This is a genomic window from Bacillus sp. FSL K6-0972, assembly GCF_037976035.1.
GTDB classification, from domain to species: domain Bacteria; phylum Bacillota; class Bacilli; order Bacillales; family Bacillaceae; genus Bacillus; species Bacillus haynesii.
Window position 1 is genome coordinate 2,084,253 of record NZ_CP150260.1, and the last position, 922,746, is coordinate 3,006,998.

A 922,746-nucleotide genomic window follows, 5' to 3' on the forward strand; every position below is an offset into this window, starting at 1 on the left:
ACATTGGGCTCCATTCGATCTTCCTCCTCTTTATCTATGAAAAACAGTTCTTTGATTTAGCCGCCTGCAAATTTCGGCTTGGCAGCTCTCTTCCGGTTTTGTCTTCGATCCATTTGGCAGCTGAAAGCAGCTTGCTGAGATCAACTCCGGTTTCGATGCCCATCTGGGCGCACATGTAAATCAAATCATCAGTTGCCGCATTTCCCGTGGCTCCCGGTGCATAAGGACAGCCGCCCAGCCCGCCGCATGATGCGTCAAATACGGTGATTCCCATATCCATCGCTGCGATCATGTTGGCGAGCGCCATCCCCCTCGTATCATGAAAATGAAGGGCGATATTCTCTTTCGGAAAGCGCTTTAAGAGTACGTCAAGCACCCTTTGAACCTGTACGGGATTTGCTGCGCCGATCGTATCTCCGAGAGAAAGTTCGTCGATCCCCATGTCGAACAGCGCTTCAGAGATGCGTACGATTTGCTCCAATGGCACTTGATGCTCATAAGGACAGCCAAATACGGTGGACAGGTAGGCTCTGGCGGTGAGGCCTGCTTGTTTCGCTGCCCCGGTGACTTCCTGTAAGACGGGAAGCGTTTCACCGATCGATTTGTTAATGTTTTTCTGGTTGTGTGTCTCGCTTGCCGACATGAAAACAGAAGCTTCATCGATCCCTCCATCAAGAGCCCGTTCCAGCCCTTTTCGGTTCGGAATGAGTGCTGCGTAGGTGACGCCCGGCTTTCGGTTGATTCCTTTGGCAACATCAAGGGCATCAGACAGTGTAGGAATCCACTTAGGATGGACGAATGAAGTGATTTCGATATATGAAATCCCTGTTTGGGATAGCATGTCAATCCAGGTTATTTTATCGGCTGTCGAGAGTGCGGTTTGTTCATTTTGCAGACCGTCGCGCGGTCCGACTTCTTTAATGAAAATTTTCTTCGGTACGTTCATTTGCCATCCTCCAGACCTTATTGAAGCTCCAATAAGACGTCCCCTTCATCGGCAAAATCCCCTTCGTTCTTTCTGACGGTTTTGACGGTGCCGGCCGTTTCGGCGACAATCGGAATCTCCATCTTCATCGATTCTAAAATGGCGACTTCCTGCCCCTTTTCGATTTTGTCTCCTGCTTTCACTAATATTTTCCATACGTTTCCCGCCATATTGGTGACAACAGTATTCATGGCACGCCTCCTTGATTTCATTTTGACTGATAGCGATTGATAAAATCGGTTTGGACCCCGCCTTTTCGGAATTCGTCAGAACGTACGATGTCTTCAAGCAGCGGAATATTTGTTTTAATGCCTTTCACTTGATATTGTGAGAGCGCTTCGGTCAAAGTGCGGATAGCTTCGTCTCTGCTACTTCCTTTGACGATCATCTTGGCGATCATCGGGTCGTAATACGGTGTGATGTTCATACCTGGGGCTGCTGCGCATTCATGACGGACATTCGGTTGCTCAGGCAGCTTAAGGTCAGTGATCCGCCCCGGCGAAGGGAAAAATGTTTTCGGATCTTCTGCACAGATTCTGACTTCGATCGCATGTCCGTCCCGCCGAATGTCTTTCTGCTTATGCGAAATTGGTTTTCCTGCTGCGATATTGAGCTGTTCTTCGACAAGGTCGAGCCCTGTAATTTCCTCTGTTACCGGGTGTTCGACTTGCAGGCGGGTATTCATCTCGAGAAAATAAAAATGGTTCTCCTTGTCTACTAAAAACTCGATTGTCCCGGCGTTGGCATAGCCGATCGACAGCGCGGCTTTGACGGCCGCTTCACCGAGCTTCGCGCGCATGTTTTCATCGAATAACGGAGCGGGTGCTTCTTCGATGATTTTTTGCTGACGTCTCTGAATCGAACAGTCCCGTTCCCAAAGATAGACGGCATTTCCGTATTCGTCTGTTAAAATTTGAATCTCGATATGTCTTGCATGCTCGATATATTTCTCGATGTACATAGCCCCGTCTCCGAAAAAATCGGCGGCTCGTTTTTGGCTGCCTTCATATGCTTTTTCTAATTCGCTTTCATTACGGATCAGCTGCATTCCGATGCCGCCGCCTCCAAAAGAAGCTTTGAGCATCACGGGATAGCCGATGGATTCGGCAAGAGCCAGGGCCTCATTCAGACCGGACAAGCTTTTTGTCACGCCGGGAACGACAGGAACCCCGGCTTGTTCCATCGCTTGTCTCGCTTCAATTTTGCTTCCCATTTTGGCGATCACATCAGGCGGCGGACCGATAAACGTGATATTTTCCTCTCGGCACCTTTCGGCAAAACGGCTGTTCTCGGAAAGCAGGCCGTATCCCGGATGGATGGCACAGACCCCCGCTTTTTTAGCGGTTTCGATGATTTTTTCGATATTTAAATAGCTTTCACTGACCCGCGGTTTGCCGATCAGCCAGGCTTCATCTGCAGCTTTAACATGCAGGGAGTCCGCATCGGCTTCAGAGTAGACGGCAACTGTCTGAATACCGAGCCGTTGACAAGTGCGGATGATCCGAAGTGCGATTTCGCCGCGATTGGCGATAAGCAATTTTTGAAACAAAAAAATGCCCCCTTTCATATTCATCAGCGTCTGAAATGGAATTTGAAAGCGTCTTCATTTATTTTTTTGTGAATCCGAAAGTTAAGTAGCAGCTTATCCTGTTTCCTGCCATAGGTTCAGCCGGGTCTTGTCTGTTCTTTACAGCTTATGATGATTCAAAAGAAAAAAGTCCTAAAGCTGAAGAAATCGCTTTAGAACTCTCAATGTTTTGGCTCAGGCCTGTTGGCGTTTGGACGGCTTTTACCGAGAATGCTCTGCATGTTTGCCGCTGTTTGTGAGGATATGTTGAATGATCTCGGCGTTTTTTGACAGAAAGGCAGTTTCGAACATATCTTGATGAGGCCCGCCTCCCTTATACTCTTGATAGTTTCTTGTTGTGGCGTCAGCCCATTTTTGCAATGTGAATCTGTCAATTTGATCCGTTTGAACGCCGGCTTCAATAAAATGAATGTTTGCGTTGATATGGCCGTCATTGATTATTTGTGCCCAATATTTTTGATAGTTTGTCGTCTTTTTGATGACTGCTTCCCTGAGATGAGCGGGAACATTTTCTGCCAAGGCGCTGCTTGGCTGAGGCGGCAATGCTTGTTTCTTTTGATACGCATCGACAATAATAAGATCGCTGACCTCTAAATCGCGATTTTCCATTTCTTTTACAATCTCAAATGCCGTGTTGCCTCCCGCTGAATATCCCAGCAGGATATATGGACCTTGAGGCTGGATTTCAATGATGTTGTTCATGTACTGTTCTATTCGGCTGTCTTCTTCAATAAAGTTAAATCCGTACACGGTCGCTTTGCCGTTTAGCTTTGCTGCGAGATCTTTATAAAATATGCCGAAGCCCGAAATGGGAGGAAAACAGAAAAGGTTCACTCCGGTCGGCGGATTCAGTCTGCTGACATGCTGCACGGCTGATGCGCGCAGCTCATGTGAAAACAGCTTTTCGGCCAATTGTTCAATTGTCGGATTCTCGAATAATAATTCAATCGGAATATCGATCCCCTGGCTGTTTTTCAGCTGGTGAATGACTTGCAGAGCCTTTAGCGAATGACCGCCAAGTTCGAAAAAGTCATCTTCAATACCGAGTTCCTTCACGCCGAGGATAGGTTTCCAGATGTCAATCAGTTCCGTTTCGACCCAATTTCTTGGCGGAACGATCTGTTTCAAAACCGTTTTTTGATCAGGTGCGGGAAGCGCACGGCGGTCGATTTTGCCGTTTGCCGTGAGAGGCATGCGGTCCAGTTTAACCCAATCATGGGGAATCATATAGTCGGGAAGCTGCCTTGATAGTAATGAACGGATCGTTTTTTCCTCTGTTTGATCATCGCTTACATAGTATGCGATAAGGAGCGCTTCTTCGTTTTTTTCTTCAATGATGACAGCTGCTTCTTGAACGCCTTCAATCTCGATGAGCCGCGCTTCTATTTCAGCCGGTTCTGTTCGTTTGCCGCGAATTTTGATTTGCCGGTCCATCCGGCTGATATATTCTAAGTTGCCGTCTGGCAACCATCGTACCAGATCGCCGGTTTTGTACATTTTTTCCCCTGGTTGAAACGGATGCTGTACAAATGCTTCACTCGTCAAATCTGGTCTGTGCAAATATCCTTTTGCAACCCCATCGCCGCCGACGCAAAGTTCGCCAGGAACGCCGATCGGCGCGAGCTGCCCGCTCTCGTCAACAATAAAGGCATTTGAATTGCTGATTGGTTTCCCGATTGGAATCGCTTGTGAAAAATCTTGCTTGATTTCATAAAATGTAGAGAATGTTGTATTTTCCGTCGGACCATATATGTTATAAAGCTTCAAGTTTGGACACCGATGTCTGACCGTATTCATCAGTGCAGGTGTCAAAGCTTCCCCGCCGACATATAAAGTGGTAAGTCCTGAAAACATGTCCGGCTGGGCTTGTGCCAGCTGGTTAAAGAGCGCCGTTGTTAAAAACAGCACTGTGATATCATGACTAAGCAAATAATTGCCAAAACGGGCAGGAGTCAACATCGTCGAGCGGTCAATAACATGGAGGCAAGCTCCTTTCAGGAGCGCTCCGAATATTTCAAACGTGATGGCGTCAAAGCCGAGTGAACCGGTTAGGATTAATCTGTCATTTGTATTGGCTGATGTGTAATTGCTGTTTGAGATAAGTGATACGACATTGCGGTGCGAGATCATCACGCCCTTTGGCTTCCCTGTCGAACCCGATGTATACATGATATAGGCCAAATCATCCGGGCGGGTATCGATGTTTAAATTCCGGCTGGATGCCAATTGCGCTTTCTTGGATATCACCACTTTTTTCGGAAAATCGATGTCAGTCTTGAGTCCTTTCTGAACGGCCAATACGTCCGCTCCGCTTTCTTTCAGCATGTAGCTGATCCGTTCAGGGGGCAGTTCGGCATCAAGCGGGAGATAGGCGCCGCCTGCTTTTAAAACGGCAAGAACACCGATGATGAATTCAGGTGAATGCTCTGCTAAAATTCCGGCAATTCCGTTTTTCTTTAAGCCTTGTTCTTGGAAGATGCGGGCCCATGCAGTAGATGTTTGATCCAGCTCCCTGTATGTCATCGTCAAGCCGCCGGCATGTAGTGCGATATGCTCCGGCGTTTTCTCAACTTGATTGGAAAACAAGTCAGCGATTGTTTTGTTCGTGTCGTAATCTGTTTTTGTATCGTTGAATTCCCCGATGATCCGGGCTTTTTCGTCAGGCGCGAGCATCGGCAGCCTGGAAGCGGGGATATCGGTGTCCTCCGCCGCTCTTCGCAAGGCTTCTAGCAAGTGGCCCCTCACACAGTCAATCCATGATTCATCATAAACGTTTGCATTGTAGCTGAACTTGATGACGAGTTCATCATCCGGCACAATCATGAGGTTGAAGTTGTAGCCTGATTGCTCCGAAACTTTGACATTTTCGATCTGAAGCGGTGATTCGGCGCGGTTTGCCGAGTCTTGCATTTGCTGCTGCAAAGGGTAGTTTTCAAAAACGAAAATATGGTCGATGACATTCTGTTTGAATGCGGTATGCGACTGAATGTCAGCCAATGGATAAAAACTGAACATGTCTTGAGCAAGCCTTTCTTTCTGGGAGCGGCGAAGCAGCTCTGAGAAGGTTTCATTTTCGCTCTCGGCCTTGATACGCACCGGAACAGTATTGATAAATAATCCGATCATTTTCTCAACACCCGGAATCACGGAAGGACGGCCGGAAACGACAGAGCCGAAGACGACATCATCTGTCCGGTTATAGCGCTGAAGCATCAAGCCCCACACGGTTTGTATGAGAGTGGCGAGTGTGGCTTCATGCTGTTTGGCGATTGTTTTGAGTCTCGTCGTCAACTTTCGGTCTAATGAAAACATCAGCTCTTTTTGCCGATATCCCTTTTCCACAGGTTTTGCTGACACTCTCGGAAGCCCTGTTGGCGCATTGAAGTCTGTTAAGTAGTTTTTCCAGTATTCCTTGGCTTTGTCTTTGTCCTGATCATACAACCAGGAAATATATGCGCTGTATGGCTGGACAGGTTCTAAAGGCACAGATTCACCCTTATAGATGGATTCGTACAACTGCATAAATTCTTGCAGCACGATCCCGAGACACCAGCCGTCCATTAAGATGTGGTGATGGCTCCATACACACACATGTTTTTCCGGCGCCGTTTTGAACAGAGAAATCCGCATCAGCATATCTTTTTGCAGATCGAAGCCTTTCCGTCTGTCCCGCTCTTTAAACTGGCTGATATATGCGGTTTGATCAGTTTCCGGCATTCCGGTCAAGTCTTCAGCATGCAACTGAAAGGATCGATCGCGTAAAACGACCTGGCGCGGCTCTTTCAGCCCAGCAACATGGGGCAAAAAAACCGTTCTGAAAATGTCGTGGCGGTCGATGATCGATTGTACACTTTGTTGGAACCAGTCTAAATGAAGCTGACCTCTTATTGTGAAGACGGACTGTTCTATATATGCGGCTCCTTCGTCTTGCAGGAAAGAATGAAAAAGCATTCCTTCCTGCATGTGGCTTAAAGGATAAATGTTTTGGATTTTTTGTGTATGACCCATTGTTTCCCTCCGCTCGTTTAATGGAATCCGAGTAAGTCGGTTATATTTTTTAAAGCTTCCTCGGTCAGCTCGCGATCATCAAAGTCGCTGACGGTTTTCTCTGTTTCAGTCTTGCTGAGACAATGGTTCATCAGCTTTCTGAGAAAGTACTGGCAATCTTGGGAAAGCCGTTCAATGGTTTCTTTTTGAAAACGATTGGTTTCATATGTCATGTTTACGGTCAGTTTGCCTTCAGCTACGAGTGCGCTGATGTCAAGCGACTGTTCTCGCTTCCAAGTGCCGGTGATATCCTCGCCGCCCCCCAAAGGAGAAAATGTAAACGCATCAAGCTGTTCTGTTTCGGTTTGCACCCGGTTTGCGATTTCAAATTGCCCTAGATAGTTAAAGGTGATATCAGGTGCTTTGCCGAATTCGATCTTTGCTTTTTCGGGCGGTGTCATATATTTGAGAACCCCGTATCCAAATCCTTTGTCAGGTATCCGTCTTAATGTGTCTTTTGTTATTTTTAATGTGCGGATCATATATTCTTCATGATGGTCATCCCATGTATTGGGTTCAAGTTGAAGCAAGACTGGATATATGGCGGTAAACCACCCTACGGTTCTGCTGATATCGTGATGTCCCGCCTCAGATTGACGACCGTGCCCTTCAAGCGCGATTTTTAGCGCCTGCTGCGGCGCCCATTGCTGAATAGCGAGTACGGCTGACGCCAAAAGCAAGTCCTGGGTATCCGTATTGTAAGCATTGTGCACATCTTTTAGGAGCGCGTCTGTTTCTTGTTGAGCCAAAGTAAATGATACGGTGTTTCGTTTTTTCAAAGCGGATTTGTCGATATGTGTCTGCTCTTTTGGCAGTGCAACTGTTTCATGTTGTTCGATGGCGCGCCAATAGTCTGCTTGCTGTAATAGTCGCCGGCTTTCAGCATACTTGGCTAATTGTTCGGTATATGTTTGGAATGATGCGGTTTTTGGCGGGAGTGCTATGTCATCTCCGCGAATCGCCTGCTCATAGCCGGATGCCAAGTCTTCCAGGATAATTCGCCATGATATGCCGTCGACGGCCAGGTGATGGATAGAAAGAAATAAGTCATCTCCTTCACTCGAGCGGAAAAGCCCAGCTTGCACCAGCGGTCCGTTTTCCAAGTCCATTGCTTTTTGCAGTTCACGAACTTGGTGTTTGATGATGTGTTCATTGTCTGTTGACGCGCCAGTCAGATTGATGATTCGCAGGTTGTAAAGCTGATCCTCCCCGATGCTCGCCGGACGATTGTACAGGCACAAGTCCCCTCGTTCATCTTTGGCAAATATCAGCCGCAGTACATCGTGATGGACGGTTATCGCTTTTAGCGTTTTTCTCAATGCATCTTCATCTAACGGATTTGCCCGATGCAGCATAACCGACTGATTAAAATGGTGCGCTTCTTTCATATCTTGAGACAGGAACCATTTTTGCACCGGTGACCACTTAACCTCGCCTTCAACAGATGCTTGGCTGATCGGTTGTTGCGATGAACGGACATATGGCGCCAATTCTTGGATTGTCGAATGGCTGAAGATATCTTTTACGGCCAATTGTTTTCCTGATTGATGCAATCTCGCTGAGACTTGCAATGCCTTAATGGAATCTCCGCCAAGCTCAAAAAATGACTCATCAATTCCGATCTTGTCAACACCAAGCACCCCGCACCAGATGGCAGCCAATTCTTTTTCAATATCAGTGGACGGAGCAGTAAATGTTTGTCTAATCTGTGCCTTGTGCGGGATCTTTGCTAGTGCGCGCTTATCCAGCTTCCCGTTTGGCATGGTAGGCAATGCATCAAGCGTTTGGAAAAACGCCGGAACCATGTAAGCCGGCACTTTTTTTGCCAACGCTTTGCGCAGCATACCACAATCTGTGCCGCCTTCAACAACAAGATAAGCGCAGAGTTCCTTATACCCCGCTGCGGTAACAGAATCGACCACAGCTGCTTTTTTTACTCCGGCAAGGCCGGAGAGAGCCGCCTCCACTTCTTTTATCTCTATCCGGTGGCCTCTGATTTTGACTTGTTCATCCATCCTGCCGACATACTGCAATGTGCCGTCCGGCAGCCATTTCGCCAAATCCCCCGTCCGATACATACGCTGATCTGGATGGAACGGATCTTGAACGAAAGCTTGAGCCGTTTGCTTAGGAAGATTGATATAGCCTCTTGCAAGCCCCGGACCTGTAATGCAAAGTTCTCCGGTCACACCGATAGGCTGCAAGTGATTTCCTTTTAAAATATAAACATGTGTATGATCAATCGGCCTGCCGATCGTGACGTTTTCCTGACGTTTTAACTGTCTGGCCGCAGTGGTCGTGATGCTGTTTTCTGTCGGTCCGTATTCATTGGCAATTTCTGTGCCGGGGCAGATCGAGAAGCTTCGATCCAGCAAATTCCGGTCAATCGCTTCTCCCCCTAATGCGACAACTTGCAGTGTTTGTGTATCTTCTGGCTGCAATACGTCAAGCAGTGTCCGATACAGAATCGGAATGAGATTCATATGTGTAATGCCGTAATGGGCCAGGTATTGTTTAATGGCAAGAATGTCTTTCGCTTCTTCTTCAGTCGGGATGACGATTTGCGCTCCTGATATAAGCGGTGCAAACATACTTGTGACAAATGCGTCAAAGGAAAAAGAGGAAAGCTGAAGTGCGATATCATTGTCATGAAATTCATAAAAAGCGCTTCGCCACTGGAGTGTATGAGCAACTCCCCTGTGTTCCACCATGACGCCTTTTGGCTCGCCCGTCGTACCGGATGTATAGATGATATAGGCCAAATGTTCAGGTTCAGCAGCAGATAGAATAGGTGTGGTGTCCTGTTCCCGTACATCTTCAATCAGCAGTACTTCACCTTTAAAACCATCAGGTACTTGATGATATGCCTTGCGATCGGTGATCAGCAGTTTTGCTCCGCTGTCGGCCAATACATACCGTTTGCGTTCGTCCGGATATGCAAGGTCAATTGGGACATAGGCGCCTCCGGATTTCCAAGTCCCGAGGATGGCCGCGATTAAGCCCGTTGATTTGGGAATCATGATACCTACAGCGAGATCCGGACCAATCCCGCGGTCTTGCAAAGTTCTCGCTATTTTATTTGACCATTCGTCTAATTCTTGATAAGTGAGCGCGCCTTCCCGAGTGATGAGAGCTGTTGCCCTCGGCGATTTTGCCGCCTGGCGGGCGAACAATTCATGAACGGTTGTGTTAGGGCGGTGTCGTTCTGTGATCCTGTTGAAGCTCGTCATCAGCAGCTGTTGTTCATTAGCTGTCAGCATGCTGATCGCTTGCAGTGCTGTATGCGGCGCATGGACAATGTGCTGAAGCATTGTCATGAAATGCGATGTCCAGCGCTCGATCGTTTCTTGTTTAAACAAGGATGATGCATATTCAAACCGAAAATGTATGCGTTCATCCCCTTCTGAAACTTGCAGTGTCAGATCAAACTTTGACACGGTCTGAGACATATCGGCAGGCTGAATATGCAGTCCATCCAGGAGAAACTCTTGATGCTCCATATTTTGTACGACAAGCATAGCGTCAAACAGCGGATTGCGGCTCATATCACGGACGACGTCGATCCGGTCGACAAGCTCCTCAAACGGATAATCCTGATGCTCGAATGCCTCGAGTGCCGTTTGGCGGATCTCTCTTAAGAAATCAGTGAAACGTTTGTTTTCTGTCGGATAGGTTCTCATCGCCATTGTGTTGACAAACATCCCCATGACTGGCTCTAAGTCTTTGTGCGGCCGCCCGGCGATCGGCGAACCGATGATGATGTCTTCCTGTCCGCTGAGACGGGCAAGAAGTGTGCTGTATGCGGCAAGAAGAACCATATAAAGGGTGCACCCGTTGTCGCGGGCGATCTTGTAAAGGCCGGCTGAAGTGTCCGCATCAAGTGAAAATGACACGTGGTCTCCGGTAAAGCTCCGCACCGCCGGGCGGGCGTTGTCAGCCGGCAGATCCAGCACCGGCAGCTCACCGTCAAACTGCTTCAGCCAATAGGCCTGCTGTCTTTTGTACACCTCCCCTTGTTTGAATGCCTGTTGCCAGACGGCGTAGTCTTTATATTGAATCCGCAGCGGGTCAAGCGTCCGGTTGGCGTACAACTCGCTGAATTCGCGGATCAAAGTGCCGACAGACACCCCGTCGGAAATGATGTGATGCATGTCCACCAACAACAGGTGGCGGTCCTCCGCTTCCTTCACAAGAGCGGCGCGGAAAAGCGGCGCTTCTTGAAGCTGGAACGGACGAATAAAGTCTTTAGCCGATGCCAACTCCATGAGCTGAAATGGGACATCGTCATGGATGAGCTGAACGGGCTCACCGTCTGCCCCGGTTTCAAACGACGTCCTGAGCGATTCGTGGCGGCTGATCAGCTGCCTGAAAACCTCAGCAAGCCGGGCGTGGACGAGCGGACCTGTCAACTTAAGCGCTGCAGGCATATTGTAGCCTGTGCCGTCTTCGTCAAGCTGCTGAAGCACGTACATTCGCTTTTGCGCCGAGGACACCGGATAGGTGTCCTGTTTGTCCGCCGGTTCAATCGCCGCATATGGGCTCTCATCCAATTCCTGAATCACGGCTGCGAGCTCTTCCAGTGTCGGCTTGGCAAAGATCTCCTTCAGCGGCACCTGCACGCCAAACTCTTTGGCAATGCGGGAGACAAGCGCAGTCGCCTTCAGGGAGTGGCCGCCTTGTTCGAAAAAGTGGTCGCGAATGCCGGCAGGGCCGTATTTCAGCACCTCTTCCCAAAGCTTGGCGAGCTTCATTTCCGTGATGGTTCGCGGCGCGGTGTAAGCGCGTCGTTCAGCCGCTCCGGCGGGAGCAGGCAATGCCTTACGGTCAAGCTTTCCGCTCGGCGTGACAGGCCAGTCACGCATCTCGATGAAGGACGAAGGCATCATGTAGGTTGGCAGTCGCTTGGCCAGCTCTGCCTTTACAGTCTGTTGATCTTGCCCTTCAATATAGGCATAAAGCGCGGTTTCCTCCTCTTCTGTCCGGGCGACAACCGCCGCTTCCCGCACACCGTCGATTTGTCGAATTACCGCTTCGATTTCTCCCGGTTCGATCCGGTAGCCGCGGATTTTCACTTGGCCGTCCGTGCGGCCCAGCCATTCAACGGTGCCGTCCGGTAGCCATCTTGCTAGATCCCCTGTTTGATACATGCGTTCCCCTGGATAAAACGGATCTTCGAGAAACCGTTCTTTTGTCAGTTCCGGCCGATTCAAGTAGCCCCTTGCGACGCCAGCGCCTGCGATATACAATTCTCCTCGACATCCGAACGGCAGAAGCTGCCGCTTTTTATTTAAAATATAGAGTCTCATATTGTGTCCTGATCGGCCGATCGGAACATGGTGAAGCACTTTCCTTTTAGGAACATCAAAGTATGCTGCTTCTACCGTCGCTTCCGTCGGTCCATAGGAATTTGTCAATTCCACCCCCGGCAGAAGCTCATGAAAACGGGAGACGAGGTGCGCTCCCAGCTGCTCTCCGCCTGCAAAGACTCTTTTTAAATGTCCGATGTCGGCCGGTTTTTTTCTATGATTCATATATTCCAAGAATGAGTGGAGCATAGAAGGGACAAAATGAGCCGCTGTCATTCGCTTTTCCTCCAGCGCTTTTAAGATGATTTCAGGATCTTTTTCCCCTCCTTGAGGAAGCAGATAAACAGAAGCCCCGGCAAACGGCCACCAGAACAGCTCCCATATTGAAGCGTCAAACGAGTAAGACGTTTTATGCAGAATCATGTCCGAGTCGTTCAGCCGGTAGCGGGTTTGCAGTGAGTATAAAAAGTTGACCGCGGACCTGTGTTCAACCATGACGCCTTTTGGGCGTCCCGTTGAGCCGGATGTATAGATGATATAGGCTAAGGCATCGGGCGGCACCGGGAGTTTCGGATTGGCTACCGCTTCTCTGTGATTCACGCGGCCGTCATCAAGCGGCAAAATGGTTCCCTCAAACATCGATGCTTCGGCAAGATTAGATTCTGCAAGCAGGATCTTTGCGCCGCTGTCCTCTATTAAAAAATGGATCCGTTCTTTAGGATAGTCCGGGTCGATCGGCAAATAGGCAGCTCCCGCTTTTAAAATGCCATAAATCCCAATCAGCATCTCTGGTGAACGTCTCCCCATTATGGCAATCACATCTTCCTGTTGAATACCGCGGTCTATCAGCTTCCAAGCGATTTGATTGGCTCGTTCATTCAGTTCTCTATAGGAGATGGAGACGCCATCTGCCAAAACGGCCGGACGATCAGGCGTCTTTTCCGCCTGCTGTTCGAGCTGATAATAAAGCGGCTGATCCAGTGGGAAATCGATTTTTTTCATCGGGCTGAAGTTTTGCAGAAGTGCGCTTTGTTCCTTTTTCGATAGTATTGATAACTGATCCAGTTCCAACTCAGGATGCTGTGCTGCGTTTTGGGCCAAAGTTTTAAAAAAGTCGGCCCATTTTTGGATCGTTTCCCGTTCAAACAAATCTGTACTGTATTCAAACTGACAGTATAATTGTCCGCCGCTTTCGGCCATATACAGTGACAGGTCGAATTTAGAAATTGGATGGCTGATATCTTTCTGTCGAAGCTCAATGCCATCCATCAACAGCTCTTGCCGCTCCATATTTTGCAGTGCAAACGTTGTGTCAAAAAGCGGGTTTCGGCTCATCTCCCGCTGAACAGCGAGACGGTCAACCAGCTCCTCTAACGGATAATCTTGATGTTCATAGGCTTCAAGAGCTGTTCCTCGAATGTCCTGTAAATATTTTTTGAAAGATATTCCGCTCACCGGACGTGTTCGAAAAGCCAATGTGTTCACAAACATTCCGAGCACGGATTCAAGATCAGCATGCGGTCTGCCCGCGATCGGCGAACCGACGATGATCTCTTCCTGACCGCTTAGCCGTGATAATAAAACGTTGTATATTCCAAGAAGCGTCATATACAGCGTGCACCTGTTTTCTCCTGCGAGCTGTTTTAAACGTGATGTAAGCTCTTGACTGATTACAAACGGTACCCTGTCACCTGCAAAGCTTTTTGCCGCGGGACGCGGTTTATCCGTTGGCAATTCGAGCACTGGCAGCTCCCCGGCCAGTTGTTTGAGCCAATATGATTCTTGCCGCTTGTATATGTCACTTGTTTTGAATGTTTCCTGCCATGCGGCATAGTCTTTATATTGAATGCGTAACGGGGCCAGTTCATGTCCTTTATACAGCTCGCTAAATTCCCGCATGAGCAATTGGATGGAGACACCGTCTGAAATAATATGGTGCATGTCCACTAAAAGCAGATATCGTCCTTTTTCAATAGTCACAAAGCCTGCCCTGAAAAGCGGAGCTTTTCCAAGATCAAACGGCCGGATAAATGATTCAGATGAAGATTCGCTCAGAAATTCAAACGGCACCTTTTCATGAATCCGCTGCACCGGCTCGCCGTCTTCTCCTGCCTCGAATGATGTCCTAAGGGGCTCATGCCGGCGGATCAGTTCTCGAAATACAGCTTCTACCCTCAGTCGGTCGAGCTCGCCTGTCAGCTCCAAAACGGCCGGAATGTTGTAGCTGACTCCTCCGCTATCAAGCTGGTGCAGAACATACATCCGTTTTTGTGCGGAAGAAACCGGATATGTCTCCTTTGTCCGTACTTGCTGAATCGAGGCAAACGGGTTTTCCTCCGCTTCACTGATGACAGCTGCCAACCCTTCTACGGTCGGATGAGCAAAGACATCGCTTAATGGAATCTGAACGTTCCATTCTTTGGCGATGCGAGAGATGAGCGATGTTGCTTTTAAAGAATGGCCGCCCAGTTCAAAAAAGTTGTCGCGGATGCCGACTGGCCCCCTTTTCAGTACATCTTCCCAAAGCAGTGAAAGCCTGAGCTCATTCAAATTGCGAGGTGCGGCATATGACTGAAGTGAAGCAGATGATGTTGGTTCTGGGAGGGCGCTTTTGTCGACTTTTCCATTTGCGGTAAGCGGAATCGTTTGCACGTCAGTCCATTTTACAGGCATCATGTAGTCAGGGATGACGTCGGCCAAATCGTGACGTAATGCAGAAGGGTCGATCGGTTTTCGCGTGCTGTAGTATGCGCACAATTCATGTTCCCCTTCACTGTCTTTCTGAACAAGGACAACCGCTTCCTTAACAGCAGGATGATTCGCCAATGTCACCTCAATTTCCTTCGGTTCGACCCGGTAACCCCTGATTTTCACTTGATCATCAGTCCGGCCGATATAGTCGATTTGTCCGTCTGTGCGAAGCCTTGCGATATCTCCTGTTCGATACATGACGGCTCCCGCTCTAAACGGATCGGGCAAAAACTTCTGTTTTGTCAAGTCTGGATTGTTGACATATCCTCTCCCGACGCTCGCGCCGGATATATAAAGCTCCCCTGCTACACCGCGGGGCTGAAGCCGTTTGTGTTTGTCAAGAATATTCATGGCGGTATGGCTGATCGGTTTACCGATCGGCGGAGCATCCGGGATGTCGTCCTCAGGATGAATGGTGCATGTCGAGACGACATGGGTTTCCGCCGGCCCGTAATGATTATGCAAGCGTATGTCTCGCTGCTTTAGCAGAGCCTTAAAAATATGCGAGACCGTCAATTGCTCTCCCGCTGTAATGACATGCTTGACACAGCTTGGAAAATTGTTCGCATAGTGTTCTTCGTTAAAAAGCATTTTCACAAAAGCCGTCGGGAAAAAGACGACTTCTGTTTGCTGCGTATTGATCAACAAAAACAACTGAGCTGGGTCACGTTTGATTGATTCAGGCGCGATGCAAAGCGTGCCGCCGCTAAGCAAGGTGGTAAACAGTTCTTGATAGCAGACGTCAAACGCACAAGATGCATACTGCAGCACATTTGTTTTGAAATCAATACGTGAGTTTTTAAATTGGTCTTCAAGCAAGTTGGCCATATTTCGATGTTCAAATAAAACGCCCTTCGGTTTTCCCGTTGTCCCTGATGTATACATGATGTAAAGCAAATCCTCCGCTGTGTTTACCGTCTCGACATTGCTTCCGTCTCTTTCTGCATCTGCTTCTTCTATAAATGTCACACTGCACTCTGTTCCGACTGATTTTGCAACAGCCGCCAAATTGCGCTGCGATACAATGTGCTGACAGCCGCTGTTTTCTATACAATAGCGAATGCGTTCAGCAGGATGGTTCAGGTCAATCGGAACAAAAGCCGCACCCGCTTTTATAATGCCGAGGACTCCCGCCGCTAAAGCGGGAGATCGTTCGACCATGATCGCCACCGGCTCCTGGTGTTTGACACCCCGTTTACGGAGAAGGCGCGCAAGTTTGTTGGCCGTTTCATTCAGCTCTTGATAGGTGATCGACTGCCCTTCGTAGTGAATGGCTTTTTCATCAGGTGATTGTGCCACCTGAAGTTCGAACATCGACTGGATCGTTTCATATTTGCGCGGCTTCGTCTCTATTTTCAATGTGCTGAGCAGGTTTTCATGTTCCTGCTTTGTTGTGATTGTCAATTCCTCCGGGGGCAAATTCGGATTTTGCAGCACTTGTGCGATAATATGCTGCAAGTGGCCTTTGACGCTTTCGATGAAAGAACGTTCATGGATGCCGGAATCAAATCTCATTTTGAGATGAATGTCTTCTCCCGGTGCCACCATCAGATAAAAGCTGTAGTTGGTCTCGTCTTCCATGTTGAAATCATGAATGTGAAACAGATCATCTGCATTTTGTCCGTTGTTCAGCAGTGCGATTTCTTTTTCAACAGGATAATTTTCAAAAACAAGAATATGGTCGATTAAGCCTTGTTTGACGGCGGATTCCGCCTGTATCTCATAGAGTGGGTGGTAGCTGTACGGCTGCCCATTGAGCGCATCTTTTTGCACTTGTTTGATCAGTTTCACAAAAGGCACTTTTGTACCGGTAACCCGCACCGGCACCGTGTTAATGAAAAGGCCGATCATCCGCTCTATTCCTGCAATTTCAGACGGCCTGCCGGAAATAACTGAACCGAAAACCGCATCATCCGTCTGATTATAAGCTTGCAGCAAAATTCCCCAAAGCGTGTGAAAAATGGTGCTCAGTGTGACTTCTTCCTTTGCGGCCAGCTCTTTCAGCTTGGCCGTAACTGTTTTAGAAAGGGAAAAGGTGACTTCTTCTTGTCTGTTTTTGGCGCCCGCTTTTTTTAGCTTTGGCAGCCCGCTCTGCTGGTCATATCCTTCAAGATATTGCTCCCAGTATCGGGCGGCTGCTTCTTTGTCCTGCTCCATCAGCCATTGAATATAAGTCCCGTAAGGCACAGCAGGCTCAAGCTTTAATGGTGCTTGGTGCAAAAGGGAAGCGTATATATGGAAAAACTCCTTCAGGACAATCCCGAGGCACCAGCCGTCCATAATGATGTGATGGAAGCTCCAAATGCATGTGAATTCGCGTTCCCCTGTTTTGAAAAGAATGACGCGCATCAGTCCATCTTTTTGCAAATGAAACCCTTTAGCCCTGTCTGTTTTTTTGACCTCATCGATCAATGCGAGCTGGCTGGATCGGTCCAAAAAAGTCAGATCTTTTTCTTCAATGGTGATCGTCCGTTCTTTTAAGACAACCTGCTGTGGAACGGATACATTTTGACTGACAAAAATCGTTCTGAAAATGTCGTGCCGGGCGCACAGAACAGCGATGCTTTTCTGAAAAATGTCTGTGTCAACCTTTCCTGTCATTGAAAATGAGGCTTGTTCGACGTATGCCTGTGAGTCCTTTTTGAGAAGGTTGTGAAATAGCATGCCTTCCTGCATATAAGAAAGCGGATAAATATCCTGAATCTCATGCTTTTTTGTCATATTTTCTCCCTGCCTCCTGTTTCTACAGTTCTTCGACAAAGCTCGCAATACTGCCCAAATCTTCCGCTGTTAACGATTGGCTGCTAAAATCGCTGACCGTTTTTTCTGTTTCTTGTTTCCCGGCGCAATGGTTGATGATTTGGTGCAAATATTGTTTCAACGTATGCAACAGCTGTTTCATTGTTGTTGTTTGGAAGCGGCTTGGCGGATAGCTCAAATTGAAATACAGCTGATTTTGCCTTACCATGGCGCTCATCTCCAGCGTTTGTTCGCGCTGCCATGTAGGTGTAATGTCTTTCCCGCTTGCAAGCCCCGAAAAGCTGAACATTTGTTGGCGTTCTGTATCATTGAATTGCCCTAAATAGTTAAAACCGATTTCAGGCGCTTTGCCAAACTGAATTGTTTTGTTTTCAGGTGCTGTTAAATATTTTAAAATGCCGTATCCAATTCCTTTGTCCGGTATTCTGCCAAGCGTATCTTTGACTGTTTTTATCGCCAGCCCCAGTTCGCCTTCAGCTGCGTGTAAATCAATCAATACAGGATACATTGAAGTGAACCAGCCGACCGTCCGGCTGATGTCCAATTCAGGAAGGATCTGTTCCCTTCCGTGTCCTTCCATCGCAATGCGCAGTTTTCTTTCTCCCAGCCAATCACACAGAGCTAATGATACGGCCGTCAGCAGAATATCCTGGGTGTCTGTGCTGTAGGCGCTGTTGACCTTGTGGATTAAAACGTGCGTGTCTTCTTCTGAAAGGGTAAAGCTTACCGTTTTCCGAATGTTGTCCGCAGCGCTTTGCGGTTTTTCACAAGGAAGCAAAGCCGCTTTTTCTTCTTCAACAGTGCGCCAATACGATTGTTCACGAATGATCTTGCTGCTCTCTGCGTATTCCGAAAGCCGATTTGCGAAATATTGGTATGAGTCCGTTTTCCGCGGAAGCTGGACCGGTTGTCCTGCGACCGCCTGACTGTATGCTGCCGATAAATCCTCAAGCAAAATCCGCCATGAGACCCCGTCGACGACCAGGTGATGAATGGTGAGAAATAAATAAGCTCCCGACCTTGTGTTGAACAAGCCTGCTTTTAGCAGTGGGCCTTTTTGCAAATGGATACTGCGCTGCAAACCAGCGACTTCGTCTTCAATCATGTTCTCCCATTGTGCTGTTTTAGAAAGGTCTCTTATGTTCAGACTGTAAAGTTCTCCATGAATCCCTCTGTTAAATTGCTGCAGTCGTCCGCCGTCATCGCTGATTGTCATGCGGAGGGCATCATGATGGATAACAAGATGCTGTAAAGCCGTCCGCAGCGGCTGTTCCTGAAATCCTTCTGAGCTGTGAAGCATGACAGATTGGTTGAAATGCTGCCGCTCTTCGATATGCTGCGCGAGGAACCAGCGCTGAACGGGCGTCCAAGGAACTTCTCCTTCAATCGGCCGCTGATCTATACTTCTCTCAGTCTTGCGGATGAAAGGTGCTGTTTCTTTAATAGTTGGATGGCGGAATAAGTCGCTTGCCGTGATTTTCAAGTCAAAACGTCCAAGACGAGCAGATACTTGGAGGGCTTTAATCGAATCGCCTCCCAGTTCAAAAAACGAATCTTCTATACCGACTTTCTCAACGCCGAGAACCTCTTGCCAGATCATGGCAAGCTGTTCCTCCAGCTGATTGCGCGGAGGGGCATATGCTGTGTTGATCGTTGTGGTCTCCGGTTCAGGCAGCGCTCTTCTGTCGAGCTTTCCGTTTTGTGTCAGAGGCAAGGCGGCAAGCTCAACCAAATGCGCCGGAACCATAAACCCAGGCAATTGTTGAGAAAGAAGAGATCTGACTTTCTCGATATCCATTTCCACTTGCAGACTCATATAGGCAAGGAGTTCTTTGTGTCCCGAGGGACCGGTTCTCACGATAACGGCGGCTTCTTTGACACCGTCAATCTGCCGCAATGCTGCTTCAATTTCTCCCAGCTCAATCCGGTAGCCGCGAATTTTTACTTGATCGTCCATCCGGCCGATATATTCAATCGTCCCATCCGGCAGCCAGCGGGCCAAATCACCGGTCCGGTACATTCGTTCACCAGGTGCGAAGGGATTTGGCACAAATTTTTCTTTCGTCAGTTCAGGTCTTCCGAAGTAGCCTCTGGCTAGTCCATCCCCGCCAACGCATAATTCTCCGATTACACCAATGGGCTGCAATGTCCCGCGGCTGTTGACAATATAGGCGGTTGAATTAGCGATTGGACGGCCGATCGGAATGGAATGCCTATACTCGTGTTCGATCCGGAAGCACGTTGAGAATGTTGTATTTTCCGTTGGACCGTAACCATTCCATAGCGCGAGATCCGGCGACGCGTTGTGTACGCGGTTGACATGGTTTGGCGACAGTGCTTCTCCGCCGATAATCAATCTGGACAGGTCGGAAAATGTTCGCTCATTTTGTTCTGATAATTGATTAAATAAGGATGATGTCAGCCATAAGGTCGTGATTCCGTTATGCTGTATGAATGCTTTGAGCTGATCGGAATCTAAATAGGTTTCTTTATCACTGATGTATAAACGAGCACCGTTTAAAAGCGGTCCGAATATTTCAAATGTCATCGCGTCAAATCCTAACGAGGCTGTCAATAAAAGCCTGTCTTCAGGTGTAAACGCCATATCGGTGTTTTTCACGAGGCGGACGATACCGCGCTGTTCAACCATTACGCCTTTTGGCGTGCCGGTTGATCCGGATGTATACATGATATAAGCGAGAGAATCAGGACCGCCCTGCTGTTCGGGATTGCTTGCTGAAATTCCAGTCTCAAGCTGGATGTTTTCTATGAATAACCGTTTTCCAGCAACAGGACATTCTAATTGATCTGATTGAAGGAGAATATCTGCTTTGCTGTCAGACAGCATCCATTCCAGCCGTTCTGTCGGCATGTCTTCAGTGACGGGAAGATAGGCTCCGCCGGCTTTTAAAATGCCGAGAATTCCGACTGCAAGTTCAGGCGTGCGATTTGTTAATAGTGCGACAACACTTTCTGAACCGACGCCATTTGCTCGAAGCGCAACGGCTATTCTGTTGGCCCGTTCGTTTAATTCCCGGTAAGTCAAGGTTTGTCTATCATGTATAACAGCCAATGCATGAGGTGTTTTGGCAGCTTGATGTTCAAATAAACGGCTGATCGTTTCGTGTTTTGGATAGTCTTGATTTGTCTGATTAAATGTGTGAATCAATACGTTTGTCTCATGTTTATCCAATACATGGATGTCACCGAGATGAATGTTCTGATGTTCGATCACAAGTTTGAGAATACGAATATAGTAGGAAACCCATTTCTTGATCGTCTGTTTTTGATAGATGTCTGTATTGAATTCAACATCAAAACGGATTGTCCCTTGATCTTCTTCAGCTGCATAAAGAGTCATATCAAACTTAGAGACTTTATGGGCGTTATGAGCTACAGTCGCCAAATGCAAGTCATGCAGAGTGAGTGATTCCCGTTCCATATTTTGCAGAACGAACATGACGTCAAATAGCGGATTGCGGCTCATATCACGGACGACGCCGAGCCGGTCGACAAGCTCCTCAAACGGATAATCCTGATGCTCGAATGCCTCAAGCGCCGTTTGGCGGACCTCCCTTAAGAAATCAGGGAAACGTTTGTTTTCTGCCGGCTGCGATCTGATCGCCAATGTGTTGACAAACATCCCGATGACAGGTTCTAAGTCTTTGTGCGGCCGCCCGGCGATCGGCGAACCGATGATGATGTCTTCCTGCCTGCTGAGACGGGCAAGAAGTGTGCTGTATGCGGCGATAAGAACCATATACAGAGTACACCCGTTTTCGCGGGCGATCTTGTAAAGGCCGGCCGTCGTTTCCGCATCAAGCGTGCAGGACACATGATCTCCGGTAAAGCTCCGCACCGCCGGGCGGGCGTTGTCGGCCGGCAGATCCAGAACCGGCAGCTCGCCGTCGAGCTGCTTCAGCCAATAGGCCTCCTGTCTTTTGTACACCTCCCCTTGTTTGAATGCCTGTTGCCAGACGGCGTAGTCTTTATATTGAATCCGCAGCGGGTCAAGCGTCCGGCTGGCGGACACCTCGCTGAATTCATGGATCAAGGTGCCGACAGACACCCCGTCGGAAATGATGTGATGCATGTCCACCAACAACAGGTGGCGGTCCTCTGCTTCCTTCACAAGAGCGGCGCGGAAAAGCGGCGCTTCTTGAAGGCGGAACGGACGGACAAAGTCTTCAGCCGATGCCAACTCCATGAGCTGAAATGGGACATCGTCATGGATGCGCTGAACGGGCTCACCGTCAGCCCCGGTTTCAAATGATGTCCTGAGCGAATCGTGGCGGCGGATCAGCTGTCTGAATACCTCATCAAGCCGCGCGCGGTCGAGCGGTCCTGTCAGCTTAAGCGCTGCCGGCATATTGTAGCCGACACCGCCGTCTTCCAGCTGCTGAAGCACGTACATTCGCTTTTGCGCCGAGGACACCGGATAGGTGTCCTGTTTGCCCGCCGGTTCAATCGCCGCATATGGGCTTTCATCCAGTTCCTGAATCACGGCTGCGATCTCTTCCAGTGTCGGCTTGGCAAAGATCTCCTTCAGCGGCACCTGCACGCCAAACTCCTTGGAAATGCGGGAGACGAGCGCTGTCGCCTTCAGGGAGTGGCCGCCTTGTTCGAAAAAGTGGTCGCGAATGCCGGCAGGGCCGTTTTTCAGCACCTCTTCCCATAGCTGGGCGAGCTTCATTTCCGTGATGGTTCGCGGCGCGGTGTAAGCGCGGCATTCGGCCGCTTCAGCGGGAGCGGGCAGCGCCTTGCGGTCGAGCTTTCCGCTCGGGGTGACAGGCCAGTCACGCATCTCGATGAATGATGAAGGCATCATATAGGCCGGCAGGCGCTTAGTCAGTTCTGTCCTCACGGTCTGTTGATCGTGACCTTCAATATAGGCATAAAGCTTTGTTTCCTCCCCTTCTGTCCGAGCGACAACCGCCGATTCCCGCACACCGTCGATTTGTCGAAGCGCCGCTTCGACTTCACCTGGTTCGATCCGGTAGCCGCGGATTTTCACTTGGCCGTCCGTGCGGCCCAGCCATTCAACGGTGCCGTCCGGAAGCCATCTTGCCAGATCGCCTGTTTGATACATGCGTTCGCCTGGAAAAAACGGGTCATCGAGAAACCGTTCTTTTGTCAGTTCCGGACGGTTCAAGTAGCCCCTCGCGACCCCCGCGCCTGCGATATACAGTTCTCCAGCTACTCCGGCTGGCTGGACGGCTTTCTCACTGTCTAAAATATAAAGGCGCGCCCCTGGTACAGGTTTTCCGATCGGAAGCCGCATCCGTTCCTTGTCTTTTTCATGGTCGTACAGATAAAATGCGGCATCCACCGTAGCTTCTGTCGGCCCGTAGCCGTGAATGACCGCAGTCTCCGGCAAAGAGCGGGCAAATCGCGCGGCTGTCTGGGGAGCGAGCGCTTCACCTCCGGCGAATACACGTTTCAAGGTTTTCGCAAGGGTTGTCATTTTCTCATCTGTTTCCATTTCCACCTGGTCTAAAAAGCTGTTCGCCATCGCCGGGATAAAATGAGCCGTCGTCACCCCTTCATTGACGAAGGCTTCTGTCATCAAAGCGGGATCTTTCTCCCAGCCCGGCGGAAGCAGATACATGGAGGCGCCGGGTATCATCCACCAAAACAACTGCCAGATCGAAGCATCAAATGAAAACGACGACTTCAGCACGATGACATCATCTTCAGTTAATGGGAACTGCCGCTGCATGCCGGACAAAAAGGCGACAGCCTGGCGATGTTCAACCGCAACCCCCTTCGGTGTCCCGGTTGAACCGGATGTATAGATGACATAGGCGAGTGAGCCGCCATCTGTATGAGCACGAACCGGTTCTGTCTCCGCTGGTTCAGCTTGAAGAGATGACAGATTGACCTCAAGTGCCTCACCGGAAAAACCGGAGACGGATAACCCCGGTCCTGTGACGAGAAGCTTGGCACCGCTGTCGCTCAACATGTACCTGAGCCGTTCTTCAGGATAGTCCGGATCAAGCGGCACGTAAGCGCCGCCGGCTTTCAAAACAGCCAGCACCGCGATCACCATCTCTGGTGAACGATCGGCGAGCACACCGATGACGCTTTCTTCGGCGACGCCTTTTTTCTTCAGACGGACAGCAAGCTGATTTGTGTACTGATCAAGCTCTCGGTACGTTAAGATACCGCCGGAAAAACGAAGCGCCGGCAGGTGCGGCGAAAGGGCGACACGGCGGGTGAATAGACCGTTCAGCGTCGGCGCCAAAGGTGCGGCGGACTCTGTTTGATTGAATTTGTACAGCATCTCTTTGGCGGTCTCTTCGCCAAGCAATGAAATTTGCGCGATTTGCTGATTGGGATCAGCGATGACAGAGCCGATGATATGGCGCAAATACAGTTCGATTTTTTTCATCATGGCTGGATCATACTGTCCGATATCAAAATTTATGCGAATATAAAGCGAGCTTCCCGGAATGATTTTAATGCTGCATCCATAGTTGGTGACTTCCTCCATTTGAAAATCTTCGACTGTGAAATCGAACGCATCGGCTTGATTCAGGCTTTCAATCTCGCGCTGGGTCGGTATGTTTTCAAATACGACAATATGGTCAAACAGCTCCTGTTTCAGCGTGCTTTGCGCCTGAATATCATATAAAGGATAATAATTGTACGCTTCTGCTTTCAGTGTTTCCTGCTGTAAGCAGCTGACCAGTTCCGAAAAGGAATTCGACCCGCTTTTGACCCGGACGGGAATGGTGTTAATAAAAAGACCGACCATTTTTTCTACGTCATCAAGATCAGACGGCCTCCCGGAAATAACTGAGCCGAAGACTGCGTCATCACAGCGGTTGATCTTTTGCAGCACGATTCCCCATAATGCCTGAAAAACCGTGTTCAGCGTCGCGCCTGCGTTCGTGGCCAATTTACGCAGCCCATCAGTCTGCTCTTTAGATACTGTAAATGCCATCTGTTGCAGCGTTCCTTTTGAGGATGTCGATTTTTTGGGCAGTGATGTCGTTTGTTTGACGCTTGAAAGTCTTGTTTTCCAGAATGTCTCTGCTTCTTTTCGATCTTGGCGCATCAGCCATTTAATATACTTGCTGAACGGTTGAACCGGTTCTAAATAAGGAAGCTGTCCCTTTCCTAAAGCCTTGTAAATGGCCAAAAATTCTTTCATCACAATTCCGAAGCACCAGCCATCCATTAAAATGTGGTGATGGCTCCAAATACAATTATATTGCTCATGTGCCCTTTTTAAGATGGATACTCTCATAAGAGGGTCTGTTTGCAAATCAAATCCTTTTTTCTTGTCGTCTTGTTTGAATTGATCGACAAATGCTTCTTTAGCCGCCTCGTCTAGATGAGAAATATCAACAAATTGAAGGCGGATTGGCCGTCTTTTCAAAACGACTTGACGCGGCTTTGCCACATTTTTGTGTATAAACGCAGTGCGGAAAATATCATAGCGTTCAATCAGCGCGTCTAAACTTTTTTGAAACCGTTCTGTATCGAGCGAGCCGTTTATCGTAAACGATGCCTGTTCAAAGTAGGCTCTAGACTCCTGATCCAACAGCGAATGAAACAGCATGCCCTCCTGCATGAAAGATAAAGGATAGATATCTTGTATTTCCGGTTGCTGCACCATCAGCGACTCTCCTTTTCTATAGTTTATTGACGGCTCCCATAATGTCGCTTAACTCCTCCAATGTTAAATCTTCATCAGTGAAGTCTGTTGCACTTCTTTCATGGGTTTCTTTTTCTGTGCAATGCTTGATGATCGTTTTAAGAAAAAATTGAACATGGTCTGCCAGAGCTTGTACTGTTTCTTTTTTATATTGAAGCCGGTTATAGACAAAGTGCATGACGAGACATTCTGAAGATACGGCGCCGCTGATATCGATGAGATGAGGCCGCTCCCAATCTGGACTGATCTCATGCCCCGCTTTGACCGGGGAAACGCGAAACCCGCTCGATTTGATCTCTTCGTCAAACTGTCCCAAATAGTTAAAGCTGATGTCGGGACACTGGGAATCTGCAGGTTCCCACATGCCGCTGATGTATTTCAGCACCCCGTAGCCAACGCCCTTATACGGAATACGGCGCAGCATGTCTTTTGTCCGTTTGATGTGGTAGCCGAAACGCTCATGATCATCTGTGGACTCTGGAAGGCTTGTATCGAGTAAAACAGGATAAATCGAGGTAAACCAGCCGACCGTCCGGCTGATATCGATATCCTCCAAATGCGCTTCTCTTCCGTGGCCTTCCAAGCTGATTTTGAATCGATCATTGCCGGTCCATTTGTGAAGCGCAAGGCCTAACGCGGCGAGTAATATGTCATTTGTATCTGTCGTATACGGCTTGTTTACGGCCGTTAACAGACGCTCTGTTTCTTGTTTTGTCAGCCGAATGTCTATGGCGTCTGTATCTTGCAGCAGATTCGTAAGGGTTTCGGCATCTTTCGGAAGCGGTTCAACTATCGCTTGTTCCCTTTCAATCCAGTAATCTATTTCCCGTAATAGCTGTTGGCTTGTTGCATAATCAGTCAGCTGCTTGGCATAGTTTTGATAGGAATCTGTCTTTTCCGGAAACACGATTTCTTTTCCCGCCAGCGCCTGTTTGTATCCGGCGGTCAAATCTTCGAAGAGGATACGCCATGATACTCCGTCGATGACAAGGTGATGAATGACAAGCAGCAAATGATCGCCGTCCGATGCGCGAAAAACGCCGGCTGCAACAAGCGGCCCTGTCTGAAGCTGAATCGATTTCTGAATATGTTCCGCCGCCCTTTCAATCATCACATGCTCTTGAGCTAATGATCCTGCTCCTCTTACATCAAGCAGTTCAAACGAAAACAGCTCCTCTTTGGCAAGCTCTTCGGCTCTGTTGTACTGTACTAAAGCTCCGTCTTGATATCCGCATACCATCCGCAATGCGTCATGATGGATCACGATATGGGCGAGCGCTGTTTGCAGAGCTGTTTCATCAAATCGCGTTGTGCTGTACAGCATGACAGATTGATGAAAGTGATCATGTGACAAAGATTGTGAGAAAAACCAGTGCTGCACAGGCGTCAGCGGCACTTCGCCGCTGACGGGAGCTTGATCAATCTCGCGCCGGACTTTCGTTACCCGCTTTGACAACTCGCCAAGCGTCTGATACTGAAACAGCTCGCGAACTGTAGTTTCATAGCCTTGCTGCTTTAGTCTTGCACATACTTGCAGCGCTTTAATAGAATCTCCGCCAAGGTTAAAGAAGTGAGCGTCCACACCGAGCCCCTCCATTCCTAAGAGCTCTTCCCAAATCTCAGCCATCATCTGTTCAATCTCGTTTCTTGGATTTATACCTTCGCCAGCGCTCTCATTCACAGCCGGTTCTGGCAGCGCATTTTCGTCGAGCTTGCCGTTAGCCGTCAGCGGCAGTTCGTCGACCTGTATGATTCGCGCGGGTATCATATATTCTGGAAGGATCGTTCTGAGAGAGGCGCGAATGTCGTTTTCATTCAGGTTTTGCGCCGTTATCGCATACCCATAGATCGATTGCCGTCCGGCTTTGTCATGTCTTGTTATAACTGCTGCTTCCTTGATTAGAGGCAGTTCTTGAAGGGCACTCCTGATTTCCCCCAATTCAATCCGGTATCCCCTGATTTTCACTTGGGCATCTTTTCTGCCGACATACTCCAGCTCGCCGTTAGGCAGTCTTTTGACGATGTCTCCCGTACGATAAAGGCGTTGTCCCCGAACATATGGATTTGTGATGAACCGGGAAGCAGTCAGCTCATCTCTGTTGATATATCCTCTTGCGACTCCGGCTCCTGCGATATACAATTCCCCCGGCACACCGACGGGCTGCAGGTTCATATAGGCGTCCGCGACATAGGCTTGAAGGGTTGCCAGAGGTTTTCCGATATTGCTTTTATTGTGTTTCATGTCGGTTCGAGTCAGCTTTTTATACGTGGCGTGCACCGTTATTTCGGTAATGCCGTACATATTGATGAGATCCGTTTCTGGATATTTCTCATTCCAGTTCATCAGCATCCCGGGCTGCAGGGCTTCTCCGCCGAAGATGACATAGCGGAGCTGTAAGCGGTCCGGATGCCGTAAATCTTCATCGATAAGCCCGTGAAAAGCTGTAGGCGTCTGGTTTAGCACAGTCACGCCTTCTTTTTGTAAAAGCAGCCGGTAGGCATGGGGATCGCGGGCGGTTTCTTTTGGTACAATGACAATTTTTCCGCCGTGTAAGAGAGCGCCGAATATCTCCCACACCGAGAAGTCAAAACAATAGGAGTGGAACAGCGTCCAGACGTCCTGAGATCCGAATGAAAAAGGCAGGTCATCATGTTTGATCAGGCTGACCACATTGCGGTGTTCAATCACTACACCTTTCGGCTTTCCTGTTGTTCCTGATGTATAGATCACATATGCCGGCTGTTCGGCTGATATCGGCTGGTGCCGCCTTTCCGCCGCGCCTTTTTCTGCCTCGTCAATATATAAAACAGGCAGGTCAATGGTTTCGTCCCATTGTTGTCCTGATTGGATAAGTAGCAGTTTGGCCCCGCTGTCATCGAGCATAAAGCGGATCCGCTCAGCTGGGTAATCAGGGTCAATCGGCAAATAAGCGCCTCCCGCTTTTAAAATGCCGAGAATGCCAACCAACATATCTAGTGAACGCTCTGTCATTAAACCAACCACTTGCCCTGAACCGATTCCGTTTTCATTTAGCATTGCCGCTGTCTGTTCAGCCTTTTCATCAAGTTCCCGGTAAGACAGCTGCCGTTCGTTCATCACGGCGGCTATTTGATCCGGAGTGGCTATTGCCTGTTTTTCAAATAGACTCGCGATGTTCTCGTGTCTCGGGTATTCAGCCGTCTGCCCGGCAGCATCTACTAGCATGTCCTGTTCTTTCGCAGTCAGCATTTGCATGTCGGACAGTTTCATGTCATGATTGGCCGACATGCTGCCGATTAGCGCTTTAAAATGATCAGACCAGCGCGCGACCGTTGCCTTTTCAAATAAGGCGGTACTGTACTCGAAATGACAGCTGATCGTACCGTCATCTTGTTCTTCGGCATGCAAAGTCAAATCAAACTTTGACGAGTGATGCGGCAGTTTATGTGATAAAAGCGTCAGTTCCGGTAATTCCATCTTGAAATCATCGCTGTTTTCAAGCACCAGCATAGCGTCAAAAAGCGGGTTGCGGTTCACTTCTCGTGGGGCGTCAAGGTGTTGGACGAGCTCCTCAAACGGATAATATTGGTTATCAACAGCCTCAAGTGTCAGCGTTTTGATCTCTTTCAAATATGTACGGACTGTTTTATTCCCTTCAGGCTTGCTTCGCATCGCCATTGTATTCACAAACATCCCGATCACGCTATCAAGTTCTGCGCGTTCTCGGCCATGTGCGGGCGAACCGATGACAATATCCTCTTGGCCGCTCAGTTTAGAAAGAAAGATTGAGAAGCCAGCCAGCAACACCATATATAACGTTGAACCGGTCTCATCCATTAACTGGCGCAGCTTTGCCCCTGTTTCCCTCTCAATATGCGTGGTCAAAGTGTCTCCGCTAAAATCGGGAAGAAGCGGCCGTTTTTGATCAAGCGGCAAGTCCAGCACCGGCAGCGTTCCCTTCAGCACTTCCAGCCAGTACTGTTTTTGGCTGCCGAATGCCCCGGCTGAAAACTGTTCATTTTGCCATACAGCGAAATCTTTATATTGCAGTGTCAATGGAGGCGGCTCTTTCCCGCTGTAAATGTCCGTGAAATCACGAATAAACGTGCTCATTGACATTCCGTCAGCAATAAGATGATGCATATCAAGCAGGAAGAAATGCCGGTCTTTGTTCAACGCGGCTAAGCAGACTCTGATCAGCGGAGCTCTTTCAAGATCAAACGGCTGAACGAACGATTCCATCACTTCATTAAGCGAGTCCTCGGATTGGATGTGCAGCTCTGTCCATTTCACTTCGGCAGCTGATGCGATTCTTTGCATCGGCTCCCCGTTCTGTAAAACAAACGAAGTGCGCAGTGCCTCATGTCTGTCGATTAATGTTGCAAAAGCTTCTTTTAAACGCTTCCGGCACAGTTTTCCGCGCAGTTCCAAAGCAGCGGGCATGTTGTAGCTTGTATTGTCTTTTGCCAGCTGATGAAGGGCATAAAGCCTTTTTTGCGCGAAAGATAAAGGATACAGATCTTTTTCCGGCGCTGGCTGTATCTCTGGACAGATATCCCTTGTCATCTGCTCTATTGCACCAGCCATGCTTTCAATCGTCGGATATGAAAAGACATCGCGAATGGGCAGCTGAACATGCAGCCGCTGATAGATTTTTGAGACAAGCGCCGCCGCTTTAAGAGACTGTCCGCCCAATTGAAAGAAATCATCTCGTATGCCGATCCGCTCCCGTTTCAACACTTCCTGCCAAATCAAAACAAGCTCTGTTTCAAGCAATGTGCGGGGAGCTTTCGGCGTGACGTCTGCCCTGCCTGAATGTGCCGGCTCTGGAAGACCGGAGCGATCCAGCTTTCCGCTCGTTGTAAGCGGCATGTTGGGCAGTATTGTAAAGCTGTCAGGCATCATATAGGCCGGCAATTTACCGGCAAGGGTTCTATGCAGGTCCAAGCGCCCTGTTTCCTTTTGCAATACAACATAAGCCGCTAGCTCCTGTTCTCCATCGGCTGTGGTGCGTACGATTGCCGCCGCGTCTTTCACCCCGGAGATGCTGCGGAGCGCAGATTCAATTTCTCCTAGTTCTATTCTGAATCCTCTGACTTTCACTTGGTGATCCAAGCGCCCAAGGTATTCGATCGTTCCATCCGGCAAAAAGCGCGCCTTATCCCCTGTCCTGTACAGCCGTTCTCCTACATGAAAGGGGTGGGCGGTAAAGGCTTGATCTGTCAATTCCTTTTGCTGAAAGTACCCTTCAGCCAGGCCTTTTCCTGAGATGCATAATTCACCGACAGCGCCGATCGGCTGAAGGAGGTTCCCGTGCATAATATAGACAGATGTATTATCAACCGGACGGCCGATTGTCAATCGCTCACTTTTCTGAAGATCTCGCAGCACCGTCGTCGACACGCTGTTTTCTGTCGGTCCGTATTCGTTTATCAGTTCGGCGTTGCTGCAAATGTCACGGCTTAAGGTGATTAAATCAGGTGTCACGGCTTCCCCGGCGAATGTCACAGCCCGGAGTGTTTCTGCGTCCTTTTTTGTCAAGGTCTCCAGCAGTACGCGGTATAAGGAAGGAACGATGAGCAGATGGCTGACGCCGTGCCGGGCGATGATTTGTTGAATCGCCAGGGTATCTTTTGCGTCATTTTCATCGGTCAGCAAGACGCAGGCACCTGACAGAAGCGGTGTGAACAGACTTGTTACAGACCCGTCAAACACATATGAAAAGAGATGGAGCGCGATATCACGGTCCGTCATGCTGTATTCTTCCCGTCTCCATTGCAATGTATTGGAAATGCTTTCATGGCTGACGAGCACACCTTTCGGCCGCCCCGTTGTCCCCGATGTATAAATGATGTAAGCCCAATGTCCGCTGCCCGGCTGTATTGAAAGAGAATCTGTCGGTTGAACAGTTGTTTCTTCCATTGTGACAATCATCCCCTTGTAATCCGCAGGAACGAACGGCAGCAGTTCTTGTTCCGTAACCAGCAAAGAGGATTGGCTGTCATGTAAGAGAAATGAAAGCCGCTCAGGCGGATGATCCGGATCAAGCGGCATATACGCGCTGCCTGACTTCCAAATGCCGAGAAGAGCTGCGACTGTTTCTTTTGAGCGGCGCAGCATGACAGCTGCAACTTGATTTGGACGGGCACCTTTTTCCCTTAGCGTACGAGCGATTTGATTGGCTCGTTCATCTAATTGACGGTAGCTCCAGCTTGTTTCATTCAATCTGAGCGCCTCTTGTTCCGGCGTTTTGGCAGCTTGCTCTTCAAACAGCTCATAAACTGTTTGATCCGGGTAAGATCGCTGTTTGCCGTGAAAGGAATGAATCAGTTTTTTTTCATCAAATGGAACGGGATCAATGCTTGTGATCAATCGATCGGGATCTGACAGTACACATTTGATCACTTCGTTTACATGACCTTGAACCCGAAGTATGTCTTTTGTATCATAGACCTCGGCATTGTAGCTGAATTTCATATAGAACGTCTCACCCGGCACAATGACGACGTTCAAGTCGTAATTGGTTTCCTCGGACATGGAAAAATGGTCAAGATCAAGCGCGTTTTTCTCTGATTCCTGCCAGCCGTTTACCGCTTTCTGCATTTGGACGGGATAATTCTCAAATACAAGGATATGATTGATCAGGTCCTTATTTAAGCCGCTTTCGTTTTGAATCTCATAGAGTGGATAATAGCCGTGATCTTCACAAGTCAGGATGTCTTTTTGCACCTGTTTGGCGAGCGAAGAAAATGACATGTCTGCGGAAGAACGAATCCGGACAGGCACCGTGTTAATGAACAGTCCGGCCATTGATTCAATTCCGTCAATGGCGGAAGGCCTCCCTGAAACAACCGCGCCGAATACAGCATCATCAGTCGCGTTGTAGCGGTGCAGAAGCAAGCCCCATATACTTGTAAACAACGTGTTTAACGTTACACCCAATCGCCTTGCTAAATCGGAAAGTTTTTCAGTGGTTTCCGGCTTTAGTGAAAATTGAAGGTGCTTCGGCGTATAAACGCCTTCTGTTGTTTTGCTTTTTGTGCCGGGGACTGAGACAGACTCCCCGTACCCTTCCAGATAATCGGACCAGAAGGCTGCTGTTTTTTCTCTATTCTGACTGCGAAGCCATGTCATATATGTGCTGTAAGGCGCCGGCTTCCCAAGACGGATAGCCCGGCCGTCTCTAAGAGCGTAGTACATGTGGAAAAAATCTTGCAGCACAATACCTAAGCTCCATCCATCCATCATGATGTGGTGGTGGGTCCAGACGCATGTGTGTCGCCTTTCTCCTGTTTGATAAAGTGTCAGTCGCATTAATGGGCCTTTTTGCAGGTCGAATCCTCGAAGCCGATCTGCTCGTTTGCGGCTCTTTATCAACGTTTGCTGCTGTTCAGCCGTCAAGGCGGAAATATCCTCCGTCTGAACCGGTACTTTTCGGTGTGACAGAACGACTTGCTGCGGCCCGTCCAGATCAGGCACCTCTTTTATATAAATCGTTCTGAAAATGTCATACCGGTCAATCAATAGATCCAGACTCTTCTGAAATGAATCCAGACACAAATCACCACTAATGGTGAAGGAAATTTGTTCAACATAGGCGTTTGAATCGGGATGAAGCAGTGAATGAAACAGCATTCCTTCCTGCATATATGACAATGGATAAATATCTTGAATTTCTGTCTCTTGCGCCATGAATGCCACACACCTTTCCGGTGAAATTAAAGATCTTTTACGAGATTGGCAATGCTTGATAATGAAGCGGAAGTCAATTGTTTATTGCTGAAATCGCTCAAAGTTTTTTCGCGTTTTTTCTTAGTGGAACAATGCTCGATCACCTCACAAAGGCGGTCACGGAAGCCATCCATAAATGTTTCAATCGTATGCCGGGAAAAGACGTCGGTATAGACAGCCTGAATATCAAGCTGATGATTGATGACCATGGCATTGATGTCCAAATCAAATTCCCTGGGCCGCTCTTCTGCAATGTTATGGCGCGGCTGATAAGGAGACATCCGCATCATTCCCTCAAGACCGTCGAACTGTCCGAGATAATTAAAGCAGACTTCAGGATCACGATGCTGAAGTCGTTGGGACGATTGCAAGAGCCCGTATCCTGTTCCATGGTTCGGCACGCGTCTCATCATGTCTTTCACAGTTTTTATACGACAAGCGGTTTTTTCGCTTGAATTCCCCGGCGCGCTCATATTCAGAAGAACCGGATAAATCGCGGTGAACCATCCTACGGTTCTGGAAATATCGATGTCTGGAACATGCCCTTCCCTGCCATGCCCCTCAACACTGACAAGGAATTGCTCATGTTTCGTCCAATCGGCAAGCGCCATTCCTAAGGCCGCCAGCATCAGTTCATTCACCTCTGTGCCGTATGCCTGTTTTGTTTGAAACAGCAGCTGGTTTGTCAGTTTCACGCTTAACATGCGAGAGGCGGTGAGCGTCTTTTTTTGCAGCCTTTCCGCATTCCTGTGACCGTCTTTTGGCAATGCGGCCGTTTCAAAAGATATCACATGCTCCCAATATGCCGCTTCCTCAAGCAGTTCGTTACTTGTTGACAATGGATGCAGCCTGTTTGCATATGTTACGTAAGAGTCGCTTTTCTGCGGCAATTTGATTTTTTTGTCTGCTAAAGCTTGCTGATAAGCTGTTTGTAAATCCTCAAGCAAAATTCTCCATGATACACCATCCACAATCAGATGATGAATCGCGATCAGCAGATGATCTGCATCCCGCAATCTGAACAATCCGATGTGAAAAAGGAGTCCTTCGTCCAAACGCATAGCCCGTTGTATTCGTTTTTCTTCCGCTTCTATGCGGTCGGCAATCTGCGTCTCGTCGGCGAGGTCTATGGTCTTAAAGCTAAATCCATCCCCATCCGTTTGACTGATTCCGCGGTTATATTGAAGGACACGTCCGCTATCGTCTTTCTTAAACATCATCCGCAGTGTGTCATGATGCTTGATTAAGGCGGTAACGGCCCGGCGCAGTGCAGTCTCGTTCAATCTTTTTTCACTCGTGAGCATGACTGCTTGATTATAATGATGTTCAAAAGCGCCAGGATAGGCGAAAAACCTTCGCTGGACAGGTGTTAGGCTGGCATTTCCTTCAACAGGTCCCTGATCGGCAATTGATACGGTCGGAGTCAGATGACTTGCCAGTTCTTCAATGGTTGGAAATTGAAATAAATCCCGAATCGTCATATCCCATCCTTCAGCGGCAAGACGAGCCGACACTTGCAGCGCTTTTATGGAGTCTCCTCCAAGCTGAAAGAAAGAGTCGGAAATGCCGGCTTGCCGGACATGGAGCACATCCTCCCAAATCCGGCATAGCAATGCTTGTTTTTCATTTTTCGGGGCATGGTAGGTTTGCGAGCGCTGAACATGTGCAGCAGGCAAGGCATCTTTATTCAGCTTTCCGTTAAATGTAAGCGGCATTTTCTCTAAACCGACAAAATGAGCCGGAATCATGTAAGCCGGAAGCCTTTTCGCCAAGTCTAAACGCAGATCGATGATGTCTGCTTCTTTAGGAACGACGTATGCCGCCAAATAGGTTTTCCCTTCGATATCTTTTTGAATAGCGACTGCCGCTTCTTTGACATGCTCGTTCTTCAAAAGCGCATTTTCTATTTCTTCGAGCTCAATTCTGTAGCCCTTTATTTTGACTTGTTGATCAAGACGCCCATAAAGACGAAGGGTGCCGTCCGGAAGCCAGCAGGCCTGATCTCCGGTTTGATACAGCGGCTGACCTTGCCCTAAAGGATCGCTGAATTTGGCTTTTGTTAATTCAGCTTTTCGCCAATAACCTTTGGCCACGCCTTCTCCCCCAATAAAAAGTTCCCCTGGAACACCGATGGGCTGAACTTGATTGTCCTTATTAAGAACATACATTTGTACATTTGGGAGCGGCATGCCGATCGGTACAAAATCACGATAAGGCTCTTTACTCATCGTGATTTCATAATAGCTTGAATCAATGGTTGCTTCTGTTACACCATAGCTGTTGATGATCCGCATCTCTTTCCCGAACCGTTCATTGAGTGCATAAAAATCCTGGGCACTGACAATATCTGAACCTAGGATCAGCACCTTTAGGCTCGGTAATCGATATTTTCGCCGATAAACATATTCCATAAAGGGAATAATTAGGGCTGGTGTTGATTCCATTAATGTAATCTGCTGTTGATTCATCAGCTTACATAACAGTTCAGGCTCAATTCGGACATCATCCGGGCAAATCACAAGCGTTCCCCCGTTTAAGAATGCCCGGGCCATGTCTCCTGAAAAGACATCAAACGAGAAACTGGCCATTTGCAGCACTCGCGCTGGTGTGCGGTCAAGCTCATAGATGCTTCGCCAAGCAAACGCTGCATGTGTGAAATTGCGATGTCTGACTTCAACTCCTTTTGGCGCTCCTGTTGTTCCTGAAGTATAGATGACATAGGCAGTATCTTTTGGAGTTGCGGTTGAAACAATATTCTCTTCGAGTAGGCCATTATGTTCATGGTCAAGATGGATGCAAGGCATACTGCCATCTGTCAAAAGTGAAGCGGTGTCTATATAATCAGCCTGGGCCAGCAGCGCAGATGCTTCGCTGTCTTTTAATAAAAACCGAATTCTTTCTTCTGGATAATGGGAATCTATCGGGATATACGCTCCTCCCGCTTTCAGCACGGCCAAAACACCTATGATGGCTTCAATCGAACGATTGGCCAAAATCGCAACTCGTTTTCCAGGACCGATTCCGGCTGTTTGAAGCGTCCGCGCCAGTCGATTGGCGCGACCATTCAACCGGTGATAGCTGATCTGTTTCGAGCCCTCAATGACTGCGATTTGCTGAGGATTATTCACTGTTGTTTCTTCAAACAGTTCGTGAAACACTCCTGATCGTTCTGGAAGTTGAAGGTGTTTGTGATTAAATTCAACAAGAATTTGGTGTTGATCTTCATCGTTCAGAAGATTGAAGCGCGCAAGCTCTGTCTCGGGCTGATGGGCGATATGGCGCAAAAGTACAAGCAAATGTTTCATCCAGCGCTCAATGGTTGTTTTCAAGAAAAGATCAGTGCTAAATTCCATGTCGAAATGGATGTTTCCGTTAGATTCGCAAGCGGTCAATGTAAGGTCAAAAATAGATACTTGATGGGCAAATGTTTGAACGCGATTGACTTGAAGACCGGCTAATTGCATATCGTGCTGTTCCGTGTTTTGCAAAATAAACATGGCGTCAAACAGCGGATTGCGGCTCATATCACGGACGACGCCGAGCCGGTCGACAAGCTCTTCAAACGGATAATCCTGATGCTCGAATGCCTCAAGCGCCGTTTGGCGTACCTCCCTTAAGAAATCAGGGAAACGTTTGTTTTCTGCCGGCTGCGATCTGATCGCCAGCGTGTTGACAAACATGCCGATGACAGGTTCTAAGTCTTTGTGCGGCCTTCCTGCGATCGGCGAACCGATGATGATATCCTCCTGTCCGCTGAGACGGGCAAGAAGCGTGCTGTACGCGGCGAGAAGAACCATATACAGGGTGCAGCCGTTGTCACGGGCGATCTTGTAAAGGCCAGCCGTCGTTTCCGCATCAAGCGTGCAGGACACTGTATCACCCGCAAAGCTTCGCACCGCCGGGCGGGCGTTGTCGGCCGGCAGATCCAGAACCGGCAGCTCGCCGTCGAGCTGCTTCAGCCAATAGGCCTCCTGTCTTTTGTACACCCCCCCTTGTTTGAAGGCCTGTTGCCAGACGGCGTAGTCTTTATATTGAATCCGCAGCGGGGCCAGCGTCCGGTTGGCGTACAGCTCGCTGAATTCATGGATCAAGGTGCCGACAGATACCCCGTCGGAAATGATGTGATGCATGTCAACCAACAACAGATGGCTCTCCCCCGCTTCCTTCACAAGAGCGGCGCGGAAAAGCGGCGCTTCTTGAAGGCGGAACGGACGGACAAAGTCTTCAGCCGCCGCCAACTCCATGAGCTGAAACGGGACAACGTCATGGATGCGCTGGACAGGCTCGCCATCTGCCCCGGTTTCAAACGACGTCCTGAGCGATTCGTGGCGGCGGATCAGCTGCCTGAAAACCTCATCAAGCCGGGCGCGGTCGAGCGGACCTGTCAGCTTAAGCGCCGCCGGCATATTGTAGCCGACACCGCCGTCTTCCAGCTGCTGAAGCACATACATCCGCTTTTGCGCTGAGGACACCGGGTAGGTGTCCTGTTTTTCCGCCGGTTCAATCGCCGCATGCGGGCTTTCATCCAATTCCTGAATCACGGCAGCGAGCTCTTCCAGTGTCGGCTTGGCGAAAATCTCCTTCAGCGGCACCTGTACGCCAAACGCTTTGGCGATGCGGGAGACGAGCGCAGTCGCCTTCAGCGAGTGGCCGCCTTGTTCGAAAAAGTGGTCGCGAATGCCGGCAGGGCCGTATTTCAGCACCTCTTCCCAAAGCTTGGCTAGCTTCATTTCCGTGATGGTTCGCGGCGCGGTGTAAGCGCGTCGTTCAGCCGCTCCGGCGGGAGCGGGCAGCGCCTTGCGGTCAAGCTTTCCGCTCGGAGTGACAGGCCACTCTTTCATCTCGATGAAGGAAGAAGGCATCATATAGGCCGGCAGGCGTTTGCCCAGCTCTGTCCTTACGGTCTGTTGATCCTGACCTTCAATATAGGCGCAAAGCTCGGTTTCCTCCCCTTCTGTCCGGGCGATAACCGCCGCTTCCCGCACACCGTCGATCTGTCGAAGCGCCGCTTCGACTTCACCCGGTTCGATCCGGTAGCCGCGGATTTTCACTTGGCCGTCCGTGCGGCCCAGCCATTCAACGGTGCCGTCCGGAAGCCATCTTGCCAGATCGCCTGTTTGATACATGCGTTCGCCTGGAAAAAACGGGTCATCGAGAAACCGTTCTTTCGTCAGTTCCGGACGGTTCAAGTAGCCCCTCGCGACCCCCGCGCCTGCGATATACAGTTCTCCGGCTACTCCGGCTGGCTGGACGGCTTTCTCACTGTCTAAAATATAAAGGCGCGCCCCTGGTACAGGTTTTCCGATCGGAAGCCGCATCCGTTCCTTGTCTTTTTCATGGTCGTACAGATAAAATGCGGCATCCACCGTAGCTTCTGTCGGCCCGTAGCCGTGAATGACCGCAGTCTCCGGCAAAGAGCGGGCAAATCGCGCGGCTGTCTGGGGAGCGAGCGCTTCACCTCCGGCGAATACACGTTTCAAGGTTTTCGCAAGGCTTGTCCTTTTCTCATCTGTTTCCATCTCCACCTGGTCTAAAAAGCTGTTCGCCATCGCCGGGATAAAATGAGCCGTCGTCACCCCTTCATTGACGAATGCTTCTGTCATCAAAGCGGGATCTTTCTCCCAGCCCGGCGGAAGCAAATACATGGAGGCACCGGGTATCATCCACCAAAATAACTGCCAGATCGAAGCATCAAATGAAAACGATGACTTCATCACGATGACATCATCTTCAGTTAATGGGAACTGCCGCTGCATGCCGGACAAAAAGGCGACAGCCTGGCGGTGTTCAACCGCGACCCCCTTCGGTGTCCCGGTTGAACCGGATGTATAGATGACATAGGCGAGTGAGCCGCCATCCGTATGAGCGCAAACCGGTTCTGTCTCCTTTGGTCCCGCTTGAAGCGATAACAGATTGACCTCAAGTGCCTCACCGGAAAAGCCGGAGACGGATAACCCCGGCCCTGTGATGAGGAGCGTGGCGCCGCTGTCAGCGAGCATGTACCTGAGCCGTTCTTCAGGATAGTCCGGATCAAGCGGCACGTAAGCACCGCCGGCTTTCAAAACAGCCAGCACCGCGATCACCATCTCCGGTGAACGATCGGCGAGCACGCCGATGACGCTTTCTTCGGCGACGCCTTTTTTCTTCAGACGGACAGCAAGCTGATTTGTGTACTGATCAAGCTCTCGGTACGTCAAGATACCGCCGGAAAAACGAAGCGCCGGCAGGTGCGGCGAAAGAGCCGCGCGGCGGTTAAAAAAACCATGCAGCGTCGGCGCCAAAGGTTTGACAGAATCTGTTTGGTTAAAAGCAAACAAAATCCGCTCCTTTTCGTTGGACTCTACCATATCGATATTTTTAATCAGCTGATCCGGCTTCTCGAGCGCCTTCTCTACAACGGTTAAAAGATGGGATTGAATCCGTTTAATATCATGTTCAGTAAACAAAGCGGTTTGATAATCAAAATTTAACTGTATGATACCGGTGTCAAGGCGCTCTTTAATCGAAACAGACAGCTGATTTGCAGTGCGCCCGCTGAAATACATGGCCGTTTCATACTCAAAGCCATCCGCTTGTTGCCATTGAAGCGGCTGATACTGTATGGAAGTGATGATTAAATTTTGCAGATCACCATGCTGATGCCTTAATTCGTTCATCAGCAGATTGTAGGGATATCTTTGATGACGCATGACTGACAGCTGTTCTTTCCCGATGCTTGTGACAAAGGAAAGAAAATCACAATCAGGATCAACTTCCATTCTGATTGGCAGTGTGCTCACAAACATACCGAGCATGTCTTTTTCCAGCCTAGAGGTGCGGTTTCCGTAATAGGTTCCAATCACAATATCTTTGCTGGAGGTCAGCCTGCTGATGCATATGTAAAACGAAGCCATAAACAGAGAAAGAATGCTGATTTGGTTCTTTTCGCAAAAGTGTCGGATTGATTCTGCCAAGGGATGTGAAAGAGTCAGGGTTTCTCTTATAGCGGCGGTGCTTTGTTGTTGAGGCAAGGCTTTTTCTGTTAGTGGGAAATGTTCTGGAATGGTGTGGTAGGTGTTTGTCCAAAATAAGCGGTCTTTTTCAAACCTGGAAGATTGCAAGTACTGCTTCTCTTTTTCGATATAGGTGAGGTAGGAAGGTTCATGATGTTGAGGTAAGGGTTCATTCCGAATCATTTTTTGATACATCTCAATCAGCTGATTGCCTAGCAGATTAAGAGAAATACCGTCCATTATGATATGATGGAATTTTGCATAGAGCCAAACTTCTTCGCTCGAAATCGCCAGCAGAGTGAATTGATAAAGCGGTGAATGAAACAGCTTAAACGGAATCGAAGTCTGATCGTCAATCCACTTGTTCCGTTCGGACTTGCCGGCCTTTGTAAAATCAATTGTCTCTATAGAAAGTGGGCGATGTTCAACGAGATAAAGATCAGGCTCTTCCCCTTTCCCTTCTGTCAGCTGAAAATGAAGTGAATCATGCAGGGAAACTGAAAAGTCCAAAGCCCGCCGCAGCACATCAAGGTCGATAGCTCCCCTGAATTTGACACAGGCTGCAAGATTGCAGATACTTGTACCCGGATCTAGCAACTCGGTAAACCATACTCTCCTTTGAGCATGGGTCAAAGTGTAGGTTGTGTTCAATGGAACCCCTCCATTTCAAATATAAGAGAATAAATAAGTAAAATAATTACAGTTTATATGACAATATATGGCTAAATCATACGTATGAGAATCATTGTAATACAAATTCGATAAAATACAACAATGTTTACAATAAATTCAATAATTTTTTAGAAAATGGTTATTTTATCTCATTTGCAGAATCCTTGTCTCTACTGTTGTTTATACCATTTTATTCAAAAAACAGTGATAACGATCCAAAGCACCGTGATCGAAATGGAAAATTGTCATCATTTATTCATAAAAAAAGATATCGTCTCATGTGTTTTTTTGAAAAACCTCATAAAAAAACTGTATCTTGATTGGTAAGATACAGTTTCTTGCCTCATTTTGTCTGATTTGAGCTTCTGGCTACACGACAGCCGTCTGAATACCGAGCCGTTGACAAGTTCGGATGATCCGGAGGGCGATTTCTCCCCGGTTGGCGATAAGCAATTACGCCCCTTTTTATGTTAGTCGCGCTTGAAAGTGAAAATTACAATTGAAAATGCTCAAGCGCCTGCTCCCTTAACTTGAATTTTTGCACTTTTCCTGATGCCGTCATCGGGAACTCTTCTACAAATGCGATATAGCGCGGAATCTTATAGCGGGCGATTTTACCTTTGCAGTATGCTTTTAATTCTTCAGCCGTCATGGATACTCCGCTTTTCAGTTTGATCCAGGCCGATACCTCTTCGCCGAATGTTTCGTCAGGTACTCCGACAATTTGGACGTCGAGAATGTTGGGATGCTTGTATAAAAACTCTTCTATTTCCCGCGGATATATGTTTTCACCGCCTCTGATGATCATGTCTTTTAATCTCCCGGTAATCCGGCAGTAGCCTTCTTCATCCATTACGGCTAAATCACCCGTATGCAAAAATCCTTCCTCATCGATCACCGCTGCCGTGGCCTCAGGGTTTTTGTAATAGCCTTTCATAACATGATAGCCGCGTGTGCACAACTCGCCTTGACCGCCTCTTGCAACCTCCTGGTTCGTGCCCGGTTCAGTTATTTTGACTTCTACATTCGGCAAGGCGCGACCTACGGTTTCGACCCTTCTTTTGAGCGAATCGTTGGCCCTCGTCTGGGTAATGACCGGTGATGCTTCCGTCTGTCCGTATGCAATCGTTATTTCAGACATTCCCATGTTATCGATCACTTTTTTCATGACTTCAATCGGACAGTTTGAACCGGCCATGATACCCGTTCTTAAAGAAGACAGGTCATATGATGCGAAATCTTGATCGTTCAGTTCAGCAATAAACATGGTCGGTACACCATGAAGCGCCGTGCATTTTTCCGTTTCGACGGCGGAAAGCACTTCTTTCGGACTAAATTCTTGTACCGGCACCATCGTCGCGCCGGCCGTGACACAAGCCAGGTTTCCCAGCACACAGCCAAAGCAGTGGAAAAAAGGAACAGGGATGCACATTCTGTCTTTTTTCGATAAATTCATGCATTCTGCAATATTAGCCGCATTGTTTGCCAAATTGGAATGGGTGAGCATCACGCCTTTCGGAAAACCGGTCGTACCTGATGTATATTGCATATTGATGACATCATGCTCTTCGAGTCGTTCCATCCTGCGATCAAGCGCTTTTTCGCTTACCGATCCGGAGAGTTTTAATAGGTCATCCCAAAGATACATGCCTGGATGCCTTTTATCTCCCATCAAAATAATATTTTTTAAGAAAGGCAGCCTTTCAGATGCAAGCTTGCCCGGTTCGGACTCCTTCAATTCAGGAATCAGCTTGTAAAGGATATCAATGTATGAAGTGCCCCGGTATGATTCCATTAAAATGAGGGTTGTGGCATCTGACTGTTTCAGCACATATTCAAGCTCTGATAATTGATAGTTCGTGTTGACTGTGACAAGCACCGCTCCCGTTTTTGCCGACGCAAACTGGGCGGTGAGCCATTCCGGAGTATTGGAAGCCCAAATTGCGACATGTTCACCTTTATCAATACCGAGCGCCATCAGTCCTTTTGCGACTTTTCTGCACAACTGGTCAAACTGCCTGTACGTATAGCGGAGGCCGCGGTCCGGATAGACGACAGCCTCGTGATCAGGTGTGTTTACCGCGGTTTTCTCCAACAACTTTCCAATTGTCAAATGGAGCAGATCTGCCAACGTTGTCCCTCCCTCCTGATGGAAAGCGTTTTCATTCCAGCGCTTGTTTGCCTATGCCGAGTTGCCTTGCGATGACGAGCCGTTGAATTTCTGAAGTCCCTTCACCGATTTCCATTAATTTTGCATCCCGTAGCATGCGCTCGACTCCATACTCTTTCATATACCCGTATCCTCCGTGTATTTGAATGGACTGATTGCATGTCCTGAACGCCATTTCTGAGGCATAAAGCTTGGCAAAAGCCGCTTCTTTTGTAAACGGCCGGCCTTGATCTTTCAGCCAGGCGGCCTTCAGCACCATATTGCGGGCGAGCTCAATTTCCATGGCCATGTCGGCAAGCTTGAACTGAATCGCCTGGAAATAGGAGATCGGCCGGCCGAATTGTTTTCGTTCGCTGGCGTATGCAAGCGCCGCATCAAATGCACCTTGGGCAATACCAACAGCCAGCGCGGCGATCGAAATTCTGCCGCCGTCAAGTGTATTGAGAAATTGTTTAAACCCTTTTTCCGGGCTCCCCAATAGATTCTGTTTTGGAACGCGGACATTGTCCAATATAAGCTGTGATGTATTGGAGCCGCGGACACCCATTTTGTCATATTCGCTTTTAATGGTGAAGCCTTCCGAATCTGTCGGAACGATGATGGCGGAGATGATGTTTTTTCCGCTGTCATCTTTTCCGGTGACGGCGGTGACGATGACGGTCCGGGCATATCCGGCATTTGTGATCCAGCATTTCTCACCGCTGATCACATAGCTGTCCCCTTCCGAGCGGGCTTTTGTCCGGGTGCCGCCCGCATCGGAACCCGCATTCGGTTCGGTTAGCCCAAACGCTCCGAGCGCCCGGCCCGTCGCAAGCGGCACGAGGTACTCTTGTTTTTGTTCTTCAGTGCCGAAATAATAAATCGGTGCAGCCCCGAGCGATACAGCAGCAGCATAGCTTAGACCGGTGCTTCCGCACACTTTGCCGATTTCTTCGACGCTAAGCGCATAGGAAATCGTATCCCCCCCTGAACCGCCGTAGCTTTCCGGAAACGGAATCCCCAAGAGGCCGAGCTCCCCCATTTTTTTAAATGTCTCAATCGGAAATTCTCCCGTTCTGTCAACATGTTCGGCATGCGGTGCAATTTCCTGTTTCGCAAAATCTCTTGCGAGTTCGCGTACCATTTGCTGTTCTCTGGTTAGTTCAAAATTCATAAAGTGACCCCCTTTTTGGATCTCAAATTCCTTAGGCAGCAGAGCTTTGTAACATTATATTAAAAAAGTGCATTTTTCATGCCAGAGTATTTTGGACAGGCAAAATTGCACCGTTTGATGACCAACTGATACTTACCTTTACGTAAGTACCTGAACTAAAAGTGCATACTTACAAATTTGAAGTGTGAACTTTATACTCAGGATGAAAACATGCTAAAGGAGGACAAATCTTTGAAAACGCTAGTTATCGTTGCACACCCAAGTTTAGAAACATCAGTTATTAATAAGCGCTGGGTAGAGGAACTCAGGAAATATCCGGAAAAGTATACGGTTCACGAATTGTCCGACGTTTACCCGGATGGAAACATAGACGCGGTAAAAGAACAAAAATTGGTGGAATCGCACGGCAATCTTGTTTTGCAATTCCCTATCTATTGGTTTAACTGTCCGCCTCTTCTTAAAAAATGGCTTGATGATGTATTAGCTTACGGATGGGCTTATGGTTCAGGAGGAGATCAATTAAACAATCGTAAAGTGGGATTAGGTGTATCCGCTGGAATTAAAGAAGAAGATTATCGTGAAGACGGAAGGTACCGCTATACGCTTGAACAAATATTAGTTCCATTTGAAACGACATTCCGGTATTGTCATGCGGATTATCGTTCATTTTTTGCATTTTACGGCAAGGAAAATGCGCCCGGCGGAAACGAGGAAGAAGAAACTGAGCCGGGTGCAGGAGAATTGGAAAAAAGCGCACGAGATTATTTGCATTTTATTGATCATCTGTAGCAGGGAGCAGGCTGTCAGCCCAGCCTGTTTTTCTCTCCCCACTCACACATCATATTGAACAAAGGTAGGAGGGAACGTCCGCGTTCAGATAATGAATACTCCACCTTTGGGGGGATTTGGGGAAATTCCTTGCGAATGATAAGGCCGTCTGCCTCCAGCTCTTTTAACATGATGCTTAGCGTTTTGAAGGAAATGGTGCCGATACTTCGCTTCAGCTCATTATGCCGCATCACTTCACGTTCAGACAGCCAATATAGAATGACGATTTTATATTTGCCGCTTATCAATGACAACGTATATCCAAAGCCGGTATCTTTAAGTTCCACACCGGTCGGAACGCAGGTTTTTCCGGATGGGGTTTGCATAACGTACACTCTCCTTCTGACTCCTATATCATAGATCATTATGTAATCTGATTGAAAGGATGTAAAGGGAGGATGTTGAAGAATGCTTTGTGAAAAACCTCTGCGCCTGTATGTTTCCGGGGATGTATATTTTGCCGGAAGAAAAAACTGCACCCTAAGTCTGACAATGCAGGTGCAGTTTCAATGCAGGCTTCTTTATTTATTTTCTGATATGGCCGTCGCCTCTCATGATATATTTGCATGTGGTCAATTCTTTCAGACCCATAGGTCCGCGGGCGTGAAGCTTCTGTGTAGAAATCCCGATTTCCGCGCCGAAGCCGAGTGCGCCGCCGTCGGTGAATCGGGTTGAGGCATTGTGATACAATGCAGCCGCATCAACTGCATTCAGAAAAGCCTTGGCTGTTTCCGGATTTTCGGTGATAATCGCTTCTGAATGCTTTGTTCCGTATGTTTCGATATGATCGCAGGCTTCTTCAAGACTTCCTGCGACTTTAACCGCGAGATCAAGGCTTAAATATTCGTTCTGCCAATCGGCTTCCCCCGCTGGTTTTGCGCCTGGAATCCATTGAACCGCCTTTTCGTCCCCGTGAACTTGAATCCCGTGTTCGTTTAAAGCATTGATGAGCGCGGCGCTGTTTTCCTCAAGCCATTTTTCGTGAACGATCAGCGTTTCAAGCGCATTGCAGACGGCGGGGCGGTCTGTTTTCGCATTGATCATGACATTGATCGCTTTTTCAGGGTCTGCTTCCCGGTCAATATAGATGTGGCAGTTGCCGACTCCCGTTTCAAGGACCGGAACGGTTGCGTTCTCAACGACTTCCTGAATGAGGGCGCCGCCTCCCCGGGGTATGAGTACATCGATATGTTCTTTCATCTTGAAGAGCTGCTTCGTGGCGCTTCGGTCCGTGCTTTCGATAAATTGTACGGCATCGCGGGAGATGTTTGTAGTCTCCAGCGCTTGATGCATGACAGAGACGATCGCTGTATTCGAATGAATGGCGGAAGAGCCGCCTTTTAAAACGATCGCATTGCCTGACTTTAAGGCGAGCCCGGTCGCATCGACCGTTACGTTCGGACGCGCTTCATAGATCATGCCGATGACGCCGAGAGGAACGCTGATTTTTTCCGCCTTTAGCCCGTTGTCGAGCGTCCAGCTTGATAGCGTTTCTCCGACCGGATCATCCAGTTCCGCGACTTCCAGCAGCCCATCGGCAAAATCCAGAACCCTGTCTTCATTGAGCGACAGGCGGTCGATGTATGCTGCATCATAGCCTTTTTTTCGTCCCGCTTCGATATCTTTGGCATTTTCAGTGAGGATATAGCTCATGTTTTGTTTCAGGTGTTCGGCCAATGCAGCAAGCGCCTCGTTCTTTTCTTTTTCAGTTGTCAGCCGCAAAGATTTTGCGGCCTTTTTTGCCTTTATCGCTTTTTCTTCGATTTGTGCCCTGATGCCCTCGCTCGTCACAGTCATGTCAATTCCTCCTTTGATTTGTTTTAAAGCGGAACGGATAGCTCTAAATGACAGACAAACGCTTCTCTGTCAACGACAGCCTGTGAGGAAGCGGCTGTTTCCTGATTCGTATCCTTCTTCCATTTACGAAGCTGGGATGAGGAAAAGTTGACGACGCCGAGGCCGATTTCCTCTCCTTCCTGATCAAGGATTCGAACGACGGAACCGTTGCTGAAACGGCCGTTGATTTCGTAAATACTAGAAGGATACAGGCTTTTTTTACGGTCGATAATAAACTCTTTGCTTTCGTTGTGGACGACGATATCTCCTTCGGGTCCAGAGTTAAATGCTATCCATTGCTCTTTATGGTTGAGGGTGTGTGAATCCGCATTCGGAATAAAATAGGTTCCCTTGGCAGTCCCGCTGATTGCTTCGTGCAAAAGGCCGGGTGTGTCAGCGCGCCCTAAAAATCCTTTGATGCCTGAAGCCATTGTAATTTTAAAAGCGTCCAGTTTGGATTTCATGCCGCCGGTTCCGACTTCGCTTCCGGCATCCCCTGCTGAAGCTTCTATCTCCGGCGTGATTTCGTTTACTTCCCGGACGAGTGCGGCGTCCGGCGTTTTTCGCGGATTCGCGTCATAAAGGCCGTCTATATCAGAGAGGATGGTCAGCAGGTCGGCGTCGATCAGACCCGCCACTTTAGCAGAAAGCGTGTCATTGTCTCCGAATTTGAGCCGGTTGACGGTAACCGTATCATTTTCATTGATGATCGGAATAATGCCGCGTTTCAGCAGCACGTTCATCGTATTTCTCACATTGTTGTACCGTTTTTCATCTGAAAAATCGCTTTTTGTGATTAAAATTTGTGAAGCGATATAGCCGTGGGATAAAAAAAGCTTGGAATACGCTTCGATTAATAAGCCTTGGCCGACAGAAGCGGATGCTTGTTTTTCAGGCAATGTATCCGGCCTGTTGATGAAGCCCAGCTTCCGGTAACCGGCGGCTACAGCGCCTGATGAAACAAGGAGCACTTCGTGTCCTTCATCTTTGAGGCGGACGATCTGCTCAACGAGCTTTTCGAGCTTTTTGCTGCTTATTTCGCCGTGAAGACTTGTTAGAGAACTGCTTCCCACTTTGACAACTACCCTCTGTTGATTAGAGGTCATTTTATCACTCCTGTAGTCTTTTTCTTCGTAACGGGTATTTACTTTGCTGCGACTAATTGTTCAAGTTCCAGACTGATGGTTTTGGATCGTTTTGCGGCTTGTTTGACCGCCTGTTCGATCGCTTCGCCTCCGCCGCTTTCTTTCAAGGCCTTTAAACCGGCGGCTGTCGTACCGTTAGGGGAAGTGATGTTGTCTTTGAGAACAGCTGTATCTTCAGGGCTTTCCAACAGCATTTTGGCGGCGCCTAACAATGTCTGTGCGCCGATTTCCCTCGTTAATTTTTGGCTTAATCCAGCTTCGGCTCCCGCTTTTTCGATGTGCTCCATTAAATAATAAAAGTAAGCAGGCCCGCTGCCGGCAATACCGGTGAAAATGTCCATTTTGCTTTCTTCAATGGAATAGACTTCTCCCATGCATTGAAGCAGTTGTTTCGCGGTTTTTGACAGATCGGCTGTTACATGGCTTCCTTCGGCCATGGCGGTTGCAGATGCGCCGATTGCACTTGAGGTGTTAGGCATGATTCTGATGACCGGCTGCATGTCGTGCAGCGCGTTTTCAATAAATGAAATTGATATGCCAGCTAAAACTGACACGATAAGTTGATGGGGTTGAATATGCGGTTTCATGGAAATAAGAGCACTTTCTGCATCTTTCGGCTTCATCGCCAAGATGAAGCAATCGATGTTCTGATAGTCAATTTCTTCTTTTCTGACACCTTGTATTCCATATTTCTGCTGGAGTTCTTCTAAACGCCGGTGATTCGTGTGGTTTGTAACATAAATTTGCGAAGCAGGCAGTTTTTTGGATTGAACGATGCCTGAGATCATTCCCTCTGCCATTGATCCTGCTCCTATAAAAGCTACGTTTTTTTGATTAAAGATCTTTAACATCTCCCTTTGTTCGCATTTCTGTTCGTATTTTTCGAACACGGTTAGTATATTAACACTTTAGATATTTATGTCAAGTTTGCATGTTTTGATTGGACGGCGCAGGGTATGTGAAAAATGGAGATTTTTGAAGAAAAAAGGAAAAGAAAAGGAGGCTGAAGGCAGATTCTTCATCTTCATTTGCACCTTTTGTCGTTTGTCTTCCATCCATTTGAAGGTCGTTTGAATGATTTAACGGAATTTTTTGGAGAACAACAGCCTTTCGGACCGGTAAAAAAGTATGATCCTCAAGCCGTGTGAATGCAACTGGAAAAGCGCGGGCTCGAAGCTTGTCGAACCCGCGCTTGCCAATATCAATATGTTGTAATGTAAAGCTGCCCTTCATCACCGCGCCATTCCGCATACAGTACATCTTGATACTGAGTGATACCCTGACTTGATAATTGATTTTGCAACCAAAGCTCATCAAAGCCGGCTTCATGCAGATTGTTCTTTTCGAGCTGGCCGTCGAGGATTACCGGCACCGGGAGCTGAACCGGTTTGTAAGGGATGTTTAAGTCTTCTTTTGTCGGCATCCCGTATTTGTGTTTTGGGAGGACGCTGATCGAACCGTCTGTTTCCAGGATGGCATATTGAATCTCATTTAAGGAAAAACAGCCTTTCTCACGTGCCAATGTCTGCAGCTGGTTCAGATCCAATTTGTTCTTTTTAAGGGCGTTGTAATCGATTTTTCCTTTATTGATGACAATGCTCGGCCTGCCTTCGAGAAAACCTCTCGTGTTTTGCACTTTTTGTGATAAAACTTCTATTGAATAGATCAGGATGGCCCAAACGAGGATGGCGAAAAGGACTTTCCAGATGGTCACATCCTCATCGAAAATCGCGTTTCCAACCATCTCCCCCAATATTAAAGCGGAAATAAAATCAAACGGCGTAATTTGGGCAAATTGGGTTTTTCCCAGAATTTTCGTCATCAGAAACAAGGCTGCAAACCCTATCGTCAGTTCGACTACCAAGTGTACATATTCCATCAAGGTTCCCTCCCGAATCTCTCTCTTCATTGTTAACAATCGGGATGCAGTTTAAACCAGAGGAATACTTTTCCTGAGAAAAAGGACCGTCTGCTGCGCCACCGGAACGGGATCAGCCCAAAAAAGAGCGGCATCTGCCGTGTTCTTCTTCGGTCAAACCGCTGTTAAGTGCCGTGATCACGCCCGGCAATGAAAAGATACAGCGGCACGGGCGCCTTTTCTCAATGTGAACGGCATACCCTGGTGGAAAGGTGCATTACAGTGACAGACTTGTATCCGTCTGAACGCTAGCTCCATATGGCGGCCAGGTTAACTAAAGTCCCTCCATGCGGCAGGTTCTCTTTTACGTCCTCTTCCTCCAACGATTGATTTTACATGATCCCTGCTTCTTCGGGTATCTGATTGTTTCTGCCTGGCATGTTTCATGAGGCTTACTGATCCAAGAGTGGCAAGAAAAACACATAAAACAACTGTCACTGAATATAAATCAAAATCAAGAAAGATTTTCACGAGACTATACGAAATGACAAGTGAAAAAACCGGCGAAACAACCCATACTTTCATTAATTTTAAAATGACACTTTTACGAAAGATTGCCCTTCCCTTTTCAGAAAGGCCAATCCCGATAATGCTGCAAGTCGTAATCTGGGTTTGCGGCACGGGAATGCCGAATAGCGAAGCGCCGATGACCAGGGAAGCACCGAGTCCGGAAACAAATGACCCTTGCAAAAGCGAAAACTCGGTGATTTTTTTTCCGTTCGTCTCAATGACTCTGCTGCCAAGGCAAATGGCTCCGATAGCCACGAACAGCCCCCCAAGAAACGTTCCGCTGCTGACTGACAAGAGGCCTGCTCCAACGAGAGGTCCAACGGAATTGGCGACATTGTTCATTCCCGCCGAAAAGGCTTCTAAAAAACCGGTTAAAATCACCAGTGCGGTGAGCAGCCGCGCCCATTTTTGCTGTTTGAGCCACCGCAGCTTCGCCTCAGCTTTTTTCAGCAATTGTCCAATTAAAAAAGCGAGAAAAAAAGCGGCAATCGGAATGATCAGCCAATACATAACAATCACCAACAGCTTATCGGTAAATACCGCCTGAAACGCGACGCCGACCCCAACAATCGAGCCGACCGTCACCTCGCTCGTTGAAAGGGGAATTCCCGCGATGTTCGCGATAAACAGCGAGATCGCAGATGCCCCAAGTATAATTACGACAATATGCACATTGAGAATAGACGTGGGAATGATGCCTGAACCGATTGTTTTCACAACCTCTCCTCCGCCTATCATGGCGCCCAGAAATACGCCAATTCCGCTGATCCACAAGGCCGCCTGCCTTTTCCGGACGGCACCTGCGCCATATGCTATTCCCATCGACGCTGCTGCTCCGCTCGCTCCTATGTTCATGGCAAAAAACAAAGCGATAATGAATGCCAAAATGGTAATCGTCATTTTTTACCCAGCTCCTACCGGAATTGATGCAGCCCGCATTCTGTTTTTTCCTGGTGGGCCCACCTTCCCGCTCTTAAATTGCCGCCGTCTGCCACGGGAAGCGTACACACCTCACACCCGATGCTCGGATAATCTTGATCATGTAGCTTGTGATACGTCAGCTGATTCAGCTTAATGTAAGTCCAGACATCTTCCCATGTCCAGTGAATAAGGGGGCAGATTTTAATCAGTTTAAAATTGTCGTCCTTGTTGAGATATCGGACATGTTTCCGTGTTTCCGACTGCTCCCGCCTCAGCCCGGTAATCCAGGCCTCCATGCCTGATAGATGCTCCCTGAGCGGCTCGATTTTGCGAAGGCGGCAACAATGGTCCGGTCGGTGCTTCCAAAGTTCGCTGCCATAGCGTTTTTCCTGCTCTTCAAGCGAGAGGCCGGGTTTCAAAAAGCGGATCGACAGACCTGGGTAGCGATCTTTCACTTCATTGATCAGCTCATACGTTTCCGGAAAATGCAGTCCAGTATCTAAAAACACGATATCCGCTTCTTTCACTACCTTTGAAATCAAGTCGATCAAAACGATTCCTTCCGCACCGAAACTGCAGGCATAAACGATTTTCTGATACGTGCTGTACGCCCATTTCAAAACATCCATCTCGCCGCTGAAGGTATCCATCACCTCTTCAGAAGCTTTTTCATCCCATCTGTTATACGTTAAAACATCGTTCATCGATTTTCCCCCAATACGTCCTAAAGTGATACGAAACATGAACTGAAAGAACATATAGGCAGATTATTCACTTTTCAAACTAAATGTGATCTGGAAAATGTTATGATTTCAGCAATTTTGTGAATATCCGAATGATCAGCGTACAATATAACTGAAACAAACCGGTTAAAATTGACGGGAAAAGAGCCGGATCTAATATGCTGATATATTTTCAGCTGCTAAGTAAGTGTTTCACAAATCTGTTGCGGGCCTTCTGTTTACGTCAGTGTTCATTGGAAAGAACTAGTGAGGAACCATATGAAAGGACGGCGAATATACTTACTTTGACTTCAAAAAATGGATAGATACCTAGGTTGAGGGGCTAACATGCTGCCTAATGGGGAGGTGGGCGAAGATCACTCCTTGCCGAACGGCAACACATGAATGGGAAAAACGATAAACGGGGAAAGGTGAATTCTTATCGTGACAGCTGAATAATGGCCAACAGACATTTACCTAAAAATATGAAAGATACAGTAGATTGTGAGGGGTAATCAATGATTTCTTCTGAACTGATACTGCCCGACAGGCAGCTTAAACCAAGAATGAAAGGGATCACCATCCTGATCGATAACGGGGTTCCCTTGAGCTTTTTTAAAGATACGATTCACGGAGCGGCAGATTATATAGATTTTGTGAAATTTGGATGGGGAACGTCTTTAATTACGAAGTATTTGGAGGAAAAAATCGATTGTCTGAAGCAGAATGACGTTCAATTCTTTTTTGGAGGAACGTTGTTTGAGAAGTTTTTAAGCCAGGATAAAATTGAAGATTACTACCGCTACTGCAAATTATATGGATGTCGTTATGTGGAAATATCAAACGGGACGATCCGTCTCTCTAATAAAGATAAAGCAAGCTTTATTTCCGATTTTTCGAAAGAGTTTCACGTGTTCAGCGAAGTCGGCAGCAAAGACAGCACCCTCAGCAGTGAGCTGGAGTCAGCCGAATGGATCGATTACATCCTCGAAGATCTTGAAGCTGGAGCCGAGAAAGTGATCACGGAAACGAGGGAAAGCGGCACGAGCGGGCTGTGCAAAAGCGATGGAGAAATGCGGTCCCAGCTTATTGAGGAGATTCTTCATTCCGGTATCGCTTCTGGGGATTTAATTTTTGAAGCGCCGACAAAACAGCTGCAGACGTGTTTCATTGAAAAAATCGGTCCTGACGCCAATTTGGCTAATATTCCGTTTCAGGATGCCATTCCGCTTGAAACGCTAAGACTGGGACTTCGATCAGATACATTTTATTTATTTGATTAGGTTCGCTTAAAAAGCGGCCTATTTTTTGTTGCGGAAACCGGCGATAGGCATCAATAACGGACGGAAGCGAATCTGATAAATCGCATCGATGATCCTCGTCGAAATCCATTGGCAGATCAGGGCTTGGATAACGATTCCCCAGGCGATGACAGACGCCGTCAAAAGGAAAATGAAAGCGTTCATTATAAACAGCGCAGTTCCCGGTTTTCCGCCGCGGTAAATCGATATCATTAAAGCCAAGGCGCCAAAACCGCCGTTAGAAATATTGTATTTATATAGCAGTCCAACCCCCGTTCCCAAAAGGACGGAGCCGTAAAATAAATCCAGCCAGATATTGTTCGTCGTCATGACGGGCATGCAGGATTCGAAGATCTGCACCGAAACGGACGTCATGGTAATCGCCCCCATCGTCCCGAAGACTGTCACGGGTTCCAGCCATTTAACGGCCGTCAAAAGCAGCGAGAAGTTGACAGCCCAGACGGTTAATCCGTGCGGAACCTGAAACCAAAAATTGAGTAAAACAGCGATGCCGGCTGCGCCCCCTGAAGGAATATGGTTTGGAAACAAAAACAGCGCCATACCGAGACCTTGTAACACGCTGCCCAACACAATAGCATGTACGATTTTGAGTTTTCTTCCCATACGGATATAATCCCCTTTAAAGAAACTTGTCCTCTTTCCTACTATATGTAAGGGGAAATGAAAAATATCACATTTTTTCGGGGTGGCGCTGATCAGATGTAAGTCGATCCGTCCCACACATACGCTTCTACGAGCTCTGTATCGATTTCGATTTTGTCGGGGACTTGGATGCAGCCGTCTTTTATGCTGGCGGGCACGAGTTGTGTGAATGGATTCTCCATCGCATCCCATTCGAGCGGTTCGATATCTTCTCCGTCCATTTTGGTCCAAGGCGGTAAACAGGCTTGTCCGAAAATGGCGTATATTCTTGAAAGTCCGCCGTCATAGCTGTGAGGAGAGACCCTTTTTCCGAAATGCCTGGCGAGCTTCAGAACGGTTTGAAAATCGTCTGTGCCGTCACAGTGCATAACATCGGGCTGAGCAATATCGACTGCGTTCTCCAGAAAAATCGGCAAAAACGGTTTTGCGCCTTTTACGTTTTCTCCTCCGGCAACCGGAACAGAAAGCGCTGAGCGCAGCATCCGGTATTCAGCGGGGTCGTCAAACGGCATGGGCTCTTCAAACCAAAGCACATTGCGCCAGCCGGAAAACCACGTTTCCCATTTGCGCGCGGCGGCCTGATCATAACTCTGGTTTGCATCGAGAATCAGTCCGGTATTTTGCCCTGTCATCTCCTGGAACGCCTGAATATGTGCCAAGTCTTCTGAAAACACCTTGCCTCCCGCTTTCAGCTTGACGGTTTTAAATCCGTCCCGTACAGCCTTTTCGATGAGTCGGAGGGAATGACGGCTCCAATCCGGTCTGTTTGAATACGATTGGAATGATGCATATACCGGGATCTGCTCCCTCAGTTTTCCTCCCCATAATTCGCATACAGAAAGACCTGCTTTTTTCGCCGTGATGTCCGTTAAAGCCATGCTTACGGCAGATGCGGCCCGCTGATGCCACTTTTTGATGACGGTGAGAAGCTCCGTGCGATTGCTCGCTTCTTTTCCAATTAAATAAGGAATGATTCGTTTTTTAAAGCCTGTATCCAAAGCAGGCAGCCAATCCGCGCATTCTCCCCATCCCGTCAGTCCTGAAGCTGTCGTGATCCGAATCAGATAGCACGTTCTGTAGCTTTTCAATCCGTTCGCATCGCCGTAAGGGGAGGAAAGCTTGTGGAACAGCGGAAATGTGTCAACCTTTTCTATGCGCATGTTTTTTTCCTTTCCTCCTATCTAGCGTCAGCCGGCTGCAGCCCTTTGTCCCCTTTTTTGGTGTCTTCCTTTTTGACATGAATCATGGTCAGCACAAGCACACCAACGACTAATGTCAGGCCCGCAATGGACATAAACATGCCGAGTTTCGACCATTCCATCAGTCTCCCGAAAATCGGCGGACCGATGGCGACTCCTAAAAACCTGACCGATCCGTACAGAGATGTCACAAAGCCGCGCCTCTCTTTTCCGACAGCCCCGGTTATGAAGCTGTTAACACACGGCAGAACAAAGCCTGTACCGATGCTGCTGATGACAAGGATCGAAATAAAAGGAATGAGCGCGGAGAAAAAAGACAGTGTGCCATAGGAAATCGTAATCAGAGCGAGCCCGATGACCATCATTTTTTTCATCAGCTGCTGATTTTGTCCGATTTTGCTACCCGTAATATATGATGTTGTACACATCACAAGCAGAGGAATCGCCAAAATCAGACCTTTCTTTACACCGTCTGTATGAAATTCTTTTTCCAAAATATCAGATAAGTAAAAGAGGATGCCAAACAGAGTAAACAAACAGACGGCTCCTGCGAGATATGCGGTGAAAAGCCATCTGCCCTCATGTTTAAAAACGCTTGTCAGCCCTTTTACATATTTTCCAAGAGGCGGCGGATCTTTTTTCTTGTCTTTTTCTTTGATAAAAATCCAAGTCAAAATGATCGGTGCAATACAGAAAGCCGGAAATGCAAAAAACACCCAAAACCAAGCGATCAATGCAATCAACGATCCTAAAATCGGAGACAGCACTTTTCCGAAGCCGTTCGAGGCTTCAACAAGACCGAGCACCCGGCTTTCGTCAGACCCTTTAAAAAGGTCTCCTGTCAGCGCCATTGCGATCGGCGCTGTACCGGCTGCCCCGAGCCCCTGCAGTCCTCTCCCGAAAAGCACCCACGGGAAGGCGTTCTCAAAGGTCGTCGATGCAAAGCCTGCAAGAATCCCGCCTGCCCCGTAAAGGAACAGGCACGGAATAATCACCACTTTCCTTGAGAAGCGGTCCGCCAAGTAACCCAGCAGCGGAATAAAGAGCGCTGCAGTGATCGAAAACACGGTAATGACAAGGCTGACTTGAAATTGCGATAAATTGAGTTCGGATTTCATCTTCGGCAAAATCGGAATCAGCATCGAATTTCCCAACGTCATAATCAACGGGATCGACCCGATAGCGACAACCGTCATGCCAGAGGTTTGTTTTTCTGCCATAAGTTTGTACATCCTTCCTATTCATGATGAACTGTAAAATTTGAGTTAAGTGATCCGTTAACATCCGTCATCAGCTTAGCTTCGTTCCTGACCGTTTTTCAGGTTCGCGCCGGCCGAGCCGTTCAGTATACAAATCGATATCCACCGCATACCTCGGCCTTCTTTTCACTTCGGTGAAAATCGTTCCGATATATTCGCCGATAATGCCGATCCCCATCAATTGCAGACCGCCTAAAAACCATATCGAAATGATCAGCGAAGCCCAGCCTGCATTCGTGTAGCCGAGCAGTTTTTGTATCATTGCATATATACCCGCGATGCAGCTTAGGAAAAATAAGAAGAAGCCAATCAGGGTAAAAAAACGGATCGGAGCGACACTGAAAGACGTAATCCCATGAAAAGCGAAAGAAAGCATTTTTTTCAGCGGATATTTCGTTTCTCCAGCCAGCCGCTCTTTTCGATCATAGAACACTTTGGCCGACCGAAGGCCGATCAGGGGCACCAGACCGCGCAGGAAAACATTTGCTTCTGCATAGCGGCTGAGCTCCTCAAGCGCCCGTTTATTCAAAAGCCGAAAATCGGCATGGTTATCGACCAGCTGGATGCCAAGCTTATTCATGATCCGGTAAAACCATGCGGCTGTCGTTCGTTTAAACCATGTATCTGTTTTTCGGCTTCGGCGTACACCGTAGACGATTTCATAGCCCTCATGATATTTTTCGATAAACCGGCGAATCGCCGAAATGTCATCCTGAAGGTCGGCATCGATTGAAATCACGCAATCCGATTTTTGCTTCGCTTTATCGAGTCCGGCTAAGAGGGCTTTTTGATGTCCTGAATTACGGGCCAGCTTCAAGCCTGTCACATAGCGGTTTTTTGTGCTTTCCATGGCAATCAGCGGCCATGTGCGGTCCGTCGATCCGTCATCGACAAATAAAAGCTTGCTCTCTGAAGAGATCAGTTTGTCTGCTGTGAGATCATCCAATACCGCAGTCAGCTGTTTTGCGGTTTCGGCAAACACGTCTTCTTCGTTATAACAGGGTACGACGATCGTCAGCAAAGGCTGTTGAAGATTCAATTTGCTTCCTCCTTATCGATGCTTATTTGGCTTCATATACATAGATGTTCCAAGCGGACTGCGGGTGGCTGAACCGCTTTAAAAAAGCAAGCTTGTTTTGTTCTGCATTCATAATCGGAACGGAAGAAAAAATATATCGTCCCCCCATTTTTTTGAACGCTTCAGTGTTTAATTCCAGGTTCGTGATTTTTTTCTTCGTGTTCTTTTTGAACGCGTAATGTTTTCCAAGCTCGTCAACAAACAAGTAGCAGCGGCTCCCCCACTCATCGAAATAGCGCTTCAAGGCCGGATTTTTATCAAGCTCTTTGGCGATGATTTTCCGGAATTGATACTTGTATTTGAGCGGATAAATATTGGCATACGTATCAAGTGTGTAGAAGCCGTTATACTGCGCAATCGCAGGATGCAGGCCGATACTCGCCACCCGGTAGGAGTCGGGCGGCTGACCGATGAATCGTTTGATTTGTTTAAACTGATCTGATGCATAAAATTCCCGAAATGTCGGGGCGTGGTGGTATGCGCCGTAAGTCAGCTCTTCGTGAAACGGAATAAGCACGAGCAGCTGGGCGACCAGCGCGGCATGCACGAAGCGCCGCCACCTCTTCCCCATTTTCCACAATATGTAGCATGCAACTGCAAAGCTTGCGTATATCACAAGAGGGCGCAAAAAGTGAAAACGCGCGAAATTGAATGCCGAAAGCAGGCTGATCTTTTCCTTTGGAAGCGCCCACAGCTTGTTGAACCAGAAGGCATACCATAAAGAAAGCACATAATTTAAAATGAATAAAAAGATAAACAGCTTTTCTTCTCTTGGTCGCTTTTCGCGTTGTCTTGCAACGACGAGCCCGAAAGTGAGCACAATCAAAGGCAGTATCACTGCCGTATGAACGGTCATAACATGATTGTGGCCGAGCACGAAATTTTTAAAGGACAACCGGAACGAATGAAGGATGTCATGCCTCGACGAAATAAATTCAACGCGATGCATCGTTTCACCTGAAGCAAAAACCGAATAAACAAGCCGGTATTCTATCGCCAGAAAAATGCCTGTCATAAGGGCGATACTTCCGAGAAAGCGAAGGTTAAAGCTACGCTTTGTGACCACATCATAAAACCAAATCAGCGAAACGGCGGCAAGGAAAAAGAAGAAACCGAGCACAAAGCTTGAGTAAAGCGGCAAAAGTGCAAGGGTTGCCCACTCTTTCCATGAGTCGTTCCCTGCCCTGATGTTTAAAAAAGCCCATAAAGCCAAAGGATGACCAAGCGTGCTGAGCATTCCCGAAGGCCAAAAGGGTGTCAGGGCAAAAGCAAGCGATACCGCGATTCTGATGAAATACGCTTTTTCATCGCGAATCACATGGCTTTTCAGCAGCAGGTACATCCCGACAAAGGCAAACACCCTCGTGATCGTCTGGCTTAAAGCATATGCGGTCATCGAGGGAAACAAGGCATGAAGCCAGACAATGCCGCTCCATTCCGTTCCGTAAGCATCCCGCGGCAGTCCGTTGATGATTTGCGGAATGACCGCTTTAACGCCGCCGAGCAGTTGTCCGCTTTCGGCCAGCACCTTATACCAGGCGATGTTGGAATCCAGGTTGTCATGCACGCGGATATGAGCGTTTTCATTTAATATGTAAAGCGGAAGGACATAGAGAAGAATGACACTGAATGCGAAAATCAAATATCGCTTTTCTCTGCTCAACTTTTTGACGAATAACGACACGAATACCACATCCAATTTGTTCTCTTTTAGAAATATAGAGCTTTTATCATATCGCTGTTATTATTCGTGGAAGCGTTTTGAAAAATTCATCAAAATGAAAAAAGCTGTCTGTTTCACCAGACAGCTTCGCTTTACCCATTACCAAGGGTACGGGTAGTAAGGGTAATATGGATAAAAAGGAAAGAATGGATAGAAGAATGGATACGGATAAAACGGCGGCCTCGGTCTAGGGCGAGGTCTCGGCCTCGGATAAGGGTAACCGCCATAAGTAAAAGGCTGCTGTCTATTCGCATCCTCCCAGTCATCTTGATATTGATAAGTCTCTTCCACTGTTATAGCCTCCTTTGATTGCTTTGCATACTTTAGGTTATGCTGTATCCCATAAAATGGAGTACGTACACAATTTTTTTATAAAATACCTTTGTATATCAATCCGAACAATAATATAAGGCAAGTCTAGTCAGCAAGCTAAAAACAGTGAATCAAAAGAAAAACAGCCTGCCCCATCAACCTAAAAGAAGGTCGCGAGACAGGCTTTCATTTATATAATGTAAATACCCCTTTGTTTTACGGCAGTACAGAACTCCCCATTAAATATTTGTCAACTTCACGGGCGACTTCGCGTCCCTCGTGAATCGCCCAAACGATCAGGCTTTGCCCTCTTCTCGCATCCCCTGCTGCGAAGACTCCATCGACATTCGTTCTATATTCCCCGTATGCTGCGTCAACTTTATTTCTCACCGTATTTACCCCGAATTGCTCAAGTAGCGGCTGTTCCGTTCCTTCAAAGCCGATGGCGATAAAGACGTATTGAGCAGGCCATACTTTTTCCGTTCCCGGAATTTCGTGAAACTCAAATTTTCCTTGGTCATTCTTTACTTTTTTCATTTGAATCGTATGCAGTTCTTTCAAATGGCCGTTTTTGTCTGCGACAAGCTTTTTCGTTTGGATCGAATATTGCCTCGGATCGCTGCCGAATGCTGCTTGCGCCTCTTCATAAGCATAGTCCAGCGAATGGACATGCGGCAATTCCGGCCACATATTTTCGGCTGTTCTTGTATCGGGCAGCTTCGGATGTTTGCCGAACTGGACGACGCTTCGCGCTTTTTGGCGCAGAGCCGTTGCAACGCAGTCTGCCCCCGTGTCCCCGCCGCCGATGACGATGACGTCTTTATTTTTCGTATTGATAAACTGCTTATCTTTAAAATTCGAATCGAGCATGCTTTTAATGGTGCCTGTTAAATAGTCCATGGCAAAGTGGACACCTTTTGCTTCACGGCCTTCAATCAAGAGATCGCGCTGTTTTTGGGCCCCTGTGCAAAGGATAACCGCATCGTACTGTTCTTTAAGTTCGTCGGCTGTAATATCTTTGCCGATTTCCGTATTTATGACAAAGTCGATGCCTTCCTGCGTCAATAGCTTGATGCGGCGTTCGACAACGCTTTTTTCAAGCTTCATGCTTGGAATGCCGTACATTAACAGGCCGCCCGGGCGGTCGCTCCGCTCATAAACGGTGACCGAATGCCCCGCTTGATTCAATTGATCGGCGCTTGCGAGACCGGCAGGCCCTGAGCCGACTATCGCAATTTTCTTGCCGCTCCGTTTTTTCGGAATTCGCGGCTGAATCCATCCGTTTTCAAACCCTTTGTCAATAATCGTCCGTTCGATCCCTTTGATGGATACGGCCGGATCGGAAATCGCCACCGTACAAGAACCCTCACAAGGCGCCGGACAAACCCGTCCCGTAAATTCAGGGAAGTTATTTGTTTTTAGAAGGCGGTCAAGCGCTTCTTTCCACCTTCCCTTGTAAACGAGGTCGTTCCATTCAGGGATTAAATTGTGAATCGGACATCCTGACGTATAACCGCCTATATCCATGCCGATTTGGCAAAAGGGGGTGCCGCAGTCCATGCAGCGTGCTCCCTGTCTTTTTGATGCTTCCTCAGAAAATGGAGACGAATATTCGTTCCAGTCGTTTATCCGTGTGAGAGGATCGCGTTCAGCAGGCTTTTCCCGCTTGAATTCCATAAATCCTGTTGCTTTGCCCATTTTCCCCTCCCCTTTCTTACTGTGCCACCGCTTCTTTTGATGAAGCAGCCGCAGATGGTTCAATCTTTTGCTTCGTACCGGCTTCAAACGCGTACATCAACGCCTCTTCATCAGACAAGCCGGCTTCTTTCTGCTCTTTAATCCGCTCTATCATTTGTTTGAAGTCTTTCGGAATCACTTTCACAAATCGACCGACGGCCTCTTCCCAATGATCGAGTATCGAAGCTGCTTTTGAGCTTTCAGTATATCTGTAATGGTTTTCGATCATCGTTTTCAGTTCCGCGATTTCCTCAGGTGCTTCAAGTGTTTCAAACTCGATCATTTCAGGATTGCATTTCCGTTTAAAGGCTTTTTTGTCTTCGGCGTACACGTAGGCGATTCCTCCTGACATGCCCGCGGCAAAGTTTTTGCCGACGTCGCCGAGAATGGCGACGCGTCCGCCGGTCATGTATTCGCATCCATGGTCACCGATGCCTTCAACGACAACGCTGACTCCGCTGTTTCTGACGGCAAACCGTTCGCCGGCGAGTCCGTTAATATAAGCTTCTCCGCTTGTAGCACCGTAAAATGCGACGTTTCCGACAATAACATTTTCACGGAATGCAGGATTGAATCCGTCAGGCGCTTTGACGGCGATTTTTCCGCCTGAAAGACCTTTGCCGATGTAATCATTGGCATCTCCTGTCAAATACATCGTCATTCCTTTTGGTACGAACGCTCCAAAGCTTTGCCCCGCCGAACCTGTGAATCGGAGCGTAATCGTATCTTCAGGGAGACCTTCTTCACCGTAGCGCTTAGAAATTTCGCTTCCGGTTATGGCTCCTGTGACACGGTTGATGTTTCGGATTTCAAAAGATGCTTCCGCAGGCGTGCCGTTTTCAACAGCTGACTGGACGGTCGGTAAGATTTGCGTAATATCGAGCGATTCATCGATTTTATGGTTTTGCGGCGTACGGAATGTACGTGCGCCTTCCGGCTGATAAAGCAGGTTTGATAAATCGAGCTGCCCCGCTTTCCAATGCGCTTTGGCCCGTTCGCTGACACGAAGGACATCCGTGCGGCCCACCATTTCATCAACTGTTCTAAAACCAAGCTGGGCCATCAATTCGCGTACTTCTTCTGCGACAAAGAGCATGTAATTCACGATGTGATCCGGATCGCCCATGAACTTTTTGCGAAGCTCAGGGTTTTGCGTCGCTACCCCGACAGGGCACGTATCCAAATGGCAGGCTCTCATCATGACGCAGCCGAGAACAACGAGCGGTGCTGTGGCAAAACCGAATTCTTCAGCTCCTAAAAGCGCAGCCATGACAACGTCTCTGCCAGTCATTAATTTGCCGTCTGTTTCCAATACAACGCGTTCGCGCAAACCGTTCATCATCAGTGTTTGATGAGCTTCAGCGAGTCCAAGCTCCCATGGGAGGCCGGTATGCTTAATACTTGTTTTCGGTGATGCTCCAGTGCCTCCATCATAGCCGCTGATGACGATGACATCGGCAGTCGCTTTGGCGACACCGGCTGCAATCGTGCCGACACCGGCTTTAGCGACAAGCTTTACGCTGATCCGTGCATCGCGGTTGGCGTTTTTCAAGTCATGGATCAACTGCGCCAAATCTTCAATCGAGTAGATATCGTGGTGCGGCGGCGGTGAAATCAAGCCGACCCCAGGCGTAGATCCGCGAACGTTGGCAACCCATGGATACACTTTATTGCCAGGGAGCTGTCCGCCTTCCCCAGGTTTTGCACCCTGCGCCATTTTAATTTGCAGCTCGTCGGCATTGACGAGATAGTGGCTTTTCACACCGAAACGGCCTGAAGCAATTTGCTTGATCGCGCTGCGGCGGTTATCACCATTCGCGTCAGGCGTAAAGCGCGCCGGATCTTCTCCGCCTTCCCCGCTGTTGCTTTTTCCGCCGAGACGGTTCATTGCAATCGCCAGCGCTTCATGGGCTTCCTTGCTTAGAGAGCCGAATGACATCGCCCCTGTTTTAAAGCGGCGCACAATCGATTCAGCAGATTCGACTTCTTCAAGCGGCAGCGGCTTCCGGTTTTCATCAAACGAGAAGAGATTGCGTAGAAAACCGATTCTTTCTTCATCAGCTGCTTTCGAATATTGTTTAAACAGGCTGTAATCACCTTTGCGGCATGCCCATTGCAGCGTGTGAATCGTTTTCGGGTTAAAAGCGTGGTGTTCCCCGCCTTTTCTCCATTGAAAATCGCTTCCCGAATCAAGCGTTTCACTGAATGTATCTTCATAAGCTTCCCTGTGGCGGCGCTTCGCTTCTTCGGCAATCGTGTCCAAGCCGATTCCGCCGAGCTGTGATGCTGTTCCTGTGAAATAGCTGTCTATGACGTCTTTGCTGATCCCGACCGCTTCAAAAATCTGTGCGCCCCTGTAGCTTTGGACAGTGGAAATACCCATTTTGGACATCACTTTTACGACGCCCTCTGTCACGCTTTTGCTGTATTTTGTAACGGCTTCTTCATAGCTGATGGAGAGCGCTCCGTCTTCAATCGCCTGTTTGTATGTCGCATACGTGAGGTACGGATGAATGGCATCCGCTCCGTAGCCGATCAAGGCGGCAAAATGATGGACTTCGCGCGCTTCACCGGATTGGGCGATAATGCTGACTTTTGTACGTTTTCCTGCACGGACCAAATACTGATGCAAGGCACTGACGGCTAACAGCGCAGGAATCGGCGCTTTCTGACCGTCCATTTTGCGGTCGGATAAAATAAGGAGTGTCACGCCTTCGGCGATCGCTCTGTCCACTTCTTTAAACATATCTTCGAGTCCGCTCTTCAAATCGTCTGTAAAGAGCGTATGAATCGTCTTGCTTTTGAAATCCTTGTGAACAAGTCCTTTTAAAGAATTGAACTGTGCGTTCGTCAAGACCGGTGTATACAATTTGATCCGGCGGCAGCTGCTTTCGTTCGGATGGAGAATATCGCCTTCCGCTCCGAGCCATGTTAATGTCGATGTCACAATCTGCTCGCGGATTGCATCAATCGGCGGGTTGGTAACCTGTGCAAACAGCTGTTTAAAATAGTTGAACAGCGATTGCGGACGGTCTGACAACACCGCCAGCGGGACATCGTGGCCCATTGAACCGAGCGGGTCTTTGCCTTCTGTAATGACAGGAATTAAATACTTGTGAATATCTTCGTACGTAAAACCGAATGCTTTTTGGCGTGTCAGCAGGTCAGGCACAGATTTTTCTTCGGTTTCCTCAATGTCGTTTGAGACATGAACCAGTTCTTTACTGAGCCATTCCTGGTACGGAAACTCTCCGGCGATTTCGGATTTGACTTCTTCATCGGAGATAATCCGTCCTTCTTCAAGATCAACAAGCAGCATTTTTCCGGGATCCAGCCGGTCTTTATATAAAATGTTTTCCTGTTCGACTTCAATCACGCCGACTTCGGAGGAAAAAATAAGGTAGTCGTCTTTAGTGACATAATAGCGAGCGGGTCTGAGCCCGTTCCGGTCTAAAATGGCTCCGATCTGTTTTCCGTTTGTAAAAGAAATCGCAGTCGGGCCGTCCCACGGCTCCATTAAAGAGCTGTGATATTCGTAAAATGCCTTCTTTTCTTTTGACATGTACGGGTTCTCGTTCCACGGCTCCGGAATCAGCATCATTGCAGCATGGGCCGGCTTCCTTCCAGCCAGTACAAAGAATTCAAAAGCGTTATCCAGTATCGAGGAGTCGCTTCCGTTTTCATCGAGAATCGGCAAAACCTTCGGCAAGTCTTCACCAAACGCTTCAGAAACAAACTGCTGTTCCCTCGCTTTCATCCAGTTCATATTGCCGCGCAGCGTATTGATTTCCCCGTTGTGGATCAGATAGCGGTTCGGATGCGCCCTTTCCCAGCTCGGAAACGTGTTTGTGCTGAAACGGGAGTGAACCAATGCAAAAGCTGAGACGAAGTCCTCGTCTTGTAAATCTTCATAGAAAGCATCAACCTGCTCGGGCGTTAAAAGTCCTTTATATACGATGGTATTGCTTGAGAGGCTGACGAAATAGAACGTTTTTTCGTGTTCTTTTGCCCAATTTTCGGCCTGTTTGCGAATGATGTACAACTTGCGTTCGAATGCCAGATTGTCTTTCAGCGCTTCATTTGCTCCGATGAATACCTGGCGGACGACTGGTGCGCTTTCCTGTGCGACTGTTCCGATTTTTCCGACATTTACAGGTACAGTTCGCCAGCCGAGCACCGCCTGCCCTTCCTGTTCGATCAGCTCGTTAATGCGCGCTTCGGTTTTCTCGCGCCCGCTGTCATCTTTCGAAAAGAAGATCATCCCGACGCCGTAGCGTCCTTTTTCAGGCAAGTTGAAACCGGCGCAGACTTTTTTGAAAAACGCATCCGGAATCTGCATCATGATGCCTGCCCCGTCTCCGGTATGCGGGTCACTGCCCTGACCGCCCCGGTGGTCTAATTGGCAAAGCATTTGCAATCCTTTTTTGACAATATCATGAGTAGGAAGGCCCTTCAAATGAGCGTAAAGGCCGATTCCGCATGCATCATGTTCAAATTCAGGACGGTAGAGACCTTGTGCCTTTGGTAATTGATTATAAGTCATTGTTCCTCTCCCCCGTTCATTTTTCCCGTTTGTCCCCGGTCATAAAATCTTACAAACTCTAATCCTATTGTAGGTTTTCAAATCTATACAAACAATATATAATTTAGATTAAAACTATCTCATTTTGAGATGAGCAGGTGAAACAACGATGGAATTACGCCAATTGCATTACTTTATGGAAGTTGCAGAAAGAGAGCACGTATCGGAAGCGGCCCTGCACCTTCATGTCGCTCAGTCGGCGATCAGCAGGCAGATCGCCAATCTCGAGGAAGAGCTCGGCGTTGATTTGTTTGAGCGCGAAGGCCGGAATGTGAAGCTGACTCCGATCGGGAGACAGTTTTTAGATCATATTAAAACGGCGATGAAAGCGATCGATTTCGCGAAGGAACAAATCGACGAGTATTTGGACCCGAATCGCGGGACCGTTAAAATCGGTTTCCCGACAAGCCTTGCGGGCCAGTTCCTCCCGACAGTCATTTCCGCTTTTAAAGAGGAGCATCCTCATGTCGCTTTTCTTTTAAGGCAGGGATCTTATAAATTTTTGATCGAAGCGGTGAAAAACAGGGATATCGATTTGGCTTTTCTCGGTCCCGTTCCGTCAAATATTGCCGAGATTAAAGGAGACATTTTGTTTTCGGAAAGCCTTTTGGCACTCGTGCCGGTCAATCATCCGCTATCAGGCCAGAAAAGCCTTCATCTCGGCGATCTCAGAAATGATCAGTATGTGCTGTTTCCAGACGGATACATCCTTCGAAAAATGGCTGTTGATGCATGCAAGCAAGTGGGATATACGCCTAAAATTTCTTCAGAGGGCGAAGATTTGGATGCGATCAAAGGGCTGGTTTCTGCTGATATGGGAGTGACGCTTTTGCCGGAAAGCGCCTTTAATGAAACGGCTCCACGTTTTACAAAGAAGATTCCGATTGATTATCCGCAGGTAAAGCGCACGGTCGGTATCATCACCCCTAAAAACAGGGAGCTTTCCCCTTCCGCAAAAGTCTTTTATCAGTTCGTAAAGAAGTTTTTTTCTCGCCTTCAGCAATATCAATAGCAGTTTTACAACGAATCCAGCCGGGCGCAAAAGCTTGGCTGATTTTATTTTATCATAAATACAGATAAATGTCTGAATTTTCTGTACTTTAAACCTGCGACCGCGTCTCTTCTATTATAAAAAGCGCATCTTACATATGTATGTTCATCCCCTTTTTTATGTTGATTTTCAAATTGATTGTCCTGAATCGCTGAGGCGAAAAGTATGTTTCATCAGCCGGGTCTTCCCTATCGCTCCGTCACAAAGGACCGAAAAGGCGATCATATTCCGCGTCCAAGCGCCGTCGCGGTGACGAGGGTTAAAAAAGGCCGCCTGTCAGGCGGCTTTTCGTTTCATTTTATTCCTTATTTTTCGGCATATCGGCATGGATTAAATAATGAATCAACGCTTTTTGCTCCTGTTCGGAAAAGCCGCTTTTGGCGTCGATCCAGAATTCATGCCCTTTGCCGGTTACTCTGACCGCTTTTAAGTCGGGCGATTCTGAATTGCTTTTAACAACCTGCTGTCTTAAGTCTCTGTCGATCATCGCCAGCAAGCTGTTATAAGGGTCCGCCTGCTTGCCTTTCATGATCGTCTTTGGTATGCCTGTCTCTTTCAATGAGCTTCCCACTGCAACCCCTCCGTCGTGCAAATAAGGAGCGCGCCAGTAAACGCCGATCAGACTCGGCACTTTGTACCCGCCTTTGGAATCTCCCTGCGCCCACGAAAGCTTGATCTGTTCGGGGGCAAACCCGGCTGTCGGGACTTTCAGAATCTTCGGCTTGCGCGGCAGAGGCACCGGTGTGTCAGGCGAATGAATGAGGCTTTCCCCAAAAATGTTTTCCGTTTTCTTAAAAGACTGCGCTCTTGTTGGCTCGGTTCCGACTTTTTCAACCGAGATGACCTTGTTGTTCGTCAAATACCGGCCGGCATGGCAGGATATGCAGCCCGCTTGTTCAAAAACTCGCCTGCCGCGCCTGACGGTTTGGCTGTCGGTTTTTTGCTGCGGATCAGGTGGTCTAAGTGTATTTTGCCAGGCAGACACAGCGTTGTTTTCTTCATTTACTTTGCGTCCGGACGAGCTCACAAGCACGCCGTCGGGCGCCGCCAATGTGATGTTAGGAAAGCTCGGAGGCTTGACCATTTGGTTGACGCCCGGCACTCCGGGAGTGGGATCGGCTTTTTTGAAAAAAGCAGTCGGACTTTCCCCTTTTTTCGGCTGATACCTGTATGTTGAGGCGGGAGCCCTTTGCAGGATCGTCCCGATATAAACATCTTCGCTCATGCCGAAAAGCGCCCGGCTTGCCGGGGCTTGTGAGAGGCTGTCCGAATTTTGCGCATGAACATTATTGCTGAACACAGTCAAGCCTTTAAACGGACCGGCCATTGCCGCACCGCTCCAGCTGTACGGATGGTCGCCCAATGTATAGGCATCCGGAATCTGCGTGGGATTGCTTTTCATATCGATCGTCGAGTCGAAAAAACCTCTCGGCCACTTCAGGAAGATACGATCGACTGCATCTTCGAGGCGGTCCGGATCGGGAAGGCGTTCTTTTTTGCCGTTTCTCGCGGTGATCACAGGGCTTTTATCATTCATAAATTGTTTAATGTTATCAATTTCGGCATGTGTAAAATATGCCGCTGAATTCGTCGCCAGCGCCAGCATCAGTCCTGTATTTAAATCTGGGTTTGTCACGCCTTCCATCACCTTCATCGTTTTTGGATCGACTGTGGCGTGGCAGGCCGCACAGCTGATGCCGGCTTTGATTTTTCCGTCAGCGTATTTGAAAGGCATGCCGAGGGGTGCATAAGCCCCTTTTGCAACATCAATGCCGGTGTCGATCTTCTCGCCTTTTTTAAAGGTTTTCCCGCCGACCTTAACGGTTTCCGCCAATTCGATGCGCAAGTTCGTCGTCCCTTTGCCTTTCAATCCAGCAATGGCTTTTGTCATGTTGGCAGCTGTAATGGGACCATCAAGCAGTCCGACGATATCTGTTAAAAACATTTCATTACCGAATGTTTCTTTATAAAATGTCTCCCGTCCCAAGTCGAGAAGACGGTCATCAACCTTTACAGCCCCCTTCCCTGCGGACGCGGGCTTGTCCGAAGTAAATGTCCCCCATAGATCGTATCCGTGAAATCGTTTTTCTTTTGAGATAACTTTTTCTTTAGGAGGCATATATGCATATTCCGGTTGAAGGTGTCTGACCGTGATATAGCCAATAACGGCTAAAATTGCGATGATAGCAAATGCGGCTAACCATTTATGTTTCTTCATCATTTTCCCCCTTTCTAATTGAATAGGCTTCCCAAGAACAGGCGGGATTCATTTAGAACGTATTACCAGCTATAACTTCAGGCGCCCCATGCCAGAATATGCATACGATGGAATTAAAGGAATGAGGCCATTTTGAAAAAGCTAAGCATTGTATTTGTCATTTTCATATGTGCGCTGGTTTCATTCATCATATGGCTGAATGCCGGGGATGAAAAATTGGGGCTCTCGGATGAAGAAGCGGAGGCCGTCAAACCCTCCAAAAAACCGGTCATTGTCCTCATCATCGACTCTTTGATGGATCAGCCTTTGAAAAAAGCGATTCAAGAAGGCCGCGCCCCGGCATTGAAATTCTTTCTTGAAAACGGTCATTATGAACCTGAAGTGGTGAGCGCGTATCCGACCATGTCTGTCACGATTGACAGCACGTTGCTCACCGGAACTTATCCGAATATCCACCGCGTTCCCGGGCTCGTCTGGTATAACCAAGGCGAAAAGAGAATTGTAAATTACGGGAGCGATAAAAAAGAAATCGCTGCGCTCGGCATAAAACAAACGATCGAAGACGGGATATATTCTCTCAATCACCGCCATTTAAACCGAAAGGTGACAACGGTACATGAAGATTTGCAAAAGCAAGGAAAACAGTCGGCATCCATCAACGGGCTCATATACAGGGGACCTGACCGCCGCGAATTAAACATCCCGCCCCCGCTCAAGAAGCTTAAATTGATGCCCGAACAAATGACGGTAAGCGGGCCGGCTCTTTTTTCGTTTGGGCGCTTTGCCCAGCTTGATCCTGACAACCCTTACCACCATATTTGGCAGGGTTATGGGGTTAACGACAAGTTCACGGCACAGGAAATGGCCTATTTAATTAAAAAGAAGAAGCTTCCTGCGCTGACTGTCGCCTACTTGCCCAATTTCGACCACGATGCACACAAAAAAGGGCCGATGGATATGAAAGGCCTCGAAAAAATGGACCAGCAGTTGCAGCGTATATTGAGTGCATATGATTCTTGGCGTGATGCGGCCGAAAAAGCGGTATGGGTCGTCATGGGAGACGGTGGGCAGACACTGATCGGACGCGATAAAGACAAGGCAGCCATCCGGCTCCATTCGCTTTTTAAAGGATACCGGATCGCTAAAATAAACGAAGGCCCCGATCGAAAAGACCAGCTTCTTTTTGCGGTAAACGACAGAATGGCATACATTTATGTAACGGACCGAAACAGGCAGCTGCAGGATGCCGTCAATGAATTGAAAAAAGACGAACGGATCGCTTTCACAGCATGGAAAAAAGACGGCTGGATATACGTCGATTCGAAGCGTTCCTTAAAACCGCTGCGGTTTCGTCCAGAAGGCGGTTATCAAGATCCTTACGGGCAGTCATGGACGATCAGCGGAGATTTTTCTTTATTGGACCTTAAAGCAGACGGCACATCGATCCGGTATGGCGATTACCCGGATGCTCTTGCCCGCCTGTACAGCGCCATGCATTCGCATCGCGGACGGTTTGTGATTGCCGATGCGAAACCCGGATTCCAATTTGCCGGCGAAAAGTCTCCCCTCCATTTTGGCGGAGGCGGCCATGGCTCACTTTATAAAACGGATAGCTTGGCTCCGATGATCATCGTCGGTTCGGAAGAGGTTCCAGCACATCTTCGCCACCTTGAATTGAAGGATTTTTTTATGAAGCTCGTACAATGACCCGGTCATGTCATCAATGATCGGGTTTTTTCTTTTTCCTAAGTTTCTTCTTTGACATTCTTTTATTGTTCTATGTATGATAATATCGTGTTTTAGTTTATTTACTTAATTAATTAAAATGGAGAAGCAGGTGCTTTTATGAAACAAGATAAAGTCGGCCGCGAGACCGTTGAGCAGTTGATCGAAGCTTTCAGCCGGCTGCGGTATGCGGAAATGAAACAGTCTTTTCCTTCAGTTGAATGGAAAAAGACTGAGGCAAAAGCGCTGATGTTTTTAAATGAAGCAAACGGTGAAGGAAAAATGGCATCTGAAATCAGCCGCGCTCTGCATGTTACCTCTCCCTTCGTCACGCAGCTGTTGAACAGAATGGAGAAAAAAGGACTCGTTTCGCGGCGCATGGATGAGGATGACAGGCGGATCGTCCGGATTTTTCTAACCGATGAAGGAAAAAAAGCGGCGGACGATGCGCTTAAAGGGCTGAACCGATGGTTCTTGCAGCTCACTCGATTTCTGGGCGAGGAGGAAAGCAGGCAGTTCGCCGATTTGATTTATAAGTTATCCGAGTTTATCGAACACGGAGAAAAAACAAGTGAAAAGAAGGTTGAAAAATGATCTCACTCTTAAAATATTTAAAGCCCTATAAGCTGCAAGTGATTCTTGTCGCTGTTTTCACTTTGCTGAGCAGTGTGCTTGAGCTTTATTTGCCGACGTTAATGGCTGATGTCGTTGATGTCGGAATCGTGAACGGCGACATGTCATTCATTATGAGAACCGGCGGCTGGATGATCGCCTGCTCCCTTCTGGCTATTATTATGACTGTCGGAAAAGCGTTTTTCGCTTCGAAAACAGCCCTCGGCTTTGGAAGAGATATCAGGCGCAAGCTGTTTGTCAAAGTTGAACACTATTCAATGGATGAATTCGGAAAAATCGGTTCTGCTTCTCTCATTACCCGTACCACAAATGATGTCAAGCAAGTCCAAGATGTGCTCAACATGATGCTTTCGTTGATGACGAGAGCGCCGTTAATGCTGGTCGGCGGTATTGTGCTTGCCGTTTCCAGAGATGCCAAGCTGTCGATTATATTTCTGGCCGCTCTCCCGATACTTGCGGGGCTGATTTTTCTCATTACAAGAAAAGCTGTCCCCTTATTCGGCGTCCTTCAAAAAAAGACGGATCGTCTCAACCTTGTTCTCAGGGAAGGTTTAACGGGCGTTCGCGTCATTCGCGCGTTTAACCGCGTTGATCAAGAAAAAGCCCGGTTTCAAAAGGCGAACGAAGAATTTCGCGATACAGGCATCGCTGTCAACAGAATCATGGCTTTTCTATTCCCTGTCATGATGATTATGATGAATTTCACGAACATCGCGATTATCTGGTTCGGAGGCATTCGCATCGATCAAGGCAGCATGCAGGTCGGGAACTTAATGGCTTTCCTTCAATATGCATCCATGATTTTAATCGCGCTGATCATGCTTGCGATGACATTCGTGATGATCCCAAGGGCTCAGGCATCTGCCGACCGCATTAACGAAGTGCTGTTAACATTGCCTTCGATTACCGATCCGAAAGAGCCGCAGAAAGACAGCGGCTTGCACGGTTATGTTGAATTTCAGAATGTGACTTTTCGTTATGCCGGAGCCGAAAAGCCCGTTCTCGAAGATATCACGTTCAAAGCAAAGCCGGGTGAAACGACTGCGATCATCGGTAGCACAGGAGCGGGAAAAACAACGATTCTTCAATTGATCCCGAGATTTTTCGATATTGAAAAAGGGACAGTGCTTGTCAACGGAACAGATGTCAGAAAGATGGCGCAAAAGGAACTTCGCGCGAAAATCGGCTATGTCCCGCAAAAAGCTTCAATATTCAGCGGGACGATTAAGGACAATATCCGATTTGGTAAAGAAGATGCAACAGATGAAGAAATTTTGGAAGCACTTGAAACGGCACAGGCTGCCGAATTTGTGGAAGGCAAGGAAAACGGAATTGAATCAGATATCGAGCAGGCCGGAGCCAATCTTTCAGGCGGCCAGAAACAGCGGCTTTCCATCGCCCGGGCATTAGTCAGAAAACCGGAAATTTATTTATTTGACGACAGCTTTTCGGCGCTTGATTACAAAACGGATCAAAAGCTGAGAAAAGCCCTGAAGAAAACAACCGCTGATGCCGCTGTCATCATCGTTGCCCAAAGGGTAAGCACGATTACGGATGCAGATCAAATCATCGTATTAAATGAAGGAAAAATAGCCGGCATCGGCACCCATCAACAATTGCTTGCTGAAAACGGCATTTACCAGGAAATCGTGGCATCACAGCAGGCTGAGGAGGAAAGCGCATGAGCCAACAACAAAAGCATCACGGCTCTATACCCAAAGGAATGCATAAGACAAAGCCGAAAGAATTTAAAAAGACCCTCTTGAGATTGGCCCGCTATTTAAAACCGCGGACCTTCCAGCTGGTGCTCGTTGTTTTTGCTGCAATATTTGCGACGTTGTTTAATGTCATTAGTCCAAAACTTCTCGGGGATGCGACCTCTTCCCTTTTCGCAAGCTTTACAGAAGGCACCGGTGTTCAATTCGGTTTTCTCGGCCGGATTACGATGATCCTGGCAGGGCTGTATCTGCTTTCTGCTCTCTTTACGTTCTTGCAGCATTACCTGATGGCCGGCGTAGCCCAGAAAACGATATACGAAATGCGCCAGGAAGTGAATGAAAAGCTGACACGGCTCCCTTTAAAATATTATGACAAGCATTCGCACGGCGACACGCTCAGCCGCGCCGTCAATGATATTGACAATATCAATACGTCATTGCAGCAGGCGCTGACGCAAATGATTACATCCGTCATTACGATAGTCGGAATCATCGTCATGATGCTCCTGATCAGCCCTGTGCTGACGCTCGTCGTCTTCATCACGGTTCCGCTCAGCATGCTTGCTGTCCGGTTTATAGCCTCATTTTCGCAGAAACACTTCGGCGCGCAGCAAAAAGAACTCGGCGACATCAACGGACATGTTGAAGAGATGTTTACAGGACATCAGGAAGTAAAGGCATTCGGGCATGAAGAAAAAGCGATTCAGCAATTCGATGAAGTGAATGAGCGTCTTTACCAGTCAGGCTGGAAAGCGCAGTTTATTTCCGGTCTGATGATGCCGATGATGACATTCATCGGCAACCTCGGCTATGTGTTTGTCAGCATTACCGGCGGTATTTTTGTTCTTAACGGCACCCTTTTGATCGGAGGCGTGCAGGCTTTTATCCAATACACGCAGCAATTTTCACAGCCGCTCGTTCAAGCTGCCGGAATTGCGAATACAATCCAATCGGCAATCGCATCCGCCGAAAGGGTGTTCAGTCTTTTAGACGAAGAAGAGGAAACTGAGGAGACGCCGGCTTCCATCGATACCGGCATATTAAAAGGCGATGTATCGTTTGAACGTGTCGCCTTCGGTTATGATGAAAACGTTCCGGTCATCCGTGATTTAAGCCTCCATGCCAAAGAAGGCCAAACGATTGCGATCGTCGGACCGACTGGCGCAGGAAAAACGACGATCATCAATTTGCTGATGCGGTTTTATGAATTAAACAAAGGCAGCATCAAGGTCGGCGGCACAGATATCAGCGAGCTGTCGCGCGAACAGGCAAGAAGCATGTTTGCGATGGTTTTGCAGGACACATGGCTGTTCAACGGCACCATCCGCGAAAACATCGCTTACGGGCGTGAAGGCGCGACAGATGAAGACATCATCAGAGCGGCAAAAGCCGCCTATGCCGACGATTTTATCCGCACCTTGCCGGACGGCTATGATACGGTACTGGGCGAAGATGCCCAAAACATCTCGCAAGGGCAACGGCAGCTCTTGACGATCGCGAGAGCCATTTTAGCTGATCCGAAGATTTTAATATTGGATGAAGCGACAAGCAGTGTCGACACCCGGACGGAAATGAATATTCAAAAAGCGATGAGCAAACTGATGGCTAACCGTACAAGCTTTGTCATCGCCCACCGCCTTTCTACCATTAAAGATGCCGACCTGATTCTTGTGATGAAAAACGGAAATATTATTGAAAAAGGCAGCCATGAAGAGCTTCTCCGCGAGAACGGATTTTACGCCGATTTGTATAACAGCCAGTTCTCCCGGGAAGAAGCCGTCAGCTAAAAGATTGAGGCCGTACCTGATCAGGTGCGGCCTCATTTTTTTCATCCATCTCTGAGCTGATGTTCCCGCAGTTTTTCAGCATACCTCGCCTTTTTTCCTTTTTTAGATCCGATACTTTCGGCCAATTGACAATTTTTTCATTATGTGTCCGTTGAAACCGTTATAAAAATAGTGATAACGTAAAGATTGAACCGGTTCATCATATATCTACGATTCATTTAAAGGAGAGAGTTGACTGTGGCAAATTCAAATTCACTTCAATCAAGCAAGCACTATGCCAATTGGATTCCGATGAAAGAAATCAGCTCCAGTAATGACCGGCTGTTTCCGTTCCCGATTTATAACCGGATCAGAAAGACGTCTCCTGTGCGTTACGATGATGAGCGAAAATGCTGGGATATCTTTTCGTATGAAGACGTTCAATTCGTGTTAAAAAACCCGAAGCTTTTCTCTTCAAAACGCGGCGGTAATATGGAAGGAAAAAGTATATTAACAATGGACCCGCCGAGGCACACAAAAATGAGGGCCATCATTAATAAAGCTTTTACGCCGAAAGCGGTGAAAGAGCTTGAGCCGCATATCGAAGAAGTGACGGCTTTTTTATTTAACGAAGCGAAACAGAAAGATTTGTTTGATGTGGTGGATGACTTGGCTGCTCCTCTTCCCGTCATTATCATTGCTGAACTTTTAGGCGTTCCGTCTGAAGACCGCCTCATGTTTAAACATTATTCAGACATCCTTGTCGCAGGTGCGGAAGACCGCTCGGCTGAAGCCGCCGAACAGATGTACAAACGACGTGAAGAAGGCAATCGGTTTTTAGCGGATTATTTTAAAAACATTATCAAGCAGCGCAAAAAAGAGCCGAAAGACGACCTGATTTCGCTTTTGCTGCAGGCGGAAGTTGACGGCAAGTCGCTGACAGAAGAAGAGCTGCTGCATTTTTGCATCATTCTTTTGGTCGCAGGCAACGAAACGACAACCAATCTGATCGCAAACAGCGTCCGCTATCTCACTGAAGATAAAGCCGCACAGGAAGCCGTAAGACAAAATCTGTCCCTCGTTCCTGTCTTTGTTGAAGAAACACTGCGTTATTATCCGCCCGTGCAAGCGATCGGCCGCACGGCAGCTGAAGACATTGACATCAGAGGCGTTCGGATTGAAAAAGGTTCCACGGTAATCAACTGGGTCGCTTCAGCGAATCGTGACGAACTTAAGTTTGACAATCCTGACAGCTTTAAGCTCGATCGTAAATCAAACCCTCATATGAGCTTCGGCTTCGGCATCCATTTTTGCCTCGGCGCTCCCCTTGCCCGGCTTGAAGCGAAAGTCGCACTCGATTACTTGCTGCGGCATGCATACATGGAAAGGGAAAGCTCAGAGGAGCTTGAAGCGATTCAAAGTCCGTTTGTCTTCGGCGTCCGCCATCTCCCCGTACGCCTTTCACAAAAATAGCACGAAAAAAGGACAGGCTGTTTCAAACCTGTCCTTTCCCTATTGTTTAAGGATTTGTAGACCACATGCCCGCTGATTTAATGAAAATGCGCGGATGCAGTTTGAGCTGGGCAACCATATATTCCGCCAGATCTTCAGGCTGCATGACGCGTTCCGGATTGCCGTCTGTTAATTTGGAATCGATTGCTAGATCCGTCGCAACCGTGCTTGGTGTAAGGGCGCTCACGCGGATATTGTGCTTTCTGACTTCCTGCATCAGCGATTCGGTCAGCCCCAGTACAGCGAACTTAGACGCGCTGTAGGCGCTTGTGCCGGCTGCTCCCCTTTGGCCTGCTGTAGAAGAAATATTAATAATATCGCCGGCTTTTCTTTCGATCATTTCAGGAAGAACGGCGCGTGTTACATTGTAAACCCCCATCAGATTAACCTGGATAATATTTTCCCACTCTTCAGGAGATTGCTCAAGAAATCCTGCAAACCCGCCGATCCCGGCATTGTTAATGAGAATGTCAATTTGTCCAAGCTCTTCTTTTACGGATTGGACTGCACGTTCTACAGCTGATAAATCCTTTACGTCAGCTGCGGCTACAGATACTTTTACTCCGAACGCCTTCAATTCCTCTGCCGCTTTTTCAAGATTTGCAGCTGTACGGCCGATCAGGCCGATATGTACGCCTTCTTTTGCAAGGGCAATCGCTGTTGCGCGGCCGATCCCTCTACCCCCTCCTGTAATCAGAGCGGTTTTGTTTTGTAAAGATTGCATATGAAAAACTTCCTTTCTCTATGTATCACACATTTTAAATTATAGGAAAATAAAATACGCTTTTGCAAATATTACGACTTGCGAAGAATGACTGGCCGGCGCAGCTGGCACCATCCGCAAACCGTACGGATTAAATTGCCCCTCGTTATATTCGAATTGTGCATCTGTTACAGCCAACATCGAGGGATTCTCTGCTCGCATGAGGAAATGAAAAAAGAACCTGGATGGTTTTACCAGGATCTTTTAATATTGCACAAAAACAGACGCGATGATATAATCAGATCACGTATGTTTTGATTTAAATGTCATAGATATCCCATCTTACATTTTAAGTCTACCATATCGAAAAGCTCTTGTCAAATTTTTTTCGAAGGAGAGATGCAGAATGAGTCATTTGGTTCTCGGTTTTCACGAAATGGAAAAAACACAGCTTTTGCTTGTCGGGGGAAAAGGGTTAAATTTAGGAGAATTAGCAAAAATTCAAGGAATACAAGTACCAGAAGGATTTTGTGTCACAACAGCAGGATTTCAAAAAGCCATCAAACAAAACGAAACGTTTCAAGCCTTGTTGGATCAACTGGCAATGCTTAAAGTTGAGGATCGAGATCAAATTGGTGAAATCAGCAGGAAGATTCGACATACCATTATGGAAGTCGAAATTCCTTCCAATGTTGTGAAAGAAGTGACTCGCTATCTCTCCCGGTTTGGCGATGAACATGCTTATGCCGTACGATCTAGTGCGACTGCTGAAGATTTACCATATGCCTCTTTTGCCGGTCAACAAGACACCTATTTAAATATCATCGGAAAAGAAGCAATCTTGCAGCATATCAGCAAATGTTGGGCTTCCCTGTTCACGGAGCGCGCGGTCATCTACCGCATGCAAAATGGATTTGACCATCGTCAAGTTTATTCATCCGTTATCATTCAAAGAATGGTTTTCCCGCAGGCTTCAGGGATTTTATTTACCGCTGATCCGATCACTTCCAACCGAAAACTGCTTTCAATCGATGCCGGTTTTCGACTTGGGGAAGCACTGGTCTCCGGCTTGGTCTCTGCCGATTGTTATAAAGTGCAAAACGGGCAAATCATCGATAAGAGAATAGCAGCCAAGAAATTGGCGATCTATGGGCGAAAACAAGGCGGAACAGAGACAAAGCAGATCGATCCTGATCAGCAGACGTCTCAAACACTCACTGACGGGCAAATTTTACAACTGGAACGCATCGGAAGACAGATCGAAACTCATTTCGGCCAGCCGCAAGATATCGAATGGTGTTTGGCTGATGATACATTTTATATTGTTCAGAGCCGGCCGATCACGACTTTATACCCGATCCCTGAAGCGAATGATCAAGAAAATCACGTCTATCTATCTGTTGGTCATCAACAAATGATGACTGATCCCATAAAACCATTGGGATTGTCTTTTTACCTGTTAATTACTCCTGCACCTATGCGTAAGGCCGGTGGGAGGTTGTTTGTTGATGTTGCACCTAGGCTGACTACACGTGTCGGCCGTGAAACTTTATTAAATAGCCTGGGATCCGATCCGCTCATAAAAGGCGCACTCATGACCGTAATAGAGCGAGATTTTATAAAATTGTTACCAAATGATCAAACAGCACCGATTCCGGACAGAAGGAATACGGATATCCTGGCACAATTCGAGAACGATCCGACAATCGTTTCAGATTTGATTAAGCGCAGTCAAACATCGATAGAAGAGTTAAAACAAAACATCCAAGCAAAATCGGGATTGGATTTGTTTGATTTTATTCTGGAAGATATCCAGCAATTAAAGAAAATCTTATTTGACCCGCAAAGTACGGCAGTATTTATGGCTGCTATAAATGCTACATCATGGATCAATGAAAACATGAACGAGTGGTTAGGTGAAAAAAATGCAGCAGATACTCTTTCTCTATCTGTACCCAACAATATTACTTCGGAAATGGGTCTGGCGCTAATGGATGTCGCGGATGTGATTCGCCCTTACCCAGAAGTGATTGATTATTTGGAGCATACAAAAGAAGATAACTTTCTGGATGAACTAGTTAAGTTTGATGGAGGAAGGGAAACCCGAGACGCTATCTATGATTTTCTCAGCAAATACGGAATGCGATGTACCGGAGAAATCGATATTACAAGAACTCGTTGGAGTGAAAAACCAATGACACTTGTTCCCGTGATTCTTAAAAACATCAAGAACTTTGAGCCCAATGCCGGCAATCGAAAGTTTGAGCAAGGGCGGCGTGTTGCTTTGGAAAAAGAACAAGAGTTAATAGAGCGATTGAAACTATTACCGGATGGTGAACAAAAAGCCAAAGAAACAAAACGAATGATCGGCCTCATCCGGAATTTCATCGGCTACCGGGAATATCCAAAATACGGCATAGTAAGTCGCTACTTCGTTTATAAGCAGGCTTTGCTGAAAGAAGCCGAACAACTCGTACAAGCGGGCGTTATTCATGAAAAAGAAGATATATACTACCTCACTTTTGAAGAACTTCACGAAGCCGCACGCACAAAAAAAATAGATGACCAGATCATCAGCATACGAAAAGACGAGTACAAACTATATGAAAAACTAACTCCGCCACGTGTCATTACGTCTGATGGTGAAATCATTACAGGTGAGTACAAACGAGAAAATTTGCCGGCTAATGCGATTGTAGGTCTACCTGTTTCTTCCGGAGTGATAGAAGGAAGAGCGCGTGTTATTTTAAACATGGAAAATGCCAATCTGGAAGATGGAGATATATTAGTCACCTCCTTTACCGACCCTGGCTGGACACCATTATTTGTATCCATAAAAGGCCTGGTCACCGAAGTTGGCGGACTGATGACCCACGGAGCAGTTATCGCACGCGAATATGGCCTGCCGGCAGTTGTCGGAGTGGAGAATGCTACTGGGCTGATAAAAGATGGGCAGCAAATTCGCGTGCATGGCACAGAAGGGTATATCGAAATATTGTAATGCTGTCCGCTGCCCATAAAAAAACGGGAGTCGACGATGCATTAAAAGAACTCTTCAGATTTGGAGAGTTCTTACCTTTTTATCCATCAGGGAAAGGATTCGGGCATGATTCTTTTCAGTCAGTACATCCGCCGGCGAAACAGGTGAAATATACCTGTAATAACGGAATGGCTTGACCGAAAGGATCATCAATCCCCTTCCCTCCCCTCTCCCCCTTTTCTCACGGCACTTCCCTGCCATTTCATAATCATCCATACGTTAACTTGAAAAGATGAACCTGACAATTTTATTGTAAATATGGGTGAAACCGAGTATACTCATATAGTTGCCAATCATGAAGAAAAACGATGAACGGCGGTGGAGACACGTTATTATATAAGATGAAAAACGAGAGAAGCAAATTAGGACCCCGGATATTCGGGAGTCCTACATATAATTTGTCGTCATGTTTTTGGGTAAATTGTATTACAGGAGGTTTGATATGGAGAAAAAGTTTAATTCAAAAGCAATATTAGTCACCTTCATGATTGGTGCATTTTTTGCAATATTAAACGAAACGCTGTTGAACATAGCATTAACAGAGCTGATGGAAGTCTTTCACGTTGATGCCCCGACTGTTCAATGGCTGGCAACCGGATTTATGCTTGTCATGGGTGTTTTAATGCCTATTTCCGCTTTACTGATTCAATGGTTCACGACAAGACAAATGTTTATCGGTGTTATGTCGACCTTTTTAGTGGGAACCGTCATCGCCGCTTGTGCAGTGAATTTTCCGATGCTCTTGACTGGGCGCATGATTCAGGCAGTCGGTACGGGGCTCTTGATTCCCATTATTATGAACGCCCTCTTGCTGATTTATCGGCCTGAAGTCCGCGGGAAAATCATGGGAACGTTCGGGCTGGTCATCATGTTTGCTCCGGCGATCGGACCCACTCTTTCGGGCGTTATTGTTGACATCCTCGGCTGGCGCTGGCTGTTTATCATCGTCATTCCTTTTGCAGTATTTTCAATCCTGTTTGCGATGAAGTATTTGCAAAATGTCGGAGAAACGACGCGTCCGCGGGCTGATTTTTTATCGATCGTTCTCTCAACCATCGGGATCGGCGGAATCGTATACGGATTCAGCAGTGCCGGGGAGGCTCCGGAAGGATTTCAGTCCCCTCTGATCATCGGTGTGATCATCATCAGCCTGATCAGTATCGTGTTGTTCGTGCTTCGTCAGTTGAAGCTTGAAGAACCATTGCTGGATGTGCGTGTGTTCACCTATAAAAATTATACGCGCGGGGTCTGCCTTTTTGTAATTGTCATTATGGCGATGTTCGCTTCCGAAATTGTGATGCCGATGTATTTGCAAGGACCGCTTGGCTTTTCAGCAAAAGCAGCAGGTCTTTTGCTTTTGCCTGGGGCCTTGCTAAACGGTCTCATGTCACCAGCCATGGGCGCTTTATTCGATAAGTTCGGGCCGAGAAAACTCATCATTCCGGGTACGATCGTTCTCGTCGGCGTGATGTTTTTCTTCAGCAGGATCAATCCTTCGGTGCCGGTTTGGGCGTTCATTATTGTGTACATCATCTTGATGCTGTCCATCTCAGCCATCATGATGCCCGCGCAGACGAATGCATTAAACGAATTGCCGAAGCATTTATATCCTCACGGAACAGCAATTTCCAATACACTTCAGCCTGTTGCAGGCGCACTCGGTGTTTCGGTGTTCGTCAGCATCATGAGCCAGGGCCAGAAAAGCTATCTTGCCGGGCAAGAAGCCGTCAGCAAACAAGTCGTGCATGAAGCGATGACTCACGGTGTTCACCATGCCTACTGGTTTGCGCTCGCTTTATGCTGTATCGCTTTCTTTACCGCTTTATTTATTAAAAAAGCGGTCGCGCCTGATTTTGATCAAGAATAAACAGAAACTTAAAGGATGTCCTTTCTAGGGGCATCCTTTTTTATCGTTTTTTCTGCCGCGATTCTTCCGGCTCTTATTTTCAGAATTGACGAGATTTTGTGATATAATGCTAGAATCATATTCATTTTATCGGAAAGGAACGGATTCCATGGAGTCATATGTTCATCAAAAAGACGGGATTTTCAAATCCGTATGTTCGCTCGACTGCCCGGATCAATGCGGGCTGCTCGTTCATAAAAAAGACGGAAAAATCGTTAAAATACAGGGCGACCCGGACCATCCGGTCACACAGGGCAATATTTGCAATAAAGTCCGCAATATGACGGAGCGTATTTATGACCCCAAACGGCTGGAAACCCCGCTGAAACGGACGGGTCCAAAAGGAGACGGGATATTTGAACCGATCAGCTGGGATGAAGCGATTGAAACGATTCGCACCCGCTGGCAGTCGCTCATTGAACAGGAAGGGCCCGAAAGCATTCTGCCCTACAGCTTTTACGGCAATATGGGGAACTTGACGGCTGAAGGAATGGACAGGCGCTTTTTTCACCGCCTCGGATCGAGCCAGCTTGACCGGGCGATTTGCACCCCTGCCGGTTCTGTCGGCTATAAATACACGATGGGCGGAAGCATCGGCACCGACCCTGAAGATACAACGGAGACAAAACTGTTTATCTTTTGGGGGATCAATGCGGTCTCAACTAACATGCATCAAATTACCATTGCTCAAAAAGCCCGTAAAAACGGTGCAAAAATCGTTGTGATCGACGTTCATAAAAATCAGACCGGCCGGATGGCAGACTGGTTTATTCCGATTCGCCCCGGCACGGACAGCGCGCTTGCGCTTGGCATCATGCATGTCTTATTCGAGGAAAATTTGGCTGATGAATCATTTCTGAAAGAATTTACAGTCGGCCATGAAGAACTACGCCGTCATGTGCGGCAATACGACCCCGCCACAGTAGAGGCGGTCACCGGCGTATCCCGGAATGATATCATCGAGCTCGCCCGCCTGTACGGCCGCACCTCCCCTTCACTGATCCGGATCGGCAACGGTCTTCAGCATCATGACAATGGAGGAATGATTGTTCGCACCATCGCGTGCCTGCCCGCGATCACGGGCCAATGGACGAAAAAAGGAGGCGGAGCGATCAAAGGCAACACGGCATTTTTGGCCTATAATACAAAAGCTTTGCAGCGCCCCGATTTATTAAAAGGCAGAACGCCGAGAGTCATCAACATGAATCAGCTCGGCAAAGCTCTCTTAGAAACCGAACCTCCGATCCGTTCGCTGTTTGTGTACAGCAGCAATCCGGCCGTTGTCGCGCCTGAGGCAAACAAAGTCAGAAAAGGGCTTGAGCGCGAAGATTTATTCACGGTTGTTCACGATTTATTCCTGACGGAAACGGCACGTTATGCCGATATCGTTCTTCCGGCTTCTTCCGCTTTCGAAAATACGGATTTCTATACATCATATTGGCACCATTATGCACAAATTCAGCAGCCTGTTATTGAGAAATACGGTGAGAGCAAGTCAAATACAGAAGTATTCAGGCTTTTGGCTGAGGCGATGGGCTTTGATGATGAGCCGCTGAAAGATTCCGACGAGGAGATGATCAGACAGGCGCTTGATTACCCTGATAATCCGTGGCTCGATGGCATTGACTACGACAGCCTGACTGAAAAGCATTTTGTCAAAGCAAATCGGAAAACGATTTTTCCTGATAAACTGCCAACGCCTAGCGGAAAAATTGAATTGTATTCAAAAATGTTGGAGCAGCACGGCTATCCGGGTCTGCCGACTCATACCCCGCTTGTTGAAACAGACGAGTATCCATTTTTATTTGTGCCCGGACCGAATCACAATTTTTTAAATTCGACCTTTTCAAACAATGAAAAGCATATCAAATTAGAAAAGGAGCCGAAACTTCACTTAAATATAAAGGATGCCGAAGAAAAAGGCATCGAAAATGGAGATTTGGTGAAAGTTTGGAATGACCGCGGATCATGCATCCTGCCCGCTGCCGTCGGAGAAAACGTCCTTCCGGGCGTGGCTGTCAGCCAAGGGTTATGGGCGGATGCAGAAGGGAAACATTATCTCGTCAATGCGCTGACGCCCGATCGTTTAGCTGATATGGGCGGTGGTGCAACTTTCTTTTCTGGAAGAGTTCAAATTGAAAAAATATGAACGTGTACAAAAGACCGGTTGTAACAAACCGGTCTTTTTTCACTTTGTCTTCTTTAAAGTTTTGGCATAATCGGCGGCAAACGCCGTGCTGTTTTTCAAAAACTTGATAATGGTTTGCAGTTCTTCCTCTGAATATCGACTTAAAAATCCGGCAGATTCTTGCGCCAAGTCTTGAAATATATAGGAGATCTTCTCCTGATTTTCCGGGATCAGTTCGACTAGAAGACGCCTTCTGTCAGACGAATCCCTGGTGCGTCTGACATAGCCCGCTTTCTCAAGACGGTCGATCACTCCTGTGATCGCTCCCGTTGTCAGTCCGCTTTTTGCGGCAAGCTCCCCCGCTGTTACTTTACCTTCCCGCGAGATGATCTCAAGGCATTTATGATCCGTTCCGTTCAGCCCGATTTTCTCTCCGATCGCCTGGTGCAGAAAAATGGTTGCGGTGCTGTGAAATCTCAACTGCTGTATCAGCTCGTTGACCAGCCCTTCTCCTTCAATATGATTTGTTCTTGACATTGGTAACACCCTTCTATAAAATCATTATGTCTTAGCAGCTAAGATATTTATTTCCTGATATAAATAATCATAACAGGATGAAGCGTCTATGCCAAACGCTGCTTTAGAACGAATTTATTTAAAGGAGAATAGATTGATTTGTCACAAACTCAAAATCAAAAATTAGGATTTGTTGTAGCAGGACTTTTGCTTGCCATTCTGATGGCCTCGATGGACAATACCATCGTTGTCACGGCAATGGGAACAATCGTCGGCGATCTAGGCGGACTCGACAGCTTTGTCTGGGTTGTATCTGCCTTTATGGTCGCTGAAATGGCCGGTATGCAGATATTCGGCAAGCTGTCGGATATGTATGGCAGAAAACGTTTTTTTCTCTTTGGCAGCATCGTTTTCATGGCGGGATCAGCATTGTGCGGAACGGCTACAACCATTGAGCAGCTCAGCATTTACCGCGCGATCCAGGGAATTGGCGGAGGGGCGCTTATTCCGATTGCTTTTACGATCATCTTTGACATTTTCCCGCTGGAAAAGCGCGGTAAGATCACAGGACTTTTCGGCGCAGTCTTTGGCCTCTCAAGCATTTTCGGACCGCTCATCGGCGCCTATGTCACTGACTACATCAGCTGGCACTGGATTTTTTATATGAATCTGCCGCTCGGTATGGTTTCTTTTGTTTTCATTCTTCTATTTTACAAAGAGACGAAACAGCATGAAAAGCATCGTATTGATTGGCTCGGGGCGATCACACTCATAGGGGCGGTCGTATGCCTCATGTTTGCGTTGGAGCTTGGCGGCGAGAAATACGCCTGGGATTCGAATGTCATCCTTACCCTTTTCGGAAGTGCAGCCGTCTTATTGGTTTGCTTCCTCATGATCGAACGCAAGGCCAGTGAACCGATCATTTCGTTTCATATGTTTAAAAACCGATTGTTTGCTGGCAGCACGCTTGTCGCCTTATTTTACGGAGGGACATTTATTTCGGCGACCATCCAGATTCCGATCTTTGTTCAAGGTGTTTACGGAGATTCGGCGACAAACTCCGGACTGGTTCTTTTGCCGATGATGCTCGGCTCTGTCGTATCAGCCCAGCTTGGCGGATTTTTAACGACAAAAATGAGCTATCGGAACATTATGCTTATCTCCGGACTGGTTCTCGTCAGCGGATTTTCTTTATTAAGCACGCTTAACATGGACACTCCGCGTTTATTATTAACCATTTATATGATCGTCGTCGGCTTGGGAGTCGGTTTTTCTTTCTCTGTATTAAGCATGGCAGCTATCCATCATTTCGGTCCGGAGCAGCGCGGCTCAGCGACTTCTACGAGCAACTTTATGCGCTCTCTCGGCATGACGATCGGCGCCAGTATGTTCGGGATGATTCAAAAAAACCACTTTTCAGAACAGATGGAAAATATGTTTAAAAACACCGGCGCTTCAAATCCCGTTTCACCGAATGATGCCAACCAGATTTTATCAAGTGCCCGGGCATCCATGCCGCCGGATGTTTTAAATCGCATTACAGATGCGCTGTCAAATTCGATTGTTCATACGTTTACTTGGGCGATTTTCCCTGCAGCGGCCGCCTTTTTGCTGGTGTTTTTCATGCCGAATGACAGGGTGAAAGCGAGAGCAAATAAGCAAGTGAACAAAGCGGGCTGAATATCTAACTTTGCAGAGCTTTCTTTTTTCTCAATTTTGAAATCAATAAAAGCGGAATCGGCACAATGCCGAATAAAACGGCCGCATGATAGCCGATCATGTCGCCGAGAGAAAATACATCTTCGACATTTTTGGGCGTCATCGCGAGCAAATACATCACCGGAAGCAGGCCGAACATGATCGGTCTGCTCTTTTTCTTAAAAATTTGCGAAAGCCCCAGGGATGCAGCGTAAAATGAGACGGAAAAAGTCGCAAACAGCTGCATAATCCAGATGACAAGGAGCAGCGATTCAAAACGTTCAAATATCAAACCGGGCATTTCAAAACTGCGGATCAGGTCGAGCGACGGCCATGTCATCGCGGTCACCCCGTCAACTGACAGCCCTCCGATCACGAATACGACCGTTGTTAAGTAAAAGAGCATCGCAATGCCGATTCCCATGACAACGACTTTGACACCATCTTTCGGCTTTTTCATAAACGCCAAAAGGAACACCATCACTTCTGCGCTAATAAACGAAAGCGTTGTCGCTTTTGTCCCCTTTAATGCCGGCATGATGCCTTTCCCAAGGACAGGCCGCAGGTTATCCAGTTCAAATATGCCAAAACTCATAAATACCACGGTTAAAAAGAAAAGGATTGTAATCGGAAAGATGATTTCAAACAAACGGGCAAGCGACCCCATTCCGTCTTTTATCGAATAAAATCCGACCCACATCATCGACATGACGATCGCCCAAATCGGCGTTTGCTGCAGCAAAAAAAAGGTGATGACTTCTGCCATGATTCTGGCTTCAAAAGCTGCAATCGCTACGAAATGCTCAATGAAAAGTAAGCTGATCACAATACTGAGCCACTTTCCGACAATGTCTTTCCCATATTGAAAAAATGTTTGCCCGGGATAATCCTGGCTTAATTTTGTCATAACCACTCCGGCTGCCGTTGTGACAATTCCGCCTAATAGGACGGAAATCCATACATCCGGCGTGCCTGCTTCCTCTACAGCAGTTCTTGGCAGGATGAGAATCCCCGCCGCCATAATATAACTGACTATGACAACGATTGCCTGAGAAGTCGTGATTTTATCTTCGGAACGGATCATTGCGCGTTTCTCCGCCTTTCGTGATTAGAAGTTCTTCTGTTACTGATCCCCAACGGTTCCGTATTCTTTAATCGCGATTTGAACATGAAATGTAATCGGTATATCTGTAAAGGTCTCATCCCAATTTTTCTTTAGTTTTTCCCAAAGCCTCGGATGCTTGATCCTCAGCTCGTTTCCGAATCCGGCAAGATCTGCTTTGTATTCGGTTTTCATTTTTTTTGTAATGTCCTCCATCGATTTTTTCACCGTTTTCGCGGTTGTTTTCTCGACTTTTTCTAAAAATTTGTCATCAAACGCTTTTTCCTTTGTGTTCCAGTTTTCTGCCAGATATCCGTCTGATTTTACATTAACTTCAAAAGAAAGGCGGTTTCCTTTGACGATGGGCTTGATGTTGCTTTTAATGGATTCAACGCCAAATGCGGTCACCTTCTTTTCTTTTGGATCATAACTTTTAACCGTGCCTCCAATTCCCTTTCCGGTGATCCACATCACACCTTCTAAATCTTTTTCGTCCAAATAGCCGATCAGCTTATTGGTTTTTCCATTGATCGCGGCTGCTCCCGCATATTTGACTTCTCCATCGGTACCGATAACATTTTGAAGCAGATAGCTTGTTCCTGACCTCATTTTGCCTGTCAGTTTGGCAAGCGTTACGGGAGGAAGAATTTTTTTCGCCTTATACTCATTTTCGACGATTTTGCGCAGACGAAACGCCGGCATCTCGCCGGTTTCCTTCAGCTCAAGCGTGTCTCTCGCACGCCCTCTTGTGACCAGCACCATACTGCTCGGTCTGATTTCATTATCGCGGAGAGGCTGATCAAGCAGTTCAGCCAGCGAATAGGTGCGAAGAAGCTCAGCGGCGATGACAATCACCTTTAAATGAGGACTGAATACAGGCCTGTCCTGTCTCAATGCTACTTCAGAGTTAATTTGCTGAAGCGAGTCTCCAGTTTCATAAACATTGATATACGATTTTTGATCAGTGCTTCCTCCGGTCGATTTTGAACCGGCAGCTTGTTCGTTCACGTATTGATAGACCATCGTGATCCGGTCTTTTTTCGGGAAATCCCCCCCCGCTTCGTCAAACTTTTTTTCAAGTTCGGTTTCCTCTCCTTTGTCAATCCCCATTGCAAATGTTAAGCCGAGCTCTTCAATTTCGTGGCTGCTCCAGCATCCGGTTAATAGAAACAATAGTAAACCACTCGTTAAATAACGGATGGTGTTAGTTTTTTTCAAACTTTTTCCTCCTCACTTTCGATATGACCAGAAGCATTAGCGGGATGAGACCGACCAAATAGATGGCGCTGTTGCCGATTAGATCTCCCAGTTGAAAAAGCTGATTGATATTTTTAGGTGCCATCGCAATGAGATAAATGACCGGAAGCAAGCTGAATAATATCGGTTCCATCCTCTTCTTCAAGAGTTGCGACAGACCTAAAGCAGCAGCAAAATAGCTGATCGTAAAACTGGAGAACATTTGCATGATCCAGATGACTAGCAGCAAGGACTCAAAACGTTCAAAAATCAACCCCGGTATTTCAAAGCTTCGCATCAAATCAATCGTCGGCCATGTCAGTGATGTCACTCCATCGATCGACAGTGCACCGATGACCATAACAACGGTGATCATATAAAAGACAATCGGAAAAGAAATCCCAATCAAAGTAGCTTTTAACGCTTGCTCGGGCATTCTCATAAAAGGAACGATGATCAGCATGACTTCTATGCCTGTATAAGCAAACGACGTTGTCTTGACTCCTTGCAGCACCGGCACGATCCCTTTCCCGAGAAGCGGACGCAAATTGTCCATATCGAATATGCTTGCGCTCATAAAAATGACGATCAGAAAAATGAGAACTGTAATCGGAAAGATGATTTCATAGAGTCGGGCAATCGGATTGATACCGCCGGTTAATAAATAGATCCCGCTCCATAAAAAAACCATCGCCATCGCCCAAAGCGGCGTGTCTTCCAGTAAGTAAAATCCCATAACCTCTGTAACAGAGCGGACTTGGAAACCTGACGTGGCAAGAAAGTAACAAATCAAAAGCAGGCTGAAAAGTCCTCCCGGCCACTTGCCAATGAGATCCCGGCTGTATTGATATAACGTTTTTTCGGGGTACTTCATGCTTAATTTCACCATGATGAAACCTGCTAAGATGGCAACCAGCCCTCCGAATGCAACAGACAGCCAGACATCCGGCGTCTTGACCGCTTCCACAGAGGTCCGCGGCAGCGTCAAAATACCGGTTCCCAACAGAAAATTCGTGATGACGATGCCGGTTTGTGAAACGGTAATTTTGTCTTGCTGACTCACCATCATGGAGAAATCCCCCCTTTCCTTTTTCAATCATCAGCCTCTATCAGTTCCCTGTTTCCTCCTTCTTATTTTTGAAATCACCAGCAGCACGAGCGGGGTCAAGCCGCCTAAATAAACGCCGCTGTTTCCAATAAAGTCTCCAAATTCAAACATGGCGTTGATATTTTTCGGGATCATGGCCATGAGATAAATCACCGGAAGCAAAGCAAACAGCATCGGCCGAATATTTGTTTTAAAGAGCTGGGCCAGGCCTAATGCCGCGCCGTAAAAAGAAATTGCAAAGGTATTGAACAGCTGCATGATCCAGATGACCAGCAGCAAAGATTCAAACCGTTCAAAGATCAGACCCGGTATCTCAAAGCTTCGCATCAAATCAATTGTCGGCCATGTCCGTGAAACCACTCCGTCTATAGAAAGGGCGCCGATCACCATAACGACGGTGATCATATAGAAAAGCAGAGGGATGGCGATCCCGATCGTAACCGTTTGAATGGCCTTGCGAGGCTGATTCATGAAGGGCATCAGGATCAAAATGATTTCAATACCTGAAAAAGACAATGCGGTCACCTTTATTCCTTTTAAGACTGGTCCTATTCCCTCTCCCATTACAGGACGCAAGTTGTCCACATCAAAAATACCGACGCTCATAAACACGACCAGCAGAAAAAGAATGAATGTGATCGGGAAAACGATTTGGAACAATCGGGCGATCGAACTTAAGCCGCCAACGATCAAGTATAATCCCACCCACAAAAAAACCATCGCAATTGCCCAGCGCGGGGTCCCTTCCAGTAAAAAAAAGCGGATGATTTCAAGCGTTGAGCGGACCTGAAAACCGGAATGGGCCAATAGATAACAAATGAAAAACAGGCTGATCAAGCTGCCGATCCATTTGCCGATGATGTCCTGACTGTACTCATAAAAGGTTTTATCAGGATATTGATGGTTGAGCTTTACCATAATGATCGCGGCCGTCAGAGCGACCAAGCCGCCTATTACAAGCGTGATCCAAACATCAGGCGTTCCCACCTCGTCAACAGACGTTCGCGGGAGCGTCAGAATCCCTGTTCCAAGCAGGAAATTGGTGATGATAACTGCTGTTTGCGAGGTGGTGATGCGCTCTTCGTGACTGACCATCATGAGCGTCTCCCTCCTTTCTATGCTATTGGCGTGTCGAATCGTCTGTTTTTAACATCTTCGGCCGTTTTTTCATGATCTGTATCGGCATGCGAACAATGAAATCTTTCCAATCGCGCAAACGATAAGGAACAGCAGGGCTCGCATATGGAACGCCAAAGCTTTTCAGCTTCACCGCATGGCTGGCAAGCATGAGGAAAAACATAATCACCCCGTACAATCCGAATACAGCGGCGCAAAACATCGCCACAAACCTCAGCATGCGCAGCGAAATACCAGCGCTGTATTGCGGAATGGCGAATGAAGAAATCGCGGTAACAGCAACGACGATGACCATAATCGGGCTGACGATGCCAGCCTGCACGGCGGCCTCCCCGATGATGATACCGCCGACGATTCCCATTGCCGGACCGATTGGTTTTGGAAGCCGCAGGCCGGCCTCGCGCAAAATTTCGATTGCCACTTCCATAATGAGCGCTTCGATCAGTGATGGAAAAGGTACGCCTACCCTCGTTCCGGTAATGGAAATTGCCAGTTCACTCGGAATCAGCCCGGGATGAAACGATATAAAGGAAATATATAAAGCAGGCCCAAGCAGCGAGATCATGGCTGCGCCGATCCGCATGATTCGGATCAGTGAACTCGGGAGCCAGCGTTCATAATAATCCTCGGGCGATTGCAGGAGCATGCTGAATGTAACCGGAACGATTAAAACAAAAGGCGTCCCGTCCAATAAAATGGCCACTCTTCCCTCCATTAACGCACTCATCACTCTGTCAAGGCGTTCAGTGCTTTGCACCTGAGGAAATGGACTGAGATAATTGTCTTCGATCAGCTGCTCGACAAAACCGGATTCGAGCACATCATCTATATCAATCTTTTCGATTCTTTTTTTGACTTCTTCCACAAGCCCTGGTTCAGCAACGTCTTTGATATAGGCGACGACAAGATTCTTGACTGCTCGATTCCCAACTTGAAATTGAAGCATGGACAAATTTTGATTTTTGCCGTGCTGCCGCAAAAGTGCTGTATTTGTGCCGATCGTTTCCGTAAAGCCGACGCGCGCCCCTCTGACCAAGGATTCTGATACGGGCTCTTCAATGTTCCTTGTATTTCTTTTAACGGTTCCCAGCAATAAAACTTCCGCTGCACCGTCGATCAGCAGCATGGCCGTACCCATCAACACTTCCGGCACCACTTCGCTGACATGCTTTGCCTCTGATACTTCGCTGATTGATAAAATCTGCTTTTTGATTAAGTCAGGTACATTGCTGCTTAATGAAGAAAGCTCAATGTTATATTCTTTGGAAAAATCATCCATAAGGGATTTCATAATATGCTTGTCAATCAAATCTTTATCCGCAAGCGTTTCGACAAATACAATCGCCGCGCGGATGCCGGCGCGCCCTAAGTTGAATTCTCGAAAATGAACGTCTGAGTTATTCTCCAAGGCTGTTTTGGCCATTTTCAGATCGTGATCAAAATCGCCGGTAAAATACCCCGTTGACTCCACTGACGGCACTTCATTTTTAGGTTTTTCCGGCTTGTTGGATGACTGTATCATTCTTCGCGTCTTCGCTTTCCACCATCTCATGTCACTCACTCATCCCCTGCCGTGCGAAGCCACAGAAAGACTTTTGATATGGCAAACGGGACGAAAAAGACAAAAAAGGCCTGCATCAGGACCAGCCAGTCCGGAAAATAGGAAACAATGGTTTTCCACATGTTGATCACCCTTTTTCATTGCTGTAGTAAAGTCATCATTTTTATCCTATTATTACCTTGGGTGACATCTATAATTGGTGGTAATTTAAACCACGACCAACAAAAAAGAACCATCTGCGTTAAAAACACAGATGGTTCTTTTCATTTATTCTTTTTCTAAAAACGCCCGTTTGCGTTTGACAAGCTCTGAAAATTCCTGATCCAATTCATGATATCTCGGGTCTTGGGGCGTGAGTCCGGCCAATTCTCCAAGAACGGCAGTCATCCGATTTTCGATGCGAAGCCGCTCCTCTTCATCTCGTTTTGGATGGCGCTGTTTTTTTCTGTTCCGATAATCTTTCAATCCGGTTTCGACGCGGATGATACGATCATTTTCAAACACCAGGAGTTTGTTACACAATTGATCTGTAAAGTACAGGTCATGCGACACAATGATAATCGTGCCTTGAAACTCAAGCAATGTCTGCTCAAGCTGCTCTCTGCTTGGCAAATCAAGGTGATTGGTCGGTTCATCCAATATCAGCAGATCATAATCCTTTAAAATCATGCCTGCCAGTTTGATCCGGGTCCGCTCCCCGAGACTGAACGTCTTTATTTCATCATGAAAGCGGTTTTCTTTGATCCCCATATTGGCCAAAATAGTCCGCACATTTGCGATTTCGGCTCTGTCAGACAAATTCAGCACTTCAGCCACTGTTTGATCAACCCTTAAATCACTGACATCCTGGCTTAAATATGCGGCCTTTACAGAACGGCTTTTCCACAGCGTTCCGGCTGTCGCAGGTTCAGCATCCAACATCATCTTGACAAGGGTCGTTTTGCCGCAGCCATTGTCTCCGATAAGCGCTATTCTCTCGCCATGTTTGACGTAAAAGTGGCTGTCTTTGAATAAAGTACGTCCGTCAAACGCTTTTGTCAGGTCTTTTGCTTCGATAATCCGCTTGCCCCTTTTTTCTCCCGATGAAAATTGAAAATTGACAGATGCTGATTCCTTTGGCTTTTCCGCTTTGTTTTTTTCGAGCTCTTGTTCAAGGCGTTTAAGTTTTGATTTGACTTGGTTGTCGAGCTTTTTGGCTTTTACCCGGTGGTATTCTTTAAAACCGAGCTGCCTTCGTTCTGACTGTGATCCCTGTTTTGTTGAGTCACGGTGGGCTTTCTGCGACCAATTTTGAAGAGTCGCAATTTGTGACTCGATCCTATCTTTTTGCTTCTGCTGAACTTCATATTGGTGCAGGCGTTCTTCATATAACCGTTTTTTCTCCCGCCGGTATGCACTATAGTTTCCTTGATAGGTGTGTAATTTCCCATCTTCCAGTTCAAGTATTTTGGAGACGGATTGATCCAGGAAATAGCGGTCATGAGAAATAATCAATACAGCCCCTTGATATTGTTGCAGTTCTTCAAGGAGCCAGCTGATCCCTTTTAAATCCAAGTGATTGGTCGGCTCATCTAAGATGAGGAGGTCAGGCATCGTTTTCCAGACGTGTGCCAGTGCAAGCTTCAGTTTTTCTCCCCCGCTCAAATGGCTGAGCCGCTCGGAATTCCAGCTTTGAACCTTTGATAAGCCAAGACTGCTGGTCAACTGATATAATTTCCCGCCCTCATCGCCTGTTAAGATGCTGTTAAAATCATGAACGGAGTACTCAATCGACTGGAGCAGATAGCCGATCTTAAGCGTCCGGTCTGTTTGAACAGTGCCTTTGTCGGCTTCTATATGACCGCTCAATATATTTGCAAGCGTTGTTTTCCCCGCTCCATTGTATCCGACCAAACCAATCCGCTCTTGATTGGAAATGTCAAAGTCGATGTTTTTTAAAATCGTTTGTTCTCCAAAGCTTTTTTGCAAGCCTCTTATTTTCATTAAAATCGTCATACCGCTCACCTCTGTTTTTGTTTTGGCTGACAACAAAAAACCTCTCGCGGAAACCCGGAGAGGATATCATGCCAAAATATGCATCGTGAAAGCGGTATAAACCGATCCCATTCCTTTGCACGACAAAAAACATGCAAATTCAGAAATTGATGCAAGGTATAAAAGGGCATACTCATCCTATTCTCCAAGTTTCCGTTTTTTCATATTAAAAAAACGATGGAAAATAAGATTACTGCTTCATGTCCCCTATACCTATTCCTTTCACTGTATTTACCGATTAGTATATAAACGGAGGGAAACTTTGTCAACAGTTATGCAGCCCGTTTTTCGGCCGATACCGAAAAACGGTTGCCTTTCGACTTAGTTGAGGATTTTGTTTCGAATCCAAAATTTTAAAATTTAATGCAAAAGTGTGAAAATTGTCCGATATTAATCTCGTAACCTAGAAAAAGGAGTTTTGGCGAATGAAAAAAATATTGGACTGGTTCAAGCATCCATCTCTTTCAAAAAGATTAGCGGTCTCATTTTTATTGATTTTAACGCTCCCTGTTTTAATCCTTTCAGGTGTTTCCTATTATACGGCAGGCGGGTCGATTGAAGATGAAATCATGAGAAGCGCAAGAAACAGCGTGGATCAATTAAACGAAATGATCGATCAAAACATTGAGAAAAAAGCGGATGCTGTTACATATTTCAGTGAAGAGATCAAAGAAAAAACATACAAGGAAAAAGGCCAGACTTCGTTAAAACAGAAGTTTGAACAATACTCCAGACAAAACAAGGATGTAGAAGCCGTGTTCACAGGCTCTGAAGACGGTGTATACGTGCAGCATCCTTATACGAAAATGCCTGACGGCTATAATCCGGCGGAAAGGCCCTGGTTTAAAGAAGCGGTTGAGAAAAAAGGCGAAATCATCGTCACTGATCCATACACATCTGCCGCCACCGGCAACACGGTCATTACCATCGCCAAACAAAATAAAGACGGGTCGGGCGTCGCGGCGCTCAGCTTGAATATCGACGAGCTGATTAAAGCAACAAACGATATCAAAGTCGGAAAAGACGGCTTTGCTTTTATTTCAAGTGCATCAAAAAAATATATCGCCCATCCGAAGATTAAAGCTGGAACTGAAGGCGATGGCGGCTGGGTTGACCAAGTTTACGGCAAAGAAAAAGGCGAATTCAAATATACTTTTGAAGGAAAAGAAAAGCAAATGGCGTTTGCCACAAATCAATTAACAGGCTGGAAAATCGCCGGGACAATGTTTTCCGATGAGATAACAAACGCAACAAAGCCCGTCTTTTATATGGCACTCATCGTCTTTTCAGGGGCTTTGGTGCTTGGCGGAATTCTCATTTTCTTTATTGTCCGCGCGATTAGCAAACCATTGAATCAACTCGTTCTATCTGCAAAGAACATCAGCAGCGGCGATTTGACACAGCAAATCGAAGTGCGTTCAAATGACGAATTCGGGCAGCTCGGCAAAAGCTTCAATGACATGGCGGAATCGCTCCGCACACTGATCGGCACCATTCAGGAATCGGTTGAGAATGTCGCCTCCTCCTCTGAGCAGCTGACAGCAAGCGCAGAACAGACGAGCCAAGCGACAGAACATATTACATCTGCGATCGAACAGTTCTCTAACGGAGCTGAAAGCCAGAATGAAAAAGTCGAAACCAGCTCGCAACAGCTCAGCCAAATGAATGATCATTTGAGCGAAATGACCGAGGTGTCAGAATCGATCACTGAATCATCGATCAAATCGACAGAAATCGCCGAAACCGGCGGGGAACTTGTTCAGAAAACGGTCGGTCAGATGAACTCCATCGACCAATCCGTCAAGCAAGCTGAGAGCGTCGTCAAAGGTCTCGAAGGCAAATCAAAGGATATCACGTCAATCCTCAGGGTGATTAACGGAATTGCCGATCAAACGAATCTATTGGCATTGAACGCTGCGATTGAAGCAGCCCGCGCCGGCGAGTCAGGCAGAGGATTTTCCGTCGTCGCCGAAGAAGTGCGAAAACTTGCTGCCCAATCAGCGGACTCGGCAAAAGAAATCGAAGCGTTGATTCAGGAAATCGTCAAAGAAATCGAACATTCTCTCAACATGTTTCAATCGGTCAACCATGAAGTGCAGTCCGGACTCAAAATTACCGAGAAAACAGAATCGAGCTTTCACGAAATCAGCGGCATGACGAATGAGATCGCAGGCAAGCTGCAAACGCTCAATGCTGCGGTTGAACAATTGTCGAAAGGCTCGCAGAAAGTCTCGGGTGCCGTTCAGGAAATCGCCGATGTTTCAAGGGAAAGTACAGCTGGAATTCAGGATATTGCAGCATCAGCGGAAGAACAGCTCGCTTCAATGGAAGAAATCAGCACATCCTCTGCCACGCTTGAGCAGATGGCGGAAGATCTGCGAGAATTGACGAAAAAATTCAAGGTGAAATAAAAAAAGAGGCTTCCTTCTTTTAGAGGGAGCCTCTCTTTTATGTATCAGCTGATCTTCGTTCCATTTGGCGCTTCCTGATCAGGGGCCAGCAATATAACGTCGCCTTTTTCCGGCACGCCTCCAAGAACAAGAACTTCCGATTTAAACCCGGCAATCCGCCGCGGCGGAAAATTGACGACTGCCGTCACCTGCCGGCCTACAAGCTTTTCAGGCGTATAACGCTTTGTAATTTGCGCGCTCGAACGCTTGACGCCAATCTCTTCTCCAAAATCGATCTCAAGCTTAATGGCCGGCACTTTCGCTTCCGGAAACTCTTCTGCTTTTAAAACCGTTCCAACCCGAATGTCAAGCTTTAAAAAATCTTCGATTGTTGCCATGAATTCAGCTCCTTTGGCCGCTTTCTAAAGGGTGTTATTGACATGACTAGAATATCATGTATTTTGATTTGTTTAAAGCCTGGACTTCCCTTGCCTTTTATAGAACCGAGTAGTAAACAGGCCTCTTTTGCCGCCGTTTTAGGACAGCCAACTTTACGGGAAACGCCTCTCATTCATAGATTAAGAGGAAGAATAAACTATAAGAGATGAGGTGGAGCTAGGATGTTCGGTTCCTTTATGGTTCAAATGGTAAGGTCCAACGCCCATAAGCTGGACCGGCCGCTGAGAGAAAGCGTGCTGAAACTCTATAAACCTTTTAAATGGACGCCTTGCTTTTTACACGGGTTTTTCGAAAAAATATTAATGAAAAATAAAAAAATACCAGTCATTATCGAATTTGAAAAAGACTGTCAGCATAAAGGCTATCAATTAGTCAATGAAATGATTGACAGCAAAAGAAGAAACAAAATCAAGCATCGCTTCTCCAGCGTTAACTGCTGCAGCGCTGAAGTCACCCCTTCTTCTTTGCAATCGCTTCTATCTCAGTGCGGCGACATTCGCAAAATTTATTTAAATCGCAAAGTAAAAGCGCTCCTCGACGTAGCGGTTGAATCAAGCAATGCCATAGAAGTAATCAGAAACAATCAGACGCTGACAGGCAAAGGAGTGACAGTCGCTGTCATTGATACGGGCATATACCCTCACGAAGATCTTGAAGGCAGGATCAGGGCTTTTCAAGACTTTATCAACCAGAGAACAGAACCGTATGATGACAATGGCCATGGCACACACTGCGCCGGCGATGCTTGCGGAAACGGAGCAGCCTCATCGGGTCAGTACCGCGGACCTGCTCCTGAAGCAGACCTTGTCGGTGTAAAAGTATTGGACAAAATGGGATCCGGTACGCTGGAAACCGTCATTCAAGGAGTAGATTGGTGCATTCAATTCAATGAGGAAAACCCTGATGATCCGATCGACATTATTTCAATGTCATTAGGCGCAGAAGCGTTACGCTACGAGAATGAAGAAGAAGATCCAGTCGTTAAAGCTGTTCATGCAGCATGGGACGCAGGCATTGTTGTATGTGCGGCAGCCGGAAATTCGGGTCCTGATGCGCAAACGATTGCCAGCCCGGGCATCAGCAGCAAGATTATTACAGTCGGAGCCTTGGATGACCGGGATACAGTCAGCCGGGAGGATGACGATGTCGCCTCTTATTCAAGCAGAGGGCCGACGATCTACGGTCAAGTCAAACCGGACTTGCTGGCACCGGGCACAAATATTACGTCGCTTCGTTCACCCGGATCTTTTCTCGATAAGCTGCAAAAAGCAAACAGAGTCGGCACGAATTATATGATCTTGTCAGGAACCTCGATGGCTACGCCGATCTGTGCAGGAATTGCAGCACTTATCCTTCAGCAAGCCCCAGGCACAGAACCTGATGAAGTCAAACGGCTGCTAATCGACGGAACCGATTTATGGAAAGATCGCGATCCAAATGTTTACGGTGCAGGGTACATCAACGCAGAACAATCGGTCCCACAAGATTAAAGACCGTTCGCCCGTTTTGCAAAAAGCGGGCGAATCTTACATAAAATATTTAAACTGCAGACCTTCTTTTTACAAGCATGAGCGGGATCGTCAAATACATGGCATACGCGAAGACCATCCAAACCGCAAATCCAATCACCTGGCCATCTGAAAGCGCCGGGAAGATCAGCGAACGATTCCATAAAGAAAAAGCGTCGAGAAACAAACCGACTACCGAGCCCACAATGCCAAGCTTAACTGCCGCAAACCTCGATTTGTCAACGCGCTGGTAAACAAGCATCACGGCATATAAAAGGGCAAAGGTTCCGGCTTCAAGAAGCAAAAAGCGGAGCATAAAAGCATCTTGGCCGGGTTCGGCAAGAACCGCACTGCCGAACAACATAAAAAACACGGTCGCACCTAGCCAGACGACGATCGAAAAGACAAGAGACAAACCCAGTTTTTCAGTCAACATATCCATCCCCTTTTACTCCCCTCCATGCTGTTTTACAGCGGTTTCCGTCAGCATCTGCAGCACCGCCTCTAATTCCCCGTAGACCTTTTCAGAGGCAAATCCCGAAGACATAAGCGACTGAAGTGCAAGACCGTCGATTAGTGCGTTTAAAAGAATGCCCCACGTGCTGAAAGAAACCCCATCAATAGGAGAACGCTTCCACATCTCGGAAAGCTCTTTTGCCAACACCGCATTTTCCTCTTCGAGAAGTTCTCCAAGCTGTTCGCTTATCTTTTCATTTCGAAAACCTAAAACGGCCAATTCTAAAAAAAGCTGATGATAATACGCATCTTTCTGCGTTCTCGATTTCGCGGATGACAATCCGTCTTTTATCCTTTCGACAGCGGGCTTTTCATTTGCTTTCAATTGCTCCCACGACGCGCGGCAAAGGTCACGGACCACTTCAAAAACAAGCTGCTCTTTTGTCCGAAAATGATAGTAAACTGTTCCCTGTGTGACCTTTGCTTCTTCAGCAACCGCCTTTAATGTCAGTTTGTCAAGACCATGTCCGGCAATGCGGCGCTTAGCCGCCTCAATCAACGTTTCTTTTGATGTCACATTCGGCCTTGCCATTCACTTCACCTCTTAGTTACTTGAATAACTAACTCAAAGTTTAACTATAATCTGGGAAGGTTTTCTAATCAATCGGTTTTCTCATTCTAGCCATAGTAACTTCAAGTTGACATAATGTTATTATTGTTAACTTGAATTATTGCTTCTTGTCCGTTTCTGTCATAAGCGTCAGCCCTTGAAGGAATTTCAAAATAGCTCCCTGTTCTGCTGTTGAAAACGAATCGAGAAACCTGCCAAACTGTTCCGCTTTTTGCTGATGAAGCTTTTCATGAAGCTCAAACACTTGTTTTCCGCTGGGCGTCAGTCTGAAGTATATCTCTTTTTTGTTGTCCGTCAATTGAAACCTTTTGATGAGGCCTTCTTTTAACAGCTTTGAACTGATTTTTGTAATATTTGCTTTTGATAAATTCATTTTTTTTGCGATGCCGGTGTTATTGATCGGTTCATCATGACCGATACAACTGATGACATGGATGGTTGTCATATTCCCCGGGAGCCTTTTAACATCAGATTCTGCCGCCTGCTTTAAAAATGCCTTGAGATCTGTATCTGCTTTTTGTTCGTTCAAGTGCAGGAGTTTAACATACATATCATAGATCAGCTGTTTTGTCAGTTCAGACATAGTCAATGGACAGTCCCTTCTTTTTGTTTTCCGGTTAACAAAATATTTTAATTGTCTGTTTTAGGGTTTGTCAATGTTATGATAAGGTAAAATCAGATAAGAAATGTGTTTTGTTTATCATGAAACAACATCAAAAAGGAGAATCGCTGATGAATATTGAAGGAATAGAGATGGAAGTTTGCTGCACAGGCGATGTATGTTCAGATGCCCTTGAATCTTTGAGACGCCATAACCACGAAAAAACAGCCGAACATTCGATAAGGGTGAAAAAAGCGGCAGAAAGATTGGCAAATCGTTTTCATGTTCCTGCACAAAAAGCTGGAATAGCCGGGATTATGCATGACATCAGCGGTGTCATCCCTAATGAAAAAAGAATTGCGGCTGCTGAAGCGCTCGGTATTGATATTCTGTCCGAAGAACGGATATTCCCGATGATCATCCGTCAAAAACTGTCGAAAGTGATGGCGCGAGACCTGTTTCAGGTGGCGGATCAAGATATTTCAAATGCAATAGAATGCCATACAACGCTTAAAAAAATCCCTCACAGCTCGACCTTGTCCTGTTTTCGGCGGACAAAATAGAATGGGATCAGACGGGAACTCCTCCTTACATCTTGGAGCTTCATGAAGCGCTTGAAGTTTCTCTGGAGCATGGGGCGTTTGTTTATATTCAGTATTTGTGGAAACAAAAAGATAAACTGAAAGTTGTCCATCCCTGGCTAAAAGATGCCTATTATCACCTAAAAGCGAAAATCGAAGCTTGACCTCAGGCAAGATTACGGCTTGGCGAGGTGACCGCCTCAAGCCGCAATCTTACTTGTACTCCGTTAGTTCACGCCTTTTGAAGCATCCCAAGTTTTCAACTGCTTTCTCATATGGACGATTTGCCCCAGATGATAAGCATTATGAAGAATGAGGCAGGACAAAATCTCCGCCCAGGTGGAATGCGGATCGTGCTGCGCCGGCTGTTTCAGCATCTCCTCTTCGCATGCCGAAAGCGCATCGATCCATTCGTCATAGATCGTATTCAGTTCCTGCCGGCTTTCTTCCCAGCCAAGTCCGCTTTTGTTTAAAAACGTATCATCGATCGTATAATCAAAAGCCGGGACGGGAATTCCTTTAAACCGCTTTAAATAGCGCTCGTTGTAAAAAATCAAGTGGTTGGCAATTTCTAAAATCGAATTTTCCGAACCTTCCCCTTTTTGCCTTGCCTGGCTTTCCGTGAGATCAGCGGCAGCCGTTTGAAAACAAACAAACCAAGTCGTTTCGTTATAACATGCTTTAAACTGTTCAAGCAAAACGTTTTTTAGCATAAATACCCTCCAGTTCGATTCGATTTTTGCCTAGCTTTCATTTGCTATTTTCGCCCTTTTCATGGCAGAATCCTTTTTTTCAATATGATATTGAATGTCGAGAAATCGTATGCCGAACAGCCACATGCGGTGATAGGCGCAGAGCCTCTTTCGTTCCTGCTCTTTGATTATAAAGCGTTCGGCAAGCGGCAGTTTAAACGTTCCTATTCCGGTGGAAAGGAAAATACCTTCATCACCTCGGTCAGATCCTTTGTCACTGCTCGTCAAAATCAGGCAGCCGTTCTCTGCTTTCGGCTTTAAAATGCCTGTCATATTGGAAAACGGCAATGGCAGCGCAATATTCATATATGTGATGTGATCATGTGTATGAGCAGAATAAAGCGCCAAGAACACAGTCTCGCCTTCCTCGTTCGTTCTGACCCAGGCGCGCACATTCTTCCTTCCGTCTTTTGCTGAATCAACACCGATAATCTCGCCGTCCATCGTTTGCCGACCGGACTTTGTTCCCAAATGAATTTGACCTGTCTTTTTTGAAATCAGCTGGTACATGTGCGCGAGCGGCTTAAACCATGGACGCCAGGCGATCTCCGCTGTTAACGAATAATCGGAAGTATGTTCATAGAAATCGAGAATAAGAGGAGAAACCGCCTCAGGCTGAAATCCGTTTCTCTGAAATGCGCTCATATCATCGGCAAGTCCTTGGTAAGACGAATCGGTCTGTAATCGGTGCCGGTGTAAAAAATCAGCTCCGATCCTCCATGTCCCGTAAATGTTGCTCATCGTTTCGTCTTGCCTTCTTTTGCAGTCTGGCTCAGGAGATTCAAGACGCCAGCCGGTCAGCGCTGGAATGATGACGCCTAAAGCGTTGACAAGCCCGTGAATCCAAATCATTTCCTGGATTGTAAAAGTCGGCCGGCCGCGAAACACGCCGTATGAGTAAATGAGTGAAAAAGCAATGGTGATCATCAATGTAAACGACGAAAAGATGACAAAGCGCCGAGCCGCGCTGTTTTTGAAGGCCGTAATCGAGACGAGAAAGCCGCTGCCGTATATGGCCGCCAAATACAGCGCAACGGCGAAGACATCAATGGTTTTCGAAAACGATATGCCGACCGCAATGAAAAGCGGAGACAGCATGATGAGCCATGTCACCGCCGCATAAAGGAGGCCTTTCTTTTTCAGCTTCCTTCCGAGCATTCCATTAAAAATCGGAATGAGAAATGCAGAATAATGAAAATGTACCGCTGTCAGCAGCACGATCAGCGGGCTGAAATCCATGACCTGTAGATTCAGCGTATAAGCAAAAAGCCAACCCCCTCCGAAAGGAAGGTATAGCAGGCCGCTGTCAATCGATGCCTCTTCAAGGCCTCTTCCTCCTCTTTCCCAGAGGCGAAGGGCCCCGTATAACGCGATCATCCCCGTATAGCATAGCCAAACCGATGAAAAAAGCGGGGAATGGAACAACAGGGATAACGAAGCCGAACAAGCCGCATAAGGAAAACAGACGCTGATCAGCCGAAACATCCCATTTTCATGCTGAATGAGATCGAGCGCAGCCGGAACAAAAAACAGTATCGATAATAAAAGAAGCGCCTCTGCCGCCGGGATGTCCGGCGCTTTGCCGATGAAAAAAACCGCATAGCAAAGAACACTTACAAAAAAGCGGCAGGCTTTCATATCGTCTCCCCCTCCCTGCTAAATGTTCCTCTGTAGGCAAACAGCGTTCCGAACAGCGGGTTTTTCACATGAACATCAATCGTAAAACAGCCTTTTTCTTCGTCATACGATTCATTCACGCTGGAAATCCCGTATAAGCACTTTGGAAGGGGCAGCTTTCTACTGAATAAAGGCAGCCATTGTTTGGCAGAAGTAATCGACAATGATCCGTCGGCTTCCGCCTTAAACCGCAGACTGGAGATTAAGATTGGTGGACGCCCGAAATAGTCGATGATTTCAGCACGGCTTTCATCATAGACCATGACAGCATCGAAATGCCTTTGTTTATCATGAAAAAAGAAAGTCCTGTTCCAAACGGCTGCCGGTGTATCATTTTTCGTCAGCCGAATGTGATTTTCAATCGTGAACGGAACGTTCCTCCCTCTTTCGGGAAAAAAACAGCGGAACACCGTTCCCGCTTGAAACAACAGCCTGATCCAGTACGAACCGCCGGAAATTTCCGTCATCACTCCTTTTCCTCTGAACGCGTTTTCTTGAGTGAAGTGATACCGTTCCTTGAGTTTTGGGTGAAGAAGGTGAAAATCCTCGATCACCCGTTCATACATCGAAATCAAATCAACGCCTCTTTCTGATCGTATTTCCCGCGTTTGGAATGCCGCAAGCGCTCACATAGCCGATAACGGACAAGATGATAAGCGCGGCATTAAGCACGATCGGGTTAAAAGGTTGGGCAAAAGATGCGATATCAGCCATTCCCGCGGATGCCGCAAGCAGCACAAGCAGGGCAATATGCAGAAGGAACCACTTCCTTTTCCGAACGGGATAAAGCCATAACACACCGACCATCACCTCGACCAAACCGATAAGCTTCAGGAGCGTTTCGGGATGAAAACGGCCGCCCGTGAAAGCCGAAAGCATGCTGATTTCCTCAGGGTGAGCCATGATGAGCTTTGGAACAAGCCCTTGGTAAATCCAGACGAAAGAAAACAACAGACAAACGAGCCAATAAATCAATGTTTTTTGAAAAAGCAGCCTTGGATGGAGCCCTTTTTCAAGCCAAATCTTCAGTGCATCAAAACTCCAGGCCGTCGCCCAGCCGAGGAGCGGCCTGAATGCCATATCTGCAAGCCGGCCCAGCTTGCCGTAACGGGTGTCATAATCGTATTGTGTCATAAACTTGATCCCGGTTTCGCTCTCGCTGTACTTCCAATATCCTCTTCCTTCGCGAATGACAGAAAGCGGGTGGTTTGTAGCGAACTTGAGTGACGAGACTCTGTCTCCCGTGTCTTGATATACGTTCCCGGCAGACTCTCCTGTGCCGGAAATTTTTAAGCCGAAGCCGATTCTCGTTTCGTATAGAAACCTTTGCGGTTCACCCGGTCTGCGTTTTAAATAGGTAATGTCCGTAAATCGCAAGTCCCATTGCCGATGGAGGGTTGGGTCTTGGGTATAGCGCCATAGCCGCCCCATTTCTGTCTGGATAGATATTTCTACATAAATCGGAGTTTTTTTCATTGCGCACGCCCTTTTGTGAATATATTCACAATGATAGCATAACATGGAACACACCATGTGTGAACCAATTTTTGCATATGAAGTTTCTCTTTGCCGACATAAAAAAATCCTCGGCTGTTAGGCCAAGGCAATTAGTGGCTGGTTAAGCCTTCTCATACCTATGACTCAAAAAATGGAAGAGCCATACGACAATCATACTAAATTTTCGAAAAAATGTAAACAATTAAGAGGAAATCCCCTTGTTCATTCGGCCTGATAGACAGCAATGCCTTTTAAGAAGACGCGGATTGTCAGATCAAGACTTTCTTCTACATCATAAGGAAGACCGAACGCATCGTGTTGCCTGAGTGCAGCAAATCCATGCAGGATGCTTCTCAAGCCTCTGACCGCATGAATCGCGGAGTCGTCATCTAAACGATAGTCTTTCATAACGGAAAGTACCAAGGCGAGGATTCTGTCTCCTGCTTCGTCAAGCCGTCCATCTTCATCAGGCATTGCAATAAAAGTTGCTTCATAAAGCCCCGGTCTGTTTTTGGCAAAAGCGACATATGCATGAGCCATTCTGCTGACAGCCTGATTCTCTTCGGCTCCCTGGATAGCCGAAGCCATGTTTTCATAAAGAATCGTCAAGCCGTAAAGTGCGAGTTCTTTCCGTAAGTCGTTCAATCCTTTTATATGATTGTACAGAGACGGAGATTTGACATTCAGCCTTTTGGAAAGAGAAGCAAGCGTCACTTCATGAATGCCTTGCTCATCAGCAAGAGATGCCGCAGCTTCCAATACTGCATCTTTATTCAAACCGATTCGCGGAGACACGATTCCTTCATCCTTTCCTGTTTAATTTGATGTGTGCTTCGTTTACCGCTATTTTCATCGCTTGAGCCGGATCATGGACAAGATCGCCGTGGCCGGCGGCAAGCGCCTTTGGTTTTAAATCTAACAGCTTTTGCGCGCTTTCTAAAGCGATTTCTTTGTCCCATGTGGCCAAAGCCGGAAAAGGAAATGAAAGCTTTAAATGCCCCGATACCGTCATGCCGCTTCGCGTATGGTACGCGTCACCGACTATGAGGAGGCCGCTTCTTTCATCAAAAAACGAAATGCTGCCAGGCGTATGCCCGGGTGATGAAACGGTCAGCAATGAACCGATCCTGTCTCCTTCCTTTAAAAGGATATCAGGATGTGTCTTGATGTTTTTCGGAACGCCTCCTTTGATTGTTCCGCGCTCCCCTTCCAGCATCTCTGTATCACCTTTTAACAAACGTGCATCCCGTTCAGATATTGACACCTTCACACCGGGAAGGCTGTGGTACAGCGCGTCAAGCGAACCGACATGGTCGCTGTGGGCATGGGTCAACGAAATCCGTTTAATCGGCTTGCGGAGATGATCCGCAGCCTTTAAAATCCCTGTTTTGCTGATTGGAATCCCTGTATCAATTAATGTTAGGCCGTCTTCTTCATCAGCTAAATAACAGTTGACAGGAAATATGTGTGGAAAAAAAGTCAGCTGGTAGACCGATTCAAACCGGGTAATCCTCATTGCTTTCACCTCTTCCATCCAAATAAAAAACTAATACCGTTAGTTTTCATTTTAAAACTAATGGTATTAGTTTTGCAAGCTTTATTTTTTTCGATCGACAGCAACATAGACGGTAACTTGAGCGTTTTCCGGATTCTCTGCTTGTTCATCATAAACTTCAAAATCTCCGGTGTAAGTACGGAGATTTTTTTCATCCCATGTCCAAATCTCCTGCCAAGTCTCAAGCACGACCTCTTCGATCCTCCCCCGCCTTGAAACAAAAACGGCATATTCGGATGCAGGGAGCGAAATGAGATTGGCCACTTTTTCATGCTGATCAACAAACGTTCCGATTGAAAATGTATACGCCCCATGTTCGTCCGTCTCATAATCTGAATAAAGGGCAATCGTATCTCTCTTCGTGTCCTGGCGTTCCTTATGCGGGAATTTTTCACGGTATAAACTCCACATGGAAGGAATTTTACCTTTTTCGGATGCTTCATCCCGGTTGCTAGTCACGGTCGATATCCCGCTGAATAACTTTGCCTTCTGTTTTTCGAAATGAGAAAAGTTCATCTTCCCTGCCCGCCTTCCGTTTGCGTTACCGACGCCCATCGTTTTAAATGAGGGAGCGTCCGCTCTAAGAGCGCTCTCGCTTCGGTCTCGGTTTTTCCCTCTTCTTGTATGTAAGGCACACAGATCTCGATCATATCTTTCAATGTCGCATCTGGATGTGTATATGCTCCGTTTTCATAGCAGTAAATGCAGTAGTTTCGATTATTCCCCCCGTCTTTTTCTGTGCCGAAAAGTTCGCTTGTCATCGGCATGCCGCAGCTTTGGCAAAAATGATGTTCCATGTTTCATTCCTCCTTTTTTCTTCATCATACAAAAAGAAACCTGACAGCATCGTGTCAGGTTTCGTATAAATGTACAATTTGTTTTGCCAAGTCTTTTATTTTTTGACGGATGCGGGGAGGATCAAGAACTTCGATATGTGTTCCAAATTGGAGCAGAAATCCGTACAGCCATTGATCTTCCGGATAAGAAACGGTTGCCGCGCATTGTCCGTTTTCATAAGTGAGAGATTCTGAGCCAAACCATTCTCTCGCCAAAGACTCTCCCGACGGCTTAATGAGAAGGGTTAACTCGGTCATATTTTCCGGTTTGTACCATGATGTCTCCCAAGGAAGTGAAGACAGATCGACTTCCTTTCTTTCAAATTTTTCTTCAAGCATCCGCACGTCTTTCATACGCAACAGTTTAAAGAAGCGAAACGCCTGTCTCTTCAGGCAGAACGCATACAAATACCAGTGCCTTCCCTTTAAGACGAGGGTATGCGGCTCCGCTTTTCTTGTTCCGGTTTGCCCCTCTCTGTTCACATATGTAAAGGAGACCGTCCGCGTGCTGTCTGCCGCTTCATCTAACAAGCGGATCTTTTCTTTGATAACAGGACTTTCTCCCCAAGAAGAGATGTCAACAAACCATTTTTCCGTTTTCTTGCGGAATTCCGGCATTTCTTCTTCGGAAACGAGAAACCGGATTTTTTCAAGAGCAGAGCCGTGATGGAGCACTTCATACGTCGAAGAAACGCTTTCCAAAGCCGTCGTAATGGCAGCCAGTTCGTCTGCAGAAAGCAGTTTATTTTCGAGCCGAAACCGCTCCATGATACTGATCCCGCCTCCTGCTCCCTGTGAGGTGACAATCGGAATGCCCGCCTGGTTGATCGCCTCGATATCCCGGTAAATCGTTCTGACAGAGACTTCGAACATGGCGGCAAGCTCCTTTGCCTGCACCTGGCGTTTATTAATCAATAAAATCACGATGGCCAATAGCCGGTCAATTTTCACCGCAGATCCCTCACATTCATTTTGCGCAGCCTCTTTTTCGGCTATTTTCATTCTATAGCACACACCATTTTGGAATATCATGACAAAAAAGAGGAACCCTTCACCCATTTATCTAGAAAATCACTTTTCAGGTTACGATTTATACAGTTTGGACATATACTCCTTAAAAAAGGAGGTTTTGAAAACATCATATTTTATTTTTTACAGTTTTTCGCCATTGTGTCCATCGTCTATATCAAGTTCAAACGATCGGTCGGCTTTCAGCCTTTAAAGCCGGCACGCATGTTGTTCCGGATCTTCCTCTTTTCGGGAATTTTCGTGTTTCTGCTGACGATGAGCGCACTTCACCCTTTATCATACTTTTATGATCTGATTGGGATCGCGCTCGGGCTCATCTTGACCGCCTATGCGCTGAAGCATGTGTCGATCGAAAATCGGGACGGCGTCCTTTATTTCAGAACACATTTATGGATTGAATTGCTCGTACTCTTGTTATTTTTATACCGGTTTCTCTACCGGATCGCCGAGATCGGCCAGCTCCAGACTGCGGTTTCAGACGGGGGTTCAGCAGCGTACGGCGCCCTTTTTGCGCAGGACCCGGCGACGATGATCGGTTTTTTTGTACTGGCCGTTTATTATGTCGGTTTCTCTTTTTTTGTTTTAAAAAAGGGCAGGAGCGAAGAAAAACGCTCAGCGTAAAAGGCAAACTCGGGAAGTGGAGTTTGCCTTTTCATAAGCTTTAGTCATGCTGTGTATGATCGATCATCTGCTGAAGTACATCGAGGACATGCTGGTCTTCAGGAGAATAAAAAATGGAAGTCCCGGCCCTTCTTGATTTGACGAGACGAAGGTTTTTTAAAAACCTGAGCTGGTGAGAAACGGTTGACTGCAGAAGACTCAGCTTCTCTGCTATTTCATTGACCGAATGCTCGCCTTGTGAGAGCAGATGAAGAATTTTGATTCTCGTTGGGTCTGAGAGCGCTTTAAACGTCTGTGAAACGAGAAATAAAGTTTCTTCATCTAACTCGGCCCGCACCTGTTTTTCTGTTGTTTCCTGATTGTGCTCACTCATGCTTTTCACCTTTTCCGCGCGACTTTTACCTTCATATCATATACCAAAACATACCGGTTGAAAAGTTTTATCACCAGGTAAGGATCAAGTTGAAAACAGCGTCCCCTGAAGCGCTTCTACATACCTTGCGGCAGACAGCTGCACACGCTCTCCGGCGCTTGTTTCCACTGAGCGACGAAAAGCGTTATAAAGCCTGTTGAATGGAACATTTTTTATTTGATCAGCCATTTGCTGCACTTTGCCGGCGGGAAGAGGAATCAAATTCGGATAGCTGTACATAAAACTCACCCACCTGCGATCTTGAACGACTTGGATAATGTCTCCTGAAAGGAGGATTCCCTTGCCTTTGTTTCCGTTTGCCCAATGGCAGACCGCTCCCCCTTTAAAATGGCCGCCGAGCCTGTGCAAGGTCAATCCGCTTGATAGCTTGAGGGAATCGCCGGACCAAAAAACAATCCGGCTGCTCGGCCGCTGCACCCATTGTTTGTCATCTTCATGAATATAGATCGGAGCATCAAACATTTCTGCCCATTCCACCTGTGCAGAATAATAATGCGGATGTGATAAAGCAATCGCCTCGATTCCGCCCAGCCGCTCGATGTTCTCAATCGTATGCTGATCCAGGTATGTAATACAATCCCACAGCAAGTTAAAGCCGGGCTCCTGTATCAGGTATGCCGATTGACCGATGCCGAATGTGGGCGTTGTCGTCAAACTGTATAGGCGCTCTTCTTCAAAGGTGATCTCGTTTTGAAACCTCCCGCTTTGCTTCATTTCTTCCAGCGTTGTCCAAGCTTGCCCTGAGAGACTGACATACTGTCTTTCTTCATCGCAAATGATGCATTCCGCCGGCTCTTTCGGAGCAGCGTCATATTGAACGCCGCACGTCGTGCAAATATAGTTAGTCAAAGTTGTTCCTCCCCTTTCAAACTATATTTTACCATCTTCTTCTTTTCTTAAAAACGCGCAGTCTATTATTCCTGAACGCACCTTTGCGCTATCCGATCTGTATCCGGCAACTTTTGTGCAGAAACGCGAATAAAAAAGCGTCCGGTGATCCGGACGCTAGTTGCCTTTTTGTTGATACATATGTTCAAGCTGTGAAAATGAAATGTCGCCGGCCGCACAATCTACAGCGGCATCGACTACCTGATCAAAGCGATCGGCCGAAGCGCTTTTCTCTTTTAACCGTTGTTCATAGCGTTCGAGCTCTTCCTGCTGTCTTCTTAAATCCTCTTCTTTTCCATCATAATCAGATGCATTCATCGTTTCCATATTTCTTTTGACGGCTTCAACATAGCCTCTCAATATATCCATGTCTTCATACTCCTTGCCTTTTTTCAAAGGGTTTGCAACATTTGTTATTTTTATACGTAAAAAAGAGGTTTTATACGGTTGCTCAAGCGCAAAAAAACATATAAAATATGTCTTAATTTCTGTATTTTTTACATAAGGAGATTTAGAAGTCATTGAAAAACGAAACTGCGCTTAAACGAAGTCTTACACTCGGCCCGCTCGTTGTGATCGGCCTTGCATATATGGACCCGCTCGTCGTATTTGATTCATACGGAGTGGTCGCACAACTGACAAAGGGGCACGTTCCGGCGGCATACGTATTCACTGTTGCCGCACTCCTTTTGACCGCTTTGAGCTACGGCAGCATGGTCAAGGCTTATCCAAAAGCGGGATCGGTTTATACATATGCATATGAAAGCATTCATCCGCATGCGGGATTTTTAGCCGGCTGGACGATCATGCTGGACTATTTATTTTTGCCGATGGTCAACTTTGCGATCGGGAGCGCTTATTTGACGGCGGCTTTTCCTGAAGTGCCGCATGGTTTTTGGGTCGTTCTGCTCGCTTTATCCATTACCGTCGTCAATATTTTAGGCATCAGACTAACCGCTAATATTACAGGGCTGTTCGTCGCTTTTCAAGTAATCGTCGCCCTGACTTTTGCCGGATTTATGATCGCCGGGCTGGCAGACGGCCTCGGGACGGGCGAGCTGATTTCAGCCGATCCGTTTTTCCGTTCTGACATCGAACCTTCCCTGATTGTATCAGGTGCGACGATTTTGTGTTTTTCGTTTCTTGGCTTTGATGCGATCTCCACAATGTCTGAAGAAACGGTCAACCCGAAGAAAAATATTCCGTTAGCAATCTTTTTAACAGTGGCGGTCGGCGGAACGCTGTTTACGGTGATTTCTTATTTGATGCAGCAAATTTATCCGTCCTATGATAACTTCCGGCATGCAGATTCGGCATCGCTGGAAATAGCCCTATATACAGGAGGCGCTTTTTTAAAGTCCTTCTTTCTGGCCGGAACGATGGTCGCGGTCATTTCATCCTCGCTCTCTTCGCATGCGAGCGCTTCGCGGCTTTTGTATGCAATGGGGCGGGACAGCTCTCTTCCGAAACGCTTTTTCGGCTATGTGCATCCAACTTTAAAGACGCCGGTGTTTAATATTATGTTCATCGGGCTGATTTCTTTGACGGCCATGATCGGGGAATTAGAGGTCATCTATTCATTCATCAGTTTCGGCGCGCTGATCGGATTTATTTTTGTCCACCTGTCTGTCATCGGCCATTACTACATTCGAAAACAGGAAAGAGGATTTTTAAAAACGCTTCGCTATTTGGTTCTGCCCTTTTTGGGGGCCTCTTTCTGCGGCTGGCTGCTGCTTAGCATCAGCAAAAATGCGCTCATGATTGGAGCCGGCTGGCTGATCGCCGGTTTTATATACTTTTTGTTCAGGATCCGTTCTCTTCCTGACGTCACATTCGGCTTTGACCGCGATCCAAGATAGATATATCGCTTGGTCTTCTTGAAGATATATGTCATAATAAATGAGGCTGTATACTGTTTTGCATCAGGGCGCTACAGAGGTGAAACCATTGAAGAAAAAGAAATCAGGATGTTTAGCCGGAGCTGGCTGTTTGTCTTTTTTTGTGTTTGTTCCCTTGATCATTTTCTTTGCCATCTCCGGTCTGGAACAATTAAAATGGCTTCCTCTTGACACTGAATCTAATATTCTTGAAAGATTAAAAGATTACAAGCCTCTTGTTGAAGAAGAACTCGATGAACAGGGTCTTTCACAATACACCGCTCTTTTATTGGGCATGATGTATCAAGAGTCAAAAGGCAGAGGCGGTGATCCGATGCAGTCGTCGGAATCTCTCGGTATGAAGCGAAATGAGATTGACGATCCAAAAGCAAGCATTAAGCAAGGTGTGCGCCATTTTACAGCAATGTATAAAAAGGGACAGAAAAAAGGTGTCGATATTGAAACGATCATCCAAAGCTATAACATGGGATCGGGTTATATCGACTATGTCTCAAAACACGGCGGAAAGCACTCAGAGAAGCTGGCAAAGGCATTTTCCGAAGAACAAGTCAAAAAGAACCCCGACCTGTATAATTGCGGCGGAGATACAAACAATTTCCGCTACCCTTATTGCTACGGGGATTACTCTTACTCGGAAAAAGTAATGGAACGCACAAAAAAAGTCGAAGAACATATCGAAGGATTAACACTTGAACATTGACAAAACGGCAGGCCGGGTGATTTTTCGCCCGGCTTGTCCTGTTTTAGAGGAGCGAACGTAAGCATCGCCTGCAGCCGCATGCCATGCTTGTCATCAGTTCGCGTATTCCTCTTAACGCTTTGGTCAATCCTTCTACTCCAAAAAACCGCCTTCTTTCAGCATTTCTTTTACTTCCTCTTTTGAGATTAAAAAGTCTTTTGAGCTCAAGTGATCTGTTTCTAAACGCTGACAACCCGCATACTTTTTATGAAGTTCAGGCATTTTGATTGCAGGAAGCACCACCGCGAGGTCATCTGTAAATGAAACAGCATGCTGCCGTTCATGAGGTGAAATCAGCAGTTCATGAAGCTTTTCCCCCGGCCTTGCCCCTGTTTCTGCGATGGCCGTTTTGTCGTTTCCGTAAGCTTCGATCAGCACTTCAGCCATGTCTAAAATTCTGCAGGCCGGCGAATTCATAATGAAAATTTCCCCGCCTTGACCGCTTTCAGCCGCTTTTAATAAAAGCTGGATCGTTTTTTCCTTCGTGAGGAAGAAACGGGTCATTCTTTTGTCTGTGATGGCGACCTGGTTCTTTTCCCTGATCTGGTCTTTAAAAAGCTGAAGAACGCTTCCGCTGCTTCCGAGCACATTTCCTCCCCTTACACAAATAAAACCCGTGTCTGAATACAGATGGTTTGCGTATACGATCAGCTTCTCGCCGATCGCTTTCGTCATTCCGTAGAAGTTGGCAGGGTCAGCCGCTTTGTCAGTCGAGACGTTGATGACTTTTTTTACGCCGTTTTCGATCGCTGCTTCAATGACGTTTTCCGTCCCCGTGACATTCGTTTTTAATGCTTCGAGCGGCTGTTCTTCACAAACCGGCACATGCTTCAGCGCTGCTAAATGGAAGACATAGTCGACACCTTTTAATCCTGTATTCAGCGCTTTCCGATCTCTGATATCCCCGATGAAAAACGTCAATCTCGGATCTTCAATCTGCCTTCTCATTTGAACTTGTCTTTCTTCATTTCTGGAAAATATAATGAGCTTTTTAGGGTTTAAGGATAGCAGCTGAAGTATGAGTTCCTGGCCCCATGAGCCTGTTCCTCCAGTAATGAATATCGTTTTATTTTCAAACATTTCTTTTCCTCCTCTGGTAAACTCCAAAAAAATCCGGTTTAAACGAGAGTGATTCCTTGAAACAACGATGCCCATAGATCATTGTTTGACTCCCATATCTCTTTGTCCGGCAGTTCAACAGTGCAAGTCTTTTCTAATGGCCAATTTTTCTCTACAATCCCATCCACCTTCGAGTGCCTCACCAGAAGTACGTTAAAGTCATGCTGAACCAAATCTGACAAAACAAGTTCAAGTTCCTGTGCTTCTTCAAAGCTGCCTTCTCCTTCTGTCCTGACAAATAGGATGCGATTGCCTGTTGAAACTTTCTTCAGAAAGCGGTTAATCCTTCTGTTGTACTTCTCCATCACTTCAGGATAAGTGATCAATTGATCAAGCGTATTTTGATCCGCGTCAAAATCGTGAACAGAGCCAATGTTATAAAAGTCATCTGAAACATAGATAGTAGATCCCTCTTCTTTTTTTTCACCTGTATTATAGCCAATGACTCTGATATTTTTAGAATCCATAAAGCCGGTAAAGCGATTTCTAAGAAGCCGATTGAGATCTGAGAGAGAATTCGTGGTAACCCAGTCCAGAGGGCCTGCAAACGGCCTTAAATCATTATTTCTCAGCTGAATGGCCGCTAAACAAAGATGTCCCAGACTAAAGACGGCATCATATTGACCTTTAATGTCTTTTAAATTCATCTATCTAACACCTCATCGTTCCCCTCCTATTTTATGTTCTTCATTAATAGGAAAAAGATATACTGCTGATAGTATTGTATGCCTCGTAACGGAAAAAGGTAAAAGACAGCTACCTACTGCATTTAATTTCAATTTGAAATAATAAGAATACAAAAAAATAAAAAGCCTTCGGATTGCGAAGGCTTTTTATTTTTAATTGTTTTCACTTTCATTACGATTTTCTTGAACTGCTTTAAGCACCTTTACAGTTTCGGGGCTTGGGATTGTGTGGTCTTCGGGCAGTGATTCTGTAAGTGTTTCTACAACTGACCGTTCCAAACTTTCAGTAGAGCTAGTAACCGTATTATTGTCAGTCGACTCTTTAAACGTTTCTAAAGACTCTGTCGTTTCGGGATCAGACACTCTGACTTCTTTACGCACTGACTCGATGATTTCCTCTAAAACATTGCGATCAATTCCTTGAGCTGCAGCCCCTAGAATATCTTTTAAAACTTTATTATTATTCTCCAAAATGCTGCTATTCATATCTTCAAAAATATCTTTTAGCTCTGCTATTAAAGGTTTAAGGCTCTCATCGACTGATTCACTCACATCTGTATCTGATTCTGAGGATGCCGTTGAGCTATCTTGCGTCTGACTATTCCGCTCTTCGGTGAATTCGACCAGCAGATCCACATATTTTGCCCACCATTCAGCATCTATTTCTTTATTTAAACCCTCAAACAAGTGATTAATAATTAAAGATTTCATTCAATTTCACTCCTTATTTCTCATTTTGATAAATATCAAGGACCCTAGTGACGGCTTCATCCATATCCCAATGCTTCCTAGCAAACTCCCTGGCGTTATTCCCCAATTGATTTCTAAAATCATCGTCTTCCAGCAATCGTTCTAAACTATTTGCCAGTGCATTCACATCTCCCTTTGACACGATAAGGCCGGTCACTTCATGCTCTACCATTTCCGGCAAACCTCCCGCATCACTGACAATTGCAGGAACCCCGGCAATTTGAGCTTCAATTAAAGATAAAGGCTGGTTATCCAAAAGACTTGGAAGAACATATATATCAGCGAGGGATAACAAGTAAGGCACATCTTTCCGATTTCTCAGAAATTCGACGCTATCATCAAGCCCCTGCTGCTCGCTTTGAATTCTGAGTCCAGCGAGCTTTTCCCCTTCTCCTGCCAGCCAGCATACCCAATCGTCTCGACGGTTTTTTAATAGAGCTAGTGATTCAATTAAGTGATGTATACCTTTATTTTCAATCATTCTTCCGGTAAAAAGGATCACTTTCTTATCTGTTAAAGGCATATCAGCTGCCTTTGTGTTCATCCGTCCCAGAAATCCGTCAATATCATAGCCGTACTGAGAAACAAGGATTTTTTCTTCCGGCACTTCAAATTCTTCTGTCAAAATATCTTTAAGCCAGTTGTTTGCAACAATCGCCGTATCGCCAGACATCGCACCTATTGTTTCTAGGTGGTCAAAATATGCCTTTGCAACATAGGAAGTCGACGATCTGTGGATGGTGTTGAGCTGATCTCTGATTTCATATGCGACACTGCCGTGAAGCGACGTGACAAGCAATTGATCTTTAGGCATAACACGCTTGATACATGTACTTGAAATGATATCCTGCGCATGAATTAGATCATATTTGTCAAGTCCCAAATAGGCAGCGCCCAGCTCATAGACATAACGCTGAAGCTCAGTATAGCTGACCAATTGATTTGCGTATATTTCCGGATACTTCTCTTCGCTCATCATCGCTTTAACTAATGGAAGCAGCTCATCTTTTTTGACGCTGCGGTTTTCATCTACGATATGAACGATACTGCTCTCTTCTCCATATCCGAGCAAATCCACTTCATGTCCTAAGGACTCCAGCTTTTCTTTTAATTGCTCCATATATGTCCATACACCACCTACATGGGGTATATTCCAATAAGTGGCAAGCAAAATTTTCATATCCATCTCCCTTTTTCATTTCTATAAAAAGCTCTAATTATTTATATTCCTATTTCCATATCTTGTGTAGACGATCATCTATTTCAGGATATATTTTTGTACCAGAGGAAAATCGCTTTTAAAAGAGAAGAATGTTGCGGGAACAAAAAAAAGCCGGATTCTCCGGCTTTTAATAGTATGGGGAAATCATCATATAGACGAGAACACCTGTCAGGCTGACATACAGCCAAAGCGGCATCGTCCAGCGGGCGATTTTGCGGTGGCGTTCCACCTGCATGCTCAGGCCTCTGAACAGCGTAAACAGTGCCAAGGGAACGATTAATGCCGACAAGACAATGTGTGTGATCAAAATAAAAAAGTAGATTGGTCTTATGATCCCTTCCCCGCCAAAATGAGTGTCAGGCATCAAGGAATGATAAGTTAAGTATGAAACGAGAAAGATGAACGTTGTCGTAAAAGCGGCAAAAATAAACCGTTTGTGCGCTTTAATGTTTTTCTGTTTAATCATGATCAGTGCAGCCACTAGAAAAATGAATGTGAAGCTGTTGCAGACAGCGTTCAAAAGCGGCAGAAAAGTCAAATCCAAATGAGCGAATTTGTCGCTTTTCGGCATGAAAAACAAGAGGGCAATGACGCCGTTTATCATAATCGTCAGAGCAACCACAATGCCTGTGTAGTTTTTATTTTTTTGTTTATGAGTCATATCGGGCAATCTCTCCTATTTGTGCAAGCTATCAAAATCGTATTCAAATTCAGGAGGAATGTCAACGTTTTCGGCTTTTCGTCAGAATTTAGTCACAGAATATACAAAAATTCCCCTCCTCTTAAACGAGGAAGGGAACACAGGCGGATGCCTTAGAAATTCATAGCATCTTGAGCCATTAATTTTTCGAATTCTTCTTCAGTTACGATATCTTCTTTATTCGGTTTATGCTCAAACTTTACGTCACCATCGATATTTTTGTAAGTCGTAGATGCCGTGATGCCGAAAGATTGAGGGGCTTTTTTGCTGTCAACAGACAAAGAGATATCCGCATTTTCAGTCAGAAGATTTTCTTTATCATCAATTGTCGATGTCACATCAAATTTTTTGAATGTAACGTCTTTCAGTCCGTCTTTAATCTTGTTCAGCTCGCTCTTCGGAACAGCTTCTCCGCTCGCTTTTCCGGCGATTTCGATGAACTTGACGACCGCAGCTTTAATTTCTTTGTCACTAAAGCTGAAAGCGACTTTTTGAGAAGCACCCTGCTCTTTTTCTTTATCCGTCAGATCAGCTTTTTCAAACTTATCTGCAGGCAGATTGTCCGCAGCTTCTTTGATGGATTCCATCAATTGTTTTTGAAGTTCATCCGTGTCTTGAGATGAAGTTTTGTCATCTTCAAGCGGGAATTCTAGGTATTTGCCTTTGACGCTGTCAAAATTCATGCCGGCTGTTCCAAGGAACAAGCCGAAGCTGTCGAGAACGCTGTCAATTTTGATGTAGCCGACTTGTTTCTTTTCGTCCATATAAACCGGGATATCGAAATCAAGCGACATGTTTTGGACTTTCAGCTTCGCTTTAATGACAGCCTCAGACTGCTTCGTTTCAGCATTTGTTTTTCCGCTGATCGTTAATGTTGCATCGTTCAGCATATCAGCGACTTGCTTATCTTCCGCTCCAAGGTTGGATGCGTCAACTTTCAAGCCGATATCACTTGAAAATTCGTATGATTTCGCAGAAATCAGCTTTTTATAAGCTGCTGCGTAAGATCCTTTTGGATCAGCCTGCTGACATGCAGCTAATACAAGAACAAAAGCTGACATCAGCATCAATAGAGAAAAAATTCTTTTCTTCAAAATCGTACGCTCCTTTTGTCATGATTTTTCTGGGATTTAAGAGGATCAATTGTCTCGTATCCTAGGTAAATGTACCAGAAGTCATAAGAATTCTATCACAAAAAAATCGGAGAATGTGAAAAATTTGTTTAAAATTACATTAAAATTTAATTCTAGCAACCCATTTGCAAATTGCCGTTCTTTTTACTATAATCGAAAACTGTATGTTTTAATAGAAAGGAGCAAGTTATATGATAACGGATGAAGAACTGCAAAAAGACAGCTCCGGCTTGCAGAAGGAATTGAACGACCTGCAATTTCAACTGTTTCGGATGCGTGAAAATATGAAGGGTATCTCCAAAGATTCGCGAGTGCTCGGTATTGATCAATCGAAAGACGATGAATGGATGATTGTCCATTCGATTGATGATGGCCGGACATGCAAGATCATGTTAAGCGATTGCCAGTCGCCGTACCGCGGGAGGTGTGATTTTTCTCTTGTCGCTTCCTACACAGAAGAAAAACGCGCGATCCATATCGGGGATATTAAAGGACCGGCAGGCTACGGGTATGGTTCAATCTGTATGAAGTATTTAAAAGAAAAAGCCCGCGAGCATAACATTCCGGTCATCACTGGGGACATCGCTGAAAGGGATTGGGACCATGTGGACCGGCTGATCCATTTTTATGAAAAGCACCATTTTGAAGTAACGATCGATCCCAGTTCAAAATCCGGCGAAATTCAGTGGCAGGATCTTTAAGGTAAAATAGAGGCAAATAACGCAAAAGGACAAAACATATTAAGGCAGAGGATGAATGCACATCCCCTGCCTTTTTTATTTGGCAAGACCCCAAGGCGAAAATAACAGATAAATGCAGGCCATCAGGCAAATTACAAGAACAGAAGCAAGTTTGGCATACTTCCATGGCTGCAAATCAACTTTTGCATTTTTCTCAAGCTTGAATTCCGACCGCCTTGGCTTTAATTTTCCGATGAAAAGCATCAAGAGGACGGAAAACGGAAACAGAACGGCCAATATATAGAGAAAATGAATATGGCCGAAATAGAATTTTGAGATGGTATACAACACAATGTGTGCAAATATCGCCCATTTCACGGCAAGCGCCGGCACTTTTTTTGTAAAGAATCCAACGACGACGGCAGCCAATACAGGGACATTGAAAAATCCGAACATTTCCTGCAGATAATTGTAAAGGCCAGACGGTGCAAACAGAATAAAAGGTGCGATGATAATCGATACCGCGGCCAGGATCACCACAAAGACCCTTCCCGTTTTCACAAGCTCTTCCTCTTTTGCCTCAGGCTTGAAGAGCGGTTTGTACAAATCCAATGTAAACAAGGTGATCGTGCTGTTCAACGAACCGTTAAATGAGCTGAGAATCGCTCCGAATAAAATCGCGGCAAAGACGCCGATAAGTGCAGTCGGCAGCAAATCAACGATCAGCTTAGGATAAACGGTGTCAGCGTTTTGAATATGGCCTCCGTAAAGATGATAAGCAATAACGCCGGGAAGAACGAGATAAAACACACCGATCGTTTTAAATACACCGGCCAGCAATGCGCCTTTCTGCCCTTCAGCCAAGTTTTTGGCCCCGAGCGCCCGCTGAACGATCGACTGATTAACAGCCCAATAAAATAAGTTGTTCACAAGCAGTCCCGTAAAAATCGTCGGCCACGGGACTTCTGCGGCGTTGTCCGCTGTAATGGCATTCAGCTTTTCCTTATGTACACTCGTCAGCTCCGTATAGCCGTTCAAGAGGCTGCCATCGCCTATTGCCATGATTCCGAGCACAAAGATGAACAGACCGCCAACAATTAAACCGACGCCATAAATGGCATCAGCCGAGGCCGCAGCTTTGAGTCCCCCGAAAAATATGTAGCAGCAGCTTGCGGCCCCGATCACAAGCGAGATTAAAAAAACAGTCGTAAACGTATTGATTCCGAGCGCAGATGAAATGTTGAACACTTGATCGAGAACGAGCGCCCCGGAGTACAAAACGGTTGGCAGAAACGAGGTCGCATATCCCAGAAGCAGAAGGATCGAGACGATTTGCCGCGTTCTTTGATCATAGCGCTTTTCAAGAAAGTCGGGTATTGTCGTGACTCCGGAACTGAGATACCTCGGTAAAAAGACAAATGCCAGCATAATGAGCGCAAGCGGTGCTGTAACTTCCCAAGCCATGGCACTCATCGTTCCCGAATAACTTTGTCCGTTTAACCCAACCATTTGTTCCGTCGACAAATTGGTTAAAAGCAGCGAACTTCCGATATAGAGAGCAGTGAGGCTGCGCCCGCCGAGAAAATAACCGTCTGACGTTTTCAAATTAATATCTTTTGTCCTCAGATAAGAAAAAATAAAAATCCCTGCATTAATCAATAAAAATGTCATGATAATCCAAAGCAATACTTCTACATCTCCTTTTTAGATCAGCTGATATGTATTTATCTATTGAACTACCCATTTGCCGATCTAAAAAAACATCAAAATAGAAAAAAAGATGCAGAAAACAGAAAAAAGACACTGATCATCTTCCATGGTCAGTGTCCATCAATGGTAAACCTATTATTTTAAAACTTTTACTTTAACCGTTTTAACGCCCCAGTTTTTTGCTGCGGATTTGCTCGGAACAAACACGTCGATTTTGTTCCCTTTGATCGCACCGCCGGTGTCGGCAGCAGTCGCTTCTCCGTAGCCTTCAACATACACCTTGGATCCAAGCGGGATCACGTTTGGATCAACCGCAATAATCTTGGCGTTTTTATTGGCGTTCAGATCAAAACCCGTAGCTGTCACGCCTGTCATTCCACCGTCATTGGCAGTGTATGCCGTCGCGGTAACCGTCAGTTCTTTGGCAGCGCTTTGAGAATCGTTTGAACGGGAAGCCGTTTCTTTTTCCTGCTTAGGTGCAGGCGCAGCTTGCTCAACTTTTGCTTCTTTCTGTACGGCAGGCTTTGTTTCTGCAGGCTGCGCAGCAGCAGCTTGAACCGTCGCCTGTCCGTCAACAGTTATGGATGTATTCGGGTAAATGATATCTGATTTTATGTTGTTCCAATTTTTAAGGTCGTTCACGGAAACGCCGAATTGTTGGGCGATTTTCCAGAGAGTGTCTCCCTTTTTAATGGTATATTGTTTCTTTTCTTCTGTCTGTTTTTCAGAAACGTTCAGCTTTTGTCCTGGAATAATCAAGTCTGAGGAAAGCTGATTCCATTCTTTTAAGTCCTGCAGATTTACCCCTTGTTTTTGCGAGATTCCCCAAAGGGTGTCACCTTTTTGGACTGTTACTTCTTTTGCAGAGGCACTCGCTCCGAATGCAGTTGAAGATAATGCTGCAACTGCAACAAAGGACATAAACGTCTTCTTCATAAGTAAATCCTCCCTTGTTAGCTTTTTATTGTCCGGCTAACAGGAGCAATCGTAACATATGAAAATGTCAAATCAATAACAAAACAATTTGTTTTTGATTACAGTTATTTTACGAGAACGATTTTCAGCCGCCCGAAAATCGGCCGAAATTCAGATGTATCAAGGGTTTCAATCTTTTTCTTACTGCAATAGGAGATTTACTAAAAATTTTTTTTACATATGATGATTTTGGGTTTTTATGCTTCTTTCTCAGTTTTATAGGCTTGAAGCTCCTGTAGAAATACAGCTCCGTATTTTACTCTTTTTTGTTCTCCCACTCCTTTGACTGACAATAGTTCTTCGTCTGTCAGAGGGACTTTCCCGCTCATTTCCCGCAGCGTTTCGTCAGAGAATACAACAAAAGGAGGCACGCCTTGTTCCTGGGCAAGCTTTCTGCGCAGCACCCTTAACCGTTCAAACAATTCGTCATCTTTAACGATTTGATTTGTTTGCATTTTTTCTTTGCGCATCACCGCTTCCCGGCCGAGCAAAACGTTTCGCCCCTTGTTGGCGACAAAAAGAACAGGATATGTTCCGTCGGACATCTGGATGTACTCATCTGCGATTAAAAACTCTATAAAATCGCTGATGTCGGCAATAGACCGGTTCTTTAAAATTCCGTAAGTCGATAATTGCTGGAAGCCGTTTTCGACCACTTTCTTATTTTTCGAACCTGCCAAAACTTGCGCCACCATGGTTTTCCCGAATCTTTCTCCCATGCGGATGATGCAGGACAGTACCATCTGTGCTTCCTTCGTCACATCGTTGATGCTGCGGGTGTCGAGACAGCTGCCGCACCTGCCGCAGTCTTCAGTCGGAACTTCGCCAAAATAAGAAAGAATAAACCGTTCAAGACAGCCCTCAGTATGGCAAAAGTCAACCATTTGCCTCAGCTTTTTCACGTCTTGTGCCCGAATGTCTTCATCTTCTGTCGACTGTTCGATTAAAAACCGCTGAAGCCGGATGTCCTGAGGAGAAAATAGCAGGATGCACTCGCTGTCAAGACCGTCGCGTCCGGCTCGTCCTGCCTCCTGATAGTAGCTCTCCATGTTCTTTGGAAGTTGAGCATGAATCACATAACGGATATTGGATTTATCGATGCCCATTCCGAACGCTGAGGTCGCTGTCATCACACTGATCTCGTCATTTAAAAAGAGATCCTGCTGCCGGTCCCTTTCTTCATCATTCATCCCGCCGTGATAGCACCCGGCCGCTATTCCTTTTTGAGAGAGGCGGCTTGATATTCTTTCGGCTTCCTTTCTTGTCGCTGTATAGATAATTCCCGCCTCTGAGCGGTTTTTCTCCACATATGATTCAATAAAACGATCCTTGTTTTCGCCTTTTAAAATTTTAAACGTCAAATTATCCCGTGAAAAACCGGTGAAAACCGTGTTCTCTTTTTCGATCCCGAGCTGTGTGCAAATATCCTCATGAACCTCGGGCGTTGCGGTAGCCGTCAAAGCCAATACGACCGGACGGGTGCCGAGGCTATTTAAAAAGCCTTCAATATGTCTGTAGCTCGGCCTGAAATCGTGGCCCCACTGTGAAATGCAATGAGCTTCATCAATCGCTGCCAGCGGGATATGAAGGTGGGAAATCACGCGAATAAATTCGGGAGACGTCAGCCGCTCAGGTGTGACATAAAACAGCTTGTAGCCGCCTTCCTTTAAAACGGAAAGCCGCTCAGCGATTTCGCCATGGCCTAAAGAACTGTTCACGTACGCAGCTTGAATTCCAAGCTGATTTAAAGCATCCACCTGGTCCTTCATCAAGGAAATTAAAGGAGAGATCACAATGGTTGTCCCCTCCATAAGGAGCGCGGGAATTTGGTAGCAGATTGATTTGCCTCCGCCCGTCGGCATAATGCAAGCTGTATCTCGTTTTTCAGAAACGACCGATTGAATGGCTTTCTTCTGCCCCGGACGCAGTGAAGGATAGCCATAATAGTGCTGCAATAATGCTTCAGCTTTCTCTAGCATATAAATGAAACCCTCTCTTATCATAAACTTCTTCCTGTCCCCCATGATATCATATTTCAACCGGCAATCAGTCTCTCCCCGTAAAATCGTCTAATCGATAAAGAAAATTCATTTTTAGCTCAAATGCAAAAAACTCCGGCGCTGATGTAAAGCGTCAGAGTATCAAATGAATAGGTTCGCCGTTCATTAAATCCCGGTCTGTTGTTCAGCTAATAACCGCAAGCGCTTCGCTTCCTCCAGGCAAAGCGTTTTGTATGCCAAGGCTCCGGTAATGCTCGCTCCGTCCGATGCATCCCGGCGCAGAGCGGAAAGCTCTGATAGCACAGATGCCGCGTCATCTTTTATAACTCCGCGGTCATGCAGCATTTGAATCAACTCATCGCCTTCAAGGCGGATCGCATCTTGATCAAATGTTGAGGCTGTTTCCCGCAGAACATTGTGAACATCAGACCAAGCGCTTTCGATCATGTTTTCCCCTGCCGATGCTGACCGTACAGATGTTAGTCCCGATAACCTTTTTTCCCGTACGGAGACGAGTTCCTGAAGCCTTTTGTCAAACTCCAATTCAAAATCCTTGTATTTCAGTTTGATCAATTCCTTCATCCGTTCGGACAAAGGCTCCTTTAGCAGCAAAACGCAAATCATCAAGGTAGCTGGCCATGCCAATGATTGAACCATCGCAGAAACAAATTCAAGCCAATCCATAAAATCAGCCTCCGTTTCAAAAGGAAAGTTGTTTTGTGAAAGACCAGGTGGTAATGTTGAATCGAAAGGAAAATTTTGTGCATTAAGGGGTGTGGTTTACCATGTGGATCATCATCATACTGATGATCATATTGATCGGATTTGCAGGAAACATCGTTGCCATGTTGCGAACGCTTGTCAAGCAGAATGATAGAATCATCAGCCTCTTTGAGAATGAAATCAACAAAAAACATTAGACAAATGCTCAGGAAGTGGAGAAATCACAGAAGATACAAACGAACTGAAAAACAACCTATCTTCCTTATTCGGAGACAAACAAGGAACCGATCATTGGCCGTATTGAGAGACGGCTTCTTTTTTATGTGGTTTAAGATGCCGCTGGATCGGTTTACAACTATATTAAATTGAATAGTCAGATTAGTAAATATGAGTAAAGTCCTCACCTCTCTAACCGATACACATGTTAAGGAGGTGGTTATGTTGGATATTGCTGTTTTATCAATGGCCATGAGTCAGGCCGCTCTTTATCAAAACGTGCAAATGTCGCTGACAAAGACGGCTTTGGACACCGCCGAACAAAGCGCACAGCAGCTCGTAGACATGGTGCAGGCCCCACATCCCGTTTCAGGACATCATATTGACCTGAAAGGTTAAGGCCGAAACATACATTCAGCAGGCTGCGAAGTCTGCCGGATGTATGTTTTCCCGAAGAAATTTTCGAAAAAACCGCTGCAACCTCTTTATTTTTTCAGGTTTTTGTACTATAATATTGTTCTGTGTCCCAGTAGCTCAGGTGGATAGAGCAACAGCCTCCTAAGCTGTGTGTCGGGAGTTCGAATCTCTCCTGGGACGTTTTAAATGTAAAGAGGCAAACCCTTGGTACGTAAGGGTTTGCCTCTTTTGTTAATTTCCGTGTTGTTGTTCCTTTAAAATAAAGTTGATCAAAAACATCATTGGAACCCACATATTATAGAAAGAACCCGTTTTGAAAAAAAGATTAATCAAAACGGATTCTTATCCAACGAATTTAAGTTTCGGTTTTATAAAAAAGTTTGAACATTTTCTGGTTACTTTTGCGAAAGATAATTTCACGATTTACTTGGTTAAATTAAAGCTTTGCTCAATTAAGTTATAAACTTCTTCTTCTGAATCTATACGTTCTAAAACAAGTGATATCCAATTTTCCTTATCCATATGATATCCAGGTAAAATACTCTTTCCATTTCTTAAACTGCCACTTATTTCGGGAGGGCATTTTAAATTCAGAATATCTATTTCGTCATTTCCATCTAATCCTAACTTTTCTGGAAAAACATTCATTACAAGACCAAACCATTTTTCGTTAGATTCATGTCTTAAAGCGGCATAGTTTGGATATTTTTGAAATGGGTAATCTGGCGATGTCCCGAATTTTTCTTTGACGTGCTTAAAGATATCTTCTCTTGTTAACATACTGAATCATTCCTCCAACAACTTAAATAGATTTTCGGCATTTGCCGATCCAGATGGAACAATGGTGAATTTAATTCACTGTTAAATTCGTATGTCCTCCTGTAAATGTTTCTCTATTTTATGTATTTTATCATCCATCTTAGCCTTCGGTACATTACCTTCTTTCAATTCCTAACCAAGTTCCTTTTCAAGCTCTTCTTGCGATTTTTTCTCTTTCGGTTTTTCCTTTTCTGACGCATCACTCGATTGGCTGCACGCAGAATGCGCAAACCCGATCATCAAGACAAACAATAGAATAAGACTTTTTTCAAGGCTGTTCCCCCATCTAAAGTAATCGATTTTTATATTTCCCCTTTTCTTAACAGGTAAGAAAGCAACGATTATTTCTATCTCATTCATCACAAACTTACTTCTTCCTAGTATTTGAACATTTTTAAATAGTTCATTAAACCTTTTCACCAAAAAACCCGAGCTGGCAGCAGCCGGCTCGGGCGGGTGGTCAATCCCTCTTATTCATTCCCCTTTTCTCTCGGGGTTCCTGATGATGTTTTTGATGCTCTGGAGGCTGAGTCGTGCGTTCCAGCTCCTTTGTATCTTGTCCCATTCCTTTTAAAAAGGAGAAAAGCAGTGTAACTGCTTTGTTGATTTCCGGGTCTTTGAGCGAACGAATGATATCAAAATAACCTGTTTTCTCTTCGCTGTCCTTCTGTTCCACCGCGTTTGCCACACCCGCATTCACTTTCAAAATGAGAGGTTCCAGCTTCTTTACATCCAGCATGCCAAGCGTACCGAACAGAAGAAGCAGATTTTTCAGTGTATTGGCCGTTTCCTCTGTATCTGCCTTTTTCACTAAGATGTCAAGAACTTTATCTCCTTGGCCAAAAAGGCCGCGGAGCAATGGCAAAACACCACGCTCGTTCATGTGGCCAATCATATGCAGCGTTTCAAGAATGGCTTCCTTATTTTCGACTAATGCATCTTCTATTTCTTTCATATCACGCTTTCTCTGATCCTCTTCGGTTATCTCGATTTTCTGAATTCGTTTAATCGCTTTAGCCATTATGCCCAATCCCCCTTTTCACAGCGTCGCCAGGGAAAATATAATCCTTCCGCGCCCATTTCTTTTGTACCTGCACACCGATTTGCGGCTGCGGATTGCCGTTGCGGTGATTGATCTTAGGCAGCGGATTGCTTCCGTCGTGCTTCAAAATTTCCATCTTGGCTGATGTTTCTTTGTATGCAGGCGTATCGGTATCCTTATCAGCATGGCTGCCTGTTAACAGGTTGATCGCTGCTGCCCCTGAATCGTTCATTGGCAGATACACTTCCTTCCCTTTGACACGATCAGTGATCAAGCACTTCACTTTGACATTTCCGAAAGGCGATGTGAGTCTGACAAGGGTTCCGTCCTGAATCCCTCTTTCTGCCGCGAGTTCAGGAGAAATTTCTAAGAACACTTCCGGTGTTTTCTTCGAAATGCCTTTTGATTTGTAGGTCAGGTTCCCTTCGTGGAAATGCTCCAAAAGCCGCCCATTGTTGACGTGTATATCATATTCCTCACCGAACTCTTCAGGTTCTGTCCACTGAACAGGATAGAGAATGGCTTTGCCGTCTGGGAATAGGAAGCGCTCAGTAAAAAGTAAAGGCGAATCCTTTCCATCAGCGCTTACAGGCCATTGCAGGGAGTTGTAGCCTTCAAGGCGCTCATAGGTGACGCCGGCATAAATCGGCGACAGCATGGCTGCTTCCTCCATAATGTCCCCAGGGTGCTCATAGTGCCAGTCAGCACCGAGCTTATTGGCAACCTCCATAATAATCTGCCAGTCCGGCTTTGATTCACCCAGCGGTTCAAACACCTGATATAGCCGCTGAATCCGGCGTTCTGTGTTTGTAAAGGTTCCCTCTTTTTCAAGGCTCGGGCTCGCAGGAAGAACAACATCAGCAAACTCGGCTGTACGTGAAAGGAAAATATCCTGCACCACAAAGAAATCAAGCTTTTCATATGCGGCGTGTACATGATTGATATTGGAATCGACCAGACCCATTTCTTCGCCTTTTACATACATCGCTTTCAGCTGGCCGGAATGGATTTTTTCGATCATTTCGTGGTTGGTCATGCCCGGCTCCTTCGGCAGCGGCACACCCCACGCCCGCTCGTATTTTTGGCGGACTTGTTCGTCCGTCACTTTTTCATACCCCGGCATTCTGTCAGGCATGCTTCCGAAGTCACTTGCTCCCTGCACGTTGTTATGGCCGCGCAATGGGTAAGAGCCTGCTCCCGGTTTTCCGTAGTTTCCTGTCACAAGCAGCAGATTAGAAATTGCTGTGCTCGTGTCACTTCCGCCAATATGCTGTGTCACCCCCATTGCCCACAATGCGCATACACTGTCAGCCTGACCAATCATCTCTGCCATTTGGATGAGGGTTTCTTGATCAATTCCGGTTTTCTCCTCGGCATATTCAAGGGTATACGGCGTGAGGCTTTTCACATATTCGTCCCGTCCGTTCACTCTTTCCTGCAAAAAGCGTTCATCGGCCTTGCCGTTTTCAATTAAATATTTGGCGATCGCATTCAGCCAGACGATATCTGATCCGGCACGCGGCTGGACAAATAAATCAGAGCGCTCTGCCATTTCGTGTTTTCTGATATCCGCTACGATCACTTTCTGCCCTCTCAGCTTATGAGCCCGTTTAATGCGAGTGGACAAGACCGGATGCGACTCAGAAGTGTTCGAACCGATAATCAACACAAGGTCCGCTTCCGCGATATCTGTAATCGACCCTGAGTCACCGCCATAGCCGACTGTCCGGAACAGGCCGGCAGTTGCAGGAGATTGGCAATAGCGCGAACAGTTGTCGACATTATTTGTGCCAATGATCCCTCTCGCCAGCTTTTGCATGAGGTAGGATTCTTCGTTTGTACATTTAGAAGATGTAATAAAGGCAAGTGAATCCGGGCCAAACTCCTCTTTTAAATCCGTGAACTTGCTGGCGATCAGCGTTAACGCCTCCTCCCATTCCGCTTCACGGAAATGGTCTCCTTCGCGGATCAGCGGCTTTGTCAAGCGCTCCTCGCTATTGACGAAATCCCAGCCGAACTTTCCTTTTACACAAGTAGAAATGCCGTTGGCCGGTGCTTCCTCCTGCGGCTCAACTTTCAGAATGTCTCTGCCCTTTGTCCAGACATCAAAGCTGCAGCCGACGCCGCAATAGGTGCAGACGGTTTTCGTTTTTTTGATTCGCTCATCACGCATGGCGGATTCCATATCAGAAATGGCGAGAATCGAGCCGTAACCTGTCTCTACACCTTTCGTGATCTCAATCATCGGACGCAGTGTTTCGTTATTGATGCCTGTTAAATATCCGGCTTCCCCCTCCATTCCTTTTTCCATCATCGCGTTACATGGACAGACGGTAGAACAGTGGCCGCATGATACACAAGATGACTCATTGATCGGCACATCATTATCCCAAATGACGCGCGGGCGTTTTCGCTCCCAGTCAATGGTCAGCGTTTCAGTCACCTGAACGTCCTGGCACGCTTCGACACAACGGCCGCACAAAATACATTGATCTGGATCATACCGGTAAAACGGATGAGATTCATCCTTATGGTAAGGCTTCTGGTCAAACGGGATGCTTTGGTGATTGACTTTCATTTCTTTCACCGTATTATGTATTTCGCATCCCCCGTTGTTGTAATCGCATACTGTACAATAAAGCTCATGATTATATAAAATCTTGTCCATCCCGATGACCTGCGCTTTTTTCACATCAGACGAAAGCGTATCAATGACGTCGCCATCCTTTAATTCAGCGGAGCACGACCTCTTCAGCTCGCCATTGATGCTGACGATGCACGTATCGCATGTTTCAATCGGCCCTAAGCTTGGATGATAGCAAACTTGCGGCACTTCAATTGAACTGTTATTCAAAAGCTGCAGCACCGTCTGTTCCTCAGACGCTTCCATTTCAACGCCGTTTATTGTGATTTTTTTCTGTTCAGCCATCTCCATTCCCCTTTCTTGCTTGTGTATATACCGAATTACCCATTTCTCTTCCCTTACAAGGGATCAATAAAACATACAAAGCGCACTCACATGTTGTATTGCATCATCACCGGGAAACGAGAGGGTAGATGAAAATGGAGGGTTCAGCATGAAAAAAACAATGTCTGTTCTAACCGCGGCAGCAGCACTGACAGGCTCTCTTTCCTGCTTTGGGGCGGCGTCCTTTTCAACACCGGCAAACGCCGTAACTCAAACAACCTCGCTCTCTGAAAACACAAACCAATCAGCCACCGCGTGTTCCGGTAAAATCATTGACACCCATTTGATACTTCCTCTGATTTTTTTACAAATGTGCTACCGGCATCCAGCACTTTTTCATTACAATTGCCAGCTCGCAAGATCTTCCTGTTTTTGATGAGCTTTTCTTGCCCCAGTTTCATATCGATTATCCGGGAGGGGGCGGCTCTTTTATCATAATGCCTGGTGAGCCCTTCTAAACCCCTTTTGGGACGGCTTATTTTAAAAGGAAGATTACGATGAGAAACCTGGAGATTATCAAAAAGGCAGAAATGACGTTTGCTCTTGCTTAAAAGCGCTGGTCTTATGATTCCGGCTCAAGTATCAAAGTAATCAAGCTCAGAAATCCTGAGAAGAGGTTTCTGGACTGTGTATCATAAGAGCTGGTCTGAAGGAAATTGAAACCTAACATTATTTAATTCGTATCTATAGTAATTTGAACATTATAGGGAGTGTTAAATTGAAGATTGCACTATGGATTATCGCCGGTATAATAATTTCTCTTGGTTTAGTAATAGCAATCGGTATTCTCATGTTTCGGAGGGAAATAAAAAAGTTAAATCCTGAGTATATTGTACAGTTTGTTAAAGCAAAATCAGGTAGCGGAAATGTCTCATTATCCATAAAGCACAATGATGAGAATTGGATTGATGTTAACGTAAACGAGCAACTCCCTCTGGCAAGTACTGTAAAAATCATCTTAGCCATTGAATATGCTCAACAAGCAGCAGCAGGAAAAGTCGATCCGCAAAAAGAAGTAAGGTTAAAGGAATTAGAGAATTTCTATATTCCGAAAACAGACGGCGGTGCACATAGGGCTTGGATTACTCAATTGAAAAAAGGCACAGAGATAGATCGTGTTCCATTATGTGAGGTAGTCAACGGGATGATTGCTTACAGTTCTAATGCAAATACTGAATACTTAATTGAGGTGTTGGGGCTTCAAAACATCAATCAAGTCCCAAAGAGCTTAGATATGTTGAAGCATGAGCCTATGTATCCCATTGTAAGTGCACTCTATATACCTGCCCAACTGATGAATGAAAAGAACTTATCGAAAAAAGAAGTCCTAGAAGTAATGAAAAACATGGACATGCATGAATACCGTAATAAAGCGGTTGAAATTCATAATAGATGGCTGAGCCAGCCACTAACTGATCAAGAAAAAAAACAATTAAGAAAAGCTTTGGACAAGGATTTTCAAAAAATTTGGTCCGACCGTTTGCCTCGATCAACGACTAGAGACTATGTATCCATTATGAAAAAACTAAACAGCAAAGTATATTTTAGTGCAGATGTATATCAATATCTCGATCCTGTTATGGAACAAATAATGAGAAATCAAAACAATCGTGAATGGCTTGTTCATGCGGGACAAAAGGGAGGATCTACTGCGTTTATTCTTACAATTGCAATATATGCGACAGATAAAGATCGAAACCATACAGAAATTGCATTTTTTGCAGATGATTTAACTGCATTCGAGAAAGCAAAACTTTCTCGAAATTTGAATGGGTTCCTGTTGAAATTTCTAAAAGACTCTAATTTCCGCGCCCATATCAAAAAAGAATTATCTAATTTAGATTTGCCTGGTTCACTTTCATGACTATCCCCCATTGGAATACCGCGCTCGCGCTGCCGTATTTGGCCAAAATATAATTTCAATTCTTGGTTTCTCGAAATCAATAATTATATCTCCTGTGACTCGTCTGGCGTCGATTCTGATTCTTTTTCAATAAGTCTCGATCGGGTTCAATTTGTTATTAAGCAAATTCTCAATCTTTTCAATTCATATTCCTCTCATTGGCTTCTGCCAGACGAGAGCTGCATGAGCCGTTGTATTTTGATTTAAATTAGACACAGAAATCTTACGACCGTCTTTTTCTACTGGTGTTTTGTACTTTGCTTAAAAAAAGAAGTTTTTCAGTAAATTAAAAAGCCTTTTTTCTTCATTGGCAGAAGGAAAAAGGCTTCTCTTTTTTTCAGCGGTCGCGGCCATTGAATACCCGGTAATGTCACCTTTTTTGACAGCTCATTCAAGGCTTATGCGACGAGAACTCATGCTTCTTTTTTGACTTTGAAATCGGCCGGCGCGACCTAGGATTCCACTGCTTCACCGACGATGTTGCTTGTCGATCTGCCGTTTTCATGCAGAATATCTATTACATGTGAAGGGTCACTACACTTCAGTGCAGTTGATGACACCAACTCGCCAACAGGTTTTCATAAATGTATATGGCGGGGAAGAAACATCTCTTCTGAATTAATTAAGGGATTTTAGGCAGATCACTGTCTTCCTCGAATTCCATTTATTCAGTTTTCAATTTTCTTCTTTCTGTCAATTGCAATTTTATACAATAATGTACAAGTGCTTGTTCATCATGTTCACTCATCTTGATAAATTCAACTGTCATGATCTGTTTGTTTGTTCTGCGATCTATGAAAGTGCGTTTGACTTGAGCATGAGCGTCAATCACAGTTTCATCATGCCCCTCACTTGGTAGATGGATACTTAGATTCAAGTCCTCTTCTGGTTCGTGTTTTTGCGTCTCTTCAATGATTAACGCAGCGCCTCCAGCACTGATATTTGCTGTATATGTTTTAAACATTGAGCCAGATCCATATGGGCGAACAGTGACAGGAATCGTTGTATTTACTCTAAAAAATTGCCGTCTTTGAATTTTTGTCATTTGATCTTCTTCAGGTAAATACATATTTAATACAGGTATATCCTGATAGATCTCTCGGCCTTGTATTACACTATTAAATTTATAAGGGACTTGTTGCTCATTTATAAAATGAACTGTTGCTACTGTATTTGTTGGAATAATAACAGTTCTCCCCGTTTCTTCATCCACAGGATAATGCACTCTTAAAACATTTTCTTCAATGGATAATACTTTGCTTTTCGCAAGGACATATTCCTGAATTTCGTTTTCAAATTCTATTGTTATAATATTTCCTAAAGATAACAATGGACATCACTCTTTCAATTCTACTTAATCATTATATCGGTACTATGACACATAATTTAAAAAAAGAAAAGAAGAAGGCATTCAAAGACTTATAATATCAACGGGATCTTACCGCCCTGTGATGACGATCACGTGCAATACTGCATAGAATCCATTCGCTTCTCCTGTGACCATGATGACCTTCATCATCATTCGATACATCATTTGATCAGGGATAGGTGTGTCTCCCATTCCGGCGTTAAAAAAGCGACCGCAGGCCCTCCTTCTTGGACTCAATATTCACGTTCGTTTTTCTTGTCTCTATCATATGACAAAGTGGAATAGAAAAAGTCCCCCATTTTATCCCCCTTTTTGTCGGATTTTTATCGGATTGGAACATAAAAAAGCACTCAATCAGAGATTAAGTGCTTGAATATATTAAATTATTCTTCATCGTCCCACTCTTCGTCTTCTTCCCAGTTTTCTTTAGACTCCTTCAGGTCTTCCATGAAAAACTCTAGAAAATTATTTGCAACAACATCTCCGTAACCTGCGTCATTAGCCCATACAATTACAGGACACTCTCCGTCTTCCATTTTATTTGTATCGAGGCAATAGGAGAACTCATCAACATACTCTATTACAACTATCCCATCGGGTAAATCATAATATTTCCTATAGTCCTCAGTTTGCTCTACAACATAGGCCCCCTCAAGGTCATATCCGATTATTTCCACACCGAAAATTCCACCTGAGCCATAGTTTTTTAAAAACCATTTATAACTTTCGGGAAGAACAACATTGAGGTGATGCTCGATATCAGCTATCTTAGCTTCACTCACGCCACCTGTAAAATCATCCTCTTCTGCATATTTTTCAATGAAATTTTGAACTTTTGAGTAATCCATTTTATACACCTACCAAATTTAATTTTCAAACTGTTCTGCTCTCCATTTCCAATACCTTTTTCTAAAGTTGTTATATTGTAGCCGGAGTTCTTTATCGTTCCTAAAACTCTCGCCACCTTTTTTCAAACCGTGTAGAACTTTAAAATTGTTCTGATGTACTGAGGAAGGGATTTCAACCATTGGACCTGGCTCTTCTTGAATTAAATGATGAAGGTTGACTAGTGTTCCATCTTTAGCATAAGGGGCATTTCCTTTTTTCATTCGCTGAAGGTTGGTTTTCCCTTTTCGGTCCTTTTGGTTTATGTCAATATCCTTAAGTGTATAAACTCTTCGGTTAATATTCTTGTTTTTTCCGGCTGCATTTACTTCCCCTTCTATTTCTACTGCGCCAAATCTTTCTTTATTTAACCAAGGTACATTTATATTTTTTCCTGAAAACGGTTTTCTGCTTATATCAGAAACTTTCTTCGCAAACTGAATAAGACTGTCTTTTATATGCTCCCCATTAAGCGCATGATAAGGAACTTTACCCCCGCCTGCAAGCTGAATTTGCTGCGCAAAAGGGTTGTGTATTTGAATCCCTTTTATGTTTGAAGCAACCCTTTGCATCGATTTCTTGAAAGACGCTAGGCTTTTTTCCAAAGCTTGTTTCGATACTTTTTTAGAAGCTTTAGTTGCTTTGGCAGCGACTTGCCCTACCTTCCCCGCTTTGGCAGCTTTTGCTGCTTTGTCAACGCCTTTAGAGCCAACAATCGATGTACCGACCATTCCAATGGCATAGCTAAACCATCTGGCTTGGGTGTAAGAATCACCATTGACGACATCTCGTTGATACGAGTCTTCAATTCCTTTTTTCATAATATTGAATGTGACATCAGGATGATGAAGCGTAAAGTTAATGCCCTCAATCGTTTCGTCTGCGTGAACGACCATGTCCCATAGGCCTACAGCAGTGTCGACAACTGCATTTTTGAGTCCTTCAGCGCTTCCTTTAATTGCGTTGCCAAAATTTCGAGCGCCTTCAATTTGATTGAAATACCGCTGTTGCCGAGGGGAAAGGTTTTCGTAGCCAATTTCCGTGGCCATCTCATAAAACTCTGAAGCTGTTGAAAAATTGTAATCATCAAGCTTCTTCTTTAGTTTAGCGATTTTATTATCCTGTTTGCTAACCTCGCTAACTTCTTTTTCAAGCTTTGATCTCTTATCCAGCTTATCCAACATGACGCCCATCGCTGTGTCTTGGCCCCCGCGCAAAGCATCCATCTCATCCGGTTTTAAAATCGAACCTTTTTGATAGCCGGTAATTTCAATTTTAGGCCCTGTGTACATTTTTTCAAGCCGGCTTATGTATCTTTGCATCGTTTCCAGGTCGTTTTCAGCGGTTTTAAGAGCGCTTGTCTGTTCGCGGTCAAAAGCATGCAGCTTTTCAATTGTCTGATTGATTTCCTTTAAGGCTTTCCTGTTCTGTTCGTGAAAATCGCTGTCATTCAAATCAGGCAAATCGACAATATGACTGACCTTCGCGATCGTGGCGTTTGTTTTAGATACCAAACGCTTCGTTGTGCGGTCGGCTGCATTCACCCCTTGTTCCAGCTCGTGTTCGAGAAAGGTTTGCGATATAAATCCGTTGTGATTCGGTTCCAAGGAATTCAGTGCTTGTTTGATTTTTTTCAATGCTGACTGATATTCCTCAATAAAAGTTTCGTAAAACTGAAGGAACGGGGTGTGGCACTCTTTATAAAAGTTGCGGATCGCATCGCCGCCTTTTCCTTTTAAAGCATCATTAAGCGATGTGATGGCTTCAACGCTTTTTTTGACTGTGACGATTTCGTCTGATTGGTGTTTTAATTGTTCCAGCGTTTGATCAATGGCTTTGTGCAACGCCTGAACATCCAGAGTCTTCATGGCATTCTCCTCTATTTTGTTTTCATCGATGAAGCCAGCTGTTTGTCGGTGTCCATCATTGCGTCAACTGCCGATTCCGTTTGGGCGACTTGTTTTGAGAAGGCAGAGGCATAGGAAGAAGCGATCATATTGATCGTCTGATTCAATTCCTCTATCTTCTTCGTCGTATCAAGGTGATTCCGGCCCTTGATATCTGTCGGAACCGACGCATTCATTGAATGGCTGGAGTGCTTCAATTTAGAAAGCGCTTGTTTGGCTTCTCCGGTATTTACTTTTATTTCTTGACCCATTTTTCATTTACTCCTTATTTCGCGCTTCTCGCTTCGCGTTCTCTATCTTTTTCTCTAAAGAACGGACTTCTTGGCTGAGCGAATGAATATCTTCTTGTAAAGATTTGATTCGTTCATCGATTTTACTTAAAACATCAGAAAGCTGTTTTCCGCTGATGTCATTGTAGGCAGTCTTCATTAGGTCTCGAATACGGTCAAAGGAGTCAGCAAGGCTGCCTTGCCACGTATGAGACGACAACTGTGGTTCTGTGATCGTCTTTTTGGAGTCAGAGAACTCTGTTTTGTCTTTTTCTAGCTCTTTGCGGCAGGCTTTCAGCTCTGCCAAAAATTCTTTCTTCATCGATAAATCAACTTTCATGATATCTAAAGCCAGCGTTTCTCCCAGGATTGAACCAATCATTTGCAACACCTCGCTTCCCGAAAAATGCATGACAAAAGTAATGACCAACTAAGAGTTTACCACTATACGGAAAGAAATTGGTGAATAAATCCTTTCAATCCAACAAAATGAATCTTAAAGATCAGGTCAATAAACCTATTCTTTAATTGAAAGTTTGAAGCGCATGAAAAAAAGCCGCTAATTAAACGGCTGCAAAAAGATAATTCAAAACTTATTTTTAAGCTAAACAACAAAATCATGACTGGGTGCGCTTGTGATGTTTCTTGAAGCTGTGTTCATCTCATCGTTGTTCGAAAAATGACTGAGAAAGCCGAGTCCTATTATCATAATCCCTAAACCGATCTTCATTTTAAACTTCATACAAATAGCCCTTAATTTGCTTTTGAGCATAGATCAATGATGAGACTATCCTTTGTTTTCGAGATCAGTTAGAATGGCAAGACCATTTCTTCTTCTTTACAAGTGTTTATCAATGGTTGTTGAGTTTACTAAAAAACGAATTTCATGAATTATGACATACTTCTGTAACTTTAGTGATAAATGAATGAGTAAATCCAAAATTCATCACTAACGTTTAGGGCAAGCTGACATTTTTACAACTAGGAATATTTATGGGCATGTTTTATGAGAAGCATATATAATATAAACTGCTACACATTTAATAACTTAGGAAAAAGGCGATAAACACAGTCCTGATACCAGGGTTGCGGATTTTTTAATCCACCCCTGCGTTTAAAAACATTATTTCATGATCAAATTTTCAGTCGTTTTATGTACCAAATAAATCTTTTAGGAATGACATTTATTTTTTGTTTTCATTTCTTTTCAAATAATTTGTGGCCTTTAGCGGTCTCATGTAAAATATGTTGTTTCTATGAGTGAACATCTTATTTTTTGGTCCTCTTTTACCGTAGCATTTTCCTGAATTTATTGTGAAAGCATGTTTGAGCAACATTTTCCATCTGTAAACCCCCCCTCCAAAATGCAACAACTTTTTTATTTCTTCTGCCTGACGTCAGGCTAACCTAAGGGTTTCTTTTCAGATATAAAAAGTTAATAAGATTTTCTTGACGGTAAGACTCGGAATATAATTTATAACCTTCTTAATTCAAAAATAAAGTTCAGCAAAATCTTTAACTGTAAAAATGCATCCTCATTTGATTTATACAAAAGTCGCCGTCTTTTTCTGCACCAGCTATTTTGAAAGCAATCTTAAAAAATTTTGCTTTTGAATGACGATTCACTTTATAACTATAGAATTTCTGACGATCTAAGATTCTAAATGTGGTCTTTTCTGAAAAAATTCGTTTTTCATTATCATACTGGATAAAATAAATGTCGAGAGAAAAGTCATTCGGACAATATTTTTCTAGTTCGAAATAAAACTCCATCTGGGATCCCTTGGTTGATGATACATTTTCAAATTTTTTCGAAGGAGGAACAGCAAAAGGCTTGTCGAATAATTCAAAATAAAGCCGATCCTCTTCTTGCCCATCTACCCATTGTATATAATTTGTAACTTTATCAATCTGGAATATGCTAACCTTTTTATGCAATGATGTTAAAACGTCTGCTGGTATGTGTTTGATGTCGTTTAAAACACCTTTTTTAACAACTTTAGAACTTTCCGGAATGTTAATTCTCATTCTAGAATTTTCTTTTTCTCCTGTAAACCAATGATCAGACAACAATACACTTGCAGTATAAAGACTCCACAAAAGTATGTCATACTTACCAAGAAAATTACCTTCTTTGTTAAAAAGTTTCTTCAACTCGTTTTTATTTACTATATCAAATAAAGGAGAGCTTTCATTGGAAAATATAATTTCTTGAAATTGTTTTTTATGATTACTTAAAACATTTGTTCTCCAATTGAATCCGCTTCTTTTAGTTGTTGCATATATAGGCTTTCGGCTGATCCATTTTGTAAGATCCCGTTTACTATAGGGATGATGCTTTTCAAAATACCACCGATCCTCCGCAAACGGGATATTCACTAACTCAGGTGCAATTCTCATTAAAATATTATATATTAAATACTCGTCTCTACAATATTGTGTTTTTAGCATCTGCGCTTTTTTGACTAATCTTGCTTCAAACAATGGAGGGTAGTTTTTCATTCCCATTGCATATGCTGATCTTGATGTTGCAGACCACCTTCCACACCTATAGCTTAAGTAAAAACTGTTTAATATATCGTGGTAATTTAAATGGGTTTGATGTTTATCAATAAAATTAAATAAAAATTCCTTATATCGTAAGGATGCTTCTTCTGTTATTATATTTTCGTATTTGAAAAAGTTTGACAAAAGGTAGTTTTGAAGAGATTCTTTAGATGTGATGTTTGCATTTTTCGCATAGCCACCTCTTAAGAGTTCCCCCCCTTGTCCTCCTAAAATAATTTTGTCTGTATCAAAACCGTCTTTAAGCCCATTAATATTTTCATATGAAAATATCATACCTTCGGTATTTTTTATCACATTTACGGCCCTTGTATATAAATCCACATTCATAATATTTTGCTTGTACGAAGGGAGTTTCGTATGGTGGGGAATTCCTAAACTATCAGATATTTGTTTAGCGATAACAACATCCGGAGTATCTTCAAATCCATTAGTAGTCGCTTCTAAATCAAGTCCTAATCTATTCATTGCTGCTACTACTAAACGACTATCTTTCCCTCCCGTTAAACCAATTTTATAAGTTGTATTTTGTTTTTTTAAAAAAGTAAAGCTTTCAAGAAAAAGTTCTGTAATCTCGTCGTAATACTCTTTACTCGGCTCTACCGAATACATTTGATCATCAAAGTCATCTATTTGCTTTATAGTTATTTTGTGTTCCTTTACCTCTATACGACTGTTTCGTTCCAACACATTTACGCCTTTAAATGGTGTTGCTTCATCACAATAAAACCCATTATTTATAAAAGAAGTAAAAGAACTGATGTCATACTGAGGTTTGTTTATTTCATATGCAATTAAATGCACTATGAGTGCTTTAGTTCCAACCACAATTCTTTCAGGAGTATCACACCAATAAATTGGCTCAGCTCTTGTTACGTTATTCCAAGCTATAAATCGCTTATCCTGCTCCCGAAATGCCGAAAATGCAAAAATGCCTCCTGTATTTGATAGGTATTCATCTTTATTATTGCTAGACAAAAATCCTTTAAAAACTTCAGATTCATCCCCTAAAAAGTCTCCTGATATTCCGAAGTGATATGGAGGAAAATTGTATTTTATAGGTACAGATTCGTTAGAGAAATTATAAAAAGCAATATTGTCATTGATAAATTCATTTACATTAACATGATTTCTTCCAAAAAAACGTGAAAAAATCTCTTTAATTTTCTTTATATTGGAATCTGCTTTTACATGTTTGGTTCGTTTTTCATTTAGATATAAAAAACCCTTCATATGCAACACCTACTATCTTATCTAATATGATTTATTTTATCACATTATGGTGAAAAAGGGACATTTTATTCAAGAAAAATTCATAAAATTATGCATAAGAAGTCAGTGATGATCAAAAAGGCTCATTAGATTCCACTGCAATCTTAATTATTAAGTAATTCTAAATACTCCTTTTATTTTGATACCTAGATACTTTTCCCCTTGTATTAGATGTTCACTAAATTATTGATTTTCTCAAGCTTTAATCCCTTATCAACCTCATATGACATGAATTTCCGTCTATCATTCATGGATAATATAGACAACTTGATACTAACGTGTAGCCCTTTCTTCACTAATGGAAAAAAACCGTGCAAAAAAACGAATTGAATAACTTCTTACTAGACAGAATAAGACGAGTTAATATTTCAATTTATTTCGTAAAGGAGTGAACGAAATAAAATTAATTCAACATTTAGGTAGTGAATAAAAAAGCAAAGATCATGAACCTAAGCACATCGAAGAGATGACCCTAAATACCGCGGTTACAAGTTTTTCACTTTAAAATTCGGATATGGAGTGGTTAATGTGACGCAAAAAAATGGAGCAGACAGACCGGATGATTACAAAAGATTTTCTTCACTAGACAAGAAATATGATTCTCAGCAATCTTTAGACAGCAATGCTAAGACAGAAAACGTAAACACTGAAACTGATAACAAAGAAAACATAAATGACACCACGGATGTGGCCGGAAAATATTTCGATCCCTCGGATTATGAAGGGACTACTCAATTGGAAAAAGGATTAGCTGAAACTCATGAACAGGTCAGTGATGACTATTTTGAAGGAACGATCGATCAAAATTTGGACTAGCCATTCAAACGGAACTAACTCTTTAAAGTTAGTTCCGTTTGAAATGAATAAAAAATGACTGTCCTCTAATCAATGATTCGTTCAACGCCAAAATCTATAGCCGGATTATAAAAATGCGTCTGTTTGATCAGATGACGAATGTCTTTTTACAGCCCATTTCTATATATCATTCGTCTGCAAAAAAAGTTTATTCATCCCCCCTAGCGTTCTCACCCATTCCCTCTATCCCCTCACTGTCATTAGTGCACCTTTATAAAGTCATGTTAAAGCTAATGTCTACTTTGTGATCCAAATTCTTCAATCGTGATGTTCACATCATATTGAATGGGAATCTCCGTGAATACTTCATCCCAATTTTTCTTCAGCTTTCTCCAAAGAGAGGGATATTGAATCCTCACTTCATCACCGAAGCCTGCAAGGTCAGCTTTATATTCCCTCTGCATTTTTTCTGTGATCTGCTCAACCAGCTGTTTCACTGTTTGTGACGCACTTGCTTCCTTTCTTTTTAAATAATTTTTGTCAATTTCTGCGTCGGCTGTATTCCAGTTTTCAGCCAGGTGTGCCTCTGAATTAATATTGACTTTAAATGAAAGGCGGTTTCCTTTGACGACTGGCTTGATCTCACTCTTAAGATGATCTACTGCCATGGCCGTCAATTTTTTTGTTTTTTGATCATAGTTTTTGACAGTACCACCTACCCCTTGTCCTTTGATCCACATGATCCCGTCTAAATCTTTTTCATCTAAAAAACCAAGGAGCTTATTTGTTTTTCCGTTAATGGCTACAGCTCCTGCATATTTGATTTCCCCGTTGACACCGATGATGTTTTGAAGCAAATAGCTGGTTCCGGCATTCATCATGCCCGGCAGTTTGGCAAGAGTGATCGGAGGCAGAATTTTTTTCGCCCTAAAGTCATTGTGAATAATTCTGCTAAGGTGAAACGCGGGTATTTTACCGGTGCCGTCTTTCAGTTCAAGTGCATCGCTTGCTCTTCCTCTTGTTACAAGGACAAGCGTGCTCAGTCTGATTTCATTGTCCCTAAGAGCCTGATCAAGCAATTCCTTCAGTGAATATGGACGAAGCAAATCCGCAGCAATGACGATCACCTTTAAGTGGGAGCTGAAGACCGGCCTGTCCTGCCTGAGTGCTACTTCAGTGCCTATTTGCTGAAAGGAATCGCCTGTTTCATATATGTTAATGTACGGTTTTTGACTGCTGCCGCTTCCCCCCGCAATCTGGGTCCCTGCTGTGTACGGATTGACATATTGGTATGTCAAGGTTATTTGGTCTTTTTTGGGGTAATCTCCACCCATTTTATCAAATTTTTTTTCAAGTGCCGTCTCTCGGCCTTCATCAAATCCCATAGCAAAAGTCAAACCGAGATCTTCAATTTCATGGCTGCTCCAGCATCCAGTTAAAAAAAGAATCATTATTGGGAATAAAAAGCAGATCTTATAAGTGCTCTGTTTCATGTTTCCGCTCCTCACATGAAAAAATCAAGGAAATTTGCCTGGCTTCAACAAGGTCTGATCCTATTTTTTCCTTGGATCAATTTATATATATACGGTAATTAAAACCATATATTTAAGAGGCCGTGATTCCGGCTCCATCTACTTCTTCTCGGCAGACGTTTACACAAAATGGTAACAAAGTGGCTAGCAACGATTACATTATGAAGACTGTTTAGCAGTTTTGTTTGCGATTTATTTATAAAGAGTTATGTTTATTGCTTTGAGAGCTTCTGTCTGGTGAATCATCGAAACGAGCAAAAGCTGAACGATACGAAACCGAACAAACGTGCAGAGTGATTTAGTTTTCGGTTTGTGCTTTTCCTTCACACAATTTTCCGTTTTTTTAATCCATCTATGCTACAATAAAATGGAAAAAGGAGGGGGTATTGAATGAAACGCTTTTTGCTGATCACGGTGTTGGTTTGTGGATTTTTCAGTTTTGGAAGCAGCGCTGAAGCTTATTCGTTCCCGCACAAGCTGAATCTTACGTTTACGGGAACTCATGTGGAGGACATTCCCTATAGCGACTCTAACGTTTCTCACTGGCATATTGGCTACAAGTTTACGATTTTTAATGCAGAAAACTGCAAAACAACGATTAAAATTCAGATGATGCACCTTTCCGGCAGATTTATGAGCTTAAGCATTAAAGATTTTGAAGGGGACTGGCCTGACCGAACTGCTCAGGATGTCATCACGTTAATGCCTCGGACCTACAGGCTTTACTTTGAGAATACCGAAGGTGAATGTAAGGATATCCGCATTAAAGGAACATACGGAGCTATTCCGCAAACTTATGATTATTTCTCGGCCTTCAGCCAAAGATAGCCGTTATAAAAGACTACAAGACGGCAATACAAGCTAAAAGGCCTGATCAGTACAATTTTGCATTATTGTTACTGACAACAAACGGATGAGGGGGAATCATTTGAAAAACTTTTGGAAATATGAAGACGAAGATCCGTACACTTTAAAAAGCGTCTCAAAGAGAGGCATTCTGAAAGCTGAAAAAAAGTTAGGTGTGAAACTTCCCGAGGAATACAAAGCGCTTATACTTGAACAAAACGGCGGCTATATCAATTTTAATGCTTTCCCTTCTGAACGGCCCACCTCCTGGGCTAAAGATCATGTCCAGTTTGACTACTTATTAGGCTTAGGGAAAAAGGAAGGAATTCTCGAGAGTAAAGCCTTTATTAAAGAATGGGGACTGCCCGACAACCTAATCCTTATTCATGGTGACGGCCATACGTGGATAGCGCTTGACTACAGGGAGACGAAAGAAAATCCGCCCGTTCACTATTTTGACTCAGAATTTGAAGAAAATTTTAAATTAGCCGATTCATTTGGAGAATTTCTCTCTAAACTTTATACAGATGACTCCATTGATGATGACGGCTGCGAACATATCGAAGGCATACATCCTGAGAATGCAGATATTCCCTATGTCTATCCGGAAGATGCCATCACAAAAGAAGAAGCTGAACAAATTCTGACTGAAAATTCGGCAGCCGATCTGCATCAGATTCTTTACTACCCTATTGAAGGTTTGAATGATTTAAATTGGCTCCTGACAAAAATAAAAGAAAGCTCTTTGACAGCAAATATTGACAATGGTGTCGAACTTGCCATTGTTTTGGAATCCATTATTTCCTACCATAAAGATTTAACGCTTGATAATGAACAAACAAGAAGGCTGGTCTTAGACATTGCAGCTATTCTAAAGAATTTGAATGACTCTGATATCGACATACTTTTATTACAGATAAAAGATTCCCTTTAAAAAAACAACTTTTATGTTGTTTTTTTATTTATGTTCCGCCCCATTCTATAAACTCTCCTGTTCCGAGACCTCAATGTAGGCAACTGTTGTTACTCAACCCTTTTATGAAACATAGAATACTAAATAGAAATAATCCATAAAAGGAGTTTAGATTATGAATTTGAATGATATAAAAGGAGACTATAATGCCATTTTCGGATTAGGCCACCTTTGTTTAACTGCTCTTCAGCTTAGAAAAAACAACTTAAGGCCGTACGCAGGCCCTTTAGACTGGGTCGGTACCTCTTCCCTGACCGAACTGAACCGCCTTTTAAAGAATCGTTTTTCAAATTTTATGGCACCTCTAAATCTAAGGGTAACAGGCTACTCAACAGGTGTTTATACCACTGACCGTTATATCTCTTTAACAGATGATTATTATCATGTCGATTCAGCACATGATTTTAAAGCAGATAAAAACACACTCGAACATCTTGCCACATACGATGAAGTGATGGAAAAATTCAATAGAAGAATCAACAGATTTTATGAGAAGATGTCAACCGCTAATCGGGTCCTTTTTGTCAGAACGAACGGAACCTACAAGGAAGCTGAAGAACTGGAGTCCGTATTATCGGATTTAGTACAAAAAGACTTCAGGGTTCTCCTTATCAATCACGCAAAAGTTAAAGGAATCGTCGAGCAGAATTGGCCATTAAAAAGAATATGCGCGGTTACACTTCCAGATCGTGAAATCTGGCAGTCTAATGATCATTTGTGGAGAGAAATGCTTAATGGCGTGAGTTATGTCCCTTTTTAATCAAAACTTATGAGCGACAGGAAAAGGTTATAACATCATCACAACCTTTTCCATACATACTCTTCTCTGAAAACTAAACTAAAAAGCTGGTCTTCAAACAGAAACAATTCCTAAGGAGCGGCTTTCTGAAGTCCAGCAAGGGCAAGTTTATCACTGAAAATTTCAAAGGAAAGATTAAAAGGCGCCCTCAGGGGATCGGGATAAAATATGATCTCTTGCTTCCAGTGCTTTTTGTCTCACCTTTTCAAGATCTGCATCAACCAATCGGCCGTTTCGTTTCAGCGCTTTTCCTGCGACATATACGGAATCTACGTTTCCGGTGTGCGTGCTTTGGACGATTGCCCCCACCGCATCAGTGAAAGGGAGCAAATTGACGCTGTCCGTTTTCACCATGATAAAGTCAGCTTCTTTGCCGGGCGAAAGCGAGCCGATTTTATGATCGAGCCTTAAGGCCCTCGCCCCGTCAATGGTGGCCGCTTTCAGGATTTGTTCGGCCGAAATGCTCAATTCAGGACCCGGCATGATCCCTTCTCTCAGCAGTTCTTCATTGTGCTTTGCGCGTTCTGCTTGAAGGGCAAATTTCATCTGTGCGAAAAGGTCTCCTCCCGTCGATGTCACAACATCAACCCCAAGTGCGGGACGAACCCCGTTTTTCAGGGCGAGCCCTGTAACAGGATAACCGTGCCCCATCATCATCTCTATTTCTGGTGTCACAGAAATAGAGCTTCCGTGAGCCGCAAGCATTTTCATTTCTTCTTCACTCATCGCATTGGCATGCACCATGTTTAAATCGGGACCGAGCAGCCCGGCTTGATTCAGCTTCTCAATCGAACGATCTTTCGCTCCCCAGTTGCCAAACGCAATATGCATGCTGCATAAGGCATCCAGTTCCCGTGCCGTTTCGATTTCAAAGACAGATGTCTTCCATGAAGAAAACTCCGGACCGCGAATTGCAAGTCCCATCGTCAGAAGCTGATCCTTCGATTGAAAATATGCTTTTTTTACCCGTTTCGCTTCGTCCATATTCGAAAGATCGCTGTCTCTGTCCCAATATTCGGCGTCACCAGATGTTCCGAAAGCGAATACTGCGCGAATGCCGGCGTCTTTTAGTCCCGCAATCAGCTGGTCCGTATGATCAGGCGATTCAATCATCGTCCAGTCCAGCAAAGTCGTGACGCCTGCATCGAGCGCCTCAAGCGCTCCTAAATAGTTCGCGACCCAATCATCCTCAGGTCTTCTCATCGATCCATAATTCCCATAATAAATCCGGTTTAAATAGGTTTGCAGGGACCAGTCGGCTCCGATTCCGCGAATCACAGATTCCCATACGTGGCGGTGCGTATCAACAAATCCAGGCATGATCAGCATATTGGAGGCATCAACAATCTCTGCGTCTCCCGATTCAATCGACTCGGCAACGTCCAGAATGACGGAGCCTTCAATCAGCATGTCCCCTTTTTCGATCGTTTGAAGCTGCGGATCAAGCGTCACAATCGTTGCGTTTTGAAAAAGTGTTTTTTGCATAATGGTTCTCCTTTCTTCCCAGCCAACTCAGAAAACATCATCCTATATGTACCAGTTTAATATAAAAAAGGTATAAATGATATTAATAAGCATTCCGCAACTTGGAACTCCGCCTGCATTCTTTCGTTTTGCTATATTCAATTCTCATGTGTTCGCTATAGCCTATGTTAAATATGTTGATATACACGGTTACTACCTCTCAAAATGGGAACAGACCATAAAAAGCCCCTTCCGGGTATTTTCTACGGTCTGGAAATAAGTGAAACGTTAACTGCGATCAGAATAAGGTACAATCAAGGTTTTATTAATAGCAATGGCCATAGTCCGACTTTTTTTCATAGCCTTTGCAAGGTTTTCTGCAATGATAGTGTTCATGCGAAACATCCTTATGATGTGAGTAAGTGTGCGGATAGTAATGAACATGTTCATATTTGTGGTGGTCTATTTTTTTTGTATGCTGTGGATGAATATGAGGAACGACAGATTTTGAGTAGTTATGATCCTCACAATATTTCGTAGGATAAACATGCGGCTCATGACGTTTGCAATACATTTGTACATTCTCCTTTCCCTTCATTTTATAGATTCACTAGTACATTATGCTGAAAAGCTAAAGCCCGACTGCATAAGTACCTATACTTTGTCCCTATTTTCGCCCGTTCATTTTCTGAAGACCATTTTTGGAAAATCTGTTTTATTACACTGAAGCATCGGCCAGTTGAATACCCTTATTTCCGGAGTAAAAAAAGACATTAAACGAACATACTTTAATGTTCGCTTAAAGTCCTTCACCTCCAATGAACCTTGACGGGCTCTGTATGAATATGCAGCTCTGTTTTCGTATCAAAATGAACAACAAAACCCCTGATTAATCCATAGAACTTGTTTTTTTCGGTAATTTTCATAACGGTCGCTTCGTCTCTAAATCCTGGCGGATGGCATGGCTCACCTACAACATAATGCTTTGAATGAACGGTGATTGCTTGAATTGACTTCATTTAATCCCATTCCCCCTCAGAAACGTCATTCACCCCTCTGCTTCTGCGCTAAACGGAAATTCACCCCGGTAAAAAACTTGCACTTCGGGTATTTTTCACGCTTCAGGCTGTAGAAGCAGTCCCGGTGATTATCATGATAACATGATTATCCAAAATATTCCTTTCCGCTTTTTGAACATTATGTGGCGGCAGCTCCTCCATATAAAATCAACCGATAAATTGCGTTAAAATCCGATTGAACATTTCGCGTTCCTCCCAGAACGGGCCGTGTCCGCTGTATTGAAACGGAACAAGATATGAATTTCTTATTTTACGGCTGAGTTCCTTTGCTTGTGCAAACGGAATCACCTTGTCTTGAATACCGTGAATAATTAAGGTCGGAGCAGCGACTTTTCCAAGATCTTCATACAGTTTCTCATCTCTCAGCATTTCGATGACCGCTTTTGTCGACCAGCCTGCGGCCTGCAATCCCAATTGAAAAAACCAGTCCGAGAACGGTTGTGTAATATATTGAAAGAAAAATGTGTCGGTCACTTCACGCATCATCTTAGGACGATCGTTAGACGCTTGCTGAAGCAATTTGGCTGCCGTCTCTTCAGTAAATCCCACAGGTGCCGCCGCATCGATCAAAACCAGCTTTGAAACCCCAGAGCCCCTGTATCGGGACATATAGCGGAGTGCTATGGCGCCGCCGGTTGAATGACCGGCGAGCGTGAAGTTGTTTAATTGAAGCGCCTCAACAACAGCACGGATATCATCAGCCAAACGGTTGTAATTGTAGCCCGTCGCCGGCTTATCCGAACGCCCGAATCCCCGCCAGTCAATGCCGATACAGCGGTATCCCTTTCGCGAAAGATCGTCAAATTGATATTCAAACTGCAGATGGCTTAATGGCCAGCCGTGCAAAAATACAATTGCTTTGCCGCTTTGAGGATTGATGTCTTCAACGTACAGATTAACGCCTGTTTCTGCCTGAATAAAGTATCCCACGCCGTCGCCCCCGATCATGTCTTTACCATAAGATACTCCCAAGATATAAATAGGTGAATGTCTCCGATGGCTGAATGTGAAGAATGTGAAAAGGCTGACTGGTTAGACTATTTCAAGATACGGAGGTGGTTCAATGGTGGCACTGCTGAGAAGTCTGGCGATATCGCTTGTCCTTATGCTGCCTGCGGCAGCGATCCAAGCACAGCCGGCCGGACAAGTACCTTATCCATGCAGCGTTGTTCTTCATCCAGCCCAGGATATTCCCAATGCCCGCGGAACGGCTTTAATTGCGAAAGTGAAGAAACCGTATACCGAAGACCCCGCGAGTCCTGTCAGGGAACGGCAGAGCGTCGGCATCTACGCTGATTGGCTTCCGGCCCCTGCTTCATTTGGAGATTATGATCAATTTGAAGGAATTGCCCGGATACCGGGCCAGATCAGCTGGCGCTTTACCATGCATCAAGTCCAGGAAGACGCGCCGAGCTGGTTTGGCGGAAGTCCTTGGGCGGGCAAGTTTGACGAAATATCGTCGGAGCTGACTGTGAATACCCGAGTCGAAGTGCGCCCTTTCAATTCAAAGACGAAAAAAGCCGGCCAAGCTGTTTTGCAGGGGACGTTGCAAGGATGCAGGGGCTAACTCAAAAAAAGGCCGTAAAAGCTCCATCAGGACGCTCCTTACGGCCTTTTTTCATGAGAAGAATTTTTTCTTCCGGAAAGGTTAGTATTTTTTGTAGCGTTCGCAAGGTTTACCGCAGTAAGAGTGGTCATGATAAACCGGCTTATAGCTTGAATAAGAGTGCGGATAATAGTGAACATGATCGTATTTGTGATGATCCACTTTTTTAATATGCTGCGGATGGATGTGAGGAACGATCGTTTTAGAGTATCTGTGATCCTCACAGTATCTAGTAGGATGCACAACTGGCGGCAGAACGCGCGGTTTGCAGTAAGACATAAGCACTTCTCCCTTCCTTGAGTTTCATTCTTCACTATCAAAGTATGTTGATTAGCACAAACTTGTACTAATACAAGAAACTAAAAATCCGTCCATTTTCCACGCCTTTTCGCTAAAAAAAGTTTCTCAGATGATATAATAGAAAATATTGATAAAAATGGAGTTGGACAGATGGACGTGATATCGATCGTTTCTTTTTTGGGTGCGGCCGTACTGCTTACACTTATGCCGGGCCCTGACAACCTGTTCGTTTTGGCACAGAGCATCTCAAAGGGAAAATCGGCAGGTGTAGCAACCGCTTGCGGACTATGCACAGGGTTAATCGGCCACATCATCGCGGCTGCAGCAGGCATTTCTGCTGCGATCTATCAATCAGCTGTCGCCTTCTCGATCGTGAAATATGCAGGTGCAGCCTATCTGCTGTTTTTAGCTTACCAGTCTTTTCGGCAAAAAAGCACTGGCTTCAACCTTGAAGCCAAAGACTCATTGAACCGCAGGGCTTTATATCAAAAAGGCGTTGTGATGAATCTGTTAAACCCGAAGGTCTCATTGTTCTTCATTGCCTTTCTTCCGCAATTTACTCACCCCGGCACCTTCAATGTGACAACGCAAATGCTCGTTTACGGCATGTTCTTTTTAATTCAAGCGTTCGTTATTTTTGTGATGATCAGCCTGTTTGCGGAAAAAGTCGGAGACCGGCTGCGCAGAAGTCCGCAAGCCGCTAAAAAAGTTCATTTGCTTGAAGGGTCTTTATTCGCTTTAATCGGGCTTAAAATAGCGGTCAGCCAAAGGTAGCGCCGCTGAAAAAAAGGTGTGCAGCTTGCACACCTTTTTCCAATTTTGCCGCTTATAACATTTGACGCATTTACCATTTCCGCCGTCGGCGCCGCTTTCATGGACACGGCGGCAATTTCATCCCTAAAACATCGAGGTTCATGTGAAAATGAACAGCCCTGCATTCCATTTTTCGTTTTCAAGCTTGATCTTTGAGTGGGAGCCGGTGTTGTGGAAGCGAAGTGATTTGTTTCTTTAGCTGGAGTAGATCACAAGGCTGTCAAATTCTACAGAGCTTTCTTGCTGTGTTTGATTTCTCCTTCGTTTCATTGCATAGTGGAGTGCCAGACAATGAGACAAAAATCTAAAGTGTTATTGTTCTCTATACTCCCCCCTTTCTTTGAAGCCAGTATACAAATTTCCCGCTGCTTCGTATTGATGCAAATCGGTTATTTTCCGCTCAATCCAAATGATCAGATTAAATGAAGCAGACTCATCGATCTTAGGGACGGCAGATCAGTCAATCGATCAGCATGGGTCTTTATTGATAGAATTTGCCGTTTACCTGAGGTAAAACGGGATCGTTTGAGTCGCATATCTGCTACAAAGTTTCGCTTAAAAAATGAGATTCATTTTCACTTTTCATCAGTAAAAAAGACTCGAACATCGAGTCTTTTCAATTTATTTACAAATGATATTTTAAATGTTATAATAAATTGTTTACAGAAATAAAAATCTATTTTTATTTATATAAATCAATATAGCTAAAAGGAGGTAAAAAAGATGGCCAAGACTTCAATGATTGTCAAACAAAAACGGGAACAAAAGTTCAAAGTCAGAGAGTACACCCGCTGTGAACGCTGCGGCAGACCGCATTCCGTGATTCGGAAGTTTAAGTTGTGCCGCATCTGCTTCCGTGAGCTTGCTTACAAAGGGCATATCCCTGGCGTTAAAAAAGCAAGCTGGTAAGAACGATTTCGTCAGCCTTTCCAAAAGGCTGGCTTTTTTTATTTAGGCTCTGTTAAATTTTAATGTTGATACGTTTGTTCAACTAACATCCCCTAGCTCAATAAGAACTATTTAATCAGTTGCTCATTATACACACTAGTTGAGTGTAAATTCTCTTTTAATAAGTTATCAATGATTTGCTTTATTACATTTGGTTCTCGTAAGTCTTCGTTTTTAAATGTTACAAGGTCATTTACTTTTATCCACTTGCTGTCTACAATTTCATCTTCTTCGAGATTTAAAGAACCTCCAGTAACTTCACCAATAAAATGAAATAAAATAACTTGATTCTTTGTACTACTGATAAAATTATATACACCAGTAGCGGCAATCAGGTTTACGTCCAATCCTGTTTCCTCTTTAACTTCCCTTCGAGCTGAATAGAGAATGTCCTCTCCATATTCGATACGTCCACTCGGAAAGTTCCATTTATTAATAGCAGCAGGTTTATTCTCTTTTATCATCAAGACTTTATCATCGCTAAAGATTGATACACTGGCTACTAAAACAATTCCATTTTGCGACATCCATTTCTCCTCAATTCCCTTTGGAAATGATATTTATCTCTATTATATCCTGCCTTGTTCATTAAAAGTTGCTAAACACCTTGCTCGCCTTGACAACTCAATCGAACACTTGTTTCTATTTTGATTATATCAAGGATTCGAGTAGGTATCAAATATCAACATTTCCTATAACAGAGCCTTTATTTAAGTAGCTCACGAGCCGTCACCGTCCAATATTTGAACAAACCCGTTTGTTCCGTCGACTCGGATGTAAGCGCCGTCTTCTATGATTTCTGTCGCTTTGTCGATCCCGACGACAGCAGGAATGCCGTATTCCCTTGCTACTACTGAACCATGAGTCATCATACCGCCCACTTCCGTAATCAGTCCGACCGCTGAAGTAAAAAGCGGAGTCCAGCCCGGATCAGTATACGGCGCCACTAAAATGTCCCCTTGATTCAGCTTCGCGTCTTCAGGGCTCTTCACAACTCTGGCGGTCCCTTCGATGATTCCCGCAGAAACCGGTGTCCCTGTGAGAGCTCCTTCAGGACTTTTTGCGTTTCGCAGCTTCCCTGTAATGATCTCCCCTTCACTCGTCATCACGCGGGGGGATTTGAGCTTTTGATTGAACATATGCTGCCGTTTTCTGTCTGTTAACAATTCCGGAATATCCCCGATACCGCGATTCTCCAATAGCGCGATAAGCTCCTCAAGCGTAAAGTAAAAGACATCCTCTTCACAATTGAGAATCCCTTTTTCAACGAGGGTGTGGGCTTCTTTAAGAATGGCTTTTTTGTATAAAAACATTAGTTTTACAAGTGTAAATTTATGATGCTCCCGCATGCCCATCAGGCTTCGGTACATATGAACGAGCCGGGAGATTCTCTTTTTTTCTGGAAAACGAAATTGAGAGATGATCTCCTTTTTTGCCTCTTCAGCTTCCATTTCGCCTTGTTTAAATTTCCTCCTGTGTTCCCCGGCAACAGCCGTCCGAATATGGCTGAGTATGGACGGAACGAGCTGAACCGGAGCCTCGGCCCATCTCGGCCTTGTCAAATCGATTTCTCCCACGCACCGCATCCCGTACTTTTTCAGAAAATCGTCTAAACCGTGCTTCAATTCGGCGCCGCCGGGGATTTTGAGCAGTTCTTCCATAAAGTTTTCGCTGTTTGCACGCTTGAAATAGTCAATGACATCAGGATGCTTTCTCGCCTGATCGGAAAGATCTCCTAACTCAAGACCCATTTCCGTTGTAACATTATGAGGCAGGGATTTATACAATTTCGCCAGCAAAATAGCGCTCTTCTCGTCCCCCAGCTTCTTTTTCAGCTTTTTTTCGAGCAATCCGGCTGCAATCATTCCGCTCAAGACATATACAGCGACCTTTGAAAGCACGTCTTGGAGCATATTTCCCATTCCCTTTTGGATGAAGTGGATCGTCTCGGCACCGGAAGTCCGGCTAAGCTTCTCCTCGGTGTCCGTCACGATGGCTTCAATGATCAATTCCGCTTTTTTCTCGGCTTTATCGGGGTTTCTCATCAGCAGGATTCCGGCAACTTTTAATGCTGCCGGAATCAAAATCGGCGCCAAACTCCCGGCAATATGAAACATACCTTTTCTCGAGATGGAATAATGCTGATGTTCTTTGCGCTTGACTGCGTCCGATACAGCTGATGCCATCAACTGATCCATGCCGCTTAATACTTTAAGCAGCCGGCTTCGGACGAATCTGAGGGAGAGAGCACCCGTAATATCGGCGAACACCCTTCCTCCCGCTTCGCGAAGAATCGGCTGTGCCGAAGGATCTTTTTTTAAAAATCGGAGGACCTGACTGATAACCGATACGCCCAGCGGTTTCAACGGATCGGTCATCATTTGGATATAGCCAAAATTAATCAATACGTGCGGCTTATCATCAAAAACGCGGATGACCGGGTATAGGGATGTGATCGGCCGGCTTTGAAGAATGTAAAAGCTACCGCCGGCAAAAGCCCACTCGATATCCTGTTCCTTGCCGTAGTGGGCCTCGATTTTGCGCCCCAGTTCTGCCAATTCGAAGATTTTTGGATCCGTCAAAGCCTGTGTTTGTTGTTTTTCCGGAGAGAGAGTTTTCTGGACGGTTCCTCCTTCAGGTACTGAGTAGATAGCCGATTCTTTCTTCGAGAGTTGTTTTTTGACGATTTCACCTGACCGAACCTGATACAGATCAGCGCTGACGACTCCGGACACCAACGCTTCACCCAAGCCAAAGCTTGCATCGATGGAAATCGTTTTGCGGTGCCCCGTGATCGGATCCGCCGTGAACATAATTCCGGAAACCTCGGGAAAAACCATCTCTTGAACGACGACTGCCAGAAAGACAGAGCGGTGGTCGAAACCGTTTTTCGCGCGGTAGGAAATCGCCCTGTCCGTAAACAGCGAGGACCAGCATTGTTTCACCGCATCAAGAAGCTGATCTTTCCCGCAGACGTTCAAAAAGGTGTCCTGTTGCCCCGCAAATGAAGCCGTCGGCAGGTCTTCAGCCGTTGCACTGGAGCGGACGGCATAGGCTTTATCTTTGCCGGTGGTATCTATGCCCTCCAATATCGCCGATTTGATCTCGTCAGGCACGGGGACCTGAGCAAGATGTTCACGAATCTGTTTCCCCGCAGTCCGAATCTGTTCAAGATCATCATGCTTGAGCTGTTCAAGCTGATCGAGCAGGCTGTCGATGATGCCGCTTGTTTTTATGAACGCACGGTAGGCTGCAGTTGATATGCAAAATCCCTGAGGAACGGGAAAGCCCGCTTTTGTCATTTCCCCGAGGTTCGCCCCTTTTCCGCCGACATCGGGCAAATCAAATTGATCGATTTCATTGAAATACAGCACGTATTTCTCCATTCTATCCTCTCCTTACACCGCTTTTTGCAGCAATTTGACGCCGCATTTTCCGGGTTGTATAAGCTGTTTTGACTGTTTGGACGATTTATTTTTCCCCGGCCAGGACTTTCAACACACTTTGTCTTTCGCGGCATGCCTTTTTTTATACGTATAAAATGAACACTATGTTGATTAATATTCATCATGTTTATTATAATTGCGCAAAAGGAGAACGCAATGAACAATCAATCAGCAAATGTTAAGTTCTCAACACAATTATGGAAATTGTTGATTTTCATGAACCGTCAGGAGGATTTGAATGACTGAACAAAAACAGGACCGCAGGGTAAAACGCACGAAAAAAATGATCAGAGACGCACTCTCTGAACTGATGAAAAATAAAACGTTTGAAGAGATATCCGTCACAGACATTACGAAGAAAGCCGATATTAACCGCGGCACGTTTTACTTGCACTACGAAGATAAATACGATTTGCTGGAACAAAGCGAGGAGGAAATCATCCAGGAGATCAATAACATTGCTAAACGCTCGATTCACTCAATGGACATATTAAAACAGGATGTGATTGACCATCCGCTGACATTCGTCGTCGACATTTTTCAATACATAAGAGAAAACGAGGTTTTTATGAAAGCCATTTTAGGCCCTAAAGGCCCGGGTTCTTTCCGTTTAAAATTTAAATCGGTTTTGAGCATCAATTTAAAACGGCTGAAAGCAGCGATCAGAACGAATCCGATTGTGCCGGAGGACTACTTGATTTCCTACATAACCGGCGCTCATATCAGCGTCATGCAGCAATGGCTGGAAAACGGCATGAAAGAGTCGCCACATGATATGGCGCTCATCTTATCAAAAATAACCGGAATGGGCCCTGCATATGCGGCAGGACTGAGAAATAAATGACTGGCTTCAAAAGAGGGATGTACCCTCTTTTTTGCTTTTTTCGTGAAATGTATAAGAAATCAAAAACAATCCAAAATATAGTGAAAAAGGTGGTGAGACCATGCAGAAGAAAGGTATTCAAAACAGCAGCCTCGAGCAGCTGAAAAACGATCACGAAACAGAAAGTGCATTCCAGCAGGATGACAAAAGCAATAAACAGCAACAAAACAGGAATGCTTTAAAATAAGCTGAAAGGTGAGGAAACGAAATGAAGCATGTAAGAGCGTTGTGTTTAAAATTCATTGTGAGCCTTGTCCTTTTATATGTGGTCCTAACTCTGTTTTTTGGCGTTCCATTCGGCGAAATGTTTGTTTTGACATTGTTTTTGGGTGTGATATCCTATTTGATCGGAGATCTTCTGCTGCTGCCGCGAACAAACAATACAACTGCGACAATGGGAGATTTTGGCCTTTCACTCGTATTGATCTGGGCGATTCTCGCGATGCAAAATAATCCGCCGTATGGTACGCTTGCTGCAGCTTCAATCGTAGCAGCGATCGGCGTCACCGTGTTCGAATATTTCTTCCACCGCTATATGGAAGCCAACGTTTTGGACGAAACGAAAAACGGAAACCGGGAAAACAGGGAAAAGCGAGGCTCATTGCAGTATCAAAGCGAAGCATCTGAGGAGCTTTATCCGGTTACCCCATCCAAAAAACAGGACAAAGAATGAGCACGAAAACCTGCCGATTGGCAGGTTTTTTACTCTTTATGCCCCGGGGTATTTTTCTTAATTAAAGGAATATGCGTCTTTTTCACGAATTGATATTAAAAAAGTGAGGAGGACAAAAAGTATGACACATAACGCACTAAAGCATTTAGACTATCACAATTGGGCGAATCAAAGGGTTCTCAGCCACCTGAAAAGCCTGCCTGAAGAGCTGTTTACCCGGGAAATCAAAAGCGTTTTTCAATCTGTATCTGAGGTTGTTACCCATATGTGCTTTGCTGACGCCTTATGGCTTAAGGTTATATCCGGAGCCCCTTACGAGGAAGCAAAGGAAACAGGCATGCGGCTGAAAGAAGAATTAAAGGAAAAAAAGATCGATGACTTCGTTTCCATCTTTCATGACACGGCGCTTCAATATGAAACGTTTTTTGAAAATCTTGAAGACCCCGATGATGAAATCACGATTGCACATCCAGCATTCGGCGAAATCAAAACGCCTATTAGCGAACTCCTTCATCACGTGGTCAACCACGGCACTTATCACAGAGGCAACATTTCAGCGATGTTGAGACAAATGGGTGAAGCAGGTGTGCCGACGGACTATGTTTATTATTTATTAAGCATGAAGCAAACGACATAAGTAAAAAAACCCTTGTTCCGCTTTTGGAACAAGGGTTTCGTAATTAAAATGATGCTGCAAGCTTTTTAGCTTCTGCCAAGCCGTTTTCAATAATCTTTTGAGCGTCGTCAGGAACAGCGTTGTGTCCTTCGATGACAACGGTATGCAGGTCTTGAACACCGAAGAAGCCCATGACGGTTTTCATGTAGTTCAATGACATTTCCATTGCAGCCATCGGTCCTTCAGAATAGAAGCCGCCTCTTGCATTTAACAGAGCAACCTTCTTGTCTCCCATCAGGCCTTTAGGTCCTTCAGGAGTATATGTAAATGTCACTCCTGCGCGGGACAAGTAGTCCACATAAGTGTGAAGTACAGCTGGAACGGCGAAGTTCCACAAAGGGAATGCAAAAACAACTTTATCGGCTTTGACGAATTCGTCCAAGTAACGATCCGCTACAGCTGCAGCAGCTTTTTCATCCTCGTTCAATTCCATGCCTTTTCCTGCTTTAAATGTCCCGTTAATGGCATTTCTGCCCAGGTACGGCGGGTTTTCTTTGTAAAGATCAAGCTCTACAATTTCATCGTTTGGATGATTTTCTTTATAGCTGTTAAGAAACACTTCATAAAGTTTAACAGATACAGCTTCTTCAACTGTACGGTCATTAGCTTTAACAAACAATACTTTAGACATTCTATTTTCCTCCCGTTGCTAACGTTTTAATATTTACTTACAAATAGTATGTTACTTTCATTTAAATAGAAAGTCAACTCATTTATTTTGATGCCAAAATATGTTTCTATCAAAAAAGCCCTGTTCATATTTGATAAAAAACAAACGATTGCTCATATCAGCAAGAACTTTCGTTCGGATAATACAACATTATTTAAGTTCAAGCATAAAATATTATATTATGTAGCATATTTATGCGTGGTCGGAATATGCTGCGAAGCAAATAAAAAAGTTTTCGTTTAGGTTACAATGGCACATCTCATTAGGAACATTTATAGCGATAACAATATACAAACCAAGTGATACTTGCACTTAGTAAAGACAACGCAATCAGTGCGGTTAGATAACTATACGTTTGCCAAACTAGAAATGACCTCCAACTAGCCCCAAATATTGTGGGGAGGATTAGGCATAGGATACCTATAAAAATTGTAGTCACAAGCCAAAAAGCTATGAGTGTCAATCTCTTTTTCGTTAACGGTAATTTCCTATTCTGTTTCTTTCTACGCACCCCTAAAAAGAAAAATAGAATTGCTAGTAATGTTAGAGCAATTGTAGCGGAAGATAGAGCGATATCGGAAATCTGCATCAAACTCATTTGATAGCTTTGGGAGATATTTCCGTCTAAAATATCCTTAATATTATATAACATGTCAATATTTGTACTGGCACTATTGGATAATAGAGAGATACCTAGCTGTTCTTCTGGGAATAAGAATATATTTGTTGCAAACGTTGGATTACCACCTGCGTGTTGGCTGAATGTCTGATCTGCATTCACGACCCACCCCGCCCCATAGTACAGTTCATCCACAGCCGCAACAGACCTATTGCCCTCATGTGATTTTGCAATCAGCCCTTGAAAGATTTCCGGAATATCTTCAACAATTCCCAATTGAATTCCCATCCAACGGGCTATGTCTTGAGAGGACGAAAACAGATACCCAGCAGGTGTGTTTCCTCTAAATTCCGGTGCATCATATGGCAGCGTCATGAAAAAAGCGGAACGATAGCCCTGTGCCAACTGACCTGTCGCTTGTACCTTACCTCTATTCGCATAAGTTTCATACAACCCCAGTGGTCGAAATACTTGTTCTTCCATAAAATCCTCAAAGCTTTGTCCCGATACGGTTTCTATCACCAAGCCCAGCACATCATAATTTACCGTCCCATATTCATATCTTTCGCCAGGTGGAAATACCACTTCGGCATCTATTAACATTTCAACGGTCTTTTGCAACATATCTGGTGTATTTCCCTCTGGGATATGCTGAGTATGATACCTATTGATTAACCCTGTAGTATGATGAAGGAAATGATTCAAAGTAACACTCTGCATGTCAACGGGCTGTCCCTGATATCGCAATGAGAACCAAGGTAAATACTCTACAACCGAATCGTCCATAGACAAAAATCCCTGCTCTTCCAAAAGTAAAATTCCTAAAGCAGTAAAAGCTTTGCTGACGGAGGCTAACTCCCATATGGTGTTTTCATTGGTCAAAATCCCTTCCTCAGAGTTTGCATAGCCGGATGAAAAGAAATAGGTATCATCCCTTGATTGTATTGAAACTGACATGCCCGGTGTGCCAGATATACGCCTAGCATCTTCTAATAATGATTGGATTGCAACAGACTCTTCCTCTGTCAATGCATAGGCTGAGGTGTTAAATCCAACAAACAACATAAATACTGTGATTATTGTTATAATTATCATCTTACTTCTCATGAGACAGCCCCCAGTAATAAAATATTGACTCGCTATCTGTGATCATGATGCCACTATATTTTTTCATTTCAAAGCAGACACATTATACCGATTATACAGGGGAAAAGGTTATTTCTGAATATGTAATGAGATTAATAAAATGGAAAAAGATAGATTGAGTTATGGCGCAGTACGTAAAAACTATTACCTTATCTTTGATAAACATAATAGAGAAATTTACATATTAAACATGATTATATGTAAATCTCCTTATTTTTCTGCTAATGTAAAAGATTTTGATAGGTGTATATTCAATGCTTTCACATGATTTTTAATGTCTACAATCCATCAAGCAATTGTTTCTTCGTTTTATATCCAGATATTATACTTTATCGGCGTTCTGTCTCTCACTCAACATCGATTATGCCCCTATGACAATATGTCCGCAAGAATTTTATTGCAGCAAGAATTTCATTGCAGAATTTGATACTTTTTTCTCCCTCTCTAATAGTTGATATGATAAGGATATTACACAATATCACAACTCATCATGCGATAATAACATTGAACAAATAAAGATTTATTTTGCCCCCCTACAACTCCAATACAAATCGTAATATGATATTAACCGTAACAAAGAAATAGACAGAAACTTAGCAAGCGAGAAAATAAAAATGAGAAAGAGCGATGTATGAAGAGCTATTTTTTTGAAAAACAACATTGCATATCGTGATATTTATTTTGTGAGAATAGTCATACTAAAACCTTTCTACACGCGAAAAATCACTTCATAAGCTGTCTTTGAAAGAAATTATTTAAAAATACTCCCATACAACTAAATACAGAAGTTTGAAACTACTACATTCATGAATGGAAACCTAAGATGACTTGTTTCAAGCGAGACATACAAGCAGTCTCTAAACATTGTAGTTGATAAAACAGCGAGCAGTATTGACCGTAAAAGCTGTTATGTGGACTAATGATTGTAAAAACAATCTACTATATATCGCCATGATGGAAGCCTATTCCAGAGCGATTGATAAGCGCCGAGATACCGAATACGAACGGTTAGCGAGATAAATAGAAATAGTGCTTCATTCTTCACAATGGAAGTGAGTGCATGGAGAAATTATGAAAAACAGCCGAAGCACACCGCTTCCGCAAGCGGCAGCAAAAGCGAGCAAGTGAAAGCGGTGTGCTTGTCGTTGCGTAGCAACGACACCATTCTACCTCCCCATATCTAACAGGGAGGTAGGAAATAGAGAATAATAGTATGGAATCCGTTGATACGGTAAGGGAAATGATGTCCTGTGCTGGAATTTTGTGGCGGAAATTTGAGATATATCAAGTAATTGGATAAAAAAGGTGATAAAAAAAGACTTTTATATCAGATTGATGGAAGAAACAAAGAGATTTGACTTAGGCATAGATTCTTTCAAACAACTAACACTGGATATATCTTGTGAAGAAAAATGATATACAAAAAGCTACGTTTCAAAGATACCTAGAAGCGTCAGGAATTATTAGAAAGTTATTCGGAAATATTCAGTTAAAAGATATGAATGACATTGTTGTGCAAAGAAAAATTGATGAATACGCAAAGAAGCGTTCTCACAGTACCACTCGCAGCTTGTTAATAAAAGTCAAAATGGCACTTCGTGACGCTTACGCTCGTGGTTATCTCACGAATGATTTCGCAGAACTTGTCAAACCTCGTGTGAAAGAGTTATCGAAACGAAACGAAACAAAGCGTTATCCATTACGGACTTCCAAAAGCTAAGAACATATCTACTAGCACACACAGAGGAAGAATTTCATGTGCTCGTCTTAGTAGCTTTAGAAACAGGTATGCGAAGAGGAGAATTGGGTTAACGTAGACACCTTCTTGATGAAGTGAGTCTGCAAAACGTAAAGTTGTGTCGCGATCTGGAAGAATAATTGGAATAATAGGTGATTCACTATGTAATACATTAAGACCTATTTGTTGAATGCCGTCTCTTAAGTAAGTACTTTTCGTTTTCGTGTAACTTTTCCTGGATGTCCGGATTTTTCTCTAGAATATCAATAGCTGCAATTAAACCTCCGATAACTGATAAATGTTTTATTGTGTCGAGTACTTGACTCCCCGTCGACAGTTGTAGGACATCTCTTTTAACAAACAGAGCCATAGAAAAAAGCACCCTGTTTTTGCGGGTGCTTATTTTGAATCCTGCTCCTCATCAAGACGTTCGTAAGCATATGAACGCTTTTGATCCATCGTTTCTCTGTTTGTCAAATCCTTCATTTGCCGTGTAAATTGCTCGTCATATCCTTCCCCCTCTTGATTTCTTTTTTCTGTTTCAGCTTGAGTCTCCGCGGTTTTTCTTGCATATGGAACGGCTTCGAGGCGCTCATATGGTATTTCTTGACCTGTTGCTTCACATATTCCGTATGTGCCGTCTTCCAATCGCTTGAGGGCGTCTTCCACTTCTTTTAATAAATTTCTGTCCGTCTGCCGGAAGGTCTGCTCTCTCATTCGTTCAAAATAAACGCCGGCATGGTCAGCCTGATGATTGTCAACTCCGTTTGAAAGCTCGCCCGTTTCTTCCGCCATCGACTGATCTGTTCCTTCTGCAGGGGAAAGGCTTTGTTTTAAGTCAATTAATTTATGGTAGAGATGGTCTTTTTGTTTTTGTGTTAATGGCATGGCTGATCCTCCTCCTTTCTTCTTCCTTTCCCGATTTCGTGGGAGAAAAACCCGCCTTTCCAAAATAAAAAGGCCGTTCAGACGCGGACAAGCGGTGAACAGCCTTTACGGTTTATGCACATAAGTATTTTGATAACAGCGCTTGAATTTCAAGCATGTCGGTATCCTTCGTAAATTCCAGGTCAAAGATTTTGCTGCTGGTCATCAGAGAAAGAGAACTGTCTGGATTGAACATGCTGACTTCTCTGATTGCAAAGCCTTCAATCGATCTGTACGGCAGGAAAACGCGGACTTTCTTTTTGGAAAACAGTTTATTATCAAAAAAAATAATCCGCTTGTTCGTAAAACATATTTGATCTATTCTTAGTCTGCAAACCGATTCTATTTTTTCTCCTTCTATAAGCAGCGGTTCAAATTTTTTGCCGTCTGCTGTTTTGCTTGCTGAAAAAACGCCCAATCAAAACCCCTCTTTCTATGTGTCCAATTTATGTTTATGCACAAGGCAAAGTATGCTGTCAGTTACTAATAAGGATACGATAACCCTGATTTATAAACAATTACGAGCAGATTACATTTCTTTAACTCTATATGTTTGTTTTTACTATCAATTAATACGCCCGGCGGACGCGTGAGGTTTCAACTTTTTTATCAGTTTTTTCAGCTTATTTTTCGTTTGCTATCAATCAAAAGGTGCATAACGGTTATAACAAAAAACCGCAGCAAGATGTTCTTCTTCTCTGCGGTTCTCTTCTGACGATTTTATCATGCCTTTTGTGTACGTATCAGGCACTTGCTCCTGCTTCCGATTCAGTCAGCCGATTTTTTAGGAAGGCCTGTGTTTTTTTCTTCAACAACCCTTCATGTGTGATTTGATGATCCAGGCGAATGAATTCAGGCTTTTACTTCTTCAAAGTATTCTTTGTAATAGCCGCCGACTTTGCTTGTATTATCGATAATAAACAGAAACTCTTCCGTTTCGTTTTTGACCTCGTAAACGTTACCGACGGTCAGCGCTCTGTTGACGATGTACTTTTTGGCATCGGTATGTATGCACTTTACTTTTTTAATGGTTTTATTGTTCTGCCATTTTTCGTGAATCATGTGGATGTCTCCTTTTTCATACGTGTATAGTTTCCATTGTAGCGTTTTTTCGCCGAAATGCAATGCGCTCTGCTGGCGAATGTGATTTTGCCAAGCATGAATATTGATTTGGTTTCATTCCCTGTTATAGAATGGTGGTGTATAGTTCCAAAATCAGAAATATATCCCTCTTTCATCCGCGTAATGACCGAATCAAAAGACAAACCAGCACCAAGACAACTCACCTGAAGACAGACCAAAATCTTAAAGGAGGTTTGTTTGACAAACATGAGTTCATTAACGATGCAGGTCAGTAAGAAGCTGGAGTCATTTTTGCAGGGAACAAAGAAGCTCTATATTAACGGGGAATTTGTAGCCAGCGCCTCAAACAAAACGTTTGAGACCCCAAACCCGGCGACTGGTGAAACGCTCGCCACCTTGTATGAAGCAGGTCCCGAGGATGTCGACAAAGCGGTAAAAGCTGCGCGGGAAGCCTTTGACCGCGGTGAGTGGCGGACGATGAACCCGGCCGAAAGAAGCCGGCTGATGTACAAACTCGCCGATCTGATGGAGGAACACAAAACGGAACTGGCTCAGCTTGAAACGCTGGATAACGGGAAGCCGATCAGCGAAACGACCGCCGGCGATATTCCGCTGTCAATTGAACATATGCGCTATTATGCGGGCTGGGCGACGAAAATAACCGGGCAGACGATACCTGTTAACGGACCTTATTTCAACTATACACGACATGAGCCTGTCGGAGTTGTCGGGCAAATTATCCCTTGGAACTTCCCGCTTCTGATGGCCATGTGGAAAATGGGAGCCGCGCTTGCAGCCGGATGTACGGTTGTCTTAAAACCGGCGGAACAAACGCCGCTTTCCGCTCTGTATTTAGCGGAGCTGATCGATAAGGCAGGCTTCCCGAAAGGCGTCATCAACATCATTCCTGGCTTCGGTGAGACGGCCGGAGAAGCTCTGACCGATCACGCCCTTGTTGACAAACTGGCATTCACAGGGTCAACGGAAATCGGCAAAAAGATTATGGAGAAAGCGGCCAAATCGGTCAAACGGGTTACCCTTGAGCTCGGCGGAAAGTCGCCGAATATCATCCTCCCTGACGCCGATCTGAAGAAAGCGATTCCAGGCGCACTAACCGGCGTCATGTTCAATCAGGGTCAAGTATGCTGTGCGGGATCGCGCGTTTTCATCCATAAAGACCAATATGACAAAGTCGTTGAAGAAATGGCCGCTTATTCCAAATCACTCCGCCAAGGTGCGGGCCTTCATGAAGACACGCAAATGGGACCGCTTGTCAGCAAAGAGCAGCACGAACGCGTCCTCTCGTATATTGAAAAAGGACGCCAGGAAGGTGCGAAAATCGCAGCCGGCGGAACATGCCCTTATGAACAGGGATACTTTGTTTCTCCGACTGTATTCACCAATGTCGAAGACGAGATGACAATAGCAAAAGAAGAAATCTTCGGTCCTGTTTTGGCGGCGATCCCTTATGAAACGGTAGATGAAGTCATCGAACGGGCCAATCGCAGCGAATACGGCCTTGCTGCTGGCGTATGGACGGAAAATTTGAAAAACGCCCACTATATCGCCGACCGTCTGCAAGCCGGTACCGTTTGGGTCAACTGCTATAATGCCTTTGACGCCGCATCCCCATTCGGCGGCTACAAACAGTCGGGACTCGGACGTGAAATGGGCTCATACGCTCTGGATAACTATACAGAAGTAAAAAGCGTCTGGATTCATACAGGCGAATAACGCAAGACATGAGTTTCTGCAGCCGCCCTGTCGATCAGGGCGGTTTTCTTTTTTATAGAAGTAAACATTTATAGATACATATGGTAAAATAGATGATAGTTTAAGTCGACTGGAATGATAAAACCGTGTATTCTTCCTCTCTTGGCAAAACCCTCTGGAATCAAAAAAGTTTTAGATACATATGGGCGTCACAAACAGCACAGGCTGTCGGGTCGATTTTGATGACGATCATCGTCATGGTCGATGTGTTTAAGGAAACGAACTCTGTATTCGGATCCGGTCTGGTTTTGGCTTTATCCTCGTTCGGCAGTGTAATAGGCGGAGCGATGGCTGCTTTTGCTATTCAGCGCCTCGACCTGCTGCAAACAGCCGCTTATTCAACATGGTTCAGAGCGGTCTGCGCATTATGCATCGGCTTATGCCAATCGCTGGGCTTACCCTCTTATATCATTTATATGCTGCTATTTTTGCAAAGCTTTGTCGGCTCGTGGTATTCCCCCGCACAATTAGGTTTACTGTATCAAGCGATTAAAAAGCGCGATTACGTGGCGGCATCGGGAAGCATCGTGACGGTCAACCAGTTTGTTCAGGCAGCAGGCTGGGGTCTCGGCGGCTATTTAACTGTTTTGGCCCAGACTCATACGTTGACAGTGTTTACAGCAGGACTCTTTTTCGTATCAGGGCTTTTAATCAAATTGCCTGATTTCAAAAAAGCGGTTCCCCCTCGTCAAAAAACCCGTATACAATCAGTCTGGCGCACTGTATACAGGAAGAAAACTGTTTTGTTGCTTACGATGATGGACATGTCAGAAGGTTTAGCAAATGCGGTCTGGACTTCCGCCGTTTTGCTGGCTTTTACAAAAGAGGTGTTAAATAAAGGAGAGGCTTGGTGGGGATTCATCAATGCCGGTTATTTTTTGGGAGCGATTTTGGGCGGCATTCTCGCTGTGCTCTTTTCCAACCAGCTCAAAAAAAGGCTTGGCCTCATGATTGTCTTGGGTTCTGTTTCAATGGGAATCACAACGCTTTTATTCGCCTATTCGTCAAATCCCCTCCTTTCGGTCATCCTCTGTATCATGATGGGTCCGCTTTATCAAGTAAGAGACGTCAGCCAGACGGTTATCCTTCAAGATACGTTGACAGATGAAGAGCGTGCACCGGTCACCGCCGCCAAAAATACTATTTTGACTGCATGGTCTGTCTTAACAATCGCCATTATGGGGGCTTTGGCGGACTTGATCGGGGTGCAAAGCGTATTTATCGCTGCCGCTGTATTATATGCCGGAACAGCCGCTGTCACATTTTTCGTGCGGGATGTGAGAACGTACAGCCAGTCTGCAAGGCAAATAGAACGATGAAGCTGCTGTGGATTTTTTCATCAACGGTATATTTGGAGTGATCGTTTGAGAAATAAAAAAAGCTTATTCGATGACAATGGCGCTGATTGCCGGCGGCATTTACAGCTGTTCAGCAAAGATTGAAAAATAAAAATGAACAAAGCGGCGCTCAGCAGAATAACATGCTGCGCGCCCTCTGATTCAGCGGGATATCAGCTCTTCGTATTCCCGCTTCAATATCCCCATAATGATTTCATCTGAGTACTGTTTATTCATATAAAGAGCCTCCCTGACCGTACCTTCCCTTTTAAATCCGGCTTTTTCATATGCTTTCAGCGCACGCTTATTGTGTGAAAAAACTTCGAGCTGAAGGCGGTTAAGATCGAGCCTTTCGAATGCAAACTGCATGGCCAGCCGCACCGCTTCAGGACCATAGCCTTTGTTCAAATAAGCGGGGCTGTGCAAAGCGATTCTAAACCCTGCTTTTCGATTCGTCCGGTCGATGTCAATGATGGACAGATCGCCTATCAAACGATCGTCCTCCTTTAAGCAGACGGCAAAATCATAGCGCGTCTCATCGCTTGTGATTCTCTCGTAGTGCTCATAAAGGTCTTCCATCGTAAATTCACGTGTCGTGCCCGTCATATACCTGATGTCTTCATTTTGAGCGGCTTTATAAAAGCTCTCCATATCGCCTTTTTCAACAGTCCTGAGATAAACTTTACGGCTCTCGAACATCGAACGCGCCTCCCCTGTTACTTTTGATACGCAGCAAACCAATGGTATGGCTGTATTTCCTTTAAAGATTTATAAATCAGACGCCCATCCGGTACAGTTACAGCCGCTTTAAGATCCGGACCCCAATAAAAAAGCCTTTCCTGGCATACCCCGCACGGCGTTAATACCTTGCATTCGGAATGTTCATCGTCTCTCGCAACACAAACAGAGTGCGTAATTTTTGCCTGATACTTATGGGCTTCGAGAATGGCGCCCGTTTCGATGCATAAATCGGTTGAAGCGTTGATTACTTCCGGGGCTACGCTCGTCAAGATTCTCCCGTCTTCGGTATACATGGCGGCTGCCCCGCCCCATCCGGTCGGATACCTCTTTTTGATCAAGTCGACTGCTGTATCATACAGCATCTGTTCAATATTCATTCAGCACCATCCCCCAAACATTGTTACTAATGTCTCTCTTTTTACAATACCTGAAATTGGAACGGAGGTAAATGAAGATATTCAAAGACAAAATCGGAAGGCTCACGATTTCCTAATGATGCTCACCGCCTAACAAAAGCCGGCAAGCCCCTGCTGACGTATGCCTGTATCTTCATCGCCTGTTCAAAATCGCTGTTCTTCTGTTTTCACCCGATTGGCATGACACATTTCCCAAATGAATACAGTAATATGAAGGAGATGAGAAGATTGCGTTCTTTACTAGAAGACGTGAAAGCTTTCAGACAAAAAACGCTCGCAGAGCTTCAAAATAGACAGAAGCCAGATGGTTCGTGGCGTTTTTGTTTTGAAGGGCCCGTGATGACAGACAGTTTTTTCATTCTGATGCTGACTTCACTTGGCGATCAGGACTCTTCTCTCATCACAAGTCTTGCTGAACGAATCCGTTCAAGGCAGAGCGAAGACGGCGCGTTTCGCAATCACCCGGATGAAAAAGCGGGCAATTTAACAGCGACAGTCCAGGGCTATACCGGGATGCTGGCTTCGGGGCTCTATGACCGGAGAGATGCGCATATGCAGAAAGCCGAGGCTTTTATTAAGGACGCAGGCGGATTGAAGGACGTCCACTTTATGACGAAGTGGATGCTCGCCGCCAACGGTCTGTATCCATGGCCGAGAGCCTATATTCCGCTCTCATTTTTACTGATCCCGTCCTATTTCCCGCTGCATTTTTACCATTTCAGCACATATGCAAGAATTCATTTTGTCCCGATGGCGATTACGTTTAATCGGCGATTCTCTTTAAAAAACAGCCAAATCGGCTCGCTTCGGCACCTGGATGAAGCCATGTCAAAAAACCCTCTCGACTGGCTGAACATCCGCTCTTTTGACGAGAGAACCTTCTATTCTTTCAATCTGCAATGGAAACAGCTCTTTCAATGGCCGGCTTACGTCCATCAGCTCGGATTTGAAGCGGGCAAAAAATATATGCTGGACAGAATCGAAGATGACGGAACACTATACAGCTATGCGAGCGCGACCATGTTCATGATTTACAGCCTGCTGGCGATGGGAATAGCAAAAAACGCCCCCATTGTCAAAAAAGCAGTCAGCGGAATCAAAAGTCTCATTTCATCATGCGGAGGAGACGGCGCCCATCTGGAAAACTCAACTTCCACCGTCTGGGATACGGCCCTCATCAGCTATGCCATGCAGGAATCCGGAATGCCTGAACAACATTCTTCCATCTCATCGGCAGCCGACTACCTTCTCAAAAGACAGCATGTGAAAAAAGCGGACTGGGCTGTCTCAAATCCTCAAGCGGTCCCTGGCGGGTGGGGTTTTTCACACATCAATACAAACAATCCCGATTTGGACGATACCGCTGCGGCATTAAAAGCAATTCCTTTTCAACGGCGTCCGGCTGCATGGAACCGGGGGCTCGCCTGGCTTTTATCCATGCAAAACAAGGACGGAGGGTTTGCGGCATTTGAAAAAAACGTTGACCATCCGCTCATCCGAAATCTGCCGCTCGAATCAGCAGCTGACGCAGCAGTCGATCCGTCAACGGCAGACTTGACTGGACGCGTTCTTCATCTGCTCGGGCTTAAAGGGCGGTTCACAGATAACCATCCTGCGGTCCGGCGCGCCCTCGGGTGGCTTGATCATCATCAGAAAGCGGACGGCTCTTGGTATGGCAGATGGGGCGTCTGCTTTATTTACGGTACATGGGCCGCACTCACCGGTATGAAAGCTGTCGGGGTTTCCGGCAACCACGCGTCTGTCAAAACAGCGATCTCCTGGCTTAAATCGATCCAGCGTGAAGACGGAAGCTGGGGAGAATCTTGCAAAAGCTGTGAAGCGAAGCGTTTTGTCCCTCTTCACTTTGGAACAGTTGTTCAATCTTCATGGGCGCTGGAGGCGCTTTTGCAATATGAGCGTCCGGATGATCCACAGATCATAAAAGGGATTCGTTTTCTCATCGATGATCACGAAACCTCGCGTGAGCGACTCGAATACCCGACGGGAATCGGGCTGCCGAAACAATTCTACATCCGCTATCACAGCTATCCTTTTGTGTTTTCATTGCTCGCTTCAAGCGCATTTATTAAAAAAGCGGAAATGAGGGAGACATATTGAACAGAGATGCTTACAAAGAAAAAATATCGTCGTGGGCCAAAGACCTGAAAGACCAGATGAAAGATGATCCTTCTTTAGAAAGCCATTTAGAAAAACTTTTTCAATCATTGGATGATCCTCGTGCGCCCGAACAGGAATGGTATGAGCAGGCAGAAGCCGTGTATCAAGCCATCTCCCGCAGTGATGCGTCTCAAGCAGGCCGGCAGCCATTCAGAACAGTGCCGATCGGAGGCCATCGCCTGCCAAGCCTGCCCTACTCGTATTCAGCCCTTGAGCCTTATATTTCAAAGGAAATTATGTTTCTTCATCATACAAAACATCACCAAAGCTATGTCGACGGCTTAAACAAAGCTGAAAAAGAACTGCAGAAAGCGAGGCAAACCAAACAGTTCGACCTCGTAAACCATTGGGAAAGAGAGCTCGCCTTCCACGGAGCCGGGCACTATTTGCACACGATATTTTGGTATGCGATGCACCCAAAAGGAAAAAGGCGGCCGACAGGCGAATTGCTGGAGATGATCAACCGTTCTTTCGGGAGCTATTCGGCCTTTAAAGAACAATTTTCCGAAGCGGCGAAAAAAGTGGAAGGCGTCGGCTGGGCGATCCTCGTCTGGGCGCCGCGCTCGCACCGCTTGGAAATTCTGATCGCAGAAAAACATCAGCTGATGAGCCAATGGGATGTGATCCCCCTGCTCCCGCTCGATGTATGGGAGCACGCATATTACCTTCAATATAAAAATGAAAAGGCAAAATACGTCGATAATTGGTGGAATGTCGTTGACTGGAGAGAACCTGAAAGGCGATTTGCGACAGCAAAGCGCGTTCTATGGGAGCCGTTCTGATTCAAATTCAATGGCGGGACTTCAACTATTGAAGTCCTGATTTGTTTCGATAGTTGCGCCGGACATCGGCCTCCCCGTCATCAGAGATGAAAAAGACTTGCCTCAAAAAGCGGACGAGCCTTTCCTCTCACACCTTTCTCTTCTCGGTGCCAGGCAACCGTCGACACTGGCCGAATCGAGCTAAAGTGCCGATACCTTATCACTGTCATACAAGTATCTATTTCTCTTAAACCCTCTATCGTATGTAATAAGATTCCAAGTAAAAGTTTAAATATTCCATTTTATCTTGAGGATTGTTAGAACTGATAACACGGAGATCGCTGAGGCGGCGTCGGGAGAGAAATCCCACAACCATGCACCCTTCCGAATCCGCTATTTTGATCATGCCTTTATGGAATATCGAATCTGCAGCATTCTATCAATATATCCCAAATTTGTGCCTTAAGTATGAAATGTGAACATTTTTTGATTTATTTGGAAAATAGTCGTTTTTCCTCATTCTTCTAATTTCAAAAATCGTTAAGCTATTCTACAAGAAGGGAGGGAATAAATGTTCAAACTGTCGATGTTTGTCTGATTCAGCTGGTCAGTTTTTCGAAAAATGGCAATTTATTTTAGGAGGGTTAATTATGAAAAAAATGTTTGCTTTCTTTACAGCCTTAATGCTCGGGTTGACTTGTCTGCCGTACTTATCAGAAGCGAAAGAATCAAAACATACGGACAGTTCTGTAACAACCTTACCTTCTATGTCTATACCCACACCTCTCAATCAGTCATTGAACCAGGAAAAACAGTTTAAAACTTCTGCTATTGATCTAAGCATCAGCCTCGATCTCTTAGGAATCGGAAACTCGATTAGGGATGCTATCGTTCAAAGCAATAACCGCAGCGGTTTCGTCAAAAACTGCATGGAAACCGCTTTTTATTCTGCAGGCCAAAGATACAATGTCATGGTGTTCAACTTAAGCCAAGGCTATCATAATGGTTTAAGAGGAGTTAAATTTTATGGATCTGCCAACTATCATGGCGTGATTTACGGCATTTGGGTATTTGAAAGCGGACAATTTACAAACCAAGGAGACGGCGGCTGGATTAACTGGGCATTTAAAGGCTGGTTTGATCGAAACGGCCAAACTGTAACATTCCGTAAGCCTTAATCAAAGTCAAGGTATCCCCCTCTTCTGCTTGCCGGTAAAATCGTATAAGCGAATTCACCGGCAGGCTTTTTTAATATTTCTGCCCCAGAAAAACAGCCGCTTTTTCCCTTCCTCCCCTTTTATCAAACACTTGCCTTGCCGATCATAAAGCCGACCAAAAAGACTGCACTGCTCACCTAAGCGATGCTTATCTTTACCGGCACGCAACCGTCTGCATGAAAAAAAGGCCGGATTTATCCGGCCTTATAAACAATTCAATCTTAGAATACGCCGATGACGTCCAAAAAGACAACAATAATGACGATTGGAGCTGCGTAGCGAATCAACAGAAGCCAGGCTGCAAACCATTTTCTGCTGATTTTAGAGCCCTCTTTCAATTCGGCAAACAGCTCGTCTTTCGGAATTTTAAGCGGCACAAAAACGGCGATGAGCAAAGCGCCGAGCGGCATTAAAATATTGCTGACAAGATAATCCGCCGCATCAAAAATCGATAGATTAAAAATCGATACATCCTGAAGCACGCCGTATGATAATGCTGAAGGGATTCCGAATAGGAAAATCGCAATTCCTCCCGCCCAAGCGAAAGCCTGTCTTTTTTTAGGGTCCCCTTTTGACAAGGAAGAAACAAGAATTTCAAGCATTGAAAATGCAGACGTCAGTGTAGCAAATAAAAATAAGAGCAGAAACGCCAATAAAAAGATGATTCCTAAAGGCATCTTGTGAAAGACTGACGGCAGCACATTAAATAACAGCATCGGGCCGGCATCAGGAGATAATCCGAATGAAAAAACGGCCGGAAAAATTGCAAACCCGGCAAGAATCGCTACAGATACATTGAGCAATGTCACTGAAACGGCTGATTGTACAAGGTTTTCTTTTTTCGATAAATAAGAGCTGTACGTTACCATAACGGAAACACCGACACTCAGCGAGAAAAAGGATTGTCCAAGCGCAAACAGCACCGTTTTGGCTGTGATATGGGAAAGATCAGGTTTTAAGAAAAACTCCAAGCCTTCCATTGAACCGGGAAGTGTGAGCGAACGGATGATCAAAAGCAGAAAAATAATGAACAGAGCAGGCATCATAAACTTGCTCGCTTTTTCAATTCCGCTTCTGACTCCTTTTGCAACGACAAGGATCGTTAGCATGATAAATGCAAATTGGCTCGCAAGAACGAGATACGGATTTGCAATCGTCTCCCCGAAAAGCCCGGCATAATCCGTACTTCTTGACAGTTCACCGGTCAGCCCTTTGACAATATAAATGATGATCCAGCCGCCGACAACACTATAGAAAGACAGCAGAATAAAACACGTGATAATGCCGAGGCGTCCAATCCAGTGCCAAAGCGAGCCGGGAGCCAGCTCCTTGTAGGATTCAACGGCATCTTTTTGAGTCTTTCTGCCGATAATGAACTCCGCCATTAATAAAGGAAGCCCAATCAATAAAGTAAAAAGAATAAACATAAGTAAAAATGCTCCGCCGCCGCTTGTTCCGGCAACATAAGGAAACTTCCATATCGCGCCGAGCCCGATTGCCGAGCCGGCCGAAGCTAAGATAAATCCAAGCTTTGATGACCATATATTTTGTTTATTTTCCACTTAAGCACCTCTTCTTCTCGGTCTAATTGCACATGGCTACAAACTATCATTTTAAAAAGCATAAACGAATTCGTCAAGGTTTTCAAACATTTCTTTCAGTTTACATAATAATATTATTTTAAACAATTCTTTATTTTACTAGTATTGAATTATTCAGAATATTAATTATAATAAGAGGATGTTACATTTTCTACAGATGTGAGGAGCTGGACTTATGAGTTATTTGATCAAAATCAGTCAATTTGCAGGAAAAACGTTCGCCATTTGGGTGATTCTATTTGCGGTTCTCGGCTTTGCCTTTCCGTCGCAGTTCACTTGGATCATCCCTTACATTACGATCCTGCTTGGCGTGATTATGTTTGGGATGGGATTGACATTGTCAGCGGACGATTTTAAAGAGCTGCTGAGACGTCCCCTGCATGTGCTGATCGGTGTGCTGATTCAATATACGGTCATGCCGTTGCTCGCTTTTGGACTGGCCTATGGCCTCGGTCTTCCCCCCGAAATAGCGGTAGGGGTCATTTTAGTGGGATGCTGCCCCGGGGGAACGGCATCAAATGTCATGACATTTTTTGCGAAGGGAAACATCGCCCTGTCTGTGGCGATCACAACGGTTTCCACATTGCTTGCGCCTTTTTTAACGCCGTTTCTCATTTTATTTTTCGCAAAAGAATGGCTTCCGGTATCTCCGGACTCGCTGTTCGTGTCGATTTTGCAGGCCGTGCTGCTTCCGATTATTGCCGGTCTGATCGTTCAATTTTTCTTTAAAAAACAAGTGAAAAAAGCTGTTCAGGTGCTTCCGCTCGTCTCCGTTCTCGGCATCGTCGCCATCGTCTCAGCGGTCGTCGGGGGCAATCGGGAAAACATTATTCAATCGGGGCTGTTGATTTTTGCGGTTGTTGTTCTTCATAATGGCCTCGGACTTTTCTTCGGCTTTATCTTGGCAAAGTGCTTTAAAATGGATTATGCATCTCAAAAAGCCGTGGCTATTGAGGTCGGCATGCAGAATTCGGGTCTCGGCGCGGCATTGGCGACGGCGCACTTCTCCCCTCTTTCCGCTGTTCCGAGCGCTGTTTTCAGCGTCTGGCATAACCTTTCAGGCTCATGGCTTGCGACATATTGGGGCAAAAAAACAAAGAAGCAGAAGAATGACAATCATTCTCCTGCCCCGCAGATGATAAACAAAAAGCTTTGACCGTACATGCGGCCAAAGCTTTTTTCTTGATTTAACCTTCCAACAGAAGCTGTTCAGGATCTTCAAGCAGATTTTTTATCGTGACCAGGAAGCCGACCGCCTCTTTACCGTCGACGATCCGGTGGTCATACGATAATGCAATGTACATCATCGGGCGGTTTTCGAAGCGCTCTTCATCAATTGCTACAGGACGCAGCTGGATTTTATGCATGCCCAAAATACCAACTTGCGGGCTGTTCAAAATCGGAGTCGATAATAGTGATCCGAACGTTCCTCCGTTTGTGATCGTAAAGGAACCGCCTTGAAGCTCGTTGAGCGACAGTTTATTGTTTCTCGCTTTCTTCGCAAGCTCTCCGATATCTCTTTCAATATCAGCAAAGGTTTTGCGGTCTGCATCGCGCACGACCGGTACGACGAGGCCATCCGGCGCAGCAACAGCGATTCCGATGTCATAGAATTTTTTGATCACAAGCTCGTCGCCTTGAATTTCCGCGTTGAGGAGCGGATATTTTTTCAGCGCGGCGACAACAGCTTTTGTAAAGAATGACATGAATCCGAGCTTCACGTCATGCTGCTCAAGGAATTGATCTTTTCGGCGTTTCCTTAGGTTCATGACCGCCGTCATGTCCACTTCGTTGAATGTCGTCAGCATAGCGGCGGTGTGCTGAACTTCAACGAGGCGTTTGGCAATCGTCTGTCTCCGGCGGGACATTCTTTGACGCTCTACCGGTTTACCTGCATCTTCGGTTTGTTTAGCGGCCGGCGCCTGTGTTTCGCGTTTTGGTTCAGGCTGAGCTTTTGGCGGCTGCTCGTTTTTCTGATAAGATTCAACATCTTGTTTTCTGACCCTTCCGAGCGGATCACCAGTAGGAATTTCCGATAAATCGATGCCTTTTTCACGGGCGAGCTTTCGGGCAGCCGGAGAAGCGATTGTTCTTGTTTTGGCTGCATCCGCCTCATCGTTCGCGCTTTCGCGAGGTTCGGCTGTCTTTTCAGATGAAGCTGCCTTCTCTTCCGAAGTGCCGCCGCTTTCTTGAGCGTCAGCTTGAGGAGCCGTTGATTTGCCTCCTTTTCCTTCGCCTTCTGAAATCGTTCCGATTACTTCGCCGACCTGAACTGTGTCACCGGAATCTTTCAGCACTTCCTGAAGAACGCCGGACTCTTCTGCCGTCAATTCCACGTTGACTTTATCAGTCTCCAGCTCAAGCAGGAATTCCCCTTGTTCTACATAATCTCCCGGTTGTTTCAGCCATTGGGCTATCGTTCCTTCTGAAATTGATTCCGCTAATTCAGGTACTTTAATTTCCGCCATTTTTTAGTTCCCCCTTAATTTTTGCGAGTCAAGCTATCAGATACAATGCGTTCCTGTTCCTTTTTATGAACCGTCGGATCCCCTTCTGCCGGACTTGAACGTCTTCTTCTGCCAATATAGCGGACCTTCACGTCCTTTGGAGCAACCTCTCTTAAATAAGGCTCGATATAGTTCCATGCGCCCATATTTTGCGGTTCTTCCTGTACCCAGACAATCTCCTCCAAATTCGGGAGTTTGCTGAAGATCGCTTTAATATGCTTTGCAGGGAAAGGATACAGCTCTTCAACCCGTGCAATGTGCAGCCAATCTTTTTCAACTTCCATTTTATTGAAATGGTCGCTGATGTCAATCGAAACTTTACCGCTTGAAAGGACGAGGCGCGTCACTTTGTCATACTGATGGGAAAGTCCTGACATTTCATAGACCGGCTTAAAGCTGCTGTCGCTGAGCTCCTGCACTTCTGACACGGTATTCGGATTTCTCAGCAGGCTTTTCGGCGTCATGATGATCAGCGGGCGGATCTCCTCGCGAAGGAGCATCTTCGCCTGCCTTCTTAAAATATGGAAGTACTGGGCAGCGCTCGTCAGGTTGGCGACAGTCCAGTTGTTTTCCGCCGCCAGCTGAAGGAAGCGTTCCGTTCTTCCGCTTGAATGCTCAGGCCCCTGCCCTTCATAGCCGTGCGGCAAGAGAACAACCAGCCCTGATTTTTGTCCCCACTTCGCTCTTCCTGCAGAAATGAACTGATCAAAGTAAACTTGCGCCGCGTTTGCAAAATCTCCAAACTGCGCTTCCCAGATCACCATCGTTTCCGGCGAAGACACGTTATATCCGTATTCGAAGCCAAGGACGGACCCTTCAGAAAGCGGGCTGTTGTGAACCGCAAATGACGCTTTCGTATCTGCAAGGTGATGCAGTGCGATGAATTCGTCCCCTGTCTTGCTGTCGTGAAGGACAAGGTTGCGGTGTGCGAATGTGCCGCGTTCTGAATCCTGCCCGGTCAGCCTTAGAGGCGTGCCGTCTTTCAAAATGGATGCAAACGCCATCGCCTCTGCAAGCGACCAGTCGACTTTTCGGTCATCGTCGAACGCTTTGGCGCGCCTTTCGAGGATTCGCTTTAGCTTATCGAAAACGTTGAAGTTTTCAGGCCATGAAACAAGCTCCTGATTGATTTTGTGCAAAGTTTCAACATCAACCGATGTGTCAACATCAGGAAAACCGTTGGAAACAGGCTCCGGAAGAACGATTTCATGCGTCATGTCTTCCTTTTTGGCCGGCACTTTGCGATAGGCTTCTTCTAAACGCTTCAGGACAGCGTCCTTGATTTTGTCGACGGTTTCTTTATCGACGATCCCGGTATGAATCAGCTTTTCAGCAAAGATGTTTTTGACGGTCGGATGCTTTCTGACCGCATCATACAGCATCGGCTGCGTTGCAGACGGCTCATCCATTTCGTTGTGGCCAAAACGGCGGTAGCCGATCAGATCGATTAAAAAGTCTTTGTTGAAAGTCATGCGGTATTCAACAGCGAGCTGAACCGCTGAAAGGCATGCTTCAGGATCATCCGCATTAACGTGGACGATCGGAATTTCAAAGCCTTTTGCAAGGTCGCTTGCATATTTCGTCGATCTCGACTCATTGCTTTCCGTCGTAAAGCCGATCATGTTATTGGCGATAATGTGAATCGCTCCGCCCACCTGATAGCCTTTAAGCTGGCTTAAATTCAGCGTTTCCGCGACAATGCCTTCCCCTGGGAATGCCGCATCGCCGTGAATCAGAATCGCCAGCGATTTTTTGACGTCTTGAACCGGATAGCCGCTCTCTGTTCTCGTTTCCTGGGCGGCTCTTGTCGATCCCTCAACGATCGGATCGATGAACTCCAGGTGGCTCGGATTGTTCGCGAGCGCAATGCGCGCCGTTTTCGTATGCTCATCCTGAATCTGACGGTTGGCGCCGAGGTGGTATTTTACGTCACCCGTCCAGCCGTAATTGATCCCTGTCGAACCTTCCGACGGAACGAGATCTTTGTTCGGCGCATGCTGGAATTCAGAAAAAATGATTTCATAAGGTTTTCCGAGCACATGCGCAAGAACGTTCAGGCGGCCCCTGTGCGCCATTCCGATATTAACGTTTGTCGTACCTGCCGAAACGGACTTGGCGATAATATCATCCAGCATCGGCACAAGCGCATCAAGTCCTTCTATTGAAAAGCGTTTTTGCCCGACAAATGTTTTGTGGAGAAACTGTTCAAGGCTTTCAACTTCTGTCAGCCTTCTTAAAACTTCCACCAGCTTTTCTTTCGATTTCGGAGCGAATAATTCCCCGGATTCAATCTTTTTCATCAGCCAGTTGCGCTCTTCAAAAATGTGCACATGGTCAAATTCAAAAGAAATCGATTTTTTGTATGTGTTTTTTAAGTACTGGATGGCTTCTAAACCGTTCGTTACTTCTTTAGGGGCATCTTTGCATAGGACAGACGCCGGGATTTTTTTCACATCCTGCTCAGTTAACCCGTACTCAGCAAGAGGAAAAAGCTCCTGTTTTTCTTGTGTTTTTCTTAGTGGATTGACGGAAGCGTTTAAATGGCCATAGGTTCTAATATCTTCTGCAAGTTTTATCGCTGATGCGATTTTTTGAATAGATCCAGCCGTGAAATCTGCCTCTTCGTTTTTTAGAGAGGCGGCCCTTATATCGCCCGGGGGAGCTCCAAGTTCGTCAAACATCTCTTTTAAATCAGCATCCAAGCTTTCTGGATCCTTGACGTACTGATCGTATAGCTCCAGCACATAGCCGAGGTTCGGACCGTGAAATTCTTCCCAAGTCATTCTTTGTTTCATACTATTTTGAAACATTTGAACATTACCCCCAACCTAATAATCAAGTGAATGATTCACTATCTTAATATATCTTCTGAACCTTGCGCCCAGAAATATGTAATAAAAACGCTTCCACGTATATTTTACCACTGTTTCTCATTTGTTTCTACACAGATTGTTCAAATAAAATTAAAAAATCATCTTGAAAAATAAAAAAATTTATAATTTTGAACTTTCAGATTGTCTACTCTTAAACCGGCTCTTTATTTATTCACATATTTCCCCTGACCGTCTATTTTTTAACATCCGGATGTGCTCCGTAAAAAATTAAGTTGATAAAAATAATAAAAATTTCAATATTTCACTGTATTTCTACGATAAGAAACAGATGGCCGCGAGTATTGCTGCCATCTGTCACATCTATCTTATACTTTTGTTCAACAGCTTTTTTAAAAGCGGGTACAGAACATCGGGAAGCTGATCGACATCCGGGACGAAAAGGCTGTACTTTCCATACATGTCCTGTATCGTCTTCATTTGCGATTCTTCGATTTCGCTGTTTGATAAAAATACATTGATGACTTCGATATTTCGTTTCCGCGCTTCCATAACCGCTTCATGTGTATCGACAATCCCGTTTTGTTCATAATCGAATGCGGCCGGCTCCCCATCTGAAAAGACGATCAGGAACTTCTGAGCTTCGCTTCTTTGAACAAGCATCTTCGTCATCTGCCTGATCGCATATCCGTCCCGGTTGTCTTCCTCCGGTTCAAGCTGCATGACATGCGGTCCGGCGCCTGCTTTTAAGGAATCCGTAAAAGAGACGACCGTATGAAAATAGTTGGGCTGGCTCATCTCTGTCGCATCGTTTGTATCTTCCCAAAAACCGACGATTTGATGTGGGACAGCAACAGATTTAAGCGCTTCATGAAACAGCACAATGCCCCGTTTCGTCTCTGCCATTTTGTCATGCATGCTTGCTGAACAGTCGACGAGCAATGTAAAAACGGCGTCGATTTCTGTAGACGGCTCTTGTTTTTTATAGAACAGGCGCGGATTGCGCTCCGTAAAGTAACGGAGCAGTTTATTGTTCAATCTGCCTGCATGCAAATCGGTTCTCGGAAGCGTTTTTTTATGCTCGAGTGTTTTTTGAATCATCTGTTTGAGCCGTTTTTGATATGATTCGATGGTTTTGGCTTGAGCCTGGTAGTCTAATATGTCTTCATTCGAAGGTTTTTCCGGAAGCTTCATCACCGAAAATGCATAGCGGTTTTCTTTGCCGGCTTGGGCAGCTCCGGCGTTCGGTTCATCTTGAACAGATTCAAGCGATTCAAGTTTTGAATAGTCTTTCCTTTTCGTCTGCTTCGCCGTACCTTGAACAGACCCGAGCGCTTGGTCGCCGTCTTCTCCTTCTCTTAAAGCGCCGCCGGAAATATCGGTTTTTGCGCCGTGCTCCAAATCAAACTGGAGAAAGCTTTTGGCCGGGGCTTCCGTTTCTCTGTGCCAAGTCGGCATTTCTTCTTCATGAACTTCCTCGTCACCCGCACTTTTCTCTTCAAGCGTCAGATCCTCGCTCAGCTTCGGTTTTGCTTTCAAATCTTGAAAAAGCGCTTCTTCGTCAACTTGTTCATATTCCAGTTCCGGAAAAAAGAAGTACGTATTCAGCATATCTTTTTCGAGCACCTCTTCAAAACCTTCCATTAACCCATTTACAATCGAAACGATGTCAGCAGTTGAACGCGCTTCGAATACGCGGGCGAGCTCGGCTTCTATAAACCCCTTCATCGGGTCGATTGATTCATGGATAGCCGGTATCTCTTCAAGCGGTGACTCTGCGGTCAGCTTAAGATATACAGCGCAAAACAAAGCATCTGTAAAAATGCTCCGCTCCAGATTCAGCGTCAGCTGGGTCGCAAAGTGTTTGCGGTACATCGATTTCCGGCTTGAAAATACCGGTTTTGTGCCGGGACGCTCCCTCTTGATGGACTCTTCGATTCTGATATCCTCAAAAAGCATAAACAACTGTTTTGCCAAACTCTTAAACTGATATTCCCGAGCCGAGTCCAGCATGCGGGAAAAGTCTTTCATCGAGCTGTAGCGGGAGCCGATTGACCGCAAGTACACATCGCTCTTCAAACCGTCTACCATATCACGGTGGTTCCGGTCTTTCCAAAAGTGGCTCATGTAGATCGTTTTCTCAAAAGGATTGTAATAAGACTGAACCCCGTACTCCACTTCAACCTGATCGCTTTTCGCGAGCGTTTTTGCCAGATCTGTCAGCTCCATAAAAAGCAAAGAGTCAATCTTGCTGTCATTGAATTTAATAAACTTCATAAAAAAACCCTCATTCGAACAAAGTTTGGGCAATATTTCGGACCGCCGCTTTTTCGCGTTCATCATCAAGCTTTTCAACGATGCCTCGTTCGATCGCTCGCAGCGGCGGAATATACGTCGACAGGTCGCAAGTATCGAGAAGCGCTCTGATGGAAGCGGCCTCTTCAGATACCTGACCGTTATGCGCTTGCGTCATTAAGTCCGATGACAGGGTGACAAACCGGTCCAGCAGCTTCTGATCTTTCAGTTCGGATTGTGTTTCAAGCACCCGTTTCAGCAGGTCACCTTTAATGTATGGCACGTCGATAATGACAAACCGGTTTTTCAGCGCTTCGTTCAATGGAACCGTTCCGACATAGCCTTCGTTTATCGCCGCAATCACGCCGAATCCCTCTTTCGCTTTGATGACTTCCCCTGTAAACGGATTGGTCATCATTTTCCGGTAATCCAGCACCCCGTTTAAGATCGGCAGCGTTTCCGGTTTCGCCATGTTGATTTCGTCAATATATAGAAAATGGCCGTTGTTCATTGCTTTTGTTACGGGACCTTCAATAAATTCAATAGAGGCGTTCCCGTCGGTGTTTTCAATCGTTTTGTAACCGACAAGCGCCTCTGCATCAAGGTCCACAGAACAGTTGACACTGTGCATAGGTTTTTGAAAATAAGCGGAGAGCGTTTCGGCAAGTTTTGTTTTTCCTGAGCCTGTCGGGCCTTTTAACAAAACGTTTTTTCCGAGTGACAGCGCGATCATCGCGTCATAGAGAATGGCGCTGTCTTCCGCTTCATAGCCGGGCTTTCCAATCAATGAATGGTATTCCGCGTCAGCAGGTTTAGCGGCAGACTGAATCAGCCGCTCTTTTATCTTTTCAGGCAGCTCTAGTTCGTGCAGATCATATTTCATGTGTTGTAAAATTCCTTTCTAAAAGCGTCTTCTGTATTTAAGTATACTAGAAAAGATGCACTGCCCTCAATATAAACGGCTTCCAGGCGCCGATTCACTTTTTTCCACTGTTCGTCAGCGCTCCGCAAACCATCCGGGCTCCGGAGTTTCCGGATGGATTTGTCAAATCGTCATCCTGATGCTCGTGAATGATAAAAGCACTTCCGTCATGATCCAGCAGACTGAACTTGCTTTTCTGATCGAGGGTAACTGCCGGCGCATTTACGATGACGTCGACTTTGCCATCGGCTCCGACTTCAATATTCGGCAAATCACCGGCATGCGGCCCTTTCGGATTGTGAAAGCCGTGCTCCTTCTGATCAGGATTGAAATGAGCACCCGCACTCTCAAAATCAGGTTTTTTGCACACGCCGGTTTCATGAATATGAAAAGCAAGCATGCCAGGCGGCAGATCATGGGCGCTGACTCTGATATCAAGGCCTTCTGCAGCAGATTCAGACACTTCTATAAAACCGGTCTCCGTACCGTCGCGTTTGATCAGCGGTACCTTTATTGGCTGTGTCATCGCTTCAAAGGTTTCTTTATGTTCCTGTTCGGCATTTTTCTGCTCGATTTCTTTCTGCTGTGTGCATGCAGCTGTCAAACAAACAGCCATACATGTGAGCAATATGTAATGTAATGTTCTCAAATGGCTTCCCCCTTCGCTTTTCTTTTCAGTTTAGACAACGAAAAGGGGCATTAAACCTGTCCTTCCCATCCTGAAATCACGCAAAAAAAAGCCATTTAAAATGGCTTTTTTAAAATGAATATCGTTTTGCGCCGAGATAGCGCTGTTTCCAGTAGGAATTGTTCATGTCGCTGACGGTGACGCCGGAATCGTTGGCATTGATAAACTTGTTGTTTCCTAAATAAATACCAACGTGTGAAGGGCCTGCTTTATATGTTGAGAAGAAAACAAAATCACCTCTTGAAGGCTGGCTGACTGGCGACATGATGTTCCAGTACCCTGCTGCGCTCAATCTTGAGACTGATGTGACTTTGTTTAATACATAATAGATGTATCCGCTGCAGTCAAAACCGGAAGGATTGTTGCCTCCCCATCTATAAGGCACGCCGATATGCTTTTCTGCTTCCGCGATCATCCGCTCGACTTTTGCGCTTGTCGAAGTGCCGGTTGAAACTGAAGAGTTCGGCGAGCTGGAGGATGGGCTGCTAGATGATCCTGAAGTCGATGCACCGGAGATTTTAAGCTTCTGGCCGACTTGCAAAACATCTGTTTTTAATTGATTAGCCTCTCTGATGCTCTGTACCGTCACCTTCATCGAATTCGCGATTTTCCACAGAGAATCGCCCGGTTTAACCGTGTAAGTGGTCGTTTTTGAACTGCTGCTTGTGTTCGTTTTACTTGATGAAGAACTTGAAGACGAACCAGAAGATGGTTTGCTTCCGCTGGAAACCGTTCCTTTCACTTTAAGAACCTGGTTCGGGTAGATCGTGTCAGACTTCAAGTTGTTCAGCGTTTTGAGTTCGGCAACTGTCATATTCAAATTATTGGCAATTTTCCATAAAGAATCGCCCAATTTGACTTTGTATGTGCTGCTTGAACTGCTTGCATTTTGCGAGCTTGAGCTTGATGATTTCGAACTGGAGCTTGAACTTGAGCCAGAGCTGGAACCGGTGCTTTTCGCGCTTCCTTTAATGACCAGTTTTTGTCCCGGATAAATCATATCGCTGCTCAGCCCGTTTAAGTTTTTGATCTCTTTTACGGTTGTTTTGTGGTCTTTGGCAATCAGCCACAAGGAATCTCCCAATTTTACCGTGTAAGTTGATTTGGCAGTGCTTGAGCTTGAGCTTGAGCTTGAGCTGGAACTTGCGGATTTTGCCTGTGAGCTGCTGCTTTTTGACTTGCCGTCCGGAACTTTTAAAGTTTGTCCGACATAAATAATCGTAGATGAAAGATTGTTGGCTGATTGAAGTGCCGAAACACTGGTATTGTACTCAGTTGAAAGCTTCCACAGTGAGTCTCCGCTTTTCACCTTGATGGTTTGGGCTTCTACCGGTGACGCCGCCAATGAAGTTCCAACTACTGCAGAGGCCGCCAAACCTACTGCTATCTTCTTCTTCATAACCTCTTAACCTCCCGTTTCATTTTCGTTCTCTCTATGTATGCCATTACATTTGCCATTGCTTAAGACTTTATCCAGCCGACCAGGCAGGTGATCTGATCACCATATGTATGGTCTTTGGCTGAAAGCCCCCTTTTATATTCTTAAGCAAAAAATGCAATTCATGATTTGTATCGGCCTATTCTATATTTTTTTAATAGTTTTTTTGTTTTTTTACAAATCCCCCGTTAAAAATACAGACTGATAGACATATTGACAAAAATCAATACTTTTTTTCACGTGCTCTAGATGCCGGATGCTTTTTTTCGTAAGGTTTGCGTTTCAATTTTTTGGAAATACGATGATCAGTTGCTCTAAAATCAGAGGTTCATGGTGAAAAACAGCGAGAAGGAGTTGACTGGATATGCTGCATGTGCCGAAACAGCCTGTATAGACGCCGTAACATGCGGATTTCCGTGCCGTTTTACAGCCGATTTCCCTTTCTCTCGGATCAAACGGTCAACAGATGGGCAAGCCAGCGTTCAAGTTGAGGGTGTAAAAACTGCGTATTGATATTCTTTAGTTTTCCGGAAATCGCCGATCAATCCTCATCTATTGCCTAATCGAAAAGCAAAGATCAGGATGACTTATACATTTCTACATTTCAGCACAAATTCCTCCACGAAACCATAAATTGACTATATCATACATTTTTTTTGCCAACATCCGGAATTGGGAGTATCTTTTTTTTAGATCGAACGACGTTTTACTATTTCATCAATAGATTCTTATTTCCTATCTTAGTATAACGATAAATAGAAACGTAAAACTTAATACTCATTCATTTTTGTATATTAATAGTCTTAATAGACTATTAGAAAACACATAAAAAAGCTTCTGATTTATTACCGCCGCTTTCATGCATGTTTCCTCCTTTTATGGCGCATTTTAAGAGATGGAGGTGAATCTTCTTGGCTATTCAAAAAATATGTCAATATTTATGTACGTGTTTAGGGATCCTTTCTCTTTCCTTTATTTATGTGCAAATGTTTAAAAAAACAAAACAGACGAAAAAAGATTGAACAGACATTTATTGCATTTTATACATAACGTGTTATAATTTCTCTCGTTATCCAAAAGAAACGGGGAACTGATATGAGGGAAACAAAGGATTTGCGGGAGAAAACAAGACAGTTTTTAACGATTTTAATTCCGATTTTGATTACGCAAGCGGGACTGTCGCTCATTACGGTTCTCGACACGGTGATGTCAGGCAAAGTCAGTGCCGCAGACCTCGCCGGCGTCGCAATCGGCTCGAGTTTGTGGACCCCCGTTTATACAGGGCTTGCCGGCATTTTGACGGCTGTAACACCGATGGTCGCCCAGCTGATGGGGGCTAAACGGCAAAAGGATGTCCCTTATACTGTTATTCAATCGATCTATGTGGCCGGGATCATCGGCATTGCCGTCATCGTTTCCGGGTATTTTCTGATTGATCCTGTGCTGAAGAACCTCGATCTTGAACAGAAGGTAGCGGTCATCGCAAAGCAATATTTAATCTGCATCGGGCTCGGCATATTGCCGCTGTTTGTTTACAATGTAATGCGCTGCTTTATTGATTCACTCGGAAAAACGCGGGTGACGATGCTGATTACGCTTTGTTCTTTGCCCATAAATTTTGTCTTGAATTATTTGTTTATTTTCGGGAACTTCGGGTTTCCAAAGCTTGGAGGAGCAGGAGCCGGTATGGCTTCCGCCATCACATATTGGTGCATTTGTCTAATCTCTTTATACATCGTCCATAAGAAGACGCCGTTTCACCAGTTTAGGATTTTTGGAACATTCTATTCATTTTCTTTTGCTGAAAGTATGAAACTGCTGAAGATCGGCATTCCGATCGGTTTTGCCATCTTCTTTGAGACGAGTATATTCGCAGCTGTCACTTTGCTGATGAGCCACTTTGACACGGTCACGATCGCTTCCCATCAGGCGGCAATGAATTTCGCTTCGCTTCTTTACATGCTTCCATTGAGCGTATCGATGACGCTGACGATTGTCGTCGGCTTTGAAGCCGGGGCCAAACGGTTTAAAGACTCGAGAGCCTACAGCTATCTCGGGATTTCAATAGCGGTCGGTTTTTCATTATTCACGGCACTCATCATTTTACTGTTCAGAGAGCAAATCGCCGGTTTGTACGCGGCTGACCGGGATGTACTGCTTCTGACCAAGGATTTCCTGCTGTATGCGTTGTTTTTTCAGCTGTCAGATGCCATCGCCGCGCCGATTCAAGGAGCGCTCAGAGGATATAAGGATGTCAACTACACGCTTGTCACAGCTCTCGTATCGTATTGGATTATCGGACTTCCGGTCGGTTTTGTGATTGGAACGTATACTTCATTCGGAGCTTTCGGATACTGGATCGGGCTCATCACGGGGCTCGCAGCCGGTGCAGTCGGGCTGTTCTTCAGGCTCAAACGCATTCAAAGCCGCTATATTCACACTCAAAGCATGTAAAAAGGTGCCGGGCTCATATTCCCGACACCTTTTTTGATCATTTTAATCATTCCATTGATAGGTCCAAAACGTTTCTTTTTCAAACCATGTCTCAACAACCGGCTCGCCATTGGCAAGTTTTTTCTCTATTTCTTTCAAAAGGCCGCCTGTTTGGGATTTATGCGCTTTTAACGCGTTCAATTTAATATCTGCGACTTCTTTGATATCAAGAACGACGTCAGGCTTGCCAAGAATCTCTTCCCTATGGTGAGTGATTGCCATGCATAAGACGCGCGGCCGGTCTTCTTTCTTTTTCCGAGATAATGCACTGATGACCGCGGCACCGCATGCATCGTGGTCTGGATGAACACCGTGTCCGGGGTAGAACGTCACAATAAGGCTCGGGTTTACATCATCGATGACAGCCTCTATTTGATCGGCCAGTTTTTCTTCATCCTCGAATTCGAGCGTTTTGTCGCGGTATCCGAGCATGCGCAAATCCTGTACATCCATTTCCTTGCAGGCGTCGATCAGCTCTTGCTTTCTGAGCAGCGGCAGGGTTTCCCTGTTGGCAAAAAGCGGGTCTCCCATATTTCTTCCCATCTCGCCCAACGTGAGGCACGCGTATGTTACAGGTATGTCTTCTTTTCGGTTTAAGGCAATCAAGCCGGCAACTCCGAAAGATTCATCATCAGGGTGCGGCAGGATCACGAGTAAATGTTTTTTCATCTTATAACACCTTCTTTTTAGACTGCAAATGGCTTTTTGCTGATTTGAAGCGAAATGGCGAGTTTGCCGCCCGGCAAATAGCCGGCAAGAAGCAACCTTCCTTCATCATCAACCGTATAATCCGTCAGGCCTTCCGCGTAGATCCAGCCATCTTCGGTTTTCAAACCGGCGCGAAATGGTCCCTCACCCGTGATTTTAGCCCGGGAGCAGGTCACCTTCGCGTTTCTGATATACGCCACCACGGTCATGTTCTGCTCATCTTTATGCGCGGAATATGATCCGGTTGTCGTCTCCAAATGAATGTAAACAGGCTGCTTTAAAAATGTTTCCAAAGAAGCCTGCACATCTTCTTTTTTTATTGCTTTCATGTTACTCCCTGCTTTCTTCGTTTGTTAATAACTCCAATCGTTCCGTATGACATTCAATCAGCTTGAGCTTCATATCTGATTGCAATTGTGAATTCACAATGCGCCGGATTGACTGATAGTATTTTTCGTGCTTAGTCTTTCTGAGCCTTGGATGGGTGCCGAGGTCGTTCAACTCATCATCAATCGCCTGATGAAGCGCCTCACTTCCTTCCCTGTCCATCGTCCGGTTTTTCCAAAGGGTTTTATACGCCCGGAAAAGCTCTAGTTCGTCTGCCATGACGGAACAACCTCCGAATTGCTTCAATAATGTTTAATTATACATAATCGGTGTTTCTTGAAAAGAAAAAGGGCTTACGGATGAAAGGAATTTTTTCTTTTTAAAAATACCTTCTCCGGTTTCTTCCATTTAAATTGCGAAAGTGTAAACAATATCAGCGCCGCCCATATGCAGGCAAACGTAAAGCCCTTGCTGCTGTTGAACGGTTCATGGTAGACGAAAACGCCTAAGCATAATGTAATGGTCGGAGCGATATATTGCAAAATGCCGACTTGATAAAGCGGAAGTTTTTTCGCACCTTCCGCAAATAAAAGCAGCGGAATCGCGGTTAACACTCCCGCTAAAAACAGCAGCACCATCATGTCGATGCTCCCTGAAGCGGCCTGAGCCTTTTCCGGATGGCTGAAGAACAGCAGGTAAATCGCTGCAACCGGAGCGATCATCATCGTTTCCAAAGTAAGTCCTATGGCGCTTGAGAGCGATGTGCGCTTTTTCGCCAGTCCGTAGAGCCCGAAGCTGAATGCGAGCATCAGGGCGATGTACGGCACGGAACCGTACTGAAAAGCGGAAATAAGCACGCCGAGGGCAGCGAGAAGAACTGCCGCTCCCTGCATCCGCGTTAGTTTTTCCTTTAAAAAGACAATTCCGAGCACGATCGATACGAGCGGATTGATGTAGTAGCCCAGGCTTGCTTCAAGAATATAGCCGTTGCTGACGGCCCATATGTAGACATACCAATTGATCGAAATTAGAACGGACGACAAAATGAGCGGAACAAATTCCTTTCGGTTTCCCGAAAGCGAGCGAAATGCTTTGACTCCGTTTTTCCACTGCCGCAAAACGAGAAGCACGCCGCACATGAAAACAAATGACCAAATAATCCGGTGCGCCAGTATATCGAGCGCGGCCGTCTGATCGAGCACTTTCCAATATAAAGGAAGGAGCCCCCACAGCAAATAAGAAAGCGCCGTGTAAATGATTCCTTTCGTTTGAGATGAATGATTCATGACTGTTTCTTTCCTTTCTTCTTCATCACTTTCCGCACTTTTTTGCATATACTGTACCGTCTATGTGAAAGGAAGTGTGATCGTGTTTGATTGGCAACGCTTTTTTCCATTTCAGCAGTTTTCCAAGGACGGATTAAAAAACGCTGACCCGAAAGATGTGGAGCAATATATTCACCACATGATGAAAAGCGTTTTCGGACCGGGGTATGCAGTTCAATTTCCTTTTCGTGACCCTCTCTCAAAAGAAACACCGGCGGCAGATGAATTTGATCCGATTGATATTTTTGAAACGACAAGCCATGTATTTGTTAAAATACCGCTCACCAAAGAACAGCTTAACCTTCTGAAAATTAAACATACTTCACAAACCCTGATCATAGAAAACTACCCTGAAAAAGGGCGGCAGGAAAAAGTCGTTCTCCCCTCTCTAGTGCGCAGAAAGGGTACGAAAGCAATATTTAAAGACGGCATTTTGGAAGTGATGTTCTTAAAAAATGAGGACTTTAACCTGTCTGAAATCGACATCACGTTTTGAAAACGGCCAGCTTGGAAAAGCAGGCTGTTTTTTTTCTTCCTGTACCATCTTAACACTAGTCCTCATGGATGATCATCTCATTTGCCTGCGCCTTTAAATTTTGACAGTGTTAGTCATTATTCCTTAAAAAGTCTCTGTAACTATTTCCTCTTTCGGCTGTTATCAGTTTGTCCTTATAATGATAATGGTTCTCAATTTATAAAACAGGAGGATGTATATGAAAAAGAAAATCAGCCTATTGATCACAGCAATGTTTTTGACGATCCTTTGTTTTTCACCTCAAGCTTCTGCTGCATACAACTCACTGCATACGGGCTACGCCACTTATACTGGGTCAGGTTACTCCGGCGGTGCATTGCTTTTGGATCCGATTCCGTCCAATATGAAGATCACCGCTTTAAATCCGACAGATATGAATTACCGCGGTGTGAAAGCGGCTCTTGCCGGCGCCTATCTGCGAGTTGAAGGGCCGAAAGGAAAAACGACTGTCTATGTTACCGATCTGTATCCTGAAGGAGCGCCGGGAGCCCTTGACCTTTCTCCGAACGCTTTTCGCGAGATCGGCGATATGAAAGACGGCAAAATCGATATTAAATGGCGTGTAGTCAAAGCTCCGATTACCGGCAATTTCACTTACCGGATCAAAGAAGGCAGCAGCCAGTGGTGGGCGGCGATCCAAGTCAGAAATCACAAATATCCCGTCATGAAAATGGAATATTACAAAGACGGAAAGTGGATCAACATGGAGAAAACGGATTACAACCATTTCGTCAGCACCAATCTCGGGACAAGTCCGCTTAAAGTCAGAATTACAGATATCCGAGGAAAAGTCGTAAAAGACACGATAAAAAAACTCCCGGAAAACGGGACATCAAGCGCATATACCGTACCGGGAAAAGTACAGTTCCCTGACTGATCGATCCGGAAAGAATGAGACGGCGGCCAAAGGCGAAAAGATTCGCAAGCTTTGGCCGCCGCTTCATATTGACATCCGGCATTTAGACGCCAGCAACAATTGGCTTATTGATCAGTAGCCCAGTCCTGCCCCTCTGTATGGAGCTGCGCCCGGAACACCCCCGTACGGAACGGCCCCAGGAGCTGCTCCGTAGCCGTAATAAGGCGCACCGCCGTAAGGTCCCGGGTATGGCGGCGGGTAAGCGTAAGGTCTTGGGTAGTTAAAAATCGCGCTTCCGAGAAATCCGCCCAGCAATCCGCCGACAAGCGGCGCTCCAAAACCCCAGAATAACGGGAATCTGGCCGGGTATCCGGCAGGACCTGATCTCGAATAAAGCATATGAGGGTTCATTGGCTTTTATCCTCCTTTATGTCTGCCTATAGTAAAGGTATTCATAAAGTCGGGAAACGTTTGGGCTATTCTTCATAAATCATTTTTTTTGTCATTCCGCCGTCCACCGTTATGTTTGTACCGGTGACGAAGCGATTGTCAGGATCGGTCAAGTAAAAGCATGCTTTGACGATATCCTGAGGGCGCCCGACCCTGTTTGACAAATGCTGCCCGTGGTCAATAGGCCGCAGGGCAGTATAATCACCGGTTTCGATCCATCCCGGAGAAATGCTGTTGACCACGATGGAATCTTTGCTTAAAGACGCGGCCAATGCGTGAGTCAAAGCAATTAAGCCCCCTTTTGACGCGGCATAAGCTTCTGAGTCCGGCTCGGACATAAACGCCCTTGTCGAAGCGATATTGACGATGGCCCCGCCTGTTTTCGCCTCTTTCATTTTTTGGGCCGCTTCTCTTGCGCAAAGAAACGCGCCTTTCAAATTGGTATTCAGGACGTTGTCCCATTCTTCCGCGGTCAAGTCATAAGGGGACTTCCAAACTGATCTGCCCGCATTATTAATGAGTGCCGATATTGAGCGGCCGTTTCGGGAAGCTTCCTGCATCAGCCGTTTCACATCTTCTTCAGAACCTACATCACAAGCTGCAAACTGAACCTGCGCTCCGGAAGCGGTCAGCTCTTTTTCAAGCTGTTCACCCTCTTCCTTTAGTACGTCGGCGAATACAACGATAAAACCTTTTTGAGCATAGGCGGCCACAAGGTCTCTTCCGATGCCTTTGGCCCCGCCTGTAATGACGACTGTTTCTTTACTGTTCAATCCGGTCAGCTCCCTTCCGGATCACAATGATGTTCGGCCCAGGTTTGTATCTCCTTGAGGACAGGCTCTAGCGCCGTCCCCTTGTCTGTCAATTGATAGATTACTTTTACCGGCGTTTCCGGGAGCACTTGACGCTCGACTATTTTGCAGTGTTCGAGCTCTTTTAAACGTTCAGCCAGCATTTTTTGGCTGATCATCGGTATCATTTCAGTCAAGTCTTTAAATCGTTTAGGTCCATCCAATAATACATGGATGATCAGTCCATTCCATCGTTTGCCGAGTAAAGAAAAGGCGGCTTCCATTCTAGGACACATTGTAAACCCCAATTCTCTCACCCCTCCATATCCAGTTGACAAATATAATGTGTACCATTAAAATACTCAATAAAGTTACAAAAAGTAAGTTTCTAACTTTTTATCTGACTCTATCATAACACGTTTAGCCCAAAGGAGGAAGTCACATGTCTTCACAAGAAAACACTACTCTTAACATTCTGGAAGAGCGTACATCGATTAAAGAATATGACACAAGCGTTTCCATTTCCAAAGAAGAGCTGACAAAGCTGCTGAGCATCACCACAAAGGCTCCGTCAGCCTGGAATCTGCAGCACTGGCATTTTACAGTCTTTCACAGCCAGGAATCAAAAGATAAGCTCCTTCCGATCGCATTCAACCAAAAACAAGTCAGTCAGGCCTCTGCGGTCGTAGCCGTGCTCGGGGACTTACAAGCGAACCTGAACGGTGAAGCCGTATACGGCCCTCTGACAGAAGCAGGTTACATGACCGAAGACATCAAAAACACGCTGCTCGGACAAATCAACGGCGCTTATCAAAACAGCGGGTTTGCAAGAGATGCCGCTTTTACAAACGCATCGCTCGCTGCCATGCAGCTGATGATTGCAGCTAAAGCAATGGGCTATGACACATGCGCGATGGGCGGCTTTGACAAGCAAGCGTTCGTGAAAGAATTCAACATCGATGAACGCTATGTACCGGTCATGCTGATTTCGATCGGAAAACCGGTCAAACCTGCGCACAAAAGCAATCGTTTTGATGTGTCTGACGTATCTACATGGTTGTAAACATGTTAAAAAACCTTAGTCCCAAAAAAAGGACTAAGGTTTATTTTTATGCTTTTATATGCTTTTCATACCAGATTTTCGCCTGTTCGATCTCGCTGTGTGTCAGCTGATGGCCGCCGCCTTCCCAGTGAAGGAGCACTTGGGCGCCGGCGTTTGTGAAATAGCCGGCAAGCTCGCTTGATTCCTCCGGTGGACAGAGCGGATCTGTTTTGCCGGCCCCGATAAACACAGGCAAATCTGTCATATCAGGGAGCTTGCGATTTCTAAACGGAACCATCGGATGATGCAAAATTGCCCCTTTCAGTACATGTTCATGTCGGAACAGGAGACTTCCCGCGATATTGGCGCCGTTTGAATAGCCGATTGCGACCACCCGGTTCCTGTCAAAGTGAAGTTCTTTTGCAGCTTCATCTAGAAACGTTTTTAATTCATCTGTCCGTTCGATCAAATCTTTCTCGTCAAACACCCCTTCTCTCAGCCGTTTGAAAAAACGGGGCATTCCGTTTTCCAGCACATTCCCCCTGACCCCGAGCAAATTTGCATCGGGATCAATCATCCTGCCGATCGGCAGAAGATCGTGTTCGTTTCCCCCTGTTCCATGCAATAACAACAGGGTGAGATCAGAGTTCCCTTTTTCATATATATGATTCATTTTCATTCACTCCTTTTCCCATTTTAGAAGAATGCCTTCAATTTGCACGCGATGCTGTCAAGCCATTCTGGAAGCTTCAATTCCGCGCCGAGACTTCCAGCGGATCATCAATCAAAAAGCCCGGTCCGCCCATCTCTTAACCATACATTTACTTTAGGGTCTCCTGCAAACATGGTGACCCCCCTTCCGTTTTATCTTGAATTCAAGATATTAATTATTGTAAAGTTATGTTTTCGAATATGCAAGGCAGAACCATTGTTTAAATAATTTTAAAAATCACTTTTTTCTAATAATTATCTTGTGATTAAATCTGACAACTGCTATGATTATGAACATTAAAATGGCTAAGGAGGAAAAAAGGTGAATCAACAGATTTTTAAATGGGTTCTGTTCATCATCCCTTTTATCGGACAGCTTGCCTTGCTGCCGTTTGTAAACCGGATCGATCCGATCGTTTTCGGACTTCCATTTTTTCATTTTTGGCTGGTGCTGTGGATTGTGCTGACGCCGCTGATTACATTTGCGATTTACAGATTTGAGAAAAGAAACGGAGGTTATGAGTGATGCAGGGAAATTTAACAGCGCTCCTCATTACCGCCGGCATCATTTTGGCCGTGGTTTGTATCGGATTTATCGCCGGCAGCAATAAACAGTCGCGGAAATCGGTTGAAGAATGGTCCGTCGGCGGAAGGCGGTTCGGCGGGCTGCTCGTCTGGTTTCTCGTCGGTGCCGACTTATATACAGCCTACACGTTTTTAGGGTTGACAAGCACCGCTTTTACAAGCGGAAGCGTCGCTTTTTTCGCGATTCCATATTCAGTTTTGGCCTATTTTATCGCGTACTTTTTTCTGCCGAAAATTTGGAAGGTGGCGAAAGTACATCAGCTGACGACGCTGGCCGATTACGCAAGGGAACGCTTCAGCAGCAAGCTGCTGTCTTCGCTTGTTGCCATTGTCGGTGTCTTGATGCTGATCCCGTATATCTGCCTGCAGCTCAGCGGAATCCAGGATACGCTTCAAGTCGCAGGTACAGGGTTTATTAATGTCAATGTCGTCGTGATCATTTCGTTCATCCTTGTCGCGCTTTATACGTTTTTCAGCGGCATCAAAGGTCCTACATATACCGCCATTATTAAAGACATTTTAGTTTGGGTGATGATGCTGTTTATGGTCGTTTCGTTGCCGCTCATCCATTTTAACGGCTGGGCGCCGATGATTGACAAGCTGGCAAATGAAGCGCCGCATATGCTGACGATCCCTTCTGACGGACCGCGCGGGATCGCCTGGTTCATCACGGCATCGATTGTTTCCGCGTTTGCCCTGTTCATGTGGGCCCATGCGGCGACAGGCGTTTTTACGGCGAACAGCGCGGATGCGCTCAGAAAGAACAGCATGTTTCTGCCGCTGTACAATATCGTATTAATTTTAGTCATTTTCTTAGGGTTTATCGCATTTCTCGTTCTTCCCGATGACATTAATCCGAGATTTGCATTGCTGCATTTAATTCAAAGTTCCTACGGCGGCGTCACGCAAGGATTCGCCTATTCAACGATCGCCCTCGCAAGTCTGATCCCGTGTTCGATCATGGCGATCGGGGCGTCGAACTTGTTCGCCAACAATTTATACCGCGATTTGATCAACCCCCGTGTTTCGGGACAAAAACTGACGATCATCACGCGCTCGATGGTATTTGTCGTCATCGGTCTGGCCCTTTTATTCGGAATGCTGTTCCCGGCAGCGCTTGTAACGCTTCAGCTTCTCGGCGTATCAGGCATGGTGCAGATATTCCCTGCCATCGTCATCAGCCTGTTCTGGAAAAACCAGACGAAAGAAGCGACGGTCATCGGTCTCCTCATCGGCCTTGCCGTTACATTTACCGTTTATTTGACAGGATCCACTTTCGGCATTTACGAAGGATTCTGGGGGCTTGCCGCCAACCTTTTGACTGTTGTCGTGTTGAATCCGTTTTTTGTAAAAAATGTAAAGCGCAATTCTGTGATCAACTATTTGTTTCATGCTAAGAAAAATGTGCAAAAAAGCGCCTGATCACCAAAAAACCCTTACGCTCTGAGTGAGCGCAAGGGTTTCTTTTATTTCTCTTTTTTTAAGATCTCAATCGCTTTATCCAACTGCGTATCATTGTCGGAAAGCTTTTCCTGCAGCTTGCTTGTCATGCTGATTGTTGTCTCGCCCGTTAGGACGCCTGTCGTTTTCAGCTTTTGGTCTTTTTGAAAAGCCTTAACGGCAGCCTCCGTCTGTGCGTCGAATGCCCCCGTCGCATCCAGCTTATAACCGAGCGCTTGGAGCATTTGCTGGGCGGCTTTCACTTCGTCTCCGGTGCTGCCTGCCTTATACTCTTTTTTGGAATCCAGGTACGGCAGTTTGGCATAGCTTGGGAGCTCCGCTTTATATTGAGGTTTGATTCCTTTTTCGTGAATCCAGTCCCCATTTGGCGTCAGCCACTTGGCAATCGTCAGCTTGACGGTCGATCCGTCGGAGAAGCTCTCCGCATTTTGAACCGTTCCTTTTCCAAACGTATTTTCACCGACGATCGGGATGCCTGAGGACTGGTGAAGTGCTGCGGCCATGATCTCAGCCGCGCTTGCCGTTCCTCCGTTGACAAGAACGACGGTCGGCTTGGTCACTTTTCGTTCCTTCTCGGCTTTATACACTTCTTTTTTCCCGTTTTTGGATTCAACCTGCATAATGGTTTTGCCTTTATCGACAAACAGGTTGCTCATCATAATCGCTTGGTCCATCAGGCCGCCGGGGTTTCCTCTGAGATCTAGCACGAATCGTTCCGCACCTTTTTCAGACAAGTCATCAATGGCTTTCGTCAGTTCCTTTGCGGTATTTTCAGAGAAAGACGTAATTTGGATTTCACCGATGTTGCCGTCGATCATTTTGGAATAAACCGTTTCAATCGGAATCGTATCGCGCTTAATCGTAACATCGATTTGGCCGACGCCTTCCCTGTTGAGAACAAGCTTGACATTCGTGCCTTTTTTGCCGCGGATCATTGCTGTCGCTTCGTTGACGTTCTTGCCTTTTACGCTTTTGCCGTCCACTTTCTGAATTTCATCATGCGGCTTTAAGCCGGCTTTTTCTGCGGGAGATCCTTTAATAGGCGCGACGATTAGAATTTGTCCATTTTTTTCTTCTACTTGGGCGCCGATTCCTTCAAAAGAAGAGGTAATGCTTTCTTCAAAGCTTTTAGCTTCTTTCTTATCCATGTATGTTGAATATGGGTCATCCAAAGCTCCAAGCATACCTTTAATCGCCCCGTCAGTCAGCTTTTCATCGTCTGCATTTTGATAATAGTCGCTCTTGATTTTGTCGTACGCCGCCATCAGCTTTTCGAATTTCTCGGAATCTGAAGCGGAATATACTGAACCGCCGCTGCCTTTGCCCACCAGATAAAGCGTCAGTGCGGAGGCGGCGACGGCCGTAATCAATACAGCCAAAAAGAGTTTTAACTGCTGTTTCAAACGAACACCACCTTTTCTTCTTACCATATTATCATGGACGAATCTTTATTCGTCAACTCGAATCACTTAAATACCGATTTTTCCGGGCTGCTGGCATTTGATCGTTTTTCAACCATTATTCCGCTTTGGCATATGCATACAAAAAAGGAGGGATCTCAATTTGAGCGATTATTTAGACATGCTCGCCAGCTTCGGCGTCTCATCCGCTCATCCCGGCGGGATGTCCCTGTCAAAGGCAGTGCTCGCCAAAGCCGGCATCGACCCTGAGCAGCCGATTCTTGATGCAGGCTGCGGAACCGGCCAGACCGCCGCTTATTTGGGGCAGCTTCTGTTTTCTGTCACTGCTCTTGATGCCGACCCGGTCATGATCGATAAAGCCCAACAGCGTTTTAAAAAAGAACAGCTTTCCATTCCGGTTGTCCACTCTCCCCTCGAGGAAATGCCGTTTCAGTCTGAAAGCTTTGCCTGTGTATTAACTGAATCTGTGCTGAGCTTCACAGATATCCGGTCAGCTTTACAGGAAATCCGGCGGATTTTAAAACCCGAAGGGATACTGATCGCGATCGAAGTCTGCCTTAAGGAAGGAAACGCTCTGACAGACGAAGCAAAAAAGGAAATCACGGACTTTTATGGATTCACCGCTTTATATGCTGAGGATGAGTGGGTCAATGTCCTTCGAGAAGAAGGATTTTCAAAGATTGACATCATCCCTGTCGTATTGGCAGATGCAGCAGACCCTGATGACGCCGTTGAAATGGAACTGTCGCCTGCGATTTCCGACAAAGACTATGAAACGATGGAAAAACACCTGTATTACCTGGAAAAATACCGGGATTCTCTTGATCATATTATTTTTATATCACATCTATAAACCATCTTTTGTCCTCCTTCTTTCGTCCAACCTTTTCTATTAAATTCGTCATAAGCTGATTAGGAATATATAAGATGATGGAAGGAGCATTCAAGTGGACCGATATTATAGGTTTTGCCACCAAAATGTTGGCAGAGTTGCGAGAATCACCGACAAAGGAGGCCGCGTCCATGTCGGAAGAATCGTCCGTGTTTCACCAAGCAAAGTTTATATCGCCCCGATGATCAGACGGGGAGGCCGCGGATTCGCCTACGGATATTACGGAGGCGGGTGGGGTTGGGGCCCTGTATACGGACTTGGTCTCGGTCTAATTGCCGGTGTGGCTCTTGCAGGCTTGTTTTTTTGGTAACATGAAAAGGCCGATTGATATCGGCCCTTTCCCTTTTTATATCTTTTTCACTTGTTTAAAATACTCTTCAAGCGTCAAGTCGTGTTCTTGGATGACTTTAGCCGCTTTTTTTCCTACATAGCGCAGGTGCCAAGGTTCATACTTATATTTCGTGATGTCTTCTTTATTTTTCGGATAACGGATGATATAGCCGTATTTGTAAGCGTTCTTCTCGACCCATTGTCCGTCTTTCGTATTGCCGAACTCCTCTGATAAGGCGAAGCCGTTGCTTTTGCTGGAAATATCCATCGCAAGTCCTGTCTGATGCTCGCTTTGGCCCGGATATGCCACAGCTTCTTTCGCCTTTTTTTCTCCCTTTTGGCTGACTTCGTTGTTATAGATCGCTTTTTGTCTGTCATAGGATCTGTAGCCGGATACCGCAACGAGTTCATAGCCTTCTTTCTTAGCGGCGCTGAACATCTCTTCAAGCGCTTTGGCAGCTTCTTTTCTGATATAACGCTTGTCGATATCCTCGGTAAAAGAAAACGCGACATCAGGCACTGTCAGGTCGCTCGGTGCATAGTTGCCGGGAAGCGCGTATTCTTTATTTACAAGCGCCATTATATTTTCCGGATTTTGAATCGTCGGCAGCCCGTCTACATCTTTTATTTGATTAAAGTACTTGCTTTCGAGTATGAATTCCTGATCTTCCAGATTGCTGTCGGCCTTTTGGTCTTTTGCATCCTTGCTTGCGTTTGCAGTGTTCTGTGTTTTAGCCGTGTCATTTTGCTTCTGTTCGGTCATGGTACATCCTGTGCCAAGCAGGACCGCTGCACTCAGCAATGAAGCAATCGTCACGTATTTGTACTTTCCGTTCATTCGAATCCATCCTTTTTCAGTGCATGTATGCTTTTACAAAGCGGCATCCAGAGCCAGCAGAATCATATCATTAAAGGTCGTCTGCCTCTCTTCTGCTGTTGTTTCCTCGCCGGTAATGACGTGATCGCTGACCGTTAAAATCGAGAGGGCTTTTCGGCCGAATTTCGCAGCTAATGTATAAAGCGCCGTTGTTTCCATCTCGACCGCAAGCACTCCGTGTTTGGCAAGCTTCTCAATTTGGCTGTCGTCATTATAGAATTGATCCGCTGTAAACACATTCCCTGCCGTAACCGGGATGTTCCGCTCACTTGCAGCGTCATAAGCAGCTTTTAACAGGCCAAAGTCTGCGCAAGGCGCAAAGTCGATCGAACCGAATGCCACTCTGTTGATTTGCGAATCGGTTGATGAAGTCATCGCAAGAATGACATCTCTTACATTGACGTCTTTTCTGATCGCACCGCATGATCCGACGCGGATCAGGTTTTTCACATCATAGCTTCTGATCAGTTCATTGACATAAATTGAAATAGACGGCACACCCATGCCCGTCCCCTGTACGGAAACACGCTTTCCTTTATAAGTGCCCGTAAAGCCGTACATTCCCCGTACTTCGTTATAACATTCAACGTTTTCCAAATATGTATCAGCGATATATTTTGCACGCAGCGGGTCTCCTGGAAGCAGCACCGTTTCTGCAATTTGTCCTTTTTCTGCGCCAATATGTACGCTCATGAATATTCCTCCTGCCTTTTTAAAGCTGATTTGTGATGATGATTGCAGCATCCACTCGCATATGTATTATAAACCAACATCGCGGAAAAAGAAAACAAAGCCCTGCTCCGCTTCGGCATCATTCTTTTCTTGTCATGTTTAAAAAAGGACAGGCATACCTTTAAAAAAGAATCATTACGATTAGCTATTTCAGGATGGAGGAAAAGCGATGTTTCGTTCACTTAACAGTTATTTAATCGACTTTACCGGGCTTGTTGTCATCGGTGTTTTAGTATGCCTTGTGTCAGCCGGCGGATCGCTCGCCGCAGGCCTCCCCTTCCAGATTCCGGCTTCCGTTCAGCAGCTGAATACGATTTTCATCAGCATTTTAATCGAAGCCCTTCCCTTTGTGTTAATCGGGGTATTAATCGCCGGTTTCATCCAGATCTTTGTGACTGAAGAGCACATTCGCTCCCTTTTTCCGAAAAACAGGTTTTCAGGAGTGATTGTCAGCTGTTTGCTCGGCGCTTGTTTTCCGGCTTGCGAATGCGGGATTGTCCCGATCGTGAGAAGGCTCGTGTCAAAAGGCGTTCCCATCTATGCCGGCGTCGGCTTTCTGTTGACAGGACCGCTGATCAATCCGATTGTCATCTTATCCACTTATATGGCATTTGGCAATGACTTGCGAATGGCCGTTTTAAGGGTTGCTGTCGGTTTTGCCGCAGCGGTCGTCATCGCTTTTGCGATTAGCATGATGTTCCGCTCAAGCCAGCTGAACACGGAAAGCCGGCAGACAGCTGCACACTGCACCCATTCCGGCAGACGATCCCCTTTTTCGGAAAAGCTATTTGATATGTTGAAACATGCTGTTGACGAATTCTTTGATATGGGGAGGTTTCTGATTATCGGCGCTTTAGTTGCTGCACTTGTGCAAACCTATCTCCCGTTAAAATCGCTGTTTCTGTTCGGAGGGGGCATGCTTGACTCGGCATTGGTCATGATGGGGCTGGCTTACTTTTTATCGCTGTGCTCTGAAGCGGATGCATTTATCGGCGCTTCCTTCACCAATTTGTTTCCTTCCTCATCCATCCTTGCTTTTCTCGTTTACGGGCCGATGCTCGATTTAAAAAATACGGTCATGATGCTGCATGCGTTTAAGCCAAAGTTCGTCATTTGTTTGTCTGTCCTGATCACCGTTGTTGTCTATGTTTGTATCAAAGTTGTCAGTTTGCTGTAGAAAGGAGGTTTTACCAATGGTTTTTCAGCTTCGGCAATTTTTGCGCGCACTTGTGTTGGCTGCCTTTTCCGTCTTTATTTTCAAGCTCCATTACACAGGGGAAATTGATAAGCTGATCAATCCGAAATACGATTACACAAGCCTCATCGCCGCAGGTGTGTTCGCGTTTCTGTTTATCATTCAGCTGACAAGGATCTGGACGGTGAAGGATGACCACACTGGAGATTGCGGCTGCGGACATGATCATGGCGAGTCAAAGCCTTTTTTTATCAGGCTGATGCATTATGCCGTCATCGCTCTTCCCCTCATCACCGGATTCACCCTTTCCCCGGCTGTACTGAATTCGTCTGTCGCTGCCAACAAAGGGACTATGCTCACCAAAACGGAGATCGCCCCTCAAACTGAAGGCGAAAAGGAACATGTCATGACACCGGAGATTCAGCAAGGGCTTGCCGATTCAGCGATGCCGAAGTCGGCTTATGATCGGAAGATGGATCAATTTAAGCATGAAAAGCGGATTGTCATGAATGACGATATGTTTGCAGACTACTATGATGAAGTGACAAGCAGTCTTGATCATTACATTGGAAAAGAGATCACGGTCAAAGGCTTCGTCCATAAGGAAGCCGGGCTGAGCACACACCAGCTCGTGCTGTCCCGATTTATGATCACGCACTGCATCGCAGACGCCAGCCTGATCGGGTTTCTTGCCGAATGGAACGGCGCTGAGCAATTGCAGCCTGATACATGGATTGAATTGGAAGGAACGCTTGGCAAAGCATCTTATAACGGCGCTGTCATCCCCATCATCCGCGCGAAGAGATGGAAGGAGATCAGCGAACCTGAGCAGCCGTATGTCTACCCGGCTGCAATCAATATGACAGAATAAAGACGACTTTCTCCTGGATAAATAGCGGGGCGTTTAGTCATCCTATTTTTTAGGAAGGAGGTCATAAATGATGGGCAAAAAACAGCGAAACAGAGTCACCGGACTGAAAAAGAACAACCACATCCCGACAAAGGACGTCATTGCGGCAGAGGATGCGCACGAAAAGGAATTCAGCGCCAGAAAACGAAAGAATACAACATAAAAAAAACTGCGGACAGCGCTTCCGCAGTTTTTCAGTCTTACGATGATTGCAGCAAAATGCGGTTGATTTTGCTCCATCCCGTAGACAGCAGTTTATAATAGGTTTTTCCCTTTCTTCCTTCATCAATTAAAACGATGTCGCCTGTTGCAAGAAATCTCGCCTTATAATCATTCGGCACCGTGTCATAAACATTGAAAGTGGAAAACGTCCGTTCCAGCACATCTTCATGGGTTCTGCCGTTTATTTCCGTTCTGTAAACCATCTCATATCCCTTATCTTCACCAAAGCAAGGCGTTTGAAAAATCGTCACATCATAAGGTGTCAGCTTTTTTTTAAACAGTTGAAACATTAACGGCAATACAGATCCCTCCTTTTTTTATACAATTGGCGTTTCGCGGCTCAATCCCTTTGACTACTTTTGTCGAACAAGCGGGTACTTTTCGCCAATTTTTTTGAAGATGAAAAACAGCGCCAGACCGAGAGAAAATCCTGAGATGACATCTGTCATGTAATGAACGCCGAGATACATGCGGCTGATTCCGATGAGTCCGACGAGAAGGCCCGTCCACATGTAAACCGCTCGGCTGTGTTTTTGAAAAAAAGGAATGCAGAGCAAAAGGAGAAATGCGATAAACGGGTATATGCTCGCCGCATTCATTGAATGGCCGCTTGGAAAGCTGTGTGACGGTTCATGCACGAGCGGGTTTATCGCAGGGCGCTCTCTGGCAATCCAGTCTTTTAAAGCTTCATTGGCCGTTCTTTCAACAAAAAACAGCAAATAAAGATACAGTGATGCCGCTGCTTTTTTATAGACGGCAAGAACCAGGGTGATAGCCAGCATTAGCGGCAGCATGAAGCCGCTTGACCCCAGCTCTGTCAGCCCCTTAAAAAATGCTGTGAGAACCGGGTGTCTGACTGACTCGAGAGCCTGTATCACGCTCACATCAAATGATTGAACCGCCGGGATGCGGATAAGAATGGCCATGATGACAAAGACAGCGGCTGAAAATAGTGCTTTATACATTGAAAAAGTCAGTTCCTCCTTGATATTGTTTTTAAACATTTTACACCCGGCTCCCCTGCCGGGCAAATATATAGGAAAAACCGGAGCAGGTGCGCCCCGGTCCCCTTTTTTTCAATCCTCTATATGCTCATCTATCATACATTTTGCAATCAGATAATCAAAGGTGATATCGGCAATTTCGAACAGTTCGTCCTCGCTCGGTATGTAGCCTCTTCTTGTCAGCTCTAGATAAAAAAAATCAGCGATTTCTTCTGTATCTATCATCAGTTCAATTTCTTTCATTGTGATCGCCTCCTTATTCTGATGTATGAGCTGGCATTCGGTTTTATAACCGGTTTGTCATAATGTTTGTCCTCTGTCATATACATGTCGTAACAAGACAAAAGCCGGAAGGGGAAAAGAAAATGATCCAAAAAACGCTTGAAGCACTTGACGGAGAAGGGTTTGACCTGGTTTTGGGGAAGGTCTTGAAAGCCATGTTCGCTCTTATTGTGTTCGGCTGTTTTCCTTATTTCTTATATTTGTTGTTTATCATTTGAAATATTCTTTCAGGCTGCTTAACACAAACTCCATCATTTCTTTATATTCCGCATCCTGAAACATTTCATACAATACTTTATAGTCATTGTAGATATCAAGCAGCTCATCCACGACAGCAACTGCCATGTTGTGCTCATGTTCCTGCTCCTCGAAATCCCCAGAAAACGGCAAAAATACCTTTTCAGATATCGGTTCATCAAGCTCTTGTCCGGCTTCGCCGACATAATGAACAAACAGAAGCTGATGGACGAACTGGTCCATTTCGTAAGTTCTGAGCACGAGCGTTAAATCCTCTTCTTCGGTTTCAAGCCATTCTCCGTCTTTTAAACGGGTCAGCTCGTAAATGATATCTTCCCAGCCATCCTCCACATATCTCCAAATTTCCGTTCTGTGCCCGGTGATTTTAAACAATTCTTTGCCGTAATCTTTTACATAGACGACATCCCCGATTAAAAATTCATATTCGATGTCAAGCTTTTCCGTATCGACAATGACCCCGTCATAATCTTTGTAAAGTTGAAGAGAAGTCTCAAAATAAAGCACTTCATTATGATTGACTTCATACAAAAAATGCTTATCGATTTTATGAACTTTTGTAATCGTTCCGACCGTCCCGTACATCACGACGACGACAACATCCCCGACTTTGAATTTAGGCGCGTTTGACTTCATTTGGATTCCCCCTTGCCTTGAAGCTTCCGTGTTACGCTTATCGTATGCTGAGTGCTGTCAATTCGCATGGGCTAAGGTTACAAAGCCCGATGAGTTTTCCGAAAAGCCCAGCCGGCTCGGGCGAACGTAAAAAAATCCGCAGTTCTGAATAACTGCGGATTTTTTATCGCTTTGTTTCCGAAATATATTGTTCCCAAGCCTCATCAAATGTCGTCATTGACGATAAATAATCCCCATTAAGCTCAAGGTAAGAGCTGATTTCATCGTAATGAGTTGACGCCTTGGGAAATCCGTGATCAAGATAAGCATGGTTCGCGAATTCGCTGATTGCGTCCTTCGGTTTCGGATGGCGGTATTTCATTAAATAATGATAAAAAGACTTCACGGTCTCCCCTCCTGTCCTCTTTTGATGTTCTATTATACAGGCCGTCTGAAAAAATACAAATAAAAAACCCGTTGAAACACGCAAAAAAACCGGCAGAAGCCGGCTTTATGAAGAAAAATCAAAGTAATTGCGCTTCAATATGCGCTCTGTTTTCATCAGCGCATCATACGAAACGGACGATGGCAGTTTTTTTGTATCGATCAAGAGCAGTTGATTTTCAATTTCCCAGGTGACGCTGTCCTCCTGATAGACCATCCCGCAGCCTTCGCATTCCACCGCAGGTGTATCAGTGATTTCGATCGCTTTCGTCCCGTCAGGAAGCTCCCAATAAACCGCCGTGCGGGCTTCCCCGGCTTTTTCTTCACTGCACCATTCACACCTCTTCATTGCACACGCCCCTCAGCTTCGCCTTCTTTTTTTTGCTGAGCAAGGAATTTCTTTTCTTTCAATTCGTCACGCTTTGCCCGGCGGCTTTTCAATGTTTCATGATCGGGCCTCGTGGAATAGCTTTCCCTTCTCTCGAGCCGTTTTAAGCCGTCCGGTGTGTATGAAAGCGTTTGATCCGCAAAGATTGCCGATATGCCGATCTCCTCTTTTTCCTTCATCACATCAGGGAAGATTTCGGCAAAATAGTCGTCCGCTCTTCCCGGAATGTAGTTTTCAGGCTCAGGATACGACGTAATGACGCCTTCAAAATTGCGGAGCACGACTTTATCGTGGCTTTGCGAAATCAAGTAATTCGGCTGTATGGCGATTTTTCCGCCTCCGCCCGGCGCGTCAACCACAAATGTCGGCACCGCATAGCCGCTCGTGTGTCCGCGCAAGCCTTCAATGATTTCAAGACCTTTTGATACAGGCGCTCTGAAATGGCCGATTCCTTCAGACAAATCGCATTGATAAATATAATACGGCCGGACTCTGATTTTTACTAAATCATGCATCAGCTTTTTCATAATGGAAACGCTGTCATTTATACCCGCCAAAATAACGGCCTGATTGCCGACCGGCACCCCGGCATTGACCAGCTTTTCACAGGCTTCCTTCGCTTCCTTCGTGATTTCGATGCTCGTGTTGAAATGCGTATTCAGCCAAACGGGATGATACTTTTTCAAAATACTGCAAAGCTTGTCGGTGATCCGCTGCGGGAAGACGACCGGGGCTCTCGTGCCGATCCGGATGATTTCCACGTGCGGGATGGCGCGGAGGTTTTTCAAAATATATTCAAGAATCTGGTCGTTAATGAGAAGGCCGTCCCCGCCTGATATCAGCACATCCCTGACATCAGGCGTATCCCGGATATAGCCGATCGCCTGATCGAGCTGCTTTTTCGGCACGCCCATGCCGATTTGCCCGGAAAAACGCCGCCTTGTACAGTATCTGCAGTACATCGAGCATTGATTAGTGACGAGAAACAAGACCCGGTCCGGATAGCGGTGGGTTAAGCCGGGGACAGGCGAATCTTCATCCTCATGAAGGGGATCTTCAAGGTCGTATTTTGTTTTGTGCATTTCTTCTGCGAGCGGCACCGACTGCATTCTGATCGGACAGCGCGGATCATCCGGATCCATCAGTGAAGCGTAATACGGTGTAATATTTAAAGGGATCGTCTTTGTGGAGATTCGCACTCCTTCTTCTTCCTCTTTCGTAAGATTGACGACTTTTTTCAAATCGTCAAGCGTTCTGACGGTGTTTGTCAGCTGCCATATCCAGTCGTTCCATTTTTCTTCGGGAACATCTTTCCAAAGCTCAATATCCTTCCAATGCCTTTTCGGCTTAAACAGACCGTTTTCCATCTTTCATCCCCCTATCAGCATTTTCCCTATACTTTTCAGGTTATGTGACCGGCATGAAAAGTGTCTCTTCAAATGTAAAACCCGCGAAAGACCGCTTTTTAAAACTGGCTTAAATTTTTGCACCAGATGTTCATGTTCTCAATGCTTTTGTAAATGAGGCAATTGTTCAAAAGCCGGCCCCTGTATGAGTATGATAAATGATAAAGACTGGCGTTCATTCCGAAAGAAGCCGCTCTTGCGATTGAAAAAACGTAAAAGATACCCGCTTGTTTCAAATCGGTTTCGAGTGCCGCAATCAGCCGCCTCGTCAATGAAAAGCCCCTGTATTCCGGCAGGACAGCGCAGTCGGTTATTTCCGCATTCCCCAAAACGGGGTTAACATCTGCACCTGCTGATGCAATCACTTTTTCCCCGTCAAAAGCGAGGTAATAAACAGCCCCTTTTCCCATCGCTTCCTTAAGATACGCCGGATCTGAAACAGGTGCGGGATATACAGGAAAGACGCAGTTGTAGAGATCGGCGAGAACAGGCGCATCAACTGAGGCGGCCCGCCTGATTTTAAAGGAAGCGTTTTGGGCCTCCGCGATGCGGGGAGTGCTGAACAACTCTGACAGCATTTGGTCCTGCGCAAGCCAGTCAGCGGTTTTTCGCCTGTCTTCTTTTACATATTTTACGAACACGTCAGCATCATGCCCGTTAAAGTATCCGTCGATTTTCCCTTCCGGTTCAAACGTCCGCTCAAGCAAAGCGTCTCTGTCAGTTGTTTTGGTGAAAACGATCATTTTCCCTATATCATGTTTTTTTGCTTCTTTCAGTATGGCGGGAAAAAATGAACATACATCGCCTTCATAATTGATGATTCTGATTCTTTTACTGAACAAGTCGACATCCGCTTCAAGCGTGCAGCTGTCATTGCTCCATTTTTTCTCCATGATTTAACCTCCGAAACGGCTGGTCTTTTCACCTGCATAGCCGCACCAGTTCATAATAAACAGGCTGATGATTTTGGCTGACTGGATCAGGGCGTCCTTTTCAATGTATTCGTTTGCCTGGTGGGCCATTTTCGTCTCTCCCGGTCCGAAGACGATGACAGGGGTGCCTCCGGCGTGCGACAATATTCCGCCATCTGTCGCCCACGGGGAAGCTTCGATTAGGGGATCTTTTGCCATGATGGTTTGATAGGCGGATTTCAGCACTTTTGTCAGTTCATGGTCTTCTGCTAAATCGTTCGGGAGCCACATGGCGCCGAACCATTCCAAGTCAACAGGGTAGTGTTTAAACCATTCATCATGGTATTGAAGATCATTGAGCCAGTTTTCAAGCTCGGATTGGACGGCTTCAGGGGTTTCGTTCGGAGCGATTCCGCACCTTCCTTCCAGTGTCACCGTGTCGGCAACCGATGAAGGCCATGCGCCTCCGTTGATCGTGCCGATGTTAATCGGGACCGGAATCGGGATATTGTTATACAAAGAATCTGTTATTCTCTTATTCCTGACCTGTTCAAGCTGGCGGAGCGACTGGATGACGAGCATGCTTTTTTCGATGGCGCTGACGCCTTCATATCTTGTGCCGCCGTGTGCAGAAAGCCCTTTGACCGTGATTCTGAACCACATCGAGCCCTGCTGTTTAATAAACATTTTCATGTTTGTCGGCTCGGGAATCAAAGCGCCGTCTGCCTTGTAGCCCCTCATGACCGCCGCGAGCGTCCCGGCCCCGCCACACTCCTCGTCTACGACACTTTGAAAAATAAGATCTCCTTTTAATTGAACACCGCATTGCTCCAGCGCTTCCATCGCAAATAAAAGAGCCGTATTGCCGCCTTTCATGTCAGTTGTGCCTCGGCCGTATATCCGTCCCTGCTTCACGACCGGCTGAAAAGGCTCCGTCTCCCAGTCTTTTTTGTTTCCTTCAGGCACAACATCGATGTGTCCGTTTAAGATCAGCGATTTCCCGCCGCCCTTTCCTCTTTTGACAGCCGCGATATTCGGGCTTTCTTTAAAGCTTGTTCTGTCTGATTTAAACAGCGGATGCTGTTCCAATTGTTTCATGCTCGGCTCCCAGACATCGATTTCAGCTTCAAATTGCCTCAGTTTCTCCAGGACGACGGCTTGGGCGTTAAATTCACTGCCCATTGTGCTTTTTTCTCCGACGAGTTTTTTCAAAAGGCGAACCGCTTTTTTCTCGTGCGAATCGATCCAATCGCACACTTTTCTCTCTATGTTCTCCATCCAATTCCTCCTCTTACGAAACCGGCAGGTCGATCCGGATCTTTCCATCCGTCAGCCGCAGCACATCATCAAGATCCTCTTCACTCATCAGCTCTTTTAATACAAAACCGCCGCTGTCAATGGTGATCACGGCTTTTTCTGTAATCACCATGTCGACGCAGCCTTTTGCTGTCAATGGCAGCGTACAGTCGGCGACAAGTTTGGGTGCGCCGTTTTTATCGGTATGGCTCATCACAACAATGACTTTTTTCGCCTTTTGGGCAAGCTCCATCGCCCCTCCCATTCCAGGAACCTTTTTGCCGGGGACAATCCAGTTGGCCAGATCCCCTGACTGGCTGACCTGCAGAGAACCAAGAATCGTGACATCAATCGCGCCCTTTCTGATCATGCCGAACGACAGAGCTGAATCAAAATAAGAAGCGCCTTTTACTACGGTGACAGGCCAGCCTGCCGCATTGCAAAGATTCTCATCTTCCCTTCCTTTTTCAGGCGACTCGCCGATGCCGAGAAGCCCGTTTTCAGATTGGATCATGACGGAAGTGCCTGGATCTAAAAAATTGGGAACTAAAGACGGAATGCCGATGCCCAGGTTGACAATCATTCCGCTTTTGATTTCGCGGGCCGCCCGTTTTGCAATTCTCTTCCGCTCTATGACTCCCAAACCCATTTCCAGTTCACCCCTTCCGTTTCAGCGACACCTTCGACAAAAACACCGGGTGTTACAATTTCTTCTTCATCGAGCTCTCCAAGGGGAACGATCCGCTCCACTTCGGCAAATGTCCGATCAGCCGCCATCGCCATAAGCGGGTTCATGTTACGCGCCGTTTTGTCATAGATGATATTGCCGAATTCATCGGCGGTTTTTCCATAAATAAAAGCGTATTCCGCACTCAGCGCTTCTTCGGCAAGGTATGCGCGTCCATTTAATGAAACGATCTTCTTTCCTTGGCGCACCATGTCATTATCGATCCCGATATCGGTCAAAATACCGCCAAGACCTGTGCCGCCCGCACGGATTCTTTCCGCCAGCGTACCTTGCGGTGAAAATTCAACGGCGAGAAAACCGTCAGTCATTTGTTTTCCCGCAACGGGATTTGAACCGATATGGGAAGCGATCAGCCGCCTTACGCGGTTATTGACGATTAAAGGGCCGATGCCGATGCCGGGAAATCCTGCATCATTGCATATGACCGTTAAATTTTTTACGCCTTTTTTCAAAATCGCACTGATGAAAGAAGGCGGTGAACCGACTCCCCCAAATCCGCCAAACATGACGGTTGCTTCGTCTTTCAAATCGGCAATTGCATCTTCAACAGCAATACGTTTGTTCAGCACCGTCATCTTTCGTGCATCACCTTTTCTGCTTGTTTTTCAATCTCGTATACCGCATGTTTAAATATATGAATGAGCTCTTCCAGCTCGTTGTCCGATATCGTAAGGGGCGGCGCAATGATGACAGCATCTCCCCCGCCGCCGTCAATACCCGCCTGGGACGGATAAAGAAGCAGACCTCTTTTTTTCGCTTCGGAAATGACGAGAGACGACACCGGCATTGATGAAGGAAATGTCTTTTTGCTTTTTTGATCGGCGACAAATTCAATCCCGAGAAGAAGCCCCTTGCCTCGAACGTCGCCAATGATGCTCGACTGTTTCATGACTTCTTTCAGCATTTTTTTCAGCTTTTCCCCTTTTATCCCGGCTTGTTTGACAAGATCGTGTTTCAGGATGTAGCGGAGAACGGCGAGCGCCGCACGGGCTGAAAAAGGGTTTGCGCTGTACGTATGCCCGCTCATGATGACCCCTGAGCCGTTTTTGACCGTTTCCATCATGCCGTCGGATATGACCGCTGCGGCAATCGGTGAATATCCTGCGCTCATCCCCTTGCCGAGTACGGCAATATCCGGGGTCACACCCCAATGTTCAATCGCCAGCATCCGTCCGGTTCGGCCCATCCCGCTCATGACTTCATCCGCGATAAAAAGAATTTCATTTTTTTCGCAAATCTCTTTTACTTTTTTGTAATAACCATCAGGTGCCGTTATGGCTGCTCCAGCTGCCCCAATAACGGGTTCGGCAACGAAGCCCGCGATGAATTGTTTGCCGATCCTTTTAACGGCGAGCTCGATTTCTTTCACGCACGCTTCTTGGCATTCGGGATGAGAAAGCCGGCATCTGTAACAGTTTGGCGCTGAAGCAGCAGGATACCTGTGCAGCATGTGCGTAAACCTGTAGCGGCGCTCATAAAATCCCGACAGCGACAGGGCTCCGTTTGTAATTCCGTGATAGCTGTTCCATCTCGAAAGGAAAATCGTTTTGTCGTTTTGTCCTTTTTCCTGCCAGTATTGAACGGCGATTTTCATGGCGGTTTCAACAGCTTCCGACCCGCTGTTGACAAAAAAAGACCAATTCAGATCACCCGGCAGCCATTCAGCAAGGAGTTCGGCTAGCTGTTCAGCCGGCTCACTCGTAAACTGTGAACGGTAGACAAATGAAACAGCATCAAGCTGCTCTTTAAGAGGCTCAATCACTTCTTGTACACCATGCCCAAGATTGCAGGTAACAGCCCCCGAACATCCGTCAAGGTATCGCTTTCCGGAATTGTCGACAATCCAGCTTCCTTTTGCAGACTGAACGACCGGATAGCTTGCGTGCAGATCCGGCTTAATCAAAAATGACATGAAAACATCCCCCCTTCCCCAATGAGAGGTTTTTCTTTACATTATATGAAGCGGGAAAAGGCGGCATTCTCTTTTCAAGCGGAAATGGTTGATTTCGGAGCGAACGCCGTAAGTGCAAACAAAAAAATAAAAGGACATGTCCTTTTATTTTTCTCGAATCGCGCTTATTCACATTGACGTTTTATCCTGCAAAGCAACTGTTTCTTTCGTCTGTTTTTCCCATAAATAAAATGATCTCATCATCGAAAACGCAGCGAACGGCGCGGGCAGTGCGACGATGAGGAATAAATATTCCGGACTGACGGCATCCGACAACACTCCTGCGGCCGCATAGCCGAGCGGCATAAAAGAGCTGTTGACCGCAAAAAAAGCGCCCAGCGACCTGCCTCTGTTTTCACCTTCCGTTACCCTTTGTAAGTAACCTTCAATATAGATGTTGACTACGCCGCTGATCATTCCGATGACGATCAAAATTACGGCGCCGAGCACGACATGATCAATCCAGCCGAGAGGAGACAAAAGCATGCCAAAAATCAGCATTAAAGCGGGCACAGCTGCTTTAGCGTGCTCCGGTTTTGCGATAAAGGACAAGAAAAGCGCCGCACACAGCGTCCCGCACGCCCAAAATGATTGAAAAGCGCCGCCCAGCCAAGCCTGATCTTTTAAAAGCAGCGAAGTCCAAATGACGATATATATCGGAAAACCGCTGAATACAAGCTGCTGTATGCTTGTCCCATACAACAAATACTTGAGCGGCTTATTTTGAAACAAGCTTGCAAAGCCGCTGAACAATTGTTTATTCGTAAAAAGAATACGCTTTTGGCTGCCCCTTTTATCTTTGATTCTCCACTCCAAAAAGATGGATAAGAAGGAGAGGCTTCCGCACAGCACCCATAACCAGCCGAAATGCAAAAAGGAAAACAGAACCCCTGTGACAAGCGGAACAATCACTTGGATGAGCTGTGTGATCACTTCTTGAAATGCGATTCCTTTTTCAATTTGTTGTTTTCTCAGTGTATCTGGCAAGAGTGATCTTGCCGCGGGTTCGATTGCGGTCAAACATGCCGATACAATCACCCTTGCAGCCGCCAGTAAAATAACCGAACTCATGCCTGACAGCGCCAAAAATCCGATCATTAAAAATACAGCTGAAATGATCATATCTGAAGCCGCAATCAGCTTCCCCCTGTGAAACCTGTCGGAAAGCCAGCCTGTAAACGGAGATATCAAAATCGAGACAGTCAGCCCGATGCCGATCACGACGCTTCCAGAAAGGGCGCTTCCGGTTTCCGATAAGGACCACCATACCAATGAATAATAGAAAAGAACCGAACTAAAGAGCGATAAAAATGTTCCAGACCACAGTCTGAAAAAATCCCCTTTTATGACCCAAGCATATTTCAAAGTTTCTCCCCCGCTTGTCCGATATTTTCACCTCATGATTATATTACATATATATGTAAAATTTTACAACAAAAACAAAAACCTTCCGGATGGAAGGCTTTGTGAGCATGTCAAGCGCCGGGCGTTGGGCTTTTAGCTAACAAATGAAAGCCGCACCGACAATGATGAGCAAAATAAAGAGGACAACGATGAGCACAAATGTGTTTCTGCCGTGAAACCCGTAGCCGTATCCTCCAGTAGGACAGCAATAATGGGAGTAATGCACAGGCGATCATCCTTTCGTATAAAGTCTACACCCCAGCCTATGCAGGCCAAGTCCCAATTGGTATGTGCACCTGCCTACTTTATTCAAACAAATACTTAAATATCGTTGTGAGCTTTTCCTCCTGCTTAAAACCCAGCTTTTCATAAAACGTTTTCACCTGATCGCTTCCCGTAGTTACAAGATAGCACGATTCCATGCCCGATTGTTTGGCAGCGTTGAGCATCTGCTTGATAAGGCCCGATCCATAGCCTTTCCGCTGGTAAGGCTCCAAAATGGCGACTTCTTCGATTTTAGCAATGTTTTCGTTCTGATCGAGGTAAAGCTCAGCACATCCAATCGGTTCTCCTTCTTCCGAGTAGCAGACACACAGCTGAATGATGCCTTCCTCGTAAAAAGGATATTTGCGCAGCAGCTTTTCCTTCGCAAACGCTTCACTGATCGACAATGTATCATAAGCCTGCATCATCCGGCAGCCGTCAATGAGCGATTTCTCCGTCCCCCACTCTGCCCGCACACCAGGGGAATCTCCTTTCCAATCTGCAAGCCTAATGGAATAAAACAATTCTTCATCTAGAATATATCCAAGGTCAAAGAGCGACTTTTTCATCGTAAAAGGGAGATCGCGCTTAAAAGAGCTTTTCACATGAACATAATTTCGTTTTAAAATTTCGGGTACCCGAACAAGCAGGGAATACAGCTCTGTCAGCGGAAAATCGTCCTGCAGCTGCAGAAAATGAGAGGAAAACATCTGCGGGATCTGGTCATCTGTGTATATATGATAATGCGATTCAATTTTTTTGCTGCATGTCAGCATTAAATAACGGTCTTCTGTGTTTGTAATGGGGGTCACAACAGTTGCCTCTTTTCTCAAGATGTTCTATTATAATGTTTTTTCGCTTTCAGAGCAGAAAATCCTCTAAAAAAAGATGACCCTTTGAAAAAAAGATCATCTGAACATGCCTTTCTTCTCAGCTTTCTTCTCCGGATTTCTTGCGTTCTTTTATAGACAAGTTTCTTCCACATGATATGGAAGTTCATAAACCGCTTTAAATCAACATTTTTCCCTGTTTGTATTTCGTCGGATGTTAACGGATTTTTCGTAAAGGGTATTCAAAGATGAAGATTATAGCGCAAACTATTCAAACCTATGATGGATCAGTTGCAGATAATCATCAGGTAGGATACTTGATAGAAGAACCACAACGCTGGTTGTTGGTTTGTTGGATGCTTGTGTGCCCGCACTTACTTTATCAATAGAGACTACTCGACTTTTAGCTCGGAGTATCCCATTCCAAATTTGGCCATAAAAAAGCCCTCTCTGCTTCATGAGAGCAAAGAGGGCAAACTCATGGTATGCTGAGGTACACGACGAGCGCCTTTAAGACCTATTTTTCACGTTCAAACAGCTTGATATATTCGCCGTACCCTTCTTTCTCAAGGTCGTCCTTCGGCACAAACCGGAGGGCCGCTGAATTGATGCAATAGCGCAGGCCGTCCGGTCCGGGTCCGTCTGGGAAAACGTGTCCAAGATGGGAATCGGCAGACTTGCTTCTCACCTCAGTCCGAATCATGCCGTGTGAAGTATCAAGTTTTTCTTCGATCTCCCCGGCATCTACCGGTTTTGTAAAGCTTGGCCAGCCGCAATGTGCGTCGAATTTGTCAAGCGACGAAAACAGCGGTTTCCCCGAAACGATATCGACATAGATTCCGTCTTCGCGCAGATCCCAGTATTCGTTTTGGAATGGAGGCTCCGTTCCGTTTTTTTGCGTCACTTCATACTGCATCCGGGTCAGTTGTTTCAGCCGTTCTTCTTTATTGTTCGTCATGCTTTCGCCCCCAATGCTGTTGTAAAAATCCTTCTCTTCCGCTTCCGATCCGATACTGTGTGTAGCGTTGAGGATGCTTTTTATGATAATCCTGGTGATACTCTTCAGCCGGATAAAATGGCCCGGCTTCCAGAATGTCGGTCGCGATCGGATCTTTAAAGATGCCGCTTTCTTCAAGCTTTTTCTTCGATTCCTCAGCGAGTTTCCGCTGCTTGTCATGATGGTAAAAAATCGCTGTCCGGTAAGACTCACCGCGGTCTGCGAATTGTCCTCCACTGTCAGTAGGGTCGATTTGCTGCCAGTAGAGTTCAAGCAGTTTTTCGTATGGAAAGACATCGGGATCAAACGTGATTTGCACCGCTTCCCTGTGTCCCGTTGTATTGCTGCAAACCTCTTCATAGGTCGGATTTTCCGTATGGCCGCCGGTATAGCCGGATTCGACTTTGATAATGCCCGGCTGTTCGTCAAAAGGCTTGACCATACACCAAAAGCAGCCTCCGGCAAATGTGGCGAGTTCTCGTTTTTCAGCCATCTGTTCTGCCTCCTTCTCTTCAACACTTGTTGGGAACCATTATATCACAGCATGCTCATTTTTAAGCAGCTCCCGCTCATCGTAAAATCAGCTGCTGCCTAAAAAGAAAAAATGACAATAATATGTCATTGCCATCACCGTATTTTAAGAAACAGCAGGATTCATCTATCATTGCCTATGGACCGTTGTTCAATTGATGGTCAAATGAACTAAAAATCTTCTGAAACATACACTTGAAAAGCAAAAATTATGGTATCATAGTGATATCATGTTCATGAAAAATAATATTCATGCTGATTCGGTCATTCCTTTTTTAAAAAAGCTGAAACTTGCTACTTATATGGAGGGGCGAAATTTTGAAAGTTAGAGAACAAATGATGTATGATATGGAAGCACTGCTTCGCACAGTATTTAAACAGATACGTGATGAAATAAATGAGCTGCTCGAAAAAGAGATGTCCCGCAATGAATTCATGATTCTCCGCCTGCTGAGCGAGCAAGGTCCGAAGAAAGTCACGGAGTTTGCAACGATTCTAGGCGTTTCTGCGAGCCATATCACAGCTGTAACCGATGCATTGGTTGAAAAAGGCTGGATTACGAGAGTCCGGTCAAAAGAAGACAGACGGATCATCAAAATCCATCTGACAGACGCAGGAAAAGAAATTATCAGATATTTCGAAGAAAAGAAAACGGAATATTATTTCAAGCGGTTCAGCAGCTACAGTGATGAAGAGCTGAAAACGCTGATTGAACTGTTCAGCAAATTGGACAAGAAACGGGAACAGCGCTGACCCGGATTTTACATAAATGGGCCTGAATTCGTGCACCTTAAAATAAAAAAGAGGTGTTCTGACTTTATGACAGCTCCTTATCTTTGTCCAAACTGCAAAACAAACCGAACACGGTTCAACTTAATCGAACAGTCCCCGACATCCGTTAAGATTGATCCGGCAACAGGGGAGATCATGGAAACGTATTCAGATGACGAGCTTTCTCCATTTCACCTGCCGTACAGCGGCCCTGCCATAAAAGTGCAGTGCGGCGCGTGCGGATTAATTGAAGATGAGAAGACTTTTATCAAACTTGCGGAATTCGATAAACGAACATAAAAAAGACAGGATAGATGGACATCGTTCCATCTATCCTTTTTCGTTCAGCTTAACGTGCATTCAAACGAAGGTGCACACCCGGTTTCTCCCAAGGTGTTTAGCCCTGTACAAACATTGATCCGCTTTTTCAATCAACTCGTCCGTACTGTGAATGACCTCCGGAAAGGCCGCAACTCCAATCGAAACCGTAATATGAATCTTTTTAGAATGAGAAATGAAAAAAGTGTGTGTCTCTACTTCCTTGCGTATCCTTTCAGCAATCTCTGCGGCCTGCGAATGGGAACTGTTTGGCAATATGACTGAAAACTCTTCTCCGCCGTTTCTTGATACAATATCCTCCGTACGTGTTGACTTTTTTAAAATCGTTCCTAATTCTTTTAAAATCACGTCTCCATTTGAATGTCCGTACGTATCATTAATCGTTTTGAAATAATCGATATCGATCATAAGCAAAGACAGTTTCTCGTTCTTCTCCTTTGCGTTTGAAATATGAGCATTCCATATCGCATCAAAATGGCGGACATTATTCAATCCCGTTAAATAATCAATCGACGATTCCTCTTCATACTTTTTTAACAGAAAATGAGATTTTCTTAAATATGAGACAACGTATACTGACGTAAAGCCGCCGATAGTAGATAAAATCCAGAACCAAGTCAATAAAATTTTCACTAAGAAGAAATCGTGGAGGAGCATCAAGATCACAATTGAAATCGCCACATTGGCAAAAATGACTAATGCAAATGTCTTTCGATAAGTGTCAGCGTCTTTATCCATGATTCGGAGGATGAGATAATATCCCATGAATATAACGATCATTCCTATGAGCGCAGCAATCGAAGATGTACTCCCCCCGTAAACAAACCTTCCTCCTATAATCAGCAGAGAACAGATGAATGCCGGAAAGGCGCCTGTAAATAAAAACAAAATCATGACGGGCACATAACGCAAATCAACGATCGTCTCCTCGGTTGCCTGGATCGAAAAGAACATGAGCACATTTCCGAGCAACCCGCCCAAAATGCCGTCAATCCAATCAAGTTGTTTGCTTGTAGCTTTTCGGGAAAAAATATTCCACTTTAGCTGAGTGTAAATAAAGAGCGAAGTAATTAAAATGCACAAATTCAAAAATAAATCGATTAAAAACATGACAAGCCCCCAGCACCAAACTCATTTTATATTGTATATATCGTCAATTATTAAGACGTTAAAAGCATTTTTGTTCCTTTGCTTCTGACGCCCGGCGGGAGCTGGCTTTGTGGGCTTGCCGCAGGAGCTTGCTTTCATTTTTCAAATAGAACGAGGTGCTTCCACTTCCCGTAGCGGTAATATAAAAATGCAGTCAGGCTGCTCAGCATAAAGCTCATTCCGATGCCAAGCGCTATGCCGTTCTCGCCAAGCCACTTTGAAAATAGGTATGTAAACGGATAGCGCAAAACCCAAAAAGAAATCACGTTCAGCACCAAAATTTGAAACATCGCTCCGGCTGCCCTTACAACACCGTTTAACACAAAGTTAATCCCGATAAACGGATAGAAAAAAGCAATTGTTTTTAAATACTCTTCCCCGAATGCGGCTGAATCGGCTTCCGAAATAAACAGCCTGACCGCATGATAGCCTGTCAGAAATATCGCGGTACTGACGGCAGCCATAAACAGCAAGACATAAATGACGCCGTAATGAGCGATTTTTTTCGTACGCTCCATGTCGCCGCTGCCGACGGTTTGGCCAGCCATACTGTTAACAGCCGTGCCGATGGCCATCGCCGGGAGAATCAGCAGGCTGTCAAGCCGCTGTACCGCGCCAAACCCTGACACAACACTTTCTCCAAATGAATTGACAACGCTCATAATCGCCATCGAGCCGCCTGAAATCACCATCATTTGCAAGCCGGCAGGCACTCCGAGTTTCAAAATGACGGACGTCTCTTCCAGCGACGGAAGCGCCGGCTTTGAAAATGGAACAAGCCGCTTTCTCACCGTATAGACCACTCCGTAAATGAAAGCAATCCCTTGGGAAACGACGGTTGCATAGGCCGCTCCGGCAATTCCGAGGTTGAATACCGAGATAAACAGCGGATCCATGAACAGGTTCAGGATGACGGCCAACAGGACGAAACGCAAAGGTGTTTGACTGTCGCCGACCGCTCTTAACACTGTACTGATGAAATTATAGCCGAATAAAAATATAATCCCGATAAAATGAATGCTCAAATAGCTTGCAGCCAAATCCATCATATTGCCGGGCGTTTGAAGAAGCGAAAGCAAAGGCTCTGTGAAAAAATAGCCGATAACCCCGAGCAATACGCTCATCGCCGTCATCAGAACGACAAACGCGTTGACATATGAAGCAAGTCCCTTTTTATCCCCTTTTCCTTTTTGCTGCGCAAGAATCGTCAGCGCCGCATTGTTAACGCCCAATACGAACGACAGCACCGTAAAGAAAACCGTCCCTGAGACGGCCGCAGCACCGAGAGCTTTTGCTCCGAGCAGATTTCCGACCCACAAGCTGTCAACGAATTGAAATGAAATCTGTAAAAGGTTGGCTAAAATGATCGGGGCAGAAAAAAAGACCAGCTGTTTAAACACATTTCCGTATGTAAAATCCGTTTTCATTGTTTTCTCCTTTAATCTGTCGTCTTGATCACGATGTGACCGATGGCTTCGCAGCCTCATATGATGTCAGAAAGCATGCAAAGGGGCGTGACAAGATGTTCTCTACAGTTCATGATGCCCGTCAAATGGCGGGAGGCTTTCGGAGGAGCTGCTATCATGTTCCGCCTGCCGAGGCGCCCTATTATTTTCGAAACAGCGGAAAAGCAGCGATGATCAGACTGCTCCACGCGGCTCCTCACACCGACAATCTCGACGTATTCGTAAACGGGATATCCGTTTTTCAAAACGTCTCCTATACAGATTTATCTTCCTATGTCCGGTTTCCTGCCGGCCGTATTCAAATCGATGTTTTCCGGAGAGGCAGGGCGCATAGTCCCCTGCTGACGGTACGGTATCACCTGATCCACGGCGGGTACTGTACGGTTGCCGTCACAGGCACAGCCGCAAAGCTCGTTCCCGTCGGAATGTATGACCAGCCTGCGGCTGATCCGGAAAGCCGCAGCATCCGATGCGTCCATCTCTCGCCGGACTCCCCAGCTCTTGACTTTGCAGTGCAAAACGGACCTGTCCTGTTTTCCGGCGTCCCCTTTCAAGCGGTTACCCGGTATCTCCCGGTGCGTTCACAGAAAATCGACGTCGAGCTAAGGGCCGCCGGTTCAACAGCAGTCCTGCTGAAATCCCCGAAAATCACGCTTCATGCCGGCGAATCCGCAACTTTGTATGGCCTCGGTTTCGTCAACGGCTCTCCTGCTCTCGAAATAAAAGCAGCGCCGTTTCCTGTCAAAGCTCCGCCTTCATAGCGAAAAAAAAGAGACCCGATGTCTCTTTTACAGTCTGCTGAATGCAGGGACGACAAAATCCTAAAACGGTCTCATGTTTTAGGATTTTGCCGGCAATTATTGATTGTGATGGTCAGTTTTTTTATGTTTTTTCGCATCAAGCGTAAAGATCATAATGCTTAAAAACAACGCACAATACCCGATGTTCAAATACATCTTGTCCATGTTTTCATCGACGAAACTGAAGGCGGCGAGACCGCCGAAGTACAATGAAAACAACATAGACAGCAAGCTGAAATATGTGTAGATACGTTCCATATGTTCACCCCTGTAAATCCCGCTGCACGATCTATGAATCTTTTTGTGCAGGCTGATAATAAACAAATTCGATTTGATCTTTTTCTAAATCAATGTCTTTTGCTTTCACATACATTCCGTTTTTAAGCGGCATCTCTGACAGACGAACTTGAATTTCTTTAGCGTCCGAACGAACGTGTACAAAATCAGGAAGATCATAAAATTGATCCATGTAGTTCAGCACCATCGATATCGGAACATTTAACTTGCCAATCGAAAATCTCGTCACGTCAAGGACCACATCTCCGTTTTTTTCCACCGTCGGCCGAAAGGACACCCTCGCATCGACTGTCGAGGAAAAGGCACGGATCGCACCGACGATGTGGAATTCATCATCGATTTCGATTTGATAGTCAAGATCCGGCGAAGACTCCTTCGCCAAATACGTGTTGATGAATGCGGCCAATGACTCTTTCGTGCTCGTCACGTTCAGTTGGTATTCACTCGGAGTCGGCCGCGGCGGTTCCTTTTGACCGCCGGGCAGGAATATGAGAATGAAAATCCCGGCAAGTATGATGACGTTGACTGCTGCTAAAATTAAAAATAAGCTCTTCCATTTCTTCATTTTTTTCACCTTATTCTGCTGGGAGGTCTTCGTTTTTAATTTGTTCGTAAACGCGTTTCGCTATTAAAGAATACCCATATTGATTAGGATGAAACTCATCTTCTGAAATCTTCTTTTCATCGCTGTATTCCTCAAAAATATCAGCGATATCCGCCATTTTCGTATTGGATACCTTTTTCAGGCTTTTTTCTGCGCCTTCATTCCATTCGTCTACGACTTGGTCAACTTCCCTCAGTTCAGACAGCGTAAACTTAAACGGATTATACATGCTGACATAAATCAATTCAGCGCTGGCGTTTTGCTCTCTGATTTCCGCTAAAATATTCGAAAACCGCTTTTCAAACAGTTTTTGTTCGGCACGGAAAGGTGTGAGCGTTAAGTGCGCGAAGTTTTGGCGGACGACTTTCATCAGGTCGTTGCCCCCGATTGTAAACAAAATGTAGTCTGCATCTTTTAGGCCCTCTTGTACTTCTTTTTCTTTTAATCTTTCAAGCAGCTGATCAGTCCGGGAGCCTTTAACGGCATAATTTTTGACCGTTACGGACTTCACATCGTTCCGGCTTTCAAGCTCGGCGGCTACAATGCCGACATAGCCTTTCTTCTCTTGATCGCCTACCCCCTCTGTCAGAGAATCGCCCACTGCTGCAATCACGATATCGCGCTTAGGGGAGACCGATGTTTTTTCAACGCCCGCATTCCATTCCGTACAGGCTGAAAGCAGACAGACGAGGGTCATCATGACTGTTATAAACCGTATGTTCAATAATGATGCCCCTTCCTTCTAGATAACCTAAAAAAAAGTGTACCATGTTTTGATTCTTTTGAAAATCATTTGGCCGGTGTAAAAAAAAGCCTGTTTTCCGGTGGTCAGGAAACAGGCTTTCGCTGCAGGTCGCCCGTTCTTATCAACGGTTTTCCAGCGTCTTAATATCGGCGATGATTTCATCGTACGGCGTATTTCTTGCACCGTCATAATCCTTGACGACTTTGCCGTTTTGATCGACTAGATAAAATGACGATTGGTGTATCACCTGATCTTCATCTTCAGGTTTTTTTACGATTGATTTGAAGCTTTTCAGCGCAAACTTTTCGATTTCCTTCTGCGAGTATCCCGTTAAAAAATCCCAATTTTGAAAACTGAGCGGATAGTTGGCTGCAAATTTCTTCAATTTTTCAGGCGTATCATTTTCGGGATCAACGCTGAATGAGACGATCCGGGCCTGCAGGTTTTCCTCTTCCATTTGTTTTTGCAGTTCAGCCATATGTGAAGTCATTGGCGGACAGATCGTTTCACAGTTCGTAAATATAAAGTCAGCCACCCAGACCTGGCCTTTTAAACTTTCAAGAGACACCGCTTTCCCGTCTTGATTTTGAAAAGAAAAAGACTGTACATCATAGTTTAAAGGATTTTCAATCTTGCTAGTTCCGCAGGACGAAAGAAACACTGTGAGAATACCTGCAAGGAAAATGCCAAAAACGTTTTTCAATCCTTCCATCCCCTTTTTCAATCGGTGTAAAAGGTAAAACCGATTGCTCCTTTTCCGGTATGAACCGAGATAATCGGCGTTGTGTATGAAATATCAATATCGATTCCCGGGATATGTTCAAGCAAAGAGTCTTTCAGCCTATGGGCGAGGTCAAGTGCATCGGCATGGGCGATTCCGATCGCCTGCACCGTCCTTCCCTTAACCGTGGAAAGAAATTGACCAGTTAAATAACGGATAAGCTGACCGCTGCTCCGGACATTTTTTTCAGGCGTATAGATTCCGTCCTCAAGCCTCGCGATCGGCTTAACCTTGAGCAACGAGCCGATCAGCGCTTTTCCCCTCCCGATGCGGCCGCCTTTTATCAAGTTGTCAAAATGATCAATTGTCACATAGAGGGATGTCCGGTTGCGTAAGTTCTCCAAGTCTTTTACAATCGCTTCGGCCGTCATGCCCTCTTCGGCCAGCAAGGCGGCCCGCACGACCTGAAAACCGAGGCCTTTTGAAATATACATGGAATCAATCACCGTAATTTTCCCGTCGACCATATTTGAAGCGCTTACAGCCGTCTGGTATGTCCCGCTCAATTGGCTTGAGAGATGGATGCTGATCACTTCGCTTCCGTCAGCGGTCAGCTCTTCATACAGTTCGATAAAAGCGCCTAAAGGCGGCTGTGAACTTTTCGGGAGTTCTGCGGCTCTCTCCATTTTCTCAATAAATTCGTCCGGCTGAATATCGAATCTGTCTCTGTATACAGTGCCGTCGATCGATATCGAGAGCGGGAGAACGGAAATATGATATTCTCTCAGCAGTTCTTCGCTCAAGTCAGCGGTTGAGTCCGTTACAATTTTAATCTTTGTCAATCTCCTTCACATCCTGTCGGTTCAAATGGTGTATTTCCTAGTGAGGCCAAATCGGCATGAAAAATTCTTTGCCGGCCGAATGCCATCTTCCGCCCTTTTCAAAGCGGATTTGGCTCTCTTCATGGACCGGCAAAGAATGCTATGAATTCTTATGCATTATGCTTCAATTCTTCCTGTTGATAAATGGCCAGGTAATCCTGCCATTTCAATGCTCTCTTTAAGTAGTCCCTAAAGGAGTAGACGTTTTTTTTCCGCTTTGAGCAATAGAGCGTCTTTAAAAAGATTTCGAGCCTCAGATTGGCCATGAAAAAATGCGGGTCGTCCTCCTTCAGCAGGGGTATTTCCGTCACCTTCACCTTCTGTCCATCCGAACGTTTGAACTCTAGGCTTTTAAGTAACAAGCTATCAATCCTCATTTATGAGATATTTTCTTTATTATACATAATCTCAGGAGCCGTTGTCTGTGATTTATGCGTGTTTTCAAAAAAATTTCTTAAATCAGCAAATGAAAGAGCCCTTCATCTTTATTGACTTCGACATAGCGGAAGCCTTTCCGGTCCATCCTCGCGATCAGCGGCTCGTAGTCATCGCGCTGCTTTAATTCAATGCCGACGAGCGCAGGGCCGCTGCTCTTATTATTTTTCTTCGTATATTCAAACCGGGTGATATCGTCGGTCGGCCCGAGCACTTCATCTAAAAATTCGCGCAAAGCTCCCGCCCTTTGCGGGAAGTTCACGATGAAATAATGCTGGAGTCCTTCATACATCATCGATCTGTCTTTGATTTCCTGCATTCTGCCGATATCGTTGTTTCCTCCGCTCACGATGCATACGACATTTTTCCCTTTAATTTCATCCCTGTAAAGGTCTAAAGCGGCGATCGGCAGTGCTCCCGCAGGTTCGGCGACAATCGCGCATTGGTTGTACAGTTCCAGAATCGCGGTGCATACCTTTCCTTCAGGAACGAGCAAAATATCATCTACAACGGTTTCAAGCGTTTTAAATGTCTCTTCGCCAATTTTCTGGACAGCGGCTCCGTCTACAAATTTATCGATTTTCTCGAGGGTGACGACTTCGCCTTTTTTGTTTGATTCAAAAAGAGCCGGTGCGCCTTTAGGTTCAACCGCGATCAGCTTTGTATCCGGGGACACGTTTTTCATGTAGGTTCCCACTCCTGAAAGCAGGCCGCCTCCGCCTACGCTTGCGAATAAATAATGGGGTTCAGTTTCGATATCGTTTAAGATTTCGACCGCGACCGTTCCCTGGCCAGCCATGACGGCAGGGTCGTCAAACGGGTGGATAAATGCGCGTTTTTCTTCCTCGCAGCAGGCGACTGCGCTTTGATACGCATCATCGAACGTGTCGCCTGTCAGGATGATCTCGACGTATTCCTTGCCGAACAATTCGACTTGGGAAATTTTTTGCCTCGGGGTCGTCGACGGCATAAAAATCTTTCCGTGAATACCGAGATGTTTACAGGAAAAAGCGACCCCCTGTGCATGGTTTCCTGCACTGGCGCAGACCACCCCGTTTTTCGTCGTTTCTTTTGAAAGCTGCTTCATTTTATAATAGGCGCCTCTCAGTTTAAAAGAGCGGACAACCTGCAGGTCTTCTCTTTTTAAATATACGTTGCAATCGTACCTCTCGGACAGCCTCTCATTTTTTTGGAGAGGGGTATGAATAACAACATCTTTTACATTTTGGTGGGCTTTTAAAATGTCTTTGACTTGGATGAGAGAGTTTTCTTTAAGCAACGGTTTCATGTATAAGATCCTTTCTTTTTAAAGCTTTATTTAATACGCCATTATATCATGAATATTCAAAATTTAAAGAGCAATTCTTTGTTATTTACAGAATATTATACACTTTCTCAATATATACGAGTTCTTTTCGATTCTTAATGTGCAGCCAAATACACTTTTTTTCAAAAAACTCTTTATTTGTTCTAATTGGGTGTTATAATAGAACCAATTAGAACCAAAAGGAGAACCGCCATGATTAAACACACGTATCCGTCCGTAGGCTTCTCGGAGCTGATCGGGGAATGCGATTCCTTTTTGCAAACGAAAAACAGAGCGATACAATTCGCAGCCTCTTCCCATCCGATTCTGATTCATGGGGAAACAGGCACAGGCAAAGAGCTGTTCGCCAAAGCCATTCACTCCGGATCATCTTTCAAGCATGATCCCTTCACACGCGTAAGCTGCAGCACGCTGGATGAAGATGAAACGCCTGAAGACTTTTTTCTTTCAGAGATGAATGAACCCGGAACCCTGTTTCTCGACGAAGTGTGGGGCCTTTCCTTGCCTCTTCAGGGCAAGCTTTTGGCAGCGATTGAAAAAGGGATGCCCAAAAGACTGATCACCTCTTCAAGCGTGCCTCTCGGTGAACGGATTGAAAGCAGCGAATTCCGCAAGGATCTGTACTACAGGCTCAATGTGCTCGACCTTCCGCTTCCCTCCCTTGCTGAACGGCGAAGCGACATCCCCCTTCTCGTGCATCATTTTTTAAAAAGCGGGGATCATGACATATATGTCGAACCGGTCGTTTGGAAGGCTTTAGAGCAGCATGAGTTTGAGGGGAACGTCAGAGAACTCAAAAACATGACGGATTATATGAAAACCGTCTCAGACGGAAAAACGATTCAGCTTTACGACACACCGCCGGCGTTAAGAGAACAAATCGAAAAGAAGAAGCCAAAAGACAAAAAAACGGCTTCAACATCACTTACCTTAATGGAAAAAGAGGAGTTTGCGTTTTTGCTCGATGCAATCAAGCAATTAAATGAAAAAGGGGAGCCTGCCAGCCGCAGGGTTCTGTCCGAGCTGAGCAAAAACGGCAAGTCGGAGCTTACACCCCAGCAAGTGCGAAGCAGATTGGATTATTTGGAAAAAAGAGAGTTTATTACAAAGGGCCGCGGAAGAGCCGGGACAAAAATCACGCTTGAAGGCCTCCGCTTTTTAAGCTCTTTAAAGCATCACATTATTCAAGATTAGAAAGGGTGTCTTGGTATGTACACGATTAAAGAAGAAATTGCAAATGCAATAACCCATGGACTCGGCGTCCTCCTGTCAATTCCCGCCATCGTATTTTTGGTGATATTTGCGATCCGCTACGGAAGTCCGGTGGATGTTGTCAGCTTTTCAATTTTCGGCGCTTCCATGCTGTTCCTGTATTTAAGTTCGACCCTTCTGCACAGCATTCAGCACCAAAAAACGAAAGATATTCTTGAGATCATTGATCACTCAGCCATCTACGTATTGATTGCGGGAACATATACACCGCTGCTCCTCGGACCTTTGAAAGGCGCGCTTGGCTATACGATGCTGGCGGTCGTCTGGGGACTTGCGATTGGCGGGGTTGTGTTTAAAATCTTTTTTGTGAAACGATTTATCGTGGTCAGCACGCTGGTGTATCTTGTGATGGGATGGATGGCGATCATTGCGATCAAGCCGCTTTATACGGCCTTGACCGGAGAAGGATTCGCCCTGCTGCTCTTAGGAGGAATCTTGTATTCCGTCGGAACCATCTTTTATTTATGGAGAAAGATCCCGTATCATCATGCGATTTGGCACACTTTCGTGCTCGGCGGCAGCGCCTCAATGTTTTTCTGCGTGCTTTTCTACGTGGCAAAGGTGCCGTTTGTATCATAAATGGCGAAAACCAGGCTTCCTATATGGGAGCCTGGTTTTTTTATGCCCGAAGCTGTTTGTTTTCAGTCATGACGTATGCCGGGTGGATCGTCAAATCGATATCAGCAGGTCTCAGCCGCTTGAACAACGTGCCTTTCTTCATGTCTTCCGTACCGGCTGTTTCGACTGCAACGATCGGAATGCCGAGCCTTTTGGATAAAGCTTTGTAATCGAGTCCGTCATCTTCAGACAGAATAAAGCTTTGCCCTCTCCGGACGATTTCTTCCACGTCTTCAAGCGCTGCTTCCTTGTCGGCGCTTTTTCTGACCGCGGCCATTTTATTGAGCCAGCCGTTGATCAGCGGATAACGAAAGGCGCGCGGATCAGCAAAAAACGAGGCGGTTTTGTCAAGGTGTCCAAGCAGCACAGCGAGCTCTGACAGGCCGAGCTTTGGGTGTACGTAAAGCACGGGGCCCGCCGGCGATCCCCCATTCTGATGGATGGAAACAGTCGAACCGGTTAAGCCGATGCACCCCCGCAAAAAAGCTTTTGGCTTATCAAAGACAGCTTCCATCTGATTGGCATACGAAAGGCGCGGGTCAAGTGTCTGCAGTGCCTGCAGGAGCTTGATATGCTTGATAAGCATATAGGCCGAATAAATCCATAAAAAACAATAGCGAAACATGAAAAACCTCTCCCCTATCCTTTTCTTTGATAAACGAGGAATTCGTAGTCATAAGGATTTTTGTCATCTTTCAGGCCTTTCCGCCTCGAAACGATTTCCCACTCAGCTTCGTTGAATTCAGGAAAATACCGGTCCCCTTCAAAGGTTTCATCGATTTTTGTCACATACAGCTTGTCCGCAAAAGGCAGAATCTCCGTGTATAGTGTTGAACCGCCGATGACAAAACATTCTTCATTTCGGTTTTTCGCAAACCGCACCGCTTCCTCTGTCGAATGCATCACCTGACAATTCGGGATATCCAGTTCTTTATTGGATGTGACGATGATGTTCTCCCGGTGGGGCAAAGGTCTGCCGATGGATTCAAACGTCTTTCTCCCCATGATCACGGCGTGCCCTTTCGTTACTTCTTTAAAATACTTCAAATCTTGCGGCAGATGCCATGGCAGATCATTGTCTTTTCCGATCAGGCGGTTTCTGTCCATGGCAGCAATCAATGAAATCATTGTTTAAAGCCCCCTTATGATGTTTGTAGTGAAATAATGCCGGATGATACTCATCTCTTTGTGTGATCATCTGTGAACATGATGATGAAGATGGAGGTTAAAGCTGTGATGAGAGGAAACCTTTCTTCGAGGTTTTCATTCTGATCAGACCGCCCGAATGCATTGGTCTCATTCCCCGTTTTATTCTTTTCCGGTTTTCTTACATATGACGGCACATATCCGCATGATGTTTCATTTTTTTCATCCTTTTGTAGTGTATCTTGTTTAACCTTTCGAAAACAAGATATTTTTCGAGAAAAGGCATAAAATATGCGGCATAAAAAAACCCCGCCTGATGGCGGGAACGGCTGAGCCTTTCAGCGGCTTTTCGCAACGCTCTGTCCGTCTGTTCTCTCTTCCTGCACTTCATCCTCAAGATCCTGATGCGAATGGGCAATTCGGCTTGCCGCAGCTGCCGCCAAGGCAGCGACGATATCATCAAGGAACGTATGAACCTCATCGTCCGGACAGTCGTCCAGTTCTTTAATGATGCCGAATTTTTCTTTATCCAGATAGCCGAAGTTCGTCAAGCCGATCGAACCGTAGACGTTTACGATAGAAAGCGGAATAATCTCGTCGATCCCATAAAGGGGTTCATCCGTTTCGACCAAATATTGAAGCGGTTCAGGCAACAGTTTTTTCTCGGCCAGCTGGTCAAGCGCTATCCCCGTTAGAACGGCATGAACGATTTCCCTTTTGTTTAAGACCTTTTCGACATTCTCAACGCATACATCAAGCGGGAGATCAGGATGGTATTTTTCCTGCAGTTTTTGGACGATCAGCGCGATATCCTCAATCGTAACCCCGCGCTCATTCAACATATTTTTCGTTAAGTGCACCATTTCATTCATCGTATACTTCTTCATCTGCATCAATCTCCTTTAGTGACTCATCCAGTTAGGCGGTGTATTGCGATCCCAGTAAATGCTTCCGAGATCGTGATGTTTTTGAAAGCCGTCTTCGGCAGTATGGTAATGAAAGTTAAACCAGTAGCCTTTATGAGGCGGCTTGTCCCTGCGCACATGGAACCTTAGCACATCTTCCCCCGTTTTCCGGTTGTAAACGTGGAAGATTTTCTCCGACTTCCCCGCCGTCGGCGTTTTAGAAATGACAAGATCCTGGTAAGCGTCATTGTCCTGCATTGTCATGAGATGGCTGACGATGATCTCCTCGATCTTAGGAAGCACTTCTTCCCTGTACTCGTCTTCAATGACCGGCGATATCCTGCTGCCGAATTTTACGAATGAAAGATCTTCCGCTTCATTAAGCAGTTCATCCTTGTAGGTGTCAAATGAAGATTGGGATTCGCCGTCTTCGTCAAGCTCGGGCTCTTCATCCTTTAGATAAACAGCTGTATACCCGGATTCTTTCACGCTCTGATGCTCCTGCGGCTTGTCCGCCATCAATGCCGCAGGAGGAGATACAAGGCCGAACGTTGCAATTGTAAATAATGCGACAAGCGCTTTTCTCATCCACATCTTCATGACTGATTTGTTCCCTTCTGATCGCTTTTTCGTTTTCTCTTATTCTATCATAGGTTGAATTTTCAGTCATTCATAAAGTGGATGTGCAGAAACACAAAACGCCTTTTCTTTTAGCGATAAAACGTTTACAATCAAAGATGAAAATTCCAAAACTGGGAGTGATCGTTCATGGTTGAAGGTCTTTTTATAGCCGCTTCATTGATTACCCTCGCTTATTTTATCGTCATGGAAATCGCAGATTAAAAAAACCCAAGGTATATACCTTGGGTTTTCATTTTTCGAGGACACCGTAATGAAACAGGGCCGTTTTGCGTTTTTTTACGCGAAATCCGTATTTTTCGAAGCGTGGACTCTTCCAGTGGTCTTTCAGGACCACTCTTTTTTTGGCGACCCGAAGGGCTTCATGTAAAGCACCGTCAAGCGTAAACTCGGAATGCGCCCACTTTCTTAAAGGGGCGATGCCGTCTGATTCTTTGATTCCATCATCAAACATCGGGTCGAAGTAGACGATATCTGCTGAATCATCATCAAGTTCCAGCAGGTAATCAATGCTGTCGCCTGAATGAACCCGAATCCTTTTCATCGCCTGATCCAAAGCGTCAAGGCCTGTCTCCCACGATTGAAGCCCCGCCTCGACAAGAAAAGCGAGGAGCTGACTTTTTTCAATTCCGCGCACTTCGCCTTGTTCGCCTGCGGCAAGACTCGCAATGATCGCGTCTGAACCAAGGCCGAGCGTACAATCGAGCAGCTTGTCCCCCGGTTCAACTTGTGCAGCTTCGACAAAAGGGTCCGGTTCGCCTTTTAACATGCGCTTGGCCCGGAACATCGCAGAGTTCGGGTGAAAAAAAAACTTTTCACCTTCTGAATGATACAGCTCGAAGCGCTCTTTTCCAACCACGAGAACATCATCCTGCTCTGTTTGCCGGATTTGACGAATCGGCCGTTTTCTCCGTTCGGAAAAGCGGGCGCCGAGCGTCCGGCTGATTTTTTCTGCCGTTAAAATCGTGCTTTCAGTCGGTCTGTAGCTTGTTGTGACAATCATGTTTTTCTCCGTAAAAAATGCCCTTCAAAGGGCATTTTAGCAATGTTTTTCAAAAGCGTCCGTGATGTTTTTCATAATCTCCGTCATTTCACGGCCTTCAATCTGTTCACGCGGAATGAAATGAACGACTTCTTTGCCTTTCAGCAGTGCCATTGAAGGTGAAGACGGTTCATATCCTTCGAAGTATTCCCTCATTTTCGCCGTTGCTTCACGGTCCTGTCCAGCAAAGACTGTAACGGTCTCGTCAGGCCCGTTTTCGCTTCCGGAGACGGCTTGAACGGCTGCCGGTCTCGCCAGCCCGGCGGCACATCCGCAGACTGAGTTGACGACGACGAAAGTCGTGCCTTCTGCACCTTCCATGAATGTCTCAACTTCTTCCGCGGTCGTTAACTCTTTAAAGCCGGCCTGCACCAATTCCTGACGCATCGGAAGAACGAGCTGGCGCATGTATTCTTCATAAGCTGTTGACATATTAAAAAGCCCCCTCTATAAACCTTGACTACTGATGTCAAGGATACTACAGAGGGGGCTGAATTTCAAACACCGGGCGAAAAAACCGCTAGATTTTCATAATGCCGCCGGTATTGGCAGAAGTCACAAGCTTTGAATATCGGGCGAGATAGCCTGTTTTCACTTTCGGTTCAAATCCGGGCCAGTTTGCTTTTCTTTTTTCCCATTCTTCATCGGAGATTTCGATGTTTAAAATCCGCTTTTCAATATCGACAACGATATGGTCGCCGTTTTCTACAAAAGCAAGAGGGCCGCCTTCGGCTGCTTCTGGCGAGACGTGGCCGATCGAAAGACCGCGGGAGGCTCCAGAAAAGCGTCCGTCGGTAATCAAGGCGACTTTCGGACCGAGTCCCATTCCAACGATCTGCGAAGTCGGAGCAAGCATTTCAGGCATTCCCGGTCCGCCTTTAGGACCTTCATAGCGGATGATGACGACATCTCCCGCTTTTACTTTACGGTTGATGATACCGTCAAGCGCTTCTTCCTGTGAATCAAAGACAACCGCAGGTCCTTCATGGCGGGTAATCCCGTCTTGAACGCCGCCCGTTTTAATGATTGCACCGTCAGGCGCCAGGTTGCCGAACAGGACGGCGAGTCCGCCTTGCTCTGAAAACGGCTGATCGATCGGATGAATGACCTCGTAATCTTTCACTTCGCGCCCGGCAATATTTTCGCCAAGCGTTTTTCCCGTTACAGTCAGTGTATCCAAGTGAAGCGCGCCTTCTTTTTTCGACAGCTCGTTTAAGACTGCCGATACGCCTCCTGCTTCATGCAAATCTTCAATAAACACATCGGAAGCCGGTGCAAGCTTTGATAAATGCGGAACCCTTGCTGCTACCTCATTGATCCGTTCAAGCGAATAGTCTACACCCGCTTCATTGGCGATCGCAAGCGTATGAAGGATCGTATTCGTTGATCCGCCGAGCGCCATGTCTAACGCGAAAGCGTTGTCGATCGCTTTTTCGGTCACGATGTCGCGCGGTTTGATATCCGCCTTGATCAGCTCCATCAGCTGGCGGGCCGACTGTTTGGCAAATTCCCTGCGGTCGGGTGATGTCGCCAAAATGGTACCGTTGCCCGGCATGGCGATGCCAAGAGCTTCAGAAAGACAGTTCATCGAGTTGGCCGTGAACATACCCGAGCATGATCCGCAAGTCGGACAGCCGAACTGTTCAAGCTCCTCGAGTCCTTTCTCATCGATTTTGCCGGATTGATAAGCGCCAACGCCTTCAAATACAGAGGAAAGCGAGATTTTTCGTCCGTCGCTCGTTCTTCCCGCTTCCATCGGTCCTCCGCTGACAAACACGGTGGGAATGTTGATCCGCATTGCCGCCATGATCATGCCCGGTGTGATTTTATCACAGTTTGGAATACATACCATTCCGTCAAACCAGTGCGCCGATACAACCGTTTCTACTGAATCTGCGATGATTTCACGGCTCGGGAGAGAATATCTCATTCCGATGTGCCCCATCGCAATTCCGTCGTCAACCCCGATTGTATTAAATTCAAACGGAACACCGCCGGCCTCTCTGATCGCCTCTTTGACGATTTTTCCAAACTCCTGCAAATGGACATGACCCGGTACGATATCGATGTATGAGTTGCAAACGGCAATAAACGGTTTGCCGAAGTCCTCTTCTTTTACCCCAGCCGCTCGCAGCAAACTGCGGTGCGGTGCTCTGTCGATCCCTTTTGTAATCATGTCACTGCGTAAACCTGTCATCGTGATCCTCCTAAACATCTTTGTATTTACATTCTGTATTTTCTGAATATTCAGTTTTAAAAACTGTCTGTTAACCGCTTGCCGGACTGATCCGCAAGATGACGGCTGTTTTGATCTTCATCTGTAAATCATTCCCCATGAATCAGAACCTCCACATTCAATATGATTGCTAACTACTATATATATTTTCAGAGTGTTTTTCAACAATATTCGAAATATTTTTATAGAAAAAGTGATATTTTATAACAAGGCGCGTGACTTTTTTCAAAATACCAGGATTGGCAGCTTCGGAGCAGAGGGCTTGAGGTATAAAAAAAAGACGCTGTTTCCAGCGTCCTTGTCAGCTGTCTTTTTTGCGGCTTTCCGTCATTTGCTTCCAAACGGAGCCTTTAGCTTCTTCACCGTATTCGATCCGTTCGATCGCCATTTTGACCTGAAGGCTGACTTCAAATTCCGGATCGTTTTCAGCTTCTTTTAAAGCGGGAAGCGCGCTTTCATCGCCGACTTCGTACAGAAACATGGCGGCTCTCCAGCGCACAAGCTTGCTCGAGTCCTTCAGCGCTTTGATCATCGCCGGAATCGCTTCCGGGTTTCCGATATCTGACAGACAATCACCGGCCGTTCTTCTGACCGTGATCGTTTTGTCTTCGAGCGCTTTATATAAAATAGGAAGCACCGCAGGCGTCTCGATCATGCCTAAATAAACGACAGCAAGCCTTCTGATCGATGTTTTCGGGTCATTGAGCGCTTTTTCGAGGACGGGAATATCCTCTTCAGCCGGATCCATTTGTTCAAGATGGGCATAGCGTTTTTGCCAATCTTCCTCATCCATCATTTCAAGCGTTACCCGGTAAGACTTTCGCTGCACAGCCGCGCGTTTATCCTCAGCATCGCTTGAGGCGGCTGATTCCGTCAGCTTCCGCAGGCGCTCTTCATCGTAAGCCGCCTCAAGCTCTTCCGTTACTTCGCGGCCGATTTCTGAAAAATCGCCGAATCTGACGCCTTGCTCTTTCCATGACCGTTCGAGCACGACGTTGGAAGACGCTGTTTTAAGCTTCAAGATCGCTTCCTGGAAACGTTCCGGAAGGCCAAAGCGCTCCTCGCGCTCGCCGTCGGTCAATTTCACCTGCATCGGTATCCCGCTGAACATTTGCACGAAGACTTTAACCTCGCCAAACGATTCTTTTTCTTCGGAACGGCCCCCCGCCTCTTCGGCTTCGCCCATTCCGAATGCAGCGCGCACCGCAGGGAGGATGTCTTTCCAGTCAAATCTCGCATTGCGCTCGACAGCAATAAAATCGGCCACATGGTAGACGCCTTTTACTCCGTCTATGTTTAAAACCTCTTGAATGACGGGAGGCGCGCCTTCCGCATGATCCTTTTTATAATTATTGCTTTTACCGCCCGGCAGTTCTTCGGTCAAAATCACCTTCATTGTATTCGGACTCGGTGTCGGTTCTATCGATTTAATTTTCATCATTGTCCCCCTCTGTTTAAAGATCCGGTCCTATTCTACCATAACCCCCAGCCCTGATCTATCAAGGCGGCTTTCTCTAGAGAAGGCGCATTCATTTTCCAGTTCTCCGAGGAATTCGAGCATCAGCTTATGCCTTTTTTCCGCGAGCATCCGTCCCGTTTTCGTATTCATCAAATCTTTTAATAGGAGAAGCTTCTCGTAAAAGTGGCCGACCGCAGTAGGTGCATTGGCGATCCCGTAGAGGAGATGGCCCTTTGCCCCTGCATACATCAAAGCCCTGGCGATCCCGACGGCGCCGATCGCATCAAGCCGATCGGCATCCTGGACAGCCATTCCTTCTTTTGAAAGGGGGTCGTCTTTATATTTCTCTCTGTCTCTGAATGAAATTCTTGTGATGATGGCAAGAATCCCGTCAACCGCTTCCGGATCGACCTTCCAGTCTTCTGACAGGCGCCTTTTCAGCTCCTGAAGCGGAACCCGGTGTTCATCGGACAGCTTTTCATCAATCACATCATGGAGAAGTGCGCAAGCTTCGGTCATAAAAAGGTCTGCACCCTCTTCTTTTGCGATCTGAAGGCTTACGTTCCGCACCCTTTCGATATGCAGCCAGTCATGTCCTGTACCTTCGGCTGCGAGCTTCTCTTTAACCCATTCGGACATCAAGCGGATCTGTTCTGTTTGTTCCTGATTCAGCCCAGCCATTTCTGAATGGTCTCCTCTATCTCCTTTGGATTGGTTTGCGGTGAAAAACGCTCGACGTTCTCGCCGGTTTGATCGACGAGAAATTTTGTGAAATTCCATTTGACCGCTTTTGTTCCAAGCATGCCCTTCGCCTTGTTCGTCAAGTGACGGAACAGCGGGTGGATTTGATCCCCTTTTACATTCACCTTCGAAAACATCGGAAACGTGACACCGTAATTGACGCTGCAAAATTCTTCAATGCTTTTTTCATCGCCCGGCTCCTGATTCATGAATTGGTTGCTGGGAAAGCCAAGAATCTCAAGTCCCCGGTCTTTATATGCTTCATACAAGTCTTGAAGCTGTTGATATTGAGGTGTAAATCCGCACTTTGAGGCCGTGTTGACGATGAGAAGCACTTTGCCTTTATACGGCCTCAGTGTCGTGTCCTCGCCTTTAATCGTCTTGACGCTGATATCGTAAATGGACATGACGGTCCCTCCTTTTTAGAATAAACCTTTAGCCTTGCCGTTTTCGTCGACATCCATCTTAAGTGCAGCAGGATGTTTCGGCAGTCCGGGCATTGTTAAAATACTGCCTGTCAAAGCGACGATAAATCCTGCGCCCCTCGATGGTTTTAATTCGCGGACGGTGATGATAAACCCTTGCGGCCTGCCGGTTTTCCCCGGGTCATCTGATAAAGAATACTGAGTTTTCGCCACGCAGACAGGCAGTCCGTCCAACCCGTTCTTTTTCAATTCAAGCAGCTGCTTTTTCGCCTTTTCGGTAAACTCTACCCCTTCGGCTCCATAAACGGTGCGGGAAACCTTGGTTAATTTGTCTTCGATCGAGTCGGTTAATTCGTATAAATAAGAAAAACGATTGTCCTTTTGTTCCATGACATGAATGACTTCCCTTGCCAGGTCTATCCCGCCTTTTCCGCCCTCTTCCCAAACATTGCACAGTGCAGCCGGATGCCCGTTGTCCCTGCACCAGCCAAGAACCGTCTCAAGCTCGTCCTCCGTATCCTGTACGAATCTGTTGACGGCCACAACGTATGGAAGACCGAACGCGTCTATCGTTTCGATATGCTTCGCAAGGTTTGCAATTCCGCTTTTTAATGCTTTTACGTCTATTTGCTTCAAATCGGCGAGAGGCGTTCCGCCATGCATTTTCAGCGCTCTGACGGTGGCGACGATCACAACCGCTCCCGGGGTAAACCCGCCGGCTCTCGTTTTGATGTGCATGAATTTTTCCGCACCCAAATCAGCGCCAAAGCCCGCTTCAGTCACAACATAATCAGCCAGTTTCGCAGCCGTTTTAGTCGCGATCAGACTGTTTGCCCCGTGAGCGATGTTTGCAAACGGGCCTCCGTGGACGAGCGCCGGTGTTCCTTCAACAGTTTGAACAAGGTTTGGTTTGATTGCATCTTTTAACAGGAGGGCAAGCGCTCCCTGTACACCGAGCATGCCGGCCGTCACCGGCTGTCCGTCAACGGTGTAGGCAACGATCATTGCAGCCAGGCGCTTTTTTAAATCGGCCAAATCGCTGGCCAGGCATAAAACGGCCATGATTTCCGAGGCGACGGTAATGTCAAAGCCGTCTTCCCGGGGAAATCCGTTCGCTTTTCCGCCCAAGCCGACAACGGTTTCGCGCAGCGCCCTGTCATTGAGATCAAGCGTCCTTTTCCAGACGATTTTTCTGATATCGATGTTTAATTCGTTTCCCTGATGAATATGATTGTCTATAAAAGCCGCCAAAGCGTTGTTTGCAGCTGTGATTGCATGCATATCTCCCGTAAAGTGAAGGTTGATATCCTCCATCGGAAGAACCTGGGAATATCCTCCTCCGGCAGCCCCGCCTTTCAGGCCCATTGTCGGACCGAGTGAAGGTTCCCTCAGCGCCACGATCGATTTTTTGCCAATCTGCCAGAGCGCCTGGCTCAATCCGACGGTGACAGTCGACTTCCCCTCGCCGGCCGGGGTCGGGTTGATGGAGGTTACCAAGATTACCTGTCCATCGGGTTTTTCTTTTAAACGCTCAAAAATTTTTAAAGAAATTTTCGCTTTTGTGCAACCTAAACACTCTATTTCTTCGTCATTTATATTGAGTTTCCGTGCAATTTCGGTAATCGGTTTTAATTCCGTACTTTGGGCGATTTCTATGTCTGATAAATGGGATTTCATTTGCAAGAGGAGCCTCCTTTTGGTTCATCACACGATGATTTTCCATATTTTTCACACACTTCTTTCATTGTAACACAATTCACACATTGAAATATCGCCAAAAAGTTCCTATAATGAAGAAAAATCAGCGGAGAAAACCGGAGGTGGCGTGTTGCCTATCAACATACCTATCAATTTGCCAGCTAAGCAGATTCTTGAAAGTGAAAATATTTTTGTCATGGATGAAAAACGGGCTTTTCATCAGGACATCAGACCATTAAATATTGTGATTCTTAATCTGATGCCGCAGAAAATTAAGACCGAGACACAGCTGCTCAGGATGCTCGGAAATTCTCCTTTACAGGTATATTTCACTTTTTTAATACCGTCTACACACACGCCAAAACATACACCAAGGCAGCATTTGGAACAGTTTTATACAACTTTTTCTTCAATCAGGGACCGAAAATTCGACGGCATGATTATTACCGGTGCACCGATCGAGCACCTGGAGTTCGAAGAGGTATCCTATTGGGAAGAACTCCAGGAGATTTTAGACTGGAGCAAAACGCATGTCACATCAACGCTTCACATCTGCTGGGGAGCGCAGGCAGGACTGTATCATCACTACGGGATTCGCAAAGTCAAACTGCCGAAAAAAACATTTGGCGTTTTTGAACACAGAATAATGGAGAAAAATGAAAGACTGGTCAGAGGCTTTGAAGAGTTCTACTATGTCCCGCATTCGAGGCATACAGATATAAATATGGATGACTTAAAAGCCGTTTCCCACTTAAAAGTGCTCAGCATATCCGATGAAGCGGGCGTCTGTTTAATTGCTTCAAAAGATGAAAAACAAGTTTTTTTAACTGGACATCCTGAGTATGATACAGATACTCTTAAAGAAGAGTATGAAAGAGATTTAGCCAGGAACATGGACATTGATTCGCCGGTGAATTATTTTAAAGACGGGCCGGACGGTGCGGTGCCTGTAAACCGCTGGAAAGCCCATGCGACTCTTTTGTTCATGAACTGGCTGAACTACTACGTTTACCAGGAAACACCATATGAGTGGAAATGAAATTCTCATGCCCTGGTCTGATGCAAGACATTCAAAATGTGTTAAAATACAGTTGGGTTAGTCTTCCATAAGGGGTTTCGGCTTTGCCGCGAAAGCAGGAATTATAAGGAACCCAGTGCTTTCCTGCCGATCCATACTTTAAAAATACCTTAATTTTTGTTCTTCATTTATAATTAAAATAATATCTATGGTATGGTATGTGTGGACATTGACTCCTGTTTTTTTACCATTTTAGCTCTTGCTGTTTGAATTAATTGAGGTGAATATGCTTGAATACCAATAAAAATATATTAATTTTGACTGCAAATTACGGAAATGGCCATGTTCAAGTAGCCAAAACGCTCTACCAAGAGTGCGAACGGCTCGGTTTTAAGAATGTAACTGTTTCGAATTTGTATCAAGAATCAAATCCGATTGTGTCAGAGATCACTCAGTATCTCTACCTGAAAAGCTTCTCAATCGGTAAACAGTTTTATCGCCTTTTCTACTATGGGGTCGATAAAATTTACAATAAAAGAAAGTTTAATATTTATTTCAAAATGGGAAATAAACGGCTGGACCAACTGGTTAAAAAACATCAGCCAGATATCATCATCAATACGTTTCCAATGATTGTCGTGCCCGAATACAGACGGAGAGTGGGAAAAGTCATTCCGACTTTTAACGTCATGACGGATTTCTGTCTTCATAAAATTTGGGTCCACGAACATATTGATAAATATTACGTAGCAACTGATTACGTGAAAGAAAAACTGCTCGAAATCGGCACTCACCCGAGCAACGTCAAGATTACGGGCATTCCGATCCGCAGGCAGTTTGAAGAAGAAATGGACAAAGATAAGATCTACGAGAAGTATCAGCTGTCTCCCGACAAGAAGATATTGCTGATCATGGCAGGCGCACACGGGGTTCTTAAAAACGTAAAAGAACTGTGCGAATCTCTGGTGACGGAAGAAGATGTTCAAGTCGTCGTTGTGTGCGGAAAAAATACGATGCTGAAATCCTCATTGGAAGAAATTGAAACCCTTTATCCAAACAAGCTGAAAACGCTCGGCTATATCGAAAGAATTGACGAGCTGTTCAGGGTGGCTGACTGCATGATCACAAAGCCGGGCGGAATTACCTTGACAGAGGCCACGGCAATCGGCGTTCCCGTCATCCTTTACAAGCCTGTTCCCGGGCAGGAAAAGGAAAATGCCCTGTTCTTCGAAGACAGAGGGGCTGCCATCGTCGTCAACAGGCATGAGGAGATTCTTGAATCAGTCTCTTCCCTGTTGGCTGATGAGAAAAAATTAAACGAAATGAAGAAAAACATTAAAAGTCTGCATTTATCCAATTCATCAGAAGTCATCCTGACGGACATTATCGAGCAGTCTGAAATCATCATGAACAAAAAACAGACTGTCCGGGCGCTGTCCTAAAAAAGTTCGATTCAGAAAAAAACACTTGCTCTGCAAGTGTTTTTTTGTTTGATATTAAGATTCCGAGTAATAAACTTCTTCAAACGGCTGCACAACGACAAACCCGTTCCCTGAAAACTTCATTTGGATCGATTCCCCGCTTCCCCTGCCGATGAACGTCTTAAAAGAGACATCTGTCACAAATTCGGGCTGCAGGCTTCCAGACCAGGCAACCGTTGCGTTTGGATCGGTATAGACGGGGCTTTCCGGGGTTACGATCAAAGTGAGTGGCTCATAATGGCTTGTGATTGCAGCCATTCCTGTTCCCTCAAGCTTAATGTTAAACAGTCCGCCGGCAAGCATGCCGGAAATTCTTTTCATCAGTTTGATGTCCCAATGAATCGACGGCTCAAATGCGAGCAGATCGTGCCCATTCACAAATATGGAGTCTTCATTTAAGTTTAAAATGGATATCTTCTTTCCTTGATCCGCAAGGTACACCTTTCCATTTCCTTCCGCTTTCATCAGTGCAGCCCCTTCACCGCTGAACACTTTTTTCATCATCCGTCCAATTCCGTGTTCAAATACCCCTTCACGCTTAAATTTGACTCTTCCTCTGTAGGAAACCATCGAACCGGCCTTTGCCCACACTTTTCCGTCAAGATTGACTTCCAGGAGACGGGGCGTTTCCATTTCAAACAGCCCCTCCCCTTTGTCTTCCTGCTGGGTTTTGGATACAAACTCATCAACCGAATAACGGCTCATCTATTAACACTCCTGTTCACATTCCTGATATTGGTTTTATTATATACGGACTGACGCTTAAAATGTTTCATCCGCTTTGCGAAAAATGATGATGAATAACCATAAATTGAAAACGATTTCAAAGAAATTCCTTAAAAAAGCATTAAAGTTCATTTTTTTCTCTTGACAGCTTGACGAAGCCTCCATAGATAGTGTATAGTGAAACCATCATTTAGCAGAACACCGTTAAATGATGAAAATTTTTTTTAGCACATTGTGCTACAGTACTAGGAGGATTAAGCAATATGCAAAACGGTAAAGTAAAATGGTTTAACAATGAAAAAGGCTTCGGCTTCATCGAAGTTGAAGGCGGAGACGATGTGTTCGTTCATTTCACTGCAATCGAAGGTGACGGATACAAATCTCTAGAAGAAGGACAAGAAGTTTCTTTCGAAATTGTTGAAGGTAATCGTGGACCTCAAGCATCTAACGTTGTAAAGCTTTAACAAAATCAGAACAAATTGAGACTTCAAATAAGAGGAGAGGCATTTTTTGCCTCTCCTATTTAATTTTCAGCTGAATTTCGATCGCCAGTATATTTTGCTTCAGCCTTTGCTCGATTTCCTCAATGTTCTTCTCGAGAGATGGACGCCCCTTTTTCGCAATATCAACGAGCTGTTCAAGATCTTTATATACCTCCACAAATGTCTTGTGAAGAACGGTTTGCAGTTCATTGCTTTCCACTGTTCCTCAGACTCCTTTTTTTATGATTACCTAAATTAGTAATAAAGACTTATATATTTTAGGTTCAATAGTTATATCGGATTAATTTTACTTTATTTTTTCTATTTTACACATAAAAATGCCTTTTTTAGAAAAAATACTTGTCGGAGGTGTATGATCATGACATCAGAACATCGCGATGATCTCGAAACGGGATTTAATCAGCGCAAGCAGCTTGAAATAGCCGTAGAAACAGCCCAAAAAACGACGGGAATGGCAACGAGGCAAAAAAGCTCCACTTTGCTGAAATCGGCGTATCAATCCATTGAAGATGCCAGACAGCTGTCACAGGCTGAGGAATTATCAGCACTGGATGAAGCCTTTTTAAACGAACAGCTCAACATATTAAATGATTGCCAGCACCAGCTTGACGAATCACAGCATTAAAAAAACCGCGTTCAGCGGTTTTTTAGCGTGGCCCGAAAACCCGGTTTTCATGGATGATGGCCTATTGGGGAATTTTAAGGGATCAATTTTTGTTTGTCAGCACGTCTCCATAGGTGCGGAGCTTTTCTCCGACCGTACATTTTGAAATGCAAAATGCGTGGGCATACGTTTTTCCGTATTCTTTTCTGAAGTGTTTTTTGATGAAGCACCCTTCACAGTATGTGTCCTGCAAATGTGTCAGTTCCTTAAAGATCTCTTTCTTATCCAAAACGTTCATCTCCGTTATTCATCTAGTTTGATTTTGCTTTCCACAATGGTATGCTCAAGCATTTTTTTTGCGAGCTGATCCGCTTCCTTGTTGTCTTTGCGGCTGATTTGAATATAGGTAGGCGTGAGTTTTAATTTTTGAAGCTGGCTTTCAATTCTGTCCAGCCATTTCGAATGAACAGGATCATAGCATGGCCAGTTTCCTTCGAGCTGGTTCAGCACGACAAGCGAATCTCCTTTAATGACGACGGAGTTCCTGCTTGCCCCGAGATCTCTAAGCTCTTTAACGGCTTCGGAGAGAGCCGCATATTCCGCCTCGTTATTCGTTGTCAGCCGAAAGCTCTTGTTCTTTCTCAATCGATACCGCTCCCCGCCGAGGGAGTAATATATCACAATGCCTAAACCGGCGAGCTGACTTTCTTTATCATAGCTGCCGTCAAAATACACGGTGATCTCATCCGGTTCAGCCGCAAGTTCTTCTTTCAGCTTTTCCAGCTCTTTCAGGGTCCAAAAGCTGCCCTTCTCATCTTCGAACTCGAGTTCAGTGACATACGGACTTTGAGTAAGCTGACGCCCGGACGCCACTGCCTCTTTCACCTCGATCCATTCATCAGCTGTAAAATGAATGGGTGAAGACCCTTTAATCTTAATTTTCATGCCTGCTCTCAGTTTCACAAAATCACCTTTATTCAAATTATGGCTTGTTATGCTATAATCAAAACAGTTTATTCAGAAAGGAAGTACCCGTTCTTGTTTAACGAATTATTATGGATTAGTTTTGCGATCATTAATTTTATCATTGTTCTCTTCTTTTTTAAACGATTTGGCAAAACCGGTTTATTTGTCTGGATCGGTTTTGCGACAGCCGCCGCCAATATAGAGGTGGTCAAAACGGTCGAGCTGTTCGGTTTGACTGCGACACTCGGCAACATCCTGTACGGAAGCGTATTTTTTGCGACCGACGTCATCAATGAAAGATACGGAAAGGAAGAAGCGAAAAAAGCCGTTTCAATCGGTTTTTTCATTCTGATTACCTTGACGCTCGTCATGCAGGGAGCGCTCCTATTCAAGCCGCATCCTGAAGACATCGCACAGCCTGCGCTGGAGACGATCTTCGGCTTCTTGCCCCGCGTGGCGCTCGGCAGCCTGCTCGCCTATATCATCAGCCAAACGCTTGATGTTTATGTATATTCGGGAATCAGAAGGTTATTTCCTTCCGATCGGGCACTATGGCTTCGCAACAGCGGCAGTACAGCCCTAAGCCAGCTGCTCGATACGTTGATTTTTACAAGCGTCGCGTTTATGGGCGCTTATCCGCTGGATGTATGGATTCAGATTTTTATCACGACATACGTCTTGAAATTCGTTGTCGCTGTTTTCGCAGCACCGTACGCTTATGCGGCTAAAAGAATCACCCCTTTGGATGAAAGGAGCGAAAACAATGCCGGTTGAGGTCTATATCGACGGGGCAAGCGCCGGTGATCCCGGACCGTCCGGACTTGGCATTTTCATCAAAGACGGTCAGAAGACTGAGTCCTTCTCCCTTCCCGCCGGCCCACTGAGCAACCATGAAGCAGAATTCAAGGCGCTGATCGAAGGAATGAAGCTGTGCGCCGAACGAAACTACCGGATCGTTTCGTTTCGGACCGATTCGCAGATCGTCGAGCGCACGGCGGATTCGGAGTTTGTCAAAAATCAAGATTTTAAGCCTTATCTGGATGAAATCATCCGCTTAAAAAAGGATTTTGATTTATTTTTTATCAAGTGGATTCCTTCGAAGTCAAATCAGGCGGCTGACAAGCTTGCGAAAAAAGCGATATTGCTGAACGCCCCCGAGTAAAATCCATTCCCGCTGCACATCATAACGAGTGAGGTGGTTCATGTGGAAAAACAGCATTCAGCAGGAAGAGGCCGCCTGACAGGCGGTGTCACGCCCCAGGGAGATATTGTATTGAACCGGGATAATCGGCATACAGACCCAAAAACTGAGCTTGAAAATCGGGCGAAAAAAAGCAATACAAAACATTAGAGAGATCGGTTTATCCGATCTCTCTTTTTTCGAATTTCATCAGCAGCGGTTCGATTCCCCGTATTTGATGAAGTCTCAGCATCTCCTTCGCCCTGTCATGCATCAAGGTGAAGTCCGCATCGTCCAATGAGCAGGAAAGCGGTACATCGCATTTGATTTCTGCAAGGATTCTGGACAGCTTCAGGTCTTCAAGACATTCGGTTATTTTCGTCTGCTGGCCCTTCGTCAACTGACCGATGTTTTCCAGCAGCCGGTCAACAGTTGAATATTCCTTGATCAGCTTGTAGGCCGTTTTTTCGCCGATGCCTTTTACCCCCGGGTAATTATCGCTTGTATCACCCATCAGCGCTTTGATGTCAATCAAAGCCTTCGGTTCGACACCGGTCTCTTCACTGAATGATTCTTCCGTGTATACTTTATAATTGCCGATTCCTTTTTGAAGCAGAGCAACTTTAACATTGACTGTTAAAAGCTGAAGCAAATCTTTATCACCGGTGACGATCGTGATCTCCGCTTCTTTGCTGAACATCGCTGACAGCGTGCCGATGCAGTCATCGGCTTCATAGCCCGCAAGGCCGATATTTAAAATCCCGAGCTCTTCCGCCGCTTCCTTTGCCATGTCAAATTGCGGAATCAATTCTAGAGGCGGCTCGCTCCGGTTCGCTTTATAGTCCTTAAATAAATCGTTGCGGTACGTTTTGCTTCCCATGTCCCAACAGCAGACGATATGGCTCGGTTCAAACGCAGACACCGCGGTTAACAGGTGTTTTAAAAAGCCGTGAACCCCGTTTGTCGGTACGCCTTTGTCATTCAGCATAAAATTGCGGTGCACCGCAGTCGCAAAAAAAGACCGGAATAATAAAGCCATCCCGTCTATAAGCAGCAGCTTCTTGTTCATTATGGAAACTTCCTTTCATCATACAATGCACTTATTGTACCACAGGAGCAAAAATGATGAAAACAGCGTCTAGCGACGCTGTTTCTATTTTTGGTGCTGTTTTTTGCTTGAAATTAATTTTGCGGCTTCCATTTGCGAATAGGATTCAGTCGCAAATTCAGTGTTAAAGCCGTTCTTCTTTTTAGCGTTGTTGTTCCGCTGTGCATTAGCGTTGCCAAGCTTTGTTCTTCCCATTACACTTCACCTCCAGCGGGCGGGTCAGGTTTATGTTTTGCAAAAAAACATGACACCACACGCGGAAGGATCCACCAGCTAGGCCTGTGGATATTTTCGGCTGACGTATTCGGCGACCATTTCTTTCGAAACGAGCCGTCTTGTGGGAACGATTCCTTTTTTGGCCAATTCGTTCATCTGCACTGTAATGTGGTTGATGAGGTCGGTTGAAAATGCTTCGTTTCGCCGGCACTTATCGACCGCTTCATCGATCGCTTTTTCCCTCTCCTGTTCGAGACGCACGAACTGCTTGATATGCTGGTGCTGTTTTTTCGAATGTGCTGTAATAGCTTCATGAACGTTTGTCATCGTCTAATTCCCTTCTTTTTTATTCAGTCTATCATGCCTGCCAGCCAGATATCCAGACCCATATCAATCTGATTCAACATGAGCGGAGCCATTCGCCTGCCAAGGCATGCGCTTTTTCAATATTTTCACGCTCTGCGCTTTCCAACGGCTCATGAAAATATGCTTCTTTTTGTTCTTCGAGTTGAGCTTTTGCGGACATGACAGCCGCTTTCTGTAATTGTCCGGCGCTCGTTTTGCAGCGGTTTAAAAATGTCTGCTTTTCACGTTGAATCCATTTGTCCGTGATAGCCGAAAGCTTTGCAGTAAACGCCTCGACAAGCCGGGCTTTGCCATTTTGCTGAAAAAACGTTTTAGGCGTTTTGAACATTTTCAGTTCATCTGTAAACTCCCCTTCATCCGCTGACGCTTCAGCCGTTTCCCAATTGTCGTTCTCAGGCCGTTCAGCTTGGATATGAACCGAAAAATAAGAATTACCGGCAAGCCGCTCTTTTACGGCATTTGCCCACTGTTCGCCGGCAAATTTTAGCATCATGTTTTCCATTCTGATATCAAGCGCTTTTAGTTCCTGCAAAAATTCGAATTCATACTCTTTTAAGCAGCTTTTCAAAGCCGTTTGCAGATTGGCGCGCCAATCTCCGTTCTGAAGCCCGGGATGTATCGCAGCTTTAAATAAATCGTGTGCATAAAAGGCCAGGCGCTGCCTCATGTGGTAAAATTGCTCTTCCACATCCTTTTCCGTCATTTGAAGGATTGTTGATCCCTTCTCTGCTTCTTCAATGGCAGCCAATGCCTCTTGATAAGCTTTGGCGATCCGCTTTTGCTCCGCTTCCTTTTCTTCAGCGGACCGGTGCAGTGAACGGCGGAGCTGAAAGACGGTTTCACACAGTTTTTTGCCTTCATCAAGCAGTTCTTCGACAGCTGTTCTGGCCAAACCGTGTTCGATAAAATCGTCAAGCTCACGCTTTAATCTGCTGAAGTCGTTGTACGGCGAAGCTTTTTGGCTGAGCTCCTGTTTGCTCGATACATGGTACAAGTGCGGATTTTGAATGCCTTCTTTCAAGAGCTCTCCCCTTACATAGTCTTCAACCGTCTGTAATTCGACCGGGCTTTCCGCGAGGTCAGCCGCATTTAAAATAAAAAACATTTTATCCATGCTGAAAGCGTCTTTAATGAGCCCGAGCTTGCGCAAAAACGACCGGTCCGCTTTGGAAAATGCATGCTGGTAGTATGTTAGGTAAAGCAGGGCATCGGCATCTTTCATGTATTGAAACGCAAGTTCTGTATGCCGTTTATTCATGCTGCTGGCGCCCGGTGTGTCGACGATCGTAATTCCTTTCTCCGTGACCGGCGTGCTCAAATAAACGGTGACTTCGCGGACGGCACAGGCCGTTTGTTCTTCAGCGACATACGGATGCAGATCGTCAGCGGAAATCGTCAGGATTTCCTGATCGTTGATATATGAACCATAGCGCTCATAAGCCTTGAGGAAGTTCCTGATCAGCAGCCGTTCATCATCGTGCAGTTCTCTTTTTTTCAAGAGGTTTCCAAGTTTTTCGCCAAAAACGGAGCCTTTTGTCGCAGCCATTTTCCCATCCAAAAGCTGATCCAGTTCCGCTGTGATTTCCCCTTCCGTTTTAAAAGCGACTTCTGCTGTCCCGTCCCTTTTGGTTCCCGACGGTTTGGTTATTTTATTAATCGTTGCCGTTGTCGGCGTCGGAGATGACGGCAACACTTTCCTCCCGCAAAGCGCATTTGCAAAAGACGATTTGCCGGAACTGAATGCGCCGAAGAGCGCGAGGGTAAACCGCCTTGTATGAAGGCGCTCCGTTTTGTTCAGGAATGCTTTTCGCTGCTTTTCCAAAACCGGGATATCCGCCAAAAACCGGGCAAGTTCGAAAAAGTGCTCAATATAAGCAGAAACGCCCTTTTTCGGATGGAGCGCCTCGTCTTTACGGCTGCTGTTCTCCCCTTGCGCACGGACCGGTTCCGCCCGTCCCGCATCAAGCGGTTTTTCAAGAGGCTTTTTTTCGGCGGCATACCAATTCGCTGGCAGCTCGTTCAAATTGCCGTGTTCCCATTGATCCCAGAGACGGTTTGCTTTTTCATATGACTTCTGCTGCTCGATCAACCGGCTTTCGCGCTCGGCGAGCTTCGCTTGTTCCGCTTCATATTCGGCTTTCATCGCTTCCGCCTGCAGGTCGCTTCTTTCTTTGATGAAGGTTTTGAGCTGGTCGATAAGCGGCTGTGCTTGTCTCTTCGCCTTTCTTCTGATGTTTTCAGCCAGTTCTTTCGTATAGTTCAGCACGTATTCCGGTGTAAGCTCAGCCCCTTTTTTCTGGGAACGAAGCAGTTCCTTTTCATCGATCATCGTCCGAAATTGAAGAACTTCCCGAAGCATTTCATCACTCTGGACGTTAAAGCGGTTCATGAATGCCTTGATTGCTTCAATGACATGCCAATCGATTTCGGCTTGAACCCTTTTTTGGACATCGGCAAGAAAAGCTTCTTTTCGTTTTTGTTTTTCTTCAAGCGTTTTGGCCTTACTGAATAGAAATCCTTTTTTAAAGCCCTTTTCGATTGATTCCAAATACGATTTGGCCAGCTCTCTCATCTCAAACGGCGTTATATTTGCGTTTTGGGCAATCGTTTGGATGTCTTTTTTAATGTGTTCCTCCGCCCGTTTTTCCTGTTCTGCCAAATCGGCAAGCTGTGCTTTTAAAGTCTCGACGTTTTCTCTTAAGGAAGCGGTTTCTTCCGACAGAGCCGTATCTTCGTCACTGATCAGCATTTTGATATGTTCGTGAATCAGGCTGCTGATTTTTTGCTCCGTGTATACCTTTAGCTGCTGTTCGGATTGATGCTGCAGCCTTTCCAGCGCAGCGCGAAGCCGGTTGAATTCGTTCAGCGGATGATCGGCTGCAGTGACCGATGTAAAAAAGAGATGATCTTCATTGATCCCTTCTTTCAGCAGCATATCGAGCACTTGTTTTTTATAGTCATGGAAGCCTGTTTCTGCTTCGTCATGGCGGTCAATCTGATTCACGATGAAAAAAATATTGGGTATCTTATCTTTTATTGATCGAAGAAATTTCACATTTTCTTCGGAATGGACATGATTGTAATGCACGACATAAAACAAGGCATCTGCCTGGTGAAGAATCGAAGACGCCGATAGAAAATGGGCATCGTCCGTAGAATCAATTCCGGGCGTGTCGATTAAGACAGCCTGAGGCGCAATTCCAGAAAAAGGCCCCTCGATTTCCACCATTTCAATCTGGCTGCCGTCCCTGCAGTACGCCTGCACTTTTTCTTTATCATAAGAGCCATCCATCTCTGCGTACCTTCCATCGATCGTATGGAGTGTTGTTTTCATTTCTCCCCGGCGGACCAGCACGAGGTTGGCGCTCGTCGGTATCGGACTTGTCGGCAGGACGTCTTCCTGAAGCAGCGCGTTCAGGAGCGATGATTTTCCTGCTGAATAATGTCCGGTTAACGCGATGTACACTTCTTTTCTCAGCCACTTTCGGATGATTCCCGCAAGCTGCGCCGACCGCTTGTCATCCCCGTTTTTCCTGAGCTCCCCGAAAACCGCTCCGGCTCTTTTCATCAGATCGTCTTTCGTGTTTATTTGTGCCATGTTTCCTACCCCTTTTATGCGTTGTTGTTTGCCATCTTAGCCCTTTCTCCCATTTTACACAACCTTGCTGTATTTTTCTTCACAATCTGAAAGAAAAAAACGAGAAAAAGCTGCCGGTTTCGGCAGCTTCAGCACGTGTATCTATTTATTTTTGCGGATTCGCTCCAGCGATTCCTTTTAAAACATATCCGATCAATAAACTGTATGTACTGACGGCCGCCAGTAAAAAAAACATCGTCATACGCGACTCACCATCCTATAATGAGAATGTTTATCATCATTATAAATGAAATGATAATCATTTTCAATGGTGTAATTTTTCTAATGCCTGTTCTTCTGTACGAATGCGGATGTACATGACAGCAGCGTTGAGCACCGTAAATAAAAGTGCGGTGGCATATGCCTGGAAAAGCAAGGGCAAAAGCAGAAATTCAAGAGCCACCGCCACATAATTCGGATGTTTGAACCATTGATAGGGCCCCTTTCGGACAAGGTTCGTTCCAGGAATGACAAGGATTTTCGTGTTCCAGCATCTCCCCAGTGAAAAGAGCGCCCAATACCGGAGGGCCTGAGTGAAGATGAGGCCTGTTACTACGACAAACGCCATCGGAAGGGGTCCGCGTTGGAAAGCGATCGTTTCCCAAATCAAAGATCCGAAAAATAAAACATGCAGCGCGACGATGTAAGGGTAATGGCGTTTCCCGTATTCGACCGCTCCCTCTTTCAAAGCGTTTTTTTCATTGAACTTTGCGACTGCCAGCTCAAGCAGGCGCTGGGCAGCAAAAATGCTTAAGATCGTCCAAAACATGTGTCAGTCACTCTCTTTTTGTCCATCTCAAGAGCAGCAGCTCCGATGAAAAGCCCGGACCGAGTGCCCCTAAGAGACCGTATTTTTCCGGCACGGGACTGCGATGCAAGCAATATTCTTTTAAAACATACATCACAGTGGCCGATGACATATTGCCGTGCCTGGCTAAAATTTTTCGTGAACAGTCGATGTGCGCTTCAGAAAAGCCGAGGCTTTCAATATAAGCGTCGAGAACTTTTTTTCCGCCCGGGTGGGCCAGAAATACTTGGATGTTCTCCAAAGCGATCTGTTCCTTATGGAGGAATGCTTCGACATCGTTCTTTAAATGTGTTTTGATCAATGTCGGAATGTCTCTGGAGAAGACGACTCGAAAACCGTTGTCATTGATTTCCCAGCCCATGACATCTTCAGAATCTTCCAAGATGGCAGATTGTGAGCTCAATACTTCCGGAAGAACTTCCAATCTGGCTGATGAAATATCCGCTTCCTTGCCGCACATTAAGAGTGCGGCGATTCCATCGCCAAATAAAGATGTGCCGATAAGGTTGCTTTTCGATTGATCATCCTTTTGAAATGTTAAACTGCACAGTTCCGCCGCGATCACAAGGACATGGGCTTCCGGAAAAGCTTTGCAGTATTCGAATGCCCGCGCTATACCTGAAGCCCCTCCTGCACAGCCGAGCCCCCAAATCGGAATCCGCTTCGTCCGTTTTGAAAAAGGCAGAATGTTCATGAGCCTCGCTTCAATGCTGGGAGTCGAAATACCTGTAGAAGAAATAAAAAAAATCGCTTCAATTTTTTCGAGAGGGATTTCTTTTTTCAAAAACCGTTCGTCTGACAGGCAATTCGAAACGGCTTCAGCACTGTGTCTGACAGCCATATCAATGTACGCATGATTTTTTTCCTTGAAGCTCTTGGCTTCTTTATACCAATCCAAAGGCATGACAAATTGTCTTGAAGAGATTTCTCCATTTTGAAAAGCTGCCAGCAGACGGTCAATGTCTTTAAATGAATCTTTGAACATCTCCTTCGCAAAAACGGCTGCTTCCTTCTGATCGACATGGCAGCGGGGAATGCTTGTCCCCGCCGAAATGACATAGGCCATAACACCACCTCTATTTACAGCGTCTCCCGAATCGCGCGGCCTTATGTGGACCTCTCGAAAAAATAGGCCATCAGCACTTCATCTTCATATTTCCCGTCCGTCAAAACCTGTTCCTTTTGAACCCCTTCAATGATAAAGCCGCTTTTCTCATAGAGCGACAGCGCTGCTTTATTTGCGGAAAATACGGTCAGGCAAAGCTTATGCAGACGATGCAGCCTGCACCAGTTCAGAGTGTAGGACATGATTTCCCTGCCGATCCCAAGCCCCTGCGCCTTGCTGTGGAGCCAAGTTCTGAACAGCCCCGTGTGCCGCTTCATTTTGAGTTCGCCGCGAATGACCCGGGCAATTCCGTACACCTTACCATCGATTTCAATCGCCGCATACATGTTGTCTTTTTCCATCATATCGCTGATGAATTGACGCTCTTCCTCAAGTGTGCGCGGCTGTTCTTTTTGGATGTAAACACCCGTTTGAATCACATCTTTCACCGCTTCAATGATTTCAGGCGCATCCTCCATTTTGACGGGACGGATGACAGCTTCACCGCCGTCTTTCGTACTGATGCGTTCGACAAGCTCATTCACAGTTTCCATTGATTACGCCTCCTCTTCATACCGGTAGTATGGCTTATCCGCAATGAGAAAACACAACAAAAAAACCTCACAATCTGTGAGGTTTTAAACGGCAGATTTTTCAGTTGGAACTGCTTCAGGCTGTTCAGCATGACGCGAAAACGGATGGATGTGAAAGATCGCATTCAAGAGAATGGCGGTAAAGCTTCCCGCGACAATTCCGTTCTCTGTCAAAAGTTTGACGGCGTCAGGAAGGTTTTGAAACATTTGTGGTACAACCGTCACGCCGAGGCCGATTCCGATTGAACATGCTACGATCAATAAGTTCTCCTGCTTTCCGAAATCAACCCTGCTCAGCATTTTGATCCCGTAGGCGATCACCATGCCGAACATCGCTACCATAGCGCCGCCGAGAACAGGTTTAGGAATGATCGTCGTTAAAGCAGCGGCTTTCGGAAACAGCCCCAACAGAATAAGAAAAGCTCCAGCAAGCGCGATCACGCTGTTTTTCTTAACCCCTGTCAGCTGAACAAGACCGACGTTTTGCGAATAGGCCGTATAAGGGAAGGCATTGAAAACCCCGCCCAGCAGCACGGCAATCCCTTCGGCGCGATATCCTTTTGCTAAATCTTTTTCTGTCAGCCGGCGATCCGTCAAATCACCCAATGCAAAGTAGACGCCTGTAGACTCGACAAGGCTGACGATCAGCACGAGGGACATCGTCAAGATCGGTGTGACCTCAAAAACAGGGGCACCGAAGTAAAACGGATGGATCATCTGCACCCAGCCCGCGTTTGCCACTTCTGTAAAATCAACTTTTCCCATCAGTGCGGCGCCGGCTGTTCCTGCGATCAGGCCGATTAAAATGGAAATCGATTTGATAAATCCTGTTGTAAAACGATATAAAAGAACGATGACCAGTAAAACGGAAAAAGCTAAAGCAAGATTGGACAGCTCGCCGAAATCGCTGCTGCCTTCACCGCCGGCCATGTTGTTCATCGCAACCGGAATCAAGGTGATACCGATCACCGTGACGACCGATCCTGTGACAACGGGAGGGAAAAACTTAACAAGCTTTCCGAAGAAAAAAGAAACGATGACGACAATCACACCGCCTGCTATGATGCTTCCGTAGATCGCTGGAATACCGTATTTCGCGGCGATCGAAATCATCGGGGACACGGCTGTGAACGTACATCCCAATACAACAGGCAAGCCGATTCCGAAAAAGCGGTTTTTCCAAACTTGCAGCAGCGTCGCCACACCGCACATTAAAATGTCGGCAGACACAAGGTATGTCAGCTGAGCCGGCGTCAGACCGAGAGCGCCGCCGACGATCAGCGGTACGACAACGGCTCCTGCATACATGGCCAGGACGTGCTGAATGCTTAATGAAACGGTTTTACCGGCCGTAAGTTTCATGACCCAACCTCCTGTAAAAAGGTAACTTTTCCGTCGGCAAGAGATGCAATACGCGCAAGGGATTCGACTCTGATTCCAAGATTGTCAAGCTCCTCCCTGCCCGTCTGGAATGATTTTTCGATGACAATCCCGATTCCGCACACCTTTGCGCCGGCCTGTTCAATGATGGAAACGAGTCCTTTCGCTGCTTGTCCGTTTGCCAAAAAGTCGTCGATGATCAGAACTTTGTCATCCTTTGAAAGGTGGCTGGCTGATACGGCAATCGCACTTTCCGTTTTCTTTGTAAATGAATAGACAGAAGCCGTCAACAGATTTTCCGTTAAGGTAAGCGATTGACGCTTTCTTGCAAATACTACCGGCACGCCCAGCTTCAAGCCTGCCATCACGGCAGGTGCGATGCCCGAGGATTCAATCGTCACAATCTTCGTGACGCCTTCCTCCCGGAAAAGCGTGGCAAACTCTTCACCGACAGCAAGCATTAATTCCGGATCGATTTGATGATTTAAAAATGAATCAACTTTCAGCACTTCATCAGACAACACCGTGCCCTGCTCTGCAATTTTTCGTTTTAGCTTTTCCATTAAACCCCTCCGTTCATCAATTGCCCTTCATTAAAAAAAGCATTGTCCGCTCGGATATTGAATGCGAGCGGGCAATGCTTAAAAAGACGAATTCCGTCTGTTTCACTAAAAGACGTTCGTTTTCTTATCGCCCACTCATAGTCGGACATTTACGGTGTCCGGTAGAAACTTGCGTGCCATATCCACGCGATTATATGAGTGATATAATGTATCAAATTATATCAACTTTCGGCACGAATGAAAAGGGTTAAAACAAAAAAAGACGAACCTGCACACATTTTTTCAGTTAAAATGTTCGTATTTAACAGAAAATTCTGACCCAAAAACCCCTCCCAGGCACACGGGAGGGGGTTCTTTTATAAATAGAGTGTTGTATATTTTTCTTCCAGGTAGCGGATTAAATGACGGACGTTTAATTCTTCGCCTGTTGCAGATTTGATGATTTCCAGCGGTTTTTTTCTTTTGCCGTGGACGTGAACATGCTCTGTCAGCCACTTTCTAATCGGTTGAAAATCTCCGTTTTCAATCAGGCGGTTAAACTCCGGAAGGTCTTTCAGCATGCTTGATTTCAGTTGAGCTGCATACATATATCCGAGCGCATATGAAGGGAAATAACCGAAATCGCCCCCGGACCAATGGACATCCTGCAGAATCCCTTTAGCATCGTCAGGAGGCGTAATGCCCAGATATGCTTCATATTTGTCATTCCATAGTTTCGGAAGGTCTCCGACCGATACTTCGCCGCTGAAAATCGCTTTTTCAATTTCGTAGCGAATCATAATATGCAGTGGATATGTCAGCTCATCAGCCTCAATCCGAATCAGCGACGGCTTTGATTCATTAACGGCCCTGTAGAACCCTTCGGCAGTAACGCCTGCAAACTGGTCAGGACTTGCTTCTTTTATTTTCTCAAAATACCGCGTCCAAAAGCCTTGATGCCTGCCGATAAAATTCTCATAGAAAAGGGATTGGGATTCATGAATGCCCATTGATGCGCCGTCTGCTAAATTGGTTCCACCCAGCGCTTCATCAATGTTCTGTTCATAAATGGCATGGCCGCATTCATGAATCGTTCCGAAAACAGCCGAGCGAAAATCGTCTTCATTGTATGCTGTGGTCACCCGAGCATCTCCTTGGCTGATCGTCACCTGGAAAGGATGAACCGTCTCATCCAGGCGCCCCGCCTCAAAATCATAGCCCAGTTCTTTTAAGAAGAAGTGGCATACATCGCGCTGCCGCTCTTTCGGGAAACGTTCATGCACAAAGCCCGTATCAGGCTTTTGATCACTGGCGGCAATCTTTTGCACAAGCGGAACGATCGCCTCCCGCAATTCAGAAAAAAGGCCGTCGAGCTTTTCGACTGTAACGCCTGGTTCGTATTGATCCAGAAGCGTATTATAAGGGTGGCCTTCATATCCCCAGTATGAGATAAACCGTTTTTTAAAGTCGATGATTTTTTCTAAATACGGAGCAAAGAGAGAAAAATCGGACGCCTTTTTTGCTTTTTCCCAGGCGGATTCCGCTCTGGATGTCAGCGTCGTATATTCTTTGAACTCCTCTTCCGGAATCTTGCTGTTTAAATCGTACTCTTTTTTCGCTTCCTCAACCGCTTTCCGTGTATCGGAAGGCAGATCTTGTTTTTGCTCGGTGAGGGCATCCAATAGTTCTTTCATCCGCGGGGACGTTCTCATCTGAAAGACGTCTGCCGACAATTGGCCGATGGCTTCAGCGCGGCTTTCTTCCCCTTTTATCGGCGCGCCCGTCCTCATATCCCAGTACATGACGTTAATCGCTTGCTCATACCGGCTGATTTTCTTTAATGTTTCTAAAAACTCTTTTTCATATGTATTGATCGACATCATTCATCCTCCTCTTCCCGTATATGATGCGAATTGTAATCAGACTAATGGAAATATTTACGAAAGTCAACTTTTATGCGACCAAAAAAAAGAAAAGCGGGATTTCCGCTTTTCTTTATACATAGACTGGCTGAACAGGAAGCACAGATTCGACTTCTTTTATCACATTCCATTCTTTTTCATCGCCCGCAAAAATGCTGATCGTGCCGGAGTCGCTGTTTGATCTGATCAGACGTCCGATGCCTTGGCGCAACCTTAGCAGCATGTAAGGAAGGTCAACTTCGCGAAAGGCGTTTTCCATGCCGCCCCGCTTCGCTTCAAACACAGGATCATGCGGCGGAAAAGGAAGCGACCAGATGATGACATTTTGAAGCGGGTCTCCGGGAATATCGAGCCCTTCCCATAGATGTACAGAGCACAATACGGATTCTTCTACCGTTTGAAACTTTTCAACGATTGTACTGATTTCTTCATCCCCTTCAAAGTAAACGGGAAACGAAAATGATTCCTGTGCAATCCGGCGCTTGAAGGACAGAAGCTCCTCAAAAGACGGAAACAGGATCAGCGTCTTCCCGCCCGATTCTTTGATCGCACGGATTGCCACTTTTTCTTTCGCTTCTCTTTCCTCGTTTCGATGGATGTACACTTTCATCTGCTCTTCATAATCGTACGGCGAATCAACGGTAAATGATAAGTAGTCGCGGATCCCTAGGCTTGTCGCCAAATAATCGAACGATCCGTTTTCCGATAATGTCGCCGATGAGAAAATAAACGGAATCTGCTTGGAGAACACCTTTTCTCCGAGAACTTCGGAAACGGTTCTCGGCATGACGACGAATGTAGACTCAAGCTCTTTTTGCTCAAGCCAGCTGATCGCATTTTTCCTGTAGAGGGAAAGGGAGTAAGCCATCTGTTCGAGATACTCTTCGACAACAGTTAAAGCGTACTGATCGATCGTGTACAGCTCGCCTTCAAAAACGAGCGCCTCCCCGATTTTTTCAAGCAAATCATACAGCTCGGCGGCTGCTTTTTTTAGATTGGTATGATCTTTGATGCGCATGCGCTCAGAGCCTTCTGCTTTTTCGGCGTTTTCCGAAAGCAAACCGAAAAATTCGTCGTTGGCGCGAAGCGCTTCTTCGACTAGCTCTGCAAATTCTTCTCTGATGTCATTGCCGAGCAGGCGCTCGAGAAACATTTCGAGCGTCGATTGCTTCACCCTGTACGTCAGCGCTTTTTGAGCGGCAAACTCGAGCAAATGTCCTTCATCGAAAACCACTGCGCTGTGATCCGGCAAAAGCGGAAGCTGACCTTCCCGTTTTCTCGCCTCTTCTGTCCAAACATGCTCCATATAGAAATCATGGGAACAGATGATGAAATCGGTTGATTTTCGATAATGGTCTCTTGACAGTGTGAGCCCGCAGCGGTGCCTCATATCACATGTGAGGCAGTCTTGAAAAGAATCGTAACCGATTTCAGACCATTCATCATTTGATAAAGACGAATACTCTTTTCTATCTCCGTATGGATAAAAAGTCTGCATGCCCTGCGATTCATGAACGAAAGACGGCAGACTTTCGTAAAGGTCAAGCCATTTCTCATCATCAGAGCGCTGCATCGTTTTCTCCAGTTTTTTCAAACATAAATATTGATCATGCGACTTGCTGAGCCTTGCGTCAATCGTCAAGCCTAAATGCTCGGAAATTTTGTAAATATCGCCTTCTTTTTTGACGAGCTGTTCGATCAGCGTCTCATCCGCACAAGCGATGACCGCCGGCTTGCCCGTATACCTGGCATAGCTCAAGGCAAACAGAAGATAGACGAGCGTTTTTCCGGTTCCGACTCCGGCTTCAGCAAACATGACCTTCTTTTCCTTAAATGCACGTTCTAATTGAAAAGCCATGAATATTTGCTCATCGCGCAAATCAAAGCCTTTTTCAGGAAGAATATCGTAAAATACATCACCGATCCAATTGTTCAGTTCTTCATAAAAGTTTTTTGTTTTTGTTAATGAAAAAGGCAGACGAGATGCTGTCACCCTGCTCCAACCCCCAACTATCGAGTTTTCAGAACTTCTATCCTATCACTATGATTCGGGAAATTCAACAAGAAAGATTTGAAAAAAGGAGCAGGAAGCCTCTCTCAACTATTTCCGGTAAATCGAATGCGTCAAAAACGGATGATCTGTCGATTCCATATGGCTGATCGCGTTTTTCAATTCTTCCTTTGCATATGTAAGGCGCTCTCCGCCAATGTCCTCGAGCTGGTTTTCTGACGTCTCCAGCGCTTTTTGAATCATTTGAATGTGATCGCTGTTCAACATGAAATCACCCCTTTTCAAATCGAATAATCCCGAGTATATGCAGGATGAATCGTTTTTATACAGGCTGATTTTATGTTTTTTCTTTCTTTACTCTTGGGGCGGACCGTTTTCGCAGCGGTCAAACACCCTTTTTTCATTCATATAAAAGCTTAACATCAGATAACAAGGACTGTGTTAGACAATGTGCTCTTTATCCATCATAAAAACCCAGTCTATTCTGTTTTTCTATCATATCCTGTAGGGACTTAAAAATTTATAGACTAAAGGTGGAGAGTTTATGTACTATTATGAACCGGCAAAGAAAGATTATTGGGATTATGATTATGATCCTTACAAGAAGGATCACGATTATTGCAAAAAGGACTTCTACTATCATGAGCCTTGCAAGAAGGATTATTATTATCATGAGCCTTGCAAAAAAGACTTCTATTACCATGAACCTTGCAAGAAGGATTACGATTATTGCAAAAAGGATTATTACTACCATGAGGATTACAAAAAAGACTACGATTACCACAAGCCTTGCAAGAAGGATTACGATTACTGTAAAAAGGACTTCTACTACCATGAGCCTTGTAAAAAAGATTATGATTACCACAAGCCTTGCAAAAAAGACTGCTACTATGAGCCGCGCAAAAAATGCTATGATTCGTCTTATAAAAAGAAAAATGATTCATGGATTTATTAGTGAGTCGATGTTTTGCCATGCGCTTTTAAGGGGCTAAGGTAACCTCGAGGGGCGCGAATTTATAAACGCCGTTCGGCGGCTTTCCAGCTATGGAAAGAAAAAAAGGCTGCCGTTTTACATGGCAGCCTTTAAACTTTACTTCTCTTTATTCGGTTTTGGCGGCCTTTTCCCCCAATACTGGTAATAGTCCGTCTTAATAAAACCGTTAAAGAGTTTCCGTTTTTTTGTTGCTTTTTTCCCGTAGCACTCTTCAAAACGCTCGTTAGATGTCAGGATGTAAACAGACCACGTATCAAGTTCGGCAAATGCTTTGCCCATATCTTTATACATGGCTTCGACTGCTTTCTTTTCACCGAGGCGTTCCCCGTACGGCGGATTTCCGACGATCACGCCGTATTCCTCTTTCGTCCGAAAATCCTTTACCTGCATTTGCTTAAATTCGATGAAATCGGCGAGTCCCGCTTCCTCGGCATTTGCCTTGGCGATCTCGATCATCCGATGATCGAGGTCATACCCCGAAATTAAAAGCGGCTGATCATAATTCGCTTTGTCTTCGACTTCCAGCCTCGCTTGATCCCACACTTCTTTGCCGATCCATTCCCATCTTTCAGATGCAAAATCCCTGTTGAAACCCGGCGCGATATTTTGGCCGATCAAAGCGGCTTCAATCGGTATCGTACCCGAACCGCAAAACGGATCGACAAAAGGCCTGTCAGGCGTCCAATTTGTCAATAGAATCAAAGCTGCAGCAAGGGTTTCTTTCAGCGGCGCTTCCCCTTGGCCGGTTCGGTATCCCCGTTTATGGAGCCCGGCTCCGGATGAATCAAGCGTTATGACCGCTTTGTCTTTTAAAAGAGAGACCTCAATTTTGTATTCCGGGCCTGTTTCCTCAAGCCACTCGCCTTGTGTTCGATACTCTGATTTCAACTTTTCGGCGATCGCTTTTTTGACGATGCGCTGGCAGTCCGGCACGCTTGCTAGCACTGATTTAACAGACTTTCCCGTCACAGGGAATGACGCGTGTTCAGGAAGATAGGCGCTCCAGTCGATCGCTTTTGTCTTCTCGAATAATTCGTCAAAAGTCTTGGCTGTAAATTCGGCAACCTGAACTTTCACCCTGTCAGCTGTTCTCAGCCACAGATTGGCTCTGCAGATGGCGAGGGCATCGCCTTCAAACACGACTTTGCCGTTGTCAACTGTACAATCATATCCAAGGTCGCGTACCTCTTTGGCGACGATCGCTTCAATTCCCATCGGCGCTGTTGCGATTAGTGTATAGGTTTTCATCATATCACCTGTTTTTATGTATGTTTTTTACATGATAAAAGCTCTCCTACCTGCGGAGAGCTTATACATTGTCATCATCATAATAGTGTGTAACGTTCTGTAAGCCATGTTTTGTTCCGTCGTACTGCCGTCGGCTGCGAAGCCTCGTACTCGGGTGGTAATCATCTATCTACAGAGTCAACTCTGTCCTTCCTTCCGTTCATTTCCGTCCAGAAGGTTCCCCTACCAAAATTTGGGTTTCTCGCTCGAGGGGTTTACCGCGTTCCACTCTCACCATTTCTAGTGAGACTTCGTCACTGTGGCACTTTCAAGGATACTCAGCCATATCCATAAAGGACGTAGGCTTTTTTCCTGCCGTCAGCCTTCTGCAAGGCTGCCCTAGCTTATGACTTCGCTAGGCACGAACACTACGGGCATCTCAGCACCGTGCGAGCATGGACTTTCCTCTACAGATGTAAAATCTGCAGCGATTACCCGAACGTTAAGACATCCACTATTATAGCTTAGTTTGTTCTAAAGGGCAAGCGGTTTTCATCAATCGTATAATTTGCTTCCAAACACATGTTTTTCCAAATTGGAAAGTCGTTTTAGAATATCAAAATTGGTCGTATTTGATTGAGCCGGCTGTCTCTTGTTGGCTTCTTCAAGCTGTTTTTTCAACTGCAGGTTTTCCTGCTGCAATTCTTCGATCTCCTGATGGAAGGCTTCATAGTCTTTAATGACCATGTCCAAGAATTTGTCAACGTCTTCCTGCTTGTAGCCTCTGACTCCTGTTTTGAATTCTTTTTCCAAAATTTCTTTAGCAGAAAGCTTCACTTTATCAGCAAGCATCTTTTTCACCTCATATCGTGAATCATCATCTTATATTTTTTCAGAAAACGTGTGCAATGTCAAATTTTCTCTTGCACTTTTTACTCTTCGTAAAAGCTGCATTCTTCAACGGTGACTCTCAGGTCATCCATCGTAATCGTGTAGATCGGAAAATCGCGCTTTTCCTGAGCCTTTTTTGCTTCATTCAGCATATACACAGGCGAGCCTTCGATTTCTTCGTCGTACAGAATCAATAAGCCATCCGCCTTTTCGATGAAGAACCGGTTTTTTTGTTTAAATTGCACCGGGCTTTCGTACGGCCTGTGTGTCAAGCTTTCAGTGAAATCGCTGGCTGCGAGCACAGCTTCATACTGCTCTTGGTTTTTCTCATTCCACTTCTTTTCCTGTTCCAAAAACGGAGTGATAACCGCCACTTTCAAGTCGGGATATTCTTCCTGCAGCGAAAACGCGACTTCAGCCGCCCATAGTTCAGTGCCAAGCTGGCCTGAGATAAGGATCCATTCCAGGCCTTCCTCAAGGAGGGCGATCATCCGGTTTTCAAGCGCTTTTTTTATGTAGAACAGAGCCTTGTCATCCTGTTTGAAAATCCCGAGTTCAAACGGCTTGTACCCTGTAACGGCCAATACTTTCATTATGATCACCTGCTAAAAAATGGGGCCGTATTCCGCCCCATTTTTTTAAAGATATTCTGTTGCTCACGTTCAATCCGGCGCTCGTTCATCCTGACAAAACTTCCGAAAACCCTTTTTAGTAAGGTCCCATGCCCATTCCAGGTCCTGGCATCCCTCCAGGCCCAGGCATCATTCCTGCTCCAGGGCTCACGAAGTGCTGGTGTGATGCCTGGTTGACAGCTGATTGAGTTTGCGGGTAGTAATGAACATGCTGAAAATGCTGATGGTTGACATTTGTTGTGTGCTGCGGGTGAATGTGCGGTACGACGGTTTTGCTTTGCGTATGATTGTAGCAGCATTGAGTAGGATGAACAATCGGCGCCATTACATGCGGTTTACAGTGCATGAAAATTCCCCTTTCTTTAAGCTTCTATATACACTATTAAACTATGAAGCAAGGGGTAAACATGTACTAATATAAAAACCTATTTTAAAAGTAAGCCATAAAGCTTTCCTTGAAATTCGTCATGATCAATACGATAAACAATACGACGACAAAAAACAGATAAAACAGCCCCTTATACATATCGACGCTCCCTTCAAACCATTCTAACGTTATTTTACAAGAAGCGATCGGTTTCTACAATTCATAACGTGCTTGAAATGTTTGGCTTTCGAAGATCGTCGTTTTCTGCGCTTGCCCGGGGAATATTTCGTCCGTATTTCCTCTCCAGCCGCTCGCGCCGTCTCAAGAGGCCGGCCATTTCTTTTTCGGTCAACTCAAACTTTTGTGAACCGTGCTGTTTGAGCAGGTTATCCGTTACTTCGAGAGCGGCCTGAATATCCCGCTTTCGATGTTCAAGGTATTTGGCGAGTTCGATGCCTGCGCGCCAGGCGGTTTTTCCGTCTTCTCCATTTTGGAGCTTCAGCCAAAGAGCTGCGGCTTCTTTTAGCATGCCTTGTTTTTTGTACTGCATGGATAAATCGAATGATGCGCGTTCAGACTGCTCAAAAGGCTTTTTTTCAAGCTCCTGCAATTGCGCTGTCGCAAGCTCTGTCTCCCGGTTGGCGAGGAGCCATTTTGCCATCGCATACTTTTCATTTGCTTCTGCTGTCTGCTCCGGAGTGAGGATTTTTTTCGATAAATGGATGTAAAGAGAGATTAAAGAAAGCACGTCAAGCTCATTGTGGTGCAAAACGCCTTCAATGATTTCCGGACGTTCCTCCTTTAAAAAATGAAAATACATCATCGGCGCCAGGTAGCCCGGCGTATCTTCAGTTCTTACAACGCCCAGCTCTTCCTTTTCCACTGTCCCCAAGGAGACGCGGTCAAATTTATGCTTCCAAAGGCGGCGGGATCCGTGCAGCAGGTCAAAGTGGCCGAAATCCGGCAGCTTTGGGACCCTGTCGCGAATCAGCGTGTGCCTCGTTTTCACCTGGGGCCAGTCGAACGCTTTGCCGTTATAGGTGACAAGAGACTGAATATCGACTTCACTCAGAAAACTGTGATAAAGGGCCGCTTCGTGCCCCGGCTTTGGCAGGAGATGCTGTTTGACGACTACGCGGTCGTCATACACCCTTGCATGGCCGAGCAAGAAGATCGCATTGCCAGCCCCTCCTCCGAGACCGGTCGTTTCCGTATCAAAGAAAAAAAGCTGGCTCGGTGTATACCCTTTGCTTGAAAGCGAGTGGGAAACGGTGCTATTGTTCCATCGCCTAACCGTCTCATGAAGCTCAGAAAACGCGTAATGGCCATGAACATACGTCAACGGATAAACGACTTCCCTGATCAGGCAATAGCATTCCTCAAACACATATGGTTTAACACCGAGTTCGGTCCATTCTTTCTCAAAACCGACGGACATGGAAGTCCGCTTTTCTGCCGGAGGTTCCGTTTTTTCTTCTTTCGCTTGATTTCCCAGGTGATGCTTATAGCGATTAAGTTTTCGTTTTAAAGACATGCCGCTCAACCTTTCCAGCCTTTTAAAAGGCGCAGAGCATTGTTTTTTGTCTGTTCGCCGCTGCCGCCCACTCCTATGCAGGAAGGGCATCCTGACTCACACGGACATCTTGAAATCAGCCGGTGCGCTTCACTGATGATCTCGGGCATTTGTTCATACACTTTCTGAGACAGACCCACTCCGCCGGGATAGCGATCATACAAAAAGATCGTCGGCTTTTCGTTATGAACGGCTTTGATTTGCGGAAAAACATGCAGGTCAGATGGATCGCACATCACTTTTAAGGCAGCGACATGTCCCAGGACGTTTGCAGTCCCAAGCAAAGCCTCTTCCAATTTGATGTCGTTCCAATTTTGCCGCTCATCATCGTTCACCTGCACCCAAGCGGCATTGGTATGCAGCTCCTCTTCCGGCAGATGAATCGGTCCTGAACCAATATTTTCATGCGTTTCAAATTTTATTTTCTTAAAAATTGTCGCTTTTGCCTGAACGGTCACATCCCCAAAACCGAACGCTGCGGTTTCCGTCTTTTTCTCCTTGTCAACTTCGAGAACTCTCAATAGGACGGCAAGATTGGCATCCGTATAGTAATCAACTTGAACCTCGCGGACAAACGCCTTTTTCTCCTCCCAGTCAAGCTTTTCCACCTGGTATTGGATGCCTTGATGCAAATAAATGGCTTCATCGTGAAGAAGTGTCATGGCACTGAACCTGTCCATTTCCCCAATCACTAGCGCCTTCTCTCGTCTTGACTGATCAATAATGACAACATTTTCCTGAGAAGCCGACCTCAAGCTGATGCCGTGCGCCGGAAAAGCGTCATTCATCCAGTGATACGTGTTCCCGGTTAAGTGGAGAACCCTTTCTTCTGCCAAGTAGTCAAGAATATCCTCGATTTCGGCACCGCCGAATGTGTCCGTTCTTTTGAAGGGCAGTTCAAAGGCTGCGCATTTGATATGATCGACGAGAATGACCAGGTTGTCCGGATTAATGACGGCAGTCTCGGGATTTTGTTTAAAGAAATAATCCGGATTCTGTACGATGTACTGATCGAGCGGGGCTGAACTTGCCACCATGACAATCAGCGCTTCGTTGTGCCTTCTTCCGGCGCGGCCGGCCTGCTGCCAGGCGCTCGAGATCGTTCCCGGATATCCGGTCATGATGCATGTCTGCAGCTGTCCGATGTCAACGCCCAGTTCGAGTGCATTCGTGCTGACAACGCCTTTAATGTCCCCGCTGCGAAGGCCTTTTTCAATGACGCGCCGCTCGTTCGGCAGATAGCCGCCCCTGTATCCCTGAATCGAATGAGGGCCGACAATCGGTTTCATCACTTCCTGCAAGTATGTCAATATAATTTCAACCCGGACTCTGCTTCTCGCAAACACAATCGTCTGAATGCCGTTTTTCAGAAATTCGGATGCGAGCTTTCTCACTTCAAGGGTCGCGCTTTTCCTGATGTTAAGCGAACGGTTGACCATCGGCGGGTTGTAAAATAAAAAGTGCTTTCTTCCCGACGGGGCGCCGTTGTTTGAAATCAGGTGCATCGGCTGCCCCGTGAGCGTCTCAGCGAGCTCCAATGGATTGGCGATCGTCGCGGATGTACAGATAAACTGCGGCTTGCTTCCATAAAATTCAGCGATCCGCATCAGCCGTCTGATGACATTGGCTACATGGCTGCCAAAGACTCCCCTGTATACGTGAAGTTCATCGATGACGATATATTTCAGGTTTTCGAACAATGACACCCATTTTGTATGATGGGGCAAGATCGCCGAATGCAGCATATCTGGATTTGTAATGACGATATGGCCTGCTTTTCTGACTTTCTGCCTGATCGAAGGCGACGTATCTCCGTCATATGTATAACAGTTGATCGACGCACCGATTTCATCGATTAATTCATTCAGTTCGCTTTTTTGGTCCTGCGACAATGCCTTTGTCGGAAAAAGGTATAAGCTGCGTGCATCTTGGTCTTCTGTGATCCGCTGAATGACGGGCAGATTGTAGCAAAGCGTCTTGCCTGATGCCGTCGGCGTCACAAGCGTCACGTTTTTGCCGGCGGTGCTGTGCAGAAATGCGTCAGCCTGATGGGAATACAGCTTTTCTATCCCTCTTTGATGTAAAGCATGCACGATTCTCTTATCTAAACCTTCAGGAAAATCGCGGTAATCCGCTTCTTTTTCCTCGATTGTATGCCAATGAACAATTTGCCTGCTGAAAGCTTGGTCTTCTTTCAGAAGCTGAATCATATCTATCAAATTTCGTTTTTGAAACAACGCTGTCACCTCTCCTTTCTATTTTAGCGAATGTCCGTTCGTTCTGAAAGAGGTGATTTTCTGACAAAATGAAAAAGCAGAGAATCGCTCTCTGCTTTTTGCTGTTACTTAACTTTAAGCTCCATAAGCTTTGTCTCGCTTTTTTTCGCTTCTGCCTCTTCATGTTTTGTGACGCGCTCCAACACATCGCCGTTCATAATGACGATCGGTGTAATTGTGCTGCTCGCTTTTTCCTTGATCAGTTCCAAATCGCACGTTATTAAAGGATCGCCGACTTTTACTTTGTCTCCTTCTTTGACATGGGCTGTGAAACCTTCGCCTTCCATCGCTACTGTTTCCAGACCGATGTGAATCAAGAGCTCCACACCGGACAATGAACGAATGCCGATGGCATGTTTTGTGTGGAACAGCTGGATCACTTCCCCGTCGACAGGTGACACGATCTCGCCCGCGGAAGGCTCGACAGCCATTCCGTCGCCCATCATCTTTTGGGAGAAAACGGGGTCAGGGACTTTTGAAAGTTCTAAAACTTGTCCGTCAACCGGTGAAAAAACGGTTTCTTCTTTCACTTCATTTTGTTTCTGACCAATACCGAATAATTTTTTCAGCAATACAGTTGGGCTCCTTTCAAAACGCCTCTTTATGATGGCTATTAAAAGAGGAACAGGTTAAATATCAAATCTTTGGATTCCCCATTATTTAACCACACTTTCAAATTCCCATCAATGAATAACCATATCAAGAGCCCCTGCATAAGCTGAAAATAAAAAAATCGGGGGTGATGAAGAATGGATTTCAAGGAAAACGATAATCACTCACTCAACAAGAAAGACGAAATTCAAGAATCGGTTGAACAGTTATTTTACAACTCACCTTTTCACGATATTTTAAATTCATTCCAAAAGCTGATATCAGATCAGCTTCAGAACTCCACCATTTCCATGCACATCAGAGAGGAGGATGGGGCGCTTCACATCGATATCGCCGTTCCTGAATCGTTTCAAAACGGAGATATCATGATTGAAGCGAAATCGAGGTATCTTCATGTCGCCTTGAAGGAAAAACAAGAAAGCGGCGGTTCTTCATCATTTACAAGCCTGTCCAGAACCGTTCTGCTCCCATATCCCGTCCGTGAAGAAACAATGAAGACGTCGTGGAACCGAAATGTCCTCACGGTCTCATTTCCGGAGCAAAAAAAGCATGAATGACCTTCATCCATGCTTTTTTTATTTGAAGAATCCCATAAACCCTTTGGCCAGCGCTCCGACCTGGTTGACCGTGCTCACCATCTGGCCTGCGGTGTCCATCATTTTGCTGAAATCAAACTGCCCGTTCTTTTTTTTGAATTGCGACAGAAAGCTTTGAAATTGTGATGGCTGGTGAAGATTCGGCCGCGGCGAAGGATATGGATGCTGATAAGGAAATGCCTGAAACGGCGGAAGCGGCTGCATTTGCTGCTGAACAGGCTGATGATAGACTGAAAACGGGTCCAAATTCTGTTCAATCGGCTGTTGATATGCCTGCGGCCGCTGAGCGGGATGGGCGTACGGGACGGTTTCCTGGCTGTAGTACGGCTGAACGGGATGATAGGCCTGATGATTTTGCTGATAGGCTTGAGCATACGCACCAGGGCCGGAATAAGGATATACGGCGGCTCTCCTCTCTTCCATCTTTCCTCTCCTCCTAAAGCCCTTTTTTTATAAGTGTATGATATAGCAACATTTCTCGTTCCAACGGTTTTGTCACAAGTTTGTCAAAAAGTGTCGAAAATTTTAATATTTGAAAAACAGAAAAAAGTCGAATTGTTATGGTACTATATTATTAATATAAAGGAGAGGGGATGCACCATATGAACGTATCATACTTAAGAAATTGTTTTGCCGAGATGAAACAGTATGAGACAGACTGCATGAACAAACTGATGGATTTCGCCAAGTTTTTGTATATCCAAGGACATCTGACATTAAACGAATTTCGCACAAGTATGAAAGTTCTTGAAGCGAATGGCGCACAGCACCCTGCTTATGATATGAATACGGACGCCAGCTAAACAAACAGCCCTCATAAAAAAGAGACCGGGAATTAGGCCCGGTCTTCTTTTAATATATCGTCTTCTACGTTTTTCAGCGTGTAGAGGACGGATTCCGTCAGATCTTTAAAGCGTTTTTTATGAATTTTGCAGAAATAGGACTGCATGAAAATTTCATTCGCATTTTCCTCAACCGAGTTGAGCTGTTCTTCGTAAATGTATTTTGGCCGATTGGCCTTGATATAAGGCAGGCTTTCCGCCAGCCAGCTTTTCACTGTTTGTTCGAAACTCTCGACAGAAGGTTTGACAACTTCGAAAAAATCGTATTCCGTCCCTTCCTCTTTTCCCTTACTGTATCGTTCTTCCGCTTCTTTTACAAGGCGGATTAATTCCCGTGTCTGTACAAGAAGAGTCTGTGTATCCAATTTTTTCACCTCGGGTTTATCGTACCAAAGGAAGACGACCGTTACAATGAATCCGGCTTAAGCCGTCTCTACCCCGGGCTCCACTCCCATTAACGTGCTGTTTAAACAAGCCAAGAGCTCTGCCAGTTCTTTTTCAATCAGATCTAGCCGTTCGTTCCAGGCAGCCTGCTTTTCATGCTCCGTCCGGCGTACAGCTTCTGTCAAAGCCTTCTCCGCAGACGACATGTCTGATTCCGTTTCCAAAAGCATTTGAAGGACAGAGTCTTTGCTTGCAAATCCATTCATTTGCTTCCCTCCTTTTTGATCCCCTTCTATGGATTCTCCTCTATGCGCCCCCTCTCCTCCACAGCTGACAAAACTAGAAGCAAACCGCCAAAGAAACCCATTTTCCAGCCAAACGCGCCGCTTTCGACAAGTGATCTTGCGAAAAATGGTATGATCAGCGCTTTTTTGCAAAATCTAAAAGGGTAAGGAGGTGCCCGCTGTGGAAAACAACAAAAAGAAATCACCTGCGAAAACGAAACCTGATGCCAAACAAACAGACACACTGGATAAGAAATTAGGCGGACCTAACCGCCCGTCCACTTAAAAAGCAAGGAGAACCCTTGCTTTTTTCTGTTTTACCTCTTATTCAGCCAATGCTCCAGCGAAAACAATGCCTGCAGCTGCCTTCTTTTTTGAAAATACCAATCGGTGATTTCAATCGTTTTCGGGAGTTTTTCATCCTTGAACATCGCCTCTCTCTTTCCTCCGCGAAACCAATCGTATTTTAATCCGTCTAATGAATGGGCAACAACGGGATAACACGTTCTCAAAAACGGTGAGGTTCTGATTTTAACCCCTGCCCAGCGCTCCATATCAAAGCGCGACCCGGTATGCGGAACACATGATGTAAAATGAAAAAAACCGGGGAAAAGCTCGGGCGAAAATAGCAGCTCGCTTAATTGCTTGCCGAGCTTGATCCTTTCCTTTAAACTAGTGAAGCGTTTAACAGACACGCCGTAAAAAACGCCTTCAACCGTCGGAAAAATGACCGTGTTGAAGTGAAACCATTCACATAGCTGAAAAGGAATCGTCTGAAAAACATTCTTTTTAAACAAAGGATTTTGTATAATAGGAGTTTGGATAGTGTTTTGTTCATTTATAATGAGAGCGTACATGAGCCGCTTTTGATCGCGCTCATGCCAGAACCGCTCCCACTCCGTTTTCATAAATGAAGACACGCCAAATGAGGAGAGCAAATGAAACAGCGGCTGGCCAAGCTGCTTGGACCAATGGTATAACAGGAGCTGCGGATAGGCGTCCGAAAAAATCAGCCAGTTCGCTCTTTCATACGTTAAAAACAGCCATTTCTGCTGAAAAGCCGTAAGTCCGAGCTCGAATAAGCGCCCTTTTAAATCGGTCATCGACCAGCCGGCATTCCGGGAAACAAATGAAGCTAAAAGCGACCACTTGATTTCAGGATGGCGGTCAAAGTAGCGTTTGTAGGCATTTGTCCGTGAGATATTGTCCTTGTTCAGTTTTGCGGTCAGCTCTTGAATGCGGCTCGTCAGCTCCGCCGCGGAAAAAGTGTTGTGCAAGATCAGCCACTTCCGTTAGTATCTAGATTTTTTTGTAAAAGGAGGATGAAGAAAGTGATTCGTTACCCGAACGGCAAATCCTATCAGCCGAAAACAGCTGCCTCATCCTTGCAAAAGAAGCCGTCGTATTCCAATCGCGGCATGACCCTCGAAGATGACCTGAATGAAACGAATATGTATTATCAATCTCATTCGATTGCGGTCATCCATAAAAAACCGACACCTGTACAGATTGTCCAGGTCGATTATCCGAAGCGAAGCGCTGCGGTTATCAAGGAAGCATATTTCAAGCAGTCATCAACTACTGATTATAATGGGGTTTATAAAGGCCGCTACATCGATTTTGAAGCGAAAGAAACAAAGAGCCGGACCTCCTTCCCGCTTCAGAATTTCCACGATCATCAGATCGAGCATATGAAGCAGGTTGTGGCGCAAGACGGCATTTGTTTTGTTATCATATCCGCTTTTGAAGAAATTTATTTTTTGGAAGCAGAAAAATTATTTTATTTCTGGGAGCGGAAAAAGCAAAACGGAAGAAAATCGATCCGAAAAGACGAGCTTCAGGAAGCCGCTCACCCCATTTCACTTGGATACTCGCCAAGAATTGATTATATTAAGATTATTGATCAGTTGTATTTTTCGCCATCATAAATTATGATTTTAAAGTCATGTGAGCGGAAAGGTTTAACTACGAAAGGTTGAGATGTTATGTCAGATCAATTTAACAGCCGCCAGGAACGGCGAAAAGCCCAGCAGGGCAAAAGCAGGTCTAATACTCATTCTAAACCCAAGAAAAAGAAAAAAGCAGGATTGTTCAAGAAAATTCTTTTATCCATTTTAATCATCGGTGTTATCGGCTTGATTGCCGGGGGCGTCACTTTTGCGGTGATGGTAGCGGACTCTCCGTCCCTTGATGAAGCAAAACTGAAAACACCGTACTCTTCTACCATCTATGACAAAAACGGAAAAGAAATCGCCGAAATCGGTTCGGAAAAACGGACATACGTGTCGATTAAAGACATCCCGGATTCCGTTAAAAACGCATTTCTTGCAACGGAAGACGCGCGTTTCTATGACCACCACGGCGTGGACCCGATCCGGATCGGAGGAGCGCTTCTGGCAAACTTCGAAGGCGGATTCGGTTCTGAAGGCGGAAGTACGATCACACAGCAGGTCGTCAAAAACTCCCTTCTGTCACATGAAAAAACGCTGAAACGGAAAGTCCAGGAAGTCTGGCTGTCGTTCCAGTTGGAAAGAAAATATTCAAAAGACGAAATTCTTGAAATGTATTTAAACCGGATTTACTTCTCGCCGCAGGCCTACGGTGTCGGAAAAGCGGCTGAGCAGTTCTACGGGGTTACAGATCTAAACGACTTGACGGTCGAGCAGGCCGCAACGCTTGCCGGCATGCCGCAAAGCCCGAATAACTACAACCCGATCAAACATCCGGAAAAAGCCGAGAAACGGCGCAACGTCGTGTTGAGCCTGATGAATAAACACGGCTTTATCTCAGACGCAGAATACAACAAAGCGAAAAAAGTAGCCGTCACAAAAGGCCTTGTCTCTCCGAAGGAGTACGCAAAATCAACGTCCAACAAATACAGCGCGTTTATCGAGCAGGCCGTCGCCGAAGTGAAAGAAAAAGCGAACGTCACTCCGGGAACGGACGGACTGAAGATTTACACGACGATTGATACAGACGCACAGGATTATGTTGATGAGCTGATGGACGGCGATTCGATTCAGTATACCGAAAAAATGCAAGCTGGCCTCACCCTGCTCGATACAAAAACCGGAGAAATCCGCGCGCTCGGCGGCGGACGCGACCGGAAAGCAGGCGACTTTAATTATGCAGTAGATACGAAGCGTCAACCTGGTTCAACGATCAAGCCAATCCTTGACTACGGCCCTGTCATTGAGAACAAGAAATGGTCGACGTATGAACAGATTAAAGATGAAGCATACACGTATTCAACTGGAGATCCGATTAATAACTATGACAGAAAATACAGAGGCTGGATATCGATGAGAGAGGCGCTGGTCGATTCTCGAAACATCCCGGCTTTAAAAGCGTTCCAGGCAGCCGGCAAAGACAATATTGTAAAATTCGCAGGCAACCTTGGTCTTAACATAAATTCAGATGATTTAGTGGAAGCTTATGCAATCGGCGGTTTCGGAAACGGTGTGTCGCCTCTGCAAATGGCCGGAGCGTACAGCGCCTTCGGCAACAACGGCTACTACAATGAGCCTCATACCGTTACCGCGGTGGAATTCAATGATGGCACAAAGCTTGATTTGACGCCTGAATCAAAGGCAGCCATGAGCGATTATACCGCATTTATGATAACGGATATGTTGAAAAGTGCTGTTCAGCGAGGAACAGGAACAGCCGCACAAGTCAATGGCGTTACTGTAGCAGGTAAAACGGGTACGACGAACTTTACCGAGGACGACATTAGAAAACACGGCATAAATCGAAACGGAGCGAGAGATTCATGGTTCGTCGGCTATACGCCGCAATATACCGCAGCGGTCTGGACCGGTAAAGAAGGCTTTAATTCGCTGAGCATGAGCGAACAGCAAGTCGCCAAGCTCCTGTTTAAAAAGCTGATTGCCAAGGTTGACAACGGCAGCGGCTCATTTGAAAAGCCTGACAGCGTCGTTGAAGCGACTGTTCTAAAAGGCTCGAACCCGCCGGTGCTCGCGAGCAGCAACACGCCTAGCGATAAAAAAGTCACTGAGTACTTTGTAAAAGGCACACAGCCGACGACCGTTTCGAAAAAATATGAGGAAAAAGAAGATGCCGACAAGCCGTCAGGTTTGAGCGCAGAGTATGATGAAGCATCTAAGAGTATTAAACTTTCATGGTCATACTCCGGAGACGATGATGTATCATTTAAAGTCAAACAGTCTGTTGACGGAGGCGGATACAGCGAAATTCAAAACAGCAGCGCGAAAGAAGCCGTCATACCGAATGCAAAAGAAGGATCCGTCTACAGATTCCAAGTTACGGCCGTTACCGAAGATGGTGAAAGCGATCCAGCTTCTGTGACGCTTAAAGTCAACGCGGCTGAAGAGGATGAGTCAAAAGCGGACGATGAAAAGAAAAACGAGGATGACGAGAAGAAACAGGATGCTGATGATGCTCAAGACAAAGACAAACAAAATAACGGCAATTCAAATCAGCCGGATGATCAAAATTCAGGCAATACGGATCAAAACAATAAAAATCCGGGAAATACAGACCAAAACAACGGCAGAAAAGATGATGACGCCGATGATCAAGACAAAGATCAGAATAAAGACAAAGACAAAAACCCGGATCCAGGCAGCAATACAGGTGATCAAACAAATTCCAACGGTCAATCAACCGGCAACAATTAATCTAAAAAGCCACTCACAGTTTAGTGAGTGGCTTTTTTATGATTGATGGCAATATATTTATAAAATTGCTTTTTCATTTCCGTAAACAATTCGTCAAGCTGAATAAAACAATGGTACTGCGTCGGTTTCAGCAGGATAAACTCAAGGCGTTCCGTCCAGTTCATCGGCTTGGCTCCAAAATCCTTACGGGTGATGAGCTCCCAGTTGAGACTTTTGACAGGCTCCCCCATCGTCCAGTGGAAGCTTGCGATCAAGCAGCACACCCCGTGCAGCATATCATCCTGGCTGCACCTTGACTTTCTCGTTTTAAAGACGGGCAGAAGCTTTTCTTTTGTGCGTTCCCATGCTGCAAACAAAAGCGGGACCCATTCTTCCGCATGCTCCCACGGCTTGTCCTCTTCAGCGTCCTGAAAAAAATCATAGCAGAGCGGATTTTCCGAAAGAACGTCAAGCCTTTCGCCGGATTCCGGCCTTCTCTTCCGCAGCGTTATTTCGTATTCGTCCAACAGTGAAACGCTTGTCACGGCAGCTTCACCAGCCCTTTTTTATATCGTTTTTGCCCTTCCCTGCACAGAGAAAACAACGGGCATTCTTCACATTTCGGCCTTTGCGCCTTGCAATGATAGCGTCCGAAAAAGATCAAGCGGTGATGAGTGACGGACCACTCTGATTCAGGCACTTTTTTCATCAGCGTCTTCTCGACTTCCGTGACCGAATCCTTCCATCTGCAAATACCGAGCCTTTTTGAAACCCTTTCTACATGGGTGTCGACGGCAATGGCAGGAACGCCGAATGCTACGGAAACGACGACATTGGCGGTTTTTCTCCCGACGCCCGGAAGTTTCACCAGCTCATCGCGGTCTTTCGGCACTTCACCGCCGTATTCTTCCAGCAGCATTTTGCAGAGCTTTTGAATATTTTTTGCTTTGTTGCGGTATAAGCCGATCGATTTGATGTCCTGCTGCAACTCTTCAAGCGGAACAGCAAGATAATCTTCAGGCTTTTTATATTTTTTGAAAAGCGTTTTCGTCACTTTATTGACAAGCGCGTCTGTGCACTGGGCCGATAAAGCGACGGCGATGACAAGTTCAAACGGATTGTCATGGACTAATTCGCATTCTGCATCCGGAAACATTTCACCGATTGTTTCTAAACAAAACTCGATCTGTTTTTTTGTTAGCATGTCTTCACCTTTCACTTTATTGTTCAAGCCAATTGTAAAAAGGAACTTGTCTTGTATACTCCTTTTGCTCATTTTGCCGCGGAGCAGTCTTCCGCCTGAATCTTTGGCTGTAGTTGACGGCTTGTTCGACTGTTGAAACGCCGTTTTTCTTCCACTCAAACAGAATCCGGTCAATGTAGCGGAAATTTAGTTTTCCTGATATGACAGCTTCTTTGAGAGCCTGTTTGATCAGTTGTGCATCGTGATGATCCTGGTCAAGCCAGATGCTGAGCGTCTCGCATTCCAATGGTGACAGCGGCCGTGCAAATTCCTCTTCAAAGATCGTATAAAGGCTTTTCTGTTCGCCTTCATTTTGTTCGGCGAGCGTCTTCTGCTCGGCCATTTCAAGATGCTCAAACAGCTTGCCCCAGAGAGGTTCGAGCGAATATTTTTCAAACTTAATGCCGTTCTGGTCTTCGCATTCTTCTATATAGATGAAGCCTTTTTGAATGAACATTCTCAGCATGTTCATACATTGTTCGGTTTCAATCGACATCGTCTTGCTTAATTCCTCCGGCGTCGGAAAAAATGAACCTCTTTCAACATGCATTTTAATGTTTAAGAGCAGCATGAATTCTGTCTCATTTAAGCCTAGCTCCCGATAGTTCAAAAAAAGCAGATTCGGAATGGTGACAGATCCCATATCCTGCATCTTAATAAAGTGCTGTTTTTTCATTCGATACACCTCTTACCTTCCAGTATATCATGGATGACTGTGAAAAAGTCTCCTGCAATCAGGAGACTTTTTTCTTAAGGATATAAACGATTTAAAAGCCTTGGGAACGGAATCGTTTCGCGGACGTGCGGAGAGCCGCAGATCCAGGCAACCGTCCGTTCGAGTCCGAGCCCGAATCCTGAATGCGGAACTGAGCCGTATTTTCTCAGCTCTGCATACCATTGATAAGCATCGGATTCTAAACCGTGCTCTTTCAGGCGCGCTTCGAGAAGCTCAAGATCATGGATCCGTTCAGATCCGCCGATAATTTCACCGTAGCCTTCGGGCGCAATCAAGTCGGCACACAATACGACATCTTCCCTGTCAGGTGCAGGCTGCATATAAAACGGCTTTAATGAAGTCGGATAGTGTGTAATAAATACCGGCTTGTCATAGCTTTCGGCGATCGCCGTTTCGTGAGGAGCGCCGAAATCATCGCCCCATTCAATATCGTCAAAGCCTTTCTCTTTTAAGAACTGAAGCGCTTCATCATACGTGATTCTTGGGAAAGGCGCTTTGATAAGCTCGAGTTTGGAAGTGTCTCTGCCGAGCGTATTCAGTTCGATTTTGCAGTTTTCAAGCACGCTTTGGACGACAAAAGAAACATAGTTCTCTTGAACTTCAAGGTTTTCATTGAATTCGACAAACGCCATTTCCGGTTCGATCATCCAGAATTCAATCAGATGGCGCTTCGTTTTTGATTTCTCAGCTCTGAAAGTCGGTCCAAATGAAAAGACTTTTCCCAAAGCCATTGCAGCAGCTTCCATGTACAGCTGGCCGCTTTGTGAAAGATAGGCATCCTCGTCAAAATACTTTGTCGCAAAAAGCTCTGTCGTTCCTTCAGGTGCGCTTCCCGTCAAAATCGGAGGATCGACTTTAACAAAGCCTTCCTTATTGAAAAATTCGTATGTAGCGCGAATGATCTCATTGCGGATTTTCATCGTTGCATGCTGCCGTTTTGAACGGAGCCACAAATGTCTGTGATCCATCAAAAATTCTGTTCCGTGTTCTTTTGGTGTAATCGGATAATCTGTCGCTTCATGAATGACTTCAAGCGATGTAACAGCAAGCTCGTAGCCGAGAGGCGAACGCTCGTCTTCTTTGACGATGCCTTTTACATATAATGATGTTTCCTGTGTGACAGATTTAGCGGTTTGAAATGTTTCTTCATCCACTTCCGCTTTGACGACGACTCCTTGGATAAAGCCTGTCCCGTCTCTAAGCTGCAAAAACGCAATTTTGCCGCTTGAACGTTTGTTGGCGATCCAAGCGCCGATTGTTACTTCTTCACCAACATGCTTGTACACTTGGTTTATTGTTGTTTTCACTATCGTTTCCCTCCAAAACACGAAAGAATTCGGTTAAGACCTCATTCTTTCTGACGTCCATAACGTATATTATACCTTTTTTAAATCGATCAGGTCAATGCAGCTGACGTGCATGAAAAAAGCGCCCGCCTGCGGACGCTTTTTGTAACTAGCGGCTGCGATTCACGACAAAGCGGCGGATGCGTTCGACCGCTTCTTCCAAAAGTGACAGGGATGTCGCGTACGACAGACGGATGTTGTCCGGTGCACCGAACCCTGAACCAGGAACGATCGCAACTTTTTCTTCTTCCAAAAGCGCTTCAGCGAATTCATCAACGCTTGAAAAGCCGCACAATTCTGCCGCTTTTTTTGCATTCGGGAACAAGTAGAAGGCCCCTTCAGGCTTCAGGCATGTCAATCCCGGAATGTCAACAAGCAGTTCATACACTTTGTTCAGCCGTTCTTCAAAAGCTCTTCTCATCTCTTCAACAGGCTCGTTTGGCCCATTGTAAGCGGCAATGGCTCCATATTGAGCGACAGATGTCGGATTTGATGTACTGTGGCTGGCAAGGTTCGTCATCGCTTTAATGATCGGTTCGCTGCCTGCTGCATACCCGATTCTCCAGCCGGTCATGCTGTGTGACTTGGAAACCCCGTTGATGATCACGGTTTGGTTTTTAAGTTCTGGAGAAAGCTGTGCAATGGATACATGTTTTTTTCCGCCGTAAATCAGCTTTTCATATATTTCATCAGATACGATTAAAATGTTGCGGCGAAGGCATACTTCACCAAGAGCTTTAAACTCTTCTTCCGTATACATCATGCCTGTCGGATTGCTTGGGGAATTGATGATCACAGCCTTCGTTTTTTCCGTGACGGCTTTTTCAAGCTGTTCCGGAGAAATCTTAAAGTTGTTTTCCTCAAGGCCTTCAACAAACACGGGTTTGCCGCCTGCAAGCTTGACTTGTTCAGGATAGCTGACCCAGTACGGAGTCGGAATAATCACTTCGTCCCCTTCGTCGAGGAGCACTTGAAATAGGGTGTAAAGAGCATGCTTTGCACCTGTGCACACAATAACTTCAGATTGGCGGTATTCGATTCCCTGATCGCGCTTAAATTTTTCGCGGATGCTGTCTTTCAGCGCCGCAAGACCGCCGGAAGGCGTGTATTTGGTATGTCCTTCATTCATCGAACGGACTGCTGCTTCAATGATGTGCTCAGGCGTATTAAAATCCGGCTCTCCTGCACCAAGACCGATGACGTCGTGCCCTGCCGCTTTTAAATCTTTTGCTTTTGCAGTGATTGCCAATGTTGCAGATGGTGTTAACGCTGATACTCTTTTAGCTAGATTCAACTCGATTTCCCCCTGTTTCGTCTAAGGCGTAATATTTTTGTGAATTTTTCCGTTTATAAAGTCCACATAGCTTAAACTGTACTGCCCGTCTTTATTTAAGTATGTAACTTCCCACAATAGAACATTGCCTTCCCTTGCAAGGTGCACCTCTTTAAGCTCAGACATCAGGCCTTCATCCTGAACCGCTTTTGCAGCTTTGCTGCCGGTAATGCCGTCTGATGCTTTTTTGTAAATCGTTTTCTGCTTTTTGTCAGCAGGCACCCAAACATACATTTTGCCGCCTTTTTTGTCTGCCCCTGTGACAATGTACTGCTTTTCTTTTCCGACAAACGTCTCCACGCTGTCAACTTGTTTTAAGCCTGCTTCCTGCTTGGCTGTTTCGGCAGCCTGCTCGTGGCCGCTTTCTTTCTGATCCATTGCCGTACGGTAGACATTCGCTCCCGCAAGAAGTGCTGTTAAAATGATAATACCAAATATCAGTATGAAAATTAATGTTTTTTTGCCCATTTTCTGCTCCTAAGTACGATAAATCGTAAAAATGGCCTGTTTTTGATCTTCTTCATCGAGAGCAAGGCCGAACATGAGATCATCACGTTTGAGCGTACGGTTCAAAAGATCAACGATTTTATACAGGTCTTCTGAATGCTCGACGCTTACGGTAGATAGAATTTCGATTTTGTTTTCCATTTTTCAAATACCTCCGAACGAAACAATAATTGTAATTCATACTCTTTGTGCCAAAAGCCATACTAGTTGTTACAACGGGATAACCGTTTAAATAAACAGCCAAAAAATAAAACCTTAATCCACACCATTTAAGAGCCGCTTTATGCGGCTTTTAGCTATTTTTCCCGGCTATGTAGGCTTCAAGCTCAAGGAATGTAGGCTCCATGACTTTTGCAGGGGGCAGAGCCTTCATAAACACCTTGCCGTAGGAAGAGGTTCGGATGCGGCGGTCAAGAATAACGACCGTTCCGCTGTCTTTCTCTGAGCGGAGCAGCCTGCCGATCCCCTGCCTGAAAGCCAAGACAGCTTCCGGCAGAGATACCGCTTGAAACGGGCTTTCTCCCCTTCTCTTTGCCCGATCGCATTTGGCTGATTCAACCGGATGGTCAGGCGGTCTGAACGGCAGTCTTGCGATGATCAGCGTCGTCAGCTCGTCACCCGGAAAGTCAACGCCCTCCCAAAAATGGTTCGTTCCGAGAAGAACCGCATGGGGATAAGATTTAAACAATTTCATGACCTTGACGGGACTTCCGCCGGAAATCCCCTGAGCAAGGAGCTGACAAGGAAAGTCTTCCTCATTTTTTATTGTATGGTAGACGTCTCGCAGCATATCGTGAGACGTAAACAGGACGAGCACTTTAGCGTTTTTCTGTTTTGCAAGCGCCTTGACGTAACGCGTGACATCCTGAATATAGTCTCCCGGATCGTTTTGAATCGGGCTGACATCCGTCGGAATCATGATGTTCATATGCTTATCATAAGAAAAAGGCGACTCGATTTGCAAGGTCCTCGGATAGAAATCGCTTAAACCGAGCTTTTTGATCATATAGCCAAATGAGTTTTCGACGACAAGCGTCCCCGATGTGAGCACAACGCTTTTTTTCTCGGTGAAAAACCGGTCGGCCAGAATTTCGCCGGTATCAAGCGGTTGAGCGTAAATGGCAGCGGCGTTTTTTGCGCCCTTCGCGTCAATTTCGATCCAGACGACCTCATCTTCGACAGGGTCAAACATCAAGCGGCCGAGCGTCTTTCGATATTCTTCAAGTTCGTTCATGCACGAATCGTATTCGTCTAACAAAAACGCCTGGCGGCTGGTGAAAGAAGCCTGTTTTTCAGCGAGGCTTTTCTTTTGATCTGTAAACAGCCGATGCATGTCATACAGCATGGAACACAGTCTTCTTGCTCCTTCTTCAAGCCTGTTCCATGCTCTGCTTTCACCGGTTTCGCCGATCTTATATAAGAGACGGTTTAGATCGTTTCTTGGTTTCCTCCGCTTGACAAAAGAATGAACAGCCGTAAAGAATAGATCACTTTCTTCAAGAAGCTGAGCGAGCCATTCGTCCATTTGGAAAAAGGATTCTGATGAAATGCCAGCGGACCGGTAGAGCCGTTCGGCTTTTTTCAAAATCCCCCTTTGCTTGAGGGTGCCGAGCCGCATCAATCTTTTATGGAGAAAGACATAGTCTGCTCTTGCTCCATATTGTTCGCCCGCCGCACGTTCAAAATGATGAGCTTCATCAATAACGAACGTATCGGCATCTCCGGTATGGATTCGCTGATTGGCTTCGTCAGTCAACAGAAGCGCATGATTGGTAATGATGATATCAGCCTTCTGCGCCCGCGCTTTGGCTCTCTCATAAAAACACAATTTCCTTATGCTGCTGTTTTCTGCATATGAATGCGAATCATATGCCAGTCTGTCCCAGAGAAGCTTTCCGCCTGACGGAAGGTTAATTTCGGATAAATCGCCCGTTTCCGTATCTGTCAGCCAGACGAGAATTTGCGCTTTTGCAAGGACGCTATCATAATTGTCATCATCTTCCTGTAAAATATGTTTGAACTTACGAATGGATAAATAATGGGAACGGCCCTTTAAAACCGCGGCTTTTATCGGGAAAGGAAAAATCTTTTCCAAAAGCTGGATATCGCGGTTTATCATCTGCTGCTGAAGCAATGTCGTATATGTGCTGATCACGACCGGCTTGCCTGTTTGCTTGGCGTGGATTGCAGCCGGCACGAGATATCCGAGCGTTTTTCCGATTCCAGTAGCGGCTTCAATCAGAGCATGCTCATGATTTTGAAAAGCGGTCCAGACCTCCCGCATCATTTTTGTCTGTCCTTCTCTCTTGTCAAACCGGTCGTCCAATGAAGAAAGCCCACCGTCTTTTTCCCAAATGAGCGGCTCTGTCTGTGAGACCGGGCTCTTATGACCGGCCTCTTCATCCTCGCCTTCAGGGGTCCTGATCACAAAGGAACCGACCTTCATAAAGCCGGCCTCAAGTTCAGCATCGGCGCCCTTTTCAGCAATCAAACCGTCAAAAAGCTCCTGCGCGTCGCTGATCAAATGCCAAGACAGACGTCTGATTGATTTCAAAACAGGAATCGGCAGCCTTTTCAGTCTGTCCATCATATGTAAAAAGATCAAAGCGGTCACTTCTGCATCGCTGTCAGCCCTGTGCGGGTTTTCATGGCGAATCTGAAGCTCTTCGCTCAGTTCAGTTAATTTATAGCCGTCAAAACCCGGAAAAACGATTCTCGAAAGCTCAACCGTATCGAGAACGCTGCATTCAAGCTCACCAAAGCCGGCCAGCTGCAGCTCATGTTTTACAAAAGCAAGATCAAAATGAATGTTATGAGCGATAAAACAGCTGTCATGAAGCAGCTCAAAAATATCTTCGGCAATCGCCGAAAATGGTTCTTCATTTTCAACCATTTCATTCGAAATTCCCGTCAGCTGCTCGATAAAAGCGGGAATCGGCTGATTGGGATTCACATATTTGGAGAAACGTTCGGTCATTTGTCCATTTTCAATCACAACCGCTGCAATTTGAATGATTCTGTCGCCTTTTTTCGGCGAATTCCCTGTCGTTTCCACATCAATGACCACATATCGTTGATTGTTCATTCAATGGACACCTCAATTTCGATACCTTCGACAAAAGTGTAACACGTTTTAGAAAGGTGCGGGGGAAAAGCTTCACCTTTTACTCTTTCTAAACGATATGAAAGCCCCCTAAAGGCAAGGGGGCTACAGAATGGTACGGGCTGGCTCCTGACCCAGCATTTCCTCGATTTCGTTTCTCTCGTTCAAAACGGCAACCTTCGGCTTATGGGTCTTTGCTTCCTCTTCAGACATCATGGCATAAGAAACGATGATGACGACATCTCCTACCTGGACAAGGCGGGCGGCAGCTCCGTTTAAACAAACGACGCCGCTCCCCCTTTCACCGGGAATAATGTACGTTTCCAGCCGGGCCCCGTTATTATTATTTACAATTTGCACTTTTTCATTTGCCATCATTCCGACGGCATCCAGCAAATCTTCATCAATTGTCACGCTGCCGACATAGTTCAAATTGGCCTCCGTCACTCTCGCTCTGTGAAGTTTTGCGCTCATTAACGTACGGTACATCACAAATCCTCCTTTTGATCTGCCGGGATATCGACGATGATATTATCAATTAAGCGGGCTTTGGAAAACTGAACGGCAACCGCTATGATGACCTTTCCAGTCAATGGTTCCCTGATCACCAGATCGGGATATGAATAAATATCCGCATAATCAATGACACCGCTCGTTTTTTCAAGAATGCTCCGAACCTCTCGCTTAACGGCCTCTGGGTCCCTCTCTCCATCGCGGATCAGCTCGGCGCCGCGCTGAAGGGCCTGATAGAGAGCGGGTGCTTCCTGCCGTTCTTCAGCTCGCAGGTTGACATTTCTTGAGCTTTTGGCAAGCCCGTCTTCTTCCCGTTTTGTTTCGACCGGGATCAGCTCAATATCCATAAAAAAGTCGTTGATCAGCCCGTCGACAACGGCAACCTGCTGCGCATCCTTCATGCCGAAATAAACCCTTGTCGGAGACGTGAGATTGAACAGCTTTGTGAGCACTGTTGCAACACCGTCGAAATGCCCTTCCCTTGAACGGCCGCAAAGGACATCCGTCCTCTTTTTCACGCTTGCGGTAACCGTCGGCTCCTGGCCGTACATTTCTTCAGGCTCAGGGGTGAACAAAACGTCCACTCCGCCGTCGGCCGCAAGCTGCCGGTCTCTTTCAATATCTCTCGGGTACGCTTCATAGTCTTCTCCCGGACCGAACTGCATAGGATTGACAAAAATGCTCATCACGACAATATCGTTGTCTTTTCGCGCTTTTTCCACAAGCGACATATGGCCTTCATGAAGGAAGCCCATTGTCGGCACAAAACCGATAGTTTTGCCTTCTTTGCGGTAATTTTTCGTTACATTTTGTATATCTTTTGCTGTATGGATCTGAATCATGCCTATTTCCCTCCGTATAATCCTTCGAGAACTTGATGATCGATACGGAACGAATGAGCATCTTCAGGAAACACACGGCTTCTGACATCCTCAACATATCCCCGAAGCGCTCTTTCAAGCGGCTGATCGATTTGCGCATATTGTTTTACAAATTTAGGCGTACGTCCCACTCCGTGTCCGACAACATCGTGGTAAACGAGAACCTGTCCGTCCGTACCCGCTCCTGCTCCAATGCCGATGACAGGAATCGTGAGCTCCTTTGAAATGCGTTCAGCAAGCGCTGCCGGGACGCATTCGAGAACAAGCGCAATCGCACCTGCTTCTTCACAGCGCCTGCTGTCTTCAATCAGCTTGCGGGCGCTTTCTTCGTCTTTCCCCTGAACTTTATAGCCTCCCAGGACACCGACGGATTGAGGAGTCAAGCCTAAGTGGCTGACAACAGGTATACCGCCGCGTGTTAAAGCCGTGATCGTCTCAAACACACCGTCGCCGCCTTCAAGCTTCAAAGCATCGGCACCGCTTTCCTGAACGATCGCCGCAGCATTATTCAGTGCGCTTTCCAAAGAGCAGTGGTAAGACATAAATGGCATATCTGTTACAACAAACGTATCTTTTGCACCGCGTTTGACGGCTTTTGTATGGTGGATCATATCAGCGACCGTCACAGATACGGTCGAGTCAAGGCCGAGCACCACCATGCCGAGCGAATCGCCGACAAGGATCATATCGACGCCGGCCTGTTCGGCAAGCTTTGCCGCCGGATAGTCGTAGGCCGTCAGCATGACGATCGGCTCTCCCTCTTGTTTCATTTTTAGAAAATCAATTTTTGTCTTCATGTTTTCTCCTCCTCTTTTTCAGAGGAGATGAGCTGCCGTATTTGCATCTGCATCTTTTCGGACAGCAAAAAAACCTTCCGGTAAGGAGAAGGATTTTAAATCGTCCGTGTTCGGCAAGAATCATCCCTCTGTCCCAGTCCTTTTTGGATCAAGGCAGACTGTTTTTTTTATGAGTTGCATGTTTTCCAGGTGCAGTTCCCAGAGGATACTGCCCATCCGAAGTATACCAAAAACGCTCGGGTCCTTCCAACTATGACGGATTAATATCGATATCGGCAGAGTATATTTTTTTGATGCCGTCACTCGTTTCCAGGATCAAGACGCCTTCTTCGTCTATTCCCAGCGCTTTTCCGTGAAACGTTCCGTTCAGCGTCCTGGCCGTCAATTCGCGGTTCAGGGACAAAGCGTAGCTCTCCCATAAAAGCTTGATCGGTTCGAAACCGTAGGCGAGATAGTCTTCATACCTTTTTTCGAAAATTGCCATTATTGTTTGAATCAAAGCCGCTCTGTCGATTTTTTCACCGCTTGTGAGACGAAGGCTTGTCGCTGTTTCTTTTAATTCTTCAGGAAAGTCGCCAGCAAGCTGATTGACGTTGATCCCCGTTCCGACAATGACGGAATGGACCTGATCGGCTTCCGCCTGCAGTTCGGTTAAGATCCCGACCACTTTTTTGCCGTTGATCAAAATATCGTTCGGCCATTTAATTTCGGCTGCGATGCCGGTTTGCTCTTCGATTGCCTGAACGATCGCGACAGCGGCTAAAAGCGTCAGCTGCGGCGTTTTTTGCACGGGCATTTCAGGCCTTAAAATGATGCTCATCCAAATGCCGTTTCCTTCCGGTGAATGCCATGCTCTCGCCATTCTTCCTCTTCCTTCTGTCTGCTTGTCGGCAACGATGATCGTTCCTTCCGGCGCACCGTTGTTTGCTAGTTCATGAGCGATTTTTTGTGTTGATGAAACGACATCCTGAAAATGGATGGTTTGTCCCATTTTTTTCGTTTTTAACCCGAGCCTGATTTCATCTTCGGTGATTTTGTCAGGTTTTTTTATCATTTTATAGCCGAGCTTTCGGACCGCTTCAAGTTCATATCCCGATTTTCTCAGATCTTCGATATGCTTCCAAACGGCGGTTCTCGAGCATCCGAGCTCTTCGCTGATTTTCTGGCCTGAAATGAATTCGCCGTCGGCCTCTGTAAACAATTGAATGAGTTTCTTTCTTAAATTTGACTGCATGAATCCAGCCACTCCTCTATGGCTTTTTTTTGATTGGCAAGCTCCCCGTTTAACACGGCCCGCTCAATCCGTTTCAAATCATCGGAGACCCATTTCCCGGCCGGCTTGTTTCTGAAATTCAGCAAATCGCTTCCAGACACCGCCAGGTCTTTCAGGCTTTTAATCGGAAGCGCGCGGTACGACTGTCTGATTTCAGCCAGCCGCTGTTGATCGATTGCCTGCTTGTCCCTCAAGCTGCGAATGGCGAAAGCGGACAGCAGCGTCTCTTCCCCCGCCTCATACATCGAGACGGCATCCCATTTTTGATCGATCCGTTCAGCCGTCAGGAGCGCCTGTTTTATGACTTTCCCCGGTAGCTTCCACCCTTTTAAAAATCGGTGCGCTTCAGCGGAATCGATCGATATCATGTGAATGAAAGCCGCCCATATATCAGCTCTTTTTTGAAGTTGATGAAAAGGAAAAGCTCGGGCAGCCAGAACGCGCTCCTTTTTGCCGTCCAGCCCCGGAAGCTCCTTGTAAAGCCCTGTTTCGGCCGCTGCTTCCAGAGCCCGGTCCGCTGCTTTTCCTTTTAAAAGCTTTTCGAATTCAACCGTTTTCCGCTCTGTAGAAATATGGGCCAATAGCAGACGGTTTTCGCAAATCGCTTTTTTTGTATTTGGAGAAAGCTCAAACTCGAGCTGACTCATAAAACGAAGCGCCCGCAACATGCGAAGCGCATCTTCGTGAAAACGCTCCGCCGGGTCGCCGACCGTTTGAATCAATTTTTCCCGTATGTCGCGGAGTCCGCCGAAATAGTCGATCAGTCTGCCTTGTTCATCCATCGCCATGGCATTAATCGTCAGGTCCCGCCTCTTCAGGTCTTCCTTCAGCGATTTGATAAACTGAACGCCGCTCGGCCTTCTGTAATCCTCGTACTCAAGCTCAGCGCGAAAGGTTGTCACCTCATAGGATTCTCCCTCAAAGAGGACGATGATGGTTCCGTGTTCCTTTCCGACATCAACGGTTTTCGGAAAAATGGCTTCAATTTCTTCCGGGGATGCATCTGTAGCGATGTCAATATCACCGACATCCCGGTTCATTTGGGCATCCCTGACGGCTCCGCCTACAAAGTAGGCCTGCCGGCCGTGTTTTTTCAGCTCACGAAGGAGAGGAAGAGCCTTCAAAAAGAGATCCTCCATTGTCACACTCCCAGTCTGTTAATTGTTGATAAATTTCCTCATATTGCGCGATGATTTTGTCGGAAGAAAAGCGCTCCTTGATGCTTTGCAGAGCCGCTTCCGCAAAACGGCGCTGCAGGCTTTCATCAGTCAGCAAATGGAGCGCCTTACTAGCCGCGCCTTCAATATCTCCTACATCGACCAAATAACCGGATATACCATTTTTGATCACCTCAGGAATCCCCCCGATATTTGTGCCGATGCACGGAACGCCGCAGGCCATCGCTTCCAGCAGCACTAAACCGAAGCTTTCCTTCTCGGACAAAAGCAGCTTTAAATCGCTGATGGCGTAAAGCTCTTCCACGCTGTCCTGTTTGCCCAGGAAAAGAACGTCGTCTTTTAATCCGAGCTGTCTGACAAGCTGACAGATGACGGTCATTTCCGGCCCGTCACCGACGAGAATCAGCTTCGATTTCATTCGTTTGACAATGCGGCTGAATACATGGATGACGTCCTGTACGCGCTTTACCTGTCTGAAATTGGATACGTGGATGATCACTTTTTCATCAGGGGCAATGCCGTACTGCTCTTTCAACGAATGATACTCCTGTTTTTTTAAATACACGCGCTCATCCACAAAATTATAGATCGTTTCGATTTTTTTGTTCGGTTTGATCAGATCATACGTTTGCGCGGCAAGAGCCGAAGAGACTGCGGTAACGCGGTCAGACGATTCGATCGCAAACTTGATCAGGTCTTTTAATGACGGATCATAGCCGAGAACGGTTATATCTGTGCCATGCAGCGTTGTGACTGTTTTAATGTTTCCGTTCAGCATTTGCTTCGCTAAAAAAGCGGAAATCGCGTGAGGCACCGCGTAGTGGGCATGCAGAACATCAAGCTGTTCCCGCTTTGCCACCTCCGCCATTTTGCTGGCCAAAGCCAAATCATACGGCGGGTACTTAAACACGGCATATTGATTGACTTCGACTTCGTGAAAATAGATGTTGGAATACACTTTATTGAGCCTGTACGGAACACTCGATGTAATAAAATGAATTTCATGTCCTTTTTCCGCAAGCAGTTTGCCGAGCTCGGTGGCGATAATTCCTGATCCGCCGACACTCGGATAACACGTGATTCCGATTTTTAACTGTTTCATCATCCGCCCCCAAATAAATCGTTGTTTAACAGAAGAGTCCGCTTTGAAAAAAACCCTTCCGCGTATGCGACGCCGACCTCTTTTCCCAATAGCTTTTCCCTGGCTTCGACCGTTTCAATATATCCGTTCGTCAGCGGTGTTTCAACCGACTGCCGGGAACGGGTGAACTGGCTCTGATAAGCAGCAAGGCTTTCCTTTTTTTGATTGATCGTTTCGGAAATGTCGATGACAAATTCAGGTTTGTGAAAACCGTTGATCATATAGTAGTACACGTTTTGGACTTTATGGGCCGGCTGTTTTTCTGCATCTTCGTATTTATGTATTCCAGCGGAAAAGACCGCTTCTTCGACGATTTCCGCTGCGTGCCCGTGATCGGGATGCCGGTCCTTTGGATAAGGAACAAAGACAAGCTTCGGCTTATGTTTCCGAATGACGGCAACCGCTTCCCTGATCGCCGCCTGGCTGGGAAACAGGCCCCTGTCCGGCAGCGTGAGGGAAATCCGCGGACTGGCGCCGAGAATTTCGGCCGCCAGCGCCGCTTCGCTTTTTCTCGTTTCGACTGTTCCGTTTGAAGACAGTTCAGCTTGGGTTAAATCGCAGATTCCAATTTGAAAGCCTTTTTTAGTATATTTGGCAATGGTTCCTCCCATGCCGATTTCTACATCATCGCTGTGCGCACCGAAAGCCAGTATATCAAGCATCGCGATCCCCGCCGTGGATAATGTTTCTGAATTCAAACGCGCCTTCCTCGACAGATCGGATTAAGATTTCCGCCGTTCCCATGTTGGTGGCGAGCGGAATGGCATAAACGTCAGACAAGCGGATAAGAGCTGACACGTCAGGTTCGTGCGGCTGGGCCGTCAGCGGGTCTCTCAGAAAAATCACAAGGTCGATGTCATTTTTCGCGATCAAAGCGCCGATCTGCTGGTCTCCGCCAAGCGGCCCCGATTGAAAGCGCTCGACAGGCAGCCCTGTCGCTTCGGTGATTTTTAAACCTGTCGTTCCTGTCGCAAACAGCTCATGCTTTTTTAAAATGTCTTTATAAGCGGTCGTCAGCTGAATCATATCCTGTTTTTTTCGGTCATGGGCAATTAAGGCGATTTTCAAAGCGATTTCCCCCTTTTTGTTACTCTATGATATTTTCAAGGCCGTAGACAAGCTGATCGATTTTCATTACTTGTTCAACAGCCAGTTTCACACCAGACATAAAAGATGTGCGATTGTATGAATCATGACGGATTTTCAGGGTTTGGCCGTCTCCGCCGAACATCACTTCCTGATGGGCGATCAATCCCGGCAGACGAACGCTGTGGAGACGGATTCCGTTTTGATCGGCGCCTCTTGCTCCCGGCAGAATTTCCTTTTCATCCGGGTGCCCCTGCGTTTTCGCTTCGCGAACAGCCGAAATCATTTCCGCCGTTTTCAAGGCCGTTCCGCTTGGTGCGTCAAGTTTTTGATCATGGTGCTGTTCAATGATTTCGACATCGGTAAAATAGTTGGCAGCCATTTGTGAAAACTTCATCATCAGCACGGCTCCAAGCGCGAAGTTTGGTGCGATAATGGCTCCGATTCCCTTATCATCGGTCAGTTCCGTAAGCTCGTTCAAGTCGCTCTCAGAAAATCCTGTCGTTCCCACAACAGGACGGACGCCGTGCTCCAATGCGATTTTTGTATGTAGCTTGCCGATTTCCGGCGTTGTCAAATCAATCAGAACGTCCGGAGCCGTTTCTGAAAAGCATTCGGTGATGTCGGTGTAAATGACGGCATCTGAACTTGACATCATCACATCTGACAGCTTTTCACGGTTATATGTACGGTCGATTGCACCGACAAGCTCAAAATGTGTGGTTTCTTCAACAAGTTTGACCGCTTCGCTTCCCATTCTTCCGCGCGGTCCAGCTATTGCGATTTTAATGGTCTCCTTTTGCATCTTGATTCTCCTCTACTTTCCTTCTTCTTTTCTTGTCCAGCGGTCTTTGTCACGGGTGTTGAACTTCTCCATGACCATATCATGCGCTTCATCCAATGATATATGAAGCGAATTCGCAAGACAAACTAAAACGAACAATACATCGCCGATTTCTTCATCGATCTTTTTTTCCGATTCGGTTTTTTTCTTCGGTTTTTCGCCGTAATGATGGTTGATCTCCCTCGCCAGTTCGCCAAGCTCTTCCGTCAGCCTGGCCATCATGGCAAGCGGACTGAAATAGCCTTCTTTAAACTGGCCGATATATTCGTCAACCTCACGCTGTATATCTTTCATCGTTTTTTCTTTCGTCATGCTGACAAAACCTCCTGTCATCTCTTACATGTTAGCGAATTCAAACAAGTTTGACAAATGTTTAAGACGGGTTTGCTGTTTTAAAACGGATACACTATAATATTAACGCCAGCTTATGGAAGGAAAGGAGTTTTTTTATGTTCGGAGACATCAGAATGAAGAACGTCCTGTTTATTTTAGCAGGCGCTGCTGTTTTTTCCTTTGGACTCGTTCATTTTAATATGCAGAACAACTTGTCGGAAGGCGGTTTTACCGGCATTACCCTGCTGCTTTATTTCCTGTTTAACATCGATCCTTCCATATCCAATCTGGTGCTGAACATCCCGGTCTTCTTCATCGGCTGGAAACTCCTCGGCAGAACAGTCTTCTCATATACCATTCTCGGCACAGTCAGTCTGTCGGTGTTTTTATGGATTTTTCAGCGCTTCCAGATTCATATGCCGCTTCAAAACGATCTTGCGCTCGCGGCTCTTTTTGCAGGCGTGTTTATCGGCACCGGATTGGGCATTATTTTCAGATACGGCGGAACAACGGGCGGCGTCGATATTATTGTGCGGCTGATCAACAAATATTTTCAAGTGCCGATGGGCAAAGCCATGTTTGTGTTTGACGCCTGCGTCATTACATTATCCCTTATTTTTTACCTTTCCTATAAGGAAGCGATGTACACGCTTGTTGCCGTATTTGTCGCCTCAAAGGTCATCGACTTTATGCAGGAAGGCGGTTATGCCGCAAAAGGCGCAACCATCATTTCTGAAAAGAACGACCAGATTCAGCGAAAAATCATTGAAGAAATGGAAAGAGGCGTCACGGTTTTAAAAGGTCAGGGGTCTTATACGAAAACCGAGCGGGACGTTTTATACTGCGTCGTTCCGAAAAATGAGGTTTTCCAGCTGAAAAACGTGATTACCTCGGTCGATCCGCACGCTTTTGTAGCCGTCAGCGACGTACACGACGTTCTTGGAGAAGGTTTTACGCTTGATGAGAACAAAAATCCCATCACACGCTGATTGAAGATCAGCAAAAAAGAAGCTCGCGATCAGCGGAGCTTCTTATTTCGGCCAATCTTTTTCTCTTTTTCTGCGCCTGTCCTCTTCGGCTTTATACTTTCTGAAACCGACATATGTCAGCGTCGATAGGATAATGCTCCCCGTCGTCAGGATGACCCATAACAGGGAAGGGTCTGCATCATCTTCTTCTACTTGATCAAACACATCTTCCAAATCTTTTTCCAAAAGCGTCAGCCTTTCCAGCTTGCTGCTTTCCGTCATTTGCTGAAAGCCCCCGTTTTCCACGACTGCAATATGGTTGGAGACGCTTTTTAACTGCTTTTGCGAAACATCAATCGTTAAGCTTGGATAAATCGTATCATACAAGGATAAAAAATGATTCCACTTTTCCCTGAATGTCAAGTTGTCTTCCTTCTGAATCCCGGCCTTCAAAGCGCTGAAAGAATCCATGATCGGTTTTTTCAAACTGCTCCACAGCGGATCATGGTCAGATTCAATGGCGTCCATCAGCATTCTAAACTGGGCAGCGGCTTTAAATTTCTCCTGCTGTGCGACCTCTTCGCTTTCCAGCCTTTTCAGCGTATCATGGTAGGCCAGACTGACCTGGCGGATTTCCGAGCCCGTCATCATCTCTTCTGTTCCGTCTTTCTCTGCTGCTTTCAGCCGTTTTTCAAAGTATTGAAGAATTTGTACCGCTTCCTCATATTGAGACTGCCTTGTTAGCTGGAATACCGTATCTGACAGTTCCGTCAATTCCTGCAAAGCCGATGATTCTTTCGCTTTCAAACCGGCCGCAGGAAAAACAAGCGCAAGCATCATGCAAAGGATCACCTTTCGTATCATTACGGTCCCTCCCACTCCTTCTATTAAAGCGTATGAAGAGAGGGACAAGGTTAGACCAAGATTGTGAAGCAGTGTTACAGCTTAAAAGCTTTTCGGGACAAGACCAGGTAATAGGCCAGACCGATCGAAGCGATGCTGAGCCAAAATGTAAAATAGCCGATCTGCGGCATATATTGATCGAGCATTGAATAATTCGGCATCATTCCAAACAAGTAATCAATGACATCGTTATGCAGCGTCCAAACAGCCGCAAGCGCCAAATGCCACCCTTTAAACCGGTAATGGGGGGCGTACAGCACGCCTTGCACAGCCATTGCGAAGTGCGACGCGATCAGCATATACCCCGTCCAATGAAGGCTTCCACTCACTACAAGCACAAGAATATTCATCACAACCGCCCACAGCCCGTATTTGACAAGCGTAACAAGCGCAAGCGCTTCAAAGAGAGGAGCATTCCTTCCCAATAAAAGTCCGATGAGAACAAATAAAAAGAACAATGTCGCCGTCGGGCTGTCGGGTACGAAAATCATAAATTTTGCAGGCGTATTCATCAGCTGCGGAAGATACCAGTAATACCCGTAAACCGTACCGAAGAAATTAATGATCAAAAGCAGCAGAAGCATCGGCTTTTGAGCGAGCATGTAGCAAATCAGTTTCAAAGCAATCAACTCACAGTCTCTTTAAATAAAAAGCCGCCGCCGGGTCAGCTTCATAGATTAACCGCAAAACGCATGCCAAGAAGCGGCGCCTTTCCAGCTTCCGTGCCGGTTCACGATCAGCAGCGGTCAAAATTGAAAAGGCCATCGACATCGTCGACAGCCCGAGAGGCTGACTTGGCGTCAGCTTCAGCTCTATCAAGAGTATAGCCTGCCTTCATCAACTTGACAACCGTTTTATTTCGCCGTTGTTTCAGAGATGAATTTAGACAGTTCTTTAAGCTCTTTGTCAGATCCTTTAAAAACGCCAGCAGGCATTTCGCCTTTTCCTTCTTTAGCGATTTTCGCAATCTCTTCCGGAGACAAGCCGTTGTCAACGAGAGACGGGCCTGCCGCTCCTCCCTGCATGTTGTCTCCATGGCACGAGATACAGCCCTGTTCCTGATAAATCTTATACCCTGCTGCACTCGTATCAATATCGGCCTCTTCCTTGATTTTACCCTGCTCTTCAGCAGCGGCCCAGTCGTGAGTTGCAACGGACTGCCATGTTAAGAAAACAGTCGCTGCAATTGCCAAAAGCATCAACCCTACGGCAACCGGACGTTTAAACGGCCTTCTCTCAGGGCCTCTGTCAAGAAACGGCGCCAATAAAAGCGCTCCGAATGCAATTGTCGGGATAATAATCGCGCCGACCACCGTATACGGTCCGGCAGCATATTCGTATTTCAACAATTGGTAAAGAAATAGAAAATACCAGTCTGGCAAAGGTATGTAGCCGGTATCAGTCGGATCTGCCATCCGCTCGAGCGGAGGCTCATGGACGATGGTCAGCACGAGAAAACCGACAAGGAAAACCGCTCCGACCATCCATTCTTTCAGCAGGAAATTCGGCCAGAACGCTTCCGTTTTCCCTGGAAATTCGGAATAATCTTTTGGAATATTCGGTTTTCTTTCCGCCGGGATCCGTGAATCACCGACAAACTTCATCCCTTTTCCCCTTTTCATGCCATCCCCTCCTTCTCAATTGAGTCGCTCGTTTACAGCGGCCCAGAAATTCCTTGCTTGCGAATCATGATAAAGTGTGCTGCCATCAGTCCAAACAGAGCGGCTGGCAGGAAAAAGACGTGTATGGCAAAAAAGCGCGTCAACGTCTGAGCGCCGACAATATCCGGATGACCGGCAAGCAATGTTTTAATTTCCGAGCCGATCAGCGGCGTCGCCTCAGCAATCTGCAAACCTACTTTTGTCGCAAACAGAGCTTTCATATCCCAAGGCAAAAGGTAGCCTGTAAAACCTAAACCGAGCATGACAAAGAAAATCAAAACGCCGACAATCCAGTTCAGCTCTCTAGGTTTCTTATAAGCTCCCTGGAAGAAAACCCTGAGCGTATGAAGAAACATCATCACGATGACCAAACTCGCACCCCAGTGGTGCATTCCCCTTACAATCTGTCCGAACGCCACTTCATTTTGCAAATAATAAACAGATTCCCAGGCATTTTTAATATCCGGAACGTAATACATCGTCAAAAACATGCCGGACAGCACCTGAATCACCGTTACGAAAAACGTCAACCCCCCGAAGCAGTACACGAAAGCTGAAAAATGGTGAGCCGGGTTTACGTGTTCAGGAACTTCATGGTCGGCGATGTCCCGCCAGAGCGGCGTAATGTCAAGTCTTTCATCCACCCAGTCATAAATTTTGTTTAGCATGATCACCCATCCTTCCTCGGCTTGGCTTTCCCTAAGTAAAGGTAGCCGTCTTTAACCTCTTGCTCATAGTGGTCCAAAGGAGCAAGCGGCGGAGTTCCGGGCACGTTGGTACCATCCTTTTCATAAAGTCCGTAATGGCACGGACAAAAGAACTTATTCGGATTTTTAGGATCGCTGTTCCAGTTGACCGTACACCCCAAATGTTTACAAACCGGTGATAAAGCTACAATTTCGTCCCCACTTTTGAAAACCCACGCTGATCTCGATTCTTCCGATTCGTACCAGGCATCCACTTGTTTGATTTTAAAATCGAAGCGCTGCGGTTCATTTGTCAATTCATCAACGCTGACAACCTGAACCATGTCCTGATCTTCAGTCGGCCTTAAAACCGGATCGAGCGCGAAGCGAACCATAGGCATGAGCATCCCCGCCGCCATAAAGCCGCCGACTCCGGTCAGCGTATAGTTTAAAAACTGACGTCTGGATACCCGATGTCTTTTTTCGCTCATCTTCATATCCCCCCTCAAGTCCCCAGCTACAATATAACTGAAATAGAAAAAAATTCATGAAACTAGGACACCCTCATAATATATCAATATTTTAGGAAGGTCAACATTCCCAAAATCATTATACAAAGGAAATGTAAGTGTTTTTATTAAGAGTTCCAATATTGTAACAAAATGTTCAATATTTGCTCGATTTGATCTTCAAGCAGCTTCTGCTTTAACGAATCCTTCATATGTTCGAGAGGAATCGCCGGAACCCACAGCAGCTTTTGCTCGCTTTCGAGCACCTGCTTCCAGCGTTCATCCGTCGTTAAAAAAACGATGTGGCGAAAATGTTTTTCGGCCATTTCTTTTAAATCGGCGATATGCTGCGCCGATTTCTCATCCGCTTGCAAATATGTACAGGGCGGAAACAGATAGATTCTGCCCTTCAGCTGCCTTTCGAGTTCCTCTGCAAGTATAGACGTAAATTCCCCTTTTGATACGGCAGATTTAAACTGATCTCCCAAATCAACCGATATTAAAGGGATGACAGCTGTATCGATGTATTCTTTCGCATTCAAGTAAACATCCGCATCGTGCGTATTCCATTTCACGGCTCCCGGCCTCCTCGTTATGACAGCGCTTTCTCCGGAGCTGAACAAGCCTTGCTCTCGGCAAGGCTTGATTGGCAGCGGATTATCGCAGCTGGCTCAGTTGTTTAGCTAGTTTTTCGAAGCTTTCTTTATCCTGGCGGTCAAGCGCTTCATCGATTTCCCGCAGCAGCTTTTGTCTCTGAAAAGTGGAAATGGAATGCTCCAAAATCTGTTCAGCGACAATTTTATCTTTTTCATTTTCATATAGGTCTTTCGGAATATGCGGATTGGCTTCGAGTACAGCCGCATATTCCGGAGAATTATAGGCTGAGCGGAAGTTCAGCTGGATAAAAAGATCCTGCTGCTTATTCAGCCTGATATCATGAAATGATTTTTCTGCATCGGTCGTCATGACATTTTCTTTATAAAAACGAAAAGGCACTTCCTCAACGCAGTGGGTAGACATGATAATGCCCCTCGGACAAAATTCGGCCTGCTCGACAAAATGCACTTTTTCCATCAGCGAGTCATGGCTCATTAAATAATTCAGAATCCATACACACTCTCTTCGTTTCAGCTGATAATGGTTGAGAAACCAGCGGATAAAATCTTTTTTTTCATTGACAGAAACAGGGGTCTGCATGTTATTCCCTCCTCTATCGCATCTTGTGTATTACTTTATAAATTCCACACAAACCGATCATATCCTGCTTATTCAAAGGAATTTTCATCTTCGATTCTGAAAATCGTCTCCTGGACTTCCTCGTTTGCCGGGTCGAGCTCTGCCAGTTTTTTCAGCAGAGGCAGCGCTTCTTTCTGCCGTCCTTCTTCAAGCAGAAACATGGAATATTCGTAAAGGAAATCGGCGTCATCCCGGTAGTGCAAAAATGCGTTCTCATATTCCTCACGGGCTTTGTCGTACGCTTCGGTCCGGGCGAATGCTGATGCCACATGCCAGCTGAACTTCGGATCATCCTCTCCGTATTTGCGCACTTCCTGAACGAGTTCAATGATGCTCTCATCATCATCTTCTTCAAGAAACAGGGCAAGCAGGGTATGGACGGCTTCCAGATATCCGGGGTCCAGCGCCAGCGCTTCACGAAGCAGTTCTTTCGCTTCCGAATGCCTTTTCGTTTTTAAAGCTGCTTTTGCAGCAGAAAGATAAAGCTCTTTGTTGAACTCATCGACGCGGATTCCTTCTTTTGCCGTTTCGAATGCCTCCTCATAAAGCCCTTCTGCTTCATAGCTGTTTGCCAGAGGCTTGTAAAGCGAAGAATAAGCAGGGTCCATTTCCTTCAGCTCTGTCAGCTGTTTAATCGCAGTTTTAGGATACCCCGCTTTCAGTGCCGTAAAACCAAACCCGAACAGTGTGTTGGGCTCCGGGTTCTCCTTGACGGCTTTTTCATACCATTCAAGCGCTTCTTCAAACGCTCCGGATGAACTCAATGATTCCGCCAGCCTTTGGTACACATTCACGCCACCGATGACGGCTTCTTCTTCGGCCGCTTTTTTGAATTGACGGACCGCTTTTCCGTAAGCTCCCTGAGTGAAATACAGCTCTCCCAAAGCAAAATCGATGACCGGCTCATCAGGCAAAATGGCTCGCGCCTTCAACAGCTTTTGCTCGCTGACTTCAAACAGACCCTGCATCTGATAGAGGTCAGCCATTAAAAGCAGGCACTGCGGGTATGCTTCGTCTGTTTCCGGAATCGTTTCGAGCACGCTGAGCGCTTTTTCTTCCTGGTCGGTTTCGATGAGGAGTTCGGCATAAAAGCATGTCAGTTCCGTTTCATCCGGATACAGTTCATGAAGGTCATTCACGATGGCGATAGCCTTATCGACAATTCCCCATTCGTAATACAGCTGGGCTACTATGGCTTTGTCTTCATCATGAAGGTCAGACTCGATATCAGCAAGCTTTTTCAATCCGCTTTCCGGGTGGCCTGCTTCAACTAATTTTATGGCTTCTTGAATCGAAGTATTCAAATCTAAACGTCCCTTTCTTTCGTCAATTCATCGCCGGCCGTATCAGCCGGGATAACGCGGTGAGTTACTTACTATCATAATTCACGCGGCGGTTTCCGGCAAATATGTTGCCCGCACAGCTGTATGGAAGCAGATTGATTCTGTTAAGACAAGCTATGCCAAAGACATTCGTTTTATGATCAAACGCCCGGCTTTCATGATTTTCCGGGCTGAAAAAGCCTGGAGCACAATGCTTCAGGCTTTTTCAGCAAGCTTTTCAATATGTTCAAAAAATGAAGGATATGAGACGCTCACAGCTTCTGGCTGTAAAATGTCGATCGGCTGCTCGCAGATGCAGGCGGCGATCCCCAGCATCATTCCGATCCGGTGGTCCCCATGGCTTGAGACCTTCGCGCCGCCTGTAAGAGGCGTCCTGCCGTGAATCTTCATCCCGTCTTCCGTCGGCTCGATGTTCGCACCGATTTTTTTCAGCTCTGAGGCGACGGTATCGATTCGGTTCGTTTCTTTTACTTTGAGCTCAGCCGCGTCTTTGATGACCGTCGTTCCTTCAGCCTGTGTAGCTAGAAGGGCGATGATCGGTATTTCGTCGATGAGGCGCGGAATCAAATCGCCCGAAATTTCGGCGGCTTTCAAAGAGGACGTTTTGATTCTCAGATCGCCGTACGGCTCAGCGTTTCCGGTGTCTTTTTCTTCGATTTCAAGATCGGCGCCCATTTCTTTCAAGACATCGATGATTCCCGTCCTGGTCGGGTTGAGTCCGACATTGCGAAGCACGACTTCACTGTCAGGAACAAGCGATCCCGCTGCCAGGAAAAACGCAGCTGATGAAATATCACCCGGCACAAAGACTTCGGCTGCTTTCAGCTGCTGCCCGCCCTCAATCGATACGCTTGTTTCATCTTCCTGAAGGCTGACGCCGAACATCGACAGCATCCGTTCCGTATGGTCTCTTGATTTATGAGGCTCCGTCACCGTTGTGGTGCCTTCGGCCTGCAGACCCGCAAGCAGAACGGCCGATTTGATTTGCGCACTTGCAACAGGCGACTCAAAATCGATCGCGGTCAGATGTCCGCCACGGACAGAAAGCGGTGTGTATTCCCCTCCGGCGCGGCCGTCGATTTTCGCTCCCATTTTTCGAAGCGGTTCTGTGACACGCTTCATCGGCCTTTTGGCGATGCTCTCATCGCCGGCGACCGTACTGTGAAACGGGCGTCCCGCCAAAATGCCGAGCATCAGCCTGATCGTCGTTCCGGAATTCCCTACATCGAGGAGTTCAGCAGGCTCAGTCAGCTGATCGAGCCCTTTGCCGAGGACGGTGACATCACTGCCATTCTGTTCGATTTCCACGCCCATTTTCCGAAAGCAGGCGATCGTGCTCAAGCAGTCGGCTCCTGGCAAAAAGTTTTTGATGACCGTTTTCCCTTCTGCCATGGCTCCGAACATAACAGAACGATGAGAGATGGATTTATCTCCCGGAATATGAAGCTCTCCTTTTAGTGAACTGATTTTTCCTCTTTTCATGTATTCCACCTCAATCAGCATAAAATGTTTCATATTTTGCGCGGATTTGAATGCATTTTTCGGCACGTTTTCGATCTTCATCGGATTGAAAGCTGATTCTGAGAACACCGTTTATGTCTTCCCTTGTTTCAATAATCCGGATGTTCGTAATGCTGATTTGCTCGTCGGCGAGGATCGCCGTAATTTCCGAGATGACCCCGGGATGGTCCGGAACATCGACATAAAGATCGTAAAAGGAAGGGATCGCGCCTTTTTGCCGTAAAGGCAGACCGTCACGGTATTCCTTGGCTTGCCGAAAAAATTCAAACAGTCCGTCTGCATCTTCATTTTCGACAAAAGACTGAATTCTGTCCAGCTCTTGTTTCCATTCGTCAAACCGCTCCAATATTTTATCTTTATTGTGCAAAAGAATATCGCGCCACATCGCCGGGCTGCTTGAGGCAATCCTCGTGATATCGCGGAAGCCCCCTGCGGCAAAACGCTTGACGAGCGGGTACTGATCTTCGAATTTGACGGTCTGATGGACGAGACTCGCCGCCACGACATGCGGAAAATGGCTGATCACGCTTGTAACGGCGTCGTGTTCAGCCGGAGACATTTCCACAAACTTTGCGTTTGTTCCTTTGAGCAGGTCTTTTAAAGAAGCAACCGCTTCTTTGCCGGCGGATCCGGAAGGCGTCAAAATATAGAACGCGTTCTCGAAAAGGAAGTCTTTGGCGGCTGCGACGCCCGATTTATGAGAGCCGGCCATCGGATGGCCCCCGATAAACCTGTATTCATTCGGCAAAACTTTTTCGGCATGGCTGACGACCTTTTGTTTCGTGCTGCCGACATCTGTAATAAGCAGCTTTTTCTTGATGCCTGAAGCGGCAAGTTCATCGAGCATGTGAAGCGTCTGTTCGACCGGCGCCGCTAAAAAAACGGTCGACGCTTCCTTCACCCCTTCTAAAAAAGAAGCAGCCGGAGTATCAATAACGCCAAGCTTTTGTGCAGCTCTTGCCTGCTCTTCTGACACGTCAAACCCGATGATCCGTTTGCCGGGGTGTTCCTTTTTGATGGCAAGGGCGATTGAACCGCCGATTAAGCCCAAACCGGCCAATAAAATCGTTTCATTTGGTTGAGTCATTTTTTATCACCTAGTTCATCAATAGACTAAAGAGGTGACTGAATCATCACCTCTTACAACATGCCGGCTAACGTTTTCAAAAAGCCTTCGTTCTGTTCCTTCGTACCGACCGATATTCTAAGGAATGTCGGAAAGCCGAGCGCATTCCCCGATCTGACGATATAGCCTTTTTTCAGCAGCTTGAGGAAAAGTTCGTCTGCATCCCGTTTAAAATCGATCAGCACAAAGTTCGTTTGTGAAGGATAGTAAGTTAGCCCGTGCTCATCACAGAAATCGTAGTACTGTTTGAGCCCTTCATTGTTTTTTCTCACGCAATCGTCGATAAATGCCTGATCGCCGAGGGCCGCAAGCGCGGCAGCCTGGCCGAGCCGGTTTGTATTAAACGGCTGTCGCGCAGGCTCAATCGCCCGAATCAGCTGTTCAGAGGCAATCCCGTAGCCGACTCTTAAGGACGCCAACCCGTAAGCTTTTGAAAACGTCCTGAGAATCATCAGGTTCGGAAAGCGTTCCAGAAGCGGAATGGTCTCAGGGTAGTCTTCAGCCGTTACGTATTCGTAATAAGCTTCATCGACGACAGCAAGGACATGTTCCGGAACTTTTTCAAGAAAACGGATTAGGTTGCGGCCGGATTCATACGTTCCGGTCGGATTGTTCGGGCTGCAAACCCAGACCACCTTCGTCTGTTCATCGATCGCCTCCAGCATTGCATCAAGGTCGTGGCAGCCGTTTTCAAGCAGGCCGACTTCCCTGACTTCCGCTCCTTCGATGACAGCATTGTGTTTGTATTGTGAAAATGTCGGATTCGCCATTACAGTATTTGAGGCAGGATCCAACAAAGAGCGGGAAATAATTTGAATGACTTCGTCTGTTCCGTTTCCCAGGATGATGTTCGTTTCGTTTACGCCGAGATGGGAGGCAAGCTTAGTTCTCAATGCCGCACTATAGCCGTCAGGATAGAGAGCCATTTGCTGCACTTCGGTCTGGAGGGCTTCTTTTGCCGCTTCCGAACAGCCGTAAGGATTTTCATTTGAAGCGAGCTTAATGACCCGGTCGAGGTTGAATTCTTTTTTGACCTCTTCAATCGGTTTGCCCGGCTGGTAAGGCGTTAATTGTTTTAACTGTTCTTTAATTTGCAACATTCTGTCACCTCATTTTACCATGTACGATCCGCTAAATGTCTTAGCGTATGCCTCAAACGCCTTTAAGGCTTGTTCCCTTGTCTCAGGGGCGATGAGTTCGTCTTTCAGCTCCTCGATCTTTCTGACAAGGGCGCTTCCCACGACAACACCGTCCGCCAGTTCATTCATCATCTCCACTTGTTTGGAGCTGGAAATCCCAAACCCGACGGCTACCGGGACGGAGCTCATTCCTTTAACTGACCTGATAAATGAAGAAACAGAATCTTCGAATTCATTGCGCACACCTGTCACACCGAGCGAAGAAACGCAATACACAAAACCTTCCGCCTGCTGCGTTATTTTTTGAATGCGCGATTCGCTTGTCGGCGCGACCAGCGAAATATAGGTAATCCCGTGTTTTTTACACTGTTGCTGCAAATATACGCTTTCCTCAAAAGGAAGGTCCGGTACAAGGAGTCCGTCTAGCCGATTTTGTCGCAGTAAAGCGAAAAAGTGATCTGTATCTAATTGTAACACAGGATTATAATACGTAAAGAGAATAATCGGAATATGGACGCCGTTTTTTTTCATTTCACCGCCAAGCCTGATCGCTTTTACGATGTTCATGTCGTTGTCAAGCGCCCTTTTTGATGCGCGTTGAATCACAGGGCCGTCAGCGAGCGGATCAGAATACGGAACCCCGAGTTCAAGGGCGGACGCCCCCGCCTCTTGAAGGGATTTCGCCAGCTCGATCGAGATTTCAGGCAGCGGGTCTCCAGCTGTAATAAACGGAACAAATAACTTATCGGACGGCTGTTTTTTCAGATTGAACATCTTGATTCACCTCTTCTTCCAACACCTTCATCAAGGTATGGACGTCTTTGTCTCCCCTGCCTGAAAGGCAGACGAGAACACTTTTCTCCCTCGGCAGTTCTTTAGCGATGTCAAATGCTTTTGCCAATGCATGGGCGGATTCAATAGCCGGCAAAATGCCCTCAGTCTCCGTCAGCAGCCTTAATGCCGAGACCGCTTCATCATCTGTGACAGATTCGTACGTGACGCGCCCTGTTTGATGAAGATGGGCGTGCTCGGGGCCGACCCCCGGATAATCAAGTCCGGCTGAGATGGAATAAGGCTCGATGATCTGTCCGTACTCGTCTTGAATCAAGTAGGTCAAAGAACCGTGGATGACGCCTTTTGTCCCCTTTGTGATCGTTGCCGCATGAAGAGGGGTGTCGACACCTTTTCCCGCAGCTTCGACTCCGATCAGTTCAACAGTTTCTTCAATGAACGCGCTGAACATCCCGATCGCATTGCTGCCGCCTCCGACACAGGCGACAACTTTATCGGGGAGGCTTTGCTCCAATTGATAAAACTGCGCTTTCGCCTCTTCGCCGATCATCCGTTGAAATTCGCGGACGATATAAGGATACGGATGCGGCCCGACGACGGAACCGATCATGTAAAAATGGTCCTGGCAATGCTGAACCCAGTAGCGGATCGCTTCGTTTGTAGCATCTTTTAATGTCCCGTTTCCGCTTGACACCGGAACGACCTCCGCTCCCAAGAGCTTCATCCGGAACACGTTCAGCGATTGTCTGGCAACATCTTCTTCACCCATAAAGACAATGCATGACAAGCCGAACTTTGCAGCGACAGTCGCCGCCGCCACGCCGTGCTGGCCTGCGCCGGTTTCAGCGATGAGCTTTGTTTTCCCCATTTTCTTGGCCAGGAGCGCCTGGCCGAGGGCATTGTTGATTTTGTGGGCGCCTGTATGGTTTAAATCTTCTCTTTTTAAGTAAATCTTCGCTCCGCCCAGCTGCTTTGTGAGCTGGTCTGCGAACGTCAAAGCCGTCGGCCTGCCTGAATAGTCATTTAAAAGCTTTTGATAATCCTTTTGAAATGTAGGGTCGTCTTTCAGTTCAAGAAACGCTTTTTCGATTTCTTCCAAAGGCTGCATGAGTGTTTCCGGGACGAATTTCCCGCCAAAATCACCAAACCTGCCTTGTTCATTCGGATATGAATACATGTTCGAACATCCTTTCTTCTAAAAGGCTGATCAGCTTTTCGCTTTTCCTGCCTCTTTCTTCAATTCCGCTTGCCAGGTCGATTCCCGGCGGACACCGCTTTAAAAGATCTGCGATTGTATCCGGGTTCACGCCCCCGGCGATAAACAGACGTTTTCCTTCTCTTTGTGCTACATCTTTATACTTTGGGACGCTGTCCCACGAAAACGAAACGCCCGTTCCTCCTCTCATCCCTTTAACAGACGAGTCGATAACATACCCGTCGATGTAAGGTGCGAAAGATGCCATGCTCTGAACGGTATCATTCCCGTGATGGAGCGCCTTCCAAATCTCGCAGTCTGTCATGCTTTTCAGCCGCTTGATGTCTGCCGCCGTTTCATCTCCATGAAGCTGGATCACGTCCAAACCGGCTTCTTTTGCGATTTCAGCCATCCGACTCATGTTTTCATTAACAAAAACGCCGACCAGCTTTTTACCTGTTGTATCCGTTTCGCTACACCAGCGTTTCACATCCGCCGGGTCTACCGACCGTTTGCTTTCGGCGAAAATAAATCCGAGATAATCGGCTTTCGAGCGGGCTGTCACCTTTAAATCTTCCAATGAATGAATCCCGCAATATTTTAAGCTCGTTTTCTCGATCATCCGTTCTCACCGAATAACGCATGGACAGCCTTCAGCTGTGACGGCTCTCTCATCAGCGATTCGCCGACAAGCACGGCCTGGGCTCCACACGTTTTTACAAATGCGAGATCTTCCGATTTTCCGATGCCGCTTTCGCTGATGAGAACGGTCCCTGACGGAACGAGTTTTGCCATACGCTCTGTTTGCCCGACGGACGTTTCAAAGTTTTTTAGATTTCGATTGTTTACCCCGATGATTTCGGGTGTAAAGACATTTAAAATGCCCTCAAGCGTCTCTTCGCCATGAACTTCGACGAGCACATCCATGCCTTTTTCAGCGGCTTGCCGGTAGAGCTCAAACAGCTTTTGCGGTTCAAGCGCCTCTCCGATCAGCAGGATCGCATCCGCTCCGATGCGGTCCGCTTCTTCAACCTGAATGGAATCAATGATAAAATCCTTGCGCAGTACAGGCAGGGAAACCGAGCGTTTCACATCTGACAAATAACTGTTCCTCCCTTGAAAAAAAGGTGTATCTGTCAGAACAGACAAACAATCGGCTTTAGCCTGTTCGTACTGTTTAGCGATCTTAACGGGCTCAAAATCTTCCTGAATCACGCCTTTTGACGGAGAAGCTTTTTTCACCTCCGCAATTAAAGCGACAAACCGGTTCGGAGAAAGGAGCGCCTTTTTAAATGACCGCTTTGGCAGCTTTAAATCTTCCGGCAGTTCGATCTTTAGAATGTCTTCTCGTTTTCTATCAATAATTTGATTAAGCATATAACTCTTCCTCTTTCTGTTTTAATCGCTCCAGCTGATTGAGCGCCTCTCCGCTTGCAACAGCTTCTAAAGCGAGCGCAACGCCCTCTTTTAAATCCGCTGCCTGCTCTGCGGCGTATAAAGCGGCTCCGGCGTTAAACGCTGCGATATGAACAGCCGAGTCCGGAGCGCGGTTTTTCAAAATATCGACGATGAGACGGCCGCTTTCTTCAGGCGTCGCCACCTGAATGTCGCTCAGCCTGCCGAGCGGCAGACCAACATCACCTGGCTCAACGGTGTATTCGTATGTTTTGCCGCCTTTCAGTTCAATCACATCTGTCGGCGATGTGATCGACAGTTCATCAAGACCGTCCCGGCTCGAAACAAACAATACGTGTTCCGTTTCAAACGCTTCAAGAGCGCGGGCCATGAGCTTTGCTTTTTCGATCGAGTAGACGCCGATCACCTGGCGTTTAGCTTTCATCGGGTTGCTGAGCGGGCCGAGCAGATTGAAGACGGTTCTAAAAGCCAGATCCTTCCTTGCGCCTGCCACGTGCTTCATGGAAGAGTGATAGCTTGGCGCATACAGGAATCCCATATTGCGGCGTCTAATGCTCTGAATCGTTTCTTCAGGCGACGTCTGAATTGAAACGCCGAGATATTCGAGAACATCAGCGCTCCCGCTTTTCGATGAAACGGAACGATTACCGTGTTTTGCGATTTTTGCCCCGGCTGATGAAGCGATGATCGCGGCCGCTGTAGAAATGTTGAAGGTGGAGCTTCCGTCTCCTCCGGTTCCGCACGTATCGACAACATGTTCCGGTCCATCTATTGTATGTGCCTGCTCCCGCATGGCTCTGACAAATCCCGTAATCTCTTCAGCCGTTTCTCCCCTGTAAGCGAGAACGGACAGGAGGCCTCCGATTTCCGCGGCGCTCAGCGAGCCGGTCATCATGTCACGCATGATGCTGTGTGCCTCGGTTTCATTCATTGTCCCTCCGTTAACGCATGATTTCAGCAGTTCGTTCATTGCCGTCCTCCCCCTTTTCAAGAAACATTTCTTCCGCGATTTGAATCGTTTTTAACAGAGCCCCTGCTTTATTGCAGGTCTCTTCCCATTCTTTTTCAGGCACGGAGTCGGCTACGATGCCTGCTCCAGCCTGGATGGACGCCACTCCGTTTTTCACGCTCATCGTCCGGATCGTGATGCACGAATCGATATTTCCGTCAAATCCGATATAAGCAATGCACCCTCCGTATGTTTCCCTCGGTTCGGGCTCAAGCTCATTTAAAAGCTGAATCGCGCGGATTTTCGGAGCGCCGGTCAAAGTTCCGGCCGGAAATGCGCTCATTAAAGCGTCAACCGGGTGGACGCCCGCTTTTAAAGAGCCGGTTACGATCGAAATGATGTGCATGACGTGCGAAAAGGAAACGATTTTCGTAAACTCGGGCACTTGGACAGACCCGTATTCAGCTACTCTGCCGATATCATTTCTCGCCAAATCGACGAGCATGTAATGTTCCGCTTTTTCTTTCTCATCAGCCAAAAGCTCTTTTTCGAGCCGCTTATCCTCAGCCTGATCACCGCCCCTTTTCCTCGTGCCGGCGATCGGATGGATTTCAAGATGGCCGTTTTGAACATGGATCAGACGTTCAGGCGAGCTTCCAACGAGATCGCGGTCAGGAAGCCTCATGTAGTACATGTACGGGGACGGGTTGACCATTCTCAGCACTCTGTATAACTCAAAAGAACTGACCTTCACCGGAATATCGAACCTTTGCGAAAGGACGCCTTGAAAAATGTCTCCCGCTTTAATGTACTCTTTCAAGCGATCGACATCGGCCAAAAACCGGGATTTCTCATATGTTGATTGAATCCCTTCAAAGCTGGGGGCTGTGTGCCGTCCTTGCGGGAGAAACAGCTCTTTCGGCGCTTTCCGGTCTGACAGCCTGTGTGTAAGCTGTTTGAGCTCTTCTTTCCCTTTTTTGAAAATGCGGTTTTTTTCCTCCCTTGTTTCACTGCCTTCAAGCCTTGCATAGTGGATGAAATGCAGCTTTTTCAGCTCGTGATCATAGGCGATCATCGTCCGGCAGACAAACAGGAGGCATTTTTCCATCTCCGTTTCTTTGCTGTGCCCTTTGATCGACGGTTCAATGAGCGGCATTAGATCGTAGCTTAAATAGCCGACCGCTCCCCCTGTAAACGGGATGTCGAGCTCAGGCGCTTTGATCGAATACGTCTCTGACATCCATTCGAGAACTTCTTTTAACTGTGAAGCTGAATAAAGCTTTTTCTGCTTTTGATCGCAGGCGTGAAACCGGCCGCGTTCTTCTTTGATCGTCAAAAAGGGGTCTAAGCCGATGAAAGAATATCTTGACCATGCGGAGGTTTCATCCTGGCTTTCCAGCAAATACACGATGTCTTCTTGCAGCTTCTCGACCAGTTGAACGGGCGTCAACGTATCGACGGAAAAACTCTCAATAATTGGTATCGTTTTAAAGTGTGAAGTATCCTCTGAAAAAGAGGCAAAATCGGTTTGCAGACTCAACAATCTCTCACTCCTTATTCAGGCGGAGAGAATGAGAAGAAGGCCTTTAGAGGACAAATGATTGAATTGACGCGGGGAAAACGAAACAAACCCAAAAGAACACGTCTTTTGGGTAGAATGAATAAACGTTTTGTCTCAACTCAGCTCATCTCAGCTCATTCTCAATCTACCCTAGTCTCATACTCAGCTTATCTAAACTAAAACCCCATACACACTCCTGTGTATTCCAAGGTTTCTACAATCGTATTACAATTCAGTATTTTTTGTCAATGATAAATCAGGTCTGAGCGTTACCGCATTTTCCAAATAAACGTGGCGGACTTCATCCTGCCGCATATTCGTCTGAACCGTCATCATCACTCTGATGCATTTTTTGAGGCCGTGTTCAACATCCATTTCCTGCATGCACATGACGGGCACATGCTGCCAGCCTTCAAACGTTCTGACGACCTTCGCGGGAAAAGCAGCGTGAATATCAGAAGTAGCAGAAATTAAGATCTGCACGACTTGTTCAGGTTTGAGCTGATTTTCATCGATCATTTTTCCGATCAGCTGCTTCGTCCGCTCCGTAATGTCTTTTTCTGTATCCCGGTCAACTGTCGTCGCTCCCCGAATTCCGCGCATCATCATTTGTCTCCCTCCAATCTCCACATATTCAGCCATCGTTCGATTTCTTCGGCTTTAAAGGAGTGCAGCCGCACACTGCCGATCTTATCCAGCAGGACAAACTGAATGATGCCTCCGCGTGTTTTTTTATCGTTCATCATTCGGTTGATAAGTGCTTCTGTTGACACTTCGCGTTTCACTCTTTCCGGATAGCCGAGACTTTTCAGCCAGGCGGCGATTTTTGTGCGGTCAACAGGACAATTCAGCACCTTCTCGCTGACAAATAAAGCAAATTGCATGCCTAAAGCGACGGCATCGCCATGGGTGATCTCTCCGTAGCCGTATTCGGCTTCAACGGCGTGGCCAAGCGTATGCCCGAAGTTCAAATAGGCCCTGATTCCCTGTTCGCGCTCGTCTTGTGAGACAACTTCCGCTTTAATCGAAATGCCTTTGTACACCATTTCACTGAGCTGGCCGGTCGTAATCGCTTCTACTGAATCAATTTTAAGCAATTCGTTCAAGAAAGATTCATCACGGATAAATGCGTGCTTAATGACTTCCGCAAGACCTGAACGCATTTCTTTTTCCGGAAGCGTACTCAGGCATTCGGTATCATATACCACCGCCTTCGGCTGATGAAAAGCGCCGATTAAGTTTTTTCCGAGCGGATGATTAATGGCAACTTTCCCTCCGACTGCGCTGTCATGAGACAGCAGAGTCGTCGGGAATTGCACATAATCGATGCCCCTCATAAAAGTTGAAGCGACGAACCCTGCAAGATCGCCGACAACACCGCCGCCCAGCGCCACAATGCATGACGAACGGTCAAGGCGAAATTGAATGGCTTCCGTCTGAAGCTTCATAAACATGTCGAATGATTTGGCCTGCTCGCCGCTTGGCACCGCAACCTTTTTAACAGGCCATTTGCTGTGGAGAAGACTGAACAGCTCTTCTCCATAGCGTTTATCAACTTCTTCGTCGGTGATCAAAAGCAGTTTCGTCATCGGAAGATTCAAGGATGACAAAAGCTCTGCCGCGTTTTTTCTAATGCCTCCCCCGATGAACACCGGGTAGGACAAAGAAGCGGTTTCGATTTGAAGTGATTTCATTAAAACTCCCTCGCAAGCTGTCTCATTTTCTCAACATTTTCAGCGATCCGGTCCATTTGGTCAACGCCAAACTGCTCGACGATCGCATTTGCGATTTCCCATGCAACAACCGCTTCCGCCACCACGCTTGCGGCAGGGACAGCGCACGAATCAGAACGCTCGATGCTCGCTGTAAACGGCTCTTTCGTCTCGATATCAACGCTTTTGAGCGGTTTGTATAACGTTGGAATCGGCTTCATCACACCTCTGACGACAATCGGCATTCCCGTTGTCATCCCGCCTTCAAGACCGCCGAGACGGTTTGTTGCGCGCGTGTAGCCTTTTTCTTCGTCCCAAATGATTTCGTCATGGACTTCACTGCCGTTTTTGCGTGCAGCTTCAAAGCCGATGCCAAATTCAACACCTTTAAAAGCATTAATGCTCAGTACGGCGGCAGCCAGCTTGCTGTCGAGTTTGCGGTCGTAATGGACATAGCTGCCGACTCCTACCGGCACCCCTTCAACAATCACCTCGACGATTCCGCCGATGGAATCCCCATTTGCTTTTGCTTCATCGATCGCGTCCATCATTTTCTTGCCCGCATCTTCGTCATAGCATCTGACAGGGGACTCTTCGGTTACTTTTTTCAAGTCTTCGATAGATTCATAATTTGTTTTTTCAGCTTTTACTCCGCCGATCTCCAGCACGTGGCCGGCCACTTGAATGCCGAGCTGGGAAAGGATCTTTTTGGCGACGGCTCCTGCCGCCACCCGGACGGTCGTTTCTCTGGCAGATGAACGTTCAAGCACGTTGCGCATATCTCTGTGCCCGTATTTGATCGCGCCGTTCAAATCGGCGTGACCCGGTCTCGGCCTTGAAATCTGTCGTTTCATTTCGCTTTCTTCTTCAGCTGTGATCGGCTCTGAACCCATGATTTTCGTCCAGTGTTTCCAGTCATTGTTTTCGACGACGAGAGCGATCGGCGACCCCAGAGAACGCCCGTGCCTTACACCGCTTGTGATCCGCGCCTGATCTTTTTCGATTTGCATCCGGCGTCCGCGGCCGTGGCCTTTTTGACGTCTTTGAAGCTCGTAATCGATGTCTTCTTTTGTGATATAAAGCCCTGCTGGGACTCCTTCGATAATTGTCGTAAGCTGCGGACCGTGAGATTCACCGGCTGTTAAATACCTCATGCTTTCGTTCTCCCTTCATCACATTAACGCTTTTAAGTAAAACTATAACATAACCCTTTATAAAAAGTCAGCTAACTTTTTTGATAGAAAAACGTATCTGTCGATTGAAAACCGTATTTTTCCGGATTGAAGATCTGTTCCGTGCTTCCGACAAACAAAACTCCCTTATTCTTCAGGCTGCCGCTGAACTTATGATAGATCTTCTCTTTTGCTTCCTCCGTAAAATAAATGAGCACATTGCGGCATACGATGATATCAAAATCTTTCTCATACGGATCAGCCAGTAAATTGTGCTTTTGAAAGCGGATGTTTTTCCTGATCTCGTCTTTGACGGCAAATCGGCTTCCGTCTTGCGTAAAATAAAGTTCCTTCATCTCTTTCGGCACTTCCTGCAGGGATCTTTCCTGATATACGCCTTCTTTCGCCTTCGCAAGGACTTTGTCATCGATATCTGTTGCGATGATCTGATAGTCTGAGAGGCCTTTCTGTCTGCTTAAAATCATCGATAATGTGTAGGGCTCTTCCCCGGTTGAACACGCCGCACTCCAAACTTTCAGCGTTTTCGCAGGCTTTAAAAGCGGCAAAATGGTTTTTTCGAGAACCTCCCACCTCTTATAGTTTCTGTAAAATTCTGAAACATTAATTGTCATCCTGTCCAGCGTTTCCTGCAGAAGAGCCTCATTCTTTTCTAAAGCGAGCGCAAACTCGCTGAAATCGCCATATCCTTTTTTCTCATAAAGAGACGTCAGCCTTCTTTTCATTTGCGCCTCTTTGTACAATGCCAAATCCACACCAGTCATTTTTTTCCATTTATCAACAAAGAAACTGTAATTGTCCATGTTTTCTCTCCTAATCGTCGTGCTGATATGAGTACAATTATAGCTTGTTTTCTTTTAAATTTGTATCTTTAAAAAGAAAAAGCCCGCCTCGCCGGCCGCGATTCTGTTCCATATAAAAAATCAGCTTTTCAGCTGATTTTTAGTAAATCCATTGATTCATTAACTTCTCGTCTTCAACAAGTTCGTCCTCTTTAAAAAACAAGTTGATTTCGCGTGCTGCACTTTCAGGAGAATCTGAACCGTGAATGATATTTTTTCCGACAAACATGCCGAAGTCTCCGCGGATTGTACCTGGGAGCGCTTCCTTAGGGTTCGTCTTCCCGATCAGCTGTCTGGCGACCGCGATTGCGTCCTCGCCTTCCCACACCATGGCGAATACCGGGCCTGAAGTAATAAAGTCGACAAGCTCACCGAAAAACGGTTTCCCGTTATGTTCTTTATAATGCTCGCCTGCCGTCTCTTCTGAGACCTTCATCAGCTTGGCTCCGATTAATTGTAAGCCCTTACGTTCGAATCTTAACAAAATTTCGCCGATCAGCTGACGCTGAACGCCGTCAGGTTTTACCATCACAAAGGTTTTTTCCATAGTCGATTCTCCACCCCGCTAATATGTATAGGCTTTCAACACTACAACAGAAATATAGCATTTTTCAAACAATTAATCAATAAAGGGTGGAGAATATTCATACTTTCGACTCATTTGACGTTTTTTAGAACTTTCGTTTACCGATGTATTTCGCAATTTGGCCCAGTGCCGTCCGTGCCCGGTTTTTCGGGAGCGTTTCAAGCAGTTCGAAAGCCTTGTTCAAATACATTTCGCTGACTTTGAACGATTGTTCAATGGCATCCGTTTTCTTCAGCTCTTCGATCACTGGTTTGATCTGTTCCGGAGTCGTTTCACTGTTGATCAGCATCAGGCGCGCTTTTAATTCAGGCGATTTCCGTGCATATAATACGGGAAGCGTGACATTCCCCTGAAGCAGATCACTGCCCACAGGCTTGCCAAGCTCTTTTTCGCTTGAGGTGAAATCGAGGATGTCATCAATAATTTGATAGGACATGCCGACATAATAGCCAAACCAGTACAACGTTTTATGAATGTTTTCACCCGCACCAGCAGCAATGGCGCCAAGCTGGCAGCTCGACGCGATCAGAAGGGCCGTCTTGCGCCTGATTCTCCTCAAATAGGTTCTGAGATTTTGCTCCATATTATATTTATCTTTAATTTGTTCAATTTCTCCAAGACAGACTTCGACAATCGCCTTGGACAAGATTTCATGGGCCTTCGGTTCGTTTATTTTTGTCATCGCTTCAAGGGAGCGAGCGAACAAATAATCACCTGTATACATTGCAATCCGGTTATCCCACTTTGCTTTGATTGTCGGCTGTCCCCTTCTCAGCTCCGCATCATCGATGACATCGTCGTGTACGAGCGAAGCCATATGTATCAATTCCAGTGAAACGGCAACATTTTTAATTTTGTTGATGTCGTATTCACCGAACATGCCGGAAAGCAGGACAAACACAGGACGTATCCGCTTGCCTCCGGCCTGCAGCAAATGCAGGCTCGCTTCACTGAGCAATGGATAGTCTGAGTGTACGGTCTTTTCAAGCTCTTTTTCTATTAATTCAATATCGTCATTCAAAAAAGAATAAAACGTTGTCAATTTCATATCGATTCACCCGAGTATTTCTGTAGTCATCATCGCTTCCAGCCGACATGTGTAGCTGCTACACCGCCTGTGAACGGATGATATTGAACATTTTCTAATCCAGCCTCTTCAAACAACGCGGCAAGCTCTTTCATACCAGGAAATTCCCTGGCTGATTCCTGAAGCCATGAATACTCCTTAAAGCTTTTGGCAAAGAGCTTTCCAAACATGGGCATAATAAAACGAAAGTACAGGAAGTATAGCTGTTTGAACCCGAACATTTCAGGCTGGGACGTCTCAAGGCATACAACCTGGCCGCCGGGTTTTACTACGCGCGCCATCTCTTTTAATACGGTTAAATAGTCGGGAACATTGCGAAGCCCGAAGCCGATGGTGACATAGTCGAACGTATTGTCCGGGAAGGGCAGTTCCATCGCATTGCCGTGGATCAATTCGATCTGGCTGTAGCTGTCGGTCTTTTGTTCGGCGATGCTCAGCATGTTTTTGCTGAAATCAAGGCCCTTGATTTCCCCTGTCTCTCCAGCCGCATCTGCGAGCGCGATCGTCCAGTCTCCCGTCCCGCAGCAGACGTCAAGCGCTTTGGCTCCTTTTGGAACGTTCATGAGCTCCATCGTTTTGTCGCGCCATTTTTTATGCTGTTTAAAGCTGATGACGGAGTTCATCTGGTCGTAATTTTTATAGATCTTTTCAAACACGCCGTGTACGCGCTGTTCTTTTGACTGCACCATGATTACCCTTCTTCCACTTTCTGATGATAAGTTCGTTTTTCAGGCCGAATTTCCTGCAGGCGTTTCAGAAGCCATTTTTGAACGGCGGGCTTTTTGGCAAGCAACTGGTTGATCGCAAGCTTGGCTTCTTCATAAGCCGCAGCAGCCAGCTGTCCGCATGAAGCCTGGCCTTCCGGAAACTCTTTCTGTATGATCGTCTCCAGCAGCCGGGAATCTGAAGTTTTTTCTTCGGCCGCAAACCTTTTAAACACAAGAAAGTCATTGGCGGCTGTTTTCCAGTGAGGCAGATAAAAGTGGTCGGCGAGATGGTGAAAAAGTGCAGCTTCCACTATGCTGACGCTTTTTTTCAGGCTGTCTGCATCTTTTGCGGAATGGTCGTAAAGCCTGATTTTATGTTCGTTTATCTCTTTGATGGCCGCAGCGAGCGTCCGAATCATATAAATATCCTTCATACCCGATAACAGCGAGTAGTACATGCCACTGAAATAATCACCGGCCAATACGGTCAGCTGGCGGTTTTTATAGTCGTCCTGCTTAATTGAAGCTGCGGTCGTGACTTCATCATGGGTATCAAGGGCTGTTTGAACAAGCATCGCCGTTAAGATGTAACTTTCCTTGTCAGCTTCTTTTAAATCTGTTTCCTCAAACAGAGCGTAGAAAAGAAACAGCTTATCCTCATCAACTTTCGGCGCAGTCAAATGCTTCGCCAAATATGGATGTGAAAGCTTTTGATTCAGCTTGATTTTCAAATAAGATAATTGTCCGTAGATGTCTTGCAAAGATATCACCCTTGTCCCAAAATTCGCAGTTTTTTCTTTTGATTGATTATGTATCTTTTTTGAGCGGAGAAAGTTTAATTATACCATAATATGTTGAAAGATATTGTTTTATGCCATGAGAACGGGCATAAAAAGCCCGGCTTTCTATTTTTTCGATTCGCTTTTCATCTCGCCGTTTGCCGTCTGAATTAAGGCCTCGCCCCGGACCTTGATCGCAGAGGTATGCTCGGTAAACTGGCAGATCATCACTTCTCCTTTATCAAGCTTTTCTGAATGATGAAATCTCGTGTCCGTACCCCTTGTCAGGCCGATCACATTGACGCCGTCTTCAACGGCTTTGATAACGACAAAATCATTCGATTGATTATTGGTCATGTTTATCGCACACCTTCTCATTTTTAATCATGATGTTTTGATAAGCTCCAACACCTCAGAGCGAGCGGCTACATCCTGTCTAAACGTTCCTCTTACAGCTGAAGTGACAGTTTTTGAACCCGGCTTTTTCACGCCACGCATCGTCATGCACATATGCTCGGCTTCAACAACAACCATTACACCGTGCGGAGTCAGGGTTTCAACAATGCTGTCGGCAATTGTTGACGTAATCCGCTCCTGCAGCTGCGGACGCTTTGCCACCGCTTCAACGGCTCTCGCCAATTTGCTGAGCCCTGTCACTTTTCCCCCTTTAGGGATATAGGCTACATGGGCTTTCCCGTAGAAAGGAACTAAATGGTGCTCACACATTGAATAAAAAGGAATATCTTTAACAAGAACAAGCTCTTCGTGATCCTCGCCAAAAATCGTTTTGAAATGCTCTTTCGGATCTTCGTTTAAACCCGCAAATACTTCAGCGTACATTTTTGCGACTCTTTTCGGTGTGTCAAGAAGGCCTTCACGGTTCGGATCTTCTCCGATCGCCTCCAGTATTTGCCGGACAGCTTGTTCAATTTGTTCTTTGTTGATTTCTCTCATTGTTTTATATCCTCCAGAAACGCATACATTTAATTCAGATTCTAGCACACTTCAGCTTATAAAAGCAAAATGAAAGGTTCTTTACCGGCAAAATGTTTTCTGTCTGAAAAAAAGCCCTAAAATTATGAAAAGCCCCTTTGAAAAGGGGCTTTCCTGTGAAGAAACAACATTGGTATGTATTACGCGCGAAAACGGCATATACATACAATTATTTTCCTGCTACAGCGTCTTTAAGCGCTTTACCTGGTTTGAAAGCAGGTACTTTGCTTGCAGGGATTTCGATTTCTTCACCTGTTTGAGGATTGCGTCCTTTACGAGCTGAGCGCTCACGAACCTCAAAGTTACCAAAACCGATCAATTGAATTTTTTCACCGTTTTTAAGTGCATCTAAAATTGTATCAAAAACAGAATCAACTGCTTTAGTAGCGTCTTTTTTAGATAATTCGCTTGCTTCTGCAACCGCATTGATTAGTTCTGTCTTGTTCATGCCTTTCACCTCCTCCCAAAAGGTATCAATCAATAGATTATCATCATTTCTTCACAGTTCAACCTGTTTCTATACCTGTTTGAACAGAAATTTCAAATAAATATAGAAAAGGCATTTCACGGCTTTCAGCGAAAATTTCACTTTGAGAGGAACGTTTGTCCAGTAAAGTGAAGATTTTCTGTATGTAGATTAACACATCTGAATAGCCATATCAAGCATTTTAAAGCGATGATCCCTTATTCGTCAAGGTTTAAGCAGAATGAAACGAACAAATATTCCTGTTTTTCCTTTTTTAATCATAATCTTTCCTCTATTTCCAGCGGCAAGCACTTGCCGCCCCAATCCCTTTCACCGCGCCCGTTCTGCCTGTTTCAGACATAAAAAAAAGACCTCCCGTATGATAAGAGGCCTTCCCTTTTATAAGATGATCGCAATCAATCCGCCTGAGCCTTCATTGATGATGCGCTCCAGCGTTTCCTTCAGCTTATATCTTGCATTTTCAGGCATGAGTGACAGCTTCGCCTGAATCCCTTCTCTGACGATCGAGCTCAGGCTCCTTCCGAATATATCGGAATTCCAGATTGACAGCGGATCGTCCTCAAAGTCCTGCATTAAATAGCGGACAAGCTCTTCGCTCTGCTTCTCTGTTCCGATGATCGGCGCAAACTCGCTTTCCACGTCGACTTTGATCATATGAATCGACGGCGCCACCGCTTTCAGCCGGACTCCGAATCTTGAACCCTGTCTGATGATTTCCGGTTCATCCAGGCTCATATCGGTTAACGCGGGAGCAGCGATTCCATAGCCGGTTTGTTTCACCATTTTCAACGCATCTGATACTTGATCATATTCGGTCTTGGCATGGGCAAAATCCTGCATGAGCTGAAGGAGGTGATCCTTTCCTCTGATTTCAACGCCGACGACTTCCCTTAAAATTTCATCGTACAGGTAATCCGGCGCATACAAATCGATTTCCGCGATCCCCTGGCCCATTTCAATTCCGGCGAGGCTGGCGCGCTCGATAAAATCAAATTCGCTGAAGTGGCCGACGACGCGGTCGACATCTCTCAGTCTTTTAATATCTTTGACGGTTTCTTTAACGGAATCTTGATAGTTTTCCCTGAGCCAATGATTCTCTTTTAATACCATGACCCAGCTTGGAAGGTTGACGTTGACTTCGAGTACAGGGAATTCGTAAAGCGCTTCTCTGAGAACGCTCAGAACGTCCGCTTCCCTCATGCTTTCAACGCTCATCGCCAGCACCGGAATGTCGTACTTTTCCATCAATTCTTGCCTGAGCGCTTCCGTTTCCGGATGATACGGCCTTACGGAATTGATGACCATGATAAACGGTTTTCCAACCTCTTTTAACTCATCGATCACCCGTTCTTCAGCCTCGATATAATCCTGTCTGGCGATTTCTCCAATCGTGCCGTCAGTCGTAATCACAACACCGATAGTGGAGTGCTCTTGGATGACTTTTCTCGTGCCGATTTCGGCAGCTTCGTGAAACGGAATCGGCTCTTCATACCAAGGAGTATTGATCATTCTCGGCCCGTTTTCATCCTCGTATCCCTTTGCCCCGGGTACAGTATAGCCGACACAGTCGACAAGCCTTATATTCACATCGAGTCCGTCACTGACATGAACTGACATCGCCTGATTCGGAACAAACTTCGGTTCAGTTGTCATAATAGTTTTGCCAGCGGCACTTTGGGGGAGCTCATCTTGTGCGCGCGCCCGGTCTGCTTCATTGTTGATATTCGGGAGCACCACTAGCTCCATAAATTTTTTGATAAACGTAGATTTTCCTGTACGTACAGCTCCTACGACACCTAAGTATATATCGCCTCCTGTTCGTTCAGCGATATCCTTGAAAATATCGACCTTTTCCAAGTGATCCCCTCCCGGACTTCCAATCCTTTTCAATTTTTTACTTCTTCATCAATCAAAAACAGGACACTATAGTGTATGACGTTGTCCTATTTCAATATGACAGCTTAGGGAAATTTTTTCGGCATACGTGAAAAAACCTTTCTCCTCATTGTATGCCGAGGAGAAAGGTTCATGACTGATACTTGCATTTTGACCGATATTCTATTCGAGAAAAACAGGTTCCTGTTTGTCATTCACCGAATACTTGACCGAAAACGCCGGAACAAAAGGCGTCTCTTCCCACATCAAATCCTGGACTTCCTCGCCCGGCTTTACCGTTTTTTTCGACTGCTTCATCAGTTTGGCCAAATCCATCCGGTAATCCACTTGAATGTCGCCTTTTTCATCGACGAGAAGCGGCAGCGAGGTGCCTGATAGCGGACTCGTGACAGAAGGCGCCTCTTTCAGTCCGAGCTTTTCATGGTCAAGCATGAATAAGTTCTTGGATACGACTTTTTTATACGGCGGATACTTGTGCTGATCTTTATACATTTCGACCCGAAGCTTTAACTCCCTGATCATTTCCGACATTTTTACATCAATGAGCTTGACCGTCGGCTTTTTTTCTACATCGACAAGAACGTACAAGTACTCTCCGCCGTTTTCATAGGAAGTGCCCGGCGGCTCAGCCATATACCGGGGGGACAGCCTGTTAAAATCGATAGGGTATTTTTGATAGATTGGCACGCTCATATCCCTTGTCTTAATCGGCAGAAGCCCTCCCGTCGCCTCCCTGAATTCATCAACGGCCGACTGCACTTCTTTGAGCTGGTGCTGATAAGGTGCGCTGTTTTTCGCCTTTCTTTCTTCAGGGTACAAACAACCGCTTAACATGATTGCGGTTAATAAAGTAGCGAGCAGAACGTTTACGATTTTCATATGAATCTTCCTTTTTTATGCATTATTCGTTGACGGGACCGCTGAAGACGACAAAAAAGACGATCACGCCGGAGATAAGCATACATGTGTAGGCGACAAACGACGTGATAATTTTTAAAAAACGGTTTTTAAATTTATATCTGCTTATGTATATCGCAATCACCGCTAAGAACATCAGGCCCATTGATCCTAAGGCAAACCACATTTTTAACAGACCGACATTCACATTGAAGCCCTCCTTCTACCTTTTCTTGTGATGTAAGCGTTATATTTCATTTTATATAAGAAAAACCAGAAGTTCAACAGCTTTTCCAATATTTCGAAACGGAAAAAGCCGCAAAAAAAGCCTGAAGCAAAGAGGGGGGCTTTGCTTCAGGCATAACGATTGTGACTATATAACCCAATTGGTAAGATACAGCTCTTCCAGACTTCGATTCTATTTTATGCAAGTCTTCGGACAAATGTATCCTCTCTTGCCTAAGTCTCCAAAATGTTTCGGTTTTTTTAAACGAACTTAGAGGAGAGTATTAAAACAGTTGGTGATGGGGTGGTCATTTCATTTGATTTTCGAATGTGTTTACAAGATCTTCCATCTCGTGTGTTTTGACTCTTGCCATCAATGATTCGACTGCTGTCTCAACTTTTTCGCCGTCAAACAATACTTTGTGCAATGCTTCTGTGATCGGCATTTTCACATCAAATTTCTTTGAAAGCTGATAAGCGGCTTTTGTCGTGCGGACCCCCTCAACGACCATCCCCATTTCTTCCAGAACTTCATCCAGTTTGAAGCCTTTACCCAGCATATTACCGGCCCGCCAATTTCGTGAATGGACGCTTGTGCAGGTGACGATCAAATCACCGATTCCCGTAAGCCCCGAGAATGTCAGCGGGTTTCCGCCCATTTTTGTGCCGAGTCGGGCGATTTCTGCCAAGCCCCTTGTAATCAGCGCGGCTTTCGCGTTATCTCCGTATCCCAAACCGTCTGTAATGCCCGCAGCAAGCGCGATGACGTTTTTCAGGGCGCCGCCGATCTCTACGCCGATCATATCCGGATTTGTATACACGCGGAAATTCTGATTCATAAACATATCCTGGATCGCCTGTGCCGATTCAATGCTGCTGTCGGCAGAAACGGTTACCGTCGTCGGGTGCCTTAAACCAACTTCTTCCGCATGGCTCGGTCCAGACAAAACGACGATGTCCTCCCTTAATTCAGCCGGAATTTCTTCTTTCATCATTTCAGAAATGCGAAGCAGTGTGTCAGGCTCAATTCCTTTTGAAACATGTACAAAAATCGCCTTTTGGTTGATGGAGGAAACAGCCTGTGCCAAAACTTCGCGGATCGCTTTTGTCGGAACGGCGACAATGATCGTCTTGACATCTGTCACTGCAGCTTCAAGATCTGTTGTGGCACGCACGTTTTCAGAAAGTTTGACACCCGGCAGATAATCTTTGTTTTCATGATGTTCATTGATTTGCTGAATCAGTTCTTCACGATGGCCCCATATGCACACATCGTACTGGTTGTCCGCCAAAACGAGCGCCAAGGCTGTTCCCCAGCTTCCGGCTCCCAAAATCGATACTTTTGTCATTTTTACTACACCTCTTTATTTTCTTGCTCTTGCGAAAATCTTGATTGGTGTTCCTTCAAATCCGAAGGCGTCGCGTATCCGGTTTTCCAAAAAGCGTTCGTAAGAAAAATGCATCAGCTCAGGGTCATTGACAAATACGACAAATGTCGGCGGCTTCACAGCCACTTGTGTCGCATAATAAATTTTTAAGCGGTTTCCATTGTGCGTCGGCGTCGGGTTCATAGCCACTGCATCCATAATGATATCATTAAGAATATTGGTCTGCACCCTCATCGAATGGTTTTCGCTTGCCGTCATGACTGCAGGCATCAGCGTATGGATGCGCTTTTTCGTCAAAGCGGACATAAACAAAACAGGCGCGTAGTCCAAAAATTGAAAGTGATCTCTAACTTTTTCTTCAAATTCTTTCATCGTCCGCTCGTCTTTTTCGACTGCATCCCATTTGTTTACGACGATAACAACGGCTTTCCCTGCTTCATGCGCATAGCCGGCAATCCGCTTGTCCTGCTCAATGATGCCTTCTTCGCCGTCCAAGACGACGCAGACGACTTCTGAACGGTCGATCGCCTTTAAAGCTCGGAGGACGCTGTATTTTTCAGTTGCCTCATACACTTTTCCCTTTTTTCTCATCCCTGCTGTATCAACGATGACAAAGTCTCTTTGGTTATATGTAAACCTTGTGTCAATGGCGTCGCGCGTCGTTCCCGCAATATTGCTGACGATAACGCGCTCTTCTCCAAGCATGGCGTTTACAAGAGAGGATTTTCCGACGTTCGGCCGGCCGATGAGGCAAAATTGAACGACCTCGTCCTCATACTTCGTCTCAGGTATGTTTTTAAAATGTTCGCTGACCGCGTCAAGCAGATCGCCGAGACCGAGGCCGTGCGTCCCTGAAATCGGGTACGGCTCGCCAAAGCCGAGGGCATAAAAATCGTAAATGTCTGCTCTCATTTCCGGATTATCCACTTTATTAACCGCCAGAACGACGGGTTTTTTTGTACGGTATAAAATTTTTGCCACTTCTTCATCAGCAGCTGTGACGCCTTCGCGGCCGTTCGTCATGAAAATAATCACATCTGCTTCTTCCATGGCGATCTCGGCCTGATGGCGAATCTGCGCCAAAAACGGCTCATCGCCGACTTCGATTCCGCCTGTATCAATCAGGTTGAAGTCGTGATTCAGCCACTCAGCAGAACTGTATATTCGATCCCGCGTCACGCCTGGTGTATCTTCCACAATCGAAATTCTTTCGCCCGCGATCCTGTTAAAGATCGTGGACTTTCCCACATTGGGTCTTCCAACTATGGCTACGACAGGTTTTCCCATAGTACCCTTCCTTTCAATTCAGTAAAGCTTTTCCATCTTTAAATGAATGATCATTTGCTTCTCTTTTCAAAAAATCAGTTTGAAGAAAGAAACCCTTCTTATTCCATGCAGAAGGGCTTAACTCATATATTATATCAATTTCTAAAGAGATCACAACTGTAATTAAAAATGTTTCACAATCAAATAAAGGTCATCTCCTATTCCGTGGGCGATTCCGTCGAGAATGGCTTCAAGGTTTTTCGCGTACGTGTTCATTTCCTCGGGGGTGTCGCAGAAAAATGCAGCCGTTCCGCCGATCACCCGGTCTCGCCTTGTTGTGACGACGGCGAGAATGAATTTTTCGATTGATTCGCTCATTTTATCACCTTGCTGTGCTTTTCTTTAATGAATTCCATCGGTACGCGAATGGCGTTTTCCAGCGTCGGAACATCGCCGATCACCCTGATCGCCGTCTCCTTATCCTTGATGACCGGAAGGACAAAAACCGCGACCCGCCCGTCATTCAAATCTCTTTTCGCCAACGGCGAAAGAGAGGGTTCTCCAGAATCTCGATACACGCCGAGCACATTGGAAACGTCAAATAAAATTGCTTGCCTTTGCCCGAGATTGGCAATTGTCACTGCGGAATTAAAATTTTTCGGTTTCAAAATAAAACCCATGCCGTGTTCCAAAATCAGCTTCTGCTTTTCGGGAAGTCCGATATTCATAATGTAAATATTGTCGACATAAAGTCCGGCCCCTTCAAAATGAGGCTTTTTATACTCTATATCGACGATATCCTTAATAAAGCTTCCGGACATTAAAATCCTGCCCGAAATTAAACAGATGAAAGCAGCAGCAAGACCTGCCCATACCGATGAAAACAGAATGTATGCGAGGGTCGTCAGGAGCGATGTGAAAATGACAATGTAATTTCTGCTTTCAAAGGCGATCGCAATTCCTTCGATATACGTGCTGCCTCTTGAAACGAGTTCATAGCCGTCAAGCTGCGTCAGTGTTTCCCGTTCCATATTCCGGACATCCCTGAATTGGGTTGCAGCCAGCGTTAAAAACGTAATCGCTGTATAATCCGATTTCAAGATCGACGGAATAATGATCGCTCCAATGCTAGCAGCGATCAAAGCCAGCGCAATATGTATCGTTTTCCCATGAAGATAAGTGGGGTACTGGCGGTAGTCTGTTCGGAGCATGTACACTCTGACAACAATACCGGCGATAATTCCCAAGATGATCGGATAAGTATATTGGCTCATGACATTTTTGCTGCTCCTTTATTCAATCGCTTCCATTTATGATAGACCTGATGCATCAGCCGTTCATACTGGGATATTCCGTAGACGAGAACGATCCCCGCAGCGCACATTGACAGCCAGGAATAACCGCCCGCTGCAATGTCTCCATAAAGCTTTCTGATGACGAATGTGTACAAGAGCTCCCCTTGGCACATCCCGAGTACAAACAGCCCGAGACGGGCGGCGAAGCTTCTTTCAAAAGCTGCTGTCATGATGACAAACAGGATGATGATCAGCCATTCAGGCTTTAGGATAAACCAAACAGGGTCATATAATGCAAACAGAAACAAAAAACCGTAGGCAGACACCATCGAGAGATGAAGCAGCAGCCGCTTGAAGCTTTTATGAAGCTTCAAATAACCGCACAGCATGAAGGCTCCCATATAAAACGACAAATAGGCGGCATTAAAATACAGAAAGAGCTGTACCTGATACATACTTAAAATGATGTTGAGCAGAATAAATGCTGACGCATAAAAACGAAAGCTGTTTTTCTCAAGGATAAAAGTCGTCAACACCCATAAAAACCACAATGACCAATAATAATAGAATTCTTCCATATGTTTTCGTCCTCCATTTTCAGTATGGAGTGACTTGAGATTTTTTAAACGTGTGATAAGGAGGGAACAGCGTGGGAAAAGACAGACAGGAAAAGAAGCTGAAGCAGCAGAAGCGAACCGAATCCGACCGTGACCAATCCATCAGCTACAATGGTGCCGCCTCTCTCGAAAGCGCGGAGGACGCCCGGAAGCGAAACCCGTAAAAAAACCGGCTCATGAGCAGCCGGTTTTTTTAACGCTTGCTGTAAACAAAGGGGTCAACACCCCTCGCTTTCAGCCAATGATATGTATCGCCCTTGATGACGAGCGGTGCTTTTTTCAACTGTTCATTCGTCCTGCATCCCAAGACGGTCATGATCCTTTTGAAATCTTCGATCAGGCTCTCGATTTCGGCGGCTAACGCCTCTTCTCCCGAAGCTGTCAGCACTTGGAGAAAATAGCCCGCCATCCCTGCCGCAGACGCTCCCAGCGCTATCGACTTGGCCAAATCAAGGGCATCTTGAATGCCTCCGGATGCGATAATCGGCTGATCGCCGAACAGAGAGCTGACTTCGGCCAGGCTGGCAGCTGTCGATATGCCCCATTGATCGAAAAACTCAACTGCTTTATCCCTGCGCAAATTTTCGATTTTCGAAAAATTCGTTCCCCCGAAACCGCCGACATCGACCGCCTGAACACCGGCGTTAAAAAGCCGGGCTGCGGTATCCCTGCTCATCCCAAAGCCCACTTCTTTTACGGCGACCGGTACGCTGACATTTCGGCAAATGTCTTCAATCCGGCGCAGGCGTCCTGTAAAACTGCGGTCGCCTTCAGGCATGACGATTTCCTGAATCACATTAAGATGAATTTGAAGCATGTCAGCTTCAATCATGTCGACCGCCCGCTTTGCCTGTTCCACTGTCGCTTCGCTCCCCAAATTGGCGAATACAAGCCCCTTCTGATTTTCTTTTCTGACAATCTCGTATGAAGGACGCTCATCAGGGTCTTTCAAAGCGGACATTTGCGAGCCGACAGCGACCGGTATGCCTGTTTGTGCAGCCGCCCTCGCCAAAGCCCTGTTGATCTCAAACGTCGCCTTCCCGCCCCCGCCTGTCATCGCATTGATAAAAATAGGCGAACTTAAAAACAGTTCGCCTATTTTGGTTGAAGTATCAACTTGTGACAATTCCGTTTCCGGAAGGCTGACGTGAACAAACGTGATATCATCAAGCCCGGTCTGACGTTTCTGTCCGGTTGACAGGGCATGATCAATGTGTTCTTTTTTTCTTTTTGCTCGCGTCACCATCATCACCAAATTTTACTTTAATTTATTCAGTTTGTCTCCGATCATTTCACCAAGCTGGAATCCTGAAGACTCTTCCTTCGCCTGGTACTGACGGTAATCTTCCTGCTCTGCTTTATCTGCGTTTTCTTCAAGCTCTTTCATGCTTAAAGAAATGCGTTCTTCCTCTTCATTGACGTCAAGAACTTTCACTTTTACGTCCTGGCCTTCCTCAAGCACTTCATGAGGCGTTCCGATGTGTTTGTTGGAGATTTGCGAAATGTGAACGAGGCCTTCAACTCCAGGAAGCACTTCGACAAATGCGCCGAAGCTCACCAAGCGCTGAACCTTTCCGTCCAATACGTCTCCAGGCTTCACTTTTTCACCGATGTTGGACCAAGGTCCAGGAAGCGTTTCTTTGATTGATAGCGAAATTCGTTCATTGTCGCGGTCGACGGACAGCACTTTGACTTTGACATCCTGGCCTTCTTCGACTACGTCTGACGGTTTTTCAACGTGTGAATGCGAAAGCTGGGAAATGTGAACAAGACCGTCAATACCGCCGATGTCAACGAAAGCACCGAAGTCTGTCAGGCGCTGTACTTTTCCTTCAAGCACCTGTCCAGCTTCCAGCGTTTGAAGAAATTCCTGTTTTCTTTCTGACTGCTCTTTTTCAACAACCGCACGGTGTGATAAAATCACGCGGTTTTTATCTCTGTCAAGCTCAACGACGATTAAAGTCAGCGTCTTTCCTTTATAATCTGTAAAATCTTCAACAAAATGCGCCTCTACAAGCGATGCGGGAATGAATCCGCGCACGCCGATATCGACGACCAGACCGCCTTTGACGACGTCTTTTACTTCGGCTTCAAACACTTCTTTTGACTCAAACTTTTTCTCTAGGTCTTCCCAAGCGCGGTCTGCATCAACAGCACGTTTTGATAAAATCAATGCATCGTCTTCCACTTTTGTCACTTTTAATTCAAGCTCATCGTCTACATTGACGACATCTGATGCTTTTTCAACATGAAGACTTGATAATTCACTGATTGGGATAATTCCGGTTTGCTTGCAGTTGGGGATGTCAACATCGACATGCTTGTCCTCAACTTTCGTTACAATACCTTTCACCACATCTCCAACCTCTGGTACTTGAACATCAATTTGATTCATTTCCTCTGTCATTTCAATAACCTCCTTGGTCCAAACCTACACAGCTTTTGTAAAAACGGTTATTCCGGATGAAATGATATCCGATCCGGACAGCCGATATGTATTAAAGAACCATTCAAAAATGGATATTTGAATGTTCTAAAACATGATTTATTATTACTAACTTCTAATAAAAGCCTGTGTTTGTCAAGTCAAAACATGCAGACAATAAGTAATTTGCCCGGATTTTTTATTTTTGAGCCTTTTTGTCTACAACCTGCAGGATTTTTTCGGCCACTTCATCGATTGTCAATGAAGTCGTGTCGATTTCAAGCGCATCGTCCGCTTTTTTCAACGGCGAAATCTCGCGTTCTGAATCGAGTTTGTCACGGCGCCTGATTTCTTCTGCAAGCGTTTCATAATTTACATTGTACCCTTTTTTGACGTTTTCTTCAAAGCGGCGTTTTGCCCGCTCTTCAACGGAGGCCAAGAGAAATATTTTCACTTCCGCATTCGGGAGAACGTGGGTTCCGATGTCGCGGCCGTCCATGACGACGCCGCCTTTTTCAGCTAGCTGCTGCTGCCTTTTCGTCATTTCTTCGCGGATCCCGGCGTGTTTGGCGACGATTGAGACTTGGTTGCTCACGTCATCCGTGCGGATCGCCTCTGTTACATCTTCGCCTGCGATATAAACCTTCTGTTCTCCTTCAGGCGAAACCGTGAGATCGATGGCAGATTTTTTTAACAGGGCCGTCAGCGCCGCTTCGTCGGTTAAATCAACGCCCTTTTCCAGCGCTAAATACGTAATCGCCCTGTACATGGCACCCGTATCAATATAAATATACGACTTTTTTCTGGCCACGATTTTCGCCACGGTGCTTTTTCCGGCTGCCGCAGGGCCGTCTATTGCAATGCATAATTTCTTTTCCATAATTCCTCTCCTTGCTATCTGGTACTCCTTATAGGATTGTATCATGTATTAGGCGAAAAAGGGGAGATTTTAGCGTGAATTACGGCTTAAATGTCTCGATCCATTCGCCGATTTTCATGTTGTTCACGCCTTCATACTGCACGACCTTTGACAGATAAGGTTCAGCCTTGGAGAAATGAAAAAGAAGCTGCACGCTGATTAAAATGACCGCCTGTACGACAAGAATCTTAAATAATAACCGTTCGATTGTTTTCATATCTTTCCTCCGCTGCCCGGAAAGTTTATGGCTCCGGGCATGTATAAATTTTCACCGGCGGACGTACCGCCCATACGTTCAGTATGGAAATGTTTACAGCGAATTATTCCGAATGCTAAAAAGGAAAAGGCATGTTGACGCCTTTTCCCTCTGATCTATCGTTTTACAAGTCGTTATATATCGGTTCTGCACTTTTCATTTTTTGGACCTTCTCTTCCGTGCCGTCTTCGGTATTGATAAACATGCGGAATGTATCGTTCTCAATTGTGCCGAGAATTTCGTAGCAGAGCACTTCTTGTGAAAGCTCGTTCGTGACTAAAGCAAGGCGCGTCTCCTGAACTTTTACGTTGGGATTCAGGCTTGCTTTCGCTTTTTCAAGCGTTAATTTCGGCTTCGGCAAGTCTCTTTTTTTATGGGAGATTAAGAAATCCTTTGCATTAAACCCGGTAATCTCGCCGTCGTCAAGCGCGACCTTGATGCGGATGCTGTCCGGATAGAGCCAGACATCGTCCTGAACCGGAACAAATGAAAATACGCCGACGCCGTCGTATTGCGAGCTTTCATCCATCTTCAAGTCTTCGGTTTTATAGCCGTTTTTTTTCAAAAATTGAAGGGCTTTGTTCGACGCATCGTTTAGGCTGATTTTTTCATCTTTAATTTTTTTGTTTTGGATCAGATAAATCGGATATCCGCCTTTTTCGGTAATGTCCATATATATATCCGCTTTTTGATCAGGGTCCTTCATGCTGATGCTGTATACATCCCTGTTCGTTTTCTTGCCGCTTTTCGACACTTTGATATTGTAATTTTTGTCCTGAGCGAATTTTTGGGCAATCTTGCGTGCTTCTTTTTCGGTTATTCTTTTGCCTTGTAAATGGTCGTACCCTTGCTGCTCTTTTTTCGTGTTCGTCATCTCTGTCGCGCCTAAGTCCGTATCCGAAAATGCACTTGCGCTTTTTTCAACGGTTTTAAATCCATTAATAATCGTATTGTCGCTTTGTTTTTGGCCGGACGCGAGCGCAAGCTCTACATCCATCCATCTCAAATTTTTGTCAATAATCAAATGCTGGACATTACGCAGTTCATTTTGTATATCCTTTGAATTTTCATAAAGCTGATTTAAAGATGCGTACTCTTTTTTATTGAGCGGCTCTTTGTCAAGGTCGCGCACGGCTGCTTTGTAGCTGAAATCTCCGACCTTTGCCAAAAACTCTTCGGTCTTGTTAAACGGCATTAAGGTTAGCGGCAGCTGGCTGACATTGTTATGCGCCTCAGAAGTCGTTTTCCACACTTCCGCCAAAGCGGGAGACAGCGTTTTTTTGCTGTTCATCGCAAGCGTGCTCCCGATTTTATCATGCAGCTGATCCACCTGATAAGTTAAGTCGTGAAATGCCCTTTGATAGTTGTTTTCGGCATGAAGCAAAACGGCGTCTTTCTCCTGATGTTCTTTATAGCCCCAATAGCTTGTTCCGACGATGGCGACACCTAAAAGGGCGATTAAAATTCCTCTGATCATTTATAGCACCTCGCTTTTATTCACAGAAAATGTGTTTACCGATCCTTTTAATTTGAGGTCTGCCCCAAATCCATGAGCTAGTGGCCGTGTCAGGGTTAAAATAGTAAGTGGCATTTTCTGATGGGTCCCAGCCGTTGATGGCGTCAAGAACGGCTTTTTTCGCCGTTTCATCCGGCGTCATATAAATCTGGCCGTCCGCAACAGCTGTAAATGCAAGCGGCTCAAAGATAACGCCCGCCACCGTATTCGGGAACGTAGGGCTGTTAAGCCTGTTTAATATAACAGCTGCAACGGCGACCTGGCCGTCATACGGTTCTCCGCGCGCTTCACCGTAAACCGCTTGGGCCAACAGGTTGATGTCGTTGTTCGAGAAGCCGCCCGGCATGTTGGCTGCAACGGCATCCTGTTTTTTAGGCGCCTGCTGTTTAGGTGCAGCCTTTTGCTGCGTTTGTTTTTTCGGCTGTGCAGGAGCGGCCTGCTGCTGTTGCTGCGGCTGTTTCTGGGCAGTGCCCTGCTGTTGTGCGCCCTGCCGCTGTCTTGCTTCCGCCTTTTTTCGCGCCTGCTGCTGCACTTCTTTAGAAGGCTTCGTCTGATACTTCAGCGGCAGTCCGCCGTAATGTGTAAATTGGTTTCCTTTTCGAAGCTGTCTGTGCACGTAGTCGCTGTAATATTTAGTATGATTGATTAAAAATCGTTTTGTTTTCGGCCCGACCAGGCCGTCTGTATCCTTTAAGCCGAACTGATTTTGGAAATTGCGGACGGCCCAGTATGTCGCCCACCCGTATACTCCGTCAATTCTGCCATTGTAATAGCCGTTATATTGAAGCCTTGCCTGCAGTTCAATCACATCATCCCCTGTCGCCCCCCGCTGTATTACCTGTTCAGAAAAGGCAGCGCTTTTTTGACTGAATGGAAGTGAAAGACTGGTTGCCATAATGGTACATAAAATGACATTCAAACAAAAAGAACCTTTCGACTTCATGTTTTAAGCCTCCTCCAGCATTTTTGTAACCATATCTTTTGTAGCGAGGCAGATTTTATACACGCTTTCCTTTCTGTTTCATCTTTAGGCAAATATGCCTGTCTACAAAAATAAAAAAACCGCCCTTTTACAGGGCGGTTACAGATTGTTGACAAAATCCCAAAACGGCTTTTGTTTTGGGATTTTGTCATCCTTTCAGCGTGATTGAAAACCCTTGCAGTCTAGGAAGACCGAGCATCGGAGCGCAGCGAATGTTGGAATTCGTGAGCACCGACGCGCAGGCCTGACAACGAATGCGAGGGTTTGTCGACACGCTGAAACCGCCCTTTTACAGGGCGGTTATTGCTGAAGGGGCTGTCCATCGGTTTTGACGGAACGGGCTTTTTTTGCTTTGCGCAAGCCGAACCACCAAAGAAACGCCATAAAGGGCAGCATAAAATAGATCCAGTTTTTTAAGGCGAGCAGAATATAATCGTAGAGACCGTGAAGCAAAGCCGGAATAAAAAGCGAGCATAGCAGCCATTTCATCTTTGTTTTGCTTGCCGAAAACCGGGCTTTGCCGATGTAAAAGCCCATGATCACTCCGAATAGGGCATGGCTGGAAACCGGAAGCAAAGCGCGCATAAAGGCGTACTCCACCCCGTTTCCGATGAGATACAATATATTTTCAAGCGTCGCAAACCCCAATGAAAGGCTTGTCCCGTATACGATTCCGTCATAGTGTTCATCAAAATCAATATGCTGAAAAGTGCTGACCATCAGCAAAAACCATTTTAAAAATTCTTCCAAAAAGCCGGAAGTTAAAAATGAAACGACAAAACTGCCCTCAGAAATGTGTTCTTTTTCCAATACATACTGGATAAACATCGTCGGAAAAACGAGCAAAACCCCCAGTATAAAAAGGCGGATGACCATATGAATGGGCTCGGATTCATATTTTTCCTTTAAGTAAAAATACATTAACAGTGCGATTCCGGGAGCTAAGCCTGCTGAGATAATTCCGAACATGAGGAAACCTCTTTCCTTTTCATCTCATTCTATCCTACCATGATTCGGATTGTTTTGAAATTGAAAAAGAACAGGCCGCCTAGTAGCAGAATTTGTCTTTTATGCCTTCTTTATAGCTTGCAAGAAGGACGGCAAGTTTCATTCTCGCTTTTTTGCTGTCATAATCCTTGCCTAAGATGACCCCTTTTTTCGCGAGGTCATAGCTGCTGCCTGCATAGTCATAGGTCGTATAAACTTCGCCTTCCTCTGCGCTCGTCGTGATGACGATATATACTCCCTGATTTAATGCTTGTTCGATATCGCCCATCATATTCGGCGGCACCTGTCCCCTTCCGACTCCCTCAAGGACAATTCCTGCGACACCCTCGCGGACGGCGGCTCTGATAAACTTGCCGTCTCCATCTAGATAGCATTTGACGATATCCACTTCAGGAAGCGGTCTTTGCAGCTGATGAACATCCCGCTTTAACGGCTTTTGATAGACGTATACTTTATCATTGTCAATGATCCCTAAGTAACCGAAGCCGAATACGTCAAACCCCTGCAGATTCGAAGCGTGCACTTTTTTAACGTAGCGCGCGTTAAAGATCCTTTCGTTAAAAACAACGACCGTGCCGGCTCCTTTTATATCTGGGCTGCACGCAGTATAAACGGCGTGCCTGATATTTGTATATGCATCTGTGCCTTGCTGCTCAGGGGCCCGCTGTGAACCTGTCACAACGACCGGCCTTTCATCATGCAAGGTTAAATCCAAAAAATAAGCGGTTTCTTCAAGCGTGTCCGTACCATGCGTCACAACTGCGCCGTCATAGCTGCCGTCCTGAAACACGCGTTCGACGGTTTGTTTGAGCTCTAATAAATGCTGAAATGTAATATGCATACTCGGAAGCTGAAACGCCGGATAGACATCGATCTGTACATCTTCCGGCAAGCTGCACATTTCGGCTAATTCAGGACCGCTGATCGCCCCTGCCGCAAGCCGGCCGCTTTCAGTTTTCCGGCTGGCGATCGTGCCTCCTGTTGTAATAAGAGCTACTTTCTTTTTCATATCAGGATGCCCCTTTTCTGTTGATCTGTGTGCCGATAAAAAAGAGAGCACATCTATATATAGAATATGCTCTCTTTTGCCTGATCCAAATCATAAAAATATCCGGTTTTTATATCCGTTTTGCAATTTCAGCTGCAATTAAGCCGCCGTGAAAACGGCCGTTTTCAATAAAGATTTCATTTGCGTTGTTCCCGGCCGCAATAACGCCGGCGATGAAGATGCCTTCTTCGTTCGTCTCCATCGTTTCTTCATTAAAGAAAGGACGGCCCGACTCTGCGTCAATTTTGACTCCCATTTTTTGAAGAAAGCTGTGATCAGGGTGATAGCCTGTCATGGCGAATACAAAATCATTTTTGATCCTGGTCTCTTTTCCGTCGACAGAAAAAATCAGCCCGTCTTCCGTAATTTCTTTGACGACTGCCCGGAATTCCATTCTGATTTTTCCATGCTTGACAAGCGAAAGGAATTCCGGAAGGATCCACGGTTTGATGCTGGAGGAATATTCGTTCCCTCTGTACAGCACGGTGACTCTTGCGCCCGCTTTAACGAGCTCCATCGCCGCGTCGACGCTTGAATTTTTGCCGCCGATAACCGCAACATCTTTATCAAAATACGGATGAGCCTCTTTAAAATAATGAAATACTTTCGGCAGGTCTTCTCCCGGTACATTCATATAATTCGGGTTGTCATAATATCCCGTTGCGACAATGCAAAATGAAGACAAATACGTATCCTTTGATGTTTCCACGATAAATTGGTTATTCTCTGTTTTTGTTACGGATTGAACTTTCTCAAACGCGTTGATCCGCAGATTTTTCCGTTTGGCGACTTCCCTGTAATAAGAAAGCGCCTGATTTCTGACCGGCTTGTGATTTTCAGTAATAAAAGCCACATCGCCAATCTCCAGTTTTTCGCTTGAGCTGAAAAAGGTTTGGTGTGTAGGATATTGATAAATGCTGTTGACGATATTTCCTTTTTCAATGACGAGTGCATCTATTCCGATCTCTTGCATGTGAATAGCTGCTGAAAGCCCGCAGGGGCCGCCGCCGATAATGATCACTTTTTCTTCTTTCATGTTCCGTTCATCTCCTGTCATATCCGGCAAATCAAAAAATCTCCTATTTTATGATAGGAGATTTTTTGGGTTGTTGCAAATGTTTGAGCCTATATCCAGCCTCTGAAGCGGGATGCTTCCGCCATCTTGCGGACGCCGACCATATAGGCAGCAAGCCTCATGTCAATTCTGCGGTTGTGCGCCATTTCGTAAATATTGTTGAACGATTTGACCATCATTTTTTCCAAACGTTCTTCAACTTCTTCTTCAGTCCAGTAGAATCCCTGGTTGTTTTGCACCCACTCGAAATAGGATACGGTTACACCGCCGGCGCTTGCCAGCACGTCAGGTACAAGAAGAATGTCGCGGTCGGAAAGAATTTTCGTCGCTTCGAGCGTCGTCGGGCCGTTGGCTGCTTCGACAACGATCTTCGCCTTGATGTTATGGGCGTTTTCCGCGGTAATTTGATTTTCTATTGCAGCCGGCACCAGAATGTCGCATTCCAGCTCCAGCAGTTCTTTGTTTGTAATGGTGTCATTAAACAGCTTTGTGACCGTTCCGAAGCTGTCCCGGCGGTCAAGCAGGTAATCGATGTCAAGCCCTTCAGGATCATACAGGCCGCCATATGCATCAGAAATGCCGACAATCTTTGCGCCTGCGTCATACATGAATTTCGCAAGGTAGCTTCCCGCATTTCCGAACCCCTGCACGACGACAGAAGCTCCCTCAATGTCGATGTCTTTCTTTTTCGCCGCCTCTTTAATGCAGATTGTAACCCCTTTTGCTGTCGCAGATTCTCTGCCGTGAGAACCACCTAAAACGAGCGGTTTGCCGGTAATGAAGCCCGGCGAGTTGAATTCGTCGATTCTTGAATATTCGTCCATCATCCATGCCATGATTTGAGAATTGGTAAATACATCGGGAGCCGGTACATCTTTTGTCGGTCCGACAATTTGGCTGATCGCCCGAACGTACCCTCTGCTTAAACGTTCCAGTTCAGGAAAGGACATATCCCGCGGATCACAGATGATCCCGCCCTTTCCGCCTCCATATGGAAGGTCGATGATGCCGCATTTCAGACTCATCCAAATAGAAAGCGCTTTAACTTCTTTTTCTGTAACTCCCGGATGAAAACGGATGCCGCCTTTTGTCGGCCCTACTGCATCATTGTGCTGGGCTCGGTAGCCCGTGAAAATCTTAACAGATCCATCGTCCATGCGAACCGGAATTTTCACCGTTAAAAAACGGATCGGTTCTTTTAGTAATTCATACACCTCTTCAGGATACCCCAATTTTTCAAGCGCCTTATGTATCACCGTTTGCGTTGATTTCAAAACGTCATGTGTGTTTTCTTCAGTATGACCGGTGTTTTGATCGGCTACCATTATAAGTTAACCTCCTAAAGTCTTTCTGGCATGTTGTCCTTTCAGAGAATAGTATACACCCTTGCACTAATCATGCAAAGAACAATCAACCATTTTTCGTGAAAATATTCAAGAAAAATCTTTTTTGTTATATTCTTATTTTCGGCAGAAAAAAACTGCTGTTTAGCACAGCAGAATATCTTTTTTGAATGCGGGCTATTTGAAGTATGTCTGAATGGTCTGAACGGCATTGTTTTCCATGATTTTCTTTCCGTATTCCTGAAGCCTGTAAATCGTTAAAGTCGTCGGATTTCCATATTCGGCTAAAATCGAAATCACGCCGTCAACCTCATGGGAGTCAAAATCGTCGAGACTTAAGAAATACCTGCCCTCGTAGTGGTAGACTGTCCCGCCTTGAATACCGATGCGGTCCAGGTTTTTGGAAAGTTCAATCAGATGCTCGAATGTTTGAAATTCATATATAATGTCAACACTTTCGCCAAGTTTGACTTGCATTTCAATATAGTCCTCATCATACTCATTATCGTCTTCATCTGTTTCCTGATTTTTTGTGACAATGATGACCATTCCTTGTGCTTGAAGAGAATACACTTCAACAGCGATTGGGCCATTTGCTTCGAACCCGAGCTCTGTATTCGCTTCGTTCATCATGTCTTTAAACAGCTGCTGAACCTTAAATGAGTCTTTCCAAAGGTCTTCTTTCGTCAGCCCCCGGTCTGTCAGATCGTCAAGTGTCAGAAAGATTTTGATCTTATTATAATTTAGACGCTCAAGCCGCATAACGTTCCCTCCTGCCTCTTCTTGCACACATCATATATCTTATTATATGGAGATGATGAGTCATAGGTTCTTAATTTTGATACCAGTTTACACTGTGTTTGGGCGGAAGACAAGCACAATGCCGCCTTTTCGTTTCTTTTCAGTGAAAAAGCATTAGTTTCCTTCCATGTGGGGTCCCGGAACCAGCTTGATCAGATGTGTTTCCGGCCTCGCTCCCAGCCGCAGAGGAAGCTTCGATGTTCCATAGCCGTTGCTGATCAAGTACGGAGCCTTGTAAACGGTACCGGTTCCTCCGATTTCACAGAGCCCGAATCTGCCGAAGCGAATTTGTCCTCCGTGGGTATGACCGCTCAATATCAGGTCAATACCGTCCGCCTCCTGTATTTGATGATGAATCTCCGGATTATGTGACACAAGGATAGTCGGAAAGCCCGGCTGCACGCCGCCGAGAGCTGCCGGGTAATCATCCAATTCGAGTCTGATGTCATCCACTCCGCAAATATTGACGGCTTGTCCTTGATGGTCATGCAATACCGAAGCATTGCGCAAAGCTGTTACGCCGTGTGTCTTGAATATTTCACGGAGCCTTTCCTGATCAACTTCATAATCGTTATTTCCCCATACAAAATACGGTTTTCCCAAACTTGAAAGCCTTTTGATATTTTCTTCAATTCTCGTATAAGGGACGCCGTCCTCCGCTAAGTCGCCGCCGATGATGACGAGCTGAACCCCGCGTTCTTTCACTTCACGAATAATGTCTTCGCTGACTGTCCGCCTATGAATATCTGAAATAAAAAAGACATTCAATTCCCTATCCAGGCGTCTGAGTGAAAATTCAGCCTTCAACAGCCGGTTTTCGCGCGCGATGGCTGACATTTTCCACACTAAAGCAGCAAGACCGATGAAAGCGGCCGAAGCCAGACTGAGCCAATAGATCATGTGCATTCTCCAATCTGTTTTGTTTATGATAAGACGGCCTGATGCAAAAAGACGTTTCTTTTAACAAGAAAACGTCTTTTTTATTTGCTTTCGAAATAAAGATTAATGTCATACTGCTGTTTCATGATCTTAAAAACCGTTTCCCTTGATTTCCACTCTTCAGGCTGGGGCCATAAATCCGTGCTTTTCTGAATAATCTCGCATCTCAGCTTATGATATTCCCCTTCTGCTTTTTCTTCCTTCTTTTTAAAATAGTAAGCGGTGCTGTATGCAAAAGCGGCCGATAAAATCCAAAGCAGATAGACGGAGTCATTCAGCAAGCCGGAAAGGAAGCCGTTTTGCCCGATCCCTTTTGACGCTGCAAACAAACAAAACGAAAACGCGCATATCGCCGCCAGCACCTGCCACCTGAATGTCTGTCTGGCATAGTTTTCGTACTTTTTCTTCCTTTTAATTAAGGCGCGGAGCATTTGTTTCGTCGGTTCGTCCGTAAAACGGTCCAGCTCTTCAAGCTCGCTTCCCACAGTCCTCACACCTTGTCCTATTTGTTAGTACAATGTATATGTATTCGCGGGCAAAATCATGCCACTGTTAATAAATCGGGATATCCAGGATCTGGCCGGCGTAGACATTGTTGCCTGATAATTGATTGTAATTGCGGATTTTTTCCTCTCCTGACCGGTTCTTATAATATTTCATCGAAATCCGGAAAAGCGTCTCTTTTTTACCAACCGTGTGCTTCAGCACCTTTTTGGGCTGCGGTGTTTGCTGAACTGGCGGCGTTTGAGCTGCGCTTGCCGTTTTCTTCTCTTGTTCCGCAGGCTGCTTCGGTACGGGCTTCTTTGCAGCAACAGGCTGCTCCTCAGCTTTTTTTGCCTCTTTAGACTGCTCTTTTTGCTTTTGCTCGTCTTTTTTTGACGGTTCATCCTCTTTATTTTCCGATTGGTTGTTCTCTTTCAGCTTTTCTTCTTGAAGGGCGGCGGCTGTATGCTGCGAAGCCGCCTTTTGATCTGCCTCTTGTTCACCGTTTTGATTTTCATTGGTCATTCCTGTTTCACTTGACTTGTTTTCATAAAACACATCATCATACTGATCAGGGTTGGAATCGCCGCCTTGATTCAGCATGTACATGAACACCACGAAGACGATGATCGGAATGAAAACAAACATGACTGCAAGAGACGTGAATAGTGGATTTCTGTCTTTATTCTTTTTTTTGCCGTGCTTCTTTTTTTTATGATAAGTCTGTCTGGAAGGAATCTCATCGTCAGGTGTCTTCAGTTCAACAGCCGCGGCCGCCTCCCGGCTCATTTCAGCGCGGGCCTTCTCCTGCTCCCTCTTCTTCCTCTCTATTCTTGACATCTCCGTCATGTGAACTCCTCCTTACGTGTTGAAAACGAATCTGGCACGCAAATACAACATCGATCAAAAAATGTGCCGTGACAGGAACGAATAAATTCCCTGTCCATTCAAAGCTCAATCCGAGCAAAAAGCTGATGGACACAACCATTACAAACAGCAGCCATTTTTTTAAATAACGAAAATGCAAAATCGCGAAAATAATGCTCGCCGCCCAGAGGCCGAAATGCGTCTGGATAACGCCCCTGAACAATATTTCCTCTGCAAATGCAATGAAAAGGGTAAGAATCACGATATGCGGATACGAGCGTTCACGAAAGAGCTTTTCATTTATCCCTTCATCGTCATACATATGCTTCGGAGCCCATTTCATCACCATCAGGTCGGCAATGATCACGAGGGCCGCGAGCGGCGCCCCGTACTTTAGAATGCTCAAGTCCAATGGATTCCAAAGCGATAGAAAAGCGTCTGCATCATCAAATAAAAAGATGCCCATCAATAATGCGGTAAAAAGCATCAGCATTTGGGAAAAATAGAGCTGTTTCAGCATTTCCCTGTCTGACAGGCGCCGTATGATTTCCGACTGTTTTTTCAGCATACACGATCACAGCTGGCGGCAAATATGGTATCCAATTCTTCTTCCCACGCTGTCAATTTGTTCATGGACGGACGGTCTCCTTTGACTTCGTATGCTTCAAGACTTAAACCGCAGGATGTACAGCACGGTTCATCCGTTTGAGGCGGTTTTTTTTGTTCATTAAAATAAGCGAGCAAGCTTTCCCTGAAACACCCTTCGCGTTCAGTAATGGCGGCGAATCCCGCCGCTTTTTTCAATTTGAGCTCCCTGCGGCTGTCCATCTCCCTATGAATGACCGCCTGGCCATCGCCGCCCAGATGATGCACCTTCTGATATAGATGGAGAAAATGACGGGCTTGCGTTTCCGATAAACCGGCCAGCTGCAGAACTTCTCGCCGGCTGCGTTCATCTTTCACTCCGGCAAGCTTTTCGTATAAAAAGCCGATATCACTTTGGGAGAGGGCTTCCATTTGAATGAGCTGCTCCTGGATTTCCTCGTCTCCCGGAGCTTTCAGCAAAATGCTGACGCTCTGCTTTCCATCCCTGCCCGCACGTCCGATTTCCTGCAAATACGCCTCTATCGTCTGCGGGAGGCTGAAATGGATCACATATCTGATATCAGGCTTGTCCACTCCCATGCCGAAGGCGTTTGTACAGCAGACCACATCAAGCTGATTGCGGATGAACTGCTGCTGGATCAGCATCCTGTCGCCTGCCTCCATCCCGCCATGATAAAATCCCGTTCTCAATTTTGTTTCTTCACGAAGCTTGTCAGCCAGTTCTTCAGCCCATTTTCTCGTCGGGCAATAAACAAGGCCCGGACCTTGCAGCTTTTGAACCAGCTCTGTCAGCCGCTCCGTCTTCTCAGCGGTATCCCGCAGCTTTTCAATATGAAGCGCAATGTTCGGACGATCGACTGAATGGATCAAATAATTGGTGTCTTTAAGCCCCAGCATATCTGAAATGTCCTTCAATGTCGCTTCGGTTGCCGTCGCTGTAAGCGCCAGAGTGACGGGATGACCGAGGAGCGCCTTGATGTCTCCAAGCTTCGAATAATCAGGCCTGAAATCATGCCCCCATTGTGAGATGCAGTGGGCTTCATCAACGACAAAAAGGCTGACATTGAGCAACTGAAGCTTTTTCAGCATTTGGCCGGACTGGAGTGCTTCTGGTGAAATATACAGATATTTGAGGCGGTGAAGCCGATTGAACACGTCATTTTTTTCTTGGTATGTCAATGCGCTGTTCAAAGCGGCAGCTCTCTTCTCTCCACGCATCTTCAATTGCTGCACCTGGTCTTCCATTAAAGACAAAAGCGGTGAGACGATCAGGACGGTTCCGTCTTTCAACAGCCCTGGAAGCTGATAGCATAGCGATTTCCCCCCTCCTGTCGGAAGCATCGCCACCGTGTCCCGCCCCTCCAGGACGCTTTTGATGATCGTTTCCTGGCCTTTTTTAAAAGTATGATAACCAAAATACCGGCGGAGTGCCTGATGAAGTTTATCCATTCCTGATCACCGTTTTCGACAAGGCGAGGCGGATTTTAAAATAACTGTATCGGCCGCCGAGCCCCTCTTTAATTTGTCTGATTTTATTGGTTTGGTTCGCTTTCGCATAATCGGCAATGATTTTCTGCTCCTCTTTCGACACGTACTGATCGATGGAAAAAGACGGATCATGAATGGCAATTTCCACAATGTGATCCTCGATCGTCGCCGATTTCAGCTTTCGAATGTCTGCGATCCGTTCTATTGTATGCCCTTCTTTTACAAGATAAAGCGTTTTTCTCGTCGATTGTGTCAGACCATCCTTCAAAGGAATGTCCTGAATGAGCGTTTGAAAAAGCGGACTTTCACCATTTTGGGCGGATTGAATAAAATGATGCAGAACATCCCAAAACAGTGCATATATGTACCACTCATCAAGGTCCATCTTTTCGGAAAGCTGTCTAAATGTATAGCCCGCTTTTGCCCCGGATGTCAGGGAGTGAACAAAAATAGCGGCCTGTTCATCATGATTCAAAACAGACAGCTTCTCTTTCAGCTCTTGGTGAAACTGGACTGCTGTTTCAGCGGCATTCCGATTTCTTAAATACTGTTTAACCCAGTTCTGAATCTGATAATCTTTTACGATCGGGATATACACGCGTTCGCTGTAAAGCTTGTTGGAGAGCACTTGAATCAAAAGCGACATCCTTGCCCACATCATTTTGGCTGCCGCCTGATAAAAGCCGCCGTGAAAATGGCTGGGCCACGGGTAAAGGGCAAAAAAGCCGGCAAGTTCCGCTTCCCCTTTTTCGGTGACGGTGTAGGCGCCGCTTTCCGCTTTTTCTCTGATCAAAGACTCCTGCTTCAATTGTTGAACGCTGACTGACACCTGCTCTCTCGACAGAGTCGAACAAAAGCCGAAGTATTTTGAAACGGCAAATAAACCGGCGTCCTGTATCGTCTGTGACGACCTTTTTCCTTTTAATAAATGATAGACGGCGCTTGGAGAACGCTCACCCTTCATGGATGACAGAATGTCAAGCACAATAGCGTCAAAAAAATGAACCGGCATATCATCACCTACAATCTTCCGGCAACATTCGATCATTTCTTCCTTTTATTTTAACAGATTTTGCGGAGAAATCGACGTTTAAACTCATATAAAAGGGGTATGTTAGCAGTAGAACCCTTGTGTGATAAGCATTCTCAATATTTTTGAGTTGAAATGTAAGATTAACACCATTACAATAAGGAATGGGAATAGGTTTCATATCGGATAGATAGAGGGTTAAACCATTTGTTCCAACGAAGAACAATCTGGGAGGTTTTTTATTCATGCCAAAATATACAATTGTAGACAAAGATACGTGCATCGCATGCGGAGCTTGTGGTGCTGCGGCTCCTGATATTTATGATTACGACGATGAGGGCATCGCATTTGTGACCCTTGACGATAATCAGGGTGTCGTCGAAGTCCCTGACGTCTTAGAAGAAGACATGATGGACGCGTTTGAAGGCTGTCCTACAGATTCGATCAAAGTTGCGGATGAGCCGTTCGAAGGCGACCCGCTTAAACACGAATAAAGCCAAAAAAACATCCGGTGCACAAGGTGCCGGATGTTTTTTTATCAGATAAGCATGGCTTTACCAACAAGCAAAAAGAAGCCGGCTAAAGACATCCGGCTTCTTCTGCAGCTGAAAATATCCGGGCACATGTGCCTGGTATTTTCATGTCTATTTATTTGGCCATGCGGACGTTTTCCTTCAACCGCGGTTTCAGCGAAAGGAAAATCGGCGTGGTCACGAGAGCCACGGCGATGCCTTTGATGAAATTAAAAGGCAGGATTCCGGCCAGAACTGTAGTCTTGAGCGCTTCTCCCGATAGCACTGGAGCATTTAAAAACCAAGTATAGGCAGGCAGAAACAATAGATAATTTAAAATGCTCATCGAAACGGCCATCACAAGCGTCCCTGCGAAAAGAGCTGTGACAAACCCTTTGGCAGAACTTGATTTTTTAAGCAGTACAGCTGCCGGCAGGATAAACAATGTTCCGGCAATGAAGTTAGCCGCCTGATCAATCGGAACGCCTGAGGCGCTTCCTGCAATAAAGTAATTCAGCACGTTTTTGATCGCTTCAACGGCAATTCCGGCTCCCGGACCATACAAAATAACAGCGAGCAGTGCCGGGATATCACTGAAATCGATTTTTAAATACGGGAATGCTCCCAAGATTGGAAAGCTCAGCATCATTAAAATAAATGCGATGCTGCTCAGCATGCTGATTGAGACGAGACGTCTCACCTTGTTGTGTTTCATTTTGTCACTCTCTCCTTTTCGATCACATCTCACGAAAAGAGGAATGGTTCTTTCCCCTGCCCTAAACAAAAAACCCGCTTTATTGAAAAAGCGGGGCTGTTTTACAGACAGGTCAAATAAACGTTTGAAAATATCATTTCAAAACGCACGGAACCTCCATCTTCTCCCATCCAGACTATACTGTCGGCTTCGGAATCGCACCGAATCCTGCCCCTAAAGAGGCTCGCGGGCTTAGAGCGCTTGCTCATCACCGCCGGTAGGGAATTTCACCCTGCCCCGAAGATTGATCTTATTTATTTTTAATACTGATATTATTATAAATTAATTGTGAAAAAATGTACAGATTCAAAGCTTATTGCGCTGTTTTGGGACGTGCGGCAGGATATTTCGGCAAACTCACTTTTTCCACACGCTAAAAACCGCACATTCACAGTTATTTCATTTTTAATTTTCGTCTTTCCGCACGAAACTCATTGACACCCTTTATGGAATATGGTAAATTATCAGATATTTATGACGCTTATTTAGGAGGAAATCTTACATGTTTCGAGTATTGGTCTCAGATAAAATGTCCAGCGACGGCCTCAAACCATTAATGGAAGCAGATTTTATTGAAATTGTAGAAAAGAATGTTGCGGAAGCGGAAGACGAGCTTCATACGTTTGACGCTCTCTTGGTGCGGAGCGCCACGAAGGTGACCGAAGAGCTGTTTAAAAAGATGACTTCGCTGAAAATCGTCGCCAGAGCAGGTGTCGGAGTCGACAATATTGATATTGACGAGGCGACAAAACACGGTGTCATCGTCGTAAACGCGCCAAACGGAAATACAATTTCAACTGCTGAACATACCTTTGCAATGTTTTCAGCGTTAATGAGACATATTCCGCAGGCAAACATCTCCGTTAAATCAAGGGAGTGGAATCGGTCGGCTTACGTCGGTTCAGAGCTTTACGGAAAAACGCTCGGCATCATCGGAATGGGCCGCATTGGAAGCGAAATCGCGAGCCGCGCAAAAGCGTTCGGCATGACCGTTCATGTATTTGACCCGTTCCTGACTCAAGAAAGGGCAAGCAAGCTCGGCGTTAATGCGAACAGCTTTGAAGAAGTTCTGGCATACGCCGACATCATTACGGTTCATACCCCGCTCACAAAAGAAACGAAGGGACTTTTGAACAAAGAAACCATTGCAAAGACGAAAAAAGGCGTTCGTCTCGTTAACTGTGCAAGAGGCGGCATCATCGATGAAGCGGCGCTTTTGGAAGCTCTGGAAAGCGGACATGTCGCAGGCGCTGCCCTGGACGTATTTGAAGTCGAGCCTCCGATCGATTCAAAACTGATCGATCATCCGCTTGTGGTCGCGACTCCTCACTTGGGCGCTTCAACAAAAGAAGCCCAGCTGAATGTTGCTGCACAAGTTTCCGAAGAAGTCCTTCAGTATGCGCAAGGAAATCCTGTGATGTCCGCGATCAACCTTCCGGCCATGACAAAGGATTCATTCGAAAAAATCCAGCCTTATCATCAGTTTGCCAATACGATCGGAAACCTTGTGTCCCAGTGCATGAATGAGCCTGTTCAAGATGTAGCCATTCAATATGAAGGCTCCATCGCCAAGCTTGAAACGTCATTTATTACGAAAAGCCTTTTGGCCGGATTCCTGAAGCCGCGGGTCGCGGCTACCGTTAACGAAGTGAATGCCGGCACCGTTGCGAAAGAGCGCGGCATCAGCTTCAGCGAAAAAATTTCTTCCAATGAGTCAGGCTATGAAAACTGCATTTCTGTGACTGTTACCGGAGATGTGACGACATTCTCTTTAAGAGCGACGTACATTCCGCACTTCGGCGGACGTATTGTTGCCTTAAACGGCTTTGATATCGATTTTTATCCGGCTGGACACCTTGTGTATATTCACCATCAGGATAAACCAGGGGCTATCGGCCATGTCGGACGAATTTTAGGAGACCATGACATCAACATCGCGACTATGCAGGTGGGCCGAAAAGAAAAAGGCGGAGAAGCGATCATGATGCTTTCATTTGACCGCCACCTTGAGGACGACATTTTAGATGAGCTGAAAAACATCCCGGATATCGTGTCTGTTAAAGTCATCGACCTTCCTTAATAAGAAACCGCGGAACCTGAAAGGAATTCCTTTCGGGTTCCGTTTTTTCAGGAATTCTCCCTGATCTCAAGCAGCTGGCGGGGATAAATCTGCTCTCCTTTCAAATCGTTCCATTCGATGAGGTGCTGTACAGTAACGCCCATTTTTTCGGCGATATGATGAAGCGTATCCCCTTTCCGCACCACATATGTGCCGGTCTTCGATTCATCGGCATGAAGGCGGAGTGTTTGGCCAGTCTTAAGATTCGAATGTTTCAACCCGTTTATTCTCATGATCTCCTCGATTGATATACCGCTATCCCTGCTGATTTTCCAGAGCGTGTCCCCTTTTTGAACGGTTACTGCACCGCTCATTGTCCCGGCGTTTTGATGAACGTGGACAGAATTTTGCCGGAACGCCTCTTCACGAAACACCGTCAGCGGATTGATTGCATATCTTTTATCTTCAGTCCATGAACCGTAATGCATTTCAAAATGCAGGTGGGTTCCGGTCGATATTCCCGTATTGCCGATGATTCCGATTTGCTCGCCTTTTTTCACCCGTTCTTTTTCCTTTTTCAAGCGTTTGCTTAAGTGGGCATAAACGGTTTCATACCCGTTGTCATGTTTGATAAATATCACTTGGCCGTAGGAGTCGGATTGATACGATTTACTTACCGTTCCGTCTGCGGCTGCCGCTACAGCCTCCCCTTCGGGAGCAGCGATGTCAAGCCCCTTATGCTTTCCGCCTCTCGTCCCGAATTGATCTGTGATCTCCCCTTTAATCGGTTCTATCCACTCTGAGGCTGCCGCCCCCGGCGCGGTGACGAAAAGCGCAAGCCCCGAAAGCCATGCGATCGCGAACAGGAAGTTTTGATGTCTGAGTTTCTTCAAAGTTTTCCATATCCTCCTATTACATGCATCTTCGGTAAAATTCCCCCCATTCGGAGACAGCTTAGTATACTTCCAAATCAATACATTTTATACATTAAAAAAAGACTCCGTACGTGGAGTCTTTTAGCTTTCTATCGTCATCGGATTCGGTGCGTACGGAACCTGTACAGATTTCGACAAGTCATAGGCGCCGACCTTGTTTGTAGATGCATTTTTAAATTTCACTTTTGTGAACCCGAAATCTTTGGCGGTCAATAGAAGGCCTTCCACCATCAAGACGTCTTCAGGTTTATTTTCAATATTCGCGGAGGAAGAAAATTGAATGATCAGTTCTTTTCCATTCTTTTGTATATCTTCAATCTGCGTATCATCAGATAGAATAGGTTGTAAATGAGTGCTGCTTTCTTCATTTTTCATCATCTTTATCGCTTCCTGCACCGTTTCGTAAGGTTCGCTTGAAGGTGCAAGGAACCGGCGTCCATCAGAGCTTTCATATAAATAATAGCCTTTTTGCGTTTGATGCATAATCGCCATATCGGCGAGCATTCCGAATGTTTCAAATTCAACACCTGATTTATCATTGGAAATAAACAGAACAGAATCATACGAACCCCATTTAAAGGTTTCGTTGATCACATTTTTCAGCCGTTCGAAATCATCGACTGAAAGCCCCGGTATTTTCTCATTCACTTGAATCGTCAGTTTTTTACTGTTTTTCTGTTCTTTGAACTTCACCTGATCAAGATAAGCTGTATCAAATGATGTAAATTGGTCCACTCCAAGCCGGCTGTACGCGTGAAGCGCATCTTCAAGGTTCGTCATTCTTATACTTTTCTTAAGGCTTATCGGGACAACGACAGACTTGGACTCGTCAAGGAAGGCAAAGGTGATATAGTCGTCTTTTTGATTCTGGGAGACGACAAACGTATTTGCCGGTTCAGACTTGGCAGCATCAGCCTCCGTCTGCACCAATTTTCCGTCAGAAGAAATGTTGGCATCGGCGCTGTTTTGAGATCTGATCTGTTCGATTAATTGAGGAGTGATCAGCATCAGAAGAAAGAGAACCAAAACTGTAGCAGCAAATGCGCCGACCCGTTTTTTCGGTGATTTACGCTTTGGTGCGAAAATCAGCTTTTGATAGATCTGATTTGCCGAACGATTATCCTTAACCGTTGGAAGTTGGCTTAGTAACGCCTTCAGCCGTTCTTCGTTCCATTCTGACTTCTTCATTCTTTGGATCCTCCTTCAAAAGCTCCATCTGTTTACGAAGCACTTTCAGACCGCGGTGCTGAGTGGTTTTTACCTTGCTTTCGGAAAAATTCAAGGCTTTTGCTGTTTCACTGATCGAATACCCTTGGATAAACCGCAATACGATGACGGATCTTTGGTCAAGCGTACACTTGTCAAGGGCCTCGAAAATTTCCTTAAGGTTTTCATTTTGCATCACGATGTCCTCAGGCAGAGGCTTGCGGTCTTTTACATCTTGTTTCTCCCAGTCAAACGTCCCCAAAATCCGTTGGCGGATCGTCTGCTGCTTTCTGAACCAGTCGATCGCAACGTGCCGCGCAATCGAAAGAAGCCAGGTTTTTTCGCTGCTCCTGCCTTCAAATGTTTCATAAGAATGCAGGACGCGGATGTATACTTCCTGAACTAAGTCTTCCGCCTGGTTTTTGTCTTTTACCATATAAAATAAAAACTGAAATAAATCCTGATGATACTGATCATATATTTTCTGAAAGGTTTCTTCCACCTGAAACCCCTCCGTTCAATTTATTGTCGTTTGTCAATCTTAAAAGGTTACATTACAACTATTACAACTATATTACGAATATATGAAAATGGAAAGGGGGTTTAACTAAAGTTAAGCTTAATTTTAACTTAACAAACATAAAAGCACCCGTTCTAAATGAACAGGTGCCAAACTTATAGGAACCCCCGTTTTCACTAAGATGAGCCCGCATAAGGCTTTCGTTCCTCCGATCGGAACGTTTTTGGCCTCGTCAGGCAAATAAAGCGGATCCTTTGAGATGGATGATGTCCATCCGTTTATGACTTTAAGTCCAATTGTTGGCGAAGCTTTTTGGAAATCTCCTTTCTCTTTTCATCAGTCACTAGGTGATACCATAAGCCGTCAACTTTTTTATCTTCACCTTCAATTTCTATCTGTTTAATATCCTTAGCAGCTTCTTTATAAGAATGTTGAATATCGATCATTTTGTCTAGTGTTAAGTTTGTTTTGATGTTTTTTTCTAACGCTGACAAAATCTCTTGATAGTTTGTTAATGATTTTAATTGTGCACCTTCATGAACAATTTCGTTGATGATCTCACGCTGACGCTCTTGACGTCCAAAATCACCGCGGGGATCGTCTTTTCTCATCCGGGCATATGTCAAAGCAGTTTTGCCATCAAGATGCTGCTTCCCTTTTGACAGATGCACGCCTTCAAGGGTGAAATCAATCTGGTTATCTACCGTTACGCCGCCAATTGCATCTACAATATCTTTAAACCCATCCATATTGATTTTGATATAGTAATTGATTGGAATGTTCAAAAATTGTTCTACAGTTTCAACGGTCCCTTCAATTCCCCCATATGTGTAGGCCGAATTCATTTTCGAAAAGGTATTCTTTGATTTGATAAACACCCTTGTATCACGAGGAATACTTGTCATGGTCGTTTTCTTTGTGTCCGGGTTAACAGTCATAACAATCATAGAATCCGGGCGTCCTTTATCACCAGGGCGCTCATCTATCCCTAATAAAAGAATGGATATAGGATCGTGCGGAGCAGCATCCTTCTGCTCGGCATCCCGATGAAGAGGCTCGTACATTCCATTAATTGATTTTGCGACGGTACGGTAAATCCCGTATGACACCACACTGCCAATCGTTATCACTAGCGCGAGGGCAAACAATATCAAATTTTTCATCTTTAGTTTTCTTTTTCTCATTTTCACTATACTATCCCTTCCTTGTTGATGCATCTCATATTTTTAATTCCATCTGAAATGAACCGGTTTGATCGAATCATGCATTGGTTTCATTTCATATCCGTTTTCTTGGAAATATTTCAACAGTTTTTCCAAATGGGCGGCAGTCGTCGGTTTTTCATGCATTAATACGACAAGCGGCTCAACACCCGAAAGGTTATTGACTTGCTGAATCACATTATTCACAAATTGACCGTTTGTATTTGCAGATTTCCAGTCCTCTGAATCAACAGTCCAATCCCAAAGGTTAAAGTGGTCGCGCTTAATGACTTCTTGAAATGGACCGGTAATGTAAGGTTTTGATCCGTAAGGCGATCTGATCAAATGTGTGTCAACGTTGGTCGTTTCTTTGATCGTTTTCAGCGTATCGTTCATTTCTGCTGCAAAGCTTTCAGGAGATTTATAGATTTTCGATACTTGATGCGTCACTCCGTGAGAGCCGACAGAATGGCCGTTTTCAACCATTTTCTTCACAATATCGGGATTTTGTTCAATATTCGGTTTTAACATGAAAAATGTAGCTTTTGCATGATACTTATCGAGCAAACTTAAGATTTTATCTGAAGCTGCAGGATTCGGTCCGTCGTCAAATGACAAGTAGACGACCTTTCCGATCTCCGGCGCTGTTTGCTTGTTTTCTTTTTTCTCTGCTTTATGTTTGCCTCCCGGCGCTGACGCGGCGGAATTTTCTTTTATTGGTTCCTGCTTTGGGCCGGCAAGTGCATTCCAAGATATGCATAACAAAGTGACACCCAGTACAATCAACATACCCAACACTAATTTTCCTAGTGCGCTCAATTTATGATCTTCTTTTGGTGAATTTGACACTTTTTCCAACTCCTTAGGCTATAATTATCAATCACTAGGTTTCTTTTAAACTCGTCACATACAAATGACAATTTTTAAGCTGCTATTTTGAAGACAATGTTCTATAAGAAGGATGCTCTTTAAATATAAGGGGAAGATATCGCAGAAGTTCGACCAACTTGTAAACAAAATGTCACAAAAAGAAGAAAAACATCATTTTTTGAGGAGTAAATAATCGGACTGATTACCCTGTAGAAAATAGTAAGAAGGGAATAAACGGGTGGAAAACATGAGGTCTTTACAAAAGAAAAACCTTATTTCAGTTTTTAACTGAAATAAGGTTTTTTCGCCTGATATTAAAGTGGACAATGATCGGTTATTTAAATGTGATAATATAAGCTTGTTCTTCTAAAAATCGCGCGGATGCACTCTCTATGGCAGGATACTGGTATTGAGCGTTAACGAGCAGGCTGTTGCCGTCCGGGCTCCAATATATTTCCGAAGGGATGGTGCCGTGGTATATCGGTTCTTCATACAGGATATTTTTCCCTTGAAGCTTGCCTGCATAGATATTGTCTTCATCCTTCAAAGAGTAAGCGATTTTCTTTAAGTCGTTTGAGAATTTAAAAACAGTTACTTTTTCGAGCAGAGCAGACAACTCGCCGTTTCTGCGATCATATTCGTACAGGGTTTCCCCTGTGTCCAGGAATACAAATTGATCATTGTTTAACCAAACAGGGGCGCCACGGCTGTCCAGACGCTTGTCGTGGATTTTAATGCGGTTGCCGTCAATGGTTCCCATTCTGATCCCGTACTCGTCGGAACGCTGTAACACGGTAAGCAGCAAATCTCGTCCATTATCGGAGATGTTAACTCCCGTAAGCGAATTTTTTTCCGCGAAATCATTCAATGTATACGTTTTGAGCGTTCCGGAATCCGTATCATAAACACGAAGGCTGGTCTGATTCCCCTGCCCGACATCTAAAACGAGATAACAAACGTATCTGCTATTATTTGACCATGAAACATCTTGAACATAGACCTCATTGCTGGCGGAGATGCTGGCGATTTCTGTTTTTTTCCCGTTCGCTGTCGAAAGCAGCTGCATTGATGCCTTACTTAATCCCAAAGTGACTCCGGCGATGTGCTTTCCGTCTGGAGACATTTTTAGGTTGGACATGTTGCTTTCAATGCCTTTTACGATTTCAGCTTTTTCATAGGGGGAGGAAAGACGCTGAAGGCTGAGCGCTGTACGTTCGGATGTCCCATCTCCCTTGAAAAAACCGACAACGGAATCCGGTGAAGACCACCCAAGCAGCTGCCCTGCTTTTGGAAGGCGATAGATCGTATTGACTTGAAAAGGGCGGGTCTTCTTCTGGTTATCGCTATGATTTTCTTCCCCGCTTGGGATAATAATCGTTTCCGACCTTTTTCCGACATTATAACTGGACACGATAATGACCAGAAACAACAGCACTCCTGCCCATATGATAAACGGTTTGTTTTTCATCATTTCTCAACCTTTGCGTAAGCTAATTCAACATGAATCACTGTATGGTTTTCCTCGTAGAACATCTCGATTGTTCCTCCGTGTTCGTCAACAATTGTTTTCACAATGCTTAATCCCAAACCTACACTTCCCTCTTCCTTAATCTTCTGATTGACTGAATAAAAAGGCTGGAACATTTTGGAGTGTTGGTCATTTTCCAATGGAGCACTTGGATTCTTGAATGTAAAAAGAATGTTTTCTCCAACGATTTCGGCCTTAATGAAGATTTCCGAATGAGATAAGCTGTATTTGATGGCGTTGTCCAGCAGATTGATAAAAAGCTGGCGCAGCCTGCTCACCTGACCGTGAACGTACAGGCCATCCTCAATGTCACAGGCGATCCTTTTCTTATACCGTTCTGCCCGAAACTTCATCGATTCGCAAACGTCATTTAAAATTTCCCCTGCGTCGATCCTGTCAAATTGAGCACCCTTGGACGTTTCCCGGGATACTTCAAGAAGCTTGATCACCAAATGATGCAGGCGCCTGCTTTCTTCAACAATGTGGTTCATTCCTTTATCAAAAAATGCCCGATCCGATTCCCCTTTATCTTTTATAATCTCTGCATATCCTTGGATGGAAGTCAGAGGTGTTTTCAGCTCATGCGTCATATTGTCAAAAAATCGTTTTTCTTGTTCGTTAAGTTCCTTTAAACGATCGCGATCCCTTTCGATAGTTAAAATTTGTTCTCGAATTCTGCTGATCATGTCGTTAAAGTTGACGGCAAGCTGCCCAATTTCATCTTTTCTATTAAAGTGGATATCCATATCCAGTTTTCCCTTCTTGACTTGTGAGGTGGCATCTGTCAGCTTGACGAGAGGAATCGTGATATGTCTGGACAGGATATAGGAGAAAAGAAACGCCGCCACAAATATGGCAAGTGCGATGTAAAAAACAATATCCAGAATCTCTCCGCTTTGCTTATACTGCAGGTCGAAATTTTTCGAAAAGCGTAATATGCCTACTTTTGTGCCTTCAACGACAACCGGATATGAAAAAAACACTTCTGCTTTATTGCGGTTATAGGTGATATGATAGGCAGTCTTTCCTTTGATCGCCTGTTTAAGATCTTCATCACTCCCTCGGGAAAACACCTTTTGATCAGAAGAAGCCAACAATGCGCCATTCACGGTATAAACACCGACATTGCTTCCTGTGGAGTGATTTAAATTATCTACTATTTCATCGGCCATATCACCGAAATAAAGTTCATTGTTTTTATAGTGATTGATTAAAAATGCTTGGTTTACATAGACGATACTGTTTTTTTTCAGTTCGACTAAATCCGATGTTACAATTTTTTCATTACTCGACCAAATAACATTCTTAACCGTGTGATTGAGCACAAGGAAAGAGAGAGAAAAAATCAGAAAAAAGCCAACAATAAACTTGCCCTTGATGGTCCGTAACACTCTCTACTCCTCCTGCTTCTCGAATTTATATCCGATGCCGAACACTGTTTTAATCGAGTCGCTTGCATCAAGCTTTTTGCGGAGTCTTTGAATATGGGTATCGACTGTACGGGTGTCACCGAAAAAATCGTATCCCCAGATGAATTCCAAAAGCTCTGAACGCGTAAAAACTTTTCCCCGATGGTCAACCAAAGTCATAAGCAGATCATATTCTTTCGGAGTTAATTCGACGGCTGCCCCGTCTTTTTTCACCAGTCTTTCCCCCGGAACGATCACGATATTTTTAAACCGGATCTCATCCACTTTTTCCGTTTCCCGTTCGTTCACGTGATGGGCTTGTTCCAGACGCCGAAGGATCGTGCGGATTCTCGCGACAACTTCGCGCAGATCAAATGGCTTTGTAATATAGTCATCGGCTCCGAATTCCAGTCCAAGTATTTTATCCGTAATATCTGATTTGGCGGTGATCATCAGGATCGGAATATTATAGCTTTCGGTCACTTTTTTGCAAATATCCAAACCGCTGCAGTCCGGCAGCATCCAATCGAGTAGCAGAAAATCAGGTTTGAACTGATCTAATTTCCTCATTCCTGAAGAACCGTTATTGACCGTACACGTTTCAAAACCTTCGGACGTCAGCCCGTATGAAAGCAAATCAGCAATTGCTTCATCATCTTCAATAATCAGTATTTTGGTTTTATCCATAAAGTCATCACTCATTCCCTGTTTCATGCTTATTTTATCTAAAAAAATCTCTTTTGTTTCTCGCATCCTTCTATAGAGATTATACATAAATCCAAACCAAAGTCTTCATTTGACAGTCCGCAATTGGATCGCTGGCGGACTTTAAGGCACAGAAAAAAATGAACTGCCTTTTATAGATTATCAGAACGGGAGCGATCATTTCCATATGCGGTTTTCACTATCATAAAGTTTCCGGTTGTCCCAAATACTTCATCCATTTCCTCTTCGACGTTCATCTGTTTTTTGAAATTCTCACTTTTTTATCGGCAACAAAGGCTTAAACGTTTCAGGATAAGCAGAAATTTTACAAATTGGATACATCTTGCCCTCAAATAACTGAGCACCTGTTCTGCATGAACAGGTGCTCTTTGTTTCTTATGGAACAAGATTCTTCGTCAAATTTGGCCATCATCCTGCTTATTTCTTGGAATGTAAAACGTGAAGGAAGTACCTTCGTTCAGCATGCTGTGGACGGTGATCGATCCGTTGTGTGCATCGACGATGTTTTTGACGATCGCAAGTCCGAGGCCCGTCCCGCCTTTTCCTCTCGTCCTTGCTTTATCAGCTTTGTAAAAGCGTTCAAAAATAAACGGCAGGTCCTCTTCGGGAATGCCGCTGCCCGAGTCTTTCACGGCGATTTTCAGTCCGCTTTGCGCTGACTGCACATCGACATGTACGGTGCCACCGGCATTTGTATGGCGGATCGCGTTGTCAATCAGGTTTGTTAATACCTGCTCCATTTTGTCCGGATCAAACACAAATTTGGTTTCGTTCAGATCAAGATTGTGAGAAAGCGTAATATCTTTGTCTCCGGCCACTCCGTAAAACTTTCTGAACACCCTCTCAAAAAATTCACGGAGCTCCACCGGTTCAACGTTTAAGGAAATATGCCCCGCCTCCATTCTGGCAAGGTCCAGCAAATCATTCACAAGCCTTCCCATTCTTAAAGACTCGTCATAGATGACCTGTGCGATTTCCTTTTTTTCTTCCTCAGAGCTTGCGATGTCGTCAACGATCGCTTCACTGTACCCTTGAAGCATCGAAATCGGTGTTCTCAGCTCATGGCTGACATTTGCGATAAAGTCTTTTCTCAGCTTATCAAGCCGTCTTTCCTCCGTCATATCCCTCAACACGGCGACCGCTCCGCGTACATGGGACTGATTGTACAGCGGACTCATGAGCAGCACCCATGTTCTGCCTTGCAGGGTCATTTCAATCATCTGCTCTTTCTCCGTGCTGACCGTGTTTTGAAAAAGCTCGCGGGCTTCAGGGGGCAGTTCATGGCCTTCTTTTACATTCATGTTCTGCTCATAATACCAAGCCTGTAAAAAGCGTTCAGCCGGGGGATTTGTCACAAGGATCGTCCCGTCGATATTGATGGTGATCACGCCGTCGGCCATACTGCTTAAGATATTCGACAAATGCTCCTTTTCCTGATTGAGTGCCGTAATATGAAACTTCAGCTGACGCCCCATTTGATTAAAGGCAATCGCCAGCTCACCGATTTCATCCTGGGTCAGGATCGGAATCTTCGTATCAAACTTCCCTTTTGCCAAGTCCTGGGCACCCTGCCGCATTTTTCTGAGCGGGTAAGTAATCCGGCTTGACAGGAAGAAAGCGAAAATCGTCGTTAACACAATCGCAATTGCAGCGGCAAAGAGGATGTATCTCGTCGTATGCTGTGTCGTATCCTTCACGGCAAGAAGCGATTGAGAAAGAAACACCATGCCTTCATCTTCGCCTTTCCCGTACGGTACACCGACAATCAGCTGATCGTTCTTTTGATTGGAGATAACCGTCCTTTTCTGCACTTTTTGATGCTTGCGAAGGGCTTCGTTCAGATCGGGATCGTTTTTAATATCTTTTAATGTGATGGAAGCCACTTTTTGATGTTCCCGCGGCGAATACCAATATTCATTCTCGTTTTTAATGACCGTGATGCTCGTCAGTTCATCGGCAAGCTCCCATGTGATCGACCTCGCTGTCTCCTGGTCTTTATGGTTTTCCATGATGACGGCCACCTTGCTGGCGAGCTTTGTCAAATCAGCTTCCGCTTCATCAACATGGTAGTTTTCAATAAACTCAAGCAGAAAGAACGTAAGGATAAATAAGACAAATGAAACCAAAAGCAGTATGGTAAACCACAGTTTACCGACTACGCTCTTCCAAAACTTCATTCGGTTCCGACCTCAAATTTATACCCGACACCCCATACTGTTACGATTTTTTTCGCAGCTTTCGGCGAGACTTTGTTCAGTTTTTCACGTAAACGTTTAACATGGGTATCGACCGTTCTCAAATCGCCGAAAAACTCGTATTGCCATACTTCCTTCAGCAGCTTTTCACGATCGTATACTTTATCAGGGGTTTTGGCCAGGAAGTAAAGCAGTTCGTATTCTTTCGGCGTCAGGCTGACTTCGGTCCCGTCCGCCATGACTCTGTGAGCATCGTGATCAATGGATAAGTGAGAAAAAACAAGAACATTTTTTGCCGTTGTATCTGTATTCAGGTAAGAGGTTTGCGATGATCTTCTCAAGAGCGCTTTGACTCTCAGCACCACTTCCCTCGGACTGAAAGGTTTTACAATGTAATCATCGGTTCCGACTTCAAAGCCCTGCACCCGGTTCGCTTCCTCGCCTTTCGCCGTCAGCATGATGATCGGAGTGGCTTTTTTATCGCGTACTTGGCGGCATACTTCAATGCCGTCGGTTCCGGGCATCATCAAATCGAGCAGGATTAAATCGTAATCGTTGCCGAGGGCTTTATCGATGGCTTCATCGCCATTCTCGGCTTCTTCGATCTTATAGTTTTCCCTTTCCAGGTACATTTTTAAAAGTCGTCTGATTCTTGCCTCATCATCTACTACTAATATTTTTGTCTCTTTCGTCTGTTCCATCGTAAACCTCCTGATTTGAATCTTCTTACATTCATTTTATTAGAAAAGCGATCGTAAGCCAAGCTAAGAATGGCCTTTCCGCAGTTTAAAACAAAAAGCTGCGGAAGGCCCGGTGAAAAGCCCGGACCTTCCTGCACCGCACGGATCATGCATAAGAATGAAGTCCGGCGATGACAAGGTTTACAAAAATAAGATTAAACATAATAATGGCAAAACCGATGACGGCGAGCCACGCCGATTTTTCGCCGTGCCAGCCTCTTGAAAGCCTGAGATGCAGATAAGCTGCATAAAACAAAAATGTAATCAGCGCCCAGACTTCTTTCGGATCCCAGCCCCAGAATCTGCTCCATGCCAGCTGTGCCCATATCATCGCGAAAATAAGCGCGCCAAGCGTAAAAACCGGAAAGCCGATCGAAACGGAGCGATAGCCGATTTCATCGACAAGGTCAAGGTTCACATTTTTCACGAGCGGCTGAAGAAGCTGACTGATGCGTTTTCTGATGATCAGCCTGATGACACCGTAAAGCAAGGCTCCGGTTCCAAACGACCAGAGAACGGTATTCAGCTTTCGGCCTGAAAAAATAGGCGGCACATTGACAAGCGGCTCCATCCTCTCCTCCGTTAAAAGTTCGCCCTTGTTCGGGCCGATAAGAGCGGGAAGCTCGTAAATCATGACGTCTTCCTGGTTGTCTTTATCAATCCACTTAAACTGCGCCTCATAGCCCCCGATGCGGAATGAGGTCGTCACAAGGATAAACGCGAGCGTTGTCACAAGCATAAACATGACAAATTCGAGCCAGAATGTTTTTTTGCCCGGCTTTGACTGATCCACATGCTTGAGCAGAAAGATCACGCCGGCGACAAAGCTGATGGCGAGAATCGCCTGCCCGAGAGCTGCAGTCGTGACATGAATATAAAGCCAGTTGCTTTGAAGCGACGGAATCAGCGGTGTGATATCGGTCGGAAACATGCTGGCATATGCGATTAAAAGCAGAACAACGGGCAGTGTAAACAGTCCCAAAGCAGACAGCTTGTAAATAAAGTAGATGATGATGAACGCCAGGACGAGCATCATGCTGAAAGCAGTTGTAAATTCAAAGAGATTGCTGACCGGTGCGTGTCCGGAAACGATCCATCTCGCAATAAAATATCCAAACTGGCATACAAATCCGATGATCGTGATCAACACTGCGATCGATGCCCAGCGGTTCTTCTTCTTCCGGTCTGAAGCCTTGCTCCTGATGGAGCCGCCAAAAAAGAAGACCGCTGAGAGATACAAAAGAAATGCCGCGTACAATAAATTGCCGCTTAACTCTGCCATGAAAACCCCTCCCTATGCTGGCCGTTTATTTTTTTCCTTTGACAGTTCTTTTTGATCGGCCGGTTCGGATATCCCCGTATCCTCGAGTACGGCCTTCAAGTCCTGCTTCAGCCCGTACCAGTTTTTGTTCGTATGTCCGGCGACGAGCACATGCCCGTCCAGCTTTCTGAGCCAGATCCTTCTGTGGTGCCAGTACATCCCTTGGATGACGCCGATCATAAAGATGGCGCCGCCGACCATGAGCACCCACAAAGTCAAATCTTTTCTAATTGTGAGGCCTGAGAGATTCTTCGTTTCGACGTGGTCAAACTTCATTTTGTATTTATTGTCGTCAGAACCTTCGATTGTTTCCTGAATCGCCACGAAACTCTTTTCTCCTTTAGGCTTATCCGGAGCGGTGATCTGGAACACAAAAGCCGGATTGTTCGGATTCCTCGTTTTCGTGCTCGGTTCCCCGTCTTTGTTAAAATAAAAGTCCGGCAGGTAGCTTGCAATATGAACTTTGTAACCGTTGCCAAGATCATATTCCGGTTTCGGCTCCAAGAGGTCGATTGCCACTTTGCCGAAAGATTTCCCGCTGTCTTTTTCAATCAGCTGAAACACCATTTTGTCGAGCTCGCCTTCCTTGTAAGTCAGCTGATAGAGTGCATATGAACCGAATTTCAAGGGATCATTGACCCTGATCTTGCCGTTTTTCACTTTCTTCAATTCAGGCGCTTCACCCGGCAGGCTGTCATTTTTTCTTTCATACAGTTCAACATCGGTTTGATATGTTTTTGCGACAGTCCCGTCACCGGCTTTGGTGATCGCCTCTGAAAATACTTCTTTTTCTTTTTCACTGTCGTACATTTCTTTTGTAAACCGGTTGTTTTTCAAGTAGTAATGGCCGTCAGTTCCCGGGATGGGCACGGTCTCCCCTTCCCTGATCCAAAGGGTTTCGTCGACATACATGCCCGGAACAAATCTGAGCATGACCCCGATGAGAAATATAATCAGCCCGATATGGTTAACATAAGGGCCCCACCTTGAAAAACGGCCTTTTTCTGCAAACAGGTTGCCGTTTTCTTCCTTGACGCGGTACCGTTTTTTCTTCAGTTTACCGATGATTTGCGTTCTTGTGTCTTCGGACAAATCCGCTTCCGTCCGGCTGAAAAGGCGCTGCCTCTCCATAAAGTTCGGATTTCGCGTGACGCCTTGATTTTTCAACGCCCTGTACAAAGGAACGACCCGGTCAAGGCTGCAGATGACAAGCGAAATGCCGATTGAGGCAACCAAAATAATAAACCACCATGAACCGTAAAGATTGTGAAAACCGAGAGCATAATAGATTTGTCCGAGAAGCCCGTATTGTTCGCTGTAGTATGTATCAGCCTGCGCACCCGGCGGCAGGAACATTTCCTGCGGAAAAATCGTTCCAAAAGCAGATGCTGTCAGCGTAATGACGATCAGCCAGACGCCGACCTTTACAGACGAAAAGAAATTCCATATTTTATCTACGATTGTTTTGTTATATGTTTGAGAGCGTCTCGCACTTCCATCATACCGCATGTCAAGGAGTTTGGCCTCCTGTTTGACAAGCGGCTTTCCGCACGATTCACACAAAACGGTACCTGCCGGATTCACATGGCCGCATTCGCATTTGATTTCTTTCATGATGACGATCCCTCTGGTTTGATCATATTCATATAATCATGGATCATCCGTTCTGTCATCGTGCCCGACACGACCTTGACAATCTCTCCGTCAGGGTTGATGAGAAACGTGGTCGGCAGCGGTGTGACATCGTAGGCGTTCAGCACCTGCCTGTCTTTATCAAGCACAACCGGAAAATTGACGCCGTGGTCTTTCATAAAGTTTCGGACGGCAAGGTTTGATTCGCCGACATTGACGGCGACGATTTCGACCCCTTGATCCTTAAACACCTTGTATTGATTCGCCATATAAGGAAATTCTCTTTTGCATGGTTCACACCATGTTCCCCAAAAGTTTAAAAATACCCCTTTGCCTTTTAGTTCGTCCAGTTTGAGACGGTTGCCGTCAACATCCTCCAGCGAAAAATTGGGAGCTTTTTCCCCCACCGCCACACTTTCCGTATTTTGAAACACGGCGCTGTACAGCGTGTAGCCAAGCGCTGCAAGCAGCACAAGGAGGATGCCTGTCCGAATGTAAAAACGCTTTTTTTTCATAATCCGCCCCCTCATTTAGACATTCAGTTTCATTATATCATCTCAAGACTGATAGCCATTTGCCTTTTTTGAAGGTTGTGTGAAAATTTAGAAAGCCGCTTTACCGTGTTCGGCCAATGCCCTGAGCCTTTTGACTTCATGAGGCGTGAGCTCTCTTTTTTCCCCGGTTTTCAAGCCCGCCAGATTCAAAAAAGCGTACTCTTCCCTTTTCAGCTTGAGCACCTCGTGTCCGATGGCTTCAAACATTCTCCTGACCTGGCGGTTTCGCCCCTCATGGATCGTGATTTGGACGATGCTTGTCTGCTTTTTCTTATCGAGTGACAAAAGCTTCACTTTTGCCGGAGCTGTCTTTCCTTCCTCAAGGCGTACGCCCCGCTCAAGTTTTTTTAAATTCTCCTTTAAAGGAATGCCTTTCAGCTTTGCTACATACGTTTTGTTAATTTCGTATTTCGGGTGCATCAATTTATTGGCGAAGTCCCCATCATTCGTCAACAATAAGAGGCCGCTCGTATCATAATCAAGCCTTCCGATCGGATAAATCCGCTCCTCCACCTCGGTGAAAAAGTCGGTCACAACTTTCCGGCCTTTGTCGTCTTTGACTGCTGATATAACCCCTCTCGGTTTATACAGGAGAAAGTAAACGGGTTCTTCGCTTTCAAGCTGGACGCCGTTTACCTCGATCCGGTCGGAGCTTGACACTTTAACGCCGAGCTCTCTGACGGTTTTGCCGTTGACCGTGACTCTCCCTTCTTTTATAAGTTCCTCCGCCTTCCGCCTCGATGCAATACCGGCGTGGGCGATTACTTTTTGAAGTCGTTCCATATCTTTCACCTCATGTATTATCTTACTTTTTTCCAGACCAACAAACAAGTTTGCAGGCGCCTTCTTCCTTAGGAAAGAAGCACTCCGCCCTTAAATGTATCCTTTCTCACGTCAAAAGTAAAACAGTTTTGGTAGAAAAGCAAAAAAGCGCCTGTTGATCAGGCGCTTCCAAACAGCAATGTTACAATAATCACAGACGCGATAATCCCCGCTAAATCAGCAAGCAGTCCCACCTTTAAAGCATCTCCCATTTTCTTAATTCCGACCGCTCCGAAATAGACGGTCAAAACATACAGGGTCGTGTCTGTCGATCCCTGCATGACAGAGGCCAGCCGGCCAATGAATGAATCGGGCCCGTAAACAGCGATCAAATCGGTCGTCATGCCTAGCGCTGCCGTTCCTGAAATCGGCCGGATCAGAGCCAGCGGAACCACTTCCGTCGGAATTCCCACGGCGGAAAACACGGGCTTTAAAAGATTCATAAAAAAATCGAGCGCCCCTGAAGCACGGAAAACGGTGATCGCGACAAGCATACCGACCAAATAAGGGATAATGGAAAATGCAATTTGGATTCCTTCCTTCCCTCCCTCAACAAATGCTTCATAAGTCGGAACCTTTTTGAATGTACCGTATAGCAGAATCGTGGCGATGATAAACGGGATAAGGGCCAGAGAAAGCCAATTGATGAATTCCAAATGCTCACCCCTTCTTTTTTCTTCTATAATAAAAGTATCGGTCGATGAAGATCGCAAAGATCCCCGATATTAAAGTCGCCAAAATGGTCGGACCGACGATGTCTGTCGGCGCCTTTGCATCATATGTCATCCTGACCGCGATGACGGTCGTCGGAATCAAGGTAATGCTTGACGTATTGACCGCCAGAAAGGTGATCATTGAGCGGCTCGCTTCCCTGCGGTTCCGGTTGAGCACCTTCATCTGTTCCATCGCTTTAATGCCGAGCGGTGTCGCCGCATTGCCCAATCCGAAAAAGTTGGCCATTAAATTGGATAAAATATACCCCATCGCCGGATGATCCGGAGGGATCTCGGGAAACAGCTTTGAAATGAACGGACGGCACAACCTGCTGAATTTTTCGAGCAGCCCGGATTGTTCAGCGATTTTCATCAGCCCTAGCCAAAAAACAAGGACGCTCATCAGTCCGATCGCAATCGTGACGGCTTCCTTCGATCCTTTAAATACGGCTTCATTGACTTCCTGAACCGTTCCGTTGAAAAGCGCAAACACCAGACCGATCACCGTTAAGCCGACCCAGATTATATTGACCATGATGAACCGCCTGCCGCTCTTTGGAATACGGATTGAAAGGTCTCAAAAAACGATTTTTTCGGCTTTTTGTTGCGTTCGTTTTCATAATAAATCGGGACGCTTGCAATCGTTTTTTCGTTGAATATGACGTTCATTTCCCCGATGATGTCCGGGATTTCTTTTTTGTTTTTACGCCATGATTTTTTCGGTTCAAGAAGCTCGATGTCAACCTTCACGTCTTCTTTTTCATCTTCGTTTAACAGATATGTGACATCCCGTTTAATAAAAGCTTTATTTCCGTAAAAAGAGTCTTTTAATTTTGGAATCTCGCCTTTTTTTGCGATGATATATGTTTTGTAGTGGCCGTATACATAGTTGAACATGTTCATATGATCATTCCAGTCGTCAGAGGCATTGATTGTGACGGCGATCAAATCGGTTCCGTCTTTCGATGAAGTGGAGACGAGTGTACGCTTTGCCAGCTTTGTATATCCCGTCTTCCCGCCTGTACTGTATTTGTAAAGCCCTGTTAAAAGCTTGTTTTTATTTCTCCAGATGCCTTGCATCGTTTCTGCCTTATAGTGCTTCGTTCCGGCGATTTTTCGGTATGTTTCATTGTTCATCGCATATTTCGTCAAAAGCGCCATATCATAGGCCGAGGAATAGTGATCAGGGTGGTCATCGAGTCCGTGCGGATTGCGGAACAGGGTGTTTTCCATGCCGAGGTCGGCCGCTTTTTGATTCATCATGTAGACAAAGCCTTCCAGGCTTCCGCCCACATGCTCGGCAATCGCAACGGCTGCGTCATTTCCCGATCTCAGCATCAAACCGTAAACAAGGTCCTTCAGCTTCACCTTTTGTCCGCTTGTCAAATAGATCGATGATCCCTCCGTCCTGACCGCTCTGTCGCTGACCGTGACCGTCTCATCCAATTTGCCCGATTCCACGGCCAAAATGGCTGTCATAATCTTCGTAATGCTTGCAATGCGCCGTTTTTCATGCTCATCCTTCGCAAACAAAACCCGTCCGGATTGCCCGTCCATGACAATCGCGCTTCTTGCGCTGACATGAAGGGAAGGCTGTGCTTCAGCGGTTTGGTATGAAGAGCATAAAAGAGAGCATATGATGATGGCTGCTGCAGCTTGTTTTAGAAAAAAGCGCATTTTTTCTCACGTCCTTGTGGTTGTTTGTACAAGTTTATGCGCTTGTCTTTCCGTTATGAACACCAATTGGATGATTCCCCGAGAAAAATCTCAAGCAACATAAAAACTCCCCCTTTCATGAAAGGGGGAGTTCCGGCACACGGTTCATTTAAGCTATGATCTCGGCTGAACCATCTTCATCCGATAGTCAGTCGCATAGTATTCCAATTCTTCTCTCATCGATTGATATTCTGTTTCAAGCGAAGCCATCAAATTTTTTAATGAGGCCGGCGCTGGTTCGTGAAAGCAAATGGCGTTTTTTCCCGTGTAGGCCGCTCTGCTGTCTTCGTACCAAGTATCTTTTTTCGGTGTGAAAAATTCTTCTATGCATCGATGATAGATCTGATAGAGCGTCCTTTCAGCGGCAGCGTCCTGAAAAGGATCCTGCTGCAGCCTGATTCGGCAGGCCGCAAGCCCTTCTTCACAGTAAACCGCCAGTTTCCTCAAGTTGCTGAGGACATCGCGATAATAATCTCTTCTCCCGGGCTCTTCAGCTTCAAGGGATGAGAGCGTTGTTTCGTTTAAATAATCGCTCAGCGTCTGAACGGTCTGTGCTAAAAATTCGCCTGCCTGCTCGGTTTGGGCTCTTGCCATAGATTTTCCCATTGGTGTCGGCACCCTCTCCTCATCGCTTTGTTACAATCGTATTCTTTCATGAATGAAATTAAACATAAAAAATACGATAATATATATTATCATACTTCGGTCCTTAAGGTGAATCTATTTTAAATCTTCGAACGTCTGGTTAAAGTTCTCAAAGAACAGATCGGCTTCCTCCTGAACCCCGTCTTCTTCTACATTTTCGGGCAGCGGCGGAAGCTCTTCTAGCGTCTTTAAGCCGAATTGTTCAAGAAATGTTTCTGTTGTACCGTACAAGATCGCCCTGCCCGGTCCGTCCGCCCGGCCTACTTCGCACAACAGCGCTTTTGCGACAAGGCTCTGGAGAATCCGTTCAGATTTGACCCCTCTGATCTCCTCGACTTCCGCTCTCGTAATCGGCTGCTTATATGAGACGATGGCCAATACCTCGAGGGCAGCCTGAGAAAGCCCTTTTGAAGGGGCTTCAATCAGCTTTTTCAAATAGACGGCGAATTCTTTTTTAGTCGAAAGCATGTACGTATCCGCGTACTCGACAAGCTCGATGCCCCTGTCTTCTTTTTCATAGGTTTCTTTGACATCAAGCATAATATCCTGTAGCTCGGCTTCATCGACCTCTAAGACCGATAATAGCTGTTTTTTTGTCAGGCCCTCGTCGCCGGCGGCATACAAAAGCGCTTCGACAATGGCTTTCCAATTCACGATATCAAGCGTCATGAATCGCTTCACTCCCTGTTATGTAAATGTCTGAAAAGTTGTGTTCCTGTTCAATGATGATCAGCTGGTTTTTCATCAGCTCCAAAATCGCCAAAAACGTCACAACGAGATGCTCTTTCTGCTCGTACGGGAACAGTTCCATAAAATGCATCCTTTTGCGGGACGTTTTCAAACAGTCGACGATTTGCGTCATTCGTTCTTCTATCGGTATTTCCTGTCTTGAAATTCTTGTTTCAGACGGCCGGTTGATTTTTTTACGGTTCAGCACCTTTTGAAACGCCCCGAGCATGTCGTAAACGGTGACGGACAGCTTTTGCTCGCTGAGTTTGATTTCCTTGGCGTAGTCGCTTAAGTCGCTCGGCGGCTTTGCGAATGCTTTTTGCCGCTCTTCCTCGCGCTCCTTTAAATTTTGTGCAGCACTTTTGTACTTTCTGTACTCTATTAATTTTTCAATCAATTCTTCTCTCGGGTCCTCTTCCTCCTCGAGAAACTCTTCGTCAAACAGCTCTTCTTCCTGCTTTGGAAGGAGCATTCGGCTTTTGATGCTGAGAAGGGTCGCAGCCATCACCAAATACTCGCTGGCCACGTCGAGCTCAAGTTCGCGCATCGTGTGCACATATAATAAATACTGCTCGGTTATCTTCGCAACAGGTATGTCATAAATGTCTATTTCAAGGCGGTTGATTAAGTGCAGCAGCAGATCCAGGGGTCCTTCAAACGCCTCGATTTTCACCTGATATTCCATGTCATTTCTCACCATTTTCAAAATCGCTTCTAAGCCGGCTAAAACTGGCTACCCTTTAGTATAAATTACGCGTCTGCATGAAGTCCAATATAATTTAAGAAGCTTTGGCATCCGCCTATACGGTTTGAGCGTATCCTGCATAGAATACTGTGTAAAATCTTAAATCTGAGGAGGGAACAACATGGGAGGTAAAGGCTTCGGCTACGGCGGAGGATTTGCTTTGATTGTCGTTCTGTTTATTTTGTTGATTATTGTAGGAGCGGCATGGATCTATTAACATAAAAGATGAGAAGCGTCCGTTGCCGGGCGCTTTTTTCACTGCTTGGATATATCAGCCGTTTTTCCTCCGTTCCGTTCTTATGATACACTTTAACGGAAACTTAAAGGAGGATGTCAGATGTATCCCCAAGCTTATATCGATTACCTGGCCGAATTTCATGGGGCAAGGGATTATTTTGAGTGCCACGAAATTCTAGAAGACCATTGGAAAAAGGACCCTCCCGGCGAACGGAAATTATACTGGGTCGGGTTGATTCAGCTGGCTGTCGCGCTCTACCATCAGCGGAGAAACAATTTTGCCGGTGCAGAGAGATTAATGGCGAACAGCATCCGCATCCTGGCGTCCGAAAAAGACGCAGTCGAATCACTCGGATTGGATTACAGCCGCTTCATCGAACTGTTAAGGCAGACTTACCAAAAAATCGAAGCCCATTCTCCTTATGAAAGCATCATGCTTCCGATCGCAGATGAAGCATTGATTAATGCATGCCGGAAACAATGCGAAAAAAGGTCATATGAATGGGGAGCAAACGCTGCACCAGACGCCTTTATCATTGAGAAACACCGGCTGAGAGACCGGACTGAAGTGGTTGCCGAGAGGGAAAAACAAATCGAACGGCGAAAAAAGAGCAGAGGCTAGAAGCCTCTGCTCATTGGTTATATGTGATGTCTTCATTTTCGTGATCCTGACAGCGCGCAAAGAATCCTTTAGTTAATTCATTCGGAACCAGCGGTTTAGGTGCAAACATTTGCGAAATGGCCGACACCATTTTTTTACCGATTCCCTGATGACGGTGAGACGGGTTTACACTGATATGCTTGATCTCGACTTCTTCTTCTCTTTTCTCTACTCCTACACAGCCGACAATATCCTCGCCTTCTTTCCATAGGAACAGTTGCCTTTCAGTGTCCGTTTCATAGTCTTTAATTGTCTGCTGAAGCTGCTTGACGTCCTTCTCATTCGGCATAAACGAAAGGAGCCCCATCGCAATCTTTTCGAATGACTTTTTATAACGAATTAACATAAATACCCCTCAATATATCAAAATGTGGATCTAACGAAGGCTAGTCGCTTCACATCACATTATAAACATTTTTATAACCTTTTTAAACTCTTTTTCGGTAATTATTGAAGCGACCGGGTCAGGTTCGCCATTTCAATCGCTGCCGCGGCAGCTTCTGCACCTTTATTTCCTGCTTTTGTTCCGGCGCGTTCTACCGCCTGCTCGATCGTGTCTGTCGTCAATACACCGAAGATCACCGGAACACCTGTTGACATGCTGCTCGCTGCAATCCCCTTTGCCGCTTCATTGCAGACATAGTCATAGTGGCTTGTTGCCCCTCTGATGACTGTGCCCAGTGTAATCACGGCGTCGTATTTTTTCGTTTCAGCCATTTTTTTGGCGATCAGCGGAATCTCGAATGCCCCGGGAACCCAGGCGACATCAATATCATCAGCTTTGACCCCATGTCTCAGCAGCGTATCTTCTGCACCGCTTAGAAGTTTGCTTGTAATAAAATCGTTGAATCTTGCCACAACGATCCCAATTTTCAAATCTGTTCCAATTACATGACCTTCTATTTTATTCATATGAATCCCGTCCTTTTTTGTGATTGATTTTAGTTTAAAAATGAAGCATATGCCCCAATTTTGATTTTTTCGTTTTTAGATACTTTTCATTATCTTTTTTTGTCTCCATCTGCAGCGGCACCCTGTCTGCGATCGTCAACCCGTAGCCTTCGAGACCGGCAATTTTTCGCGGGTTGTTCGTTAACAGCTTCATTTGCTTCACGCCGAGGTCTCTTAAAATTTGGGCGCCGATCCCGTAGTTGCGAAGATCTGGGAGAAAGCCGAGTTTTTCGTTAGCCTGCACGGTGTCATATCCTTCTTCCTGCAGCTTGTAAGCTTTCAGTTTATTGATTAAGCCGATTCCTCTTCCTTCCTGTCTCAAATACAGGAGCACGCCCCGGCCCGCTTGTTCGATTTGCGCGAGCGCAGCGGCAAGCTGCGGGCCGCAGTCGCAGCGGTAAGAGCCGAAAACATCGCCCGTCAGGCATTCCGAGTGTACGCGGACAAGCACAGGCTCGTCCCCGAAAGGTATGTCGCCTTTGACGAGGGCTATATGTTCTTTGTCATCGATTTCGTTTGTATAGCCGTAAACCTTGAATGTACCGAATTCGGAAGGCAGCGTAATCTTCACTTCTCGGTTGATCAGCGTTCCCTTGCTGTAGCGGTATTCGATCAAATCTTTAATCGTAATCATTTTCAAGCCGTGCTGATCGGCTATTTTTTTGAGTTCAGGCACCCTTGCCATCGTGCCGTCTTCATTCATGATTTCGCAGATGACGCCGGCCGGCGCGGAACCGCACGCTTCTGCAAGGTCAACGGCCGCCTCCGTATGTCCGGCTCTTTTTAAAACGCCGCCTTGTTTCGCAATCAGGGGGAAAATGTGCCCCGGTCTTTTAAAATCGCCCGGAAGCGCGTGATCATCGATCAGCGACATGACGGTCAACGACCGCTCCTGAGCGCTGATCCCCGTCTTTGTATCGCGGTGATCCACACTGACTGTAAATGCCGTGTGATGAGAATCGGTATTTTCGTCTACCATCGGATGGAGGTCAAGCCGTGAAGCGATCTCTTCATTGAGCGGCGTGCAGATCAACCCCCTTCCGTGCGAAGCCATAAAGTTGATCACTTCAGGTGTTGCGTATTCTGCGAGCGCAACGAAATCGCCTTCGTTTTCCCTATCCTCGTCATCGACCACGATGATGACTTTCCCTTGCTTCAAATCACGTATCGCTTCTTCAATTGTGTGAAACATCAGGCACGCAGCCTCCTTTCATTTAAAACCCGTTGTCTTTAAAAAATGATTCAGTCAATGGTTTTGTCTGTTTTTCTTGTTTTCCTTGGTGGAGAAAGCGGTAAATGTATTTGCCGATCATATCGCACTCAATGTTGACGATGCTTCCGGCCTTTTTTTCCGGAAAAATTGTTTCATCCAATGTGTGCGGGATAAGCGAGACTGTTACTTGATCCTCCGTCAGTCCAAAAATGGTGAGGCTGACGCCGTCTACGGCGATCGAACCTTTTAACACAAGCATTTTGGCTAGTGAAGGGTCAAGTTTTAAATCATAGTATACGGCGTTAGCCGCTTTTTCTATGCGCACGATCGATGCAGTGCCGTCGACATGCCCTGACACCATATGCCCGCCGAAGCGGCCGTTTGCCGCCATCGCCCTTTCAAGATTGACGCGGCTTCCTTTTTTTAATGTGCCGAGTGATGTTGCTTTCAGCGTTTCAAGCATGACATCCGCCGTGAAACTGCCGGAACCGAACTCATTTACGGTCAGGCAGACTCCGTTGACAGCAATGCTGTCGCCGAGCTTGACATCTTCGATCACTTTGTTGGATTGAATGACTAAAGACATGGCGCTTCCCGCCTTTTTCATGTCCAAAATCGTTCCGACTTCTTCAATGATGCCTGTAAACATATGCCACCGCCTTATTCTTTTATCGGTTTTGCCGCCAGCTTTATATCCTGGCCGATCTTGGTAATGGTTGTGAAATGCAGTAAGGGGACATCTTTCATCGATTGAAAGCCTTCACCGGAGAGGATGCTGGGAGATTGCAGCCCTCCGATTAATTTAGGGGCAAGATAGAAGATCATTTGCTGATAGAGTCCTTCTTTGACGAAGCTTGCGTGGACCGTTGCGCCTCCTTCGACAAAGACTGAAGCGATGCCGCGATCTGCAAGGTGCAGAAGCACGTCGCGCACCGGAAGTTCATCCGCATCCAGCACGGTTACCTGTACGCCTTCTTTTTCCAGGTTCCGAACCTTTTCGGGATCTGCCTTGGACGTCGTGTAAATCCAAGTTGGCGCTTCTTTATCCTGAATCACTTTTGACTGAAGCGGGATTGACAGCGTCGTATCCAGAACAACACGCACGGGCTGATTCACCGCACCAGGGAGACGGCATGTTAAACTCGGGTCGTCTGCTTTTATTGTGCCCGATCCGACTAAAATACTCTGGTGATTTTTTCGGTATTGGTGAGCGTCCATTCGCGCTTCTTCAGAAGTAATCCACTTGCTGTCGCCTGTTGTGGTAGCGGTTTTGCCGTCAAGGCTGGCAGCGGCTTTTAATGTCACATACGGAAGGCCAGTCTGCATATAATGCATGAACTTTTCGTTCAGCTCTTCCGCCTGTTCTTTGAGAACGCCTGTTTCCACCTCGATCCCGGCGCTTCTCAGCATCTCGATTCCTCTTCCGGAAACGAGTGGATTTGGATCTTCCGCTGCCACGACCACCCGCTTCAAACCGGAACGAATAATCAATTCCGCGCAAGGAGGCGTTTTACCGTAATGGCTACACGGTTCAAGCGTCACATAAATGTCGGCTCCTTCCGCATGGCGGCCTGCCATTTGAATGGCATGCACTTCTGCATGCGCTTCGCCGTATTTTAAATGGGCTCCCATTCCGACCACTTCGCCGTCTTTGACGACAACGGCTCCGACAAGCGGATTGGCCCCGGTCTGACCTTCGCCCTGCTTCGCAAGCTCCAATGCAAGATTCATATAATGCGCATCTGTCATGAATTTTCCTCCCTTCTTCCAAAAAAATAACCCCGGATGTCGATCCGGGGGTTTGTTTTTGTGCATGAGAAATAAAACTATGCTTATTCATTATTTTTACATAGTCTCTTCATCCTTCTCCCATCCAGACTTTCACTGTCGGCTTCAGCTTTTCACTGAATCCACCGCTTTGCACGAAGCACAGCGGGTCACGGGCTCTAAAGCTGTCTCTCGCTTTATTACCGCCGGTCGGGATTTTCACCCAGCCCCGAAGGATACAATCGATATTTACTTGTCCTTATGCGTAATTATAGCGGCCGTATATTAAAATTGCAATGAAAACTGCTTGCACAGAAAAACCCTCTGAAAAACAGAGGGTTTTTAATCTGCCACCTTGACGACTTTGATTAATCCGTCGATTCTGTTGGCATTAGAGAAGTAGGCCTTTACTTTGTCTCCTTCTTTAATGTCGGACAGATCCTGGTTGAGATTTTTCGCATTAAAAATGATCTTCGTTCCGTTATCTGATACCCCGTGGTATTCAGTGCCGTCAATTTTGGTGATCTTATATTGATAAATGGTATAGTTCTTTTCCTCAGATGAGACGGTTTGGCTGAGCGCCGTTGAGACATCCTGAACGCTTCCGTTTTTTAAATAATAAAAGCCTCCGGCCAGTACGGCAGCCAAAACGAGCAGAACCGTGAGCTTGAATTTTATTTTCCCCATGATCAAAACCTCCAGAACACGTTCTGAACTATCCTATGTTTATTTCCTGTGAATGATGAAATAAAACACATTCGATTCAGACGGAAAATATGTGGTTTTTAAGTATAACGCAAAATGAAGGGAAATCGTTTCATATTCAGACGAAATACTACTTATAACCTACGAATATACATTCTGATTTAGGGGTGTGTATGAAAAACAAGCTTAGAAATTGAGTCTAAATAACTATTTTCAAAAAACCGTTTACTGTGTTTTCTTCGCTTTAGGTTTCACTGTAAAAGTCGTTTCGGATGGCGATAACGGACTGATTTTTAAAATACTCGCTGTCTTTCGTTTTTGCCCAGGCGAGAAACTTTACATGCTCGGAATGGAACAGCGCATCGTGCTGGGACGAGCGAGCAGCAGCCGCGCCGAGTCTGTGTTTGATTTTGCGTACGAACTTCCAATATTGATAGAAAGGCAGTTTCAATTTTGTCATAAATCCTGCCGAGTCTTCAATCACATATCCTTCCTCTTCAATCGACGGGTTATTTGACACAGATAGGTACCATTTATAAAAATCGGTCCACTGGTGAAAAGCAATGACTTTTTGCTTACATTCTACGCGATATGTCTCGGCAAAACGGACGACGTCTTCATACGGCAACTTTTCATATTTCATTTGCCTTTTGACAATGTCGAGAAGGACAAGCTTGTCCGATTTGTACTCGATAATGTGCGGATCTTTTTCTGGCAGCACGACTTCAAACACTAATGAAACATTGCGTTTTTTTACATATTCTTTTATATCCTCTATCTGTGATGCGTCAAACGTTTTGTGAAACAGTTCTTCCACCCATTTTGCATGACCGTCTTTTTGTCCGCTTGCCGATGTATAGGATTTTGAGGTGAAGACGAGCTCATCGGTTTCAGAATTGTAGCCGACCGTTCCCAAAAATCCATTCGCCTTATCATAAACGGTGACCGGAAAGCGCAGCGTGTTAACGAGAACATGCATTTTCGTCGTCAGGCGCTCATCGATGTTGAAAAATTTGTTGTAGCTTCTGCTGACAATTTCATTGGTGTTTCTGTTGATAAACAGCCCTCTTGCCTTCATGCTGACGCTGTCCCATTTTCTCTCCTGAAAAGCCTTCCTCGTAAAGTTAAAAGAGGAAATGCCGCCAGCTAATTTTTGCTCAGACACATAATCGTGTTCGTCCAAATGCTTTAGAAAATGTTCGACCGTCAGCTCCTCGTGTTCGTGATGAGAAGTAAGCGGAGGAGCGGAAGTTTTAAACACATCATTTTTAATTTCATGTGTTTGAATTCCCGACCGATCGATGGTGACAACTCTTAAATGCCCACCGTGCTCCACCTGCCCTTCCAGGTTATATGATTTTGCGGCTGCATGCACTGGAAGCCGGAACATGTTTCTGTGCCCGTGGATTTGAATGATGTTCCGCCCTTCCATATTTTTCGTAAAGACATGGTCGATATCTGTCTCATATCCGCCGACACCGTTGATCAGCTGGCTGGTAGCCGTAAACAGAAGGTTGTCAGGGAGCGCGGAAATGCCTCCGTGCGTGATGATGTAAGTGTCTTCTCCATACGTGAAGTAGACAATTTGGTGGAAGCGCCTGGCCAATTCCCTGATATCCTTTTTATCAAAGCCTGCTTCGTCTAATTCCGGTTTGGTCTTCTTGTTGAACACGCTGCTTCTTGTCTCTTCATCATGCCCGTATTGCTTTAAGTATTTATCATGATTTCCTTCGAGCAAAACCACATTTTTGCGGTCTTTGATACTGAGCAGAAATTGAACGACTTTTGCGTTTTCTATTCCTCTATCAAGCATATCGCCTGTAAAAATATATAACTCGTCATCTTCAAGTCTGCCTTTCAAATAGGAATCAAGCACCGTAAAACAGCCGTGCACATCCCCGATGACATGTATTTTTTTATAGCTGTCAAGCCGCCTCGGCTTATACTGCATCACATCGTCAAATTCTTCCGGCTTGATGACCGTTGTCCAGGAAGGCGCCGGTTCAGATAAAATCCGCTCGTGCATGGCGTGAACCACGCTGTCGGGCACCCGTTTATGCTCTATCCTCTCCCGGTTTCTCAACAGAGCGGTCTCAAGCGGAATATCGGAAAAATCAACCACATACGCTCTGTAGCGATACTTTAAAACAAGAGCTTTATAGCCTGAAATCATGCTTTGTTTCGCATGTGTGGCATCAACGATGGTGAATTCTCCCCTTTCCATCCTTTCTTCAAGCAGGCTGAACAAAAGCTTCCATACCTTGCCGTCATTTTTTTGGGAGATGTCGTATTTCCCTTCCAAATTTAACACGGGTGTCTGATGGATCAGCCTCAGCTGATCAGCAGACAGCGTATATTGATTCAATTGATGATCCCTGATCCAGGTCGATTTCCCGGTGCCAGGGCAGCCTCTAAGCAGTACTAAAGTCCTCATTGTTGATCTCCTTATTTTAGTTCTGATGAGTTTTATTATAAAAAATTTTAGCATTCCTTCCAAGAATATACGTACTTTTTTGCTATTTGTTTCAAAAAATAAAAAAAAAAGTCCCCTAAAGGGGACCTTTTTCGTGTCCTTAATGAAATTCCACATCTATCCTCTTTTTATCGTCCTGCTTGTCTTTCGGCATTCTCACTTCAAGCACGCCGTTCTTATAAGGAGCTTTTATCTCTTCATGGCTGACTGGAGCCGGAAGCGCGACTGATCTGTGAAACCGTCCTGTAAATCGTTTTTTCCGGTGCATGTTTTCTTCTTTTACTTCGTTTGATCTGTTGATGGATCCGCTAATATGAAGCATATTGTTTTCAACCTCGATATGAACATCTTCTTTGCTTTCAAAGCCGGGGAGATCACAGGACGCGACGATTTCATTCCCGGCTTCATGCACATCAACCCTGATATCGCCAATGCCATGCTCCCCTCCAAAGTTCGCCGGAAAATCGGCAAACACCCGATCAAACTCTCTTCTGATCGTATTTCAAATGTTTAAATGGTTCATAAGGTACTAACGGCATTTTCTTTCCTCCTTCATGTTTTCATAAGCTTATGATTTCTGTACGCTTTGATTTATGCATGCCTGTATGAGACCAAGCTCAGGGCGGAAGCGGCTTTTTATCGGACATAAAAAGAGCAGTGCTGATATAGACCAAGCACTGCCCTTTTACGGAAATATTATGTTACATTTCGTTCTCCGATATGAATCGGTGACGTTTTGACAGATGTTACGTTTCTCTCGGCAACTTGTACCGGTGCGGATGTTACGTTTCTCTCGGCGATTTGCACCGGTGCGGATGTTACGTTTCTCTCGGCGATTTGCACCGGTGCGGATGTTACGTTTCTCTCGGCGATTTGCACTGGTGCGGACGTTACATTTCTCTCGGCGATTTGCACCGGTGCGGACGTTACATTTCTCTCGGCGACTTTCATACCATCTGTTTGCGTCATCAGCACAGCACTTGCCAAAGAAAGTCCTGCTACTGAAGCAGCGGCGGTTAACAACAGTTTAGATTTCATACGACCAGTCCCCTTTTTTCATTTGTTTTCGAGCACTGAATACCGTTTGATAGAAATAAACAGAGTCGCTCAAGCGCCCAATTTCATTATAGTATTCAGCTGCTTCCAATGCCAAGTCCTCAATATCGGGATACATCTTTTTTGACCCGAGCAGCTGAAAAGTTTCGAGCATTGGAGCCCTGCCGTCATCATCAACATACAAGGCTTTTAAAAAATGAAATTTTGATAGATAGATCGAATCGTCCGATCGGCGGGCGATGTCAATTCCTTTGTTTAACGCGTCATCCGCCTGTTCGAGCTGCTTCAGCTTGAAATATGCAAGCGCAAGACTGAAAAACGCTTTTGGAAGAATATCTGATGACTCTTCTTGATAAATCGCAGCAGCCCTGTTGAAGTATACGGCTGCCTGATCGAAATCCCCCATCTTATAATAGCAGTTTCCCAAATTATAATAGGTGTGTCCTTCCAATATGAGCTGGCCTTCTTGCTGTGACAGCTTCAGCGCCTTTTCAAGATGTGACAGCGCTTTTTCATTCGACTCCAGATCGTCATAGTTCCCTGCGATGACGAACTCGCATTGGATTCTCCGAACCTTGTAAGTTTCATGCGCCTGATAGGTTTCAATCGCTTGAAGCGCATAGTTCATCGATACATGGCTCTGTTTCATATGATAAAACACTTCAGCCATTTTAAAATGAAACTCGGCTCTCTCTATTTCGTCCTCGACGTGCAGCAGCTTTTTTTCGGCGCGCCTGTAAAAAGAGATCGCTTTAATATAATCATGGTTTTTATATTCATACATCCCTCTAAAAAAGTTAAAATAATATTCAAGCAGGCCTGTCAGTTTTCCTTGTTCATCTTCGATATCTTTTAATATTTCAGAAAAGTCAGGCGGGGTTTCGCCTTCTTCCAAAGGTTTTACGTAATCAAGCATGATTCTGTGTCTGAATTCCATTAAGGCGTAATACAATAATAAGTCTTGATCCTCTTCCATTTGAGAAATTTCGCGCTCAATTTCTGCCTTCAGCATTTCGGCGTCCGTGACATTGAATTTGCGTATCGCGTTATACCAGTCATTAATTTTTACGCCGACTGCCGTCGATGGGATTTTTACGCTCACCCCTTACGCCCCTTCCTTTTTTACAGATTGCGTTCTCTATCTAGCTCTTCACTTGAATATATTTTACATAAAGGGTCATTTTTTCACAATTATTTTATTTATTAGCATCGTAATTTCCTAGTAGAATGTGGACGAAGAATCGGTCCCTGGTCCTGTTGCACCTGGAAAATGAACACCGTTTCAGACAAAAAAACAGCCCGGCTAAACGGGCTGTTTTTGTACTTTCTATGCGTCAAATACTTCGACTTTTTCCATGCCTTGTCCCTGCTCCATTGAAGTGACGGCATCAAGACCTGATGTGACCTTTCCGAAAACGGTATGAACGCCGTTCAAGTGCGGCTGAGGCTCATGGACGATAAAGAATTGGCTGCCTCCGGTATCTTTTCCTGCGTGAGCCATTGAGAGAGAACCGGCTTCGTGTTTATGCGGATTCCCTTCTGTCTCGCATTTAATCGTATATCCAGGCCCGCCTGTTCCGGTGCCGTGCGGGCAACCTCCCTGGCTGACGAAGCCCGGAATGACGCGGTGGAACTTCAGCCCGTCATAAAACCCTTCGTTTGCAAGTTTTTCAAAGTTGGCGACAGTTCCCGGCGCCGCATCCGGATATAGTTCAAACTCGATTTTTTTGCCGTTTGTCAGTTGTATGTATCCTTTTTTAGCCATCTTGATTCTCTCCTTTCATTTCACAAGGGTCATTATATCATATAGAAGAAGCACAGAGCCAATCGACCTGAAATAAACGCCGCTCTTGTATCGCTTTTGTAAAAGATTTTAAAAAAAGGTTGAATCGCCTGTGAAAATCATGAATGATAAAAGAGCGGTGTGATACGATACCGGGAGGGCATTTGACTTGAAGAGAAATTTCTCTCTTCTTTTCTTTGAAACCTCCCTCATCTTTCATCCGTCTATATTTCGGAACGCATTATTTCCGTTCCGGCAGGCTTCTTTAAAAGTACAGCAATTCTGCCTGAAGCCTGCATTTTTAAGGAGGGCATTGAGCTTGAAAAAATCGATACTAGGAATCTTTACAGCATTGTGTCTGCTCATTTTCCCGCAGGTCAGCTTTGCTGACGCCGCAGTGGGTGATGTCATCGTCACGCTGGGGAAAGACTTGTCAAGCCAGGACAGACAAAAAGTATTAAAAGAAATGAATGCGCCTGAAAATGCGACCATCATCGAGGTGACAAATGATGAAGAGCATAAATATTTAGGGAATTATATACCGAAATCACAAATCGGATCAAGAGCGATTTCTTCTTCTTCAATTACCGTAGCGAAAAAAGGCACCGGTTTGGAAGTTCAGACACACAATATCAGCACAATTACAGATGAAATGTATTTGAACGCGCTGATGACAGCCGGTGTAAAAGACGCCAAAATTTATGTCACCGCTCCGTTTGAAGTGTCAGGCACAGCCGCTTTAACCGGATTGATGAAAGCGTATGAAACGACTTCGGGCGAAAAAATTTCCGAAGATGTGAAAAAGGTCGCGAATGAAGAGCTTGTCACCACTTCAGAGCTTGGCGAGAAAATCGGCAGTGAAAACGCGTCGGCGCTGATGGCCAAAGTCAAGGAAGAAATCTCGAAAAACGGGGTTCCTGAATCGAAAGAGGAATTGGAGAAAACGATTGATTCGGCTGCCTCCGAATTGGGCGTGACGCTCACAGAGGATCAGAAACAATCTCTCATTTCTTTATTTAATAACATGAAAAATATTAATATCGACTGGAACCAGGTTGGAGACCAGCTTGACAAAGCAAAGGATAAAATCACGAAATTCCTGGATTCTGAAGAAGGACAAAATTTCCTTCAAAAACTGATCGACTTCTTTGTGTCTCTGTGGAACGCCATCGTTTCCGTATTCACCAGCGGCGGCACCTCAGAGTCCAACGGTTAACACAACTGCCAAAACACCTCCTTTTTCAATTGAAGGAGGTGTTTTATTTTTGCAGAGGGGAAGTCCCCTCCGTCTTCTTCATAGTTTTCATGAATAAAATCTGTCAGCAGTTTTGTAAATCGGTAAAACGTTTCGTTTTGCGTCGCTGCCCTGTCTTTTAGTGTGAACCGATCGAATAAAGATTTGCGAAAACCTGTGCTCATTTCAAGCTGAATGCTCAGCCCGGAAAGCGACTTGTTGGCGATGTTATTCGGATGGGTTCCGGCATACTTGTCGTCTGTCGCCAGCATTTCAGCGGCAAACCCCGAGCGGTTCAGCTCATCAACCAATATTCTGATTTTAGCGCGGTCTGTCCCGCCCACTTTAATATGGCGGTCTTCACTGTAATAGCCGTGAAGCGACATGACGTACAGGTGGCTTGCAGTGATTGCGAGAGCCGCTGGCTCGTCAAAACGCGTGCTTGTAATGTGAAGGTCCGTATTGCCTGATGATTTCAGCCCTTCAAACAAGTATAGGGAATAGTTTTTGGACACTTCATTGGCGATCTCACTTGTTCCGGGTTCGATGCCGCCTCCATGGATGGCCATGATAAGCATCGGCACTCTTGCGTCCTTCTCCGTCATTCGGTAAGACGCCGGATCTTCATTCCGCTCCAATTCTTCAAAGCTTGAATATTTATCACCGGACTGTGTTACACTATGGGCCGCAGCAGAATATGGGAATGAGATCACAGCAGAAATTAATAAAATATTCACAAAACTGTTTATTGCTGTAAAACGCTTCACTGTGTTACAATCAACACATTGCTTCAGGCACTGGAGCATGCGGTGGAGTAGGGATACTTTGGCCGGTTTCATCTACTCCGCCTCTAAATCCACGAAATCAGCAAAACTCATCCTTTTCACCTTGATCATTGCCTTTATCATCTCCTTTGTTAAATTTTTGTTAAATTCTCAATATTATATACAATTAGCCCGGTCGCTGTTCTATGCATGTCATAATCTTTTTTACAAAAAAACACCTCCCGATGGCCGGGAAGTGTTTTCAAGCTTGAATAAAAAATGGAGACTCCCCTTGAGGGAATCTCCATTTTTTTATTGTTTTACTTTCGATTTCAGCGGCAGATCCAGCTTGACGATATCCTCATACGTCTCTCTTTGAATGACGAGCTGCGCTTCTCCATCCTCGACAAAGACGACGGCCGGGCGCGGAATGCGGTTGTAGTTGTTGGCCATGCTGTAGCCGTATGCACCTGTGCAAAAAACGGCTAGCACATCTCCATCACGGACTTCGGGGATTTCCAAATCCCAAATCAGCATATCTCCGCTTTCACAGCATTTTCCTGCGATCGATGCGGTATCATGACAAGCATCATTCATCCTGTTGGCGACGGCCGCTTCGTATTTTGCCTCATAAAGCGCCGGTCTGATATTATCGCTCATGCCGCCGTCGATGGCTACATATTTGCGAATCCCCGGCACCTCTTTTTGCGAACCGATAGTGTACAGAGTAGTCCCCGCATCTCCGACGAGAGACCTGCCTGGTTCGATCCAAATCTCAGGGATGTCAAAGCCAAAATGCTCGGCATTTGCTTTGACCGCCTCGATGATTTTTTCAACATAAACATCAGCTGCGAGCGGCTCGTCGTCTTTTGTATAGCGGATGCCGAAGCCCCCGCCAAGATTGAGCACTTCCGGGATGAATGAGTAAGTCTCCCTCCATTCAGCCAGCTTTTCAAAAATCTTGTCTGCTGCAAGGACAAATCCTGCCGTATCAAAAATTTGCGAACCGATGTGACAGTGCACACCGAGGAGCTTAAACGCAGATGAGCGAAGAACTTGTTCGATGGCTTGTTCGACCTGTCCATTGTGCAGATCAAAACCGAATTTCGAATCTTCCTGTCCCGTCGTAATATAATCGTGCGTGTGCGCTTCAACTCCCGGCGTGATTCTGAGCAAAACGTCTACAGTTTGTCCTGATCGGTTGCAAAGCTCTTCTGTAATGGCGATCTCGTGAAAGTTATCGAGCACGATGCAGCCGATTTGATGCTCCAGAGCCATGGCTAGTTCTTCAGGGCTCTTATTGTTTCCGTGAAAATGAATCCGCTCAGCTGGGAACCCTGCTTTGATCGCAGTGAAAAGCTCTCCTCCCGATACCACATCCAGTGACAGCCCCTCTTGTTCGGCAAGCTGAATCATGGCAACCGATGAAAACGCCTTGCTTGCATACGCTACCTGCGCTTTTAAACCGGCTTCCGTGAATGCCTTCTGGAATTTTCGGGCGCGCTCTCTAATCAGCGCAACATCGTATACATAAAGAGGTGTTCCGTATCTTTCTGCCAATGATAGAACATCGACACCGCCGATTTCGAGGTGTCCTCTTTCATTTTGTCTGCTAGTACCATGTAAAAACAATTGTCATTCCCTCTTTCTCTATCTACAAAGGTGCAAGGGGCGGTCCGGTTGCTGCCCGATGCATCTTCCGGCTTCATGATAGTGCGATTCTTATGTTGTATTATAACATTTCATTTTAAAAACTAAACCACCATTTGTCCAAATTTTCTTGATTTACAAAGGGAATAATTCCCTGAAAAACTAATCCATTCTATTGATTCTAGAATAACAGAAAACAGCACTTGATAGAAATAGGCATACACAACGTCCATTCAATTAAAAAAAGAACCGAAAAACCGAGATTTTCGCCCATACAAATAGGCATTTACCTGAATATAATCTTAAAGATGAAACCCAAAAAACGAAGTGGGAAAGAGGTTATCATATGTATCCAAATCGTTACCCCTACACTCCGGCTCCCGGCTATACACCGGAAAATGCATACGACCCTTATCAGCCGGCTGCACATGATGAGCAGAGAATTTATGAGCCTTATGAAGGGCAGATTATTACAGCTCCGGCGAATACGAGATTTTGGCGGAGAGGAACTGAGGTTTTCCTGCATTCGTCAACGATTGACCCGTTCGGCCGCGAAATGTTGTATGTCGTCTATCCGATCAGAAGACAGAACAACATTTGCAGCCTCCGGGCAGTCGCGATTTCTGCCAACGAATACAGAGGCATCGGGACTCAAAGACCGGAATTCGATTACTGAAAAAGAGGCTTTTCCCTGGGGAAAAGCCTCTTGGAATGCCGGGTTCACGGCTGTCTGGACCGGTTTCTCGGATGAACGATGCTCGGCCTGACTTTTCCCCCGGGAACAGAAGTGCGCACGAGAACATGCCAAAACGCTTTTCCATTGAACGGGAGGAGCGGCCATAAGTAAGGAGTCCGCAATGACCTGATCGAAGTCATCACTATAGTTAAGATCGTTAATCCGATGACAAATCCCTCTACTTTAAAGAGCGCTACCAATATCAGCATAAACAGCTTCACCATTTTATTCGCCAGACTCAGCTCGTAGCTTGGTGTCGTATAAGCTCCGATTGCCGAGAGGGAAACGTATAAAATGACTTCAGGAGAAAACAAGCCGACATTGATCGCGATATCACCGATCAATACGGCAGCGATCAGGCCCATTGCAGTCGAAAGCGCCGTCGGCGTATGAATGGCGGCCATTCTTAAAAATTCGACGCCGAGATCCGCCAGGAAAATCTGCATGATAATCGGAATATGAGTGTCTTTGTTTAAACCGATAAACGATAAATTATCAGGCAACAGTGACGGCTGAATGACAAACAGCAGCCAAAGCGGCAGCAAAAAGGTGGAGGCCAAAATACCGAAAAACCGCACCCACCTTAAAAACGTTCCAACAGCCGGCGTCTGTCTGTATTCCTCAGCATGCTGTACATGATGAAACAAAGTGGTCGGCGTAATGATGACGCTTGGCGACGTATCGACGATCACGATGACATGCCCCTCTAAAATATGGCTTGCGGCTACATCCGCCCTTTCCGTAAACCTGACGAGCGGAAACGGGTTGAAGCCTTGGCCGACAAGGAATTCCTCTACCGATTTATCCGACATCGGCAGCCCGTCGATCTTCACATCTTCAATCTCTTTTTTTAATACTTCAACAAGATCGGGATCTGCGACATCTTCCAAATAGCAGAGACAGATGTCTGTTTTGGAGCGTTCACCGATATGAAGCATTTTATAGCGCAGGCGCTCATCTCTGATCCGGCGTCTGATCAGGGCTGTGTTGACGATAATGTTCTCGACGAATCCGTCCCTTGCACCGCGTACGACTTTTTCTGTATCAGGCTCTTCCGGCGTTCTGCCCGGATAGCTTCTGACATCGATGATAAAAGCAAACCCCGCATCTTCGACGATGATGGCAACCAGTCCTGACAACACTTGGTCGACCGCTTCATCAAGCGTTTCTGCTTTTGAAACCTGCTGGTTCAAAAGCCTGTTTTCGACAATCTCTTCAACCTCGCCCGACTCTTTTTCTTTATCATTCAGATGCACGAGTTCCCTTAACAGGTGAATGATGTATTGTGTGTCGCACAATCCGTTGACATAATAAAGTTGAACTTCATGGCCGAGAATAAAGACCTTGCGTACGCCAAGGTCAAAGCTTTCTCCCATGCCGACCCGCTTCTTAAAATACGCTTCATTCTTAGAAGGATCAAGGAATACGTTCGTCTTCTCCTGCTTTTGAGCACTCATGATACCCGCTCCTTTCTAAAATGAGCTCGACCGCTTTCATTGTAATCGGCGAACCTTTTTCCACATCGTCTTTTCTGTTCATCTTACCGATATCACCGATTCCGACAATGATCGGAACATCCAGCTGGTCAAGGCAATAGACCGTATCACCGTTCATTCGTTTGACATCAAGCTCTTTGACCCCGTGTTTATCGACGCCGTACTCTGTCAGTTCGCCTTCTGCATCGATTGATACATCGACCCTCGTCCACTCTGCATAATGAGTTTTTGAAGCGACGGCGATGACCCCGAGCACCTCGATACCGGGATGCACCGCCACATATTTCATAGCTGTCTCTCCCGGCCCTTCGCCTTGAAGTCCGGAATCATCAAACATGACGAATACAGGATCATGAGGGGTTTGCAGGATCATGGATACAAGCTCCGGTCCTGTTTTAACGCTTGGATTCCCCGCCGATTGGGAAATGCAACGGCCACCCGTTTTTCTTGCTGCATATTCGATTGCTTTTGCAGCGTAAATATCGCCGTCTGTGACCAAAATGACCTTGCGTTTTGCTGGCATTATCCTTTATCCTTTCGGTTTAAAAATCACGGCAACAAGAAAAGCAAACAAAATAGCGGAGGATATACCGGCAGACGTCAGTTCGAATATCCCCATGGCAATCCCGATAAAGCCGTGTTCCTCGGCTTGGTGCATTGCACCGTGCAAAAGGGAGTGGCCGAAACTGACAATCGGAACCGTAGCCCCGGCACCGGCAAATTCGATAAAACGGTCGTAAATGCCGAATCCGTCCAGAATGGCTCCTGATACGACAAAAGTTGTCATGACATGGGCCGGCGTCATTTTAAAGACATCAAGCAAGAGCTGGCCGATTACGCAAATCAGCCCGCCTGCAATAAAAGCAATGACATACTCCATCTTAGGCGTTCCCCCTTTCGGCTCGTTCAAATACGACGCCATGGGCAATGCAAGGAATCGATTCTTTTTGCTGAATGATCGTCGGGCTCAAAAGGGCGCCTGTCGCTACAACAAGCACTCTGTTCAGCCTGCCCGCTTCAATTTCTTTGAAAATGTGGGCAAAAGTGACGACTGCAGAACAAGCACATCCGCTTCCGCCTGCAAAAACCTGCTGGTCAGGCGTATAGATCATCAGCCCGCAGTCATTATGCTTTGTCCCGACATTGATTCCTTCCTCTTTTAACAGATCCTTTAAAATCGGGCTGCCGACACCTGAAAGATCGCCGGTTAAAATCAGATCGTAATCATCAGGTGTGCGTCCCAGATCCTCCAAATGCTGCTTGATCGTATCCGCAGCAGCGGGTGCCATCGCTGACCCCATATCTTGCGAATCGGTAATCCCCAAGTCGATAACCCTTCCGACGGTTGCGCTGGTGATTTTGATTCCGCCGGGCTGCTGGCTGAGGACGACTGCTCCGCTTCCGGTCACTGTGGATGTCGCGGTTCCCGGCTTTTGGCCCCCGTATTCCGTCGGGTAGCGAAACTGCCTTTCAGCCGTCGCATTATGGCTGCTGGTTGCCGCCAGGGCACGCTTTGCGAAACCTCCGTCAATCAATGCCGAACTGATCGCGATCGATTCCATTGATGTCGAGCATGCTCCAAATAAGCAGAGAAAAGGAATTTTCAAATGCCTCGCCACATAGTTGGCAGTCACGTTTTGGTTGAGCAGGTCACCCGCCAAAAAGATATCGATGTCTTCCTTTTTAAGATTTTGTTTTGATAACGCGGACTGAACCGCATCCTCCATCAGCTTGCGCTCTGCCATCTCCCAGTTTTTCTGGTTGCAGTGCATTTCATCATACGTTTTGTCAAATAAGTGTCCAAGAGGCCCTTCTTTTTCCTTGGGACCGACCGCTGTTCCGCTCGAGTTAACAAACAGCGGGTTCTCGAACTCCCATGTTTGTTTTCCTGTTAATTTCATGTTGTTTTCCTCCTAAAACAGCTTATCAAAAGCAAAGCGGATCATCCCCACAATATAAGCGGCCGCAACGCCGAAGACGATGACATTTCCCGCCAGCTTAAACATATTGGTTCCCACGCCGAGGACGTATCCTTCGCTTTTGTGCTCAAGCGCGGCGCTCGTCATACTGTTAGCAAATCCTGTAATCGGAACAGCAGAACCCGCACCGGCAAACTGGCCGATTCTGTCGTAGACGCCAAGACCCGTTAACAGAGCGGAGATTAAGATTAGCGTGGCAACCGTCGGATTCCCTGCCGTTTTTTCATCAAAGTTGAACACGGCCATATAAAAATTCTGGAACGCCTGGCCGATCGCACAGATCAGGCCTCCGACGAGAAAAGCCTTGATACAGTTCAGTACATAAGGCGGTGTTGGCTGATACGCTTTGACTTTCGATTGATAATTATCTTTCAAACTTGACATCATAATCCTCCTTTTATGACAGATGAACAAATATGAGCCATTGGAACATCGAGCCAAGAATCTTCCCGAAAACAATGGCCATTAAAAGAATCAAAATCCTGTCCCCCATGCCGATTCGTTTCGCCAATATCGGCAGCACATTCAATACTTCTGTAAGCGCCGCTGCAAGCATTCCGATGAAAACGCCCGCAAAAAGACCGATCGGAACAAGCAGCCATTTGGATAAAAAAAAGCGGGACATGTTCAGCGATTCCCATCCTCCAAAAACCGCGCCCAGAATGACAGCCCATTCATACGCCTGGATAAACCCTTTCGTTTTCGTCAGCTGAGTCAGCCTCGGGATAATGCCAAGCACGGTGAGAAAAGCGACAAAGCCGGATCCAACTGCGACCCCTCCTGCAAGTCCGAGAAAGATGATAAATATCACGCTAATGATCATGAATATCCTTTGTCGTTTCTTTGTTTTCGTGCAAGGCCACATAATGGTCCAAATCAAGCTGATATTTAAACATCTCGACCTCCAGAGGGCTGGGCTCCTCGTTAAATCGTTTCTTAAATAAATGATTAAAAAACAAGATCATGCCGAGCCCGAGACCGATGCTGTACGGAACCTGCAAAAGGTATGGATAGCGGTTCACCTTGCCCGTCACCATTTCGTAAAGCAGGATGTGCACTTCCCTCATGCTGACATCTTCATGAAAGTTCATGACGGCAAGGCCGGCACCGACGAACAGGAGCAGCCAGACGGCGATGAACAACACGGGCGACAGATCCCTTTTCGGATATTGGATCTCCACGATGGTTTCAGAACCGCCGACGGTTTGGACATCAAGGTCAGGAAACGATTTATGTACAGCTTCAATCACCTTCATCACGTCCAAGACCACCATGCTTTGATCCGCTTTGCTGACCTGATAAATAGGCAGTCGTTCAAGCTTTTCTTTGTATCGGCGGTCACCCGCTACCTGTGCGATATGGCCGAGCAGAATCAATTCATCGGGATCTGCCTTAAGCCGGTGGCGGAGTCTGATAAAAACTTGACGTTCCATCTGGGTCACTTCCTATATGATGGTTATAGTTGTAGTATGAAGTACATCTCATTTATCATTCAGCAAGCAGCAAAAGACCATAAATTACCACAAAAAAAAACCGGAGCGCTCCAAAAGAGCGTCCGGTTTTTCATCAGACATCCGAGGCTGCCTGTAACAGGAGCAGACTCAGCTTTCAAAATGATCCATCTGGTTTTTGATTTGCTTTAAAATCTTTTTCTCAAGTCTCGACACTTGCACCTGGGATATGCCGAGGCGGTCGGCAACTTCAGATTGCGTCTTGTCTTTGTAATACCTTAAATAAACAATCAGCTTTTCCCGTTCATCCAAATCCTTGATAGCTTCCTTTAAAGCGATTTTATCGAACCACTTCTCTTCCGACTGATCGGCGATTTGATCCAGAAGTGTAATCGGGTCTCCGTCGTTTTCGTAAACCGTTTCATGAATGGACGAAGGAGAGCGGACCGCTTCCTGAGCCATCACGACCTCTTCCGAACTGATTTCGAGATAATCGGCGATTTCCTGAACGGTCGGAATCCGGCCGTTTGATTTGGAAAGCTCGTCTTTCGCCCGCCGGATTTTGTTGCCGAGCTCTTTCAGCGAGCGGCTCACTTTGACGGTTCCGTCATCTCTGATAAACCGCTGAATCTCCCCGATAATCATCGGGACGGCGTAGGTGGAAAACCGAACGTCATAGGAAAGATCGAATTTGTCCACCGACTTTAAGAGGCCGATGCAGCCGATTTGAAAGAGGTCATCAGGCTCATAGCCTCTGTTCAAAAAACGCTGAACGACAGACCAAACAAGACGCATGTTTTTTTCTATGAGGAGGTCCCTTGCTTTTTGATCGCCGTTCTGGCTGTTTTTAATCAGTTCTTTCACTTCATGGTCTTTAAGCTGAGTGTTCTGGTTTTCTTTTTTAACCTCCACATCCATAACAAATCTCCCTTAATTGCAAAGCGCTTTGCTTTTTGATAAGTGCTTTGTTAAGTGTATTGTGGTTCCCATCTCAGGTGAGGAGTCGATCGAAATATCATCCATGAAATTTTCCATGATCGTAAAGCCCATTCCCGACCGTTCGAGTTCGGGCTTTGTCGTGAACAGGGGCTGGCGCGCTTCTTCAAGATCAGGGATACCGACTCCTTCGTCACGGATCGTTAAATAGACGATATGGTCATGAAGGGTGACGGAAATGTATACGTTTCCCTGCCCTGAGTTTTCATAACCGTGTATGATCGCGTTTGTGACCGCTTCAGATACGACCGTTTTAATTTCGGTCAGTTCATCCATCGTCGGGTCAAGCTGAGCGATAAAAGCAGCGACTGTCACCCGTGCAAACGATTCGTTTTGGCTGAGTGCCGTAAACTGGATATTCATTTCATTTTTCATGACGCCACCCCCAACGTTTCAAGTGCACGCTGCTCTGATTGCTCAAGGCGAATGATTTTAAACAGCCCGGACATATCAAATAAACGTTTGACAGCAGGAGAAATGGCGCAGACGATCATTTCTCCGCCGAGCTGCTTAATCTCCTTATATCTGCCGAGCACAACGCCAAGCCCTGAACTGTCCATAAACGAAAGGTCTGCAAGATTCATGACAATATGGCGAATGTCGGATTGTTCCAGATGGTCACTGACTTGTTTTCTCAAGGTTTCTGCTGTATGGTGATCGAGTTCACCTGTCAACCGAATGCATAGTACGGATTCTTTGACGTGAATATCGATTCCGAGGCTCATCCTCATTCCTCCTTGGTTTAAATCGGATAATGAGTGTTTCGCTTCAGACTTTATAAATTCCTTCACCGTGACAAAACTAGTGACCGTTCGGCATTATTCACTCCACTTCGTCCAGTGGGTCATCGTCCGCTTGAACATCGTCCACATCCCCGCTTTATCCATGTCTTTTTCTGCGACAAGAGGACTTTCAGCGAGAACCTTTCCGTCCTTTCTCAATACGAGCGTCCCAAGCTCTGTGCCTTTTTTGACAGGGGCCTGGATATCTTCCTTCTGTTTGATTTCTTTTTTAACAGATTCGATATTTTCGCCTTTTTTCGTCAAAAGGGAAATCGGTTCCGATGTGACAAGGTTTATTTTTTGCTCACGGCCTTTATTGACCTTCAAATCGGAAATGATTTCATTGCGTTTATACATCGGATGCGTTTCATATTGGCTGAACGCAAAGTCAAGCATTTTTGTAATTTGGGCATTTCGTTCTTTCGGCGTGCTGGCTCCAAAAACGACAGCGATGACGCGCATGTTTCCTTTTTTCGCTGAAGCTGTCAGGCAGTACTTTGCTTCATTTGTAAAGCCGGTCTTGACTCCGTCAACGCCGGGATAAAATTTGATGAGGCGGTTTGTGTTGACGAGCCAGAATTTTTTATCAGTGTTTTCTCTCAGATAGTCTTCATACGTTCCCGTAAATTTCGTGATGTTTTCATATTTTAAAAGCTCTTTCGCCATGAGGGCCATGTCATAGGCTGTGCTGTAATGGCCTTCTTCAGGCAGACCTGTCGTATTTTGAAAAGACGTATCCTTGAGGCCGAGCTCAGCAGCTTTTTCATTCATTCTTTTGACAAATTCCTCTTCAGACCCGGCAATATGCTCTGCCATTGCAACAGAGGCATCATTACCCGATCCGATGGCGATCCCTTTCAGCATATCTTCAACCGTCATTTCTTCACCGGGTTCAAGAAAAATTTGCGAACCCCCCATTGAAGCGGCATACTCGCTTGTTCTGACTTTGTCTTTCATTTTAATCTTACCTTCATCAAGAGCTTCCATGATCAGCAGCATGGTCATCACTTTTGTCATGCTGGCCGGGGGAAGCTTTTCACGGCTGTTCTTGTCATACATCACCTTACCGGTATCCCGCTCGATTAAAACGGCAGATTTTGCGTCATCAGCAAGCTCCGACGGTTTCTTTGCGCTCTCTTTTGCAAACGCCGATGGCGCTGTCATCAGGATTATCGTAAAAATCAGCAATTTGGATAAATGACGTTTCATCACCCAGACCTCCATTTCGTAATCCTCTCTATTTTTTCCAATCCGGTTGGATTTATACGGATCGGTTGGAAAAAATTTCTCGGAGATCAAAAAGAAAGAGCCAATGCAGGTTCTCATTTGAACTTGCATTGGCTCACATTTCAACTTCTCTGTAGTTTTAGCCGATTTTGGCAACGGCCGCTTTAACAAACCGCAAAAAGTCGGCTTTTACTTTTTCGGTGACTTCGATCACTTCATCATGGGAAAGCGGCTGATCAAGGATCCCTGCTGCCGCGTTTGATATACACGAAATGCCGAGCACGCGAAGGCCCGAATGTTTCGCCACGATGACTTCCGGAACCGTCGACATGCCGACGGCATCCGATCCGATCGTTCTGAGGAAGCGCACTTCGGCAGGCGTTTCGTATGTAGGCCCTGTAACGGCTGTATAAACCCCTTCTTGTACACTGATGTTCAATTCTTCGGCTGTTTTTTTCGCTAAGAGGCGCAGTTCCTTATCATATGCGGACGACATATCAGGGAATCTGACGCCCAGCGAGGAATCGTTTGGACCGATCAGCGGGTTCGTTCCCATATAATTGATATGATCGGATATGATCATCAAATCGCCAGGACGGAACGATTCATTGACGCCGCCTGCGGCATTGGTCACGATTAAAGTCTCGATCCCGAGCTCTTTCATAACACGGACTGGAAAGGTTACCTTGTCCATTGAATACCCTTCGTAAAAATGAAAACGCCCTTGCATCGCGACGACTTGTATATTTTCAAGTCTGCCGATGACAAGCTGTCCGGCATGTCCTTCAACAGTGGAAACAGGAAAGTCGGGGATGTCTTCATATTTAATGCGAACGGCGTCTTCTATCTCATCAGCAAGCACGCCAAGGCCGGATCCCAAAATCAGGCCGACTGCCGGTTTGATTTCCGTTTTGCTTTTAATATAGTCTGCGGCATTTGCAATCATCTGTTTCACGTCGTTTCCTCCTATTTCAGCAGGGATAAAAAGCTTTTTCCGTACTTTGGCATATTCGTTTTAAAGTTGTCGGCGATCGTCGCGCCGATGTCCGCGAATGTATCTGCGAGCGGAAGCGCCCCGGGCTTTTCGTGTTTTTTGCTGTATACAAGAAGCGGCACGTACTCCCTTGTATGATCTGTGCCATGGTGAACCGGATCATTGCCGTGGTCGGCGGTAATGATGAGCAGATCGTCTTCGCGCATTTTTTCAAACACTTCAGGAAGGCGCGCGTCGAACTCTTCAAGCGCTTTTCCGTATCCTTCAGGATCACGGCGGTGTCCGAACAGCGCATCAAAGTCCACGAGGTTTACAAAGCTGATCCCTGTAAAATCTTTGTCAAGCGTTTGCACCAGCTTGTCCATCCCGTCCATATTCGACTTCGTTCTAAGCGATTCCGTAATGCCCTCGCCGTCGTAAATATCGGAGATTTTGCCGATCGCAATCACATCAAAGCTGTCATCTTTCAATTCATTCATCACGGTTCTGTCGAACGGCTTCAGCGCATAATCATGGCGGTTCGGCGTCCGTTTAAATTCGCCCGGCTTGCCGACAAACGGTCTGGCAATGACGCGTCCGACCATATATTTTTCGTCAAGCGTAAGCTCGCGCGCGATCTCGCAGATCTTGTACAATTCCTCGAGAGGCACGACTTCTTCGTGTGCGGCAATCTGCAGAACGGAGTCTGCTGAGGTGTAGACGATCAGCGCGCCGGTTTCCATATGCTCCGCACCGAGTTCATCCAAAATCGCAGTGCCTGATGCAGGCTTGTTTCCAATCACTTTTCTTCCGGACTTCTGTTCAAGTTCATGGATCAATTCGTCCGGAAAACCTTCGGGAAACACCCGGAAAGGTTTGTCTATGTAAAGCCCCATAATCTCCCAATGTCCAGTCATCGTATCTTTTCCGTTTGAGGCTTCTTTCATTTTGCCGTAATAGGCAAGCGGCTCTTCTGCCTTTTCAACCCCTTTGATTTCACGGATGTTGCTGAGCCCGAGCTTCGCCATGTTCGGCAGGCTGATGCCTCCCATGTGTTCGGCAATGTGGCCCAATGTATCTGCGCCTTTGTCATTAAATTTTTCGGCATCAGGCGCCTCGCCGATTCCAACGGAATCCATCACAATTAAAAATACGCGGTTGTAATCAAATGCAGGCATTTGTCGGCCTCCTTTTTTTCTTTCTGTCAGCTATAGGCTGTCACGCTTGGCATAAAAAAACCAAAATACCGCTATTAGCCAAGTATAAACCGTTTACACAACAGTTGACAATACGAACGGGAATAGTGAGAAACTTCCCGCAATTCGCTGCTCACTCAACATGAAAAACCGTGCTTCGCCTGTCCTTTTAGGCTATGCACGGGGATGGTATTGCTTATACACGTCTTTCAACCTTGTTTTCGTCACGTGCGTATAAATTTGCGTCGTCGAAATGTCGGCGTGTCCGAGCATTTCCTGAACGGCCCGGAGATCGGCTCCGTTTTCGAGCAGGTGTGTGGCGAAAGAGTGCCTCAGCGTGTGCGGCGTCAACTCTTTATTAATTCCCGCTTCCAAGGCAATTTTCTTTAAATTTTTCCAAAATCCCTGGCGGCTCATCTGTCTGCCGTGATGATTCAGGAACAGGGCGTCTTCGGTATTTTTTTTCAAAAGCTTTCCCCTCGCTTTTGACAGATATTCGCCGACCGCATGTGACGCCGCTTCGCCGAGCGGAACGATCCGTTCCTTTCTTCCTTTACCGAAGCAGCGGATAAAGCCCATCGATAAATGGACATCGGACAGCTTTAATGCGATCATCTCGCTGACGCGGATCCCTGTCGCATACAATAACTCCAGCATCGCTTTATCGCGGTAGCCGAACGGCCCCGTCAGCTTCGGCGTATCCAGAAGCGTTTCGACTTCCTGTAATGACAGCACCTTCGGCAGCGTCCGTTCCGTTTTTTGCGACTCAATATGGACGGACGGGTCCTGGGCCGTCACTTTTTCCCTCAGCAGAAACTGGTGAAAGCTGCGGATGGAAGCGAGATGCCTCGCAACCGTCTTACCGGATTTTCCGGCGTCTTTTAAATGCTTTAAAAACTGGATGATGGAAAGCCTTGTCACCTGGTCAAAAGAGCTCAGCTGCTCCTGTTCCTCTAAATAGGCGGCGTAGCTGTTCAAATCCCGTTCATAGCTCACAACCGTGTTGTGGGAAAGCCCCCGTTCAACAACGGCGTAGTGTATAAAGTCTTTAATATGAACTTTCACGCTATCCTACTCCCCGTTCAAATAAAAAAAGATTAACCGGTTAAACCAGCTGCCCTGCTCGTCCCCTTCCATCGAGGCGACCTTGAGGGCTGCTCCTTCAGGTTTATCATACCGATGATAGTTTTCATACTCTGAATTTATCCATATCATAGCATAATAAAACAAGACGGTAAAACCGGTAAACAGCACAAACACCTTGATCATATCGGCAGCCGTTTTCAGCATTTTCATACGGTTTCAGGTCCCTTCTTTTAATTCGATTACTAAAACTTATGCCAAATGAGACAAGTTTTATACGTCTGAATCAAAAAAGAACCCGCTCATGGCTGAAAGGGTTCTCTCCGGTTTAGACTATTCCGATTCCTTTTGCTGACAGTCATGACAGATGCCGTGGAACGTCAGCCTGTGGTCTTTTATTTTAAATTTCCAATCCTTTTCAATGATTTCTTCCACGTCTTCAAGCAAATCTTCTTCAATTTCAACAACCGAACCGCACTCCATGCAAACCAGGTGGTGATGGAAATGGGCGGCACCTTCTTTGCGGAGGTCATATCTTGACACACCGTCGCCAAAATTGATTTTATCCACTACTTTTAATTCAGTTAACAGTTCAAGAGTACGATATACTGTCGCAAGACCAATCTCAGGAGATTTCTCTTTTACGAGGAGGTATACATCTTCTGCGCTTAAATGGTCTTCCTCATTCTCAAGCAGCACCCTTACAGTAGCCTCGCGCTGAGGGGTGAGTTTATAGCTGGAAGAATGCAGTTGCTTTTTAATCCGATCAATACGTGTTTCCATTGACTTTCCCTCCTACGCCGCATTACCTAGCTTATTATAACAAAACAAGCGCAGGGAGCCAACTATAATCATTATAAATTGAGAAACAAAATGAATATTTTTTAATAATCATTATAAATTAATGCTGTTTCGGCAAGACGTACTCCGTCAGCTTTTCCATCAACAGCGGCGAAAGATATGCTTCAAAGGAAGAGGAGATAAGAGACATTGCGAGAATCAGGACGAGCACAAAAGCGTACCGGCCAAACCAATGGACAGGCGCTTCTGCAAGACTGCGTTTGACAAAAAGCTGGCGGATGAGCCTCATCGAAAAGGCAATGGCACAGGTGCCCATGATCAAGTAAGCCGGGATCAGCAGAATATTTTGCGGGAGCACGGAGACAAAAGACAGGAAAAAGCCGTTGATTCCCATTTGATTGACCAAAAAGCCGACTGTAAATCCGACGACGATCCCTTTTAAGAAGACCATGATAAAAATGACGGGCAGGCCGATGATGGAAATCCCGAGAATCCACATTAAGCCTAAATATTTCATATTATGAAGAAAGCTCTGCAAAAACATTTCCTTTGAGCTGGCTGCTTTTCCTTCGGAAAGCTGTCCAAAAAATTGATTCAAATAGTAGAACAAATCTTCTTTTTGACCGATCGTCATGCTGTTGACGATGACCGCTCCGAAAATCACACCCATTAAAAACAGCACAGAAACAAATAAATAGATCGACAGATGATCCTTCATATGTTGAAAGATGAGCTCTTTGATTGTGGGCTTCCGCATGTATCTTCCTCCCAGACGTGCTTTTGATTTTAATAGATTGTATGAGAGAAAAGAGAGCCGCATGACTTTTTTTGAAAAAAGACAGGCGCCCGTAAGTAAAAGGCGCCCCGATAAAGTTATGATTCCTCCCTGTTTTCCGCAGAATGCTCCCTGTCCGTATTCACGGTTTTGTTGGCAGCCATCACAAACGGCAGATAAATCATCGTTGAAATGGCGAGGCAGAGAAAGCCGACGCCGAGCGCAAGCCAGTTTCCTCCGGTCCCGAGAAACGGAATTAACGGCCCGGGCGTTGTCCAGGGAACAGCGTATGCGATTGGCGGGATCAGCTGAAACTTGATGAACAAATAGCCGATGACAGTATTGACTGCCGGAACGATGATAAAGGGAATCATGAAGATCGGATTGAGCACGACCGGAAGTCCGAAAATGACAGGTTCATTAATATTAAATATTCCCGGCCCGATCGAGAGCTTGCCGATGTCTTTATAATCCCGCCGCTTTGAAGCGATGAATATTGCGATCAAAAGCCCCAGCGTCATGCCCGATCCCCCGTAGTTTGCAAAGGCGTCATTCAGCGCCCATGTTTCAGGAAACGGGGCGTTCCAGGCAGAGCCTGTTTTGGCGGCAAAAGCGAGGTTTTCAAGGTTTGCTTCTGCAAAGATCGTTTCTCTGATCGCCGCGATTGTATTCGGACCGTGAATGCCGAACAGCCATAAAAAGTTGGCGACGACTCCAAGAAAAACAACGGTGAAAATATTCGTTCCCATCTCTCTCAACGGCGCCTGCAGCACAGTATACACCAATTCATGCAGACCGTTTTTCGACAGAGACATCAGCGCAAAGCTTAACACCGCAAAACCAATCGTAATGAAGATGATCGGAAACAGCACTTTAAATGTCCGGGCGACCGCAGGCGGCACCTGCGGAGGCATATGAATTTGCAGGCGCTTGGCATTTGAAAGCCTGCTGAACACTTCACCGACGATGATCCCGATGATTAAGGCGACGAACAGTCCTTGGGCGCCGAGCCACTTCGTCGTTAAAAAGCTCTCGTTTTCGATCAGCCGGTACGGTGAATAAATGATAAAATAACAGGATACAGCCGTTAATCCGGCAAGCAGTTCATCCGCTTTCATTGAGATGGCTAAATTGCGTGCGACGAGAAACACGACAAATATCGACATTATATCGAGCGATCCCCGCAGTACGGGCGTAAAGACCGACTGATAATCAGCCAAGTTCGGAAACACCTTTTCAAGGAATAAAATTTTGGCGATAAACCCGTCCGGTGATAAAATAGCAAAATTTAATAAAATGATAATCGATCCTGCCATAATAATCGGAAATGATAGAATAAAAGCATCTCTTATTGCACATATATGGCGCTGTGAGTTCAGTTTAGCCGCAACGGGAACCAAAAACCGTTCCACGTTCCGCTCAAACTTCTCCATAAACCCGCTCATCCCTGTCTCCCCTCCTTTTATTTCATCAGCTGCAGCGCTTTTTGCAGCACAGCTTCGCCGTTCATGGTGCCGTAGTCTCGCATGTCGATCACCTGGACCGGCGTGTCTCCTGCGCTCGCCTCAACCTGTGACTTTTGGTACCTGACTTGCGGCCCCAACAATACGACGTCCGCGCTTGACGCGGCAGTCCCGGCTTCGGATACAGGAAGAGCAATGATGTCGACCTCTTCGTTCAGCGCTTCTGCATGCTTTTTCATTCTGCTGACAAGCAGGCTCGTAGACATGCCGGCCGCACAAACCAATAAAATTTTCTTCATTTGTTAACCCCCTTCGGATTCCCCTTTTCCTCCGCTGTACAGAAAACGCTTTCATTATGATGCGGAGTAATATTTCAACCTGGTCTTTTATCCTATGATCGAGATAGACAACTGTTTCATAAAAATCAATATTTTTATATCTGCTCCAAACGGCTCGTTTAGTCAACCTCAACAAACGCCTTGAAATATTTGTTTAGTTTATCTAATGAATTTTTCAGGATAATAAGTTATATTTCCCCTTAAAAATAACCGGAGGGATTACATGAAATCTGTTCATCATGAAAAAGTTCAAACAGACAGCACGCTCTCAAACAGCGACCTGCAGCCTCTGAAGCCTGAGGAACGCACATGGAAAGCGGTCAATTTCGCATCGATCTGGATGGGCTGCATCCATAACATCCCGACTTACGCAACGGTTGGCGGGCTGATTGCGATCGGACTTTCTCCGTGGCAAGTGCTTGGGATTATCGCTGTCGCTTCGATCGTGCTCTATGCAGCCCTCGCTTTAAATGGACATGCCGGCGCAAAATACGGCGTGCCTTTTCCCGTGTTAATCAGATCTTCTTTCGGGATATACGGGGCCAATATTCCGGCGCTCCTCAGGGGTTTTGTAGCGATGATGTGGTTCGGCATTCAAGCGTTTGCGGGAAGCACGGCGATCAACATCCTGATCTTAAATGTGTGGAGCGGCTGGAAAGACATCGGCGGCGATTGGAACTTGTTTGGATTGCATTTATCGGGTCTTTTGTCATTTGTTTTCTTTTGGGGAATTCATCTTCTCGTCCTCCACCACGGGATGGAGTCGATTAGAAAGTTTGAAGTTTGGGCCGGCCCGCTCGTTTATCTCGTCTTTGGCGGGATGGTGTGGTGGGCGGTCGATATTGCGGGGGGACTCGGTCCGATTTATTCGCAGCCGGGAAAATTTCAGACATTCGGTGAATTGATTTGGCCATTTCTTACCGGTGTGACGGGGATTATCGGCATATGGGCGACACTCATTTTGAACATTCCCGATTTTACGAGGTTTGCAGCCTCCCAAAAAGAACAAATCAGAGGACAGTTTTACGGTTTGCCGGGCACATTCGTACTGTTTGCATTTGCAAGCATTACCGTCACCTCCGGCTCGCAGGCTGCCTTCGGGGAGCCGATTTGGGACGTTGTCGATATTCTCACCTATTTTGACAATCCGTATGTGATCGCTCTTTCGGTCATGACGCTTTGCATCGCCGCCATTTCGGTAAACGTTGCGGCAAATATTGTCTCGCCGGCCTATGATCTGGCCAATTTTTTGCCGAAATATATCAATTTTAAGCGTGGCAGCTATTTAACAGCTGTTTTGGCCCTGTTCACTTTCCCATGGAAGCTGATGGAGAATGAAGCAAGTGTGTTTTCCTTTCTCGGCACAATCGGCGGAATATTGGGGCCGGTCGCAGGCGTTATGCTTGCCGATTATTTTATCATCCGAAAGCGCACGCTTCACATCGAAGATCTCTACTCTCTAACCGGAAGGTACACGTACTATAAAGGCTACAATTACCGCGCCTTTGCCACAGTTGGGCTCGGAGCGTTTATGTCTTTGATCGGGACATACTTACCGGCCCTGAAACCCCTCTATGATATTTCATGGTTTTCAGGCGTGCTGCTCGCATTTGCCGCATACATCTTTTTGATGCGCATCCATCCACCCGACGTCCTTAGAGATAAAACCGCTGACTACGCTGCCGAAAGCAATGTATAAGCACGGGCTCAAGGTAACGGCCGAACCAGCTCAAGGACCGCGAAAACGCCATTCGCGGTCCATTTTTTGTTATATTCAGTCATTTTAAACAAATTCGAGCTAAGGAATGTGATAGACTAATGGATATAAAAAATGATTGGAGTATCTCATGAACAAACGCTTTGATGGTAAAGGGCTGAGCTACATTGTCAGGCCAGCCGTTCAACAAGATGCAAAGGAATTATCTGCTGTAAGGGTACAGATCGATGGAGAAACCGAATATTTGGACAGGGAAAAGGGTGAAGGTTTTATTGATGAAGCGGGTTTTAGAGAGCTGATCAAAAGAGACAGCGAACATGACCGCTGCTTGTTTTTAGTGGCGGTCGCTCGAAACAGGATTCTCGGCTTTCAAGATGTGCCGGACAGGATTTAAAACGCTTCTCTCATCAAGTGGAGTTTGGCGTATGCGTGTTGAAAAAGTTTTGGGGATACGGCATTGGAAAACGCCTTTTAAACGAATCGATTGTTTGGGCTGATACCGCAGGCATTAAAAAAATGACCCTGCGCGTGTCGGAAACAAATGAGAGGGCTTCTGCCCTATATCAAAAGCATGGCTTTAAAATAGAAGGAATTTTTAAAAAAGACAAGCGGCTTTCTGACGGCACATATGACAACACGATTGTGATGGGAAGATGGCACGATCGAAAATAGAAAGAATAACTGGAGGGTACCTGTATGAATCCGATACTGCTCGATTTTCCGGACAGTTTTGAAACCCCGCGCCTTTTTGTCAGAGCTCCAAGGGCAGGCGACGGCGAGGCCGTCCATGACGCCATTCGAAAATCGTTGCCTGAGCTAAAGCCGTGGATGCCGTTTGCAAGGGAAATGCCCGAGGAAGAACATGTAGAAATCAACGTCAGGCAGGCACAGGCCGATTTTATTTTGCGCAACGATTTGCGGATGCATATTTTCCATAAAGAAACGGGGAAATTCGTCGGCAGCACCGGTCTTCACCGCATGAACTGGAAAGCGAAACGGTTTGAAATCGGCTATTGGCGCAGTTCCGAATTTTCCGGACAAGGGTACATGACAGAAGCGCTTAACGGACTGATTGATTTCGCGAGAAGACACGTCAGAGCTAAGCGGCTTGAGATATGCTGTGACAGCTTGAACACGAACAGCAGAAAAATGGCGGAGCGCCTCGGTTTTCAGCTAGAAGCCGTTTTACAGAGCGATGACCTTTCGAATGATTTGAGCGAACATCGGGACACATGCATTTATTCGCGGATCTTCTAAAAAAGAACCCTTATGATCTTCATGTAGCAAATCATAAGGGTTCTTTCGTTTATGTTTCATATGCAGCTTTGCAAGCTCTTCCCGCCTGCTTTTCGTTTTTCTGACGTGCGTGCTGAAGTCAGGCGCCTTGCCTCTTGATAAGGCGGCATCTCTGCCTGCGTTTCTCAACATGTGCTCGCGCTTTTTCCTTGCCTTGCTTTTGGCCATGTTCCCCACTCTCCTGTCAAATTTTTACCTTACTATTATAGAAAGGCGGGGTTCTGAACGCAAGTCATACGGTTTCTACCGTTCTGATCATATCCACATGCGGAATGCCGTCCTCCATATAGACGTCTGATATTGCTTTAAATCCGAAGGAGCCGTAAAAGGAACGCAAATGATTCTGGGCGCTGATCTTGACCTTTGTCTCTCCCCACTCGCCTTCCAAAAAGCGGAGCGCTTTATCAAGAAGCGTCTGCGCATATCCCTTTCCCCTGTCTTCTTTGCGGACGATCACCCGGCCGATTGATGCCTCCGCGTATGCCGTGCCGCTCGGGAACAGCCTGCAATACGCAGCGATCTCTCCTTCTTGGCTCAGAAATAAATGGTGTGCCCGCTCATCTAAGTGATCAAGCTCGTGATACGGGCAGTTTTGTTCAACGATAAAGACGTCTATTCTGAGCTTGATGATGCGATACAGCTCTTCCTTCGACAATTCCTCATACGATTTTAGTTTCCACTCCATCCCTTTTCTCTAAAGCCCCCTTTAGCTCTGCACTTTTCCATAGGTTCCGCCGCCTCCGGCTTTCAGCTCTAAATCCCCGTTCCTTGCTTTGATCACGAGCTCTGCCGTCTGCGGACGAATGGTTTCTTTTAGTTCGCCTTCTTTTACCCGGTGAAGTATATTCATCTCAGTGCCGAAAGCCTCTTTCAGCTTCTGAATCGTTTTCGGGCCGATGCCGGGGATCAGCTGCAATGGAACCTGGTGAACGTACGGCGGGCGCTTGACCGGGCTTTCATCCTGATCGTAAAGCTCCATTAGACGCGTGCTGACGCCTTTTGTAAACTTTCGGCTTCCGCACGCTTTACACACCGTTTCATCTGCCTCCTGCAGACGGCCGCATGTTTCACAAGCGGTTTGAAAATATTTGCCCAACTGCGGATTCATCCCGTAATTCGCGGCAATGCAACGCCCCTCTTGTCCTTTTAAAGCAAGCGAAAACTCTTGAAAGCTGGCATGTTTGATGTGCAGCTTATTATACTCCCTGCCGATTTTCCCAAGTGAATGGGCGTCCGAATTGGTCAAAAATGCAAAAGGATTCAGTTCGGATACGTGTGAAGCCATATCAGTGTCGCTGCTCAGCCCGAGTTCAACTGCATCAATCATCTTCGGGTCAAACACTTCTTGCAGCGAAAATTTGACTCCTTTTCCATACAGGCTCTTATGCGGTGTGAAAATGTGCGCAGGAATGAACAAGCCGCCGAGCTCTTTCACTTTCTTCTGAAGACCGATGCCCGTCTCATAGATGCGCTGGGAGCTCAGATGGATATTCGTCACCCTTTCTGAGAGCCAGCCGGAAAACTGCTTCATTGCGGAGATCGTCGGCATAAAGGCCAGCACATGAATCGGGCCGCGGCATCTGTCATCATTGATTTCCAATTCAGACCCGCACAGAAGCACGGTATCTTTATACTTGATTCCGCCGTCTTCAAGCTCTGTATAACGGCCTGAAGACACTCCTTTTTCAATTTCGGCCAGCACCTCGGGTGAATGACAATCTATAATGCCGATCAGTTCCATTCCTTTATGTTCGCTTGCTTCAATCAAAATGTCGTCGAGCGTAAGCGTTCTGGCAGCCGTTATCTTAACGGGGCGGCCTGATTCCGTCCGCCCGATATGGATATGCATGTCTGCGAATATTTCTTTCATTTTTTTGCTTGCAGGGCCTTTTTCAGCTCTAGATACTGTACGGCATAAGCCGTTTTCGCATCATAGATGTCCTGAGTTTCCATCAGTTTCAGCGCGCCTGTAAGCGGCACCTCCATTACTTCTACAAATTCGTCTTCATCAAGTTCGCGTTTTTCTTCAAGCGGTGTCAGCTCTTCAGCTAGATACAGATGCACCAATTCGTCCGCGAAGCCCGGCGATGTGTAAAAAGCGGTGATTTTCTCCAGCTTCGCAGCCGTGTATCCCGTCTCTTCCTCAAGCTCCCGCAGCGCGGTATATTCAGGTTTCTCCCCTTTTTCAAGCTTGCCCGCCGGTATTTCAACGATCGTCCGTTCAAGCGCTTTTCTGTACTGCTTAACTAAGATGATGTTTTCTTCATCAGTTAAAGCAAGCACCGCTACAGCGCCCGGATGCTTCACGATTTCGCGCTTTCCCGTTTTACCGTTCGGCAGTTCGACGTCTTCAAGATAAAGATCGATCACCTTGCCTGAAAAAAGTTTTTCTTTTGATATGGTTTTCTCCTCTAAATGCTTCAGTTTGATCATCTCCTAAGTTCTGCTCTGGCTTTTGATCCCATACATTTTATCATACACCATGGAAGGGGGACGCGCCATGAAGGTCTACCGGCTGAATAACCGCATCGTCATGTCGGGGAAAGCATGGGAAATCCGCGCCAAGCTGAAGGAATACGGACGAATGTATCACTATGTGAAAGACTGGCTTTCTGAAAAAGAAAATCGCCTGCCGAAAGCTTGATTTTCATTGACATCAAGAAGGACTGCATGAAATAATACTCATGAGTAATGTTACTCATGAGTATTATTATTTGGAGGCGGATCGATGTGGGAAATGAAAAAGGCCGCAAAGGCAAAGAAAGCCGGAAGCGGCTGCTCGCAGTCGCTGCAAACGAATTTGCAAACCGGGGATTCCATGAGACGAAAGTAAGTACGATTGTCAAAAGAGCGGGGCTGACTCAGCCGTCTTTCTACTTATACTTTCCAAGCAAAGACGCCATCTATAGCGAGCTGATCAATGGCTTTCACGCGAACTTAAAAAATCTGATCGAATCGTTTCGTTTAGAAAAAGGAATCGAGAAAAAACACGTATCAAAACGGGTAACGGCCGCTGTAGAGGCTGTATTTCGATTTTTGGCAGAAGAGCCGGATTTGACCCGCATCGGTTTTTTTCTCAGCCCGGAAGCATGCGAAATGAAAAAAGATTTAACACTGGCCTTGAAAGAGAACTTGAAAGCAGAGCAGGAGCTTGGCTACTTCCGGTCCGGCCTGGAAATGAAAACAGTTGCTGAATGCCTGACAGGCATGATTGAGCACCTTGCCGATATCTATTTGCTTGACGGATCAAAGGACCCTTCAAGTCTCGCGAAACAAATCACGGATCTTTTAATCCACGGAATGCTCGTTAATCCGCAGCATCCAGAAACGGAGTAAACATGGTGGCATTTATTTTCATAAAAGCAGGGCTGGCAGCATTTATGCTGATCGGAGGCGTAATCAAGGTGCTGCATGTTCCTTTTCAAGTGGAACATTGGCGCCATTATGAATACCCGCTGTGGTTTCTTTCAGTTACAGGATTTCTCGAAATCGCCGGAGCGCTTGGCATGATCGGCGGAATTTGGAATGTGCATCTGGCTGTCGGCTCGGGGCTGTTGTTCTCCCTGCTTATGACAGGCGCCATTCATGCCCACCTATTCCGGGCGCGGCAGCCTTTTTTTACGGCCATCCCTGCCGCGGTTTGTTTGATTTGCGCCCTAAGTATTATCATCTTCGAGCTGTACTTCTGATCCCGATGCCGATGGGTTGAAAACTTCGCTCCTTTGTATTACGTTCAAAGTAAGAAAAAAAGGAGTGAAGCTTATGAAAAAAAGGACGCTCGGACATTCCGATTTACAGGTGAGTGAAGTCGGCCTCGGCTGCATGTCTCTCGGAACAGACAAAAAGCACGCACTGTCAATTTTGGATGAAGCTTTGGAGCTTGGCATCAATTATTTGGATACTGCCGACCTGTACGATTTTGGACGCAACGAAGAAATTGTCGGTGAAGCGATCAAATCAAGGCGCCAAGATGTGATTCTCGCGACAAAAGCGGGAAACCGCTGGGAGGAAGGAAAACCGGGCTGGTTCTGGGATCCCCGGAAAGCGTACATAAAAGAAGCCGTCAAGCGCAGCTTAAAGCGGCTGCAGACCGACTACATCGATCTTTATCAGCTGCACGGCGGAACGATTGAAGACAATATCGACGAAACAATCGAAGCCTTTGAAGAATTAAAACAGGAAGGCATCATCCGCCATTACGGCATTTCTTCGATTCGGCCAAACGTCATTAAGGAATACGTCAAAAAATCAAACATCGTCACAGTCATGATGCAATACAGCTTGTTGGACAGACGGCCTGAGGAATGGCTTTCACTCCTTGAAGAACATGGAATCAGCGTGATTGCAAGAGGACCTTTGGCAAAAGGGATACTGACAGAAAAACCCCTGTCAGATGCAAACGCAGCAATCAAGGAAAACGGCTATTTAGCATATTCTTATGATGAACTCGTCAAAACAAAGACGGACATTGAAAAAACAGCGCCTGATTTATCCGCGACCGAAACCGCCATGAAGTATATTCTCGCCCAGCCGGCTGTCGGCGCGGTCATCCCCGGAGCGAGCAAAATCTCCCAGCTTCGGGAAAACGTTGAATCTGTCGGCGGACGCGGTCTGACAGAACAGGAAATCAAAGCGCTCCGCTTTTATACAAAACGTGGCGTGTACACTGCACATCGCGAATAAAGCAATAAGAAAGCACCGTCTCTTGGGCAGACGGTGCTTTCTTACTTATACTTCCTCCAGTCGTCAAGTCCGCTTTCGTTGAGGAGTTCTTCAAAGCTTTTATTTTTTTCCCTTTCCTGTCTTTCCTTGATGAGACGCTCTTTCTCACGCTCTTTTCTTTTTTCGTCCTCCTCTTTCAATTCGCTCTTCATTTGTTGAAGTTTATGTTTCAAGTCGTCGGCGAGTGCATCTTTCAGCAGCTGCCGGGCATTTGGCTCTTGCTTTTTCTTTCCCATATCCTGTCCTCCGTTTCTCCCTGTTTGTGATGATAGTTTATCAGGAACCTAAAAGTTCAGGCAAGCCGCCCCTCTCGGCAAATGTCAATCGTTGTGTGGTATGATAAAGAGAGAAGCATTTAAGAAAGGAAGATTACAACAGATGTTGATTTGGCTGGCTGCTATCGGAGCGGTTTTGCTGTTTATTGCTGCGCTCGGAATCTATTTTACGAATCAAATCATGTACATTAAAAAACGGACCGACCAATACATTATTGAGCGGGAAACGGCCGACGGCCACTATGATGAGAAGGCTTTTGCCGCTCTCCCGAAAGAAGAAATCACCCTCTCTTCTTCTTACGGCTACAATATTAAAGGGTATTACGTCCACCCGCACAAAACGAAAAACACCGTGGTTATCTGCCACGGGGTGACGATGAATCTGCTAAATTCGATCAAATATATGAATCTGTTTCTGGATCTCGGCTGGAACGCCGTCATATATGACCACCGAAGGCACGGCACAAGCGGCGGAAAAACGACGAGTTACGGATATTATGAGAAAAACGATTTGAAAACGGTTGTCAATTGGCTGAGGGAAAAACACGGCGAACACGCGCTGATCGGGATTCACGGCGAATCGATGGGCGCTGTCACGACGCTTCTTTACGCGGGAATGGATGATGCCGATGCTGATTTTTATGTGGCCGACTGTCCGTTTGCCACATTTGAGGATCAGCTCATTTACCGGCTGAAAGAAGATTTTCATCTTCCAGGAGCTTTCATTTTGCCGCTTGCCAGCCTCTTTTTGAGATGGCGGGACGGCTACCGCATTCGTGATGTCTCCCCTTTATCCGTCGTCAGGAAGATCAAAAAACCGGTGCTGTTCATTCACAGCAAACACGACGACTATATCCCGGCTGAATCGAGCGAAATGCTTTACGAGAAAAAACCGGGGAAGAAAAGGCTTTATATCGCTGAAAAAGGAGCGCATGCGATGAGCTACACCCAAAACAGAAACAGCTACAAAAACACGGTGCGGGACTTTCTTCAAGAGATCACAAACCGGCACAAAGAAGGCGAACGAGCATAAGTCTCGTCCGCCTTCTTTTGATGCTACAGAATATCCGTAATGTCGCTCATATGATCGCCGATCCAGGAGATGGCCGTCTCAATTGTATCAAATTCCTTTGTTTCAAAAGTCATTTCATCCTGAAGAAGCCAGACATCCTTTTTGACGGACTCTGTCCCTCCGATTGACCAATGAAGGAGTGTATACGGATGATTTTGATGTAAAAAGGACGCCCATGTTTTATTTTGAGCGGTTTGCTTTAAAGATTTTACCTTTTGATTCAAATCGAACGCCACCCTATTTCACTAAAATACTCATTCTGGGAGAAAGCACCTGTGCCGGACTCTTCAGCATCAACGCACCCGCTTTCTCATAATAGTCGATGGTCATCGCTTCATCAAAAAAGACTTTTTGCGATGACTGAATATAAATCGGAAGCCCGTTTGTCTCAAGGGGCTCGCAACTTCCCGATAATTCGTCCGTCAGCCACAGGACCGGTACGCCGCTGACCGCGCATCCGCAGCCCTCGGAATCATAGCGGAGCTGGATCTTTTTATCAGGGTAAGGCTCTGTTGCCCGTTGAATGGCTTGTTTTGCCTGAGCAGTGATTTCAAGCTGCATGATATCATCCTTCTTTATTTCGTTTACGGACATTGTACCACGGGTCGGGAAAAAGCGCATCGTTTCCGGCTGTCAGGCATAAATATGAAGGGATTCGGAGGTGGAATGATGCCCAAAAAAGTGCAGATTAAAGTGATGGACAACGGCGGTTTCCGGGTATCGGGAGACGTCGAACTGATCGACATGGAAGGAAACCCGTTTCCTGAAAAACCCGCTTTTTCGCTCTGCAGATGCGGAAAATCGCTAAAAATGCCTTACTGTGACGGAAGCCATAAAGGAACGTTTGACTCTTGTGTCAGAGCCTGAAGCAGGAGGGGGCTTTACCTGTCCTCCCCTGCCTTTTCCCATTGTTCAGCCAAGCGCTCAGCCTCTTTTATCCAGCCGTTTTTGCCTTCAACATAGCCCGCCATGTCAAGCGGAAACATCTCCGCCAGCTTCATCTTCAGAGTAGCATATTCTTCGGCCCGCTCCGGATGGGAAATTAAATAATCCCGAAACGCGAGATGCCGTCTGATATCGGGGTGCCCGCTTTCATACAGATGGACATGGTGTGTACGGTTCCGTCCCCCTTTTTGAAAGAACCTTCTCCCCGGAATTCCGTTTTCCCCCTTCGATTCATAGCCGAGCATTTTCATCCCCTTTTCGAAGCCGGCAGCGGAGCCGAGATCTTTCACTTCGATCAGGATGTCAATGATAGGCTTGGCGCTCATCCCCGGAATTGACGTGCTTCCGATGTGGTGAATATGCAAGACTTCATTCTGGAAAAGCGCTTCTAGCTGCTTTTTTTCTTTGAAAAATTCGCCCTTCCACTCCTTTTGATAGGAGACGACTTTGACCTTTCTCGGCGCATGCAGCGTAAGCCTTGAAAGAACAATTCCTTTTTCAGGTTCATACTGCTCAATCTCGGAAAATCCCAATTTCTGATACAGCGCTTTTGCCGGCTCATTCCCCGCTCCCGTCGTCACTTCAAACGATTCGGCTTCCTTCTCTATCAACATATAACGAAGCAGTGCCATTGCAATCCCTTTTCGAAAATGAACCGGATGAACGGCCAGCCTGCAGATCGTCAGCTTTTCGGCTTTATGTATAAAGGAAGCGATTCCGGCTAATTCTTCCCCCTCAAACCAGCCGATGAAAGTTTCACAGGAAGCCGTTACATCAAAAGCCGTTTCATTCAGCTGCGGAATGCCCTGAAATTGAATGATCTCTGCTTCTCTTTCATAAGCCGGCCTTTGAACATTTACAATGCAGCGGGCCGTGTGCGGGTCTTTTTGATTTAACAATTGAATCATTGCATTTTCTCCCCGCTGGTGCCATCTGACGGGAGCCGTCCAGGCCGCTCCGAAATCCTGGCGTCTTCAACTTTTGCAACCCGCACAGCAAAGTCAGAATACCATTCTGTTCGGCCTTTTTCCTTCGCCTGTCGGTGTTCGCTGTGAAACTTCCATTTTTCAATCGCTTCAAGGCTTTCCCAATAGGAAACTGTTATTCCCTTTCCGTTTATGTCCCTTGCGCTTTCTGCTCCTAAAAAGCCGGGCTGTGCTGCGGCAAGCTTTAGCATGTTCGCAGCCGTCTCGTTGTAGTCATTATCCCCGTTCGTTCTGACCGATGTGAAAATCACCGCGTAATACGGCGGCTCCGGCGTTTTTGAAATCATATTCATCCCCCTTTGTCAACAGGACTTGATCCTGATCCGGTCTGTCATCATTTGAAACGTCTCTTTTTTTAATCGAAAATCCCATTTTCCGCTTATAAGCAATCAACACTTTGTTGATATGCAGCGGACCGCTTTGCAGTCGGAAAAACGCTGCACATGAGAGCACAGGCACATTTTTTTCAATGCCCATGTTTTCATCAAAATCTAACCTCTCCTTTCAACATTGTACCTGACCATCGGCACAAATGTTCTGCAACTAAGCAATGGATATACTTCCTTATTATACCGTTTCCCGCTCCCAATTTACCATTTTAATACGTCAGTAGATTAATGGGAGTAAATTCTTAGTTCTAATTCAACAGTACAAATCGATTTGCCATCTCCCAGAAAAGCTTCACTCTCCTTGCCCCATAGGAAACCGGCACGCCCAGCGGCAAAAAACCGTTTCATATACTGCTCTTTTTTCGAGTGTGAAAAATAGATAAATTTACACTTCGTTTTCATATGTTCGTTTTATAGAATTGTCGTTGTTGTGAACTTATTACTTTTTTAGGAGGAGAAACAATGCGTCGTCATTCATTTTTATCAATTCTATTGATTTGCATGCTGTCTATTGTATCCGTTTTTTCGTTCCGGCCTTCAACAGCTTCCGCCGCTTCCCACAATCCGGTCGTTATGGTCCACGGCATCGGCGGAGCCGATTATAACTTCATCGGCATTAAATCGTATTTACAATCTCAAGGCTGGACAAGCAGTGAGCTTTACGCCATCAACTTTATCGATAAAACAGGAAATAATAGAATCAATGCGCCGAGATTATCCGAATTCATCAAACGTGTGCTGAATCAAACAGGAGCATCAAAAGTCGATATTGTCGCCCACAGCATGGGCAGGGCCAATACGCTCTATTATATTAAAAATCTGGATGGCGCAGATAAAGTCGGACATGTCGTTACCCTTGGGGGCGCTAATCGTCTCGTTACAAACACGGCGCCTCAGAATGACAAAATCTCATACACTTCGGTTTACAGCACAAGCGACTATATCGTCTTAAACAGCCTTTCCAAACTTGATGGTGCAAACAATGTGCAAATCTCAGGCGTAAGCCATGTCGGCCTTTTGTTCAGCAGCAAAGTGAATGCCTTGATTAAAGCCGGGCTGACCGCCAGCGGAAAGTAAAAAGTGAAGGAACCTTGAAGGGCTATACCTCTTCAAGGCTCCTCATTTATCGAGACTGTCTTCCCGCCCGGCAAAAATAAAAAGGACTCTAAATAAACGCCTTTTCCGACCGTTCATTCAGTGTCCGTCAACCCCCTCAATATGTTATTACTCCACAATGATTTCAAAGACTCTTTGTTCGAGATTGTATTTAGCATCCTGGAATGTAAATTTATAATCATCTGCGTCGGCATCAGGTGAAAGCCAAGCTCCGTATTTTCTGATCGTCTGGACGATGCTTTCGAGTTCAGCAGGAGTGAAGTCACCTATGTCTGTGCCTTCGGTTTCAGCGGTATGGCGTATTTTTACTGTAATCATCATCACTTTTGGCTCCTTTCACTTGCTGTTTGAACATCTCATTAACAGCATATTTTTTCCCCCTGTAAATCGTTCCATTAACTCCCTTGTTTCAAATTATTCGGGCTTTCTTTTTTGCAGACCTATTTTATATGGAAAAGCTGACCGGGCTCCGAAAAATTCGTCCCCGCACTTTCGTCAAACACGAGCAAACATTCCCGTTTACAACAAAGGGAATATCCCCTATGATAATGAAAGTAAATCGAAATCATTACTACTTGGAGGTATAACCGATGGCTTACATAGCAAAACGCATGATCATACCGATTGTTTTTCTCTTCATTCTCGCTTCCTGCTCCGCCGGAGGCACTGACTCAGCGAAAGGTGATGAGAAGAAACTCACCTTTCTTTTCAATATTCCAAGTCAAACCCTTGACCCGAATCTTGATGTCAATTATACGGCTGTCCGCGCCGGCATCAGTGAAACGCTCGTCAAAATCAGCGCTGACCTTTCCATCGAACCTTGGCTCGCCAAGGATTGGGAGAGTAAAGACGGACAAACATGGGTCTTCACCCTTAAAGACAATCTGACGTTTCAAAATGGCAAAAAAGCGGATGCCAAAGCGGTAAAAGCGTCTTTAGAACGGACGATACGCGAGAGCAAAGCCATGAAGAACGCCTTAAAAATCAAAGAAATAAAAGCTACAGGCCAAACATTGACGATTACAACGAAGGAGCCGTTTCCCGAATTCCCTTCAGAATTGGTTCATCCAAACACATCGATCATTGACGTCAGCGCAGCAAACATTTCTCAGCAGCCCGTCGGAACGGGACCTTTTCAAGTTTCCTCTTTTGAGGCCGGCCATAAAATAGAGTTAGAACGGTATGACGATTATTGGGACGGCAAACCGAAGCTGAAGCACGTCACATTCTCGTTTAATGAAGACGCAAACGCCCGCGTTATGGCTCTCCAATCAAAAGATGCCGACATCATTTACAGACCGAGCGTGGAGGATATTGACCAAATTCAAAAAGATTCGTCGATTACCGTTGATTCGGTGCCGAGCTTACGCGTTCACCAGATTCTTTACAATACAAAGAAGGATCATCTCGCTGACCGTCACCTGCGCCGCGCCTTCGACGCATTACTGGACCGCAAAGAAATCGCTGAAAGTATTTTGAACGGACATGCTCAGCCGGCAGACGGTCCCTTCTTAGCGGATTTCCCATTTTCCGCCGATACGGTTCAAAAGCCGAGCGGACTTCAAGCGGCAAAAGCTGAGCTGAAAAAAGCCGGCTACGAGCTTGAAAATGGCAAAGCCGTAAAGGACGGAAAAGCCTTATCTTTTACACTGCTAACCTATCAGTCTCGTCCGGAATTGCCTTTAATCGCACAAATTCTTGAATCAAATGCGAAGGAATTGGGCATTTCGATTAAGATTCAGCAAGTCGAAAATATTGATGAGTATTTGGCGAAGAACGATGATTGGGATTTGGCGACATACAGCTCGATGACCGCGCCCAGAGGTGATGCCGGCTATTTGCTGAACACCGCCTATATGCCGAATGGCGCTTTAAACTACAGCGGCATCGAAAATCAAACACTGATCAAATGGATTGAGGAATTCAACCGCACGATCGACGAAGAGAAGCGGAACCGACTTGCCAAAAAAGCAGCTGAATTGATCGAGAAGGAGACATTGAACTCTTTTATTGTCACTCCCGAAAACATCACAGCATACCGAGACGGTGTATTAAATTGGGAAACGAGCAAAAGTGAGTATTATATGCTGACGAAAGATTTGGATGTGAAAACGAAATGAAGCAGATCGCCAAGCGGCTGTTTGAACTGGTTCTGTTCTTATTCCTGCTTTCATTTATCAGCTTTGTGTTTATGAAAGCGGCTCCCGGTGATCCGGTGAAACAGATGCTTCGCGTAGATGATGTTGCGGTAACGGACGAGCAGATCGAGGCATTCAGAGAGGAACTCGGTTTGGACAAACCGGTTTATATTCAATATTGGAACTGGTTCAAGCGCTTTTTCCAATTTGATTTGGGAAAATCCTATACAACACACGAACCCGTCATCGACGAGCTCAGCCGGAAATTCCCGGCGACATTGCTTCTGACCGGCGCATCGCTTCTCGTCATGCTGCTGATTGCCGTGCCGGTCGGAACGCTTTCCGCTTTATACCGGGATCAGTGGATCGATCATCTCGGCCGCTTGCTCGCTTTAGTGGGAGCCGCGCTCCCGAGCTTTTGGCTCGGATTGATACTGATCGATCTCTTTTCCGTCAGGCTGAATTGGCTGCCGTCGATGGGAGCCGGAACGTTTAAACATTTGATTCTTCCCTCTCTCACGCTTGGGATTGCGATGTCGGGCGTTTATGTCCGTCTTGTACGGTCAAGCCTGATCGAAAGCCTTGGTCAGGATTTCATCAGATCAGCCAGGGCACGCGGCATCAGCGAGGCGAGAATTTTCTTCTTTCACGCGTTTCGCCACTGTCTTGTCCCTGTCATCACGATATTCGGGGTCAGCCTCGGCAGCCTGCTCGGCGGCACGGTGATTATTGAAGTCCTGTTTGCATATCCCGGCGTCGGCAAGCTTGTCGTTGATGCCATCGTTCAGCGTGATTATCCGATCATTCAGGGGTACATTCTTTTCATGGGGATCGCGGTTGTCCTGATCAATCTTTTAGTCGACCTCTCTTATCGGTACCTCAATCCGGAAATTCGCTTAAAGGAGGCTGGACGCCGATGAGAAAAAACGTTAAACATATATTTCGATCCAAAACAGGACTATGGTTTGTGTTGCTGTTTTCCGCGGCGCTGTTCACCGTCCCCTTCTTTTTGCCGTTCGATCCGCTCCGCACAGATATGGCCAACCGTCTTCAGCCGATCAGCATGCAGCATTGGCTCGGGACCGACCATTTAGGCAGAGATATATTTTCCCGGATGATCGCCGGTGCGAAAGCGACGGTCGGCACCGCCTTGGCCGCGATTCTGATCTCCGTTTTCATTGGTGTTCCCGTCGGGCTTGTCTCCGGCTTTTTCGGCGGATGGCTGGACCGGATGATCATGAGAATTGTTGACGCGGTTATGGCGTTTCCGGACTATATTGTCGCGATTGTTTTAAGCGGTTTGCTTGGCCCGGGGCTGATGAACTTAATATTGGCCGTCGTCGCTGTCAAATGGGTCGGCTATGCAAGGCTGGTCCGCAGCACGGTTTTTTCGGAAAAACAAAAAGATTACATCGCCTTGGCCGAGCTTACGGGCTTAGGCTCCGGGGCGATTTTAAAAAAGCACTTGCTGCCCCATGTTCTCGGCAACGTTTCCGTACTTGCGACACTCGATATCGGAAAAACGGTGTTAATGATTGCTGCCCTGTCCTATATCGGACTGGGTGCTCAGCCTCCATACCCGGAATGGGGCGCCATGCTGAACGACGGAAAACATTACTTTTTGCATGCGCCTCAGCTTATGGTGATTCCCGGTCTTGCGATCATGTTCATCGTCCTGTTGTCCAACCTGTACGGTGATCGTTTAAGGGACAGGTTTGACGTTAAACACAAGAAAGGAGTTTCTTAGCATGCCGATGTTATCCATTGAGGACTTATCAATCAGCTCCCGACAACACACCATTGTCAAAAATGCCTCCTTTTCGATCCATGAAGGGGAATGGTTAGCGCTGCTCGGGGAAAGCGGCAGCGGAAAGAGCCTGACCGCCTCGGCCATAGCCGGGCTGCTTCCGGACGGACTAACGGTGACCGGCGGAGACGTGATATTTGAAGGCCAACAGATGCTTCAAGCCGCCCGCAAAGCACTCCGACGCATGCGCGGAAAGGATATCGCCTGTATTTTTCAGGACTGTCACGGAGCATTCACCCCTTTTATACGGATCGGCAGACAAATTGACGAAATGGTCAAAACGCATACGGATTGGTCTAAGAATAAGCGAAGAGAAGCGATTCTCCGCGCTTTTCGGGAGGTTTCTCTGCCGGAAAACAGAGTATATGAAAGCTACCCGTTTCAATTGAGCGGAGGGCAGCTGCAAAGGGCCGCGATCGCTCAAGCGATGGTGCTCCGCCCGAAGCTTCTCATCGCAGACGAACCGACGACGGCTTTAGACAGCATCACGGCCGCGGACGTCTTACAACAGCTCGCCGTGATGCGCGCCAAAACAAACTGCGCCATCCTTTTTATCACTCATGACCTGCGGCTTGTCAAAAGATACGCCGATCATACCGCCGTCATGCAAAACGGAAAAATCGTTGAAAGCGGCTTAACCGCTGATTTAATCAGACAGCCGGCACATGAATATACGAGGTGTTTATTCGCGGCCATCCCGCCGCTGAAAAATCCGCCGCTGAGGCTGACAGCCGCGCCTGAAACAAAGAAAACGGCGCTGGCGGGAACAGGAGGTGCGTGATGACCCATTCAGCAGAGACCGTTCTTTTTGTCAGCAATCTGACAAAACATTACGCTTGCGGCCACAAAGCGGTTGACAATGTATCATTCTCCATTCGAAAAGGCGAATGCCTCGGGCTCGCCGGCGAGAGCGGCAGCGGGAAAAGCACCCTCGCACGCTGCCTTCTGCTGCTCGAAAAAATCGATCACGGAGAGATTAGGCTTCATCAACATCCGCTTACCGGCATAAACAAAAAAGAGACCCGAAGACTGCGCCGAAAGCTGCAGGCTGTTTTCCAAAACACTGCCGCATCATTCAATCCAAAGCTCAATATTATCGATTCAGTTATGGAGCCGCTTGATGTTTCTAAACAAGACATGCCGTCATTTTTAAGGGATTGCGGAGGCAGCCGCCGTCTGACGGCTGAGCGTCTGTTCTCAATGGTCGGTCTTCCCTCGCGCCTCCTTGACCGCTATCCGCACGAATTAAGCGGCGGGCAGCGCCAGCGGGCCTTGATCGCCAGAGCCATCAGCACTCATCCGTCTTTAATCATCTTTGATGAGCCTACGGCAAGCCTGGATGTCACCAGTCAGGCGAAGATCCTGGACCTCCTCAAAGATTTGCAGGATGATATGGGCCTTTCCTATTTGTTTATTTCCCACGATCTGGCCGCTGTCCACTTCATGAGCCATCGCATCATGGTCATGAAAGACGGGCAGATTGCCGATCAATTTGAAAAAGAAGAGCTTTTTTCTGCCGAAAGGCACCCATATGCCAAAAAGCTGCTTCAGGTGTTTGAATCTTAAGGGGGGTCTTAACAGATGAATCACAAGCATTTTTTAGCACTCGCCGTTCCGCTGATCATTTCAACGATCACCACTCCTTTATTGGGTGCGGTCGATACGGCGGTCGCCGGCCAGCTTTCCTCCCCTGCTTACATCGGCGGTGTTGCAGTCGGAACGATGATTTTTAATACGATGTATTGGCTCCTCGGTTTTTTGCGGGTAAGCACATCGGGATTCGCCGCTCAGTCGCTCGGCTCCCAAAACAGATCAGAGAGCGTTTTGGCCCTTGCCCGGCCCGTTTGCATCGCGGTTTTTGCCGGACTGATGTTCATCATCTTGCAAAAACCGCTTGAATACGCAGCGCTGACGCTCATCCAGCCCGACCGCCATACCGCTGAATTCGCCTCGCAGTATTTTTCGCTGAGGATTTGGGGAGCTCCATTTGCCTTAATCAGCTATTGCATTCTCGGCTGGCTGATGGGAATGTCTCTTATTAAAGTGACATTGCTTTTGCAGATTTCGATGAACGTCTTGAATATCGTGCTTGACATCGTTTTTGTCTACGTCTTTCACATGGAAGTATACGGCATCGCTCTAGCCACTTTGATTTCGGAAGTGACGGGTTGCCTGATCGGCTGCTGGCTTGTGAAAACGAATGCCGCCATGCCGTTTAAGCTGCCGTCCGTCCAGCTTTTGTTCGACCCGAAACCGTTTAAAAAAATGATGGTTGTCAACCGCGATCTATTGATTCGGACATTGTGCCTTTTGACGGTTTTCAATTTGTTTACGGCTAAAGGAGCCGGCTTCGGCGCTGAAATTTTAGCCGCAAATGCGATCTTAATTCAAATTCATTATTTGATGGCTTATGTTTTTGACGGGTTTGCCAATGCATCGAGTATTTTTGCCGGAAAAGCCGTTGGAAGAATGGACCGGGATCTCTATTCCCGTACGCTTTCCCTTTCGATCCAGTGGTCGCTGATCTCAGCCGCGCTGCTTTCAGTCGGTTACTTTCTCTTGAAAAATGCGATCCTTCCATTGTTTACACCGCTTGAGAGCGTTCTGGAAGCAGCGAAAACTTACGATATTTGGATCACTCTCTTTCCTTTGGCCGCAAGTTTCGGACTCGTTTTTTACGGGATTTTCACAGGTGCCACCGAAATAGGCCCGGTCAGAAATTCAATGTTTTTGGCTGTTCTCGTCTTCCTGGCCGCCTTTTTTTCCGCTGTGCCTGCTTTCGGAAACCATGGGCTGTGGCTCGCTTTTCTTTTATTCAGCCTTGGGCGTTCCGTATTCTTATGTATGGCTGTTCCCGGGCTGACCACCCGTCTTTTCGGAGAGCGGAGTGCTGCGAGAGAGGCGGGCTAAAAGCCAAATCATAAAACACCCCGGCTAAAGCTTAGCCGGGGTGTTCACGTTTATTCTTTCGTTAATTGTGCGACGAAATGGTTCAGATGATCCAGCGTCATCAAATTTTGATTGCATTTTTCACTGTCACAGCAAATGTAATTGCCTCTGTCCGTATAGGTTTCTTTCCCGCTTTTCACCCGGGCCATGAACAGTCCGATCTCTTCGGTTCTGTTGCATATCGAACAGATTCCTTTTTTATTGCTGGATTTGATGGTGCCGTGTATTCCGGTCAGTTTTCCGCCGGCATCCACAATTATATATTTCCTGCCTGATCCTGCATCATTCCATCCCAAGTAGGAATATCCGCTGAAATCCATCTGCTCAAATTCGGGCGTCTTTAACTTTTTCACTTTAGAGAACAGCTTTTTAGCAGTTTTCACCGTTACACGCTGAAATGGAATCACATGAAGTTTTAATTCAGCTAAAAAGCGCATCGCTTCACCGCTGTCTTCCACTTCTGTCATCTTCTGCAGCAAAGACTTTTGATCGCTGCTAAGATCAGGAAACAGATTGAACACTTGATCCAGCGCATTGCACTTCAAAGCATCAAGTACGTTCTCGTCATTGATGTTCGCATGTCCCTGGACGAGGCTGTCCGTTTGAAATTTAATAAAATTATATTGGTCATTTCTAATAAAAGGTGTCTTCATTTCTGCCAGCTCCTTATTTATAGATCTATATTTAAAAATAAGGTGCAAAGCCGGATGATCAGAAATGATACCTTGCTTTTTTAGGCGATTTGTTTATAACCCCGCCTCATGCAAAGTATCGCCTTTCAAGATAACAGGCTTTGCATGAGACGCTGCAGTCGGCAAATGAATGTCATTTACCATTTTATCCACCTCCGAATACTGATTCTATTATAAACGACAATCGTATTCAATCTCAATGATATCCTCCATCTTTAAAATGCAAATTTCATCCGCTCGGCTTACGATCCGCAGCTCCCTTTTCAGGGCGTCAGCATAGTGAATCCGGCCGGCGAGCGTTTTCACTTCCCCCTGCCGGTAATAGGCAAATTGCAAAAACCTGTTTTCTGCCATCGCTTCACAAATGATTTCATTGAATTCTTCATATTTTTGTTCATCCAGGATCGGTTTTTTGAGTTTTTGAAAGCTTTCATGATATTCCCTGAGCAATTCCACGTGCTCAGGCAGCATCATCGAAACCCATTTGATACTGCCTCTGTCGCGAAGCATAAATGATTCTCCTTTCTATGCCTGATGGCCTCCGACCAATTTTGACCGCAGCCGGGCCGTCCCGGCGTTTGTATAGGAAACGGCCCGCAAAAGCGCTGTTGAGCCGTACCGTTCTCTGATGCCGTCCATCACATACCCGAGCTGCCGCTTCTTTTCCTGATCGGGGCGAAAAAGATCAAGCTGCATATTGGTGTCATCTTGAATATTGGACAAAGACACGGAAATTTTTCGAACCGTTTTGCCGGCATAAAACCGCTCGAACAGTGCCAGACATGTGTGGTAGAGATCAAGCGTGATATTTGAAGGGCTTTCCATTGTTTTTGAACGGTAAAATCCGCCGCCAAGCTCATCGCGGCTGTATTCGACGCCAAGACTGACGGTCCGGCCTGCCTGGCGGCGCGCGCGCGCCCTTTTGGCCACTTCCTCACACATTTCAAGAATGACATGCTTGACTTCATCCGGATTCGGATAATCGCGAAGCAGAATCTGGCTTTTTCCATAGCTGACCTGCCCCTCCATGATCGGCGCTCCGATCGCGGAAAGATCGATGCCCCAGGCGTGATAATAGAGCTGGTTTCCCATCACCCCGAATGTTTTCTCGAGCCGCCTGAGATCATAGTGTGCCAGCTGGCCGACTGTAAAAATCCCCATCCGGTTTAACGTCTTTTCCAGCCTTGAGCCGATTCCCCACATGCGGCGCAGCGGAGACAGCGGCCACAGCTTCGTTTTCACGTCTTCGTAGCCCCAGACGGCCACCCCGTCTGCTGATTTTTTCGCTTCAAGGTCAAGGCACAGCTTTGCCATCAGCAGATTCGGTCCGATTCCGACAGCACAGGGAAGGCCAAACTCCCTTTCCATATCATCTTGAATTTTCATCGCAATCGTTCGGGCGTCTCCCCACATGCTCTCAACACCGTCCACCTGAATAAAGCTTTCATCCACGCTGTACGTATGAATGGCATCAGGCGGCACATAGCGGCAGAACAGCCGGGTGAGCTCAGTAGAAACACGGACAAACAGCCCCATCTTCGGATTGACCAGCTTGATGCGCGGATCATCCGGCAGCTGATAAAGCCTTGTTCCCGTTTGAACGCCGAACTCTCTTTTCAGAGCCGGAGAAGCAGCAAGAACGATGCTCCCCTGCCGCTCCGTGTTTCCGACAACCGCCAAGAAGCAAGTCATCGGATCAAGTCCGAGCAGGACTGCGGCACAGCTTGCATAAAAGCTCCGCATATCAACGCACAAAACCGAACGCGACGGATATTGACTGTAATCCATATCTCTCCCTCCAGCAAGAACTGATGTTCGCACAATTAGTGTATGAATACTATACTCCGAATATACGTTCGATTTCCAGGCGTAATTTTATCCAAAGAAAATCCTGGATGAAAGCAATAAAAAACACCTTCTTTGGAAAGAAGATGACATGGTTGATCATTCCAGTTCGGAATGTTGCCGCATTCAGTTTTGATGGTTCAAATTGAAAGCTCCCTTGAGAACATCTGTTTTTCTTAGTAAGATAAAAGAAAAAGCGCTCCTAAAGGAGAAAACAAATGGATGAGAAACTGATTGAAAAAATGCTCGGACAGGCGCTGAAGCAGTACGGACGCAATGTTGCAACCGATCCGCTCAGCCCCGGTGAAAAAGAAATCCTGAAGCTGGCTTTGCAGGAAAGGCGGATCGAGGAACCGAATGAAGGGCTGCATGCCCATATCGAGGATGTCATCTATGATTATGTCACAAATCAAGGCTTGTTCTCATCATAAATCGATTTTTCCTTTCGGCTTCCTTTATACGGGAAGCCTTTTATCACCCAGCATTTAGAAATTCCTCTATTCACCGCCATCTGTTTCATGTATGATAACAAATAAAAACGTAACGGAGAGTTTATCATGAAACAAAAATGGCAGAACATCCACCCGCTCAGCTGGACCATTATTGTCGGAACCATTTTTGGTCGTATGGGCACAGCCATGAGCATCCCTTTTTTAGCAATTTATTTGACACAAGTGAAAGGCGCCTCTTCCGGCTTTGCCGGCGCCGTCATTGCAGCGAGCTCTTTGATCGGAATTGCGGCAAGCTTTTACGGCGGGTACTTATCAGACCGGTTCGGCCGGAAAACCATCATGCTCGTTTCGATTTTCGGCTGGACGTTCGTGTTCGCCGGTTTTGCACTCGCCGATCATGTCTGGACATTCTTTGTCATGAATGCCTTAAACGGATTATGCCGCGCTTTGTTTGAACCGACTTCAAGAGCGCTGCTTTCAGACGTATCCAAACCCGAAACGCGCCTTTTCGTCTTTAATCTCCGCTATACTGCGATCAACCTCGGCGTCGTCTTCGGTCCGCTTTTAGGCCTGTATCTCGGATCTTCCAAAACGACGCTGCCGTTTTTCATTGCAGCGTTCATTTATTTTATTTATGCGGCGGTGCTGGTCATTCAATTTAAACACCATACCGTACCGGCAACTGAGCGTAATAAGCGTATAAAAGTGCGGGACGCGCTGGAGGTGACAAAAGCAGACCGGGTATTTACGATTACGCTAATCGGTTCGATTCTTTGTTTGTTCGGTTATTCCCACTTCACATCGACGCTTGCACAATACATGGCGGCCAGCCCTTTCATCGAAGACGGGACGAAAGTGTTCGGCATGATGCTGACGCTGAATGCCTTGGCCGTGCTTGCCGTACAGTACCCGATCGTACATATCGCCAAACGGTTTTCACCGATTTTATCGCTGATTGCAGGAAATGTGCTGATTAGCGGAAGCCTGTTCAGCCTCTCGTTTTTCCATGATCTATGGTCTATCGTCTTGATCATTATCGTGTTTACGATCGGGGAAGTGCTTCTCTTTTCGATGATGGATTTACTGGTCGACCGGATTGCCCGGCCTGAGTTGAAAGGCACTTACTTCGGGGCTATGGGCTTCACCCAGCTGGGAAGCGTGGTCGGTCCTTGGGCGGGGGGAATGCTGCTGGACGCCTTTGGAGCGGAAAAACCGTTTTTCACTTTTGCAATTCTGTCTGCTGTCACCATTTGCGGCGTTCCTTTCTTGGTAGCAGCCTTCCGGAAACTCAAAATAGATGAGGCAAAAGTCAAATTAAGTTCGAAAAAAACGATGCAGCATTAATTGAAAACAGGCCGGCTCACTCAAAGGCCGGCCTTCCGGCTAACGCCCGCCTCAAGGCGCAGCAAGCTCAACTTTGATGCGGTCCGGATCTTCGGTATACAAGGCATAATGCCCGCTTCCGCCGGCAAACGGATGTCTGTCTTCATATAAAATGCGGCATCCCCGCTCCCTCAGTTTCATTGTCATTTCGTCGACCTGTTCTTTGGATGCCGCGTAAAAAGCAAGATGGTTTAAGCCGACGCGGCACCTGTGATAGCCCGCTTTGATAAACTGTTCTTTCGCCTGCACAAGCACGAGATAGGCGCCGTTCGCTTTCCAGCTGATCCCGTCTTCCCATTGTTGAAAAACCTCATAGCCGAGCTCGCCTAGAAACCAGCCCCAAAAGCGCTTCGACGCTTCCAAATCTGAAACGTACAGTTCAATATGATGGATCATGCAAGCCTCCTCTTCTATACCCGTCTGACCAGAATCTCTTCCACCCTGTGGCCTTCGCCTTTTCTCAAGATTAAATCAGACCGGAATTTTGTAGGCAGAATGTTCTCATACAAATTCGGACGGTTGACAGTCTCCCATATTGACTTTGCCATATGGTCCGCTTCTTCGTCCGCAAGATCTTTGAATTTATGGAAATAAGAAGTCGGATCTTGAAAAGCCGTCTCCCTGAGCATGCGAAAGCGTTCAAGATACCATTTGATAATGAGGTCTTCTTCGGCATCCACATAAATCGAGAAGTCAAAAAAATCGGAAACGAAAACCCGCGGTTTTGTCCGGTCGTCTTCGATCGTCGGTGTCTGCAGCACATTGACGCCTTCGATGATCACGATATCCGCTTGTTCAACCGTTTCGTAAACCCCTTCCAATCTGTCGTACGTTAAATGGGAATAAACGGGTGCGCGAACGATTTCCTTGCCGGATTTTAAGTCGTTTAAAAACTCAAGCAATGCTCTGACATCATAGCTTTCCGGAAACCCTTTTCTCGACATCATCTGTTTTTCTGTCAAAACCGCATTGGGATAAAGAAAACCGTCGGTTGTGATCAGACTGACTTTCAGCCGTTCCTGCAAACGGGAGAGCACAGTCTGAATGATGCGGGCCGTCGTGCTTTTTCCAACCGCGACGCTTCCGGCAATCCCGATGATGAACGGAATCTTAGCCGCGTGAGGATGGTTCAAAAAACCGTTCACCCGGGTGTTCCGTTCATATTGAGTTGTCCGGTGTAAATAAAGCAGCCTCGCCAGCGGAACATAAACGGTTTCGACTTCTTCCAAAGACAGATAGTCATTTAAACCTTCAAGCTTCTTTACTTCCTCTTCAGTCATCTCTACCGACATATGCCCGCCGAGATTTGCCCAGTCATCACGGGTATGACTCGTATATAACGTGTGCAAATTCAAATCCTGATTCGCCATTATTCTCACCTGCCCTCTGTTCAAACGCTGTTTACTAAAAAAGTGCATGAATTCCTGAGACCGCTTTACTATTATATAGAATTTTTCGAATATTTACGAGGAACAAGGTTTCAATCAAAAAAACCGCCTCCTCCAGAGACGGGTGATCCGGTTTCCTTGCATGGCGGATGCGGATGGCTCTCCTTCCTGTCAAACCTGAGCCACCGGGTATCCTTCGCTTGTAAAAGAAAAAAGAGCGCAGCTGCCTGCGCTCTTTTTTCAAACGACATATTTGCTTTGCCTGTGTGCCATGTAATAAGTGACCGCAGACAGCAAACCGACGGATGCCGCTAAAATGATGATGACCGGAATCATGTCCACCTTCACCGGTGTAAACAGTTTAAAGCCGCCGCTGAAACTGAAAACCGCATGCCCGAGATTAGACAGCAGGTTTTTCAAATCGAACCTGCCTAAAGCAGGGATAAGCAGGCTGTAAACGACATAAAGCAAAGCAGGTGTAATAAAGCTTCTGAAGAGGACGCCCAAATAAAATCCGATCGTCGAAAAGATGAAGCTGACCGCCAGAACGACAACGAGCTGAAGCGGGATATTGCTTTTTGAAACAGCGGGTATTGTGAACTCGCTGACCGGTATGGCCCTTGAAGCCAGGGAATAAAAGACGAGGCTTGACACATATGCCATACATACAACGGCGATCACGGCGGCAGCCATCACCATGTAAACCGAACACTGTTTGGCAAACAGGACGGATTTCCAATCATGGCTGACCGCTTTCACTTTCACCGTCTTGAATCTGATGTCGTAAGAGGAGATATAGATGGCATACAGCGTAAAAGCCAAGGGAAAAATGATGAAGCCCATCAGCTCAAGCGTCATGATGACCGACTGCTTCGGCTCCAGATGGTGGAGGGACAAGACGAAATTCTCATAGTCAAACCTTAAAATATTTTCGACGATCTCTCCGTCGCCATCCTTGCTTTTCAGCTCACCTTCCTTCACCTTGACAGGCGACTCCAGCGCCTGCTTAATATCGATGCCGAGTTCTTTATATTCGCCTTCAGTCTTTTTAAACTGCTGATAGCTGTCAATTGTATTTTTATAATGAACATATATGTATCCGGATGAAATGAATAGTAGAGGAAGCAATAAAATGATGAGCATTTTAGAATACGATTGAAATGCAAGCTCTTTCTTGAAAATATTATAAATATTCTTTATAGACATCGCCCAATTCTGCTCCATTCGTTTTAAAATTGTCAATGTGGATAGCTGAACCGTCTTTCAAGACGTATAGTTGATCGACGATTGAGGAATAAAACTCAAACTGATGGCCGGCGGCAACAATCGTCATCCTGCTTGACCAGTCATTGATCAGCTCCTGAAGCTCCATCATGGACCGGTAGTCAAGGCCGTTTGATATCTCATCCAAAAACAAGTATGACGGTTTGTTTAATGCAGCGATCATTAAAGCCAGCTTTTTCTTTTGTCCGTATGAATAGGTCTTAACCTTTTTTTTCAGCAGCGCCCGGCTGAGAAACTTTTGCGACAATTGTTCAAGCTCTTCTTTGCCGGCAGGTTTATTGATCAGTAGTTTGATATTTTGATAGCCGCTCAGATGATTATAAAATGGGGAATCGTCATAGATGACGTGCACTTTGCTCCTGACGGCTTCAAGCGGCTCGCCGTCGTACAGAATGCCGCCTTCGAAAGGTTCCAGCTTGAGCAGGCATTTCAAGAGTGTCGTTTTCCCGGCGCCGTTTTCCCCCATCAGGAAGGTGACTTTGTTTTTTTCAATATTCATGTTGAGACGGTTGAATACCGTTTTGTTTCCATAAGATTTCGTCAGGTCATCAATTTTGATCAATTTAAAAAACCCTTTCTCGCATCAGGATGGTGTTGCAACATTCTCCATTATACAACGCTGCCATTAATTTCAAAATAGTCTTTTAGCAGCGTTGTATGAAATGGATTATGGTAAATTAATCATTTCCGTATTTTCCTTTTTTATTGACCCACCTTCTGTCTGTAAAGGTTGAGCTGGCGAATTCAACGTCTCCCCACGGTGTAACGGTACCGAAGCTCAGCGTTTTTTTCGCTCTCCATTTGTGAAGTCCTGAAGACTTATAATACCTTTTAATCCCCTTTGCCCTCACGACATTCGGAAAGACGTAGCCGACATCCTGCGATCCGCTGCTTTTCGATACTTTTTTGCCGTTGTAGTACCAGTCGATATAATCTTTTGACCAGGCGAGGAAGCTTCCTCTTTTAATTGTGAGCCTTTTTCCTGCATATGCCGTCACACCGCTTTGGACAGATGCCTGTTCAGGAAGTGATTGAACGTATTCTGTCTTGGCTTCAAGCAATTCCTTTTGCTCACTTGTCAGCTGCCCGTTCCCAGCAGCCGCAGCGAATGAGGATGGAACCAGGAGCACCGCAGACAAAGAAAACCCTAAAATCGCTTTTTTCATTTCATTTCCCTCCGTATTTCTAAAATATTTGTATGTATGTCTTCAGCTGCCATCCATAAGCTACTGCCACATCCATAACAATTTAAGGTCCGAGTTCTCTTATTTTAATGGATGAAAAAATAGATTCCTAGCAGAATGGACCATTTTATCGTTACCTATTGGAAATTATCACCTCCTATATATTTAATACTATACCATATTTTTACTTATTATCAATTCCTATTATTTGGAACTCTCATCATAAATAGCTCGCATCTTTTATAATGGGACTGAAAAAAGGAAGCGTGAGGAAAGGCGAAAAAAGAGGAACCTATATACCTGGAAAGCGATTCAACAGCTGAAAATTCCTAATCGTACAAAAGAATTCATCACTACAAAGTACTCGACAGACCGTCCTCCTTCATGGAGACGGTCATATACTCTTGCTGCCGGGAACCGCCTTCGATTTGGAGGATGAAGAGGCTTTCAGATCAGCTGATCGTTTAGTTGTGAGTGCACATAGCAAAGGCTGCCTAAAACCAAGGCAGCCTCATCCTTTAAAAGTTCTTCGATTTATCGTTCGATTTGCTTTTGGAAGGAAAAATCCGCTGTTCCACCTTTTCATAAAGGGTCAGCATTTGATGAATAAATGACAGCTTCGGTGCTATCCAGAATACAAACAGAGCTGATAACACGCCAAGAAGGGCTCCCACCGCAACATCGAGTGGATAGTGAACGCCCGACCAAATGCGGGAAATACCCACGGTAAACGCAAGTACAAGCCACAGCCAGCCCGTCTTTTTGTGAAACAGGAAGATTAAAAAACCAATTGAAAAAAACAAAATCGTATGGTCGCTCGGAAACGAATTGTCAATTTCATGCTCTATCAGCTTGTTGACATTCGGAAGCGTGGCAAATGGTTGATAGTTGGAATACAGAGAGCCCATCATTTTCCCGAGAATTTCGGCAATCACAAATGCGATGACTGCATAAATGACCATCAATCTGTTTTTTGTCTTCCGGGTAAACCAATAAATAACAAGCCAAGCTCCGAGGAAGTACATCATATATTCGGCCAGAAAGTAAACGGCCGGGTTCAGCATTGAATACTCTTTCCCCAAATCATTAATGAAACGAAAAACATCAATATTTAGCTCTGAAAAAAACACTTCTACATCTCCTTTTTAAAACATTTATAGGAAAAATATCCATTAACAGCATAAAGGAAGGCCTTGCATTTCAGATATTCCGGCCGTCGGGATTCAAAAGCAGAGGAACTTGCAGTCTCTTTGCTGCAAATTCCCCGTGCGCCCATTAATGAATGTCAATCTTTTTAAAGTAAACGATTGTCGCGGCTAATCCAAGAACGGTTGTGGCGGCAACACTGATAAAAGAATATTCGGGCGGATATTCCGGAAAGAACGTACCCGAAGCGATCACCCATACCGCCGACCAAGGGAATAAAGCGCTGTACTCCGTGCCGTATACCATAATGCTGACCATTGATATAATGATCGTAAAGATAATGGTGGGCACGTAATTTTTAAACAGCAATGTCACAAATATAATTGGACTGACCAGGAAAAAAAGAAGCGCCCCACCTATCATAAATTGTTTAAACCCTTCTATTAAAACCGCCGAACTGAGCCCTTCAAACTGACCGATCAGCCCAAACAGTAGCGTCAGCACCCAGGCGATTAACGTCAGCATCATGATCCAAATGAGGAGCAAGACCAATTTGCTGACAATCAGGCTGATTCTTGAAACAGGAATCGTCAATAGATTCTTTAGCGTGCTTTCAGCGTATTCCCGATTGAATAAATATGATGTAATCACGCCGTACAACGGGACTCCGATCAAAAGCACAATATACAGGTTGGTGTCGGAAAAGGTCTCACTGAAGCGAATCGGTACATCAGGGTACTTGGCTTTCTTAGCCAAAGACGATATAAAACAGATGAAAGGGGCTGCCGCCGCTCCTAAGATGCTGACCAGAAACATCTGTGAACGCTTAAGCTTCAGCAATTCGGTATATAGCAAATTAGCCAATCGTCCCGCCCCCTATCAACTTCACGAAGTAGTCTTCAAGACTGTCTTCGCTCATCGTAATCTTCAATACATCTATTCCGTTTTCGACAAACAATTTATTGAGCTTTCCCTGCTGGCCCAAATGGGAGTATACCCGGATGATCCCGTCCTGGTGAACTTCGTAGTCATGAATATCAAAATGCTGTTCCATCAGAACGACCGCTTTATTTTGATCGGATAATTGAAATTCTAGATATTTGCGGTTTCTTTTTTTGAGATGGTCAAACGGAATTTCCTCAAGCAGTTTTCCTTCATGAATGATCCCGACATGATCGACAAGCTGTTCGATTTCAGACAAAATGTGGCTTGATATAAAGATGGTGATGTTTCTTTCTTTGGCGAGAGAATGAATGAGTCTTCTCATTTCTTTGATACCGATCGGGTCCAAGCCGTTTGTCGGTTCGTCCAGTATCAACAGCTCCGGATAGTGAAGCAAGGCTCTTGCAATTCCCAGCCTTTGTTTCATTCCCAAGGAATACTTGCCGACGAGCTTTTTCGTTTCATGCTGCAGGCCCACGATCTCCAATACTTCATCGATCGCATTCTTTTTATGGATACCTATGATTTTCGCGTTGATCAGCAGGTTTTCCCTTGCCGTCAAGTTCGCGTAAAAGCCGGGCACTTCCACGATAGATCCGATTCTTCTTAAAATTTCTTTTTTATTCTTGAAAAAATTCTCTCCGAAAATTTCTATCTGCCCACTGGTCGGTTTGATCAGACCCAGCAGCATTCTGATCGTCGTCGTCTTGCCGGCGCCGTTCCGCCCCAAAAAGCCGTATATATCTCCTTGTTTTACGTTGATATTGAGATGATCTACAGACTTTTGCGGCCCGTACATTTTCGTGAGATCCGTCGTTTTAATAATTGTGCTCAAAGTTGATCCTCTCTCTTTCACTAGCCTTATAACTACATCATAAACAGAAGGATTTAACTTCTTCTTAACCAATTCTTAATTAATTCTTAAATGATTGGAGATGGTTTTGTTTAGGCAGCGAAAAACCAAACGTCGTTTTTTCCCACGGGACGCTCTGTGCCCAAATGCGTCCGCGGTTTTTTTCGACGAGCGATTTGGCGATGGCAAGCCCCAGGCCGCTCCCGTCATCAAGGCTTCTCGACCGGTCTCTGCGGTACATTCTATCAAATACGTTTTCAATATCGTTTTCCGGAATCCCCGGACCTTGATCCCAGATGAGAAGCTGATATTCATGTTCTGATTCTGTCAGTTCGATTCCAAGTACTTTTCCCTCTTTTCCATAGTGAATGCCGTTTCTGACGATGTTTTCGATCACGCGGATCAGGCTGAGCCGATCTGCGATAACAAAGCATTTCTTTTCCGGAATCTGCACATTCAAATCAATGTCATGTTTTTTCAGTTCCGGCAAAAAGTCGATCAGTGTTTCCCTGGCGACTTCGGCAAGGTCAAAGAACTCTGTTTTCAACTGAACTTCATTTGCATCCAATTTCGCCATGTTGAATATTTCATCGATCAATTGCTTTAGACTGTTGGATTTTTTAGAAAGGATGTTGAGATATTCCTGTTTCTCTTCTTCCGAAGACGCGACCCCGTCTTTTAATGCATCAACATAGCCAATAATTGATGTGAGCGGCGTTCGGATATCGTGGGAAATATTAGACAGCAGCCGTTTTCTAGCCGCTTCCGATTTTGCGGCGTTGATTTGAATTTTTTCAAGCTGCTCTATCAATTCGTTGATGGAAAAAATGATTTCATTAAACGGCTGATCGCCTTTCGCCAGCAATCTTCTTCTTAAATTTCCATCCGCCACACGCTTCAGCTCGGTTTCGATCAGCTTTAAGCGATCGATGAAGCGAAGCCTCAACGTAAACAGCAGCGCGGTAACGGCAAACAGAAAAATAAACAACGTTGTGCTGAAAACCCCAAAGGAAGCCGTTTTCAAATAGATGAACAAAAGTGCTGCAATCGCCGCACTTTGCAGAATGAGAAGCAGCAGCTTTTTATCGGTCAGCATCTTTCTCACCTACAAACTTATAGCCAATTCCCCAAACGGTTTGAATAAATTGTGGATCGGAAGGGTCCGGCTCTATTTTTTTTCTCAGCCTTCTGATATGCACCATGACCGTATTATCATCTTCTATGTATTGGTCGCTCCAAGCGTTTCGAAACAGCTGCGTTTTCGTAAATACCTGCCCCGGATTTGAGGCGAAAAACTTCAGCAGTTCAAACTCCTTCGCCGTCAGGGAGATCTCCTGTCCGCCTGCGGTGACCGTATATGTTTTCAAATCGATGGTCAATCCTTTAAATTGAATCAGCGATTGTTCATCGGAGCGGCTTTCGCTGCCGAGGACCAAAAAGCGCCTCAGCATGGCTTTGATCCGCGCAAGCACTTCGTTCACACTGAAGGGCTTTGTTATATAATCGTCAGCACCGATGGACAGTCCTAAAATTTTATCGCCTTCAAGGTCTTTGGCGGTCAGCATCAGGATCGGAACATTCGTATGATTCCTCATCCTTCTGCAGACCTCGATGCCGTCGATTTTCGGCATCATGACATCCAATATCACGAGGTGGTAATGGTTTTGTTCAAACAGCCTTAACGCATCTTCCCCGTCAACTGCCACGTCAACCTCATAACACTCTCTTTTTAAATAGGTTTTCAATAAATCTCTGATTTCTTTTTCATCATCCGCTATGAGCACTCGAATGGCTTCCACTTGGTTCACCCGCTTTTATTTTGTCTTGATAGATGTTAACACCGCAGCACCCGCTGCTGCTTGTTTTTTGAAATATTTCCTCTCTTTTCTTTGCCTTTCATTATAACAGAGAGTTGATGAGGCAAACAAAAGGCATCCCGAAAAGGATGCCGTTTTGTTCATATTTTGACAGTCTTATTGATGATATCATGGATCAATCTTGCATTTCTTTCAAGAATGTCGGGATGGGATTTGGAGATCATTTGCATATGGGTTCCGGCTCCTTGAACGACTGTAAAGGTTTTGGACACCGCTTTTTCCCACATCATCATATTTTCATCCCGCTGATTGTCGCTTGACTTGATATAGCTGATATGTCCGTCAATTGTGCCGGTTGTGACTGTGTTTTGTATATATACATAAGACTTCATCACCAAGTCCACTAAATAGTCGCTCATTAATTTCTCTGCATCGCGGTATTTCTCAAGTTCAAATGTTTTGGATATCTCTTCTCTGTATTCTTCCTCTGTGAACTGACGTTTCTCGGCTTTTGTCCGATATTTTGAATCGATGATGATCAAATCTTCGACTTCATATCCTTGCCGGTTCAATTCTTTTGCCACATCAAATGCCAGGATTCCGCCGGATGAATAGCCGATTAATGTATATGGCCCTTCACCTTGAATGTTTTTGATGATATCTGCGTATTTTCGAATCCTGTTTGCGGATGGAATGAAGTTGAAGCTGTACACCGAATGCTGCTTTAAATGCTTGGCCAATCCCATGTAGGCAATGCCCATCGACGCGGCCGGCGGGAAGCAGAACAGGTTTTTGCTGCCTTCTTCCGCCCTGGTCAGCTGCATGCAATCATCTGTGTAGTCTTTCAGCAAGTCTTGTGCATGCTTCAGAAAATCAGACAGCTCTTTAATTGTCGGCTTGGAGAAAATGTCCTTAAACGGCACTCTGAAGCCAAGCTCTGCATATAGCTTAGAGACAAATGACATGACGTTTAAAGAATTCGCCCCGATATCAAATAAGTTGGCGTTGATGCCAATCTGTTCGATATTTAAGATGTCTTCCCAAATGGCGGCCATTTTTTCTTCCAGCTCATGTCTTGGAGGCTCGTACTCCAGTAAAGCGCCCGCGCTTCGATCTGGCTCTGGAAGGGCCTTCAAGTCGACTTTTCCGTTTGGTGTCAGCGGCAGCTCATCAAGCTTCAGCAAATAGGACGGCACCATATATTCCGGAAGCCCCTTCGCCAAAAACGCTTTAATGTCTTCCTGTGTGATGTCTCTTTCGGAAACGACGTATGCGCAAAGAACTTGATTGTTGCTTTGATCTGTTTTGGCGGCAACCGCCGCTTCTTTTATATCACTGTGCCTTAACAATTGATGTTCGATTTCGCCAAGTTCGATGCGGTAGCCCCGAATCTTGACTTGATGATCGATCCGGCCCAGATACTCAATATGTCCATCCGGCCTCATCCTCGCAAGATCTCCTGTTCGGTACATTCTTTCACCCGGTAAAAACGGATTTGACAGGAATTTTTCAGACGTCAGCTCCGGTTTGTTCAAATAGCCTTTTGCGACTCCGTCTCCGCTGATATACAGCTCTCCGGAAATTCCAACCGGCTGCACTTCCTGACGCTCATCCAAAATATATAGCTGGACATTTGAGGCCGGCTTGCCGATCGGGACAGAAACTTGGCGGTCCCGGTCGGCATCATATTGATAGATCATGCAGCCGACAACCGTTTCAGTCGGACCGTATTCATTGTAGATTTCAATTTTGTGATGAAATCTCTCCGTGATTTCTTTGGCCAGTTCCGTTTTTAAATCTTCCCCGCCGACGATCAGGCGTTTGATGCTTGATTTGCTTTGATCCATGTCTTTGACAAGGCTTAAATGAGACGGGGTTAATTTGACAATCCCGGCTTTTTTATCTCTGAATACTTTTCGAATCAGCGGTTCCCCGTCTTCGCTATGCTGATAAACAATCACCCGATTGCCTGAGATTAATGGCGTAAATATCGATGTCACCGTTAAATCAAAGGCAATGGATGAGTAGAGGGCAAAATCGAGCTGTTCGCCTTGGACATATACACGGTCAGCCCAGGTAATATAGTTGACCAGCCCTCTTTGCCTGATCATAACCCCTTTCGGTTTGCCTGTAGAACCTGACGTGTAGATGATATATGCAAGGCTGTCGGCGTTACCCGCCGGTTCCAGATTGTCAGCCGGAAAACTGCTGAAATCTCCGGTTAATTCGACGGCTTCTTGATGAAGTGTACCCAAGTCCTGCTTGTGATCCACGAGGATGATGGCCGCGCCGCTGTCTTCAAGCATATACTTGATCCTTTCTTCCGGATAATCGGGATCAATCGGCAAATAGGCTCCTCCGGCTTTCAAAATCCCCATGATTCCGACCACCATTTCCGGTGAGCGTTCTGCCATGATGGCAACAATCGTATCCGCTTTGACTCCTCTGTCCCTGAGGTATCTAGCAAGCTGATTTGATTTTTCATTGAGCTCGCGGTACGTCAGTTTGTCATTTCCTGAGACAACCGCAGCAAGCTCAGGGGTTTTTTCGGCTTGTTCCTCAAACAGCCGGTGAATCGTCTGATTCGGATATTCCGCTTTCGTGTCATTCCATTCGTACAACAGCCTGTTTCTTTCAGCTTCCGAAAGGACTGTGATGTCGTTTAATGACTGATCTTCATTTTGGACCACCTGTTCCATCACTTGTTGAAGGTGTCCTTTGATGCCGGCGATGATGTGGTCATGATAGATATTTCCGTCATAAGTCAATTTGATGACCAAACGTTTGCCCGGGACGGCCACAATATTAAATCCGTAATTTGTTTGTTCTTCGGCGTGAATTTCTTCAAAGACAAAACCGGCACCGCGTTTGCCGCTTGTCTCAAATGCACTCTGATCAACCGCGTAATTTTCGAAAATCAGGATATGATCCAGCAGCTCTCTTTTTAATTCACTGAGCGACTGCACTTCCGACAAATTCATGTCATGATATGTCCTGCCTTCTAAAGCCTGTTCCTGAACGCTTTTGATGAGCTCCTTAAAGCTTTGGCTTTTTTCCAGCCTGATTCTCGTCGGTACAGTGTTGATGAATAGTCCGACCATTTTTTCGATTCCGGCTACTTGTGCATCCCTTCCGGAAATGACTGTACCGAATACGACATCATCCGTTTGATTGTACCTTGCCAAAAGCATTCCCCAAATGCATTGTAAAACAGTATGGAAGGTGACATTGTTACGGCTGGCAAGCTCTATGATCCGGCCGGTCAATTGTTCCGGGAATTCTATGACGGCCTCTTTTCTCTTATATTTCGCATGTCCGGATGAACTTGCCAAAACCGAAATCGGCGATTTTTCGGTAAAGCCTGATAAATAGTTTCTCCAGTACGCTTTTGCAGCTTCTTTATCCTGTTGCTTTAGCCACCCGATATAATCGCTGTACGGTCTTGCCTCTTCAAGCCGGTGTTTTTGCCCGGCTGCTTTCATATGATACATTTGGAACAGCTCTCCCATAATGATTCCCCGGGACCAGCCGTCAAGCAGAATATGGTGGTTTGTCCATATGAACGTATAACTGTCATCCCCGGTTCTCATCAGCGCGGCTCTGATCAATGGTTCGCTGTTGAAGCGAAAACCTTTTTCCCGATCTGCTTTGCGATACGCTTGAATCACTTGCTCCTGTTCCGCCGGACGCTGCTTTCGCAAGTCATGATAGTCAAGATTGATCTTTCTGTCCTTGATGATCACATTTCTTGGTTCATCCGTTATTTCATACTCAATAGAGGCCCTTAGAATCTCGTGCCTTTCCATGATGTCATCGAACGTTTCTGCAAACAGGCGCTCATCGATCAATCCTTTCATATTGATGGCCATTTGTTCAAAGTACGCCTGTGATTCTTTGTCTTCGAGCGCGTGGAACAGCATGCCCCTTTGCATATTGGCAAGCGGATAGATTTTTTCGATTTCCATCCCTTTATATTTCAGTTTGATTTCCTCAAGCTGATCTAAGCTGATGCCTTTGTCTCCGTAATCAGACGGCGTTTTTTCCGTCTCTTCTCGTTCCGCACAGTGGCGAATGACCGCTTTAAGGGCTTCTTTATATTTTTGTGCAAAAGCGCTGACGACGTCTTCACTGTATGCTCTTGTGTTATAGGTCGTTTGAATGGCCAGTCTTCCCCTGAAGACCACCGCATTGATTTCGAGTGGATTTTCTCTTGTGATGCCCTTTCCGGCTGCTTCTCCCGGCGACAGGTGTGATGAAGAAAATTCTCCGCTGTTGATGTCTTCATCAAGCTGTCCCAGGTAATTGAACAAGATTGGTGATGTTGCGCCTTTTGCGATCTCACTGTCCCGAGTGAGATACTTTAAAATTCCGTAGCCGATGCCTTTGTTCGGCACGTTTCGTAAGTGCTCTTTCACCATTTTAATCGTCCTGGACATGTCTGTTTCTTGTCCCAAATCGATGAATACCGGGTATTTCGAGGTAAACCATCCGACCGTTCTGCTGATGTCGATGCCATCTGCCACCTTTTCTCTTCCATGCCCCTCCAGCGTGATTCTTAATTTATTTTGCCCGGTCATATCTCTTGCCGCCACCAGAAGCGCTGTGATCAGAAGATCGTTGATTTCGGTACGGTAAGCTTGGTTTGTTTCTCTTAATAGCCGCGCTGTCTCCTCTTTTTCGAGTTCTGTGCTGAATGTTTTGCTGTCCTCAACTTTGAAGACCCCTGCATCTTCATTCATTTCCAGGAATTCGACGTCATCACAAATGGCCTTCAGCCAATACTGTTTTTCACCAAGCAGTTTTTCAGTTTTTGAATATTCCGTGATGTGCCGCGCATATTCCTGGTAGGAAGCCGTTTTTGGATAAAACTCGACTTTTTCCCCATTCGATAACTGACTGTACCCCAGCGCCAAATCTTCAAATAATATTCTCCAAGAGATACCGTCGATCACAAGGTGATGGATGATGATCAGCAGGTGATCTCCATTATTCGTTTTGAAGATCGCCAGTTTGACCAAAGGGCCGGTTTTAATATCGATGCTTTGCTGAAGCTCCGTTGCCAATTGGTACACTTTCTGAGGCTTGTCGTTTTCGCTTGAGACATCATAGACAAATAGGTCAAACAGCTTTTTGTCCGGTCCCCGGTTGTACTGAATGATCTTTCCGTCTTCTTCTTTAAACACCGTCCGGAGTGCATCGTGATGTGTGATGATTTCTCTAAATACACGTTTAACGATGCTCTCGTCGAATCCGTTTTTTCTATACAGCATAACCGCATGGTTGTAATGGTTCCTGTCCGTTTTGTTCAACGAGAAATACTCTTGTTGAATCGGGGTCAAGAGAATCTCGCCCTCTACCGTTTCATAGGATGTTGATTTGTCGGTTTCGGCCTTGACATATCGGCTCAAAGACTTGATTTGCGGATTTGTAAACAGATCTTTCATTTCTAGCGACAGGCCTTCTCTTGATAATCTTGAGATCATTTGCAGCGCTTTGATGGAATCGCCGCCTGCTGCAAAGAAGTGATGAGTGATTCCGATTTTGTCAATGCCAAGCACTTCTTCCCATATTTGAACAAGCTTTTCTTCCGTCTCGTTCCGCGGCTGTTCGTATTCCGTCTCTTTTCCCAGCTGCGGTTCAGGCAATGCGGCCGTATCGATCTTTCCGTTGGCTGAAAGCGGCACCTTCTCAATTTGGACAAACGAAGACGGAATCATATATTCTGGAAGCTCACGCATCAGATACGTCCTGATGTCCTCGAACGGCAATTCGGTGTCTGCTGTGAAATAGGCGCACAGCTGTTTTGCACCTTTATGGTCTTCCCTTGCAACAATGAAGGCTTCCTTGATATCATCATGAGCCAACAGCCTGTTTTTGATTTCTTCCGGTTCTATTCTGTAGCCCCTTACCTTTACTTGGCTGTCCATCCGGCCTGCAAGTTCGATATTTCCATCGCTCAGCCTTCTGGCAAGGTCCCCGGTCCTGAACATTTTTGTATGCGGTGCAAACGGATTTTCGACGAATTTTTCTTTCGTGATATCCGGTTTGTTTACATAGCCGCCTGTCACTCCGGCTCCTGCGATGCAGAGCTCTCCGTACACACCTTCCGGAAGCAGCTTCATGTTTTCATCCAGCACATACGCATTCGTATTATGAATCGGAGTTCCGATAACCGGATATTCTTTGAAAGAATGGAGGTGTTCCGGGTCGATCACTTTAAAGACTGAGCCGATTGTCGTTTCCGTCGGGCCATAATGATTCATGACCACATGATCCGGATATTGGTTGTAAAATGTCTCAACATCCCTTGTATTGATCATCTCTCCGCCCAAGACGACCAGCCTGAGAGTGGCGCAAGATTTTTCGGCGGAAAAGCCCGGATCATTGACAAAAATGTTAAACAGAGACGGCGTCAGTTTGATATAGGTGATGCCGTTTTCTTTGATATACTGTAAAGCCCGGTGCGCATTTGTATAACATTCTTTTCGTGCGATATGCAGTTCGCTTCCGCTTAAAAGAGCCGAAAAGATGCTCGTATAGCCCAAATCGAACGCATATGAGGACACAAGCATGGCTTTGTCGTTTTCTGTAAGACCCGCTTCCTTCATAAACCATGTTGTATAGTTCACCACGTTCCCGTGTCTGACAAATACGCCTTTTGGCTTTCCGGTGGAGCCTGATGTGTATATAATATATGCATTCTGATCGGCTGAACCCGATGCAGACAGGTTTGACGCGGCCTTCGCATCAATCAAACCGTCGGCAATATTGACGATTTCTCCAGCGAACGCGACGTTTTCTTTGAGAGAGCCTTTGATAAGCAATATTGCAGCTCTGCTGTCACTTAAAATCTCATTCGTCCGTTTGGCCAATTGCTCCGGCTCGATCGGCACGTAAGCCGCTCCGGCTTTCAGTACCGCCAGCATGGAAATGATCATCTCAAGCGATGGTTCAATCATGATCGCTATAGGTGCACCGGCGCTTGCTCCTTTGTCTCTCAAAAGCCTTGCCAATTGGTTTGCTCTTTCGTTCAGTTCCCTGTACGTCAGCTTTTCATCCGCAAAGACCACCGCTGTTTGCTCCGGCGTTTTGCCAGCCTGATGCTCAAACAGCTGATGAACCGTTTGATCTTTAGGATAATCTGTTTGTTGTCCTTGATTCTGATCCCGAAGCACTCTCATTTCTTCATCTGACAGCATGTTCACGTCGCTCAACGGCATTTGCGGATCGTTTGCCGCTTCCTTCAGAATATTGATCAAATGGCCCGCCATTCTTTCAATCGTGGACCGCTTAAACAATTTTGTACTGTAGTTGAAAACACATTGAATGCCTTCATTTGTCTCAGCGGCTGTCAGAGTCAAATCAAATTTTGAGATGTTCACCTCGGTTTGGAGCGGCTGGAATGTCAAGCCGTCGATGTCCGCTTCATCGCCGTCGAAGTTTTGCAGAACAAGCATGGTATCAAACAGCGGGTGTCTGCTCATATCCCGTTTGACATTAAGTTTTTCAACCAGTTCATCAAATGGATAGTCTTGATTTTCATAAGCTTTCAGCGCCGTTTCTTTGACCTCTTTTAAATAGTCGGCAAATGGCATGTCTCCTTTTGGATAGTTCCTCATCGCCAGCGTGTTGATAAACAGTCCGATGACATGTTTCAAATCGGTGTGATGCCTTCCCGCGATCGGTGAGCCGACAACGATATCCTCCTGGCCTGTATACTTTGCCAAGAGCGTTGTGTATCCCGCCAAAAGTAACATATACATCGTCGCGCCGTTCTCTTTCGCCAGTTTGTTCAGCATGGCGGACGTTTCGCCGTCTATTTCAAACTGAACGATATCTCCTTCAATCGAACGCTTTTGCGGACGTTTTTCATCCGCCGGCAAATTCAGCACCGGCACTTCACCTTGAAAAACGTTGAGCCAGTAGTCTTCCTGGCGTTTAATCTCATCTTTTTGATAAAAAAGTTTTTGCCATTCTGAAAAGTCTTTGTACTGAATCGTTAACGGCTGCAATGTTTTCCCCTCATACAACTCGGCCAGTTCTCTTGTGAAAATGGCCATGGATACCCCGTCTGAAATGATATGGTGCATGTCGAACATCAGTACATGTTCATCGCCACTCGCTTTTAATACTTCCACTCTTAAAAGCGGCGCTTTTTCCAAAGCAAACGGCTTGATGAACGCTTTGATTTTTTCTTCCAGCCGGTCCTGTCCGAGTCGTCCGTACTTCACTTTAAAATCGACTTCTTTTTCGATTTTTTGTACAGGCTCGCCGTCAACCATCACAAAGGCCGTTCTCAAGGATTCATGCCTTTCTATCAACTGCCGAAAAGCGTCCTCGAATCGGTCGACATCAAAATCTCCTGCAATTTTCATGGCGAAAGGCATGTTGTAAGAGAGGCCGCCTGGTTCGATTTGATGAAGGATATACAGCCTTCTTTGTGCGGATGACAATGCGTAATACTCTTTCTCTTCCGCTTGTGTGATGGACGCATAAGTGCTTTCTTTCATGGATTCGATAAAATCACCGATGTCTTTGATTGTTGGTGTTTCGAATATTTGTCTTAAAGGGACTTCAATCTTCATTTCTTTATGCAATTTTGCAGTCAATGCCGCAGCTTTTAAGGAATGGCCGCCAAGTTCAAAGAAATTGTGGCTGATTCCGATGTTTTCGATCCCTAAAACGTTCTCCCAGATTGAGACAAGCTTTTCCTCTGTGCGGTTCCTCGGTGCTTCGTACGTCGCTTCACTGATTGTGCCGCTAGGTTCAGGGAGCGCTTTTCTGTCGATTTTGCCGTTTGCCGTAAGCGGCAATTGATCTAGCTTGACAAAGTATGACGGCACCATGTAATCCGGCAGTTCTTTTAACAAGCATTTTCTGACGTCTGCAATGCCGGCCGTTTTGTCCGCGACGATATATGCGCATAGGTATTTGCCGCCGGCTTGATCTTCCCGCGCCATAACTGCCGCCGCGTCAATGCCTTCTATTTTCAGCAATTGGTTTTCGATTTCGCCCAGTTCGATTCTGAATCCGCGGATTTTGACTTGGTGATCGATTCTTCCTAAATATTCGATTTGGCCATCAGGCAAAAATCTTGCGAGATCCCCCGTCCGGTACATGTTTTCTCCTGGAACAAACGGGTTTGGAACAAATTTTTCAAGCGTGAGGTCAGGTCTGTTTAAGTATCCGCGAGCAAGGCCTTCCCCGCTCAAACAAAGTTCGCCGGGCGTCCCCAACGGCAGCAGCTGCTGGTTGTGATTTAAAATATAAGCCTTGTGGTTGCTGATCGGCCGGCCGATGACGGCTTTTTCGTCATCTTTTCGCAGCTCGCCCCGCGTTGAGCAAACGCTGTTTTCCGTCGGTCCGTATTCATTAAACAATTTGACGTTCGGCAGCTTTTCAAAATGCAGCCGGATCAGACTTTCATTGAAGCCTTCCCCTGCGACCGTGACAAATCTTAAGTCCTCTAAAGGCTGCTCAATCGTTTCAAGCAGGCTTAGATAAAAGCTTGGAACGGCCAGCAAGTTTGTCGCTTTATGCATTCGCATCGTGCCGATGATCTCACGCGGACTCATCCGCAAATCTCTAATTAAAACCAGCTTCGCCCCAGATATAAGCGTCGTGAAAATATCTTCAACAGAACTGTCAAATGAAAAGGACGGCACTTGAAGTGTGGCATCGGCTGTACTGTAGCCATACGATTGTTTCCTCCAATAAAGCGTATTGACAATTGATTGATGGTTGACCATGACACCCTTCGGCTTTCCGGTCGAACCTGAAGTATAGATGACATAAGCCATGTCGGAAGAGCCGCTGGTGTCCCCTAAGTTCTCTGTGGCCATGTCTTTTGCCAGCCCTTTTTCGTTCATATCGATACAGGTGAAATCAACGTCAATCTGTTTGTCCGCCTTTTTCAGCAGGATGCTAATGCCGCTGTCTTCGATCATGTACCTGATCCGGTCTTCCGGATACTCGGGATCGATCGGCAAGTAAGCGCCTCCGGCCTTCATCACCGCCAGCATTCCGACGATCATCTCCACAGAACGTTCCGCCATAACGCCGATGATCATGTCAGGTTTGACGCCTTTTTCCCTTAACAGTCCCGCCAGCTGATTTGACCTTTCATTCAATGCTTTGTACGAGAGCTCCTCCTTTTCAAATACAACCGCAGTATGCCCAGGCGTCCGTTCCGCCTGTTCTTCAAATAATTGATGGATCGTTTTATTTCTTGGATAATCTGCGTTTGTCCGGTTGAACTCATATAGAAGCGTCTTTCTTTCTTCCTCCGCCAGCATGTCAATCTCTGCGATTTTCCGGTTCTCATTTGCCGTCACTTGCTCAGCGACCCTTTTGATATGACCTTCGATATTGTTGATGATATCCCTGTCATAGACATTGCCGTCATATGTCAAAACAAGGGTGAGCTCTTCGCCAGGAGTCACCGACATACTAAAACTGTAATTGCTTTGTTCCGCAGCGCTGATCTCATTCACCTTAAAGCCTGTCTTCATTTGGCTCTCTTCAAAGTCCTGTTCATCAGCTTCATAGTTCTCGAATACGAGAATATGATCGATCAGATCTTTCTTTAAGCTGCTCAAAGCCTGGACTTCTGCGAGATTCAAATAGTTGTAGCGGTTGCTTTGAATCGCATCTTCCTGAACCTTTCGCAAACAATCGTTAAAACGCGCCTGCTCATTGAATCTGATTCTTGTCGGGATGGTGTTGATAAACAGACCGATCATGTCTTCGATTCCGTCTACGTTTGCTTCCCTGCCCGATACGACCGTTCCAAACACGACATCATCGATCTTATTATATCTCGTTAGCATCAGGCCCCAAATCGTTTGAATCACCGTATGAAGCGTGACGCTGTTTTTGGCAGCGAGCTCCTTCAATTGTTTTGTCAGCTGTTTTGACAAATGGATGACCTTCTCCTGGCGGTCATACCTGCTGCTTTTTTTGCGTTTTGTTAATGTTGGCAGCTGCGCCTGTTCCTCATACCCTTTCAAATATTCGCGCCAATATTGACGGCCCTCTTCTTGATCTTGTCTTTCAAGCCACTTGATATAATCGCTGTACGGCTTCGTCTCCTTTAATGGACTGGCTTTGCCGTTCATCCGGTTTTCATAGATGACAAACAGCTCGCGCATGATGATGCCAAGGCACCAGCCATCGAGTAAAATATGGTGATGGCTCCAGACAAGCCGGTACGAGCGCTCGGCTGTTTTCAGCAAATAAGCCCTCATCAGTACATCTCTGCTTAAATCAAAGCCTTTTTTTCGATCTTCATTGATCAATCTTTCAATGAAGATTTCCTGTTGCTGAGCGGAGCTTTTCGCGATATTGAAATAGGTGAAGTCGATGCTGCGGTTTTCGATGATGATCTGCCTCGGTTCTTCAACGATTTCATATTCATAAGAGGCCCTTAAGATTTCATGCCGTTTCATGATGTCATTAAAGCTTGCCTCAAGAATCGCCGGATCGACATATCCTTCAATATCCATGACCGTCTGCTGAAAATATGCATCTGAGGTATGATCCTCGATGGCATGAAACAGCATACCTTTTTGCATGTTGGCGAGCGGATAGATTTTTTCAATGGCGCTTCTGTATTTTCCTTTGATTTCTTCAAGTTCGGCTAAACTGATATTAGTATCTCCATAGTCGGACGGTGTTCTTTCGCTTTCCGTCTGTTGCGTGCAGTGCTTAATGATTTGTTCCAGGCTTTCTTTCAATTGATTATTCAGCCGGCTGATCGTATCTTTTTCGTATTCCAATTGATTAAAGGTGGTATGAATCACCAGTTCATGATTGATCACGATGGCGTTGATTTCGATAGAATGACTTCTCGCAATTTTTCCGCCGATGCTTTCCCCTTCGGAGAAGCTGGATCCGGAAAATTCGCCGCGGTTCATGTCGGCATCGATCTCGCCTAAATAGTTAAATGAAATCCGGGCTTTTTCTTCGTTGATAAAATCCGGGTCTTCGGCCATATACTTTAATATCCCGTAGCCGATTCCTTTATTCGGTATTTTTCTCAACGTTTCTTTGACCATTTTGATATGTTGGGAGAGATCTTTTTCTTCCCCTGCATCAAGAAGCACCGGATACATCGTCGTAAACCAGCCGATTGTTCTCGTGATGTCAACGCCTTCTAAAATATCTTCCCTGCCGTGGCCTTCCATCATGACCTTCAGTTTATTTTCCCCTGTGATGTCCCTTGCTCCGGTCAGTAATGCCGTTAACAAAATATCGTTGATTTCGGTGTTGTAGGCTCTGTTCGTGTTTCGCAAAAGGTCCGCTGTTGCCTCTTTACCGAGCTTGATGCTTAAAGTCGTGCTGTTTTCGTATACATCTTCCTTTAATATGTTCTTTGGCGGAATAAACCGGACACGAGCCATGGCAATGTCCCGCCAATACTCGGCTTCCTTCGATAATGTTCGGCTGTGGGCGTGTGCTTTTAACCTGCGGGCGAATTCTTGATAGGAATCCGTTTTGTAGCCGATCTCGAGCGTTTGCCCCTTTAATGCCTGACTGTACAATGTTTCGAAATCCTCAAACAGAATTCTCCACGATACACCGTCAACGACAAGATGATGGATCACAATGAGCAGGTGGTCGCCCTCATCAGCCCGGAAGATGCCGAGATGAACAAGTTTTCCTTTTCTAATCGATGATTGTTTTTGAATGCTTGTCGCCAGCTCAAACACCTTTTCCGCTTGACAATCAAGCCCTCTTATATCATAAACATCGAGGTCGAACTGATCTTCCCGGAAGCTTCTGTTGTACTGAATGAAGTCCCCGTCTTTTTCTTCATAGATCATCCTTAACGCGTCGTGTTGCTCCATTATTTTATTGAAAGCCTTTCTGACACAGCTTTCGTCAAATCCGCCCTTTCTGAAGAGCACAAATGACTGGTTAAAGTGATCTAGCTCTTCTTTGTTATTAGCAAAATACCATTTTTGGATCGGAGTGAGTTCTGCATGTCCTCTGACGATTGTATTGGCATTTTGCCTCTGTGATTGTTTTTTAACATACTTGGCAAGATCCTTGATTCTCGGATTGGCGAACAAATCCTTCATTTCAAGCTTCAGGCCAAGCCTGGACAGCCTTGAGACGATTTGCAACGCCTTGATCGAATCGCCTCCTGCCGCAAAGAAGTGATGGCTGATACCGATGTCTCCGGCACCGAGAACATCCCTCCAGATGTCAACGAGCTTAGCTTCTGTGTCATTCCGCGGCGCTTCGTATTCCGCTCCTGTGGCGACATGTCTGTCAGGTGCAGGAAGTGCTTTTCGATCGACTTTATCGTTTGATGTGAGCGGCAGCTTATCAAGTCTGACAAAATAAGCCGGAATCATATAGTGAGGGAGCTCTTTTTCGAGCCATTCACTGATCTCGGTTGACGTCCAATCTTCTTTGGAGACGATATAAGCGCACAAGTAATGGCTGTTGTCGTCGTCTTTCCTGGCTATAACCGCCGCTTCATCGATTTTGTCAAGCTTGAGCAATTGATTCTCGATTTCCCCCAGTTCAATCCGGTATCCGCGAATTTTCACCTGATGGTCGATTCTTCCTAAAAACTCGAGATGTCCATCAGGAAGCCATCTGGCCAGATCACCCGTCCGGTACAATCTTTCTCCTGATACAAACGGATGTGAAATAAACTTTTCGGCTGTCAGTTCCGGCCGGTTTAAATACCCGCGTGCAAGGCTGATTCCGCCGACGCACAGCTCTCCAACAACGCCTGTCGGCACAGGCTTCTGGTTTTGATCCAATACATATACGTTTGTATTGGCAATCGGACTGCCGATATGAGGACGCCCGGATCCTCCGTAAACCCCCGCCGTTGCACAGACCGTCGTTTCCGTCGGTCCGTAGGCATTGATAAACAACCGATTTCCGGACCATCTTTTTGCCAGTTCTTCGCTGCAGGCAGAGCCCGCGGAAACGATTACTTTGAGGTTTTCCAACCTGGATTCATCCAACACATTCAGAACGGTCGGCGGCAAAGTCGCATGAGTAATGTCATGCTGCCTTAAAAAGCTTGTTAACGGCTGCCCCGGCATCATTTCCTCCTGCCGTCCCAAAACCAAAGCCGCCCCGGCTGCCAGCGCTGAAAAGATCTCAAATGCTGACGCATCAAATGATAGCGAAGCAAATTGAATCACTCTGCTGTCCGTGTTTAAATGCATCAAGTTGACAACCGCTGAAACGAGATTGCTCAGCCCTTTTTGTTCGATTAAGACACCCTTCGGTTTTCCTGTGGACCCTGAAGTATAGATGATGTAAGCCAGATCCCCGCAGCGGCTGACGGGCTCCAATCGGCCCGCATCCTGTGCGGCAATTTGTTTGTCGTGAATATCTATGTTGATCATGCCGGCCTCTTTGATAAAGGCCCGTTTTTTGATGAGCGCCTCTTCCGACAGGAGAAATTTTGTTTGGCTGTCGTCCAGGATGTATTTGATCCTGTCTTCAGGATATGCCGGATCAAGCGGCAGGTACGCGCCTCCGGCCTTCAAAATCCCCAGAATGCCGACGATCATCTCGGGAGAGCGGTCCACCATGATGCCGACCGCTGTGTCCGGTTTAACCCCTTTGTCTCTTAAAAACCGAGCCAGCTGATTTGACCTCTCATGCAATTGTCGATATGTCAGTTTTTGATCTTCAAAAACGACCGCGGTTTGGTCAGGCGATGTCTCCGCCCGCTCAGCAAACAGCCGGCAAATGGTTTTGTCTGTTGGAGCATCAGTTTTCGTATCATTAAACTGATATAACAATGTGTTTTTTTCGTCTTCTGACATGACCTCTATTTGATTCAGCCGCTTGTCCGGGCGATTGGAAATGTCCTCCAAAACACGGACGAAATGCGCCGCCATCCTTTCGACCGTTTCTCTTTTAAACAGCTTCGTACAATATTCCAAATCAAATTCTACCTTCGAGTCTTTTTCGATTGCCGATAAAGTGAGGTCAAACTTTGAAATATGGACGTCGCTTTCAAACGGTTCAAATGTCAGCCCTTTTATTTCAGCATCCGCTTTTTCCAGGTTTTGCAGGACAAACATCGTATCAAACAGCGGATTTCTGCTCATGTCGCGGTCAAGGTTAAGCTGTTCAACAAGATCGTCAAATTGATAATCTTGGTTTTCATACGCCTTCAGCGCCGTCTCTTTTACATCTTGCAAATATTCAGCGAATGTCTTGTCGCCTTTCGGATAATTTCTCATCGCCAGCGTATTGACAAACATCCCGATCACATGTTTCAGCTCGTGATGCTTTCTTCCTTGAATCGGCGTTCCGATAATCAAATCTTCTTGTCCGCAATATGTTCGAAGCAAAACCGTATACGCCGCCAGAAGAAGCATATACATGGTGGCTCCGTTGTCTTTGGCGATCCGCTCGAGCTTCTTCGTCAATTCGCCGTCGATTACAAAACCGATTCTATCGCCTTCAACACTGTGCATTTGCGGCCTTGGGAAATCTGTCGGCATGTTGAGGACTGGAATCTCGCCTTTGAAAATATTGAGCCAGTAGTCTTTTTGCCTTTTGACCTCATCTTTTTGATAAAAATCCCTTTGCCATTCTGAATAATCTTTATATTGGAGGCTGAGCGGCGCCAGTTCTTTTCCGCCGTACAAATCGCAAATTTCTTTTGTCAAAACCCCCATCGATGCGCCGTCTGAAATGATATGGTGCATATCAAACAGAATGATATGTTCCTCGTCATTAACCTTGACCACCTCTGTTCTAAAAAGCGGGGCCTTTTTTAAATCAAACGGTCTGACAAATTGTTTGATGATCTCCTGAATGGATAGAGACTCTATTTCGCTGCATTTGATGCTGAAATCTACTTCTTTTTCAATCTTTTGAACAGGCTCTCCATCCGCCATCAAGAAGGACGTTCTAAGCGCTTCATGTCTTTGAATGACAATTTGCAATGCGTTCTCAAACCGGCGTATATCGAAGGAGCCCTTGACTTTCATGGTAAAAGGGATGTTGTAGGACAATCCGCTCCCTTCGATTTGATTGAGAATGTACAGTCTTTTTTGTGCGGATGAAAGACGATAGTATTCTTTTTCTTCCACTTTTTTGATAGATGAATAAACACTATCTTTTGTCGATCTGATATATTCTCCCAATCCTTTGATTGTCGGCGTTTTAAAGATTTGCCCAAGAGGGATTTCAGCTTTGAGCTCCTTTCGGATTCTTGCCGCCATCGCGGCCGCTTTGAGAGAATGTCCTCCCATCTCGAAAAAATGATCGTTAATACCGGATTTTTCCACCTTTAAAATATCCCGCCAAATCGCCGCCAACTTTTCTTCCGTTTCATTTCGCGGCATTTCATATTCGCTTTCCGCCCCCGCCGTTCTGTCCGGCTCAGGCAGAGCTTTTCTGTCCACTTTCCCGTTTTTGGTAAGCGGCAGCTTGTCCATTTTCACGAAATAGGCGGGAATCATGTATTCCGGAAGCTTTTCACCTAAAAATCCTTTCAGCTCATCAAGGGAAATTTCGCGATTTGCCGTGATATAGGCGCAAATGTACGGGCGGTTCTCTTCGTCTTCCCTGACGGTGACGATCGTCTCATTGATGTCTTCATGCATCTCCAGCCGGCTTTCGATTTCGCCGAGTTCGATTCTGAAGCCGCGGATTTTCACCTGGTGGTCGATTCGGCCGATGAATTCGATGTTGCCGTCTGTCAGCCATTTCGCCAAATCGCCCGTCTTGTACAGCCTTTCCCTAGCCACAAACGGGTGCGGGATGAATTTTTCAGCTGTCAGCTCCTCGCGGTTTAAATATCCTTTGCTTAACCCGTCTCCTGCGATGCACAGCTCTCCAGGAACCCCGATTGGAAGGAGCTTACCGGCTTCGTCCATGATCAAAACCGACGTATTCGCCAGCGGGCTGCCGATCGGAATCGTTTCCGCTTCATCGTCTATCTCGTTGATGAAGTAATATGTCGCATACACCGTGCTTTCCGTCGGGCCGTAAACATGAATCAATTTATCACGGCCGACATGATCCAGCACTTTTCTCACATGCGGAATCGACGCTCTTTCCCCGCCGAAGAGGATTTTCCGCAGCTTGGCAAGACAGCCGATATTGATGTCGGCGAGCGTATTGAACAGCGCCGTTGTAATGAACATCACGCTAACTTGTTCTTTTTTTATCACTCCGGCCAGCTCATGTGTATTCAAGACCGTCTCTTTTTCGATCAGGACGAGTGAGGCTCCGTTTAATAAAGCGCCGAAGATGTCGAACACCGATCCGTCAAACGAATAGTTGGACAGCTGGAGGATGACATCGTTTCCTGTGATGTCGATATAATTGGTATTTTTAACGACTCTTGCCGCACTGTAGTGCGGGGTGACGACGCCTTTTGGCGTTCCCGTAGATCCTGATGTGTAGATGATATAGGCGGTATCGCCGGAATCATTGACAGAACCGAGCGGTTCTTTACTGAATCCGTCTGTTGCCCCTTTGTCCAGATGTATCATGTCAGCCGCACAATTGATTCCGTCTGCAGCTTTTCCTTGCGTAAGCAGCACCGCGGCTTTCGTGTCGCTGAGCATGAAGGCAATTCTGTCTTTGGGCGTTTCAGGGTCGATCGGCAAATACGCACCTCCTGCTTTTAAAATACCGATGATGCCGATGATCATTTCGAAGGAGCGGTCCGCGATGATCGCCGCAATCGAGCCTCTGCCGATACCTTTTTCCCTGAGAAGTCTCGCGGTTTGGTTTGCTTTTTCATTCAGCTCTCTGTAGGTCATGCGCTGAGCACCGAACACAAGAGCCGTATGGTCAGGCGTCTTCATGGCCTGTTCTTCAAAGAGCTCATGAAGCGGCCTGTCTTTCGGGTAACCCGTTTTTGTATCGTTGAATGTGTGTAAAATCCTGTGTTTTTCTTCTTCAGACACAAGATTGATGTCTCGTAATGTTTGTGTCTCATCTTCCGCCACTTGTTCTGCGACGGTGATGATATGCTTTTCTAGTGTTTCGATGATGGTGTTGTCATACACATTTTCATCATAGATGAAGAGTAGCTTTAATTGATCGTCAAGAGCTGCGGAAATGCTGAAATGATAATTGGTTTGTTCTTCCCCGCTGACATTCACCATTTCAAAACCTACATCATTTTTTTCTTCAAACGCTTTTTGGTCAACGGCATAGTTTTCAAACACCATGACATGGTCGACTAAATCGTTTTTCAACTCGCTTAGCGCTTGGACCTCCGCTAAATTCATGTAATTGTAGCGACTGCTTTCCAAAGCGTCGGTTTGGGTTTGGCGCAGAACATCTTGAAAACGCTTGTCTTTGTCAAGCCTGATTCTGGTCGGGATGGTGTTGATGAAGACGCCGACCATTTTTTCTATACCTTCCACTTCGGCATCTCTACCGGAAACAACGGTTCCGAACACCACATCCTCGCTGTTGTTGTATTTCGCCAAAATCACGCCCCAAATGCTTTGCAGCACGGTATTGATCGTCACATGATTCTGGTTGGCCAATTTGATCAGGCGATCTGTCAATTCTTTGGAACATTTAATCGTTTTCTCTCTTCTTTTAAAACCCGTCTCAGAAGGTGTGCGGAGCTTTGGAAGCGAATTTTTTTGATCATAGCCGCTCAAATAGCGCTCCCAATAGCTCTGAGCTTCTTCTTTATCCTGATCCTCCAGCCATTTGATATAATCGCTGTACGGCCTCGGGTCTTCTAATTGATGATTTTGGCCTTTCCGCTTCATTTCATATATCGTCAACAGTTCATCCAGGATGATGCCAAGGCACCATCCGTCAAGCAAAATGTGATGATATGTCCAGACAAATTGATACGAATCGTCAGTCGTTCTGATGAGGCAGGCTCTCATCAACGTATCTTTGGCTAAGTCAAAACCCTTTTGTCTATCTTCTGCCAAATATCTCTCCAAAACACCGTCTTGATCATGCCGGCTCCGTATATCAAGATAGTCAAACTTCATCTGCCGATCTTTGATAATGACGTGCAGCGGCTCATCCAATCTGTGATGAAATGATGCTCTTAGGATCTCATGCCTTTTCATGACTTCATTTAGGCTTTCTTCAAACATCCGCTCATCCACATCACCTTTTAATTCAATGATGAACTGCTCAAAATATGCGTGTGACGCTTCGTCTTTCATGGCATGAAACAGCATTCCTTTTTGCATGTTTGATAACGGATATATTTTCTCAACTTTTGTTTTCATATCGTCATCTCATCTCCTAGAATTCCTTTTGTTTTCAGATCCACATGGGCCGCCCATTTTTACGCAGCAGGTTAACCATTTCAAGGGGGCTTCTTTAGCTTTTTTCATGATGTCTAGCTGTCAACAGATTCATATTCGTTTAATAATTCTTCAAGATCTTCCAATGAGAGTTTGTCATAACCGTAGTCAGAGGACGTTTTTTCGGTTTCATTTTTGCCCGTGCAATGGCTGATGACCATTTGCAAACTTTCTTTGAATGCTTGATTCAATTCGCTGATCGTATCTGGAGAATACTCGTATTCGTTAAATGTCGTACTGATCATCAATTGCCGGCCGGCAACGACTGAATCGATTTCAACAGAAGCATCCCTTGCACTTTTTTCTCCGATGCTTTGACCTGCCGAAAGCTTTGACGATGAAAATTGTTCAGTCGTCAGATCATGATCGAGCTCACCAAGATAATTGAATAAGATCGGAGGCTTTTCATCCTTTAAAAGCACTTCGTCTTTTCTCAAATACTTGAGGATGCCGTATCCGATTCCGTTATTCGGTATTTTCCGCAATGTTTCTTTCACGATCTTAATCATCATAGACAAGTCTGTTTCATCTTCTAAGTCGATGAATACCGGATACATTGCGGTGAACCAGCCGACCGTTCTCGTGATATCCACATCTTGCAGAATATCATCTCTTCCATGGCCTTCCATGAGAATTTTCAGCCTGTTTTCCCCTGTCAGCTGTCTTGAGGCAATCAACAAAGCCGTTAAAAGGAGATCATTGATCTGCGTATTGTATGCTTTATGCGCCTCTTTCAGGAGCTGTTCCGTCTCCATTTGGCTGAGGGATATTCTGAGTGTTCTGCTATTTTCATAGTTATCATGTGCCGCTTGACGATGTTTAGGGAGGAATGCCATCTTTCCTTTGGATATCTCCCGCCAATATTCTTGTTCTTTCAGGAGCTTTTTGCTGCTTGCGTACTCAGCCAGCTTTTCGGAAAACGTCTTGTACGAATCCGTTTTATAACCGAGCTCTATCGGTTTGCCTTGCAGGGCTTGACCGTATGCTGCTTCAAAATCCTCGAACAATATTCTCCAGGACACGCCGTCTACCACAAGGTGATGGATCGCAATCAGCAGATGGTCTCCCTCTGTTGTTTTGAACACGCAGAGCTTGATCATTTTGCCCTCGCTGATGGATATGTCTTTTTGAATATTCGTCGCTATCTGATAAACGGTTTCCTCGAGATTTTTTTCCGTTTTCAAATCATAGACATACAGATCGAAGACGCTGTCTTCCAAGCCGCGGTTATGCTGAATGATTTCACCGTTCTTCTCCTGATAGACCATCCGTAATGCATCATGGTGTTCTGTGAGTTTACGGAAAACCTTTTCGACGATCTTTTCAGCAAACCCGTCTTTCCGGTACAGCATAAACGCTTGATTATAATGGTTACGCTCCTTTTGGTTGGCTGCAAAAAACGATCTTTGGACAGGAGTCAGCGGCGTGTGTCCTTGAACGATTTCGCTAGTGCGTGCTTTCGTCTCTTTTTTGACATATTTACTGAGGTGTCTGATGGACGGATTGGTAAACAGATCTTTAACCTGAAGCTTGAGATCGGCTCTTGATAATTTTGAAACGATTTGCAGAGCCTTAATCGAATCTCCCCCGATTTCAAAAAAATTATCGTTGATTCCGATTTTGTCCCTGTCCAGCACTTCCTGCCAAACAGCGGCCAGCTTTTCTTCCGTTTCATTACGCGGCGCTTCATATCCGCTTGCCGCTATGGTGTCTCCGGCAGGTTCAGGAAGCGCTTTTCGATCGATCTTTCCGTTTGGTGTGAGAGGCATCTTGTTGATTTGAATAAAATAGGAAGGGAGCATATAGTCCGGTAAGTGATCGGACAAATATTCCCTCAGTTCATTTGCGTTTGTTTTCGCTCGGGCGACAATATAGGCGCACAGGTACTTATGTCCTTTCTTGTCTTCCCGGTCCATAACGACAGCTTCGCTGATGTTTTGATTTTCCAAAAGCTTCGTTTCAATTTCGCCGGTTTCTATTCTGAAACCGCGAATCTTGACTTGGTGATCGATTCTCCCGAGGAATTCGACATTTCCATCAGGCAGCCATCTTGCCAAGTCTCCCGTTTTATACATGTTCCCCCCGGCGGCAAAACGATTTGGAACAAACCTTTCCTTCGTGAGTTCCGGTTTGTTTAAGTATCCCCTTGCGATCCCTTCACCGCCGATGTACAACTCACCATAAACGCCGACCGGCTGCGGGTTTAATGAGGGATCCAATATATAAAATGCTGTGTTGTCCAGCGGCTTTCCTATCGGCGTATTCGCAATCTCTGGAATCTGATCCAAAGCTTCCTCATAATAGCCGGAATCGACAGAAGCTTCTGTGACGCCATAGCTGTTGATGATTCTCATCCTTTGTCCGAACCGTTCAACGAGCCACTTATAATCTTTGATCGTACAAGTGTCAGAACCCATGATTAACAGCTTCATGCTTGAAAGATCAAGCTTGTGATGATCGATATATTTCATCAAAGGAATGATCAGACTTGGCGTCGATTCGAACATATGAATGCCATATTTGTTGATCATGTCATACAGTAGATTCATTTCCAGTTTGACATCATCCGGGACTATATACATTGTTCCGCCGTTGAGAAGACTGCGGCATAAATCTCCCGCGAATACATCAAACGACATGCTGGCAAGCTGGAGCAGGTTGACTGAAAATGATGCTAATTCATAGTGCTTTCTCCAAGTATAGTGGGCATGAATAATATTGCGGTGCTCGACCATCACGCCTTTTGGGTTTCCCGTCGTACCCGAGGTATAGATGACGTATGCCAAATCACCGGGGGTATTAAGATGCTCCAGATTGCTTCCATCCGTGTCGTAAGCATCGGCCTCATCGATTTGGATGATTTCGCCGGCAAAGCTGATGCTGCCAATAAGATGATGCTGGGTCAGCAATAGATCAGCTCCGCTATCCATGATGAGATATTGGATGCGCTCTTTCGGAAGCCCCGGATCGATCGGCATGTACGCTCCGCCGGCCTTTAGAACCGCCAATATGCCTGTCACCATTTCCAACGAACGCTCCGCCATGATTCCAACTACTGACTCCCGCTGAACCCCTTTTTTCCGCAATGTTCTGGCCAATTGATTCGCTTTTTCATTTAATTCGCGGTATGTCAACATATGATCTTTGAAGACCGCCGCAGGATGATTCGGTGATTTCTCAGCCTGTTGTTCAAACAACTCAGAAAAAATCCCTGTCGGGTGTTCGGCCCTCGTATCATTAAATTGATACAGCACTGTATTTCTTTGTTCTTCTGAAAGCATGCTGATTTCGTTTAATGTCTTCTGCGGGTGATCGGAAATATCTGTTAGAATATTCACGAAATGCTGCGCCAGCGTTTCGGCGGTTTCTTTTTTAAACAGCCTTGTGCAGAATTCCAGGTGAAACGTAATGACACCTGCGGACTCTGCTGCTGCCAGCGACAAATCGAATTTTGAAATCTGAAACTCCAAATCGACGGGTTCAACATGCAATCCCGCTATATCAGGCTCTGCATCATCCAGCGCCTGCATATCAAACATTGTGTCGAATAAGGCATTTCTGCTGATGTCCCGTTCCAAATCTAATTTGTCTACGAGTTCATCGAAAGGATAATCTTGATTTTCATAGGCATTAAACGTATTTTCTTTTACATCTTGCAAATACTCAATGAATGACCTGCCGCCTTTTGGATGGTTTCTCAACGCAAGGGTGTTGACGAACATCCCGACCGTATGTTCCAACTCCTCCCGGGTTCGCCCGGCAATCGGCGAACCGACAATGATATCTTCCTGTCCGGTGTATTTCGAAAGCAGTATCGTATACCCGGCCAACAGCAGCATATACATCGTGACTCCGTTTTCTTTCGCTGTTCTTTTCAGCTTATCCGTCAGCTCTCTTTCGATTGCAAATGCGATTCGATCTCCTTCATAGCTTTGCATTTGCGGCCTTGGAAAATCTGTCGGCATGTTCAGAACAGGGATGTCGTCTTGAAAAACGGATAGCCAGTATTCTTCCTGTTTTTTCAACCGGTCTTTTTGACAGGACTCTCTTTGCCACTCGGAATAATCTTTATACTGGATCTTTAACGGTGCAAGTTCCTTTTCTTCATATAAAGCCGCCCATTCTTTCATCAAGATCCCGATTGACACGCCATCGGAAATGATATGGTGCATATCAAGTAGGAGAATGTGTTCGGCTGCGTTCACCCTCACCAGCTCCACTCTCAGAAGAGGAGCTTTTTCCAGGTCAAACGGTCTGATAAATTGATTCATCTGTTCCCGCAGGCTGCAATTGTCAAGCCCGCGGTATTTCATTTCAAATGTGACCTCCTCGTTTATGTCCTGAACGGGTTCGCCATTGATGGTCACAAAGGATGTTCTTAAGCTCTCATGTCTTTTGATTAGCATTCTGAAGGCCTTCTCGGCCTTTTCCGCTTGGAGCTCACCTCTTATTTTCATCGCGAAAGGCATGTTGTAGGCGGTTTGGCCTTCTTCGATCTGATTGAGGATGTACAGCCTTTTTTGAGCGGAAGAAAGCGGGTAGTATTCTTTATTTTCCGCTTTTTGAATGTCGGATTGAACTTGTTTTTGTTTTTGTTCGATATAAGCTGCGATATCTTTTATCGTCGGATGACTGAAGATTTCCTTTAGCGTCACTTCGACTTTTAATGCCGATTGAATTTTCGCGGCCATTGAAAAAGCTTTTAACGAGTGTCCGCCGATGTCAAAGAAATGGTCGTTAATCCCGATCTTTTCCGCTAGCAAGATATCCTGCCAGATCGATAGAAGTAAGGCTTCCGTTTGATTGCGCGGGGCTTCGTAGCGGGCTTGGGCAAATGCTTTTCGATCCGGCTCCGGCAATGCCTTAAGATCAGCCTTTCCATTGATCGTGCGGGGAATTTGATCAAGCTTGATAAAGCAGGACGGAATCATATACTCCGGAAGGTCCTTCGCCAAACGTTCTTGAACCTGCTCAATATCTTCGTTTTTGTTATTGAATGCGATGTAGGCGCATAGATATTTGCTGTTTTCCTGATCTTCCTTCGCCACCACGATGGCTTCATTGATATCGTCGTTCATCAACAACCGGTGTTCGATTTCTTCCAGTTCGATCCGATAGCCGCGGATTTTGACTTGGTTATCGATTCTGCCTAAAAACTCGATGTTTCCGTCTGGCAGCCATCTTGCTAAATCGCCTGTACGATATACTCTCTCGCCTGATTCATCCAGCACAAATGCCGCTTTTGTCAATGTTTCCTGATTCAAGTATCCCCTTGCGACCCCTTCGCCGCCGATCAGCAGTTCCCCCGGTATTCCAACCGGCTGCGGCCGGCCGTATTGATCTGCAATGTATACTTTATAATTGCTTAAAGGTTTGCCGATGGGAATGCTCGTTTTTTTTCGGTCTGCGCTGCTTAGTTGATAATAGGTAGCGCAAACTGTCGCTTCCGTTGGGCCGTAGGAATTGTAAACGTCGGCGCCTTTGATGATATTTTCGACGTATTCAAATTTTAATACGTCACCTCCACTGATAAATTTCATCTGCGGATGAAAGGTTAAGTGCTGATTTTTATCGATTTCATTTAATAAGAGCGGGGAGCAGCTGACAAGTGTGACACGATGCTTCCCGATCGTTTTCACGAGTTCATCAATGTTCAGCTCGCTTACTTTTCTGCTGATCACCAAGCGCCCCGAGCAAGCTAAAATAGGGTAGACTTCTTCAGAAAATGCATCAAATGAAAAGGATACGACTTGCAAAACTGTATCATCTTCGCTCAAAGGGATCCTTTTCGTAAAAGCATCAACATAATGAACGACATTGCGGTGAGTCGTCATGACACCTTTCGGCCTGCCTGAAGAACCCGAAGTATAAATCACATATGCCAAATCAGAAGACTTGTTGACATTTGAGAGGTTTTCTTTGCTGAAAGATCGGGTGTCTTCGGTGGTGATCAGTTGACGCCCGTCTATTTTCGATTTAAAGGGCTCCTGGATGACGACTATATCAGCTCCGCTGTCTTCCAACATATATTTGACTCTGTCCTCCGGATAATCAGGATCAATTGGCAGATAGGCTCCACCGGCTTTTAAAATTCCGATAATCCCGATGATCATCTCGAGTGAACGGTCTGTCATGATCGCCACGATTGTATCCGGCTTTACGCCCTTCTCTCTTAAAAGCCAGGCCAATTGGTTGGCTTTTTCGTTCAGCTCTCTATATGTCAATTGCTGATCTTCGAATATAACAGCGGTGTGATCGGGTGTTTTTTCAGCCCGCTCTTCAAATAGCCGGCTGACTGTCTTGTTTTTCGGACCATCTGTCTTCTCATGATTGAATGTATGTAAGATGATGTCTTTCTCATCTTCCGACATCATCCTGATCTCGCTTAACACCAGTTCAGGGTGATGAGCAGCGTCTTTTAAAACATTCAAAAAGTGTCCGGCCATTCTTTCAATCGTTTCTTTTTTATACAGATCAGTGCAATATTGGAAATCAAATGTCAGGTTGTCTCCATGCAAAAATGCCGTCAGGCTCACATCGAATTTCGCGACATGAAATGGAATATCATACGTTTCAAAATGCCCTCCGCCGGCTTCAGACGCGAAATCATCCGCATGCTGCAGATCAAACATCGTGTCAAACAGCGGATTTCTGCTCATGTCCTGTGTCAAGCCCAGATGTTCGATCAATGCATCAAATTGATAATCTTGATTTTCATAGGCGTTCAACGTATTGTTTTTGACCGTTTGGACATATTCGCTAAATGTCATGTTCCCCTTTGGCCGGTTTCTCAGTGCAAGGGTGCCAACAAACATCCCGATTGTCCCGTTTAAATCGGCATGCGGTCTTCCGGCAATCGGCGAGCCGACAATGATATCCTCTTGTCCGGTGTATTTTGACAGCAGAATGGTGTAGCCTGCCAAAAGAAGCATGTACATCGTAACGCCGTTTTTTGCGGCTATCGTCTTCAGTTTTTTTGTGGTGTCCTGATCCAATTCAACAACCGTTCTGTTTCCTTGAAAGCTTCGGATTTTCGGCCTTGGAAAATCAAGCGGCATATTCAAAACCGGAATGTCTCCCCGGAAGGTATTGAGCCAATAAGCTTCCTGCTTCTTCAACCGGCCCTGCCGCTCGATGTCTCTCTGCCACTCTGAATAATCTTTATACTGAACCGCCACCGGAGACAATTCTTTGCCTTCACAGCAGTCGGCGAATTCCTTCATTAATATTCCGATAGAGACGCCGTCTGAAATGATATGATGCATATCAACCATCATCATATGCTCAGCTTCATCCACTTTTACGATTTCCGCTCTTAAAAGCGGGGCTTTTTCTAATTGAAAAGGTTTGATGAAACGGCTGATTTTTTCCTGAATGCTTTGATCCCCCAACTCGCTGTATTCAAGTCGGAACTCGGCTTCCTGTTCGATTTTCTGCACCGGTTCGCCATCGAGCATGACAAAAGAAGTTCTTAACGATTCATGCCTTTTGATGAGCTCTTTCCACGCCTGTTCAAGTCGGCTGATTTGAACTTCACCGTTTATTTTTACCGCCAGCGGCATGTTATAGGCCGTTTTGCTGTCATCAAGCTGATTTAAAATGAACATCCTTTTTTGTTCCCTTGACAAAGGATAGGTTCCGCTTTTAGACGGCGCCGCTTTCGGAAGGCTTCGCTCAATGTCCGTTTCGCCCGCTTCCAGCGCAGCGATGATGTCTTCTTTATGCCGCTTGATTTGCTGTTTTAAGTTAGCTGTCAATAATTCTTGAGGACCTATGATTTTGATTTTTCCCTTGTTATGGTATAAGGTGATATTTTTCTTTTTCAAATCATTTATGAAGTCCATTATGCTCATCCTAATCTCACTCCATTCGTCAGACTTGCGGCCAATATCAGAATCGTTTTTTTGCGGAAAATGGGGCAGCTGTACAATCTATCATTTCAAATGATAGATTGTACAGTGCAATTCCATCACACTTCCTCTTCCGCGTACTCCTCACTAACGGCCGATTCGGCTTCAGCAGTTAATATAAAACGTGCTAATGATTTGGCAGTCGGATGTTTAAAGAACGTGCTGATCCTCATATCAATGCCAAACGTTTTATTAATGGAATGGACAGCTTGCATCGCTTTTAGCGAATTCCCCCCCTTGTCGAAGAAATGGCAGGAAATACTCATCCGCTCTGTTCCAAGTACGTCCTCCAAGATGGAAATGATGCGCTGTTCGACATAGTTTCTTGGCGCTTCGTACTCCGCTTCAGTTCCTGCGCTTCTGTCCGGCTCAGGCAAAGCTTTTCTGTCCACTTTCCCGTTTTTGGTAAGCGGCAGCTTGTCCATTTTCACGAAATAGGCGGGAATCATGTATTCCGGAAGCTTTTCACCTAAAAATCCTTTCAGCTCATCAAGGGAAATCTCGCGATTTGCCGTGATATAGGCGCAAATGTACGGGCGGTTCTCTTCGTCTTCCCTGACGATGACGATCGTCTCATTGATGTCTTCATGCATCTCCAACCGGCTTTCGATTTCGCCGAGTTCGATCCTGAAGCCGCGGATTTTCACCTGGTGGTCGATTCTGCCGATGAATTCGATGTTGCCGTCTGGCAGCCATTTCGCCAAATCGCCCGTCTTGTACAGCCTTTCCCCAGCCACAAACGGGTGCGGGATGAATTTTTCAGCTGTCAGCTCCTCGCGGTTTAAATATCCTTTGCTTAACCCGTCTCCTGCGATGCACAGCTCTCCAGGAACCCCGATCGGAAGGAGCTTGCCGGCTTCGTCCATGATCAAAACCGACGTATTCGCCAGCGGGCTGCCGATCGGAATCGTTTCCGCTTCATCGTCTATCTCGTTGATGAAGTAATATGTCGCATACACCGTGCTTTCCGTCGGGCCGTAAACATGAATCAATTTATCACGGCCGACATGATCCAGCACTTTTCTCACATGCGGAATCGACGCTCTTTCCCCGCCGAAGAGGATTTTCCGCAGCTTGGCAAGACAGCCGATATTGATGTCGGCGAGCGTATTGAACAGCGCCGTTGTAATGAACATCACGCTAACTTGTTCTTTTTTTATCACTCCGGCCAGCTCATGTGTATTCAAGACCGTCTCTTTTTCGATCAGGACGAGTGAGGCTCCGTTTAATAAAGCGCCGAAGATGTCGAACACCGATCCGTCAAACGAATAATTGGACAGCTGGAGGATGACATCGTTTCCTGTGATGTCGATATAATTGGTATTTTTAACGACTCTTGCCGCACTGTAGTGCGGGATGACCACTCCTTTTGGCGTTCCGGTTGAGCCGGACGTGTAGACGATGTACGCTGTATCGTTTGAGCGATTCACACGTGGAAGATTCTCTCCGCTTAGTAAGTGCAACTCGTCCGAACACAAATCAACGGTCTTCATATCAAAAGCTTTAAGAAGCGAATCTGTTGTTACTAACAATGCCGCACCGCTATTTTTCAACATAAAATCGATTCTGTCCTTAGGTGTTTCAGGATCGATCGGCAAATACGCACCTCCCGCTTTTAAAATACCGATGATGCCGATGATCATTTCGAAGGAGCGGTCCGCGATGATCGCGGCAATCGAGCCTCTGCCGATACCTTTTTCTCTGAGAAGTCTCGCGGCTTGGTTTGCTTTCTCATTCAGCTCTCTGTAGGTCATGCGCTGAGCACCGAACACAAGAGCCGTATGGTCAGGCGTCTTCATGGCCTGTTCTTCAAAGAGCTCATGAAGCGGCTTGTCTTTCGGGTAACTCGTTTTTGTATCGTTGAATGTGTGTAAAATCCTTTGTTTTTCTTCTTCAGATACAAGATTGATGTCTCGTAATGTTTGTGTCTCATCTTCCGCCACTTGTTCTGCGACGGTAATGATATGCTGTTCTAGTGTTTCGATGATGGTGTTGTCATACACATTTTCATTAAACGTTAATTTGAGCTTCAGCTGCTCATCTTCTAAAACGCCGGTCAGATTAAAATCATAGTTGGTTCGTTCTTTTCCATGAACACCTCCCAGTTCAAAACCGGTTTCCCCGGATTGGCTTCTGAACAGCTCTTCATCAAATGCATAATTTTGAAATGCCATGACATGGGTGATCAGCTCTCTTTTCAATTCACTCAGTTCCTGAATTTCCGATAAATTCATATAGCTGTATCGATTGCTTTCGATAGACTCGGCTTGTGTTTTCTTTAACACCTCTTTAAAGCTTCTCGCGCCTCCAAAGCTGACCCGGGTCGGTATTGTATGAATAAACAAGCCGACCATCTCTTCGATGCCCTCAACAGGAGCCTCCCGTCCCGAGACGACGGTTCCGAATACGACTTCATCGGTATTGTTGTATTTGGCCAGAATTATGCCCCAAATTCCTTGAAGAACCGTATTGATGGTGACATGATGCTCCTTGGCGATCCGGGTGATTTTCGTTGTCAGTTCTTTTGAAAACGATATGACTTTTTCTTTGCCGCAATATTCTTCTGACGTTGCGCTGCGATTGAACGCCGGGAGTTCAGACCGCGTCTCATACCCTTTTAGATAATCCTTCCAGTATGCCGCCGCTTCCTCTTTATCCTGTTTTTCCAGCCATTTGATATAGTCTCCATATGGCTTCGGCTCTTTTAATCGACGGGATTCTCCTTTTATTATTTTTCCATATATGCTGAACAGCTCGCTCAAAACAATACCCAGACACCAGCCGTCCAGCAGTATGTGGTGATGACTCCAAATCAGCCGATACGATTCATCATTCATTCTGATCAAACAAACCCTCATGAGGGCTTCACTGCTCAGATCAAAGCCCTTTTCTTGATCTTCTTTTAAATATGTTTCTATGAACCTATGCTGCCGGGTCCGATTTTCGCCTGTCAGATCTATTGATGTGAAAGGCGTTTTCCGGTCTCTAGCTATGATTTGTCTCGGTTCGGCTGTGATTTCATATTCAAAAGACGCCCTTAAGATTTCATGCCTCTTCACGATCTCGTGAAAGCTCTTTTCTAAAAGGTCCGGATGGACACGTCCTTTTAAATCGATGACAATTTGCTGGAAATATGCACCTGATGTCTGATCCATAGCGTCATGAAATAGCATTCCTTTTTGCATGTTGGCCAGCGGATAGATCTTTTCGATTTGAAAAGCACTGTACTTATTTTGAATACGCTCCAGCTCCTCAAGACCAAGCGAGACATCGCCATAATCGGAAGGCGTCATGTCCGATCCGTCTTTACCGACGCAATGATTGACGATCTTTTCCAGGTTTTCTTTGAATGATTGATTGAGTTGTTCGATTGCGCTTGTTTGGTATTGGTCCTGGTTAAACGTTGTATAGATCGTCAATTCGCCATTTAAAGAGATCGCATTCATTTCGATGGCGCAGTGCCTTACGATTTTTCCGCCGATGCTTTCTCCCGGTGAAAATGGCGACTGGGAAAATACTTTTCTATTCATGTCATTGTTCATTTCTCCAAAATAGTTAAAAGAAAGCGGAGCCTGTGTTTGTATTTTCTGAAGCTCTTCTGTCATGTATTTTAAAACGCCGTAGCCGATCCCTTTATTCGGTATTTTTCTCAACGTTTCTTTGACCATTTTGATATTTTGCGATATTTCTTTTTCTTCTCCCAAATCGATAAAGACCGGATAAACCGTCGTAAACCAGCCGATCGTTCTCGTAATGTCAACACCGTCTAAGATGTCCTCCCTGCCGTGCCCTTCCATCATGACCTTCAATTTGTTTTCTCCGGTGATATCCCTGACTGCGGCGATTAATGCCGTCAGCAAAATATCGTTGATTTCCGTGTTGTAGGCTTTGTTTGCGTTTCGCAAAAGGTTCGCTGTTACGTCTGGGCCGATTCTGATGCTCAAAGTCGTGCTGTGTTCAAACGTGTCTCGTTCAAGCTTTTCAGCAGGAATGAATGGAACATCCGCTTCCAGGGCCTTTTGCCAATACTCCCTTTCCTTTAACAGCCTGCGGCTTTGGGCATACTTCTTCAATTGACGGGCGAACTCTTGGTATGAATCCGTTTTGTATCCGATGTCGAGAGGTTCGTCTTTCAATGCCTGAAGGTACAATGTTTCAAAATCCTCGAACAAAATTCTCCACGATACACCGTCAACGACAAGATGATGGATCGCAATGAGCAGGTGATCGCCCTCATCAGCCCGGAAGATGCCGAGATGAACGAGTTTTCCTTTTCTAATCGATGATTTTTTTTGAATGCCTGTCGCCAGCTCAAACACCTTTTCCGCTTGACAGTCAAGGCCTCTTACATCATAAACATCCAAGTCGAACAAGTTTTCACGATAGCCTCTGTTGTATTGAATGATATCTCCGTCTTTTTCTTCATAGATCATCCTTAACGCGTCATGCTGCTCCAGTATTTTATTGAAGGCTGTTCTGACGATGTTTTCGTCATAGCCGTCTTTTCTAAAGAGCATAAATGACTGGTTGAAGTGGTTAAGCTCCTCTTTGTTGTTCGCAAAATATCTCTTTTGGATAGGAAGCAGTTCCGTCTCACCTGTAACGGGTTTGTTATGTTTGCGATGTCGCGTTTCTTCTGTGATCAATCGGCTGAGATCTTTTATTTTCGGATTGGCGAACAACGCCTTCATCTCAAGTTTCAGGTTCATCTTTGCCAGCCTGGATATGATCTGGAGCGCCTTGATCGAGTCTCCCCCTGCCGCAAAGAAATGGTGACTGATCCCGATGTCCTCGATACCGAGAATCTCTCTCCAGACTTGCACGAGTTTTCGTTCGATTTCATTTCGGGGCGGATCGTACCGAGTTCCTTCTATTAAACTGCCGTCCGCCTCAGGCAGTGCGTTTCTGTCAACTTTACCGCTTGAGGTGCGCGGGAGCCGGTCAAGCTTAACAAAATAGGACGGAATCATATAATCAGGCATTTCCCTTTCCAGAAATTGTCGTACATCAGCTGCAGGCAATTCCTGATCAGACGCGAAATAGGCGCATAAATAGCTGCTGCCGTTTTGATCCTTTCCTGCGATCACCGCCGCTTCTTTAATCTTCTCATGTGTCAAGAGCTGCTGTTCCACTTCGCCAAGCTCTATCCGATAGCCGCGGATTTTCACTTGATGATCGGCGCGTCCTAAAAACTCAATCTGTCCATCCGGAAGCCACATCGCCAAATCTCCGGTTTTGTACATTTTTTTACCCGGCTCAAATGGATGATCGACAAACTTTTCCGCCGTAAGCTCAGGTCTGTTTACATAACCCCTGGCAACCCCTTCACCTGCTATGCATAGTTCTCCGGCAATGCCAATCGGCTGAGGGCGGAGTTCTTTGTCCACAATATAGATGCTTGTATTGAGAAGCGGTCTGCCGATCGGAATGGACGGTGTTTGCGGCACTTTTTCCCATTCGATTTGATATGAAGCAGCATCCACACAGCACTCTGTTGGGCCGTATACATTGGTGATATTGCATGACAGATTCGGGAATTTATGAAATAGGCTGTTGATGACATCAGGTGTTAATGCATCTCCGCCGACAATCAATTCCTTCAGATCGAATTCGAGTTCCGTTTTGTCTACATAAGCCAGTATGTTTAAATGAGCAGGCGTCATGTCCGATACATTGATGTTGTTTTTCGAATAATACTCAATTAAACTCATGGCATCCCAAGCTGTCTCGCGCGGGACGATGCAAAGGGTATGCCCGAAAAGAAGCGCTGCAAATATTTGTTTGACAGAGGCATCAAATATATAAGGCGCAACCAGTGCTACATTTAAATGAGCATCGAGGTGCTGATAAATTCTTTCATATAATCCATGAACAAGATTGTTCACACTATGATGCTCGATCATGACGCCTTTCGGTTTTCCAGTGGATCCTGATGTATAGATGACATATGCCAAATGCTGCGGCTTGATGTCATGCTTAAGGTTTTCCACGTGGTCATGTTGTCCGGTTTGATCAATCCGGATGATGTCTCCGGCATATGCTTCACCCGGATCCACATCGCCTGCCGCGCATAATACGCTGACATTGCTGTCTTTTAACATGTAGCTTATTCTTTCCTGCGGATACGCCGGATCGATTGGCAGATAGGCTCCGCCAGCTTTCAAAATACCCATAATCCCGACGATCATTTCGATTGATCGTTCTGTGAGAATCCCTGCTACCACATCAGGGCCTACTCCTTTTTGCCGCAAGGTGAAAGCCAAGCTGTTCGCTTTTTCATTCAGCTCCCTGTAAGAAATCGTTTCATCCCCGAAGACAACCGCCGGATGATCAGGCATTTTTTCCACCTGTTCTTCAAAAAGCTCAGGTATCGTCTTCTCTTTGCAGAACATACCGTCTGTTCGGTTAAAATCATACAGAACCCGATGTCTTTCATCCTTTGTCAGGACATCTATCTGATTGATGGCAACGTCCGGATGATCCGCCGCTTGTTCCAACAGGCTGATCAGGTGTTCAGATAGTCTTTCCATTCTTTCCTTGTTGAACAGCGTCGTCGAATATTCAACTTCCAATCTTAATCCGGCTGCCGCTTCACTCGCAGTCACTGTGATGTCAAACTTGGAAATGCCGCGCTTAATCTCCACCAGCCTGCTTCTCAGCCCTTCTGCTGCAAACGGCTTCACTTCTGTGTTATGGTACACGAGCATCGTATCAAAGAGCGGGTTTCGGGCCATGTCCCGTTTGATGTTTACTTTTTCTACAAGCTCTTCAAACGGATAATCCTGGTTTTCATAAGCCTGAAGCGTGTTTTCTTTTACCTCTTGCAAATAATGTCTGAAAGTCTTTTTCCCTTCCGGATGGTTTCTGATCGCCAAGGTATTGACAAACATGCCGATGAGATGTTGAATATCCTCATGATTTCTACCTGCAGCCGGTGTCCCGACGATGATATCTTCCTGACCTGTATATTTGGAAAGCAGTGCTGTATAACCGGCCAACAGAAGCATGTACATCGTAACACCGTTTTCTTTCGCCATATGCTGAAGCTTGCGGAATGTTTCACTTTCAATTGCTGCAGTGACGGTGTCACCTTCAGAGCTTTTTGTCAGCGGCCTTTTATGATCTGTCGGGAGATCAAGGACCGGGATATCGCCTTTATACGTCTTCAGCCAGTATTCTTCCTGTCTTTTCAGCTCATCGCGGCGAGCATGGCTTTTTTCCCATTCTGCGTAATCTTTATATTGAATATGGAATGGCTCCAGCGATTTCCCTTCATACAGCGCTCCCAGCTCTTGAACGAAGATGTCGGTGGACACGCCATCGGAAATGATATGGTGCATATCGAACATCAGCAAGTGCTCACGTTCATTCACTTTTACGACCTCCGCCCTTAAAAGCGGTGCTTTTTCCAAATGAAACGGCCTGATGAAGCTTTTGATTTTTTCTTCGGCGCTTTCTTTGCCGATGTCACTGTATGCGACTTGAAAATCGATCTCTTTTTCAATCTGTTGCATCACCTCACCGTCGATCATGACAAATGAAGTTCGAAATGATTCATGTCTTTTGACCATGTTTTTTAATGTATTCTCAAATCGGCGGATATCAAAATCGCCTTCGATCGTCATAGCAAAAGGCATGTTATATGCAACATGACTGCTGGCTTGACAAAGGATATAGAGCCTTTTTTGCGCTGAAGACAACCGGTAATATGGTTTTTCTTCCGTTTTTCCTATCGATGTAAAAGCACTTTCCTTCGCCGCACCGATATATTCCCTCAGCCCTTTAATCGTCGGGGTTTCAAATATTTTCCTTAAAGGCAGCTTGACATTCAGTTCTTTATGAATAGTTGATACCAAAGCGGCGGCTTTAAGCGAATGCCCGCCGACTTCAAAGAAATTACTGTTGATCCCGATTTTATTGATTCCTAAAGCCTCTTCCCATATGGAAACAAGTTTTTCTTCCATCTGATCCCGCGGCGCTTCATAGCGGCGATCCATTGCGGCGCTCCGTTCCGGAACCGGAAGGCTTTTCTTATCCACTTTTCCATTCACGGTAAGCGGCAGCCGGTCAAGCTGGACAAAGTGCTGAGGAATCATATAATCCGGAAGGCTTTTCTTTAAAAACGCTCTGATCTTCTCCGGTTCGACTTCCTTTTTAGCCTTTACATATGCGCAAAGATACGGGTCATGATCTCCGTCTTCTCTTGCGATGACCGCCGCTTCTTCAATCTTTTCATATTTAAGCAGCTGGTTCTCGATCTCGCCGGGTTCAATCCGATAACCGCGAATCTTAACCTGCTGGTCAACCCGTCCCAAAAACTGAATGTTTCCATCTGGCAGCATTTTGGCAAGATCACCTGTGCGGTACATTCTTTCCCCAGGTACAAACGGATTTTCAATGAATTTTTCCCGAGTCAATTCCGGTCTGTTTACATACCCGCGGGCCAGCCCTTCTCCGGCGATGCAGAGCTCGCCGCTGGCTCCGAGCGGACAAAGCTGAAGGTCTTTGTTCAATATATACACTTTGACGTTATCGATCGGTTTTCCGATCGGAATATTTTGATACGATTTGTCTATTGGAAAGCTTGTAGCAACGACTGTATTCTCAGTCGGTCCGTAATTGTTTACAATTTGATAGCTTTTTTCTTTAAAAACGTTTAATTTATCTCCACCCGTTAACAGCGTTCTTAACGAATGATTGTCAAGTGCTGTAAACTGCTCACAGACTGGTGTCGGTAAGAAACTGATCGTAATATGATGGTCATGAAAATACCGGTTCAGCTTTTCAACATCCAGCCTTGTCTCCTGATTGAGGACATGGACTGTGGCTCCCGCTGTTATATAAGGGAACAGCTCCCAGACAAAAGCGTCGAAGCTGATGCTCGCATAAATCGAGCTGTTGTCGTTTTGTCCGACTTCAAAACAGGATTGATGCCAGCGGCACAAGTTGATCAATGATTGATGTTCAATCATCACGCCTTTTGGCTTCCCTGTTGAACCCGACGTATAGATGACATATGCAAGGTCGCCGCTTTGATTGACATTGTCAATGTCTGACCGATCCTGCTCGGCAATCCTCTCATCAGCCATATGAATCAACTCGATCGATTCCGCCGTAAGCCCCTTGCCAAGCGGAACATCAGAGATGATGACTTTGACTTGACTGTCAAAAGCCATGTATCTCATCCGCTCCAGAGGATACTCGGGATCAATCGGCAAATAGGCGCCGCCTGCTTTCAGTACACCGAGAATCGCTGTGATCATATCGGACGAACGCTCCATCATGATCCCGACGAGCGTATCCGGCTTGACACCTTTTTCTCTCAAAAGCCTTGCCACTTGATTTGCTTTTTCATTCAACTGTCGGTACGTCAGTTTTTGATCTTCAAAAACAACCGCAGTGTGATCTGGTATTCGCTTTGCCTGCTCCTCAAACAGCTGGTGGATTGCTTTTCCTTTTGGATATGCTGTCTTTGTATGGTTAAAGGACTCTAAAAGTGTCCGTTTTTCTTGACGTGATATCATGTCGATTTGATATAAAGCAACATCACGATTTTCTGAAACTTCCTCTAAAATCCTGAAATAATCTTCCGCTATCTTTTGAATCGTCTCTTCCTTGAAAAGGCTTGTCGAATATTCAATGTTCAATACGATCTTTTGTTCAAAATCCAACACATTAAAGATCATGTCAAATTTTGCATTGTCCAGTTCAAAGATGATCGGACTCAGCTTGACATCGCCTTTCTGTTTGGTAAACATCCTGGCATCTTCCAGAACAAACATCGTGTCGAACAAAGGATTGCGGTTAGACTCGCGTACACCATTGAGTTTGCGGATCAAATCATCAAACGGATACTCGGAATTGTCAAAGGCCGCTATCGTACGCTCTTTCGTCTGCTGCAAAAATTCTTTAAAGCTGTTGGAAGTATCAACCTCGTTCCGCAAAGCGAGTGTATTCACAAAAACGCCGAATACATCTTGCAGATCGGGATGCAGCCTTCCCGCAGCAGCGGTTCCGACAACGATATCTGTTTGATTTGTATATTTATTTAAAAGCACATAATATGCACTCAGCATCACCGTGTAAAGGGTTGTTCCGGTATGTTTCGCCAGCTTCCTTATATGATCTGACAGCTCCTGTCCCATTTCCAAAAACACGCTGCTTCCTTCAAACGTGTCGATATGATGACGTTTATAGTCATAAGGAAAGTCCAGCTTTGACGGTATATCGCGATAAACGTCAAGCCAATAGGCTTCCTGCTTTTTCATCGCGTCTGATTGATTAAATGTATGATTCCATTCCACATAATCTTTATATTGCACACTTACTTCCGGCAATGGCTCATTGCTGTAAAGTTCCAATATTTCATTCATCAGGATGCCTTGAGAAACCCCGTCACTGATGATGTGGTGGAAATTCATGACCAGTATATGCCTTATATCGTCGATTTTGATCAGCTTGGCCCTCATAAGAGGCGGCCGGCTTAAATCAAAAGGCTTGATGGATTCTTTACAGTACCTGCTTGTGATCTCCATTAAAGCATGCTGATCTGTAATCGAAGCGTCTAAGCACTCGTATTCCAGGCGGAATTCGACATTCTCATAAATTTTTTGGATGAGTTCATTGTTTTGGATTTCAAACCCGGTTCGCAAAATTTCATGTCTTTGCAAAAATGTCTTCAATGCGTTTTCCAGCTGTATGACGTTTATCCGGCCTTCGACAAGAAGGGCCATCGGAATATGGTAAGCTCCCCTTTCATTTTCCAGCATCGACAGCATATACATTCTTTGTTGGGCAGGGGATGTCCGATAATACTCTTTTTCGCGAGCCTTTTGAATCGGATGTTCCATATCGCTTTCTTCTCTGTTTTTCAAATAGTGGTCCAAAGCGATGATTGTATCATTTTTAAAGATTTCGCTGATCGGCATCTCAACATTCATTCGTTTGTTGATTTCCGTGATGATGGATATCGCTTTGAGTGAATCTCCGCCGATTTCATAATAGCTGACATCGAGATTGACACTGTCTAGGCCAAATATATCTTTCCAAATTTCCAGAAGCATGGCTTGTGTTTCATTCTCCGGCAGCATCGATCCGCCTCGTTGACCTTCATCTGCGGTTTGCTGTTCAGCCAAGTCATGGAGCGTGCGCTTATCGACTTTTCCGTTTACAGTTAACGGGATTTCGTCAATTTGCACGAACTTCGCAGGAATCATATAGTCAGGCAGCGTTTTTTGCAAAAATTCCTTTACATCTAATTGGCTGATCGCGTTCTCTGCTACAACAAAAGCGTATAAGTTTTTGATTCCGTCCGGACTTGTATAATCAATAACCGATGCCTTCGTGATCTCATGATGGCTTAAGAGAGTATTTTCAATTTCCCCCATTTCCACTCTGTAGCCTCTGATCTTCACCTGGCTGTCTTTTCTTCCGAGAAACTCTACATAACCGTCCTCTTTCAAGACGCCATAGTCACCTGTTTTATAGATGTAGCCTAATTCCTGATGCTGGATAAATGAATGATCCGTTTTTTCTTGATCATGAATATACCCGCTTGCTACCCCCGCTCCGCCTATGTACAGCTCTCCTTCGACACCAACGGGACATAATTGTTTATTCTGGTTCAGTACGTATATTTTTTGATTGGCCAGCGGTTTTCCATAAGGGATGCTTTTCCAATCTTCCTCTACTTTTTGAATCGGATAGTAGATCGACCAGATGGATCCTTCTGTTGCGCCTCCCAAACTAATCACTTCAGCGTTTTTAAACGTCTTCTTTATGGTTGCAGGTAACTGAAGCGGTATCCAGTCTCCGCTTAGGAGGATGAGTCTGAGATGATGATTGAGCTCATTGTCCAGGTATACATCAGCCGTCATTCCCATAATCGCCGGAACCGAATTCCAAATTGTAATCCGTTCTTTTTCGACTGTCTCTTTCAGGCTGAATACATCCCTTTGGTCGTCAATGATGACAAGTGATGCCCCGCTGCTTAAAGCGCCAAACACGTCATACACAGATAAATCAAAGCACAATGAGGAAATGCCCATTATGTTATCTTGTTCTGTGACGTTGAATTTTTCATTGATATCGAGAATGGTATTCGCTGCGGCACCATGCGTAATCTGAACGCCTTTTGGCTTGCCTGTGCTTCCTGACGTAAAGATGACATATGCCATGTCATCCAAATCGACTTTTCGGTCAACCGGCGCTTTTGAGAAGCGCTCGATATGTGCTTTGTCATACACGTCATAGCTGATGAAGAATTTGCAGTTGCTTTTTGATTGGATATACGCCTTTCTTTCTTCCGGATAATCCGGATCGAGAGGGATATAAGCTGCTCCAGTCTTCAATACAGCCAATAAATTGACAATCGTTCCCAGACTTCTTTTGCCGATGACACCGATATAGTCGCCCCTTTCAACCCCTTTCCCGATGAGAAATCTTGCGACCTGGTTGGATTTTTCGTCAAGCTCCTGATAGGTCATCACCTCATCATGATGCTTGAGAGCAATTCTGTCAGGTCCATGTTTAACCTGGCCGGTAAACAATTCATGCAAGGGCTCGGTATCGAAAGATTGATCTGTGTCATTATATGCGCTGATCATCTGGCGGCTTTTTTCATTCATTTGGATGGTTGAAACGTCCTCGCCGGATACGACTTGCTGGATGACAGCGATATACTGGTCAAACATCGATTCAATTACGTCATGTTCAAAAATTTGCTCCACATAGTCCCATGTAATATAAAGGCCGCCGTTGATTTCATAAACTTGGTTGTCGATGTATACTTGTGACGTTCTCGTGCTAAAGAAATGAATGTTGTCAAAATCGACAAGACTATCAAATGAGTCGTCAGGATTTTCGCTCAGCACGCTTGTGAATACGATCGGCATGACCGCTTTTTTATTCATGCCATTCTTTTTGGCGATGTTTCTGATCACATCAACCCCGTCATAATGTCTGTGTTCCAGTGCTTCCAAAAGCGTATCCTGAACATTTAAAGCAAATCTCCAGAAAGAGTTCATTTTTTCTTCCGCATGGATGTCCAGCAGCATTAAAGAGGTAAAATCTCCGATCATGTTCTTGACATCCGGATGAAACGGGATTCTGTTAAATACGGTTAAATTGATAGCAAAATGATTTTGCCGGCTCCAATAAGCTAATATATAGGCATATGCAGCACAAAGGACGGCGGTCGGTGTGAGATTATGATGCCGGGCTTTCTTTTTTAATTCATTCCATGTATGCCCATCCAAAAACGTTGAAAACTTCTTGAACGAAGGTTTCGCTACATGGACTGGATCAGATTTAAGAGGCAGCTCAGGCGCACTTGGAAAATGATCCAGTTTATCCAGCCAATATTTTTGGTCTTTTTGATATCTGCTTGTTTGCTTAAAATCGATCGAGGCCAAAACATAATCTCTGAAGCTGTATTCTAGTGAAGGCAGTTTGAGGCCGGGGTTTTCATATAGTTGTTTAAACTCTCTGATTAATCGTTTCATACTGCTGTCATCGCAAATGAGCGGGTCCACATTGAGGAAAAAATATTTTTTCTCTCCAGGCAACATAAACGTTTTGAGTTCAAACAGAGGCCATACACTTGGATCAATGATCTTTGATGTCATCTTCTCCCGCTGTTCTAATATTCTGGCGTTGATTTCTTTTTCTGTGAAACCTCTTAAATCCTCAGTTTCGATCGTATAACGTTGTGTTGCTTCGAGAATTTTTTGCGTTCCGTTTTCAAATACGATCGTGCGGAGAATCGGATGCCTGTCAATCAGTTTTTGCAGCGTCAGCTGAAATCGATTCAAATCAACATCAGCTTCAAATTCGACAGTTAAATTCGTAGCGACTCCGCCGATTTCGAACGTCTCATCCCGTCCAACCAAATAAGCCAGCTGAATGCCTGTAAGCGGAAATGTTTCATGGATATTTTCCGGATCGGCAGCCCTTGTCACTAGGCCGTCTTCCTTGTCTTCTTGTTGATTAGCTTCGATAAAAGTGCTCAATTCCTTTATTGTTGCAAGCTTAAATAGCTGATGCAGCGGAATTTCAACATTCATTTTTTCCTTTATTTTTGCGATGAGCTCCATCGCATGCAATGAATGGCCGCCCATTTGTGCAAAATGATCATGAATGCCCGCTTTTTCAACGTGCAAAACATCCTGCCAAACAGCTGCGAGCTTTTCTTCCGTTTCATTTCGCGGCGCTTCATACTCACTTTCCGCCCCCATCCTTCTATCCGGTTCAGGCAGGGCTTTTCTGTCCACTTTCCCGTTTTTGGTGAGCGGCAGCTTGTCCAATTTGACAAAATATGCAGGGATCATGTAATCCGGAAGCTTTTTTTCCAAAAATCCTCTTAGTTCTTCAACAGGAATTTCGCGTTTGGCCGTCATATAGGCGCAAATGTACGGGCGGTTCTCTTCGTCTTCCCTGACGATGACGATCGTCTCATTGATGTCTTCATGCATCTCCAGCCGGCTTTCGATTTCGCCGAGTTCGATCCTGAAGCCGCGGATTTTCACCTGGTGGTCGATCCGGCCGATGAATTCGATGTTGCCGTCTGGCAGCCATTTCGCCAAATCGCCCGTTTTGTACAGCCTTTCCCCAGCCACAAACGGATGCGGGATGAACTTTTCAGCTGTCAGCTCCTCGCGGTTTAAATACCCTTTGCTTAACCCATCGCCTGCGATGCACAGCTCTCCAGGAACCCCGATCGGAAGGAGCTTGCCGGCTTCGTCCATGATCAAGACCGACGTATTCGCCAGCGGGCTGCCGATCGGAATCGTTTCCGCTTCATCGTCTATCTCGTTGATGAAATAATACGTCGCATACACCGTGCTTTCCGTCGGGCCGTAAACATGAATCAATTTATCCCGGCCGACATGATCCAGCACTTTTCTCACATGCGGAATCGACGCTCTTTCCCCGCCGAAAAGGATTTTTCGCAAATTCGACAAACAGTCAACATGAATGTCGGCAATCATGTTGAACAGTGCCGTCGTAATGAACATCACACTGACCTTCTCCTCATTGATAGCGCTTCCAAGTCTATTGATGTTCAATAACACTTCCTTCTCAATCATGACCAGCGACGCTCCGTTTAATAAAGCGCCGAAGATGTCGAACACCGATCCGTCAAACGAATAATTGGACAGCTGGAGGATCACGTCGTCTTCTGTGATATCGATATAATTGGTATTTTGAACGACCCTTATGACACTGTAGTGCGGGGTGACGACACCTTTTGGCGTTCCCGTGGAACCTGATGTGTAGATGATATAGGCGGTATCGCCGGAATCATTGACTGGGTTGAGCGGTTCTTTACTGAATCTGTCTGATGCCCCTTTGTCCAGATGTATCATGTCAGCCTCACAATCGATTCCGTCTGCCGCTTTTCCTTGCGTAAGCAGCACCGCGGCTTTCGTGTCGCTGAGCATGAAGGCAATTCTATCTTTGGGCGTTTCAGGGTCGATCGGCAGATACGCACCTCCCGCTTTTAAAATACCGATGATGCCGATGATCATTTCGAAGGAGCGGTCCGCGATGATCGCCGCAATCGAGCCTCTGCCGATACCTTTTTCCCTGAGAAGTCTCGCGGTTTGGTTTGCTTTTTCATTCAGCTCTCTGTAGGTCATGCGCTGAACACCGAACACAAGAGCCGTATGGTCAGGCGTCTTCATGGCCTGTTCCTCAAAGAGCTCATGAAGCGTCTTGTTTTTTGGATAATCGGTTTTTGTGTTGTTAAAATGTAGGATTAGTTCTTTTTCATTCTCTGTCATTTTGTGAAATACCCCATTTTTTAATGAATGTTTAGCAACCATATAAAAATTCTCCTTTTTGATAAAATATTCACCGTAATATTGGTCTGTAGTTGCTCTTTTACCGATTTTTTATTGAACCTCCGTCTTGTGAAAACAGATTATCAAAAATAATCATTATTTTCCATGGGAATATTGTTTAATAATGGTTAATTTTTTATGAATTGGATATTTTATATTTTACATTGTCGACACACGTATTTATGAGACAAGATAAACATCAACCAGGTCAAAAGACCTAAAAAAACACCGCTCCGATTATAATAAATATAATTTTTGAAGCGGCGGAAGAAGGAAAAATAGATTAGACCCGGGCTTGAATCTGGCCGAAATCGTAGGTTAAAACGTCCGGCTGGCCGCCAATGAATGATTGATGATATCGGTGATCTTTTCAACGTGATGGTTCAAAAAGAAATGATTCCCGTCAAAGTAATAGGCTGTAAAGTGTCCTGAAGTATGATGTTTCCAATCGGATACATCTTCCTTGCTCATGGCGTCTTCTTTTCCGTTAAGAACGGTGATGTCGCAATCTATTTTGCTGTTTCTTTCTTGATAGATATAGTTTTCTACCATTTTAAAGTCGCTTTTGAGAATGGGGATAAACAATTCAAATAGTTCTTCATGATTGATGAGCTCCTCAGGTGTTCCCCCGAGCTCGACAACTTTTTTCTTAAAAATAGGATTGGGCAAGGTATGCAGTTTTTCTTTCTTCCTGATCCTGTTTGGCGCTTTATAGCCCGAGAAAAAAATGTGAACCGGTTTTTCAGCTCCCGCCCCGCTCATTTGATAGTAAAGTTCATATGCTAAAAGGCTTCCCATACTGTGTCCGAAAAGAGCGTAGTCGTCACCTTTTCGTTCAGCTTGAACCTGCTCAAAGATGTCTTGAACTGCTTCTTCAAGGCTTTCGTAACAAGGCTCGTTGAAGCGCCGCCCCCTTCCCTTCAGCTGAATCGGGCAAATCTCAATGTCGGGCTGCATATGGCCTTTCCAGGAATAAAATACGGATTCAGATCCGCCGGCATAAGGCAGGCAAAATAATTTCATTTCTATCATTCCCTTTCGTTGTAGATATTTTTTGGTGAATAAGCCGTTAATCGACAGATACGTCAGCCGTCCGGTTCAGCGTTAAAAACTTCGGAAGAATGATCATGTAGAAAACCCCAACAGCAATCAGGCTTCCGCCGACGAGCCAATATAGGCTTTCAAGCGCGATCCATGCCGGGTAAAGCCACGCAATGAACAGAAGGGTCAGCGACTGTGAGAGCATCATAAGCGGATGAATCCACCCCTGCACCCTTCCCATCATTTTTGGATTGACGATGCTTGGTATCCATCCACCGATGGCAACATTGATGCTTGGAAGCGAAACCGCGATAAAGCAGGAGCAGACCATATACAGCCAAATGCTTTTGACCAGGGAGCCGGAAATCGTGGCACATCCGCAAACAAACAGCGCCAGGATCAAAAGTTGATAAAGCTTCAATTTTTGAGAAAGCAAGGATGCAGCGATGCTTCCCGCCAAAAACCCCGCACCGAAAACGATGCCGAGTACAATCGACATTTCTTCATAGCTTTCAGGTGCAAGCTTGTATTTTAATATAAACACCTGCATGACCGAGAGCCCCCCATTGACAACTCCGAAAAGGACGAATCCGGACACGAGGGCAAGCAGCAATTTATGATTGAGAATATAAGTGAAACCAAGCGTAAAATCCTTCCATATACCAGCGATATTCAGCTGTCTAATGGAATGTTTTCCATTTGGCATGCGGACGGCATCGGAGATCCGGCAGGCTTGAATCAAAAGCCCGCTCAGTGCGAAGCTGGCTGCATCAACCATAACGGCTCCTTCAACTCCAAGCGTCCAATAACAAAATACGCCAAGCCCGTTTCCGAACAGCATGAATAAACTGGCTACCATTTGATTCAATCCAACGGCCAGCGAATATTCGTTTTCAGATAATATTCCTTGAATGAGAGAAGTTTGGGCAGGGGTGAAAAAACTTTTAACGGCGTTTCTTAAAAAAAGAACGGCAAATGTAAACGGCATCCATTCAAGATAGAGAGACAGCAGTAATACAATGGATAGTCCCGTACAGATCCAGTCGCAGTTTTTGGCGATTTTCTGCCGGTCAAACTTATCGGCGAAAACACCGACAAGAAAAAATACAGCCAATGTAGGCAATGACAGCATTAGCTCGGTCATTGTGGCATATGCAGGCTGATTGGAAAAACGGTCCAGAAGGTAAAACAAGAGTGCAGTGAGTCCGATGATCCCGCCCATTTGTGAGGTAAAGGATGCAAAAAAAAGCAGCGCATAATTTTTATTTTGAAAGATAGAAAACATTTTTTTCATAGGCGCCTCCTAATTTGTATTGAGACAGACGACTTCATTTATTATTCTAAACAAATAATATTGTTATAATTTTCCGTCTCCAATCACTTTGATTTTCATTTTCAAAGCTACACTTCTATCATTTAAAGTGTCGCAGCTTGAATTTCCTAATATAAAATCGCTGCTTATCATAACGATTGCAGCCGTCTTTTTAGCCCCCCCATTTCTTCTTTCAGATAGTATTCTCTAGCAAAGTGGAAGGGAAATCACCGATCCCCCCCTTCAAATTTACAAAGAAGTAAATTTATGAAAAGTAATTCTAAGGTTATAGATTCGTCCTATTTCAACAATATCCTCTATCTTATATTCAATTTTTTAGAAAATGTCCTTTTTGAAAAGTAATTGCTATATAGAGAAAATAAAAAACGCTTCCGATATGGAAGCCGAAAGGCTCAGCATACTGGAAGCTGATTGGATGTTTATTTTTTTATGAAATTATTATCCAGCACTTCGATCACCGAAGAAGTCGTTTTTGAACGGTCTTTTGTTTGCTGCACCAGCTTGATGATGTCCCGGTATGCCTGCTGCGCTCCAAGCACCAGCAAAGGAACTCCGATCAGATCGATTTTCAGCCTCCTTGAAAATAAACCGCCGAATGTCATCGCCATGGGCACAGTCGGAGACGTGTTTGAAAAAATGACTTTCTCCTGCAGTTTCCCGTTTTTTTCAAACAGCTCGAGAACGCCTCGCATAGCTGGAATGACAGCTTTTGATGACCCTCTGCCGATCGTGTACACCTGGTTGCCTTCTTCATCAAGGCCGTGAAAGATTAATTTTCCCATTTCCTTCGGACTTAATTGATTAAAACAGTCGGTGCTTAAAATTTCGTTTTTCGTCGGTTTTCTGCTGAATGGGAGCTTTTTCAGATGATAGGCGGCGGCAAGTGCAGATGAATGAGTGCCTCCGTAACAGTTGTATATATAGATCAACATGCTCACCCTCTTCATATCTTTAGTTTTAATGTGGCCCAAATATACAATGCTTATTTATACCGCATATCCAGAACTTCTTTCACAGCTGAGACATACGCTCGGAACGTCTTATTTTTAGAACTTGCCCGCGTCCACAGGCCGAACTCCGAAAAAAAAGCCTCTCGTTGAGGCGTGCTGATTTCCAATTGAATACTTTGACCTGTTTGGCATTGATTATTGATATTTTCGGGATTTCCCCCTGCAAGCCGGTGGCTTGGGCTGACCAGCTCCGCTGAAAAACCTTTGTTCACCAGCGCTCTGACAATCGCTTTCGCCCCTCCGGTATCCGTTCCCCCCACAAGCGTGTGTTCAACGATGTCATGATATCCATGAAAAGCCAGCACATAGCTGTGCTCTTTGACCGCTTTGACGGCCTGCGGTTCATCAAAATGATTGCTTGTGATGTGAAGATCCCAGTTTTGCGAGGGTTTGATTCCTTCAAATAAGTAAGTGGAATAATCGGCGCTGAAGGCGCGGACAAGTTCACTGACACCTCCTTCGATTCCTCCGCCGTGCGGCGAAAGAATCAACAGTTCGGTGCCCATGTCTGTATATTCGATTTGATAATCTTCTCCTTCTGTTTCATGTTCGGCAAGCTCGGCAAAATTGACGTATTTGTCTGCGGATGAAGCGACGCTTTGCAGCGGAAATTGAAAGATGACCGTTAAGCAAATCCCCGTGACTAACCAGATGATGCAACGATTTTTCATCAATGGGTTCCATTCTTCCTGCACCGTTAAGAAACTCCTTTTATCGTGTATTTTGTTGCGAGTATCACGTGATATCATGTTTCGGCCGGGATGAGAGAATTTCAATAAATGGTAAAATATTACTTCTAATCGTCACCCAGTTGCCATTTTATATAAGAAGAACAGCATAACGAAAGCGACCTTTACCTTATTTTTCATCAGCAGCCGGCACGTGTTCCCGGAAGCACGGAATCTTTCGGCATGCAATATTTTTATATCGATTGCCTCAGACAGGACAGGTGCCTTCAGATCAAGCAAAGCCTATAGAAGGAAGCACAAGTTCGTTGCCGCGGTTTGAAGAGGGACAAAGTCTCCCTGTTTTTATATGATATTTTGAGCCTCTCTGCCGGGGAATCCGCTTAAAAAATGCAAATAAAAAAGGAACGGACGATTCCGTTCCGAAGGAATTGCAAACTCCCGATTGTCAATCGTTGGTCCGTAAGGTGGATTCCCTATTACATAATCAAATGGCTCAACTCATTCCATTTCAATTGTATCCCCTTGATAAATAGAAACTTGAGAGAGAGAGGAAAAGTGAGGAAATTGATTCTGTTTTTTGTTGCTGTTTTTGCTACAATTGGATTGATGGTGCCAAGTCAAATATCGGCCGCAGAGGTCCACGCCGACGATACAGCGTTTAAATACACTATAGAGGACTATATCAATTACCTGGCCAACTATAGTGAAGAAGATGCCATAAATGGTGGAGTTTCACCAGAATATGTTTCTTCCGCAGTGTTTGATGCACAAAATGTATTAAACCAATTTAAGGCGATGCCGAAAGAAGATCAACAGAAGTTTGTTGACAATCTTACCAAGTTTGACACAAATGCTTTAACTGTAAATACAGAAGTAAATGAAGAAGAGGATATGATTGCGAAGCCTCAAGCAAATAAGTCAGTTTCTTACACAGATTCAGTTAAATTTTTTGGAGCACCTGTAACTACATATAGGGTCTCAGTAAACTATAGTGTTACTAAAGGTAAAGTGAAAAAAATTAACTCTAGTAGCGCTTATGTAGTTCGAAACTGGAATCCTGTCGTCAGAACAGAATTAAACCCAGGTGGCAAAAATGCTTGGGTAACAGGTGACAATAAGGCAGCTGTTACAGGAAGCTTCTTTTATCGGATTGGGCCACTTAAAGATTTTGCGGTGCAATTAGGGAATGTGCATCTTAAAGCTGTTGGCGACAAAAATGGAAAGAGGACTTACAAAAAAACCAGGCTTGATTAATCCACAACTGTGAGGTGAAACCAATGTCCAAAAAAGCAAAAACCATCTTGTGGTCTATTCTGGCAGTAATGATTGTATTATTAGCGGTAGGGATTATCGCTTATTATCAAACTGCTGCTGCATAAAATGAATGGCAGAGGTGTTTCCACATCTCTGCTTTTTTGGCTACCTAGAACATGAGTTACTCACATCTCAAAGATGATTTAGTTTCCTTATCATGTGCAATTTTAAGGCAGCTTTCCAATACATCGCCTCCCCTTCTTTTATGCCCCCTTCCTTGCTCCTGATGTAATATGGATATTTTACAAACATGCCATCACATACAACAACCTCTTGTATTTTGACATTTTCTTTTCTCAAATAATCGTTTATTTTCTTTGGAAAAACAGTTCTTTTAATTTGAGCTGATAATGTTCCTCTATTTTCTTGTTGCCACTTGCTTCAGCTTTATAGATTCTTGTTCCATCGCATGGACACAGAGGTCAATTATAATTTTTTCATGAATGGCAGTTTCAAGTTCGAAATTACAGGCTTCAAATTATTCACCTCATTCCGAATGTATGTTCTATTATACACTATCCGAAATGTAATCAAAAAAAATTTACACATAAAAAAAGCCCTTTTAAAAGGACTTCTCTTCGACCTTATGAGAGTCTTCAAAACATGGCTTTTTAACTTCTGGGTGATGCTTCATTAATCCCTGCATAAAAGTAGTTATGTTGTTAATGACAAGGCTAGTTGGTGGGAAGCGATTTGGACAAGAAGATTTTTAATATCTTTAAAATCCCTGACAACTTTATCCGCTGCTTATTCCTTCTTCAATGCCCCTATCGATGCGCCCCATGATTCCACTTTGTTTTTGTTTTTTTCTATTTATAGTATAAATAATAATTTGCTGCTGTTCTGTCAGATTCTCGATTCCAATCTCTTTTGCAATTTCAACAAATTCATCAGAATCAATGACACTTTCTAGCTTTCTCTTGAGTCTAGGAACGGACATTTCCGTTCCTTTCAGAGAAGATCATTTTTTATAGAAAGCGCTTCGGCCTGTTCGTTCAACAAGGGCAGGGAAGAGCTGGTAGAGTTTGCTGACGCCGTTCATCCAGCCCGGAAGGTTGATTTCGCGCTTGTTCGTCATCATTGCCGAGACGATTTTCTTAGCAACCTGATCCGGATCAAGCATCCATCTCTCGACGCTTTTGGCATAATCCCCTTTTTTATCTGCCGTCTTGAAAAAGTCGGTTTGAATCGGTCCAGGATTAACCGTTGTCACGTTGACCCCTGTTTCGGCAAGCTCCATTCTCAAGCTGTTTGAATATCCGAGCACCGCATGCTTTGTTGCCGCATAAAGGCTTGACTTGGGCGTCGCTAGTTTGCCCGCTTGTGAGGCGATGTTGATAATATGGCCTTTGTCTTGTCTGATCATATACGGAAGTGCCATTTTCGTGCAAGCGATCAGACCGAATACGTTGACCTCAAACATCGCTTTCATATCTTCAAGGGAAGCGTCAAGGGCGCTTTCGAAAATACCGAATCCCGCATTATTGACAAGAATATCAACCGGACCGGCCTCTTGAAACGCCGCTTCAATTTCATCCGTCCGGCTGACGTCCAATACGATGATGCGGCACTTTGCACCGGTTTCATCCGCGATGTTTTGTTTCAAAGCATCGAGGCGGTCTCTTCTGCGCGCAGCCAGAATGATCTCCGCTCCTTCCCCGGCAGCATGATATGCGATCCGTTCGCCAAGCCCTCCTGAAGCTCCTGTAATCATCACTTTTTGCTCTTTCAACTTTTGCTGCATGTTCGTCACCTACTTTGCGTAATAGTAATCGATTCCATCGGCTGTTTCTGCTCCGATCCTCCCCTGGGATTCCAGATCGTCAAGCTGCCCAATCGTTTCTGACATCGTTAAGAACAGCTCTTTTTCATAGACTGCAGGGAACAGTTTTTGACATATCTGATAAGGTGAATGCGGTTTTTCAGAAAGGATGCGGTACACCTCTTCGGCTCTGTTCCGCTGCTTTTCCATCCTTTTGGCAACAAGCTCATTCACTGTTGTGATTTTCTCCCCGTGGCCGGGATAAATGATGTTGAGCGGAAGTTCCTGCAGTCTGCCGAGCGATTCCAGATAATCCAGCAGCGGAGTCGGGCGTTTTTCTCCTTTTTGCGGCACTTCAAGAAGCGGATTTGAAGAAGACGGCTTTAACAGCAAGTCTCCCCCGAGCATGCTTCCAAGTTCCTCATGGTAAAGGACAATATGTGAAGCGGCGTGTCCGGGCGTCTCAAGAACCCGCCACCCTTCAAGCCCGTCAATTTGCGCGCCTTCTGAAACGGTCTCTGTCAATGTCCGATTACATGAAAACCGGTACGACGCTTTTACTGTAAGGCCTGGCGGCTTCATATCCCCGGGAACACCGAATCGCTGAAACAGGTATGTAAAAAAGGACTTTTGTTTTTCAATAAAATCGGGATTTTGGCTGATATACGGTTCATTAAACGGATGACCGATGATTTTTACCCCTGCGGGAAATTCGTCCAGCAATCCGGCGTGATCAGCGTGATGGTGGGTCAGGACGACCTGGTCGATATCGTTTAATGACAGTCCCTGGTCGGCCAGCTCTTTCTTCAAAACGGCTGCCGCCTCCTTTGTGTTGGGCCCGGCATCCACCAGAGTGAGCGCCTCGCCTTTGACCAAATAAATGTTGACATCCCCGACTGCAAATGGAGTCGGCAGAGAAATAGGAATGATTCTTGCGTCTTTCATCGTTTTATTCTCCTCATCCTGCGAATTGATGTTGATCATATTTTACCTTTTTCTCCCGCGCATGTCATTTTTGCTTCAAATGCCTGTTGACATTTCATCATTCCTCATAGCATAATGAACAACAAATATATGAAGGTGAATGAACGAAGACGCAATGAAGAGGAATAGTAAACGAGCAATGGCTAAAGAGAGTGAAATCCACGGCTGAAAGATTTCACAGCCCGCTTGCCTGTTGAACCTGCCCTCTGAGCGCTTAGGCAAACCTAAACGTATCCCGCGTTACGGGGCAAGAGCTGAGCATGTATATGCTAATGAAGGTGGTACCGCGAAACCTTTTCGTCCTTTGTGAAGACGGAAAGGTTTTTTTGTTTTTTTAGAAGGAGGAATCAAAATGAAACGAATGGGATTTATCGGAGCCGGTTCGATGGCTGAAGCGATGATTAAAGGACTTGTCAAAAGCGGTGCAATGGAACCTGAGGCGATATTCGTTACGAATCAGTCGAATACGGCCAGGCTTCGTGAATTAAGCGAGACATACGGGGTATGTGGAGAAGCCGATACGGCAAAAGTCGCCGCCCGATCGGATACACTCGTTTTGGCAATGAAGCCGAAGGACGCGGCAGACGGAATGGCGGCACTCCGCCCCTATTTGCGAAAAGAACAGCTGCTGATTTCCGTCCTTGCAGGCATTCCGATTCATACGATCCAGCACTATGCTGGGCTTGAGCTGCCTGTAGTGAGGGCCATGCCGAATACATCGGCCGCCATTCAAAAATCAGCCACAGCCTTTGCGGCAAGCCCGCTCGTGACGAAAGAGCAGATGCAGGAAGCGGCTGGCCTTTTTGCGACGGTCGGAAGCGTTACAATCGTTGAGGAATCTGCCCTTGATGCAGTGACAGCCGTAGCAGGGAGCGGCCCCGCTTTTGTTTATCGGTTTGTCGAAGCCCTGCAGGTGTCGGCTGCCGAATTGGGGCTTCCAGAAGAAACGGCGAAACAACTGGTTATCGATATGATGTCAGGGGCGGCTCAAATGCTTGAAACCGGCAGGGATCCTTCTGTCATGAGAAAAGAGATCACAAGCGCCGGGGGGACAACGGAAGCAGGCCTTCGGGTGCTTGACGACCATCAATTTGAACAGACCGTCATATCCTGTGTCAAAGAAGCGGCGATTCGTTCTGCGGAAATCAGGGATATGTTCGCGGCCAAAATTTAAAAAACCGGGAAACAGCGTTTCGCTTGTTCCCGATTTTTCACCAAGCGGTCCCGTATACTTAGAGAAGCTTGTGTATCGCCAGCCGGAGGATATCGGGCAGCTTTCCAAATGAAAACGGCACATGGAGACGTTCCGTCCATTTATGAGGGTCTTTGCCGGCCGGCCCGATATTGATGACCGGCACAAACAGTGCGTTTTCGCGTCCTTTTGGCAGTGAATAGCCGTGATGAAACAGCGGCATATTGGATGTGAACGCATCGACAGACTGTTTTTGCAGCTGAAGGTAGCTTAAATCGGACAGGCCGGGAAAATATTGGACTTCTGTAAATTCAAGTCCGTGCCTGTCGGCCGCATACTGTTTCACTTCTCTCATCACCTTTCGGATCAGAGGATCGTCCTTTGAAGAGACAGCCGGATAAAACGGCGGACTGTAAAACAGAACGATCATCGGAGCATCTTCTTTGCAGAGTGAAGCCAATTCAGAGACGATTTTCGTTGAAAAGTCGCGGTCTCCAAGCTCCCCCCTGTTGGCAAATGCAAAGTTGAGTATGCGTTCCGCCTCGGGCTTCCCGGCCTTTTCCTGTGCTTTGTTCCACAGCTCCTCAAACGTCAGCACGGAAACGGTCGTGTTCATTGGTGTGAATGCTTCAAAACGCTGATATTCGGCCGTTTTACGCTCAATATTTGTTTGGATATTAGCGGCCGCTTCCTTGGCTGTGTCGAGCAGCATGCGATGGAGCTCGGCGGCGGAACGCTGCATCATCAGCACATTAAAGAGCGACACCGCTGTGTGAGGGGTCTGAACCGAGTAGGCCTCCTTCAAATCTTTTTGCATCAGATTGGCCGGGGGAGGCGTCACCTCTCCGTCGGCTTCTTCACAATAGTCGACGTTTAATTCGAGCAGCCTGTTGATTTCAGACACCATTAAATTTGCATTCACCCCTGCAAACGGCTCGCCGACATGCGTCTCAACCCCTTTGCAGAAAAATCCGGCAAGCGCTTTGCCGATGCTTCCTGAATAGACGTACTGCTTCGGATCCCCCGGATGTTTTTCAAACATCGGCTCACAATTTAAGCACGATATATAATGAAGGCCAAATTCTTTTTCTAGAGCTTTCAGTGCGGGTACTGCTTCAAGCATCCCCTGTGAATTGACTTCTTCGTCCGGAACCGTAATTAATAGAAGGTTTCCGTCAAATTCTCCGTTCATCGCCCGTTCCAGCATCGAAAATTGAACAGCAAGACCCGCTTTCATGTCCATGCTTCCCCTTCCAAACAGCCATTCGCCGCTTTCCAAGTCTCTTCTGACCCGTTCGGGCAAAAGTTCTTTTTTATCATTTAATAAATCCATGAGTTCCGGGACTTTACATGCCATATGTTTGAATTCTCCGTAGTCTGCCGTATCGACCACGTCAAAATGGCTCAGCAGGAGGACCGTATTTGACTTCTCTTCCTTTTTGACGAGGGCGGTTAGAAAATAACGGCCGTCCTCCATCGGATGAAGCTTTAAAAATTCAGGATTCTTTTGAAAGTACGAACGGTCCTTTAAGACATCATGCATATACTTCGCAAGCGCCACTTCTCCGGCCGTGCCTGAGATGCTTTCGTATTGAACAAGAGAAATGAGCAGCCGTTTCAGTTCTTCCACTGTCTGCCACTTCACAAAGCAAGCCCCCTCTTTCGCTGTTTTCGCAGGTGTATGCGATATCGTATTTAGTAAAAAATAGAATGTGAACAACTTTATTGTACTGAACATTCTTATATATGGAAATGACTTGAGCAGTTTATATGACGAGAATGGACAGAATTGGTATAATCGAGTCGAAAACTTACGGGAGGCGAAAAAATTTGAGCAATCGAAAACTGTTCACACCATGGAGTTTAAAAGGAGTTACACTAAAAAACCGGATTGTCATGTCGCCGATGTGCATGTATTCCTCCCATGAAAAGGATGGAAAAGTGCAGCCGTTCCACATGACCCACTACATCTCCCGCGCCGTCGGACAAGTCGGATTGATCATGGTAGAAGCTACCGCGGTCACCCCGCAGGGAAGAATCTCAGATCAGGATCTGGGCATATGGGATGACGCGCATATTGACGGACTTGCCGCATTAACGTCACAAATCAAGCCGTACGGCAGCAAAACGGCGATTCAATTGGCTCACGCCGGAAGAAAAGCCGAGGTCGAAGGTACAATCTACGGGCCTTCAGCGATTCCTTTCGACGAAAATTCGCGAACACCTGTTGAAATGACAAAAGAAGACATCAAAGAAACCGTTCAGGCTTTCAAAAAAGGAGCTGAACGCGCGAAAGCCGCCGGCTTTGACATCATCGAGATTCATGGAGCCCACGGATATTTGATCAACGAATTTTTATCACCGCTTTCCAACAAACGCGAGGATGAATACGGAGGATCACCGGAAAACCGCTACAGACTGCTTCGAGAAGTCATCGACGCTGTAAAAGAAGTCTGGGACGGACCATTATTCGTACGCGTTTCAGCTTCAGACTACAAAACAAAAGGCCTTGATGTCGCCGATTATGTCGGTTTCGCCAAATGGATGAAAGAACAGGGCGTTGATTTGATCGATGTCAGCTCCGGTGCTGTCGTGCCTGCCGATATCAACGTCTTCCCAGGCTACCAAGTCGGCTTCGCCGATACAATTCGCGCTCAAGCCGAAATCCAGACAGGTGCTGTCGGGTTGATCACAAGCGGCCTTCAAGCTGAGGAAATCCTCCAAAATGGACGCGCTGATCTCATTTTCGTTGCCCGAGAGCTGCTGAGAGATCCATACTGGCCGAAAACTGCTGCCAAACAGTTGAACACAAAAATTGAAGGGCCTGTTCAGTACGACAGAGCCTGGTGAGTTGCTGATATCCCGCCTCTAGGCGGGATATTTCTTTTTTTCAACTCGTGAGAAACGAACATCCTTGTTTGTGCGTCTTTCCTATTAGAACACCATATACAGAGAGAGGATGACCTCTATGACCATAACGGAAAGAATATATACAGTTGAAGGGTGCATGTTTTATACAAAGCAGAGAAAAGGAAAAAAGAACGCAACCATTATTTTTGAAGCGGGCTACGGTTCTTCTTCAACGACTTGGCAGCCCATTTTATCCGATATAGACGAAGATCTAGGCTTGTTTGCATACGACCGTGCGGGTCTTGGCAACAGCGGGCCGAGCAGCAGCAAAAGAACAGCGGATCAAATGGTGGAGGAACTAAAAGCGCTGCTTGCAGCAGCAGGCGTTAAACCGCCCTACCTGTTTGTCGCCCATTCGTTCGGCGCCGTCATTGCAAGGCTTTTTGCAAGCCGGTACAGCGATGAAGTCATCGGCATGGTGCTGCTTGATCCCGCTTGTGAAGATCAGGAGGAAAAAGTGCTGCCTCTTCTTCCGGACACATTAAAAGAAGACTACAGCAAACAGTTTTCGATCGAAGGGTCCCATGAGGACTTTAAACAAAGCCTTGACATTCTGAAGCAGGAAAAGAAACACCTCGGTTCGGTTCCTTTGCTCGTCCTCTCGGCGGGAAAAAGGACGGAGGCGGCGAAACAAGCTCATCACGAGTGGCTGAAGCTTCACAGCAGACTGCTGTCTCTTTCGCATCAAAGCGGCTGGATTCAGGCGAAAAACAGCTCGCATTTGATCCATCATGATGAGCCGCACATCGTTCAGCTTGCGATCTATGATGTTTGGTATGCCGCACAGCAGCAAACATACACCTATCAAGCCGCCAATTAAACAAATAAACCAGCAGACAGTCTGCTGGTTTTTTGTTATTTTGTTTCACGGTGAATCGTGTGCCTTTTCAGACGCGGAGAATATTTTTTCAATTCCAGGCGATCCGGATTTGTACGTTTGTTTTTTGTCGTAATATAATTGCGGTCCCCTGTTTCGGTACACGCCAATGTAATTTTTACTCTCATGTTGTCCTCCTTATCAAAACGTAATCATTACGCTTTATTATACATCATTTTAGAACTGTGTCAACAAAAAAGCTTCTCGTCCCGCATTTGTCGGAACAAAGAAGCTTCGAACGGCCAATTAAGTTCTTTTAATCTCATGCTCATAAAAGTCAAAAGCTGCCACGGTATCAGGAAAGACCGCTTTTGCTTCATTGACCAGTTCAAGCACATTTTCCCCCTGATATCTTGCACTGATATGGGTTAAAATCAGTTTTTTTGCACAGGCTTCCCGCGCTGTTTCGGCAGCTTGTTCTGAAGTGCTGTGATAATAGTCGCCGGCGAGCTCCCTGTCGCCTTTCGCAAATGTTGCTTCATGGATGAGGACATCAGCTTTTTCAGCAAGCTTCTTCACATTCTCGCACGGCCTCGTATCCCCGGAAAAGGCGACTATCCGCCCTTTTTTTGGCGGTCCGATAAAGTCTGCCCCGTGAATCTTCCGGCCGCCTTCCAATGTGACCGTCTCCCCGTTTTTCAGCTTTTGATAAACAGGGCCCGGCGAGACTCCGATCTCTTTCAGCGCTTCAGCGTCAAGTGCGCCTGGAACATCTTTTTCCTGCACGCGGTACCCAAAAGCGGGAATGCCGTGAGATACGCTTCTGGCCGTCACGATAAACTGGTCATCCTCAAAGACTGTTCCTTCTTCAATCTCCTTAATCACAAGCGGATATGTGACATGCGTCCCCGATACGTCAAGCGCCGTTTCAAGAAACGTTTTGATTCCTTGCGGTCCGTATACGGTCAGCGGGCCTTCGCCTCCCTGGAAAGAGCGGCTGCTGACAAGACCCGGAAGCCCGTATACATGATCGCCGTGAAGGTGGGTAATAAAAATCTTTTCAATTTTTCTAGGCTTGATCGATGTATGTAAAATTTGATGCTGTGTGGCCTCCCCGCAGTCAAACAGCCAAACAGACCGCCTTTCTTCTAAAAGCTTCAATGCAACGGATGTGACATTCCTCGTTTTTGCGGGGATGCCTGCTCCCGTTCCTAAAAATAATAACTCCAATATCCTTTCCTCCTGCTAAAAACTTCATCTATCACAAGCATACAGGAAGTCTGAGAAAAAAGAAACGCCGGCTTCACGCCAGGCTATGCAACTAAATACCCTGCCCGTTTTCAGTAAACTTTTCATACGATTCGATCTCAAATGTTTGCTTTAAGGGATTATTAGCTTTAAAATGAAGAAAATAAACTTAGCTTCGAATAAAGTGAGGTACGTTTAATTGAAAAAAGATCAAATGGAACCAAAAGCAGTTATCGTAATTTTTGGCGCAACAGGGGATTTGGCAAAACGAAAACTATATCCTTCTATCCACAGGCTCTACGAAAACGGACAAATCGGGAATGAATTCGCGGTTGTCGGAGTCGGCAGACGCCCTTGGACAAATGAAGACTTTCGCAGTACCGTACAGCAATCGGTTTCGAAGTTTCCGTTAAACGAAAAGGATGTGGACGAGTTTACATCTCACTTCTACTATCATCCTTTTGATGTTACAAATTCCGGCTCATACCGGGAATTAAACGAACTTATAGAGAAGCTGGAAAGTACATATGATATTCCGAATAACCGGATGTTTTACTTAGCGATGGCCCCTGAATTCTTCGGAACGATTGCAAAGTTCCTAAAATCAGAGGGCGTCACTTCAACAACAGGCTGGTCAAGGCTCGTGATCGAGAAGCCTTTCGGACATGATCTGCCGAGCGCAAAAGACTTGAACCAGGAAATCCGTGAAGCCTTTACAGAAGATCAAATTTATCGGATTGACCATTATCTAGGAAAGCAAATGGTGCAGAACATCGAAGTCATCCGCTTTGCCAACGCGATTTTTGAGCCGCTTTGGACAAACAGATACATCTCGAACATTCAAATTACGTCAAGTGAAGATTTGGGTGTGGAAGACAGAGCGAGATATTATGAAAAATCGGGTGCGCTTAGAGACATGGTTCAAAACCACATTCTTCAAATGGTGGCGCTGCTTGCGATGGAACCGCCGATCAAGCTGAACACGGAAGAGATTCGCAGTGAAAAAGTAAAGGTGCTCAGAGCCCTTCGTCCGATTCAAAAAGACGAAGTCGATCAATTTTTTGTGCGCGGCCAGTATGACGCGGGAGTCGTTGACGAAAAACAGGTACCGGCTTATCGCGATGAACAAAACGTAGCAAAAGATTCGAATACGGAAACGTTTGTTGCCGGCAAACTGCTGATCGACAACTTCAGATGGGCCGGTGTGCCGTTCTACATCCGGACAGGCAAACGGATGCAGAAAAAATCAACGCAAATTGTCGTCCAATTTAAAGACATTCCGATGAATCTGTATTACGGAAACGGCAACACGATGCACCCTAACCTTCTGGTGATTCATATTCAACCGGATGAAGGCATCACCCTTCATCTAAACGCAAGGAAGCTTGGAGGCGGCACTTTTGCCCAGCCGATCAAGCTCGACTACTGCCATAACTGCGGGGACGGCATCAACACGCCTGAAGCTTATGAAAAGCTGATTTTGGACTGTTTGCACGGAGACGCGACAAACTTTGCCCACTGGGATGAAGTTGCGCTTTCCTGGAGTTTTGTTGATGCGATTTCTCAAAACTGGGAGGAAAACAAAACCCTTTCCCCTAACTATCAGGCGGGCTCCATGGGGCCGAAAGCTTCTGATGACCTGCTCGCAAAAGACGGCTTTCATTGGTGGCCGCTTTAATAAAAAAACAGCCTTCACAATTGAAGGCTGTTTTAGATTGTTGACAAAATCCCAAAACGGCTTATAGTTTTGGGATTTTGTCATCCTTTCAGCGTGATTGAAAACCCTTGAAGTCTAGGAAGGCCGAGCATCGGAGCGGACTTTCACAGGAGGTGATGATGGCGGCGTTCAGGCAGGACGCCTGAGCGGTTAGCCGCCGATTCTTCTCCTATTCGTGAGCACCGACGCGCAGGCCTGACAACGAATGCGAGGGTTTGTCGACACGCTGAAACAGCCTTCACAATTGAAGGCTGTTTTTATTTATGCTTTTAAAACCTGCATCTCTTCCGGATGGCTTTTGTCCCGCTTCCACAACAGCTGAAGGACAAACAGCAAAAGGAATATGCCGAGACCGATCATATCGGAATAGCCTTCCGGATAAATCAGCAGGAGACCGCTGGCAGCCGCCAGTATTCTTTCAAACCAGAACACTTTTCTCATCCAGAATCCGATCATGCCCGCGCCGATGGCGATCATGCCGGACAATGCGGTTAAGACCACCCAGAGAATTTCATACCAATGCGCGTCAATCATGAGAAGCTCCGGAGACAGGACGAATATATACGGGATGATAAAAGCGGCAATCGCAAGCTTTGCTGAATTGATCCCCGTTCTAATCGGCTCTCCCCCCGCAACCCCCGCAGCGGCAAATGCTGCCAAAGCAACGGGCGGCGTAATGTCAGCTACGATGCCGAAATAAAAGACGAACAAGTGGGCCGACAGATCAGGAACATTCAGCAAAATCAAGGCTGGCGCTGCAATCGTCGACGTAATCACATAGTTTGCCGTCGTCGGTGACCCCATTCCGAGAACAAGAGCGGCGATCATTGTTAAAAAGAGCGAAGGCAATAATGCGCCTCCTGCCAAATCGAGCAGGCCGTTTGCAAGTTTGAGGCCGAGACCCGTTTTTGTGACGACTCCGACGATGATGCCGGCAGCTGCCGTTGCCGCCGCAACGGAAAGCGCCATTCTCGCTCCTTCCGCGAGAGCCAGCACAATCCCTTTAACACCCATTCGCGTTTCCTTGTTGAACAAACCGACCAGGATCGCCAGAACGATCGAATACAAAGCGGCATGCATGACCGTGATGCCCGACATTAACAAAACGACGACCGAAACGATCGGAAGCAGCAAATATATTTTTTTGAATACTTCCTTGCGGTTCGGCATTTCTTCTTTCGTTAACCCGCGCAGGCCGAGGCGCTTCGCTTCAAAGTGCGTCATGATCCAGATGCCCGTGAAGTACAAAACAGCCGGGATCATCGCGGCTTTCGCGATATCCCAGTACGTAATGCCTCCACCGATGAACTCAACCATTAAAAAGGCGGCGGCTCCCATGATCGGAGGCATCAGCTGTCCGCCGGTAGATGCGGAAGCTTCGACTGCACCGGCAAATTCTTTTTTATAGCCCAGTTTTTTCATCATCGGAATCGTAAACGATCCGGAAGTGACGACATTGGCGACAGAGCTGCCGCTGATCGTACCTTGAAGAGCGCTTGAAAAAATCGCGACTTTTGCCGGTCCGCCCGTGCTTCGTCCGGCGATCGCTACAGCAAGGTCATTAAAATACTGCCCCACTCCTGTCCTGACAAGAAAAGAACCGAACAGGATGAACAGGAAGATGAAAGTCGAGGACACAGCGAGCGGCGTGCCCAGGATCCCTTCCGTCGTAAAATACATCGTCTGAACGAGCCGTTCCAGCGTCAGGCCGTTGTGAGACAAAAAGCCCGGCAGATACGAACCGTAAAGGCCATACAAAAGAAACAGGCCGGCGATGATCGTAATCGGCAGTCCGACAGCCCGTCTCGTCGCTTCCAATACGAGCAGGACAGCCAACAGCCCGACATAAAAGTCAGTTTCCGTGATCAATCCGATCCCGCCTACAATCGTTTCATAATTGGCGACCCAATAAGCGCCGACACCTGCTCCTAACACGGCTAAGATTGCGTCATACCAGGCGACTTTGAATTTGCCGGTCTTCCGCAAACCTTTTGTCGCCGGAAACAGTAAAAAAATCAGACCGAGCGCAAACCCTAAATGAACGGACCTTTGAATTTGAGCCGGAAAAACACCAAAAATGGCTGTGTATAATTGAAACAAAGAAAAAGCGAGCAGGCCGGCAAATGCAATGACCCCTGTTAATCCTTTGAGCTTTCTCGTTCCGGCTTCAGGATCGTATTTCTCCAGCAGTTCCTGCTGATCTTTTTCCGAAAGCTGCTCAGTCATTGATCTTCACTCCCCTCAGTTGTTGCAAGACATTTAGTTTTCGGACACTCATCCTTGTCCATGTGCCGGGACGGATGTACCGCTTTAACTCATGTTCAGCGCCTGAATACTTGATCCTGTGATTCGCCCTCACCCTGCCGATCCGCATATCAATGAACGGAAAAGTTCTCTTCATGTTCGAAATGGTGTAGACGCCGTTTTTGATGACGAGCCTCTCACCTTGTTCTGCGTTTGCGGGCATTCCGACGGCCGGATCATGATAGGTTAGAGCGGTCTGCCGAATCATCCCTTTTTCCCACACATACGATTCGATCACTTCTGTCCGATGGATGGAATGCGTATAGACCACGTCAAAGCTTTTCTTCTTTTGGAGGGGAAGAAAAGCGATGATCTCACCGCTGTCCTCTTTCTCGAACACGACGGCGGTCTGATAAGGAATCAGGCATGCCGCTGCAAAAACGGCAATGATCAGCACCGGCACGAGCCGTTTTACGATTTTAAATTTCCCCATTTTTCCATATCCCCTGCCGAATAGAAAAACGATAGACCGAGGTTTCATTGCAACGGTCTATCGATTGTCCGGGCTTATTCATCGCTCATCTGCCTGCGGTTTTACGATTTTTCTATCCCTTTTTCTTTGAAGTATTTAGCCGCTCCCGGATGAATTTCGATATCCCCCAATCCTTCAAGCGCGGTCTCTGGCTTGATAAACTCTCCTTTAGCATGATTGATTTTATCGGCTTCAAACAGCGCTTTCGTCATTTTATAGACGGTGTCCTCATCCACCTTGTCGGATGCGACGAGCATCGCTTTGACAGCGACCGTGTTCACATCGCTCCCGATGCCGTAAGTTCCTTTTTTGATCGTATCCTCCGCATAGAACGGATACTTTTCCATCAGCTTTTTCTGCTTGTCTTCTTCAATGTTTAAAATTTTGATTTTATTTTGTGCGGAAAGCCCTTCGACAGCGCCTGTAGGCGTTCCAGCCGTGATGAATGCGGCATCGATCGCGCCTGATTGAATGCCGTCGGTTGACTCTTCAAAAGACAGGTTTTGCGGTCTGATGTCGTCAAAAGACATCCCGTGAACCTCCAAAATCTGCTTGGCATTAATGTTAACCCCTGCTCCAGCAGCACCCACGGAAACCGTTTTACCTTTTAAATCCTCAACCGAATGGATCCCGCTTTTTTCCGTTGTCACAATCTGAACAGTTTCAGGATACAGGGCGGCAATCGCCTTGATTCCGTCAATTTTTTCTTTAAACATCTCTTTGCCTTCTATGGCATAAGTGGCAATGTCCGTCTGAGAAAAAGCGACTTCAGCTTCCCCTTTTTGCAGAGTTGCCATGTTTTCAGCAGAAGCACCTGTAGTCTGCGTCGTAAATTTGTCCCCTGTGGCATCCTCCCAAAGGTTTGCAAATTGGCCGCCGAGCGGATAATATGTACCGCCGGTTCCCCCTGTCAGCAGACTATAGCTTTCTGATCCTTTTGACGCAGATCCGCCGTCCTTATTTCCTGATGCATTGTTGCTTCCGCACGCAGCCAATCCCATGACAAGCGTCAGCAGCAATACAATCCATGATAAGCTTTTCCATTTTTTCATTCATTCTCCCCCTTTGCTTGTTGGACAAATAACAATCCTATCGTACCACGAAAAATGTATTAGTTGTCAATATATTCTTTCGTTTCTAATTATTTAGTTAATTTTATGAACAGTTGGTTCTGAATATGCGCACGGCCTCGGAAATTCCCGTCCGCTAAAGCGATGGTAGTCCATGATCCCCTCGGGGGACAAGTGTGCTGAAAGATTGCATGACAAAACAAAAAAACCCGCGGTTATGCAGGTTTTTCATTTCCGAATATGAACGCTGGAAAACACAAACTTATCGTAGCGATGCCTTGCAAAAGAATATTCAAACGGTTCGCCCGTATTTAAAAAAGCGACCTGTTCGACTTCAAGAACCGGATCGTCAGGGGCACATTCCAAATGTTGACGGTCAAGTGCATTCGACTTATCCGCCCTGATCTTCCGGTGCGATCCGGCGATTGTCAGTTTCAGCGTCTCGGTGATGTGCTGGTAAACAGAGCCGTGAAGGACGTCTTCATTTAATTCAGAGATGACATTGGAAGGCATATACGTTTCTTCAATGACATACGGTTCGCCTTCAACCTTTCTGAGCCTGATGATATGATACACCGGAACGGTCTTTTCGATTGACAATTGCTTAGCCACTTCATCTGAAGGGAATTCGACATCAAATTGAATGATGCGGCTTTCGATTTGTTTGTTGGCGAGAAGCTTGGTCAGCCCGAGGTTTTCGCGGTCTGTCACACTGACGGGAAGCTGCTGAATCGATGATTTTACAATGAAGGTGCCGTGTCCGCGCTTGCGGTACAGCATGCCTTCTGACACGAGAATATCGAGGGCTCTTTTCATCGTCATTCTGCTGCAGGAAAATTCCTTGGCGAGAGAAAGTTCATCAGGTATGGGCTGATCAATCGGATAGTATTCTTCCTGAATCCGCCTCCTCATTTCGTTTGAAATATATTCGTATTTTCTCATGTTTTAACCACCATTACTAAGGATTCTGTATGTTGTAACACCTTCTTTATCATTATATCGGTTTTGAAGCGGAAATAAAAAGATGGCCCAACAGACCATCTTTTAGCCCGATTCCTTTCTAAAAACCGTTGTTCTCGGCAACTTTCTTAAACCAGTATCCGCTTTTTTTAATCGTTCGTTCGCCGTTTTTGTCAAGGTTGACAGATACAAATCCGTAGCGGTTTTTATAGGCATTCGTCCATGACCAGTTGTCCATAAAGGTCCAAAGGTGATAGCCTTTGACATTCGCTCCTTCCTGAATGGCTCTGTGCACCCATTTTAAGTGTTCTTTAATAAACGCAATTCTGTAGTCATCGCGGATCATGCCGTCTTCGCCGCGGAAACGCTCTTCTCCTTCAACACCCATTCCGTTCTCAGAAATAAAGCATTCAATATTTCCGTAGTTTTCTTTAACATTCATTAAAATATCATAGATTCCTTTTTCGTATATCTCCCAGCCGCGGTGGCGGTTCATTTTTCGTCCGGGCATTTCATAATGGTCAAAAAACCGTTCCGGCATAAAAATCGCGTCCGGATGAGGCAGGTGCTCCTTCGCTTTCACCCGTCTCGGTTGGTAATAATTGATGCCGAGCAGATCGACAGTGTGATTCCTGATCAGCTCCAAATCTCCTTCTTCCATGACAGGCAAATAGCCTTCTTCTTTTAATATATCTGTTAAAAGCTCCGGAAACTCACCCTTAACGGCGGGATCAAGAAACGATCGGTTAAAGAAAGCGTCGGCTATTTCAGAAGCTCTTACATCTGCCGGGTGCTGGCTTCGCGGGTAGGACGGCGTTAAATTTAAAATAATGCCGATTTTACCGTCGCCTCCGAGTCTGCGGTAAGCTTCTACCGCTTTGGCGTTAGAAAGAATTTCATGGTATGCGACCTGGACGGCCTTTTGAAAGTCGACGATGTTCGGATAGTGAAAATCGTATAAATAGCCGCCTTCTGCAGGAACGATCGGCTCATTGTGGGTAAACCATTTTTTCACGCGGTCCCCGTACAGCCGGAAGCACGTTTCCGCGTATGAAACAAAGTGATCGACGACTTGCCTGTTTTCCCATCCGCCGATCTGCTGGAGTGCAAGTGGCATATCAAAATGATAAAGGTTGACAAAAGGCTCGATACCAGCCGCCAGCAGATCATCGATGACTCGGTTATAAAAGGCGGCCCCTTCCTCGTTCAGCCGGCCTTTTCCTTCAGGAAACAGACGGGCCCACGAAATGGAGAAACGAAAAGAGTGGTGGCCAAGCTCCTTCATCAGCTGAATATCTTCTCTGTAAGTCTCGTAAAAACGCGAGGTCTTCTCAGGGCCTACTCCGTCAAAAAATCGGTTTGGCTCTTTTTCGTACCAGTGATCCCAAATGTTCTTTCCTTTGCCTCCTTCGGCCGCCGCTCCTTCAGTCTGAGTCGCGGAAGCCGCCGACCCCCACCAGAAGCCTTTTGGAAAACGGTATTGAATTTGTTCTAGCTGCAGTTCTGTTTTTGACATGTCATCAATCTCCTTTTAAAGTCCTAGCGTTGTCTGATCTTGTTTCGCTTCATTGATTTCCTGCTCTTTTTTCATATTCATCCGGTCGATGAATTTCAAAAACGGGAACCAGATCATAAAGACAACGGCTAAATTCACAATCTGAAGAATGCCGCCAGCAAGCGAATTGGTCGCCATCATTCCGCTGATAAAAATCGGCACAGTCCAAGGAATCGTGACCCCGGTCGGCGGCGGCACAAGCCCGGATGCCATCGCGAAATACGTAATCAAAGTGACGATCATCGGCGAGATCACCCACGGAATGAAAATAAGCGGGTTCATGACGATCGGCAGGCCGAAAATGATCGGTTCATTTACGTTGAAAATCCCCGGAGCCGCTCCGAGTTTTGCGACCTGCTTCATCTGCTTGCTCCTCATAAACAGCAGGATGGCAATAATCACGGCCAGGGTCATACCGGTTCCGCCCATTCCGACGGTGTAAACTTCCATAAACTGCTTATTGATAATATGCGGGACTTCTCCTGTTGCAGTATAGCTATTCAAATTTTCGATCGAAAGCGTATTCCAGATCGGATCCATAACGGAGTTGATGATAATTTGTCCGTGGAGTCCGAAAAACCAGAGAAGCTGAGTAAAAAATATGGCAATCAAGGTCGGAATGATACCGCTTCCAAGACCGACAAGCGGAGCCTGCACCAGGTTGTATATTAAATCGTGCATATTCGTATTGAACGCTTGGGTTACAAGGATATTGATCACCAAGTAGACGGACAAGGTCATCACCGCCGGAATCAGCGCGGCAAAAGATTTTGCTACAGCAGGCGGAACGCCGGCAGGCATTTTAATCGTATAGTTTTTCTGGACAAAAAATCTGAAAATCTCAGCGGATGTAAAGGCGGTAATCATTCCGAGGAACATCCCTTTCGCACCGAGCCTGTCAATCGGGATGACGTTCGGAATCACTTCCCCTCCTTCGCCGTTTAATACAAACGGAGTCAGCAGAAGGAACGATGCCAAAGCGACGACTCCTCCAAAAACCGCTTCGACTTCATAAGTTTTGGACAAATAATACCCGATCCCGAATACGACGAAAACGGACATGATGCTGATCGTTGCGCTCGGCGCTATGCTTAAAGCCGACTGGAACGTTTCAATCGCGGATTTGCTCATCATTTTATTGAGAAACGGCAAATTGGTTAAAACGACAATGATCGATCCGAAAATGGTGAGCGGAAAAGCCAGCATAAATGCATCCCTCAGCACGCCTAAATACCGGTTATTATTCAGCTTCCCGGCAATCGGCACCAAGAGGTTGCTCAATTTTTCAAACATGGTCTCTTATCCCCCTTCGATTTTGCCATGCAGTGCGAATCATAGATTTTTCTCTTTGAACAATTCCAATAATTCAGAAACGAGTTCCTTCATCGTGAGCGTCGACATCAAATGGTCCTCCGCATGCAAGAGCAGCAAAGAGAACTCATTTTTTTCCCCGCCCGCTTCTTTTTGGATCATTTGAAAATGAATATCGTGGGACTGCTGCAAATCGCCTTCTGCCTGGTGTAGCAGCTCCTCTGCTTTCTGAACGCTGCCGGCACGGTATTCCCTGATGGACTGAATGACTTTGCTGCGGGCGTTTCCGCTGTGAAGAATGAGCTGAAAGCAAACTTGTTCGCCTGTTAATTCATCGAGTTTTAATTTATCCATCATCATCAATCAATCCTCGATCAAGCTGAGCGCCTGTTCATAAGCTTTCTTTCCATCAGCCATTCCGTAAGCCATCATATCAATCACATCAACCTTAATACCGTACTGTTCGGCTTCCTTCTGCAGCTCGCCTTTTAAAAAGCTCATTTGCGGGCCGATGAGAACAACATTTGCCTCTGCCATCTCTTTTCTTGCCTGGTCCTGTCCGACCGCCCAAATTTTTGCCTCGTCACCGATTGAATGCGCGTATTCCAGCATCTTGGTAACCAGGAGACTTGTCGACATTCCAGAGCTGCATGCGAGTAAAATTTTCTTCATGGTGATCTCCTCCTTTATTAAAAGCGCTTTCACACAACTATTATTATATCTTTTTATTTTTAAATGTCTAGACATTTAAAAATAAATGTATGTATTTATTTCGAATAATAAAAAACCCCTCTTCTTTCAAGAGGGGTTCTCTAACAAATTATCGAGCGTATTTCTTGAACAGCTGAACTGCTTCTTTAGGCACGTAGAAGGATCCGTTGCTTTCAACAATGACGCTGTCTAATTCGTATTCCTTCCCGTTGATTCTGATGATGTTTTTGTTCACCGGCATTTCAGCTTTTGCTTTTTTGCGCGATGCGACAAGAACTGGGTTAGCCGGATCTTTTTGATCGATCGTTACGCTCGCTCCGGCTTTTTTAAACGCCTGTTTTGCTTCGATAAATAATTCGTTTGTTAATTTGTCTAAGTTGAAGCCCATTGCTTTTGCCATCGTTTTGGCGATGTCGGTATTATTGACGAGACCCTGCGGCTTTTCAGGACCGTACGAATACAGAAAGACGTCTTCACCCGTATGACCGCCTGTAGTGAATCCGATATTGGCCCGGTTGCTAAGCAGCTTGGTGAATAATGAAGCCGCTTCTTTTTTGTTTTTCACGCTTTTCAGCTGTTCCTTCTCTGCCGGCGTTAAATCATCAAGGCCGTAAAGCTTTGCCGCTTCTTCGATATTCGATAAGTCGTCTTTTAATTTGCCAGTTGCGCCTTCCACCGTCATTTTAGCCTTTTTCAACGGATCGATATAGGCTGATACCGGCGTTGTGTCATAGCCTTTAGTCGTATTGCTGTTGCCAATGGAGATGCCGCTGTTGCCATGGTCTGAGACGGCAATAACCATTGTATGTTTATCTTTTTTAGCGAAATCAAGCGCTTCTTTCACCGCGTTATCAAACGCCAATACATCGCTGATCATGCCGATCGGATCGTTTTGGTGCGCTGCCCAATCCGGCTTGCTTCCTTCCACAAATAAAAAGAAACCGTCTTTGTCTTTAGAAAGCGTCTGAATCGATTTTTTCGTCATCTCCGCAATAGTTGGCTGCTCTGGATGCGTTGCGCGGCGGTCCATATCATACGCGAGATCGCGCTGTGAGAAGGCGCCCCAGATTTTTTTCGATTTTGACTTGAGGAGTTGATCTTTCGTCTCAACGAAATCGTACTTTTTATCTTTGAGCACTTTTACAAGGTCTTCACCGTCTTTGCGGCTTTTATCCTTTGTACCCGGTTGAAGCGATTCTTTTCCTCCGCCAAGGACAACGTCCATGTTTTGATAAACCTGCTGTTCACCGAGCACTTCAAAATTATTGCGATCTTTATGATGACCGGAATAACCGGCAGGTGTGGCATGCTGAATTTCAGATGTGGCAATGATGCCGGTTGCTTTTCCCTTCTGTTTGGCGCCTTCCAGCACGTTTGCTACAGGCCGGTAATGATCTTTTTTACTGACCTTCTCGACACCTGGTGTATTCACCTGTGAAGGCAGCACGCCGATATAGGAAGAATTTGATTTTCGTCCTGTTGCCATCGCAGTTGCTGCAGGTGCAGAATCAGTGATCGCCGATTCTGCCGAATGCGTCCGGACACCGCCGCTGACAATCTGGTCCATCGCGAGCGGTTCACCCTTATACCAGCGTGCCAACGTTGTTGCAGAAGAGCTTGTTCCATCCATGACCATCATGATCACGTTTTTGACTTTCGGTTCTTCCTTTTTTTTCGCTGTTTCCATTGCCGCACTGCCTGTTCCCGCTGATCCTAAAGCGACTGCGCCTGCCAGTGTAATGCCGACGATTCTGTTGCGTAAAAAACCCATTCTTATGTACTCCCTCCATAACCGCTTTTTGTTGACAAACCTACACTATCATTGCTATGTAAACAGCACTTTTGCTTTCTATTAATCTTATGTAAATTTTTTTGGGCATATGATGAAAAGAAGGCATCCCGCCTTCTTTTCATCCTTTTCCCGCTTGGAATCCCGGGTATTTCGTCATCCCGCCGTCCACATACAACGTCAGGCCCGTCACATAGCTTGCTTCTTCGGATGCAAGCCAGGCCGCGCAAGCTGCGACTTCCTCAGGCTTTCCGATATACCCCATCGGAATCAATTCAACAACGCCTTTTTTCAATTCGGGATCTGCGAATTTTTCGGCGTTAATCGGCGTATCGATCGCACCGGGTCCGATCGCGTTTACCCGAATTCCTTTCGGGGCATATTCAAGGGCTAGGGTTTCTGTCAGCAGTTTTGCCCCGCCCTTACTTGCCGCATAATGGACAAAATGCGGCCATGGGATTTGCTGATGGACGCTCGACATATTGATGACCGAGCCTTTAATATTATGGTCGAGCATATAGCCGATCGCTTCCCGGCACCCTAAAAACATTCCCGTCAAATTGGTTGATATGACGCGGTTCCAATCTTCCAGAGACAAATCCTCGGAAGGTACTTCATTTTCCACCCCGGCGTTGTTCACCATCACATCAACGGAACCGAATGAATCAACAGCCTGACTGATCAGCGCTTTTACATCGTCTTCTTTTGAGACATCCCCTTGAACGGCAATCGCGCGCGCTCCGCTGCTTTCTATTTTCTTCACCGTCTCTTCGGGATTTTCTTCTTCCTTGAAATAATTGATCACTACATTGGCTTTTTCAGCACCGAAGCGCAGTGCCATCGCTTTTCCAAGACCTGTACCCGCCCCTGTGATAACGACCGTTTTTCCCTCTAAACTTGGATACATGGGTTGATTCCTCCTTATTGAAACTCTCTTTTGAGTAGGTTTCCACAGAACCGCTTAAACATGCATCCTTCCGAAAATCAAAAAAACCGCAAGCTTTTCAGCTTGCGGTTTTACATCTTATTTCATCCACTCAGTGTGGAAAATGCCTTCTTTATCTGTACGCTCATACGTATGGGCGCCAAAGTAGTCGCGCTGCGCCTGAATCAGGTTGGCCGGCAGGGTTGCAGTGCGATAGCTGTCAAAATAAGCGAGAGCGCTTGAGAAGCAAGGTACAGGAATTCCTTGTTCAACCGCAAGGGAAATCGTTTTGCGGAGAGCTCCCTGATAGCTTTCAACGATATTTTTGAAGTACGGGTCAAGAAGTAGGTTGTCAAGCTCAGGATCGCGGTCATACGCTTCTTTGATTTTTTGCAGGAACGCTGCGCGGATGATGCATCCTCCGCGGAAAATCATCGCGATATCACCGTATTTCAAATCCCAGCCGTATTCTTCTGATGCGGCTTTCATTTGAGCGAAGCCTTGTGCGTAAGAACAGATTTTGCTCATGAAGAGCGCTTTTCTGACCGCTTCGATCAGCTCTTCTTTGTTCTCAGCGGCCGGTTTCGCTTCAGGTCCTGCCAGAAGCTTGCTCGCTTTAACGCGCTCTTCTTTCATGGAAGAGATGAAGCGGGCGAAAACAGATTCCGTAATGATCGGAAGCGGAACGCCCAGGTCAAGAGCGCTTTGGCTCGTCCATTTTCCTGTGCCTTTTTGACCTGCTTTATCGAGGATGACGTCAACGAGCGGCTTGCCCGTTTCCTCATCTTTTTTCGTGAAAATGTCAGCCGTGATTTCGATCAGATAGCTGTCAAGCTCTCCTTTATTCCACTCGGAAAAGACTTCGTGAAGCTCATCTGAAGACAGACCGACAATGTGTTTCAAAATAAAGTAGGATTCTGAGATCAGCTGCATGTCGCCGTATTCGATGCCGTTATGAACCATTTTTACATAATGGCCGGCGCCGTCAGGACCGATGTATGTCGTACACGGTTCGCCGTCCACTTTTGCAGAAATGGCTTCAAGAATCGGCTTGACAAGCTCATGGGCTTCCTTTTGTCCGCCTGGCATGATAGAAGGTCCTTTCAGAGCCCCTTCTTCACCGCCGGAAACTCCGGTGCCGATGAAGTGAATGCCGCTTTCGGCAAGCTCTCTGTTTCTTCTCTGCGTATCTTTATAATATGTATTTCCGCCGTCAATCAAAATGTCGCCTTTTTCAAGATGAGGCAGAAGCGATTGAATCGTTGCGTCTGTCGGTGTTCCAGCTTTGACCATCAAAAGAATTTTGCGCGGTTTTTCAAGAGATGCAACGAACTCTTCAATGCTGTATGTACCGACAACATTTTTACCTGCAGCTTCTTTCAGAAACTCTTCCGTTTTCGCGCTTGATCTGTTGTAAACAGAAACCGAAAACCCGCGGCTTTCAATGTTTAAAGCCAAGTTTTTTCCCATTACTGCTAAACCAACTACACCTATTTGTTGTTTTGCCATGTCTAACGTCCCTTCTTAAAGCGTTTAGCATTATAGTTTAATTTTTATTTAAATTGAAATTACCACACTTCGACCTACATTTTCAAGCTATTGATCTTGTCTCTCGTCCTGGAAAAAATCTTTGTTAAAGCTTGTTCCGCTCGTTTTGCTTTCTTTCTTCACGATCCTGATCCCTTTTTTGATGAGGTCTGTTCCATATTTTTCATTCAGTTCAGCCATCACTTTTTGGATCGGCTCATCTTTGGCATCCTCATGAAACGAAAACAAATCAAGCTGTTTGACGGCTTCCTTTCGATTGACGAGATCTGTTCCCGTCACGCCCAAAAGCCTGACAGGGCTTCCGTGCCAATGCTGCCTGAAAAGGGCTTTCGCTTCCTTCGCAATGTCCTCTCTTGAATCGGTCGGATTCAGAAGGGTCTTGCTTCTTGTTATGTTCGTCCAGTCCGCAAAGCGGATCATGATGAAAACTTTTGCTGCCATGACCTCTTTTCGCTTCAGCCTGTCGCTTACTGAAACAGAAAGCTTGTCAATCAGACCGAACAGCTCCTTCTCATCTGTGCTGTCATGCGGGAGGGTCGAGGAATTGCCGACACTTTTGAATTCGTATATTCTGTCGGGATTCACCTCTCCTGTGTCGATGCCGTTTGCCCTCCTTTTTAAACGGGGACCGTTGATGCCAAGGAGGCCCTTTAAAGCATACTCATCTGCGGCAGCCAAATCGCCGATCTTTTCGATCTCGAGCGTCTTGAGCTTTTCGGCGGTTTTCCGCCCGACTCCGTACATCTCGCTGATGTCCATGGGCCAAAGAATCCGGGGCACTTCGCGCTTTCTCAATATCGTAATGCCGAGCGGTTTTTTCATATCCGAAGCCATTTTGGCCAGGAATTTATTCGGAGCGATCCCGATGCTTGACGGAAGCAGCAGTTCTTCTTGAAGGCGCTCCTGAATTTCCTTTGCCGTTTCATATGCCCGATTTCTGTATGGCGTGTCCGTTAAATCCATGTACCCTTCATCAATGGAAACAGGCTCGACAAGGTCCGTGTACTCCCTGAGCACTTGAAACATTTCTCTTGAAGAGCTTCTGTAACGGTCGAAATTCGGCGGCTTGACGATCAGCTCAGGACAGAGCCGCTTCGCTTCCCAGAGCGGCATGGGCGGTTTGACGCCGCGTGCTCTCGCCTCATAGCTGCACGTGACGACAATTCCTTTCCGTTCCTTCGCATTTCCCGCGATGGCGAGCGGCCTGCCTTTCAGCGAAGGGTCATACGCCATTTCAACAGACGCGTAAAAGCTGTTCATATCGATATGAAAGATGACTCTCCCCTTTTGTTTATCAGCAGACAAAACGGCTCCCTCCTGGTACTCTGATTAGACATCCCGGCTATCATATAGTAAGATGTTAAATGAAATGGAAGTGATAAAAGATGATTCTTGAATCTTTCAACGATGCTTTTTTTCTGTTTGAGTTTTTCACAATCGTCCTTCCCGCACTGACGGCGATCGGTATCGCCCTCATCCTCAAGGATTGCAATACAGGCGACAGCTGGAAAACGAAACGGTTTGAAGAATATCATGCAATACAGTTTGTTTCTGCAATCGATTTTCTCATCATCCTATATCATCGCATTACGGTATGGATAAGTAAAGTCATTCGCATGAAAGCTTCATCGAACGACGATGAAGACCACCGTTTCCTTCTTCTTTCAATTTAAACGGGAAAAGGCGTCCGGCATACGGGCCCTTTTATTCAGAAGGAGGAGAACGTGTTGAACACGAAATTAAAACAAATGTTTGCGACTGCAATGTTTTTGGTCATGACCATGTTTATAGGTGAACAAGCTTCGGCAGCCACTGGCAGTACCGGAGGAAGCGACAACTTCTTCCACCATTATGTCGTGGTACCTTTTTCAGAGCTGATTAAAGGTATCGCCGGATTTTTCCACGGAAACTACGGACTGTCGATTATTTTTGTGACCATCATCGTCCGGGTTCTCGTCTTTCCGCTGTTTGCCAACCAGTATAAAAAACAGCGGGCAATGCAGGAAAAAATGGCACTTGTCAAACCTGAGCTGGATGCAATTCAAAGCAGGTTAAAAAAGACGAAAGATCCTGTGAAGCAAAGGGAAATTCAGCAGGAGATGATGCAGCTTTACCAAAAGCACAACATCAACCCGCTGGCGATGGGCTGCCTGCCGATGCTGATTCAGTTTCCGATTCTGATCGGTTTTTATTATGCGATCCGCTCGACGCCTGAAATTGCTTCGCACTCTTTTCTCTGGTTTAACCTCGGGCATTCTGATATTATCGTATCTTTATGCGCCGGGTTCATGTACTTTATCCAGTTCTATGTGTCTCAAAAGCTGAACGCACAGAACGCTCAATCAAATCCGGCGGCTCAGCAGTCCGCCAAAATCATGGGCTTCTTTTTCCCAGTGATGATGACGATCTTTTCGATCAATGTCCCTGCAGCCCTGCCGCTGTACTGGCTGACAAGCGGACTGCTTCTGACGATTCAATCCGTCGTTCTTCATCAAGTTTACCAAAAAAACAAAAAAGCCATTCAGCCTGCTGAATCGGCTACAAAATAAAAAAGCTTGCGCCTTTAAAGGCGCAAGCTTTTTTGTATTTCCCTTCAATCTTCTCGATCGTGACTTCGGGAATGGTGAGGCCGTTTCCGCTGAAACCATCGACTGGAGCTGAAACGGTGACTTTCCCTGTAAAAACCCCGCCTTTATGAAGGATTTGCTACTTCCTCAATAATGGCAACGACCATTTCTGCAGTTTTAACAAGTTCCTCAATCGGCATTTTTTCGTTTTTCGTATGGATTTGTTCATATCCGACTGCAAGGTTGACAGTCGGAATGCCGTGTCCTGCGATGACGTTCGCATCGCTTCCTCCGCCGCTCGTCAATAGCTCGTACGGACGGCCGATTTTCCCGGCGGCTTTTTTGGCGATTTCAACGACGAGATCCCCGTCTTTGTATTTAAAGCCCGGATACATGACTTCGATTTCCACCTCGGCTCTGCCACCCATTTCAGCGGCGGCTGCTTCAAACGCCTGCTTCATTTTTTCGGTCTGCTTTTCCATTTTTTCCGGAACAAGCGAACGGGCTTCAGCGAGAATGTCGACCTGATCGCAGACGATATTGGTTTGCGTTCCGCCCTCAAAGCGGCCGATATTAGCCGTCGTCTCCTCGTCGATGCGGCCAAGCGGCATTTTGGCAATCGCTTTTGAAGCGATCGTGATCGCGGAGACTCCTTTTTCCGGCTCTACTCCGGCATGAGCCGTTTTTCCGTAGACAGTTGCTCTAATTTTCGCCTGTGTCGGCGCTGCGACGATAATATTGCCGACCTTCCCGTCGGAATCAAGCGCATATCCGTAATCGGCTTTGATCAGCGATCGGTCTAAAGCTTTCGCTCCGACAAGCCCCGATTCTTCGCCGACCGTAATGATAAACTGGATCGTTCCGTGCGGAATGTTTTTTTCTTTCAGCACTTTTACGGCTTCAAGCATCGCTGCAAGGCCTGTTTTGTCGTCAGCTCCCAAAATCGTTGTGCCGTCTGTTTTGACATATCCGTCTTCAATGACCGGCTTCACGCCTTTTCCGGGCACGACGGTATCCATGTGGGATGTAAAGTAAATCGTGTCCGCCTCTTTCGTTCCCGGAAGCGTGCACACGAGGTTTCCCGCTCCGTGCCCCGTTTTTGGCGCTGTGTCATCCTCCACGACATCCATTCCAAGCGCCGTAAATTTTTCTTTCAGCACCTTGCAGATGTCAGCTTCATGTTTTGTCTCGGAATCAATTTGCACAAGTTCTAAAAACTCTTCTAACAGACGTTTTTCATTCATGCTAGTTTCCCCTCCATTTTTTAAAGCGGTATATTTCCATGCTTTTTGTCCGGCCGGATTTCTTTTTTGCTCTTCAGCATGTCAAACGTTTGGATCAGCTTCTTCCGCGTCTCTTTCGGATCGATGATATCGTCAACCATGCCGTATCTTGCAGCGGTAAAAGGGCTTGAAGCCTGCATGCACTTCCGGATTTTTTCCTCGCGGGCGGCCCGCGGGTCTTCTGACCGTTCGATTTCCTTCGCAAACAGCACGTCTGCAGCTTCCCCGGCGCCCATCACTGCAATTTCTGCATTCGGCCAAGCAAACACGGCATCCGCTCCAAGCGCCTTGCTGTTTAAAGCGACATATGCTCCGCCGTATGCTTTTCTTAAAATGACCGTCACCTTGCAGACGGCGGCTTCCGCATACGCGTAAAGGATTTTGGCGCCGTGCCTGATCACCCCGCCGTGCTCTTCGCGTATTCCCGGAAGAAAACCGGGACAATCAACCAAAGTCAAAATCGGGATCTGAAAGGAATCGCAAAAACGGATAAACCGGGCGATTTTGTCAGCCGCATCCATGCTGAGGCTTCCGGCTAAATACTTCGGCTGGTTGGCCACGATCGCCGCCGTTTCCCCCGCTATCCTTGCAAAACCGATCACCGCGTTTTTGGCAAAATGGCACTGCACTTCAAAAAACGTTCCGCTGTCTGCGATTTCCGCGATGATCTGTTTGACATCATACGGCCGCTGACCGTCTTCAGGCAGGATCGTCATTAAAGCAGGCCTTATATCATGATCTTTCGCCTTTCTCGTCTTGGCTGGAGGCTTTTCTTCGTAATTCTGGGGGATGTAGGACAAGAGCTTGCGCACCTCACTGAGGACGGCCTCATCGGAATCCCCGGAAAAATGGGCATTCCCGCTGATTGAATTATGTATATAGGCGCCCCCCAATTCTCCGGAGCTGACAGCTTCGCCTGTCGCCGTTTTGATGACTTTCGGACCGGTAATGAACATCTGTCCGGTTTTTTCGCTCATGAAAACGAAGTCGGTCAAAGCTGGAGAATAAACCGCGCCGCCCGCACAAGGCCCGAGAATGACAGAGATTTGCGGAATGATGCCTGAGCAAAGGACATTTCGGTAAAAAATATGACCGTATCCATCTAATGATAGCACACCCTCTTGAATTCTCGCACCACCTGAGTCGTTCAGACCGATGAAAGGGGCCTTATTTTTGAGGGCAAGATCCATGACGGCCGCTATTTTTTTGGCGTGCATTTCTCCGAGTGCTCCGCCGGTGACGGTAAAATCCTGGGAAAACAGATAAACGGGCCGCCCGTCGATTTTTCCGAATCCCGTGACAACCCCGTCGCCTAACGGGCCGCCGGACTGCCGGCTTCTGGCAAAGGCATTCAGTTCAGTGAACGTTCCCTCATCAAGCAGAAGATCAATTCTCTCTCTGGCGGTGAGCTTGCCTTTTTGCTTCTGCCTGTCGATCCGTTCCTGCCCGCCCCCAAGTAAAGCTTTTTGGCGGCTGTTGTTTAAATCGTCGACTCTTTCAAACATATTCATCGCGTTCTGCCCCTTCTCTATTTGATTCTTACACGAAACTTGTCCGATGAAAAAAAGCAGTATAAAATAATGGGAGATTAAAAAACAGAGGTGAAAAACTTGTCTCGAAAATTCATCAAATTCATGGTTATTTTAATGATCGGCGTCATGGTGCTGACCACTCTGCTTACCGGACTCAGCATGATTTTTTAATACAAATAATGAAAGCAGGCGGCTCTTTTTGCGGAGAAACGCCTGCTTTTTTTCGGGCTGGGACTTCCGCAAGAATAGAAAAAACCGCACGGGTTTCCCCCTGTCTCATTAGATTGACCAATGAAGGAGAAACTCATGCGGTTATGCAGGAGATTTAATTCCTTTAAAGTAGCTCTTAATCACAAGATACTGTTCCATTTCGCCGAGAAAGTTGAAAAGAGCAGCGCGCGCTTCAAATTCTTCCCGTGTCGTCGGCAGCTCCATCTCATCAATCTCCTCTCTCATTTTCACGAGCCGCTTCAAAAACTTATGAGCCGTATTTCCGGGATGAATGGCCCCTCTTAAATCATGAAGAAACGCTGCGATCATCTGCCCCTGTTCAACCGTCATCGAAATCGACGTGATTTTCGGCAGCACCCTTTCGATAATTTCAAATTGCTTTTCTCTCATTTTAAAGTAGTGATAATAGAGGTTTTCGTGCCTGAGAAAATGATTTTCCACATCGCGGTATGCCAGGGTCTTCGCTTCATTGATCAAACGGTGCGTCTCAGGAATCTCTTTTCCCATCCAGTCCTGTTCCCCGGTCAGCAAATAGCGTTCGATTTCTTCAAAAATCTTGGCAAAGTTATCTTCGATTTTCTGCTGATACTGTTTGAGCTCTTTATCGAGGCTCGGCATGTACAAATTCATCAGCAGGGCAACGCCGATTCCCGTAATGATGATGAGGCATTCGTTCCAAATGAGAGAAAGGGTGATCCCTTCTGACATATAAAGATGTAGAATGATGACCGAACTTGTGACGATTCCTTCTTTTATTTTCAGAAGAACGGTTGTCGGAATAAAGAACAGCAGCATCAGACCGATGACAGCCGGATGATAGCCGATCAGTTCAAAAAACGCGTATGAAAAAACGATCGCAAGAATGCATGCCGCAAACCGGGCCCATGATGCCTGAAGGGACCGCTTTTTCGTCACTTGAATACAGAGGATCGTGATGATCCCTGTCGACACAAAATTATGAAGGCCGAGCAGCTGTGCGATATAGATGGCCAATGCTGTGCCAAGCGCTGTTTTTAATGTGCGATAACCTATTTTAAACATCGTTAACCCCAATCTTTTCTGCTAGTCTTAGTGAATAAAAAAGAAGAAGATCATCATCTTCTTCAGCTTATTTTATAGTATTTTCTCTAAAAAGTCTTGAGCTCTTTTCGATTTTGGAGAAGAAAAAAACGCTTTAGGATCATCGTCTTCAACAATGGTTCCTTCGTCCATGAAAAGCACCCTGTCTGCGACTTCTTTGGCAAAGCCCATTTCGTGCGTCACGATCACCATCGTCATCCCGGTTTTCGCCAAATCCTGCATCACCTGAAGCACTTCTTTGACCATCTCGGGATCAAGTGCTGATGTCGGCTCGTCAAACAGCATGATGTCCGGATTCATCGCCAGCGCCCTCGCAATCGCAACGCGCTGCTTTTGCCCCCCTGATAAACGGTTCGGATAATCATCTTTTTTATCGATAAGCCCCACTTTCTCAAGCAGTTCTTCCGCTTTTTTCACTGCTTCCTGTTTGCTTTCTTTTTTGACATGGACAGGTGCATACGTAATATTTTCAAGAACCGTTTTATGCGGAAACAAATGAAAATGCTGAAAGACCATGCCGATGTTCTCTCTGATTTTCAGCACATTTGTTTTCGGGCTTGTAATCTCTTGATCCTGAATGAAAATGCTGCCCTCCGTCGGCTTTTCGAGCAGGTTTAAGCAACGCAGAAACGTTGACTTGCCTGAGCCCGACGGACCGATGACAGCGGCTACTTCGCCTTTTTCAAAGGAAACGGAGATATGTTTAAGCACCTCGTGCTTTCCGAAAGATTTTGAGAGATTGCGAACATTAATCATTGACATTCAGCTTCCTTTCAATCGCTTTGCCGACAAACGTCAGGATCAAAACGAGCACATAGTAGATGAGACCCGCAAACAGCATCGGCTCAAGCGGGCTGTAGATCGCAGCTCCAGCCTGATAGCTTCGTCTCATAATATCGCCGAGTCCGATGACGGTGACAACAGCCGATTCCTTTGTCAATGTAATCGATTCGTTGATCAGCGCGGGCATGATATTTTTAAAGGCCTGCGGCAGCAAGAGATCCTTCATCATCTTTGCATATGGGACGCCCAGGGCCATCGCCGCCTCTTTTTGTCCTTTGTCGATCGCATTGATTCCGGCTCTGATGATTTCTGATACATAAGCAGCGGAATTTAAGCCGAATGCGATGACAGCCGCCCAATAAGCATCAATATCAAAGCCAAGCACCTGAGGCAGCCCGTAATAGACGATCATCAGCTGCAGAACGAGCGGTGTCCCCCGGAATATGGAAGTGTAAAAGTCGGCAATCCATGCGAGGGGCTTGATCGAACTGATTTTTAAAAGCGTAATCAAAACCCCCAGCAAAAATCCAAGCACAGCCGCAGCCGCGACCACCTTTAAGGTAACGCCCAAGCCTTCCAGGATGAAAGGCATCTCAGGTATTGTACTAGAAAAATCAAGAAAATTCATGATGACTCTCCCTCTCCCGCCTCATCATCAAAGAGGCGTACATCGCTTTAGAAAAAAAAGTTCAACAAAAAGTTGAACTTTTCACGCTTACTTTTTTGTTTCTCCGCCGAACCATTTTTCTTTCAGCTTATCAAGTTCTCCGCTTTTCTCCATCTCTTCAAGCGCTTTGTTGAACTTCTCGGTCAAATCGCTTCCCTTTTTGAAGGCGATCGCGGAACCGGCTTTTTCATCCGGTTCTTTCGGCAGATTGTAGCCAACCAGTTCTTCATTTTTATCAATATATTTTTCGGCAACGATATCTTCAATGATTGCTGCGTCGAAGCGGCCCGCTTTGATTTCTTCGGTTAAATCCGAAATACGGTTGCGGTTTTCAACTTTTAAATTGTAATCCGGTGTGAGCTCCTTCGCTTTTTCTTCCTGGATGGAGCCAAGCTGTACACCGACCGTTTTTCCTTTCAAGTCATCAAGCGATTTGATGCCGCTTGATTTTTTCGTAACGATCGTGTTGTGAGCCGTATAGTAGACGTTTGAAAAATCGACCTGCTTTTTGCGTTTAGGCGTCGGCGTCATTCCTGAAAGCACAATGTCGACTTTGTTTGTTTTAAGAGCGGTCACCAGGCCGTTGAAGTCCATGTCTTTCACTTCGATTTCATGGCCCGTTTTTTCAGCCAGTGCATTGGCCAGATCAACATCAAAACCGACAATCTGATCTCCGTCTTTCGATTCAAAAGGCGGGTAATCGGCAGAAGTTCCCATCACCAATGTTTTTTTATCATCAGAGCTGCTGCTCGTCCCGCAAGCAGCCAATGCAAATGTGACACATGCTGTCACTACCAGTAACATCCATTTTTTCATGTTGTGTATCCCCCTGAACCTGTTTGAATATTTATTCGTTGTTATGTATTTTAAACATTTTCTGAGGCGGATGCAATACCATTTTGAAAAATAACTAAAAAACCTTCAAGTAAGCCTTTAAATACCAATCAAACACCTGTGTTTTTATCTTTCCGACTGCATATAAAAAGAATTTTTATACACAAAAAAAGCCTGCCATATGTTTTGGCAGGCGGTATTTCCCTTATACTTCTTCACAGTATTCTTCAAACAATCCTTGAAGCTTGGTGATGACAGCCATCGGCTCATAGCCTTCAATTTCATGGCGTTCTACCATTTTTAAAATCTTGCCGTCTTTTAAAAGGGCGAATGACGGAGAAGAAGGCGGATATCCTTCAAAATATTCCCTTGCTCTGGCCGTCGCTTCTTTGTCTTGTCCGGCAAAAACGGTGACGAGATGATCCGGGCGCTTATCGTAATGAACTGCATGATGCGCGGCAGGTCTTGCAATCCCCCCTGCACAGCCGCAGACGGAGTTGACCATCACAAGCGTAGTGCCTTTTTTCGCGAGCGCTTCATCGACTTCTTCAGGCGTTTTCAGTTCGGTGTAGCCGGCAGCCGTTATTTCCTGTCTGGCCTGGCGCACGACATCGTTCATAAACAGATTAAAATCCATGTTCACTTTAAGATCTCTCCTTTTTAGCCGCTTTCAGCATAATGCTAAAGCCGCTGTTTGCTCATCTGTTCTAATGATACTTTGAAACCGTCCGGACCGCAAATCAGGCGATTCGTGTTCCTTCAGGTTTATGGCACGGGCAGCCCGGGGAAAAATAAGTAAAGACCCTATAAAATAAAGGAGTACTTTATGAACCGAAAAAAAGCAATGCTGATATACAACGGAAATGCAGGGCAAAAAAATGTTGAAAAAACACTCGGTGCTGCCGTACCGATTCTTTCACAAGCTATAGACGAACTCATCGTGAAGCCGACGAGAAAAAAACGCGATGCGTTCGAATTTTGCCGGGAGATCGGGGAGGATATCGGGCAATTGTTTATATTAGGCGGTGACGGGACTGTACACGAATGCATTAACGGCATCAGTCGGCTTCAAACCAAGCCTGATATCGGCATCCTCCCGGGCGGTACATGCAACGACTTTTCGAGGGCGCTCCGCATTCCCCAGAACATTGAAAAAGCGGCGGAAGCGCTCGTCAATGGAAATCCCGTCCCGGTCGATGTTTTAAAAGCAAATGATCATTATTGTCTCAACTTTTGGGGCATCGGATTGATCACGGAAGCTTCCAGCCATATCAATCAAACGGAAAAAGCGCTGCTCGGGAGAATCAGTTATTTTACGAGCGCACTGCGGACAATCTCCAATCTTGAGCCCTTCTCTTTCCGACTGTCGATCGACGGAGAAGAGTTTACTGACGAAGCGGTCATGGTGGTCGTGCTGAACGGGCCATTTATCGGAACGAACAAGATCCCCCTTCCGCAGCTGAGCATTAACGACGGCAAAGCGGACATCCTCGTCTGCCGGAATACAAACCTGGCTGCATTGAAAGAGCTTTTTGCAATGGATGATCCCGAATGGGAATCCTTTGAAGGCGAGCTCTCCTATTATCAGGGGCAAACCGTTCAAGTTGAAACCGCCCTTCCAATGGACGCCGATACAGACGGCGAAATCTGCACAAAAACGCCGGCTTCAATCGAGGTGTTAAACGGGCATCTCCGCATGCTCGCCCCCTTAGAAAAAGAAAAAAGCTGACCCTTAACGGGCCAGCTCTTCTTTTTTAATAGATAGACGTATGATCATCGATTTGTTCCAGAATCTCTTTCACACGGGCAAGGAATCTGCCGCAAATGAGGCCGTCAAGCACTCTGTGATCGAGGGATAAGCACAGGTTCACCATATCCCTGACCGCGATCATGCCATGCTCCATGACGACGGGACGCTTGACGATCGATTCAACCTGCAGAATGGCCGCCTGCGGATGGTTGATGATCCCCATCGACTGAACCGATCCGAACGAACCAGTATTGTTGACCGTAAACGTACCCCCGCTCATATCCCCGCTGGTCAGCTTACCGCTTCTGACCTTATGAGCCAGTTCGGAGATTTCTCTCGCGATGCCTTTAATCGTTTTTTCATCGGCATGCTTGATGACAGGAACGTATAACGCATCGTCAGTCGCTACTGCAATTGAGATGTTGATGTCTTTTTTCTGAATAATTTTATCTCCGGCCCACATGCTGTTCATTTGCGGGAATTCCTTTAGCGCCTGTGCGACCGCTTTGACAAAGAACGCGAAAAAGGTCAGGCTGAAGCCCTCTTTCTTCTTGAATTCGTCTTTTATTTTGTTGCGGTAGCTCACAAGACTTGTGACATCCACTTCCATCATCGTCCAGGCATGAGGGATTTCATGCTTGCTTCTGACCATGTTAGTCGCAATTGCATGACGGATTCCAGTCACAGGAATCTCGACGTCTCCAGCCGCACTTTGAGGCGGTGCAGCTTGAGGGGCGGCTTGCGCCGGTTTTTGAACAGGTTCACTCGTTCCCGCTGCATTTGCACCCGGCTGTTTTTCCGGCGCTACATCAGCTTGAGGAACAGCTCCGGAAGCAATGATACGCTGGATGTCTTTTCTTGTGATCCGTCCGCCGGCACCAGTACCTTCCACCTGCTCCAAGTCAATGTTGTGCTCTCCGGCAAGTCTCAGCACCGCCGGGGAATAACGTTTTTTCTGAGATGTATCTTTCGCCTCCGGTTTGGCCGGCTCCGCTTCCGCTTGATCTGGCTTGGAAACAGCCTCAGCCTCCGGTTTCGCATCTTCATTAGTTTCGACTTTGCAGATGACGTCTCCGACTTGCAGAGTTTCGCCTTCCTTCCCGACAAGCTCGGTAATCGTTCCCGTGAACGATGAAGGGACTTCAGCATTGACCTTATCCGTCATCACTTCAGCAATCGGGTCGTATTTGTTGACGTGATCTCCGACGCTGACGAGCCATTTGCTGATGGTTCCCTCAGTCACGCTCTCTCCGAGCTGCGGCATTGTCATTTGTTCCACTGCCATACGATATGTCCTCCTTCGCTATATTAAAACTCGGCCAATTCTCTCATCGCTGCTTCTGCTTTATCCGGATTGACCATAAAGAATTTTTCCATTGTAGGAGCATACGGCATTGCCGGGACGTCAGGGCCCGCCAACCGTTTAATCGGCGCGTCCAAATCGAACAGGCAATGCTCTGAAATGATCGCGGCTACTTCACTCATAATGCTGCCTTCCTTCGTATCCTCGGTCATCAGAAGCACTTTGCCCGTTTTGGAAGCCGCTTCAATAATCGCTTCCTGATCGAGCGGATATACCGTTCTTAAATCAAGGATATGTGCGGAAATCCCGTCTTTGGCAAGCCGCTCGGCAGCCTGAAGGGCGAAATGGACGCACAATCCGTATGTGATGACAGTAATGTCTTCGCCTTCCCGCTTCACGTCCGCCTTTCCGATCGGCAGTACATAGTCGTCATTCGGCACTTCGCCCTTGATCAGCCGGTATGCACGCTTATGTTCAAAGAACAGCACAGGATCATCATCGCGGATGGCCGCTTTCAAGAGCCCTTTGACATCATAAGGCGTCGAAGGCATGACGATTTTCAGTCCGGGCTGGTTGGCAAACACGGCTTCAACCGACTGTGAATGGTACAGCGCGCCGTGCACGCCTCCGCCGTAAGGTGCGCGGATGACGATCGGACAGTTCCAGTCATTGTTGGAGCGGTAGCGGATTTTTGCCGCTTCCGAAATAATCTGGTTGACAGCCGGCATAATAAAATCAGCAAACTGCATTTCGGCGACCGGTCTCATTCCGTACATGGCAGCCCCGATTCCGACGCCGGCAATTGCGGATTCTGCCAAAGGCGTATCCATCACCCGCTCTTCGCCGAACTGGTCGTAAAGACCGGCTGTCGCCTTGAACACACCGCCTTTTTTGCCGACATCCTCCCCTAAAACAAAGACGCGGGAATCCTTTTCCATTTCTTCTTTCAAAGCCAAAGTGACAGCATCTATATATGACATAACTGGCATTGTTCTTCCCCCTTACTCCGCATAAACATGCCGCAGCGCATCTTCCGGATCTGCATAAGGTGCATGTTCAGCATAATCTGTTGCTTCATTGACGATGGTTGTGATCTCATCTGACATTTGCTTCTCAGACTGGTCATCCAGAAGTCCTGCTTCTCTTAAGTATTGTGCGAATTTGTTAAGCGGATCATTTTTCTTCGCCTCCGCCACCTCTTCGCGCTCTCTGTAGCTTCGGTCGTCATCATCGCTGGAGTGCGGGGTCAGCCGGTATGATATCGTTTCGATTAATGTCGGACCTTCGCCTCTTCCGGCCCGTTCTCTTGCTTCTTTAACCGCTTTGTAGACTTCAAGCGGATCATTCCCATCAACGGTCACGCCAGGCATGCCGTAACCGACGGCACGGTCGGAAATGTTTTCACAAGCCACCTGCTTTTCGTAAGGAACCGAGATGGCGTATTTATTGTTTTCACACATAAAAATGACTGGAAGCTTATGCACAGCGGCAAAGTTCGCTCCTTCATGGAAGTCCCCCTGGTTTGAAGAACCTTCGCCGAACGTCACAAAAGTCGCGATGTCTTTCTTGTCAAGCCTTCCGGCAAGCGCTACCCCCACCGCATGCGGAACTTGCGTTGTCACCGGTGAAGAGCCCGTGACGATCCGGTTTTTCTTTTGGCCGAAGTGGCTCGGCATCTGCTTTCCTCCTGAATTCGGGTCCTCGGCTTTTGCAAACGCCGACAGCATTAAATCTTTTGCCGTCATTCCAAAAGCAAGCACAACACCCATATCTCTGTAATACGGAAGCACATAATCGTTCTCCCGGTCTAAAGCGAAAGCCGCTCCGACTTGGGCTGCTTCCTGTCCTTGACAAGAGATGACAAAAGGAATTTTGCCTGAACGGTTTAAGAGCCACATCCGCTCATCGAGTTTTCTGGCTAAAAGCATGGTTTTGTACATGTCGATTGCTTGTTCATCTGTTAATCCCACTGCTTCATGACGGTTATTGCCCATTTTTTTCACTCCTTCATGCTTTCTAAAAATGAATCGCTTTTCCATCTACGGCAAGGGCGGCTTCTCCGATCGCCTCAGACAGCGTCGGATGCGGGTGGATCGTTTGTCCGACTTCCCACGGAGTGGCGTCAAGCACCTTTGCCAGACCGGCTTCAGATATCATGTCTGTCACATGCGGGCCGATCATGTGAACGCCCAAAATATCATCTGTTTCGCGATCGGCGACGATTTTGACAAAGCCGTCCGTCTCACCGTACACGAGCGCTTTCCCAATCGCCTGAAACGGAAATTTGCCTACTTTGACGCTCTTGCCCTGCGCCTTTGCCTCATCCTCTGTCAAGCCGACCGATGCGGCTTCAGGGCTTGAATAAATGCATTTTGAGACAAGCGAATAATCGATGGTGTGCGGGTTTTCATCAGCAATATGCTCAACGGCCGTAATCCCTTCGTGGGAAGCTGCATGTGCAAGCTGAAGGCCGCCGATCACATCTCCTATCGCATAGATGTGGGATTCTTTTGTCTGGTACATGCTGTTTGTCACGATAAAGCCGTTTTCCACCTGAATATCCGTGTTTTCCAGACCGATACCTTCAACATTTGCCTGCCTTCCGACCGATACGAGCATTTTCTCAGCGGAATAGGTCTGTTTTTCCCCGTCTTTTTCCGCTTGAATGCTGACCGCATCGCCTTTCGCCAATGTGTCGGGCAGCACTTTTGCTCCCGTGATGATTGTGATGCCTTTTTTCGCGAGCTGCGTCTGCATTTCTTTAGAAATATCAGCATCCTCAGTCGGCAAAATCCGGTCTGCATACTCAATAACGGTCACATCAACACCGAAATCGCACAGCATGGAAGCCCACTCGATTCCGATGACGCCTCCTCCGACAATCAGCATGGAAGCCGGAAGCTGCTCAAGTTCAAGCGCTTCGTCGGATGACAGAACGCTTTCCCCGTCAAGCTCAAGCCCTGGCAGCGACCTGGGCCTTGAACCTGTGGCGATGATGACGTTTTTCGGTATGAGCATCTCATTTTCATCCCCGTTCGCCATCTCGACGGAAACCGTCCCCGGGTTCGGGGAAAAAATCGACGGCCCGAGGATCCGGCCGATTCCTTCATAAACATCGATCTTTCCTTTTTTCATCAAGTGTTTGACTCCGTTGTGCAGCTGATCAATTATTTTTTGTTTTCTGCTTTGAACTTGAGAAAACCGCAGTCCGACTTCAGGAATGACCACTCCGAATTCGTCCGCCTTTTTTGCTGTCCTGTAAACTTCCGCGCTTCTAAGGAGCGCCTTCGACGGGATGCAGCCTTTATGAAGGCACGTGCCGCCGAGTTTCCGCTTTTCAACGACGGCTGTTTTCAGCCCCAGCTGCGAAGCTCTGATGGCGGCCACATAGCCGCCTGTGCCCCCTCCGAGAATCACGAGATCGTATTCAGTTGCCATGACTTTCCCTCCTCTGGTTCGGATACTGTTTTGCCTCTTCTTCGCCGTTCAATACGCGAAACGCACCTTCAGCCAATGCTTGAAGCTCATTTTCTCCCGGAAAGACGAAGACATCCGAAATCCAGTCTATGTATTGTCTGATCGAGGAAACAAACGATTTTCCGTATGCCAGTCCGCCTGTCAAAATAATGACATCAACTTCGCCTTTTAAGACGGCGCTGGCCGCCCCGATTTCTTTGGCGATTTGGTAAGCCATCGCTTCATAGATGAGCGCAGCCTTTTGATCGCCTTCCTTGATCATTTTCTCAACTTTTACCGCGTCCGTCGTGCCGAGATAGCCAGCAAGCCCGCCGCCGCCGACAAGCATTTTCATCAGCTCGTCTTTCGTATATTCGCCGGAAAAGCACATATCGATCAGATCGCCCGCAGGAATGGTTCCGGCCCGCTCGGGACTGAGCGGACCTTCCCCGTGAAGGCCGTTGTTGACATCGATCACCCGTCCGTGGCAATGGACGCCGATCGTGATGCCGCCTCCCATGTGGGTGATGATCATTTTCATATCTTCATAACGCTTCCCGAACTGCCAGGCCGCTTTCCTTGCGACAGCTTTTTGGTTGAGCGCGTGAAAAATGCTGCGCCTTTCAATAGCCGGCGTGCCGGAAACTTTTGCGATAGGGGCCATTTCATCCACAACAACGGGGTCGACGATAAAAGCGGGAATATTTAATCCGTCGGCAATCTCCCTGGCGATGATGCCCCCGAGGTTTGATGCATGCTGCCCCGCATAGCCGTTTTTCAAATCGACGATCATCGCATCATTGACTTCGTAAGTCCCGCCTTCAATCGGTCGGAGCAGCCCTCCCCGGGCACAAACGGCATCAAATTTAGAAATATTGATTCCCTGTTCATGCAGGGTTTCGAGTATCGCCTGTTTTCTGAACGAATATTGATCAATAATGGTCTCGTATTGCTGTAACTCTGCCTCGTCATGACGGATTGATTTTTCGAAAATCGAACGGTCATCATGAAAAACGCCGATCTTTGTAGATGTTGATCCCGGATTGATGACGAGAATACGTTTTTCCTGTACCTGCATTGATTTAAAACCTCCAATAGTGAATAGGGGTTATGATATTAACGTCTGCTTAAGATGTGATGGCCGTTTTGCAAAAATTGACTTCTCGATTGGCGCATGCGCTCAATTCGTTCTTCCGCCAGGCGGTCTGCAGCCAAGTATGTCGGAATGCGGTCGCGTTTCGAAATTTCAAGAACGCGTTCAATGTTTCCGTAGATGCCTTCGACTTTTTTCAGCGCGCGCTCCGAATTATAGCCGTAAAGCTCGTCAGCAACATTGATGACGCCGCCGGCATTGATGACATAGTCCGGTGCATAAACGATGCCCATGTCGTGGATTTGATCCCCGTGGCGGGTTTCTTTCAGCTGGTTGTTGGCTGCCCCGGCAATCACTTTGGCTTTCAGCTGCGGAATCGTATCATCATTGATTGTCGCTCCGAGAGCACATGGCGCATATATATCGCATTCTTGTGAATAAATATCATCCGGATCGACGGCACGGGCGCCGAATTCGGCGACTGCACGTTCGACCGCTTCTTTATTGATGTCGGTCACGATCAGTTTCGCGCCTTCTTCGTGGAGATGGCGGCACAGGTTGTAGGCCACGTTTCCGACGCCTTGGACGGCAACGGTTTTTCCTTCAAGCGAATCTGTCCCGAAGGCCGCTTTTGCCGCCGCCTTCATCCCTTTATATACCCCATAAGCCGTTACCGGAGAAGGATTTCCCGATGAACCGAAAGCAGGTGAAATGCCTGTAACGAAATCAGTTTCGTCATGAATGATGTCCATATCTTCAACGGTTGTACCGACGTCTTCCGCGGTGATGTATCTGCCGTTCAACCCTTGAATGTAACGGCCGAAAGCGCGGAACATTTCTTCATTTTTATCTTTGCGCGGATCGCCGATAATAACGGTTTTGCCTCCTCCGAGGTTCAGTCCGGCCGCCGCATTTTTATAGGTCATTCCCCGCGCAAGGCGCAGCGCATCTTCAATTGCGGCTTCTTCACTTTCGTATGTCCACATTCTCGTGCCGCCGAGAGCTGGCCCGAGCGTCGTATCATGAATCGCGATGATCGCTTTTAAACCGGACTGTTTATCTTGGCAAAATACCAATTGCTCGTAGTCATACTGTTCCATATATCGAAATAGTTCCATTTTTTATTCCTCCTCATGTCGTGCTTCAGACGTACACAGCGCCAAAGCAATCGAATACAACTTGTTTTCTGCGGAATCGGCCCTGCTTGTCAAGGCGATGGGCGCTTTTGCCCCTGCTAAAATGGCCCCCACTTTCGCACCCGCAAAATGAATCAATGATTTGTAAAGGACATTGCCTGTTTCAATTGAAGGAACAAGCAGGATATCGGCCTCGCCTGCTACGATCCCGGAAATGTTTTTATGCCGGGCGGCAAGCGGTGATATCGCGTTATCCAACGCAAGAGGCCCGTCAACGATGCAGTTTTTGATTTGGCCCCGATGATTCATCTGCGTCAAGGCAGCTGCATTCAATGTTGCTTCCATTGCGGGATTCACCGTTTCCACCGCAGCGAGACAAGCGACTTTCGGCATTTGCACGCCGACCGCTCTCGCCACGCCGACTGCGTTTTCTAAAATCTGCTTCAGCCCATCGAGCTTGGGGCTGATATTCATTGCCGCATCTGTTACATAAATCAGCCTCTCAAACCCGCTGACTTCAAATGCTGCTACATGTGAAAGCACATTCGAGGAACGGAGCCCGTACTCTTTGTTCAAAACGGCTTTTAATAGCACAGCTGTCGGGACATTCCCCTTCATGAGAACATCCGCATTTCCGCTTTTGACAGCTTGAACGGCAATTCTTGCCGAATCCGCCGGCGATTCCGAGTGAATGATATCAACGTGCCGTTTTGAAATGTTCTGTTCTGTCATCATATGTCTAATCTTTTCTCTGTGCCCAATCAGCAAGAACCGGGCAAATTGCTTGTCGACCGCAAGTTTGACCGCTTGCAGCACTTCGTCATCTTCTGCATGTGCGACGGCGACCGTTTTATTGTCAAGCTCCGCCGCTTTTTGCAATAATTGTTTCAGCTTCATAGTACCCACCTTTCTAAGCAAACATCCGCCCACTATATCATGCAAGTTTCGTGCCAGTATGAAAAAAGCGGTTCGGTACTGTGAACCTGTTTACAGTTTGCATGATTTTGCACTCATTTTGCAATTTATTGCATGCTATCTTTTGCAAGATTGTATTTATCCATTTTGTAATAGAGATTGCGAATACTGATTCCAAGCGCTTTTGCCGTTTTCGTTCTGTTGTATTGATGCTTTTCAAGCGTTTCTTTAATGACATGGGCTTCAAACCGCTCGACCGCATCAGACAGCTTTTCAACTTCAACTTCAGGGAAAGCCGCTCCGGCTTCCACCTTTTTTTTCGGAAGGTCTGCTTCAGGCAGATGTTCGAGATCAATCCATTCCATTTGCGGTTTTAAAAAGATCATCGCCCGCTCGAGGACATTTTCAAGCTCTCTGACATTCCCCGGCCACTTCCGCGCTTTTAACGATTTGAGCGCGTTGTTCGTAAGCCCCTTTACATTGCGTCCATATTCTTGGTTGATCTTCCCAATTAAGTGCCTGCTCAAGGCTTCGATATCCTCTTTCCGCTGCCTGAGCGGGGGAATCGATATCGGATAGCGATTGATCCGGTAATACAAGTCTTCGCGAAACCGGCCTTCAGCAAGCGCCTTTTCAATATTGACGTTTGTCGCTGCGATGACCCGGACGTTCACAGGGATCGGTTTGGTCCCGCCGACTCTGACGATTTCTTTTTCCTGAAGAACGCGGAGGAGCTTCGCTTGTGTGTTTTGCGAGAGCTCGCCGATTTCATCCAAGAAAATGCTTCCGTTGTTCGCCTCTTCAAAGAATCCTTTTTTCCCGCCGCGGCGCGCACCTGAAAAAGCGCCTTCTTCATAGCCGAACAGCTCTGATTCGAGCAGTGATTCCGAAATGGCCGCACAATTGACGCGGACAAACTTATTATACTTTCGGTCACTTTCGTTATGTATGGCATGGGCAAAAAGCTCTTTCCCCGTTCCTGATTCGCCTCTCAGCAAAATCGTTGCAGGCGTCTTCGCCCCCAATTTCGCCTGTTCCAGCGCGACGAGCATTTGCTCGCTTGACCCGATGATGTCGGCAAATGTATATTTCGCCTCAAGTGTGCGGATAATCTGGCGTGCTCTGTTCAGCTCGTTTGTGAGCGATTGAATTTCAGATACATCGTGAATGACGCCGACGCTCCCTTTTAAAATGCCGTCGACGATAATCGGCGCGACATTAACGATCACTTCTTTTTTATTGGGGCCGACTTTCATTCTGACACCTCTGACCGGGCGCCTCGTTTCAAGCACTTTCAAATGCATGCTTTCACCTTCGGAGATGTCGGTATTAGCCGGCTTCCCGATCACCTGGTCTTTTGTCAGACCCGTCATCTTCGTATACGCCCTGTTGATCATCATCCCGTTTCCGTTTTCATCAACGACAGATATCGCTTCATCGGAAGATTGAATGATCGCTTCAAGCATCGTTCTGACTTCCTTCAGGTTGGTCACCTCTTCAGCCAGCTCGACCGCATCGGTAATGTCCTTAAAAATGCTGAGCGCCCCGAGCAGCGTTCCTCCGTCATCAATAATCGGAATTCGGGTCGTGACGATCTGCCTGTTCGGATGGAGAAATTGTTTTTGATGATACTCAGGCTCTCTCGTATTAAGAATGCGCGGCAGCTTCGTCGTCGGGATCACATTTTGAATATGCTGGCCGATCGCTTCGCTGCGCTTTGTCCCGGTCATAACTTCAGCCATTTTGTTAAACAAAATGATCTCTTCGTTAATGTCGATAAAGATCATGCCGTCATTCATAGAGTTGAAAATACGGTCGTGTTTATACGTCTGCTCTTTTAAGATTTGGATGAGCTGCTGCTTTTCATTCATCAGCTGAGAGATGATATAAGCGAGCGATCCCGGCACCACGATCGTTCTGTCGTGCTTTTTTCGCATCAGCTGCTTTAACACGCCGGCGTCTCCGGTCGTTTCAATGATGATATCGATCTGTTCTGTGATGTATGGCGTCCAGTCGAGTGCCGTTTCGATATCGTTTTTTTGCGCGATGAAAAGCCCGGGCGCTTCCGGATTTTTATCGATGACCGCCTCGATATGCATCGTCTTTGTTTTCAGCAGCAAATCCAAGAGAGCAGTCCCCCCTTTGCCAGCACCAACGATCAGTACTTTTTGCATCATCCCTTTACCCCTTTGTATGAAAAATTTTGCACACTATCACGTTCACTTGCAACAATTTGCACAACATCTATGTTATCATGTTTTCCTTTCTTGACAAACTTTTTTTTCAATTAGACAATAAAGGAAAATCATTGGTAAGGGGATTCGTGTATGGGGAGAATGATCGCACTGCTCGTTTTGCTGATCCCGGGAGGCTTGGCTGCTCTCGGAATTAAATTGATGCGCGACACTGTTTTCGGCGTTTTGATCAGCCCGTTTCAGATCCTTTGGCTTCAGGGGCTGGCGGGGTTCATATGCTTCGGAGGCGGCCTTTATTTATTAGGCGGATTTATTCTATACAGAGACAGAAAACGCAACCAAGTAAGCCCCCGTTTCAGAAAAAAGCAGAGCGGCCGCGAGGTGTGATCTCTGTGAACGGAAAGCAAAAAGCCGCAGATATTGTCTGCGGCTTTCAGATTGTTGACAAAATCCCAAAACGGCTCTTAGTTTTGGGATTTTGTCATCCTTTCAGCGTGATTGAAAACCCTTGCAGTCTAGGAAGGCCGAGCATCGGAGCGGAGCGAATGTTGAAATTCGTGAGCACCGACGCGCAGGCCTAACAACGAATGCGAGGGTTTGTCGACACGCTGAAAACCGCAGATATTGTCTGCGGCTTTTTTCATGTCACATCTCGGCCTTTAATTTTAACGCTTTTTCGGGAAAATCGGTGAAAAAACCGTCAATTCCCGCAGCAATCAGCTTTTTCATCTCCTCTTCACGATTGATGGTGAACGGCCTGACTGCTTTTTGTTTTAAATGGGCGTTTTTGATCGTGTCATCCGACATTGAACGGCGATACGGATGAAACCCTGAAGCCGGAATCATTTCAATGTACTCCTCTGGCTTGTAAATGACATCCATGTAAAGCGCGGCCAATTCGATACTTGGGTTCAGTTTGCTGCATAACGCAAGGCTTTCATGATTGAATGATGAAAGAATGATCCGGTCTTGAAGGCCGTACGCATCAATCATCGACATCACCTTTTCTTCCATTCCTTCATAGCGGATAATGCTGTTTTTCAATTCCACATTGAGAAGAAATTCAGCATCTGCCGCCCACTCAAACACTTCTTCAAGGGTCGGCACCGGAACAGAACCGGTCTTATCGGCAAAGCGGTGGCTTGCGTCTCCACGCTTTATCTCCTCATATGTAAGATCTTTCACATATCCTTTCAGCGAAGTCGTCCTGTCAAGCTTTTCATCATGTATCACAACAAGACGTCCGTCTTTTGCCATTTGTACATCCAATTCGATGCCGTCTGCACCGATGGCCGCCGCGTGCTTAAACGCCGCCATTGTATTTTCGGGAAAAGTTCCGGAAGCCCCTCTGTGTGCAAATATTTTCGTCATTTCTAGTTCACCTCTACAAGAATTGCAAGTTTATATCTCATTATGAAGGTCTTACTGTTTTCTTTCCACATATAAGGCCTTTTTTAACATAAACATAACACAAGAACCCCGGTCATATACCGGGGCCCTTCTGTTATTCATAATAAGATACGACAGCGTCAGCAATCGCGCCTGCAGCTTTTTCCTGATATTCCGGACTTTCGAGTTTATCTGCATCCGTTTGATTTGTAATAAAGCCCAGTTCGACTAAAACACTTGGCATTTGAGAATGTTTGATGACATAAAACCCTGATTCTTTTACACCTCTGTCCCGAGTGCCCAGCGCATCCGGAAGCCGTTCTTGAATGTTAGACGCCAGCCGTTCGCTGTCAGCGGCTTGATACGTAGAATCGAAATATGTTTCTGTACCTGACGCTTCAGGGACGGCCGAGTTTGCATGAATGCTGATCAACAAGTCTGAAGCATTCCTGCTCGCTTTGGCCACCCGGTCTTCCAGTGTCAAAAACGTATCATCCGTTCTTGAGGCGACCGTGTCGGCTCCGTCTTCCTTCAGCTTTTCATCAACCAGCTTTGCCACTTCAAGGTTGACATCTTTCTCAAGCAGCCCGTTTCCGACCGCACCGCTGTCTTCGCCCCCGTGACCTGCGTCAACATATACCGTCTTCCCGGAAAGCGGCTCAGCCGCAAAAACAGCTGGAAAAACCGCAATAAACGAAAACAGCAGCAAAACAAAACTCCTCATTAACAGTTTCACGATTTGTTCCTCCTACAATCCCTTTTTGCAAACGATTATTTTTTCTTTTTCATATCTTCAAGCTGTAATGTTCCGTCCTCTGCTTTCGTGTACTTCACTTCCACCTTTGTACCATCCTTGATCCCTTTATATTTGTCCCGTTTTTCGGGAGGGACCTGAAACGTCGTTTCTTTGCCGTCAATATTGACGGCGACGGTATGCTGGTCCGCCAAACCGACAAAGGTGCCTTCTTTCACGAGCGTTTCCTCGCCTGTTCCTTGTCGGCTCTCATCGCCGTTTTGCTCATTATGTTGAGTTGTGCCGCAGCCTGCCAATAGCAGCATAGCGAACAAAACAAAGATGACTCCTTTCTTCATGTCGACCACCTCACCCGCTGAATTTTTTACACCCCGTACCTTATCTTTAATACCCGGGGCTGTAAAGCAGGCCGCTGCAGCAGGTTTTCGCCCGATTTCCCCGTCCAATTCCCCAAGGATTTCCGAATTGTTAGCAGCCATCCGCTCAAAAACGTCTGTGAAAAACGATCTACCCAAGGCGAAAAGTGGTTAGAATCTGGAAGAAATCAGATCTTTTTCATCATTTTTATTTTTTTGTATAAAAAAACGTCTTTTTTCATAAGAAAAAAGACGTTTCATGCGGCTTTCGCTTTATAGAGTCAGTCTATGACAGCAATTCACCGGGCGTGAGACAAACTTTTAAAAATAGACGGATGCACCACAACTGGTGCCGTGCTATGTAGTTTTTGTCAGAACTTGCAGGAAGGCAAGAACAAATACTCTTTTATTTAAAACATTTTTTAAAGCCCGCCTTCTTCATGACAAGCATTTAGTCCTTCATAGCGGATGATTAGTAGCCTGCTCCTTCCGCAGTTCTCATGCTTATATTTGCTGCTGCACAGCCTGCTTCCGGTCCCTTGTTGACGGCGCCTCTTTAATCTTTTTGGCAGGCACACCGGCTATTGTAATGTTTTCCTCAGTGAAAGATTTGTTGACTACGGCGTTTGCGCCAATCGAAATGCCATCGGCAATGTGAATGCTGCCAAAGAGCTTTGCTCCCGGCCCGATCCAGACATTGTCTCCGATTGTGGGAACATCGTGGTGAGCATGATTTTGTCCGATGTTAACTCCTTGATGAATGTCACAGTTTGCACCTATTTTTGCATTGCTGTTTACGATGAGCAATCCGTAATGGTTGATTCTCAACCCCGGACCGAAAACATTCACCGGGATGTCAAACCCGAGCTTCAATCCTCTCTTTTTATGCAGATACCGGTAAACATGCTTGAACACCTTGGAATTGACATTGGTGTAATATTCAAGTTTGCGTAAGGCTATCTGATACTTCCAAATATCATCGCCAAACCATTTAGGCCTTTTTCGACTTGAGATTCCTAACGCTTTCTTGTCTTGTTCGAGATAATAGCGAAGATCTGTTTTCGAAAAGATCATCATACCACCCGCTTTTTTCATACTTTTAACTCGAGATTGGCTTCGAAGGCCTCTTAAATCTTCCGTTTCCTATATTTCATCATATAATAGTTAATCTTGTATAAAAAGTGTCTATTTTACAATATATTGGCACTCTCAAAGCGAGGGGTGATTTTACATAATATTCACTGTTTTTGCAGCGCAACCAGAACATTTTCGCAAAAAAATAACCTCGTCTGCATAAGACGAGGTCTTCAATAACACCATTCGGTATAAGCCGTATAACCACCATTAAACCCTTGTCACAAGCAAGTTAAGAAGCCTTATGCTCCAGTCTCAGCTTGTCTGCGACCATCGCGATGAATTCTGAATTGGTCGGCTTTGCTTTTGACATGCTGACTGTGTAGCCGAAAAGTGACGAAATCGAGTCGATGTTGCCTCTGCTCCATGCGACTTCGATGGCGTGGCGAATCGCCCGTTCGACGCGGCTTGCAGTCGTGTTGAATTTTTTGGCGATATCCGGATAAAGCACTTTTGTAATGCTCCCGAGCAGTTCGATGTCGTTATACACCATGGAGATGGCTTCTCTCAAGTATAAATAGCCTTTTATATGAGCGGGTACGCCGATTTCGTGGATGATGGTCGTGATGCTGGCGTCCAGGTTTTTCTTTGGCGATTCCGCCTGCGGCCGAAGCACACTGCTTTGAGAAGACGGGGCACGGTGTGTCAATTGAGATCCGTTTCCGCTGACCTGGCGGATATGACCGACTAAGTTCTCCATGTCAAAAGGTTTCAAAATAAAATACGACGCGCCCAAATCTACAGCTTTTTTCGTCACGTCTTCCTGGCCGAACGCCGTCAGCATGATGACATTCGGCTGTTTTTTAAGCTGCGATTCCCTCAGCCTTTCAAGAACGGCCAATCCGTCGAGATGAGGCATGATAATATCAAGCACAAGCACGTCGGGCTCCTTGTCTTTAAACAAAGAAAGACATTCCTGTCCGTTGTATGCGACACCAAGCACTTCCATGTCGCTTTGTCCCTCGATATATTCGCTTAATAGGCCAACAAGCTCCCTGTTATCATCAGCAACACATACTTTAATTTTCTCCACGTTTCTTCCTCCCCAATGTGTATGTTGATAAATTTCATCATTCTTTTTCTAATATGTTTAATTCGACAGCACCACTTTATTCCCTTTTTTTAAAAAGGATTTTTCCAATAATAGTGGTATGTCTAGCTTTTTCTCCGTTTTTTTCTGATTTTCTAGATTTTTCGACTTAAAATGCGACTTGACAAACCGGGGAACGTGAATTTGTCGAAAAATCTTTTCTTCTTTCATTTTAACGCACAACGCTCAAGAAAAAAAGGCGAAATCAAAAACTGCCGGAGGAATCCGGCAGTCAGCTTGCTTTTTCTTTTTTATAAATATCGATTCCCGCTTCAGACAGCATCCATTCAATATGCACGCCGTATCCGCTCGTCGGATCATTGACGAAAACGTGGGTTACGGCGCCAATGATCTTTCCGTTTTGGATGATCGGGCTTCCGCTCATCCCTTGAACGATGCCTCCTGTTTTACTCAACAGCCTCGGGTCGGTGATTTTCAGCACCATGCCTTTTGTGGCCGGAAACTTCTGAGGTGTCGTACTGACGACTTGAATATCGAATTTCTCGACTTTGTCGTTCTCAATAACCGTTAAAATTTGGGCAGGGCCTTCTTTTACTTCATCTGAAAATGCAATCGGAATGGCTTTGTCAGCGATGCGGTTTTTGATTGACTCGTGAAGCGTTCCGAAGATCCCGAATGGACTGTTTCTGTTGATATCGCCGATCACTTTTCGTTCTGATGCGAAACGGGCCAGTTTCTCTCCGGGATTTCCGCCTGTTCCTTTTTCAATCGAGGTGACGGTCGATTTTACGATTTGCCCTTTTTCAACAACGATCGGTTTTTTCGTATCCATGTCTGAAATCACGTGACCAAGCGCTCCGTATTTTTTCGATTTCGGCTCGAAAAAAGTCATTGTGCCGATTCCCGCGGCAGAATCCCTGATATATAAACCGATTCTGTATTTGTCTTCAGCCTGGTCTTTTTTCGGAACAAGCTTCGTTTTGATTTCCTGTTTATCTCTTTTAATCGACAGATGTAAGGTTTCTCCTGTTTTCCCGGCCTTTTGAATAAAAGGGGTAATGTCATTCATTTTTTCGATTTTCGTGCCGTTGATTTCGGTGATAATGTCGCCTACCGCGATTCCGGCTGCTTCACCGGGCGATTTTTTACCTTCAGAGGTATTGATTTGATGAAAACCCACGACCAAGACACCAACGGAATGAAGCTTTACACCAATAGACTGCCCGCCGGGAACCACTTTCAAATCAGGCAGGACATTTACTTTCGTTTTTTTAACTGGAAATCCGGCAAAATCATAAACGAGTTCTGCCTTTCCATTCTTTTCACCTTTTATTTCCACTTCGTTTTGATTTTCTTTCAATGTGAATGCTTCCGATGAAACATCTTTCGGAGTACTGACGGATAAGCTCGTTTCAACCGCACGGGTACCCGTCTCAAAAATGTTCAAGTTTTTTGGTATTACAATGTATTCTTTCACCGGTTTGTAAAATCCTACACTTATTAAAGAAACAAGGAGAATCATACCCACAGCTTTTCTGATTTTTTCAACATCCACCTTTTCACTCTCCTCGCACCTAACCCACACCATATAAATTTCTTTCGCTACATTCATTACTTTTGCCTTCCGGACAGCGATTTATAACTGTGAACGGAAGAAAAACATTGGATAAAATGATAAGAATGAGTTTGTATAAGAAAATGCCGACAAAAAAATAAGCTGTTCAAGATGAACAGCTTATCCGCTGGTTTTGACGAGCTTAGCTTGATTCAAAAGTTCTTTCGCATGGCGCTTCGTCAAATCCGTTACTTCAACGCCGGCGATCATCCGGCCGATTTCCGTGATTTTTTCCTGTTTTGACAAAGGTGTGACGCTTGTCGTCGTTCTCCCGTCTTTCGACTGTTTCGTGATCAAAAGGTGGGTGTCAGCCATCGCGGCCACCTGCGGCAAGTGGGTAATGCATAAAACTTGGGAGCCGATCGAGACGCGGTGTATTTTTTCAGCGATCGCCTGCGCGACTCTTCCGCTTACACCTGTGTCCACTTCATCGAAAATGATCGATGTGACATCCTGCTGAGCGGAGAAAATGCTTTTCATCGCCAGCATGATTCTTGACAGCTCTCCTCCCGAAGCAACTTTTGACAAAGATTTGAGCGGTTCTCCCGTGTTTGTAGAGATCAGGAAACGGACGTTGTCAATGCCGTGCTTTGTGAGCTGAACCGGCATTCCGTTGACGACGGGTGCATCATCATCCCGTTCCGCTTTTTTCACATGAAATTCCGTATCGAATGTCGATTTTTCCATATACAGATCTTTCAGTTCCTGCTGAATCTGTTTGGCCAGTTTTTTCGCCCATTTTTTTCTGATTTCGGACACATTGGCGGCTTCAATCGCCACATCCTTGCCGATTGATTCGAGGCGGGATTTTAAAGCCTGCAAATGGCTGTCCCGGTTTTCGATCCGGTCGATTTCTTCCTCTATCTTAGCCGAATAGGCTTGGATATCTTCGACAGTAGCACCATATTTGCGTTTCAGCTGTTTGATTTCGTTTAAACGCGATTCGATATAATCGAGGCGCTCGGGGTCGTATTCGAGCTCATCCAGCATATTTCTGATCTGAAAGGTTGAATCTTCGAGAATGTAGTACGCATTGGCTACGGATTCAGATACTTTATTGAGCCCTTCATTGATGCCTGAGACGTTTTCAAGCTCGCTTGAAGCCATGCCGACCCAGTCAAGCCCGGCCTGCTCGTTGCGAAGCGCATTATAGGCATTTTGCAGCGCTTCATATATTTTTTCGAAATTTGCAATTTGACGGCGCTCTTCCTGAAGAAGTTCATCCTCTTTCGGCTCAAGGTTTGCAGATTCGATTTCATCAAGCTGGAACTGTATTAAATCGAGCCTGTGAGCCATTTCCTGCTCGCTTTCAGAAAGCTCTTTCACCTTTTTCATGACATCCATGTAGCGGCTGTAAACTTCCTGATACGCTTTTAAAGCATTCTCGATTTCTTCTCCCGCAAACCTGTCCAGAAGCTGAAGATGGTGCTCGTCCTCCATCAGCAGCTGATTGTCGTGCTGTCCGTGAATGTCAAGCAGCAGTCTGCCGACTTCCCGCAAAGCGGCAATGGTGACAAGTTTTCCATTGACGCGGCAGATGCTCTTGCCGTTTGCGTTAATATCTCTCCTCATGACGATCATATCATCTGAGGCCTCAATCCCCAGTTCTGTGCACAAATCAAAAACCGGATGGCCGCCGTCAAGGAGGAAAAGCCCTTCCAATTCGGCCCTTTTTTCGCCATACCTGACATATTCGGACGATCCGCGGCCTCCGACAAGCAAAGAAACGGCGTCGATGATGATCGATTTTCCGGCCCCTGTTTCACCGGTTAGAACCGTCAGCCCTTTTTCAAAGGAAACGGTTAATTCTTCGATAATGGCAAAGTTTTTGATCGATAATTCAGCTAACAAGCTTTCATGACACCTCTTTTCAGGCCTTCGTTTATAAAAGCTCCAATATTTTCTTCTGTACGACTTTGGTATCATCATGCGTCCGGCAGATGATCAAAATAGTATCATCTCCGCAGATCGTTCCCATGATTTCTTCCCAATCCAAATTGTCCATCAGCGCCCCGATGGCCTGCGCGTTGCCCGGCATTGTTTTTAAAACGATCAGATGGCTGGCGGAGTCGATTTTGACAAATGCGTCCATCAATGATCTTTTTAATTTGGAAAGAGGATTAAAGCGCTGATCAGCAGGCAGGCTGTATTTGTAGGAACCGTTGTTTGTCGGCACCTTAACCAAATGAAGCTCTTTAATATCCCGCGAGACGGTGGCCTGTGTCACATTATAGCCGTCTTTCTTTAAAATATCGACAAGCTCATCCTGCGTTTCAATTTCATTGGCGGTGATAATCTCCCTGATTTTAATATGCCTTTGACCTTTGTTCATTTCACACCTCGTTTTATACACAAATTGTGTATGTTTATACATTTATGTTAAATGATTTTGTCGCAAAAGTACATGTTTGCAGTAAAAAAGGAATAATAGCTCACTATTATTCCTTTTTGCGTGCCGGCCAAACCCTCGCATTCCCGTCTGGCCTGCAAGGGTTTTTAATCACGCTGATCCGGTTTTTTCGCTTTTAATGTCTTGTGAGCCTCTTCGACAATTTGATTGATCATCTCTTCTGCTAGCGGCGTTCCGGGTTGCGCCTCTCCGCCCCAATGCAAATGGAGAAGAAATTCGATGTTGCCGTCGCCGCCGGTAATCGGAGAAAACGAAGCGTTTCGGCAGTCGTATCCTTCTCGAGCCGCAAACCGGCTGATGTCATCAAGCACAGCTTTATGGACGAGAGGATCGCGGACGATCCCTTTTTTCCCTACAGATTCCCGCCCTGCTTCAAACTGCGGTTTGACGAGCGCGATACAGTCGCTTCCCGGCACTAAAATGTTTTTAAGCACGGGCAGGATGATTCTCAGCGAGATAAAAGAAACATCGATCGTTGCGAACTCCGGCAGCCCTTCCGTAAAATCGGCAGGTGTGCAATACCGGAAATTGGTGCGTTCCATCACAACAACCCGCTCATCCTGCCTCAGCTTCCAGGCGAGCTGATTATAACCGACATCAACGGCATATGAGCGGAGAGCGCCGTTTTGCAGCGCGCAGTCTGTAAAGCCGCCGGTGGACGAGCCGATGTCAATCATCAGCTTGCCTTGAACGGAGAGCTGAAACTCTTTTAATGCTTTTTCAAGTTTTAATCCGCCTCTTGAGACGTATTTTAACGGGTTTCCTTTAACGGTCAGCGGAATCGTGCGGTCGACCTTTTCGCCCGGCTTGTCCAGTCTGTTTTCATTCGTATAGACGATGCCGGCCATGATGGCCCTTTTCGCTTTTTCCCGCGTTTCCATTAACCCTCTTTCTACTAATAAAACATCGAGCCGTTCTTTTTTTCCTGTCATGATCCAATTCCTTTATGAGTCTTTACGGGCGTCAAGAGTCTTATTCGTCTGATGACGTCTTCTTTTGTCATTCCGATCTCTTCCAGAAGCTTGGCGACGCTGCCGTGTTCAATAAATTGATCAGGTATCCCCATTCTGTCAATGATCGGACTGTATGACTGATGTTCATGGGCATACTCAAGGATCGAGCTGCCGAATCCGCCTTGAAGCACAGCCTCTTCGATCGTTAAAATCGGAAGCCCCTCGTTCAGGATTTCCTTCAGCATGTTTTCGTCAAGCGGCTTGATAAAACGGGCGTTAACCACTCTGACCGAACGGCCTTCTTTTTGCAGCTCCTCCGCGGCAGCAAGCGCCATCGGAATGGTCGTGCCAAACGTTAAAATGACCGCGTCTGTTCCAGGCCTCAACACTTCCCACGTTCCGATCGGGATCGTTTTCAATTCTTTATCCATTTTGACGCCGAGTCCGTTTCCGCGCGGAAAGCGCATGGCAATCGGGCCGTCGTCGTATTTGACAGCCGTGTTGACCATGTGCTGGCCTTCGTTTTCGTCTTTCGGCATCATGAGAACCAAATTTGGAATATGCCGTAAAAAGGCAATGTCAAACACGCCCTGGTGTGTTTCCCCGTCAGCGCCGACGAGACCTGCTCTGTCAATGCCGATAAATACATTTAAGTTTTGCCGGCAGATATCATGGACAACCTGGTCATAAGCGCGCTGAAGAAATGTCGAATAGATCGCCAGAAACGGCTTCATATTCTGAGTCGCGAGACCCGCCGCCATCGTTGCCGCATGCTGTTCCGCAATGCCGACATCAAACATGCGCTCCGGAAACTCGCTTGCAAATCCTTCAAGTTTTGAACCGACAGGCATGGCCGGAGTAATCGCCACAATCCGTTCATCGTCGCGGGCAAGCTTCCTGACCGTTTCGCTTACGAGCGAGCTCCATGATGGTGCAGCAGCTTTCGGTTTGACAAAGTCACCGGTATCGATTTTATATGGGCCGGTTCCGTGCCATGTGCCAGTTTTATCGGTTTCTGCAGGCTTATAGCCTTTTCCTTTTTTCGTAATAACGTGAAGGAGTACCGGGCCTTTCGTTTTCTTCGCATACTGCAAGTTCTCAAACAGTTCATCATAGGAATGACCGTCTACAGGCCCTAAATACGTGAATCCAAGCTCTTCAAAGAACATCCCGGATACCAGCAGATATTTAAGGCTGTCTTTGATCCGCTCGGCTGTAGCGGCAAGCTTCCCGCCCACAGCAGGAATCCGCTTGAACAAATACTCGAGCTCATCTTTGACCCATTGGTATTTTCCGGCTGTGCGCAGCCGTCCGAGCATGGAATGGATCGCTCCGACGTTTGGAGCGATGCTCATTTCGTTGTCATTCAAAATGACAATCATGTCTTTTTGTTCATGGCCGATATGGTTAAGCGCTTCAAGTGCCATGCCACCGGTCAGCGCACCGTCTCCGATGATCGGGATGATATATTCGTTTGTCCCTTTTAAGTCTCTCGCAGCCGCCATCCCCATCGCACCGGAGAGAGAAGTCGAGCTGTGGCCCGTTTCCCAGACATCATGTTCGCTTTCATTCCGTTTTGGAAAACCGCACAGTCCTTTATGCTGACGCAGCGTGGCGAAGTCCTTTCCGCGGCCAGTCAACAGTTTATGGACATACGATTGATGCCCCACATCCCACAAAAACTTATCTTTCGGGCTGTTAAATTCTTTATGCAATGCAATGGTAAGCTCGACAACGCCGAGATTCGGACCAATGTGCCCTCCGGATTCGGAAAGCGTTTCAATTAAAAAACGGCGAATTTCAGCGCTCAAGCTTTCCAGTTCTTCATTTGAAAGGTTCTTCAAAAATGCAGGGTCCTTTATCGATAACAGATCCAATCGGATCAACTCACTTTCAGCATGATTTCTGCAAGTATGCGCCTTGCTTCGTTTTAGGTTTTCAGCTTGAATTATTATATGATGAATTCATCCCCATGCGCAAACTTGCATATGCGGACGCTTCGTTTGAAAAAACAGCCGCTAACACAACGTGATAACGGCGCGGCGTTTTAGAGTTCAACTCTCTACATTTTATCATAATAAGCCTTAGATGCTCAAATGGAAGCCCTGTATCAATGATCCCTAGCGGCAATCATATCGCAGAACTCGTAAAGAAGCTCTTTTTCAAGCGGAAGCTCTGAAATCAGCTGTTTTGCTTTTTCAATATGTTCATCAAGCTTTTGGTTGGCGCCCTCAAGCGAAAGGAGCGACGGATAGGTCGATTTTCCGTTTGTCGCGTCAGATCCGATCCGTTTGCCGATTTTATCCTCCGAGCCTTCAAGGTCCAGAATGTCATCTCTGATCTGGAAGCCGATGCCGATATGATGGCTGAATTCGCGGAGCTTTTCGATCTCTTTTTCAGATGCATCCGCAAGAATCGCCCCCGCGATGACGCTGAAGCTGAGGAGTTTAGCCGTTTTCCCTTCGTGAATCCGCTGCAGTTCATCAAGAGATACAGACTTTGATTCCGCTTCCATATCTAAAATCTGGCCGCCGACCATGCCTTCAGCCCCCGCTGCCGAAATCAGCTCATTCACCAGCCTGATGCGTTTTTCAGCGGATACATGAGAAGGCATATTGGCAGTGATCATTTTGAAGCTTTCGGTTAATAAGGCATCTCCGGCGAGAATGGCCGTCGCCTCCCCGTAAATTTTATGGTTTGTCGGCTTTCCTCTTCTGAGGTCATCGTCATCCATACAAGGGAGGTCATCATGGATTAATGAATACGTATGGATCATTTCAACCGCGCATCCGACCGGAATTCCGGCTTCTTCGTCTTTTCCGTACGCATGAAGAAGCGCAAGAACCAAAATCGGTCTCAGCCGTTTCCCCCCGGCTTCCAATGAATACAGCATGGATTCCTTGAGGATGGACGGCGCTTGCAGGTCTTTAATATACATCGGAAGGCGCTCTTCGATTACTGTTTTTCTCGAATTTAAAAATCCGTCAAGTTTACCGGTCACCTTTTTCCTCCTCCCGAACACTGAAAGGAGCTAATTCCCCATTTTCCCGCAAAATGTAGTCCATCTGCTTTTCGACATTTTGCAGTTTTTCGTGGCACATTTTCGAAAGAGCCATCCCTTCCTGGAAATAGTCGATCGCCTTTTCCAAAGGCACGTCTCCCTCTTCAAGCTTTGATACGATCTGTTCCAGACCTTTCATCGCCTCTTCAAATGTCAGGTCCTCCCGGTTTGTTTTGTTTTCTTCAGCCATTTGTTTCGCCTCTCTTTTGCAGTACCTCACAGGTCAGCGTCCCATCGTTTAATGTGACACGGATCTCGTCTTTTTCATGAACCTGTTCAATACTTTTAATCAATTCGTTTTCTTTATATGTCAAACTGTACCCTCTTTCCATCACTTGGAGAGGGCTTAATGCATTCAGTTTACCAAGAACCGTTTGAAACTGCGAGTGAATCTGCTTAAGCTGCACATTCATATTCCGTTTCAGCCGGACTGTTTGCTCTTCATGCCTCTTTCTCGCTTGTTTAAGCTGCTCCTCTGGGTGAAGCATCTCCAGCTTGTATGTCTGTTCGTTCAGTTTTTGTTTTTTGCGGTCGACGGTCATCGCCAGCTGTTTTTGGAAGCGGTCGAATATCAGATCGAATTCCTGTTCCTTTTGGGCATACAGCCGTTTCGGGTATCGGAAGGCATAGGAAGACTGAAGGTTTTTCACCCGCTCCTGCCGCTTTTTCAACTCCTGCTGCATCGATTTTGTCATTCTCGCTTCGAGCGTTTTCAGGCGCTCCAGCAAGTCTAGCATATTAGGTACGGCCAGTTCGGCCGCTCCTGTCGGGGTCGCCGCGCGCAAATCCGCGACAAAATCGCTGATTGTAAAATCCGTTTCATGCCCGACAGCGGAAATGATCGGAATGTCAGAAGAAAAAATGGCCCTGGCGACAGCCTCTTCGTTAAATGCCCACAGCTCTTCGATTGATCCTCCTCCGCGTCCGACGATTAATACATCGCATAACTCTCTGCGGTTAGCCTCTTTGATGCTGCTTACGATGGACTCGCCCGCGTTTACTCCTTGAACGAGCGTAGGAAGGACGATCACTTTTACAAGGGGGTATCTTCTTTTAATGGTGGTGATCACATCGCGTACAGCCGCTCCAGTTGGAGACGTGACAACACCGACGACGGATGGGAACGCGGGGATGGGTTTCTTGTATTTTTCATCAAACAAGCCTTCTTGCGATAGCTTTTTCTTAAGTTCCTCATACGCGAGATGAAGCGCACCTATGCCGTCCGGCTGTATTTCTTTTGCATAAAGCTGATAGTTGCCGCTCGGTTCATATACCGAAATGCCGCCTCTCACCAATACTTTCATCCCGTTTTCAGGGGTAAAGGCGAGATTTCTGTTTTGTCTGGCGAACATGACGGATTGAATGCGGGCATTATCATCTTTCAATGTAAAATAAATATGGCCTCTGCTATGTATTTTAACATTTGACAGCTCGCCCTTGATCCAAATATCTTCAAGATGGGGGTCCACGTCAAATTTGCGCTTAATATATTTTGTCAAAGCCGTGACCGTGACAAATGATATTTCACTCATGGCACAGTCTCCTTTCTAAGAAGGCACAAGAACGTTCATCCGCCGGCGCGAGACCAGGCGGATGAACGGTTGTACATTAAAGTTAAATTGTACGCTTCGCTGATTTAACCGTGTTATGGGCCAGCATTGTGATCGTCATCGGACCGACACCGCCCGGTACAGGTGTAATATAAGAAGCCTTTTCCTTCGCTTCTTCAAAATCAACATCACCGACGAGCTTTCCGTTGTCAAGGCGGTTGACGCCGACATCGATGACAACGGCTCCCTCTTTCATTTGATCCGCTTTAATGAAATTCGCCTTTCCGACAGCGACAATCAAAATGTCGGCTTTTTTTGTATGAGCCGTAATGTCGGCCGTTCTTGAATGGCAGTACGTAACGGTTGCGTTTTCGTTCAAGAGCAGCTGCCCTACCGGCTTTCCGACGATATTACTTCGCCCGACGACAACAACCTCTTTTCCCGACAGATCAATCTCGGTTTTCTTTAAAAGCTCCACGATGCCCGCAGGTGTGCAAGGCAGAAATGTATCTTCGCCAAGCAGCATCTTCCCTACGTTTAATGGATGAAAACCGTCAACATCTTTGTCAGGGGATATTCTTTCGATCACCGCTTGTTCGGAAATATGATCCGGAAGAGGCAGCTGGACAAGAATTCCGTGAAAGTCGTCATTTTGGTTGTACTGGTCAATCACTTCAAGCAGCTCCTGTTCAGAGAAGCTTGCATCGAAATGATCCAGCTGAAAACGAATCCCCATTGCTTCAGCTGCTTTTTTCTTTCCCCGTACATATGAAAGAGACGCCGGATCATCACCAATTAAAATAACGGCCAGTCCCGGGGTAACTCCTTGTTTTTTCAGCTCTTCAACTTCCTTGGCCAGCTGCCCGCGCTTTTCCTTTGCTGTTTCTTTCCCGTCGATGATGGTTGCTGTCATTTGCTCTCCTCCTAGATTATTCAAGATCGGATTTAATGTTAGAAAGAACACCGTTTACAAACTTCGCCGACTTGTCATCACCAAATTGCTTTGCCAGTTCAATCGCTTCATTCATAGAGACGTTGACAGGTATGTCATCTAAAAAGATCATTTCATAGGCGGACAAACGCAAAATCGCGCGGTCGACATTCGCCAGCCTGTCAAGCTTCCAATTGACGAGATGCTGTTTGATCATCTCATCGATTTTCTCTTTGTTCTCTAAGACCCCGTAAACAAGCTGCTCGAAAAAAGCGTCGCTTTCCTGCCCGTCCAAGGCATGCTGCATCGCTTCATTCGGTTCAATATCACTGACATCAATCTGGAATAGTGACTGCAAAGCCTTTTCTCTTGCTGTTCTTCTTTTCATTCTTTCTTTTTCTCCTTTAACCCTCTTTGCTGCTTGCCGTTTAAGCCACAAAGAGATCATATCATATTTTTAGTCTTTCCGCATGCAAAAATCGCGGTTTTATCGTCAATAACCGAATAATAAGAAACAATCATTTATTATCATTCGTTTTTCGAACTTCTTAACAAACTTTCCGGTTTCTCTTATTTTTGATCGATAACGGCGGAAAGATGCTTTTAAACGTTATTTTTTAAAACGGAACATGAAAAAACCAAAGGGCCGTCATTCCCCTTGGTTCTTCCACTTCACCGCACTACATCTCTTGATCGACTTCCACCTCGTGCGTTTTTGAATCGAATTGAATGCCAACGATGTGAATATTGATTTCATTAATCGAAAGAGCTGTCATATTGAGAAGCGTCTGGCGGATATTATCCTGAACGGCATTTGCAACTTTAGGAATCGAAACGCCAAACATCATCACGCAATAAACATCAATGATAATTCCGTCGTCGGACAAATCAACTTTGACGCCTTTTCCGTGATTCTTTTTTCCAAACCGTTCAACGACACCTGTCGCGAAATTACCGCGCATTTCAGCTACGCCCTCAACTTCGGAAGCTGCGATTCCGGCAATGACTTCGATGACTTCCGGAGCGATCTCCACTTTTCCTAAATGATTGTCTTCATGGCTCATTTCCAATAAGCTGTTGTCGTCTTTCAATATGTTCACCTCCGTTAAAATTACGACCCCATTACATCATATATTTCTAAAAACTTCGTATTAAATTCTCCGCTTACGAATGTTTCGTGCTCAAGCAGCTTCAGATGGAACGGTATCGTCGTATGAACGCCTTCGATGACGAATTCGCTCAACGCTCTTTTCATTCTTGAAACAGCTTCTTCCCTCGTCTTCCCGTAAGTGATGACTTTTGCAATCATGCTGTCGTAATAAGGGGGAATCGAGTATCCTGGATAAGCCGCAGAGTCCACTCTGACGCCGAGCCCGCCCGGAGGCAGATACATCTCGATTTTTCCCGGAGAAGGCATGAAGTTTTTCTCAGGGTTTTCCGCATTAATCCGGCATTCGATTGCCCAGCCGTTAAAGGTGACTTCATCTTGGGTGAGGGTTAATTTTTCGCCTGACGCCACTTTGATCTGCTCTTTAATCAAATCAACCCCCGTCACCATCTCTGTCACCGGATGCTCAACCTGAATGCGCGTGTTCATTTCCATAAAATAGAACTTCTGCTCGCGGTAATCGTAGATAAATTCAACCGTTCCCGCGCCCGTGTATTTCACGGCTTCAGCCGCTTTGACAGCCGCCTGCCCCATCTGCTCCCTGATTCCTTCATCCAGAGCAGGTGAAGGGGTTTCTTCAAGCAGTTTTTGGAGCCTTCTTTGGATTGAGCAGTCGCGTTCACCCAAGTGAATCGTGTTTCCGTGTGTGTCTGCAAGCACTTGGATCTCCACGTGTCTGAAGTCTTCAATATATTTTTCAATGTACACACCCGGGTTGCCGAAAGCGGTGGCAGCTTCCTGCTGAGTGATTTTAATGCCGTTGATCAGTTCTTCCTCCGTACGGGCGACCCTGATTCCTTTTCCGCCGCCCCCGGCAGTTGCCTTTATAATGACAGGATACCCTATATCGCGTGCCAATGAAACCGCATCTTCAATATCTTCAATAATTCCTTTGGAGCCCGGTACGATCGGAACACCAGCCTGCTGCATTGTTTCCCTTGCAACATCCTTTGTTCCCATCTTAGAAATCGCGTCTGCTGTCGGACCTACGAAGGTTACGTTTACCTCTTCGCAAAGCTCGGCAAAATCGGCGTTTTCCGCCAGGAAGCCGTAGCCCGGGTGAATCGCGTCAGCACCGGTCATTTTAGCGACGCTGACGATGTTCGTTATATTCAAGTAGCTGTCTTTTGAAAGCTTAGGTCCGATGCAAAATGCTTCATCAGCCATCTGAACATGGAGCGCCTCTCTGTCGGCCTCGGAAAAGACGGCTACCGTTTCAATCCCCAGTTCTTTACAAGCTCTGATAATTCTGACAGCAATTTCTCCCCTGTTCGCAATTAATAGCTTTTTGATCATCTTATTGCTCCTTACTCTGCTTTTACTAAAAATAAAGGTTGTCCGTATTCAACCAGCTGGCCGTTTTCAACTAATACTTCAACGATCTCGCCTTTCACTTCGGCTTCAATCTCATTGAAGAGCTTCATCGCTTCCACAATGCAGACGACAGAGGATTCTGATACCTTCGAACCGACTGTTACGTAAGGATCGGCTTCAGGCGAAGAAGACGCATAAAACGTTCCGACCATCGGAGAGGTGATTTTGTGGAAGTTCCCGCCGTCTTTTGCCGCTTCTTCTGCTGCAGGCGCATCCTGAACTGGCGCTTGCTTTGCTGGAGCTTCCGGAGCCGGTGTTTGAACAGGCGCCGCAGCCACTTGCTGAATGGTTTGCACGGTTCCGCTTTGTTTTTTCAGTTCAACCTTCGATCCTTCGTTTTCGTATGTAAATTCATTTATCGAAGATTCATCAATTAATTTTATCAACTGTCTGATTTCATCAATGTTTAACATGCTATCGCACTCCTAATGAAAAAGATTTTACGCATTTATCAGTTAGTACTAAAAGTACATACTATATTCATCTTACAGGAGAGGAATGCCGAATTCAACTACAATCATGAGCGCTCAGCAGCAACAGGGGCCTTAGACATAAAAAAATCCCGCTTTTTGCAAGCGGGACATGTTTAATCTGCTGGCTCGAACGTCACAGCCACATCGTTTAAGTTTTTCACTTCTTTAGCGACGATGTCGATGATATCAGTGGCAGCGGCTTTTGAGTGCTCTTTCGCCTTCACCGTAATATTGACTTTATCGCCGTCGGCGTTGACCAAGGCGTCTTTATAACCTTTTGTTTTGATCAGGGTTTCAAGCGTCTTTTCCGTTCCTTCAGCTTCGCTGAGCTCTGTCATCTTGTCGTAAGCTTCGCTTTTTTCCTTTGCCGTCGCTTTATCACTTCTGACGATTTCAGTTAATTCCTCCCTCTCCCTGCTGCGCTGATCGTCCATTTCCATGCGGTATGTTGTGAATAAATCTTCTCCACCGGATGATTCTTCTGTGACAACCTCTCCGTTCTGCTCACTCGCAGACGTTTCTTTATCTTTTGCGTCTTTCCCTTCAGTTTTGTCTTTAGCAGGCGCGGTGTCTTCTTTGCCATCCTTGGCAGGCTCTTCTTTCATCGGTTTTTCTTTTTCAGCGGCAACTTGTTCTTTGTCATCCACCGTGACGACATTTTCTCCTTCAGGCGACATAATGTAGTAGACACTCAGCACAACGACGAGACTTAACATGGTTAAAAGCCAAACCGTTTGTTTTTTCAGCATCATTTATGAATCCTCCTTCATTTTTTTAGGGGCAACAGCGACGCGGTGGCTCGGAACATCAAGAACTCTTGTCACTGCTTCAATGATGGTTTTTTTTATTTGAACGTTGTCGACTCCCTGAGCGACAACGAGAACACCCCTGATATCGGGCTTTTTCGTCTGAACGACAACTGGCGTCTCTTTATCTCCGTTTTTAATGATGACGATTTCTTCGTCGGACGACATTTCAGACACCGTCCGCTTGCCTCCCTGTTTATCTGTCTCATTCGTTGAAGTCTCCTGGGTTTTTCTGTTTTTCTCGAATATTTTCAATGATGTTGCATCAACATTGACGACGATTGACACGTCCTCAACGCCGATGATCGTTTCCAATATGTCTTTGAGCTGATTCTCATATTCCTGTTCGTAATCTTGGATCGAGTCCTTCGGCTTGTCATCTGAGGCGGGCTTAAACACTTCTTTTTCACCTTCACCGCTCTGTCCAGCGCTTTCAGACGGAGCCTTTTGTGAAGCTGTCGGCTGATCTGCCGCTCGATCTTGAGAAGGTTCGGAAGAGAAGATCTGACTGACGAGCATGAAGGAAACGCCGAGAACAAAAAGCAGCAGAAAGTAGTGATATTTCGTCAGCTTTTTTCCGTCTTTCTCTTCTTTCGGCAGCAGGTGGCCGATCAGCTTTTCGATCCAGGTTCTTTTATTCATTGCCGCTTCGTTCTCCCCCTTCGATATGAACTGTAATCTTGTCGGGGCTTATTTCCCATATGCCTGCTAGCTGTTCTCTGACTTCCCCCGTCTCTTTCTTTTCTCTTTCTCGCATGGACTGGTAGCCGCGATCCGTATTGATCTCGACAGGAGCGACGGCTTGGACCGTTTTTTCCGATGCTGGTTGCAAGAATACTGAGACTTCCGCATGTTTACTGAAATCTTTCTCTGTTTTCAGCTGGCTGTCAGAAGAAACCGCGACTCGGTCTATCTTGTATTTGTCGCTGGCAAAACTGCTCTCTGCGTTCTTTTTCAGTTGAACAGCCATCTGTTCTAAGATATATGCTTGTTGTGAGGCTTGTATTTCTTTTTTTTCTGAATTCAGCTGATTTTTTATTTCGTTTGATTGAACTTGTCCGTTTTTTGTAAGCTTCTCAAAAATCACATCCGGATCGGTCCTGAATAAAGAGAAGATCGGATTCAGTATCACAACGATCAGGAGCAGGCTGATCACCATTTTCGCGTATTTTTGCATGCTCGAATTCGGCAGAAGCATATCGATGACGATCGCCATCAGAATAAATAGAATAATATTCGTGAGCCACTCTGTCAGAAATTCCATCTCATCCCTCCCTACTTCATCATCATCGTCAGATTCCCCGCTGTAATGATCACGGTTAAGCTTAAGAAAAACATCAGCGAAACGATGGCCATGGCAGCGAAAATGTAGATGACGCTTTTGCTGATGACATCCAGGCAGCTGATAACCGGACCGCCTCCGAGAGGCTGGAGAACTGCTGCGGCAATTTTGTATATGAGCGCGAGGGAGAGGATTTTAATCGCAGGAAAAGCTGCGATGCAAATCAAGATCGCCACACCGAGTATCCCGACGGTGTTTTTCAGCAGGAGAGACGCGCTGATCACCGTGTCCGTCGCTTCGGTAAACATGCGGCCCAATACGGGGATGAAGTTACCGGTGATGAATTTTGCCGTCCGCAAAGTAATGCCGTCCGTCACTGCGGCTGAGGCGCCCTGAACCGAGATGACACCGAGGAATACGGTTAAAAATGCAGCCAGCGTGCCGATCGCCGCATTTCTGAGGAGCTGGGCCAGCTGTGTGACTTTATATTGGTCCGTCATCGTGCTGACAATGCTTAAAATCGCTGATAAAAATAAAAGCGGCATCACGATAAATTGGATAAACAAGCCGCTCGTGTTCATGAGAAAGAGAATGACCGGATGAAAGAATGCGGCTGAGGCGGCTCCCCCCGAAGTCGCCATCAGCGCTAGAAGCAGAGGTACGAGCGACAGGATAAAGCTTGTCATCGTCTGGATCGCTTCATTCGCATATGTAACAGCAACCCGAAAGCTGTTAAGCGCAAGAATGATCAGCACCATGTAGACAATTGCATACGCCACTTTGCTGACGGTGCTTTGCTGAAACGCGTTTTGCAAAAGCTGAAGCAGCACGCAGAAGATGGTCAACAGGATCAGCGTCCCCAGCAGCTTCCCGTTAGCCAGCACTTCATGGAACAAGTAAGAAAACAGCGCTTTGCCCCATTCCTCAGGCGAAAAGTGCTTTTCACCTTTGACAAATTCAAGCAGGCTTCCTTTTTGACTTTCGGGAAGGTGTCCCCCATACTCTGTCAAAATGTTGTTCCAGAACTCCCCGACCCGGTCAAGCTCCAATCCTTCAGCCTGCTGTTTGGCCATTGCTTCAACCGATTCTTCTGCGGCGGTTTCCCCAGCCGGCTCCTCTTCTTTTGGCGAAGCTTGTACATCACGCGCTCCAAAGCATACGATTCCGATGATCAACAGCCAGAATAGAAAACGCTTCACTCAGGAAATCCTCCTTTCTGACTAAGACATGGAAGGGATGAGTCCGATGATCGTTTCGATAATCACGGTTAAAATAGGCACAGCCATGACTAAAATGAGGATTTTGCCTGCCAATTCGATTTTCGAAGCAATCGCACCCTGTCCGGCATCCTTTGTCAGCTGGGCGCCAAACTCCGCAATATAAGCAATCCCGATAATTTTCAAAATCGTTTCGACATACATCATGTTGATGTTGGCATTGGCAGCTATTTTTTCAATCATCCGAATGATTTCGTAGACCTGATCTACTAAGAATAGAAAAATTGTACAGCCGGCAAAAACGATAATCATAAAAGCAAACGTCGGTTTTTGCTCTTTCACAATCAAGCTGAGGAAGGTGGCGATCATTCCCAATCCTACGATTTGAACGATTTCAATGAGTGAGCCCCCCTATCCTTGAAATAGAAAGACAGCTTTTATCTTTTGGAATAGATCATCGACAACAGTAGCCACCATGAACAAAATATAAATGAATCCTAAAAGTGTGACCCATTGGGCATATTCCTTCTTCCCCATTTGATCCAGTATGGTGTGAAGAAAAGCGACGACGATCCCGACGCCGGCAATTTGAAAAATAATATTTACGTCTACTCCCATTTCGTGTATGCTCCCCTCTTCATTACATCAATAGAAGAATCAGCAGTAGTCCCGACAAAAACCCAAGGCTCTTCACCATCTTTTCATTTTTCGCCTGGGCGAGATTTGCTTCAGCTTCCTCTGTCTCTAAATGGGTTAACGCCAGTTTGATATGTTTTTGCTGAGAAATCAGATCATGACGGCCAAGCGTTTCGCCGAATTGCCGTAAAATCTCGTATTCTTTCTTTTTGAGAGCCGTTTCGGGCCATACTTTCTCCAGGCTGTCTTCCCATGCCGTCCCTGCTGAAGCGCTGCCTTTTTCCAGCTGTTCTGCAAATGTCTGAAACAAAGAGGCTACCGGCTCGGAAAGCTGGTGTGCGATCTGTTTTGATGCCTGACGGAGCGGCGTGTGCCCGTACATGATTTCAGCCTCCAAAGACTGCAAAGCGGCCAGCAGCTGGCGGATTTGCTTCGGTCTTTCCCTGAAAGGCTTCGCCATTTCAAATCCTGTCCATGTGGCTGCTGCCAAAATAAGCACGGCACCTAAAAGCTTCAGCATGATAACATCCTCTTCGCCGCGCAGAGAGGCTCTCCGTTCCCGTTTAAGATGCGGCTCAGGCTGCCGGGACCGTTCTTTCTGGAAAGTTCCACGATTCTCTCAAAAACCCGGTGCTCCTGAAGCATTTTCAATGATGGACGCCTGGCGATATCGGCATATGTGTAGCCGTGTGCCGAAACGATGACAGACACCCCCGCATGGACCGCTTCCAAGAGCGCTTCCGCGTCTTCCATTCTCCCGATCTCATCGGCGATCATCACCTCCGGACTCATCGATCTGATCATCATCATCAGGCCTTCCGCTTTTGGACAGGCGTCAAGGATGTCTGCCCTGTCGCCGAGCCGATATTGCGGGATTCCGTTTACACAACCTGCGATTTCAGACCTTTCGTCAACAATTCCCACCTTTTTGGCAGGCACGTTGCCGCTTCCTGAGCTGATCAGCCTGGCGAGGTCTCTGAGCAGTGTTGTTTTTCCGGTTTGCGGCGGACCGATAATCAGCGTGTTCAGCCACGAGTTTTGAAATAAATGGGGGATATACGGTTTGGAAATGCCGATTTTTTCTTTGGCAATCCGGATATTAAATGATGATATTTCCCTGATTCCTTTGACAGCCCCGTTTTCGACGACAACCCGGCCGGCAAGCCCCACGCGGTGTCCGCCTCTGATCGTGACATATCCTTTTTTCAATTCCTCTTCCAGTGTATACATGCTGTAATTTCCCAGCCTGTTTAAAAGAAGCGCCGAGTCTTCAGGCGTCGCCGCATAAGGGAGAAAGCGCGGCTTTCCTTTGTTCACCAGTTCCAGCGGACGACTTGTCCGAATCCGAATTTCTTCTATCTGATCGATTTCATGGTCGTCAAGACCGCTGAGCGCGCGTTTGATCGTATCGGGGAGAATCTCTGTGATGTGATGCAAAAACACTCCCTCCTCTTTTTGCTTGTCTTCTATAAAAATGTATGATCAAAGGAAGACATTATGACAAGTCGGTCTCTCTTATCATGTTTCACTATTTATAGATCCCTGCGATGATCAAAACCACTCCCATAAAGATCAAAATCAGCTTTGCGTAAGAAAGCTGCCCTGCAATCTGATAGATGCCGATTGTCATTGTAATAATAAAGATGAGCGGCCCGACCATGGCCAGCACGCTGTTGACCGCCACGGCTTTTCTGACGTCGTTTGTCAAAAGCATCACGACAGCCGCCGTCAGTTCGATCAAAGATGATACCACCCTTAACGCCGCCATTGTCAAAACCGTCGGATTGACTTGTCCAAAGAAAAGCTTCATGATCTTAAACCTCCAGTAACACTTCCTCTTTTTTTACAATCTATGCTCTCCCTTGAAAAAGTAGTCTTCCGATTTTTCTATTTGGCATGTGAGAGGTAAAAGATTTCAGACAGCAAAAAAAAGAGCCGGCTTCAGTGAAGCCGGCTCTTTCCCGCTGTTACCCTTATGCTCTTGATACGTAAGATCCGTCAGAAGTATTGACAACAAGCGTATCTCCTTCGTTTACGAAGAACGGCACGTTGACAACAAGGCCTGTTTCTGTTTTTGCTGGTTTTGTTCCGCCTGAGGCTGTGTCGCCTTTGATGCCCGGTTCTGTTTCAACAACTTTTAGTTCAACCGTATTCGGAAGTTCGATTCCGATCGTCTCTGTCTGATACATCATGATGTGGACAGACATATTTTCAAGCAGGAATTTGAGCTCGTGTTCGATTTGCTTCTCGTTCAGCTCAAGCTGCTCGTAAGATGTCGTATCCATAAAAACGTGCTGGTCGCCGTTGGCATACAAGTACTGCATCGTTTTTGTTTCAATTTGGGCGCGCGCCACTTTTTCACCTGCGCGGAATGTTTTTTCCTGAATCGCACCTGTGCGAAGATTTCTCAGTTTGGAACGGACAAATGCCGCACCTTTTCCCGGCTTAACGTGCTGGAAGTCAACAACGCGCCAGATGCCTCCGTCTACTTCAATCGTTAAACCTGTGCGAAAATCGTTTACTGAAATCATGATTATCCTCCTATTGCTCCAATCAAACGGATTATAAAATAATTAAATCTTTCGCGGAATGGGTAAGGGATTCGTTTCCTTCCTCTGTCAGGACAATATCATCTTCTATCCTGACCCCGCCTTTTCCCGGTATGTAAATTCCCGGTTCAACCGTTACAACCATGCCTTTTTCAAGCATCTGGTCCGAACGTGCTGAAAGCGCCGGACTCTCATGAACTTCCATGCCGAGGCCGTGACCTGTTGAATGGCCGAAATAATCGCCGTAGCCTTGTGAAGATATGTAGTCCCTTGTATAAGCGTCAGCTTGTTTCCCGGTGATTCCCGGCTTGATGCTCCGCATGCCGATAGCCTGCGCCTCAAACACGGTTTGATAAATGCGTTTCAGCTCATCATCCGGCTCTCCTACCGCGACTGTACGCGTAATGTCCGAGCAGTAACCTTTATAGTAAGCCCCGAAGTCCAATGTCACAAGGTCGCCTTTCTCGATCGCTTTGCTGCTTGCCACTCCGTGCGGCAGACTTGAGCGTACGCCTGACGCCACAATCATATCGAAGGACGAATGATCAGCTCCCTGGCTCCGCATATAAAACTCGAGCTCATTGGCGACTTCAATTTCGGTGATGCCTGGCTTTATGACCGTCAGAATATGGCTGAATGCATCATCTGCAATCTTTGCAGCTTCCTTTAATATCTTAATCTCTTCACTTGACTTAATCAAGCGCAACTTTTCCACAGATTGAGAAACAGGAACGAGTTCAGCTGCGCCAAGCTGCTCTTTGTAGGCGGCATACGTTCCATATGTCATTTTATCCTGTTCAAAACCGATTTTGTTTATCCCCATCTCTTTGATCACTTCGGCGGCCTTTTGAACGATTCCGCCGGCATGCTGAACAATGTCAAAGCCTTTGATTTGATCTTTCGCCTGTTCTGTATAGCGGAAATCTGTAATAAAGACTGCTTGATCGCCGGAGATGACCGCCAACCCAGAAGATCCGGTAAATCCGGTGATGTACCGCAGATTAACGCTGCTCGTCACCAAGATACCGTCAATGCCCAAACCGCCGAAAAGCTCTCTCAATTTGTTTAGTTTCATTGTCCACTAGTCCCCCTATTTGTTATTTGTGTTCATAAAATAACAGATGGCCAGCTTATAACCTTCAAAGCCGAGTCCGGTGATCTGGCCTCTTGCAACCGGAGCGATGACAGAGCGGTGTCGGAACTCTTCCCTTGCATGCGGGTTTGAAAGATGAATCTCAATCACCGGTATGCTGATCGCAGCCACCGCATCGCGGATGGCATAGCTGTAATGGGAGAAAGCTCCCGGATTCAAAACGATTCCATCGTATTGTTCCTCTGCCTCATGAAGCGCATCAATCAGGTCTCCTTCGTGGTTTGATTGAAAAAAAGTCAATTCAGTCTGAATGCCTTCGGCAAATTGAAAAAGTTTTTGTTCCAAATCGGTTAGTGTGTCTGTCCCGTATACATCGGGTTCGCGTTTTCCAAGCCGGTTTAAATTCGGTCCGTTCAAAATTAAAATATGCGGCAACTCTGCCTCCCCTTTCTCATCACGCAAAAAAATGTCCACTTACAGTGAACATTTTATCATATTGCTTCCTGATCAGGCACTATTCTCTTGTTTCTCCAAGGGCCCGCGTCAGCTTTTCAGAATTGAGTTCATTGTATTCAAACGAAATGGAATAGCCGACGAATAAACCGTAAAGCAGATAAATGCACAGCGTCGTCACAACCGTTTCCCTCTTTAATTCAGCCACAGTCTGAACATCGGGGAACATCGGGTTGAACAGATAAAACACGACAGCCCACAAAACGGCTCCATATACAACGCCTGCCCACATGCCTCTAACCTGCTTCAAAATGCCGTAGTAAAGCAGGGCAGCCCCGATAGAAATAACTCCAATCAATAGAATGCTGATAAACGTCCCGAGAAATCCGTTTTTCCAGTCACCGATGACAAATGGCTGGAGAATCATGTTTGCATTGACTTCGGAGAATTTAAAAAGGTACGCCAGTTCACCGAGTGCACTCCAAAGCACTCCGCCGACAAAACCAGTCGTGATCACCCTTCCGATGAAAGTCATCGGAGTTTCACGCTTATTTTGTTCAAGCTCTTCCGGCTGTTTTTGATTGTCTTCATTACCCATACAGTCCAGATCACCTCCATTTCCAGTATGTCCAAAAACAGCCTCGCCAACATCAGCTTTCCCAGATTTTTAAGATCCGAGTGTAAAAAGCATGAAAAAGGGTATACTTTAATTAGATTTGGCTTTGTAAGAGGTTCGAATTTCTTAAATTTTTGAGCCCGTCAATCTAGAGGTTTCAGCATTTTTCCTGTACAATAGGTGTAAGGAAATGGTTAATGTACTCATAGATTGATACAGATAGGTTGATGCAAATGTCAAATCAAACAAAACAGCCCGCATACGGAGGGCAGGCAGTCGTCGAAGGCGTTATGTTCGGCGGCAGGCGCCATTATGTAACTGCGATCCGCAGAAAAGACGAAAGCATTGAATTTTTCAAGCTGCCTCGGAAAACCAATCCGACGCTTGAAAAATTAAAGAAAATTCCTTTTCTCAGAGGGATTATCGCGATTGTTGAAGCGAGCGCGAACGGCACCCAGCACTTGAATTTTTCGAGCGAACGCTATGACCTTGATCCTTCTTTAGACGATCAATTGAAAGAAGAGAAGCCGTCCAAGCTAACAATGATTTTTGGTCTTGCCGCAGTCGGCGTCCTGTCTTTTTTGTTCGGCAAGTTTATTTTTACGCTCGTGCCCGTTTTTTTAGCGGAGCTTACCCGTCCGGTCTTTCAGTCGGACGTCGCGCAGATTATGATCGAAAGCTTTTTTAAGCTGCTCCTTCTCTTAAGCTATATTTACGCCATATCATGCACTCCTTTTATTAAAAGAGTTTTTCAATATCACGGAGCAGAACACAAGGTCATAAACTGTTACGAGCAAAATCTGCCGGTCACGGTTGAAAACGTTCAACGGCAGTCAAGACTGCACTACCGATGCGGAAGCAGCTTTATTCTATTCACCGTCATCGTGGGCATGTTTGTTTACTTGCTTGTTCCTACTGACCCTCTCTGGGTCCGTATTTTGAATAGACTTGCACTGATACCGGTCGTTCTCGGCATTTCATTTGAAGTTCTGCAGCTGACAAACAAACTGAGAGACATCCCCGTCTTGAAGGTGCTCGGCTACCCGGGCTTATGGCTGCAGCTTTTAACAACGAAAGAGCCGTCTGACGATCAGGTGGAAGTGGCAATCGCAAGCTTCAATGAGCTTCTTCATATGGAGACCAAAGCAGAGGACGAACAGAAGGAACCTTCTAATATCGTAATGTAATGTAACGAATAGGTTAATTTTTTGGGAGGTGGACAGTTATGAAGCAACGCGTACATCCTGTCTCAGCTTTAATTATTGCGTTTGGAATTTTTGGGTTTGTTTATTTCGCCGTCACAAGTCCGGGCCGCCTGCTCCAATACTTGTTTGTTTTTGCTGCGGCCGGCGCCATCATTTATTTCGTGATCAGGCGCATTTCCAATCGCAATATGGGCAGTGAGGGAGCCGCTTTTAAGAAAGCAGCCAAACAATCCAACAGGCGTTTTCAGGATCACAAAAAACGCTCTATAAAAGGCAGGGTTAATCATCTGAGAAGCGTACCGTCTATCAATAAATCAAAGCCGGTATTGGTGAAGAAAAAAAGCCAGACCCAGCTGACAGTGATTGAAGGCAAAAAAAGCAAAAAGAAAAACAGGGCTTTCTTTTAAAACGTCCACTGTTTCAAAAATAATTCTGTTCGTTTTTTTCCTAGCTCGATTAGAGCTAGTTTTTTTTCTGCCGACATCGCGAATTCAGTCGACAGGACTTCCTCAACAGGCAAAAAAATAATGTTCCGCTCATGTTTCGTGGCAATGTGCCTGGCGTCATGCGCCTCTTTCATCGTCTCAAACAGCGCCCCGAACAGCTCGAACGCATTTTTAATCGTTTTCTTCGGCCTCTCTTTTTCATTGGGCATCAGCGTGATGCCCAATACCGGCCGTTTTTTTTCTGTTGTAAACAGCCACATCGGAAAATTGCTTAGAACTCCGCCGTCTACGACGACGCTGATGCCGCTGGAGGACTTGAGCTTCACCGGCTCAAAAAAATAAGGGATGCTGCAGCTCATCCGGACCGCCCTGGCGACGGAAAAACGCCTTGGATTCAAGCCGTACCTGTTTAAATCGTCAGGCAGCACAAGCATCTTGCCGTTCGATAAGTCGGAAGCGATCAACTTCAGCTTTCCCTGTTCAAGATCCCCGAACACTGAAATGCCTTTCGCTTTCAGCTTCTCGGAAATCCAGTTTTCCAGTTTCTCTCCTTTATATAAACCGAGCCGCCAATAAATCGATGCCCATTGCAGCATTTTCAAAGGCAGGAGTGAAAACCTCGGGTCAAGGAGCTCGCTTTCATTTAATTCTTCCATCATTTGGCGGATCTCCGCGCTTGTATAGCCGGCCGCGATAAACGAGGCAATAATTGAACCGGCGCTCGTTCCGGCCAGCCTTTTAAATCGGAAGCCCCGTTTCTCAAGCGCTTCGTATGCTCCTACAAGCGCAATCCCTTTCATACCGCCGCCTGAAAAAACCCCGTCGATGTACATCGCGGTCTCCCTCCCTTAAAAGATGGCTCTACACCATTGTAAGAAACGGACAGAAAAAAAAGACCATGAGACAAAGCGGCAGCCGGAAAAACTGATACGTAAAGAAAAAAACCGCCGATACCCGGCGGCTTTTATTGATTTTCCTGTTCGTTTCTTTTTTGGACGCTTCTTAAATCGTCGATTCTTTTGCTGTCGTCTTCAAAATACTGCACAAGATCTCCGATACGGTCAATGCTGTTCCAGCTTAAATGATGTTCGATTCCTTCAACATCATCATAAATTTTCTCTTCGTCAACACCAATGATTCGTAAAAACTGCTCCAATAATTCATGTCTGTATACTAAACGCTTGCCTATTTTCTTCCCTTTGGGCGTCAGCACGAGGCCACGATACTTTTCATAAATCAAATATTCGTCTTTATCGAGTTTTTGAACCATTTTTGTAACCGAGGAGGGATGGACGGCCAGAGCTTCGGCTATATCTGAGACTCTTGCATATCCTTTTTCTTCAATCAGCATATAAATTTGTTCTATGTAATCTTCCATACTCGGTGTTGTCATCAAATCCCTCCAAATCACACCTATTCAAATCATAACAAGTTTACACTATGTGCATGTAAAAAACAAGCAACGGGATAACGTTTTCACCCGATTACCTTCTATAATTCCATTCATCTGCCGCATACTTCGTCCTGGCAAGATCGGTGACAAATTCCGTTTCCTCTTCCGTCAGTTCATAAGGCTCCAAATGAATGTTAAGCCCTTTTTCGAACCCTTTTTTAAAAGCTTCGCTCGCTTCTTCAATCGTGACTTTTTCTTTCGTCAGCTCATTGATGGCGACCGCTTTTTGTTTGAAGTTTCTCTGCATGCGCTCTCTGAGGCGGTCATTTTTGTAAATAAACAAATCAAAGAGCTTGTCCTCATCCAGATCAAGAAGGATCGAACCGTGCTGAAGAATGACTCCTTTCTGCCTCGTCTGGGCGCTTCCTGCAACCTTTCTGCCTTCGACAACGAGCTCGTACCACGACGGCGCGTCAAAACAGACGGAAGATCTCGGATTTTTCAGGCTCTGTTTCTCTTTTTCCGTTCTTGGTATGGCGAAATACGCATCAAGTCCCAGCTCTCTGAAGCCTTCAAGAATACCTTCAGAGATGACGCGGTACGCTTCCGTCACCGTCTTCGGCATTTCCGGGTGTTCTTCAGACACAATGACGCTGTAGGTCAGCTCTTGATCATGAAGCACACCTCTTCCTCCGGTCGGCCTTCTCACAAAGCCCAAACCGTGTTTTTTGACGGCATCCAGATTGATTTCCTTTTCGATATTTTGGAAATAGCCGACAGAAAGCGTTGGCGGATTCCAGCCGTAAAAGCGGATGGTCGGCGGAATTTTATTTTCGCTGTGCCAATAAAGGAGCGCCTCATCGAGCGCCATATTAAAAGCGGGATCCTGTCGTCCCGAATCGATAAAACGCCATGTTTCTTTTTCCATAACCTACCCTCTTTTTCTTTGGTATAAAATAAGTCTACCATTCCCTCTTAAAATTGAAAATAAATTCGGCGAATCAGATGACAGATTTCTGAGGCTTTACTATAATAGTACTTGTCTTAACATATCGTTAAAAATCTCCCGCTTATCAGGCGGGATGAATTCAAAAAGGAGTCGGATCAGATTGTCTACCAGCAGCATTATCGTTCTCTTGATTTGCGCCGCGCTCATCATCTACGCGGTCGTTTCATACATCTATCAGCAGCGCATTATGAAAACCTTAACAGAAGAAGAATTCAGGGCCGGCTATCGCAAAGCGCAGCTCATCGATGTGCGCGAGCCGAACGAGTATGAAGGCGGCCACATTTTGGGTGCGAGAAACATTCCGCTTTCACAGCTTAAGCAAAGAAAAAGCGAAATCCGGCCTGACAAACCGGTTTACCTGTACTGCCAAAACAACGTCAGAAGCGGAAGAGCCGCCCAAACGCTCCGCAAACACGGCTGTAAAGAGATTTACAACCTGAAAGGCGGGTTCAAAAAATGGGGCGGAAAAATTAAAACGAAAAATTAATAACCGAAGCTGTCTCTACTATGAGAAGGCTTCAGTTGAGTCCAGCATCCTAAAACGGTTTAACGTTTTAGGATGTTTTTTTAGCATATCCGACAGACAATCAAGAACAGGCAGGAGGAAAAGTTTGTCAGATGATTCGGGTGATGAGCGGTTATCCTTTCAGACAAAAATAAGCCGGCGAAATGGGTTCGCCGGCTTTGTTCGTTATTTTTTCAAGTCTTCGATTGAATTGACATCTTTCATATATGTCGGAACGACAAGGCCAATTTTTACGCCTGTCATGCTTGTACCGATATCTTCGTATTTGCCTTTGTATTTTTCAGCATATGTTTTATGCGTCTGCGGCAGCCATGCAGCAAGTGAAGCATCAACGCTTCCTTTTGCAATACCAGTCCACATCGGGCCTGCTTCTACTTGGCTGAGCGTAACTTTGTAGCCTAAGTCTTCAAGAACTTTTGCAACGACATTGGTGCTTGCAATTTCACTGTCCCATGCCACATAGCCGAGCTTAATTTTTTCGCCGTCTGCTTTATCGACGCCTTTTGTCCATTTCTTAACAAGATCTTGATGTTTTTTGACGAATTCTGCTGCAGCTTCTTCCGGTTTTTTGCCTTCCTGAATGGCAAGCATGACTTCCCCCATATCATCCTCTGTCCAGCTGAATTGGCTGAGCAGCTTGTTTGCACCCGGATGGTCGTCCTTGAATCCTTTGCGCGTAACAGTATGGATTTCTTCGGCATCACCATAGGAACCTTTTGGATCTTTCAAGTATTTCAGATCGTATTTTGCAAACATCCAATGCGGCGTCCAGCCCGTAATGATGATCGGTTCTTTTTTATCGTAAGCTTTTTTCAATGCGGCTGTCATTGCTGAGCTTGATCCTGATGTGACAGTCCATTTGCTGAGATCGTAGTCCTTGAGCGCCTGGTCCGTTGCATTCATAATGCCCGCTCCAGGATCAATGCCGGTAATTTTATAATCGACTTGATCGCCTGCTGACGCATTTTCATTATTATTGCTGCTTCCGCAGGCAGCCAGACCCAATGTCAGTACTGCTGCGGTGCCGATTCCCGCTATCTTTTTCCACATTATGCATTCCCCCTGCTTTTTTTCAATTTTATATTTTGTGTAACCCGGTCAAGTACGATCGCTATAATCACAATCGCAAGCCCGGTTTCTACACCGGTACCCGTTTGCAGCTGTGTAACAGCCCGGTAAACTTCTTCTCCGAGTCCAGGCGCACCTACCATTGATGCAATAACGACCATTGACAAAGCAAGCATAATGCTTTGATTGATACCGGCCAGAATGGTTTTCGTCGCGAGCGGCAACTGCACTTTAAAAAGCCGCTGGCTTGTCGTTGAACCAAATGCTTCTGTAGCTTCAATCAGATCTTCAGGCACCTGCTGGATCCCTAAGATCGTCATCCGGATTGTCGGGGGCATCGCAAAGATAACGGAAGCGACAACACCCGGCACAACCCCGATATTGAAGAAGAAGATGGCTGGAAGTAAATAAACAAATGCCGGCATCGTCTGCATTAAGTCAAGGATGGGCGTGACGATTCTCCGAACCGTTTTCTTTTGGGAGCCCCAGATTCCGACCGGAATGCCGATAATGACAGAAATCAGAACGGATGTGACGACAAGCGCCAATGTCTGAAGCATGGCGTCCCAATATCCTAAATAATCAATGATAAAAAATCCGATCAAAGTAAACAGCGCAATGCCTTTTTTGCTGATCAGCCAGGCGAGCGCGGCAAAAATAACAGTCAAAATAACCGGCGGCACAAAACCCAAGCCTTGGACAATCGCATCAACAAACGATTCCACTCCACTGGCAATTCCGTCAAATACCCCGCCGAACGACAACGTCAGCCAGTCAACAAACTGATCGATCCAATCGGCTAAAGGAATGCGGGGAAGCGATGATAAAGTAAACATTATCTCACCTCCTGAATAACAGCTTCATGATCTGGTTCATGATCTGAATTTGCATTAATATACCGGTCATTTCCGGCAAGCGCTCCGATTAATGCACCCTTGACGATGATCCCTTTCATCCGCTGTTTTTCATCGACGACAGCAATCGGAATGCTGGCATCAGAGACCAATTCAAAAATATCCGTCAGGACAGCATTCTCTTCTACGGTTGTGATGTCTCTTGAGATGACGCTCTCCAGCGTCTGGCTTTTTTCGGCTGCTTTCTTAGCTGTTTCAGCATCAACGGAGCCGAGGAGCCTATTGTGTTTGTCAACGGCATAAATCGATGAAATCCCCAGGTTTTTCATCAGCGTCAGTGCAACGCGCGGCCCTTTGTCTACGCGCACGGTTTCAGCCCGTTTCATAATGTGACCGGCCGTCAGCACTTTAGATAAGTCGACATCTTCAACGAATTTTTCAACATATTCGTTCGACGGGTTCATTAAGATCTCTTCCGGCGTACCGATTTGAACGATGTTTCCGTCTTTCATCAATGCGATTCGATCGCCGATTCTCAGCGCCTCATCAAGATCGTGGGTGATGAAAATAATCGTTTTTCCTACTGATTCATGCAAATCGAGGAGTTCATCCTGCATGTCCTTGCGAATCAGCGGGTCAAGCGCGCTGAACGCTTCGTCCATCAACAGAATGTCCGGATCATTCGTCAATGCGCGGGCAAGCCCGACGCGCTGCTGCATCCCGCCGCTCAGCTGATCCGGATATTGCTGTTCATATCCTTCAAGCCCGACAAGCTTTAAAGATTCCATCGCTTTTAGCCGGCGTTTTCCTTTATCCACTTTTTGCAGTTCCAATCCGTACTCTGTGTTTTCAAGAATTGTTTTGTGCGGAAACAGAGCGAACTTTTGAAAGACCATGCTGATTTTTTTCCGGCGGATTTCCCGCAGCTGGTCTTTGGACATATTTGTTATCATGTCACCATCTATGTACACATGTCCTGCAGTCGGTTCAATCAGCCGGTTTAAAAGCCGCACCAAAGTTGATTTACCGCTCCCTGATAGACCCATGATGACAAATATCTCACCTTCATAAACGCTAAAATCTGCTTGGTTCACCCCGACGGTCGCCCCGGTTTCTTTCAGAATTTCTTTTTTGGTTTTGCCATCGGCAAGCAGCTGCGTTGCTTTCTTTGTGTTTTTTCCAAACACCTTGGACACTTTTTCTACTTTTATCTTGATTGGCTTTTCGTCTGAATTCATATTTCTCCTCCCGTATGAAGCAATCTAATATACCGTAACATTTATGTAACATATGAGACAAACGGCATATTCGCTGTCATTTTGTATCATTACCTTCATATTCATCGTTGTCACTCTCTACCCTTGCGAATCCTTCTAAATGCTCCATAATCCTGTGCTTTCAAGGTAAATTAAACCATTATCTCTCAATAAAACATTGAAACTATCACGTTTTGCAAAGTAATTTTTATTTTTAATTTTAAATTTGATGAATTTACTATTTAATAAGGGGGAAATCCTTCTCATTCAATTAGTAAAACGTTTACATAAAGATGTTATTTTTCTCATAAAAAAAGCCGGCGAAATCGATCCGCCGGCTTTCTTATCATTTTTCATAGCGCAGCACGGGCTTCCGCGCAGCTTTTGTTTCATCCATGCGTTTCACAACGGTTGTATGCGGTGCTTCCTGAACGACTTCAGGCGTTTCCTCCGCTTCTTTTGCGATCTGGATCATCGTATCGATAAACGCATCGAGCGTTTCTTTCGACTCTGTTTCTGTCGGTTCAATCATGATGCATTCCTCGACATTGAGCGGGAAATAGATGGTCGGCGGATGGAAGCCGAAGTCCAAAAGGCGCTTTGCAATGTCAAGCGTTCTGACTCCCAGCTTTTTCTGGCGCCTTCCCGACAGCACAAATTCGTGCTTGGAGTGGCGGTCAAACGGCAGATCGTAGTAAGGAGCAAGCTTTCTCATCATATAATTCGCATTTAAAACAGCGTTTTCCGTCACTTCTTTGAGCCCGTCCGGCCCCATTGAACGAATGTACGTATAAGCTCTTACATTGATGCCGAAGTTTCCGTAGTATGGTTTCACCCTGCCGATCGAATGCGGACGGTCATAGTCAAAGGTATAGCGGCCGTCTTTTTTCACCAGCACCGGCTTCGGCAAATACGGAATTAATTCTTTCTTGACACCGACAGGACCTGATCCAGGTCCCCCGCCTCCGTGCGGCCCTGTAAAGGTTTTGTGAAGGTTCAAATGGACGACGTCAAACCCCATGTCACCCGGTCTTGCTTTGCTGAGTACGGCGTTCAGGTTCGCTCCATCATAGTACAGCTTTCCTCCGGCATTATGGACGATTTCAGCCATTTCTAAAATATTTTCCTCAAAAAGGCCGAGCGTATTTGGATTGGTCAGCATTAACGCGGCAGTTTCTTCGTCTACGACACGCTTTAAATCTTCCAGATCAACAAGGCCGTCGTCATTCGATTTGACGGTGACCGTTTCAAATCCGGCAACAGTTGCAGACGCCGGATTTGTACCGTGGGCCGAATCAGGAACAATGACCTTCGTCCTTTTATGATCGCCGTTTGCCTCATGGAACGCGCGGATCATCATCAGCCCGGTCCACTCGCCGTGCGCGCCGGCAGCCGGCTGAAGGGTGACCTCATCCATTCCTGTGATCTCTTCCAAATGCTCGCTCAAGTCGTACAAAAGTTCCAGCGCACCCTGCACGGTCGCTTCATCCTGGAGCGGATGGATCGCAGAAAAGCCAGGGATTCTCGCGATTTTTTCGTTAATCTTCGGATTGTACTTCATCGTGCACGAACCGAGCGGATAAAATCCCGAATCCACTCCGTGGTTGCGCCTAGATAAAGCCGTATAATGGCGCATAATATCAAGCTCGGACACTTCGGGGAGATCTGCCGGTTCATCTCTGATATACGCTTCGTCAATGACGTCTGTCACATCTGTTTCAGGGACGTCAAGCTCAGGAAGGCTGTAGCCGACCCGCCCTTCTTTTGATACTTCAAAAATAAGCGATTGATCCTGATTATTCATGGCGATCCCCCAATTCATTCATGAGTGTATCGATTTCCTCTTTTGTTCTGAGCTCTGTCACGGCGATCAGCATGTGCTGTTTTAAATCCGAATATGAAGCGCCGAGATCGTAGCCTCCGATCATATTTTTCTCAAGCAGGCGTTCATTCGCTTTTTCGACAGGTTCATTGAGTCTGATGACAAACTCGTTGAACATCGGCCCCTCAAACGCGACTTCAAGACCGGCCCGTTTAGCTGCTTCTTTTGCGTAAGCCGCTTTTTGCAGGTTCTGCCATGCGATTTCCTTGACGCCTTTTTTGCCGAGCGCCGTCATAGCGACTGATGCGGCAAGCGCGTTGAGCGCCTGGTTGGAGCATATATTAGATGTTGCTTTATCCCGTCTGATATGCTGCTCGCGGGCCTGCAGGGTGAGAACGAATCCCCTTTTCCCATTTTCATCTTCCGTCTGGCCGACTAGACGGCCCGGCACTTTTCTCATCAATTTTTTCGTGACGGCAAAGAATCCGCAGTGCGGCCCTCCGAAAGCAGCCGGTATTCCGAATGGCTGGGCATCTCCGATAACGATGTCAGCCCCCAATGCACCGGGCGGTGTTAAAAGCCCGAGAGCCAGCGGGTTGGCGGAAACGATGAACATGCTTTTCCCTTTATGGGCGATCGGTTCAATGTCTTTCAGCGGCTCAATTCGCCCGAAAAAGTTGGGGTATTGGACGATCACTGCTGCTGTATCTTCGCAGACGGCTTCATCAAGAGCCGCAAGATCCGTTATTCCTTTTTTGGAAGGGACTTCAACCACGTCGATGTACTGCCCTTTCGCATACGTTTTTAAAACCTCGCGCGATTCGGGATGGACGGTTTCCGATACGACGATTTTTTTCTTTTTTGTATGTCCTGAAGCAAGCATGGCCGCTTCGGCTAACGCCGTTCCCCCGTCATACATCGACGAGTTGCTGATATCCATGCCCGTCAGCTCGCAAATCATCGTTTGAAATTCGAAAATCGCCTGGAGCTCCCCTTGAGAAATTTCAGGCTGATACGGTGTGTAAGCCGTGTAAAATTCTGACCGCGAAATCACGTGGTCTACGATGACGGGCTGGTAATGATCGTATACGCCCGCTCCCAAAAAAGAGGCGTACGACACTGTATCTTTATTTTTAGCCGCGAGTTTCGTCAGTTCTTTTGTGAGCTCAGTCTCAGACTTTGCCTTTTTAATTTGGTATTCCCCTTTAAATCTGACGCTTTCGGGTATATCGGAGAATAGCTCGTCGATTCTCTCGACTCCAATTGCCTCAAGCATCTCCTTTTTATCCTGATCTGTAGCTGGCAGGTAACGGTGCTTCATCTTCAGTCTCCTTTCACGGTCTTGGCAAACTTACGGCTGCCTTTTGTAAAATGGGGTTTTCACGATTTTGGCTTTCAAACGCTTATTTCTGATTTCCACTTCAACTACGGTATCGAGGGGGCAGGCTTCTTTTTTCAGCAATGCGAGGCCGACGTTTTTCTTTAAGGTCGGCGACTGTGTGCCGGTTGTCACCTCGCCTGCTTGTTCGCCTTGATAATAGACGGCGTATCCATGCCTTGGAATGCCTTTATCGATCATTTCAAGGCCGACCAGCTTTCTGTCCGCTCCATGTTCCTTTTGGCTTGCCAGGACGGCTTTTCCGAAGAAATCCGAGGCTTTGTTTGTTTTGACGGCAAATCCGATGCCGGCTTCGATCGGCGTAATGTCCTTTGAGAGCTCCTGTCCGTACAGCGGCAGCTTCGCTTCAAACCTCAGCGTATCCCTGGCCCCAAGGCCGCACGGCACCAATCCCGAATCCTTGCCTGTTTCAAGGAGCAGCTTCCAAATGTAGGCTGCATCTTCATTCCGGCAGTAAATCTCAAAGCCGTCCTCTCCCGTATATCCCGTTCTGGACACAAGCGCCTGCACGCTGCCGATCGCTGCATCATCCCGGAACGTAAACGGCTTTAATTCGGCAAGATCATTATCTGCGACCTGTTTTAAAATCGCTTCAGCCTTCGGCCCTTGAAGGGCAAGCAGCGCAATCTCGTCAGACACGTTTCGAACCGAAACATCTCCTTCTATGTGCTTGTTCATCCAATCGACGTCCTTGTCGATATTGGCTGCGTTAATGACGAGCATGTAGACATTGGCCGCTTTTTTATAGACGAGGAGATCGTCAATCGTTCCGCCGTCTTCATAGCACATGGCCGTATACTGGGCGCCGCCTTCTTTCAGCGTCGAAACATCGTTTGTCAACAGCTTTTGCAAAAACGGAAGGCTGTCTGTTCCCGTGATTTCGACCTCCCCCATGTGTGAGACGTCAAAAAGCCCCGCTTTCGTCCTGACGGCTTCATGCTCCTCTTTAATTGAAGAAAATTGAACTGGCAGTTCCCAGCCGCCAAAATCAATCGTTTTCCCGCCATATTCCTTATAAAGGTCATATAAAGGCGTACGTTTAAGCATTCTGCTTCCCCCTTCGCTTTTCAAACTAAAAACAAGTTTGCCAATCATCAGAAAACAAGAAAGATTTCAACATCAATCGGATGGCTGCGCCGCTTTGGACGGCACAAAAAAGGACAGAGAAGCCCCTTTGTCAGTTCGGAGGCTCTCTGTCCTGGCACCTGAAAGTTTACTTTGCATCAAAAGCAAAGATGTCCCCTTTGGTGGTTTGCTAAACATAATATGATACAAACTCTCTCCAGAGTTGCGTCAAGCAAGAGTTCTTTTGCCTGAGAGATTCACTGTTTCCCCAGTTTGCTCCTTCGGCGCCGCTTTTAGGTTTCCCGCTATCGGTCTCTCCCCTTGCCGTCATTCGCTCATATTCATTTCTTTTCGTGGACATACTATATAAAGCTTACGTTTTTTTACTGATGATCTACAAATATCCTACCATCATCACAACGATTGGGCAACAGAAAAAACCATTAACAATTTATTATTTCAGAATAAGAACGTTCGTGTTTTGTTTATTTCTTAGTAAAATCCGTTTTTATCACGCAAGATTTTCTTTTAAAAAAGAACATTTGAATCTCAGAAGAGAAAGGCGGCATGACGATGAGACCAGACATTCATTTCGACAACGAGTGGCCGGAACAGTTCAAAAAGCACCTTGATGAAGACGGACCGTGGGCGAATTGGGAGCTTTACAAGCTTTCCTGTGAAGTGCAGAAAAGGCTTGCGATTCCGACGTTTGAAGGCTTGCAGGCCCCTTACCACCTCCCCGGCTTCACACCGCTACCGCACCAGCTCGAAGTCGCCCGGAAGGTGGTCGAGCAGATGAACGGAAAAGCTATCTTGGCGGATGAAGTGGGCCTCGGCAAAACGGTCGAGGCAGGGCTGATATTAAAAGAATACATGATTCGCGGGCTGGCCAAGAAAATATTAATCCTCGTCCCCGCCTCGCTCGTCTCGCAATGGGTGAAGGAACTGCGGGAAAAGTTTTTAATTCCGGCTGTGGAACAGAAAAAAAGCTATGTATGGGAGCAGTGCGATGTTGTCGTCTCCTCCCTTGACACGGCAAAGCGGTCGCCGCACAGGGAGACGGTTTTGTCGATCCAGTATGATGTGGTGATTATTGATGAAGCTCACAAACTGAAAAACAATAAAACAAAAAATTACGAGTTTGTCCGCAGCTTAAAGAAAAAATATTGCCTGATGCTGACGGCGACGCCGATCCAAAACAAGATCGACGAAATATTCAATCTCGTTTCCCTGCTAAAACCCGGACACTTGGGAAATGAAAGCAACTTCAACAAAGATTATACAAAACAGATCAATTCAGTTGAAGCACACGAGCGCTTGAAGTCGCTTATCAATAAAGTCATGATCAGAAACAGACGGCATGATACCGGCATCACCTGGACAAAGCGCCATGTCGAAACCGTGCCCATTTCCTTTTCTCCTACAGAACAGGCTTTGTATGACGAGATTAAAAAGCTGAAGACAAATCATCAGCATTCATCAAGCATGTTCTCAATCATGACATTGGAGCGCGAATGCTGTTCAAGCAGAGAGGCTGTCTATATGACGCTGAAAAACATGCTTGACCGAAAGGATCGCGAAGCGCCGGTGATCGCTGAACCTGTCATCCACCATTTGATCGAAAAAGTCAACGAGGTCACACAAAATTCAAAAGCGCTGAAAGTCGTTGAACTCATTCAAGAACTCGATGACAAAGTCATCATCTTTACTGAATACAGGGCGACACAGATTTATCTGCAATGGTTCCTCCAACAGAACGGCATCAGTTCCGTACCGTTCAGAGGCGGATTTAAAAGAGGAAAGAAAGACTGGATGAAAGATTTGTTCAGAGGCAAAGTGCAGGTTCTGATCGCAACTGAAGCAGGCGGGGAAGGGATCAACCTTCAATTTTGCAATAAAATCATCAACTATGACCTTCCGTGGAACCCGATGCGTCTCGAGCAAAGGATCGGCCGGATTCACCGGCTCGGCCAGGAACGCGATGTCTACATTTACAACATGGCAACAAAGCATACCGTAGAAGAGCATATTTTAAAGCTTCTCTATGAAAAGATCGATTTGTTCGAAAAAGTCGTCGGAGACTTGGATGATATTTTAACAAAAATCGAGGTCGGCAATTTTGAAGATCACCTCCACGACATTCTCTTTTACTCTGCGACTGACGAGGAAATGAAAATTAAAATGGAAAACTTAACCTCTTTTATTTCTTACGGAAATGAAGCCGCTTCAAACCAAAAACAGATCGGAGGCTAAAATCAAATGCGTCAGGAAGAAATATATCTGTTTTTAGAACGCTTTTTCACCGCAAACGGCTGCGCGATCACCGACAAAAGTCCAGGCCACATGACCGTGCAGCTGACAGTTGAGGTCGATAAACAGATCATGAACAGGCCGTTTTACTGGCACTGGCTTGAAAAGACGGGCGGAGTGCCGAATCCGATGAAAATCACGCTGATCACGAATGAAGACGAGGCCCCTTCCGATATCGAAGGGGAGTTTATTCATTTCGGATCACCAAGACTTTTTCAAATTTTCCAGGCAGTGCAAAAGAACGGCAAATTTATTCGCCTTTATGAGAGAATCCGTTCCGAAGGAGCTCATATTCCCCTTGAACCGTGGCTCGGCATGAACGTGACGATCTCGTACCAGTCCGACATGAAAAAAGATAAGCTTTTGTCCCTCGGCCTTCATTTAATCAGCGGTCAGCTGATCGAATCGTTTCAAGAACAAATGGAAGCCCGCAAGCTCTCTTCGCAGATCTCTGACTACTGTTATACGATGTCGCCGTTGATTAAGCCGGAAAGCGGCATTAAACGGCTTGAGCGCTATATCGAACAGGCCGCCAGAAGCGAACCGCTTGATTGGGCTGAAGCATCCCTGAAACGTTGGAATAACGACCTGTCACTCTTAAACCAATTTTACGAGGATACTGAAGAAAAACCGGAGGAATACGAAATTGAGAAAAAGGCTCTTCAAACGCTTTACGAGCCTAAAATCGATATTAAAGTTCAAAACGGCGGATTATTTTATCTGCACAAAAAAATTTAGGATAATTTTTCCGATTCGACACCGTTCTTGTTTTTATTTAGAGAGCTGGAATTATAATAGAACTAAAGAGATAAGAGAAACTTTCGTAACACCATTTGGACAAGCTTGGAAAAGTGTTGAGTCTCGGGGTTTATCTTTGTTTATCACAACACGGTTGTCTGAAATACATAAACAAGTATTTTGGGGGGGGAAATGTATGAATAAAGATAAAAATGAGAAAGAAGAATTGGATGAGGAGTGGACAGAACTGATTAAACATGCTCTTGAACAAGGCATTAGTCCAGAGGAAATACGTATTTTTCTCAATTTGGGAAAGAAGTCTGCAAAACCTTCCGCATCAATTGAAAGAAGTCATTCAATAAATCCTTTCTGAATGTGCTATAATATCGAAAGGAAGGTGATGACATTGATTGGCCAGCGTATTAAACAATATCGAAAAGAAAAAGGCTACTCACTATCTGAACTAGCTGAAAAGGCTGGGGTAGCGAAGTCTTATTTAAGTTCAATAGAAAGAAACTTGCAAACAAACCCCTCCATTCAATTTCTAGAAAAAGTCTCCGCTGTTCTGGACGTCTCGGTTCATACCCTGCTCGATGAGAAAGATGAAACCGAATACGATGGTCAATTAGATAGTGAATGGGAAAATCTAGTTCGTGACGCTATGGCATCAGGGGTTTCTAAAAAACAATTTCGAGAATTTTTAGATTATCAAAAGTGGAAGAAAAGACAGGAAAAGGAGTAAGGGAAACAGATCTTACTCCCTTTGGCATTTTTTACGCTGAATAAGCCGATTCCTCATGAACATAAAAAAACGGATCATAAAGATCCGTTTTTTAAATTGCACCATTATTTATCTTCACTGTGCGCTCTTTCGTTCTCTTTTACATAACCTTTTTCATCGGCATGTTTTTTGCCGTCGATTGTCAAGCCGTTCCATTGAGTAGCTTCGAATGAGAAGTCAAGCTGCACAGAATCACCTTGATATTTGTTCTGTACCATTCTGCCGCTGGCGTCTGTTGTTTTGTCATTGACGAACTCAATCACCAATTGAACTCTGTCAAAGTCATATGGATCTTTCGGAATGCCGTCGTATTCAGGCGCAGTTTTTCCGTTGATTGTTGCTACATTGATTTTGCCATTGTCATGCAGGAACTCTGGCTCAATTGCTTTCTTCACTTTTTCGTACGCGCTCTTATCTTTTTTCGCGGACATATTGTACAGATCATAAAGGTTGGCTTCATCTAAAATGATGTTTTTAGGATAGCCGTTTCCGCCTTCAACTCCGACAGTCAGAACGCTGACTTTAAATTGTTTCAGGAAGTCTTCCGCTGTGCTTTTTCCGCCGTTTTTCGCGTTTCCGTCAACGAAATTGCTGTAGCCAACCTGCATCAGCACTTCTTTAATCGCAAGTGATCCGTCATTTTTGAATTCGAAATCTTTAGTGAATTTGTCGCCTGGTTTTAAGTTGGACAAGTTCACTCTTGCAGATGTATCTTTCGCATTTAAGTCAAGCGTACCTGCTGCATAAGTTGCTTGAGTTGTTTCGATGTCGTTAAACGCAGCCCAAGTTCCTCCTCCTACTAATGCCAGTCCAAGCGCAGCAGATGCGACGCCTAATCCGAGTTTTTTCTTTGTACCCATTGATAACTCCTCCTTTTATAATAAGAAAATCTGTATATATGGAGACCTGAATGTTCAGGTGACCAACGAAGATTACATGGAAACTGATTGATCTTTGCCGGCGGCTTCAATTGCTTTAGCTTTTTGGTCAATCTCTCTTAAAGCCGCGGATACAGTAATCACTGCATAAAGAATCAACAAGAGTCCCGGCACGATCAGCAAAATGGCTGTGCCGATCGGTTTACTTGCAAAATCCAGCAAATACCCGGCATACGGAACCGTAATGCCCGAATACTTAGCGACAACATTTTCCGCCAGTACCGGATCGGAATCAGGGTTTTGGTTATTGTCACCCTTTGTCTTAAACATGAGATTTGATTTATTTTTTGTTATACCGATAATTCGGTGGGTAACCATGGTGTTTTCGTCTTGCATGAATGTAATGATATCTCCCTTTTTCAAAGACCCGGGATTTTCAACTTTTTGAACGGCAATCACAGAACCTGTTTTAAACTCCGGCTCCATCGATCCGGATAAAACCGTTTTCAATTGATAGCCGAAGAGCTGTGGCTCTCCGCCGGACGACTTTGTCGAAATCACGACGATGACCGCGGCGATGATGAGTGTGAAAATAATCACATATAAGATATTGCTAACCCATTTCATCACATGTTTCATGACGCTTCCCCGCTTTCTAATGAATTTTCTTCTTTTCCATATTCTTTATCTACGGATTCACTGCCCTTTGGTGTTTCTTCTATATCCTGTTTAGATTTTTGCGGTGTTTGAGTCTGTTCTGTTTGCTTTGGTTTTGCTGAAGCTTTTTTAGGAGGCTTCGGTGTTTCTTCTTTGCAGTCTTGAAGCTCCATTACATTTGACCAAATGAAAGGTTTGCCCTTTTTAACATCGGGATGGCCTTCAGGCTTGATCAATTTAAAAGCGTATAGCCCACCTTTTGCTGCCCGGTTCGACTCAATCCGGTAGATGCTCTTTTCGGCTTCTTTTTTGAAAACGCCTTTATCGATGACAGTCCCGTCCTCTAGCGGCTTTTTGGAATGACCGAGTTTATGAAGCTCCCACTTCCATTCAGAGTCGGCGATTTGACTGCCGCGGTTTTTATATTCTGCAAACAATGTCAGCGGTGCACAGACCGTTCCTTTCGTCTTTGTCTGTTTTTGAAGCTTCAAATCGCTTCCGTCCCACTGTTTCTCATCTTGAGGAAATGATGAGGCCGCTTTCATTGTCATGCTGTATGTTTCCACATCGTGAAATGATGCGTTTGTATGCTGGGACAGCTGACTCCCCAATCCAATTAAAAGGTAAATGATCAGCAGCGTTTGAAAAACGATGATGTTTTTTCCGGCTCTTTTTCGGCATCTCCTAGTTCGAGATAATCGGATCATGACTACCCTCCTAGCGAGTATGTAATAACTTTCGGTTTCGTTCGTTTTAAAGAACTTTATAGTTAGAGTATATAGAACAAGCGTACCGTTTGAAAACTGTCAAAATAGTCGATTAAGTTCGTTTTACAGAACATTTTCGTTTAATTCCTCAAAAAACCTCTCAAATTCTCATCTTTTTGAAATGTTTGAAGTTCTTTATAGTGTACACAATTTCTTCTTAATTTTTGTATAAACACTGTTGACAAGGAAAAAATAGGATAGAAAGGATGATGACCCGTGCTGAAAAACGTCATGTTATGCTCTTTTTTACTGCTTGCCGGCATCGGGCCGCTCAATGCCCATGCGGCAGCTTACGAAACAGCCCGCATGTCTAAGTGGGAAGAAAAAGCGGTTGAGGAAGCAAAAAAGAGATATCCGGAAGCAGAAGTTCGCCTCACGAAAAAAGTATGGGATCGAAAGCGGGCCGATGAAGCGGTCAAACAATACCATGTCACATTGAGTGAAGGAAATAAAAATTTCGGAGTGTTTGTCACAATTTCATTTGAACCTGCGACACACAAAATTAATAAAGTCGTCGTTGTGGAAGAATATAAATAAGCCGCTTTGCAGTGCAAAGCGGCTTGTCTTTATTTATGCCGTTTAAAAAACATGATACAGCCAAGGGGAAGAATGCCGAACCATTGATATATCCTGGACGGCGGCTTTGACTCTTTACGTTTTTCTTTCATTTCTTTTCTTTCCTGCTTAGGCGTGTCCATATATTTTACGAGCTGTTCCGTCATATATTTAACATAATCGTTCGTTTTCATCGCATCACCTCTTTGGGAGTTCTGTCAGTTGAAGTGTTGTCACGCGAATCTTTTTTTATACATTCTTCATGATTCCAACACACAATTTTTAATATTCTTTCCACTGTGTGATTTTCTGATTTCTCAAATCATATTGAAATTCAGCACTCGTTTCTGTGCCGGAAGCTGTCGTTACCTCTATCTTAACTCGTTTGAGCTGCTGATGAGCCGGGCTGACAGTATACGATATCAAGCCATGCTGTTTTTGAATTTTTTCTTTTGACTCTTCGTGAATATGGGACAAGGCATGGAGAATTCCATTTTGGAGAAGGTTTTGCTGAATGTAAAATTCTTTTGTTTGCTGTGCAAACGTTTGTTGATTCGTTAATAAAGTAGCTGAATGACTCGCGCAGAGCATGCAAATCACAGCTGTGAAAACAGCAGCGGGATAAATGAATCCTTTTGAATTTTTCACATGATCACCTTTTACATATGATAGAGCGGAATGGACGTACGGTATGACTTTCCGCTTAGACTTGTCACTTCAAGGATCAGCAGGTGATCTTCAATCACAAACCTCATTTGTTTGACATGTTGTAAAAGCGGTACATGACCTTTTCTATTGACTCTTTTTCGAATAACTGTCTGATATTGTTCATAGCGAACGATGTCACCTTGACGGTTTGTCATTGCCAATGACTGATGATCGCCGGCTGCTCTAATGTCAAGCGAATTTCTGCACTCCTTCAATATCTGCTCGGCCGTAATCGTCCATTCACGCGGGTGAATATCCGCACCGTTTCTTTCCGGGGATAAAAACAGATGAAATATCGAGGCCATCGTACCTGCAACGAACATATACACCATTAAGGAAACCAGAACATTAAGAAGGGTAAATCCCCTTTGCCCGCAAAATGGTGAAACAATACCTTTGGCTGTCTCTTTTTTTAATGGAGATGCATGCTTCATAATCATCTCCCTTCTCCTTCCATTCAATAAAGTAAGATGTATTCCGGTAAAGCACAGTTTCTATAGGCTGAAACTGTCCGTTCAGCGTGTAGCGGCTGATCTTTTCATCCAATATGCGATATGCCTCTTCTTCTTTTTCGGACGCCTCACGCTGCAATGACATCTGATGAACCATAGGAATTAATAACATGGTGATCATGACCCATATGCCGAATGCGGAAACAGCTTCAACTGTTGTAAAGCCTCTATTCTTTTTGCACATTAATCTTTCCGCTTCCTAAATAGATCGTCAGTGTAAAAGAGGCGTGCTGTGTATCGATCACGATTTTTCCTCCTTGATTCGGAACTCCGCTTGGATTAAAAGTAAGAGTTGGTTTGAGCGTCGATTTTTTGAATGCGATATTGCAACTGTATGTCCTGACCAGCTCAGGCGAAGAACCATCGTCCGAATGCTTAATGATATAACGGCAGCCGGTAAAGTCAAACTGCACCTTAACCGTCGTATGGCGGACGAGAGCTGTCTGCTGAGCGTAAAGCAAATCCTCTTCAAGCTGTGAGACAAAGTGCTGAACGATTCTTTTTTCATAAATGGGAGGCAGTACAGCAAAAAGAAGAGTGAGCATAATGGAACCGATCATCAATACAGTTAAACTTTCCAAAAGGGTAAATCCTTTTTGATTCATAACCGTCAATCAGCCAGTGCTTTCCCGTTTGAAATTTTAATTGCTTTCCCATTCGGGCACTTTAAGTTCTTCTTCATGTAACCTTCAGATTCAAGTTCCGCCCTGCTCGGCGTTTTCCCGTCATGATCCATCTGATAGGCTGTAATTTGCGCTTGAACCATATTGATTAATCCTTCGCATCCTTTCTTTTGAATACTTTGATTATGCTTGGTCACATTCGGAATGGTGATCAACAGCAGGATGGAGATCACAAGCATGACGACTAACATTTCAATAAATAGGGGTAATAACCTTTAAATGATTATGAATCTGGTTTCCAGAAAACACACAAAACGTCTAAAGTATTGAAGAATTTTTGTCGATAATTATAAAAGGATATTTAATGGAGGGAAAAATGAAAAGGTTATTGACATTAATGTTTGTAGTTACGGTATTAACCGCTTGTTCAAACCCAAATAAACAGCCTGAGGAAGAAAAAGCAGTTCATCAAACTAAGACAACATCGAATCAAAAAGAGAAGAAAATTAAAACGCATAAGCTGACTGATAAAGATAAACGTTTTATTCAGCTTATAAAAGATGGTGAATACGATAAAGTCATTAAAGAAACAAGCGATTTAAGGAACGTCTTTGAAAAAGATTATTATTTTATTGCATCTGTTTATAAAAAGGAAAAAGAATTAAAAGAAACACATTCAGGTACTTACGATGACTATTCTTATATGAGTGCCATGTTAGATAAAGTTGTTTATATGGAAAATCATAATGATTTAAAAATAGAACAATTCAAAGAGATGAACGACAAAAGGTTGAAATCCGCGAAAAAAGAACAGGAAATTCTTGATGAAAAAGAAAGAAAAGAAGAAGAAAAGAACGAAAAGCTTGACGCTATGAATGATCGAACGGCCAATCCGAAAGAGGTTTCAATTGGTATGACTACTGAAGAAGTGTTAACTGAAGGATGGGGTCGGCCAATCGATATTAACACAACTGTCTCAAGTAATAGTAAACGCGAGCAATGGGTCTACAAAGGAAACAAATATCTCTACTTCGAAGACGGTGTATTAACTTCAATTCAATATTAACAACAAACACTCCCCTATTTCTAAAGGGTGAGTGTTTTTAATTTGTTTAAAACAATCAATCCTGCTTTTACGCAAATGAAAAAACAAAAAATTTGTGAAGAATTTAACGAATTCAAGGAGTCAAACACTCCGAAAAGAATTTTTATAAAAGAAAGGAGTGAATTTCGTATGACGGTTGAAGGCTTGTATGAAACTTCGATAAGATCTATGTTCCGCCAAGAAGTTTCTATGATGGTTAAATCGTTTTCAGTCGAGAATCAAAAAAAGCAACTCAAATCTTATCTCACCATGAAAGAGGTTTCGAAAAAAACCGGTTTAGGTCTTTCTACTCTAGGTGATTTAATGCGAAGAAGAGCCATGCCTCATCTTCGAGTCAAAAGTAAAGTTCTTTTTCTTGAAGAAGAGATCAGGCCTACAATTATGCATTACAAAGAATTTGGTTGGACTGATCCTGATGATGAATGGGACGTTGCAAAAGCTTTTAAAGACGTTGAAAATTTAAGAAACCCTAAGGAGGAGCCGACCATGATTGAAGAAGCACTTAGAAAAATTATCAGGGATGAGTTAGAAGTATTTGTCCAAGATATAAAGAATGCGACATCTAAAGAAAATTATATGGGACGCACTAACTTAACGATTAAAGAAGCTGCTAAGTATTTTCGGACAAGCCCATCCACAATAACCAATTTAATTCATGAGGAAGGTATGCCTCATATTCGTATGGGAAGTCGCTACATAATTGTCTTAGAAGAAGCTGAAGCTTTTCTTTGGAGGGAAACTGCAAAAAGATACGCTGATACCGGGAATATTTATTGGACAAGAATTTTAGAACGTATAGATTACGAAGATAAAAAACGAAAAGCTGCATTTGAAAAAGCAATGTCTAATCTTGAAAATTCATTCAAATAAATGTTCTGCATTCTAAAATTAAAGAAAGAGACTCGTTTAATGCCTCCTTTCTCTTTATTAACGCAATAAGCAATTTTCACATATCGCACATTCCCACGTGATGATTTTACAAACAAAAAGCGTGAGACAGTTAACGTCTCACGCTTAAACATTGTAAGGATCAAAAATTTCTTCCTTACATCACCGGTTTAAAAAATCAAATTCACGATTTTTCGTAATATGATTGTTAGCAGAGTTAAAAGCCGACTATAAACAAAGGTGAAGAAGATTCTTTGTTTATAGTATAAAATTAGAATAAACAAATATGGAAGAGGGGTTAAATCTTGAAGATATTGGTTGGATTTTGTAATCAATGTGCATTTGAAGGCGTTCAAAATCATAATGTTTCATTTCAAGAAATTACTGATGAAGGTATTTATAAATATACTTGCAGTAAAGGTCATGAAGTAACCATGCTTTTAGGTCAGGAAAAATTTGAGTTGTTGTTTGAAATGGGAGCAATGGCTCTTATAGATGGTTATCCAAGAGAGGCCGTTACAAGTTTTGCGGCATCGTTAGAACGTTTTTATGAGTTTTTTATTAGGGTAATAATTGAACATAAGCAAATAGACTTCGACGAATTTCAGAAAACATGGAAATTGGTTAAAGTCCAATCGGAAAGACAATTGGGAGCATTTTATTTTTTATATTTAAATGAGTTTAAACAAGCACCTCCTAAATTACATGATGATTTGGTTAAATTCAGAAATGATGTTACTCATAAGGGTCTAATACCAAAATATGATGAAGTAATCAACTATAGTAAGAAGCTATTTGAATATATGAGTAAGATACTCTCTATTTTAAAAGAAGGATACTCTGATAGTATAAGGGATGCTCGATTTAAAAGAGAAGATATTACTATGAAAAAACACAACATACAAAGCAGCGGTGGTATGTCTATACTCACAATGCTATCTAGTAACGAAACTTTTGAAGAAGCATTTGAACAACTAAAACGCCGTGCTCAATTTATATATTCAAAATAAAATACTATTGATTGTATATCATTATGATTAACCAATGGCAAACAGAATAGTCGTTGATTACTTGTGCCAGCTTAATCTCTCGTCTTGCTTTACGGAATGACCAAGAGCAACAATTAGCTGAGAAAATGTAGATCACCAACTCTTTAACAATTGAATAAAGTAACCGATCTTTTAGTGAAAACGGAACAAAAGTTCCTGTTTAATCATTTCAAGGAGATGAACATCATGAGCGAGGGAATGTTTAATAATCCGGTTTTGTTTTCTGTATTTAAGCCGCTATCATTGTTGGACGGACCGTAAACCGGGGAGATCGTTCAAATAGAGGGCCCTATCCATTACATAAACCAGTAGCAGAAAACTTTCGATGTCGTGGATTCAAAAGGAGATACGAATCATTAAATTTGAGGATGTTGTAGGCGTGGAAATAAAATAGATCCTTCTCACAACTGAAGGACTCTACTCATCATATGGCCGATATTTTTTTCGGCCAGCTTCAAGTTAAGTATACAGATGTCACGAAAAAATTCCTCCTTTCGCAGATGAAGATGTTACAAACGTCTCCTTTTCTATTATAAACATTTTTGGTAAAATCAAGTTGTTGGTTGAAGAATTCAAAAAGTGGGAGTGACCAGCAATGCTTTTGTTTTTTGGTAAGTTTATCTTGTTCTATTTGTTCGGTACAATTGCATTCGCCCTCTTCAAAGTAATGTACTACAGTATCAGCAAAAAATTGATTACAAAAACGGCTGATGGTACAAAATTGAATTGGGCTTTAAATGTATTTGTTAAAAACGGTAAGAAATTAGATGGTAACGATTACTTCGTAATGGGTGTTTTTGCGGGTTTTTGTACGATTTATTTATAAAAGGCTCCTGGAATATTTCCAGGAGCTTTTCTTACTTCGTAGGATATCCATTATTTTTACAGAAGTCTTTAATCTTCTTATGTTTCTTTGAAAACTTTTTGCATGCTTGTTTGATCCCATGTGTATAAACATCTTTTAAAAACTGTTGTGCCACTCCCGCTAATCCAAGTGCTGTCAAAAGTGCGATTAATTCTTGCAATGAAATGTAAACAACCCAAGGTAACGCAGGCACAAACATAGGCTTGATTTGATTATCGCCTTTTACCGCAACCTGTTTCCCTTCCTCTAAAAATTTCACTTGTTCTGTTGGCAAGTTTTCATAAAACATCGCCATATTTGTTACCTGATCTACAGAAAAACCAATTTGGAGTGCTTTTTGACGGTCTACAGAATATGTAAAATCCTCATTGGTTTTCAATGCTTCTTCTACAAACTTTTTCGCTTTTTCCATGTCTTTTTCATCAACATTTTGCACGACATTGCTAACTTCTTGATGATTGATCAAACTTTCTGTTGCATTTTTTGCTTGTACGGTAGCCGCTGGCGTAGTCAATACTACTGTGGTTAGAAGTGCAAATGCTGAAAGAACCATTAACACCCTAGCCTTCATACTTTTCATACCAAAAACAACCTCCTATAGTTTATATTTACAAGTAATATATTAACATATAAACCAACTATTTGGAACCACTGTTTTTAAGAATTTTACAAACTTTTAATTTTCTATCTGATAAAAGGTTAGTATAAGAAGGTCCTCAAGATAGAAGACCTTGTCTTCACTTCAATAATGATTCGAGTTTTGCTTTCGTTTTTGGCCCGTAAATACCGTCAGCAGACAGCCCATGCATCAGCTGGAACCGTTTGACCGCATTCGCCGTCTTCGGCCCGTAATAACCATCAATGCCGTTATTTTTGGCGCCTTTGTCCGGATAGAAATAGAGGGCAGCTAAAGCCTCCTGAATCTGCCGGACAGCCGTTCCTTTCATCAGCGGGCTTGTTACCTTATAGATGCCAGACGGCAGCGGGCAGAATGATTTTTTGCCGTTTGAGGAAGGCTTTTTCTTTTTCGCTTCAATAGCTGCAAGCGCCTTTTCTGTAGCCGGTCCGTAAATTCCATCCACCGCGATACCTGCTTTCTTTTGCAGAGCTTTGACAGCTTGCACCGTTTCATTTCCGTAAGACCCATCGGCCCCGTATTTCGGCAGTGAGAAGCCAGTGGCAATCAAACGCTTTTGCAGCGCCTTGACCTTGGAACCGGACGACCCTTTATTCAGGATAATCCCTGTGGTTTTGCTTGACTGGCTCGTGGATGATGTTGCCTTTGATACAGTTTTATTTCCGAGCAAGGCATCGACTTTTTTTCTAAAAACCGCCAGCTGGCTTGAATCCCTCACCCAGGGAGTCGGGCAGCTTTTATTTGTCACATCATAATGCCGCACGATCTTGTCTGTAGAAAGGCCGTAACGCTTGCACAGATCGGCGACCAATTCAGCAGCATTTTGAACCGTTTCACTGTGAATATGCCCGTTTTTTTCAACACACATTTCAACGCTAATTGATTTTGTGTTAGCGTTCGGTTTAAGGAAACTCACATAACAGCGGTTTTTATCATGTGCATGGTACGCAACTTCATTTTCAGGGATGATGTGCTGCGCTTCTTTACGGTCCACAAAATAATGGGCTGACGCGTATCGTTTGTCCGCAATACACGTGCCATTGAAATAGTTACGCTCATTCAGTGCGGACGCGCCAGGCGTTGCCGTCCAGTGCATGACGATTCCTTTTACTCCTGACATTTTCAACCCTGGCCGAGTATATTGATTGACTTTCACAAAGTTTTTCACGACTTTAACCATTTGAACCCCTCCTATTTTGTTTTAAATAAAAAAGGCTGCCTGCCGGCAACCTCATTTTGTTAATCCTTTTTGTTTCAGAAGTTCTTTTTGCTGCTTACCTTTACCGGTAACATAGTTGTTTTTAAACCAAGCGACCAACGTCGTGACGATTGTAAAAATCGTAGAGCCAGCTAAATACAAAGCATCTGCCAACGTGTTGACCTGGTCTTCGCTGATCGGCAAAGCTGACTTTCCAAACATGATCAAAGTTTGGTTTGCCAATGCAATAAAAAGAAGCACCGTCCTGATGACCGTGCCTTTGTCTAAGTTTTTCATATTGTGCTTTCCTCCTTATTTCTGCAGTAGATTATAAAAAACAGCGATTGCGCCGCCGATGATGCCGGTGCTGACCGCTGTAATGATTGCGCCAGTGATACTGCGCTTAATCCAAGTTGTGTTTTCCTCGATCTTGTTCAGTTTTTCATTGATAGAGATAATCTGCTGATCATGGCGTTCAGAAGTTCTTTCCAGGGTGCTGACACGTTTCTCAAGCGTTTTTTGATCCGCCTTGATCTCTTTAATCTCTTTCTGAAAAACTTCGTATTCGTTTGTTTGCGACATCTCCCTTAATCCTCCCGTTCTCACATCGTTTTCACCTCCTCCGAGGCAAATAAAAATACCGTTTTTTTACGGCGCGATCTTACAAGAAATGAGTAACCACAAGGTTTTTAATTTTCACGTCTGTTTCTCCGTTATTGGTCAACATAAGCCTCGGAGAGGCGGCTAATAGATCAACCTTCTGAGCGTCTCGGTCATTATTTTCTAATACAATGACATCTTCATAACCCTTCAGTGTATAGTTGCTTGTTCCCGGGATAATGTAAGTCATTCGAACACTCAGATTCGTCTTTTCATAAAGATAAATCGCGAGTCCAAGCTGATGACCTGTCGCATCAATATTTAGATAGATAGAATCTCCTGCTTTGATTACCTGTTCTTCTAAAAAGCTTTCTGAAGTAATAGTTTTCAGTGCTTTTACAGGGAGACCATCAGCTGGAATGTCTAAAGAAGGCGCCTCAAATCCTCCTGAAACCCGGACATCCTGTTCACCTGATCCAAGTGATTGATATAGGGCAAAATCAGACTGTTCCAAGTTGCCGTTAACATATCGAAAACGATAATACCTTTTGGATAGATAAACCCATCCTGTGTCACCTAACTCATGTTCTTTTACATCGATAGATTTCACTGTGGACCAAGAATTCCCGTCGTCACTTTCTTCAACATATAATGACCCAGCTTTATCTGCAAAAGCATGGCCCCTCACTTTAGAAATAAGTACATCTCCCAGCCGGTCTTGGCCATATTGGTTATAAACCTCTGTAGCTTTAAGAGGCAGATTGGTAAGCAGCTCTGCGCCGCCGCTGACATCCATATTAGGAACTGTAAAATCCGTATCCCCCTCCCGAAATGGTTTCACCGCACCTGGTCTTGAATCAGCATCCAACGGAAACAAAAAATTGTGTTTAGCCAATGTTCATCCTCCTCTGTTTTTGTATATCTCTTTAATCTGGCTAATCAAACGGATGAAGCACGCGCCCATAGATCACCCCCTAAAAGGCAAAATAAAAAAGCCTATATGACGGCTTCCGGCGGGTATTCTTTATTAAAGATTTCTTTATATTGCTCAGGTGACACAAGCCTGTTATCTACCCCATCTTTGAAGTCTTCTGCGGTACAGTCTTTATAATAGAGTGCTTGTTTCACCATGTCTGTTGTGGCCCAATTATAGTAAAGTGCCCACACCCAAAAATTCATTGTTTCTGCTCCCCTTTCAATTGAAGCGATTTAATTTTAAGCTTTGCTAGTTCCTCACCCATGAGTTTGTATGACTCCTCGAGGGCTTTTCGCGCCAGCCTCTCCTCTGTCAGCTGCCGTCCGAGAGATTCTATTAAGCTCGGCGGTGGATAAAGTTGACTCTTTTTTGATTCTTCCCACCACAACTGCAGCTCCTCTTCCGTCGGAATAGGCGCTCTCAAATTCCATTTTTCAATATATGGACCATTCCCATCGTTTCTTAGCACAAAGTCTTTATTGGGTGTAGCATCAGGATACGCCCACATAATCGCGTCATATAAAATCAAGAAAACCTCCCCCTAAAACAGTGATAGATCTATGCCACCTGTCTCGAAAATTTCAAAATAGTTGTAGGCTTGATTTCGGTTAGATATATGTCTTGTCACATCGTCGTACCCAACATACATATACATTTCAAGGTAGTCACCTTTTTTCATTGGGACCCTCCCTGTGCCATACACGCCAACTCCAAACTCCTTAGAAGTTGTTGGACCTTCAGGTTTATGCCTATATTGGGCAATATTTTTATACTGTTTGCCATTCAAATAAATCGTCAATTCAAAATTTGAATAAGTTTGGAAACTATCAATATATAAACCGGATTCAACTAAGAACATGCCGTCATTTGGCGCTACAAAACGGTTTTTGTTTGCGTCAAAAGCATTATGGCTGTCTGTGATCTTACGATTGAATTTTATTTTGTTATATGTGCCTTTATCTAATTTTTGTTTGAGACTTATCGTAGCTTTTGCATACGAAAATCCTGAAATTTTAAACCAGGATGTCCAGCCATATGAAATATACCAATGCCGCACCCAAACGCCCATGTTTTTGTATCCATTACCAATGCCATAAAAGTACTGAGTGAACCGATAGGTTGAATGATTTTCATTTTTGACAAATCCGTAATCAAGTGGATAACCAGTTTTATTTTCCTGACCAATATCCATTATCGTAATCCCAAAAGGGTATTCATCTCCGGCTGCTCGGGCATCTAGGATTGAGTCTGACTCCGACAAGACGATTAAGTTTTTGTTTGTAAACGTCTGGTCTGCATATGTCTTGGCATTTTCTTCAGCACGATTTGCTTTTTCTTGTGCGCCATCAGGTGTTTCCTTGGCATCCCATTCTGTCCTCTCCTTTTTTGAAATATGAATCGTTGTATCGCCAGCATGTTGCTGAAATTCTTTTTTAGATGCTTGTCTAACATCCTCTACATTCCCAAGCCCAATTTGAGCTTTTGTCGTGCCATGTGGATTATTCAGGTCATTCTTATGAGTAGCTAAATCTTGGTGTGCATCTTTTATGCCTTTTTCCCAACGATTCACGTCATCTTCGTTTATCAGGTCATCCGGGAGCCAATCCGTTTTTGCTTTGTATGCCATTTATTTCACCACCTCAAATGTAAAGCGAAAATCGAGCGTGCGGTTGGTACTGACATCCAGGTCGGGACTTCGTTCTGTAATCACGTGGTCTTGATCATCAATGATTTGGACACTTTCAATGTGACTGACATCTTCCTCACGTTTGGTCAGTACCGTGACAGTCGTGCCGTTAATCGTGATGTCGGCAATCTCAGTTTCTTTCCCATTTAACAAAACCTTTTTGATCCTGCTTTTCAGATCGGCAGCCACGCGCGCCCTGTATTTTTTTGTGATCATGTTAAAACCACCTCATTATTATCAAGTGTGACAGAGTAACCGACCCGGAGTTCCTTTATTTTTCGATACCTTCGATGATTCATGATTAACGTATCCTCAATCTTCAGCAGTTCATTAAAGCCCGGCCGAAATGTATATGCGAGATGAGCCGGCTTTATATTTTCAAGTGTTTCAATGAGCTCTCTGACATTCTGCAGGTCGTCAATGTTGATATCTACATTAAAGCGGTACTCCTTCGGAAGTAGCCGAACGTGAGCTGAAGGATTCTTTAAAAATCGGTTTAGAGCTTGTTCGATAGCCTGATAAGTAGCCGGCGGAATATTTGATATCTTCGAAATCAGCCGTAATCGTCTTATCTCTATAGAATCTCCAGATTCTCTGGCCACATTTAATAGAGCTTCCCACCGATCAAGGCCCCATGTCGCTGTTGTAATGAACAGCTGATCTGTCAGATCAAAAATATCATTGTTCTGCTGCTCAAACTCCGGAGCCTCCGCTTGTAGAATCTCGCTCATTTCTCTGACTTTTGTGAGGAACGGCGGCAAATAGTTTTCCATTTCTTCAATCTTGCTCAAGGATCGTCACCGTCCCAAGCCTTGGAATGTCTTCATCCTTCAGCTCTAAATTTTTCGTATCCCCATTGATTTTCACATCAGCATAATCGCTGACAGAGTCCGCGTTAAACACAATGTTATTGATTTTGGATAGTCGGACAATGCTTTCTGTAAATGCAATTTCTTTAAAAAAGCTTTTCACTTTATCTTCGATTTCTTTTTGAACATCCTCAATTGAGTTATCAGGTTCGGGAACAACGGTGACTTCAATATCAACTTTTTTATATACCGCGCTTTCTACGGTGACCGTCGCCCCAATTGGGGCCTGTCCCTCCCCTTTGCCTGGTTCAGGATCAATATAGTCTTTTACCTTATCGACCAAGGTTTCCGATGCAGGTTCCATTTTGGCATTCGTAATCACGATTTTAACCGTTCCACCTCCATCCCAAAGAGGAAATACCTTCGCCCGGCCAACTCCGTCTACTTCTTCCGCCCATTGCTTATAATGCATTTTATTTGCGCTTACGGCTTCCCGCCGGACCCGAACGGAATACCGCGCATACAATTCTTCGTCTGTTTCCTCTTCTTTGCCTGGGATCAAGAGTTTCCCCATGACAGCTGAATCAAGTCCTGGAATTGTATCGAGAGAAAGAAGAGGACGCCCTTCTAAATTTGCATTTCCGGCTTCTCCCGCAGTTTCACATTCCAAATATCCATCCCTCGTATATTTGAAATACAGATTGTCAATAAAGAAGCGGGAGCCTACGGGAATGTTAACGCCTTTTGTAAATTTTGCGGCCCTGACTGCTTTTGTTGCTGGCTGCCTTTCCAAGCCGGCTTCAGCGGCCCGCCTGTCTAAAACTTCACCTTGCGCGGTGTCGGCGAAGACCAATTCCAACACCGTGTCCAGCCAGATATAGGATTGAGCGAGTTCTGCAGCCGCTGGCGCCAACGCATTCCAAATAACACTGTTTTCCCGTTTATCAATATCAGCGGGGACACGATCAAGCATGCGCTCCATAATCTCATCAAACGTCTGATCTTCAAACATCTTCGCCAATCACCTCCTCAATCTCCAAGGTTCCTTCATCTGTTTCAACCGTAAATGATACATGAAATGCGCCCTCTATTTTCTTGATTTCAAAATCCTTGACGGCCGTGATTCTCTCGTCAAAAATCAGAGCCTCCTCGATCAGTCTCGGGATCTCCATTTCCTTATAGGCATCAGTCGTTTCATTGTCAGAAAGAACCTCCTGTAGTTCATTTCCGATATCATGGCTATAGATCGGATAACCATAACGTTCTGTTCGAAGGGCCATATAGACCATTTGTTTTATGGCATCCAGCCCTGATATGATTTCATTCGTTATTCGGCCGGAATCAAAATCAATTTTGTATGTTTTCGAAGTCTCAATGACGTCACTGTCATCCTCAATATCTTCAAATTCTACTTCCGGGGAAAGCGCCATGTCAGACACCTCCTATATCTTGTCGATCACAAAAAAAGATTGCCCGCCTGGCATGGCTGCAATCATCACATGGTCACCTGTATTCAATTGATTGTATAAACGGATGGTTTTTTTCTCACCGTCAAGCTCTATTTCCCTTGTATGTTCCCTTAAATGTTCAGCCACAACCAACAAATCAGAGGGAATCACCAATTTGTCATTGTCTCGAATTTTAATGCTGAGAGGTGAGGCTGATACGATTTCCGCGGGCATCACATCGACAGGAGATTCTGCATTCACGGCTCCGAGAGCCAATTCCTTTATGGCATCACTTAATCTCATGATGCCGACGCTCCACTTGGCATATGGTTTTTAGGGACAACATCGATCGTCATCGTGTGTTTTGAACCCTTAAATTCATGCTTGTCTGTATCGACCCAATACTTTTGTTTAATGCCGACCTCCGGGATCGAGATGTACACTGGCATGCCGCTTTGAAGATCCGGAATCCCAAGCGCCTGAATGCTTTTCAGCTCCTTTTTGACACCCTTTTTCTGTGACTGTCTAACTTTGGCTCGCTCTTGGAGCTGTGCCTGGTTAATGTTATCCGATACCGTTTCAACATACTGCAAAACACCATATTTTTTTACGCCAGTGCTGTCGCTTGCGGCGGCCGTATAAGTTTTGTTGTCTTTCTGTCGGCGCATTTTAACGCGTGTCGCAGTATCATTTATAGATGTACTGTACTGATAGTCCATAATGTTGACGCCGGTTTCTAATACCCAAATTTCAGATGGGTCCGGCCATGCCCGCAAACCAAGCTTTCCTTTGGATGAATAGAGCTGAAAATTTTTCCCCGTTTGCTTTTTGGTCTCTTTTAAGGCCTTCAAAATGATGTCATAAAGCGATGTATCGTCTTTAATGACAAGGGATTTAATTGTATACCCTGTATTGGCGATCGAAGTCTTTGGGATTTGAAAATCGTTGGCGATCCGGTGGACAATTTGATCCGCCCGCTTATTTGAAAAAACATAGACATCTTTATTTTTCACAAGATACTGCAGCATATCATAAGCAGTGAACACTAAGGTATGTTCATCGGGTATCCTGGAAAACACAATTCCGCGGAACAGCTCTTTGCCTTTCCACTTGAATAAAACCGTGTCGCCTTCTTGGACACTGTAATATTTTTGATCACCTTGTTTGACAACGATCGTCGCTTGAATAGAACGGGGAGCCTGGTACCGCTGTCCTTCAAGGGAAACACTTTCTGTCACCAGCTCTCGCCATTCCGTTTCTTTTACCACGAATAGTTCAATCATATTCGTTCACCCCACCTGTTTTCATTGAGGTATCTTTAGTTTCTGGCCAGGAAAAATCCAATGACCAGGCTGCCTGATGTTTCGTTTACTCCGCTTGATCATGGCTGTTTTATTTGCATTCCAGATTTTCCGCCACTGCAGGCTGTTTCCATAAAATCGTCCAGCAATATGCCAGAGGGTATCCCCCTTTTTTACGGTGTATACTTTCGGCGCTGCCTTTGACGGCCGTTTCTTTTTCGTCTTCTTTTTTCGTTTGATCTTTCGCGGAGACGCTGTTTTATATTCCTTTAAGGTGATATCGAAATCACGATCCCCAATGTCTTTTTGGCCTTCATGGTGAGTAAAGGCATCGATGCTGCAGTTTAAATTGATCTTCGTTCCGGTAACGAGAAAACGAACCGGCTTTTTATTTTTCATCCACCGTTCGATCGTGGCAATTGCATTTTCCGGCGAAGGGAATCCCTTATATTCAGCCAAAGGGGAATACTTCTTCGGAAAATAAGAGGAAAACGAAATGGTTTTGGCATTCGGATCGTTGATGAATGTGAGCTCTCCAAATTTGGCCACTTGAACGGTTTCATTTGCCGTGTTGTTGGTTACGTCTATTTTTTCAGGAAGCACGGGGAAGCGCAGCTTTTCCTTCCCCTGGGATAGCCAAAATTCATAAACAGATTTAGTCAAAAGCTACACTTCCCTTCGTTCCAATGTTAATGTCTTCTTCTAACTCATCAACTAAGGCCTGTTTGATTTTATCAATTAAGCGTTCCACATCTTGATCATTGTGAAAATGCTGATCGCCGTTAAAATGGATGTTGATTTCTTTGGTTCCAGACAGGACGACAGTAGCAGCCCCAGTTTGGCCAGATGTGGCAATATCCACTTGATCAGATGACACGCCAGATTGTTGAGACGATGGATCGACCACATCAAGACCAAGTGCCTGTGCTGCCTGAGAAAGCAGATAACGACCGCGGATGCCGCGCTCTTCTGGAATAATCCATTCCCGTTTTCCACCTTCACCGACACGAGCAATTTGTTCATTTGTGATTAACCCGCCGTTCGCGTAACCCTTATAGCCGCCGCCATTTCGCTTGCTTCTCATTCCCGGCGTATTAAAAACAGAACCGTACCGAGCTTTGATGTAATTGATAGCAGCCACCGCATTATGAATCGGGTTCCAAATATCATTTAACCCTTTCATCTTATAGGCATTAAAGGTTGGATCAATGGTTTGCATTAACCCTTTTGATGGCGTGCCGCGTTTCGCGTTGCTGTCCCACAGGTTAATGGCCCGCGGGTTCCCGCCTGATTCATGCATGGCCATTTGAGATAGAGGTCCAAGCCAATTCATCGACGTGCCTGTGATCATAAGAGCCTTCTGCAGCCATTCTTTTACGTTGCCACCGACCGCTCCCATCCCCGAGAAGGCTGCAGCAAGAGAGCCGGCTTGTTTTTCAGCGAAGCTCTTCACATCGACTGAGCTTAAACCTTTCACGATACCAACAGACGCAAAACGCCCGAGGCTCATCATGACTCGGGATGGGGAGTGAATATCCAGCTCATCGCGGAAAGCTTGTTCCACTTTCTTGGCCAATTCCTTGGCAGCTTCTTTTACTTCATTCTCTTTTGAATTCATGCCGGATACAAAATTACTAATCATGCCAGATCCCCAGTCTCTTGATGACTGTTTCGAATCAAGAAACGGCTTATTGATATGGGTGCTGACATATTGGTTTGTACCTGTAGGCGTAGCATTCTGACCAGCCGCAAACCCTCTGACCGTATTCACGCCCCAGGAAGAAGCCGTATTCACGGTGTTTTGAAATGGCGTCTTCACTTTTGACTGCAGGAATCCATCTGTTCCGGTAGCTGTTGCATTCTGCCCTGAAGCATATCCGGCTACAACATTTTTCCCGAAGGATGGGGAGCTTGTCACCAGGTTATTAAAAGGCGTTTGAATGTTTTTCTTCTTCCAGTCTTCTATAGAGACAACGTTTGAATTGAGACCTTCATCAAAGCCTTCTGTAAATTGCTGACCAAAAGACGATGCTTGATTCGTCATGTTTCCCGCATTCATTGATGGCGATACAGAAGCAGCAGAATAGGAAACAGCGCTAGAAATAGGTGCAACAGTTCCGACATCCGTAGAAACAGAACCGATATCATCAACAACCCGCATACCGAGTTGAGTTGCCGCTTGTGAGAGCAGCATCTTTCCGCGGCCCCGGTTGTTTTGAGTTGGGATAACAAATTCATTACCGGCTTCTCCAATCCATGAAATGGTTGGTTTTGTGATGTAGCCACCTGTGGCCTTTTTATCAGTTTTCTTTTCTATAATATGAAAGCCAGTTTTCTCTTCACCTATTTTTTCAAAGGTTGTTTTATTTTTACCCTGCCATAGATCGTCCCAGCCTTGTTTTATACCGCCACCAAAATCCTTTACCTTATCCCAGACGTTGCCGACCCAGCCAAAAGCTTTTTCAAACGCTTCAGAAATGTCATCTGCGACCCCAACAATCGGCTCTCTAACATGTTCATCAAACCAATCAGAAATATTGGTCCAGTATTTGATCACTTTATTTTTTGCCATCATAAAGTGACCGTAAATTTGGATAGCTGCTATAATAATATTTTTAATGATCGGATCCCAGACGTTCTCAGTGAACCATGTCGAAACAGTGTCCCACGTTTCCTTGATCCAATTCCATGCTTGGACGAGCGAGTTCCAGATATCCGTTGCGGTCTGAATCGCAGGCTCCAAAATCGGATCCCAGACATTTTCAACAAACCAAGTTGAAACAGTCTCCCATGTTTCAGAAATCCAGTTCCATGCTTTAACGAACCAATCCCACACATCCAATGCAAATTGAACAACATGGGACAATATTGGATCCCAAACATTTTCGACAAACCAGGTCGAGACGGTCTCCCACGTTTCAGAAATCCAGTTCCAAGCTTGGACGAGCCAGTTCCACACGTCTATTGCGAACTGAACAACGTGGGACAATATTGGATCCCAGACATATTCCATGAACCATGAGGATGCAATTCCCCATACTAACTGAATGGAGTACCACGCTACCGCAAAAAAGCCCACAACATTGTTTATAATTCTTACTCCAATATTGTATATAGGCGTCCAAACGTTATCTTGAAACCACGTCTTTACAGTTTTCCATGTGTCTTGGATCCATGACCACGCTTGTTCTAACCAACCCCACACTTGAATGGCAAAATCGACGACAGGTTTCAGAAAAGGATTCCAAACATTTTCTTCGAACCACGTTGTGACGGTTGACCACGTATTCTTAATCCAGGTGAGCGCATCATCAAACGTTTTAGAGACAGGGTCGGATACATTTTCCTCAAACCAATCGGACACCTTTTCCCAAGTCTTTTGAATGTTGGTCCAAGCTTCTGACGATTTTTTCACAATAGTATCCCATGTTTTCATGATGCCGCCATCATCAATCCACTTTCCAATGGATTGCCCAAAGTCTGAACCGCCAATGCCGCCGGCGACACCACCAATAACACCACCGATCGCGGTTCCGACTCCTGGTGCAATTAAGGTTCCGACGGCAGCCCCTGCACTTGCTCCTGCAGCTGAACCTCCCAAGCCGCCACCAAATCCGCCTAATTTTTCACCAGCATTGTCTTTATTCATGCCAATGAGTTCGGTTGCAGCAAGCGCGGTTCCTAAGATCGGAACGCGTTTACCGACTGACTTGGCCCCTTTTCCTGCTTTGCTCCAGAACCCGCCGCCTCTCGTTTGATTTGGATTTGACGGAGAAACCCTTTCACCTTGACCAAACCAAGGGTTGCGGTATTCTGGTCCTCGACGGCCTCCGCCAGCTCTTTTATTTCTACCACCTGGGGTGAGAGGGCCTCCTGTTCTCCCACCGGAACCCGGTCTGTTTTTTAGCCACTTGTAGCCTGCGAAAACACCAGAAACAAGCTTCCCAACAGGCTTGAGAAGACGTCCCACCTTACCGATAAAGGCTAAAGCGAACGCATCAGCAAGAAGGGCACCACCAACAGATCCTTGACCGGTAACCGCATCCCAATTTAATTTAGCGAGCTTTTTCGCAATGCGCATCGACAACTCAACCGGATCCAAAGCATCCACAAAGCTGACAACAAATGTGCGGCCGGCTTTTGTTCCTGCATTGACGAATCCATTTTCGGATGATTTATCATCGATCCCAAGTAAACCATTGATAACCCCATTAATAATGCCGCCGTAAGTGCTGCCGAGATTACCCGCCATTTTAATTAAGCCGGGTTCCCCCGTCTTTTTCCACCATTCTCCGAAAACATCCTTCGTATTGTCGAGAACAATATGCCAGCGGGTTTCAAAATCCATATCCCTGTATTTCTGCAGCTGATCAAACCGTTTTTTCAGCTTAGGATCCTCTTTAAATTTAAGCTCCAGCTCTTTCTTTTGTTTTTTCGTGAGCTCTCCAGGAAAAAGGATTTTAAACTGTTCACCGATGAAGCCAAATACATTTTTCGTCGGATTCAAGAAGCTTTCCGCAAAGGCCTTTCCTGCCTTCTGAGCTTTATTTGTAAGGTCCGTCAGGACAAACGAGTATTCACCACGCCATTCTCTAAACGCTTCAAGAGCCGGCTGAAATGCTTCTGCCAGCCCTTTTCCCCATGGCATGAGAATGGAGTTATTGATAAATGACTTAACCCCTAAAAATAAGTTTGCGAGGTTGTCAGACATCTTGACCATCATGTCATTGTATTTGCTGAATTCTTTTGTGACCTGTGGCCAAGTTTTAGAAATGTCCTGTCCACTCTCTGCCAATTTCTCCAGTTTGCCGCGAGCCTCACCCGATATCGCCCCCATTTCTTGCAGGGCTGCCGTCGCATCCCCGATCGGACGGCCAGACTTGATCCCATCATAGAGGCGTCCCATCCAAAGAGCGACTTCCGAGAATGGCCGCTGCACACCTGCAGCCACGTCCCCGACAAGCTTCATCCCTTCAGCAGTAGAAAGGGCATTTCCTGTAAAGACCTGCAGCACCCGGCTTGATTCAAAGATTTCATCCCGGGTAAATGGAGTTTGACCAGCGAATGTTGTTAATTCGTCCAGCCTTTGATTGGCTTTAGCTTGGCTCCCAAGTAGGGTTTCAAATGCAGTCGTCATATTCTGACGATCGGCGACCATCTTTAAAGGAACAACAACCCCTCCAGTTGCCCCGGCTCCTACACCGAGAATTCCGAGTGTTGAAGTTGCCGCGGAAGCGATCGCCTTCAAGGGCTTAGTCGCAAGGTCTAACACTTTGACAGTGGCGGTCCATGTACGATTCAAGTGTTGGTTTGCAAAAGACGTAACCCGACGGGCAGGTGCTGTAAACCGATCAATCGCTTGAATGCTTGATCTGTAGTATTCCGGTATTTCACGCCTGGCACTTGAGACGATACGATTCACGGTTTTCGTCACCATGTCTACTGCCCGAACTGTAACATGATAACCTTTTCCCAGCTGATCTTTGGCATACCTGGAAATACGGTGAATCACGGCCGTCGCCCTATCATTTGCCTCAATAAGGATTCTGCGAGGACCAGATAAGTGACGATCCAAATATCGCCTCAGTCGCAGAATCTGCGGTGTTGCCCGGTCTACCACTTTCATCATGATTTCATGGGTTCGCGGCATCCGTCGTGCGATAAACCGATTCATCTTTTGCATGGATCGGGTAGCCAAATCTTTCACAGACAGGACAAGCTGATGAGACTTGCCAATATCCCGAAGGATGAACATATGAATTCTTCTCAATGTTTGGCTGGCCCTATCTCTTACCCGAATGACAAAAGGACGCTGTTCAGTCCTTTGTCTGAGTCTATCAATGCGGACCATCTCACCCCGAATAACACGTAGACGGGAGGTCATGCGATCCTGCAGGTCAAAGCGTGCAGTTAATTTGGCCATATTCTATTTACCTCCCTTCTTTGCCTCTTTCTCTAAAACTTCAAGCTTGTGACCGATAAGCCCAAATAAAAACGCCTTAAAATGTCGCGGCGCTTCATAGACTTCTAGCAGTTGGGATGGAGAATAATGAAGCTCGTGCATGCAGTAATACAAATACACAGCCTCCTTATTCCCATCCTTGATTAGTTTTTTACAGCGGCTTCTAAATCTTCTGGATCGTCTTCAAAGCCGTTGATTTCGATTGCTTTGTTGAGCCAGTTCGCATATTCACCACCGACAGATAGCACGCGCTTGGCGACTTCCACTGGATCAGGGGTTTTATATGCCTCTCTCAACTCTTTTGAACGGAAATCCGGGTAAACAGTAGATTCAACCGCAATTCGCGCATAGAATCGCTGAGTATCCAGATCTTTCACGCGGCCCCGACCTTTCACATTTTTATAAGTTGTGTTCTCTTTTTCTAACTCATCGATGCGCTCTGTCGTGATGGCTTTGAACACAAAAGGAATGACGTTCCCCTCTTTATCTTTAAAACGCTTTGAGATAGGCACCTTTACTTCTTCAGCTTCCTCTGTTTGTCCCGGCATAAAGAAGGAAAGATCATATACTTTTTCATTTTGTTTTTCGCTCATGTTTATTAGCTCCTTTTCATTTTGTCTTTAGGCAATAAAAAAACACTCTCGTTGTTTGAGAGTGTTATGGTAAAATATTCATTGTACATAAAGCTCGGCTCACTCAAGGGTGGTCTGGCTCACTCCCTGAGAAAGGGGGTGAAGCCTATGATGTCGACGTTTCAAAGTTTATCTTTGATGTTCATGTTCGGGATGTTTATCCTGGCTTTGTTGACATACATTAAAAAGATGTAAGAAGTAGACCTCCCTTGAGCGTGCGAAACTTATAGGGAGGTCCGTATTTTTCACCTTCGAGCTAGCCCCTTTTGATGGGCCTGCTTTGTGTATGCCCGGCTGTTGACGCAGCCGGGGTCTTTTTTAGTTTATGCAAAATGTGATGAATGTAAACCATCTGATGTCCTTCAACGATAAAATAGTGACTTTAGGTGACATCAGAAGACTTTGATATACATTCAGTATACATTCATTATCTACAAAACTAATTAATAATGCAATAAAAATTGTATCCTCAATACTTTTAATTGATGGTAAAAAACACTAGAAAGAGTCATTCAGCTTCTCAGGCAAATCAAAATCCTCGAAAGTGAACGGCACTTCCTCTTCAAGCGCCTCTGAGTCTACATCGAGTCCCGCGATTTTGGCGGAGTCAAAGTTCACATCAAACAGTGTGACCCGTTCAGTTCCTCGACCTGCAGACTGGTCATCGAGGACAGCCTGCAATGTGAAATATGGATCTTCTCCCTTTTTCACATAGTTCAGCATCAGCTGCACAAATCGTGATGTAACTTTGTAGAACGTGGCTGTTCCTGTTCCATTTGCCCCTGTTGTTTTATGCCCCGTCATACGGCGGCCCATGACATTGACCTCTGCTTTGTTTTTCTCAACGTTTGCTTCAAATGTTTTAATAAAGGCCAGTTCTTCACCATCCAAAAACAGACGGCCTTCTTTTCCTGAAATCGTGTTTTGAGCTTTAAAAGCCATCTTACTTCACCTCCACATTGAAGTAGAATTTTTCAGCTGCGTCAACTGGCTGAACGGCCAAGTCAATCAAGAATCCGTCACGGTCCTCATTCAGCTTGATAGTCAGATCGTTTTCTGAATCAAAGCCTATAATCCCGTCTCCATCTTCCAGTGTCGTCAGGTATTGAATGATGAGCGTTTTGACATACTGCAGGCCATCATCAGAAGCCGGGATGTCACTGCCGGTTCCTTTTCTAGATTTAATGAGCGCTTTAAGTTCCCGCGTAAGATCGTTGTTGATCGCATCCAGAACCCGGATGATTTTGTTTTTTGAGAACTTCTTATTTTTCTCGGCAGTAAAGGTCGTGAGAGAATTAATATCCTTTTCAACGCTGACAGATTTATCACGAGCGTCAAACGTGAATAAAAACTCTCCGTTGTTCAGCTTCTCAATGACTGTGTCATCGTCAAGGCGGTTCAGGACATCCACCGCGCCTTCGTATTCAACAAAGGTCAAGGATTGATTGAAAGAAGCTCCCGCGCTGGCCCCGGCAACCCATGCTGTAGCCTGATGCGGCGCAATCTCTGTACCGTCATCCAACAGCACACCTTCTGTCACATTGATAATGCCTTCATAATCGCCTTTATAACCGGAAAGGACACCCTGAACCTTTCGCCCCTGCTTATCGCGTAAACGCTGAATAAATGAAACGAATGTGGCTTTCAGCTGCTCACTGTTTTTCACCGGTAATGCGATGGTATCGAAGTATTCTGTTTCAGCTGCATCCAAGAAGTCCATATAGTCTTCATTCGATACACTTTTGTCTGTACCGCCAGACAACCGGACTCCGGCAGAAGGGTTTAATTTTCCTTCTTCCTTGTCACCTTCAGCCCCTGAAAGCGGAATTGTAATGTTCAGTTCTCCTTTTCCAGTGAAGGTGACATATTGGTTTGACTCGAGTTCCTCTGCCTTAGAAACCGTTTGTTTATCGACTTCAGACTGATTAAAGAATGTAGTGACATCATATTTTGAAGAATCCAGGACATTCTCGCTGACTTGAATAATAATGTCATTGCCCTTTGTGCCGCCATAATTGGCTGTAGCTTTTACGCCTTCACCAATATCACCCGTAGCCCGGTTTCCTTCATTCAGGCGATACAGAAGAACTGTCTGCGCTTTTTTCTTAGCCTCTCTGAAAAGGAGGAGGGTTGGATCATTAATTGGCAAACCGACTTTCTTATTCAGGTCCTCAATGCTTGAAATTGAAATGAACTTTTTCGCTTCTCCCCAGCTTGTTTTAACAGGAACAGCCGCAATCCCACGCTCACCAAGAGAAACGCGTTCCTGGGCTGTCGTTTTGAAATTAAAATAAATGCCGGCACGTTCCTTTTCCTTGCCGGGCGTAAATGTTCCGCCATTCATTTAGTTAGCCTCCTTCCGAAGAAATTCGCGAATGCGTTTCTTCGTCTCTGTTTTTGTCACTTGCTTCTGACCTAAACCAAAAAGAGCACCATCCAGAACTTCAGGTTTAACCCCGAATAGCTCTTTACTGTGCTCCCGTAAGTCTTGAATATGAAAAAGAGATTCAGGGCGGCGCGTGGCAGTCAGTCCCTCAACCTCTTCATTTTTTGCTTTCTTTGTATCCACTTATTTCACCCCGCTTGTAAAATCGAAATCTTGAAGAGCTGGCTTTTCATCTCTTTTGTACCAATATCGGCTGTTCCATTGAACAACCAGCACAGCGACCCCTTTATCAGATATTCGTGATTCTATCCGATTGATTCGCAAGGATTCCCCTGTCTCCGTTCCTTTATTATCAACAAGAGGAATCGTGCTGCGCCTTTCCCGTACAGCTTCAGCAATCTTCTCGGCTTCATCATGAGCCTGTTGTGAATCCTTATGAAACAGCTTCACATTGAGGCTGTACGTTTTCTTATACGTTGATACGGTGTCATTCCCATCCGCTACGGATGGCGGCGGGAAATAGAGAGACGGAGTTTTAATTTGAATAGGGATCTCCCGGTCATATATTTGGACGGGAAACACCCGATAAAAGAAGCTCATAATGGACCCGACTTCATCGTTCAAGCCATCACCACCTTTAGAATTCATCTAGCCATTCCTGAAGCTTGCGGTCTAAACTTTTTTCAAACATTCGCTCAAAGATCGCCAGGGCATTGTCCCAGTAGCCGGATCCGTCAACCCATTGAAACTTCAGCAGCATTCCGGTTTCCGCAGCGGGATCATATTCAAAGCGGTCACCTTTCCATCGCCCAGGAACCCACCGGCGGTCGAGATTCTTTGATGGATCAATTGTAAAGTGCCCATCGTTTGCAAAAGAAGCGTATTCCAAGTTGGTCCCTACATCCAATGTCAGATTGCCGGCAGTCGTAGAGAAAATATTGTCTGCGTCACCTTTCTGAAAGGAATTGAGCAAGCGGCGTGTTTCAACCGTTTCAGTTTTCATAATTTCATCTTGCACAATATCCAAAAACTCATAGCCCATCGCCTCAAGCCAGAGCTCATATTGACTTTGAAGCCCTCCGTCAATTGCTTCATCGAGTGCCTGAATAAATTCATCCAAGCCGTCAATTCTCATAGATCGTCACTCCTGATTGCCATCACTTCAATGTGATGATTTTTAATTTTTCTTGGCTTCTGCAGCTTATAAGAAGTTCCTTCCCAAATCACTTTGTCATTCAGTCGAATATCCGCTGAAGCTGGAAAATGAACCAGAAAGGAGTGAACGATCAATGTATTCGGCTCCTGCTGCACAACGGATTGATTTTTCTCCGTAAAGTAACAAGCTTGGTCCAAAATATCCGGTTCATCGGGATAAGAGAATTCTGGCTGGCCATCCTGAACCGGAACACCATACCGGGATTCCGCCGGCCGTTCCTCTTTTAGATGGTAGATGTCACAGCGGTGTGTTAAGAGCCGACTGTAGCTCATAATGCCCTCACCCTAAGGAGAACAGATCCTTTACCATCAGGTGGGACATTTGGATCCTCAACGAAATCTTTTAATAGATTTTCGACATCTGGCTTTTGAATGGTCTGACCGTCTCCGAGCGTATAGGAATAGTCTCCGATTTTTTCAGATTTATAGCCTTTGACGATAGATTCATCAGAATTGATCAAAGCGAAATATTGCGCCATCTTTAATAAGGCAAGCTTAACCTTTTCCGGCAGTGGATGATATTTCTCACCAGAGAAATCATGACCGGCAATGTTTTGAATTTCGGTTTCTGCCTCTAAAATATCGTGCTGAAGCAGGTCATCAGGCCGAGCCTTGACCGTATCGAAAACAGAATAGGCAATCACTTCGTCAGGAGTGATCAACATGCCGCGTCACTCCCCTTGTTTCTGCAGGATGAAGGCAATCCTTTCATCTGCGTTTTTTAACGCTGCAGGATCGCCGCCAAGATCAGAGATAATGTCCTCTTGTCCTGCCTTCGTCATGCCTCTCAATTCTGATTCTGTGTATACTTTCGAATCAGGCGATGCCGCTGATGTTTTAGCGGCCGCTTCCTCTTCCTTCGATTCGCCGCTGTCTTCCGGGCCATCCTCCTTGGACTCACCACCAGTCTCGGGGTCTTTTTTCTCTTCTTTTTCTTTGATCAATTTGCAATCAAACTGTTCATTGTCTTTAAGATAGAGATACACCGATTTCTTGACGTCTCGCTCTGCACCCAGGGTAAAAACATGGTCCATGACATCGTAAGTTTTCCCTTTGATCAGTTGCGCTTTATAGGTATCTGCCATGCGTCTTCACCTACTCTTTGACCTTGATGATTTTGGCTACCGCGTCCTCTTCCTCAAACACGCTGTCCAGTTTTGCAGTCAAAACAATAATGAATTTTCGGCGGCGGATATCTTTATCGACTTCAATTCGGATATTTCGGGAGAAGCCGAGCACGATATTTTTCGGATGAGTCAAAATGACGTCTGATACGTCGATCGCTTTTTCTCCTTCGCCGGTGGAATATGGCTGCATGTTTGCGATTCCTTTGATCGGCACACCAAAAGCAGAAGAAAGCCCGCCTTGAACGGCAGCGTCCCCCAGGTTGGTTTGACGGTCAGCCACTTTATCCTTCCATTCAACTTCAATGCCAGGTGAAGTATAGAAACGGAATTCCTGCGGCACACGCAAATATTTAGGTGGTACAGCCTTATAACCCCGTTTGAAAATTTGCCGTGACAACTCTCCCCCCGCAGCATCTACAATGTGAGATTGGGCCTGCTTACGGATTCCATCAATTTGTGCAAGGAATGAATCATCTGATTTCGAATCACCGTTAATGATTAATTCCTCTATATCTACTGCTGCACGCTCGGCCAGCATTTGCATAATCGTTTTTTGCAGCCCATCTTTTTCGATGTTGTTTTCAAGTGTGTCATACGTAATGTGGGCTTCCGCGATAACTTCTTTTGTGTTAAGGCTGATTGTGCTTGTAGTTGGAACAGCCCTTTCATCAGAAGAAAGCGACTTTCCTTCCTCCGCTGCCCTGAGAATACGCTGGCCAAAACCGATCTTCTCAAATTTCTGTGTATCATGGTCCATCGGAATGACGCGGGCATCATTTAATATTGTTGGCGTATCTTGAACCATACGAATAAATGTATTTGCCTGAGTAGGATTCATCATCCCGCCGCTTTTCAGTGATGCGAGCGTCATTTCTGCCTTGTTGATAATCTCCTGGTTTCTCATCGTATTCCTCCTTTAAAGTAAGCCGTCCCAAACGGACTTTTTGATTTCTTCGTGGTCTGACTCCTGATCAGATCCAGCTTGTTTTGAAATTCCGCGGCTCTTTTCAACAGCTTCTAAGCGTTCTTGAATAGGTGAGAGCTTTTGTTCAAGCAGCTCATCCATTTGTTTAACAAGGGACTGTTCTTGCTCTTCCTCCTGCCCGTCCCCCTCTGCAGATTCCGCTTCCTTTTCTATTTCATCAAGTCGCTTGGTGATCGGGTTTAATTTGTCATCAAGCAATTTCTCAATATCTTCTTTTTTCAACTCGTCTTCCTCCTCATCGTCCTCTGCCTGACTCAGTAATTTTCCGAGAGCGGCATGAGCATTTTTGATTTCCTTCAGATTGGATGCTGAAAACTTGCGGCCAGCTTTTTCGATAGAGGCTTCTTGTTCTTCGTTTTTGCCTAGAAAGAAGTTTTTCAGCAAATTAAAAAGCCCTTTCTCTTCATTGCCAGAAAGAGAAAAAGGCTTTTCTTTTTGTTTTTCGATTGTCTCGGCGATCCCGGCCATTGAATAACCGGTAATATCGCCTTTTTTGATCTGTTCCCAGACCTCATCCGAAGCTTTTGTGACAAGCACCCAAGATCCCTTTTTTATGGTTTCACCATTGACCTCAAAGTCCCCCGGCGCGACATAGGATTCCACCACTTCACCGACACCGCCTTGAAAATCATGTTGCTTATCAATCTCCCGGGCATCCTTCAGAAATCCGTGGGCAGCTTTCTCAATTTCTGCAGCTGTCATGAAGTCCCCGTGCGCGTCGGGCGTATCTGGTTCATATACGATTCCGTATACAAGCTTTTTTTCATCCTCCGCTTTTGTCAGGACTTTGATTTCCTTCTGAAAATCAGGCTGTTTTTCTGATTTCATAAAAAAGAACTGCTTTTGATTAGCAGCCTTGTCAACGTAAGAAACATATGTGATTATTGCGTTTACCAATTCTCTTGGCATATTGTTCACCCCCTTTCATAAAGAAAAATCTCATCTCCTTCTTCTAAAATTATGTACAATCTTGGTCCAAAAACTTCTGTTGTCATCATGATTCAAATCCGTTTTTTCATAATCTCCTCTTTTTAGCTCAGATACCATTAATTTTTTCAATTCTCTAATATCATTATCTATTACTACGGTGTCAATGGCCTCAAGACGACTATCTGACTCTCTCCTATCAAACTCATGAGCAAATTTTTCTAACAGCTTGTCAATTAGGTTAGAGATTGGTTCAGAAAGGAAAAGTATATTATGTGAAAAAAAATCAAAAGCTTCCTCTACATCCTTTCTTAAACTTACAGCTAGTTCATTCTTTATTATTCTACTTACCTGTTGTAAGCAATAATCTTGATCAAGAGACCATTTCTCATTACATTTCTCGTCAATTTTTGTTGCTACCTCTTCAGAAATATTAACCCCAATTGACTCATAGTAATCAAAGATATCAGATGGTTTCTTTATTATTTCTTTGCTAAGATAAGATTTTTGCTCATAGGTATTCAAATTTTTATTTATAGAAAAAATACGCTTGAAAATTTCTGGGTATAGTTCATGTCTTTTAGTAGAGTACAAACTAAAATCATGCATTTTTCTCTCTATATCAAACCTTCTATTTTCAGCATGTTGACTAAGAGCATCTTTATATTTTTCTAACCTTTTTTTGAAAGAATTAGAAATTAAGTTTTTTGAGACTGTTTCGATTATAATGGTCACAATCGAGCTAGTTAAGATGGAAACTGTTATAGGATTAGCGAAAAAAGACTTTACTGATTCAAACATCTTACTTAAATATTCTCTATTTTAAATAGTGTTGGGAAATCCAATTTAAAATCTTCAATTGCTTCTTTTTTCGCTTTTGTAAATTCATCCCCCGTAATAAACCCTTTTTCATTTAAAAGGATAAGGAGAGCATTGGTGTTGATCATGTTATTGACGGCCTCTTCTAACAAATCAAATTCTCCATATTTGATACCCACTTTATACACCCTCTTAATTTTGATTACTATTCTAAAGCTTCTCTAGGTGCTCTAGCTCTAATTGTTTCCAATAAATTATGAGTTAGTTCTTCATTGATTAACCCATATTGGGTTATGTTGTCGACAATGTTTCTTTCAATTCTTTCATAAAAATGCCTTACTTTTTCCATTGAATAATTTTCTTTTTTAATGCCTACTTTAGTTTTTCCATTCCTTATTCCAATTTGGACTGAAACTCTATGTTCATTTTCTCCGTAAGTCATAAGGAGATTCATTTTGATCCCAACTAAATCTCTTCCGTGCCAAAAAAGATATTCACATATTGACCGATCATCGATCAGGTCACTACCTCCCTTTACCGTGACTTGTTGGGGTTCTCTACTGCCTTGTATTGTTTCTAATTCAATTTGATATATGGTTCCAACAGTACCCACCTGAGATAAACCGTGATAAATATAATCTAAAAATTTAACTGTTCGTGCTGAAAAGCTTCCTCTTAGAGCATCTGTAATTCCAGTTTGGTTTGAATCAAGAGGTCTCACTGCATGATCGAAAACAAGAGTTAATGCAGTTAATGCTTCATTAAATAAATCTCTATCTCCCGTAAAAATAGTAACAATCCCTAACTCACGCTTTATTAAAATTCGCACACTTTTAGGATACCTAATTACTTTAGAGTTCATCTCTTCAAAATCATACTCTGGCTTTTTTACGATTCTTCTAAAATAAACTACAATCTCCTGATCATTATATCTTACCAGCTCTAATTGTTGTTTAATTTGTGGTTCATATTCAGGAAGCTCTCTATTGAAATCTTTAGAAATATTAAAATCATTGATATTTGTCCTAAGCTCGTCTTCATCAATTAAATTAAAATTTATAATTCCAATATGGGCAATATAACGCCTTTTTGGGACACCAAATTTATTAAAAACAATTTCTTCAATGTCTTCTTCAGGAATACGTCTAGCTAAATCCTCAACTAATTCTATTCTGTTTTCTCTAGGATTAATTCTTTGATCAGGTCTGTAACGTTCAACAAGTCCACTTAGCTCTGGGGCAGATGATTTTCTTATCGCATGTCTTAAGGTAAACCCATCCGGCATAATACACACTCTCCTAGTTAATGGTCAGGATTCATTTCATTTTGTGATTTCGAAACAATATATTTCGAACCACCTCATATGAAATGAAACTCTTTATGCCTTATTATACAATAATCCCCTTAGAAATTTTATCCTTTCTTTTGAAATCCATTTTATTTAGGTCAATAAGCACTTGATTTCTAATACTTTCTTTAGAATAAATATTTAGGTTTAATATACTATCATCAACAACCGGGCTTAATACACAATGACAATTCACCCGCTCTTTTGCTGATAGTTTTGAGTCTCTTGGATGCATACAGGTTTCCCCACTACCTGGAATCGTGAATTCTTCATCTACTCCAACGATCGTTCCATCGAGAGCCATATGATTTTCCCGCGGATTGTTCTTTTTTCCCCCGCTGTGCCTCCACTTTTTCCCGATGACAGCCGGCGATTGAGTATAAGCTTCTTGCTGCGCTGCAGAGGAAGCGGCAAGCACTTCAGTTATGGCTGTTGTTCGAGCCCGTGCTCGATCAAAATGCGGCAGGTTCCGGAGAGTCAATTCGATATCCTGAATGGAAGAACCGTTCTCAATGGCTTCTGTCAGAACATTTTCTACCGCTTCATGGGTATTTAATTTCATGATCTCGGCCAGCTCTTCAGACCAGCCTTTGATCCAATTTGTTGAACGACTCGAAAGAATTTTAAACGGTACTTCAGGATCCAACGAATCCATGATGACAGAAGCCAGCTCCTCAATGGTCTGCTGCAGGAAACCTTCTGTCAGCTCCTGAAAATGTTCCTCAAAGTCATCCGCTGCAAAAAGGTTCTGCGTAAAATACACCAGAATGGCTTCTAACGTCTCTTTTGAGTCTTTGCTTACAAAATCATTCACACCACTTAAAAACTTCTTACGCTGGCTTCTGAGCAATCTGGCGACCTTTTTTTCATATCCCTCGACATAACCGGGTATCTTAGAAAGGCCGGGGAAATCAGGTATAACCTCCACGAGTGATTTTTCATCATCTTCCTCGGCCTTTCGAATAAAGACGTTCAGAGTGTTTAAAAGCTGATCGGTCTTATTCATTTTGCTTCAGCTCCTCGAGGACATCCCTCAGATCCTTAAGCAACATGATCAAATCCTCTGAACGATTGTCTTTTGATTTTTGAAAAAGAGCCTGCAGCGGATCAGAAGAATTGTTTTGAGCTTTCCCAAGCGGCCGACTGTATTCATCCTCCGGCCATTCTTCAAGTGTTTTCCCAAGCACACGGCCAGCCAGATCCCGTAGATCGTTGGGAGATACAGCGCCGGCATTAATAAAAGGCCCCAACACTTTGGCAATCTCCATCGGATCACGGAAGTCTGGACCTTTTAAAGTAAGCTGCGCATGATAAATATTCAAATCAGACAGAAACAAATTATTCAGTTTTCCGGTTATGATCTTCCTTTCCGGCTGAAAGACTTGTTCTTCTGTGATTTTTCGAGCGGTGTCCGCGGTCGCCTTATTATACTCGTGTGCTTCCCCTGTATAAAGTGGCGGCAGACGGAAGGCAGAACGCAGCTTGCTTCTGCTTTTCTCGTCATATTCAAGGAATAGGGCGTCTTGCTGCAGAATTTCGCCCAGGGACTTAATATCAACTTTGACGGAAGATACATTCTCTTCCCCAGTAATGCCCTTTTCAGTTGGTATTCCCTCTACTTCAAGCAGGAGGAATTTATGAGCGTTTTCTGTGCCTTCAAGGTCATTCATGTACTCCTGCAGCTGTTGATAAGAGGCTTCAGAAAGCATCCCGTTTTCCACCGTGATGGCTGCCGGGATATGCCTGCCTTGCTTAAAGTACATGTAATTCAGTTCTTCCGCTTTTCTGGCCCCGTATAGATTTACGATATGCCCAATCCAACGGGGAAAGCCATAAGCACCGCTACCGAGCTTGAAGTGAATGACTTCGTTAGCTTGAAGCTCCTCTGGAGTGTTAGCTTCGTATTTGCCAGTCCGCAAATTCATAATTCGCGGATCCCCGTATTCCTTAAAGAAGACCTGTTTTCCATTAACCATTTGCACATACTTCCGGAAACTTTTCTTTCTCATCATCGTTTTGATTTCATTGTGTTCGCGAAATGTGAATTCTACTTCAATCGGCTCCGTATAGTGGCATATCCTCATGTTTTTAACATCAAGATATTCAACTCCCGCTGGTTTCCCGGCCCCGTTGCGGAGGACTTCTAGAAATCCATTCCCGGTTTTCTCCCGGTCTTCTATAGCGTACCCGACAACAATTTCAGCCGATTCATCAAAATGAAGGTATCGGATAAATTCCTCAAGCCGTGTCCAGTCATTTTCTGCAGCCTGCTTTTTTTCAGACTGTACATCATCCCCGTTAATGTCAAAGGTGTATTCCACATCAAAACCAAAGCCGAGAATATTCGTTTTGTAGGCCTGAATGCACTGCTGCAGAATTGTCGAATACTCTGCGATGCTTTTCAATTCCTTCAAATTATAAGGCGGCTCGATGATGTTATCGCCGTAGATCTCCGAAAATTGATCTTCATAAATCTGTTTGGTCGTTTCGCTCGGCGCATTCGCTTTGAACACGGTGGCTTTAACAGATTGTTGAGCCATGCTTTACCTCCTCTCTCTATTCGGTCGCGGCCGGACTTTCGGTTTCTCCTTCAGATCGGTGACCTCGTAATCATCGAGGGCATACCAGATGGCTGAAAGAGTGTGGGGATCGATCTTGAATTCATCTTCAATGAGGTTACCCAGCTTGTCCTTTTTATAAGTCAGCGGCTTGAGTTCAAAAATGGTGTTCTTGCATTGGCCGGAACAAATGATCTTTTTAAACCGCTTGATCTTTTTCGTATACTGTAGGCGCGAACCCTGGTACTTGTGGGCTCCCACCATATTGAAACCCTGCTGCCGGAAATACTGAATCGTTTTAGGCTCCGCTGAATCAGCTTTGATCAGCTCCTGGGTTTTCTTGAATTCTTGGAGTTCCTCTGCCGTTCGATCATCCGTCATTCCTCGCTTGTAATACTCCCAGTAGACATAAAGATATTTTTTCTTATGGTCCACCGCAAGCCGGACAACGGCGTTATAGGATTCCTCAAAACCAAAGTCCATTCCTACCCGCTTGATGGGGCGATCAATGTTTGAGATGGCCTGCATCACTTCATCGTGTGGCCACTCTTCAAACTGAGGAAAAACCCGAACCCCATTCACGCCAAAATGACCTTTCCGGGCGATGCGGAAAAGGTCTGGATCGTGAGTTTTCAAGTCTTCCAGCTGGTCAATATAGCTTTTAGGCAGAAATAAATTATCATCGGCTGTCGAGTGATGATAATAGGTGTTATTTTTTATGATCGTTTTCTTTTTATACAGCTCTTCGTCATCCAAGACAAAGAACTGATTTACGTCATCTTTGAAAAAGTGTTTATACGACCAGTTCCCTCTGCTTACAGGGTTTGTTGATAGGATCATATGAAGCATTAAATTTGGGTGCCGCAAACGCCCCAACAGCTCTTTAAATCCGTCATATTTAACTTCTGAACACTCCTCAACCCATACAATTGATACATTATTGATCGATTTCAACTTTGCCGGTTTGTCCATCCCTTTAAAAATGATCTTGCTGCCGTTTGGGAATCGTATTTGCATCGGTGAGCTGACGCACCGGATTTTGCTTTCAAGCCCTAAGTCTGTGATGATCTCTTCAAGCAGGGAAAAAGTCGAATCCCTGTGCGTATCATAAACTTCCCGGACGACTAAGGCTGTCCGCTTTTCCTGCAGTAGCTTCAAAATCAATTTCAGGGCTACATGATAGCTCTTGGATGATCCGTAACCACCGACGAGAAAATAAAATTTCTGCGACCAATCAAAAAGAAAGTCCCTGAAACGGGGGTTCACTTCTTTTTCCATCATCGCTCACCTTTATCCTTGATGATAATTTCAAATGTTGAGTCATTTTCATTGTCGTTCAGTCGCTCGACTTCGGCTTTCGTTTTCTCGATGTTCAAACGCATTTGATCAAGTTTAAGCCGCCGCTCATCTTCTTCATGCGCCAGCTGATCAAATTGCTTTATCAAGCTCCGCAGCTCACCCATAGCCCGCGATTGTGCGTTCAGGAAGGTTGCGTGACGATCCCAAGCGAATTGTACTTCGTACTGCTTTTCTTCGGCGTACTTGATGTCGTCGCCGACGATCAGACCTTTCACTTTTGACAGCTCCTTGGCTGTGTCATCCTTATCCTTTACAAACATGATTCGCTGCGCCCGGATAATGGCCGCGTATTGAATCTGGATTTGATCCCATATCATATCGGCAGGGCTGCGTTCCTGAATCTCTTCCATGATCTCAAGCGTTTCCTCCGGGAGAAACTTGGAGAAAAAGCCATGAGTCACAGCATTCTGATTTCCCTTTGGTGCTGCGCCACCTTTGTTCCCCAAAGCATTCATATTGCCGGGTGGCGCACCTACCTTTTTTGTGTGCACACTTTTTTCAGAGGGTGCACCCTTTTTTCTTTCCCAACCATGCCGCCTTTTCCATGACTTAATGGTGTTCACTGACACCCCGTACTTTTCGGCGAGGTCCTTGTATTTCATTCCTTTGACGTAATCTTTCTGTGCTTGAATGTGCTTTTCGGCCATCTACATTCACCCGCCGCCCCCTTCTGATTTGTGTTTGATTTGGAACGATTACAACCTTTTGTTATTCTGTTAGTTTCATAGCCTATCACCTTCACTACATTGAAATTTTTATATTAATTTACTAATGTATTTGTTATATTAGTAATACACCACCCGTGACAACGCGCTCGTTGTGGGAATTTCCCTGACCGGGGGCCGGTCACTCCTGCCTAGTAAGCAAGGAAAGAGGTGGTGGCCACGATGAAGCTTACGCATAAAGATACGTCGATCGAAATAGATCCGGTGTTGATTTTAGTGTGTGTTGATTTTGTGGCTAGTCTGCTCCAATAGGGGCAGGCTTTTTATTATTCTATCTAAACCGAGCCCACACTCAGGGGCCTTCTTTAGCCGTCGATTGTATATCCTGAGATTCACTGGACCCGGTTTACAGGGAACAAAAAAAAGCACCCCGCAGGATGCTCTTGTTATTTAATCCAATCTTTAATCTCTTTAATAGTCTTATACGCCTTAGACCATGTTCCATTCTCTTTCAAGTAGTTTTCGCCTTTCTCTGTCAGTTCAGGTCCTAATTTGTATAAATGAGGTCTATTATCTGAATAATGGACCCCAATTATATACCCTTCGCGTTTTAAAAAGTTCACAGCATCATCAAATTGATCTTCAGTAACTCCAATATCGTTTTCTGACAAAGGGGTATTACCTTCAAAAATTTCTTTTAAGATTGCATACCTTAATTTATCCTTATTCATATTTTCTCCTTTCAGCCTTTAGATCTGTCTTTCTCTTTTCTCTCTTTGATTTGTTCAAATATTTTCATAATAGAAATTGCTTGATTTCTATGTTTTCTTTCTACTGCAATTATCCAAACAATAGCAGCAATTGTACCAGCAGCAAAAGCTAAAGCCCCCCAATGTTTTTCATAAAAATTAAAGAACATGGTGAGATATGCTGCAAATAAAGGGATAAAGGCAGGAACATATTTTGAATGATCATGGACAATATCTATATGAGAAAATCTCGATATAGCAAATTCTAAACATTCAATATCCAACTTATAAAGAAGAGATTGGAACCTTTTGTATTCTTTCTTATCATGACCAATTCGAGTTTTTTCAAAAAAGAAAGCGAGTAGCTCCTTTTTGTGATAAGTATAAATAGCATTTTCCAGTTCTTCTAAGTCCCCATTATTCTTCTTTTTATTATTTTTCTTTTTATTCATTTTACAATTCACTCCCATTTTTAATATCGGGAATGAAATGTTATGATTAACAATTCGCAAAATTTGTCGAACGAAAGCACCCTTCATAAATAGGTGGCAGTCGTAAGACAAAAAAAGCACCCTTCAACTGCAGGTGCAATCAATCAACGTTTCTTTTTATAGCCTTCAATATCTTTTCTCAAGAATAGGCGATCTCTATTTGTTGTTTTAATCGGAATCAATGTTTTGTAATCAACCAGAGATATTTAAATTCCTACTGCCTTCTGTTTCTGGTAGGATTATTAAAGTTTTTGACAATTAGGTCAGTAATTAATTTCACAGAATAGAAAGAACCTAAGGTCATCAACCAAATAAAAATGAACCATACTCCATCAATTACAGCTTTAACAATTTGATTACAAATATCAGGTAAACTATTTACAATAATTGAACAGATAACCACAATTAGAGCATAGTATATTTGAGTTCTCAAATTTGTATATATCTTTTTCTGAAGGTTAGGATAGTATTCATTAAGCCTTGCAAAAACCGGGCTTCCTTGTAAAGAAATTAATAAGCTAAGAAAAACACCCATAACCCCTATTACAATAGACGCAAAAGTAATAATATTTGAGCCATTACTTTTCAAATTTACTATCCAGTTTAGATAACTGAGTACCCCAGTCAAAATCCCTAAAATAATACAAATTATAATGTTATATTTAACCCAAATATCCTCTAATTTATGCAACAGATTAGTTAACCTGGTTTGCTGCTCACTCATAAATACATCACCTCGTTATCTTCTCAAGACACGTCTAACATCACCACGCCTTCTATCATAAGTTTCGATAAAGGATTGGTATAAATATTCGTGGGCTACCGTTTGCCTTGGACGTACTTCTATACTTATACGATCTGACAATCTTGGCTCAATTAAATTTACTGTCTCAACTTCTGCTTCTTCATTTTGTAGTGCTGTAAGCTCAATTGTCGGACGGTTGCGTTCGCCAGTCTGTTCAAAATCTCTTAAAGTTCTTCTAATAACATCTTCATCAAGAGATGCTGTTTTTTCACTTCTACCCAAAGAAATAGTTAACTCAGCTATCACTCCAGCGCTCTCTCCTAATAAACGACGTGTTTCGCTTATTAAACTATTCTCCTCCAAACCAGCATCCAACATAACATCTGCACACTTAATTCTAATTTTTTTGTAAAAATCTGCTTCCATTAATCTTCTGACTTTCGAGCCATCAATAACTGGAACAAGTTTGACAATCAAAGGAATATCTTCAGTGTTACCAAGAGTATCTAAATATCTGAACCTTAATTGAGTTAGCACGTTCTCTGTCTGAGCAATTGTTAGTCCATATAAATTAGACTGTACTATCGCAGTATTTAATTGATTATCATAAATAAAACTGATGAATTCTCCAATATACTCATCCTGTTCAAGAAGGATATTCTCTTTTATCTCCCCAAACCTCTTTTTAGAGGGGATATTATTTTCCCTCAATTTTGATAGTTGAAAACTGTAGATGTTTCTTCTTTCATCAAAAGTGTAAGTATCTTTTTCAATCTCAGCATATTCATCACCTACTGGAACTGTGGTTCTAAAAGTTTCCGCATTTACCATTAGGTAATCCAAAAAGGGTTGCATATTCCATAAATCAGCACCGTGATTTATTACCCCATCTTCTGGATTCAACTCAGCTCTAACCGCTAGGTCAGCTGGGACTAATTGTACTTCAAAATAATTAAAACGAACATACTTTCTTGCCATATTTTATCTCCCCTTTCGATATAAGTATAACATCGACAGGGGTTAAATAACTTTTAATGGAACTTATGCCAAACACAAAATACTGTGTTCTGCTCTATTTTTCATTTTCAAACGAGAACGCTCAATGTTTTTCTGCACTGTTCCTTTTTTAATGTTCAGCAGCTGGGCGATCTCCTCGAAAGACATGTTTTGCACAGTATGCATGATGAATATGTCCTTCTCTCTTTCGGTAAGTACAGAAAGGGCATCAGCAATCCTTTCTTTCTCCCAGTCGCTTACTTCTCCTTCTGGCTCCTGATTGATCGCATATTCTTCTGGCATTGCATCAATGATACGAGGATCAGCAAGAATCGTTCTTTGATAAACGTCCCTTCTGTCAGCTCCCCGGCGTGCGCCTGGTTGTCTTCCGTTCTGCAGCCATTCTAGAGTAAATTCAATATCACTGATCATACTGCCAATGATCTTCTTATCGTTCTTTTGTTCAGCCGTCATTTCAATTTCTGGCGTTTCCGAGAATGTCCGGTACATCTTTCTCGCTTCTTTTAACGTTCTTTTGTATTCAATGATTAAATCCTGCATGTTTATCCCCCTCTTATTTACGCTTAAAAGCGCTGCCTTTGCCTCTTCTCAGTGTCTGCTGTCTTTGCCCATCATTTCCCGCCAAAAACGCTCAGAACGCTCCTGGCGTTTTTATTGGGCTTTTTCTTTTCCTGTTTCATGTCGTCCTTCCGTTCAAATAAAAAAACAGACACCAAACAAACAGCTAATGCTGTAAGTTCAGTGTCCGCAGGCTCTCCTTCTTGGACTCGATATTCACGTTCGTTTTTCTTGTCTCTATCGTATGACAAAGTGGAATAGAAAAAGTCCCCCATTTTATCCCCCTTTTTGTCGGATTTTTCTCGGATTTGAAGATAAAAAAACCTTGAAAGGCAAAAGCATTTCAAGGTTTAAAGCATTTTAGATACAACTAATTACTTCATCTACAGATTTACTAAACATATCAGGGTCTTCATTTTTTATTTCAGTTAATAAATCTTTAATATTATCTACTATTGATGGATCCTGTTTTGATAGTACATTGCGATAAGCTAATCTTACTTCAGGATGGTTAAGAATCCTGTAATGTAAGATTTCAATCCATTCTTCACCTTGGTTAAGAATCTTTGGAATAGCTTTAGCAATGTAAGTTAGTCCTTCTTCTATATTATTTTTGTATAACCTTTCTATTCCGTGAACTAAGCCAAACATAACCTCGAATTGTTCAGTATCATCATCAAAAGCCAAACATAATTCCGAAATAGCCGAAACATCTCCATAATCAATGACCTTTGCCAAGGACTCTTCAAACTCTTGTATTTCATTTTCATTTTCTAAAAAGCGGTTATCATATAATTTTTTTAATTCTTGCTTAAGATCCAAAGGAATTCATCCTTTCCATATTTACTTATTGAATAAATTAGGGTACTGCTCTCTATTTTTTTTCATTACGCTTTTTAAACCTTGTCTTATCTCAGAATTGTATAAACCATCTTTTATATAAATCTTCCGAGCATCCCAAATATCATGAGCTAAGGCATCGCGATTACTAAGGTTAAGATAATCCTTCAATTTTTGCCCAGATAAACCATAAGTATATGTCTCACGATGTCTACCCCCAGTACCCGGATGTGGTTGTTCCATGTTCATACTAATACCATTGTTCCTTTTTACACCCGACTGTTTCATTTTCGCAGCAGACGGCATGTGATGAGGAGTAATATTATCAAAGGCAGTTCCTTGCTTAACCAGTTCTTTATACGTTCCAACTTTTCCTTCGTTAGGAAGCAGAGATTTACCAGTACCCTTAGCACTTTTTTCAACAGCAGAAACCTTTTCAACCGTCTTCGCGCCTTTAGTCGCTTTAAAAACATATTTTCCTACCTTGACTACTTTAGTAGCGGGTATGACAGAAACACCGGACAGGATACGGTCAGTGACAGATAGTTTTTCACCAGTCACAGGGTCAACACCTGTTATCGCTCTATAACCATCATATCCACCGGACAACTCTCCAACTGTGTCTTTAGCCCAATCAAGAGCTTTTTCAATGTCGCTTTTCTTCACTCTGCTTTCCGGTATGCGACTGACAAGTTCGTATTTCACTTCACCGCCGGATATGTATTTCCGGACAATTTGACCGTTTGAATAAAGCATGTACGAACCGCCAACGAAGTCCTTGCCTGTACCGATTTCATCGGTGACATCGACAGAACCGAGCTTTTTGTATCCCTTCATATTATATACTTTGCCTTTGATGATGCGAATACCTGTATCAATCTTTTTAGCATGATCTGCTTTGGTAAGTGAATCGACTTCAGATTCTTCTTGATCGGACAATTTTTTTAGCATGATTTCCATCGGCGAAGGCTCAGCATTTTCTAACTCTCCCTTTAAACCGCCGACCGGACCGTTAATGTTTGTATTCTCATCCGGTTTTAAAATTGAGCCTTTTTTATAGCTTGTAATCTCGATTTTTGGTCCTGTGTACATTTTCTCAAGCTCTTTGATGTATTTTTGCATCGTTTCAAGGTCTTGTTCAGCAGTTTTAAGAGCGCTTGTCTGTTCGCGGTCAAAAGCATGCAGCTTTTCAATTGTCTGATTGATTTCCTTTAAGGCTTTCCTGTTCTGTTCGTGAAAATCGCTGTCATTCAAATCAGGCAAATCGACGATGTGGCTGACTTTTGCGATCGTGGCATTTGTTTTAGATACCAAACGCTTCGTTGTGCGGTCAGCCGCATTCACCCCTTGTTCCAGCTCGTGTTCGAGAAAGTTTTGCGAAATAAACCCGTTATGGTTTGGTTCCAGGGAATTCAACGCGCTTTTCATTTTCTTTAGCGTGGAACTGTATTCCTCTATAAACGTATCATAGAACTGTAGAAAAGGGGTGTGGCATTCCTCGTAAAACGCGCGGATCGCGTCGCCGCCTTTTCCTTTTAAAGCATCATCAAGTGATGTGATGCCTTCAACGGTTTTTTTGACTTTAGAAAATTCGTCTGATTGTTGTTTTAATTGTTCCAACGTTTGATCAATAGCTTTGTGCAACGCCTGAACATCAAGAGTCTTCATAGCATTCTCCTCTAATACTAAAGTGACATACCTCGAAATATTTTACCACTTTATAGAAAAGAATTGGTGAATAAATCCTGACCACCCATGAAAATGAATCAAAGTGATTAGGTCAAAAAAACTATTCGTGTCGAATTGTGTCATCAGTATAAAACGATTGTCAAAAACTCATCTTTTCTGTAAAATACAAGAAAGTATGAAAATGGAAAAAGGTATCCTAGGGAGGGGCTATCAATTTGACTGAAAAAATTTCGTCAGCGGCTGTCGGTGTGAAGATAAATGAATGGTATAGGTATATAAGGATTTTTAGTGTGCCTGATGCCGAAATTTTAAAGGCAGAGATTGAACGAGATATTCAAGAAATGGAAGAAGACCAAGATTTGCTTTTATATTACTCTTTAATGGAATTTAGGCATCGCATTATGCTTGAATACATTGCACCAAGCGAAAATTCTTCTTCACATCCATCAATTTCAGAATTGTTGCACAATATAGACAACAAACAGGCTCGTTTAAAAGGCATCCTCGAATACTATTATAATTTTTTCCGCGGTATGTATGAAAACGAGAAAAGAGAGTACATATCCGCCATTACTTACTACAAACAGGCAGAGAACAAACTTGCTCTTGTTGAAGACGAAGTGGAAAAAGCGGAATTTTTCTTTAAAATCGCAGAGGTCTATTACTACATGAAACAGACATATTTTTCGATGCACTATGCACAAAAAGCTCTGGAGAGATATAGAGAACAAGAAACATACAATTTGAGAATTATCCAGTGTCACACCATAATGGCCGGAAACTGGATCGATGCAAACAGATATGAAAAAGCAGTGCTTCATTTAAAGAAAGCCTTAGAAATGGCTGAAGAAGAAAAAAATAAACCAATGATTGCCCGAGCCCTTTATAACATCGGTGTTTGTTATTATAATCAGGATCTGTACGAGCAGTCAGTTGATCATTTTCAAAAAGCAATTTTAATTTTTAAAGAAGAGGGCTTCATTAAATCCCTCCCGCAAGCATACTTTTTAATGACACAAATTCATTTCAAACAAAAAAACAAGAAGAAAGCGCAACTCTTTTTTGATGAGGGTTGCGAGCATTCGAATGAGGTTGGTGACTCAATTTATAGCCTGAAATTTGAGTTTTTAAAGGGTCTTTATTTAGATGGTCCTGACACCAAAAAAATTGATCATTGCTTACTTCACTTAGAATCAAAAAAAATGTTTCCAGATGTAGAGGATATGTCACTAGATGTGGCTAAATACTATCATGAGAATGAATGTTTTGAAATGTCATCTCTCTACTTTTTAAAAGTAGAGGAGGCAAGAAAACAAACACAGCGGGGGGATTGTTTGTATGAAGTTGAAGTTTAAAGCACTAACAACATCTTTGGCCGTAACAGCCGCTTTGCTATCAATTGGATTTATAAATGTAGTGTCAAGCAGTTACCACATTGCAGAAAGGCTCATGGTTTAAGCAATCAAATAATAAATAGCGGACTCATGAGAGTCTGCTTTTTTGTTCTTAACAGCCCTCAGATAATCCCGAGAGCTGTCGCAAGATTGTAAATGGCCCGCCGTTTGACCTGATAGTATTTGTCCTTTTTCAACCCCATCTCCATATAAATCTCAATGTCCTTTATTTTTTGGGGAGAGAGATACTTGGCCTTTATAATCTTTAATTCATCATCATCAAGACTTTGTTTAAGCGCCCTGTCCATCTGACAAACTTTCAATTCATTTAAAGAGTGCTGATCCCTGAGCTTCGGGAAAAGGTTATTCATCCCGGCTGCTTCCCGTTCTTTCCGGTTTTCAATCTGAACCTTCAAAGCCTTATATCTTTTTAGCTCCCTTATAATCGTATTTCTGACTTCTTTTTCGTCTATAGGCGGCAGAAAAGCCAATTGTGTAGCTGACATTATAAATCCCTCCTGAAAACAAATTAGACACCAAATAAACGTTTATACAACGTCGATTTGGTGTCCGCAGGCTCTCCATCTTGGACGTTTATTTTGTTTTCGTTACATCTCAAATTATGGTTCCGGGTTAGCCGGGACGGCCGCCGTATGGCGGTTTTATTATTCCGAATCCTCTCCGATAGAAATAACGTTCGTGTGTTCTCCGTCATAAATGGCGATAGCCTTTTTACCACTCATTAATGCATCACATAATTCTTTCGCTTCTTTCTTTGTTACCATATGATCGGTACTTTTCCAACTGTGATTTAGAACTTCCATTCGACTTTCTTTTGTATTTTCAATAATTTCAATACCGTATTTCACCCTACATTCCCCTTCCCGGCCGCTGTTTTGACATATTCTCAGTGTCCGTAGACTTTCATCTAGAACTTTCTAAATCAATATTCAAATTTGCAATACTTTAAGGCTTGCGGACAGTAAATTTCTAATGGTTCTTTTATTCGGGAGCTATCAACATTTTTCCATAGAATTCTGTATTCTTTTTGGTTTTTGTATTTAACATCTTTAATTAGACCAGGAATAATATTGAAATCTGCATCTCTTGGATTAAATCGGCGTTCACGATCAGTTAAATACAAACATTTATCAGCAGCAAATAAAGACTTCTTCTTTTTTGACATTGATTTGTTTAACTCATTTAAAAATGACGGAAAATCTTCTATTATAAGACAAGATTCACCGAATTCTTTTTTAACATAATCATCATATTCTTGACAAAGACAATAAACATAACAATTGTCGTCTTTTTCTTTAAGCACTAACTGTCCACCTGTTATTTGGAAGTTTTCTACTCCTTCAAAATTAAAAAAGTGGCTTACTTCCTTTCCTAAGGCTGTATTTCGATCCTTACTATGAAATACATAAGAATTAAGGTTAATATTCTTAGATGCCTGTCCTTCTAAATCGTCTCCAATAACGCTACCATATTTACTCTCTGGGTAATTGTTCAAGTGATTAATATAAATTTTATTAGTTTTTTGTATTTTTTTTAGATAACAAGGTTTCATAAATTTATATAATTTTTGGGGTAGGTTAATGTTTTTCATATGTTACTCCCTTTTTTGGAACAATTATATAATTTATACTTACCTTTATCAAATTTCCCCTATTCTGACGCTTGGTCTGCTAGATGCAGGAGTGCTGCAGAAGGCATCGGCGCTACCACTAACAATATAGAGATGAGCAACCTGACATCCCAACATAAACATGAAAAATTAAAACCCCTTTTATAATGTTCAGACATTTTATTTCCATCACTCCGCACCTGTAACTAAAGTATTATGGTTCATTTAATATAAAACTGTTTGGACTCAAATGCCCCGATATAGTTGTTTTTCTTCGCATCCGTGTAGCAATCAAGCTGAATGACATATGACCCTTTCCCGGTGCGCTTCCGAATCTCGCTGAAGCTGAAAGACTTTAACGGCGTTGAGTGCTTGAAGTATCCCCGCTGTACCAGGTTTGTATCAGTTAAGCCGCCGCCAGAACGTTTTTTATAGACGCTCGCTGTGTAGTAAAGTTTGCTTGATCCTTTCTTTTCGGCTCGCCAGTCAACTGTCTTTGCTCCCGAATAGTAATTCGTGTCGTCTGTGAAAATCCTCGCTGTATGGCCGAATAACTCTGTTTGCCAAGGCGACCAAACAGCTGCAGCGGATTGAGAGAATAAAAGTGATCCAGAAAGCAAGAGTGACAGTGTAACAATGATTTTGAATGGGTTTTTCATCAATCATTCCTCCTTTTAGCCAAGTGTTCACAAATAATTAACATATATTAACAAGGCTTTTTCTTACAATAATCGAATTCATTAAGTGTATTAAATCTAAACAAGGGGTGTTTAAAATGAATTTGAAAAAAGTTTTAACATGTTCAGCATTGGCAGGTACATTATTGGTAGCCTCTATGCCTGCAATTTCTGCTTCGGCTACAAGCCCAATTACTGAAACAAAAGCGGAAAAAACTTGTGAATCACAACAATTCGGTCCATATCCATCAAGAAATTCAATTCCAAACGTCTATGATGATGGCGTTCATAAGTGGTATCTAAAAGGTGTTGCTTCGTGGAAGGGCGAATGGTATGGAAATTATGAGCGTTGTTGGTAATATAAAGGGGGGCTCCCCCTTTTTTTTATGTTTTTCCCCCTTCTGAATTCTGTTCCGCCATCTCTAAAAATATCAACGAAATTATCGCAATAACTACCAACATCTTTGTGATAAGCTACTCGACAGTGAGGAGGACAATTGTTACTCTGATCATCTTTTATTCCTCCTCCGCAGGGGAAAGCCCCTGCTTTTTATCTGAATTTGTGAGACGACTCAAGCAGAATCTTGGAAAAATCACCTTTTGCCGTTTCAATGATCGTTTTTCCGTGTTCCGGCGCCTCAGCTTCATAAGCTGCACCGTTTACGCCATCTAAAACGATGACAGTTACTTTTCCACGCTGAATTTTGCTTTTAACCGAAAAATCTTGATTGATGTCTAACTCTATTGGACGGTTCACCTGCATCGCTCCCTGTGCTATGATAGAAATACCAGTTTGTATCACAGCCGGGGCAATTTGCTTCGGTTTTTTTATTGGTTAATTTCAATGATGTCGCATTCTGCTTTTTTCTTGGTTCCAAGAACGACATAACCTGGTTTCTGCATATAATCTGTGACGTACGTGATCAAAACATCCACCGATTGCCCAGTAAAAACACCGTCTTCCCATTCATGCAGACACAAGCTGTCTCCTTCTCGAAAACCCCTGTCATTTTTTCTAATTTCAAAGTTCTTTCGTCCATCTTCTACAGCTTTAAAATATGGTGGCAAAATTTTAAGATGATGCGTCACACTCATTTTTAAAACTCCTTCCACATTTCGGACAGAAAGGTCCATTATATTTTTCTGTGACTAATTTATACCAATAACCTCTTTTTACTGACGTAATTGATTTACAGTTAAAACAGAGAAAATGCTTGTATGTGAAAATCCGTTTGATTTTCTTCAGCATTTTACTTTCCACCTTTCAAAGCCGGTAGGCTGCTGATATTTAAGGAATATAGAGGAGGCGGCTTGTCCCCCTCTATGCAGCGGTTGATCATGCAGCACCGTGTTCCTCATCTTCCTGGTCATCCTGGCTGTCATTATCTGCTGACGCGTCTTCTTCAACCGGCGCATCGTTTTCTTGCTTGAACAGCGGTTCCGCTTCTGCATCCTGGTCTTGCTTCCAGTCCCACCATGTTTCTGCAAGCGGCGCAACTTTGGCGAAATATTGATCCATTAGATCAACAATTTTGCCCGAAGAGATGTCAAGCTCAGACGCCATTTTACTATAGGATTCACCTTCAATTTTGCGCTTCACAAAATTAGGGAAATCGCTCGGAAACTCCTCGAAATTTGGCGCCATTCCGCTGGTGATAAACTCCTCTATAATGGCCCGTTCGATCTGTCGTTTTTCTTTTTTAGTTGGAATGTTTTCTTTAGGCAGCCCAAGCTCAGCCTCAAGTTGTTCTGGCTGCGGCTCAACCTCTGATACTACTCCATGCTGATCAACCTTATAGCTGGTTGTAGGTTTGTTCGTGTTAGGATTGATTTCAACGTTATAATTGACCAGTGTTGATTCCAGTTGGGATTCCACTTTTTGATCAATCATTTCAGAGAGGTGTTGAATCTTCCCGTCTAAATCCGCACTATTGACCTCCAAGGTAATTTCTGTTAAGCCCTTCGGTTTCATATTCACCTTTTTTACGATTGCTTTGAAATCAATGAAAGACATAATTGTTCCTCCTCCTGGGATAATGGGGTGACTTTAATTTCAATTCTTGGATTTGAGCTATAAAATTTACTTGCATGCAGATCAACAATTTGACTGTCATCCTCCCAAATAACAGTGTTTAGACCGTCTTTAATCGCCTTAACATAGTTATCAATATCCGGCTTTTTGCTGGGCCGTAGCTCCCCTCTTTCAGCTGCAGCGGCCTGCTTTTTGCTAAAACTTTTGAGCGTCGATTTATAGACCTTAACTTCTAATTCCAATGGCCCTCTGAAGAGATTAGGAGGACGATGATCAGAAGCGGCCAATTTTACATACTTTTTGAACTCTCTAGAATTTTTAGGATCATACATTCTGACTACCCCGTTCTTGGCTGTGGCACGCGGTCGTCCTTGGGGAACCGGTTTTCCGTAAATCGCAAATTTAATCATTTTTCGGATCTCCTATTCTGATAAATAATGTGAGTGGCAGAAAGGTCAATCTGACCAATCTCATTCCTTTGACTAAATGAATTTCAAAGCCGATGTTCCAATTCAGAAACACGATTGCAAGGAAAAACCTCGGCATTATCTCATGACCTCCCGGCGTCGCTCTGTCAGTTCGTCAAACCATTTTTCATCCCCTAAATCTAAAGCAAGATCAATGAGTATCTGAAAATCCTTGTCACTAAGTCGATCATCGAGTTTAGTTATAGAATTAATTGAAACGTGCGATACAGAGCTGGAGGGAATATGGACTAAAAGTTCTCTTGGCCCTTTAGCTATAACAAATGCATTTCCTTTGAATTTACGTGTATTTATATAAATCCAGTCGCCAACTTCAATCAATTTCCTCTACCTCCCGTCATCAGATAGCCAGCTATGAATCTTTGATTCTTCTCTTCTGGCGTGAATGATAATAAATGCTAAACAACGTAGTGATTGAAACACTCTCATCAATCTCCCGCCTCGCATGACATTTTACGGCCAAAATCACATTTCACTTTAATGTGAAGTCGCTCAAGCTCGGCAAGCGATAACTCATAGAGTTGACGGCCATCATCTGATTCATATTGACCGTATCGAATCAGTTCATCTATCAAATAATCATGCCGCTCACTGCAGGTGTCTGTCGTTGATTTTTCACTCAATACAATTTCTCCTTTCTTATCCAACCAAACCGGCATCCATCTGCCTGGCAAGGTTTATGAATCTCCCATATTCCTTGATAAAGCATGCTTGTATTATGCCAGTTGGACCGTTCCGCTGCTTGGCAAGATCAATTTCAATAATGTTTTTTAGTTCAGAATTCTTGTTGTAGTAATCATCGCGGTACAGAAACATGACGACATCGGCATCCTGTTCAATGCTTCCGGATTCCCTTAAATCGGACATCATCGGCCGCTTATCTTGCCGCTGCTCAACCGCCCTGGATAACTGAGAAAGAAGGATGATCGGGATTTTGAATGCCCGGGCCATTTCCTTCAGTTCCGCTGTAATGCTTCCGACTTCTAAGTCCCTTCTTTCATATTTTCCAATCGCCCTGATGAGCTGCAGATAGTCGATGATGACCAAATGCTTTTTATTATCCGGATTTTCTTTTTTCGTCTCACGAATTTTCGAGCGTATATCTGCCAGTGTTTGAGCAGGTTGATCGTGAATGTTGATATTCCATTTTTCATATTCTCCAATGGCTTTCGTTGCATTCTCATAATCGCGGTCACTAAAGAATTTTCGTGGGTTTTTCCACTTCGATCCCTCGATGTTCCCGAGATTGCTGAGTAGGCGGTGAGTCAATTGCTTGTCCGGCATTTCGAGCGAAAATATATCTGACACACCGCCTTTTTCACAATTTGCTTTTCCCATGTTTAAAGCAAAGGCCGTTTTCCCCATTGATGGGCGGGCGGCTAACACAATTAAGTCACCATCCTGCCAGCCGCCTGTCATGGCGTTCAGATCGATTAAGCCAGTGTTTATGCCTGTGATGTCCTCCTTCTCCTCATGCATGTCGTTGTAAATTTCCATGAGGACATCTTGTTTCGTTCGAGTTTTTTCAATGCCAATCTCCTGAAGCTCCATTGCCCGTTTGTACAGCTCAGTTATCCCGTCGTCGGTCGGAGTGTTCGCAAACTCAATCGCGATCTTTTTCATTTCTCGTAATCTATAAGCTTCATAAATCAACGTCTGATATGCCAAGAAATTGGCGGTGCTGGCCACTGCGCTGCCTAAGTCCGTTAAATATTGAAGGCCGCCTACTTGTTCAACGGAATCGCCTAATTTTGTAACCGTGGTGACCATATCAACGGACTTGCCGAGCTTTTCAACCTCACGCATGGCCTTAAAAATGACTTGATGCCTCGTTTCAGAAAAATGCTCGGGCTGCAGAGACAATTCTTTAATCAGGTCACCTTCTACGAGAATGCAGCCGAGCAGAGCCTGTTCAGCCTCAACGTTTTGGAGAATATTTTGCATGGCGTTCCCACTCTTTCTGTTTTGCTAAAAATTCGTTTTTCTCTGGCTGTCTGACTTTAATCTCAGCAATAGATGGTGGAAATCTGTTATTTAAAATGTGCTCGTCCACTTTCGCGAGAACCGGTTCATATGGCAATTTGCTAAGATGATCAATCCAGAGTTCAATTCGCTTTTTACCAACATCGCCGGTTAAATCAAATTTTGTATAAGCAGCAGCTATTCTTTGCAGGATCTCCATTGCCTGGTTCACTTCCATGTTTATCCCCCCATCTGAATACCGCGCTCTCTGGCGTATTCGGCCAAAGCATCAAAACTGTTCTTGATTTTCTTATTCGGGAACTCTTTGACATTCGATTGCTGTTGCTTAAGCTTGGCCCATCGATCAAGAATGCCTTTTTCACAGTAAGCAAAAGATTTGATGGTGTCGGCACGATGTTTCGGCTTGTACTCGTCGAATATTTCATCAATCCATTTCAAGATACATTCCAAAGGTATTTTGTCTTTAAGAAGCCGAATGATCGACTGAGCATCCATAGGCGATAAAAACAAGCTGCCTTTCCGCTGCAGAAATTTGTTTTCAATTTGTTGAAAAGCTGAGAGTTTCTCTTCCTCTTCTTCTCTTCTTAAATTCTTTAATTCTTGTTTTTGTTCCGCGATCGTTCCGTGATCGTTCTGCGGTCGTTTCGTTAAAGGTTCATTATCCGTTTCGTGAAACGATTCATCTGTATGGCTAAACCCTTGGTACAATTGATATTTAACGATGGTGAACAGCGTTCCGCTATCCGTTTCGCTAACGGTGATCATTCCGTTTTTCACGAGTTTTTTTACAGAACGTAAAATGGTGCTTTTTGAGACTTTTTTAAACGCCCGTCCTTCTTTAAATTCAAGGTCGTCACATAATTTTGAATAGGATCTTATGTACTGACCTTTTTTTAGCTCGATACCGTTAATTTTTATTCCGTCCTGATGACTTGCCTTTAGCAGAAGTAAGGTGAACAGCCGAAATGTCGTTACATCACTCCATATCTCATGATCAACTATCTTCCGGTGCAGCTTAATCCATCCCTGCATGTCAATCTCCTCCTTTCTGTTTACAAAGAGCTGTCATGCCGCTGATGCGGACTAAACATAAATTAGGTTCATTTGCCCTTAAGTATCCCTCAACATAGGCGCGGAACAATTCAGCCCGGTTAGAAGCCCCTTCCGTCATCCACTTGTAACAGAAGGGAATTGCCACCTTAATCATCGAATGGGAACTCATCCTGCTTGATGTTTATAGGCTCGCCATTGAATGGATCAGCGTCGTCCTGCACGCTTGGTTTTACTTCTTGATTTTCTTCTTTTGTCTGTTCGGGTTCAGGGGCATTGATAACCGGGACATCTGAACTCCCGTGAACTAATTCATCATCATAGACTGACTGTGCTTCTGCTGTTATATCCTTACGAACCGTCTCATCCTGAGAAACTTGTTGCTGAATTTCTATGCTTATCGGAAGGTACTTCCACATACGACGAATGACAGTTTTCTTTGCCATTTCTTCATAGTCAGTTTTCCATGGGCCGTTATCCTTCGATTTACTCCTTTTACGCACGTTTTCAACATCTTGCTTGCTGAATACTTCGAATTGATAACCGCCGTCTTTAAAGTGGGCAACTGCATAAACATGAGTCATAGCCCCTCTATTACCTGTCGCGGGTTTATGGATCAGCTTGGGATGCAACCCCAATTCATAGACAAAATCATCGGCTTCATGGACAGTATGAGCATATATGCTTTGTATATGTCCTGATCGCCTAGCAAGATCAATCATGCCTTTATAACCAATGATGAACTGAACCTCTTTTACCCATTGATCTGGCGCTCCATTTTGACCTTTAATTTTTCTATTGAACGGTACAAGGTAACAGTGTCCTACTATCCCGGGTTCGAGTCCTAACTGGGCAGACTGCATAACTGCACCAAGTAATGAAGCTGGTGAACACTCTTGCAATGCTGGATTGTTCCTAATCGTTGTCAAAACAATTCTTGTTATTCGCTCTGGTGTAATGTGTTTCGGCAAAGCTTTTTGAAGCTCTGGCTGCAGTTTCTTAAGATAACCTGCAATAGTTTTAGGTTCTTCCTCTGATTGTGTTTGAACAGCATTAACTTTATTTGCTAACTGATTACGAATATCTGCGTTTTTAGCCATTTTCTTTAAGCTCCTTTACGCTGAATCTTCTATGAGTTGAAGGTTTAGTGAATTTTTCAAAGAGTTCAGGGTGTGCAGCAGCAAATGCTTTCTTATCAAAGCGGTTAGCCGTGACAGTTTTCCAGATAACTCGGACATTGCCGGCATTGCCCGTCTCATACTCTCCAAGCATCCCCTTTAATTGGTTTTCTGCCTCTTTCAGCTGTTCTTTTGCTTTATTCTCTTCGGCCTTGGCTTCTTTATAGCGCTCAATCAGTCCATTCGCCGCAAGAGGAAGTTCTTTTTCATCCTCAAGACCAACAGGGTACATATGGGTTAAAAGATCTGTGGAAGCCTCAGAACCATCAAACATAGGCGGAATCTCATTCAGGACATGGTTTTCCCAAAATTCCTTTTCAACCTGAATGAGGTATTTGATAAGCTCTTCGTCCCGTTCTACCTTCTTATAAACGAATTTATTACCGCCGATTAAAACAGCAATCCACCAAGCTTTAAAACCTGTCACCGCCATATAATGCTGGCATTGGACCAGGTAAGCGTCCGGAACTTCCTCACCATCCCACTCGTTCTTGAGGTATTCTGACGCCGTTTTACATTCTAGACCCACTTGTTCACCAACAATGAGCCTGTCAACATTGGCAAGCATAAAAGGATAATCAGGATGCTGCAGAATGGCCTTTCGACGGCGTACCTTTTTACCCGTCCGCTTTGAAAACTCCCTGGCAACCGTCTCCTCGAGAATATTGCCCCAATATGCTGCCTCGCCTGATGAATCCTCTTTCGGAGCCTGCCCAACCTTATCCAAATAGACAGACATTGGTGTTTTCCACTTACTTAGCCCGGCAATAGCCGCGGCGTCAGATCCACCGATACCCGCTCGCCGCGCTTCAAGCCATTGTTCCTCTGTCATGTTCTCTGTTGGCATGTAAACCTGTGCCAGCATCAAACACCCACCCTTCCACGGAAGCTATTCAATTGAAGGTAACGTTCAAACTGTTCCTTTGTATCGAATTGAAAAGCAGGCTTACGGCCTTTCACAGTGATTACACCCTTTACTTCTGATAAACGCCATTGATCAAATCGATCTGAACTAAAACTAATGATTCTATATGGTTTTGCCATGTATTGAGACCTCCTTGTTTTTCACGAGGCATTTTGATAAACTATCATCATGAATCGTGTGTATTGTGAAAGAGCCCTCATCAGCCCTTTCACCACCCACTTGTACAGAGTGGGCTTTTTTTATTTGCCCGTATAAAATTCAAATTCAAGCTCCTCTTTTAAGTAGCGCGGCAGGTTATCGATAAAAATGATTTCGCCTTGATTTTTATCAAAGACATAATCGTCATGAGCCAGCGATACCTCTTCACCATAGAAATCCCTGACTTTCTCATCCTCTTTTGGAACAGACGCGGGATAGCCCGTACGCACAATTTGAGTGATGATTGGATGATCCATTCGTCTCCCTCCTTACAATTTGTGTTTGCTTAACGCTTCTGAAAGATCGAGAGCAATCTGGTCTAACGCTTCTTGAAGAACCTCTTTGCTGCTTTGATCATTTGAAAACAACTCGGCTCTAGTTTTCGCCGCACAAATGGCCATACGAAGTTCTCCAACAACCTTTGTGGCATGTACCAATTCCTCTACAGAATCAAATGTTGCTCCCATATTTTCACCTTCTTTCTGATGCTTGCGCGCATCGTCACAGCCAGGGACAGTATATGGAGGGTATACAAATGGAATGGATACGTCCCCAGCCATGACGACAAGCACAAGCTGGCTTGCCGATTTTCAGATAAAGTTTTATAATGAATTCACAACGTCTTTGGTTGAAGCAGTGAGCGTGCCGGCTTGCTGCTTTTTCATTTCTAAAGCCCTTCTGATATCCGCTTCTACAAGTAAGAGTAGAGCTGGATTTTCTTTCATTTTCTTGCAATCTTCGCGAATCTCTGAGCCTTTCTTTAACTGGCTTACAGTAAAAACAAATTTCATTTAAAACATCCTTTCCAATTTTTCGATTAGTTCTGTAGGAGATTGAGATTGTTCCATAATCTTCATAGCATCTGAAAATTTCCGCTTATTTTCTCTTAATCTCTTAAGCTCGTTATGGGATTTTTGAATATCCCCAATAAAACGTTCCGCTTTGTTTGAATCCCCTTCATGTACAGCTTTAATTAGCATTTTTGATAATTCTTCGATACAAATTACTTCAGCAACCATTCTTTTCAAATCTGACCTAAAAAGTTGCTTAGCTGTCATTTCGTAATCAATCCTCGTGTTAAAAGCTTAAGCTTGTGTTTACTCCACATCTTTAACCAGTTAATCGAATATTCTTTGCAGATCACTGCAACAAATTGAGTAAGTGCAGTTATAACATCAAGACACTCTTGAATTGTTTTTTCGATAGATGTTTTATCTGAAACAGAATCAGGCTTAATCGTGAAAATTTCCATATGCTCTTTTAAAGAATCGATTGCTTCTGTCATTTGAATAGTTGATAGTACAGCAGCTGTCATACGATTAACCTCAGCAGCAGGGCCATCTAATCTAATTGGCCCCCACCCTGAATACTCAGAAGCTGCCTCAATAGCTGACCACGGATCATTATGCTTTTCACTAAAGTACTCGGTCACCTCTGGTTGAACCCGATGCCGGCCGTTTTCTTGATGGGATATAGACTCCCTTGACATAAATAAATCGTCTTCCATCGCCATTCGCTGCTGCGTTAGTTTTGCGTCTTTTCTTGAGGTTTTGGCAGCTTGTGAAGCTCTACCAAATTGCATTACTAATCGCTCCTTTTCTACCCTTGTCATATTTAATTTTTTGATAAGCTATTTATCAGAAAGGATTACTAAACAGCTTTAGATTCAATGAGAACATTTCTTAATTCAGTGTATAACTCAGATACGGGCTTTTTATGTTCCCCCCAAATGCGTATATACTTAATTGCTTTCTCTGGGTCGATGTAAGACAACTGAGCAATTTTTGACGGGATAGCCATTCTCTTTTTGAGAAACTCTGGATCAATAGGGAGTCGATTCATTGGATCACCCCTTCCTATGTTCACAATTCGTGAACTTTTTAATCAAAAAAAAGCGCATTTATTTCTACACCTAAGACTCTTGCAATGATGGGAAGCTTTTCAGCACTAAGCTTTTTCTTACCTGCTTCAATTTCACTGATAATAGAAGAATGTTTATATCCCAATTCACTTGCAAGATAAAATTGAGTAAGACCTTTTTCTTTTCTTAGCTCTTTAATGCGTAGTCCTAGGACATTTTTCAACAGTATCACCCCCCGATATTCTCAATATGTGAACTTACACTTTATTATATATTCACAATTTGAGAATGTAAAGTGTTTAATTCTCGAATTGTGAATATTTTTTCTCAAATAGAGAAATAAATAATGTTAAAATATCGATATAACGTTAAAGCGATTATTTGTGGGATTTGCAAACAATATTGGGAAGTGAGAAAAAATATGAACTATGCAGATAGATTAAAGTATTTACGACAAAAAGCTGGATTTACGCAAAAATTTGTTGCTCAAAAAATTGGAGTAAAAAATAATACTTTGTCCAGCTATGAATCAGGGAAACGACAACCTGACTATGAGACCACAAAAAAATTAGCAGACCTTTATGATGTTTCAATTGATTTTCTGCTGACAGGAAAAGAGCATGAAGGCTCAAGCGATGATATGTGGAAAGAACTTTTAAATCCTAAAACTCAAGTGCTCTTTAAAGATCTAAAAGATGCACCAGAAGAAAAAATTGATGAGTTAATCCAGTTCTGGGAATTCATAAAAAACCGCGATAAAACTAACTAATAATGATATATTACTTTGTTTTGTTCATAGAGCTTTAGAGTGTGAACTTTTTTAAATTTCCGCTCTGAATATAGACAATATCCTTTCGTTGGTTTATTATGTATATCGTTTACATCTTTTACTAAGCCTTTGGGCTTTTCTTTTTATCTTAAATACGAACATATATTCCTTTAGTTTTTAAGGAGGCAACTACAGATGAAAACTATAGTCCCCCATAATACACATCTCGAGGATTGGATTGAGGAATTTTACAAGGAAATGAAAATTTCAAATCCTCATGAATTGGATCTCTTAGATATCTCGCATCGATTAAAATTGAAGGTGGAATTTTTAAACATAGGTAGTCGTTATTATGATGGGATGATCATTCTTGATAACCGACTTTCACCTCAAGAACAGTGGCAAGATTTTGGTCATGAGCTTTGTCATGCTCTAAGACACGAAGGAAACCAATTGACTATGTCTCCACTCTTCGCTCAACTGCAAGAGATGCAAGCTAAAACATTTGCTTATAAATTTTGTATTCCTTCATTTATGCTGATGAAGTTAGACTTTTCAAAGCCATACATAGAAACAGCAAAATTAATTGCATCTCATTTTAATGTCACATATGAATTTGCTGCAAAAAGAGTAGCTCAATTTAAACCACTACATGTATTAATAAAACAGAAAAAGGGTTGATAATTAAATATGTTTGAATTGCTAAAAAAACTTATGGAAACGAATTTTTGGACACTTATCGTCTCAATTGCTAAAGTCATTTCGACTTTAACCTTCTTGTTAACTTCATTTGGTATGTTTTTCTGGGGGATAGGCTATACCTTTTTGTACGGATATTACTTTGGGGGAGGAGTTACAGACTTTTCTTCAATCTTGGAAATGGTAATTAAAATTGTGCCATTTAACTTTTACTCTGTCATGATAATCAGTTTATTTGTGTTATGTACCGTTTTCTTTTTATTTAACATTGGCTTATTTATTAAGGCAGGCAAGATACTCAATATTGCTTTATCTTTTATATTTTTTGTAGTGTTGCATGTGGCTTTAACTTGGATTTTCATTGGTGATGTTACTTTACAAAACCTATTATATTTTTCAATTTTATGGGTTATTCCTTTATATATTGTTATCGTAACCTTTTATTTTTATAGAACAATTAAATCTTCTAGATTCTTCTATATGTTTTCAGGGACATTAACTGCATTCATTTTTTGCGCCATTTTTTTGTATAACTTTACCCTGGACGAAACGATACTTTATATGATAACCGTGTGTATGTGTTTTTTATTAAGTACCATCTATTCATATCTCTCTCCAAAAAAATTAATTATTAAATTCCTTATATCATTACCATATTTTTTTATAGGTAGTGTTGTAGTTAAGGTATTTTTAGAGAAATTTATAAATGTACACTCCAAAGGTCTTTTTATTTTTCTATATGCACTTTCATTTATTTTAAGCTTTATATACAGTTATTTATTGTTCCCTGAAGATCGCTCATCTGCAAATACTGAGTTAAACGACAACAATAATAATAACGATGATAATGAAAATTTAAGAGTTGAAATAATGGTCCGAATCACCAAATTTTTAACACCATTGGAACAGCCACTTCGCAATATGATCATTATTTTAGCGATAATAATTTTTTTAGTGGGTACTCCACTGGTATCATCGCTATCTGGAAAAACAATAAGAGTTGTAACTCCAAACGATGCATTTAAATATGAAAAAATAGAAACACCAAGTCTTCCCGAAAAAAAAGTCGAGGGTATTTTAGTTTCTGAACAAAACAATATTCTATATATATCATCAAAGAATGATTTTAAGTTAATTAGAATCAAAGATGAGAGTTTTAAGACTGAAGAGATAAAATCTAAATAATTTTAACTTAAGAATGAATTTATCATTTTGAAAGGACTGATTCTTGTTGAGAGCAGCAATATACATACGTGTCTCAACTAAACTTCAAGAAGAAAAGTATTCTTTACGAGCACAGACTACTGAATTACGTAGATATGTAGAACAACAAAGATGGCGATTGGTGGATGAATTTCAAGATATCGAATCTGGCGGTAAGCTACACAAAAAGGGCTTAAATGCCCTTCTCGACATTGTTGAAGAAGGTAAAATTGACGTCGTTGTCTGCATTGATCAAGATCGACTTTCTCGTCTGGATACAATATCATGGGAATATTTAAAATCTACTCTCCGTGAAAACAAAGTGAAAATCGCTGAACCTGGAACTATAGTAGATCTAGATGATGAAGATCAAGAATTTGTTAGTGACATTAAAAATTTAATTGCCAAGAGAGAAAAGAAAGCTCTTGTGAAAAGAATGATGCGTGGAAAACGCCAAAGAATGCGTGAAGGTAAAGGCTGGGGCCAAGCTCCATATGAATATTATTATGATAAGAAGGAAGAACAATATAAATTAAAAAAAGAATGGGCTTGGGTAATTTCATTCATTGATCGATTATACCTGGAAGAACAACTAGGAATGAGAAGCATCACAGATGAACTTAATAAAATCTCAAAAACGCCTTCCGGTATTATGTGGAATGAGCATTTAGTACATACTAGGCTGACCACAAAAGCATATCATGGTGTTCAAGAAAAAACATTTGCGAATGGTGAAGTGATTGCTGCAGAGAATATTTTTCCCAAGTTAAGAACCAAAGAAACTTGGGAGAAAATTCAGATTGAACGAAATAAAAGAGGAAATCAATATAAAGTTACCAGCAGGAAAAGAAATGATCTCCACCTTTTAAGGAGAACATATTTTGTATGTGGTGAGTGTGGAAGAAAAATCAGTCTTGCTGCTCACGGAACAAAAGAGTCTCCCCGTTATTATCTGAAGCATGGCCGAAAATTGAGACTAGCTGATGGGTCAATTTGTGATGTGAGTATCAATACAGTTAGGGTTGAGGGTAACATTGTACAAGCAATTAAAGATATTGTCACTAGTAAAGAGTTAGCTAAACAATACGTAAATCTCGAAAATGAAAAGGAAGAAATTACTCAACTTGAACAAAACATAAAAAACAATGAACAAAACCTCCAGAAGCAAACCACCAAAAATGAAAAGCTTATTGATTTATACTTGGATAATCATCTAACAAAAGAGCAATTAAATAAGAAGCAGCATGAAATCAAGAACATAACAGAAAATCTTCAAACACAACTTAAGAGAGATAAAGCGAAGCTTGAAACATTGAAAAGTGATTCTTGGAGTTACGATTTTCTTAGCGAACTTTTCGAATCAATCAATTTTTTTGATAGTGATTTTTCTCCACTCGAAAGGGCTATGCTAATGGGAAAAATCTTTCCTGAAGGTATTGTTTATAGAGACCATATCATATTAAAAGCAAACGTGGGAGGCTTAAACTTTGATGTGAAAGTGTTAGTTAATGAAGATCCTTTCCCCTGGCATTACTCCAAAAGTAATTCAAAACAAAAATAAGGGGTTATTACCCCTATTTATTTCTATCAGTGTAAATCCCTTTTCATTCACAGTTCCGTCCTCCTTATAGCTGGTTCATCATTTGATACATTGGCAAAAGCATAGACAAATAAAGAATGAATATCATCGCCGCGGTTAGCCCGTAAATCAATGGCTGGATCAGGCCTGTCCATTTTTCGGCTTTCCTTTCAAGGCGCTCAATTAAAAATTGACTATATGAATACAGTTCTCTGTATAAGTGTCCGTTTAATTGGCCGTGAGCCACAGCCTTTGCCAAATCATTTTCATAAAACGGATGTCCGGCGAGCATCTGCTCGAGACTCTCCCCCTGTTTCAGCCGCTCGATCAGGCGCTTCGCTTCATTTTTATGAAATGATAAAAACGGCTGACTTTCAAATGCTTTTAAACTGTCATATACAGACAGACCCGCTTGCAAAAGATTGCTCAGCTGGAGCGATAAAAAATAGCTGTTGAATAGTTTGAAGGTTTGGCTCAGCAAGGGAATTCTTATGAGAAAGGTCATTTTGTCTTCTGGAGGTTTATGGCGGAATGAACACAGATAATAGAGGGATAGAGCTGCGGCAATCAACGCCAGTCCCGTGAAAAAAAGATAAAAATGATCGAAAACAGAAAAGATGAGAGTCGTTGCAAAAGACGTTTCAACGTTCATCGACTCATAGATGGCGGAAAATTGCGGGACGATTGCTGATTTCATAATAGAGATGATGACGCAGACCGTTAAAATTAAAAACGAGGGATATCTGGCGGCTTTCTTTAATTTTTCGGTTTGAGCGATCTTGCGGTGAAGCAGCTCTCCGCTCTGCAGAAAGGCAAATGGCAAATTCCCGTGCTGTTCGGCAAAGTAAACAATGGTGACAGCATCCTTATGAAATGAAATCATTTCAAGCACTTGAAACACAGGACGCCCTTCTGTCAGCTTCTCCATCGCAAATGTCAGATCTGCTCTCCGCCTTTCATTCAATTGCAATTTCAGCATACTTAAAGCATCCAAAATCGTATATCCGCTCTGCATCATGTCTCCGAGCTTTTTCAGAAAGTCCGCCTGTTCTCGGACGGGCCACTTCATTTTAATCTTCATGGCCTATCCAGCGTTCATACGTATTCGACGGCAGATATCCGAGTGCTATTCCCTTCTGGATCAGCGTTTTCAAAGTTTCTGTTTTAATGCCACCGCATCTGCCTTTTGCTTCCTCGATGCAGAGATTGAGGCTTTTTCCGTACAAAAGTTCGAAGACGCTTGCTCTTCTCACAGGTCTCGACAATTTACAATACAAAGAGCAGCTGTCGCCGCAAAACGGGCAGACGAGACCGACAAGACGCTGGGCGCTGATTGCGACCAATGTTTGTTCAATTTCTGTCATATCAACGCCAAGCTCGAGCAGTCTGTATATCGCACCTTTAGCATTTTTCGCATGCATGCTCGATAAAACAAGGTGTCCAGTCAAAGCTGCCCTGACTGCGATTTGGGCTGTTTCGGCATCGCGAATTTCCCCTAGGATGATCATGTCCGGATCGTGGCGCAGCACCGCCTTCAACCCCGCAGAATAAGTCATGCCCGCTTTTTCGTTCACTTGTACTTGCAAAATGTTTTCGCTTCTTGATTCGACAGGGTCTTCCAACGTAATGATATTTCGCTTAAAATGCCGCTTGGCGTATTCAATTAAAGAATAGAGTGTTGTTGTTTTCCCAGAGCCTGTGGGACCGGTGAACAGCATTAATCCGTGGGAATGCTTCAGAAAAGACAGCAGCTTGAATGTTGCACTCGGAAACAATGAGAGCTTTGTGAGCGGTTTGCTGCTCATCTTGGGAAGAAGCCTGATGACCAGGCTTTCATCATGGATGGTGGGCAGAGTGGACATTCTTAAATGAACGGGCTGACGGTTGATATAAAGAGTCAAAGCCCCGCTTTGCGGCAGCCGTCTTTCACCAATGTCCATCGAAGAAAGGAATTTAAAGTGAGAAATGAGCCTTGAGCACTCATTTCTCGTTAATCTGTCTTTTTGAAACAGTTCATCATCAATCCTGAAGCGGACCACCGCCTCTTTTTCACCGGGAACAATATGAATGTCTGACGCCTTCATTCTATATGCCTCGTCAATTAATCTTCCGCTTAATGATTCAATCGTGTACAAACCTTTGCGCCTCCTTTCTAAGCGCAGTTTATACGAAAACCATCGGAATCATCAAATCCTTATAAAGCGCAAATCAAGCTGAATACGAAACAAAAAAGGGAATTTCCGAATACCGATTTGACTATTTTATTCGACTTCAAGCCGCTGAAATATGAAATTTAGACCTTCTCTCCGGCCTTACCGTCTTCATGGATGCAGAAGCCTTTATTGCAAAGCGCCTTAGCAAGACTCTGTTCTGTTTTAATATGTGAAAAATCCATGCCAAGCTTCACAACTGTTTGGGCAATCTCCGGTCTCACACCCGAAAGAACCGTTTCAACGCCAAGTAGTTTTGTGCTGTCTACGACTTTGAACAACTGGTAGGCAACCATCGTATCGACGACAGGAACACCGGAAATATCAATAAACAGATGCGAGAGATGAAGCTCAGCACACTGCTTGAGCGCAGATTCAATGATCACCGTTGCCCTGTGAGTATCAATTTCACCAATGAGCGGCAGCACACCGATGTGTTCTGATACCGGGATGACCGGTGCGCTCAGTTCGCGAATCATTTCAGTCTGCGCCTTCAATTGGCTCTTTGTCGTATGCTCATATTCAAGAATAAACTGCTCAATGACCTCATCCATTATTAGGTGAAGCTGTTTATTCCAGATAAAAAAGTCTTTTTTCGAACTGTCCGGTTGATATTCATCTGAAAATTGCTTGATCTCATCCATTAAAAGTTCACGGCACACTTTAAAACCCTTTATGCTTTCGATAACCGGAATTTGGCTGACAGCCCTGTCGTAGGCAATTTCCTTGGCGCATCCGGAAGCTTTATCCCAGCACAGCGCCTGTTCATCCTTGGCAAATACCTTTGAAACAGCCAGGATAAAGTCATTATATTGCTGAGCCGTTTTTTCTTTTTCAGACGCTGTTCGGGACAGCCATTCATCGGTGATTCTGTCCGCCTGTTTGACCAGATGCTCATAAAGGGCTGCATGCTTGTTTTCCATGTCAATCCTCCTCATTGTTTTCCTTTAAAAATTAATCGGTTTCATGACCAACGTTTTGATCACTATGTATAAAACGAAATCGATTGTCAACACTATACGTAAGCGCATTGGGCTATAGCCAAGCGGTAAGGCAACGGACTTTGACTCCGTGACGCGCTGGTTCGAATCCAGCTAGCCCAGTTACACAGGCGAAAAAACGAAGATATGCTGAACATATACAATGTGTCAGCAATCTTCGTTTTTTTCAGGAAACAGAACGGTGTAAGGTGTGTTTTTTTAATTTTAAGAGTTCGCCGGGATTGTATCCGACAACCAGCTTATCACCGTTTACGATAATCGGGCGTCTCAGCAGCTTTGGTTTTTGAATTAACAATTCCAGCACTTCGCTTACCGTTAATTCTTCAATATCAAGATTTAACTCTTTAAATGCCTGGCTTCTTGTCGCCAATATTTCATCGATTCCTTCGGTCGTGAGAGACAAAATATGTTTCAGCTCGTCCTGATTTGGCGTTTCCCTAAAAAGATGCCGCTCTGTAAAGTCAACTTGATTCGCTTTCAGCCAATGTTTCGTTTTCCGGCATGATGTGCAGCTCGGGTATGAATAAAAGGTCAGCTCTTCCATGAATGATTCCTCCTTAAAATGTACTGACTTTGTCTTTGTATGTTTTAGTACCCGTGATGTTTTCCGTTTAAACACGTGACAGGTGATTTTTTTAAAATGCTTATCACAAAATTGTAAAAAATGAATTGATTTTCCCAAAATGAAAATGTTTACATTTCAAGATAAATTGGCTTATAATAAAATCAAAGGGGCTTTTTGGGAGGGATATAAATGAATCGCATGTTCCGTGTGTTAGGTTTCTGGACAGGTATCTTTGCGGTCATGTTTTATTTAGGAAATATGAAAGATGCATCACTGCTGTTCTTCGGTCAAACTGTATTCTTTGTGTTCTTATCGTATCTCAACTTGACCGAGCGGATGTACATTTATATTTTCGGTGCTTACTTGACAGTCTTTTTTGCCGCATTTACATATTATTCTGTGTTCATTATGGTTCCCGGACAAGGAGGCCATTAAAAAAGACGATCCATCTGGATCGTCTTTTTTATGTTTTACAAAGTAAATCCGTTGATGAACGGGTTTTGCTCCTGTTCTGTTGCAATGTCCGTCTCTGGGCCGTGACCGCTTAACACAAGCGTCTCTTCCGGAAGCGTCAGCAGTTTTTGATGAATACTGTCCATCAGCACCTTTTGATTGCCTCCCGGCAGGTCTGTACGCCCGATCCCTCCTTTAAACAAAACATCCCCGGAAACGATCAGGTTTTCCTCTTCCGCATAATACGAGATACTGCCCGGAGAATGCCCAGGCGTAAAGAGCATGCGGAGCGTAAAAGGGCCGATTTTAAGATCCCCCTCTTCTTCGATCAGATGATCTGCTTTTTCTGCTGTGATCGTCTGTCCTGTAAGCAGCGCTGAACCGTTTAATGAAGGATCGGTCAGCCATTCAGCTTCATTTTTATGTACGTATACAGGAATGTTCCATTCTTTTCTGACATTGTCCACAGCTCCGATATGATCAAAATGAGCGTGAGTGAGCAATACAGCAAGAGGTTTCAGCCCTTTTTCTTTTATGTATGCATTCAGCTTGCCTGATTCACTGCCGGGATCAAATATTAAGCAGGTACCGTCGTCATTGGATAAAATATAAGCATTCGTCTGGATAGGCCCTAAAGGCATTCTTCTCCATTTCATTTTTTTCACCTCAGATTCATCTTTCTTTGTTCCATTATGAAGGTTTTGTGAGAAACTTTCAATGAATCATGTTGTCCTCGACAAACTTAATGAAAACGGTTAAAATAAAATTGGAAATATACTGCAGGGGATCCAAGCGAAGGGGGTTTATATTGATGTTGCTCGTGATCATTTTCGGTCTAGTCACGATATTATCTGCTCTTGGGGTTCTTCGTTCTCTTAAACAAATCAACGTTCTTGGCATCTTATTTGGCGGGGCGGCCTTTTTAGTGTTCGGATGGTTTACCGTCATGACAATTATTAACAGTGGGTATCCGACAGTCCACTAACCCGGTGCCTTTTGACAAAGACAGCCTTATTCCGCTATTTCGGAATAAGGCTGTCTTTCTTATTGACTGAAATGACGCTGGACGCTTGCAAGCTTGCCTTCCATCGTCGTTTTTTTGTCACGGCGGTCGTCAATCCTGATATTTGTCGCTACTCTGTGGATGCCTTTTTGGAAAGGCGCTTCGTGAATCGTCTGAATCACCTGAAATAAATCACTTAATTCCCCTTCAATCAAAGTATTCATCGGTGTCAGCTGATAATTGATTTTGCCTTCTTTTTTAAATCCTTCCAAAATAGTTTGAATCTCCGCTACATACGCGCTTACGCTCGGAGTCTCAGTACCGATCGGTATGATGGTGACGTCTGCTATGGCCACTGTCCATTCTCCTTTCTATTCTTTGGTTACAAGGGGCGCTGCTGTTTTTGAGTTGAGTGAAATGATTTGATCCTGAGTATAGCCGTACAAGACATAATCCCCGTCAGGAGATATGGTAATCGGAAGCATTTCCACTTTTTCACGAATGACTTCCCGTTTGCCTGATTTGAGGCTGACGGAAATCAGATCATACAAGGAGCCCGACTCATTCGGCTGATACGTATAAAACAGCTCATCCCGAGGATCATAACTGTACTCCATCGGTGACAGGCTGCCATATTCCGAGAACAGCGGCAACTTGAAAGAAATTTTCTTTTCCGACGAAGATACGTCTGAAAATATGTAGGTGCCCTGACGATGATTGGATGAAGGTGTTACGATCAGCCTCAAATCGCCCACAACATCTAGCAGTACGGCATCACCAGCGAGCTTCTTTTCCCGTCCGTCCGCTGTGTTGTAGGAATAAACAGGAGCCGGTTTTTCCCGATCCCGTTCATTCCATTTGATATATTCAAAAGTGTCGGCGGAAGTCCAATGAATAAAGGCAGCCTGTGCGATGTCTTTTTCCGTTTGCTCTTCTTTTGCATCAATCAGGCGCGATTCATAATTCCAGTCTTTCGTAAATGTTGTCACGTATAAAAGATAAGGATCGAACCGATTCCAGTCCACTTGCAGTTCATGAGTGCGAAATTTTTTTGTGAACAGCTGTTTCCCTTGTAAATTAAGTAAAGTTAACTTCATTTCAGAGCCGTTTCCGGCGGTTTGGATGAGAATCATGCCTTTTTCCCTGTTTACTTCCGCCGCTATCAGCCTGTCATCCGTCTTGTAGATCGTTTCGCCCGTCCCTTTAAATATATCATATGATTTGACTTCACTTCCTGCGACCGGATCGGTTGCGGTGTATATAACGGTTTCATTATCAAGCCATCCTGCCGCTTCATCAAAGTGCCGGTCCTTGAGCGCTATCACTTTTTTATCTTTTACTGCTGCACTGCTTTCTCTTTTCCCTTCCGGCTCCTCGTGATGAACGCTTTTCGATCCTTCCTGATGCTGCGGCGTGCAACCAGCCGCAGCCATGGTCATCACAGCGGCAATAATCAATAATGAAACTCTCAAACCGGCCATTCTCCCTCCATAAATGATTGGCTGTCTAATTTACGATTTTCACCGTGAAAAGTTTCAGCTTTCAAAAAAGCAGGATGCCCAAAGTATTCCTCTGCTTTTACAATATATATCGTCAAATTGTTTGAGCGGTAAAGGATTTTTTCCTTTGCCAAGTTCAACAGTATATCCTTCTCTTCCGTAATAATGAATAAACCAATCTCTAAATCCTGCATAGCTGTCTATATATCTGACGCCCTTATAACCGCTCAGTTGCTCAAATGTTTTGATCATATCAGCCGATTCAGGCGGCTCGAGCCCCTTGTATCCCCAATAAATTTCCTCTCCCTGTGTGTGAAGCGCCACAAGCCGATCAGGCGGCTCGTTTGCGATTAAATCCCTCATCGATACCGCTTCCGGTTCTGTCAGCGGTTCATCTCCGGGGTAGTCTCTGTAGGAAGGGGATTTGGGCGGTTTTCTCTGTTTTTCGATCTCCCAAAAAGACGGAAACTGATTATTTAAATCCACTCCGTTTATATTGGCTTTCCATTCCCGGAAATCCCGCTGATGCTCATTCATCTCATCCAGTGCTTCCCGCGCTATCCCAAGATAACCGGGGCCGTTAAGCACAAGGTCAACCCCGTCGGGATTAACGATCGGCACGACGGAAAGCTTTGTTGATGAAAAAATATCGAGCGGTGAAAAACCTAAAGCGGATCGGCCTGTACATAAATGATAACAGTATTCTTTGAGCCATTTCATTAAAACAGAAGTGGTGATCCATTCATTGGCATGAAAAGAGGCATTTATATGCGTTCTTTTTCCGGCATTTTCAGCTCCAAGGAGCAGTTCATATATAGGCTGGCCCATACTTGAGCGGCCGATGATGCGGGAAGTAACAAACGGAAAGCATTCCGTCAATCTGTCAATTTCCTTTTTCAGTTCTGCTGAATCGTAAACGACTGTTTTTGTCAGCCACTGTTCATCTTCAAGTGTGTATTGATTCACCAATAATTGCAGCTGTTCATATGTTTCGGCTGCTGGAACGTTTTTTCCTGCTTGAAAAGATGCTCCCGGAAAATAAAATTCGTCCGCGGATGAATTTGCATTTGCGCTGATTAAAAGCGGTTCAGGTATGTTCAGGATGTCAGACAGTCTTTCCATATTCTGCTTTAACTCCGGTTTGATGTAGATGAATGCCATCAATGATCCCTCCCACAATAGCATATGAGGAATGCTCGTTTAAAAACTCTCCCGGTTTGCACTTGAAAATCGCTTTTTCAATGAGGGTTAAGCCCGGTTTCAGCCTGCAAAAAAACTTCCGCCCAATAAGGCGGAAGTTTTTCTATTTCGTTAAGCTTTCTGTAATAAAGTCGAGCTGGCCCTCTAATGAAATCGGATCGGAAAAATAGAAGCCGACAGGGTCGATTTTATAGACATGTTGATTTTTGACCGCGCCCAGGTTATTCCAAATGGAGGTATTAAGCACAGCACTGTCGTCTCCACTTGATTCCCAAGGTCCTATAAATATATAATCTCCAGCGAAATCAGGCAGCTTTTCTAAAGAAATGCTCGTGTAGCCCGGACCTTCGTCGATTGCTTTTTCCTTCGTCAGCTTTGTCGCCTTTAAGCCAAGATCTTGATAAACAATGCTTCCTCCCCTTCCGAATTGATCGCCGAATACAAAGATTTCTTTGCCGTTTGTTTGCATAATGGAAACCGTTTTGTCCCCGACAGCTTTTTGAACTTTCGATTTGGCCGCCGCAACTTTTTTGTCCCATTCAGCCAGCCATTTTTCCGCTTGATCTTCAGTGCCTGTCATTTTTGCGAAATCCTTCAGCCGTTCAGTGTTATTTAGACTGTCATATTTCAAAGCGACCGTCGGAGCGATTTTTTCCAGCTTTTCGATATCAGCGCCTTGGGTCGTCCATACGACAATCAGATCCGGTTTTAATTGAATAACCTTTTCAGCGGAATTTCCTTCACCAATGTTTGTCACACCATCTGTTTTCCCTTTGAAATAGGGATTTTTGAATACCCTGTCAGGGGCACCCACTACTTTGAGACCAAGTGTTTTGAAATAGCCGAAATAATCGTCAGCCATGACAACCACCCGTTTCGGATGCTTCGGAACTTTAACCGTTCCGTTTTCAGCCTTGTATGTAATCGTTTCTTCGCTTTTTGATTGAGAAGAATCTTTGCTCTCTGCTTGATTGCCGCATGCTGTCAATGCTGCGATCAAAAATAGTATAAAACACGCTGACGCGAGCGTTTTACCTTTAATATTCACTTTTCATACCTTCTTTCTTGTTTCATTATCGATAAAGAGAATCATTATCAATTATATCATAACCGGCATTGGCTTGGATCAAGATTTTTATGACGGACTCTTGTCATTAAAAACAGGCCGGAACGATATCCGGCCTGCTGCATCAACTTTCTCCGCCAAAAGAGAAGCTTACTTGTCTTTTGGCTTGGCGAGATTGCTTTTTTAAGCGCTCGCTGTCATAAAATCTCAGCAAGTCGCCGTAAATGATTTGATCTGAGTATGAAAGCTCCTGTTTCGCTTTTTCAATGTACGGCTCACAGCCTTTTTTATCTTTAGACGGCTCGCCTGTCGATTTATCATAGCATATGCCGTCCGTGTATACTTTGTCTTTCGTAATAAAGCTGCCGTCGCGAAGCACTGTGAACTCTGTTTTGTCTTTGGCAAACAGGTCGTTTCCGAACTGGATCTGATCGCTTGAATCAATTCCGAGAAGATTCAGTATAGTTGGCCGAATGTCGATTTGGCCGCCGACCGTGTCAATGGTTTTCGGCTCTTTATCCGTCACTCCCGGAATGTGGATCACAAGCGGAACTCTTTGAAGCTGCACTTCCTCAAAAGGGGTTACTTCTCTGCCGAGGAATTGGCTCATCGCTTCGTTATGGTTTTCGGAAATCCCGTAATGGTCACCGTATAACACGATAACGGAATTATCGTAGAGGCCGTCTTCTTTCAGCTTTTCAATAAAACGTTTAAGCGCTTCATCCTGATAGCGGACGGTCGGGAAATATCTGTTTAACGTACGGCTTTTCGAATCGAATTCATCGATCAGTTTATCTTCCTCATCAAGCTCAAACGGAAAATGGTTTGTCAGCGTGATCAGACGGGTATAAAACGGCTGAGGCATTTCTTTCATCAGCTCTGATGTTTGTTCGAAAAATTCCTTATCTTTCAGTCCCCATCCCACTGAGTTTTCTTCGTTTACATCATAGGATTTGATATCGTAAAACTTATCGTATTTCAACGTTTCGTACATAATATCCCGATTCCAGAAGCTTTTGTTGTTCGCATGGAAAATCGAGGAATAGTAGCCGTGATTCTTCATTATTTCAGGCATTGCCGTATATTCGTTTCCTGCATTCGTAAAGAAGACCGCTCCTCTTCCAAGAGGGTAGAGAGAGTTGTCGACGATGAATTCGGAATCAGCCGTTTTGCCTTGACCTGTCTGATGATAGAAGTTCTCGAAGCTGTAGCTTTTTTTAATCAGGTCGTTTAAATAAGGCGTAATCTCTTTGCCGTTTAACTTTTGGTTCACGACAAAGCTTTGGGTGGATTCCAGAGAAACGAGGATCACATTCCGTCCTTTGGCGATCCCGGCCAGGTCCTTATTGGTGTCCGTGCGGTTTGCGCTGACATAGTTTTCAATCTCCGTGAGGCTGTTGCTGTCGGCCAGCGCACGCTGTGCAGACTGCTTCGACTGGATCAGCCCGTCATAGATATGAAAGTTGTAAAGGCTGATGTTTTTCACAAGAACTTCCCTGTCAAACGATCTTGTCAAAAGCTGAGGTCTTTCTGTTTCAGAAATCCCTAAATTGAAAAAGAAAACGGCAGCGACAAATAGATAGTAAGCCGCGCGCTCCTTTCTTGTCGCCTTTCCGCCTGTTTTGGCAGGCTGGCGCTTGTACAGCCAAATTAAAATGGCAATGTCGACGATGAGAAGCAAATCGGTCGGCATAAACAAAGAGTTGATGCTGCTTCCCAAATCGCCCATATTATTCGTCTGGAACAATACAGGAATCGTTAAAAAGTCGTTGTAAAAACGGTAGAAGATCATGTTGGCAAGCAAGACAAACGTTAGAACGATGCTTGCCCCGATAATAAACCGGTTCCTGTTTTTTTCTTTGAAAAACAGGCCGATTCCGAATATAAACAGCAAAAAGCTTAAAGGATTGATGAACAATATAAACTCTTGCATGAAGTTTTCAATTTTAATGTTGAAGCTTGTTTTGTAGACGACATACGTTTTCAGCCACATCAGCAATGTCGCAATTAACAAAAACGAAATTTTTGAAAAAAATGACTTTCGCATTCCAAACCTCCCTATGCAGCAAGACGCATGTTTCAGAAAACGACATTTCCACATATTGTTTATTTTAGAAAAATCGCTAAAATTACTAAATCATATCTTAACCTGTCTGTACAAAAAAATCAATTATTTTTCACATTGGCTTAAAAGTGTTAACAATGCTGCAAAGTGGTCCGACAATGCTTTATAAAACAGGCTGCGCCTGGCTTTTCAGCCATTGATTTTTTGCGATCCATGCGCCGCCGATCACGCCTGCGTCGTTTCCAAGTGAAGCGATTACGATCTCAGCCGCCTCACCGGCCCGCGGGAATACGAAGCGGTTGAAAGATTGTTCAACTTTGGAGCGCAGGATTTCTCCTGCTTTTGACACGCCTCCGCCAATTACGATTTTTGAAGGATTAAGCGAGCTCGCCAAATTGCCGAGGACCATTCCTAAATGGTTGGCGACATAATCGACGACTTCGCCAGCAACAGGATCGTTTTTTCGGGCTGCTTGAAAAATATCGCGTGCCGTTAAATCCGGACATGCACGCATGCTTGTATCTCGATGGTCTGATTCTATTTTTTCTTTGGCAATCCTGACGATGCCCGTAGCTGAAGCGATCGTTTCGATACAGCCGCTTTTTCCGCAGTTGCACGGCGCTCCGCCTTCAGGAACCGAGCAGATGTGGCCGATTTCACCGCCTGCTCCGTTTTGCCCGCGAACGATTTCTCCGTTTACAATAATGCCGCCTCCGACGCCCGTCCCCAATGTTACGAGAATCAAATCCTTTGCGCCGTCGCCCGCTCCTTTCCACATTTCGCCGAGAGCCGCGATGTTCGCGTCATTTTCGATGACCGCCGCGATCCCTGTCTCTGCTTCCAGATGGTCTTTCAACGGGTAGTTTTCCCAGCCCATATTCGTCGTTTTATAAACGATGCCTGTCTCCGTATTGACGGGGCCTGGAGCGCCCATGCCGATCCATTTTAAGATGTGCTTCGGTTTGCCGAGCTCTTTCAATTTTCTGTCGATGGCTTTTGCGATGCTTACCGTAACCGTTTTCCCCGATTTATCGGTCGGTATTTCCCACTTGTGCAGGATTTCGCCATAAGCGCTTACAAAAGCGAGTTTTACTGTTGTTCCTCCAAGGTCAACCCCGACCAGCCAGCTGTCATTCATTCTGCTCCCCCTCTTATCCCTGTTTTATTTTCTCTTTACTTTTGTGAGTTCATTCTGCAAAATTGAAACACCTTGAACCCATTGTTCTTTTTCTATCAGATTCGAAAGAAACATTTCTTTCAGTTCGTCCATCATATATTCAAGTTCAAGCTCGCGATCCCCAAAATAAACATAACATCCAAACTGTTTCAGCAAAAGCTGTACATCATAGGCTGTTTTCATCTTATTTCACCATTCTTTAAAGGTCTAACATTAGCGTATTCATAAAGCTGTCCGGCGTCAAGCAAAAAAAAAGCCTGTTTTCCTGGCCGGAAAACAGACATTCAGCGGTCGGGATCCTGAGGATCCAAAAATACGGGTCTTCTATTTTTCAGCGGCATCGGCGTGCGAATCGCGATATCGCGGAAGGCTCTGTAGTCAAAGGGGATAAACGGCCATAAATACGGCACTTGAAACGACTTCATTCTGACCAGATAAATCACCCAGCAGAATATCGCGATGACAAAGCCGATCGGTCCGAATGCACCGGCCGCGATCAGGAGAACGATTCTTGCAAGCCTGTTCGCTATGCTCAGCTCATAGCTCGGCGTAGCAAATGTGCCGATGGCCGCGACAGCGAGATACAAGACGACTTCATGCGAGAAAAGCCCGACCTGCACCGCTACTTCCCCGATCATTAAAGCAGCTACGAGTCCGAGAGCCGTTGCCAGAGACGACGGGGTGTGGATTGCAGCCATCCGCATCATGTCGACGCCTATTTCAATAATGATGAATTGCGCAAGCAGCGGAATGGCTCCTTTTTTTTCAGGCCCTATATATTCAAGGGCGTCCGGCAAATGGTCGGGATGGACGGAAAGCAGAAACCACAGCGGCAGCAAAAAGATCGATGCCAAAACAGATATAAAGCGGACCATTCGCAAATAAGCGCCTGCAAGTGGTTTGTTTCTGTACTCTTCGGCATGCTGCATATGATGCCAAAAAGTAACTGGGGTAATCAGCGCGCTTGGCGAGCCGTCCACAAAGACGAGAATATGGCCTTCATACAAATGAACGGCCGCAGTATCAGGTCTTTCTGTATAGCGAACCGTCGGATAAGGGTTCCAATGACGGCCGCCGATGTATTCTTCCAGTGTCTTTTCCGCCATTGTCAAAGCGTCCGTATCGATCGCTTCAAGCGACTGTTTCAGCTTTTTTACACTTTCCAAGTCGGCGATATCTTCCAAATAACAGATGACGACATCTGTTTTGCTTCTTCTGCCGACCTGCAGGAACTCCATTCTGAGAGAACGGTCGCGGATTCTTCGTCTCGTCAGTGCGGTGTTAAACACGATTGTTTCGACGAAGCCGTCTCTTGAACCCCTGACGACGCGTTCATTGTCGGGTTCCTCCGGGTTTCTTGCCGGATATGTCCGCGCATCGATAATAATGGCATGATCAACCCCGTCGGCAAGAAGAACGGCCGGACCGGACAGCACCTGGGCGGCTGCTTTGTCGAGGTCATCCTCCGTGTCAATTTCGATATAAGGAATGTATGTTTTGACCAGCTTTTCAAGCGGATCGTCTTCCAGACTTTCAGGTGTGAGCCTTGAGAGATTCTTAAGCAGGTGGTGCATAATATCATCTTTTACAAAGCCGTCGACAAGATAAAGCGACATGTCTCTATCAGCATAAACGACATCAAGCCGGATCATGTCGAAGCTTTTGTCGACACCCAGCTTTTCATTTAAATATTCAACATTTTTCGCTAAATTTTTCTGGACCGCATGCTTTTTTTCCATTGTATATTAAAAGCTCCCGTCAAATGAGTCTATACTAAAGACCATTTTTAACATAACGGAAGCTTTTCATACTTGATTACCGGGCAGTTTTCTTCTTAATGTCGTCCTGGAGCGCTTTATACATCTCTTCGTCAGGCTTTTCAGCCAACGCTCTTTCAACAGACTGTTCGGCTTTGGCAAGCTCGCCTTTTTCGGCATAGAGCCAAGCGAGATTATAGAGGGAGGCGTGGTCTGATGGATCTTTTTCAACGACGGCCTCGAACCTTTTCTCGGCGTTTTCATACTCGCCGAGTTTAATCTCGGTATAAGCGAGCAGCTTTAAAGTGTCGCTGGAAGCGTCCGGCTTTGAGCCTGCTTCCTGTAAGGCATCCTTAACCTTTTCATAGTCTCCCTCTTCATACCATTTCGCTGCCTGATGCAGCATGGCATTTTCCTGCACCGGAGCTGAATGTGTCCCGAAGTACAGGGCCCCTCCTCCGATGACAAAGATGAGGACCCAGCCTGCCAGCCGCTGGAGCGGTCTTTTTTTCCCGGGGATTCCGACAGCCAAGGCCGTCAGGAGCCCGCCGATCAATCCGCCGATATGGCCAGCATTGTCAACATTTGAAATGGTGAAACCGAGGCCGAGGTTCAGGATGATAATCACAATGATATTTGTTCCGATCGTTTTTAAGAAAGCTTTCCGGTTTGAAAAAGCCAGATACAGAAGTGCTCCCAAACAACCGAAGATGGCTCCCGAAGCCCCTGCAGACGGATACGGGCTGAACAGAAAGCTGCCGATCGATCCAAAAATTCCGGCTGATATGTATATGACAAGAAAGCGGAATGATCCGAACACCCTTTCTGCTGCGGCTCCAACAGACAATAATGCAAACGTATTAAACATGAGATGGACCAATCCGATATGAAGAACGATCGGCGTGACAAGCCGCCACCATTCCCCGGCTAACAGGAGGCTGTTTTCCTTCGCCCCGAACCGGATGAGCGTTTCGGTATTCTGGCTGCCGCCTGACATTTCCAGAAGCAGAAACATGAAGACTTGAAGCACTGCGAAAATCCAGGTAAACATCGGTTTGCCCTTCTCAAATACAGCCGCTTCCCGCCGCCTTTCTTCTTCTCTTGCTTTAGCCGCTGCTAATACTTCGGCTCTCTTCTCTTCCACATTTTCGTATCCGGCATCCTGCATTTGGCCTGTCAGCTCATCTGGCCCCATGTTTAAAGCAACGGCGAGTTTGCGTAACCCTTCTTCAGCCGAAGCATGATCAATAAAAACCGGCACGATGCTGATCCGCTTATCTGCGACCGGATGACTGACAACATCTTCCCACTCATCTACAGGCGCTTCCTGCGACAAATAGACGTTCAATATCGAGAGCTTTCGCTGCCCTGATGCTGCTCTCAGCCGCTCGGCCCTTTCATAAAGAGATTCCAAGTCGCGGACGAGATCCTGTCTGAAATCGATATCGTTCCGGAAAACGCGAACCAAATCATACGGCGCGCTCCCCCTCGCTTCAAGCCAGGCTTCTCCGAATGAAGCGGGTGCCTGCACAAGCTCAAAATCTCTGTCTAAGAGGTTCCCGATGAAATTCCAATACAAATAATCGATTGAATACATACCGACGCTCCACAATTGTTTTTTGTCCATTATAACAGGAAACGCGTCACTCTGCGTCTTTTAAGCGCTTTAAAAAATCCCGTTTTTAAACGGGATTCAGAATGCCTGCTGTATAAACTTATTGCGAAAAAACGGAATTCTCATCATCAAATGGATAAAATAGTGGCGGATCTGGTTTTGACCGAGAATGAAATTGATGACACGATAACGGTTTTGAAAAAACACAAGGGCGGCAATGATGCCTACTACAATGAACGTAACTTTTCTCATATGATCCCTCCTATAACCTATAACCGTATCGTGTCTCATTTTTCAATAATTATTCAGCAGGGTCGCGGACAGGCCCGCTGCAGTTGTAAACAGCGTCTTCGGTCAAAACTTGCTTGACCGGAATGTCGTGCGGCTCCTTTGGAACATGATCGATCACTTGGCACTCGAAAGCCAGCGATGCGGTATCTTTTGTGAAATCGGCCAGATATCTGTCATAATAGCCACCTCCATAGCCGATTCTGTATCCTGTCCTGTCATAGCAAATTCCCGGTACAAGGATGAAGTCGATGTCTTCTGGATCCATCCGCTCGGTTTTGTGCACGATCGGTTCCTGCAGGCCAAAATACACGACTTCAAGATCGCTTTCATCCTGATAGCTGCGAAAGTGCATCTCTTTTGTTTCAGGCATACATTTCGGAATGCACACCGTTTTTCCTTCAAGCCGGGCCTGTTCGATAATCGGTTTTGTCGGAACTTCGCGATTTCTGGATATCGTGAGGGCAATGACAGACGCTTTTTTCCACTGTTTTGATTGAAATAGCTTCCGGTGAATCGCTTCCGCCTTTAAATGAAACTCCTGTTCCGGCATGTTTGCAAGCCTCTTTCTGACCTCGCTTCGTAAAGAACGCTTCACATCTCTTTCCCCCTTAAAAACAGAAAAACAGCAGGAAAATCCCTGCTGCTTACTTTGTTTCGCGGTGTAAAGTTGATTTTTTGTCACGTGGGCAATACTTTTTGAATTCAACGCGATCTGGATTGTTACGCTTGTTTTTTGTAGAAATATAGTTACGCTCGCCGCATTCAGTGCAAGCTAAAGTAATATTAACGCGCATTTATTTTTCCCTCCAAACTATATATCATTTCTGTTCAGACTTATCTATAATACCACTTATGATGCAGGAATGCCAGGCGTTTTTTTTAGTTTGTCACGGTTTGTTAAAAAGACGTGTGATACACATGATGCAAAAACGTATTTTTTATATATTCAGGATTATGCAAATCCAATATATAAGCCTCTGCCAATTGTCCGACTTTGAGCAGCTGCTCCTTATCGCGGACAATTTCTGCGAGCGCATATGCAGCCTTATACGGATCATTAAAATCAACCTGAAAACCGGTCACCCGATCGATGACGAAATCGTTCCATCCCCCGTTGTTTCCGACGGCGACGGCAGCGCCGGCAGCCATGCTTTCTTGAGCAGCAATGCCGAACGGCTCATAAAAGCTTGGAAAAACAGCCATTTCACAAAATTCCAGCCAGCTCTCTCTTTCTTCTTCACAAAGGAAAGGAAGAATTGTCACACTTTCCTTAATGCCCAATTCTCTTGCCTTGGTCTCGATCCCGCTTTGAAGCGGTCCTTCCCCGGCAATGACAAGTTCAAGGTCAGGTCGCCGTTTGTGTAGCTGTTGAAAGACGTTCAGCAATTCGATAAACCCTTTTTCCGGAACAAACCTTCCGTAGGAAAAAAAGTACGGCGCGCTTTTCATTCGTTTTTTCACCGTGCGGCTTTTTATGCACGGATAGGGAATGACCCGGACTTGCTCGAAGGGAAGCGAAAACGCCTTTTGCATGTCTGACTTCATCATACTGCTCAGCACGAGGATTTGATCGCTTTTTTCAGCCAGAAGCCGTTCGAGGATTGCCCTGTATGGGTGGACATTTCCGCCTGCTGCCTTTTTTCGGTCGCTTTCAAGGCCGTGTACCGTGGAAATCAGCGGCACCGCCAACACCTCGCTGAGATAAACGGCGGCAGGCGCGGTGACATCATCGTTTGCATGGATGAAATCAAATTTTCCTTTATGCTCCAGCACGGTTTTAATCATTTGAAAATTCATGGCGGCTACCGCCTCTTCAAAAGAAGCGAACGCTTTTAAATCAAGCGGAATCTCCAACGTTTCCCATGTATGGCTGTTGTGCCCGGCAGCCGTCGTGCAGACGGTAAAGCTGACTTCGTTCCGCAATAGTTCAAGGTGACTTCTCACATAGCGCCCCGCTCCGCTTTTCAATGAAAGGGGATTTTCCAGTGACAGCAGCAATACGTTGATCAACGAGGACGCTCCTTTTCTTCTATTAAAGAATAACTCGTATATGCGGAAAATTGAGTCGGCCAATCCTGCTGATTGTCTTGATACAGAAAACAACTGTTTGAATGGATTCCGTTTTCCCCAAGATAGAAGCAATCGGATGTCAGAACGGCTAGTGACATGTTGAGCGAATTGTATATTCGGTATTCCGCTTTGTAGAACGCGTTTCCTGCAGCGGGAAAAACCGAAGCTTCCCCTTTAAATGCACCGGTATGGATCGTCCGTACGCTGCGCTCCCCGTTTTTTACGCAAGAGAGAAGAATTTGCTTTTCGACGTCTCTTATATTTTCAAACAGCACCGCTTCAGCTGCCGAAAGCGCAGCATCTGAGATTTCCCAGCTCAGCCGAACGGTTTCATGATCCGGCGAAGTTATTTTTAAAATATCGTTACAAAACGAAGACTCGCTTCGAATACTATGTTGAAAAGGTTTTTTCGAGATGATTGTCCTTTTCACCGTGCGCCCTCCCGTTAAGCCCTGTTATGTATCTATCCTATTGGAAATGGCCCCGCAGGCGCAACGAAAATAAAATTCTTCGACAAAATTTTTATTTTTTGCATTAACTCCTTTTGAAGCAAGCGTTTTTATGGTATAAAAAAGAAGGAGAAAATTAGAATTGAAGGTGATGAACGTGGAAATTGCTATCATTGCGCTGCTCGTTGTCAGCATTGCGCTGATTGCATTCTCATATTTTCAAAGAGAACCGATCAAGGAAGTTGAACAGGAGTTGGAAACCCTTCAGCTGTCCGCCATGCAGGAAATCTATAAACTGAAAAAGAAGATGACCGTGCTTGAGGAAGAGCTCCTCGATTCAAATGTGGTCGTCCGCAGACCGAATGCCGGAATCAGCCAGCATATTGCGAAACAGATTCTTTCAAAATATCAAAACGGCATGTCTGTAGATGCCATCGCAAAAGCTGAGCATGTATCTGTCGAAGATGTCAAAGCGATCATTAAAGACAATGAGAGGGTGCTTGTATGACCAGACAAAGTGTACAAGCATTTGCCGGAGGAATGATTTTGGCTACCGCCGTTCTTGCAGGCGCATTTTATTTGACGGATAACGGAAAAGCTGAGGCTTCTAAGGATGCTCAAAACATCAGCGAAGCCGATGTCAAAACATATTTAAAGGACAATCAGCAGGTTTCGCTGAAACGCGATGAATACCAGCAACTGCTCCACTATAAAGAGACCGCTCTGAAACAGGATGATGCGTCTCAAAACAAAAAAGAAAAAGAGCAGGATGATGCGAAAAAAGGTTCCAAGTACAAACTTGAAATCAAAAGCGGCATGAGCACGGCTGAGATAGCAGACCTCCTTGCAAAAGGAAAAGTGATTTCTTCAGCCGATGACTTCAAAGATTATGTGAAAAAGACCGGAAACGAATCTAAAATCCGCGCAGGTAAATACGAACTGAAGCGCGGTGACAGCTTGAAAAACATTGTCAAAACACTGTCCAAATAAAAAAGCAGGCTGCTTCGTACGGGACTGCCCCCTGTTTTTGAGACAGGGATAAAAACACCTTTATACAGCCAATTGCCGATAGTTTACCGGTGATTGGTTGTTTAATTTTGTTTGAATACGAATATTGTTATAATAATCAATGTATTCTTTGACAGTGCGTTCTACGATGGCAGTCGTAGTTCGATCAATGCTGTTAAGATAGAACGTTTCAGACTTTAGCGAGGAATGAAACGTTCCGATAAGAGGCATTATCAGCGGGCGTCCCTTTGCCGGACATGCTCATGGTAATGCCTTTTATATTAATAGCTTTCTGATAATCGTAAGTTGTATACACTAAAACCTTGGTCGTACAGTAAGTAAGGACTCATATGTAATTTTTTAAAGCGGAAGCAGTGCGGGTACAGTTAATAAAATGGTTGTAGCTCCTGCACCGTCTAAGTGTGAGATCATCCCAATTGCAGCTGTACCCATGGTAACGGTGGCAACATTCCCCTTTGTCAGCTTGTTTAATGCTTTGATTAGAGGTTCGAAGAATCCTGTGTCTTGTAAAATGCCAAAAAATAAAATGGCGAAGATAAACATGGTCGCCACTGGCAGTACTTTGATAATCCCTTCTTCAAAAAAGGTTTAAATATCATTGATGCCAAATCCAGCAATGAGCGCCCCTATCAAAGGCACCATGGCAACAATCGGACTTGCTTTTCTCAAAATCAGCAATACGACAATCGTTAAAATAATCAGCAAACCAATAAGCGTTAACATAAGCCCTCCCCCTACAATAAACCGTTTACATACCTATACAATGATAAAAAAGGATGGAGAACCCATTCGTAGTGCGGGGTGGAACATGTCAAAAAATAATTCGAATTATTAATTTAAACGATATAAAAAAAACATCCATTAAGGACGTTTTTTGATTGAGAATTAAGCACTTAATTTAACCAAAAGAAAGTAACTGTAATTAAAAGCATTAAATATATGGCCGAAAAAATTCTATAAATACCTTTTTTGGTTTGGAAAGGTGGGGATATAAAAGTTACTAAAATGGTCGGGCCAAACAAAGCAATCAAAAAGTACCTATAATCAAAAAAGAAAGTACAGATTGATAGTAGTATTGAAAAATAAAATACTATTATAAATGAAGTATTAACTTTACTTTTCGTTTCTTTTTGTTCTTCTTCTGTATGATCATCCAGTAATTTATCTATCTGCTTTTTATTAAAGAACATAAGAGCCTCCTAATGTTAATTTGTTAAGTAAATAAGGCGTTATTAATGCTTCTGTAACAGCAGCAAGTAATGTCAATAAAAATAGTATAATAACAAAGTACAAAAAATCTAGTAAAAACTGTTTTTTTGAAAAATTAATACCCCTTATCTTCATATATACGTAATCTAACAATTTGAAACCAAGTGCTCCCGACAAAATCATTGCGGGAATCTCAAAAATACCGTGAGGAATCAAAGCAGTTAATATAAATAAGACATCGTTTCCATGGTCGGTGATACTATGTAAAGAAGATAGACCGACTAAGAAGCCATTCAATATTAATAAGATAGATGTCAAAATTCCAAATGTAAACATTGAAAAAATGAGAAATAAATTTGCTGCAAAATTATGTGTAAAATAACCCAATACTGTGATATTTTGAACATTATCTTGACTAAGACTAGGTAGAATATTGTTAAAAATCACACCAAGAACTAAACCCACTACGTAAAAGGAGCTTGCTATATAGAGTATACGCTTATTTCTTTTTAATAATTCCTTCATTTTAGTATCGTATCCATATCCCTTATAATCAAATCTTCAAAATCCTTTATGTCTGTAAGGTGATTATATTCTTTAACTAAAGTACCATTAATCAGTATTCCAACCTTATCACATAGTTGTTGTGCTATGTTTACAAGGTGTGTAGACATGATGACAGTGTTTCCCTGTTCAGCATAACGTTTGAGAAAACTTTTCATCATCTTTGTAGTTGGAGGATCAAATGCACCTAATGGTTCATCTAATATTAATATTTCTGGTTCATGAAGTATGGCTCCTGCAACAGATAACTTATGTTTCATACCAAAAGAAAATGTAGATATCATGTCATTTTCATTATCTTTTAAGTTAAATTGACTTAACAAAAGATCTATTCTATCATTTTTAATCTCATAAGGGACATCTTGTAAATCAGCAACAAACTCAAGGTACTCTCTAGGTGTTAAATAATGATAGATAAAAGGTGCGTCTGGAACGTATCCTATATATTTAAGGTAAGAGGATCTTTCAGATTCCAAGGTTTCTCCTTTGATAGTGATTTTACCTTCATAAGGTTTCACTATACCAAGGATACATTTTAAAAGAGTTGATTTACCAGCTCCATTTGGTCCAAGCAAGCCGTACACTTGGCCTTTCTCTATCTTTAAATTAATAGATTTAAGGATCAGTTTATCTTTATATTTGAAAGACACATTTTCAATGTTCATGTTTTCATCTCCCAATTTTTCGTTCCTATTCGTTTAATCCAAAAATAATAAAAGAATCCAATACCTATAACAAATAAAATGGTACCTGTCACAATGATTAAAAAGAATATTCCCCTATTTATAATATCAAATGTAACGAGAACGCCTGTGATACCATACAACTGAAGGTAAAATGCCAGTAACACTCCAAGAATAGTATGTTCAAAAAACGATGCTTTAACAGATGAACCAATGTCTTCAAAGTTCTCCCAATCCAAACGAGGATAGAGAAATGTTCCAATAATTTGCCCAGCACCTATGATAAGACTGATGGAGTTAATCATGATGAACAATATAAATTGCGTCATAAAATCTAAGTTAAATAACAATAAGATAAATAGATATAACGTATTCATTAAAATAAGAATCACAGATAAGTGCAATAAAGATTTTCCTGCGATCAATTTAAAAATAGAAGCACCCGAACTCTTATAAACATAAAGGTTCTCACGCTCTGCATCTGCTGAAGTTACGCCAAGCAATCCCTCTCCTAATAAAGATGTGTTATAAGTCACAGCAAATAAAATTGGGTAGATAACAAAGATATCTGAGAAATCAAACCACATTTGATTTAAACTAAGACCTACCAATACACCTAGTTCTATTGCAATCATATTAATGGAAAGTACCAGTCGCTTTTTTATTGTAAAATTAGCTCTTAATAATGCAGTAAGGTCTTTCTTTAGAATAGCAATATTTTGCCGTGGTAAAGCCTTTTGTAAGAAACTTAAAAAAGGCAATTTGATTGGTTTTAATTTTGGCAAAAGATTATTAGGTACTGCTTCTTTTATAATCAATACTTTCAAAATTAAATGAAAGGTAATAAAGACGAAAAGGCAACCTAAAGCAATATAACCTATAGAACATATAAAAAATAAATGTATATCACTTGTTGAAAGTAAAAACCAATTTGTAGGTAGCCAATTGGTGGTTAATATCGTATCTAATTTGAATAGATATATGAAATTCCCAATAGCTTCAAGGAGATCATTTTGATAAAAATAATTAAGTCCAATCCAACCAAGAAAAGTAGTTGAAATGGCAGATAAACAGGCAATTCCTATAAGGGATAACAAGCTTTTTAATCGTGAATTTAAAATGTTATGTAGAAATTTAGAATAAACGATGTATGAAAGCGATGAATAAAGACTTGTCAGTCCAACAATAAACATTAGCAATGTTGGAAATGATAACAAAAGATATATACGGTTATGTGTAGAAAAATTTATAAAAAAGAGTATAGGGAATAACACTACTGTTAATTTAAACAGGATGTTTAGAAAAATTGTTGTGAAGAACCTTGATAATAAAATTTTTTTGGGATCCGTTTTTAAAGTATGGAGAAGAAGAAAATCTTCAGGATATACATATCGATGTATGATATCAGTCGATGATTTTAATATATTCAAAACAAAAAAGAGAATGATAAAGTTTGTACCTAGAGTTAGAATATGCTCTGGAACTCCAGTTAAAAGAATCTGTGAGGCTTTATATAGAATAAATAAATACACCAAGAAAAAGGGCGCAAAGACAAATAGAATTTTATTTGATTTAAGTAAATTTTCGCTTGATGGAAAAAAATAAATCAAGCGATTTAAAGTTCGTCTATAGGTTAGTTTAAAGTTTGCAATGAGAACCCTTTTGTTGAGCATGTGTATATTCCTCCTAGAACGAAAATAAGGAGGAGTATAATTATACTCCTCAACCTCTTCCATTTGATCATTTTACCATTCAGCAGCATATTTTTTGCCGTATTTTTTAGCTAGCTTTTTCGCTGTAGCTACCATTGCAGCTGTAATTAGACCCGTTCCGCCCAAAACAACAGCCAATAGGCTGAGAATCGTTAATACATCGCCTGTTGTCATAATAACACCGATTGCTACATAGGCTGTTTTTTTACTAATTCCTAGGTTTGTTGCAAGGTCTAAAGCAAACTGATGACCTGAACTAAAGTCAATAGAAGCTAAACCTGCAATACCTTCTGAAGAGCCCATAAGGAAAGTAGCAATGGCAAAGAGAGAAACTACACCTGTAATACTTGCAATTTTAAAAAGATTGCTATTTTTCATCTTGAAATTTCACCTCCTTTCAGTTTATAAAAATAAACTGGTTGAAAAAAGAGAAATAATACCTAAAGACATTGTAATGCTAATGATTATGATTGTTTTTTTATAAGAAATTTGATGTATTACTTTTAAGGCAATACACCCTAGAATGGTAGACCACCAAAAGAAAGGATCGATAATAATATTCAAGATAATATCTAGCGGCTGTTGAGAATTTGGGTAAATAACTGAAAAGGCGAAATCACTACCTAAAAAGAAAGAAAAAATAATGAGTATTGTAAATTTGATGCCTATGGGTATGATTGAATAAATAAAACTAGGGAAAAATTCTTTGGCTGTAGCGGTCCCGCCAATTAATATCCCAATAATATGTATAATAAAAAAGCTTACAAGAACCATCGAGGTAAATTGAATAATACCTAATACTAATGTAATAATCATAATGAGTGTATTCATATCAGTTGTATAATCAATTCCATTGTCTTGAAATGAATGATTAATCAAGGTAGAGAGTGTTGGGAAGATAGCTAAATAAAAGCCTAAGAACAGAAACAATACAGCTAGGAAGACAAACCAAGAATGACGATAATTCTTATCGCTAGAATACTTGATTGAAAGAAAGTCCTTAGGAGAAAATATGAAATGATGTATGAGAGTAATAAAGTTGTGTTTGTTATCCATAAATGCTCCTTATATAAACAAAAGTATTTTTTGTTAATTCTATTAAATAATGTATCACCTTTTACAATGTTTGGTCAATATGGAATTTTATTTATAAGGTAAATTTAAGGTTAAATTGTTTCGTAAAAATCGAAAAGAATGCCTCTGGGACTAACCCCCTTTTTTAAAACTTCATTTTGTTGTTTCAGCTAACGACTTTCTGCCTGCAGTCTCTCTAATTCAGAGGAATACTCGGAATCCTTTCCATAAGTATATTGTTTTCCAACAGGCTGTTCGAATCGGTGTTTATCCGCAGCCTTATATCACCTGACCCATGTCTGAACCCGCTCCTTATTCTTGATATTCAATTTCTGCATGATCTCTTTCATAGGAACGCCTGCCAATCTCATTTCTACAGCCTTTCGTTTGACTTCAACCGGAACTCACTCTTGTCCCCATAGAAAAAACACCTCCATGTCTTATTTCGGATAACAACTATCCGTTCAAACTTGAAGGTGTTTTTTATTTGTCTCATCTTATGGGGTCAGTCCCCTTCGTACCGGCCTGCTTTTTTTATTGCCTTGCCGCCGGTGCAAAAGAAGGCTGCCGCTTTAAAACGGCAGCCTCTTGCTCATCCGAACCGGCCTGTAATATAATCTTTTGTCCGATAATCGTCAGGACTTGAAAACATTTTGACCGTATCATTGCACTCAATAAGCTCGCCCATGAGGAAAAATGCCGTTTGATCGGAAATTCTCGATGCCTGCTGCATATTGTGCGTGACGATTGCAATCGTATATTTCTCTTTCAGCTTGAGCATCAGCTCTTCGATTTTCAAAGTTGAAACGGGATCAAGAGCGGATGTCGGTTCATCCATCAAGAGAACGTCCGGATTGGTGGCCAGCGCCCTTGCGATGCAGAGGCGCTGCTGCTGCCCCCCGGAAAGTCCGAGCGCCTGGGAATGAAGGCGGTCTTTCACTTCATCCCACAGCGCCACATCCACAAGCGCTTTTTCCACTCTCTCATTCAGTTCTTTTTTGTTTTTCAATCCATGGATCCTTGGTCCGTATGCGACATTATCAAAAATCGACTGGGGAAACGGATTTCCTTTTTGAAACACCATGCCGACTTTTTTCCGCAACTCAACAAGGTCGACTTTGCTGTTGAGTACGTTCGTTCCGTTGTAGCTGATCTCTCCGGTCATTTTGACATTCGGAACCATATTGATCATGAGATTCAGCGTTTTAATGAAGGTCGACTTTCCGCAGCCTGACGGACCGATGATGGCGGTAATTTCGTACTCGGGTATTGTTAAGTTAATGTTCTTTAATGCGTGATGTTCGCCGTACCATAAATTCAAGTCGTTGATCTGGTATACATCTTTTGGCTTTACAGCTGTTACAGCGCTCATACCGGCCCCTCCTTATCCAAACCTGCCGTTGATATAATCCTCTGTCTTTTTTTCTGAAGGATTCATAAAAATCTTTTCCGTACGATCGTATTCGACTAAATCTCCGTTAAGGAAAAATGCCGTTTGATCGGAAATTCTTGAAGCTTGCTGCATGTTATGCGTGACAATGATGATCGAGTATTCCTCTTTTAAACCGACGATTAATTCCTCTATTTTCGCGTTTGAAATCGGGTCGAGCGCTGACGCAGGCTCATCCAAGAGCAGGACTTCAGGCTTCATCGCGAGCGTCCGGGCGATGCAGAGACGCTGCTGCTGCCCGCCTGACAGCGAAAGAGCCGACTCATGCAGCCTGTCTTTCACTTCATCCCACAGCGCGGCTTTTGTCAAGCTTTCTTCCACGATCTCATCAAGCACGGATTTCCGCCGTTCGCCCGCATACTTTAACGCGTGGGTAATGTTGCTGTAAATCGATTTTGGAAAGGGATTCGGCTTCTGAAATACCATTCCGATTTCCCTTCTCAGATTAACGACATTGATATTGGAATCAAGGATATTAAGCCCTTCATATCGTATTTCACCGGATGTTCTGGCTGATGGAATCAGATCGTTCATCCGGTTGATGCTTCTTAAAAAAGTCGATTTTCCGCAGCCTGACGGACCGATCAAAGCCGTAACGGCATGTTTGTCAACATGCATGGAAATGTCGTTGACGGCCCGCTTTTCTCCATAGTAAATATTTAAATTTTTCACTTCTAAAATATGTTCTTTCGCTTCAGGGAGCGGAGCGATTCCGATATTGTCGCGCACGGTTTCCAAAACCGGCATCTGGACCTGAGCCATATGATTTCATCCTTCCTTCTTATTTGTTTGCCGTTAACTTTTTATGAATAAAAGAGCCGAGCCATCGGGCTGCCAAATTAAAGATCAAGACGGACAGAACGAGAACGGCGGATGCGCCGTTTGCGATTGCTTCAGCATCGGGGATGATCCCCTGCGTGTTTACATTCCAAATATGAACGGCCAGCGTTTCAGCCGGTCTGAAAATATTGAGCGGCGATGTTTCAGAAAACGGATTCCAATCGGCAAAATTCAGTCTCGGCGTGGTTAGTCCGGCTGTAAACAGCAAAGCGGCAGCTTCGCCAAATACACGGCCCGACGCAAGAATCGCGCCTGTGATGATGGACGGGACCGCACCAGGGATCAATACCGTTTTAATCGTATGCCATTTGGACACGCCTAAAGCAAGGGAAGCTTCTTTTTGCTCCTTAGGTACGGAGCGGATCGCATCCTCTGTCACCCTAACCATGACGGGAAGGTTGAAAATCGTCAAAGCAAGCGCTCCGCCGATAATGCTGTACCCCCATCCGGTCAGATTAACAAACATCAACATGCCGAACATCCCCATGACGATCGAAGGAAGGGATGACAAAACTTCAATACAGACACGGATAAAATCGGTCAATTTGTTGGCGGGCGCATATTCTGCCATATAAATTCCCCCGCCGACTCCAAGGGGAACCGTGATCAGCATTGTCAGCACGAGAATATAAAACGAGTTGAACAGCTGATCGCGAATTCCGCCGCCGCTTGAAAGCGCACTGGAACGCGAAGTTAAAAAGCTGAGGCTGATATGTGAAACACCATTGATGATGATATAAGCGAACAAACCGACAAGAATAGCGGTGATTACCGCGGCAATCAATCCAAAAACACCGGTTGCTAAACGATCTGTGACTTTGCTGTTCATTACAGTTTCCTCCTGGATGACAGATAGCGGATGAGCAGGATGAACAAGAACGACATGATCAGAAGGACAAGCCCCATTGACCAAAGCGTATTGTTTTCCACGCTCCCGTATGTTGTATGACCCATGTTTAACGTAATGATCGTTGTCAATGTGCCTGCAGGGTCTAAAAGGCTCTCAAACAGATTTCGGGAATTTCCGATGACCATCTGCACGGCCAGCGCTTCGCCGAACGCCCTCGCCATTCCTAAGACGACGGCTGTCAGAAGCGAAGGCAGCGCTGCCGGTATCAGCACTTTGCGGATCGTCTGCCAGCGGGTTGCGCCTAATGCGTATGATCCTTCGCGCAGATTTTTCGGCAGCGACATGAGCGCATCCGTTGAAATAGAAGTGACCGTCGGCAAAATCATGACAGCCAGGACGATCGTTCCCGCCAGAAGGCTGTGACCCGACCCGCTTGACTTAAACTGTGAAATGAACGGCACTAACACTGTAAGGCCTATGAATCCATAAACGACGGAAGGAATGCCAACAAGCAATTCGACAACCGGCTGCAGTACTTTTCTACCCCATGATGGTGCGATTTCCGTCATGAAAATCGCACCTCCTATTCCAAGCGGTGCAGCAATCAAAGATGCAAGAAGGGTCACTGCAAAAGATCCGAGTATAAACGGAAGGGCTCCGTATTCAGGGTTTTCGTTCGTTGGATTCCAATCTAGACTGGTTAAGAACTCAATTGGACTTACACCATTGGCCAGAAAAGATTGCAACCCCTTATTTCCGAGAAAAATTGTGATTGAAATCGCCGCCGCCATCATGATAAACGCGCACGACGCAACCAAAATCCTCCCGCGGATTTCATCCATTTTGCGATTATGCTTGGAGCTGATCAGCCGCTCTTTCGCGGACAGTTTCTCTATTTTTTGAACCATTTTTTACACTCCTATAAGAACAAGTCATAAGAGGGAAAGTGTCAGGAGCACACTTTCCCGCCTTCTATTGTCATTATTTATCAGTTTGCTTTCCATCCGCGTCGCGTTTTACTTCCATGTCTGTTACCGGAATGTAGCCCTGCTCCGTCACGATGGATTTTTGAATATCATCGCTCATCAAATAGTCGAGGAATTCTTTCGCCAAGCCTTCAGGTTCGCCTTTCGTATAAGAATGCTGGTAAGCCCAAATTGGGAATTTGCCTTTTTGTACATTTTCGGCTGTCGGCTTCACACCGTCGATTGAAAGCGGAGTGACAGTGTCATCCTTGATATACGAAAACGCAAGATATCCGATTGCTCCAGGCGTTTCAGCGATTAACTTTTTCACGGTGTTTGAAGAATCTTCCGTGATTCCTTCAGCTGGAGTTTCTCCGTCAAGTGCATATTTGACAAAAGTCGCGCGGGTTCCTGAAGAATCAGGACGGTTGACAAGGGTGATCTTTTGATCTTTCCCGCCTAGTTCCTTCCAGTTTTTGATTTTGCCTGTGAATACCTTTTTGAGATCCTCTAACGAAATGTCATCGATGCCTACTTCAGGGTTGATGGCAGCTGCCATTCCGACAACCGCAACTTGATGATCGGTAAGTTCTTTGGCAGGAATGCCTTCTTTTTCTTCGGCAAAGACATCGGAGTTTCCGATTTGGACTGTGCCTTCAGACACTTGGGAAAGGCCTGTACCAGAACCTCCAGCCTGAACTTGAATATCGGCATCAGGATTTTCATCCATGAATTTTTCAGCCGCTGCTAAGACAAGAGGCTGCATCGCCGAAGAACCCGAAATCGTCAAAGAACCTGAAGCCTTATTCTCTGTTTTATCGCTTTGTTTGCCTTCGTCTGCATTGTTGTTTGTACTGCTGCTTCCGCAAGCTGCTGCGAAGACAACTAAAACGGACATGATGAACATCAGTGTGATTTTTTTAAATGGTTTCACTTCTTAATCCTCCCGCGTAAATGTGTAATTTGTCCTACGGGTATAGCGTAACTTTTCAGTATTAATCTTGTTTAAATGAATTATTAAGGTTTTGTAAAATAAGCTTGAACTTTGTATAGATTGCGCACGAAAGGAACGGGCGCACAAAAAAACACCTGCATGGTTCAATGCAGGTGTTTTAATGAAAAAGTCCTATTCTGTAGCTTCTTTTTCGATTTTGTCTTTATTTTTTTCGGCAGTATTTTCTTTCGATTGTTTTGATTTCAGTTCAAAATACTTATCAAGCACTTTTCGGCCGATTTCGTTTGTCATCGAATATCTCTGACCATAGTTATTATAAACCCAAGGAACGACGACGGAAATTGCGACTTCCGGATTATCGTAAGGTGCGTACGCAACAAGCGTTGTATTGTATGTCGATGTTCCCGTTTTCGATTTGTCCGGTCCGTCATAGAAAGACTGGGCCGTTCCTGTTTTTCCGGCTGGTTTATATGAAGCAGAAGCAAATTGCCCCGCTGCCGTACCTTTTGTCATTACGCGTCTGAATCCATTTTGGACTTCTTTAATATATTGATCGCTCATGTCTAATTTGTTCAATACTTCAGGCTGTACGGACTGTGTAACGGCCCCGATTCCTTTTTTCGAATCAGGCTCCCTGATCTCTTTCACGAGCTGCGGCTTCATGCGGTACCCGCCATTGGCAATCGTTGACACGTACTGAGCCAGCTGCAGCGGTGTGTATGTGTCATACTGTCCGATGGAAAAGTCAAGCAAGAAACCAGGCAGTCTTTGAGATCCTTTGTAGCCTGAAGCTTCATTTGGCAGATCGATTCCGGTTTTGACGCCGAGGCCGAACTGACTGAAATAATACCTGAATGTGTCAAATGCTTTTGTTTGAAGGTTGAGAGGCTGATGCGCCTTATACTGGCCTTTACCAAGGGCGATCGCCGTTTTAAACATGAACACGTTTGAAGATTGTTCAAGCGCTCCCTGGATACCCAGTGTTCCCAAGCCTAATCTCCATGACTTTTTCGCATTCGGCGAGTCACCGATCCAAAGCGGTTCATCACGAAAAGTCGTATTTAAATTAATGGCTCCTGTCTGCAGACCTGTTAAAACAGTGGCCCCTTTGACAGCCGAGCCCATCGCATAAGAAGACGTCATCGCGCCGAGCGCATAGTCGTCAACCTTTAATTTGCCGCTTTCGTTTTTAAGCTGCTTGCCGGCAATCGATAACACTTCCCCGTTTCGCGGATCCATCATGACGACGAATGCGCGGTCGAGAAGCGGAGCGCTATGCTGGGCTTTGGCAGACTTCAGTTCATCCTCGATAATTTTTTCAATCTCTTTTTGCATATCAACATCGATCGTCAAGACTAAATCTTTTCCGCTTTTCCCCTCGGAAATGACTTCCTTATCGACGATATCCCCTGATTTGTTGGTAATATTTTTTACTTTCTCTTTCTGTCCCTGAAGCACATTTTCATATTCGGCTTCGAGGTAGCTTTTTCCGACCCGGTCATTCCGGTTGTAGCCGAGCGACAAATAATGATCAAGCAGACTTTTCGGAAGCCCTTCATTTGAATCGGATATGCTGCCGATCATCGTTCTGAGCAGACCGTTATAAGGATAATCCCGCTTCCAATCTGACGTCACGTCGACTCCCGGGAGCTCGTCCAGGTGTTCGCTGACAACCGCCATTTCTTTTGCCGTTACGTCTTTGTTTTTAATATACTGCGGAGACAGCGCGTATCCTGAATCCATCTGGCGCTTGATTGCCAAGACTTTCAAATCTTGATCTGTCAATTCATTCAGTTTATCTTCCGTGATCCTGTCAAGCTGCAGCTGGTATAAATCGTCTTCTTTCAGCTTGCCGTCCTTTACTTTTTTCCGGTCCTGATCGGTGATGAGCTTCTCAGCTTTTTTCGGCCGCGTTAAAATCCAGTAGTCCTTTTTATCGCGCTCCGTTATTTTATCTGTATCAATTTTGATCATTTCTGCAAGTTTTTTTGCTATTTTGAGCCTGTCTTCCTGAGAGGTCGATGATGTCCTTGTGTATGTAATGGCATTCATCGGTTTATTTTTCACGATCGTATTCAAGTTCCGGTCATATATTTTCCCCCGCGGAACGCTTGTCGAGACATCGACTTCTTCCTGCTTCTGCACTTCGTTCGTATAGTCTTCGCCAAAGACGATCTGCACCATACCGAGGCGCACGACGACGATGGTGAAAATAATAAAAGCGAGAAGGAACAATATGTTCAATCTGATGGGGAGCGATTTGCGTTTTTCAGTTTTCATTTTTTTGTTCATCATTAACATCACCTTTTTGAAATAAAGAAAAGACACCTTATGAAAAGGTGCCAAATATATTGTAAAGTTTTTTTCGGCATTTTTCTACTATTTTCCCTTGGGGCTTACCTTTTTCCTTCTAAATAATTGGGTTCAGCTGTTTGTTTATGCGCATCTTTTCCGACCGTTTCGCGGGCGGGCTCTGTCAGACGGATATCTTTAACGAAATAGTAAATCAGCGTATGGCCTGCCCCCAGCAAAACGAGGGAAACCGGAATGCCCAAGTCTTCCTTCAGCAGCGACACGAGCAGTAAAAAAACCAAAATCGAGACAATCCGTCCGATGTTTAAAAAAACTTCTCTAACGACGATGTATTCGATCCGCGCTTTCCTGGCATACCTTGCTTTCCCGATCACGTCATATGTGAGCGATGAATACGGTACGAGCAAAATCGGATAGCCGATCGCAATCGCAACAGCATACAGCAGCAGCGTCACGTACGTCATATGAAACAAAATCAGAAAGAGAGCGCCGAACAGGACGAGACCGCCCAATAAAATCGCTTTTTTGCGCGCTCCTTTTTTAATAAGCCGCGTTGCGAAATAGTATGCAAAAAAAGAAACAGCTGAATTAATCAAGCCGAACTTCCCCAATGCCAACTCGCTCTTTGTCGTGATAAAGACAAAGACATTGATTAAAAAAACGAAAATCCCTTCTCTCAGCCCCTGAAAAAAATGAGCATTTGTAATGCTGCGCCAATTCGGGTCTGAATTTCGTTCCGCCCAGATTTTTTTCAAAATGTAGCGGCCGCGCGATTCACGCCTCTTTAAAAAAAAGCTCGTGATGACAGCCACTGAAAATAAAGCCAAGGACAGGCTGAAAATCACCGTGTACCCCGTGTTGTCAGCAAGCCTTGAAATGACATAGCCGGCGACAATCGGACCGATCATTCCCGCGCCGGAATTTAAAATGCCGAGGAACCCGTTAAAAAAATCTCTCGTGTCCGGCTCAGTGATTTCAAATGTCAGGACATTAAACGCAAGCCAATAAAATCCGTAGCCAATTCCGAGCACACTGCCGAGCAGCACCAGCCGTGATCCTGCATTCTCCCCCGCCAGCAGCACAGTTAAATAAAATACAGCTAAAAACGAAACACCAAACCTGAGGATAAACACCCTGTCGATTTTTTTGGCAAGGCGGCCGGCAAACATAAAGATGATAGGCTGCATCACGACGATCGACAAATTGTAAATGGCCAAATCAACAAACTGTCCGGACTGCTTCCACAGATATACATTCACAAACGTATTGGAAAGGGCAATGCTAAGAGAATAAAGGCCGCCGACTGCAAGCAGCAGCAGGAGGTCCCTGTTTACTTCAACATCGCCTATTATGTTTTTGATTCTGCTCATAACTGACTCCCCTTTACTGATCACCATTAGTCTGTCTCATCAAAAGTCAGTTATGTACTTCAGAGCAAAAGAAACGAAAAACAAACAGACGCTCCGCTTCGCGAACAACATAAAAAGGCCCGCTTCTCGCGGGCCTCTTTTCTCAAGCTGGATTATTTTGCTTCGCTGTAAAGGCGTGCAACTTCATCCCAGTTAACGACGTTCCAGAATGCTTTAATGTAATCTGGACGGCGGTTTTGGTAATTCAGGTAGTATGCGTGCTCCCATACGTCAAGACCTAAGATAGGGGTCTTGCCTTCTGAAAGAGGAGAATCTTGGTTTGGCGTGCTTGTGATTTCAAGCTCGCCGTTATTGACAACAAGCCATGCCCAGCCGGAGCCAAAACGGCCAGCTGCTGCAGCGGCAAAGTCTTCTTTGAATTGATCAAAGCTGCCGAATTTGCTGTTGATGGCTTCTGCCAATTCACCAGTTGGAGCGCCTCCTCCGTTTGGAGAAAGAAGTTTCCAGAACAATGAGTGGTTGGCATGTCCTCCGCCATTGTTGCGGACAGCTGCACGAATGTTTTCCGGTACAGCATCAAGGTTTGCAACAAGCTCTTCAACAGATTTGCTTTCAAGATCTTGTTTGCCTGCCACCGCTTCGTTTAATTTTGTAACATATGTGTTATGGTGCTTCGTATGGTGAATATTCATCGTCTCTTTGTCGATGTGAGGTTCTAACGCATCGTAAGCATAAGGTAATTCTGGAAGTTTGTAAGCCATTATCAATTCCTCCTTAATATTGTATGTATTGAAATGCCGCCTTTAGCAAGCCTTTCCTCTTTCAATGTATCAAAAGAAAAGGCTTGTTTCAATGGAAATGCTCACAAAATGATCACAAGTGCATTTCAAGCGCTCACTAAACTTTATCCTTTTCCCCTTGTTTTTAAACATCCAGGGGAAATTTTAGAGCACGGTATATAAAAAGTAGCCGATCATGATTAACTGGATCACGCTTTTAGCTAAAACCCCGGAAATAAAACCGATCAGCGAACCGATTCCAATTTTAGCGGCAGTTTTGATGTCCTTCTGATGGACAATCATCTCACCTGCCAAGGCCCCGATAAACGGCCCCAAAATGATGCCTGCCACCGGTATCACAAACGGTCCGATCAAAAGGCCGATCGTACTGCCCCATATCGCCGCCCTGCTGCCGCCGAAGCGCTTAATACCGAGGAGATTTGTAATATAGTCAGCGGCAAACAATACGGCTGTAAAAATGCCTTCAATGATCCAGAATAGGTAGGAGTAATGCCCGAATGTAAATAAAAACCCGTATAGAACAAATCCGGCTACAATGAAAACGACGCTCGGAATAATGGGATAGACAAGGCCGATGAAAGCAATGACGAACATCGCCGCAATGATGATCCAATATAAAACGTCCATCCGAATCCCCTCCAATCGATTGTGATGCTTCATATTATACCCATTTTTCTGAAAGGAAACTTCCGCAGCCCCTGTTGATTGATAAGTTTTCTTGTATTCGTTCTTTTGTGACGATACAATAATGCAGATACATTATAGAAATAGGAAGTGAAGACGAATGAATTTATTTCAGCGATTTTTTAAAAGTACATATTCCCCTCACGCTATTGGCAAACTGCGTTTCCAAGGCATAGGGAAAACGATTTTATACGTATTTTTGCTCAGCATCATCGCCGCTCTCCCGAACCTTTACCATATCAGCAACGGAGTGGTGAATACGATGAACAGCTTTCAGTCAGCTGTGAAAGAATTCCCCGCTTTCTCCATAAAAGACGGCTCACTGCAAACAGATGCAAAGAAAGCGATTGAATCACAGTCATTCGGATTTGTCATCGTTTTTGATCCGAGCGGCTCTTATGAAACAAAACAGATCGAAGACAAACGGAATTCCGTCGGCATCCTGAAAGATAAGTTCGTCATCGCCATTGACGGCCAAGTTCAGGAAATGCCGTACACAATGCTTCCCGAGGACATGTCTAAGGATGATATCCTTTCTTTAGTTGATCAAAATAAAGCGGTGATTGTTCCCGTCCTGTGCGTGCTGCTGTTTTTGGCGACCGCAGCCGGAAAATTCATTGATGTCTCGGTTCTTGCCGTCATCGGGCTGATCATTCGCAACGGGCAGAAGAAAATGCTCTCCTATAAGCAGCTTTGGGTGATGTCTGCATACTCCATCACGCTCGCAACCGTGTTTTTTGCAATTATGGACGCGCTGGAGGCGGTGGTTCCAAGTCAGTTCCTCCTGAACTGGTTTGTGAACTTTATCATGCTGTTTCTCGCCATTAAAGAAACGCCGGCTTCTAAAGCAGCAAGGTAAAGCGGACAGGGGCAAATTTGTTGTCATGTTGAAAGAGGGACAAGCGTAACATAATAAAAAATGCACGAAATGGGGACAAATCAGATGAAACGTGTAATTGTGCTGTTTTCGATTTTGCTCGCCCTGTTCATAGTTTATTATGATTTGAAATCAGGCACCATCCCTCAAAACGCCTTGCCGGCTTCAACCATGGCAGCAGAAGCTTCGGCTGCAAGCCTGCAATATAAGACCGTTACGGTAAAACCCGGACAGACGGTATTTTCAATCATCGGGAACAGCGCCGTTCCGGCCGACAAAATAGCCGAAGATTTTGAAGCGCTGAACCCGAATGTTAAGGCGAGCCGCATTCAAGCAGGAGTCACTTACAAGTTTCCCGTTTATGCTGATTAAGCGTTAATTTCTTGTCAGTTTCATGAACGGGCTGTTACAATAAGACTTGTAAACGATTTGGTATAAGAAAAGGAGCAACCGTCTCCGAATTATACTTAAGGAGCGAATTCAAGTGAGTGAAATCACACATCGTACAAAAACGCGTCCCGTTAAAGTGGGACCTTTAACAATAGGCGGCAATAACGAAGTCGTCATTCAAAGCATGACAACAACGAAAACGCATGACGTTGAAGCAACCGTCGCCGAAATCAACAGACTCGCAGAAGCGGGATGTCAAATCGTCCGCGTCGCCTGTCCTGATGAACGGGCTGCAGACGCCATTCCAGAGATCAAAAAGCGGATATCCATCCCTCTTGTCGTGGATATTCATTTTAACTATAAACTGGCTTTAAAAGCGATCGAAGGCGGAGCCGATAAAATCCGCATCAATCCGGGAAACATCGGCCGCCGCGAAAAGGTTGAAGCGGTTGTCAACGCAGCGAAGGAAAAGGGCATTCCGATCCGGATCGGCGTCAATGCAGGCTCTCTGGAAAAACGAATCCTTGAGAAATACGGCTATCCGACAGCAGACGGCATGGTCGAAAGTGCACTGCACCACATTAAAATTCTCGAGGATCTCGATTTCCACGATATCATCGTCAGCATGAAGGCGTCTGATGTAAATCTGGCGATTGAAGCGTATGAAAAAGCGGCTAAAGCATTCGATTATCCGCTTCATTTAGGCATCACCGAATCGGGAACACTGTTTGCAGGTACAGTGAAAAGCGCCGCCGGTCTCGGCGCGATCCTTTCAAAAGGGATCGGCAATACATTGCGAATTTCTTTAAGCGCGGACCCGGTCGAAGAAGTAAAAGTCGCCAGGGAGCTCCTGAAATCTTTCGGGCTCGCTTCCAATGCGGCAACATTGATTTCCTGCCCGACTTGCGGACGGATCGAAATCGATTTGATCAGCATTGCCAATGAAGTCGAAGAATACATCGCTAAAATCAAGGCGCCGATCAAAGTTGCCGTACTCGGCTGTGCGGTCAACGGGCCCGGAGAAGCGCGCGAAGCCGATATCGGGATTGCCGGTGCACGCGGTGAAGGCCTCCTGTTCCGCAAAGGCGAAATCGTCCGGAAAGTGCCTGAGGAAACGATGGTCGAGGAATTGAAAAAAGAAATCGACAAGCTCGCTGAAGAGCATTATGCCAAACAAGCGGCAGAAAAAGAAAAATTAAACACATGATAAAAAAAGCTTGACGGATATCCGTCAAGCTTTTTCCGTTAGAAAAACGGGGTGATGAATATGCCAAGCACCAAGGAAACTGCACCGATACCCATTGCCCATGCTCCTAAGCCAGCTGCTCCTTGTCTTCTGGCTATATAACCGACAATGATCCCTGCAATTCCTAACAGCACTGGAAGCATAAACAAGGAAATAATCGAAAGCGCAAGCGCAATATACCCGGTTACACGTCCGCCGGCAGCATCGGCATCGTTACGCGCTTCTCCGTTGTCCCCGTTATCCGTACGATAGGTCGGGGCAACTTCTGCTGCTGTTTCTTCTAAAAATTCATCATTATCTAAAGTCGCATCGACTAGGTCAGCATCATAACCGGCTCGGTCACGATCGCGAACATTTTGATCTTTTTCCATTCGATATCCCCCCTCTTTAATCCATAAAGGAGCATTTATAGTTTAAGCATTTTAGCCCGATTCATGTTTGCTAAACTTTGCTGTAAATGTTAAAAGATTATGATACACTGGAGGAATGGATGATAAGGAGTGTGGACATGTTACATTTAGGAATCGATATTGATGGAACGATCACTGCCCAGGATACTTTTGTTCCCTATTTGAACGAGTCGTTCAGCCTCTCCATTACATTGGAAGATATTAAGGAATATGACTTAACAAAGCTGCTGAATATATCTCAAGAAGATTTTTGGAAATGGATGAACGAAAACGAGCCCCGCATCTATCAGGAAGCATTGCTGGCTCAATATGCCAAACAGACGCTGGATGAGCTGAAAAAGCAGCATAAGCTGATATACATTACAGCAAGAAGACACCATCTGGAGGATATCACCTTTGATTGGTTCGAGAAACGCGGCATTCATTATGACCATATAGAACTTGTCGGCGGTCACGATAAACTGGAAGCCGTCCACAGGCATGAGATCGATGTTTTCTTTGAGGACCACCACGGGAATGCGACCATGATTGCAAAAGAAGCAGACATTCCGGTTCTGTTGTTTAATACGCCGTACAATCAGCTTCCAACCGATTCAAACATCGTCAGAGTCAACAGCTGGCTTGAAGCCGCCGAATGGCTGAAAAAGAACGAGAAAACGATTAAAGCCGCAAAAAGCATGTAAGATAAAGTCTCTTACATGCTTTTTGCGTTAAAAAAGGCATATGGCTTTAAAACGCCATATGCCTCTTTTCTTACTGCGCTTCCGCACTTTTTTCTTCACATCGCGGGCAGGTCCCGTAAATTTCAAACTTATGGCCGCTGATCTGATAGCCGTCAAGATCGTCTGTCAGCTTTTCCATCGGACATAGCTCGATTTCCTTTGTTTTGCCGCACACCATGCAAATAAAATGGTGGTGGTGGTGAGCAGCAGAACATTTAAAGCGGAACAGCTTTTCACCGGAAAGCTCGGTTGTTTCCAAAATGCCAAGTTCTTCAAACAGCGACAAATTTCTGTAGATTGTATCAAAGCTTAACCCCGGATAATCATCATTTAAAGCGGAAAGGACATTTTTCGCCGTTAAATATTTATCAGAATCACTAAACAGCTGAAGCATATCCTCCCGTTTGCTTGTATATTTATATCCTTTTTCCTTCAGTAAATCAAGCGCTTCCTGTACGTTCACGGCGAATCCTCCTTTTGACTTTATTATAACTGATACAAAGTATCAGGATAAAGATCGACAGCAGCACGATCGTTCCCCCCGGTGCCAGATCGAGATGATAGGCAAGCACCAGGCCGACGATGACGGAAAGTTCACCGAATAGAATCGATAAGAAAATCGCCTGCTTAAACCCTTTGGCAATGCGCATGCTCGCAGCGACAGGGAGCGTCATCAGCGCTGAAACGAGAAGCGTACCGACGATTCTCATTGAGGCGGCGATAACAAGCGCAACGATCAAAATAAAAATAAAATGAATCCACTTTGCAGAAATCCCCGAAGCTTTAGCATGCTCTTCATCAAACGACAGAAGAAACAGCTCTTTAAAAAGGGAAAACACCACGATCAGAACGGCTGCGGAAATTCCGACGATCACCAGCATGTCTTCCCTCGAAACAGCGCTGACGCTGCCGAATAAATAGCTGAACAGATCCGTATTGAATCCGTCCGCAAGCGAAATGAAAATAACGGAAATGCCGATTCCCCCCGACATGATAATCGGGATCGCCAGCTCCTGGTAATGTTTGTAAACCGTTCTCAGCCTCTCGATGATTAAAGAGCCGGCAACGGAAAACGCCATTCCGAAATAGATCGGGCTGACTCCGGCGAGCACTGCAAACTGTTTGCCTGCATACAGGCTCGCCGCTATGCCGGCTAAAGAGACGTGGCTGAGCGCATCTGCGATCAGCGACAGGCGCCTGACAACGATGAATACGCCGAGCAAGGGCGCGATGAGGCCGATTAATATTCCTGAAATAAAAGCGTTTTGCAAAAACTCATAATGAAAAAAAGGTGTCAGCATTATTCGTGTCCTCCATGATGATGGTGATTGTGGCTGATGGCTTGAACATCATGCCCGTAAAATTGAGACAAGTCTTGATCTGTCATGGACTCAAACTCTTCTGTATTGCCGTGAAAATGAAGATGCTTATTCATGCAGGCAACGTGTGTGACTTTATCGGAAACCGTGCCGACATCATGGGTGACAAGAATGAGCGTAATGCCTTTTTCACGATTCAATTTCTCCAGCAGCTTGTAAAACCCTTCAACTGTTTTTTGATCAACTCCAACCGTCGGCTCATCAAGAATGAGCAGCTTCGGTTCGCTCACAAGCGCTCTCGCGATGAAAGTTCTCTGCTGCTGTCCTCCCGAAAGCTCGCCGATGTTTCTGTCTTTCAGGGATGTGATGCCGACGGCTTCAATCGCATCATCCACCTTCTGCTTATCGGCTTTGGACATGCGTCTGAATAAGCCAAGCTTTGCGGTTAAACCGCTTGCCACCACTTCATAAACGGAAGCGGGAAAACCGGTGTTAAAGCTGTTTGCTTTTTGGGATACGAAGCCGATTTTGCTCCAGTCCTTAAATTTTCTGAGAGGGACGCCGAACAATTTAAGTTCGCCTGTCTGCGGCTTAATCAGCCCCAGGATGCATTTCAGCAATGTCGTCTTTCCCGATCCGTTTGGACCGACCAAGCCGAGAAAAGTCCCTTCTTCAATTTTCAAATTGATATCTTCTATCACATTTCGATGATCATAGGAATATGATACATGCTTCATTTCAATAATAGGTTGTTTCAATACGTTCACCTTCAAATTCTCCAGAATCATTACGATTTATCGCACAAAAAGAAAATGGCAGCCGAAAAGCAGCAAGCCATTTTCACGATTGACCAGTTCATCTTTAAATTATACATATAAACTAAAAAAAAGTAAATAAAAGCCTAATGGATGGCGTTTTTGAACTTTCCTCCACGCGTTTCGTGCGTGTCCATAATCGTTATAAAAGCATTGTGGTCAATATCGAAAACAATCGATTTCAGCTTCGTCACTTCAAGCCTGGTCACAACGGCATAAATCACTTCTGTGTCCTCATCGGAATAGCCGCCTTTCCCTTTGAGCTTGGTCGTTCCCCGGCCGAGGCGATGCAGCAGCGCATCGGAAATCTCCTCATATTGATCTGAAACGATGATGACCGCCTTCGTCTCATCAAGCCCTTGAATGACGGCATCAATCGTCTTCATCGCAATATAATACGTCATAACCGAAAACATCGCCTGCTCAAGGCCGAACACAAAGCTCGCCCATGCAAAAATAAAGACGTTGACGAACATGACAAATTCGCCGACTGAAAACGGCAGCTTTTTCGTAAGCAAAATGCCGAGTATCTCAGTTCCATCCATAGAACCGCCGTTACGAATAACAAGCCCTACGCCGAATCCGAGCAGAAGACCGCCGAATACGGCTGCCAGGATGGGCTGAGTCGTAACCCCTTCTACATGATGCAACAGTGTTTCAATAATTGACAAGCTGATGATTCCGATCAGTGTTGAAATTAAAAACGTCTTTCCGATGTGCTTGTAGCCTGAAAACATAAACGGAATGTTGAGAACGACGACGAGAAGTGCGAAGTTGATATACGGAGTATCTTTAAAAATGTAGTCCAATATTAGCGAAATGCCGATAATGCCCCCGTCAATAATGTTGTTCGGCACTAAAAATAATTCGATGCTGGCGGCTGCGCAGGCAGCTCCGACGAGAATCATGACGATCCGAAATGCCATTTTGACCGCTGATTCTTTTTTATGCTGTTTTTTGGTCTTTGCCATGCTGTCTCTCCTTTTCCCAAACTGGTCAAACCTTCCCTTATCATAATCATATCATTTAACAGACTGAAATAAAAAAATGACACATTTTTAATTTTACGCCATACATTAGTTCAGAGGGGAGGAATGGACGTGATTTTATTTCAAAAAATCGTGCTGCAGCGTTTAAATCAGGTCACGGCTGACGAGGTGCTAAAGTACGCTAAACAATACGGAATTCAAGTAACAAAAACACAGGCCCTTGAAGTGGAAAAGCTTGTGAAAGGAAAAAACATCAATATTTTTAATGAAGAAGAACGAAATAAACTGCTCAAGCAGGTGGAAGCGGTCACTTCAAAAGAAGCGGTGCAGCTTTTGAACCAGCTGTTTGCTCAATACGTATCATAAAAAGGGGAGCTTATATGCCCCCCTTTTTATTGCTGCTTGATTTTTTCCAGCAGCCCTTCATCAAACTGTTTATTTTTGAGCATTTCAATTTCAAACCGGTAAGGCGGCTTTTTGTTCTTTTTATCTTCTCCTACATAAGGCGTTTCAAGGATTTTTGGAACATCTTTCAGCTGATCGTGGTGAACGATGTATTGAAGCGCATCAAAACCGATTTCTCCGAATCCGATGTTTTCGTGGCGGTCCTTTCTCGCGCCTCTGACATTCTTGCTGTCATTAATATGAAGCACTTTTAAACGGTCGATTCCGACGATTTTATCGAATTCGTTTAAGACGCCGTCAAAGTCAGATACTACATCGTAACCCGCGTCATGGGTATGGCATGTATCGAAGCAGACGGATAAATGCTCGTTGTGCGTAACGCCGTCGATGATCTGTGCCAGCTCCTCAAACGTCCGCCCGCATTCTGAACCTTTGCCGGCCATCGTTTCCAAAGCGATCTGCACATTTTGATTCGGGTCGATGACCTCGTTCAATCCTTCGATGATTTTTTGAATGCCCGTTTCTGCGCCTGCTCCTACATGAGCTCCCGGGTGAAGAACGATTTGTCTGGCGCCGATCGCCGACGTCCTTTCAATTTCAGAACGCAAGAATTCGACACCGAGCTCAAATGTAGCCGGATTTGTTGTATTGGCGATATTAATAATATACGGGGCATGAACGACGATATCAGAGATGCCGTTCTCTTCCATGTGAGCCCTTCCCGCTTCAATATTCAAATCCTCGATTTTTTTCCTGCGCGTGTTCTGCGGCGCTCCCGTATAGATCATAAATGTATTGGCGCCGTAGGAGCTTGCCTCCTGACTGGCCGCAAGCAGCATATGTTTTCCGCTCATTGAGACATGTGAACCGATTTTCAACAAAACTGTTTCCCCTACTTTCCTTTTCTAAATTGCTTTCTTTTTTGCTGTCTTTTTATTTTTTTGATTTCCGTCTGCATTTTCTTCTTATATCCAGGCTTGACTTTTCTCGGTTTTTTTACAAACCGCTTGGCGGCCTCATCCGTTTCATCAGGCGTTCTTTTTCGGTTCTGCCGGCGCTTGCGGTCATCGATCTTTTTCCACTCGCCTTTTTCAATCCTCATGTTTTCAAACACGATCCCCATTTGTTCAAGCTTCACAAGTGCATCTTCGTCAGATGTATCATAAAACGTCATCGCTGTTCCGGATGTTCCGGCGCGTGCTGTACGGCCGACCCGGTGGACGTAAAAATCAAGATCATCAGGCAGTTCATAGTTAATGACATGGCTGACGCCTTTAATATCGATTCCCCTTGCAGCCAAATCAGTGGCTATGATATAGGTGAATTCCAGATCGCCGATTTGCTTCATCACTTTTTTTCGTTCCCGTGGCGTAAGCCCCCCGTGAAGAAGTCCGACTTTCATCCCTTTGTCCGTCAGATAAGCGGCGATCTCGTCGGCCGTTGTTTTTGTATTGGCAAAAACAATCGCCAAATACGGATTTAAATGGGTCATAACCTCGAGCAACAGCTCATTTTTATCCCTGTGCCTGGAAGGTATCAGCACGTGTTCTATTTTTTCGGCCGTGATGTGCTTCGGCTCAACATGCGCATACCTCGGATTGGCCATGTATTTTTTCAGAAAAGGCTTTAATTTTTCGGGAATCGTTGCGGAAAATACAAGCATCTGCAAGCCTTCCGGCATATGCGACCCGATAAAATCGACATCTTCCAAAAATCCCATATCAAGCATTAAGTCCGCCTCGTCAATAACGAGCGAACCGGCTTTATGAACATCGAGCGCCTGTTCCCTGATCAGATCCGCAATTCGCCCCGGCGTACCTACCACCAGATGGGGCTGCGTTTTTAATTTGTCAATTGATTTTTGTTTATCGGTACCGCCGATGAAACATTTCGAACGAATCGCTTCATCAGACCCTAAAAACTTGGTGATTTTCAGGACTTCCTGATGAATCTGGTTGGCGAGCTCCCTTGTCGGAGCCGTAATTACGACTTGAACGAACTCTTTTTCAGAATCGATCCTGCTTAAAAGCGGGAGCAAATAGGCATGCGTTTTTCCCGTACCTGTCTGCGACTGCCCGATCGCGCTCTCACCTTTCAGCGCCGCAGGGATTAACCGCTTTTGAATATCAGTCGGCTCATAAAAACCCAAGTGGTGAACAGCCTCTATAATAAACGGCTTTAAATCGTACATTTCAAATTTCGTTTGCTTCATTTTCCCAACTCCTTCTTGGAAAGCCGTTATTCCGACGCTCCAAGCTTTATCCTATATGGCTGAATTGTGCGCTTATGTATCCTTTTTTATGCCGCACTGCTTAAAAAAAGGCTGATATCATGTCCATCATTAAATTATAACTGATCCTGCAGAAAAAAACCATCACCCCCGCCCTATTCGGGCCAGCGGGCAAAGGCACTTTGCTACCGTTGGTGCATACCCTATCAAGAGAAGGATTTTGAAAGGAGGTACAAGTATGTTTCAGCAACAGCCGATGAGAAATCAGCCAAGGCCGCAGGTGCCGCAAAGGCCTGGCAGAGCCTTGATGCCGAGACATCCGGGGATGGGAATGCAGCCCCCTCAAGCGCAGCAGCGTGGCTTGCAGCAGATGTTTCAACCAATGGGTGCCGCCCAGCAGCAAGCAGGCGCGCGAGGAGGAGGGATTCAGGGTTTGCTCTCAAAATTTCTTCCCGGATCTGCCGCATCCGGGGGAACAGGAGCGGGGCTCGGTGGAACCGGAAGCGGCCTTGGAGGCATTCAGGGTCTGGCCAATCCGTCTACCATTTCAAATATGCTCGGCAATGTTCAAAAAGCGCTCGGTGTAGCCCAGCAAGTAACACCGATGATTCAGCAATACGGACCGCTCGTCCGCAATCTCCCTGGAATGGTGAAAATGTTCAGACAGCTGAATTCCGATGATACTGAAGCAGATGACAGCGAACAACAAAAAGACGAACCGGAAAACAAGACCGAAACGAGCGGTGAAAAGAAAGAAGAAATAAAAGTGTCTTCCAAAAAACCCGACAAATCCAAAACGGAAGAAATCAGAAAAAAACAGAGCCGTTCAGCCCCTCCGTCTGCAAAAAGAAAAACCGGAGGATCAAAACCTAAACTGTATGTATAACATTCTTTGATATCTCCTGCTGGATCAGATATAATGAGGTCTATAGAGACTGCAAAAATAAGCCGTTTTTTACGGCTTTTTATCATGCCCGGCTCTTACTTCTTTATAGGAGGACTAAGAATGAACGTAATTAAAATATCGCCGCGCGGCTATTGCTACGGTGTCGTCGACGCCATGGTCATCGCGAAAAACGCGGCTCTCGATAAAAGTCTGCCGAGACCCATATATATTTTAGGAATGATCGTTCACAACAAACATGTCACGGACGCATTTGAAAAAGAGGGCATTTATACGCTTGACGGCCCGAACCGGCTCGAGATTTTGAATCAGGTCGACAAAGGAACGGTGATCTTCACCGCTCACGGCGTTTCGCCCGAAGTCCGCAAAATAGCTGAGGATAAAGGTCTTGTTGCGATTGACGCCACCTGCCCTGATGTGACAAAAACTCATGATTTAATCCGTAAAATGAAAGCGGAAGGCTATCACGTCATCTATATTGGAAAAAAAGGACACCCGGAGCCTGAAGGAGCAGTCGGCGTCGCCCCGGATATCGTTCATCTTGTTGAAACCGAAGAAGATGTGGAAAGGCTGGACATTGAAGCGGAGAAACTGATTGTCACGAACCAAACGACGATGTCCCAATGGGATGTCCATGATATTATGGAAAAAGTAAAAGAAAAATATCCGGATGTTGAATTCCATCAGGAGATTTGCCTGGCCACTCAGGTGCGTCAGGAAGCGGTCTCCGAGCAGGCGAAAAAAGCCGATTTGACGATCGTTGTCGGCGATCCGAAAAGCAATAACTCGAACCGTCTCGCCCAGGTCTCCGAAGAAATCGCGGGCACGAGAGCATACCGGATCGGCGATTTAAGCGAATTAAAGCTGGAATGGCTTGACGGCGTGGAAACCGTCGCTGTAACGGCCGGCGCATCGACCCCGACCCCGATTACAAAAGAAGTCATCCGCTTTTTAGAACAATTCGATCATGAAGATCCGTCAACATGGAAGATCAGTCACGAAGTACCGCTGCAAAAAATCTTGCCTAAAGTAAAAGCAAAAACCTGAAGCTCTCCAGCTTCAGGTTTTGTTTTTATACAAACGTAAACGGGTTCGTATTTGTATCTGATGGAAAGACGGCGACATCGTATTTTTTCTCTTGGCACATCGCTGTCAGCTTTTTTGCAACCCCGTTTTTCATGATTTGTTCGGCATAATGTCCGGGGTCGACCACATTCAGCCCGATCATCATGGCATCGTGCGCTGTATGGAAATAAAGGTCTCCTGTGACATATACATCGGCACCCATACGTTTTGCATGATGGATGTATTTGTTGCCGTCGCCGCCTAATACGGCGACCTTCCTCACCTTCGCATCAGACTTGCCCACCATCCGCGCTCCGTTCGCTTCCAGCTTTTCTTTCACATAGCGGGCAAACGCTCCGAGTGTCATCTCTTCATTCAATTCACCGATACGGCCCAACCCTTTTTGAAGCGGATTCTGCTCGACGGGATAAATATCAAAGGCCACTTCTTCATACGGATGGGCCTCACTCATCGCTTTGATCACGGATTTTTCAATACCTGACGGATAAACGGTCTCGATTCTTACCTCTTCGACCCGCTCAAGCTCGCCCTGCTTGCCGATAAACGGATCAGCTTCAGACAGCGGCTTGAAGCTGCCGACTCCTTCTGATGAAAACGCACAGTGGCTGTAGGCGCCGATATGGCCGGCTCCAGCGTCTCCAAGAGCTGCGCGCACCTGTTCTTCATAATCTTTCGGGACATAGACGGCAAGTTTTTTCAGCGGCTCTTCATAGGTCGGAACGAGCACTTTTGTGTTCTTTAATTCCAGGGCTTCCGCAAGCATGTCATTGACTCCGCCGTCAGCGACATCGAGATTTGTATGAGCCGCATAAACCGCGATATCATGCTTGATACACTTTTCGATCAGCCTTCCGCCGGGCTGATCTGTGATGACATGTTTCAGCGGCCTGAAGACAGGCGGATGGTGCGCAATGATTAAGTCAACGTTCTTTGCAATCGCTTCATCAACCGTTTCTTCGAGAACATCAAGCGTAACCATGACATTGGCCACCGTTTTGTTCAGCGTGCCGATTTGCAGGCCGATTTTATCTCCTTCAACGGCTAAAGACTTAGGCGAGAACTGTTCAAACAATTGAATGATTTCATTTCCGTTTATCGATTTTGTCATCTTCTAAGTACCTCCTTTAAGATCTCTATCCGTTTTGACAGCTCAAGCAATTTTTGTCGATTTTCTGCACTCGGAGGAGCCGCTTCAATTTGTTGATAGATGTTTTCCGTATGTTTCAGCTCTTGCGACCATTTTTTGATAAAAACAGCATTTTGTTGTTTGGCCAAAAATGGGCCGACAAGCATGCCTGCCGTAAAGGAAACCCCATCGTAAGCCGCATCCCGATCGCCCGCTTCAGCCACGAGAACCTCATAGCACTTGCCGTCTTCTTCAAGGATCTCTTCATTGATCAGTTCATAGCCTTCCTGATAGAGCCACTCTCTAATATGGTGAGCATGGATATTCGGCTGTAAAATCAAACGTTCCTTACCTGAGAGCTTATCCTTGCCCGCTTTTAGAATGTGAGCAATGAGCGAACCACCCATTCCTGCAATCGTGATCACATCAGCTTCGCCCTTTTCAATCACTTCAAGCCCGTCTCCTTTCCTCACGGATATGAGCGAACTTAACTGCAGTTTCTCAACCTGCTGTTTCGCAGAAAGAAACGGACCATCTGTGATTTCTCCGACGATCGCCGCGCTTGTCAGGCGATTCAGCACACAATAGCAAGGCAAATACGCATGATCAGACCCGATATCAGCCATAACCGCCCCTTTTGTTATGTATTCCGCCACAGTCTGCAGCCTTTTCGATAACTTCAATTCATTCACAATCATCACAACTTTTCTAGATTCATTTTTCTTTTACTATCATATAAAAAATCGCTGTAGTTTCCAAGCTGGAACAGCAAATCAACATTCTACTCGGCCAATTTTTGATTTTCTCTATAGTACGCACGTAAAGCATGTGTCTCAAGATCCGCGAGCCGAACCGGAATCGGCAGCCTGCTTTCTCGATTGATCAAGCTCATCGCGATGTCATAACTGCTGTCTAAATCAAGCAAATGTCCGCATGATAGAAAAATCGGTTTGACATCTTGCCTTGTCCGCACCGCTCGTCCGTAGACTTCGCCATCAATTACAATATCGGTATAAGCGCCGAATTTATTATCAGGCATCACAAAATCAGTTTGTTTTATTTTTAAGTAAGTTTTCGCAATGCCGATCGTTGGCTTTTCGAGAAAAAACGCCGCATGTGTCGCAATTCCCATATGGTTAAAATGAAGGTAGCCATTCCCGTCAAATAAAAAAACATCCGGTTCAATCGTCAGCTTCTTGGCCGCTTCAATAATAAGCGGCAGCTCCCTAAAAGCAAGAAACCCTGCGATATAAGGCACATCAATTTTCCCTGCACTATGTACTTTTTCAATGACACGCTTCGTATGAAAATCCAGCACGATGATACTGCAGACACCAAACGCTTCACCATCTTCCTCCCAATAAGCTAAATCAACCCCCGCACAGGTTTGCAGAGCGTCTTTGCTGATGGAGTTTGCTAGATTGATATGTTTTTTTAGTTTTGTTTGTATCGTTAAGAAGTCATTTTCTTGGTTTAAATTAAAATCGTGTATGTTGTTGATGTTCATCTTTAAAAACCAACTTTCTATCATCCCATTTTTTTGAGCACCTTTATCTAGATCATATCTAAATTGTTCAGTTCATTCAAAGTTATTGATTAGGCACTTTAAATACATACCGGGATTAGTCGGAACATCACTCCAATATCGGACAGCAAGATGTCTTATAGAATGATCAGCATATAAAAAAGAACCCCTCAACAAGCAAAAAATTGGGAGCTCTGTTTGTCTTTTTGTAAATCGGGGTATGTTTTAATCATCATTATTATTCTTTATTTCTCAGCTTCATGGTCATACTGTTTACACCCTCAAAAAGAGCGTCCCGTATGATCTCAGTGTAATTCTCATAACTGTCGCTTTTGGCTTTAATGATATCTAAAACTTGTTTAAATTGTCCATCTACGATAATCGTAATGCCTTCGACCTTTTCACCTGTCTGATCATTCTCAAATTCCTCATTCAACATGGTTACCGTGTCATTACTATTCATAAAAAACTCTCCTATCTTTTTGAAAATAAACTTTTTCCCTTTATGATTGATCCAAAAGGTTTGATTTGTAGGAACTAGATTTGTAAAGTCCTCATAAACTCCGATCCAATGATTTGGTACATGCTGGCTCCAGGTACATTGAATACAACTTTTTCAGACTAAAATCGATTAATAATGAGGGGCTGAAGTCAAACAAATCATCGGCTGGCTATTTATATTTATGTTCGGCTGCTTTTTGAAGGGTGGCTTCTATGTGGGCCACTAATTTTTCCGGTCTTCTCGTTTCCATGTCTTCTAACGGGTTTTCCCAGTCCAGATCCTTTAATAACAGCATATAAAAAGTGCCTGAAGGCTCAATATCTACGTACCAGCCGACATCTAAAATCAAGCGGCTTTCTTTATGCTCCAACTGTAATAATGATGACGTGAAGTTAAACCAGTCATCACTGTCTTCCTCTAACTGATCTGGATCGATATCAATTAGTTTATTATAAGAGACGGTCCATCCTTGAGGAATTCTAAGACGTAAATAGTCGGGAGGTCCTTCAAAAATGAAAATGTTCCCTCCAAATGCCGTCGCTTCTATTTTCCAAATGATCCGTTCCAACTCGTTAACTAGCTGGCGGCGATCTTTAACATTGATTGTGTCAATCGTTTCTCCATGATTGTCACTAATATGAATTAGATATTCATCACGGCCTTTAATGATTTTGACCGCAGCATGATATCTTTGTTTTTCTAATTCTAATAATTTGGTATTTGGTTCAACTTTTTCATGTGTGTCGGTTAAATCATTATATTTAACGAACCAGCCGCACGGTATATTTATAGGTTCTAATGATTTTTTGGAATTAGACAAATCGTTCACTCCTGATTTGTGTATTCGTCTCTTGAGTTCGGTTCTTGTCCTCTTAATTGTTTTATTGCCAAGTTTTATACAAATAATGTGTCAGTACTTTACTATTTGCATTAGATGACTGACGGAGATCATCCTATTTCACCAACAGATCAATTGCCGACACTAAAATACACTGTGTCCACAAGCTCTCCTGCTTGGAGCATAGATCATGATCGTTTTCTTGCCTTTTATGTATAACAAAATGAAATATAAATCATCATATATTTTATTTCTTTTATCAACTGTCCAAGCATTAAGAAACCTTGAAAGCTATTGCCAATCAAAGTTTCTATAAAATCATATTTTATTGTCGCTTCATAATCCGTACAATAATTCCTTTCGAAAAAAGAGAATTACTGTCTCCTTAAAACTATATAGATCAAAATCCATGGTCAAAGTCTATTTCATACAAATTTACCCATTCCATAAAAGTCGGCATTGATTTAGTGGTAATAAACTCATTAATTATACGGTAAGCTGAATCACGATCTACATAACTGCAAGATGGAACCTTCATTGGCTCCCCACCTACTAAATGTTCCACCGTTTCTATTTCAACATTTTTATTCATTGGAACTAGGTAGTCTGGATGCCTCATTATAAAGAAACCATATGGTTCATCATAAAAGAAAATTAACCATTCATCACAGCCCTCTACTTCAAAACATGAATCCCCGCTTCCTTGCTTCCAATAATCCTCGCCTTTTTCAAATATAATACTTCTTATAAAATCATCATTCGGGTTTTCAATTGGTTCTTCAACCGGTCCATTATAAGTGATCATATTAATACCACCTTATTTCGTAGCCTCAAGTATTATTGGCTTGTTACTTTTTTAGATAAACTTCCGTGTCTTTCATAAGCCCTGCGTGAAATTCAGCATGAGTTAGTTGAGCATATCCTAAGTGTTTAGGTGACTCTTTTGGGCAAGACCCACTGTACTTCTTTAGCCATTTTCCCCTTAATTATCTAGTGGCCTTTTGCGATTCCTTTATAACAGTTGAGTTTACACCAAAATGAGTTCTACTTTGAGTCGATGGTGTTTTGCCTGATTGTTTGCGCTTTAGATATTTTATCAATATAATCGTCCAGCGTCCAATTGTCCCAAGCAACGATAGCACTGATGCTTACGGTGATTTTATCTATTTCCAGCTTGAGCCCTGAGACAATTTCCGCCCCTTTCAAAACCGCGTTTTTCAGTTCATGATCCAAAAAAGGGTCTCCCATATAAGAATCGGATCCCCTTTGCTTGGCAATCAAGTGCTTTATTCTTAACTTTAGGAGCGGTTAATAAACATATATTAAACTTACGATTGAGTTCTTTCATAATTATAATAACTTTATAAACTCTTCTCTATTTGTGGAGATCTCCTCTTTTGTACTCTGATAATCCTCAATGCCCTTTCTTATCTTTTCAACCTCTTTCGATGTGATAAAACCTGTTTCCACTGCACTGTTTAAAAAGATGATAATACTATCGTTATTGATACCCTCTAACGCTTGTGGTAAATATTTCACTTCTTCTTTTTTATAAGCTTCCCAAGAAGTAAAAGCGACTGCATCAACAAATAGTGACCACAGCCTAGCAATATTCAAGTCTTCTTCTTCCTAAGCAAATTCTGAAATTCCTGTAAAGTATGCGTTATCAATAAGCTCGTATAAGTCATCACCAGTAACGGCATAAGATTCAACCCATAACCAACATTTGTTCAATGTTTCTCTTCCTTCCGGATACCTTTCAGCGTCTTTGCTGATTATAGAAAATACTCTTTCGGCAACTGTTAAAATAAAGCCTACTTTAACTTCATCTTGTAAAATATCCAAAAATATATTATTCATGATTTCCCCCTTATTCACGCGGACAATTGGAGTGCCGATGTGATCGTCTGTTCTACGTAGACGCTTTCTTTATGCTCTAACTGTAGGAAGAGATAGGCTGAACTTTCTCATTGTAATTCATTTACCTTTGTATACATTAACTGATTGTCATCACCAAACTGTCTCAATTATTCAAAAAACCTTGAAAAACATACAGCTAATCAAGGTTGAAAGCGATTATATTTATTTTTCTTATTCGTTGCTACTAGATGGGACAAACACAATAAATTCCCCTTTAGGATAGGTTCCCTTCCAACCGCAAGGCCATCCGCCTTCTTTATATATCTCAAAAACCTTTTCATAAAAATTATTTGTTTTTCCATTGACCAACCGATTTAAAGCACACATTGTGAGGTCTCCTTCAATCTCCTCATGAATATCTACATAATCAAACGGAAGAAAATTTTCAGAGTAATTTTCATAGTCACCGAAATACTCGTATAAATCATCTTGCTGAGTAGCTAGATCTAGATCGTATATCTTTTCTACAATATTTCCAGTTTCTAATGACTTAACATTCTCCCACACTGTATCAACTTCATTTAAATCTTGTGACCAGGCCAAATTTTGTGCATCACTAAAATTATTAATTACTTGCAAATTAGGGACATTAAAGTTCTCATTGAAAAACATCTTGTTATTACGAATAAAGCTCATTACTTCTTCGACTAATGGAGTGTTCTTACCAAAATTCATTTAGATAACCACCTTTCCCATAACTCTTCGGTTGCTTCACCGCCTCTGTTCCAAATAGGGAGCTTTTTATTTTTTCCACTTTTTTAAAATTCTTTAGATATTCCCATTTATTAAATAAAATAAGAAAGCTGGGATATCCCAACTTTCTTATTTTTATTCTACACTATTAAGTAAAAAATCTTGAATGCTCTCCCTGGAAACTTTTTCTGCCCCCTCTTTTTTCAAAAACTTCAAAAAAGCTTTTTCTTTTTGACCTTGATTTTTAGATAATAAGCTAAAGTGACTATGAAATTCCTCAAATAACTCGTAAGAATCAATAGATTCGATGGTTTCAGGTAAATACTCATCTTTCTGATATTTATATGCTTTGTAAATTGTATAAGATATTGCATCGGCAATACATATCCAAGCATCTAGATCATCTTCATTTGATTCAAGCTGCATTAAAGTTAAAATCCCTGTGTCATCTAAATTTTCCAGGTAAGTATAAAGATCGTCTGCTTCTATATTCTTGTGTTCAAGCCACTTCCAGCAGGCATCTAATGCTTCTTTTATATAATTGAAATCATTTGATTGTTTTAATGTAGGAACTATTGCTTCACAAAGTCCTAAATAATATGCAGGTTTTAAATCATCATTCAATTCTTCCCACTCTTGAAACATCTACTACACTCCTCAATTAAATATATTCGCCATTTTTAATAACAAAATTCAATCTTCCGTTTGGCTTGATTCCTTGAATAGTTTCAGAAGTTACTTCTATCGTTAGGTTAGGAAAAATCTTGCTAAATTGCTTAAATACTCCAGCAGGTACATTTGGATTATTTAGTCCTTGAATACAGGTTGGACAAACCCCTTTAGGATTAGATTGGTGAATTTTTAATGTTCCTGTTATTTCAGCAGGATTTTTTCCTAAAGCTTCTACTTTGCTTATAAAGTCATTTAACACGCCTTCTTCAGCATGTCTTGTTGCACTTGCGATTTTTCCTGGAGATTTTATAGGTCTATCTGGCATTACTGAGTCTAAATCGGGAAGCCCGGCCTCTTTTCTAACTTTAGGCGACCCACCCTCAAATACTAAATTTTCCAAACCTTCCACATCTGTCTTTCCAACCGCAACAGTGTCAGTTTTAGGAACATTCCATTTTTGGCGTAGAACATCTAAATCAGCTTTTCCAACATCTATTTTACTACCAGTCCTATTGGCTCCCTTACTGACGTTCCCCCCACCACTCACCATCTTCACAACCCCAAGCTCTTTCACCGGCGTTTTCTCAACATTCACGCGGACAATTGGGGTGCCGATGCGGTGGCCTGTTGCGGTGGCCGGCTGTTCGACGTAAACGCGGACGTTTGTCGGAACTTGGAAGGATTTCACCTTTTCAAGGATATTGTTTCCTTTTTGCACCAGCGCTGCTTTTGGCGATCTAGCGAGCGGAATGTTTTTGCCGGCCGTTTTGGCCAATGTTTGAGCGCCGTGATTTGCCGTTTTTGCGACAGCACCTGCGCCTACGAGGCTCAAGGTGGCTTCGATCAGGCCTTGTTTCCGCCTTTCTTCAGAAACTTTGTTTCCAAACATGTCCTTGCCCGTGACGGCTTCTGAAAACCCATTTGAAGCGACAAGGCCGTAGGCGCCCATTTCCGTCATTTTCAAGACGTTCAACGTTTTTGAGGCTTTGTAGGCGTCAAGCGCGTGATCAGCGGCGATGAGTCCTTTTCCTGTTTTATAAATGGCTTTTCCGCCTTTGAAGGCACGGCCTGCCCACCCTACGATCGGAATAAATCCTGCTGCCGCCATTGCTCCGGCGGCGACACGCTGGCCGTTTGTCAGCTTTTCTCCTGTGACCGGGTCGACGCCTTCAGCGGCTCTCTTATAATCATAATACCCGCTGACTTCTCCGACAAATGTTCCGGCAGCGTCAAGCGCTTTTAAATACCAAGGCTTGTTCGCTTCTTCTTCTTGTTTTTCCTGAAGCCTGCGCGCTTCTGCCTGTTCGTTTTTGAATTCAATATAATTGGCGGCTTGAGTCTCAACTTCTATCGTATTTTTATAGATCTCGCTTGAGTGGAACGATTTCAAGCTAAAATACATCGGCGAGGCGGTTTTTCCGTGGCTTGTAGCTTCCATCAGCCCGGAATATTTGCCGAGCACGGCGCTGTCGAGCGCTTGTAAATTCATGTATTCTGTCTTGAGCGATTCATCCAGCTCACGAACGGCGTCGATGGTGTTTTGCCGGGTTGTTTGCGCTTTAGACATTTTATCAATATAATCGTCGAGCGTCCAATTGTCCAAGTCAACGATATCGCTGATGCTTGCGATGATTTTATCCATTTCCAGCTTGAGCCCAGAGACGATTTCCGTCGCTTTCAAATCCGCGTTTTTCAGTTCATGATCCAAAAAAGAGACTTCAACATAAGAATCGGACAGCTTTTTGTCTTTTATATCACCTGATACACCTTTAAAAAAAGCAATCTGCGCTTCAACAAGCTTTAACCAGCTGTCAACGATCTCTGCCTGTCCCTTGTAGAAGTCTTTAATGTTGTCGGCACCTTTCCCCTGAAAATCATCACCTAAATCAGCGACTCCGAGAAACGCTTTTTTGAGCGTTTGCAGTTGATCCTCAAACGTTTCATATTGTTTTTTCCGGTTATTCGCTGCTTCAATTAAAGAATGCGCTTCAAATACTTTCATTGAATTGTCCTCTCTAACCTCAGGCTATTTTCTGGCGATTGCTTTGTCCTGTTCTTTAAGCAAATCGACATTTTCCTTCGTATCCCTTATGTTTTTGTGTACGGCTTTTTTGTAATCAGCCACCATCTGATGAATGTTCTGCTCGCGTTCGTGGCACTTTGTCGTATATGTCAATTTATTTTTCCCTGCAACTTGCGGAGGGTTTGGCAGGTCTAGGGCATCGAGCGCCTCTCTTACGGCCTTCAGCTTTTTGATGACCGCTTCATGTTTCAGCTTGATTGTCGTCATTAAAACCAGCTCCAACTGTTTTTGATTGAGCGGATTTTATCGCTTAATTGATCAACTGCTTTTTCCCCGAGAGAGAGCAAATGATCCGCCTCTTTAGCTGCCGCTCCCGCCAATTCAAGGCTGTGCTTTTCAACTTCCAGCGCAAAAATTTTTCTTTCCAGCTGCGAAATATAGCCTTCGTACTTTCCGTTTACGATGTTGTACATTGAAGTATGGGCCTCATCCCGTTCGTCATCAAAATCGTTGGCGAAGTCCCCTGTCCAGTGGCTGTTCAGATGAGGATGCAAGATTTGTCTGATCTCGACAATCCCGGTTTCGTGTTCTTTCTCAATCTCCTTTTTGGCTGTTTTGACTCGTTCAATCCGGCTTTCTACATCAGCCAGCTTTTGGTTAATCGTGCTGTGGATATGATTCAATATGCTCGCATGACTCATATGATTCACCTCAGGGAAATACTCAAATAGACGGATGACACCAGTGCATCCGCTGCATTTTTTCCATTTATATAATAGTAAAATAGATGCAATCTTACTTAAATAGGGTGGATTGCTTATTTTTTCCCTTGCAAAGATGAGTGCAGCCTCCAGAAAAAGTAATAAAGACCTATTTCCGATAGACGCCGCAAACGCCGCACCGTCATAAAGGACGGAATCACGGATGCTGAAATAGTTCAAATCACCCTTTCGAGGTGACTCCTCGTCAAGCAACATCACCCATTTACCGAAAACAGAAAAAGGATTCGCACAAAAGCTCTTGTCAAAGCTTTTATTGCGAATCCTTTTGGTAATGAAACGATTTTAGCCAATCTGGAAAAAGCTATTTAATTTCTGACACCCATTTAGCCATATCATCAAGCTTTTCCGCAGGAACCAGTCCTCCCGGCATTCCGTTGCCGCCTTTTTCAATCTTTTCTTTAATCGCACCTGTATCCATCCGGTCCCCGACTCCTTTCAGTTTAGGGCCTGATACACCTTCATAATTCTCGCCGTGGCAGGTTACACAGTTCGCTTTGTAAATTTCTTCAGGCGAGGCATCCGCTTTGTCTTCTTGAGCTGTTTTATTCCCTTCGCCTGCAATTTCTTTTGCGTCATAAAGGCCTTTTATGGATAAGATAAAAACCAGTCCTATGCCCATAATGGCGATTAACAAAAATGGTATCAATGGATTGCGGTTCATTTTACATCCCCCTTTTTAATTTACCCCTGCCCCTTATGTAAACAATTCTAATTCTACTTTAATTTTACAAAAAGTAAACCGGTTATGAAACAAAAGCTGATGAAGTTCACATTTTAGACAAAATAATGGACGATGAAGCGATTGTTCATTCCCAATTTAAAAACCAGTTTTTGAATACGGTTACAACAACAATTATAAAGGGCTTTTCCTTCGATCTCAAGGTTATAATGACTCAAAATACACTTTTGGGTATTTGCAAATTCGAAAGAAATTAAGTAAAATATAATCGGGTTACCAATAATAGCGCTTTCATTTCTTTCGTGAAAAAAAGAACGGATCTCCTGACCCGTTCAAGTTTATTCGAGAAAATCTTTCAAGCGTTTGCTTCTGCTTGGATGTCTTAATTTACGAAGTGCTTTAGCTTCTATTTGGCGAATTCGTTCTCTTGTTACCCCGAACACCTTACCAACTTCTTCTAATGTTCTTGTACGACCATCATCAAGGCCGAAGCGAAGGCGGAGCACATTTTCTTCACGGTCTGTCAATGTATCCAGTACATCTTCAAGCTGTTCTTTCAGCAATTCATATGCTGCATGATCTGACGGAGAAGTCGCTTCCTGATCCTCAATAAAGTCTCCCAGATGTGAATCGTCCTCTTCACCGATCGGAGTTTCGAGTGAAACCGGTTCCTGAGCGATCTTTAGGATTTCACGGACTTTTTCAGGCGTCAGGTCCATATCTTCCGCAATCTCTTCAGGCGTTGGTTCGCGGCCGAGATCCTGAAGGAGCTGCCTTTGAACACGAATCAGCTTGTTGATGGTTTCAACCATATGAACAGGAATCCTGATCGTTCTCGCCTGGTCGGCAATCGCCCTTGTAATCGCCTGTCTGATCCACCATGTCGCGTATGTGCTGAATTTGTATCCTTTGCGGTAGTCAAACTTTTCTACCGCCTTCATCAGGCCCATGTTTCCTTCCTGAATAAGGTCAAGGAAAAGCATTCCGCGGCCGACATACCGTTTTGCGATGCTGACGACAAGTCTCAAGTTGGCTTCAGCGAGACGGCGCTTCGACTCTTCGTCGCCTTCTTCGATTTTTTTCGCGTATTCAATTTCTTCTTTTGCAGACAAAAGGTTTACCCGTCCGATTTCTTTTAGGTACATGCGGACAGGGTCGTTTATCTTAACGCCCGGAGGCACGCTTAAATCGTTAAGGTCAAATTCTTCCTCGGCCTTGGCCAGCTGTTGAATATTAGGATCCTCAGTTTCTTCGTTCTCGCTAATTAATTCAACGCCTTGTTCTCCTAAAAATTCATAATACTCATCCATTTGGTCTGATTCGATTTCGAAGCTGGACATGCGCTCTGCAATTTCTTCATATGTGAGCACTCCGCGCTTTTTTCCGGCTTCTGTTAATTGATCCCTCACCTGTTCAAATGTGAATTCAGTTTCGGTCTCGTGTGCTTGTTTATCAGCCATTCATGGATCCCTCCTTCCAAAACTTACAGACGAATTCTAAAAGCATCCCGCTTTTTTGTTCCTATTTCACAAGTAAAGCCTTCTCTCTCATCTAGGGCTTCACGGGAAAGCAAATCATAAATTGACAATATATGATTAGGACAAGCAGCTTTTGCTCCTCCGTTAGGATTCATTGCCAAAAGCTTCTCCTATTATATATAACGGTTTATTTCAGCGAACGGTTCAGCTTAACAATTTCCTGCGCCAAAGTTGCCGCTTTGATGAAGTCTTTTTGCCTCTCGGCTTCCGCCCTTGCAGCTTCTTTTTCTTTTATCATTGACCAATTTCGATAATTCAACACTTTTTTTACATAATCAGATAATTCCGCTTCACTTAATTCTTCGCTTACCTGAAGCATTAAGATATCTGTCAGAAGCTGGCCGAGTTCCTGATCCTCGACTCTCTTAAAGAGCTCCTGGATAGAAATGTCCGCTCCTTCTTCATACATGGCGTACAAATAAGCGGCAATCGCGCGGTGCTGATCAAGGTTGAATTCAAAGCCCACCCGGTCCAAAACCTTTCGAATGACGTCCCGGTCATGAATCATGTGGGCCAGGAGCATTCGCTCTGCATTTTCATGAGCCGGCCGAAGCCCCGCCTTTCTCCGCGGCGCGCGCAATACTGCTGCCTGCCGCTCTTTTGAGTCCTGGCGGCTGCTTTCCCTGCTGCGGCTTACAGCCTGCTTTTCAAATACGGAAAGCTGATCCTTCAAGGATTCAAATGAGATTGAAAATTCATTTGCCAGCTGTTTGATGTATATTTCCTGTTCCAAAGGCCCGCTGAGAAGGCTGACTGCCTTCAGTACATCATTGATATAGGCTAAACGGTCTCCTTCATCAGACAGGTTTCTGCCCTTGCGGAAATAGTTCATTTTAAACGTCATCATCGTAACGCTGGCCCCTATTACATCATTCTTAAATTTCTCGCTGCCGAATTTTTTGATGTAGTCATCGGGATCCAGCCCGTCAGGTATCATGGCAACCTTGACGTTGCAGCCTTTTTTCTGAAGAATCTCCGCCGCTTTCAGCGTGGCTTCATAACCGGCATGATCCGAGTCATAGCACAAGATGACCTCTCCGACATTTCGCCTGATGATCTTCGCATGTTCTTCCGTCAGCGATGTGCCCATCGTGGCGATCGATTCTTTCACACCGGAGCTGACTGCTGAAATAACATCGGCAAATCCTTCAAAAAGGACGACCCTCTCTTCTTTTCGAATGTGAAGGCGGGCCTGATGGAAATGATAGAGGAGCTTGCTTTTTCGAAAAAGCGGCGTCTCCGGGCTGTTCATGTATTTTGGCTGCTCCCCGGTGAACGTCCGTCCGGAAAAAGCGACCGTTGCGCCGTGATGATCATGAATCGGAAACATAATCCTGTTTCTGAAACGGTCAAAATATCCGTCTCCATTCTCACGTCTGATGATGAGTCCAGCTCTTTCCATCAGCGCAAGATCAAAACCTCTCCGTTCCAAAAATTTCGTGATGAAATCCCAAGAATCAAGGGCGCATCCGATTTCAAACTGCTCGATCTGCTCCATCTTAAAGCCTCTTTCAAGCAAATAATCGAGCGCTTCCTGGCCTTCCTTTGTATTGACGAGCAAATGATGATAAAATTTCTTTAACAGATCATGAGCTTCTGCCATTTTCTGTTCATCCGAACTGCCTGTGCTGTATGCTGATACAGCTGCAACCTGCTCCGGCAGATCTATTTGATATTTGTCCGCCAGGTGAGAGACGGCCTCGGTAAATGAATAACCTTCCATTTGTCTTAAAAATGAAAAAACATTCCCTCCCGCTCCGCAGCCAAAACAATGAAAAATCTGTTTTTCTCCGGAAACGGAAAAAGATGGGGTATTCTCACCATGAAAAGGACAAAGCCCAAAATAATTACGCCCTTGTTTTCTTAACTGGACGTACTCTCCGATAACTTCTACGATATCAGCTGATTTCTGCACCTGTTCTACAATTTCGTCTGGTATACGATTGCCCATGTTCCAACACTCCGTCGTACATAATTCGCTGCTTAGTACGTAAATCCTTCAATTTTCGACAAGATTTTTTGCAGCTCTTTGACAAATCGCTCTCGGTCTTCCTTGACCAGTTTTTTCGGGCCTTTCGTGTAACGTCCGCTTCTTCTCAATTTTTGTGCGACGTGACGGCGGAAAAGAGCATGATCGATGGAGTTCTCTTCGAAAAGATAACCTCTCTCCGACATCACATAGACCTTTTTGCCAAGCAAAAGCGATGCCAGCCCGATATCTTGTGTAACGACGACATCACCTGGTCGAACATGGTTGGCAATGTACAGATCCGCTGCTTCTTTGTGCGGATCGACATATGTCCAATTCTCTTCTGCTTTCCTTGTGACTTGAAAATGCTCGAATGAAGCCACGAATACCACCTTTACGTCGAAATCCGCCGCTGTTTTGAGCACTTCATCTTTCACCGGGCATGCGTCTGCATCGACAAAAATCGTCCTTTCTTTTTCAAGAAGACTAATTCTCCATCCCTCCATCAATCTCCTGCTATAAATACAGGCAAAATCACACAGGTTTCAAAATTAATCGATCTATAAGAATTTGTCGAAAGTTTTTTTCGGGAAATTCTTGACACGATACCCATAATAGTTTATTCGTTCTGTACTAAGCTTAAACCTAAAAGTTAATTATTTTATCACAATTTTTTATTATAATACAAATGGGTTAAAGATGCTATCATTTTCACTTTTCCCAAAACCATCAAAGCAAAAACCCAGGATGGGGTGTCCTGAGTTTATTCTTAGACCCTTTTTGTCATCATGTTGTGAATAATGTTGGCCGTTTCCTCTACTGCTTTATTTGATACGTCTACAACATTGCAGCCAATGCGGCCGACGATCTTTTCAAAGAATTCAAGCTCTTCTTTGATGCGGTTGATATTAGCGTAAATGGCTTTGTCGTTGAGGCCGAGCGATTTCAGGCGCTCCTTGCGGATATGGTTCAGCTTATCTGGGCTGATTTTTAATCCGATGCATTTAGCCGGATCAACGGTAAAGAGCTCTTCGGGAGGATCCACCTCGGGAACGATCGGAACGTTTGCCACTTTTAACCGTTTGTGAGCCAGGTATTGGGATAACGGAGTTTTGGACGTTCTCGACACGCCGATCAGCACGATATCCGCTTTTAAGATGCCCCTTGGATCTCTGCCGTCATCATATTTCACGGCAAATTCGATCGCCTCTACCTTCTTAAAATAATCTTCGTCCAGCTGTCGGACTCTGCCGGGCTCATATTTGGCGCTGAAGCCGTAGACCGACTCCATTTTCTCAATCAGCGGGCCGATGATATCGTAATACACGACATTCGCCTTTTCGGCTTCGGCGATTAAAAATTCACGAATCTCCGGGACAACAAGCGTAAAACAGATGATGCCGCCGTCCGCTTGCGCCAGCGAGATCACTTCTTTTATTGTTCCGCGGTCTTCGACATAAGGAATCCGCCTGATATTTGTCTGCTCGGATGAACCGTTAAACTGGCTGATAGCCGCTTTGACTACGAGCTCAGCGGTCTCGCCGACAGAGTCTGATACAACATAAATCGTCCGATTACTCATGATATCCCTCCATTTGAAGTTCACTCTACATGATTTCATTTTCAGATAAGCCGACTAAAATTTTTGTCATGTTCGTTTTCGTAATTCTTCCCACAACTTCATAGCCTTTTTCTGTATCTTTTACAACAGGCAGTGCGTCAATTTGTTTCTCGATGAGCATCTTGGCAATGTCCAAAATGAAATCTTCGCGCCTGCAAAGCGTAATGTTCGGCATTCTCGTCATAATGATATGGACGGGTATTGAAGGGAGCTCCTGTTTGCCGATGCTGGCTCTGAGCAAGTCTTTTCGTGAAAGTACACCGACTAAGATGGCATTATCATCAACGACAAAAAGCGTTCCTACGTCCTCTAAAAACATCGTGCAAATCGCATCATAAACGGAGACATTTTCATGAATGACCACCGGAATGGACTGGAAGTCTTTCACCTGCAGCTTTTTCAGCTTATCAGCCAACAGCTGCGTGCCCGTCTTTCCCGTGTAGAAATAACCGACCCGCGGCCTTGCTTCCAAAAATCCTGACATCGTCAATATCGCCAAATCCGGACGAAGCGTAGCCCTCGTCAAATTCAGCTTTTCCGCGATATGTTCTCCGGTAATCGGCCCGTTCTCTTTGACAATCTGCAAAATATGCTCCTGACGTTTATTTAGTTCGATCGTACTCACCACCTTTAAGCCGAAGCTCACAATTCGTTCGTTATGTATAAAAGTCGATAACATATTATAACGCATATGAAGACTAAAATAACAGCAATTACAATTGAATTCTATGAAAAAGACAGGCACAATTTGACAAGGATGTGAAAAATCGATTTGAGCAAAAAGACGATTGCCAGCCTGTCAGCAACCGTCTTCTGCGGTGTTTATTTTACAATGATGGCATTGATGTTTGCAAAAGATCGGATCAGCTCAGCCAAGCTTGCCATTTGCGCCAGGCGGTTTGCTTTTAATCTTTCGTCTTCGGCATGTACCATCGTATGATCAAAATAAGCTTCAATCGGCTCTTTCAGCTTGGACAGCTCACTGAAGGCGCCCTCATAATCTTTTGCTTGGTAAAGGGTCTCTATTTGCTGTCTGCATGCCTCATAAGCTTTGTAAAGCTCCTCTTCTTGAGGGTTTTCAAACAGTGACGCGTCGATGGCATTCGTTTCACTCTTTTTGCTGATCGAAATAACCCTTGCCAGCGCTTCAGCCGTTTCTTTAAATTCCGGTTTGGCTGCAGCCGCTTCAAGGACAGCGGCTTTTTTGACAGCCGAATACGGCTCAAGGTTCGAGCTTTCGAGCACGGCATCCACAACATCATAGCGGATGTTTTCCGCTGTTAATACGTATTTGAGGCGCTGTTTAAAGAATTCGAGCAGTTCGCTGTTTGCTTCCTGTCCGGCAAACGCAGCCAGTTCTTTGAATGAAATGCCCCAGTTCCGGTCAAGCAGGATTTGGACGATACCGCTCGCCTGTCTTCTCAGTCCATACGGGTCCTGAGATCCTGTCGGAATAACGCCGATTTTAAAGAATGAAGCGACCGTATCGAGTTTATCCGCTAATGCGACGACGGCGCCGACGATTGATGAAGGCGTTTCCCCTCCGGCTTGTCTCGGCATATAGTGCTCATTGACTGCGAGCGCCACTTCCTCTTTCTCACCGAGCATCCGCGCATATTTTTCACCCATGATGCCCTGCAGCTCAGGAAATTCGTAAACCATGTGTGTTACAAGGTCGAATTTTGAAATGTGTGAAGCGCGCTTGATCAGCTGCACCGTCTCTTGATCCGCTCCGATGACTTCAGCGATCCGTTCAGCAACCGCCTCAGTGCGTCTCACTTTGTCTCCAAGCGATCCCAATTCTTCATGGAAAACGATCTTTTCGAGTTTTTTCACATTCTCGTCAATGTTTAATTTTTGATCTTCTTTATAGAAGAAGGCGGCGTCTGAAAGCCTTGCTCTCAGCACTTTTTCGTTCCCTCTCGCCACGTTTTCAAGGGCGCGGCTGTCTCCGTTGCGCACGGTCACAAAGTAAGGAAGCAAGCTGCCGTTTTCATCTTTGACAGGGAAATAACGCTGATGCTCTTTCATCGTTGTCACGAGCACCTCTTCAGGAATTGCGAGAAATTCCTCTTCGTAAGAACCGAACAGAACCGTTGGATATTCAACCAGATGGTTGACCTCATCAAGCAGATCCTCGTCTCTCGGAATGTCCCAGGACTTTTCAGACGCCAGTTCGTCAAGCTGCTTAACGATCATCTGCTTTCGTTTGGCCGGATCAGCAATCACAAACTGGCTTTCAAGTGCCGCTTCGTATTCAGAAGGTGCGCTCAAGTCGGCTGCTTTTCCGAGGAAGCGGTGTCCCTGTGTTGTGCGGCCGGTTTCGACATGAGCGACTGAAAACGGAACGACTTCACTGCCGAACAGTGCGACGATCCATTTAATCGGCCTGATATATTTCAAATCTTCGCTGCCCCAGCGCATGTTTTTCGGAAAGTGGAGGCTTGTCACCAAGTCGCGGAGCTCAGGAAGTAATGAAAACGTATCCTGACCTTTTTGGAATTTTTGCACAAATACATATTCCGTTCCTTTGATGTCTTTAAAATACAAATCTTCCGGACTTGCTCCTTGACCCCGTGAAAAGCCGATGGCCGCCTTTGTCCATTCGCCGTTTTCATCAAGGGCGATTTTCTTTGCCGGTCCTTTCGCTTCTTCTTTCACATCATCCTGCTTCTCCGCCACATTCTCGACAAGAACGGCCAGTCTTCTAGGGGAGTTATACAGCTTGACGGAACCGAAGGCAATATTTTTTTCCTTGAGCCAGCTTTCCAGCTTTTCACCAAGCTGAGTCATGCTGTCATGCATGAAGCGCGCCGGCATTTCTTCTAATCCGATTTCTAAAAGCAAATCTTGATTACTCATGTGAAGCCTCTTCCTCCTTCAGCATTGGGAAACCCAACTTTTCGCGTTCATCATAATACGTTTTTGCCACTTTCCTGGCCAGGTTTCTCACCCTTGCGATATATCCTGTTCGCTCCGTCACGGAAATCGCTCCTTTTGCGTCAAGCAAGTTGAACGTATGCGAGCATTTCAGAACATAATCATAAGCAGGATGGACAAGTCCCTGATCCATTTGGCGGTTTGCTTCTTTTTCGTACGTTGCAAACAATTCGAACAGCATGTCGACGTCAGATGTCTCAAACGTATAGACGGAATGCTCGTATTCAGCCATCTTGAACAGGTCTTTTATCGTATAGCCGTTCGTCCATTCGAGGTCAAAGACGTTTTCTTTGTCTTGAATGTAAGAAGCAAGGCGTTCAATACCGTATGTGATTTCCACAGAGACCGGTTTGCACTCAAGCCCGCCGACCTGCTGGAAATAGGTGAACTGGGTAATTTCCATGCCGTCAAGCCACACTTCCCAGCCAAGCCCGGCGCAGCCGAGCGACGGATTTTCCCAGTTATCCTCGACAAAGCGGATATCATGCTCCAGAGGGTCGATTCCAAGGGCTTTTAATGAATCTAAATAAAGCTCTTGAATGTTGTCGGGAGACGGCTTAATGATCACCTGGAATTGATGGTGCTGATAAAGCCTGTTCGGGTTGTCCCCGTATCTTCCGTCCGCAGGGCGTCTTGACGGCTCCACATAAGCGACTTTCCAAGGCTCAGGCCCAAGGCTCCGCAAAAATGTATATGGGCTCATCGTTCCTGCACCCTTCTCTACATCATAAGACTGCAAAAGTACGCATCCTTCATTGGACCAATGCTTTTGCAGGGTCAGAATCATTTCTTGAATATTCAAATGAAGCACCTCCACAAAACGTGTTTTCAAGTTTAATTTTTGGCATAGGGCTGGTTTGGGCAGAAAAAAACTCCCGTCCCTATGCTTGTTTACCCACAAACATAGGGACGAGAGTTCTCCCGCGGTTCCACCCTAATTGCTGAGAGGAAATGTCTCAGCCTCTTTTTTAAAAGTTGCTCAGGGAATGCCTTTCATTACGCTCTCATCCCCGGCTTTCACCGCCCCGGAGTCGCTTCAATGAGGCCGTGCGCAATTACTTCTTTCCGTCAACGCAACGTCATTATTGAATCCAATCTTCATGTCATGATCTTATAAAAAGATGAAGAGGTTGTCAACTTTTGTTTTCATCACCCAGCATCTTTTTCATATTGTCCATTTGTTCCATGAAGCGCCGCGATTTCAGGTAGATCCCTGAATACTCTTCATAGTACGTCTGAATGACTCTTTTCAGCTCATCCTTTGTCTCCTGTTTGACCGAGACATTTCCGAGCCTTGACAGGTCAAAATAAAAAAACAGTCTCAACAGCCTGGCAGATGCGGGAGACAGCGGTATCCTGTATGGATCTTTCGCAAAACAGCGGTGGCAGATAAAGCCGTTGTCGCGGATCGAAAAATGAAATGTGCCGTCTTTGCTTTTGCAGTGCACACATTCATCCAGCTCCGGATACAGCCCCATCACGTTGAGCATTTTGACTTCGATGAGGTTGGCGATAATGTCGGGATCTGTACCGTCATTCAGCCTCCTCATTGACTGAAGAAGCAGCTCAAATAAAAACGGATTCGGTTTCTTTTCCTCCGTTCCCTTGTCAATTAATTCAGCGATGTAGGCCGCGTATGCTGTTAAAAACAGATCCTCGCGGATATTCCTCATGCTTTCGATCATCTCGCCCTGCTCCAATGTGCCGAGACCGGATGATTTACGGAATAAAAAAGAAGCATAAAGGAACGGCTGGGAAATCGCTGACAAGCGGCTGTTCGGCTTTTTAGCGCCCCTTGCCAGCACACCGATTTTCCCGTGTTCTCTCGTCAACAGCGTAATGATTTTATTTGTTTCACCATAGTCGTTTGTACGAAGGACGATACCTTCACATTTCGTCAGCATATGTGCACCATCCAAAAATTGGAGGGGTCAAGCATGATCACAAAATTGGAAAGTCAATTTGCGCTAGCTCTTCTTCAAGTACTTCGGGTCTTTCCAGGTTCTCCTTTTCCAATTCTTTAAAAAGGAGGTACGTGTCAACGCTTCCTGTTTGTGAAAATACATTCCAAGTAAAATTCAACATAAAAAGCCCCACCTTTCTGTTAATAACTAGCTTTTTAAACATCCAAATTCTTAAGATTATCTTGACCTTGTATCCTCCATTTCATGTTAAACAATTTTTTCTAATATATCTTTGATTTCGAGAGATTTTGTCACGACTAAAGCGCGGTCAAGTTCTGTCCAATTAATACTCGTCTTCTCTAAATCCAAAATCACGAAGCTGAGACATCTTGTTGCGCCAGTCTTTCTGCACTTTAACCCACAGCTCTAGAAACACCGATGATCCGAGCAGCGCCTCGATATCGGTTCTTGCCCGCTTGCCGATTTCTTTAAGCAGGCTGCCCCTTTTTCCGATGACGATCCCTTTTTGCGAATCGCGTTCGACGACGATGGTCGCGCTCACATACACAGAACCGTTTTCCCGTTCTTGAATGGACTCGATCGAGACCGCAATGCTGTGAGGGATCTCTTCCCTTGTCAGATGCAGCACTTTTTCCCGAATCAGCTCAGAAATGATAAATCGCTCCGGATGATCGGTCACCTGGTCACTCGGGTAAAACTGCGGACCTTCCGGCAAATAATCCTCAATTTGCTTTAAAAGCGTATCGATATTATTTCCCTCAAGGGCGGAGATCGGAACGATTTCCTGAAACGGATACCTGGTTCTGTACTCATCGATCAGCACAAGAAGCTCATCCGGATGAATCCGGTCGATTTTGTTGACGATCAAAAATACCGGCGTCTTGACTCCTTTTAAGCGCTCGATGATAAATTCGTCGCCTTTTCCGTAGCCTTCCTCCGCATTGATCATGAACAAGATCAAGTCGACTTCCTTTAAAGTGTTCTGCGCCACCTTCATCATAAAGTCGCCCAACTTATGCTTCGGTTTATGAATGCCCGGCGTATCAATAAAAATCGTCTGGGATGTATCGGTTGTCAGCACACCTTGCACTTTGTTTCTTGTTGTTTGTGGTTTGTCGCTCATGATGGCGATTTTTTGGCCGATCACGCGATTCAAAAATGTAGATTTTCCTACGTTCGGTCGTCCGATAATGGAGACAAATCCTGATTTAAAGCTTTCCTGTGTCATGTAAGTCCTCCGATGAAAATGCTCCTGGCAGTAATTCTTGAACCGTCATTTCTTTGACTTGGCCATTCAGATTGGTTAAGATGACAGGCATGTTTGGTGAACAAAGTTCTGAAATCACCTGTCTGCACGCTCCGCACGGCGACACCGGACCCGGCGTATCCGCAGCGACGGCAAGCATCTTAAAGGACTTTTCCCCTTCTGAATAAGCCTTGAACAACGCTGTCCGCTCGGCGCAGTTGCACAGGCTGTATGCAGCATTTTCAATGTTGCAGCCTTTGTACACCTTGCCGTCCTCAGTCAAAAGGGCAGCGCCGACTTGGAATTTCGAATACGGAACATATGCAAATTCCCTTGCTTTTAAAGCTTCTGCAATCAATTCTTGTTTAGTCAATGTGTGTATTCCTTCCTATAGCGGTTATGGTACCGCTAACACTTTTATTTTACATAAAAATGGCTTCTTTTTCACGCCCAAATCACAAATGTAAAATTTTTGTAAGAATCGCGCACAATGAAAGGCATGGCATCAAAACAATTTTGACAAAAAGATGAGTAACCCAATCATACCCGAAACGGCTGCAAATACGCAAACCGCCCCGGCTGCCGCGTCCTTTGCCGCTTTTGCAAGCGGGTGGTTCTTCTTTGTGAAAAGGTCGACCGTATGCTCCACAGCCGTATTCATCAGCTCCAAGGCGAGCATTCCGCCGATCAGGATCAAGATGATGGTCCATTCGATCAGAGTCAGCCTGAAGAAAAAGCCGCAGGCGATCACGAGGATGGCGGCTCCGCAGTGAATTCTAAAATTGCGCTCTGACATGAACGTCTTGATTATTCCTGTAAAGGCGTTTGAAAAACTTATTTTCAGACGGCGCCATTCGTTTTGTTTATGAGGATCTTGAGAGCCCATATCGATTCAAAATTTCCTTTTGCTTAGTGAACATCTCTTTTTCTTCTTCCTCTGTCATATGGTCATAGCCGAGGAGGTGTAAAAAGCCGTGAACCGTCAGAAAACCCAGCTCTCTCATCAGTGAATGCCCGTATTCTTCGGCCTGTTCCTGTGCTTTATCAACGCTGATGATGATATCTCCGAGAACGGGCGGCATGTCAGCACCGATAATTTCAATCTCTCCTTCGCCGTCTTCTTCGAGGGCAAATGAAATGACGTCTGTCGGATAATCTTTTCCTCTGTACTCTTTGTTGATTTTTTGTATCTCTTCATTGTTGACGATCGTAACCGAGACTTCGGCGCCGTCTGCGACGCCTTCCTCTGCCGCTGCGAATTGAAGAAGCTTTTCAATTTCAGCAAGCCTGTCTTCTGGTACGCGTCCGGTATCGTCTGTGATATCTAGAATTAAACTCATGTATGTTTCACCTTCTGTTTAGGATTAGCTTCCGGATATTCGATCCGGGAATGAAAAATGCCTTTCAGCGTTTCGCAGAGCGTCTTCGCGATCGTATTGAGCTCTTTTAAAGTCAAATCGCATTCGTCAAACTGCCCGTCCTGCAGCTTATCCGATATGATCCCGCGCACCAGCTTTTCAATCCTTTCGGGGTTCGGATTATGCATTGAGCGGACGGCCGCTTCGACGCTGTCGGCCACCGAGATGATTGCCGCTTCTTTTGTCTGAGGCTTCGGACCGGGATAGCGGAACTCTTCCTCAGTCGTCTGATCGCCTTTTTCTTTCGCCTTATAGTAAAAAAACTTGAGCAGCGATGTGCCGTGATGCTGTTCGGCGATGTCGACAAGCTCCTTTGGCATTTTATGATCCCTCAACATATCGGCGCCGTCTGTCGCATGGGCAATGATAATGTTTTTGCTCAGCTGCGGAGAAAGCTTGTCATGCGGGTTATCAATATTCATTTGGTTTTCTATAAAGTATTGGGGCCGCTTTGTCTTGCCGATATCATGGTAATAGGCGCCGACTCTTGCCAGAAGCCCGTTGGCCCCGACCGCTTCGCATGCCGCCTCAGATAAGTTCGCGACCATAACGCTGTGATGATATGTGCCGGGTGTTTCCGTCAGAATTTTGCGGAGCAGCGGATGATTCGGGTTTGAAAGCTCGAGAAGCTTCATCGTGGACAGGATGCCAAATCCGCTTTCAAAAAACGGCATGAGCCCGAGAACAAGAACTGACGATCCGATGCCGGACACCGCCCCCATGACAAGGTATGTACCCATCTCAAGTCCGGTTTGCGCCGTGTTTTGAATCAGCTGCAGGGTAAACAGGACGACGATGTTGATCAGGGAGACAAACAAACCGGCCTGGAGGATTTTCGCCCTCGCATTATGCTTCCCTAAAAACAGTATACCCGCCATCGAGCTGATCAAGAAGTACGTTCCGATTCCATAGTTAAACGTGCCTGTCACACCCTGGTTAAACATCATGCTTCCGCAAATGGAAAGGATCATGCTCGACAGGATCGCCAGCCTTTCATTGATCAGTAGTTTAATGAGCATCACGCCCATCGCAATCGGCACGAGATAGCCGATATGGCCGATTTCAAGCTGCTGAAACAGGCTGATCACTTCCATGACGATTAAAACGATCCCTGTAATCAATGAAAACAGCATGAGCGACTTGTTTTTCGGAATCCGGCTGCTGTACTGTTTTTCGAAATAGTAAACCAATGCTGAAATGAAAAGCGCGATTAAAAGCAGCAGACCGCCGACAGGCTTGAAGATGTTGGCTCCGCTCAAGAGTCCTGTCAATTCAAGCTTTCGATAGACTTCCCTGTCGATCAGCTGATTTTCCTCAACGAGTATCTGCCCCTGCTTGATCTGTACCTGCTGCACGCTGTCAGCCGCTTCTTGACGCTTCTGCTCCGTCTTGTCGGGATCGTATACATAGTTGGGAATGATCGCAAAGCGTCCGATTTCATCAGCGGCGTTTTTTAATTTTGAAGGTATCGAATTGCCCTTCAGTTCTTTCGTTACATGTTCTTTCGCTTCATCAAGCTTTCCGGCGCGGATTTCTTTGCTCATCACATCATTGACGGCGGTGATGACGGAATCCTGTGTCATGGAAAGCTCTCCGTCGCTGGCCCTCAGCAGGTGTTTGACTGAATCCTGTGACAGCGAGTCCGTTACATCAGAAGTCAGCTTTTCTTCAACAGATTTGATCTGGTCTTTTTCAGATGGGGCCTGCTTGTCTTTTTTCTCTTGTTCTGCGCTTTCTTTTTTCACTTCTTTAATGATGTCGAATATCGATGAGACAAGGTCGACCCTGTTGTCAGAGTACTCTTTTTTCAAGGTGTACTGGTCGGGAACTTCCTCTCTCGCTTCCTGCTTTTTATTAGCCGTTGCCTTTTGGTCTTCGACTGTCGCCGGCGCATAGATCGTATTCTCGCTGATCGAAAATAAATCGAGGTCGAGGGACTCGGGCCTTACATGGAAAAACAGCAGGATGAACATCAACGCGGATAAAGCCGCATAAAGAATGACGGGAAGGAAGCGGCCGTTTTCCAAGCGGATGAGCCGAAACTTTCCGTCTCTTTTTTTCTTTTTCAACAAAAGCACCTCTTTTCCCGCGGGAAACTAAAAAATGACCCGATAACGGGCGATCGGGCCATTCGGAGTTATTTTGACTTTTCGTATGCTTCAATAATACGGGCGACAAGCGGGTGTCTGACCACGTCCGTCTGATCCAGTTCAACAATTGAAATGCCTTCGATATCAAGGAGCATCTTTTTTGCAACGGCAAGCCCTGATGTGACGCCCTTTGGCAAATCGATTTGCGTAATGTCGCCTGTAATGACCATTTTAGAACCAAAACCCAATCTCGTCAAAAACATTTTCATTTGTGCCGGTGTCGTATTCTGCGCTTCATCCAAAATCACAAATGCGTCGTCAAGCGTCCGCCCCCTCATGTAAGCAAGCGGCGCGATTTCAATCGTTCCTCTTTCAAGCAGCCGTGCCGTATGGTCCGTTCCGAGCACATCATGGAGCGCATCGTACAGCGGCCTTAAATAAGGGTCGACTTTCTCCTTTAAATCCCCTGGCAAAAATCCGAGGCTTTCCCCTGCTTCAACAGCTGGTCTTGTCAAAATGATTTTTTTGATGCGTCCGTTTTTCAGTTCATGAACGGCCTTTACGACAGCCAAATAGGTTTTCCCCGTTCCTGCAGGGCCGATGCCGAAGATTAAGTCGTGCCTTTTCATGGCGGCGATGTATTCTCTTTGACCGATGGTTTTGACTCTGATCGGTTTTCCTTTGGCGTTTTTCGTAATTTCCTCTTCATACATGCTTTCAAAAAACTCAAGCTTCTGCTTTTTCGCCATCTTGATCGCATACAAGACATCTCGTTCAGATATCTCGATTCCTTTGCGGATTAGATTCAAGAGGGACGCAAGCAGGCTGTCCACGATTTCAAATGTTTCTTCGTCTCCGGTCACATACACGGTTTCACCGCGCGTGACAATCGAAATGTTCAGCTCTTCCTCCATCAACTTCAAATGGGAATCCTGGTTCCCAAACAGCGCTTGAGCCTCGTTCGGACTTTCCAGTTGCTGATGAATCGCAAGTAAGTGTTCTGTCATTCTTTAGTCTCCTGAACAATTGGTGTTGTTTGAACAATGTCTTCAATAACCTGGTAAAGGATGATCAATTTAACTTTACCATTCTCGCTCGTTTCGTGCAAAACTTTTTCACTGATAATGTTCCCGTCGCTGCCGATTTTTTTCCTGATGTCTCTTTTTCCCATTTCGATCCCTTCAAGGACCGCTTCTTTTTTCGAGTACACCCTTTTGATTTGTTCGCTCTCCCTCGTATGTTCCTTTTCATACGCGACAGGAAGCGTAAAATTCATAAAATGCAGCGAGTGTTTTTCGGTTTCTGTCTTCGGGCGCGACAACTCTTCTTTTTTAAAAGAAAAGCCCCAGATCGGCACGGAAAAAGATCCGAGGGATAGCTTGTGACTTGTCCTTACTTTACCCGTAAAAACGTCAAATGATGTCTCAAGCGGAACCGTTACCTTTGACTTGTACCAGGTTTCACCGTAGATTTTCCCTTTGGCTCCGACTTTTTGCTTTTCCTCTTCGCTTCCGATCAGCCCGGAAACAAGCATTTGTCCTTTTTCAACGTGCTGGTTCACCGTGACGAGCGGTTCGCCTTTTTCCACGAACATTTTTGAGATGGTCGCCCCTTTTTTGGCGATGATGTGCCTCGGACCGATATATTTTTCTTTGTCAGGTTCATTCTTTTCAACCACTTTCATGTGAAGGGCAGTGCCGTTTAATTCGATGCCCACCCATGTGATGTTTTCAACGCGCTTTGTGAGCGCCTGCTGAATTTTTTCCGGGGTCAGCATTGTAAACTGCAAGCGGCCTTTTTTGACGCCGATTTGATCCAAGTGCTGTCTGATTTGATGTTCTGTCTCCGGATTGGCTCCTGTAATGTCAATCTTCCAAAGCATGTTGGACAATAGGAACATGATGATAAAAAATGCAGCAATTCCAAAAGTGAAACCGCTATTCCGTTTAGACTTCTGCACGAGGAAAGGAAAACCTTTTCGTTTGATAAACCGGCACTTGCAGTCGAAATCCCTGATGACCTTCCGGAAGGCATGTACATCAGAAAGCGGAATATAAAGAAAGACAGCGTCTTTCTTTTTCTTCACATTAAACATCGGGATGCTGCGCCTGGTGCATTCATTTAATAACCGTTCGATCCCCTTTCCCGTTATCTCGAGCTGGATCTTTCCAGAAAAAAAAGAAAGCCATTTATTCTTCACGCTTCTTTCCCCCCGACTTATGAATCGATATAGCGTACGAGCTCAATCGTGCCTTCAAGCAGAATTTCCTCAGGCAAAATCGTTTTGATGACAAAGTCTTTGCCTTGAATGATGCACTGCCCCTGTTTGAGCATCAGCCTTACTTCCGTATCGCTGAAAAGCAAAAGCCCTCTGTGGTTTTCAATATATATGTGAAGTCTTCCTATCATCGTAATTCTCGGAAGATCCATCATGACATCAGGGGGAATTTCCAGTGTTCTTGTCAGCCACGCTTTGATGCGGTTTTTTCTTTGCGCCATAAAAAAAGAACCCCCTTTCATCTCATATGTATGAATGAGAAGGGGGTTCTAATACTTAAATTTTAGGCCGGCGCCTCATTGTGTAATGCGGCTTTCTCGACCGCGGAGGGCCGAATACTTCGCTGAGGACAATGCCTTGGACAATCGTGTTTTTATTCATATCGAGCAGTTCTCGCTTCCGGTTGATCACCCGGCTGCTCTGCTTTTTAACGGTCCGTTCAACGGCCGGCATGGACCGCTCGGCATCCGCTTTGATTCTGCGGAGCTCTGCAGCCATATCTGCGCTTTTTGCAGCAGCAGCTGCCGCCGGCCGCTCAGTTTTATTTTCTGCAGGCCGGCGCTGCGCCGTCTGTTTCGGCGTCTGCGTCTTCGGCCGTTCTGGCGCCGGTTTTCGCTTCGTTTCTTCATTTTCATCATTTTTTCCGAGTTTGTTGAAAATGAAGGAAATGGCTGCGATAATGGCTGCCATGATAATTGGATTGTCGAACAGGATATCAAGCAATGAGCTCCCTCCTTTTTACAGGGGCTTGTTTATTTATGATCCTCTTCATTTTGGTCTTTCGTCATCTTTCCGAAAGAATCGCGCATGTCTGTGTCGGCGTCGATGTTTTTCATATTGAGGTAGTCCATGACACCGATTTTTCCGCTGCGGAGAGCTTCAGACATCGCAAGTGGCACTTCGGCTTCTGCTTCGACGACTTTGGCGCGCATTTCTTCGACGCGGGCGCGCATTTCCTGTTCTTGCGCAACCGCCATGGCGCGGCGTTCTTCCGCTTTCGCCTGGGCGATGTTTTTATCGGCTTCAGCCTGGTCGGTCTGCAGAATCGCTCCGATGTTTTTGCCGATATCAACGTCAGCAATATCGATCGATAGAATTTCAAACGCTGTGCCTGAATCCAACCCTTTGCTCAATACAGTTTGTGAAATCATATCCGGGTTTTCGAGCACTTTTTTATGATTATCGGAAGAACCGATTGTCGAAACGATCCCTTCGCCGACACGGGCAATAATCGTTTCTTCGCCCGCTCCCCCGACAAGGCGGTCGATGTTTGCGCGAACCGTGATTCTCGCTTTTGCTTTGACCTCGATACCATCCATTGCTACACCGGCAATAAACGGCGTTTCGATAACTTTCGGATTAACGCTCATTTGAACGGCTTCAAGCACGTCACGGCCCGCTAAATCGATGGCCGCACATCTGGCGAATGTGAGTTCAATGTTTGCACGTTGGGCAGCGATGAGCGCGTTGACAACCCGGTCAACATTACCCCCTGCAAGATAGTGGCTTTCAAGCTGATTGATGGTAACATCAAGTCCCGCTTTATGCGCTTTGATCAGCGGGTTCACCACGCGGTTTGGAATGACGCGGCGGAGCCTCATTCCGATCAGTGTGAAAATACTGATTTTAACACCAGCGGCTAAAGCCGAGATCCACAGCATGACCGGAACGAATGTAAAGAAGACAGCTAGTAAGATGATTCCGGCTGCGATAATAAGTAAAAGAAACAGTGTTGACGGATCCATAATATTCCTCCTAATAATGTAATTTATAATTCTCTCACAACAATGCGTGAGCCTTCCACTTTAACCACTTTCACTTTCTTGTCCTTTGCGGTGAACGAGCCTTCAGATACGACATCAAGCCGTTCATCGCCGATGATGACCGTTCCGGACGGTCTGAGCGGTGTATACGTGACGCCGGTTTTACCAATTAAATCGTGCCGGCTTTCATTTGACACGTATCCGCTTTCCGTGCTTGTTGAGTCGGTTAAGATCAATTTTTTAAAAAATTTCATACGCTTCCCCAACACCCTTGTCAATAGAATGGATGCCGCTATCGAAACAGCAGTTGCAATCAAAATGGAGACGGCCATGACCTTAAAGCTTCCCGAAGCTAAAAAGAGGCTCGCAACAATCGCGATCAGGCCGGCAATCCCTGCTATTCCGCCCGGCAGAAAAATCTCTAAAATGATTAAAATTATGCCTGCTGCAAACAGAAGGATCGTTTCCATTCCGGCAAGCCCGGCGACGAGATGACCGTAGAAAAAGAGCAGCAGCGCGGAGAGTCCCATAAAGCCGGGGATCCCAAAACCAGGCGAATAAAGCTCCACAATCAGCCCGAGGCTTCCGATTGAAAGGAGAATCGGAATCACGACCGGATGCGTGATGAACCTGGCCACCTTTTCGGCAAAGCTTACCTCGGCACGCTCGATTTTGGCATCCTTCAAATTCAGCTTTTTCAAAAGATCATCAAGGCTCGATGCTGTGCCTTCAGAATAGCCGACTTCCAGCGCTTTGTCAGGGCTTAAAGTGAGCAGCTCACCCTTCGGCGCCCCTACTTCTTTAGCATCGACGTCTGCATCGGCCATCGCAAGAGCGTATTTCGGATCACGTCCGTTTTTTTTGGCTGCGTCTTCCATTTCAGCCAGCCACAGCGATTCCGACTTTTTGTCAGCGGCATTTCCCTGTGTGTCAATGATCGCGGCAGCTCCCATTTTCCCGCCGGGCGCCATATAAATATCGTCTGCATTCAAGGCGAGGTAAGCGCCTGCGGACAGAGCCCTTCTATTCACATAAGCTGTCACCGGAATGTCGGAGTTATGTATCGTATCAGCCATGTCAAGGACTGCGTCGACCGCTCCGCCGGGGGTATTGATATCGAGTATGATATGTTTGGCATTCATATCTTCCGCTTCTTGAAAAGAGCGCTCAAGAAACTTTGAAAGCCCTTTTTCAACCGTTTCTTCGATCGGAATGACATACACTGTATCTCCATCCGCTTTCACGGTCAAATGAACGCCTAGTAATAAGAATAAAACAAAACCGCAGGCCAGAGCAACAAAAATTCTAAATTTTTTCAGCAGCAACGATGTCTGAAGCCTCCTTCCCCTATTATCATTAACATTATATACGTTATACATGTAGCAAAGGTTTCATCTTTCTACTACTTTTCTATTGTATGAACACGCACAAAAAAAGACGCCTTTAATTGCTTAAAAGGCGTCTTTTTCTTAAGACAGTTGTTTGCTGACAAGCTTATTGACGAGACCGCCGTCCGCCTTGCCTTTGACTTTCGGCATGACAGCGCTCATCACCTTGCCCATATCCGCTTTTGAAGAGGCGCCGACTTCGGCGATCGTCTCATTGACGATGTCGAGCAGCTCTTCTTCCGTCAGCTGTTCAGGCATATAAGCTTCCAGAATGTCTAACTCTTTTTGAACTTTATCTACTAAATCTGAACGATTAGCGTTTGAAAATTCATGGAGGGAGTCTTTACGCTGTTTTAATTCACGAGAAAGAACAGTCAGTTCTTCATCATCGGTCAGCCTGTCTTTCTTAAGCTTGATTGCTTCGTTTTGAAGCGAAGCTTTGACCATGCGAATGACAGTTAGTTTGTCTTTCTCACGGTTTTTCATATAGAGCTTCATATCTTGGTTCAGCCGCTCAAGAAGACTCATAAATCCACCCTCTTTTAGTATTTGCGCTTTCTTGCAGCTTCAGACTTTTTCTTGCGTCTTACGCTAGGTTTTTCATAAAATTCACGCTTTCTTGCTTCCTGCAAAGTACCTGTCTTTGATACACTGCGTTTGAAGCGACGAAGAGCATCTTCAAGCGATTCGTTTTTTCTAACGACCGTTTTTGACATTCTCTTTCCCTCCCTCCGAATACACCAATCGACTGCTTTAAAAAAAGACATACATATAAACATGTACTTTGACATTATAATATAAGCCTTCGGTAAGGTCAACCAAGGAGAATCGTTTTATTGTTCAGTCATGTTTTCGGCAGCTTGTCTGTATATATTTATAAAGGAGGCTGTTCGAAAAACTGATGGTGATCTTGATCTTATTCGTATTATTGATCGTTCTTTTTCTCAAAGGCATGAGCATGCTGAGAAAAGGCTTGATTTCACTGACATTTGAAAAAATTGAAAAGCGGCTGCTGCTGTTCACGGATCATCCGGTGAAAGCCTTTTTGGTCAGCATTGTTTTTACGGGGATTTTGCAAAGCAGCTCGGCATTTATGGTAATCGTCATTGGCTTTGTCTCAGTAGGCGCCCTTTCATTTAAACGTTCGATTCCGCTCATTTTGGGGACAAACATCGGGTCGACCTTCACAACGGAATTTTTAGCGGTGAAGCTGGAATTTTTGATTTTTGCCCTTTTTGCCGCAGGTGCTGTTCTTTTTATTGCCGGAAAATCCTCTGTTCGGCAAGTGGGCGTAAGCATGATCGGCTTGGGGGTTATTTTTTTCTGTATCAGCGGCTTCAGCCGGCTTGCCGTGCCTTTGTCACAGCTAGACTCGGGCTCTTATATCGTGAAGCTTGCCGAAGATTCACCGCTTTACGCCTTGATTATCGGCACCGTTTTGACCGCGATGATTCATTCCAGTTCGGCGTGTGTCGGCATCCTGATGAGCTTTATGGATCAAGGTGTCGTCGGTTTGACCGAAGCGATGAGTGTTGTTCTCGGCTCCAATATCGGGACATGCATCACAGCCGTGATGGCATCTTTCAAAGGCGGAGCTGCAGCCAGGCAAACGGCTTATGCCCATGTGCTGTTTAATGTCATCGGTGTAGCAGCTGTATACCCCATGCTCTCATCAATAACAGGCTTTATCTCCGGACTGTCCGAAAGCCCCGCTCAGCAGATTGCCCATTTCAGCCTGCTGTTCAACGTCGTCACGTCCCTATTGTTTCTGCCGCTCACAAATCTGTTTCATTCGCTGATCATGTTTCTTATTCCAAACAAAAACCAGGCCCGATAAACGCCTGGTTTTTGTTTGATTAGTAGTCTTCATCCGCTGTTAAGCCTTTGACAATCGACACGCCTGCGCTCGCTCCGATTCTCGTCGCTCCGGCTTCAATCATGGCAAGGGCGCTTTCCTTATCGCGGACGCCCCCCGAAGCTTTAACGCCGATATCAGGGCCGACAGCGTCCCGCATCAGTTTAATATCCCGGACTGTCGCACCGCCTCCGGAAAAACCGGTCGATGTTTTGACAAAGTCGGCGCCTGCTTTTACGGCCAGTTCACAAGCCTGCCTTTTTTCTTCATCCGTCAACAGTGACGTCTCTATGATGACTTTTACGAGAGCTTTGCCGTCGGCCGCGTCTGTCACCGCTCTGATGTCATGCTCCACGGTTCCAGTATCGCAGTCTTTTAATGCACCGATGTTGATCACCATATCAACTTCACCGGCCCCGTCTGCAATTGCCTGCTTGGTTTCAAAAGCTTTTGTTTCCGAAGATGTTGCACCTAAAGGAAAGCCGATAACCGTGCATACTTTCACCTCTGAATCTTTAAGAAGCTCGGCGCACAGCTTTACCCAGCATGGGTTCACGCAAACGGAGGCAAAACCGTAAACACGCGCTTCTTTGCAAAGCGTTTCAATTTCGGATTTGACAGTATCGGGCTTTAATACAGTGTGATCGATCATTCGCGCAATTTGTTTTGTCATCGTCCTGACTCCTTTTTAGATGGTTGTCTGCTTATGATATTCGCAAAAAAAGCCGGAACACCTTTTTCGTGAACCGGCTGAATTGATCATTTATGACGATAAGCGGATGTTTTCATGGACGTCATCTTCTGCGACGCGGACGAACTGTCCTTTGTTGTACGGATAGCCTGCTTCTAAAATCTTCACTTTAACAAGCTGGCCGATCAGGTCCTCTGAGCCTTCGAAAACGACCTTCATATAGTTGTCCGTGTAACCGACAAACAGGTTGTCTTCACCCGTTTCCGTGAACGGCTCTTCCGGAATGATCTCCAGAACATCGCCTTCATAGTCTGATGCGTATTCTTTCGCAAGCTGATCTGAAAGAGCGATCAATTTATGAACCCTTTCGTTTTTCACGTTCTCGTCAACCTGGCCGTCCATGCGTGCTGCCGGGGTTCCGGTCCGTTTGCTGTACGGGAAGACGTGGAGCTCGGAAAACTTGTGTTCTTTAATAAAGTTGTACGTCTCCATAAATTCTTCTTCCGTTTCACCCGGGAAGCCGACGATCACATCAGAAGTAACTGCAAGCCCAGGAAGAGCTTTTTTGAGTTTCGTCAGCCGATCGGCGAAAAACTCCATCGTATACTTTCTTCTCATCCGCTTTAAAACGCTGTTTGAGCCGGATTGAAGCGGGATGTGAAGGTGTCTGACGATCTTGTCTGAGCGGTCAAGCACTTCGATTACTTCGTCTGTAATTTGGCTCGCTTCGATTGAAGAGATACGGATTCGTTTCAGACCTTTTACACGGCTGTCCAATTCTTTCAACAGCTGCGCAAAGTTGTAGTCTTTCATATCTTCTCCATAACCGCCGGTATGGATACCGGTCAAAACGATTTCTTTATAGCCGGCATCAACGAGCTGCTGCGCCTGGCGGATGACTTCCTCAGGGTCGCGGGAACGAAGCAGGCCGCGCGCCCACGGAATGATGCAGAATGTGCAGAAATTGTTGCAGCCTTCTTGAATTTTCAAAGAAGCACGCGTTCTGTCGGTAAATGCAGGAACATCAAGCTCCTCAAACACTCTTGCTTTCATAATATTGCTGACGCCGTTAATCGGCTGTCTTTCTTCCTGGTACTGCTTAATATAGCCGAGCATTTTTTCGCGGTCTTGTGTTCCGACGACGATATCAACGCCCGGGATCGCCATGATTTCCGCCGGGGAAGTCTGGGCGTAGCACCCTGTCACGCAAATGACGGCGTCAGGATTTTGGCGGATCGCCCGTCTGATCACCTGGCGGCTTTTTTTATCACCTGTATTCGTGACGGTGCATGTATTAATGACGTATACGTCCGCCGAACTTTCAAATTCTTTTCTTTCGTAGCCGGCTTCTTTGAAAAGCTGCCAGATTGCTTCTGTTTCATAATGGTTGACCTTGCAGCCAAGTGTATGAAATGCAACGGTTGCCATTGTTATTCACCTCTTAATAACTCTGTATGATAAGAAACTGCCGCCAACGCGTACAGCGGAGCTGTTTCCGCCCTTAAAATCCGCGGACCAAGCCCGCAGGCGAGGGCTCCTTTTTCTTTAAGCGCCTCAATTTCATCTTCTGAAAATCCGCCTTCAGGACCGAACACCATGAGTACGGATGATCCTTCCGGCAGGCTTTTGAGCACGGATTGAAACCGGCTCGTCTCGCCTTGCTTTGATGACTCTTCGTATGCAACGACACATTTATCGAAGTCCTCAAGGCTCTCAAGCAAACGTTGAAACGTGTGAACCGGCGCCACTTCGGGAATCGCGTTTCTGTGGGACTGTTCTGCGGCTTCCTTGGCGATTTTCGCCCACCTTTCCCGCTTTTTCTTTGCCTTTTTTTCATCAAGTTTAACAACGGAGCGCGATGCCTGAAAAGGAATAAACGAGCTTGCACCGAGCTCTGTCCCTTTTTGAATGATCCATTCCAGCTTATCTCCTTTTGGGAGGCCGTTTGCAATATGGATCTGGACGGGCAGTTCGCGTGTTTCCTCCGTCCATTCGATTACGCTCAATAAAACCTCTTCTTTTGTGACGGACTCGATCCGGCATTTCGCTTCATGGCCGTCTTTTGCACAGCAAATGACCTCGTCTCCGGGAGACATCCTCATCACAGTCGCAATGTGATGTACGTCTTCACCTTTGATCGAGAACGAAGGTGCGGCTGTGACCTCTTGTTTTGATTGTTCGATAAAATATCGTTGCATACGCTTGTCACACCTACTAACGATTATTTTTTAGCGATGATGCTGACCCAGTCCTCCATTGAAAGAACCTCGACGATCGTAAAGCCTTCTTTCACCAGTGCATCTTTGACTTCCTGTTTTTTCTGCTGGATGATCCCCGAAGTAATGAAATAACCGCCGTCTTTCAACAGGCTGTATGCCTGATCCGTAAAACGCAAGATGACCTCGGCCAGGATGTTGGCGACGATGACGTCTTTTTCCCCTTCGACGCCGTCGAGCAGATTATTTTGCTTGATCACGATATGATCGCTGACTTTATTGAGCTTGGAGTTCAAGCGGGCGCTTTCAACGGCTACAGGATCGAGATCATATCCTTCAACCTGTTTGGCGCGAAGCATGGCTGATGCAATGCTTAAAATGCCTGTTCCCGTTCCGACATCCACAACCGAATCCCCTTCTTTCACATACCTTTCGAGTGCCTGTATGCAAAGTACGGTTGTCGGGTGTGTGCCTGTTCCGAACGCCATTCCCGGATCCATCTCGATGATGAGTTCATCCGTATGAACCGGTGTGTACTCTTCCCATGTCGGAACAATCGTAAATTTCTCAGAAATTTTTACGGGATGATAATATTTTTTCCATGCTGTCGCCCATTCTTCTTCGTTAACCTCGCTGATGGTGATTTTGTTGCGTCCGAGGTCAATATCATACAGCAGCAGATTATTGATGGTTTCCTTGATTCCTTCTACAGTCTCCCCCAAAAAGCTGTTGATCGGGAGATACGCTTTGATGATGACTCCTTCATCAGGATAATCATTGGGATCGAGCTGGTAGATTTCTCCGTATACATTCTCACGCTCTTTAATTAAATCAAGCGGATCCTCAATCACGACTCCACTCGCACCAGCTTCATGTAAAATATTCGAGATGGGCTCAACCGCTTCATGTGTCGTGTGAATGCAGATTTCGGACCATTTCATACTACCAACTCCTCATCCAATCATTAATCGCCTTTAAAGGCGCGCTTTACTTTATCGAAAAAACTCATTTCTTGTTCATCCGGCATATTTCCGCTCACTTCTGCAAATTCGCGGAGAATATTTTTCTGGTTTTCTGTTAAATTCGTCGGTGTCACAACGCGGACGACGATGTGCTGATCGCCTTGACCGTACCCGCGTACGTTGGCAACTCCTTTTCCTTTTAAGCGGAACTTGGTGCCTGTCTGCGTGCCCGCCGGCACTTTTAATTTTACTTTACCGTGAAGAGTAGGCACTTCGATTTCGTCCCCGAGCGCAGCCTGTGCAAATGTCAGCGGCATTTCGCAGTAAATATCGTCTCCATCGCGCTCGAAAAATTCGTGTTCTTGGACGCGGAAAACGACGAATAAGTCACCTGACGGACCGCCGTTGATCCCCGGTTCACCCTGTCCGGATACTCGAAGCTGCTGGCCGTCATCCACACCCGCCGGGATGGTGACATTGATTTTCTTGCGTTTTTTCACTTTTCCTGTACCGCCGCAAGTTGAACATTTGTGCTTAATTTGCTTACCCGTTCCATTACAGTAATGACATACTCTTCTGTTGACAACTTTTCCGAACGGAGTCGACTGCTCCATGTTCAGCTGGCCTGATCCGCCGCAGTGTGAACATGTTTCCGGCTTTGTTCCCGGTTTTGCACCAGAGCCGCTGCATGTTTCACACGTTTCTTCACGCGGAATTTCGATTGTCGTCTCTTTTCCGAAGGCTGCTTCTTCAAATGACAGTGTCATCGTATACTGCAGATCGGCACCCTGCCTCGGGGCATTCGGGTCTCTCCGCCTTGCACCGCCTCCGAAAATGCTTGAGAAAATATCGTCAAACCCAAAGCCGCCGAAGTCGCCGCCGCCGAAACCTCCGCCGCCGAATCCCTGATTTGGATCGGTATGGCCAAACTGGTCGTAATGAGCCCGTTTTTGGTCATCAGAAAGTGTTTCATAGGCTTCCTTGACTTCTTTGAATTTTTCATCCGCTCCGGCTTCTTTGTTGATGTCCGGGTGATATTTTTTAGAAAGCTTGCGGTAAGCTTTTTTAATCTCATCTTTAGAAGCGCTCTTACCTACCCCAAGCACCTCATAGTAATCACGCTTACTCATCTCTTCACACTCCCGATTTTCTCACATAAATTAGATTGTATCATTTCAAATTATGTTTTTTCAATTCCTTTTGTCCTTTAGGAAGAAAAAAGTCAAAGTCAAGAGATCCTGACTTTGACTTTCATCGCCTGTAAGGTCATGTGCTGTGCAAACCGGGGTAAGCACAGCACATTTTATTTCAATTATTTTTGATCTTTGTCGTCGCTTACTTCTTCATATTCAGCGTCCACGACATTGTCGTCGGCTTTTTTAGCGCCGGCGCCGCCGTCTTGCTGAGCTTGAGCTTGTTTTGCAGCTTCTTCGTAAAGCTTCATTGAAAGCTCTTGGACGATCGCTTGCAGCTCATCTTTTTTCGCCTTGATTTCATCAAGGTCATTTTTCTCGATCGCAGCTTTTAGCGCATCTTTTGCTTCATTCGCTTTTTTCACTTGTGCTTCATCGGCTTTGCCTTCAAGATCCTTCAGCGTTTTTTCAGTTGTGAAGACAAGCTGATCCGCTTCGTTGCGAAGTTCGATTTCTTCTTTTTTCTTCTCATCCGCTTCAGCGTTTTCTTCAGCTTCTTTCACCATACGCTCGATCTCGTCGTCAGAAAGGCCTGAAGAAGATTTGATCGTGATGTTTTGCTCTTTGCCAGTGCCAAGATCTTTCGCGCTGACGTTGACGATACCGTTCTTATCGATGTCAAATGACACTTCGATTTGCGGTACGCCGCGAGGAGCCGGTGGGATATCTGTAAGCTGGAAGCGTCCGAGCGTTTTGTTGTCGGCAGCCATTGGGCGCTCACCTTGGAGCACGTGGATGTCAACCGCTGTTTGGTTGTCGGCTGCTGTTGAGAACACTTGGGACTTGCTTGTCGGGATTGTCGTGTTGCGCTCAATCAGCTTCGTGAACACGCCGCCCATCGTTTCGATACCAAGTGACAGCGGAGTTACGTCAAGAAGGACAACATCTTTGACATCGCCTGTGATGACGCCGCCTTGAATGGCTGCACCAAGGGCTACGACTTCGTCAGGGTTGACGCCTTTATGCGCTTCTTTTCCAGTTTCTTTTTTGATCGCTTCCTGAACGGCAGGAATACGTGTTGATCCGCCGACAAGGATCACTTTGTCGATTTCGCTTGCAGAAAGTCCTGCATCTTGAAGAGCCTGACGGACAGGACCCATTGTGCGCTCTACCAAATGTGAAGATATCTCTTCAAATTTCGCGCGGGTCAGTGTCAATTCAAGATGCAGCGGACCTGCTTCACCCGCTGTGATAAACGGCAGCGAAATTTGCGTAGAAGATACGCCGGAAAGGTCTTTTTTCGCTTTCTCAGCCGCATCTTTTAAGCGCTGAAGCGCCATTTTGTCTTTAGAAAGGTCGATGCCGTTTTCTTTTTTGAATTCTGAGACGAGATGATCGATGATCACTTGGTCAAAGTCGTCTCCTCCAAGGCGGTTGTCACCCGCTGTAGAGCGAACTTCGAATACGCCGTCTCCCAATTCAAGGATGGAAACGTCGAATGTACCGCCTCCAAGGTCGTAGACGAGGATCGTCTGATCTTCTTCCGTTTTATCCAGGCCGTATGCAAGCGCAGCTGCAGTCGGCTCGTTGATAATCCGCTCAACTTCAAGTCCGGCGATTTTACCGGCATCTTTTGTCGCTTGACGCTCTGCATCGTTGAAGTATGCAGGAACTGTGATCACGGCTTTAGATACCGTTTCGCCCAAATAGCTTTCAGCATATGATTTCAAATGCTGAAGGACGATGGCAGACACTTCTTGCGGCGTGTACTTTTTGCCTTCGATTTCAACTGTATAGTCCGTGCCCATGTGGCGCTTGATCGACATGATCGTGTTCGGATTCGTGATGGACTGGCGTTTCGCCACTTCACCCACCTGGCGCTCTCCGTTTTTAAATGCAACAACTGAAGGAGTCGTGCGGGCTCCTTCTGGATTTGGGATGACTTTCGGCTCTCCGCCTTCAAGCACTGCAACGCATGAGTTCGTTGTTCCCAAGTCGATTCCGATTACTTTGCTCATGATTTTTACCTCCTGCTATGTAGTTATTGATTGACTTTTACCATAGAAGGACGGATCACCCGGTCCTTAAGTTTATAGCCTTTTTGCAGTTCCTCAACGACTGCGTTTGATTCGTACGCTTCATCCTCAACCTGCATAACAGCCTGATGCATGTTCGGGTCAAATTGCTCTCCGACTGATGGAATCTGTTCAACTCCTTCATTTTTAAGAGCCTCCAAAATTTGACGGTGCACCATTTCCATCCCTTGAAGCAGGCTTTTCGTCTGCTCGTTGTCAGGATCGATCTGAAGTGCGCGTTCAAAGTTGTCAAGCGCCGGTAGCAATTCGCTGATGATGCGCTGGGAACGGTACTTTTCAGCAGCCTCAAGGTCAAGGCGTGCGCGTCTTTTGTAGTTTTCAAAGTCCGCCTGAACACGTAAAAGTTTATTTTCTTTTTCTTCAAGACGTTCTTGAAGTTCTTTTAGTTGTTTTTCAAGCATTTCTGTTTGAGTGTCTTCTGCCGGGGCATCAGCTTCAGCAGCCGTTTGTTCAGCTTCGGCTGTCTCCGCTTCTGTCTCGTTCAGTTCCTCTTGTTCGTTTAGCTCTTCAGTTTGTTTTTCTTCTGCCATCTGTGTTCACCTCCCTTAAAGGATGAGTTTCATGATAAAGAAGGGATTTCTCCCTTCTGTCTCTGTTTTAGGTACTGCCTTACCCATCATACAAACTTGTCAGCGCTTTTGACAAGTCAGATGATACGTGCTGAAGCAAACCGACGACGCGGGAGTAGTCCATGCGCGTCGGCCCGATGACCGCGATGGAGCCGATCTGTTTAGAGCCGACTGTGTATGTTGCGGTAATCAGGCTGCAGTTTTCCATTTCTTCATAGTCGTTTTCTTTGCCGATTTTAATGGTGATTCCAGACTCAGTCGACTGAAAGAGCCGGAGAATCTCCTGTTCTTTTTCAATGAGCGACAATAGCGATTTCACTCTGTCAATATCGTGAAATTCGGGCTGATTCAGCATATTAATCTTGCCGCCGAAAAACAGCCGGTCGGTTTGAACAGATGAATCCAGCGTTGCGCCGAGCGCATGCAAAATCGTATCGTAATTTTGGATGTGCGATTTTAAGAAGATGACAACCTCTTTGAAAATCCTGTCTTTCAGCTCTGAGATCGGCACGCCTCTAAGGCGTTCATTTAATATATTCACCAGCTTTTCGAGATCGGAAAGATTGACCTCCGCCGGAAAATTAATCGTTTTATTCTCGACATGGCCGGTATTCGTTACTAGAATGGCAACGGCCTTCTTGGGCTGAACCGGTACAATCTGGATTTGTTTGAGATGGTTTTCGCTCAGTCTCGGACCGAGGACAATCGATGTATAATTTGTCAGGTCGGACAGCACTTGAGCCGACTTCTGCACGGCTTTTTCGAGTTCAAAGATTTTTTCTTTGAAAATCGAATGAATAATGTTCAAGTCCGTTTTTGACAGCTTTCCAGGTGAAAGCAAATGATCGACATAATAGCGATAGCCTTTTTCAGAAGGAATCCGGCCTGAAGATGAGTGGGTTTTTTCGATAAAACCGAGCTCTTCCAAGTCAGCCATTTCGTTTCTGATCGTTGCTGAGCTGAATGTGATATCTTCCTTTTTGGAAAGCGTTCTAGATCCTACCGGCTGAGCTGAACGAATGAAATCGTTGACGATAACCTGCAAGATTAACAGCTGACGATTTGTTAACATCCATATCACCCCTGTTAGCACTCGACACAACTGAGTGCTAATTGTATATCAAAATTACCAAACCGAAATCAAAATGTCAATTATAACTCACCCAGGAATGCCTGAAACACTTCATTCCCCAATAGTTTTCCATTATGTGTTAAAAACACATTTTTGTTCGTGTTCACAATCAGCCCTGTTTCTTCCAGCGAATAGAGCACTTTCGGGAAGAGATCGTCAACAGATCTTCCGTATTTTTCGAAAAAGCGCTCTTTGTCTATTCCCGCGGTTTTTCGAAGACCGAGAAACATTTCTTCTTCAATCTGTTCATTTTTTGTGACCTTGTGTTGCTCCTTATAAGGAAAGCCTGACTGCTCAATCAGGTCGATATAGTGTTTGACAGGGCCTGCATTTACCGTTCTTTCACCATTAATATAGCCGTGTGCGCCCGCGCCAAAACCGAAATATTCCTCATTGTTCCAATATGTGAGGTTATGTTTGCTCTCATATCCTTTTTTGGCGTAGTTGCTGATTTCGTATTGGCCGATGCCCGCTTCTTCCATTTTCCGCATCACGAGTTCGTACATTTCAGCTTCCTGATCCTGCGGCGGCAGGTGAAGCCGGCCTTTTTTCATCAAGTTATAAAAAACGGTTTTCGGTTCGACGATCAGCGAATAGACCGAATAGTGTTCAGCCCCGAGGGCAAGCGCCGTATCGAGTGATGAAGCGAGGTGGCCGATGGTTTGTCCGGGCAGACCGAACATCAGATCAAGGCTGATATTATCAAACCCCGCCTTTCGCGCTCTTTCAAAGGAAACGAGCACATCTTTTTGCTCGTGGACCCTGCCGATTTTTTTTAGCAGCTCGTCTTCAAACGTCTGCACGCCAAAGCTCAGCCTGTCGACACCGGCAGCTTTTAAAGCGTCCAGCTTTTCAGCCGATAAATCGTCGGGATTGGCTTCCACTGCAAATTCAGCAAGGCTTTCGGACGGTTTCAAAATGCGATGAATGGAATCGAGGAGCCGTTCGAGCTGCGCTGCAGACAACGATGTCGGCGTTCCTCCCCCGATAAAGATCGTTTTCAGCTCCGGATGTCCGGCTGCTTCCATTGAATTGGCCATTTCCTTCTCTAAAGAACGCAAATATTCATCAACCGGCTGAGATTGAATAAAAAACTTGTTGAAGTCGCAATAATGGCAAATGTGCTCGCAAAACGGAATGTGGATATATGCTGCTTTCATTGTTTTCACCTTCTTTTACAGGAAGAAGCCGCAGTGTGTTACGCTGCGGCAGCTCATGATTATGATTTCGGGCCGCTGTCGTCCATTTTCAGGACTGCCATAAAGGCTTCCTGCGGAACTTCGACAGAGCCGACCTGTTTCATTCTTCGCTTTCCTTCCTTTTGCTTTTCAAGCAGTTTGCGCTTTCTGGAAATATCCCCGCCGTAGCACTTCGCCAAAACGTTTTTGCGCATGGCTTTGATGGTTGAACGGGCGACAATTTTGGTGCCGATGGCTGCCTGGACAGGCACTTCAAACTGCTGGCGCGGAATGAGCTCCTTCAGCTTTTCGACGATAACCTTTCCTCGTTCATAAGCATAATCGCGGTGAACGATAAAGGAAAGGGCATCGATTTTTTCGCCGTTCAGCATAATATCCATTTTCACGAGCTTGGACGGTTTATATCCGATGAGTTCGTAATCAAATGATGCATAGCCTTTCGTATTTGATTTAAGCTGATCGAAAAACTCGTAGACGATTTCCGCAAGCGGAATTTCGTAGACAATGCTGACGCGGTTCGCATCAAGGTACTGCATATCGATAAACTGACCGCGCTTGCCCTGGCACAGTTCCATGACCGCTCCGACAAAGTCGTTCGGCACCATCATCGTCGCTTTGACGAACGGTTCTTCCACCCGGTCGATCTTCTGCGGATCAGGCATATTTGACGGGTTATCGACGACGATTTTTTCACCGTCTGTCATGTACACGTCGTAGATAACGCTCGGAGCCGTCGTAATCAAATCGATATTGAATTCGCGTTCAATCCGCTCCTGGATGATTTCCATGTGGAGCATCCCTAAGAAACCGCAGCGGAAGCCGAATCCGAGAGCCTGGGACGTTTCCGCTTCGTACTGCAGGGCTGAATCGTTCAGCTCAAGTTTTTCAAGCGCTTCACGCAAGTCGTTGTATTTCGCTGTATCAATCGGATACAGACCGCAATAGACCATCGGATTCAGCTTTCTGTAGCCTGGCAGGGCTTCGGGCGCAGGGTTTTCCGCGCTCGTAATCGTATCCCCTACACGGGTGTCTCCGACGTTTTTGATTGCGGCCGTCAGGAATCCGACGTCGCCGACAGTCAGTTCGTCAACCGGGACGGCCTTCGGTGTGAAAACGCCGACTTCAGTGACTTCAAATTCTTTTCCGGTCGCCATCATCTTGATTTTTTGACCGGCTTTTACGGTACCTTGCACGACTCTGATATAAGCGACAACCCCGCGGTATGCATCATACAGAGAGTCAAAGATCAGCGCTTGAAGCGGCGCTTCCGGATCTCCGCTTGGTGCCGGAACCTTTTCAACGATCTGCTCCAATATTTCTTCAATTCCGATGCCTGCTTTTGCTGAAGCAAGGACGGCTTCTGAAGCGTCAAGACCGATAACATCCTCGACTTCCTGGCGGACGCGTTCGGGTTCTGCGCTCGGAAGGTCGATTTTATTAATGACCGGCAGGATTTCAAGGTCGTTGTCAAGCGCAAGGTAAACGTTCGCCAGCGTTTGCGCCTCGATTCCCTGTGCGGCGTCGACGACGAGAATCGCGCCTTCGCATGCGGCAAGGCTTCTCGAAACCTCATACGTAAAATCGACGTGTCCCGGGGTATCGATCAGATGAAAAATATATTCCTCTCCGTCCTTCGCCTGATATTTCAGCTGTACGGAGTTCAGTTTAATGGTGATTCCTCTTTCACGTTCCAAATCCATTGAGTCGAGGAGCTGTTCTTTCATTTCCCTTTGAGTGATTGCCGCCGTTTTTTCCAAGATTCGATCCGCAAGCGTTGACTTGCCGTGGTCGATATGGGCGATAATAGAGAAATTTCGGATTCTCGACTGCCTTTGTAATCGTTTTTCTTTATCTGTCACACTAATCACTCCTACTATGAAACGCAATATGCGCTAGCTTAGATTATATCAATAGGGTTGTGAAGATTCAATGCTAAGTCACATATGCTTTCTAAACCCGAAACAGAAAAAACGAGTCCTGCATCCGGCTCGTTTTTTCTTTTGCTTATTCCGTTTTTTCCTTTACCCAGTCATACAATGAACGGGCTGTGTTTGTGACCGAATCGGCCAGGGCTCGGCCGGCCGAGGAAAAGAGGTTGAAAGCTTCCAGCTGTTCCAGCTCTTTTTGTTTTTCCTTCAAATCGATTTGATGGCCGAGGACTGACGCCTCTTTCGCATCCCCTTCAGATATGCTGAGCGCTGCTTTTAAATCAGGGTCCTCGTACCCTTTCATTTCAATCATTCCGTTGTTCGCCTGCTGCATGCCGAGAAGAACGCCGAAAAACATGACAGCGCAAGCCAATATGCATTTTCCCATAAAAGAAGCCACTTCGATCACCTGCTCCTATTGTTTTTTCTTATCGTCTTCACCGGAGTCTGCATCAACTTTTTCAGCATTCCAGTACATCTCGCTGAATACATCCGCCATCGCTTCTGCAGCCCGCTCCAGCTCTTCGCGGTTATTATCAACGCCGCCAAATTCGATTAAGACGGATCTTTCGTTTAAATCCTGATTATATATGCCATTATCCCCGGCAGCTCCCTTAGATATAACACCGCGGCTCAAACCCGGGTATTTTTTTTCGAGCCGTTCATGCAGCTCTTTTGCGAGCTTTAAGTTCGCTTCGAAATTAGAGCTCTTTTTGCCGAGCACAAATGCAACGCGTGCATAGCTCTTTCCTTTGACTGTTGCGGTTGTCGCTTTCTTCCGCTGCGAATCCCTGTGAATATCGATAAAATACTGCAAATCTTTGTTTTGAGCCATCGCCTCTTTGACGACCGGCCTTGATTCATCATAGGAACGGGCATAGGCCCAGCCTTTTTTCCGCAAATTCGCCTGAAAATCGGTTTTATCAACCATTGCCCCGACACCCTGCGACTTCATCGCATTTGCGAGCATATCGCTGACAAGCGTAACATTTGCTTTCGAATGAATCGCCCGATCAGGTTTTGTCTCACCTTTTAAAAAGGGGAGATACGATTCCGTATTGTGCGTATTGTAGATAAATACGACTTTGCGGCCGCCCGTCGATTGTTCAGGGGGTTTTTCCTCCCCTGTTTTCTTTTTCTGCTTCCCCTCAAGCTCTGCAAGATTCGCTTCTCTCTCCTCTTTTAAGACCTCAGTCGGCGGCGGAGATTCTGACGGCATATTCGTATAATCCGTCCCTTGCCCGGCAATGAGGATTTCTGAGTCAAAATGAGAGAAGCCCGGAAGCTCCCGTCCGAGAAAACTTCGCGGATCTTTCAAATTAATGCTGGTCGCCAGCTTCAGAACGAGGGGGGAAAGCTCAAAGCGCTTATTCGGTTCCGGCAATTCTGATGCAAAGTAGTGGTTTTCCATTCCCAAAATGAGCCCGAAGGTCTCGCCCCCCAGTTCATCAGTCACCCGGTACAACGATGAAGACGGCCTTAACTCAGGACGCAGCGATGTCAGCACGCCTGATAATATAAAAACGAGCAGCAGGCTGACGATAAATAAGAATACTGTCTTAACCGCACTTCTTCCATTTACAGCCAGCACAAACTGACGATTCCTGCCTCTTTTTCTCATTGTAAATCCCTCCAGAGCTTGTCTAGTAAATAGACTATGTCCAAGATAGAGGAAGTAGAACAAGTTCCGGTAATGCTAAATGTCATGAAAAAAAGCGGCCTGGTCAGCCGCCTTGATCTTAGTGGTTGTACATTCCTTTATTGTCCTGCGATACATTTTCATGAAGCGCTGTGTTCAGACCGTTTGCAATCACATTTGCCATATCATCGATAAATGTATCGACCTCTTTAGGGGTCACCATTAAGTTATGGCCGAGCGGAGCGAGGACTTCATGGATCAGCTGCCTTTTTTCATCCTCTCCGAGGCCTCCGACTATACCGAGAAACGATTTGCAGTGCTCTTCATCAGGAAGGTCTTCTTCGGTGAGGACCTTTCTTTTCCCAAAGCTCATCCCCGCGGGAACGAGCGACCTGGACGGACTGTCATCTCTCATCTCTCTTCCAAAATGCTTCAGCATGTAATCAATCGTATCGCTCGTGATCGTGACGGCATCGACCACTGTCGGAACACCGATGGCGATGACCGGAATGCCGAGCGTATCCTCGCTTAACTCTTTTCTTTTATTCCCCACGCCAGACCCGGGATGTATCCCGCTGTCTGAAATTTGAATGGTAGAATTCACACGCTCGATCCCTCTTGATGCCAGCGCATCAATGGCGATGACAAAATCGGGCTTTGAGCGATCGATCACCCCTTGGATAATGTCGCTCGTTTCAATTCCGGTCAAGCCCATGACTCCCGGGGAAAGCGCACTCACCGGACGGTAGCCTTCCTCTACATTTTCGGGCTGCAGCTGAAACAGGTGCCTCGTCACGAGAAGGTTCTCCGTCACCAGGGGGCCGAGCGAGTCGGGCGTGACATTCCAGTTGCCAAGCCCGACGATTAAGCAGCTGGCATCCCGCGGAATGCCCAAATAATCGAGAAACGCGGAAAATTCCTTTGCGAAGACATCGACGACTTTTTCCTGCAATACGGAATCCTGCTGTCTGATCCCTTGTGTTTCAAAGGTTAAATAGCGGCCGGCTTTTTTCCCCGACAGCTTCGCTCCTTCTTCATCAATGTCCATCGTCTGAATTTTGATCCCGTCTTTTTCGTATTCTTTGACTGTAAACCCTTTCAGCTCTTTCTTTGGAGAAGCTTCCTTTTCCTCCGCCAGATCCCTCGCTTCCACGGCTAAGTCTGTCCGGACTGAATATTGACTTAAATCGAGCTTCTTTTTCTCCATATTTGCATTCCCTCCAAAAACATAACTGGTGTTAGTGTGCCCACAAGGTCTGCAAACATTCCCGCGAAACGGAGCTTTCAAATAAAAATACTTTACATTTATATTGCAATCTAAGGGTGTGTTTGATAGAATACAATTTGTTCTATTGTTGAGATCTAACCTATAGAAAAGGAACAGAGGTTATGTCTTAGGAGGTGAAACACATTGCCAAACATTAAATCAGCGATCAAACGCACAAAAACAAACAACGAGCGCCGCGCGCACAACGCAACAATCAAATCTGCAATGCGCACTGCTATGAAACAAGTTGAAACTTTCGTAAGCAACAACGAAGCAGACAAAGCGAAAGCAGCTCTATCTGCAGCAGCAAAGAAAATCGATAAAGCAGCTAAAAAAGGTCTTGTCCACAAAAACACCGCAGCTCGTTACAAATCAAACCTAGCGAAAAAAGTGAACGGACTTTCTGCATAATAGAAAGCTTGGCCATGCCAAGCTTTTTTGCTTGCCATCATAAAAAACGGCTCTCTTAGATGAGAAGCCGTCAGACCGCAAAAATAGCGCGATTCAGGTGTGTGCCTACAGGGAGAAGCTTTCATGCCAGCCTGTCAGCCATGTTCCACTCGCACGGAGCTATTTTTTGTTTTAATGAGGCTGTCTTCGGGCAGCTGTTTTCATTCAAATATATAATTATTGATTTTTATACAAAATGAGGGAACTTCCGAAAAAGGAAGTTCCCTTGCTATGTACAAGAATAATCATTCATGGAGTTTAACTTTTAAAAGATAACCCTTTTTCCTTCAAAGCACCCCGTAATTTAGGCAAAGATGCCGGTCCCATACCGTGAAATTTCAAAATCTCTTTTTCGCTGTATTTTGATAGAAGCTGCAAAGAAGTGATTCCATTGTGTTCCAAAGCTCGTCTGGCAGGTGCAGAAAGCAATGAAAGAAATCCGTCGTCAGGTTTGCGTTGTTGCTCACAAATCGGGCAAACAGGACAATCACTGCTCTTATAATACTCGTGTCCTTCGCTGCAAGTCCTTAAATTCTTTTTTAACGTTGTCATTTTTTCATTCCTCCCTTTCTCAATTATTTATTTTCACCCTTTTTACAGCCTGCAGACTTTCAATGTTTTCGGTTTTATCTTTCCTGCCCTTTCTTATTCCTCTTCATCACTTAATTTCTTCACAAAGTCGAGATGCTTATATCCCCAACTGCACATATCGGTCAACACCGGCGCCAACGTATTTCCATGCTCGGTTAAACTATATTCAACCTTCGGGGGGATTTCCTGATAAACTTGCCGTTTGACGAGACCATCATGTTCGAGCTCCCGAAGCTGGTTGGTCAGCATCCCTTGTGTAACCCCAGGGAGCATCCGCCTTAGCTCTCCGAAGCGTTTGGTGCCTTCATGAAGTAATATAAACAGGATCAGCGGCTTCCATTTTCCTCCTATGGCGGCCAATGTTATGATGATACCTTCCGTCGTCTTCATTTCCCGGACTTTTGACTTCATCTATATCAACTCCCGATTCGGTATTCATGATATCAGTTACGGTACCATATAATCCTGGTTCGCGGTAGTACTCTTATTTTACATACATAGTACGGTTTACCGTACTGACTTAAAAAATTCTTTTACCGTCAATAGTACGGTTTAAAGGTCTATGTACGAAAAAAAAGCGTACTTTGCAAAGTCAACAATAATCGTAATAATTGGGACGAAGAAAGATTCAAGGAAAACAAAAAACGTAAAGGAAGATGTTTATGAAAATAATGGTAATTATAGCACATCCAAATCTGAAGGACTCCAAGTGGAACAAGGCACTAATGAGCGAATTAAAAAATCACCCTGATATCTTTATTCGTGATTTGTATCAGGAATATCAGAATTGGAGTATCGATGTTGAAAAAGAACAGCAATTATTACTTGAATATGACCGGATCGTTCTTCAGTTTCCATTTTATTGGTTCAGCTGTCCGCCTCTTTTGAAAAAATGGTTTGATGATGTGCTGACATACGGCTGGGCGCACGGCCCCGGAGGCGAAAACTTGAAAGGCAAAGAATTCATGGTTGTTACGACAACAGGCGGAGCGGAAGAGGAATATCGCGTTGGGGGCCGCAATATGTTCACTGTAGAAGAGTATTTACGGCCGATTGAGGGTACTATTATTCGATGCCACGGCACGTTTCTTCCAGCTTTTACATCCCACAATCCTAATGATCATATCCTCAAAGCCGAAGCGAAGCGGTATGCAAAATATATTCTATCTCCTAAAGGTGAAGCTTGCCGATTATAAAGGTATACTGAGGATCGTCTACGGCAAGTTTCTAAAGAAAATGCCGGAGTGTCTCACAAAGCGCATGAAATATACAACAAGAGACGGAAGCAAGAAAACGGCGGCTGACAAAAGAGCAGCGGGAAAAAAATGAACAAGTGAAAAGGCTGTCGGGATTTTCTCGACAGCCTGACGGCTCGCTTAGATTAGAGAGCCGTTTTTTCAATCGGACTGCAAAAGCTTGAGTAAAAACAGCTCAAGCAAAAGCTGCTTGTCCTTTTTTCCTGTTTTCATTTCATAATCCATAACGGCGAGATGCTCGATGATGCTTTTCAGCTCTTCTTCAGAAAACAACCTCGCCTGGTCGATCGCGAGCTTAACCCTGAACGGGTGAACTTTGAGGTTTGAGGCGATCTGCTTTTGCCCGTACCCCTGCTGCGAAAAGTATTTGGTCTGCATCAAAAGCCTGAACTGGTTGGCGATCAGCGCCATCATTTTGATCGGTTCTTCATTTTGTTTTAACAGATCATAGAAAATCTGCAGCGCTTCTGTACGCTTCCGGTTCACAATCTTGTTGATCAATTCAAAAATGTTTTGCTCGAGACCTCTGGCAACGAGTTTTTTGACGTCTTCAAGCGTGATCGAATCCCGTTCGCCGATATATGTACTAAGCTTTTTCACCTCTTGGGCAATAGCCGACAGGCTGGCATTACACAGGATGACAAGCTCCTCTGCCGCTTCTCGTTCAATGAGCTTCCCTTCTGATTTTGCAAGCCCTGCGATAAAATCAGCCGTTTCCCGGCCGTTCAGTTCTTTTGCTTCGACCATTTGGGCATGTTTTTTCAACAGCTTGGTCAGCTTTTTCCTCTCATCAAGCTTCTCATAAGGAGCGAGCAGAACAAAAACGGAATAAGGCGCCGGCTGCGCAATATAGTCCTCCAGGCTCCCGAGGTTATGCTCCATTTTGTCTTTCTTTTTTTCAGCTGTTAAAAAAGACGGGTTTTTAGCAACAACAAGACGCTTCTCCCCCATAAACGGAAAAGTTTCAGCATCTTCAACAGCGAGATCCAATGCCTCTTCTTCCAAATCAAATACGGAAAGGTTGAAATCCTTCGTCTCTTCATCAACGACAGCTTGTCTGATCCTTTGAACCGTCTCCTGCAGAAGATACGTCTCTTTCCCGTATAAACAATAAACAGGATGAATGTCGCCTTTTTTTAAGCTTTTCCAAACATCAAATACCGTCATCTGCACTTTCCCCTCTTTCATCCTTCCTTTCTATCCTAAAGCGTGTTTTGCAATTAGTAAAGAGAGAAGCGGAGTCACCCGCTCTCTCATTTATAATAAACGCCTTCCATAAACCCCCGGGTCAGTTTATAGAAGACGATGTTCATAAATTTTAGAAAACGGTTGCATGAAGCTCCTAGATTTTTGCAAAGAATTGAATTATACTGGATATCAATAGGAGGGGTAAATTGTGAATGAATTTGAAAAAGACGTGCAAAGCAAACGTAACGATCTTGTAGATTCGGGTGTCGGTTTTATCGTGTCTTTTGGCTTTTTCGCTACAATGTTTATTATCGCTACTGTTATACATCTGGCCGCTTAACCAAGCCAAGTCATGGACACCGCTTTACTCTCCGTCAGGGAAGCGGCTTTTTGACGACTGCTGTTTTTCAGCAGTCTTTTTTTCTTGCGGGGAATGTACTTTATCATATGGAGGATGAAGCAAAAACGTTCCGTTCCCGCTTCGAAATAGGTACTGAATCGAACCGTGCCGATCTGTTCTGAATACCTTCACATGGTGGCCGTTTAAGATATCCAGCACTTCCCCGTGGGGATGCCCGTAGCGGTTGTGCTCCCCCGCCGAAATGATGGCGGCTTTCGGCTCAATTTGCTTGATCAGCTCTTCCCCCGTTGAACCTTTGCTTCCATGGTGACCGACTTTTAAAATATCCGCTTTAAGATTCGGATACTCTTTCATGATTTCCATTTCACCTTCCTTCTCCAAATCGCCCGTTAACAGCCACGAAAATCCGCCCGCTTTCATCCACAATACGAGGGAACCATTGTTTTTGCTGTTTTTGTCCGCCTCTTTCGGTGAAAGAACGTAAAATTCAAGATTGCCAATATGAAGGATGTCACCTCTTTTGGCTACATTCACCTTGACGCCTTCCTCCAAGGCAAGGCGAAGCAGCTTTTCATCAGAAGATTCGGCCGCGAAGCCTTTCGGCACAATCAATTGCTTGACTTTATGTTTTTGGATCAGCACCTGTGCTTCGCCAATATGATCCTGATCGGCATGGGTCAAAATCAGAGCATCGAGCTTCTTGACTCCTTTGGATGCCAGAAAAGGCATTAATACGCTCTCCCCCAGTGAAAAATCCTTCTTCCGCTTTCTCCACCGCTCTTTCCGGAAGGATACGGTTCCTCCCGTATCGATGAAAACCGTGCCATTCCGACCGGAAGCGCTGACATACATGCTGTCCCCTTGGCCGATATCAAGCATTGTGACCTCTCCTTCTCCTGCAATCTGAGGCAGACATATGTGAATCACAAACACAGCGGCAAGGAGGCAGGACGGAATCATGACCGCTCGAAACGACATCTCTTTTTCAAGAAATAGCAAAAACAGAAAAATGGCTGCGAAGTAGAAAAACAACAAAATACCCGGCGGTTTAACCGCAGAAAAAACCAAAATATCCGCAGCAGATACCGCTTTAACAGCCTGATGGCTCCACACAAGCAGACGGTCAAGCACACAGGCTGCCGCCTCCCCCAAGGGACGAAGACATATGAAAGCCAACAGGCTTCCGAAAGACAACGGCATGATGATGAAAATATAGAGAGGTATAAAAACCAGATTCATCACTGTGCTGAGAAATGAAAACTCTTGAAAATGAAAAAGCAGAATCGGGAGGGAAGCGAGCTGAGCCAAAAATGATCCCAATAGCAGCTGAGAGATTCGGCTTTTCGGCCTGATCAAAATCTCTTTTGAAAGAATGAAAACGAAGGATACGACAAAAGAAAGCTGGAATCCGGCTTGAAATAGCAAATAAGGATGATACAGCAGCAGCCCGAGGCAGGCGATGCTGATCACATCGGCACTTTTGAAGTTCTTTTTAGACAGTGATGCTAACAGATAGATTTCAGACATGAAAACTGCCCTCATCACTGACGGGGCGCCTCCGGTCAAAACTGCGGCAACGGGCAGCCCGAAAACGAGCAGCCATTTTGCGCATTCCCTCGTGACACCGAAGCGAATCAATATGTGGAACAGAGCGGCTGACAACAGACCGACATGAAGCCCGGAAATCGCTAAAAGGTGAATGATCCCAAGACGCTGATAGCCGTCCAGCACATCTTGTTCAATGAGGAACCGGTCTCCGAAAGTAAGCGCTCTTGCAATACCGGCAGCCGGGTCCGTCATATTTTCTTCTGTAAAATCAAGGCCCGCTTTTCGGATATTCAATAGAAATGGCATAAGACCGCCGCCCGGCTTGCAGTTTTTAATGGACTGAACCGAAAAAATCCAGTGAATCCCTTTTTGATACAATGATTCTTTTTGATTAAAAGCTCCAGGAACCGTCTCTTTTTTCGGTGCTTTTAATTCACCTTGCATGACACAGTTGCTTCCCGGCTGAAGAGCTGAGAGTTCTCGTTTTTCTTGTGGAGACCGGATCGTATAGCCCGCTTTCAAAGCTTCTCCCTTATCTGTTTCGGCTGTGAAAGAAAGCCGGTCTCCGTCTATTATGGGGATATCCCGAACAGAAGCGAGCGTGTGAAATTTGCCTTCATGATAAATCGTTGTATTGAAATGGTCGATTATGGAAAAAGAAGTGAAATATAAAATACATATCGCTGCACATATGATAAAAAGGAGTATTTGTTTCTTGAAGAAACAGAGGATAAAGAACAGAAAAAAACTGAAGGCGAGGAAGAGATAAAGAGAAGAGTGAGCGGAGGCAATTCCGGCTGCCGCTGAAATTGCTCCACACGGGAAGATACGATGTCTGTTCATTTGATTACACGTAGCTTGTAAACAGTTTATTGGCCTCTTCGTGTATTTTCCTGATCTCCTCTTCCTCAAGACCTTTATCAGCCAGCTGTTTGATCAGATTGGCTACAAACGATAACTTTTCCTGGTTTTTCAAGTCGATAATCATCTCCTCGAGCTCTACCTGCTCCACTTTAACAGAAGCCTGATCGAAAAGTTCAACCGCGTAAGGATGGTTTTTGTAATCCTTCGCATAATATATCGTTTTAATACCTGCCTGAATGATTGATTTACAGCATTGAATGCACGGAAAATGAGTGACATATATTTCAGCGCCTTCAGTCGGTACTCCGAATTTTGCACACTGAAGAATCGCGTTCATCTCGGCGTGAATTGTTCTGATGCAATGCCCGTCCACCATATAGCAGCCTTCATCCGCACAGTGAACACCTCCGGCGATCGATCCGTTGTAGCCTCCTGCGATAATTCGTTTATCCCTGACAATTGTCGCTCCTACAGCAAGCCTTGTACACGTGCTGCGAAGCGCCAGCAAATGGCTCTGCGCCATAAAATATTGATCCCAAGAAATCCGTTCCACTTGTTTTCCCTCCAAAATACGATGTCGACTTCCCTAAGTTTACATATGTTTATCGGCAAACGTCAATTTACTTTACCGTGATTGAAGATTTTATTCTTTCAAAAGACTTTTCTCCAATTCCCGAAACGTTCGTGATGTCTTCGATCGTCTGAAACGGTCCGTTCTCCTCACGGTATTCGATAACCGCTTCCGCTTTTGAAGGGCCGATGCCTGGAATCGCCTGAAGCTCCTCAGAGGAAGCCGTATTAATATTGACGAGACCACCGGAATTGCCTTCTGCTCTTGAGCCCGCTTCCGAAAGAGAACCAGCTGTCTCTTCCCCTTCAAATGGAATGTAAACAACCATACCGTCCTGCAAAACGGCTGCCAGATTAATTTGTTTTTGGTCCGCTTTTTTCACGGTGCCGCCTGCTTTTTTCAATGCATCGTGCACCCTGTCTCCCTCCTTCATTTGATAGACACCCGGATTTTTCACAGCGCCTTTCAAATCGATGATAACCTCCTCTTTCCCCGCGTTTTTTTCCCGCTTCGCCTCCTCTTTCTTGTCAAAAGTCTGTGCAGAAGCCTCCTCAGGAAAAGAGAGGCCGGATGAAGTTTCACGCTTTCCGCTTAACAGCATGAAGGCCGCGCTGATGATCAAGACGAGTGCAACGCCTCCCGCGGCATGCCATTTATATTGTTTTAGCCAATCTGTCAAACTGCTCACCTGCTTTCATACATATTTTGACTGAAGCCTTCATATCGTTTAAAAGATACAGGTTCAAAGGAGGGGAGAACGATTGAATATCGGCTTTATCGGGACGGGAAATATGGGGACCATTTTAATTGAGGCGTTGATTGAATCCAGAGCAGTCATTCCCTCATCTTTAACAATTACTAACCGAACGATCGACAAAGCGTTAAACATAAAAAAACGATTCCCAGACATTCAGGTTGCAGAACGGCCGGAAGAAGTGATTACGGAAAGTGATGCCGTGTTTATCTGTGTAAAGCCGTTGGATATTTATCCTTTGCTAAAACGGCTCTCACCCGTCTTCACTCGCGATCAGATTGTGGTCACCATTACGAGTCCGGTGCAGGTCGAACAGCTGGAAGCCATTGTCTCCTGCCAGGCGGCAAGAGTGATCCCGAGCATTACGAACAGAGCGTTGTCCGGCGTGTCATTATTGACTTTCGGAGAAAGCTGCACAGCTGAGGCAAAAGAAAAATTGACGTCTTTAGTGAGCAAGATCTCAATCCCTCTCGAAATCGAAAGCGGGATTACGAGGGTCGCCTCAGACATTGTCAGCTGCGGCCCCGCCTTTATCAGCTATTTGGTTCAGGAGTTTATCCAGGCGGCTGTCGAAGAAACATCCGTGTCAAAAGAGGATGCTATTTTAATGACGAAAGAAATGCTCGTAGGTTTGGGAAGGCTGCTCGAAACAGGCCACTACACACTGCCCACCCTGCAGGAAAAGGTTTGTGTTAAAGGCGGTGTAACCGGTGAGGGAATTAAGGCGCTGGAAAGCGGCGTTCAGGATATGTTCCGCCAGATGTTCCGAAACACCCATTTGAAGTATGAAGAAGATATCGCTCTGGTCAAGAAGCAATTTTCCGTTTGATTCATTGTTTCACGAATGTGCTGAGATCTCAACAAAGGAAAAATGCATTATGAAAAACCATCGTTACGATTAAACGATGGTTTTTGTTTTTTTCGCTGTATAAAAATGACGTTCCGACTCTGCGCTTGGCTCCAATTTTGAAAAATCTGCAGTGACGCATTGCACCTCAAATCCGGCTTGCTGCAATAAGCTGATGTACTTTTCCGTCTGGAAAGTCCGCTGTTCATGCGATTCATCAAACCTTTCGTACACGTCTCCGCTTTCTACGAAGAAGGTCAAATCGTGAACAGCTGAATGGAGCTCATCCCCCGCATAGCTTTGCCAGATGACGCTCACTTCTTCATCCTGATCGGCATACGTACTTCCCGGAAAAATGACATCCATTTTGTAAACGGAATGAACATCAAACAGAAGAAGGCCACCTTCTTTTAATAGAGAAAAAACGTTTTTAAAAGTATTGAAAACGTCTTTTTCGTCCTTTAAATAATTCAGCGAGTCACAGCAGATCACGACAGCGTCGAACTCTTGCCCGTGCCCGGAAAGTTCGCGCATATCCTGTTGAAAGAACTGAATATCAAGCTGCCGGATGGCTGCTTTGTACTGGGCCTGGGCAAGCATGTCTTCGCTGATATCGATTCCTGTGACATCAAAGCCTTTTTCAGCCAAGCGGACCGATATTTCCCCCGTTCCGCACGCCAGATCAAGTATCCGTATACGTTCTTTCTGCTGTGCACCGATCGTTTTTTCAATCCAGCTGACCCACTGATCGTAAGGAGCGTGAGACATCAGCTTGTCATAAATACTGGAAAACCCTTTATAGATCATTCATTAACTCCGAACGAAAGGTCTTCAATCGGCGCGTCTCCCCACAGCTTTTCAAGGTTGTAATAGCCTCGTTCCTCTTTGTGGAAAACGTGGACAACGACATCTCCCAAATCGATTAAAACCCATCTGGCTTCGTCAAAACCTTCCATTTTCTTCACATCAATTCCATTTTCTTCAGCCTGATCCTTAATTTCCCGGGCAATGGCCTGCACTTGTTTGTCAGAGTTCCCATGGCAAATCAGAAAATAATCAGCCACGAGGGAAATCCCCTGCATATTCAAGGCGATAATATCTTCCGCCCGTTTATCATCGCAGGCCTCTGCGGCAATTTTTAAAATTGAAGCTTGATCCATTCAGTAATTCCTCCTAATGTCTATCGTTTACTAAAGCATTATATGTGGCGACCGTTTCCGGATAAACGGCCTGATTTTTTGAAATTAAAAAGGTAATCGTATTTTTCAATGCCTGGATAAGCGCTAAATCCAAATCTTGTTCAGCGAGAGTCCGAACCTCTTCAACCCCTGGAAAACGGCGGCCCGGCTCGATATAGTCCGCTACATAAATCACTTTTTCAAGAAGAGTCATATTCGGCCTTCCGGATGTATGGAATCGAATGGCTGACAGGATGTCTTCATCCGTAATCCCGACCTCTGTTTTGACAAGTGCTGCTCCTGCCGGCGCATGCCAAAGTTCATGATGAAAATCGAGCACTTCAAGCGGCCCGCCCCCGTCGAGGATGATTTGTTTCATCTCCTCTTTCGGGCGAAATTTGGCATAGTCATGAAATATCGCGGCCGTTTCAGCTTTTTTCACATCTGCGCCAAACCGTTCGGCAAGTTTTACAGCCGTCTCCATCACGCCGACCGTATGGATGTAGCGCTGTTCTGTCAGCTGTTCTTGCACGCAGGCTAAGGCTTCCTCACGTTTCATATAAACGATTCTCCTTCACATAGACCTTCACTTCGTCAGGGATTAAGTAATCTGTCGGCTGCTGATTTTTAATGCGGTCCCTGAGTAAAGATGATGACACTTCAAAAATAGGCACATCGACAAAAACGAGCGGATACGGCGTCTCAATTTGAAAGCCGGGCCGCTTCACCCCGACAAATTGAATCATGTTGACAAGCTTGTCAATGTTTGACCATTTCGGCAGGTATTCCACCATATCCGCGCCGATAATAAAGTAAAACTCATGGTCAGGGTATCGGTCTTTCAGCAGGCGAACGGTATCAAAAGTATAAGAAGGGCCTTCCCTTTCGAGTTCGATCGTTTCCAGTTTAAATTGCTCTTTCCCCGAAATGGCGAGCTTCAGCATTTCCACCCTGTGCATACTTAGCGAAAACGCGTTTTTTTGTTTATGCGGCGGAATTTGGTTGGGCATGAACCAAATTTCATCAAGATCCAGTTTATACAGGACTTCATTTGCCATTAATAAATGCCCGTTGTGCGGAGGATCAAATGTCCCTCCAAAAATCCCGATTTTCCTCATGATTACCACCTTTAAGCGTTAAGGAAGCTCAATTTTTTTATTTTCTTTTGACTCCTTATACAGCACAATAATGTTTCCGATCGTCTGCACCAGTTGGGCACGAGCTCCTCCCGCCAGCGCTTCGGCTACTTCCTCTTTAGGCTGCTCGCAGTTTTGCAGCACGCTCACCTTGATCAATTCCCTGGCTTCAAGAGCTTCACTGATTTGTTTGACCATATTTTCGTTGACTCCGCCTTTGCCGACTTGAAAAATCGGTGACAGATGATGCGCTTCCCGGCGCAAATAGCGTTTTTGTTTTCCTGTTAGCATGATTTTCCTCCTAGTTGCTGCAATACAATTGATTTCATTTTTTCCATATTCGGCTCATGTCCAGTCCACAGCTCAAAGGCAAGGGCCGCCTGGCCGATGAACATGCCGACTCCGTCCAACGTTTTCAAGCCTTTTGCTTCAGCCTCCTGCAGCAGGGCCGTTTTCAGCGGATTGTAGATAATATCGCATACAAGGCACGTTTCTTTCGCATTCGTCAATGAAAGCGGGGCAGCTTCGATGTTCGGATGCATCCCGACCGACGTCGTTTGAATCACGATATCATATGCTGACAAGTCTGCTTCCGCTTCCTGCAACGACAAGGCACGTGCCTCTCCATCAAAATGCTGAGTGAATGCTAGTGCCTTTTCAGGCGTACGATTGGCAACGTCCAGCCGCTTCGGCATCTCAGCTGCGAGAGTGGTAAATATCGCCCTCGCCGCACCGCCGGCTCCGATCAACAGTATCGAGAGCTCAGAAAGCGGACGATCAAGGGATGGTTTCAGCGATTTAAGAAACCCTGCTCCATCTGTATTATATCCGACCAGCCCTTCTTTTTCTCTTCTGACAGTGTTTACCGCCCCGAGAGCTTCGGCGCTTTCATCAATACGGTCGAGATACTTCATGATCGCTACTTTATGGGGGACGGTCACATTAAACCCTTGAATGCCAAGGGCCCGCATGCCTTTCACAGCATCTTCAAGATCTTCATTTTCCACGAGAAAAGCGTGATAATGCCCTTTTAAAGAAAGATCCTCCAAAGCCGCATTATGGATGTCCGGAGACATGGAATGAGCCACCGGATTGCCAATCAGTCCGTATATCGGTTTCATAACTCTCTCCCCTTAGCACTTATATTAGAGATCTGCGCAAAAACACGTGAACGCCTTTAGGGGCGTGGGCGACAATTTTTTGGTTTGCCTCTTGGACGGTTACCCAGCCGAGGCCTGAGAACACAACGTCCGTTTTCGGCTCTTTAATCGTAAACGTATGTTTGACAAGCTCCGGAAACGAGTCAAGATCTTCTTTTGCAGGGGGAGCAAGCATTTCCCCAGCGTGCTTTTCATACAGCTGATCAGCATTTTCAAGCTTTGTTCTGTGAATCTTGAGTTCATTCGGCATATAGCATACAAACGAAGATCTGCCTCCGCTTGCATAATCAAGCCGCGACAATCCGCCGAAAAACAGCGTCTGTTCTTCGTTCAGCTGGAAGGTGCGGGGCTTCAGTTCCTTCTTCGGCGTCAATATTTTCAGATCGCGTTTTGCGACATAGTGCGCCATTTGATGATGGTTGATGATTCCCGGCGTATCATACATCGCCGATCCGTCATCCAGAGGAATTTCAATCGCATCAAGCGTCGTCCCCGGATATTGAGATGTCGTAATAATGTCGTCTTCTCCGGAAACCTCTTTAATAATCCGGTTGATAAATGTGGATTTCCCTACGTTCGTACATCCGACAACATATACATCTTTGCCTTGTCTGTAATGTTCGATCGCGTCGATCGCATCTTTCATCCCCTGCCCGCGCCCGGCGCTGACGAGCAGCACATCAACAGGCCTTAAGCCAAGCTCTTTCGCTTCGCGCTTCATCCAGTTCACAAGACGCTCGCGCTTGACTGATTTAGGAAGAATATCTGCTTTATTTCCTATTAATAAGATCGGATTGCCTCCGACAAAGCGGTTGAGTCCGTTGATCCAGCTTCCGTTGAAATCAAAGATGTCGACGATTTTCACGATGAGCGAATCCGTTTCTCCGATGCCGTGCAGAATTTTCAAAAAATCATCGTCCGTCAGTGAAACATCCTGAATTTCGTTATAATTTTTCAATCTGAAGCAGCGCTGGCAGATGACGTTATCTTTTAACAGCGATGCTTCAGGCGCGTAGCCCAGTTTATTTTTATCTTCGGTTTGAATGGCGACTCCGCATCCGATACAAACTACCTTTTCCATTCTTTAATCCTCCCACTGAATATGGCCTTTCCGTTTTAAAGCGCTGAGAATTCTGCGTTCCACCTGGCGGTTGAAACGCGTAAAAAAGCCGTCGGAAGCTGCCACAGGCACGACAAGAATGGTATGGAACCCATTGCGGTTCCCTCCCAGCACATCTGTCATGAGCTGATCTCCTATGACAACGACGTCTTCTTTTTTAAGACCCATATTTTTGACGGCTTTTCTGAAAGCTCTGCCCATCGGCTTTTTCGCTTTGTAAATAAACGGAATATTAAGCGGTTCAGAAAATATTTTGACGCGTTTTTCATTATTATTAGAGACAATTGTCACTTTAATGCCGTGCTCTTTCATCTCTTCAAACCACTCGATAAGACGCGGTGTCGCACTCGGCCTGTCCCATTCTACAAGCGTGTTGTCCAAATCCGTAATAATCCCTTTTACATTGCGCTCTTTTAGTTTTTCAGGGGTAATATGAAAAATATTTTTTACAAATTCATCCGGCAAAAAAAACTTTTTTAACACAAAGCCGCACCCTTTCCTTTCAATTACTGCTTCTTTTTTCAATGTGTCGAATCAAATCTAAAAGTGTCTTAAAAAATCGGCTGTTCGAAAAGTTTTCGACATATAATAGGATTCTTCAACAGGTGTGGATAAAATTACACACAGTATCCACTCATATTTCATCGACCTTTTATTAAATTATAAACATGATACCCACAAGTTATCCACTTTTTGGTGTGGATAACAGAACGATTGTTCTCGCCCAATATTCATGATAGATTATAGGTACTTCAAACAAAGATCATATAACTTAACATTTTATGCTTATTCCAAACAGGTTATTCCAATTTTCATAAGGAGGTGTCTTCCCCATTAAATGGGTACCGAGTATGAAAAAGCTGTCTGATGAACTTTTAATAGAATCATACATTAAAGCAAATGAGATGAATTTGAACCGCGAATTCATCGAGCTGATTGAAACCGAAATCAAAAGAAGGTCGCTCGGTCATCTGCTTTCCGTCTCTTCATAGCTCAAGCACTCCCGGGCGCTCTTGCCGCTTTTTTTCACTTAGGTTGATATTATATCACTTGAATAATACGCTTACTACTGTTTTTCATGAAAAAACACCTCTCTAAAAGAGGTGCTATTTGAAGAATCCGTGAGGACTAAGCCAGTAGAACCCGCCGATGACCAGCAGGACGACTAAAAGGACGACAACGAACGCATATCCGTATGCGGCGCCTGCATATCCGGGATAAGCCGGGTACGAACACGGACCAGCGGGAAAAGGATATCCCATCGCATCATTCCTCCTTTGGACTGTTATAGTAACAGCCTATGAAGAAAAAGGAGAAATGGCTAGGCCTTTTACTTAAATCAAGAAGTTTTTATGACTTTACTTTCATTAATTCCTTCAAAAATAATTCGCGCGCCTTTTGGGGTTAAGTGATTTCCCGATGGGTCGATAAACCCCGAATGGATCAGCTTCTCATCCGTAGCTCCACCTGCTTTTTTCACGATGTTTTTCCAGTTGTCGATTAGCGGAACATCAAGTTCACGCGCCGTTTCCCTTGTGACGTCATTATAGGAATCGTGCCATTTACGCGCTCCTCCGTATTTTTCAAACGAAGCAGCACGGTATCTTGCATAATAAAAGATGTTGTCTCCGCTTCCTTCGACGATCGGCAGGCACGTCATTAATATCGGCTCTATCCCGCGGCGGCGGCTTTCATTAACAAAATAATAGAGATTTTCTTTAAACCTTTTTTTGGATACGCGCGGCAGCCCTTTCGCAAGAATTGCTGCATCATTTGTTCCGAACATGATAAAAAGATATGCCGGCTGCTTATCCAGCACATCCTTCCTGAACCGAAACCTGGCGTCTTCCGTCGTTTCTCCGCCTATTCCTGCATTATTTATTTTGTACTGCCCTTGAAGGGAAGTCTGAAGTAAATTGACCCACTTTTCCGCTTTTGGATAATCGCGAAATTGCCAATTTGAGCCGCGTGTATTGCTGTCTCCAAATGCTACGACTTTTCTGGGATCGTCCTCTCCGCAGCCTGCAAGCAGAAGCAGAAAGACGAGGACCATCACCAAGCTTTTTTTCATTCGTTCCACCTCCAAAAGCCAATACTACGATCATATAGGAGAGAAGCCGCACTTTCAACGGGAGAAATCTCTGTCATCCTGCAAGCGTTTAGTCCTTGCTATGCCTTTAACCTGTCCCCCCTGTTTAAAAACATTCGTATTGGTTCACGGTTTTCCGACAAACAATGAATATGTTTTGACAGGTCGAAAGCCTAATTTTTCAGCGAGGCGAATCGATGCGTCGTTTTGCCGGTCGCAATCCCAGCGCGGTTTCAAACGATTCTCTATTGCATGCGCGATAAAGGCGCTGGCGCAGCGGACTGCAAACCCCCGTCCCCTGTAATCCGGGTGTGTTGCGATATCAACTTCGGCAAAGCGTTCCGAACAAAAAATGGAGACACATTCACTGGCGATCACACCTTCATGCAACACTTTAAACCCGAAACCGTTCTTCAAAAAACGGCCGGTCCCTCCCCAATATTCATCAGCGTATTTTTCAGTAAAATTCGCGCTTTTTTGAAGGTCATCTTCAGAAAATCTTTCAACCCCGTCAAATGCGGCGCCACAATCACGTTCCTCTTTTCCAAGGAAAAATGACACGCGCTCCATTTGCTGCAGCGGATCGCCAAGCCCCTCGATTAAAAAGTCATCCCACTTTTCGGAAGCCGAAAACACAGTAAAGCGCGCTCCGTTCCTCTGTTCATTCAAATAATGAAGCCACTGGCTTCTTCCGCTGTCCGGAATGTTTCCAGCGACATAATAAATCCCGGAAGCTGTCCGAAAAAGAGCAGTGGCCGGCGTGAGGAAATCATCGACATAGACGTTTCCTTCGATAAGTCCTTCAGCTATCGCATGCGCGAATGTCGGACTTTCTTCTGTTAACAAAATCTTTGCTTTTCGTTTTTCGCTCGATTTCAGTTCAATCATCATGACTCCCTCCCTCGAACTTGAGACCGATCGTCAAGCCCCGCTCGCTGATTCGGTGCCGTCTTCAATATTGCGGTCAAAGATAAAAACAGACACCGCAATATCCTCCTGAATTTTGATGTCTGTAAAAAGGTGCTCCAGCTTCGCTCCGATGAGCTGCTCCATTCCCTCCGGCACGTGATTGGAGTAGTGTTTCTGAATCAAGGTCGTCCTTGCGGCATGGACCATTTCCCTTCCCTCCGACGTGCTTGCAATAAATTGCTCGCTCGCCGTCAAATTGCCGTAAAGCGTCGAAACTGCCATATTGTCGACAAAGACCGTGCGAATCCGTTCAGGCCCCTTGCCAAACAGCTCTTTTCGAAGCTTGCGGATCATATCGTTGAATTCGTGGATTTTTTTAGACATCATGTATACCCCTTCCGTTTAAACCTTGCACCTGTCTCGATGTCCCCTTAGACATTTCACTTGGTTAAAATTTTCCTATTCTATTGAATTATAATCAATATCACTTTATAATAAAAGCCGGGCTGATGGATTTGTAATACTGTCGTGTTATGAATCTATCGAATTCTGACAATATAGGATTGGTCTGTTAGTAAGCTTTGCTAGTAAACTATTCCGCCATGTATGTTTATACCGCTTTCCGCGCCGGGGATCGGTATATATATACATGGCTTTTTTGATTTTGAAAAGATGATGGAGGGGAATAAAGATGGACGGAAAGCCAATCAGTGTCCGGATAGACGGTAAAGAAATTAAAGCAGCGGCCGGGGCAACCGTTTTAGACATATTGAACAAAAACGGGTTTGAACACCCGCAAATATGCCATGTTCCGGAGACGGATCCTATTCAAACGTGTGATACCTGTATTGTGGAAGCAGACGGAAAATTAAAACGGGCATGCTCCCTGCGGGCAGAAGACGGAATGACGGTCAGCCTGTCTGGAGAACGGGTCAAAGCAGCACAAAAAGAAGCAATGGACCGCCTGCTCGAAAACCATTTGCTTTATTGTACGGTATGCGACAACAACAACGGCAACTGTACGCTACATAATACGGCAGAAATGATGGGAATCGAAGAGCAGAAATACCCTTACACGCCTAAAGAAGACCCGTCTTGCGCAGTCGATATGTCTCACCCCTTTTACCGCTATGATCCGAATCAGTGCATCGCATGCGGACAATGTGTTGAAGTGTGCCAAAACCTGCAAGTCAATGAGACGCTCTCGATTGACTGGGAGCGTGAACGGCCGCGGGTGATCTGGGATGAAGGCGTTTCAATCAACGAGTCCTCATGCGTCAGCTGCGGGCAGTGTGTCACGGTCTGTCCGTGCAATGCGTTAATGGAAAAATCAATGCTTGGAAAAGCCGGTTTCATGACAGGCATCAAACCGGATGTCATGGAGCCGATGATCGACCTTGTCAAAGATGTAGAGCCGGGATACAGCAGCATCTTTGCCGTTTCAGAAGTCGAGGCGGCGATGCGCTCACAGCGGATCAAAAAGACAAAAACCGTCTGTACGTTTTGCGGTGTCGGCTGTTCATTTGAAGTATGGACAAAAGGCCGTGACATCTTAAAAATTCAGCCGGTGTCAGAAGCTCCCGTCAACGCCATCTCGACGTGCGTGAAAGGGAAATTCGGATGGGATTTTGTAAATGCGGAAGAACGTTTAACCAAACCGCTGATCCGCAAAAATGATGAATTTGTCGAATCGACTTGGGAAGAAGCGCTTGACTACGTCGCCCGCAGATTAGGCTCGATTCGGGAGCAGAGCGGAAAAGACGCCGTCGGGTTTATTTCGTCTTCAAAGATCACGAATGAAGAAAACTACTTGATGCAAAAGCTGGCGCGGCAAGTATTTGGCACTAACAATGTCGACAACTGCTCGCGGTACTGCCAGTCTCCGGCAACAGACGGATTGTTCCGCACAGTCGGCATGGGCGGCGATGCAGGCACCATTCGAGACATCGCGAAAGCAGGCCTCGTCATCATCGTCGGCGCCAATCCGGCCGAAGGCCACCCGGTACTGGCAACCCGTGTGAAGCGCGCCCATAAGCTTCACGGACAAAAGCTGATTGTCGCCGACCTTCGCAAAAACGAAATGGCCGAACGCTCGGATCTGTTCATCAGACCGCGGCAAGGAACTGATCAAGTATGGCTGATGGCCGTGACGAAGTATATGATCGACAAAGGCTGGCACGATCAGGCTTTCATTGATGAAAACGTCAATTTCTTTGAAGAATATAAGCAATCGCTTGAAACATACACCCTTGAATTTGCAGAAAAAATCACAGGCATCCATAAACAGACGCTGATCCAAATCGCTGAGATGATCCGCGACGCCGACGGAACATGCATTCTTTGGGGGATGGGGGTCACCCAAAACACAGGCGGTTCCGACACGTCCGCCGCGATTTCAAATCTGCTTTTAACTACCGGCAATTACCGCCGCCCGGGCGCAGGGGCGTACCCGCTCCGCGGCCACAACAATGTCCAGGGCGCCTGTGACATGGGAACGCTTCCCGGCTGGCTTCCGGGATATCAGCACATTACAGATGACAAAGCGCGGAAAAAGTTCGAACAAGCTTACGGCACAACAATCGACAATAAACCTGGACTTGACAACATCGAAATGCTTCACGCCGTTGAAGAAGGTAAAATGAAAGCCATGTATATCGTCGGAGAAGATATGGCTTTAGTCGATTCAAACGCAAACCGGGTCCATGACATTTTATCAAGCCTTGATTTCCTTGTGGTTCAGGATATGTTCCTTTCGAAAACAGCCCAATACGCCGACGTTGTTTTGCCTGCGTCAGCTTCGCTTGAAAAAGAAGGAACTTTTACAAACACGGAAAGACGCGTCCAGCGATTGTATCAGGCGCTTCCGCCGCTCGGAGACGCAAAGCCCGACTGGGTCATCATTCAAAACATCGCAAACCGGCTTGGAGCTGACTGGCATTACAGCCACCCGGGAGACATTTTTTCAGAAATGGCAAGCCTGTCTCCGCTGTTCGCCAGGGCGGATTATGACGCAATTGAAGGATGGAACAGCTTCCTGTGGGGCAGCCTGACCGGAGAAAGCACGCCTCTTTTGTATGAAGACGGCTTTAATTTCCCTGATCGGAAAGCCCGCTTTGCCCTCGCAGACTGGACAAAGCCTGCCGAATTTCCTGAAGAGTACGACCTTCACATTAACAACGGCAGAATGCTGGAGCATTTTCACGAAGGCAATATGACGAACAAATCGGCAGGCATCCAGGCGAAAGTGCCGGACGTCTTTGTTGAAGTCTCTCCTGAGCTCGCCAAAGAACGGGGCGTCTGTGACGGATCGCAGGTCAGACTGATCTCGCCGTTTGGCGCCGTAAAATTAACCGCGCTTGTGACAGACCGGGTCAGAGCCAACGAATTGTATCTGCCGATGAACTCGACAGATAAAGAATCTGCGATCAATTTCTTGACAGGTCCCGCAGTAGATGCGCGCACCAATACACCTGCTTACAAGCAGACCAAAGTGCGTATGGAAGTGCTCGGCGCATGTGCAGAACCGCCGCTTCCGAAAACAAATCCGCGCAATAAGAAACGCCATCCGCAAAACGGAGCCGAAGTCGAGCGGAAATGGAAACGTCCGGGATACGTTCATTTAACAGACTAAATCAAAAGGAGGTCATCACACATGGCAGCTCCCATCACCGCCATCCGCAAAGAAGACAAATCTGAGGAGCAAATGAAGCTCGAAAAACTTGAAGAACTCAAATCCCTTTTGGCTGAACAGGAAGCCGCCGTTTCAAAAACGATGAAGCTTCTCGGCGAACTGAACGGCCTCGGGGTTCTTGATGCCGCAGACAGCATGATCGGCGCGAAGGAAGACATCGCCAAAATCGTCCTCGGCCAGCTGTCCAAAGAGCCGGCCAAAAACCTGATGAATACAGCCATTGCAGCGGGCGGCGCCCTCTCCAAAGCCGAACCGGAAGTCATGGGGAAACTGACAGAAAGCATCGTCGCCGGCACAAAACAAGGAGAGGACTTTTTAAAAAGCGATAAAAAAACCGGGGTCCTCGATCTGCTGAAAGCTATGAACGACCCGGACATCAACCGAGCCGTCGGCTTCGGCCTGCAATTTTTAAAAGGCATGGGAAAAGCACTGAAAGACTAACCAATAAGAAAACCGGCTTATCATTTGAGCCGGTTTTTTTGATAGAAGCACTTGCTTTCTATCGCCTCATTTGCTGTGTGTTTCATCTTTTTTATTCAGCGATTCTTTTAAAATATTAAAAACTGCCACCGCAATAACGACAGTCATTAAACCTGTCGTCAGCGGGTTTGGGAAGGTTTCCTGAACCCCGATCATGACCACGCTCAGCACAATCAACGAAAGTATGAAAAGACGTTTGTTTTTCATCTGCCGCACCGGACTGACTGATTGATAGCGTTTACCATATGGTGAACCGTCCGGCACCTTCACCCCCTTACCTTTATTATCGCGCTCTTGTTAACTTTTGTAAATGTTTAAAAAATGGAAGCGATTGCATTAGAATCGTCATCACCGGCGAAAACAAGCTACTTCATGCCGAACAGAACGCCGGAAGATTTGGCAGTCCGGCAATTTTGCCGCGTACAGACACAGACATCCCCCCTCCCACATACATTTACATATAGGCTTCTGCCTACATACATTATGTGGAGGTGCCGATAATGACAGGTGTTTTTGCAGCGCTCGGTTATGTCATCAAGGAACTCGTTTTTTTAGTATCATATGTGAAAAACAATGCCTTTCCACAACCGCTGTCAAGCAGTGACGAAAAAAAGTACTTGGAGCTGATGGCCCAGGGGGATGAACACGCGAGAAACATGCTGATCGAGCATAACCTCCGGCTTGTCGCCCACATCGTCAAAAAATTCGAGAACACAGGCGAGGATGCAGAAGACCTGATTTCCATCGGAACGATCGGGCTGATCAAAGCGATCGAAAGCTATTCAGCCGGAAAAGGAACGAAGCTCGCCACTTATGCGGCGCGTTGTATAGAAAATGAGATCCTCATGCATTTGCGCGCATTGAAAAAAACGAAAAAAGACGTCTCCCTCCATGACCCGATCGGCCAGGACAAAGAGGGCAACGAAATCAGCCTCATCGATGTCCTCAAATCGGAAAACGAAGACGTCATCGACACCATCCAGCTCAACATGGAGCTTGAAAAAGTCAAAAAATACATCGACATCTTGGACGGCAGAGAAAAAGAAGTCATCGTCGGCCGCTTCGGCCTTGATTTGAAGAAAGAAAAGACGCAGCGGGAGATTGCGAAGGAGCTTGGGATCTCGCGGAGCTATGTGTCGCGGATTGAGAAACGCGCGCTGATGAAGATGTTTCATGAGTTTTACCGGGCGGAGAAGGAGAAGCGGAAGAAGGCGAAGGGGAAGTGATGCCGAAGAAAAGGCCGGAGAATAAAATCCGGCCTCTTTTTATGGATCTTTACGTGAATAAACCTTTTATAAGCAGCCTCAAAAATCTAATGTAGCAAACGGAAACTAGATACTATCTTCGAATAAATCCGATTACCAATACAAAAAACCATCTTATTTAACTACGTTAATTACTTTTGTGGAAGAAAAGAATAAACATATGTATCATATACCTTTCCGTTTTGATACATATATCTTTTTAAAATACCCTCTTTTTGAAATCCCATCTTTGTCAATAAGTTGTTTGAAGCTGTATTTTCAGTAAACACAACTGCACCTATTCTTGTTAAACCTAAAGTTTCAGAGGCATATGAAAGGATTTTGGATAAAGCCTCGGACATATATCCCTTTCTCCAGTGATTCGGGTGAATTTCATAACCTATTTCTGCACGTTTGTGTTTTGGAGACCACGCGTTTAATCCAATTGTCCCAATCAACCCTCTTTCGCCTTTTCTTTCAATTCCCCATGAATTCCTTTTTTCTCTTCAAAGTTTTTAGCGAAAAAATCCACAAGACCTCTTGCTTGATCAATAGTTTCCAACGAGTCTTGGCCATAAAAACGTGTGACATTATCATTCGAAAAACAAGCAAAAATCCCCTCTGCATCATCGTAAGTTATTTCTCTTAAAATTAGTCTTTCTGTTTCTAGAGTAGGAAACATTCAACCTTCCTCCTGTCTATCTTCCAACACAACACTTTTCAATATATCAAACCTTTAACTAACACAGTCTCATATTCCAAAATTATAACAAAAACGAACAATAATTACTTTTATTAATGAAAGTAGGCTCAGTAAAAAACAGATAACCTCCAAGTGGCACAGCCTCATCGATGTCCTCAAATCAGAAAACGAAGACGTCATCGACACCGTCCAGCTCAGGCACAGAGCTTGAAAAAGTGAAAAAACACATCGACATCCTCGACGGCAGAGAAAAAGAAGTCATCGTCGGCCGCTTCGGCCTTGATTTGAAAAAAGAAAAAACACAGCGCGAAATCGCGAAAGAACTCGGGATTTCGCGGAGCTATGTGTCCCGGATTGAGAAGCGTGCGCTGATGAAAATGTTTTATGAGTTTTAACGGGCGGAGAAGGAGAAGCGGTAGAAGGGGAAATGAAGAAGAAGCCGGTCCAGAAGTTCCGGCTTCTCTTTTATTTCACCAGGCCCTCAACCTAGTAAAAAGTCTATCTCTATTGCAATTTATTTGACTTATACCAATTCAAGTCATTTTTATTTATTCTGGGCAGTTCATGAGCTTTTTCAGCAAGAGCTTTACTGAAACAAAGCCCCTTATACCGTTTGATTTTTTGACGCACCCAGACCGAATATGAACAGCAAAATACTGACCATAAGCAACAGTAATATTGGGAGGTTCCAGCTTGCCGTGACATCATGGAGCAAACCAAACAAGGTCGGTCCTGTTGCAGCCAGCAAATATCCGACAGATTGGGACATACCAGACAAAGAAGCCGCATCGGTGGCATCTTTCGTCCGCAAGCTTAAAAAGATCATAGCCAAACTGAACGCACATCCCCCAGCAATTCCGAGTAAAATTGTCCATAACAAAATAAGTGCATTATCGCCGAAATAAAGGCCACCCAATGAAACAAAAAACAGGACAGTCATGATGACAACCAGCAAACGCTGGTTCTTCATGCGTCCCGCAACGATTGGTACGATGAATGATACGGGAAGCGAAGCGAATTGAAATAGCGATAGCATCCAGCCAGCGCTGTCTTCATTCAAGCCCCGGCTTGTCATGACTTCAGGTAACCAAGCGATCAATACATAGAAAAGCAGAGACTGCAATCCCATAAAAAGTGTAATAATCCATGCCAACGGTGAACGCCACAGACTTCGCCGCGTCGACGCACCGCTAGTTGTTATCCTGGCTGACGCGTGACTCGCCCGCGCTTTAGGAAACCAGAATAGTGCGGCTATCAGAGCGAGCAGGCCCCAGATCCCAAGTGCGCCATTCCAGCCAAAACCGAGATTGCGGGCGAGCGGGACGCTTACACCAGAGGCTATCGCACCGCATAAATTCATCGATACTGAATACAGCCCTGTCATAAAACCGACATTATGAGAAAAATCCCGTTTAACCAGACTTGGAATTAGCACGTTGCACACTGCAATCGCGAGTCCAAGCAAAACGGTGCCTGCAAACAAAGGAACTGTTGCGGTCAGAGAGCGGACAGCGATACCTATCATGAGCAGAACCAATGCATAAAGTATGATCCGTTCCATCCCGAAGCGGCGCGCCAAGATAGGCGCGAAGGGGGAAAGAAGCGAGAAAGCAAGCAACGGCAATGTCGTGAGCAAGCCTGCCGCAGTATTTGATAATCCAAGGGACTCGCGAATCGATCCTACCAGTGGGCCTACCGATGTTAGCGGTGACCGCATCGTCAGTGAAATAAGGACAATGCCTATGATGATCGGCAAACTCAATGAGAACGAAAGCTTTGCCTCAGTTGGCTTCGTACCACTTTGTACGCTCATAGCCGCTCCCCCTCTTCACCGGCAATAACATTCTTGGATTCCTCGATATAGCGATGAACTGCTTCCACGGCACGAGCGGCGTCCTGACCAACAATCGCTTCGACCAGTTGCCGGTGCATTTCCAAGAAATCCGCATCGACTTCATAACGGGTCAGACTTGTGATCGAATCTTGTAACGCTTCGGCGATATGGCTGTATATTTCAATCAATATTTCATTATGAGACGCCTTAACAATATTTTGATGCAGATCAATATCGGCCGCTACAAAGCTATCAATGTCACCGAGTTCTGCCGCTGCCTCGCAGCGTTCCAGCTGGAGAAGAAGGTCGCGCGCCTCGTCGTCGGTTCTGCGTTGTGCAGCTAGATGAGCTCCCTCTCGTTCTAGTGCATACCGAACTTCTAATGTTTGCAGTGTATCTGATCGCAAAATGCGTTTTTTCAACACGGCCCCCAAGGCACTTGAAGAACAGACATAAGTTCCGTCACCTTGTTTCGTCTTCAAGAGTCCCGCATGTATCAATGCCCGAATGGCTTCCCTTAATGTATTGCGGCTAACATTCAGCTCGTTCATCAATTCCGGCTCAGCAGGAATGCGCATCCCGACACCCCACTTTCCAGATTCGATCATACTTTCCATTTGTAGTGCGACTTGCTCAACCAGCGTCTGCCGGTTTGTTTTCTGAAGCATGTGTCTATCCTCCTGTAATGTCTTTATCAAACATAGGATGTTTGGTTATTTGGTATTCTATCATGCCTATGAGATTAAGACAACAAAATCAGTCAATTCTTTATTACTACAAAAACAGATAGCCTGCGAATGTAAAGTTAAATACCTTTTCATGGTAAAATGATTGAGCCTTAGAAAAATAAAAAGACCGCAAAGCTTTCCTAAAGAAGCGTTACGGTCTTTGGGTCTTCTTTTTTTGCTTCGTATAAGTCAATGGATTTCCAGCGCGGAATACACTGCACATACATTGATTGGATTCCTTTTTCAGTGAATGGTATTCAATCCGTTTCGGGCTGAAATACGTGTTGACGCTCCTCTGCTTGACTATTTAATATGCGATAGCTGGCCCCTCCAATATGAAGCGGAATATCCAGCTTCTCTAAATTTGGCATTCCATTTTTTAAGAAAAGCTCTTTATCTTGATATCTCTGTAAAACTTCCCCCGCAATCCACTCTTGATCGCCCAAAGTGGAAATACTGTGTACTTTACACTCATATGCAAAATACGCATCAGTTAAAATCGGTATCTCAGCTTTTAGTCCTTCTTCGTATTGAATATGAAATGCTTCAAACTTATTTATATCTCTACCGCTATAGGTGCCTAATGCTTGAATGAGTTCCGAACATCTCCCCGGAAGAAAATTCACGCCGAAAACGCCACTTTTCTTAATCAATTTGTAAGAATATGTCTCTTTATTTATCGATATCCCATACATTCCGGGAGAAGATCCAATGTAGGTATGCCACCCGGAAGCCATTGCGTTTTTTTCGCCTTCATATTGTGCCGTAACGACAGCTACCATGCCGGGATAGGCGTACCAAATTGGTTCATCTATCGGTGCTCTCATCTTCACCGCTCCTTTTGTTTTAGATTCATTTTTTATTAGAATTTAAGAGGCTCACATCTAAATCGACATGTTCTTCTTCAAATGGACCGTTCGTTTTAGCTGCAAGCCAGTTTAATAAATGGGCTCACAGCAGGCTATTTCCGACTTGCCATTGCCGGCATGAGTAACCGAAGCGTCTTATTTTCTGCCGTTTTTATACATCCTCCCTTTCGAATATTCATCAGAACGATGCATAAATCATAAACCCTATAGCAACTATAGGGTCAAGGGGTTCGTTATTTTTTCAGCACTCTGAATTCTGTGAGGAAGTCTTCTTCTTTTAATGAGTTATAGCTGTTTGGAAAAGAAACTTGATATACTTTTCCATCCGTTTGAATGCCATGAGATACAATAAAATCGTACAGTTTTTGATAGTATGAAAAATAATTTGTTGCAGTGCAATCAAATGAAATACATACATATTCACCGGATGGGATCGTATCTATCCCAATATTTTGTTCTCCTGTATCTATCTTTACTCCATCATAAATTGTCGTAAAAACACTGTTGCAATAAATATCACCGGAATCTTTATAAGGCTTTAAATCATAAATCAGTCCATAATGGTTATCGACTATATCTCCTCTTTCTTCAAGGACTTCAGCCAATTTTCGGTAATACAAATCTGATTGGTCATGAGGATTCACTTGAGGTGTCGCTGCTTTTAAAATGGTTTGGCCTTCTATATCCCGAACATAAACCAGACCTTCTTCTTTTTTAGTGCGTATCTCCAATTGTTCATGAAGCTGATTCTTTCTTCTTTGAAGCAATTGCCTGGCACGTTCGAGTCTTTCCATTTCACGCTCAATCACGTTTTCTTGCTCCTCAAGGAAGGTTTGCATCAGTTCAGGGGTACATGTATGTGAGATAATGCGCTTAATTTCTTCCAAAGGCGTTTTAATGTATTTGAGATATTTTATAATATCCAAATAAAAGAACTGTTTAACATGGTAATATCGATAGCCATTATCCCGGTCTGTACATTGAGGCTTGAAAATTCCGATCTTATCATAATAGCGCAATGTTTGAATTGAAATGTTATTTAGACGGGCTGTTTCCCCGATTGAAAAATATTCCTTCATCAATCTCATCCTTTCTTTTTTTGTTAGTTCCAAGAATTCTTTCTTCGACTATACTATGACCTTCAACTGAACGACCTTGAGAAAAACCTGTTTAAGACGATCTTCCTCGCTTTCTTTGTTAAATATATCCACTAAGAAAATATATTTCCTGTATATCCAAATAGTTACTACAAGGTTTATGATTTGTTATGCAACTTTAAAAATGGTGATGAAAGGGGTGAGTATCTGCCACAAGATGATGAGAGAATCCACCAAACGCGAATGAGAATTAACCACATTATAGCAATTTCACAGTCGATAGAGTGTATCTAATAGCATGAATAGCTGATATGGAATTTGTCTGTCGGGGTATGAGCACTTCCTTCAGACGTTTAGTTTTTAGGTATTGCTTATCGCAGATGGAAGAAGGATCTTTTTCCCTTCGAAAAGGGCATAAATCCAGATATGGTGATGATTTGCTTCAAATGCCATCGCGTACCGCCGTATTGGTATCTTTAATGTAATCTTGGACAATTTATACCAAGGCGAGGCATTCTTAAAGATGGTACATATTCAATTCGGCCATCGCCCAGTTCGTCTTTAATCTTATGTCAGGTTCGGCCTTGATTTGAATAAAGAAAAAACGCAGCCCGAAATCGCAAAAGAGCGCAGGATTTCACGGAGCTACGTATCCCGGATTGAAAAACGCCGTCTGGGTTTACTTACGCTTCGGTCCCCGGCACAAATCCGATTTGCGCCGAAACAAAAACGAACGTTCAAGCGTTTTACATGAGAAATATCAGTCCAAATTTTCAAAATGGCAACATGGAGACACGCCCCGTTCATCCGGTTACTTAACTTAGCTCCGATTGGTGCCGGCAAACACCAATGATCCCAGCATTAGTGATGCAAGATGCTATACCTAACCTTTACAGCATCAACCGAGAAAGTCGATAATCACCCAATAGGCTTCCTCATTTTGATGATCGGCCTCCAGCAAAAAGTTTTTAACAACCCTATCATTCTCCCAATGAATTGTAAGGAATGTCCGAAAAAGAAAATCCCAAATTCTCAGTAAAACCACTGAGAATTTGGGATGTTTCATTCAAAATGTAGTTCTATTACTATAAGCGAATGACAACATACAAGCTGGTTACTTATCAGGTTATCACTAGCTCGTCCATATGCTTCTGCTGCATTAGTTTTCATTTAAAAGTCTCATCATCTTTTCCATGAAATCATTATAGTCTTTGGCTTTTATTAGCTCATGAACATTTCTCCACTCGGATAAAATGTTAATCACCCCTTCGAAGAAAGGACTGAATAACTCACGCTGCTGTTTATTAATTGAAATCATAACAATGATTTGAACTTTCTCTTTCCCCCAATCTACAGGGCGATCCAAGATGTTGATACAAATACCCGTTTTTGCAGCATCCATATGCATGGAATGAGGGACAGCTACATTGTTATTAAATGCAGTTGAAGACATGCGCTCTCTCTCAAGCACAGACTTTCCATAATCTATAGAGACATAGCCTTTTTCATACAGAAGCTTTGCCATGTATGCAATATAAGATTCAGCGCTGTCGAGATAAACATTTTTCATAAACAAATCTTCATCAAAATATAAATCAAGATATTGTTTAACTTTGCGATTCTTTTTTTGTTTACTTAATTTGTTTAATTGAATTTGGATGTATCCATAGTCCTCTTCTGTCAGATAAGGATGAACGAATACAGATGGGGTTTGTTCATCCTTTAGTGGTAATGTGCTTATGATTAAATCTATTTCCTCAAGTAAAACAATCTCACTTGAGTCAGATAAAACTTTTATAATCTCTAAAGAATTGTGAAATTTCTTTTCGAGCTTTTGAATGAGTTGCAGTCGCATATCATAGTAGTTTGGACAAATTACTGCACATATAATTTTCTTTTCCAAATTTTTTCTTCGCTCGAAATAGGAGCCAATATGAAAAGCAATATAAGAAATCTCATCTTCATTAATATGAATGTTTTCCATCAGCTGAATTTGATTCGAGATAAAGACAGCCAGTTCATAAATTAGAGGGTATGAATCCTTTAATTTATAGGTTAAAGGATTCTTAACCATTTGCCCATGCTTCGCCCGGAAAAGCAGATTGCGTATATGGAGCGTGAACTTGACAAAAAACTCATCATCAACAATTTCAATAAAATAGCATTCGTGTACTTTCTCTAACAGTTTCTTTGACAGGTTTACGTAATGTTCGGCGACGTAGCGATTTAAGGAGCTGGATGTTAATGACTGATAATTCAGCAATGTCGTTTTACTTGATAAAAGCAATATAAAATTGTATCGCTCCGATTCATTAAAGGCAATACCATATTTCACTTCCAATAAATCCGCAATTTTATTAGCTGCTTCGGTTTCAAAATTACTTTTTAATTTATTAAGGTCAGATGACTGAATGACCGAGTTGTTGTTTTTGATTCGATCCAATGTAATCACAAGGTGGAGAAGAAGATTATTCATAATATAATCGTTTACATACAAATTAAACTCCTCAAGAATGGAAGCGATTTCATTTTTTAGTGAAAAAACATCGTAATTCGGAAAAGAATCTTGAACAGCCTTTAAACTTAAAAATTCTTCGGAAGTTTCTTGTGAAATAATAAAGCTCATTAATCGCCGCTTATCCGTCTCTTCACCTAATAAAATAAGCGTGTCTTTCTTATGACGGATTTTTAAGCTGTACGGCTTAATCATTTTATTAGCCTGAACAATATCATTTTCGATTGATGAAACACTTAAAAAAAGCTTCTCACCTAAATCAAATATATTTAGCCCTTCTGTGTGAAGAATTAATTCTTTCAAGATCACTTTTATACGGTCTATTGGAGAAGTGTAATGATTGTCCGTTTTCACTTTATCTCTGCTTATTAGCTGATACCCTTGTGCAGAAGACGTAATAACCATTTGATCCCGGTTAATTTCATTGACATATTTTCTAATGGTTCTTGTGGACACTTTAAAATAACTTGATAAACTTGCCGCAGTACACCAATCATTTTTAGTTGCCAAGTATTGAATAAAAGCCTCTCTACGATCATTTCTCATCATCGGGCTCCTTTATATAAAAATATAGAACTTCTGATTATATTATAGAAAAACGATAACCTATATTCGAATAAAAAAAGTTCCTGCAAATAGGAACTTTCAGACCTTTGACAAAACAGGTCGTTCTCTTTAATCCGCCCTACTTTATTTAAGTGAGGGAGCTGTCCAAGTCAATTTCCCCTGTTTTTTCCGATTCATGCAGCCAAAACAAGCTGACCGCGTATTTGCAGAAAGATCGAGATGGGTTTCCGGCATTCCCTCACTTTCTGTCATTCTTCCCTATAGTTGATTAGCAGTCCAAAGGTATTTTTTTCGAGTGACAATGCTTCAGTTGGCTTGTATTTTCCTGTCATTGTGTGTGGGATCATCGATTTTCCTTCTTACGGCAATCCGTTCCCCACACTTCACTTTCCAACAAAAATTCTCGGCATAATGCATTGTTTTACGTGCCGGAAACGAAAAAACAATCGTGACTTTATTCCTTCTTCAAGGAAGGATAAGCGCCAGAAAAGACGGCAGAGCATTTTCCACCATCTTTTCTGTCATAATTCGTGTACGGTAGATGTATCTTCCCAGTATTTTGTGAAATCTTCATAATTATATAAGGTTGGGTTCATTTAACCCGCCATGTTAACACATACTAACTTGATTTTAGCGAATTAGAAATACCCAAAAACACTATAATCCATCTGACAAAAAGAAAATAAAAATCGTTTGTTGTGTTTTGGAAAATATATTACGGAAATTTGTTTGACCAGTTGACTAAATGACCAAGCTGACTGACATTTTTTATTTTTGTTCAGCCAAACCTTCTTGTGTCATTACTTTTTCTAAAGTGGCGATTGCATCTTCTTCGTCAGCACCTTGAGCAGTTATTTTAATAACAGCATCTTTTGGAATGCCCAGGGACATAACTCCCATTATCGATTTTAGATTCACGGTTTTTCCGTTGTATTCCAAATAAATATCAGCGCTAAATTTGCTTGCGGTCTGGACTAATGTTGTTGAGGGACGTGCATGAATTCCAACCTGATCAATGATTGTAAATGTTTTATTTATCATATCTTAACTCCTTCATTTTTAACTAACCTTTCATCAAGTAACGCTAGATCCAATCAGCAAAACTGTCATTTGTTATCCTAAATCCTCTCCATTTGTTGCAACGACCTTTTGATACCAATAGAAGCTGTCTTTTTTCTTCCGTTCGAGCGTTCCATTGCCGTAATCATCTTTATCAACGTAGATGAATCCATAGCGCTTGGACATTTCGGATGATGAACAACTGACAATATCAATTGGCCCCCAAGGATAGTAGCCGATTACTTCCACACCATCCTTAATTGCTTCTTTTATTTGTTCAATGTGGCGTTTAAGGAAATCGATGCGGTACGGGTCATGAATTTCGCCGTTTTCATCAACGTTATCATAAGCACCGATGCCGTTTTCAGTAATCATGATCGGTTTTTGGTAACGATCATAATACAGATTTAAAGCGGTTCTTAAACCGATTGGATCGATGGACCAGCCCCAATCGCTCGCTTCAAGCTCCGGATTTATTTTTGCAGAGTTAGCCTGCCTTACGCTTTCTGCATCAGAAATTCGAGTGTAGTAATAAGAGAAGCTAAAGAAATCTGCTGTATTTTTGAAATCTTCCTCATCATTTTCTCCGAATTGAATATGAAGATTATTTTCTTCAAAGAAGCGGAAAGCGTAATTTGGATACTTGCCACGCATGAGAATATCAGAGAAATAGTATTCCATTTGGTTGCGTTTTACCGTTGCCAGTACATCTTCCGGCTTACATGTTGCAGGATGAGAAATTGCATCGAAGAGCATCATTCCGATTTGCATCTCTGGATTAATTTCTTTAGCTATCTTTGTTGCTCTCGCACAAGCAACAAGCTCATTGTGTGCACCCTGATATTTGGCTTCCAGTAGGTTTTCCACGCGATCTGCCGGAATACCGAGGTGATTGAATGACTCAAACGTAATTAAATTAATTTGATTGACGAGAATCCAATATTTCACTTTGTCTTTATAACGTTTAAATAATACTTCACAATAACGGACAAAGAAATCAATCGTTTTCCGGTTATACCATCCATTGTATTCAGTTGCTAAATGTAATGGCATTTCATAATGGGAAACCGTAATGAGCGGCTCCATTCCATTTTTAATGATCTCATCAATTAGCTCATCGTAGAATTTTAATCCTTCTTCATTCGGCTCTGACTCATCTCCCTTCGGAAATATGCGGGCCCAATTGATAGATGTACGGAACGAATTCATTCCCGTTTCTGCCAGCATTTTTAAATCTTCTTTATAGCGGTGATAGAAATCAACCGCTGTTCGTTTTGGATAGTGGCCTTCTTTATCTTCTATTGCAAATTGAATGTCTTCAGTTGTCAGTTCAAAATTGCCTTTTTTCTTAATATCCACGCTATCATTAAACTTATTGATATCTGCTACACAGAGTCCTTTTCCGCCTTCCAGATAGGCGCCTTCTGCTTGGTTTGCCGCAATGGCGCCTCCCCATAAAAAGTTTTCAGGGAATGTATTTGGATTTTTTCTCAATTTAATTGCCTCCTTAATCGGCTTTATAAATGCCTATTACATAGTATTTAATAACTTGTGCATAACCGCAGCCACACCGCTTTATTTGGAAAAGTGACTTCATACGAATCAAGGTTATGCCTGCATTCCATCAATTTTTTCATCAAGTCTTCTAAAAACGCGAACTAACCGCTTAGCAATTTCATACTCGCTCTTTACTGTCATTAACGTATCTTGGGCATGAGCAAACAGCAATGAAAAAATAGGTTCCTCTCCCCGTGCCTCTTTTTGTACTGTTTCTGTTTGCAGTTTATGAGATGCAACGATATCTTTATTGGCTTTTTCTAATAGGTCTTCAGCGCAGTCATAGTTTTCTTCTTCACAACATTTTAATGCTTCCATGACATCATTGCGGGCATCACCTGCATGTAAAATCATTTGCATTGAAACTAAATTCAGTGCTTCTTGTTCTTTTTCTCTATCAACCATGATACAATCTCCTTCAATGTTTTTTATAAACTATAAGAATCACTCTTCGCTTAGTTCTGATTCTTTCTTCTTTTCTTGAATATCGTATGCTTTGAAAAATGGGAAGAAAATAATAAACGCAACGGCGAATAATATAATGGCTAAAATAATAGCTCTCCAATCTTGAGTAGCCAAATATGATGAAATGGGCATCGGTACATACCAAAGCAAAAATGTCTTCGAAGGGATGCTTACCCAACCTAAATAGAGAGCCCAGTAGGTAATACTTGGAATAACAATAGATACAATCCACATCGGAATCATAAAAAACGGATTAAAGACAACCGGAGCCCCAAACATTAAAGGTTCATTGATATTAAAGATGGATGGGACAACTGTTGCTCGTCCAATCGCCTTCAAGCGCATCGACTTTGCTAAAAAGAACATCATAATCACAAGAGGCAAAGTTGTTCCGATACCGCCCATATCTGTAAATGCATAGAGAGTTTCAACAACGCCTATATTGGATGGATCTCCTCCTGCTGCTGCAACTTGCTCATTTTCTGCTAGAGCTGATAAATAAACTGGATAAACGACTGGTATCATTGCCCAGCCACTGATACCGAATGTATACAAAAATGCTGGAATGAAAATAGATAAAACAAAACCAGGGTAGGTTTGCACAATATTTGATAATGGTTTAAAAATAGCCAGGATGACTTCAAAGAAATCAATATTTGCTTGAACGCCAATCAGCCATCCAGACAGCATAATCAACGTAATCGGTATAAGCGTGTCAAACCACACAGCGATAAAGTCCGGCAACGAAGAATCCTCTGAAAAAAACGAAAATTTCGAGAATAAAAAGAGGACAAATCCAACAAACAAACCGACAATCAGGGAGAGAAACATACCGGTTGCTCCGAATCGATCAAGGACAAATTGAATTTTTCCGTCCTCTAAGATAACGGGTGACAGCAAAAATAGATAGAGCGACAGACCCGTTGCGCCTGCTACTAATTTTTTATTATCCTGTTTCTTTTTTTCCATAATGAAATATGGGATTAAGAAGGCAACGAATATGCCGAGAAGACCGAATGTAAAAGTATTAATAAGTGAAACATCAGGAAACCACGAAACCACATTATTCAATAAACTGACGATCGTAATTAACGAACCTACTAGGATGAGCGGCAGAATGGTCATAACAGAATCCTGAATCGAAGATATCCAAGGGTTTTTCGTAATTTTATTTACTCGCGGAGTGAACGAGTTTGTCATAAATGTCATGATTTTGTCCATCATATTATTCACCTGAGCCAAGTAAGTTTACGATATGATCGCACGCTTTATTGCCATCTAATGAGCCATAAATGCTTTGCGGGATAACAGATACTTTAATTTGATATTCTTTTACTCTTTCCTTTATTTCATCCTCCATATATTTCAAATGAGGACCAATTAATAAAACATCGATTTCATTTAGGTACTCTGATAATTGGGACTCACTTCGAGCCTGCACAGACATTTCCAATCCTCTTTTCTTACTTGCTTTACGAATGGCGTTTGCCATAAAACCGCTGGAAGCACCTGCACCACAGATTAATAACACTTGTGTCATCTCAATTTCCCCCTAACAATATTGTTTTCGCTTACATGTTCAGTATGTCATTTGCCGATTTTCAATACCAATAATAAAAGTTCCTATCCATAGGAAATCAAAGGGGGCGGACACAGGCAAATCGAACTTTCAGATAAACACAAGGGGCGGGAATTTCCCGCCTCAAATCATTTCCCCTTAGCCTGATAAAACACATGAAACATCTTCAACAGCGCTCGCTTCTCAATCTCCGACACATAGTTGTGCAGCTTATTTTCCATTCATTTATATCTCCATCAAAGACATTTTATAATCCCCTTAAAATTCTTGTTTTACCTCTTTTTTAATTGCATCACCGACCAACGAGATATAACTTATCGTTTACTGCATTAAAATAACAAAAACGGATAACCTGCGGGCGGCAACGAAATTTCGCTCATCGATGTCCTAAGGATCGGAAAACGAAGACGTCATCGACACCATCCAGCTCAGGTACGGACTTGAAAAATGCAAAAAATAAACCGTCATCTTGGACGTCAGAAAAAAGAAGAAAGAGAAAACGCAAAGGAGCTCGAGATAATGCGATGACTCCGAATGTGAGAAATGGGTGAAGAGGAAGTGATATTAGTGAAGAGACTCAGGGAGATATAAACCCGGCCTCTTACATGAAAAAAATACGCTGAGGATTTTTTGCACATTCATAGTTCCATGACAGATTAAAGGACTAAATACTTGTCCAATTCAGTCTTTTAGTTTAATAACTTAAGCTTTTGTCTTATCAAAACGATAAAGTACAGGTTGCAAAATATATAAACAAAACACAATCCAAATAAAAAGAGAGAACCACTTTACTATTGAATCCCATCCGCTCCAAAAAGACATAAAATAAAGTATTGGCAAAATAAAAATTAAACCAAAAAGCAATTTTGAAGCTGTTGTTTCCTTTAGTGGACTTTTACATCTGGGGCAAGTTGGCGTTTTTGTTCTAATAAGCTTATATTTTTCTCTAAAAGTAAACGGTTTCCTGCATATCGGACATTTGCTCATTTTCTCTCTCCTTAACAGGGCTTACTTTGTAAAAACCAGCTTGAGCTTTGTTGTTTACTTTGTTTTTTCTTATAGTACCAAGTGGACTTATGCTTATATTTATATTGTTTGTAACACATGCTTCCATCTTTCACAGGCTTCGAAGTTCTATATTGCTTGATTTTTACCTTTATTAATTTATCAAGCGTCTCTCCTACAGCCAATGAAGTTAGGGTTAAAACTGTTTGTTTTACTCTGTTCGCAGGAACCCTGGTCCATATACTCGTCAAAGAAATTGCCGCTCCAACCAAAGTGCCTGCCGGAACATTATTTGTTACAGTGCCCATGTATACTTCTTTGTACGCTGGCAAACCCATTTCAAATTCTTTCTTTGTTTCTAATGTGACACCGTTTAATATAGTCATGCCCGTTGCGGGGTTATATTGAATATGAGTCGTATGTTTATTTTCCATAACAATGGCTTCAACGATTCCATTTTCATGGTATGTTGTTTCCAGCGTAAAATGCATCGGCCCATCCTTTACCATTTCCCTTGTCTTTTTCCCTGAGTAATATAGATCGTCACTGTCAGTTTGATGGTCTACAAACTCTTCAGCCGAGACAAAGTCATATGGAGTCACAAAACAACCACCTGCAAAAAGCAGCACTATTAAAAAACACATTTTCTTTTTCACACACTCTCCCCCTTCAATATCCAAATAATTACTTTTCATTTTATAAAAAGGGGGTATTTTGCACAATACTTTTGTCAATGTCAATTTCCTAAAGTCAACAAATCGCTTTTTGTATGCAACGAAATGTATTTCATCGTGGACGGACGGGAAAAACAGTCATCGTCGGCCTTGATTCGAAGAAAGAGAAAAACGAAGAAGCGGGCGCTGCGGATATGTTTCAGAAGAGTGATCAGACGGAGAAGGAAAAGCGGAAATACTATCAGTCAAGAGGCCGGGAGTAAGACATAGCGGCCTCTTGACTTTTTATTCCATGCGCTTGAGCAGAGAAACTTTCTTTCATTTTAATTCGCTGCAAGGGGTTGAAATGGCAAGCCCGTCTTTCTGCCATTGGACAATGCCGCCGCTTAAACTCAATACTTGTTTGAAACCGCCGTTAGCTTGCAGGATGCTGGCCCCTATTGCAGATCGGGCTCCGGAATGGCATTGCACAAGAATCGGACAGTCCCTTCTAATTTCATCGAGCCGTTCTGGGAGCGTTCCCAGCATGATGTGTTGCGCATTCGGAATATGACCTTCCTGCCATTCAGTCAGATTGCGAACATCAAGCACGTGCACGAATCCGTCTTCCACTAATTTTGCGATCTCCAGTGGTATGATCTCCGCGTACGATTCAAGTGAAAAAGCACCGCTTTCCAGAATTTTGTCACGATCCATAAACCCTGCAATATTGTCAATGCCTACAGAGCGCAGCGCTTCCACGAGTTCGTTCACTTCAGCCGGATACGTTATGAAGTACACAGGACGATTGTAGTCGATGAGCCAGCCTGCCCAGTTCGTAAACGCCTTGTTGAATGGAATGTTGATCGTGCCTTTGATGTGGCCTTCAGCAAATTCTCGGGAACAGCGGGTATCCACAATTTGCTCTTTCCCCTGCAAATCTTTCACTTGTTCAATCGACATAATCTCTAAAACGGCAGAAAGATCTTTGAGCAATGCAGGGCCTTCTTTATTCACTCGTTTCATCTCAGCAAAATACTTTGGCGGTTCTGGTTGTCCATCAAGCAAGGCTTTTACGAATTCCTCTTCATCGGTGTAAGCCATTGCCCAGTTAAACATCTTTTCGTAACCAACAGTCGAAGTTGGAATCGCTCCCAATGCCTTGCCGCAAGCGCTGCCTGCGCCATGAGCCGGCCAAACCTGCAAGTAATCCGGGAGTTGTTTAAACTTCATGAGGGACTTGAACATCTCTCTTGCCCCCGATTCTGACGTTCCCTTGATCCCCGCCGCTTTTTCGAGTAAATCGGGTCTGCCGATGTCGCCTACAAAGACGAAATCTCCAGTAAAGATGCCGATTGGACGATCCGCATTTCCTCCGCCGTCCGTCAACAGGAAAGAAATGCTTTCCGGGGTATGGCCGGGAGTATGCATAACCTCAAACATCAGGTTACCAATGGAAAAGCGATCGCCGCCTTTCACAAGTTGATGTTTCAATTCATCGACATATTGGTATTTCCAATTTGCGTCTCCTTCATCGGAAAGATACAGCTTCGCTTGATGTGTAGCGCCGAGTTCGCGAGCGCCGGAAACAAAGTCGGCGTGAATATGGGTTTCTGCGGCCGCTGTGATGTTTAGCCCTTCTTCCTTGGCTGCTTGCAAATATGGTTTTAGATTGCGACCGGGGTCAATCACAATGGCTTCCCCTGTTTTTTGGCAGCCAACCAGATAGGATGCATGGGCCAGTTTTTTATCGTAAAAATAGCGCAATAACATGTTGTATTCCCCCTCTTGAAACATTTATCGTAATATATCCTTTTTTGAGTTCGCATCATGCTTTGTCCTGCCTTACATCAGTCCTTTTAACATGCCATTCCAATACATGATGGGAAGCAATCTTCTTTTTAACAGGTACATGCTGAATCGTTCCTTGGACTGATCAAATGGAAACGTTTCTTGCGGCACCTTGTGATAGTCAAACTCGGCCAGCACGAGTTTGTTGTACCCTGTAACCAAGGGGCACGAGGTATATCCATCGTACTTTGCATCTAATGAAGAGCCTTTTATCAAGGACATCAGATTTCGCACGACAACCGGAGCCTGTTTACGAACTGCCGCCCCTGTTTTGGACGTCGGCAAGTTGGCACAGTCACCAATTCCGAAAACATTGGCAAACTTTTTGTGCTGCAGAGTGTACGGATCAACATCGACCCAGCCGCCGGCATCCGCCAATGCGCTTTCTTTTATACATGAAGGTGCTTTCATCGGTGGAGTCACATGAAGAAGATCATATGTGAATACTTCCTGCTCCCCCGTCTCCAAATGTTCGAACAAGGCTTCTTTTGAATCAGGCCGAATTTCGATTAAGTTTCTCTTGTACATCGTTTGGATATCCTTGCGCCGGACGACTTTTTCGAGCGCATTTGCGTATTTGGTGACATCAAAAATGGTTGATTTCGCTGATGCAAAAATCATGTCCGACTGATCGCGAACATTTGACTTGCGAAAATAGTCGTCTGCTAAGTACATAATTTTCTGTGGAGCTCCCCCGCATTTTACGGGAGAATCAGGATGAGTGAAAATGGCGGTTCCGCCTTTAAAATTGCGGATATTTTCCCAAGTGCTGTCTACCGTATGATATGAATAGTTGCTGCAAACCCCGTTTTTTCCAACCGCATCTTTCAAGCCTTTGACCCCGTCCCAATCGATTTGCAAACCGGCTGCTGCAACGAGATAATCATAGGAAACGATCGTTCCTTGTTTTGTAAGAAGTGTGTTCTGATTTGGTCGAAACTCTGTTACAGCATCGGCAATCAAGTCGACACCAGCGGGAATTAAGGAAGCTAGATCGCGCTCGGACTCTTCCTTCTTCGCTGCGCCGCCTCCAACTAATGTCCACAATGGCTGGTAGTAGTGCTTTGTTTGCGGGTCAATGATGGCAATTCGTCCTTTGAGTTTTTTAGAAATCCGGACGAGACGGGCGGCGACAGAGATGCCAGCAGTCCCAGCTCCTACAATGACAATGGAATAACGAGCTTGTCTTGCCATAGTCAACCACCTTTTGTTTTTAAAGGTTGATGTTTTTCTTAAAGATGCGTCTCTCTTTTTTTAAGTTACCATCAATTTTCCTTTTTCTATATAGGGGAACTCCCCTACTTTTATGTGAGCCCCGTCTTCCCAAGCTGACAAGGTATGTCACAACGACAGATCGAGATATTTATTTTTGATCGCATATTGGATCAATTCGTGTTTCGAGTCCAGTTCTAATTTCTGCATCATATTCGTTTTGTGGTTTTCGACGGTTTTGACACTGATTGAAAGTTTATTGGCAATCTCCTTATTGGCATAACCTAGCACAATGAATCTGAGAATCTCCTTTTCGCGAACAGTTAAAACAGAAGGCGGCTTTTGGGACGCTGAATTCAGCCATTGATCAATGATGTCTTGCGATACAGATGTCTTGTAAAAGAGATTGCCCCTGTACACTTCGACAATCGCCTGATAAAGCAACTGATAATGACTGTTTTTCAAGACGTATCCATGAGCCCCCGCTTCTATCGCTTTTTGGACAAAAATTTCCTCATCATGCATTGTCAAAATCACGATTTTAACAGAAGGGTTCAACTTTCTGATCTCACTGCTCGCTGTGAATCCGTCCAACCCGTTTGGCATCGACAAATCCATTAGCACGACATCCGGTTTCAACTGTGCGGTGTTAAAAACGGCTTCGTTGCCATTGTTGCTTTCTCCCGCAATCTCGATTTCAGAAAAACCTTCCAAAAGGACACGGATGCCCTTGCGAATCATCATGTGGTCATCGACCAGCAATACCCTGATCACTCCCCCTCCCCTCCTTATCCTGTACTTTCACTTTAATCGTCGTACCTCTCTGAAGTGCGGAGTGAATTCGAAGACTTCCTTCCATCTGATCGACTCTTTCTTTCATATGTTTGAACCCCAAGCCTTCTTCTGTCAGGCCGCGTTCAAAACCAATGCCATTGTCCTGAATCATCAAAACGAGCTCACCATCTTCTTTGTACAGTATGACTTCAATAAGTGTCGCCTGCGAATATTTCAGGGCATTATGCAGCGCCTCCTGAATGATGCGGTACAAATTGATTTCCAAAATCGGCAGCAAGCGATTGCTGACATTGCTTGAGGCAAACGTAATTGAAACATCCTGATGAGTCTTGTTTAAGTTGGAAACAAGGTGCTTGACAGCAGGGATGAGCCCCAGTTGATCGAGACTGTGCGGTCGCAGCTGGAGAGAGTAAAGCTTGACGTCTTGGATCGCTTTTTCCAGTTCATCGATGATTTCCTGCATGTACTCTTTAAAAGTTTCTTCCTGCTCCATGCGCGATTGAATCGCTTGAATGCCAACTGAGACCGAATAAAGCGATTGCCCTACACCATCGTGCAGTTCCTGGGCCAGCCGCTTGTGTTCGTTTTCCTGAGCTTCTAACGTTTTTTGCAGAACCAGCTTGGAGATTCTGGCTTCCTCTTCCTTTTTCTTCATCGTTAAATCTTTCAGGACCAAAAGAACTTCCATTTGATCGCCGTTTTCAGAAATGACAGCCGTACTCATCTCCATGTCGACGAATCGCCCCTCATAGGTGGGCATCGCGGAAAGAAAATAAGGAATTTCCCGTTTGGCCAGCAAATAACAACGCTCTTCTCCCGCTTCCAATTTTCTCGTTTGGCAGTAGGAACAGTACGGAACCTTTTCCCCTAATATCCATCCCGTCATCTTCTCTGCGGACGGATTCATCACCAGAATTCTACGTTCCTGATCCATCATGATGATCCCATCCTGCAAATGGTCGAAGATCTGCCTTAAATAGCCGCTTTCCATTGACTTTCCTTCTTCTTTATACCGTTCAAAAAAAGCCGGGTTTTGACACATCATGGACCCTCCCTCAGCTATCTATTCCTCGTACAACTGATAGACTCTTTTTAACTTCTGTTCAAGCTGTTCAAAATGAATAAAACGCGCTTCTCGTAGACATTCGGTTCCCTCAATAAACAAAAGAAGCACAGGAACTGTGAAAACTGAAAACCTGCCGGCAACCTCCTCCACTATGTCAGCGTTTATATGTCCTAATTTGATCTTTGGAAAGCGGGCCAACAGTTCTCTAAGCTGCGACAGAACAGCGTGACATACTGTGCATTGAGGCCTTGAAATATATATAAAACTTAATTTATGATCGGTTATAAATTTCTCAATTGACACTATTGAAGTAAGCTCTGTAGCCTCTTTCATCCAATCCCTCCTTCAAATGAAATTTTCTCTGAACTGCCTATGTTAGACATTCATTTTAAATATGATTTTCTCATAAACCTTAAATATTAATTTAAGATATCAAACCAAATTTTCACTGTTGTAATCATAATAACGAATAGTAAAATACCTTGAAGAACTTTAGCATTCGCTTTTTTGCCAATGAAAACACCTATCGGGGATGCAATCAGACTGGCAGCCATTACAATCAAAGCCGGCATAATAGGCACCTGTCCAATGACGAGCTTTGTGACTGTTGTTCCAATCGATGAAATAAATGTAACTGCAAGTGATGTTGCGATTGTGCTTCGTGTAGGTATTTTTAAAACGACTAACATTAGCGGAACGAGCAGAAAAGCGCCGCCGGCACCGACTATACCTGAAGCAATACCGACCACAAAAGCCATGATTGACGTTAATATCTTTGGAAAACGAATGTGATCATTTTGGTGATCTTCTATGCCTGTCTTCGGAATAAACATTATGACTGCGGCAATAATCGCCAATATTCCGTAAACCATGTTTATGACATCTTCAGAGAAAAAATGTGACCCATAACCACCGATTAGACTACCGATCAGAATACTTAATCCCATGATGGAGATCAGTTCTTTATTTAAATAACCGCCTTTCCGGTAAGCCCATACACCGGAAAATGTTGCAACAAAAACTTGGACTGCCACAATACCTGAAACCTGATGAGCATTAAAGCCTTCAAACCCTAATAAAACAGGGATGTATAATAACAACGGGTAATTAATAATTGCTCCCCCGACACCAAGCATTCCGGACATAAAAGAGCCAACGAATCCGATGAAAAATATGAGAAGAATAAAAGATATGTCCACTACCTTTCCTCCTTTCCATCAATAAAAAGGGGGAATAGCCCCCTTTTATCACATTTAACCTTTTTTAAGCCAAAACTTTAATACACCATCTTCCTCTGTATTTTTAAGCAACTCATGGCCGCCTGACTTCGCCCATGCTGTTAGATCACTTTTTGCCCCTTTATCAGTGGCATGTACTTCTAACACTTCTCCGGATTGCAATTCATCCATCGCTTTTTTTGTTTTCACAATTGGCATCGGGCACGCAAATCCTTTAGCATCTATTACTTTATTTGATTTCACTTTTTATCTCTCCCTACTTCAAATCTATATTCATCCATGAACCGCACAGCGGTTTGGTCCAGTTTCCATCTCACTCTGCCTGTCAGCATCCGGCGTTATTTTGCCCATGTTGGTTTGACGGATTTCCTGATATGCATTTGGCTGTGGCGGCAGGTTTTCTGATACAGCACCTCTGAATTCATTTTCATCCAGATTTAAACCGGCATTCTTTTTATATAAATCACTCAGCTTAGCTTGGACTCGCCCTTGATCGCCTAATTCACTGATATTCGCAAAGTGAGCCGGAAGAACAATCAGGTCATCTGATATTTGTTTGTATTTTTCATATAATGTGTTGCGTAAATCCACTGCCCAATCCCCGGCTTTTCCAGCTAAGTCTGGCCGGCCAATCGATTCAACAAATAAAATATCTCCTGTTAACAAATAGTGATTATCAATTATTAAAGAGGTGCTCCCAATCGTATGTCCAGGTGAGTAAATAGGTTCTGCTTTCATACCTGCGTTTCCTACAGAAATATTTTCACCTTCAACTAGCGGTTCACATGAAAATTGCACTTCCTCTGCATCTTTTGGCGGCAGGTAGTATGCAGCTCCTGTACGCTCACGCAGTAAACGTCCGCCAGAAATATGATCCGCATGTAAGTGTGTATCGACCACATGTTTAATCGTAACGTTTCTCTCTTTTGCAAAATCTATATATGCATCAACAGTACGAGCAGGGTCAACTGCAATTGCTTCCCCGTCAGTCTCGATAAAATAGGATAAACAGCCTTTCCCCATTCTTACGAATTGATAGATCGAGCCTCCTTCTTTCAAGTCTCCGATTTTTACTGGATGTAAAAATTCGCTCCACGCCTTCATACCGCCTTGAAGTACAAGGACTCTTTCAAAACCGGCATCCACTAAATGCTGCGCAACCATCTCTGAAGATCCTTGTTTGGCGCAAACAACTAGAACATCTTGATCTTTAGGAACTTGGCCTGCAATTTTATCTACACCATCAATTAAATCAAAATACGGAACATTTAAATGTTCAACCCGACTGCCCTCGATTTTCCAATCACTAAAGGCAACTTTATTTCGTACGTCTAAAATAAAAAACGATTCTTTTCTTAATATCTTTTCGGTTACTTCTTTTGGTGAAATGAATCTAAAATTCACTTTTAAACCTCCTTAGAATGTTAGAGTCTAATTGGCATCAGAACTTGTTGCAATGATCGCAACTTTTGCAGCCGTTCAAATCATTCCTCCAATTTTTATTTTATTGGTCTTTTTCAATAGGGCCTGACCACTCCGCCATTCCCTGCACTACATTTTCAACGTCTTTAAAACCGTTAGCTGCAAGCTGTTTAGCCGCCAGATCGCTTCTATTACCTGTACGGCAAACAACATAAATTTTCCCGTCTCTATTCAGTTCATTTGCTCTTTTTTCAAGTTCACCTAATGGGATTGAAATCGCTCCGGGAATATGGCTGAAACGGTATTCTGCAGGTTCCCGAACATCAACCACTGTTATCCGTTCTCCCGCCTCTACCTTTTTTTGAAGCTCTTTATTTTGGATCGTATATGGAAACGTTTTTTCTTTCTTTATTTTAGAGTGACCTGCTTTACGTAGATAATGTTTTAATATATCTCCGTCTTCTGTTGTACCGAGATACTGGTGACCGCTTCCCTTTGCCCATGCCTGTATATCAGCAAGAGACCCTTTATCAGTAGCATGCACTTCAATTACCTGCCCCGGTTTTAACTCATTCATGGCTTTTTTCGTTTTTACGACGGGCATTGGACAAGCAAGCCCTTTTGCATCTAATACGCGATCAGTTTTGATGTTCATCAATCATCCCTCCATATTCATTTTCTCTTTTATATCACTGTTCCATTTGGCTGCTTCAGGATTTCCTGTTTTGCAGCCCCGAAGAAGCAACCGTTTAATTTGGAGATTATATAAATAAATTCACTTTTGCTTCGTTGGCATCGCCTAGATAAGCGGCAACACCTGCATAATCAAGGCCGTCGATGAGCTCTTCTTTTTGCAAGCCTAACAAGTCCATTGTCATTGTACAGGCAACAAGCTTAACTCCTTGTTCTTGCGCCATTTCAATCAGTTGAGGCAGAGATAGCACGCCGTGCTTTTTCATGACATGTTTGATCATTTTAGGCCCGATACCGGCAAAATTCATTTTAGATAATCCGAATTTCTTTGAACCACGGGGCATCATAAAGCCAAATGCTTTTTCAAGCGGTCCTTTCTTTACTTGCACCGGTTCATCTTTTCTTAAAGCGTTAAGCCCCCAAAATGTATGAAAAATTGTTACCTCATGATCATAAGCAGCGGCGCCATTTGCAATAATAAAAGCGGCAATCGCCTTATCTAAGTCACCGCTAAATAAAACAATGGTCGTTTTTTCTTTTTGGTCTGACATATATCAACTCTCCTGTTTTTACATACTTATACCCGTATGGGTATATTAAAATATAAAAAAATATAAGTTTCGGCTCTTTATACCCTCAAGGGATTTTCTTTTAACTAGGGGTATACAGAGGCTGTATTATAAACAGCCGTCTAAAACATTATCTGCTTTTAACCAATAAATTAACTGCTTCTTGAATGAGGTCTTCGGTATCTTCTCCTCTTTCGATTTGAAGGCGAACGCATTTCTCCAAGTTACTGCTTACAACAACACCAATGGCGCGATCTAATGCAGAACGAACCGCTGACATTTGGCTTACAAGCTCTTTGCACTCTTTTCCTTCATCCATCATTTTTAATATCCCTCGAATTTGACCCTCAACTCGTTTGATCCTATTTTTTAATTGATCATCGTATTCCATCAGATAACCTCCCATTTCCTTATGATGATAACATATCCTTTTAACAACTTTTCGCAAAACGGCTACTATGCACATATGAACTGTCATGCATTTCTGTCACATTCGTTAAGGATCTAACCATTGAAAACTTTTTTTCCAGACAAGCTTTATCCTAATGGAATATCACCTGCCCAATACATATACCCCTATGTGTATAATACTGGACTGCTGAGGATAAATCAAATTACAGCTCCTGCAAAGAAAGGGAAATATAATAAGCGCTCCTTTAAAATCAAAAAATACATCGATATCTTTGACGGCAGAGAAAAAGAAGTCATCGTCGGCCGCTTCGGCATTGATTAAAGAAAAAGCGCGAATGCGAAATCGCGAAGGAGCTCGGGATTTTCTCGGAGCACGTGTCCGGACTTGAAAAACGGGTGCTGATGAAGATGTTTCATGAGTTTTATCGGGCGGAGAAGCGGAAGAAGCCGGGTCTCATTTTCCGGCTTTCTCTATAAAAAACAAGAAATCACTTTATGCTGCTGGATACAAACATTGAGGCATCTTGATCCATAAAAATACGATGACCATGATAAAATGTTTTAATTTCAGTTGATTTAAATCCAACATCGGATAATCTTTTTTTCAATTCTTCATGCGAAAAACCACTATGAACTTTCGGATGTTGTATTTTATCATTTTTGTCAAAATCAATAATGATAAGCTTACCGCCATCATTTAAAATGCCGAACAATTCCTGTAAAATTTTATTCGTATCCGGAATATGAAGAAGGACTAGTGACATTAAAACGATGTCTGCCTTCAGTTCAGGGGTTTCTTGGGTAAAATCTGAATAAAGCACTTTTGCGTTGGCAATTCCTTTGCGGGAAATTTTAGCTTTCGCCACCTCCAACATTTGTTTTGATGAATCGACCAACAAAATAGAATGTACTAAATCTGATAATTCTAAACTAATGAGACCCGTACCGCTCCCATAGTCGATTAAAGATTTTGATTGACTATTTCTCAATTCCGGTCTTACTTCATTCACGATCACTTTAGCTAATTCAATTCTTTCTTCTGTATCATATCGCTTTGCCATCTGTTCAAAAACGTTATTTTCCATATTCCACTTCCTATTTATTTTTAGATGGTTTACTGTAAACTATGCTAACACCTTACATATTTCCGTTTGAAACCGAGACGGCCTCTATCAATATCTTTTTGGATATTTTTGGAATCGTTCAGGATACTGCTTTTTTTCTTGCCTCGCCTGAGTTCGACCGGGCCTACTGCTTTTGCGGTTTCAACCGCCTTTTCATGAAGCGGCAAATATGAAATCCCGACTGTGTAGATAAAATGATTCATAGCCGATTTTGTTCGATCTGGAGAATCGTGAATCGTACGTTCCACCTGATCAAGCATACTGGCAATTTTAGTTACATTAAATTCATCGTCCGGTCGATTACCTAAAAGCCAGCAGTAACAGCTCCAGCCTGCCGACATTTTAAGCTCTTCACCGCTTGAGATCCATTTATCAGCAACAGCCTGCGCAAAATCGGTTTCTGCCAAAGTTACGGCAACAACATAATCAGATAGCATATAGAAATACGCCGCATCGATCCACCGCTCAAAATCCGCTTCAGTCATTGTCATTGGGTCAGCAATAATGCCGGCAAAATACATGGCATCGTAGTTCCCGGTAGCGTAAAGCTGCTCTGCCAAGGGCTGATTTTTCTTGATTTTCTTTGCGAGCGGCTTCATTTTGCCTGTAGCCACGCCAAACAGCGGTTCGTGTGCACCATTCGTTATGTATCTTTTTTTCATGTTTTCCGTACCCAACGCTTCCAGTTCTTTCATAACCGTTTCAAGATCCATGCTTTCACTTCCTTCTTAAATTAAATTCATTACTTTAACTCCATTATCATGCTCTTTCACTTCATCTAATCATTACAAATCCACTTTATTTGTTTTAATGCTCTCCATAAACGGCTACATCAGCATGAAAAGATCAGTTGCGGTTGTTTTGTTTCCTATGTCTGATCAAAACTAAACTTCCTCTGCATATCATTTATGTTTATTATATGAAACATTTTAACAAGCAGAAAGGGGGTGTTTTTGACCGCCTTTTCTCTTCATGCGTCAATTTCGAATGCCACCGATATTTGCAAAAAGAAGACTCTTAAAAAAGAGTCTCCTAACTTGACCAATAAAACGAGCCAAATCAGCTGATCACAACTTTTGTTTTTTCAGGTATGTTTTCATACATCCATTTTGCATCTGGAATCGCAAGCCTGATACATCCATGGGAAGCTTTTTTTCCTAATTTTTTTGCTTCCTTTTAAATGACTTTTTTATCTTTGTTGAATGGTACGCTATGAAGACGAATTTTATGGGAAAGACCATCAGATCCCATTAATCGGCGGCACGTTTTATGAACCTAATCTTCAGAACATTTATCAATATGAACCGGATTTGGTGATTGGGCTTAGCGGTGTTCACGATAACTTAAGAGACGGAAGTCCGTCTTCGAGCGGATTACATTTGGGCCTGCTCATTTGCAGCTTTCATTTTTTCTGCCATTTTTTGAATGCTTCGGCAGAATTTTGGCGGCTGTTTTCGTTTATGTATTAAGCGCTTATACCAAGAAGATGTCGTCTGTCTTTTTGTTAAACGGCATTTTAATTTCAGCGGTATTGCAAGCTGTGACTTCATTTACTTTACTAAGACATCAAGAAGCGCTTGGAAGCATTTTATTGTGGACGATCGGATCACTGAATGGAAGGGTTTGGATTCACTTGAACCTTTTATGGCCAATTGCAGTTCCTGCGCTCATTGCGGGATTGTTGACAGCGGGAATCGCAAATGCCTGAAGGCTGGGAACAGAATAGCTGTGCTCCTGGGCCTTTCTTTAAAGAAAACAAATGCTCTTTTATTTTTCATCTCTGGAACCGCAGAGCCGTTTCGATTGTTGGAGCAATTGGCTTTATTGGTTTAATCGGCCCTCACATTGCCAAACCGATCGTTGGAGAGGATGCGAGAAAAAGTCCTATCATTTCCAAATCTATTAAAGAATTTAGATTGGGGAGTTTTTCATTTATAAATCGGTTAAATAATTGTATATTATTTGCTTGTCCAACAAACAGGCCAGCAGTTCATAGCCGTGAGCTCCGGGGTTTTGGATTAGCAAGCCAAGGATAAGTAAGGGAATTATGGTTTCATCACCTTCGCCATCCTCGCCTCAAATTCCGCGTACGTGATTTTACCCGAAGCCAAATCCATGCTATGAAGGTAAATCTGTTCTGTTTTAGAATAGTCACCATTCACTTTCAGTGATTGCTCCTCTCCCGAAATGGGTTTCAGGATATGGTACTTTTTCGAAAAAGCCTCGAAATAGCGGTAACCGAATTTGCGTTGTGAAGCTGCGTCTAAATGAATGCCGTCAGGATTCGCAGTCAAACCTGCTGCAGTAACAAAATAACAATTCTGTTGTTCATTAGCAAAACGCAGCAATTGTTCATTAACCTGTCGAAATTCGGTCGCGTGCTGTCCAAAACCGGTCTTCCCAAGAAAGTCACCAAGCCCTCCAATAATCAACGGTGCCTCATCAAGTTTCAACTCGTTTCTTAGCGTCTCGATGATAAGGGTTAATTTCTCGTAATAAGTTTCATGTAGCGAACGATAACTGTCACTCTCACCCTGGTGCCAAAGGATTCCACAAATTTGACTGGACCGGAGGGCGAAGCGGGCTTCGGACAAAGCATGCTGAAAAAGGATGCCTTCCGGATGCCAGTCATTCAATGAACTGCCACCTTCCGCACAAGGGATCAAGCCAATTTCTTCATCGGGATGAGCTTTCGACCATGCATCTGCAAAAGATGCCGCCAGGCCAACGCCGGAAACCGGACGGTCGTAATTAATCGGCTCTGTCATCATCTGCCACTGTCCATTGCGCAGCATTTTTATTTTTTCATTATAGATAGGGTCTACTTCATTCAAAAATCCACGGCCCGCCATATTCGACTGCCCCAACATTAAAAAAGACTTTATCATCTAATTTCCACTTCTTTACATCAATATTTTGGTCTAATTAGACTATAGTCAATTCAGTTTGTCTTGTAAAGTTTTAACAAGGTTTTATTTTTTTATCAGTATGTATGAAAAACAAACTAACATTGAAAATTTGGTGGATGTATTTGTGAAATAGCAAGTTCTTTTGCTTTTTTTATTCAACTATCGGGGGCTTTAGTTTAATAACGATCTTCCACAATCGGGCGCGATTATTGAACAAGAACTAAAGGAGTTATACATATTAGTCATGTAAAATATATATAACTCCTTATTTTTTATGACTTTTTTTGATTTAGGTCGTGATATTTCTCGTATAAAAATACACAATTAGATGACCGGGTGTATTGCTGAAACATAGACCCGGTCATCTTTATGCAGCCTTTTCATTTACTGCTCTGAATGTGCAGGAATTCTTCAGGAAAGTGGTCAACTTCCCCTGCCTGCCCTGCAGAAAAAACGATCAAAAGATCATCCTACAATATTAATTTGAATCCCCTTCCTTTTTTTGATCTGTTTGGCTCGGAACAGGATCAAAGCCTCCCGGATGAAGAGGGTGGCATTTCAGTAATCGTTTGATGAGCAGACAACTGCCTTTGATAAACCCGAACCTTTGAATCGCTTCAAGCCCATAGTTGGAGCATGTTGGATAAAATCTGCAAGTCGGCGGGAAAAGAGGTGATATCGCCTTTTGGTAGAATCGAATGAATATGATCGCTGCCCGTTTCATGATTCCTCCCGAAGAAATTTTGCTATATCTTTTGCAAAATATGTAACAATAAGATCCGCTCCGGCCCGCTTCATCGCAAGCATGCTTTCCAACACTGTATTTTTTTCGTCAATCCAGCCGTTTTGGGATGCAGCTTTTATTTGGGCATATTCTCCGCTTACTTGATACGAAACCAGCGGAATCTGGAGAGAATTTCGCATATCCCTGATGATGTCTAAATAAGGCAGACCAGGTTTAATGATCATAAAATCCGCTCCCTCTTCAATATCGGACTGAGCCTCACGAAAAGCCTCCAAACGGTTTGCCGGGTCCATCTGATAGGTCCGGCGGTCACCGAAAGCGGGCGAATTATCCGCGGCATCGCGAAATGGCCCATAATAGCTTGAAGCATATTTAATACCGTACGACATGATCGGTATGTCTTTATAACCCGATTCATTCAGCGCATGTCGTATATACGTCACAAATCCATCCATCATGCTTGAGGGCGCCAGAATATCGGTCCCTGCCTCAGCCTGAGATATGGCGACTTTTGCATGTATATCTAAAGACACGTCATTATCAATCCTGCCGTTTACCGGTATGCCGCAATGGCCTTCTGTTTGATAGTGACATATACATGTGTCTGTAATGATGACCAAATCAGAATCTAAAGCCTTGATTTGCCTAACCGCTCGTTGAACAATTCCATCTGACGCATAAGCAGACGTTGCCAAATCATCTTTCCAACTTGGAATTCCGAAGAGAAGAATTGCTTTAATTCCGAGTGTTCTTAACTCATGAATTTCCTCTTCTAATAAATCTAATGTCAGTTGATAAACGCCCGGCATGGAAGGTACTTCTGTTTTTAACCCCCTACCCTCTTGGACAAATAGAGGATATATGAAATCGTTAGTGGAAAGCCGATTTTCTCTTACTAAATCCCGGATACCCGGCGTTGAGCGCAGCCTGCGATGCCGTGAGAATGCGACTGATTGATTCAATGTTATTGCACCACTTTTCTACATGAGTTATTTTCAAATCGAAATTGTTATGATTTATATATTTTAAAGTATAGACAATCGCATTTATAATTTCAATGTTAGTTGACTCCCGTTCTTAACACACGCCTTGCCTGATTGCCTCCTTCGATATTCTTATAGGGTGAGAAAATTCCAGCCGTTGACGTTTTCCAAAGAATACCCTACAATGAGATCGTAACTTTAACTTTTCAGGAGGATTATTAAAAAATGACACACTCAATGAGACTGCGTTTCCCAACTTTGAACCAGTAATTAAATACGTTCAAAGGCTCTGTTTGTGTATGCAGAGTAAACGGGATCAGTCTGTCCTTTTTTAATAATCTTCATTTTGCATATAAAATTTGTAACTTGGAGAAAGGCGGATCGTTCTGCCTTTCTTTTTTGTTTAATCCTTTTTTTCTAACGGCTGAGAAAGGCTTATTTGGTTATGGAAATACCGCGGCTTCATCCTTAAAGGATGGCTCTTCCCTTTACTCTGAATCACAGGCAGACCGCCTGTGATTTTTTATGATGAGAGGAAGAGGAAACGTGAAGAAAAAAAATCATAAGTACAGAGGAAAAAAGCTAAATCGCAGGGAATCTCCGAATTTTTCCGGACAGCATTTGATGCATAATAAAAAATTAATTGAAGAAATTGTGGATTGGGCAAATATTGGCATAGACGATACAGTTTTAGAGTTAGGGGCTGGAAAAGGTGCTTTGACAACTGTGCTAAGTCAAAAAGCCGGTAAGGTATTGGCAGTGGAAAACGATTCTAAATTCGTTGATATACTCACACGTAAAACAGCACATCACTCAAATACGAAAATTATTCATCAAGATATCATGAAGATTCATTTACCAAAAGAAAAGTTTGTGGTGGTCTCTAATATTCCCTATGCCATCACAACCCCCATCATGAAAATGCTTTTGAACAATCCTGCAAGCGGATTTCAAAAAGGCATCATCGTAATGGAAAAAGGGGCTGCTAAACGATTCACATCAAAATTCATGAAAAATTCCTATGTTTTAGCTTGGAGAATGTGGTTTGATATTGGCATTGTCAGAGAAATATCGAAAGAACATTTTTCTCCCCCTCCAAAAGTGGACTCGGCAATGGTTAGAATAACACGGAAAAAAGAAGCGCCTATATCACATAAACATTACATTGCATTTCTTGGGCTTGCTGAATATGCGCTCAAGGAGCCGCAAGCCCCTTTCTGTGTTGCTTTACGCGGAATTTTTACTCCGCGTCAAATGAAGCACTTAAGAAAAAGTCTAAAAATCAACAATGAAAAAACCGTTGGAACGCTCACCGAAAACCAATGGGCGGTTATTTTTAACACGATGACTCAATATGTGATGCACCACAAATGGCCAAGAGCAAATAAGAGAAAACCCGGAGAAATATAAAGAAAAAAGCTGCTGACGTCTCGTCAGCAGCTTAAGCTTTTCTGGAGGGATTCAGATGTCCCTGTCAACATTCCTTTTGCCCGCTTACAGCTTTCCAGTTAAAAACTGCGCCTCGCCGAGGCCGAAACTCCAATCGGCATCTCCATTTTCTGTGATGGACACCATGACATCTTCAGGTGAAATGCCGCACTCCGCTTCAAGCCTTTCAGCAAGTAAAGCGTACAATTTCTCTTTTTGGCTTTCTGTTCTTGTTTTACTGGTGATGCTGATCACAACCAGATCCTTTGATCTATTCAATCCCAAGCCTGTATCTTGGATGATGAGCTCATTCGCCGGATGCTGATGGACAATTTGATAGCGGTCTTTCTCCGGAACGTTAAACGCTTCTACCATCGCATCGTGTGCGGTATCTAATAATTTTTTTAATGCTTGTTCATCACGGCCTTCTATTAGATCGAAACGTAATAATGGCATTTGTTTATCCCCTTTTTGATCATTTTAAATTTCGTTAGAGAAATAAGAGGTTTTACCTGTCCCTGATGAATTGTTTCGATTTGGGTACAAGGAATGTTTTCTGCTAACTTGATAAAAACATAACATATAACCAAAATATGTTCAATAATTGATCATCCATCACTCGTTTATCAGAATAGATGATACAAGGTCTGAGTCATTAAAGATTAGCTAGCGCCCAATCTTTAGGAGATTAGTATGTAAGCAACACTTCATCAAAATGTGACAACAATATGATTATCAACACTCTACTTATTTCTTAAAGAAAGTACAAGCTTTCTCAACCCGAATATGATTACGGCAACAAAAACAATTAAAAGGATAAACCCAATCAGGTTAAAACTTGTAAGCATGATAAGCTCCTTTCTTCATATATCATTTAGAATCCCTGTACCACCGGAATTTTATTTTACGATATTCACATTTTAAAATCATAATAAAGATGTAAATTATATGTTAAAAAAAGATCACCATCCGAGATAGCGGATGGTGACTTTCTTTACATGAAGAAGTATTTATTCAAGATTTGCATGATTTCCGTACATGTTATGAGTATTCAACCCTTTAATTTCCATAATTCGCAATATGATAGCATCATAAAACAATAAAAGAGTCTGTTCAAAAAGCGATCCCATCGGTTGTATCGTCTGTTTATTGCCCGTGGATTGATCTTTAGGTGAACCCGAGAGCTGCAGTATAAGATCAGATATTTCAGCGATTGGCGAATCTGGAGAGATGGTAACTGATGCTACAGTGCCTCCGATATCTTTTGCCTTTTCCGCCATATGAAGCAAACTTTCTGTTTTCCCTGATCCTGTCCCCACGATAAGCAAGTCGTTTTCGGTAAATGCCGGAGTTACGGTTTCTCCTGTTACAAATGCATTCAAACCCAAGTGCATTAATCTCATAGCAAATGACTTCCCCATTAAACCGGAACGACCCGCACCGGTAACAAACACTTTTTCAGAAGACATGATACTGGATATGAAGTTCTCTATTTCTTCCGCCTGATTTTGGGAGGTTGCATGATCAAGCTCTGCGATGATCGCTTTTACATAATCATAAGTCTTCATGATTGTTGAATCATCTGCTTCATTTTTGCGGCTGCCGCAGCTTTATCATCTTGATTTGCAATACCGCCCCCAACAATAATCAAATCAGGTTTTAATTTAACGACTTCGGGCAATGTGTCCAATTTAATTCCGCCTGCAATAGCCGTTTTAGCGTTTTTTACTACATTCTTAATGGTCATTAAGTCTTCAAATGAATTTTGGCCAATGGCTTGAAGATCATAACCCGTATGCACACAAATATAATCGACACCAAGTTCATCCAATTCCTTAGCGCGTGATTTGATGTCTTTAATCCCAATCATATCCACCAGGATTTTTTTCCCTTGAGCTTTTGCCTCTTCTACAGCGCCTTTAATAGACATATCTTCAGCGGCTCCTAGAATGGTGATGATATCGGCTCCTGCTTCTGAGGCTTTCATTACTTCATACCCGGCCGCGTCCATAATTTTAAGGTCTGCCAGCACTTTCAAATTCGGAAAAGCGCCTTTCACCTCTTTTACTGCACGGAGTCCTTCATTTATCACAACCGGCGTCCCGATTTCAACAATATCAATGTATTCTTCTACTTCTTTTACTACTTTGATGGCTTCCGGTATATTGACTAAATCTAATGCTAACTGTAATTCCACTTACAATCACCCCTGTTTGAATTAAGAATTCCGCGGATTATTCTTTTAATATTTCTGTTACACCAAGAGTATAACAAGGGGGAAATTCCAATCATAGTACGCACTTTTTTTTTACATACTATACTTTTCCTCATATGGTATAGAAAAAGATACTGTCTCCAAAACAGTATCTCAAGTCAATCATTCTATTTATCATCTTTTGAAAAGTTAGTTTCTATATAATTTTTACCCCAATCATACATCGCCTCTAATATAGGCATTAAACTTTCTCCTTGTTTTGTAAGGGAATATTCAACTTTTGGGGGAACAACCGGATATACTTCCCTATGTACAATATGATCTTCTTCTAATTCACGCAGCTGATTCACCAGCATTCTTTGCGTAATGCCGGGCATCAAGGCTTTTAATTCTCCGAACCTTTTCGTACCTTCTTTACCTAAAAACCACAAAATCAGCATTTTCCACTTTCCTCCGATAATGTTGAGCGTCAACTCCTTTTCACAATTAAATGTTTTATTTTCCATTCGTGACATATGAATTCACTCCTTATCAAATGACTAAAATATGATTATCAATTACATCATTGTAAAAGAACTTTGTTTAATTAAACAATCATCGTACTTTTACAACTTCCCTTCTTTACCATCTTATCATGCGGATTTGCCCCATCATGACATTGTCAATCTTCTTATGCTTGATCAATCAATTCGAGTGAAGGAAACATGACAAGTGTCATGTTTGAAGCATGATGTGTGCTACTACAAAGACATCTCTCTGTGCCGTAAACTTAATTTAAGACCTATTTATGAGAGGATAACTTTACTATGACTGAACAAACCATCGCACATAAACAAAAACAGTTAACAAAACAGGTTGCTGCGTTTGCCCAGCCTGATACCAAAAACAGTCTGATTCAGCTCTTCAATACGCTTATTCCTTTTTTCGGACTGTGGTTTCTTGCCTATTTCAGCCTCAATGTCTCCTATCTCCTTACTTTAGGAATAACGGTGATTGCCGCAGGGTTTTTGACGAGAATTTTCATTATTTTTCACGACTGCTGCCATCTATCCTTTTTCAAACAAAAACGCCTTAACCATATTCTCGGCTTTTTGACAGGCGTTCTGACTTTATTTCCTTATCTTCAATGGCAGCACAGCCATTCGATTCATCATGCAACAAGCAGCAACCTGGATAAACGCGGAACAGGCGATATCTGGCTGCTGACGGTAAACGAATATAAAGCCGCACCTCTACGCACAAAAATCGCATACAGACTTTACAGAAATCCGTTTATCATGTTTATTCTCGGACCGATTTATGTCTTTCTGATCACAAACCGCTTTAACAAAAAAGGTGCAAGACGGAAGGAACGTGTGAACACATACCTCACCAACCTTGCAATCGCGGCATTGGCTGCTGTCTGCTGCCTGATCTTTGGCTGGCAATCGTTTTTGCTCGTACAGGGTCCGATCTTTCTGATCTCGGGTTCGATCGGCGTTTGGCTGTTTTATGTTCAGCATACATTTGAAGATTCTTATTTTGAAGCGGATGAAAATTGGAGCTATGTTCAGGCCGCTGTGGAAGGAAGTTCATTTTATAAACTCCCGAAACTGCTTCAATGGCTTACAGGCAATATCGGGTACCACCACGTTCACCATCTGAGTCCAAAGGTGCCTAACTATAAACTAGAAACCGCACATGAACAGCACGAACCATTAAAAAACGTCCCGACCATCACTTTAAAAACAAGCCTGCAATCACTCGCGTTCCGGCTTTGGGATGAAGAAAAAAAGCAATTTGTAACCTTTCGGGACATGAAACAAACATCTTCCCGTCTTTCGCCGGATTCAACGGATAACCAGAAGCTGCGGAAGAACGCCTGACGATGAGGAGGTCTTCTTATATCAACAAGAAGACTTCCTTTTTATTGTCCAATGATGCAATCCGGCTCCGGCAATGGTAAAGTTACTTTAAAGATGAAAAGCTGAAAATGAGGTTATATCATGGTCAAAAAGCATTTTACATTTCAAAAACTGAACGGGATCTCTCCGTATATATGGACGATATTTTTCATCCTTCCCTTCTACTTTATCATGCAATCATCATCTACACTTGTTATCGTCGTCGGCATCATTTTGACACTTTTATTTTTTGCGGTATACAGATTTGCTTTTGTCTCAAAAGGCTGGGACGTTTATTTGTGGGCGTTTATTTTAATCGGCATTTCAACCGCTTCGATTATGCTGTTCAGCTATATTTATTTTGCTTTTTTTATCGCATATTTTATAGGGAACATTAAAAAACGAGTCCCATTTCACATTTTATATTACGTCCATTTAATAAGCGCAGCCGTCGCTGCCAACTTCAGTCTCGTCTTAAAAAAGGAATTTTTTCTGACACAAATTCCATTTGTGGTCATCACCCTTATCAGTGCGATTTTATTACCGTTCAGTATTAGAAGCCGCAAGGAGCGCGAACACCTGGAAGAAAAGCTCGAGTATGCTAATGAACGGATTGCCAATTTGGTTAAATTAGAAGAACGGCAGCGGATTGCCCGCGACCTCCACGATACACTTGGACAAAAGCTGTCTCTTATCGGTTTAAAAAGCGACTTGGCGAGAAAATTAATTTACAAAGATCCCGATCAAGCCGTGCGTGAACTGAAAAGCGTTCAGCAAACTGCGAGAACTTCTTTAAATGAAGTCAGAAAAATCGTATCCTCCATGAAAGGCATCAGGCTCAAGGATGAAATCATGAACATTAAACAAATTCTTGAAGCAGCCGGCATTGCGTTTATCTATGAAGAAGATAAATTGCCGGAAAATATCTCATTGCTTAATGAAAACATATTGAGCATGTGCTTAAAGGAAGCTGTCACTAATGTCGTCAAACACAGTCAGGCTACGACCTGCCGCGTTGACATCCAACAGCTCTGGAAAGAAGTTGTCATTACAGTGACTGACGATGGAACGTTTCAAGGCGAAGAGAAGTACTTTTCAAAAGGACACGGCTTGCTTGGCATGAGAGAACGGCTTGAATTTGCAAACGGAAGCCTTCACATTGATACAAAAAACGGCACCAAGCTTACCATGTCAATTCCTAATAACTCAAAATAAACAAAAAAGGATGGCTTACATGATTAGTATATTTATTGCAGAAGATCAGCAAATGCTCTTGGGCGCTTTAGGATCGCTTCTGAATTTAGAAGATGATATGGAAGTCGTCGGCAAAGGCACAACCGGACAGGATGCCGTTGATTTCACAAAAAAACATCAGCCTGATGTGTGCATTATGGACATTGAAATGCCGGGAAAGACGGGGCTTGAAGCTGCTGAGGAATTAAAGGATACAGGCTGCAACATTATTATCTTAACCACTTTTGCCCGCCCCGGTTACTTTCAGCGAGCCATTAAAGCAGGTGTTAAAGGCTATTTGTTAAAGGACAGCCCAAGCGAAGAGCTTGTGAGCGCCATTCGAAGCGTCATGAAAGGAAAGCGGATCTATGCGCCTGAATTGATGGAAGACATGTACAGTGAGGCCAACCCTCTCACAGATAGAGAAAAAGAAGTGCTCGAACTTGTGGCTGACGGAAAAAACACAAAAGAAATCGCCCAAGAACTCAGCATCAAAAGCGGAACCGTACGTAATTATATCTCCATGATTCTTGAAAAGCTTGAGGTGAAAAATCGGATCGAAGCCATAACTCGTTCAAAGGAAAAAGGCTGGTTTAAATAAAAAGAGGACCTTGCTATATCTCCAAGATCCTCTTGACGAATCAGCCGCTCCCACGGGCGAAAATAGTCCTTTTCTACACGAACATCTTCTTCACAAGCTCGCGGTTGCGCTCTTTGAAAACCTCATTATGCGATGACACCATCGCACTCTTGTGTGCTTCGGGATCAATAAAGCGCTTGGCGCTGTTGACCGCGTTTGCCGCATCTTGAAACGCTCCGGCGATTAGGTGCAGCTTGCCTTCGTAATGCACAATATCCCCCGCCGCATACAGTCCGGGCACGGAAGACTGGCAGTTGGCAGTACCTGCAATATAATAGTCATCAACCCGGGTAATATCAAGCTGGCTGTTCTCCAGCAGCGAGGTGTCGCGTTCATATCCGTGGTTGATAACCACCTCGTCGACAGGCAGCTCCATCACCTCACCGGTTTGAGCGTTCGTGAGCTCGACCCGTTCGATCACCTCATGATCTTCCGAAGCGATCAGCTTGGTAATCTGTGTATGGAAGAAGCAGCTCACCGAGCTGTTCAGAAGCTGATCCACCTGGGCCTCATGCCCGCTGAGCGCATCTTTGCGGTAAGCGAGGTAGACCTTTTTCGCTACAGGTTCGAGCTCGTTGGCCCAGTCGACAGCCGAATTACCGCCGCCTGATACAATGACCGTTTTATCTTTAAAATGCTGCAGTGATTTGACCGTATAATTCAGGTTGGACACTTCAAAACGCTCTGCTCCTTCTATTTGAAGCTTTTGCGGATTAAGGATGCCACCGCCCACGGCAACGATGACCGTCTTGGACAGATGCACCCCTGAGGCAGCCGTATGTAATTCAAACACCCCTTCTTTATTGCGGGCAATCGATTCGACTTTCTCATTCAGCAGCACTTCAGGATGAAACGTTAACCCCTGCTGTACTATCTGTTCGATCAGCTTGGCTCCGGAAATCGGCGTTAGTCCCCCGACATCCCAGATCATTTTTTCAGGATAAACGTGAACCTTTCCGCCCAGCATCGGCTGATATTCAATAATCTTTGTTCTCATTCCCCGCAGTCCGCTGTAAAAGGCGGAATATAACCCGGCCGGCCCCCCGCCGATAACGGTCACATCAAACACTTCATTTCTGCTCATCGCTCTTCACTCCCGGTATATGTCATGAGTTTACAACTCCAAACGTAAATGATTATCATTATCATTAAGTGTACTTTGATTGCTTCGTTTTTACAATCCATTTTAATAAAAAGTTCATTCTTCGCCCACTTCAATTTTGTCTTTCCCTCTTTCCGCTCGTTCTTCACGGGATGCCGCCGCTCCCCTATTCCGCACCTTTTAGGCAGTTCCTATATCTTACATTGACAAGGGTATGCCCCCTGCATAAAATGAAAATGATTATCAACTTCATTTAGGAGGAAACAAAGCATGCTTAGCGGAAGGATTAGTTTGAAAATTAAAATTACTTTTTTATTGTTGCTCGCCTTTTCTATTTTATTAGCTGGATGTACAACCTCAGGAAATTCAACAGAGAAGAAAGCTCATCAAAATATGGTCACAATGGCTTGGCCTAGAGATATAGGCGAAATGAATCCGCATGTGTATAATCCTTCCCAATTATTTGCCCAGTCGATGGTATATGAACCTTTGGTTACCTATGAAGCGGGAGGAAAGCTTAAACCGCATTTAGCCGAATCTTGGGATATATCAAGTGACGGTAAAGTGTATACGTTTCATTTGCGTAAGAATGTAAAATTTTCAGATGGAACAAAGTTTAATGCAAAAATTGTGAAAAAGAATGTTGATTCCATTTTAAAACATACTGAGTTACATAGCTGGTTAGGGTTTATTTCAAAAATAGCCCAAACAGAAGTGATCGATGACCATACATTTAAATTGACATTAACTGAACCATATTACCCAACCATTCAGGAACTAGCCGTTGTACGGCCGGTCCGGTTTTTGGGAGAAGCGGGCTTCCCTAAAGACGGCGATACATCAAAGGGTGTCGCAAAACCGGTAGGTACGGGCCCATGGGTATTGGAAGAGCGTAAAGCTGATGAATATGCGGTTTTTAAACGCAATGAACATTATTGGGGTGAAAAGCCAAAAGTCGAGAAAATCAAGGTGAAAGTCATCCCGGACGCCGAAACAAGGGTGCTTGCATTTGAAAAAGGCGAGCTCGACCTCATTTACGGCGAAGGCGTTATCAGTTTGGATGCATACAAGCAGCTGCAATCGACAGGCCAATATGAAACAAGCCTTTCTGAACCAGTGGCTACAAGACAGCTTGTCATGAATACGAAAAAAGAACAGCTTTCTGATGAACGCGTGCGGCAGGCCCTGCACTATGGTTTTGACAAAGAAGCTATGGTGAAAGGCATCACCTCCGGGTTAGAAGAAAAAGCAGATCATATTTTGCCGACAGACTTCCCATACACGTCTGATATTGATGTGAAGCAAATCAACTATGATACAGAAAAAGCGAAAGCGCTATTAGATGAGGCAGGCTGGAAGCTTCCGAATGGAAAGACGGTGCGCGAGAAAGACGGAAAGTCTCTTGAATTTAGTTTAATGTATGATTCAGCGGAATCCATTCAAAAAACAATGGCTGAAACGCTGCAAGCAGAATGGGCAGCGATCGGGGTAAAGCTGAATCTTGAAGGCGTAGAATTGGCAACCCAAGTCAAACGGTTTAAAGCGAATGAGTTTGATATGAACTTCTTTAGCAACTATGGTGCGCCTTATGACCCGCATACATTTTTAAACATTGTCGCCTCCAAAGGATTCGGATTTAATGAAGCGATCTCAGCCTATCCAAACAAGGACGAGCTAATCAAGCAGATGGCAAAGGTACCTCAAACGACTGATGAAAAAGAGCGGCAGGAGCTCTACTCATCTATTTTAAAATCACTTCAAGACCAGGGCGCCATCGTTCCTATTTCTTATATTAAAAAGACCGCGATATATCAAAAGAATATCAGCAACTTTACGTTCCCTGCTAACCGTGACGAACATCCATTTACAGGGATTCGCATCAAGCAGCAACACTAGGAGGCTTTTATGGGCAACTATATATTGAAACGAATCATGTCTATTATTCCAGTGTTTCTTTTAGCTGCACTTCTGACAACTGGAATGATTCATCTCTCACCGGTTGACCCAGCTGAAGCATATTTAGCCGCAGCACATATCCAGCCAACCGATGAAATTTTAGCGCAAAAAAGACATGAGTTTGGCTTGGATCAGCCATTCTTTATTCAATATGTAAACTCTGTTTTGAAGATATGCCAACTTGATTTTGGCATATCTTATGTTTCGAATCAGCCGGTTTGGGACGAAGTTGCACACCGAATGCCGGCGACGATCGAGCTCGCGCTTGGGAGTTTATTAATCGCGGTGCTTGTCAGTGTGCCGCTCGGCTTTTTAGCGGGAATCAAAAGAAACGGTGCAGTTGATCATATCAGCCGCTTCATTTCCTTTTTCGGGGCATCCGTCCCGACTTTTTGGTTAGGGTATATGCTGGTTTTTTTCTTTTCTGTTCAATTAGACCTTTTGCCGGTGGAGGGAATCGGGACATGGCAGCATCTTGTACTGCCGGCGATGACATTGGCGCTTCCTTTAATTGCGATGTATACAAGGCTGCTCCGTGCAAGTGTCATCGAAAACCTGCAAGAACCATATGTTCAATTTGCACGCATAAGAGGAATGACGAAGATGAACATTATGGCCAAACATGTATTGCGAATGGCCATTTCTCCGATGATTACGGGTCTGGGAATGAACCTTGGCAAGCTGCTCACCGGCACAATTATTGTTGAAGTCGTTTTTTCTTGGCCAGGCTTTGGCCGTTATTTTATTGAGGCCATTTTCAATCGGGACATCCCTGTCATTCAATGCTATGTGTTCTTAGCCGCCACCTTTTTTATATTGAGCAACTTAATTGTTGACCTCATTCAAATGTATATTGACCCGCGCATTTCAAGGAAAGAAGGGCAGCATCGATGATGATGAGTATACGCAGGATATTTAAAAGCCAGAAAGTGGTCACGATATGCACCATCATATTAACCATCCTTTTTATCATCGCTGTATTCGCCCCTTGGATTGCGCCGCATCATCCTGCTGAAGTCCATTTGGTATATAAGCTGCAGCCTCCATCCTGGGAGTTTCCTTTAGGAACGGATCATCTGGGAAGATGCAACTTATCCCGCCTTTTGTACGGCGCCCGGATTTCTCTGGGATTCGCGATGCTCATTTTCATTTCCTCACTCGTTATCGGCCTCATTGTCGGGACGATTTCAGGATATAAAGGCGGATGGATTGATCAGCTGTTAATGAGATGCTGCGATGGTGTGATGGCCTTTCCGAACTTAATTTTAGTTCTTGGCCTGGTGGGCATATTCGGTCCTGGACTTCCTCAAGTCATTCTGGCCCTCATGCTTGTGCAATGGGTCTATTATGCGAGAATCTTCAGAGGAATGGTGCTGAGTCTGAAAGAGGAGAACTTTATTGCGGCGGCAAAAATCAATGGATCTTCACAATGGAAAATTATTAAAAATCATATCATTCCTAATGTCCTCCCTCCCCTCGTCGTCATCGGTACGTTGGAAATGGGCTGGGCCATTATGGATATCTCCGCTATGTCTTTTCTCGGATTAGGCGTCCAGCCCCCGGCAGCTGAATGGGGAGCGATGATTCATGAAGGTAAATCGTATATTCGGACGAACCCCGAGTTAATGATTTATCCAGGGGTGATGATCATGGTTGTGGTTGTGACATTCAATTTATTGGGCGAAACCTTATCAGATAAATACGGTGTCAAACGTCGATTTTAAAAAGGAATGAGGAAGTTGGGAACAGAACAATCAACAGTGCTTCAAGTCAGAGATTTACATGTACAGGTTAACAATCAAAAAGGACATTCAACCCTGATGCAAGACATCAATTTTGAACTGAAGCGCGGCCAAGTCCTTGGCCTGATTGGAGAGAGCGGTTGCGGAAAAACGGTAACGAGCATGTCTATTCTTCAGACGTTTGATCCAAAAACAACCAAGGTGGAAGGAAGTATTGCATTACGAGGCCGTGAATTGAACGGATTAGCAGATAAGGAAATGCGTAAAATCCGCGGCAAAGATATTGCCTATATCATGCAAAATCCGATGAACGCTTTTACACCCGTTTTTACGATAGGCCAGCAAATGACCGAATCGATTCGCTCTCATACATCTTTTAGCAAGAAACAGGCGAAAGAGCTTGCGACCGAAGCGTTGCACCATGTGAACTTACCCCACCCTGCTAAGCTTTTGCATTCTTACCCTTTTCAATTAAGCGGCGGAATGCTTCAACGGGTCATGATTGCAATTGCAGCATGCTTAGAGCCGGCCATTCTCATCGCGGATGAGCCTACCACTGCACTCGACGTGTATAATCAGAAGACAGTGCTGAAATATTTAGACGGCATACGCTCTGACTTCGGCACGGCGATTTTGCTTATATCTCATGATCTGGGCGTCATTGCTGAAATGGCGGATGAAGTTGCTGTGATGCAGAATGGCAGGATTGTAGAAAATAGAGATGTGTTTCAGCTGTTTGATGAACCAAAGCATGAATATACAAAGAGGCTATTAAGTGCACGGTTGACATTGCCAATAGATCAACTTGCCACTTGAGTCGGTATGAAGAAGACCGGCATTTGATATGGGGTGAACAAGTGAGTTTATTACAAGTGAAAGAAGTCACTCATCATTATACAGCGCGTAAATTGTTCAAATCGAAAATTCAATCGAAACAAGTCCTTTCCAATGTCAGCTTTTCGATTGAGGAAGGCACATGCTTAGGGATGCTTGGACCAAGCGGGGCTGGGAAAAGCACATTAGGAAAAGTGATCCTCGGTTTGGAACGGCCTCAATCAGGCCAAATCTTTTTTCAAGGTCATGATCTATATAAAGCAGATCAATCCATCCGGCGGAAAATCTGCCGCGACCTTCAAGCTGTTTTTCAAGACTCATATTCGTCCGTTAACCCGCGAATGACAGCGGAACAAATTATAGCAGAACCGCTAGAAAACTATGAAAGGCTCACCATCGCCGAGCAAAAACGGACCATTATCGAGCTGTTGGAACGAGTAGGCTTAACTGAAGAGGATTTAACTAAATATCCGCACCAATTCAGCGGTGGCCAATTGCAGCGGATTAATATTGCAAGAGCAGTCTCGCTCAAGCCGAAGCTGATCGTATTGGACGAGTCTGTCAGCAGCCTTGACATGGTAACCCAAACGCTTATATTGGATTTGTTAAAAGAGCTCAAAGACGATTTTGGAATGTCGTATTTCTTTATTACGCATGATTTAAAAGCCGCCTATCACTTAAGTGATACACTAGGTGTACTAGATCACGGGCAATTGGCCGGGCTTTACGAGAAACATCGATTTTTAAAATCAGACCACCCGGTTGTAAAAGAAATGAAGCGTTCCATACTGGCAGAGCACCCGCGGTTTCGTTCGATAGGAACAAGGGCAGTTCAGCAATAAATTTGCCGGGACTTTTCCTGAATGAGCTTCTTTAACCAAACTGTATTCACGTTTTTCATCCGTTAGGGAAAAATAAATATGGGAAATGAGGGCTTCCAATCATGAAGCCCTCATTTATTTTTGAAAATCTATTTCGGTTCTGTTTCACGATAAAAGATTGGTTTAGCCATAAAGCCTCTTTTCAGGCTGCGGTTCCTTATTGACCAGGCATGTATTTTCACCTAATGTCAAAAGTAGACTTTATACATAAATCCGATAACCGAATAGCTCTGTAATTGCCGATATCACTAAAACCAACAAATGAGGTGAAAAATGATGAACAATCGATTCCGTGTGGGAGAAGTAGCGCGACTTTTCAAGCTGCCCGCATCGACTCTGCGTTACTATGATGAAATCGGGCTGTTCAGGCCAAAGTATACCGATCCTGAAACATCCTATCGATATTATGGTGTTGAACAATTTCAGGTTCTGGATACGATTATTTTTTTAAGGAAAAATGGATTTTCGTTAAAAGACATTCAGCATCAGTTAGATAAAAGGACTCCGGAAACAACGATGGAAATTTTGAAGAAGAAGCTTGAGGAAGTCAGGACGGAAATTTTTCGGCTCCAACGCAGTGCGGCGAGAATCGAAAACAAAATTTCCACAATCGAAGAAGGAATAAAACTTGCCGAACACCCTGCTTTAACATTTCAGTATTTCCCAAAACGGGCTATTTCCTACCTGTATTTTGACAAGCCTGTCGACCTGATGGAGGAAGGCGACGACATTTATTTAAAGGATAAAGAAACGCTTTCAAGCCAGTCGATCGAGAATAACGGCTTCTTCACCGGAGACATTGGAACAATCGTTGATATGGAGAGCTTGAAGCAAGAAGGACCGGTAAAATATATCGGCGTATTTGAATTGCTGCACGAGGGAGACAGTGAAGACTATTTAAACGAAGGGTTGTATGCGAGTTACCCCCATATTGGGCCCTACGAGGACATCAGGAAAAGTTATCAGCTCGTTTTAAGCCAGCTGAAGGAGGAGGGATACGAGCTGGCGGGAATCCCTGTTGAAATCTCATTTCTTGATGACGCCGTCATCAAGGAGTCAGATCATTTTGTCACTTTAATCCAAATTCCGGTGACAAAGTTTTGATTGACCTTCAAGTAACTTGAAGGTTTAGAATACTCCTGTAGCTCATTATAGGAGGAATACATGATGACAGAAACACATCAGCAGCTAATGAAATTACCAGTAAATCAAGTGTTTTTTAAATATTTCATCCCTGCAACGCTTGGATTGATCCTAATGTCAGCGAATATTTTAATTGATGGCCTATTCGTGGGAAATGGCATTGGAACCGCAGCACTGGCTGGAGTGAACCTTTCCTATCCGGTTATTTCTTTAATAATGGCCATCGCTCTGTGGATTGGGATAGGCGGAGCAACGAAGTACTCCATCAGCATCGGGGAGAATCGCCCTCAGATGGCAAGCAGCGTCTTTTCATTGGCTCTCGCCTCTACGTTTATCATCAGTGTGCTCTTAGGGGTGTTCGGGCTTCTCAACATTCAAGCCGTTTCGGTATGGCTTGGAGCAAACTCCGATACCTCTTCTTACGTCATAGAGTACTTAAGCGTCATGTTTTTATTCGGCTGGGTCATCGCATTAGAACAGGTCTTAAGTATTTTTGTAAGGAATGACGGCAGTCCGAAGCTTTCGATGATGGCTCTTGCAACGACATCGATTGTGAATATCATCCTGAATTTTTATACGATCATGATTTTGAACTTGGGAGTAACAGGCGCTGCGATTTCAACAGTGCTTGGCGGATTCGCCGGACTGCTTGTATTATCCCTGCACTTCTTTAACCGTCAAGCGCAACTGAGGAAGATGGCGTTTCAGTGGTCTTGGAAATCCCTTATGCACATCTTTGCCATCGGGTTTCCAAGCTTTCTGGCAGAGGCCGGGCTCCTCGCATTTGTAACAGGGTATAACCTGGCAATGGTCAGCCTGGCAGGCACGGAAGGAGTCGCTGCCTTCTCAGTCATTAACTACCTTCACGGGTTCATGTTCCTGTCATTCTTCGGCATTGAAATGGCACTTCAGCCCCTGATTAGCTATTATCATGGTGCTGAAGAAAGCGAACGAATCAAAAGCAGCATGAAGATTGGGGAAAAGACCGCTGTTATCCTGGGTATACTTTTGCTCGTTATCGGCTGGGGGGCTGCACCATTCCTTGTAGGCTTATTCGGAATTGAATCAACCGAAATCCAGCAACTGGCCATCGATGGAATCCGCCTATTTTTTATCGGCTATGTCTTCCTTGGCTATAACTTTGTCTATATGAGTTACTTTCAATCCATTGGCCGGGCCGGCTCGTCGGTTGTTATCATTATATTGCGAAGCTTCGTGTCCCTTTTCATCCTGCTTTGGATATTGCCTAAGTTTATTGGCGTCACGGGAGTTTGGCTATCCTTGCCGCTTTCCGAGTTTTTTGTCGCTGTCCTCCTCTTTTTCATTGCAAGAAAACATGTGATGGGAAAAGGAAATCCCGCTATCGGGAAGGGATGATCTTACAGCCGGGAGATTCTCCCGGCTTGTTGTCATATAGGACTGAATTCATCAATTGAAGATTGAAATTCATGATGCGAAAGAAATACTTGTGCTGTTTAATGCCCCCCTATTTGAAGGTCATGATAGATTAAAGGCGCCTGCTTGTCACAGCCTTCGTACGCATATGGCGAGCTGACACGTTCGGCGTAATCGGCAAGTTAAATGTCGCCCTTTGCTAGTTACAGTCCGACAATGAATAGGTAAAGTTATAACTGTCCCGCCAACAAGGCAGGACGGAATGACGACCAAACGAGCGAAGGTGCAGAAAGTTAAAGGAGTGCTCATACGTATGATGTCTCACACTCGAATTAAATTCCCGGCAGGGTTTTGGGCAGGGTTGCGTCAATTAGGAATTAACGCCCCTGACGTGCTTCGAAAAGCCCGGCTGCCGCTCACCGTGATGACTGAACCAGTTGTCACGACTACCCAATACTTCGCCATCTGGCAGGCGTATTCCGATCTTGTTGATGACGTTTCCAAGGGAATCATCAAGCTTGCGGCCGGCTTTGAGCCGGCACATTACCCTCCGGCTGTGTTAGCGGCTTACCATGCCCGTGACTACGGTGACGCTTTAAAGCGAATGGCCCGCTACAAACAACTATGCCCTCCCGAAAACTTGCGTATCACTGAGGAAGGTGAGCACTGTGCAATCGAACTGGAATGGTTGGATGATAAGCAACCCGGTCCACCGCTCTTGATCGGCATTACGCTGGCATTTCTTCTGGAGCTCGGGCGCAGGGGCACAGGTCTGCCTTTGACAGCAAAGTCAGTCGAGTTTTCACACCCAATGGGCGACTTGCAGGCACTTGAAGCATACTTCGGCTGCCGTATCCGAAGCGGTGCAAATCGCAGCCGGCTGACGCTGGATCGAGGAGATTTGGACCGCCCCTTTGTCTCGTATAACGCAGAGTTGCTGGAGATTCTGACTCCCGTGCTGGATCAATTGGTGAATGATCAGCAAAATAGCCTTTCAATCACCGGAGCGGTCAAGTGGATCATGAAACGCACACTTCCAGGAGGGCACCCCGACATTCAGACTGTCGCGAGCGAATTGGGAATGAGCGGCCGCACCTTGCAGCGCCGGCTTACTGACGAAGGCACTAGCTTTAAACATCTGTTGACCCAAGTCAGACATGAGCAGGCGCGGGAGTACTTGGCAGACCCTTCGCTCGATATTAAAGAAGTCGCCTTTCTGATTGGATATGAAGATCAGAACTCGTTCTACCGGGCCTTCCGCCTTTGGGAAGGCGAGACTCCTTCTAATTGGAGGAAGCAAACCCGGCTGAATGGACTTAACTAGAATAGGAGAAATGTTTGATGGATATGGGATTGAACAATAAAACAGCTTTAGTTACCGGATCGACGAAAGGGATCGGCAAAGCAATCGCTATTGAACTTGCCAAAGAAGGCGTTCATGTACTCATTAACGGACGAAATGATGAAGAGGTAGAACGAACAGTCAATGAAATAAAATCAGCTTTCCCGGCTACCTCTCCTCAAAATGCCGCGGCTGACATCGTGGATATTAGGCAAAGGGAAGCTTTATTTAAAAAATACCCTCAAATCGATATTTTAGTTAACAATATGGGCATTTATGAAATGATGCAATATGAGGACGTCGATGATGAAGTATGGGAAAAATACTTCCGCACCAATGTTCTTGCCGCAAATGGTTTAACTAAATTTTATTTGTCTAAAATGCTGAAAAATGATTTTGGCCGCATCATCTTTATTGCAAGTGAAGAAGCGATTATGCCTTCAGGCCAGATGCCTCAGTATTGTATGACAAAATCAATGCTATTATCATTGTCAAAAAGCTTATCAAAATTAACAATCGGAACAGAAGTGACAGTCAATACGATCATGCCTGGGCCGACGCTCTCTGAGAATGTGAAGCAAATCATTGAGGGAATGTACCCTGATGAAGGGATGACTTTTTCAGAAAAAGAGAAGAAATTTATGACGACAAACTTGCCTCAATCCGAAATACAGCGATTTATCAAGCCAATTGAAATCGGCAGACTGGCTGCATTTGTATGCAGTCCCTATGCATCCGCATTTAAAGGGTCTCCGATCCGTATGGACGGGGGAATGGTGCCGACTATTTTTTAAGATCCCCCATTCCAGATAGGAAGCCATTCTGGCTGTGACTTCGTCAAAACTAAAAACAAGCTGGCGGCAATAAGCGCCAGCTTGCAACTTTTGATGACGTGAATCCTCTTGCAGATCAGCTTCTACCCTTTTGATCAATTTTCAACTGAATTCTGTTGGACTTATAGATGAGCTTCACTTTATACTTGCTTGGCAATCCCCTGGTCTCGACGGAAGAAAATGATCCATGACGCTTGTGGAAGGTTATGATCGCCGATCCATCAGCCGGTACATAATTGTCCGCAAAATTGAGACGCAATGTCCCTTTCAATTTTGCTTTGCCTTTAATTTTCAGCTGATCTTTTTTGCCGCTGAGCTGAAGTTCAAGTATTCCTTTAGCAGATTGTTTATAGTCTCCTCCGATGACCAGTTTTCCCGGCACATCTTCCCTAAGGGTGCCTCCGCCTAGAGAAACGTCACCTCTCCCGAAAGCTGTCTCCGAACCGCCCTCAAGCGTCCCTTGATCAATCCGTGTACCGCCGGAATATGTGTTATTCCCTTCCAGCTTCAAAGTGCCTGTCCCCTTTTTGGTCAGCTTTCCAGCGCCGGAGATGTCATTGCACCAGCGATCTGTTGCATGGAAGCCGCCTTTTGCAGAATCCATGTTCACAGTAACATTTTTGGTAAAAGCACCATACCCATCTGCGGCGGAAAAGAGATTAAGCCTTCCCCATCCTTCTGCATCATCAAGAACAGGATAGCCGGACGGAAGACCGGTAGTGGCTAAAACCAAACGGCGCTGTTTTTTGTCAAGGTAAGGAAAACGTGTTTCCAGCAGGACTTCGGCTCCCTTTGGAACTGTCATTGGTTTAGCGGTTGTGTTCATTTGACGAAATCCATATGTCAATCGTTCCGTATATTGTTTTTTATTCGTTTCATAATCGCTGTATCTGTCTTCGGCTTTACCGTGTTGCGTTAATAATTTACGATGGGCTTCATCATAAGCCGCTTTCTTCAATCTTTCATTGTCAGGATCAGACAGGATCGCAGCCGACAACGCCGTTGCCATGACCCTTCCCCCCATGACGTCCAGCGGAGAATGCATACCTGCAACAATCCGGTTATGACCGAGTTCAGAAGCGCGAGTCAGCAGCTCCTGATAACGCTCTGGTATCGCATAGGCCATGGCAAAAGCGCTGAGATATGCGGCGTTCGTATGTCCGCTTGGAAAACCTCCGTCTTTGTTCGGATCAGGATTGATGACGGGAATAAGCGTTGGAACAATGATCGAATTGTCTTTCCAGCGAAACGGGCGGGGATAATTGAAATAGCCTTTAGCCGGATTCGATGAAGAATAGTTGCCTCGTAAAGTATTGACCAAACTCACGACATTACCAAGTTCAGAGTTAGTGCTGCCTGAATTGGTTCCTTCATCATGATATTTTTTAATCAAGGCATCTGCCGGGATACTGGTGATCGTTGTCGTCGCTCCCGCGTTCATTCGATAGACGTCAGCAAGCTTGCCGAGGCCGTCAATCATACTGTAGCTCTGGCTCCTCCGATCATCAAAATATGCAGCATTTGCCTCAAGCATCGTGCGGCGTTCAGCAATATCTACGACTTTTTGGATATTGGCATCCAACACCCTGCTGTCCAGTTTAGTACCAGTATTCCACGTCTTTCCGGGAATCCAAAGTTTATTAAATTCGGAAAGCACCCCGATGACAGGATTGGATTCCACCGTCGTATTAGCAGAGATATTATTTTTGTAATGGTCTACGAAAAATCCAGAAGAGTGCGGCGAAGCTGCGGTTGTTGGTTTAGTTGCTGCGCTCGCATCGCCTACAATCGGGGAACTTAGAAGAAGTGCCAAAGAACAGACAGCTATCAGTAAATGCTTCCTCACCCTTAATCGTTTCATTCTCACATCATTTCTCCCTTACTCTTAATCTTCTCTCCAAAATGCTTTTCCCAACCATCAAGCTCTATATGATCGTATCGTAAATTTGTTAATCAAATGGCGTGATTTTATTAATGTTTTGTTTATATTTTGGGATTTTGCAGATCGATGTTTTATGAGTGAGGGGGTGCCGAGTGTGAGAAAGGCCGGATTTGAAATTCCGGCCTGTTTATACACTTTCAGAAAGGTGCATGTAGGAGGCCAAATCGGCCGCTTCGTCTATTTATTTTCCTTCTCTAAAAATGCCATAACCGCTTTCGTCAGATTCTGTGCTTCTGCCGGTGCATCCGGAGAGCCGAACATCTTATTTAAATCACTGTGAGATAAGCTGTTGACTTGATACACAAAATCCGTTGCCTTCGCTTTGTTTACGGTTTCCGCAAATTTGTAAACGGCAGGATCTTCCCAGCGGGTTACGAGATAGGCAGGCGGCAATTTTGAGTTGTTGATGTAGGAGAGCGGCGATGCTTCTGCCCACACCTTTTCGTCGGAACCAAACACTTTTTTATAAGACGGGATCGCTTCGATGAATCGCTTCATATCCAAGGGTCCATCTAAAACAACAATCGAATTGAGCGAGGCCGGTGTGAGGCCGACACGATTTAAATATGTTGAATCTGCGGCAATTAAGCCGGCTAAGTGCCCCCCTGCCGAATGTCCCATGACATTGATTTTTGACGGATCGATTTGATACTCATCCGCATGATCCATCACCCATTTAACGGCCTTAGCCGCATCATCAGCCATCTCATCATATTGAACATCGGGATGAAGCCGATAGTTGACAGATACGAAAACATAGCCGTTTTCTGTAAAAAATGCCGGTTTCGAAGCCGCTCTGCTTTTGTCGCCGCTTGTCCATCCTCCACCGTGAAGGTAGATGAGAACGGGATGTTTTTCACCCTTGTTTGTCTGTGGTGTATAAATATCCAATGTTTGTCTGTCGTCTTTTGCATAATGAACATTTTCGGCATTCTTGTTAGATGTACAGGCGAACAAGCCGATACACAGAATTGCCAATCCTGCCCATTTGATGAATCCTCTCAAGTTTAAAAACACCTTTCTTCTTTAGCCAGTATATTTTAAAACGTCTCACGTAACATTCCGGGAATGCTCATCTGATAAGCAGTTTTAAGGCGCGGAACATTAACATATGTTTCTAATTATAAACAGAAACAAGAAACTTACAAATATTAAAATCAATAAGAAAAGGCAAAGTCTTTGATTGCCGCTGTGCGGTAACCTGCGGGGAAAATATGAGAGGATGCACTCGTGATAAAGCGAATCTGCGATTAAGCCGTGAAGAGTACTCCCCGTCATAGCGGGGAGTACGATGTTTATGAGCCTTGTGATAGATGAACATCTCATTATCTGATGTTCTATTTTCAAGATGAAACATTCCATGTTTTTTCTTCCGCCGAAATGACAGATCACAAATCAATCATTTAAAAACATAATGGGAGTTCTTCTAAAGCTCTCATCAGAAAATTGCCTTTCCATTTGATCTCCTCCCTTTCGCCTTTGATCTCTATATGTTCAAAGCGGCGCAGCAAGGTCTGAATGGCGATTTTGGCTTCCAATCGGGCAAGCGGTGCGCCCAGGCAAAAATGGCTGCCATGGCCAAAGGCAAGGTGGCGGTTATCCTTTCTTTCAATATCAAAGCGGTCGGCATTCGGGAAGACCGTGTCATCGCGGTTGGCCGAGGCTAATGAAATGATGATCACATCTTTTCTCTTAATCTCCTGCCCGTGCAATGTAAACGGTTCGGCCGCCCAGCGCAGAGTGGTTAATTCCACGGGGCTGTAAAATCTGAGCGCCTCTTCAATGGCTGAGCCGATTAAATCAGGATGTTGACGAAGCTTTTTCAGCTGATCAGGGTTGTTCAGCAAGGCAAAGGTCATATTGGTTATTAAGTTTACCGTTGTCTCATGTCCTGCAACGATAAGGAGCATAATCGTCGAATACAGCTCTTCTATGCTTAATGTCGTTCCTTCGCTTTCTGCCTGAATTAATGCACTGACTAAATCCTCTGCAGGCTCGTCCCTTTTTTTGCGGACCAAGTATTCCAGGTATTCAACGAATTCGCCTATTTGATGCTTGTTTTCCTCAAGGCTTTCAGGAGTGTCCGAAAAATCAATAATCGCATGGGACCAAACTCTGAATTTTTGCCGATCTTCATGCGGAATACCAAGCATCTCGCTGATGACAATGATCGGCAGCGGGAAAGCGAAGTCGTCTACAAGATTCATAGAATGATTCGGTTCTACTTGATCCAATAAGGAATCAGCGATTTTTTGGATTCTGTTCTCGAGCTGTAAAACCATCCGGGGAGTAAATGCTTTCTGAACAAGAGACCGCAAGCGTCCGTGGTCGGGGGGATCTGAGTTGAGCATATGTTTTGATAAAGGTTCTTCATTTTCCAGAGCCGAGAAGTTCTCTAATTCTTCTTCAGTAAACACATTTTCGTAATTTTTCTTCATTCTAGCATCCTTTAATATATCGACCGCATCATCGTACCTCGTAATAAGCCAGCCTTCGCCCAGATCCCCCATCGATACGGGATAGACAGGACGGGAAGCGCGTAATCGTTTGTAAAATTCGTACGCCTCATCTTTAAATGCTGCAGAAGACAATTCTCTTTCAGATAATATAGCGGAGCTCTTCTCTTGTTTTGAAGACATTCATCTAACCTCCATCTCCATTTTTTTGTAAATGACAGCCTGCATCGGAATGATAAACCACGATAGTACATTAGGCTATTCACAAATATTATAATTCCAGGAAAATCCACATTCAATCGGCAATCAAGCGGGAGATGTTCATTAATGAACACCTTCCGCATTCATTGTTTAGAAATGAGACTGGGGATGTAAAAAGAGGCATGAAAACAAGCTGAGACCGCGCTATAAGTAAATTTGAAAATAAAAAATCCTCTTAGTTTACAGTTCCTTTTCAAGGAACGGCAGTCTAACAGGAACCCTTCGGTTGTCCGATCGGAATATATTCTTTTGTTGATGGCCTGAAGTTCTTCCCTTCTCTTGCTTATCGACTTCCGCATCTTTTTTAAAACGTTCATAATGTCTGAAGCCGTCGCAGGATTATTGATTTAATGCTTGAGCAGCTTGATCACTTGTTCTTATTTTTACAGCAATATATACAATAGCTGATATCCAAACGGCAATGATTCCAATATAAATGACCGGATATAATGCTGTTTGATCGATCCACGAATGGACAAGCGTTCTTGTGTTGACGAGGATGATCAGTCCGCCGACCAGAACGCCCATTAATCGGGCATGAACCTTTTGCACCAGCCAGGCGGCAATCGGAGCCGCAATGATTCCGCCAATCATCAATGCACCAACCCACAGCCAATTGACTTCTTCCCAGCCGAGAGAAATGAAAAATCCTAACGTTGCCGAAACAGCAATGGCAAACTCGCTTGTGTCAACAGTTCCCACCACTTTTCTCGCACTGACGCCTTTTTTGGATAATAAAACTGGAGTGGCAATCGGCCCCCAGCCTCCCCCTCCGGTTGCGTCGGCAAAACCCGCGATTAATCCCAGGGGAACGGCTTTTTTTCTCGAAAGGCTGATACTGCTTTTTTGCTCTCCTATTTTAAACATGAATAGAAATCGAATGAGCACATACACGCCGAGGACAAGCAGAAACATTGAAATATAAGGCTTCGCAAGCTCGCCCGGAATGTTGCTTAAAAAAGAAGCGCCCAGAAATGCCCCGAGTGATCCCGGGATGACGAGTCGTTTGACCGTTTGTTTATCGACGTTTCCAAACTTTATATGCGATACACCGGATGCCGCGGTGGTGACGACTTCCGCCAGGTGAACGGATGCTGACGCAACCGCCGGTGCGATGCCGAAGGCAAGCAGCAATGACGACGATGTCACCCCGTACGCCATCCCTAAGGCGCCATCTATCAGCTGCGCAAATAATCCTATCAAGACAAACACAATTAGCTTTTTCATGTTGGCCTCCCACTTCAATTGGTTTATTTTTATTGTTAAATATAATCTACATTATACCTACCTGTAAAGTATGAATTTTAAAAAATATAAATTTTTTGTATTTTTCATCGACACCAGCAAAAAAGAGCATATGCATGCTAAATAAGCGCCTATCCCCCGGTCTTTTGTCTTATGGATGTTCATTAATGAACACCTTCTGGAATCATTGTTTAGTAATGAAGTTTAATTTGAAAGGTTCATAATGCATCTGCTCCTTTTGCGTTTTACTTACCCCAAAACGAGCGAGGATGACAACTTTTAAAATTAACAGAGTGAGGAAAGAGGCATTAAAAAAGGGAAGGGAAGAAAGCAAATTTGAACCGCTCCCGATTGTCGGGAGCGGTATTTTTTTGACTCACAGCTCTTTGTACATAAAATAAGCAAAATCGGCATGTTTATGTGCCCCGCTTGTATCTTGGCATTGCATTCCCACAAAAGCTCCGGTGAAGAATCCGCCTCCGCGCACATAATCATCTGACAATTTTTTGGACTCCAACGGGATCTCAATTTTATACCAGTCTTTTTTATTAAAAGAATAGGAGTAATAATATGTTTCCCATTCGACATTTACTCTTAAATAAACATATTGTATGTCTCGCGGTATGACAATTTTGTCTTTTATCGGCTGTGAAAATGAAAAATTATCGCATATCGTTACTTCCAAAATGCGCCCAAGGTCTTCAACATAAGTCACTTGAAGAGCCGTCCAGTTCTCGGTGTTGTAGTAATTCACCAGTCCCGCGGCTTGCTGAAAGGTCTCCGGGTTGAAATCAACAGCAGTCTCCGCTGTAAAACGGAGGCTTTGCCAACGCCTGGCTACAAACGCCTGGGTAAATGTGGATGTTAACGATTCATGTCCATATAAACGTAAATGATTCGCCCTTTCAGTCAATGAGCCTAATTCTTTCGTTAAGGGAATCCGCAATGTCTGAAAGTTAATATTTAATGTCCGATCAGCAAATTGATCAACTTCCTGATATGTCGATGGGAACTTGGTTTCAACTATGCGGGGCGCTTCCACCTCCACCTTCCCCTCTTTTCCGCCTACCACATAAGGCCATCCGTCTTTCCACTCCAATTTTTGAATCGCGGTTTCTCTTCCCAAAGGACAATATCCTCTTTGGTGAATAACCGAGTCATCAGCAGGATGAATAGGACGCCCGGTTAAATGAGCTAAATACCATTCGCCTGTATGCGTTTCTACAATTGATGCATGTCCGCATTTCTGCAACGGATTCCGAGGTTCGTGCCAAGACGTCAAAATTGGATTGTCGGGGTGAATCTCATATGGACCTTCGATATTTCTTGAACGGGCAATTGTGGCAGCATGTTCAAAACGGGTCCCGCCTTCCGCTGTCAATAAATAGTAATAATCCCCGATATGATAAAGGTGCGGTGCTTCAGTCAGTTTAATATCTGTGCCTTCAAAAATGATTTTCGGATGATGGATAAGTCTTTTTTCGCGCACGGAAAATTCCTGCATCACAATGCCTCCGAATGAATGGCGGCCGCTCCGGTGATCCCACAGCATATTTAATAAATATTTTTTTCCGTCGGCATCATGGAACAATGAAGCATCAAAGCCGGAACTATTTAGTTTAATCGGCTCTCCCCAATCCCCATCAACGGTTTCACAAGTAATTAAATAGTTATGGCAGTCTTTCCAGGCTCCATCCACAACTTTTACGTCTGTATATATAAGCCAGAACCTTCCATCACTGTAGCTTAGACAAGGCGCCCATACACCGCCTGAGTTGGGATTCCCTTTCATATCCAATTGTGAAACCCTCTGCAACGGATGTGCAACTAAATGCCAATTCACTAAATCTTTTGAATGATGGATTTGCACTCCCGGAAACCATTCAAAGGTTGATACTGCAATATAATAATCGTCTCCTACTCTGCATATGGATGGATCGGGGTTGAAACCTTTAAGCACCGGATTGATAATCTTCATTTTCATTCCTCCTAACGGTTGTCTTTAAAGTGTAAGCCGGCTAATGGCTATTCCCGCTCAAATTCATTCATATCGTCCAAGTCGCTTTGTCTCGATTCTCTAATTCACGTACGACTTTTGCATATTTTTCATCGCTTAAATTGTAAAAATTAATGTCGATCATAGCCACTATAAGGAAAATAACAGGAACTACAGTTGTCGTTAATAATATCCCTGTCAACGCTTCAGGAGATTGGACCTGACCTGCGGCATAGCCGAACTTCTCTAGTATGAGTCCTGGAACGATTCCGCCGAGTGCCATGCCAAACTTGAAAAAGAAGCCGATAATCGCATAAATCAATCCACTCAAGCGTTTCCCTGTCTTATATTCGCCATATTCGATTGTTTCAGGGATCAGCGCCCACATATATCCCCCGGCCGTCACACTTCCAACTGCGGCAATGACACGAAAGAAGAGCACCAGAAACACATTGCTTGGCGGAACAATGAGAATGGCTAAAAGTCCAATGATATTTAATAATAAAGCGGCATTCAATAGCTTTCTCTTTCCCAGCCACTTATTGATTCGGGGTATAAACGGCAGGATGGCCAATGCAGGAAGGCTTCCAAGCAAGCCGTACCATTTCACGAGATCTGCTCTGCCTACATTGTACGTCATGTAGTAAATGCCGACGGAATTGCTTATCGAGTTGACGCCAAAAATAATGATAAAGAAAATGCTTAACACAACTAACGGACGATTCACCCTAAATTGCTCAAATATATCGGAAAATTTAATCTTTTCTTCAGGCATTTGCAGAGTAACTCGTTCTTTTGTACTTTTAAAACAAAAGATTAATAGACAGGCGCCGATGATCCCAAGCATGCTCATTGTCAGCTGCCAGCCAAGAGCAGTGTTTCCTGTCGTGTCACCTAAATAAGTAGAAAGGAAAGGAACAAAAAAAGATACGATAAGTCCGCCTAGATTGGCAAAGACCATCCGAACAGAAGTAATGCTGACGACCTCTTGATTATCTCTGGTCATCGCGGAGGTTAATGCGCCGTATGGAACATTTATCGCCGTATAAGTGAGCGATAAACCGACATACGTGATATAAGCGTAGATTAATTTTCCGGTATCTGAAAAATCCGGGGTTGTAAAACAGAGGATGGCAAGTACAGAAAGCGGAAACGCGCCGAACAGCAGATACGGCCTAAAACGCCCGAATCTGCTGTTTGTTCGGTCTACTAATGTTCCGATAAAAGGATCGGCAAGCGCATCAATAATTCGAACAATCAGAAACATTGTTCCGGCAGCGGCGGCTGACAAACCGTAAACATCCGTATAAAAAAATAAAAGATATGTAGAAACCGTGGTGTAAATTAAATTACATGCCAAATCTCCGGAAGCATAACCGGATTTTTCGTACATACTTACTTTTTTCACATGTTCACCCGTCATGATTGTTACCTCCTTCACAGCCTTTTCAAAGCGGCTTTATGATAAGTCATATGAAAGCGCATACATTAGACCTAGAAAGCGGCCTTCCAGCCGAAGTGAGACAGATGCTTCTCTCGTCAATCACGAATTCTATTCAAGACTACTGGTTCATGCAATCTCATCACCTCCATTTTTCAATTTTCATAAAAATCAGATTTCAAATGTTGCTTTTTATCAGCAGCATAAAAATTTTCTTCCTCTTTCATCCACTCCTCATGCCCATACTTAGTTTAATCATCAAACTAAGTTTAAGTTAGTTTGAAAATGTTGTCAATCATTAGCATGTGCCTATTTTGATTTAAAAGAGAAAAGAACGCCTAAAAAACCAAGGAGAGGTTATAGCGCCAAAGCACCTTGAACAGCCTTTTTTCTTAACAAAATTACAATTTATGGATTTTCGTTCGTAAAAAGTGCATTGCGCGAAAAAAGATAAACCTAATTTTTCAGGGAACAATGCCTCATTCTTTCATCTATGATGAATGATACAATCCCCAGTGTAGTGACTAAAAAGGAGGACCAATCATGAAATTCAGCAAAATCGGTGCCTTATTGCTCACTTTGGCGTGTTTGCTTTTGCCTTTTTCTTCAGCGTCTGCAGCAGGTGCCGGTGTATGGGATAATATCGGCACATACGGCATGACATCGCAAACTCCGATCATCAAATCAGGCGGAGGAAAATTTTATTTTCACAACAACAGCTTTTATGGCTTTACTTTTACGCTGTATGAAGTTGACGGGGCGGGAAGCACGCCCGAAATCGTAAGAAAAAATATCTACGTCGGACCGAAAAGCAACAGTCCGGTGATCGATGTCAGCAGTTTTACAGATGGTGCAAATAAACAAGCAGAACTCGTCCTGTTTAAAGGGAACGATACATACATCACCGTTACTTGTTATGATTGAATTCCCCAATAACAGTAAGTCCGCCGTTTACAGACGGCGGGCTTTTTTGATGCGATTGCGACGCGCTGCGATCAAACAAACGTATTACCTCTTTAAAACTGCAGGCACCAAAAAGTGCCTATATGACTTAAAAGTGCGTACTTCCGTTTCGGGTTCTTCTGTTCCATAATCATGAATGTTGTTTTGTTTGACATTGTTCTGTTTATAATGAAAAGAAAACGGAGGGATCGATGATGAACTTGAATTTGCAAGGAAAAACAGCGTTGGTGACCGGATCGACGTCCGGAATCGGCAAAGCGATTGCCGCTTCACTTGCGAAAGAAGGTGCGTCTGTCATCATTAACGGACGCCGGCAAGAAAAGGTCAACCAAACAATAGACGAATTGAAAGGCCAATTTCCCGAGGCTGTTTTTCAAGCGGCCCCTTATGACCTTGGCACTGAAAAAGGGTGTCAAGGCCTATTAGCGGCATTCCCGGATGTTGATATTCTGGTCAATAATTTAGGGATTTTTGAGCCGGCGGAATATTTCGAGATTCCGGATGAAGATTGGTTCCGCTTTTTCGAAGTGAATATTATGAGCGGGGTAAGGCTCTCTCGGAGCTATTTGCAAAGCATGATCGAGAAAAAAGAAGGCCGGGTTATTTTTATTGCGAGCGAAGCCGCGGTTATGCCGTCACAGGAAATGGCGCATTACAGCGCTACGAAAACGATGCAGCTCTCGATTTCCCGGAGCTTGGCAGAGCTTACAGCGGGTACAAATGTGACCGTCAATACTGTTATGCCGGGTTCAACCTTAACCGATGGCGTTGAAACGATGCTGAAGACCCTTTATCCGGATGAAAACCTGACGGTCGAAGAAGCGGAAAAGCGGTTTATGAAAGAAAACCGGCCGACCTCTATCATACAAAGGCTGATTCGGCCGGAAGAAATCGCGCACTTTGTCACCTTTTTAAGCAGTCCGCTTTCCTCGCCGATCAATGGTGCAGCCTTGCGGGCGGACGGCGGATTGGTCCGCAGCGTCTTTTAAATGAAAGGCTGGAATGCCCGGCATTCCAGCCTCATGATTATCGTTTGGCATAAACATGTTGGAAGACTGCGGTCGCATCCCATGCATTTAAACCGAATGCTCCGTCGGTAAACGTTGAATCCCGGGCGCTAATCACCAATTGATCATCCAGGTAAATATTAAAGTTGGCACCGCGGGCCACCGTTTTCAGGTGATATTTCCGGCCGGCTTCTATCGGTGTGCGGCGTTCGGCAATAACAGAAGCCGAGCCGTTTTCAAATTTGAAAAACTTCACCACGTCATGCTTGGCATCCACATTGGCAAGGTATCCGTTTTTAACATTCTGATCGGCCCGAAATACGAGAGCACCTGCCCCTCTTCCATTTCCATCCTTTATCGTGACATCTGCTTCATATGTGAAATCTGTTCCTTTTGCTGAAGATAAAATGAACGAATCCCCGTCAGAGCGCCCTTGTTTTCCATCAATCGTATCGACCCATACACCACTTACAGTCGTCCAGCCGGTCAAATTCGATTGAAAGGGTGACGCTCCCCATACTTTTTTCAGAGGATGAACCGTCATGGAATTCAGCTTGACAAACCCGTTTGATGCATATACTTCAAGCCCTTTGCTGGATCGATCCGGCAGAATAATGTCGGTGATCACCTGCCTCCCGTCGTTGCCGAATACTTCAACCGAAGAGCGGTCGACATAAATGCGCATCTTCACCTTCCCACCAACCGGTTGCAGCGGGGCCTCATGCTTTCCTGTGTTAAAGTTCGGATTAAAGGAGACGTTTCCGGATTGGCTCCGGTCGACGAACAGTGAAGCGCTGTTTTTGCTGTAGCCGATTTTCGTATATTCGTTTTCCCCTGTTCGGACTTTAAAGCCGAATTCGGCCGCAGCTCCGGTGTTTACTTGAAATTCCGCATTGATTTCGTAGGCATCGCTTGACAGCGCTTTCAAAAAATTTCCGTTTCGAGCCGAAATGATCTTGTTTTTCCACGTTTGCGATGCACCCCGAATCGACTGCAGCTCCGCTACCGGAGCCTGAACAATTCTAAGCCCTTCAGAAAACGCTTTCAATTTTAGTTCTCTTGGGATAGACATTGCGCTTCTCCACGGAGAAGTAGGAACATCGTTTGCGTATTGCCAATTGCTCATCCACCCTAACCAAAGCCTTCGTCCGTCTGCCTGCGGGATATCAGACCAGCTGACAGCTGCGTAGAAGTCTTTCCCGTAATCTGTCCATAATACGCGATTCGGCGGGTTTTCATTTTTAAAGGTTGTTCCGTCAAAGCTTCCGACAAAATATTGCATGCCTGATCCTCCTGAGACAGCACCGTCTCCAACACTGACTTGCATCACCCATTTCGTTTCATTCGGTCTGCCTTCTACAGGAAGCTCAAACAGATCCGGACATTCCCACACGCCTCCATGGCTGCCCTCTCCTTCACCGAATTCGCTCGCATATGTCCACTGCTTCAAGTCAGGCGATGTATAGATCAGAATTCGGTCGCCGCCTGCAAGCATCATCACCCACTTTTTCGTCTGTTCATGCCAAATGACTTTCGGATCGCGAAAATCTCTTTTTCCCGGATTTGGAATGACAGGGTTGCCTGAGTACTTCGTCCAAGTCCTGCCTTTGTCATTGCTGTAGGCGATGCTTTGCACTTGTTCCCCGTCCCGGTCCTGCGTATAAATAGCAACGAGCGGCTTTTCTGCCCCTGTTTGAAACCCTGTTGTATTGTGCCGATCGACGACAGCACTGCCCGAAAAAATCGTCCCTTTTTCATCCGGATACAGTGCGACCGGCAAATGCTCCCACTTGACTAAATCTTTGCTTACTGCATGCCCCCAATGCATTGGCCCCCAGCGCAAACCATACGGATGATATTGATAAAACAGATGATATTCCCCCGCGTAATACACCATCCCGTTCGGGTCATTCATCCAGTTTGCTTCTGGCGTGAAATGATACTTGGGCCGATGATCCTCATTATAGTAGTCCGGATCGGCCGCATTTGCGGAAAAGGCTTCCGGAAACATCATAGCCCCTATGATCCCCATCTGAATCAATCTCTTTTTCATCCCTTTTCTCCCCTCTTCTTCACACGGTTTTTAGTGACGGTTAAGGCAGGAAGTCCAAACAGCCGCCCCCTTTTTGCGGCCGAATGGACCTGCCTCTCCAAAAGCTAAGAAAAGAACCCCCAAGACATTTTATGCCAAAAACCCTGCCCAATAGCCGACAATCCCGATGATAAAAATACCGAAAATCATGAGCAGAGGATTCACCCCTTTGCGAAGCATCCAGGCAGCGAGCAATGTCAATCCTAAAGGCAGGACACCCGGCATGATGCTGTCTAAAATGTTTTGCACGGTCTGCACATCGACTTTGCCTGCATCATCCTTAATTCTCGACACGACGATCGGGATATTGATCGTCGTCCATTTGGACACGAGCGCTCCCATCACAAACAGCCCGAGTATTGAAGCGCCTTCCGTCAGTTTTTGAATGCGGTTCCCGACCAAGTCCTGCAAAATTTCCATGCCTTTCACATAGCCGTACTTTAACCCGTAGTATTTTGTACTTAATCTGACGGCGTTGATTAAAAAGAAAAACAAAAGCGGGCCGGCGATGTTTCCGCTTAAAGCAAGTGACGCTCCCAAGGCTGCCAGAACCGGGCGCAACGTCCCCCAGAAAATCGGGTCTCCCACACCTGCCAACGGGCCCATTAAGCCGATTTTCATTCCATTAATCGCTTTGGCATCAATCCTTTTATTATTGGCCATTTCTTCTTCCATCGCAGCGGTCACGCCAAATATCGGCGCTGTCAGCCACGGATGCGTATTAAACCATTCCAGGTGGCGCTGGAGCGCTTCGCTCCGTTTCGCTCCCGGACCGTACAGTTTTTTGATCGCCGGAATCATGACGTAGCAATAGCCGAGCGCCTGTACACGCTCAAAGTTAAAGGATCCGAGCAAAAAGTTTGAGCGGATAAACATACTGAAAATCTCTCTTTTCGTTAATCTTTTTTCTGTGCCCATTATGTCGTCCCTCCTTAATTGTTAAGCATCCAGATCATCGTCATCATCATAAGCGGCCATGCTGCTGTCACTGGCGGCAGCAACCGCCCCTTGCGCATGATTTTTTTGCATCACTTGCTGATATAAAAGTGCCAGACAGAGCCCGAGGGCACCGAACCCGACTAAATTGAAATCGGTAAACGCGGCCAGCAAAAAACCGATATAGAAAAACGGCTTCAAATACGGAATATTCATCATATTGATGACCATCGCATACCCGACAACAACGATAATGCCTCCGCCTATTTGCAAACCTTTTGTGATGACTTCCGGAATATTTCCCAAAAACGCCTGAACAGCGCTGACACTGATCAGAGCCACAATCAATGTCGGAATCATAACGCGCAGCGCCTGAAACGCCATGGCGGTTATATGCATGATTTCAATTCCTTTAAAATTGCCATCCTTTGCGTATTTGTCGGCGCGATGAATTAAAAATACGGTGATCGTCCGGACGAAAATTGTCAGCGCCTGACCCGCAGCAGCCAGAGCCACCGCGACAGCGATCCCTTCGCCGATTCCCTGATCGGCGGTAATCACTAAAATGGTCGAAATCACGGAAGCGATGGCCGTATCGGGGGCCATTGCAAGACCGACATTCATCCAGCCAAGCGCCATCAGCTCCAGCGTTCCGCCGAGAATGATGCCTGTTTTCAGATCCCCGAGAACAAGGCCGACCAAAGTGCAGGCAATCAGCGGACGGTGTGTCTGCCCTTCGTCCAATACACTACCGATACCTGTTATAGCTGCAATGACGAGCAGCAAAATAATTTGAATCGTTGACATGCCTTTAGCACCCTCCTTCTAGGATTTTGTTGCGTTTCTTAAAATCTGCATAAAGTCTTCGCTCGAATCTGACGGCAGCTGCCTCAATTCCAGCTTCACGCCCAATTCATGCAATTGTTCAAACGCTTTGATGTCCTTTTCAGTCACGCTTACCGATTTCGTGATTTGCCTGCGGTTATTCTCGAAGCGCATCCCGCCGACATTGACTGTTTCGATCGGAACGCCTGCTTCGATTAAGGAAACAATGTCGCCCGGATTTTCGAATAACAGCATTGCCGTCGTATCTTCGTACCGCGGACTGTGAAACGCTTTGGCCATTTTGGAAATCGAAACGGCGCTGGCTTTTACATTTGAAGGTGCGACAGAAAGGATCAGTGTTTTTCTCATTTCGTCCTGTGCCACCTCATCAGAGACAACGATAATCCGATCAGCAGCGTGGATTTTGATCCATCTTGTTAATACTTGGCCGTGAATAAAGCGGTCATCAATTCTTGCCAAAACAATTTTCATTACAATTCATCCTCTCTTCCCTGATTGGACTGACTGAATTTTTCCAATTGCTCGCTGCAGATTTGAAAGCATTCCCGGCTCATTTTTTTCAACTGGTTCAGCAGTTGTTTGAGCGGCATATGCTCCCGCAAGCTCAATGCCTCTAACAGAATCGGCAAGTTTACGCCGGCTGCCATATCGAATCTCCGCTCCTTCGCGATGTAAGGGGTCGCTGCGTTATATGGCGTCCCGCCGAAAATATCCACTAAAAAAAGCACCTCGTGTTCCTCCGGAATGTCCTTCAGCGTCTGATGATATTTTTCTTGCAGTGTCTGGATGCCTTCCCCTTTAAGAAACGGCACCGCAATCAGGCTGTCTTCTTCTCCGAATATCATCCCTGAAGATTCTTTTAATGCTGTGGGAAAGTTTCCGTGGCCGCTGATAATGACTGTAATCATGTACAATTGCTCCTTTCTTTTTTTCGTTCGCTTATTCATAATGCAAGTATCGTGCCAACGAAGTTGTATTAAGCGCTTTTACTGCATCTCAAGACGAATTATTTTTAAGTTCGAAACACATTCAAGCATAAAAATAAACCTGTATTAAAATGGAATTCCACTTAATACAGGTTTACCTGAAAAAATCGCTCTTGGAAAACAGCTATAACTCTTCAGCAAAGATGGACGCGATAAATATTTTTTCATCTTCGCTGATCGCGAGTCCAAGCTTATCTTCGTAAGGCTTTAATGTTTTCTCTGTGATGTGAAGAATTTTTTCAAGCTGATCATTCATCTCTTCTTCCTCCGGAAAAGCGATCGGGTTCTGTTTGATCACCCTTTCAAAAGCAAAAGCGGTATGCATGATGACTTTGATCAGCACCGCGTTGCTGAATGTGATGCGCAGTTCGTCTTGAACCGTCTGAAGCCACTCCAACAGCATGTCTATCATATGATAGGGATTCAAAAAGACAAGATACTTCTTCAGGCTGTCTTCGCAAAGCTCCTTCACCACCACATTTTCACCGGATAATCCGCCGCTCATCGGGATATTGCCGTTTGCGATCACTTGCTGAATCACTTTTTCCCCTTCGCCTTCAATCAATACTTCTAAAGGCACGTGCGGAGCATCGATTTTAGGGTTCTTCGTGCCAACCGTGGCAAGGATCTCATACGCTTTTTCAATTTCTTTTATACGGCTTGCTAATTTGATCGATGACACCGTCAAAATGCTGATTTGTTCATCAGATGTCCTGCTTACGATTGATGTTAAAATCTCTTCGAGCTTCTTCGCCGTTCCGCCGCCTGTCGTGCAAATGGAGACGATCGCCTTCTTTTTGCCTGAGACCCGCGGTTTATCGGCCCATAAATCGATGAAATCCTTTGTAACCGAATCGTAGATGGCGTGCAAATTCAAATTCAAATAATTCACCTTGCGGACGGCATCGAGCACCATCGATGTCGTAACATTGCTGATCGTTTTTATTTTAACGCCCGTTTGTTGTTCAAGCCTAGTTTCCAGCATAGCAAGCGATCCCATATCGACAAGCATTAATACGCCTTCTCCTTCATCAACCTGCTTCACTTTCTCCGCCAGACAGCTGACGATTTCCGCGGGTGAAACGGTCAAAGGCATATCAACCGCAGCAATGGGGGTGCTTCCCAGCAATTCAGTGGCTACTTCAACCATAGAGCTCGCTGTGCTGTTTCCATGGGCAGCCACGACAATGCCCGTCCTTTTGTTTTCTTTCCATGATTTAATCGATTGGATCAGCATCGTCAAGTAGATGACCTCGATTTCCGGAACGGTTACTTTGAAATATGCTTGAATTTTATCTTTGAAAATCAGCGCGACCTCGTATTCCTTCACATGGGTTTCCCTGATTTCATCTGTTTCCTGCGGATTTAAGACATCTATCTGCTTTCCGCGCTTTAAAAATGCAGCGATGTGCATGCTCAGAAAATAGATGAATTTACGGTCGAATTTGCAGTCAAGCTCATGTTCAGCGACTTCCTTTAATTCTTTCGTCATCTGAATCACGTCGTCTTCAACGAATTTGAGTAAGCTGTGGTTTTGAAGCATTTTCTGATTAAAAAAGCTTCTGACGTGCAAATGAATATCCGTTAAAATATATTGATTGATTTGTTTTTTTGTTAAGCCTTCTTTATTCAGGATTTTCGCTTTTTCTTCTATGACATGATATAAGTTAAATGAGTCATCGATTTTCGTTGTTTCATCTTCCACAATCGGAGAGATGATCGTTGTAATGTTGACGTATTCAGAAATCATTTTGCTCCGTTCGATATTTTTGCTGCTGGACATCCAGTCCTCTTTGATCTCATCGGGAAGATCCCGGACGGTCAGTTCAACAACCTCGTCTTTGTCAAGGTTGTTTAAAAACCCGTGCGCACAGACGAGCTGCACATTTGATTTCAACTGGCCGACATTTCCGAATTTTGCCGAATGAATCAGCGCATTATAAACATCGATGTGCACATTTAAGTTTTTTTTGATCCGCTCCGCTTCTTTCCCCAATAAAAACGTTGTCAGTTCCACTCTTTCTCCAAGGGACCGTTCATCGAGCGAAGGGATATGTACGGTCATTGGAATTCTCCGTAAAAAAGTCTTCAGCAAAGCAGAACTCGGGTTTTCTGTTGTTGCACAGATAAACAGGACTTTTGCCGTTCGTTTATGTTCTGTTTCACCAAGCCTGTTGTATGTGCCGCTGTCAATGAAATAAAACAGCATTTCCTGCCCCTCCGGCGGGAGACGATGAATTTCATCCATAAACAGAATGCCCCCGTCCGCCTGCTCGACTAATCCCGCTTTGTCTTCGCCGGCACCTGTAAAAGACCCCTTTTTATGTCCGAACAATTGAGAGAGCAATAATTGAGGATTGTTATAATAATCGGCACAGTTGAATGTGATGAACGGGGAATCGGGCTTCAATATATCAGAATAAACGGCGAACTGGTAGATCCGGTTCGCAAACAGCGATTTCCCCGAACCCGTCGGCCCGAGCAGCAGCATGTGCAAGCCGTGCGGCGGATAAAAGACAGCCGCTTTCGCCTGAGAAATTGCCTTTTTCAAGCTCCCTTTAGCCCCGATCATGAGCTCCAGGGGATCGGCGGACATGTTGCGCGCCGGCTTTTTTTGGCCGTCAGCCAGCCGCTTCAGTTCTTCAACCTCCATCAGCGCTGAATTCCATTTGATGTTCAGGATGTTTTCAACGATTTCCACCGGGATGTAGCGGACGGGGAACGTTTTAATTTTGATCACCTTTTTGGCCCGTACAAGATTGTTTAATTCAAAGCTGACATTTGAACGCTCCATTTGCAGCTGCCCGGCGATTTCTTTAGCCGAATTCCCTTGTATCTTTAAAAGCTGATTGATATTTGTTTCGCGAAAATTATCCAGCAGCTGATGGTAGATTTTATCTATTCTTTTCATATGTATCATCCTTTGTTCTCGATTAATCAGCAACAAGGCAGCAGTAAACTTTCTTGAAGATTCAGAATTTTAAAGCCGGATCACGGGATAAAAAAGAGCTTTTACAGATTGACAAACCCGACTCTCCTACTTTTATATCGATTAGAGAGAGCTTTCATGACACAGTTTGGTGTTTTTGCTTCATTATAAGCGCCCCTCCCAAAGTAGCAGCTTGTCAATAGTGTATCATTATTGAGAAAAATATTGGTGAAAACATCCTGTATTTTTCTCTAAATGTAAATGTTTTGTGAAGAGCACTGCTGGTTCACGGTCACTTCGATATCATATTGGCCGAACGGCCGGCTGCCTAAGTCATAACAAAAAAAGGCCGTTGACGGTTCAACGGCCTTTTTTCTTTACGATTCATCTTCCTTGAAAATGAACGATTCCTTTAAAGGTCTGCCTTCACTTCCTTTTTCCGTCCAAATAATGTCAACTTCCAATTCGGTCGCATTCTCTGCCATAAGCAGATTCCGGTGCTTGACAGGGCTTCCGTCATTTAAGCTTTTCGCTAAAGAAACGGCATTTTCGTGAGGAATGTTCCAAAGCGAAAATTTCGTTGAAGAATTGGGCTCATTCCGATAGAGAAAAATTTCCGCCGAAGCTACATCGTGTCCAATGTTTTTGATTTCGACAGCATAAGTATGAAACGCTCCTTTTTCCGGTTTCGCCATTCCGTTTCCGGCTTCAGCTTTACCGATTTGAACTTCCCATTGTTTTGAAGCTTGTTTAACCGGCAATTGTTCAAACGTCAGCGCTTTCGTTTCAAATGACGGAACAATCAAGCCGAGCAGGCACAATGCACATATGAATAACCGCATATTTTTCACTCCTCGATGGTTTATTTCCCCATATGTTTTCCTTATTCATAAATCCTATGTATACCGACGTTTCGCTCCGGCTCCCGGCAGGGTAAAAGTAAAAAGAACTGGAGGGATCAAGCAGTGTCGCAAAACAATAGCAATCGATACGAACTCTTTTTCAAAAAAAGATACAAAGTTCTTCATACATTAAACGATTTTCTCATCGGTCTTTTATTCCTTGTCGGGAGCTTCTGCTTTTTCTCCGAGGAACTGAAGTCGGCGGGAATATGGATGTTTGTGATCGGCAGCTTTCAGCTATTAATCAGGCCGACGATTCGTTTGGTTCATGATTTTCATTACAGAAAGTTTGTTGAGAGCCGGCGTTCCAAATATGAGTAAAGTCACACAGCAGTAAGAGATGTTAAGAGACCCGCTAAGAAGTGCATATAAAAAAGGCCGAATCATATCGGCCTTTCCTCTGCTACACAAGCCACTCCTCACAATCGGCGGCAAGCCGTTCCAACTCATTCATGAAAGCGCCGGCATGATAGCCGTCACACACTGCATGGTGTACTTGCAGGGAAACGGGCAAAAATGTTTCCTTGCCTTCTGAAAAGTATTTCCCGTTTGTAATAATCGGCAGCAAGTGTTCGCTGTTATCAAGGTTTAAATTGAAGTTTGTAAAGCTCACCCATGGAATAGAAGAAACTGAGAACGTATTGGGCGGGATGTCCGGCTTCCCCCACAGGCCTCTTTTGTCTCCAAAGCGCTCGGCGTCCAGAAGATATTGACGATAAAACTGTGAGAAATCGTCTGAGTATTCTGTCCAGAGGGCGGAAAACGTTTGGTCGTCCTGATGAAAAATCGTATAGCACGGATGCATTTGTTCCCAATAACCCAGTTGTCCTTTGTCATCAAACGTTGTTCTAAACTCAGGACGCGAATGAATGACCCTTGATACGATATAAATAAAAGCCGGGTACAGCTTGATCTTCTTTTTCTTGAGCACGGCAAGCAAATTTGTCACATTGACGTTTTCCGTTATGCTGAAAGAACATTTCGCTTCCTTCATGTAATGGTCAAAATAAGATTTTCTATACCATGTGTCAAGCTCGATTATTTGAAAATTCATGTTTTACCTCCTAAAATATAGATTTTTATTTTAGGAGGCTTGCTTCACTGATTTCGGCAATATTCTCACCTCATCCTGTATTGTAAATGAATTGTAGCGCGTTTCGGAGGTCGAAGCAACCGCCCCTCCTTCTTTGTCTTCTTGCTGTGCCATTCTCCCCCTCTCCACCCCCGGCTGTCATTTAGGTTATACTGACATAGATCGGGGTGAAGATATGAACAGCAAATCACGATTGACGCCTGAAAGGTGGCGGGCAATTACGGAAAACGATTCCGCCTATGACGGACTTTTTTATTACGCGGTTAAAACAACCGGCATATTTTGCCGCCCTTCCTGCAAATCGAGAGTTCCGCAAATCGAAAATGTGCAGATCTTTTTCAATGCAAAAGATGCTTTATCAGAAGGGTACCGCCCCTGCAAACGCTGCAATCCGGCCGGGGCGTTGCTGCCGGATGAAGAGCTGGCACAGCGTGTGGTGCGAATCATCGAGGAATCTTATCGCGATCCGCTGTCTCTGCAAGCTTTGGCTGACAAGTGCCATATCAGCCCTTTTCACCTGCAGCGGACATTTAAACGAGTCAAAGGCGTCTCGCCGGCAGAATATATCCTGCAGAAAAGGATTGATAAGGCATTCGATTTGCTTTCCCATTCAGAACGAACGATCGCAGAAATCGCCTCAATGGTAGGCATTGTGAATGCGGATTATTTTGCCGCTTTGTTTAAAAAGAAAACTGGGCAATCACCGACGTCATACCGGCAAATGAAACGGAGGTAAACATATGGACGATCAAATCGTATCCTGGCGTACACTTACTTGCCGCGGTTGGCAGATGCACATTGCAGCGACTGCCCGCGGGCTCTGTTTTACAGGGGCATGGAATCAAGGCTTCGAAGAGCTGGCCGCTTGGGCCGAAAAAAGGTACACACAGCCAGTTTTCATTCGGGATGACAATGGATTGGCAGAATACGCCGAGCAGCTCCAGACGTATTTAAACGGCAAGCGGACTCATTTCAGCTTTCCTGTCGACCTTGCCGGCACGCCTTTTCAGCTGGCCGTGTGGCAGGCGCTCTCCGAAATCCCTTACGGCAGCACCTGCTCCTATTCCGATATCGCCGGGCATATTCAAAAGCGGGACGCTGTGCGGGCCGTAGGCGCGGCGATCGGCGCAAATCCGCTGTTGATGGTGGTGCCGTGCCATCGGGTTATCGGCAAAAACGGGCAGCTCACGGGATACCGGGGCGGATTGGAGATGAAAAAAGAACTGCTGATGATGGAGGCCGGCGGCGTAACCGCGCAATTCAATTAAAGCCCCGTTCGAAATTCGAACGGGGCCATTTTGTCAAAAGTCAAAGTTATCAGGATCAGGGCCGACACGGGTGTTTTCATTCAGCCCGTCAATTTGCTTCATTTCCTCGATGGTCAGTTCAAAATCAAATATGTCCGCATTTTGGGCAATCCGCTCCGCTTTTGTCGACTTTGGAATCGTGATGACTCCGTTTTGCAAATCCCAGCGTAAAATGATTTGGGCGGGTGTCTTGCCGTGCTTGTCCGCGATATCTTTCAGCAGCGGATGGCTGAGCAATTGGCCTTGCATCAGCGGCGACCATGCTTGAAGTTGGATGCCGTGCGAACGGCAAAACGTTTGCAGCTCTTTCTGCGTCAGCCGCGGATGATACTCAACCTGGTTGATCGCGGGTTTGACGGCGGCATCTTTCAGCAAGTCTTCCAGATGGTGAATGTGAAAATTGCTGACACCGATTGCTTTGACGCGCCCTTGTTCATAAAGGGTTTCAAGCGCCTTCCACGCCGCATTGTAGCGCCCTTCAACAGGCCAATGGATCAGGTATAAATCCAGGTAATCAAGCCCGAGCTTTTCAAGACTTGCTTCATAGGCTGCAATCGTTTCGTCATAGCCTAAATCGTCATTCCAGACCTTTGATGTTACAAACAAGTCTTCTCTTGAAATGCCGGCTTCTTTCAATCCTTCGCGAATTCCTTGTCCAACCCCCTCTTCATTTCCGTAGATGGCTGCCGTATCGATACTGCGGTAGCCGTGTTTGATTGCTGTTTTTACAGCTTGCACCAGTTCGGGTCCTTCTTCTACTTTAAATACGCCAAGTCCAAACCAGGGCATGGTCGTCCCGTTATTCAATGTGATTCGATCTTGCAGATTTTTTGCCGTCATCATCTAATTGGCCTCCTTATATTTGTGTATGTGTCATGCGCAGTTTTTCTTTAAAGCTTGATTTTGTTTTTGGTCATTTCGTTCCAGCGCCCTGCTCCAGCCCGTCAGTACGACAGCGCCGAGGACCATCAAAGCTCCGACCCATGGAGTGTGAATCAAACCGATCGATTGTGTGATGGCGCCTCCTGTATAAGAGCCGATCGCGATCCCGGCGTTAAAAGCGGCGATGTTGACAGCTGATGCGACATCAACCGCCCCCGGAACAAACCGTTCAGCCAGAATCACCACATAGGACTGGAGCCCGGGGACATTCATGAATGCTAAAAATCCCATCAGCATGATGACGATAAAGCCCGCTGCCTGGTAAGGAGCAGCCGCCGTTAAGATAAGGAGCACAGCCGCCTGGGCGATGAACATATAGAATAATGCAGTAAGCGGTTTTTGGTTGGCCGCTTTACCCCCGATGATATTTCCGAGCGCAACAGCAATGCCGTAAGCAAGCAAAATGACAGCAACAGCTTCCTGTTTAAAACCCGTCACATGCTGAAGCAGCGGGGATAAATACGTAAAGACAACAAATGTCCCTCCATAACCAAGCGCCGTAATGATGAATAAAAGCAGCAGACGGCCATTGGTCACAAGCTTCAACTGGCTCTTGAAAGACGTTCGGACGCCTTTCGGCAAATCGGCCGGAACAAGAAAACTGTTGGCGATAAACGCCAGTGCGCCGACAGCGACGATCGCCGCAAATGCAATCCGCCAGCCGAACTGCTGACCGAGGAACGTACCGATGGGAACTCCGGTAATCATCGCAATCGTCAGCCCGGTAAACATGATCGATATCGCTCCGGCTCTTTTATCCGCCGGGACCAGGCTTGCCGCAATCGTTGAACCGATTGACATAAATACACCATGAGAAAACGCGGAAATCACGCGGGCGGTTAATAAAACACCGATGCTTCCGGCACATGCCGCAAGCCCGTTGCCGATCATAAAAATAAGCATAATCACAAGCAACAGCGCTTTTCTCGGCATACTGGATGTGGCAGAAGTCAAAACGGGTGCGCCGACTGTCACGCCCAAAGCGTATAACGATACGGTCAGCCCTGCGGTCGTCACTGAAATGTTCATGTCATCAGCAATTAAAGGCAGAAGCCCGACGCTGATGAATTCGGTTGTCCCGATGGCAAATGCGCTGGCCGCCAAAGCTAAAAGCGCTAATATACTGCGTTTTTTATCATGAACAGAAGTCATTCTTTTTCTCCTTTCGTTTTTAATGTATAGCAAATGACTGCCGGCAAATGATATTATGGTACATATCATCTGTAAAAAAAAGTACGCACTTTTAAGTGTGATAGGAACCAAAAAGTAGGATAGGTACTTTTCGGTACCTATGGTTTGGAGGAGAACATGAAGCAGAAAAAGTATAATATATCTGTCGAAGCTACACTTGAAGTGATCGGAGGGAAATGGAAGTGTGTGATTTTGTGCCATTTGACGCACGGCAAAAAACGCACGAGTGAGTTGAAGCGGCTGATGCCGAACATTACACAGAAAATGCTGACCCAGCAGCTGCGCGAACTGGAAGAGGACGGCGTCATCAACCGGATCGTATACCAGCAGGTGCCGCCGAAGGTCGAATACGAACTCAGCGAATACGGATGGACGCTTAAAGACATTTTGGATTCGCTGTGCTCCTGGGGCGAAAAACATATTACGAAAGTGTATGGAGACAAATTTGCTGTTTTGGAAGACAGCGTGCTGAATGAACAATTAAAGGAAACATAACAAATCGACGGAGGTCAGGATGGGAAAATGGTTTCTTTCCGGAGGCGGGGATGCCCATCAAACCGAACGGCTGGATCGGCATTTTGCCGGGAGTCTCTGCCCTTATAAGCCTTTATTGTATATTCCGATTGCCATGGACGCTGACAGGTATGATGACGGCTTCGATTGGATCAGCCGGCTCTTTCACCCGCTCGGTGTTAAAAACATCGTGATGTGGACGGATGTCAAAGGCAAAAGCGTACACGATTTAGACGCGTTTTCTGCCGTATATATCGGCGGAGGAAATACGTTTCGTCTGCTCAAACAATTCATTGAATCACATTTTATCGAGGTTTTAAAGCGCTATGCCGAAAGCGGCGGCACCATTTACGGCGGTAGCGCCGGCGCCGTCATTCTCGGAAAGAACATTATGACTTGCTCTTATATGGACCGCAATACTTGCGGATTGCGCGATTTTAACGGCTTAAAACTCCTTGGAGACTATGCGGTTTGGTGCCACTACAAAGTTGAACATGACCCGCTGATTAAAAGGTATAGGAATGCTTTTGGCACTCCCGTCATCGCCTTGCCAGAAGAAACGGGAATCGCCGCAAGCACTTCAGACATCCGGGTCATCGGAACAAAGCCAGCCTGCATTTTTAAAGAAGACGGCGCGTTATTCGTATCAGATCAATTTGTTTTATAAAGCAAAAAACGCTTCGGCTCATCAGCGAAGCGTTTTTCTTGTTTTTGCGACTGCAAGCCATTTGACCAGGCGCTCCGTCAAAAAAAACACGGCTAAGCCTAAGCCCAGCAAAAAAGAAAAATTTGAAATCAACGGCTCACGATCAAAATATTCAAAAGTCGTATTCACAAAAAGTATCACGGCCCAGAAAATGAAAGCTGCACGGCAAGCTCCGTCTGCGGCTTTTTTTCCTTTTGGGTCTGCATCTTTAAAAAACATGACAACGCCTCCCAAGGAGACTCTCACACCTCAATCTGCTGATTTCCTTCGCACTTACTGTGTTTTGATTTCCTCTTCCGTTTCATAAAACCGGGCCAGCTCCACAATCATCGCTCCCATCCGTTCGAGGCCGGGAGCGAGAAAGCGTTCGACCCCTTCTTCTCTTAAAGCTTCTGCCGTCACTTTTCCGACAGCGGCCGCCAACACGCGGTCTTGAAACGATTGAACAATTTTCTCCGCATAGCCGTTTTCTTTCGCGAAATGAAAAAGCGAGCGGACTTGGACGGCCGTTGTAAAGCAAACCGCATCCACTTCACGGTTGATGACCTCGCTGCATAATAAAGCGACGGTTTCCCGGTCTGGGGCAACATGCCGATAAGGCAGAAGCGGAACAACGGCTGCACCTTTCTCTTCCAAAAACTGAAGCAGTGACGGAGCGTTTTCGCCGTGGAGCTGGACCATCACCCGTTTGCCGGAAAAATCGTGGGATTGGAGCGAGTCGATCAGTCCCTTGGTCGTGCCGTCTTCATCGGCCGCAACGGGCGTAATGCCGAGTTTTTTTAAAGCGGCGATTGTTTTGTAGCCTCTCGATGCCGCTTTCGCCCCGCGGATCGCTTGTAAATAGCGCTCGCCGATTCCTAGTTTCTCAGCTAGGTTGGCAAGCGTTTCCGTCCCGATTCCGGTCGTAAAAATCACCCAGTCGGCTCCCGTTTCAGCAAAGGCACGCAAATCAGGGCCTACTTCTTTTTCGGCCAAAAACACAGTACCCTGAAGGGAGCGAACGACGGGAACCCCGCCTTGCTTTTTGATCAATGTGCTCATTTCATCCGTTTTTCGCGATGCTCCGATGGCAATTCTTCTGCCGTTCAATCCTTTTCCCAATGCAATCCCTCTTTCCCGTATCTGTTTTGAGTCAATGTAGGGTTTACTAGCATCTTCCAAATGAGATATGATTGAATTATCAAAAAATAACAGGAGGTTTTTTCAATGCATTCTCAATTTGAAACCCGAGCCGAGCATTTGACGAAACATGCCCGTTTTTTCGAGTATACCACTGCCTCTGACCCGATTGGAAGCGGAATAATCAGCCCGGTTCCTGTGAAAGAGTTCGGGCCGGAATTGTATGAGACAGGTGAAACGCGGATCATCCCGCTGGACATCTCAGAAGAACTGAAGACGGATTATCCCGCTTCAAGCCCTTCCCTTCTCGCCCACTTTATCAAGATTCGTTCAGGCGACACGATTCACACTGCCCCCCGTGCGACAAGCGAACTATATTACATTGTCAGCGGCGCAGGGAAAACCGAAACGGGCGAAGATACGATTCACTGGCAGAAAGGCGATTTTTTGACTTTGCCTGCCGGTTCAAGCAGCCGGCATACCGCAGCAGAAGATGCAGCCATTTATTACATCACCGATTCACCTCTCCTGCATTATTTAGGCGTAAAACCGTCGGAATCCCGTTTTCAACCAACCCTCTACACCGCTGAACAGGCAAAAGCAAAATTGGCTGAAGCGGCGGCCGCTCCTGACGCCCGTTTTCGAAACCGCATTTCCATACTCTTAAACAATGATATATTCGATCAAACGTTGACGATCACCCATGTATTGTGGGCGATGTTCGGCATCGTGCCTCCCGGCTCCAATCAAGCGCCTCACAGCCACAAGTCGGTTGCTCTCGATTTTGTCGCCTATGCCGCACCCGGCACGTACACATTAGTCGGAAGCAACATCGATCCGGCCACAAAGGAAATCATCGATCCGAAACGAATTGACTGGGTAACCGGAAAAGCCTTCATTACACCGCCGGGATTATGGCATTCCCACCATAATGAGTCAGGTGAAGCGGCCTATATTATCCCCATCCAAGATGCGGGCTTGCAAACGTACCTCCGGACACTGGATATTCAATTTCAGCATTATGAAAAATGAAAAAGCGGGAAGCCGGATCATTCTTTTCGGCTCCCCGCTTTTCTATTTATTTTTCGCTTTTTTGGAAATCATGTCGGCGATTTCTTCGGCCTGTGCCTGAACAGCGTTTGGATCATACGGCCAGAATCTGTCCGGATCGAGGAAAAAGACCTTGCCTTTTTTCACCGCGTCAAGCGATGTCCAAACCGGATTGTCCTGATCTAGCTTTCCGTTGTATGATTCATCGACAAATATGTAGTCTCCGGCATATTTCGGCAGGACCTCGAAAGATATGGCTTTATATCCGTCAGCTGTATCAATGGCATCCTTTTTAACAGATTCAGGCGGCGTCAGTCCAAGCTGCGTATAGATCGCTTCTCCGCCTCGATACCCGTATGCCCCGTAGACATACAAAGATTTTGCATATGCGCCGATTAAAGAGAACGTTTCACCTTGTACAGATGCATCTTTGATTTTTGCGCGGGCGGCTTTCATTTTTTGATTAAACGTTTTCGTCCACTCCCGAGCCTCCTTTTCCTTGCCGAGCAGCTTGCCAAACGTTTTCATTTCATCGCGTGCATCTTTAAACATGCCGAACGGATAGACGACAGTGGGAGCGATTTTTGACAGTTTTTCATATTCTTTTGAATCGTTCGTCATCGATACGATCAAATCGGGTTTGAGCTCAAGAATTTTTTCCACAGATACTGAAATACCGTCTTTTCCCCCGATATTCTTTATTTCTGAAACATGATCTTTAATATATGGACTTTCAAGATATTTTCCTGTTTCTCCAAGCGGCTTGATCCCGAATGCTAGCATGGTTCCTGCATAGCCTATCGTAACGACGCGCTTCGGATTGGCCGGTACAGTGACATTTCCATTGATTGTTTTCACCACTCTTGCTTTCTCTTCGCCATTCTTTGATGCCGACTGTTGATGACCGCTTTGACAGCCTGAAAGAAAAACAGAGACTGCGAGTAAAACGATCAATATATAAGAATACTGCTTTTTCGTCATGTTCAACCCTCCAATTGATAATAATTATCATTATCAATATACAGGATACTCGTCATCATGAGAAGTCCTTATTTGATTTATGGCTGATCAGGCCGCTCGTTCCGTCGATAGTATTCGATGACAAATTCTTTAAAGTTGCGTGCCGCCGGCGACAAATCATAGTCTTTCAAGACGGCGAGACCGATCGTCCTCTCAGAACGGTAGTCTGACACTCGGCAAAATGCCACTGGAGAATGGACATGCTCCGCCGTTTTCGGCAGGATTGCCGCACCGAGCCCTGCTGATACAAGGCCCAAAATCGTTGACACTTCTTCCCCTTCAAAAGCAAGCTTCGGGCTGATGGACAGTTCCCGGCACATTTGATCAAACACATATCGAAGACCATACCCCGGCTTAAAGCCGACAAAGTCTTCGTGTGCAATGGATCGGATCGCGACTTCTTTCCGATCTGCGAGCGGATGGTCGGCGGGAAGCACCAGATAAAGCGGCTCAGTATCCAACACCGTCCATTCCAGAAGCTCGTTTGGAAGCGGCGGAGAGCTGAGGCATATATCAGCCTCGCCCGTCTCCACCATGTGCTGAAGATGTTCATTTGCGGCCTGATACAGACGGAAAGCAACATTCGGGTATTTCTTTTTAAATCCGGCAATCAGCTGAGGCATCAGCCGCGAACCAAGCGTATGCAAAAAAGATACCGAGATTTCCCCGGCATTCGGATTGATGCTTTCCCTGATTTGCTGGACGCCTTCGTCAAGGGCAAGGCGGGCCTGCTTCGCTTTGATGAGGAACTGCTCGCCGTACTTTGTCAGGCGGATCGATTTTGTTTTTCGAATAAACAGCGGGACGCCCAATTCTTCTTCAAGCTTTTTGATCGACCTGCTCAAAGCCGGCTGGGAAATCCGTTGTTCCAAGGCGGCTTTTGTAAAGTGTTTATGCCTGCTCACGGCAATAAAATGGTCAATTTGATAGAGTTCCAATGCTCATCCGCTCCTTCATAACTAAAACGCATGATAATGATAGTTATTATAAATTAGACACATCGTAAATGAAAGCGTACCATGAGACATAGATTGTCATTCTAGAAAAGAGGAGCTTCCATGACTTATATACAGCCGCATACGAAGGATTATCAAAAAGCAAGCATCGCCTTATTCATCAGCGGTTTTGTGACATTTGCCACGCTTTACACCACACAGCCGCTCATGCCATTGTTTGCGGAGGAATTCGGCATATCGGCGGCAGCTGCAAGCTTAACTTTATCCATTTCAACAGGTATATTGGCTTTTGCATTGCTCACGGCAGCAGCTTTATCTGACGGATTCGGCCGGAAAACGATTATGGTAATATCTCTGTTTGCGACATCAGTACTCGGCCTCTTGACCGCCTTTAGTCCGAACTTCGCGGCGCTCTTGGCGATGAGGGGGCTGCTTGGCTTTTTCCTTGCAGGTGTACCCGCGATCGCCATGACTTATGTCGGAGAGGAATTTGATCCGCGAGGGCTCGGCAAAATGATGGGGTTATACATTAGCGGCACAAGCCTCGGAGGAATGAGCGGAAGGCTTTTGACCGGCCTTTTGACAGACTTGTTCAGCTGGCGCGCGGCGCTTGGAATCATCGGGGCATTATCAGTGCTATTAAGCTATTTGTTTTGGATTTTGCTGCCCCGGCCGCAGCACTCTGCTAAGCGAAAAACGAGCGTGAAGAAGGCAAGCATGGCCTACGGCGCCGTCTTGATGAACAAACGGCTGCTGTCAATCATTTCACTCGGATTTTTATTAATGGGAAGCTTTGTTACGCTGTTCAATTATATTGGGTTTCAATTGATGGGACCTCCGTACAAGCTCTCTCAAACTGTCATCGGGTTCATCTTTATCGTTTATTTGGCGGGAACGCTCAGTTCCGTCTATATGGGAAAGAAAGCCGACCGTTTCGGCAGCCCGTTGATGCTGAAAATCGGGATTGCCATTATCGCAGGAGGCGCATTGCTTACGCTTCTGCCGCAGCTTCCTCTGAAAATTGCCGGGATCGCTGTCTTTACATTTGGATTTTTCGGGTCGCATTCGATCGCAAGCTCATGGGTCGGGCAGACGGCCGGCGAACAGCGCGTTCAAGCTTCCTCCCTTTATTTGCTTAGCTATTATCTCGGCTCAAGCTTAGCGGGATCTTTCGGAGGCTTCTTCTGGACCCATTTTAAATGGCCGGGAATCGTCTCCTTCATTATCGGACTGCTTTTGATCGCTTATCCGGCAATTTTCTTTGCCGAAGCCAAAAGAAACAGGCGTCAAGACCATACATCAGATCTGAAATAAAAGCTAAACTTTCTTCACTGCATGCCGATATTTAAATCAGAGCCAGCATGGCGATTCCTCCTGAAGATCAGCCGTTTTTAGAATGATTGAACACAGCCTGTCATGTTGGCTTTTCCTTTATCTCCCTCTATAATGGTTTGAGGGGGGAATCATCTTGCTTAAAACAATTGGATTTAACGGATTTTTGGCATCTGGATGTTTGAATCTTTTTCTTAGGTTTGGGCTCAAAATAAACGGCACAGCGAATGATATCATCTCAATGGTCTCCCTGGTGTTCGTGCTGATGTACGTATGGGACGATTTGAAAAAACATAGTGCAAAAACGCTCATCTTACAAGGAATCGCTCTCGTCACCTCTGTGGCGTTATTGGTGTTTGTCATCATGAAAGGGCAAACATTCATTGCTTCTCTGCCTTTTTTCGAGGGCTGGGAGACGCCGGCAAAATGGGGATATATTTTGCTCGTTTGGTTCTTGGGATCAAACCTTTTCATCTATATCAATAGAAAAATCACAAACTCTAAAAAAGAGGCATCCTGATCAATTCAGAATGCCTCTTTTTGTTTTACGTTCTTGCGATGCGGTCCGCGGCACAGTCCTCGTTCACGTTATGTTGGGAAACGCCGCCGTCCCACACATCCTTTGCATAGCGCCCTTCTTCCAAAAGTGCGGACAGCCAGCTTTCCGACTCTTCCTGACTCGCTCCCTGTACAATGCGATATGCCTCGCACAAAGCTTGTTCAACAGCGGGAGCCATGCGGCTTCCGTCTCCGCACACATACAGGCGGCCGCCTTGGTTCAACAAGTGAATCAGCAAGTCTGCATCCTCTCTGATCAAATCTTGCACATATGTTTTCGGCCGGCCTTCAAGCCGGGAAAACGCTGTATGCAGATGGACGATTCCGTCCTTTTCCGCTTGCTCCAATTCGTCTCGATACAGAAAATCTTCGTTCGGGCGGCGGCAGCCGAAGTACAAATGCGCTTCACCGAGCTTTATCCCGGCATCGTGCTGGGTACGGCGCGCCTGAAGAAATCCGCGGTAAGGTGCGATTCCGGTGCCCGGCCCGACCATGATCACCGGTGTTTCAGGATCTTCAGGAAGCCGGAAGCCTGACTGAGGCTCCCTGATGAAACACGAAATCGCGTCTCCCGGCTCAAGGCCGGCGAGATAGTTCGATGCAACCCCTTTGTATTGCCCGCGGCCGCTCAATGCCGGACCGCTTACGACAGAGACAGTGATGCTTGTTTGCCGCGGGTTAAGCTGCGGCGAACTGGAAATCGAGTAATACCTCGGTTTTAGCGGAGGCAGAAGCGCCAGAAAATGGGCGAACGGCAGTTCACAGGCCGGGTATTGTTCAAGCAGGTCAAGCATTGTCAGCCGCTTTTTCAACACTTGATCCTTATAGACGTCGTCTTTCAGCAGGTCTTCAAGCTCGCGCTGATGAGGCGGACAAACAGTATGTACCGCCAGCTCGCGAATCTGAGCCCTTGTGGCCGGCTCCTGGAGCTCGACGCAATGTTGAAAAAGGTCCTTGACTTGAACAGGCCGCTCCAAAGGTAAATGTGATGCTTGATTCCGTCCGCTGATCAAAATTTGTTCATTTCCGTTCAGCCCAAACCGCTGAAAGGCGCGATCAATCAGCACCCCGCTGTTTTGCGGAAGCACCCCGAGATGGTCTCCCTCCCGATATGCGGCACTTTCAGGAAGCGATATTTCAATATGCCTTGTGCTTCTCCCGCTCTCTTCACACTGCAGTTCTCGGTTTGCCGATATTTTCGCTGTAAACACCTGATAAGCTTTAGCCAGCGGCGAAGCCGCAGGTGCGCTTACAAACTCGACAGATAAGGCTTGCCTGTCTGCTTCTGTTTGATTCGGCTCGGGTTCGGCCAATGAAAATTCGGTTCTTAAAAGCGGCCACAGATCGTTTTTCCATGACTCAAACTGTCCTTCAAAATCATCGCCTGCATCCCCTTCTCCAAGCTTGTGCAGCCTTTGGGCGCCTCTTTTTTCCAATGCGCTGTCAATCAGGCGCGGAATCCGCTGGTAAGTGCTGGCCCAGCTCCGGTTTCCGCAGCCGAATACCGCATATTTGACCCCGCGCAAATCGCCTGTCTGATCATGCTCAAGCCAATGGGCAAATTCCTTTGCGCAATCGGGCGGGTTTCCGTTATAGGAAGCCGTCACAATGATAACTGCCCCTTCTGCCGGGATGGCGCCTGCATATTGATCAAGCTCCGCCGTCCGGCTGTGGTATCCTTGCTCACGCGCTTCTTCAGCAAGCTCCTTTGCAATCTCTTCGGCTGTGCCGAGATTTGAACCGTAGAGCACAAGGAGAGGAGTTCCGTGCGTATTTTCCGCAGCCGGTGCGGGAGGCCTTTCTTCCTGACGCGTGTTCTCTTCAGGTTGAGCACCCGGCGTCACCATCATTGCTTCTTTTTTCCTCGGCCTCACCCTGATTGTGAAGCCATCCGGTTTTAGCGTCAGCGATTCTTTGATCTTCAATTGGTAGTTTGCATGATCTTCAAGATCAAAGTACTGAAGAATCATGCCGAGCACAAGCGTCGCTTCGTGAAGGGCGAACTGCATGCCGATGCATGCCCTTTGGCCGTTGCCAAACGGTTTGTATGCGTGCGCCGGAATGCTGTCCATCTGCTCGAACCGTTCAGGCCGAAATGCCTCGGCATCTTCTCCCCAGACGCTTTGATCCCTGTGCAGTTTTGGGATGAGCACTGTGACACTCTGTCCTTTTGGAATCAAGTATTTTCCCCCGATAACCGTTTCTTCTTTTGCATAAAGAGAGAAAGCCGGTGCCGTCGGCCAAAGCCTTATCGATTCATTCAAAATCATTCGGATGTATTTCAGCTGCTGAACCTGTTTGTAGGAAGGGACGGGATCGGTCAGCACGCGGTCTGCTTCTTCATACGCTTTCTGAAGCTTATCCGGATGCTTCAGGAGCAGATAGATCGCAAACGATAATAAACCGCTCGTCGTCTCGTGTCCGGCAATCAAAAATGTAATGATTTGATAGCGGATATTCTCATCATCCAGTTTTTCGCCGGTCTCAGGGTCTTTCGCATGAAGCATAAGCGACAAGAGGTCATTTCCGCTTTCGCCGCCGGCCTGCTTCCGGTCAGCGATGATCCGGTCAACAAGAGAAAACATCGACTCAACATCACTGTTAAACTGCCGCTTCGTTTTAACCATCAGCTTATCCTGCAGCGGGAAGCGCTTCGTCTGTCTCATCGCTTCGCTCAAACCCCGGACCATGCTCTCGATAAACGGATGCTGCCCTTCGCGGTAGAAGCTGTTAAAGCGGTAGTTAAAACCGCATAAGCCGATCGTATCCAGCGTCAGCCGCGTCATATCGTCCGGCACATCAATGCTCTCATCCTGATTGAGACGGGACCACTTTTGGATGAGTTGGACGGCAATATCCTGCATCATGTGATGGTATCCCTTCATCGCTTTTTGGCTGAAGCTCGGCAGAAGGATATTGTGGGCTTTCCGCCAATTGGGTTCCTCCGTCCAGCTTGTAAACAGCCCGTCTCCGCTGAACTCTCGAACTTTCAATAGCCCCTTCCCCATGTTTTTGTCAAACCGGGATTCGTCAGAGACTTCTTTCACCAGTTCATGGCTGGACACAAATACTCCAATCGCATCCGCAAACTTAAATTGAAAGATTGGCCCCATCTCATCCGCGATTTTCCAAAGAGACTGGGAGACCTTGTTTTTGTCAAGCAAAGGCAGGTTGCCGAGCGGCCCGTAAGTTTTAGGGATTGGAATTCCATTTAACTTGTTCATGAAAATCATCCTTTCTGTTTTGGAAAAAAGCTATTCATCCATGATGTTTGACAGCATGCCAAGAACATTCTTCAATCTCTTCGATCAGTCCGGTAGGGTCTTCGATTTCCCCGGCTCTTACCAATTTTTGAATATGAACGAACGCCCCGAATACCACAGCCGATAAGATGTGGGAAGGCAAGGGGCGAATCACGCCGGCCGCTTTCCCTTTTTCAAAAAATAAATAGACGAAATCCAGCAGTTCGTTCAAGACCTCACGGCTTTTCTCTGTCAGGTAATGAGAGGTTTTGTCAATTTCCAAAAAATACAGTGCATGGACATTTTCTTGAGAAAACTCGAAAAGACAGCGGAAAATGTGCTGAAATTGTTTTTTTATCCCTGCTGAATCTTCAGGATAGCCCTCCTCTATCTTTTCTTTAAATCTCTTCACACTGTCTTGGAACAAGACATTTACAAGGGCTTCCTTGCTGTCAAAGTAGCGGTAGATGGTGCCTGCACCGACGTTTGCCTTCTCGGCAATCATCGGAATGGTTGCGGCGTCAAAGCCTCTGTCTGCGAAAAGGACGAGCGATGCCTCGATAATTTTCTGATATTTGCTTTCCGATTCCATTGATTTTGCCCTCCAAGCTAGCGGAATGAACGTTCATTCCGCTTTTTCCAATACATTCACTTTTTGACAGAACACTTGAAAATTCCTTTTTTAATATAAAAATTTTTAAGAAAAAACGAAAAAGGGTATAATAGGCCCAACTGTTGACATGAGCTGATATTCATAAATTGAATGAAGGAAGCGTGGCTGTGCAAAAGTATTCTTATATATTAATTTTGATAAAAAAGAGGAACTGATATGTCATCAGTTCCTTCTGCCATCGGATTATTTTGCTTTTTTGACTTTTATTTTGCTCGCTTTGCTTGTATTGCCGGCTTTATCTTTTGCGCTGACCGCTAAAACGGTGTTTGCCTTTTGTTTTTTTATTTTCACAGAAAACGCGCCTTTTTTATCGGCCTTGCCGGTTCCGATCGTTTTCTTTCCTGCTTTGACGGTGATGGCGGCGTTCGGCTCTGCTTTCCCCTTAACGGCCGTGCTCTTGTTTGTCACCGTATTCACTTTCGGCGCGGGCGGCGGGGTTTTGTCAAGCACAGTGACGGCTTTCGCTTTGCTGACATTCCCGGCTTTATCCTTTGCTGTTACGCTGATGATGGTTCCGGCTTTTTGCCTGCTGATTTTCAGCTTGTATTCACCTTTTCCGTTCGCTTTGCCGGAAGCGATCGTCTTTCCTTTTACTTTGGCGCTGACTTGCGCGTTTGCTTCTGTTTTTCCCTGTATCACCGTACTTTTATCGGAAACCTGATAAACTTTCGGGGCGCCTGGCGGGATGACGTCAGCCACCGTCATTTTAACATCGCCGCTTTCTCTGTATTCATCAGCAGATGCGGAGACATACAAAACGGCATATTCTTTTTGCTTGTTGATTTTCACTTTAAACGCTCCGGATGGATCCGCTTTGCCTTGCGCGATCACTTTTTTGGACGCGTTTTTCACTTTGATCGTGTAGCCGGCTGCCGTTTTCCCCGTTACGGCAGTATCTTTGTTCGTGATGCGTTTGACGGACGGGTTTTTCGGCGCTTTTTCCACGATGGTTCTGAGCGAGGCTTCCGCCTGATGGCCCGATACCGCGACATGAAGAACTTGCCCCGCCTTCTGAGCCGGGATTTTCACTGAAAACGCGCCTGATTTTCCGGCTGTTCCCGTGCCCAATACCTGCTTCCCTCGCAAGATTTTGACCGTTGATCCGCTTTTGGCTGTGCCTGTCACTGCCGAGTGGCGGTTTAAAAGAGGATGAACCTTCATGTTCAGCTCAAAAACGCTGGCTGCATGATAAACATTCAGCCTTCCCCACCCGGAAACGAAGTCATATCCAGGAATTTGAGCAGCCGGTTCTACATCCAGGTCATAATCCGGGTTTGGATTATCCTGTTCTTCAAATGCCACATCTGCTGTGGTGTCGGTCAATAGCTTTGCGACTTGCTTTGGTTTCAAGGACGGATTCTGTGACAAAAGAAGTCCTGCTGCAGCTGCAACGTGCGGCGCCGCCATGGATGTTCCGCTCATATAAGTGACATTCCCGTCCGGAACGAGGCTTGGAATATCGGTTCCCGGGGCCACCATATCGAGACCTTTTCCATAATTGGAGTAGTCCGAGACGAGATCGAGGTTATTGGTTGCCCCGACTGAAAGCGTATACTTCGAAGATGCCGGGTACGAAATCTCCGACACTCCGTCATTGCCGGTTGCGGCAACGATCATCACATTTTTGGAAGCCGCATATTTAAGCGCATATTCCATCACCCGGCTGTATGGCCCGCCAAGGCTCAAATTGATGACTTTTGCACCGTGGTCGGCAGCATAGATGATGCCGTTTGCAATCTGTTCCGTATCTCCGCTTCCTGAAGAATCCAGCACTTTGACAGGCAGGATTTTGGCATAGGCATTGATTCCCGCCATTGAAAAATGGTTGTCTTGCGCGGCTGCAATGATGCCTGACACGTGTGTGCCGTGACCATTGTCATCCATCGCATCCACCGTGCGGCCGATATAGTTATAGCCTTCGTCTTTTTTGACGCTGCTGCTTAAATCGGCAAGCGTATGATCAACTCCTGTATCAACGACGGCGATTACTGTATCTTTCAGCTTTTTGCCTTTCATCAGCTTTTGGAGCTGTTCAAATTGAATGTCTGCATTCGCAGCACGGTTTTTGCCGTTATTTTTGAGCGACCATTGATATGGATATTGGGTGTCCGCTGACAGTGCTTCGTATTGCTGAACCTGTTCGACGAATTCCACTTCAGGCATCTTGGCGATCTTGGCGGCTGCCGCCTGATATTGCTTTGCCGCCGCTTTAAATCCGGCAGAACGGCTTTCCTTCATTTCAACAACGTACATATCTTTAAATGCCGGTTTACTTTTATCGAGGGGCTCTAATGCCTGAACACCGGAAGATTGGGCTTTAGATTTGAAAGAACCCGGTTTTTTGCCGTCTTTTAATTTTACAATATAGCGTTTTTCGGGCGCGCTTGATGAAGCTGTCGCCATCCCCGCTTTTTCAAGCACAGCCGATACTTTGCTGCCTGTTAATTGTTCGATGCCGATGTCTTTTGCGACTTGATCCAGCTGTTTTTTCAACGACTCGGGAACGGACGCGCGGGCTGTTTCGTACAGGCGGCTGATCGCTTTTTGATCATCATTCGTAATGGTGTATGCGCTCTCTTGCCCGTTTTTTGCGACATCGGCAAACAGCGGCTTCAGTTGCACCAAATCTTTGTAGACACTGTCTCTCATCGATTTGTTAAAGAGCATTTTTGCGCTGATGAATGGAGCTGCTTTATAGTAAAGGGAAGACAGCTCTTTTCCTTTTTCAGTTTTTGAAAGAACTTCATCCCTGATCATTCTTAACTGTGTTAATATGCCCTTGCCGGTTTCCCTTTCGGAGACGCTTAATTCTGCCGGACACTCTTCTTCTGCTTCCTGGTTTGACGGAGGCAGGGTAACGCCTTCATAGCTGATGGTGTAAGAAATATCTGTAATTGAAGTGGTTTCGTTTTCCTCATCATGGTGATTTTCTACTTTTATGTAGTAAGAACCTTTCCAGGCAATCGGAAAATCGATTAAAGCGGGATTATTTTCATAGGAGTAGCCGTTGTAACGGTCAAACGTTTGATGATCAGTTGCATTCTCCAGGCTGGAGTAGACGGAAATGTTCAGCTCTGCAGCTGATTTCAGTTTAACGCGGAAATGCGTGTAGTTTGCGATTTCCTGATTTGAAGGATTGATTTTATACCAATGCACCTCATCATCGCTTTGAAATGAAGCTTCAACAGGGGACGCGCCGGTCAATGTGGTTTCGTTAATCGGAACGCTGTCTTCGGCTGCCATCGTCTTCGGTAGAGGCAGCTGGCCAAAAATCAATGCAACAAGGAGAAAGAGAGCAATTGAACTTTTCACGATCCTTTTGTTCATAAATACCTCCGGAAAATATAGTAAAAACGTTCACTTTGATATTAAACCATGTTTGCTATGTTAATGGAATACTTTTCTTTAAAAATCAAAAATATGATATTTAAGATCCAGTTTCAACTCTATCAAACATAAAAAATCCCTCTCGTATTGAAAGGGATGATCATACAAAGCTCATGATTTTACCGCAGAAATACAGCAGTAATTTTTGTGCATATGTACCGTGATGTCTCTGAAATGGCTTTCTTCAAGCAGTTGTTTGATTTGCTCTTCTGAGTACAAGGTAAAGCCTTGTGTTTTTTTCGATTTTTTCATTTGCCCTTCCAGATGCACGGCGAGAAACAGCGTGCCGTCAACCTGTAAAACACGGTAAATTTCTTTTAATGCCTGTTTGAAATCCGTCCAAAAATAAATGGTGTGGACTGAATATACTTTATGAAAAGAACGGTCCGGATAAGGAATATTTTCGGCATGGCCGAGCTTCAATTCGGCTTTTCCTTCTTCTTTCACATGACGGATTCGCCGCAGGCCTTGCTTGACCATGCTTTTTGAAGCGTCTATGCCGCAGGCTTTGCCGCTCCCAAGCAGCTCCGCTATCCGATAAAGTGCCGCTCCGCTTCCCGTTCCGATTTCAAGGATGCGCTCATGCGGACAGACATCCATTAAGTTGATGGTCCATTCGTTTATATCATGATTTCCGTTTTCCATATATGACGCGACCCATTTCGACAAAATGCCGCTCGGGCTCCGCAATTGTTTTCCAAGCCATTGTTCAAACACGTTAAAACACCTGCTTTAATTCTAATTAGCCCGATTTTACGTACAAACGGGCCTTTCCCCGCTCATATCGGTCAATGGACCGAATATTAAAAGGATTTGCAAAAATAATTGCATTCTTTTGTTCATTCCATAACTAGACGGCTTCAGCTTTGAAAATGTTTCGCTTCAAGAAAACTGTTTTTTTAATGAATTGGTCTATCCGCCCTTTCCACAACTCAAACCCATGCATAGTATATATGGAATTTTCACTAAAAGGTGGTGCTATTTATGGGCTTTGGTTACGGCGGCGGATGCTGCGGCGGCTGGGGAGGCTACTCCGGCGGATACGGCGGCGGATACGGCTATGGAGGCGGATTCGCGCTTGTTGTGGTTCTATTCATTCTTTTAATTATCATTGGCGCTTGTTACGTCTGCTAAATGAACAGGAGGGGGGATTTTAAAGCCCCCCTCTCATTTTGCCATTTAGTTTGTCCAAATGAAAAAGAGCAGAAAACGGTTTGTTTTCTGCTCTTTCTCAATAATACCAATAATGCGGCCAATACCCGAATTGGCGCGCCATCTCCATTCTTTGGCGCCGGTACGGATTACCGTATCCGTGCTTGAAAGAATGAGGCATCGATGTATACCCGTGGCCGATAAAAGGCATTCTGCCGTTTTTCTGCATGCTGTTCACCTGCATTCCTTGAATTGCTTGCTTCATATTATGCAGAAAAGCGGAGATGCGGAACTCGTTTTAACCCCGGCTAAACCTGGTCCTTCTCCTGAGTGTAATGTGCCAACAGTTCCTTTCTATGCATCATCTTGATCTCCTCCTTTATTTTTTTCGCGCTTTAAGCTAGCGCTGGCTGTTCATGTAAAGATATTTTAGCTGCAGGTCTTTCATTTCATTGTACATTTGTTCTATTTCGTATTCTCGTTCGTACTCTTCCGGACTTTTAAATCGTCTCTGAATGGTTAGTGTTAAGAAGAATAGATTAATGGTCACATCGCTCACCTCCTTTCAAGTTCGCTAAAAACAAAAACAGCCCGCAGATCATCTGACAAACCTGCGGGCGCAAACAAAAACCGCCAGATAAAAACGAATTGAGTCTTTATCTTGCGGGAGGAGTAGCGTATTATTATGCCTAACTTCCTAACGTACCGGCTGTGCTGAAAAAGCATCGGTTAAGGAAGTGCACAATCTCTCCCACAGGTTTGATGAATCATGGTATTGGCATTCACAAAGTCTAATGTATGTAGTCAGTGCTGGTTTCATGTTCATCAACCTCCTTTGCTTTTTGTTTACTTTGTAAGTATATCCATCAAATTCCTGTTTGTAAACCGTTTTTTTTAAAATGGACGGATTGATCAAGTCAAAAAAAAGCAGAGAACCCCTCTCAAGAGTCTCTCTGCTTATGATTCTTCCATTTCGTCTAATTGTCTTTTATATTTGAGCGAGCGCTTCACACAATAGAAAGCTCCTCCCAAAAAACCGCATGTCGCGAGCATCATTGTCATCTTTTGGCCGGTTTCCAAACCTTGTCCGGGAATGACCGATCCGATATATAAAAATGCGCTTACGCTGAGAAGCGTAAAAGCAAACTGCTTATAGTCTTCCATCAGCGATTTGACTTTTTTCTTCTGCATGTCATGATCACCTGCTTTTGTTTCATAATGGATATGATTCAGGATAACATAGATTGACAGATGACCAGACATGTAAATTCAGCCATATTAAGAAAGCGGGGCCAGCGCTTGCTGCAAATCTTCCAGCAGATCGTCAATATCTTCAACCCCGGCGGAAATACGGATCAATCCGTCTGTGATGCCAAGCTCCAGCCTGCGTTCACGCGGGATCGAAGCGTGAGTCATCCGCGCCGGCACCGAAATCAGGCTTTCAACCGCGCCAAGGCTTTCGGCAATCGTAAACCATTTGAGACGGCCAAGGACAAGATCCACGTTCTCTTCTTTTCCGATATCAAACGAGATCATGCCTCCGAAGCCCGTACTTTGCCGCTTGGCAAGCTCATGTCCCGGATGAGAGGACAGCCCTGGGTAATAAACCTTTTTGACGGCGGGGTGATCTTCTAAAAACGCTGCGATTTTCCGGGCATTTTGCTCATGGGCTTCCATTCTCAAGCCAAGGGTTTTCATCCCCCTCATTAAGAGCCAGGAATCCTGTGGCCCGAGAATCCCGCCTGTAGAGTTTTGAATGAAATGGATCTCTTCTGCGAGTTCCTTCGAGGCTGTTACGACCAGTCCGCCGACGACATCGCTGTGTCCGCCCAAGTATTTCGTCGCGCTGTGAAGGACGATATCGGCTCCCAACGAGATTGGGTTTTGAAAGTACGGCGTGTAGAAGGTGTTGTCGACAATCAGCAATAAGTCGTGCTTTTTCGCTGTTTCAGCTGCTTTCTTGATGTCAGTAATTTTCAATAAAGGATTTGTCGGCGTCTCAACATAAATCGCTTTTGTATTCGGCTTGATCGCTTTTGTGATGTCTTCAATGCTGCTCGTATCACTGAAGGTCGCTTCAATGCCGATGCGATTCATCACCTTTGTCATCACGCGGTATGTGCCGCCGTATACATCATCTGTCAACACGATGTGATCGCCGCTTTTAAAAAGCATCATGACAGCTGTGATCGCTGCCATCCCAGAGCCGAACGCGTAGCCTGCTGCACCGCCTTCAACATCCGCGATCAAGGATTCGAGCGCCGTTCTCGTCGGATTTCCCGTCCGGGAATATTCGTATCCTGTATGCTGGCCGGCGCGAGGCTGTTTGTACGTGCTGACCTGGTAAATAGGAACCGATACCGCTCCTGTTTTTTCGTCTCCTGTAATACCGCCGTGAATCATTTTCGTTTTTGGCTTCATATCAGATTCCTCCTTCGTAAATTTTTTTGCTTAAATAGCGGTCGCTGCTGTCGGGAAAAACGGTCACAATGTTTGTGCCGGCTTTCGCTTTTTCAGCTTCTTTCAATGCGGCAAACAACGCGGCGCCTGATGAGCTTCCGATCAGAAGCCCTTCCTTTTCCGCGGCTTCTTTTACAAGCCGGAACGCATCTTCGTCAAGCACGGTGTAAATCTCATCGAAATGGCTTTCGTCCATGTATTCCGGAATGAATTCCATTCCGATTCCTTCGGTTTTATGTCCGTGCGGTTCCCCTCCGTTTAAAATCGAGCCTTCCGGTTCAACAATAACCGTTTTAATGGACGGATTTTTTTCTTTCAGAAATTTGGCGGTTCCCGCAAATGTGCCTCCTGATCCGGCACCGGCGACGAAGACGTCAATCCGGCCGCCAAGATCATCCCATATTTCCGGGGCGAGCGTTTTATAGTAAGCCAATGGATTTACTGGGTTTTTAAACTGCAAAACGCAATAAGAATCGGGAATCTCCTTCTCAAGGTCAAGTGCCTTTTCAATCGCACCCTTCATTCCGGCACTTCTGGGGGTATGAACAATCCGAGCGCCGAGCGCTTTCATAATCGACTGTTTTTCCATGCTGAAATGCTCGGGTACGCAAAAAACGGGTCTAATGCCGTGCTTTCTGGCGGCGAGAGCCAGACCGATTCCCGTATTGCCTGCTGTTGCCTCAATGACTGTTCCACCGGGTTTCAGCTTTCCCGAACCGATGGCTTCAGCAATCAGCACTTCTCCAAGGCGGTCTTTAATGCTGCCTCCAGGATTCATCATTTCAAGCTTTGCATATATGTTAACCCCTCTGGGAATGTTAAAATTCAAAATCTGCAGAAGCGGCGTTTTGCCGATCAATTGGGTGATGTTCTTGATCACATTCATGTTCCTTCCTCCTTCAAGAGGTGCAAAACAGAGGGGGATTCTCCCCCCTGCTTTTAATTGATTCTTTTAATCATGCGGAGCACAAGATCTGTCGAATGCTTGGCAGCCTGCTCCAAAAATTGATCAAATGAAATTTCAGATTCTTTTCCGGCGATGTCTGAAAGCGCCCTGATGACAACGAACGGCGTATTAAATTGATAAGAAACCTGCGCGACAGCCGCCGCTTCCATTTCAACCGCGTAAAGGTCTTCAAACTTGCCGCGGATGAATGCCACACGGTCAGGATCGCTCATAAAGGAATCGCCTGTTGCAATCGTTCCTTTGACAACCTGAATGTGTCCCAGTTCAGACGCTTCGTCTTCCGCCGCTTGGATCAATGCACTGTCTGCCTTGTATGCGGCCGGCAGATTTGGAACCTGTCCATATTCATAATCAAATGCCGTGACATCAACATCATGATGGCGGACTTCGGTCGAGATGACGATGTCTCCGACATTAAGCGAATGATGGAAGCCGCCGGCTGATCCGGTGTTGATGACAACGTCCGGTTTAAAGCGGTCAAGCAGAATCGTCGTGCTCATGGCTGCATTGACTTTGCCGATGCCGGACTTTAAAAGTACGACTTCTTTTCCTTCATAAAATCCGCTCGTAAATTCACAGTTTGCGATGACTTCCCGGTTCGTCTGTTCGAGCTTGCTTCGCAAAATCGTGACTTCTTCCTCCATTGCTCCGATAACTGCGATTTTCATATCTAAAACTTCCCTTCAAATTACAATTTTGCCGCTTCCATTACCCAGACAAAATCATTATGCTTTTGAAAGGCGATACTGAAATGTTCTGAGGTAAAGATCGTTTCCATCTCCGAAAGCGTCGGATAATGTTCCGTTTCAAGGTCTTCCGCCAATTGCAGGAACCCTTTTTCCTTCGCTTTTTTAACAGCGGCAGAGAAGGCTTCCCGATCCTTGAAGACGGTATCAGCAAACACTATTTTACCATGCTTTCCGAGCATTTTTCCATATCGCTTCACAGCCTCCCGCTTCTCTTCGTTTGTCAGGTGGTGAAACGCATAGGAACTGACAATCGTGTCGGGAGAAAACGGAGGATACGGAAAGTCGAGAAAGTCTCCGTCAACGATTACTGCATTCTCCGGCAGCTTCTCCTCGGCAATTTCTCTCATCGCTTTTGAAGGTTCTACACCTGTGACTCCCTTTCCGGCTGCCAGCAATTTCGCAGTCAGATTGCCTGTGCCGACACCGAATTCGAGAACTTTATGCCCCGAGCGGCTGACGACATCATCCAGAATGCCGTCATAGTTGCGAAACACTTCTTTGTATTGAAGATCGCGGCCAACTACTGTATCATCATAAGAATTTGCCCAGTTCTCAAATAAAGGAATGAACTCTCTTCCCATTTTATCGTCACTCTCCATCTATTTTTACAATTCCTATAAGTATAGTATGATTTATTCGATTGATTAGTTCTTATCCTACCACAAGTCATTCGTTTTGGGTACAAAAAAGGCTTGGTTATATTTCCCTTGTCACCCGGCCGCTTCTCTGCTTTAATAAAAAATGACTTGAGACGAATGGAGGATTGGTTTATGAACTTCGGGCTCGATCTGATCAAAGATAAAATTGAGTTTTTTGAGGCGCTGAGCTTAGAGGAGCTTGAAAAAAAGATCAGTCAACAGATTGAAAACAACCAGGCGATTTTGCTGAGGGTCCATTCGGTTTCCCACCAGACGGCGGTCATTGACGGACGGATTCACTACAGCGCAGTCGTTCATTTTAAAGCCGAATCATAAAAAAGCGCCCGGTTTAGCAACCGGCCGCTTTTTTCTTTATTTCAATTGTTCAACTTTTGTCGGCTTCCAGCCTTTTCCGTCAATCCAAGTAATGGCTACCTGGTATTTGACGCCAGTATCCTTCGCCTGAATGGTTCCTTTCGCATCTTGCGGGCTGCCGTTGTTTCCAAGCCAGATCAACGTCATGTTGTCATTAGAAATCCCTGTCGCGTATGAAATGGCTTCAAGCATTTCCTTCCAGTCTTGTGAAGAAGAATCATATGTTGCGGTATGCTGTCCGCTCTGTTGTGTACCGACAGGTTCCCAGTCAGGATTGATGATCGTTTTTTCAACATTAGCACTTGAACCGCCTTCTGTCACTTTGGCTCCTTCAAACGGATCATCTGATGTTGACTTGTCCTCGTCTGAAGCAGATTCTTTATCCTTGTCCGAGTCGGAATCGCTGTCTTCTTTGTCGGAAGAATCGCTTTTTCCTTTGTCCTCATCTTTTACATCTTCGTCAGATGTTTGTTTCTTATTGTCGGAAGCAGGTGCTTCTGTCGTCTGTTCTGAATCGTTTTTCGAGACATCTTGCGCCTGCTCCTTCGGGCTGTTCATCATCAGACTGCTGGCAACGACAACGATTAATACCAATACGATGCCTATTAAAATGTTAAGCACAAGATTCGCTTTCCTGCGCTTATCACGATTTTCAAAACGAGATTCCCTTGTTTCGCTCAAGTTCATTGCACTCCTTTTTCCCTCTTGCCTCGCTTCCTATTTTATCATCACCTGAGGCATTCTTCTATGTCTGGTTCTTTTCAATTTCATATACTTTTTTAACAATATCATAAAATACGGCATTTGTCGCAGCCTTGCTATCCGGCGTATCCATATGGACGACGACGAGCGCATATTTCGGCTTGTTCGCCGGAAAATAACCGGCAAACCATTTATGATAGAGCGTTTTTTTGTCATCTGCCGTCCTGCCTGTCTGCGCTGTGCCCGATTTTCCCGCTACATCGTACTGAAGATCGCTGAAGCGCCGGCCTGTCCCTTTTTCAGATGTGACAACTTTTCTGAGCAGTTTTTGCAGCTTTTGTGCTGTATACTGATCGATTTTCTCTCCTGGAAGCTCGTGATCTTTAAAAGTCGTCATCAATGTGCCGTTTTTATATTCGATCTGGTCTGCGATCTTGACTTGTTTTTTCTCTCCGCCTCTTGCGATGGTCGCCATCATGTTGGCGATTTCCAACGGAGTCAGCTTCACATTTTTTTGGCCGATGGCGGTCTGGGCTACGGCTTTTTTAACTTTTTTGTCCTTTTCATCCCCCCAGATTGATCCTGCAGTTTCATGATAAAACTGTCTGAACTCATCTTCATGATACAGCTTCCCTTCCCAGCCGACCCGTCCGGTCAGCCCGAGCTTTGCGGCGGTATCTTCGATCACGGAGCTGTTTTTTTCAACGAGCTGTCCAGCAAGATTTGTAAACGTGTAGTTGCAGCTTTCCGCAAAACTGTCTTCCAAGCTGAGCTTCCCTTTGTCTTCTCCGGTCTCACCGTACAGGTTCAAATTGCAGTTAAAGGTTTTTGACGGATGGTCCAAACCGTTTTCGATCGCTGCCGCAGCAATCACGGTTTTAAAAACCGAGCCGGGATATACCGGTGTCAGCATATAGTTCTGCCTTGTTTTTTGCGATGCCATGTTTAAGTCGGGCTTGCTCGCAATCGCCACCACGCTGTTCGTTTCGATGTCAAGCAGAACCGCCCCGCCTTTATCAAGCTTTTGGTCAGCCAGTACATCTTCCATTGCCTGCTGAACCTTTTTATCGATCGTTGTTTTGACTTGCAGCGGGTAAAAAGGATTGGCGTCTGCTGTATATTTGACGTCCATACCGAACAAAGGGTTTCCCAATCCGTCCACATGATACAACAGTTTTGTATCTTGTTCAGGAAGCAGGAATTCATCAAACGTCCGCTCCATGCCGAAGGTGCCGATTTTCGTGCTGATGGGCAGGTCGTCTTTATCGGGATATTTGCGTCGGAGAAGGTCCGGGTCTTGATTGGTCATACCGAGCGTGTGCGAAGCCAGCCTGTTCTTTTCTGTTTCTTCTATGTATACGCCGTAAACGCCCGGATATTTCAGTTTATTGATTTTTTCGAGAGCTGCCTTTGAAACGGACGCTCCTTCACGTTTTGTGAGAATCACGGGTTTTTTAGCGTGTTCCAGCTTGCTCCCGAGCTCATCTTCTGTCATGTTTAAAATTTCGGCTGCTTCTTCGGCCGGCCACGGCTGATTTTTTAAAAAAGGGAACAAGACGATGGCCGGTTTTTGGCTGACGGACAAATGTTCGCCGTTCCGATCTAAAAAAGATCCTCTCCCGTCTGAAATCCGAACTTCCTCCGTGCGCTGTTTGACGCTTTCCTGGATTAAGTTCACATTCCGTTTAGAAAAGGATTCGGTAAAAAACAGTTGAATTTCAGCCAGCCTGATCAGCAGAAATAACAGGGCAGCCGAAATGATAATCGATACCCACTTCATGCGCTTTTGCCATTTCATAAAAACACCTCATCCACATTGTGGACGAGGTCATCGTTTGCTAAACAAATTTTATGAAATTTTCACAATCTTTACAAGCATTTCGCCGCCCGGTGTTTGAACGGTTACTTCGTCTCCAACCTGTTTGCCGAGAAGGCTTTTCGCGATTGGGGAATCGTTCGAGATTTTTCCTTCAAACGGATCGGCTTCCGCGCTGCCCACAATGGTATAAGATTCTTCTTCACCGTCAGGAAGCTCCGTAAATGTAACGGTTTTTCCGAGGCCGACGATATCTGAGTTTGCACCGTCATCTTCGATAATCTTTGCGTTGCGGATCATATTGTCAAGGGTTGTGATGCGCCCTTCTACAAAAGCTTGTTCTTCTTTTGCTGAATCGTATTCGGAGTTTTCGGAAAGATCTCCGAAGCTTCTTGCCACTTTAATACGTTCAACAACTTCTTTACGTTTAACCGTTTTCAAATACTCAAGTTCTTCTTCCAGTTTTTTCTTTCCCGTTTCTGTCATAGGAAATACTTTCTCTTGTGCCATGTTCCTTCACTCCTTCTAGTTGGTTCCTCATCACTTGTATGTGAGAGTATAGACTTGAATATACAAGAATGAGGACAACCCTTGTCCCCTTCTTCTCTCCCATATTTGTAAAGTATCATATAAACCGGATGGAAGGCTCCGGTAAATGGTGCTTATACAGTTAAAGAAGGGCTCAGGATGAGAACCCTTCAATTTCTATACATAATATGGTCAGAGTTGTGTTTGTCTATGCTATGTTATTATAAAATCGCGTTTTGTTCAAGAATAGTTTGTATTTTTGTTACCATCAGGTCGATGGCGACGCGGTTTTGGCCGCCCTCCGGAATAATGATATCGGCATAGCGTTTCGTCGGTTCGACAAACTGGTTGTGCATCGGTCTGACGACTGAGATGTACTGCTCGATGACAGAATCGATCGAACGTCCTCTTTCTTTTATGTCTCTGAGCATCCTTCTGATGATCCGCAGGTCGGCATCCGTATCGACATACAGCTTGATGTCCATTAAGTCGCGGAGCCTTTCATCCTCGAGAACAAGGATTCCTTCCAAAATAATAACATCTTTCGGATCGACGTGCACGACTTCCTCTGAACGCGTATGCAGCTTGTAATCGTAAATCGGCTTTTTGATCGGCCTGTATGCGAGCAATTCGTTTAAATGCTCGATCAAATAGTCATTATCAAATGCAAGCGGGTGGTCGTAGTTCGTGTTCAGCCGCTCTTCAAACGGCAGATGGCTCTGATCTTTATAATATAAATCCTGTTCGAGCATCAAGATCGAATGACCTTTAAACTGTTCATAAATGGATCTGGTGACGCTCGTTTTTCCTGATCCGGAGCCTCCCGCTATGCCGATAACTACCGGTTTTTTCCCCATGCCATTACTGCCCCTTTCTCATCATGTTGCTAGGATAAATCTTGTTGTCCACTCTAAATTTGACGATCTGCAGGGGATGGCGGGCTGCGTCAAGCACATTGCCTTTTTCGTCCCAAATCGTGTCAATTTTGCATGTGAAATTTTCGATTTCCGGACCGAAAAATTCGACTTCATCTCCGGTTTTAAAGAAGTTACGCTGCTGAAGCGTGACCATTTTTGTCTCTTCATCATAGTCAAGGACAAGTCCGACAAAGTCATATGTTGTCTTTTTGCCGTGGACGCCGAACATCTGCTCTTCATATCCTGGCGTTCCTTCAAAGAAAGCAGGCGCCGTGTCTCTATTGGCGCATTTGTCAAGTTCTTTCAGCCATTCTTCTTTGATGACGAAGTTTTCAGGATCAGCGCAATAAGCATCGATCACTTTTCTGTACACACTGACGACTGTCGCAATGTAGTGGATCGATTTCATCCGGCCTTCGATTTTCAGGCTGTCGATACCCATTTCAATCATTTGCGGAATCGATTCGATCAGCTTCAGATCTTTCGGGCTCATCGCAAATGGAGCATCGCCTTCTTCATACAGCGGCAGTGCATTCGCCCCGTCCGTCTGATACAAATCATAGTCCCAGCGGCATGACTGGCAGCAGCCTCCGCGGTTAGAGTCCCTGGCCGTCATATGGTTGCTGAGCACGCAGCGGCCGGAATAAGCGATACACATCGCACCGTGTATGAACGTTTCGATTTCAATATCGACTTTTTCTTTCATTTCTCTAATCTCAAGTGCGCTCGTTTCACGCGCGAGCACGACCCGCTCAAGGCCTTCTTCCTTCCAGAACTGAACGGCTTTCCAGTTTGAAAGGGACTGCTGGGTGCTCAAATGCACTTCCAGCTTCGGCGCAACTCTGCGGCACGTTTCAATGATCAGGGGATCAGCGACGATAATGCCTGACACGCCTGCTCCTTCGAGATCGCGCAAATAGTCTTCTAGTCCGTCGACATTTTCTTCATGCGCAAATATGTTTGTCGTCACATAAATTCTGGCGCCGTATTTTTTCGCAAATTCGACACCTTCAGCCATTTCTTCAATTGAAAAGTTATCTGCGTTTGAGCGGAGTCCATATTCACGTCCGCCGATAAATACAGCGTCTGCACCATAGTGGACAGCGATTTTCAGTTTTTCCAAATTTCCCGCCGGAGCAAGAAGTTCTGGCTTTTTCGTAATGACGCGTTTTCCATTAACGATTTTGGAAATTTTATCTTTTACTGCAGACATGGCTATCCCTCCTTTTAATATACTGTTTCTTTGAAAAAGAATCCGGTATCGATGCTGCGGTTTGCAGGCTGCAGCTGTTCGATCCGCTCGATCCATTGTTCTTTCTTGTCTTCGTATGCTTCCCTGTCTGCGATGCAAAGGTCGATGGCTTCGCGGTACATGGCCGTTACTTCAGTCATGTATTCGACCGATTTTAAAATCCCGTCGATTTTAAATGAATCGATGCCGGCATCGATTAAATCCTCAAGCTCATCAATGATGCAGACGTCATTCGGACTCATGATGTGCGTGCCGTTTTCGTCTTCGAAAATCGGATATTTATTGCCGCGTTCTTTATCATGGAGATACATGCCTTTTTCTTTTTTCCTGCCTTCGATATCCATAACTTTTCCCTGGTATTCAAAATAGTTGCCGATCAGGGAGCGCTTTGACTGGAACATGCATGTCATGCCGTGAACCTGAATTTCAATCTCGACTTCTGCTTTCTCTTTAATCTCAACGATGCTGTCCATGTTAAGCTCTCTTGCGAGCACCGCGCGCTTCGCGCCCTTTCGCCCCCAATAATTGCAGGAATAATGGTTGGTTGCGGTCGTTTCCGTATTCCAGTGAAGCTTCATGTTCGGCGCTGATTCCCGTGCTGCCATCAGTACGGCGGGATCGCCGAAGACAATCGCATCCGCGCCTGCCTCGTCCAAGAAAGAAAGGTAGTCATTCAGTTCAGGAACCCGGTCATTGTGAAAAATCGCGTTCACCGCAACATATACTTTTGCGCCTTTTTCATGAGCCTGAATAATGGCTTCTTTTACTTCCTCTCTGGAAAACTCCCCGGCTAAACGCAAACCGTACCTTTGTTCACCGATGATAAACGCATCGGCGCCTGCCTCTGCCAAAGGCTTAATATCCGAAACAGCCGTCGGCGTCACAAGCAGTTCAGGCTTTTTCATATCCGTTCACCTCTTTTTTGACTGACGGCCAATCCGTCGCCCACAGGCAGGATCGCCGTGTGGTAGTCAGGATGCTCCATCAGCCAATGATTGTAATGATCTATTTTCGATACAAGCTTTTTGATGCGCTTGTTTTCGATCTGATTGTAATCTGATGCGACAAGGCCTTTGAAAAGGACATTATCCGTAAAAATGATGCCGTCATCGGCAAGCATTTTTTCATATATACTGAAAAACTTCTGATACTGGCCTTTTGCGGCATCGATAAAAAGCGCATCATAAGGAGCCATCGATTGAACGGCGTCCGACTCGCTAAGCGCATCGCCGAAGAACACGTGAATTCTGTTTTCAAGCTGGAATGACCGGATGTTTTTCAGCGCTTCCCGATACCTGTCTTCATCGCGCTCGATCGTAAAGATTTCAGCTTCGGGAAGGGCAAGCGCCATCCGAATCGCCGAATAGCCGATGGCGGTACCGATTTCAAGAATTTTTTTCGGATTTTTGAGTGAAAGAAGCTGCAGGAGCACTTCGATTCCTGTCGGTTCCATAATGGGTACGCCATGCTCTTCGGCATAGGCCTCCAGTTTCATAATTTCAGCCGGCCGCGGCTTTAGCAGCTTTTCAAGATAGCCGGTCAATTCTTCGTGTCCAATCTTCACGGGCAGATGGCCTCCCTTTCATAAAAAAGAGCCTTAGGTCAGGTGTTCAGCACTCTCCTAAAGCAGTCGACTGTCTTTTCTCCAATAAACAACCCGATATATTTTATCATAAAACCTTTGTATTTGCGAATAAAAGGAGAGTATTTTTCACTCTCCTTTTTCCTCTTCCTGCGTGTTCGTAATGTATTTGGCTTTTGCTTTGTTGTGTTCTTCAAGCGTTTTTGTAAAGACGACTTCCCCGTTTTTCTTTGCAAGAAAATAAACGTAGTCGGTTTGCTCCGGATTTAATGCCGCTTCCCAAGAGCTCTCTCCAGCATTTGCAATCGGCCCAGGCGGAAGACCGGTATGTTTGTACGTATTATACGGGGAATCCGCTTCAAGATCTTTGTACATGACTCGGTTTTTATGTTCCCCAAGCGCATATAAGACGGTCGGATCCGTTTGCAATGGCATGTTTTTGCTGATGCGGTTGTAGAAGACGCTTGAGATTTTGTGCCTGTCCGCTTTTTCGGTAGCTTCTTCCTCAATTAACGAAGCCATCGTCAAGGCTTTGTGGACGGACATCTTTTTGTCTTTCATCTGCTTTTCATACTTTTCAGCCAGCTGATCTGTTTGTTTGATCATCGCTTCGATGATTGCATCCAGCTTCGTCTCGGGGTCGTAAAATGGATATGTCGCAGGATACAGGTATCCTTCAAGCGGATGATTGATATTCTTGTTTAACACGTCGTCGGTGATCAGTTTCGGGTACTTCTGTTTTAATCGGCTGATGAATTCGCGGTCATCCAGCTTTTTCATTATGTCCTCAGCCGAGTAGTTGGTTTGTCCGGCGATGATGTCTGCGATTTCCTTGAGCTGCCTTCCTTCAGGAACGGTAATTTTAAATGCCGGCACATGTGAAGCGGTTGTCAGCTTTTTGATCACGCCGGCCGCATCCATCGACTGGCTGAGCTGAAAATTACCAGCTTGAAAGCCGGAGGCATTTTTAAATTTCACATAAGCGATAAATACTTTTTCGTTTTTAATTAAGTCCTCTTTTTTCAGTTTGGCGGCGATGGACGTAACGGTCGATCCTTCCGGAATATAGACATTGACCGTTTTTGCATTATTTTTATCGACCGGTTCGAGCGCCGATTTGACATAGAGCGAAACAGCGCCTGCGGTTAAAATCAGCAGAACCGCGACCACAGTCAGCCAAAACTTTATTTTATGTTTAAGGAGTCTTTTTATAAACGGTTTCTTTGTCTGATCTTCAAACATTGGTGTCCTCCTCTCCTCCCATGGTTTATACTACATGATTCGTTATCATTCGGCAATTTATTACAAAATGTTTTTATAAAAAAAGCCGCCTGTCGGCAGCCGGGCGCAAAGGATTGCAGATCAAGCTTTAAAGAAAGAATGACAAAATCCTAAAACTTCAATCGTTTTAGGATTTTGTCAAGCGGTCTAGCCGCTTCTTTATTCTTCTTCGTCTTCATCCGCTAAAAACGTGTTCAGCGTCTCTTCGATCATATCCCATTCTTCTTCTGTTTCAATCGGCATCAGTTCGCCGTCTTCTCCGGCTTCATTCGGTACGAAGCTTGAAGCATGGATCTCGATCTCATCTTCGTCCTGTGCTTCAATCGGATAGTAAAGCACGTATGACTTGTTAAACTGATCGCTGTCAAATGTGAAGAGCACTTCACACAGCTGTTCATTCCCTTTATCGTCTACAATCGTAATGTTTTTTTCTCCGTGTTCCATCTTGATCACCTCATGAGTTTAGGCTGTCGAGATATCCTTGAAGGATCATCACGGCCGCCATTTTATCAATTACTTTTTTTCTTTTTTGCCTGCTTACATCTGCTGAAATCAGCATTCTTTCGGCCGCCATTGTCGAGAGGCGCTCGTCCCAAAGCACGACTGGAACTTGAAACGTTTCTTCAAGGACTTCCGCGAACTTCTGGCTCGCTTCCCCCCTCGGGCCGACGGTTCCGTTCATGTTCTTGGGAAAACCGAGTACAATCTTGTCCAGTACATAGTCTTTCGTCAATTCGGCGAGGCGGTTCAAGCCGTACTCACCGCCCGCCTCGTCGATTTTAATCGTTTCTATCCCTTGAGCCGTCCAGCCCATTTCATCGCTCAGCGCTACGCCGAGCGTTTTCGAACCTAAATCCAGACCTAATATTCGCATGCTTGTTTACGCCTCTTTATGCTGTTCTAAGTACGATTTAACCAATTCTTCGATTATCTCGTCTCTTTCTATTTTCCGAATCAGGTTACGTGCATCTCGATGCCTTGGAATGTAAGCGGGATCTCCTGATAGCAGATATCCGACAATTTGGTTGATCGGGTTGTAGCCTTTTTCCTGAAGCGCATCATGGACGGTTATCAGCACTTCATTTACATTGGTTTCCATCGAATCGTCGGAAAAGTTAAATTTCATCGTCTTATCAAATGAGCTCACCGTTTTGCACCTCTTTCCCAAATTCGCAGGCAAAGTTTCAGCCTGATTACCTTCTAATCACCATTCTACACCACAACGGCTATTTATAAAACGGATTTTACCCATTCTTCCGCAGATGCTAATGCTTCAGCCAGCCGCTCAGGCTGTTTTCCTCCCGCCTGCGCCATGTCCGGACGGCCGCCTCCGCCGCCTCCGCATGCTTCTGCGACTTGCTTGACAAGCTTGCCTGCGTGGAAACCCCGCTCTATTAAATCTTTTGTAACTCCGGCGGAAATATTCACTTTTTCGTTTTGAACCGCCCCGAGAACGATGACGGCTGAGCCCAGTTTCGCCTTCAGATCGTCAACCATTGTGCGCAGGTGATTCATATCTTTGGCATTCACTTTTTCTGCGAGCAGTTTGATTCCGTCAATTTCTTTTACTTTTTCCAAAATCTCTCCAGCTTCTTTGTTTCCCAGTTTCGCTAATAAAGATTCGTTTTCTCTCTGAGCCTCTTTCAGATCAGACTGAAGCGCTTCGATCCGTTTCGGCACTTCCTTCATATTGGTTTTCAGGACTTCTGCCGCCTGCTCGAGAAGCTCCAGTTTGGCGTTCATCTCTTCGTAAGCGCCCTGCCCTGTTACCGCTTCGATCCTGCGGGTGCCAGCCCCGATACCTGATTCGGACACGATCTTAAAGAGGCCGATTTCAGCCGTATTTCTCACGTGGCAGCCTCCGCACAGCTCGATGCTGTAGTCGCCGACTTGAACGACGCGGACGATGTCTCCGTATTTTTCGCCGAACAGTGCCATGGCTCCCATCGCTTTCGCTTCATCAATCGGTTTTAAGTCGATTTGAACAGGAATAGATGCCCAAATTTTCTCGTTCACTTTTGTTTCGATTTGTTCGAGTTCTTCCTTTGTCACCTGTCCAAAGTGAGAGAAGTCAAAGCGCAGACGGTTGTCAGTGACCAGCGATCCGGCCTGGTTGACATGCGTGCCGAGCACATCTTTCAGCGCCTGATGAAGCAGGTGTGTCGCTGTATGGTTTTTGACAATGGCCTTTCTGAGCCGCTCTGTGACTTCTGCGGTCACGCTCATGCCTTTTTTAATTGCGCCGCTTTCCACGATTCCTTCATGCAGATGCTGGCCGTTCGGCGCTTTTTTAACGTCTGTGACGCGAATTGCGGCATCACCGCTTTTAACCCAGCCTTTATCACCGATTTGTCCGCCGCTTTCAGCATAGAACGGGGTTCTTTTGAGGATGAACTGAACCTTCTGGCCTTCTTGAACGAGGTCGGCAAGTTCTCCGTCTTGAAGAAGCTCGGTGATTTTCGTTTCCGTTTTGATATCGGAATAGCCGATGAACTCGCTTTCTGTCATGATATCGCGAAGTGCGCCGCCTTGAACCTGCATGCTGCCGACGTCCTGGCGCGCCTGCCGGGCCCGTTCGCGCTGCTTGTCCATCTCGCGCTCAAAGCCGTCATGGTCGACTTCCATGCCTTCATCTTCGGCGTATTCTTCGGTCAGTTCAACAGGGAATCCATACGTATCATACAGTTTAAAGACATCTTCCCCGGAAATGACGCGTTTTCCTTTTGCTTTTTCCTTTTGAATCACTTCTGAGAGAATCGCCAAGCCCTCGTGCAGTGTTTCATGGAAGCGTTCTTCCTCTGTTTTGATGACTTTCGCGATAAAGTCCGCTTTTTCTTTGACTTCGCCGTAGAAAGCGGCCATGATGTCGGCAACTACCGGTACGAGCTCATACATAAACGGACGGTTGATATTGATGGACTTCGCATAGCGGACAGCGCGGCGAAGAAGCCTTCTGATGACATAGCCGCGTCCCTCGTTTGACGGAAGCGCTCCGTCGCCGACCGCAAACGCAGCCGTCCGGATATGATCGGCCACAACCTTAAATGCCGTATCTTTTTCAACAGAGGTGCCGTACTTTTCTCCTGAAATGGCTTCTGTCGCCTTGATGATCGGCATAAACAAATCCGTATCATAGTTCGTTTTGGCGTCTTGAATAACAGATACCATCCGTTCAAGACCCATCCCGGTATCAATGTTTTTCTTCGGAAGCGGTGTGTATGTTCCGTCAGGATTGTGGTTGAACTCGGAGAACACAAGGTTCCATACTTCAAGGTAACGCTCGTTCTCCCCGCCCGGGTAAAGTTCCGGATCAGACGGATCATTTCCATAATCTTCACCGCGGTCATAGAAGATTTCGGTATTCGGACCGCTCGGGCCTTCGCCGATATCCCAGAAGTTTCCTTCCAGTCTGATGATCCGTTCCTCAGGAACGCCGATTTTTTTCGACCATAATTCATACGCTTCATCATCTTCCGGATGCACCGTGACTGACAGGCGTTCGGGATCGAAGCCGATCCATTTTTGATCGGTTAAAAATTCCCATGCCCACTCGATCGCTTCTTCTTTGAAATAATCGCCGATCGAAAAGTTCCCTAGCATTTCAAAGAACGTATGGTGGCGGGCTGTTTTCCCGACATTTTCAATATCGTTCGTCCTGATTGATTTTTGAGCGTTGCAGATGCGCGGATTCTCCGGCACAACCCGTCCGTCAAAATATTTTTTCAGCGTCGCCACTCCGCTGTTGATCCAAAGCAGGGAGGGATCTTCATGCGGAATAAGAGAGGCGCTCGGTTCAACGGCATGCCCTTTTTCTTTAAAAAAATCTAAAAACATTTGGCGCACTTGTGCGGATGTTAATGTCTTCATTATTTTTTTCCTCCTTTAATGATGCACATGCAAATAAAAAAGCCCCCGCCCTATGCAAACAACGTTTACACAGGGACGAGAGCTCCTCTCGCGGTACCACCCTGATTATGTGCGTAACAAAACGCCCATCACCTTGATATCCGTATAACGCCGGATAAAGACGGCAGGTTTTCGCCTGCACTCAGGATTAGCTTCTACTGATCTTCTGTTAAAGCTCTTTCACCGCAATGGAGCTTCTCTCTATAAAACAGGGCTTCAGTATACTCGGATCCGTCAATCGAGATACGTATGTATGTCTATTTCGAAATTATAGACAACGGAAGCCGTTATGTCAAACTTCTGCCGCTCACGCTTTTCTTGCCGCTAAAAAATGGACGAGCATCACTTTGATAACAGCCATGACAGGCACTGCCAGAATCATACCGATGATGCCGGCCAGCTCACCGCCCGCCAGCAATCCAAGCATAATGACGACGGGATGCATATGCAGGCTTTTGCCAACGACAAGAGGCCCGAGGATATTGCCTTCGATAAACTGAAGAATCAAAATCGTAATGATCACCACGAAGACGAGCCTCGACGATAAAGCGGCAGCTACCATGACAGCGGGAATCGCGCCGATGACAGGGCCGAAATACGGGATAACATTTGTCGCGCCGATGACAAGGCCGAGAATCAGCGGATAGGGCAGGTCAAAAAACCAAAATGACAGGCTCGCTCCCAAGCCGATGACAAGGCAGACAAAAAGCTGTCCTCTGATGTAGTCCCCAAGAGAATCATCGACATCCCGGATGAATTCGCTGCCTCTCGCCCTCCATGAAGAAGGCGTCAAATACCATACCGCCTTCTTCATCGTATCAATATCTTTCACCATATAGAATACTAAAAAAGGAATGATCGCCGCCACGAGCATATAATCAAAAACGAACCGGATGCTTCTGATCGTCCGTTCCACCCAGCTTGCTACGAATTCTTCCGTCTGATTGACGAACCTGTCGATCCTGTCGTGCATACCGTCGGGCCAGCCGTCTGTATGATGATGGAGCTGATCGAGCATGCTTTCGTAAGATGCGGCAAGAACCGGAATTCCCTCTGAAAGCTCTGTCAGCTGTTTAATGAGGATCGGCACCCCTTTGTAAAAGGCGTAGCCGAGACCGGCAAAAAACAGAACATAAATTAGCAAAATACTCAATGTTCTCGGCACGCCGGCCCGGTGTATCTTTTCAACGACAGGCAAAAGCAAATAGGTGATAAAAACCGCAATCGCCAGCGGGATCAGAATCGACTTCAGCAGCACGCAGACAGGCTCCCAAATCATTCTCAGCTGCAAAAAGATATAGACAGTTAATAGCAAAAGCATGAAGATCGAGACCCACATTAAAAGCTGCAGCGGTTTTTTCAACATTTTTTTCACCCCTTGTTAGCTTTTGATTTCTGCTTGTAATTATTCCCGAAGAAAAAAAGGGACACCCTTTTAAGGGTATCCCTTCTGCTTAAAACATTTTCATGACGCGTCTTCTCAGCTTTCTCATGTTTCGCTTGTTCATCATATCGTTCTGAGACGCCATGTAGTACATCAAAGCCCCGGCTCCTAAAGAAATGAGAGAAGTCATTGTACGATTCAACTTTCTAACCTCCATTCAAAGGTTAATCGTTCGTTCGTCATCTGTAAACAGATCGTCCAGGCTGCTCAATGTTCCGTCCTCTTCGACTTGATGGGTCGAAATTTTTCCTTTTGAAAGGGTCAGCTCAATAAAGCATCCCCAGCAGTAATATTGATTTACACCGATTTTGCCGATGTTTTTGCTTTTGCAATTCGGGCAAACGAGCATTTGAACACACACCTCTTATTCGTTCAAGACGATTGTGCTTCTGCCTACTTCAAGCGGTTCCCCAGATGAGTGAATCTGCTTTTTGTCGCCTGACAAATCGGCAAAAAAACCGTCTGATAGTTCATATGCTACGATTATGCCCGTGTCAGAAGAAAAGTATACATCTTCCAGCATGCCCAGCGTATCTCCTGCTCCGTTTTTGACCATTTTTTGCTTCATCTGATCATAAGAAAGACTCTGCTTCGGAATTTGCATCGGCTTGAATTCGGTGAAATCAACGTATACGCCGTCACGTCCGATTTCGGTGACAGCGGGAAGCGGAAGAAGCGAACGGGGATTGTAAAAGCGCCGCTTCTCTTCCATAATCAATCCGAGACATGTCCCTTCGTGAGAAAAACAGATATCTGTTACCACTCCAAGCGGGAGGGAAGATTGTCTGTCGTAAACATTGAGTCCTTCCAGCTCATTGCATGTTCTCAAAGTGTGATCAACCACCTTTTTACGAACACTCTTATGATCTGCTGTTGCGACGCGACTCATACGATGAAATGGATTCCATGAAAAACACTTATTCTGCTTCCTTTTCCATAAAATCAAAAGGTGTAATGCCTTCCATCCCGATATTGGCGTCATAGACGCTGAAAGGCAGCTCTTTTTGAAGCGCCATGAGCTCTTCATCCTCTTCATGTGCCGCCTGCAGAAGCCTTCTTTTAAGCGATGTCTGCCTTTCTGATGATTCCTTATTTTTCACGCCCCATTCAAGGGCTTCTTCTTCACCGCACAGAATCAGGAATTTTTTGCTTCTTGTGATGGCCGTGTAAAGCAAGTTCCTTCTCAGCATCCGGTAATAGCTTTTGACGATCGGAAGGATGACGATCGGAAATTCGCTGCCTTGCGATTTGTGGATCGAACAGCAATAGGCGTGCGTAAATTGGTTGAAATCTTTTTTTGTAAACGTGATTTCATTCCCGTCGAAAGAGACGACGGCCATGTCTTCTTTTTCCGTATTTTCTTTTGCATAAAAAATCGAAACGATTTCACCCATATCACCGTTAAACACGTTGTGCTCCGGCTGGTTGACGAGCTGGAGCACTTTATCTCCGGTACGGTACACGACATCGCCGTACTTCATTTCCCTGCCTTTCGGCTTTGGCGGATTCAGGATGCCCTGCAAAAGCGCGTTTAACTCATTGATGCCTGCCGCTCCTCTATACATCGGAGCCAAAACCTGAATATCTCTGGCCGAATATCCTTTTTGCAGCGCGTTTTTAACGACTTTTTCGACGACTTCTTTAATCTGCTGCTGGCGGCAGCGAATGAAAGAACGGTCTTTTGTCGGCGCGGTCAAGTTTTCCGGAAGCTTTCCTTGTTTCATTTCATGCGCCAGTTCAACGATTGAAGAGCCTTCAGCCTGCCTGTAAATATCGGTTAGTCTGACAGAAGCAATCACATTCGATGCCAAAAGATCCCTCAGCACCTGTCCGGGACCGACAGACGGAAGCTGGTCTTCGTCTCCGACCATGATGACCTGTATCCGGTCGGGAATCGCCTTGAACAATTGGTTGGCGAGCCATATATCAAGCATGCTCGTTTCATCAATAATGAGCAGCCGCCCTTCAATCGGATTGTCTTCATCGTGCGTAAATCCTTCGGCTCCATTCCAGCCGAGAAGCCTGTGAATCGTAACGGCCGGCAGTCCGGTCGACTCGCTCATCCGCTTAGCGGCCCGGCCGGTCGGCGCTGCCAGTACAAACGGAAACGTTTCATCCTTTTTGTAATCAGCCGGATTCAAGCTTAAGCCGTGCAGCTCGCTGTACAACTCGACGATTCCCCTGATGACGGTCGTTTTCCCGGTTCCCGGTCCGCCTGTCAAAAGCAGCATCGGCGACATCAGCGCTTTTTGAATGGCTTCTTTTTGGCTTGGCGCGTACTGCACTTTCATCCGTTCTTCAAGCTCCCCTAAAGCGAGCAGGAATTCCGATTCGGGAAACTGGTCATCGTATTCGGTCTGTCCGGCGATTTTCTGCACCCTTTTCGCAAAGCTTTGTTCAGCGTAGTAAAGGGAAGGATAATAACACCTTTCATCTTCAATGAACAGCTCTTTTTGCTCCCCTAAGGAAATGATCGCGTCGGCCACATCCATCTCGGTTACTTTTTCATCACCTGAAGACTGGTTTAACAGTTTTAGCGTCTCGATGATGAGCTGTCTCGTTTCTATGTACGTATGCCCTTCTTGAAGGCATGTCGCTTCAACCGTGTATAAAATCGCCGCTTTGATCCGCTCTTCATGTTTGCCTGAGATCCCCATTCTGCCGCCCAGTTCGTCCGCCTTGATAAAGCCGATTCCTTCGACATCTTTGACAAGCTGGTACGGATTTTCGCGGATTTTATCGAGCGTTTCCGCTTCGTACGCCTGATAAATCTTCATGGATAGCTGGGGGCCGAAGCCGAATTCGCTCAAGGAGATCATAATCTGCTCAAGTCCCTGATGCTGCTGAAGGGCAGCGGCAAGCTTATCCGCCTTTTTTTTGGAGAGCTTCGGGACATCATACAAGACGGCGCCGTCGCTTAAAATTTTGTTGATTGCACCTTCCCCAAGCTTATTGACAATTTCCTCGGCCGTTTTCTTACCGATTCCTTCAAATAAATCGCTGGCCAAATATTGGATCACGCCTTCTTTCGTTGTCGGCACTTCCTTTTTAAAATGATCCGCTTGAAATTGCAGGCCAAATTTCGGATGGGAGGCGGTCTTTCCGTAAAAAGTGTAGATATCGTCTTCATGGATCAAAGGAAAGTAACCAGTGACAGAAACGGTTTTGTCCTCAAAAGACTCCGATGTTTCTTCCACTTTTACTTTCAGTACGGTATACAGGTTTGTTTCATTATGATAAATGACAGCCGTTACCGTTCCTTTTACAAATGAAGCTTCTTCCATTTCGATTTGGTCCGGGTTATGGCGCTGCATCACTGTTCTCCCCCCTCCATTCAAAATCCGTCATGACGGCCCTTGATCAATCAAGCTTCTTCCAAAAGCTGCTTGGCGCGAATGCTGAGCATATGGTCCGGCTGAATGTCCAGCGCCTTGTTCAGCATGTCAAGCGCTGTTTTCCGATCTTCCTTAAACGCATAGGCAACGCCTAAATTATAAAATGCATCTGCATGGGACGGGTCGCTCTCCGTTACATTTGAAAATTCCGTGATCGCTTCGTCCAGCATCCCTTCATTGGCAAGGCACATCGCGTATTGAAAACGGGCTTCGACATCCGCATCGTTCAGCTCAGCGGCTCTTTGTAAATACGGCATCGCGAGCTTCGGCTGCTCAAGCTTCACGAGCGTGGTCCCGAGCATATAATATAAGTCGCTGTTTTCCATGCCCGTCCGATGCGCTTTTTCGAACATGTCCTTCGCTTCTTGATACCGCTCTTTCATGACATAGACATTCCCCGCTCCATAATAAGCTGCTCCCGCTTTCTCATCCAAAGCAGCCGCCCGGTCGTAAAACTTAAGCGCCCTGTCCAATTCGCCGACTGCAGATAGCAGATTGGCAAAGTTGATATAAGGCACCGGATCTCCGCTGTTTTCATCAATTGCCTTTGTAAAGGCTTCTGCGGCTTTTTCAAAATCGCCTTTTTGCATTGCATCTATTCCAATTTGATTGTAATCCAAAAGCCCTCTCCCTTTCACGAACTATTTTAAAAAAGGCCGCCGACATTGCCGGCAGCCGTTCGAGAAGCTCCGGGGTGTAATCCAGAGCCCCGGTTTTATACATACCAAAGTTGTTGTCCGTCTTTAAACACATCATCAATCGTTCCGCCGCCAAGGCATTCTTCGCCTCTGTAAAAGACAACCGCTTGTCCCGGCGTAACGGCGCGGACCGGCTCTTTAAAGACAACTTCCGCTTCATCTGTCCCGGTCATTCTGACAGTGACTTCATGATCTGCTTGGCGATAACGGAACTTGGCCGTGCAGGTGAGCTCGTCTTCACCGCCGAAGACGCCCTCATGCACAAAGCTTACGTTTGTCGCCGTGATCTTATCGGAGAAAAGAAGCGGATTGTCAAATCCTTGGTCTACATACAAGATGTTTTTTTCAAGGTCTTTTCCGACGACGAACCAAGGCTCTCCGCTTCCGCCTATGCCGAGGCCGTGCCTTTGTCCGATTGTATAGTACATTAAACCGTCGTGGCGGCCTTTGATTTCGCCTTCCATCGTCCGCATATCTCCCGGCTGTGCTGGAAGGTACTGGCTGAGAAACGTTTTGAAGTTCCGTTCCCCGATAAAGCAGATGCCTGTGCTGTCTTTTTTGGCAGCTGTCGCTAGCCCCGCTTCTTTTGCGATGTCCCTGACGCGGCTTTTTTGAAGCTCGCCGATCGGAAACAGCACTTTGCTTAACTGCTCTTCTGTCAGCTGGTTTAGAAAATAGGTCTGATCTTTATTTTCGTCAAGCCCTCTGAGCATTTTAACACGCCCGTCCGTACGGTCGACCCGCGCATAGTGGCCGGTGGCCAAATAATCGGCTCCAAGCGACAAAGCATGCTCCAAAAAGGCTTTAAATTTAATTTCTTTGTTGCACATGACATCTGGATTCGGCGTTCTGCCCGCTTTATATTCATCAAGGAAATATTGAAAAACCTTTTCCCAATACTGCTTTTCAAAATTCACCGCATAATACGGAATCCCGATTTGATTACATACTTTTATGACATCTTCGTAATCTTCTGTCGCTGTGCAAAAACCGTTCTCATCTGTGTCATCCCAGTTTTTCATAAAAATTCCGATGACATCAAAGCCCTGCTCTTTCAAAAGCAAAGCCGCCACAGAGGAATCAACGCCTCCGGACATTCCGACGACCACCCGTGTATCTTCAGGCCGCTTCGCCATTTTCATCAACTCCAATAAATCAATTCAAAAACTTGTCCTTTCAGATCATATCATCATTTTCAAGCAGGATGCGAATCTTTAGCTCGGAGCATTGCTTCCCGAAATTTATGACAGGCGTTTAACAATTTTCGCAAGTTCTTTCGCGGCGCGCTCCACCTGCTCCTCTGTATTGCCAAAGCCGAAGCTGATCCGTATGGATGACGTCAGCCGATCGTCCTCCTCGCCAAACATGGCGGAGAGAACATGAGACGGAAGCACAGATCCGGCCGTGCACGCCGATCCGCTCGATACTGCAATTCCCGCCATATCGAGATTGACGAGCAGCGATTCAACAGATACTCCCGGAAAATACAGATTCAAAATATGCGGCAGGCTGTGCTCCCTGCTGCCGTTCACATCGAAGGAGACGCCTTCAGCTTCCAGCGTACGGGTGATGATGTCTTTAAACCGGCTGTAAAGCGCAGATTTTTCCTCTCTTTCCTGACCTGACAGCAAAACGGCTTCACCGAGCCCCGCGATTCCCGGTACATTTTCCGTACCCGCCCGGCGTTTGCGTTCCTGCTCTCCTCCGAAAAGAAGCTGGCTGAGCTTGACGTTTTCGTTGACGTATAAAAAGCCTGTCCCCTTCGGTCCGTTAAGTTTATGTCCGGAGACAGACATCATATCGATACAGCTTTTTTGCACATCAATCGGCAAAAAGCCGAAGGCTTGAACCGCATCTGTATGAAACAGCGCCCGATGGTCCTTTAGCAGATCCCCGATCTCATCTATCGGCTGAATCGTTCCCACTTCATTGTTTCCATACATCACCGTCACCAGGATGGTTTCGTCCCGCAACGCGTCTTTCACCTGCTCAGCAGAGATTCTTCCGCTTTCATCGACATCAAGATATGTGACGTCAAAGCCCATTTCTTCAAGCCTGTTGCACGTATGCAGAACGGCGTGGTGCTCGATCTTTGTCGTGATGATGTGGCGGCCCTGCTTCTCTCTCGCCAGCGCGCTTCCGAGAATCGCCATATTGTCGGCTTCGGTTCCCCCGCTCGTAAAAACGATTTCATTGGGATGCGCTCCGATTTCCCGAGCGATCAGCTCCCTCGTGCCGTCAAGCCATTTTCGGCTCTCCCTTCCAAAGGAATGAATGCTCGAAGGGTTTCCGAAGTTTTCCGTTAAGTAAGGCAGCATTTTTTCCACTACCCGGGGGTCAGTCGGAGAAGTCGCTGCATGGTCTAAGTAAATCCGTTCCATCCTACCATTACACCTCGATCTTAAATGTAAAACATATACGCTTCTTGCTCGCCCTCTGTATAGCTGGCCAAGTCTTCAAGCGTCGTGGAGTCCAGCACTTCCTTGACAGCATCGCGAATCTTGATCCACAGTTCGCGCTTTGCCGGCTCCTCATTTTCAAGCACTTCCACCGGGCTGATCGGCCCTTCCAGGACGCGAATGATATCGCCCGCCGTAATCGCCTCAGGCTCGTCACCCAGAATGTAGCCGCCGTAGGCGCCGCGGATGCTTTTCACAAGCCCGGCGTTCCGCAAAGGTGAAACAAGCTGTTCCAAATAATGTTCCGATAAATCGTTTGTCTGAGCAATACTTTTCAAAGAAGTCGGGCCTTCCCCATGCTTTTTAGCAAGCTCAATCATAATCGTCAGCCCGTATCTGCCTTTAGTTGATATTTTCAAAATAAACACCTCTAACCTATAATAAATCAAGCCTTCAGGACGAAGGTTCTCGGCGTTTTTCGCAGGACGCGAAAGTTCTTAGCCGAGTCTCCTTTACACCAGGACGAATGTACTCATCGTTTTTCACAAGATGTGGAAGTTCTTAGCCAGCCAAGTCTCCTTCACACCAGGACGAAGGTTCTCGGCATTCCTCGCAGGACGCGAAAGCCTTTAGCCGAGTCTCACTCCGGACGAGGACACTTCGCGCTCCTCACAGGCGCAAAAGCGCCCGGTACATCCTAATTAGGCATAAGCCGATCTCCAAGTGAAACACCGGTGCAAGCCGGGTGTCGGTTTCAAGCATCTGTTATATATTAAAAACTCGGTTGGGACAAGCTTCCAGCCTTGCCCGTCTGATAGATTACAGGTTATTATAGCACACTTTATATAAACTTTCATTTTCGGCCTTATATTCAGCTTGCCATATTCATTTCTTTTCTAATCGTCTTTTTTCCGTTACTCTATAAAAAGAATACATTCGGGAGAGATCAATCATGAAACCACTCGCATTTCGAATGCGCCCTACAAAAATCGAAGAGGTTCTCGGCCAGGATCATCTGGTCGGAGAAGGAAAGATCATTCATCGGATGGTGCAGGCCAAACACCTCTCATCGATGATTCTGTACGGCCCCCCGGGCATCGGCAAAACATCGATCGCCACGGCGATTGCCGGCAGCACGAGCATCGCTTTCCGAAAGCTGAACGCTGTCATCAATAATAAAAAGGACATGGAAGCCGTTGCTGCCGAAGCAAAAATGTCAGGACAGGTCATCTTAATCCTTGATGAGGTGCACCGGCTTGACAAAGGCAAGCAGGACTTTCTCCTTCCGTATTTGGAAAATGGCATGATTATCATGATCGGGGCGACGACAGCCAACCCGTACCATGCGATCAATCCGGCGATCAGAAGCAGAACGCAGATTTTCGAGCTGCATCCATTAGACCCTGAACAAATCAAGACGGCTATTAAACGGGCGCTTGAGGATGAACACAGAGGCCTCGGTTCGTATGACGTTGCCGTCGATGATGAAGCGCTTGACCATTTAGCCCGCGGCTGCGGCGGAGATGTCCGCTCCGCTTTGAATGCGCTCGAGCTTGCCGTATTGTCCACAAAGGAAAACAGCGGGGGAACCATCCGCATTACATTGGAAATCGCAGAAGAATGCCTGCAGAAAAAAAGCTTTGTCCACGACAAAGATGGAGACGCACATTATGATGTCATTTCCGCCTTCCAAAAATCGATCAGAGGCTCTGATGTCAATGCTGCACTTCATTACCTGGCAAGGCTCATTGAAGCGGGGGATTTGGAAAGCCTTGCCCGAAGGCTGCTTGTTATCGCCTATGAAGATGTCGGCCTGGCGAGTCCGCAGGCTGGAGGAAGAACGCTTCAAGCCATTCAAACGGCGGAACGGATCGGATTTCCGGAGGCAAGGATTCCGCTGGCCAATGCCGTGATCGAGCTTTGCCTGTCTCCTAAATCGAACTCGGCGATCCTTGCGGTTGACGAAGCGCTGTCAGACGTCCGTGCCGGAAAGATCGGCGATGTGCCGAACCATTTAAAAGACGCTCATTATAAAGGAGCTGCAGAGCTTGGCAGAGGGGTGGAATACAAATATCCGCACAATTACGAGAACGGCTGGGTCAAACAGCAGTACCTGCCTGATCCGCTGAAAAACAAAGTTTACTATCAGCCGAAGCAGACGGGAAAATTTGAGCTCGCGCTGAAACAAGTATATGACAAGCTGATGAAACAAAAATAACAAACAGCCTGTTCCCTTTCATATGGGAGACAGGCTGTTTTTCCTTAAGAAAAAACGACAGCAGAAGTCTGTCGTTTCAGCGTGTCGACAAACCCTCGCATTCGTTGTCAGGCCTGCGCGTCGGTGCTCACGAATTCCAACATTCGCTCCGCTCCGATGCTCGGCCTTCCTAGACTGCAAGGGTTTTCAATCACGCTGAAGGGATGACAAAATCCCAAAACAAAAAGCCGTTTTGGGATTTTGTCAACAATCTGAAACGACAGCAGAAGTGCTGTCGTTTTTGTATTACTTATCTTTCACCCTTTTGATCGGAATATCTTTCAAAAGCTCCATGATCACATGGCCGCCCATGATCAAGCCTGCGACTGACGGAACAAAAGCATTTGAAGACGGCGGCATCTGCGCTTTGCGGATTTTCGCCTCATCATTTCCGACGACTTGGCGTACGTCTTCGCGGATCACGATCGGGCTTTCGTCAGAAAAGACGACTTTAATGCCTTTCGTAATGCCTTCCTTGCGAAGCCTCGTCCGGATGACTTTTGCAATCGGATCGGTGTGGGTTTTTGAAATATCGGCCACTTGGAACCTTGTCGGATCAGTTTTATTGGCCGCTCCCATGCTTGAAATGATGTTGATGTCCCGCTTCAGGCACTCTTTCATTAAGTGAATTTTGTAATGAATCGTGTCTGACGCGTCGATCACATAATCCGGTTCATAAGCAAAAAACTGTTCATACGTCTCTTCGGTATAGAACATTTTTAAAGCGATAACATCGCACTCCGGGTTAATATCGGCGATTCTCGCTTTCATTAAGTCAACTTTCGGCTGACCGACCGTTGACAGCAAAGCAGGCAGCTGACGGTTGACATTCGTGATGTCAACATCGTCTTTATCGACCATCACGATTCTGCCGACACCTGAACGGGCGAGCGCTTCCGCGGCGAAAGAGCCGACCCCGCCGACGCCCAAAACGGCGACCGTGCTGTTTTTTAAAATATTTAAACCTTCTTTTCCAATCGCTAATTCATTGCGTGAAAACTGATGTAACAAGAATCTCACTCCATCTTTATAAACAGTTACCGATAGTATCTTATCATAATCGGGTGATTAAACAAGCGGTCTGTTTCATTTTCCCGTCATATTTTTTCGCTTCACTTCATAGATTATCCTATGTATGGCCGATAACGGCCCTTTCAAGCACAAAAAAGTCCCGATTGTGCCGTTGTCGTATTCCTTCGTTTTGATCCCGCTCTCGGCAGGTGGGTGTTCTGTTCCAAACTTTGCAAGTCCTCCAGCACACGAGTGATAAGAGGCATTTGCTCCATTTGGAAACATCGAACTCCCAAGTAAAAAAATGTTCGGTCAAAACTAGGTGTACAACAAACACATCAGGACTTTATTTGTTAAAAATGATATCATACGTCCCTTTGATTTTCAATGGGATGTACAGCCGTATATTTTACAATTTACTGTCGAATTTTGCGTTTAATTTCAAGGTGCAGCTCATCAAGCTGAGCATTGTCGACCTCGCTTGGCGCTTCGGTCATCAGGCAGCTTGCGCTGGCCGTTTTCGGGAATGCGATCGTATCCCTCAAGTTCGTACGGCCGCTGAGCAGCATCACGAGCCTGTCAAGACCGAGCGCAATTCCGCCGTGCGGAGGAGCCCCGTATTCAAAAGCCTCGAGCAGGAACCCGAATTGCTCCTTCGCTTCTTCTTCTGAAAAGCCGAGAAGGCCAAACATTTTCTCCTGAACGTCTTTTTCAAAAATACGGATCGATCCGCCGCCAAGTTCATAGCCGTTTAGGACAAGGTCGTAAGCCTGCGCCTTCATATCCTGCGGGTTCGTCTCAATCAGCTTGAGATCCTCCCTGACAGGCATTGTGAATGGGTGGTGCGCGGCATAGTAGCGGCCTTCCTCAGCATCGTACTCGAGAAGAGGCCAGTCGACAACCCATAAGAAGTTAAACAAGCTTTCATCGATCAGGTTCAGTTCTTTACCAAGCTTTAAACGAAGCGCACCCAGCGCGTCATTGGCAACTTCAAGCTTGTCGGCCACAAAGAGAAGCAGATCCCCAACTGCGGCGTCAAGCGCCTGAACAAGCGCCTCCTGTTTTTCTCCGGCAAAAAACTTCGCAATCGGTCCTTTAAGTCCGTCCGCTTCCGTTTTCAGCCAAGCCAGCCCTTTTGCTCCATAGTTTGCAGCAAACTCTCCGAGCGCATCGATATCTTTGCGAGAGTAGTTTGCAGCGGCTCCTTTGACATTGATCGCTTTGACCGCTCCGCCGCTCGCCACAGCCGAAGCGAACACTTTAAAGTCCGAATCCTTCACTGCTTCTGACACATCCGTCAAAAGCATACCGAAGCGCGTATCTGGTTTGTCAGAGCCGTATCGGTTCATGGCATCCTCATACGACATTCTAGGAAGCGGCAGCGAGATTTCAATGCCGTGCGTTTCACGCATCACGTGCGCCATCATTTCTTCCGAGAGCATCATGATGTCTTCCTGGCTCATAAATGACATTTCGATATCGATTTGCGTAAACTCAGGCTGACGGTCTGCGCGCAAGTCCTCATCCCTGAAGCAGCGGGCGATTTGATAATAGCGGTCAAAACCTGACACCATCAAGAGCTGTTTAAAGATTTGCGGAGACTGCGGAAGCGCATAAAATTCCCCTTCATGCACACGGCTCGGTACAAGATAGTCGCGCGCGCCTTCAGGCGTGCTTTTTGTTAAAACAGGCGTTTCAATATCGAGAAAGCCGTTGTCATCCAAAAAGCGGCGGACAGCTTTTGTGACGTTATGACGCATTTTCAGGGAGTTGAACATCTCCGGACGGCGCAAGTCGAGATAGCGGTGCTTCAATCTGATGTCTTCAGACACTTCTGCAGCCTGGTCGCTGATCGCAAAAGGAGGCGTTTTGGCCGCACTCAGCACCTCGACCGATTCCGCCTGAATTTCGATTCTTCCGGTTTTTAAATTCGGATTGACTGTTGCTTCTTCGCGGGCAACGACTTTGCCTGTAATATCAAGCACATATTCGCTTCGGATGCTTTCAGCTGTTTCCAGGGCTGCTTTGGAAACGTCCGGATTAAACACAACCTGCACAATGCCGGTACGGTCTCTCAAATCAATAAAAATCAAGCCTCCGAGATCGCGTCTTTTTTGAACCCATCCTTTTAAAACGACGGATTCTCCGATCACCTTCTCCGTTATTTCGCCACAATAATACGTTCGTCCAAACAAAGCGGTCCTCTCCTTTAACTTTCAGTGTTTGTTTTCAAAAAACGGATGAATTCATCGAGGCCGATGGCCTGTTGATCTCCTGTTTTCGCATCTTTGACATTCATTTGATTTTGGTTCAGTTCATCCTCGCCCAAAACAGCGATATATTTCGCATTGAGACGGTCAGCGGATTTAAACTGGCCTTTCATTTTTTTCTGTTCATAGTCGATTTCGGCGGAAATTCCTGCTTCTCTCAGTTTATAGAGGAGGGAAACGGAATAGTCTTTTGCTTTGTCGCCAAGTGTCACGATATAGCAGTCAATGCCTTCATCCGTTCCGACTTTTACATTTTCGGCGTCCAGTGCGGCGAGAAGGCGTTCGATGCTCATCGCAAAACCGATGCCCGGCGCTTTCGGTCCGCCGAACTCCTCGGTAAGGCCGTCATAGCGCCCCCCGCCTGCAAGCGTCGTAATCGCCCCGAAGCCTTCGGCATTGCTCATAATTTCAAAAGCCGTGTGATTGTAATAGTCAAGCCCTCTCACCAGATTCGGATCGACCTCAAATGCAATGCCGATGTCGGTCAGATATTGCTGTACTTTTCCAAAATAGGCTTTAGATTCTTCATTTAAGTAGTCAAGAATCGAAGGAGCCGTTTTCAGCAGTTCATGATCCCTGTCTTTTTTGCAGTCCAGAATCCGTAGCGGATTTTGCCGGAGGCGTGTTTGACAGTCTGAACAAAACTCGTCGATCCGCGGCTCAAAGTGGCGGATCAGCGCTTCTCTGTGAGCGGTTCGGCTCTCTTTGTCGCCGAGGCTGTTAATGACAAGCTTCAGATTGCTGAGCCCCGCTTTCCGGTATACGCTCATCGCCAAGGCAATGACTTCCGCATCAATCGCCGGATCGTTCGAACCGATCGCTTCGATGCCGAATTGATAAAATTGGCGGTAGCGGCCCGTCTGCGGCCTTTCATAGCGGAACATCGGTCCGATGTAGTAAAGCTTCGTCGGCTGAACCGGATTTGCAAAAAGTTTGTTTTCCACAAAAGAGCGTACTGCAGATGCAGTGCCTTCAGGACGAAGCGTCAGGCTTCTTCCTTTTTTGTCTGCGAATGTATACATTTCTTTTTGCACGATATCGGTCGATTCTCCCACCCCGCGGGAAAATAGTTCTGTATGTTCAAAAATAGGCGTCCGGATTTCTTTATATTGATACGCATGACACGTTTCTCTCGCAATCTTTTCGACATATTGCCAGCGTTCCGATTCTCCGGGGAGAATATCTTGTGTTCCCCTTGGAATATTAAATCCCATTTTAAAATCCTCCTCATGACTTAAATGCTTTTTTCATTTATAGAAATAAAAAAAACCCCCGAGCCTACTATAAAACCAATAGTAGGGACGAGAGTTATACCCGTGGTGCCACCCTAGTTGGAACGATAAACCCGTTCCCGCTCATGCCTTTAACGCAGGTTCACGTCCGCCGCCTAATTGCTCGCATGTTCTGCCGGGCTTTCAGCGGGAAACCTTCGGAGTGTTCATTCGGTCAAGATACCGTGCAGACCGCTTTCAGCCCAGGGCGGTTCCTCTCTTTTCACGTACTCTTGCCTACTATTCTCCATCTTCAGTTCAGCTCATATGTACACTAATTTATATTATAATACGAGTGTTATGTTTGCATGTCAACCCTATTTGCGGTTCTTTTTATTCTGAATTGATTCTTTGGACGTCAGCCCAAGCTCAGTGGCCGTTTCTTCCATGAAGCCGGCGTGCTCCGGATCCGCATGCTCCTTTAGATGCAGATTCGCATCTTGCTCATGGATCGCCCTGCCCATTCTTTGATTATACCTCATGCAGCAACATCCTTTTGATATCTTTTTTCTATAGTATAAACAAATCATTTTCATTTTATTAAAAAAACGGCAAGGAATATACGATATAGAAGAAGAAGTAGTGTTCCAAGTTTTTTACCGAAAGGAGGAGATGGGTATCAATATGAAAAAAAGAACGGTATTGATCCTATCGATGATGCTGGCAGCGCAAGCAGCCTTTTATACATCGTCAAACACAGCTTCTGCAGCCATCGGGGAAGCCGTGATTGCCACCGATGAAATCAATGTCAGGAGCGGTCCTGGACTGAGCCACGAAATCGTCAGCGTCGTCAGCCGGAATGAAAGCTATCCGATTCTCGAAGAACGCGGGGATTGGGTCCAAATCCAGCTGAACGGCGGACAAAAAGGCTGGGTCGTATCCTGGCTGATCAAGAAAAAAAGCCAAATGTCCAGCGGGTCTGATTCCGCATCGGAAAAAGTCACATCTTCCGAAGCAAACTTAAGAATCAGAAAAGGCCCCGGCACTTCATATGAAGTCCAAGGCGTATTCCCTGAAGGAGAACAGGCTGACCTGCTAAAGACCGACGGAAAATGGATGAAGATTTCCTATCAGAACATCACAGGCTGGGTCCATTCAGACTATGTCAATCAGGGTTCAGGCCCGAAACAGTCTCAATCGTCTTCATCGCATGCTTCATCAACAAAATCAGGATCGGTCGGCGTATCCACCTTAAATGTCAGGAGCACAGCTTCCCATCAAGGACGGATTATTGCCACGCTCCAACGGAATGCAAGCGTGACGATTTTAAACGAACAGCACGGCTGGTATGAAATCGAATTTAATGGACAAAAGGGCTGGGCCGCAAGCCATTATATTCTCGAAGGAACCAAACAGAAAAGCGGAACTTCGGAAACAAGCAGCGGCTCCGGGTCAAAACAGCAGGCCACCATCGTGTATGAAGGCACAAATGTTAGAAGCGGGCCTTCAACATCCTCAGCGATCGTCAAGCGCGCGGGGAAAGGCGAGTCTTACCCGATCGTCTCAGCAAAAGGCGACTGGTATGAAATCAAACTGTCAAACGGCAATTCCGCTTATGTGGCAAGCTGGGTCGTTCAGACCGCTGACCAGTCAGGCTCAGCCGGAGATTCGAAAAGCGCAGCACCGCCTTTGGCAAAGCGGTCGAGCGCGAGCGGGACAATCAAAAATAAAACGGTTGTCATCGATGCCGGACACGGAGGACATGACAGCGGGACAATCGGAACGCGGGGGACGCTCGAAAAACGGCTGACCATCAAAACGGCAACGCTACTTGCCGCGAAACTGAGAGCCGATGGCGTCAACGTCTATATGACGCGGAATGACGATTCTTTCGTCAGCCTTCAGTCGCGGGTCGCGACCTCTCATTACCGAAACGCCGACGCTTTTATCAGCATTCATTATGATAGTTTTCCAAACGCGTCCGTAAGGGGAAATACCGCCTATTACTACAGCCCTTCAAAAGACCGGAAGCTCGCAGCAGACGTGCAGTCCGAGATCGAAAAGCACTCGCCTCTGCCAAGCCGCGGCGTATTATTCGGGGACTACTTCGTATTAAGAGAAAATAAACAGCCCGCCGCATTGTTTGAACTCGGCTACTTGAGCCATCCTCAAGAAGAAGCGGTTGTCAGCACGAACGCTTACAGAGAAAGAGTGACAGACGGCATCAGAAGCGGCTTAGAAAACTATTTTGACTAATATAAAAAAGCTCCCAAATGGGAGCTTTTTTTATGCTTTCGAATCCATAATAAACGTGACGGGACCCGAATTTGTCAGCCTGACATCCATCATTTCTCCAAATCTTCCCGTTTCGACAGTGACACCTTTTGCGCGAAGCATGCTGTTCCACTCCTCGTACAGTTGAAGCGCCTGATCGGGCTTTGCCGCTTTTGTAAAATTCGGCCGTCTTCCTTTTTTCGTGTCGCCGTACAAGGTAAACTGAGAAACCGATAAAACGGAGCCTCCGACATCTAAAAGCGACAGATTCATCTTTTCGCCTTCATCTTCAAAAATTCGCAGATTGACAAGCTTTTTCGCCAAATATGCGGCATCCTCGCTCGAATCTTCATGCGTCACGCCGACAAGCACCATCAAGCCGAGGCCGATTTGACCGACAGTCTCGCCTCCTACCGAAACGCTTGCATCTGTGACGCGCTGAACAACTAATCTCATGACGCTTTTCCTCCTAATTCATCACCCTGCGCACGGAGTAAATATCTTTGATTTGCTTGATCCGTTCAACTACTTTATGCAAATGATTAATATTTTGAATGAAGATGGCCATATGGATCGTCGCCACTTTATTACGGTCAGATTTACCTGAAACAGATGAAATATTTGTTTTTGTCTCATTAACGGCCTGAAGAACTTCATTTAGAAGTCCGCGGCGGTCATAGCCGAGAATTTCGATTTCGACGTTATATTCTTTTCTCCGCTGCGTCTGCGGTTCATGCTCCCATTCTACTTGAATCAGCCGGTCGAGCGCTTCATTTGTTAAAACGTTCGGGCAGTCCTCACGATGGACGGAGACGCCCCGGCCTTTTGTAATGAATCCGACGATCGGATCTCCCGGAACAGGGTTGCAGCATTTTGACAGCCTGATCAGAAGGTTGTCAACGCCTTTTACGCGAACGCCCGCTTCGCGTTTCTTCCCTTGGTAAGGTTTCGGTTCAGGCGTTACGTCCTGAACGCTTTTCACCTGTTCTTCCTGATCTCTGATCTTCCGTTCTTTTTCCGTAAGGCGATTTGCAACTTGAGCGGCTGTAATGCCGTTATAGCCGACTGCGGCATACATGTCTTCTTCATTGGCAAAGTTGAATTTGTCGGCGACCTTCTGCAGATTTTCTGCTGTTAAGACGTCTTTCACTTCAAAGTCAAGGTTTTTAATTTCTTTTTCAACCAGTTCTTTGCCTTTTTCGACGTTTTCCTCTCTGCGCTGCTTTTTAAAGAACTGACGGATTTTATGCTTCGCCTGAGATGTCTGCGCAAGGTTGATCCAGTCCTGGCTCGGACCGTACGAATGCTTGGATGTCAGAATTTCTACGATATCCCCTGTACGCAGCTTGTAATCAAGCGTGACCATTTTGCCGTTTACTTTCGCCCCGATCGTTTTATTGCCTATTTCTGAATGGATCCGGTACGAAAAGTCGATCGGCACGGAGCCTGACGGCAATTCGATGACGTCTCCTTTCGGCGTAAAAACGAACACCATGTCGGAAAACAAATCGATTTTAAGAGATTCCATAAATTCTTCGGCATCGCTCGACTCATTTTGAAATTCCAAAATTTCACGGAACCAGGAGAGCTTTTTGTCAAAGCTTGAATCTTCATTGGCATTTTTGCCTTCTTTGTAAGCCCAGTGGGCCGCGATTCCGTACTCCGCAATTTCGTGCATTTCAAACGTCCTGATCTGGACTTCCAGCGGATCCCCCTTTGGACCGATGACGGTGGTGTGGAGCGACTGGTACATGTTCGGCTTCGGCATTGCGATATAGTCTTTAAATCTGCCCGGCATCGGCTTCCAGCACGTATGAATGATGCCTAAAACCGCATAGCAGTCCTTGATGCTGTTGACGAGGATCCGGACTGCGAGCAAGTCGTAAATTTCGTTGAATTGCTTGTTTTGCATGGCCATTTTTCTGTAGATGCTGTAAATATGCTTCGGCCGGCCGGAAAAGTCCGCTTTAATATTGACCTCTTCGACGCGGCTTTTCACTTCGTTTACGACCTCGTCGACGTACAATTCCCTTTCGGCCCGCTTTTTCTTCATCAAATTGACGATCCGGTAATATTGCTGCGGATTTAAATACCGTAAAGCGGTATCCTCAAGCTCCCACTTTATTTTTGAAATCCCAAGGCGATGAGCCAGCGGAGCAAATATTTCAAGCGTCTCATTTGAAATTCTGCGCTGCTTTTCCTGCGGCAGATGCTTCAGGGTTCTCATGTTGTGAAGGCGATCCGCCAGCTTGATCAAAATGACGCGGATGTCCTGAGCCATAGCCACAAACATTTTCCGATGATTTTCTGCCTGCTGTTCTTCCTGTGATTTATATTTAATTTTCCCAAGCTTCGTGACGCCGTCGACAAGCATCGCAACTTCTTCGTTGAATGCTTCCTTTAAATCTTCAAGCGTTACACTCGTATCTTCCACCACATCATGGAGAAATCCTCCCGCTATTGTGGCGGGGTCCATTTCCAAATCGACGAGGATTCCTGCGACCTGGATCGGATGAATAATATACGGCTCGCCCGATTTGCGGTATTGTTCGCGATGTGCGTCTTCCGCGTACTGATAAGCCTTTTTTATAAAAGCAACATGTTCATCGGAAAGGTAACTTTTCGCCTTCTCAATGACTTGCTCAGCAGTTAATACTTGTTCGTTCGCCATGGAATCACCTTTTTTATAATTGAAAACTGTATTGTAATTATTATCAAGAAAAATGTCACAGATGTAAAGAGAAGAAATTCAAAAGGACTTTTGCCGGCCCCGGAATACTATATGAATAGGAAAAAAAGCACCCGCTTTTTATGAGTGCTTTTTATAGTATAAATTCTGTTTAGTATTGCATCAAGGTTAAAATATCATATCCGTCCAGTTTATTTCTTCCTTCAAGATATGTCAGTTCGATCAGGAAAGCGATTCCCGCCACGACGCCGCCGAGCTCTTCAACAAGCTTAATCGTTGCTTCAATCGTCCCGCCGGTTGCAAGCAGGTCGTCAGTGATCAAGACGCGCTGCCCCGGTTTAATGGCATCTTTATGGATGGTCAGGACATCTTTTCCATATTCCAATCCGTAGTCGACTTTGATGACTTCGCGCGGCAGTTTGCCTTCTTTGCGGACAGGCGCAAACCCTACCCCAAGCGAATATGCGACAGGGCAGCCGATGATAAATCCTCTCGCTTCAGGTCCCACGACGAGATCGATCTGTTTTTCTTTCGCATACGTTACAATTTGATCTGTCGCGTAGCGATAGACGTCGCCTTTGTCCATTAATGTTGTAATATCTTTAAATTGTACGCCTTCCTTCGGGTAATCCGGCACAATTGTCACATACTTCTTCAAATCCATCTGTCTTCATGTCCTCCTCATACTTTATAAGCGCCGGCGTTTTCCGCCATCCGCTTATCCAGCCACTGTTTAAGCTCATCCGCCGAAGAATAAATGAGCTTTTGCTCCAATTCAATCAGGCGCTGTTTTTCCCGGTAGGTTTCAGAATCTGTTAGATCGCGCTTTTCGGCATGATAAACAACAGATAAAACACCATTCTCTATTGTAACAAAACCGAGCTCAAAAAACACCTTTGTCATAAAATCAATTGTGTCTTTTGTCCAGCCTTTATGTCTGGCAAGCTCTCCGCCATATTTCGGCAAGTCAAAAGAGCCTCTTTTCAGGAGGAAAGCATAGTACCATTTAAAATATTCCCTTGTTGGAAATGTTGAGAAAAAATGTTCGTCTGATTGATTAAAAATCAGATAAATGCGCTCCAGTTTTTTGCCTTTTATTAGATGATCAAAAATGTCGAGCGACTGGGGAATATCTATAAATACCGCATAGCGGTTCTCAAGGTCGAGACGCTCTGCATCTTCAGGGCCGCTGATGACGGTCAGCTCTTCTTCAAGACCTGTCCCTGCCAGCTTCGCTTTTGTTTCCTCGCGGAAGCAGATGCACGCCCGTTTTGCAGGGTCCAGCTGCAATATTTTTTCTTCCCATGACCGTTTTCCCCGCAGATCAAACAGCTGCCATTCATTGACGGCCGCATCTTTGATCATCAGCTGCGGTTTTTTTCTGTTGTTCCACTCGTTAATCGACAGTTCCCCGACAATCGAGATCTTTGCTCCAGGAACGATTCCTTCTTCGATAGCGCCTTTATAAAATCCGATGCAATCGAGCTTGTTCTCGCCGTCTGCCAGGACAAGCTTCAAGTGATTCTTGTTGGCGCCGATTTTCCTGGCATCGTCAATTTTAACGTCGCTGACAAGAACGAACGGCTTCGGGTTTCCCGTGCCGAACGGCGCCAGCATATTCATTTCGGCAATGCTGTCAACCGTTATATCTTCGAGCCGGCAGCACAAATCGATGTCTTGGACAGGAATAAAATCTTCCTCGGTCAGAACCGCTTCAGCCTGAAGGTTGATTCTCTCCCTTAGAGCCGAAACATCTTCCAGATTGAGCGTCATTCCGGCTGCCATCGGGTGGCCGCCGAAGTGCGGGAGTATATCCCGGCACTCTGAAAGGTTTTGAAATAAATCAAATCCCTTGATGCTGCGCGCAGATCCTTTGGCGATGCCTTTTTCTTCATCGATGCCGAGGACGATCGCGGGCCTGTAAAACCGCTCGACAAGCTTTGAAGCCACGATTCCAACGACGCCCGGGTTCCAGCCCGGCCGCGCCGCGACGATCACCGGCTGGTCAAGGCCTTCCTCCTCGATCATCTGAACGGCTTCCTCTGTCATCTGATTGACGATTTTTTGGCGCTCCTTGTTCAAGGCGTTGATGTCTTCAGCAAGCTCTTCCGCTTCTGTTTCATCTTCTGTGTTCAGAAGGTAAACGGCCGGGTCAGCCTGTTCAATTCTGCCGACCGCGTTTAAGCGGGGCGCGATTTGAAAACCGATGGTCTCTTCATCCGCACTATGTATCTCCGCTCCGGCAATTTTGGTCAGCGCTTTTAATCCGGGGCGCTTCGTTTTCCTGAACTGTTCCATGCCGCGCTTGGCAATCTGCCTGTTTTCATCATGAAGCGGCACAAGGTCGGCAATCGTGCCGATCGCACAAAGGTCGAGCAAATCTTCCGGGAGCTCTCCGTTCAAGGCATGGGCAAGCTTAAATGCCACACCGACGCCGGCAAGCTCTTTAAATGGATAGCCGCAGCCCGGCTGTTTCGGATGAATGATCGCATAAGCATCCGGCAAAACAGGGCCCGGCTCATGGTGATCCGTAATGATCAGATCGACGCCAAGCTCTTTGGCGACTTCAGCTTCATGAACGGCAGCAATGCCTGTGTCTACTGTGATGATCAATGAATAGCCTGATTCTTTGATCCCGCGAAAGGCCGCTTCATTCGGGCCGTACCCTTCTTTAAAGCGGTCAGGTATATAAAAATCGGCTTGTGCTGAACATTTTTTCAACATTTGTAAAAGGACAGTCGTGCTTGTCACACCGTCCGCATCATAATCGCCGTAAATCATAATCTTTTCTTGATCTAAAATTGCCTGTTTGATTCGCCGTACAGCTTTTTCCATATCTTTCAGCAGATAAGGATCGTGAAAAACAGCATCCTTGCCATATAAAAATGAAGATGCTTTGTCGGCTGTATCGTAACCTCTCATGACAAGCAATGAGGCGGCAAGGGGAGTAATGCCTAACCTTCCGGCGAGCTGCTCCACCTTTTCTTTGTCGGGCGTTTGCACGTCCCAACGCATTTTTGACGCTAACATAAATTCACCCCTCAACCACACTATTATACTAGAGCGGCATGAGGGGATTCAATTTATTTCGTGCAATCTTTCTAGTCTTTCTGATTTTCGGGCGCTGCCGTTTCGGCTTCAAGTTCAGGATGCTTTGCTGTTTCTTCTCTCTTGAGCGCCTTCAGCTCTTTTTTCAGCCGCATGATCTGGAAAGCGCCGGCCGAGCCGATGATAAGCGCCCCCATCAATACCGACACCAAAATGACCAGGATCAAGGGCCATTCTGCCGTTCCAAAAAGAAAGTCAACCTTCACCGGTTCAACATTAATGACCGCGAAAACAGCAACAATTAATGTAAAAATAAGTGCAGCAATTAACGTCCATTGTTTGTTCATGAAATATTCTCTCCATTCGCGTCGTTTTCTAGCGTTATTTTCCCGCTCTGCTCCAATTTTAAACAAAAAGAAGATCGATAGAAAGCCGCCAAAACAACTTTTTTTCAAACCAAAAAAAGACCGCCCGGCAGTGCGGGCAGTCCACTATTTAATCTTCTGCAGGCTTGTGCTTTGGCTTTTTCAGTTCGCGCCCTTTCCAGACAAGCCATAGTTGAGCTGCGATGTAGAGCGATGAATACACTCCGCTCAAAAGTCCGACCAACAGCGCAACAGAGAAGTTCGAGATTGATGCAGCTCCGAAGATTAGAAGCGCAATGACGACAATAACGACAGTCAGCACCGTATTAATCGAACGCGTGAACGTCTGCTGCAAGCTCAAATTCACAATATGCGACAAGTCGCTGAAGGTTTTCGGTTTGCGCTTTTTCATATGCTCCCTGATCCTGTCAAACGTTACGATTGTATCATTTATCGAATAGCCGATGATCGTCAGCACGGCAGCAATGAAAGTAATATCAACCTCAAGCCTTGTCAGGCTGAAGACGGCAATGATGAAAAACGCGTCATACAGCAATGAAGCAATAGCCGCAATCGCCATCTTGTATTCAAAGCGGATCGAGACATACAAAATGATCCCGATCGACGCGATGATCACCGCATAAAGCGCATTTCTCGCCAGCTCCTTGCCGACGGTCGGCGATACGGTGCTGACATTTGGTTCGCTTCCGTATTTGTCTTTAAAATAATCTTTCACTTCAGCTATCTTTTTCTGATTCGGCACACCGACAAACCTGGCGACGCCATGATCATTTTTTTCGCCTGAAAGAACGATCGAGTCAGGATCAAGCCCGACTTGTTCAAAGTCCTTTTCGAGCTGCTGGGTTGTCAGCTTATGATCGCTTTGAACTTCGATTCTCGATCCGCTTGAGAAGTCGATGCCGAGGTTCAGCTTAAACACAAGCAAGACGATAAGACCAGCGGCCAGAAGAACGCCCGAAAATGCAAAGAACCATTTACGCTTCCCGACGAAATCCCATTTGGCAAACGGAGTCGGAGGCTCAGTGTTTTCGTCTGTCTTGCTGATGTCCAAGATATCTTTTTTGCGCACCCCAAACCAGCCTTTTTTCCGGTCAAGCCAGCGGCTTTCAACCAGCAGGCCGAGCAGGAAGCGCGACAGGAAGACAGCTGTAATAAAGCTTGTCAAAATGGATAGGATCAGCATGGTCGCGAAGCCTTTGACAGAGCTTGTACCAAATATAAAAAGCACGATTCCGGCAAGCATCGTCGTAATATTGGCATCAAAGATCGTTGCAAATGATCTTCTGTTTCCTGCTTTAAAAGCCGAACGGACCGATTTTCCGAGCTTCAGCTCTTCTTTTATGCGTTCATACGTAATGATGTTGGCGTCAACCGCCATCCCGACACCCAGTATAAGAGCCGCGATCCCCGGAAGGGTCAGAACTGCATTCATCCAGTCAAATATCTGCAGTGTAATGTAGATGTAGACTGAAAGTGTAATGACCGCAATAAAACCAGGCAAGCGATAGTATAGAAGCATAAATAAGAAAATAATAGCAATACCAACGATTCCCGCAAACACGGTATCATTTAAAGCCTGTTCCCCAAACTGTGCCCCGACGGATGTCGAATACTTTTCAACGAGTTTGACAGGAAGAGCGCCCGCATTTAAAATGCTCGCCATATCTTTTGCTTCCTGAATCGTAAAGTTACCTTCAATCATCACGTCTGACGTATTCAGCACCTGGCTGACATTCGGAGCGGAGATGTATTTATGATCCGCTTTTTGCGATTCCTTTTTAAAGGAGTCGCCTTTTTTGTAATCAAGCCAGATGACAAGCTGGTTGTTCGGCTTCATATCGAGAACTTTCTTCGTCACTTCGCCGAATTTATCGGCATCCTTCAGCTTGATCGTCACGATCGGCTCATTCGTATCCTGTTTGAACGACTGTTTGGCGCCGTTTTCGACAAGATCTGAACCGTTCAAAAGCTCTTTGTCATTCGTATCCCTGAACGTAAGCTGAGCCTGTGTCGATAAGATTTCCCGCGCCCTGTTCTGGTTGTCGACGCCGGCAAGCTGAACTCTGATCCGGTTGTTTCCTTCGATTTGAATGTTCGGCTCGCTGACGCCTAATACATTCGCCCGGCGGTTCAGCGCTTCAACAGTGCTGACGAGGGCGTCCCTGTCAATTTTGTCGCCCTGTTTGGCAGGCTGGACTTCATACAGAACCTCAAAACCGCCCTGAAGATCAAGGCCGAGGCTGATGTTGTCTGCAGCCGGCTTCGTGAACATTCCCAGTCCTGTACCGATCAAGAGAACGGTAAGGAAAAACGCAATCAAGCGTCCTTTTTTCATTATGTATTTCCTCCTTAAATCAACCAAAATCAACGGCTACCTCAGCAGCTCATCGAGCATATCCTGCCCTTCTTTGCTGTCGAGTAAATTAGACGTTTTAAACGATTCTACGGTTGCATAGTTCATAAATTCGCCAATTTTCACAGATAAAATATCACCGGCGAGCTGATGAATTTGAACATCCTTCCGCTTCTTCCATTTCTTATTCAATAAGTATGACCACAATTCCTCTATTTCAATATCGTCATAACCGAGTATCCTAAACTCTTCCGTCTTGCTGTGAAGAAAGGGTTTTAAATGGTCCTTGTACAGATCAGCCGGATGTTTGCCCATGCCAAAGCCACGCTCCTTTCACATTTTTTCAGAGAGACTTGTCATGCTTGGACGATGTATGCGCATATCTTATTGTATATGATTAAAGGTTGTTTGAGAAGGCAGGGGACTCTAGAAATGACGAAGCAGACGTTTTTAAAAGGAACGCTCATTTTAATAGCGGCAGGTTTGATTACGAGAATGCTCGGCTTTATCAACCGGATTGTCATCGCAAGGTTCATCGGAGGTGAAGGCGTTGGGCTTTACATGATGGCGGCCCCGACTTTTTTTCTGGCGGTCACCCTCACCCAGTTCGGCCTCCCGGTCGCCATCAGCAAGCTGGTCGCGGAAGCGGAAGCGCGCGGAGACCACAGGAAGACAAAGCAGATTTTAGTGATGTCTCTTGCGATCACCGGGACGCTCAGCGCCATCATTACTCCGGTGTTTCTCATTTACGCCCCGCTGATGGCCGACACGCTGCTCACAGACAAAAGAACGCTTTATCCGCTTTTGGCGGTTACGCCGGTCGTGCCGATCATTGCCGTTTCCAGCGTGCTGAGGGGCTATTTTCAAGGAAAGCAAAACATGCGGCCGCTTGCCGTGTCCCAGGTTCTCGAACAAATTGTCCGGATATCGCTCGTCGCCGTCTGCACGACAGCATTCCTTCCGCTCGGCATCGAATATGCAGCAGCAGGCGCCATGCTGTCATCCGTGTTTGGCGAGTTGGCTTCACTCCTTTATTTGTTCGTCGCCTTTAAATACAAAAAGAAAATCCGCATCAGAAAACGTTTTTTCCAATCGTTGAAATCGGGGCGAACCACGTTTTTCGAGCTGATGAGCGTCTCGCTCCCAACGACGGGCAGCCGTTTTATCGGCAACCTGTCATGGTTTTTTGAGCCGATTGTCGTAGCACAAAGCCTTGCGATAGCAGGGGTCGCCGCTTCCGCCGCCACGAGCCAGTACGGGGAGTTGACCGGCTTTGCCCTGACGCTTCTCACCCTCCCGAGCTTTATCACATATTCGCTGTCTACCGCGCTTGTTCCCGCCATCAGTGAAGGAATCGAACAGAAAAAAATGCAGGTCGTGGAATACAGGCTTGAGCAGGCGATGCGGCTTTGCCTTTTAAGCGGCGGAATATCGGCAGTCATTTTGTTTTCGTATGCGGATGAGCTGGTCAGCGTGATGTACGGGTCGTCAAATGCCGCGATTTACGTTAAAATCATGGCCCCATTCTTTTTGTTTTACTATTTCCAAGGTCCGCTGCAGGCCGTCCTGCAGGCTTTAAACCTGGCCGGCGCGGCAATGATGAACAGCCTTGTCGGCGCCGTTGTGAAAACCGGTCTCATTTTTGTTCTCGCTTCACGGCCTTCCCTTGGCATTATGGGAGCTGCGCTGGCAATTTTGACGGGGATCATTCTTGTCACCTTGCTGCATGCTGCAACCGTCAGCAAAGTACTTCCCATCAGCATCAATCTAAAAGAATATTTCGTATCTTTCGGCGTCATTTTGATTTCGGGATGGGGCAGCCTGCTGATGAAAGAACACCTTTTTTTAGACCAGACCGAGCCGATGCGCCTGCTCTTGTGTATTACGGTTACAAGCTGTCTCTACGTCTTCCTTCTGATCGCATTCAAGCTGGTCAAAAAAGAAGAAATCCAGCGGTTTCCGCTGTTCGGCCGCTGGATTTCGTAGCTTTCGCTTTAAGGTTTAAATTCATCCTTTATGTCAATAAAAAAAGAACCCTTATTGTATGTGCAATAAGAAATTTTGGAAAGATCGTGGTGCCCTCTTTTTTCAAGCTTTTGCTCAAGCCACTCCGAATCTTTCCCAATCTTTTCCAATTCTTCTTGTTGAACAACTCCGTCAACAATCAACGGCAGTTCGATCATTTTGTTCGGCCCGTCTTTTGTAAACACTGAAAGCTTCCCGGTCGGCTCCAAAATCGCATATGAAACATCTGAGATCCGTTCCACATTCTTATCTCTCAACTGCGTCATCAAATCATCGTAATTATATCGCTGTGTCCTCATGGCGTGTTCATCAATTTTTCCGCGGTCTATAATAATCGTCGGCTTTCCATCAAGAAGCTGGCGGATTTTTTGATTTTTCAATGACAGATACGCAAATATAACCTGGATCAGCGTCAAAACAAGAATCGGAATGATCGTATGGAGAAGGTGGTCATCGAGATTTTCAATGGCCATAACCGCGATTTCGGCCATCATGATAAAAACGACAAGATCCAATATGCTCAGCTCGCCTATCTCCCTCTTCCCCATCAAGCGAAACAAAATAAAGATGATGAAATACAAAATGATCGTCCGAAACGTAAGAGCGAAGATTTCATCCAATACGGCCGCCTCCTTCCGCCTATCATGATCATAATCATAGCCTTTGTTAAATTGAGGCTTTTATGTATAAAAGGTCAGGGAAGCTAGTCTATTTGCGAAACGTGCAGAATACATTTAAAAAGACGAGCCCGTCTATTTTGAAAGGAGGATCGTGATGAACGAACCAAAACAAGTCGGCAAAGGGATTTTATACAGCTTGGTGGTCATTTTCGCTTTGATGTTCGTAGGAAGCCTGCTCATTTCGCTGCTCCTCACATTCACATCATTAACCGAAAGTTCATTCAGCTGGTTCATTACCGCCATATCTTTTATTACCTTGTTCATCGGCGGTTTTATTGCGGGAGGAAAATCGAAGGAAAAGGGATGGCTGAGCGGAGGTTTGACAGCGCTTTGCTTCTCTCTTACGGTGCTTTTGTTTCAATATCTCGGCTTTGGCGAGGCCTTCAATTTGAAGCAGCTCCTCTATCATTCCGGCTTTTTGGGAGTCAGCATGCTGGGCGGAATTTTCGGGGTCAATCTGCAGGGGAGCCGTGCATAAAGGCAGCAAAAAGGGAGCGGATCAATCCGCTCCCTTTCCTCGTGCATAAAGGCTATTTTATGCCACTTCACATCAGGAACAAATGCAGCTTCATCAAAACATAAGGAACGGCGCTTAAAGCGCGCGGACGTCCTGTCCGAGCAGCGCCGTCTTCACGTCCTGTGACAGCCCGATTTCCGATGCTTATGTATCAGCCTTTCGGCTATTCTGCTGACGCCTCTCTGATCGCGCGGCGGTCGAATGTCAGACGGGTATTGTCGCCTGTTTTGATGACAACCTTGCTTTCGTCAATTGAATCAACGATGCCGTGCAGGCCGCCGATCGTCACGACCTTATCTCCTTTTTTCAGCTCCTCCTGCATTTGGCGGACAGCCTTCTGCTGCTTTTGCTGCGGACGGATCAAAAGGAAATAAAGAACCGCAAACATTAAAATAATCGGAAGTAATGTTCCAAGCATCTCCATTATTTTTTCACCCCTTTCAAATGGCTTTATCGCTTTCTTCGTTTATGTGTCAGAAACTTTTAGCATTTGGTTTATTAAAACCGTAGCGCTCAAAAAACTCTTCCCGGAAATCACCTAAACGATCTTCACGAATGGCATCTCTCACTTGCCCCATTAATTTTAACAGAAAATAAAGATTATGATAAGAAGTTAAACGAATTCCAAACGTTTCGTTACAGCGGATTAAATGTCTGATATAAGCGCGCGAGTAATTGCGGCACGTATAGCAGTCGCACTGCTCGTCAATCGGTCTGAAATCTCTTTCATATTTGGCATTTTTGACGACGAGGCGCCCTTCGCTCGTCATGAGCGTACCGTTTCTCGCTATCCTTGTCGGCAGCACGCAATCGAACATATCCACTCCGCGGATGGCTCCGTCAATCAGTGAGTCCGGTGAACCAACACCCATTAAGTAGCGCGGTTTATCCGCAGGAAGCAGCGGAGTTGTAAACTCCAGCACACGGTTCATCACGTCTTTTGGCTCTCCGACGGATAGTCCACCTATAGCATATCCCGGAAAATCCAATGAAATCAAGTCTTTCGCACTTTGTTTTCTCAAATTTTCGTACTCACCGCCTTGAACGATTCCGAAAAGCCCCTGCTCGTCAGGACGATTGTGAGCTTTCAGGCACCTTTCTGCCCAGCGGCTCGTCCGTTCAACAGACTTCTTCATATAATCGTACTCTGCCGGGTATGGCGGGCATTCGTCAAACGCCATCATGATATCTGATCCGAGCGCGTTTTGAATTTCCATCGCTTTTTCGGGAGACAAAAACAGCTTGTCTCCGTTTAAATGATTGCGGAAATGAACGCCTTCCTCTTCGATTTTTCGGAACTCGCTCAGGGAAAACACCTGAAAGCCGCCTGAATCCGTCAAGATGGCGCGGTCCCAATTCATAAACTGATGAAGGCCCCCCGCCTCTTTGACGATGTCATGGCCCGGTCTCAGCCAAAGGTGGTACGTATTGCTTAAAATAATGCCTGCACCCATTTCTTTCAGCTCTTCCGGCGCCATCGTTTTAACTGTGGCGAGCGTTCCTACGGGCATAAACACCGGCGTTTCAAATGAGCCGTGGGGAGTGTGCACTCTCCCCAGCCTTGCTCCTGTTTGTTTACATGCTTTAATGAACTCATAGCGTATCGGTTGCTGCGACAAATTATGAGCCCTCCAATCTTTTTGAATTTTATTTGATCAACATGGCATCTCCAAAGCTGAAGAAGCGGTATTCGTGTTCCACTGCGGTCCGGTAGGCGGAAAGCACATGCTCTCTGCCTGCGAGCGCGCTGACAAGCATAATGAGGGACGATTTCGGAAGATGGAAATTGGTAATCATCCCGTCTATCGCCCGGAATGTGTAGCCGGGATAGATAAAAATCGATGTCCAGCCTCTCGCTTCCCGGAAGCGGCCGTCATGCTCGGAAGCGATGGTCTCTAGCGTTCTCGTCGATGTCGTGCCGACGGAAATGATCCTTCCGCCATCCTGTCTGACGCGGTTTAACAATGCTGCCGTTTCTTCCGACATTTCATAGAACTCGGCATGCATGTCGTGTTCCTCTACATTTTCCGCACTGACAGGCCGGAATGTCCCGAGTCCGACATGAAGGGTAATAAACGCAATATGCACGCCTTTTTTCCTGAGCGCATCGAGAATCTCTTCCGTAAAATGCAGCCCGGCCGTCGGCGCAGCCGCCGATCCTTGTTTCTTTGAGTAAACCGTCTGATAGCGCTCCCTGTCATCGAGCTGTTCTTTAATATAAGGAGGCAGAGGCATTTCACCGAGCGATTCGAGCACCTCATAAAAAATCCCTTCATAGCGGAATTCAATTTTTCTTCCGCCGTGCTCGAGCTCTTCTGTGCAGACCGCCGTTAGACGGCCGTCTCCAAACGAAAGAACAGTTCCTCGCTTGACCCGTTTAGCGGGTTTGACAAGCGTTTCCCAGACATCCCCTTCCTCCTGTTTTAACAGAAGAACTTCAACCTTTGCTCCCGTCTCTTCCTTGACTCCGTACAAGCGGGCCGGAAGCACCCTCGTATCGTTCAGCACGATGCAATCGCCCGCGTTCAGAAAATCAATCACGTGCTTAAACGTACTGTGAGTGATCTCCCCTGTTTTTTTATCCAGCACCATCAGCCTGGACGCATCCCGCTCTTTTAAAGGAACCTGTGCGATGAGGCGTTCAGGCAAGTCAAAATCGAATAATTCTACTTTCATCTTTTTTCACCTTACTCTATCTATAGACTTGAATTTCGCATCATTTCATTCGTCCGAAAAACGAAAACACCACGGACAGAATGATGCTGATGACAATGCATGTAACAACCGGAAAGAAAAACGTCACGTTTCCCTTTTTCACAAAAATATCGCCGGGAAGCCTGCCGATGACTTGCATGAATAAACCGATGCCAAAAATGACGGCGCCCAGCACCATTAAAATCTTTGGAAATTCAGTCATGGTTCGGAACCTCCATTTTAAAGTGGCTGTAAACATCAGGGGTTACGATGCGTCCCCGCGGCGTTCTTTGAATAAACCCGATTTGAAGAAGATACGGCTCATACACATCCTCAATCGTGTGAGATTCCTCACCGATGGTAGCCGAAATCGTATCGATGCCGACGGGACCGCCGCCAAATTTTTCGATCATGCCCAGCAAAAGCTTGCGGTCGATATGGTCAAGCCCGAGTTTATCAACCTGGAGGCGTTCAAGCGCATCAACCGCCACTTCCTCCGTGATGGAACTGTTTCCAAGCACTTGGGCAAAATCCCGGACCCTCCTCAAAAGCCTGTTGGCAATCCGCGGCGTCCCTCGTGACCGTCTCGCGATTTCGAGAGCCGAGAGCGAATCGATGTCGACTTCAAACAGCTCTGCCGTTCTGATCACGATTTCCGAAAGCTCGTCACGCGTGTAATACTCAAGCCTCGACAGAACACCGAACCTGTCCCTGAGAGGCGCGGTTAACAGACCGACCCTTGTGGTCGCGCCGACAAGGGTAAAAGGAGGAAGATCGAGCCTCACAGAACGTGCCGACGGTCCTTTGCCGATCACGATATCAAGGCAGAAATCTTCCATCGCAGGGTACAGCACCTCTTCGATCGAACGGTGCAGGCGGTGGATCTCGTCAATAAATAAAACGTCACCTGGCTCCAGAGCCGTTAATATCGCCGCCAAATCGCCGGGGCGCTCGATCGCCGGACCTGACGTCGTTCTGAGATTGACTCCCATTTCGTTGGCGATGATCGCGGCGAGCGTCGTTTTTCCCAATCCCGGCGGCCCGTACAATAAGACATGATCAAGGGTTTCCTCCCGCATTTTCGCAGCTTCGATGAAAACCTTGAGGTTATCTTTCACTTTTTCCTGGCCGATATACTGAGCCAGTCTTTGCGGACGCAGACTTTGCTCAATCGCTGATTCATGGTTGTCTAGTTCACTTGATACAAGCCGCTCATCCATGATATCACCTTACTTTAACAATTTTTGCAATGCTTTTTTAACGTATTGATCCGTCGAAAGCGCCTCTTCCTTTTTCAAATGAGGCTGGACTTTTTTAATTTCCCGGTCGGAATAGCCGAGCGCCCTCAATGCTTCAAGCGCCTCCTCAAGAGCCGTTTCCGCTTCATGAATTTGCTCCCGCTCTTCATGGTTAAACAGATCGGCCGCGATGTCAGGAACAGCATCTGCAAGCTTCCCTTTCAGATCAAGGATGATCTGCCTTGCCGTTTTTTTGCCTACGCCGGGGAATTTGACGAGAAATGCTTCGTCCTCATTCTCGATCGCTTCAATCACCGCTCCCGGATCGCCGGAGGCGAGGATCGCAAGCGCTCCTTTTGGGCCGATTCCCGTAACATTCAGCATTTTCGTAAACAGCATCTTTTCTTCCCTTGTTGAAAAGCCGTACAGCGCATTTGTGTCTTCTCTTACATAATGGTATGTATAGATTGTTTCTTTGCTGTTTTTCTTATAAATAAACGGATTTGGCGTAAAGATCTGATAGCCGATCCCGCCGTTTTCAATGACAATATATTGGGGCGATACATAATCAATCGTCCCTTTTACGAATTCGATCAACGTTCATTCACCTCTTTGACTGCTCTTCATTGTAACACAAAACAGGCAAAGCTAGAATGAAAAAGTTAACATATGTTCGCTAAAAAAGGGTTCTGTTTGCAGCTGAAAAAAGACATAACAGCGTCATGTCTTCATATCTTTTACATGATGTTGGCTTCCGGATGATTTTACGGCTTCAATAACATGTTCAAATTCCTTTTTCGTGCGGTATGGTATCCCTTTGCGCAAATCATCCGCCATCCGGCTTTCCAGGCGCTTTATATCAATCTGAAAAAACGATTGAATCGGTTCTGATAATATGCCAGGGCGGCCGTGAAAAGTCGAAATTACGCCGTCTTCCGTCACTCCGATATAACCGTTTGTTTTGCTGAGGGGAGAAATGTCGTCCACCTGTTTGCGAAACAGAATAAACCCCTTTTTCTGATCGATAAGCTGCCACCCTTTATAGGCAGCTTTAAAGTCTTCCAGTGTACGAGCGGCCTCTACTTTATTTTCGATTCCAACGTCTCCATCCAGATAAACCTTTTCAAGCTGGATTTGAACTTTAGCCGGCTTTTCGGCCAAGGCCTCCAGGTGAAAGCTGAGCGCGGCCAGCAGACTTCCAATAAGCAATAAACCGATTTTGAACTTGCTTCGGCTGTTCATCAATATCACCTTCTTTTTTGCCTTAACGATCATATCTATAGTTTGACCAACGCTTTTAAAAATTAATCTAAAAAAGCAAGCGATCTCTTTTTAGATGACAACCGGTTTACGAATGTTACATTTTCAAACCAATATGAAGAACTCAAAAGCATTTAAGGTGCAAAACCGCCCGTTCTCATGTATAAACAACATTATAGAGAGTTTTTCGTTTGAAACCAGCCCTTAAAAAGAAGGTGAGCTCAGCGTGAAAAAGGCGCAAACCTATGCAGAAGCCGTAAAGTATGATACGAAAAAAAAGTTCAACAAACTTGTCCAAAAACCCGATGACCTGGAGTTGATCGGGAAAGGCAGGAGCGCATACGTTTTTAAGCTGACTGAAGAGGGCAGGGAAATGGCTCTTAAAGTCTTTTTTCCCGAATTTAAGAACATTGCCGCAAGGGAAGCTGAGATTTACAAAAAGCTTTCTGATTCGAATTATTATCCTGATATATATGAAACAGGGCCATCATATATATTAATGGAGTATATTAAAGGATACACTTTTTATGAGTGTTTAAACAAAGGCATTCCGATCGATGATGACATGATCTGCGAGGTCGACCGCGCATTGAACGATGCGAGGCGGAAAGGGTTGAATCCATCCGATATCCACCTCCGAAACCTGATATTGACGCCGTCTGGAACAATCAAAGTCATCGATGTCGCCAGATTTTTGCAGACGAAAGAATGCAGACAATGGGATGACTTAAAAACAGCCTATCAAACCATTTACAAAAAAAACCGTTTCCCGCAGAGGCTTCCTAAGCTGTGGATGGAATTGATCGCTTATCTTTATAAAAAAAGCTGGCTTAAAAAACAATGGGCCTCCAGAAAAAACAAATTTCACCCGTAATCTGAAACTTAAAGGAAGCATGCCCGTATATGAAATAACCCCATTACCGTCAAGAAAGGAGAAACAACTGTTGAAGAAAAAAAATAAACGAAATGATGACAAATGGGATTATCTTTATCTCGTTGATTTGCTTGAGCCGTTGTTTTATGTGCTGAGGTTGGCAGTAAGAGGCCTTGCGAAAATTATAAATTAAACACTCGGGCTTTCGGGTGTTTTTTTGATGGTTATATAATGGTCAAATACAAAACAAAACCCCTTCATCAGAAGGGGTTGCTTTTTAATGTTCTTCCAAATTTGCGAGCGGTACTTCCTGCTCGTTCTCCGGCTGGCCGAGCGGAAAGATTCTTGCGGTTTCATTTTGTTCGTTGACACGCTGAATATAAATCGGCCTGCCGTTATAAGTAACATCAACCATGTCGGGTGATTCGACGATTTCCTGGGCACGCTGCGTATTCATCCTGACACCCTCCTTTAGCTTTTACTTATAATGTGTACTCCCGGCTGCTTTCGTATTCCTTTTTAACCGGTTTTCTTTCAAGGAGGGTTTATATTCAGGCTCCCGGGATCAATGAATCTTTACGTACAAAGGCAGATCCGTGTGTCCCATTTCACGCACATAAACAAACAGATTGCCTTTGTGATGAATTTCGTGTCCGATCGCGAGTTGCAGCAGCTGTTCGCCGGCTATTTTTCGTCCGAAGACACCGGTCAAATCAACTTCACGATCCAATTCTTCATCCGTAAAAGATTCAAGCAGCTTTTTTGTTTTTTCTGTATACGTTTTGGCGAGCTCGCTCAGGCTTGCCCCTGTTTCTTCCGGCTTCTTTTTAAAAGGCTCACCGTTCCCTTCCTTTGCCGCCGATGCAAAGACATAGAAAGATTGCAGCATATGCGTGACAAGTTCCTTCGCAGGCATTGACGTTTCAGTCGGTTTGTAATCGAGATGTTTTTCATCAATCTTTTGAATCAGTTCTTCTGTCACCAGGCGGTGGGACATAAATTCCTGAACGATGCGGTCTTTCCGTTCCATTCTTTTATTCCTCCTTCATGTTTTAGCAGTTCATACACAGAATAACACGAGTTTCCATTTTCAGCATCTATCCTGCAGCACCCTTCGGACCGCCTTGACATATTTGCGGAATGTTCTCGTTTTTGTCTCCTCCCTCTCTTTATAAGAAAAGTCTTCGAAAAACTCTTTCCTTTGGGCCGTGCTGATTTCAAGCTGCACGCTCATTCCTGTCTGGCTTTCATTATTGATGTTTTCCTCAGCAGTTCCTGCAAATTTCCCGTCCACTTTGACCAATTCTGCGGAAAAGTCAGACTTCTTCAGCGATTTGACGATAGCTTTTGCCAGCTTTCTGTCCGTTCCTCCCACAAGCGTGTGCGGGCGGTCGCCAGAATAGCCGTGAAATGCGATGGTATAGCGGTGTTCTTTGATTTTCTGCAATGCCAGAGGCTCGTCAAAGTTTGTGCTTGTAATATGAAGATCGGAGTTGTTCTCATCCTTTTTTCCTTCGAATAAATAAGTTGAATAATTATCTTTGAAAGCTCGGACAAGCTCGCTCACTCCGCCTTCTATTCTTCCTCCGTGAGGCGAAAAGATTAAACAGTCGCTTCCCGCTTTTTCATGATACTCAATGTCATAGCCGCTTTTTTCGTGTTCCTGCAATTCCTTGAAGTTCTTGTATCTGTCCCCGGCCTGGATCTGATAGTTCTCCCGGGTTGTTTTTTCAGACCACCTGTATACACCATTTATCATCACTGCTGCGATCACCAAGTAGATGAGTACTTTTTTCTTCATTGATTATTCCCCTTTTACACTACCTTTCGATTTCTAAGCATGCCCTTCATGCCTCATTGTATATTTGGCTTTTTTGTGACACAGTTATTTTACGCTTTAGACATGACGCGTTCAATTATGAATAAGTTTGATAAAAAATAAAAATTTAAATAATTTTATTAAAACAATACTTTTTCATTAGTTTAAAAGATCGATAAATTTTAAGAAGAAAATCTCATAACTATAGGCGTCTCTGGTTGCATGGTTTTCCCCACAGCCCATCCCGCTTGAGAATGAGGCGTTCTATCAGGAACGGGGTATACGGTTTGATAAAAGTAAAAATCAGCTGCGTCTGCCGGCTGCAGATGTTATATTTTCTTTTTCTCTCCGTTCTGTTATCCTAATACCGACAATAAAAATGCAGGTGATAAAACATGGAAACAGAATATGAAACAAAAGGCTACGACCTGACACAAGTTTATGATTACAATCAATATCCAGATGTCCGCCACGGACGATGCGACAATTGTGATTACACCCTGTTTAAAAGCTCTGTAAAAAACGGGCAGTTTTTGCGCGAATGCCGGCGCTGCGGCATGAAAAAAAGCATTTGAGCGTTACAGCCCGATCGGTTTTCACTTCAGCATTTTTATATGTATAAAAAAACTTGCCGGCAAGGCTGAATAGAGCTTCGCCGGCAATACATGTCATGCTGTCAAATGTTTAAACATCTTTTTGATCTTTGCTTGTGACGATGCCGTTGATCGATTCACCGATCTTTCCGTTAAGATCAGCATTCAGGCTGTTGATATTTTGAATGTATTCGCTGATGATATTTTGGACCGCTTGATTAATCTCTGCATTTTCGCTTTTTGTGAGGTCGGCCTCTCTCAGATCGATGCCGCTGTTTTTCTGAACCAGCTCATTGATGGATTGGCCAAATCCCGTGATAAAGCTGTTGATTTTTTCGATGATTTGAGCGGTTTCCTGATCTTGCGCACCGGCGTCCATAGCCGTGAAAGGCTTCTCATTTTTGCGCTGTTCAGCCATTTATAGAACCTCCTCTCATGATGACAGATTCCTTCACAATATATGATGAACAATCAAATCTTGATTCCGCAGCAGCTTGATATGGCTGCTAAATGGTTGATGATGCAGAAAAGGACGCCGCTAATCTTGAGCGGCGTCCTTTTCTTTAATGAACGTTCGTATATACTTCCTGCACATCGTCATCATCTTCAAGTACGTCAATGAGCTTTTCGACTTTTTCCTGAAGCGCTTCATCAACTTCTGCATAGGTTTGCGGAACCATTGTAATTTCGGCTGTTGCCATTTGGTAGCCGCGCTCCTCCAAGCTTTTCTTCACTTCTTCAAACTGTTCGGGCTCTGTATAAATCTCGAAAAGCTCTTCGCTCGTTTCAAGCTCCTCGGCACCGGCATCAATGACCTCAAGCATAAACTCTTCTTCATCTATCTCAAGATCTTCACGCTCGATTGCAATATATCCTTTCCGGTCGAACATATAAGAAACGCATCCTGTTTCTCCCAAGCTGCCGCCGTTTTTGCTGAAAGCGGTTCTGACGCTTGTCGCCGTCCGGTTTTTATTATCTGTCAAACATTTGACCATGACAGCCACCCCGCTTGGGCCGTAGCCCTCATACGTAATTTCCTCGTAGCTTTTTCCATCCTGGCTGCCGGAAGCTTTTTTGATGGCGCGGTCGATGTTGTCATTTGGCATGTTTGCATTTTTGGCTTTATCGATGACGAGACGCAGACTTGCGTTAGATTCGGGATCAGCTCCCCCTTCTTTTGCGGCTACATATATTTCTTTGGCAAGCTTCATGAAAATTTTGCCGCGTTTAGCATCTTGGGCATTTTTTCTTCTCTGAATATTTTTCCATTTAGAATGGCCAGCCATATCTTCTACCTCCAAAAAAATTCTCGTCTCTATGTACACTTTATACGGTTTTCCCCGTTTTTGTAAAGAAATCGGCCGGACGCTTACAAAAAAATTGCCGGGGAATCCCCGGCAATTCCCAGCTTGTTATTGGTTGCGCAAGCGGTTCAAGTTGTTATTCGTCGTGTCTCCGCGATCCCTAATGTTCTGAGGATCATCGTTCATTTCGCGCAGCCTTGTAAATGCGCCGTCGTCCTCTACTACTTGAACGGTCCGGTCTCCAGCAAACGTTTTGGCTGCTTTTCTAATTTGAGTTCTCTCGTTATTTGTCAGCCGTTTATCTGACCGTACCGCGATGATGACCGTTTCATTCGTTACGACAGCCTGGCTTTCGTCAACATAATTCAATTTGTTGACGCGCCCAGTGATATTCCTTGAGATTTTACGATTTTCCGGTCTGTCATAGCCTGTATCCGCCGTATTCACCAAATGGTTGTGATAATTCATGTCTCCCCGGCTGTAAGTTCCATCGCCTGTTGGAACGGGATTGCCGTTGCCCGCTCGATTGTTCACGTTTGTTGCACCGTTTCTCCCGTTCATGTTTTCAAGCATTTCTGTAACAGGACCTTCATTATCAAGACCGGCATTACGATCTGCATCATTTGAATAATATCCGATCGGACGCGTATTGTTTCCATTATCTATAGCGTCGTTCGTTCCGCAGGCAGATAGACCAGCTGTCAAAAGCAAAATACCCGAAAACACTTTAAGCTTGCTGTCCAATGGTAGTCCCCCCGTGAAAACCGCTGAATTTGAGCATTACGCTCTTTTTTAGGATGTGCGGGATGCGAAGAGTTACCCTTGACAGTTATAGACAGTCCGTTAGAAAGCATGAAAATGTTTATAGCGGTCGACAATAAAAAAGGAACGATAGATCATCGTCCCACTCCGAATCAGTCTTCATCATCTTCCGGTCTGTTAAACATCTGTCCGCCTGCAGGCTGTTGCTGTCCGTATCCGCCCATACCGTACGGAGCTCCCATTTGCGGCATTTGTCCATATGGCGCCGCACCTGGAAAACCTCCCGGGAATTGGCCTGGCCCGCACCCGCAGTCATCTTCTTTGCCGTGTGCCATATTAGGATCGCCCGCGTGACCGACGTTTGGCGGTGCAAATCCCGGGAACTGCTGATAAGGCGCATATGCCGGAGCAGTCATCGGCTGATGATGATATCCGTGATGACCGGCATTGTCATGCCCCATGTTGTCATCACCGTCATATTCAGCAGGAGATACATAGCTAGGCTGATGCATGTAAGGCATATGAGCAGGATATGGATGCCAAGGGTGGCATAATCCCGATCCAGGCAGCACCGGTGAAACAGGAATCCAGCATCCTCCAGGATAGAACGGATAAGGATATGGATGGTGATGATATCCCGCTGCAGCTACATTCGGCATGCCGTGAAACTGCTTATTTTCATCACCTGCTGCACCGACATTTGGCGGCTGCGGAACATTCGGATAATTGACATTTTCCATATGATTCTCCTCCTCATTTGTCCATGGATTATACATGTTGGAGCCTTTCTCTTGATGTTCATAAGGTTTTGGAGGTACGTACGGCTGATGAAGCTGATTGACGCTTTGATAAAAATTCGATATGTCGCCTTCAGGCAAACTTGACTGCCCGATGTTCGGGACAGGCGGAACATAAGGAACCGAAGGCTTTTCTTTCGGTTTTATATCTTCAACATCAAGCTTGCTTTTCGGCTTTTCTTTTGCAAATGGATGTTCCTGCTGTTTTTTCGGTAATTCTTTTCGCATATTGAGCTGTTCTTCTTTTTTGACCGGCACTCCCCCTGACGGTACTTTGATTTTCATGCCCGGCATGATCAAGTCTGGATTGCTCAGCTGCGAATTCAGCTTTTTCAGTTCTTCAAAGTCCACTTCATATCTTTCCGCGATTTTTTCCAAAGAATCGCCCTTTTGGACAATATGAATTTTCAACGTTTTCCCCTCCTATGCAAAAACGTGAACGAACAGATGAGAATAACAAATATGCTTCTCCACAAATTTATGCGCATAGCGGAGGGGTTATGATAAAAACTTGTTCTCCAAAAAGCTAACGGATCGTCAACATCCGATTCAGCGCTAGAATGGCATCTTTTGCGATATTTTGATCAACTTTGATCACGCCTGTCGGTTCACCTTTGTCAATCTGCTCCAGCGACCACAGCAAATGCGGCATGTCGATTCTGTTCATTGTCAAACAAGGGCACATATCAGGATTAAGGGATTCAATTTGTTTATCAGGATGTTCTTGAATGATGCGCGAAACAAGGTTCATCTCTGTTCCAACCGCCCATTTGCTCCCCGGTTTTGCTTCATTAATCGTGTCGATGATTTTTTTTGTAGACCCGCTGAAATCGCTGAGCGCGACGACTTCGTGGGTGCATTCCGGATGAACGATAACATTGATGTCCGGATCCCGCTCTTTAACGCTTTTGATATTCGCGACGGTAAATTTTTCGTGAACAGAGCAATGCCCCTTCCACAAAATGATTTTTATGTCTTCCAAATCGCCGTTATACTCAAGTTTTTCTGCAATTGGATCCCATATCGCCATCCTGCTGAGTGGAATGCCGAGGTCAAATGCCGTGTTGCGTCCCAAGTGCTGATCCGGAAGAAATAAAATCCTCTCCTTTTGCGATAGTGCCCATGTCAACATGCGGGCCGCATTTGAGGATGTCACGGCTGCTCCCCCGTTTCTTCCCACAAAAGCTTTGATTTCCGCTGTCGAATTGACATATGTGAGCGGAATGACCGTATCGCCAAACAGCTCTATCAGCTCTTCCCAGGCACGGTTTGTCTGCTGCATGTTGGCCATATCGGCCATCGAACAGCCTGCACGCATGTCCGGCAAAACGACAATCTGTTCATCCGAAGTGAGCATATCGGCTGTTTCTGCCATAAAATGTACGCCGCAGAACACGATATATTCTGCTTTTTTATTTTTTTGGGCGACTTGTGCCAGCTGGAGCGAATCTCCCGTCGCGTCCGCAAATTGGATCACTTCGTCTTTTTGATAGTGGTGCCCAGGGATAAACAATCTTTCTCCGAATTTCTTTTTGATTTTCAAAATCCTTCCGGCCATTTCTTCTTCGGTCAATTCTTTATACAGCTCCGGCATCATGCCTGCGTTCCTGTCATGAATCAAATTTAAAATAGACATCTGTCACCTCTCCAATCCCGCTTATTTTTTCAGATCAACATTCATGCTGATATCAAGGCTTTTCGCCGAATGAGTCAAGTAGCCCAATGAAATACAGTGCACTCCTGTCCCCCTGTATGCGGGGAGATTTTCAAATGAAATTCCGCCTGAAGCTTCCGTAATAATGCCGGCGGGTGTCATTTCCGCAAATGCTTTCACCGTTTCAGGAGGGCAATTGTCAAACATAATGATATCGGCTCCAGCCGCAATCGCTTCATGGAGCTCTTGTTCAGACTCAATCTCCACTTCGATCTTGACCATATGGCCGCACGCTAACCGTGCTCTTTCAACCGCTTTTGAAATCGATCCGCAGGCGGCAATGTGGTTGTCTTTAATCATAATGCCGCCGTCCAAGCCAAAGCGGTGATTGCAGCCCCCGCCGGTTTTGACCGCGTATTTTTCAAGGACGCGCAGGCCCGGTGTCGTCTTTCTCGTATCACAAATCGCGATATCCGGATCATTCAGCCTGATCACGGACTGCTTTGTTAATGTGGCGATCCCCGACATTCTTTGGATGAGATTCAGCACGACCCGTTCGCCGGTCATGAGGGAAGCTGCACGACCTTTGAGCCGCGCGATCGTTTCTCCTTCATGAACCGCTTCGCCATCTGTTTTCAGCATTTGGACGGCGATCGTTTCATCAAGGAGCCGAAAGCCTTCCAGAATCACTAATTCTCCTGCAAACAAGCCGTCATCCTTTGCTGTGATGACAGCTTCACATTGTTGATTGTCATCAAAAACGGCTTCTGAAGTGAGATCCCCCCAGCCGATATCTTCCTTGAAAAATTCCTCAAGCATGTTCCTAAGCATGAACCGCTGCATATTTCACAATCCCTTCGTTTTGTCTCATCTTGATCCCGCCTTTTGTGTGAACGATTTGCTTGCCATGCCAGTTTTTATCATCTGGGATCGGGCAATCTGAACGGTAATGGCCGCCTCTGCTTTCTGTACGAAGCAGTGCTGAGGCTGTCATCTGTTTGGCAGTCTGCCATAAATGAGCTAATTCAAGCTGTTCTTTTGTGATTTCTTTCACATTTACGATTTGAACCGGCAATCGTTCAAGCCATTCTTTCACCTTCACCAATTCATCCTCCGTCCGCACGATCGATGCATGATCCGTCATTTGTTTCTGAATATCCTTCACATCTGTCAGAGGAACAGAATACGTCACATTCTCAGGCTGAGGAGATTGGCCTTTGACAGGCTCCGGTTTTTGACAAGTTTGAATCCGATCCGCCGCTCTCCTTCCGAAGACGATGCATTCCAAGAGAGAATTGCTTGCCAGACGGTTGGCGCCATGAAAGCCGGTGCATGCGGCTTCACCGATCACATAAAGGTTTGGAACGGCCGTTTCCCCCCATTTGTTCACAGAAACGCCCCCCATTAAAAAATGCATGCCCGGTGAAACCGGAATCCGGCCTTCTTCAATGGAAATTCCGGCTTTTTCGCAAAGAGAGGAAATCGTAGGGAAGCGGCTTTTAAAATTTGGTATACGAGAAATATCCAAAAATACGCTGCTTCCGCAGCCAAGCTTTTCGTGAATCGCGCGAGATACGACGTCCCGCGGCGCTAAATCCTGCAGGGGGTGAATGCCTTCCATCACCCGCTTTCCGCTTTCATCAACCAATACAGCACCTTCACCGCGCACCGCTTCTGAAACAAGCCCGTGTGCACGCCCGTCGTTGACGAGCAATGTAGGATGAAATTGAACGAATTCCAAATCTGCGAGCTCGGCTCCTGCCCGATACGCCAAAGAGATCGCATCGCTTGTCACAGAACGGTTATTTGTGTTGATTTGAAATAGATTTCCGCAGCCTCCTGCCGCCAGCACAACAAAGTCGGCTTTCCTGAGAAAAGTCTTTCCCTGGCGGTCTTTCGTCCAGACGCCACAACAGCGTCCGTCTTCAATCCATAAATCCGCCGCCATTTCGTATTCTTTCAGCACGACGTGAGGACCGAGCCGTCCGATTAAGTGCCGGATCAGCGCCTGTCCTGTTGCGTCTCCCCCGGCATGTAAAATTCTGTTCATCGAATGTGCACCTTCTTTTCCGAGGCTGAGCTTTCCAGATTCGTCAGTGTCAAAAGGGAAATGCTGAAGGATCAGCTCATCAACAAGGTGCTGTCCGTCTTTAATGGCATCTTGGACCGTTTCAATTTGGTTGTGGCCGCATCCGGCATACAACGTGTCGTCCGCATGAGCTGACCAGGAATCGCGAGGCAGTACAGCCGATGCAATTCCTCCCTGAGCAAGGGTTGAATTGCTGTCTTTTACAGATGCTTTTGTCATCACAATCACTTCATAAGACGGCGGAATGGATGCAGCAAAAGACAGCGCAGCGGCACCTGCTCCGACAACAATAATCGTCTGATGAGACATATCGACTCCCCCTGTGAATTTACATGTGTCTTGACACCTATATTTACACATCGATAAAATAAACTCAAGTATTTTTTATAAAGAATGGGAGACGAGAGCCGTGATTTATCTTGATTATGCAGCGACGACACCGGTGTCAAAAGAAGCTTTGGACGCGTTTCAAAAACTGAGCACAGACGTGTACGGAAATTCGAGCAGCCTGCACGATGCGGGAGGGAAAGCCGAAAGCATTCTGCGTTACTGCCGCCAAAGGATGGCAGAACTTTTATCAGGTGAAGAAGAAGGCGTTTATTTTACGAGCGGCGGCACCGAAGCCAATTTTTTGGCGATTCACTCGATCTTAAATGGGCTCCCCGCCGGGAAGCAGCGTTTTTTAATGGCAGAAATGGAACATCAGTCGATCCACATTTTGAAACAGCATCTTGAGATGCTGGGGATTGAAGTCGACTTGATGAAGCCGAATGCTTCAGGCATCATCACAACGGAGATACTGGAACGGCACCTCCGCCCTGATACAGGTCTCGTCTCGATTCAGCATGCCAATTCAGAAACAGGCGTCATCCAGCCCCTGGCAAAGCTCTCGGCTTATCTGCATAAGCGGGATGTGCTCCTGCACAGCGACTGCGTACAAACATTTGCCAAGATTCCGGTCGGCGTTGATGATCTCGGCGCTGATGCCCTATCTGTCTCAAGCCATAAAGTATACGGCCCAAAAGGAGTTGGGGCTGTCTATATTCGGCCGGGTGTGAACTGGAAACCCGTCTACCCGGGCACTTTGCATGAAAACGGATTTAAGAGCGGCACCGTCAATGTCCCCGGAATCGGCGCTTTCATTACCGCTGCCGAGTTGACAATAAACCGTATGGATGCCGCGTATCTCAAATATCAGGAGCTGCGCGCCCGTTTTCTGGAAGGGGCAAAAACCCGGAAGCTCCCCGTCTCCCTTGCTGTGCCGGATTCGGTAAATTCTCATGTTCTGCCGCATATTATAGGTTGTTTTTTTCATTCCTTTGAAGGACAATATACTATGCTGGAATGTAATCGGAGAGGAATTTGCATTTCTACCGGAAGCGCGTGTTCTGCGGGCTATCATGAGCCTTCGAATACGATGAAAGCCCTTTTGATCCCAAGGGAGCTCGCGCTTCAATTCATTCGAATTTCGTTCGGATGCGATACGACAAGCGAACATGTTGATCAGCTGTTGGACGTTTTTGAAGATATGATGCATGAGAAAGGAGACCATCGGATTGGCAGACGGAATAAAACTTACGGGAGCTGAGCGGCGCCAGCAGCTGCTGGACTGGCTGAAGGAGTCTGAGGCTCCGCTGACAGGAAGCGAACTGGCGAAAAAAGCATCTGTTTCACGGCAGGTCATCGTACAGGACATTTCTTTATTAAAAGCAAAAAACGAACCGATCATCGCAACAAGCCAAGGATACATGTATTTGCGGTCGGCCCTCGGCAAAAAACAGCCGGTTCAGCGGATCATCGCCTGTGACCACGAGCCGGAAAAAACAGAAGAAGAACTGAATCTGATCGTCGACTTTGGCGTAACGGTGAAAGATGTAACGATTGAACATCCGGTCTACGGCGACTTAACAGCTTCGATCAGGGTCAGCACAAGAAAAGAAGTCTCGGATTTCGTCAAAAAAATCTCTTCGACAAACGCCGCTTATCTGTCTCAACTGACAAACGGCATCCATCTGCACACATTGGAGGCAGATGACGAAGAGAAGATCGAACAAGCTTGTGACGCCCTCCAAAAAGCGGGCATCCTCATTCCCGAATAAAGAAAAGGTCCTTTGCCGTTATCGACGCAAAGGACCTTTCTTTTATAGTGTATATGCATTGTAGGCTCCGAGCATTTTCACCTTGCAGCCCAAAGCTTCAAGCTCAGCTATTGCACCTGGAATCAGCACGTCGTCAAGTGCCATTTCAATATCAATAATGAAGAAATAATTGCCGAGACCGGTTTTTGTCGGCCGCGATTCAATTTTAGAAAGATTCAAATTTCTCCAGGCGAAAGCCGACAGCACCTGGTGGAGAGCCCCTGATCTGTCCGAAGGAAGGGTCACCAGCAAAGTCGTTTTCGGCCTTCCCTTCAGCTGAGGATTGACCGGCGGGGATGCCTCGTGATCCGGATGAAGCATCACAAATCTCGTGTGATTGTATTCATAGTCATGCACATCTCTTTTGACGATGTCTAATCCATACGTATCGGCTGCCATTTCATTGGCGATCACGCCGATGTTCTCGTCCGGATTTTTGCTCACGTATTTTGCAGCTGCTCCGGTGGATGTCGCATATTCAAACGGAATGGAGCGAAACTTGCTGTGCAAAAATTTATGGCATTGCGCGATGGCATGGGAATGGGAATAAACCTTCTGAATGTCTTCCCAAGCCTCTTTTCTCGTAGGATGCACAAGCAAATGCTGACGGATGGGAGCAGTGATTTCTCCGACAATATAAAGAGGCTGTTCGTGAATTAAGTAGTCTATTGTCAAATTCACCGATCCTTCAATCGCATTTTCAAGCGGGACGACAGCCAGATCGATCTCTCCGTTCATCGCCGCATCCATACAGGCGGGTATCGTGTTAAATGCCTGCTGGTCTGCATCTGAAAAGCAGGAGCAGACAGCAAGGTGCGTAAAAGTTGCTTCTGGACCTAAATAACCTACTCTCATACTCATGATATATGACATTCTCTCCCTTTAAGCGCCCGAACCTAGTATTTCGACCTTTTCTACGAATTCCAGCTTTCTTAATTTGTTCATCAGCAAATCGATATTCTCATCCATTCCTCTCGTACTGACAGACAGCGTGACATTCGCTCTTCCTTGAAGAGGGATGGTCTGGTGGATCGACAGCACATTGCAGCCCGATTCAGCTACCACTTGCAGCAGATGGGACAGCGTTCCCGAACGGTCCTCCAAATGAAAAAAAAGCGTGATAATCTGTTCCTTGACCATCGTATAAAAAGGAAAAACCGCATCTCTATACTTGTAAAAAGCGCTTCGGCTCAAATCTACCTTTTGGACGGCTTCAGCTACAGATTCCGCTTTTTTCCGCTCAATCAGCTTTTTGACCTCAAGTGTTTTCCGCATTGCCTCCGGCAGCACGTCTTCCCTGACAAGATAAAAGGTCTCCTCTTTCACAGACTTTTCTCTCCTTTTAAAAACCCTGATTCCTTTACATTGATCCAGCAAAAGGAAAGGTGTTCCTTTCAGCTAAAAGTCGGAGAGCTTGCTTGGCAAACTCTCCGGTATGATCAGTCGATAAATTCAAATTCAAATTCGAGAAGACGGATCGTATCCCCGTCTTTCGCACCGCGGGCCCGAAGCGCATCATCAACGCCCATTCCGCGAAGCTGTCTGGCAAAACGCTTAACAGACTCGTCTCTTGAAAAATCCGTCATTTTAAATAAGCGTTCAAGCTTGGCTCCGCTGAGCACGAAGGTGCCGTCAGGATCACGGCTGATCTCAAACGGCGCTTCCTCATCCTCAAGCTTATACATGACTCTGTTTTCAGCCATGTCTTCCTCGTCGTAGAGCGGGAATTCCGGCGTCGTTTCCAAACGGTCGGCAATTTCAAACAGCAGATCCCTCAAGCCTTGTCTGGTCACCGCACTGATTGGAAAAACAGGGTAATCATCTGTAAGCTTTTCTTTGAAAGCCTTCAGATTTTCTTCCGCATCCGGCATATCCATTTTATTGGCGACAATAATTTGAGGACGTTCTGTCAGCCTCAGATTATACTGTTCAAGCTCTTTATTGATGGTCACATAATCTTCATACGGGTCGCGCCCTTCAAGACCCGACATGTCAATCACGTGGACGATGACGCGCGTTCTTTCGATATGCCTGAGGAATTGGTGTCCGAGGCCAACTCCTTCGTGCGCCCCCTCAATCAGTCCCGGAAGATCCGCCATTACAAAGCTGCGTCCGTCTTCCGTTTCGACCATTCCGAGATTCGGATTCAGCGTTGTAAAGTGGTAATCGGCAATTTTCGGCTTGGCCGAAGACACGACAGACAGGAGTGTTGATTTTCCGACGCTTGGGAAACCGACAAGACCGACATCGGCCAAAACTTTCAGCTCGAGAACGATATAGCGCTCCTTGCCGGGTTCGCCGTTTTCAGAAAGCTGCGGCGCCGGGTTGGCAGGCGTCGCAAAACGGGTATTGCCCCGTCCGCCGCGTCCTCCTTTTGCGATGACGGCTTCCTGTCCGTGCTCCGTTAGATCAGCGATGACCTGCTTTGTATCATCGTCAATGACAACAGTGCCGGGCGGGACTTTTACAACCATGTCTTCGGCATTTCGGCCGTGCTGGTTTTTAGACATGCCGTGTTCTCCGCGCACTGCCTTAAAATGTCTTTGATATCTAAAATCCATCAGCGTGCTGAGACCTTCGTCAACTTTGAAAACGACGTCTCCGCCTTTTCCGCCATCACCTCCGGCAGGGCCTCCTTTTGGCACATATTTTTCGCGGCGGAAAGCAACCATACCGTTGCCTCCGTCTCCGCCTTTTACGTATATTTTTACCTGATCAACAAACATAATGTCCTCCGTTCTATTCCTAAAAAACCGCGTTACTTGATATGAATTTCGGCGATGCACTCCCGGTCTGTTACATCAAACCGCTTGATTTCATAAAAGTCGGCCAGTGAATGATGAAAGTCTTTGATACCGGTCAGCTTTGTGAATACGCCGTGGAAATCCAGAAAGATGACAAGGCGGTCGTCCGCACCGTCCGTCTGCAGCGTGATCGTCAGATGATTGTCGCTGCCTTTCAAAACGGCATCGTCAAAAATCCCAAACAGCTTTCTGACGAGAACGACGAGCTTCTCTTCATAAGCTGACAAATCCCTGACCTGACCGATCACCTCATATTCAAGCGTCAGCGAATGGGCCATCCAGTTAAATGTAAGCAGCTCATACGCCGCACGCGGGATTTTAAGGTTTGAAAGCTTTGATTCATGCTGAGCTTCGATGACCACTTCATCAATAATTTCAAATACGCGGTCATACTTTTTTAATGTTAAGTTTCCTTTAATCAATTGCAGTTTATTCATCCAGTCGTGCCTTGAGTGGCTGAGCAGATGGATAAGCTCACGTGTCAAAGCCTTATCGTCCATATTCTTTTCTTGTCTTTTCGAAGTTTCTTCCATTTTGGCACTCCCAATCGTTTGTTCTCTCTTTTAGGAGTCTGATTCAGTTTGTACTTTGAATTATAACAGAGAAGGCAGTATAAATGAAACACGTTTATATGCTTTAACGAAGCAGAATCAGAGCGGAAACCCGGCCTTGTTCAGGCGGCGGGAAGGTGTTTTAAGCAAGTCATGGTGCTGTATGTAAAAAACTCCGGTCATAACGACCGGAGTTTCGTTTAAAGGTTAGGCTACAGGATATACGCTCACTTTTTTGCGGTTACGGCCGAAACGTTCGAATTTAACAGTTCCGTCGACTTTTGCATATAGAGTGTCATCTCCGCCGCGCCCAACGTTTTCACCTGGATAGATTTTTGTTCCGCGCTGACGATAAAGGATGGAACCGCCAGATACGAATTGACCGTCTGCACGTTTAGCACCTAGGCGCTTCGCCTCAGAGTCACGTCCGTTCTTCGTTGAACCTACTCCTTTTTTAGATGCAAAAAACTGAAGATCTAATCTTAGCATGTAGCTCACCTCCTATATTTTGTTCGTCGTTACTTTTAAGTAACCTTTGTAGTCTCGTTCGATCGTTTCAAGGGAGACGATCATGCCTTCGAGAAGGAGCTGCGCCTTTTCAAAAGCCTCCCGATCCGTACCGTCCGGGAATCCGAAAGATAAAAATCCGCCGTCTTCCCCGAGGTCAATGACCGGCTCAATGCCTGTCAGCTTCATCACGGCATTGACGGCTCCAAAGGCGACCGCCGATGCCCCTGCACAAACGAGATCCTGACCATGTTCAGCAAAATTCGCATGTCCCGACATTTCAAAGCCTAGGATGTCCTTGTTCGATCGGGATCTGGTAACCTTTGCATGAATCATATCATACACGCCTTAAGCGTTGATTTTTTCGATTACAACTTTAGTGTAAGGTTGACGATGACCTTGTTTTTTATGTTGGTTTTTCTTCGGTTTGTACTTAAATACGGTAATTTTTTTAGCGCGGCCTTGTTTTTCAACTTTGCCTGTTACCGTAGCACCTTCAACCGTAGGGCTGCCAACTTTAACATTTTCACCGCCGACAAACAATACGTTGTCAAAAGTAACTGTTTCGCCGGCTTCAGCAGCAAGCTTTTCGACGTATACAGTTTGGCCTTCTTCAACTTTGATTTGTTTTCCGCCTGTTTGAATAATTGCGTACATCTCTGCACCTCCTAATAAACTAAGACTCGCCAGTCACAGGGGGCTAAGAAGCACTTAACACCTGTGCTGAGCGGTTGTAGCACGGGTGCTACATCCATAACATTAAAAAATATACCAGAAAAGAGCCCGAGTGTCAATGTCTTTTAGAAGGATGGACGGTCAATAAACCAAAAGCAGATCTTCCATGGAGGAAGTCGTGCGCTTGTCTGTAAAATAAGCGTGGAGAACTTCGTTTTCATCCATCTGGCTCAGTTTTTGTCCGTCCTTCTCAATAATGATCGGGTGTTTGCAGCCCCTCTTAAACATGAGCATGACCTCATAAATCTGCTGTTCGGCGCACACCGTGATCGGTGCGAGGCGCCGCACTTCCCTCTCCTTTCCATAGTAACGCTCAAGCAAAAAACGGATATGGGTGTAATGCCGATTGCGATATTCCTGGTAAAGGGATGCAGCCAAAAATACGAGGAGCACCCAAGCGCTCAGCTGTGACGGGGAAACCAACAAAATCGCCGCGATTAGAACAGCGCAGCAAAAGCACGACACAGTCAGCATCATCCGCTGCGCTTTCTGATATGGAAGGCGTTTTGAAAACAGCAGAAACAGCAGCTTCCCGCCATCAAGCGGCCAAACCGGAAACAGATTAATCAAGAGAATGGTCAGATTGTAAAAGGTAAACGTTTCAAATATATGAGGGCTGACGAGCGAATTGACCGCCAAAAGCCAGGCTGCAAATTGAAGCCAAATGTGCTGAACAGGCCCCGCGGCGATGACGGCTAGCTCTTCCTTTAACGGTCTGTTGCCATGTTCATCGACTTCCAGCGTTCCTCCAAAAGGCAGCAGGAAAATACCTTTAATTCTCCATGAAAAATAAACGGCAGCAGCAGCGTGGCCAAGCTCGTGGATTAAAATAATGATCATTAAACAAAACAGCGCTTTAATATGTCCTGTCATGATACCGATTGCCATGACAAGCCACAGCAGCGGATGAATGTGAAGCTTGGTGAAGAGCTCCGTCCATTTATTCAAATGTGATCACCTGTATCGGGTCGACAAATTCCTCTCCTTGTTTGATCGCAAAGTAATAGACGCCTTTTTGATTTTTATCCTGCTCAATCGTTCCGAGCTTCGTTCCTTTATCTATAAAATCGTATAAAGCGACATCCGCTTTTTTCAGCTGGCCGTAGTAGGTATAGCTGTTGTCCGCATGCTGCAGGACCACCGTCAGGCCTGTTTCCGGATTTTTGTCCACTTCAATGACATAGCCTTCCTTCATGCTGCGGATCGTTTCGTCTTCTGTTTCTACCTTAATGCCCTGGCCTGAGAATTTCTCCTGAACCTTTCCCATGGCAGGTACAGCGAGATCCTGATTCACCTCGACCTGGCCGGACTGTTTGGCGCCTTTCGGTTGAAAGAATGCGAGGGGATCGCCGAACTTGGATTCATACCAATTCTGGAGGGCCGCAAATTGGAACTCTTCAGTAAACACCTGGCTGATGACCGGTTTGATTTGGTTTGCGGGTTCAAACTGGCCTTTGTAGGCAATGGCGGACACAAGAACAAGGCATGCCGACAGAAGACATTTCATGATGAGCGCATCCGCCTTGACAAGCGGGTGCTTCCCGTTTATCAGCAGGGAGCTTCCTTCAGGCGGAGAAAAGTCTCCTCCCTTTTCATCTTCCGAAAAGGCTGTCCATGCAGGCGGCTTGACCGGCCGGTTTTTGCCGTCTGACGAAAAGAGCTGTTTGTCCGGCGTCTTCCGCTTTCTTTTCCTGGCCATTCTTTTTCGAATCTCATCTGCTCTATGACTCATAACCCTCATCCTTTACATTCAGGTTCGTTTGTTCAATGATATGCCTTGTCCCAAGGGATTATGACGGAACATTGACATAAAACCAAATGGTTTCATATAATAGATAGGAAACCATTTGGTTTTACTTTTTTCAGGAGGTCTATTATGAGCAATCACCAAGTGCCTGATATACATAAACAGGCTGTTTTTCACGCATCGATAGAAAAAGTGTGGGAGGCCGTCGCCACCAGTGAAGGCATCGCCGCCTGGTTTATGCCAAATGATTTCCGCCCGGAGATCGGCTGTGAATTCACTCTGCAGTCTCCGTTCGGTCCCTCCCCGTGCAAAGTGATCGAGCTTGAAGAGCCGCACCGGCTCGCTTTCAGCTGGGATACGTCGGGATGGATCGTCACATTTGAATTGAAAGAGCTATCTGCAGAAAAAACCGAATTTACCCTGATTCATTCAGGATGGGGCGCGCCGGAAGAAACGGTTTCAAAAGCGGGAGAAAAGCAAGCGGATGTCCGCAATCGGATGAATGGCGGCTGGGAAACGATCGTCAATCAAAAGCTGCGTCAGGCAGTTGAAGGCTAGTGACATCATCCGCTGTAAAACACGATGTGTTCCAAGCTGTTTCCGATCCCTCTCGGCGAAAGATGCTGAAGCTCCTTGCCGGCAGGGAACTGCCTGTAACAGATATCAGCAGCCATTTCCCGATGAGCCGGACGGCTGTTTCAAAGCATCTAAGAATTTTGTCCGAAGCCGGTCTTGTCAGCGGGAGAAAAGCGGGCAGAGAAAAACTGTACAGGCTTCATCCCGAACCTCTCGCCGAGCTGCAGCAGTGGCTCGCCTATTTCGACATGTATTGGGACAATAAGCTTTCCTTGTTAAAGCACAAAGTCGAAAACGATCAATGAAACTGCAAAAAAAGCAATCTCACTTTGGAGATTGCTTTTTTGCAGTTAAGCGCGTACGCCGAAAAATGATTTAATCTTTGCGAAAACGCCTTTATTTTCTTCTTCAAACGACTGTAAAGGCACAGATTCGCCCAGCACGCGGCGGGCGATGTTCCGGTATGCGATTGAAGCTTTATTGTTCGGATCCATGACGACAGGCTCTCCGTTATTGGAAGCTTTAATCACTTCGTCATCATCCGCAACAATACCGATCAGTTCGATCGACAAATGCTGAATGACTTCATCAACATCCAGCGTATCGCCGTTTTTCATTAAGTGGTTGCGGATCCGGTTGACGACAAGTCTCGGCGGCTCAATATTTTCTTCTTTTTCAAGCAGGCCGATGATCCGGTCAGCGTCACGAACAGCGGAGATTTCCGGTGTTGTCACGACAATCGCTTTGTCTGCGCCCGAGACCGCATTTTTATAACCTTGCTCAATCCCTGCAGGGCAGTCAATGACAATGTAGTCGAAGTCTTGTTTGAGCTGCTGAATCAGCTTGACCATCTGTTCGGGCAAAACAGCCGACTTATCGCTTGTCTGGGCGGCCGGCAGCAAATAAAGCAAATCATCGAAGCGCTTATCTTTTACAAGCGCCTGATGGATTTTGCATCGTTCCTCAACGACATCCACCAAATCATATATGATTCTATTTTCAAGGCCCATGACGACATCTAGATTGCGCAGGCCGATATCCGTGTCAACGAGACATACCCGTTTCCCCAAAATGGCCAAGGCGGTGCCAAGATTTGCGGATGTCGTCGTTTTGCCTACTCCGCCTTTCCCCGAGGTTATTACGATAGCTTCACCCAATTTTACATTCCTCCCTCAAGCCTTGTTAAACTAGGTCTTAAATGAGCTAATTGCTGAAGGCGGTCAATGACCATATTCTCATTTTCATCTAAATAAGCACATTCCATGTCGTTCCCTTCTTGGATGTGGTCTGGGGAGCGATTGAGCACATGATTGATACGCAATTGAGTCGGTCTCATATCCGAAGCCGCAATAACAGCTCGTTTATTTCCATTAAAACCGGCGTGGGCAATCCCTCTTAATGAGCCGAGGATGAAAATATTCCCTCCGGCTTTCACCATTCCTCCCGGATTCACATCCCCAATGAGAAGCAAATCACCCTCCGTTTCGAGGACTTGCCCTGAACGGACAATTTTAGCGACAGAAATGATTTCGCTTTCCGTTTTTAAGCGGTTTGCTTCATCTTTGGTCATGACTTCACTTTCAATGGAGTGGATGAACAGATTTTGTTTCTCAGTGATCACATCGGTCAGGATCTGTTCTTGCTCCTCGGTCACATAGCGGTGGCCGAGCTTAACGAGAACACTGATTTTCTGGCCTTTTCCATCCATATAATGTTCGAGTGACAGCATATCCTGAAGACCGTACAATAATTCTTCAAAAGAGCATGTGTCATCAAGATGAAGCGTCAATCCATTTTTCGTTCCTTTAATTGTTACGTATTGCTGCTTTTGGGTCTTCACGGTGTTCACCTCAACATCATACTCTTTTCGACATCGGCTCATAAAATCCTCTTTTTACTCATTCCTCAGCTCTTTCTTAAGACTGGTAAAAAACCATTTGAACGGGTAAATGAGTAAAAGGCCGCCAACCGCGTTCAGCGCAAGCGTGGGCAGGAGCCTGCCGAGCACAAATTGATGGAACGGCATGATTTCCGGACGTATCAGCATCTGCACGCCATATTGGTAGAATTCAAGAACACAGACGGCGAGCAGCGAAATAAAAATGACGACCAGCGCGTTTGTCTGCAATACTTTGAACGCTTTTGACGATAAATAGCAAATACCGGCAAAACCGAACATATATACACCTAAAAGGTCGGTGTAATTAATATCATATAACAGTCCGAAAATAAATCCATATGTAATGGCAAAAGGCTGATTGACATAAGCCGTCATAAAAACTAAGACAAGCAGCAGAAAACGCGGAATGAGCTGCTGTTCTTCCGTCACAAAAGGCAAGTTGACAAAATCCGCATAGACGCTGTCAGATACTAAAACAAACATCATGACGACGGGAAGAAGGAAGCGTTTCACGAACCTTCCTCCTCATCGTCCATCTTGTCGACATCCACCGTATCAAGCGTTCTGTCGACGACGATGACGTTATCAAGGTTATACATATCGGCTGCCGGTTCTACATAAGCGATTTTCGTCAAGCCGTAGGAATCGGGTTCAACCTCTGTCACTTTTCCGATCGTCAGGCCTTTCGGAAAAACGCCGCCCGCACCGGAAGTTTCGACGAGGTCTCCTTTTTTCACTTCCCTGTCTTCATCAGGCTCAATGATTTCCATGGAAAGCGCCTTTTTATCGGAGTCGTAGCCGTTGATGATTCCGTTCACCGTTTTCTTGCCTTTATCTGCAGCGATAACCGTAGAAATTCTGTTGTTTCTGTCTGTTGCGCTTAAAAGCTGGACGGTGGAAGTGAAATTGTTCACTTTTGTGCTTTTGATTTTTCCGATCAAGTTGCCGTTTTCATCTGTGACTGCCATATCCTTTTCAACGCCGTGCTTAGAACCTTTGTTAATCGTGATCAGGTTCCACCACTCATATTTATCGGGATTTCTGGCGATAACGGTCGCCAGAATCGGCGTGTAGTCTTTAATTGATTTCAAATGGCCGAGCTCTTTTCTTAAAGACTTATTTTCATTTTCAAGCTCTTGCAGCTTTGCCTCGTATTGCGTCTGGCCGTCGAGCTTTTTCCGCAGGCGCTCATTTTCGCTGTACGTATTTTTTAAGTCTTCGATATTTTCAAAGAAGCCCGCAAAAAATTGAGCGGGCGTATGAAAAATCGTCTGGAATACACCAGTTGTATCGCCAATAAATTTTTCGGGCCAAGTTGCATTCCGGTCATTCTTTAACGAAAATCCAATCATTGCCACTAAAATGATGATACAAAGGAGTAAAAGCATCAACCGTTTATTCGTAAAAAACTGCGGCATGATTATACACCTCTTCTATTCCCTGTGTCCTTAATTTTTGCCTTTAAATAGATGAATTTGCTCAAGAGCTTTACCTGTTCCGATCGCTACACAGTCAAGAGGGTCTTCCGCAATTAAAACCGGCATTTTCGTTTCTTCGCTGATGACTTTGTCCAGGTGGCGAAGCAGTGCACCGCCTCCCGTCAGGACGATTCCGCGGTCCATAATATCAGCCGCGAGTTCAGGCGGAGTTTTTTCAAGCGTATTTTTTACGGCATCGACAATTGCAGTCACAGTGTCGCGAAGCGCCGCTGTAATTTCTTTTTCAGTGATTTCAATCGTTTTCGGCAGACCTGTTAAAAGGTCGCGGCCGCGGATTTCCATGCTTTCTCCGTTTTCAGAAGCTTCGGCAGAACCGATTTCAAGTTTGATCGCTTCCGCAGTACGGTCACCGATCATCAAGTTATATGTTTTTCTAATATAAGTAATGATTGCTTCATCCATTTCATCTCCGGCAACGCGGATAGACTGGGATGTGACGATGCCACCGAGGGAAATAATTGCGACTTCGGTCGTTCCGCCGCCGATGTCGACCACCATGCTTCCAGTCGGCTCCCAAACAGGAAGGTTGGCACCGATCGCGGCTGCAAACGGTTCTTCAATCGGATATGCATCTCTCGCTCCGGCCTGGCGCGTGGCGTCGATAACCGCACGCTGCTCAACCGCCGTAATTCCCGACGGGACACAGACCATGACATACGGCTTTCTCGCAAATAAGCCTTTGTTTTTAACAGCTTTGCTAATATAATGTTTCATCATTGTCGCTGTTGTTTCATAATCAGCGATTACGCCATCCTTCATCGGGCGGAGGGCAACGACATTGCCGGGCGTACGTCCGATCATGTTTTTCGCATCATTTCCGACTGCAACGATCTGTTTTGTATCTGTTTGCAGTGCAACGACAGAAGGCTCCCTGACGACAATTCCTTTACCTTTCACAAAAACAAGCGTATTCGCCGTTCCTAAATCTATTCCAAGGTCTCTCGCACCAATTCCAAACATTTGTATGTATCTTCCTTTCTTAAAACAATATTCCTAAGCAAAAACCCATAAATTCTATTATAGCTTAATTTAATGAAAAAAAAAGTGTTACAAATATCCTTTTTCTTTTAAGCTCACAAATTTTTGATCACCGATGATGATATGATCGAGCAATTCGATTCCAAGCAGCTGTCCGGACTCGTGAAGGCGCTGTGTAACTTCTATATCTTCGCGGCTCGGAGCCGGATCTCCGGACGGGTGATTGTGAACGCAGATGAATGAAGCTGCGGAGCGCTTTAAAGCTTCTTTAAACACTTCTCTCGGATGGACGATTGAAGAGTTCAAGCTTCCTATAAAAACCGTGCGCTTGTGAATCACCTGGTTTTTTGTGTTGAGATACAGGCATACGAAGTGCTCCTGAGACAAAAAACGCATATCCCCCATTAAAAAATTGGCCGCATCTTCGGGAAAACGGATCACATAACGGTCTTTGCAAGCCAGGCTGTGAATGCGCCGGCCCAGTTCAAGCGCCGCCAAAATCTGCACGGCTTTTGCGCGGCCGATCCCGGAAATGCTGGAAAGCTCCTCTGCTGATGCTTCTTTTAACAAACGGAGGCCGTCAAACGTTTGAAGCAGCCGGCTTGAAAGCTGAAGAACCGATTCTTTTTTCGTCCCGGTCCTGAGCAGTATCGCAAGCAGTTCATGGTTTGACAAACTTTCGGCGCCTATGTTGAGAAGGCGCTCCCGCGGCCTTTCTTCATCAGGAAAATCCCTTAATTTCAATGGCAGATTGCTTATGATAAACCCTCCCTTTTGATTCCCTTCTCGTTTGGGTTCATCAAAAGGAGTGGAGATCAAACGTTTTCAGCATTCTCATCGTTTTGGAAATCGGAAGGCCCACAACTGTATAATAGTCTCCTTTTATCTGTTTGACAAAAAGCGCGCCTTTTCCTTGTATTCCGTATGAACCGGCTTTATCAAACGGTTCTCCCGTAGCGATGTAAGCGCTGATTTCCTTTTCTTCAAGAGGCCAAAAAGAAACTTCGGTTTCTTCAAAAAATGTTTCGCATCTCTCGCCGTCCTTAATGCAGACGCCGGTGAGCACTGAATGGGTCTGTCCCGAAAGCATGCTCAGCATCCTTTCTGCATCCTCGGCATCTTTGGGCTTGCCCAAATAAGCCCCTTCATAAAAAACAATGGTGTCGGCGCCAAGCACGACGGCATCAGGATATTGTTCGGCTACTGCACGCACTTTTTGTTCCGCCAACCATTTGACGTTTTCTGCTGGTGAAAAGTTTCGAATTAATTTTTCTTCCGCGTTGCTCGTAATGATGCTATACGGAATCTGCAGGAGATCGAGGAGTTCCTTTCTGCGGGGTGATTGTGAAGCCAATATGAGCTGTCGAGTCATAAGAAGCCATCCTTTCAAAGGTTTTTGCATAGGAAAAAAAGATACCTGTTTTATCCTACCAAAAGAACGCCGCCGCCACAATTTCAGAAAAATAACTTTTTAATGACAAAAATCGCGAAAATAAAAAACCAGCACGTCTGCTGGTTTTTTATTTATTCAATTTGGCTCAGCAATAGCTGCTGGCTCTTCCAGCCGTTGGCTGCGGTCGGTTTCTCCAGCAGGTTGACGGCTTCCAGTATGCTCTTCTTTACCTCTTCAGACTCACCTTTTGATTGGGCGCCGTCAAGTTCAGCTTTGACACCGGCTATGTTTTGAGATGTAACCTCCGCGCCGAGAATCGCTTTGGCCGACAGCTCAGCCGCTTCTTTAAAAGGCTCAAGCAAACCGGGATCGAGTGCAACCGGAAGCTCTTTTCCGCCCCACGCCTCAAGATCGTTTTCGATTAATATTTTGCCAAGCTCAGATGTCATCTGCTTTTCCCCCGTTATTCCGGCGATCACATAAAATCCGTCGTCCTTGGCAATCGAAACGGCGGCATACCCCTTGTCTGCGATTTGAGAGGCCAGCGTCTCTGCTCCTTCTTTAGATGAAAACTTGCCGGCCTGAACGGCAAAGCTGTTAAAAGATTCTCCCGCTTGTCCGCTATTTTTTTCTCCGCTCTTTTTCTCATCAGCATCGGAGTCACCGGCTTTAACCGTCTGCCCGTTTTCCGCATCCGCACCCAGGCTGCCGGAAGCCGGCACCCCTTCTTTATGGGTTGCGAGATTCAGCGCAAACAGCCCGAGTCCCGTACCGAGCAAAACAGCAAAGATAATGGTCGCAGCAAAGCGTTTCACAGGATACGTAAGGGACGTTTTCGTTTTTCGGTTGTTTTTGGCTTCGTTTTTCTTTTGATAAGGCGCCACCACTTTAGGATCGTCTTTATACACGGTTTCTTCTTCATCTGGAGGCGTCCATGTAAATTCACTTGTTTCTGGTGTGCCGTCCTCTTTTGAAGCCGATACTTCCCGTTCTGCCTTTCTTTTTTCTTCCCAGTTCGAAAAGGTGAACTTCTTTTCTTCATTTCTGTTGGAAAACTCTTTTTCATTTCCGTAGATGGTCTCTTCTCTGCCGTTGATCATCACTTTAAGCGGGTCTTCCTGGGGCGCTTTTTTAGCTGAGTTTTTCTTGCTTTTCCGTTTTTTCATGTGCTTCCCTCGCTTTCCGTTTATTGTTTTATATTGAGTTTAGGCGGCAGGTTGGCCGCTCTCTATACGATCGGCAGAGGGAAGCCAGAAGGAAGGAGGAGTTCTCCAAAAGGCTGTCCCTCTTATTGTCCACACTTTATCACAGCCTCAAAAAAAAAGAACAAGACTTTTGTCGTCTTGCCCAAAAAGGTTTCGTCAAATTTTTCACCACCATGCCGTTTGAAGGTACCACTCGATCATTGGATCACCATAGAAACAGCTCGTCAGCGTCCCGATCAGAATTGCGGGAGCAAACGGCATGGGTTCATTTTTCTTCAGCTTGCCTGCCAGCAGTGCAATAAGCCCTAGCACCGTTCCTGCGGCTGCCGAGAGGAAAAAAGCAAGAATGAGGAGGTGACTGCCGAGCGCCATGCCGATCACCGCAAACAGCTTTACGTCTCCCCAGCCGATTCCCCCTTTCGTCAAAAGCAGCGTCAAGAGAGGCAGCATACCGCCGGCAAACGCACCGCTCAAACCGGAATGCCACTGTTCGAGGGGAACAAGGAACCGTCCGACGGCAAAGACAAGCAGGAAAAAACAAAGAACAGCATCCGGAATGACCATATGTGTCACATCAGATACAAAGACGATCAAAAGCAGGGAAATAAGAGCAAGCACAATCACCAGTTCCCCTTGATGCCCAATGTGCATGCCGGCAAACGCAAACAGGATGGCGGCGGAAAGCTCAACTGCCGGATACACGATCGATACCGGGGTTTGACACCCTTTGCATCTCCCCAGCTGCATCAAATAGGACAAAACCGGTATCAGTTCCGGGAAACCCAGCTGCCTGTTGCAGACCCGGCAGAGAGAACGCGGAGCAATCAATGATATCTTTTCAGGAATGCGGCGCCCGGCCGAATTAAAAAAGGAACCGAGCACTAAGCCTGCCGTAAAAAGGTAAAAGATGAACATCACTATCAGCCTCGCAGAATCAAATTTAACCGCTTCATGGGAAAGAGCGGCTTCCTGAGGCTGTTATTTTAGCAAATATGAAGTGCCTCCGCTTTTCATAAAACATAAAAATGCGCCGTCAGCCGATGGCCAAAAGCGCATTTTTATGTTTTATTCAGTTAAAGCTGCCCTGACGGCGGAAATAAAGTAAAGCGACCCGGTAATAACGACCACCGCTTTTTCATCTTCAGCTTGTTCTTCGATATAACGGAAAACAGAGCCGATGTCTTCATCAAATGTTTTATGATCAGCGGTACTTTGCTCAAATAGCTTTTGAGCGGATTCCGCCCTCGGGAAATCAAAGGATGTGAAGTGAATCGATGACGCGAACGACTCGATTTTGCGGATCATGTCTCTGTACGGCTTATCTTTGAGAGCGCTGAAGCATACGTGAATATTCCGCCCGTCGAAGTGGGACGTGATCGTCTCGGCCAGCCGTTCCACCCCTTCTTTGTTATGAGCGCCGTCAATATAAACGAGAGGCCTGTTCAATACCTTCTCAAACCGGCCTGGCCATCCCGCGTTACGAATGCCGCGTTTCAGCTCTTCTTCGCCGATGCCCGCATGTTTTTCGGCCGTCAGCCATTCGGCCGCAAGTATTGCTAAAGACGCGTTTTGCCGCTGATGGGTGCCGATCAGGCTTGTTTCAATTCTTTCATAATGATGTAACGGTGTTTTCAGCGAAAACTGCTCACCATCAGGCAGTGAACGCTCTCCGTACAGCTCGCAATCCTCGTGAAGGGATATAAAAGCAGATTCTGTCTCCATCGCCTTTTGCTTTATCACCTCAGCTGCTTCATGCTGATGAACGGCTGTGATAACAGGTACGCCGCGTTTGATGATCCCCGCCTTTTCTGCGGCAATCTCTTTCAATGTACTGCCTAATATCGCCGTATGGTCATGGCCGATCGAAGTAATGACCGTTAACATCGGCTTCACGACGTTTGTCGAATCCAAACGGCCACCTAATCCCGTTTCAAAAATAACAAAATCGGTGCTCCGGTATTTAGCAAAATATAAAAATGCGCATGCCGTAATAATTTCAAATTCGGTGGCGGCTCCGAATTCGGTTTTTTCAAGCTCGAGGACGAGAGGCCCGACCTCATTAAAGAGCGCCGTCCATTCTTCGTCTGAGATCGGTACGCCGTCAACGCTGATTCGTTCGTTAAAGGTGATGATATACGGTGATGTGAAGGTGCCTGCTGTATAACCGGCTTCATTTAATACCGAACGGAGAAAAGCGATCGTTGAACCTTTTCCGTTTGTACCGGCGACATGAACCGCATTGAGCTTTTTCTCGGGGTGCCCGAGCTTTCTCAGCAGCCATTCCATTCGTTCCAAACCCGGCTTCACGCCGAATTTAAGCCTTCCGTTAATCCAGCTGAGTGCTTCATCAAACGTTTTGAACAAGCGCATTCCTTCCCTTCAATTGATGAAGGTGTTTTCCAGCGACTGTGAACGACCTGGAAAACACCTCCTTTTTTCGTGTTATTAGTTTTTCAATTCGGCAATTCTTTTTTCTACAGCTTCACGTTTTGCCGTATAATCGGCTTCTTTCGCCCGCTCTTCTTCAATGACATGTGCAGGTGCTTTTTTCATAAATCCTTCATTGCTTAATTTCTTCTGAACCCGTTCTACTTCCTTCGTCAGCTTATCGAGTTCTTTTTGAAGGCGGCTGATTTCTTCCTCAATGTTAATCAGACCTTCGAGCGGCAAGATCAGCTCGGCGCCGGATACAACAGCGGTCATCGCTTTATCGACCGCTTGGATATCCGTTCCGATTTGAAGAAGGCTCGGATTCGTAAAGCGTTCCACGTATGAACGGTTTTCTTCAAGCCGTTCGGCGATTTCCGGCGTGCTTGTTTTAATATAAAGCTCAATCTGCTTGCTGAGCGGCGTGTTGACTTCGCTGCGGATGTTCCGCACGGCGCGGATGACTTCAACGAGAAGCTTCATATCCGCCGCGGCCTCGGTGTCCGTATATTCTTTGACGGCTTCAGGCCACTTGGCGACTGTAATGGATTCCCCTTCGTGAGGAAGGTGCTGCCAAATCTCCTCCGTCAGGAAAGGCATAAACGGATGCAGAAGGCGCATCGTTTGATCCAGCACATACGCTAAAATGGAGCGGGTTGTCTTCTTCGCCGCTTCATCTTCACCGTAAAGCGGAAGTTTCGCCATTTCGATGTACCAGTCACAGAAATCATCCCAGATAAAATTGTAGAGATGGCGGCCAACCTCGCCGAATTCGTACTTGTCAGCCAGCTGTGTCACGGTTTCAATCGTTTCATTCAACCTTGTTAAAATCCACTTATCGGCAACAGATTTTTCACCTGACAGATCAAGCTCTTCATATGTCATGCCGTCCATGTTCATCAGGGCGAATCTTGATGCGTTCCAAATCTTGTTCGCAAAATTCCATGTCGACTCCACTTTTTCAAAGCTGAAGCGTAAATCCTGCCCCGGAGAGCTTCCTGTCGCAAGGAAGTAGCGCAGTGAATCCGCTCCATACTTGTCGATCACATCCATCGGATCGACGCCGTTTCCGAGCGATTTGCTCATTTTGCGGCCCTGATCGTCGCGGATGAGTCCGTGAATCAAGACATCTTTAAACGGACGTTCTCCGGTAAATTCAATACCTTGGAAGATCATTCTGGATACCCAGAAGAAAATAATATCGTATCCTGTGACAAGGACGTTCGTCGGATAGTAGCGCTTGAAATCTTCCTCATCGATATCAGGCCAGCCCATCGTTGAAAACGGCCAAAGAGCGGAACTGAACCATGTATCAAGAACGTCTTTGTCCTGCTCCCAGTTTTCAGCATCTTCCGGCGCTTCAACGCCGACATAGATTTCACCCGTTTCTTTATGGTACCACGCCGGAATCCGGTGGCCCCACCAGAGCTGGCGGGAAATGCACCAGTCGCGGATATTTTCCATCCAGTGCAGATACGTTTTTTCAAAACGGTCAGGGACGAAGTTGACTTTTCCTTCGCTTTTTTGCAATTCGATGGCGGCATCGGCAAGTGGCTGCATTTGCACGAACCACTGCGTTGACAAGTACGGCTCAACGACTGCTCCGCTGCGTTCGCTGTGGCCGACCGAATGCGTATGTTCTTCAATCTTGAACAGCACGCCCTCTTCCTGAAGATCTTTCACGATCTGCTTGCGGCATTCAAAACGGTCCATGCCTTTATATTGAAGCGCATTGTCATTCATCGTGCCGTCTTCATTCATGACAAGAATGCGTTCAAGGTTGTGGCGGTTTCCGATTTCAAAGTCGTTCGGATCATGGGCAGGCGTAATTTTAACGGCGCCTGAACCGAATTCCATATCGACGTAGTCGTCTCCGACAATCGGAATTTCTCTTCCCGTGATCGGCAGAATGACCGTTTTTCCGATTAGGTGTTTGTACCGCTCGTCTTCCGGATGTACCGCAACCGCTGTATCGCCGAGCATCGTTTCCGGACGGGTCGTCGCAATTTCAATCGAGCCTGAACCGTCTTTCAGCGGATAGCGCATATGATAAAACGCACCTTGTACGTCTTTATAGATGACTTCGATGTCAGACAGAGCCGTTTTAGTGGCCGGATCCCAGTTAATGATATATTCTCCGCGGTAAATCAGCCCTTTTTCATAAAGCTTTACAAATACTTCGCGCACCGCTTTAGAAAGCCCTTCATCAAGGGTGAACCGCTCCCTTGAATAGTCGAGGCCGAGGCCGAGTTTTGCCCATTGGCTTCGAATAAAATCGGCATATTCCTCTTTCCATTTCCATGTTTCTTCGAGGAATTTTTCGCGTCCGAGATCATAGCGTGTTTTTCCTTCTTCACGAAGCTTCGCTTCTACTTTTGCCTGAGTTGCAATACCGGCGTGATCCATACCCGGCAGCCAGAGCACGTCATAGCCCTGCATCCGTTTCATTCTTGTCACGATATCCTGCAAGGTGGAATCCCAAGCATGCCCCAAATGCAGCTTACCCGTCACATTCGGCGGGGGAATGACAACGGTATACGGTTCTTTTTCAGGATCGTTTTTCGCTTCGAAAAATTTGCCGTTCACCCAATAGTCGTATCTGTCTTTTTCAACTGCAGACGGATCGTATTTTGTCGGCATCGTCAGTTCTTGATTATCCATTTTCAAACCTCCAACAGTATTAAACGGCTGAACAATAAAAAAAGCCCTCTTGATCCTGTTAAAAGGACGAAGAGAACTCTCTCGCGGTACCACCTTTTTTCATGAATGCGAAAAACGCATTCACGCACTTAAATGGGATAACGGGACTTTCCCGAATTTCTCTACTTTTCTTTCGAGAAATTACGCTCCTGGGCGACCTTCCAAAAAAGACTGACTGGGAGCCTTTCAGCGAACCGGCTTCCCTCTCTGCAAGCGTCTGTTTTTGTACTCTTCCCATTCAAAGCGGGTGATCATTGACTTTTCAGCACGTACTTTTTCTTTTTCTTATATTACTAAATCTTTTTCATTTTCGTCAATCATCTTTTCCGTTTTTCTCTTGTTTTATACGAGACTGGGCCATGCACACAAGCTCCTTTTCCTCATATGATGCTGTAACGAAAAGGAGAGGAGGCATAAGATGCGAAAAAAATTCAACACACATTCATTCCAGCCGTGGCTGAAGCAGGTCAGACTTGTTGCTGTTCAAGTCGTCCTCCCGATCACGATCTTCCAGGGTATCCGCACGATCATCTTTCCTACCACATTTGATGTCCTCCTTTTGGGCATTCTCATATTCCTTGCGTGCGCCTTTCACCTTGACTGGATATAAGCACGAAAAAAGTCCGCATCATGATGATGGGGACTCTGTTTCTTCCTGAAGTTTTCTGTTTTCTTCCGTCTCGTGAATGCTCATCACAAGCGGTTCAGCGTTTTTCATTTGCCAGTACGCTTTCAAAAGCCTTGTACAGGCTTCTTTTTCCCCGAGCCTCTTCTCCCGATCGTAGCGGTTCAGCACGCCGAATACAGGCCCGGGGTAAGCCATATAGCTGAGGAATAAGTTGATTTCTTCCTCCCGCAAAGGATAGACATTGTGATACGTATAAAACCAGTTTACACATTCCGTGCACATGACGGGATTCGTCTTAAACATTCTTGTAAAAAATACGATGAGATCATTCGCAGGCGGCGCGTGTCCCGCTTTCTCAAAGTTCGTAAAGTAACCCGTTCCGGTATCGTTATAGAGAAAATGCCGGACGGACAGCTGCCCGTGGTTTAACACCATTCTTGAAGACTCTTTGTCTTTCATGGTTTCATGCCAATCTTCAAGACGGGCGAGCGCAAAGTCGGCAGCAGATATCGTCTCTTTGAAATACATGGCTGCCTGAAGCTGGAACGGAGACATATACCATTCGTTTTCCGCTCTGCTGACGAATTCTTCATATTTCTGTTTTTGTTGTTCCCATTTCCGTTTTGTCCGTTCATAGTGCCCGAGTATCTCTTCCCGCTTCACACCGAGGTCTTTTTCCGTCCGCTGGTGAAGAAGAGCGATTTCTTTAAACATATATTCGTGTTTTTGATCCCGCTCCTCCTCTCTTTCAAGAGTAAGCCAGGGCATGAGATAGCAGACGTCTTCTCCGGCTTGCGTTAAAAATCCACCCGTGCGGTTTCGATAGACGGGAACGAACTGCCTGTAGCCTTTTTCCTCCAGCATGATCATCTGTTCCGTGAAGCGGACATTTCTTGAAGCCGCCAATTTTTTCAGGGCGAATACACCGTGATCCGTGTACACTTTCCATACCTTTGGACTGACCGATTCCATATATTCAGGCGTAAGACCGTATTCATTTAAAACAGACTGGATGCCTTCCATCGGCTTCACCACATTTTTATCAATACATTAGGCATGGCTGTTTTGATAATCCGGTATATAAAGGATCTGTCCCTCTTTTAATTCCTCGTCAAGGGAAAGGGAATTCATCCGGATGAGCTGCTGGACGTTAATATCATAGCGCTCGCACAGAAGATCAATGGTATCATTTTGCTGAACGATGCACATCCTCATTCGAGTAAACTCCTCCTCTCCCTGCTTTGTAAACAGCTTTGTCAAATAGAGAGCATTGTCGTTCTCCTTCGCTGACACTTCCTGTTCATCCGCTGCCGGCATTTCATCTCTTTCTTCTTCGGGCTCCGTCTGCTCATGAAACGAATATTCCGGGATTTCAATCGTATGCCCGGCTTCCTCTTCTTCATCAATCGCTTCTTTTTCCTGTGTCACTTCAACCTCAAACGCCTCAGGCTCCCTGTCATTCTGATCTTCCTCCAGAAGAGGCGGAACACCGTAGAACGGGGTTTCTTTCGGTTTCTCATGAGGTTGATAAGTCCTTTGGAGCGGCTCCGGCTCTTCTTCCGCTTCCCTTTTCAGCTCATATTCTTCTTCTTTCGCTTCTTCTCTTTTCAGCTCATATTCCTCTTCTTTCGCTTCTTCTCTTTTCAGCTCATATTCTTCTTCTTTCGCTTCTTCTCTTTTCAGCTCATATTCTTCTTCTTTCGCTTTTTCTCTTTTCAGCTCATATTCTTCTTCTTTCGCTTCTTCCCTTTTCAGCTCATATTCTTCTTCTTTCGCTTCTTCCCTTTTCAGCTCATATTCTTCTTCTCTCGCTTCTTCTCTTTTCAGCTCATATTCTTCTTCTTTCGGCTGTTCAAGAGCGGCTTCTTTTTGACTTTCCGTTTCGCGTTTCGTACGTTCTGCCGCCGACAAAGACGCTGTAAAAAACGGCTTCGCTTCCTCTGTGTCGTCTCCGAGAAACGACTGGTAAATCGGTACCGTTTCCTCATCGGTATCATTTTCTTCTGCCTCTTCATACGGCTGTTCTTCGTCCTGCTCTTCATAAGCTCTGTCAAGCTGGATTAAAAATTCCTTCTCTTCATCCTGTTCTGATCTGAAGGCAGGCTCGAACTCCTCTTCCGGCTGGACGGCCGCAGGCATAGTACGCGGTTCTTCTTTACCCGCTTCACCGCTCACATTCAAGAGGCCTTCAATCGCCAAATCAGCTTGAATCGTCAGCATCCTCGCATCTGTCAGCTGATAATCGAAAGCATCAATAAAAACAAATACGTCGTTTAAATGATTGACCTTGTCTTTCGGGATGGTAATATCCACTGGGAAACAATGCGTCAGCTCTGCGCTGCCGTCCCCTTTCAGCTTTACATCTTCCACAAATCGGCTTGTCGCAGGCAGCTCTGCATACTCCCGGGTTTGATCTATGTTGTATTCGCCTGTCAGCTCTAATGACCCTCGTATGGATACATAATCATTTACTTCCTGAACGGTAATGTCAGGATCCAATGAAATCGATAATAATTCGGATACTTCCTGTCCTTTTTGAAAACAGATTGACTCTTCTACAGAAAATTGCAAACGATTGTTTTGCGGCAAACTGATATCCTCCCTTCACCTAATTTTTAAAATTAGATGTCAGTAAAGATGTATGAGAAAAGCAGGCAGAATATGAACAGAAAAATCAGCAGCCATTTCCGGCACCATGCAAAAAAGAGCCGCCGGCAATGTCCGGCAGCCCTTTTCTTTATCTGGAGCGGCTGATTCTTTCGAATACGCGTTCAGCAGCTTTAATCGTATGCTCAATGTCGTCATCCGTATGAGCGGTTGACAAGAACAGCCCTTCAAACTGTGAAGGCGGCAGGAACACGCCTTCATCGGCCATTCCTTTATAATATTCGGCAAACAGTCCGAGGTCAGACTGTTTCGCTGTATCATAATTAATGACCGGTTCATTTGTGAAGAAAAAGCCGATCATAGACCCCGCTCGGTTAAATGTACACGGAATGCCATTTTTCTCTGCAGCTTCAGAAATCCCTTTTTCCAAGCGGTCTGCTTTGCGGGAGAACTCCCGGTACGATTCAGGAGTCAGCTGTTTCAATGTTTCGAGTCCGGCTGTCATGGCAAGCGGGTTTCCGGACAGCGTGCCGGCCTGATAGATCGGACCGCTCGGCGCGATTTTCTCCATGATTTCCGCCTTTCCTCCATAAGCGCCGACAGGAAGACCGCCGCCGATCACTTTTCCGAGGCACGTCAAATCAGGTGTCACTCCGAAATAGCCTTGCGCACAGTTGTAATCCACCCTGAACCCTGTCATTACTTCATCAAAAATCAGCAGAGCGCCATGCGTCTCAGTCAGCTCACGAAGTCCTTCGAGGAACCCTTTAACCGGCGGTACGACACCCATATTGCCCGCGACAGGTTCAACGATGACGCCGGCAATGTCGTCTCCGAATTCTTGAAAGACAAACTTCATGCTTTCCAGATCATTGTAAGGAACGGTAATCGTGTTTTTTGCAATGCTTTCCGGAACTCCGGGGCTGTCAGGGAGGCCGAGCGTCGCTACTCCCGAGCCCGCTTTAATCAGCAGGGAATCACCGTGTCCATGGTAGCAGCCTTCAAATTTCACGATTTTGTTTCGGCCTGTGTATCCGCGCGCCAGCCGCAGGGCACTCATCGTCGCCTCCGTGCCGGAGCTCACCATCCGGACGATTTCCATGGAAGGAACGCGGTCGATGACAAGCTCGGCAAGCTCGGTTTCCAGTTCTGTCGGCGCACCGAAGCTTGTCCCGTATTCTGCCGTTTTTTGAATCTCTTTCACCACTTTTTCATTGCTGTGTCCTAAAATAAGCGGTCCCCATGACAAGACATAATCGATGTACTCGTTTCCGTCAATATCATAGATCTTTGATCCTTTTCCCCGCTCCATAAAAATCGGGTCCATGTTCACTGATTTAAAGGCTCTGACCGGGCTGTTCACCCCGCCCGGCATGACTCGTTGCGCCTCTTCGAATGCCGCTTTAGACTTCTCATAGCTCCGCATCCTCTAAAACCCCCCAGTTCAAATTCTTATTCCGAAATCCATTTTGCCGCGTCTTTTGCAAAGTACGTAATGATCAAATCGGCGCCCGCCCGCTTCATGCTTGTCAGCATTTCGAGAACAAGAGCTTTTTCTTCAATCCAGCCGTTTTGGGCGGCGGCTTTGACCATTGCATACTCCCCGCTCACATTGTATCCGACAACAGGCAGGTTAAATTCGTTTTTCACTTCTCTGACGATATCAAGATATGAAAGCGTCGGCTTGACGATCAGGAAATCGGCGCCTTCTTCCACATCGGATTTTGCTTCCCGGAGAGCCTCCCTGCGGTTGGCATAATCCATTTGGTACGTCTTGCGGTCCCCGAACTGCGGACTGCTTCCCGCAGCATCGCGGAACGGGCCGTAAAACGCGCTCGCATATTTTACAGCGTACGACATGATCGGCACATGTGTAAATCCTTCCTGATCAAGCGCCTCCCTGATGGCGGCAACGAAACCGTCCATCATGTTTGACGGCGCAATAATGTCAGCGCCTGCACGAGCTTGGCTGACAGCGGTTTTTGCCAAAAGAACGAGCGATTCGTCATTTAAAATTTCACCGTTTTCAACCAGGCCGCAGTGACCGTGGTCCGTGTACTCGCATAGACATGTATCTGCGATAACGACAAGCTCAGGAAAGTCCTGTTTAATTTGTGCAATCGCTTTTTGAACGATGCCGTGGTCGTGATAGGCTCCGCTTCCCACATCATCTTTGTGCTCAGGCACGCCGAAGACGATCACAGATTGAATGCCGAGGCTTGTGACTTCCTCCATCTCCTCTTTCAGCCGGTCCAAAGACAGCTGGTACACGCCCGGCATGGACGGAACTTCGCTTTTGACGTTCTCTTCCTCGGTAACAAATATCGGATAAATAAAGTCAGATGCTCTTAACTCGGTTTCCCTTACCAATTTCCGCATACCTGCTGTCGTCCGCAGGCGGCGGTGTCTTTGAAATGATGCTTCCATTTGTCATTCTCCCTTTCTTGAAATGCGGCACATTTCGCCCAGCATTCCGTCGATTGTATAGACGTCCGGCATATAGGAAGGAATTCCGTAGTCCGACAGCGCCTTCTTTGTCAAAGGCCCGATCGTAATAAAAGCCGTACGGTTCTTTTCGGCCCACGTTCTGCTCTCCTCTTTCAGAATGGACATGAATATATGTACCGTCGAGGAACTGGTAAACGTCACAAAATCAAAAGACGAGTGCTTTGCCGCTTCCTTCAGCTCCAGAATTCCGCTTTCATCACGCACGGTTTCATACAAAATCCATTCTGAAACTTGAATTCCGAGGGGAGAGAGGGTTTTCTTGATGACGTCCCGGGATAAATTCCCTTTTAAAACGGCCACTTTGTCATGACGGCCGGCATTTTGCTTGAGTGCCTCCGCCAAATGTTCAGCCACGTATAACTCCGGCATCAGATCGACAGAAAGACCCCTGTCGCGCAAATACCGTGCTGTTTTTTCACCGACTGCAGCAACCTTCGCCTTTGATGCGAGAGGAACGCTGAACCCGGCGTCCTTTAAATAAGAAAAAAAGAATTTTGCCCCGTTTACGCTTGTAAAAACAAGCCAGTCCGCGCTTTCAAGATCCGCCCGAAAGCGCCGGGCATGTTCTGGCGGAAGGGCGGGCCGAAACGAAATCAATGACGTTAAAACAGCTTCTCCGCCCAAAGCCTCCACCTTTTCCCTAAAGGATTGGGCTTGCGCTTTATTGCGGGTGACGAGCACTTTCTTTCCCTGTAAAGGAAGATCATGCTTCATTGTCTTCCAGCTCCTGTTTCACCCGGTCAATCAGTGCCTTTGCTCCTTTTTCCGACATGACCGCGGCGCATTCTCTGCCGACAGCCTCCGGATCTTTTCCTTTTATTGTTTCTCTGTATACGGTTTTTCCGTCAGGCGATGCCACAAGACCGGTCAGTTCGATGACGCCGTCTACGTCCATCGTTGCAAATCCCGCGATTGGCACTTGGCAGCCACCTTCCATCGCATGAAGAAAAGCGCGCTCAGCCGTGACGGTCAGCTGTGTGTAGCGGTCGTTCAGGCGCGAAAAGAGGGACAGCAGCTCCTCATCCGAGCCTCTGCACTCGATCGCCAAAGCGCCTTGCCCAACGGCGGGAAGGCAGCTCTGCGGATCAAGAAATTCAGTGACGACATCGTCCTTCCAGCCCATTCTTGACAGGCCGGCCGCCGCTAAAATAATCGCATCGTAATCTTCGGTCTCAAGTTTTTTCAGCCTTGTATCGATATTTCCCCTGATCCACTTGATCTCTAGGTCGGGGCGCATTTGCAAAAGCTGCGCGCTCCTTCTGAGGCTGCTCGTTCCGACAACCGCGCCTTGTTTCAGGTCCGCCAGCTTTTGACGGCCTTTTGAAATGAGAACGTCCCTGGCGTCTTCCCGTTTTGGAATGCAGCCGACCATCAGCCCTTCGGGAAGCGCCGACGGCATGTCCTTCATGCTGTGGACAGCCATATCAATTTCCCCGGAAAGCATCGCCTGTTCGATTTCTTTGACGAACAGACCTTTCCCGCCGACCTTTGACAGCGTAACATCCAATATCCGGTCGCCTTTTGTAACGATTTCCTTTATTTCAAACGTGAAATCCGGATTTAATTCCTCCAGCTTTTTGATCACCCATTTTGTCTGGGTCATCGCCAATTTGCTTCTTCTTGAGCCTACAATGATGTTTCTCATGTTTTCTTCCTCCCAATCCGTCACGGGCAACCGTTTTAACTAACTAAACCAATGAAATTGCGAAAAGCTGCCGAGCAAAAAGAAATTGATTAAAAGAACAAGAAAAGACGCGGCATTCCACATGGCCGCAATCCTTCCCTGCAGCTCTTTGACAATCCTGATAAACAAATAGTATCCGTATAAAAAAAGCAGCACGATCGATCCGAGCACTTTTGGATCGGCCCAATACAGGGTTTCAAGCGATACATACGACCAGATAATCCCCAGAATCAGGCTCAGCAGAAGCATAGGAACGCCGATGAGATTGAGGACATAAGCCATATGATCAAGTTTTGACAAATCTTCGATTCTTAAGAGCCATTTCCCCCACTTTTTCTTTTTCAATAAACGGTATTGAAAAAGATACAGAACGGAAAAGACAAAGGACAATGAAAATGCTCCATACGAAAGAATCGCCATTGTAATGTGGATGATCAAGAGCTCGGAAACGAGCCTGCCCGAAAGCTCCGCCGACTGCTGGGCCGTCGGAGTAAACGTGTGGATCGCCGCCATTGAAAAGCCGATGAGATTGGTGAAAAAAACGAGAAATTCCACTTTCAAAAGCTTCGTCAAAACGAGAGACAGCGTGACGAGCACCCACGCGTAAAAATAAAGCCCCTGCGCATTATTCAAAACAGGAAACTGATCTGTGTACTGCATGAAATAAAAAAGGTATACCGTCTGGAGAATCCAGACAATAGAAAGCAACCAGAAGGCCGTTTTGCCCGCCTTCCGGTTGTGCTGTAAAAAGTCTATAAAATAAAAGAGAACGGTGAGCGCGTACAACACGATTGTAACTTCGTTAAGCCTTGCTAACAATGTGTCTGTCATGTCTGTCACTCGCTCGCGATAGAAGTCAAACCCTGCTGGTTTTGCCGCTTAAATGCATGAACCGGCTGACGTTCGTCTTGTTTCTCCCCGTCAGGAAAAGCCGCTTCTTCAATATCAAAAATCTGCGTGAACAGCGCAAGCTTTTCTTCGGCGTCAGCTTCTGACGCAAACTCCTTCACTTTTAAAATCGGGTCGCGCAAAAGCTGGTTGATAATGCTTTTCGTATGCTTATTTAAAAGTTTTTTCTCCCTTGTGCTCAAATGAGGGAGCTTCCGTTCGATGCTCTGCATCGTTTCCGCCTGGATTGTCAAAGCTTTTTCCCTGAGAGCAGAGATGACCGGCACGACGCCGAGCGTATTCAGCCATTGTTTAAAAGCGACAATCTCAGCTTCAATAATCAGCTCCACTTCTTCAGCAACGGCCTGACGCTCCTTCAAATTTTCTTCGACGATCCCTTCAAGATCGTCAATATCGTACAGGAAGACGCCTTCCACTTCGCTGAGAGCCGGGTCAAGGTCCCGCGGCACGGCAATATCCACCATAAAAAGCGGACAGCCTTTGCGAAGCTTATTGACATGTTCGATCATCTCTTTTGTGATGACATAGCCGCTGGCGCCGGTTGAACTGATGAGAATGTCGGCTTCCATCAAAGCGCATTGCAGCTCATTCAAGCTTTTCGCTGCGCCTGAAAAACGGCCGGCAAGCTCTTTCGCTTTTGAAAATGTTCTGTTGATCACCGTAACCTGTCCGATTCCGTGGCCGTGCAAGTTTTGAACCGCAAGCTCACCCATTTTGCCCGCACCGAGAATCAGCACGTGTTTATCGGAAAGGTCGCCGAAGATTTTCCTGGCAAGCTCGACGGCGGCATAGCTGACGGATACAGCATTTGAAGCAATGTCCGTTTCGGCATGGCAGCGTTTCGCGACGGTGACCGCCTGCTTAAACAAATAATTGAAAACGGTACCAATTGTCTTCTCTTCCTGAGCCAGCTTAAAACTTGTACGCACTTGGCCTAAAATCTGCGTTTCTCCAATAACCATCGAATCCAATCCGCACGATACGCGGAACAGGTGTTCAACGGCTCCGTCGTTTTCATAAAACTTCAAGTAAGGCGAAATGTCCTCTTTGCTTAATCCGAACCAGTTCGCCAAAAACATTTTCATATAATAACGTCCGGTGTGCAGCTGATCAACGACTGCATACAGCTCTGTCCGGTTGCATGTCGACACGATGATGTTCTCAAGTATGCTTTTTTCTTCTTTCAATTGCGACATCGCCTGCCCCAGCTCATCCGGCTGAAAGGTTAACTTTTCACGTATATCAACAGGGGCTGATTTGTAATCCAATCCCACGACAAGTATATGCATAACTCTTGCTTGCACCCCCAACATCTATCTAAATTAGAATGATTACAATATAGAATTTATTATTCAAAACGATTATAACATATATTCACTATTTTCTCTTCCCAAAATGTGAACAGATTTTAAAAAATTGATGTGATATAGTAGAAAATGTGTTTCTATTTCTTTCACTACATCAAGAAGGTGATACTTTGAAAAAGAAATCTGTTTTGCTCCCATTGCTGTTGATAGCCGTGGCTGTCTATGCCTTTTTGCGGTCGGGCCAGATCAGCCTGTTTGACGGACAGGAAGAATGGTCTGTACTTGCGGGACTGATCGGACTGGCTCTTTTTTATCAGGGGCAGAAAGAAGCCGATTCCGCCCATTCCTTTGCAGGGCTCTTCATGACAGCGATCGGTGTTTATTTCACATTTAAAGAGGACTATTTCAGCCGCGCGGATGATTTTGCGGTCATCGTGCTGATCTTCGGTGCTGCGCTTCTTGTCAAATCGTTTAAGACAAAAGAATATCAATATGAGAGTCTGCTGATGATCGCCGTCGCCCTCTACCTTTACTTTTTCCGGCAGATTGCCGCCTGGCTGAAGTCGGTGAATATCGAGACGGCATATGTAGAAGCTTATTGGCCGGCTGCTTTTATCGCGGTTAGTCTGCTCTTATTATTCTTAAAAAGAAAATAGTTTATTCAAGAAAAGCACTTGCATCAATCCCGCAAGTGCTTTTTCTTTTATTTCGCGATCATATGCTCGATCGCCGACCATGCTTCTTGTTTACCCTTTTTCGTTTCGGAGGAAAACAATATGAGCTGGTCTTCTTTTTCTATATTAAGCGTTTCTTTAACGACTTTGGCATGCTTTTCCCATTTACCTTTAGGGATTTTATCCGCTTTTGTCGCAATCACGATCACAGGAATTTCATAATGCTTTAAAAAGTCGTACATGATGACATCATCCTGTGAAGGAGCATGCCTGAGATCGACGATTTGGACGACCGCTTTCAGTTCTTCGCGGGATGTCAAATACGTCTCTATCATACGTCCCCAGGCCTCGCGCTCCGTTTTGGAGACTTTTGCAAATCCGTAGCCGGGCACATCGACAAAGTGAAGGACATCGTTAATGATATAAAAGTTTAATGTCTGTGTTTTGCCCGGTTTTGAAGATGTCCTCGCTAAGTTTTTACGGTTGATCATTGTATTGATGAATGACGATTTCCCAACATTGGATCTCCCGGCAAGGGCGATTTCCGGCAGTCCCCCTTCAGGGTACTGCTCGGGTTTCACCGCACTGATGACAATCTCTGATTTCGTTACTTTCATTTCTCTTCTCCTACTAGCGCATGCTTTAGAACTTCGTCCAAGTGAGCGACGGGAATGAAGGTCAAGCCTTCCCGCACGCTGTTTGGAATGTCCTCAATGTCTTTTTCATTATCTTTCGGCATAATGACAGTCTTTAAGCCGGCACGGTGTGCGCCGAGCGCCTTTTCCTTCAAGCCGCCGATCGGAAGAACGCGGCCTCTTAACGTGATTTCGCCGGTCATGCCGACATTTCGTGAAACAGGTCGGCCCGTCAGCGCTGAGACAAGAGCCGTCGCCATTGTGATCCCCGCGGATGGGCCGTCCTTCGGAACGGCTCCTTCCGGCACGTGAATGTGAATATCGTGTTTTTCATGAAAATCAGGGCTGATTTTTAACTCTTCCGCCTTTGAACGGACATAGCTGAATGCGGCCTGCGCCGACTCTCTCATGACGTCGCCGAGTTTTCCGGTCAAAATGAGTTTGCCTTTCCCGGGGGAAAGAGACACTTCAATGGACAGCGTATCTCCGCCGACCGTCGTGTAGGCAAGACCTGTGACAACGCCGATCTGATCGTCGAGCTCAGCCTGTCCGTATCTGAACATTCTTTTTCCTAAATAGTCTTCAAGGTTTTTGTCTGTGACCGTTATTCTTTTTCTTTCCCCTGATACGATCAGCTTCGCCGCTTTTCTGCATATCGCTGCAATTTGGCGCTCAAGGCTTCTGACGCCGGCTTCCCTCGTATAATAGCGAATGACGTCGAGGACAGCCTGCTCCCGTATTTGCAGATTGGATTTTTTCAGACCGTGTTCTTTCAGCTGTTTTGGAAGCAGATGATCTTTGACGATTTCGACCTTTTCCACTTCCGTATAGCCGGCGATCGTGATGATCTCCATACGGTCTCTGAGCGGGCCGGGGATTGTGGCCAGGTTGTTCGCGGTTGCAATAAACAAAACCTTTGATAAGTCAAATGTCTCTTCAATATAATGGTCGCTGAACGTATGGTTTTGTTCAGGATCGAGCACTTCCAGCATCGCTGAAGCAGGATCTCCCCTGAAATCCGAAGCCATTTTGTCAATCTCATCCAAAAGGAACACAGGATTGTTCTTGCCTGCTTTTTTCATCCCCTGAATGATGCGGCCCGGCATAGCGCCTACATAAGTGCGGCGGTGGCCGCGGATTTCAGATTCATCCCTCACGCCGCCAAGGGAAATGCGGACAAATTTGCGCCCGAGCGATTTGGCGATCGATTTGGCCAGCGAGGTTTTTCCAACACCCGGAGGCCCGGCCAAGCATAAGATCGGCCCTTTTAACGAGCGGGTCAGCTTTTGGACTGCCAAATATTCGAGAACCCGCTCTTTCACTTTTTCAAGTCCATGGTGTTCTTCATCAAGGATTTGACTGGCAAGCTTTAAATCAAGCCTGTCTTCTGTCGAATCGTTCCATGGGAGGGAAATAAGCCATTCAATATAATTGCGGATAACAGAGCTTTCAGCTGAGCTGGACGGAATTTTTTCGTACCGGTTCAGCTCTTTAAGCGCGGTTTCTTTCACATTGTCAGGCATTCCGGCCTGCTCGATTTTTTCAGTCAGCTTTTGGACCTCACCCGTTTTTCCTTCTTTATCACCAAGCTCTTTTTGGATGGCTTTCATCTGCTCGCGCAGGTAATATTCCTTTTGCGTTCTTTCCATTGAACGCTTGACGCGCTGCCCGATCTTCTTCTCAATCTCAAGGACTTCTTTTTCGTTGTGAATCAGGTCGATCACTTTGTTCAATCTGGCTTTGACATCGATCGTTTCCAGCACTTCCTGCTTGTCTTTCAGCTTAAGCGGCAGGTGGGAAGCGACGATATCGGCCATTCTTCCCGGCTCTTCAATATCTGTCACAGCGGCAAATGTTTCAGCCGATATTTTTTTTGAAATCTTTATGTATTGATCGAAGTGGTCAAGCAATGTGCGCATGAGTGCTTCATCTTCAACATCTTTTTCAGTCTCTTCATCGATTCGCTCGATTTTTACAGACGTATATTCATCTAAATCGTGGTACTCAAGAATGCGGGCGCGCTGCAGCCCCTCCACCAAAACGCGGATCGTTCCGTTCGGCAGCTTGAGCATCTGCTTGATTTTCGTATAGGTTCCGAATGTAAAAATCTCGTCTTCATCCGGTTCGTCTATGGATATGTCCTTTTGCGTTGCCAAAAAGATCATATGGTCATTCATCATCGCCTGTTCAAGCGCCTGAACCGACTTTTCACGCCCGACGTCAAGGTGCAAAACCATCGTCGGATAGACGAGTAAACCTCTTAAAGGGAGGAGCGGGATGTTTCGTTTCGTTTCATCTGCCATTTTGACTGACACCTCCGTAACTTTAGTATGAACCATTATAATATACTTTTTTTATCCCTGTACAATTGTAAGCCCGGCGAAATAAAAAGGGTCTCCTGTAGTATACCCTTTCTTTCAGTTCTGAAAAAGGAAAAGATGTCCTCCGCTAAGAAAACATGCCGGCACCTGCAGCTCCGGGCTTTCCGAGAAAACCGGCCCGAAAAAAATCCCCATCTGAAACGATGGGGATTTATACGGATTCTCTTTTCATTTGAACGCCGTCAGGCATTTCTGAAGGAGGGTTGACCAATGCGAGATCCAGTACTTCCTGCAAGGTTTTGACGGGAATGATATGTACGCCTTCTATCCGCTTTAAAATTGACTGGACATTTTCGTGCGGAATAATAACCGTTTTTGCCCCCGCATGTTTGGCCGCTTTGATTTTCGGAATCACGCCGCCGATCGGCTTTACCCGGCCGTTCAGGCTGATTTCCCCCGTCATGGCGACAGTATGGTCTATCGGAATCTTATGAATGGCGGAGAATATGCCCGCTGCCATTGCAATGCCTGCAGATGGTCCGTCAACAGGGATACCGCCGGGGAAATTGACGTGAATATCATAATCCGAAGCTTTTACTCCCATTGTCCGCAATACAGTCATGACATTTTCGACCGACCCTTTAGCCATGCTTTTCCGGCGGATCGATTTTGACTGGTTGCCGATATTCTCTTCTTCTGCAATGCCTGTGATATTAATTGATCCTTTATCAGCAGCCTGATTGACTGTGACTTCAATTTCGAGCAGCGAACCGCTGTTAGGTCCGTGGACGGCAAGTCCGTTGACGATGCCGACCTGCGGTTTAGAAGCGATTTTTTGTTCGTATTTCGGTGTCAGCTGGCTCGAATGGATCACCCATTCGATATCTTCAACCGTCACCTCGTCACGCTCTTCAGTCAAAGCCATTCCGGCGGCGATTTGCATCATATTGACGACTTCGCGGCCGTTTCTCGCATACCGCGTCAACAGGTCAAGTCCTTCCTCTGCGACTCGCTTCTGAATCTTATCAGCCGCTTTTTTGGCGACTGTTTTTAATTCGTGCTTTTCAAGGTCGCGGAAGAACACTTCCAGACATCTCGACCGAATGGCAGGCGGGATTTCGTCAGGCATCCTCGTCGTCGCGCCGATCAATCTGAAATCCGCCGGCAGCCCATTTTGAAAAATGTCGTGGATGTGCTTGGGGATTTGCGTGTTTTCTTCACTGTAATAGGCGCTTTCCAAAAACACCTTCCGATCTTCAAGCACCTTCAGCATTTTATTCATTTGAATCGGATGAAGCTCTCCGATTTCGTCGATGAATAATACGCCACCGTGTGCATGTGTGACGGCTCCCTGCTTTGGCTGGGGAATTCCGGCCTGCCCCATCGCTCCGGCACCCTGATAAATCGGATCGTGGACCGAACCGATCAACGGGTCGGCGATCCCCCGCTCGTCGAAGCGGGCCGTTGTCGCGTCAAGCTCGACAAAGACGGAATGTTCCTGGAACGGTGAGCGCTTGTTCTTTTTCGCTTCTTCGAGGACAAGCCTTGCAGCTGCCGTTTTCCCCACACCTGGAGGGCCGTAAATAATGACATGCTGCGGATTCGGTCCGCATAGGGCGGCTTTCAGCGCTTTAATGCCGTCCTCCTGGCCGACGATGTCTTTAAAAGCCGTCGGCCTCACCTTTTCCGATAACGGTTCTGATAAATGGATTGATCTCATTTTCCGGAGCTGTTCCATCTCTTTTTTGGACTCTCTGTCTATCGTAACCTTTTGGGTTCTTTGATTTTTGAGCAAATTCCAAAAATATAATCCGATGATGATCCCGAAAAATAGTTGTACAAAAAGTGCAATGCTCGTCCAGCTCAACTGATGGTCCCTCCTGAAATGGTTTCGTATCTGAGTATGTCAGATAGTATTTCCTGATCAGGGAGGGAATAAACGTAGAGAAAGGGATAATTTTGCTTTTCAAACCGTCAATCTGTTCCGGTATGCCGACGGTTTCCGAATGTAAAAAAAGAACCTCCTTTTGGCCAGGAGGTTCTCTGCATTATGCTGAAGTTTTTTTGTCTTTATTGACGACCGTGCCGTCTTTCATCATGAGACGCGGCGGTTCGCCGTCAGTGACGGTTTTGCCTGTAATCACGCATTTTTCAATATCCTCGCGAGACGGCAGATCAAACATCACGTCAAGCATGATTCCTTCGATAATGGAACGAAGTCCGCGTGCTCCTGTTTTACGTTCAATTGCTTTTTTAGCGATCTCTGTGAGCGCTTCGTCTTCAAATACAAGCTCCACATCATCCAGCTCAAGCATTTTTCTATATTGTTTAACAAGTGCGTTTTTCGGTTTTGTTAAAATTTCAACCAGCGCTTTTTCATCGAGCGGTTCAAGGCTTGCGATGATCGGCAGACGGCCGATGAATTCAGGGATCAGCCCGAAGCGAAGCAAGTCTTCCGGAAGCACCTTGGAAAGAAGCGCTTCTTTTTCAAGGTCTTCATGCTTGTTGTCAGAGCCGAAGCCTATGACCTTCTGGCCGAGACGGCGCTTGATGATCTGCTCGATTCCGTCAAAAGCTCCTCCGCAAATGAACAGGATGTTGGTTGTGTCAATTTGGATGAACTCTTGATGAGGATGCTTTCTTCCGCCTTGTGGAGGAACGCTTGCAACCGTACCTTCAAGAATTTTAAGCAAAGCCTGCTGAACGCCTTCGCCTGATACATCGCGTGTAATCGAAGGGTTCTCGGACTTTCTGGCCACTTTATCGATTTCATCGATGTAGATAATGCCTTTTTCCGCTTTTTCAACATCGTAGTCAGCAGCCTGGATGAGCTTAAGCAAAATGTTCTCCACATCTTCACCGACATAGCCTGCTTCAGTAAGCGAAGTGGCATCCGCAATGGCGAACGGCACATTCAGGATGCGGGCAAGCGTTTGAGCAAGAAGCGTTTTTCCGCTTCCGGTCGGTCCGATCATGGAAATATTACTTTTTGACAGCTCGACGTCATCGACTTTGCTGTTTGAATTGATCCGCTTGTAATGATTGTAGACAGCCACGGCAAGGGATTTTTTTGCCTGGTCCTGGCCGATGACGTATTCATCAAGAATCTCGCGGATTTCCTT

905 protein-coding genes, 2 tRNA genes, 2 other RNA genes, 20 pseudogenes, 4 riboswitches and 4 other annotated features (2 of these 937 running past the window's edge) are annotated in these 922,746 nt (G+C 45.4%); of the genes and pseudogenes, 190 read left to right on the forward strand and 739 right to left on the reverse strand.

Going from position 1 to position 922,746, the window contains the following annotated elements; all coding sequences use genetic code 11:
* From MKX80_RS10595 to MKX80_RS10650, 12 genes and pseudogenes are all read right to left on the reverse strand, one after another.
* Positions 1 to 14, reverse strand: the 5' portion of a protein-coding gene (locus tag MKX80_RS10595) for an enoyl-CoA hydratase (RefSeq protein WP_268342955.1). It extends 769 nt beyond the left edge of the window; only the first 14 of its 783 coding nucleotides appear in the window; it begins with the start codon at positions 12 to 14; the stop codon falls past the left edge of the window.
* A gap of 20 nt (positions 15 to 34) precedes the next feature.
* On the reverse strand, positions 35 to 946 hold the full coding sequence (locus MKX80_RS10600) for a hydroxymethylglutaryl-CoA lyase (protein ID WP_339228484.1): 912 nt from the start codon (positions 944 to 946) through the stop codon (positions 35 to 37).
* 17 nt (positions 947 to 963) lie between these two features.
* Positions 964 to 1,176: an acetyl-CoA carboxylase biotin carboxyl carrier protein subunit gene (locus MKX80_RS10605; protein ID WP_003182452.1), complete on the reverse strand. Its 213-nt coding sequence runs from the start codon at positions 1,174 to 1,176 to the stop codon at positions 964 to 966.
* Between the two features lie 17 nt (positions 1,177 to 1,193).
* Positions 1,194 to 2,534, reverse strand: coding sequence for an acetyl-CoA carboxylase biotin carboxylase subunit (locus MKX80_RS10610; RefSeq protein WP_154998985.1), 1,341 nt, complete (start codon positions 2,532 to 2,534; stop codon positions 1,194 to 1,196).
* 240 nt (positions 2,535 to 2,774) lie between these two features.
* A complete protein-coding gene (locus tag MKX80_RS10615; RefSeq protein WP_339228486.1) occupies positions 2,775 to 6,581 on the reverse strand; it encodes an amino acid adenylation domain-containing protein in 3,807 nt (1,268 codons plus the stop codon).
* Between the two features lie 17 nt (positions 6,582 to 6,598).
* Positions 6,599 to 17,398 carry an amino acid adenylation domain-containing protein gene (locus MKX80_RS10620; protein ID WP_339228488.1) on the reverse strand — a complete coding sequence of 3,600 codons (10,800 nt, stop codon included), beginning with the start codon at positions 17,396 to 17,398 and terminating at the stop codon, positions 6,599 to 6,601.
* Between the two features lie 22 nt (positions 17,399 to 17,420).
* Positions 17,421 to 25,061: an amino acid adenylation domain-containing protein gene (locus tag MKX80_RS10625; protein WP_339228490.1), complete on the reverse strand. Its 7,641-nt coding sequence runs from the start codon at positions 25,059 to 25,061 to the stop codon at positions 17,421 to 17,423.
* A 16-nt stretch (positions 25,062 to 25,077) separates the two neighbouring features.
* Positions 25,078 to 32,772, reverse strand: a complete 7,695-nt coding sequence (locus tag MKX80_RS10630; RefSeq protein WP_339228492.1) for an amino acid adenylation domain-containing protein — start codon at positions 32,770 to 32,772, stop codon at positions 25,078 to 25,080.
* 26 nt (positions 32,773 to 32,798) lie between these two features.
* A complete protein-coding gene (locus tag MKX80_RS10635) occupies positions 32,799 to 40,454 on the reverse strand; it encodes a non-ribosomal peptide synthetase (protein WP_268324035.1) in 7,656 nt (2,551 codons plus the stop codon).
* Positions 40,455 to 40,847: 393 nt separating this feature from the next.
* A pseudogene (locus MKX80_RS10640) lies at positions 40,848 to 40,928 on the reverse strand (biotin carboxylase N-terminal domain-containing protein); the annotation flags it as partial.
* Between the two features lie 40 nt (positions 40,929 to 40,968).
* On the reverse strand, positions 40,969 to 42,606 hold the full coding sequence (locus tag MKX80_RS10645; RefSeq protein ID WP_268342957.1) for an AMP-binding protein: 1,638 nt from the start codon (positions 42,604 to 42,606) through the stop codon (positions 40,969 to 40,971).
* Positions 42,607 to 42,637: 31 nt separating this feature from the next.
* The gene (locus tag MKX80_RS10650; protein ID WP_154998256.1) at positions 42,638 to 43,798 is read right to left on the reverse strand and encodes an acyl-CoA dehydrogenase family protein; all 1,161 of its coding nucleotides are present in this window, start codon (positions 43,796 to 43,798) and stop codon (positions 42,638 to 42,640) included.
* 231 nt (positions 43,799 to 44,029) lie between these two features.
* Here MKX80_RS10650 and MKX80_RS10655 point away from each other — a divergent pair, with 231 nt between their 5' ends.
* Entirely contained in the window at positions 44,030 to 44,587 is a 558-nt protein-coding gene (locus MKX80_RS10655; protein ID WP_154998254.1) for an NAD(P)H-dependent oxidoreductase, read from the forward strand.
* A gap of 14 nt (positions 44,588 to 44,601) precedes the next feature.
* Here the strand turns inward: MKX80_RS10655 and MKX80_RS10660 are convergent, their stop codons facing one another.
* The 7 genes from MKX80_RS10660 to MKX80_RS10690 all read right to left on the reverse strand — a co-directional run bounded on the left by MKX80_RS10660 (position 44,602) and on the right by MKX80_RS10690 (position 51,660).
* Positions 44,602 to 44,952, reverse strand: a complete 351-nt coding sequence (locus tag MKX80_RS10660; protein WP_154998262.1) for a helix-turn-helix domain-containing protein — start codon at positions 44,950 to 44,952, stop codon at positions 44,602 to 44,604.
* A 199-nt stretch (positions 44,953 to 45,151) separates the two neighbouring features.
* On the reverse strand, positions 45,152 to 46,423 hold the full coding sequence (locus tag MKX80_RS10665) for a glutamate-5-semialdehyde dehydrogenase (protein ID WP_268315080.1): 1,272 nt from the start codon (positions 46,421 to 46,423) through the stop codon (positions 45,152 to 45,154).
* Between the two features lie 23 nt (positions 46,424 to 46,446).
* The gene (proB, locus tag MKX80_RS10670) at positions 46,447 to 47,568 is read right to left on the reverse strand and encodes a glutamate 5-kinase (protein WP_154996783.1); all 1,122 of its coding nucleotides are present in this window, start codon (positions 47,566 to 47,568) and stop codon (positions 46,447 to 46,449) included.
* 38 nt (positions 47,569 to 47,606) lie between these two features.
* Positions 47,607 to 48,458, reverse strand: coding sequence for a pyrroline-5-carboxylate reductase (gene proC, locus MKX80_RS10675; protein ID WP_186807201.1), 852 nt, complete (start codon positions 48,456 to 48,458; stop codon positions 47,607 to 47,609).
* Positions 48,459 to 48,808: 350 nt separating this feature from the next.
* On the reverse strand, positions 48,809 to 49,486 hold the full coding sequence (locus MKX80_RS10680; protein WP_154996779.1) for a DUF421 domain-containing protein: 678 nt from the start codon (positions 49,484 to 49,486) through the stop codon (positions 48,809 to 48,811).
* Between the two features lie 309 nt (positions 49,487 to 49,795).
* On the reverse strand, positions 49,796 to 50,935 hold the full coding sequence (locus tag MKX80_RS10685) for an inorganic phosphate transporter (protein ID WP_234113118.1): 1,140 nt from the start codon (positions 50,933 to 50,935) through the stop codon (positions 49,796 to 49,798).
* A 14-nt stretch (positions 50,936 to 50,949) separates the two neighbouring features.
* Positions 50,950 to 51,660 carry a phosphoadenylyl-sulfate reductase gene (locus MKX80_RS10690; RefSeq protein WP_076792193.1) on the reverse strand — a complete coding sequence of 237 codons (711 nt, stop codon included), beginning with the start codon at positions 51,658 to 51,660 and terminating at the stop codon, positions 50,950 to 50,952.
* Between the two features lie 536 nt (positions 51,661 to 52,196).
* Between MKX80_RS10690 and MKX80_RS10695 the strand changes: the two genes are divergently transcribed.
* Entirely contained in the window at positions 52,197 to 52,961 is a 765-nt protein-coding gene (locus tag MKX80_RS10695) for a phosphosulfolactate synthase (protein ID WP_043927648.1), read from the forward strand.
* A gap of 18 nt (positions 52,962 to 52,979) precedes the next feature.
* On the opposite strand, the gene MKX80_RS10700 is transcribed toward MKX80_RS10695, so the two are convergent.
* From MKX80_RS10700 to gltB, 7 genes are all read right to left on the reverse strand, one after another.
* Entirely contained in the window at positions 52,980 to 53,603 is a 624-nt protein-coding gene (locus MKX80_RS10700; protein WP_154996775.1) for a YitT family protein, read from the reverse strand.
* Positions 53,604 to 53,695: 92 nt separating this feature from the next.
* On the reverse strand, positions 53,696 to 54,802 hold the full coding sequence (locus tag MKX80_RS10705) for a mandelate racemase/muconate lactonizing enzyme family protein (protein WP_182070566.1): 1,107 nt from the start codon (positions 54,800 to 54,802) through the stop codon (positions 53,696 to 53,698).
* Between the two features lie 17 nt (positions 54,803 to 54,819).
* Positions 54,820 to 56,073, reverse strand: a complete 1,254-nt coding sequence (locus MKX80_RS10710; RefSeq protein ID WP_176274553.1) for an MFS transporter — start codon at positions 56,071 to 56,073, stop codon at positions 54,820 to 54,822.
* Positions 56,074 to 56,131: 58 nt separating this feature from the next.
* On the reverse strand, positions 56,132 to 57,139 hold the full coding sequence (locus tag MKX80_RS10715) for a glycosyltransferase family 2 protein (protein WP_154996770.1): 1,008 nt from the start codon (positions 57,137 to 57,139) through the stop codon (positions 56,132 to 56,134).
* A 22-nt stretch (positions 57,140 to 57,161) separates the two neighbouring features.
* Positions 57,162 to 58,862 (reverse strand): DUF29 domain-containing protein, encoded by a 1,701-nt coding sequence (locus MKX80_RS10720; protein WP_261763424.1) that lies wholly within the window; start codon positions 58,860 to 58,862, stop codon positions 57,162 to 57,164.
* A gap of 567 nt (positions 58,863 to 59,429) precedes the next feature.
* Entirely contained in the window at positions 59,430 to 60,911 is a 1,482-nt protein-coding gene (gene gltD / locus MKX80_RS10725; RefSeq protein ID WP_154996764.1) for a glutamate synthase small subunit, read from the reverse strand.
* A gap of 16 nt (positions 60,912 to 60,927) precedes the next feature.
* A complete protein-coding gene (gltB, locus tag MKX80_RS10730) occupies positions 60,928 to 65,493 on the reverse strand; it encodes a glutamate synthase large subunit (protein WP_216928761.1) in 4,566 nt (1,521 codons plus the stop codon).
* Between the two features lie 148 nt (positions 65,494 to 65,641).
* On the opposite strand from gltB, the gene MKX80_RS10735 reads away from it, so the two are divergent.
* Positions 65,642 to 66,544, forward strand: a complete 903-nt coding sequence (locus MKX80_RS10735; protein WP_268343361.1) for a LysR family transcriptional regulator — start codon at positions 65,642 to 65,644, stop codon at positions 66,542 to 66,544.
* A 337-nt stretch (positions 66,545 to 66,881) separates the two neighbouring features.
* On the opposite strand, the gene MKX80_RS10740 is transcribed toward MKX80_RS10735, so the two are convergent.
* Positions 66,882 to 68,804: an electron transport protein gene (locus MKX80_RS10740; RefSeq protein WP_154996758.1), complete on the reverse strand. Its 1,923-nt coding sequence runs from the start codon at positions 68,802 to 68,804 to the stop codon at positions 66,882 to 66,884.
* A gap of 129 nt (positions 68,805 to 68,933) precedes the next feature.
* On the opposite strand from MKX80_RS10740, the gene MKX80_RS10745 reads away from it, so the two are divergent.
* From MKX80_RS10745 to MKX80_RS10765, 5 genes are all read left to right on the forward strand, one after another.
* Positions 68,934 to 70,508 (forward strand): alkaline phosphatase family protein, encoded by a 1,575-nt coding sequence (locus MKX80_RS10745; RefSeq protein ID WP_326207867.1) that lies wholly within the window; start codon positions 68,934 to 68,936, stop codon positions 70,506 to 70,508.
* Positions 70,509 to 70,646: 138 nt separating this feature from the next.
* A complete protein-coding gene (locus MKX80_RS10750; RefSeq protein WP_268342898.1) occupies positions 70,647 to 71,120 on the forward strand; it encodes a MarR family transcriptional regulator in 474 nt (157 codons plus the stop codon).
* Entirely contained in the window at positions 71,117 to 72,844 is a 1,728-nt protein-coding gene (locus tag MKX80_RS10755; RefSeq protein WP_268344713.1) for an ABC transporter ATP-binding protein, read from the forward strand. Before MKX80_RS10750 ends, MKX80_RS10755 begins: the two co-directional genes overlap by 4 nt.
* Positions 72,841 to 74,664 (forward strand): ABC transporter ATP-binding protein, encoded by a 1,824-nt coding sequence (locus MKX80_RS10760; protein ID WP_154999813.1) that lies wholly within the window; start codon positions 72,841 to 72,843, stop codon positions 74,662 to 74,664. The genes MKX80_RS10755 and MKX80_RS10760 overlap by 4 nt, the downstream gene beginning before the upstream one ends.
* A gap of 237 nt (positions 74,665 to 74,901) precedes the next feature.
* Entirely contained in the window at positions 74,902 to 76,116 is a 1,215-nt protein-coding gene (locus tag MKX80_RS10765) for a cytochrome P450 (RefSeq protein ID WP_154999812.1), read from the forward strand.
* Positions 76,117 to 76,162: 46 nt separating this feature from the next.
* On the opposite strand, the gene MKX80_RS10770 is transcribed toward MKX80_RS10765, so the two are convergent.
* Entirely contained in the window at positions 76,163 to 76,879 is a 717-nt protein-coding gene (locus MKX80_RS10770) for a 3-ketoacyl-ACP reductase (RefSeq protein ID WP_154999811.1), read from the reverse strand.
* Positions 76,880 to 77,264: 385 nt separating this feature from the next.
* On the opposite strand from MKX80_RS10770, the gene ppsA reads away from it, so the two are divergent.
* The 3 genes from ppsA (at position 77,265) to MKX80_RS10785 (ending at position 83,953) form a co-directional block, all read left to right on the forward strand.
* The gene (gene ppsA / locus MKX80_RS10775) at positions 77,265 to 79,859 is read left to right on the forward strand and encodes a phosphoenolpyruvate synthase (RefSeq protein ID WP_268342895.1); all 2,595 of its coding nucleotides are present in this window, start codon (positions 77,265 to 77,267) and stop codon (positions 79,857 to 79,859) included.
* Positions 79,860 to 80,340: 481 nt separating this feature from the next.
* On the forward strand, positions 80,341 to 81,765 hold the full coding sequence (locus MKX80_RS10780; protein ID WP_268342894.1) for an MDR family MFS transporter: 1,425 nt from the start codon (positions 80,341 to 80,343) through the stop codon (positions 81,763 to 81,765).
* 148 nt (positions 81,766 to 81,913) lie between these two features.
* Complete coding sequence (locus MKX80_RS10785) at positions 81,914 to 83,953, forward strand: molybdopterin oxidoreductase family protein (protein ID WP_326207866.1); 2,040 nt, start codon at positions 81,914 to 81,916, stop codon at positions 83,951 to 83,953.
* A 39-nt stretch (positions 83,954 to 83,992) separates the two neighbouring features.
* On the opposite strand, the gene MKX80_RS10790 is transcribed toward MKX80_RS10785, so the two are convergent.
* Entirely contained in the window at positions 83,993 to 84,469 is a 477-nt protein-coding gene (locus tag MKX80_RS10790) for a MarR family transcriptional regulator (RefSeq protein WP_216928747.1), read from the reverse strand.
* 201 nt (positions 84,470 to 84,670) lie between these two features.
* On the opposite strand from MKX80_RS10790, the gene MKX80_RS10795 reads away from it, so the two are divergent.
* Positions 84,671 to 86,128, forward strand: a complete 1,458-nt coding sequence (locus MKX80_RS10795; RefSeq protein ID WP_339228569.1) for an MDR family MFS transporter — start codon at positions 84,671 to 84,673, stop codon at positions 86,126 to 86,128.
* 4 nt (positions 86,129 to 86,132) lie between these two features.
* Here MKX80_RS10795 and MKX80_RS10800 read toward each other — a convergent pair whose 3' ends face one another.
* From MKX80_RS10800 to abc-f, 7 genes are all read right to left on the reverse strand, one after another.
* Positions 86,133 to 87,230, reverse strand: a complete 1,098-nt coding sequence (locus tag MKX80_RS10800) for a spore germination protein (protein WP_154999804.1) — start codon at positions 87,228 to 87,230, stop codon at positions 86,133 to 86,135.
* A 39-nt stretch (positions 87,231 to 87,269) separates the two neighbouring features.
* Positions 87,270 to 88,466, reverse strand: a complete 1,197-nt coding sequence (locus tag MKX80_RS10805; protein ID WP_268342893.1) for a Ger(x)C family spore germination protein — start codon at positions 88,464 to 88,466, stop codon at positions 87,270 to 87,272.
* Positions 88,453 to 89,553 (reverse strand): spore germination protein, encoded by a 1,101-nt coding sequence (locus MKX80_RS10810; RefSeq protein WP_268342892.1) that lies wholly within the window; start codon positions 89,551 to 89,553, stop codon positions 88,453 to 88,455. The genes MKX80_RS10805 and MKX80_RS10810 overlap by 14 nt, the downstream gene beginning before the upstream one ends.
* A gap of 30 nt (positions 89,554 to 89,583) precedes the next feature.
* Positions 89,584 to 90,690 carry a spore germination protein gene (locus MKX80_RS10815; RefSeq protein WP_154999801.1) on the reverse strand — a complete coding sequence of 369 codons (1,107 nt, stop codon included), beginning with the start codon at positions 90,688 to 90,690 and terminating at the stop codon, positions 89,584 to 89,586.
* 22 nt (positions 90,691 to 90,712) lie between these two features.
* Positions 90,713 to 92,281 carry a spore germination protein gene (locus tag MKX80_RS10820; RefSeq protein WP_268342901.1) on the reverse strand — a complete coding sequence of 523 codons (1,569 nt, stop codon included), beginning with the start codon at positions 92,279 to 92,281 and terminating at the stop codon, positions 90,713 to 90,715.
* A gap of 5 nt (positions 92,282 to 92,286) precedes the next feature.
* Complete coding sequence (locus MKX80_RS10825; protein WP_003182518.1) at positions 92,287 to 92,412, reverse strand: hypothetical protein; 126 nt, start codon at positions 92,410 to 92,412, stop codon at positions 92,287 to 92,289.
* A 145-nt stretch (positions 92,413 to 92,557) separates the two neighbouring features.
* Positions 92,558 to 94,285 (reverse strand): ABC-F type ribosomal protection protein, encoded by a 1,728-nt coding sequence (abc-f, locus tag MKX80_RS10830; RefSeq protein WP_268342900.1) that lies wholly within the window; start codon positions 94,283 to 94,285, stop codon positions 92,558 to 92,560.
* Positions 94,286 to 94,749: 464 nt separating this feature from the next.
* On the opposite strand from abc-f, the gene MKX80_RS10835 reads away from it, so the two are divergent.
* Entirely contained in the window at positions 94,750 to 96,735 is a 1,986-nt protein-coding gene (locus MKX80_RS10835; protein ID WP_268342747.1) for a methyl-accepting chemotaxis protein, read from the forward strand.
* A 44-nt stretch (positions 96,736 to 96,779) separates the two neighbouring features.
* Here MKX80_RS10835 and csaA read toward each other — a convergent pair whose 3' ends face one another.
* The gene (csaA, locus tag MKX80_RS10840; RefSeq protein ID WP_154999799.1) at positions 96,780 to 97,112 is read right to left on the reverse strand and encodes a chaperone CsaA; all 333 of its coding nucleotides are present in this window, start codon (positions 97,110 to 97,112) and stop codon (positions 96,780 to 96,782) included.
* Positions 97,113 to 97,334: 222 nt separating this feature from the next.
* Between csaA and MKX80_RS10845 the strand changes: the two genes are divergently transcribed.
* The gene (locus MKX80_RS10845) at positions 97,335 to 98,663 is read left to right on the forward strand and encodes a S8 family peptidase (protein ID WP_268342749.1); all 1,329 of its coding nucleotides are present in this window, start codon (positions 97,335 to 97,337) and stop codon (positions 98,661 to 98,663) included.
* A 49-nt stretch (positions 98,664 to 98,712) separates the two neighbouring features.
* Here the strand turns inward: MKX80_RS10845 and MKX80_RS10850 are convergent, their stop codons facing one another.
* The 3 genes from MKX80_RS10850 to MKX80_RS10860 all read right to left on the reverse strand — a co-directional run bounded on the left by MKX80_RS10850 (position 98,713) and on the right by MKX80_RS10860 (position 100,351).
* Positions 98,713 to 99,123, reverse strand: a complete 411-nt coding sequence (locus MKX80_RS10850; protein ID WP_154999797.1) for a DUF5367 family protein — start codon at positions 99,121 to 99,123, stop codon at positions 98,713 to 98,715.
* Positions 99,124 to 99,129: 6 nt separating this feature from the next.
* Positions 99,130 to 99,729, reverse strand: coding sequence for a TetR/AcrR family transcriptional regulator (locus MKX80_RS10855; protein ID WP_154999796.1), 600 nt, complete (start codon positions 99,727 to 99,729; stop codon positions 99,130 to 99,132).
* A 136-nt stretch (positions 99,730 to 99,865) separates the two neighbouring features.
* A complete protein-coding gene (locus MKX80_RS10860) occupies positions 99,866 to 100,351 on the reverse strand; it encodes a MarR family transcriptional regulator (RefSeq protein ID WP_043927940.1) in 486 nt (161 codons plus the stop codon).
* A gap of 170 nt (positions 100,352 to 100,521) precedes the next feature.
* Here MKX80_RS10860 and yqeK (MKX80_RS10865) point away from each other — a divergent pair.
* Positions 100,522 to 101,114, forward strand: a pseudogene (yqeK, locus tag MKX80_RS10865) (bis(5'-nucleosyl)-tetraphosphatase (symmetrical) YqeK).
* A gap of 63 nt (positions 101,115 to 101,177) precedes the next feature.
* Here the strand turns inward: yqeK (MKX80_RS10865) and MKX80_RS10870 are convergent.
* From MKX80_RS10870 to MKX80_RS10910, 9 genes are all read right to left on the reverse strand, one after another.
* A complete protein-coding gene (locus MKX80_RS10870; RefSeq protein WP_154999794.1) occupies positions 101,178 to 101,663 on the reverse strand; it encodes a DinB family protein in 486 nt (161 codons plus the stop codon).
* Positions 101,664 to 101,693: 30 nt separating this feature from the next.
* Positions 101,694 to 103,340, reverse strand: coding sequence for a YndJ family protein (locus MKX80_RS10875; RefSeq protein ID WP_154999793.1), 1,647 nt, complete (start codon positions 103,338 to 103,340; stop codon positions 101,694 to 101,696).
* Positions 103,337 to 103,954, reverse strand: coding sequence for a DUF4166 domain-containing protein (locus tag MKX80_RS10880; RefSeq protein WP_216928726.1), 618 nt, complete (start codon positions 103,952 to 103,954; stop codon positions 103,337 to 103,339). Before MKX80_RS10880 ends, MKX80_RS10875 begins: the two co-directional genes overlap by 4 nt.
* A 1-nt stretch (position 103,955) precedes the next feature.
* Positions 103,956 to 104,855: a DoxX-like family protein gene (locus MKX80_RS10885; RefSeq protein ID WP_268342754.1), complete on the reverse strand. Its 900-nt coding sequence runs from the start codon at positions 104,853 to 104,855 to the stop codon at positions 103,956 to 103,958.
* 243 nt (positions 104,856 to 105,098) lie between these two features.
* The gene (locus tag MKX80_RS10890) at positions 105,099 to 105,671 is read right to left on the reverse strand and encodes a TetR/AcrR family transcriptional regulator (protein WP_182070544.1); all 573 of its coding nucleotides are present in this window, start codon (positions 105,669 to 105,671) and stop codon (positions 105,099 to 105,101) included.
* 7 nt (positions 105,672 to 105,678) lie between these two features.
* Positions 105,679 to 106,392, reverse strand: a complete 714-nt coding sequence (locus tag MKX80_RS10895; protein ID WP_268342756.1) for an MBL fold metallo-hydrolase — start codon at positions 106,390 to 106,392, stop codon at positions 105,679 to 105,681.
* A gap of 81 nt (positions 106,393 to 106,473) precedes the next feature.
* Entirely contained in the window at positions 106,474 to 106,947 is a 474-nt protein-coding gene (locus tag MKX80_RS10900) for a GyrI-like domain-containing protein (RefSeq protein ID WP_154999788.1), read from the reverse strand.
* Positions 106,944 to 107,228, reverse strand: coding sequence for a zinc ribbon domain-containing protein (locus MKX80_RS10905; RefSeq protein ID WP_268327080.1), 285 nt, complete (start codon positions 107,226 to 107,228; stop codon positions 106,944 to 106,946). The genes MKX80_RS10900 and MKX80_RS10905 overlap by 4 nt, the downstream gene beginning before the upstream one ends.
* 54 nt (positions 107,229 to 107,282) lie before the next feature.
* On the reverse strand, positions 107,283 to 108,218 hold the full coding sequence (locus MKX80_RS10910) for a YafY family protein (protein ID WP_216929439.1): 936 nt from the start codon (positions 108,216 to 108,218) through the stop codon (positions 107,283 to 107,285).
* A 318-nt stretch (positions 108,219 to 108,536) separates the two neighbouring features.
* Between MKX80_RS10910 and MKX80_RS10915 the strand changes: the two genes are divergently transcribed.
* Entirely contained in the window at positions 108,537 to 108,917 is a 381-nt protein-coding gene (locus tag MKX80_RS10915; RefSeq protein ID WP_244958282.1) for a sporulation protein, read from the forward strand.
* A gap of 40 nt (positions 108,918 to 108,957) precedes the next feature.
* On the opposite strand, the gene czrA is transcribed toward MKX80_RS10915, so the two are convergent.
* The 3 genes from czrA to MKX80_RS10930 form a co-directional block, all read right to left on the reverse strand.
* Positions 108,958 to 109,290, reverse strand: coding sequence for a Zn(II)-responsive metalloregulatory transcriptional repressor CzrA (czrA, locus tag MKX80_RS10920; protein WP_003182557.1), 333 nt, complete (start codon positions 109,288 to 109,290; stop codon positions 108,958 to 108,960).
* Positions 109,291 to 109,374: 84 nt separating this feature from the next.
* Complete coding sequence (locus MKX80_RS10925; RefSeq protein ID WP_268339812.1) at positions 109,375 to 110,199, reverse strand: hypothetical protein; 825 nt, start codon at positions 110,197 to 110,199, stop codon at positions 109,375 to 109,377.
* A 156-nt stretch (positions 110,200 to 110,355) separates the two neighbouring features.
* Positions 110,356 to 110,607 carry a YnfE family protein gene (locus MKX80_RS10930; protein WP_234111865.1) on the reverse strand — a complete coding sequence of 84 codons (252 nt, stop codon included), beginning with the start codon at positions 110,605 to 110,607 and terminating at the stop codon, positions 110,356 to 110,358.
* Between the two features lie 152 nt (positions 110,608 to 110,759).
* On the opposite strand from MKX80_RS10930, the gene MKX80_RS10935 reads away from it, so the two are divergent.
* Together MKX80_RS10935 and MKX80_RS10940 are read left to right on the forward strand one after the other, a co-directional pair.
* Positions 110,760 to 112,097 (forward strand): APC family permease, encoded by a 1,338-nt coding sequence (locus MKX80_RS10935; protein WP_268342758.1) that lies wholly within the window; start codon positions 110,760 to 110,762, stop codon positions 112,095 to 112,097.
* 88 nt (positions 112,098 to 112,185) lie between these two features.
* A complete protein-coding gene (locus MKX80_RS10940; RefSeq protein WP_234111866.1) occupies positions 112,186 to 112,836 on the forward strand; it encodes a lysozyme family protein in 651 nt (216 codons plus the stop codon).
* Positions 112,837 to 112,968: 132 nt separating this feature from the next.
* On the opposite strand, the gene MKX80_RS10945 is transcribed toward MKX80_RS10940, so the two are convergent.
* From MKX80_RS10945 to MKX80_RS10970, 6 genes are all read right to left on the reverse strand, one after another.
* Positions 112,969 to 113,955, reverse strand: coding sequence for a polysaccharide biosynthesis protein (locus MKX80_RS10945; RefSeq protein ID WP_154999782.1), 987 nt, complete (start codon positions 113,953 to 113,955; stop codon positions 112,969 to 112,971).
* Between the two features lie 38 nt (positions 113,956 to 113,993).
* Entirely contained in the window at positions 113,994 to 114,641 is a 648-nt protein-coding gene (locus MKX80_RS10950) for a DUF1796 family putative cysteine peptidase (RefSeq protein WP_234111867.1), read from the reverse strand.
* Between the two features lie 192 nt (positions 114,642 to 114,833).
* A complete protein-coding gene (locus tag MKX80_RS10955; RefSeq protein ID WP_268311254.1) occupies positions 114,834 to 115,391 on the reverse strand; it encodes a hypothetical protein in 558 nt (185 codons plus the stop codon).
* Positions 115,392 to 115,404: 13 nt separating this feature from the next.
* Complete coding sequence (locus MKX80_RS10960) at positions 115,405 to 116,610, reverse strand: glycosyltransferase family 4 protein (RefSeq protein WP_154999779.1); 1,206 nt, start codon at positions 116,608 to 116,610, stop codon at positions 115,405 to 115,407.
* Between the two features lie 169 nt (positions 116,611 to 116,779).
* A complete protein-coding gene (locus MKX80_RS10965) occupies positions 116,780 to 117,313 on the reverse strand; it encodes a DUF420 domain-containing protein (RefSeq protein ID WP_154999778.1) in 534 nt (177 codons plus the stop codon).
* 152 nt (positions 117,314 to 117,465) lie between these two features.
* Positions 117,466 to 118,446 carry a hypothetical protein gene (locus MKX80_RS10970; RefSeq protein WP_154999777.1) on the reverse strand — a complete coding sequence of 327 codons (981 nt, stop codon included), beginning with the start codon at positions 118,444 to 118,446 and terminating at the stop codon, positions 117,466 to 117,468.
* Between the two features lie 230 nt (positions 118,447 to 118,676).
* Between MKX80_RS10970 and MKX80_RS10975 the strand changes: the two genes are divergently transcribed.
* Entirely contained in the window at positions 118,677 to 119,186 is a 510-nt protein-coding gene (locus tag MKX80_RS10975) for a hypothetical protein (protein WP_268343117.1), read from the forward strand.
* A 75-nt stretch (positions 119,187 to 119,261) separates the two neighbouring features.
* Here MKX80_RS10975 and MKX80_RS10980 read toward each other — a convergent pair whose 3' ends face one another.
* The 4 genes from MKX80_RS10980 to MKX80_RS10995 all read right to left on the reverse strand — a co-directional run bounded on the left by MKX80_RS10980 (position 119,262) and on the right by MKX80_RS10995 (position 124,534).
* Positions 119,262 to 120,851 (reverse strand): solute:sodium symporter family transporter, encoded by a 1,590-nt coding sequence (locus MKX80_RS10980; protein WP_154999775.1) that lies wholly within the window; start codon positions 120,849 to 120,851, stop codon positions 119,262 to 119,264.
* Positions 120,852 to 121,010: 159 nt separating this feature from the next.
* On the reverse strand, positions 121,011 to 121,811 hold the full coding sequence (locus tag MKX80_RS10985) for a 3D domain-containing protein (protein ID WP_154999774.1): 801 nt from the start codon (positions 121,809 to 121,811) through the stop codon (positions 121,011 to 121,013).
* A gap of 236 nt (positions 121,812 to 122,047) precedes the next feature.
* The gene (recQ, locus tag MKX80_RS10990; RefSeq protein WP_268343115.1) at positions 122,048 to 123,829 is read right to left on the reverse strand and encodes a DNA helicase RecQ; all 1,782 of its coding nucleotides are present in this window, start codon (positions 123,827 to 123,829) and stop codon (positions 122,048 to 122,050) included.
* A 186-nt stretch (positions 123,830 to 124,015) separates the two neighbouring features.
* The gene (locus tag MKX80_RS10995; protein WP_154999772.1) at positions 124,016 to 124,534 is read right to left on the reverse strand and encodes a hypothetical protein; all 519 of its coding nucleotides are present in this window, start codon (positions 124,532 to 124,534) and stop codon (positions 124,016 to 124,018) included.
* A gap of 101 nt (positions 124,535 to 124,635) precedes the next feature.
* Here MKX80_RS10995 and MKX80_RS11000 point away from each other — a divergent pair, with 101 nt between their 5' ends.
* From MKX80_RS11000 to MKX80_RS11010, 3 genes are all read left to right on the forward strand, one after another.
* Positions 124,636 to 124,770, forward strand: coding sequence for a hypothetical protein (locus MKX80_RS11000; protein WP_255204346.1), 135 nt, complete (start codon positions 124,636 to 124,638; stop codon positions 124,768 to 124,770).
* A 244-nt stretch (positions 124,771 to 125,014) separates the two neighbouring features.
* Entirely contained in the window at positions 125,015 to 125,188 is a 174-nt protein-coding gene (locus tag MKX80_RS11005; protein WP_011198037.1) for a YjfB family protein, read from the forward strand.
* Positions 125,189 to 125,312: 124 nt separating this feature from the next.
* Positions 125,313 to 125,386, forward strand: a tRNA-Arg gene (locus MKX80_RS11010).
* A 243-nt stretch (positions 125,387 to 125,629) separates the two neighbouring features.
* Here MKX80_RS11010 and MKX80_RS11015 read toward each other — a convergent pair.
* The 4 genes and pseudogenes from MKX80_RS11015 to fdhF (MKX80_RS11030) form a co-directional block, all read right to left on the reverse strand.
* The gene (locus tag MKX80_RS11015; RefSeq protein ID WP_268343380.1) at positions 125,630 to 125,986 is read right to left on the reverse strand and encodes an MmcQ/YjbR family DNA-binding protein; all 357 of its coding nucleotides are present in this window, start codon (positions 125,984 to 125,986) and stop codon (positions 125,630 to 125,632) included.
* Between the two features lie 73 nt (positions 125,987 to 126,059).
* Positions 126,060 to 126,265, reverse strand: a pseudogene (locus MKX80_RS11020) (DUF4352 domain-containing protein); the annotation flags it as partial.
* Between the two features lie 220 nt (positions 126,266 to 126,485).
* Positions 126,486 to 127,046, reverse strand: coding sequence for a DUF1641 domain-containing protein (locus MKX80_RS11025; RefSeq protein ID WP_154999770.1), 561 nt, complete (start codon positions 127,044 to 127,046; stop codon positions 126,486 to 126,488).
* A complete protein-coding gene (gene fdhF / locus MKX80_RS11030) occupies positions 127,039 to 129,996 on the reverse strand; it encodes a formate dehydrogenase subunit alpha (protein ID WP_339226766.1) in 2,958 nt (985 codons plus the stop codon). Before fdhF (MKX80_RS11030) ends, MKX80_RS11025 begins: the two co-directional genes overlap by 8 nt.
* 148 nt (positions 129,997 to 130,144) lie before the next feature.
* Between fdhF (MKX80_RS11030) and MKX80_RS11035 the strand changes: the two are divergent.
* Both MKX80_RS11035 and MKX80_RS11040 read left to right on the forward strand, forming a co-directional pair.
* Positions 130,145 to 130,285, forward strand: a pseudogene (locus MKX80_RS11035) (hypothetical protein); the annotation flags it as partial.
* A 468-nt stretch (positions 130,286 to 130,753) separates the two neighbouring features.
* The gene (locus MKX80_RS11040; protein ID WP_182070538.1) at positions 130,754 to 131,899 is read left to right on the forward strand and encodes a serine hydrolase; all 1,146 of its coding nucleotides are present in this window, start codon (positions 130,754 to 130,756) and stop codon (positions 131,897 to 131,899) included.
* A gap of 703 nt (positions 131,900 to 132,602) precedes the next feature.
* On the opposite strand, the gene MKX80_RS11045 is transcribed toward MKX80_RS11040, so the two are convergent.
* The 6 genes from MKX80_RS11045 to MKX80_RS11070 all read right to left on the reverse strand — a co-directional run bounded on the left by MKX80_RS11045 (position 132,603) and on the right by MKX80_RS11070 (position 140,166).
* The gene (locus MKX80_RS11045; RefSeq protein ID WP_268343397.1) at positions 132,603 to 133,268 is read right to left on the reverse strand and encodes a PilZ domain-containing protein; all 666 of its coding nucleotides are present in this window, start codon (positions 133,266 to 133,268) and stop codon (positions 132,603 to 132,605) included.
* Positions 133,269 to 133,690: 422 nt separating this feature from the next.
* On the reverse strand, positions 133,691 to 134,155 hold the full coding sequence (locus MKX80_RS11050) for an SMI1/KNR4 family protein (RefSeq protein WP_268343398.1): 465 nt from the start codon (positions 134,153 to 134,155) through the stop codon (positions 133,691 to 133,693).
* A gap of 18 nt (positions 134,156 to 134,173) precedes the next feature.
* On the reverse strand, positions 134,174 to 136,060 hold the full coding sequence (locus MKX80_RS11055) for a T7SS effector LXG polymorphic toxin (RefSeq protein ID WP_339226770.1): 1,887 nt from the start codon (positions 136,058 to 136,060) through the stop codon (positions 134,174 to 134,176).
* Between the two features lie 11 nt (positions 136,061 to 136,071).
* Complete coding sequence (locus tag MKX80_RS11060; RefSeq protein ID WP_182070534.1) at positions 136,072 to 136,350, reverse strand: YwqI/YxiC family protein; 279 nt, start codon at positions 136,348 to 136,350, stop codon at positions 136,072 to 136,074.
* A 7-nt stretch (positions 136,351 to 136,357) separates the two neighbouring features.
* A complete protein-coding gene (locus MKX80_RS11065; protein WP_176274627.1) occupies positions 136,358 to 136,750 on the reverse strand; it encodes a DUF5082 family protein in 393 nt (130 codons plus the stop codon).
* Between the two features lie 1,133 nt (positions 136,751 to 137,883).
* On the reverse strand, positions 137,884 to 140,166 hold the full coding sequence (locus tag MKX80_RS11070) for an asparagine synthase-related protein (RefSeq protein ID WP_182070533.1): 2,283 nt from the start codon (positions 140,164 to 140,166) through the stop codon (positions 137,884 to 137,886).
* 567 nt (positions 140,167 to 140,733) lie between these two features.
* Here MKX80_RS11070 and MKX80_RS11075 point away from each other — a divergent pair.
* Positions 140,734 to 141,021, forward strand: a complete 288-nt coding sequence (locus MKX80_RS11075) for a YozQ family protein (RefSeq protein WP_182070532.1) — start codon at positions 140,734 to 140,736, stop codon at positions 141,019 to 141,021.
* A 269-nt stretch (positions 141,022 to 141,290) separates the two neighbouring features.
* Here MKX80_RS11075 and MKX80_RS11080 read toward each other — a convergent pair whose 3' ends face one another.
* Positions 141,291 to 142,493: a Ger(x)C family spore germination protein gene (locus tag MKX80_RS11080; protein WP_182070531.1), complete on the reverse strand. Its 1,203-nt coding sequence runs from the start codon at positions 142,491 to 142,493 to the stop codon at positions 141,291 to 141,293.
* Between the two features lie 429 nt (positions 142,494 to 142,922).
* On the opposite strand from MKX80_RS11080, the gene MKX80_RS11085 reads away from it, so the two are divergent.
* The 3 genes from MKX80_RS11085 to MKX80_RS11095 all read left to right on the forward strand — a co-directional run bounded on the left by MKX80_RS11085 (position 142,923) and on the right by MKX80_RS11095 (position 145,111).
* Positions 142,923 to 143,360 carry a hypothetical protein gene (locus MKX80_RS11085; RefSeq protein WP_154999759.1) on the forward strand — a complete coding sequence of 146 codons (438 nt, stop codon included), beginning with the start codon at positions 142,923 to 142,925 and terminating at the stop codon, positions 143,358 to 143,360.
* A gap of 100 nt (positions 143,361 to 143,460) precedes the next feature.
* Positions 143,461 to 144,312, forward strand: coding sequence for an SMI1/KNR4 family protein (locus tag MKX80_RS11090; RefSeq protein ID WP_154999758.1), 852 nt, complete (start codon positions 143,461 to 143,463; stop codon positions 144,310 to 144,312).
* A 154-nt stretch (positions 144,313 to 144,466) separates the two neighbouring features.
* Entirely contained in the window at positions 144,467 to 145,111 is a 645-nt protein-coding gene (locus MKX80_RS11095) for a DUF1796 family putative cysteine peptidase (RefSeq protein WP_182070530.1), read from the forward strand.
* A gap of 174 nt (positions 145,112 to 145,285) precedes the next feature.
* Here the strand turns inward: MKX80_RS11095 and MKX80_RS11100 are convergent, their stop codons facing one another.
* The 4 genes from MKX80_RS11100 to MKX80_RS11115 all read right to left on the reverse strand — a co-directional run bounded on the left by MKX80_RS11100 (position 145,286) and on the right by MKX80_RS11115 (position 148,623).
* Entirely contained in the window at positions 145,286 to 146,635 is a 1,350-nt protein-coding gene (locus MKX80_RS11100) for an amidohydrolase family protein (protein WP_268315041.1), read from the reverse strand.
* A 304-nt stretch (positions 146,636 to 146,939) separates the two neighbouring features.
* Positions 146,940 to 147,188, reverse strand: a complete 249-nt coding sequence (locus MKX80_RS11105; protein WP_339226780.1) for a CotD family spore coat protein — start codon at positions 147,186 to 147,188, stop codon at positions 146,940 to 146,942.
* Positions 147,189 to 147,423: 235 nt separating this feature from the next.
* On the reverse strand, positions 147,424 to 147,633 hold the full coding sequence (locus MKX80_RS11110; protein ID WP_268311319.1) for a hypothetical protein: 210 nt from the start codon (positions 147,631 to 147,633) through the stop codon (positions 147,424 to 147,426).
* Between the two features lie 207 nt (positions 147,634 to 147,840).
* Complete coding sequence (locus MKX80_RS11115) at positions 147,841 to 148,623, reverse strand: alpha/beta hydrolase (protein ID WP_244958281.1); 783 nt, start codon at positions 148,621 to 148,623, stop codon at positions 147,841 to 147,843.
* 133 nt (positions 148,624 to 148,756) lie between these two features.
* Here MKX80_RS11115 and MKX80_RS11120 point away from each other — a divergent pair, with 133 nt between their 5' ends.
* Positions 148,757 to 149,260 (forward strand): hypothetical protein, encoded by a 504-nt coding sequence (locus MKX80_RS11120; RefSeq protein WP_154999753.1) that lies wholly within the window; start codon positions 148,757 to 148,759, stop codon positions 149,258 to 149,260.
* Between the two features lie 81 nt (positions 149,261 to 149,341).
* Here the strand turns inward: MKX80_RS11120 and MKX80_RS11125 are convergent, their stop codons facing one another.
* Positions 149,342 to 149,578: a CotD family spore coat protein gene (locus tag MKX80_RS11125; RefSeq protein ID WP_154999752.1), complete on the reverse strand. Its 237-nt coding sequence runs from the start codon at positions 149,576 to 149,578 to the stop codon at positions 149,342 to 149,344.
* Positions 149,579 to 149,749: 171 nt separating this feature from the next.
* On the opposite strand from MKX80_RS11125, the gene MKX80_RS11130 reads away from it, so the two are divergent.
* Both MKX80_RS11130 and MKX80_RS11135 read left to right on the forward strand, forming a co-directional pair.
* Complete coding sequence (locus tag MKX80_RS11130; RefSeq protein ID WP_268311317.1) at positions 149,750 to 150,373, forward strand: LysE family translocator; 624 nt, start codon at positions 149,750 to 149,752, stop codon at positions 150,371 to 150,373.
* A gap of 762 nt (positions 150,374 to 151,135) precedes the next feature.
* A complete protein-coding gene (locus MKX80_RS11135) occupies positions 151,136 to 151,321 on the forward strand; it encodes a type Z 30S ribosomal protein S14 (protein ID WP_003182651.1) in 186 nt (61 codons plus the stop codon).
* Between the two features lie 107 nt (positions 151,322 to 151,428).
* On the opposite strand, the gene MKX80_RS11140 is transcribed toward MKX80_RS11135, so the two are convergent.
* Complete coding sequence (locus tag MKX80_RS11140) at positions 151,429 to 151,887, reverse strand: NUDIX domain-containing protein (protein WP_154999750.1); 459 nt, start codon at positions 151,885 to 151,887, stop codon at positions 151,429 to 151,431.
* 192 nt (positions 151,888 to 152,079) lie between these two features.
* On the reverse strand, positions 152,080 to 154,746 hold the full coding sequence (locus tag MKX80_RS11145) for a phosphoenolpyruvate synthase (RefSeq protein ID WP_268311316.1): 2,667 nt from the start codon (positions 154,744 to 154,746) through the stop codon (positions 152,080 to 152,082).
* 298 nt (positions 154,747 to 155,044) lie between these two features.
* Between MKX80_RS11145 and MKX80_RS11150 the strand changes: the two genes are divergently transcribed.
* From MKX80_RS11150 to MKX80_RS11165, 4 genes are all read left to right on the forward strand, one after another.
* The gene (locus MKX80_RS11150; RefSeq protein WP_154999748.1) at positions 155,045 to 155,650 is read left to right on the forward strand and encodes a TetR/AcrR family transcriptional regulator; all 606 of its coding nucleotides are present in this window, start codon (positions 155,045 to 155,047) and stop codon (positions 155,648 to 155,650) included.
* Positions 155,651 to 155,750: 100 nt separating this feature from the next.
* Positions 155,751 to 155,876, forward strand: a complete 126-nt coding sequence (locus tag MKX80_RS11155) for a biofilm-forming protein (RefSeq protein ID WP_154999747.1) — start codon at positions 155,751 to 155,753, stop codon at positions 155,874 to 155,876.
* A gap of 21 nt (positions 155,877 to 155,897) precedes the next feature.
* Positions 155,898 to 156,362 (forward strand): YndM family protein, encoded by a 465-nt coding sequence (locus MKX80_RS11160; protein WP_182070523.1) that lies wholly within the window; start codon positions 155,898 to 155,900, stop codon positions 156,360 to 156,362.
* A gap of 121 nt (positions 156,363 to 156,483) precedes the next feature.
* Positions 156,484 to 156,999 (forward strand): DinB family protein, encoded by a 516-nt coding sequence (locus tag MKX80_RS11165; RefSeq protein ID WP_268343328.1) that lies wholly within the window; start codon positions 156,484 to 156,486, stop codon positions 156,997 to 156,999.
* A gap of 43 nt (positions 157,000 to 157,042) precedes the next feature.
* Here the strand turns inward: MKX80_RS11165 and MKX80_RS11170 are convergent, their stop codons facing one another.
* Positions 157,043 to 157,669 (reverse strand): FMN-dependent NADH-azoreductase, encoded by a 627-nt coding sequence (locus MKX80_RS11170; RefSeq protein WP_339226788.1) that lies wholly within the window; start codon positions 157,667 to 157,669, stop codon positions 157,043 to 157,045.
* Between the two features lie 301 nt (positions 157,670 to 157,970).
* Positions 157,971 to 159,434, reverse strand: a complete 1,464-nt coding sequence (locus tag MKX80_RS11175; RefSeq protein WP_182070521.1) for a serine hydrolase domain-containing protein — start codon at positions 159,432 to 159,434, stop codon at positions 157,971 to 157,973.
* Between the two features lie 1,441 nt (positions 159,435 to 160,875).
* Here MKX80_RS11175 and MKX80_RS11180 point away from each other — a divergent pair.
* The gene (locus MKX80_RS11180; protein WP_268343279.1) at positions 160,876 to 161,193 is read left to right on the forward strand and encodes a hypothetical protein; all 318 of its coding nucleotides are present in this window, start codon (positions 160,876 to 160,878) and stop codon (positions 161,191 to 161,193) included.
* Between the two features lie 417 nt (positions 161,194 to 161,610).
* Here the strand turns inward: MKX80_RS11180 and MKX80_RS11185 are convergent, their stop codons facing one another.
* The 3 genes from MKX80_RS11185 to MKX80_RS11195 all read right to left on the reverse strand — a co-directional run bounded on the left by MKX80_RS11185 (position 161,611) and on the right by MKX80_RS11195 (position 163,200).
* Positions 161,611 to 162,099 carry a TraR/DksA C4-type zinc finger protein gene (locus MKX80_RS11185; protein WP_043928037.1) on the reverse strand — a complete coding sequence of 163 codons (489 nt, stop codon included), beginning with the start codon at positions 162,097 to 162,099 and terminating at the stop codon, positions 161,611 to 161,613.
* Positions 162,100 to 162,211: 112 nt separating this feature from the next.
* Positions 162,212 to 162,556 carry a PH domain-containing protein gene (locus MKX80_RS11190; RefSeq protein WP_020451808.1) on the reverse strand — a complete coding sequence of 115 codons (345 nt, stop codon included), beginning with the start codon at positions 162,554 to 162,556 and terminating at the stop codon, positions 162,212 to 162,214.
* A gap of 434 nt (positions 162,557 to 162,990) precedes the next feature.
* Positions 162,991 to 163,200: a DUF6501 family protein gene (locus MKX80_RS11195; RefSeq protein ID WP_268343278.1), complete on the reverse strand. Its 210-nt coding sequence runs from the start codon at positions 163,198 to 163,200 to the stop codon at positions 162,991 to 162,993.
* Positions 163,201 to 163,467: 267 nt separating this feature from the next.
* Here MKX80_RS11195 and MKX80_RS11200 point away from each other — a divergent pair, with 267 nt between their 5' ends.
* Both MKX80_RS11200 and MKX80_RS11205 read left to right on the forward strand, forming a co-directional pair.
* Positions 163,468 to 164,955 (forward strand): aldehyde dehydrogenase family protein, encoded by a 1,488-nt coding sequence (locus MKX80_RS11200; protein WP_154996753.1) that lies wholly within the window; start codon positions 163,468 to 163,470, stop codon positions 164,953 to 164,955.
* A gap of 221 nt (positions 164,956 to 165,176) precedes the next feature.
* The gene (locus MKX80_RS11205; protein WP_268343276.1) at positions 165,177 to 166,313 is read left to right on the forward strand and encodes an MFS transporter; all 1,137 of its coding nucleotides are present in this window, start codon (positions 165,177 to 165,179) and stop codon (positions 166,311 to 166,313) included.
* Positions 166,314 to 166,493: 180 nt separating this feature from the next.
* Here MKX80_RS11205 and MKX80_RS11210 read toward each other — a convergent pair whose 3' ends face one another.
* Positions 166,494 to 167,030, reverse strand: a complete 537-nt coding sequence (locus MKX80_RS11210; protein WP_154994616.1) for a GNAT family protein — start codon at positions 167,028 to 167,030, stop codon at positions 166,494 to 166,496.
* 17 nt (positions 167,031 to 167,047) lie between these two features.
* The gene (locus MKX80_RS11215) at positions 167,048 to 167,449 is read right to left on the reverse strand and encodes a cytidine deaminase (RefSeq protein WP_268311313.1); all 402 of its coding nucleotides are present in this window, start codon (positions 167,447 to 167,449) and stop codon (positions 167,048 to 167,050) included.
* Between the two features lie 267 nt (positions 167,450 to 167,716).
* Here MKX80_RS11215 and MKX80_RS11220 point away from each other — a divergent pair, with 267 nt between their 5' ends.
* From MKX80_RS11220 to MKX80_RS11230, 3 genes are all read left to right on the forward strand, one after another.
* Positions 167,717 to 169,606 carry a prenyltransferase/squalene oxidase repeat-containing protein gene (locus MKX80_RS11220; protein WP_268343274.1) on the forward strand — a complete coding sequence of 630 codons (1,890 nt, stop codon included), beginning with the start codon at positions 167,717 to 167,719 and terminating at the stop codon, positions 169,604 to 169,606.
* Positions 169,603 to 170,448, forward strand: a complete 846-nt coding sequence (locus MKX80_RS11225) for a superoxide dismutase (RefSeq protein WP_268343272.1) — start codon at positions 169,603 to 169,605, stop codon at positions 170,446 to 170,448. Before MKX80_RS11220 ends, MKX80_RS11225 begins: the two co-directional genes overlap by 4 nt.
* Positions 170,449 to 171,077: 629 nt before the next feature.
* Positions 171,078 to 171,605, forward strand: coding sequence for a stress response protein YvgO (locus MKX80_RS11230; protein WP_154998249.1), 528 nt, complete (start codon positions 171,078 to 171,080; stop codon positions 171,603 to 171,605).
* Positions 171,606 to 171,865: 260 nt separating this feature from the next.
* Here the strand turns inward: MKX80_RS11230 and MKX80_RS11235 are convergent, their stop codons facing one another.
* Positions 171,866 to 173,206, reverse strand: coding sequence for a sodium-dependent transporter (locus MKX80_RS11235; RefSeq protein WP_154998251.1), 1,341 nt, complete (start codon positions 173,204 to 173,206; stop codon positions 171,866 to 171,868).
* Between the two features lie 214 nt (positions 173,207 to 173,420).
* Here MKX80_RS11235 and MKX80_RS11240 point away from each other — a divergent pair, with 214 nt between their 5' ends.
* Entirely contained in the window at positions 173,421 to 174,401 is a 981-nt protein-coding gene (locus MKX80_RS11240) for a bile acid:sodium symporter family protein (protein ID WP_234111886.1), read from the forward strand.
* A 31-nt stretch (positions 174,402 to 174,432) separates the two neighbouring features.
* Here MKX80_RS11240 and odhB read toward each other — a convergent pair whose 3' ends face one another.
* The 6 genes from odhB to MKX80_RS11270 form a co-directional block, all read right to left on the reverse strand.
* On the reverse strand, positions 174,433 to 175,713 hold the full coding sequence (gene odhB / locus MKX80_RS11245; RefSeq protein ID WP_154996612.1) for a 2-oxoglutarate dehydrogenase complex dihydrolipoyllysine-residue succinyltransferase: 1,281 nt from the start codon (positions 175,711 to 175,713) through the stop codon (positions 174,433 to 174,435).
* Between the two features lie 14 nt (positions 175,714 to 175,727).
* Complete coding sequence (sucA, locus tag MKX80_RS11250) at positions 175,728 to 178,562, reverse strand: 2-oxoglutarate dehydrogenase E1 component (RefSeq protein WP_216928554.1); 2,835 nt, start codon at positions 178,560 to 178,562, stop codon at positions 175,728 to 175,730.
* A gap of 384 nt (positions 178,563 to 178,946) precedes the next feature.
* Positions 178,947 to 180,860: a VWA domain-containing protein gene (locus MKX80_RS11255; protein ID WP_182070511.1), complete on the reverse strand. Its 1,914-nt coding sequence runs from the start codon at positions 180,858 to 180,860 to the stop codon at positions 178,947 to 178,949.
* 10 nt (positions 180,861 to 180,870) lie between these two features.
* Positions 180,871 to 181,761 (reverse strand): MoxR family ATPase, encoded by an 891-nt coding sequence (locus MKX80_RS11260; RefSeq protein ID WP_154996608.1) that lies wholly within the window; start codon positions 181,759 to 181,761, stop codon positions 180,871 to 180,873.
* A 94-nt stretch (positions 181,762 to 181,855) separates the two neighbouring features.
* On the reverse strand, positions 181,856 to 182,449 hold the full coding sequence (locus MKX80_RS11265; RefSeq protein ID WP_154996606.1) for a superoxide dismutase family protein: 594 nt from the start codon (positions 182,447 to 182,449) through the stop codon (positions 181,856 to 181,858).
* A gap of 109 nt (positions 182,450 to 182,558) precedes the next feature.
* On the reverse strand, positions 182,559 to 183,887 hold the full coding sequence (locus MKX80_RS11270; protein WP_268343339.1) for a peptidoglycan endopeptidase: 1,329 nt from the start codon (positions 183,885 to 183,887) through the stop codon (positions 182,559 to 182,561).
* Positions 183,888 to 185,021: 1,134 nt separating this feature from the next.
* Here MKX80_RS11270 and MKX80_RS11275 point away from each other — a divergent pair.
* The gene (locus MKX80_RS11275; protein ID WP_182070508.1) at positions 185,022 to 186,380 is read left to right on the forward strand and encodes an MATE family efflux transporter; all 1,359 of its coding nucleotides are present in this window, start codon (positions 185,022 to 185,024) and stop codon (positions 186,378 to 186,380) included.
* A gap of 42 nt (positions 186,381 to 186,422) precedes the next feature.
* Here the strand turns inward: MKX80_RS11275 and bshB2 are convergent, their stop codons facing one another.
* From bshB2 to rarD, 4 genes are all read right to left on the reverse strand, one after another.
* Positions 186,423 to 187,088 carry a bacillithiol biosynthesis deacetylase BshB2 gene (bshB2, locus tag MKX80_RS11280; RefSeq protein WP_154996599.1) on the reverse strand — a complete coding sequence of 222 codons (666 nt, stop codon included), beginning with the start codon at positions 187,086 to 187,088 and terminating at the stop codon, positions 186,423 to 186,425.
* Between the two features lie 17 nt (positions 187,089 to 187,105).
* On the reverse strand, positions 187,106 to 187,456 hold the full coding sequence (locus tag MKX80_RS11285; RefSeq protein ID WP_268343341.1) for a YojF family protein: 351 nt from the start codon (positions 187,454 to 187,456) through the stop codon (positions 187,106 to 187,108).
* 1 nt (position 187,457) lies between these two features.
* The gene (locus MKX80_RS11290; RefSeq protein ID WP_154996597.1) at positions 187,458 to 187,733 is read right to left on the reverse strand and encodes a hypothetical protein; all 276 of its coding nucleotides are present in this window, start codon (positions 187,731 to 187,733) and stop codon (positions 187,458 to 187,460) included.
* Positions 187,734 to 187,807: 74 nt separating this feature from the next.
* On the reverse strand, positions 187,808 to 188,740 hold the full coding sequence (rarD, locus tag MKX80_RS11295; RefSeq protein ID WP_182070507.1) for an EamA family transporter RarD: 933 nt from the start codon (positions 188,738 to 188,740) through the stop codon (positions 187,808 to 187,810).
* 82 nt (positions 188,741 to 188,822) lie between these two features.
* On the opposite strand from rarD, the gene MKX80_RS11300 reads away from it, so the two are divergent.
* The gene (locus MKX80_RS11300; RefSeq protein WP_182070506.1) at positions 188,823 to 189,275 is read left to right on the forward strand and encodes a spore gernimation protein GerT; all 453 of its coding nucleotides are present in this window, start codon (positions 188,823 to 188,825) and stop codon (positions 189,273 to 189,275) included.
* Between the two features lie 217 nt (positions 189,276 to 189,492).
* Complete coding sequence (locus MKX80_RS11305; RefSeq protein ID WP_176274664.1) at positions 189,493 to 190,191, forward strand: expansin EXLX1 family cellulose-binding protein; 699 nt, start codon at positions 189,493 to 189,495, stop codon at positions 190,189 to 190,191.
* Positions 190,192 to 190,302: 111 nt separating this feature from the next.
* On the opposite strand, the gene MKX80_RS11310 is transcribed toward MKX80_RS11305, so the two are convergent.
* The 3 genes from MKX80_RS11310 to MKX80_RS11320 all read right to left on the reverse strand — a co-directional run bounded on the left by MKX80_RS11310 (position 190,303) and on the right by MKX80_RS11320 (position 191,719).
* Complete coding sequence (locus MKX80_RS11310) at positions 190,303 to 190,581, reverse strand: hypothetical protein (protein WP_154996591.1); 279 nt, start codon at positions 190,579 to 190,581, stop codon at positions 190,303 to 190,305.
* A 65-nt stretch (positions 190,582 to 190,646) separates the two neighbouring features.
* Complete coding sequence (locus tag MKX80_RS11315; protein ID WP_154996589.1) at positions 190,647 to 191,393, reverse strand: SDR family oxidoreductase; 747 nt, start codon at positions 191,391 to 191,393, stop codon at positions 190,647 to 190,649.
* A 5-nt stretch (positions 191,394 to 191,398) separates the two neighbouring features.
* A complete protein-coding gene (locus MKX80_RS11320) occupies positions 191,399 to 191,719 on the reverse strand; it encodes a winged helix-turn-helix transcriptional regulator (protein WP_043928089.1) in 321 nt (106 codons plus the stop codon).
* A gap of 134 nt (positions 191,720 to 191,853) precedes the next feature.
* Between MKX80_RS11320 and MKX80_RS11325 the strand changes: the two genes are divergently transcribed.
* Positions 191,854 to 192,474 (forward strand): nitroreductase family protein, encoded by a 621-nt coding sequence (locus tag MKX80_RS11325; protein ID WP_182070505.1) that lies wholly within the window; start codon positions 191,854 to 191,856, stop codon positions 192,472 to 192,474.
* 46 nt (positions 192,475 to 192,520) lie between these two features.
* Here the strand turns inward: MKX80_RS11325 and MKX80_RS11330 are convergent, their stop codons facing one another.
* Entirely contained in the window at positions 192,521 to 193,126 is a 606-nt protein-coding gene (locus tag MKX80_RS11330; protein WP_154997936.1) for an alpha/beta hydrolase, read from the reverse strand.
* A gap of 360 nt (positions 193,127 to 193,486) precedes the next feature.
* Between MKX80_RS11330 and MKX80_RS11335 the strand changes: the two genes are divergently transcribed.
* Together MKX80_RS11335 and MKX80_RS11340 are read left to right on the forward strand one after the other, a co-directional pair.
* On the forward strand, positions 193,487 to 193,690 hold the full coding sequence (locus tag MKX80_RS11335) for a DUF3311 domain-containing protein (RefSeq protein WP_061576785.1): 204 nt from the start codon (positions 193,487 to 193,489) through the stop codon (positions 193,688 to 193,690).
* Positions 193,690 to 195,171 (forward strand): sodium:solute symporter, encoded by a 1,482-nt coding sequence (locus tag MKX80_RS11340; RefSeq protein WP_268343296.1) that lies wholly within the window; start codon positions 193,690 to 193,692, stop codon positions 195,169 to 195,171. Before MKX80_RS11335 ends, MKX80_RS11340 begins: the two co-directional genes overlap by 1 nt.
* Before the next feature lie 44 nt (positions 195,172 to 195,215).
* Here MKX80_RS11340 and MKX80_RS11345 read toward each other — a convergent pair whose 3' ends face one another.
* Positions 195,216 to 196,613, reverse strand: a complete 1,398-nt coding sequence (locus tag MKX80_RS11345; protein ID WP_154997939.1) for a S41 family peptidase — start codon at positions 196,611 to 196,613, stop codon at positions 195,216 to 195,218.
* 160 nt (positions 196,614 to 196,773) lie between these two features.
* Between MKX80_RS11345 and MKX80_RS11350 the strand changes: the two genes are divergently transcribed.
* Both MKX80_RS11350 and MKX80_RS11355 read left to right on the forward strand, forming a co-directional pair.
* Positions 196,774 to 197,484: a class I SAM-dependent methyltransferase gene (locus MKX80_RS11350; RefSeq protein ID WP_154997941.1), complete on the forward strand. Its 711-nt coding sequence runs from the start codon at positions 196,774 to 196,776 to the stop codon at positions 197,482 to 197,484.
* A gap of 94 nt (positions 197,485 to 197,578) precedes the next feature.
* On the forward strand, positions 197,579 to 197,833 hold the full coding sequence (locus tag MKX80_RS11355) for a hypothetical protein (protein ID WP_020451839.1): 255 nt from the start codon (positions 197,579 to 197,581) through the stop codon (positions 197,831 to 197,833).
* Positions 197,834 to 197,869: 36 nt separating this feature from the next.
* Here the strand turns inward: MKX80_RS11355 and MKX80_RS11360 are convergent, their stop codons facing one another.
* Positions 197,870 to 198,691, reverse strand: coding sequence for a M15 family metallopeptidase (locus tag MKX80_RS11360; protein WP_268300138.1), 822 nt, complete (start codon positions 198,689 to 198,691; stop codon positions 197,870 to 197,872).
* Positions 198,692 to 198,724: 33 nt separating this feature from the next.
* Complete coding sequence (deoD, locus tag MKX80_RS11365) at positions 198,725 to 199,423, reverse strand: purine-nucleoside phosphorylase (RefSeq protein WP_154997945.1); 699 nt, start codon at positions 199,421 to 199,423, stop codon at positions 198,725 to 198,727.
* 208 nt (positions 199,424 to 199,631) lie between these two features.
* Here deoD and MKX80_RS11370 point away from each other — a divergent pair, with 208 nt between their 5' ends.
* From MKX80_RS11370 to MKX80_RS11380, 3 genes are all read left to right on the forward strand, one after another.
* Positions 199,632 to 200,639, forward strand: a complete 1,008-nt coding sequence (locus MKX80_RS11370; RefSeq protein ID WP_268343295.1) for a permease — start codon at positions 199,632 to 199,634, stop codon at positions 200,637 to 200,639.
* A 16-nt stretch (positions 200,640 to 200,655) separates the two neighbouring features.
* On the forward strand, positions 200,656 to 201,528 hold the full coding sequence (locus tag MKX80_RS11375) for a TIGR03943 family protein (protein WP_182070499.1): 873 nt from the start codon (positions 200,656 to 200,658) through the stop codon (positions 201,526 to 201,528).
* A gap of 70 nt (positions 201,529 to 201,598) precedes the next feature.
* The gene (locus tag MKX80_RS11380; protein ID WP_023857374.1) at positions 201,599 to 201,730 is read left to right on the forward strand and encodes a hypothetical protein; all 132 of its coding nucleotides are present in this window, start codon (positions 201,599 to 201,601) and stop codon (positions 201,728 to 201,730) included.
* 37 nt (positions 201,731 to 201,767) lie between these two features.
* Here MKX80_RS11380 and MKX80_RS11385 read toward each other — a convergent pair whose 3' ends face one another.
* The 3 genes from MKX80_RS11385 to MKX80_RS11395 all read right to left on the reverse strand — a co-directional run bounded on the left by MKX80_RS11385 (position 201,768) and on the right by MKX80_RS11395 (position 203,036).
* Positions 201,768 to 202,079: a YodL domain-containing protein gene (locus tag MKX80_RS11385; RefSeq protein ID WP_173636688.1), complete on the reverse strand. Its 312-nt coding sequence runs from the start codon at positions 202,077 to 202,079 to the stop codon at positions 201,768 to 201,770.
* A gap of 63 nt (positions 202,080 to 202,142) precedes the next feature.
* Entirely contained in the window at positions 202,143 to 202,754 is a 612-nt protein-coding gene (locus tag MKX80_RS11390; protein ID WP_244958279.1) for a phosphatase PAP2 family protein, read from the reverse strand.
* A gap of 111 nt (positions 202,755 to 202,865) precedes the next feature.
* Positions 202,866 to 203,036, reverse strand: coding sequence for a YozD family protein (locus MKX80_RS11395; protein WP_020451846.1), 171 nt, complete (start codon positions 203,034 to 203,036; stop codon positions 202,866 to 202,868).
* A 122-nt stretch (positions 203,037 to 203,158) separates the two neighbouring features.
* Here MKX80_RS11395 and MKX80_RS11400 point away from each other — a divergent pair, with 122 nt between their 5' ends.
* The gene (locus tag MKX80_RS11400; RefSeq protein ID WP_003182756.1) at positions 203,159 to 203,293 is read left to right on the forward strand and encodes a hypothetical protein; all 135 of its coding nucleotides are present in this window, start codon (positions 203,159 to 203,161) and stop codon (positions 203,291 to 203,293) included.
* Here MKX80_RS11400 and MKX80_RS11405 read toward each other — a convergent pair.
* The 14 genes from MKX80_RS11405 to msrA all read right to left on the reverse strand — a co-directional run bounded on the left by MKX80_RS11405 (position 203,286) and on the right by msrA (position 215,077).
* Positions 203,286 to 203,966: a hypothetical protein gene (locus MKX80_RS11405; RefSeq protein WP_182070498.1), complete on the reverse strand. Its 681-nt coding sequence runs from the start codon at positions 203,964 to 203,966 to the stop codon at positions 203,286 to 203,288. The genes MKX80_RS11400 and MKX80_RS11405 overlap by 8 nt on opposite strands.
* Positions 203,967 to 204,129: 163 nt before the next feature.
* A complete protein-coding gene (locus MKX80_RS11410) occupies positions 204,130 to 204,351 on the reverse strand; it encodes a YozE family protein (RefSeq protein ID WP_154994651.1) in 222 nt (73 codons plus the stop codon).
* Between the two features lie 105 nt (positions 204,352 to 204,456).
* Positions 204,457 to 204,738: a YokU family protein gene (locus MKX80_RS11415; protein ID WP_182070497.1), complete on the reverse strand. Its 282-nt coding sequence runs from the start codon at positions 204,736 to 204,738 to the stop codon at positions 204,457 to 204,459.
* Positions 204,735 to 206,144, reverse strand: coding sequence for a lysine 2,3-aminomutase (ablA, locus tag MKX80_RS11420; protein ID WP_154994655.1), 1,410 nt, complete (start codon positions 206,142 to 206,144; stop codon positions 204,735 to 204,737). The genes MKX80_RS11415 and ablA overlap by 4 nt, the downstream gene beginning before the upstream one ends.
* Before the next feature lie 98 nt (positions 206,145 to 206,242).
* Positions 206,243 to 207,076, reverse strand: a complete 834-nt coding sequence (gene ablB / locus MKX80_RS11425) for a putative beta-lysine N-acetyltransferase (RefSeq protein WP_268343294.1) — start codon at positions 207,074 to 207,076, stop codon at positions 206,243 to 206,245.
* A 3-nt stretch (positions 207,077 to 207,079) separates the two neighbouring features.
* Positions 207,080 to 208,372 carry a peptidase gene (locus MKX80_RS11430; protein WP_182070496.1) on the reverse strand — a complete coding sequence of 431 codons (1,293 nt, stop codon included), beginning with the start codon at positions 208,370 to 208,372 and terminating at the stop codon, positions 207,080 to 207,082.
* 13 nt (positions 208,373 to 208,385) lie between these two features.
* A complete protein-coding gene (locus MKX80_RS11435) occupies positions 208,386 to 209,039 on the reverse strand; it encodes a 3-oxoacid CoA-transferase subunit B (protein WP_154994661.1) in 654 nt (217 codons plus the stop codon).
* Positions 209,021 to 209,713 (reverse strand): CoA transferase subunit A, encoded by a 693-nt coding sequence (locus MKX80_RS11440; RefSeq protein ID WP_020451855.1) that lies wholly within the window; start codon positions 209,711 to 209,713, stop codon positions 209,021 to 209,023. Before MKX80_RS11440 ends, MKX80_RS11435 begins: the two co-directional genes overlap by 19 nt.
* Positions 209,710 to 211,050, reverse strand: coding sequence for an aspartate aminotransferase family protein (locus MKX80_RS11445; RefSeq protein WP_268293453.1), 1,341 nt, complete (start codon positions 211,048 to 211,050; stop codon positions 209,710 to 209,712). Before MKX80_RS11445 ends, MKX80_RS11440 begins: the two co-directional genes overlap by 4 nt.
* Before the next feature lie 168 nt (positions 211,051 to 211,218).
* Positions 211,219 to 212,454: an MFS transporter gene (locus tag MKX80_RS11450; protein ID WP_268343292.1), complete on the reverse strand. Its 1,236-nt coding sequence runs from the start codon at positions 212,452 to 212,454 to the stop codon at positions 211,219 to 211,221.
* A 136-nt stretch (positions 212,455 to 212,590) separates the two neighbouring features.
* Positions 212,591 to 212,719, reverse strand: coding sequence for a YjcZ family sporulation protein (locus MKX80_RS11455; RefSeq protein ID WP_003182774.1), 129 nt, complete (start codon positions 212,717 to 212,719; stop codon positions 212,591 to 212,593).
* Positions 212,720 to 212,798: 79 nt separating this feature from the next.
* On the reverse strand, positions 212,799 to 213,569 hold the full coding sequence (locus tag MKX80_RS11460; protein WP_154994667.1) for a GNAT family N-acetyltransferase: 771 nt from the start codon (positions 213,567 to 213,569) through the stop codon (positions 212,799 to 212,801).
* Positions 213,570 to 214,104: 535 nt separating this feature from the next.
* A complete protein-coding gene (gene msrB / locus MKX80_RS11465) occupies positions 214,105 to 214,545 on the reverse strand; it encodes a peptide-methionine (R)-S-oxide reductase MsrB (protein ID WP_154994015.1) in 441 nt (146 codons plus the stop codon).
* Positions 214,532 to 215,077, reverse strand: a complete 546-nt coding sequence (gene msrA, locus MKX80_RS11470; RefSeq protein WP_154994017.1) for a peptide-methionine (S)-S-oxide reductase MsrA — start codon at positions 215,075 to 215,077, stop codon at positions 214,532 to 214,534. The genes msrB and msrA overlap by 14 nt, the downstream gene beginning before the upstream one ends.
* Before the next feature lie 356 nt (positions 215,078 to 215,433).
* Here msrA and MKX80_RS11475 point away from each other — a divergent pair, with 356 nt between their 5' ends.
* Complete coding sequence (locus MKX80_RS11475; RefSeq protein WP_003182782.1) at positions 215,434 to 215,868, forward strand: MarR family transcriptional regulator; 435 nt, start codon at positions 215,434 to 215,436, stop codon at positions 215,866 to 215,868.
* A 66-nt stretch (positions 215,869 to 215,934) separates the two neighbouring features.
* Positions 215,935 to 216,186, forward strand: a complete 252-nt coding sequence (locus MKX80_RS11480) for a hypothetical protein (protein ID WP_020451864.1) — start codon at positions 215,935 to 215,937, stop codon at positions 216,184 to 216,186.
* Between the two features lie 60 nt (positions 216,187 to 216,246).
* Here MKX80_RS11480 and MKX80_RS11485 read toward each other — a convergent pair whose 3' ends face one another.
* The gene (locus MKX80_RS11485; protein WP_154994019.1) at positions 216,247 to 217,335 is read right to left on the reverse strand and encodes a diguanylate cyclase; all 1,089 of its coding nucleotides are present in this window, start codon (positions 217,333 to 217,335) and stop codon (positions 216,247 to 216,249) included.
* 134 nt (positions 217,336 to 217,469) lie between these two features.
* The gene (locus tag MKX80_RS11490; protein ID WP_268316360.1) at positions 217,470 to 218,801 is read right to left on the reverse strand and encodes an MATE family efflux transporter; all 1,332 of its coding nucleotides are present in this window, start codon (positions 218,799 to 218,801) and stop codon (positions 217,470 to 217,472) included.
* Between the two features lie 95 nt (positions 218,802 to 218,896).
* Here MKX80_RS11490 and MKX80_RS11495 point away from each other — a divergent pair, with 95 nt between their 5' ends.
* Entirely contained in the window at positions 218,897 to 219,601 is a 705-nt protein-coding gene (locus MKX80_RS11495) for a DUF4397 domain-containing protein (protein ID WP_154994726.1), read from the forward strand.
* Positions 219,602 to 219,697: 96 nt separating this feature from the next.
* Here MKX80_RS11495 and ypmT read toward each other — a convergent pair whose 3' ends face one another.
* The 7 genes from ypmT to ilvA all read right to left on the reverse strand — a co-directional run bounded on the left by ypmT (position 219,698) and on the right by ilvA (position 224,611).
* The gene (gene ypmT / locus MKX80_RS11500; protein WP_003182792.1) at positions 219,698 to 219,898 is read right to left on the reverse strand and encodes a protein YpmT; all 201 of its coding nucleotides are present in this window, start codon (positions 219,896 to 219,898) and stop codon (positions 219,698 to 219,700) included.
* Positions 219,899 to 219,929: 31 nt separating this feature from the next.
* Positions 219,930 to 220,502: a YpmS family protein gene (locus MKX80_RS11505; RefSeq protein WP_154994727.1), complete on the reverse strand. Its 573-nt coding sequence runs from the start codon at positions 220,500 to 220,502 to the stop codon at positions 219,930 to 219,932.
* Positions 220,503 to 220,512: 10 nt separating this feature from the next.
* Positions 220,513 to 221,265, reverse strand: a complete 753-nt coding sequence (locus tag MKX80_RS11510) for an SGNH/GDSL hydrolase family protein (protein WP_182070489.1) — start codon at positions 221,263 to 221,265, stop codon at positions 220,513 to 220,515.
* A gap of 142 nt (positions 221,266 to 221,407) precedes the next feature.
* Complete coding sequence (locus MKX80_RS11515; protein WP_302053288.1) at positions 221,408 to 221,998, reverse strand: SCO family protein; 591 nt, start codon at positions 221,996 to 221,998, stop codon at positions 221,408 to 221,410.
* An 8-nt stretch (positions 221,999 to 222,006) separates the two neighbouring features.
* A complete protein-coding gene (locus tag MKX80_RS11520) occupies positions 222,007 to 222,849 on the reverse strand; it encodes a DegV family protein (protein WP_154994733.1) in 843 nt (280 codons plus the stop codon).
* 149 nt (positions 222,850 to 222,998) lie between these two features.
* Entirely contained in the window at positions 222,999 to 223,250 is a 252-nt protein-coding gene (locus MKX80_RS11525; protein ID WP_145624890.1) for a YpmP family protein, read from the reverse strand.
* 92 nt (positions 223,251 to 223,342) lie between these two features.
* Positions 223,343 to 224,611, reverse strand: a complete 1,269-nt coding sequence (gene ilvA / locus MKX80_RS11530) for a threonine ammonia-lyase IlvA (protein ID WP_043926922.1) — start codon at positions 224,609 to 224,611, stop codon at positions 223,343 to 223,345.
* A gap of 231 nt (positions 224,612 to 224,842) precedes the next feature.
* Between ilvA and MKX80_RS11535 the strand changes: the two genes are divergently transcribed.
* Positions 224,843 to 225,844 (forward strand): sigma 54-interacting transcriptional regulator, encoded by a 1,002-nt coding sequence (locus tag MKX80_RS11535; protein ID WP_154994735.1) that lies wholly within the window; start codon positions 224,843 to 224,845, stop codon positions 225,842 to 225,844.
* A gap of 15 nt (positions 225,845 to 225,859) precedes the next feature.
* Entirely contained in the window at positions 225,860 to 226,501 is a 642-nt protein-coding gene (locus tag MKX80_RS11540; protein WP_003182805.1) for a hemolysin III family protein, read from the forward strand.
* A gap of 40 nt (positions 226,502 to 226,541) precedes the next feature.
* Here MKX80_RS11540 and MKX80_RS11545 read toward each other — a convergent pair whose 3' ends face one another.
* The 11 genes from MKX80_RS11545 to MKX80_RS11595 form a co-directional block, all read right to left on the reverse strand.
* Entirely contained in the window at positions 226,542 to 227,165 is a 624-nt protein-coding gene (locus tag MKX80_RS11545; RefSeq protein WP_154994737.1) for a 1-acyl-sn-glycerol-3-phosphate acyltransferase, read from the reverse strand.
* A gap of 14 nt (positions 227,166 to 227,179) precedes the next feature.
* Positions 227,180 to 227,668: a dihydrofolate reductase gene (locus MKX80_RS11550; RefSeq protein WP_182070486.1), complete on the reverse strand. Its 489-nt coding sequence runs from the start codon at positions 227,666 to 227,668 to the stop codon at positions 227,180 to 227,182.
* 356 nt (positions 227,669 to 228,024) lie between these two features.
* Positions 228,025 to 228,573: a phosphatidylglycerophosphatase A gene (locus tag MKX80_RS11555; RefSeq protein WP_154994741.1), complete on the reverse strand. Its 549-nt coding sequence runs from the start codon at positions 228,571 to 228,573 to the stop codon at positions 228,025 to 228,027.
* A 15-nt stretch (positions 228,574 to 228,588) separates the two neighbouring features.
* Positions 228,589 to 229,191, reverse strand: a complete 603-nt coding sequence (locus tag MKX80_RS11560; protein WP_154994743.1) for a YpjP family protein — start codon at positions 229,189 to 229,191, stop codon at positions 228,589 to 228,591.
* Positions 229,192 to 229,462: 271 nt separating this feature from the next.
* The gene (locus MKX80_RS11565) at positions 229,463 to 230,233 is read right to left on the reverse strand and encodes a class I SAM-dependent methyltransferase (RefSeq protein ID WP_154994745.1); all 771 of its coding nucleotides are present in this window, start codon (positions 230,231 to 230,233) and stop codon (positions 229,463 to 229,465) included.
* A gap of 36 nt (positions 230,234 to 230,269) precedes the next feature.
* Positions 230,270 to 230,704, reverse strand: a complete 435-nt coding sequence (locus tag MKX80_RS11570; protein ID WP_043926931.1) for a BrxA/BrxB family bacilliredoxin — start codon at positions 230,702 to 230,704, stop codon at positions 230,270 to 230,272.
* 88 nt (positions 230,705 to 230,792) lie between these two features.
* Positions 230,793 to 232,469, reverse strand: coding sequence for a dihydroxy-acid dehydratase (ilvD, locus tag MKX80_RS11575; protein WP_154994747.1), 1,677 nt, complete (start codon positions 232,467 to 232,469; stop codon positions 230,793 to 230,795).
* A 340-nt stretch (positions 232,470 to 232,809) separates the two neighbouring features.
* Positions 232,810 to 233,946 carry a conserved virulence factor C family protein gene (locus MKX80_RS11580; RefSeq protein WP_268343212.1) on the reverse strand — a complete coding sequence of 379 codons (1,137 nt, stop codon included), beginning with the start codon at positions 233,944 to 233,946 and terminating at the stop codon, positions 232,810 to 232,812.
* A 30-nt stretch (positions 233,947 to 233,976) separates the two neighbouring features.
* Positions 233,977 to 234,648, reverse strand: a complete 672-nt coding sequence (locus MKX80_RS11585; protein WP_268343211.1) for an HD domain-containing protein — start codon at positions 234,646 to 234,648, stop codon at positions 233,977 to 233,979.
* Positions 234,636 to 235,115 (reverse strand): glutathione peroxidase, encoded by a 480-nt coding sequence (locus tag MKX80_RS11590; RefSeq protein WP_154994751.1) that lies wholly within the window; start codon positions 235,113 to 235,115, stop codon positions 234,636 to 234,638. Before MKX80_RS11590 ends, MKX80_RS11585 begins: the two co-directional genes overlap by 13 nt.
* A 15-nt stretch (positions 235,116 to 235,130) precedes the next feature.
* Positions 235,131 to 236,810 (reverse strand): formate--tetrahydrofolate ligase, encoded by a 1,680-nt coding sequence (locus tag MKX80_RS11595; RefSeq protein WP_268343214.1) that lies wholly within the window; start codon positions 236,808 to 236,810, stop codon positions 235,131 to 235,133.
* 151 nt (positions 236,811 to 236,961) lie between these two features.
* Between MKX80_RS11595 and metA the strand changes: the two genes are divergently transcribed.
* The gene (metA, locus tag MKX80_RS11600) at positions 236,962 to 237,870 is read left to right on the forward strand and encodes a homoserine O-succinyltransferase (RefSeq protein ID WP_154994755.1); all 909 of its coding nucleotides are present in this window, start codon (positions 236,962 to 236,964) and stop codon (positions 237,868 to 237,870) included.
* Positions 237,871 to 238,139: 269 nt separating this feature from the next.
* A complete protein-coding gene (locus tag MKX80_RS11605) occupies positions 238,140 to 239,291 on the forward strand; it encodes a diglucosyl diacylglycerol synthase (protein WP_182070483.1) in 1,152 nt (383 codons plus the stop codon).
* Between the two features lie 54 nt (positions 239,292 to 239,345).
* On the opposite strand, the gene MKX80_RS11610 is transcribed toward MKX80_RS11605, so the two are convergent.
* Positions 239,346 to 240,035 carry an AIM24 family protein gene (locus MKX80_RS11610; RefSeq protein ID WP_154999416.1) on the reverse strand — a complete coding sequence of 230 codons (690 nt, stop codon included), beginning with the start codon at positions 240,033 to 240,035 and terminating at the stop codon, positions 239,346 to 239,348.
* Positions 240,036 to 240,319: 284 nt separating this feature from the next.
* Here MKX80_RS11610 and cspD point away from each other — a divergent pair, with 284 nt between their 5' ends.
* Positions 240,320 to 240,520 carry a cold-shock protein CspD gene (gene cspD / locus MKX80_RS11615; RefSeq protein WP_003230776.1) on the forward strand — a complete coding sequence of 67 codons (201 nt, stop codon included), beginning with the start codon at positions 240,320 to 240,322 and terminating at the stop codon, positions 240,518 to 240,520.
* A 55-nt stretch (positions 240,521 to 240,575) separates the two neighbouring features.
* Here the strand turns inward: cspD and MKX80_RS11620 are convergent, their stop codons facing one another.
* On the reverse strand, positions 240,576 to 240,758 hold the full coding sequence (locus MKX80_RS11620; RefSeq protein WP_003182837.1) for a hypothetical protein: 183 nt from the start codon (positions 240,756 to 240,758) through the stop codon (positions 240,576 to 240,578).
* Between the two features lie 159 nt (positions 240,759 to 240,917).
* On the opposite strand from MKX80_RS11620, the gene MKX80_RS11625 reads away from it, so the two are divergent.
* Positions 240,918 to 241,184 (forward strand): DUF2564 family protein, encoded by a 267-nt coding sequence (locus tag MKX80_RS11625; protein ID WP_216928527.1) that lies wholly within the window; start codon positions 240,918 to 240,920, stop codon positions 241,182 to 241,184.
* Positions 241,185 to 241,266: 82 nt separating this feature from the next.
* On the opposite strand, the gene MKX80_RS11630 is transcribed toward MKX80_RS11625, so the two are convergent.
* The gene (locus MKX80_RS11630) at positions 241,267 to 241,452 is read right to left on the reverse strand and encodes a zinc-finger domain-containing protein (RefSeq protein ID WP_003182841.1); all 186 of its coding nucleotides are present in this window, start codon (positions 241,450 to 241,452) and stop codon (positions 241,267 to 241,269) included.
* Positions 241,445 to 242,126: pseudogene (locus MKX80_RS11635) on the reverse strand (reverse transcriptase-like protein). The gene MKX80_RS11630 and the pseudogene MKX80_RS11635 overlap by 8 nt, the downstream one beginning before the upstream one ends.
* 75 nt (positions 242,127 to 242,201) lie before the next feature.
* Between MKX80_RS11635 and MKX80_RS11640 the strand changes: the two are divergent.
* From MKX80_RS11640 to sspL, 3 genes are read left to right on the forward strand one after another with little or no spacing between them, the layout of a single operon-like run.
* The gene (locus tag MKX80_RS11640; RefSeq protein WP_154999419.1) at positions 242,202 to 242,903 is read left to right on the forward strand and encodes a queuosine precursor transporter; all 702 of its coding nucleotides are present in this window, start codon (positions 242,202 to 242,204) and stop codon (positions 242,901 to 242,903) included.
* On the forward strand, positions 242,893 to 243,291 hold the full coding sequence (locus MKX80_RS11645) for a reverse transcriptase-like protein (protein ID WP_268300326.1): 399 nt from the start codon (positions 242,893 to 242,895) through the stop codon (positions 243,289 to 243,291). Before MKX80_RS11640 ends, MKX80_RS11645 begins: the two co-directional genes overlap by 11 nt.
* A 42-nt stretch (positions 243,292 to 243,333) precedes the next feature.
* Positions 243,334 to 243,480 carry a small, acid-soluble spore protein L gene (sspL, locus tag MKX80_RS11650; protein WP_003182847.1) on the forward strand — a complete coding sequence of 49 codons (147 nt, stop codon included), beginning with the start codon at positions 243,334 to 243,336 and terminating at the stop codon, positions 243,478 to 243,480.
* A 10-nt stretch (positions 243,481 to 243,490) separates the two neighbouring features.
* On the opposite strand, the gene MKX80_RS11655 is transcribed toward sspL, so the two are convergent.
* From MKX80_RS11655 to MKX80_RS11715, 13 genes are all read right to left on the reverse strand, one after another.
* Positions 243,491 to 244,381 carry a 5'-3' exonuclease gene (locus MKX80_RS11655; RefSeq protein WP_268294197.1) on the reverse strand — a complete coding sequence of 297 codons (891 nt, stop codon included), beginning with the start codon at positions 244,379 to 244,381 and terminating at the stop codon, positions 243,491 to 243,493.
* Between the two features lie 81 nt (positions 244,382 to 244,462).
* Complete coding sequence (locus tag MKX80_RS11660) at positions 244,463 to 244,612, reverse strand: hypothetical protein (protein WP_003182852.1); 150 nt, start codon at positions 244,610 to 244,612, stop codon at positions 244,463 to 244,465.
* 78 nt (positions 244,613 to 244,690) lie between these two features.
* Complete coding sequence (locus tag MKX80_RS11665; RefSeq protein ID WP_154999422.1) at positions 244,691 to 244,960, reverse strand: YpbS family protein; 270 nt, start codon at positions 244,958 to 244,960, stop codon at positions 244,691 to 244,693.
* A gap of 73 nt (positions 244,961 to 245,033) precedes the next feature.
* A complete protein-coding gene (locus MKX80_RS11670; protein ID WP_234111903.1) occupies positions 245,034 to 248,597 on the reverse strand; it encodes a dynamin family protein in 3,564 nt (1,187 codons plus the stop codon).
* Between the two features lie 145 nt (positions 248,598 to 248,742).
* Positions 248,743 to 248,838 (reverse strand): Fur-regulated basic protein FbpC, encoded by a 96-nt coding sequence (gene fbpC / locus MKX80_RS11675; protein WP_003182857.1) that lies wholly within the window; start codon positions 248,836 to 248,838, stop codon positions 248,743 to 248,745.
* Between the two features lie 63 nt (positions 248,839 to 248,901).
* Positions 248,902 to 249,405: an isoprenylcysteine carboxylmethyltransferase family protein gene (locus MKX80_RS11680; protein WP_234111904.1), complete on the reverse strand. Its 504-nt coding sequence runs from the start codon at positions 249,403 to 249,405 to the stop codon at positions 248,902 to 248,904.
* Between the two features lie 7 nt (positions 249,406 to 249,412).
* Positions 249,413 to 250,510 carry a 3-oxoacyl-[acyl-carrier-protein] synthase III C-terminal domain-containing protein gene (locus MKX80_RS11685; RefSeq protein WP_234111905.1) on the reverse strand — a complete coding sequence of 366 codons (1,098 nt, stop codon included), beginning with the start codon at positions 250,508 to 250,510 and terminating at the stop codon, positions 249,413 to 249,415.
* 41 nt (positions 250,511 to 250,551) lie between these two features.
* Positions 250,552 to 251,103 carry a GNAT family protein gene (locus tag MKX80_RS11690; protein ID WP_154999426.1) on the reverse strand — a complete coding sequence of 184 codons (552 nt, stop codon included), beginning with the start codon at positions 251,101 to 251,103 and terminating at the stop codon, positions 250,552 to 250,554.
* Between the two features lie 84 nt (positions 251,104 to 251,187).
* Positions 251,188 to 252,504, reverse strand: coding sequence for a nucleobase:cation symporter-2 family protein (locus tag MKX80_RS11695; protein ID WP_154999427.1), 1,317 nt, complete (start codon positions 252,502 to 252,504; stop codon positions 251,188 to 251,190).
* Positions 252,501 to 253,085, reverse strand: coding sequence for a xanthine phosphoribosyltransferase (gene xpt / locus MKX80_RS11700; protein WP_268343217.1), 585 nt, complete (start codon positions 253,083 to 253,085; stop codon positions 252,501 to 252,503). The genes MKX80_RS11695 and xpt overlap by 4 nt, the downstream gene beginning before the upstream one ends.
* Before the next feature lie 118 nt (positions 253,086 to 253,203).
* Positions 253,204 to 253,303: riboswitch (purine riboswitch) on the reverse strand.
* A 138-nt stretch (positions 253,304 to 253,441) separates the two neighbouring features.
* On the reverse strand, positions 253,442 to 254,944 hold the full coding sequence (locus MKX80_RS11705) for a carboxypeptidase M32 (RefSeq protein ID WP_268315009.1): 1,503 nt from the start codon (positions 254,942 to 254,944) through the stop codon (positions 253,442 to 253,444).
* Positions 254,945 to 255,059: 115 nt separating this feature from the next.
* Positions 255,060 to 256,979, reverse strand: coding sequence for an ATP-dependent DNA helicase (locus MKX80_RS11710; RefSeq protein WP_154999430.1), 1,920 nt, complete (start codon positions 256,977 to 256,979; stop codon positions 255,060 to 255,062).
* A gap of 108 nt (positions 256,980 to 257,087) precedes the next feature.
* Positions 257,088 to 257,264, reverse strand: coding sequence for a hypothetical protein (locus MKX80_RS11715; RefSeq protein ID WP_176274717.1), 177 nt, complete (start codon positions 257,262 to 257,264; stop codon positions 257,088 to 257,090).
* A gap of 277 nt (positions 257,265 to 257,541) precedes the next feature.
* Here MKX80_RS11715 and MKX80_RS11720 point away from each other — a divergent pair, with 277 nt between their 5' ends.
* On the forward strand, positions 257,542 to 257,952 hold the full coding sequence (locus MKX80_RS11720) for a hypothetical protein (protein ID WP_154999431.1): 411 nt from the start codon (positions 257,542 to 257,544) through the stop codon (positions 257,950 to 257,952).
* A gap of 135 nt (positions 257,953 to 258,087) precedes the next feature.
* Here MKX80_RS11720 and MKX80_RS11725 read toward each other — a convergent pair whose 3' ends face one another.
* The 8 genes from MKX80_RS11725 to MKX80_RS11760 all read right to left on the reverse strand — a co-directional run bounded on the left by MKX80_RS11725 (position 258,088) and on the right by MKX80_RS11760 (position 265,529).
* Positions 258,088 to 259,239, reverse strand: coding sequence for a class I SAM-dependent RNA methyltransferase (locus MKX80_RS11725; protein WP_234111907.1), 1,152 nt, complete (start codon positions 259,237 to 259,239; stop codon positions 258,088 to 258,090).
* 95 nt (positions 259,240 to 259,334) lie between these two features.
* Positions 259,335 to 259,721: RNase P RNA component class B (gene rnpB, locus MKX80_RS11730), an RNA gene on the reverse strand.
* 52 nt (positions 259,722 to 259,773) lie between these two features.
* A complete protein-coding gene (gene gpsB, locus MKX80_RS11735; RefSeq protein WP_003182873.1) occupies positions 259,774 to 260,070 on the reverse strand; it encodes a cell division regulator GpsB in 297 nt (98 codons plus the stop codon).
* A gap of 80 nt (positions 260,071 to 260,150) precedes the next feature.
* Positions 260,151 to 260,702: a DUF1273 domain-containing protein gene (locus tag MKX80_RS11740; RefSeq protein WP_154999432.1), complete on the reverse strand. Its 552-nt coding sequence runs from the start codon at positions 260,700 to 260,702 to the stop codon at positions 260,151 to 260,153.
* Between the two features lie 115 nt (positions 260,703 to 260,817).
* On the reverse strand, positions 260,818 to 261,087 hold the full coding sequence (locus MKX80_RS11745; protein ID WP_176274719.1) for a CotD family spore coat protein: 270 nt from the start codon (positions 261,085 to 261,087) through the stop codon (positions 260,818 to 260,820).
* Between the two features lie 241 nt (positions 261,088 to 261,328).
* On the reverse strand, positions 261,329 to 262,642 hold the full coding sequence (locus tag MKX80_RS11750; RefSeq protein ID WP_182070476.1) for a ribonuclease H-like domain-containing protein: 1,314 nt from the start codon (positions 262,640 to 262,642) through the stop codon (positions 261,329 to 261,331).
* A 5-nt stretch (positions 262,643 to 262,647) separates the two neighbouring features.
* The gene (locus tag MKX80_RS11755; RefSeq protein WP_326172040.1) at positions 262,648 to 264,918 is read right to left on the reverse strand and encodes a DEAD/DEAH box helicase; all 2,271 of its coding nucleotides are present in this window, start codon (positions 264,916 to 264,918) and stop codon (positions 262,648 to 262,650) included.
* Between the two features lie 104 nt (positions 264,919 to 265,022).
* A complete protein-coding gene (locus MKX80_RS11760) occupies positions 265,023 to 265,529 on the reverse strand; it encodes a PTS glucose transporter subunit IIA (RefSeq protein WP_043926959.1) in 507 nt (168 codons plus the stop codon).
* 177 nt (positions 265,530 to 265,706) lie between these two features.
* Here MKX80_RS11760 and MKX80_RS11765 point away from each other — a divergent pair, with 177 nt between their 5' ends.
* On the forward strand, positions 265,707 to 266,126 hold the full coding sequence (locus MKX80_RS11765; protein ID WP_154994781.1) for an Hsp20/alpha crystallin family protein: 420 nt from the start codon (positions 265,707 to 265,709) through the stop codon (positions 266,124 to 266,126).
* Positions 266,127 to 266,144: 18 nt separating this feature from the next.
* Here the strand turns inward: MKX80_RS11765 and MKX80_RS11770 are convergent, their stop codons facing one another.
* The gene (locus tag MKX80_RS11770) at positions 266,145 to 266,588 is read right to left on the reverse strand and encodes a YppG family protein (protein WP_154994779.1); all 444 of its coding nucleotides are present in this window, start codon (positions 266,586 to 266,588) and stop codon (positions 266,145 to 266,147) included.
* Positions 266,589 to 266,767: 179 nt separating this feature from the next.
* Here MKX80_RS11770 and MKX80_RS11775 point away from each other — a divergent pair, with 179 nt between their 5' ends.
* Entirely contained in the window at positions 266,768 to 266,968 is a 201-nt protein-coding gene (locus MKX80_RS11775) for a YppF family protein (RefSeq protein WP_011198064.1), read from the forward strand.
* A 32-nt stretch (positions 266,969 to 267,000) separates the two neighbouring features.
* Here the strand turns inward: MKX80_RS11775 and MKX80_RS11780 are convergent, their stop codons facing one another.
* Together MKX80_RS11780 and MKX80_RS11785 are read right to left on the reverse strand one after the other, a co-directional pair.
* Positions 267,001 to 267,372 carry a YppE family protein gene (locus tag MKX80_RS11780; protein ID WP_154994778.1) on the reverse strand — a complete coding sequence of 124 codons (372 nt, stop codon included), beginning with the start codon at positions 267,370 to 267,372 and terminating at the stop codon, positions 267,001 to 267,003.
* Between the two features lie 57 nt (positions 267,373 to 267,429).
* The gene (locus MKX80_RS11785) at positions 267,430 to 267,657 is read right to left on the reverse strand and encodes a YppD family protein (RefSeq protein WP_154994776.1); all 228 of its coding nucleotides are present in this window, start codon (positions 267,655 to 267,657) and stop codon (positions 267,430 to 267,432) included.
* Between the two features lie 199 nt (positions 267,658 to 267,856).
* Here MKX80_RS11785 and sspM point away from each other — a divergent pair, with 199 nt between their 5' ends.
* The gene (gene sspM / locus MKX80_RS11790; protein ID WP_009328007.1) at positions 267,857 to 267,961 is read left to right on the forward strand and encodes an acid-soluble spore protein SspM; all 105 of its coding nucleotides are present in this window, start codon (positions 267,857 to 267,859) and stop codon (positions 267,959 to 267,961) included.
* A 31-nt stretch (positions 267,962 to 267,992) separates the two neighbouring features.
* On the opposite strand, the gene MKX80_RS11795 is transcribed toward sspM, so the two are convergent.
* Positions 267,993 to 268,925, reverse strand: coding sequence for a DUF2515 domain-containing protein (locus MKX80_RS11795; RefSeq protein WP_234113221.1), 933 nt, complete (start codon positions 268,923 to 268,925; stop codon positions 267,993 to 267,995).
* An 81-nt stretch (positions 268,926 to 269,006) separates the two neighbouring features.
* Here MKX80_RS11795 and recU point away from each other — a divergent pair, with 81 nt between their 5' ends.
* Positions 269,007 to 269,603 (forward strand): Holliday junction resolvase RecU, encoded by a 597-nt coding sequence (recU, locus tag MKX80_RS11800; RefSeq protein WP_003182896.1) that lies wholly within the window; start codon positions 269,007 to 269,009, stop codon positions 269,601 to 269,603.
* A gap of 57 nt (positions 269,604 to 269,660) precedes the next feature.
* A complete protein-coding gene (locus tag MKX80_RS11805) occupies positions 269,661 to 272,336 on the forward strand; it encodes a PBP1A family penicillin-binding protein (protein ID WP_234111909.1) in 2,676 nt (891 codons plus the stop codon).
* A 20-nt stretch (positions 272,337 to 272,356) separates the two neighbouring features.
* On the opposite strand, the gene MKX80_RS11810 is transcribed toward MKX80_RS11805, so the two are convergent.
* The 18 genes from MKX80_RS11810 to MKX80_RS11895 form a co-directional block, all read right to left on the reverse strand.
* Positions 272,357 to 272,827, reverse strand: a complete 471-nt coding sequence (locus tag MKX80_RS11810) for a YpoC family protein (protein WP_234113222.1) — start codon at positions 272,825 to 272,827, stop codon at positions 272,357 to 272,359.
* A 29-nt stretch (positions 272,828 to 272,856) separates the two neighbouring features.
* Positions 272,857 to 273,519, reverse strand: coding sequence for an endonuclease III (nth, locus tag MKX80_RS11815; RefSeq protein ID WP_023857420.1), 663 nt, complete (start codon positions 273,517 to 273,519; stop codon positions 272,857 to 272,859).
* 16 nt (positions 273,520 to 273,535) lie between these two features.
* Complete coding sequence (locus MKX80_RS11820) at positions 273,536 to 274,234, reverse strand: DnaD domain-containing protein (RefSeq protein ID WP_176274731.1); 699 nt, start codon at positions 274,232 to 274,234, stop codon at positions 273,536 to 273,538.
* A gap of 74 nt (positions 274,235 to 274,308) precedes the next feature.
* Positions 274,309 to 275,601 carry an asparagine--tRNA ligase gene (gene asnS / locus MKX80_RS11825; RefSeq protein ID WP_154994765.1) on the reverse strand — a complete coding sequence of 431 codons (1,293 nt, stop codon included), beginning with the start codon at positions 275,599 to 275,601 and terminating at the stop codon, positions 274,309 to 274,311.
* A gap of 148 nt (positions 275,602 to 275,749) precedes the next feature.
* On the reverse strand, positions 275,750 to 276,934 hold the full coding sequence (locus MKX80_RS11830) for a pyridoxal phosphate-dependent aminotransferase (protein ID WP_339226842.1): 1,185 nt from the start codon (positions 276,932 to 276,934) through the stop codon (positions 275,750 to 275,752).
* A 21-nt stretch (positions 276,935 to 276,955) separates the two neighbouring features.
* Positions 276,956 to 277,441 carry a cell wall elongation/penicillin-binding protein regulator TseB gene (gene tseB / locus MKX80_RS11835; RefSeq protein WP_154994761.1) on the reverse strand — a complete coding sequence of 162 codons (486 nt, stop codon included), beginning with the start codon at positions 277,439 to 277,441 and terminating at the stop codon, positions 276,956 to 276,958.
* A 9-nt stretch (positions 277,442 to 277,450) separates the two neighbouring features.
* Positions 277,451 to 277,621, reverse strand: coding sequence for a YpmA family protein (locus MKX80_RS11840; RefSeq protein WP_003182913.1), 171 nt, complete (start codon positions 277,619 to 277,621; stop codon positions 277,451 to 277,453).
* A 151-nt stretch (positions 277,622 to 277,772) separates the two neighbouring features.
* Positions 277,773 to 280,565, reverse strand: a complete 2,793-nt coding sequence (gene dinG, locus MKX80_RS11845; RefSeq protein ID WP_268324304.1) for an ATP-dependent DNA helicase DinG — start codon at positions 280,563 to 280,565, stop codon at positions 277,773 to 277,775.
* Positions 280,566 to 280,688: 123 nt separating this feature from the next.
* Positions 280,689 to 281,072, reverse strand: coding sequence for an aspartate 1-decarboxylase (gene panD, locus MKX80_RS11850; RefSeq protein WP_003182918.1), 384 nt, complete (start codon positions 281,070 to 281,072; stop codon positions 280,689 to 280,691).
* Positions 281,072 to 281,938, reverse strand: a complete 867-nt coding sequence (panC, locus tag MKX80_RS11855; RefSeq protein WP_182070470.1) for a pantoate--beta-alanine ligase — start codon at positions 281,936 to 281,938, stop codon at positions 281,072 to 281,074. The genes panD and panC overlap by 1 nt, the downstream gene beginning before the upstream one ends.
* Positions 281,939 to 281,940: 2 nt before the next feature.
* Positions 281,941 to 282,774: a 3-methyl-2-oxobutanoate hydroxymethyltransferase gene (panB, locus tag MKX80_RS11860; protein WP_234111912.1), complete on the reverse strand. Its 834-nt coding sequence runs from the start codon at positions 282,772 to 282,774 to the stop codon at positions 281,941 to 281,943.
* A 250-nt stretch (positions 282,775 to 283,024) separates the two neighbouring features.
* Positions 283,025 to 284,008, reverse strand: coding sequence for a biotin--[acetyl-CoA-carboxylase] ligase (locus MKX80_RS11865; RefSeq protein WP_076792582.1), 984 nt, complete (start codon positions 284,006 to 284,008; stop codon positions 283,025 to 283,027).
* Positions 283,993 to 285,186, reverse strand: coding sequence for a CCA tRNA nucleotidyltransferase (locus MKX80_RS11870; RefSeq protein ID WP_234111913.1), 1,194 nt, complete (start codon positions 285,184 to 285,186; stop codon positions 283,993 to 283,995). The genes MKX80_RS11865 and MKX80_RS11870 overlap by 16 nt, the downstream gene beginning before the upstream one ends.
* Positions 285,146 to 286,327 (reverse strand): N-acetyl-alpha-D-glucosaminyl L-malate synthase BshA, encoded by a 1,182-nt coding sequence (bshA, locus tag MKX80_RS11875; protein ID WP_154997888.1) that lies wholly within the window; start codon positions 286,325 to 286,327, stop codon positions 285,146 to 285,148. The genes MKX80_RS11870 and bshA overlap by 41 nt, the downstream gene beginning before the upstream one ends.
* Entirely contained in the window at positions 286,327 to 287,034 is a 708-nt protein-coding gene (gene bshB1, locus MKX80_RS11880) for a bacillithiol biosynthesis deacetylase BshB1 (protein ID WP_261763601.1), read from the reverse strand. The genes bshA and bshB1 overlap by 1 nt, the downstream gene beginning before the upstream one ends.
* A complete protein-coding gene (gene mgsA, locus MKX80_RS11885; RefSeq protein WP_154997886.1) occupies positions 287,021 to 287,434 on the reverse strand; it encodes a methylglyoxal synthase in 414 nt (137 codons plus the stop codon). Before mgsA ends, bshB1 begins: the two co-directional genes overlap by 14 nt.
* 19 nt (positions 287,435 to 287,453) lie before the next feature.
* Entirely contained in the window at positions 287,454 to 288,257 is an 804-nt protein-coding gene (gene dapB, locus MKX80_RS11890) for a 4-hydroxy-tetrahydrodipicolinate reductase (RefSeq protein WP_154997884.1), read from the reverse strand.
* A gap of 12 nt (positions 288,258 to 288,269) precedes the next feature.
* A complete protein-coding gene (locus tag MKX80_RS11895) occupies positions 288,270 to 288,608 on the reverse strand; it encodes a nucleotide pyrophosphohydrolase (protein ID WP_023857432.1) in 339 nt (112 codons plus the stop codon).
* Positions 288,609 to 288,745: 137 nt separating this feature from the next.
* Here MKX80_RS11895 and MKX80_RS11900 point away from each other — a divergent pair, with 137 nt between their 5' ends.
* The gene (locus MKX80_RS11900) at positions 288,746 to 289,618 is read left to right on the forward strand and encodes a YitT family protein (RefSeq protein ID WP_023857433.1); all 873 of its coding nucleotides are present in this window, start codon (positions 288,746 to 288,748) and stop codon (positions 289,616 to 289,618) included.
* A gap of 42 nt (positions 289,619 to 289,660) precedes the next feature.
* Here the strand turns inward: MKX80_RS11900 and ypjB are convergent, their stop codons facing one another.
* The 37 genes from ypjB to MKX80_RS12085 form a co-directional block, all read right to left on the reverse strand.
* A complete protein-coding gene (gene ypjB / locus MKX80_RS11905; RefSeq protein WP_268324308.1) occupies positions 289,661 to 290,461 on the reverse strand; it encodes a sporulation protein YpjB in 801 nt (266 codons plus the stop codon).
* A 74-nt stretch (positions 290,462 to 290,535) separates the two neighbouring features.
* Entirely contained in the window at positions 290,536 to 291,120 is a 585-nt protein-coding gene (locus MKX80_RS11910) for a DUF1405 domain-containing protein (RefSeq protein ID WP_186807217.1), read from the reverse strand.
* A 10-nt stretch (positions 291,121 to 291,130) separates the two neighbouring features.
* Positions 291,131 to 291,319: a hypothetical protein gene (locus MKX80_RS11915; RefSeq protein ID WP_268343309.1), complete on the reverse strand. Its 189-nt coding sequence runs from the start codon at positions 291,317 to 291,319 to the stop codon at positions 291,131 to 291,133.
* Positions 291,320 to 291,354: 35 nt separating this feature from the next.
* Positions 291,355 to 292,122, reverse strand: coding sequence for a menaquinol-cytochrome c reductase cytochrome b/c subunit (locus MKX80_RS11920; RefSeq protein WP_154997878.1), 768 nt, complete (start codon positions 292,120 to 292,122; stop codon positions 291,355 to 291,357).
* 32 nt (positions 292,123 to 292,154) lie between these two features.
* Positions 292,155 to 292,829: a menaquinol-cytochrome c reductase cytochrome b subunit gene (gene qcrB, locus MKX80_RS11925; protein ID WP_003182952.1), complete on the reverse strand. Its 675-nt coding sequence runs from the start codon at positions 292,827 to 292,829 to the stop codon at positions 292,155 to 292,157.
* Positions 292,830 to 292,831: 2 nt separating this feature from the next.
* Positions 292,832 to 293,338, reverse strand: a complete 507-nt coding sequence (locus MKX80_RS11930) for a ubiquinol-cytochrome c reductase iron-sulfur subunit (RefSeq protein WP_154997876.1) — start codon at positions 293,336 to 293,338, stop codon at positions 292,832 to 292,834.
* A gap of 146 nt (positions 293,339 to 293,484) precedes the next feature.
* Positions 293,485 to 293,931 (reverse strand): YpiF family protein, encoded by a 447-nt coding sequence (locus MKX80_RS11935; protein ID WP_182070468.1) that lies wholly within the window; start codon positions 293,929 to 293,931, stop codon positions 293,485 to 293,487.
* A gap of 82 nt (positions 293,932 to 294,013) precedes the next feature.
* Positions 294,014 to 294,553: a ReoY family proteolytic degradation factor gene (locus MKX80_RS11940; protein ID WP_020451944.1), complete on the reverse strand. Its 540-nt coding sequence runs from the start codon at positions 294,551 to 294,553 to the stop codon at positions 294,014 to 294,016.
* Between the two features lie 68 nt (positions 294,554 to 294,621).
* Positions 294,622 to 295,896, reverse strand: a complete 1,275-nt coding sequence (locus tag MKX80_RS11945) for a tetratricopeptide repeat protein (RefSeq protein WP_154997872.1) — start codon at positions 295,894 to 295,896, stop codon at positions 294,622 to 294,624.
* A gap of 234 nt (positions 295,897 to 296,130) precedes the next feature.
* Positions 296,131 to 297,417 carry a 3-phosphoshikimate 1-carboxyvinyltransferase gene (gene aroA, locus MKX80_RS11950; RefSeq protein WP_326077800.1) on the reverse strand — a complete coding sequence of 429 codons (1,287 nt, stop codon included), beginning with the start codon at positions 297,415 to 297,417 and terminating at the stop codon, positions 296,131 to 296,133.
* Between the two features lie 10 nt (positions 297,418 to 297,427).
* Positions 297,428 to 298,543 carry a prephenate dehydrogenase gene (locus tag MKX80_RS11955; RefSeq protein WP_176274746.1) on the reverse strand — a complete coding sequence of 372 codons (1,116 nt, stop codon included), beginning with the start codon at positions 298,541 to 298,543 and terminating at the stop codon, positions 297,428 to 297,430.
* 53 nt (positions 298,544 to 298,596) lie between these two features.
* Positions 298,597 to 299,679: a histidinol-phosphate transaminase gene (hisC, locus tag MKX80_RS11960; protein ID WP_234113225.1), complete on the reverse strand. Its 1,083-nt coding sequence runs from the start codon at positions 299,677 to 299,679 to the stop codon at positions 298,597 to 298,599.
* A gap of 12 nt (positions 299,680 to 299,691) precedes the next feature.
* Positions 299,692 to 300,495 (reverse strand): tryptophan synthase subunit alpha, encoded by an 804-nt coding sequence (gene trpA, locus MKX80_RS11965; RefSeq protein WP_026579384.1) that lies wholly within the window; start codon positions 300,493 to 300,495, stop codon positions 299,692 to 299,694.
* Entirely contained in the window at positions 300,464 to 301,690 is a 1,227-nt protein-coding gene (gene trpB, locus MKX80_RS11970) for a tryptophan synthase subunit beta (protein WP_154998185.1), read from the reverse strand. Before trpB ends, trpA begins: the two co-directional genes overlap by 32 nt.
* Positions 301,671 to 302,327, reverse strand: coding sequence for a phosphoribosylanthranilate isomerase (locus MKX80_RS11975; RefSeq protein WP_234113226.1), 657 nt, complete (start codon positions 302,325 to 302,327; stop codon positions 301,671 to 301,673). The genes trpB and MKX80_RS11975 overlap by 20 nt, the downstream gene beginning before the upstream one ends.
* Positions 302,327 to 303,085, reverse strand: a complete 759-nt coding sequence (gene trpC / locus MKX80_RS11980; protein WP_216928491.1) for an indole-3-glycerol phosphate synthase TrpC — start codon at positions 303,083 to 303,085, stop codon at positions 302,327 to 302,329. The genes MKX80_RS11975 and trpC overlap by 1 nt, the downstream gene beginning before the upstream one ends.
* Positions 303,078 to 304,094 carry an anthranilate phosphoribosyltransferase gene (gene trpD, locus MKX80_RS11985; protein WP_154998181.1) on the reverse strand — a complete coding sequence of 339 codons (1,017 nt, stop codon included), beginning with the start codon at positions 304,092 to 304,094 and terminating at the stop codon, positions 303,078 to 303,080. Before trpD ends, trpC begins: the two co-directional genes overlap by 8 nt.
* Positions 304,066 to 305,613, reverse strand: a complete 1,548-nt coding sequence (trpE, locus tag MKX80_RS11990; protein WP_154998179.1) for an anthranilate synthase component I — start codon at positions 305,611 to 305,613, stop codon at positions 304,066 to 304,068. Before trpE ends, trpD begins: the two co-directional genes overlap by 29 nt.
* Positions 305,614 to 305,859: 246 nt before the next feature.
* Positions 305,860 to 306,243 carry a chorismate mutase gene (aroH, locus tag MKX80_RS11995; RefSeq protein WP_154998177.1) on the reverse strand — a complete coding sequence of 128 codons (384 nt, stop codon included), beginning with the start codon at positions 306,241 to 306,243 and terminating at the stop codon, positions 305,860 to 305,862.
* Positions 306,240 to 307,328 (reverse strand): 3-dehydroquinate synthase, encoded by a 1,089-nt coding sequence (aroB, locus tag MKX80_RS12000; RefSeq protein WP_182070465.1) that lies wholly within the window; start codon positions 307,326 to 307,328, stop codon positions 306,240 to 306,242. Before aroB ends, aroH begins: the two co-directional genes overlap by 4 nt.
* Positions 307,328 to 308,500, reverse strand: coding sequence for a chorismate synthase (gene aroC, locus MKX80_RS12005; RefSeq protein ID WP_154998173.1), 1,173 nt, complete (start codon positions 308,498 to 308,500; stop codon positions 307,328 to 307,330). The genes aroB and aroC overlap by 1 nt, the downstream gene beginning before the upstream one ends.
* A gap of 71 nt (positions 308,501 to 308,571) precedes the next feature.
* On the reverse strand, positions 308,572 to 309,339 hold the full coding sequence (locus MKX80_RS12010; protein ID WP_154998171.1) for a protein-glutamate O-methyltransferase CheR: 768 nt from the start codon (positions 309,337 to 309,339) through the stop codon (positions 308,572 to 308,574).
* A gap of 139 nt (positions 309,340 to 309,478) precedes the next feature.
* On the reverse strand, positions 309,479 to 309,925 hold the full coding sequence (gene ndk / locus MKX80_RS12015) for a nucleoside-diphosphate kinase (protein WP_003182994.1): 447 nt from the start codon (positions 309,923 to 309,925) through the stop codon (positions 309,479 to 309,481).
* A 124-nt stretch (positions 309,926 to 310,049) separates the two neighbouring features.
* Positions 310,050 to 311,012, reverse strand: coding sequence for a heptaprenyl diphosphate synthase component II (gene hepT, locus MKX80_RS12020; RefSeq protein ID WP_154998169.1), 963 nt, complete (start codon positions 311,010 to 311,012; stop codon positions 310,050 to 310,052).
* Positions 311,013 to 311,041: 29 nt separating this feature from the next.
* Entirely contained in the window at positions 311,042 to 311,740 is a 699-nt protein-coding gene (locus tag MKX80_RS12025) for a demethylmenaquinone methyltransferase (protein ID WP_154998167.1), read from the reverse strand.
* Between the two features lie 2 nt (positions 311,741 to 311,742).
* On the reverse strand, positions 311,743 to 312,519 hold the full coding sequence (locus MKX80_RS12030) for a heptaprenyl diphosphate synthase component 1 (RefSeq protein WP_154998165.1): 777 nt from the start codon (positions 312,517 to 312,519) through the stop codon (positions 311,743 to 311,745).
* A gap of 144 nt (positions 312,520 to 312,663) precedes the next feature.
* On the reverse strand, positions 312,664 to 312,894 hold the full coding sequence (gene mtrB / locus MKX80_RS12035) for a trp RNA-binding attenuation protein MtrB (protein WP_011198073.1): 231 nt from the start codon (positions 312,892 to 312,894) through the stop codon (positions 312,664 to 312,666).
* Between the two features lie 27 nt (positions 312,895 to 312,921).
* A complete protein-coding gene (folE, locus tag MKX80_RS12040) occupies positions 312,922 to 313,491 on the reverse strand; it encodes a GTP cyclohydrolase I FolE (protein WP_020451963.1) in 570 nt (189 codons plus the stop codon).
* Positions 313,492 to 313,699: 208 nt separating this feature from the next.
* On the reverse strand, positions 313,700 to 313,978 hold the full coding sequence (gene hbs / locus MKX80_RS12045) for a non-specific DNA-binding protein Hbs (RefSeq protein ID WP_003183006.1): 279 nt from the start codon (positions 313,976 to 313,978) through the stop codon (positions 313,700 to 313,702).
* Positions 313,979 to 314,395: 417 nt separating this feature from the next.
* Entirely contained in the window at positions 314,396 to 315,874 is a 1,479-nt protein-coding gene (spoIVA, locus tag MKX80_RS12050) for a stage IV sporulation protein A (protein ID WP_020451964.1), read from the reverse strand.
* 201 nt (positions 315,875 to 316,075) lie between these two features.
* The gene (locus MKX80_RS12055) at positions 316,076 to 316,792 is read right to left on the reverse strand and encodes a hypothetical protein (protein WP_268324311.1); all 717 of its coding nucleotides are present in this window, start codon (positions 316,790 to 316,792) and stop codon (positions 316,076 to 316,078) included.
* A 22-nt stretch (positions 316,793 to 316,814) separates the two neighbouring features.
* Positions 316,815 to 317,018 carry a DUF2768 domain-containing protein gene (locus tag MKX80_RS12060; protein WP_003183013.1) on the reverse strand — a complete coding sequence of 68 codons (204 nt, stop codon included), beginning with the start codon at positions 317,016 to 317,018 and terminating at the stop codon, positions 316,815 to 316,817.
* A 325-nt stretch (positions 317,019 to 317,343) separates the two neighbouring features.
* A complete protein-coding gene (locus tag MKX80_RS12065) occupies positions 317,344 to 318,384 on the reverse strand; it encodes an NAD(P)H-dependent glycerol-3-phosphate dehydrogenase (RefSeq protein WP_182070462.1) in 1,041 nt (346 codons plus the stop codon).
* Positions 318,385 to 318,399: 15 nt separating this feature from the next.
* Complete coding sequence (der, locus tag MKX80_RS12070; RefSeq protein WP_154998159.1) at positions 318,400 to 319,710, reverse strand: ribosome biogenesis GTPase Der; 1,311 nt, start codon at positions 319,708 to 319,710, stop codon at positions 318,400 to 318,402.
* Positions 319,711 to 319,872: 162 nt separating this feature from the next.
* Positions 319,873 to 320,067, reverse strand: a complete 195-nt coding sequence (locus MKX80_RS12075; protein ID WP_003183019.1) for a hypothetical protein — start codon at positions 320,065 to 320,067, stop codon at positions 319,873 to 319,875.
* A complete protein-coding gene (locus MKX80_RS12080; protein WP_154998157.1) occupies positions 320,064 to 320,963 on the reverse strand; it encodes a YIEGIA family protein in 900 nt (299 codons plus the stop codon). Before MKX80_RS12080 ends, MKX80_RS12075 begins: the two co-directional genes overlap by 4 nt.
* Positions 320,960 to 321,562 (reverse strand): hypothetical protein, encoded by a 603-nt coding sequence (locus MKX80_RS12085; RefSeq protein WP_268324314.1) that lies wholly within the window; start codon positions 321,560 to 321,562, stop codon positions 320,960 to 320,962. The genes MKX80_RS12080 and MKX80_RS12085 overlap by 4 nt, the downstream gene beginning before the upstream one ends.
* 71 nt (positions 321,563 to 321,633) lie before the next feature.
* Here MKX80_RS12085 and MKX80_RS12090 point away from each other — a divergent pair, with 71 nt between their 5' ends.
* Positions 321,634 to 321,765, forward strand: coding sequence for a YpzI family protein (locus MKX80_RS12090; protein WP_003183025.1), 132 nt, complete (start codon positions 321,634 to 321,636; stop codon positions 321,763 to 321,765).
* A gap of 29 nt (positions 321,766 to 321,794) precedes the next feature.
* Here MKX80_RS12090 and fni read toward each other — a convergent pair whose 3' ends face one another.
* From fni to MKX80_RS12175, 17 genes are all read right to left on the reverse strand, one after another.
* On the reverse strand, positions 321,795 to 322,844 hold the full coding sequence (gene fni / locus MKX80_RS12095) for a type 2 isopentenyl-diphosphate Delta-isomerase (protein WP_339228578.1): 1,050 nt from the start codon (positions 322,842 to 322,844) through the stop codon (positions 321,795 to 321,797).
* A 15-nt stretch (positions 322,845 to 322,859) separates the two neighbouring features.
* Positions 322,860 to 324,008, reverse strand: a complete 1,149-nt coding sequence (gene rpsA / locus MKX80_RS12100; RefSeq protein WP_154998151.1) for a 30S ribosomal protein S1 — start codon at positions 324,006 to 324,008, stop codon at positions 322,860 to 322,862.
* Positions 324,009 to 324,225: 217 nt separating this feature from the next.
* Positions 324,226 to 324,906: a (d)CMP kinase gene (cmk, locus tag MKX80_RS12105; RefSeq protein ID WP_154998149.1), complete on the reverse strand. Its 681-nt coding sequence runs from the start codon at positions 324,904 to 324,906 to the stop codon at positions 324,226 to 324,228.
* 79 nt (positions 324,907 to 324,985) lie between these two features.
* The gene (locus MKX80_RS12110; RefSeq protein ID WP_023857462.1) at positions 324,986 to 325,162 is read right to left on the reverse strand and encodes a YpfB family protein; all 177 of its coding nucleotides are present in this window, start codon (positions 325,160 to 325,162) and stop codon (positions 324,986 to 324,988) included.
* Between the two features lie 163 nt (positions 325,163 to 325,325).
* Positions 325,326 to 326,678: a germination protein YpeB gene (gene ypeB, locus MKX80_RS12115; RefSeq protein ID WP_268343333.1), complete on the reverse strand. Its 1,353-nt coding sequence runs from the start codon at positions 326,676 to 326,678 to the stop codon at positions 325,326 to 325,328.
* 16 nt (positions 326,679 to 326,694) lie between these two features.
* On the reverse strand, positions 326,695 to 327,660 hold the full coding sequence (gene sleB / locus MKX80_RS12120; protein ID WP_154996424.1) for a spore cortex-lytic enzyme: 966 nt from the start codon (positions 327,658 to 327,660) through the stop codon (positions 326,695 to 326,697).
* Positions 327,661 to 327,999: 339 nt separating this feature from the next.
* Positions 328,000 to 328,668 carry a glutamic-type intramembrane protease PrsW gene (gene prsW, locus MKX80_RS12125; RefSeq protein WP_182070458.1) on the reverse strand — a complete coding sequence of 223 codons (669 nt, stop codon included), beginning with the start codon at positions 328,666 to 328,668 and terminating at the stop codon, positions 328,000 to 328,002.
* 79 nt (positions 328,669 to 328,747) lie between these two features.
* Positions 328,748 to 329,716, reverse strand: coding sequence for an asparaginase (locus MKX80_RS12130; RefSeq protein WP_182070457.1), 969 nt, complete (start codon positions 329,714 to 329,716; stop codon positions 328,748 to 328,750).
* A gap of 109 nt (positions 329,717 to 329,825) precedes the next feature.
* Positions 329,826 to 330,791, reverse strand: a complete 966-nt coding sequence (locus tag MKX80_RS12135) for a YpdA family putative bacillithiol disulfide reductase (protein ID WP_154994325.1) — start codon at positions 330,789 to 330,791, stop codon at positions 329,826 to 329,828.
* Positions 330,792 to 330,880: 89 nt separating this feature from the next.
* Entirely contained in the window at positions 330,881 to 332,155 is a 1,275-nt protein-coding gene (locus MKX80_RS12140) for a Glu/Leu/Phe/Val dehydrogenase (protein ID WP_043926775.1), read from the reverse strand.
* Positions 332,156 to 332,350: 195 nt separating this feature from the next.
* Entirely contained in the window at positions 332,351 to 332,935 is a 585-nt protein-coding gene (locus MKX80_RS12145) for a genetic competence negative regulator (protein ID WP_154994323.1), read from the reverse strand.
* Positions 332,936 to 333,088: 153 nt separating this feature from the next.
* Entirely contained in the window at positions 333,089 to 333,874 is a 786-nt protein-coding gene (locus MKX80_RS12150; RefSeq protein ID WP_182070456.1) for a metallophosphoesterase, read from the reverse strand.
* An 80-nt stretch (positions 333,875 to 333,954) separates the two neighbouring features.
* Entirely contained in the window at positions 333,955 to 334,398 is a 444-nt protein-coding gene (locus tag MKX80_RS12155) for a YpbF family protein (RefSeq protein WP_261763355.1), read from the reverse strand.
* A gap of 67 nt (positions 334,399 to 334,465) precedes the next feature.
* The gene (locus MKX80_RS12160; RefSeq protein ID WP_339226861.1) at positions 334,466 to 335,245 is read right to left on the reverse strand and encodes a LysM peptidoglycan-binding domain-containing protein; all 780 of its coding nucleotides are present in this window, start codon (positions 335,243 to 335,245) and stop codon (positions 334,466 to 334,468) included.
* The gene (locus MKX80_RS12165; protein WP_339226863.1) at positions 335,187 to 335,831 is read right to left on the reverse strand and encodes a type II CAAX endopeptidase family protein; all 645 of its coding nucleotides are present in this window, start codon (positions 335,829 to 335,831) and stop codon (positions 335,187 to 335,189) included. Before MKX80_RS12165 ends, MKX80_RS12160 begins: the two co-directional genes overlap by 59 nt.
* Entirely contained in the window at positions 335,825 to 337,318 is a 1,494-nt protein-coding gene (locus MKX80_RS12170; protein WP_154994314.1) for an ATP-dependent DNA helicase RecQ, read from the reverse strand. Before MKX80_RS12170 ends, MKX80_RS12165 begins: the two co-directional genes overlap by 7 nt.
* Entirely contained in the window at positions 337,311 to 338,369 is a 1,059-nt protein-coding gene (locus tag MKX80_RS12175) for a helix-turn-helix domain-containing protein (RefSeq protein ID WP_182070452.1), read from the reverse strand. The genes MKX80_RS12170 and MKX80_RS12175 overlap by 8 nt, the downstream gene beginning before the upstream one ends.
* Before the next feature lie 263 nt (positions 338,370 to 338,632).
* On the opposite strand from MKX80_RS12175, the gene MKX80_RS12180 reads away from it, so the two are divergent.
* Entirely contained in the window at positions 338,633 to 338,881 is a 249-nt protein-coding gene (locus MKX80_RS12180) for a ferredoxin (RefSeq protein ID WP_003183064.1), read from the forward strand.
* Positions 338,882 to 339,035: 154 nt separating this feature from the next.
* Here the strand turns inward: MKX80_RS12180 and MKX80_RS12185 are convergent, their stop codons facing one another.
* Positions 339,036 to 339,614 (reverse strand): ECF transporter S component, encoded by a 579-nt coding sequence (locus MKX80_RS12185; RefSeq protein ID WP_154994311.1) that lies wholly within the window; start codon positions 339,612 to 339,614, stop codon positions 339,036 to 339,038.
* A gap of 154 nt (positions 339,615 to 339,768) precedes the next feature.
* Positions 339,769 to 339,902: riboswitch (FMN riboswitch) on the reverse strand.
* Positions 339,903 to 340,155: 253 nt separating this feature from the next.
* Between MKX80_RS12185 and serA the strand changes: the two genes are divergently transcribed.
* Complete coding sequence (serA, locus tag MKX80_RS12190; RefSeq protein ID WP_216928472.1) at positions 340,156 to 341,733, forward strand: phosphoglycerate dehydrogenase; 1,578 nt, start codon at positions 340,156 to 340,158, stop codon at positions 341,731 to 341,733.
* 47 nt (positions 341,734 to 341,780) lie between these two features.
* Here the strand turns inward: serA and MKX80_RS12195 are convergent, their stop codons facing one another.
* The 20 genes from MKX80_RS12195 to MKX80_RS12290 all read right to left on the reverse strand — a co-directional run bounded on the left by MKX80_RS12195 (position 341,781) and on the right by MKX80_RS12290 (position 361,860).
* Positions 341,781 to 342,605: a M23 family metallopeptidase gene (locus MKX80_RS12195; protein WP_182070450.1), complete on the reverse strand. Its 825-nt coding sequence runs from the start codon at positions 342,603 to 342,605 to the stop codon at positions 341,781 to 341,783.
* 123 nt (positions 342,606 to 342,728) lie between these two features.
* Complete coding sequence (locus tag MKX80_RS12200; protein WP_154994306.1) at positions 342,729 to 343,835, reverse strand: GerMN domain-containing protein; 1,107 nt, start codon at positions 343,833 to 343,835, stop codon at positions 342,729 to 342,731.
* Positions 343,771 to 344,355 (reverse strand): RNA polymerase sigma factor SigX, encoded by a 585-nt coding sequence (gene sigX / locus MKX80_RS12205; RefSeq protein ID WP_003183073.1) that lies wholly within the window; start codon positions 344,353 to 344,355, stop codon positions 343,771 to 343,773. Before sigX ends, MKX80_RS12200 begins: the two co-directional genes overlap by 65 nt.
* A 296-nt stretch (positions 344,356 to 344,651) precedes the next feature.
* Positions 344,652 to 345,566 (reverse strand): LCP family protein, encoded by a 915-nt coding sequence (locus MKX80_RS12210; protein WP_154994334.1) that lies wholly within the window; start codon positions 345,564 to 345,566, stop codon positions 344,652 to 344,654.
* Between the two features lie 33 nt (positions 345,567 to 345,599).
* Complete coding sequence (locus tag MKX80_RS12215; RefSeq protein ID WP_154994304.1) at positions 345,600 to 346,424, reverse strand: polysaccharide deacetylase family protein; 825 nt, start codon at positions 346,422 to 346,424, stop codon at positions 345,600 to 345,602.
* A 355-nt stretch (positions 346,425 to 346,779) separates the two neighbouring features.
* Positions 346,780 to 347,916: a WD40 repeat domain-containing protein gene (locus tag MKX80_RS12220; protein ID WP_182070449.1), complete on the reverse strand. Its 1,137-nt coding sequence runs from the start codon at positions 347,914 to 347,916 to the stop codon at positions 346,780 to 346,782.
* Positions 347,913 to 349,364, reverse strand: a complete 1,452-nt coding sequence (locus MKX80_RS12225; protein WP_268343426.1) for a HAMP domain-containing sensor histidine kinase — start codon at positions 349,362 to 349,364, stop codon at positions 347,913 to 347,915. Before MKX80_RS12225 ends, MKX80_RS12220 begins: the two co-directional genes overlap by 4 nt.
* A gap of 3 nt (positions 349,365 to 349,367) precedes the next feature.
* Entirely contained in the window at positions 349,368 to 350,069 is a 702-nt protein-coding gene (locus MKX80_RS12230) for a response regulator transcription factor (RefSeq protein ID WP_154994298.1), read from the reverse strand.
* Between the two features lie 434 nt (positions 350,070 to 350,503).
* A complete protein-coding gene (locus tag MKX80_RS12235) occupies positions 350,504 to 352,285 on the reverse strand; it encodes an ATP-binding protein (RefSeq protein ID WP_339226867.1) in 1,782 nt (593 codons plus the stop codon).
* Positions 352,282 to 353,004, reverse strand: coding sequence for a response regulator transcription factor (locus tag MKX80_RS12240; protein ID WP_043928422.1), 723 nt, complete (start codon positions 353,002 to 353,004; stop codon positions 352,282 to 352,284). The genes MKX80_RS12235 and MKX80_RS12240 overlap by 4 nt, the downstream gene beginning before the upstream one ends.
* Positions 353,005 to 353,149: 145 nt before the next feature.
* A complete protein-coding gene (gene ccsB, locus MKX80_RS12245; protein WP_154994294.1) occupies positions 353,150 to 354,325 on the reverse strand; it encodes a c-type cytochrome biogenesis protein CcsB in 1,176 nt (391 codons plus the stop codon).
* A 12-nt stretch (positions 354,326 to 354,337) separates the two neighbouring features.
* On the reverse strand, positions 354,338 to 355,978 hold the full coding sequence (locus MKX80_RS12250) for a cytochrome c biogenesis protein ResB (RefSeq protein ID WP_182070447.1): 1,641 nt from the start codon (positions 355,976 to 355,978) through the stop codon (positions 354,338 to 354,340).
* The gene (locus MKX80_RS12255; RefSeq protein WP_154994332.1) at positions 355,975 to 356,514 is read right to left on the reverse strand and encodes a thiol-disulfide oxidoreductase ResA; all 540 of its coding nucleotides are present in this window, start codon (positions 356,512 to 356,514) and stop codon (positions 355,975 to 355,977) included. Before MKX80_RS12255 ends, MKX80_RS12250 begins: the two co-directional genes overlap by 4 nt.
* Before the next feature lie 84 nt (positions 356,515 to 356,598).
* Complete coding sequence (rluB, locus tag MKX80_RS12260) at positions 356,599 to 357,333, reverse strand: 23S rRNA pseudouridine(2605) synthase RluB (RefSeq protein WP_043054363.1); 735 nt, start codon at positions 357,331 to 357,333, stop codon at positions 356,599 to 356,601.
* 158 nt (positions 357,334 to 357,491) lie between these two features.
* Positions 357,492 to 358,028: a spore maturation protein gene (locus tag MKX80_RS12265; protein ID WP_023857485.1), complete on the reverse strand. Its 537-nt coding sequence runs from the start codon at positions 358,026 to 358,028 to the stop codon at positions 357,492 to 357,494.
* 4 nt (positions 358,029 to 358,032) lie between these two features.
* The gene (locus MKX80_RS12270) at positions 358,033 to 358,620 is read right to left on the reverse strand and encodes a nucleoside recognition domain-containing protein (RefSeq protein WP_154994290.1); all 588 of its coding nucleotides are present in this window, start codon (positions 358,618 to 358,620) and stop codon (positions 358,033 to 358,035) included.
* Positions 358,608 to 359,762, reverse strand: a complete 1,155-nt coding sequence (locus tag MKX80_RS12275) for a D-alanyl-D-alanine carboxypeptidase family protein (RefSeq protein WP_268313481.1) — start codon at positions 359,760 to 359,762, stop codon at positions 358,608 to 358,610. Before MKX80_RS12275 ends, MKX80_RS12270 begins: the two co-directional genes overlap by 13 nt.
* Before the next feature lie 153 nt (positions 359,763 to 359,915).
* Positions 359,916 to 360,407, reverse strand: coding sequence for a YpuI family protein (locus MKX80_RS12280; protein ID WP_154994286.1), 492 nt, complete (start codon positions 360,405 to 360,407; stop codon positions 359,916 to 359,918).
* A gap of 114 nt (positions 360,408 to 360,521) precedes the next feature.
* A complete protein-coding gene (gene scpB / locus MKX80_RS12285) occupies positions 360,522 to 361,115 on the reverse strand; it encodes an SMC-Scp complex subunit ScpB (protein WP_182070445.1) in 594 nt (197 codons plus the stop codon).
* Positions 361,105 to 361,860 carry a segregation/condensation protein A gene (locus MKX80_RS12290; protein ID WP_154994282.1) on the reverse strand — a complete coding sequence of 252 codons (756 nt, stop codon included), beginning with the start codon at positions 361,858 to 361,860 and terminating at the stop codon, positions 361,105 to 361,107. Before MKX80_RS12290 ends, scpB begins: the two co-directional genes overlap by 11 nt.
* A 181-nt stretch (positions 361,861 to 362,041) precedes the next feature.
* On the opposite strand from MKX80_RS12290, the gene MKX80_RS12295 reads away from it, so the two are divergent.
* A complete protein-coding gene (locus MKX80_RS12295) occupies positions 362,042 to 362,137 on the forward strand; it encodes a YjcZ family sporulation protein (protein ID WP_003183108.1) in 96 nt (31 codons plus the stop codon).
* 120 nt (positions 362,138 to 362,257) lie between these two features.
* Positions 362,258 to 362,779, forward strand: a complete 522-nt coding sequence (locus tag MKX80_RS12300) for a DUF309 domain-containing protein (protein WP_182070444.1) — start codon at positions 362,258 to 362,260, stop codon at positions 362,777 to 362,779.
* A gap of 10 nt (positions 362,780 to 362,789) precedes the next feature.
* Here the strand turns inward: MKX80_RS12300 and MKX80_RS12305 are convergent, their stop codons facing one another.
* The 11 genes and pseudogenes from MKX80_RS12305 to MKX80_RS12355 all read right to left on the reverse strand — a co-directional run bounded on the left by MKX80_RS12305 (position 362,790) and on the right by MKX80_RS12355 (position 372,748).
* On the reverse strand, positions 362,790 to 363,164 hold the full coding sequence (locus MKX80_RS12305; RefSeq protein ID WP_165427452.1) for a GNAT family N-acetyltransferase: 375 nt from the start codon (positions 363,162 to 363,164) through the stop codon (positions 362,790 to 362,792).
* 101 nt (positions 363,165 to 363,265) lie between these two features.
* Positions 363,266 to 363,730, reverse strand: a complete 465-nt coding sequence (gene ribE, locus MKX80_RS12310; RefSeq protein WP_154994278.1) for a 6,7-dimethyl-8-ribityllumazine synthase — start codon at positions 363,728 to 363,730, stop codon at positions 363,266 to 363,268.
* Between the two features lie 34 nt (positions 363,731 to 363,764).
* The gene (locus MKX80_RS12315) at positions 363,765 to 364,961 is read right to left on the reverse strand and encodes a bifunctional 3,4-dihydroxy-2-butanone-4-phosphate synthase/GTP cyclohydrolase II (protein WP_182070443.1); all 1,197 of its coding nucleotides are present in this window, start codon (positions 364,959 to 364,961) and stop codon (positions 363,765 to 363,767) included.
* 22 nt (positions 364,962 to 364,983) lie between these two features.
* Positions 364,984 to 365,631, reverse strand: a complete 648-nt coding sequence (gene ribE / locus MKX80_RS12320) for a riboflavin synthase (protein ID WP_154994274.1) — start codon at positions 365,629 to 365,631, stop codon at positions 364,984 to 364,986.
* A gap of 11 nt (positions 365,632 to 365,642) precedes the next feature.
* On the reverse strand, positions 365,643 to 366,731 hold the full coding sequence (gene ribD, locus MKX80_RS12325; RefSeq protein ID WP_154994272.1) for a bifunctional diaminohydroxyphosphoribosylaminopyrimidine deaminase/5-amino-6-(5-phosphoribosylamino)uracil reductase RibD: 1,089 nt from the start codon (positions 366,729 to 366,731) through the stop codon (positions 365,643 to 365,645).
* Positions 366,732 to 366,839: 108 nt separating this feature from the next.
* A riboswitch (FMN riboswitch) is annotated at positions 366,840 to 366,990 on the reverse strand.
* A 101-nt stretch (positions 366,991 to 367,091) separates the two neighbouring features.
* Positions 367,092 to 367,436, reverse strand: a complete 345-nt coding sequence (locus tag MKX80_RS12330; protein ID WP_043928407.1) for a hypothetical protein — start codon at positions 367,434 to 367,436, stop codon at positions 367,092 to 367,094.
* A 262-nt stretch (positions 367,437 to 367,698) separates the two neighbouring features.
* Positions 367,699 to 369,888: an RNA ligase gene (locus MKX80_RS12335; protein WP_154994269.1), complete on the reverse strand. Its 2,190-nt coding sequence runs from the start codon at positions 369,886 to 369,888 to the stop codon at positions 367,699 to 367,701.
* 139 nt (positions 369,889 to 370,027) lie between these two features.
* Positions 370,028 to 370,466 (reverse strand): annotated as a pseudogene (locus tag MKX80_RS12340) (Hsp20/alpha crystallin family protein).
* A gap of 157 nt (positions 370,467 to 370,623) precedes the next feature.
* Entirely contained in the window at positions 370,624 to 370,965 is a 342-nt protein-coding gene (locus MKX80_RS12345; protein WP_268327116.1) for a hypothetical protein, read from the reverse strand.
* Positions 370,955 to 372,085 carry a Rap family tetratricopeptide repeat protein gene (locus MKX80_RS12350; RefSeq protein ID WP_154994266.1) on the reverse strand — a complete coding sequence of 377 codons (1,131 nt, stop codon included), beginning with the start codon at positions 372,083 to 372,085 and terminating at the stop codon, positions 370,955 to 370,957. Before MKX80_RS12350 ends, MKX80_RS12345 begins: the two co-directional genes overlap by 11 nt.
* A 225-nt stretch (positions 372,086 to 372,310) precedes the next feature.
* Positions 372,311 to 372,748, reverse strand: a complete 438-nt coding sequence (locus tag MKX80_RS12355) for a peptidylprolyl isomerase (protein ID WP_003183133.1) — start codon at positions 372,746 to 372,748, stop codon at positions 372,311 to 372,313.
* Positions 372,749 to 373,085: 337 nt separating this feature from the next.
* On the opposite strand from MKX80_RS12355, the gene MKX80_RS12360 reads away from it, so the two are divergent.
* On the forward strand, positions 373,086 to 373,982 hold the full coding sequence (locus tag MKX80_RS12360; protein ID WP_154994264.1) for a DUF1002 domain-containing protein: 897 nt from the start codon (positions 373,086 to 373,088) through the stop codon (positions 373,980 to 373,982).
* On the opposite strand, the gene MKX80_RS12365 is transcribed toward MKX80_RS12360, so the two are convergent.
* Positions 373,979 to 374,839: a poly-gamma-glutamate hydrolase family protein gene (locus tag MKX80_RS12365; protein WP_268294255.1), complete on the reverse strand. Its 861-nt coding sequence runs from the start codon at positions 374,837 to 374,839 to the stop codon at positions 373,979 to 373,981. The genes MKX80_RS12360 and MKX80_RS12365 overlap by 4 nt on opposite strands.
* 237 nt (positions 374,840 to 375,076) lie before the next feature.
* The gene (gene lysA / locus MKX80_RS12370; protein ID WP_154994258.1) at positions 375,077 to 376,396 is read right to left on the reverse strand and encodes a diaminopimelate decarboxylase; all 1,320 of its coding nucleotides are present in this window, start codon (positions 376,394 to 376,396) and stop codon (positions 375,077 to 375,079) included.
* Positions 376,397 to 376,760: 364 nt separating this feature from the next.
* On the opposite strand from lysA, the gene MKX80_RS12375 reads away from it, so the two are divergent.
* Positions 376,761 to 377,090 carry a hypothetical protein gene (locus tag MKX80_RS12375; RefSeq protein ID WP_154994256.1) on the forward strand — a complete coding sequence of 110 codons (330 nt, stop codon included), beginning with the start codon at positions 376,761 to 376,763 and terminating at the stop codon, positions 377,088 to 377,090.
* 44 nt (positions 377,091 to 377,134) lie between these two features.
* On the opposite strand, the gene MKX80_RS12380 is transcribed toward MKX80_RS12375, so the two are convergent.
* The 19 genes from MKX80_RS12380 to MKX80_RS12470 all read right to left on the reverse strand — a co-directional run bounded on the left by MKX80_RS12380 (position 377,135) and on the right by MKX80_RS12470 (position 391,671).
* On the reverse strand, positions 377,135 to 378,607 hold the full coding sequence (locus MKX80_RS12380) for a spore germination protein (protein ID WP_154994254.1): 1,473 nt from the start codon (positions 378,605 to 378,607) through the stop codon (positions 377,135 to 377,137).
* Complete coding sequence (locus MKX80_RS12385) at positions 378,567 to 379,169, reverse strand: stage V sporulation protein AE (RefSeq protein WP_154994252.1); 603 nt, start codon at positions 379,167 to 379,169, stop codon at positions 378,567 to 378,569. The genes MKX80_RS12380 and MKX80_RS12385 overlap by 41 nt, the downstream gene beginning before the upstream one ends.
* Positions 379,170 to 379,175: 6 nt before the next feature.
* Positions 379,176 to 379,526 (reverse strand): stage V sporulation protein AE, encoded by a 351-nt coding sequence (spoVAE, locus tag MKX80_RS12390; RefSeq protein ID WP_154994250.1) that lies wholly within the window; start codon positions 379,524 to 379,526, stop codon positions 379,176 to 379,178.
* A 1-nt stretch (position 379,527) separates the two neighbouring features.
* On the reverse strand, positions 379,528 to 380,547 hold the full coding sequence (gene spoVAD / locus MKX80_RS12395; protein WP_154994248.1) for a stage V sporulation protein AD: 1,020 nt from the start codon (positions 380,545 to 380,547) through the stop codon (positions 379,528 to 379,530).
* A gap of 12 nt (positions 380,548 to 380,559) precedes the next feature.
* Complete coding sequence (gene spoVAC, locus MKX80_RS12400) at positions 380,560 to 381,009, reverse strand: stage V sporulation protein AC (protein ID WP_154994246.1); 450 nt, start codon at positions 381,007 to 381,009, stop codon at positions 380,560 to 380,562.
* A 13-nt stretch (positions 381,010 to 381,022) separates the two neighbouring features.
* Complete coding sequence (locus MKX80_RS12405) at positions 381,023 to 381,448, reverse strand: stage V sporulation protein AB (protein WP_003183156.1); 426 nt, start codon at positions 381,446 to 381,448, stop codon at positions 381,023 to 381,025.
* Positions 381,438 to 382,058 carry a stage V sporulation protein AA gene (locus MKX80_RS12410; RefSeq protein ID WP_154994244.1) on the reverse strand — a complete coding sequence of 207 codons (621 nt, stop codon included), beginning with the start codon at positions 382,056 to 382,058 and terminating at the stop codon, positions 381,438 to 381,440. Before MKX80_RS12410 ends, MKX80_RS12405 begins: the two co-directional genes overlap by 11 nt.
* A 168-nt stretch (positions 382,059 to 382,226) precedes the next feature.
* Positions 382,227 to 382,994, reverse strand: coding sequence for an RNA polymerase sporulation sigma factor SigF (gene sigF, locus MKX80_RS12415; RefSeq protein ID WP_003183162.1), 768 nt, complete (start codon positions 382,992 to 382,994; stop codon positions 382,227 to 382,229).
* A 12-nt stretch (positions 382,995 to 383,006) separates the two neighbouring features.
* Positions 383,007 to 383,447 carry an anti-sigma F factor gene (gene spoIIAB, locus MKX80_RS12420; protein WP_043927039.1) on the reverse strand — a complete coding sequence of 147 codons (441 nt, stop codon included), beginning with the start codon at positions 383,445 to 383,447 and terminating at the stop codon, positions 383,007 to 383,009.
* Positions 383,444 to 383,797: an anti-sigma F factor antagonist gene (gene spoIIAA, locus MKX80_RS12425; RefSeq protein WP_152847085.1), complete on the reverse strand. Its 354-nt coding sequence runs from the start codon at positions 383,795 to 383,797 to the stop codon at positions 383,444 to 383,446. The genes spoIIAB and spoIIAA overlap by 4 nt, the downstream gene beginning before the upstream one ends.
* A 93-nt stretch (positions 383,798 to 383,890) precedes the next feature.
* Positions 383,891 to 385,063 (reverse strand): D-alanyl-D-alanine carboxypeptidase family protein, encoded by a 1,173-nt coding sequence (locus MKX80_RS12430; protein ID WP_154994242.1) that lies wholly within the window; start codon positions 385,061 to 385,063, stop codon positions 383,891 to 383,893.
* A gap of 157 nt (positions 385,064 to 385,220) precedes the next feature.
* The gene (locus MKX80_RS12435; RefSeq protein ID WP_339228581.1) at positions 385,221 to 386,027 is read right to left on the reverse strand and encodes a purine-nucleoside phosphorylase; all 807 of its coding nucleotides are present in this window, start codon (positions 386,025 to 386,027) and stop codon (positions 385,221 to 385,223) included.
* Between the two features lie 20 nt (positions 386,028 to 386,047).
* Positions 386,048 to 387,232, reverse strand: coding sequence for a phosphopentomutase (deoB, locus tag MKX80_RS12440; RefSeq protein WP_154994239.1), 1,185 nt, complete (start codon positions 387,230 to 387,232; stop codon positions 386,048 to 386,050).
* A 192-nt stretch (positions 387,233 to 387,424) separates the two neighbouring features.
* The gene (gene xerD, locus MKX80_RS12445) at positions 387,425 to 388,315 is read right to left on the reverse strand and encodes a site-specific tyrosine recombinase XerD (RefSeq protein ID WP_154994237.1); all 891 of its coding nucleotides are present in this window, start codon (positions 388,313 to 388,315) and stop codon (positions 387,425 to 387,427) included.
* A gap of 6 nt (positions 388,316 to 388,321) precedes the next feature.
* Positions 388,322 to 388,546, reverse strand: coding sequence for a YqzK family protein (locus MKX80_RS12450; protein ID WP_023855929.1), 225 nt, complete (start codon positions 388,544 to 388,546; stop codon positions 388,322 to 388,324).
* 120 nt (positions 388,547 to 388,666) lie between these two features.
* Complete coding sequence (fur, locus tag MKX80_RS12455; RefSeq protein WP_003183178.1) at positions 388,667 to 389,116, reverse strand: ferric iron uptake transcriptional regulator; 450 nt, start codon at positions 389,114 to 389,116, stop codon at positions 388,667 to 388,669.
* A gap of 118 nt (positions 389,117 to 389,234) precedes the next feature.
* The gene (spoIIM, locus tag MKX80_RS12460) at positions 389,235 to 389,891 is read right to left on the reverse strand and encodes a stage II sporulation protein M (protein ID WP_154994235.1); all 657 of its coding nucleotides are present in this window, start codon (positions 389,889 to 389,891) and stop codon (positions 389,235 to 389,237) included.
* A gap of 116 nt (positions 389,892 to 390,007) precedes the next feature.
* Positions 390,008 to 391,354 carry a PTS sugar transporter subunit IIC gene (locus MKX80_RS12465; protein WP_154994233.1) on the reverse strand — a complete coding sequence of 449 codons (1,347 nt, stop codon included), beginning with the start codon at positions 391,352 to 391,354 and terminating at the stop codon, positions 390,008 to 390,010.
* Between the two features lie 17 nt (positions 391,355 to 391,371).
* Positions 391,372 to 391,671, reverse strand: coding sequence for a PTS sugar transporter subunit IIB (locus MKX80_RS12470; RefSeq protein WP_003183185.1), 300 nt, complete (start codon positions 391,669 to 391,671; stop codon positions 391,372 to 391,374).
* Positions 391,672 to 391,933: 262 nt separating this feature from the next.
* Between MKX80_RS12470 and MKX80_RS12475 the strand changes: the two genes are divergently transcribed.
* From MKX80_RS12475 to MKX80_RS12485, 3 genes and pseudogenes are all read left to right on the forward strand, one after another.
* Positions 391,934 to 393,409 carry an NCS1 family nucleobase:cation symporter-1 gene (locus MKX80_RS12475; RefSeq protein ID WP_268343228.1) on the forward strand — a complete coding sequence of 492 codons (1,476 nt, stop codon included), beginning with the start codon at positions 391,934 to 391,936 and terminating at the stop codon, positions 393,407 to 393,409.
* A 148-nt stretch (positions 393,410 to 393,557) separates the two neighbouring features.
* Positions 393,558 to 394,099: pseudogene (locus MKX80_RS12480) on the forward strand (GNAT family N-acetyltransferase).
* 24 nt (positions 394,100 to 394,123) lie between these two features.
* Positions 394,124 to 394,684 carry a GNAT family N-acetyltransferase gene (locus MKX80_RS12485; RefSeq protein ID WP_154994227.1) on the forward strand — a complete coding sequence of 187 codons (561 nt, stop codon included), beginning with the start codon at positions 394,124 to 394,126 and terminating at the stop codon, positions 394,682 to 394,684.
* Here the strand turns inward: MKX80_RS12485 and MKX80_RS12490 are convergent.
* The 4 genes from MKX80_RS12490 to MKX80_RS12505 form a co-directional block, all read right to left on the reverse strand.
* Entirely contained in the window at positions 394,613 to 394,891 is a 279-nt protein-coding gene (locus MKX80_RS12490; protein WP_154994225.1) for a hypothetical protein, read from the reverse strand. The two genes, MKX80_RS12485 and MKX80_RS12490, sit on opposite strands and share 72 nt — an antisense overlap.
* Before the next feature lie 64 nt (positions 394,892 to 394,955).
* Complete coding sequence (locus MKX80_RS12495; protein ID WP_182070434.1) at positions 394,956 to 395,408, reverse strand: GNAT family N-acetyltransferase; 453 nt, start codon at positions 395,406 to 395,408, stop codon at positions 394,956 to 394,958.
* Positions 395,409 to 395,429: 21 nt separating this feature from the next.
* On the reverse strand, positions 395,430 to 396,593 hold the full coding sequence (locus tag MKX80_RS12500) for a TIGR00375 family protein (RefSeq protein WP_154994221.1): 1,164 nt from the start codon (positions 396,591 to 396,593) through the stop codon (positions 395,430 to 395,432).
* Complete coding sequence (locus tag MKX80_RS12505; RefSeq protein WP_094777439.1) at positions 396,590 to 397,147, reverse strand: NUDIX hydrolase; 558 nt, start codon at positions 397,145 to 397,147, stop codon at positions 396,590 to 396,592. The genes MKX80_RS12500 and MKX80_RS12505 overlap by 4 nt, the downstream gene beginning before the upstream one ends.
* A 76-nt stretch (positions 397,148 to 397,223) precedes the next feature.
* Between MKX80_RS12505 and mciZ the strand changes: the two genes are divergently transcribed.
* The 4 genes from mciZ (at position 397,224) to MKX80_RS12525 (ending at position 399,406) form a co-directional block, all read left to right on the forward strand.
* The gene (gene mciZ, locus MKX80_RS12510; protein ID WP_082247245.1) at positions 397,224 to 397,367 is read left to right on the forward strand and encodes a Z-ring formation inhibitor MciZ; all 144 of its coding nucleotides are present in this window, start codon (positions 397,224 to 397,226) and stop codon (positions 397,365 to 397,367) included.
* A gap of 86 nt (positions 397,368 to 397,453) precedes the next feature.
* Positions 397,454 to 398,059: a TetR/AcrR family transcriptional regulator gene (locus MKX80_RS12515; protein ID WP_268343227.1), complete on the forward strand. Its 606-nt coding sequence runs from the start codon at positions 397,454 to 397,456 to the stop codon at positions 398,057 to 398,059.
* A 2-nt stretch (positions 398,060 to 398,061) separates the two neighbouring features.
* Entirely contained in the window at positions 398,062 to 398,412 is a 351-nt protein-coding gene (locus MKX80_RS12520) for a DoxX family protein (RefSeq protein WP_244958276.1), read from the forward strand.
* Positions 398,413 to 398,485: 73 nt separating this feature from the next.
* On the forward strand, positions 398,486 to 399,406 hold the full coding sequence (locus MKX80_RS12525; RefSeq protein ID WP_154994218.1) for an aldo/keto reductase: 921 nt from the start codon (positions 398,486 to 398,488) through the stop codon (positions 399,404 to 399,406).
* A gap of 41 nt (positions 399,407 to 399,447) precedes the next feature.
* On the opposite strand, the gene MKX80_RS12530 is transcribed toward MKX80_RS12525, so the two are convergent.
* Positions 399,448 to 399,681 (reverse strand): YqkE family protein, encoded by a 234-nt coding sequence (locus MKX80_RS12530; protein ID WP_154994215.1) that lies wholly within the window; start codon positions 399,679 to 399,681, stop codon positions 399,448 to 399,450.
* Between the two features lie 142 nt (positions 399,682 to 399,823).
* Between MKX80_RS12530 and MKX80_RS12535 the strand changes: the two genes are divergently transcribed.
* Positions 399,824 to 400,753, forward strand: coding sequence for an alpha/beta hydrolase (locus tag MKX80_RS12535; protein ID WP_154994214.1), 930 nt, complete (start codon positions 399,824 to 399,826; stop codon positions 400,751 to 400,753).
* A gap of 23 nt (positions 400,754 to 400,776) precedes the next feature.
* Here the strand turns inward: MKX80_RS12535 and MKX80_RS12540 are convergent, their stop codons facing one another.
* Together MKX80_RS12540 and MKX80_RS12545 are read right to left on the reverse strand one after the other, a co-directional pair.
* Entirely contained in the window at positions 400,777 to 401,016 is a 240-nt protein-coding gene (locus MKX80_RS12540; protein WP_003183211.1) for a YqkC family protein, read from the reverse strand.
* 13 nt (positions 401,017 to 401,029) lie between these two features.
* Complete coding sequence (locus tag MKX80_RS12545; RefSeq protein ID WP_020452052.1) at positions 401,030 to 401,353, reverse strand: iron-sulfur cluster biosynthesis family protein; 324 nt, start codon at positions 401,351 to 401,353, stop codon at positions 401,030 to 401,032.
* 108 nt (positions 401,354 to 401,461) lie between these two features.
* Between MKX80_RS12545 and MKX80_RS12550 the strand changes: the two genes are divergently transcribed.
* The gene (locus MKX80_RS12550; RefSeq protein ID WP_154994212.1) at positions 401,462 to 401,659 is read left to right on the forward strand and encodes a CDGSH iron-sulfur domain-containing protein; all 198 of its coding nucleotides are present in this window, start codon (positions 401,462 to 401,464) and stop codon (positions 401,657 to 401,659) included.
* Positions 401,660 to 401,673: 14 nt separating this feature from the next.
* Here the strand turns inward: MKX80_RS12550 and MKX80_RS12555 are convergent, their stop codons facing one another.
* The 3 genes from MKX80_RS12555 to MKX80_RS12565 are packed head-to-tail and all read right to left on the reverse strand — an operon-like array spanning position 401,674 to position 403,200.
* The gene (locus MKX80_RS12555) at positions 401,674 to 402,645 is read right to left on the reverse strand and encodes a bifunctional GNAT family N-acetyltransferase/GrpB family protein (RefSeq protein WP_268343247.1); all 972 of its coding nucleotides are present in this window, start codon (positions 402,643 to 402,645) and stop codon (positions 401,674 to 401,676) included.
* The gene (locus MKX80_RS12560) at positions 402,642 to 403,016 is read right to left on the reverse strand and encodes an antibiotic biosynthesis monooxygenase (protein WP_268343246.1); all 375 of its coding nucleotides are present in this window, start codon (positions 403,014 to 403,016) and stop codon (positions 402,642 to 402,644) included. Before MKX80_RS12560 ends, MKX80_RS12555 begins: the two co-directional genes overlap by 4 nt.
* Entirely contained in the window at positions 402,940 to 403,200 is a 261-nt protein-coding gene (locus MKX80_RS12565) for a hypothetical protein (protein WP_268343245.1), read from the reverse strand. Before MKX80_RS12565 ends, MKX80_RS12560 begins: the two co-directional genes overlap by 77 nt.
* Positions 403,201 to 403,574: 374 nt before the next feature.
* Between MKX80_RS12565 and MKX80_RS12570 the strand changes: the two genes are divergently transcribed.
* The gene (locus MKX80_RS12570; RefSeq protein WP_339226889.1) at positions 403,575 to 404,189 is read left to right on the forward strand and encodes an alpha/beta fold hydrolase; all 615 of its coding nucleotides are present in this window, start codon (positions 403,575 to 403,577) and stop codon (positions 404,187 to 404,189) included.
* 147 nt (positions 404,190 to 404,336) lie between these two features.
* Here MKX80_RS12570 and MKX80_RS12575 read toward each other — a convergent pair whose 3' ends face one another.
* Entirely contained in the window at positions 404,337 to 404,549 is a 213-nt protein-coding gene (locus MKX80_RS12575) for a hypothetical protein (RefSeq protein WP_023855949.1), read from the reverse strand.
* A gap of 269 nt (positions 404,550 to 404,818) precedes the next feature.
* Here MKX80_RS12575 and nikA (MKX80_RS12580) point away from each other — a divergent pair, with 269 nt between their 5' ends.
* Genes nikA (MKX80_RS12580) through MKX80_RS12605 form a run of 6 tightly spaced genes read left to right on the forward strand, consistent with a single transcriptional unit; the run spans position 404,819 to position 411,083 of the window.
* Entirely contained in the window at positions 404,819 to 406,348 is a 1,530-nt protein-coding gene (nikA, locus tag MKX80_RS12580; RefSeq protein WP_154995322.1) for a nickel ABC transporter substrate-binding protein, read from the forward strand.
* Entirely contained in the window at positions 406,345 to 407,286 is a 942-nt protein-coding gene (gene nikB / locus MKX80_RS12585; protein WP_268300255.1) for a nickel ABC transporter permease, read from the forward strand. Before nikA (MKX80_RS12580) ends, nikB (MKX80_RS12585) begins: the two co-directional genes overlap by 4 nt.
* On the forward strand, positions 407,283 to 408,113 hold the full coding sequence (gene nikC / locus MKX80_RS12590) for a nickel transporter permease (RefSeq protein ID WP_154995320.1): 831 nt from the start codon (positions 407,283 to 407,285) through the stop codon (positions 408,111 to 408,113). The genes nikB (MKX80_RS12585) and nikC (MKX80_RS12590) overlap by 4 nt, the downstream gene beginning before the upstream one ends.
* 1 nt (position 408,114) lies before the next feature.
* Positions 408,115 to 408,954 (forward strand): ABC transporter ATP-binding protein, encoded by an 840-nt coding sequence (locus MKX80_RS12595; protein ID WP_182070428.1) that lies wholly within the window; start codon positions 408,115 to 408,117, stop codon positions 408,952 to 408,954.
* On the forward strand, positions 408,954 to 409,739 hold the full coding sequence (locus tag MKX80_RS12600; protein WP_182070427.1) for a dipeptide/oligopeptide/nickel ABC transporter ATP-binding protein: 786 nt from the start codon (positions 408,954 to 408,956) through the stop codon (positions 409,737 to 409,739). The genes MKX80_RS12595 and MKX80_RS12600 overlap by 1 nt, the downstream gene beginning before the upstream one ends.
* Positions 409,740 to 409,754: 15 nt before the next feature.
* Positions 409,755 to 411,083 (forward strand): MATE family efflux transporter, encoded by a 1,329-nt coding sequence (locus tag MKX80_RS12605; RefSeq protein ID WP_234111940.1) that lies wholly within the window; start codon positions 409,755 to 409,757, stop codon positions 411,081 to 411,083.
* Positions 411,084 to 411,133: 50 nt separating this feature from the next.
* Here the strand turns inward: MKX80_RS12605 and MKX80_RS12610 are convergent, their stop codons facing one another.
* The 3 genes from MKX80_RS12610 to MKX80_RS12620 all read right to left on the reverse strand — a co-directional run bounded on the left by MKX80_RS12610 (position 411,134) and on the right by MKX80_RS12620 (position 413,602).
* A complete protein-coding gene (locus tag MKX80_RS12610; protein WP_182070426.1) occupies positions 411,134 to 411,775 on the reverse strand; it encodes a FusB/FusC family EF-G-binding protein in 642 nt (213 codons plus the stop codon).
* 210 nt (positions 411,776 to 411,985) lie between these two features.
* A complete protein-coding gene (locus MKX80_RS12615) occupies positions 411,986 to 412,324 on the reverse strand; it encodes a YolD-like family protein (RefSeq protein ID WP_154995310.1) in 339 nt (112 codons plus the stop codon).
* Positions 412,325 to 412,339: 15 nt separating this feature from the next.
* Positions 412,340 to 413,602 carry a UV damage repair protein UvrX gene (locus MKX80_RS12620; RefSeq protein WP_268343244.1) on the reverse strand — a complete coding sequence of 421 codons (1,263 nt, stop codon included), beginning with the start codon at positions 413,600 to 413,602 and terminating at the stop codon, positions 412,340 to 412,342.
* Positions 413,603 to 413,877: 275 nt separating this feature from the next.
* Here MKX80_RS12620 and MKX80_RS12625 point away from each other — a divergent pair, with 275 nt between their 5' ends.
* Both MKX80_RS12625 and MKX80_RS12630 read left to right on the forward strand, forming a co-directional pair.
* Positions 413,878 to 414,090 (forward strand): YqzH family protein, encoded by a 213-nt coding sequence (locus MKX80_RS12625; protein ID WP_003183240.1) that lies wholly within the window; start codon positions 413,878 to 413,880, stop codon positions 414,088 to 414,090.
* Between the two features lie 126 nt (positions 414,091 to 414,216).
* A complete protein-coding gene (locus MKX80_RS12630) occupies positions 414,217 to 415,455 on the forward strand; it encodes an MFS transporter (RefSeq protein ID WP_154995306.1) in 1,239 nt (412 codons plus the stop codon).
* 51 nt (positions 415,456 to 415,506) lie between these two features.
* Here MKX80_RS12630 and MKX80_RS12635 read toward each other — a convergent pair whose 3' ends face one another.
* From MKX80_RS12635 to MKX80_RS12715, 17 genes are all read right to left on the reverse strand, one after another.
* Positions 415,507 to 415,890, reverse strand: coding sequence for a VOC family protein (locus MKX80_RS12635; RefSeq protein WP_176274826.1), 384 nt, complete (start codon positions 415,888 to 415,890; stop codon positions 415,507 to 415,509).
* 14 nt (positions 415,891 to 415,904) lie between these two features.
* Positions 415,905 to 416,864, reverse strand: a complete 960-nt coding sequence (coaA, locus tag MKX80_RS12640; RefSeq protein WP_339226895.1) for a type I pantothenate kinase — start codon at positions 416,862 to 416,864, stop codon at positions 415,905 to 415,907.
* Between the two features lie 258 nt (positions 416,865 to 417,122).
* Entirely contained in the window at positions 417,123 to 418,088 is a 966-nt protein-coding gene (locus MKX80_RS12645) for an ABC transporter permease (RefSeq protein WP_154995302.1), read from the reverse strand.
* Positions 418,066 to 418,728: an ATP-binding cassette domain-containing protein gene (locus tag MKX80_RS12650; protein ID WP_154995300.1), complete on the reverse strand. Its 663-nt coding sequence runs from the start codon at positions 418,726 to 418,728 to the stop codon at positions 418,066 to 418,068. The genes MKX80_RS12645 and MKX80_RS12650 overlap by 23 nt, the downstream gene beginning before the upstream one ends.
* A 115-nt stretch (positions 418,729 to 418,843) precedes the next feature.
* Entirely contained in the window at positions 418,844 to 419,332 is a 489-nt protein-coding gene (locus MKX80_RS12655; RefSeq protein ID WP_154995298.1) for a hypothetical protein, read from the reverse strand.
* Positions 419,333 to 419,868: 536 nt separating this feature from the next.
* Positions 419,869 to 420,480: an undecaprenyl-diphosphatase gene (locus MKX80_RS12660; RefSeq protein WP_182070425.1), complete on the reverse strand. Its 612-nt coding sequence runs from the start codon at positions 420,478 to 420,480 to the stop codon at positions 419,869 to 419,871.
* 145 nt (positions 420,481 to 420,625) lie between these two features.
* Complete coding sequence (locus tag MKX80_RS12665; RefSeq protein WP_020452073.1) at positions 420,626 to 421,360, reverse strand: ABC transporter permease; 735 nt, start codon at positions 421,358 to 421,360, stop codon at positions 420,626 to 420,628.
* Positions 421,353 to 422,273, reverse strand: a complete 921-nt coding sequence (bcrA, locus tag MKX80_RS12670) for a bacitracin resistance ABC transporter ATP-binding subunit BcrA (protein WP_154995295.1) — start codon at positions 422,271 to 422,273, stop codon at positions 421,353 to 421,355. The genes MKX80_RS12665 and bcrA overlap by 8 nt, the downstream gene beginning before the upstream one ends.
* 79 nt (positions 422,274 to 422,352) lie before the next feature.
* Entirely contained in the window at positions 422,353 to 423,387 is a 1,035-nt protein-coding gene (locus tag MKX80_RS12675; RefSeq protein ID WP_234111943.1) for a HAMP domain-containing sensor histidine kinase, read from the reverse strand.
* Complete coding sequence (locus tag MKX80_RS12680) at positions 423,374 to 424,090, reverse strand: response regulator transcription factor (RefSeq protein ID WP_020452076.1); 717 nt, start codon at positions 424,088 to 424,090, stop codon at positions 423,374 to 423,376. The genes MKX80_RS12675 and MKX80_RS12680 overlap by 14 nt, the downstream gene beginning before the upstream one ends.
* Before the next feature lie 158 nt (positions 424,091 to 424,248).
* Positions 424,249 to 443,328 carry a bacitracin non-ribosomal peptide synthetase BacC gene (gene bacC, locus MKX80_RS12685; protein ID WP_339226899.1) on the reverse strand — a complete coding sequence of 6,360 codons (19,080 nt, stop codon included), beginning with the start codon at positions 443,326 to 443,328 and terminating at the stop codon, positions 424,249 to 424,251.
* 113 nt (positions 443,329 to 443,441) lie between these two features.
* Entirely contained in the window at positions 443,442 to 451,259 is a 7,818-nt protein-coding gene (gene bacB / locus MKX80_RS12690) for a bacitracin non-ribosomal peptide synthetase BacB (RefSeq protein ID WP_339226901.1), read from the reverse strand.
* A 116-nt stretch (positions 451,260 to 451,375) separates the two neighbouring features.
* Positions 451,376 to 467,140, reverse strand: coding sequence for a bacitracin non-ribosomal peptide synthetase BacA (gene bacA / locus MKX80_RS12695; protein ID WP_339226903.1), 15,765 nt, complete (start codon positions 467,138 to 467,140; stop codon positions 451,376 to 451,378).
* 336 nt (positions 467,141 to 467,476) lie between these two features.
* On the reverse strand, positions 467,477 to 468,181 hold the full coding sequence (locus MKX80_RS12700; RefSeq protein ID WP_154994531.1) for a thioesterase domain-containing protein: 705 nt from the start codon (positions 468,179 to 468,181) through the stop codon (positions 467,477 to 467,479).
* A gap of 46 nt (positions 468,182 to 468,227) precedes the next feature.
* Entirely contained in the window at positions 468,228 to 469,493 is a 1,266-nt protein-coding gene (locus MKX80_RS12705; RefSeq protein ID WP_154994533.1) for an MFS transporter, read from the reverse strand.
* 458 nt (positions 469,494 to 469,951) lie between these two features.
* Positions 469,952 to 470,461: a DUF3189 family protein gene (locus MKX80_RS12710; protein WP_268342616.1), complete on the reverse strand. Its 510-nt coding sequence runs from the start codon at positions 470,459 to 470,461 to the stop codon at positions 469,952 to 469,954.
* A gap of 53 nt (positions 470,462 to 470,514) precedes the next feature.
* Positions 470,515 to 471,237, reverse strand: coding sequence for a poly-gamma-glutamate hydrolase family protein (locus tag MKX80_RS12715; protein WP_154994536.1), 723 nt, complete (start codon positions 471,235 to 471,237; stop codon positions 470,515 to 470,517).
* 549 nt (positions 471,238 to 471,786) lie between these two features.
* Between MKX80_RS12715 and MKX80_RS12720 the strand changes: the two genes are divergently transcribed.
* Positions 471,787 to 472,485, forward strand: a complete 699-nt coding sequence (locus MKX80_RS12720) for a hypothetical protein (RefSeq protein WP_234111947.1) — start codon at positions 471,787 to 471,789, stop codon at positions 472,483 to 472,485.
* 796 nt (positions 472,486 to 473,281) lie between these two features.
* Here MKX80_RS12720 and MKX80_RS12725 read toward each other — a convergent pair.
* The 3 genes from MKX80_RS12725 to MKX80_RS12735 are packed head-to-tail and all read right to left on the reverse strand — an operon-like array spanning position 473,282 to position 475,252.
* Positions 473,282 to 473,485, reverse strand: a complete 204-nt coding sequence (locus MKX80_RS12725) for a hypothetical protein (protein ID WP_268324164.1) — start codon at positions 473,483 to 473,485, stop codon at positions 473,282 to 473,284.
* A gap of 21 nt (positions 473,486 to 473,506) precedes the next feature.
* Positions 473,507 to 474,289 carry an SDR family oxidoreductase gene (locus MKX80_RS12730; protein WP_154994540.1) on the reverse strand — a complete coding sequence of 261 codons (783 nt, stop codon included), beginning with the start codon at positions 474,287 to 474,289 and terminating at the stop codon, positions 473,507 to 473,509.
* Positions 474,290 to 474,298: 9 nt separating this feature from the next.
* Complete coding sequence (locus MKX80_RS12735) at positions 474,299 to 475,252, reverse strand: MBL fold metallo-hydrolase (RefSeq protein ID WP_216928410.1); 954 nt, start codon at positions 475,250 to 475,252, stop codon at positions 474,299 to 474,301.
* Positions 475,253 to 475,397: 145 nt separating this feature from the next.
* Positions 475,398 to 475,599, forward strand: a binding site (T-box leader).
* Between the two features lie 44 nt (positions 475,600 to 475,643).
* Here MKX80_RS12735 and proC (MKX80_RS12740) point away from each other — a divergent pair.
* Complete coding sequence (gene proC / locus MKX80_RS12740) at positions 475,644 to 476,465, forward strand: pyrroline-5-carboxylate reductase (RefSeq protein WP_268293999.1); 822 nt, start codon at positions 475,644 to 475,646, stop codon at positions 476,463 to 476,465.
* 58 nt (positions 476,466 to 476,523) lie between these two features.
* On the opposite strand, the gene MKX80_RS12745 is transcribed toward proC (MKX80_RS12740), so the two are convergent.
* Entirely contained in the window at positions 476,524 to 478,128 is a 1,605-nt protein-coding gene (locus tag MKX80_RS12745; protein WP_268315160.1) for a M20/M25/M40 family metallo-hydrolase, read from the reverse strand.
* A 134-nt stretch (positions 478,129 to 478,262) separates the two neighbouring features.
* Here MKX80_RS12745 and namA point away from each other — a divergent pair, with 134 nt between their 5' ends.
* Positions 478,263 to 479,333 (forward strand): NADPH dehydrogenase NamA, encoded by a 1,071-nt coding sequence (namA, locus tag MKX80_RS12750; protein ID WP_154994580.1) that lies wholly within the window; start codon positions 478,263 to 478,265, stop codon positions 479,331 to 479,333.
* A 118-nt stretch (positions 479,334 to 479,451) separates the two neighbouring features.
* Positions 479,452 to 480,213 carry an alpha/beta hydrolase gene (locus MKX80_RS12755; protein ID WP_154994547.1) on the forward strand — a complete coding sequence of 254 codons (762 nt, stop codon included), beginning with the start codon at positions 479,452 to 479,454 and terminating at the stop codon, positions 480,211 to 480,213.
* A gap of 35 nt (positions 480,214 to 480,248) precedes the next feature.
* On the opposite strand, the gene rpmG (MKX80_RS12760) is transcribed toward MKX80_RS12755, so the two are convergent.
* Both rpmG (MKX80_RS12760) and rnz read right to left on the reverse strand, forming a co-directional pair.
* Complete coding sequence (gene rpmG, locus MKX80_RS12760) at positions 480,249 to 480,398, reverse strand: 50S ribosomal protein L33 (protein WP_003183271.1); 150 nt, start codon at positions 480,396 to 480,398, stop codon at positions 480,249 to 480,251.
* A gap of 118 nt (positions 480,399 to 480,516) precedes the next feature.
* Positions 480,517 to 481,440: a ribonuclease Z gene (rnz, locus tag MKX80_RS12765; protein WP_234111951.1), complete on the reverse strand. Its 924-nt coding sequence runs from the start codon at positions 481,438 to 481,440 to the stop codon at positions 480,517 to 480,519.
* Between the two features lie 232 nt (positions 481,441 to 481,672).
* Here rnz and zwf point away from each other — a divergent pair, with 232 nt between their 5' ends.
* Complete coding sequence (gene zwf / locus MKX80_RS12770; protein ID WP_154994581.1) at positions 481,673 to 483,136, forward strand: glucose-6-phosphate dehydrogenase; 1,464 nt, start codon at positions 481,673 to 481,675, stop codon at positions 483,134 to 483,136.
* A 300-nt stretch (positions 483,137 to 483,436) separates the two neighbouring features.
* On the opposite strand, the gene MKX80_RS12775 is transcribed toward zwf, so the two are convergent.
* The 12 genes from MKX80_RS12775 to MKX80_RS12830 all read right to left on the reverse strand — a co-directional run bounded on the left by MKX80_RS12775 (position 483,437) and on the right by MKX80_RS12830 (position 497,125).
* Positions 483,437 to 485,401 carry a TRAP transporter permease gene (locus MKX80_RS12775; protein WP_182070415.1) on the reverse strand — a complete coding sequence of 655 codons (1,965 nt, stop codon included), beginning with the start codon at positions 485,399 to 485,401 and terminating at the stop codon, positions 483,437 to 483,439.
* On the reverse strand, positions 485,394 to 485,912 hold the full coding sequence (locus MKX80_RS12780) for a DUF1850 domain-containing protein (protein ID WP_154994553.1): 519 nt from the start codon (positions 485,910 to 485,912) through the stop codon (positions 485,394 to 485,396). The genes MKX80_RS12775 and MKX80_RS12780 overlap by 8 nt, the downstream gene beginning before the upstream one ends.
* A gap of 101 nt (positions 485,913 to 486,013) precedes the next feature.
* The gene (locus MKX80_RS12785) at positions 486,014 to 487,003 is read right to left on the reverse strand and encodes a TAXI family TRAP transporter solute-binding subunit (protein ID WP_234111953.1); all 990 of its coding nucleotides are present in this window, start codon (positions 487,001 to 487,003) and stop codon (positions 486,014 to 486,016) included.
* 246 nt (positions 487,004 to 487,249) lie between these two features.
* Positions 487,250 to 487,963, reverse strand: a complete 714-nt coding sequence (locus MKX80_RS12790) for a GntR family transcriptional regulator (protein ID WP_154994557.1) — start codon at positions 487,961 to 487,963, stop codon at positions 487,250 to 487,252.
* Between the two features lie 118 nt (positions 487,964 to 488,081).
* Positions 488,082 to 489,497 (reverse strand): glycoside hydrolase family 1 protein, encoded by a 1,416-nt coding sequence (locus MKX80_RS12795; RefSeq protein ID WP_234111954.1) that lies wholly within the window; start codon positions 489,495 to 489,497, stop codon positions 488,082 to 488,084.
* Between the two features lie 15 nt (positions 489,498 to 489,512).
* Positions 489,513 to 490,829 (reverse strand): PTS cellobiose transporter subunit IIC, encoded by a 1,317-nt coding sequence (gene celB, locus MKX80_RS12800; RefSeq protein WP_268343061.1) that lies wholly within the window; start codon positions 490,827 to 490,829, stop codon positions 489,513 to 489,515.
* 39 nt (positions 490,830 to 490,868) lie between these two features.
* Complete coding sequence (locus tag MKX80_RS12805) at positions 490,869 to 491,201, reverse strand: PTS lactose/cellobiose transporter subunit IIA (RefSeq protein WP_154994563.1); 333 nt, start codon at positions 491,199 to 491,201, stop codon at positions 490,869 to 490,871.
* Between the two features lie 9 nt (positions 491,202 to 491,210).
* The gene (locus tag MKX80_RS12810) at positions 491,211 to 491,519 is read right to left on the reverse strand and encodes a PTS sugar transporter subunit IIB (RefSeq protein ID WP_154994565.1); all 309 of its coding nucleotides are present in this window, start codon (positions 491,517 to 491,519) and stop codon (positions 491,211 to 491,213) included.
* A gap of 148 nt (positions 491,520 to 491,667) precedes the next feature.
* The gene (locus tag MKX80_RS12815; protein ID WP_234111955.1) at positions 491,668 to 493,329 is read right to left on the reverse strand and encodes an alkaline phosphatase; all 1,662 of its coding nucleotides are present in this window, start codon (positions 493,327 to 493,329) and stop codon (positions 491,668 to 491,670) included.
* 139 nt (positions 493,330 to 493,468) lie between these two features.
* Positions 493,469 to 494,254, reverse strand: a complete 786-nt coding sequence (locus MKX80_RS12820) for an SDR family oxidoreductase (protein ID WP_154994569.1) — start codon at positions 494,252 to 494,254, stop codon at positions 493,469 to 493,471.
* 117 nt (positions 494,255 to 494,371) lie between these two features.
* Entirely contained in the window at positions 494,372 to 495,781 is a 1,410-nt protein-coding gene (gndA, locus tag MKX80_RS12825) for an NADP-dependent phosphogluconate dehydrogenase (RefSeq protein WP_154994571.1), read from the reverse strand.
* Positions 495,782 to 495,868: 87 nt separating this feature from the next.
* On the reverse strand, positions 495,869 to 497,125 hold the full coding sequence (locus tag MKX80_RS12830) for a DNA polymerase IV (RefSeq protein ID WP_154994573.1): 1,257 nt from the start codon (positions 497,123 to 497,125) through the stop codon (positions 495,869 to 495,871).
* Positions 497,126 to 497,205: 80 nt separating this feature from the next.
* On the opposite strand from MKX80_RS12830, the gene MKX80_RS12835 reads away from it, so the two are divergent.
* A complete protein-coding gene (locus MKX80_RS12835; protein WP_154994574.1) occupies positions 497,206 to 497,493 on the forward strand; it encodes a hypothetical protein in 288 nt (95 codons plus the stop codon).
* 75 nt (positions 497,494 to 497,568) lie between these two features.
* Entirely contained in the window at positions 497,569 to 498,369 is an 801-nt protein-coding gene (locus MKX80_RS12840; RefSeq protein ID WP_234113232.1) for a membrane protein insertase YidC, read from the forward strand.
* Between the two features lie 143 nt (positions 498,370 to 498,512).
* Here the strand turns inward: MKX80_RS12840 and MKX80_RS12845 are convergent, their stop codons facing one another.
* Together MKX80_RS12845 and MKX80_RS12850 are read right to left on the reverse strand one after the other, a co-directional pair.
* Positions 498,513 to 499,631 (reverse strand): tripeptidase T, encoded by a 1,119-nt coding sequence (locus MKX80_RS12845; protein ID WP_182070409.1) that lies wholly within the window; start codon positions 499,629 to 499,631, stop codon positions 498,513 to 498,515.
* 20 nt (positions 499,632 to 499,651) lie between these two features.
* Positions 499,652 to 501,181 (reverse strand): acyl-CoA carboxylase subunit beta, encoded by a 1,530-nt coding sequence (locus tag MKX80_RS12850; protein ID WP_268343130.1) that lies wholly within the window; start codon positions 501,179 to 501,181, stop codon positions 499,652 to 499,654.
* Between the two features lie 90 nt (positions 501,182 to 501,271).
* Between MKX80_RS12850 and prli42 the strand changes: the two genes are divergently transcribed.
* The gene (gene prli42 / locus MKX80_RS12855; protein WP_268321753.1) at positions 501,272 to 501,373 is read left to right on the forward strand and encodes a stressosome-associated protein Prli42; all 102 of its coding nucleotides are present in this window, start codon (positions 501,272 to 501,274) and stop codon (positions 501,371 to 501,373) included.
* 141 nt (positions 501,374 to 501,514) lie between these two features.
* Here prli42 and MKX80_RS12860 read toward each other — a convergent pair whose 3' ends face one another.
* The 5 genes from MKX80_RS12860 to MKX80_RS12880 form a co-directional block, all read right to left on the reverse strand.
* On the reverse strand, positions 501,515 to 502,474 hold the full coding sequence (locus MKX80_RS12860) for an aromatic acid exporter family protein (protein ID WP_268343129.1): 960 nt from the start codon (positions 502,472 to 502,474) through the stop codon (positions 501,515 to 501,517).
* A gap of 72 nt (positions 502,475 to 502,546) precedes the next feature.
* Positions 502,547 to 503,269 carry an amino acid ABC transporter ATP-binding protein gene (locus tag MKX80_RS12865; protein WP_154995289.1) on the reverse strand — a complete coding sequence of 241 codons (723 nt, stop codon included), beginning with the start codon at positions 503,267 to 503,269 and terminating at the stop codon, positions 502,547 to 502,549.
* Entirely contained in the window at positions 503,262 to 503,924 is a 663-nt protein-coding gene (locus MKX80_RS12870; protein WP_020452110.1) for an amino acid ABC transporter permease, read from the reverse strand. The genes MKX80_RS12865 and MKX80_RS12870 overlap by 8 nt, the downstream gene beginning before the upstream one ends.
* 87 nt (positions 503,925 to 504,011) lie before the next feature.
* A complete protein-coding gene (locus MKX80_RS12875; RefSeq protein ID WP_154995284.1) occupies positions 504,012 to 504,779 on the reverse strand; it encodes a transporter substrate-binding domain-containing protein in 768 nt (255 codons plus the stop codon).
* A 223-nt stretch (positions 504,780 to 505,002) separates the two neighbouring features.
* The gene (locus MKX80_RS12880) at positions 505,003 to 505,440 is read right to left on the reverse strand and encodes a BrxA/BrxB family bacilliredoxin (protein ID WP_145654040.1); all 438 of its coding nucleotides are present in this window, start codon (positions 505,438 to 505,440) and stop codon (positions 505,003 to 505,005) included.
* A 183-nt stretch (positions 505,441 to 505,623) separates the two neighbouring features.
* On the opposite strand from MKX80_RS12880, the gene MKX80_RS12885 reads away from it, so the two are divergent.
* A complete protein-coding gene (locus MKX80_RS12885; RefSeq protein ID WP_182070406.1) occupies positions 505,624 to 506,526 on the forward strand; it encodes a YegS/Rv2252/BmrU family lipid kinase in 903 nt (300 codons plus the stop codon).
* A 25-nt stretch (positions 506,527 to 506,551) separates the two neighbouring features.
* Here the strand turns inward: MKX80_RS12885 and MKX80_RS12890 are convergent, their stop codons facing one another.
* The 8 genes from MKX80_RS12890 to MKX80_RS12925 form a co-directional block, all read right to left on the reverse strand.
* Positions 506,552 to 507,832 carry a dihydrolipoamide acetyltransferase family protein gene (locus MKX80_RS12890; protein ID WP_182070405.1) on the reverse strand — a complete coding sequence of 427 codons (1,281 nt, stop codon included), beginning with the start codon at positions 507,830 to 507,832 and terminating at the stop codon, positions 506,552 to 506,554.
* A 23-nt stretch (positions 507,833 to 507,855) separates the two neighbouring features.
* Positions 507,856 to 508,839: an alpha-ketoacid dehydrogenase subunit beta gene (locus MKX80_RS12895; RefSeq protein WP_154994640.1), complete on the reverse strand. Its 984-nt coding sequence runs from the start codon at positions 508,837 to 508,839 to the stop codon at positions 507,856 to 507,858.
* A 12-nt stretch (positions 508,840 to 508,851) separates the two neighbouring features.
* A complete protein-coding gene (locus MKX80_RS12900; RefSeq protein ID WP_216928388.1) occupies positions 508,852 to 509,844 on the reverse strand; it encodes a thiamine pyrophosphate-dependent dehydrogenase E1 component subunit alpha in 993 nt (330 codons plus the stop codon).
* A 22-nt stretch (positions 509,845 to 509,866) separates the two neighbouring features.
* Complete coding sequence (gene lpdA, locus MKX80_RS12905; RefSeq protein WP_154994636.1) at positions 509,867 to 511,288, reverse strand: dihydrolipoyl dehydrogenase; 1,422 nt, start codon at positions 511,286 to 511,288, stop codon at positions 509,867 to 509,869.
* On the reverse strand, positions 511,278 to 512,384 hold the full coding sequence (gene buk, locus MKX80_RS12910) for a butyrate kinase (RefSeq protein ID WP_154994634.1): 1,107 nt from the start codon (positions 512,382 to 512,384) through the stop codon (positions 511,278 to 511,280). Before buk ends, lpdA begins: the two co-directional genes overlap by 11 nt.
* A 38-nt stretch (positions 512,385 to 512,422) precedes the next feature.
* Complete coding sequence (bcd, locus tag MKX80_RS12915) at positions 512,423 to 513,517, reverse strand: branched-chain amino acid dehydrogenase (protein WP_003183340.1); 1,095 nt, start codon at positions 513,515 to 513,517, stop codon at positions 512,423 to 512,425.
* Between the two features lie 3 nt (positions 513,518 to 513,520).
* Positions 513,521 to 514,432, reverse strand: coding sequence for a phosphate butyryltransferase (gene yqiS, locus MKX80_RS12920; RefSeq protein ID WP_154994632.1), 912 nt, complete (start codon positions 514,430 to 514,432; stop codon positions 513,521 to 513,523).
* A gap of 125 nt (positions 514,433 to 514,557) precedes the next feature.
* A complete protein-coding gene (locus MKX80_RS12925; RefSeq protein ID WP_182071009.1) occupies positions 514,558 to 516,624 on the reverse strand; it encodes a sigma-54-dependent Fis family transcriptional regulator in 2,067 nt (688 codons plus the stop codon).
* Between the two features lie 153 nt (positions 516,625 to 516,777).
* Between MKX80_RS12925 and MKX80_RS12930 the strand changes: the two genes are divergently transcribed.
* Positions 516,778 to 517,032 (forward strand): DUF2627 domain-containing protein, encoded by a 255-nt coding sequence (locus MKX80_RS12930; protein ID WP_154994135.1) that lies wholly within the window; start codon positions 516,778 to 516,780, stop codon positions 517,030 to 517,032.
* Between the two features lie 258 nt (positions 517,033 to 517,290).
* Here the strand turns inward: MKX80_RS12930 and MKX80_RS12935 are convergent, their stop codons facing one another.
* The 31 genes from MKX80_RS12935 to MKX80_RS13085 all read right to left on the reverse strand — a co-directional run bounded on the left by MKX80_RS12935 (position 517,291) and on the right by MKX80_RS13085 (position 543,498).
* The gene (locus tag MKX80_RS12935; protein WP_182070401.1) at positions 517,291 to 518,016 is read right to left on the reverse strand and encodes a glycerophosphodiester phosphodiesterase; all 726 of its coding nucleotides are present in this window, start codon (positions 518,014 to 518,016) and stop codon (positions 517,291 to 517,293) included.
* Positions 518,017 to 518,149: 133 nt separating this feature from the next.
* On the reverse strand, positions 518,150 to 518,758 hold the full coding sequence (locus MKX80_RS12940) for an N-acetylmuramoyl-L-alanine amidase (protein WP_234113235.1): 609 nt from the start codon (positions 518,756 to 518,758) through the stop codon (positions 518,150 to 518,152).
* 47 nt (positions 518,759 to 518,805) lie between these two features.
* Positions 518,806 to 519,126 (reverse strand): membrane lipoprotein lipid attachment site-containing protein, encoded by a 321-nt coding sequence (locus MKX80_RS12945; protein ID WP_154994143.1) that lies wholly within the window; start codon positions 519,124 to 519,126, stop codon positions 518,806 to 518,808.
* Between the two features lie 522 nt (positions 519,127 to 519,648).
* On the reverse strand, positions 519,649 to 520,218 hold the full coding sequence (locus MKX80_RS12950) for a serine acetyltransferase (protein ID WP_182071007.1): 570 nt from the start codon (positions 520,216 to 520,218) through the stop codon (positions 519,649 to 519,651).
* A gap of 292 nt (positions 520,219 to 520,510) precedes the next feature.
* Entirely contained in the window at positions 520,511 to 521,311 is an 801-nt protein-coding gene (gene spo0A, locus MKX80_RS12955; protein ID WP_154994145.1) for a sporulation transcription factor Spo0A, read from the reverse strand.
* A gap of 289 nt (positions 521,312 to 521,600) precedes the next feature.
* Positions 521,601 to 522,917, reverse strand: coding sequence for a SpoIVB peptidase (gene spoIVB / locus MKX80_RS12960; RefSeq protein WP_154994153.1), 1,317 nt, complete (start codon positions 522,915 to 522,917; stop codon positions 521,601 to 521,603).
* A 147-nt stretch (positions 522,918 to 523,064) separates the two neighbouring features.
* The gene (gene recN / locus MKX80_RS12965; protein ID WP_182070399.1) at positions 523,065 to 524,795 is read right to left on the reverse strand and encodes a DNA repair protein RecN; all 1,731 of its coding nucleotides are present in this window, start codon (positions 524,793 to 524,795) and stop codon (positions 523,065 to 523,067) included.
* 31 nt (positions 524,796 to 524,826) lie between these two features.
* Positions 524,827 to 525,276, reverse strand: a complete 450-nt coding sequence (argR, locus tag MKX80_RS12970) for a transcriptional regulator ArgR (protein WP_003183369.1) — start codon at positions 525,274 to 525,276, stop codon at positions 524,827 to 524,829.
* A 164-nt stretch (positions 525,277 to 525,440) separates the two neighbouring features.
* A complete protein-coding gene (locus MKX80_RS12975) occupies positions 525,441 to 526,286 on the reverse strand; it encodes a TlyA family RNA methyltransferase (RefSeq protein ID WP_154994148.1) in 846 nt (281 codons plus the stop codon).
* Positions 526,283 to 528,184 carry a 1-deoxy-D-xylulose-5-phosphate synthase gene (dxs, locus tag MKX80_RS12980; RefSeq protein WP_182070398.1) on the reverse strand — a complete coding sequence of 634 codons (1,902 nt, stop codon included), beginning with the start codon at positions 528,182 to 528,184 and terminating at the stop codon, positions 526,283 to 526,285. The genes MKX80_RS12975 and dxs overlap by 4 nt, the downstream gene beginning before the upstream one ends.
* A gap of 233 nt (positions 528,185 to 528,417) precedes the next feature.
* Positions 528,418 to 529,308, reverse strand: coding sequence for a polyprenyl synthetase family protein (locus MKX80_RS12985; protein WP_154997692.1), 891 nt, complete (start codon positions 529,306 to 529,308; stop codon positions 528,418 to 528,420).
* Entirely contained in the window at positions 529,298 to 529,558 is a 261-nt protein-coding gene (locus MKX80_RS12990; RefSeq protein WP_020452133.1) for an exodeoxyribonuclease VII small subunit, read from the reverse strand. Before MKX80_RS12990 ends, MKX80_RS12985 begins: the two co-directional genes overlap by 11 nt.
* Positions 529,551 to 530,900 carry an exodeoxyribonuclease VII large subunit gene (gene xseA / locus MKX80_RS12995; protein WP_154997690.1) on the reverse strand — a complete coding sequence of 450 codons (1,350 nt, stop codon included), beginning with the start codon at positions 530,898 to 530,900 and terminating at the stop codon, positions 529,551 to 529,553. Before xseA ends, MKX80_RS12990 begins: the two co-directional genes overlap by 8 nt.
* A gap of 82 nt (positions 530,901 to 530,982) precedes the next feature.
* On the reverse strand, positions 530,983 to 531,831 hold the full coding sequence (folD, locus tag MKX80_RS13000) for a bifunctional methylenetetrahydrofolate dehydrogenase/methenyltetrahydrofolate cyclohydrolase FolD (protein ID WP_076793466.1): 849 nt from the start codon (positions 531,829 to 531,831) through the stop codon (positions 530,983 to 530,985).
* Between the two features lie 16 nt (positions 531,832 to 531,847).
* Entirely contained in the window at positions 531,848 to 532,237 is a 390-nt protein-coding gene (gene nusB / locus MKX80_RS13005) for a transcription antitermination factor NusB (protein ID WP_154997688.1), read from the reverse strand.
* 292 nt (positions 532,238 to 532,529) lie between these two features.
* Positions 532,530 to 532,913, reverse strand: coding sequence for an Asp23/Gls24 family envelope stress response protein (locus MKX80_RS13010; protein ID WP_031304734.1), 384 nt, complete (start codon positions 532,911 to 532,913; stop codon positions 532,530 to 532,532).
* Positions 532,914 to 532,960: 47 nt separating this feature from the next.
* Entirely contained in the window at positions 532,961 to 534,313 is a 1,353-nt protein-coding gene (accC, locus tag MKX80_RS13015) for an acetyl-CoA carboxylase biotin carboxylase subunit (RefSeq protein WP_154997686.1), read from the reverse strand.
* Between the two features lie 11 nt (positions 534,314 to 534,324).
* Positions 534,325 to 534,804, reverse strand: coding sequence for an acetyl-CoA carboxylase biotin carboxyl carrier protein (accB, locus tag MKX80_RS13020; protein ID WP_043927844.1), 480 nt, complete (start codon positions 534,802 to 534,804; stop codon positions 534,325 to 534,327).
* Between the two features lie 173 nt (positions 534,805 to 534,977).
* Positions 534,978 to 535,613: a SpoIIIAH-like family protein gene (locus tag MKX80_RS13025; protein ID WP_176275367.1), complete on the reverse strand. Its 636-nt coding sequence runs from the start codon at positions 535,611 to 535,613 to the stop codon at positions 534,978 to 534,980.
* A 3-nt stretch (positions 535,614 to 535,616) separates the two neighbouring features.
* Entirely contained in the window at positions 535,617 to 536,312 is a 696-nt protein-coding gene (gene spoIIIAG / locus MKX80_RS13030; protein ID WP_154997680.1) for a stage III sporulation protein AG, read from the reverse strand.
* Positions 536,305 to 536,934, reverse strand: coding sequence for a stage III sporulation protein AF (spoIIIAF, locus tag MKX80_RS13035; RefSeq protein WP_154997678.1), 630 nt, complete (start codon positions 536,932 to 536,934; stop codon positions 536,305 to 536,307). Before spoIIIAF ends, spoIIIAG begins: the two co-directional genes overlap by 8 nt.
* Before the next feature lie 11 nt (positions 536,935 to 536,945).
* A complete protein-coding gene (gene spoIIIAE, locus MKX80_RS13040; protein ID WP_268342803.1) occupies positions 536,946 to 538,151 on the reverse strand; it encodes a stage III sporulation protein AE in 1,206 nt (401 codons plus the stop codon).
* Between the two features lie 21 nt (positions 538,152 to 538,172).
* Positions 538,173 to 538,568, reverse strand: coding sequence for a stage III sporulation protein AD (gene spoIIIAD, locus MKX80_RS13045; protein ID WP_261763579.1), 396 nt, complete (start codon positions 538,566 to 538,568; stop codon positions 538,173 to 538,175).
* A gap of 12 nt (positions 538,569 to 538,580) precedes the next feature.
* Entirely contained in the window at positions 538,581 to 538,787 is a 207-nt protein-coding gene (spoIIIAC, locus tag MKX80_RS13050; protein WP_003183409.1) for a stage III sporulation protein AC, read from the reverse strand.
* Between the two features lie 22 nt (positions 538,788 to 538,809).
* Positions 538,810 to 539,325: a stage III sporulation protein SpoIIIAB gene (gene spoIIIAB, locus MKX80_RS13055; RefSeq protein WP_154997674.1), complete on the reverse strand. Its 516-nt coding sequence runs from the start codon at positions 539,323 to 539,325 to the stop codon at positions 538,810 to 538,812.
* A complete protein-coding gene (spoIIIAA, locus tag MKX80_RS13060; RefSeq protein WP_186807215.1) occupies positions 539,319 to 540,242 on the reverse strand; it encodes a stage III sporulation protein AA in 924 nt (307 codons plus the stop codon). Before spoIIIAA ends, spoIIIAB begins: the two co-directional genes overlap by 7 nt.
* A 91-nt stretch (positions 540,243 to 540,333) precedes the next feature.
* Positions 540,334 to 540,615: a YqhV family protein gene (locus MKX80_RS13065; protein ID WP_003183412.1), complete on the reverse strand. Its 282-nt coding sequence runs from the start codon at positions 540,613 to 540,615 to the stop codon at positions 540,334 to 540,336.
* Positions 540,616 to 540,778: 163 nt separating this feature from the next.
* Entirely contained in the window at positions 540,779 to 541,336 is a 558-nt protein-coding gene (efp, locus tag MKX80_RS13070; protein ID WP_020452147.1) for an elongation factor P, read from the reverse strand.
* Between the two features lie 31 nt (positions 541,337 to 541,367).
* Complete coding sequence (locus MKX80_RS13075) at positions 541,368 to 542,429, reverse strand: Xaa-Pro peptidase family protein (protein WP_154997668.1); 1,062 nt, start codon at positions 542,427 to 542,429, stop codon at positions 541,368 to 541,370.
* A 15-nt stretch (positions 542,430 to 542,444) separates the two neighbouring features.
* Complete coding sequence (aroQ, locus tag MKX80_RS13080; RefSeq protein WP_043927933.1) at positions 542,445 to 542,882, reverse strand: type II 3-dehydroquinate dehydratase; 438 nt, start codon at positions 542,880 to 542,882, stop codon at positions 542,445 to 542,447.
* A gap of 79 nt (positions 542,883 to 542,961) precedes the next feature.
* A complete protein-coding gene (locus MKX80_RS13085) occupies positions 542,962 to 543,498 on the reverse strand; it encodes a YqhR family membrane protein (protein ID WP_182070394.1) in 537 nt (178 codons plus the stop codon).
* Between the two features lie 251 nt (positions 543,499 to 543,749).
* Between MKX80_RS13085 and MKX80_RS13090 the strand changes: the two genes are divergently transcribed.
* Both MKX80_RS13090 and MKX80_RS13095 read left to right on the forward strand, forming a co-directional pair.
* A complete protein-coding gene (locus tag MKX80_RS13090; protein WP_154997662.1) occupies positions 543,750 to 544,703 on the forward strand; it encodes a DUF1385 domain-containing protein in 954 nt (317 codons plus the stop codon).
* 38 nt (positions 544,704 to 544,741) lie between these two features.
* Positions 544,742 to 545,128, forward strand: a complete 387-nt coding sequence (locus MKX80_RS13095) for an SA1362 family protein (protein WP_154997660.1) — start codon at positions 544,742 to 544,744, stop codon at positions 545,126 to 545,128.
* Here MKX80_RS13095 and MKX80_RS13100 read toward each other — a convergent pair.
* The 3 genes from MKX80_RS13100 to MKX80_RS13110 all read right to left on the reverse strand — a co-directional run bounded on the left by MKX80_RS13100 (position 545,125) and on the right by MKX80_RS13110 (position 547,488).
* Positions 545,125 to 546,000, reverse strand: a complete 876-nt coding sequence (locus MKX80_RS13100) for a patatin-like phospholipase family protein (protein WP_182070392.1) — start codon at positions 545,998 to 546,000, stop codon at positions 545,125 to 545,127. The genes MKX80_RS13095 and MKX80_RS13100 overlap by 4 nt on opposite strands.
* Positions 546,001 to 546,131: 131 nt before the next feature.
* Positions 546,132 to 546,560 carry a transcriptional regulator MntR gene (mntR, locus tag MKX80_RS13105; protein WP_003183427.1) on the reverse strand — a complete coding sequence of 143 codons (429 nt, stop codon included), beginning with the start codon at positions 546,558 to 546,560 and terminating at the stop codon, positions 546,132 to 546,134.
* Between the two features lie 91 nt (positions 546,561 to 546,651).
* Positions 546,652 to 547,488, reverse strand: a complete 837-nt coding sequence (locus MKX80_RS13110; RefSeq protein ID WP_268342805.1) for a biotin/lipoate A/B protein ligase family protein — start codon at positions 547,486 to 547,488, stop codon at positions 546,652 to 546,654.
* A 154-nt stretch (positions 547,489 to 547,642) separates the two neighbouring features.
* On the opposite strand from MKX80_RS13110, the gene MKX80_RS13115 reads away from it, so the two are divergent.
* Positions 547,643 to 548,056, forward strand: a complete 414-nt coding sequence (locus MKX80_RS13115) for a rhodanese-like domain-containing protein (RefSeq protein WP_043927863.1) — start codon at positions 547,643 to 547,645, stop codon at positions 548,054 to 548,056.
* Between the two features lie 204 nt (positions 548,057 to 548,260).
* On the opposite strand, the gene MKX80_RS13120 is transcribed toward MKX80_RS13115, so the two are convergent.
* The 6 genes from MKX80_RS13120 to gcvT form a co-directional block, all read right to left on the reverse strand.
* Complete coding sequence (locus tag MKX80_RS13120; protein WP_154997654.1) at positions 548,261 to 549,145, reverse strand: glycine betaine ABC transporter substrate-binding protein; 885 nt, start codon at positions 549,143 to 549,145, stop codon at positions 548,261 to 548,263.
* The gene (gene opuAB, locus MKX80_RS13125; protein WP_154997652.1) at positions 549,145 to 549,999 is read right to left on the reverse strand and encodes a glycine/proline betaine ABC transporter permease subunit OpuAB; all 855 of its coding nucleotides are present in this window, start codon (positions 549,997 to 549,999) and stop codon (positions 549,145 to 549,147) included. The genes MKX80_RS13120 and opuAB overlap by 1 nt, the downstream gene beginning before the upstream one ends.
* Positions 549,999 to 551,255 carry a glycine/proline betaine ABC transporter ATP-binding protein OpuAA gene (gene opuAA, locus MKX80_RS13130; protein WP_154997650.1) on the reverse strand — a complete coding sequence of 419 codons (1,257 nt, stop codon included), beginning with the start codon at positions 551,253 to 551,255 and terminating at the stop codon, positions 549,999 to 550,001. Before opuAA ends, opuAB begins: the two co-directional genes overlap by 1 nt.
* A 364-nt stretch (positions 551,256 to 551,619) precedes the next feature.
* Entirely contained in the window at positions 551,620 to 553,077 is a 1,458-nt protein-coding gene (gene gcvPB / locus MKX80_RS13135) for an aminomethyl-transferring glycine dehydrogenase subunit GcvPB (protein WP_182070391.1), read from the reverse strand.
* On the reverse strand, positions 553,070 to 554,416 hold the full coding sequence (gene gcvPA / locus MKX80_RS13140) for an aminomethyl-transferring glycine dehydrogenase subunit GcvPA (RefSeq protein WP_268342807.1): 1,347 nt from the start codon (positions 554,414 to 554,416) through the stop codon (positions 553,070 to 553,072). The genes gcvPB and gcvPA overlap by 8 nt, the downstream gene beginning before the upstream one ends.
* 30 nt (positions 554,417 to 554,446) lie before the next feature.
* Positions 554,447 to 555,541, reverse strand: a complete 1,095-nt coding sequence (gene gcvT, locus MKX80_RS13145; protein WP_268342808.1) for a glycine cleavage system aminomethyltransferase GcvT — start codon at positions 555,539 to 555,541, stop codon at positions 554,447 to 554,449.
* A gap of 244 nt (positions 555,542 to 555,785) precedes the next feature.
* A riboswitch (glycine riboswitch) is annotated at positions 555,786 to 555,890 on the reverse strand.
* A gap of 242 nt (positions 555,891 to 556,132) precedes the next feature.
* Here gcvT and MKX80_RS13150 point away from each other — a divergent pair.
* The 4 genes from MKX80_RS13150 (at position 556,133) to MKX80_RS13165 (ending at position 559,349) form a co-directional block, all read left to right on the forward strand.
* Positions 556,133 to 557,812 (forward strand): SNF2-related protein, encoded by a 1,680-nt coding sequence (locus MKX80_RS13150; RefSeq protein ID WP_154997698.1) that lies wholly within the window; start codon positions 556,133 to 556,135, stop codon positions 557,810 to 557,812.
* Positions 557,813 to 557,818: 6 nt separating this feature from the next.
* The gene (locus MKX80_RS13155) at positions 557,819 to 558,607 is read left to right on the forward strand and encodes a YqhG family protein (protein WP_268316392.1); all 789 of its coding nucleotides are present in this window, start codon (positions 557,819 to 557,821) and stop codon (positions 558,605 to 558,607) included.
* Positions 558,608 to 558,803: 196 nt separating this feature from the next.
* Positions 558,804 to 558,980 (forward strand): anti-repressor SinI family protein, encoded by a 177-nt coding sequence (locus MKX80_RS13160; RefSeq protein WP_154997624.1) that lies wholly within the window; start codon positions 558,804 to 558,806, stop codon positions 558,978 to 558,980.
* 33 nt (positions 558,981 to 559,013) lie between these two features.
* Positions 559,014 to 559,349 (forward strand): helix-turn-helix domain-containing protein, encoded by a 336-nt coding sequence (locus MKX80_RS13165; protein WP_006637528.1) that lies wholly within the window; start codon positions 559,014 to 559,016, stop codon positions 559,347 to 559,349.
* Positions 559,350 to 559,453: 104 nt separating this feature from the next.
* Here the strand turns inward: MKX80_RS13165 and MKX80_RS13170 are convergent, their stop codons facing one another.
* The 3 genes from MKX80_RS13170 to tapA form a co-directional block, all read right to left on the reverse strand.
* Entirely contained in the window at positions 559,454 to 560,248 is a 795-nt protein-coding gene (locus MKX80_RS13170) for a TasA family protein (protein ID WP_154997622.1), read from the reverse strand.
* Between the two features lie 72 nt (positions 560,249 to 560,320).
* The gene (locus MKX80_RS13175; protein WP_154997620.1) at positions 560,321 to 560,905 is read right to left on the reverse strand and encodes a signal peptidase I; all 585 of its coding nucleotides are present in this window, start codon (positions 560,903 to 560,905) and stop codon (positions 560,321 to 560,323) included.
* Entirely contained in the window at positions 560,902 to 561,630 is a 729-nt protein-coding gene (tapA, locus tag MKX80_RS13180; protein ID WP_182070387.1) for an amyloid fiber anchoring/assembly protein TapA, read from the reverse strand. The genes MKX80_RS13175 and tapA overlap by 4 nt, the downstream gene beginning before the upstream one ends.
* Positions 561,631 to 561,906: 276 nt before the next feature.
* Between tapA and MKX80_RS13185 the strand changes: the two genes are divergently transcribed.
* Positions 561,907 to 562,227, forward strand: a complete 321-nt coding sequence (locus MKX80_RS13185) for a YqzG/YhdC family protein (RefSeq protein ID WP_076793488.1) — start codon at positions 561,907 to 561,909, stop codon at positions 562,225 to 562,227.
* Between the two features lie 29 nt (positions 562,228 to 562,256).
* Here MKX80_RS13185 and MKX80_RS13190 read toward each other — a convergent pair whose 3' ends face one another.
* The 6 genes from MKX80_RS13190 to comGC form a co-directional block, all read right to left on the reverse strand.
* Complete coding sequence (locus tag MKX80_RS13190; RefSeq protein ID WP_020452171.1) at positions 562,257 to 562,439, reverse strand: YqzE family protein; 183 nt, start codon at positions 562,437 to 562,439, stop codon at positions 562,257 to 562,259.
* 88 nt (positions 562,440 to 562,527) lie between these two features.
* The gene (comGG, locus tag MKX80_RS13195) at positions 562,528 to 562,893 is read right to left on the reverse strand and encodes a competence type IV pilus minor pilin ComGG (RefSeq protein WP_234111967.1); all 366 of its coding nucleotides are present in this window, start codon (positions 562,891 to 562,893) and stop codon (positions 562,528 to 562,530) included.
* An 11-nt stretch (positions 562,894 to 562,904) separates the two neighbouring features.
* Positions 562,905 to 563,393, reverse strand: coding sequence for a competence type IV pilus minor pilin ComGF (gene comGF / locus MKX80_RS13200; protein WP_326077493.1), 489 nt, complete (start codon positions 563,391 to 563,393; stop codon positions 562,905 to 562,907).
* Entirely contained in the window at positions 563,302 to 563,649 is a 348-nt protein-coding gene (gene comGE, locus MKX80_RS13205) for a competence type IV pilus minor pilin ComGE (RefSeq protein WP_182070386.1), read from the reverse strand. The genes comGF and comGE overlap by 92 nt, the downstream gene beginning before the upstream one ends.
* Complete coding sequence (gene comGD, locus MKX80_RS13210; RefSeq protein WP_244958271.1) at positions 563,633 to 564,046, reverse strand: competence type IV pilus minor pilin ComGD; 414 nt, start codon at positions 564,044 to 564,046, stop codon at positions 563,633 to 563,635. Before comGD ends, comGE begins: the two co-directional genes overlap by 17 nt.
* A gap of 29 nt (positions 564,047 to 564,075) precedes the next feature.
* Entirely contained in the window at positions 564,076 to 564,339 is a 264-nt protein-coding gene (gene comGC, locus MKX80_RS13215) for a competence type IV pilus major pilin ComGC (RefSeq protein ID WP_076793493.1), read from the reverse strand.
* Between the two features lie 125 nt (positions 564,340 to 564,464).
* Between comGC and MKX80_RS13220 the strand changes: the two genes are divergently transcribed.
* From MKX80_RS13220 to MKX80_RS13235, 4 genes are all read left to right on the forward strand, one after another.
* The gene (locus MKX80_RS13220; RefSeq protein WP_326073817.1) at positions 564,465 to 565,154 is read left to right on the forward strand and encodes a hypothetical protein; all 690 of its coding nucleotides are present in this window, start codon (positions 564,465 to 564,467) and stop codon (positions 565,152 to 565,154) included.
* A gap of 42 nt (positions 565,155 to 565,196) precedes the next feature.
* Positions 565,197 to 566,063 carry a helix-turn-helix domain-containing protein gene (locus MKX80_RS13225; RefSeq protein WP_326073819.1) on the forward strand — a complete coding sequence of 289 codons (867 nt, stop codon included), beginning with the start codon at positions 565,197 to 565,199 and terminating at the stop codon, positions 566,061 to 566,063.
* Positions 566,064 to 566,386: 323 nt separating this feature from the next.
* A complete protein-coding gene (locus MKX80_RS13230; protein WP_326073821.1) occupies positions 566,387 to 567,091 on the forward strand; it encodes a hypothetical protein in 705 nt (234 codons plus the stop codon).
* Between the two features lie 634 nt (positions 567,092 to 567,725).
* Positions 567,726 to 567,956, forward strand: a complete 231-nt coding sequence (locus MKX80_RS13235) for a hypothetical protein (protein ID WP_326073823.1) — start codon at positions 567,726 to 567,728, stop codon at positions 567,954 to 567,956.
* Between the two features lie 31 nt (positions 567,957 to 567,987).
* Here the strand turns inward: MKX80_RS13235 and MKX80_RS13240 are convergent, their stop codons facing one another.
* The 43 genes and pseudogenes from MKX80_RS13240 to MKX80_RS13450 form a co-directional block, all read right to left on the reverse strand.
* Complete coding sequence (locus MKX80_RS13240) at positions 567,988 to 568,575, reverse strand: hypothetical protein (RefSeq protein WP_176277546.1); 588 nt, start codon at positions 568,573 to 568,575, stop codon at positions 567,988 to 567,990.
* A 157-nt stretch (positions 568,576 to 568,732) separates the two neighbouring features.
* A pseudogene (locus MKX80_RS13245) lies at positions 568,733 to 568,981 on the reverse strand (peptidoglycan-binding domain-containing protein); the annotation flags it as partial.
* Between the two features lie 117 nt (positions 568,982 to 569,098).
* Positions 569,099 to 569,812, reverse strand: a pseudogene (locus tag MKX80_RS13250) (N-acetylmuramoyl-L-alanine amidase); the annotation flags it as partial.
* A 51-nt stretch (positions 569,813 to 569,863) separates the two neighbouring features.
* Entirely contained in the window at positions 569,864 to 570,127 is a 264-nt protein-coding gene (locus MKX80_RS13255; protein WP_326073826.1) for a phage holin, read from the reverse strand.
* 15 nt (positions 570,128 to 570,142) lie between these two features.
* Positions 570,143 to 570,412: a hemolysin XhlA family protein gene (locus MKX80_RS13260; protein ID WP_020450984.1), complete on the reverse strand. Its 270-nt coding sequence runs from the start codon at positions 570,410 to 570,412 to the stop codon at positions 570,143 to 570,145.
* A gap of 79 nt (positions 570,413 to 570,491) precedes the next feature.
* Positions 570,492 to 571,325 (reverse strand): hypothetical protein, encoded by an 834-nt coding sequence (locus MKX80_RS13265; RefSeq protein WP_339226939.1) that lies wholly within the window; start codon positions 571,323 to 571,325, stop codon positions 570,492 to 570,494.
* A gap of 101 nt (positions 571,326 to 571,426) precedes the next feature.
* Entirely contained in the window at positions 571,427 to 571,609 is a 183-nt protein-coding gene (locus MKX80_RS13270; RefSeq protein WP_268320271.1) for an XkdX family protein, read from the reverse strand.
* Positions 571,606 to 571,935 (reverse strand): XkdW family protein, encoded by a 330-nt coding sequence (locus tag MKX80_RS13275; protein ID WP_268330759.1) that lies wholly within the window; start codon positions 571,933 to 571,935, stop codon positions 571,606 to 571,608. The genes MKX80_RS13270 and MKX80_RS13275 overlap by 4 nt, the downstream gene beginning before the upstream one ends.
* A gap of 12 nt (positions 571,936 to 571,947) precedes the next feature.
* Positions 571,948 to 573,033 (reverse strand): hypothetical protein, encoded by a 1,086-nt coding sequence (locus MKX80_RS13280; RefSeq protein ID WP_326073830.1) that lies wholly within the window; start codon positions 573,031 to 573,033, stop codon positions 571,948 to 571,950.
* Positions 573,034 to 573,309, reverse strand: a complete 276-nt coding sequence (locus tag MKX80_RS13285; protein WP_268385780.1) for a hypothetical protein — start codon at positions 573,307 to 573,309, stop codon at positions 573,034 to 573,036.
* The gene (locus tag MKX80_RS13290; RefSeq protein WP_326073834.1) at positions 573,306 to 573,884 is read right to left on the reverse strand and encodes a YmfQ family protein; all 579 of its coding nucleotides are present in this window, start codon (positions 573,882 to 573,884) and stop codon (positions 573,306 to 573,308) included. Before MKX80_RS13290 ends, MKX80_RS13285 begins: the two co-directional genes overlap by 4 nt.
* A complete protein-coding gene (locus MKX80_RS13295) occupies positions 573,871 to 574,914 on the reverse strand; it encodes a baseplate J/gp47 family protein (RefSeq protein WP_326073836.1) in 1,044 nt (347 codons plus the stop codon). The genes MKX80_RS13290 and MKX80_RS13295 overlap by 14 nt, the downstream gene beginning before the upstream one ends.
* Positions 574,907 to 575,332 (reverse strand): DUF2634 domain-containing protein, encoded by a 426-nt coding sequence (locus MKX80_RS13300; protein ID WP_075178049.1) that lies wholly within the window; start codon positions 575,330 to 575,332, stop codon positions 574,907 to 574,909. Before MKX80_RS13300 ends, MKX80_RS13295 begins: the two co-directional genes overlap by 8 nt.
* 12 nt (positions 575,333 to 575,344) lie before the next feature.
* Positions 575,345 to 575,653, reverse strand: coding sequence for a DUF2577 domain-containing protein (locus MKX80_RS13305; protein WP_043929393.1), 309 nt, complete (start codon positions 575,651 to 575,653; stop codon positions 575,345 to 575,347).
* Positions 575,650 to 576,633, reverse strand: coding sequence for a phage portal protein (locus MKX80_RS13310; RefSeq protein ID WP_339226945.1), 984 nt, complete (start codon positions 576,631 to 576,633; stop codon positions 575,650 to 575,652). The genes MKX80_RS13305 and MKX80_RS13310 overlap by 4 nt, the downstream gene beginning before the upstream one ends.
* A gap of 21 nt (positions 576,634 to 576,654) precedes the next feature.
* Positions 576,655 to 577,314, reverse strand: coding sequence for a LysM peptidoglycan-binding domain-containing protein (locus tag MKX80_RS13315; protein WP_326073841.1), 660 nt, complete (start codon positions 577,312 to 577,314; stop codon positions 576,655 to 576,657).
* Positions 577,307 to 582,574 (reverse strand): transglycosylase SLT domain-containing protein, encoded by a 5,268-nt coding sequence (locus MKX80_RS13320; RefSeq protein ID WP_326073843.1) that lies wholly within the window; start codon positions 582,572 to 582,574, stop codon positions 577,307 to 577,309. Before MKX80_RS13320 ends, MKX80_RS13315 begins: the two co-directional genes overlap by 8 nt.
* A gap of 3 nt (positions 582,575 to 582,577) precedes the next feature.
* Positions 582,578 to 582,727 (reverse strand): hypothetical protein, encoded by a 150-nt coding sequence (locus tag MKX80_RS13325; protein ID WP_085959894.1) that lies wholly within the window; start codon positions 582,725 to 582,727, stop codon positions 582,578 to 582,580.
* A gap of 29 nt (positions 582,728 to 582,756) precedes the next feature.
* Entirely contained in the window at positions 582,757 to 583,206 is a 450-nt protein-coding gene (locus tag MKX80_RS13330; protein WP_016886606.1) for a phage portal protein, read from the reverse strand.
* A 537-nt stretch (positions 583,207 to 583,743) separates the two neighbouring features.
* Positions 583,744 to 584,187, reverse strand: a complete 444-nt coding sequence (locus MKX80_RS13335) for a phage tail tube protein (protein ID WP_061578250.1) — start codon at positions 584,185 to 584,187, stop codon at positions 583,744 to 583,746.
* Between the two features lies 1 nt (position 584,188).
* Positions 584,189 to 585,589, reverse strand: a complete 1,401-nt coding sequence (locus tag MKX80_RS13340) for a phage tail sheath family protein (protein WP_326073847.1) — start codon at positions 585,587 to 585,589, stop codon at positions 584,189 to 584,191.
* Positions 585,590 to 585,814 (reverse strand): hypothetical protein, encoded by a 225-nt coding sequence (locus MKX80_RS13345; RefSeq protein WP_268372299.1) that lies wholly within the window; start codon positions 585,812 to 585,814, stop codon positions 585,590 to 585,592. It abuts the gene before it with no gap.
* Positions 585,815 to 586,255 carry a DUF6838 family protein gene (locus MKX80_RS13350; protein WP_339228586.1) on the reverse strand — a complete coding sequence of 147 codons (441 nt, stop codon included), beginning with the start codon at positions 586,253 to 586,255 and terminating at the stop codon, positions 585,815 to 585,817.
* 13 nt (positions 586,256 to 586,268) lie between these two features.
* Complete coding sequence (locus tag MKX80_RS13355; RefSeq protein ID WP_268372300.1) at positions 586,269 to 586,766, reverse strand: HK97 gp10 family phage protein; 498 nt, start codon at positions 586,764 to 586,766, stop codon at positions 586,269 to 586,271.
* Positions 586,763 to 587,119, reverse strand: coding sequence for a YqbH/XkdH family protein (locus MKX80_RS13360; protein ID WP_268372301.1), 357 nt, complete (start codon positions 587,117 to 587,119; stop codon positions 586,763 to 586,765). The genes MKX80_RS13355 and MKX80_RS13360 overlap by 4 nt, the downstream gene beginning before the upstream one ends.
* A complete protein-coding gene (locus MKX80_RS13365) occupies positions 587,116 to 587,511 on the reverse strand; it encodes a DUF3199 family protein (protein WP_268372302.1) in 396 nt (131 codons plus the stop codon). The genes MKX80_RS13360 and MKX80_RS13365 overlap by 4 nt, the downstream gene beginning before the upstream one ends.
* A gap of 6 nt (positions 587,512 to 587,517) precedes the next feature.
* Positions 587,518 to 587,931 (reverse strand): YqbF domain-containing protein, encoded by a 414-nt coding sequence (locus tag MKX80_RS13370; RefSeq protein WP_268372303.1) that lies wholly within the window; start codon positions 587,929 to 587,931, stop codon positions 587,518 to 587,520.
* 10 nt (positions 587,932 to 587,941) lie between these two features.
* The gene (locus MKX80_RS13375) at positions 587,942 to 588,877 is read right to left on the reverse strand and encodes a phage major capsid protein (protein WP_085059474.1); all 936 of its coding nucleotides are present in this window, start codon (positions 588,875 to 588,877) and stop codon (positions 587,942 to 587,944) included.
* 12 nt (positions 588,878 to 588,889) lie between these two features.
* A complete protein-coding gene (locus MKX80_RS13380; RefSeq protein ID WP_339226951.1) occupies positions 588,890 to 589,867 on the reverse strand; it encodes an XkdF-like putative serine protease domain-containing protein in 978 nt (325 codons plus the stop codon).
* 30 nt (positions 589,868 to 589,897) lie between these two features.
* Positions 589,898 to 590,686 carry a hypothetical protein gene (locus MKX80_RS13385; protein WP_268338894.1) on the reverse strand — a complete coding sequence of 263 codons (789 nt, stop codon included), beginning with the start codon at positions 590,684 to 590,686 and terminating at the stop codon, positions 589,898 to 589,900.
* Between the two features lie 5 nt (positions 590,687 to 590,691).
* The gene (locus MKX80_RS13390) at positions 590,692 to 590,883 is read right to left on the reverse strand and encodes a hypothetical protein (protein ID WP_076793983.1); all 192 of its coding nucleotides are present in this window, start codon (positions 590,881 to 590,883) and stop codon (positions 590,692 to 590,694) included.
* Between the two features lie 26 nt (positions 590,884 to 590,909).
* Complete coding sequence (locus MKX80_RS13395) at positions 590,910 to 591,989, reverse strand: hypothetical protein (RefSeq protein ID WP_268338895.1); 1,080 nt, start codon at positions 591,987 to 591,989, stop codon at positions 590,910 to 590,912.
* 103 nt (positions 591,990 to 592,092) lie between these two features.
* Positions 592,093 to 593,058: a phage minor head protein gene (locus MKX80_RS13400; protein WP_326073860.1), complete on the reverse strand. Its 966-nt coding sequence runs from the start codon at positions 593,056 to 593,058 to the stop codon at positions 592,093 to 592,095.
* Positions 593,051 to 594,592, reverse strand: a complete 1,542-nt coding sequence (locus tag MKX80_RS13405) for a phage portal protein (protein ID WP_326073862.1) — start codon at positions 594,590 to 594,592, stop codon at positions 593,051 to 593,053. The genes MKX80_RS13400 and MKX80_RS13405 overlap by 8 nt, the downstream gene beginning before the upstream one ends.
* A 3-nt stretch (positions 594,593 to 594,595) precedes the next feature.
* Entirely contained in the window at positions 594,596 to 595,888 is a 1,293-nt protein-coding gene (locus MKX80_RS13410) for a PBSX family phage terminase large subunit (RefSeq protein WP_339228588.1), read from the reverse strand.
* A complete protein-coding gene (gene terS, locus MKX80_RS13415; protein ID WP_016886623.1) occupies positions 595,888 to 596,616 on the reverse strand; it encodes a phage terminase small subunit in 729 nt (242 codons plus the stop codon). The genes MKX80_RS13410 and terS overlap by 1 nt, the downstream gene beginning before the upstream one ends.
* Before the next feature lie 464 nt (positions 596,617 to 597,080).
* Positions 597,081 to 597,365 (reverse strand): YjcQ family protein, encoded by a 285-nt coding sequence (locus tag MKX80_RS13420; protein WP_026699368.1) that lies wholly within the window; start codon positions 597,363 to 597,365, stop codon positions 597,081 to 597,083.
* 11 nt (positions 597,366 to 597,376) lie between these two features.
* Positions 597,377 to 597,835 (reverse strand): hypothetical protein, encoded by a 459-nt coding sequence (locus MKX80_RS13425; protein ID WP_326073868.1) that lies wholly within the window; start codon positions 597,833 to 597,835, stop codon positions 597,377 to 597,379.
* 253 nt (positions 597,836 to 598,088) lie between these two features.
* Complete coding sequence (locus MKX80_RS13430; RefSeq protein ID WP_326073870.1) at positions 598,089 to 598,598, reverse strand: hypothetical protein; 510 nt, start codon at positions 598,596 to 598,598, stop codon at positions 598,089 to 598,091.
* A 15-nt stretch (positions 598,599 to 598,613) separates the two neighbouring features.
* On the reverse strand, positions 598,614 to 599,597 hold the full coding sequence (locus MKX80_RS13435) for a DUF6731 family protein (RefSeq protein WP_326073872.1): 984 nt from the start codon (positions 599,595 to 599,597) through the stop codon (positions 598,614 to 598,616).
* A 63-nt stretch (positions 599,598 to 599,660) separates the two neighbouring features.
* On the reverse strand, positions 599,661 to 600,176 hold the full coding sequence (locus MKX80_RS13440; protein WP_326073874.1) for a sigma-70 family RNA polymerase sigma factor: 516 nt from the start codon (positions 600,174 to 600,176) through the stop codon (positions 599,661 to 599,663).
* A 378-nt stretch (positions 600,177 to 600,554) separates the two neighbouring features.
* Positions 600,555 to 601,016: an Imm30 family immunity protein gene (locus MKX80_RS13445; RefSeq protein ID WP_326073878.1), complete on the reverse strand. Its 462-nt coding sequence runs from the start codon at positions 601,014 to 601,016 to the stop codon at positions 600,555 to 600,557.
* A 21-nt stretch (positions 601,017 to 601,037) separates the two neighbouring features.
* Entirely contained in the window at positions 601,038 to 602,702 is a 1,665-nt protein-coding gene (locus tag MKX80_RS13450; protein WP_326073880.1) for a T7SS effector LXG polymorphic toxin, read from the reverse strand.
* A 236-nt stretch (positions 602,703 to 602,938) separates the two neighbouring features.
* Here MKX80_RS13450 and MKX80_RS13455 point away from each other — a divergent pair, with 236 nt between their 5' ends.
* Positions 602,939 to 604,078, forward strand: coding sequence for a Rap family tetratricopeptide repeat protein (locus tag MKX80_RS13455; protein WP_339226959.1), 1,140 nt, complete (start codon positions 602,939 to 602,941; stop codon positions 604,076 to 604,078).
* Between the two features lie 161 nt (positions 604,079 to 604,239).
* Here the strand turns inward: MKX80_RS13455 and MKX80_RS13460 are convergent, their stop codons facing one another.
* From MKX80_RS13460 to MKX80_RS13475, 4 genes are all read right to left on the reverse strand, one after another.
* On the reverse strand, positions 604,240 to 604,623 hold the full coding sequence (locus tag MKX80_RS13460; RefSeq protein WP_326073883.1) for an ArpU family phage packaging/lysis transcriptional regulator: 384 nt from the start codon (positions 604,621 to 604,623) through the stop codon (positions 604,240 to 604,242).
* A gap of 159 nt (positions 604,624 to 604,782) precedes the next feature.
* A complete protein-coding gene (locus MKX80_RS13465; protein WP_326073885.1) occupies positions 604,783 to 604,986 on the reverse strand; it encodes a hypothetical protein in 204 nt (67 codons plus the stop codon).
* Between the two features lie 74 nt (positions 604,987 to 605,060).
* Entirely contained in the window at positions 605,061 to 605,729 is a 669-nt protein-coding gene (locus MKX80_RS13470; RefSeq protein WP_326073887.1) for a hypothetical protein, read from the reverse strand.
* A 239-nt stretch (positions 605,730 to 605,968) separates the two neighbouring features.
* Positions 605,969 to 606,406, reverse strand: coding sequence for a hypothetical protein (locus MKX80_RS13475; protein WP_339226962.1), 438 nt, complete (start codon positions 606,404 to 606,406; stop codon positions 605,969 to 605,971).
* Positions 606,407 to 606,522: 116 nt separating this feature from the next.
* Here MKX80_RS13475 and MKX80_RS13480 point away from each other — a divergent pair, with 116 nt between their 5' ends.
* Positions 606,523 to 606,783, forward strand: a complete 261-nt coding sequence (locus MKX80_RS13480; protein WP_268355007.1) for a hypothetical protein — start codon at positions 606,523 to 606,525, stop codon at positions 606,781 to 606,783.
* A gap of 191 nt (positions 606,784 to 606,974) precedes the next feature.
* Here the strand turns inward: MKX80_RS13480 and MKX80_RS13485 are convergent, their stop codons facing one another.
* The 19 genes from MKX80_RS13485 to MKX80_RS13575 form a co-directional block, all read right to left on the reverse strand.
* Positions 606,975 to 607,181, reverse strand: coding sequence for an XtrA/YqaO family protein (locus tag MKX80_RS13485; protein WP_017474959.1), 207 nt, complete (start codon positions 607,179 to 607,181; stop codon positions 606,975 to 606,977).
* A 71-nt stretch (positions 607,182 to 607,252) separates the two neighbouring features.
* Complete coding sequence (locus MKX80_RS13490; protein WP_017474958.1) at positions 607,253 to 607,519, reverse strand: ASCH/PUA domain-containing protein; 267 nt, start codon at positions 607,517 to 607,519, stop codon at positions 607,253 to 607,255.
* Positions 607,520 to 607,760: 241 nt separating this feature from the next.
* The gene (locus MKX80_RS13495) at positions 607,761 to 608,438 is read right to left on the reverse strand and encodes a hypothetical protein (protein ID WP_268344067.1); all 678 of its coding nucleotides are present in this window, start codon (positions 608,436 to 608,438) and stop codon (positions 607,761 to 607,763) included.
* Positions 608,408 to 608,866 (reverse strand): RusA family crossover junction endodeoxyribonuclease, encoded by a 459-nt coding sequence (locus MKX80_RS13500; protein ID WP_268344066.1) that lies wholly within the window; start codon positions 608,864 to 608,866, stop codon positions 608,408 to 608,410. Before MKX80_RS13500 ends, MKX80_RS13495 begins: the two co-directional genes overlap by 31 nt.
* Positions 608,859 to 609,002 carry a hypothetical protein gene (locus tag MKX80_RS13505; protein WP_268344065.1) on the reverse strand — a complete coding sequence of 48 codons (144 nt, stop codon included), beginning with the start codon at positions 609,000 to 609,002 and terminating at the stop codon, positions 608,859 to 608,861. Before MKX80_RS13505 ends, MKX80_RS13500 begins: the two co-directional genes overlap by 8 nt.
* Entirely contained in the window at positions 609,002 to 609,262 is a 261-nt protein-coding gene (locus tag MKX80_RS13510) for an IDEAL domain-containing protein (RefSeq protein ID WP_268351284.1), read from the reverse strand. The genes MKX80_RS13505 and MKX80_RS13510 overlap by 1 nt, the downstream gene beginning before the upstream one ends.
* A gap of 107 nt (positions 609,263 to 609,369) precedes the next feature.
* Positions 609,370 to 609,564 (reverse strand): Fur-regulated basic protein FbpA, encoded by a 195-nt coding sequence (locus MKX80_RS13515; RefSeq protein WP_339226968.1) that lies wholly within the window; start codon positions 609,562 to 609,564, stop codon positions 609,370 to 609,372.
* A 16-nt stretch (positions 609,565 to 609,580) separates the two neighbouring features.
* Positions 609,581 to 610,885, reverse strand: a complete 1,305-nt coding sequence (dnaB, locus tag MKX80_RS13520; RefSeq protein WP_326073897.1) for a replicative DNA helicase — start codon at positions 610,883 to 610,885, stop codon at positions 609,581 to 609,583.
* The gene (locus MKX80_RS13525) at positions 610,860 to 611,141 is read right to left on the reverse strand and encodes a replicative helicase loader/inhibitor (protein WP_017474951.1); all 282 of its coding nucleotides are present in this window, start codon (positions 611,139 to 611,141) and stop codon (positions 610,860 to 610,862) included. Before MKX80_RS13525 ends, dnaB begins: the two co-directional genes overlap by 26 nt.
* A gap of 2 nt (positions 611,142 to 611,143) precedes the next feature.
* Complete coding sequence (locus tag MKX80_RS13530; RefSeq protein ID WP_326073899.1) at positions 611,144 to 611,956, reverse strand: hypothetical protein; 813 nt, start codon at positions 611,954 to 611,956, stop codon at positions 611,144 to 611,146.
* A 167-nt stretch (positions 611,957 to 612,123) separates the two neighbouring features.
* Positions 612,124 to 613,074, reverse strand: coding sequence for a recombination protein RecT (recT, locus tag MKX80_RS13535; RefSeq protein WP_080624069.1), 951 nt, complete (start codon positions 613,072 to 613,074; stop codon positions 612,124 to 612,126).
* The gene (locus MKX80_RS13540) at positions 613,067 to 614,017 is read right to left on the reverse strand and encodes a YqaJ viral recombinase family protein (RefSeq protein WP_326073901.1); all 951 of its coding nucleotides are present in this window, start codon (positions 614,015 to 614,017) and stop codon (positions 613,067 to 613,069) included. The genes recT and MKX80_RS13540 overlap by 8 nt, the downstream gene beginning before the upstream one ends.
* Complete coding sequence (locus tag MKX80_RS13545) at positions 614,017 to 614,196, reverse strand: hypothetical protein (protein ID WP_326073903.1); 180 nt, start codon at positions 614,194 to 614,196, stop codon at positions 614,017 to 614,019. The genes MKX80_RS13540 and MKX80_RS13545 overlap by 1 nt, the downstream gene beginning before the upstream one ends.
* 120 nt (positions 614,197 to 614,316) lie before the next feature.
* Positions 614,317 to 614,532, reverse strand: a complete 216-nt coding sequence (locus MKX80_RS13550) for a hypothetical protein (protein WP_326073905.1) — start codon at positions 614,530 to 614,532, stop codon at positions 614,317 to 614,319.
* A gap of 12 nt (positions 614,533 to 614,544) precedes the next feature.
* Positions 614,545 to 614,742 carry a hypothetical protein gene (locus MKX80_RS13555; protein ID WP_017474944.1) on the reverse strand — a complete coding sequence of 66 codons (198 nt, stop codon included), beginning with the start codon at positions 614,740 to 614,742 and terminating at the stop codon, positions 614,545 to 614,547.
* 135 nt (positions 614,743 to 614,877) lie between these two features.
* Positions 614,878 to 615,066 (reverse strand): hypothetical protein, encoded by a 189-nt coding sequence (locus MKX80_RS13560; protein WP_017474943.1) that lies wholly within the window; start codon positions 615,064 to 615,066, stop codon positions 614,878 to 614,880.
* Positions 615,067 to 615,333 (reverse strand): hypothetical protein, encoded by a 267-nt coding sequence (locus MKX80_RS13565; protein ID WP_326073907.1) that lies wholly within the window; start codon positions 615,331 to 615,333, stop codon positions 615,067 to 615,069.
* The gene (locus MKX80_RS13570; RefSeq protein WP_339226972.1) at positions 615,330 to 615,857 is read right to left on the reverse strand and encodes an XRE family transcriptional regulator; all 528 of its coding nucleotides are present in this window, start codon (positions 615,855 to 615,857) and stop codon (positions 615,330 to 615,332) included. Before MKX80_RS13570 ends, MKX80_RS13565 begins: the two co-directional genes overlap by 4 nt.
* A 298-nt stretch (positions 615,858 to 616,155) precedes the next feature.
* Positions 616,156 to 616,359 carry a helix-turn-helix transcriptional regulator gene (locus MKX80_RS13575; RefSeq protein ID WP_326073908.1) on the reverse strand — a complete coding sequence of 68 codons (204 nt, stop codon included), beginning with the start codon at positions 616,357 to 616,359 and terminating at the stop codon, positions 616,156 to 616,158.
* A gap of 123 nt (positions 616,360 to 616,482) precedes the next feature.
* On the opposite strand from MKX80_RS13575, the gene MKX80_RS13580 reads away from it, so the two are divergent.
* The 4 genes from MKX80_RS13580 to MKX80_RS13595 all read left to right on the forward strand — a co-directional run bounded on the left by MKX80_RS13580 (position 616,483) and on the right by MKX80_RS13595 (position 620,368).
* Positions 616,483 to 616,905: a helix-turn-helix domain-containing protein gene (locus MKX80_RS13580; protein ID WP_231124461.1), complete on the forward strand. Its 423-nt coding sequence runs from the start codon at positions 616,483 to 616,485 to the stop codon at positions 616,903 to 616,905.
* A 195-nt stretch (positions 616,906 to 617,100) separates the two neighbouring features.
* Positions 617,101 to 617,586 carry an ImmA/IrrE family metallo-endopeptidase gene (locus MKX80_RS13585; protein WP_271753125.1) on the forward strand — a complete coding sequence of 162 codons (486 nt, stop codon included), beginning with the start codon at positions 617,101 to 617,103 and terminating at the stop codon, positions 617,584 to 617,586.
* Positions 617,587 to 617,595: 9 nt separating this feature from the next.
* Positions 617,596 to 618,789: a hypothetical protein gene (locus tag MKX80_RS13590; protein ID WP_326073912.1), complete on the forward strand. Its 1,194-nt coding sequence runs from the start codon at positions 617,596 to 617,598 to the stop codon at positions 618,787 to 618,789.
* Between the two features lie 46 nt (positions 618,790 to 618,835).
* Positions 618,836 to 620,368 carry a recombinase family protein gene (locus MKX80_RS13595; protein ID WP_326073913.1) on the forward strand — a complete coding sequence of 511 codons (1,533 nt, stop codon included), beginning with the start codon at positions 618,836 to 618,838 and terminating at the stop codon, positions 620,366 to 620,368.
* A 64-nt stretch (positions 620,369 to 620,432) separates the two neighbouring features.
* On the opposite strand, the gene comGB is transcribed toward MKX80_RS13595, so the two are convergent.
* The 3 genes from comGB to MKX80_RS13610 all read right to left on the reverse strand — a co-directional run bounded on the left by comGB (position 620,433) and on the right by MKX80_RS13610 (position 623,519).
* Positions 620,433 to 621,467, reverse strand: a complete 1,035-nt coding sequence (comGB, locus tag MKX80_RS13600) for a competence type IV pilus assembly protein ComGB (RefSeq protein ID WP_154997145.1) — start codon at positions 621,465 to 621,467, stop codon at positions 620,433 to 620,435.
* Positions 621,457 to 622,521, reverse strand: a complete 1,065-nt coding sequence (comGA, locus tag MKX80_RS13605) for a competence type IV pilus ATPase ComGA (RefSeq protein ID WP_154997143.1) — start codon at positions 622,519 to 622,521, stop codon at positions 621,457 to 621,459. Before comGA ends, comGB begins: the two co-directional genes overlap by 11 nt.
* Positions 622,522 to 622,679: 158 nt before the next feature.
* Complete coding sequence (locus MKX80_RS13610; RefSeq protein WP_154997141.1) at positions 622,680 to 623,519, reverse strand: STAS domain-containing protein; 840 nt, start codon at positions 623,517 to 623,519, stop codon at positions 622,680 to 622,682.
* Positions 623,520 to 623,627: 108 nt separating this feature from the next.
* On the opposite strand from MKX80_RS13610, the gene MKX80_RS13615 reads away from it, so the two are divergent.
* Positions 623,628 to 623,699, forward strand: a tRNA-Gln gene (locus MKX80_RS13615).
* A 64-nt stretch (positions 623,700 to 623,763) separates the two neighbouring features.
* On the opposite strand, the gene MKX80_RS13620 is transcribed toward MKX80_RS13615, so the two are convergent.
* Complete coding sequence (locus tag MKX80_RS13620) at positions 623,764 to 624,141, reverse strand: Spx/MgsR family RNA polymerase-binding regulatory protein (RefSeq protein ID WP_003183482.1); 378 nt, start codon at positions 624,139 to 624,141, stop codon at positions 623,764 to 623,766.
* A 210-nt stretch (positions 624,142 to 624,351) separates the two neighbouring features.
* On the opposite strand from MKX80_RS13620, the gene MKX80_RS13625 reads away from it, so the two are divergent.
* The gene (locus MKX80_RS13625) at positions 624,352 to 624,597 is read left to right on the forward strand and encodes a DUF2626 domain-containing protein (protein ID WP_020452180.1); all 246 of its coding nucleotides are present in this window, start codon (positions 624,352 to 624,354) and stop codon (positions 624,595 to 624,597) included.
* Positions 624,598 to 624,632: 35 nt separating this feature from the next.
* Here the strand turns inward: MKX80_RS13625 and MKX80_RS13630 are convergent, their stop codons facing one another.
* Entirely contained in the window at positions 624,633 to 625,271 is a 639-nt protein-coding gene (locus tag MKX80_RS13630) for an MBL fold metallo-hydrolase (RefSeq protein ID WP_182070384.1), read from the reverse strand.
* A 155-nt stretch (positions 625,272 to 625,426) separates the two neighbouring features.
* Here MKX80_RS13630 and MKX80_RS13635 point away from each other — a divergent pair, with 155 nt between their 5' ends.
* On the forward strand, positions 625,427 to 625,600 hold the full coding sequence (locus MKX80_RS13635; RefSeq protein WP_003183486.1) for a DUF2759 domain-containing protein: 174 nt from the start codon (positions 625,427 to 625,429) through the stop codon (positions 625,598 to 625,600).
* A gap of 59 nt (positions 625,601 to 625,659) precedes the next feature.
* Here MKX80_RS13635 and MKX80_RS13640 read toward each other — a convergent pair whose 3' ends face one another.
* From MKX80_RS13640 to MKX80_RS13705, 14 genes are all read right to left on the reverse strand, one after another.
* Complete coding sequence (locus MKX80_RS13640; protein WP_003183487.1) at positions 625,660 to 625,974, reverse strand: MTH1187 family thiamine-binding protein; 315 nt, start codon at positions 625,972 to 625,974, stop codon at positions 625,660 to 625,662.
* Positions 625,975 to 625,989: 15 nt separating this feature from the next.
* A complete protein-coding gene (locus tag MKX80_RS13645) occupies positions 625,990 to 627,099 on the reverse strand; it encodes a hypothetical protein (protein ID WP_182070383.1) in 1,110 nt (369 codons plus the stop codon).
* A gap of 54 nt (positions 627,100 to 627,153) precedes the next feature.
* Entirely contained in the window at positions 627,154 to 628,278 is a 1,125-nt protein-coding gene (locus MKX80_RS13650) for a M14 family metallocarboxypeptidase (protein WP_234111970.1), read from the reverse strand.
* 142 nt (positions 628,279 to 628,420) lie between these two features.
* Positions 628,421 to 629,365 carry an iron-hydroxamate ABC transporter substrate-binding protein gene (locus MKX80_RS13655; RefSeq protein ID WP_234111971.1) on the reverse strand — a complete coding sequence of 315 codons (945 nt, stop codon included), beginning with the start codon at positions 629,363 to 629,365 and terminating at the stop codon, positions 628,421 to 628,423.
* 142 nt (positions 629,366 to 629,507) lie between these two features.
* Positions 629,508 to 631,430 carry an LTA synthase family protein gene (locus MKX80_RS13660; RefSeq protein WP_234111972.1) on the reverse strand — a complete coding sequence of 641 codons (1,923 nt, stop codon included), beginning with the start codon at positions 631,428 to 631,430 and terminating at the stop codon, positions 629,508 to 629,510.
* Between the two features lie 181 nt (positions 631,431 to 631,611).
* Entirely contained in the window at positions 631,612 to 632,586 is a 975-nt protein-coding gene (locus MKX80_RS13665; RefSeq protein WP_268342889.1) for an ROK family glucokinase, read from the reverse strand.
* A gap of 24 nt (positions 632,587 to 632,610) precedes the next feature.
* Entirely contained in the window at positions 632,611 to 632,808 is a 198-nt protein-coding gene (locus tag MKX80_RS13670; RefSeq protein ID WP_043927901.1) for a YqgQ family protein, read from the reverse strand.
* A gap of 101 nt (positions 632,809 to 632,909) precedes the next feature.
* The gene (locus tag MKX80_RS13675; protein ID WP_234111974.1) at positions 632,910 to 634,364 is read right to left on the reverse strand and encodes a spore germination protein; all 1,455 of its coding nucleotides are present in this window, start codon (positions 634,362 to 634,364) and stop codon (positions 632,910 to 632,912) included.
* Positions 634,365 to 634,440: 76 nt separating this feature from the next.
* The gene (locus MKX80_RS13680) at positions 634,441 to 635,979 is read right to left on the reverse strand and encodes a rhomboid family intramembrane serine protease (RefSeq protein ID WP_234113239.1); all 1,539 of its coding nucleotides are present in this window, start codon (positions 635,977 to 635,979) and stop codon (positions 634,441 to 634,443) included.
* Between the two features lie 96 nt (positions 635,980 to 636,075).
* Positions 636,076 to 636,249, reverse strand: coding sequence for a hypothetical protein (locus MKX80_RS13685; RefSeq protein WP_186807205.1), 174 nt, complete (start codon positions 636,247 to 636,249; stop codon positions 636,076 to 636,078).
* A gap of 49 nt (positions 636,250 to 636,298) precedes the next feature.
* The gene (locus MKX80_RS13690; RefSeq protein ID WP_182070377.1) at positions 636,299 to 636,883 is read right to left on the reverse strand and encodes a 5-formyltetrahydrofolate cyclo-ligase; all 585 of its coding nucleotides are present in this window, start codon (positions 636,881 to 636,883) and stop codon (positions 636,299 to 636,301) included.
* A 49-nt stretch (positions 636,884 to 636,932) separates the two neighbouring features.
* Positions 636,933 to 637,082 (reverse strand): 50S ribosomal protein L33, encoded by a 150-nt coding sequence (gene rpmG / locus MKX80_RS13695; protein ID WP_003183500.1) that lies wholly within the window; start codon positions 637,080 to 637,082, stop codon positions 636,933 to 636,935.
* 103 nt (positions 637,083 to 637,185) lie between these two features.
* Positions 637,186 to 638,298: a glycosyltransferase family 4 protein gene (locus MKX80_RS13700; protein WP_339226981.1), complete on the reverse strand. Its 1,113-nt coding sequence runs from the start codon at positions 638,296 to 638,298 to the stop codon at positions 637,186 to 637,188.
* Entirely contained in the window at positions 638,295 to 638,789 is a 495-nt protein-coding gene (locus MKX80_RS13705; protein ID WP_268294025.1) for a hypothetical protein, read from the reverse strand. Before MKX80_RS13705 ends, MKX80_RS13700 begins: the two co-directional genes overlap by 4 nt.
* A 175-nt stretch (positions 638,790 to 638,964) precedes the next feature.
* On the opposite strand from MKX80_RS13705, the gene MKX80_RS13710 reads away from it, so the two are divergent.
* Positions 638,965 to 639,315: a hypothetical protein gene (locus MKX80_RS13710; protein WP_011198121.1), complete on the forward strand. Its 351-nt coding sequence runs from the start codon at positions 638,965 to 638,967 to the stop codon at positions 639,313 to 639,315.
* Positions 639,312 to 639,797, forward strand: a complete 486-nt coding sequence (locus MKX80_RS13715; protein ID WP_154997116.1) for an endolytic transglycosylase MltG — start codon at positions 639,312 to 639,314, stop codon at positions 639,795 to 639,797. Before MKX80_RS13710 ends, MKX80_RS13715 begins: the two co-directional genes overlap by 4 nt.
* A 60-nt stretch (positions 639,798 to 639,857) precedes the next feature.
* Here the strand turns inward: MKX80_RS13715 and MKX80_RS13720 are convergent.
* The 19 genes and pseudogenes from MKX80_RS13720 to MKX80_RS13810 form a co-directional block, all read right to left on the reverse strand.
* Positions 639,858 to 640,131: pseudogene (locus tag MKX80_RS13720) on the reverse strand (IS3 family transposase); the annotation flags it as partial.
* A 44-nt stretch (positions 640,132 to 640,175) separates the two neighbouring features.
* Positions 640,176 to 640,379 carry an SLC13 family permease gene (locus MKX80_RS13725; protein WP_234113240.1) on the reverse strand — a complete coding sequence of 68 codons (204 nt, stop codon included), beginning with the start codon at positions 640,377 to 640,379 and terminating at the stop codon, positions 640,176 to 640,178.
* Between the two features lie 45 nt (positions 640,380 to 640,424).
* A complete protein-coding gene (locus MKX80_RS13730; RefSeq protein WP_268343316.1) occupies positions 640,425 to 640,559 on the reverse strand; it encodes a hypothetical protein in 135 nt (44 codons plus the stop codon).
* Between the two features lie 170 nt (positions 640,560 to 640,729).
* Positions 640,730 to 641,026: a methyltransferase gene (locus MKX80_RS13735; RefSeq protein WP_154997113.1), complete on the reverse strand. Its 297-nt coding sequence runs from the start codon at positions 641,024 to 641,026 to the stop codon at positions 640,730 to 640,732.
* Complete coding sequence (locus MKX80_RS13740) at positions 641,016 to 641,570, reverse strand: stage II sporulation protein M (RefSeq protein ID WP_182070373.1); 555 nt, start codon at positions 641,568 to 641,570, stop codon at positions 641,016 to 641,018. Before MKX80_RS13740 ends, MKX80_RS13735 begins: the two co-directional genes overlap by 11 nt.
* Positions 641,567 to 642,274 (reverse strand): ABC transporter ATP-binding protein, encoded by a 708-nt coding sequence (locus MKX80_RS13745; protein ID WP_182070372.1) that lies wholly within the window; start codon positions 642,272 to 642,274, stop codon positions 641,567 to 641,569. Before MKX80_RS13745 ends, MKX80_RS13740 begins: the two co-directional genes overlap by 4 nt.
* Positions 642,271 to 643,965, reverse strand: a complete 1,695-nt coding sequence (locus MKX80_RS13750) for a hypothetical protein (protein ID WP_182070371.1) — start codon at positions 643,963 to 643,965, stop codon at positions 642,271 to 642,273. Before MKX80_RS13750 ends, MKX80_RS13745 begins: the two co-directional genes overlap by 4 nt.
* Before the next feature lie 72 nt (positions 643,966 to 644,037).
* Entirely contained in the window at positions 644,038 to 644,382 is a 345-nt protein-coding gene (locus MKX80_RS13755; RefSeq protein WP_020452200.1) for an uberolysin/carnocyclin family circular bacteriocin, read from the reverse strand.
* Positions 644,383 to 644,406: 24 nt separating this feature from the next.
* A complete protein-coding gene (locus tag MKX80_RS13760; RefSeq protein WP_154997106.1) occupies positions 644,407 to 645,060 on the reverse strand; it encodes a YIP1 family protein in 654 nt (217 codons plus the stop codon).
* Between the two features lie 191 nt (positions 645,061 to 645,251).
* Positions 645,252 to 645,498: pseudogene (locus MKX80_RS13765) on the reverse strand (helix-turn-helix domain-containing protein); the annotation flags it as partial.
* A 172-nt stretch (positions 645,499 to 645,670) separates the two neighbouring features.
* Complete coding sequence (gene pstB / locus MKX80_RS13770) at positions 645,671 to 646,450, reverse strand: phosphate ABC transporter ATP-binding protein PstB (protein ID WP_023855209.1); 780 nt, start codon at positions 646,448 to 646,450, stop codon at positions 645,671 to 645,673.
* 12 nt (positions 646,451 to 646,462) lie between these two features.
* Positions 646,463 to 647,290 carry a phosphate ABC transporter ATP-binding protein PstB gene (gene pstB / locus MKX80_RS13775; protein ID WP_280527944.1) on the reverse strand — a complete coding sequence of 276 codons (828 nt, stop codon included), beginning with the start codon at positions 647,288 to 647,290 and terminating at the stop codon, positions 646,463 to 646,465.
* Between the two features lie 19 nt (positions 647,291 to 647,309).
* Positions 647,310 to 648,197 (reverse strand): phosphate ABC transporter permease PstA, encoded by an 888-nt coding sequence (pstA, locus tag MKX80_RS13780; protein ID WP_154997104.1) that lies wholly within the window; start codon positions 648,195 to 648,197, stop codon positions 647,310 to 647,312.
* Positions 648,197 to 649,126 (reverse strand): phosphate ABC transporter permease subunit PstC, encoded by a 930-nt coding sequence (gene pstC / locus MKX80_RS13785; protein ID WP_003183532.1) that lies wholly within the window; start codon positions 649,124 to 649,126, stop codon positions 648,197 to 648,199. Before pstC ends, pstA begins: the two co-directional genes overlap by 1 nt.
* A gap of 73 nt (positions 649,127 to 649,199) precedes the next feature.
* Entirely contained in the window at positions 649,200 to 650,117 is a 918-nt protein-coding gene (locus tag MKX80_RS13790; protein WP_082247362.1) for a phosphate ABC transporter substrate-binding protein, read from the reverse strand.
* Between the two features lie 192 nt (positions 650,118 to 650,309).
* The gene (locus MKX80_RS13795) at positions 650,310 to 652,433 is read right to left on the reverse strand and encodes a penicillin-binding protein 2 (protein ID WP_154997100.1); all 2,124 of its coding nucleotides are present in this window, start codon (positions 652,431 to 652,433) and stop codon (positions 650,310 to 650,312) included.
* 101 nt (positions 652,434 to 652,534) lie between these two features.
* Positions 652,535 to 653,821, reverse strand: coding sequence for an MFS transporter (locus tag MKX80_RS13800; protein ID WP_154997099.1), 1,287 nt, complete (start codon positions 653,819 to 653,821; stop codon positions 652,535 to 652,537).
* A 152-nt stretch (positions 653,822 to 653,973) separates the two neighbouring features.
* Positions 653,974 to 654,582, reverse strand: coding sequence for a superoxide dismutase SodA (gene sodA / locus MKX80_RS13805; RefSeq protein WP_154997097.1), 609 nt, complete (start codon positions 654,580 to 654,582; stop codon positions 653,974 to 653,976).
* Between the two features lie 183 nt (positions 654,583 to 654,765).
* Positions 654,766 to 655,248, reverse strand: coding sequence for a DUF456 domain-containing protein (locus MKX80_RS13810; protein ID WP_154997095.1), 483 nt, complete (start codon positions 655,246 to 655,248; stop codon positions 654,766 to 654,768).
* A 157-nt stretch (positions 655,249 to 655,405) separates the two neighbouring features.
* On the opposite strand from MKX80_RS13810, the gene MKX80_RS13815 reads away from it, so the two are divergent.
* The 3 genes from MKX80_RS13815 to ispG all read left to right on the forward strand — a co-directional run bounded on the left by MKX80_RS13815 (position 655,406) and on the right by ispG (position 657,779).
* Positions 655,406 to 656,164 carry a DUF1189 domain-containing protein gene (locus MKX80_RS13815; RefSeq protein WP_268332956.1) on the forward strand — a complete coding sequence of 253 codons (759 nt, stop codon included), beginning with the start codon at positions 655,406 to 655,408 and terminating at the stop codon, positions 656,162 to 656,164.
* Positions 656,165 to 656,248: 84 nt separating this feature from the next.
* Positions 656,249 to 656,554 carry a LysM domain-containing protein gene (locus MKX80_RS13820; RefSeq protein ID WP_234111983.1) on the forward strand — a complete coding sequence of 102 codons (306 nt, stop codon included), beginning with the start codon at positions 656,249 to 656,251 and terminating at the stop codon, positions 656,552 to 656,554.
* A gap of 106 nt (positions 656,555 to 656,660) precedes the next feature.
* A complete protein-coding gene (gene ispG, locus MKX80_RS13825; protein WP_094777424.1) occupies positions 656,661 to 657,779 on the forward strand; it encodes a flavodoxin-dependent (E)-4-hydroxy-3-methylbut-2-enyl-diphosphate synthase in 1,119 nt (372 codons plus the stop codon).
* 38 nt (positions 657,780 to 657,817) lie between these two features.
* On the opposite strand, the gene MKX80_RS13830 is transcribed toward ispG, so the two are convergent.
* Positions 657,818 to 658,189, reverse strand: a complete 372-nt coding sequence (locus MKX80_RS13830) for a cell division protein CrgA (RefSeq protein WP_154997089.1) — start codon at positions 658,187 to 658,189, stop codon at positions 657,818 to 657,820.
* Between the two features lie 137 nt (positions 658,190 to 658,326).
* On the opposite strand from MKX80_RS13830, the gene MKX80_RS13835 reads away from it, so the two are divergent.
* Entirely contained in the window at positions 658,327 to 658,911 is a 585-nt protein-coding gene (locus MKX80_RS13835) for a hypothetical protein (protein ID WP_216930266.1), read from the forward strand.
* 70 nt (positions 658,912 to 658,981) lie between these two features.
* Here MKX80_RS13835 and MKX80_RS13840 read toward each other — a convergent pair whose 3' ends face one another.
* The 4 genes from MKX80_RS13840 to MKX80_RS13855 form a co-directional block, all read right to left on the reverse strand.
* On the reverse strand, positions 658,982 to 659,413 hold the full coding sequence (locus tag MKX80_RS13840; protein ID WP_154997085.1) for a Fur family transcriptional regulator: 432 nt from the start codon (positions 659,411 to 659,413) through the stop codon (positions 658,982 to 658,984).
* Positions 659,391 to 660,251: a metal ABC transporter permease gene (locus MKX80_RS13845; RefSeq protein WP_043928708.1), complete on the reverse strand. Its 861-nt coding sequence runs from the start codon at positions 660,249 to 660,251 to the stop codon at positions 659,391 to 659,393. The genes MKX80_RS13840 and MKX80_RS13845 overlap by 23 nt, the downstream gene beginning before the upstream one ends.
* The gene (locus tag MKX80_RS13850; protein ID WP_154997081.1) at positions 660,251 to 661,027 is read right to left on the reverse strand and encodes an ABC transporter ATP-binding protein; all 777 of its coding nucleotides are present in this window, start codon (positions 661,025 to 661,027) and stop codon (positions 660,251 to 660,253) included. Before MKX80_RS13850 ends, MKX80_RS13845 begins: the two co-directional genes overlap by 1 nt.
* Positions 661,028 to 661,170: 143 nt before the next feature.
* On the reverse strand, positions 661,171 to 662,055 hold the full coding sequence (locus tag MKX80_RS13855; RefSeq protein WP_154997079.1) for a YitT family protein: 885 nt from the start codon (positions 662,053 to 662,055) through the stop codon (positions 661,171 to 661,173).
* A 129-nt stretch (positions 662,056 to 662,184) separates the two neighbouring features.
* Here MKX80_RS13855 and MKX80_RS13860 point away from each other — a divergent pair, with 129 nt between their 5' ends.
* Positions 662,185 to 662,439: a DUF2624 domain-containing protein gene (locus MKX80_RS13860; protein WP_244958269.1), complete on the forward strand. Its 255-nt coding sequence runs from the start codon at positions 662,185 to 662,187 to the stop codon at positions 662,437 to 662,439.
* Positions 662,440 to 662,465: 26 nt separating this feature from the next.
* Here MKX80_RS13860 and MKX80_RS13865 read toward each other — a convergent pair whose 3' ends face one another.
* Complete coding sequence (locus tag MKX80_RS13865) at positions 662,466 to 663,359, reverse strand: deoxyribonuclease IV (RefSeq protein WP_154997075.1); 894 nt, start codon at positions 663,357 to 663,359, stop codon at positions 662,466 to 662,468.
* A gap of 11 nt (positions 663,360 to 663,370) precedes the next feature.
* Positions 663,371 to 664,690, reverse strand: a complete 1,320-nt coding sequence (locus tag MKX80_RS13870; protein WP_154997073.1) for a DEAD/DEAH box helicase — start codon at positions 664,688 to 664,690, stop codon at positions 663,371 to 663,373.
* Between the two features lie 256 nt (positions 664,691 to 664,946).
* On the opposite strand from MKX80_RS13870, the gene vrrA reads away from it, so the two are divergent.
* A complete protein-coding gene (vrrA, locus tag MKX80_RS13875) occupies positions 664,947 to 665,594 on the forward strand; it encodes a VrrA/YqfQ family protein (protein WP_154999442.1) in 648 nt (215 codons plus the stop codon).
* 120 nt (positions 665,595 to 665,714) lie between these two features.
* Positions 665,715 to 666,659 carry a 4-hydroxy-3-methylbut-2-enyl diphosphate reductase gene (locus MKX80_RS13880; RefSeq protein ID WP_154999441.1) on the forward strand — a complete coding sequence of 315 codons (945 nt, stop codon included), beginning with the start codon at positions 665,715 to 665,717 and terminating at the stop codon, positions 666,657 to 666,659.
* Between the two features lie 25 nt (positions 666,660 to 666,684).
* Here MKX80_RS13880 and MKX80_RS13885 read toward each other — a convergent pair whose 3' ends face one another.
* The 37 genes and pseudogenes from MKX80_RS13885 to rpsU all read right to left on the reverse strand — a co-directional run bounded on the left by MKX80_RS13885 (position 666,685) and on the right by rpsU (position 698,350).
* Positions 666,685 to 667,806, reverse strand: coding sequence for a Nif3-like dinuclear metal center hexameric protein (locus tag MKX80_RS13885; RefSeq protein ID WP_154999440.1), 1,122 nt, complete (start codon positions 667,804 to 667,806; stop codon positions 666,685 to 666,687).
* Positions 667,803 to 668,450 carry a tRNA (adenine(22)-N(1))-methyltransferase TrmK gene (locus tag MKX80_RS13890; RefSeq protein WP_234113242.1) on the reverse strand — a complete coding sequence of 216 codons (648 nt, stop codon included), beginning with the start codon at positions 668,448 to 668,450 and terminating at the stop codon, positions 667,803 to 667,805. Before MKX80_RS13890 ends, MKX80_RS13885 begins: the two co-directional genes overlap by 4 nt.
* 155 nt (positions 668,451 to 668,605) lie before the next feature.
* Positions 668,606 to 669,331 carry an endonuclease V gene (locus tag MKX80_RS13895; RefSeq protein WP_154999439.1) on the reverse strand — a complete coding sequence of 242 codons (726 nt, stop codon included), beginning with the start codon at positions 669,329 to 669,331 and terminating at the stop codon, positions 668,606 to 668,608.
* A gap of 256 nt (positions 669,332 to 669,587) precedes the next feature.
* Positions 669,588 to 669,812, reverse strand: coding sequence for a hypothetical protein (locus MKX80_RS13900; protein ID WP_152846937.1), 225 nt, complete (start codon positions 669,810 to 669,812; stop codon positions 669,588 to 669,590).
* A gap of 208 nt (positions 669,813 to 670,020) precedes the next feature.
* Positions 670,021 to 670,680, reverse strand: coding sequence for a hypothetical protein (locus MKX80_RS13905; RefSeq protein ID WP_268325845.1), 660 nt, complete (start codon positions 670,678 to 670,680; stop codon positions 670,021 to 670,023).
* Positions 670,681 to 671,089: 409 nt separating this feature from the next.
* Entirely contained in the window at positions 671,090 to 671,494 is a 405-nt protein-coding gene (locus MKX80_RS13910) for a hypothetical protein (protein ID WP_268342739.1), read from the reverse strand.
* 239 nt (positions 671,495 to 671,733) lie between these two features.
* A complete protein-coding gene (locus MKX80_RS13915) occupies positions 671,734 to 671,937 on the reverse strand; it encodes a T7SS effector LXG polymorphic toxin (RefSeq protein WP_268335039.1) in 204 nt (67 codons plus the stop codon).
* 102 nt (positions 671,938 to 672,039) lie between these two features.
* Positions 672,040 to 672,549, reverse strand: a pseudogene (locus MKX80_RS13920) (Imm6 family immunity protein).
* A 231-nt stretch (positions 672,550 to 672,780) separates the two neighbouring features.
* The gene (locus tag MKX80_RS13925; RefSeq protein WP_268294037.1) at positions 672,781 to 673,284 is read right to left on the reverse strand and encodes a cytoplasmic protein; all 504 of its coding nucleotides are present in this window, start codon (positions 673,282 to 673,284) and stop codon (positions 672,781 to 672,783) included.
* 153 nt (positions 673,285 to 673,437) lie between these two features.
* Positions 673,438 to 673,947 carry an Imm6 family immunity protein gene (locus MKX80_RS13930; RefSeq protein WP_268310029.1) on the reverse strand — a complete coding sequence of 170 codons (510 nt, stop codon included), beginning with the start codon at positions 673,945 to 673,947 and terminating at the stop codon, positions 673,438 to 673,440.
* Positions 673,948 to 673,963: 16 nt separating this feature from the next.
* Positions 673,964 to 675,976: a T7SS effector LXG polymorphic toxin gene (locus tag MKX80_RS13935; RefSeq protein WP_182070362.1), complete on the reverse strand. Its 2,013-nt coding sequence runs from the start codon at positions 675,974 to 675,976 to the stop codon at positions 673,964 to 673,966.
* A gap of 24 nt (positions 675,977 to 676,000) precedes the next feature.
* Positions 676,001 to 676,264, reverse strand: coding sequence for a YwqI/YxiC family protein (locus MKX80_RS13940; protein ID WP_339226999.1), 264 nt, complete (start codon positions 676,262 to 676,264; stop codon positions 676,001 to 676,003).
* Complete coding sequence (locus MKX80_RS13945) at positions 676,264 to 676,698, reverse strand: DUF5082 family protein (RefSeq protein WP_154997306.1); 435 nt, start codon at positions 676,696 to 676,698, stop codon at positions 676,264 to 676,266. The genes MKX80_RS13940 and MKX80_RS13945 overlap by 1 nt, the downstream gene beginning before the upstream one ends.
* A gap of 382 nt (positions 676,699 to 677,080) precedes the next feature.
* Positions 677,081 to 677,440, reverse strand: coding sequence for a cytochrome c550 (gene cccA, locus MKX80_RS13950; protein WP_003183607.1), 360 nt, complete (start codon positions 677,438 to 677,440; stop codon positions 677,081 to 677,083).
* Positions 677,441 to 677,796: 356 nt separating this feature from the next.
* Positions 677,797 to 678,918, reverse strand: a complete 1,122-nt coding sequence (gene rpoD / locus MKX80_RS13955; RefSeq protein WP_043928723.1) for an RNA polymerase sigma factor RpoD — start codon at positions 678,916 to 678,918, stop codon at positions 677,797 to 677,799.
* Positions 678,919 to 678,941: 23 nt separating this feature from the next.
* Positions 678,942 to 679,097 carry a hypothetical protein gene (locus MKX80_RS13960; RefSeq protein WP_158039115.1) on the reverse strand — a complete coding sequence of 52 codons (156 nt, stop codon included), beginning with the start codon at positions 679,095 to 679,097 and terminating at the stop codon, positions 678,942 to 678,944.
* A 26-nt stretch (positions 679,098 to 679,123) separates the two neighbouring features.
* Positions 679,124 to 680,947 (reverse strand): DNA primase, encoded by a 1,824-nt coding sequence (dnaG, locus tag MKX80_RS13965; protein ID WP_268342743.1) that lies wholly within the window; start codon positions 680,945 to 680,947, stop codon positions 679,124 to 679,126.
* A gap of 32 nt (positions 680,948 to 680,979) precedes the next feature.
* Positions 680,980 to 681,471: a YaiI/YqxD family protein gene (locus MKX80_RS13970; protein WP_154997312.1), complete on the reverse strand. Its 492-nt coding sequence runs from the start codon at positions 681,469 to 681,471 to the stop codon at positions 680,980 to 680,982.
* A gap of 263 nt (positions 681,472 to 681,734) precedes the next feature.
* Entirely contained in the window at positions 681,735 to 682,547 is an 813-nt protein-coding gene (locus MKX80_RS13975; RefSeq protein ID WP_154997315.1) for a pyruvate, water dikinase regulatory protein, read from the reverse strand.
* Positions 682,548 to 682,572: 25 nt separating this feature from the next.
* The gene (locus MKX80_RS13980) at positions 682,573 to 683,211 is read right to left on the reverse strand and encodes a helix-turn-helix transcriptional regulator (protein ID WP_094777426.1); all 639 of its coding nucleotides are present in this window, start codon (positions 683,209 to 683,211) and stop codon (positions 682,573 to 682,575) included.
* A 197-nt stretch (positions 683,212 to 683,408) separates the two neighbouring features.
* The gene (glyS, locus tag MKX80_RS13985) at positions 683,409 to 685,448 is read right to left on the reverse strand and encodes a glycine--tRNA ligase subunit beta (protein WP_182070356.1); all 2,040 of its coding nucleotides are present in this window, start codon (positions 685,446 to 685,448) and stop codon (positions 683,409 to 683,411) included.
* Complete coding sequence (glyQ, locus tag MKX80_RS13990; RefSeq protein WP_003183621.1) at positions 685,441 to 686,328, reverse strand: glycine--tRNA ligase subunit alpha; 888 nt, start codon at positions 686,326 to 686,328, stop codon at positions 685,441 to 685,443. Before glyQ ends, glyS begins: the two co-directional genes overlap by 8 nt.
* Before the next feature lie 331 nt (positions 686,329 to 686,659).
* A complete protein-coding gene (gene recO, locus MKX80_RS13995) occupies positions 686,660 to 687,430 on the reverse strand; it encodes a DNA repair protein RecO (RefSeq protein WP_339227006.1) in 771 nt (256 codons plus the stop codon).
* A 37-nt stretch (positions 687,431 to 687,467) separates the two neighbouring features.
* Entirely contained in the window at positions 687,468 to 687,611 is a 144-nt protein-coding gene (locus MKX80_RS14000) for a YqzL family protein (RefSeq protein ID WP_003183626.1), read from the reverse strand.
* Between the two features lie 162 nt (positions 687,612 to 687,773).
* A complete protein-coding gene (gene era / locus MKX80_RS14005) occupies positions 687,774 to 688,679 on the reverse strand; it encodes a GTPase Era (protein ID WP_023855242.1) in 906 nt (301 codons plus the stop codon).
* Positions 688,660 to 689,070 (reverse strand): cytidine deaminase, encoded by a 411-nt coding sequence (locus MKX80_RS14010; RefSeq protein WP_043928563.1) that lies wholly within the window; start codon positions 689,068 to 689,070, stop codon positions 688,660 to 688,662. Before MKX80_RS14010 ends, era begins: the two co-directional genes overlap by 20 nt.
* A 132-nt stretch (positions 689,071 to 689,202) precedes the next feature.
* Positions 689,203 to 689,583, reverse strand: a complete 381-nt coding sequence (locus tag MKX80_RS14015) for a diacylglycerol kinase family protein (RefSeq protein WP_154994354.1) — start codon at positions 689,581 to 689,583, stop codon at positions 689,203 to 689,205.
* Positions 689,561 to 690,037: an rRNA maturation RNase YbeY gene (ybeY, locus tag MKX80_RS14020; RefSeq protein WP_182070354.1), complete on the reverse strand. Its 477-nt coding sequence runs from the start codon at positions 690,035 to 690,037 to the stop codon at positions 689,561 to 689,563. The genes MKX80_RS14015 and ybeY overlap by 23 nt, the downstream gene beginning before the upstream one ends.
* On the reverse strand, positions 690,034 to 692,088 hold the full coding sequence (locus MKX80_RS14025) for an HD family phosphohydrolase (RefSeq protein ID WP_234113243.1): 2,055 nt from the start codon (positions 692,086 to 692,088) through the stop codon (positions 690,034 to 690,036). Before MKX80_RS14025 ends, ybeY begins: the two co-directional genes overlap by 4 nt.
* Before the next feature lie 164 nt (positions 692,089 to 692,252).
* Complete coding sequence (locus MKX80_RS14030) at positions 692,253 to 693,212, reverse strand: PhoH family protein (protein ID WP_017474322.1); 960 nt, start codon at positions 693,210 to 693,212, stop codon at positions 692,253 to 692,255.
* Positions 693,209 to 694,405, reverse strand: coding sequence for a sporulation protein YqfD (yqfD, locus tag MKX80_RS14035; protein WP_154994360.1), 1,197 nt, complete (start codon positions 694,403 to 694,405; stop codon positions 693,209 to 693,211). The genes MKX80_RS14030 and yqfD overlap by 4 nt, the downstream gene beginning before the upstream one ends.
* Positions 694,406 to 694,422: 17 nt before the next feature.
* A complete protein-coding gene (gene yqfC / locus MKX80_RS14040; protein ID WP_003183644.1) occupies positions 694,423 to 694,704 on the reverse strand; it encodes a sporulation protein YqfC in 282 nt (93 codons plus the stop codon).
* A 55-nt stretch (positions 694,705 to 694,759) separates the two neighbouring features.
* A complete protein-coding gene (locus MKX80_RS14045; RefSeq protein ID WP_154994362.1) occupies positions 694,760 to 695,206 on the reverse strand; it encodes a hypothetical protein in 447 nt (148 codons plus the stop codon).
* A 29-nt stretch (positions 695,207 to 695,235) separates the two neighbouring features.
* A complete protein-coding gene (gene floA / locus MKX80_RS14050; RefSeq protein WP_020452249.1) occupies positions 695,236 to 696,228 on the reverse strand; it encodes a flotillin-like protein FloA in 993 nt (330 codons plus the stop codon).
* A gap of 23 nt (positions 696,229 to 696,251) precedes the next feature.
* Complete coding sequence (locus tag MKX80_RS14055; RefSeq protein ID WP_154994364.1) at positions 696,252 to 697,571, reverse strand: nodulation protein NfeD; 1,320 nt, start codon at positions 697,569 to 697,571, stop codon at positions 696,252 to 696,254.
* Positions 697,572 to 697,715: 144 nt separating this feature from the next.
* A complete protein-coding gene (locus tag MKX80_RS14060) occupies positions 697,716 to 698,162 on the reverse strand; it encodes a GatB/YqeY domain-containing protein (RefSeq protein WP_003183651.1) in 447 nt (148 codons plus the stop codon).
* Between the two features lie 14 nt (positions 698,163 to 698,176).
* Entirely contained in the window at positions 698,177 to 698,350 is a 174-nt protein-coding gene (rpsU, locus tag MKX80_RS14065; protein ID WP_003183654.1) for a 30S ribosomal protein S21, read from the reverse strand.
* 185 nt (positions 698,351 to 698,535) lie between these two features.
* Here rpsU and MKX80_RS14070 point away from each other — a divergent pair, with 185 nt between their 5' ends.
* Positions 698,536 to 699,471 carry a Na/Pi symporter gene (locus tag MKX80_RS14070; RefSeq protein ID WP_268310021.1) on the forward strand — a complete coding sequence of 312 codons (936 nt, stop codon included), beginning with the start codon at positions 698,536 to 698,538 and terminating at the stop codon, positions 699,469 to 699,471.
* A gap of 19 nt (positions 699,472 to 699,490) precedes the next feature.
* On the opposite strand, the gene deoC is transcribed toward MKX80_RS14070, so the two are convergent.
* From deoC to gpr, 13 genes are all read right to left on the reverse strand, one after another.
* A complete protein-coding gene (gene deoC / locus MKX80_RS14075; RefSeq protein ID WP_182070352.1) occupies positions 699,491 to 700,162 on the reverse strand; it encodes a deoxyribose-phosphate aldolase in 672 nt (223 codons plus the stop codon).
* A gap of 90 nt (positions 700,163 to 700,252) precedes the next feature.
* Positions 700,253 to 701,608 (reverse strand): tRNA (N(6)-L-threonylcarbamoyladenosine(37)-C(2))-methylthiotransferase MtaB, encoded by a 1,356-nt coding sequence (gene mtaB / locus MKX80_RS14080; RefSeq protein ID WP_075752251.1) that lies wholly within the window; start codon positions 701,606 to 701,608, stop codon positions 700,253 to 700,255.
* Between the two features lie 2 nt (positions 701,609 to 701,610).
* Positions 701,611 to 702,378: a 16S rRNA (uracil(1498)-N(3))-methyltransferase gene (locus MKX80_RS14085; RefSeq protein WP_216930286.1), complete on the reverse strand. Its 768-nt coding sequence runs from the start codon at positions 702,376 to 702,378 to the stop codon at positions 701,611 to 701,613.
* 23 nt (positions 702,379 to 702,401) lie between these two features.
* Positions 702,402 to 703,337 (reverse strand): 50S ribosomal protein L11 methyltransferase, encoded by a 936-nt coding sequence (gene prmA, locus MKX80_RS14090; RefSeq protein WP_075752248.1) that lies wholly within the window; start codon positions 703,335 to 703,337, stop codon positions 702,402 to 702,404.
* A 23-nt stretch (positions 703,338 to 703,360) separates the two neighbouring features.
* Positions 703,361 to 704,488, reverse strand: a complete 1,128-nt coding sequence (gene dnaJ / locus MKX80_RS14095) for a molecular chaperone DnaJ (protein WP_020452258.1) — start codon at positions 704,486 to 704,488, stop codon at positions 703,361 to 703,363.
* Positions 704,489 to 704,670: 182 nt separating this feature from the next.
* Positions 704,671 to 706,509 carry a molecular chaperone DnaK gene (gene dnaK, locus MKX80_RS14100; RefSeq protein WP_216930288.1) on the reverse strand — a complete coding sequence of 613 codons (1,839 nt, stop codon included), beginning with the start codon at positions 706,507 to 706,509 and terminating at the stop codon, positions 704,671 to 704,673.
* 23 nt (positions 706,510 to 706,532) lie between these two features.
* Positions 706,533 to 707,117, reverse strand: a complete 585-nt coding sequence (grpE, locus tag MKX80_RS14105; protein WP_154994374.1) for a nucleotide exchange factor GrpE — start codon at positions 707,115 to 707,117, stop codon at positions 706,533 to 706,535.
* Between the two features lie 79 nt (positions 707,118 to 707,196).
* Positions 707,197 to 708,228 (reverse strand): heat-inducible transcriptional repressor HrcA, encoded by a 1,032-nt coding sequence (hrcA, locus tag MKX80_RS14110; protein WP_076791449.1) that lies wholly within the window; start codon positions 708,226 to 708,228, stop codon positions 707,197 to 707,199.
* Positions 708,229 to 708,308: 80 nt separating this feature from the next.
* Positions 708,309 to 709,448 (reverse strand): radical SAM family heme chaperone HemW, encoded by a 1,140-nt coding sequence (hemW, locus tag MKX80_RS14115; RefSeq protein WP_268332947.1) that lies wholly within the window; start codon positions 709,446 to 709,448, stop codon positions 708,309 to 708,311.
* 59 nt (positions 709,449 to 709,507) lie between these two features.
* A complete protein-coding gene (gene lepA, locus MKX80_RS14120) occupies positions 709,508 to 711,346 on the reverse strand; it encodes a translation elongation factor 4 (protein WP_075752242.1) in 1,839 nt (612 codons plus the stop codon).
* Between the two features lie 145 nt (positions 711,347 to 711,491).
* Positions 711,492 to 711,815 carry a YqxA family protein gene (locus tag MKX80_RS14125; protein WP_154994378.1) on the reverse strand — a complete coding sequence of 108 codons (324 nt, stop codon included), beginning with the start codon at positions 711,813 to 711,815 and terminating at the stop codon, positions 711,492 to 711,494.
* Positions 711,816 to 711,830: 15 nt separating this feature from the next.
* The gene (locus tag MKX80_RS14130; RefSeq protein ID WP_182070349.1) at positions 711,831 to 713,036 is read right to left on the reverse strand and encodes a stage II sporulation protein P; all 1,206 of its coding nucleotides are present in this window, start codon (positions 713,034 to 713,036) and stop codon (positions 711,831 to 711,833) included.
* Between the two features lie 118 nt (positions 713,037 to 713,154).
* Complete coding sequence (gene gpr, locus MKX80_RS14135; RefSeq protein WP_339227015.1) at positions 713,155 to 714,261, reverse strand: GPR endopeptidase; 1,107 nt, start codon at positions 714,259 to 714,261, stop codon at positions 713,155 to 713,157.
* 204 nt (positions 714,262 to 714,465) lie between these two features.
* Between gpr and rpsT the strand changes: the two genes are divergently transcribed.
* On the forward strand, positions 714,466 to 714,732 hold the full coding sequence (rpsT, locus tag MKX80_RS14140) for a 30S ribosomal protein S20 (RefSeq protein ID WP_003183682.1): 267 nt from the start codon (positions 714,466 to 714,468) through the stop codon (positions 714,730 to 714,732).
* 297 nt (positions 714,733 to 715,029) lie between these two features.
* Here rpsT and MKX80_RS14145 read toward each other — a convergent pair whose 3' ends face one another.
* Positions 715,030 to 715,323 (reverse strand): RNA polymerase alpha subunit C-terminal domain-containing protein, encoded by a 294-nt coding sequence (locus MKX80_RS14145; protein WP_216930292.1) that lies wholly within the window; start codon positions 715,321 to 715,323, stop codon positions 715,030 to 715,032.
* A 93-nt stretch (positions 715,324 to 715,416) separates the two neighbouring features.
* Positions 715,417 to 715,773: a winged helix-turn-helix transcriptional regulator gene (locus tag MKX80_RS14150; protein ID WP_154994386.1), complete on the reverse strand. Its 357-nt coding sequence runs from the start codon at positions 715,771 to 715,773 to the stop codon at positions 715,417 to 715,419.
* Positions 715,774 to 716,024: 251 nt separating this feature from the next.
* On the opposite strand from MKX80_RS14150, the gene MKX80_RS14155 reads away from it, so the two are divergent.
* Positions 716,025 to 716,558 (forward strand): NAD(P)H-dependent oxidoreductase, encoded by a 534-nt coding sequence (locus MKX80_RS14155; protein WP_339227018.1) that lies wholly within the window; start codon positions 716,025 to 716,027, stop codon positions 716,556 to 716,558.
* 201 nt (positions 716,559 to 716,759) lie between these two features.
* Here the strand turns inward: MKX80_RS14155 and holA are convergent, their stop codons facing one another.
* The gene (holA, locus tag MKX80_RS14160) at positions 716,760 to 717,785 is read right to left on the reverse strand and encodes a DNA polymerase III subunit delta (protein ID WP_182070346.1); all 1,026 of its coding nucleotides are present in this window, start codon (positions 717,783 to 717,785) and stop codon (positions 716,760 to 716,762) included.
* 229 nt (positions 717,786 to 718,014) lie between these two features.
* On the opposite strand from holA, the gene MKX80_RS14165 reads away from it, so the two are divergent.
* Entirely contained in the window at positions 718,015 to 718,146 is a 132-nt protein-coding gene (locus tag MKX80_RS14165) for a YqzM family protein (protein ID WP_003183686.1), read from the forward strand.
* Between the two features lie 24 nt (positions 718,147 to 718,170).
* On the opposite strand, the gene MKX80_RS14170 is transcribed toward MKX80_RS14165, so the two are convergent.
* The 3 genes from MKX80_RS14170 to MKX80_RS14180 form a co-directional block, all read right to left on the reverse strand.
* Positions 718,171 to 720,558 carry a DNA internalization-related competence protein ComEC/Rec2 gene (locus tag MKX80_RS14170; protein ID WP_268343013.1) on the reverse strand — a complete coding sequence of 796 codons (2,388 nt, stop codon included), beginning with the start codon at positions 720,556 to 720,558 and terminating at the stop codon, positions 718,171 to 718,173.
* A 4-nt stretch (positions 720,559 to 720,562) separates the two neighbouring features.
* Positions 720,563 to 721,132 carry a ComE operon protein 2 gene (locus MKX80_RS14175; protein WP_234112005.1) on the reverse strand — a complete coding sequence of 190 codons (570 nt, stop codon included), beginning with the start codon at positions 721,130 to 721,132 and terminating at the stop codon, positions 720,563 to 720,565.
* 67 nt (positions 721,133 to 721,199) lie between these two features.
* Positions 721,200 to 721,829: a helix-hairpin-helix domain-containing protein gene (locus MKX80_RS14180; RefSeq protein WP_154994395.1), complete on the reverse strand. Its 630-nt coding sequence runs from the start codon at positions 721,827 to 721,829 to the stop codon at positions 721,200 to 721,202.
* Between the two features lie 82 nt (positions 721,830 to 721,911).
* Between MKX80_RS14180 and comER the strand changes: the two genes are divergently transcribed.
* Positions 721,912 to 722,733, forward strand: coding sequence for a late competence protein ComER (comER, locus tag MKX80_RS14185; protein WP_217903537.1), 822 nt, complete (start codon positions 721,912 to 721,914; stop codon positions 722,731 to 722,733).
* A 69-nt stretch (positions 722,734 to 722,802) separates the two neighbouring features.
* Here the strand turns inward: comER and MKX80_RS14190 are convergent, their stop codons facing one another.
* From MKX80_RS14190 to MKX80_RS14225, 8 genes are read right to left on the reverse strand one after another with little or no spacing between them, the layout of a single operon-like run.
* A complete protein-coding gene (locus MKX80_RS14190; RefSeq protein ID WP_154994399.1) occupies positions 722,803 to 723,558 on the reverse strand; it encodes a class I SAM-dependent methyltransferase in 756 nt (251 codons plus the stop codon).
* Complete coding sequence (rsfS, locus tag MKX80_RS14195; protein ID WP_003183699.1) at positions 723,555 to 723,911, reverse strand: ribosome silencing factor; 357 nt, start codon at positions 723,909 to 723,911, stop codon at positions 723,555 to 723,557. Before rsfS ends, MKX80_RS14190 begins: the two co-directional genes overlap by 4 nt.
* Before the next feature lie 13 nt (positions 723,912 to 723,924).
* Positions 723,925 to 724,488: a bis(5'-nucleosyl)-tetraphosphatase (symmetrical) YqeK gene (yqeK, locus tag MKX80_RS14200; RefSeq protein ID WP_268343012.1), complete on the reverse strand. Its 564-nt coding sequence runs from the start codon at positions 724,486 to 724,488 to the stop codon at positions 723,925 to 723,927.
* Positions 724,478 to 725,047: a nicotinate-nucleotide adenylyltransferase gene (locus MKX80_RS14205; RefSeq protein WP_154994403.1), complete on the reverse strand. Its 570-nt coding sequence runs from the start codon at positions 725,045 to 725,047 to the stop codon at positions 724,478 to 724,480. The genes yqeK (MKX80_RS14200) and MKX80_RS14205 overlap by 11 nt, the downstream gene beginning before the upstream one ends.
* Before the next feature lie 18 nt (positions 725,048 to 725,065).
* Positions 725,066 to 725,356: a ribosome assembly RNA-binding protein YhbY gene (gene yhbY, locus MKX80_RS14210; protein ID WP_268316148.1), complete on the reverse strand. Its 291-nt coding sequence runs from the start codon at positions 725,354 to 725,356 to the stop codon at positions 725,066 to 725,068.
* Positions 725,350 to 726,186, reverse strand: coding sequence for a shikimate dehydrogenase (gene aroE / locus MKX80_RS14215; protein WP_154994407.1), 837 nt, complete (start codon positions 726,184 to 726,186; stop codon positions 725,350 to 725,352). The genes yhbY and aroE overlap by 7 nt, the downstream gene beginning before the upstream one ends.
* Positions 726,187 to 726,205: 19 nt before the next feature.
* A complete protein-coding gene (gene yqeH, locus MKX80_RS14220) occupies positions 726,206 to 727,306 on the reverse strand; it encodes a ribosome biogenesis GTPase YqeH (protein WP_154994409.1) in 1,101 nt (366 codons plus the stop codon).
* A 3-nt stretch (positions 727,307 to 727,309) separates the two neighbouring features.
* The gene (locus tag MKX80_RS14225) at positions 727,310 to 727,828 is read right to left on the reverse strand and encodes a YqeG family HAD IIIA-type phosphatase (protein ID WP_020452282.1); all 519 of its coding nucleotides are present in this window, start codon (positions 727,826 to 727,828) and stop codon (positions 727,310 to 727,312) included.
* A gap of 368 nt (positions 727,829 to 728,196) precedes the next feature.
* Here MKX80_RS14225 and MKX80_RS14230 point away from each other — a divergent pair, with 368 nt between their 5' ends.
* Positions 728,197 to 728,337 carry a sporulation histidine kinase inhibitor Sda gene (locus tag MKX80_RS14230; protein WP_003183713.1) on the forward strand — a complete coding sequence of 47 codons (141 nt, stop codon included), beginning with the start codon at positions 728,197 to 728,199 and terminating at the stop codon, positions 728,335 to 728,337.
* 114 nt (positions 728,338 to 728,451) lie between these two features.
* On the opposite strand, the gene MKX80_RS14235 is transcribed toward MKX80_RS14230, so the two are convergent.
* The 4 genes from MKX80_RS14235 to MKX80_RS14250 all read right to left on the reverse strand — a co-directional run bounded on the left by MKX80_RS14235 (position 728,452) and on the right by MKX80_RS14250 (position 730,727).
* Positions 728,452 to 728,607: a hypothetical protein gene (locus MKX80_RS14235; RefSeq protein WP_023855260.1), complete on the reverse strand. Its 156-nt coding sequence runs from the start codon at positions 728,605 to 728,607 to the stop codon at positions 728,452 to 728,454.
* A gap of 77 nt (positions 728,608 to 728,684) precedes the next feature.
* Positions 728,685 to 729,398 (reverse strand): SGNH/GDSL hydrolase family protein, encoded by a 714-nt coding sequence (locus MKX80_RS14240; protein ID WP_234113245.1) that lies wholly within the window; start codon positions 729,396 to 729,398, stop codon positions 728,685 to 728,687.
* Between the two features lie 162 nt (positions 729,399 to 729,560).
* On the reverse strand, positions 729,561 to 730,325 hold the full coding sequence (locus MKX80_RS14245) for a GNAT family N-acetyltransferase (protein WP_326167137.1): 765 nt from the start codon (positions 730,323 to 730,325) through the stop codon (positions 729,561 to 729,563).
* Positions 730,326 to 730,355: 30 nt separating this feature from the next.
* The gene (locus MKX80_RS14250; protein ID WP_154994516.1) at positions 730,356 to 730,727 is read right to left on the reverse strand and encodes a DUF2294 domain-containing protein; all 372 of its coding nucleotides are present in this window, start codon (positions 730,725 to 730,727) and stop codon (positions 730,356 to 730,358) included.
* Positions 730,728 to 731,034: 307 nt separating this feature from the next.
* On the opposite strand from MKX80_RS14250, the gene fdhF (MKX80_RS14255) reads away from it, so the two are divergent.
* Positions 731,035 to 733,974 carry a formate dehydrogenase subunit alpha gene (fdhF, locus tag MKX80_RS14255; RefSeq protein ID WP_268343011.1) on the forward strand — a complete coding sequence of 980 codons (2,940 nt, stop codon included), beginning with the start codon at positions 731,035 to 731,037 and terminating at the stop codon, positions 733,972 to 733,974.
* 21 nt (positions 733,975 to 733,995) lie between these two features.
* On the forward strand, positions 733,996 to 734,475 hold the full coding sequence (locus MKX80_RS14260) for a DUF1641 domain-containing protein (RefSeq protein ID WP_154994415.1): 480 nt from the start codon (positions 733,996 to 733,998) through the stop codon (positions 734,473 to 734,475).
* Between the two features lie 66 nt (positions 734,476 to 734,541).
* Here MKX80_RS14260 and MKX80_RS14265 read toward each other — a convergent pair whose 3' ends face one another.
* On the reverse strand, positions 734,542 to 734,778 hold the full coding sequence (locus tag MKX80_RS14265; protein ID WP_154994417.1) for a hypothetical protein: 237 nt from the start codon (positions 734,776 to 734,778) through the stop codon (positions 734,542 to 734,544).
* Positions 734,779 to 735,014: 236 nt separating this feature from the next.
* Here MKX80_RS14265 and sigK point away from each other — a divergent pair, with 236 nt between their 5' ends.
* Entirely contained in the window at positions 735,015 to 735,740 is a 726-nt protein-coding gene (gene sigK / locus MKX80_RS14270) for an RNA polymerase sporulation sigma factor SigK (RefSeq protein ID WP_003183729.1), read from the forward strand.
* Positions 735,741 to 735,910: 170 nt separating this feature from the next.
* Here the strand turns inward: sigK and MKX80_RS14275 are convergent.
* Positions 735,911 to 736,440, reverse strand: a pseudogene (locus MKX80_RS14275) (GNAT family N-acetyltransferase).
* A gap of 160 nt (positions 736,441 to 736,600) precedes the next feature.
* Here MKX80_RS14275 and MKX80_RS14280 point away from each other — a divergent pair.
* Positions 736,601 to 736,856: pseudogene (locus MKX80_RS14280) on the forward strand (sigma factor-like helix-turn-helix DNA-binding protein); the annotation flags it as partial.
* A 209-nt stretch (positions 736,857 to 737,065) separates the two neighbouring features.
* Here the strand turns inward: MKX80_RS14280 and MKX80_RS14285 are convergent.
* From MKX80_RS14285 to MKX80_RS14300, 4 genes are all read right to left on the reverse strand, one after another.
* Entirely contained in the window at positions 737,066 to 738,274 is a 1,209-nt protein-coding gene (locus MKX80_RS14285; RefSeq protein ID WP_182070339.1) for an MFS transporter, read from the reverse strand.
* The gene (locus tag MKX80_RS14290) at positions 738,271 to 738,963 is read right to left on the reverse strand and encodes a FadR/GntR family transcriptional regulator (protein WP_154994429.1); all 693 of its coding nucleotides are present in this window, start codon (positions 738,961 to 738,963) and stop codon (positions 738,271 to 738,273) included. Before MKX80_RS14290 ends, MKX80_RS14285 begins: the two co-directional genes overlap by 4 nt.
* A gap of 317 nt (positions 738,964 to 739,280) precedes the next feature.
* Positions 739,281 to 739,850, reverse strand: a complete 570-nt coding sequence (locus MKX80_RS14295) for a flavin reductase family protein (RefSeq protein ID WP_268316137.1) — start codon at positions 739,848 to 739,850, stop codon at positions 739,281 to 739,283.
* A 275-nt stretch (positions 739,851 to 740,125) separates the two neighbouring features.
* A complete protein-coding gene (locus MKX80_RS14300; protein ID WP_234112028.1) occupies positions 740,126 to 740,971 on the reverse strand; it encodes a MerR family DNA-binding transcriptional regulator in 846 nt (281 codons plus the stop codon).
* Positions 740,972 to 741,563: 592 nt separating this feature from the next.
* Between MKX80_RS14300 and MKX80_RS14305 the strand changes: the two are divergent.
* Positions 741,564 to 741,743: pseudogene (locus MKX80_RS14305) on the forward strand (hypothetical protein); the annotation flags it as partial.
* Between the two features lie 405 nt (positions 741,744 to 742,148).
* Here the strand turns inward: MKX80_RS14305 and MKX80_RS14310 are convergent.
* The 7 genes from MKX80_RS14310 to MKX80_RS14340 all read right to left on the reverse strand — a co-directional run bounded on the left by MKX80_RS14310 (position 742,149) and on the right by MKX80_RS14340 (position 750,392).
* A complete protein-coding gene (locus MKX80_RS14310) occupies positions 742,149 to 744,053 on the reverse strand; it encodes a BglG family transcription antiterminator (RefSeq protein ID WP_339227028.1) in 1,905 nt (634 codons plus the stop codon).
* Positions 744,054 to 744,839: 786 nt separating this feature from the next.
* Positions 744,840 to 745,112 carry a phosphocarrier protein HPr gene (locus tag MKX80_RS14315; protein ID WP_268294055.1) on the reverse strand — a complete coding sequence of 91 codons (273 nt, stop codon included), beginning with the start codon at positions 745,110 to 745,112 and terminating at the stop codon, positions 744,840 to 744,842.
* A gap of 72 nt (positions 745,113 to 745,184) precedes the next feature.
* A complete protein-coding gene (locus tag MKX80_RS14320) occupies positions 745,185 to 746,624 on the reverse strand; it encodes a family 1 glycosylhydrolase (protein WP_268343005.1) in 1,440 nt (479 codons plus the stop codon).
* A gap of 114 nt (positions 746,625 to 746,738) precedes the next feature.
* Positions 746,739 to 747,092 carry a PTS lactose/cellobiose transporter subunit IIA gene (locus tag MKX80_RS14325; RefSeq protein WP_268294056.1) on the reverse strand — a complete coding sequence of 118 codons (354 nt, stop codon included), beginning with the start codon at positions 747,090 to 747,092 and terminating at the stop codon, positions 746,739 to 746,741.
* 39 nt (positions 747,093 to 747,131) lie between these two features.
* The gene (locus MKX80_RS14330; protein WP_268295397.1) at positions 747,132 to 748,376 is read right to left on the reverse strand and encodes a PTS transporter subunit EIIC; all 1,245 of its coding nucleotides are present in this window, start codon (positions 748,374 to 748,376) and stop codon (positions 747,132 to 747,134) included.
* 1 nt (position 748,377) lies between these two features.
* Positions 748,378 to 748,692 (reverse strand): PTS sugar transporter subunit IIB, encoded by a 315-nt coding sequence (locus tag MKX80_RS14335; RefSeq protein WP_154994441.1) that lies wholly within the window; start codon positions 748,690 to 748,692, stop codon positions 748,378 to 748,380.
* Between the two features lie 1,037 nt (positions 748,693 to 749,729).
* A complete protein-coding gene (locus MKX80_RS14340; protein WP_182070329.1) occupies positions 749,730 to 750,392 on the reverse strand; it encodes a hypothetical protein in 663 nt (220 codons plus the stop codon).
* A gap of 113 nt (positions 750,393 to 750,505) precedes the next feature.
* On the opposite strand from MKX80_RS14340, the gene MKX80_RS14345 reads away from it, so the two are divergent.
* Positions 750,506 to 750,673 (forward strand): hypothetical protein, encoded by a 168-nt coding sequence (locus MKX80_RS14345; RefSeq protein ID WP_182070328.1) that lies wholly within the window; start codon positions 750,506 to 750,508, stop codon positions 750,671 to 750,673.
* 55 nt (positions 750,674 to 750,728) lie between these two features.
* Here the strand turns inward: MKX80_RS14345 and MKX80_RS14350 are convergent, their stop codons facing one another.
* The 11 genes from MKX80_RS14350 to MKX80_RS14400 all read right to left on the reverse strand — a co-directional run bounded on the left by MKX80_RS14350 (position 750,729) and on the right by MKX80_RS14400 (position 759,626).
* Positions 750,729 to 752,162 carry an MBL fold metallo-hydrolase gene (locus MKX80_RS14350; RefSeq protein ID WP_268343004.1) on the reverse strand — a complete coding sequence of 478 codons (1,434 nt, stop codon included), beginning with the start codon at positions 752,160 to 752,162 and terminating at the stop codon, positions 750,729 to 750,731.
* Between the two features lie 72 nt (positions 752,163 to 752,234).
* Positions 752,235 to 753,434 (reverse strand): FAD/NAD(P)-binding oxidoreductase, encoded by a 1,200-nt coding sequence (locus MKX80_RS14355; protein WP_154994445.1) that lies wholly within the window; start codon positions 753,432 to 753,434, stop codon positions 752,235 to 752,237.
* Between the two features lie 147 nt (positions 753,435 to 753,581).
* Positions 753,582 to 754,226 carry a response regulator transcription factor gene (locus MKX80_RS14360; RefSeq protein WP_073426115.1) on the reverse strand — a complete coding sequence of 215 codons (645 nt, stop codon included), beginning with the start codon at positions 754,224 to 754,226 and terminating at the stop codon, positions 753,582 to 753,584.
* Positions 754,201 to 755,292, reverse strand: a complete 1,092-nt coding sequence (locus tag MKX80_RS14365; RefSeq protein WP_154994449.1) for a PAS domain-containing sensor histidine kinase — start codon at positions 755,290 to 755,292, stop codon at positions 754,201 to 754,203. Before MKX80_RS14365 ends, MKX80_RS14360 begins: the two co-directional genes overlap by 26 nt.
* A gap of 18 nt (positions 755,293 to 755,310) precedes the next feature.
* Entirely contained in the window at positions 755,311 to 755,646 is a 336-nt protein-coding gene (locus tag MKX80_RS14370) for a thioredoxin family protein (RefSeq protein ID WP_182070326.1), read from the reverse strand.
* A gap of 86 nt (positions 755,647 to 755,732) precedes the next feature.
* Complete coding sequence (locus tag MKX80_RS14375) at positions 755,733 to 756,512, reverse strand: sulfite exporter TauE/SafE family protein (RefSeq protein WP_182070325.1); 780 nt, start codon at positions 756,510 to 756,512, stop codon at positions 755,733 to 755,735.
* 54 nt (positions 756,513 to 756,566) lie between these two features.
* Positions 756,567 to 756,794, reverse strand: coding sequence for a sulfurtransferase TusA family protein (locus MKX80_RS14380; RefSeq protein WP_154994455.1), 228 nt, complete (start codon positions 756,792 to 756,794; stop codon positions 756,567 to 756,569).
* A 30-nt stretch (positions 756,795 to 756,824) separates the two neighbouring features.
* Positions 756,825 to 757,955 carry an MBL fold metallo-hydrolase gene (locus tag MKX80_RS14385; protein WP_182070324.1) on the reverse strand — a complete coding sequence of 377 codons (1,131 nt, stop codon included), beginning with the start codon at positions 757,953 to 757,955 and terminating at the stop codon, positions 756,825 to 756,827.
* A 100-nt stretch (positions 757,956 to 758,055) separates the two neighbouring features.
* Positions 758,056 to 758,628 (reverse strand): sulfurtransferase TusA family protein, encoded by a 573-nt coding sequence (locus MKX80_RS14390; protein ID WP_268343003.1) that lies wholly within the window; start codon positions 758,626 to 758,628, stop codon positions 758,056 to 758,058.
* A gap of 106 nt (positions 758,629 to 758,734) precedes the next feature.
* Positions 758,735 to 759,217, reverse strand: coding sequence for a DsrE/DsrF/DrsH-like family protein (locus MKX80_RS14395; protein ID WP_154994461.1), 483 nt, complete (start codon positions 759,215 to 759,217; stop codon positions 758,735 to 758,737).
* A 148-nt stretch (positions 759,218 to 759,365) separates the two neighbouring features.
* Positions 759,366 to 759,626, reverse strand: coding sequence for a metal-sensitive transcriptional regulator (locus MKX80_RS14400; protein ID WP_154994463.1), 261 nt, complete (start codon positions 759,624 to 759,626; stop codon positions 759,366 to 759,368).
* Between the two features lie 267 nt (positions 759,627 to 759,893).
* Here MKX80_RS14400 and MKX80_RS14405 point away from each other — a divergent pair.
* A pseudogene (locus MKX80_RS14405) lies at positions 759,894 to 760,123 on the forward strand (sigma factor-like helix-turn-helix DNA-binding protein); the annotation flags it as partial.
* Positions 760,124 to 760,134: 11 nt separating this feature from the next.
* On the opposite strand, the gene MKX80_RS14410 reads toward MKX80_RS14405, so the two are convergent.
* The 3 genes and pseudogenes from MKX80_RS14410 to MKX80_RS14420 form a co-directional block, all read right to left on the reverse strand.
* Positions 760,135 to 760,731, reverse strand: coding sequence for a methyltransferase domain-containing protein (locus tag MKX80_RS14410; RefSeq protein ID WP_268299042.1), 597 nt, complete (start codon positions 760,729 to 760,731; stop codon positions 760,135 to 760,137).
* Between the two features lie 44 nt (positions 760,732 to 760,775).
* Positions 760,776 to 761,483 (reverse strand): DNA alkylation repair protein, encoded by a 708-nt coding sequence (locus MKX80_RS14415; protein WP_268343001.1) that lies wholly within the window; start codon positions 761,481 to 761,483, stop codon positions 760,776 to 760,778.
* A 346-nt stretch (positions 761,484 to 761,829) separates the two neighbouring features.
* A pseudogene (locus MKX80_RS14420) lies at positions 761,830 to 761,985 on the reverse strand (L,D-transpeptidase family protein); the annotation flags it as partial.
* A 178-nt stretch (positions 761,986 to 762,163) separates the two neighbouring features.
* Between MKX80_RS14420 and MKX80_RS14425 the strand changes: the two are divergent.
* Positions 762,164 to 762,478 carry an iron chelate uptake ABC transporter family permease subunit gene (locus MKX80_RS14425; protein ID WP_261763358.1) on the forward strand — a complete coding sequence of 105 codons (315 nt, stop codon included), beginning with the start codon at positions 762,164 to 762,166 and terminating at the stop codon, positions 762,476 to 762,478.
* A pseudogene (locus MKX80_RS14430) lies at positions 762,471 to 762,617 on the forward strand (hypothetical protein); the annotation flags it as partial. The gene MKX80_RS14425 and the pseudogene MKX80_RS14430, both read left to right, overlap by 8 nt.
* Before the next feature lie 91 nt (positions 762,618 to 762,708).
* Here the strand turns inward: MKX80_RS14430 and MKX80_RS14435 are convergent.
* From MKX80_RS14435 to hemB (MKX80_RS14450), 4 genes and pseudogenes are all read right to left on the reverse strand, one after another.
* Positions 762,709 to 762,819: pseudogene (locus tag MKX80_RS14435) on the reverse strand (PadR family transcriptional regulator); the annotation flags it as partial.
* A complete protein-coding gene (locus MKX80_RS14440) occupies positions 762,816 to 763,658 on the reverse strand; it encodes a sialate O-acetylesterase (RefSeq protein WP_268328527.1) in 843 nt (280 codons plus the stop codon). The gene MKX80_RS14440 and the pseudogene MKX80_RS14435, both read right to left, overlap by 4 nt.
* A gap of 499 nt (positions 763,659 to 764,157) precedes the next feature.
* Entirely contained in the window at positions 764,158 to 764,403 is a 246-nt protein-coding gene (gene yidD, locus MKX80_RS14445) for a membrane protein insertion efficiency factor YidD (protein ID WP_216930324.1), read from the reverse strand.
* A complete protein-coding gene (gene hemB / locus MKX80_RS14450) occupies positions 764,400 to 765,386 on the reverse strand; it encodes a porphobilinogen synthase (protein WP_154994473.1) in 987 nt (328 codons plus the stop codon). The genes yidD and hemB (MKX80_RS14450) overlap by 4 nt, the downstream gene beginning before the upstream one ends.
* A gap of 567 nt (positions 765,387 to 765,953) precedes the next feature.
* Between hemB (MKX80_RS14450) and erm the strand changes: the two genes are divergently transcribed.
* Positions 765,954 to 766,817, forward strand: coding sequence for a 23S ribosomal RNA methyltransferase Erm (gene erm, locus MKX80_RS14455; RefSeq protein ID WP_154994475.1), 864 nt, complete (start codon positions 765,954 to 765,956; stop codon positions 766,815 to 766,817).
* 84 nt (positions 766,818 to 766,901) lie between these two features.
* Here the strand turns inward: erm and MKX80_RS14460 are convergent, their stop codons facing one another.
* From MKX80_RS14460 to MKX80_RS14475, 4 genes are all read right to left on the reverse strand, one after another.
* Positions 766,902 to 767,291: a tautomerase family protein gene (locus MKX80_RS14460; RefSeq protein ID WP_075752183.1), complete on the reverse strand. Its 390-nt coding sequence runs from the start codon at positions 767,289 to 767,291 to the stop codon at positions 766,902 to 766,904.
* Between the two features lie 554 nt (positions 767,292 to 767,845).
* A complete protein-coding gene (gene hxlB, locus MKX80_RS14465; RefSeq protein WP_154994477.1) occupies positions 767,846 to 768,403 on the reverse strand; it encodes a 6-phospho-3-hexuloisomerase in 558 nt (185 codons plus the stop codon).
* Positions 768,400 to 769,032 carry a 3-hexulose-6-phosphate synthase gene (gene hxlA / locus MKX80_RS14470; RefSeq protein WP_154994479.1) on the reverse strand — a complete coding sequence of 211 codons (633 nt, stop codon included), beginning with the start codon at positions 769,030 to 769,032 and terminating at the stop codon, positions 768,400 to 768,402. The genes hxlB and hxlA overlap by 4 nt, the downstream gene beginning before the upstream one ends.
* Before the next feature lie 185 nt (positions 769,033 to 769,217).
* Entirely contained in the window at positions 769,218 to 769,565 is a 348-nt protein-coding gene (locus MKX80_RS14475) for a winged helix-turn-helix transcriptional regulator (protein WP_043928395.1), read from the reverse strand.
* Positions 769,566 to 769,856: 291 nt separating this feature from the next.
* Here MKX80_RS14475 and desE point away from each other — a divergent pair, with 291 nt between their 5' ends.
* From desE to desR, 3 genes are all read left to right on the forward strand, one after another.
* Positions 769,857 to 770,915 (forward strand): fatty acid desaturase DesE, encoded by a 1,059-nt coding sequence (gene desE / locus MKX80_RS14480; RefSeq protein ID WP_154994481.1) that lies wholly within the window; start codon positions 769,857 to 769,859, stop codon positions 770,913 to 770,915.
* 120 nt (positions 770,916 to 771,035) lie between these two features.
* Positions 771,036 to 772,148, forward strand: coding sequence for a sensor histidine kinase (locus MKX80_RS14485; protein WP_182070319.1), 1,113 nt, complete (start codon positions 771,036 to 771,038; stop codon positions 772,146 to 772,148).
* A gap of 19 nt (positions 772,149 to 772,167) precedes the next feature.
* Entirely contained in the window at positions 772,168 to 772,767 is a 600-nt protein-coding gene (gene desR / locus MKX80_RS14490) for a two-component system response regulator DesR (RefSeq protein WP_154994485.1), read from the forward strand.
* A 73-nt stretch (positions 772,768 to 772,840) separates the two neighbouring features.
* On the opposite strand, the gene MKX80_RS14495 is transcribed toward desR, so the two are convergent.
* Positions 772,841 to 773,890, reverse strand: a complete 1,050-nt coding sequence (locus MKX80_RS14495) for an NAD(P)/FAD-dependent oxidoreductase (RefSeq protein ID WP_182070318.1) — start codon at positions 773,888 to 773,890, stop codon at positions 772,841 to 772,843.
* A 288-nt stretch (positions 773,891 to 774,178) separates the two neighbouring features.
* On the opposite strand from MKX80_RS14495, the gene nikA (MKX80_RS14500) reads away from it, so the two are divergent.
* The 9 genes from nikA (MKX80_RS14500) to MKX80_RS14540 all read left to right on the forward strand — a co-directional run bounded on the left by nikA (MKX80_RS14500) (position 774,179) and on the right by MKX80_RS14540 (position 783,995).
* Entirely contained in the window at positions 774,179 to 775,804 is a 1,626-nt protein-coding gene (gene nikA / locus MKX80_RS14500) for a nickel ABC transporter substrate-binding protein (protein ID WP_268299051.1), read from the forward strand.
* A 9-nt stretch (positions 775,805 to 775,813) separates the two neighbouring features.
* The gene (nikB, locus tag MKX80_RS14505; RefSeq protein ID WP_182070316.1) at positions 775,814 to 776,758 is read left to right on the forward strand and encodes a nickel ABC transporter permease subunit NikB; all 945 of its coding nucleotides are present in this window, start codon (positions 775,814 to 775,816) and stop codon (positions 776,756 to 776,758) included.
* Complete coding sequence (gene nikC / locus MKX80_RS14510; protein ID WP_216930335.1) at positions 776,755 to 777,588, forward strand: nickel ABC transporter permease subunit NikC; 834 nt, start codon at positions 776,755 to 776,757, stop codon at positions 777,586 to 777,588. Before nikB (MKX80_RS14505) ends, nikC (MKX80_RS14510) begins: the two co-directional genes overlap by 4 nt.
* A gap of 15 nt (positions 777,589 to 777,603) precedes the next feature.
* The gene (gene nikD, locus MKX80_RS14515; protein WP_268342997.1) at positions 777,604 to 778,422 is read left to right on the forward strand and encodes a nickel import ATP-binding protein NikD; all 819 of its coding nucleotides are present in this window, start codon (positions 777,604 to 777,606) and stop codon (positions 778,420 to 778,422) included.
* Positions 778,423 to 778,463: 41 nt separating this feature from the next.
* On the forward strand, positions 778,464 to 779,282 hold the full coding sequence (gene nikE, locus MKX80_RS14520) for a nickel import ATP-binding protein NikE (RefSeq protein WP_182070314.1): 819 nt from the start codon (positions 778,464 to 778,466) through the stop codon (positions 779,280 to 779,282).
* Between the two features lie 312 nt (positions 779,283 to 779,594).
* A complete protein-coding gene (locus MKX80_RS14525) occupies positions 779,595 to 780,425 on the forward strand; it encodes a MerR family transcriptional regulator (protein ID WP_244958263.1) in 831 nt (276 codons plus the stop codon).
* Between the two features lie 60 nt (positions 780,426 to 780,485).
* The gene (locus tag MKX80_RS14530) at positions 780,486 to 781,841 is read left to right on the forward strand and encodes an MATE family efflux transporter (protein WP_268335610.1); all 1,356 of its coding nucleotides are present in this window, start codon (positions 780,486 to 780,488) and stop codon (positions 781,839 to 781,841) included.
* A gap of 334 nt (positions 781,842 to 782,175) precedes the next feature.
* Positions 782,176 to 783,183, forward strand: coding sequence for an AraC family transcriptional regulator (locus tag MKX80_RS14535; protein WP_268343008.1), 1,008 nt, complete (start codon positions 782,176 to 782,178; stop codon positions 783,181 to 783,183).
* 17 nt (positions 783,184 to 783,200) lie between these two features.
* Positions 783,201 to 783,995 carry an SDR family oxidoreductase gene (locus MKX80_RS14540; RefSeq protein ID WP_154994501.1) on the forward strand — a complete coding sequence of 265 codons (795 nt, stop codon included), beginning with the start codon at positions 783,201 to 783,203 and terminating at the stop codon, positions 783,993 to 783,995.
* 115 nt (positions 783,996 to 784,110) lie between these two features.
* Here MKX80_RS14540 and MKX80_RS14545 read toward each other — a convergent pair whose 3' ends face one another.
* The 6 genes and pseudogenes from MKX80_RS14545 to MKX80_RS14570 all read right to left on the reverse strand — a co-directional run bounded on the left by MKX80_RS14545 (position 784,111) and on the right by MKX80_RS14570 (position 793,357).
* A complete protein-coding gene (locus MKX80_RS14545; protein ID WP_268343007.1) occupies positions 784,111 to 785,895 on the reverse strand; it encodes a phosphatase PAP2 family protein in 1,785 nt (594 codons plus the stop codon).
* 258 nt (positions 785,896 to 786,153) lie between these two features.
* Positions 786,154 to 786,981, reverse strand: a complete 828-nt coding sequence (locus MKX80_RS14550) for an alpha/beta hydrolase (protein ID WP_268342995.1) — start codon at positions 786,979 to 786,981, stop codon at positions 786,154 to 786,156.
* A gap of 398 nt (positions 786,982 to 787,379) precedes the next feature.
* Positions 787,380 to 788,615 (reverse strand): cytochrome P450, encoded by a 1,236-nt coding sequence (locus MKX80_RS14555; RefSeq protein ID WP_268309998.1) that lies wholly within the window; start codon positions 788,613 to 788,615, stop codon positions 787,380 to 787,382.
* Positions 788,616 to 789,032: 417 nt separating this feature from the next.
* Entirely contained in the window at positions 789,033 to 789,920 is an 888-nt protein-coding gene (locus MKX80_RS14560; protein ID WP_154994510.1) for a sulfite exporter TauE/SafE family protein, read from the reverse strand.
* Positions 789,921 to 790,314: 394 nt separating this feature from the next.
* The gene (gene xynB, locus MKX80_RS14565) at positions 790,315 to 791,916 is read right to left on the reverse strand and encodes a xylan 1,4-beta-xylosidase (RefSeq protein WP_154994511.1); all 1,602 of its coding nucleotides are present in this window, start codon (positions 791,914 to 791,916) and stop codon (positions 790,315 to 790,317) included.
* A 47-nt stretch (positions 791,917 to 791,963) separates the two neighbouring features.
* A pseudogene (locus tag MKX80_RS14570) lies at positions 791,964 to 793,357 on the reverse strand (MFS transporter).
* A gap of 561 nt (positions 793,358 to 793,918) precedes the next feature.
* On the opposite strand from MKX80_RS14570, the gene MKX80_RS14575 reads away from it, so the two are divergent.
* Positions 793,919 to 794,299, forward strand: a complete 381-nt coding sequence (locus MKX80_RS14575; RefSeq protein WP_154996583.1) for a hypothetical protein — start codon at positions 793,919 to 793,921, stop codon at positions 794,297 to 794,299.
* Positions 794,300 to 794,532: 233 nt separating this feature from the next.
* Positions 794,533 to 795,327, forward strand: a complete 795-nt coding sequence (locus tag MKX80_RS14580; RefSeq protein WP_154996587.1) for an SDR family oxidoreductase — start codon at positions 794,533 to 794,535, stop codon at positions 795,325 to 795,327.
* Positions 795,328 to 795,364: 37 nt separating this feature from the next.
* Here the strand turns inward: MKX80_RS14580 and MKX80_RS14585 are convergent, their stop codons facing one another.
* From MKX80_RS14585 to MKX80_RS14615, 7 genes are all read right to left on the reverse strand, one after another.
* Positions 795,365 to 797,398: a GH32 C-terminal domain-containing protein gene (locus MKX80_RS14585; protein ID WP_268342993.1), complete on the reverse strand. Its 2,034-nt coding sequence runs from the start codon at positions 797,396 to 797,398 to the stop codon at positions 795,365 to 795,367.
* A gap of 129 nt (positions 797,399 to 797,527) precedes the next feature.
* Positions 797,528 to 798,355 carry a PTS system mannose/fructose/sorbose family transporter subunit IID gene (locus tag MKX80_RS14590; protein ID WP_154996579.1) on the reverse strand — a complete coding sequence of 276 codons (828 nt, stop codon included), beginning with the start codon at positions 798,353 to 798,355 and terminating at the stop codon, positions 797,528 to 797,530.
* A gap of 21 nt (positions 798,356 to 798,376) precedes the next feature.
* Positions 798,377 to 799,180 (reverse strand): PTS mannose/fructose/sorbose transporter subunit IIC, encoded by an 804-nt coding sequence (locus tag MKX80_RS14595; RefSeq protein ID WP_154996577.1) that lies wholly within the window; start codon positions 799,178 to 799,180, stop codon positions 798,377 to 798,379.
* 18 nt (positions 799,181 to 799,198) lie between these two features.
* A complete protein-coding gene (locus MKX80_RS14600; protein WP_182070310.1) occupies positions 799,199 to 799,690 on the reverse strand; it encodes a mannose/fructose/sorbose PTS transporter subunit IIB in 492 nt (163 codons plus the stop codon).
* A complete protein-coding gene (locus tag MKX80_RS14605; protein ID WP_020452356.1) occupies positions 799,690 to 800,127 on the reverse strand; it encodes a mannose/fructose/sorbose PTS transporter subunit IIA in 438 nt (145 codons plus the stop codon). The genes MKX80_RS14600 and MKX80_RS14605 overlap by 1 nt, the downstream gene beginning before the upstream one ends.
* 202 nt (positions 800,128 to 800,329) lie before the next feature.
* Positions 800,330 to 803,116: a sigma-54-dependent transcriptional regulator gene (locus tag MKX80_RS14610; RefSeq protein ID WP_182070309.1), complete on the reverse strand. Its 2,787-nt coding sequence runs from the start codon at positions 803,114 to 803,116 to the stop codon at positions 800,330 to 800,332.
* Positions 803,117 to 803,511: 395 nt separating this feature from the next.
* On the reverse strand, positions 803,512 to 803,976 hold the full coding sequence (locus MKX80_RS14615; protein WP_154999518.1) for a hypothetical protein: 465 nt from the start codon (positions 803,974 to 803,976) through the stop codon (positions 803,512 to 803,514).
* A 123-nt stretch (positions 803,977 to 804,099) separates the two neighbouring features.
* Between MKX80_RS14615 and MKX80_RS14620 the strand changes: the two genes are divergently transcribed.
* Positions 804,100 to 804,357, forward strand: a complete 258-nt coding sequence (locus tag MKX80_RS14620; RefSeq protein WP_154999517.1) for a YrhK family protein — start codon at positions 804,100 to 804,102, stop codon at positions 804,355 to 804,357.
* 82 nt (positions 804,358 to 804,439) lie between these two features.
* Here the strand turns inward: MKX80_RS14620 and catA are convergent, their stop codons facing one another.
* Both catA and MKX80_RS14630 read right to left on the reverse strand, forming a co-directional pair.
* Entirely contained in the window at positions 804,440 to 805,090 is a 651-nt protein-coding gene (catA, locus tag MKX80_RS14625; RefSeq protein WP_154999516.1) for a type A chloramphenicol O-acetyltransferase, read from the reverse strand.
* A 30-nt stretch (positions 805,091 to 805,120) separates the two neighbouring features.
* A complete protein-coding gene (locus tag MKX80_RS14630) occupies positions 805,121 to 805,243 on the reverse strand; it encodes a hypothetical protein (protein ID WP_261763667.1) in 123 nt (40 codons plus the stop codon).
* A gap of 61 nt (positions 805,244 to 805,304) precedes the next feature.
* Here MKX80_RS14630 and MKX80_RS14635 point away from each other — a divergent pair, with 61 nt between their 5' ends.
* Positions 805,305 to 805,865 carry a bifunctional transcriptional activator/DNA repair enzyme AdaA gene (locus MKX80_RS14635; protein ID WP_154999515.1) on the forward strand — a complete coding sequence of 187 codons (561 nt, stop codon included), beginning with the start codon at positions 805,305 to 805,307 and terminating at the stop codon, positions 805,863 to 805,865.
* Between the two features lie 4 nt (positions 805,866 to 805,869).
* Positions 805,870 to 806,397 (forward strand): methylated-DNA--[protein]-cysteine S-methyltransferase, encoded by a 528-nt coding sequence (locus tag MKX80_RS14640; protein WP_154999514.1) that lies wholly within the window; start codon positions 805,870 to 805,872, stop codon positions 806,395 to 806,397.
* Positions 806,398 to 806,430: 33 nt separating this feature from the next.
* On the opposite strand, the gene MKX80_RS14645 is transcribed toward MKX80_RS14640, so the two are convergent.
* Together MKX80_RS14645 and MKX80_RS14650 are read right to left on the reverse strand one after the other, a co-directional pair.
* Complete coding sequence (locus MKX80_RS14645; protein WP_154999513.1) at positions 806,431 to 807,279, reverse strand: aldo/keto reductase; 849 nt, start codon at positions 807,277 to 807,279, stop codon at positions 806,431 to 806,433.
* Positions 807,280 to 807,309: 30 nt separating this feature from the next.
* Positions 807,310 to 808,530 (reverse strand): MFS transporter, encoded by a 1,221-nt coding sequence (locus MKX80_RS14650; protein ID WP_154999512.1) that lies wholly within the window; start codon positions 808,528 to 808,530, stop codon positions 807,310 to 807,312.
* A gap of 156 nt (positions 808,531 to 808,686) precedes the next feature.
* On the opposite strand from MKX80_RS14650, the gene MKX80_RS14655 reads away from it, so the two are divergent.
* Entirely contained in the window at positions 808,687 to 809,064 is a 378-nt protein-coding gene (locus MKX80_RS14655; RefSeq protein ID WP_154999511.1) for a helix-turn-helix domain-containing protein, read from the forward strand.
* 19 nt (positions 809,065 to 809,083) lie between these two features.
* Positions 809,084 to 809,749, forward strand: coding sequence for a peptidase E (locus MKX80_RS14660; protein WP_182070308.1), 666 nt, complete (start codon positions 809,084 to 809,086; stop codon positions 809,747 to 809,749).
* Positions 809,750 to 809,770: 21 nt separating this feature from the next.
* Here MKX80_RS14660 and MKX80_RS14665 read toward each other — a convergent pair whose 3' ends face one another.
* Entirely contained in the window at positions 809,771 to 810,007 is a 237-nt protein-coding gene (locus MKX80_RS14665) for a hypothetical protein (protein WP_186807252.1), read from the reverse strand.
* A 54-nt stretch (positions 810,008 to 810,061) separates the two neighbouring features.
* Positions 810,062 to 810,889 (reverse strand): uroporphyrinogen-III synthase, encoded by an 828-nt coding sequence (locus tag MKX80_RS14670; protein ID WP_268342941.1) that lies wholly within the window; start codon positions 810,887 to 810,889, stop codon positions 810,062 to 810,064.
* Between the two features lie 105 nt (positions 810,890 to 810,994).
* Between MKX80_RS14670 and MKX80_RS14675 the strand changes: the two genes are divergently transcribed.
* Positions 810,995 to 811,939: a cupin gene (locus MKX80_RS14675; protein ID WP_154998270.1), complete on the forward strand. Its 945-nt coding sequence runs from the start codon at positions 810,995 to 810,997 to the stop codon at positions 811,937 to 811,939.
* Positions 811,940 to 811,981: 42 nt separating this feature from the next.
* On the opposite strand, the gene MKX80_RS14680 is transcribed toward MKX80_RS14675, so the two are convergent.
* Positions 811,982 to 812,938, reverse strand: coding sequence for an iron-hydroxamate ABC transporter substrate-binding protein (locus tag MKX80_RS14680; protein WP_154998274.1), 957 nt, complete (start codon positions 812,936 to 812,938; stop codon positions 811,982 to 811,984).
* A 77-nt stretch (positions 812,939 to 813,015) separates the two neighbouring features.
* Positions 813,016 to 813,915: a LysR family transcriptional regulator gene (locus MKX80_RS14685; protein ID WP_154998268.1), complete on the reverse strand. Its 900-nt coding sequence runs from the start codon at positions 813,913 to 813,915 to the stop codon at positions 813,016 to 813,018.
* 120 nt (positions 813,916 to 814,035) lie between these two features.
* Here MKX80_RS14685 and MKX80_RS14690 point away from each other — a divergent pair, with 120 nt between their 5' ends.
* Positions 814,036 to 815,247, forward strand: coding sequence for an MFS transporter (locus tag MKX80_RS14690; RefSeq protein ID WP_182070304.1), 1,212 nt, complete (start codon positions 814,036 to 814,038; stop codon positions 815,245 to 815,247).
* Between the two features lie 154 nt (positions 815,248 to 815,401).
* Positions 815,402 to 815,785 (forward strand): YoqO family protein, encoded by a 384-nt coding sequence (locus tag MKX80_RS14695; RefSeq protein WP_268342942.1) that lies wholly within the window; start codon positions 815,402 to 815,404, stop codon positions 815,783 to 815,785.
* 25 nt (positions 815,786 to 815,810) lie between these two features.
* On the opposite strand, the gene MKX80_RS14700 is transcribed toward MKX80_RS14695, so the two are convergent.
* From MKX80_RS14700 to MKX80_RS14715, 4 genes are all read right to left on the reverse strand, one after another.
* On the reverse strand, positions 815,811 to 819,047 hold the full coding sequence (locus tag MKX80_RS14700; protein WP_268342943.1) for a bifunctional cytochrome P450/NADPH--P450 reductase: 3,237 nt from the start codon (positions 819,045 to 819,047) through the stop codon (positions 815,811 to 815,813).
* 34 nt (positions 819,048 to 819,081) lie between these two features.
* The gene (locus MKX80_RS14705; RefSeq protein ID WP_154996807.1) at positions 819,082 to 819,657 is read right to left on the reverse strand and encodes a TetR/AcrR family transcriptional regulator; all 576 of its coding nucleotides are present in this window, start codon (positions 819,655 to 819,657) and stop codon (positions 819,082 to 819,084) included.
* 264 nt (positions 819,658 to 819,921) lie between these two features.
* Entirely contained in the window at positions 819,922 to 823,065 is a 3,144-nt protein-coding gene (locus tag MKX80_RS14710) for an Ig-like domain-containing protein (RefSeq protein WP_268342944.1), read from the reverse strand.
* A 171-nt stretch (positions 823,066 to 823,236) separates the two neighbouring features.
* Positions 823,237 to 823,842 carry a class I SAM-dependent methyltransferase gene (locus MKX80_RS14715; protein WP_154996803.1) on the reverse strand — a complete coding sequence of 202 codons (606 nt, stop codon included), beginning with the start codon at positions 823,840 to 823,842 and terminating at the stop codon, positions 823,237 to 823,239.
* 267 nt (positions 823,843 to 824,109) lie between these two features.
* Between MKX80_RS14715 and MKX80_RS14720 the strand changes: the two genes are divergently transcribed.
* Positions 824,110 to 824,259, forward strand: coding sequence for a YjcZ family sporulation protein (locus MKX80_RS14720; RefSeq protein WP_154996801.1), 150 nt, complete (start codon positions 824,110 to 824,112; stop codon positions 824,257 to 824,259).
* Between the two features lie 97 nt (positions 824,260 to 824,356).
* Here MKX80_RS14720 and MKX80_RS14725 read toward each other — a convergent pair whose 3' ends face one another.
* The 7 genes from MKX80_RS14725 to MKX80_RS14755 form a co-directional block, all read right to left on the reverse strand.
* Entirely contained in the window at positions 824,357 to 824,506 is a 150-nt protein-coding gene (locus MKX80_RS14725) for a hypothetical protein (protein WP_164468297.1), read from the reverse strand.
* Positions 824,507 to 824,677: 171 nt separating this feature from the next.
* Positions 824,678 to 824,827 carry a YrzI family small protein gene (locus MKX80_RS14730; protein WP_020452381.1) on the reverse strand — a complete coding sequence of 50 codons (150 nt, stop codon included), beginning with the start codon at positions 824,825 to 824,827 and terminating at the stop codon, positions 824,678 to 824,680.
* A 407-nt stretch (positions 824,828 to 825,234) separates the two neighbouring features.
* The gene (locus MKX80_RS14735) at positions 825,235 to 825,468 is read right to left on the reverse strand and encodes a YrhC family protein (RefSeq protein WP_011198155.1); all 234 of its coding nucleotides are present in this window, start codon (positions 825,466 to 825,468) and stop codon (positions 825,235 to 825,237) included.
* 87 nt (positions 825,469 to 825,555) lie between these two features.
* Positions 825,556 to 826,698, reverse strand: coding sequence for a bifunctional cystathionine gamma-lyase/homocysteine desulfhydrase (locus tag MKX80_RS14740; protein ID WP_154995750.1), 1,143 nt, complete (start codon positions 826,696 to 826,698; stop codon positions 825,556 to 825,558).
* Between the two features lies 1 nt (position 826,699).
* Positions 826,700 to 827,623: a cysteine synthase family protein gene (locus tag MKX80_RS14745; RefSeq protein ID WP_268343298.1), complete on the reverse strand. Its 924-nt coding sequence runs from the start codon at positions 827,621 to 827,623 to the stop codon at positions 826,700 to 826,702.
* A gap of 53 nt (positions 827,624 to 827,676) precedes the next feature.
* Positions 827,677 to 828,372: a 5'-methylthioadenosine/S-adenosylhomocysteine nucleosidase gene (mtnN, locus tag MKX80_RS14750; RefSeq protein WP_003183892.1), complete on the reverse strand. Its 696-nt coding sequence runs from the start codon at positions 828,370 to 828,372 to the stop codon at positions 827,677 to 827,679.
* Positions 828,373 to 828,392: 20 nt separating this feature from the next.
* Positions 828,393 to 829,034 carry a class I SAM-dependent methyltransferase gene (locus MKX80_RS14755; protein ID WP_268343301.1) on the reverse strand — a complete coding sequence of 214 codons (642 nt, stop codon included), beginning with the start codon at positions 829,032 to 829,034 and terminating at the stop codon, positions 828,393 to 828,395.
* Positions 829,035 to 829,223: 189 nt separating this feature from the next.
* Between MKX80_RS14755 and MKX80_RS14760 the strand changes: the two genes are divergently transcribed.
* On the forward strand, positions 829,224 to 829,427 hold the full coding sequence (locus MKX80_RS14760; protein WP_043928220.1) for a YrzA family protein: 204 nt from the start codon (positions 829,224 to 829,226) through the stop codon (positions 829,425 to 829,427).
* Between the two features lie 36 nt (positions 829,428 to 829,463).
* Here the strand turns inward: MKX80_RS14760 and MKX80_RS14765 are convergent, their stop codons facing one another.
* The 21 genes from MKX80_RS14765 to cymR all read right to left on the reverse strand — a co-directional run bounded on the left by MKX80_RS14765 (position 829,464) and on the right by cymR (position 849,805).
* The gene (locus tag MKX80_RS14765) at positions 829,464 to 830,153 is read right to left on the reverse strand and encodes a YrrS family protein (protein ID WP_268343299.1); all 690 of its coding nucleotides are present in this window, start codon (positions 830,151 to 830,153) and stop codon (positions 829,464 to 829,466) included.
* Positions 830,154 to 830,211: 58 nt separating this feature from the next.
* Positions 830,212 to 831,966 (reverse strand): penicillin-binding protein 2, encoded by a 1,755-nt coding sequence (locus MKX80_RS14770; protein ID WP_268314059.1) that lies wholly within the window; start codon positions 831,964 to 831,966, stop codon positions 830,212 to 830,214.
* A gap of 51 nt (positions 831,967 to 832,017) precedes the next feature.
* Entirely contained in the window at positions 832,018 to 832,494 is a 477-nt protein-coding gene (gene greA, locus MKX80_RS14775) for a transcription elongation factor GreA (protein ID WP_020452389.1), read from the reverse strand.
* Between the two features lie 239 nt (positions 832,495 to 832,733).
* Positions 832,734 to 833,369 carry a uridine kinase gene (udk, locus tag MKX80_RS14780; RefSeq protein ID WP_003183905.1) on the reverse strand — a complete coding sequence of 212 codons (636 nt, stop codon included), beginning with the start codon at positions 833,367 to 833,369 and terminating at the stop codon, positions 832,734 to 832,736.
* A 4-nt stretch (positions 833,370 to 833,373) separates the two neighbouring features.
* Positions 833,374 to 834,642 (reverse strand): U32 family peptidase, encoded by a 1,269-nt coding sequence (locus MKX80_RS14785; RefSeq protein WP_154995758.1) that lies wholly within the window; start codon positions 834,640 to 834,642, stop codon positions 833,374 to 833,376.
* 14 nt (positions 834,643 to 834,656) lie between these two features.
* Positions 834,657 to 835,586, reverse strand: a complete 930-nt coding sequence (locus MKX80_RS14790) for a peptidase U32 family protein (RefSeq protein WP_268343300.1) — start codon at positions 835,584 to 835,586, stop codon at positions 834,657 to 834,659.
* A complete protein-coding gene (locus MKX80_RS14795; protein WP_043928213.1) occupies positions 835,583 to 836,245 on the reverse strand; it encodes an O-methyltransferase in 663 nt (220 codons plus the stop codon). The genes MKX80_RS14790 and MKX80_RS14795 overlap by 4 nt, the downstream gene beginning before the upstream one ends.
* 147 nt (positions 836,246 to 836,392) lie before the next feature.
* Positions 836,393 to 837,505 (reverse strand): endolytic transglycosylase MltG, encoded by a 1,113-nt coding sequence (mltG, locus tag MKX80_RS14800; RefSeq protein ID WP_154995762.1) that lies wholly within the window; start codon positions 837,503 to 837,505, stop codon positions 836,393 to 836,395.
* A gap of 198 nt (positions 837,506 to 837,703) precedes the next feature.
* Entirely contained in the window at positions 837,704 to 837,988 is a 285-nt protein-coding gene (locus MKX80_RS14805; RefSeq protein ID WP_154995764.1) for a DUF1292 domain-containing protein, read from the reverse strand.
* A 10-nt stretch (positions 837,989 to 837,998) separates the two neighbouring features.
* The gene (ruvX, locus tag MKX80_RS14810) at positions 837,999 to 838,418 is read right to left on the reverse strand and encodes a Holliday junction resolvase RuvX (RefSeq protein WP_154995766.1); all 420 of its coding nucleotides are present in this window, start codon (positions 838,416 to 838,418) and stop codon (positions 837,999 to 838,001) included.
* A 6-nt stretch (positions 838,419 to 838,424) separates the two neighbouring features.
* Positions 838,425 to 838,691: an IreB family regulatory phosphoprotein gene (locus tag MKX80_RS14815; RefSeq protein ID WP_003183920.1), complete on the reverse strand. Its 267-nt coding sequence runs from the start codon at positions 838,689 to 838,691 to the stop codon at positions 838,425 to 838,427.
* 83 nt (positions 838,692 to 838,774) lie between these two features.
* The gene (gene alaS, locus MKX80_RS14820) at positions 838,775 to 841,411 is read right to left on the reverse strand and encodes an alanine--tRNA ligase (protein ID WP_154995768.1); all 2,637 of its coding nucleotides are present in this window, start codon (positions 841,409 to 841,411) and stop codon (positions 838,775 to 838,777) included.
* A gap of 346 nt (positions 841,412 to 841,757) precedes the next feature.
* Positions 841,758 to 842,816: an AI-2E family transporter gene (locus MKX80_RS14825; protein WP_154995770.1), complete on the reverse strand. Its 1,059-nt coding sequence runs from the start codon at positions 842,814 to 842,816 to the stop codon at positions 841,758 to 841,760.
* An 88-nt stretch (positions 842,817 to 842,904) separates the two neighbouring features.
* Positions 842,905 to 843,036 carry a YrzQ family protein gene (locus MKX80_RS14830; RefSeq protein ID WP_003183926.1) on the reverse strand — a complete coding sequence of 44 codons (132 nt, stop codon included), beginning with the start codon at positions 843,034 to 843,036 and terminating at the stop codon, positions 842,905 to 842,907.
* Positions 843,037 to 843,051: 15 nt separating this feature from the next.
* Positions 843,052 to 843,243: a hypothetical protein gene (locus MKX80_RS14835; protein WP_003183928.1), complete on the reverse strand. Its 192-nt coding sequence runs from the start codon at positions 843,241 to 843,243 to the stop codon at positions 843,052 to 843,054.
* Positions 843,244 to 843,258: 15 nt separating this feature from the next.
* Positions 843,259 to 843,723: a PRC-barrel domain-containing protein gene (locus tag MKX80_RS14840; RefSeq protein ID WP_154995772.1), complete on the reverse strand. Its 465-nt coding sequence runs from the start codon at positions 843,721 to 843,723 to the stop codon at positions 843,259 to 843,261.
* Between the two features lie 88 nt (positions 843,724 to 843,811).
* Positions 843,812 to 846,208: an ATP-dependent RecD-like DNA helicase gene (locus MKX80_RS14845; protein WP_268343302.1), complete on the reverse strand. Its 2,397-nt coding sequence runs from the start codon at positions 846,206 to 846,208 to the stop codon at positions 843,812 to 843,814.
* 50 nt (positions 846,209 to 846,258) lie between these two features.
* Positions 846,259 to 846,909 (reverse strand): tetratricopeptide repeat protein, encoded by a 651-nt coding sequence (locus MKX80_RS14850; protein ID WP_154995774.1) that lies wholly within the window; start codon positions 846,907 to 846,909, stop codon positions 846,259 to 846,261.
* 95 nt (positions 846,910 to 847,004) lie between these two features.
* A complete protein-coding gene (mnmA, locus tag MKX80_RS14855; protein WP_154995776.1) occupies positions 847,005 to 848,123 on the reverse strand; it encodes a tRNA 2-thiouridine(34) synthase MnmA in 1,119 nt (372 codons plus the stop codon).
* Positions 848,124 to 848,228: 105 nt separating this feature from the next.
* Complete coding sequence (locus tag MKX80_RS14860) at positions 848,229 to 849,368, reverse strand: cysteine desulfurase family protein (RefSeq protein ID WP_182070294.1); 1,140 nt, start codon at positions 849,366 to 849,368, stop codon at positions 848,229 to 848,231.
* A gap of 20 nt (positions 849,369 to 849,388) precedes the next feature.
* Positions 849,389 to 849,805 carry a cysteine metabolism transcriptional regulator CymR gene (gene cymR / locus MKX80_RS14865; protein WP_023855382.1) on the reverse strand — a complete coding sequence of 139 codons (417 nt, stop codon included), beginning with the start codon at positions 849,803 to 849,805 and terminating at the stop codon, positions 849,389 to 849,391.
* A gap of 533 nt (positions 849,806 to 850,338) precedes the next feature.
* Between cymR and MKX80_RS14870 the strand changes: the two genes are divergently transcribed.
* On the forward strand, positions 850,339 to 851,604 hold the full coding sequence (locus tag MKX80_RS14870; RefSeq protein WP_268332930.1) for a replication-associated recombination protein A: 1,266 nt from the start codon (positions 850,339 to 850,341) through the stop codon (positions 851,602 to 851,604).
* A gap of 285 nt (positions 851,605 to 851,889) precedes the next feature.
* Here the strand turns inward: MKX80_RS14870 and MKX80_RS14875 are convergent, their stop codons facing one another.
* From MKX80_RS14875 to MKX80_RS14895, 5 genes are all read right to left on the reverse strand, one after another.
* Positions 851,890 to 852,654 carry a tRNA threonylcarbamoyladenosine dehydratase gene (locus MKX80_RS14875; protein ID WP_154995783.1) on the reverse strand — a complete coding sequence of 255 codons (765 nt, stop codon included), beginning with the start codon at positions 852,652 to 852,654 and terminating at the stop codon, positions 851,890 to 851,892.
* A gap of 153 nt (positions 852,655 to 852,807) precedes the next feature.
* A non-coding RNA gene (ssrS, locus tag MKX80_RS14880) (6S RNA) lies at positions 852,808 to 853,002 on the reverse strand.
* Between the two features lie 68 nt (positions 853,003 to 853,070).
* Entirely contained in the window at positions 853,071 to 854,849 is a 1,779-nt protein-coding gene (aspS, locus tag MKX80_RS14885; protein ID WP_268294084.1) for an aspartate--tRNA ligase, read from the reverse strand.
* A gap of 14 nt (positions 854,850 to 854,863) precedes the next feature.
* On the reverse strand, positions 854,864 to 856,138 hold the full coding sequence (hisS, locus tag MKX80_RS14890) for a histidine--tRNA ligase (protein WP_154995787.1): 1,275 nt from the start codon (positions 856,136 to 856,138) through the stop codon (positions 854,864 to 854,866).
* Positions 856,139 to 856,218: 80 nt separating this feature from the next.
* Positions 856,219 to 856,458, reverse strand: a binding site (T-box leader).
* Positions 856,459 to 856,512: 54 nt separating this feature from the next.
* The gene (locus MKX80_RS14895; RefSeq protein WP_094777454.1) at positions 856,513 to 856,677 is read right to left on the reverse strand and encodes a YrzK family protein; all 165 of its coding nucleotides are present in this window, start codon (positions 856,675 to 856,677) and stop codon (positions 856,513 to 856,515) included.
* A gap of 142 nt (positions 856,678 to 856,819) precedes the next feature.
* Here MKX80_RS14895 and MKX80_RS14900 point away from each other — a divergent pair, with 142 nt between their 5' ends.
* Positions 856,820 to 858,391: an SH3 domain-containing protein gene (locus tag MKX80_RS14900; RefSeq protein ID WP_268342677.1), complete on the forward strand. Its 1,572-nt coding sequence runs from the start codon at positions 856,820 to 856,822 to the stop codon at positions 858,389 to 858,391.
* A gap of 30 nt (positions 858,392 to 858,421) precedes the next feature.
* On the opposite strand, the gene dtd is transcribed toward MKX80_RS14900, so the two are convergent.
* The 7 genes from dtd to MKX80_RS14935 form a co-directional block, all read right to left on the reverse strand.
* Positions 858,422 to 858,865: a D-aminoacyl-tRNA deacylase gene (dtd, locus tag MKX80_RS14905; RefSeq protein WP_268314052.1), complete on the reverse strand. Its 444-nt coding sequence runs from the start codon at positions 858,863 to 858,865 to the stop codon at positions 858,422 to 858,424.
* A 13-nt stretch (positions 858,866 to 858,878) separates the two neighbouring features.
* A complete protein-coding gene (locus MKX80_RS14910) occupies positions 858,879 to 861,080 on the reverse strand; it encodes a bifunctional (p)ppGpp synthetase/guanosine-3',5'-bis(diphosphate) 3'-pyrophosphohydrolase (protein ID WP_154995793.1) in 2,202 nt (733 codons plus the stop codon).
* Positions 861,081 to 861,249: 169 nt separating this feature from the next.
* A complete protein-coding gene (locus tag MKX80_RS14915) occupies positions 861,250 to 861,762 on the reverse strand; it encodes an adenine phosphoribosyltransferase (protein ID WP_154995795.1) in 513 nt (170 codons plus the stop codon).
* Positions 861,763 to 861,779: 17 nt separating this feature from the next.
* Positions 861,780 to 864,128, reverse strand: a complete 2,349-nt coding sequence (gene recJ, locus MKX80_RS14920; RefSeq protein WP_268342676.1) for a single-stranded-DNA-specific exonuclease RecJ — start codon at positions 864,126 to 864,128, stop codon at positions 861,780 to 861,782.
* Between the two features lie 71 nt (positions 864,129 to 864,199).
* Complete coding sequence (locus MKX80_RS14925; protein ID WP_154995799.1) at positions 864,200 to 864,493, reverse strand: lipopolysaccharide assembly protein LapA domain-containing protein; 294 nt, start codon at positions 864,491 to 864,493, stop codon at positions 864,200 to 864,202.
* A 148-nt stretch (positions 864,494 to 864,641) separates the two neighbouring features.
* Entirely contained in the window at positions 864,642 to 866,867 is a 2,226-nt protein-coding gene (gene secDF, locus MKX80_RS14930; protein ID WP_154995801.1) for a protein translocase subunit SecDF, read from the reverse strand.
* Between the two features lie 36 nt (positions 866,868 to 866,903).
* Positions 866,904 to 867,200 (reverse strand): post-transcriptional regulator, encoded by a 297-nt coding sequence (locus MKX80_RS14935; RefSeq protein ID WP_043925422.1) that lies wholly within the window; start codon positions 867,198 to 867,200, stop codon positions 866,904 to 866,906.
* Between the two features lie 117 nt (positions 867,201 to 867,317).
* Between MKX80_RS14935 and spoVB the strand changes: the two genes are divergently transcribed.
* The gene (gene spoVB, locus MKX80_RS14940) at positions 867,318 to 868,871 is read left to right on the forward strand and encodes a stage V sporulation protein B (RefSeq protein WP_154995803.1); all 1,554 of its coding nucleotides are present in this window, start codon (positions 867,318 to 867,320) and stop codon (positions 868,869 to 868,871) included.
* Positions 868,872 to 868,879: 8 nt separating this feature from the next.
* Here spoVB and MKX80_RS14945 read toward each other — a convergent pair whose 3' ends face one another.
* On the reverse strand, positions 868,880 to 869,530 hold the full coding sequence (locus MKX80_RS14945; protein ID WP_182070290.1) for a DUF421 domain-containing protein: 651 nt from the start codon (positions 869,528 to 869,530) through the stop codon (positions 868,880 to 868,882).
* 154 nt (positions 869,531 to 869,684) lie between these two features.
* Between MKX80_RS14945 and MKX80_RS14950 the strand changes: the two genes are divergently transcribed.
* Positions 869,685 to 870,068 (forward strand): TIGR04086 family membrane protein, encoded by a 384-nt coding sequence (locus MKX80_RS14950; RefSeq protein WP_154995807.1) that lies wholly within the window; start codon positions 869,685 to 869,687, stop codon positions 870,066 to 870,068.
* Positions 870,069 to 870,270: 202 nt separating this feature from the next.
* Here the strand turns inward: MKX80_RS14950 and yajC are convergent, their stop codons facing one another.
* From yajC to MKX80_RS14985, 7 genes are all read right to left on the reverse strand, one after another.
* Positions 870,271 to 870,534, reverse strand: coding sequence for a preprotein translocase subunit YajC (gene yajC / locus MKX80_RS14955; protein ID WP_085959518.1), 264 nt, complete (start codon positions 870,532 to 870,534; stop codon positions 870,271 to 870,273).
* 46 nt (positions 870,535 to 870,580) lie between these two features.
* Entirely contained in the window at positions 870,581 to 871,726 is a 1,146-nt protein-coding gene (gene tgt, locus MKX80_RS14960; RefSeq protein ID WP_043925418.1) for a tRNA guanosine(34) transglycosylase Tgt, read from the reverse strand.
* Between the two features lie 28 nt (positions 871,727 to 871,754).
* Positions 871,755 to 872,783: a tRNA preQ1(34) S-adenosylmethionine ribosyltransferase-isomerase QueA gene (queA, locus tag MKX80_RS14965; RefSeq protein WP_182070289.1), complete on the reverse strand. Its 1,029-nt coding sequence runs from the start codon at positions 872,781 to 872,783 to the stop codon at positions 871,755 to 871,757.
* Between the two features lie 40 nt (positions 872,784 to 872,823).
* Positions 872,824 to 873,024: a DUF2905 domain-containing protein gene (locus MKX80_RS14970; RefSeq protein ID WP_003183984.1), complete on the reverse strand. Its 201-nt coding sequence runs from the start codon at positions 873,022 to 873,024 to the stop codon at positions 872,824 to 872,826.
* Positions 873,017 to 874,021, reverse strand: a complete 1,005-nt coding sequence (gene ruvB, locus MKX80_RS14975) for a Holliday junction branch migration DNA helicase RuvB (protein ID WP_043925416.1) — start codon at positions 874,019 to 874,021, stop codon at positions 873,017 to 873,019. The genes MKX80_RS14970 and ruvB overlap by 8 nt, the downstream gene beginning before the upstream one ends.
* A gap of 9 nt (positions 874,022 to 874,030) precedes the next feature.
* Positions 874,031 to 874,636 (reverse strand): Holliday junction branch migration protein RuvA, encoded by a 606-nt coding sequence (gene ruvA, locus MKX80_RS14980; RefSeq protein ID WP_154995814.1) that lies wholly within the window; start codon positions 874,634 to 874,636, stop codon positions 874,031 to 874,033.
* Positions 874,637 to 874,759: 123 nt separating this feature from the next.
* Complete coding sequence (locus MKX80_RS14985) at positions 874,760 to 875,281, reverse strand: intercompartmental signaling factor BofC (protein ID WP_154995816.1); 522 nt, start codon at positions 875,279 to 875,281, stop codon at positions 874,760 to 874,762.
* Between the two features lie 244 nt (positions 875,282 to 875,525).
* Here MKX80_RS14985 and MKX80_RS14990 point away from each other — a divergent pair, with 244 nt between their 5' ends.
* The gene (locus MKX80_RS14990; protein WP_268342675.1) at positions 875,526 to 876,173 is read left to right on the forward strand and encodes a protein kinase family protein; all 648 of its coding nucleotides are present in this window, start codon (positions 875,526 to 875,528) and stop codon (positions 876,171 to 876,173) included.
* Positions 876,174 to 876,450: 277 nt separating this feature from the next.
* On the opposite strand, the gene MKX80_RS14995 is transcribed toward MKX80_RS14990, so the two are convergent.
* The 3 genes from MKX80_RS14995 to MKX80_RS15005 form a co-directional block, all read right to left on the reverse strand.
* Positions 876,451 to 876,630 carry a small acid-soluble spore protein H gene (locus MKX80_RS14995; RefSeq protein ID WP_154995820.1) on the reverse strand — a complete coding sequence of 60 codons (180 nt, stop codon included), beginning with the start codon at positions 876,628 to 876,630 and terminating at the stop codon, positions 876,451 to 876,453.
* A 108-nt stretch (positions 876,631 to 876,738) separates the two neighbouring features.
* Positions 876,739 to 877,203 (reverse strand): DinB family protein, encoded by a 465-nt coding sequence (locus MKX80_RS15000; protein ID WP_182070288.1) that lies wholly within the window; start codon positions 877,201 to 877,203, stop codon positions 876,739 to 876,741.
* A gap of 60 nt (positions 877,204 to 877,263) precedes the next feature.
* Complete coding sequence (locus tag MKX80_RS15005; RefSeq protein ID WP_268342674.1) at positions 877,264 to 877,974, reverse strand: poly-gamma-glutamate hydrolase family protein; 711 nt, start codon at positions 877,972 to 877,974, stop codon at positions 877,264 to 877,266.
* Between the two features lie 413 nt (positions 877,975 to 878,387).
* On the opposite strand from MKX80_RS15005, the gene MKX80_RS15010 reads away from it, so the two are divergent.
* Complete coding sequence (locus tag MKX80_RS15010; RefSeq protein WP_182070287.1) at positions 878,388 to 878,567, forward strand: hypothetical protein; 180 nt, start codon at positions 878,388 to 878,390, stop codon at positions 878,565 to 878,567.
* 109 nt (positions 878,568 to 878,676) lie between these two features.
* Here MKX80_RS15010 and MKX80_RS15015 read toward each other — a convergent pair whose 3' ends face one another.
* The 7 genes from MKX80_RS15015 to nadB all read right to left on the reverse strand — a co-directional run bounded on the left by MKX80_RS15015 (position 878,677) and on the right by nadB (position 885,500).
* A complete protein-coding gene (locus MKX80_RS15015) occupies positions 878,677 to 879,003 on the reverse strand; it encodes a hypothetical protein (protein ID WP_154995827.1) in 327 nt (108 codons plus the stop codon).
* Between the two features lie 145 nt (positions 879,004 to 879,148).
* Positions 879,149 to 879,871 carry a YebC/PmpR family DNA-binding transcriptional regulator gene (locus MKX80_RS15020; protein ID WP_154995828.1) on the reverse strand — a complete coding sequence of 241 codons (723 nt, stop codon included), beginning with the start codon at positions 879,869 to 879,871 and terminating at the stop codon, positions 879,149 to 879,151.
* A 126-nt stretch (positions 879,872 to 879,997) separates the two neighbouring features.
* Positions 879,998 to 880,633 (reverse strand): YhcN/YlaJ family sporulation lipoprotein, encoded by a 636-nt coding sequence (locus MKX80_RS15025; protein WP_154995830.1) that lies wholly within the window; start codon positions 880,631 to 880,633, stop codon positions 879,998 to 880,000.
* A gap of 170 nt (positions 880,634 to 880,803) precedes the next feature.
* The gene (gene safA, locus MKX80_RS15030) at positions 880,804 to 881,859 is read right to left on the reverse strand and encodes a SafA/ExsA family spore coat assembly protein (RefSeq protein ID WP_154995833.1); all 1,056 of its coding nucleotides are present in this window, start codon (positions 881,857 to 881,859) and stop codon (positions 880,804 to 880,806) included.
* Positions 881,860 to 881,974: 115 nt separating this feature from the next.
* A complete protein-coding gene (gene nadA, locus MKX80_RS15035; protein ID WP_154995835.1) occupies positions 881,975 to 883,084 on the reverse strand; it encodes a quinolinate synthase NadA in 1,110 nt (369 codons plus the stop codon).
* Positions 883,085 to 883,105: 21 nt separating this feature from the next.
* Positions 883,106 to 883,945: a carboxylating nicotinate-nucleotide diphosphorylase gene (nadC, locus tag MKX80_RS15040; RefSeq protein ID WP_182070285.1), complete on the reverse strand. Its 840-nt coding sequence runs from the start codon at positions 883,943 to 883,945 to the stop codon at positions 883,106 to 883,108.
* A complete protein-coding gene (gene nadB / locus MKX80_RS15045; RefSeq protein ID WP_268325379.1) occupies positions 883,926 to 885,500 on the reverse strand; it encodes an L-aspartate oxidase in 1,575 nt (524 codons plus the stop codon). The genes nadC and nadB overlap by 20 nt, the downstream gene beginning before the upstream one ends.
* 100 nt (positions 885,501 to 885,600) lie before the next feature.
* Here nadB and MKX80_RS15050 point away from each other — a divergent pair, with 100 nt between their 5' ends.
* Both MKX80_RS15050 and MKX80_RS15055 read left to right on the forward strand, forming a co-directional pair.
* On the forward strand, positions 885,601 to 886,779 hold the full coding sequence (locus MKX80_RS15050) for an IscS subfamily cysteine desulfurase (RefSeq protein WP_154995841.1): 1,179 nt from the start codon (positions 885,601 to 885,603) through the stop codon (positions 886,777 to 886,779).
* A complete protein-coding gene (locus MKX80_RS15055) occupies positions 886,748 to 887,290 on the forward strand; it encodes a transcription repressor NadR (RefSeq protein WP_154995843.1) in 543 nt (180 codons plus the stop codon). Before MKX80_RS15050 ends, MKX80_RS15055 begins: the two co-directional genes overlap by 32 nt.
* 42 nt (positions 887,291 to 887,332) lie before the next feature.
* On the opposite strand, the gene pheA is transcribed toward MKX80_RS15055, so the two are convergent.
* From pheA to MKX80_RS15100, 9 genes are all read right to left on the reverse strand, one after another.
* Positions 887,333 to 888,184, reverse strand: a complete 852-nt coding sequence (gene pheA / locus MKX80_RS15060) for a prephenate dehydratase (RefSeq protein ID WP_186807185.1) — start codon at positions 888,182 to 888,184, stop codon at positions 887,333 to 887,335.
* Positions 888,185 to 888,211: 27 nt separating this feature from the next.
* The gene (locus tag MKX80_RS15065) at positions 888,212 to 888,655 is read right to left on the reverse strand and encodes an ACT domain-containing protein (RefSeq protein ID WP_003184018.1); all 444 of its coding nucleotides are present in this window, start codon (positions 888,653 to 888,655) and stop codon (positions 888,212 to 888,214) included.
* Between the two features lie 113 nt (positions 888,656 to 888,768).
* Positions 888,769 to 890,055, reverse strand: a complete 1,287-nt coding sequence (gene obgE / locus MKX80_RS15070; protein ID WP_043925402.1) for a GTPase ObgE — start codon at positions 890,053 to 890,055, stop codon at positions 888,769 to 888,771.
* A gap of 32 nt (positions 890,056 to 890,087) precedes the next feature.
* Positions 890,088 to 890,666, reverse strand: coding sequence for a sporulation initiation phosphotransferase B (locus tag MKX80_RS15075; protein WP_216930405.1), 579 nt, complete (start codon positions 890,664 to 890,666; stop codon positions 890,088 to 890,090).
* A 225-nt stretch (positions 890,667 to 890,891) separates the two neighbouring features.
* Positions 890,892 to 891,173, reverse strand: coding sequence for a 50S ribosomal protein L27 (gene rpmA / locus MKX80_RS15080; RefSeq protein ID WP_003184023.1), 282 nt, complete (start codon positions 891,171 to 891,173; stop codon positions 890,892 to 890,894).
* Between the two features lie 12 nt (positions 891,174 to 891,185).
* Positions 891,186 to 891,527, reverse strand: coding sequence for a ribosomal-processing cysteine protease Prp (locus MKX80_RS15085; RefSeq protein WP_043925400.1), 342 nt, complete (start codon positions 891,525 to 891,527; stop codon positions 891,186 to 891,188).
* A 12-nt stretch (positions 891,528 to 891,539) separates the two neighbouring features.
* Positions 891,540 to 891,848, reverse strand: coding sequence for a 50S ribosomal protein L21 (gene rplU / locus MKX80_RS15090; protein ID WP_003184027.1), 309 nt, complete (start codon positions 891,846 to 891,848; stop codon positions 891,540 to 891,542).
* Positions 891,849 to 891,860: 12 nt separating this feature from the next.
* Positions 891,861 to 891,934: a sequence feature (ribosomal protein L21 leader region), on the reverse strand.
* Between the two features lie 73 nt (positions 891,935 to 892,007).
* Positions 892,008 to 892,874: a M50 family metallopeptidase gene (locus MKX80_RS15095; RefSeq protein ID WP_268342946.1), complete on the reverse strand. Its 867-nt coding sequence runs from the start codon at positions 892,872 to 892,874 to the stop codon at positions 892,008 to 892,010.
* Positions 892,867 to 893,658: a M23 family metallopeptidase gene (locus MKX80_RS15100; RefSeq protein WP_268342947.1), complete on the reverse strand. Its 792-nt coding sequence runs from the start codon at positions 893,656 to 893,658 to the stop codon at positions 892,867 to 892,869. Before MKX80_RS15100 ends, MKX80_RS15095 begins: the two co-directional genes overlap by 8 nt.
* A 144-nt stretch (positions 893,659 to 893,802) precedes the next feature.
* Here MKX80_RS15100 and MKX80_RS15105 point away from each other — a divergent pair, with 144 nt between their 5' ends.
* Both MKX80_RS15105 and MKX80_RS15110 read left to right on the forward strand, forming a co-directional pair.
* Positions 893,803 to 894,231 carry an SRPBCC domain-containing protein gene (locus MKX80_RS15105; protein WP_268342948.1) on the forward strand — a complete coding sequence of 143 codons (429 nt, stop codon included), beginning with the start codon at positions 893,803 to 893,805 and terminating at the stop codon, positions 894,229 to 894,231.
* Positions 894,231 to 894,554, forward strand: a complete 324-nt coding sequence (locus MKX80_RS15110; protein ID WP_043925396.1) for a metalloregulator ArsR/SmtB family transcription factor — start codon at positions 894,231 to 894,233, stop codon at positions 894,552 to 894,554. Before MKX80_RS15105 ends, MKX80_RS15110 begins: the two co-directional genes overlap by 1 nt.
* Positions 894,555 to 894,599: 45 nt before the next feature.
* On the opposite strand, the gene minD is transcribed toward MKX80_RS15110, so the two are convergent.
* The 11 genes from minD to MKX80_RS15165 all read right to left on the reverse strand — a co-directional run bounded on the left by minD (position 894,600) and on the right by MKX80_RS15165 (position 906,312).
* Positions 894,600 to 895,406: a septum site-determining protein MinD gene (minD, locus tag MKX80_RS15115; protein WP_003184035.1), complete on the reverse strand. Its 807-nt coding sequence runs from the start codon at positions 895,404 to 895,406 to the stop codon at positions 894,600 to 894,602.
* Positions 895,407 to 895,408: 2 nt separating this feature from the next.
* Positions 895,409 to 896,089, reverse strand: coding sequence for a septum site-determining protein MinC (minC, locus tag MKX80_RS15120; RefSeq protein WP_182070996.1), 681 nt, complete (start codon positions 896,087 to 896,089; stop codon positions 895,409 to 895,411).
* Between the two features lie 54 nt (positions 896,090 to 896,143).
* The gene (mreD, locus tag MKX80_RS15125; protein ID WP_003184039.1) at positions 896,144 to 896,662 is read right to left on the reverse strand and encodes a rod shape-determining protein MreD; all 519 of its coding nucleotides are present in this window, start codon (positions 896,660 to 896,662) and stop codon (positions 896,144 to 896,146) included.
* Complete coding sequence (gene mreC, locus MKX80_RS15130) at positions 896,659 to 897,567, reverse strand: rod shape-determining protein MreC (RefSeq protein WP_003184040.1); 909 nt, start codon at positions 897,565 to 897,567, stop codon at positions 896,659 to 896,661. Before mreC ends, mreD begins: the two co-directional genes overlap by 4 nt.
* A gap of 30 nt (positions 897,568 to 897,597) precedes the next feature.
* The gene (locus tag MKX80_RS15135; protein ID WP_003184042.1) at positions 897,598 to 898,608 is read right to left on the reverse strand and encodes a rod shape-determining protein; all 1,011 of its coding nucleotides are present in this window, start codon (positions 898,606 to 898,608) and stop codon (positions 897,598 to 897,600) included.
* Positions 898,609 to 898,695: 87 nt separating this feature from the next.
* The gene (gene radC, locus MKX80_RS15140) at positions 898,696 to 899,370 is read right to left on the reverse strand and encodes a DNA repair protein RadC (RefSeq protein WP_154995853.1); all 675 of its coding nucleotides are present in this window, start codon (positions 899,368 to 899,370) and stop codon (positions 898,696 to 898,698) included.
* 55 nt (positions 899,371 to 899,425) lie between these two features.
* The gene (locus MKX80_RS15145) at positions 899,426 to 899,998 is read right to left on the reverse strand and encodes a Maf family protein (protein WP_154995854.1); all 573 of its coding nucleotides are present in this window, start codon (positions 899,996 to 899,998) and stop codon (positions 899,426 to 899,428) included.
* A gap of 152 nt (positions 899,999 to 900,150) precedes the next feature.
* Positions 900,151 to 901,185 carry an SPOR domain-containing protein gene (locus MKX80_RS15150; protein ID WP_268342949.1) on the reverse strand — a complete coding sequence of 345 codons (1,035 nt, stop codon included), beginning with the start codon at positions 901,183 to 901,185 and terminating at the stop codon, positions 900,151 to 900,153.
* A 204-nt stretch (positions 901,186 to 901,389) separates the two neighbouring features.
* Positions 901,390 to 902,139 (reverse strand): A24 family peptidase, encoded by a 750-nt coding sequence (locus tag MKX80_RS15155; protein ID WP_268294090.1) that lies wholly within the window; start codon positions 902,137 to 902,139, stop codon positions 901,390 to 901,392.
* 150 nt (positions 902,140 to 902,289) lie between these two features.
* Positions 902,290 to 903,588 (reverse strand): folylpolyglutamate synthase/dihydrofolate synthase family protein, encoded by a 1,299-nt coding sequence (locus tag MKX80_RS15160; RefSeq protein WP_326099180.1) that lies wholly within the window; start codon positions 903,586 to 903,588, stop codon positions 902,290 to 902,292.
* 81 nt (positions 903,589 to 903,669) lie between these two features.
* Positions 903,670 to 906,312, reverse strand: coding sequence for a valine--tRNA ligase (locus MKX80_RS15165; protein ID WP_154995858.1), 2,643 nt, complete (start codon positions 906,310 to 906,312; stop codon positions 903,670 to 903,672).
* Between the two features lie 59 nt (positions 906,313 to 906,371).
* Positions 906,372 to 906,602, reverse strand: a binding site (T-box leader).
* Positions 906,603 to 906,769: 167 nt separating this feature from the next.
* Here MKX80_RS15165 and MKX80_RS15170 point away from each other — a divergent pair.
* Complete coding sequence (locus MKX80_RS15170) at positions 906,770 to 906,961, forward strand: hypothetical protein (RefSeq protein ID WP_020452457.1); 192 nt, start codon at positions 906,770 to 906,772, stop codon at positions 906,959 to 906,961.
* Positions 906,962 to 906,979: 18 nt separating this feature from the next.
* Here the strand turns inward: MKX80_RS15170 and ysxE are convergent, their stop codons facing one another.
* The 8 genes from ysxE to hemA all read right to left on the reverse strand — a co-directional run bounded on the left by ysxE (position 906,980) and on the right by hemA (position 915,976).
* Positions 906,980 to 908,002: a spore coat protein YsxE gene (gene ysxE / locus MKX80_RS15175; protein WP_154995859.1), complete on the reverse strand. Its 1,023-nt coding sequence runs from the start codon at positions 908,000 to 908,002 to the stop codon at positions 906,980 to 906,982.
* 27 nt (positions 908,003 to 908,029) lie between these two features.
* Complete coding sequence (locus MKX80_RS15180) at positions 908,030 to 909,568, reverse strand: LysM peptidoglycan-binding domain-containing protein (protein ID WP_182070278.1); 1,539 nt, start codon at positions 909,566 to 909,568, stop codon at positions 908,030 to 908,032.
* 148 nt (positions 909,569 to 909,716) lie between these two features.
* Positions 909,717 to 911,012, reverse strand: a complete 1,296-nt coding sequence (gene hemL / locus MKX80_RS15185; RefSeq protein WP_154995861.1) for a glutamate-1-semialdehyde 2,1-aminomutase — start codon at positions 911,010 to 911,012, stop codon at positions 909,717 to 909,719.
* Positions 911,013 to 911,038: 26 nt separating this feature from the next.
* A complete protein-coding gene (hemB, locus tag MKX80_RS15190; RefSeq protein WP_043925386.1) occupies positions 911,039 to 912,013 on the reverse strand; it encodes a porphobilinogen synthase in 975 nt (324 codons plus the stop codon).
* Between the two features lie 3 nt (positions 912,014 to 912,016).
* On the reverse strand, positions 912,017 to 912,808 hold the full coding sequence (locus tag MKX80_RS15195) for a uroporphyrinogen-III synthase (RefSeq protein WP_268342952.1): 792 nt from the start codon (positions 912,806 to 912,808) through the stop codon (positions 912,017 to 912,019).
* On the reverse strand, positions 912,798 to 913,739 hold the full coding sequence (gene hemC / locus MKX80_RS15200) for a hydroxymethylbilane synthase (protein WP_154995864.1): 942 nt from the start codon (positions 913,737 to 913,739) through the stop codon (positions 912,798 to 912,800). The genes MKX80_RS15195 and hemC overlap by 11 nt, the downstream gene beginning before the upstream one ends.
* A gap of 39 nt (positions 913,740 to 913,778) precedes the next feature.
* A complete protein-coding gene (locus MKX80_RS15205) occupies positions 913,779 to 914,609 on the reverse strand; it encodes a cytochrome c biogenesis protein (RefSeq protein WP_154995865.1) in 831 nt (276 codons plus the stop codon).
* A 5-nt stretch (positions 914,610 to 914,614) separates the two neighbouring features.
* Entirely contained in the window at positions 914,615 to 915,976 is a 1,362-nt protein-coding gene (gene hemA / locus MKX80_RS15210) for a glutamyl-tRNA reductase (RefSeq protein ID WP_182070277.1), read from the reverse strand.
* A 188-nt stretch (positions 915,977 to 916,164) separates the two neighbouring features.
* On the opposite strand from hemA, the gene MKX80_RS15215 reads away from it, so the two are divergent.
* Positions 916,165 to 916,650, forward strand: a complete 486-nt coding sequence (locus tag MKX80_RS15215) for a hypothetical protein (RefSeq protein ID WP_154995867.1) — start codon at positions 916,165 to 916,167, stop codon at positions 916,648 to 916,650.
* 47 nt (positions 916,651 to 916,697) lie between these two features.
* Here the strand turns inward: MKX80_RS15215 and yihA are convergent, their stop codons facing one another.
* From yihA to clpX, 4 genes are all read right to left on the reverse strand, one after another.
* Entirely contained in the window at positions 916,698 to 917,285 is a 588-nt protein-coding gene (gene yihA / locus MKX80_RS15220) for a ribosome biogenesis GTP-binding protein YihA/YsxC (RefSeq protein ID WP_182070276.1), read from the reverse strand.
* Positions 917,282 to 919,606: an endopeptidase La gene (gene lon / locus MKX80_RS15225; protein ID WP_154995869.1), complete on the reverse strand. Its 2,325-nt coding sequence runs from the start codon at positions 919,604 to 919,606 to the stop codon at positions 917,282 to 917,284. The genes yihA and lon overlap by 4 nt, the downstream gene beginning before the upstream one ends.
* 229 nt (positions 919,607 to 919,835) lie before the next feature.
* A complete protein-coding gene (gene lonB / locus MKX80_RS15230) occupies positions 919,836 to 921,491 on the reverse strand; it encodes an ATP-dependent protease LonB (protein ID WP_043926307.1) in 1,656 nt (551 codons plus the stop codon).
* A 181-nt stretch (positions 921,492 to 921,672) separates the two neighbouring features.
* A protein-coding gene (gene clpX / locus MKX80_RS15235) for an ATP-dependent protease ATP-binding subunit ClpX (RefSeq protein WP_154995871.1) crosses the window boundary here: on the reverse strand, positions 921,673 to 922,746 show its 3' portion. It continues 192 nt past the right edge of the window; 1,074 of the gene's 1,266 nt are visible here — the last part of the coding sequence; its start codon lies beyond the right edge, outside the window; the stop codon is at positions 921,673 to 921,675.

Excerpts from the sequence above, each read along its gene's own strand:
- MKX80_RS11310 (WP_154996591.1), bottom strand. The coding sequence starts at position 190,581 with ATGAACCCTCATATGCTTTATTCGAGATCAGGTCCTGCCGGATACCCG.
- MKX80_RS11370 (WP_268343295.1), top strand. The coding sequence starts at position 199,632 with ATGTTTCGTTCACTTAACAGTTATTTAATCGACTTTACCGGGCTTGTT.
- MKX80_RS11400 (WP_003182756.1), top strand. The coding sequence starts at position 203,159 with ATGATCCAAAAAACGCTTGAAGCACTTGACGGAGAAGGGTTTGACCTG.
- bacC (WP_339226899.1), bottom strand. The coding sequence starts at position 443,328 with ATGAAAACAAAAGTTGAGAAAATATATCCGTTATCAAACATGCAAAAA.
- MKX80_RS13580 (WP_231124461.1), top strand. The coding sequence starts at position 616,483 with ATGTTAAAATATCGATATAACGTTAAAGCGATTATTTGTGGGATTTGC.
- MKX80_RS11550 (WP_182070486.1), bottom strand. The coding sequence starts at position 227,668 with ATGATTTCATTGATTGCTGCCATGGACAGAAACCGCCTGATCGGAAAA.
- MKX80_RS12330 (WP_043928407.1), bottom strand. The coding sequence starts at position 367,436 with ATGGGGAAAATAAAATTCAAGCTCACGGTTCTGCTCGTTTTGGCTGCC.
- opuAB (WP_154997652.1), bottom strand. The coding sequence starts at position 549,999 with ATGTTTACTTTATCATCGCTTCCCCGCATTCCTTTAGCCGATTGGATC.
- MKX80_RS11595 (WP_268343214.1), bottom strand. The coding sequence starts at position 236,810 with ATGAAATCCCATTTATCAGACATAGAAATCGCCCAAAGTACGGAATTA.
- comGF (WP_326077493.1), bottom strand. The coding sequence starts at position 563,393 with ATGATTATGAAGCATGCATCTCCATTAAAAAAAGAGACAGCCAAAGGT.
- MKX80_RS11540 (WP_003182805.1), top strand. The coding sequence starts at position 225,860 with ATGTACACGATTAAAGAAGAAATTGCAAATGCAATAACCCATGGACTC.
- MKX80_RS13480 (WP_268355007.1), top strand. The coding sequence starts at position 606,523 with ATGAATTTGAAAAAAGTTTTAACATGTTCAGCATTGGCAGGTACATTA.
- MKX80_RS14325 (WP_268294056.1), bottom strand. The coding sequence starts at position 747,092 with ATGGTTGATAGAGAAAAAGAACAAGAAGCACTGAATTTAGTTTCAATG.
- MKX80_RS13375 (WP_085059474.1), bottom strand. The coding sequence starts at position 588,877 with ATGAGAAACCAGGAGATTATCAACAAGGCAGAAATGACGCTCGCATCA.
- MKX80_RS12065 (WP_182070462.1), bottom strand. The coding sequence starts at position 318,384 with ATGACAAAAGTATCGATTTTGGGAGCCGGAAGCTGGGGAACAGCCTTG.
- MKX80_RS13340 (WP_326073847.1), bottom strand. The coding sequence starts at position 585,589 with ATGAATGGCGGAACATTTACGCCCGGCAAGGAAAAGGAACGTGCCGGC.
- ribE (WP_154994274.1), bottom strand. The coding sequence starts at position 365,631 with ATGTTTACAGGCATCATTGAAGAAGTCGGAACGATTTTGGACATGAAA.
- MKX80_RS10625 (WP_339228490.1), bottom strand. The coding sequence starts at position 25,061 with ATGGTGCAGCAACCGGAAATACAAGATATCTATCCTTTATCTTTCATG.
- MKX80_RS12950 (WP_182071007.1), bottom strand. The coding sequence starts at position 520,218 with ATGATCTTTTCGAAAACAGATCTTCGCTATTATCTCGAACAAGACAAG.
- rplU (WP_003184027.1), bottom strand. The coding sequence starts at position 891,848 with ATGTACGCAATTATTCAAACAGGCGGAAAACAAATCAAAGTTGAAGAA.
- MKX80_RS12635 (WP_176274826.1), bottom strand. The coding sequence starts at position 415,890 with ATGATCCATCATATTGAACTGTACGTTTCAGATTTGGAAGCGTCGAAG.
- fbpC (WP_003182857.1), bottom strand. The coding sequence starts at position 248,838 with ATGACGATGTTTTTTTTACTGGCGGCCGTCAGTACATACAGTTTATTG.
- MKX80_RS11435 (WP_154994661.1), bottom strand. The coding sequence starts at position 209,039 with ATGGGTTTGGGAGTCATAGAGCGGAAGAGAATTGCAAAACGGGCGGCC.
- efp (WP_020452147.1), bottom strand. The coding sequence starts at position 541,336 with ATGATTTCAGTAAACGATTTTCGCACAGGTTTAACGATTGAAGTAGAC.
- MKX80_RS13430 (WP_326073870.1), bottom strand. The coding sequence starts at position 598,598 with ATGAGTGAGCAGCAAACCAGGTTAACTAATCTGTTGCATAAATTAGAG.
- MKX80_RS14330 (WP_268295397.1), bottom strand. The coding sequence starts at position 748,376 with ATGATGGACAAAATCATGACATTTATGACAAACTCGTTCACTCCGCGA.
- MKX80_RS14530 (WP_268335610.1), top strand. The coding sequence starts at position 780,486 with ATGATGACAGAAACACATCAGCAGCTAATGAAATTACCAGTAAATCAA.
- MKX80_RS11070 (WP_182070533.1), bottom strand. The coding sequence starts at position 140,166 with ATGAAGGGTTTTTTATATCTAAATGAAAAACGAACCAAACATGTAAAA.
- MKX80_RS13010 (WP_031304734.1), bottom strand. The coding sequence starts at position 532,913 with ATGAGCCATGAAGACAATCATTTAGGAAAAGTGGAGATCGCTCCGGAA.
- sleB (WP_154996424.1), bottom strand. The coding sequence starts at position 327,660 with ATGAAGTCGAAAGGTTCTTTTTGTTTGAATGTCATTTTATGTACCATT.
- aroC (WP_154998173.1), bottom strand. The coding sequence starts at position 308,500 with ATGAGGTATTTAACAGCCGGTGAATCTCACGGTCCGCAGCTTACGACA.
- namA (WP_154994580.1), top strand. The coding sequence starts at position 478,263 with ATGGACAGAATTGGTATAATCGAGTCGAAAACTTACGGGAGGCGAAAA.
- MKX80_RS13590 (WP_326073912.1), top strand. The coding sequence starts at position 617,596 with ATGTTTGAATTGCTAAAAAAACTTATGGAAACGAATTTTTGGACACTT.
- MKX80_RS12630 (WP_154995306.1), top strand. The coding sequence starts at position 414,217 with ATGAAACAAAAATGGCAGAACATCCACCCGCTCAGCTGGACCATTATT.
- buk (WP_154994634.1), bottom strand. The coding sequence starts at position 512,384 with ATGCAGGTACAGGAAAAACGTATTCTCGTCATCAATCCGGGATCAACA.
- MKX80_RS13365 (WP_268372302.1), bottom strand. The coding sequence starts at position 587,511 with ATGTTGATCACTCCTGACGAAGTGATTGCCTATTCTGTTTTCGATACG.
- MKX80_RS10685 (WP_234113118.1), bottom strand. The coding sequence starts at position 50,935 with ATGACGATTACCATTTTGGCATTCATTATCGCTTTGTTTTTTGCCATG.
- MKX80_RS11120 (WP_154999753.1), top strand. The coding sequence starts at position 148,757 with ATGGTGGCACTGCTGAGAAGTCTGGCGATATCGCTTGTCCTTATGCTG.
- MKX80_RS14345 (WP_182070328.1), top strand. The coding sequence starts at position 750,506 with ATGCAACGAAATGTATTTCATCGTGGACGGACGGGAAAAACAGTCATC.
- sigF (WP_003183162.1), bottom strand. The coding sequence starts at position 382,994 with ATGGATGTGGAGGTTAAAAAAGAAAACCAGAACACTCAGCTTAAAGAC.
- MKX80_RS12805 (WP_154994563.1), bottom strand. The coding sequence starts at position 491,201 with ATGGATAAATTAAAACTCGATGAATTAACAGGCGAACAAGTTTGCTTT.
- recQ (WP_268343115.1), bottom strand. The coding sequence starts at position 123,829 with ATGCTAGAGAAAGCTGAAGCATTATTGCAGCACTATTATGGCTATCCT.
- MKX80_RS13620 (WP_003183482.1), bottom strand. The coding sequence starts at position 624,141 with ATGGAAGAGCTGACCTTTTATTCATACCCGAGCTGCACATCATGCCGG.
- MKX80_RS13945 (WP_154997306.1), bottom strand. The coding sequence starts at position 676,698 with ATGAGTCATGCGAGCATATTGAATCATATCCACAGCACGATTAACCAA.
- aroB (WP_182070465.1), bottom strand. The coding sequence starts at position 307,328 with ATGAAATCACTTCAAATCGAAACCGCTTCTTTGTCCTACCCGGTGTTC.
- MKX80_RS12775 (WP_182070415.1), bottom strand. The coding sequence starts at position 485,401 with ATGACTGAGCAGCTTTCGGAAAAAGATCAGCAGGAACTGCTGGAGAAA.
- bshA (WP_154997888.1), bottom strand. The coding sequence starts at position 286,327 with ATGAAACAGTTAAAAATCGGAATCACGTGTTATCCGAGTGTCGGCGGA.
- MKX80_RS12290 (WP_154994282.1), bottom strand. The coding sequence starts at position 361,860 with ATGGAATATCAGGTGAAAATCGAGGCGTTTGAAGGACCCCTGGATCTG.
- MKX80_RS15170 (WP_020452457.1), top strand. The coding sequence starts at position 906,770 with ATGCGAAAAAAATTCAACACACATTCATTCCAGCCGTGGCTGAAGCAG.
- tseB (WP_154994761.1), bottom strand. The coding sequence starts at position 277,441 with ATGGGCAAAAAAACATTAATTTTCATACTGATATTTGGTATTATCATT.
- MKX80_RS10700 (WP_154996775.1), bottom strand. The coding sequence starts at position 53,603 with ATGGGAAGAAAACTCAAAATCGTACATGCTATTGTGTTGGGCAGCGTG.
- MKX80_RS10955 (WP_268311254.1), bottom strand. The coding sequence starts at position 115,391 with ATGAAATCTTTAATTATTAATCACTTGTTTGAGGGTTTAAATAAAGAA.
- MKX80_RS11230 (WP_154998249.1), top strand. The coding sequence starts at position 171,078 with ATGAAAAAAATGTTTGCTTTCTTTACAGCCTTAATGCTCGGGTTGACT.
- MKX80_RS11715 (WP_176274717.1), bottom strand. The coding sequence starts at position 257,264 with ATGTTGAACAGCGATCACATTCAAATGATTCAAAAAGCGCTGGAGACG.
- ruvX (WP_154995766.1), bottom strand. The coding sequence starts at position 838,418 with ATGCGAATATTAGGTCTGGATTTAGGTTCGAAAACGCTCGGCGTAGCG.
- deoB (WP_154994239.1), bottom strand. The coding sequence starts at position 387,232 with ATGCCTGCATTTGATTACAACCGCGTATTTTTAATTGTGATGGATTCC.
- MKX80_RS11195 (WP_268343278.1), bottom strand. The coding sequence starts at position 163,200 with ATGATTCACGAAAAATGGCAGAACAATAAAACCATTAAAAAAGTAAAG.
- MKX80_RS14950 (WP_154995807.1), top strand. The coding sequence starts at position 869,685 with ATGAACGAACCAAAACAAGTCGGCAAAGGGATTTTATACAGCTTGGTG.
- MKX80_RS13565 (WP_326073907.1), bottom strand. The coding sequence starts at position 615,333 with ATGACAGCTAAGCAACTTTTTAGGTCAGATTTGAAAAGAATGGTTGCT.
- MKX80_RS13660 (WP_234111972.1), bottom strand. The coding sequence starts at position 631,430 with ATGCGAAAGTCATTTTTTTCAAAAATTTCGTTTTTGTTAATTGCGACA.
- MKX80_RS12755 (WP_154994547.1), top strand. The coding sequence starts at position 479,452 with ATGACCATAACGGAAAGAATATATACAGTTGAAGGGTGCATGTTTTAT.
- obgE (WP_043925402.1), bottom strand. The coding sequence starts at position 890,055 with ATGTTTGTTGATCAGGTAAAAATATACGTAAAAGGCGGAGACGGAGGC.
- MKX80_RS11325 (WP_182070505.1), top strand. The coding sequence starts at position 191,854 with ATGTCTTCACAAGAAAACACTACTCTTAACATTCTGGAAGAGCGTACA.
- MKX80_RS13285 (WP_268385780.1), bottom strand. The coding sequence starts at position 573,309 with ATGATCACAAAAAAATACAGGGCGCGCGTGGCTGCCGATCTGAAAAGC.
- MKX80_RS12875 (WP_154995284.1), bottom strand. The coding sequence starts at position 504,779 with ATGAAAAAATGGATGTTACTGGTAGTGACAGCATGTGTCACATTTGCA.
- msrA (WP_154994017.1), bottom strand. The coding sequence starts at position 215,077 with ATGGCTGAAAAACGAGAACTCGCCACATTTGCCGGAGGCTGCTTTTGG.
- prmA (WP_075752248.1), bottom strand. The coding sequence starts at position 703,337 with ATGAAATGGTCCGAAATCTGCATTCACACGACACATGAAGCGGTTGAG.
- MKX80_RS14915 (WP_154995795.1), bottom strand. The coding sequence starts at position 861,762 with ATGGATTTGAAGAAGTATGTGACAATTGTGCCGGATTACCCGAAGGAA.
- MKX80_RS12435 (WP_339228581.1), bottom strand. The coding sequence starts at position 386,027 with ATGATTGCAAATGCCGCAGACTATATTAAAAGCAAAACGGAAATCAAA.
- MKX80_RS11380 (WP_023857374.1), top strand. The coding sequence starts at position 201,599 with ATGGGCAAAAAACAGCGAAACAGAGTCACCGGACTGAAAAAGAACAAC.
- gndA (WP_154994571.1), bottom strand. The coding sequence starts at position 495,781 with ATGGCAAAACAACAAATAGGTGTAGTTGGTTTAGCAGTAATGGGAAAA.
- MKX80_RS12570 (WP_339226889.1), top strand. The coding sequence starts at position 403,575 with ATGCGTCGTCATTCATTTTTATCAATTCTATTGATTTGCATGCTGTCT.
- recT (WP_080624069.1), bottom strand. The coding sequence starts at position 613,074 with ATGGCTAAAAACGCAGATATTCGTAATCAGTTAGCAAATAAAGTTAAT.
- MKX80_RS11155 (WP_154999747.1), top strand. The coding sequence starts at position 155,751 with ATGCAGAAGAAAGGTATTCAAAACAGCAGCCTCGAGCAGCTGAAAAAC.
- MKX80_RS12850 (WP_268343130.1), bottom strand. The coding sequence starts at position 501,181 with ATGAATATGTTTGAAAGAGTCGACGATTTAAACAACAGCCGCCAAAAA.
- xpt (WP_268343217.1), bottom strand. The coding sequence starts at position 253,085 with ATGGAAAAGCTAAAACGAAAAATTGCAGAGCAGGGCACGGTGTTGTCT.
- MKX80_RS10855 (WP_154999796.1), bottom strand. The coding sequence starts at position 99,729 with ATGGCAAGGCCGAATGTGACATCAAAAGAAACGTTGATTGAGGCGGCT.
- MKX80_RS10785 (WP_326207866.1), top strand. The coding sequence starts at position 81,914 with ATGGAGTCATATGTTCATCAAAAAGACGGGATTTTCAAATCCGTATGT.
- MKX80_RS14315 (WP_268294055.1), bottom strand. The coding sequence starts at position 745,112 with ATGATAAATAAAACATTTACAATCATTGATCAGGTTGGAATTCATGCA.
- MKX80_RS11240 (WP_234111886.1), top strand. The coding sequence starts at position 173,421 with ATGAGTTATTTGATCAAAATCAGTCAATTTGCAGGAAAAACGTTCGCC.
- vrrA (WP_154999442.1), top strand. The coding sequence starts at position 664,947 with ATGTTTCAGCAACAGCCGATGAGAAATCAGCCAAGGCCGCAGGTGCCG.
- MKX80_RS11170 (WP_339226788.1), bottom strand. The coding sequence starts at position 157,669 with ATGTCTAAAGTATTGTTTGTTAAAGCTAATGACCGTACAGTTGAAGAA.
- MKX80_RS14350 (WP_268343004.1), bottom strand. The coding sequence starts at position 752,162 with ATGTTATTGCGCTATTTTTACGATAAAAAACTGGCCCATGCATCCTAT.
- dtd (WP_268314052.1), bottom strand. The coding sequence starts at position 858,865 with ATGAGATTAGTTGTTCAGCGCGTCACAGATGCAAGCGTTTCGGTAGGA.
- MKX80_RS14485 (WP_182070319.1), top strand. The coding sequence starts at position 771,036 with ATGGTCAAAAAGCATTTTACATTTCAAAAACTGAACGGGATCTCTCCG.
- MKX80_RS10660 (WP_154998262.1), bottom strand. The coding sequence starts at position 44,952 with ATGCAAACCCCATCCGGAAAAACCTGCGTTCCGACCGGTGTGGAACTT.
- accB (WP_043927844.1), bottom strand. The coding sequence starts at position 534,804 with ATGTTAAACATTGATGAAATCAGACAGTTGATAAAATTAATTGATGAA.
- nadC (WP_182070285.1), bottom strand. The coding sequence starts at position 883,945 with ATGCAGCGGTTCATGCTTAGGAACATGCTTGAGGAATTTTTCAAGGAA.
- MKX80_RS12890 (WP_182070405.1), bottom strand. The coding sequence starts at position 507,832 with ATGGCAGTGGAACAAATGACAATGCCGCAGCTCGGAGAGAGCGTGACT.
- rpmA (WP_003184023.1), bottom strand. The coding sequence starts at position 891,173 with ATGCTAAGATTAGATCTTCAGTTTTTTGCATCTAAAAAAGGAGTAGGT.
- MKX80_RS11865 (WP_076792582.1), bottom strand. The coding sequence starts at position 284,008 with ATGCAGTCAAATTTAAGAAAGAAACTCATTCAATTGTTTACAGAGGCC.
- MKX80_RS10905 (WP_268327080.1), bottom strand. The coding sequence starts at position 107,228 with ATGGAACATCATTTTTGCCAAAGCTGCGGCATGCCGATGACAAGCGAA.
- MKX80_RS14970 (WP_003183984.1), bottom strand. The coding sequence starts at position 873,024 with ATGACTGAATTTCCAAAGATTTTAATGGTGCTGGGCGCCGTCATTTTT.
- MKX80_RS13335 (WP_061578250.1), bottom strand. The coding sequence starts at position 584,187 with ATGGCTTTTAAAGCTCAAAACACGATTTCAGGAAAAGAAGGCCGTCTG.
- panC (WP_182070470.1), bottom strand. The coding sequence starts at position 281,938 with ATGATTCAGATCCATACAGCAAAAGATATACAAAATGTAACGAAAAAT.
- MKX80_RS11205 (WP_268343276.1), top strand. The coding sequence starts at position 165,177 with ATGACGATCATCGTCATGGTCGATGTGTTTAAGGAAACGAACTCTGTA.
- MKX80_RS14575 (WP_154996583.1), top strand. The coding sequence starts at position 793,919 with ATGAAATTCAGCAAAATCGGTGCCTTATTGCTCACTTTGGCGTGTTTG.
- MKX80_RS12180 (WP_003183064.1), top strand. The coding sequence starts at position 338,633 with ATGCCAAAATATACAATTGTAGACAAAGATACGTGCATCGCATGCGGA.
- MKX80_RS14605 (WP_020452356.1), bottom strand. The coding sequence starts at position 800,127 with ATGATTACAGTCATTATCAGCGGCCACGGAAACTTTCCCACAGCATTA.
- MKX80_RS13760 (WP_154997106.1), bottom strand. The coding sequence starts at position 645,060 with ATGGATAACAAACACAACTTTATTACTCTCATACATCATTTCATATTT.
- MKX80_RS13735 (WP_154997113.1), bottom strand. The coding sequence starts at position 641,026 with ATGTTCTTTAATAAAAAGCAGATAGATAAATTACTGGATGATCATACA.
- panD (WP_003182918.1), bottom strand. The coding sequence starts at position 281,072 with ATGTACCGTACGTTAATGAGCGCAAAACTTCACAGAGCGAGAGTGACG.
- MKX80_RS12450 (WP_023855929.1), bottom strand. The coding sequence starts at position 388,546 with ATGAAAATGCTGAAAACGGCTGCCGATATGATCAAGGTGTTTGTGCTG.
- MKX80_RS12565 (WP_268343245.1), bottom strand. The coding sequence starts at position 403,200 with ATGGGCATTGAAAAAAATGTGCCTGTGCTCTCATGTGCAGCGTTTTTC.
- MKX80_RS11285 (WP_268343341.1), bottom strand. The coding sequence starts at position 187,456 with ATGAAAGCAATAAAAAAAGAAGATGTGCAGGCTTCTTTGGAAACATTT.
- MKX80_RS12175 (WP_182070452.1), bottom strand. The coding sequence starts at position 338,369 with ATGCCGGTTCATTTTTTTGACGCTATTGTGCTTGACATTCTGTCATCC.
- MKX80_RS13880 (WP_154999441.1), top strand. The coding sequence starts at position 665,715 with ATGAACGTAATTAAAATATCGCCGCGCGGCTATTGCTACGGTGTCGTC.
- MKX80_RS13255 (WP_326073826.1), bottom strand. The coding sequence starts at position 570,127 with ATGAAAAACTTAGACAAAGGCACGGTCATCAGGACGGTGCTTCTTTTT.
- MKX80_RS14170 (WP_268343013.1), bottom strand. The coding sequence starts at position 720,558 with ATGAACAGACATCGTATCTTCCCGTGTGGAGCAATTTCAGCGGCAGCC.
- MKX80_RS14935 (WP_043925422.1), bottom strand. The coding sequence starts at position 867,200 with ATGGGCAAACATCCGGCTGATCTGTACAAGGACCATTTAAAACCCTTT.
- MKX80_RS13555 (WP_017474944.1), bottom strand. The coding sequence starts at position 614,742 with ATGGGAGCAACATTTGATTCTGTAGAGGAATTGGTACATGCCACAAAG.
- MKX80_RS10930 (WP_234111865.1), bottom strand. The coding sequence starts at position 110,607 with ATGGATATATTGAGAGGCTATGTTGAAGCCGTCAAAAGAAATATGGAA.
- MKX80_RS12055 (WP_268324311.1), bottom strand. The coding sequence starts at position 316,792 with ATGAAAATCGTAAACGTTCTGCTCGCTACTTTATTAACCGCAATCATG.
- MKX80_RS11585 (WP_268343211.1), bottom strand. The coding sequence starts at position 234,648 with ATGGCTGGGCTGAATCAGGAACAAACAGAACAGATCCGCTTGATGTCC.
- MKX80_RS12895 (WP_154994640.1), bottom strand. The coding sequence starts at position 508,839 with ATGCCAGTTATGTCATATATAGATGCTGTCACTTTGGCTTTGAAAGAA.
- terS (WP_016886623.1), bottom strand. The coding sequence starts at position 596,616 with ATGGCCGAAAAGCACATTCAAGCACAGAAAGATTACGTCAAAGGAATG.
- MKX80_RS13855 (WP_154997079.1), bottom strand. The coding sequence starts at position 662,055 with ATGGCAAAGACCAAAAAACAGCATAAAAAAGAATCAGCGGTCAAAATG.
- MKX80_RS14230 (WP_003183713.1), top strand. The coding sequence starts at position 728,197 with ATGAAAAAGCTGTCTGATGAACTTTTAATAGAATCATACATTAAAGCA.
- proC (WP_268293999.1), top strand. The coding sequence starts at position 475,644 with ATGAAACGAATGGGATTTATCGGAGCCGGTTCGATGGCTGAAGCGATG.
- MKX80_RS15100 (WP_268342947.1), bottom strand. The coding sequence starts at position 893,658 with ATGAGTCATAGAGCAGATGAGATTCGAAAAAGAATGGCCAGGAAAAGA.
- MKX80_RS14900 (WP_268342677.1), top strand. The coding sequence starts at position 856,820 with ATGAAAAAAAGAACGGTATTGATCCTATCGATGATGCTGGCAGCGCAA.
- nadB (WP_268325379.1), bottom strand. The coding sequence starts at position 885,500 with ATGTCTCATCAGACGATTATTGTTGTCGGAGCAGGTGCCGCTGCGCTG.
- MKX80_RS14245 (WP_326167137.1), bottom strand. The coding sequence starts at position 730,325 with ATGATGATTGAACTGAAATCGAGCGAAAAACGAAAAGCAAAGATTTTG.
- MKX80_RS13400 (WP_326073860.1), bottom strand. The coding sequence starts at position 593,058 with ATGAATAAGACCGATCAGCTTTTAAACACTCTGAACGTCTTTATTCGA.
- MKX80_RS12315 (WP_182070443.1), bottom strand. The coding sequence starts at position 364,961 with ATGTTTCACACAATTGAAGAAGCGATACGTGATTTGAAGCAAGGGAAA.
- MKX80_RS10630 (WP_339228492.1), bottom strand. The coding sequence starts at position 32,772 with ATGGCGCAAGAGACAGAAATTCAAGATATTTATCCATTGTCATATATG.
- comGB (WP_154997145.1), bottom strand. The coding sequence starts at position 621,467 with ATGAAGATTAAAATGAAGTGGCCCGTCCGAGAACAGGCGGACTTTCTG.
- msrB (WP_154994015.1), bottom strand. The coding sequence starts at position 214,545 with ATGACGAACAATAAAGAAGAACGGCTGAAACAACTGACCCGGATGCAG.
- MKX80_RS13525 (WP_017474951.1), bottom strand. The coding sequence starts at position 611,141 with ATGGAAGTGAACCAGGCAATGGAGATCCTGCAAAGAATAGCTGCTGCT.
- MKX80_RS11840 (WP_003182913.1), bottom strand. The coding sequence starts at position 277,621 with ATGGAAAACAAAATCGAAATTCTATCTACCGTAAGCGTCGAGCATTCA.
- MKX80_RS13665 (WP_268342889.1), bottom strand. The coding sequence starts at position 632,586 with ATGAATGACAGCTGGCTGGTCGGGGTTGACCTTGGAGGAACAACAGTA.
- MKX80_RS14690 (WP_182070304.1), top strand. The coding sequence starts at position 814,036 with ATGACTTATATACAGCCGCATACGAAGGATTATCAAAAAGCAAGCATC.
- trpB (WP_154998185.1), bottom strand. The coding sequence starts at position 301,690 with ATGTATTCATATCCGAATGAACAAGGCAGGTTTGGTGATTTTGGCGGG.
- MKX80_RS12870 (WP_020452110.1), bottom strand. The coding sequence starts at position 503,924 with ATGAATTTTCTTGATTTTTCTAGTACAATACCTGAGATGCCTTTCATC.
- rsfS (WP_003183699.1), bottom strand. The coding sequence starts at position 723,911 with ATGGATCAAGCTTCAATTTTAAAAATTGCCGCAGAGGCCTGCGATGAT.
- MKX80_RS14705 (WP_154996807.1), bottom strand. The coding sequence starts at position 819,657 with ATGGAATCGGAAAGCAAATATCAGAAAATTATCGAGGCATCGCTCGTC.
- MKX80_RS11505 (WP_154994727.1), bottom strand. The coding sequence starts at position 220,502 with ATGAAGAAATGGAAGAGCTTATTTTTAATTTTAGCAGCAGTCAACGTC.
- MKX80_RS14205 (WP_154994403.1), bottom strand. The coding sequence starts at position 725,047 with ATGAGGAAAATCGGGATTTTTGGAGGGACATTTGATCCTCCGCACAAC.
- MKX80_RS13685 (WP_186807205.1), bottom strand. The coding sequence starts at position 636,249 with ATGAGAAAAGTTACGTTCATTGTAGTAGGCATCATTGCCGCCCTTGTG.
- MKX80_RS10885 (WP_268342754.1), bottom strand. The coding sequence starts at position 104,855 with ATGAAAAAAACTCCGATTTATGTAGAAATATCTATCCAGACAGAAATG.
- MKX80_RS10960 (WP_154999779.1), bottom strand. The coding sequence starts at position 116,610 with ATGAAAATTTTGCTTGCCACTTATTGGAATATACCCCATGTAGGTGGT.
- MKX80_RS14390 (WP_268343003.1), bottom strand. The coding sequence starts at position 758,628 with ATGAACATCAAAACTGATCGCGTATTAGATGCAAAAGGGCTTGCTTGT.
- MKX80_RS13110 (WP_268342805.1), bottom strand. The coding sequence starts at position 547,488 with ATGGAAAAAGAAACATGGCGTTTTATCGATTCGGGACGACAGGATCCC.
- comGC (WP_076793493.1), bottom strand. The coding sequence starts at position 564,339 with ATGTTAGTCGTCATGCTTGTGATCTCCATCCTGCTGTTGATCACCATT.
- MKX80_RS10620 (WP_339228488.1), bottom strand. The coding sequence starts at position 17,398 with ATGACAAAAAAGCATGAGATTCAGGATATTTATCCGCTTTCTTATATG.
- MKX80_RS12655 (WP_154995298.1), bottom strand. The coding sequence starts at position 419,332 with ATGAAAAAAGCGATTTTAGGGTTTTCTTTGTCTGCGGTGCTCCTGGTT.
- MKX80_RS11670 (WP_234111903.1), bottom strand. The coding sequence starts at position 248,597 with ATGGCACAAATAAACACGAAAGACGATCTGATGAAAAGAGCCGGAGCG.
- MKX80_RS12355 (WP_003183133.1), bottom strand. The coding sequence starts at position 372,748 with ATGGCTAAAAAAGGATACATACAACTGACAAACGGCAAAAAAATCGAG.
- MKX80_RS11145 (WP_268311316.1), bottom strand. The coding sequence starts at position 154,746 with ATGGAGAAATACGTGCTGTATTTCAATGAAATCGATCAATTTGATTTG.
- MKX80_RS14000 (WP_003183626.1), bottom strand. The coding sequence starts at position 687,611 with ATGTTGAATTTTACTTGGAATGTATTTTCACAAACAGGAAGCGTTGAC.
- era (WP_023855242.1), bottom strand. The coding sequence starts at position 688,679 with ATGACACAGGAAAGCTTTAAATCAGGATTTGTCTCCATTATCGGACGA.
- holA (WP_182070346.1), bottom strand. The coding sequence starts at position 717,785 with ATGACGGTATTTGATGTTTGGAAAAGCTTAAAAAAAGGCGACATTCAT.
- catA (WP_154999516.1), bottom strand. The coding sequence starts at position 805,090 with ATGAATTTTCAAATAATCGAGCTTGACACATGGTATAGAAAATCTTAT.
- MKX80_RS14240 (WP_234113245.1), bottom strand. The coding sequence starts at position 729,398 with ATGGTCCTCGTCTTTCTGCTTCTGCTTGCAGGCTGCGGAGAGGACGAT.
- pstB (WP_023855209.1), bottom strand. The coding sequence starts at position 646,450 with ATGAGCGCTGTAACAGCTGTAAAGCCAAAAGATGTATACCAGATCAAC.
- MKX80_RS13355 (WP_268372300.1), bottom strand. The coding sequence starts at position 586,766 with ATGAGAATTGACGGCTTGGATGAATTTATTCAGGCACTCGATGAAGCA.
- pheA (WP_186807185.1), bottom strand. The coding sequence starts at position 888,184 with ATGAGAGTAGGTTATTTAGGTCCAGAAGCAACTTTTACGCACCTTGCT.
- MKX80_RS12270 (WP_154994290.1), bottom strand. The coding sequence starts at position 358,620 with ATGGTCAATATAATCTGGGTCGGCTTAACGGTGATCGGTCTGGTGTTT.
- MKX80_RS13300 (WP_075178049.1), bottom strand. The coding sequence starts at position 575,332 with ATGGCGCTTTCCCCGGAAGTAGAATTTGAAGATATTGAGGATGACAGT.
- MKX80_RS10815 (WP_154999801.1), bottom strand. The coding sequence starts at position 90,690 with ATGATGGTCAGTCACGAAGAGCGCATCACCACCTCGCAAACAGCAGTT.
- MKX80_RS14925 (WP_154995799.1), bottom strand. The coding sequence starts at position 864,493 with ATGAACAAACAATGGACGTTAATTGCTGCACTTATTTTTACATTAATT.
- MKX80_RS11665 (WP_154999422.1), bottom strand. The coding sequence starts at position 244,960 with ATGACAAACGTTCATGAAGCTATTACAGCACATTCGAAAAAACAGCAC.
- MKX80_RS14745 (WP_268343298.1), bottom strand. The coding sequence starts at position 827,623 with ATGAATGTGATCAAGAACATCACCCAATTGATCGGCAAAACGCCGCTT.
- MKX80_RS10800 (WP_154999804.1), bottom strand. The coding sequence starts at position 87,230 with ATGATCCGTTCCGAAGATAAAATCACGACTTCTCAGGCAATCGTTGTC.
- MKX80_RS12305 (WP_165427452.1), bottom strand. The coding sequence starts at position 363,164 with ATGTTAATTCGTTATAAAAAGTCATTCGAAAAGATTGCGATGGGGCTC.
- MKX80_RS14645 (WP_154999513.1), bottom strand. The coding sequence starts at position 807,279 with ATGATGACGGCAAAAAATCTGCAAGATCGAATCACATTGAATAACGGG.
- MKX80_RS10975 (WP_268343117.1), top strand. The coding sequence starts at position 118,677 with ATGATAACGGATGAAGAACTGCAAAAAGACAGCTCCGGCTTGCAGAAG.
- MKX80_RS11395 (WP_020451846.1), bottom strand. The coding sequence starts at position 203,036 with ATGAAAGAAATTGAACTGATGATAGATACAGAAGAAATCGCTGATTTT.
- MKX80_RS14495 (WP_182070318.1), bottom strand. The coding sequence starts at position 773,890 with ATGAGCAGAAATGAAGTGTTTGATGTGACCGTTATCGGCGGGGGGCCG.
- MKX80_RS14310 (WP_339227028.1), bottom strand. The coding sequence starts at position 744,053 with ATGATGAGAAATGATCGTAGAGAGGCTTTTATTCAATACTTGGCAACT.
- MKX80_RS11895 (WP_023857432.1), bottom strand. The coding sequence starts at position 288,608 with ATGACGAAAGAAAAAACGATGAAAGATATACAGCGTGAGGTTGACGAA.
- MKX80_RS12405 (WP_003183156.1), bottom strand. The coding sequence starts at position 381,448 with ATGATCATTAGCGTGATATTTATCATCTTTCTCGGACTTGCAGGAGGG.
- MKX80_RS12885 (WP_182070406.1), top strand. The coding sequence starts at position 505,624 with ATGAACCGAAAAAAAGCAATGCTGATATACAACGGAAATGCAGGGCAA.
- MKX80_RS11955 (WP_176274746.1), bottom strand. The coding sequence starts at position 298,543 with ATGACTCAACCAAATGAAACGATTTTATTGGCCGGTTTGGGCTTAATC.
- MKX80_RS10995 (WP_154999772.1), bottom strand. The coding sequence starts at position 124,534 with ATGGATTGGCTTGAATTTGTTTCTGCGATGGTTCAATCATTGGCATGG.
- MKX80_RS12555 (WP_268343247.1), bottom strand. The coding sequence starts at position 402,645 with ATGATTCAATTGTTAAATCAAAAAGACCCGCACACGGCCCGCTGCATT.
- nikB (WP_268300255.1), top strand. The coding sequence starts at position 406,345 with ATGAAGCAGATCGCCAAGCGGCTGTTTGAACTGGTTCTGTTCTTATTC.
- MKX80_RS12300 (WP_182070444.1), top strand. The coding sequence starts at position 362,258 with ATGTATCCCCAAGCTTATATCGATTACCTGGCCGAATTTCATGGGGCA.
- MKX80_RS11160 (WP_182070523.1), top strand. The coding sequence starts at position 155,898 with ATGAAGCATGTAAGAGCGTTGTGTTTAAAATTCATTGTGAGCCTTGTC.
- MKX80_RS13100 (WP_182070392.1), bottom strand. The coding sequence starts at position 546,000 with ATGTACATCGACGGGGTTTTTTCAGGCGGCGGTATGAAAGGGATTGCG.
- MKX80_RS12365 (WP_268294255.1), bottom strand. The coding sequence starts at position 374,839 with ATGAAACCGGCCAAAGTATCCCTACTCCACCGCATGCTCCAGTGCCTG.
- MKX80_RS12780 (WP_154994553.1), bottom strand. The coding sequence starts at position 485,912 with ATGGGGAAATTTAAAATCGTAAAACGGCTCGTGCCGGTGCTGATCATT.
- MKX80_RS13795 (WP_154997100.1), bottom strand. The coding sequence starts at position 652,433 with ATGATGAACAAAAAAATGAAAACTGAAAAACGCAAATCGCTCCCCATC.
- MKX80_RS13610 (WP_154997141.1), bottom strand. The coding sequence starts at position 623,519 with ATGGAAAACAAGCATGCAGCCCTTTATGAGCATCTGGTCAAACAGGCG.
- MKX80_RS11375 (WP_182070499.1), top strand. The coding sequence starts at position 200,656 with ATGGTTTTTCAGCTTCGGCAATTTTTGCGCGCACTTGTGTTGGCTGCC.
- MKX80_RS14835 (WP_003183928.1), bottom strand. The coding sequence starts at position 843,243 with ATGCTCGTTTGCCCGAATTGCAAAAGCAAAAACATCGGCAAAATCGGT.
- MKX80_RS14415 (WP_268343001.1), bottom strand. The coding sequence starts at position 761,483 with ATGGATCTTGAAACGGTTATGAAAGAACTGGAAGCGTTGGGTACGGAA.
- MKX80_RS11105 (WP_339226780.1), bottom strand. The coding sequence starts at position 147,188 with ATGTATTGCAAACGTCATGAGCCGCATGTTTATCCTACGAAATATTGT.
- pstB (WP_280527944.1), bottom strand. The coding sequence starts at position 647,290 with ATGGCTCAGGTCCAGATGCCGGTTTTGGAAACCGTGCGCGACAATATC.
- MKX80_RS11680 (WP_234111904.1), bottom strand. The coding sequence starts at position 249,405 with ATGTTTTGGACGATCTTAAGCATTTTTGCTGCCCAGCGCCTGCTTGAG.
- MKX80_RS11405 (WP_182070498.1), bottom strand. The coding sequence starts at position 203,966 with ATGAAGTCAAACGCGCCTAAATTCAAAGTCGGGGATGTTGTCGTCGTC.
- MKX80_RS13075 (WP_154997668.1), bottom strand. The coding sequence starts at position 542,429 with ATGAAACTAAACAAATTGAGAGAGCTTTTCGGCGGTTTGGGCATTGAC.
- MKX80_RS12610 (WP_182070426.1), bottom strand. The coding sequence starts at position 411,775 with ATGAAGACACCTTTTATTAGAAATGACCAATATAATTTTATTAAATTT.
- MKX80_RS11490 (WP_268316360.1), bottom strand. The coding sequence starts at position 218,801 with ATGAAAACGGATTTTACATACGGAAATGTGTTTAAACAGCTGGTCTTT.
- MKX80_RS14560 (WP_154994510.1), bottom strand. The coding sequence starts at position 789,920 with ATGAAAAAGCTAATTGTGTTTGTCTTGATAGGATTATTTGCGCAGCTG.
- MKX80_RS11080 (WP_182070531.1), bottom strand. The coding sequence starts at position 142,493 with ATGAAACAGAGCACTTATAAGATCTGCTTTTTATTCCCAATAATGATT.
- MKX80_RS13500 (WP_268344066.1), bottom strand. The coding sequence starts at position 608,866 with ATGATTAAATTTGCGATTTACGGAAAACCGGTTCCCCAAGGACGACCG.
- rpsA (WP_154998151.1), bottom strand. The coding sequence starts at position 324,008 with ATGACAGAGGAAATGAATCAAATTGATGTTCAAGTACCAGAGGTTGGA.
- spoIIIAF (WP_154997678.1), bottom strand. The coding sequence starts at position 536,934 with ATGGAATTTCTGACAGAGTGGCTCACGAATATTATTCTATTTATTCTG.
- MKX80_RS11085 (WP_154999759.1), top strand. The coding sequence starts at position 142,923 with ATGAAACGCTTTTTGCTGATCACGGTGTTGGTTTGTGGATTTTTCAGT.
- nikA (WP_268299051.1), top strand. The coding sequence starts at position 774,179 with ATGCTTAGCGGAAGGATTAGTTTGAAAATTAAAATTACTTTTTTATTG.
- rpmG (WP_003183500.1), bottom strand. The coding sequence starts at position 637,082 with ATGCGCGTTAATATTACTTTAGCTTGCACTGAATGCGGCGAGCGTAAC.
- gcvPA (WP_268342807.1), bottom strand. The coding sequence starts at position 554,416 with ATGAAGCACCGTTACCTGCCAGCTACAGATCAGGATAAAAAGGAGATG.
- MKX80_RS10950 (WP_234111867.1), bottom strand. The coding sequence starts at position 114,641 with ATGAATTTAAAAGACATTAAAGGTCAATATGATGCCGTCTTTAGTCTG.
- MKX80_RS11740 (WP_154999432.1), bottom strand. The coding sequence starts at position 260,702 with ATGAAAGTATTGGCCGTTACAGGGTACAAGCCGTTTGAACTCGGGATT.
- alaS (WP_154995768.1), bottom strand. The coding sequence starts at position 841,411 with ATGAAGACATTAACATCCGCACAAGTGCGCCAAATGTTTTTAGATTTT.
- comGE (WP_182070386.1), bottom strand. The coding sequence starts at position 563,649 with ATGTGCAAAAAGAATAGAGGCTTTACAACAGTTGAAGCTGTTTCCGCA.
- MKX80_RS10870 (WP_154999794.1), bottom strand. The coding sequence starts at position 101,663 with ATGCTAAAAAACGTTTTGCTTGAACAGTTTAAAGCATGTTATAACGAA.
- MKX80_RS14600 (WP_182070310.1), bottom strand. The coding sequence starts at position 799,690 with ATGAAAATTGTTTTGGCAAGAATTGATGACCGCTTTATTCACGGCCAA.
- ilvD (WP_154994747.1), bottom strand. The coding sequence starts at position 232,469 with ATGACAGGTTTACGCAGTGACATGATTACAAAAGGGATCGACAGAGCA.
- MKX80_RS14895 (WP_094777454.1), bottom strand. The coding sequence starts at position 856,677 with ATGAGGTATAATCAAAGAATGGGCAGGGCGATCCATGAGCAAGATGCG.
- grpE (WP_154994374.1), bottom strand. The coding sequence starts at position 707,117 with ATGGCAGAAGAAAAACAAACTGAAGAGCTAAACGAACAAGAGGAACTG.
- MKX80_RS13970 (WP_154997312.1), bottom strand. The coding sequence starts at position 681,471 with ATGGAGGGATGGAGAATTAGTCTTCTTGAAAAAGAAAGGACGATTTTT.
- MKX80_RS13090 (WP_154997662.1), top strand. The coding sequence starts at position 543,750 with ATGTCAAATCAAACAAAACAGCCCGCATACGGAGGGCAGGCAGTCGTC.
- MKX80_RS10845 (WP_268342749.1), top strand. The coding sequence starts at position 97,335 with ATGTTCGGTTCCTTTATGGTTCAAATGGTAAGGTCCAACGCCCATAAG.
- MKX80_RS13730 (WP_268343316.1), bottom strand. The coding sequence starts at position 640,559 with ATGTTAACGCTTATTGGTTTGCTGATTATTTTAACGATTGTCGTATTG.
- MKX80_RS13925 (WP_268294037.1), bottom strand. The coding sequence starts at position 673,284 with ATGAATTTTGGTAAGAACACTCCATTAGTCGAAGAAGTAATGAGCTTT.
- ypeB (WP_268343333.1), bottom strand. The coding sequence starts at position 326,678 with ATGATCAGAGGAATTTTAATCGCCCTTTTAGGTGTCGCCATCGTCGGA.
- MKX80_RS13645 (WP_182070383.1), bottom strand. The coding sequence starts at position 627,099 with ATGGCCGGTTTGAGAGTTTCATTATTGATTATTGCCGCTGTGATGACC.
- abc-f (WP_268342900.1), bottom strand. The coding sequence starts at position 94,285 with ATGACGATTTTAATGAAAATAAGAGGCTTGCAAAAAAGCTTTGGAGAA.
- MKX80_RS13235 (WP_326073823.1), top strand. The coding sequence starts at position 567,726 with ATGCTTTTGTTTTTTGGTAAGTTTATCTTGTTCTATTTGTTCGGTACA.
- MKX80_RS15005 (WP_268342674.1), bottom strand. The coding sequence starts at position 877,974 with ATGAAGAAAAAAGTACTCATCTACTTGGTGATCGCAGCAGTGATGATA.
- MKX80_RS12935 (WP_182070401.1), bottom strand. The coding sequence starts at position 518,016 with ATGACGAAAATATTTGCACACAGAGGGGCTTCCGGAACTTTTCCCGAA.
- MKX80_RS12240 (WP_043928422.1), bottom strand. The coding sequence starts at position 353,004 with ATGGAACAGACGAAAGAGACAAAAATATTAGTAGTAGATGATGAGGCA.
- folD (WP_076793466.1), bottom strand. The coding sequence starts at position 531,831 with ATGACAGCAACCATCATCGACGGGAAAGAAACAGCAAAGGAAAAGCGC.
- MKX80_RS12160 (WP_339226861.1), bottom strand. The coding sequence starts at position 335,245 with ATGACGGAGATGTCAAGAATAGAGAGGAAGAAGAGGGAGCAGGAGAAG.
- MKX80_RS14060 (WP_003183651.1), bottom strand. The coding sequence starts at position 698,162 with ATGAGTCTTCTTGAGCGGCTGAACCAAGATATGAAGCTCTATATGAAA.
- xynB (WP_154994511.1), bottom strand. The coding sequence starts at position 791,916 with ATGAAGATTATCAATCCGGTGCTTAAAGGTTTCAACCCCGATCCATCC.
- MKX80_RS13280 (WP_326073830.1), bottom strand. The coding sequence starts at position 573,033 with ATGGCATACAAAGCAAAAACGGATTGGCTCCCGGATGACCTGATAAAC.
- MKX80_RS11690 (WP_154999426.1), bottom strand. The coding sequence starts at position 251,103 with ATGGAAACTGTGAATGAGCTTGTCGAACGCATCAGTACGAAAGACGGC.
- ypjB (WP_268324308.1), bottom strand. The coding sequence starts at position 290,461 with ATGATACGAAAGGTGATCCTTTGCATGATGCTTGCGCTTGTTTTTCCT.
- MKX80_RS10835 (WP_268342747.1), top strand. The coding sequence starts at position 94,750 with ATGAAAAAAATATTGGACTGGTTCAAGCATCCATCTCTTTCAAAAAGA.
- MKX80_RS14285 (WP_182070339.1), bottom strand. The coding sequence starts at position 738,274 with ATGAGCGTACAAAGTGGTACGAAGCCAACTGAGGCAAAGCTTTCGTTC.
- MKX80_RS12545 (WP_020452052.1), bottom strand. The coding sequence starts at position 401,353 with ATGCAGCTTGAAATCACTGCTCAGGCAAAACAAGCCATTCAACGGGCA.
- MKX80_RS13410 (WP_339228588.1), bottom strand. The coding sequence starts at position 595,888 with ATGGAAAAAGAAGTGAACCCCCGTTTCAGGGACTTTCTTTTTGATTGG.
- mntR (WP_003183427.1), bottom strand. The coding sequence starts at position 546,560 with ATGACAACACCGAGTATGGAAGATTACATAGAACAAATTTATATGCTG.
- MKX80_RS10600 (WP_339228484.1), bottom strand. The coding sequence starts at position 946 with ATGAACGTACCGAAGAAAATTTTCATTAAAGAAGTCGGACCGCGCGAC.
- MKX80_RS10615 (WP_339228486.1), bottom strand. The coding sequence starts at position 6,581 with ATGGGTCATACACAAAAAATCCAAAACATTTATCCTTTAAGCCACATG.
- bacB (WP_339226901.1), bottom strand. The coding sequence starts at position 451,259 with ATGAGCATAATGGACTTCATAAATGATTTGAAAAAGAAAAATATCACC.
- MKX80_RS10900 (WP_154999788.1), bottom strand. The coding sequence starts at position 106,947 with ATGAACTTTTCTCATTTCGAAAAACAGAAGGCAAAGTTATTCAGCGGG.
- MKX80_RS13915 (WP_268335039.1), bottom strand. The coding sequence starts at position 671,937 with ATGGGAGACCCTTTTTTGGATCATGAACTGAAAAACGCGGTTTTGAAA.
- MKX80_RS13190 (WP_020452171.1), bottom strand. The coding sequence starts at position 562,439 with ATGAAAACGAACGATTATGTTAAATATATGACGGAACAGCTCGTAAAA.
- MKX80_RS11445 (WP_268293453.1), bottom strand. The coding sequence starts at position 211,050 with ATGTCATTTTTGATTAAGCCGGATCTGCACGCAAGCTATCCGGTCGTT.
- MKX80_RS12595 (WP_182070428.1), top strand. The coding sequence starts at position 408,115 with ATGCCGATGTTATCCATTGAGGACTTATCAATCAGCTCCCGACAACAC.
- MKX80_RS13240 (WP_176277546.1), bottom strand. The coding sequence starts at position 568,575 with ATGAAAAGTATGAAGGCTAGGGTGTTAATGGTTCTTTCAGCATTTGCA.
- MKX80_RS14155 (WP_339227018.1), top strand. The coding sequence starts at position 716,025 with ATGAAAATAATGGTAATTATAGCACATCCAAATCTGAAGGACTCCAAG.
- nusB (WP_154997688.1), bottom strand. The coding sequence starts at position 532,237 with ATGAAAAGAAGAACAGCAAGAGAAAAGGCTTTGCAGTCACTATTCCAG.
- MKX80_RS13975 (WP_154997315.1), bottom strand. The coding sequence starts at position 682,547 with ATGAGTAATCGGACGATTTATGTTGTATCAGACTCTGTCGGCGAGACC.
- MKX80_RS14735 (WP_011198155.1), bottom strand. The coding sequence starts at position 825,468 with ATGCAGAAGAAAAAAGTCAAATCGCTGATGGAAGACTATAAGCAGTTT.
- celB (WP_268343061.1), bottom strand. The coding sequence starts at position 490,829 with ATGTTTGAAAAATTGAGCAACCTCTTGGTGCCGATTGCCGGGAAGCTG.
- MKX80_RS13330 (WP_016886606.1), bottom strand. The coding sequence starts at position 583,206 with ATGAGCGAAAAACAAAATGAAAAAGTATATGATCTTTCCTTCTTTATG.
- zwf (WP_154994581.1), top strand. The coding sequence starts at position 481,673 with ATGGAACCAAAAGCAGTTATCGTAATTTTTGGCGCAACAGGGGATTTG.
- MKX80_RS14440 (WP_268328527.1), bottom strand. The coding sequence starts at position 763,658 with ATGATAAAGTCTTTTTTAATGTTGGGGCAGTCGAATATGGCGGGCCGT.
- MKX80_RS11185 (WP_043928037.1), bottom strand. The coding sequence starts at position 162,099 with ATGCCATTAACACAAAAACAAAAAGACCATCTCTACCATAAATTAATT.
- lon (WP_154995869.1), bottom strand. The coding sequence starts at position 919,606 with ATGGCAGATGAAACGAAACGAAACATCCCGCTCCTCCCTTTAAGAGGT.
- MKX80_RS13150 (WP_154997698.1), top strand. The coding sequence starts at position 556,133 with ATGAGACCAGACATTCATTTCGACAACGAGTGGCCGGAACAGTTCAAA.
- hemB (WP_043925386.1), bottom strand. The coding sequence starts at position 912,013 with ATGGAAGCATCATTTCAAAGACACCGCCGCCTGCGGACGACAGCAGGT.
- MKX80_RS14655 (WP_154999511.1), top strand. The coding sequence starts at position 808,687 with ATGAAGCAGAAAAAGTATAATATATCTGTCGAAGCTACACTTGAAGTG.
- aroE (WP_154994407.1), bottom strand. The coding sequence starts at position 726,186 with ATGAAACCGATATACGGACTGATTGGCAATCCGGTGGCTCATTCCATG.
- MKX80_RS14335 (WP_154994441.1), bottom strand. The coding sequence starts at position 748,692 with ATGACACAAGTGTTATTAATCTGTGGTGCAGGTGCTTCCAGCGGTTTT.
- MKX80_RS11060 (WP_182070534.1), bottom strand. The coding sequence starts at position 136,350 with ATGGGTCAAGAAATAAAAGTAAATACCGGAGAAGCCAAACAAGCGCTT.
- MKX80_RS11750 (WP_182070476.1), bottom strand. The coding sequence starts at position 262,642 with ATGTCTTTAAAACGAAAACTTAATCGCTATAAGCATCACCTGGGAAAT.
- MKX80_RS14015 (WP_154994354.1), bottom strand. The coding sequence starts at position 689,583 with ATGGGCTCTCAAGATCCTCATAAACAAAACGAATGGCGCCGTCTGAAA.
- MKX80_RS12675 (WP_234111943.1), bottom strand. The coding sequence starts at position 423,387 with ATGCTGACCGATAAAAAGCTGCTGCTTCTCATTCTGCAAAGTGCGGCG.
- MKX80_RS13570 (WP_339226972.1), bottom strand. The coding sequence starts at position 615,857 with ATGCAATTTGGTAGAGCTTCACAAGCTGCCAAAACCTCAAGAAAAGAC.
- MKX80_RS13910 (WP_268342739.1), bottom strand. The coding sequence starts at position 671,494 with ATGATCACTTATAATGGACCGGTTGAAGAACCAATTGAAAACCCGAAT.
- ruvB (WP_043925416.1), bottom strand. The coding sequence starts at position 874,021 with ATGGATGAGCGGCTTGTATCAAGTGAACTAGACAACCATGAATCAGCG.
- MKX80_RS10825 (WP_003182518.1), bottom strand. The coding sequence starts at position 92,412 with ATGTGGAAAACCATTGTTTCCTATTTTCCGGACTGGCTGGTCCTGATG.
- MKX80_RS12475 (WP_268343228.1), top strand. The coding sequence starts at position 391,934 with ATGAAATCTGTTCATCATGAAAAAGTTCAAACAGACAGCACGCTCTCA.
- MKX80_RS13440 (WP_326073874.1), bottom strand. The coding sequence starts at position 600,176 with ATGCAGGATTTAATCATTGAATACAAAAGAACGTTAAAAGAAGCGAGA.
- MKX80_RS14870 (WP_268332930.1), top strand. The coding sequence starts at position 850,339 with ATGAAACCACTCGCATTTCGAATGCGCCCTACAAAAATCGAAGAGGTT.
- MKX80_RS13270 (WP_268320271.1), bottom strand. The coding sequence starts at position 571,609 with ATGAATTTTTGGGTGTGGGCACTTTACTATAATTGGGCCACAACAGAC.
- MKX80_RS14260 (WP_154994415.1), top strand. The coding sequence starts at position 733,996 with ATGGCAGCTCCCATCACCGCCATCCGCAAAGAAGACAAATCTGAGGAG.
- hbs (WP_003183006.1), bottom strand. The coding sequence starts at position 313,978 with ATGAACAAGACAGAACTAATCAATGCGGTTGCAGAAGCAAGCGAATTA.
- MKX80_RS12945 (WP_154994143.1), bottom strand. The coding sequence starts at position 519,126 with ATGAAGAAAGGAGTCATCTTTGTTTTGTTCGCTATGCTGCTATTGGCA.
- MKX80_RS11720 (WP_154999431.1), top strand. The coding sequence starts at position 257,542 with ATGTACTATTATGAACCGGCAAAGAAAGATTATTGGGATTATGATTAT.
- MKX80_RS13625 (WP_020452180.1), top strand. The coding sequence starts at position 624,352 with ATGAATCGCATGTTCCGTGTGTTAGGTTTCTGGACAGGTATCTTTGCG.
- MKX80_RS13450 (WP_326073880.1), bottom strand. The coding sequence starts at position 602,702 with ATGAAGACTCTTGATGTTCAGGCGTTGCACAAAGCTATTGATCAAACG.
- sigK (WP_003183729.1), top strand. The coding sequence starts at position 735,015 with ATGACAGGTGTTTTTGCAGCGCTCGGTTATGTCATCAAGGAACTCGTT.
- MKX80_RS13405 (WP_326073862.1), bottom strand. The coding sequence starts at position 594,592 with ATGGCTCAACAATCTGTTAAAGCCACCGTGTTCAAAGCGAATGCGCCG.
- ablB (WP_268343294.1), bottom strand. The coding sequence starts at position 207,076 with ATGGAGAAAAAATGGAGCAATGACAGCTGCACGCTTGAAGCGGATGTC.
- MKX80_RS11480 (WP_020451864.1), top strand. The coding sequence starts at position 215,935 with ATGACAGCTCCTTATCTTTGTCCAAACTGCAAAACAAACCGAACACGG.
- MKX80_RS15000 (WP_182070288.1), bottom strand. The coding sequence starts at position 877,203 with ATGGAACGGAAAGACCGCATCGTTCAGGAATTTATGTCCCACCGCCTG.
- ccsB (WP_154994294.1), bottom strand. The coding sequence starts at position 354,325 with ATGGCAGAGTTAAGCGGCAATTTATTGTACGCGGCATTTCTTTTGTAT.
- MKX80_RS10680 (WP_154996779.1), bottom strand. The coding sequence starts at position 49,486 with ATGGAATATGTACACTTGGTAGTCGAACTGACGATAGGGTTTGCAGCC.
- MKX80_RS14665 (WP_186807252.1), bottom strand. The coding sequence starts at position 810,007 with ATGTTTTTTAAAGATGCAGACCCAAAAGGAAAAAAAGCCGCAGACGGA.
- MKX80_RS11275 (WP_182070508.1), top strand. The coding sequence starts at position 185,022 with ATGAGGGAAACAAAGGATTTGCGGGAGAAAACAAGACAGTTTTTAACG.
- prsW (WP_182070458.1), bottom strand. The coding sequence starts at position 328,668 with ATGTTCGGAATTATCTCAGCAGGCTTAGCTCCCGGAATCGCACTGTTA.
- MKX80_RS14710 (WP_268342944.1), bottom strand. The coding sequence starts at position 823,065 with ATGAACAAAAGGATCGTGAAAAGTTCAATTGCTCTCTTTCTCCTTGTT.
- MKX80_RS11770 (WP_154994779.1), bottom strand. The coding sequence starts at position 266,588 with ATGGAAGAGAGGAGAGCCGCCGTATATCCTTATTCCGGCCCTGGTGCG.
- odhB (WP_154996612.1), bottom strand. The coding sequence starts at position 175,713 with ATGGCGGAAATTAAAGTACCTGAATTAGCGGAATCAATTTCAGAAGGA.
- MKX80_RS10810 (WP_268342892.1), bottom strand. The coding sequence starts at position 89,553 with ATGATGGTGAGTCAGCAAGACAAAATTACCGTTTCACAAACCGGCATC.
- MKX80_RS14150 (WP_154994386.1), bottom strand. The coding sequence starts at position 715,773 with ATGAAGTCAAAAGTCCGGGAAATGAAGACGACGGAAGGTATCATCATA.
- MKX80_RS13650 (WP_234111970.1), bottom strand. The coding sequence starts at position 628,278 with ATGGCATTCATCTACATCAAACCGGAGTTAAAGCAGAATATGGAAAGA.
- MKX80_RS13025 (WP_176275367.1), bottom strand. The coding sequence starts at position 535,613 with ATGCTGAAAAAACAAACGGTTTGGCTTTTAACCATGTTAAGTCTCGTC.
- MKX80_RS12795 (WP_234111954.1), bottom strand. The coding sequence starts at position 489,497 with ATGTCAAAAACAGAACTGCAGCTAGAACAAATTCAATACCGTTTTCCA.
- rarD (WP_182070507.1), bottom strand. The coding sequence starts at position 188,740 with ATGAATCATTCATCTCAAACGAAAGGAATCATTTACACGGCGCTTTCT.
- lpdA (WP_154994636.1), bottom strand. The coding sequence starts at position 511,288 with ATGGCAACTGAATACGATCTCGTGATTCTCGGAGGGGGCACAGGCGGC.
- spoVAD (WP_154994248.1), bottom strand. The coding sequence starts at position 380,547 with ATGAAATTAACAGGAAAACAAACATGGGAGTTCGAGAACCCGCTGTTT.
- MKX80_RS11340 (WP_268343296.1), top strand. The coding sequence starts at position 193,690 with ATGCAGGGAAATTTAACAGCGCTCCTCATTACCGCCGGCATCATTTTG.
- MKX80_RS13715 (WP_154997116.1), top strand. The coding sequence starts at position 639,312 with ATGACCAGACAAAGTGTACAAGCATTTGCCGGAGGAATGATTTTGGCT.
- ribD (WP_154994272.1), bottom strand. The coding sequence starts at position 366,731 with ATGACAGATGCGCATTATATGAATCTTGCATTGGAGCTTGCGAAGCAG.
- spoIIIAG (WP_154997680.1), bottom strand. The coding sequence starts at position 536,312 with ATGAATAAAAGAACCTGGATCGAAAAGCTGATCGGCCACCTGCTGCCG.
- MKX80_RS14770 (WP_268314059.1), bottom strand. The coding sequence starts at position 831,966 with ATGAAATGGCAAAAGCGCATGAAGTGGGTATCGATTATCATTTCGGCT.
- gpsB (WP_003182873.1), bottom strand. The coding sequence starts at position 260,070 with ATGCTTGCTGATAAAGTGAAGCTTTCTGCTAAAGAAATTTTGGAAAAA.
- MKX80_RS13425 (WP_326073868.1), bottom strand. The coding sequence starts at position 597,835 with ATGAATAAAAAGAAAAATAATAAAAAGAAGAATAATGGGGACTTAGAA.
- MKX80_RS12925 (WP_182071009.1), bottom strand. The coding sequence starts at position 516,624 with ATGCAAAAAGTACTGATCGTTGGTGCTGGCAAAGGGGGGACTGCTCTC.
- dnaB (WP_326073897.1), bottom strand. The coding sequence starts at position 610,885 with ATGCAAAATATTCTCCAAAACGTTGAGGCTGAACAGGCTCTGCTCGGC.
- MKX80_RS14845 (WP_268343302.1), bottom strand. The coding sequence starts at position 846,208 with ATGCAGCGCCATAACCCGGACCAAATCGAAATGGAAGAAGCTTCATTT.
- MKX80_RS12785 (WP_234111953.1), bottom strand. The coding sequence starts at position 487,003 with ATGAAAAAATGGAAAAGCTTATCATGGATTGTATTGCTGCTGACGCTT.
- MKX80_RS11065 (WP_176274627.1), bottom strand. The coding sequence starts at position 136,750 with ATGATTGGTTCAATCCTGGGAGAAACGCTGGCTTTAGATATCATGAAA.
- MKX80_RS12845 (WP_182070409.1), bottom strand. The coding sequence starts at position 499,631 with ATGAATGAAAAACGTCTGTTAGAAGAGTTTTTAGAACTTGTGCAAATT.
- MKX80_RS11260 (WP_154996608.1), bottom strand. The coding sequence starts at position 181,761 with ATGAAATATGATCTGCACGAACTAGAGCTGCCTGAAAAGATAAAAGAG.
- MKX80_RS15010 (WP_182070287.1), top strand. The coding sequence starts at position 878,388 with ATGGAAACAGAATATGAAACAAAAGGCTACGACCTGACACAAGTTTAT.
- cmk (WP_154998149.1), bottom strand. The coding sequence starts at position 324,906 with ATGGAAAAGAAATTATGCATTGCAATAGACGGCCCTGCGGCAGCCGGA.
- aroH (WP_154998177.1), bottom strand. The coding sequence starts at position 306,243 with ATGATGATGCGCGGAATTCGGGGAGCGACGACAGTTGACCGGGATACA.
- MKX80_RS12130 (WP_182070457.1), bottom strand. The coding sequence starts at position 329,716 with ATGAAAAAGAAAGTAGCTCTTATTACAACAGGAGGCACGATCGCCAGC.
- MKX80_RS12485 (WP_154994227.1), top strand. The coding sequence starts at position 394,124 with ATGAATCCGATACTGCTCGATTTTCCGGACAGTTTTGAAACCCCGCGC.
- MKX80_RS11610 (WP_154999416.1), bottom strand. The coding sequence starts at position 240,035 with ATGAGCCGTTATTCGGTTGATGAGTTTGTATCCAAAACCCAGCAGGAA.
- MKX80_RS14295 (WP_268316137.1), bottom strand. The coding sequence starts at position 739,850 with ATGAGAGCACCGATAGATGAACCAATTTGGTACGCCTATCCCGGCATG.
- spoIIIAC (WP_003183409.1), bottom strand. The coding sequence starts at position 538,787 with ATGGGAGTAGACGTAAATATTATTTTTCAAATTGCCGGCGTCGGGATC.
- MKX80_RS13895 (WP_154999439.1), bottom strand. The coding sequence starts at position 669,331 with ATGAACATCAACAACATACACGATTTTAATTTAAACCAAGAAAATGAC.
- trpA (WP_026579384.1), bottom strand. The coding sequence starts at position 300,495 with ATGTTCAATCTGAAAAAACAGCCGTCCGATAAGTTATTTGTTCCGTTT.
- yhbY (WP_268316148.1), bottom strand. The coding sequence starts at position 725,356 with ATGCTAACAGGAAAACAAAAACGCTATTTGCGCCGGGAAGCGCATCAT.
- MKX80_RS11560 (WP_154994743.1), bottom strand. The coding sequence starts at position 229,191 with ATGAAGATGTGGATGAGAAAAGCGCTTGTCGCATTATTTACAATTGCA.
- pstA (WP_154997104.1), bottom strand. The coding sequence starts at position 648,197 with ATGAACAGCAAAGTCACAGATCGTTTAGCAACCGGTGTTTTTGGATTG.
- MKX80_RS15205 (WP_154995865.1), bottom strand. The coding sequence starts at position 914,609 with ATGACAGACACATTGTTAGCAAGGCTTAACGAAGTTACAATCGTGTTG.
- MKX80_RS11685 (WP_234111905.1), bottom strand. The coding sequence starts at position 250,510 with ATGGCCTATGTCATTTCGGCGGGGACAAGCATTCCCCGCTGCCATGTC.
- MKX80_RS12335 (WP_154994269.1), bottom strand. The coding sequence starts at position 369,888 with ATGAGGACTTTAGTACTGCTTAGAGGCTGCCCTGGCACCGGGAAATCG.
- MKX80_RS14365 (WP_154994449.1), bottom strand. The coding sequence starts at position 755,292 with ATGATGTGTCAAAACCCGGCTTTTTTTGAACGGTATAAAGAAGAAGGA.
- MKX80_RS11570 (WP_043926931.1), bottom strand. The coding sequence starts at position 230,704 with ATGTCAACAGCTTATGAAGAATACATGCGCCAGCTCGTTCTTCCGATG.
- mtrB (WP_011198073.1), bottom strand. The coding sequence starts at position 312,894 with ATGACCAATAATCAATCGAATGATTTTGTCGTTATCAAAGCCGTTGAA.
- hisS (WP_154995787.1), bottom strand. The coding sequence starts at position 856,138 with ATGGGATTTAATATTCCAAGGGGAACACAAGATATTCTCCCCGGAGAA.
- MKX80_RS14650 (WP_154999512.1), bottom strand. The coding sequence starts at position 808,530 with ATGACTTCTGTTCATGATAAAAAACGCAGTATATTAGCGCTTTTAGCT.
- MKX80_RS14250 (WP_154994516.1), bottom strand. The coding sequence starts at position 730,727 with ATGTCTAAAAAAATCCACGAATTCAACGATATGATCCGCAAGCTTCGA.
- recJ (WP_268342676.1), bottom strand. The coding sequence starts at position 864,128 with ATGTTAGCGTCAAAAATGCGTTGGGACGTGCAAACGCCCGACAAAGAA.
- MKX80_RS14395 (WP_154994461.1), bottom strand. The coding sequence starts at position 759,217 with ATGTCAGACCAAAAAGAAAAAACGACCATTGTTTTATTTAGCGGTGAC.
- MKX80_RS14540 (WP_154994501.1), top strand. The coding sequence starts at position 783,201 with ATGGATATGGGATTGAACAATAAAACAGCTTTAGTTACCGGATCGACG.
- MKX80_RS13670 (WP_043927901.1), bottom strand. The coding sequence starts at position 632,808 with ATGAAAACAGCCTATGATGTACAGCTTTTGCTGAAACAGTTTGGATGT.
- MKX80_RS10985 (WP_154999774.1), bottom strand. The coding sequence starts at position 121,811 with ATGAAGAAGACGTTTATGTCCTTTGTTGCAGTTGCAGCATTATCTTCA.
- MKX80_RS10895 (WP_268342756.1), bottom strand. The coding sequence starts at position 106,392 with ATGAGGATTACCCGGTTTGAATCGGTCTACCAGCTGACTTTTTTTCCA.
- MKX80_RS11270 (WP_268343339.1), bottom strand. The coding sequence starts at position 183,887 with ATGAAGAAGAAGATAGCAGTAGGTTTGGCGGCCTCTGCAGTAGTTGGA.
- MKX80_RS13540 (WP_326073901.1), bottom strand. The coding sequence starts at position 614,017 with ATGCTGGCACAGGTTTACATGCCAACAGAGAACATGACAGAGGAACAA.
- spoIIAA (WP_152847085.1), bottom strand. The coding sequence starts at position 383,797 with ATGAGCCTCGGAATCGATATTCACGTCAAAGAATCCGTACTATGCATT.
- MKX80_RS10850 (WP_154999797.1), bottom strand. The coding sequence starts at position 99,123 with ATGGATATGTTGACTGAAAAACTGGGTTTGTCTCTTGTCTTTTCGATC.
- MKX80_RS12375 (WP_154994256.1), top strand. The coding sequence starts at position 376,761 with ATGTATCCAAATCGTTACCCCTACACTCCGGCTCCCGGCTATACACCG.
- MKX80_RS14595 (WP_154996577.1), bottom strand. The coding sequence starts at position 799,180 with ATGTCAACGATTCAAATTATTTTGCTGCTCGTCATTGCAGCTATAACA.
- MKX80_RS12860 (WP_268343129.1), bottom strand. The coding sequence starts at position 502,474 with ATGTTTAAAATAGGTTATCGCACATTAAAAACAGCGCTTGGCACAGCA.
- MKX80_RS11210 (WP_154994616.1), bottom strand. The coding sequence starts at position 167,030 with ATGTTCGAGAGCCGTAAAGTTTATCTCAGGACTGTTGAAAAAGGCGAT.
- hxlB (WP_154994477.1), bottom strand. The coding sequence starts at position 768,403 with ATGAAGACTTATGATTATGTAAAAGCGATCATCGCAGAGCTTGATCAT.
- greA (WP_020452389.1), bottom strand. The coding sequence starts at position 832,494 with ATGGCACAAGAGAAAGTATTTCCTATGACAGAAACGGGAAAGAAAAAA.
- spoIIM (WP_154994235.1), bottom strand. The coding sequence starts at position 389,891 with ATGCGGAAGCCCACAATCAAAGAGCTCATCTTTCAACATATGAAGGAT.
- MKX80_RS10665 (WP_268315080.1), bottom strand. The coding sequence starts at position 46,423 with ATGACTGTGACGAGCGAGGGCATCAGGGCACAAATCGAAGAAAAAGCG.
- ppsA (WP_268342895.1), top strand. The coding sequence starts at position 77,265 with ATGAGTCATTTGGTTCTCGGTTTTCACGAAATGGAAAAAACACAGCTT.
- MKX80_RS12705 (WP_154994533.1), bottom strand. The coding sequence starts at position 469,493 with ATGAAAAAAATGTTTTCTATCTTTCAAAATAAAAATTATGCGCTGCTT.
- MKX80_RS13420 (WP_026699368.1), bottom strand. The coding sequence starts at position 597,365 with ATGAATAAGGATAAATTAAGGTATGCAATCTTAAAAGAAATTTTTGAA.
- MKX80_RS12345 (WP_268327116.1), bottom strand. The coding sequence starts at position 370,965 with ATGAAATCTAAACTGTTGTTAACCGCCGCTGCTTCAGTAGCAGGACTT.
- cspD (WP_003230776.1), top strand. The coding sequence starts at position 240,320 with ATGCAAAACGGTAAAGTAAAATGGTTTAACAATGAAAAAGGCTTCGGC.
- MKX80_RS11430 (WP_182070496.1), bottom strand. The coding sequence starts at position 208,372 with ATGGAGAACATAGAGAGAAAAGTGTGCGATTGGATCGATTCGCACGAG.
- MKX80_RS11150 (WP_154999748.1), top strand. The coding sequence starts at position 155,045 with ATGACTGAACAAAAACAGGACCGCAGGGTAAAACGCACGAAAAAAATG.
- MKX80_RS12840 (WP_234113232.1), top strand. The coding sequence starts at position 497,569 with ATGTTTGCGACTGCAATGTTTTTGGTCATGACCATGTTTATAGGTGAA.
- MKX80_RS14805 (WP_154995764.1), bottom strand. The coding sequence starts at position 837,988 with ATGGAACACGGAGAAAAAAACATTACGATTGTAGACGATAAAGGGAAT.
- gcvPB (WP_182070391.1), bottom strand. The coding sequence starts at position 553,077 with ATGAATAATCAGGATCAATCGCTTATTTTTGAAGTATCAAAAGAAGGG.
- MKX80_RS10605 (WP_003182452.1), bottom strand. The coding sequence starts at position 1,176 with ATGAATACTGTTGTCACCAATATGGCGGGAAACGTATGGAAAATATTA.
- ypmT (WP_003182792.1), bottom strand. The coding sequence starts at position 219,898 with ATGGAACGTATCTACACATATTTCAGCTTGCTGTCTATGTTGTTTTCA.
- accC (WP_154997686.1), bottom strand. The coding sequence starts at position 534,313 with ATGATCAAAAAGCTATTAATTGCGAACAGGGGAGAAATTGCTGTCAGA.
- der (WP_154998159.1), bottom strand. The coding sequence starts at position 319,710 with ATGGGAAAACCTGTCGTAGCCATAGTTGGAAGACCCAATGTGGGAAAG.
- MKX80_RS14790 (WP_268343300.1), bottom strand. The coding sequence starts at position 835,586 with ATGAAAAAGCCTGAACTGCTTGTGACGCCGACGGCTGTTTCGGATATT.
- bcd (WP_003183340.1), bottom strand. The coding sequence starts at position 513,517 with ATGGAACTATTTCGATATATGGAACAGTATGACTACGAGCAATTGGTA.
- MKX80_RS13120 (WP_154997654.1), bottom strand. The coding sequence starts at position 549,145 with ATGTGGAAAAAGATAGCGGGAATCGGCACCGCAGCAGTACTGACATTG.
- folE (WP_020451963.1), bottom strand. The coding sequence starts at position 313,491 with ATGAGAGAAATCAACAAAGAACAAATTGAACAAGCTGTCCGGCAAATA.
- MKX80_RS11565 (WP_154994745.1), bottom strand. The coding sequence starts at position 230,233 with ATGATTGTCACAACAAGCTACAGACCGACTGAAAGCACGATTTTAACG.
- ribE (WP_154994278.1), bottom strand. The coding sequence starts at position 363,730 with ATGAATAAAATAGAAGGTCATGTAATTGGAACAGATTTGAAAATTGGG.
- MKX80_RS14785 (WP_154995758.1), bottom strand. The coding sequence starts at position 834,642 with ATGTCTGCAGTAAAAGATAAAATTTCCAAAATCGTTAATGGAAAACGC.
- MKX80_RS12235 (WP_339226867.1), bottom strand. The coding sequence starts at position 352,285 with ATGAAGTTTTGGAAGAGCGTAGTCGGTAAACTGTGGTTTACCATACTG.
- MKX80_RS11015 (WP_268343380.1), bottom strand. The coding sequence starts at position 125,986 with ATGTTAACAAGAGAAGATATCTTTAAGCACGTCAAAGAAAAATTCGGG.
- MKX80_RS13305 (WP_043929393.1), bottom strand. The coding sequence starts at position 575,653 with ATGAGATTAAGTGATGCCATAAAGGAATTGGCTCTCGGAGCCGTGAAT.
- trpD (WP_154998181.1), bottom strand. The coding sequence starts at position 304,094 with ATGAACGAACTGCTGAAATCATGCGTTAACGGAGGGACAATGAATGAA.
- MKX80_RS12645 (WP_154995302.1), bottom strand. The coding sequence starts at position 418,088 with ATGTCTATAAAGAATATTTATAATATTTTCAAGAAAGAGCTTGCATTT.
- spoIVB (WP_154994153.1), bottom strand. The coding sequence starts at position 522,917 with ATGGTGTGGGTTAGGTGCGAGGAGAGTGAAAAGGTGGATGTTGAAAAA.
- MKX80_RS15165 (WP_154995858.1), bottom strand. The coding sequence starts at position 906,312 with ATGGATAATCAAGAACTGACGATGCCGACAAAATACGATCCGTCTGCA.
- MKX80_RS10760 (WP_154999813.1), top strand. The coding sequence starts at position 72,841 with ATGAGCCAACAACAAAAGCATCACGGCTCTATACCCAAAGGAATGCAT.
- MKX80_RS14675 (WP_154998270.1), top strand. The coding sequence starts at position 810,995 with ATGCATTCTCAATTTGAAACCCGAGCCGAGCATTTGACGAAACATGCC.
- MKX80_RS11360 (WP_268300138.1), bottom strand. The coding sequence starts at position 198,691 with ATGAACGGAAAGTACAAATACGTGACGATTGCTTCATTGCTGAGTGCA.
- MKX80_RS12230 (WP_154994298.1), bottom strand. The coding sequence starts at position 350,069 with ATGGATAAAACCAAAATACTGATTATTGAAGATGATGAAGCAATTGCT.
- MKX80_RS12185 (WP_154994311.1), bottom strand. The coding sequence starts at position 339,614 with ATGAAACACAACAAGGTGAGACGTCTCGTCTCAATCAGCATGCTGAGC.
- MKX80_RS12530 (WP_154994215.1), bottom strand. The coding sequence starts at position 399,681 with ATGGGAAAGAAAAAGCAAGAGCCAAATGCCCGGCAGCTGCTGAAAGAT.
- MKX80_RS13755 (WP_020452200.1), bottom strand. The coding sequence starts at position 644,382 with ATGAAAAATAGCAATCTTTTTAAAATTGCAAGTATTACAGGTGTAGTT.
- MKX80_RS12200 (WP_154994306.1), bottom strand. The coding sequence starts at position 343,835 with ATGAAGAAGTCAGAATGGAACGAAGAACGGCTGAAGGCGTTACTAAGC.
- xseA (WP_154997690.1), bottom strand. The coding sequence starts at position 530,900 with ATGAGTGAAATATCATTTGTCACGGTCACGGCTTTGACAAAATATATT.
- hemW (WP_268332947.1), bottom strand. The coding sequence starts at position 709,448 with ATGAAAGCAGCATATATCCACATTCCGTTTTGCGAGCACATTTGCCAT.
- MKX80_RS12385 (WP_154994252.1), bottom strand. The coding sequence starts at position 379,169 with ATGCCAGCAAAACGCAAGGTCATTTTGGTCACAGACGGCGATATTTAC.
- sucA (WP_216928554.1), bottom strand. The coding sequence starts at position 178,562 with ATGTTTCAAAATAGTATGAAACAAAGAATGACTTGGGAAGAATTTCAC.
- coaA (WP_339226895.1), bottom strand. The coding sequence starts at position 416,864 with ATGGCGAATCAGGATTTGAATTTGCACACGTTATATACGAGTCATACC.
- argR (WP_003183369.1), bottom strand. The coding sequence starts at position 525,276 with ATGAACAAAGGTCAAAGGCATATTAAAATCAGGGAGATTATCACCGCC.
- yqeK (WP_268343012.1), bottom strand. The coding sequence starts at position 724,488 with ATGAAACGTGAGGAAGCCTTAGCCTGCGTGCAAGAACAGCTGACAGAA.
- MKX80_RS12495 (WP_182070434.1), bottom strand. The coding sequence starts at position 395,408 with ATGGAGTGGAAACTAAAATCGTATGAGGAATTGTCGAAGGAAGAGCTG.
- MKX80_RS14555 (WP_268309998.1), bottom strand. The coding sequence starts at position 788,615 with ATGTCTTCAAAACAAGAGAAGAGCTCCGCTATATTATCTGAAAGAGAA.
- MKX80_RS11290 (WP_154996597.1), bottom strand. The coding sequence starts at position 187,733 with ATGGCAGACGAACTAGAGCTTTTCCGGGCGTATAAAACCCTTTGGAAA.
- MKX80_RS14235 (WP_023855260.1), bottom strand. The coding sequence starts at position 728,607 with ATGGGATATCCTTTTCCCGCTGGTCCGTGTTCGTACCCGGCTTATCCC.
- MKX80_RS10690 (WP_076792193.1), bottom strand. The coding sequence starts at position 51,660 with ATGAACGATGTTTTAACGTATAACAGATGGGATGAAAAAGCTTCTGAA.
- MKX80_RS14410 (WP_268299042.1), bottom strand. The coding sequence starts at position 760,731 with ATGGAAAATAACGTTTTTGAACAGATGGCAAAGCGATATGATACAGAA.
- MKX80_RS13935 (WP_182070362.1), bottom strand. The coding sequence starts at position 675,976 with ATGAAAGTATTTGAAGCGCATTCTTTAATTGAAGCAGCGAATAACCGG.
- MKX80_RS11440 (WP_020451855.1), bottom strand. The coding sequence starts at position 209,713 with ATGACGGTGCTGAACAAACGTATTGCTGTTGAAGATGCAATTGCCGAT.
- MKX80_RS14825 (WP_154995770.1), bottom strand. The coding sequence starts at position 842,816 with ATGTTGAAAAAACCGCTGCAGCTTTTAATGTGGGTCTCGATCTTCATG.
- MKX80_RS11765 (WP_154994781.1), top strand. The coding sequence starts at position 265,707 with ATGGATTTCAAGGAAAACGATAATCACTCACTCAACAAGAAAGACGAA.
- MKX80_RS13530 (WP_326073899.1), bottom strand. The coding sequence starts at position 611,956 with ATGCAGGGATGGATTAAGCTGCACCGGAAGATAGTTGATCATGAGATA.
- MKX80_RS11255 (WP_182070511.1), bottom strand. The coding sequence starts at position 180,860 with ATGAAGTTTATTAAATTCAATGACAGCAAGATTGACTCTTTGCTTTTT.
- spoIIIAB (WP_154997674.1), bottom strand. The coding sequence starts at position 539,325 with ATGCTGAAGCTTTTAGGTGCCGTGCTTATTTTGGCAGCAGCCACATGG.
- MKX80_RS10860 (WP_043927940.1), bottom strand. The coding sequence starts at position 100,351 with ATGTCTGAACTGACAAAACAGCTGATCTATGATATGTATGTTAAACTC.
- MKX80_RS10820 (WP_268342901.1), bottom strand. The coding sequence starts at position 92,281 with ATGAGATGGTGGAAAGCGAAGACGCGAAGAATGATACAGTCATCCAAC.
- MKX80_RS11165 (WP_268343328.1), top strand. The coding sequence starts at position 156,484 with ATGACACATAACGCACTAAAGCATTTAGACTATCACAATTGGGCGAAT.
- bacA (WP_339226903.1), bottom strand. The coding sequence starts at position 467,140 with ATGGTTGCTAAACATTCATTAAAAAATGGGGTATTTCACAAAATGACA.
- MKX80_RS12295 (WP_003183108.1), top strand. The coding sequence starts at position 362,042 with ATGGGAGGTAAAGGCTTCGGCTACGGCGGAGGATTTGCTTTGATTGTC.
- aroA (WP_326077800.1), bottom strand. The coding sequence starts at position 297,417 with ATGAAAAGAGGAAAAATCAGTTCACTAAAAGGAGAGCTTCATATTCCG.
- MKX80_RS14535 (WP_268343008.1), top strand. The coding sequence starts at position 782,176 with ATGTCTCACACTCGAATTAAATTCCCGGCAGGGTTTTGGGCAGGGTTG.
- MKX80_RS12730 (WP_154994540.1), bottom strand. The coding sequence starts at position 474,289 with ATGCAGCAAAAGTTGAAAGAGCAAAAAGTGATGATTACAGGAGCTTCA.
- MKX80_RS11535 (WP_154994735.1), top strand. The coding sequence starts at position 224,843 with ATGATTAAACACACGTATCCGTCCGTAGGCTTCTCGGAGCTGATCGGG.
- MKX80_RS15195 (WP_268342952.1), bottom strand. The coding sequence starts at position 912,808 with ATGAAGCATGATCTTCCTTTACAGGGAAAGAAAGTGCTCGTCACCCGC.
- MKX80_RS15020 (WP_154995828.1), bottom strand. The coding sequence starts at position 879,871 with ATGGCTGGCCATTCTAAATGGAAAAATATTCAGAGAAGAAAAAATGCC.
- hrcA (WP_076791449.1), bottom strand. The coding sequence starts at position 708,228 with ATGTTAACAAATCGTCAGCTGTTAATCTTGCAGGTTATCGTCAACGAT.
- MKX80_RS14910 (WP_154995793.1), bottom strand. The coding sequence starts at position 861,080 with ATGGCGAACGAACAAGTATTAACTGCTGAGCAAGTCATTGAGAAGGCG.
- secDF (WP_154995801.1), bottom strand. The coding sequence starts at position 866,867 with ATGAAAAAAGGACGCTTGATTGCGTTTTTCCTTACCGTTCTCTTGATC.
- MKX80_RS10695 (WP_043927648.1), top strand. The coding sequence starts at position 52,197 with ATGATTTCTTCTGAACTGATACTGCCCGACAGGCAGCTTAAACCAAGA.
- ilvA (WP_043926922.1), bottom strand. The coding sequence starts at position 224,611 with ATGAAACCGTTGCTTAAAGAAAACTCTCTCATCCAAGTCAAAGACATT.
- MKX80_RS10780 (WP_268342894.1), top strand. The coding sequence starts at position 80,341 with ATGGAGAAAAAGTTTAATTCAAAAGCAATATTAGTCACCTTCATGATT.
- MKX80_RS11805 (WP_234111909.1), top strand. The coding sequence starts at position 269,661 with ATGTCAGATCAATTTAACAGCCGCCAGGAACGGCGAAAAGCCCAGCAG.
- MKX80_RS12500 (WP_154994221.1), bottom strand. The coding sequence starts at position 396,593 with ATGAAAGAAATATTCGCAGACATGCATATCCATATCGGGCGGACGGAA.
- MKX80_RS13360 (WP_268372301.1), bottom strand. The coding sequence starts at position 587,119 with ATGAGCTACAGTCGGCTCTTAACACACCGCTGTGACATCTACCATCTA.
- MKX80_RS14610 (WP_182070309.1), bottom strand. The coding sequence starts at position 803,116 with ATGAAAAGAATAGATAAAATCTACCATCAGCTGCTGGATAATTTTCGC.
- MKX80_RS13370 (WP_268372303.1), bottom strand. The coding sequence starts at position 587,931 with ATGGCAGATACCTATAAAGCGCAACTGATCAAAGGGAAAACTTACGAT.
- MKX80_RS11495 (WP_154994726.1), top strand. The coding sequence starts at position 218,897 with ATGTTCTCTACAGTTCATGATGCCCGTCAAATGGCGGGAGGCTTTCGG.
- MKX80_RS13870 (WP_154997073.1), bottom strand. The coding sequence starts at position 664,690 with ATGAAGCAAACGAAATTTGAAATGTACGATTTAAAGCCGTTTATTATA.
- MKX80_RS10740 (WP_154996758.1), bottom strand. The coding sequence starts at position 68,804 with ATGATGAAGAAACATAAATGGTTAGCCGCATTTGCTATCATCGCAATT.
- MKX80_RS13930 (WP_268310029.1), bottom strand. The coding sequence starts at position 673,947 with ATGTTTCAAGAGTGGGAAGAATTGAATGATGATTTAAAACCTGCATAT.
- MKX80_RS10750 (WP_268342898.1), top strand. The coding sequence starts at position 70,647 with ATGAAACAAGATAAAGTCGGCCGCGAGACCGTTGAGCAGTTGATCGAA.
- MKX80_RS11025 (WP_154999770.1), bottom strand. The coding sequence starts at position 127,046 with ATGGCTAAAGCGATTAAACGAATTCAGAAAATCGAGATAACCGAAGAG.
- MKX80_RS15145 (WP_154995854.1), bottom strand. The coding sequence starts at position 899,998 with ATGACTCGACAGCTCATATTGGCTTCACAATCACCCCGCAGAAAGGAA.
- MKX80_RS13740 (WP_182070373.1), bottom strand. The coding sequence starts at position 641,570 with ATGAAGGAATTATTAAAAAGAAATAAGCGTATACTCTATATAGCAAGC.
- MKX80_RS13095 (WP_154997660.1), top strand. The coding sequence starts at position 544,742 with ATGAAGCAACGCGTACATCCTGTCTCAGCTTTAATTATTGCGTTTGGA.
- desE (WP_154994481.1), top strand. The coding sequence starts at position 769,857 with ATGACTGAACAAACCATCGCACATAAACAAAAACAGTTAACAAAACAG.
- MKX80_RS10650 (WP_154998256.1), bottom strand. The coding sequence starts at position 43,798 with ATGAATTTTGAACTAACCAGAGAACAGCAAATGGTACGCGAACTCGCA.
- fur (WP_003183178.1), bottom strand. The coding sequence starts at position 389,116 with ATGGAAACACGTATTGATCGGATTAAAAAGCAACTGCATTCTTCCAGC.
- MKX80_RS13630 (WP_182070384.1), bottom strand. The coding sequence starts at position 625,271 with ATGAAATGGAGAAGAATGCCTTTAGGGCCTATCCAGACGAATGCTTAT.
- MKX80_RS11110 (WP_268311319.1), bottom strand. The coding sequence starts at position 147,633 with ATGAAGTCAATTCAAGCAATCACCGTTCATTCAAAGCATTATGTTGTA.
- MKX80_RS11050 (WP_268343398.1), bottom strand. The coding sequence starts at position 134,155 with ATGGATTACTCAAAAGTTCAAAATTTCATTGAAAAATATGCAGAAGAG.
- mltG (WP_154995762.1), bottom strand. The coding sequence starts at position 837,505 with ATGTTTGAAGATCAGACAAAGAAACCGTTTATAAAAAGACTCCTTAAA.
- MKX80_RS14760 (WP_043928220.1), top strand. The coding sequence starts at position 829,224 with ATGAACTTCGGGCTCGATCTGATCAAAGATAAAATTGAGTTTTTTGAG.
- MKX80_RS13220 (WP_326073817.1), top strand. The coding sequence starts at position 564,465 with ATGAAAAGGTTATTGACATTAATGTTTGTAGTTACGGTATTAACCGCT.
- MKX80_RS10795 (WP_339228569.1), top strand. The coding sequence starts at position 84,671 with ATGGCCTCGATGGACAATACCATCGTTGTCACGGCAATGGGAACAATC.
- MKX80_RS12010 (WP_154998171.1), bottom strand. The coding sequence starts at position 309,339 with ATGGACAATTACAGTTTCTTTGTTGATAAATGGAAAAAAATGACTGGT.
- MKX80_RS11055 (WP_339226770.1), bottom strand. The coding sequence starts at position 136,060 with ATGAAGACTCTGGATGTTCAGGCGTTGCACAAAGCCATTGATCAAACG.
- yihA (WP_182070276.1), bottom strand. The coding sequence starts at position 917,285 with ATGAAAGTAACGAAATCAGAGATTGTCATCAGTGCGGTGAAACCCGAG.
- MKX80_RS14680 (WP_154998274.1), bottom strand. The coding sequence starts at position 812,938 with ATGACGAAAAAGCAGTATTCTTATATATTGATCGTTTTACTCGCAGTC.
- mtaB (WP_075752251.1), bottom strand. The coding sequence starts at position 701,608 with ATGGCAACCGTTGCATTTCATACACTTGGCTGCAAGGTCAACCATTAT.
- nadA (WP_154995835.1), bottom strand. The coding sequence starts at position 883,084 with ATGTCTATTTTAAATTTGATTCATGACAGGAACGCAGGCATGATGCCG.
- MKX80_RS11645 (WP_268300326.1), top strand. The coding sequence starts at position 242,893 with ATGCCGGTTGAGGTCTATATCGACGGGGCAAGCGCCGGTGATCCCGGA.
- dapB (WP_154997884.1), bottom strand. The coding sequence starts at position 288,257 with ATGCAAAAGGAGACCATTAAAATCGCAATAGCTGGACCGCGCGGAAGA.
- gltB (WP_216928761.1), bottom strand. The coding sequence starts at position 65,493 with ATGACTTATAATCAATTACCAAAGGCACAAGGTCTCTACCGTCCTGAA.
- MKX80_RS12075 (WP_003183019.1), bottom strand. The coding sequence starts at position 320,067 with ATGAGCGAATCAATCGAAAAATTCATTCTCGCCGTCGTCACAACAAGG.
- MKX80_RS11725 (WP_234111907.1), bottom strand. The coding sequence starts at position 259,239 with ATGAAAACCTATACACTAATCGCAACAGCGCCGATGGGAATTGAAGCG.
- MKX80_RS15135 (WP_003184042.1), bottom strand. The coding sequence starts at position 898,608 with ATGTTTGGAATTGGTGCGAGAGACCTTGGAATAGATTTAGGAACGGCG.
- rpoD (WP_043928723.1), bottom strand. The coding sequence starts at position 678,918 with ATGGCTGATAAACAAGCACACGAGACCGAAACTGAATTCACATTTGAA.
- MKX80_RS14300 (WP_234112028.1), bottom strand. The coding sequence starts at position 740,971 with ATGAAGGAATATTTTTCAATCGGGGAAACAGCCCGTCTAAATAACATT.
- MKX80_RS12080 (WP_154998157.1), bottom strand. The coding sequence starts at position 320,963 with ATGAGCCAATATACTTATCCGATCATCTTGGGAATTATCGCCGGTATT.
- dinG (WP_268324304.1), bottom strand. The coding sequence starts at position 280,565 with ATGAACAATCAACGATATGTGGTCATTGATGTGGAAACGACAGGGAAT.
- MKX80_RS14355 (WP_154994445.1), bottom strand. The coding sequence starts at position 753,434 with ATGGCAAGACAAGCTCGTTATTCCATTGTCATTGTAGGAGCTGGGACT.
- hemC (WP_154995864.1), bottom strand. The coding sequence starts at position 913,739 with ATGAGAAACATCATTGTAGGCTCAAGAAGAAGCAAATTGGCGATGACC.
- MKX80_RS12820 (WP_154994569.1), bottom strand. The coding sequence starts at position 494,254 with ATGTATCCAAGTTTAGAGGGAAAAACGGTCGTTATCACAGGGGCGGGT.
- MKX80_RS10755 (WP_268344713.1), top strand. The coding sequence starts at position 71,117 with ATGATCTCACTCTTAAAATATTTAAAGCCCTATAAGCTGCAAGTGATT.
- MKX80_RS13260 (WP_020450984.1), bottom strand. The coding sequence starts at position 570,412 with ATGTCGCAAACAAACGAATACGAAGTTTTTCAGAAAGAGATTAAAGAG.
- desR (WP_154994485.1), top strand. The coding sequence starts at position 772,168 with ATGATTAGTATATTTATTGCAGAAGATCAGCAAATGCTCTTGGGCGCT.
- MKX80_RS10735 (WP_268343361.1), top strand. The coding sequence starts at position 65,642 with ATGGAATTACGCCAATTGCATTACTTTATGGAAGTTGCAGAAAGAGAG.
- nikC (WP_154995320.1), top strand. The coding sequence starts at position 407,283 with ATGAGAAAAAACGTTAAACATATATTTCGATCCAAAACAGGACTATGG.
- rpsU (WP_003183654.1), bottom strand. The coding sequence starts at position 698,350 with ATGTCAAAAACGGTCGTTAGAAAAAACGAATCGCTTGAAGATGCTCTT.
- MKX80_RS14720 (WP_154996801.1), top strand. The coding sequence starts at position 824,110 with ATGGGCTTTGGTTACGGCGGCGGATGCTGCGGCGGCTGGGGAGGCTAC.
- MKX80_RS13725 (WP_234113240.1), bottom strand. The coding sequence starts at position 640,379 with ATGTTTATCTTCGCCATTTTATTTTTTGGCATTTTACAAGACACAGGA.
- MKX80_RS13435 (WP_326073872.1), bottom strand. The coding sequence starts at position 599,597 with ATGGCAAGAAAGTATGTTCGTTTTAATTATTTTGAAGTACAATTAGTC.
- MKX80_RS14660 (WP_182070308.1), top strand. The coding sequence starts at position 809,084 with ATGGGAAAATGGTTTCTTTCCGGAGGCGGGGATGCCCATCAAACCGAA.
- udk (WP_003183905.1), bottom strand. The coding sequence starts at position 833,369 with ATGGGGAAAAAACCGGTAGTTATCGGCATAGCGGGAGGCTCCGGATCA.
- MKX80_RS11175 (WP_182070521.1), bottom strand. The coding sequence starts at position 159,434 with ATGAGAAGTAAGATGATAATTATAACAATAATCACAGTATTTATGTTG.
- MKX80_RS12815 (WP_234111955.1), bottom strand. The coding sequence starts at position 493,329 with ATGGGTTTTTTACGCAACAGAATCGTCGGCATTACACTGGCAGGCGCA.
- nikA (WP_154995322.1), top strand. The coding sequence starts at position 404,819 with ATGGCTTACATAGCAAAACGCATGATCATACCGATTGTTTTTCTCTTC.
- MKX80_RS12990 (WP_020452133.1), bottom strand. The coding sequence starts at position 529,558 with ATGGCTGAAGAAAACAAAACAAACCGGGAGGACCTGACATTTGAAGAG.
- MKX80_RS13475 (WP_339226962.1), bottom strand. The coding sequence starts at position 606,406 with ATGAAAAACCCATTCAAAATCATTGTTACACTGTCACTCTTGCTTTCT.
- MKX80_RS11940 (WP_020451944.1), bottom strand. The coding sequence starts at position 294,553 with ATGCAGACCCCTGTTTCTGTCAATGAAAAAAAAGATTTTATCCGCTGG.
- MKX80_RS13890 (WP_234113242.1), bottom strand. The coding sequence starts at position 668,450 with ATGGCTGATATCGGGTCTGATCATGCGTATTTGCCTTGCTATTGTGTG.
- MKX80_RS14995 (WP_154995820.1), bottom strand. The coding sequence starts at position 876,630 with ATGAATACGCAGCGTGCCCAGGAAATCGTCGAATCACCCGACATGGTT.
- MKX80_RS12930 (WP_154994135.1), top strand. The coding sequence starts at position 516,778 with ATGGGGAGAATGATCGCACTGCTCGTTTTGCTGATCCCGGGAGGCTTG.
- MKX80_RS15105 (WP_268342948.1), top strand. The coding sequence starts at position 893,803 with ATGAGCAATCACCAAGTGCCTGATATACATAAACAGGCTGTTTTTCAC.
- yqfC (WP_003183644.1), bottom strand. The coding sequence starts at position 694,704 with ATGGCGCAAAGAAAAAACCGCATCAAAGCGTGGCTGACAAGAACACTG.
- MKX80_RS14030 (WP_017474322.1), bottom strand. The coding sequence starts at position 693,212 with ATGACAGAACACTTACTTGCGATTCATCAGCAACTGGAAAGTCCGAAC.
- MKX80_RS10705 (WP_182070566.1), bottom strand. The coding sequence starts at position 54,802 with ATGCGCATAGAAAAGGTTGACACATTTCCGCTGTTCCACAAGCTTTCC.
- MKX80_RS13560 (WP_017474943.1), bottom strand. The coding sequence starts at position 615,066 with ATGAAATTTGTTTTTACTGTAAGCCAGTTAAAGAAAGGCTCAGAGATT.
- MKX80_RS12625 (WP_003183240.1), top strand. The coding sequence starts at position 413,878 with ATGGATGAGAAACTGATTGAAAAAATGCTCGGACAGGCGCTGAAGCAG.
- MKX80_RS14545 (WP_268343007.1), bottom strand. The coding sequence starts at position 785,895 with ATGAAACGATTAAGGGTGAGGAAGCATTTACTGATAGCTGTCTGTTCT.
- dnaJ (WP_020452258.1), bottom strand. The coding sequence starts at position 704,488 with ATGAGTAAGCGTGATTACTATGAGGTGCTTGGGGTAGGTAAGAGCGCT.
- MKX80_RS12535 (WP_154994214.1), top strand. The coding sequence starts at position 399,824 with ATGTTGATTTGGCTGGCTGCTATCGGAGCGGTTTTGCTGTTTATTGCT.
- MKX80_RS11695 (WP_154999427.1), bottom strand. The coding sequence starts at position 252,504 with ATGAAACTTACGGCCGGTAAAACCGTTTCATTAAGCATTCAGCACGTC.
- ndk (WP_003182994.1), bottom strand. The coding sequence starts at position 309,925 with ATGGAAAAAACCTTTGTGATGGTAAAACCTGACGGCGTTCAGCGTCAG.
- fdhF (WP_339226766.1), bottom strand. The coding sequence starts at position 129,996 with ATGGCTGAACAGAAAAAAATCACAATAAACGGCGTTGAAATGGAAGCG.
- MKX80_RS13310 (WP_339226945.1), bottom strand. The coding sequence starts at position 576,633 with ATGATTGAACTATTCGTGGTAAAAGAAACGGAATGGCGAGAGCTGGTG.
- MKX80_RS14860 (WP_182070294.1), bottom strand. The coding sequence starts at position 849,368 with ATGGAACGGATTTACTTAGACCATGCAGCGACTTCTCCGACTGACCCC.
- MKX80_RS14190 (WP_154994399.1), bottom strand. The coding sequence starts at position 723,558 with ATGATCTATAAAGGGTTTTCCAGTATTTATGACAAGCTGATGTCTCAC.
- serA (WP_216928472.1), top strand. The coding sequence starts at position 340,156 with ATGTTTCGAGTATTGGTCTCAGATAAAATGTCCAGCGACGGCCTCAAA.
- MKX80_RS13900 (WP_152846937.1), bottom strand. The coding sequence starts at position 669,812 with ATGAATAGTAATGACACGGTAACCATGTTGAATGAGGAATTTGAGAAT.
- MKX80_RS12620 (WP_268343244.1), bottom strand. The coding sequence starts at position 413,602 with ATGGATTACAGTCAATATCCGTCGCGTTCGGTTTTGTGCGTTGATATG.
- MKX80_RS11330 (WP_154997936.1), bottom strand. The coding sequence starts at position 193,126 with ATGAATCATATATATGAAAAAGGGAACTCTGATCTCACCCTGTTGTTA.
- qcrB (WP_003182952.1), bottom strand. The coding sequence starts at position 292,829 with ATGCTAAACAAAATTTATGACTGGGTGGATGAAAGACTTGACATTACG.
- MKX80_RS11000 (WP_255204346.1), top strand. The coding sequence starts at position 124,636 with ATGTGGATCATCATCATACTGATGATCATATTGATCGGATTTGCAGGA.
- MKX80_RS13845 (WP_043928708.1), bottom strand. The coding sequence starts at position 660,251 with ATGCTGACACCTTTTTTTCATTATGAGTTTTTGCAAAACGCTTTTATT.
- MKX80_RS14070 (WP_268310021.1), top strand. The coding sequence starts at position 698,536 with ATGGTGATCTTGATCTTATTCGTATTATTGATCGTTCTTTTTCTCAAA.
- MKX80_RS11820 (WP_176274731.1), bottom strand. The coding sequence starts at position 274,234 with ATGAAAAAACAGCACTTTATTAAGATGCAGGATATGGGATCTGTCACC.
- deoC (WP_182070352.1), bottom strand. The coding sequence starts at position 700,162 with ATGACAAAACAAATTGCGCGAATGATCGATCACACTGTATTAAAGCCC.
- MKX80_RS13490 (WP_017474958.1), bottom strand. The coding sequence starts at position 607,519 with ATGAGTGTGACGCATCATCTTAAAATTTTGCCACCATATTTTAAAGCT.
- MKX80_RS12465 (WP_154994233.1), bottom strand. The coding sequence starts at position 391,354 with ATGAGCGGGTTTATGGAGAAGTTTGAGCGGAACGTGGAACGGTTTTTG.
- MKX80_RS12380 (WP_154994254.1), bottom strand. The coding sequence starts at position 378,607 with ATGAGTGCTCAAAAGCAGGAGAAGACGAACGTATTCCTTGATCCTTCT.
- MKX80_RS14580 (WP_154996587.1), top strand. The coding sequence starts at position 794,533 with ATGAACTTGAATTTGCAAGGAAAAACAGCGTTGGTGACCGGATCGACG.
- MKX80_RS13815 (WP_268332956.1), top strand. The coding sequence starts at position 655,406 with ATGAATTTATTTCAGCGATTTTTTAAAAGTACATATTCCCCTCACGCT.
- hemL (WP_154995861.1), bottom strand. The coding sequence starts at position 911,012 with ATGCGGAGCTATGAGAAGTCTAAAGCGGCATTCGAAGAGGCGCAACGA.
- MKX80_RS13175 (WP_154997620.1), bottom strand. The coding sequence starts at position 560,905 with ATGAAACATGTGATGAAATGGGTTAGCAATATCTTATATGTGATTATT.
- MKX80_RS12490 (WP_154994225.1), bottom strand. The coding sequence starts at position 394,891 with ATGGCCAAAAGCAAGGCAAGGAAAAAGCGCGAGCACATGTTGAGAAAC.
- tapA (WP_182070387.1), bottom strand. The coding sequence starts at position 561,630 with ATGATCCGATTATCTCGAACTAGGAGATGCCGAAAAAGAGCCGGAAAA.
- MKX80_RS14460 (WP_075752183.1), bottom strand. The coding sequence starts at position 767,291 with ATGCCATTATTACGTTTCGATCTAATAGAAGGCCGTGATGAACAAGCA.
- MKX80_RS13170 (WP_154997622.1), bottom strand. The coding sequence starts at position 560,248 with ATGGGTACAAAGAAAAAACTCGGATTAGGCGTCGCATCTGCTGCGCTT.
- mreC (WP_003184040.1), bottom strand. The coding sequence starts at position 897,567 with ATGCCGCAGTTTTTTACGAATAAACGGTTGATGCTTTTACTCCTTTGT.
- MKX80_RS15075 (WP_216930405.1), bottom strand. The coding sequence starts at position 890,666 with ATGGAAGAAACTTCGAAAAGACAAGAAAAGAATATGGACGATAAGGCT.
- MKX80_RS15085 (WP_043925400.1), bottom strand. The coding sequence starts at position 891,527 with ATGATTCATGCAAAGGTTACCAGATCCCGATCGAACAAGGACATCCTA.
- MKX80_RS14740 (WP_154995750.1), bottom strand. The coding sequence starts at position 826,698 with ATGAAGCCAAAAACGAAAATGATTCACGGCGGTATTACAGGAGACGAA.
- floA (WP_020452249.1), bottom strand. The coding sequence starts at position 696,228 with ATGGATCCGTCAACACTGTTTCTTTTACTTATTATCGCAGCCGGAATC.
- MKX80_RS15155 (WP_268294090.1), bottom strand. The coding sequence starts at position 902,139 with ATGTTCATCTTTTACCTTTTTACGGCAGGCTTAGTGCTCGGTTCCTTT.
- MKX80_RS13810 (WP_154997095.1), bottom strand. The coding sequence starts at position 655,248 with ATGGACGTTTTATATTGGATCATCATTGCGGCGATGTTCGTCATTGCT.
- ysxE (WP_154995859.1), bottom strand. The coding sequence starts at position 908,002 with ATGGAAGGCATCCAGTCTGTTTTAAATGAATACGGTCTTACGCCTGAA.
- MKX80_RS14725 (WP_164468297.1), bottom strand. The coding sequence starts at position 824,506 with ATGCAGAAAAACGGCAGAATGCCTTTTATCGGCCACGGGTATACATCG.
- MKX80_RS12520 (WP_244958276.1), top strand. The coding sequence starts at position 398,062 with ATGGTGGCATTTATTTTCATAAAAGCAGGGCTGGCAGCATTTATGCTG.
- MKX80_RS13385 (WP_268338894.1), bottom strand. The coding sequence starts at position 590,686 with ATGTTTGAATCAGTAAAGTCTTTTTTCGCTAATCCTATAACAGTTTCC.
- MKX80_RS13550 (WP_326073905.1), bottom strand. The coding sequence starts at position 614,532 with ATGGATCATCCAATCATCACTCAAATTGTGCGTACGGGCTATCCCGCG.
- MKX80_RS13800 (WP_154997099.1), bottom strand. The coding sequence starts at position 653,821 with ATGAGCAGAATCAAAAACATAATAGGCGATGTTGAAGTAAACAGGGAC.
- MKX80_RS12165 (WP_339226863.1), bottom strand. The coding sequence starts at position 335,831 with ATGCTGAAAAAACAGTCGGAAATCATACGGCGCCTGTCAGACAGGGAA.
- MKX80_RS14640 (WP_154999514.1), top strand. The coding sequence starts at position 805,870 with ATGGACGATCAAATCGTATCCTGGCGTACACTTACTTGCCGCGGTTGG.
- MKX80_RS14985 (WP_154995816.1), bottom strand. The coding sequence starts at position 875,281 with ATGAACAGCCGAAGCAAGTTCAAAATCGGTTTATTGCTTATTGGAAGT.
- MKX80_RS12135 (WP_154994325.1), bottom strand. The coding sequence starts at position 330,791 with ATGAAAGAAGAAAAAGTGATCATTATCGGCGGCGGCCCCTGCGGGCTT.
- MKX80_RS15015 (WP_154995827.1), bottom strand. The coding sequence starts at position 879,003 with ATGGCTGAACAGCGCAAAAATGAGAAGCCTTTCACGGCTATGGACGCC.
- MKX80_RS12900 (WP_216928388.1), bottom strand. The coding sequence starts at position 509,844 with ATGGGCAATAACCGTCATGAAGCAGTGGGATTAACAGATGAACAAGCA.
- queA (WP_182070289.1), bottom strand. The coding sequence starts at position 872,783 with ATGAAAGTAGAATTATTCGATTTTGACTTGCCTGAACGCCTCATCGCA.
- proB (WP_154996783.1), bottom strand. The coding sequence starts at position 47,568 with ATGACCTCTAATCAACAGAGGGTAGTTGTCAAAGTGGGAAGCAGTTCT.
- MKX80_RS12110 (WP_023857462.1), bottom strand. The coding sequence starts at position 325,162 with ATGAAAACAATCGAACGGTTATTATTTAAGATTCTTGTCGTACAGGCG.
- MKX80_RS14400 (WP_154994463.1), bottom strand. The coding sequence starts at position 759,626 with ATGGAATACGATGATCAATTAAAAAATAGGATCAAACGAGTTGAGGGT.
- MKX80_RS13585 (WP_271753125.1), top strand. The coding sequence starts at position 617,101 with ATGAAAACTATAGTCCCCCATAATACACATCTCGAGGATTGGATTGAG.
- MKX80_RS14590 (WP_154996579.1), bottom strand. The coding sequence starts at position 798,355 with ATGGGCACAGAAAAAAGATTAACGAAAAGAGAGATTTTCAGTATGTTT.
- opuAA (WP_154997650.1), bottom strand. The coding sequence starts at position 551,255 with ATGAATTCAGACGAAAAGCCAATCAAGATAAAAGTAGAAAAAGTGTCC.
- MKX80_RS12790 (WP_154994557.1), bottom strand. The coding sequence starts at position 487,963 with ATGAGAAAATACGAATATATTTCAAACGAAATGAGGAGGCGGATTCAG.
- MKX80_RS14765 (WP_268343299.1), bottom strand. The coding sequence starts at position 830,153 with ATGAACTTGAGCGAAACAAGGGAATCTCGTTTTGAAAATCGTGATAAG.
- MKX80_RS11545 (WP_154994737.1), bottom strand. The coding sequence starts at position 227,165 with ATGTTTCGCTATTGTTTTTTATGGATTTATTCGGCCTATATGCTTATC.
- rpmG (WP_003183271.1), bottom strand. The coding sequence starts at position 480,398 with ATGAGAGTAAAAATTACATTGGCGTGTACCGAAACAGGGGACCGCAAT.
- MKX80_RS15150 (WP_268342949.1), bottom strand. The coding sequence starts at position 901,185 with ATGAAAAAACGGAAAAGCAAGAAAAACTCAGCTAAAAAAGCGCCCCAG.
- MKX80_RS12560 (WP_268343246.1), bottom strand. The coding sequence starts at position 403,016 with ATGAATATGATTTCAAAAACGCCGGAGCCGCCGTATTACGCGGTGATT.
- MKX80_RS10965 (WP_154999778.1), bottom strand. The coding sequence starts at position 117,313 with ATGACTCATAAACAAAAAAATAAAAACTACACAGGCATTGTGGTTGCT.
- MKX80_RS11390 (WP_244958279.1), bottom strand. The coding sequence starts at position 202,754 with ATGTATAAAGCACTATTTTCAGCCGCTGTCTTTGTCATCATGGCCATT.
- nikB (WP_182070316.1), top strand. The coding sequence starts at position 775,814 with ATGGGCAACTATATATTGAAACGAATCATGTCTATTATTCCAGTGTTT.
- MKX80_RS12810 (WP_154994565.1), bottom strand. The coding sequence starts at position 491,519 with ATGAAGAAAATTTTACTCGCATGCAGCTCTGGAATGTCGACAAGTCTC.
- MKX80_RS14585 (WP_268342993.1), bottom strand. The coding sequence starts at position 797,398 with ATGAAAAAGAGATTGATTCAGATGGGGATCATAGGGGCTATGATGTTT.
- spoIIAB (WP_043927039.1), bottom strand. The coding sequence starts at position 383,447 with ATGAAAAATGAAATGAATATCCAGTTTACGGCACTCAGCCAAAACGAA.
- czrA (WP_003182557.1), bottom strand. The coding sequence starts at position 109,290 with ATGAGTGAGCACAATCAGGAAACAACAGAAAAACAGGTGCGGGCCGAG.
- pstC (WP_003183532.1), bottom strand. The coding sequence starts at position 649,126 with ATGGTTCAAAAAATAGAGAAACTGTCCGCGAAAGAGCGGCTGATCAGC.
- MKX80_RS14145 (WP_216930292.1), bottom strand. The coding sequence starts at position 715,323 with ATGACAACGTTAAAAAAGAATTTAAGGACTTGCAGCGAAGGACACGAG.
- MKX80_RS12280 (WP_154994286.1), bottom strand. The coding sequence starts at position 360,407 with ATGGGAAAATCTATGGCAAGAGCCCAAACCGAGCAGGCAGGCGAATTT.
- yqiS (WP_154994632.1), bottom strand. The coding sequence starts at position 514,432 with ATGAAGCTGAAACAATTATTGCAAAAAGCGGCGGAGCTTGACAATAAA.
- MKX80_RS11580 (WP_268343212.1), bottom strand. The coding sequence starts at position 233,946 with ATGAAAATTAAATCGATAGAACCGACACCGAGTCCGAATACAATGAAG.
- MKX80_RS14025 (WP_234113243.1), bottom strand. The coding sequence starts at position 692,088 with ATGTTCATCCTGCTGTTTTTCCATGTAAGGCCCGAGTCCCTCGACCTC.
- MKX80_RS13065 (WP_003183412.1), bottom strand. The coding sequence starts at position 540,615 with ATGAAGCTTTTCTTTGGACAAGTCAATCCGACGGTTTTGACAATGGCG.
- MKX80_RS12250 (WP_182070447.1), bottom strand. The coding sequence starts at position 355,978 with ATGAAAGAAATCAAATGCGAATGCGGCCATGTGAATCCGGCAGGTACC.
- MKX80_RS13940 (WP_339226999.1), bottom strand. The coding sequence starts at position 676,264 with ATGACGACAATCAAGCTGAAACATGAAGCGGTCATCAAAAAGCTGAAG.
- MKX80_RS12430 (WP_154994242.1), bottom strand. The coding sequence starts at position 385,063 with ATGAAACGTCATTTATCCAAATTGCTGATTTTTACGATAATCCTGATG.
- MKX80_RS13745 (WP_182070372.1), bottom strand. The coding sequence starts at position 642,274 with ATGAACATTGAAAATGTGTCTTTCAAATATAAAGATAAACTGATCCTT.
- MKX80_RS11100 (WP_268315041.1), bottom strand. The coding sequence starts at position 146,635 with ATGCAAAAAACACTTTTTCAAAACGCAACGATTGTGACGCTTGATCCG.
- MKX80_RS11140 (WP_154999750.1), bottom strand. The coding sequence starts at position 151,887 with ATGTCGCAAAATGGAATTGTTTTAGTAGCCAGTGTATCAATCTTTAGC.
- rluB (WP_043054363.1), bottom strand. The coding sequence starts at position 357,333 with ATGGAACGACTTCAAAAAGTAATCGCCCACGCCGGTATTGCATCGAGG.
- MKX80_RS11705 (WP_268315009.1), bottom strand. The coding sequence starts at position 254,944 with ATGTCGATCAATACATATGAAAAAGAGTTTTTAGAAACATTAAAGAAA.
- spoVAE (WP_154994250.1), bottom strand. The coding sequence starts at position 379,526 with ATGGAGTATGTCATTGCTTTTATTGCAGGCGGGCTGATTTGCGTAATC.
- recO (WP_339227006.1), bottom strand. The coding sequence starts at position 687,430 with ATGCTGACGAAATGTGAAGGTATCGTCCTTCGTACAAACGACTATGGT.
- sodA (WP_154997097.1), bottom strand. The coding sequence starts at position 654,582 with ATGGCTTACAAACTTCCAGAATTACCTTATGCTTACGATGCGTTAGAA.
- MKX80_RS12835 (WP_154994574.1), top strand. The coding sequence starts at position 497,206 with ATGATTCTTGAATCTTTCAACGATGCTTTTTTTCTGTTTGAGTTTTTC.
- MKX80_RS14630 (WP_261763667.1), bottom strand. The coding sequence starts at position 805,243 with ATGGCACAGCAAGAAGACAAAGAAGGAGGGGCGGTTGCTTCGACCTCC.
- MKX80_RS11590 (WP_154994751.1), bottom strand. The coding sequence starts at position 235,115 with ATGTCCATTTACGATATCAGCGTCAAGACGATTAAAGGCGAGGACACG.
- MKX80_RS14475 (WP_043928395.1), bottom strand. The coding sequence starts at position 769,565 with ATGTCACGAATGGAAAATAAAACATTTAATTGTGAAAAGGAGTTGACG.
- MKX80_RS10875 (WP_154999793.1), bottom strand. The coding sequence starts at position 103,340 with ATGAAAGCCTGCCGCTTTTTTGTAAGTGTTCTTTGCTATGCGGTTTTT.
- MKX80_RS11775 (WP_011198064.1), top strand. The coding sequence starts at position 266,768 with ATGAACGTATCATACTTAAGAAATTGTTTTGCCGAGATGAAACAGTAT.
- yqeH (WP_154994409.1), bottom strand. The coding sequence starts at position 727,306 with ATGGAAAAGGTAGTTTGTATCGGATGCGGAGTCGCCATTCAAACCGAA.
- MKX80_RS13675 (WP_234111974.1), bottom strand. The coding sequence starts at position 634,364 with ATGGAAAAAAAGCATGCGGTCCAGAAAAATTTAGCGAAAAATGTTGAA.
- MKX80_RS13320 (WP_326073843.1), bottom strand. The coding sequence starts at position 582,574 with ATGGCCAAATTAACTGCACGCTTTGACCTGCAGGATCGCATGACCTCC.
- MKX80_RS11305 (WP_176274664.1), top strand. The coding sequence starts at position 189,493 with ATGAAAAAGAAAATCAGCCTATTGATCACAGCAATGTTTTTGACGATC.
- MKX80_RS13680 (WP_234113239.1), bottom strand. The coding sequence starts at position 635,979 with ATGTATTCAATCGATTATTTGTATTGGAATTTCATCGGGAACCTCTTA.
- MKX80_RS10770 (WP_154999811.1), bottom strand. The coding sequence starts at position 76,879 with ATGCAATCTTTACAAAACAAAACCGCTCTGATTACAGGAGGGGGTAGA.
- MKX80_RS12605 (WP_234111940.1), top strand. The coding sequence starts at position 409,755 with ATGAATCACAAGCATTTTTTAGCACTCGCCGTTCCGCTGATCATTTCA.
- gcvT (WP_268342808.1), bottom strand. The coding sequence starts at position 555,541 with ATGCTTAAACGTACGCCTTTATATGACCTTTATAAGGAATATGGCGGG.
- trpC (WP_216928491.1), bottom strand. The coding sequence starts at position 303,085 with ATGCTTAATCAAATTATTGATAGAAAACGAGAAGACATTCTAAAGATC.
- MKX80_RS14085 (WP_216930286.1), bottom strand. The coding sequence starts at position 702,378 with ATGCAACGATATTTTATCGAACAATCAAAACAAGAGGTCACAGCCGCA.
- MKX80_RS12725 (WP_268324164.1), bottom strand. The coding sequence starts at position 473,485 with ATGTCCGTTCCTAGACTCAAGAGAAAGCTAGAAAGTGTCATTGATTCT.
- proC (WP_186807201.1), bottom strand. The coding sequence starts at position 48,458 with ATGTTAAAGATCTTTAATCAAAAAAACGTAGCTTTTATAGGAGCAGGA.
- MKX80_RS12145 (WP_154994323.1), bottom strand. The coding sequence starts at position 332,935 with ATGCGGCTTGAGCGTCTAAATTATAATAAGATCAAAATCTTTCTGACA.
- gpr (WP_339227015.1), bottom strand. The coding sequence starts at position 714,261 with ATGGAGAAAAAGAAGCTCGATTTAAGTCAATATTCAGTCCGGACAGAC.
- MKX80_RS10710 (WP_176274553.1), bottom strand. The coding sequence starts at position 56,073 with ATGTACAAACTTATGGCAGAAAAACAAACCTCTGGCATGACGGTTGTC.
- MKX80_RS13115 (WP_043927863.1), top strand. The coding sequence starts at position 547,643 with ATGAATTCAAAAAGGAGTCGGATCAGATTGTCTACCAGCAGCATTATC.
- MKX80_RS11920 (WP_154997878.1), bottom strand. The coding sequence starts at position 292,122 with ATGAAAAGGGGAAAAGGGATGAAGTTTGTCGGTGATTCACGGATCCCG.
- MKX80_RS13160 (WP_154997624.1), top strand. The coding sequence starts at position 558,804 with ATGAATAAAGATAAAAATGAGAAAGAAGAATTGGATGAGGAGTGGACA.
- MKX80_RS12940 (WP_234113235.1), bottom strand. The coding sequence starts at position 518,758 with ATGAGGAGTTTTGTTTTGCTGCTGTTTTCGTTTATTGCGGTTTTTCCA.
- fdhF (WP_268343011.1), top strand. The coding sequence starts at position 731,035 with ATGGACGGAAAGCCAATCAGTGTCCGGATAGACGGTAAAGAAATTAAA.
- MKX80_RS12615 (WP_154995310.1), bottom strand. The coding sequence starts at position 412,324 with ATGCTTCGCGACAGAGGCAGTATCAAATGGGTTTCGATGATGCTGCCT.
- MKX80_RS12550 (WP_154994212.1), top strand. The coding sequence starts at position 401,462 with ATGCCCAAAAAAGTGCAGATTAAAGTGATGGACAACGGCGGTTTCCGG.
- dnaK (WP_216930288.1), bottom strand. The coding sequence starts at position 706,509 with ATGAGCAAAGTAATCGGAATCGACTTGGGAACAACGAACTCATGCGTT.
- MKX80_RS11200 (WP_154996753.1), top strand. The coding sequence starts at position 163,468 with ATGAGTTCATTAACGATGCAGGTCAGTAAGAAGCTGGAGTCATTTTTG.
- nth (WP_023857420.1), bottom strand. The coding sequence starts at position 273,519 with ATGCTAACAAAAAAACAGATCGAGTTTTGTTTAGAAACAATCGGTGAA.
- MKX80_RS13835 (WP_216930266.1), top strand. The coding sequence starts at position 658,327 with ATGTTACATTTAGGAATCGATATTGATGGAACGATCACTGCCCAGGAT.
- yidD (WP_216930324.1), bottom strand. The coding sequence starts at position 764,403 with ATGAAACGGGCAGCGATCATATTCATTCGATTCTACCAAAAGGCGATA.
- MKX80_RS12140 (WP_043926775.1), bottom strand. The coding sequence starts at position 332,155 with ATGGTAGCCGATCAAAACACCGGTCATACTGAAGAAAACACACATGAC.
- MKX80_RS11625 (WP_216928527.1), top strand. The coding sequence starts at position 240,918 with ATGACATCAGAACATCGCGATGATCTCGAAACGGGATTTAATCAGCGC.
- deoD (WP_154997945.1), bottom strand. The coding sequence starts at position 199,423 with ATGAGCGTACATATTGGCGCAGAAAAAGGACAAATTGCAGAAACGGTG.
- MKX80_RS12700 (WP_154994531.1), bottom strand. The coding sequence starts at position 468,181 with ATGAAATTATTTTGCCTGCCTTATGCCGGCGGATCTGAATCCGTATTT.
- MKX80_RS11125 (WP_154999752.1), bottom strand. The coding sequence starts at position 149,578 with ATGTCTTACTGCAAACCGCGCGTTCTGCCGCCAGTTGTGCATCCTACT.
- MKX80_RS13505 (WP_268344065.1), bottom strand. The coding sequence starts at position 609,002 with ATGCCGAGGTTTTTCCTTGCAATCGTGTTTCTGAATTGGAACATCGGC.
- glyS (WP_182070356.1), bottom strand. The coding sequence starts at position 685,448 with ATGAGTAATCAAGATTTGCTTTTAGAAATCGGATTAGAAGAAATGCCG.
- MKX80_RS11135 (WP_003182651.1), top strand. The coding sequence starts at position 151,136 with ATGGCCAAGACTTCAATGATTGTCAAACAAAAACGGGAACAAAAGTTC.
- mnmA (WP_154995776.1), bottom strand. The coding sequence starts at position 848,123 with ATGGCGAAGCGGCCTGAAGATACACGGGTGGTCGTCGGAATGTCCGGA.
- MKX80_RS13545 (WP_326073903.1), bottom strand. The coding sequence starts at position 614,196 with ATGGCAAAACCATATAGAATCATTAGTTTTAGTTCAGATCGATTTGAT.
- cccA (WP_003183607.1), bottom strand. The coding sequence starts at position 677,440 with ATGAACCGCAATCCATTGATACCATTTTTGTTAATCGCCATTATGGGC.
- MKX80_RS11385 (WP_173636688.1), bottom strand. The coding sequence starts at position 202,079 with ATGTTTCAACTGTTTAAAAAAAAGCTGACACCTTATGATGTGACGATT.
- spoVB (WP_154995803.1), top strand. The coding sequence starts at position 867,318 with ATGACGAAGCAGACGTTTTTAAAAGGAACGCTCATTTTAATAGCGGCA.
- MKX80_RS12275 (WP_268313481.1), bottom strand. The coding sequence starts at position 359,762 with ATGCGCTTTTTTCTAAAACAAGCTGCAGCAGCCATCATCATATGCTCT.
- MKX80_RS12525 (WP_154994218.1), top strand. The coding sequence starts at position 398,486 with ATGAAAAAAAGGACGCTCGGACATTCCGATTTACAGGTGAGTGAAGTC.
- csaA (WP_154999799.1), bottom strand. The coding sequence starts at position 97,112 with ATGGCAACAATCGAAGATTTTTTAAAGCTTGACATTCGGGTTGGAACG.
- MKX80_RS11215 (WP_268311313.1), bottom strand. The coding sequence starts at position 167,449 with ATGAATATTGAACAGATGCTGTATGATACAGCAGTCGACTTGATCAAA.
- MKX80_RS11515 (WP_302053288.1), bottom strand. The coding sequence starts at position 221,998 with ATGGAAGGATTGAAAAACGTTTTTGGCATTTTCCTTGCAGGTATTCTC.
- MKX80_RS13470 (WP_326073887.1), bottom strand. The coding sequence starts at position 605,729 with ATGAAAAACATTAACCTACCCCAAAAATTATATAAATTTATGAAACCT.
- ablA (WP_154994655.1), bottom strand. The coding sequence starts at position 206,144 with ATGGAAAACGGTCTGTTTAAGCCGAAAAGGCATTGGAAGGATATTGAG.
- ybeY (WP_182070354.1), bottom strand. The coding sequence starts at position 690,037 with ATGAGTTTAATTCTAGATATCACAGACGATACCGGACGCGTACCAGAA.
- mciZ (WP_082247245.1), top strand. The coding sequence starts at position 397,224 with ATGAAGGTCTACCGGCTGAATAACCGCATCGTCATGTCGGGGAAAGCA.
- MKX80_RS13820 (WP_234111983.1), top strand. The coding sequence starts at position 656,249 with ATGAAACGTGTAATTGTGCTGTTTTCGATTTTGCTCGCCCTGTTCATA.
- MKX80_RS12575 (WP_023855949.1), bottom strand. The coding sequence starts at position 404,549 with ATGATGATTACAGTAAAAATACGCCATACCGCTGAAACCGAAGGCACA.
- MKX80_RS13380 (WP_339226951.1), bottom strand. The coding sequence starts at position 589,867 with ATGCCAAGAGAATTGGTAAACGCAATAATCACATATGTTTCTTACGTT.
- MKX80_RS11485 (WP_154994019.1), bottom strand. The coding sequence starts at position 217,335 with ATGTTTTTAATCGATTTATTTTTGAATTTGTGCATTTTAATTACTTCG.
- MKX80_RS13885 (WP_154999440.1), bottom strand. The coding sequence starts at position 667,806 with ATGACAAAATCGATAAACGGAAATGAAATCATTCAATTGTTTGAACAG.
- gltD (WP_154996764.1), bottom strand. The coding sequence starts at position 60,911 with ATGGGCAAAGCAACAGGATTTATGGAATTCAAGCGGGAAAAGCCTGCT.
- mtnN (WP_003183892.1), bottom strand. The coding sequence starts at position 828,372 with ATGAAAATCGCAGTTATCGGAGCAATGGAGGAAGAAGTCACGATTTTG.
- hepT (WP_154998169.1), bottom strand. The coding sequence starts at position 311,012 with ATGAAATTGACAACGTTTTATTCTTTTTTGAATGACGATATTGAATTA.
- MKX80_RS11095 (WP_182070530.1), top strand. The coding sequence starts at position 144,467 with ATGAATTTGAATGATATAAAAGGAGACTATAATGCCATTTTCGGATTA.
- MKX80_RS13395 (WP_268338895.1), bottom strand. The coding sequence starts at position 591,989 with ATGCCGGATGGGTTTACCTTAAGACATGCGATAAGAAAATCATCTGCC.
- MKX80_RS14130 (WP_182070349.1), bottom strand. The coding sequence starts at position 713,036 with ATGAGAAAAAGAGGCAGGAATCGTCAGTTTGTGCTGGCTGTAAATGGA.
- MKX80_RS11745 (WP_176274719.1), bottom strand. The coding sequence starts at position 261,087 with ATGCACTGTAAACCGCATGTAATGGCGCCGATTGTTCATCCTACTCAA.
- nikC (WP_216930335.1), top strand. The coding sequence starts at position 776,755 with ATGATGATGAGTATACGCAGGATATTTAAAAGCCAGAAAGTGGTCACG.
- MKX80_RS10790 (WP_216928747.1), bottom strand. The coding sequence starts at position 84,469 with ATGTCAAGAACAAATCATATTGAAGGAGAAGGGCTGGTCAACGAGCTG.
- MKX80_RS11555 (WP_154994741.1), bottom strand. The coding sequence starts at position 228,573 with ATGAAGAAGTATACGATGAATGAAATGGTGCACTTAACGAAAAATATG.
- MKX80_RS14755 (WP_268343301.1), bottom strand. The coding sequence starts at position 829,034 with ATGGGAAGAGAGTTCATTCCTTTATTTGAGAACTGGGCAAATTCTTAT.
- MKX80_RS12410 (WP_154994244.1), bottom strand. The coding sequence starts at position 382,058 with ATGGAACGTCAAGTTTTTATCAGACTCCGCCACCGGCTTAAGGCAGAT.
- MKX80_RS14615 (WP_154999518.1), bottom strand. The coding sequence starts at position 803,976 with ATGCGGTTATTCATATGTGCATTGTGCCTGCTCGGCTTGATTGTTCCG.
- MKX80_RS12975 (WP_154994148.1), bottom strand. The coding sequence starts at position 526,286 with ATGACAGGAAAAAAAGAACGGCTCGATGTTTTATTAGTAGAAAGAGGG.
- MKX80_RS13750 (WP_182070371.1), bottom strand. The coding sequence starts at position 643,965 with ATGCTCAACAAAAGGGTTCTCATTGCAAACTTTAAACTAACCTATAGA.
- MKX80_RS14525 (WP_244958263.1), top strand. The coding sequence starts at position 779,595 with ATGATGAACAATCGATTCCGTGTGGGAGAAGTAGCGCGACTTTTCAAG.
- MKX80_RS13085 (WP_182070394.1), bottom strand. The coding sequence starts at position 543,498 with ATGGGTAATGAAGACAATCAAAAACAGCCGGAAGAGCTTGAACAAAAT.
- MKX80_RS12170 (WP_154994314.1), bottom strand. The coding sequence starts at position 337,318 with ATGGATAAACTTCATCAGGCACTCCGCCGGTATTTTGGTTATCATACT.
- bshB2 (WP_154996599.1), bottom strand. The coding sequence starts at position 187,088 with ATGAAAAAACATTTACTCGTGATCCTGCCGCACCCTGATGATGAATCT.
- MKX80_RS13830 (WP_154997089.1), bottom strand. The coding sequence starts at position 658,189 with ATGGAAAAAGATCAAAATGTTCGCGATCGTGACCGAGCCGGTTATGAT.
- MKX80_RS13635 (WP_003183486.1), top strand. The coding sequence starts at position 625,427 with ATGTTGCTCGTGATCATTTTCGGTCTAGTCACGATATTATCTGCTCTT.
- MKX80_RS12865 (WP_154995289.1), bottom strand. The coding sequence starts at position 503,269 with ATGATTAATGTTCGCAATCTCTCAAAATCTTTCGGAAAGCACGAGGTG.
- MKX80_RS13295 (WP_326073836.1), bottom strand. The coding sequence starts at position 574,914 with ATGTTTGAAGATCAGACGTTTGATGAGATTATGGAGCGCATGCTTGAT.
- spoVAC (WP_154994246.1), bottom strand. The coding sequence starts at position 381,009 with ATGTCAAGTTTGAAAGATAATTATCAATCGAAAGTCAAAGCGTATCAG.
- MKX80_RS12735 (WP_216928410.1), bottom strand. The coding sequence starts at position 475,252 with ATGAAAGACGCAAGAATCATTCCTATTTCTCTGCCGACTCCATTTGCA.
- dnaG (WP_268342743.1), bottom strand. The coding sequence starts at position 680,947 with ATGGGCAATCGTATACCAGACGAAATTGTAGAACAGGTGCAGAAATCA.
- MKX80_RS13495 (WP_268344067.1), bottom strand. The coding sequence starts at position 608,438 with ATGTCTTTCATTGATTTCAAAGCAATCGTAAAAAAGGTGAATATGAAA.
- MKX80_RS11930 (WP_154997876.1), bottom strand. The coding sequence starts at position 293,338 with ATGAGCGAAAAAAGACATCGGGTATCCAGACGTCAGTTTTTAAACTAT.
- MKX80_RS11900 (WP_023857433.1), top strand. The coding sequence starts at position 288,746 with ATGTTCGGAGACATCAGAATGAAGAACGTCCTGTTTATTTTAGCAGGC.
- MKX80_RS12470 (WP_003183185.1), bottom strand. The coding sequence starts at position 391,671 with ATGAAGAAAATTTTATTGGTTTGTGCGGCCGGCATGTCTACGAGCCTG.
- MKX80_RS11415 (WP_182070497.1), bottom strand. The coding sequence starts at position 204,738 with ATGAAGAGGTGTGAATGGTGCAGTGAAGAAAAAGCCGGGGAAGCCCGC.
- MKX80_RS14370 (WP_182070326.1), bottom strand. The coding sequence starts at position 755,646 with ATGAAAGAGGCTACAGAGCTTACTTCAATAGTGTCAATTGAGAAATTT.
- MKX80_RS14290 (WP_154994429.1), bottom strand. The coding sequence starts at position 738,963 with ATGCTTCAGAAAACAAACCGGCAGACGCTGGTTGAGCAAGTCGCACTA.
- panB (WP_234111912.1), bottom strand. The coding sequence starts at position 282,774 with ATGAAGACAAAAATTGATTTTCTAAAAATGAAACAAGAGGGAGAGCCG.
- MKX80_RS11785 (WP_154994776.1), bottom strand. The coding sequence starts at position 267,657 with ATGAATGGATTTGCAAGCAAAGACTCTGTCCTTCAAATGCTTTTGGAA.
- MKX80_RS10945 (WP_154999782.1), bottom strand. The coding sequence starts at position 113,955 with ATGTTTGAAAATAAAACGATATTCATTACTGGAGGAACAGGCTCATGG.
- MKX80_RS14700 (WP_268342943.1), bottom strand. The coding sequence starts at position 819,047 with ATGAACAAGTTAAATGGAATTCCAATCCCTAAAACTTACGGGCCGCTC.
- MKX80_RS11870 (WP_234111913.1), bottom strand. The coding sequence starts at position 285,186 with ATGGAGGATCTCTTTTTGAAGGCTCTTCCTCTCCTTCGTGAGCTGAAA.
- MKX80_RS12085 (WP_268324314.1), bottom strand. The coding sequence starts at position 321,562 with ATGGAAGAATTCTATTATTATTGGTCATTGTGGTTTTTATGGGTGTTG.
- hemA (WP_182070277.1), bottom strand. The coding sequence starts at position 915,976 with ATGCATATACTTGTCGTGGGATTGGATTACAAATCAGCCCCTGTTGAT.
- MKX80_RS12220 (WP_182070449.1), bottom strand. The coding sequence starts at position 347,916 with ATGATGAAAAACAAACCGTTTATCATATGGGCAGGAGTGCTGTTGTTT.
- MKX80_RS11130 (WP_268311317.1), top strand. The coding sequence starts at position 149,750 with ATGGACGTGATATCGATCGTTTCTTTTTTGGGTGCGGCCGTACTGCTT.
- MKX80_RS12025 (WP_154998167.1), bottom strand. The coding sequence starts at position 311,740 with ATGGTGCAGTCAAAAGAACAGCGCGTACACGGCGTGTTTGAAAAGATC.
- MKX80_RS11660 (WP_003182852.1), bottom strand. The coding sequence starts at position 244,612 with ATGGGAAGAACAAAGCTTGGCAACGCTAATGCACAGCGGAACAACAAC.
- MKX80_RS13155 (WP_268316392.1), top strand. The coding sequence starts at position 557,819 with ATGCGTCAGGAAGAAATATATCTGTTTTTAGAACGCTTTTTCACCGCA.
- MKX80_RS12150 (WP_182070456.1), bottom strand. The coding sequence starts at position 333,874 with ATGATCTATTGGCTCAGTCTGGCTTCGGCCGCTTTCATCGGTCTTGCT.
- MKX80_RS12600 (WP_182070427.1), top strand. The coding sequence starts at position 408,954 with ATGACCCATTCAGCAGAGACCGTTCTTTTTGTCAGCAATCTGACAAAA.
- MKX80_RS13460 (WP_326073883.1), bottom strand. The coding sequence starts at position 604,623 with ATGTCAGCTACACAATTGGCTTTTCTGCCGCCTATAGACGAAAAAGAA.
- MKX80_RS14635 (WP_154999515.1), top strand. The coding sequence starts at position 805,305 with ATGAACAGCAAATCACGATTGACGCCTGAAAGGTGGCGGGCAATTACG.
- scpB (WP_182070445.1), bottom strand. The coding sequence starts at position 361,115 with ATGACGCTTGATATCGTGAATTGGAAAGCCATTGTCGAAGCGCTTTTG.